The sequence below is a fragment of the Mesorhizobium sp. ISC25 genome (assembly GCF_042295465.1).
In the GTDB taxonomy this organism is placed as follows: Bacteria; Pseudomonadota; Alphaproteobacteria; order Rhizobiales; family Rhizobiaceae; genus Mesorhizobium.
Map to the genome: position 1 here is coordinate 1,185,832 of NZ_CP135441.1, position 889,033 is coordinate 2,074,864.

Below are 889,033 nucleotides of genomic sequence, written 5' to 3' on the forward strand. Positions count from 1 at the left end.
GGGAAAGGCCGCTGTCGATCCAGATCGAATACTGATCGTAGCCGAGCGCTTCGTAGGCCTTCAGCCTGGCGATCACCTCGTCGGCTTCGCCAATGACGAGGTTCTGCCTGATCTTGTCTGGCGCATACTGCGGCAACGCCACGATCTCGTCCTCGGTCAGCGCTTCCATTATGCCCTGACGCACCGGCTTCTTGTTCTGGAACCAGGCGCCGAACTGGCAGTAGAACTGCGACAGATCCTGCGCGAGCCGGTCAGCCTCCGCGGCGTCCTCGGCAACGAAAGTATGCATCAGCAGCATGATCTCCGGCCTTGATGCGTCGGGGTGGACATTGCACGCCGCGTTGAAACGCTCCATCAGGCTGGCCACTTCGCCATCGCCGGAGGCAAGCGGCGTCACCTGGACGTTGCATTTGCTGGAAACCGCAAAGTCGTGCGAGTTCGGATCGCGTGCGGCCACCCAGATCGGCGGATAAGGCTTTTGCAACGGTTTGGGCGACGAGGTGGTTGAAGGAAACGACCAGAACTCGCCGGCGAGTTCGAAATCGCCATCCCACAGGCCGCGAATCGCCGGCACCATCTCGCGCATACGCTGGCCGGCACCCCAGGCCTCGAGGCCTGGGAAAAGCCGCTGGTATTCGTAAGCGTAGGCGCCGCGCGCAATGCCGATGTCTAGACGGCCGCCGGTGATGACGTCGGCCATCGCCGCTTCGCCGGCAAGCTTGATCGGGTGCCAGAACGGCGCGACGATGGTTCCTGTTCCGAGCCGGATGCGCCTGGTTTTGGCGGCGAGCCAGGCGATGTTGATGAACGGGTTCGGCGAGATAGTGAATTCCATCCCGTGATGCTCGCCGATCCAGGCAGTCTCGAATCCTGCCTCTTCGGCCTGCAGAACCAGCTCCTCCAGCTCGCCGACAAGCTCGGAATGCGGCTTGGCCGGATCCGATCGCTCCATGTGCACGAAAAGCGAAAACTTCATCGGTTTCACCCGCGGCCGGAAAGAGGAATTTGAGAAGGCGAGGGCTTGGCCAGCGGCCGGACTTCGCCTTCGACCTCGTTGCCGACATAGACGCCGAATGCATCTTCCGTACGTTCGCGCGCATAGCGGGCAAGCATCGAACGCACTGCGGGATCGGCGATCTTCAGATCCGCGATCTTCTTGATGTCGACAAGCCGCATCTGGCGATCGTCGGAATAGGGGCCGTCGACCGTTCCGCGATAATAAACATGGGTGCGCGAGGGTTCGGCGGCATCGTCCCACACCGCGAACAGGAAGCCGAGCTGGGCGTCTATAGCTCTGGCGGCAAGGCGCCCCTTGAGACTGCGCGCATCGTTCGGCGTGCCCAATCCGCGCCCCGCAGGCAATTCATAAAAACCATCGGCCGTTGCGAAGAACAGCACACGGCCCTCATTCTCGAGAATGGCGCCGACCTCCGTATCGGGGGGCGCCGCCGCCAGCGCCTCCTGGCTGAGGCCAGGCGTGACGTAGGTGCCTCTGCAATAACCGAGGGGCTGGGCTCCGTTGTGACTGAAGTCACGGACGCGGCCGATGAGGATCGAGTGATCGCCAGCATCGACCAGCTGCTCCATGCCGCAATCGAACACCGCAACGCAGCCGTCGATCAGCGGATTGCCGGTGCGGCCCGGTTGCCAGGCCACGGCCGCGAACTTGTCCGCTGCTTTGGAAGCGAAGATGCCGGAATGGGCCTTCTGGCGCTCCGACAGGATGTTGATGGCGAAACCTCTCGACGTCGAAAAAGCACTGTGTCCCAGCGCCCTCTTGGCGACGCAGACAAGCACCAGCGGCGGCTCGAGCGAGACCGAGGTGAAGGAGTTGGCGGTGAAGCCGCGCGGTTCGCCTTCCGCGCTGATCGTGGTGACGATGGTAACACCGGTCAGGAAGGAGCCGAGCGCGCGCCGGAATTCGCCGCTGTCAAAGACGGTATCCGTCTCCGGCTTCACGCCAGCGTCTCCTGCCGTGTCGAGAAATTCCATGATGTGTTTGGTCACTTTTTCAGGAGAAGCCATTGCCATCATGTGCCTTTCTCCATTGAGCACGAGGCATTGGCCGTGCGGCGCCAGCCTCGCCATCGCCGCCGACATGGCCGGGGTCGAATTGCTGTCTTGCGACCCGGTTAAGAACAGGGCCGGCGCGGCAAGACCGGGGAGAGCATCGGCGTGCTCGGCATCGGCATGGGCAAAGAGGCGATAGGTGCGCGCGTAGCCTTCGGGGTCGACTCTTTCAAGGGCGGCGCGCGCGGTGGTGGCCGCCCCGATAAGGTTCGCCGGCAGCGGGTCGCCGAACCAGCGGGCAAGCGTAGCCGCAATGGCGGAAGGGTTGCCATGGGGGCCGAGCGCGGCCGCACGCTCGCGTACGGCCTGCGCCAAGGCCGTGGGGCGGCGGAATACCGCATTGAGACAGACGATGGAGCGAACGCGCGAAGGGGTGCGAAGGGCGATCTCCAGAGCGACCAGCGCGCCCATCGAATGGCCGACGATCGACACCGACGCCAGGCCAAGATGGTCGAGAAGGCGAACCGCCTGATCGGCGAAATTCGACAGGCTGGCTTCTTCCGGCGGCAGCGGTGAAACGCCGTGGCCGAGCATGTCGATGGCGATCAGGTCATGATGGTCTTTCATCGCCGCGATCTGATCGTGCCAGATCGCGGCGTTCATGCCGACACCGTGAATGAGCAGAACCGGCGCGCCGGAGCCGGCGCGGATGAAGCCGGTGCCGTCCGGAGCCGTGTCCCGGACCCATGCGGTGGCAGCGACGTCAGCCATGCAGGTCTCCGACCTCCTTGAGGTCCTGATAGCGGTCGCCGATACGATGGTGCGGGCGGCCGCCAATCGAAGCGCCAAGCGCCACCACCAGCTCGTCGGGCGCGGGCGCGTCGCCGATTTGGAAATGTACGGTCAGATAGTGGGAGCGGCGGCCTTCGTCGTTCTTGTCCATCAGCGGGATCATGATCGGGGTGTTCGGCCCTCCGCGCAGATTGGTGAAGGCGAGATAGGTCTTGGCGCCAACGGCGCGACGGTAATGGTTGCCGAAATGCAGCGTATGGATCAGCGCCGATGCATGCTCGATCTCGCCCGCCGTGCCGCAGACCGCGGCCTTGCCATAACCTTCTATTGCCTCGCCGGAACCGGCAACGGCGATAATCTCGCTGGTCAGCAGTTCGCCGAGGACGGGAGCAATGACGCGGATCTCCGGCGACAGGTCGTCGGTGAAACCGCGGCCCGCCCAAGGGTTTGTCAGCACGGCGGCGACGCCGATCAGGCGCAACGGTTTTGGGGCTTCCTTGCCGCCCTCGATTAACGTGTTCTCGATGTAGGTGACGATCTTTCGAATGGCTGGTTTCATGAAAGTCCTCGGTCGCCACGGCGCTGTGCAGCGCCGAAATCTTTACATCATCTTATGGTATACCATACTATGGAGCACCAGAAGCCTTGTCAATCGGCTATGGAATCTGTTTTGTGGCCGGATCGAATAGGGAGAGAAAATGTCAGGCGATACGCTGCGGATCGACCGCTCTGCCAAGACGCTGAGGACGCTGGCGCTGGAGCGCATGCGTGAAGCGATCATGGGCTTCCATTTCCAGCCTGGTGAAAGGCTGGTCGAGCGGCCGCTATGCGATCAGCTCGGGGTGAGCCGTTCCGTCGTGCGCGAGGTGCTGCGGCAGCTCGAGGCGGAAGGCCTGGTGCAGATGGTCCCCGGCCATGGGCCCGCCGTGGCCAAGCCGGACCTCGGCCGCACCGACGAAATCTATGAATTGCGGGCGCTGCTCGAGGGCATCGCGGCGCGGGCTTGCGCCCTAACGGCCACGGACGCGCAGATCGCTTTGCTCGATGCCGCCTTGACGAACCTGCTTGAGGCGTGGGCGTCCGGTGCGCCTGTCGAGGTGATGCGGGCAACGACCAAGTTCTATGAAACGCTGTTCGAGGCGGCCGACAAGCGCATTGCCTGGGAAATCGTGACGGGGCTGAATGTCCGCATCAACCAGCTCCGCTCAATGACGATCGCGTCGGAGAACCGCCGCGAGCCGGCGATCGCCGAAATGACCGAAATCATGGATGCAATCCGGTCGCGCAAACCGGACGAGGCGGAGGCGGCGGCGCGGCGGCACGTCGAATCCGCGTGGCAGATCGCCCGCAACACGCTTCGCCTTGGCTGACTGGTATGCCGCCAACGCGGTTCATCGTTCCATGGCAGGCGTCTAATTGGTGCGTGCAGCGAGGTGTGTGACGTGACCAAATTGCTTTCAGTTGCGGCGGCAAAATCGTATATCGGGTCAGTTAGGTGTGCATCTCTTGCCAAATTGCTCTGTCATTCGAAACGGAGTATCGGACGGACTGAGACAGAGAAAATAGTAAAATGAATATGCTACGCCACAGACTTGCGGTGGCGCCGATGATGGATTGGACGGACCGGCACTGCCGGTTCTTCCATCGCCAGCTGACGCGCGAGGCGCTGCTCTACACCGAGATGGTGGTGGCCGATGCGGTCATCCACGGCGCACGCGAGCGGCTGCTCGGCTTCGACGACAACGAACATCCGGTGGCTCTGCAGCTCGGCGGCGCCGATCCTGGAAAGCTGGCCGAGGCGGCGCCCATCGGCGAAGCCTTCGGCTATGATGAAATCAACCTCAATGTCGGCTGCCCGTCCGACCGCGTCCAGTCGGGCACCTTCGGCGCCTGCCTGATGAAGGCGCCCGTGCTCGTCGCGGATTGCGTCGCGGCGATGAAGGCGGCGGTGAAAATACCGGTTACCGTCAAATGCCGCATCGGCGTCGATGAGCAGGATCCGGAACCGGCACTCGATTCGTTGGCCGACGGTGTTTTCGCGGCCGGCGCAGACGCGCTGTGGGTGCACGCCCGCAAGGCCTGGCTGGAAGGACTGAGCCCAAAGGAAAATCGCGACATCCCACCGCTCGACTATGGCCGCGTCTATCGGCTGAAAGCCAGAAAGAAAAACAAATTCATCGGCATCAACGGCGGCATTCAATCTCTCGCAGAGGCGCTGACGCATCTCGACCATGTCGATGGCGCCATGCTCGGCCGCGCCGCCTATCACACGCCAGGGATACTGACCGGCATCGATGCCGCGTTTTACGGCGGCACAGCTGAGCCGTTCGATTTTGCCGCACTGATCGATGCGATGGCGGATTACGCCGCACGTCATATCAAAAAGGGTGGACGGCTGGGGCATGTCACCCGGCACATGGTCGGGCTGTTTCACGGCCTGCCCGGTGCGCGCCGCTACCGGCAGATCCTCTCCACCGAGGCGACAAAGCCGGGTGCGGGACCGGAGGTGCTCAAGACGGCTTTCGCAGAGGTCGATTTCGGCAGGACCGCAGAGGCGGCCTGAGGAAAACTTAATCCCGCAAAATCATGCGGTCACCCCGTACGTCGAAACCCGATAGCGAGCCGATGAAATTCATGCCGAGCAGGCTCTGGCCGAGCGTGCCGGGTGCGGCGATCATGATGGGCATGTCCTTGCGCACGATGCCGCCGATCGACAGTTCATCGGTTCTTACGGCGGCGGCGCGTGTCATGCCGTTGGCGGTAGAGATCGGTATGGTGAAGCGGAGAGCCGCCGAATTGAACCCGACCGCCAGCGCGTCCTCGGCGGTCAGCACGGTGCTGGTCGCGCCGGTATCGACAACCGTCAGGATCGGCGTGCCGTTGATTGTGACGCGCGCTTCGAAATGGCCGTTGCCGGCCTTGTCCAGGGTGACGGTGGCATGGCCTTCGTCCACGCCCAGCGCCAGCGGACTGCCGGGAACAAGGCCAGCGGTGATGCGGCTGGCGAAATCCTGCAACTCATAGCGGTACTGATAGCCGGCGATCAGCGCCAGCACGATGGCACCCCAGGCGCCGAGGCTGCGGGCCATGGTGCCCAACGGCCTGCCCGATCTGACCAGGCCGGCGCCGACGAGCGCCGCTAAAGTGCCAAGCCAGATCAGCTGGCTGAAATCGTAATTCTCAACGCCGAATGTGCTGCCGGCGGAATCGTTGAGCATGAGCAGGAGTACACCCGCCCCGATCGCGACGATCAGAATCCACAACAGTCGGTTCATCTCTGCGGCCGGTTCACGAGAGGGCGTCGCGTTCGCGTGCCATGCGGCTGCGACGGGTTTCCCGGCGGGGGCGTCGCTCGACCGTTTCCAGCCTTGCCGGCAGCTCGGCCATGACGCTGCGGCGCGTTTGTGGGGTCATGTCGATCCAGGCGGCGATTTCCTCGCGCGTGCGCCCGCAACCGAAACAGAAGCCGGTTTTCATGTCGATCGAGCAGACCAGGATACACGGAGATTCAATGGCCGTCATAAGGATTTCCTTGGCTAGCCTCCACATGGTGCAACGACAAAGTCAATGCAAGCCCTCCGGGATGCGCCGCCAACGGGTGCTTTCGCGTCAATACCGCCAAGTTGTACCAGGCCTGGAGGTTGTGCCGGCTTGAGGTTGTGCCGGCTGGCCAAGGCGGCTATGCCGCTCACCAATTCACACGGACGATCGCCATCGACATGACCAGCGCGCTGCCTTTCGACGATTTTCGCGACCTCCTGGTGAGCCTGCCGCCGGCAGATATGGCGGCCAACGCCCGCGTGCGCCAGCTGTTTGCCAGGGCAGACAAGCCCAAAGGCTCGCTCGGCCGCATCGAGGACATCGCCGCATGGCTCGCCGGCTGGAGCGGTCGCGCGCCGCCGGCGGTGACGCGACCATTGGTGGCAATCTTTGCCGGCAATCATGGCGTCACCCGCCACGGCATTTCGCCGCGCCCCGCCGCCGCCACGGCAAATGCAGTCGAGCTCTGCGCCGCCGGCGGTGCAGCGATCAACCAGATCTGCATCGCTCACGATCTCGGCTTGAAGGTGTTCGATCTGGCTCTGCACATCCCGACAGCCGACATCACCGAGGATGCGGCACTGGACGAGCGCGGTTGCGCCGCCACCATGGCCTTCGGCATGGAAGCGATTGCCGGCGGCACCGACCTGCTTTGCCTTGGCGACCTCGGCGTCGGCAATTCGACTGTCGCCGCGGCTCTTTGCACGGCACTGTTCGGCGGCACCGGCGCCGACTGGGTTGGCCCTGGATCAGGGGCGGACGCGGCGATGCAGAGGCGCAAGGCGGAGGTGGTCGATGCCGCGGTCGCGTTTCACGGCCCGAGCCTCAAGGACCCGCTGGAAGCGCTGCGCCGGGTCGGCGGGCGGGAATTCGCCGCGATCTGCGGCGCCATTCTGGCGGCGCGGATGCAGAAGATCCCGGTGCTGCTCGATGGGTTTGCGGTGACTGCGGCCGCTGGTGTTCTACATACCGCCAACCCCGCCGCGCTCGATCATTGTCTCCTCGCAAGCCTGTCGCCGGAGCCTGGCCATGCCAAGGCCGCCGAGCGCCTCGGCCTTCGCCCGTTGCTCGCACTGGACATTGGTCAAGGCGAGGGGGTAGGGGCGGCTCTTGCCGCCGGCCTGGTCAAGGCGGCCGCGCTGACCAGCTCCGGCATGGCAGCCGCGGTCCGCGGTTAAGCATTCAGCGCCGGCGCGAAGCAACCGCCTTGGTCGGCAGCGCCGGCAGTTCCTCCATCACCCGGCTCAGCGGGAAGATGGCGATCGCCTCGGTGCCTTCGCGCAGCCTGGAATGGAGCTGGAATTCGCCGCCATGCATGGCCAGCAGGCCTTGCACGATCGGCAGGCCAAGCCCGGTGCCCTGTTCGGCGCTCTTGATGGCGATCGAGCCCTGGCCGAAGGCCGAGAGCACGATCGGAATCTCGTCTTCCGGTATGCCCGGCCCATTGTCCTTGACGGAGAGATATTGCCCGCCGCCCGCCGTCCAGCCGACGCGCACGCGGATTTCGCCGCCGGTGGCAGTGAACTTGATGGCATTGGACAAGAGGTTGAGCGCAATCTGCCGCACCGCGCGTTCGTCGGCGAACAAACGCGGCAACGCGTTTTCGAAATCCTGGACGATGCGGATGTCCTTGTTGCGCGCCTTCAGCTCCATCATGTGGCAGCAATCCTCGACGACCGAGAGCAGCATCATCGGCTCCTCGTTGAGCTGGTAGCGGCCCGCTTCGATGCGCGACAAATCGAGAATTTCGTTGATCAGGTCGAGCAGATGCTGTCCGGAGTCATGCACGTCACGGGCATAGTCGCGATAGGTCGGGTTGCTCATCGGGCCGAGCACCTCGTTAGCCATCACTTCGGAAAAGCCGAGAATGGCGTTGAGCGGCGTGCGCAGTTCGTGGCTCATCGAGGCCAGGAAACGCGATTTCGCCAGATTGGCGTCTTCCGCCCGCCGCCGTGCCTCGTCCGACATCGATTTCGCCGTCTCCAGTTCGGCGATCAGCGCATCCTTTTCGGAGCGGAACGAAAGCAGCATCAGCGAGGAACGGTTGAGCTGGCGCGCCACATAGGCGAAGAAAGGCAGCGACACGATCAGCAAACCGGCCATGATCACTTCGATCGGCATCCATAATTTCGCACTGGCATAGGCATAGATGGCGACCGGGAGGGCGAAGGTCGCCAACAGCGCACCGCGCAGGGACGATGCCAGGATCGCGGTTGCCGACATGGCGAGCAGCAGCACCACCGCCTTGGCGACCTGGAACTGATCGATTTGGCAAGTTTCGCAGCCGAGCCATGCGAACCAGGCCCAGCCAAGCCCGCAAAGAAAATGGCCGATCAGGAAATCCCTATGCGTCTCCAGCGGGTTGAGCTCGGACGCTTGAGTGACGCGTCTCGCCATGAATGCAACGATGGTATAGCAGATGAATGTGAACAGCGCCCAGACGCCGATCTCCTTGCCGACGCCCGCGAGCAAGCCTGCCGCGGCCGTTGCCAGAACGAGCAGCGGGATGACGATCACGCCGCCGGTCATCGAAAGCGCGTGGAGCTTCAACAGCTCGCGGTCGAAGTCGGGATTTCCGGCTTGCTGCGAAAGACGGTCGCGCGTCTTGCGGACCGCGCGCGCGACATCGCTGTTGCGATGGCGTTTCCTGCGGTCCACAATAAACTTGTCCGCCGTGGTCGAGCGTTGCAGGGGCATGAAGTCTTCAATTTACGCGGGCAGCAATTTCAAATCGTTAAGCTACGTTCGAATGATTAACCAACGGTTTGCCATATGAGCCGTTCGTGGTCGCGATGGCCGCGCCAGCGATACTATGCGCCGCGTCCGCGAAGCCTGTGGCGCAGGCTGATGGACTATGGGCTGACACTCATCGTGCTCGGCCTGCTGATCCTCCTGGCGGCGCGCCTCGACCGGGTGGAGACGCGCAAGACGGAGGGCGCGGCTATTGTCAACGACGGCGATAGCATCACCCTCGGCAGCGAGCGCATCCGCATGCGTGGCATCGACGCGCCGGAATATTCGCAGATCTGCCGCAAGGACGGTGCCGATTATCCCTGCGGCAAGCTGGCGCGGCAGTCCCTGGTGCGGTTGATAGCCGGCAAAGCCGTCTCCTGCAGCGGCTGGCAGCGCGACCGCTACGGCAGGCTGCTCGGCGACTGCAAGGTCGGCGGCAAGGATCTCAACCGCGCGCAGGTCGAGGCCGGCTGGGCGGTCGCCTTTGGCGATTTCGAGACCGAGGAAGCTGCTGCGCGCGCGGGCAAAGCCGGCATCTGGGCCGGAACTTTCGACGAGCCGAAGAACTGGCGCGAGAGCCACGGCCACGAGCTGGTCGAAAGAAAGCACGGCACCTTGGCGTCGATCGGCGATGCCTTGCGCGAAATTTTTCGCTTCTGGTGAGTTGTGCCTATAGTTCGTCGGGACGGACGAGGAGGATGGAGATGAAGCTGTTCGACGGCGGGCGCGCGCCCAATCCACGTCGGGTTCGGATTTTTCTGGCCGAAAAGGGACTTCAGGTTCCGCTGGTGCCCGTCGACATGGGCGCGCTGGAGCACAAAGAGCAGCCGGTCAGCTCGCGCAATCCGCTGAAGCGTCTGCCGGTGCTCGAGCTCGATGATGGCATCATCATCACCGAATCCGTCGCAATCTGTCGTTACTTCGAGGAACTGCACCCCGAGCCGGCTTTGTTCGGGCGTGGCGCGCTCGGCAAGGCGATCGTCGAGATGTGGCAAAGGCGTGTGGAGTTCAATCTGTTCGGCTGCGTCGCCGCGGCGTTCCGGCATATCCACCCCGCAATGAGGGAATGGGAGATCCCGCAAATCCCCGAATGGGGCGAGGCCAATAAGCCGAAGGCGATCGAATTCCTGAGATTTCTGGACGCTGAGCTCGCCGGCAGGGAATTCGTCGCCGGCGATGCCTATTCGATCGCCGACATCACCGGGTTGGTCGCCATCGACTTCATGAAGCCGGCTCGCATCAAGGTACCCGAAGAGTGCACCAACGTGCTGCGCTGGTATCGAGAAATCTCCAGCCGGCCGAGTGCCGCCGCCTGACAATGAGTTCCGAATGAGCGAAGAGCTGGAAGCCCTGGCGGCGAGGGTACGCGCCTGCCGCATCTGCGTCGATAACCCGGCCGGCAGGCCGTTGCCGCACCAGCCGCGTCCGGTGCTCAGGCCATCCTCGAGCGCGCGCATCCTGATCGCCAGCCAGGCGCCGGGCACCAAGGTCCACGTGTCAGGTATGCCATTCACCGACGCCTCCGGCGACCGGCTGCGAAGCTGGCTGGGCGTCGGCAGCGAGGAATTCTATGACACGGACAAGTTTGCCATCGTGCCGATGGGCTTTTGCTTTCCCGGTCAGGACGCCAAGGGCGCCGACCTGCCGCCGCGCCGCGAATGTGCGCCGGCATGGCGCGCATCGCTGATGGCGCTGATGCCGCAAGTCGATCTGGTGCTGACGATCGGCATCTACGCGCAAAGCTGGCATATGGGCGCGGCGCGCCGTCCCTCGCTGACGGAAACGGTCATGGACTGGCGCGCCATCTGGGCAACGCCGACCGACCCGAAAGTCCTGCCGCTGCCGCACCCGTCCTGGCGCAACACTGGTTGGCTGAAGCGCAATCCATGGTTTGAAATGGATTTGCTGCCCTTTCTGAGATCGGAAATCCGCTATCGCCTCGGCTAGGCATTCAGCAAGAAATCACTCGCTTTTGCGCTATTCAACAGAATTTCTTTCTTGTAATAGGCTTGAGCAAGAGGGAATATGGTAATCCATTCCTCGAAGCGCGCCGCGCATGAGGGGACGCGCGTTAAATTCTTGTTTTTATGCATGTCGTTGTGCCAAGGCCGCTGCGCACTTTGGACGACTTGCATCAGGGGAGCACCCAATGGACCGCCTCGATAGAAAAATCCTCCGCCTCCTGCAGGAGGATGCGACGCTTGCAGTCGCCGACGTCGCCAAGAAGGTCGGCCTGTCGACGACGCCGTGCTGGCGGCGCATCCAGAAGCTCGAGGAAGAGGGCGTCATCAAGCGCCGCGTCGCCATCCTCGATCATGAAAAGGTCAATGTGCGGGTCACGGTGTTCGTCTCGATCCGCACCAATTCGCACAGCCATGAATGGCTGCGGCGCTTTTCGGAGGTTATCCAGGAATTTCCCGAAGTGGTCGAATTCTACCGCATGAGTGGCGACGTCGACTATCTCTTGCGCGTCGTGGTGCCTGACATCGCCGCCTACGACGCCTTCTACAAGCGCCTGATCGCCAAGATCGAGATCCGCGACGTGTCGTCTTCCTTCGCCATGGAGCAGATCAAATACACGACCGAGATGCCGCTGGATTACATGATGCTCGACAAGGAGTCCGGCGCCAACGCCGCCTGAGATTCTTCTGTTTAGTTTTTCTTTTTGTTCAGGAAAGTCCAGGGCGAGTTGACCGGCAGCGTGATCGTGTCCGGCACCGTGACGACGTTGACCACCTCGGCCTTGCGCACAGTGTAACCCGACTGGATGACGCTGACGCCGTCAAGAATGAAAAGCTGGCTCTTCTCCATACCCGGTTTCAAGGCGCCGGTCACCGAAACCGGCTGGTAGGCCTCGGACATCCTGTAAGGGTGGGCCGGCGTGACGAGGACGATCTGGTTGGGCGGCGGCGTCGGCATGTGGCTGCAGGCTCCCGTCCACGGCACCAGCAGGAATTGGTAGACGAGGTCGCCGTCGCGGTCGACTGGCAGCGCATAGCCCACGAGCTGCACGGTCTTGTCCTGCAGGTTGAGTGAGAGCGTCTCGCCATGATCCGGCATTTTGGCCGCGATCATCGGCAGCCCGACGCTCTCGGCAGCCGCCTGGCTCGCCGGGCGCAGATCCTTCCAGAAAATATACATCGCCCCGGCGCAAGCGTTGCCTGCGACAACAGACGCGAACACCGCGACTGCCAGCGTCGCGCCTGATTTGAGACGATTTTTCATCGCTGCTCCACCGCTGAGCCTTGATCTGCGGCCTATGCCAGCAAGTAAAGCTGCCGCTGTCGCCAAGGTCAACGTTCAAGCCGCATGACATGCCGGCGTGAGCCGGTCATGCCGATCTCGCGAAAGCCGCGGGCGACGAACATGTCGCGAAAACCCATGAAGCTGTAGCTCGGTGACGCCTTGTCGACGGGATAAGCTTCGATCGTCTTGGCGCTTTCGGCAAAGGCGTGATCGATGGCCGCGTCGAGCAATGCGCTTGCCAGCCCGCCGCCGCGCAACGCTCTCGGCACATAGAAGCAGACGATCGACCAGATGCCCATCTCGCTATCGTCCTGCTGCCGTGACAGCTTGCGGTAGGTCTCGCGCGGCGCGACCGAGCACCAGCCGACGATCCGGCCATCGATCTGCGCGACAATGCCCACCGGCGTGCCGGTATCGATCAGCGCCATCATCGCGCGTTTCCTCTCGTCGTTTCCGACATGCTCGCGGCGGTCGAGATTGCGCCAGGCCATACACCAGCAGTATTTCGGCCCGCCGGGTTGCTCGAACAGGTTTTCGAAATCGGCGCGCGTCGATTGCGTCACCTCAGTGAAGCGCACTTCGCTCAGGTCAAGCTTTTCTGGCGGCGAGCCGCTCGAGCGTCTTGGCATCGGAAAGTTCCCTCACGGCGTCCTTGCCGATCCAGCGCGCAGTCCTGTCTGTCGAGGTCGCCAGTTTTTGCGCCACGGCAAGGGCAGGGCCGTGCAAATTCATCGATCGCTTGCCGATCGAACGAAGCGCCCAGTTCACGGCCTTCTTCACGAAATTGCGGCCGTCGGTCGCATGCGCTTCGATGATCGGCAGGAATTCGAGGAAGGTCGTCTCGGGTTCCTTCTTCCGGTGAACCACCGACCAAGCCATCATCGCAAAAGCCGTGCGTCGAACGAATTCCCGTTCGTCGACCGCGAATTCGGCGATCAATTCCTTCCAGCAATCCGTATCGACAAAGAGATCGGAGACCCCATCGACGATATCCCAGGAATCGAAAGTCGCCGCCCATCGTCTTGCATCCGCGGCGGAGAACCGCTCCGGATCGGCGGTGACGGAGGCAATGAACTGCGCCTCCATGATGCCTGTCTGCCAAAGCTCGAAGGCACGCTCATGGTTGCGCTTGATTTTCCTGGCAATCTGCCGCTGCACGCCATGCGAGATACCGAGCGCACGTTCGATCTTGATGCCGTAGCGCAGCATGCCAAGTCGATTTTCCTCCGAGGCGATCGAGCGCAGATGAGCGACGATTTCATCGACCCTGGATTGAGGCGAAAGCTCGTCCACGGCGAACCTACTTCTCCAGCCTTGCCAGCAGCGAGGAGGTGTCCCAGCGCTTGCCGCCCATCGCCTGCACGTCCTTGTAGAACTGGTCGACAAGTGCCGTCACCGGCAGTTTGGCGCCGTTGCGGTCGGCCTCGGCGAGGCAGATGCCAAGATCCTTGCGCATCCAGTCGACGGCGAAGCCGAAATCGTATTTGCCGGCATTCATCGTCTTGTGGCGGTTCTCCATCTGCCAGGATCCGGCCGCGCCCTTGGAAATCACGTCTATGACCTTTTCGATGTCGAGCCCAGCCTGCTTGCCGAAATGGATGCCCTCGGCCAGGCCCTGAACGAGGCCGGCGATGCAGATCTGGTTGATCATCTTGGTTAGCTGGCCAGCCCCGGCCGGTCCCATCAATCCGACCATGCGGGCATAAGCATCTATGACTGGCTTGGCCCTGTCGAAGGCGTCGGGCTCGCCGCCGACCATCACGGTCAGCATGCCGTTCTCGGCGCCTGCCTGACCGCCGGAGACCGGGGCGTCGAGGAACGAAAACCCGATCGCTTGCGCCTGCTGCGCCAGTTCGCGCGCGACCTCCGCCGATGCCGTGGTGTTGTCGACGAAGATGGCGCCCGTCTTCATGGAATTGAAGGCACCTCCGGCGCCGGTCGTCACCGAGCGCAGATCGTCGTCATTGCCGACGCAGGAAAAGACGAAGTCCTTGCCCTCGGCCGCCTCCGCTGGCGTCGCGGCGAAGCTGCCGCCGTGCTGGGCAGTCCACTGCTCGGCCTTGGCCCTGGTGCGGTTGTAGACGGTGACGTCGTGACCACCTTTGTTCTTGAGATGCCCGGCCATCGGATAGCCCATGACGCCAAGACCAAGAAATGCCACCGAAGCCATGTTTTCGAATCCCTTGGAAACCTGCTTTGCGGTTTTCTTACCGGATCAGGCAAGGCGATGGGAGTCAGCGGTGCAGATGGATGGTGATGCGCCGTTCGATCCACTCGACGCCGTGGCGCAACATCTCGACAATGATCAGGTAGACGATCGCCGCCCAGATAAAGGACTGGAAGTCGAAAGTGCGCGCATAGGTTAGCTTTGTAATACCCATCAAATCGTAGACCGTGATGATGGCGACGATTGCCGAGCCCTTGATCATCAGGATGATTTCGTTGCCATAGGGGCGCAGGGCCACAATCAGCGCCTGCGGCAGGATGATTTTCCACATCGTCTGCAGTTTGTGCAGGCCGAGCGAGGCAGCACCTTCCCATTGTCCCCTCGGCACGCTCTCGATCGCGCCACGCAAGATCTCGGCCTGGTAGGCGGCCGTATTCAGCGAAAAGGCGAAGATCGCGCAGTTGAACGCTTCGCGGAAGAAGCCCCATAGGCCGACCATCTCGAGCTCCTGCCGGAAGGAGCCCAACCCGTAGTAGATCAGGAATGTCTGCGCCAACAACGGCGTGCCGCGAAAGAAATAGACATAGGCATAGGCGAGCCCCGAAAGGATCGGGTTCTTCGACATGCGTGCATAGGCGATCGGCACCGACAGGATCGCACCAAGCACAATCGAGATGGCAACCAGCAACAGGGTGATGCCAAGGCCGGATATGTAACCCGGCGCATATTTCTGGAAGAACTCCGGGTTCCACGCAGCGATGAGGTAGACGACCATGCCAATGCCGAGAGCGATCCACAGGCCGACCAGGACATGGCCGAGGATGCGTTGGCGCGACCAACCGCGTGCGGGCGGCGGCGGCCGGTCGACCTTCAGCGTGTCGGTGGCCAGGCTCATCTCTTGACCTCCCGGCCGCCGACCGCTCGTTCGATCGCGTTGATGCCGAAGGAGGAGACGATCGCCAGCAGGAGATAAATCAGGCTGGCAAAACCATAAAACAGGAAGGCATGCTTGGTGACGCGCGCGGCAACCCCGCTCTGCCGGAGGATTTCGTTGAGTCCGACCGCCGAGACGAGCGCGGTGTCCTTGAGCAGGATCAGCCAGAGATTGGCAAGTCCGGGCAACGCGATGCGGATCAACTGCGGCAGCACGATCAGCCGCATCGTCTGGCCGCTGGACAGGCCAACCGAATAGCCCCCCTCATATTGCCCTCTCGGAATGGCGCGAAAGGCGGATAAGAACACCTCGCTGGAGTAAGAGGAGAAAATAAAGCACAGCGCTATCATGCCGGCGACGAAGCTGTTGACGTCGGCGGACGTTCCGGGGCTCACCAGCCGGACAATGTACTGTAGGATCAATGGGATGCCGAAGAAGATCAGAAACAGGGTGAGCAGTTCGGGAATTCCGCGAAAAATCGTGGTGTAGATGTTCCCGGCCAGTCTCAGCGACGGCTCTTCCGACTGTTTGGCCAGCGCCACGAAAAAGCCGAGCGTCAGCCCGAAAGGCAAAGTGGCCAGCGCAAGACATACCGTGATAAACACACCCGCGGCGATGTTGTCGAGCCAGCCTTCGGGTCCCCAACTGAGAAGCGTCAGTGCGCTCTGCATCCGCCTGCCTGTTCTCCTAAGGCTCTTTGAGACCCGTACCGCATCACCCCTCGTGCGCGGCATCCTTATAAGAACGGCGGGAATCTCCCGCCGTTCACGTCCTCCTATGTCGGTCGATCAGGACTCGCCGCCATAGACGTCGAATTTGAAGTACTTGTCGTTGATTTCCTTGTACTTTCCGTTCGCGCGGATGGCGTCGATCGCCGCATTGAACTGGTTGACCAGATCGGTCTCGCCCTTGCGCACGGCAATGCCGGCGCCCGGACCGTGGATTTCGATAACCGGCTGGATTGTGCCGACCAGCTTGCAGCAGGCGCCGTCCGGCGAATCCAGCCATTGCTGCAGCACGACGACGTCGTCATTGGCGGCATCGAGCCGGCCATTGGCCAGATCGAGCTGGTATTCCTGCGCGGTCGGATACGGCTTGACGGTGCTGTCGGTATAAGTCTTGGTCGAATAGTTGAAATGCGTGGTGGACGCCTGCACGCCGATCGTCTTGCCGGCCAAATCTTCCTTGGTTACACCCTTGATGTCAGTGTCCTTGGGGGCGGCGATCGCCGGTGGCGTATTGTAATATTTGTGGGTGAAGTCGACCTTCTCGGCGCGTTCCGGCGTGATCGACATAGACGCGACGATGGCGTCGAACTTGCCTGCCTGAAGGGCTGGAATGATGCCGTCCCAGTCCTGCGCGACGAAGGTGCACTTCACCTTCATCTCGTCGCAGAGCGCCTTGGCAATGTCGATATCGAAGCCTACGAGCTGGCCGTCGGCTGTCAGATTGTTGAATGGGGGATAGGCTCCCTCGGTGCCGATCCGCAAGGTTTTTTCCTGGGCCTGGGCAACGCCAAGCGTCAGCAGCGCAGCCGATGCGGCAAGCGCGATACGCAGTGCAATACGCATAATGGTCCTCTCTGTTGGTCCCGGCCGTCGTTCCCGAACGGCTCTGTGGGCGGTGCTTTTGACCGCCCGCTGATGCGATACTCCCATTCTTTCCCAAGAAAAAGCAACTGCAAAACCGTCGCTTGAGGGAAGGTCATGTTCAGAAAGCGATGACGCTGGGTCAGACGCCTAAATTGGAAAGCAGGTGGGCGGAGACTGTCTTCTGCCGCATTCTCAGCGCGACAGGCTGGTGGCGCGCTCGATGAAGTCAGCTATCGAATTCGTGTCGTCGAGATCGAAGGCCGGCAGGTCTTCGCCGACAATGGGGAAGTCGGAGGCGATGGCGACAATGTGTGGATCGCCTGCCGAGAGCGGTGTCCGGTCCTTGGCCTCGAGCCGTCGCGTCTCGATTTTCTTGTGCGCTTCGCGCTTGTAACCCTCGACCAACACGATGTCGCACGGTGCCAGCCGTGACAGGATCGCGTCTAGCGTCGGCTCGTCCTCGCCGCGCAATTCGTGCATCAGCGCCCAGCGCCTGCCCGACACGACCGCGACCTCCATCGCTCCCGCCTGCCGGTGGCGAAAGCTGTCCGCTCCGGGTTTGTCGATGTCGAAATCATGATGGGCGTGTTTTACCGTCGACACTTTCCAGCCGCGCCGGACGAGTTCGGCTACCAGCTTTTCGGTCAATGTCGTCTTGCCGGAGTTCTTCCAGCCGGTGATGCCGAAAATACGTCTTTTCATGGCTCGATGCTCTGCAACAGATGCGCGGCCTGGGCAAGGTCGTCGGGAGTGTTGATGTTGAAGAACGGATCGATCTCGGACCCGCCGGATTTCAGGATGGGAAATTCCACCTCGACAAAACCGTTCCGGTCGATGAACGCCGCAACGCGGCGGTTGTCTTCCTCGACGAGAAATTGTCGCAAGGCCTGATCTAACCCTAGCGGCCAGAGTGCAAAGGTCGGATGCCGTTTGCCGCCGGAACAGGCGACCGCGATAGAGCCCGGGCGTGCATAGGCTGCTGCGAGCAGCCGCTCGACCATGTCCTTGGGCAGGAAAGGCGTATCGCCGGCAGCCGTGACCAGCGCCTGGCAAGTCGTGTCGGAAGCCCATTCGAGACCGGTCAGGATCCCGGCAAGCGGCCCGGCATAACCTTTGACGGTATCGGCAAGCACCGGAAGCCCCATCGCGGCAAACCGTGCTGGATCGCCATTGGCGCTAAGTGCAAGCGGTCCGACCTGCGGGCCAAGGCGCGAAACGACACGGTCGAGCAGGGTACCGTCGCCAAGCGCAAGCAGGGTCTTGTCGCCGCCGCCCATCCGGCTCGACCGGCCGCCGGCCAGAATGATCCCTGCGATATGTCGGCCCATCGTTTGCTGCCTAGACCCAATGACCAAAATCCAGTTTTCAAATCAGACGGTCGTCGACGGTCACGCCTATATGCCGTCGGGCGCCATGTCCGGTCCAGCGCTTTCGGCAGCTGTCTTTTGCCGGCCGACGATCCGTTCGCGGTAGAGTGCATAGAGGCCTGACGCGATGATGATCGAGGCACCGAGGATCATCGGCAGATCGGGGACATCGCCGAAGACTGTGAAGCCAAGCAGGATCGACCAGAGCAGGGCGGTGTAGCGGAACGGCGCGATGAAGGAGATATCGCCGACCCGCATGGCCGTGATGATGAACTGGTAGCCGATGAGCACAAGCACCGCCGCCAGCGCCAGGAACGCCGTGCTTTTTCCTGTCATCGGCGTCCAGCCGCCCATCGGCGAAAGCAGTGCCGCGCCCAGAACTGTCATGGCAAGTGCGGTGGCGGTCGACACCAGCAATGTCGGAATTGCCTGCGGTATCCGCTTGGTGGCGAGATCGCGCACCGCACAGCATGCGACGCTGGCCAGCGCCAGCAGAGAAAAGACGCTGAACCCTTCGTAGCCCGGCCGCACGATGATCAGCACGCCGGCAAAACCGACGGCAATAGCCAGCCAGCGCCGCCAGCCGACGCCCTCGTTGAACACAAGCGCGGCGCCCATCGTCACCGCCAGCGGCAGCGCCTGCAGCACGGCGGAGACATTGGCGATCGGAAGATGTGCCAGAGCAACCAGGAACGACACGGTGGCTCCGGCCTCGCTGGCGACGCGCAGCGCAACTGTCGGCTGCAGCATCGAACCTGGCCGGGCAAGCGCGCCGCGTTGCCACGCAAGCAGGCCAACGAAAAGCGAAGCGAAGGCGCCGCGGATCAGCATGACCTGCGCCATGTTCATCGATTCCGACGAGAATTTGGTGATAGCGTCGTTGAGGGTGAAACCAGCCATGGCCACCATCATGAACAACGCGCCGCGCAGATTTGGCGAAAGAGGCAAGGCGATTACCGGGTGAGTCCTGCAGCAAGCGTCTAGCAGGCACCCGCAAAACAGCAACGTCAAAGGGCTGGGCCACAGCCTTTCTGTGGCCCGTGACATCTGCCGCGCAAGAGCGGCAGGACTCATTTGGGCGTCAGTACCTCGGTGCCGTTGCCTTCCTTGCCGGCAATCGTCCACAGGCCATGCAGCGAGCCGTCTTCCTGCACTTTGTAGACGACAAGGCCAACCGCCTTGCCCATGACATAGCCGGCGGAGAAGGCATCGTCGTTGCGCATGCAGATACCGTCCGAGGACGAGCCACCTGTCTCCCAATGGATCGTGCAGGTCGTCTCGCTGGTCAGCGTGATCGTCGCGTCGCCACCATAGGACGACCCATCGAAGTTGGTGCCGGCCACGGCATAGGTGCCGCCGATCGACTGGGCCGCCGCGGGCAGGGCCGCGAGGTTGAGCAATGCAAGAGAAAGAATGAGTTTGCGCATATCGTATTCCCCCACTGGGCGAAGAACCGCTCCAGAGCAGAGGCTAGGCCCGAATGGGCTTGCGGTAAATCCGGTGACCGTTTGCGGACAAGACCTTTTCTGGGTGTGATCCCGAAAGGTGCCGTTCTAAAGGATGGGTTCGCAGGGCAAATCGATCACACAGCGGCTCGAGGAAAAACCTTTCGACGAGATCAAATTTGCTCGGCAAGATTCACCAAATTGGTCATTGTAGGCTTCTGATCTTGTCTGGGGAGGTGGTCCATGATGAATGCACGAGGCAATGCGGACAGGCTTGGCACAGGCAGCAGGCGGCACGTTTCGTCGGCTTTCCGGTTCTCTTCTGCACTGGCGGTTATCCTCATGGCGATAGCGCCTGCGCTCGCCGAGAACGACGCTTCGGCGTCGGCAGTCGAACGGATGTCCACGCCGGGTCACGAAGCGGATGAGCTCGCTCGCCGCGTCGGGAAATGGACCGTCGTCAACACGATCTGGCCAACGCCCGGCGCCCAGCCGATCGTGATGACCGGGCTGGTGGCCGAGCGCACGATGATCGGCCCCTTCATGCAGGAGGTGATGCGCCCGGCGCCCGGGTCGAAAATCCCAGACTTCCAGCGGATAGCCTATTTGAGCTATGACCGGGTGGAGGGCCGGTGGAAGTATGTTTCCATGGGCACCCGTTTCCCGGCAGGGATCATGCCCGCCTGGAGTTTTGGTGGCGGAGAGGACGGCAAGATTTCGCTGCTGTTCGAGCCGCTTGGTTTCGTCGGGTTCGGCCCCGAGGTCGAAGGGCGGTTCACGGCCTCCGATTTCGTCATTTCCAAGGACGGCGACAATCACGAAGTGGCCGAGCAGCATTTCCTCCAGGCCAATGGCAGCGGCAAGAAATGGCTTGCCGTACGATACGACTACACGCGTCAACAACCGTGACTCGCTAGCAAAACAATAGGCTGCGAATAAGTTCTGACGTCGCCTGATGCTCACGGTCCCCTGAGGCTGCCGGCGATGGCTCCGACGAGCGGATCGTATTTCGATTTCAGGGCTGGCGGGTAGTCGATCCAGACCGTGCGGATGACACCGTCTTTTCCGAACAGGCGGCGTTCGTAGAAGATGTTTCCGCCTTTGATGCCCGACAGCACCGCCCAGTCCTTGCCGGTCTTGCTGTAGGTGATCTTGTAGCCAGGTTCCTTGCTGGCCCTCTCGGCGGAGACGAAGGCTTTCGGGCTGTCATCATCGATATTGAGGATACCTGAACAGATCAGGCTGGCGCCATCGGCAGTGAGCCACTGCTGTCCATCGCCGTTATCCGGCTCAGGCTGGCGAAGAGTGAAGATTTCATCGGGAAAGGTGCAGACGGTGCCGAAGCGCTCGTTCGTATAGGTAAATGGCGCGGCAACTGCCGTGGTCCCCGCCATCACTCCGAAAAACGTCAGGACTGCAAGAAACCGCTGCACGCCTTGCCTCGCGCTGATACCAAGGCGATTGTTCTTGCACGAAATCGGCGAAAAATCAGCCGCCGGTGACGCTCATATGCCGCGACACCGACGGACGGTTGGTGCGGCGATCGATGATGAAGTCATGGCCTTTGGGCTTTCGGCCGATTGCTTCGTCGATGGCATCGGCGACCAGCTCATTGCCTTCCGACGCACGCAGCGGCGCGCGCAGGTCTGCGGCATCTTCCTGGCCGAGGCACATGTAAAGAGTGCCGGTGCAGGTCAGCCGGACCCGGTTGCAGCTTTCGCAGAAATTATGCGTCATCGGCGTGATGAAGCCCAGCCGCCCGCCGGTCTCGGCGACATGGACATAGCGGGCCGGGCCGCCGGTCTTGTAAGGGATGTCGCTTAGGGTGAACTGGCGCTCGAGTGACGCGCGCAGCAGCGACAGCGGCAAATACTGGTCGGTGCGGTCGGCATCGATCTCGCCCATCGGCATGGTTTCGATGACCGTCAGATCCATGCCGCGGCCATGCGCCCAGCGCAGCATTTCCGGCAATTCGGCGTCATTGAAGTCCTTCAAGGCCACCGCATTGAGCTTTACCTTCAGCCCCGCCGCCTGCGCGGCGTCGATGCCGTCCATGACCTTGTCCAGATTGCCCCAGCGGGTGATCTGGCGGAATTTGTCGGCATCCAGCGTATCCAGCGAGACGTTAATGCGCTTGACGCCGCAGTCGGCGAGCTCGGCGGCAAAGCGGGAAAGCTGCGATCCGTTGGTGGTCAGCGTCAGCTCTTCCAGCGCACCGCTCTCGAGATGCCGCGAAAGCTGGCGTACCAGGTGCATGATGTTCTTGCGCACCAGCGGTTCTCCGCCGGTGAGGCGGAGCTTGCGTACACCCTTTTCGATGAAGACCGTGCAGAGCCGGTCGAGCTCTTCCAGCGACAGCAGGTCCTTCTTGGGCAGGAACGTCATGTCCTCGGCCATGCAATAGGTGCAGCGAAAATCGCAACGGTCGGTGACCGACACGCGCAGGTAGGTGATCGTGCGACCGAAAGGATCGATCATATCCATGCTTATGCGCTTCCCGTGGCCGTGAACGGCTTCGTTATATATGGCTATGTGATACGAGCCAACTTGCCATTCAAGATAGAAGCTCGCGATCTTCGGTAACATTCCGGCGCCGACAGATCATGTCGGAAGTTTCGATGCGGCCTTTTCCCTCGACAGGAAGCGGCGTAGGGAAGGGTGGTTCTCCGCAGGATCCACCACATGACAGCGCCGAAGGAACTCAGGGTCTCGAAGGATCGCAAGCTGCTTTCCGTGACCTTTCCGGGCCATCAGCCGTTCGAATTGCCGGCCGAGTTGCTGCGCGTCGCCTCGCCGTCGGCCGAGGTGCAGGGCCATTCGCCCGAACAGCGCGTCACCGTTCCCGGCAAGCGCAATGTAGCGATCCTTAAGATCGAGCCGGTCGGCAACTATGCCGTGCGCATCACCTTCGACGATTTCCACGACACCGGCATCTTCACCTGGAATTACCTGCATACGCTGGGTCATGAGAAGGATGCGCGCTGGGCCGCCTATCTCGCCGAGCTGGAAGAGAAGGGGCTAAGCCGCGATCGTTGAATGATTCCCGCGGGACGCTCCGGTCAACGCAGGATCGCCAGTATCTCGCTGGTGTCGTGATAAAACGGCGTGCCTTCGATCAGCCGATCATCCTTGAAGCGCAACACTTCGGCAAACGGCTGTTTGATGGTTGCACCATTGGACCGCGATGTCAGTGAAAGCGTGCAGCTCATGAACACCATGTAATCGTTTTGGGCGACCTGAAGGTCCTCCACCGCCACGTCGCTCCAGATTTCCCGCATCTTGCGGAAAAGGGCGCCAACGCCGTCGAGGCCGTTCCAGTCACCGGCATAGGGCAGGGACTGGGGCTCATGCACGACAATCTCGGCATGAAATGCGCTGGCAAGCACATCGAGGCTCTCCGACCCTGATTGCAGGAAACGCATTTCAACGTTGAACATGTTTTCAATAAGTTCCATGGCGGTGCATCGCCGGCCGAGCGGTTTATCCATTTTTGACCTCCGTATCTGTCAGCACGAAAGCGATTTGCGCTTGTTCGCGGTCCCTCGACACCCGTTTCCTGATGAACGACAAACGGCATCGTGTCGTGAAAACGTCATGCGTCTAGAGTAGCGCCGGCAAAGGTTTGGAGACGAAAACATGTCCATGATCACCAGCGTCGAACAGCTCGAAGCTCTCTATGGCCTGCCCGGCGAGGCGTCGGTGGTCAAGGAACTCGACCAGCTGATTCCCGAATACGCAGCCTTCATCGAAGCTTCGCCGTTTGCTGCGCTCGCAACCTGCGGGCCTGAAGGGCTGGACTGCTCGCCGCGCGGCGATCTCGCCGGCTTCGTCCGCATCCACGATCCGAAAACGCTGATGATACCGGACCGGCGCGGCAACAACCGTGCCGATTCGCTGAGGAACATCCTTCGCGATCCGCGCGTCGCGCTTCTGTTTCTGGTGCCGGGCTCCGGCACGACGCTGCGCGTCAATGGCCGCGCCCGCATCACCACCGATCCTGGGCTCTGCGTCTCGTTCGCAGTCGAGGGCAAGCCGGCGCGCTCGGTGACGATCGTCGAGGTCGATGCGGTCTATTTCCAGTGCGCCCGCGCCATCCACCGGTCGGAACTGTGGAATCCGGCAAGGCATGTCGACCCGAGATCGCTGCCGACCCCCGGACAGATCCTGGAGATCACTAGCCGCAAGAACATCGACGGCGAGGTCTACGACAGGGAATGGCCGGAGCGCGCGAAAAAATCGATGTGGTGAAGAAATTTGGTGGTGAGGGAATTTGGTGGTGAAGCCGTCAGGCGGTCTTCAACACCTCGGCAACCCTGCGCATCTGTTCGCCGATCATGTCGCATTGTTCCGGCGTCGACTGGCTCATCGCCTTTTCGATCAGTGTCATGTGGACCTTCAGCGCCTGCATCAGCAGTGCCTCGCCGGCCTCGGTCAACGTCAGCCGCAGCACGCGCTTGTCCTTCTCGTCGCCCTCGCGGCGCAGCAGGCCGCGGGTCTCCAACTGCGGCAAAAGCATGGTGATGTTGGAGCGGCCGACCAGCAGGCGGCGAGCGAGGTCGTGCTGCGACATGCCGGGATGGCGGTAGAGGTTCATCAGCACGTCGAGCTGCGCCGGCTTCAGGTCGAGTGGCGCCAGCTTCACCGCCAGGGTGCGTTCCACCACGTGGCAGGCACGCGCCACCGCGACCCAGTTGCGAAAACGCGGGTTGTCCCAGGGCAGGTCTTGCTTAATGTTCATGTTTGAACTATTATGTTCATGCTTGAACCAATGGATGGATCGCCACTATGGCATCATTTGGACTGAAGGTCATCCGCGGCACGTTCGGCGTGGCCGAGCATGTGGCGCCGCGACTCACCGGGCGCGCCGCATTCGAGCTGTTCTGCCGCACACCGCACGAAAAGAGCTTGAGCCAAGGTGAGCGCCGCGCAATCGATCGCGCCGCCGATTTCATGACCGAAGCGCGCCATCACCGGCTAAAGACCAGAACCGGCTGCGTCATGGTGCATGAATTCCGGCCCGAGCCGGGCAGGGCGTCTGCCGGCACTGTGCTCGTCATCCATGGCTGGCGTTCGCGCACCGAATACATGCGCACGCTGATCAAAGCCTATCGCCATGAAGGCTACAAGGTGGTCTCGCTCGACCTGCCGGGCCACGGCCAGTCGCAGGGCCGCCGGCTTACCTTGGTCAGTGCAGTCGATGCGGCACGGGTTGCCGGCGAATGGTTCGGCCCGTTTGCCGCTATTATCGGCCATTCCTTTGGTGGTGCCGTCGCCGCCAATGCCGTCGCCGGTTCAATCAGAAATATCCCGCCGTTGGCGGCCGGGCGGCTGGTGCTTATCGCTGCGCCGAGCTCCCTGCCTGCGATCTTTGCCGATTTCAGCCGCATGCTGAATGTCGGCTCGCGCTCGCAGGTCGCCATGGCCGACCGGGTCGAGCGCATCGCCGGCCGGCCGTTGCACGAGTTCACCGGCGACCGCCAACTGGCAAGCACGCCGCTGCCGACGCTGGTGATCCACGCGCCGGACGACCGCGAAGTGTCCGCCGATCATGCAAGGCTCTATGCGCGCGCCGGAAACCATGTGCGGCTGTACTGGGCCGACGGGCTCGGCCACCGCCGCATTCTTGCCGACAAGGGTGTGGTGGAGCGTGCCGTTGGCTTCGTTGCGGGCAGGCTGGAGCCGTCTCTGCAGTGATCTGAATGTCTGTTCTTGTCTGCCGGGTTCGATCGTCACGCCGCCCCGGTGCCGGCCATCGCAATCCAAGCCGCCATTGCCCCGGCCACCGTCTCCAGAAGAGCCGAGCGCGACGCGCCGTCGCGCGCCTGGATCGACATGCCGTGCTGCACGGTCGCATAGAAGGTCGCGGCCGTGCCGCAGTCGAAATCGGCCGGCAACTCCCCCTCGGCCACGCCACGCTCGAGCCGTCTCAGCAAGGCTTCGCGGTTTTCGGCGCGGCGACGGCGCAGATCATCGCAGATGGCGCCGCGGCTTGAGTCCTGGTGCAATGCGCCGAGCGCGATCAGGCAGCCTTGCGGGCGACCGGTCTGCGAATACGCCTTGGCTGTCTGCCGCAGGAACCGCTCGACGGCCTGGCGCGCGGTCGGCGCCTTTTCCAGCGCGGACCAGATCTCGGTTCCCTCGACCCGCGTGTAAAGCTCGGTTGCCTCGAGAAACAGCGCTTCCTTGCTGCCGAAGGCGGCATAGAGGCTGGGTGAGTTGATGCCCATTGCAGCGGTCAGGTCGCTTATCGACGCGCCCTCATAACCCTTGGCCCAAAACACTTCCATTGCGCGCCGCAACGCGGCGGCTCGATCGAAGGTGCGGGGGCGGCCTCGTTCCGGCATGGCATCCTTCTGTATTGGTCGATACATAATTCAGTTGACGTGGTTCAGCAAGGCTGGCAAATATTTATGTATCAATCACTACAAAATGGAGAAGCAGATGTCATACAGAAGCTTGAACGGCAAGGCCGCCCTGGTCACCGGCGGCAGCCGCGGCATTGGTGCGGCGATCGCAAGAAGGCTCGCGGCCGACGGCGCAGGCGTGGCGATCACCTATGTGAATGGCGAGGAAGGGGCGCGTGCGGTGGTCAGGGAAATCGAGGCGGCCGGCGGCCGGGGCTTTGCCATCAAGGCCGACAATCGCGATGCTGCGGCGATCGAGGCGGCAGTCGATGAGGCAGCAAAAGCCTTCGGGCGGCTCGACATCCTCGTCAACAGCGCCGGCATCTGGCGCGCTGCGCCGATCGATGCCCTGTCGCTTGCCGACTTCGACGAGACAATGGAGGTAAACCTCAGAGCCCCGTTCGTCGCCGCCAAGGCGGCAGCAGCGCATATGGGCGAGGGTGGCCGGATCATCTCGATCGGCAGCAATCTGGCCGAGCGTGCCACCGACGCCGGCCTGAGCGCCTATTCGGCCAGCAAGGCTGCCTTGGTTGGCCTGACCAAGGCCTTTGCACGCGATCTCGGTCCGCGCGGCATCACCGCCAATGTCGTCCATCCGGGGTCGACCGATACCGACATGAATCCGGCAGCCGGCCCGCACGCCGAGCATCAGCGCCAGAAGATGGCGATGCCTCGCTTCGGCACGGCCGACGAGATCGCCGGCATGGTCGCCTGGCTTGCCGGTCCCGAAGGGCGCTTCGTGACAGGCGCGGCATTGACCATCGACGGCGGCGCCAACGCTTGAGGCTTGGCTCACGGGCACTACCATTGATCGGGGGCGATGGCGGAACCGCTTGACCCGTCACGATGTTGTGAAACCGTTCTGCAACAGACGTTCCGAAATTTATGGAAGCTTAACGAAATCAGTATGAATCAGTGTAGTCACGCCTTACATCCGCCATGCGGTGGGCGAGACCGTGAAAGCGGTGCGGAACGGGATCCGGTTCAACCGGAGCGGGTGATCCATGAAACTCCTTGGAAACAAAGCAACCGTGCTGCCGTTTGCGGTGGCCGCGGCAATGCTGGCCTTCGGGGCGCCGAAGGCTGAAGCGCAAGGGTTCTTCGACATGCTTTTCGGCGGCGGCGTCAAACACGCACCGCCGAAAGGTAACTTTCCGCCGCCGCCGTCAAAATACAAGCCCAAGGCGCCGGCCGCTTCCGGTGGTGGGGGCGGTGGTGGTGCGCAAATCAGCAGCCCATCCTATTATACCTACAAGAGCGATCCGCTGGTGCGCGTCGATTTTTCGGCACTGTCGGCAGCGCCTGAACCGGCAACGCCTCAGGATGCTGCGTTCGAGCCGGCGGCCACCGGGGCTGCATTCCGCGAAGCCATTGCCGGCCTCGACGGCTATGACCTCTACGCCGAGAAGGACATCGCCAAGGCGCTGATCGCCTATTACTCGGCCAATCCAGATTTCATCTGGGTGACGGGAACCAGTCCCAGCAGCCGCGCCCAGGATGCCGTGCGGGTGCTGGGCGAGGCCGCGAGCTACGGCCTGACGCCCGCCGACTACACCGTCGAAGTTCCGGCAGCAGGCGAATCGGCGGGCAATGCCGATGAACGCCTGAAAGAGCTGGTCCGCTTCGAGATGGCGCTGTCGGCGCGTGTCCTGCGCTACGCCCGTGACGCACAAAGCGGCCGCGTCGATCCCAACCGCATGACCGGTTACTACGATTTTCCGCCGAAGCCGCTCGACATGGAAGGCGTGCTGAAGACGCTGGCCCATACCCAGCAAGTGCGCACTTATCTCGAATCGCGGCATCCACAGAATTCCGAGTATCAGGCGCTGCGCGTCGAACTGGAAGCGCTCCAGGCCAGCGCCGAAGACGAAATCACCATCGATCCCAATCTGCTGTTGAAGCCGGGGCAGACCAGCCCCGAGCTGCCGAAGCTGTTGACAAAGATCGCGCGCAATCTCGATGACGAGATGGGCGGCGCCTATGGCGAGGTCCTGGCGAGGCTCGCCACCAGCCAGGTCTACGATCCGGAGCTGGTGCCGGTGATCAAGGCGGTGCAGAAACGGGCCGGCATGAAAGGCGACGGCGTCATCGGCCCGCGTACCGTCGCATCGTTGACCGGAACGTCCAAGGCCGACAAAATTCAGAAGGTTCGGGTTGCGCTCGAAGAGTTGCGCTGGCTGCCTTCCGACCTCGGTAGCCCGCGCGTCTTCATCAACCAGCCGGCTTTCACCGCGAGCTATATCGACGACGGCGAGGAGAAGCTGAAGACCCGCGCCGTCGTTGGCAGGCCCACCAACCAGACTGCTTTCTTCTATGACCAGATCGAGCAGGTCGACTTCCATCCCTATTGGGGCGTGCCGCAGTCGATCCTGGTCAACGAGATGTTGCCGCGGCTGCGCCGGGATCCTGGCTATCTCGACCGCGCCGGCTATGAGGTGGTCAATGCCCGCGGCAAGCGCATTCCCTCCTCCTCGGTCAATTGGGGCGCCTACGGCGCAAAGATACCCTACGGCGTGCGCCAGCTGCCGAGCGAGGCCAATGCGCTGGGCGAGCTGAAGATATTGTTTCCCAACAAGCACGCCATCTACATGCACGATACGCCGCAGAAGTCGTTTTTCCAGCGCGACATGCGCGCGCTCAGCCATGGCTGCGTGCGCTTGCAGGATCCGCGCGGCATGGCGGCTGCCGTGCTCGGCACCTCGGTCGACTATATCGAGGACAGACTGAAACACGGACATTCGACCGAAGATGTGACACGCAAGATCCCGGTCTACGTCGCCTATTTCACCGCATGGCCGGACCTGTCCGGCACCGTCGAATATTTCAACGATGTCTACGGCCGTGACATACGCCTGCAGCAGGCGCTCGACAGCACCGAAGCGGTGCGTTCGCCGGCTAGCTGAGATACGGTTCTAGCGCTGAAACAGCGGACGCCGGAAGCCGGCGTCGCGCCCGGCGATCAGCCAATAGACCAGGCCGGCAACAATGCCTGCCGCGGCAATGATACCGATATCGGCCCAACGCTCCGGGTTCGTGTCGTCTGGTACACTGGGCCAGATCAAGGCGAAGCCGCCAACCGCGGCCGCGGCGCCGAAGATCATATGCAGCCAAAAACTGCGCAGCGAGAAAAACTCGGCAATCAGTGCGAAGATCAGTGTCTGCAGGGCGGTCAGCACGATCGTCAGAAAATAGATGAACATACCAAGCGGCGGCACCAGAAGCACCGCGACGGGTGTGACACCCATGACGTCGAAATAGTTCGATGCATTTGGCAGCGAGCTCAGCCCGCCATAGATCGCCGCCACCGCGATCAAGCCCACCAATACCGCAACGAAATAACCGGCGAGCATCATCAGAACGCGTTTCAATACGTGCTTCGCCGTCGCCATGCCCACCCCCGCGCGCAATGATAGCACCCAGTCAGCCATCAAAGTCATATCTACGCAAGGGTGTGCCGAAGGCCAGGGGCCTTCGAGGCGCGCCACTTTTTAGAATCTGGACCGTTGGCGGACAGCTTCATTTCGGCGCGGTTGTCACCGGATCATAGGTGATTTCGACTTTGGCCTTGTCGTTCGTGTAATAAATGACGGTGTAGGCGCCGCTGTCCCAATCGATTTCCTTGATGTAGCGGAAGTCGTCGCGCTGCTCGACTTTAGCAATGATTTCCGACAGCTTCTTGGCATTCTGCGGCGGCACCGGATTTTCGTCCGCGGCAAAGGCCGATCCGCCGACAAGCAGCACGGCGGCCGCCAAAACAAGTCTGGACATGGCTTTCCCTCACATCTCGATCAGTAGAAACTCGTTTCCATGCAGGTTTGTTCCGGGATCGCGGAGCGTTGCGCTACAGGGAGACGTCGTCCGTACCTGATTTATGGCCGCCGAAAGAACACGGCGACTGCTTAAAATCATGATGCGTCGTCTCAACATCGCGGCCATAATAGTGCCGGTGGTCATTCGGGGGTCTACATGCAAACGCGTCATGCCATCATATTTGTACTTTTCACACTTTCCATCCTGGCCATTTCGATGCCTGTGCAGAAAGCCGCAGCGCTGGAACCTGAGCGCTATACAGTCTATTGCGCCGACGACCGTATCGAGGTTTCGTTCTGGGATATCGAGCAGATGAAGGTGCGGGCCGGCTCCAACGTTTGCCAGTTCCAGAGCTATACGAGCTACAGCAGCGCTTTGAATTTTGCCCAAAAGAATTTTGGCGGCGAGGGGGCTACCTGCAGCTGCTAGCCGCTCTGGCTTGGCTTGAATTTGATTCAGGAAAGCAGATGGTGGGCGATGCAGGGATTGAACCTGCGACCCCACCCGTGTGAAGGGTGTGCTCTCCCGCTGAGCTAATCGCCCGCTCGTTGCCCGAAGGCCAAGCGCGCCGCGATATAAGGGAGGGCGGCCTGCGAAGTCAACCACTTGTCGGTCGGCATCTGGCGGTCCGCCCGATGGGCAGCTTTCAGCCTTCTGCCGCGGCCATCAGCCCTTGGACAAGATCAAGCGTCAGCGAATCGAAATGCGAGATCACCGCCGACGGTTCGAACTCTCGCACATGACGGTCGGTGTAGCCGAAATCGACTGCCACCACCGGAATCCCGGCGGCCTTTGCCGTGTCGATGTCGGTCTGCGAATCACCGACCATCAGTGCACGGTGCGGGTCGCCGCCGGCGCGCGCGATGGTTTGCGTGAGATGGCGCGGGTCGGGCTTGCGGAACGGGAAACTATCCTGACCGCAGATCGCCGCGAAATGCCTGGTCATACCGAGCGCCTCGATCAATGCCACCGAATTGGCCTCGTATTTGTTGGTGCAGATGGCCAGCAGGTAACCGGCTGCCTCGAACCGTGCGACCGCCTCGGGGACGCCGGGGTAGGGGCGCGATTTGCCGGGGATGTTAACGGTGTAATGGTCCAGAAACAGCTTGAGCAGGCGGTCGTGCTCCTCCACTGCCAGCGACCTATGCTGCGCTGCGTGAGCGCGCTCGATCATCACCCGGCCGCCATGGCCGACGAAGCGCTTGAAGCCGGCTTCGTCGACGGCCGCGAGCTGGCTGGCGGCAAGGCTGTGGTTGAGACTGTCGAGCAGGTCCGGCGCCGTGTCGATCAGCGTCCCGTCGAGGTCGAACACGATGATCGGTCGGGTCATGGCCTGTCCTGTGACGATTTGATTGCCGGCAGGCGATAACCGCTGCGGCCCGTTCAGGCAAGCCGGCTTATCCACCGCGGGCAAGGTCCTTTGACCAGCCCGGCAAAAATGCTACGAGCGCCGAAACAAATCTCGGGACCCGGCATGGATGCGAGGCAATTGAAGGTTGAGGCCGCGCGGGCAGCGCTTGCCCATGTCACGGATGGCATGCGGCTCGGCATCGGCACCGGCACGACGGCGGATGAGTTCGTGCGGCTGCTCGCCGACAAGGTCGCCACCGGCCTGACTGTCATCGGCGTGCCGACCTCGGAGCGCACCGCCGTCCTTTGCACCGAGCTTGGTGTGCCGCTGTCCAGCCTCGAGGAAACCCCCGAGCTCGATCTCACCATCGACGGCGCCGACGAGATCGATCCGGCGCTGACGTTGGTCAAGGGCGGCGGCGGCGCGCTGCTGCGCGAAAAGATCGTCGCGGCGGCCTCCGCCCGCATGATCGTCATCGCCGACAGCTCCAAGATGGTCGAAATGATCGGCCGGTTTCCGCTGCCCATCGAAGTCAACCGGTTTGGCCTGCGCGCCACCGAAATTGCGGTCGGCGCGGCGGCTGCAAACCTTGGCCTTTCCGGCCCTGTTACATTGAGGATGACGGGGAGCCAGCCATTTGTTACAGACGGCGGCCATTTTATCCTCGATGCATCTTTTGGCCGCATTCCGGATACAAGAGCGCTTTCGAATGCTCTCCACGCCATTCCGGGCGTGGTCGAGCATGGTCTTTTCATCGGGCTGGCATCAACGGCCATCATAGCCGGCGGCGACGGCATCCAAACCCTCCATGCCGCCCGAAAATCAGGGAGTTTTACCGATCATGATGTTGCATAACCGGGTTGGCCGCTTTTTTGCCATTCTGGCGGCCTCGGCCGTTTTCGCGTTTTCGTCGCCTGCGTTTTCGCAGGACGTCACCGATGCGCATTTGAAGGCGGCGCGCGCCGCCGTCGCGGCGATCCATGCGACGGATACGTTCGACAGCATCCTGCCGCAAGCGGCCGCGGCACTGGAGCAGCAGCTGATCCAGAAGAACCCGGACATGCAGGAACTGATCGCCAAGACGATCAACGAGAAGGCGATGGCCCTGGCTTCGCGCCGCGCCGACCTGGAAAAGGAAGCGGCGCTCGCCTATGCAAAGGTGTTCTCGGAAAAGGAACTCAATGAAATTGCCGCCTTCTACAATTCCGATTCCGGCAAGAAGCTGCTCGACAACGGCCCGATCGTGACGCGCGAACTGGTGAAGGCTGCCGAGATCTGGCAGAACGGCCTGGCTCGCGATCTCGCCCAGCAGGTCGGCGAGACCCTGGGTGCAGCGGCGAATGCAAAGGCGCCGGCTGCACCTGCCGACGGTACCGCTCCGGCCGATGGCGCAGCTCCCGCGGACGCCACACCGAATTGATTGCCGACTTCCGAGGGGCCTGACCGCCACTGGACCAGAAAGCCCGGCAAGTCCGGGCTTTTCTTTTGATAGTCGGCAGCCTACCTGTCTCGGTGTTTGAGGGGCAAGGAGTTCAGCCATGGCCGGTTACGACTACGATCTTTTCGTCATCGGCGGCGGCTCCGGCGGGGTGAGGGCGGCGCGCGTCGCGGCCGCACTCGGCAAGCGTGTCGGCATTGCCGAGGAATACCGCTATGGCGGCACCTGCGTGATCCGCGGATGCGTGCCGAAGAAGCTATATGTCTACGCCTCGCAATTCCCCGAGCATTTCGCCGACGCCGCCGGCTATGGCTGGACGGTGCCTGAGGCGCGTTTCGACTGGCAAAAGCTGGTCGCCAACAAGGATCGGGAAATCAGCCGGCTGGAGGCCATCTACAAGAAGAACGTGCAGGGCGCCGGCGGCCAGGTCTTTCATTCGCGCGCCACCCTGGTCGATCGGCATGTGGTGCATCTTCTCGGTGAGGATCGCAGCGTTAGCGCCGACCAGATCCTGATCGCTACCGGCGGGCGCCCGGCGCCGCATCCGGCATTGCCCGGCCATGAGCACTGCATCTTTTCCAACGAGGCCTTCGATCTAAAGGAGTTGCCGAAGGCAATCATGATCGAGGGCGGCGGCTATATCGCCGTCGAATTCGCCAACATCTTTCATGGACTTGGCGTCGACACGACGCTGGTCTACCGCGGCAAGGAGATCCTCAGCCGTTTCGACATGGACCTCAGACGCATGCTGCACGACACGATGGAAAAGAAAGGGATAAGAATCCTCTGCCACGCCGTGTCCGAGTGGGTCAGGAAGCGGCCTGACGGCCGACTCGACGCGCTTGTCACCGGCGGCACGGTGCTGACGGTCGACCAGGTTATGCTCGCCATCGGCCGCATTCCCAATACCGAGAACATGGGCCTGGAGGGCATCGGCATCGAAATGACCAAGACCGGGGCAATCCAAGTCGACGAATACTCCCGCACCAATATCGACAATATCTGGGCAATCGGTGACGTCACCCACCGCGTGCAATTGACGCCGGTGGCAATCCACGAAGCGATGTGCTTCGTCGAGACCGCCTTCAAGGACAATCCGACGGCGCCCGACCACGACACGATCGCTACCGCAGTCTTTTCGCAGCCCGAGATCGGCACTGTCGGCCTGTCGGAGGATGAGGCGGCAAAGCGCTTTTCGGACCTTGAAATCTACCGCGCCACCTTCCGGCCGATGCGGCACACACTTTCCGGCCGCGACGAAAAGATGCTGATGAAGCTGGTCGTCGACGGCGCCTCGAAAAAGGTCCTCGGCGCCCACATCCTCGGGCCGGATGCCGGCGAAATGGCGCAGCTTCTCGGCATACCGCTGAAGGCCGGCCTGACCAAGGATGATTTCGATCGCACCATGGCGGTGCATCCGACCGCGGCGGAAGAACTCGTCACCATGTACAAGCCGACTTACCGGGTGAGAGATGGTGAGCGCGTCTGACGCGACAATAAACCCATCGCGGCAACGAAATTGCCGCGATGGAAGTGCGTGAGTTTTTTTACAGCAGCGTTCCGCGCAGGATCACCAGCGCCACAGAAAAATAGATCACCAGCCCGGTGACATCGACCAGCGTGGCGACGAACGGGGCCGATGCGCTGGCCGGGTCGAAGCCGATGCGCTTCAGGGCGAACGGCAGCATCGATCCAGACAGCGAGCCGAAGGTGACGATGCCAACCAGCGTGGCGCCGATCGTCATTGCGATCAGAGGCCAGTGTGGGCCATAGTCGTAGAAGCCGAGATACTGCCAGAGCGCGATGCGGCAGACGCCGACCACGCCAAGAATCGAGCCAAGCACCAGGCCGGTGGGCAGCTCGCGCAATGCCACCCGCCACCAGTCGCCAAGGCTGATTTCGCGCAGCGCCAGCGCCCGGATGACGAGCGAGGTCGCCTGCGAGCCGGAATTACCGCCGGAGCTCATGATCAATGGAATGAACAGGGTCAGCACGATCGCCTTTTCCAGCTCGCCTTCGTAGCTCTGCATCGCGTTTGCGGTCAGCATCTCGCTAATAAACAGCGCGCACAGCCATCCGGCGCGTTTCTGGATCATCGCCAGAAAGCCCATCTTCATATAGGGCTCGTCCAGAGCCTCCATGCCGCCGAAACGATGCACGTCCTCGGTCGTTTCCTCGATCATCGTGTCGATAATATCGTCGATGGTAACGATGCCGAGGAGCTTGGCGTTATCCACGACCGGGACGGCGAGCAGATCGTATTTCGAGATCAGCTGAGCAACCTTTTCACTATCGGTCAGCGGTGAAACGGTGATAGGCGCACGATCCGGCGCTATTGCCATGATCAGCTCGTCGGGCTCGCCAGCGATCAGTCGACGCAGGCTGGTCGAGCGCAACAGGACATGCGTTTGCGGATCGACGATGTAGATCGCGTAGACGGTTTCGCGAGTCCGCTCCACCTTGCGGATATAATCCAGCGTGCGGGCCACGCTCCAGTCCGGCGGCACGCTGACATATTCGGTCGTCATGAGCGAGGCGGCGCTGCCCTCGGGGTAGCCGAGAATGGCAAGCAGCGTCGCGCGCAGCGGTGGCGCCAGGCCACCAAGCAGCTCGGAACGAGCCGGTTCATTCAGATCGCGCAGTATGTCGGCGGCGCGGTCGACCGACATGGCCGCAAGCAGTCTGCCTGCCTTGACGCGGGGCAGCGCCTCGACGAGCTCGGATGCGCCGTCGAGTTCAGGCTGGTCAAAGATTTCGACCAGCCGCTCGAACGGCACCTCGCAGAGCAGCTCCGATGCCGTCTCGCGGGGCTCCTGGTTCAAGGCCTCGACGATGTCGGCGATGTGTTCGTTTGCAAGCACGCGCGCGATGGCGATGGCATCGCCGCCCGCTAGGGGGGAAAACTCGTTCATGGCTCACTCCTTGCCGTCCGGCAGGACGTGAGCCTGTCAGGTCACATCAAGCGGACGGCGGTTGCGTTCGACTGTGACTGTCGCCAGGCATGGCGCGGTGACCTTTCTGCTCGCGGGTTCGAGTTGAGATTCTGCAAGCCGGCGCAACATAGGAGAGCGCCTTGCCGAGTCAATCGCGAGAGCGGGTTAAAGCGGCGGCAAACCGACTGGATCGCGAGACTGTGATCGGGCGACGTGGCAGGCTGGCTGGATGCCGGCAGTGGTGCCGCGGCTATCTCTGCTTCAGCCGGCGGGGAAAGCGTAGCCACTTGTCCTCGGCCGGCCGCGTCGGCTGCGTGAGGATGGTGGTGAGCTCGACCGGCAAGCTCGGAACCAGCGGCTTCTTGGTGGCGACGCCGTCGGCGATCGCAACCACGCTGTGGTAGAATTCGGTGCCCGCGAGCGATCTCGGCGGCGTCGCCTCATGCATGATCGAGATCACAGTTGCATCAGGGCAATTGTCCTTGATCGCCTGGTGGAAGGCGATCCGTCCATCGGGGTCGAGCGCGCCAGTGGCTTCATCGAGGAACAGCAATCCCGGCTGCTGCAGCACGATGCGGGCGACAACCAGCTTCTGTTTCTGCCCACCCGAGAGAACCTGATCCCAGATCTTTCCTTCACGGCTCTCATCGGCCAAATGCTCGATGAAATCGCCGAGGCCGGCCTTGTGCAGGGCGGATGCGACCTGCGCGTCGGCATAATCGTGCTCGGAACCGGGCAGGCAGACCAGTTGCTTCAGTGAAACCTGCTGCAGCTTCACCTCCTGGGCGGCGTAGAAACTCCTGACCCCCTCAGGGAAGACGATGGTGCCGCGGCCGTAAGGCCACAGGCCGTTGATCGCCTTGATCAGCGAGGTCTTGCCGCAACCGGATTCGCCCTTGAGAAACGTCCATTCGCCACGCCGGAAGCGCAAATTCGCGGCACTCAGGAAGGGCGTTGCGTCCTCGCCCTGATGCGCCAGTTCGAGCTTCTGGATGGTCAGGCCGAAAACCGGGTTTTGGCGGTCGTAGCGAAAATCGGAGCGGCCGGTCTGCTGATAAAATTCCTGCGGGTGCTGGACGTTTTCGATCGCGTTTGCGAGTTCGGTGACGCGCTGGCTGTTGGCCCGCAGCGCGGCGATGGCAGGCATGACGTGGATGAACCACGAGCATTGACTGATCAGCGAGTTGACCATCTCGGAGCCGGTTATGTAGCCCTTGAGATCGAAGCCGTTATGGATAAAGGGAACCAAGCCTGGCCCGTAGGCGACAATGCGGGCACCGATGAAATTGTAGATCAGCTCGAACGAATTGTAGCCTGTGTTGACGATGTTCAGCCGCGCCCAGGTGCGGTCGATGTCGACATAGCGCTGGGTGTGCACTGCCTTCTGCACGTTCTCGCCTTGCGATGCGGCGACATGAAAACTGCGGCGCAGGAACGTGATCAGCTCGCCGCGATAGCTGCCTTCGGCTTGCTGCATCCTGACATTGAGCCGTTCCAGCAGCCTGCCCAGCTTGACAGCGATCCAGGTGTTCAACGGCACGTAGGTGGCGACCGCCAGAAAGGCGAGGACGGCGCTGCCATAGCTGCCGAGGAACTCCAGCCCTTTGACCTCCGCCGAGTGTGCAAGCAGTTGCTGGCCAACGAAATACAATGAAGTAGCAACGGCAAGAACCCCCATCGCGAGGCCGATGGCGCCGCCCGTCATGTCCTTGATCGATTCCTGGATGCGCTGATCGATATTGTCGGGAGCGGCGGCACCTGACGAGCCATGCTGAGCGTGGAAATGCGTGTGATTGGCGTCAAGCAGGGCTTCGTTGAACTGGCTGTCCAGCCAGCCGCGCCACTTGCGATGCAATGTTGCGGATACCAGGCTGCGGATACCGGTAAAACCCGCATCCTTGAGCAAGACCAGGAGGACAAGTATCCCGGCATTGGTCAGCAGTGTCTGAAGCGGGGTGGTGTTGGCGGCATCGTGGAAAAAGGCGATCGAGTTGACCAGCTCTCCGGATGCTACGGCAAACCAGACGCCTGACTTGCTGGAGAGCGCGGTGAGCAGGGCGATCACCAGTGTCAGCGTCCAGGCTTCCATCCAGCGGTCTGAGAACCAGTAGGCCCGCATCAGTCCCCAGAAGCTGCGCATCGACGATACGGGCGTCAGGGGCGACTGCCTTGCGGCACCGCGGAGCCATTTTTCCGATATTGAATGTCGCGTTGGTCTATCGACCCGAATCACTATCCCGCCCAAACGATTTTTCTTTTGTTACGGACAGTAACACCAATTGATCATTTTCCATTAGCTTTTCTCCGGCCGCCGACGGCTTAGCTCGCCGGCCGTTGCAGTGGAGCAACAGAATGAATGATCTCGGCGCTAGGCCGTCACGTTTCGAGGGGCGGAATACCAAGGCAATTTCAGATAGTTACGTGCCTGCGCCGGAGCAGGTAGAGACCTTCCCCAAGGGAAGGTCTTCACACAGCTTTGTGAACATAGAAGCGCCGTCCAGCGGTCGATCTTCACAGCCTGAACCCGCCTTCGAGGCCAGTCCGGCCTCATCGGCGGCCAGAACGTGACCGTATGATTCGTGGTTGAAGCCGCCTTGTCAGGAGCCCGTAGTCGGCCAAGCAATGACTTTGCCGACACAGTCCAGGATGCGGATCAATATCAATTGGCCCGTGCCTTTTTAAGAGCGCTCACAAACCGCGTTTGACAAACACGCGCTTCGGATCGAACCTGCCGGACGCATCCAGGTTTGAACCGGGGGGAAGTTCTTCATGCTTGCACGGACATTGTTTGTGGCGATGCTCGCAACGTTCGCCTGGCTGCCGCAAACATATGCCGGCAGCCAGACCGTTCCCGCAAACGCCGAGGGACAGATCGAGTTCAACACGCCGTCCGGCAATATTGGCTGCATCTACACGCCGAAGGGCGGCACCAGCACCTACGAGCCGCAGGATGGCGGACCGGAACTGCGCTGTTCGCGCGTCGAGCCCAGCTACGTCACCATCATCCTCGGCCCGAAAGGCCCGGCGACGCTGATCAAGAATCCGGGCGAGCAAGGCTGCTGCGGCGACGTCACCAAGCTGGCGTACGGCAATAGCTGGAGCAAGGGGCCGTTTTTCTGCCAGTCATCCACCAAGGCATTGACCTGCACCGGCAGGCATGGCCATGGCTTTTTCGTCAGCAAGGCCAAGGTGACGGTGAAATAGTCCGGCTCAGTTGGCCGTTTCCAGTTCGCCGCGTGCCTTGGCCGCGGCGACCTGGCGGAGTGCATCGGCAAGCGTATCGGCGTCCTGGGCGCCCATCACCGCATATTTGCCTTCAAGCAGAAAGCACGGCACGCCCGATATGCCCATGCGCGAAGCGGTGGCGATTTCGGTGCGCACCGCCTCGACATCCGCGTCGGTCGGCAGAAGCGTTTCGACCACGGAGGCATCCATGCCGGCCTCGCGGGCCGCTTCGATCAGCACGGCATGATCGCCGAGATTGGCGCCTTCCTCGAAATTCAGCTGGAACAGCCGGCGCACCAGCCGGTTCTGAACCGCCTCGCCGGCCGTCCCGGCCCAGCGAATGAGCCGGTGCGCATCCAGCGTATTGGGCGCGACCTTGATGGCGTCGAAGGCGAAGGAAATCCCTTCAGCCTCGCCCAACGGCTCGATCCGGGCATGGATTTCGCGGATGCGTTGCTCGCTGCCGAATTTCGCCACCATGTAGTCGCGGCGGTTCTTGCCTTCGGGCGGGATCGTCGGGTCGAGCTGGAAGGGCCGCCAGCGTATGTGAACGTCGATGTCGACGGCGGCAATCGCCTTGTCGAGCCGTTTCTGGCCGATAAAGCACCAGGGGCACACCACGTCGGAGACCACATCGACGGTAATCGAGTTCTCGTCGTTCATCTTGATCTCCTGTTCTGAAGAGGTCACTTCGGTTTGCGCCACCAGGTTGGCAACTGATAGCCGTATATGGGCGTCTTTTGCGGATGTTCCAGATAGTTCCAATAAGCGAGCCATTGCTGGTTGTTGTGCTGCGTCGGCACCATGTAGTTACCGGAGATCAACAGCCGGTCGAGAACGCGGACGGCGGCGACATAGTCCTCCTTCGAACGGGCTCTCAGCATCGCCTCGATCGCCGCATCCACCGCCGGATCGGCGACGCCGGCGAGGTTGAACGATCCTTCGGCCTTGGCGGCAGCGGATCCCCAGCGCCCGGTTTGCTCGATACCGGGCGACAGTGAGTTGTTGAAACCGGTCGAGCCGACCAGCACCTCGAAATCGAAACGCTGCTTGCGCGACTGGATCTGATCACCGTCGAGGCTGCGGATGCCGACATCGATGCCGAGCTTCTCAAGCGTGCGCTGATAGATAGCGGCAAGTCGCTCTTCGTCCTGCGAGGCGGTCAGGATCTCGAAACGGAACGGCTTTCGCTCGGGATCGAGCATCGCCCCGTCCTGCACCGTATAGCCTGCGCTCTTCAGCAGCTCGAATGCGGTCTTCAGCACCTTGCGGTCCTGGCCAGAGCCGTCGGTGACGGACGGCCTGTAGGTGCCGTCCATGACATCTGCAGGCACGCGGCCGGGGTAGGGGGCCAGCAGGGCCTTTTCCTTTTCGCCGGCCGGGTGGCCGAGCGCGGACAGCTCGGAATTCTGCCAAAAGCTCATCGTGCGCATGTATTTGCCGCCGAACAGATTCTTGTTGGCCCATTCGAAATCGTAGAGCATGCCGAGCGCGCGCCGCACGACCGGATTAGAAAATTTCGGCAGCCGCGTGTTGAACAGGAAACCGTTGACCACCGGCGGAATGCCGGTATCGAAAGTTTCGGCGATGACCTCGCCCCTATGGAAGGCCGGAAAGTCGAGATCGCGCTCGCGTTTGACTGGGTCGCTGTCGTCGTCGATGGCGCAGATGCCTTTCTTGAACGCTTCCTGCTTGGCGTTGGCGTTGAGGAAATATTCGATGGTGATCTGGTCGTAATTGTCGAAGCCGCGCTTGGACGGCACGTCCTTGCCCCAATAGTCCGGATTGCGCTTGAACACGATGCGCCGACCGGGCACGACTTGCGCCACCGTGTAAGGCCCGCTGCCGATCACCGGCTTTAGCGTCGTCCTGTCGAAGGTGTCCTTGTTGAAGGCGTGTTTCGGGATGATCGGCGTCAGCGCAATGATCAAAGGAAATTCGCGGTCGGCCTTGTCGTTGAAGGTGAAGCGCACACTGCGTTCGCCGGTCTTTTCGAGCTTGGCGATCGCTTTCATCCGCAGGCTGTAAGGTGGCCGGCCCTTCTCGGTGAAGACGTCATAGGTGAACAACACGTCTTCCGGCGTCACCGGCTCGCCGTCCGACCATTTGGCCCTGGGATCGAGGTGGAATTCGATGCTCTTGCGCTCGGGATCCATGTCGGCGGTATCGGCGAGCAGGCCGTAGAGACTGAAGGCCTCGTCGTAGTTGCGCTGCATCAACGGCTCGAAGACAAGATTGCCAAAGGCTTGATCCATCATGCCGCGCGCGGTGGTGCGCAGGCTTCTCAGGATGAACGGATTGAGATTGTCGAAGCTGCCGACGACGCAATAGGTAATGCTGCCGCCTTTCGGCGCGTCGGGATTGACGTAGTTGAAATGATCATAGTCGGCCGGCAGCGCCGGCTCGCCCTGCATGGCAAGCGCGTGCACCGGTTCCGACAGGGCTGGCTGCAGGGAAAGGCCAACACACAAGATTGCGGCGATCAGCCAAACGACAACGCGGCCCATGACCGTCTCCTTCCCGATTCGATGCGCAGCATACATGAGCCGGTCGTGCACCGGCCAACCCCTTGACCCAATCCCTCGGCCAAGATTCGCGAGGCCCGGGCTGGATTCGGCATCGCTTGCAGTGTAACACGCCGTCCGAAGTCATTCTGTTGCCTCATTTCGGCAACAGGTAGCTGGACCACACGGCGCGAAAAAGCCGGTTCCGGGATCATTTGAGAGGAATGCACGACATGACGAGCCTGAACAGCAACGCGTACCGCCTGTCGGTCATGGCCGCTGGCGTGGTCGGCATTCTCGGCGCCGGGATTCCCTCTGCTTCCGCGCAGCAGCAACAGCAGATTCCGCAAGGCTGGTTCAAGGCCTGCACCAAGCAGGAAGACGTCGACATCTGCAATGTCCAGAACATCACCACGGCCGGCAACGGCCAGCTCATCACCGGCGTCAGCCTGATCGAATTGAAGGGCAAGGTGAACCGCAAGGTCTTCCAGGTGACGGTTCCGACCGGCCGTCTGGTTCCTCCCGGCATCGGCCTCCAGATCGACGGCGGCAAGGCGCAGAAGCTCGACTATGTGATCTGTTTCCCGGATCGCTGCGTGGCGGAAGTGCCGCTGACCGATCAGCTCGTCGCATCCTTCAAGAAGGGATCGGCGCTGACGCTCACCTCAGTCAATTTCCAAAACCAGCCGAACCCGATCAAGATTGCGCTCACCGGCTTCAGCGGCGCCTTCGACGGCCCGCCGCTGCAGCAGTCGGACATCGAGGACCGGCAGAAAAAGCTCCAGGAGTTCGTCGCCAAGAACAATCAGGATTTTGCCAAGAAGCTCAAGGAAGAGCAGGAGAAGGCGAAGGCCGCTAACTGATCGACGGGTTTTCGAACCAACAAGAAGCGGGGTTCATGCCCCGCTTTTTTCGTTTGGACCGGCCGTTTGTCGGGTCCAGCCATGTCTCAAGCCTGTCCCAGCCCAGCCAGATCCCGGCTAAGTCAATGTCTCAATTGGTGCTTCGGCTCGTAGCGCCCGTCTGGCTTCTTGTCGAACATCTCACCTATCTGCGGATGCCGGACCGGTTCGCCCGACCGGTCCTCGAGTAAATTCTGCTCGGACACATAGGCGATGTATTCCGTCTCCGAATTCTCGGCGAGCAGATGATAGAAAGGCTGGTCCTTGCGCGGCCGCACGTCAGCGGGGATCGCCTCGTACCATTCGTCGGTATTGGCGAATTGCGGATCGACGTCGAAAATGACGCCGCGGAACGGAAACAGCCGGTGGCGAACTACCTGTCCGATCGAGAATTTGGCTGTCTTCATCGCACTCACCACTTGAACTTCTTGAACGCCACCCATCCCGAAACACGCAAGAAAACGCTCCAGGACTTTAGACTCCTACGCACCAATCCGGCAAAGATTGGCGCAGAACTTACGGTCGACATCGTCATTATTTGGCGCAGACGCCGCGTCAATTCAATCCCGATCCCCTTGATGCCGGGTTGAGCATCGCAAGATGCGGATCAAGGGCGGTGCCCAAGATCGCTATCGCGCAGCCGCTTTTCGCAATCCGCCAAAAAACGCCGCAAAACCGCTGCCGGGTCGAAGACCCTCGCGCATGAAAAACGCCCGCAGCGGCGCAAACCCCTCAAGCGCGCCCAGGCCAGCGCTGCGCACCAACTGAGCCGGCAGCATGTCGGAAAGCAACGACATGTTCAGCAGGTTGACCGCGCTGCTGCGCGCCAGAATGTCCGGCCGCCGCTTGAAATCATAGGCTGCAAGCGCCTGGGCGGCGCCCGGGTCCGAGCGGTTTCTGCTTGCGGTAGCAATCAGGTCGTCGATGTCCCGGATGCCGAGATTAAGGCCTTGCGCGCCGATTGGGGGAAACACATGGGCGGCTTCACCGACAAGGGCTACGCGGCGCTGCGCAAACCGCCACGGGCTCACCGCTGAAAGGGGGTAGACCTGCCGGCCGGGCTCAACCGACACGCGGCCCAGCATCGATTGCATCCGCTGTTCGACCCGCGTCGAAAGCTCGGCGTCGTCGAGTGCTGCAAGGTCCCTGGCGATATCGGGCTCGAGCACCCAGACAAGGCTGGACCGGTTGCCGGGCAGAGGAACCTGTGTGAACGGACCGGTCTCGGTGTGGAATTCGGTCGAGGTGAAGGCGTGGTCGCTGCGGTGACCGAAATTGAGCACCAGCGCCGCCTGCGGATAGGATCGGACCGAGGTCCGGATGCCGGCTGCCTCGCGGGCCGGCGAGTGACGGCCATCGGCGGCAACCGCCAGCGACGCCTCAACCTCGCTGCCGTCGGCGAGAACGGCATGGGCATGGTCGGCATCGAGGCGCCATGCCTCCACCATCGACTTTCGCCATTCGATGCCCGAATGCGCGACAGCCTCGGCTAGCGTGCGGTTGAGAACGCTGTTGGGCAAGTTCAGCCCGAATTGCTCTTCGTTGATCTCGCTGGCGCGAAAGGTCACTGTCGGGCTGCGGATCAGCCGGTTGGTTGCGTCAACGATGCGCATCACCTTGAGCGGCGCTGCGTGCTGCCTGATTCCGTCAAAGATCCCGAGCCGTTCGAACATCTTCAGGGCAGGGTTCATCAAGGCTGTCGTCCGGCCGTCGGGGCCGGCTGCCTCGGGTCCGACGAGCGTCACGGGAAAGCCCGCCTCGGCAAAGCCAAGCGCCGCGATCAGCCCCGCAGGGCCGCTGCCGGCGACCAGTATCCGTGCTGTTTCCCGATGGTCCAAATTCGGCTTCCGGATTGCGAGGTGAGGCCTGTCCGACCTGCTGGTCCATATAGGTCAGGTGATGCGGCTTGATCAACGCGGCGATTCGGCCCATTCGGTTGCCATGACCGGCCAACAAGACGATTTCAACCACCTCGACGGTACCGGCCGCGCGATGGCGAGCGTTGCGCGCAGCCCTCGACTGGCCGTGAGCGTTGTTGCCGGCATGGGCATCGCCCTTGCCTGGCTCCTTCTCAGCGCAATGGCAGTTCGTGGTGCCGTAAGCCGGCTCCCGGGCACCGATGCACCCGGCGACACGATGCTGAGGTACCTGCCGCAACTGCCGCTGCCGGATTTCTTTGCGCGTTTCTTCGCCCTCTGCCTTGCGCCGGCGCCGCTTCGCGCAAGTGTAGGCGCGCAAGGCGGGGCACTCACCGCGATGTGGCTGTTGATGGCCATCGCGACCATGCTGCCCTCCGCGGCGCCGATGATCCGCACCTATTGCGAGATCGCAGATACCGCCCGGATCAAGAGGGAGCCGGTCGTCCATCCGCTGATCCTGGTCGCTGGATATTTGAGCGTCTGGCTTGCCGCCTCGGGAATGTTGGCGGCCCTGACGCTCGCAGTCGATGCATTCGCGTCATCCGGGCAGATGCTCGATCCGCTGGTTGGAATTGCCGGAGCAGCCGCGCTGTCGATCGCTGGTCTCTATCAGTTCAGCTGGTTGAAGGAAGCCTGTCTGGAGAAGTGCCGAAATCCGTTCTCGGTCCTGTTCGCCAACTGGAGCGCCAGGTCCATTCGCATTTTCCGGCTCGGCATGGAGCAGGGCCTGTGGTGCCTTGGATGCTGCTGGGCGCTGATGCTGGTAATGTTTGCCGTCGGTGTGATGAACGTGTTCTGGATGGCGCTGATCGGCTTGTTCAGCCTGGTCGAAAAACAGACGGCAGGCAATCTGCCGACGCGGTTGGCCGGTGCGATACTGCTTGTCTGGGCAGCCGCGCTACTAGTAGTCTCGGCATGAGGGGGAGAATTCGATGACAGATCAAAACTGGGCAATGAAGGGAGAGCTCGTACTCTCCTGCAATTGCACGGTTTTTTGCCCTTGCGTGCTGTCGCTCGGCAGTCATCCGCCGACCGAGGGCTATTGCCAGACCTGGGCGGGGTTCCGCATCGATGCCGGCCATTTCGGCGAGGTCGACCTGTCCGGTCTCAATCTTGGGCTGATCATGGAAATCCCCGGTTATATGAGCCGTGGCAACTGGACGGCCGGCCTGTTCATCGACAGGCGCGCCTCGGTTTACGCTGTGAAGGGACTGACCAAGATATTCACCGGCAAGGCTGGCGGAACCACATCGCTGCTCTCCATCCTGGTCGGACAGTTCCTCGGCGCCGAGCAGGTGCCGATCACCTACGAGACGCGTGAGAAAACGCGCATCTTCCAGATACCGAAGATCATCGATGGCGCGGTGACGCCAATCACCGGCAAGGATCGCGACAAGGATACGGTCATCAGCAATTCGGAATACTGGATTGCGCCGGAAATCATCGTCGCCAAATCCGACAAGAGCAAAATGCGGGCCTTTGGCCGCAACTGGAACTTTGCCGGCCGTTCGGCCGAAATCTGCAAGCTGGACTGGCGGGGCCCGTGAGCAAGAAGACGACGGCCAGGAAAATCGCCGACCGGATTCCGCGGCCGAAGAAGAAAGTCACATGGCCGCAGGCGCGGGCGTTCTCGGTCCATCTCTTGACCGCGTCGGGCTCATTCCTGGCGTTTCTGTCGCTAGTGGCAGCAAGCGAGCAGCGCTGGACGGCGATGTTCTGGTGGCTGGGGCTGGCGCTTTTCGTCGACGGCATCGACGGGCCGATCGCCAGGAAGCTCGACGTCAAGGAAATCCTGCCGACATGGTCGGGCGAACTGCTCGACAACATCATCGACTACGTGACCTACGTGCTGATTCCGGCCTTCGCGCTCTATCAGCGCGGCTTCATGGGCGAGCGCCTGTCGTTCCTGTCGGCGGCAATAATCGTGGTGTCGAGCGCAATCTACTATGCCGATACCGGCATGAAGACGAAGGAGAATTTCTTCAAAGGCTTTCCGGTCGTCTGGAACATGGTGGTGTTCACGCTGTTCGTCATCGAACCAGGACAATGGGTTTCCTTCGCCGTGGTCGTGGTGGCCGGCATTCTCACCTTCGTGCCGATCAATTTCGTCCATCCGGTGCGGGTGAAGCGGCTGCGGCCAATCAATCTCGGCATGACGCTGCTTTGGTGCGCTTTCGGCGCGCTGGCGCTGGCGCAGGCCGCACTTGCCTCCTTCTACGACCAGATCGGCGTGCTGGGCGAGCAGGTCAGCGATTTCATCAAGATCGGGATTACGGTCACCGGGCTTTACCTCGCTTGCATCGGCGCTATCATGCAGTTCTTTCCAAATCTCGGCGCCAAGCCGGACAAGAAAGCCTGATCCCAAGAGAGCCTGAAAATGTCCAAAGCGATCCGCATCCATGCCCACGGCGGCCCGGAGGTCCTGACCTACGAGGATGCCGATCCCGGGCAGCCGGGCTCGGGACAGATCCTGGTCAAGCACACCGCGATCGGTCTCAATTTCATCGACGTCTATTATCGCTCGGGCCTTTATCCGCCGCAGGGCGGATTTCCGCTGATCCCCGGCGGCGAGGCGGCCGGCGTGGTTTTGGAGGTCGGCACAGATGTCGACTGGCTGAAGCCCGGGGATCGCGTCGCCTATGCGGTGACCACCGGTGCCTATGCCGGGCAGCGCGTGATCGCCGCCGACCGCGTGGTGAAGGTGCCCGACGGCATCAGCGACGAACAGGCCGCGGCGATGATGCTGAAGGGCATGACCGCCGAGTATCTGTTGCGCCGTACCTTCAAAGTGAAGGCTGGCGATACGATCCTGTTCCACGCGGCGGCAGGCGGTGTTGGCCTGATCCTCGGCCAATGGGCCAAGCATCTCGGCGCGACGGTGATCGGCACCGCGAGTTCAACCGACAAGATCGAGCTCGCCAAGGCGCATGGCTTCGATCACGTGATCAACTATCGCGAACAGGATTTCGTCGCCGGCGTTGCCGCTATCACCGGTGGCAAGAAATGCGACGTTGTCTACGATTCGGTCGGCAACGACACATTTCCAGCCTCGCTCGATTGCCTGCGGCCGCTCGGCACGTTCGTCAGCTTCGGTCAATCGTCTGGGCCGATCCCGCCCTTCAGCATTTCGTTGCTGGCGCAGAAGGGCTCGCTATTCGCAACGCGGCCGACGCTGTTCGTCTACAATGCCAAGCGCGACGACCTCGAGGCTTCCGCCGCCGCATTGTTCGATGTGGTGCTCAGCGGCGCCGTCAAGATCAAGATCAACCAGCGTTACGCGCTCAGCGATGCGGGCAAGGCGCATTCCGATCTTGAAGGGCGCAGGACCACCGGGACGACGATACTTATCCCTTGAGCGCCCGCAGTTTCGGCCCGCCGACGCCGCCGTTCTTGCGAACTGCTCTTTACCGCTTGAGTTTCCGCTGAAATTCTTGAAGCTCTTTCAAGTCGTGAGGCGCTTACCGTAGAGAGCAGGCCGCGCATACGATGTTTGCGGGAACACAGAACATGTCTGGCAAACCAGATGGAGGCACCGTGAGTGCAGATCAGGACGGCGCAAACCTGCTGGAGGTTCGCGGCCTCACAAAGATATTCGGCACATTGACGGCGTGCGACCATGTCGATCTCAACATCGCCAAGGGCGAGATCCATGCATTGCTTGGCGAGAACGGCGCCGGCAAGTCGACCCTGGTGAAAATGCTGTTTGGATCGCTGGAACCGAATTCCGGCGAGATTTTCTGGAATGGCCAGGCGGTCAGGATCACCAGCCCCGGTACCGCAAAAAAGCTCGGCATCGGCATGGTTTTCCAGCATTTTTCTCTTTTCGAAGCGCTGACGGCGGCGGAGAATATCGCGCTGTCGCTGGATGACGGCTCGCCGATCAGCACGATCGCGGCCAAGGCGAGGGCGCTCTCCTACAGTTACGGCCTGCCTCTCGATCCGCTATCGCTGGTCGGTGATCTGTCGGTCGGCGAGCGCCAGCGTATCGAAATTATCCGCTGCCTGCTGCAGACGCCGCAACTCATCATCCTCGACGAGCCGACTTCGGTGCTGACGCCGCAGGAGGCCGATAAGCTGTTCGAGACGCTCGAACGGCTGCGTTCGGAAGGAAAGTCTATCCTCTACATTTCGCATCGGCTGGAAGAGGTCAAACGCATCTGCGACCGCGCCACCGTGCTGCGTCACGGCAAGGTGGTCGGCCATTGCAATCCGCGCCAGGAAACCGCGTCTTCGTTGGCGCGGATGATGGTCGGCAACGAGGTGCAGGCCGTGGTGCGGGCGCCGGCCGAGGGTATCGAGACCGCGCCGGCGCTGCTTCAAATCCGCGAACTCACCCGCAAGCCGGCGACCCCGTTCTCGATCCCGCTCAGGAACATCAATCTCGAGGTCCGCGCCGGCGAGGTGATCGGCATTGCCGGTGTCGCCGGCAACGGCCAGGGCGAATTCTTCGAGTCCGTTTCCGGCGAGGTGCTGCAGCAGGATGCCGGCTCGGTCCGCATCCGTGGTAAGGATGCCGGCGGCCTCACCATCACCGGCAGGCGCCTGATGGGCGCTGCCTTCGTCCCGGAAGAGCGGCTCGGCCATGGCGCAGCACCGCGCATGAAGCTTTCGGAGAACCTGCTTCTGTCGCGCCACGCCACCGATGGCAAGATGTTTGTCGGCGCCGGTGGAATGGTCAAAGGCGATGCGATCTATACCGCTGCCCAGCGCATCATAAAGGCGATGGACGTGCGCAAGAGCGCGCCGGATCCGGAAGCTGCGGCTCTTTCGGGCGGCAATCTGCAGAAATTCATCGTCGGCCGCGAACTCGACCGCCGGCCAAGCGTCATGGTGGTCAATCAGCCGACCTGGGGCGTCGACGCAGGTGCGGCGGCCCACATCCGCCAGGCGCTGATCGAACTGGCGCGCAGCGGCTCGGCGGTGCTGGTGATCAGCCAGGACCTCGACGAACTGTTCGAGATTTCCGATGCGATCACGGTCATGCACAATGGCGAATTGTCCAAGCCGCTGCCGATAGCCGAAGCGACATTCGAGAAGATCGGGCTGCTGATGGGCGGCGCCGAACCCGGGCATGCCGAACATACGCTGGAGACGGCTTGATGCGCCTCGAACTTGTAAAACGCCCGCAGCGCTCGATGCTGTTTTCGGCACTCTCGCCTTTCATCGCTTTCGTTTTGACGATCATTGCCGGTGCCATCATGTTCGCGCTGCTCGGCGTCAATCCGTTGACCGCGTTCCGTATCTACTTCATCGAACCGATCAGCCAGGTCTGGCAAATGCATGAGCTGGCGATCAAGGCCGCCCCTCTGATCCTGATCGCGGTCGGACTGTCGGTCTGCTACAAGGCCAACATCTGGAACATCGGCGCCGAAGGCCAGTTCATCCTGGGCGGCATTGTCGGTTCGATCTTCCCCGTGCTGTTTCCGCAGTTCGAAGGCCCATTGGTGCTGCCGCTGATGCTTCTTTTCGGCATGGTCGGTGGGGCCGCCTATGCTGCAATCCCGGCACTGCTGAAGACGCGCTTCAACACCAACGAGATCCTGACCAGCCTGATGCTGGTCTATGTCGCCCAGCTCTTCCTCGATTGGCTGGTACGCGGGCCGTGGCGCGATCCGCAGGGTCATGGTTTCCCGCAAACCATCCAGTTCAACGACTCGGCGATACTGCCGGAACTCCTCCCGGAATCCGGTCGGGCGAACTGGGGGTTTGTCTTCGCGCTGGTCGCGGCGATACTGATCTGGATCCTGATGAGCCGCATGCTGAAAGGCTTCGAGGTCCGCGTTCTCGGCTCAAGCCCGAGGGCAGGGCGCTTCGCCGGGTTTGGCCTTAACCGCATGGTCTTCTTTGCCTTCCTGCTGTCGGGCGCACTGGCCGGACTTGCCGGGATTTCGGAGGTCTCGGGCGCCATCGGGCAGTTGCAGCCGGCGATCTCGCCCGGCTACGGATTTACCGCCATCATCGTCGCATTCCTCGGCCGGCTCAATCCGCTCGGCATCGTTGCCGCCGGCCTTGTGCTGGCGCTGACCTATCTCGGCGGCGAGGCGGTGCAGAGCGCGCTCGGCATCTCCGACAAGGTGGCGCGCGTGTTCCAGGGCATGCTGTTGTTCTTCGTGCTCGGCTGCGACACGCTCATTCACTATCGCATCCGCCTGATCGGATTTGCCGCGCCGAAACTCGAGACAGTCCCGAAGCTGGAGGAAGCTCGCTGATGGACATCACCGTCAACATCCTTTTGACCATCGCGACGGCGGCGACGCCGCTGCTGATCGCGGCGATCGGCGAACTGGTGGTCGAACGTTCCGGTGTGCTCAATCTCGGCGTCGAAGGAATGATGATCATGGGTGCGGTCGGCGGCTTCGGCGCCGGCTATCTCACCGGCTCGCCGTGGATAGGGCTGTTGGCGGCAATTGCCGTGGGGGCAGTGTTCTCGCTGCTGTTCGCCGTCATGACGCTGTCGCTGGCCACCAACCAGGTGGCAACCGGCCTGTCGCTGACACTGCTCGGCCTCGGTCTTTCCGGCATGATGGGGACGAATTTTGTCGGCCAGCCCGGCGAAAGGCTGCCAAACCTCGATATTCCCGGCCTGACCGCAATCCCGGTCATTGGCAGGCTGCTGTTCGGCCAGGATCCAATCTTCTACATCTCGATCGCGCTGACCGCCGCCGTGATGTGGTTCCTGTTCAAGACCCGCACCGGGCTCACGCTGCGCTCGATCGGCGACAGCCATGCATCCGCCCATGCGCTTGGCATCCACGTCATCCGTTACCGCTATCTCTCAGTGATCTTCGGCGGCGCCTGTGCCGGCCTAGCCGGCGGCCATCTGTCGCTGGTCTATACGCCACAATGGGTAGAGAACATGACCGCCGGCCGCGGCTGGATCGCGCTGGCTCTGGTCGTCTTCGCCTCCTGGCGACCGTGGCGGGTGTTGGCAGGCGCCTATATTTTCGGCGCGGTCTGGATCGGCCAGCTTCATGCACAGGCATTCGGCATTCCGGTCCCCTCGCAACTGCTTTCTTCGCTGCCCTATCTGGCAACCATCGTGGTTCTCGTTCTAATCTCGCGCAACAAGCGTTTGACGATGATGAACACGCCGGCCTCCTTGGGGCAGCCCTTCGTTCCGGATCGTTGACAACAAAAAGACGGAAGCTCCAAGGCTTAACTCAGAGAGGTAACACAATGAAAAAACTGCTTATTGCCCTGATGGCGACAACGGCCGCTTTGTCGCTGGCGGCCTCAGCCGAGGCGGCGGACAAGCTGAAGGCCTGCTGGGTCTACACCGGCCCGATCGGCGATTTCGGCTACTCCTACCAGCACGACCAAGGCCGCCTCGAGGTGGAAAAGGCACTCGGCGACAAGGTCGAGACCGCCTATCTCGAAAACGTCTCCGAAGGCCCCGATGCCGATCGCGCCTTCGAGCGCCTAGCACGCGAGGGATGCAAGATCATATTCGGCACGTCCTTCGGCTTCATGGACCCGGAAGTGAAGATCGCCAAGAAATTCCCCAAGGTGATGTTCGAGCACGCCACCGGTTACAAGACGGCCGAAAATCTCGGCATCTACAATGCGCGTTTCTATGAAGGCCGCTACGTGCTCGGCCAGATTGCCGCCAAGCAATCGAAGTCGGGCGTCGCCGGCTACATCGTTTCCTTCCCGATCCCGGAAGTGGTGATGGGCATAAATTCCTTTATGCTCGGCGCACAGTCGATCAACCCGAACTTCAAGGCGAAGATCGTGTGGGTGAACTCCTGGTTCGATCCGGGCAAGGAGGCCGACGCTGCCAAGGCATTGTTCGACCAGGGCGCCGATATCATTGTCCAGCATACCGACTCGACCGCTGCCTTGCAGGTGGCGGAGGAGCGCAAGCTGCACGGCTTCGGCCAGTCTTCCGATATGATCAAGTTCGCGCCGCACGCGCAGCTGACCGCGCTGACCGACGAGTGGGGTCCATACTACATCAGCCGCGTCCAGGCGGCGCTCGACGGCACCTGGAAGCCCGACAATGTCTGGCTCGGCATTAAAGACGGCGCCGTCAAGCTGGCGCCGTTCACCAACATGCCCGACGACGTCAAGGCGATGGCCGAAGCCACTACCAAGAAGATCGCCGACGGCTGGAATCCCTTCACCGGGCCGATCGCCAAGCAGGACGGCACACCTTGGCTGAAGGAGGGCGAGGTCGCCGACGACGCCACGTTGCTCGGCATGAATTTCTACGTGAAGGGCGTCGACGACAAGCTGCCGCAGTAGGCAGTCGGAAACATATCGAACGAAAGGGCGCCACGCGGCGCCCTTTTATTTTGGACGGAATATCAGACTGCTGAGCCGTAAAGGTCGTAAGCGTCGGCGCGCTCGATCTTGACCGTGACGATGTCGCCCGCGCGCAGTGGCCGCCGCGACTGGATATGGACCGAACCGTCGATTTCGGGCGCGTCGTATTTGGTCCGGCCCTTGGCCGAATTGCCATGCGCCTCGTCGATCAGGACAGGCAGGCGCTTACCGATTTTCTTGGTGAGCTGTGTTGCCGAAATCTTCTGCTGGCGCTGCATGAAGCGATGCCAGCGGGCTTCCTTGATCTCCTGCGGCACTTGCTCGAGGCCGAGCTCGTTGGAGCGGGCGCCTCTGACCGGCTCGTATTTGAAACAGCCGGCGCGGTCGATCTTGGCTTCGTCCAGCCAGTCGAGCAGCATCTCGAAATCGTCATCCGTCTCGCCGGGGAAGCCAACGATGAAGGTGGAGCGGATGGCAAGGTCCGAGCAGACGTCGCGCCAGCCGCGAATGCGCTCGAGCGTCTTTTCGCCATGAGCTGGCCGACGCATATTCTTCAGCACCTGCGGCGAGGCGTGCTGGAACGGAATGTCGAGATAGGGAAGAATCTTGCCTTCGGCCATCAGTGGGATGACGTCTGCGACATGCGGGTAGGGATAGACATAGTGCATGCGCACCCAGACACCGAGCTTGCCCAGTTCTTCCGACAAATCCAAGAATTTCGCCCGCACTTCGCGGTCGCCGAACTGGCTTGCCTGATACTTGATGTCGATGCCGTAGGCGCTTGTGTCCTGCGAAATGACGAGGATCTCCTTGACGCCGGCCTTGGCCAGCTTCTCGGCTTCGCGCAACACGTCGGCGGCGGGCCGCGATACGAGGTCGCCACGCAGCGCCGGTATGATGCAGAAGGTGCAGCGGTTGTTGCAGCCTTCCGAAATCTTGAGATATGCATAGTGGCGCGGCGTGAGCTTGACGCCCTGCGGCGGCAAAAGGTCGATGTAGGGATCGTGGCTCGGGGGGGCAGCCTCATGCACTGCCGCCATCACGCTTTCATAAGCTTGTGGTCCGGTGATGGCGAGGACGTTCGGATGTCTTTCACGGATGACGTCTGGCTCGGCGCCGAGGCAGCCGGTGACGATGACTTTGCCATTCTCTGAAAGTGCTGAGCCGATAGCGTTGAGCGATTCGTCGCGGGCCGAATCGAGGAAGCCACAAGTGTTGACGACGACCAGGTCGGCACCGTCGTGCTTGCGGGCGATCTCGTAACCCTCGGCGCGCAGGCGCGTGATGATGCGCTCCGAATCCACAAGGGCTTTCGGGCATCCAAGGCTGACGAAACTGACGCGAGGGGCGGACATCAAAGCTTTCCGGATTGTCAGGATTGGCGGCGCAGTACCACACTTGTTGCCGCATTGGTATGGGCAGCGGCTGCGGCGAAACGCAACCGCCAGCTTCGACGAAGGCTCGCCGAAGCTGAAAGGCCGGCCGATGCGAATTCGAGTCGATGCGTCAGCTCATCGCACTGCTGACATGCGGCAAGACTTCCGCAGCGCCTCGATAGATCATATCGAGCGCGACATAGAAGATGATCAAAAGGCCGATATAGGCGATCCAGCGATGGCGGTGCAGCAGCTTGGCGATGAAGCTCGCGGCAAGGCCCATCAACGCGATCGACAGGACGAGGCCGATCACCAGCACCTGGAAGTGATCGCGCGCTGCGCCGGCGACCGCCAGAACGTTATCGAGCGACATCGACACGTCGGCGATGACGATCTGCAATGCCGCCTGACCCAAGGTCTTCTTGCGCGCCTTGCCGGCCACCATATCATCGCTGTTGATATCGGAATTGGACAGCGCTTCGGTCGCCTCCACCTCGTCGGCATGGGACGTGCGCAGCTCGCGATACATCTTCCAGCACACCCACAGCAGCAAGATGCCGCCGGCCAGCAGCAGGCCGACAATCTGCAGCAGAGTGACGGTGATCGCGGCAAAACCGATACGCAGCACCGTCGCCGCCACCACGCCGATGAGAATCGCTCTCTTGCGCTGCTCGACCGGCAAGCCCGCCGCGGCCAGGCCGATGACGATGGCGTTATCGCCTGCAAGCACGAGGTCGATGGCGATGACCTGGAGCAGGGCAGAGAAGCCCGCGGCAGTGAAAATTTCCATCGACTGGAAGTCCCTTGCTGGTTGGCCGACCGTTCGCGTCGAATGCCTGGAGGGCCTAACGTGTATGGTTCCCGCGCGTCAAGGGACTGGTTGGAACAAGGTCAGCTATATACAGAGTTTGCGACAATCGGCCCGAAACACCGGCAAAATGCGGCCACGGGTCGCGAATGCCTAATTATAGAGATTGTATTTGGGCCAGTCGCTTTCCGGAATTTCATCACCGATCTGGTAGCGGAGCTGCAGGACTTCCATATGGTCCGGCGCTGTCTCGCATTTGAATTTCAGCCGGTACCATTGTCCCTTGCTGCGAAACGCAGCACCCGGGCTCTTGATCGCGTCGGCCCCCATTTCGGGCGTCGCAAAAGCGTAGGCGACAACACGATCGGCTTTGTATTTGTGGCCGTCGCGGGTAATCCGGTCGAGAATTTCGGCGTCGCATCGCTGCTCCAGCCGGGTTTGCGGATCGAGTTTCAGCAGGCCGGCGCGCAATGCGCTGTCCATCGCGCCGGCCGGCCAAGCCACTATCGTCCATGCGAGAGCCGCAGAGAATAGTTTATTCATGGGCGGGAGAAGCATCATATTCGGGCGGAGAAATCAACCCGACGAAGCGCGGCTACGCGGCGGGTGACAGTCTTCGCTTGTGGCAGGTTGTTGATACCGTGGAAGAAGTGTTCGGTCATTGAGGACGCCACTCCAGATGATGGGGGGCACCGCTCGCCATCATCCATGCACTCGATAGTATTCATTCCCGATTGGGAATCAGGAGCGGCTACTTCATTCCGGCCAGTGCGTTCACGTCGGCGCAGAACTCGGCGTAAGGCTTGCTCTGGGCCGCATCTTGGCATTCTCTCATCATCATGTTGCGCTGGGCTTTCGGCATGGCCATGAAGACAACCTTGAATTCCGGCATCGACTTCAGCGTTTTCATGCTGCTGCCGGTGTAGAATGGCCGGATGTTGTCGACCACATCGAGTGCGCCGGCGAATGCGGTGGCGCCCATGGCGGGCGGTGGTCCGCCTTGCGCCTGGAAACTCGACGTCGTGCGCGCAGGAACGAAGAAATTGGCTTCAAATGGCGGAGGGAGTGGGATTCGAACCCACGGTGGGCTTGCACCCACGCCGGTTTTCAAGACCGGTGCCTTAAACCGCTCGGCCATCCCTCCAAGTAGTTGGTTTCATTGCGCTATCTCAAACAAGCAACGGGTCTGAAAATGCCCTTTGCTACGCGCTTTGCAACTATTTAGCTTTTCGCTGGCTGCTTATAGCGGCTTGGAGCGCAGCGTCAACTTGCTCGGCAGCGTCGGCCTGCATGCCGGGCATAACATGCGAATAAAGGTCAAGCGTGATTCCGATAGTAGAGTGACCAAGGCGTTCGCTGGCGACCTTTGGATGAACGCCGGCCGATAGCATCTGCGTGGCGTGGGTGTGCCGAAGGTCATGAAAGCGGATGCGGGGCAGGGCGGTCTTTCCCAAGACGCGCACCCACTCATGCGTAAGCGACCTTGGCTGCAATGGGGAGCCGTCGACTTGGGCAACGACGAAGCTGTCACCGTCCGGCCGCAGTCCAAGCCGTAGCTGTTCCTCGGCTTGTCGGGCTCGATGCGCTTTCAGCGCCGCAACGGTGCTGGCTGAAAGTGCCACTGTTCGCGCTCTGCCTGACTTCGGTTCTTTGTATCGCACCCCGTTATTCGTCTGCTCGGCGCTTTCTTCAATAGACATCTGCCGGAGATTGTCCCCGAGTTCCAGGTGGCGCCAGCGCAACGCCAGGATCTCCCCACGTCGCAATCCGCACGTCACAGCGAGCAGAACGGGGATGAACATGCGCGTCGGTAGTAGCGTTTCAAGCAATGTGGCCGTCTGGCCGACATTGTATGCCAACATCTTCTGCCGCTCCACCTTTGGCGGCGTTGTCGCAAGTGCGGGGTTGCGCGACAGCCTTTCCCATGTCACCGCCTGGCCCAACGCCTTGATAAGCACGCGGCGGTAGTGGTGGACGGTACGGGGCGACAGCGGCGGGAGGGGCGCGGGCGGTTTCCCATCCTTCTTCTTGCGATGGTCAACTCGGGGCGTTGTCAGCGTCGTGGTGAAGGCCGCGTCTATCCGGTCAGTCTTCAGCTTGGATAGGATCAAGTTGCCGATGAGCGGCGCCAGGCCCTTCCGACAAATCTCGGCGTACCGCTCGTGCGTTTTCGGGGCTACGGACGGCTTGATGAAACCAAGCCATTCGTCAAGAAACTCGGCGACCGTCTGTTTGGTGGGTTCGACATAGAGCCCTTGGTCGAGAACGGTGATGAGCCGGGAGCATTCCTTCTGCGCCTCACGCTTGGTGCCTTGGAAGCTGTGCCATTTTCGTTTCTTCTTGCCGGTCGTCGGGTCTCGCTCGCCTACGTCGAGGACGATTGCCCATTTGCCTGGGCTGCGCTCGCGAATGTGCCCTTTCATTTCGCTTCATCCCCCTGATGATAAAGAAGCGGCGTTCCGCCCTGTTGGCGCAACCGTGTTACCCAGCCAGACTTCTCCCAAAACCACTTGGGTATGTACCGCTCTTGAAAGGCGTCTGGGTCGGCTTCTTCCTCTGTTTTCAGGCGATCAATCTTTTCTACCCAGGAGGCATCCTGCTCTTCGTCTGACATTTCTAAGTACTTGTCATGCTCGTCGAGCGACATCGGCGAGGTCAACATAGCGATGTTGAGATAACGGTTTTCGTCCCGTTCAGCCTTTTTTGCATTAGCCCGCTCGGCCGCCGCGTTGGCTTCGGCGATTCGCTTTTCAGACTCTTTTATGCCGCTTCGGATTGAACGCGCATCGGCAATCGCAGCAATGACGTTGTAGAGTGTCACTATCATTGAGTGCAGACCTGTCATGCCGCTTTCGGCCTCACCTGCCTGCCCACTTGCGAAGCTAAGTATCTCGGAAACCTCGTATGAGCCGTATTTCAGATCAGCGTTCTCGGGGCTGACCAATCTTCGATAAAGGGCGTTCATCTCGGTCGCATGATCCGACAGGATCTCGACACCAGCGCTAGCCGAGTCGACGATCTGCTCAAGCTCATTCTCGGCGAATATGCCTATCTTGCACAGACGCCGAACGGCATCGGCGCGGGTTGCGATACGATTCGCGAACCGCCATTCGTCGATGTCGTTCAACTCCTCTTCCGAGAACATGATCGGTATTCGTTTTTCGCGCGGCTCGACCACGAACGATTCTCCCTTTTCCACAACTTCCATACAAAATCGGCACAAGCAGCACAAGATGGGCTTGTGCAGAACACACAAGGAACGTAAACTACAAATCGGCACAAGTAGCGCCGGTTTGCTGACAGAAGGTTTCCTTGTGATGACACTCGCAGAAGCACTCGACAGGGCGACGGTGTCTGTCCCTGATGCGGGCAGGCTGTTCTTCAACCTTGCTCGCAATGCCTCGTATGACGCCGCCAAACGCGGCGAGATTCCGACGGTCAAGATTGGTGGCAAGATCTTGGTGCCGGTGGCGCCGGTCGCCCAGCAACTCGGCCTTCGCTCGACTGCGGGGAGGGAGGCTGCTTGAGCGCTGTCCAGAAAGACCGAACGTGTAAGGGTAAGACATACAACCTTGTGAGAAAGCACACCAAGCCATCGGCCGAAGAGAACGGTTGGCAGTGGTTGACGCGCGACTTCATGGAATCCGATGCATTTCGGACGCTTAGCGGCAACGCCCACAGAGTGCTCTTTCGGATCCTTATAGAACATGTCTCCCATGCGGCGCTGTGCAACGGGCGGCTGATCGTGACCCACACGCAGTTCATCGAATACGGCGTAACCGGCGAATACGTCGCCGACGCGACCGGCGAGTTGGAGTTCAAGGGCATCATCCGGGTTCAGCGCGGCAAAGCTGGCGACGGGACATCGCACCCGAACACATACCGCCTGACCTTCACCGGCGATTATGAGGGCGCGCCAGCGACCAACGAATGGCGGCGCTGCACAATGGTGATGGCAAAGGCGTGGTCAACGACCGTCAGGAAACAACGGGCCGAACAGCGCGGCAAGCTCGGCCGCAAGAAAAAAACCCCGCTTCGGACTTCCGAAATGTCCCCGCTTCGGAGTTCCGAAATGCGCAAGGTGTCGCAATGATTTTCATACCGAAAAGGTCAAAGATTTCAATATCGGGCACATTTCGGAGTTCCGCAGTCCTATACATATCTTGGAGGGGATCCCGATGCGCGAGCTGATCCCTCATGCTATCGACGATGCGGTGTGCACCGTACTGCCGTTTCCGACCGTTCGACGCGTCGGCAAGATCCGTCGGACCGTCGAAGTGCTGTCTGATCGAACCGGAAAGGGCGGAAACCACTATTGGAAACAAGTCATCGCGGGCATGCGGACGCAAATGGTATCCGCTGGCCTGGCCGACGAGGTCATTGACCAGGAACTTCGGGCGTTTACCGAAGAGGTTTTCGGCCGAATCCGGAATTACCGTCAACCCGAAACCAATGGTGCAGCATGAAATACGATTGGCCTTCCGGTAACGCTGCATGACCGGGCGGTGGCAAGAGTTCCTGTCCTGCAAGGGCAAGTTGCCGCGAATTGCATTCGTGAAATATTGGCGGCCTAATCCATGACGGCAAAAACAAAAGTCCTCCCCACGCCCGATAACGCGCACCAATCGAAGCCGTCGCGCCTCTTAAAGATCGAGGGCAGCAGCCTCACGATCGATCATATGGCAGCCCGGAAAGCCTTCGGGTCATCAGACGAAGACTTCATCAATGGCTTCCTGCACCAGCTGGTTAATGTCGGCAGCCACGGTAAAACGCCAGACGATAAGGGCACGGCCTTTGTTGCGTCGATTGTGAAAGGCATTGAACCGCAGGATCAGATCGAAGCTATGCTGGCATCGCAGATGGCCGCGGTGCACATGGCAACGATGACGTTCGCCCGCCGCCTTGCTCATTGCGAAACTATCCCGCAGCAAGACAGCGCCGAACGTGCTTTCAACAAGCTCACTAGGACATTCGCGGCCCAGGTGGAAGCCCTAAAGAAATACCGCACGGGCGGCCAGCAGCACGTCACGGTCAAGCACGTAACGGTAAACGAAGGCGGCCAAGCTATTGTCGGCAACGTCTCGCATGGGGGGCAGGGTGACGAAAAAAAATAACGTCAACCTCATGAACCTAGCGCCTCGGTGTCATGCTCGGTCGAAGCGGACGGGTTGCCAGTGTCGATCGCCAGCGGTGAGGGGCTACGCAGTCTGTCGCATGCACGGGGCCGGCGGTGGCGCACCTGAAGGCAAGCGGAACGGCAACTATCGCAACGGAGGCAGGACCAAACGCACAATGGCAGCCTTGGCGGTTGTCCAGGCAATGGCGCGGATATGTCGGCAGACGATCGAGGATCTACCGGATTAACTTGGAACCAATTGCCATGCTCTCGCCGCTGCCTTCTGGTGCTGTCCCTCTCGGGAGCTTTTTCAGAACGTTCTCAATCGCTGAGAGAAAACATATGGTGGCGCGCTCACCTTCAGTGTGCCGGCGGCCCTCGGCGCCTGCAATCGCGATCCACGCACTTCGTTCGCGACCAAGGGCCGCCATAAGATCATCGACACTGATATCTGAAAGCCTCATTGAAACCGCCTTCCTACTGTGGACAGTCAATCGTTGGGAAGTGTCGACTGTTTCCGCCAGCTGTGCCGCTGGGGCTTCGTCTCGTTGAACCGTTCAAAGGTTGCGCTGCAAGGGTTAGCAGGCAGTAAAGGGCAAAAAGGTCTATTGTAAGTTTTCTAAACAGACGTATAGTGTCCTTACATACCAGAAAGGAATACAGGGCAATGAAACGAGCGGTCGCTTACATCCGCGTTTCGACAGCACAGCAGGGCAAGTCGGGTCTTGGCCTCGAAGCGCAGCGGGTGGCGATTGCGAAATTTGGTGAAGCCGAAGGCTTAGAGCTGATCGCCGAATTTCAGGAAGTCGAGACAGGCAAAGGCGCGGATGCTTTGAATAAGCGCCCCCAACTCGCAGCTGCCTTGTCTGAAGCCAAGCGCAACGATTGCGCGGTCGTCGTCGCCAAGCTCGATCGGCTGTCCCGTGATGTGGCCTTTATCTCGGCTCTTATGGCGAAGCGGACACCGTTCGTTGTCGCAGAGCTGGGCGCTGACGTATTGCCTTTCATGCTGCACATCTATGCAGCCGTTGCGGAACAGGAACGCGCAATGATTTCACAGCGCACGAAAGACGCGCTCGCAGCCGTCAAGGCTCGTGGCGTAAAGCTCGGCAATCCGCAGATCCGCAAGGCTCAGGAAGCCGCTGCAGAGCGCCGTACGGCCATTGCCGACGGCTTCGCAGCCAACGTCCTGCCCATCATCAGAGAAATTCAGGCAACGGGCGCGTCCATGGTACCCATCCGGTGAAGACCGCAGACGTCCGTATCTGGTGGCCATGAGGACCTGAGCACCGGAGTGCTGGGTCAAGCTTTCGATGGGGAGACGCGATGATATTCTTCGAGGAGGAGTTTGACCTCCTCGAAGCCTTCATCGGTGAAGGCCAAGATCTCGTCGTCATCGTTGGCGCCGTACACCCAGATGACGCCGTCCTCGGGCTCGAGACCGAGGGTCAGTTCCTGGATGAGCGCTTCGCTGACGCCGAGGTCCCTGGCGACACGTTCGACGGTGTAGACGTGATGCACCTTATTGCGCTGCATGATCAGGCCGCCGCTGGTTGGGTCCGCAATTTTGCGGATCTCCAATTCCACGGCAGCAAATCATCGATCCGATGGGCCGGATAGGCGGGCAGTCGGGCGAGGACGTCGGCGAGCCAGGCCTGCGGGTCGATATCGTTCATCTTGGCGCTGACGATCAGGCTGTAGAGAACGGCCGCGCGCTGTCCGCCGCGATCGGAACCGCAGAACAGCCAGGACTTTCTGCCGAGAGCGATGCCGCGCAGGGCTCGCTCGGCAGCATTGTTGGATAGGCAGATCCGCCCATCCTCGAGGAACCGGGTGAAGGATGACCAGCGGCGCAGCATGTAGTTGAACGCCTTGGTCAGGTCGTGCCCGCGCGAGAGCTTGTCGCGCGTCTCGATCATCCAGCGCTCGAGCTCGGTGACCAGCGGCGCGCTCCGCTCTTGGCGCCCGGCGTGGCGTTGGGCCGGCGACAGGCCGTTGATCGCGCGCTCGATATCGAACAGGGCATCCATGCGCTTCACGGCTTCAACCGCTAGCGGATAGACCAGGTTGGGCTTCTCGCCGTGCGCCTTCTTGCGCGCCGCCGCTTCGACATCGGCCAGCTCAAACACTTTGCGCCGGCTGTGGGCCCAGCAGCTGGCTTCCAGAACAGGCGCCGGCTGACGACCCGTCGCATAGAGATCGCCATAACCGCCAAAGGCATCGGCCTGCAGAATGCCGCTCCAGCCGGCGAGATGCGCCGCGGGATGTTCGCCTCGACGATCGCGGGAATAGTAGAACACTGCCGCCGGCGGATCGGCGCCGCCGAACGGTCGGTCATCGCGCACATAGGTCCATAATCGGCCGGTATCGGTCTTGCCCTTGGCCAGGACCGGCACCGTCGTGTCGTCGCCGTGCAGACGTGAAGCGGCCAGCACATGGGCTTCGAGCCGCTTGAACAGCGGCATCAGCGCCGCGGCGCCGGCGCCGACCTGATCGGCGAGCGTCGACAGGCTGAGCGGCACACCTTCGCGGGCATAGCGTTCGGCCTGGCGGTTGAGCGGCTGATGCTGGCCGAACTTCTCGAACAGGATCATCGCCAGCAGGCCGGGACCGGCCCAGCCGCGCGGGGTGGCGTGGAACGGCGCCGGAGCCTGGCTGATCGTCTCGCAGTCGCGGCAGGTGAACTTCTCCCGCACGTGCTGGATCACCTTCCATTGCCGCGGCACCACCTCCAGCGTCTCGGTGATATCCTCACCCAGCTTGCGCAGCCGATGACCGCCGCAGCAATGGCAAGCGGTCGGCGCCGGCTCGACCACGCGTTCGCGCGGCAGATGCTCGGGAAATGGCTGGCGCGCCGGTCGTTTGCGCACATAAGGCGCCACCTCGGTGGTCCGGGCCGCGGCCTGTTCGGCGGCGATCTCGTCTTGCGTCGCGGTGCTCTCGAGTTCCTCGAAGGTGAGCTCCATCTGATCGTGCAGGCGGGCTGAGCGTTCAGAACTCTGACCATGCAGCGCCCGCTGCAGCTTGCGGATCGTCAGATGCTGATGCGCGATCAGCGCCGCATCATCCGATGCCTTGGCCCTGGCGACCGCCAGTTCGGCCTCGACCAGCGCAGCGCGCGCAGCCTCGTCTTCGGCTCTGGCCAGCGCCGCGGTCAGCGCTGCTCTCAGCGCGCCGATATCGTCCGGAACAGCATCCTGGGCGGTGGCAACCATGCCCTGGAGTGAATCATAAAACGCGTCCGCTGACTCGCGGAAAATGGCGCAAACTCAAAGAAAAACTCAGCCCGCGCGCTGCGGGCGGAAGGTGTGAACCGGGTTGCGCCAATCGATCCCGTCGAGCATGTAGGCGAGCTGCGCCGGCGATATGGAAACCATGCCGTCCGCCGGCGACGGCCATAGAAACCGGCCCTTCTCGAGCCGTTTTGCATACAGCGACATGCCGAGCCCATCATGCCAGATAATCTTGATCAGATTGCCGCTGCGGCCGCGGAAGACATAAATATCGCCGGCATGCGGATCCCGGCCCAACGTCTCCTGAACCTGCAGAGCGAGGCCTTGCATCCCACGACGCATATCGGTCCGGCCGACCGCCAACCAGATCCGCACCTGGCTCGGGACCGGGATCATGAAACGCCCAGCGCCTTCACCATCGCCGCCGCCAGTGTCGGCGGCGTGGTCAGCGGAATCCGCAGCCGCACCTTGCCGGCGACCTCCAGCTCGATCACCGCTGGGGATGCCGCCGGCCGCGAAACGGCGACAGGCTCGTCGGGAGCCACGACAACTTCGGCAAAGCCCGTCTCGCGGGCTCTCATCGTGCGGCGCCACTTGTAGATCAGGCTGGTCGCGACATCGTACTGACGCGCCACCGCCGCCACCGTGGCCCCGGGCGCGAATGCCGCGGCCAGTATCCGGCACTGATCCGCTTCACTCCAACGGCGCCGCCGCTCCGGCCCGGTCAATAACGTCACATGGCTCATGCTGTGCTGCTAACTACGCTCGTAAGGACGACCTTAAGAGCGCAGCCTCGCTACCGTGCCATCCTCCCGCAAGGCGGCCTTCGCCGGAGGCGTACCGTCCATGCGGAAAACGGCCGCCGCTCTCAATGCGCGTGGGATCCCTACGGCTCGCGGTGGCACATGGGCGGCAACGCAGATCAGTGATATTTTAAAGCGCGACGGGGTCTAAGGGCGCAAGCGAGATTGGTGCGTAGGGCATGTCATGTCTAACATCACGGCGTCTCCGATCCGCCGCGAAACGCCCCGGTGCCATATTCAACTGCGGGTGGCCTTAACGCTCGACGTCACCCCCTTGAAAGGAGACGATGATGTCACGCTGTCGAGCATGGCGCACATCTTGTTCGGACCGTCAAAATTGAAGCCTAGACATCTCTGATCAGCGGCGCAGGCCACTACGCAGTCGGCATAGCTGCTCCGCACATTCGCGTAAGCGCCCCCAATGACTACTGTGTCCTTGGCGAAGACGAGGCTAGAGTACTGGAGATTCGCCTTGATGGCTCCCTTCGCCGCCATCACTGCGTCAGGATTCCTAACCAGAATCGACCCATTACCTTTCATGAAACAAGCGGCGTGCTTCTTGTCGTAGGTGAGTGCTAAGCAGCTGCGATCTGCTTCGCATTGGGCCTGACACTGTTCAAGCGAGACATTCCAAGCGGGCATACCCGGCAGATCGTTTCCGATCGCGTCCCATCCGTCCTGCACAAACAGTTCTTCGGCCGCGGTCGCTGCGTCCTTCCGCTCCTGGTCCATGTTGAAATCGCTTGTCGCGAAACTGGCCTCGTCGAGCCAAAGGCAATGGCTGGCGAGTTCTCGCGCCGAATTGTCGTCAAGGCCCACCGACGCAAGTGTCTCGATTGATGACACCGGTGCCTGCGGCTTCGATGTAGGTGAGGCTCTATTAACAAGACTTACCTGAACCTCGACTCCGGTGTTTGCCAGCCTCCGCGTGTAGCACCAAGCGCTGTCCCAAGTTGGAGCTTTCTCACTGTCAAAATGATGACCGGACTCCAGTTGCCAAGTGCTGCCAGCGTAGGTCACTTGGCGATTGGCGAACTTTACGAAATCGAACGTATCTGGATTGGCTGGGTCTGCGGGCGGCAGCGTCGGCTGCTCGATTGGTGGCGACTTGTCTGTTTTTCCCTCCTCGGCGATTGCCCCGTCGCGCAGAATTCTGTCTTCTGGTTTCTTCGTCTCTTTTGGCTGGTTCTCGTTCGGGTTTGACAGTTCTTTTTGAGCGATCGGCGGCTCCGGTTGGTTCACCGAACGGTCGCGATCAAAGACCAGCCATACACCTACACCGATCCCAACAGCGGCCACGGCGATGGCAGCGCCGGTAGCCATTCGCCGAAATGCATTGGCGCGGGCGATCATATCGTGCGCAGCTGCTTCTGCCTGCAGAGTTGGAATGGCCGACCGTTTGACCTGCAGATCGATCGCTTGTTCGAGAAGCTTGGTGTTATGTCGTACGAGCACGTCTAATACCCCGTTTCGCCCCTTTTGTCGGCTCGTCAAAGTCTAATTGCAGTTCGCCTTCTAGAGCCCTCTCTAGGCTGTAGTTTTGCCTCTTGCAGAAACCTTTACCAGATCGACTACTTCCGGGGGGAGTTCCCGATCCAACGCCCGGCGTAGCGCTTCCGGGTCGTCAGTAAGGACGGGAACGTAGAGAATCTCTTTGACGACCTTCTCGACTTCGACAGGAACCTCGATGCGCCTTTCGACCTCTCTGTCGACCGGCACCTGCACGGTTACTTTCCGGACACGGCGCCACCGCCACCGTAGCAGCATTCGGCGTAGCAAACGCGAGAGTTTGCTTTCGCGCTGAACGTCGGGCTGTGCGCCGATGCGTTGTAAGGCCAGCGCGACCATCGCTGTGATCGGCCCCGCTAGTGCAGCGATGAATGCAAGCGAGGCGAACCAGATCGTCGACACCGTCCCGGCCTGAGCGTCTGTAACGTCCTCTGGCTTCATCCCATACCAGCGGGCTGCCAGCCTACGGATCTGATCGTTGCGAGCGAGCGGGATCCGCTCTGTTTCCAGACGGCTCAGTTCCGCCGCGATGGCGTTTTGCCGCTGCTGGTTGTTCGCGAGCGTTTCTGACTTGCGAGTTGCGGCTTCCTGAGCGGCCGCTAATGCAGTACGTGCTTCGTCAAGCTTGCGGTCCCAATCGGCAGCGGTGCCGTCGTAGAGTTTCTCCAGATCATTGCGCCTAGCCTCAAGGCGCTGTTTGTCTTGGGGGGTCATCGCAGGACTATCTTTTCGCAGCCTCTCATATTCAGCGCGGGCCGCGGCGACTGTCCGCTCCACTTCGGCCAACTTCGGCGCGAATTCGGCCTCTTTTTTGGGCCGCGGGTTAGTTAGCTTGTTCAGCCCTTCTTCGTTGCGCTGCACCGATGCAAGGTCGCCTGTTTCGCGTGCGCTCTTTATGCGATCAACGTAGCTATCCCGCTGTCGCTCGAACTGCTCCACGGCGTCCTTGATCTCTCGATCGCGCCGTTCCACCAGCGCGGTCAGCGCTGCTTGCTTCTCCTCAAGATACTCCTTAGCTCGTGCCGCCGCTGGTGAAAGGGTGGTTGCGTCCTGCAGCTCTTCGTCAACCTCCGTTATCCGGGCACGCAATTTGTCCCGCGCGGTGTCAGCCAATCCACTGAGCTGCTCCAGATCGCTTCGGGCCTTTGCCTCGTCGTCAGTGTTTCGCAAGCTTTCGGCTGCCGCCTTGAGATTTCCAAGCTCTTGCTGGAATCCTTTGGTTTGATTGGCGAAGTTGGCATACTGCACCTCGCGCATTGTGCTGGCACGCTCCAATCCCAGAAGGACTGTCTCAAAAGTGATGCCGGCCAATACGAGTAGAAACGCCAGGATAACAGGTTTCCAAAACCACGAGGCGCCGAACAGAAGCGTGGCGATTGGGATTTTCGTCAGCTCAGCGATGGAGATCATAAAGAACGGCGCACTTGCGAGGACAAGGTCCATCGAGTCCGCCGCCTCATTGGCAACAAAGCCGCGGTAACTCAGGGCGACGCCGGTTGCTAGACCCATGATCGCCGCGACGATTTCAAGTGCCCACGCACCGCGATACGTCCACTGGCCATAGCTCGCCAGTTTCTGGCTCATTGCCGTGTTCATATTGAAGTCCCCACCCTCAACAACCATCTTGACATGCGACGCTGGCGTTTGCAGCAAAATTTAGCGCTAGATACGGGGCAACTTGGAACAGGGTGAATAACCGGCCAGCGCCCCTGCGTCATGGGTGGCCAGCGCAAGGCCGGCGACAAGGACGCTGATGGGGTCTGCCAGACTGATTTGCTTCGGATGCGCCGTTGTCACGGCAAGTCGTTTTGGATCGTCTCTGGCGCTTCCACTGCATCCTTCTGAGATGTCGGCCCAGCAGTCAGTTGGGGACGTCGCATTCTGCTAGACGCCGCGTTGAAACGTTAGGTGCCGCGCAATTCAGCAAAGGGTTTCACAGGCTATGCCGTCTCTGTCGCGGTCTAGCTTCCCACCCCACGAGCAGTTGACCAAATACCAGTTCGCTTCATCACATGAGCTGATTTGGGAGCAAGTTCGCCGGGGTTGGCATGCATAACCCTGCGCGAGCTGCCGGTCGCTGATGATGCCGAGAGGCTGGCTGGTTGCTGGTCGCGGATTTTCCGAATGCTCGGTGCGCCATTCCCAAGGCGCCTGAAACGTGCCGCCCCATAGACCCAAGTTTGCCGCCTGGGCCTTCGCCTGCTGACCCGCGTAGGCCCCACGGCTGTAACGGGGCCAGTCTAACGCCTGACCGTGCTCGACCATCCACGAGGCAACGCCTGCACCGTCGGCCCTGGTGCAGTCGCCGACATAGCGTCGATATTGATCCCACGTCACGAAGGTGCACCGCACCGGCTTGGACATCGCGAGGAAGGCGTTTAGCGTTTCCGCCGCACGACGCCCGCAGGGATACTCAAAGCCCTTTGCGTCGCTGCAATACTGCCGGCTCTCGGGAGCGTCGATTCCGTTGAAACGAATGCGCTGCCCGTGAATTTCTATCGTGTCGCCATCGATTACGGAAGCAACACCCGCGATTGGGGCAGGCGTTGGCCCGATCCAACTCGATAGGTTTGTCTCGGGGAGGCGTTCGCTGTGCTGCACAATGAACTGCGTCACCAAAGCAGCAGCCCCGGCTACGGTCATGAAGACCAGCCGCTTCGGAACGCCAGCCAGTCGCCGTGCACGCCGCAGCTTTGCTCCAGTGCGCTTTCGCCACTGGTTAGAGCGATTTTCGTAGCGGGATTTGTCCAAGCCCCTTCCCCCCGTTCGAAGAATGCGACTCCTGCGCCTCAGAGTCCAGATGGAGCGGCAAAAGAGGCGCGTCGCGTAAATCGAGGGTTCGCGCCGTTGCTGAAGCGGCTAGCCTATGAGGGGGCTAATGGGAGAATAACGGTGCTACGCTAATCACTCAGCACATCGGGTTAGCCGTTCGACCATCTCGATGATCGCCTTGGCAAGCGCCTCGCCCTCGTGGACGAGTTCGGCGCCGTAAAGCAAAAGAACGGCTTGCTGGGCAGCACGCCGGCGGGGCAGCTTCAATAGCCAAACGAACCAGTTTGAGTGCCGCCCAGCAGTTCCGAATGTTCTCTTGACCTTCCATGCTACGGAACGCGAGCACGATGCTTTCGCTGCCGCAGCTGAGGAATCATGTTCTGTTCACTCTGGCTAATGTAAGCCGGCCACCTAGAATCGAGTAGGTGCGTAAAATTGTAAGTACCGGCGTCGCCCGGCTTGAGTTCATTCCCCCGATGATGCCTACCTTGGTCGCAAAACAACTCCGGCTGAAGCCGCCCGACAGCTTGGGCTTGGGCGCTCCACCGTCTATCGGGAAATGCGCCGGCTGGGCATCAGCCGGCCAACTTGAGCGTCTTTCAAATCCAGCAAGACGTCTTTGGCAACTCAGTACAGATTGAAACAGGTAAGACGCGGTTTTCGGAGGAATTGATGCATTACACACTTCATGCTGCGCCAGGCTCGTGTTCTTTTGCGCCCCACATCGTCATGGAGGAGATTGGAAGGCCCTATTCGCTGGCGTTGATGTCGCCAGGCCATCCCGAAGCCAAGACTAACGAATTTCACCGCTTAAACCCGAAAGGGCGAATCCCTGTTCTCATTGCCGAGAATTTCACTCTCACTGAAGCGCCGGCAATCTTATTTCACCTGGGCCTGACGAATCCGGGCGCGCGGCTCCTGGGAGCGGATGCCGAAAACATCGTCCGTTCCATCGAATGGTTTAACTGGCTATCGAGTGCGGTTCACGCCGTCGCCGTCCGAATGATCTGGCGCGCCGACTTTTTCTTACCGGATCAATCGATGTACGCGCCCTTGGTTCATAAAGGAAAAGAGCACTTGGCTTCCGCGTTTGCGCTTATAGAATCCAAGTTGACGGACCGAGATTGGGCCATAGGAGAGGCCTATTCAATCGTTGATCCGTATTTGCTCGTATTCTACAGGTGGGGAAATCGTATGGCCGTTGACATGCGAAATACCTACCCCGCTTGGACCTCTCATGCACGTCGGTTGGAGGAGCGGGCGGCTGTGCAACGAGCCTTAACGCAGGAGGGAATATCCCTCTGGGAGTAGCTGTCGTGTTGCCGAATCCAAAAATTCGCAAGACCATCGATCCTACGCGGTCGTGTTTAAATGTCTGGTAGCGTTGTTTAGCGGGAAACCAACGCTACGGCCCCGACAAGGGCCTGTCCGACTTCGCCGAGTTGCGCAAAGCGATCAGCCGAAGGGCAGGGCATCGCCGATCTGGTCGACGATCTGCACGTCACCATCATCTATTCGCGCACGCCGATGGACTGGATCAGGGCCGGCAATGCCTCAAAATGGGGCAGCGAGAATGGCGGCAAGATCACCATCGCACCCGGCGGCCCGCGTGTCGTCGAGCCGCTCGGCAACATGGCCGCCGTGCTGATGTTCGCTTCGTCGCAGCTCTGCTGGCGTCATGAGGAGATCGTCAGGGCCGGCGCCAGCCACGATTTCGAGGACTTCCAGCCGCATTTCAGCCTGACGAAGGCCGATGTCGATCTGACCAAGATCGAACCCTATCGCGGCAAGATCGTGCTCGGACCGGAAGTGTTCGAGGAAGTGAAGGCGGATTAACGGGGAACACCCTCGTGTTCAGCATATCGCCATGCAGGGACAGAAAGTCAGGTTTGATCAGCCCTTCGTCGCACCGGACGGCACGCTGATCGCGTATCCGCATGCTCCGGGTGTGCCGGCGAGGCATACGCTCGGTTGCAAGTGCTTTTGCGAATACAAGATCGACTTTGCTGCCCGCCTGGTGCCGTGATGGTGCAGTCGTTTGCCGCGACAGTCGGCCGGTGGGCTCTGAAGGTCGACAGCGCGTTGCAGGTGATCTTTCAGGAGAGCGCGCAGGAACTGGTCAGCCAACTCGATCAGCTCTTGGTGGGCATGGTGTACGATCAGCCGCAACCGGCCGGCTATGTCAGGACTGGAGTTTCTCCGTGCATCGCTGATGCGTCTGCAATCTCTGGCACAAGCTGACGAAGCCGATCGTCGTTTCTGCCCCGTCCGCATCATTCACCATCACGCCAGTACCGGCGCAGCTCGATCCGTTGACGTCGGAAGCGCCTTAGATCCCTACTCCCAAGCCTAAGGCGTCGACCTAGTTTGAAAGCATGATCAGGCAAAGAGCCATTGCGTCACGCACCGACAAACTGGCCGAAGCACATGGGGTCGTAAGTGTACTGGCCACACATTGTTGAATGTCGGCTGACCGTGAGCGATAGTTTGTTCCTGTTGAGATACTCGTCCCATCTATCAGATCGGCCACCAACGTTGCGCGATCCGTGATGTAAGCTGCGTTATAGTCGATGCATGTTGAATCAGCTGTTAGGCGGATGCTGGTCGAGGCATCGCTAGGGATTTTGAATTTAGCTGACGTGCGATTATCATTCGGAGTGCTCGCTGAGGAGCTTTGAGCCGGGACTGAACCACTGCTTGTCCGGAAGTAAGCCGCGTCTGACACCCATATCGAGCCTATCTGAAAGGACATGTATAATATTAGTGAAATAGCGACAGCAATGTAGATCGAAACGAGCAATTTTGTTCGATTGAAAGCTTTTTTACCGACTATCGATTTCTCGACCATGTGAGCCCCCGCTAGGTCGTGGAGTAAGAAAATGTCCTTGATGCACCTGTAGCATACAACCTCTTTGGAACACCACGCTGCGCCTGCTCGACTATCATCCCGAGCAATCAGTGATGATGGCGTCGCCGCGGCGCTGAAGGGTTTCACACCCGGCAAGCCGCCCCGCGCCGAACTAGCTTCTATCCAACCGTCGTTTGGTGGACGCATTGCAGCTGATGCGCCTAACTTCTGCCCACGATCTGGCGCCAGGCAAGCCCAACCCCCGAAGTCCCTAAGCTTGGTGTCAGCGCTTGATTGCCCGCCGTGCCCAAACAGCGCGGCGGGTTTTTTTGCACTTGGGCCGGGATTGGGACACAGCTTGCTGATCATGAACGGAATGAGAACATTCATCGGGGTTCTCATGCATCTCGCCATCGACATTTCCGGCATGCCGGCCGGCGATGAGGTCGACAGCTTCGTCGTGCTGGCGCCCTCCAACGCCCGCTCTGATGCTTCTTTGCGCGAGGTCGAGGCTTTCTTGAAGCGATGCTTCCCGGAATATGATTTCCTCGCCAATGGGCAGGCCATGCCGTTCGACGGTGATTACCAGGTGCTGCCGATCTGCGGTGTTGTCGGCGACGAGCCTGACGCGCTGCGCGACTATCCCGAGCAATCGGTGATGATGGGCATCGCCGCGGCGCTGAAGGGTTTCAGGCCCGGCCGGGCGCCGGCCCTGAACTAAAACCGTCGGTTGGTGGACGCGTTACAGCTCATGCGCCTAAAGTCGACCTGATCGCGCGCACCAGCCCAACCCCCGAAGTCCTTAGCTTGGTGCAAGTCGCTTGATCGGGTCCCGCCGTCCTGGCAGTGCGGCGGGACTTTTTACTGCTTAACACCCACGGCGCGGCGGTTCATCTACGCAGCAAGTCTCTCCACCGAGGGTCGGGCTCGCATAGCGGCTCGGCAAGTCAATGGGCGTCGATGACCGGCACCCTACGGGTGGGTAGCGCCTAGCGCCCGATCCTGAGTGGTGCGATAATTCATGAATGGGGACAGATCTCACCGAACACGAATTGCGAGCGCGGCTAAGCCAATTGGGCGCGCGCGTTGCAGAGCTTAAAGCTGCGAGGCAGCCTCCCCCTGAGGGGGCGCATATTGAGGGCGGCCCGCTTGGTCCAACAGACCCGCTGGAGGCGGAATTCTTGGCAACAACTGGTGTGCGGTTGTTGCCCCAGGGCGGGTTTGCTTTTGGCGCCTTTATAGTCTTTATCCGCTCGCTGCGTCGAACCACCAAATAGCTTGCCGTGAATGCCTCCGACAGACAAGGTCTCCTAGATTCCAGGACGTCACGGTGACAGACAAAAACACGAAAAAGCTGGGTCTGTTCGCAAGGATCAGCCATGCTCATCTCGAAGCTAGAGCCTTTGATTTCCGCCCTTTGAATTGGCGGAAAAATCGCGAGTTTTACCGCCAGCTATATGAAAAACATGAGTTGGTGAGGCCGCTCAACATTTGCGTCTGGGTGGGGATGGCTGTCTGGGTGGCGTTCGTCATCTGGACCGTTGTCCATGGCGGAATGTGACGCTGGTCGCCGGGGCTCGCCTGGCGCCCGCTTAGTCCACCATGTCCCGCAGGGGCTTCTTGCGTTTCGGCGCCCTGTACTGCTCCACTAGCCTGACCGCGCCGAAGGGCCGGAACTCGCAGCGGTCGATCCGTCTCGTTGGTGTGGTCGAAGGTCAGATGTCTTGGCATTGCTAGGATAGACGCGACAGGCGATAATGTGGCTTGATCACCGGCACTCAGCTCCGGGTGGAAACATGGCCGACAATGAACCTGGGAAGATACGAGAATTGATATCTTCGATTTGCCCGGCACAACGGAGCGACACGCCAGATACTATGAAAGGCTGGGGCTGGCTGGGCGGCTGAAGGTGACTTCTGGGGTGGTGTTCTGTGCGATCGGCGTCTTCGCCCTCTGGCTCATCACGAGCCACTAGCATCGGCCTTCCCTGGTTCAGAATGATAGGTCGTCATCGCTCCCGTTGGAGAAGTCATGGTCATTGGCGTCCCTTGAAGAAGTCATCGTCGCGGACGAAGGGCGTCGGTCTCCGATTGGAACCCGAGGTTGATGGTCTTGCCGGTCGCGTTGCTGGTGAGGATGCGGAAGATCGTGGTCGCGGCGATCACAGGGTCGGGTAGACCTGCGGAATCACTTTCCGTTCACTCTGGCTAATATAAGCTTTGTACCTAGTATTCACTGGGTGCGTAAAATTGTAAGTACCGGCGCCGGCCGCCTCGAGTTCATTCCGCCGATGATGCCTACCCTGGTCGCCAAACCGCCCCAGGATGGCCTGTTGCTGCTTGCGCAAAGCAAGATCGAGGCAGAGCGCGAGAAGCACGATGCGAGAAGAGGGCAGCGGGAGCGGCGGGGGCTTTGCCATACCCCGTATAACATATGTTAAGCGGGAATGTTCCTCGTCCAAGCCCGCTGCCTCTGGTGGCGGGCCTTCTTTATCTTGTGGCAGAAAAGTCACGCAGCTTGAATATGCAGAGCTTCAACCGGCGCGAGCTTATTATCCAGCTAAGCGAGGCGTACCGTTGTTCACACGGGCGCAAAGGGGACGCCCGAATCCTCCCGAACTAGCGCCCGCTGCCTCACGGCGGCGGGCTTTTTTATGTGAGCGCTGGTTCGATTAGTGGCAGTGGTAACCGCCATGAACGTTGTCATGGTGGCATCCATTTTTATCGGTGCCGCCACTATGACTAAAGGCGGGCATTGTGCCAAATAACGCAATTATGAGAGCAAATACCGAAACGCAAATTTTCATAGTCCCCTCCCGTTAAACCTTCTACATTGCGATCATCGAGCAAAGCAAAAGTCAAGGATCATTTCGGGGGGGCTCGGTGGCAAGCTTTTGTTCTACTGGCGGCTGGCGAACGCGATCCTTGCCTTTTCATGGCCCACAAGGAACGTCCACTTGTGATTGGGAACGCCATGCGACTGTTCCCAATCCGCATGAATGAGTCCGTACAGTTCCGATGCGGTCGGGGTCAAAAGATACACGACCGACTTGCGGTCTTCGGTAGTGCGGCAAAATAGTGCCATCTCTTCGGGAGCGCCATGCAGCGATAAACAGGCGCTCGAATTGGCCCTGGATGTCATCCTTCCCAGCGAACGGGACACTGCATTCCATGAAGTCCATACATAATTCCCCCTCACCCTGTCGCGTCCATGTCGCGTGGACCTGCCGAGTGTGACAGGGAACCCTTGGAAATCAACGGTAGCAGTTTGCAACATGACGCGACACGGAAAGGCTAGAGGCGCAAAGCTTGCGACACCACAAATATCTGATTTCATTGAAGAAAGTGATGGTGCCCAGAGGCGGATTCGAACCACCGACACGCGGATTTTCAATGGGTCAAGCCGGGGCTGATCGGCCGTGTCAAGCACCTACGCGGCGAGGACGACTTGCGGCACGCGTCTTGCAGGATTTCAGAGACGAAGGAACTTCGGAATGAGCACCCGCGGTACGAACTTCTTGCACAAATGGCTGAGCAACGGCCTGCCTGAGAGCCATCTGCCTGAACAAAAGGTAGCATCTGTGACCCGTCTGCGGACAGTGTGATCGCCACCACATCACCAATCCCGATCCCCCGCGCCATTATGAGCCTGGAGCGGCCAGCGCCTCAGTCAAGTGGTAGCTAATATAGGTGACCGCTTCATCCAATCGATGGACGAAGCCCATCAAGGGCCGGTGCTAATTTGATGCATGTCGCGACCTTACTTACCCCCGAGCCACCTTGCTATCGCTATCCTCGCGATCAGCGTCGGCTATGCCGAAGCCGCGGACCGCAAGGTCGAAACCGCGACGCTCGGGACGTACGCCAATTCGAAGAGCCTGCCGGTTTGCACTGCGTCAAGCTCGCTCTCCGAAGTCCTTGGTGACAAGTGTTTTCTCGTCAAAGGTTCGATGCTCTATGGCGACATCGCCGAGCTATCCCAGATAATTACTTTGAGCTGGTAGCCGGAGCAACAACGGCGCTAGACGCTAATCTTCCGCAGCCTTACCCCGGCGCCGCCATTCTCCAGGCCGGCGAGGGTGATGACGCGCCAACATTTGCGGTCGAGCGCTCGCAGTGAGAGCGGCGGGCGCTCATTCCGCCTTCGGTGCCAACTCAAAACGTCGTGCAGTTCACGCTGTTGCCGAAGCGGTTGCAAGTCGTTGTTTTTGGCTGACTGTTTTGCATATTGGTAAAGGCCGAATTTGACAGCGCCGAACGTGCTTTCAACAAGCTCACCAGGACATTCGCGGCCCAGGTGGAAGCCCTAAAGAAATACCGCACGGGCGGCCAGCAGCACGTCACGGTCAAGCACGTAACGGTAAACGAAGGCGGCCAAGCTATTGTCGGCAACGTCTCGCATGGGGGGCAGGGTGACGAAAAAAAATAACGTCAACCTCATGAACCTAGCGCCTCGGTGTCATGCTCGGTCGAAGCGGACGGGTTGCCAGTGTCGATCGCCAGCGGTGAGGGGCTACGCAGTCTGTCGCATGCACGGGGCCGGCGGTGGCGCACCTGAAGGCAAGCGGAACGGCAACTATCGCAACGGAGGCAGGACCAAACGCACAATGGCAGCCTTGGCGGTTGTCCAGGCAATGGCGCGGATATGTCGGCAGACGATCGATGATCTACCGGATTAACTGGGGACTAGTCGCCATGCTACTCGCCGCGCGGTGGGCAAAGCGCGCTACAATGCCCGCTTTTCTTATGTGTGCAATCTCTGGCACAAGTTGAGGAAACCGATCGTCGTTTCCGCGCCGTCGGCAGTTTTTACCATCACTCCGGCCCCGGCGCCGCTCGATCCATTGAAGTCTGAACAGCCGTAGCCATCACGCCTTCCCACATGATCGCCCGCCGTGCCGAAAGGTGCGGCGGGCTTTTTTGCTGCTTTGATGGAATACTCGCCTGCGACCATGGTTCGATCAAGCAGCACCGTGCCGCCAGGTCGGCGGCATGCACTTTAGGGAGCGACGCTTGGCTACTTGGACGCAAAGAGATGAGAGAGAGCAGCGCACGACAGATGCTGCACGGTCATTAATCGATATTGAGCGCGCGGCCCCAGACGCAAAGACGGCTCGGCTACGGGAGCAGCGGCGGAAGGCTGAAAACACACCCTCCTTGGAAACACGCGATGGAAGAGCTTCGCAGTGAAATGGCGATGTTGGCGGACCCCGGCTTTTGGGTAGCGCTGGCGGTCGTTCTGGTTCCCTACGGGATCGGCGTTGCACTGCTTCTGTGGGTAGCCAGTCCCCCGGCTCTGCAATAGCCTTCCTGACGCCGCGCAACGGTTCGTTAGGCATGTTTGAGGCCGTGATGGGACTGTCTCCAAACGTTCATCGACCGTCTTCGAAGCGCTCGGTAGGCGGGCAGGCATGCATCATCTCCCAATGGGTGTCGCCCTCGCCATTTCGCTTGCATTCGGTTTAGTCGTGACGGCGATTGCCGCGAAGGATCAGTCGGAAGGCTGCGGCACGCGATGCTCATCCGTCCTGGGCGATGTTCCCATGAGGGGCACGCGACACGATGTGGAGGCGGGACCGAACATCGGGCGCACCGAGCCCTAAACAGAGGGCCGTAGCATCCCTCCTCCTTAGCAGCCTCGAAGGGCCATACGTGCCTCTTCTGGTGACGCTCGGCCCGCCAATGCCTCTGTGCAGAGCTGCACAGCCTTCTTCCACTTGGGTCCCTTTTTGGTCAGATGGATTTCTGAGCCGTCGGGAATGCCAGTAGATACTACGTGTCATTGTCCGCTACTGGCAGCCGAAGGGCATCGGCAACTTCGACTATGGCGTCCCTTATTTCTTGGTCTGTCGCGACCAAATGAGGTGCCGCCTCCCGAACCCGGCGTAGTGCGCCAGATATCGATATGGTGTCCTCTCGGTCAGCCCTGGTGAGGACCGCATTAATTGCCTCCTCCAACACTGGATCGATCCTTGCAACGCCCATCCAACCCCCCGGTTGTAAGGGTTCGATGATACTACCGTAGTATTAAGGATCAATTCGATCTTCGCGCCGAAGCGCGTCGACCCCGGCTCGAACTAACGGTTTGCATAACACCTGCTATCCATGCAGCCGATGTCCTGCGCCGCTACTGACCAATGTGCGACGCTGCCGACATTAGCTCCTGCATATTCGGAGCGCCGAACAGGCCGCCATCGAGAACCTCTGTGGAGGTCCAGCGAACGACACCGTCGCGGTCGAGCAGGAACTGGCCGACGAGCTGCCCCATGCCGGTGGCCATCATCTGTTGATCCGCTTCCGTGATATCGTAGCTGTCCTTCTTGTTCAGATATTCGAGCGCCGCAAACGGGTCCATTGGCTCCGGCATCTCGCCCGGCAAGTCGACCCGCATCGACTTCGCATCGCTCATCGAAACCTTTTGCGGCCATGCGCTCTCGTCTTCGGTGATCTGCATATTCGGCAATCCAAAGGCGCGGTGTGAAGTCCGCTCCGGATCGGATGCCGCGAGCAGGCCGAGCATCGGATGGTACCGCAGATAGAGGCGCGCCCGCTCGATGGGCGTGTTGACCACTGTCAGGCTTTCGATGCCCTTCTCGTTGAGGGCTGAGGTGAGCTGCGAAATCGTCGCGATATGACGCCTGCAAAAAGGACAATGGAGACCTCGATACAGCCCAACCAACACTGGTTTCTCGCCACGGAAATCGTCGATAGCGATTGTGCCCTCGCGGGTAATCGCGTCGAGCACGAAATTGGGCGCCGTTTCGCCCAGTTGCAGAGGGCCTACGTCGGTGCGGTCAGACATGCTTGATCCTCCTCGCGGGTCAATTCAGTAACGGAAGCGCGGCGGTACTTCCGGGTCCAGCCCGTGTTCGGCACATACTTCCTGTGCGTGTTGAAATTGCACTGTAACACAGAGATGGCGGACGATGGGGCGCCATCTTAGTGTCGGCACTTTCCGAGCTTGATTTCCGGCCATTTTCGCGCCAATATTTGTCAAATGCTGAAGCAAACGATATCGCGTATGGGCGGCAAGCTATGAATAGTAAGGCTTTGACGCAGGCTGTGGCTTATCTTCGTACCTCGTCCGCAGCCAACGTTGGCGCCGACAAAGACAGCGAGCGGCGCCAGGGCGAGGCCATTGAGGCATTTGCCCGTTCAACTGGCTATGAAATCATCGAGAGCTATTACGATGCAGCGGTGAGCGGTGCCGATGCGGTCACAGCGCGCCCCGGTTTTTCCGCAATGCTCGAGCGGCTCCTGTCAAATGGAGTGCGCACCATCCTGGTCGAGACCGCCTCCCGCTTCGCCCGCGATCTGATCGTTCAGGAGACCGGCTACGAGATGCTGAAATCACGTGGGATCGAGCTGATAGCTGTCGACAGTCCCGACAGTTTTGTCGGCAACACCCCGACGGCGAACCTGATCCGCCAAGTGCTTGGCGCGGTCTCGGAGTTTGAGAAGGCGATGCTGGTCGAAAAGCTTCGCGGAGCCCGTGAGCGCAAGCGCCGGGAGACCGGCAAGAAAGTGGGCGGGCGCCGGAATTATGCCGAGATCGATGGCGGACCCAAACTGATTGAGCTGGCAAAGAAGCTTCACCGCTATCCGGTCAATGGCCGGCGGCGTACGCTCGCTGAGGTCGCGAAGGCACTGGCGCAGGCGGGGTATCTGTCGAGTGCTGGAACGCAGTACACACCGACTGCAGTCTCGAGAATGCTGGCATCCACAAGTAGTATGCGTGCCAAGCCACTCAGGGGCCAGGCAAGATCATTGTCTTCGCCTCTTGACCCAGTGGCTGCCGAGTTCACGGGCGGGCTCTGCAGCTTTGGATAAACATTGCGGTCACTATTTCGTCGACACCAAGCTTGGCGGCATCCAGGTTGGCCAAACTTGGTGCACGCCCTATGGCGACTGGGCGGTTGAGGTTAACGATGAGGAGCATTCCGCGCCCGACCTCGAGGCAGCAAAGCGGCTGTTTGTCGACCTCTATGATCAATCCAAGGTAATGGTGAGCCCATTCGCTATCTCGGCCGAAGGGGACGGCTTGGAAGCGGATTTCAAAGTTATCGACCTGCGTCGATCATAACGCACTCGCAATCTACCATCGTGCTTCCGGTACCTACCCTGCCGGAGTTTGTCGGTAGCGGGGGCGGGGGCGGCTTGTGGGCCCCTTGACGGCGCGCCCGATCGACATCCTCGTCAGGACTACCAAAGGCGACTTTTGTCCACGGACTGGCAATTGAATGTCGCGCGCGAAAAGCTGCCATTTGGCCATTTGGCGAGTCTTCACTGGATGATCCGCAAACCGCGTTTTGCATTGTAGTGAGAACAACACTCGGCACTAAGAGCCTGTGGACCAGATCGATAACGACCGCGTGGAGGAGGCGTAAACCCACTGAATTAGTCCTCAGCCCATCTGGCGCACGTCAGATGATCGCCACCGCGGGAGTAATAATGGCACTTGCTATGGTTCCGGCAGCCGTTATCCGGTTCCTGCAGGAATCTAGGGTTGGCAATAAGGTCTCGGCAAACGCCGGGATGCATATTTGACGGAATCCCGGCCCAGTCGTGATTAAAGGCGCGTCCAGAAAGAATGAAAGAACGCCTTGGGTACCGCAATCCGACGGCGACACTTTCTTGGAGCCGCGCGGCGACGATCTCAGGCCGCGCCGGGTAGATAAGTCGTTTGTCGATATTGTAGAAGCCGGAGGAGAGATCGACGAAGTCAAATGGAAGCTGGGCGATGGTATCCTGGAAGTCGGCTGCACCAGCGCTGTCGAAATCCGGATCGCCGGTTTTCAGCGAAATGCGGATCGAGGTTTGGACACCGTTATGCCTCAATCGCTCAGAGAGTAGTGCCAGCCTGTCAAGTACGCTGGTCGCGCCGCGATTGATGCGATAGTCGACTAGCAGATTGAGCAGATAGCCGTGGGCAGCGTGAATTTGGATATGGCCGAACCCATGCTGCGTGGCGACGTTTGCTGCCAGATCAAAAGAGTTGAGGACCGCAGCGACGTCCTCTGATCCCATATGTTCGACCAGATGACGCGCCCGAGGAATGAACTCGCGTGGCTCAGCTGCTACAAATTTCCGAGAGCCGGTATAGCCGTCCCATGCGGTCGCGAGCTGAATGCCCGGCAGCGACCCGCCTGCCCGGATTGCGGTGACGAGATCGGCCCAAACCGGTTCGGTCGTAAGGGTTGGCGTGACGGCATTGCTACCAAAACCGCCTGGTGTGACGACATTGCCGACAATCGCGCAGTGCAGTTTCGGCGAGCTCCGGCTTCTGTAAAAATCTAGGAAGCGACTGTCCGGCGCGCCTTCCGTGACAAAGCCGGTATTCACACCGAGAAGGAAGACGAGCCTATTGCTCAAGGTAACGATATCGCTCGTCATTGATTTTCATCTTCTGAAGGAGATCTTGCTCAAGATCACCTCCAAGGATTGTAGATAGTCGAAATAGGTAAATCGCAACGTCGGCTAGCTCGGAGCGAAGGCGCGGCGCGGCCTCGGCGAGACTAGGTCCGACATAGCCTGGGGTTGAGAACGCTAGACCAACCTTTTTCAAAAGATCGGCGAACTCGCCCACCTCACCGACGAGGCCGACTAAGTCCCGCATGAGCTGATCGTGCCTTTCAGCGTCGGTTCCGAAGATCACCGGGAAACCTCGATGCTCGTCAGCATCAATTTGTTTTTTTATGAGAACAGAGAGCTCCATTATGCACTCCTTCGGGATAGGTTGGCGAATACTGTAGCGAGGCCAATGATAGCGCTTGCTACCAGGTTCCCGACGACCCCGTAGAAGTTATCCATCAGCTTGCTGCCGACCAAGAATAGCGATGCCGAGTTAATGACGATTGCCAGAGCGAGCCCGAAATTCGTCCAAAACTGAGTCTGTTCAATGCGGCGGATCACTGTTCGCGTTGCCACAGGCAGAAGCGCAAATGCTTCCTCTTTTTCGGAGCGCACCCGAGGGTCATTCGCCACGTCGTCATGTTCTTTTTGCAGGTGCGTTTTGATGGGCCAGATCCCGGCCTGGAACCCGTGCTGCCCCTGGTAGAGACGTGCGGCAGGGCTCGTAAGTCGAGTAAAGTCTGCCTTTGCAATCGGTTCGCCCTGCGGCAGTTCAACATATTTGTCGCTGATATTTTGGGTCACGATTCCCAAATTTCCGCCGAAGCCAGGATCGGCGTAGGTGGCAACCGGACTTAACCCGACGCTAAACAACGAGCCCTTGCTTACGACGCGCACCAGAATATCGGAGGGCACATCGAGCTCTTCGGCGGTAATGAGCACAACGCGGTGTCCCGGCTTGATCAGAACCATCTGACCCGGCATGAGAGCGAACCGTTTTCCGCCCTCGGTTAGGTCATAATATGCGTTGCCCATCCGCAGTTCGTAGCAAGCTCCTGCGAGGCGACTGGGATCGGCATTCTGAATTAGCCGCCGCGCCTGGATTTCCGTAGCAATGTCCACGTCGCTGAGTGTCGTCATCTCTCCCCCTTTAAGTAGCCCAGAGTTCTCGCCCTGATCTTAACGAGTTTCCTCACATCCCCCTTCGCCTCCTAGCCTGTCGGGTGGGGTAAATAAAGCGAAATCCGTGTTCGGAATGCAGCAGTGTGTTAACGTTGGCCAAATGTTTCGATAATCAATTTAATCAGTACAGAACGAGTGTCTGCCCCTCGCTTCGCAAGCAACACCAGATCATCCTATTTTCTCGCCAAATCGGGTCATCCAGATCGCGTGTTCGAATAGCCGGATTTCGCGCAGTGTTTTGCTGTGCGCCGGACTTTTTCAACACTATCCACCAATCTCGACCATTGGCCACGGCCAGCTGATGAGTTTGACCAGAGCGCCAGCGTGTGACATGGCCGCCGCCGGGCGACCGGTCGACCCCCCCGGGTGGTTTGCCCGAAGGCGGGGGGCAGGGTGGCTTGTGGGCCCCCACCACGCTGCGTGTTTTCGGTTTTCAAGGCCACCGGCCAGCCGTAGGTGAGAGAGAAACTGCGGAGGGGATGCATTTTGTCAGCAGACAACGGGTTCGCGTTCCAGAGCACCTCTCCGAACCGTTGCGCCGATGCTATGGTGTGCTGGCATGATCGGACAGCAAGGATATGAGGCATGCCCGAAATCACCCGCCGTACCCTTCTTGCGTTCACCGCAGTAGCGTCGGTGGCTGAGCTTCAATTGCCCGACGATAGCCTTGGCCTGCGAGCGCTGCGAGGCCGAGCAGGGATTTCACCCGCGCGCTCATCAGTAGTAACTTTCCGGCTGGCATGTCACCGAGCCGCCGAGGCCAGTCACGATCTCGTTGACGGCCACATAATCGCTTTTGCGATTCCGGCAGTCGTTCAAACTCATGCCTTTGCCGATAACATACTCGTCGTTGCCAATAGCACGGACCAGCCGAAAGGCCTCTGTCGTAGCGTTGATCTGTGTCGCGGCGCTCTCATGACCTGGTTGCGGATTCTTGCTGATCGCCCAAATAATGGCGACGCCACCAAGGATTGCGAGTTTCGTTATGGTTCTCAATTCGTGTGGCCTTTGTTTCGCGGTGAGGCTGTAATGTGAGTCGATTTCGGTATCTGTCTCGGCCTTCCTCGTCCTCGGAGATGAAGGGTTCCCGTTCGCATCCCACCAGCCGTCGCGGACACCTTGGCATGGATGGCTGGTATGGAGATCGCCGGTCAAAATGAGAGCTGCGGCATCCCTGCACGCCGTGAAGGTGGTTAACGCGCGTCCGGTTCGTCGCCTTATGCAGCCCGTAATTTTCGCGCCAGCATCTTGACTGTAACTATCTCCCCGGCTGCAGTGCGAACTGGTTTCTCTCTCAGATCCAACACCTCAAATCCAGAAGCTCGTTTTGCAGTTTGCCCCGCAATCGGAAGATTTTCCCAATTTAGACCGTGTGCTCCGAACGTCTCGTATATGAGAAAACCACCTGTGCGAATTAGAGGGCAGACCCCCTCAATGATCTTGTCGGAAACGTAATGGACAACCAGCACGAGATCGAACGCCTCCCGGGAGAATGGCAAAGACTGTTCGGCGTCGACCAAGACTGACTGCAAGTTCCCTTGGCGTGGCATCAGGGTCCGCCAGCTTGCCATCGACTGGTCGAGTCTATGTTGATCTATATCAGCCGCCACGACCCGATTCCCCTGGGCGGCTAAGAACAATGAATGCCTACCAAATCCGGATGGGACATCTAGCACATCGAGCCCGCACGCCTTTGGCAAGCATCTGAGGCAGCTTCGGACGTATGGCGACAGATCTAGCTCGGTGGGGAATCGGGCGCGGCGATCAAGTTGTTCTGGCACCAGGTGGCTCTACGGGAACGCCGCAATGTGGGCACTATGCGCGAGCTTGCTTGAGGAGAAGAAGCCTCCACATTCGCCGCGGCGGCTGCAGTTGGAGCATTCGTCGAGGTACTCGTTTTTCCAGTCGCTAATAGATTGCCTAGCATACCGATGAATCGACGGATCAATCACGCACAGCTGATGATTGTACACTGAGACATTCATCTTGGCCGCCGCCAGAAACTGAACTGCGGACCGAAGCTCCTCCCGGTACTCGAAAGGGTCGATCCAGAGCTTGTCCATGTTTGCGCGGGTGAATCCGGTAATCTCCAATCCCATGAACGTGACGTGGTCAACGAACGTCAAGTTTCTGAAGATAAACTCCGAGAGCTCCAGCAGCCCTTGGCATGTCTGTTTATGCACGACAACACGTATTTCGACCTTCTGTCCAAGAGCTCCCAGGTTCAAAACGCCCTTAACGGTCTCGTCAAAAGCGCCCCTGGATTGAACGACATAGTCGTGGACCTCAGGATCGATGGAATAAAGAGGAATGCCCAGCGACAGCTGTCTGTGATCTAGCCTTGCATAGCGCGACGCAAACTCGAAATCTTGGAAGGCCCGACCGTTAGACAGAATGTGGACCGCCGTATCCGGGAGCAGCGTTTTGACTGCGGACAAGAGATCAAAAAAATCTTCCCCAAGCAGAGTTGGTTCGCCCCCGGTCAGGCCCAGAAATGGCGTGCTGGCCGGCAGAAGCGGCAGCAGTTGCTGCATCTCTACAGCGAGCCAGCTATCATCTATGTCTTTTGGGGGCTGCGAGCACATAAGGCAGTAGTGATTGCAGCGCTCCGTTAACAAGAAATAGTTCGCGCTAGCCGTCACCCGGAAGAGCACCCGGATCGCGTTCCGGCCGGGAACGAACCTTATTACGTCTCCATCGCCAAGATAGCCAAAATGGTCCGGCAGAACGATAAGGTGTTTGTCGCCAGCAATGTGCGCAGCTTCCGCCTTGTGAGCTTCGAAGGTGACAACCCATTCGAAACCTTCTATTGGGCTGCCGCCTCTGAAGAGGCAAGCGTCGTGCTCAGAGGCGATATGCCGCCCCGCCTTATCTGCGCCGATCAGCCGGAGTATAACGGGCCTAAGGCTCGCCGTTAGGTTGTCTGTCTTGGCGAAGCCGCTGAGCTGGAGCATCTTAGTTCGCCCACTGTAAGAACAACTCGCGGACCATTGGGCTGTCTTCCATCAGGCTGATGAGCCTCTTGAAAATCGTCATATTCCGATGACAGAAGGCGGACCTTGTCTTCAGCCCTACGAAGTCACGCTGTGTGGCCATGTGAAAGACGGGATCGGACCCGCAATAGGGCTCAAAGGCGCACTCCGAGCACATCGGGGCAGAGCCAGCAAAAGATTGCTCTATCGGGTCAAGTAGTGCGTCTGACGCGAAGATCTCATGGTAGCTGTTGTCATGGACGTTGCCGATACGGAACGTCTTGTCGCCCATCTCGGCTAGCATTCGAGCCTCGTCGGAGGCGTACACATCGCCATCGTAATTGTACACGACCGCCGAAATCCCGATTCCGGCTGGGCTCATCAAATCCACATACCCTGGCTCAAATGGGGTGAGCATTTTTGTCAGAATGGTTGACGCGTATAGCTCCTTGAAAGGCAAACCTCTCCGGTTCAGATCGATAATGTATTCCAGGCCATCGAAGTAGAAATCCAACCATCGGTCGACATCATAAGCCGCATACGATTTGGTTTTGACAGCGAAGCCGTATGGCGACAGGGGTCGAAGAAATATGCCCGGAAATTGCAGCCGTACGTATTCATCGATAATCTGACGGCCCATAGAGAGGCTCGTTTTGGTCGTCGTCATGAGGGCGCTAACCCGTTCGTGCCCGAGTACCTTCCTCGCCTTCTCGATTCCGGCAACGGCTAATTCGTAGCTGTTCCTGCCAGGGCGTGGGCGGTTTGAGTTGTGAAGGTCAGCAGGTCCGTCCAATGACGTTGAAATGAGAATGTCGTGTAAGCTGCAGAACTCGAGAATCGCGTCATCGACGACGGCGAGGTTTGTCGTGATTACGAACTGCAGGTCCCTTTGCTCCGATAAGTTGATCTGTTCCGCCCGTCCTACGACGTAACGGATCAACTCAAAGTTCAGTAATGGCTCGCCCCCTTGAAACTCGATCTTAATGGAAGGGCTCGGCGAGCGAAAAACCAACGCCACGGCCTTTGCAGCGGTGTCCTCGGTCATGTCGAACGCGGAGCGGTCCTCGCTCTGCCTCGAAACTTGACAGTATGGACAGGAATGCTCGCAGCGAAGAGAGACCACCATGATATGAAGAGAGGTGAAGTTCTCTAACCGCTTTGCTTTGGTTCGAACCTTGTTGGCCAGCAGAGCCTTGCCGAGGTTCGATGAGGCGTCGAAGAGAAAGTGTCGGTGCCGAAGGCGCGAGTAGTAGGGGTCGGCGCTCGACAGCTTGTGTCGAATGAACGACGACAATATCGATCGTGGCAGAACCAGATATTCTCCCGCCTGATTGCTGAGCACGTAACGGTCGCCATCCAGCGGTGAAAAGCGAAAGAAGGCCAGTTGATACGTGGCTTCGACAGGTTTTCGAAACGCGGCAGGTGGAGCGAACTTAGTCAACGGATTGAAGGCCGGATTTAGAAAATGCCAAGGCAAGCACTGCGTTTCTGACGGAGGCTGTTTCGTCGGCCACCACCCCGCGCAGGTCCTGGTCTAGGACTTCAAGTCGAAGCGCTTCAATCGCGCGATCAGCCTGCTCACCCGAGACGGGCTTGCTGAAGTGAAGCACGCACTTGGCGAAGCCGTCCTCGATAGCAATATCCACTGACGAACCGCCGGTTACTCTATAGGCGGCACGCTTCACGCAATCCAACGTGAAGACCTTCAGATCGAATCGGAGTTCTGCGGAGTTGGCCGTCGCCACGGCTTCGGCGAGCATTTGCACTTAGCAATAGCTGTAGCCGGAACAGTGGGAAGCGTGGCTGGCGTGCGACGAATGGCTGGAATGGCTAGAATGATATGCCATCCTGACTTCGCTGCCGCTCGAACGGTCAAGGACCACTCCGAACCCGTCATTGCGAGGCGACGCGCCGGTTTCCGTGGCATTCGTAAGTGATGCAGGGGAATCTATTGAAACCGCCGCCTGTACCTGTGGCGTGCCCAAGATTATTGAAGCCGACAGAGCAACCGGCGACAGAAAACTGCGCTTTGACATTTAAGCCTCCCACCCATCCCAAGGTATCTGGACTTAAAGCACCCTCGCGCGGATCGCAAGTGATTCTGAGCGGCTTCAACTAAAAAGGGTTAGCATTCTCTTGACTATAACCGCGGCGGCCATTCACGACAGCGGTTTCCGATAGCAAAGTCAGTTGTTTAGCCTAGGACCAACAGTTTTTTATTTCTTGCGGAGTGTACTTTTTCGCTCGATGGTAGCGAGCATTCCTTTGCCGATTTCGGGCTTGGGATGCGCGCTGCGAATTTGTTGGCGCGCCTATGTCATTAGCATTCTGGGATAGCGCGGAGATACCAAACCCCTCGCGAACTGCCTTGCAGCGGTCTCAAAGGAACTGTCCAAATGCACCGTACTTTCCGGGGAATCTTGGCGACTATGTTGATTGCCTGTGGTGTCGCAGACGCTGGCGGCTATGCGCAGGCGCAAAATCCACTCACCATCACCGCACCAGTCTCCGGTCATACTGTTGATGGGGCGCTCTTTTTTTCCGGGACGGCTTTCGTCAACAGTATTACACGGCGCGGAACTATCCGCGGACAGACCAATACCGGGGTCGAATGCCGAGGGACGACTACTGTCAGCCTTACCTTTTCGCACGGAGAAGGAAGGATGGTTTGCGGACAATTCTCAACCCGATTCGTGTTCTCGCTGACCAGCAGACAACCCCCAACTGGCACAGGAACGGGAACCCTTTCCGATGGGCGCAAAGTGGTGTTGAGAATAGGACAATGACCACAAACGGCACGACTTGTCTCGCTTCCGAAATGCAGCACGAGACAGGCGTGTTGATCCGCACGTGGAGCGACAAGCTGCCCGAAAACCTTTGATCCGGTAGCCGAGATGCCGTGTCTAATCGATGCTCAGCGCGCAGATCCTTCGGTCGCGGGGTTCGCGCAACTGACGAGTGTCACACTGGGGGGCATTTCGACCCGGATCGTGCGCGACTATCATTGTGGCTAATGACGAAAGCGAGCTTGACCGAATTGGCGACCTTCATCGGAAGGATGACAACGGGCTCTGCGGCAAGACTCAATCGATTGACTCCACTTACGATCGGATCAACTCTTTGCAATCGCGCGAAATTAGAGCTCAAGGGGCGGGGAGGGCTGTACGGATGCGAGTTTGGGGGTTTGCGTCATTTGTATTTGCCTTCGCTGCGGCAACTTTCACTTGCGCCTATGCCGGCAGCCCGAGCTTCGATTGTCGAAAGGCGTTGCACGATGATGAGCGCACCATTTGCTCGGATCCCTCGTTAGCCAGCACAGATTTGGAGACCACCCAAGCATTCGACACGCTGCGGAAAACCAATCGGCAACAGGCGTTGGCTATTGCTAGAAAATTCTTGGCTAGGCGCCGTGCGTGCGGTTCCGACACAGATTGCATTGCTCTAAGTCAGCAGTGGGCTCTAGGCCAGTTCGGATCGAAGTATGCCGCCCAAGGGACGCGTCCAAACAGGTCTACGTCACGGCAGGAGCCTTCTCGATTGGCATTGGCATTTCAACCGAACGAACGAGTGGTTTCCGGTTCTGATGACGGCATCCTTAAGATAGGCCCCCATCGTGAGGGCCTAACTCCCGACGGTTTTTTCTATTCATTTTACACTGACGGAAGTGGTCACGTAGGAGAACAGTCCGATCCACTCATGTCTGGCTGGAGCATCTCGTGCAATGTCGACCCTATGGACGACGTGAGACGTTGCAATGTGACATCCTTCGAAGCCAAGCTGTTTATTTTTTTTGGATCATCGGACAAACCACGAATTTGCCTTCTGGGCCATGATTTCCCAGGCCGAACTGGAGCAATTCGGGTCGACAAGCAATCGCCTGTAGAAACGGACACCAGCGGATGTGTAGGCGGCGATTTTGTCACTGCACTTGCAAGCGGTCAAAACGTCACCACGCGGTTCGTGAAATGGCCATATGACTACCCAGTCGACCATACAGATAGTCTGACCGGCCTTCGCTCGGCTCTCGACCTAACCGTGTTCATTCGCAAGAACATTGACCGAATTACGTTCTGAGCCCAAGTGAGAGAGCCTAGGAACGCCGCTTTAAGGGGGGACCCGCTCCAATTGCGGTTCTTGGCGAGCCGCGCCCAAGGTCGTCACGGCCTTTATGGGGAGAAGACTTCCCGCATCTACGACTTAGCGATTACACCCCAATGTCGACTCCCAACGCCTTCAGCTTTGCCGCAAGAATCACCTTCCTGTTGCAAGCGTCTTTGTCGCCGGCCAGGCACTTATTGTTGGCCGACGACCAAGCCATCATGTTCGGCGAGATTTCAGGATTTGGTCTGAAACCAGGTGCGGCAAGGGCTTTTGCAACCGCTGGCTTAGCGTTCGGAACCTGCTTCCATCCCTGCATGACCATGCAGTTCTTCATGAACTCGGCCTGTCGGATCGCATTACCCAAGGCATTGCCGAGTTGGGCGCCTGCCACGTAGCTGGGCGTTCCCCAAGCAACTATACCTTGCTGGGTTGATGACGACATGATCGAGCATTGTGCATTCGCATACTCATAGGTCGGACCGTAGCCGATCTGTTCCCAATGCGAGTTTGCCGATGTCTGACAGCCGGCCATCGCCAGCGCTGCGGCCAAAGCCGCGACTATTCTTCCCCTGCCCATTTCAAGCCCCTCCCGAAGGCGATTGAATACAAGCACAGGTAGTGATCGGAGTCGATAGAAGGGCACTCCCGTGCCGGCGTCGGCCAGGGTGGATGCGAAGTTCGCCACTGTGGCAGGAGAAGCGGGCAGGGAGGTGCGGCCTCGAGCGGCAATCCTGAAAGGCCGCCCAATCGCTCTTATAGGCTCGCATGGTGTTCCGTGACAGCGCAGCGCGGCCATAGTCGATTGCCTCGTCTGTGAGGTTGGACAGGGCCGGCAGCGCGTTCGATGCCGGGGCGATGCTCAAAGCGGACATGGAAACCCCTCCCTATTGCCTAGTGATAATTGGTGTTCCTGATAGTCAGCCTGTCGGCCGATCTCTCAGCCGAACGCCCGGGCCATTGCCGTTCGAGGCAATGAACATCACCCCTGCGGCCTCAAGCGCGGCCTGTACTGCCTGCATTATCCTGCCGCATATGAAGCTTGGGAGCGGGCCAAAGAGGAAGAGATTGCCAGGCGACAGGCCGCCTACGACGAATATGTCGCGGATAAAGAGGAACCAAGCCGAAAATTCAAGATAGATGCCCTCGAGGAGGCCTTCAGTGCGCGCGTCGACGAAATCTGGAGGGTCGGGGATCGGATTTTCGCGCTGCCGGTAAACACCGTAGCGATCGCCGCGGATATCAGCCGCCTCGCAGCGGCTGGCGGGCAGGAGGCGACGTGATGGGCAAGAACTCCAAGCGTCACCTGGACGGAAAGCTGCTGCGGCTCGAGGCCGAGTTCAACCTGGCCGACGATCGGCGGCGCGCGGCGACCGCCAAGACAGCGGAGATCGAAGAGGAGCTAGACCGGCTCATGTCCCGCATCCGCAGGGCCGAAAAGAAGGAGGCCATAAAGGCCGCGGCGACGGCCCGTGCCTTCAGCCGTGTCATGAGGATCCGTGCAAAGAGCATGGAGGGCCTGCTCGTCAAGGTTCGGGTGCGGCGTCGCTGGAACACGGACGACGAGGCCAGTGAGATCACGTCCTCAAAAGTTGTCGCCGACATAAATGCACTTCTCGACGCTTGATCGACTGGGAGATCTCATGGAGAGGGAGATGGCCGGCACCCATCGGGGCGTTGGGAGGGCTTGGAATAGGTGCCGGCCAAGCGGAATCAGGTCCGCCACCGCGTCAGCATAGCTGACCTTTTCCCTGGTGTCATTGCTTCCCGATGACCCTCATTTATGGTCGACCACGTATTTCTCGGCGGTGTCGATCAGTGCCTGAGCCGAGGCGCAGAATTTCTTCTCATCCTCGAGACTGGGAAACTTCATTGTAGCTACGACACCAGCTACCGCAAACACTCGCTTACCGGCTTCCGTATAGAAAGCTGGTGTACCGCCGGCTGCCGCCTCCAAACCAGGCGAGGGGTCTGGCGTCTCGCATCGATTTTTCGTGAACAGCGCTAGCGCATAAGACGTCAGCAACGGACTGGTGGTGGCGATGGATTGGAACTCTTCCTGAGCCTTTCCTGGCACGGTAAAAAGCGACGCGAGATATGCTTGAAAGACCGGATCATCGGCACCGGTAGCCACAGCCGGGATAGCAAAGAGAAAAACCCCCAAGGCGAGCATCTTCATCTAAACCCACTCCCAAGGAACAAATGGACGGTCGCCGCCCCCATGTCGCGTTCCCATGTCGCATGGACTCGCCGATACTCGCAGGAATTCCCAGAAACCGCGAGCGGGAACAGCCTGAGAACAGACTGCTACGCTTTTTGCAACTCAACGCTACGGTATCGGGCGGGACGACGTGTCACAAACGGCGCTTCCGAGCGTTCGAACCGTTGACGGAGAAGGCTTTGCAGGGATGCTGCGGGACGGCTCGGGATCAATGCAAGCGAATTTCAAGACCGGTGCCTTAAACCGCTCGGCCATCCCTCCAAGGTGATTTTTCAATCACTTAGGATATCGCGAGAGGAGCGGGTTCGAGCAATCGGTACCGGATTGGCACCAGGACGTTCCCCGACCGGTTCGCGCTTCATTCCTCTAAAGCCGCATTCAACGCCAAGTCAACCGTGGCGGCCGCACCTTTCGGCGCGATCCAGGGCGGTGAGCAGCGTCATGGCTGTGTTTGTGCTGAGTGTGGAAAATCGTTTTTAAAACCCGCACGGACTATTAATCGTTGAGCGCTGATATGTTGAGCGCATTAGGCACATCTAAGTAAATCGTATTCTGGAGTTGATTTTGGCCGTACTTGGCGCTCTCCCGCCCGGTCTCCGCTGTAGACCAATCCGCGAAACCGACTGGGAGGGAGTGGTCGATTGCCTGTGCAGAGGCTTTCCGGCGCGTAACCGGAGTTACTGGATCCACGCTTTGACCCGTTTGTCGCAGCGGCCTGCGATTGCCGAGTTCCCACAATATGGCTTTGCTTTGGAGCATGCCGGTCGGATCGTCGGCGTTGTGCTCACCCTTTATGCTCGCTACCAGGGGTCGGAGAGCGAGGAAATCCGCTGCAATCTTTCAAGCTGGTCAGTCGATGCCGAATTCCGTCCCTATGGTGCCATGTTGGTTGCGGCGGTTCTCAAGCGGAAGGACGTGACCTACACGAACATTTCGCCGGCACAAGCGACATTGAAAGCCAACCGGGCGCTCGGCTTTCGGCTCTTCTCCAGTGGACAATTTACCTTCTTGCCGGCTTTAAGTTCGGCGCAGCGGTCATGTCGCGTGCTCGAAATGCGTCCCGATCTTCCGGAATTGGCGATGCTGCCCGAGAGTGAGAGATACATACTCTCGGAACACGCCGCGCTGGGCTGCCTGTCGTTGATCTGCATTTGCGACGGAGCAGCGTTCCCCCTGGTGTTGATGCCGCGCCGAATGTTGCACGGTCTTGTCCGATGCCATCAGATCATCTATTGCCGCTCGCTCGCGGATTTGAGCCGCTGCGCCGGTGCGATGGGGCGCTTTCTCTTGCGAAGCGGAATCCTGGCTTGCTTTGTCGACGCCAAGGAGCCGATTCCAGGTTTGTTGGGGTGGTACCGCCCCAATAAGGGGCTGAAATATTTCAAGGGTCCCAGACCACCCGCACCTGGAGATCTGACGTTCACCGAGCTTGTGATCTTCGGTCCCTGAATCTGCGCTCGCAGCCAGGCCACGCCAGGGGCAAAGCGCGCCACGAACGGCGTTGCTGATCGATCAGCAATGATTTTCATGCCGATCGGCGAGACGGTCCGCGCCACAATCTCGCCCGGTTCCGACCACAATCGGTTAATACGGTGATAAACAATTCCTGCGCACAAAAGGATTGGGGTAGGGCGTCGCCGGCGTTTCTGGAGTGGGTGCTTTGGCACCGCTGACGTTTATGCTGCGGTGCCTTCGTCGATGCTATAGGGGACAATCAAAATATGCAGACCACGGCGCGCCCGCGTCTTCGTCGCGCTTCCGCTTTCGCGCTGTTTGCCTTGTCGGCAGCCTTTCTTGCGGCATGTGCCGGGCCGCAGCAAAAGGCGATGGTCAACAAGAAACCTCGCTCCAAGGAATATTTTTCCGAAGCCGAATATGGCGTGAAAGCCAGCCCTCGCGTCATGTTCAAGACGTCTCGCGGACGCGACCAGCTCGGCAAGCCCTATCAGGTGCGCGGCAAGTGGTATTATCCGAAGGAAGACAAGCGCTACGCCAAGGTTGGTCTCGCGTCCTGGTACGGTGAGGCGTTCCACGGCCGGTTGACTGCCAACGGCGAAGTCTACGACATGGCAGATCTGACGGCGGCGCATCCGACCATGCCGCTGCCGAGTTATGCGCGTGTCACCAACGTGAAGACCGGCAGCTCGGTGATCGTGCGCGTCAACGATCGCGGACCCTACCATGATGGACGCATCATCGATGTGTCGAAGCGCGCTGCTGAAATGCTCGATTATGCCAATATCGGTACGGCCGAGGTGAAGGTCGAATATGTCGGCCGTGCGCCGCTCGAAGGCAATGACGGGCAGTATCTTATGGCTTCGTATCGTCCAGGCAACAGGGCGCCGGATCCGTCGGACGGCCTGCCCAGCGGTGTCATGGTCGCGATGAATGGGCCGTCGCCAAGCCTGCCGGTGAGCGCTGCTGCCGTGCCGTTCCCCGGTCAGCTGACGAATTCCGGGCAGGGATCCGATGCAGGGCCTGTCATGGCGGTGCAAGCATCTGTTTCGGGAGACATTGTACTGCCCGATTTCGGCCCGATCGTGCCGGAGCGTCCGGAGATCAACTTGCCGGCGCAATCGCCATTCACCATGGCGTCGCTGTCTTACGCCGACGAGCGCGTGCAGCGCGCCTCCAACGCGTTTGCCGGGCTGGATGGCGCCGGCATGTCGCCCGCCGAGCTTCTTCAATCGTGGAAGCGGCAAGCTCCTCCAGCCGGGTCGCCTACAGCCTATGTCGCGGCGGGTTCGTTCGAGAATGCCGCCGAAGCGGAGCGTGTGGCTGCCCAGCTTTCCAGCTTCGGCAAGACCGAGATCCAGCGCTCGGAACTTGACGGCAAGGACTGGTACTCGGTCAACCTCTATGCCGACGGCCGCGGCAGCCTGGACGAGATGCTGCAGGCCGCGTGGTCGCATGGTGCGCCGGATGCGCTTGCTGTACGCAACTGACCTCGGGCTGCCTGGGTTTTTTCGTGCGCAATTGATCCGCCAGGCAAAAGCCTGATAGCTTCTGCCAACTTGCAAAAGCGCCGGCTGACTGGTCGAACCTGATGAAATTTTTTCACCCTTTCACCGGGCTTATGGCGCTCGGCCTGCTGCTGCTCTCGCTTGCGCCGGCCTCAGCACAGCTTTTCGAGACCAAGGCCGCGCAGGCCTTCATGATCGATGCCGAAACCGGAACCGTGCTGTTTTCGAAGGACGCCGACAGGTTGATCCCGCCGGCCTCGCTGGCCAAGCTGATGACGATGGAAGTGGTCTTCGACGCCATCAAATCACGGCGCATGACGCTCGACGACACCTTCGTGGTCAGCGAGAACGCCTGGCGCAAAGGCGGCGCTCCTTCGGGGACATCGACCATGTTCGCCAAGCTCAAGTCGACGATCCGGCTGGAAGACCTGATCCAGGGCGTGACCGTGCAGGCGGCCAATGACGGCTGTATCGTCATCGCTGAAGGGATGGCCGGGTCCGAGGCGAACTTCGCGGCGCAGATGACCGAGCGTGCCCGCCAGATCGGCTTGCAGAAATCGACCTTCGTCAATGCCACCGGTCTGCCGGCTGATGGGCAGCAAACGAACGTTCGCGAACTCGCGCTTCTGGCCCTGCATATCTGGCGCAACTACCCGGATCTCTACCGCTATTACCGCCAGAAGGATTTTACCTGGAACAAGATTTCCCAGAGGAACCGCAATCCGCTGCTGGCCATGGATATAGGCGCCGACGGGCTCGCGGTCGGCGCCAGCGAGCAATCCGGCTTCGGCATCGTCGGCTCGGTCAGCCATAATGGCACAAGGGTGATCGCGGCGATGAGCGGCCTGGCAAACGACCGAGAGCGTGCTGAGGAAGCGCGAAAACTGCTCGACTGGGGCGTTCGCTCCTTCGAGAAGACTGAAATATTCGCCAACGACGAAGTGGTTGGCGAAGCCCAGGTCTTTGGCGGCGCCAAGTCCGGTGTCGCGTTAAAGGCAAAAGGACCGGTGCAGATCTTCCTGCCGATCACCAACCGCGACAAGCTCACCGCCAGAATCGTCTATGACGGACCGGTTGCAGCGCCGGTGGAGGAGGGGCAGCCGGTGGGTGCGCTGCGCGTCTGGATCGGCGATACGCTGAGCCAGGAGACGCCGCTGTTTGCCGCCGAGTCGATCGGTGTCGGTTCGCTGCCGCAGCGCGCGCTCGATGCCGCCAAGGAACTGGCCGTCGGCTGGCTGCGTTAGCACCGTCGCGGTGGACCTTTTTTCCCGCGGGGACTATACGGTCCCCGAAGTATGGACAAAGGCTTTGGCGCGCGGATTTTTCATCACTTTTGAAGGCGGCGAAGGAGCAGGCAAGTCGACGCAGATCGAGCGGCTGGCAAGGAAGATGCGCGCCAAGAAATACGATGTGTTGGTGACGCGTGAGCCGGGTGGCTCGCCGGGCGCGGAGGCGGTCAGGCATGTCCTGCTTTCAGGCGCAGCCGAGCCGTTCGGCCCCAAGATGGAAGCGCTGCTTTTCGCCGCCGCGCGTTCCGACCATGTCGAACAGGTCATCCGGCCGGCAGTCGAGCGCGGCTCAGTCGTGCTTTGCGACCGCTTCATGGACTCCTCGCGCGTCTACCAGGGCGTCACTGGCGGCCTCGACCCAGCATTCATGGACGCGTTGGAGCAGGTCGCCATCAACGGCATGGTGCCGGACATGACGCTGATCTTCGACATCGACCCCGCCGAAGGCCTGAGGCGCGCTACCGCCCGACGGGGCAGCAGTGACGGCCCGGACCGCTTCGAGAAGGAAACATTGGCCATCCACCAACGCCGCCGCGAGGCGTTTCTGACGATCGCCGCGGCTGAACCCGAACGCTGCGTCGTCGTGGATGCATCAGCCGACCCGGACACGGTGGAGGATGTCGTTATCGCCACCGTCTTCGCGGCTCTCGAGAGGATGATGCCGGCGCAAAGCAGGCAGGCGGCACCGGCGTGATTTTCGAACGCATCGCGCCCGAACAGCACGATACGCTGGACGGGGTGCCCGAGCCATCCGAGACGCCGCGTCTTGTCGGTCACCTGCAGGTGGCCAACATGCTCGCCACCGCTTACCGCTCGGGAAAGCTGCCGCACGCACTGATCTTTGCCGGACCGGTTGGCATCGGCAAGGCGACGCTGGCCTTTCACCTGGCGCATCATCTGTTGAAGCACCCGGCCTTCGAGCAGGCGCCGGAAAGCCTCGCCGTTCCAGATCCGGCTTCGTCGCTGTTTCGCCAGATCGCCACCGGGGCACATCCTTCGGTGCTGCATCTTACACGCCCCGCGAACGACAAGACCAAGAGTTTCAAGACAGTGGTCACCGTCGACGAAATCCGCAAGGTCAGCCGTTTTCTGTCGCTGACCTCGCACGACGGCAGCTACCGGGTGGTTATCGTCGATCCCGCCGACGACATGAACACCAATGCTGCCAATGCCTTGCTGAAGAATCTTGAAGAGCCACCGGCGCGCACCTTGTTCATCCTCATCGTCCATGCGCCGGGCAGTCTGCTGCCGACGATCCGGTCGCGCTGCCAGATGGTGCGGTTGGCGCCGCTCGATGCCGAGAGCTTGATGACAGTTCTGGAGGGCATCGAGCCGCCGCCACCCGAGGATCCTGCGGCGCGCGCGGCGCTGGCGGAGCGGGCAGGGGGCAGCGCGCGCAATGCGATCCTGTTGACGCAGTATGGCGGGCTTGAAATCGCCGCCACCCTCGACGCCCTGGTGATGGCCAAAAAGGTAGATGTCGCCGGCGCCTACCGTCTTGCGGAGGCGGTCGCCGGGCGCGACCAGGCAATCCAGTTCGAGATCTTCAATCGCCGCGCGCTTGATCTGCTGTCGGCCGGCGCCAGCCAGGCCGCGCTGGCCGGCGATCTCGCGCGGGCCAAAACGCTGTCGGATACTTGGCACGAGGCTTTGAACGCTATATCTGAAACCGAGACCTACAATCTCGACAAAAAGCAGCACGCCCTGACCATGATAGACCGCCTGAATTCTGCAATGCGAATGTGACGGCCGCTGGCGTGGCTTTTGAAGCCCCTGAGTATTGATCCCAATCAATCGCAGGAACTTCGAAGCCACCACATTGGCGTCGGATGGCAATTGCCGTTTCGATGCGATATCTCACCGCGACATCTTTCATTCAGACATTCATGACGGCTCATCCATGGCACGCGAAAAATACTACGTCACGACGCCGATTTTCTATCCGAACGGCAAGCCGCATATCGGCCATGCCTACAATGTCATCGCCAGCGACACGCTGGCCCGCTTCCAGCGGCTCGACGGCAAGGACGTCTTCTTCGTCTCGGGAACCGACGAGCACGGTTTGAAGATGCAGCAGACGGCGGACGCCGAAGGCCTGACGCCGAAAGCGCTTGCCGATCGCAACTCGGCGATCTTCCGTTCGATGCTCGAAGCGACCGGTTGCTCGAACGACGTTTTCATCCGCACCACCGAAGAGCGTCATTACAAGGCCTGCCAGGCGATCTGGACGCGCATGGCTGAGAATGGCGACATCTACCTCGACCGCTACAGCGGCTGGTATTCGGTGCGGCAGGAAGCCTATTTCGACGAGGCCGAAACCAAGGTCGGTGACGACGGCGTGCGCCGCGAACCGCTCGGCTCGCCTGTCGAATGGACCGAGGAAGAGAGCTATTTCTTCCGCCTTTCCGCCTATCAGGACAGACTGTTCGCGCTCTATGAGAACAGCCCCGAATTCGTCGGACCGGCGGAGCGGCGCAATGAGATCATCAGCTTTGTCAAATCCGGCCTGAAGGATCTGTCGATCTCGCGCACCACATTCAAATGGGGCGTGCCGGTGCCCGGCGATGAGAAGCATGTGATGTATGTCTGGGTCGATGCCCTAACCAACTACATCACCGCCGCCGGTTATCCGGATCCGGCCAATGAGAGATGGTCTTTCTGGCCGGCGAACGTCCACGTCATCGGCAAGGACATCATCCGCTTCCACGCGGTCTACTGGCCGGCTTTCCTCATGTCGGCTGGCATCGAATTGCCGAAGCGCGTGTTCGCGCATGGTTTTTTGTTTAACCGCGGCGAGAAAATGTCGAAATCGGTCGGCAACGTCATCGACCCGTTCGCCATGATCGAGCACTACGGCCTCGACCAGGTGCGCTATTTCTTCCTACGCGAAGTGCCGTTCGGCCAGGACGGCAGCTACAGCCATGATGCCATCGTCAACCGCACCAATGCCGACCTCGCCAACGATCTCGGCAATCTGGCGCAGCGCTCGCTGTCGATGATTGCCAAAAACTGCGGCGGCGTGGTGCCGAAACGTGGCGAATTGAGCGACTCCGACAAGGCGATCCTCGATCAGGCCGATGCCGCCCTTGTCACGGCGCGCAGGACGATGGCCGACCAGGGCATCCACCTTGCTCTGGCGGCGATCTTTGGCGTGGTGGCCGAAGCCAACCGCTATTTCGCCGGGCAGGAGCCATGGGCGCTGAAGAAGACCGATCCGGCGCGCATGGAAACGGTGCTGTGGACGACCGCTGAGGTGATCCGGCGTGTCGGGTTGCTGTGCCAGCCCTTCATTCCGCAGTCGGCGGCAAAGCTGCTCGACCTTTTGGCGGTGCCGGCCGGCAGCCGTAATTTCGAGCATGTCGCGGAAGGTCATGCGCTGGTATCCGGCACGGCGCTGCCGGCGCCGGAACCGGTATTTCCACGCTATGTCGAGCAAACGGATACAAGCGCCTGATGCTGGTCGACAGTCACTGCCATCTCGACTTTCCGGATTTCGCCGAAGAGCGCGCGGCCATCGTCGCCCGCGCCCTTACGGCCGGCATCGGCCGAATGGTGACGATCTCGACGAGGGTGAAGCGATTTAGCCAAGTGCTTGAGATTGCCGAGACTTTCGATGAGGTCTATTGCTCGGTCGGCACCCATCCGCACAATGCGGCCGAAGAGCTTGATGTGACTGTCGATGACCTGGTGCGGCTGTCCGCTCATCGAAAAGTGGTGGCGATCGGCGAGGCCGGGCTCGATTATTTCTACGATCATGCGCCGCGCGATGCACAGGCACAGGGATTTCGCACACACATCGCCGCGGCGCGCGTGACCGGTTTGCCGCTGGTCATCCATTCGCGCGACGCCGACGACGACATGGCTGATATCCTCGAAGAAGAAACAGGGAAGGGCGCCTTCCCTTTCATCCTGCACTGTTTTTCGTCCGGACGCAGGCTGGCCGAGATCGGTGTGGCGCTCGGCGGCTACGTTTCGTTTTCCGGTATCCTGACCTTCAAGAACTCCGCCGAGCTGCGCGCCGTCGCCGCCGATGTGCCGCGCGACCGTCTGCTGGTCGAAACCGATGCGCCATATCTGGCGCCGATACCGTTCCGCGGCAAACGCAACGAGCCTGCCTATGTTGCGCATACAGCAAAGATACTGGCCGAGACGGTCGGCGTCCGCGAGGCCGAGATCGCTGATATCACCACGGATAATTTTTTCCGGCTGTTCAGGAAAATGCCGCGCCCGAGCGCGCCGGGCCTCTGACGCATGAGCGCCCGGCTGCGTCTTACCGTCCTCGGCTGCGGCTCATCGCCGGGCACGCCACGCATCACCGGCGACTGGGGCAATTGCGATCCCGCGAATCCCCGGAACCGGCGCACGCGCACCGCAGCGCTTGTCGAGCGGATCGCGGCGAATGGCGCCCGGACCACGGTCGTCATCGACACCGGCCCGGATTTCCGCGAGCAGATGCTGTTGGCATCGGTCAAGCGCATCGATGCGGTGGTCTATACACATCCGCATGCCGACCATATCCACGGCATCGACGATTTGCGCGGCTTCGTGCTCGAGCAGCGCCACCGGATCGATATCCATGCCGATCGAGCCACCATGCTGCGCTTACGCGAGGCGTTCCGCTACTGTTTCGAAACACCGAAAGGCAGTTCGTATCCGCCGATCGTCAACGCCCATATCATCGACCACGACAGGCCGGTGGTGATCGAAGGCGAGGGCGGCGCCCTCACCCTCGAACCGCTGCTGCAGCTCCATGGCGACATCACCTCGCTGGGTTTCCGCATCGGCGGGCTGGCTTATTGCCCTGACATCAGCGACTTTCCGGAGGCGACCGCCAAGCGTTTGCGCGGGCTGGACATGCTCGTCATCGACGCGCTGCAATACACCGTCCACCCGAGCCATCTGTCGCTTGGCCAGGCGCTTGGCTGGATCGAAAGACTGGCGCCGAAGAACGCGGTGCTGACGCATATGCATGTGCCGCTCGACTACGCCACGGTAATGGCCGAGACGCCGGCCAACGTCGAGCCCGCCTATGACGGCATGACGATCGAAATCCCTTACGAATCAGCGTGAAGGACCAAGTTTTTACGGCCTGGGTTCCCGAGTTGGATCTCGCGAGGTGCTATCTTCACGCCACATCCAATCGGCCATGCCAGTTCCATAATCTATCTTATGCGACTGAAGCCTATAGCATTCGTTGGCGGCGAGATCAGACCGGTCACTCTTAGACATTCGCAACAGCGCTGTGGGGGCAACGGGCATGCTAGGGTTGCGAATCATGAAGACACTCCCGCTGCTTGCAAGTCTTGCCCTCACCCTCGCCTGCGCGCTCCCTGACGCGCGAGCGCAGGACTTTGATCGTGCTCCAGGCGAGGCCGACCTGGCTTTCGCGAAACGTGTTGTTGGGTTCGCCGACAATGCTGATCCGCACACCACAGCCGTGAGCTGGAACGGCCTCCAGACACTCTTCGTCGATTACCAGACCGCTGAGGACTATCCGGAACGCCCCCTTGTTGCGCTGCAACGGCTAGCTGACAACAGATATCGCGCAATCCAGGTCACGATCGGTGAACAAGAAGGCGATACACCGGACATAGCGCTCGGCCTCGCCAATGCCGACCACGACCCGGCAAAGGAACTGATCGTGATACTTTCCTGGGCTCAGATGCACTACGATGTCGAAGGGACGCTCTACGAAGTTCGCATCTTCGATGGCCCCAAGCCAGACCAGAAGGCGCTGATTCAATTGAAAGCAAGCCGGAAGTTCGACGCCACATGCGACTGCCATTGGCGCGACGGCACAACGAAGCACTTCCGCTTCAAGACGATCGCGGCGGTCAAGGCTGAACTGAAGCGCCTGGGCTATTAGCCGCCGGCTTCGATCACCGGCGATCATCACGCGGTCTGAAGGCAGCCCGTATTGTCACAATTCCCCGTGTCATTGTCACAATTCAAAGTCGCCGAAGTCTCCGCTGCTGTCGCCAGGCTCGTTGGAACCCGCTGAGTCTGGCTGTGGTGCCGGGGTCTCGGCTGCCTTCGCTTCGCTGCCGCCAAACATGCCGGCGATCGCGTTGCCGAGCAGCACGCCGCCCGCAACGCCCATCGCGGTCTGCGCGGCGCCGGCAATCGTTTCTGTCCATGATGTCCAACTCCGGTCTTGGTCCAACGCCGGCTATTCGCGCTCGCCGGTGAAATTCAACAGCAGTTGGAAGATGTTGATGAAGTTCAGATAGAGCGAGAATGCACCGAAGACAGCGAGTTTCTGCTGTGATTCCGCACCGAAGTTTTCCGCATACTGCTCCTTGATAGTCTGGGTATCCCAGGCGGTGAGGCCGATGAAGACGGCGATGCCGATCACAGAGATCGCGAATTGGAGCGCGGTCGAGCCCAGGAAGATATTGACGATGCTGGCGATCACCACGCCGATCAGGCCCATGATCAGGAACGACGAAAACTGCGTCAGGTCGCGTTTGGTCGTGTAGCCGTAAAGGCTGGTCGCGCCGAACATGGTGGCGGCGATGAAGAAGGTGCGTGCGACGCTGGTGCCGGTAAAGACCAGAAACACGGAAGCCAGCGACAGCCCCATAACCGCGCAGAATGCCCAGAACATCGCCTGGGCGCCGGCTGCCGACACCGTCTGCATCCGAAACGAGAACAAGAGCACAAAGGCCAGCGGGGCCAGCATCACCACCCATTTCAGCGGGGTGGAGAAGATCGGCACGTAAAGGGCGGGCGTGGAGGCCACCACGAACGCGATCACGCCCGTAACGACGAGGCCAAGGCCCATATAGTTATAGACGCGCAGCATGTGCCGGCGCAGGCCTTCGTCGTAGACGGCTCCGGCTCGGGCTCCGGCCCCGATATATCCGAGATTGTTCATGTGGTTCTCCTTCTTGAAGGTCGATCAGTAAAGCGTTTTGGCGAGCGCTTCGGCCGTGCGATCGAGACCGCCGACATCGCTGCGTCCGACGACCGCGTAGGCGACCTCGCCGATCTGGAAATAGGCCGAGGAAACTTCGCCCGAGGGAACGACAGTCGGTCTGACGACGTCGAATGTTCCGGGCCGGATGGCGAACAGCGAGACCAGCCCCATCTCTTTTGTCTCGACGGCCATCTCGACGCTCGGGCCGAATTGCGATGGATAGATCTGCACGTCACGGACCGTCCAGTCCGCTGGCAGGGATGGCATCACGATCGCAGTCGCGGCGCGGATTTCGTCGGCGTTGTAGCCGGGTGCTTCGGGTTGCGACGACATCGCCTCGCGCAAGAGCGTCGTGCGGTGCGCCCGGACCGCGTCCTCCACATAGGCGGGCGGATGGGTCGAAGCGACGACTTCCGTCACCGATATCGGTCCGATGAGCCCGTTCGCAAGCCAGCCGGCAGCGACGAAGACGGCGACCGCCGCCGCTCTTTGCAAAGCACCAAGGACGCGGCCGCGCGCCAATCCCCGTTCCAGCCGCCGTGCGGCATCAGCCGTCGCGGGCCGCGCCATGCCTTTCGATCCGGCAAGCGCCACGCGCAATTCGTCACGCGTCCGCAGGTCGGACATCACCCGCGCGGCCGCTTCCGGGCGGGCCGAAAGGAACGCCTCGACCTCGATGCGACGAGCCGCGTCCAGCTGATCGTCGACATAGGCGTCGAGATCGGTTTCGGTCACGGGATCTCGCAGTGGGTTCATCACCGATCTCCCACGATCTTCAGATGGCCTTTCGCGCGTGCCGGTGCCACGTCCTCCATCTCGCGCAGGGCCGCGCGCGCCCTGCCGATGCGCGACATCAGCGTGCCCAGCGGCACGCCGCTGACCTCGGCCGCCTCGCTATAGCTAAGTCCCTCGATGGCGACGAGATGCAGCGCGCAACGTTGCTCTTCCGGCAATCTGAAAAAAGCGTCGCGCACCTGCGCCAGACGGACCGAATGTTCCTGCGGAGCCCGGACATTCGCCTCGGCGAGATAGCCGGCCTGTTCGATGCGCATTGCTTCCGATTTGCGGTATCGCAATCCGTCGATGAACGCGTTGTGGACGATCGACAGCAGCCATACGCGAAGGTTTCCGCCGGAGCGGAAGCTGCCGCGTCGCTCATAGGCACGCACCAGCGCATCATGCACCAGATCCTCTGCATCGGCGCTGTCGCGTGTCAGCGAGCGTGCATAGCGGCGCAGCGAACCGAGCTGTCCCAGAATATCGAAGCGTGGCATCGGCCGTTTCATGTCCTGTTTACGGAGCAGGTCATGATTTTAATCCCGCTTTCCCCGAATTTTTCTTGGGCGGCTCGCCGCGCTCTCTCCTGGGAGATATCGCGCCTGCCCTCGCGCGGCAGATAGTATTGGCCGCCCTCGAGGCAAACCCGACGCCGAGTTGGCGCATATGAAACTGCTGGCAAAGCACGGCCGGTTTGCGTATCACTCCGCCGCCAACGGAACCTTATCGATGTTCGAAAATCTCCAGCCCGCGCCTGCCGACAAGATCCTTGCCTTGATCGGCCTCTATCGCGCTGATCCGCGTCCCGACAAGGTCGATCTTGGGGTGGGCGTCTACAAGGATCGCGAGGGCAAGACGCCGGTGATGCGCGCGGTGCGCGAAGCCGAAAAGCGGCTGCTGCAAGGCCAGGATACCAAGACCTATCTCGGCCTTGCCGGCGATACCGCCTTCAACGCGGCGATGGCCAGGTTGGTGTTCGGCCCAACCGCCGACATGACGCGCATACGTGCGGCGCAAGCCCCCGGCGGCTCCGGCGCGCTGCGGCTGGTGGCAGAGCTGCTGAAAAGGACCCGCCCCGACGCGACGGTCTGGCTGTCGGATCCGACCTGGCCGAACCACATGCCGGTGTTGCGCGCCGCTGTCTCTGCAGATACGCGAATATCTCTATTTCGACGCTGCTTCTGGTGCGGTTCGCTTCGACGACATGCTGAATGCATTGAGAGCCGCGAATCCTGGCGACGTCGTATTGTTGCATGGCTGTTGCCATAACCCGACAGGCGCCAATCTAGACATCTCGCAATGGGCTGCCGTTGCCGATCTTGTCGTTGAGCGCGGCCTGCTGCCCTTTGTCGACATCGCCTATCAGGGCTTTGGCGAGGGGCTTGATGCGGATGCCGCCGGCTTGCGCATGCTAGCGGCAAAAGTTCCGGAAATGGTGGTTGCCTCGAGCTGCTCGAAGAACTTTGCCGTCTATCGCGACCGCGTCGGTGCAGCGCTGATCATGGCGAAAGACGGCGCGCAGGCGGATTTGGCGATGGGCCAGATGCTGTCGGCGGCGCGCGCCATGTATTCGATGCCGCCGGACCACGGCGCGGCGGCGGTGCGCATCGTGCTTGAAGACCCCGCATTGCGTTCCGACTGGGAGGCAGAGCTTGAAGAGATGCGGCTGCGCATGCTGCGGCTGCGCGTCCAGTTCGCCGAGGCGCTGCGGCGGCAGTCCAACTCCGACCGTTTCGATTTCGTCGCCAGCCATCGCGGCATGTTTTCCCGGCTTGGCCTGTCGGAAGCGCAAGTCGAGCGGCTGCGCGCCGAGCATGGCATCTACATGGTCGGCGACAGCCGCATCAACGTCGCCGGCCTGCCCGAGGACGGCATGGATGCGCTCGCCAAGGCGATCGTCTCCGTGCTCGACTGATACTTTTTGCTAGTTAGGAACTTTTCCGGAAACCGGCTTCCACTTTCGGATCATGGTCTGACCGCCCATCTGTGGACAAGACGCCCTCGCCGGCTGAAGCCGTTGGCCGCGCGGCCGGGTACAGGATAGCGTTCGCCTGATGAAACCCTCGAAAGACATTTCCCGGCTGATCGAGATCATGGCAGCGCTGCGGGCGCCGGAAACCGGCTGTCCGTGGGACATCGAGCAGGACTTTTCGACAATCGCGCCATACACGATCGAGGAAGCCTACGAAGTGGCGGACGCCATCGCGCGCGGCGACCTGGACGATCTGCGCGATGAACTCGGCGATCTCCTGCTGCAAGTGGTCTACCACGCGCAAATGGCCGAGGAGGCCGGCGAATTTTCATTCGGTGACGTGGTCAAGGCCATCACCACAAAAATGATCCGCCGCCACCCGCATGTTTTCGGCGACGAAAAGGCGCGCAGCGCCGGCATGGCCAAGGGCATGTGGGAAAAGATCAAGGCAGAGGAAAAGGCGGAGAAGCGCAGTGCGCGCCTCGCCCGTGGGCTCGACCCGGAAGACCATGGCAAGGGCTTTCTCGACAGCGTGCCGGTCGCCCTACCCGCGCTGACCCGGGCGCTCAAACTGCAGGAAAAGGCCGCCCGCGTCGGCTTCGACTGGAGCGAGGCGGGACCGATCCTGGAAAAGATCGAGGAGGAGATCGGCGAGTTGCGCGAAGCGCTGGCCAACGGCGACAGCGCGCCGATCAAGGACGAGTTCGGCGACATGCTGTTTGCGGTCGTCAATCTCGGCCGGCACCTCAAAATTGATTCCGAAGCGGCACTCAGCGGCACCAACGAAAAATTCCGGTCGCGCTTCCACTATGTCGAGCAGGCGCTGCAAGCGTCGGGAAACAGCCTCGAAGAGGCGACGCTGGACGAGATGGAAGCGCTCTGGCAGCAGGCAAAAAGCGCGAAGTAAACGCCCCTACCCGTTGTTTTGACGACGCAATCGGCTTTCAATCTCTTGCCGAGCGCTGTGCGTGGCCTTGAGTGCGATGGTCACGCTGCCATCCTCATTGTCATCACGCGAGACGATGTCGCCGTTGCGGTAAAGCCAGTCGACGACGGCGAGTTGGTCGGGCTTGAGCGTGACGGTGAACGTCTCCAGTTCGCCCGACATCATCGTCTCGATGATCGCCTTCAGCGCATCGATGCCCTCGCCGGTTACCGCCGATATGGCGATCGGCGGTGCCTTCTTTCCGTCAGCACCATCGGCAAGCAGCCGCGCCCGGTTGCCCTCGTCGAGCCGGTCGATCTTGTTCCATACTTCGATGACGCGCTTGCTGTCGCGGGCATCGACGCCGAGATCGGCAAGGATGCGCTCGACATCTTCGGCCTGCGCGACCGTATCGGGATCGGAGATGTCGCGCAGATGAATGACGAGGTCTGCCTCGACCACTTCCTCCAGCGTCGCCCTGAAGGCCGCGACCAGATGCGTTGGCAGGTCGGAAATGAAGCCGACCGTATCGGAAAGGATGATCGGCGTTCCGTGCAGCAGGCGCACGCGGCGCAGCGTCGGGTCGAGCGTGGCAAACAGCATGTCTTCCGCCAGCACCCCTGCTCCGGTCAGCCGGTTGAACAGCGTCGACTTGCCGGCGTTGGTGTAGCCGACGATCGCCACCACCGGAAACGGCACCTTCTTGCGCTTGGCGCGGTGCAGTTCGCGGGTGCGGCGCACGGTTTCGAGCTCGTGCTTCAGCTTGGTGATCTTATCCTGCAGCACACGCCGATCCGACTCGATCTGGGTCTCGCCAGGGCCGCCGAGAAAGCCGGCGCCGCCGCGCTGGCGCTCGAGGTGGGTCCAGCTCCGCACAAGGCGGCCCTTCTGGTAGTTGAGATGGGCAAGGTCCACCTGCAGCGTGCCTTCCTTGGTGCGGGCGCGCTCGCCGAAAATCTCCAGGATCAGCCCGGTGCGGTCGAGCACCTTGGCGTTCAACTCTTTTTCGAGGTTGCGCTGCTGTACCGGGGTCAGCGGATGATCGACAATGACCACTTCCGCGTGGCCCTCTTTGACGATCTCGGCGAACTCCGCGACCTTGCCGCTGCCGAGCAAGGTCGCCGGACGTGGATCGTTGACGGTCACCACCGCCGTGTGGACCAGGTCAAGGTCGATGGCGCTGGCGAGGCCGACCGCCTCGTCGCGACGGGCCTCGGCAGAACGGGTCAGGCGCGGGCGATTGGTATCGTCGTCGCCACGCGGCTGCCGGGTAAGCACCGGCACGATGACCACCGCCCGGGTCGGACCGTTGGCCTCTGTCCCGGTCTGATGTGCTGGTTTTCCGCGAACGCTGCGGTCCGCGTCTTTCTCACGTGCCAATCAGGCGCCCTGGCTTTCCTCACCATCGAACATCTGAACCGGCTGGCTCGGCATGATCGTGGAAATAGCGTGCTTGTAGACAAGCTGGGAATGGCCGTCGCGACGCAGCAGAACGCAGAAATTATCGAACGAAGTGACCACGCCGGTCAGCTTCACGCCGTTGATGAGAAAGATGGTGAGTGGGTTTTTGCTCTTGCGAACTGAATTCAGGAACAGGTCCTGAAGATTTTGCGATCGTTCCGCCATTGTTCTTGTCTTTCGCCGATCCCCTTCGGTTTGCAGGCCAATGCGCCAAATTAGCCGGCACATGTCAAGCACGCAAACACCATCTTGCCGTCAGTAACGACAAGCAGAACGAGATATATTGATGTTCATTCCATCTGTGCGGTTATCAGGCTGGACTTTTTTCCGCAACGTCAAAAAAGGCCTGCCGTAATGAAACTGTTATCGAGCCCGGGTGGCCATTGGCGACGGGAGCGCCATCGATCGCCACCACCGGCATAGCGATCGTGGTGGCGGAGCTGATGAAAACCTCGCGCGCGGCCTTGGCTTCGGCAACCGAAAAGCCGCGCTCTTCGATCTTCAGGCCGAGCTTGGCGGCGACATCGAACAGCGTCGTGCGGGTGATGCCGCGCAGGATGCCGTGCTCGGCGGGGCGCGTCACCAGCACGCCGTCCCTGGTGATGATCCAGGCGTTCGACGATCCACCTTCCTTGACGGTGCCGTCGACATCGACGAACCAGGCCTCCTGAGCGCCGGCTTCCTTGGCTTTCTGCTTGGCCAGCACGTTCGGCAACAGGCCGACCGACTTGATATCGACCCTATCCCAGCGGTTCTCCGGCACCGTGATAACCCGGATCCCGCTCTCGGCCCGCTTCACGGCAGCTGCAGGATCGGCTTTTTTGGCGGTCACCACCAGCGACGGCTTCGTGCCCGCCGGCGGGAAGAAAAACTCGCGGCTGGCGACACCGCGTGTCACCTGGACATAGACCAGGCCGTCGACGACATGGTTGTGGCGCACCACCTCGCGCATGACGAGCGGCAGCACGCCGCGCGTGATCGGCCAATCGATCGAGAGTTCGGTAAGTGAGCGGTTCAATCGGGCGAGATGGCGCGGCATGTCGACGATGAAGCCTCGTGCCACCTCGCAGACCTCGTAGACGCCGTCGGCGAATTGATAGCCACGGTCCTCGATGTGCACGGAAGCTTCGGCGTGAGCGACGTAGCGCCCGTTCACATAGGCAATGCGCGGCATGGCTAATCCCTGGAAGAAGTCCCAGCTTTCTTATGCGATTCCAAGATGGCCGTAACGGATAATTGCGTGGGCCACGACTGGTGTGGCTATCAGACGCCCAGCGACTTCAGCTTGCGGTGCAATGCAGAGCGTTCCATGCCGATAAACTCTGCTGTCTTCGAGATGTTGCCGCCAAAACGGTTGATCTGGGCGATCAGATAGTCCTTCTCGAATTGTTCGCGCGCTTCCCGCAGCGGCAGCGCCATTATGTGCTGATCGGATTTGTTTGGAGTGCGCGGCATGACGTCGCCGATCTCGGCAGGCAGGAGATCGGCGGTGATCGGCGCATCGACATCGTCGCCGCGCGCCAGGATCATCAGCCGCTCGACATTGTTTCGCAACTGCCGAACGTTGCCCGGCCAGTTGTGCGCCTGCAGTACCGCCAGCGCGTCGTCGCCGATGCGGCGCGGCTTGATGCCGGCCTGGCGAGCGATCTGCTTCATGAAATTGTCGACCAGATAAGGAATGTCCTCGCGACGCTCGGCCAGTCCCGGCACCATGACCGGAACCACGGCCAGGCGATGATAAAGGTCCTCGCGGAAACGGCCGTCGGCGATCATGGCTTCCAGGTTCTGCGAGGTCGACGAGATGATGCGCACGTCGACCTTGACCCGCTTGGTGCCCCCTACCCGCTCGAACTGCTGTTCGACCAGAACGCGCAGGATCTTGTTTTGCGTCTCGCGCGGCATGTCGGCCACTTCATCGATGTAGAGAATGCCGCGATGGGCCTCCTCCAGCGCACCGACCTTGCGTTCGACGCCATTCGATTCGGTGCCGAACAGCTCGATCTCCATACGCTCCGGGGTGATGTTGGCGGCGCTCAGCGTCACAAACGGTGCACTCTTGCGCGCTGAGAGCGCGTGGATGGCGCGCGCGGCCAGTTCCTTGCCCGAGCCGGAGGGGCCAATGATCATGACGCGGCTGTTGGTCGGCGCGACGCGCTCGATGGTCTGGCGCAATTGGCTCATTGCCGACGACATGCCGATGAGGTCGAAAGTCTCGCCGCTGCGCAGCTTGAGATCCGAAACCTCGCGTCTCAATTTGGAGGTTTCGAGCGCCCGTTCGGCAATGAGGATCAGCCTGTCGGCCTTGAATGGCTTTTCGATGAAATCATAGGCGCCGCGGCGGATGGCCGAGACTGCCGTTTCGATATTGCCGTGGCCCGAGATCATCACCACCGGCAGGTTCGGGTGCATCGTCTTGATCTCGTCCAGCAAGACCAGGCCATCGAGCCGCGAGCCCTGCAGCCAGATGTCGAGGAAGATCAGCCTGGGTGCCCGGTCGGCGACCGCCGCCAGCGCGCTGTCGGCATCAAACGCCGTGCGTGTTTCGTGACCTTCGTCGCTCAGGATACCGGCGACGAGTTCGCGGATGTCTTCCTCGTCATCGACGATGAGAATATCAGACGCCATTACCGACCTTTTCAGTTTCTTTTTCGTGTTCCGTCTTGCCCTCGCCACGTATCGGAACGGTGGCGGCAACCGGCAGGATGATGCTGATCATTGCGCCCCGCCCATCGTGGAAATCCGCTGGTGCATCGTGCAATTCGAGTCGCCCGCCATGGTCCTCCACGATCTTCTTGACGATAGCGAGGCCAAGCCCGGTGCCTTTCTCGCGTGTCGTCATGTAGGGCTCGAGCAAGCGCTGCCGGTTTTCGCGCGGCAAGCCCCTGCCGTTGTCGATGACGTCGATTCGAATCGCGCCATTCTGACGCCCGGCTTGAATCCGGATTATGCCGTGCGGACGATCCTCTGCATCAAGACCGTCGATGGCTTCGGCAGCATTCTTGATGACGTTGCCGAAAGCCTGCGCCATCAGGCGGCTGTCGAATGTGCCTTTGAGCGGCTCATTGCCGAAGACGCGCTCGAAGGTGATGTCGGCGCGGCTCACTTCGACCAGGAACGAGGCCTCGCGCAACGAATCGCGCAGATCGATGGCCTTCATTTCCGGTTTCGGCATGCGGGCGAACGCCGAGAACTCGTCGACCATGCGGCCGATGTCCTCCACTTGCCGGATGATGGTGTCGGTGCATTGATCGAAAACCTCACGGTCCTCGGTGATGACCTTGCCGTAACGGCGCTTGATGCGCTCGGCCGAAAGCTGGATCGGCGTCAGCGGGTTCTTGATCTCGTGGGCAATGCGCCGCGCCACGTCGGCCCATGCGGAGGAACGCTGTGCCTGGACCAGATCGGTAATGTCATCGACTGTCACGACGTAGGATTTATCCTCCGAACCGTCGTCGCCGGCTTCGATCGTGATTTGCACGTTGAAGGTTCGTTCAGTGCCGGCACGATAGAAGGTGACCTGTTCGCGATAGACCGGCCTGCCCGACTTGCGGCCGATCTCGAAGACGCGGCCGACGTGCGGCAGCACGGCGGAAAGGTTCTGCCCAAGCGCTGCCGTGGCGGATATGGCCAGCATCGTTTCGGCCGAACGGTTGACGATGGTGACGATGCCATATGGATCGACGCCGATGACCCCGGCGGTGACGCCGGCAAGCACCGCCTCCGAAAAGCGCCGCCGTTCATCGATCAGATCCTTGGCCGACAGGATCTCGTTGCGCTGCGATTTCAATTCCATCAGCATCTTGTTGAATGTGTCGCCGAGCGAGGCGACATCGCCATCGGAGGGGCGGACAGGCACGGCTACGTCGAGATTGCCGGTGGCGACCTCATCGGCCGCGCCGATGAGCTGACGAATCGGCCGCACCAGGCGGTCGGCCACCGCAATGCCAGTCCAGATGGCGGACAGGATGATGATCAGCGTCAGCGACAGATAGGGAAGCGCGAAAGCCACTTGCGAGGTGCGGCGATTGTCTTCGAGACCGCGATATTCGGCGGTGTTGGATTTGACGATCTGCCGTGCCTTGATCACCTCGGGATCGACGAGGCGGATGGTGTAGAGATAGAGCCCGTCGATCTCGCGCAGCTTGACGATCGCACCCATGATGTTGCGGGTGCGCGGCTCTATCAGCACTGGCTTGCCATCGGCAGCGCTTGCCACGGCGCCCTCAGGCGGCTCCGGCATGGCAAAGTCTGCGTCGGTCTTGGCACTCATAACGAAGGAACCATCGGGCTTGATGAGTGCTGCGTGTGCCAGCGAACGTCCCACCGCCTCCTTGTTCATGAGATCGAGGAACCCGGTGCGATCGAGGCCGTAGAGCGTGCGCGAAGCGTCGAGGTCGTAAGCCATCGACAACGTCGTGCCCTGAAGATTTCGTGCGTTTTCCTGCACATAGGCGTCGGCGATCGACAACGACGAATTGACGATCGTCTTGGTGCGGATCTCGAACCAGCGGTCGAGGCCGATGTCGAGCGTGATCGACGCGATGATCGCCACCATGATCGCGGGAATTGCGGCGACCAGCGCAAACATCGCAACGATGCGCACGTGCAGGCGCGACGCAGCCTTGCCGTGCCGGCGCGCCATCAGGATGCGATGCACTTCGCGGCCGACCAGCAAGATCAGAAACAGCACGAACGCCGCATTAAGCGCAATCAGCGCCAGCGTCGTCCTCGCGTCGGGCGTGATCGGCGTGGCGCCAACGAGAATGGCGAAGGAGATCGCCGCCGTCACCAGCGCACCGGCAACGGCGATCACGCCTGGCAGCGCAAGCAGCCGGCGACCGTCTCGTGCGCCGGTATTGCTGAAAAGCGGTTTGCTCAGTGTCGGTGCGTGCAGAGCCATGTCGCCGTCTAGAGCCAGTGATTGCGTCGGATGTATGCAACGCATTGTGGCGATTATGCAACAAGTGTGGCCGAGACGGAAATCTTTCGGCGATCGATCCCCTGGAAAGCGCTCGTAAGGGGTTCGTTTAGATCTGCCTGGAGGACTTGTAGACGTTGACGCCGAGTTCGCGAATCTTCTTGCGCAGCGTGTTGCGGTTGAGCCCCAGCAGTTCGGCAGCCTTGATCTGGTTACCGCGCGTTGCGGTCATCGAGGCGAGGACCAGCGGATATTCGACCTCGGAGAGGATTCGCTGATAGAGCCCGGCCGGCGGCAAGTCGCCGGCAAACGAGGCAAAATAGCGTTGAAGGAAATGCTCCACCGCCTGGCCGATGGAAAGGTCATCGGGAATGAGGTTGCCGCCACCTGGAACGACAGGTCTTTCGCCTGTCTTCAACTCCGCCTCGATGATCTCGGCGGAAATCTCGTCCTGCGAATACAGCGCAGCCAGCCTGCGGATGAGGTTTTCGAGTTCGCGCACGTTACCCGGCCATGGATAGCGCTTCATCAGCTCGATGCCGCCGGTGGAAATGCGCTTGGTCTGCAGACCTTCACTGGCGCCGAGCTTGAAGAAGTGCCGGACGAGGTCCGGAATGTCCTCCGATCGCTCGCGCAGCGCCGGCAGCCTGAGCGGCACAACGTTCAAGCGGTAGAACAGATCCTCGCGGAAAAGCCCCTGATTGATCAGCGTGCGCAGGTCCTTGTTGGTGGCAGCGACGATGCGCACGTCGGTCTTGATCGGTGTGCGGCCGCCGACCGTGGTGTATTCGCCCTGCTGCAACACACGCAGCAGCCGCGTCTGCGCTTCCATCGGCATGTCGCCGATCTCGTCGAGGAAGAGCGTGCCGCCTTCGGCCTGCTCGAAACGGCCGGTGGAGCGGTTCTGCGCGCCGGTAAAGGCGCCCTTCTCGTGCCCGAACAACTCCGATTCGATCAAGTCGCGCGGGATTGCTGCCATGTTGATGGCGACGAAGGGACCGCCTCGGCGGCGGCCGTATTCATGCAGCGCGCGCGCCACCAGTTCCTTACCGGTACCCGACTCTCCGCTGATCATGACCGTCAGGTCGGTCTGCATCATGCGCGCCAGCATGCGGTAGATGTCCTGCATGGCCGCCGAGCGGCCGACCAGCGGCATCGTTTCCGGCGGCTCGTCGGCCCGCGTATCGATCTTCGGCCGCCGCGGCTCGGAAAGTGCGCGGTTGACGATGTTGAGCAGCTCGGTCAGGTCGAACGGTTTCGGCAGATATTCATAGGCCCCGGTTTCGGAGGCACGAATTGCTGTCATGAACGTGTTCTGGGCGCTCATGACGATGACCGGCAGTTCCGGTCGCGCCTTCTTGATGCGCGGCAGCATGTCGAAGGCGTTCTCGTCAGGCATGACAACGTCGGTGATAACCAGATCGCCCTCGCCCGCCGCAACCCAGCGCCACAGCGTCGAAGCGTTGGAGGTGACACGCACGTCGTGGCCGACGCGCGAAAGCGCTTGGTTGAGGACAGTGCGGATGGCCGCATCGTCGTCGGCGACGAGAATATTGCCGCGAACGGTCATTTGCGGTCTCCTTCACCGTCGTCGTCGGTGCCAAACTGGGTTTCTTTCCACGCCGGCATCAGGATGCGGAAGGTGGTCCCGCGCGGCGTCGATTCGCATTCAATGATGCCGCCATGCTCGCCGACGATCTTTGCGACCAGCGCCAGACCGAGACCGGAGCCGTTCGGCTTGGTGGTGATGAAGGGATCGAACAGGATCGGCAGGATATCCTCGGAGACACCCGAACCGTTGTCGCGTACGCAGAATTCCAATGGCAGCGACACGCGATCCTGAGTCCCGGGTACAGAAACGCGAATGCCCGGGCGGAAGGCGGTCGATAGCATGATTTCGCCCTGGGGATCGCTGCCGATCGCCTCGGCGGCATTTTTTACCAGATTGAGGAACACCTGGATGAGCTGGTCGCGATTGGCAAAAACCGGAGGCAATGATGGATCATAATCCTCCAATATCTTGATCCGCTTGGCAAAACCGTTCTTGGCGATTGCTTTGACATGGTCGAGCACGACATGGATGTTGACAGGGTAGCGGTCGATCGGCCGCTCGTCCGAAAACACCTCCATGCGGTCGACCAGCGAGACAATGCGGTCGGTCTCGTCGGTGATCAGCCTGGTCAGTGCGCGATCCTCGTCGGACGCCGACAGCTCAAGCAGCTGCGCGGCACCACGAATGCCGGACAGCGGGTTCTTGATCTCATGGGCAAGCATCGCGGCGAGGCCGGTGACCGAGCGCGCCGCGCCGCGATGCGTCATCTGCCGATCGATCTTGTCGGCCATTGAGCGTTCCTGGAACATCACCACGACTGAGCCTGGAAATTCCGTCACCGGCGCGACGTAGAGGTCGACCACCTTCTCGATGCCGAGACGTGGCGACGACACGTCCACCCGGTATTCGTTGACCGGCGCCCGGCGCTCGCGCACCTGGTCGACAAGCGTCAGCAGCGGGCTGCCGAAAGGAATGAGCTTGTGCAGCGTGTTGCGGGCGAGCATCGTGGCACTCGAACGGAAAAAATCCTCGGCATCCGCATTGGCGAAGGTGATGAAGCCTTGCGGATCGACCATGATCACCGGCCGACGAATGGTGTTGAGCACAATATGCGCGGCGTCCGACATATCCGTGCTCTGTGTGACGGTGGCGTTCATGCCGCACTCCGCAGGTTTGCCGCCTCGGGAGCGCTTGAGAACATGTCGCGCAGCAAGGCAACGACACGCCCAGGCTCGAAAGACGTGAGTACGGCCTTGCGCCGGTCGTCGCTTGTCGCGGCGTGGCGGTCGAGATACCAGCCGAGATGCTTGCGCGCCTGGCGCAATCCGCTTTCCATGCCATAGAGCGTCAGCACGTCTTCGTAATGGGCAATGACGTAGTCGCTCAGCGCTTGCGGGCTGTCCGGCATGCCGGATACCGGCTCTGCCCGCGCGGCCGCTACAATGCTGCCGGCAGTCCACGGCGCGCCATAGTGCGCACGGCCGATCATCACCGCGTCGGCGCCGGACTGGTCGAGGATCGACGCAGCCTCTGCCGGCGAGCCGACATCGCCATTGGCAACGACCGGGATCGAGACGGCCTGCTTGACGCGTGCGATGGCACGCCAGTCGGCTTTGCCCTGATAGAACTGGCACCGTGTGCGACCGTGTACCGTCACCATCTTCACCCCGGCCTGCTCGGCGCGTCGCGCCAGCATCGGCGCGTTGAGCGCACCTTCGTCCCAGCCGAGCCGCATTTTGACCGTGACCGGCACATCGACCGCGGCGACCACCGCTTCGATCAGCGACAGCGCGTGGTCGAGGTCTCGCATCAGTGCCGAACCGGCATAGCCGCCCGTCACCTTTTTGGCCGGACAGCCCATGTTGATGTCGATGATGTCGGCGCCCTCGCCGGCCGCGATTCGCGCGCCCTCGGCCATGTGCACCGCCTCGCGGCCGGCAAGCTGGACCATGTGGACAGGCAGCCCGGAATGACGGATCCGCAGGCCCGAGCCAGCCCTGCCCTTTGCAAGCTCACCGCTCGCCACCATTTCCGATACAACCAGCCCGGCGCCATGGGCATGGGCGCGGTGCCGGAACGGCTCGTCGGTGATGCCCGACATCGGCGCGAGAAACACGCGATTGCGGATTCTCACGCCACCCACATCCAGCGGCGAAGCCAATTTGGTCACATCAGGCATGCACAAAAACCAAGCACCTTCGATTGCTGCACATTCTCTAGCCAGAACGACGGCAATGTGCAACGCGCAATGTCGTGACATTAAGGCGCATTTGGGAAAAAAGGATCGCCGGACCGCATCAATCCTGGGTCTTCTGAAAGCGATATCACTTTTCTGGATCATGCGCTAAGCGTCTCGCCATGAGAGATGTGAGCGAAAAGCATGCTGCCGACGACAAAGTCGCCGTGGTCATCGTTGCTGCCGGCCGCGGCGCGCGCGCCGGACAGGCCAATGGGCCGAAGCAATATCAGCAGATTGGCGGCGGCGCCGTTATTGCACGCACACTCGACGCCTTTCTGACGCATCCGAAGATTGGACCTGTCGTGGTTGTTATCCATGCCGATGACGGCGCGCTTTTCCGTCGCGCCGCCGGCGCAAATGCCGACCGTGTCGTCGCTGTGACCGGTGGTACGTCACGGCAGGAGTCCGTTCGCCTTGGACTGCTGGCGTTGAGAAGCCATGCGCCGGGCCGGGTCCTGATCCATGATGCGGCTCGGCCGTTTGTCGACGCGGAACTGATAGACCGCACGATCGCCGCCATTGGCGAGCGCCAGGGAGCACTGCCTGCCTTGCCCGTTGCCGATACGCTCAAGCGCGAAACGGCCGAAGGCATGATCGGCGAAACCGTGTCCAGGGCCGGGCTTCATGCCGCACAGACACCGCAGGGCTTTCCGTTCTGGCCGATCCTGGCTGCGCACGAAAAGGCTCATCATCTGGGCAAGGCGGATTTCACCGACGATGCGGCAATCGCCGAATGGGCACATATTCCGGTGAAGATCGTTCCCGGCTCGCCGGACAATGTCAAACTGACCTGGGCACGGGATATTGCAATGGCGGATCAGCGGCTTTCCAGCGCCCCACGTTTTCCGGACATCCGAACCGGCAATGGCTATGACGTCCATGCCTTCGAGCCCGGCGACCATGTCACCCTGTGCGGCGTCGCTATCCCGCACCGCAAGAAATTGTCCGGCCATTCGGATGCCGATGTCGGTCTCCACGCCTTGACCGACGCGCTGCTCGCCACCTGCGGCGTCGGTGACATCGGCACGCATTTCCCGCCATCCGACCCGCAATGGAAAGGGGCCGCTTCACGCATCTTTGTCGAACACGCGGCCAAGCTGGTGCGCGAGCGCGGCGGCCGCATTGCCAACGCCGATATCACGCTGATCTGCGAGGCGCCGCGCGTCGGCCCTCATCGAGAGGCCATGACCGAAGCGCTTTCCGCAATGCTGCGAATTTCGCGCGACCGCATCTCTATCAAGGCGACAACCAATGAGAAGCTCGGCTTCGTCGGCCGTGAGGAAGGCATAGCGGCCATCGCGACCGCCAGCGTTGTATTTCCGGGGGATGTCCCTGAATGAGCAATAGCGATCTCGCAGATGCCCTGCTTCAAGCCTGCCAGCAGCGCGGCATCATGCTGGTGACGGCCGAGAGCTGCACCGGCGGCATGATCATCGCCGCGCTGACCGACATTGCCGGCTCTTCCGCGGTGGTCGATCGCGGCTTTATCACCTATTCTAACAAGGCCAAGACCGAGATGCTCGGCGTCTCGGCCGCTACGCTCGAGGTGCACGGCGCGGTCTCGCGCGAGATTGCGGTGGAGATGGCGGCCGGGGCCTTGGCCCATTCGCCGGCCGGGCTCGCCCTGGCGGTGACCGGCATCGCCGGACCGGGCGGCGGCTCGGCGGAAAAACCTGTCGGCCTGGTCTGGTTCGGCGTTGCCGTGGCTGGCCGGCCGGTAGTCAGCGAATGCCAGCTGTTCGCCGACAAGGGCCGGGATTTCATCCGCAGGGAGACGGTCCGGCATGCGCTTGAGCTGGGTCTGCGCGCGCTCGCTGCGGATCAGGCTGCCGATGGCGCGCCGTAGATGATTTCGGCCCGTTTCTCGAACGCCTCGGAGAACATGCGGAAGGCGCGGTCGAACATGGTTCCCATGACCGCACCCAAAATGCGGCTCTTGAACTCATAGTCGATAAAGAAGCAGACGTTGCAACCGCGGCCGTCCCCCGGGTCGAAACGCCAGACATTGCTCAGATATTTGAACGGGCCGTCGATGTAATTGACGTCGATGGCGTTCTCGTCAGGCTTCAGCAGCACCTGCGTGGTGAAAGTCTCGCGGATCGCCTTGTAGCCAATGCTCATGTCGGCGATGAGCAGCGTGCGTCCGTTGCGTTCCTTGCGCGAGCGAACCGTCAGTGCCTCGCAAAGCGGCAGGAATTGCGGATAGGATTCGACATCGGCGACCAGAGCGAACATCTGTTCAGGCGTATGCGCGACGCGGCGATGGGCTTCGAATTGTGGCATGAAACCAGTTTGTTAGGCGGACTTCCTGAGAAACGCTTCGCGCGCCGCGCGTAGTCTGGCGAAATCGTCGCCGGCATGGTGCGACGAGCGCGTCAGCGGGCTCGACGCCACCAGCAGGAAGCCCTTGGTCCTGCCGATCGTCTCGAAGGACTTGAACTCCTCAGGCGTGACGAAGCGGATCACCGGATGGTGTTTCTTCGACGGCTGCAGATATTGGCCGATGGTCATGAAGTCGACATTGGCCGAACGCAGATCGTCCATCAGTTGCAGGATTTCGTTCCGCTCCTCGCCGAGGCCAACCATGATGCCGGATTTGGTGAAGATCGACGGATCGAGCTCTTTGACCCGCTGCAACAGCCTGATCGAATGGAAATAGCGGGCGCCCGGCCGGACCGTCAGATAGTTCGACGGCACGGTCTCCAGATTGTGGTTGAAAACGTCGGGCTTGGCCGCCACCACAATCTCCAGCGCGCCTTCCTTGCGCAGGAAGTCGGGCGTCAGGATTTCGATCGTCGTCAGAGGCGTTGCTGCCCTGATCGCACGGATGACATCGGCAAAATGCTGGGCCCCGCCATCGGCGAGATCGTCGCGATCGACGGAGGTGATGACGACATGGCTCAAGCCCATCTGCTTGACCGCATGTGCGACGCGCGCCGGCTCATCGGGATCGAGTGCGGTCGGGATGCCGGTGGCGACGTTGCAAAAGGCGCAGGCCCGCGTGCAGATCTCGCCCATGATCATGAAGGTGGCGTGCTTCTTTTCCCAACACTCGCCGATATTGGGGCAGCCCGCCTCTTCGCAAACCGTTACCAGTTTGTGAGACTTAACGATTTCGCGCGTCTCGGCATAGCCTTTCGACATCGGCGCCTTGACGCGGATCCAGTCGGGCTTGCGCAGCACATCCTGGTCGGGCTTGTGCGCCTTTTCAGGATGCCGCAGGCGCGGCGCATTGGCGATCGTGTCGAGGACGGTGACCATATGAAATCCGGTTCATTCGCGATCGCCTGTCCGACGTTCGCTTTCCCAAGTCATCTAGGACTTTTCGCTGCAAAGAAAAAGGCCGCGGCGGCGCATGCCGCCACAGCCGTTTTCGCATGGCAAGAGTTCAGCAACTAACGGCGCACCATGCGTCCTACCCAGATCAGCAGGCAGGCGCCAATGAAACCGGTGATCAGATAGGCGATCCAGCCGGCTCCGAAGGCGCCGATGTTGAGCGCCTGCAGGATGGCATTCAGCACGATCGCGCCGACGATGCCAAGAACGATGTTCATCAAGATGCCGGTGTTGCTCTTCATGAACATCTCGGCAAACCAGCCCGCCAAACCGCCGATGATGATGGCTGCTACCCAGCCCACGCCGTTCACGTCCATATGCCCTCTCCTGTGGTGATGAATGCATCCGGAAACGAATTACCTTGCCGTCGAGTTCCTTGGCTCTCACCTGTTGAGTCTCACGCGGCCAATTTATCATGCGTTGAGCGCACGGCCATAGGCGTCGAGGACGCTTTCCTTCATCATCTCCGACAGCGTCGGGTGCGGGAAGATCGTGTGCATCAGCTCTTCCTCGGTGGTCTCCAGGTTCATCGCCACGACGAAACCCTGGATCAGTTCGGTTACTTCTGCGCCGACCATGTGGGCACCCAGCAACTGGCCGGTCTTCTTGTCGAAAATGGTCTTGACGAAGCCTTGGTCCTCGCCGAGCGCAATCGCCTTGCCGTTTGCCGCGAACTGGAAGCGGCCGACGCGGATGTCCTTGCCGTCGGCTTTCGCTTTGGCTTCCGTCAGTCCGACCGAGGCGACTTGCGGATTGCAATAGGTGCAGCCCGGAATCTTCAGCTTGTCGGTGGCATGCACGCCGGGGAAATTGGCGATCTTTTCCACGCACACCACGCCCTCGTGCTCGGCCTTGTGGGCGAGCATCGGCGGTCCGGCGACGTCACCGATGGCATAGATGCCGGGCACGTTGGTCTTGCCGTAGCCGTCGACGACGACGCAACCGCGTTCCGTCTTCACGCCGAGCGTCTCGAGGCCGAGATTCTCGATATTGCCCTGTACGCCGACGGCCGAGATCATACGATCGGCGGTGATCTTCTCGACCTTGCCGTCCTTCATCTCGACATGCGCAGTGACCGAGTTAGTGCCCTTCTCGACCTTGGTCACCTTGGCTTCGAGCATGATTTTCATGCCTTGCTTTTCGAACTGCTTTTGCGCGAATTTCGAGACTTCGGCGTCCTCGACCGGCATCACTGCCGGCAGCAGTTCGACCACCGTCACCTCCGCGCCCATGGTGCGGTAGAACGACGCGAACTCGATGCCGATGGCGCCCGAGCCCATCACCAGCAGCGATTTCGGCATCTCTTTCGGCACCATCGCCTCGAAATAGGTCCAGATCAGCTTGCCGTCCGGCTCGATGCCGGGCAGCGCCCGCGGCCTGGCGCCGGTCGCCAGGATGATGTGCTTCGCGGTGTAGGTGCCCTCGCCCCTGACGCCCTTGGGCGCCGGCGGCTGCGGCTCCATCGGCTTCTTCGACGATTTCGACACGACGATTTCGCCGGGTTTGGTCAGTTTGGCTTCGCCCCAGATGACGTCGACCTTGTTCTTCTTCATCAGGAAGCCGACGCCGCCGTTGAGCCGCAGCGAGACCTTTCGCGAGCGATCGACGACGGCGGCTGTGTCGACGCTGACCTTGCCGTCGATCTTCAGGCCGTAGTCCTTCAGATGATCCGAATAGTGCATGATCTCGGCCGAGCGCAGCAGCGCCTTGGTCGGAATGCAGCCCCAGTTGAGGCAGATGCCGCCAAGGTGCTCGCGCTCGACGATCGCCGTCTTGAAGCCGAGCTGAGCGGAGCGCACGGCCGTGACATAGCCGCCGGGGCCGGAGCCGATGATGATGACGTCGTAGTTCTCAGCCACGGCTTTCTCCTTCACAATTCCAGCATGAGGCGCACGAGCGGCGCCAGCGCATGCCCGATGTTCCGCGTATTTTCCGCGTCGAGGTGGACGCCGTCGAGCGGCGTCGTTTTGGCCACCGAGCCGGCATCGAAGAAGCCGCAGCCGGCTTCGTCGGCAAGGGCGGAATACTGCGCCGCCAATCGCAACGAGGCCTCATCGCCGCCGGCGAACATTTCCTTGAATTCGGCATTCTCCGTGCGGCTGACTACGGGCGGTGCGACGATCAGTATCTGCGGCGCCAGCCAATCGAACGGGTAATCGTGGCCGAGCACGATATCGATCAGGCGTTGCACGCCTTGCTTGGCCGCGACCGGATTGCCGTGAATCCACGGCTTCATATCGTTGGCGCCGAGCATGATGATGATCAAATCAATCGGCGCATGCGTCGTCAGGATTGTTGGCAACAGCCTTGCGCCATTGCGGTCCGCCCCGGCCAAGTGATCGTCGAAGGCGGTGGTTCGGCCATTCAGGCCTTCGGCAATGATCTCGACGCCGCTGCCCAATGCCGCCTGCAGCACGCTCGGCCAGCGATCTTCCAGCGGATGCCGGCCGAGGTTTGCCGCGTCATAGCCCCAGGTCAGCGAATCGCCATAGCAGAGGACCGTCTTCATGTGCCTGCCCCGCCGAAACCTGGTTGCGTGCGCCCCAAACGCCAGCGCACGAAAAGCCACTGAACCAGCACCGTAGCGATGCCTGGCAGGACGAGACCGGCGACGATAGGAAGATCGCTTGACCACTGGCGCTTGCCCGGCGGCTGGGAGAAAGTCCAGCCGATCAGGGCAACTCCAATGAGCACAAAAAATGCCACCCCTATGATCGCCGTCAGTTTTGTTGCCCGTTGTGGGTCCGACATGAATTGTGCGATTAAGAATGCGAGCGTCGCGAAGATGGTGACGAGAGCCGAGATCATGAATACAAGGATGTACTCCACGTCGGCATTGGTGGCGACGGCGAGCCACTGCACCACCAATCCGCCGGCCAAACCGGAAAGAAAGAAGGCAAAAAGGCTGGTGAAGAATTTCCGCACCGCCCTGTTCCCCTCTCTTAGACCAGCATGCCCATCGGATTTTCGATCATACGCTTGAAGGCGACGAGCAGCTCGGCGCCGAGCGCACCGTCGACTGCGCGGTGATCGGTCGACAGCGTCACCGACATGATTGTTGCGATCTTGATCTCGCCGTTCTTGACCACTGCGCGCTGTTCGCCGGCGCCGACCGCCAGGATCGTCGCATGTGGCGGGTTGATGACGGCAGAAAAATCCTTGACGCCGAACATGCCGAGATTGGACACCGCCGTGGTGCCGCCCTGATATTCTTCCGGCTTCAGCTTGCGGCTGCGGGCGCGGCCGGCAAGATCCTTCATCTCGTTGGAGATGACGGACATCGTCTTTTCGTCAGCACGCCGGATGATAGGGGTGATCAGGCCGCCGGGGATCGATACGGCAACGCCGACATCGGCGTGCTTGTGCTTGATCATGGCGTTTTCTGTCCACGACGCATTGGCATCCGGCACCGCCATCATCGCCATGGCCAGAGCCTTGATGACCATGTCGTTGACGGAAAGCTTGTAGGCCGGCGTTTCGCCCTTCTCGGTCTTCTTCACCGGGGCGGCCGCATTGATCTGCGTGCGCAGCGCCAGAAGTGCGTCGAGCTCGCAGTCGAGCGTCAGATAGAAATGCGGAATGGTGGTCTTGGCCTCGACCAGCCGGCGCGCGATGGTCTTGCGCATATTGTCGTGCGGGACAAGCTCGTAGGAGCCTTCGGCAAACAGTTTGAGCACCTGCTCGTCCGACATCGCCTTGGGTGCTGCGGCCGCAGGTGCCGGAGCGCCGGCGGGCGCCGCTTTTGCTGCTGGTGCCGCCTTGGCGCCGCCACTGGAAATCGCGGCATCGACATCGGCCTTGACTACGCGACCATGCGGGCCGGAGCCCGTCACCGCCGACACATCGACACCGGCCTCCTTGGCGATGCGGCGGGCCAATGGCGAGGCGAAGATGCGCTCACCGTTTGCATGGCCGTTGGCGACCGGCGCCGCTTCCGCCTTAGGTACAGCAGGCTCCTGCTTCGGCGCTTCGGGCTTTGGTGTTTCAGCTTTGGAGGCGTCCGCTTTCGGAGCCTCAGCCTTTGCCGGCGCAGCGCCGTCACCGCTTTTCGCGGCGGCCGCCGCATCCTCCCCCTCGGCCGCCAGCACCGCGATCAGCGCATTGACCTTGACGCCTTCAGTGCCGGCCGGAACCACCAGCTTGGCAACCGTACCTTCGTCGACGGCTTCGACTTCCATCGTTGCCTTGTCGGTCTCGATCTCGGCAATCACGTCGCCCGGCGAAACCTTGTCGCCTTCCTTGACGAGCCACTTGGAAAGGTTGCCTTCTTCCATCGTGGGCGAAAGCGCCGGCATGGTGATGTTGATTGGCATTTTGTCCTCCCACCCTGCTCAGCGATACGTGACGGCTTTGACCGCCTCGACGACCTCGCCGACATTGGGCAGCGCCAGCTTTTCGAGGTTCGCCGCATAGGGCATCGGCACGTCCTTGCCGGCAATGGTGATGACCGGTGCGTCGAGGAAATCGAAGGCGCGCTGCGAGACCTGATTGGCGATATGGTCGCCGACCGAGTTCTGCGGAAAGCCTTCCTCGACCACCACCAGGCGATTGGTCTTTTTGACCGAGGCGATGATCGTGTCGAAGTCGAGCGGGCGAATGGTGCGCAAGTCGATGATCTCGGCATCGATGCCCATGCCGCGCAACTCCGCCTCCGCCTTGATCGCATAGGTCATGCCGATGCCGAACGAGACGATGGTCACGTCCTTGCCGGATTTGTGAATGCGCGCCTTGCCGATCGGCAACACGAAATCGTCCATCTTCGGCACGTCGAAGGAGTGGCCGTAAAGGATTTCGTTTTCGAGGAAGATGACCGGGTTCGGGTCGCGGATCGCCGCCTTAAGCAGACCCTTGGCGTCAGCGGCGGTATAAGGCATCACCACCTTCAGGCCGGGAATATGGCTGTACCAGGCGGCATAGCATTGCGAATGCTGCGCGGCGACGCGGGCAGCCGCGCCGTTCGGGCCGCGAAAGACGATCGGGGCGCCCATCTGGCCGCCGGACATATAGAGCGTCTTGGCGGCCGAATTGATGATCTGGTCGATCGCCTGCATGGCGAAGTTGAAGGTCATGAATTCGACGATCGGCTTCAAGCCGGCCATCGCCGCGCCAACACCAACGCCGGCAAAGCCGTGCTCGGTGATCGGCGTGTCGACCACGCGCCGCGGACCGAATTCCTGCAACAGGCCTTGCGTGATCTTGTAGGCACCCTGGTACTCGGCAACCTCCTCGCCCATGACAAAGACGTCGCCATCGCGGCGCATTTCCTCCGCCATTGCATCGCGCAAGGCTTCACGCACTGTGGTCGAGACCATTTCGGTGCCGGCCGGGATGTCCGGATCGGCGGCAATTTCCAGCCTGGGCGCGGCGGCAACAGGTGCTGCCGCTTCGTTCTTGGCCGGAGCAGCCGCGGGGGCCGGAGCAGCCGCGGGGGCCGGAGCAGCCGCGGACGCTTCCGCTTGCGACTCGATAGCCTCCTCGCCGATGCCTTCGCCTGCCTCGTCGATGTCTTCGCCATCGACGGCCAGCACAGCGATCAGTGTGTTGACCTTGACACCCTCAGTGCCGGCAGGAACCACGATCTTGGCAAGCGTGCCATCGTCCACGGCTTCGACTTCCATCGTTGCCTTGTCGGTCTCGATCTCGGCAATGGCGTCACCGGCTACGACCTTATCGCCCTCTTTCTTCAACCACTTGGAAACATTACCCTCTTCCATGGTCGGCGAGAGGGCGGGCATGAGAATTTCGATCGGCATGTCCTTGCCCTCTCGTTAGAGTACGATATCGGTCCAGAGCTCCGACGGATCCGGCTCCGCGTCGTTCTGGGCGAATTCTGCGGCGTCGGCGACGACGTCGCGGACTTCCTTGTCGATGGCCTTGAGCTCGTCCTCGCTTGCCCATTTTTTGTCGAGCAGCCGCGCCTTGACCTGCTCGATCGGGTCACGTTCTGAGCGCATTTTCTGCACTTCTTCCTTGGAGCGGTATTTTGCCGGATCCGACATCGAATGGCCGCGGTAACGATAGGTCTGCATTTCGAGAATGAGCGGCCCATTGCCGGCGCGGCACCATTCGGCGGCGAGGTCGCCGGCGGCCTTCACGGCGCGCACATCCATGCCGTCGACCTGGATGCCTGGAATCTTGAAGGAGGCGCCGCGGTGCGAGAAATCCGTCTCGGCCGACGAGCGCGAGACCGAGGTGCCCATGGCGTAGCGGTTGTTCTCGATGATGTAGATCACCGGAAGCTTCCACAGCGAGGCCATGTTGAAGCTTTCGTAGACCTGGCCCTGGTTCGCGGCGCCATCGCCGAAATAGGTCAGCGTCACATTGTTGTTGCCGCGATAACGGTTGGCGAAGGCAATGCCGGTGCCGAGCGACACTTGCGCGCCGACGATGCCGTGGCCGCCGTAAAAATGCTTCTCCTTGGAGAACATGTGCATGGAGCCGCCCTTGCCTCTGGACAGGCCGCTACGGCGCCCGGTCAGTTCGGCCATGACGCCGCGCGGCGACAACTCCATGGCCAGCATATGACCATGGTCGCGATAGGCGGTGATCATCTGGTCGCCATCGATCAGCGCCATCTTCATGCCGGTAACGACCGCTTCCTGGCCGATGTAGAGGTGGCAGAAACCGCCGATGAAGCCCATGCCGTAAAGCTGGCCGGCCTTTTCCTCGAAGCGGCGGATGAGCAGCATGTGCCGGTAGCCGGCAAGCTCCTGGTCCTTGGTGAATTCAACAGGCTTTGGGGTGGAAAGGCCCGGCGTTTTGCCGTCTGATTTGGATTTGGCAGGCGCTTTTCTGGTGGCGGTGGCCATGCATCACTCCCTGTTGGCGTCTCTTGGCGGACAGCGAGGGAGATCAGTTCTCCCACCGATTTGAGGCAGGCTAACATGCAGGGAAGGCTTTCGCCATGCCGAAAACGCATGGCTGTCATGCATCTAAGCAATTAAAATCATTGCAAATATCGCTGATTAACTGAAATCAGGTTATCTTGCGACCGGCAGCATGATGGTGATCTCGTCGGCGTGGGACAGATTAAGCGCCTTGCGCGCCTGCTCGTCCAGCATGTCCTTCTCCAGCGTGCCCTCATGCATCAGCTGAACGCGGCGCTCGAGATCGATCCGGCGCGCCTTGACGGCATCGAGCCTGCCCTGCAATTCGGCAGTCTCAGCTTCGAGCTGATACTTGGAATAGATGCCGAACTCGCCATGATAGGCATGGAAGCCGAAATAAGTCAGGAACACCACGCAGAGCGAGGGGATGATCAGCCGGCCGGTGTTTCTTTGCTTGTGCTGGCGTGTCCACATGATCCGAATCCTCTACGCCGCCTTTGTCGCCCGATTGTGCTTAATGGACGGTTACGGATTGCTGGATTCGGAGCCCTGAAAGCAAAAGGGCGGGAATGTCCCCGCCCTCGCCCACCCGGATTTTCTGTCGAAAAATCAGCTTTTAACGATCGACTTGCCGGCATATCGCGCCTGCTTGCCGAGCTCCTCTTCGATGCGGATGAGCTGGTTGTACTTGGCCATGCGGTCCGAGCGTGACAGCGAGCCAGTCTTGATCTGCCCGCAATTGGTGGCAACGGCGAGGTCGGCGATGGTCGAATCCTCGGTCTCGCCCGAGCGGTGCGACATCACCGCGGTATAGCCGGCCTTGTGCGCGGTCTCGACGGCGTCGAGCGTTTCGGTAAGCGAGCCGATCTGGTTGACCTTGACCAGGATCGAATTGGCGACACCCATGCGGATGCCGTCGCGCAACCGCGCCGTGTTGGTGACGAACAGATCGTCGCCAACCAACTGCGTTTGCTTGCCGATGAGATCGGTCAACATTTTCCAACCGTCCCAGTCATCCTCGGCCAGGCCGTCCTCAATGGTGATGATCGGGTAGTCGGCAGCGAGTTTGGCCAGATATCTGGCCTGCGCCTTCGGGTCGCGGGTCTTCTTCTCGCCTTCATAGACGTAGTTGCCATCCTTGAAGAATTCGGTCGCCGCGCAGTCGAGGCCTAGCGCAACCTCCTCGCCGGGCTTGAAGCCAGCCTGCTCGATCGATTCCATGATGAAGTCGAGCGCGGCCGGCGCGCTCTTCAGGTTGGGAGCAAAGCCGCCCTCATCCCCGACATTGGTGTTGTGGCCGGCGTCCTTCAGCTTCTTTCGCAGCGTATGAAAGATCTCCGAGCCCCAGCGCACGCCGTCGCGCAGTGTCGGCGCGCCGATCGGCAGGATCATGAATTCCTGGAAATCGATCGGGTTGTCGGCATGCGCGCCGCCATTGATGATGTTCATCATAGGCACCGGCAGCACATGGGCCTTGGTGCCGCCGACATAACGGTAGAGCGGTAGGTCGGCCGCTTCGGCCGCGGCCTTGGCCACCGCCAACGACACGCCGAGGATGGCATTGGCGCCGAGCCGGCTCTTGTTGGCCGTACCATCGAGCTCGATCATGGTCTGGTCGATATGGATCTGATTCTCTGCCTCCATGCCGCCGATCGCCTCGAACAGCTCGCCGTTCACCGCCTCGACCGCCGTGAGCACGCCTTTGCCGAGATAGCGGGGGCCGCCATCGCGCAGTTCGACCGCCTCATGCGCGCCGGTCGAGGCGCCGGACGGCACCGCGGCGCGACCCATCGAGCCGTCTTCGAGCACGACGTCGACCTCGACGGTCGGATTTCCGCGGCTGTCCAGGATTTCACGCCCGACAATGTCGATGATGGCCGTCATTGCGATGTCCCCGATTGATCTATTGAAGCGTCGCGCACCTCTTAGCCAAAGCGCCGCAAAACGCAATCGGGGCACTTGCAAATATTGCCGTGCGCTACGGGATTCACGAAGCACGAAGCGCTGTCATCATTTGTCATACGCGGCATGCCGGTTTCTGGTTTATGGCTGTTGTCGCGCGGGGCGAAACAGGAGGAGTTTCGCCATGTCCCAGTTGAGCGGTATTGTGAGTTTGTTCCTGATCGCGGCTGCGTTCCTGACGTCGTGCGACAATCAGCAACCCCCGCAGGGATCGTCGCCTTTGCCGGCCCTGCAGATTGCGCAGTAGCATCCCGCCACATCGAAAGGCCCCCGATTTCCCGGGGGCCTTTTTTTGATTCCAGGAGACTTAGTCAGTGCCAGTAAGGCTCGACCTTGTAGTAATTGTATGAGGCATCACGCGCGGCCTCGCCGTCGGCGCCGGTCAGCTCGTTGATCGAATAGGAAGGAGCGGCCATCAACTGGTCTTTGGTGAACGGCACGACATAGCCGCCCCTGTTCTCATCATAGTCAAGGCTCGCCCACGGAATGGCGTGGTATTTCTCGCCGATGCCGAGAAATCCGCCAAAACCGATCACGGCAAACATGATTCCGTTCGACAATTTGTCGAGCATGACGTCCTCGATGTCGCCGATATGAGTGCCTTCCGTATTGTAGACCGATGTGCCGATAACCCGCGAAGCGGCGATGGCTTCGGTGTGTCCCGTCTGGGTCGTCATGGTGTGCTCCTCGTCGTCGTTGACATTAGATTTTGACAATGAGGGCCGCGGGCTAAGGTTCCAGGCGGGTTCGAAATTCTTCAAAGTTTTCTTGGCCGCGCTGCTGTGGCGCAACTGCTGGTTCAACCCACGCTTTTGGCAATGCGATCGAACGCCATCAGCCGTTCAAGCAATGCGGGAAGATCCTTTAGCGGCACCATGTTGGGACCGTCGGAAGGCGCGTTGTCGGGGTCCTGGTGCGTCTCGATGAAGACGCCGGCGACGCCAACCGCGACGGCCGCGCGCGCCAGCGTCTCGACAAAGCGCCGGTCGCCTCCAGACGAACCGCCCTGCCCACCCGGCTGCTGCACGGAATGTGTGGCATCGAAAATCACCGGCGCGCCGATCTCGGCCATGATCGGCAGCGCCCGCATGTCGGACACCAGGGTGTTGTAGCCAAAGGATGCGCCGCGCTCGGTGACCAAGACATTGGCGTTGCCGGAGCCGATGATCTTGGCGACGACGTTCTTCATGTCCCACGGCGCGAGGAATTGGCCCTTCTTCACATTGACCACCTTGCCGGTTCTTGCAGCAGCAATCAGCAAATCGGTCTGCCGGCTAAGGAAGGCAGGAATCTGCAGGATATCGGCATGCGGAGCGACGATCGCGCATTGTTCCTCAGTGTGGACGTCGGTCAGGATCGGCAGCGAAAAATTCTTGCGCAAGTCGTCGAAGATCGGCATTGCCGCTTCAAGTCCTGCACCGCGCGTGCCGCCAAGAGACGTGCGATTGGCCTTGTCGTAGCTGGTCTTGTAGACGAGCCCAATGCCGAGCCTTTCGGTCAATTCCTTTAGCGCACCGGCCATGTCGAAAGCGTGCTGCCGCGATTCCAGCTGGCATGGACCGGCGATCAGCGACAGGGGCGCACCGTTGCCGAAAATGACCTTGCCGATCGCAACGGAGGAATTTGGCATCAGTGGATTGAGCTTGTTCATGCGATCTCCCGGAATATGAAGGCTGAGCCCTGGCCTGGCGCCGGCGGCACGATGATATCACCGCCGCGCATGTGGTGTTCGACGGAATTGGCTGCAAGCAGCTTGGCGACGGCATCGCCGTGCCAAATCGAAAAGACGATCCCAGCAAAGCGGAGTTCAGATGGCGCGCCGGCAGGAATGCCGAAGCGTGCCGAATAGGCTGCAGGATCCAGAACGGTCACGACGGCATTCGGCAGCTCGTAGGCAGTGCCGCCCTGCGCCTTGATCCCGGCTGCGATCGAAATCACATTGCGTTGTTCGAAGGGTTCGCCACTGACTGCCACGATTTCGACAATGCCGGTTGCGCCATTGGCGTGAGCCTGCAACGCAGTGCGGTCGACGTTCGGCGCATTGATCCGCTCGCAGGCGAAGAGAAAAGCGTCCGTTGCCTTGCCTGTAGCCGCGAAGGCCAGTTTGAACGATGCGGTGTCGCTCTTTCCCGCCGCATCGGTGAAGGCGCGCGAAAAGCTGAGCATGTCTCCCGCCGACAATCCGGCTTCCATGTAGCGTGCGTGGTCCGCGGCGGCGCTTTCGGTGCCCAGCGCCACGGCAGAAAATCCTTCATCGCCGTTTTCTTCGCGATAAGTGCGATCACGCGCGACAAAGACATTACGGTTCGCGATCGCCGTTGCCACGGCCTGTCTGTCGGCGACCGCGAGCGGCTCGAGATAGGTGCCGTCGGTGAGGAAGACACAGCAGTTTTCCGTTCCGAAAGGGTGGATACCTGTCGGCGCAACGGTAAAGCCGAGCAAGGTCAAGCGCGCCCGCGAAACATCGAGGCTCGCGGTCGGCAGCACCAGGTGATCGAGCGGACGAGGGCTTGCGGGGGTGTTCTCGGTCATGTCCCGCGCGATGTGCCTCATTCCTGAAAATGGTTCAAGGGCTTAGCCGGCGCGTCAGCGGCAAGACCACATCAGGGCGTAGGGGACAGCAGCTCGTCAACTTGCAACGATGTCGGCCGAATAACGCAATTCGCGCAGCGGTTTGACCCGGCTGGTCGTCTCTGCATAGAGCGGATGCGCCTTGTAGGCGGCGAGCGCCGCTTCGTCCTCGAACTCGGCGTAGACGACCACATCGATCTCATCCGAGAGCGGGTCGACCTTGGTGTTGAGCGTTACCTCGAAATGACGCGAATGAGGTATCTTGCCAAGCGCCAGGAGACCCGTGCGCACTGCCTCGACATCCGCTTTATGCCGTGCGCTGAAGAAAACGATATGCCGGATCAACCCAGCCTCCTCGACCGTTGGACCAGCGTTCTTTTGTGTCAGCGGGAGCGTGCCGTCAATCGGCAGGTTTGTCGCGTCGGACGAACCGTGGCAACGAAGATAAACTACACCATGCTAGTTACATAGTGCACGATGCGGGTCACCTCCCTCACCGTCCTGTCGAGGTAGCGGCCTTGGTTGTAAATGCCGTCCCAGATCAGGAAAAAGGTGACGGTCGTGATGACGATGACATAACGCATGACTAAAACTAGCGCATATGGACGGTTGCAACCATAGCAATTCCCGGCCCTACTGGGACCCTCCCCCGAATTTTAGCGGCCTTTGGTCTGTATGCTGCGATGCTTGCTGGCCAGAATGGCGCTACCGCTGCAGGGGCGCCTTGAAAAGATAATCCCGCTCGGCTTCGACGACCGCTTCAGGAATCATATCATGCGCAAACGGACGATCTCCCTCGTTGCAATTCTTGTCGCTGCAGGCGCCGTCTGGCTCAACAACACCTCGCTGCTGTCGAGCCGGCCGGCCGGCACCCCTTCCGTGCTTGCCCATCGCGGCCTGGCTCAGGATTTCGACCGTACGAACCTCGGATCGGAAACATGCACGGCTGCTCGCATGCTGACGCCGCGCCATTGCTTCCTCGAAAACACGATATCCTCGATGGAAGCCGCCTTCGCGCTCGATGCGGACGCGCTCGAACTCGATGTCCATCCCACTACGGACGGCAAGTTCGCCGTCTTCCACGACTGGACGCTGGATTGTCGCACCGACGGCAAGGGTGAAACGCGCAGCCATGCAATGTCCGAATTGAAGACGCTCGATATCGGTTATGGCTACACTGCCGATGGCGGCAAGACCTTTCCGTTTCGCGGCAAGAGTGTCGGCATGATGCCGTCGCTGGATGAAGTCTTACAGCGCTTCCCGAACCGGCGCTTCAATATCAACATCAAAAGCAACGATCCCAAGGAAGGCGAGATGCTGGCCGCGTGGCTCGCCACATTGACGCCGGCCGAGCGCGCCAATCTGACGGTCTATGGCGGTGACAGGCCTATAGAAGCAGTGAAGGCAGCGTTGCCGGATATGCACACGCTGAGCCGCGCATCCCTGACGCGCTGCATTCTTCGCTATGCTGCGCTCGGCTGGAGCGGCTACGTTCCGGATGCCTGCCGCCAGGGCACTTTGCTCATTCCCTTCAACGTCGCGAAGTGGATGTGTGGCTGGCCCGATCGTTTTCTCGACCGTATGGACAGCGTCGGCAGCCGCGTCGACCTGCTCGGTCCCTATTCCGGTGGGATTTCGACGGACGCGCTGGATCTGGTCATGCCTGCCGTCAAGCGGCGTTTCGGACCACCTGCTTGAAGAGGCACCCGTCTCAAACGGATTGGCCGTATCGGGACAGGATCTTAGCGCTGAGACAGTTTCGAGCCGACGCTCAAATCCTCGCCTCAAAGAGTGATGCGGTATTTTGCAAAGCCTGCTTCGCCCTCGCCTGCCGGCTCGATCTTCAGCGACTTCACCTGCGCAATAAACTCCTTCGCCCTGGCGCCGGTCTCGAACATGACGCTGGTTCCCGGTAGTGGCGCAAACGACCAGTTGGCGTCCGCCGACGGGTTGATGGTGCCTTTGCTGATAATGTAGCGCACGATCACGTCGCGGTTGGTGTCGGGCGCTTCGTAGATGATCTTCGACGCATTGATCTCCGGGAAATTGCCCCCGCCGCCGGCCCGGTAGTTGTTGGTGGCGACGACGAATTTCCGCTCGGGATCAATTGGTTTGCCGTCGAACATCAAGTCAATGATGCGGTTAGAGCCGGCATTCACCCGCCCACCCTTCGAATCATATTTCGGTGGCTGCGACAGATCGATCTTGTAGGTGACGCCGTCGATCACGTCGAAATTATAGGATGGGAAGTCGGAGTCGATGAGCGCCTGGTCGGCTAAGCCCGGTTCGATCCGGTTGAAGATGCCGGCCGACATTTCCAGCCATTCCTTCACCTCTGCTCCGGTGATTTCGACGGCTCGCACCGTGTTTGGATAGAGGTAGAGATCGGCGACGTTCTTGATGGCGATATCACCCACCGGCACATCGGTGTAGTAGTCGGCGCCGTTGCGCCCGCCGGCCTTGAACGGTGCCGCCGCCGACAGCAGCGGCATATCCTTCCATTCGGTGTTTTTCAGGATGTCCTTCAAGTACCAGGTCTGCGCCTGGCTGACGATCTGCACCGACGGATCGTCGGCGACCAGCGCAAAATAGGAATAGAGCGGCGCCGAGGTTTTGCCGACGGGCCGGCGCACATAGGCAAGCGTCGCCTCGTGGTCCTGTTTGAGCGCGTCGATGATGCGCTGGTCGTCCGCGACGGTCGGCTTGTTCGTTTTGTCGACCCGCTCAAAGATCGGCCTGGCCTCAGAGGTCGTCGAAACGATTTTCCACGTCGATCCGTCGCGCTCCAGCAACAGGTCGATCAGCCCCATATGCGAGCCCCAGAAGCCGGCCATGACGGCGGGCTTGCCTTGCAACGTGCCTTTCGCCGTATCGACGGCTTCCAGCGACTGAAAGTCCTTCTTGCCGGGGAAGACCAGATGCTGGTGGCCGGTGAACACCGCATCGATACCTTCGACACCGGCAACGAAGAAGGAGGCGTTCTCCATCATGTCGCTTTGCTTCACGTCGATGCCGGAATGGGAGAGCGCAATGACGATGTCGGCGCCTTCTTCCTTCATTTGCGGCACCCACGCCTTGGCCGCCTCGACGATGTCGCGCGTCTTGACGCTGCCTTCGAGATTTTTCAGGTCCCAGACCATGATCTGCGGCGGCACGAAGCCGATGATGCCGATCCTGATCGACTGCTCGGCGCCCGATCCGTCCTTGATCTTCCTGTCGAGGACGACGTAAGGATTGAGATAAAGCTTGTCGTCGCGCGGGTTCGCGGCGAGCTCCGTGCCGCGGATCAAATTCGCGCAGACAAACGGGAAATTGGCACCGGCCAGCACCTTGTCCATGAACGACAGGCCATAGTTGAATTCGTGGTTGCCGAGCGTCGAGCATTCGTAGCCGCAGGTTCATACCCTTCATGACCGGATGCACCATCCTTCATCCCCCTCTCGTAGGCGATGTAGTCGCCCATCGGGTTGCCTTGCAGAAGGTCGCCATTATCGATCAGCATCGCGTTGGTTGCTTCCTTGCGCACGGCTTCAATCAATGATGCCGTTCGCGACAGCCCCATCGCGTCGTTAGCTTTGTCGGCGTAGTAATCGTAAGGCAGCACGTTCACGTGGATGTCGGTCGTCTCCATAATCCTCAGATGCGCCTGATTGGCTTGAGCCCGGGCGGAGAACGGGTGCAGCATGATCAGCGCTCCGCTGGCGGCGACGCCGGCGAGGAAATCGCGGCGTGAGACGAGGTGGCGCAACTGAGACATTCGTTTTCTCTTTCTTCCACGACGTGACAAGTCCTGCCCGAAGCAAAGCTTCGCGCCGAAATCCAGCCGAGTCCAGAAGCCGATTCCATCAAGAGGAGGTGACGCGCCGATGAGTGTCCGGCAGCGAACAATCAGCCCTTATCGTCGTCGCCCTGGGTGATCAGCCGAGCGCTGCGCTGACCGGTGAAGTAGATCCATAGCCAGCTCAGGGAAACCGCAAGCCGGTTACGAAAGCCGATCAGGAAGTAAATATGCGCCAAGCCCCACAGCCACCAGGCAAGCCGGCCGGTGAACTTGATCCAGCCGAAATCAATGACCGCGGCGCGCTTGCCGATCGTCGCCAGATCGCCGTCATGCCTGTAGCTGAAAGGGCGCGGTGTCGCGTCACCGGCAAGCCTTGCCTTGATCGTCGCGGCGACGTGCCGTCCCTGCTGCTTGGCGGCGGGCGCGACGCCCGGCACCAGCCGGCCATCCGGCCGCAGGACGTGCGCTGCGTCACCGATGACGAAAATCTCCGGGTTTCCCGGCACACTCAGGTCGGGCTCGACAAGCACTCTGCCCGCGCGGTCCGCTGCCACGCCGAGCCATTCGGCGGCCGGCGAAGCGGCGACGCCCGCCGCCCACAGGATTGTCCTGGCCGGCAAATGTGTGTCGCCGAAGACGACACCCTCGGCATCGCAGCGCGTAACCGCCCGGCCGAGTTCGACGATTACGCCGAGCCGCTCGAGCGCCTTCGTTGCATAATCGGAGAGTTCGGGAGCGAAATTGGAGAGGATGCGGTCGCCGGCCTCAATCAGCACCACACGCGTCTGCCGCGTGTCGATGTTACGGAACTCGCCGCGCAGCGTGTCGTGCGCCAGTTCGGCAATGGTGCCGGCCAGTTCCACGCCGGTCGGCCCGCCGCCGACGATCGCCAGCGTCAGCAATGCCTGGCGCTTAGCGGGATCGGTTTCCCGCTCGGCCTGCTCGAAAGCCAAAAGAATACGCCGTCGAATGGTGGTGGCGTCCTCCAGCGTCTTCAGGCCCGGGGCGAACGGCTCCCATTCGTCATGGCCGAAATAGGCGTGCCGCGCGCCGGTGGCCAGCACCAGCGTGTCGTAAGCGACCGTGCCGCCGTCCTGCAGCAGCACGCGCTTGCCGTCGCGGTCGATTCCGGTCACGGTGGCGAGCAGCGTCGTCACGTCATTGCGCTTGCGGAGAAGATGGCGGATCGGCCAGGCCACTTCGGAGGTGGCCAGCGCCGTCGTCGCCACCTGGTAGAGCAGCGGCTGAAACAGATGGTGGTTGCGCCTGTCGATCATGGTGATGCGCACCGGCGCGCGGGCAAGTGCGCGGGTGAACTCGAGGCCACCGAAACCGGCGCCTACGACGACGACGTGATGGTTCGCTGTGTTCATCTCACTCATCCCTCTCGCCAAGGCTGATGTAAGTATCGTTGTGCAGTGCAGCAATGGCTGCACTGCAACTGCCTGGGACTCGTCTCTTGATGTCGTGAATACGCATGCTGCAGGCTCATTCCCGGATATAGCTTACGTCCCGGATACGACTTGGTTGGAACAGTATATTGCAGGTGAAGCATGGCTAGGAATGAAGACGAAAGCTCAGCGCAATACGCCTCGCCGCCTTGTTTTATGCACGAGCTCGATCCGGAGTTCCAAGCGCCGCTATCCGACTGGACCGATGTAAGGCGCTGGCGCAAGGCCGAGCGCGAGCGGTTGATCGTATCCCGCCTTGCCGTTTCAGCCGACAGGCGCGCAGCTATGTCGCAGCGCATTGCCGAAGGGCTCGACGCGGTGATCGGCGACATCGCCGGCCGCATGGTCAGCCTCTACTGGCCGTTTCGCGGCGAGCCGGACCTGCGCCCGTGGATGGAGACCGTTAACGCGCGGGGGGGCCGCACGGCGTTGCCCGTCGTCGTCGAGAAAGACCGGCCGCTTGTCTTTCGCGCCTATACCCACGGAGACCGGCTGGAGAAGGGCGTCTGGAATATCCCGATACCGGCCGAGGGCGATCCGGTGCTGCCCGACATCGTCATTTCGCCGATCGTCGGCATCGATCCCGGGCAGTTTCGCCTGGGTTATGGCGGCGGCTTCTTCGATCGCACGCTTGCCGCGATGCCCTTCAAACCGCTGGTCATCGGCGTCGGCTACGAACTGCAGCGCATCGTCACCATCTACCCGCAGCCGCACGACATTCCGATGGACCGCGTGGTGACCGAGGCATTCAACACCTAGGCGAGTTCGGGGCCTAAGCGAGCTCAGGCTTCATTCCCACGGCCGTGCGATCGACGATTTCGCGCAAGGCAAAGGACGAATTGATCTTCGTCACATGCGGCATTGCCGACAGCCACTCCTTGTGGATGCGTTCGTAGTCGACGAGATCCTTAGCCGCTATGCGCAGGATGTAATCATATTCACCCGACATCAGATGGCAGGACAGGACGTTCGGGCAGCGCTTTATCGCCGCCTCGAAATCCGACAACGTCTTCTCGAACTGCCCGGACAGCGATATATGCACGATCGCCGTCATCTGGTGCCCAAGTGCAGCGTTGGACAGCCGGGCGTGATAGCCGCGGATGGTTCCGGATTTCTCCAGATTGTCCAGCCGCCGCGAACAGGCCGACTGCGACAGGCCAACCTTCTCGGCGAGCGCTGCGTTGGGTATCCGCCCGTCCTTCTGCAACGTCTCGAGAATGGCGATATCAATCCTGTCGAGCGGCATTTTTGCGGGTTCCTGCGACAATTCCAATGTTTTGCGCAACGATTATCGAAGAGTGACCTCTCAGGCAAGCGCATTCGCAAACACTTACCGAACGATTCGTGGTTCACTATCTCTAGACAGGGAACAGCCCTAAAAGGGCCGGATCAGGAGAAAAAAGATGCGCGTCGGTTGCCCCCGGGAAATCAAGAACCATGAATACCGCGTCGGCCTGACACCCGGCTCGGTCCGCGAATATGTCGCGCATGGCCATGAAGTGCTTATCGAGACGGGCGCCGGCGCCGGCATCGGCGCCGATGACAACGCGTATCGCGCCGCCGGCGCCACGATCGCCAAAACGGCCGCCGACGTTTTTGGCAAGTCTGACATGATCGTGAAGGTCAAGGAGCCGCAGCCAAACGAATGGGTTCAGCTCCGCGACGGCCAGATCCTCTATACCTATCTGCATCTTGCTCCGGATCCGGAGCAGACCAAGGGCCTGCTGGCCTCTGGCGTGACCGCAATAGCATACGAGACCGTCACCGACGAGCGCGGCGGCCTGCCGCTCTTGGCGCCGATGTCGGAAGTTGCCGGCCGCCTGTCGATCCAGGCGGGCGCCACGGCGCTGCAAAAGGCCAATGGCGGCCGCGGCGTGCTGCTTGGCGGCGTGCCCGGCGTGCTGCCCGGCAAGGTGACCGTGCTCGGCGGCGGCGTCGTCGGCCTGCATGCCGCACGGATGGCTGCCGGCCTTGGCGCCGACGTCACCATCATTGACCGCTCGATCCCGCGCCTGCGTCAGCTCGATGATATCTTTGGCGGCCGCGTCCACACCCGCTACTCGACCGTCGAGGCGCTGGAGGAAGAGTGTTTTTCGGCTGACATCGTCGTCGGCGCCGTGCTGATCCCGGGGGCAGCAGCGCCCAAGCTGGTGACGCGCGAAATGCTGTCGGGCATGAAGAAAGGCGCCGTGCTGGTCGACGTCGCCATCGACCAGGGCGGCTGCTTCGAGACCTCGCACGCCACCACCCATGCCGAGCCAACCTATGAAGTTGACGGCGTCATCCACTATTGCGTCGCCAACATGCCGGGTGCGGTGCCGGTCACCTCGGCCCACGCGCTCAACAATGCGACGCTGCACTATGGCCTGCAGCTCGCCGACAAGGGCCTCAAGGCGCTGGTAGACGACCACCATCTGCGCAACGGGCTGAACGTCCACAAGGGCAAGATCACGAATCGCGCGGTGGCCGAAGCGCTCGGTTACGAACTGGTCGAGCCGAAGGCCGTTCTCGCGGCCTGAGCTGTTCGAATCTGCTTCTCCAGTGCCCGTCGGTTTCGTCCGACGGGTTTTTTCTTATGTGAAAAACTGAAAAGTGTCGGGCGCACGAAATAACCGGACAACAAAAAAGCGGAGCCAAAGCCCCGCTTCCTCGGTTGTCGAAAATTCCCGCCGGTTCATCCGCGGTCGGTAAATCGATCGACTGTCGCTTTCTACCGCCGGTATGCGACGGGAGTACGACAGCCCCAAGCCGGTGCGACCTGTCCGGTTACGCGCGGTCGATCCGGCACTGATAGCAATTGTTGCGCGCCGAGCGGATGTGGACGTAAGCAATGTCGTCGCGTTGGAACAACGTCTCTGCCCGTGCGGCAATGGCGTCGGTCGGAATGACGCCGCCGCTGCCGTAAACGATGCGGTCGTCCTTGCCATAACCGCGCACGATGTAATCGCTGCTTTCGAGCATTTCGGGAAGCAACTTAACCTCGGCAGCGCGTTCGCATTCTTCAGCATGAAGGAAGATCGGCCCGGTTTCGGCATAAGGCTGCAGCTCCGGAAAAGGCCGATAGGCCAGAACAAGATAGGCTTCTCCCGCAGCAACATTCTTCAAGCAATGACGGCAAGGCACGCCGTCGCCATCCGAAATCTTCCGCTCTGGCTTCAGGCCATAAGCATCCGGCCCGCCGCGCTGAACTGCGCGGACCGCATCGGTTGGCAAGGCTTTGAATTTTAGCGTCATGGCAAAATCTCCGGTGTCGTCGACCGGAAATTATGCTCGCAAGACAGAGCTTCCCACCCGATTCCTGCCGAAATGGATCAATCCATCAGCGCGTCGAGACCACGAACCAGACCTTTGATCTGCTGTACCCGCCTGATGGCAAGCAGCGTGCCCGCCACGTAAGGCGCCGCGGACGGGCCGGCGTCGTGGCGGATGGTCAGCCGCTCGTCTGGCAGGCCGAACAGCGCCTCGCAGGACAGGATGTAGGACGGCAGCCGAAGCGCGTGCACTTGCACCCCCTCGCCTGCGCCGACCGCACCCCCGCGTGTAGCCGGCACGCCAGAGACCTCCGAGACCGGCTTTGCCGTTGAGGCCTTGCGGATGTCGGCCAGCGCCTCAGCAAGCTCCCGTGCGGTACCGGAGGGCGCGTCGGGCTTCTTTGCACTGGCATAATCGATGACCTCGACATCCGGCACGTATTTTGCCGCCATAAGTGCAAACCGCTTCATCAGCGTGGCGGTGATGGAAAAGTTGCCAGCGGCAACGACGCCGACGCCATTGGCGCGCGCCGCGGCGTCGATGTCGGCATAGTCGGCAGCACCCAGTCCCGACGTGCCGATCACCGTGTGCCGTCCCTTGTCGATGGCGAGCAGCACATGGTCTTTCACGACATGCGGCTTGGTGAAGTCGACCAGCACGTCCGACGGCGCCTCCAGCGCCTCGGCCAGCGAGGCCGAAACGGTGATACCATTGGCCGGCATGCCAACGAGCAGGCCGGAATCCTGCCCCGCGCCGCTGCGTGACACAGCCCCGGCCAGCGCCATGTCGCCTTGCGCTCCGATCGCCGGAACCAGCGCCTTGCCGACCCAGCCGGTCGCGCCGGCCATTACCACGCGTATTGCCATCGTGCGATCCTCCATCACCATCGGTTTTTAGACGACAGCGATATGGAAAGAGCCAAGCTCATTCAAGTCGGGTCCGCCTTTGAGTGTTGATCCAGACCCTGGGGCGTTGCAAAGACAAGCTGAGGCTCGGATGAACGGGCCTGAAAATCAGGGCCGCATGACGCTGGCCGCGCGCTCGGCAAAAGGCATCGGATGTACGACCTCTTTTTTTTGCGCCACCGGCGCAAAACCGAGCTTTTGATAGAGCGGCAATGCCGCTGGATGATCGAGGGTGCAGGTCTGCACGGTCACCCGCTTTGGCCCGTGCGACCAGGCTGCGGCGATTGCCGCGCCGAGGAACCAGCGGCCGATGCCTTGCCCGGTCGCGTGCTCCATCATGCCGAAATAGGCGAGTTCCACTTCTTCCGGAAGATGCGGCTTGAGGTCGAAGAAGCCGGCCGGCGCACCGTCCAGATAAAGCACCCTGATGTCGCGGTCTTCACGGTGGATGCCCGCCGCAAGCTCCTCGTCGCTCAGCCTCAGCACATTGACCCAGTGCCATTTGCGGCCGACCCGATCCATCAAATAGCGGTAGAAATGCAGCGGAATGTCTTTGGTCTTGAGCAGCGCGATCTGGCGGTTGTACGGAAGCGGCGGCGAATAGGCAGGCGGCACGTGCATTTCGAGAAACGTCACGGTGACGTCGATGTCTTCCAGCGCTCCGTTTTCCATCACCGTCTGTCCTTGCCCGTCACGACGGGCGTGTCGGAAAGGCCGCCCCATTCGGTCCATGAACCGTCATAAAGCCTGTTGTCGGCATGGCCAAGCGTCTCCAAAGCTAGCGTGACGGCTGCCGCGGTGACGCCCGACCCGCAGGAGGTGACGACCGGCTTCGACAGGTCGATGCCGGCTCCTTCGATCACTTTGCGTAGCCTGTCCTTCGGCAACAATTCGCCGTTTTCCGAAAGCGCCGAAAACGGCACGTTGTGCGCGCCCGGCATATGGCCGGAGCGGATGCCGGGGCGCGGCTCCGGCTCGGTGCCGGCAAAACGGCCAGGCGAGCGCGCGTCGGCGATCTGGCTCTCCCCCGTCTCGACGATCCGGCGCATGTCGGCAAGGCTGGCGACGCGGGCGGCATCGAAGTTGGCATAAAACACGCAAGGCGCGATCTTCGTCGGCTCCGCCGTCACCGGCCGTCCGGCGGCGTTCCAATGATCGAAGCCGCCGTCGAGTATATAGACCTGGAACACGCCCATGACGCGAAACAACCACCAGGCGCGCGGTGCAGAAAAGAACCCTGGCCCGTCGTAGACAACAATCGTGTCATCGGCCGAAATACCCATCGCGCCGACATATTGCGCGAAATGCTGCGGCGACGGCAGCGTGTGCGGCAGAGCCGCGTCGGGGTCCGAAACCGCATCCTGGTCGAGGAAGCGGGCGCCTGGAATATGCGCTGCGTCATACTCGGCTCGCGCGTCACGCTTTTGCGCCGGCAGATACCAGGACGCGTCGACGATCGTCAGGCCAGGCTCGCCGAGCCGCTTCTGCAACCAATCGGCATCGATGGTGAAAGGACTGTCGTCGGCCATCTTTTCTCTCCTGTCCCGCCTGTCGCAGTCCTATATCAGGCTGGCGGCATGGGACCAAAGCGAATGCGGAAGCGCCGGTTCTCGCGGCCCTTCTTCTCGATCTTGCCGATATGGATCTCGCCGATTTCGCTGGTGCTCTTTACATGAGTGCCGCCGCAAGGCTGGCTGTCGATCGAAGCGTTCTCGCCGATGCAGACCAATCGGATCTTTCCCGTGCCAGCCGGGGGCCGCACATTCTTGGATTTCACCAAGCCCGGATTGGATGCCAGTTCCTCGTCGGAAATGAGCCGGGTGAAGATCGGGTGGTCGGCTCGCACAAGCTCCATCAGTCTGGCCGTCACGTCTTCCTTGGTAAAGCCGGCGTCCGGGATGTCGAAATCGATACGGCTGTCGTCCTCGGAAACCGCGGCGCCGGTGATCGGGAACGGACAGACGACGGTAAGCAGGTGGCAGGCAGAATGCATGCGCGTCAGCAACTGCCGCCGCGGCCAGTCGATGGCGAGCCTCATGCGCTCGCCCACCTTTGGAACTGTCTGCTCCGGCGCCGGCACATGGATGATCTCGTCCTTGGTTTCGCCGGTGATCGTAGCGGCAATCGCTATGCCGGTGCCGTCGGCGCGTTCGAGGCTGCCGGTGTCGCCAGGCTGCCCGCCCGATGTGGCGTAAAACACCGTCCGGTCCAGAATGATGCCGCCGCGATCGTTGACTGCGACGACGGTGGCGTCGGCCGTCCCCAGATAGGCGTCGTCACGAAACAGCGCTTCGGTCTTGTGCGCCATCATGCAACCCTTTCGAACGGTACCGAAATCGTGGTCCGTTGCTCCATCCAGCCCGGCACCGGCAGCTTCTTTTCGCGCAGGAATTCAGGATTGAACAGCTTCGACTGGTAGCGCGTGCCGTAGTCGCAAAGCATGGTCACGATGGTGTGGCCGGGGCCTAGCTCGCGCGCCAGGCGAATGGCGCCGGCAATGTTGATGCCCGTCGAACCGCCAACGCAAAGCCCCTCCTCCTGGATCAGGTCGAATACGATCGGCAGTGCGTCCTCGTCGGGGATCTGGAAGGCAAAATCGGGTGTAAAGCCTTGGAGGTTGGCGGTGATCCGCCCCTGCCCGATGCCTTCGGTGATCGAACTGCCCTCGGATTTCAGCTCGCCGCTGGTGTAGAAGGAATAGAGCGCTGCCCCCAGCGGATCGGCCAGCGCGATCTTGACCTGGTTGTTTTTGGCCTTCAGCCCGAAACCGACGCCTGCCAGAGTGCCGCCGGAACCGACCGCCGACACGAAACCATCCACCTTGCCGGCAGTCTGGTTCCAGATTTCTTCGGCCGTGGTGCGGATATGGCCGTCACGGTTGGCGACATTGTCGAACTGGTTGGCCCAGATCGCGCCGTTCGGCTCGGTCTTCGCCATCTGCTCGGCCAGCCGGCCCGACAGCTTCACGTAGTTGTTCGGGTTCTTGTAAGGCACGGCGGGCACTTCGATCAGCTCGGCGCCGAGCAGTTTGATCGTATCCTTCTTCTCCTGGCTCTGGGTGTCGGGAATGACGATCACCGTGCGATAGCCGAGCGCCTTGGCAACCAGTGTCAATCCGATGCCGGTATTTCCGGCCGTCCCCTCGACGATGACGCCGCCGGGCCGCAGCAACCCGCGCTGCTCCGCATCGCGGATGATAAACAGGCCGGCGCGGTCCTTAACCGACTGCCCGGGATTCATGAATTCGGCCTTGCCCAGGATCTCGCAGCCGGTTGCTTCCGAGGCCTTGTTGAGGCGGATCAGGGGCGTGTTGCCGATCACGTCGATCACAGAACGGGGCATGGAGATTCCTTTGTGGGTGCGGCGAAACCCTAGAAACCCGAAGCTTCGGTTTCAAGGCAAGAATTTGCCTGGTCCAGTCGCATTTCGCACACTGCAATTCCTGCAGCCAGGAGCGCCCGGCCGGTATTCATTTCAACCATGTACCGAAAAGCACTCTTTTCATTCGATTTCTTCACCGGTAGAGCACAGGCTAAGAAGAGCCGGCGGGGCGCAACATGACACTCTATCGGGCCAATCCGAAGCATGGCGTCGCCTGGATTACGGGCGGCAGCAGCGGTATCGGCCGTTCGCTGGCCAAGGATCTTGCCGCTCAGGGCTATGTCGTCGCGGTGACTGCGCCCGATGACCATCCGATCGATACGCTCATCGTCGAAACGGCGCAGATGGCGGGCCGTGTTGCAGCCTATCCTTGCGACGTGACCGACGAAAAACGCATGGCGAAGACGGTTGCAGCGATCGAGAAAGATCTCGGTCCGATCGTGTTGGCAGTGTTCAACGCTGGAAGCTATATCGCAACGCCGGGCGAGGATCTTGTGGCGCGCAATTTCCGTCGGTCTTTCGAAGTCAATTATTTCGGCATCATCAATGGCCTGCTGCCGGTCATCGAACGCATGCGCGTGCGCTCGCGCGGCCATGTCGTGCTGATCGGTTCGGTTACCGCCTATTTCGGCTGGCCCACCACCGCCGCCTATGGCGGCACCAAGGCGGCAGTCAATATCCTGGCCGAGTCGCTGAAATACGATTTCGACAAGATGAACGTCCGCATCCAGGTGATTAATCCGGGCTTTGTCGACACGCGGCTGACCGAAAAGAACTTCCTGCCGATGCCGGGCTTGATGCCGGTCAATCTGGCCTCGCGCCGCATCGCGCAAGGCATCGAATACGGCGGCTTCGAAGTCACTTTCCCACGCCGCCTGAGTTGGACGCTGAAGCTGCTCAGGATGCTGCCGAGGCCGTTCTGCCGATGGGTGATCAGCACGGTCACCCGCTGGAATGCGCGGCCGCTGAATTTCGACCGCAAGCCACCGGTCGAATAGGATCGGTGACGGGGCGACGGATCGTGTTTGCAGGTCGCTGGGGCGCCACGTCATTGCCGGCGACGCGCTGTCGCCATCGACCACGGCTTTCCTCGCGCAGCGGATCGTCGTGTGGGTCGAGGCGGTGGTGAAGTGAACCAAAGGCCTCAAGCAAGAGGGCGACCGGAGCATCGCTCCGGTCGCCCTTTTCAATCGTGAATGACCAAGCCATGCTTGGCCGACCGCAACACGGTCAGATTATGCGGCCCGCGCTGCTGGCCGCTTGCCGCCGAAGCGGCGCTTGTTGTTGCCCTTGAAGGGCTTGGCGCCTTCCGGCTTGCGCTCGCCCGCAAAGGCCGGCTTGTCGCCGAACCGCTTCTTGCCGAAGCCGTTGTTTGCGCCGCCGGGCCGCCTGCCGTCGCGGCGGCCATTGTGGTCGTTGCGATCATTGGCCGGTTCGAAGCTGCGCTCGTTCTTCTCGGCAGGATTGCGCTGCGGATCGGGGCTGCCGAGATGGTCGGCAACGATCGGCAGCTTGGTGCGGATGATGCGCTCGACCTGGCGCAGCTTGCTGTTTTCGGATGGGTCGCAGAGCGTGATGGCGATGCCGTCCATGCCGTTGCGGCCAGTGCGGCCGATGCGGTGGACATAGCTCTCTGCCTCGTCCGGCAGGTCGAAATTCACCACATGGCTGATGCCGGGCACGTCGATGCCGCGTGCCGCAATGTCGGTCGCCACGAGAATGCGCACCGAACCCTCACGGAAATCGTTGAGCGCCTTCTGACGGGCATTCTGCGACTTGTTGCCGTGGATGACGGCGGCCTTGAAGCCGTCGCGCTCGAGATCCTTGGTCACCCTGTCGGCGCCATGCTTGGTGCGCGAGAAGATGATGACCGACTTCATCGCCTCATCGGCAAGCATGTTGGCCAGCACCTGGCGCTTCTGCTTGGTGCGGGCAAAGACGACACCCTGTACGATCTCGGCGGCCGCGGTGCTGTGAGGAGCGACTTCGACGCGAATTGGGTTCTTCAGCAGGCCTTTCGCCAGTTCGGCGATTTCGGCCGGCATGGTTGCCGAGAACAGCACCGTCTGACGGTCCGGCGCCGTCGCCCTGGCGATGCGCTTGACGTCGTTGATGAAGCCCATGTCGAGCATGCGGTCGCCTTCGTCGAGCACCAGCCATTTGGTGTCGGCAAGCACGAGATCGCCTTCACGCACCAGGTCTGTCAACCGGCCGGGGGTTGCGATCAGGATGTCGACGCCAGGGGCAACCTTCTTCACCTGGCTGAAGCGCGAGACGCCGCCAAGCACCAGCGCGGTCGAGACATGCGCGCCCTTGGCGAGCAGTTTGATCATCTCCTCGATCTGCACCGCGAGTTCGCGCGTCGGCGCGAGGATCAGTGCGCGGGCCGTCTTCGGCCGGCGCTTGGTGCCAAGTGCGATGATCTTCGACAGGATCGGCAGCGCGAAAGCCGCGGTCTTGCCTGAGCCGGTCTGGGCGATGCCGAAAATGTCGCGGCCTTCGAGCTGCGGCGGGATCGCCTGGGCCTGGATCGGCTTCGGATCGGTAAAGCCGGCGGCATTGGTGGCCTTGAGCAGTGCGCCGGTAATTCCAAGTGCGGCGAAACCGTTCAGTTCCCCAGTGTCCTTACCGGTCAAAGTGTTTTCATTGGTCAAAATATTCTTCTTTCATGCGGCTCCTGGCCGCAAACATCAATGGCGGCAGGGCGCAACCTGCCGTCGAAAATTGTCATGAAACGACAAGGCGGGCGGACGCTGTCGTCCGCACGGCTGCGCTGTCGTGCCCGCAGGCATCATGCCACGGGGCTTTTTCGCCACCTTGCCGATATGCCGGGAAGAGGGAAAACAGACGCAACCAGTCTCATTCGTCGAGAAGGCCGGATTATCCCGGCCCAAGCGCCTATGCCGCCGCATATGGCCCAGTTCGCATCGAAATGCAAGGGGCCTGATGCTGCAGCGCAGCAAAGCCATGAGGAAGCGGCGCTTGCGCTCTCTCGCGGGCATGATTACCACAATCCAGCTTTCCGTTTCGGAGACCGGTCATGAAGGACGTGCTGAAGGAACTCGAGCGCCGCCGCGAGATCGCCCGCATGGGCGGCGGCCAGGCCCGCATCGACGCTCAGCACAAGAAGGGCAAGCTCACCGCGCGCGAACGCATCGACGTCTTTCTCGACGAGGGCTCGTTCGAGGAGTTCGACATGTATGTCGAGCATCGCTCGACCGATTTCGGCATGGAGAAGACCAAGATCGCCGGCGACGGCGTCGTCACCGGCTGGGGCACCGTCAACGGCCGCCCGGTCTATGTCTTCGCCAAAGATTTTACCGTGTTCGGCGGCTCGCTGTCCGAGGCCCACGCCGAAAAGGTGGTCAAGGTGCAGGAGATGGCGCTGCGCAACCGCGCGCCGATCATCGGCCTCTACGACGCCGGCGGCGCCCGCATCCAGGAAGGCGTGGCAGCCCTCGGCGGCTATGCCGAGATCTTCCAGCGCAATGTGCTGGCGTCCGGCGTCATCCCGCAGATTTCACTGATCATGGGCCCTTGCGCCGGCGGCGACGTCTATTCGCCGGCGATGACCGACTTCATCTTCATGGTCCGCGATACCTCCTACATGTTCGTCACCGGGCCGGATGTGGTGAAGACCGTCACCAACGAGACGGTGACCGCCGAAAGCCTCGGCGGCGCCTCCGTCCACACGACGAAGTCCTCTATCGCCGACGGAGCCTACGACAATGACGTCGAGGCGCTGCTGCAGATGCGCCGGCTGGTCGATCTTTTGCCCGCCTCCAACACGGCGGAAATTCCCGAGATCGAATGCTACCAGTCGGTCACCGATCACGATCTGTCGCTCGACCGGCTGATCCCCGACAATGCCAACAAACCCTACGACATCAAAGAGTTGATCCTTAAAGTTGCCGACGAGGGTGACTTCTTCGAAATCCAGCAGAATTTTGCGAAAAACATCGTCACCGGCTTCGGCCGTATCGAGGGCCGCACCGTCGGCTTCGTCGCTAACCAGCCGATGGTGCTGGCCGGCGTGCTCGATTCGGATGCCAGCCGCAAGGCGGCGCGTTTCGTGCGCTTCTGCGACTGCTTCTCGATCCCGATCGTCACCTTCGTCGACGTGCCGGGCTTCCTGCCAGGCACCGCGCAGGAATATGGCGGGTTGATCAAGCACGGCGCCAAGCTTCTGTTCGCCTATGCCGAAGCGACCGTGCCGAAAATAACCGTCATCACCAGAAAGGCCTATGGCGGCGCCTATGACGTTATGGCGTCAAAGCATTTGCGCGGCGACATGAACTATGCCTGGCCAACGGCGCAGATTGCGGTGATGGGCGCCAGGGGCGCAGTCGAGATCATCTATCGCAAGGATATCGGCGACGCGAAGAAAATTGCAGCGCACACAAAAGCTTACGAGGATCGCTTCTTGTCACCCTTCGTTGCCGCCGAGCGTGGCTATGTCGACGAGGTGATCATGCCGCATTCGACCCGCCGCCGCATCGCCCGCGCGCTCAGGATGCTGCGCAACAAGGATATGCAAAACCCGTGGAAGAAACACGACAACATTCCGCTGTGAGGGCTAATGTCGGGCCTGGTCCTCTCCATGGGAGCGCGTTTCGGCAGGTTTGCCATCCTGCTCTTCGCTCTGCCGCTGTTTTGCCCAATACTCCTGTGGTTCTGGTTCGTCGATTCCTATCCGCTCGCTGTCATCGCGACTGGCGTTGTTGCAATCCCGGCCGCGATGCTGGCCATCGTTCTGTTGATTGGGACATTGTTCGCCGGTTTTCGACCCAGCAAGGTGGACGGGATTACTTGGGAATCAGCCCCGAAATTGTGGGCTGTCTGGGAGAGTATTGCCGGCAAACACCGCGCCAGCCGGACGACGATCGTGCTGAGCGACGATCTCAACGCTAGCATCGGTGAAGAGCGGCCGTTTCTGGGCCTGCTTGGTCGCAGGGCAATTCTCACCGTGGGCCTGCCGCTGCTCGCAGCGACCGACCAAAAGGGGTTTGCGGCGATCTTGGCCCATGAGGACGCCCATCTGAAAAACAAAGATACAAATGGCGGGCTCAATCTGGCCGAACTCGAAAAGAGCTTCGATCTAATCTTCGACTTCGCCCCACCGGGGAAAACCGTTTCGGGCAGCCTGTTCTACTGGATGCTTGGCCCGCTGTCGCGCACGCTGGAGCGCGAAGAAATACGGTTGTCGCGGCGGGCGGAAATTGACGCAGATCGTCATGCAGCGATGTCCGGCGATACATATGAAACGGCGCGCGCCTTGCTACTGATCGGTGCTGCCAGTGCGTTCTTCGATGACCAAGTGTATATTCCGCTTAAACGTGAACTGCTTGGCACCATGGTACCGCCTCGTCCACCACTTGAAAGAGTTCTGGCGGCCGCCAGTCACCTGTCGAGGCTTCCCATCCTGCAAGAATATGCGCAAAAGGCCTGGGACGCGCCAGATAACGAAAGCGCGGATCATCCGCCCTGGTCCGAACGTTTGACTGCTCTTGGATTTAGCTCGGCTCCAGAGATAGAACCAGTTCTGGTTTCCGCCTTGTCGAGCCTGCTGAGCGATGAGGTCGTCGCCGAACATGTCCGACATTTCGACGGCGAATGGACATCGAAGGTCGCCGACTATCTCGATCGATAGCTGCCCACCTGGAGCTACTGCGGCCAATGCCAGAGTCGGCGGCCTATTCCGCTTCCGCCGCTCCGAACCCGGCCCCCCTCGTCGCGCGGACAGCGCCCGACCATGGCGTGGCGTGATTGTCGATGCGCATCTGGAAGATAAAATAGGTCGGCGAGCAGAAGCCGATGCCCTTCATCTTGCCGATACCGGGTGTATCGGGCGGCAGCGACTGGCACATGTAATCCTCGCGGCAGAAATGGTCGGCCGAGCAGGCGGGACGATTGCCGCGATTGACGGCGCCGCCGAGGCACTGGTCGAAATTATTGGTCGCTACGCAGGTGTCGAATTTTTTGCCGCCGACCAGTCCGCAAATCTCGTTCGGCATCGGCTTGCCCGTTTTGAAAGCGGCAAAGCTGCGATCCTTGTCGTTGCAGCCGCGATAGGCGATGCCGGCTGGCACGCCGATCTTCGGCGGCCGGCAGGTGTAGCCGGTACGCGAAATGCCCGGCGCAAACGCCGCGAACTGGCCGGTGATGGTATAGCGGTCATTGAAAGGTTGCGCCGGGTTGCTGGCGATCGAGCCGGTCAGGCACGGATGGCCGGAGAATATGTTTTCGCTGTCCTTGGGCAACAGGCATTGCGCCAGCTTGGTGCGCACGCCTGACACGGTCGCCAGCTGCGTGCAGACCGTGCCGCCGCCGCATTGCCAGGTCGCGCCGAAGCGGGCAGCATCTTCCGGCATGAAGCACGGCATCGCCATTTCGGCCGGCGAATAGGCAATTTCGTCGGCATCGCTCCATGTCGCCGGCGGCGCGAAGGACAGCGGGCGGAAGCGGTTCGGTTCCTTGCCGTCGGCAGTCGCGTGCAGCCAGGCGACGCGGCGCGGGATGTCGGCGTGGAGATGCGGCGAGATGCCGACCTCGATGCGGTTGAGCGGCGAGGTCGTCTTGTCGTCAAGTCCAATAAAATGGAAGCCGGCGGTCGAGCCCGCCTGATGACAACCCTGGCAGGCGCCGTTTTCCAGTCGCTCGACCAGCGCCTCCGGCGTGCGCACCAACTTCAGCGCAGCGAAATCGACACTAGCGAAATCCGCGGGCTGGAACAGCGGCGTGAACGGGTGGTTGGCCTGCCTCGCACTGCCGAAGGTCGACCAAGAGATGACCTTCCTTGCCAGGAATTCGTCGGGGACCTGGTAGATGCCGAGATCGACCGCCGCGACATTGGTGCGGACATAGTCGGCAAGTCTCGCTTTCAGCGCAGCGTCTTCGGCGAGACGTGCCGTGTCGGGCGTGTTTTCCAGCGACTTTTCGCTGACAGCCGCTCCGTCGATGCCGAAAATTCGCATGAGATAGGCAGCCTGCCCGCCGAATTCGGTCTCCTGGCCGGACGGGAAGCGGACCACTTGCGCATTGAGCTCGAGCTGCTTGAAGGTGAGCGCCGTCCTTTCCAGCGGCCCGCCGATCAGCCAGCCGGCATCGACGCTCTCGTCGAGTTGTGGTGCCCAGCGTCCGGCGACGCCGACACAACCGCCATCGGCATCAGGCGCGACGTTGTAGACGGCACTGAAATTGGACGGCAGGCGCGAGGCCAAAACCTTGCCGTTCTTCTTGAAGCTGTAGGCGAGGCGATAGATGAAGCGCACTTCGCCGCAACTCCCGTCGCCTTGCAACGCGGCGAAGTCGCGCCGGTCGAGCCGGTTGACCACGCCGACGAGGCGGAAGCGTGCGGCCTCGGTCCTCAGCCAGCGCATGTCCATGACGCGGCCGACATTGCCGTCGGTCACCTCGTAAAGCGGCCGCCCGCCGGCCTTCATCTCGGCCCGCAATGCCGCGACGTCGCTTGCAACCGTTTCGACAATCGCGTGGTAGGCCGGAGACTTCTCATAAAGCGTCTTCAAATCGCCCTTGCCAGCGACGCCGAAAATGCCGGCGAAGCCAAAGCCTTTGCCGTCCAGGGCGGTGAGAACGGCCGGGTCGTCGATGATGGTCAGCGGAGCTTCGGCGCGCGCGGGCTGCGCCACGACTACGGCACTAACGACCGTAACGAGCAGCGCGAACAGGGGGTTCATTCGGCAGCCATCTCGCGACTTTCGATAAGCTCGCGCAGGACCGGCACCAGCGCCAGCGGCAGGTCCTCGGCAATCAGCCCCGGTCCGAAACGGCTGCCGGCCTCGGCATGGATCCAGACTGCCGCACAGGCCGCTTCGAAAGCCGGCATCCCTTGTGCCAGCAACGCGGCAATGATGCCCGACAGCACGTCGCCCGAACCGGCGGTGGCCAGCCAAGGCGCGCCATTGCCGTTGATCGCTGCACGGCTATTTGGTGCTGCGATCACCGTGTCGGCGCCTTTGTAGACAATGATGGCGTTGGCCCGTTCGGCTGCGGCGCGTGCCTTGGCGAGTTTGGACAGGTTCTTGTCCCCGGCGATGTCGGGAAAGAGCCTGGCAAACTCGCCGTCGTGCGGCGTCATCACCAGAGCCGGCGTATTCGGTCGACGGGCAGCTTCGAACAAGGCATCCGGTGCATCACGAAACGATGTCACGCCGTCGGCGTCGAGCACCAGCCCGTCGATCCCGCTGCCCTGCCCATTGGCGCTGCCGAGCACGGCCAGGACAAAGTCGCGCGTCTTTTCACCAATGCCAAATCCGGGGCCGAGCACGAAGGCGGATGGGCGGCGGCTATCGACGAATTCGCCCACATCCGCGACGGTGTCTAGCCTGCGCAGCATGATCGAGGTCAGATGCGCCGCGTTCACATGCATGGCGTTCGCCGGTGACAACAAGGTGACGGCCCCTGCCCCGCTCCTGGCCGCGGCAAGCGCCGACAGCCGCGCAGCACCCGTCGCCGACGGACCGCCGGAAAAGACGCCGACATGGCCGCGTTCATACTTATGGGCGTCGATGGCCGGAACCGGAAAGCGGCCAAGCCAGAGCGCCGGAATGTTCTCGAATGTTCGTGGTTCAAGCTGCGCAACAACACTGTCGCTTATGCCGATATCAGCGAGCACGATTTCGCCGCACAGCTCGCGCCCAGGTAAAAGAAGATGGCCTGGCTTTCTTCGCGCAAAGGTCACCGTGGTTCGGGCGCGGAAGGCCTGGCCGAGTACATTGCCGCTCTCACCGGAGACGCCCGACGGCAGATCGACCGCGACAACCGGCAAGTTCAGTTCCGCCGCAATCTCGATCGCCTTGGCGGCGTGGCCGGACAGCGGCTTGGACAGCCCCGCCCCGTAAAGGGCATCGACCACGATCGAGCCCGTCTCGGCAACGAAATCCGACAGCGGCCGAGTCTCGGCCGGACACTCCGAGGCAGCGACTGCCGCATCGCTGCCGGCCTGGGGCAAGCCGAACGCCCATATCGAGACAGCAGAGCCGCTGTCCTGAAGGATGCGGGCCACGACATAGCCGTCGCCGCCATTGTTGCCAGGGCCGCAAAGCACGTGGACGCGCGTTGCGTTCGGATAGCGCTTGAGCACCACGGCAGCAACCGCAGCGCCGGCATTGCGCATCAGGCCCATGCCGTCGAATGGACCGGCGGCAATCGCCAGCCGGTCGGCCTCGGCCATTTCGGACGGAGAAAGAAGTTCGTTGCTCATGCGGGCGACATGCACATCATCTGCCGAAGCATTGTCCAGTTTTTGATCCGACGCAAACTACGAAGGTTGTGAAGCACTCCGGCAATACCCGGAGCGACGAGTCGCAGGTCCGCATCTGCTCATGAAATGTCCGATATGCCCAATTTTTGTGCGGACTGCAGGACCAGCCTTGTATAGGCTCGCGGCGTTCATGGCGCATCCGACGCAGTGAATGACGCGAATGTACATTCCCGCGTAGCATGGTATCCAAATCATGTGGGCCCACTCGGCACCCCATCAATTGGCACAGTTCGTGCTTGATTGAGGCGCAAGCGGGGCTCACAACCCGTCTTTTTTGGCAGTGGAGGCCACTTTTTACATGAAAAAGATCGAAGCGATCATCAAGCCATTCAAGCTAGACGAAGTGAAGGAAGCGCTTCAGGAGGCCGGCCTGCAAGGCATCACCGTTACCGAGGCCAAAGGGTTTGGCCGCCAGAAGGGCCATACCGAGCTTTATCGCGGCGCCGAATATGTCGTCGACTTCCTGCCGAAGGTGAAAATCGAAGTCGTGCTCGGCGACGATGCGGTCGAAGCCGCGATCGAAGCCATCCGCAAGGCGGCCCAGACCGGCCGTATCGGCGACGGCAAGATCTTCGTCTCGAACATCGAGGAAGTGGTGCGCATCCGCACCGGCGAAACCGGCATGGACGCCGTCTGAGTTTTCCCGTTAAAAGGCCACGTTCAAAACGTCATCACATAGGGAAGCAGGGACATGACGACAGCCAAAGACATCATGAAGCAGATCAAGGACAACGACGTGAAGTTCGTTGATCTGCGCTTCACCGATCCGAAGGGCAAACTGCAGCACGTAACGATGGATGTCATCGAGGTCGAGGAAGACATGTTTGCCGATGGCGTCATGTTCGATGGTTCCTCGATCGCCGGCTGGAAGGCGATCAACGAGTCCGACATGGTGCTGATGCCCGATGCGGATACGGTGCATATGGACCCGTTCTTCGCCCAGTCGACCATGGTCATCCTGTGCGACATTCTCGATCCGATCTCGGGAGAATCCTACAACCGCGACCCGCGCGGCACCGCTAAAAAAGCCGAGGCCTACATGAAGGCCGAAGGCATCGGCGACCAGATCTTCGTCGGTCCTGAGGCTGAGTTCTTCGTGTTCGACGACGTCAAGTACAAGGCCGACCCCTACAACACCGGCTTCAGGCTGGATTCCACCGAATTGCCGTCCAATGACGACACCGACTACGAGACCGGCAATCTCGGTCACCGGCCGCGCATCAAGGGCGGCTATTTCCCGGTGCCGCCGATCGATTCGGCGCAGGACATGCGCTCGGAAATGCTCACCGTGCTCGCCGAAATGGGCGTGCGCGTCGAAAAGCACCACCACGAAGTGGCCGCCGCCCAGCACGAGCTCGGCATCAAGTTCGACACGCTGGTCCGGAACGCCGACAAGATGCTGATCTACAAATATGTCGTGCACCAGGTCGCCAACGCCTATGGCAAGACGGCCACTTTCATGCCGAAGCCGGTGTTCGGCGACAACGGCTCGGGCATGCATGTCCACCAGTCGATCTGGAAGGAAGGCAAGCCGACCTTCGCCGGCAACGAATATGCCGGCCTGTCGGAGAGCTGCCTGTTCTACATCGGTGGCATCATCAAGCATGCCAAGGCGATCAACGCCTTCACCAACCCGCTGACCAATTCCTACAAGCGCCTGGTGCCGGGCTATGAAGCGCCGGTGCTGCTCGCCTATTCGGCACGCAACCGCTCGGCCTCGTGCCGCATTCCGTTCGGCTCGTCGCCGAAATCCAAGCGCGTCGAGGTCCGCTTCCCCGATCCGGGCGCCAACCCCTATCTCGCCTTTGCCGCCATGCTGATGGCCGGCCTCGACGGCATCAAAAACAAGATCCACCCCGGCCAGCCGATGGACAAGGATCTCTACGACCTGCCGCCGAAGGAATTGAAGAAGATCCCGACCGTCTGCGGCTCGCTGCGCGAGGCACTGCAGAGCCTCGACAAGGACCGCGGCTTCCTGAAGGCCGGCGGCGTCTTCGACGACGACCAGATCGACAGCTACATCGAGCTCAAGATGGCCGAGGTGATGCGCTTCGAAATGACCCCGCATCCGGTCGAATACGACATGTATTATTCGGTCTGATTCAGATCGTTGCAGCCAACAGAAAAAACCCCGGCGAAGACGCCGGGATTTTTTATTGTGATGCGATTGGACAGAAAGTCACGGCGCAGACCTGAGGTCTGCGCCGCGACAAGTGCTCAAGCCGCGGCCGAAACCTCGGCGCTCGTCGGGACGGAGGCGATCGTCTTCAATATCTGCGAGGCGATCTGGTAGGGGTCGCCCTGAGAGTTCGGACGGCGATCCTCGAGATAGCCCTTGTAGCCGTTGTTGATAAAGGAATGCGGCACGCGGATCGAAGCGCCGCGGTCGGCGATGCCGTAGCTGAACCTGTTCCAGGGTGCGGTCTCGTGCTTGCCGGTCAAACGCTTGTCGTTGTCCGGCCCGTAGACGGCGATGTGATCCATCAGGTTTTTGTCGAAGGCTGCCATCAGCGCCTCGAAATAGCCCTTGCCGCCGACTTCGCGCATATAGGCGGTCGAGAAGTTGGCATGCATGCCGGAGCCGTTCCAATCGGTGTCGCCGAGCGGCTTGCAGTGGTATTCGATGTCGATGCCGTACTTCTCGGTCAGGCGCTGCAACAAATAGCGCGCCATCCACATCTGGTCGGCGGCCTTCTTGGAGCCCTTGCCAAAGATCTGGAATTCCCACTGGCCTTTGGCCACCTCAGCATTGATGCCTTCATGATTGATGCCGGCGGCAAGGCAAAGGTCGAGATGCTCCTCGACGATCTGCCTGGCGACGGAGCCGACATTGCTGTAGCCGACGCCGGTGTAGTACGGGCCTTGCGGCGCCGGATAGCCACTCTCGGGGAAGCCGAGCGGACGGCCGTCCTTGTAGAAGAAATATTCCTGCTCGAAGCCGAACCAGGCGCCCTCGTCGTCGAGAATGGTGGCGCGCTTGTTGGACGCATGCGGCGTCACGCCGTCCGGCATCATGACCTCGCACATGACGAGCGCGCCATTGGTGCGGGCGGGATCCGGATAAACGGCGACCGGCTTCAAAACGCAGTCGGAGCTGTGGCCCTCGGCCTGCATGGTCGAAGAACCGTCGAAGCCCCACAGCGGAAGCTGGTCGAGCGTCGGAAACTCGGCGTAGTCCTTGACCTGCGTCTTTCCGCGGAGGTTGGGAACCGGGGTGTATCCATCGAGCCAAATGTACTCGAGCTTGTATTTCGTCATTCTAGCCTCTCGTTGCTTGATCACGGAACCCTGGATGGCGCCGGGGCGAGCCGGCCTATCCAGTAGCCGACCTGCCGGACTGCTAAAATGCAATTCGTGTGCCATTCTCGCCGGCGACGGATGCGGCAAAAGTGAGGTTGTATCCGCCCAAAATCGCTGGTCCGCCGTCATGCTGCGTTCGGATCATCCACAAGCACATGTTGCACAAATAATGTGCAAGTACTGATCTTTTCGTAATCATGTTGCCTAATTCGGTTGCTGAACCTATGTTGGGGAAAGGTTGAATCGGCAAGGTTCTGTCGAAGAAAGGAAACCGACAATGGAAATCACTTCCACTCGTCAGTCGGCCAAAATCCTGATGTTCCCGGTGGCAGCGCGCGCTTCTGCCTCAAATTTAAGCGGAAAGGCTAAGTTCGCGGCAGAACTTGCTTCTTTACGCAACCGAACGGATTTCGGAAGTGCCTGGTATCATGAAGCAGCGATCGAGGAAGCGAACCAGGATCGGAAGAGCTAGGGTCCTCCCATCTCTCGTCGCCTCCGATGAATTGCAAAGCCCGGCGCGATCGCTCGCGCCGGGCTTTGCTTTGAACCGGCCGGACGTTCGGCTATTGCTTAGTATGCAGGTCCGTTCCGAGCGTATCCCTTACGAAGATCATGCCTATGATCAGCGACATCGCCGCGATCACCACTGGGTACCAGAGACCGTAGTAGATATCGCCCTTGTAGGCGCTGAGCGCGAACACCGTCGCCGGCAGCAGCCCGCCGAACCAGCCATTGCCGATATGGTAGGGCAGCGACATGCCGGTGTAGCGGATGCGGGTCGGGAACATCTCGACCAGGATCGCAGCGATCGGCCCGTAGACCATCGTGACGAAGATCACGAGGATGAGCAGAATACCAATTGTCATCGGCCAGTTGACCGCCGCCGGGTCGGCGAACATGGCGAAGGGACCGCCGCCCGGTACGGTGTAGACGGTGACCTCGGGAGCTCCCGCAGCCTCATCGGCAGTCAGCAGCTTGTCCTTGATCGCCTGGTCGGTCGGCACCATGGCCTTCTCGCCGGCGCGGATCGCGGCCGCATCGAGCTTCAGTTCGGGATTGGCCCCGATGAAGGCTTCGAGCTTCTGATCCGGGACCTTCGCCGCTGCCCGTTTCAGCGGATAGCCGCCGTCCTGAAGCGCCGTGTTTACCGCTTTGGCGAAAACAGCGTCCTTGGCTTTGGCTTGATCGCCGGCTGCGGTCGCGTCATACGACTCAACCGTCTCGTTGCCGATTTTCACCGACGCAGCAGTGCCGGGCGCTGCCGTGGCCACTACATCATAAGGCACCGAGTTCTTGGTCAGAAACGAGGTGGCGATATCGCAGGACGTGGTGAACTTCGCCGTGCCCACCGGGTTGAACTGGAACTTGCAGTCTCCCGGTGCCGCGGTCACCGTCGCACGGGTGTTCTGCTGCGCGGTGGCGAGCGCCGGATTGGCTGCCCAGGTCAGCGCCTTGAACAACGGGAAGGTGCAGACGATCGCCAGCGCAAGGCCGGCCATGATGATCGGCTTGCGACCGATCTTGTCGGAGAGCCAGCCGAACACGACGAAGAAGATCGAGCCAACAGCCAGAGCAATCGCGATCATGATGTTGACCGATTGCGGATCGACCTTGAGCACGTTCTGCAAGAAGAACAGCGCGTAGAACTGGCCATTGTACCAAACTACGGCCTGACCGGCTGTGAGGCCGAGCAGCGCCAGCAGCGCGATCTTGGCGTTCTTCCACTGACCGAAGGCTTCTGACAGCGGCGCCTTGGAGCCTTTGCCTTCGTCCTTCATGCGCTGGAAGGTCGGCGATTCAGAAAGCGACAGCCGGATCCAGATCGAAATGCCAAGGAGGAGGAAGGAAACGATGAACGGAATGCGCCAGCCCCAGGCGGCGTAGGTTTCCTTGGTCATCGACCCCTGGACGATCAGGATGACGATCAGCGACAGGAACAGGCCGAGCGTTGCCGTCGTCTGTATCCACGACGTGTAGTAGCCGCGGCGATCGTCGGGTGCATGCTCGGCGACATAGGTGGCGGCACCGCCATACTCGCCACCGAGCGCTAGGCCTTGCAACATGCGCAAGATGATCAGGATCACGGGAGCGGCGATGCCCAAAGTCGCATAGCCAGGCAGCAAGCCGACCAGGAAGGTCGACAGGCCCATGATCGTCATGGTGACAAGGAAAGTGTATTTACGGCCGACAAGGTCGCCGATGCGGCCGAACAGCAATGCGCCGAACGGGCGCACGAGGAAGCCAGCGGCAAACGCCAGCAGCGCGAAAATATTGCGCGTCGCTTCCGGAATGGTTGGACTGAAAAAAGTCGAACCAATGAATACTGCCAGCGAGCCGTAGAGATAAAAATCGTACCATTCAAAAACGGTGCCGAGCGAGGAAGCGAAGATGACCTTCTTCTCCTCCCGCGTCATGCCGCGGCTTGTTTTGCCGGCGGTCGATGCCATTGCCATGAGTGTATCCTCCCGTGTGATTCGTGATTCCGTCAGTCCTCGATGCTGCGCGTCATCGTCCGCGTTTCCTCGCAACGCAGACTCAGTACAGCCATCGGTGCAAAAAATGACAGAAAGCAATGCCCAGAGGCAGACCGCCTTTGGGATTATGACTTTGGTCTAATGTGCAGCGCGAAATAGAAACGACGGTGCAGTCAGCTTTTGAGAGCTTCGAGCAGCTTGACCGCCGCCATCATGTCGCGCTTGCGGGCCGCGCGGCGCGCGACGGCCTCGGCATCATGGCCCCATTGCTCGGCCTGCCAGTCCTCGTCGACGTGACCGGCAGCCCAGGCCGCCTCGCCATCGAGCTCGCCGAAATCGACGGCCAGCGCCAGCAGCGCCGATCCGGTCAGCGACGTCATGACGTGGATGGCGGCAAGGCGCAGCGGATCGGCACGTTGGGCAAGATGCTGGCCAAGCAGCGCGATACTCTCGCACGGCTGTTCGACATGGATCACGCCTTCGGCAAGATGGAACCGGGCGCCGAGCGCGCTGCGCACCCAGTCGATGACCGGATCCCAATGCTCGTTCTGCCGGTCGACCAGCCCTTGGGGCGCATCGGCGCGGTAGCAGAGCAGATCGGATGAGGCGAAGCGCAGGATGTCCTCCAGCACCGCCTGGGGATCACTGGCGACGCCATCGATTGCCGTATTGACAAGACGCATCACCGGCATCGTCACCGGGTCGATGGTCTCCTCCTGTGCGGCGAATTCCTCGGCGACGAGAGCAGCCGCTTTTTCGGTCGGCAGCGCCAGCAGCGCCTTGGCCGGCGTGCGGACGGGCTTGCCATCGAGATGGACGGCAAAACCGTCTTCGACCGGTGCTACCCTGACGGTCTTATAGAAGCGCTTCGGCAGCGGCGTCTTCATCTGGATCTGGGCGCGACGCACCGGGTCCGGATCAGAGAGCTGTTTTCCAGCTTCGAGGTCGTTCAATATATCGCGCATGCTCATCCGGGACTTTGTTTTCGGGCCGGCCGGTTGACGACGATGAGTCCGGCGGCGATCAGGGCGAGTGCCAGGAAGATACGAACGGTCAGCGGCTCGTTCAAGAACACGGCGCCGCACAGCACACCAAACACCGGCGAAAGGAAGGTGAAGCTCGACAGTCCGGATGCAGGGTAGCGCCGCAGCAGCCAGAACCACAGCACATAGGTGAACGCGACGACGTAGATGGCCTGGAACAGCAGAGCCAAGGTCGGCAGAACGGCAAAGCTGCGGACCGGCGGCCCGGCAAAAGGCATCACCAAAATCCCGACGACGGCGGCCCCGGCCAGCTGATAGAGCAGCAGCTTTTCGGCGCTGGCCTCCACCAGTTTCGACCGCTTGATGACAATGTTGGTCACGGCCCACAGAATGCCGGCGCCGAGACTGAGCAGGTCGCCGCTCAACGTCGCGCCACCATTAGCGCTCAGTTTGTCGGAAAACACCGCGACCAGCCCGGCGAAAGCGAGCAGAAGCCCAACGAGCTTGCGCGCCGTGATGCTTTCGCCCAGCAGGAAATGGCCGCCGACCAGCATCCAGAACGGCATGGTGTTGACCAGCAAGGTGTTGCGCACAACCGTCGTATGCTCGAGACCGACGTAGAGGAACAGGAACTCGAGACCGAAAAGCGCGCCTGCCAGAATGCCGGCGACGAGGGTCTTGTCGGACGTGAGCAGCGCAATGCCGCGCCAGCGGCACCAGCCAAACACACACAGGCCGCCGATCACCGAGCGGGCGATGGACAGGAAAACAGGGTCGTAGCCGGCATACGAGATCTTGGCAGCGACGTAGTTGAGGCCCCAGGAAAAGGTCAGCCCGACCATGATGGCGGCTGCCACCAGATCGACCGCGTCACGGCGGTCGAGGGTTTCTGTGGCGACGCCCACGAGCGCTAGTCCTCGGCACTCTGCTCGTCAAAGCCGAGCAGGTTCCAGCTCTGGCGCATATGCGGCGGCATCGGTGCGGTGACGTCGACAAAACCCTTGTCGGGATGCGGGATGACGATGCGGCGCGCGTGCAGATGCAGGCGGTTCTGCATGCCGCCTGGAAAATCCCAATTGGTGTCGGCTTCGAAATATTTGGGGTCGCCGATGATCGGGCAACCGATATGGGCGGCATGGACGCGAAGCTGGTGGGTGCGCCCGGTATAGGGTTCCATCTCCAGCCAGGACAGGGTCTGCGCCGCCTGCTCGACGATGCGGTAATAGGACACGGCGTGATCGGCGCCCTTTTCGCCATGCTTGGCGATGCGCACACGATCGCCGTCGGGCGTCGGTTCCTTGATCAGCCAGGTCGAGATCTTGTCCTCGCGCTTCGGCGGCACACCCTTGACCAGCGCCCAGTAGGTTTTCTTCGTCTCACGCGCCCGGAACGCTTCGGCGAGCTTCATGGCGGCGAGCCTTGTACGAGCGACAACCAGCACACCCGATGTGTCGCGGTCGAGCCGGTGCACCAGACGCGGCTTCTCGCCCTTCTGGTTGCGCCAGGCTTCGAGCATGTCGTCGACGTTGCGGGTGACCCCAGAGCCGCCCTGGACCGCCAGGCCGGCCGGCTTGTTGAAGACGAAGACCTTCGGGTCCTCATGGATCAGCATCTTGGCCAAAACGTCGGCGTCGCCCTGGTTGCGGATCGAATGACCGGTGAGCGGGCTTTCGCCTTTCTTGTCGACTTCGAGCGGCGGCACTCGGACGGTCTGGCCGGCTTCGACGCGGGTATCGGCCTTCACCCTGCCGCCGTCGACGCGGATCTGGCCGGAACGCAGCAGCTTCTGCAGATGACCGAAACCGAGACCGGGGAAATGGCTCTTGAACCAGCGGTCGAGCCGCATGCCCGCCTCGCCGGCGTCCACTGTGATCTGTTCAACGCCTGCCATGATTCCAATCGCCGTTTTGCGAACATGCAACGGCATTCGCCGGCACCCGCAATCTCACTCGGTTATTCGTTGTCGGTTCCATATTGCAGAACCTGAACTTTCTCCAGCGTAATCAAACCACTTGTCATGAGTGTTTCAAGCACGGGCAGGAAAGCGGCCAATTTTTCCTCGTCATCGACGATCTCGATGACGAGGGGCAGATCCTCCGACAGCCTGAGGATCTTCGTGGTGTGAAGCCGGCTGGAATGGCCGAACCCCATCGCGCCGCGCAGGACGGTCGCGCCGGCGATCTGCATTTCGCGAGCCCTCAGCACGATGACCTCATACAGCGGACGGCCATCTGCCTTGTCGTTTTCGCCGATAAATATGCGCAGCAATTGCGCCTGTGTTGGTATCTTCATTGCCTGGACCCTTTCAGCCGGTTGAGGCGCACTGCAAAGATGTGGCCAAGCCAGACGGCGACGAGCCACGCCACCACGGAGATCGCGATATTGAGTCCCGCCGCCACAAGCTTCCCGCCTTGCGCGAGGGTGAGTGTTTCAAGGCTGAAAGCGGAGAAGGTCGTCAGGCCGCCGCAGAAACCGGCCATGAAGAATTGACGCTGCAGCGGACCGGCGAAGACGCGACCATCCGGTCCCGTCAATGTCGCGTAGAAGCCGATGAGGAATGAGCCGACGATGTTCACGAGGAGCGTGCCGAAGGGAAATCCAGTGCCCCACGAGGCGGTGCTCGCCAATGAGGCAAGCGCCCGCAGCACGCCGCCGATCATGCTGCCTGCGGCCACGATCGCATAGAGCCGAACCGTCTGGCTCCTTCTGCGCCAGCCAATGAGGTGCGCCGCACGCCTCGCCATCCCGTCGTAGCGAAGCTTCTGCGGGCCGCTCACGGCGCCCCGCTGCCAATCAGAAGACTTCCCGCGGCAAAGCCCAGCGTCACCCCGCCGAGGCTCAGGAAAACCGAAAGCAGCACATTTCCGCCGGCGCGCAACCATTCGCCCTCGCGCGCCAGCGCCAACGTCTGCAGACTGAAGGAAGAAACCGTGGTGTAGCAGCCGAGGCCGCCGGTAACGGTAAAAGCCCAGATGGCGGGCATGCCGTCGCGCGCCACCGCATGCGCAACGACACCGATTGCAAGCGCTCCCGAGACGTTGACCACCATCGTGCCCCAGGGAAAGGTCTCGCCGACCCGGCGGGCGACAAAGCCAGATAGGAAGAAGCGGGCCATTGCACCGATCGCGCCACCAAGGCAGACAAGCAACAGATGATACATCGCGCTTCCTCGCGCCGGTCACACCATGGTGTCAGGCGGCTCCGGCTTTCTTCGGCTTGCTGGAGGCGATCATCTTCCAGTTTTTGTAGAACATGGCATTGATGCGCTCGACGCTGACCGAAACGATGGCGAGAAGAGCGGCGATCAGGCCAGGGAATGGCGATGGCCGGATGATGTCCATGAACACGCAGTAGCGGCGCCCATCATATTCGTTGACCGAGCGGTGCAGCAGCGTGTCGTCGAAAATATAGAGCGGATTGTCGTGCCAGTAGTTCCTGGCGTTGTTGCACTCGACGAAAACCTCGGCCTTCACCGGGAGAAGATTGTAGAGAATGCGCAGGCTGAGCCGCAGCGGTCCGAAATGCCAGGAGGTCGATTCCTTGCCCCTGAACACCGACACGGCGATGGTCTTGATGTATTTGAAATCCTTGTTGAAGTCGGCAACGTTGTCTATTTTGTGCTTGCCATACCACTGATAGACATACATGCCGCGCCGGCCGCTGCCGAAATTGGCGTCGATGTCGGCGATGATCTCGTCCTTGCGTGCCTTGAAGACATCCAGGACCTCGTTGACCTCGCGCTGGTAGTCCGGAGGAAACTGGTCCAATTTCCAGACACCGCGGTTTCTATAGCACAGCAGATCCACCAGCAGATTGAAGGGCGAAAGCAGCCAGGTGAAGATGCCGTTGCCCAGGAAATAACCACTGAACAGCGCCCAATTCTTGTTGTCGTTGCGCAACACGTCGATCAGGCCGAGGACGATGAAAATCGTCGTCAGAATGGGAATGAAATAGAAGCCGAGCGCCAGCAGCGGGATGGCTATGGCGAACTTCCGAAGGGTTTTGCGAGATTTTTTTGTCATTTTTCCACGCGCCAGGCGCGATTCCGTTCTGAATATCGTCGGTACGTTCTGGCCTGTCCGCCGGCCGAAGGCGCATCTTGATAGGGTTTTTTATCCCGCCAGACAACGGCGATCACACCAGTGTGCGATCGGCGACTATTTTTCCCGCTCGCTGCGCAGCTTCGCCCAATAGTCCAGCCGCTTCCTGATATCGCGCTCGAAGCCGCGCTCGGGCGGGTCGTAGAATGTCTGCCTTCCCATCTTCTCCGGAAAATAATCCTGGCCGGAAAAAGCGTCGGGCTCGTCGTGATCGTAGCGATAGCCGGCGCCGTAATCTTCCTGTTTCATCAGCTTGGTCGGCGCATTGAGAATGTGCTTGGGCGGCAGCAGCGAACCGAATTCCTTGGCCGCCTGTGTGGCGGCCTTGAATGCGGTATAGACTGCATTGGATTTCGGCGCGGTGGCGAGATAGACGGTAGCCTCGGCGAAGGCCAGTTCGCCCTCGGGCGAGCCCAGATAGTCGTACGCGTCCTTGGCGGCGTTGGCGACGACGAGCGCCTGCGGGTCGGCCAGCCCGATATCCTCCATCGCCATGCGCACCAACCGGCGCCCGAGATAAAGCGGATCCTCGCCGGCGTCGAACATGCGGGCGAGATAGTAGAGTGCCGCGTCGGGGTCGGAGCCGCGCACCGATTTGTGCAAGGCGGAGATCAAATTGTAGTGGCCGTCCTGTCCCTTGTCGTAGATCGGCGCGCGGCGCTGGACGATGCGCTGGAGGGCTTCGGCGCCGAACACCTCCTTTGATTTCGCTGCGCGCCAGACCTCTTCGGCGAGCGTCAGCGCCGCGCGGCCGTCGCCGTCGCTCATGCGGATGAGCATCGCCCGCGCGTCTTCATCGAGCGGCAGCGCCCTGCCCTCTGCCTCCTCGGCCCGCGCCAGCAGCCTGGCGATGCTGTCCTCGCCGAGCGAGTGAAAGACCAGCACACGCGCGCGCGACAACAGCGCGGCGTTAAGTTCGAAGGACGGGTTCTCGGTGGTGGCGCCGACCAGCACCACGGTGCCGTCTTCCATCACGGGCAGAAAACTGTCCTGCTGGGCACGGTTGAAACGATGGATCTCGTCAACGAACAGCAGCGTCTGGCGGCCGTTGGAGCGGCGCAGCTTCGCTGCCTCGAACACTTTCTTCAGGTCGGCAACGCCGGAAAACACGGCCGATATCTGTTCGAAGGCGAGGCTTGTCTCGCCGGCAAGCAGCCGTGCGACCGTGGTCTTGCCGGTGCCGGGCGGGCCCCAGAAGATCATCGAGCCGAGCGAGCCGGAGCCGATCAGCCGCGTCAGCGCGCCGTCGGGTCCGGTCAGATGCTCCTGGCCGACGACCTCGCCGAGATTCTTCGGGCGCAGACGGTCCGCCAGCGGCCTGCCGGGCGGCGTCTTTTCCGGCTCATCGACACTGAACAGATCGGCCATGCAACTTCTTCTGCCTGGAGCCCGATCATGCTGACAGTCGGGCTCAGTAACGCAACACCTGGCGCAGTATCTGCCCGCCGCGCTCGACGGTAAAGCGCCACCAGCGCGTATCCTGCTGGGCTACCTGTTCCAGGGTCGCCGTCTTGTCGATCGTCAGGCCATTGACCTCACGCACGATGTCCCCTGGCTGGAAGCCAAAATCGGCAGCGGGCGAATCGCGGTTGATGTCGACCACGGTGACGCCTTTGACATCGGTGCGCAGACCGAGCCGTTGGGCAAGCCTTGGCGACAGTTCAGCGACTTTGGCACCCGAAAACGGGCTACGGCCGCGCAATGTGAGTTCAGCAGCCTTGGCGCCTTCGGGCGGCCGTTCCAGTGCGATGTCCATCGTCGCCTGCTGACCCTTGCTCAGAACGCCGAAGCTGGCATTCGTACCAATCGACAGCGTCGCCATCCGGTAGTCCAGCGCCCCGACGCTCTCGACCGGCTTGCCGTTGAGCGACAGCACCACGTCGCCAGGCTTGAGCCCTGCCTTGGCCGCGGGTCCCGCCTCTTCGACCGAAGAAACCAGCGCACCGGTCGGTTTGTCAATGCCGAGCGATTCGGCAATCTGCGGCGTCACCGCCTCGAACTCGGCGCCGGCATACGGCCGCTCGAAGAAGTCGAGCCCGGCCTTAGCCGCATCGGCGAAGGCGCGAACCATGTTCGAAGGGATGGCAAAGCCGATGCCGATCGAGCCGCCGCTACGGCTATAGATCGCCGTGTTGATGCCGATCAGCTGCCCTCCCATGTTGACCAGCGCGCCCCCGGAATTGCCGGGGTTGATGGCGGCGTCGGTCTGGATGAAGAAGCTGGAATCGGAGACGCCGATATGGCTGCGCGCCACCGCCGAAATGATGCCGCTGGTGGTGGTCTGGCCGACCCCGAACGGATTGCCGATCGCCAGCACCAGGTCGCCGACCTCGAGCGCGTCGGAATCGCCGATGGCGATCACCGGGAACGGCTTGTCAGAAGAAATCTTGAGCACGGCGAGGTCGAGCGTCTCGTCCTTGAGCAGCACCTTGCTGTCGAATTCGCGCCCGTCGGCGGTCGCGACCTTGACCTGGTCGGCGTCCTTGACGACATGGAAATTGGTGACCACGACGCCGGTCGGATCGACCAGCACTCCCGAACCGAGCGAAGACTGCGCGCGCGGCTGTGAGCGGCCGAAGAACTCCTCGAAGAACGGATCGCCGTCGAAGGGCGACGTCACCTTGGCGGTCTGCGAGGCGTAGACATTGACCACGGCCGGGGCCGTCTGCTTGACCAGCGGCGCGAAGGACAGCTGTACCTCCTCGCGGCCGAACGGCACGCGCTTGTCGGGGCCGGAGGTGGCGTTTTCGCCTTCGACGCCATGCAGCAGATCGGTCAGTACGTCGGACAGACCAGGATCTGGCTTGGTCTCCTCCGCCAGCGCGTGCCTGGCCGCCGGGACGATGGCCAACGCCATCAAGGCGCAGATCAGAACAAGGGACAGCCGTTTAACGCACATTCCGAATCCTCCAAGTCGGGCGCCATTGTCCTGACGATTGTGCAAAATGAAAGGCTAAGCCGCTGAAATCCGATTATTTTGGGTAGTCGCCGCAAAAACCGGTGACAAAACCCCTACCAGCCCTCCCCGGCGCCTTCGGAAACAGAAAAAGGGGCCCGCAGGCCCCTTTGAACTTCTCAGAACAACCGAAGCTTATGCAGCTGCGGCTTCCTCTTCGGTGCCTTCGGCCTCGATGCGGGCGCGGTCGCCGGCGCCCTTGGCCGAGGTGTCGCGGTCGACGAATTCGATGACCGCCATTGCGGCATTGTCACCGTGGCGGAAGCCCGCCTTCATGATGCGCAGATAGCCGCCGTTGCGGGTGGCATAACGTGGCGCGATGGTATCGAACAGGCGCTTGACGACGCCTTCATTGCCGATCTGGGCAATCACCTGCCGGCGGGCATGCAGGTCGCCGCGCTTGCCGAGCGTCACCAGCTTCTCGACGATCGGACGCAGATCCTTCGCCTTCGGCAGCGTGGTGAGGATCTGCTCGTGCTCGATTAGCGACACGGCAAGGTTGGCAAACATCGACTTGCGATGGCTTATGCTGCGGGCGAACCGGCGGCCTTTAAATCCGTGGCGCATGGCTCTTCTCCTTCATTGCGGGTTCAAGAGGCCTGAGCCTCAGTATTGATCTTCGTAACGCTTGGCGAGGTCTTCGATGTTTTCCGGCGGCCAGTCCGGCACTTCCATGCCGAGATGCAGGCCCATCGCCGCCAAAACTTCCTTGATCTCGTTCAGCGACTTGCGGCCGAAGTTCGGGGTGCGCAGCATCTCGGCTTCGGTCTTCTGGATCAGGTCGCCGATATAGACGATGTTATCGTTCTTCAGGCAGTTGGCCGAACGCACCGAGAGCTCGAGCTCGTCGACCTTCTTGAGCAGCGCCGGGTTGAAGGCAAGCTCGGTAACCTGTTCGGCCGCGACTTCCTTCTGCGGCTCGTCGAAATTGACGAACAGGCCGAGCTGGTCCTGCAGGATGCGAGCGGCGAACGCCACCGCGTCCTCGCCCGAGATCGAACCGTCGGTCTCGATGGTCATGGTCAGCTTGTCATAGTCGAGAACCTGGCCCTCGCGGGTGTTCTCGACCTTGTAGGAGACCTTCTTGACCGGCGAATACAGGCTGTCGACCGGGATCAGCCCGATCGGCGCGTCTTCGGCGCGGTTGCGGTCGGCCGGCACGTAACCCTTGCCGGTGTCGACGGTGAATTCCATGCGGATTTCAGCGCCTTCGTCCAGCGTGCAGATGACGTGGTCGGGATTGAGGATCTCGACGTCGCCGACCGTCTGGATGTCGCCGGCGAGAACCGCGCCCGGTCCCTGCTTGCGTACGACCATGCGCTTGGGGCCGTCGCCTTCCATGCGGATGGCGATTTCCTTGATGTTCAAGACGATGTCGGTCACGTCCTCGCGCACGCCGGCGATGGACGAGAATTCATGCAGAACGCCGTCGATCTGCACGGCGGTCACAGCCGCCCCACGCAGCGAAGACAGAAGCACGCGGCGCAGCGCGTTGCCGAGGGTGAGGCCGAAGCCGCGCTCGAGCGGCTCGGCGACCAGCGTGGTCAGCGTCTTCTTCTTCGACGAGAACTCGATCTTGTTCGGCTTGATCAGTTCTTGCCAATTTTTCTGGATCATAGTGCTTTCCTTCCGTTGTCCCGCCACCATCCAATCGTGGCGGGCGACCTGGAATGCCGTGGAGGAGCGCCCTTGAGGCGCTCGCGCGGCGTTCGGTAAATTCTTTAGACGCGGCGCTTCTTGCGCGGGCGGCAGCCATTGTGCGGGATCGGCGTCACATCACGGATCGAGGTGATGGTGAAGCCGGCTGCCTGCAGCGCGCGAAGCGCCGATTCACGACCGGAGCCGGGTCCACAGACCTCGACCTCGAGCATGCGCATGCCGTGTTCCTGTGCCTTCTTGGCAACATCCTCGGCGGCCATCTGGGCTGCGAAAGGGGTCGACTTGCGCGATCCCTTGAAGCCCTGGGCTCCGGCCGACGACCAGGCAATGGAATTGCCCTGCGCGTCGGTGATGGTGATCATCGTGTTGTTGAAGGTCGAATTGACGTGGGCAACGCCCGACGAGATGTTCTTGCGTTCGCGACGGCGAACACGAGCGGCTTCCTTGGCCATGACAGTCCTTTCAGTTGATCTCTACACCGCCGTAATGCCAGCGGCTCCACCAGGGAGAAGGCAGTAGGGGGAATATGGCAGTAGGGCAGTATGTCTGCCGTTCCTATTGCCTTACTGCCCTACTCCCTTACTGCCCTAAATTACTTCTTCTTTCCGGCAATCGACTTGGCTGGGCCCTTGCGGGTGCGCGCATTGGTGTGCGTGCGCTGACCACGAACCGGCAGCGAGCGGCGGTGACGCAGGCCGCGGTAGCAGCCGAGGTCCATGAGCCGCTTGATGTTCATCGACACTTCGCGGCGCAGATCGCCCTCGACCTGGTAGTCGCGGTCGATGGTCTCGCGAATCTGCAGCACTTCCGCGTCGGTCAGCTGGTTGACGCGGCGCTCGGCCGGGATGCCGACCTTGTCGACGATCTCCTGGGCGAACTTCTTGCCAATGCCGTGAATGTATTGAAGCGCAATGACGACGCGCTTGTTGGTCGGAATGTTGACGCCGGCTATACGAGCCATCTTCTTCTCTTCTCCATATAGGCCGGACGAGCCGGCGCTTCAAGTTGCCCCGCGTCCGGTGGAGGCCGGCCCTTGCGGGAGTTTCCAGTTCAAAGCGGCCTGCCTTGCCCTTGCGGACAAGCAAGCCTCATGCCTGATAGGAAGACGGGCCGCCATACCCCAGCGGACCGCTCCAGTCAAGCGCAATCGTTCGATTCGCTAGCCGGCCGCCTGGCCAACTTTCCGGGTCGTCGCCCTGAGCACCGCCTCGATCTGCTGCGTCACCGCATCAATGTCGGCCATGCCATCGACGCCCCTGAGTTTGCCCTTGGCGTAGTAGTAGCCGATCAGCGGCGAGGTTTTCTTGTAATATTCCCTCAAGCGTTCTTCGAACACCGCTGGACTGTCGTCCTTGCGCACCGGCAGGCCTGCGGCCTTGGCTTCTTCGGCGCGCTTGACGATTCGGCCAACCAGCGCCTTGTCGTCGACGACAAATTCGATGACTGCGTCGAGCTCCAGTCCGCGATCCGACAGCATTTCCTCAACGGCGTCCGCTTGCACCAGGGTTCGCGGGTATCCGTCAAGGATGAAGCCGTTTGCGCAATCAGCTTGATCGATGCGCTCAGCCACGATGGCGTTGACGATAGCATCGGACACCAGTTCGCCAGCGTCCATCACCGCCTTGGCGCGCTTGCCGACTTCGGTGCCGGCCTGAACAGCAGCGCGCAGCATGTCCCCCGTGGAAAGCTGTGGGATGCCGTGTCGTTCTACCAATCTTAGTGCTTGTGTCCCCTTGCCCGCCCCCGGCGGTCCAAGCAATATCAACCTCATCTGGCCTTTTTCCCCCCGCGCAGCTTCGACTTCTTGATCAGGCCCTCATACTGGTGCGCGATCAGGTGACCCTGAATCTGCGCCACCGTATCGAGCGTTACACTGACCACGATCAGGAGCGAAGTGCCACCAAGGTAGAACGGTACGCCAGTCGCTGAAATCAGGAACTCAGGCAGCAGACACACCAGCACCAGATAGATGGCGCCGACGACGGTGATGCGGGTGAGCACATAGTCGATATAATCCGCAGTGCGCTCGCCCGGACGATAGCCCGGGATGAAGCCCGAATGCTTCTTGAGCTGGTCGGCGGTGTCCTTCGGATTGAAGACGATCGCCGTGTAGAAGAAGGCGAAGAACACGATCATCGCCGCGTAGAAGGCCATATAGAGAGGCTGGCCGTGGCCGAGCGCCGCCAGGATGGTGCTGGCCCAGGCAGGCATATTGGTGGTCTGCGAGAAGCCGGCAACAGTCGCAGGCAGCAGCAGCAGCGACGAGGCGAAGATCGGCGGAATGACGCCGGAGGTGTTGAGCTTAAGCGGCAGATGCGAGGTATCGCCCTGGAACATGCGATTGCCGACCTGGCGCTTGGGATACTGGATCAGCAGGCGGCGCTGCGCGCGCTCGAAGAAGACGATCAGCGCGATGACGATGATGGCCAGCACGATGATTGCCAGGATCAGGCCGGTCGACAGGGCGCCGGTGCGGCCAAGCTCCAGCGTGCCGGAGATGGCGCGCGGCAAGCCGGCGACAATGCCGGAGAAGATGATCAGCGAAATGCCGTTGCCGATGCCGCGAGCGGTGATCTGCTCGCCAAGCCACATCAGGAACATGGTGCCGCCAACCAGCGTGACGACGGTAGAGATGCGGAAGAACATGCCGGGATCGTTGACGATGCCGTTGCCGCCCTCAAGCCCGACCGAAATGCCGTAGGCCTGAACCAGCGCCAGAAGCACGGTGCCGTAGCGCGTGTACTGGTTGATGATCTTGCGGCCCTGCTCGCCTTCCTTCTTCAGCGCTTCCAGCGATGGAATGACCGAGGTCATCAGCTGCATGATGATTGAAGCGGAGATATAGGGCATGATGCCAAGGGCAAAGATCGCCATGCGCTGCACGGCGCCGCCGGCGAACATGTTGAACATGCCGAGCACGCCCTTGCTCTGCGACGAGAAGGCCTGGGCGAAAGCGTCGGGATTGATGCCGGGCAGCGGGATATAGGTGCCAAGACGGTAGACGAGCAGCGCGCCGATCGTGAACCAGATGCGCTTCTTCAGATCCTCGGCTTTGGCGAAGGCCGAAAAATTCAGATTCGAGGCTAGTTGTTCAGCAGCCGAAGCCATGCCTGATTCTCCGCTTGGTCACGCTCGATGCCCGCAGCTCAGGCGGCGCGTGTCACCGAAGCTCACGAGATAAGCTCCGGACTGCAAACATGCAAGCGGCCGCGTTGATGCGGCCGCCACATCTGTCGGATCAAAGCACGACCAAAGGCAAAACCGAATTCCACCTTTGCCGACCGTGCTTCAAATTGCCGTTACTCGGCGGCTGCTTTCTCAGGCAGCTTCACCGAACCGCCGGCCTTTTCGATCTTCTCGATCGCGGCCTTGGAGGCTCCGGCCACGTCGAAGGCAAGCTTGGCCTTGATGTCGCCGTCCGAAAGGATGCGCACGCCGTCCTTGACCCGGCGGATGACGCCGGCCGCAACCAGCGCCTCGGCTGTCACAACTGTCTTAGCGTCGAGCTTCTTGGCATCGAGCGCCGCCTGGATGCGGGCCAGCGACACGACGGTGAAGCTCTTGGCGAAGATATTGTTGAAGCCACGCTTCGGCAGACGGCGGTAGAGCGGCATCTGGCCACCCTCGAAGCCGTTGACGGCGACGCCGGAGCGCGCCTTCTGGCCCTTGACGCCGCGACCGGCGGTCTTGCCCGAACCGGAACCGATGCCACGGCCAAGACGCTTCTTGGAATGCGTCGCGCCGTCCTTGTCACGCAGATCGTTGAGTTTCATCTGGATTCTCCTGCGCTTTGGCTCAGCCCTCGTCCACGACGCGGACGAGATGCTGGACGGCAGCGATCATGCCGCGCACCGAGGGCGTATCCTCCAGCGTGCGCTGCTTGTGCATCTTGTTGAGGCCGAGGCCGACCAGCGTTGCGCGCTGCTCCTTCGGCCGGCGGATCGGCGAACCGATCTGCTCGACGGTGATGGTCTTGGTTGCTTTCTTGGCCATGGTCAGATCCCTGGTCAGCGTCGACTATTCTTCAGCCGCAACGGCGGTGCCGCGGCGGGCCTGAAGGGTCGAATACTTGATGCCGCGCGCGGCAGCCACATCCTTCGGATGCATCTGGCTCTTCAGCGCGTCGAAAGTGGCGCGAACCATGTTGTAGGGGTTCGAAGAACCCATCGACTTGGCGACCACGTCATGCATGCCGAGCGTCTCGAAAACGGCGCGCATCGGGCCGCCGGCGATGATGCCGGTACCTTGCTTGGCGGCGCGCAGCAGAACACGTCCCGCGCCCCAGCGTCCCTCGACGTCATGGTGCAGCGTGCGGCCCGAGCGCAGCGGCACGAAGATCATGTCGCGCTTGGCCGATTCGGTCGCCTTGCGGATCGCCTCCGGCACTTCGCGCGCCTTGCCGTGGCCGAAGCCGACGCGGCCCTTCTGGTCGCCGACGACGACGAGTGCCGCAAAGCCGAAGCGCCGGCCGCCCTTGACGACCTTGGCGACACGGTTGATGTGGACGAGCTTGTCGACCATGCCGTCGTCGCGCTCTTCGCGATCACGGCCGCGGCCGCCATCCCTACGTTCCTGTGCCATATCCTGTTCCTTGTTTTTTTCCGGAAGCACGGTTGATGATGATATCCGGCACCTCTGTGGGTCGCCGGGGGCGAATTTCGTTTTTAGAAGCTCAGACCACCTTCACGGGCAGCCTCGGCCAGCGCCTTGACGCGGCCGTGGTAGATGTAGGCGCCGCGGTCGAAGACGACTTCCTTGACGCCGGCCTTCGAGGCACGCTCGGCGATCAGCTTGCCGATGGCAGCTGCAGCCGCAGTGTCGGCGCCGGTCTTGAGCGAGCCCTTGAGCTCCTTCTCAAGCGTCGAAGCAGCCGCGATGGTGTGGCCCTTGGCGTCGTCGATCACCTGGACATAGATGTTCTTCGACGTGCGATGGACCGACAAGCGCGGGCGATCGCCGGCAACCTTCTTGATCTGGCGGCGGACGCGCTGAGCGCGGCGTTGGGTGGATTCTTTCGAGCCCATGATATCAGTTCCTTGCCTTCAAAAAACGGGGGCAACCATATGCGGTAGGACGAGCCTCCCGCGACCGCTCCCCGCGGCGTTAAAATTACTTCTTCTTGCCTTCCTTGCGGACGATCTTCTCGCCAGCATAGCGAACGCCCTTGCCCTTGTAGGGCTCGGGGCTGCGATACTCGCGGATCTCGGCGGCAACCTGGCCGACCTGCTGCTTGTCGATGCCGGTCACGGTGATTTCCGTCGGCTTCGGCACCGAAATCGTCACGCCCTGCGGCGTCTCGTAGACGACGTCATGGCTGAAGCCGAGCGCCAGCTGCAGGTTCTTGCCTTGCATGGCGGCACGATAGCCGACGCCGGTGATCTCGAGCTTCTTTTCGAAGCCGTCCTTGACGCCCTGCAGGATGTTGACGATCTGCGTGCGCGACATGCCCCATTTGGAGCGGGCGGTCTTGGTCTGGTCGCGCGGCTGGACAGCGATCTCGCTGCCTTCCATCTTGACCAGCACTTCGTCGTTCACCACGAACTTCAGCTCGCCCTTCGGACCCTTCGCCGTCACGGTCTGGCCGTTGACGGTCGCGGTCACGCCCTGCGGCAGCGAAACGGGTTTCTTTCCAATACGAGACATTTTGTTGTCCTCGTCACTTCTCTTGTTTCAGGTCTCGGCTTTCGGGACTTGATCCCGAAAACCTGTTTCCAACCGGGTCACATACCAGATCAGAATATCTGGCAGAGGATTTCCCCGCCGACATTCTGTTCGCGCGCTTCGTGGTCGGCCATCACGCCCTTCGGCGTCGAAAGGATGGCGATGCCGAGGCCGTTGGCGACGTGCGGTATCGACTTGGCCGAAACGTAGACGCGGCGGCCGGGCTTCGAGACCCGGGCGATTTCGCGCACCACCGGCGCACCGTCGAAATACTTCAGCTCGATCTCGATTTCGGACTTGCCGTTGTCGAAGTCGGTCTGGCTGTAGTCGCGGATATAGCCTTCGGCCTTCAGCACGTCGAGGACGCGGGTGCGCAGCCGCGAGGCCGGCGTCGAAACGCTCGACTTCTTACGGCCATACGCGTTGCGGATGCGGGTCAGCATATCGCCGAGAGGATCGCTCAATGACATGTTATGTCCTCCTTACCAGCTCGACTTGACCAGGCCCGGGATCTGGCCGTTATTGCCGAGATCACGAAGCGCGATACGCGATACTTTGAGCTTGCGATAATAGGCACGCGGGCGTCCGGTGACTTCGCAGCGGTTGCGGATGCGGGTCTTGGCCGAGTTGCGCGGCAGCGCCGAAAGCTTCAGCTGGGCGCGGAAGCGCTCTTCCATCGGCTTGGACTGATCCATGATGATCGCCTTGAGCACCTTGCGCTTGGCAGCGAACTGGTCCGCAAGCTTGCGGCGCCTGTTATTCTTCTCGACTGAGCTGGTCTTTGCCATTTCAGATTTTTCCTTTTCTCGCTGCCGTTACTGGCGGAAGGGGAAGTTGAAGGCCTTGAGCAATGCCCTGGCTTCGTCGTCCGTCTTCGCAGTCGTACAAACGATGACGTCCATGCCCCAGATCTGATCAACCTTGTCGTAGTTGATCTCCGGAAACACGATGTGTTCCTTGATGCCCATGGCATAGTTGCCACGGCCATCGAAGCTCTTCGGATTAAGTCCGCGGAAGTCGCGGACGCGCGGCAGTGCGATGTTCACGAGGCGGTCGAGGAACTCGTACATGCGTTCCTTGCGCAGCGTGACCTTGGCGCCGATCGGCATCTTCTCGCGAACCTTGAAGCCGGCGATCGAGTTGCGGGCCCGGGTGACAACGGCCTTCTGGCCGGCGATCATTGCAAGGTCTTCCGCCGCGATCGAAGGCTTCTTCGAATCGCCGGTCGCCTCGCCGACGCCCATGTTCAGCACGATCTTGTCGATGCGCGGAACCTGCATCTCGTTCTCGTAGCCGAACTGCTCCTGCAGCGCCTTGCGAATGGTCTCGTTGTAGACCTGCTTGAGGCGCGGCGTGTTCTGGGCAGTTGCCTGCTTGGTTTGAGCCTTAGCCATTGATGACTTCTCCCGAGCGCTTGGCGACGCGCACCTTCTTGCCGTCCTTCTGGAAGATGAAGCCGACGCGGGTCGGCTTGCCATCCTTGGGGTCGGCCAGCGCGATGTTCGACAGCTGGATCGGCGCTTCCTTGGTGATGATCCCGCCCTCTTGGGACTGGGACTGCTTCTGGTGACGACGGATCAGGTTGACGCCGCGCACCAGCGCGGTGTCGTCCTTCGGCTGCACCGAAAGGACTTCGCCCGAACGGCCCTTGTCCTTGCCGGCCAGCACGACGACCTTGTCGCCTTTTCTAATCTTTTGCATTGGTCCGGCTCCTTACAGCACTTCAGGCGCGAGCGAGATGATCTTCATGTGGTTCTTGGCGCGGAGTTCGCGCGGAACCGGTCCGAAGATACGCGTGCCGATCGGCTCTTTCTTGTTGTCGACGAGAACGGCTGCGTTCTTGTCGAAACGGATCACGCTGCCGTCCGGGCGGCGGATGTCCTTGGCCGTGCGAACCACGACCGCCTTCATCACATCGCCCTTCTTGACGCGGCCGCGCGGGATGGCTTCCTTGATCGACACCACGATGATGTCGCCCACGGAAGCGTATTTCCGCTTCGAGCCGCCCAGCACCTTGATGCACATGACACGACGGGCGCCGGAATTATCCGCGACGTCGAGGTTTGTTTGCATCTGAATCATGACTGGCCGCCTTCTTCTTTTCTAACGGGACGGGTTTCTCACCCCTCCCCGGTCTGTCCAAAATTCGTTTCGTTAGCCCTGATCAGGCCTGGTCCGAAGACACCACGACCCAGCGCTTGTCCTTGGAAATCGGCTTCGATTCCTGGATGAACACCTGATCGCCGACCTTGTGGGCGTTGTTCTCGTCGTGCGCCTTGTACTTCTTGGTCATGCGCACGGTCTTCTTCATCACGGGATGCGTGAAGCGCCGTTCGACCTTGACGACAACCGTCTTCTCGTTCTTGTCGCTGACGACGGTGCCCTGCAGAATGCGCTTTGGCATGGTTTTCGTCCTTAAGCCTTCTTGGCCGCGGACTTTTCCGCAGCGATGGTCTTGATACGCGCAATGTCCTTGCGGACCTGCCTCACGCGCGCGGTCTTCTCAAGCTGGCCGGTGGCCTTCTGGAAGCGCAGGTTGAACTGCTCCTTCTTCAGGCTGGCCAGGTCGTCGGTCAGCTGGTCCTGGGTCTTGGTCCGGATGTCTTCGGCTTTCATGATCAGCCCGTCCTTATTCTGCGATGCGCTGTACGAAGCGCGTCCTGACCGAGAGCTTGGCCGCGCCGAGACGCAGCGCCTCACGGGCGGTTTCCTCGTTGACGCCGTCGATCTCGAACATGATGCGGCCTGGCTTGACGCGGGCCGCCCAGTAGTCGACCGCGCCCTTGCCCTTGCCCATGCGGACTTCGGTCGGCTTCGACGTCACCGGCACGTCCGGGAAGATACGGATCCACACTCGGCCGGCACGCTTCATCTCGCGGGTGATCGCGCGGCGGGCCGCCTCGATCTCACGCGCGGTGACGCGGTTCGGCTCAAGCGCCTTCAGCCCGAAACCACCGAAATCCAGGTTGGTGCCGCCCTTGGCGGTACCGTGGATGCGGCCCTTGAACTGCTTGCGGAACTTTGTGCGCTTTGGCTGCAGCATCGTTCTAACTCCAAATTCCTAACTGTCTTACGCGTTTTCGCGACGGCGACCGCGTTCGCGCTCACCACCACCGCCATGCGCATGATCGCCCTCGGTGGCGCGGCGCTCCGATGCCATCGGGTCGTGCTCGAGGATTTCGCCCTTGAACACCCAGACCTTGACGCCACAGATGCCGTAGGCCGTATTCGCCTCCGCCGTGCCGTAGTCGACGTCGGCGCGCAACGTATGCAGCGGCACGCGGCCCTCGCGGTACCATTCCATGCGCGCAATCTCGGCGCCGCCGAGACGGCCGGCGCAGTTGATGCGGATGCCTTCGGCACCGAGGCGCATCGCCGACTGCACGGCGCGCTTCATGGCGCGGCGGAACGCGATGCGGCGTTCAAGCTGCTGGGCGATCGACTGGGCGACCAGGGTCGCGTCGATCTCCGGCTTGCGCACTTCGACGATGTTCAGATGCGTCTCGGACTTGGTCATCTCCATCAGCTTCTTGCGAAGCTTCTCGATGTCGGCGCCCTTCTTGCCGATGATCAGGCCCGGACGCGCCGCATGGATGGTGACGCGGCACTTCTTGTGCGGACGCTCGATCACGACCTTCGAGATCGCAGCCTGCTTGAGTTCCTTCTCAAGATATTTGCGGATCTTGATGTCCTCGTGCAGCAGCTTGCCGTACTCGCCGGTGTTCGCGAACCAGCGCGAATCCCAGGTGCGGTTGATGCCGAGACGCAGACCGATCGGATTGACTTTCTGGCCCATTATGCGGCCTCCCCTTTTTCTTCGACTTCACGAACGACGATCGTGAGGTGCGAGAACGGCTTCTCGATACGGCTGGCGCGACCACGGCCACGGGCATGGAACCGCTTCATGACGATCGACTTGCCGACGTAGGCTTCCGCCACAATCAGCGCATCGACGTCGAGGTCGTGGTTGTTTTCCGCGTTGGCGATCGCCGATTCCAGCGTCTTCTTGACCGTGCCGGAAATCCGCTTGGCCGAGAATTCGAGGTCGGAAAGCGCTGTCGCGACCTTCTTGCCGCGGATCAGCGCGGCAACCAGGTTCAGCTTCTGCGGGCTGATACGGATCGTGCGCAACACGGCGCGCGCTTCGTTGTCAGCAAGCCTGCGCGGAGCTTTGGCCTTGCCCATGATTATTTCCTCTTCGCCTTCTTATCCGCGCCGTGACCGTAATAGGTCCGGGTCGGAGCGAATTCACCGAACTTGTGACCGACCATGTCCTCGTTCACCGAGACGGGAACGTGCTTTTGGCCGTTGTAGACACCGAAGGTGAAGCCGACGAACTGCGGCAGGATGGTGGAGCGGCGGCTCCACATCTTGATCACCTCATTGCGACCACCTTCACGAACCTTGTCCACCTTCTTCAGAAGGTAGCCGTCGATGAAGGGGCCTTTCCAAATCGAACGAGTCACTTGGCGTTACCTCTTCTTAGCTCTTGCGCTGATGGCGCGAGCGCAGGATGAACTTGTCGGTCGCCTTGTTGGACCGCGTCTTCTTGCCCTTGGTCGGCTTGCCCCAGGGCGAAACCGGATGGCGGCCACCCGAGGTGCGGCCTTCGCCGCCGCCATGTGGATGGTCGACCGGGTTCATGGTCACGCCGCGATTGTGCGGACGTTTGCCGCGCCACACGGTGCGGCCTGCCTTGCCGTCATTGATGTTGCCGTGGTCCGGGTTGGACACGGCACCGACGGTGGCCATGCAGGAGCCGTGGACGACACGCTGCTCGCCCGAGTTGAGGCGCAGGATCGCCATGCCCTGGTCGCGACCGACGAGCTGGCCATAACCACCGGCCGAACGGGCGACCTGAGCGCCCTTGCCGGGCTTCAGCTCGATATTGTGGACGATCGTGCCAACCGGCATCGAGGCCAGCGGCATCGCGTTGCCCGGCTTTACGTCGACCGATTCACCGGCCACGATCTTGTCGCCGGGAGCCAGACGCTGCGGGGCGATGATGTAGGACAGCTCGCCATCGTCATACTTGATCAGCGCGATGAAGGCGGTGCGGTTCGGATCGTACTCGATACGCTCGACCGTGCCGACGACGTCGAACTTGCGGCGCTTGAAGTCGATGATACGGTAGGTGCGCTTGTGACCGCCGCCGATGAAGCGGGCCGTGATGCGGCCGTAATTGTTGCGGCCGCCCGACTTGGTCAAGCCTTCAGTCAGGCCCTTGACGGGCTTGCCCTTGTAGAGGCCCGAGCGGTCGACGATGACCAGCTGACGGGTGCTCGGCGTTACCGGGTTGAATTTTTTCAGTGCCATTGTTCTGTCCTCGCGACCTTGCTCAGAGACCCGTCGCGACGTCGATCGACTGGCCGTCGGCCAGCGTCACAACCGCCTTCTTGACGTCGCTCTGGCGGCCGATCGTGCCGCGGAAGCGCTTGATCTTGCCCTTGCGGACAAGCGTGTTCACGGCCATCACCTTGACGCCGAACAGCGCTTCGACGGCGGCCTTGATTTCCGGCTTCGACGCCTTCTTGGCGACATTGAAGACGACCTGGTTCTGCTCGGAAGCCATGGTCGACTTTTCGGTGATCGCCGGCGAGACGATCACGTCGTAATGACGAAGGTCGGTCATTTGAAGCGCTCCTCGAGAGCCTCGACGGCGGCCTTCGAAAGGACCAGCGTGCCGCGGCGCAGAATGTCGTAGACGTTGATGCCCTGGATGGGCAGCACGTCGATGTTCGGGATATTGGTCGCCGCCAGCTTGAAATTCTTGTCAAGCTCGGCGCCGCCGATCACCAGGGCGTTGCTCAGGCCCAGCGTCGCGAAATTCGCGATCAGTGCCTTGGTCTTGGCCTCGGTCAGCTTCAGCTCGTCGATGATGATGATCGACGCGCTCTTAGCCTTGGCCGAAAGCGCATGCTTGAGACCGAGCGCTCGAACCTTCTTCGGCAGATCGTGCTCGTGGCTGCGCACGACCGGGCCGTGGGCCTTGCCGCCGCCGCGGAACTGCGGAGCGCGAGCCGAATGGTGACGGGCGCGGCCGGTACCCTTCTGCTTGTACATCTTGGCGCCGGTGCGCGCGATTTCCGCGCGGCCCTTGGCCTTGTGCGTGCCCTGCTGCTTCTTGGCAAGCTGCCAGCGCACGACGCGCTGCAGGATGTCCTCGCGCGGATCAAGGCCGAAAATCTCTTCGGAGAGCTTCAGCTTGCCGGCGTCCTTGCCGCCAAGCGTTGTAATCTTGAGGTCCATTATTCCGCTCCCTCTGTGGCCGGGGCCTCGTTCTTGGCGGCACCATCGGTTGCAACGGCGCGGATCGCGGCGGGCTTCGGCGCATTGGCCGGAAGCGCTACCTTGGCCGCGTCGCGGACCAGGATCCATGCACCCTTCGAACCCGGGACCGCACCGCGGATCAGGATCAGGCCGCGATCGGCGTCGGTCGAAACGACCTCGACATTCTGCGTGGTGACGCGGGTATCGCCCATGTGGCCGGCCATATGCTTGCCCTTGAACACCTTGCCCGGATCCTGGCGCTGGCCGGTCGAGCCGTGTGTACGGTGCGACACCGAGTTGCCGTGCGTCGCGCGGCCGCCACCCATGTGATGCCGCTTGATGACGCCCTGGAAACCCTTGCCGATCGTGGTTCCCGTCACATCGACCTTCTGGCCGACGACGAAATGCTCGACGGTGATCTCGGCGCCAACATCGATCATGTTGTCGGCGGAGACGCGGAACTCGGCAACCTTGGCCTTGGGCTCGACGGAAGCGGTCGCGAAATGGCCGCGCATCGCCTTCGACGTGTTCTTCACCTTGGCAAGGCCAACGCCGAGCTGGACGGCGGTATAGCCGTTCTTCTCCTGCGTGCGCTGCGCCACGACCTGGCAGTTCTCCATCTGGAGAACAGTGACGGGAACATGTTCCCCGGCATCGTTGTAGATGCGGGTCATTCCCACCTTCTTTGCAATCACACCTGAACGCATCGGTTCAATTCCTTTAGAGTTCCCTGTCGGGGCTGTCGCCCCTCCACGCCTCTTGTTCCTTCAGAGTTCCGGGTCGCCCCGCTGACCTCTGGTTCCTTAGAGCTTGATCTCGACGTCGACACCGGCGGCGAGGTCGAGCTTCATCAAAGCATCGACCGTCTGCGGGGTCGGGTCGACGATGTCGAGCAGACGCTTGTGCGTGCGCATCTCGAACTGCTCGCGGCTCTTCTTGTCGACGTGAGGCGACCGGTTGACCGTGAACTTTTCGATCCGCGTCGGCAGCGGAATGGGGCCGCGGACGTTGGCGCCGGTGCGCTTGGCGGTCGACACGATTTCCCGTGTCGAGGCGTCGAGCACCCGGTGATCAAACGCCTTCAGGCGGATGCGGATATTCTGTCCGTTCATGCGTCACTTCCTTGTTCTGGCGCGGCGCGGGCAGCGCCCGCGACAGATCGGTTTAAGTCCAAATTACTCTTTGATGGTGACGACGATGCCGGCACCGACGGTGCGGCCGCCTTCACGGATGGCGAAGCGCAGCTTCTCTTCCATGGCGATCGGCACGATCAGCTCGACATCGACGGTGATGTTGTCGCCCGGCATCACCATCTCGGTGCCTTCCGGCAGCGACACGATGCCGGTCACGTCCGTCGTGCGGAAATAGAACTGCGGACGGTAGTTGGTGAAGAACGGCGTGTGGCGGCCGCCCTCGTCCTTGGTCAGGATGTAGGCTTCGGCAACGAACTTCTTGTGCGGCTTGACGGTGCCGGGCTTGGCCAGGACCTGGCCGCGCTCGACGCCTTCACGGTCGACACCGCGCAACAGCGCGCCGATGTTGTCGCCGGCCTGGCCCTGGTCGAGCAGCTTGCGGAACATCTCGACGCCCGTGCAGGTCGTCTTGGTGGTCGGGCGGATGCCGACGATCTCCAGCTCCTCGCCGACCTTGACCACGCCGCGCTCGACGCGGCCGGTCACCACCGTGCCGCGGCCCGAGATCGAGAACACGTCCTCGATCGGCATCAGGAACGGCTTGTCGAGCGGACGAACCGGCGTCGGAATGTAGGCATCGACCGCAGCCATCAGTTCGCGAATGGCGTCCTCGCCGATCTTCTTGTCGGAATCTTCAAGTGCGGCAAGCGCCGAACCCTTGACGATCGGAATGTCGTCGCCGGGGAACTCGTTCTTGGTCAAAAGCTCACGCACCTCGAGCTCGACCAGCTCGAGCAGCTCGGCGTCGTCGACCTGGTCGACCTTGTTCAAAAACACCACGATCGAGGGCACGCCGACCTGGCGGGCCAAAAGGATGTGCTCGCGGGTCTGCGGCATCGGGCCGTCGGCGGCCGACACCACCAGGATCGCGCCGTCCATCTGCGCAGCACCGGTGATCATGTTCTTCACATAGTCGGCGTGGCCGGGGCAGTCGACATGGGCATAGTGGCGGTTGGCGGTCTCGTATTCGACATGCGCCGTCGAAATGGTGATGCCGCGCGCCTTCTCTTCGGGCGCCGCATCGATCTGGTCGTAGCGCTTGTATTCGCCAAAATACTTGGTGATCGCCGCCGTCAGCGACGTCTTGCCATGGTCGACGTGACCAATCGTGCCAATGTTCACATGAGGCTTAGTGCGCTCGAATTTACCTTTTGCCATGTGATCTCTCCATTCCTGCCAGCCCGTGCGGGCCTTGAATTAAGTTACTGGTGCAACTCGTTTCGAGTTACGCGTATTTCTTCTGGACTTCCTGGGCGACCGCGGTCGGGACCGGTTCGTAATGGTCGAACTGCATCGTATAGGCCGCGCGGCCCTGGCTCATCGAGCGAAGGTTGTCCACGTATTTGAACATGTTGGCGAGCGGCACCATCGCGTTGATCACCACCGCGACGCCACGGGCTTCCTGGCCCTGGATCTGGCCGCGACGGCCGTTCAGGTCGCCGATAACGCTGCCGACGTAATCTTCCGGCGTCACCACTTCGACTTTCATGATCGGCTCGAGCAACTGCACGCCAAGCTTGGGCGCTGCTTCACGGAAGCAGGCGCGGCCGGCGATTTCGAAGGCCAGAACCGACGAGTCCACGTCGTGGTAGGCGCCATCGATCAGCGTCGCCTTGACGCCGATCATCGGGAAGCCGGCGAACGGGCCCGAAGTCATGACGCTGTTGATGCCCTTTTCGACGCCGGGGATGTATTCCTTCGGCACAGCGCCGCCGACAATCTTGGTTTCGAACTCGAATTCGCTGCTTTCCGGATTCGGCTCGAACAGGATCTTGACGCGGGCGAACTGGCCGGTACCGCCGGTCTGCTTCTTGTGCGTGTAGTCCTGCTCGTGCTTGCGGGTGATCGTCTCGCGATAGGCCACCTGCGGCGCGCCGACATTGGCCTCGACCTTGAACTCGCGGCGCATGCGGTCGACGATGATGTCGAGGTGAAGCTCGCCCATGCCGGAAATGATCGTCTGACCGCTTTCCTCGTCGGTCTTGACGCGGAAGGACGGATCCTCGGCGGCCAGACGGTGAAGGGCGAGGCCCATCTTTTCCTGGTCGTTCTTGGTCTTCGGCTCGATGGCGATCTGGATGACCGGATCGGGGAATTCCATGCGCTCGAGGATGACCGGATGCAGCGGATCACTGAGCGTGTCGCCGGTGGTGGTGTCCTTGAGACCAGCGAGGGCGACGATGTCGCCTGCAAACGCCTCTTCGACGTCGGCGCGCGAATTCGCATGCATCTGCAACATGCGGCCGATGCGCTCTTTCTTGCCCTTCACGGTGTTATCGACCGAGATGCCCTTGGTGAGCTTGCCCGAATAGATGCGGGCAAAGGTGAGCGAACCGACGAACGGGTCGTTCATGATCTTGAAGGCAAGCATCGACAGCGGCTCGTTGTCGTCGGCATGACGCTCGATCTCGGCGTCGGTCTTGGCGTCGACGCCCTTGATGGCCGGGACATCGGCCGGCGACGGCAGATATTCGACGACGGCGTCGAGCAGCGGCTGCACGCCCTTGTTCTTGAAGGCCGAACCGCAGAACATCGGATAGAACTTCACCGCGATCGTGCCCTTGCGGATGAGCGCACGGATCTCGTCATTGCTCGGCATCTTGCCTTCGAGGTAATTCTCGAGCGCCGTTTCGTCCATTTCGACGGCGGCCTCGATCATCTTCTCGCGGTACTCTTCGGCACGTGCCTTGAGGTCGGCAGGGATCTCGACGATGTCCCAGGCAGCGCCCAGCGTCTCGTCGCGCCAGACCAGCGCGTTCATCTCGACGAGGTCGACGACACCCTTGAACTCGGTCTCGGCGCCGATCGGCAGCTGCATGACGACGGCATGCGCACCGAGGCGCGAACCGATCATCTCGACCGAGCGGTAGAAGTCGGCGCCGATCTTGTCCATCTTGTTGCAGAAGATCATGCGCGGGACGCGATACTTGTCAGCCTGGCGCCAGACGGTCTCGGTCTGCGGCTCGACACCGGCATTGGCATCGAGCAGCGCGATGGCGCCGTCGAGCACGCGCAGCGAACGCTCGACCTCGATGGTGAAGTCGACGTGGCCGGGGGTGTCGATGATGTTGAAGCGATGCATCTTGCCGTCGCGACCCTTCCAGAAGGTCGTGGTGGCGGCCGACGTGATGGTGATGCCGCGCTCCTGCTCCTGCTCCATCCAGTCCATGGTCGCAGCACCGTCGTGGACTTCGCCGATCTTGTGCGACTTGCCCGTGTAATAGAGGACGCGCTCGGTGGTCGTCGTCTTGCCGGCGTCGATGTGCGCCATGATACCGAAATTGCGGTAGTCTTCGATTTTATATTCGCGGGCCATGGGAGGTGCCTCTTCAGTCTCGTTCGCGCTTTACCAGCGGTAGTGCGCGAAAGCGCGGTTGGCTTCTGCCATCTTGTGGGTGTCTTCACGCTTCTTGACAGCAGTGCCGCGGTTGTTGGCCGCGTCCATCAGCTCGCCGGAGAGGCGGTCGACCATGGTGGTCTCGTTGCGGTTGCGCGCGGCGGCTATCAGCCAGCGGATGGCCAATGCCTGACGGCGCTCGGGGCGCACGTCGACCGGAACCTGGTAGGTGGCGCCGCCGACGCGGCGCGAACGCACTTCCACATGCGGCGCTACATTGTCGAGCGCCTGATGGAAGACGGTGACCGGCTCCTGCTTGGTCTTGGACTGGACCTGATCGAGCGCGCCGTAGACAATGGTCTCGGCAACCGACTTCTTGCCGTCATACATGACGGCGTTCATGAACTTGGTGACGATCAGATCGCCGAACTTCGGGTCCGGATTGATCTCACGCTTTTCTGCACTGTGACGACGGGACATTTTTTCTCTGCCTCAATTCTACGCGGTGGCCTGGATCCCGGATCGTCGCTTGACGCCGCCCGGAACGACCTTGGCTACGCTTCGGTCACTTCGGACGCTTGGCGCCGTATTTCGAACGGCGCTGCTTGCGGTTCTTCACGCCTTGCGTGTCGAGCACGCCGCGGATGATGTGGTAACGGACGCCCGGAAGATCCTTGACGCGGCCGCCGCGGATCATCACCACCGAGTGCTCCTGAAGGTTATGGCCTTCGCCGGGGATGTAACCGATCACTTCAAAACCATTGGTCAGGCGGATCTTGGCCACCTTGCGCAGCGCCGAGTTCGGCTTCTTCGGCGTCGTGGTATAGACGCGCGTGCAGACGCCCCGCTTCTGCGGGTTCTGCTGCATGGCCGGGACCTTGTTGCGCTTCACCGGCGCAATGCGCGGCTTGCGGATCAGCTGGTTGACGGTAGGCATTAAACCCTCTTGTCTCTCAATTCCGTGTCTTGCCCGGTCAGGGCCGCTCAAAGCGTCATTTCCATACGCAAATTCGGGCCACAAACCGCGCCTCGCGGTCTTGCCCGAACAAATGGCAGAGGAAGCGGAATCCGCTTCATGCACGCCGGAAATGTCTTTTCGCTCGTAAAACGAACCCTGTTTGAGGCAAACTCCAAAGCGTGTCGCTTCGGAAGCGAGAGCCTCACATCGGTTCTGACTGGGCGGCTTCTACTCGTATGGCCACTGTCCGTCAACCCCGGAGCGGCAAATATTGCGCTGAACCCGAGGCGTGGCAGCCATGCGAAAAGCGCATGTAATTTTCTTGCGTCGTTTTTCAAGAGGAAGGCAGAAAGTGACCGGCTTGCGGCTGTTTCCACGCGGTGCTTCGTGCGAAAAGGCGGCATGAACAGCCCAAAACCCCTCGCCCGGAGGTACGAACCCGTGAATGACAATGAGGAGCGCCCGGTCACCATTATTACCGGCCGGGTGTGGAAGCGCAAAGGCGGCAAGCCGGAAGGCGTGCATGTGATGCTGGTCGCGCCGGACGACGATTCGGCGGTGCGCCGCGCTCTCGAATCACTCGCCGCGGAAGGTTACGCCGAGGCCGAGCTCGATCAGATCGGCGACCTGGACGGCGTGCCCGACGAGGAGCCGCATCTGTCCGCCTATCAGGGCGCGCTCGAAGGCGAAGTGTCGATCGTGACATTCGATGTGCCGATCTGAAGAGATCTGAATCGCGGTCGATCTCACGGGCCGGCGACACAAGCCCGGCGACTTGCCCGGCACAAGTTCTCTGCTAAGAAGCGACCTCTGGCAAAACCAAGCACACTCAACCTGCGGAGCTCCCATGTCCTCTAATCCCATCAAGCTCGGCATCGTCGGCGTGGGAAAGATCGTCCGCGACCAGCACCTGCCGGCGCTGGCGAAGGACCAGGATTATCGCCTGGTCGCCGCAGCGAGCCGCCACGGCAAAGTCGAAGATATCCCGAATTTCCCGACGATCGAGGCGATGCTCGACGCGGTGCCGGAGCTCGAGGCGGTGTCGCTGTGCATGCCGCCGCAGTTTCGATATGACGCCGCGCGCACGGCGCTGGTGGCGAAAAAGCATGTCTTCCTGGAAAAGCCGCCCGGCGCCACGGTCAGCGAGGTCGAAGACCTGAAGGCGCTGGCGGCAGCGAACGGCGTCTGCCTGTTCGCCAGTTGGCATTCACGCTATGCGCCGGCTGTCGAAGCAGCGCGTACATTCCTCAGAGCGACCACGATCAGGTCGGCCGCCATCAACTGGAAGGAAGACGTGCGCCGCTGGCATCCGAACCAGGAGTGGATCTGGGCTCCCGGCGGCTTTGGCGTCTTCGATCCCGGCATCAATGCGCTGTCGATCGCTACCCACATCCTGCCGCCGATGTTCATCAGCTCGGCGGAGCTCGATTTCCCCGAAAACCGCGCGGCCCCAATCGCCGCCCATATCGTCTTCCGCACTTCGAACGGTCTGCCGGTGACGATGGAACTCGACTGGCGCCAGACCGGCCCGCAAAGCTGGGACATTCTGGCCGATACGGAGGCCGGATCGATGGTACTTTCTGGCGGCGGCTCAAAGCTCGCTGTCGATGGCCGCGTCGTTCACGAGGAGCCGGAAGCGGAGTACCCGATGCTCTACAAGCGCTTTGCCGAGATCGTGCGCGCCGGCACCTCCGACGTCGATCTCGCCCCCCTCCAGCACGTCGCCGACGCTTTCATGCTGGGCAAGCGCAATGTGGTCAAGGCGTTTTTTGACTGAGCCGCGGGCGCCGGCCGGATCGGCGGTCCGGCCGCTCGCCGCGCAAATTCAATTAACGATCGCTATGGCAAAGCCGTCATAGCCTTTGGCGCCAACAGTCTGGATCGCGGTGCCTTCCAGACGCTTGTCGCTGCCGATGAACGAGAACGCCGCGCGTGCCCCTTCGACATTGGCGTCGTGACCATCTTCATTCACCACCGCGCCGTCACGGATGACATTGTCGCAGACGATGACGGTCCCCGGCCTCGAAAGACGCATGGCCCACGACAGATAGTGCGGGTTGTTCGGCTTGTCGGCGTCGATGAAGATGAAGTCGAACGGCCCGGCATTCTCGGCGCCTAACGCCGCAAGCGATTGGAGCGCCGGTCCGACCCGCAGTTCCACCCGGTCAGACATCCCTGCCCGTTCAAAGTTCGACCGCGCGACACTGGCGTGGTGCGGATCAAGCTCGAGCGTCACGACTTTGCCGTCCACGGGCAACGCTCGCGCCATCCAGATTGTCGAATAACCGCCCAACGTGCCGATTTCGAGAACCGTCTTCGCTCCCTGCATTCGCGCAAGAAGTGACAGCAGCTTGCCTTGTGCCGGCGAAACGTCGATCGGCGGCAGGCCCTGATCATGGTTGGCAGCCAGTACGGCATCGAGGGCGGCATCCGCCTCGAAAAGAGCCTCGACAATGTAGTGGTCGACAGAAGCCCAGGTCTTGATGCTCATCGTTTCTTCTCCGATCCGATTGGGAGAGCCACAATGCGAAAAGGGGCCACTTGGGCCCCTTTTCTATCTTCATCTTTCTTGCGCGCTTACTGCGCGGCGGAAGCCATGTCGGTCAGCATCGGCTCGGCGACCTCGACGCCGGACGCCTTGCGGCGCTCGTCGATGATCAGCTCGTCGCGCGAGGTGGCGATGCGCCGGATCTGGCTCATCGTACCGCCGGTACCGGCCGGGATCAGCCGGCCGACGATGACGTTTTCCTTCAGCCCCTGCAGCATGTCGGTCTTGCCGGCAACCGCAGCTTCGGTCAGCACTCTCGTCGTCTCCTGGAAGGAGGCGGCGGAGATGAAGGACGGCGTCTGCAGCGAGGCCTTGGTGATGCCGAGCAGCACCGGCTGGCCTTCGGCCGGCTTCTTGCCTTCCTCGACCAGGCGCTCGTTGACCTCTTCCAGTTCGATCACGTCGACGTGGTCGCCCGGAATATAGGTCGAATCGCCCTGCGTGGTGATCTCGACCTTCTGCAGCATCTGGCGAACAATCACCTCGATGTGCTTGTCGTTGATCGACACGCCCTGCAGTCGGTAGACCTCCTGGATCTCATTGACGAGGTAGGAGGCAAGCGCCTCCACGCCCTTGATCGCCAGGATGTCGTGCGGCGCCGGATTGCCGTCGAGGATGTAGTCGCCTTTCTCGATGACGTCGCCGTCCTGGAGATGGAACGGCTTGCCCTTCGGGATCAGGTATTCGACCGGCTCAAGCGTCGAGTCATGCGGCTCGATGATGATGCGGCGCTTGTTCTTGTAGTCGCGGCCGAAGCGGATCGTGCCATCGATCTCGGCGATGATGGCGTGATCCTTCGGACGGCGTGCCTCGAACAGTTCGGCCACACGCGGCAGACCACCGGTGATGTCCTTGGTCTTGGCGCTTTCCATCGGAATACGCGCCAGCACGTCGCCGGGGCGAACCTGTGCGCCCGGCTCGACCGAAAGAATGGCCTCGACCGAGAGCAGGAAGCGGGCGTCGCCGCCCTTGGACAGCTTGCCGACCTTGCCCTTGGCGTCCTGGATGGCAATCGCCGGCTTGAGGTCGTTGCCGCGTGGCGTCGAGCGCCAGTCGATGACCTCACGCTTGGTGATGCCGGTCGATTCGTCGGCCGTTTCCTGAACGGAAATGCCGTCGACCAGATCCTCGTACGACACCCTGCCCTCGATTTCGGTGAGGACCGGGCGGGTATAGGGATCCCACTCGGCGATACGCTGGCCGCGCTTAACCTTGTCGCCATCGTCCACGAAGATGCGCGAACCATAGGTGACACGGTGCGTGGCGCGCTCCTTGCCGGCTTCGTCGAGGATCAGCACCGCCATGTTGCGGCCCATGACCATCTGCTGGCCGTCGGAGTTGCGCACCACGTTGCGGTTGCGGATCTCGACCTTGCCCTCATACGAGGCTTCAAGGAACGACGAGTCCACCACCTGCGCCGTACCGCCCATGTGGAAGGTACGCATGGTGAGCTGGGTGCCCGGCTCGCCGATCGACTGCGCCGCGATGACGCCGACAGCCTCGCCCTGGTTGACCGGGGTGCCGCGGGCCAGATCGCGTCCGTAGCAGACCGCGCAGACGCCAACCCTGACTTCGCAGGTCAGCGCCGAGCGGATGCGGACCGACTGGACGCCAGCCTTTTCGATCTGTTCCACGTCGCGCTCGTCCATCAGCGTTCCAGCCTTGACCAGAACCTCGCCCGACACCGGATGGGTGATGTCGTCGAGCGACGTACGGCCGAGCACGCGCTGGCCGACGGAAGCGACGACCTGGCCGGCATCGACGATCGGCTGCATGGTGAGGCCCTTGTCGGTGCCGCAGTCGACGGAGTTGACGATGCAGTCCTGCGCCACATCGACCAGACGACGGGTGAGGTAGCCCGAGTTCGCCGTCTTCAAGGCGGTGTCGGCCAGACCCTTGCGGGCGCCGTGGGTCGAGTTGAAGTACTCGAGCACGGTCAGGCCTTCCTTGAAGTTCGAGATGATCGGCGTCTCGATGATTTCACCCGACGGCTTGGCCATCAGGCCGCGCATGCCGGCGAGCTGGCGCATCTGGGTGGGCGAGCCACGCGCACCGGAGTGCGACATCATGTAGATCGAGTTCATCGGCTTTTGACGGCCATTGTCCTCGAACTCGACCGCCTTGATGCGGGCCATCATTTCGTCGGCGACCTTTTCCGAGCACTTGGCCCAGGCGTCGACGACCTTGTTGTACTTCTCGCCCTGCGTGATCAGACCGTCATTGTACTGCTGCTCGTACTCCTTGGCCAAAGCCTCGGTGTCGGACACCAGCTTGATCTTGGCGTCCGGGATCAGCATGTCGTCCTTGCCGAACGAAATGCCGGCACGGCAGGCGTGGCTGAAGCCGAGAGCCATGATGCGATCGCAGAAAATGACCGTCTCCTTCTGACCGCAATGGCGGTAGACGGTGTCGATCATCTTGGAGATGTTCTTCTTGGTCATCTCCTGGTTGGCGGTCTCGTAGGGCACGTTGTGGTTCTTCGGCAGAAGCTCGCCGATGATCATGCGGCCAGGCGTGGTGTCGTAGATCTTCGACACGACCTTGCCGTCGGCGTCGACCGTGCGGAAGCGCCCCTTGATCTTGGCATGCAGCGTCACCGCTTTGGTCTCGAGCGCGTGCTGGAGCTCGCCCATGTCGGCAAACACCATGCCCTCGCCCGGCTCGTTCTGGTTGACGATCGAGAGATAGTAGAGACCGAGAACCATGTCCTGCGACGGCACGATGATCGGCGCACCGGAAGCCGGGTGCAGGATGTTGTTGGTCGACATCATCAGCACGCGGGCCTCGAGCTGCGCTTCCAGCGACAGCGGCACGTGGACCGCCATCTGGTCGCCGTCGAAGTCGGCGTTGAAGGCCGTGCAGACCAGCGGGTGAAGCTGGATCGCCTTGCCTTCGATCAGGATCGGCTCGAACGCCTGGATGCCGAGGCGGTGCAGCGTCGGCGCGCGGTTCAGCAGCACCGGATGCTCGCGGATGACCTCGTCGAGGATATCCCAGACCTCCGGACGCTCCTTTTCGACCAGCTTCTTCGCCTGCTTGACGGTCGAGGAGTAACCCTTGGCGTCGAGACGGGCGTAGATGAAGGGCTTGAACAGTTCGAGCGCCATCTTCTTCGGCAGACCGCACTGGTGCAGCTTGAGCTCCGGACCGGTGACGATGACCGAGCGGCCGGAATAGTCGACGCGCTTGCCGAGCAGGTTCTGGCGGAACCGGCCCTGCTTGCCCTTCAACATGTCGGACAGCGACTTCAGCGGACGCTTGTTGGCGCCGGTGATGACGCGGCCGCGACGGCCGTTGTCGAACAGCGCATCGACGGCTTCCTGCAGCATGCGCTTTTCATTGCGCACGATGATGCCGGGCGCGCGCAGCTCGATCAGCCGCTTCAAGCGGTTATTGCGGTTGATGACGCGGCGATAAAGGTCGTTCAGGTCCGACGTGGCGAAACGTCCACCATCAAGAGGAACCAGCGGACGCAGGTCCGGCGGGATCACCGGCACCACCTTCATGATCATCCATTCCGGACGGTTGCCGGATTCCATGAAGTTCTCGACGACCTTGAGCCGCTTCAGGTACTTCTTCTGCTTGAGCTCGGAGGTGGTCGAAGCCAGCTCCGAACGCAGATCGCCGGCGATCTTCTCGAGGTCCATGCCGGCCAGAAGGTCGTGGATTGCCTCGGCGCCGATCATGGCGGTGAACGAATCCTCGCCATACTCGTCGACGGCCATCATGTACTCTTCCTCGCTAAGCAGCTGGTGCTCCTTCAGCGCGGTGAGGCCGGGTTCGGTGACGATGTAGTTCTCGAAGTAGAGGACCCGCTCGATGTCCTTCAGCGTCATGTCGAGCAGCGTGCCGATGCGCGACGGCAGCGACTTCAGGAACCAGATGTGGGCGACCGGTGCCGCCAGCTCGATATGGCCCATGCGCTCGCGGCGGACGCGCGACAGCGTGACTTCGACGCCGCACTTCTCGCAGATGACGCCCTTGTACTTCATGCGCTTGTACTTGCCGCACAGGCACTCATAGTCCTTGATCGGACCAAAAATGCGCGCGCAGAACAGGCCGTCACGCTCCGGCTTGAAGGTGCGGTAGTTGATGGTCTCCGGCTTCTTGATCTCGCCGAACGACCAGGACAGAATCTTCTCAGGGCTGGCAAGCGAGATCCGGATCGAATCGAACACCTGCGCAGGCGCCTGGGGATTGAAGAGATTCATGACCTCTTGGTTCATGCCGTTCTCCTTTTCGGGGTCCTCGAAAACCCCTTGCATCTAGCGCGGGCCAAACGCCCGCCGACTTGATCGGCCATCGGCCGAGAATTTGGTGCGTCCGGTCGCGGGAAGGCCGCGACCGGACGTCTTGCTTATTCGGCCGCGTCGGGCAGCCGGATCGGGTTGTCGTCGAGCTTGGTGTTCTCCAATTCGACATTGAGGCCGAGAGACCGCATTTCCTTGACGAGAACGTTGAAGCTCTCCGGGATGCCGGCCTCGAATGTGTCGTCGCCTCTGACGATCGCCTCGTAGACCTTGGTGCGGCCGGCGACGTCGTCCGACTTCACCGTCAGCATCTCCTGCAGCGTGTAGGCGGCGCCGTACGCTTCGAGCGCCCAGACCTCCATCTCGCCGAAGCGCTGGCCACCGAACTGCGCCTTGCCGCCCAGCGGCTGCTGGGTAACGAGCGAGTACGGTCCGATCGAACGCGCGTGGATCTTGTCATCCACAAGGTGGTGAAGCTTGAGCATATATATGTAGCCCATCGTCACTTTGCGATCGAACGGTTCGCCGGTGCGTCCGTCATAGAGCTGCGACTGACCGCTGGTGTGCAGGCCCGCCTGCTCCAGCATGATGTTGATGTCGGCCTCGTGCGCGCCGTCGAACACCGGTGTGGCGATTGAGACGCCGCGGCGCATCTGCTCGCTGAGGCGAACGATGCTCTCGTCGTCATATTCGCGGACCGGCTCGTTGCGGTCGTTGGCCGGCATGAAGCTCTCGAGCGTCTTGCGCAGCGGCTTGATGTCGCCCGCCGTCTTGTACGCGTCGATCAGATCGCCGATCTTCCTGCCCATTCCGGCGCAAGCCCAGCCCAGATGCGTTTCCAGGATCTGGCCGACATTCATGCGCGACGGCACACCCAGCGGGTTGAGCACGATATCGGCATGCGTGCCGTCCTCGAGGAAAGGCATGTCCTCGACCGGAACGATCCGCGACACGACACCCTTGTTGCCGTGCCGGCCGGCCATCTTGTCGCCGGGCTGCATCTTGCGCTTCACGGCCACGAAGACCTTGACCATCTTCATGACGCCCGGAGGCATTTCGTCGCCGCGCTGCACCTTCTCGACCTTGTCCATGAAGCGCTGCTCGAGCGCCTTCTTGGAGTCGTCGTACTGGCCACGCAGGGCTTCCAGTTCGCTCTGGAGCTTTTCGTTCTCCACGGCAAACTGCCACCACTGCGAACGCGGATACTCGTCGAGCGTGTCCTTCGACAGCTTCGAGCCCTTCTTGAAGCCCTTCGGCCCGGCAATCGCCTCCTTGCCGACGAGAACGTCGGAAAGGCGCGAATAGACGTTACGGTCGAGGATCGCCTGCTCGTCGTCGCGGTCCTTGGCGAGGCGTTCGATCTCCTCGCGCTCGATCGCCATGGCGCGCTCGTCCTTCTCGACGCCGTGGCGGTTGAAGACGCGCACTTCGACGACGGTGCCGAAGGTTCCCGGAGGCATGCGCATGGAGGTGTCGCGCACGTCCGAGGCCTTTTCACCGAAGATGGCGCGCAGCAGCTTTTCTTCCGGCGTCATCGGGCTTTCGCCCTTTGGCGTGATCTTGCCGACCAGGATGTCGCCCGGCTGCACTTCCGCACCGATGTAGACGATGCCGGCCTCATCGAGGTTCTTCAGCGCTTCTTCCGAGACGTTCGGGATGTCGCGCGTGATCTCCTCCGGCCCGAGCTTGGTGTCGCGGGCCATGACTTCGAACTCCTCGATGTGGATCGAGGTGAAGACGTCGTCGGCGACGATGCGCTCGGACAAGAGGATGGAATCCTCGTAGTTGTAGCCGTTCCACGGCATGAACGCGACCAGCACGTTGCGGCCGAGGGCCAGATCGCCGAGCTCGGTCGACGGGCCGTCGGCAATGATGTCGCCCTTGTTGACCCGGTCGCCCATGCGCACCAGCGGACGCTGATTGATGCAGGTGTTCTGGTTCGAACGCTGGAACTTCATCAGCCGGTAGATATCGACGCCGGACTTGCCGGGATCGAGATCTTCCGTGGCGCGGATGACGATACGCGTCGCGTCCACCTGGTCGACGATGCCGCCGCGGCGGGCGCCGATGGCGGCGCCTGAGTCACGGGCGACGATCGGCTCCATGCCGGTGCCGACGAACGGCGCTTCGGCGCGTACCAGCGGCACGGCCTGACGCTGCATGTTCGAGCCCATCAGCGCGCGGTTGGCGTCGTCGTTCTCGAGGAACGGGATCAGGGCCGCGGCCACCGACACCATCTGCTTCGGCGACACGTCCATCAGGTCGACGTTTTCGCGCGGCGCCATCATCACTTCGCCGGCGTTACGGCAAATGACGAATTCGTCGACGAAATGACCATTCTTGTCGAGCTCGGCATTGGCCTGCGCGACGTGGTGCTTGGCCTCTTCCATTGCCGAAAGGTAGACGACCTCATTGGTCAGCTTGCCGTTGACGATCTTGCGGTACGGGCTCTCGATGAAGCCGTATTTGTTGACACGCGCGAAGGTCGCAAGCGAGTTGATCAGGCCGATATTCGGGCCTTCCGGCGTCTCGATCGGGCAGATGCGGCCGTAATGCGTCGGGTGCACGTCGCGCACTTCGAAACCGGCACGCTCGCGGGTCAGACCGCCCGGTCCAAGCGCCGAAAGACGACGCTTGTGGGTGATCTCCGACAGCGGGTTGGTCTGATCCATGAACTGCGACAGCTGCGAGGAACCGAAGAACTCGCGCACGGCGGCAGCCGCCGGCTTGGCGTTGATCAGGTCCTGCGGCATCACCGTGTCGATCTCGATCGAGGACATGCGTTCCTTGATCGCGCGCTCCATACGCAGCAGGCCGACGCGGTATTGGTTCTCCATCAGCTCGCCGACCGAGCGCACGCGGCGATTGCCGAGATTGTCGATATCGTCGATCTCGCCCTTGCCGTCGCGCAGTTCGACCAGCGTCTTGACCACGGCCAGGATATCGTCCTTGCGCAGCACGCGCACGGTATCCTCGGCCTTGAGCTCGAGGCGCATGTTCATCTTGACGCGGCCGACGGCCGAAAGATCATAGCGCTCGCTGTCGAAGAACAGCGAGTTGAACATGGCTTCGGCGGTCTCGAGCGTCGGCGGCTCGCCGGGGCGCATGACGCGGTAGATATCGAACAGCGCGTCCTGGCGGCTCTCGTTCTTGTCGACGTTGAGCGTGTTGCGGATATAGGCGCCGACGTTGACGTGGTCGATGTCGAGGACCTTGATCTCGTCCTCACCGGTGCCGAGCAGCACTTTCAGCGTCTTTTCGTCGATCTCGTCGCCGGCTTCGAGGAAGATCTCGCCGGTCGCGTAGTTGACGATATCTTCGGCAAGGTAATTGCCGAGCAGATCCTCGTCGGTAGCCTTGATTGCCTTGAGACCCTTTTCGCCAAGCGCCCTGGCCTGGCGGGCGGTGATCTTCTTGCCGGCCTCGACGACGACTTCGCCGGTGTCGGCGTCGACCAGGTCACCAACGGCCTTGAGGCCGCGGAAACGCTCGACGTTGAACGGGATGCGCCAATGGTCGCCGGCACGCTTGTAGATGATCTTGTTGTAGAAGGTCGACAGGATCTCTTCGCCGTCCATGCCGAGCGCCATCAGCAGCGACGTCACCGGAATCTTGCGGCGGCGATCGATACGGGCATGCACGACGTCCTTGCTATCGAACTCGATGTCGAGCCACGAACCGCGATAAGGAATGACGCGCGCGGCAAACAGAAGCTTGCCGGACGAGTGCGACTTGCCCTTGTCATGGTCGAAGAAGACGCCTGGCGAACGGTGCATCTGCGAGACGATGACGCGCTCGGTGCCGTTGACGATGAAGGTGCCGTTCAAGGTCATGAGCGGCATGTCGCCCATGTAGACGTCCTGCTCCTTGATGTCCTTGATCGACTTCGCGCCGGTATCCTCGTCGATATCGAACACGATGAGGCGCAGCGTCACCTTGAGCGGCGCCGCATAGGTCAGGTCGCGCTGACGGCATTCGTCAACGTCGAATTTGGGTCCCTCGAATTCGTACTTCACGAATTCCAGCATCGAGGAGCCGGAAAAATCGGAAATCGGGAAGACCGACTTGAAAACTGCCTGCAGTCCCTCGTCAGGACGCCCGCCCTTGGGCTCCTCCACCATCAGGAACTGGTCATAGGATGCCTTCTGAACCTCGATCAGGTTCGGCATCTCCGCAACTTCCGGGATCTTTCCGAAAAACTTGCGTACGCGTCTGCGGCCATTGAAAGTCTGGGTCTGGGCCATCGTCGCTCCTTAGCTCAATTCTCGGGACGAGCCTCGCCGCGGCTCGCCTTGCATCTCGGGCCACCTTGGCGGCCCTGTCTTGTTGCCCGCCGCCTGTCGGCGGCTTCTTGTCTTTTCACCCGCCGCCAATTGGCGGTGGGCCAGAAACGGGAGAAAACCCGTTTCCTGAAGGCCGGTTTGCGGCCCTCAGGAAAGAGGTTTTCGCACTCTTCGCGTTACGCAGCCTCCCTCCTTGCGAAGGGAGTGGCGGACGGCGCGACGCCGTCCGCCGGTACTCAACGCTTACTTCAGTTCAACCTTGGCGCCGGCTGCTTCCAGCTGGGCCTTGAACTTGTCCGCGTCGGCCTTGGAAACGGCTTCCTTGACCGGCTTCGGAGCCGCCTCGACCAGGTCCTTGGCTTCCTTGAGGCCAAGACCGGTGATGGCGCGAACTTCCTTGATGACGTTGATCTTCTGAGCGCCTGCCTCGGTGAGGACGACGTCGAATTCCGTCTTTTCCTCGACCGGAGCAGCAGCGGCCGCAGCGCCGCCGGCAGCGGCAACCGCCACCGGAGCAGCGGCGGAAACGCCCCACTTTTCTTCAAGAAGCTTCGACAGCTCGGCCGCCTCGAGGACGGTCAGCTTCGAAAGGTCGTCTACGATCTTTGCCAGATCAGCCATTGCAATGTTCCTTCATAAGGTTCGAACGTGTGTTTGTGATAGCGAGGAACGGCCTCATGCCGCCTCGTCCTTCCGGGCGTAAGCGCCGATGACGCGCGCGACCGAAGCCGCAGGCGCATTGACGATCTGGGCGATCCGGGTTGCCGGAGTGGCGATCATGCCAACCAGCCTGGCGCGCAGCTCATCGAGCGACGGAAGTGTGGCGAGTGCCTTCACACCGTCGGCGTTGAGCGAGGTGGTGCCCATTGCGCCGCCGAGAATGACGAGCTTGTCATTTCCCTTGGCGAAATCGGACGCGACCTTCGGCGCCGCAATCGGATCCTCCGAATAGGCGATCAGCGTCTGTCCCTTGAACAGCTCGATGATCGATGCGGAGTCCGTGCCCTGAAGAGCGATTTTGGCGAGACGGTTCTTCGCGACTTTGACGGTGCCACCGGCGGCGCGCATTTTCGACCGAAGGTCGTTCATTTGCGCGACGGTGATACCGGCGTAGTGGGCCACGACGACTGAACCCGCGCTTGAAAACGCATCATTCAGGCCCGTGACGAGTTCGCGTTTTTCCGCTCTGTCCACTGCCTATCTCCAGTTGACCCCTGCCCTCTACGAAGGACAGGCATCGGGTTGCCTTTTGCCGGCCGGGCCATCCAGTAACGGATCTCCCGAACGACGCTCGAGGATCCTGCCCCCTTTCGCCACACCTGCCGGCAAGCCGGACGGTGCGCAGACAAAAGGCAAACACGGTTCGAACCTTTCATTGGAGCTTGTGGCTCCTTTGTCCGGTCTTCACCCGTCTCATGCAGGCCCACATGAATTAAGGCCCACATCACCTAAGGCTTGGGGGCCGCCTGCAATCTCGGACAGGATGTCCGGAAGCCTTTCGACTTCCGGTACCGAGCCGCCGACAGGTCGGAGGCCCGGAATTCTTTCATGGATCAGCGTTTTAGCGGCCGATCCAATTGTTCGTATCAGGACGCAGCGAGCGTCGAGACGTCTAGCTTGAGGCCCGGGCCCATCGTCGAGGTGACCGACACCTTCTTGACGTAGTTGCCCTTGGCACCAGCCGGCTTTGCCCTGGTCACCGCATCAGCGAAGGCGCGGACGTTTTCTTCCAGCGCCTTGACGTCGAACGAGACCTTGCCGACGCCGGCGTGAACGATGCCGGCCTTCTCGACGCGGAACTCGACGGCGCCGCCCTTCGATGCCTTGACGGCGGCGGTAACGTCGGTGGTGACGGTGCCGACCTTCGGGTTCGGCATCATGCCGCGCGGACCGAGCACCTTGCCGAGACGTCCGACCAGCGGCATCATGTCCGGCGTGGCGATGCAGCGGTCGAAGTCGATCGTGCCCTTCTGGACGATGTCGACCAGATCCTCGGCTCCGACGATGTCGGCGCCGGCGGCCTTGGCCTCCTCGGCCTTGTCGCCACGCGCGAAGACGGCGACGCGAACGCTGCGGCCGGTGCCGTTCGGCAGGTTGACCACGCCGCGGACCATCTGGTCGGCATGGCGGGGGTCGACGCCGAGGTTCATCGCGACTTCGATCGTCTCGTCGAACTTCACCGAGGAGCGATCCTTGAGCAGCTTCAGCGCCTCACCCAAAGCGTAAGCCTTGTTGGGATCGATGCCTTCGCGGGTCTTCGATACACGCTTTGCAATCTTTGCCATGATCTCAGCCCACCACTTCCAGACCCATCGAGCGGGCGGAGCCCTCGACCATGCGCATGGCCGCCTCGACGTCGTTTGCGTTCAGATCCTTCATCTTCTGCTCGGCGATGGCGCGCACCTTGTCGCGGCCGATCGTGCCGGCCTTGACCTTGCCCGGCTCCTTCGAGCCCGACTTCAGGTTGGCAGCCTTCTTCAGGAAGTAGCTCACCGGCGGCGTCTTCATGACGAAGGTGAACGACTTGTCCTGGTAGTAGGTGATCACGACCGGAACCGGCGAACCCTTTTCCATTTCCTGGGTCTGCGCGTTGAACGCCTTGCAGAACTCCATGATGTTGATGCCACGCTGACCAAGCGCCGGGCCGATCGGGGGCGACGGCGTGGCCGATCCCGCGGAAACCTGGAGCTTGAGCTGGCCTGCAATTTTCTTAGCCATCTCTCTTCCTGCCTTTTCTCATGCCGGTCTTGCCGGCGGTTGCAGTCTGGTGGTGCGGTCCGCGCGGCCGGCTAAAGCCGCATTCGCCTCCCACCCGTTTTGGCCGCGCGATATCCGCGCCGCCTTCCCTGCCGCCGAAACCGGTGCAGGGATTTCGGATCAGCCCTTCTCGACCTGTCCGAATTCCAGATCGACCGGCACAGCGCGCCCGAAGATCGAAACTTCCACCTTGAGCCGCGCCCGCTCCTCGTCCACTTCCTGGACGAAACCGTTGAAGGACGCGAATGGTCCATCCGAAACGCGGATCGCTTCGCCGATCTCGAACGTCACCGACGGCTTCGGCCGCTCGACGCCCTCCTGAACCTGGTTCAGGATACGCTGGGCCTCGGCTTCGGTGATCGGCACCGGCTTGGAGTCGCCCAGGAAACCGGTGACCTTCGGCGTGTTCTTGACGAGCGAGAACACGGCGTCGGTCAGATTGGCCTTCAGCAGCACATAGCCCGGAAAGAACTTGCGCTCGGCATCGACCTTGCGGCCGCGGCGGATCTCGACGACCTTCTCGGTCGGCACCACGATCTGCTCGATATCGGCGGACAGGCCCTTCTGCTTGGCCTTGTTCTCGATGTCCTCGGCGACCTTCTTTTCAAAGTTCGAGTAGGCGTGGACGATGTACCACCGCGCGGTCATTTCAAGACTTCTCCGTAATCGCCGGACTTACTGTCCGAGGCCGAGGATTTTTTCGACCGCAAAGCCCATGGCCACGTCTGCGGTAAAGAAAAAGATCATCGCAATGACCGCGAACACAAGAACCATCACCGTCGAGATCATCGTTTCGCGCCGCGACGGCCAAGTGACCTTGGCGGTCTCCGCGCGAACCTGCTGGAGAAAGGTGAAGGGATTTGTGGTTTTCGAAGCCATATGCCGCTCTGTCTGCAAGACCCGTTGGCCGGGTCTCCTGGATGATCCCGCTGGCCGGGACGTGCCGCTTGAGCGTGCGTTCGCGCCGAATCAGCGCAATCATTTCGCCCATGCAAATCAGACGCGTAAAGCCGGCTTCCCAGCTCCACGCGTCGCGTGTCTGTCTCGTCTACATAAAACCGATTCTTGATCCACGCAAGTGGCAAGTGTCCGCTTTATGGCCAAACGCCGCCTCGGAACCATCCAGTCGTCCCGTCCCGGCTATGCGGCCCTTATGCCGCAGTTCGACCTATATGGCAAGTCACAAGCCGATTTTCAAAGGCCGCACTGCAAAAGAATCGTTTTAGGCATCCATTCAAAGAATGGCACGGGCAGCAGGGCTCGAACCTACGACCTGCGGTTTTGGAGACCGCCGCTCTACCAACTGAGCTATGCCCGTATGCGCATGTCGGCGCAGCAGGCGCTTCCTAAAAGCTTCCGCGCGCTCTGTAAAGAGCGACGTGCGCTGCCCGGCCTTCATCTTCGAAAGTCCAGGCGTCCTCCCGGCCATTTCCCGTCGATCCGTCGATTGCTGACGATCAAGCCGACCCAGGGACGCAGGATTCGTGGGTCGGTCAGATTGATATATTTTCCCACCAGCCCTTTAGCACCCTCGCGCCGCGCATCGATGAGCCCCTTGCGCACGCCATCATGCCAATCGAACAGCAGGTAAACTCTCTCTCCCGCCGTCTTCACCTCGCCCCGGCCAGACTTCCATCTATCCTTGCTGTCGCCCGGAATTGTGGGGTCGGCACCGCCGTTCCATCGGCTGGACCAGCTGCCTTCGATGGTGTCGTTGCGGTCGCGGTCGCTTTCGGTGCCCCAGGCCTCGGCGTTTTCATCGCTTGCAGTTCCCTCCAGTTTCACGCCGGCGGCGAACGCCGACACCTCCTCGTCGTCGGGAGTGGGGACGTCCATGACGCCAAACGGATTTCGGGATCCGCGGTCGCTGTCAAAGACGCTGTCTGAATTTTTCTTGCCTTCCGATCTCATCGCAAAGCCTCCGGTTTTCAATGTGGCCCCGCCATTCGACGGCGACTTTAAACCGTTAGCGGGGAGGACCGAGACCTCCTTAGCCACCCGTTTTCCTGGCGGCAGGGTTTTCGACCGATTCGCGCCCGGTCAGTCTCCCGAAGGCGGCTTGTAAGGGCCGCCCGGCACCCCCCAACCCCAGGCCGGCATCGGTTCCGTCTCGGGATCGCAGGTCGGGCCCTTGTTGGAGTTCATCTTGGCCAGCCGCGATCCCCATTCGACATAGGCCATGAAAGCAGAGCGGAATTCGGGATCGTCAGGCAACCCGACCTCGTCGGCGGCGTCGGCGAGAAGATTGATCCAGCGCCGGCGCTGCTCCTCGGTCAGATGCTTGCCGAGATGATGCATCACCATCTCGCGATGGCCGCCATGCTTTTGGCTGTAGGTTTTCGGTCCGCCAAAGACTTCGCCGATGAAGGCTGCGACGTGGGTGGGATGGTCCGGCGACATATGCTTGAACACCGGCCCGACGATGGAGTCCCGAGAGACGCTGTCGTAGAAGGTCTGCGTCAGGCGGTTCAGCGCTTCGGTGCCGCCGGCCCATTCGAACAATGTCGAGACATCCTGGCTCATCGCCGATCCTCGATTGTGATGTGCAGGGACGATAGCGGAAGGATCGTGCGTGGCTCAACCTGCCTCGATGGCCAGTTCGGCCGGCTGCGGCACCTGTAGCTCTGACTGGGCGGCCGCGGCCACCCCCCAGCTGATCATGGCTTCACATCCGATGATATGTACGGGCTGCTCGGCACGCCCCAAGCCGGCCAGGGTCCCATTCCGCTAGGACCACCACAGGCTTGACCGAGGTTTGGATTGGTCACGATTATCCGCGTTACGCCATCTATGTCTGTACAAGCGACCAAGTGGGAACCAGCACCACTGGACAGCCCTTCGTCGCCAACCTTGGCCGCTGGCTTGGCAGGCTGAGAAAGTGGGACTTGAGCCGGTTGAGAAGGTCCGGCCTTCGTCTTGATCGCTGCGACCTCGGCCGGCTTGGCATTCGCAGGGATCTCCCGGCAGTTCGCCGGCGCAGGACTCCGCCGGCATATGCCCGCCAGGGTAAATATGTCGACAGAGCCGCTGCTGGTGACCAGCTTCATCGTCAGCATGTCGGCGAGGGAAATCTGCCGGATGTCGCTAGCGGGCGTGGCTTTCATTCTGTCCAGCACGCCTTGTCCGACACCCATCTCCCTGAGATAGGCCGAGATCTTTCTCGAAAACGCCTTGCTCATTTTATAGGTCTTGTAGCTCTCGCCTTGAGTGACGGTCTCCGTGGTGACCTGATATCTTTTGCCACGGATAGTTTGATAGGTGGTTCGAACACGCCGTGTCGAGGGGAAATAGGTGGTGGTGATCTGATGAACACCCAGATAGGCCCAGCTGCCCACCACGCGGTGGACGCCTCCGGCAAACATCAGCGGACAGGCGGAATTGCACATGGCGCCACCATCGGACGCGACGCCGAAATAGGCTACGCCTTTGCCGTAGCTGGCCTCGCAACCCTCCGTCCCCGGCCAACAATCGGTAAACTCGGTCTTACCGATGGCGATATCGAGCCTGTTCTTGCGTATTATGCGACCAAGCTGGAGCGCAGCGTCGACATCGCCGCCAGGGGAATTGACAATAATCGGCAGTTTGCGAGTACCGAGCTTTTTCAGTACCCGCTTTAGTAGAGCCGGCGAGCCGGCTGCAATGGCGCCTTCCGCTGAAATCCATTCCGGACAGTTGGGCTCACAACCGACTGCACTGCTGCGGGCAATGATGAACCGCATCTCCGAAAAACCATCGGACGAACTGCCCGGAAGGTACCATGACTTCGGATCCCATGTCCTAGGATCGGACGCATCCTCGGCCTTTGCGGCGAATGTAGCCATCGCAACCGCGACCACTAGCGCTAGGCCGGCCAGCCCGCGCCACCACCTTGCCACAGTGTCTGAATGGCGTCCCGAAACCACGCTTGGCAAAAGCCCCCTCTACGCAACCTATAATAGTTGCGGCAATGGCACTTGCAATAGCTTCAAAACACCGGCCGATACTTGTGCCGCAGAGCGTCGGAAACGAAAAAGGGCGGCCCGAAGACCGCCCTTTCTCTTTTGGATTCCGGCGAATGCCGGTCCCGATTATTCTTTGATGGTGACGACGATGCCGGCACCGACGGTGCGGCCGCCTTCACGGATGGCGAAGCGCAGCTTCTCTTCCATGGCGATCGGCACGATCGATCAGCTCGCAGCGATCAAGCCCGCCTTACGATTTGACCGGCGTGCTGGCCTGAGCCTTGGCGCCCGAAGCTTCGCGGCAGTTCTCCGGCCGTGGCTCCGATCTGCAGATGCCGGGGCCTGTCAATTCGTCTGCCGATTGATGTCCGGTCGTCAGCTGGTATTTCAGCATCCTGTCGAGTTCGAGCTGCCGTTCGACTGAATACAGCTGAATTGCGGTAAACAGACCGGGGCCGATGGCCATCTCATCGAGATAGGCCTTGACCTTTTGCTCCTGCCCTACCGAATGCACTCTCAACTGTGCACGCGGGCCGACCAGGCGTTTGACACCGCCGGCGAGCATGATCGGACAGGCCGAGCCGCACTCGCCGCCGACATCGACCGTGAGCCCGTTGTAGACGCCGTCTTCGGCCGTGCAGTCGGCGTGCCGCGGCTCGCAGCCAATGAAATCCGTCCGCGCCACGGCGACGTCGAGTTTACGTTCGCGGATCAGCCTTCCGGCCGCCAAAGCACCGAGCACGTCGCCACCCGGCGAACTGACGACGATGGGCAGGCGCCGGTCGCCGACGCTGTCAAGCAGTTGGCGCAGTTTTTCGGCCGTGTCAGCGGTAATCATGCCTTCCGCCGAGATCCATTCCGGGCAATTGGGATTGCAGAGCGGATTGCTGCCGCGGACCAGGACGAAACGCATGTCAGCGACCTCCGTCGCCGGCGGGGTTTCGAGCCCCAGAGGTGCAGGCTCGGCGTTCGCCACCACTTGCCCGGCCGGCTTCGCGATATTCGCCGGCGCCGGCAGTTCCCTGCAACTCGCCGGTAACGGATCGGATTTGCATAGGGTTGGCGCGGTCAGCAAGTCGACGGCATCCAGGCTGGTGACGAGATTCATTTGCAGCATCTCGTAGGGAACCAGTTGCTGGATGCTGCTGGCCGGCGTGCTTTTCATGGTCTCGAGCACGCCCAGGCCGACGCCCATCTCCTTCAGATAGGCCGCCAGCTTCCGCTCCAGCGGCTTGTTCATCTCGTAGGTCTTGTAGCTGCCGGCGTTCTTCCGGCTGACGACCCTGGTGCTGAGTATCTTCTTCTTGCCTTTCACCATGCGGTAGGTGGTGCGGTACAGCAGTTTCGTCCGGATATAGGTCGTGGTGATCTGATGGACGCCGAGAAAGGCCCACTCCCCGACCACGCGCCGGATGCCACCGGAAAACATCAACGGACAGGCGGAATTGCAGATGGCGCCGTTGGCATAGGCATCGCCGAAATAACGGGCGCCCTTGCCGTCGTTTTCCTTGCAGTTCTTCATATCAGGCAGGCAGCCGACGAAGCGGGTTTTGCCGACGGCGATATCGAGCTTGTTCTTGCGGATCAGGCGACCAAGTGTCAGCGCCGCTTCGACATTGCCGCCGGGGGAATCGACGACGATCGGCAGCTTTCGGGCGCCAAGCGCCTTAAGCGTGCGCTTGAAAAGGGCCGGCGTGCCGGCTTCAATCGAGCCTTCGGCCGATATCCATTCCGGACAGGTCGGCTCGCAGCCCGGCGCGCTGCTGCGGACGACGACGAACCGCATCGTCGGGCCGAAATCCGGCGTGGATTTTTCCGGCGTGGATTTCTTTGCATCCGCTGCGAAAGCAGCGTGGCCCATGACAAGCAACGACGCCAGGCAGATCAGCCCTAGCGACCACCATGCCTGACTATGCAAACGGCGCCATGGAACCATTCGGGCAGCCCCCTCGATGCAACCTATACTAGTTATGGCAGAGGCGCTTGCAACAGGATTTGAAGCAATGCGCTTAATCCATTGCCAGAATATCAGAATCAAAAGGGCGGCCCGAAGACCGCCCTTTTGCATCCGATCTCAACCGGCAGCGCCGGCGATTACTCTTTGATGGTGACGACGATGCCGGCACCGACGGTGCGGCCGCCTTCACGGATGGCGAAGCGCAGCTTCTCTTCCATGGCGATCGGCACGATCAGCTCGACATCGACGGTGATGTTGTCGCCCGGCATCACCATCTCGGTGCCTTCCGGCAGCGACACGATGCCGGTCACGTCCGTCGTGCGGAAATAGAACTGCGGACGGTAGTTGGTGAAGAACGGCGTGTGGCGGCCGCCCTCGTCCTTGGTCAGGATGTAGGCTTCGGCAACGAACTTCTTGTGCGGCTTGACGGTGCCGGGCTTGGCCAGGACCTGGCCGCGCTCGACGCCTTCACGGTCGACACCGCGCAGCAGCGCGCCGATGTTGTCGCCGGCCTGGCCCTGGTCGAGCAGCTTGCGGAACATCTCGACGCCCGTGCAGGTCGTCTTGGTGGTCGGACGGATGCCGACGATCTCCAGCTCCTCGCCGACCTTGACCACGCCACGCTCGACGCGGCCGGTCACCACCGTGCCACGGCCCGAGATCGAGAACACGTCCTCGATCGGCATCAGGAACGGCTTGTCGAGCGGACGAACCGGCGTCGGGATGTAGGCATCGACCGCAGCCATCAATTCGCGGATGGCGTCCTCGCCGATCTTCTTGTCAGAATCTTCAAGTGCGGCAAGCGCCGAACCCTTGACGATCGGAATGTCGTCGCCGGGGAATTCGTTCTTGGTCAAAAGCTCACGCACCTCGAGCTCGACCAGCTCGAGCAGCTCGGCGTCGTCGACCTGGTCGACCTTGTTCAAAAACACCACGATCGAGGGCACGCCGACCTGGCGGGCCAAAAGGATGTGCTCGCGGGTCTGCGGCATCGGGCCGTCGGCGGCCGACACCACCAGGATCGCGCCGTCCATCTGCGCCGCACCGGTGATCATGTTCTTCACATAGTCGGCGTGGCCGGGGCAGTCGACATGGGCATAGTGGCGGTTGGCGGTCTCGTATTCGACATGCGCCGTCGAAATGGTGATGCCGCGCGCCTTCTCTTCGGGCGCCGCATCGATCTGGTCGTAGCGCTTGTATTCGCCAAAATACTTGGTGATCGCCGCAGTCAGCGACGTCTTGCCATGGTCAACGTGACCAATCGTGCCAATGTTCACATGAGGCTTAGTGCGCTCGAATTTACCTTTTGCCATAGTCTCTTTCCTTGGACGGCCTGGGGACGGCCTGGACCTTCAGTTCAGTCGAATGCGGGGCGATTAGCGACTAAGGCTGAAAAACACAAGTGCCTTGTCGCCGAGCGCGCTCGCCCGGCCCGAACGCGTGATCCGGTTTCGGAGAATGTGGCGCGGATATAGGAACGAACAAGGGCAAATGGAATGGTTACGGCGGCGGCTGACGGCTTTGACGGATTTACAGCCGGATCTGGCCCATTGCCGCTCTGGCGCCGGTCTGATTTCGTGGGCCGATGCATTTCATCCCGACTGCCATACGAGGCCCGCTGTTCATGGTCGTTTCGACCGGGTCCTACATCGTCAACGACACGATGATGAAGCTCGCAACCGCGGGACTGCCGCCCTATGAGGTGCTGTTCCTGCGCGGCGCTGCGGCAACATTGTGGGGCATTCCGCTGCTGTTCATGCTGGGCTATGGCAAGCAGATCCCGCTGATCCTCGACGCCAAGGTTTTGCGCAGGAACATGCTCGAACTGGGTGCTATCCTTTGCTACGTGGTGGCGCTCGCCAACATGCAGATCGCCGATTCGACCGCGCTCGGGCAGATCACCCCCTTGCTGATGCTGGTCGGCTCCTCGATGCTGTTTGGCGAACGGATCGGCGGGGTACGCCTGGCGCTGATCGGGCTCGGCTTTGTCGGCGCGGTGATGGTGGCACAACCGACAATGCAGGGGATTTCGGTCTACGCCCTGCTGGCGCTAGGCAATGCAGCCCTGTCTGCGGCGCGCGATCTGGCCGGACGCAAGGTCGCCGCCGACGTGCCGGGGATGGTCGTCGCTATTTCCGCGGTGATTGTGGTACTCGCCGGCGCCGGCGTTGCGCATCTGGTTTCCGAGCAGTGGGTGGTGCCTGGGACCCGTCACCTGCTGCTGATGGGCGGCGCCGGACTGTTCCTGATCTTCGGCCACTTCTTCATCTTCATGGCCTATCGCGTCGGGCCGACCAGCGTGGTGGCGCCGTTCTACTATTGCTTTACCGTCTGGGCGGTGATTTCAGGCCTGGTGGTATTCCGGCAGCTCCCGAATGCGCTGGCCATCTGCGGCATCGTGCTGGTGGTGGCCAGCGGGTTGACCATCGTCTCGCTCGACGAGCGCAAGCGCCGGTTGACCGTCGTCGCTTGAAACTGAAATCGGCCTGCACAATGGGAGGACCGCGTGGCAAGCCCGGATGACCACCAGAATTCACGCAACCGCAGGCTTATCGGAAAGTGCCTGTGCGGTGCGGTTCAGTACGCGGTGGCGGACGCGTTCATCTATGCCGCGAACTGCCACTGCTCGAACTGCCGGCGCACCACTGGTTCGGCCTTCAAGCCATTCGCCGGCATCGAGCGCGACAGGCTGAGCCTGGCGAGCGGCGAGGACAATCTCATGATCTTCGGCGACGAAACCGGCCATAACGCGCACTGCAAGACCTGCGGCTCGTTGCTCTATTCGGTGGTCCGCGACGGTGCCTTCGTGCATGTCGCCATGGGAACCCTCGTCGACGAGCCGACCATCCGCCCGACGCAGCACATCTTCGTTGGCTCCAAGGCGAAGTGGTTCACGATCACCGACGATCTGCCGCAATATGAAGAACACGCGGCCGCCGCAGATGCCGGCGAATAGCTGACCGTTAGAAACGCTCAACCAAATTATCGTTTCGTTTTTCGCGTCCGCCGCCAATGAAACTATACTGTGCTCCGTCACTGAACTTATGTCGCGGAGATTTCTGTGGCATTGCCGCCCGACTGGTTGCCCAATGTTGCGATGAGGCGCGTCATTTGCCACTGGACGGCCGGCTCGCATTCGGCCGGCGATACCGACAAGGATGCGTATCACATACTGGTCGAGGGGAATGGCCGCCTGGTCAGGGGCCGGCCTTCGATCGCGCTCAATTCGGGCCGGGTAAAACCCGGATATGCCGCGCACACGCTCAACTGCAACGGCGGCTCGATCGGGATTTCGCTCTGCTGCATGGCCGGGGCGGAGGAAAGGCCGTTCGATGCCGGCCGCTATCCGATGACCAGGGCGCAATGGGACGCGATGACCGCAGTTGTCGCGGAACTGTGCAAATACTACCGCATCAAGGTCACGTCCAAAACGGTGCTCTCGCATGCCGAGGTCGAGAGCAATCTCGGCATAGAACAACGCGGAAAATGGGATTTCACCCGGCTGCCCTTCGATCCGACGATCAGCGGCGCAAGCGCCTGTGGCGAGCGGCTGCGCCGGGACGTGACGGCGGCAATGGGCGAGATGCCAAATCTGCCGGTGAGGATTGGGCGCGATGCCGCATGGCAGCGATTGCTCGAGGAATTATGGCCGATCATGGTGAGAGGGCTGGAAGCCGGCCTCAACACGCTGATCCGCGAAATCCTCAAAAGGATCAGATAGGCGGTCGGCATTCGGGTGAATGCCGACGCAACTGCCGAACGGCTTCTAGAGTGCCCTCTTGCCGCTGAACTGGTGATAGGCCCACAGGACAACCACGGCACCGACCACGGCTACGATCAGGCTATAGATGTTGAGCCCGGTAACGCCCGACGCGCCAAAGGCGCTGAAGATGAGCCCGCCGACGATAGCCCCGACAATCCCGAGCACGATGTCGAGCACAAGGCCTTGCCCGCTTTTATTGACGATCTTGCTGCCTATGAAGCCGGCGATGACGCCAAGAATAATCCAGCTTAATATTGACATTTTTCCTCTCCGTTCCCCGCGCTCGATTACTTCCACATTATTAAGCAAAGCTCAAGCCAACTTGAAAATCATGATTACGGAAAGCTCAAACCGGCTTGAAATTCGCCATGAATGCGTCATTGTCGGAGACGGACGGGCAATTTGACATGGAGATCCACAATGGGACTGTTTGACAATGCCGTTCCCGGCGGCAACGTCGCCAAGCCGCTGATGATCGCGCTCGGCGCACTTTTGGTGGGAAAAATGCTGAGTGGTGGAAGTTCCGCCCAGCCGGAGGCAGCGCAGAGCCCTGCCGCCGTCCCGCCTGATACAACCGCATCCGCCGACGGCGGACTGCTCGGTGGTCTGGGCGGCCTGCTCGACAAACTGAAGGACGCCGGCCACGGCAACGTCGCCAATTCGTGGGTCGGCACCGGTCAGAACCAGCCGATCAACCCCAGCGATCTGGGCAGTGCCCTCGGCCCGCAGATCATCCAGGAGATCGCGCAAAGGACGGGCCTGAACCAGCAGGAATTGCTCCAGCAATTGTCCGCGGCCTTGCCCGGGCTTGTCGACCATCTGACGCCGAACGGGCAAGTGCCGCAGCAGAACCAGCTCGCGTCGATATTCAGCAAATTCGCGAGCTGACGCCTGTCGCCCAACGCCGCCTGCGGGTTGCGACAACGATATGCGTAAAACACAGATTAGAGTTCGTCGCGCGCCCGTTTGGACGCGCAACGAATACTTTGAACTATCGGCAAAGAGCTTTGCTTGGCGCTGCCTGCTTCGACATCGTGCGCGAGGTGCGCCGCGGCTTGGGGGAAATCTGGAGCGGGTAGCGGGAATCGAACCCGCATATTCAGCTTGGAAGGCTGCTGCTCTACCACTGAGCTATACCCGCGCCTTTCAGTCAAGCATCGGATCCGCTCCGACGCTCGCTCTGCGTTTCAGGGCTTCCGGGCCGGCAGTGGTGGAGAGGGTTGGATTTGAACCAACGTAGGCATAGCCAACGGATTTACAGTCCGTCCCCTTTAACCACTCGGGCACCTCTCCAGTCTGCCGCCGGAGCCATGCAACGAGGCATCGACGCGTCGCGGCTGCCAAAGCAGCCCTTCCGCGAAGCGCCTTATGGCGGCAGCGCCCAAAACTGTCAACCGCAACAGCCCGGCAAAAAGCGCTGAATCTCACGCCTCGCCCGACAAGCAGCTTCTGCGGCTGTATCCATGGCCGGACGACACGGCTATAGAAGCCGGCCATGAGCAACGATAACAGGTCCAAGACCCCGAAAGACACCCACTACGCCAAGCTGCGCCGCGCGCATCGCGACGAGAAGAGCGGCGGCGCGCCGGCGTTCAGGCCACGCCAGCCGGTGCCGGCCAGCGAGAACCCGGCGGATGGGCTGGTGCGGCTCTACGGGCTGCACACGGTGCGAGCGGCACTCGACAATCCGCGCCGCAAAATCAAGAAGATGCTGGTGACGCGCAACGCTGCCGAGCGACTGGCAATCGCCGATCTCGGCGCTTTGCCCTTCAAGGCGGAACTGGTCGAACCCAGGGACATCGACAAGGTCACCGGCTCCGATGCCGTGCATCAGGGTGTGCTGATCGAGGCCGAGCCGCTGAAACCGAAGCGGCTCGATGCGCTTGGCGACGCCAGGCTGGTGCTGGTGCTCGACCAGATCACCGATCCGCACAATGTCGGCGCGATCCTGCGCTCGGCGGTAGCCTTCGGCGCCGGTGCACTGATCACCACGGCGCGCCATAGCCCGCAGGAATCCGGCGTGCTGGCGAAATCGGCATCCGGCGCGCTGGAGCACATCGACCAGATCGAGGTGAAGAACCTCGCCGACGCGCTCGGCCAACTGCACGAGGCAGGCTTCCAGACGATCGGCCTGGATTCGGACGGGCCGGCGGAGCTCGAAACGAGCTTTGCCGGAGAAAAGATCGCGTTGGTGCTTGGCGCCGAGGGCAAAGGCCTGCGCCAGAAAACGCGCGAAACGGTGACGACGCTCGCCCGGCTAGACATGCCCGGCGCCATCCGTTCGCTCAACGTATCGAATGCGGCGGCGGTGGCGCTTTATGCGGCGGGGAAATTTCTTTCGGCGGATTGATCGAGCGATCGGTATGTTCAAGGCGTTCTCAAACCAGGGAGAATGGCTCGCGCTTTTCGCGAGTACGATCGGCACATTAAGAACACTCACTCCGTCGGAGTTTTACGACGAGGCGAACGACCGATACCACGTCGTGAGAGATGACATATTACAGCTTGTCTACGGCCTTGAGAATCCAGCCGATTTTGGAAAATTTCTCGACGTCAACGCCGGCCGGGAGAGTTGGTTGCCGGAGAACGCCGAAGCCCTGGCCTCCATGGACGTCACAGAGATCCATTATCGGGTCGCCAGCAACTTGGCCGATGAAAGGTGGGTTGACGGAGCTCTTAACGAAGCGTTCGAGAACGGCACGCTTGTCCCAGCCCTTGAGCGGATAGCCGCCAATATCGGTAAGTTCAAATTAACTGGCAGCAGCCAGCAAGCTCTCTAACCAATCTGGAAGTTCGCCATTCTTTCCAAAGCCCTGACCAGCGCCGAATGATCTTCCTTGGCCCCGCCATTCGCCGCGCAAGAATTGAACAATTGCTGCGTGGTCGAGGTGTTGGGCAGCGCCACGCCAAGCGCCCTGGCGCCTTCCAGCGCCAGATTAAGGTCCTTCTGGTGGAGTTCGATGCGGAAGCCCGGCGCGAAGCTGCGCTTGATCATGCGCTCGCCGTGCACTTCGAGAATGCGCGAGGCGGCCAGCCCGCCCATCAGCGCCTGCCTGACCTTGGCCGGATCGGCGCCGGCTTTTGAAGCAAAGACAAGCGCTTCGGCGACGGCCTCGATGGTCAGCGCGACCACGATCTGATTGGCGACCTTGGTTGTCTGGCCGACGCCGTTCGATCCGACCAGCGTGATGTTCTTGCCCAACTTCTCGAAGATGGGCCTGACGCGTTCGAAGGCTTTTTCCTCGCCGCCGACCATGATGGTCAGCGACGCCGCCTTGGCGCCGACCTCGCCGCCCGACACCGGCGCATCGAGATAGTCGCAGCCGAGATCGTTGATCTTTTTTGCGAATTCCTTGGTCTCGATCGGCGAGATCGAGCTCATGTCGATGACCAGCTTGCCTCTTGTCAGCCCGGACGCGACGCCGTTCTCGCCGAACAGCACATCGGCCACCTGCGGCGTATCCGGAACCATGGTGATGACAATGTCGGCCGTTTTCGCGACGGCGCTGTGGCCAGAGACGATCTTCAGACCCTTGGCGACGAGATCGGCCGGCGGCTTCGAGCGATGGTCGCTGGCCACGACGTTGTAGCCGGCATCAAGCAGATGCCCCGCCATTGGCGCCCCCATGATGCCGAGGCCGATGAAGCCGATGATTTCCATTTTGGTTCTCCGTTTTGTTGAGGCCGCGTTCCTTCGCGCCCCCCTCTGGCCTGCCGGCCATCTCCCCCACGAGGGGGGAGATTATTCGCTCAGCCGCTTTCGCCAATGGCAAACGCCGGAAGGCTGGCGAGGCAGCTGAAACTGCCAATCTCCCCCCTCGTGGGGGAGATGGCCGGCAGGCCAGAGGGGGGCGCGAAGGAACTCGACGTCATTTGTGGCGCCCCGGCAGCTACGCCGCCGCACTCCCCTGCCCGGCCGCGTCCCGAAACCACCCGAGCCCGGCTTCCGTTCCGCCCTTAGGCTTGTACTCCGCACCGACCCAGCCGGAATAGCCGATGCGGTCGATGTGGTTGTACAGGAAGGGAAAATTGATCTCGCCCGTCCCCGGCTCATGACGGCCGGGATTGTCCGCAAGCTGGATATGCGCGATGCGGTTGAGGTTTGCCTCAATGGTACGGGCGAGATCCCCCTCCATGATCTGCATGTGATAGATGTCGTATTGCAGGAACAGGTTCTTCGAGCCGACGCGGTCGATCAGCGCCAGCGCCTGATCCGAGTAATTCAGGAAGAAGCCCGGGATGTCGCGGGTGTTGATCGGTTCGATCAGCAGCCTGATGCCGGCCTGCTCCAGCTTTTCCGCCGCGAAAGCCAGATTTTCGGCGAAGACGTCTTCCAACACGGAGCGATCGACGCCTTGCGGCGCGATGCCGGCGAGGCAGTTGACCTGCTCGCAGCCCAGCGCGTGCGCATAGGTGACGACCTTGGCAATGCCTTGCCGGAACTCCGGGACGCGGTCCGGCAGGATCGCAATGCCACGCTCGCCCTTGGCCCAGTCGCCGGCAGGCAGGTTGAACAGGACCTGCGTCAGCCCGTTCTTCTTCAACCTGGCCGCGACGACATCCGGCGCATGGTCATAGGGGCCGATATACTCGACGCCCTTGAAGCCGGCGCGGGCGGCGGCATCGAAGCGGTCGAGGAAGTCATGCTCGCCAAAGAGCATCGAAAGATTGGCTGAAAACCGTGGCATGGCAGTAATTCCTCATAAAACAGCTTAGTCGAGCATGACGATCGCCGTGGGGGCATCTTCGTGATGTTCGGCAAGCTCCTCGAATTCGGTGATCTTGTCGATTTCCGTGCCCATCGAAACGTTGGTGACGCGCTCGAGGATGAATTCGAGCACCACCGGAACCTGGTGCTCGTTCATCAGCCGCTGCGCCTCTTCGAAGGCACCGGCGAATTCCTCCGGCCGGCGCACCCGGACCGCCTTGCAGCCCATCGCCTCGGCAACGGCGACGTGGTCGACACCGTAGCCCGCCTCAGGCTCGTCTTTCCGGTTGACGTTCTCGAAGGCCAGGCTGACTTCGAAATCCATCGAAAAGCCGCGCTGCGCCTGGCGGATCAGCCCGAGATAGGCGTTGTTCACGACGACATGGATGTAGGGCAGTTTGTGCTGTGCGCCGGCCGCCAGTTCCTCGATCATGAACTGGAAATCATAGTCGCCGGACAGCGCGACAATTGTACGGTCCGGATCGGCGGCGCGAACGCCGAGGGCCGCCGGCAATGTCCAGCCGAGCGGCCCGGCCTGGCCGCAGTTGATCCAGTTGCGTGGCTTGTAGACGTGCAGGAATTGCGCCCCGGCGATCTGCGACAGGCCGATCGTGGTGACATAGGTGGTGTCGCGGCCGAACGCCCTGTTCATCTCCTCGTAGACGCGCTGCGGCTTCAGCGGCACCTGGTCGAAATGGGTCTTGCGCTTCATCGTCTTCTTGCGCTGCCGGCATTCGCCGGCCCAGCCCGACCAGTCGCGCAATTTCCCGGCCGTCCTCCATTCGGTGGCGACGTCGAGCAGCATTTTAAGCGCCGCACCGGCATCCGAGACGACGCCAAGATCCGGTGCGAAGACCCGGCCGATCTGCGTCGGCTCGATATCGACGTGGATGAACTTCTTGCCCTTGGTGTAGACGTCGACCGAACCGGTGTGGCGGTTGGCCCAGCGGTTGCCGATGCCGAAAACGAAATCGGCTTCGAGCATCGTCGCATTGCCGTAGCGATGCGAGGTCTGCAGTCCGCACATACCGGCCATCAGCCGGTGGTCGTCGGGGATCGCGCCCCAGCCCATCAGCGTCGGAATGACAGGCACGCCGGTGACCTCGGCGAACTCGATCAGCAGATCGGACGCGTCGGCATTGATGATGCCGCCGCCGGCGACGATGACAGGCTTGTCGGCTGCATTGAGCAATTTCAGCGCCTTCTCCGCCTGGGCGCGCGACATTGCCGGCTTGAACGGCACCAGCGGCTCATAGGCATCGATGTCGAAGTCGATCTCCGCCAGTTGCACGTCGACCGGCAGGTCGACCAGCACCGGCCCCGGCCGCGACGAGCGCATCAGATGGAACGCCTTCTGCAGCGCCATCGGCACCAGATAGGGTTCCATGACGGTGACCGCCCATTTGGCGACGGGTGCGGCGATAGCGGCAATGTCGACGGCCTGAAAATCCTCCTTGTTGAGACGCGCGCGCGGCGCCTGCCCGGTGATGCAGAGGATGGGAATAGAATCGGCAGCGGCCGAATAGAGGCCGGTGATCATGTCGGTGCCGGCTGGACCCGAAGTGCCGATGCACAGACCGATATTGCCCGATCTGGCGCGGGTAAACCCTTCGGCCATATGCGAGGCCGCCTCGACGTGACGCGCAAGGATGTGGCGGATACTGCCCCTCGCCTTCAGCGCCGAATAAAGCGGGTTGATCGCCGCACCCGGCACGCCGAAGGCACAGGAGATGCCTTCCTTTTCAAGAACGAGAACCGCTGCGTCGACTGCGCGCATCCTGGCCATGCCAGCCTCCACGGAATTGTTGATAGCCGATAATGCCAGCGCACCAATGATTTTTCAATTTTTTCAGAATATTTTTTCATTGCGAGAAAACAGCTCTTATAGGTTGAATTGATTGGCCTTTTTGTTTTCCACGAATTCGCTTCCCAAATCGATGAAAAACTTTTTTATTGCTCGTTTGGGCGAACAGAGCGAAGAATGGCCCGATGGAAACCACCGAAAAACGTCAGCGCGGCCGGCCGCGCTCTTTCAACGGCCCGGCCGAGGCCGCTTCGGTGCAGTCGCTGGACCGGGCGCTGCGCATCCTGGCAATCGTCGCCGATGGCAGCGGCCTGTCGCTGAGCGAGATCGCCGCCAGTTCCGGTCTGCCGGCATCCACCGCCTACCGCATGCTAACGACGCTGGAGAACCACGGCATGGTCGAGTTCGACGGCACCGACCAGCTGTGGTCGATCGGCGTCGAGACCTATCGCATGGGCGCGGCGTTCCTGCGCCGCCGCAAGCTGGTCGACCGCGCCCGTATCGTCATGCAGGAATTAATGGAGAAGACCGGCGAGACCGCCAATCTCGGCGTCGCCGAGGACGATTGCGTCGTCTTCGTCAGCCAGGTCGAGACGCACCAGGCGATCCGCGCCTTCTTCCGGCCGGGCACGCGCAGCTCCTTCCATGCCTCGGGCATCGGCAAGGCGGTGCTGGCGCATCTCGAGCCGGAGCGCGTCGCCACCATCCTGCGCCGGGCCGGGTTGGAGCGCTTCACCGAAAACACGCTGTCCGACATCTCGGCGCTCGCCCGCGACCTGGTGACGATCAAATTGCGCGGCTGGTCGGTCGACGACGAGGAGCGGCATCCCGGCATGCGCTGCGTCGCCGCCGCCATCTTCAACGAATTCGGCGAGCCGATCGGCGGCGTTTCGGTCTCCGGGCCGACGGTGCGGGTCACGCCGGAACGGCTGGCCGAGATCGGCCCGCTGGTGCGCGATGCGGCAGCGGAGGTGACGAGGATGATCGGCGGCCTGCCGACCCCTGCCGGCCTTGGCAGCGAACCGAGCGCATGGCCGCGCTGACCAGCGCCGAATGGTGCGACATCTGCCAGGATGGCCAGGGCTAGCCCCCGGGCACCGCGCTCTTTGTCGATAGATCGTAGAAATCAAGCAGCATCGCCAGCCCAACTCCGCAGGCGGTGAAGATGAGACCGGCAATGAAGATACGGTTGGCGCGTTCATAAACGCGCCGTTGTAGAGACGTTGTGTCGAGCAGCAACCGCAGCGCTCGTATCTGCAGGGCAATGCCGATCAAAGTCGGCGCGACGGCGGCCAGGTGATAGATTTCCCATTGTATCGGGTTGGCGGCCCAATGCGTGATGAAGCCCAGCGAGAACGCCAGCAGGATGCCGACTGTGGTGATTGTGCCGTTGCGGAAATCCGTCTCGATCGGCTCTTCGTTCGGATCGTGCTCGCCCAAGCGCCCTCTCCCTGTTTCGGCTCGGCAGTAGATTGCCCTTCGGCCTGTAGATTAGGCTGCTGGGAAACCCCTGTACATCGGCAAGAGTGTTGGCGAATGCTGAAGCGGCATCCGATCTCGTTTAAGTGGGCGATGTTCGACAGGACAGAGACTGACGGAGCGCGGCCCTCATTCCAGCTTGGGTTCCTCGCCCCACGAAAGTGGGGAGAGGTGGCGCGGCGAAGCCGCGACGGAGAGGGGAACCGCGCTCTACGAAGCCCCCTCTCCGGCCGCTTCGCGGCCACCTCTCCCCCGCTTCGCGGCGGGCGAGGAACCCAGGTCCTAGGAGGTCGGAGGAACAGCCCCTCTGCCCTGCACTCAGACACACAGAAAAGGGGCAGTGGGGTGCCCCTTCTTCCGGTTGCCTGAAACGGTCACCTCCTCTCAAGCTTGGCTCTCAAAGCCGGCAGCGATGGCGATAACCGTCGTAGCCGACATAGGTGTCCGAGTACGGGTCGTAGCTCTGGTAGCGATTGAGGCAGCGCCGGACGTGCCAGGAGCCGCCGTCTTCCTCGATATAGACGGTGCGCGGCTGGGCCAGCGCGCTGCCGAGCAGGAAGCCGCCGACACCGGCGGCAATGCCGATGCCGAGGTGCTTGTTGTAGTGCTTGTGATGGGCGGCCGACGGCTCGACCGTGCCGACCAGCATGGCGGCGGCGACAGTGGTGGCGACGAGGCCGGAAACGATGGTGCGATTGAACATGACGATCTCCTTGTTGTGGGAGGCGATCCAACCGCCTCTTGACCATCAGTCGTCGCAACAAGGAAAAAGGTTCGAAGATCTTTTTGGATTTTTTCTCGACGGGGAAAATCGCGCGCCATGATCCTATCAGCCGCGCGTACGAACGGTCGCGCCGTCGACAGTTCACCGGAACAATCGGCAGGCCTCAGCCCATGCCGGTGATATGGCGAAGCCAGAAGGCGAGCGCGATGAAGCCGATGATGGTGGTAACGCCGGTCCAGTCGATATTGGCGCGCTTCAGATCCTTGACGAGCTTCACCAGGAGAACCCAGGCCACAACGACGAGCGGGAGAATGATGACAAACCTGATCATGCGACAGCCTCGCTGATGCGATTGCACCTTCGATCAATATAGGAAGCGAATTGGCCGTTTTCAGGACGCCCTGGCGGCAGAACCGGCGCGTTCGCCGGGAACCGAAAAACGGAGTTTTGTCTTTACTGGCGCATCAAATATGCTAACCGGAGCGCCGTGCCCTTGTAGCTCAGCTGGTAGAGCAGCGGTTTTGTAAACCGAAGGTCGGCGGTTCGATCCCGTCCGGGGGCACCAGTACGGGCTTCTTGAGACCTGCGGGGCGCTTGATATCTGCTCATCCCCGATATCCACAGGCCGGGGCCGTCAGGATCGGTAGCACATCAGCTTCAACGCATATATTCCCTAGCGGAAACCATAGTTCCCTAGCGGAAAACTTAGGAGTCTTCGTTGGAGCAGAGACGCACGACCACCCCCTTCATCAGCGGCATGTTTGGTGGCGTTGTCGTCTTCGCCTTCGCCTTCGGCTTCCGTTTCCTGATAAGTCCTGACCCTGATCCTGCATCAAGAGCAACGACAAGTCTTTCAGTACTGGCCTTCGCCATTTGTTTCGGCGCGGCATTCCTTCGCGAGCATCGACGCCAGATTGCCGCCGCCCGAGAATTTCTAAGCCGCCCAAGAACGTACTAGGCCCCACGCGTTCCCGACCGTCCCCCCTCGGCGAACCACAAATTTTGCGTGAGTTACCGGGTTAATCTGACATCAGATTGCGCTTTGGCGTCTCATACCAGGAGATGCCTAGCCTATTTGTGGCTTGCGCTTACAGGGCCGTCATTTCGGCCTCTCTCCGGGCTCCGGGCCATTTAACAGCATTCGATTCAATTGCTCCAGTGTATATTAGCACTCGCTCAATTGAGCGCGCCGACAATGTCGGTGCGGCGGGCCAAAAACCAAAGGGTGTTGTCATGCGAAGTGATTTCGCCGCGGCGCGCGAGCTTTTGGAGTGCGCACAAAACCGCCTCTGCGGCGCGGATGAAACGAGCCGATGCGTCAACGAGGCCCTCGACGCGCTGATTGAAGAAATAGCCATCGCGGAATTCCGCAAGGCGCCACTGACGGTCGTGCCGTTTCCACGAGCACGGCCGCCTAAGCATGTTCGGTAGAGCGCTGATCGCCCGCGTTGACGAAGAGTCGGCAACTGGTGTTTCCGCAATCGCCCGTTCGAGCGTCGTTGAACGACCAAGCCTTTGACGATAGAGTTGCCCGACACTGGTGCTCAGAAACCCGCGATCTGATCCTATGTCACGCTGTGGAGATGTCTACGAGAACAAGGTGACCGGCGAATATGCCGTCATCCTGCGTGGCACCGAAGACCGCGGCCAGGGACCTGGCATCGCTCATCTGACCGCCCGGCCGGGAGCCGCAGTGGTGGGCGAGCACTTCCACCCGAACCTGACGGAACGGTTTACCGTCCTCCGCGGCTGGCTCGACGCTTGCATCGCCGGGAAGACTTTATCCCTGGGGCTTGGCCAATCCGCCACGGTCGAAGCAGGCGTCGCACATGATTGGTGGAACAGCAGCAAAACCGAAGAAGCGCATGTGCTGGTCGAAGTCGACCGGGCGCCAGGTGCGGACAATGTCGACCCGAACCGTTTCGAGCTGTTGATCGGCATGCTCTTCGGCCTGGCCAATGCCGGCAAGGTGGACAGAAAAGGCAGACCTTCGCCGCTTCAGGCGGCAGTCATCGCCAGGGAATTTGCCGACGTGATCGTCTTCACGCACCCGCCACCTTCGATTCAGCGAGTGGCGCTGGGGATCCTGGCGCCACTCGGCCATCTGCTCGGCTATCGCGCGATCGACCCCGACTACTGCAAGCCGCACGGGCATGTCACGCCGGCTCCTGAAATCCTCGCTCGAGCAGGCCTAACGGCTGGGTGATCCGGGTCGATACTGGGCGCCCGGCATTTTTGTCGGCAGCCATACACAGCACTCGCGGCAAGCTCTATGAAGCACTCGCGACCTGACCGGATATCGCGGCCCTGTCGAACGTGTTTCTCACCCTGACCGACTTGTAGACATAGGCGACCCAGATCCCGGTCAGTACAAAAGAAACTGCGGGCATGACCGGCGCACCCCCTGCAAGCACCAGGCTCACAGGAGCGCTCATAACCGCTGAGATCCACACCGTGTCCAGAATAAACACGATTGGTATTGCAAACCACTGATACAGGAACAGCTGCTTGAAGCGGGAACTCCGCCGCAGCATTGCAACGAACACGATCACCTGAAGCACCAGAAACACCAGCAACAGGGCAATCTCGCCGTAGGCCGCCAAGGCGCCATTTGGCAACGTCATGAGGTGCCGGTAGCCGTCACTCGAAGAGAACAGCTCAGCCAGCGTGCGGAAAGGTGCCAAGCATTGTCCAATCGCCAGCAGCATAAGCCAGCCTCCGAAACCTACGAGAGCCGAAGTATCCTGTAATGGCCTTGCGGCTGACCGAACGGCAAAGAAAACAGGCACGCCGATCAGCAGCAGCAGTATGGCCCAATGCCAGATGGAAATCTGCATCCAATCCCTCCCTTGATGCCCTTTTAGGTTGTAACAGATTGCAAGCTCAACTCAAGAGGCAACATCGAGAGGAAGCGCTGCCTGCAGACCCGTCAGCGCTATATTTCTGGGACGATGCTATTTCCGGCAGGATGCTGCCATGTCGCGAACTCTGATCGTCGTTGGTCTCAGCATAGTCGCCGTAGGCCTGCTGTGGCCTTGGTTGGCCCGGACCGGCCTTGGCAGGCTGCCCGGCGATATCGTGATCGAGCGTGAGAACTTCAGGCTTTATGTCCCCATCACCACGGGGATACTGGTCAGCATCGTACTCTCGGCCATTCTATGGCTGATCAACCGTTAGGCGATGCTCCGGCTGCGGCGATTTGTGTTGCAGGCCCTACTCGCCCTTGATCTTCTTACACTCCTATCGCCGCCACCAATATCCTGTTCTGCCTCCGTATCGCCGTGCGCAGCTCAGCAAGCCTCGCCTCCTCGCGCTTCACGAATTCGATGAACATCATGTTCATGTTGTTGAAGATGAGTTCGCCGAGCGCCGGCCCGTCGATGTCGCGGCGCACCAGGCCGAGCGCCTGCAGGCGGGCGATCAGCGCGCGGATCTGCTCGGTCAGGGCGCGGTCTAGCGCGGTATAGGCCTGGCCGAACGGGCTGTCCGGCAGTTGCGTCGAGATCGCCATCGCCTGTCGCCACATCTCCTTGCTGAGATAATGCAGCGAATGCTCGATATAGATGCCGAGCAGCGTGTCCAGCGCGTCGCCGACATTTGCCGGCGGGTTGGCCACCACACCGCGCCCGGCATTGAGCACCTCGTTGACCTCCATCGAAACGATCGCGCCGAGGATGTCGCCTTTGTTCTGGTAGTAGTTGTAGATCGTGCCGACCGAGACTTCGGCCTGCGCGGCGATGGTTTCGATCTTGGCGCCTTCATAACCGGCATCGCGGAAAAGCGCCGCCGCCGCCTCGATTATGCGGCGGTGCCGATCCGCCTTCTGCCTTGCCCGCAATCCGCTCATAGCGGCTGTTTGCCACAAAAACAGAATTGACTCAATTTTAGAATTGGTTCAATTTTTTGCTACAAGCCAAAAAGGCAAGGGAGAACACTCGATGTCCGTCAATCCAAAGACCCCCAATCCAACCGTCAGGAATCCGCTTTCCGTTCTGAAGAGCCGTCTCCAAGGCGCGTGTGCCGCGGCTGCACTGCTGCTGGCGGCTGGCAGCCTCGCTCAGGCGCAGGACCTCAACGCGCTGATCTGGTGCGATCACGCCGATCCGGCGCTGCTGCAGCCGTTCGAGGAGGCGAACGGTGTCAAGGTCAATGTCAAGGAGTTCGAAGGCACCGGCGCCGGCCTGGCCATCGTCGAACAGTCGCAGCCCGGCGACTGGGACGTGATGGTGATCGACAGCATCGACATACCGCGCGGCGTCGAAAAGGACCTGTTCGAACCGCTACCGGAAGACAAGCTGCCGCTGGCCGACCTGTTTCCGCAGGTGAAGATGGATGGCTCCACCGTCGTCGACGGCAAGCGTTACGGCATCACCGAAAAGTTCGGCTACAACACGATCGGCTACAACAAGACCAAGGTCGACCCGGCCGACATGCAGTCGCTTGCCGCGCTGACCGGCGACAAATACAAGGGCAAGATCGCAATCTACGACTATTACCTGCCGGTCATCGGCATGGCCGCACTGGCGATCGGCAAGAAGACGGCGGAACTGACCGAAGCCGACCTTCCCGCAATCAAGGAAGAGCTGCTCAAAATGAAGGCCAATGCCAAGCTGGTCGGCGAAGTGACCGCCAGCCAGACGGCGCTGGCGACCGGCGAGGTCGACATTCTGGTCGGCGGTGGCGAATGGGTGACAGCGGGGCTGGCCAAGGAAAACCCTGCGCTGGACTTCTCGATCCCGAAAGAAGGCGCCGTGCTGTGGTCGCAGTCGCTGGCAATGTTCAAGGATTCCAAGAACAAGGAGCTGGCGCTTAAATTCATCCAGTACATTATGAGCCCCGAAGGCCAGGCGCGGCTCGCCACCTCGTCCTGCTACTGGGGCATGCCGGCCAACAGCAAGGCGGCGTTGAGCGACGAGCAGAAGAAGATCCTGCGCTTCGACGAGCAGCCGGAATTCCTCGCCCGCGCGCAGTCCTATCCGGCGCCGAACGCCGATCTCGACAAGAAGATGCAAGACGTCTGGACCGAAATGCTGCAGGCGCAATGACCGGCTACCGGTCGTGAGCGCTGCCACAAAGAGTGAGCGTGCCCTGCCCTGGGCGCTGGTCACGCCGGCGCTCGGCTGGACGTTGCTGTTCTTCGTGCTGCCCTTCGTCGCCATGGCGGTATCCAGCCTGACGGCGCATGAAGCCGGCGGCTTCACGCTGTCCAACTACAGCCAGTTCTTTGCCAATCCATCTTACTGGCAGGCGATGGTGAACTCGCTGCAGGTCACCGCCATCGTTACTGTGATCTCGGTGCTGCTTGCCTATCCCTTTGCCTGGATCCTGGCCGAGCAGGTGCCGGAGCGCTGGCAGCGGCTGGCGCTGATGCTGGCGGTGCTGCCGTTCTGGACCTCCTATGTCGTGCGCTCCTATTCGTGGCTGCTGGTGCTGGCGCAGAACGGCGTCGTCAACCGGGCGCTGACCGGCTCCGGCCTGCTCGGCGAACCGCTGCAGCTCGCCAATACGCGGCTAGCGACCGTCACCGGCTTCGTGCATTTCTTCGTCATGCTGCTGACGCTGACGATCTTCGCCAATCTGAAGCAGCTCAGCCCCAGCTACCGCAAGGCCGCCGCCGACCTCGGCGCCGGGCCGGTTCGGACATTCCTGCATGTCGTTCTTCCGCTGACCTTGCCCGGCATCATGGTCGGCGCCTTCCTCACCTTCGTGCTGTGCATCGGCGATTACATCACGCCGCAGATCCTCGGCGGCAACAACGAGCTGTTGATGCCGCAGCTCGTCATGATGCAGATCGGCCGGCGCGGCGACTTTCCGCTCGCCTCGGCGCTGTCGATCATCCTGATGGCGGTCGTCACCATCGCCTATCTCGCCTGCGCCCGCTGGCTGAAGATCGAACGGGCCTGACCATGCGTGCTCTCATCCGCCTCGTCTCCGGCCTTTACGCCATCGCCATCTACGGCTTCATCTTCTTGCCCGTGGTCGTTCTGGTGCTGTTTTCGCTGCAGGCGACGTCGTTTCCGATCCCGCCCTTCACCGGGCCGTCGCTGCGCTGGTACGAGGCCGTGCTCGCCGACACGCGGCTCACCTCGGCGCTGGTCAATTCGCTGCTGGTGGCGGTCGTCTCCTCGGCTGTCGCCGTCACGCTCGGCTTCCTCTCCGCCTGGGGTTTTGCGCGCTTCGCATTGCCGGCCTCGGGCCTGATGCGCGGGCTGATCACGCTGCCCTTGACCGTCAGCTATCTCATCATCGGCATGGGGCTGCTGGTGCTGTTCAATTGGGCCGGCGTGCCGAAGTCGCTCACTGCCGCCGGCATCGGTCATGTCGTGATAAACCTGCCGCTCTGCTTTGCCATCGTCTATAGCCAGATGGGCGACCACCAGATCAATATCGAGCGCGCGGCGCGCGACCTCGGCGCGCCCGAATGGAAGGTGCTGCTCTTGATCACGGTGCCTGTCATGGCGCCGGCCATCTTCGCCGGCTTCTTCCTGTCGATGACCTTCTCCTGGGACGAATTCGTCATCTCGTTCCTGTTGACGCGCTTCGACACGACGCTGCCGGTCGAGATCTGGAACCTGCTGCGCTCCGGCCTCAATCCCAAGACCAACGCCGTCGGCTCGCTGGTCTTCGCCGTCTCCATCGTACTGGTGGTATTGTTCGAGCTGATGCTGTTGCGGAGGAAGCCGGCATGAGTGCGCCACTGGTCGATATAAGCTCTGTCTCGCATCGCTTCGGCCAGCACACGGTGCTGAAGAACGTCTCGCTGACGATCGAGCCGGGCAGCTACACGATCCTGCTCGGGCCGTCCGGCTCCGGCAAGACGACGCTTCTGTCCATCCTCGGCGGCTTCGTCACGCCGAGCGAAGGCAAGGTGCTGATCCGCGGCGAGGACTGCACCGCCGTGCCACCGGCGAAGCGGCCGACGACGACCGTGTTTCAGGATTATGCGCTGTTCCCGCATATGAGCGTCGGCAGCAATGTCGGCTTCGGTCTGCGCATGCAGGGCGTCGATGGCGAAACCCGGGCAGCAAGGGCGCGCGAGGCGCTGGCGCTAGTTGGGCTGGCCACCGCCTTCGACAAGAAGCCGCACCAGCTTTCCGGCGGCCAGCGGCAGCGCGTGGCGCTGGCGCGCGCCCTGGTGGTCGAGCCGGCGGTGCTCCTGCTCGACGAGCCGCTCGGCGCGCTCGACCTGAAATTGCGCCGGCAGATGCAGGACGAACTGAAGGCGATCCAGAAACGCGTCGGCACCGCCTTCATCCACGTCACCCACGACCAGGAAGAGGCGATGGCGCTGGCCGACCATTGCGTGGTGATGAATGACGGGCGCATCGAGGACGAAGGACCGCCCGAGCGTGTCTATGCACGGCCGGCGACGCGCTTTTCCGCGACCTTCATGGGCGAAAGCACGCTGATATCGGGAACGGTGACCGAGGCGAAGAGCGGCGAGATCACCGTCACCACGAAGCTTGGGTCGCTCTCCGTGCCCGGCACATTGCCGGCCGGCTCGACCGTTGCGCTGGCCATCCGGCCTGAGCATCTTGTCCTCGGCGCAACCAGTGGCGCCGTGGCGCTCGGCATGGTCAAGGTCAGCGACGTCGTCTTCCAGGGCAGCTTCAAGCGCGTGCTGGGGGCCTCCACGACCGACCCGGCGCTGCACTTCATCGCCAAGGTCCCGGCCGCATCGGCCGTCAAGCCGGGCGACGTGGTCGCGGTATCGTGCGATGCTGGCGACATCATCCTGCTTGCGGACTGAACATGAGCACGCTTCCAACCATCGACGCCGGCCACTGGTACGAAACCATCCGCATGGGCGATGGCGTGACGCTGATCCACGAGCCGTGGATCAAGCCGTTCTTCCGCTGCAACATCTGGCATGTGCGCGGCCGCGACCGCGATCTTCTGTTCGACACCGGCCTCGGCCATTTCAGCCTGCGCCGCCACGTGCCGCTGCTGACGGAGCGCAAGCTCACCTGCGTGGCCAGCCACACGCATTTCGACCATATCGGCTGCCATCACGAATTTCCCGACCGCTGCGTGCACCCGGCCGAGGCCGAGATCCTCGCCGACCCGCGCAATGAATGGACGGTTGCCGACCGCTATGCCACCGACGACATGTTCGACGGCATGCCGCAAGGCTGGGACACGAAGCGCTACCAGATCCTGCCCGCACCAGCCGGCCGGTTGCTCGAGCAAGGCGATATCCTCGATCTCGGCGACCGTGCCTTCGAGGTCATCCACACGCCCGGCCATTCACCCGGCGGCATTGCGCTCTACGAAAACAGGACGGGCATCCTGTTTTCCGGCGACATCGTCTATGACGGCCCGCTGATCGACGATGTCTATCACTCCGATATCGACGACTATGTCGAAACGCTGCTGCGCATGCGCGATCTCGATGTCTCGGTCGTGCATGGCGGCCATTTCCCGAGCTTCGGCAAAGTCCGCTATCGCCAGCTTGTCGACGAGTATCTCGCGCAAAAGCGCCAGGCCGGCTGCCATCTGTTGCAGGCCCGATAAGGACTAGCACTGTAGCGTCAAAGTGCCCTTTGCGGACAGGGTGTCCCCGCCGCGTCGCCGCAGCGTGACGCCGTAGGCTGGGGTCTAAAACTCTTTTCCTCCGACTGGCGCACCAGTTCCGCGAAAGCCAGGGCAAAACTTGCCAGCATCAGGAATACGATAATCAAGCGTGCCAGCGGCAATAGATCGGCCTCGACTGGTTAGCCCCCACGCCGCCCGTCCGCTGCCGGCTAACATGATCGATATGGCTTTACGAGAGTTTAAGGCGAGTCTTAACCATCACATCATTTTGTCCTCCGACATGATGCGCGAGTGCGGCTTGTTTGGCCGCCAACTCAAGGCACCTCCCCTCCCTTTGCAGAAATGCCCACCCATGCTAACCCGGCGCTGGCGCGGCCCAGCAACCGGTCGCCGCCCATCGGTCGCCAGACGGTCGTCGCCAATCGGTTGTCGTTGAGAGCCATGAGCAAAACCGCCAGCCGTTTCGCCTTCGTCTCATCCGGTACAGCCGACGCCAATGCGGCGCTGGAAAGCCTTTCTGCACGTTACGGCCAGGCATCCGTCGAGGAGGCCGGGATCGTCGTGGCGCTCGGCGGCGACGGCTTTCTGCTGCAGACCCTGCGCGAGACGATGAGCACTGGAAAGAAGGTCTACGGCATGAACCGTGGCACCATCGGTTTTCTGATGAACGAATACCGCGCCAGCGGCTTGACCGGGCGCATCGCGGCGGCCGTTGCCGAAACGATCCGTCCGCTGGAGATGCAGGCGGTGACGGCGGAGGGCGAGACGATTTCGGCGCTGGCGATCAACGAGGTCGCGCTTTGGCGCCAGTCCTACCAGACCGCCAAGATCCGCATCACCGTGGACGGGCAAGAGCGGCTGGAGGAATTGCACTGCGACGGCGTGATGATTGCGACGCCGGCCGGCTCGACCGCGTATAATCTGTCGGCGCACGGGCCGATCCTGCCGCTCGACGCTCCGCTGCTGGCGCTGACCCCGGTCAGCCCGTTTCGTCCGCGCCGCTGGCGCGGCGCGCTGCTCTCCAACAAGGCGATCGTGCGTTTCGACATTCTGGAGCCTGAAAAGCGGCCGGTTAATGCCGCCGCCGATCACACCGAGGTCAAGGCGGTGACGACGGTCACGGTGAGGGAATCGCCGACGGCAACGGCGACGCTGCTGTTCGATCCCAACCATTCGTGGAACGAGCGCATTCTCGCCGAACAGTTCAGGTATTGAGCCTGCGCGACAGCCACTGCGCAAATTAAGCATCGCGATTAAGGTTACGACTTCACAATCGCGCCAATGCCGCCCGTTTGTGTTGACAAATCGTGGGCTTGCGCCTACCTGCAATACCAATCTTGCAGGCGCGCGGCGCTTGCCGCGACTGCTTATGTTGCGCCCCCGAACCAGCCAAAGACAGCCAAACTTGTCCTCAGACGCCCAGATCGCTCAAGAAGCGTTGACCTTCGCAGACCTCGGCCTGTCGCCGAAGGTCCTTTCCGCAGTTACCGATGCCGGCTACACCGAGCCGACGCCGATCCAGGCTGGCGCCATCCCTCACGCCTTGCTCGGCAAGGACGTGCTGGGCATAGCCCAGACCGGCACCGGCAAGACGGCGTCCTTCGTCCTGCCGATGCTCACTCGCCTGGAGAAAGGCCGTGCCCGCGCCCGCATGCCGCGCACGCTGATCCTAGAGCCGACGCGCGAGCTTGCCGCGCAGGTCGAGGAAAACTTCGTCAAATACGGCAAGAACCACAAGCTCAACATCGCGCTGCTGATCGGCGGCGTGTCCTTCGACGAGCAGGACAAGAAGCTCGAGCGCGGCGCCGACGTGCTGATCGCGACCCCCGGCCGCCTGCTCGACCATCGCGAGCGCGGCAAGCTCCTGCTCAACGGCGTCGAGATCCTCGTCATCGACGAGGCCGACCGCATGCTCGACATGGGCTTCATTCCCGACATCGAGCGTATCTGCGAGATGATCCCGTTCACCAGGCAGACGCTGTTCTTCTCGGCGACGATGCCGCCGGAAATCACCAAGCTCACCGAGAAATTCCTGCACGCGCCAGTGCGCGTCGAAGTGTCGAAGGCTGCGTCGGCCGCCACCAACATCATCCAGCGGCTGGTGAAATCCGGGCCAAAGCCCTGGGACAAACGCGAGACGCTGCGCAATCTGATGAAGGCCGAGGATGCCGAGCTGAAGAACGCCATCATCTTCTGTAACCGCAAGGTCGAGGTGTCGGAGCTGTTCCGCTCGCTGCTGAAATATGATTTCGACGCCGGCGCCCTGCATGGCGACATGGACCAGCGCGCGCGCATGCAGATGCTGGCCAATTTCCGGGACGGCAAGCTGCGCTACCTCGTCGCTTCGGACGTCGCGGCGCGCGGCCTCGACATTCCCGACGTCAGCCATGTCTTCAATTACGACGTGCCGATCCACGCCGAGGATTATGTCCACCGCATCGGCCGCACCGGCCGCGCCGGACGCTCCGGCAAATCCTTCACCATCGCGACCAAGTCGGATACCAAATACATCGACGCGATCGAGCGGCTGATCGGCACCAAGATTGAGTGGCATGACGGCGATTTGTCGACGGTCGTCGCCAGCGAAGGCGGCGAGGATGAGGCGCCGCGCCGTGGCCGCGGTGCGCCACGCCGCGCCGGCCGCAAGGACGACGCCAAGGACAGGGGCGAGCGCAAACCGCGTGAACGCCACGCCAAGCGCAGCGAAGATGCGGCGCCGGAAGCGGTTAGCGAGGAACAGCCGGTCGTGGCCGAAGCCACCGTCGCCGACATAGGCGAGCGGCGTACCCGCAAAGACGCGATCCGCTCGGAAAACAGCGAGCGCCAGGCTTCACCTGAACGGAAGGCTTCGCCCGATCGCAACGAACGGCGCGCGCCCGAACGCGGCGACACCAGGCCGCAACGCGAGCGCCCTGCCCGCCAGCGCCAAGAAGACAACGACGCGACCGTCGGCTTCGGCGACGACATGCCGGCCTTCATGCGCATCGTCGCCAAGGTCTGATACTGCGCTCGCGCGTACACCGACGCGCGAAGCACGTAAGCCGACATAACACGGCCTCGCTTCACGCTGAGATGGGGTTAGTCCGGCAGGCCGGCCTTGCGAAGGCCTTCGATGTATCGGCTGCGATCATCCGGTCGATAAAGCGGCGGCAGCACCTCGGCGAGATTCGAAAGCCGCAGCGAGGGATCGACCTCGCAGACCCGGGCCATCATCTGCTGCGCTTCCGACAGGCGCCCCGCAAGGGCATGACTCGCCGCCACTACACGCATCGCGCTCACGTAATTCGGTTGGTACCGCAGCGACTTTCCCGCCCAAGCGGCGGCGTCATCGTAGTGGCCGGCACAAAAATGAGCGAGCCCGGTGTTGAATTGCCAAGCGAACAGGCGTGGATCCAATGGGCTTAGGCGCATGGCAAGCGCGGCGTGCTCGACGGCCTTGCCTGGCTCGCCAAAGCAAGCCCTGACCCAGCTGCTTAGGCCCCACGCGGCCGCTAGATTCGGGTTGAGAACGAGCGCGCGATCGATGCAAGCCGCACTGTCGTCAAGGTCGCCACCTACGTAGCCGAGCACGTATCCACCGAAGGAAAGCGCAATCGCATCGTCCCTTCCGAGTTCGACCGCTCTCCTGGCCAGTCGAGTAGCCTCGGCATTCTCTTTCGCGCGGTCGACCATCCAGCCGTTGCTTTTTCGGGTAGCGTAGCACCGCGCCGCCCGCGCATAGGCTGCGGCAAACTCCGGGTCACGGTCGATCGCCTTCATGAAGAGGCGCAAGGCATCGTCAATGGCCGATCTACTAGTGATCGTCCGGTCAAAGGCCGCCAGCCCGCGGAGATAGTAGTCATAGGCGTCGAGGCTTTCAGTCGGTTTGCGTTTGGCACGCTCGATCTCAGCCTCCTCCATTTTCGGTGTGATTGCGCCGACAATGCTCGAGGCGACCTGGTCCTGCAGATCGAAGACCTCGGCGAGCGCTCCGTCAAAACGGTCGGCCCAGAGATAGGCGCCTGTCGAGGTGTCGATGAGCTGCCCGGCGATGCGCAGGCGGTCGCCCGCCCTGCGAACACTTCCCTCGACCACATAGCGCACGCCCAGCTCACGCCCGACCTGCTTTATGTCTATGGATCGTCCCCTGTAGGTGAAGCTCGAATTCCGTGCGACCACGAACAGCTGACGAAAGTGAGCCAAGGCGGTGACGATGTCTTCCACCATGCCGTCGGCAAAATATTCCTGCTCGACATCACCGCTTAGATTCTGAAACGGCAGCACCGCAATCGATGGCTGGTCGTCGCGCCTCGTCGGGACCGCCAGAACCGGCGCCAGGGATGCGGCGCCAGAGCTTGGCTCCGGCCGCTGATGTTCGCGGGACTGCAGAGAAGCCGCCAGTGAGCTTGTCTGCTCTTCAGGCTCGGCGTTCAGATGTTTTTTCAAAGCTGCCCGGCACAGCTCGAACTGGCGCAAGGCCGCGTTTTCGTGGCCTCGATGAGCGTGGATGCGGATCAGCGCCCGATGTGCTGCCTCCGCCGTCGGATCCGAGGCGAGCAATCTCTCCGCGAGCCCTTCGCAGGCCGTCTCTTCCGCTGAGCCGGGTGCGGGCAGCGCCAGGCTCAGCCGATCAACCAATTGCAGCGCCTTGCGCTGATACTTGCTCAGATACGGTCCAAACCACTCGTCCAGTTCATCAGGGATGGCTTGCCCGGCAAGCAGTTCACCGCGGTAGAGATCGGCGGCGAAGGCGAGATCGGTGGTTCGGCCCTGCTCCAATTTCCGATCGAAGATCGAGACGTCCGCTTCATCTGGACCGGCAATAAGCGCGACGGTTTCCTGATCCCCATCGATGTAGACGGTGGCATCCGGGCTGGCCGGGAACGTGCGCCTGATGTCGACCAGCGCCTGACGCAAACTATTGCGGGCCTGCACGTTGCCTCGCCCCGGCCAAAAGGCTTCGGAAAGCTGCTCGCGACCATGGCCGCGGCGGCCTGCGAGAACCAGAGCAGCAAAAAGGAGCGAAGTCTTGCGTGTGGCGAACCGGACAGGCCGGTGCTCCGGGGAAGTAACCTCCAGGCCACCAAGCAACCGGATGCGCACAGATCGTCTCCAGGCTTCTACCGCAGCGACAGAATAGCATCTCGGTGGATCGATTTAACACCGATTTAACGGCGGATCGCCGGACTTCTCCCAGTTGTTCACGCAAAGCCGAACAGCCCGAAAACGCCTGCGTGGCACGCTCCCATCTGCAAACTCGAAATGGGAGACCAAAACAATGGCTCACACGGAAACTCGCGCCGCCCGCAGCATGTCCAAACGCTTGCTGGGGTCTAGCCTGAAAGGCGCAGCAATGATGATCGCTGCCTTCACGGGATGGCGGCGGACCATCGCGAGACGCAGGGCACTGGCAGATTTGACTACCGATCAGCTGAACGACATCGGCCATTCGGAGTCCCATCAACCCGCACTCGACGCCGCCACGGCTGTTCTGATCACGAACTTGATGTCGATGAGGTAAGATCGGGCGTTCAGTTTGGTCCAGGCCCTAAAGGTTCTTGAGCTCCAGGCGGGATGCCAGCAGGTCCAGAAAAGCGCGAACTTTGGCCGAGGACGATCTGCCTTCCGGCCACACGGCGTGTATTGGCACCGGCACTGGCTCGAATTCGGTCAGAACCAGTTCCAGGCGGCCATCGTCCACCAGGTGTTTTACCTGCCAAAGCGGCGAGTAGCCCAAACCCAATCCGTGAACCGCGGCCGCATAGATCGATATCATCAAATTCGACCGGAAGGTGCCCGCGACCTTCACCGGCCGGGGCTTGCCTTCAATCTGAAACATCCATTCGCCTGGGCGGCCGTCGACGGTTCGTACGATGCATTCATGCGCACGCAATTCGAGCGGATGGGCCGGTCGGCCGTGTTGCTGGAAGTAGGCAGGTGCGCCGAACACCACGCGCCGCAGCGCCCCCAGGCGCTTCGCACGTAAATTGGAATCCGGCAAATTGCCGATCCTTACCGCCAGATCGAGACCCTCGGCATCAAGATCGACAAATTCGTCGGAAAGCTGGAGGTCAACCTCGACCCGGGGATATGTCCGCATATAGTCGGCGATAACCGACACGAGGAAGTCCGGGCCGAACAGAACCGGGGCACTCACACGCAGGATGCCGGATGGCTCCGACCGTCGATTGGCTGCTTGAAGCCTGGCTTCGTTAATTTCCTCGACGGCGGGTTTGATGCGCTGGAAAAAGACCGCTCCGGCTTCGCTCGGCATCGAGCGGCGTGTCGTCCTGTGCAGAAGCTCGACCCCGATTGATTCCTCCAATGTCGCCAGGGACCGACTGACCGACTGCAGCGAGCGGTTCAGCCGGCGTGCGGCAGCCGTCAGGCTGCCATGCTCGACAATGGCAATGAAGGCTTCGAAATCATCTATCCGGCTCATCGCCTATTTCTCCCGAAAATCGGGAGAAACTATCGCAAAATCGATGAATTGTAACGCAGTTCGCCAGATTTTATCTTCCCTGCACAGGCCAAAAGGCAGACTCGAGGGAAGGAGATCGTCATGCGAACACCCAGTCCAACTGTCCTGGTCGTAGGCGCCGCAGGCCGCGTTGCCGGTTTGGTTGTGCCTGAACTCGTCCGCCGCACTGCCAGGGTTCGAGCGCTTGTTCGTGACGCGGCGGCTGCCGAAAAAGCCCGGAAAGCCGGTGCATCCGAGATCGCGATCGGAGATCTGCGCAACCATCAGAGCCTTGAGCAGGCCGTGAAAGGTGTCGACGGTGTCTTCCACATCGGACCGGCCTTTGCTCCCGACGAAGCCGCCATGGGGGTCGCCATGGTTGAGGCGGCGGCGCGAGCAGACGTTCGAAAGTTCGTCTTCTCATCGGTGATCCAGCCCACCAATACGAGACTGGAAAACCATGCAAGCAAGGTACCCGTCGAAGCTGCCCTCTATTCGACGAACATGGAATACACCATTCTGCACCCGGCCAATTTCATGCAGAATATCGCGGCGGCCTGGCCGTCCGTCCTCGAGCATGGCGTTTTCGCCGAGCCGTTTCCAAAGACGGCGAAACTTGCCCGCGTCGACTACCGCGATGTGGCTGAAGTGGCGGCGATCGCACTGACCGAAGCGCGTTTGTCCTATGCGACCCTCGAACTGTGCGCCGACGGTATGCACAGCCGCGAAGAGGTCGTTGCCATGATGAGCCAAGCGCTTGGCCGGCCGGTTTCGACGGGCGAGCCGACATTTCAGGACTGGGCGGCGAAAGCCCGCCTTCCCTATACCGACCGCCAGTTGCAGATGCTGGCCAAAGTACACAGCCACTACGCCAAATACGGCCTCGGCGGGAACAGCCTGGCGTTGCGCGCCGCGCTTGGCCGCGAGCCGCGTTCGCTGCGAAGCTTCATTCGGGAATTGGCGCTCCAGACGGCATATGCCGCCTGATCGTCCTCACAACAACGCTTACGCACATTTCTGATTGGGAGATTTCGATGCAAGCATCACCGGACCGAGCCTTCAAATTGAGAAAGCTGCCGCCCTCCCACGGCGCGGTGGTGATGCCGTTGATTCTTTCGATTCTGATGTCCTCGATTGTCTCGGCGGTTTCGACGGCAATCGGCGCAGGCTGGACGAACGGGTTTATAGCGGCCTGGAGCTATGCATGGGGCGCTTCATGGCTTGTCGCGTTTCCAAGTCTGCTGATTGTGCTTCCAATCGTGCGCCGGATCGTTGCCGCGATTGTCGATCAGCCGGCCCGGTCCTGATATCACGAACGAAGGGCGCCAGCGGCCGGCGGGCCGGTATGGCCATTAGAGCGGCCCCTTGCGGGGCCGCTGCCGGTTCGTGCGCTTGCCTCAGGTGAGTGGCGACAGCTGGATCTCGACGCGGCGGTTCTGAGCCCGGCCGGCAGCGGTCGCGTTGGAGGCGATCGGACGCGTCTTGCCGAAGCCGGTGACGGCGAAGCGGCGGGAATCGACGCCCTGTCCGGAGAGATAGTTGGCGACCGCCAAAGCGCGGCGCTGCGACAGGTCGAAATTGTGCTCGTCGCCGCCGGTCGAGTCGGTGTGGCCGAACACGTCGACCGTGGTCTGGCGGAATTTTTGCAGCACAAGGGCCACCGAATTCAACACCGGATAGAAACCGGCCTTCACCGCATCCTGGTCGACATTGAAAGTGATGTCGGACGGCATATTGAGGATGATCTGGTCGCCGGTGCGGGTGACGCTGACGCCGGTGCCCTGAAGCTGCCGGCGCAGTTCGGCCTCGTTCTGGTCCATGGTGGCACCGATGGCACCGCCGGCAAGCGCACCGATGCCCGCGCCGATCAGCGCATTGCGGCGGTCGTTGCCGCCGGCAAGCATGCCGAGCCCGGCACCTGCCAAAGCACCGAGACCGGCGCCGGCAGCGGTGTTGGAAACCTTCTGTTCCCCGGTGTAGGGATCAGTGGTGCATGCGCTCACGAGCACAGCCGTCGCCACGACGGCGAGCACAATCTTTTTCATATGGTGGTCCCTCTCCATTCCACGGCCGCGCAACGGCGCACCGCATCAGCCCTTCCAGCGACTTGTAACATGAAATGCGGCGAAAAGCGGACCAGCAAAAGCCGCTGCCGCGGCTTTCCCCGGCTCAATTCCACACGCCTGCAGCGGCTCGCGCGACCACCGCAATTCTACCCCCTACCAGAGATTCTTGCCGTCGATGACGACCACTTCGACCTTGTCGAGATCGAAATCGTCGAACAGCCGCGAGTTCACGCTGATCTTCGGATTGTCGAAATTCGGCTCGCCTGTCGACCAGTCCGGCGTCTCGGTGAAGGTGCCGCAGCCGCAGGTGGCGCAAAAACCGTGTTTTATGGTTTTCGATCCCCACTGGTAGAACGAAACATTCTCCGGCGGGCTGGTAAGCCTGAATTGCGATGGGGTGTAATAGGCCCACAACGAACCGCGTTTCGAACAGAAGGAACAGGTGCATCGCGTCACTGTCTGCGGCGCTTGCGAAACCTCGAACGTCGTCGCCTTGCAGTGGCAGCTTGCCTTGATGGTCATGAACCAGTCCCTCACAATGCCCGCCGCCCCTACGGCAAGGCACCATAAAGAAACGCTCCTGACAACTCCCCGTCAGCAGACCTGTCGGCCTGCGATGCGCAGGTTAATAGTGCTGGAGCGCGTCAATCCAATACCGCTGCACTCCCTCGGGTCAAGCCGTGGGCAAAACGTTGGGTGACATGCACTAATAGGACGACGGGGGCACGAACAGGCAGATGGTCTTTCCGTCATTGGCGCCGGCGACGGAGCACCAATGATATTCGCCGTCGGGCGAATTCTTGATCCGCTTGTCGCTATAGGCCACGACTTCCCCGGTTCCTTTGATGACATAGCCCTCGGGACGTTCGCTGATCGATGTCTGAGAGACCTCGCGGCAATCATAGCCCGAGCAGCAGGAGAAGGGATAGCTCCAGCCTTGCGGCATGGCCGCGGTCGGCGTGGCATCATGCGCCAGAGCAGGCGCCGCGAATGGAATGGCGGCAGCTATCAAAACCACTGCCGCGACAAGTGAATTCAGGAGTCGGCGCGCCGTGCGGGCGATTGGGGCCGGTCTGGGTGCGAGAGCAGGCATGAGCGCAGTTCCTATCAACGGTTGTCAAGCATTTCGCTTGCCCGTTCCCGGAACGTGTCTTCCCAGTGGCCGGATCGTCAGGTCGCAGATACGCCGCGTCCGGCCATAAATGCTTTTTCCTCCCCAGCGAATGAATGCTGGGCTGATTCGTTGGTTGGCGCAAGGAATTGCTGTTGCAACCGAACGCCGACCTCTGCAGTCGGAACCAACCTGCCGCCCTGATTGACGAAATTTGGTCAACCCCGGCAGCGGGATCGCCAATAACGGGATTTGGCTCGCGCTGGTTCCAGGCTTGGCACCGGCAGGCCCGAGGCATCCGCGTCAAAAGCGGAATTCGATTTTGAAAAACTCTACGAAAAACAAAGTTGTAGAACGACAGGTAAGTGCAAATTGAGAGCTCGTCACTCTCGCGCGATGGCCGTAACTCTCGCGTGATGAAACCAGGTACTGCCGGACTGGTGCCGTCAGCCTCAGTCGATATCGGCCACCGTTTGACCGGCGCCACCCTCGATCCGCTGCGAGAGCGAGGCTTCCATGAAATCGTCGAGGTCGCCGTCGAGCACGCTCGACGGGCTGGTGCTCTCGACACCGGTGCGCAGATCTTTCACCAGCTGATAGGGCTGCAGCACGTAGGACCGTATCTGGTGGCCCCAGCCGATATCGCTCTTCGACGCTTCGGTGGCGTTCGCCACCGCTTCGCGTTTCTTCAGCTCTTCCTCGTAAAGCCGCGAACGCAGCATTTCCCAAGCCTTGGCCTTGTTCTTGTGCTGGGAGCGCTCCGCCTGGCAGGCGACCGCGATGCCGGTGGCGAGATGGGTTATGCGCACCGCCGAATCGGTGGTGTTGACGTGCTGGCCGCCCGATCCCGAAGAACGGTAAGTGTCGATACGGACGTCGGATTCGGAAACGTCGATGTCGATCGTATCGTCGATGACGGGATAGACCCAGACGCTGGCGAAGGAGGTGTGGCGGCGCGCATTGCTGTCATAGGGCGAAATCCGCACGAGACGATGCACGCCGGATTCCGTCTTCAGCCAGCCATAGGCGTTGTGGCCCTTGATCAGCAGCGTGGCGGACTTGATGCCGGCTTCTTCGCCGTCATGCACTTCCAGCACCTCGACCTTGAAGCGGCGGCGCTCGGCCCAGCGCGTATACATGCGCAGAAGCATCGAGGCCCAGTCCTGGCTTTCGGTGCCGCCGGCGCCGGCATGGACTTCCAGATAGCTATCGTTGGCATCAGCCTCGCCCGACAGCAGCGTTTCGATCTGGCGCGCCTTGGCCTCGCCGCGCATCGAGCGGATCGCCGCTTCGGCCTCCGCGATGACGCCCTCGTCGCCCTCTTCCTCGCCAAGCTCAATCAGGCCGATATTGTCTTCCAGGGCCTGGGTGAGGCCTTTGACCGCGGCAATGCCTTCCTCGAGGCCCTGACGCTCGCGCATCAGCTTTTGCGCTTCCAACGGCTCGTTCCAGAGGCTTGAATCCTCGGCACGCACATTCAGGTACTCAAGCCGCTTTATGGCTTGGTCCCAGTCAAAGATGCCTCCTCAGCAGGGTGATCGCCTGCCTGATCTCGTCGACAATATTTTGCGTTTCCGCGCGCATGGCTGGCTGTTCTGTCCTGTAGCTGGATGGCGGTTTGGTGGCGCGATACATAGGGACGGCACGGTCTCCTGTAAAGCGCCGGCCCCTGTAAAGCACCGGCCCCTGTAAAGCGGAATGGACCGGCTCGACCATGATCGTCAAGCCGGCCCGACCCGATGTAGCGATTGTCAGTAGAGCCCGCCGCCGCCCGACTGGATGGCTTGGTTGGCCTGCGGCGATAGCGCCCCGCCGGTGGCGTTGGAGCCGTCCGCACCCATGCCGATCACCCAATAGCTGTCGGCGGGACCGGTACCCGGCTTGAAGGCTTCGATGAAGGCTCCGGCGTCACCCGCATTAGCCCGCATGCCGGTCTTGCGATTGATCGCAATCAGCTTCATGCCTTCCGGAACCTTGAAGTCGACATTGGGCGTGCCGTCCAGCGCCACGCGCATGAAGTCCTTGAAGATCGGCGCGGCAAGGCCGCCGCCGGTCGCGCCCTTGCCAAGACCTTTCGGCTGATCGTAGCCCATATAGAGGCCGACAACGAGGTTCGGCGTAAAGCCGATGAACCAGGCATCCTTTTCGTCGTTGGTCGTTCCGGTCTTGCCGGCGATGTGACGGCCGAGTTCGTTGATGGTGGCGCCGGTACCGCGTTGCACGACGCCCTCCATCATCGATGTGATCTGGTAGGCGGTCATCGGATCGAGCACCTGCTCGGAATTGTCGACCAGCTCCGGCTCTGGCTGGTTCTGCCACTCTGCGGCATTGCAGTTCGAGCAGCCGCGTTCGTCCTGTCTAAAGACGGTCTTGCCGTAGCGGTCCTGGATGCGGTCGATCAGCGACGGCTTGATCGACTTGCCGCCATTGGCCATGATCGAATAGGCCGACACCATACGCATCACCGTCGTCTCGCCGGATCCCAGGGCCATCGGCAGATACGGCGCCAGATGGTCGTAGACGCCGAAACGCTCGGCATATTCCACGACCAGTTTCATGCCCATGTCGTTGGCAAGCCGCACCGTCATCAGGTTGCGCGATTTCTCGATACCGGAGCGCAAGGTCGCCGGGCCGGCAACCGTTCCGTCGTAATTCTTGGGCGTCCAGGTCGTGTTGCCGCTCTGGATGGTGATCGGCCCGTCCATGATCACGGAGGCGGGCGTATAGCCATTGTCGAGGGCTGCCGAATAGACGATCGGCTTGAACGACGATCCGGGCTGGCGCATGGCCTGCGTCGCCCGGTTGAACTCCGACTGCGCGTAGGAGAAACCGCCGACCATGGCCAGGACGCGTCCGGTATGCGGGTCCATGGCGATCAGCCCGCCCTCCACTTCGGGAACCTGGCGCAAGCTGTAGCTGTTGTCCGAGCCGTCGTTCTTCTGCACGAAAATCACGTCGCCCGGCTTCAGCACGTCGGCCGGCGACTTCGCCTTGACGGTCCTGCCGTCGACCACGTGGCGCATGGCGAAGCTCATGTCTTCCTTGCTGACAGTGCCTTCGACGCGGTCCTTGACGATTTCGCCGGAGATCTGGCGCGTCGGCTGCAGGCCGATGGACAGGCCTGTGGCCGAGCTGTCGAGCACGACGGCGAGCGACCATTCCGGCACGTCTTCCAATCGCTTGACGTTGCCCAGCGGCACGCCCCAGTCGCCGGAAATGTCGATGCTCGTGACCGGCCCGCGGTAGCCGCGCAGTGTGTCGAACTTCATGAGACCGTTCTGCATGGCCTTACGGGCAATCAGCTGCATCTTCGGATCGAGCGTCGTGCGGACGGAAAGGCCGCCCTCGTAGAGCGCATTCTCACCATAGCGCGCGATGATCTGGCGACGCACTTCCTCGGTGAAATACTCCCCGGCGAAGAGATAGTTGCCAGTGCGGCGCGGCGAGACGCCGAGCGGCTCGGCCTTGGCCTTCTCGCCTTCTTCATGCGTGACGTAACCGTTCTCGACCATCTGGTCGATGACCCAGTTGCGGCGCTCCAAGGCGCGATCGGCATGCTTGAAGGGATGATAGTTGTTCGGCCCCTTCGGCAGTGAGGCAAGATAGGCAGCCTCGGCCACGGTGAGCTCGTTCACCGATTTGTCGAAATAGGTGAGCGCAGCACCGGCGACGCCATAGGCACCGAAACCGAAGAAAATCTCGTTGAGATAGAGCTCGAGAATGCGATCCTTCGAATAGGCCTGCTCGATGCGGAAGGCGAGGATCATCTCCTTGATCTTGCGCTCGTAGGTCTGGTCTGAAGACAACAGGAAGTTCTTCGCCACCTGCTGGGTAATCGTCGAGGCGCCGACCTGGCGCTTTCCCGAGCCAACATTCTGCAGGTTGACGACAATGGCGCGGCCAAGGCCGGTCACGTCGATGCCGGGGTGGTTGTAAAAATTCTTGTCCTCGGCCGACAGGAAGGCCGCCTTGACACGATCCGGGATCGCCTGAATCGGCAGATAAAGCCGCCGCTCACGCGCATATTCGGCCATCAGCGCGCCATCCGACGCGTGGATGCGGGTCGTCACCGGCGGCTCGTATTTGGCCAGCACCTCGTAATCGGGCAGGTCCTTCGACAAATGGCCGATATAGATCGCCACGCCCGCCGCGACCAAAAGGGCCAGCGTCGTGCCGATGCCGAAGAAATAGCCAATGAGACGAATCATACCCGCTCCAGTCCTTGGTTCGGGAATTTCCTAAACGAAGCCGCCCTTCACGCAAGCTTTCGGGACGATCCCAAACCGTAATCGCAAAACCCATGTCGCGACCATGTGGGCAAAATACGGCAGCGTGGAATTTCGGTTTCGAATGCCGGAAATAAAAGCACAGGGTGTTGTCGCCGTGCAACGCTGCTTCAGGTTGTGGGCGCCGGCGGGCATTTCAGCCTCCGGCCCCCGTTCCGCTCTTGGCCGAAGCAAACAGTGCAACGGCGTTGGTTATGCTCTGGGTCGCCTTGTTGCGCCAATCGGCGCTGAGCAACTGCGCTTCGTCCTTGGCGTTCGACAGATAGCCGAGTTCGACCAGCACGGATGGAACGTCCGGCGCCTTCAGCACCTTGAAGCCGGCAGAGCGCTGCGGGTTGTTGATCAGGCCGACGCTGGTGGAAAGCTGGCCGACGAGAGTATGGGCAAAGCTCATCGAAAAATTATGGGTCTCGCGGCGGATCAGGTCGATCAGGATATCGGTCACTTCCTTGCTGTCGTCCTTGATCTCCATGCCGGCGAACTGGTCGGAAAGATTTTCACGGTCGGCAAGCGCCTGCGCCTCGGGATCGGAAGCCTTGTCGGACACGGTGTAGACGGTTGCGCCGCGGATGCCCTTGAGGCTGATCGTGTCGGCATGGATTGAGATGAGCAGGTCGGCCTCACGCTGGCGGGCAATGCGCACGCGATCGTCGAGCCGCAGGAACACGTCGGTCTCACGCGTCAGGAACACGTCGTATTTGCCGCTGGCGGCGAGCTTGTCGCGCAGTTCCATGGCGAAGGCGAGCGTCACGCTCTTTTCGACCGTACCGTTCAGGCCTTCGGCGCCGCCGTCGATGCCGCCATGGCCGGGATCGATGACGACGGTGAATCGATGGCCCGGATTGGAGACCGGCCCGGTACCGACCCTGCCGGCCTTGCCGGCGGAGACCGTCGAACCGGTGGTCAGCGCCTGATTGGCGAGCGCTGCATCGAATTCCCGCTGCGACGCCGCCGACATGTCGATGGCGATGCGGTAGCCGTTGCCGTCATCGTTCTTGAGCACGTCGAGATTGTCGACGGCGAACGGTCCCTTGCCGGTGAGAATCAGCCGCGATTTCCCCTCGCCGAGTTCGCCGTAACGCACGGCGCGGACAAGCCCGCGCGGCTTCACATCCTTGGCATTGAGGGCGAATCTCGTGGCCGGCAGATCGACGACCAGACGATTTGGGCCGCGCAGCAGAAACCATTTGATGTCCGGCTCGCGGTCGAAATTGATGACGATACGCATCTTGGTGGCATCGCCGGCCATCTTGTAGCTTATGGCACCGAGCGGTGCGTCGGCAGCACGCGAAAGCGGCGAAAGGAGCAGGCAAGCCAGGATCAGCGGCAGCAGGCAGGCGGTGCGGAAGAACCGGCCTCCATGATGACGGCCCTTGTCTGCGAAGCCTGCCAGTCCCATCTTTCTACCAGTCGCTCCCGTTTGGCGTCATGCCCGATTGCTTGTCGAAGTGCCTTATTGCTTGTCAAAGTGCTGGCAGGCCGCGAACTCGATTAACGATTGGTATCCAGAGAAGGTTAACCAAGCCTTTTCATGGAAGGCTTGGGACCTGTGCTTCCGCTGCGGAACGGCTTTTTGCCGGCATCGGGAATCGGGGTTGCCTTCCAACCCGCCAAATCATAAAAGCGATGGTGGATCACTGCAATCCTGGAACCGTCCTCCTCCGCAGCTTACTGCTACAGGTCAGACGCAAGACGGCTCCTTTCGCTTCAGGCGAAGAAGGCATCGGTGATCGCGACGATTTTCGCAGGCGTGCTCCCGTGGCGGGGGAATCGCCTGCGTGAGCAAAACGGCCGGGATTGTCCCGTGCCGGCTCTGTATGAGCAAACAAGCTGGTCCGGTTTTTCCCGGGCTTTGGTTCAAAAGGTTCTGCTGGTGACGATGGCTTCAAGCGCAATCATGGAAAGGTCCGCAACAAACCGCGCCACTACGGCTGCGGGCGGCACCGCCATGGCGCTCAGGCAGCGGCCGGCGGACGTTCAATTATCCGGCACCCACGTTCCGGGTCCACGGCAGCGGGCATTGTCCTGCAAGCTGCGGCCGACGGCTGCCGGGAGGAAACGAAATAATGCCCAACAAAATGCTGATAGACGCCTCCCACCCGGAGGAAACACGCGTTGTCGTCGTTCGCGGTAACCGTATTGAAGAATTCGACTTTGAATCCCAGGACAAGAAGCAGCTCAAAGGAAATATCTATCTCGCCCGCGTAACGCGCGTCGAACCTTCCCTTCAGGCAGCCTTCGTCGAATATGGCGGCAACCGTCACGGTTTCCTCGCCTTCAGTGAAATACACCCCGACTACTACCAGATTCCGGTCGCCGACCGTCAGGCGCTGCTGCGTGCAGAAGCACAGGAGGCCCAGGACGAAGAGGACGAGGAAGCCGCCGAAGGCGAGGACCGCCAGAGCCGCGACCGTGGCAAGCGCGGACGCCGGCGTGGCGGCAAGAGCCGCGACCGCGGCGAGCACAGGCGCGAGGCAGGCGCATCCGACGGTGAGAATGGCGAGAACGGCGAAGATGCCATCGCAGAAAACCTGGATGCCGCTGCCGACGACACCATGTCCGACATTGCCGGACAGAGCGAGGGTGCCGCCGGGCAGAGCGATGAAGTCGCCGATCGCGGCGAGACCGAGCCGTCCGAAGGCGGATCCAGTACCATCGCTGCCAGCGTCGATGCCGACGTAATCTCGGAAGCTGTCCCGCAAGTCGAGCTAAGCGGGGTCGAGACAAGCGGGACCGAGACAAGCGGCGAAGCAACCTCCGAAGACAATGATCGCGGCATGCTGGAAGAGGTGCAATCCTCGCATCCGGACGATCACGAGGTCGAATCGGTCGGCGCCGAAGACGCGCTGGAAGAAGTGCGCAACCGGCGCAAGCCGGTGCGCCGCCAGTACAAGATCCAGGAAGTGATCAAGCGCCGGCAGATCCTGCTGGTGCAGGTCGTCAAGGAAGAGCGCGGCAACAAGGGTGCAGCGCTGACCACTTATCTGTCGCTGGCCGGCCGCTATTCGGTGCTGATGCCGAACACGGCACGCGGAGGCGGTATTTCGCGCAAGATCACCAACGCGCAGGACCGCAAGCGGCTGAAGGAAGTGGTAGCCGATCTCGAAGTGCCGCAAGGCATGGGTGTTATCCTGCGTACGGCCGGCGAAAGCCGCACCAAGGCAGAGATCAAGCGCGACTACGAATATTTGATGCGGCTTTGGGAAAACGTCCGCAATCTGACGCTTCAATCCACGGCCCCTGCCCTGGTTTACGAGGAAGGCAGCCTGATCAAGCGCTCGGTCCGCGACCTTTACAACAAGGATATCGACGAGATCCTGGTTTCCGGCGAAGAAGGCTACCGCGAGGCCAAGGACTTCATGCGCATGCTGATGCCGAGCCACGCCAAGGTGGTTCAGCCGTTCCGCGACACGACGCCGATCTTTGTGCGCAGCGGCATCGAAGCGCAGCTCGACCGCATGCTGCAGCCGCAGGTGACGCTGAAGAGCGGCGGCTACATCATCATCAACCAGACGGAAGCGCTGGTCGCCATCGACGTCAATTCGGGCCGTTCCACCAAGGAGCACTCGATCGAGGACACCGCACTCCACACCAATCTGGAAGCCGCCGAGGAAGTCGCCCGGCAATTGAGGCTGCGCGATCTCGCCGGCCTCATCGTCATCGACTTCATCGACATGGAGGAGAACCGCAACAACCGCTCCGTCGAGAAGCGGCTGAAGGATCACCTCAAGAACGACCGCGCCCGCATCCAGGTCGGCCGCATCTCGCATTTCGGCCTGATGGAGATGTCGCGCCAGCGCATCCGCGCCAGCGTGCTGGAATCGACCATGAAGCCGTGCCCGCATTGCGGCGGCACCGGCCATGTGCGCTCCGATTCGTCGGTCGCGCTGATGGTGGTGCGGGCAATCGAGGAATTCCTGCTCAAGGATTCGCGCAGCCACATCACGGTCCGGACGCCGGCAGCGACCGCGCTCTATGTGCTCAATCACAAGCGCGGCACACTGGTGGAATTCGAGCACCGCTTCGGCGTGACCATCACCATCGAAGCCGATGACACGGTCGGTGCACAACACTATGCCATCTTCCGCGGCGCGCTGGCCGAAAAGCCTGAAGGCTTCGTCGAGGCGCGCACGTTCCCGGCCTATGTCGAGCCGGAAGAACCCGAGGACGAGATCGTCATCGAGGAGGAAGACGAGGCACCGGTGCAGGCCGAGCAGCCACGCCCTGTCCAGCAGCCGCAGCAGCCAAGGTCCGGCGAGGAAGGCGAAGGCCGCGATCGCAAGCGCCGCAAGCGCCGCAGACGGCGCGGGGGCAAGGATCGTGAACACGGGGAACGCGAGCACGGGGACCGCGAACATGGGGACCGCGAGCATGGCGTTGCTGTGGAAGGTGCTTCCGTTTCGGCGCCGACAGACGACACCTTCGTAGCCGCGGGCGACCAAGCCGCCGAAGCGGAACGTGAAGCGCCGGCCGGTGTTACCGAAACGGCGGAAGCGGCGGACGACGGTCACGGCAAGAAGCGCCGGCGCGGCAAGCGCGGCGGCAAACGCAATCGCCGTGAGGACGGCGAGGACGGCTTGGAAGCCGGCGCCGGCGAGCCAGCCGCCATGACAGAAGGTGCCGTGTCGGAAGCAGAGCCAGTGACCGGCGAGCCGGAAGGTGCGCCGCCGGCCGAAGAGCTTGCGGTGCGTGCTCCGGCGAACGACGACATGCCGAGCGCCGAAAAGCCGAAGAAGCCGCGCCGTGCGGCCAAGCCGAAGAAGGTTGCGGCGGAAGCAGTTGCCGAGATTGCGGGCGCCGAGACATCGGCTGCCGAGGCGGCATCGGTGGCTTCCGGCGAGACCGCTGCGCCGGTTTCGCAGGAGACCGAAGTGGTGGCTGCCGAGGAAACGCCGAAGGTCCGGCCGTCGCGGCGCAAGCCCGCACCGGTGGATGCTCCGGTCGTGCCGGTCGTCTCCTCGATCGTCCCCGACGAGGCAAAGACCGAGGAAGCAAAGGCCGAGGACAAGCCAAAGCGTGCCGGCTGGTGGCAGCGGAAGGGTTTTTTCTAAGCTTTTCCGTGGATTAGCCAGACTTTCTGATTAAAAGAATCCCGCGTTGCCGATCGGCTGCGCGGGATTCTTTTGTCCCAATTCCAGGCGACAGGGCACTATGGCGCGAAGATCGACCAGTTCATCGTCTTCGCCAGTTTTTCCAGCGCGATCGAGCCCAGCCTGGAATTGCCGTTGGCATTGAGGCCAGGCGACCAGACGGCAAGCGAGGCGACGCCCGGCACGATCCCCAATATGCCACCGCCGACGCCGCTCTTGCCGGGAATGCCGACGCGGAAAGCGAAGTCGCCGGAGCCGTCATAATGGCCGCAGGTCAGCATCATCGCACCGATGCGGCGGGCGCGCTCGGCCGACACGACGGAATGCCCGGTCGCCGGGTTCTTGCCGCCATTGGCGAGGAAGCGCCCGGCCAGGGCCAGTTGCCGGCAGCTCATGGCGATCGCGCAATGGTGGAAGTAAACGCCCAGCGCCAGTTCCGGCTCGTGATTGAGATTGCCGAATGCTTTCATGTAATTGGCAAGCGCGAAATTGCGAAAGCCGGTGGCGCGTTCGGACGCCGCCACCTCGCGGTCGATGATGATCGTGTCGTCATCGGCCAGGAACTGGATGAAGCGCAGGATCTCGCCGATCGCCTCGCGCGGCTGATGGCCGGCGAGCAGGATGTCTGAGACGACGATGGCGCCGGCATTGATAAACGGATTGCGCGGAATGCCGTTCTCGTGCTCGAGCTGGACGATCGAGTTGAACGGGTTGCCCGAAGGTTCGCGCCCGACCCGCTGCCACAGCGCGTCGCCGACATTGCCGAGCGCCAGCGTCAGCGTGAACACCTTTGAGATGCTCTGGATCGAAAACGCCTCGTCCGCGTCGCCCGCGGTCAGCACGCGGCCGTCATTGGTCACCGCGGCAATGCCGAATTTTTTCGGATCGATCTTGCCGAGCTGGGGAATATAGCTGGCGACGTCGCCGCGATCGGTACGCTCCGCCATTTCGGCGGCGACCTCGCGCAACGCCTGTTCGAGTTGGGGCGCCTGTTCAAGCTCCGGCATCGTCGCCCCCGCTACTTCAGCCAGCGTTCGATACGCGCCATCGCCTCGACCATGTCGTCGTGGCTGCCGGCGTAGGAAAAGCGCATCGTGCGATGGCCTTGCAGCGGATTGAAATCGCGGCCGGGCGTCGCCGCCACATGTGCCTCGGCAAGCATCCGGCGCGCAAACGCCATGCTGTCATTGGTGTGCCTGGTGACGTCGCAGAAGGCGTAGAACGCGCCGTCCATGGGCGCGGCCAAAGCAAAGCCGAGCTCCGGCAGGCGTTGCATCAGGAGCTCGCGGTTCCAGGCATAGCGCGCCTTCACCGCTTCCAGTTCTGGCGTCGCCTTGAACGCCTCGATCGCGGCAATCTGGGACAGCTCGGGCGGCGAGATGTAGAGGCTCTGGGCGATGCGCTCGACCGGCCGCACCAGTTCCTGCGGCAGCACCATCCAGCCGATGCGCCAGCCGGTCATGCAATAATATTTCGAGAAGGAATTGATCACCGTCACATCCGCGCCGAAAGAAAGCGCGGTCGTGTCGGGCGCCGCATAGGCCAGCCGATGATAGATTTCGTCCGAGATGACGGCGATGCCAAGCTCTTGCGCCGTCTTGACCAGCGCCTCGAGATCGCCGGCGGGAATGACCGCGCCGGTCGGGTTGGCCGGGCTGGCGAACAGCACGCCCTTCAGCGGTTTTTCGCGATGCGCGGCTTGCAGATGCTCGGCATGCAGATAGGCGGCGCCGTCCAACTCGATCTCGGCGATGTCGATACCGAGCGCGGCCATGATGTTGCGATAGGCAGGATAGCCGGGCGCAGCGATGGCGACGCGGTCGCCTGGATCGAACATTGCCAGGAAGGCGAGATTGAAGGCAGCCGACGATCCGGTGGTGACGGCTATCCGCTCGGGCGAAACGTCAAGCCCGTAATGCTCGCCATAATGCGCCGCGATCGCCTTGCGCAGGCCGGCGAGGCCCAGCGCGTCGGTATAGCCGATGCGGCCTGCTTTCAGGGCATTGGCCGCCGCTTCGCGAACCCCGGCCGGCGCCGGATCGGAAGGCTGGCCGACGGCCATGGAAACGACCGGCAGGCCCTTGGCTTTCAGCCGATTCGCCTCGGCCAGGATGTCCATGGCGTGGAACGGTTCGACCGCGCCGCGGCGCGAAAGCGAAACAACCATTTTTCAATCCACCACACTTGTCCGCACGTGCCGGCCATGCTGGCCGCGCCGCACAAATGCCCGATTGGTGTGGGGATCACAAGTTCGGTAAGTTTAGGCTGCCGACTTTTCATCCTTCGCCCACTCGTCTACCAGTGGACCTGCCATGTTGAGCCGACCCAAATCGACGATCGCCAGGATAGCGCGCGCCTTCGCGACGCTTTCGCTTGCCGCGGTGGTCGCCATCACCGGCTCGGTCAATGCCTTTGCGCAGAATGTGCCGGTGGTGCGCGATGCCGAGATCGAGGCGCTGGTACGCGATTACGCGCGGCCGATCTTCAAGGCGGCGGGCTTGTCGGGCGACGCCATCAACATCGTGCTGGTCAACGACCAGAGCTTCAACGCCTTTGTTGCCGGCCGCCGCCTGTTCATCAACACCGGCGCGCTGATGACGGCCGAAACGCCCAACGAGATCATCGGCGTCATCGCCCACGAGGCCGGCCATATCGCCGGCGGGCACCAGCAAAAATTGCGCGAACAGCTCGAGCGCGCCAAGACGATGGCGATCCTGGCGACGTTGTTGGGCGCCGGCGCCATGGTGGCCGGCGCCACCAGCAACAGCCGCGGTCTCGCCGGCGCCGGCATGGGCGTGGTGGCCGGCGGCGGCGAGATGGCGCAACGCAGCATCCTCGCCTATCAACGCACCGAGGAGATGACCGCCGACCGCTCCGCGATCACCTATCTCAATGCTACCGGCCAGTCCGGCATGGGCATGCTGAAGACGTTTGGCCGCTTCCAGAACGCATTGTCGCTCTCGGGCGCGCAAGTCGATCCCTACAGGATCAGCCATCCGATGCCGCAGGAGCGTATCGCCAATCTCGAAGTGCTGGTGAAGCAGAGCCCTTACGTCGACAAGGTCGACCCGCCGGCACTGCAGCAGCGCCATGATATGATGCGCATCAAGATCGCCGCCTATATGCAAGGCCAGGCCGCGGCGTCGCGATTGATGCGCAAGAATCCCGGCAGCCTCGCCTCGCGCTATGGCGACGCGCAGATGACCTATCTTTTCGGCAATCTGGCCTCGGCGCTCACCAAAACCAACGCGTTGATCAAGGAACAGCCGAAAAATCCCTATTTCCAGGAATTGCGCGGCGACATCCTGATGAAGGCGAACCGACCGAAGGATGCGGCGGACGCCTATGCCAAGTCGGTCAGCCTCGATCCGGCGCGATCCGGGCTGCTGCCGGTCTCTTACGGCCAGGCGCTAATGGCCATCGGCACGCAGGATTCGCTGAAGAAGGCGGTGGCGCAGATCAACACTGGCCTGGGACGGGATCGCGAAAACGCCGCCGGATACCGCTATCTGGCACAGGCCTATGGGGAACTCGGCAACATCCCGGCCGCCGAGCTTGCGACGGCCGAAGGGCATTTCTATTCCGGCGACTACAAGAATGCGAAGATCTTCGCCATGCGGGCGCAGCAGAGCATGAAGCGGGGCGAGCCGGGCTGGCTTCGCGCGCAGGACATAATAAACTACGCACCATCAGGTAAGAAGAAGTGAACCTTTCGGACGCACGCTGCGACACAGCCAAACCGAGCGGACCCGAACACAGGCAAGAGGATCGAGGATCATGACCAAGGCAATTCTGCTGGGCACTACCGGAGTGGCAGCGGCCCTCGCCATGCTGGCGGTCGGCTTCGTCGCCGGCAATCCGCAGACGGCGACGGCCGGCACGGCGCAGCTTGTCCAGATGGCATCCTCGGAAAGCAAGCTCGACCGCACCGAAGTCGAAGGCATCGTCCGCGACTATCTGCTGAAGAACCCGGAAGTGCTTCTGGAAGCCCAGCAGGCACTCGAGGCCAAGCAGAAGGAGGAACAGCGCGTCGCCAGTCTCGGCGTGATCAAAGACGCCAAGGACCAGATCTTCAATTCCTCATTCGACGGTGTTGTCGGCAATCCGAACGGCAAGGTCACCATCGTCGAATTCTACGATTATAATTGCGGCTACTGCAAACGCGCCATCGACGACATGCGCGCGCTGACCAAGGCCGATCCGGACCTGCGCTTCGTACTCAAGGAGTTCCCGATCCTCGGCCCGGATTCGCAGAAGGCGAGCGTCGTCTCGATGGCCTTCCATTTGATGAAGCCGGAGAAATACGGCGAATTCCACAACGCGCTGCTTGGCGGCCAGGGGCGCGCCACCGAGGCGGCGGCAATCAAGGTGGCGCTGTCGCTCGGCGCCGACGAGGCGACGCTGCGCGAAAAGATGAAGGATCCGAGCATCACCGAGGCCTTCTCCAAGACCTATGATCTCGCCACCAAGCTCGCCATCACCGGAACCCCGTCCTATGTCGTCGGCAACGAGGTGGTGTTCGGCGCGCTTGGCCAGGAAGTGCTGGCCGAAAAGATCGAGGCGGCGAAGGCCGCGCTCTGATTAGCGTTCGGGTTTCGATTACGCTGCGGGTTTCCGCCACGGGCCGTTTTCCGGCTGTTGTGGACGGCGAAAGAACGCACTTGCGCTCTTTTCGCCAGCGTCTATGCCCATTATAGAGGGTCCGGCGCGCCGGCTTAGCCGCGCCGGGAAAGGTCGGCATTTTTTGAAAACGGTTTTCGTCCTGAACGGCCCCAATCTCAACGCGCTCGGCAAGCGCGAGCCGGGCATCTATGGCGGCAAGACGCTTGCCGCGATCGCCGACGACTGCAAGCAGGCGGGTGCCGCACTTGGGCTGGAGATCGATTTCCGCCAGTCGAACCATGAGGGCGACCTCGTCGACTGGATCCAGGAGGCCGCCGACAAGGCCGCCGCAATCGTCATCAATCCGGGCGCCTACGGCCATACCTCGATCGCCATTCACGATGCCATCCGCGCTGTCGCGCCGCTGCCGGTCGCTGAGGTGCATCTCTCCAACATCCACGCGCGGGAACCATTCCGCCACGTTTCCATGGTCGCGCCGGTCGCCGTCGGCATGATCTGCGGGTTCGGGCCGCTCGGCTACACGCTGGCGCTGCAGGCGCTGGCTGCACGCCTATGACCGGCCAACAAACAGAAGGCTCGAAAATGTCGATAAAGAAGAACGGTGTTGACCAGCAGCTGATCCGCGATCTGGCGGGCATACTGAACGACACCAACCTGACCGAGATCGAGGTCGAGCTGGGCGATCTGAAGGTGCGCGTCTCGCGGCAGGCGCCGGCCGTCCATGCGGTCGCCGCAGCCCAGCCGGCCTATGCGCCGGCAGCCGCGCAGCCCGCGGCAGCGGTCGCCCCGGCGACGCCCGATGTGTCGAAGAACGCCGTCGCCTCGCCAATGGTCGGCACCGCCTATCTGGCAGCGTCGCCCGACGCCAGGCCGTTCATCGAAATCGGCCAGAAGGTCAAGGAAGGCCAGACGCTGCTGATCATCGAAGCAATGAAGACGATGAACCAGATCCCCTCGCCGCGCGCCGGCACGGTGACGGCGATCCTTTTTGAAGATGCGCAGCCGGTCGAATATGGCATGCCGCTCGTCGTGATCGAGTAGAGCCGGGAACAGGCGAAAGATGTTCCAGAAAATTCTCATCGCCAATCGCGGCGAAATTGCCCTCAGGGTGCTGCGCGCCTGCAAGGAGCTCGGCATCCAGACGGTGGTGGTGCATTCGACCGCCGACGCCGACGCCATGCATGTGCGTCTCGCCGACGAGAGCGTCTGCATCGGCCCGCCGCCGTCGCGCGACAGCTATCTCAATATCCACCAGATCGTCGCCGCCTGCGAGATCACCGGCGCCGACGCGGTGCATCCCGGCTACGGTTTTCTGTCGGAGAACGCCAAGTTCGCCGACATCCTCGCCGCGCACAACATCACCTTCATCGGCCCGACGGGCGACCATATCCGCATCATGGGTGACAAGATCGAGGCCAAGCGCACCGCAAAACGCCTCGGCATTCCCGTGGTGCCCGGCTCCGACGGCGCGGTCACCGAGGACAAGGAAGCCAAGCGCATTGCCGCCGCGATCGGCTACCCCGTGATCATCAAGGCGTCGGCCGGCGGCGGCGGGCGCGGCATGAAAGTGGCGCGTAGCGAGGCCGACCTCGAGGTGGCGCTGCAGACGGCACGCTCGGAGGCGGGTGCGGCCTTCGGCGACGACGCCGTCTATATCGAGAAATATCTGCAGAAGCCGCGCCATATCGAAGTGCAGGTGTTCGGCGACGGCGCCGGGCGCGGCGTGCATTTCGGCGAGCGCGACTGCTCGCTGCAGCGCCGTCACCAGAAGGTCTGGGAAGAAGCGCCCTCGCCGGCGCTCAATGCGGAGGAGCGCGCGCATATTGGCGGCGTCTGCGCCAGGGCGATCGCCGATCTCGGCTATTCCGGCGCCGGCACCATCGAATTCCTCTATGAGGACGGCGAGTTCTATTTCATCGAAATGAACACGCGCCTGCAGGTCGAACATCCGGTGACCGAGGCGATTACCGGCATCGACCTCGTGCACGAGCAGATCCGCGTCGCCTCGGGCGGCGGGCTTTCGGTGCGCCAGGAAGATATCCGCTTCCACGGCCATGCCATCGAATGCCGCATCAACGCCGAAGATCCGCGCACCTTCACCCCCTCGCCGGGCACCATCACCCACTTCCACACGCCGGGCGGCCTCGGCATCCGCGTCGATTCCGGCGTCTATTCCGGCTACAAGATCCCGCCCTACTACGACAGTTTGATCGGCAAGCTGATCGTGCACGGCCGCAACCGCGTCGAGTGCATGATGCGGCTGCGGCGTGCGCTGGACGAGTTCGTCGTCGACGGCATCAAGACGACGCTGCCGCTGTTTCGCGACCTCGTCGGCAACGCCGACATCGCCAATGGCGACTACGACATCCACTGGCTGGAAAAATACCTGGCCGAAGGCGAGTGATACAGGGGCGAAGCGATGACCCGTCCCTACGCACCCGGTTATCGCATCCCGACCGACCTTTTGCTCAAAGCCTATGCCTCCGGCGTCTTCCCGATGGCCGAAAGCGCCAATGACCCCGAAGTGTTCTGGGTGCGGCCGGAGACGCGCGGCATCATTCCGCTCGACGGGTTCCACATACCGAAAAGCCTGAGAAAGACGATCCGCAAGAACCTGTTCGAGTTCCGCATCGATTTCGACTTCGAGGCTACGATCGAGGCCTGCGCCGAAAGGCGCGAGGAACGGCGGTCGACCTGGATCAACGCACCGATCCGCGAAGCCTATATCGAGCTGCATCGGATGGGCCATTGCCATTCGGTCGAGGCCTGGCACGACGACCGGATGGTCGGCGGCCTCTACGGCGTATCGCTCGGCCGCGTGTTCTTCGGCGAGAGCATGTTCGCCAGGGAGACCGACGCGTCGAAGGCCTGCCTGGTTCACCTCGTCGAACGTTTGAAGGCGCGCGGCTTTGCACTGCTCGATACGCAGTTCACCACCGAGCATCTCAAACGCTTCGGCGCGATCGACGTGCCGCGCGGCAAATACGAGAAGATGCTGGCCGAGGCGCTGAAGGGCGAGGCCGTTTTTTTTCCATAACTTAGATGGTTCATCGTTTCACAGAAACGCAATTCCGGACGAAAAACCGTTCACACTTTCCTGGAATTGCTCTAGCGGCCGGTCAGCCTTTTGATGCCGTCACCAGCGGCGTCTGTGCGTGGAACATCATTTTCCAGCCATTGACGCGGTGGACATAGCCGGTGCTGACCAGCGCCGCATAGGCTTCGCCATCTTGCCGCGTCGCACGCGCCTCGTAGGTCAGCATGACGATGTCGCTGCCAGGCTCGATGATGCCTTTGAGGTCGATGTCGAGATCGCGCCAGCGGTTCGGGTCCGTCGCAGTTGCGGCCAGATCGGTATTGCTCATCACCCGCGCCATCTGCGGGAAGGCCACCAGGCATTCGGTATCGGCGTTGGCCTTGAAATAGTCGGCACCGCCGCTCCAGAATCCCCTTTCGATATCGAGAAGTTCGTTCTTGTTGGCCATCATCATGGCAACCTCCACCGTAGAGAGGCACCAACGCTCGGGCAATACGGCGGTTCCGCAAGGCGCGGTATCCGCCGCCGCGCTGACAGATTCTAGTTGGTTTTGGGGGCAGCCGGTGCCGGCACGTCGGACTTCTGCTTGCAGCCCTTCAGCCAGATGTCATAGACGGCATGCTCGACGGCGTTGATCCCGGGGCTTTCGGCAAACATCCAGCCGGTGAAGATACGGCGTATTTTCCGGTCGAGCGTGATCTCGTCGACCTCGACGAACGAATCCGTCTTCGGCTCTTCGTTCTCCGGCCGCGAATAGCAGATGCGCGGCGTCACCTGCAAAGCGCCGAACTGCACCGTCTCGTCGATATAGACATCGAAGGTGATGATACGGCCGGTGATCTTGTCGATGCCGGCGAATTCAGCAACGGGATTGGTGATGCGCTCGGATACTGCGGGTGCTGCAGGCGCCACCGATGCGTCCGGCGCAGGCGGCGCCAATTCCTGCGCAGCAGCAAGCGCCACCATAGAAGCGAGAACGACCGCGGTTAATCCGCCCGTCAAAATTCGGCTGAACATGCTCATGCAAGGTCCGGTGGTTTGCGCCCGGGTGATTCGCTTAACGCCAAGGCTAGTTGCTGCTGTCGGATCAGCAAACAGCTAAACAGCAATTGTGGCGACAAAGGACCGCCCCCGTGGGACCGCGCCCGTGAGGACCGCGCGCGTGTCGCGCCGATCGATCACGAACCAGGCGTCCAGGCGTCGTAGTCGCCCGTCACCTGCGGACGATGCTGGTTGGTCAGCACCGAGCCTTTCGGCCGATAGGCTGCGGGGCTGCCGGTGAGGTTCGGCACATGCGGCTTTTGCCAGTCGCGTGGCTTGTAGTCTTCGCTTGGCGGCGCAACGTCAACACGGTGATGGATCCAGCCATGCCAGCCGGGCGGAATCGCCGAGGCTTCCGAATAGTCGCGGTAGATGACCCAGCGGCGGGTGCGGCCTTCCGAATCGACGCCGCCCTCATAGTAGACGTTGCCGACCTCGTCCTGCCCGACCTTCTTGCCATGCCGCCAGGTGTGGAAGCGCGTTCCCAATGTCTGGCTATTCCACCAGGTGAAAAACTGCAGAAGGAAAGTTTTCATCCAAATCCTCGTGGCAAGTCCTTGTAGCAAGTCCTCGCGGCGGCTGCGGCGGCGCCTGTTCCTGCTTATGGCGTCACGGCATTGCGAAGGCAAGGGTCTTGCCGCAACCGGCGAGCAAATGGCTGGCGGGAAAGCGAAACGTTCATGCGATTTTCGCGTCCGCCCGAAGCAGATGAAATGGGTTGTTGGCGACCTTACGCAGCGTTATTCTAGGAGTTGATGCTTCGTTGCCTCAAGGACGGCAAATGAGAGGGGCTCATGTCATCGCTGGCGGGCACGGCCGGTCGCGCATTGCCGCAGGTCGTTGAGGCGATCTACGATTCGATTGCCGACGTCGACCGCTGGCAGGCGACACTCGAGGCCATCTGCAGCCTGGCTGAAGGCCAGCTTGCCATGCTCGCCGTCATCGACACGATCAGCAGTTCCGCGCGGTTTTCGGTGTCCTGCGGCGATCCCGCAGTTCTTGAGCCGTTGAAGCATGACTACGGCTCGCAAGTGCCGTTCTATGCGGCGGTTCCCAAGATGGAGATCGACGTGCCGTTCACCGTCGATTCGATCTACGCCCTGCAAGGCCCGGATACGCGACAGAGATGGCTCGAAAGCCGCATCGTGCGCGAATGGGTGCAACCCAACCGCCTGGACGATTTCTTCTGGGTGGCGTTGATGAAGCGGCCGACCCGGATCGGCACGCTAATGGTGGTGACCGACAAGGACAGGCGCCAGATTTCCCGCGAGGATCTCGAGCTTGTCTGCCTGCTGGCGCCGCATGTGCGGCGCGCGGTGACGATCGGCGACCTGTTCGAAGCCGAGCGGCGCAAGGCCGAAATCTTCCGCTCCATCATCGAAAGCCTCGACCATCCGGTGCTGATCGTCGCCGAAGACATGACCATCATCTTCGCCAACCCGTCAGCCGAAGCGCTGCTCGCCGAAAACATTTCGGTTGCTTGCGTGCGCGGCCAGCTTTCATTCACCTATGCCAACGCCAACGCCGCAATCGGCCGTGCCGTCCAGCTCGGCACGCGCGACGAATTCGCACTCGGACCTTGCGGCATCAACATTCCTCTGGCCAAGACGGCCGTTCCGGCGGTGGCCCATGTAATGCCGCTGGCGCGGCGTGAAATCTCGGCGCGCATCTCGCAGCGCGCCGCCGCAGCAATCTTCATCGCTGCGGCCGGTTCGGCACCGATCCCGGCGCTGGACGCCATTGCGGCGCTGTTCGGACTGACCGCGGCAGAAAGGCGCGTCGCCGGTCACGTTGCCGCCGGCCTGACGCGAAAGGAAATCGCCGCGGCCGGCGGCGTCTCGGACGGCACCGTCAAGTCGCAGCTGGCGACGATCTTCGACAAGACCGGTACCGGCGATCAACGCGAGCTCGAACTCTTGATGCGCGAATTGTCGCCGCCGTTGCGCTCCAGTTGATTTGCACTGGGTTTCCTTGACCGGCAGCGGCCCAAAAGGCTCGGTCGGTAAGTTTTCCAAGCTCTTGAGACCATCGTCCGCAAAATCTGCGAAACGAAACCGGCATCGTTGCAATTCGGCCAAAATCATGGTGCGGTCGTTCGCGGTCCAGAAACGCGGCACTATGCTCGGCTGGAATGAAAATGGTTTCTGGCGCGGATCTCGATCTTTGACACCGACATCTACCGAGCGGCTGCTCCCCTACTTCTTTTTGCTTGGGTTGATCGTAATCGCGGTCGCTTTCCGGCCACTGCTGCCCGTCGACGAAACGCGATATCTCAGCGTCACCTGGGAAATGTATCTGAGCGGACAGATCTTCGTCCCGACGATGAATTTCGCGCCCTATCTGCAGAAGCCGCCGCTGCTGTTTTGGCTTATCGACCTTGTCTGGACCGTTTTCGGCGCCAGCCGGCCGGCGGCGATGTTGGTCATCTTCGCCGCCTCCTCGCTCGTCATCTGGCTGACGACGGCTTTGGCAAAGACCCTGTTTCCGGGCCGCGACGACATCGCGCGGCGCATCCCCTGGCTGGTCGCCGGAAGCAGCGTGTTCGTCATCTATTCGACGCTGATCCTGTTCGACCTGTTGCTGACGGTCTTTGTGCTCGCCGCGCTGTTGTCGCTGATTGCCTTTGCCCGGAGCGGCAACCGCTGGCAGGCCGTTCTGGCCGGGCTGTTCATCGGCATGGGCGTGCTGACGAAAGGCCCGGTGGTGCTGATCCATATCGGCGCGCCCATCCTGTTCTACCCGTTCTGGCGCGACCGGCGGGCGGGACTGGCGACACCGAACTTCCTCGCTGGAGTGGGCCTGGCATTGCTCGCCGCGCTGATTCCGGTGGCGATCTGGCTGGTGCCGGCGACGATCCTGACAAAAGGCAATTTCGTCTATGATCTCGTCTGGAACCAGTCGGCGGGGCGCGTCACCGGCAATTTGCGCAATTCGCACGGCCGGCCGTTCTATTTCTATCTGCTGCTGCTGCCGGTCATGTTCATACCGTGGATCTTCATACCCGAGGTCTGGCGGTTGAAGCTGCGCACGCGGATACGCAGCCTGATCGACGCGAAGTCGCCGGATCTGCGCGCCTTGCGCCTGCTGTCGTTCTCGTTCGTTGCGGTGTTCTTGGTGTTCAGCGCGATATCCGGCAAGCAGCCCCACTATGTCGTGCCGATGTTGCCGTTCGTGGTCATCCTGTTCGGCTATTTCATGGCGGAGATCCCGCTCGCCAGACTGAAGAGCTCGGCCGTCGTCATGCTTGTCATTTTCGGCATCGGCCACGCGGTGGCATCGGCAACCGCGTTCAAACGCTATGACCTGACGCCGCTCGCCAACTTCATCGACGAGCGAAAGGATGCGGACTGGGCCGTGGCTTTCGACTATCAAGGCGAAGTCGGCTTCCTGGCCCGGTTGCAAAGGCCGTTCGAAAGCACCGACAAACCGGAAGAATGGCTTGGTTCGCATCCCAGCGGCTATGTCATCGACAAAGTTTCCAAGGATCCCGGCACTGCAGGGCAAATCGCGTTCCGGCTTCGCGTCGAACGCGGTTATCTCGTCGTGCTGAAGGGACAGCATTGACGATCGTCACCGGTATGCGAGTTCGTCCCCCACGCGGGAGATGAAGGCGTTGCTGCTTCGTGGTTCCATCGCTCGATAGAACCGGGAGGTATTCATGTGCAAGCTTATCTCGACGATGCTTTTTGTCCTATCGCTCGCCGTGGCCGGCCTTGCCGCCGATCCGGCATGGAGCTTCAAATGTCAGTCCGGAACGATTGGGCAAGGCAGTTGCTCCTGCTCCGGGACCGCCGACTGCACCGACATGCGGCATTCCAAAATGTGCAAGGGCGACCTGAACTGCGGTTCGGGCAAATGCTCCTGCACGGCCGCACTGGTAGTCGACCCAGGCCCGAAAACCCCCAAGCCGAAGGTCGTCGCGCCGAAGGCGACAACCGAAGGCGCCGTGAAGCAGTAGCCATCCGATCCGAAAGGACGGCGGCGGCTCAACGTCGCTGGGCCCGCCCGACGTTTCGCGGTTCATCCCCCGTGCGGGCGATGAACCGCCATCGAAGAAATGCTGCTGTCTAGCCGGAGGGTGGTTTCCAACGACAGAGCGAGGATACCATGTTGAAAACCTGCACGATGCTGTTCTTCTGCCTGATGGCGGCCACCGCGGCCGCCCAGCCGCCGCCTTCGGGGCCGCCGGTTCCCAGTGCGGCACTTGCCCCATGCAACCCCACACAATCGAACAGGCCCTGCAAAGCTGAACTCGGCGTGTTCCTGATCACCAACACCGTCCGCAACCTGGCGCAGGCCAAGGTCGACGCCACCAACGCACAGCTGGCCGCCCAGGGACGATCATCGCGCGCATCGATCGAATCGCTGAAGCAATGGCGGCCGTCGCGCTTTGCGACGCAGATGCTGAACCAGCCGAACAGCTGGTTTGTCAAAGTTCCTTACATCCTGACCATCAAAGTCTCGATCCCGGTGACCTCCGACCGCCACATCGGCATTCCCATAGACGTCAACGTCTTCTGCAGCGGCTGGCAGACCGATTCCAGCCAGGTCATCATCCGCTCGCAACCCGGCCCGGCGAGCTTCGAGGGCGGCAACATCCTCGAAGACGTTTTCAACGTCGGCAATTACATCGACGCCCAGGTACGCAGCTCGTTTTCGGCACCGCTGCCGGTGACGACGCCGGTTCCGAATTCGAAATGCTCGGCCATAGACGGTTCCGATGCCGGCACGCAGGCCACCGACGATGATTTCATCTTCTGGACGGTGCCACGGCGCAACCTGGTGGTGACGGACGCCATCGCCAAGCCGACGGTTGAAGTGACCTTCGACAGCCTCACGCGCCTGTCAGCCCGCGACTTCCACAACAATGTCGTCTATGCGGAATCCGAGGCCATAAACCTCAACGTCTACGCCAATGAGGACGGCCTTCAGAAGGCGCTGACGATGCGCGAAGGCGACGTGGCTGCGCTGAACCTTCCCGCAGTACGGCTCGACGCGCGAAAATACGATTCGCTGGTCGTCATCGGCAATGTCGATCAGCCGCCGAACGACCCCAGAGACAGCGCCTTCGCAGTAGCGGCCAAGAATGCGGGATTCGGTGCCGGTTCCAAGATCATGCAGATCCCGAAGTGGTATTCGAGGCCTCCGGACCAGTTCAATCACAAGCCTACATGGATCAGAGTTCCGGGCTACGAGCTGCACTATACGGTGCGCTATCTCAACAGCGGCGGGCTGGCCGTCGACGGTGGGGCCAGTACGGTCCGGCCACCAAAAGTCGCCGTTCCGATAAAGACGCTCATCAAGCCGAAAACGCCCTGACGCGGCCGCTCGCGGATGACGGCGGCGGTTCAGACCGCTGCCGCCGTCCCCCGCGCGGCAGATGCGGAAGCGCCGGCATCATGGCCTGATCTTGCGGGAACAAACGCGCCGCTGCGCCACGAGCGAGCGGCGCCATCGATGGAGACAAGCGATGCTGCACCTTACCCACACCATGCCCGCCGCCCGGATCATTGCGGCGATCTCGCTGCTTGCCTTCCCGAACTTCCTGCCGCCGGTCACGAGCCCGGCGAACGCGCTGCCGGTAAGCCAATCCTGCAGGATCACCACGTATTACAAGACTGCGGCAAAGGCGACGGAGGTTGGCGTGCGCTCGACGTGCCAGGGCGTCAAAAAATGGGGCGTCACCTCGAAATATTACGAGGTGGAAAAAATCGAAGCCGCCACGCCCCCGCACACGTCGGGTGGCGGCGGCAGCCTGCCGTGCGAGTTTCTCGCTGCCGGCTGCTCCAACCTGCCCGTGAAACGCAACTGAGCGTCAGGCGAACGAGCTAGCCGATCGCCTTCTCCAAAACCAGCGCCGGGAGGCCTGAGGCGCCGCCGCAATCGGCCGTGTTGCCGGCGGGCAAGAACCCTCTCGCGCGGTAAAAGGCGATGGCCGGAGCATTTGCTTCCTCGACCTCGACGCGCAGCGTCCGGGCCTCCGGAAAGCTGGCCTCGATCTCGTCCAGCAGCGCCTGGCCGATGCCTTGCCTCTGCCAGGCCGGATGCACGTAAAGCTGGTTCAGCATGACGATCCCGGGATCCGTGGTGGCGGCGGCGAAGGCCATGCCGCCGATACTCTTGCCGTCGTCGGCGAGCAGGAACTCCGAGTTCGGCCGCGTCAGCCGTGCTTTGAGTGCGGCAATCGAATGCCATTCATCGGTGATTTCGGTGACCCGCGCCGCGCCGTAGATGGCGTCATAGGTGGCATGCCAGGTCTCGATCAGCAATGCGCGCACCGCCGCAAGATCGCGCTCGCTGGCGGTACGGACGAACATCCTACTCGATCCCGAGCCTGGCCTTGACCAGCTCGTTGACCGCCTGCGGATTGGCCTTGCCGCCGGTCGCCTTCATCACCTGGCCGACGAACCAGCCGGCCATGGTCGGCTTGGCGCGCGCCTGCTCGACCTTGTCCGGGTTGGCTGCGATCACCTCGTCGACCGCCTTTTCGATGGCGCCGGTATCGGTGACCTGCTTCATGCCGCGGCTTTCGACCAGCTGGCGCGGATCGCCGCCCTCGTTCCAGACGATCTCGAACAGATCCTTGGCGATCTTGCCAGAGATGGTGCCTTCCTTGATCAGGTCGATGACCGCGCCAAGCTGGTCTGGCGAAACAGGAGCGTTTTCAATATCTTTGCCGGCCTTGTTCAAGGCCCCCAGGAGGTCGTTGATGACCCAGTTGGCGGCGAGCTTGCCGTCGCGCCCGGCCGCCACCTTCTCGAAATAATCGGCAATCGCCTTTTCCGAAACCAGGATCGAGGCATCGTAGGTCGACAGGCCGAGCGAGGTGATCAGCCGCGCCTTCTTGGCGTCCGGAAGTTCCGGCAGGTCCTTTGCCAGCGCCTCGACATAGGCCTGGTCGAATTCAAGCGGCAGAAGATCGGGATCGGGGAAATAGCGATAGTCGTGCGCTTCTTCCTTGGAGCGCATCGAGCGCGTCTCGCCCTTGTTGGGGTCGAACAGCCGCGTTTCCTGTTCGATCCTGCCGCCGTCCTCGAGGATGGCAATCTGGCGGCGCGCCTCATAGTCGATGGCCTGGCCGATGAAACGGATCGAGTTGACGTTCTTGATCTCGCAGCGCGTGCCGAATTCACCGCCGGGCCGGCGTACCGAGACGTTGACGTCGGCGCGCAACGAGCCTTCGTCCATATTGCCGTCGCACGTGCCGAGATAGCGCACGATCGTGCGCAGCTTGGTGACATAGGCCTTGGCTTCATCGGCGGAGCGCATATCCGGCTTGGAGACGATCTCCATCAGCGCCACGCCGGAGCGGTTGAGATCGACATAGGACATCGTCGCATGCTGGTCGTGCATCGACTTGCCGGCATCCTGCTCAAGGTGCAGGCGCTCGATGCCGACCTCGATGTCCTCGAACTCGCCCTGCCGGTCCGGGCCGACCGAGACGATCACCTTGCCCTCGCCGACGATCGGCTGCTTGAACTGCGAGATCTGGTAGCCCTGCGGCAGATCAGGATAGAAATAGTTTTTCCTGTCGAAGACCGATTTGAAATTGATCTCAGCCTTCAGGCCCAGCCCGGTACGGATCGCCTGCTTGACGCATTCTTCGTTGATGACCGGCAGCATGCCGGGCATCGCCGCGTCGACCAGGCTGACATTGGCATTGGGCGCGGCGCCGAAAATGGTCGAGGCGCCGGAAAACAGCTTTGCCTGTGAGGTCACCTGCGCATGGACCTCGAGGCCGATGATGATCTCCCAGTCGCCGGTGGCGCCGGGAACCAGGCGCTTGGCGTCGGGCGTGCGGGTATCGATGATGCTCATAAGGGCCTGCATATTGAAATTGCGGATATGCGAGAACGCATATTTCGATGTGCAACTTCGCTAGTGCAAACCGCCAAAAGAGACAAGCGCAAAGCCGCAGGCGCCGACGCGGCACAGGCCCGCACCTGCCGGGATGGACTGCTATAGCGGCTTGAAAAGATTCAATGGCCGGCAACCCGGCCGCCGTCGCCTCACGCCGTGGCGATATAGGCCCTGATCTCCTCGGCCTCGCGCTCGACATCCTCGATGCGCCGCTTGACCACGTCGCCGATCGACACGATGCCGTCGAGCAGCCCGTTCTTTTCCACCGGCAGATGGCGAAAGCGCCCCTTGGTCATGATCTCCATGACCTCGTTGACGGTGTGGTTCTCATTGCAGATCTTCACCTTGGGCGTCATCGCCGAGCGGATGGCAAGGTCGAGCGCCGCCGCCCCCTCTTTGGCGAGAACCCGCACCACATCGCGCTCGGAAAGAATGCCGACGATCTTGTGGTCGCCGTTGGTGATGACCAGCGCGCCGATCCTGTGTTCGGAAAGCATGCGGATGGCTTCGCTGAGCTTTTCGTTCGGCCCGAGCGTCACCACGTCGTGGCCTTTTGCCTCGAGAATTGCCTTAACAGTCATGGCGTCCTCCTCTGCATTTCCTTGCCGGCTCCTGCCCTGGCCGGCTTTCCCTGGGATGAACATGGTGCGCCGCGATCGGTTGCTTTTCAAGTGCGGAGGTCTCAGGTCTCCGGCTCGTCCGCCTTCCGGGGCACCTGCCCTTGCCGATCAAAAAACCGCAGGCCGAAGAAGCCGGCAAGAAAGCCGCCAATATGGGCTTCCCAGGCGATCTGGCCGTCAATGCCGGGCGCCAGGCCGAAGAGGCCGGTCGCGAGGTTGATCACCATCCACATGGCGAGAAAGGTGACGACGCCGCGCGAGCGCAGCACTGCCGCCATCGGCAAAGGCTGGCCGGCGAAGGCGGCCTTGCCCGACGAGCGGTCGATCCGGAAGCCGTAGCGTGCCGCCGCGCCCATCATGCCGGAAATTGCGCCGGAGGCGCCGACCAGCGGCGCCTCGCCAAGCGGATGCATGGCCCAGAACAATGCCACCGCCGCCAATCCGGTCGCGGCGAAGAACAGGCCGAAGCGCAGCGCGCCGAAGCGGTTGGCCAGCGGTGAGCCGAACGCCGCGAGCCACACCATGTTGATGGCAAGATGGGCAAAGCCGCCATGCAGGAAGGCATACGTAAAGGGCCGAGAAAACAGGAACCAGTCGAAGCCGTATTGGCCAGTATAGAGAACAGGAATGAAGGCCCCGTCGTACAATAGTGTCAGCTGCTGGTCTTGGCTAAGCACATACTGCTGCATCAGAAAGACGACGACGCAGATGCCGATCACCGCCAGCACGACGGGCGGCAGGTTGAACACCGGTTCGCGGCGCTCCGGTTCGCGGGCGACAGGCCCACCCTGGCCCCGCTCGATCTCCGACGGGCTTTCTGGATCGCTCATATGGCTTGCACTCAGTCGCTGGATTGGACTTCGCGAGCATGTAGATCACGGCCAACCGAATCACAAACGACGAATCAGCAGCCCCGAATCAAAAAAGAAGCCGTCCAAGGTTTCCCTTGAACGGCTGGTCGAGCCCCCTTGCTCCCCCGAACTCTTGACTGAAGTGCTGCCGATCGTCGCAAAACGACCGCTTCTGGAGTGGTTTTGGTGTGCCACAGGCCTGGCAGGCACGCAACGTAAACCAGTTGTTAACCTTAACCGCCCCGACCCGTGAACAAGTATTAACGATGCTGGCACGCATCCTGCTCCGCAACGCATGTAGGTCTTCGGAGGGCGCCCTTCTGTTCACCGATGGGACATCAGAAGACAGAATGCGCGGAGCAGCATTAGCATGAACCAGACCGGATCGATCACGCTGTTCCATTATTGGAACCGGTTGCGTGACGGACGCCCTGCCCCGAAGCGCTCGGAAGTCGAACCGGCCGACATCAAGTCGCTGCTGGCCGACACGTTCATCCTGGAAAAGGACACGCGCGGCGAAGCGGTGTTCCGGCTCGCCGGCACCAGGCTCTGCGCGGTCTATGGCCGCGAACTCAAGGGGTTTTCATTCCCTTCGCTGTGGCGCGAGAAGGACCAGCGACTGATTTCGAAGCTGACCGATGGCGTCTTCGACCTGAAATCTGTGGCCCTCATTACCTATGAGGGTTTCAGCCGCAATGGTCGCTCCAACAGGTTCGAGCTGCTCGCGCTGCCGCTCGACGGCGGGGTCGAGAGCCCGCGCTGCCTCGGCGTGATAAGCGCCGTCGAAAAGCCCTTCTGGCTGGGCGCCGACCCGGTCCTCGACGCGTTGATCGATTCGATCCGTGTCGTCGATCCCGACAAGGAGCCGATGTTCCTGAAGAACCGGCCGGCGATAGAGGTTCCCTCGCTCGCCCCGTCGGAATTCGACCCGCCCGAGACGATTTCGGCGCTCGGCCAGGCCCGCCGCATCCGTCACCTGGTCGTCTTCGACGGCGGACGCGAGGAATGATGCCCAAAGCTTAAAGCAACAGCGCCGGGCTTTCCCCTTTGTTAACCTGCTTTGTTGTAGTTTTCCGCTGAAATTCCCCGCATCCATGCGCGGAATGCCGAACGGGGTATGGCAGTGATGAGGTCAGCGGCGGTCGACCATGCGCCGTCCCAAGCTGAAAGGCGTAACTTTCAGCGTGTCCGCGTGAAGATTTACGGACGCTTCATGCTGGAGGACCGCACCGAACATCCCTGCCAGGTGGTCGACATGTCGCCCGGCAACGTTGCGCTGCGCACCGAGCGCGCCGGCCTGGCTGGCGAAAAGGTCATTGCCTATATCGATCACATCGGCCGCATCGAAGGCGTCATCACCCGCACCCTGCAGGATGGCTTTGCGATGACCGTCATCGCGTCGGACCGCAAGAGGGACAAGCTGGCCGCGCAACTGACCTGGCTTGCCAACAAGCACGAGCTCGACCTGCCGGAAGACCGCCGCCATGAGCGCGTCGCGCCACGCAACCCGACGAGCGTGCTGCAGCTTGCCGACGGACGGCAGTACCAGTGCCGCATCATCGACCTGTCGCTGTCTGGCGCGGCGATCGAGATCGACGTCAAGCCGGCCATCGGCGTCCAGGTGACGCTGGGCACCATGCGCGGCCAGGTGGTGCGCCATTTCGAAGATGGCGTCGCCATCGAGTTCGCCGTCATCCAGCGGCCGGAAACGCTCGATACCGAACTCAGCTCGTCCTGACAGCCAAAAACGAAACGGTCCGTTTTTTGAAGGCAAATCGCGTCAAGCAATGATGGGGTGATACTGCAGCAGGCGCCGTCGGCGAAACTGTCGATCTCCCCCCTTGCGGGGGAGATGCCCGGCAGGGCAGAGGGGGTGCTGTCCCTCCGACCTGTCAACCAATTTTTAGCCGCGTCCTCAAGCTGCTTCCGGTTGGGATGGATACAGTCGATAGTTGGCGATCCTTCCCACCCCCCTCTGTCCTGCCGGACATCTCCCCCGCAAGGGGGGAGATTGGATGCCGCTTCGACTTTCGCCAACCACCAGCGAACCGCGGGGCGCAAGAGGAGCACAAGCCTGAAGCGATTGCCGCGCCGTTGCAGTCGGTCACTTGTCGATCCGCGCGGAGGTCGCACCCAATTAACAATTCTATACTCAATTGCATCAAATTTTATGTTTATTCTATTGGGGTTTTACTTAATGTCTACTTCGCGCTTTTGCGTCAAATAAATCCAGCCCTGTCATTGTCTCCTCAAAAGGGGAGACTGAATAATGAACAGGATGAGGGGCAAGCTGTTGCTGGCGGCAATAGCGATGCAGCTTTTCGGCTGGGGGATTGCAAGCGCGGCGGAGCCGGCCTTCATGCATACCGGCGGCCGCACCACGCAGCCAGTCGGTCACTACGAATTGTGCCAGCAGCTTCCGCAGGAATGCAATCAGAGGACGCCTGGCCGGGCACCGGTCGAACTCACCCGCAAGCTGTGGGCAACGATCGTCAAGATCAACAATTCGGTCAACAGCAAGGTCGCGCCGCGCACCGACATGGAAATGTGGGGCAAGGAGGAAGTCTGGTCCTTCCCCAATAGCGGCTTCGGCGACTGCGAGGACTATGCGCTGGAAAAGCGCCGCGAGCTGATGAGCATCGGCGTGCCGGCCGGCGATCTGCTGATGACGGTGGTGCGCCAGCGCAATGGCGACGGCCATGCGGTGCTGACCGTGCGCACCAGCCTCGGCGAGTTCATCCTCGACAATCTCCAGCCCAAGGTGCTGTCCTGGACCAATACCAGTTACACCTACCTGAAGCGCCAGTCCGACCGCAATTCCGGCGCCTGGGTTACGATCAACGACGGCCGCTCCGACGCGGTCGCCAGCGTCCGCTGAGGACGCGACGCAAAACCCGGTCGAGTCCCCACCCTCCCCGTCCCCAACGACCGGGTTTAAGGAGCCGGCCCCGTCCCCGGGCCGGCTCCACCATTTCCGGCGGAACACATCTCGATACAGTTATCTCGGCTTTGCCTCCAACTGCGCTTCGTCATCCAAGCTGTCGCACGACCGTTTGTGCGATACCTAGCTGTCGTTCGCCGTCGAAACGCTGTTACTTGCCCCTGATACGGAACGCGTCGACAAAGGCGGAAAACGCCGGAGAGGGATGGCGTCGGCTTGGATAGTACAGGTGGTAACCCTGGAACGTCGGGCACCATTTGGTCAGGACTTCCTGGAGAAGGCCACTCTCAATGTGTGGAAGGACGAGTTCGCGCGGTAGATAGGCCAAGCCCACACCGTCAAGCGCGGCCTGGATCGCCGGCCCCATGTTGTTAAGCGTCAGTTGTCCCTCGACCCGAGCGCTGAACTCGCGCGCGCCTTCCCGCAATTCCCACGCATAGACCGATCCTGACGTCGGCAGCCTGTAATTGATGCAGTTATGGTCGGTCAGCTCCTGCGGTGTCTCCGGCGGTGACCGGTGGGCGAAGTAGTGGGGTGAGCCGACGACAGTGTAGGTCACGTCGGCTCCGATGCGCACGGCTACCATATCTCGGGCAATGGACTCGCCCAGCCGCACACCGGCATCGAACTGGCGCTCGACGATGTTGGTGAAGGCATTATCGACCACCAGCTCGACCTTGATATCAGGGAAGTCGCTCAGGAACTTTGGCAGCCGGGCGCGGAAGACAATGTCGATCGAATCGTCGGTGCACACCAGGCGAATGTTGCCGGACGGCCTGTCGCGCAGGACGCCGAGAGCGCTGACCTCAGCCGCGATCCCTTCGAAATGCGGTTCGATGCCTTCCTTGAGGCGTTGACCGGCCGCCGTCGGGGCCACGTCACGCGTGGTGCGAGACAAAAGACGGACGCCAAGCCGCGACTCCAGCGACTTGATGGTGTGGCTAAGAGCCGAAGGAGTGACCCCGAGCTTGGCGGCTGCTCGGGTGAAGCTCCGCGTCCGGGTGATCTCCAGGAACGCGCGCATTTCGGCGAACTCGTCGCGTGGCATTGATGAGCCTCATTCACAACCACATCAAAATTATACCCGCTAGTCGCATTTGGCCAGCCCGACTACTTAGTTCGGGAACGGACAGGAGACTGCCTTATGACCATCGATTTCGCACTGGACGAGGCCGCCGCAGCTGACAGCACGACGACCCCATGGCCTGCGGTGGTCTGCCTGTCGCTGCTGACCTTCCTTCTGGTTGGACTGGAGTTCCTGCCGGTGAGCCTGCTCACCCCGATCGCTCAGGATCTGGCCGTCTCCGAGGGTCGGGCCGGCCAGGCAATCGCGGTATCCGGATTCTTCGCCGTGGTTACCAGCCTCTTCGGCAACTCGCTCTTGCGAAACGTCGATCGACGGACGGTGGTTCTGCTCTATACGGCAGTGCTGGCGGTATCGAGCCTGGCGGTGGCGCTTGCTCCCAACTTCCTGGTCTTCCTGGCCGGGCGGGCGCTGGTCGGCATCGCGATCGGCGGTTTCTGGTCACTGTCGACGGCCATTCTGGCCCGCCTGGCCGCGGGACCCGACCTGCCTAAGGCCATTGCCTTGCTCCAGGGTGGCACTGCCTTCGCATTGGTGATCGCCGCGCCCGTCGGCAGCTTCCTCGGATCGCTGATCGGATGGCGGGGAACCTTTTTCGTCACTGTCCCCATCGGCCTTGCGGCGCTCGTGTGGCAGTTGGCCGTTCTCCCGAAGATGCCACCGATGGAGGCCGCCTCGGTGTCGAGCATGTTCGGCCTGCTGCGGAATCGCAGATTCGCCATCGGCATGGGCGCGACCGGGCTCGCTTTCATCGGGCAGAACGCGCTCTCGATCTACCTGCGGCCGTTTCTGGAAAACGTGACGGGCCTCGAGGTGAACACCCTCTCAATGGCTCTGTTAGGCGTCGGCCTCGGTGGCGTGGCGGGACTGTCGATCATCGGCTTCATACTCCGGCGGCACCTCACAGCCGTGCTGATCGGGCTGCCGAGTGCACTCGCGGTCTTCGCTCTACTGCTGATTGCCTTTGGACCGTTTGCACGCGCGACGGCCGCCCTGCTGGTTCTTTGGGGACTGTTCGCGACCCCGATCCCGGTGGCGTGGAACACCTGGATGACCACCCTCATCCCTGAAGACCTGGAGGCCGGGGGCGGACTCCAGGTCGCCCTGATCCAGTTCGCGATCGCGGGCGGCGCTATCGCGGGAGGCCTGCTGTTCGATGTGGCCGGCTGGTGGAGCGCCTTCCTTCTCGCCGCCGTCCTGCTCACGGGCTCGGCCTTGCTCGCCGCCTCGGCCGGCCCCCGCACCTGAACTCTTTCAATTCTTGTCTAGGAGAATCTCATGTCTGAAGGAATCGAGAACAAGGTCGTCGTCATCACCGGTGCCAGCAGCGGCCTCGGTGAAGCGACGGCGCGCCATCTTGCCGCGCGAGGCGCTTCCGTAGTCCTGGGTGCACGGCGGTCACACCGCATCGACGCCCTTGTCCAGGAACTGACCGCCGCTGGGCACAATGCCAAGGCCGTCACCACGGACGTCACCGACAGCGACCAGGTCCAGCATCTGGTGAACACGGCGGTCCGGGAATTCGGCCGTATCGACGTGATGCTGAACAATGCGGGCCTCATGCCGTTGGCCCCGCTCGAACGGCTCAAGGTCGACGAATGGGACCGCATGATTGACGTCAACATCAAGGGCGTCCTTTACGGCATCGCGGCCGCACTTCCGTACATGAAGGAACAGCGATCGGGGCACATTATAAATGTCTCGTCCGTCTACGGCCATGTGGTCGACCCGGGTGCGGCAGTCTATTGCGCCACCAAGTTCGCCGTGCGTGCGCTGTCCGAGGGTCTGCGGAAAGAGGTGAAACCCTACAATATCCGCACCACGATGATCTCGCCGGGCGCTGTCAGCACAGAATTGCTCGAGCATATCAGCGAGAAGGATATCCAGCAGGGCACCAGGGACTTCGTGAGCAAGATCGCCGTGGGGCCAGATACGTTTGCCCGCACGGTCGCCTTCGCGATCAACGAGCCCGAGGACGTCGATATCAACGAGATCTTGTTCCGGCCGACCGCCCAGCCGGTTTGACTTGGAAGGAGCTATGCTTTCGGCATCCCAAGGCCGGCTCCGTTATTTCATGAGCATCGCCGATTGTTCTTCCTTCAGTCCCGCCCTGAACCGCCTGCCGTTGGCCACATAATGCGCGGCCGAGGCGCGCAGCCTGGCGATTGCGGCCTCGTCGAGCATCCTGACGACGCGCGCGGGCGAGCCGACGATCAGCGAATTGTCGGGAAATTTCTTGCCTTCGGTGACCAGCGCACCGGCGCCGACCATCGAGTTGTTGCCGATCTTCGCGCCGTTCAGCACGATGGCGCCCATGCCGATCAGGCTGTTGTCGCCGATCGTGCAGCCATGCAGCAGGGCACGGTGGCCGATCGTGCAGCCTTGGCCGACGGTCAGCGGAAAGCCGGCGTCGGTGTGCATGATTGTGTGCTCCTGCACGTTTGTGTCGGCGCCGATGACGATCGGCTCGTCGTCGCCGCGGACGATGACGCCGAACCAGAAGCCGGCATTGCGGCCGATTCTGATATTGCCGATCAGAGTGGCGTCGGGCGCGATCCAGTTGCTGTCGGCGTCCTCGAAGGCGGGCGCTTTTCCGTCAATCGCGTAGATCGGCATCGCTGTCTCCAGATCGTCTCACACCGACAAGCCGCCAGACCCTAGAAGCGAAGCCGCCCACGACGCAATGGCGATCACCACCATGCCCAGCGCCAGCGCCCAGATGGTCGCCGTACAGCCGCAGGAGATCAGCCCCAGCACCGAGATGCGACGCTCGCGCCAGGCGTCCAGCGCCTCGTTGGCGAACATCAGCGGCCCGGCGCAAGCCGTCGCGGCGAGCGAGCGCAACATGTGCTTCGACGATACATAGGGCTGGACGAAGGCAAGCTTGCGGCCGGCGATCAGCTCCATAGCCGATCCGGCCAGGCCGCAAGCCGTCAGCCCAGCCATAAAACTGAATATGATTTGTTCGACCGGACCCATCTTTACCCTCCGTTTACCATGAAATCGCACAGTCGCCTGCAAAAGCTGCGAAGCAAGAGCCGTGCCGCGCCGAGATGTGCCGCTCAGGTACACCCGACGGGACGGTAAACGAGGGTCGCGATGAAGCAGGCAGCCGCCACAGAGGGCCCGCAACTCAGCGTCGTCGATTCGACGCTGATGAAGCGGGTGTTTTATGCATTCGCGACGCTGGCGCTGCTTTCGGTGGCGATCAGCCTTGGCGCCAAATGGTTCGGCCGCTCGATCGCCATGGCCGGGTACACCGACGACACCACGATCCACAAGGTCGTCATCGGCAACAACATCATCGCCGTGCCGGCCAATGTCATCCGCTTTGCGCAGGCCCGGCGCGACGGCATCGCCTCGCGGCTCGACCTCTATCTGCGCTATCCCGAGATGGATGGCTACAGCGAGGCTGCCCGCAACGACTTCAACCACACCGGACCCAGCAAGGACATCGTCTTCCTGTCGTTCGAGCCGCAGATGATGTCGCGCGACATGAGCGGCCGCTTCGCGCCGATCTACAGCGCGCTGATCGCCAAGCCGGGCACGCCCGGCCCTGGCGGCACCACGCTTTACGCCTTCAGCGAAAAATCAGGCTATCTCAACGAAGTGCTGGCGGTCGCAAACCGCCCCGGCAAGGATCCGTTCGTCGCGCGCTGCCTGAGCGGCCCGAGCGCGGACGAATCGCTGGCGCCCTGCGAACGCGACATCCTGGTCGGCGACAATCTCAGCTTTACCTACCGCTTCCCCCGGGAATTCCTCGGCGACTGGCAGGCGCTCGACGCGACGATTTCTGGCGAGGCAGCACGTATGCTGAAGACTGGGCGTTAGCAACGAAACGAGCCGTTCCGTAGCGATCCTTCGCGCCCCTCTCTGTCCTGCCGGACATCTCCCCCACGAGGGGGGAGATCGGCCGTCATCTTGGCTTTCGCCAATCTCCAATGTTGCAGGAGGAGTGCAGCGCCGAAGCTGCCAATCTCCCTCCAAGTGGGGGAGATGGCCGGCAGGCCAGAGGGGGGCGCTGTCCCGCTGGCGTCTTGCAAGGTTCCGTACCGCCGCTGCGCTTGAGGCGTCGTGGCCAGCTAAATTCCCTGCTCAGGCCAGATCGATGTCGAGGATCGCCATCGAGAAATTATAATCGCCGTCGTCCTCGTCCTTGAAGACGATGCCGAGGAACTCGTCGCCGACATAGACCTCGGCCGAATCTTCCTTGCGCGGCCGCGCCTTCACTTCGAGTTTAGGGTTCTGGAAGGTGCGCTTGAAATAGGCGTCCAGCTTTCTGATTTCATCCGGCTTCAACAGTCTTCTCCGATCGTCGCTTGCTAAAGCGCGTCGCGTCTGAAGAGACGATGCGACGCGCTTTAAATCTTGCTTCATGCATGTCGCTATCCCAAAACCGCTGGGCACTTTGGGCGACATGCATTGGTGAGCGCGCTTCTGGCACGTCGACAATGGCCATGTAAAGGCAAGCCGGCATAGGGGGCAGGAATTCAGCCCCTGCCCGAGCGCTCAGATGTCGAAGCTGACGACGTGGTCCATCGTCTGCGATGGCAACAGCTGGTCCATCTGGCGCGAAGGCTGATCGCAGCCTGTCTCGCCGACGACGCGGGCCGGCACGCCGGCAACCGTCTTGTTGTGCGGTACCGGCGACAGCACCACCGAGCCGGCCGCGATCTTCGAGCAATGGCCGATCTCGATGTTGCCGAGGATCTTGGCACCGGCGCCGATCAGCACGCCGTAGCGAATCTTGGGATGACGGTCGCCGCCGGCCTTGCCGGTGCCGCCCAGCGTCACGCCGTGCAGGATCGACACGTCGTCCTCGATCACCGCCGTCTGGCCGACAACGAGGCCGGTGGCGTGGTCGAGGAAGATGCCCTTGCCGATGCGGGCGGCCGGGTTGATATCGGTCTGGAACACCGAGGACGACCGGCTCTGCAAATACAGCGCGAAATCCTGGCGGCCCTGGTTCCACAGCCAATGCGCCAGCCGGTGCGTCTGGATGGCATGAAAACCCTTGAAGTAGAGCACCGGCATGATGAAGCGGTCGCAGGCCGGATCGCGGTCGTAATAAGCCTGGATGTCGACGCGCACCGTCGTCGACCAGTCCTTGTCGTCGGCCGCCATCGCCTTGAATGTCTGGCGAATGAGGTCGGAGCCGATGTCCTGGTGGGCGAGGCGTTCGGCCAGCCGGTGAATGACCGCTTCTTCCAGGTTTTCCTGATTGAGGATGGTCGAATAGAGGAACGCCGCCAGCAGCGGATCGCGGTTGACCGCTTCCATCGCTTCGTCGCGGATCGAACGCCAGATCGGATCTACCGGCTGCACCCTGGTGGGACGGGAAATCGTAACGCTGTTCATCTGATGTCTCCGGCCATCCAATGTCTCGGCCATCCAATGTCTCGGTTGGCGGCTTGCCTATTCTCCGGCCGCACCTATAAGCCAGATCATAGCACGGGTGAACTCAATTTTCCTTAGTGCTTCGTCAAATGGATTTGGTTGGCGGAATTTCAAGCAGCCATGGAAAACGCAACCTTGATGGACGACACCCTGAAGCGCGAGCTTTCCGCGCTCTATGAGGCCGAAGATCGCCACTACCACGATCTTGGCCACATAGAGGCGATGCTGGCGCTAGCCAATGATTACAAGGCGTTGCTGCATGATCCTGAAGCAGTCGAAGCGGCGATCTGGTTCCACGACGCGATCTACGACAGCCGCGCCAAGGACAATGAGGCGAGGAGTTCCGCACTTGCCGAGGAGAAGCTCGCCGGCCGCGCCGACGCACAACGCCTCGATCGCATCGCGGCGATGATCACTGCCACCGCCGGCCACGAATTGCCGGCTCTTGGCGACCAGCATTCGGTTCGCGACGCGGCGCTGTTCCTCGACATGGACCTGGCGATCCTGGGTGCCGCGCCTGACGTGTTCGACGCTTATGAACAGGCGGTCCGCCGCGAATATCAGTGGGTCGATGAGCAAATGTGGCGGGCCGGCCGTGCCGCGGTCCTGAAGGGCTTCCTCGCCCGTCCGCATATCTTCCATAGCGAGGAATTCCGCCGGCGCTTCGAAACCCAGGCCCGGCATAACATGGCGCGGTCGCTCAAGGCGCTGGGGCACAGCCCGGGCGGATCGTAGTTCGCGTCGCTCGCTTGCGTCCGGGATATTTGCCCGAAATCAGCTGAATGCGCCAAAAGTCGATGCCATTGCCCACAACATGAACACCCCGGCCGCCAGCGACGCGCCGTTGACCACGATGCCAGCCAGGCCGAGCACACGATTGTCGTTTTGGCGCCCAAGCGCCATCAGCCCGAAGACCGCGCCGGTAAGATGTGCCAAAGGCCCGGCCAGAAAAAATACCGCAGCGAAGAAGCCCGTCGCACTGTTCTGGAGCAGTGGGGAGGCGTCGCTCGGCATTGCTATCAACGCGGTGATCGCAATCGCCCCTGTCGCCAATGCGGCCAGCGCTAGAACAACGGACCATTCGCCGAACGTGCTTTTCGTACCGACGCCCGGCAAAGCGGCGTCGCTTCTTCCCCATTGTGCCATCGTACCCCTGCCCTAGTTTAGCGCGTGGCGGGGTTGAACCGATCCACGCGTCACGCATAGTTACTCCTGTATCGTTGCAAAACCGCTAAGAACCCCAGCTTCAGGCCCAATGGCCGCTTTTGGGGAGCCATCCATCAAAGCGGATGCTCGGCATAAAACTCCAGCACGCGCTGCTTGAAGGTCTTGTCGCCGACCGCCAGCATGTGGTCGCGGCCTTCGATATGAAAAGCCCTGGCGTTGGGCATCAAGGCGGCGAGCTCATCCGGCGAGCCGCCGATGTCGTCCTTGGTGCCGACGGCGATCAGCGTCGGCTGGGCAATGCGGGCAAGGTCGGCCTCGCTCAGCAATTCGCGCGAGGTGGCGATGCAGGCGGCGAGCGCCCGGCGATCGCTGCGGGTCTGGTCGGCGAAGGCGCGGAACGAGCGGCCGCGCGGGTCGCTGGTGCCTGCCGGATCCTCGGCCAGAAGTGCGTCGGCTATCGGATCCCAGTCGCCGACGCCGTCGACCATGCCGATGCCGAGACCGCCGAAGACCAGCGTCGCCACCTTCTCCGGGTCGGAGAGCGCCAGGAAGGCCGATATGCGCGCGCCCATCGAGTAACCCATGACATGGGCGCGTTCGATGCCGAGATGGTTCAAAAGCGCTGCCGCGTCGGACGCCATTTTTGCCGGCGTGTAGTCTGCTTCGTCATAGCTCTTCGACGACGAGCCATGGCCGCGATTGTCGAAGGCGATCGCGCGGTAGCTGGCGTCGTTCAGCGTCTTGAACCAGCCGGGCGACACCCAGTTGACGTAATGGCTCGAGGCAAAGCCGTGGATCAGCAGCACCGGATCGCCCTGCCCCGATGCCGGCTGGCGGTCAAGGAAAGCAAGGTCGAAACCGTCGTGGGAGAAGAACTGCATCGGCCGAAGATCCTGCCCGTTCAGTCGGAATCGACATTCGGCGCATCGCCCTTGTCGGGCGGCGGCATGGCCGGCCCCGGCGCCGTACCGATGGCCGGATGGCGTAGCAGGTCGCCGTCGTTTATGCCCTTTTTAGCGGCGGTGCCTGCCTTGAGCTCGAGTACGAAGCGCACCGGCTCATCCGGCGAGATGATCGCCTCGGAGTGCGGCTCGCCTTGCTTGATCGCCCGGATCCGGCCGTCCTGGCCGACGAAGATCAGGTCGAGCGGCATCGGCGTGTTCTTCATCCAGAAACTCACATCCTGCGGCGCACCGAACACGAACAGCATTCCGTGATTGTCGGCCATGTGCCGGCGGAACATCAGGCCGGCCTCGCGCTCGGCGGGCGTGTCGGCGATTTCGACCGAAAAAGAACGCTCGCCGGCCTTCGTCACCGCGACCAGCGGCGCCGGGTCGACGGGAAGGATCATCGCCTTGCCGTCGGCCGAACTCGGTTGCTGAAAATAGAAGAAGGCGCTTGTGGCGACGATGAGGAAAATACCGGCGCAGAGCGCGCCTGCCGTCAGCCGGTTCCTGTGAGCCATATGAAATCCTCGACCGGAACTAATGCGAGACCGGCAAGGTACCCATATCGGGATGAATTTCGGCAGCCATAAGGCCTTTGTCGCCGCGCCCGAAGCGGACCAGCACCACCTGGCCCGGTCGGAGTTCGGTGATGCCGTAGCGGCGCAGCGTCTCCATGTGGACGAAAATGTCCTCGGTGCCCTCGCCCCGGGTCAGAAAGCCGAACCCCTTGGTGCGGTTGAACCATTTCACCAGCGCCCGTTCGAGGCCGCTTTCCGGCGTCACCGCGACATGGGTGCGCTGCTCCTGCATCTCCGCCGGATGCACCGCCGTGGAGACATCCATCGAGAGCACGCGGAAGGCCTGCAGCCCGCGCTCGCCCTGCTTGACCAGGCAGACGACGCGGGCGCCTTCCAGGGCGGTTTGAAAACCGTCCTTTCGAAGGCACGTCACATGGAGGAGGATATCGCCCGAAGCACCATCATCGGGAAGGATGAAACCGTAGCCCTTGGCCACGTCGAACCATTTGATGGCGCCGGCGATTTCGACGAGATCGGCCGTATCGGCGCTCTCATCCCGCTTCAACGCATCGTTACCGGCCCCGTCCCGCCCCATGAAAGAGGCCTTTTCCCCCATAAGAACGCCCCCTTTTTTCAAGAAACACTGCAACTGATTCTTGGTATCAGATTAACACCGCGGCTTCCGGTGTGTGCAAGACCTGACGTGCCTTTTTTCACGGTTCCGTACAGGAATAGCGGATTTGTCATTTGCCGGCGCCGGCGAGCGTGGCCAATTGCCCTTTGGCCGGGCCGCCCCTATGTTGCGCCGCAACGCAACATAAGGAGGAAATCATGCGCTATCTGCACACCATGGTCCGCATCGCCGACATCGATGCTTCGCTCGATTTCTACTGCAACAAGCTTGGCCTCAAGGAAGTGCGCCGCCATGAAAACGAGCAAGGCCGCTACACGCTGATCTTCCTCGCCGCGCCCGAAGACGAGCAAAGCGGCATCTCCGAGAAGGCGCCGCTGGTCGAGCTGACCTACAATTGGGATCCGGAAGACTACAAGGGCGGCCGCAATTTCGGCCATCTCGCCTATGAGGTCGACGACATTTACGCCACCTGCCAGCGGCTGATGGACAATGGCGTCACCATCAACCGGCCGCCGCGCGACGGCAACATGGCGTTCGTCAAATCGCCGGACGGCATCTCGATCGAGCTGTTGCAGAAAGGTCCGGCAAAGCCGAAGGCCGAGCCCTGGGCGTCGATGCCGAACACCGGCAGCTGGTAGCCGATCACGCCATCTTGAACGGACGCAGGCGGGCCCTGGTTCGGTTTTCGCGTCCGCATTGCCAGGGAGAATTCATTCATGCCGAGCAGCCATGTCGACGTCGCCACCGAACATGCCAGCCGCTATCTGCAGCAGCTGTGCAAACATTGGGCGCACAAGTTTCCGGTCGAATTCGACCCGAACCACGGCACCATCGATCTGACGCTCGGCCGCACGGTTCTCGATGCCGACCCGGCTGCGCTGCACATTGCGGTGACGACCGATGAAGCCGGCTCGCTCGAGCGCCTGGAAACGGTCGTCGCCGAGCACATCAAGCGCTTCGCCTTCCGTGAGGAGCTGGCATTCGACTGGAAACGCGCTCCGGCCGCGTAGACGACCTGTTAACCGCCGGCCTTGGCCATCTCGAGCAGCGTCAGCACGGTGCGCCAATTGCGCGCCGTGCCGGGCACCTTCAGAACGCGCGGGATGAGATTGGCAAAGACCGATTTGCCGAGCCCGTCGGGCGCATGCAGGTAGAGCACGTCGCCCTTGATCTCGAAGCGTTCGGGCCCGGTGCATTTTTCCGCCAGCCGAGCGATCTCCTCGGCGGTCGGCCGGCGCTCCAGCGCATAGGCGTGCAGCTTGGTCGGCTCGCCGGCCACTTCCGGATAGGGATTGTCCGCCGCCAGCCGCTCGAGCCAGCCGAGATCGCGCACCATGATGCGCGAATGGAACCCCCATTTCTTCTCGAATTCCGCTTCCAACCGCCTGGTCAGCGTCGCCGCATCGCCATCTGGCGACCGGAAGACGGCGTTGCCGCTCTGCACATAGGTGGCAACATCGGAGAAGCCGAGCTGCTCGAAGAATGACCTGAGTTCCGCCATCCTGACGATGCGGTTGCCGCCGACATTGATGCCGGAAAACAGAGCGATAAAAACCTTCGCCTGAGCGTTCGGAAGATCGTTGCTGCTCATATGATGAACCCGGCGAGCGTCTCGTTGTCGGTGATGTCCTGATAGTGGACACTCTCGGCGTCGAAATTTGCCTTGAGCAGGTCGAAATTGCGGCGGTCCTTGGTTTCGATGCCGATCAGCACCGAACCGAAATTGCGCGCCGATTTCTTCAGATATTCGAAGCGGGCGATGTCGTCATCGGGGCCAAGCAATTCGAGGAAATCGCGCAACGCGCCGGGCCGCTGCGGAAAGCGGATGATGAAGTATTTCTTCAAGCCCTCGAAGCGCAGCGCCCGTTCCTTCACATCCGGCAGCCGCTCGAAATCGAAATTGCCGCCGGACACCACGGCGACGATGGTCTTGCCCCTGATTTCCTTCCTGGAAAAATCCTTGAGCGCATCGATCGCCAGCGCGCCGGCCGGCTCGAGCACGACGCCTTCGACATTGAGCATTTCGATCATGGTGGCGCAGAGCCGGTTTTCCGGGATCAGCCGCACGGTGTCGGCGGCAAACTCCCTGAGGTGGCGCAGCGGCTCGCGGCCGATCTCGGCCACCGCCGCGCCGTCGACGAAATTGTCGACCTTGGCGAGCTTGACCCGCTTTCCGGCGGCAAGGCTCTCGCTCAGGCTCGGGGCGCCGGCCGGCTCGCAAAAGACGAAGCGCGTTTCGCGGTGCTGGTCGGCGAAATAATGGGTGACACCGGCGGCCAGGCCGCCGCCACCGACCGGCAGCATGACGATATCAGCCATGCGCGCGCCGGGCATCTGGCCTGATATCTCGTAGGCGACGGTCGCCTGCCCTTCGATGATGTCCTTGTGGTCGAAAGGCGGCACCATGTGTGCGCCGGCAGTTTCGGTGAATTCGAGTGCCGCGCGGTAGCAGTCGTCGAAGAAATCGCCGACCAACCTGATCTCGACGAATTCGCCGCCGAACAGCCGCGTCTTGTCGATCTTCTGCTGCGGCGTCGTCACCGGCATGAAGACGACGCCCTTTTTGCCGAAATGGCGACAGACGAAGGCAAAGCCCTGCGCGTGATTGCCGGCCGAAGCGCAGACGAACAGCTCGGCAGCGTTGCCGGCGGCGAGCGTCTTGCGGAAGAAGTTGAAGGCGCCGCGGATCTTGTAGGAGCGCACCGGTGTCAGGTCCTCGCGCTTCAGCAGCACCCGCGCGCCGGTCTTCTTCGACAGATAGTCGTTTTCCTGCAGCGGTGTTTCCGGAAAGATCTCGCGGATCGCGGCAGCGGCGGCAGCGACGCGAGAGGAGAAACTGGTCATGGCAAGAGCACCCACAGGCTAGGCGAATTCGGTCCCGCTATTGCATATCCGGCCTCGCGAAGCCATTGTCCGGCCACCCCGAAAGGGTGTTCCCAAAACCTCGTTGGCCGTTAGGAGCGTCTATTCATGCCTGTCGCATCGGTGGCCCAGAAAACGGTGTCGCTGCCGGAGTTCGGCGAGCCGACGGTGATGCCGCTGGTTATGCGCGCCACCTTTGAGGCCCGCATAGCGGCGCTGGTCGCGGGCGGCGGGTTCGATGCCTTCGTCGTCTATGGCGACCGCGAACATGCGGCCAATGTCGCCTATCTCTGCGGGTACGACCCGCGCTTCGAGGAGACGCTGCTGGTCATCGTTCCCGGCAAGTCGCCGAAACTGCTGGTCGGCAACGAGGGCTGGGGCTATGCCGAGATCTGCGACGGACCGTATGAGCGCGTGCTCTACCAGACGTTTTCGCTGCCGGCGCAGCCGCGCGACCGCTCGCAAGCGCTGGCCGACATCCTCGTCGATTGCGGCCTGAAAACCGGCCAGCGCATCGGCGCCATCGGCTGGAAGCCGTTCGGCCCCGGCGATGCCGGTTTTGGCGAAACGACGCTCGACCTGCCGTCTTTCATCGCCGACACGTTGCGCAGCCTTGCCGGCGATAGGGGCGTGATCGTCAACGCGGCGAACCTTTTGATGAACCCTGCCGACGGCCTGCGCGCCATCAACGAGGCCGACCAGCTGGCCGCGTTCGAATTCGCCGCGACCTATTCCTCTCAGGGGCTGCGCAATGTGCTGCAAGGCATCGAACCCGGCATGACCGAATTGCAGGCGGCGCGGCTGATGGGCATCAACGGCCTGCCGCAATGCTGCCACCCGATGCTGTCGGCTGGCAAGCGGGCGCCCTATGGCCTACCAAGCCCGCGTCTTGACGTCATCAAGCGCGGCGACCCGATCACCATGGCCTACGGCATCCAGGGCTCGCTCAACGCCCGCGCCGGGTTTCTGGTCGAATATGCGGCCGAGCTTCCGAGGGGCATCCAGGACTATGTCGAGAAGCTGGTCGCGCCCTATTTCTGCGCCGTCGTCGACTGGTACGAGACGGTCGGCATCGGCGTCCCCGGCGGCGCGCTGTGGCAAGCGGTGCACGACCGCATCGGCGATCCGTTCTTTGGCGTGTCGCTCAATCCCGGCCATCTCGTCCATATCGACGAATGGATGCATTCGCCGGTATTTACCGGCTCCGACATCAGGTTGAAGTCGGGCATGGCCTTGCAGGCCGACATCATCCCGGCGACCGGCACCGATTATTTCACCACCAACATCGAGGACGGCATCGCGCTGGCCGACGAGGCGCTGCGCGAAGAGATCGCAGCGCGCCATCCTGAAGCCTGGCGCCGCATCGAGGCGCGCCGCGCCTTCATGACCGACGTGCTCGGCATTCGTCTCAAGCCGGAAGTGCTGCCCTTTTCCAACATTCCGGCTTTCCTGCCGCCGTTCTGGCTTTCGCGCAACAGTGCGATGGCCGTCGCGAGGCGCTGAGCGCATTTCAGCGCCTGCGACTTACTTCTGCCGCACTTCGCCTGTCCGGGAGGTGCGGCGGAGGTGGATGGGCCTTTGGTTAGGCCGGAGTGGAATTGCTTAAGTGCCCTTGAAGACGATTTGCATCATTGTCCTTGCCGCGCTGCTCGCCGGCTGCGGCGGCCGCCAAACCGAGGAGCTGCTCGGCAGCGCCATGATGGCGGTGCCGGTGACGGAAATCGCCGGCAACCACTCGATCTTCATCGCCACCACGCGCAAGCGCTCCGACGATCCCAACAAGGTCTTCGACGGCGAGCGCTCGGCGACGCTGAACTATGCCCGCGTCAACGTCACCGTCCCAGGCATCCACAAGACAGGCCAGATCGAGCGGCGCTCGCGCGGCAAGTCGGACGATCCGGCCAAATACTTCATGGCTTCCGAGGTCGTCGGATACGACACCCAGCCGAAATTCTCCAGCGCGCTCAGTGCCGACATCGCGGCGCGCGGCGGCCGCGTCATGGTCTTCGTCCACGGCTACAACACCGGCTTCGACGACGCCGTCTACCGCGTCACCCAGATCACCCATGATTCCGGCTATCCGGGCACGCCGGTGCTGTTTTCCTGGGCGTCGGGCGCCAAGACCACCGACTATGTCTACGACAAGGAAAGCGCCAGCGTTGCCCGCGACCAGCTCGAAGTGACGCTGAGAATGCTGGCGCAGACCGGTGCGCGGCGCATCGACATCGTCGCCCATTCGCTGGGGACCTGGGTCACCATGGAGGCGCTGCGCCAGCTCGCCATCACCGGTGACCGCGATCTCGGCGGCAAGCTCGGCGACGTCGTGCTGGCCTCGCCCGACATCGACGTCGACGTGTTCAAGAGCCAGATGCGCCGCTACGGCAAGCCGGACAAGCCGTTCATCCTGCTGCTCTCCGACGACGACCGGGCGCTCAGGTTATCGGGCCTGATCGCCGGTGCGCGGCCGCGGGTCGGCGACTACAAGGACGCCGCGGACCTCGCCAGCTATGGCGTGTCGGTCGTCGATCTCTCCAGCGTCAAGGGCGCCGACCGCTTCAACCACACCAAATTCGCCGACAATCCGGAATTGGTGCAGTTGATCGGCCAGAAGCTGCGCGAGGATGACGGGTTTGCCAGCGACCGCGAGGTGACCGACCGCATCGCCTCGGTCGGACAATAGCTGCATTGCGCGGCAGTCGTTGTTGACCATTGCCGCACCATCGAAACAGTTTGAACTGGACCGTGCCGGGCTCTGCCTCTATCGAATAGGCCAAGACGTCTCCGGCTCGACGTCGCCTTTGCGGGAGCCCGCGTGATCGTGCCTTCGAAGATCTTTCTCGTCGTTGCGTTCGCGCTCGCAGTTACCGGCTGCGCCGGCCAGAACACGCACGATCTGCTCAACAAGACGACGATCACCGTGCCTGCTTCCGATATCGCGGCGACGCATAAGATCTTCGTCGCCACGACCCGGCAAAAGGCAACGAAGGAGCCCCGGCAGGTGTTCGACGGCGACCGTTCGCCGACCACCAGCTTTGCCAGCGTCGAGGTGACGGTGCCCAAAATCCACCAGCTCGGCGCCATCGAGCGGGTCAAGGGCTCGGCCAACAGCAATCCGGCGAAGGATTTCACGGCGACCGGCGTCACCTTTTACGAAGGCGCGCCGCAATTCGCCAAGGCGGTCGGCGCCGATATCGCCATGCGCGGCGACCGCGCGCTGGTTTTCGTGCACGGCTTCAACAACGGCTTCGACGACGGTATCTACCGGCTGACGCAGATCGCGCACGACACGAAATACCCCGGCACACCAGTGCTGTTTTCGTGGGCGTCGAGCGGCAAGACGACCGGCTATATCTACGACAAGGAAAGCGCCAATGCGGCGCGCGACGATCTCGAAGCGACGCTGCGCATGCTCGCCAAGAGCCGCGCCAAGAGCATCGACATCATTGCCCATTCGATGGGGACCTGGGTGACGATGGAAGCGTTGCGCCAGCTTGCCATCACCGGCGAGCGCGACCTCGGCGGCAAGCTCGGCTATGTCATCCTAGCTTCCCCCGACATCGACGTCGACGTGTTCAAGAAGCAGATGATCCGCTATGGCAAGCCCGACAAGCCGTTCGCCGTGCTGCTTTCGGGCGACGACCGGGCGCTCAGGCTGTCGACCCTGATCTCCGGCGACAAGCCGCGCGTCGGCGACTATGGCGACGCGGCCGACCTCGCCAGCTATGGCGTCTCGGTGGTCGACCTGACCAAGACCAAGGGCGGCGACCGGCTGAACCACGCCAAATTCGCCGACAACCCGTTCCTGGTGCAGCTGCTCGGCGACCGACTGCGCGCGCCGGCGGGCCTAGCCTCCGAAGAGACCGCGCCGGCCCAGCTCGACAATCTCGGCCAGGGCCTCGGCAAGGCCGTCGGCTCGGTCGCCGAAATCGTCATCACCACGCCGTTCAAGGTGCTGACCATCGCCACCGGCGGGTGAGACGGTTGATGACCTCTTCTGCCAATCGCCAATAATTGTGATTGGTCGCGAGTCAACAAAAACGCCCCGTAGCGATCCTTCGCGCCCCCCTCTGTCCTGCCGGACATCTCCCCCACTTGGGGGGAGATCGGACGTCATCTCGGCTTTCGCCAATCGCCAACCGTGCTGAACGAGCGCCGGCGGCGAAGCTGCCGATCTCCCCCCTCGTGGGGGAGATGTCCGGCAGGACAGAGGGGGGCTGTCCCGCCAGCGTTCAAACGAACAGATCGACCTTCTGGAAGGTCGTCACGTCGATCAGGCCGACGTCGGAAATCCTGAGCTCCGGGATGACGACCAGCGCCAGCAGCGAGTGCTGCATGTAGGCGTTGTTGAGCGAGCAGCCCATCTGGCGCATGGCGTCGCTGAGTTGGTCCGCCTTGGCGGCGACGATTTCGGCGCGCTCGTCCGACATCAGCCCGGCGATCGGCATCTCGACCAGCGCCAGCTCCTTGCCCTTGGAGAACAGCACGACGCCGCCGCCGACCTCGCCCAGCCGGTTCACGGCCAGAGCCATGTCCTGCTTGTTGGTGCCGACGACGATGATGTGGTGGGCATCGTGCGCCACGCTCGAGGCCATGGCGCAGTCGCCGATATAGCCGAAGCCGGAGACGAAGGCGTTGGTGACGCCGCCGGTGCCCTTGTGGCGCTCGACCAGCGCGATCTGGCAGACATCGTTGCGGCGGTCCATGGCGACCAGCCCCTCTTCGACCGGCAGATCGGCCTCGAGCGCCCGCGTCGGCGCCTGGTTCTCGATGACGCCGATGACGCGCACCCGCACCTCGTTGGCGCCCATGGGTGCCGCGATGTCGAAATCGCCGGGTTTGAGCTTTTTGCCGAGCTTGACCGTGTTCTTCGCTGTCCTCGGATAGTCGTAGGCCGGAATGTCGATTTCGAGCTTGCCGCCCTTGGCCAGCCTGACGCCGCGGCCATAGACCTCGTCGATGGTCATTTCGGCCAGGTCGGAGACGATCAGCAGATCGGCAAGCCGCCCTGGCGCGATCGAGCCGATCTCGCGCTCCAGCCGGAAATGCTGGGCGGTGTTGAGCGTCGCCATCTGGATCGCCGTCACCGGCTTCAAGCCTTGGCTGATGGCGTGGCGCACGACCCGGTCCATATGGCCTTCATGCACAAGCGTACCGGAATGGCTGTCATCGGTGCACAGGATGAAATTACGCGGGTCGAGGCCGCTCTCCGTCACCGCCTTGATCTGCGAGGCCACGTCGTACCAGGCCGAGCCCAGCCGCAGCATCACCTTCATGCCCTGGCGGACGCGGGCGATGGCGTCCTCGGCGCGCGTGCCTTCGTGGTCGTCCTCGGGGCCGCCGGCGACATAGCCGTGGAACGGCAGGCCGAGATCGCGCGAGGCATAGTGCCCGCCGACGGTCTTGCCGGCCCTCACCGTCGCGGCGATCTCGCCCGACATCACCGGATCATTGGCGGCGACGCCCGGAAAATTCATCACCTCGCCGAGCCCGACGATGTTCTCCCAGGTCATCGCCTCGGCAACATCGGCGACGGTCAGCTCGGCGCCGGCATGCTCGAGCCCCGGAGCGGAGGGCACGCAGGACGGCATCTGCACGAGCACGTTGACCGGCATGGCGACCGCCTCGTCATGCATCAGCCGGACACCCGGCAGGCCGAGCACGTTGGCGATCTCATGCGGATCGATGAACATCGATGTGGTGCCGTGCGGGATCACCGCGCGGCAGAATTCCGTCACCGTCACCATGCCGCTCTCGACATGCATATGCGCGTCGCAAAGCCCCGGCACCAGATAGCGCCCGCCGGCATCGACCACCTTGGTGCCCTGGCCGATGGCATGGCTGGCATTCGGCCCGCAATAGGCAAAGCGGCCGCCGGCGATGGCGATGTCGGTGCCGGCGATGATCTCGCCGGAATGAACGTTGACCCAGCGCCCGTTGCGGATGACGAGATCGGCGGGTTTGCGGCCCATGGCGACATCGACCAGATGCGTCGCCATCTCGGCCCAGGGTTTTGGTTTCGTCGCATTCTTCGGCATCAACAGGCTCCTCTTTGCCCGACTGTGCCAAGCCGCGAGGATTTTGACCAGCGAGGAAGTAAGCGCCGACGGCGAAACCGCCGATCTCCCCCCTCGAGGGGGAGATGTCGCCGAAGGCGACAGAAGGGGTCGGGACGTCCTGACGCGAACCGTTACCGCGAACAAAACAGGCTGGCGCTCGACGCGCGACGACCCCCTCTGGCCTGCCGGCCATCTCCCCCTCAAGGAGGGAGATTGATGCCACCACCGCTTTCGCCAATCGACAACGCCGGGAAGGCAGGACAAAGGCTTTATGCTTTTGCGCCAGCCGCAGCAACTTTGTTCTTGCTTTGTGCCGGCAGCTATGCTACTAATTTAGGTATGGTGCCAATTGGCTCCAACGACCCGCCTCCCGAGGCGGGTTTTTGTTTCGGCGCGATTCACGGCAAAATGGCCCAAGCGGAATACGATTCCGTTGCGGCCAATCAGCTTTCGTCTCGTTAGAGGATCCTTCTGAATCGACGGTCGCGGAGTTTGACGCACTCCATCGTTCGAGCCTTCAGCCGGTTCAATCAATTCGATCCCGAACTGTCACTTCTTGCTCGGATCGTCTGCCGGGTTGACGTAGGTGATCTTGAATGGCCCCTCGCCATGAACCTGGATGATCGTATCGCTTGTCGTCCAGGCGAAGTGATTCATTCCGGCCGGTGCGACGCCGAAGCCGCCAGCAGTCAGTTCGACACCTTTCGTCTCGTCGAGCTTATCGCCCATTCCAATATGGAAGTTGCCGGAAAGCACCGTTACGTATTCCGTGGTGGGATGATTGTGTGCGGCAATTTTGTAGCCGGCGGGTGTCTTCAACCGCAGCACATAGGCGCCGTCCTTTGAGGGATCTCCGGAGATAACAGCCATTTCCGCGCCAGCGGGAATGACAGCAGGAGCGGGACCCCATTTGATGTCTTTGGCGTTCATCGGCATCTCATCGGCAAACAGAGGCGCCGTCCCAACAAGCAGCAGTGCCAGAGCTGAGGCAAGCTTGAGCATGACAATCTCTCCAGTGGTTCGTAGAGGACGGCGTCGAGTATCGGCGCGCTGATCCACTTGCCAATTGGAGTCTATCAGAGCAGAGCGCCCGAACGCATCCTGCAAACGGCGGACGCGCATTCGCGATACTCTCGGAAGCTGCCGCTAAAAATATTTCCAGGTGAAACGATTTTGTTTGTATCACTGTAGGCGATCGGCCCTCGCTAGCTTCCAGTGCCGGATTTGTCGACGGCAGAAGACGGCTTGACGGCCTTTGGCTGCCGGCTGAAAAGGGCTGGCCTGCGGACGTGGCGGAATTGGTAGACGCAAGGGACTTAAAATCCCTCGATCTCTGATCGTACGGGTTCGATTCCCGTCGTCCGCACCAGATTGGTCTTCGTTTGATACCCTTCGTAACTGGAGACCAGGCCGCTCGACCCGGTTCTGGCCGCCTCACCTCCCGATCGGGTTCAGCTTCAAATGCTGGATCAGGATGATCGTCTTGGCGTCGATAATCCGACCGTCGTGGATGCCGGCCAGCGCCTCGTCGAGCGGCATTTCCAAAACCTCGATGTCCTCGCCTTCGTCATGGGCGCCGCCACCGTCGGAAATGCGATCGGCGGGCGAATAGCGGGCGACGAAGAACCAGAGCCGCTCGGTTACGCTGCCGGGGCTCATATAGGGCGAAAACAGCCGCTGCACGTCCTTCAGGCGGTAGCCGAGTTCCTCCTCGGCCTCCTTGCGGATACAGGTTTCGGGATCGTCTTCGTCGAGCAGACCGGCGCAGGCCTCGATCAGCGGCTCCTTGTGGCCGGTGACGTAGGCAGGGTAGCGGAACTGCCGCACCAGAAGCACCGTCGAGCGGTCGGGATCGAAAGGCAGGATCACCGCGCCGTCACCGCGATCGTAGGTCTGACGGGTGTGCGTTTCCCATTTGCCGTCGCGCCGGCGATAGTCGAAGACGGTTTTTTTCAAAACCGCCCATTCGTCGGAAAGGACTTCCTCAGAGCGGATGCGAATGCGATCTTCCATGGTGGACTCCCTGCTGCCGCGGCAAGGCGTAGCCGCGAACGGCGGTTCGTGCAATCGGGTCACCAATTGGTCCAGTGCGCCGGTTCACCCTCTCGTGTCTGGCGCATCTGCAATCGGCTGCATAAATAGCGGCAACCCTTCCCGGAGTTTTTTATGACCTCACCGCTTTTCCAGCCGATCACCCTCGACGGCCTCACCTTCCCCAACCGCATCGCGGTCGCGCCGATGTGCCAGTATTCGGCCGAGGACGGCTCAGCCAGCGATTGGCACCTCTATCACTGGATGAACCTGGCAATGTCGGGCGCCGGCATGGTCACCGTGGAGATGACCGATGTCGAACGGCGCGGCCGCATCTCGCATGGCTGTCTCGGCCTCTATTCCGAAGACAATGAGGCGGCGGCGCGACGCACCCTGGATGCAGCCAAGCGGGTCGCCGCACCGGGCACGAAATTCGGCACGCAGCTTGCCCATGCCGGCCGCAAGGCGTCGAACCGCAAACCCTGGGAAGGCGGCGGACCGCTGACCGCCGATCAGGACCCGTGGCCGATCGTGTCGGCGTCGGCGATCGCCTACGACACCGGCTGGCAGGTGCCGCGGGCGCTGGAGGATGACGAGATCCTGCAAATCATCGAACGCTTCGCCGAAGCGGCAAAGCGGGCCGAGCGCGCCGGCTTCGACTTCATCGAGCTGCATGCCGCGCATGGCTATCTGATCTTCCAGTTCCTGTCGCCGCTCCCCAACCGGCGCACCGACCGCTGGGGCGGCTCGCTGGAAAACCGCATGCGTTTCGCCGTCGAGATCGCCAAGGCGGTGAAGAAGGCGGTGCCCAGGCTGATGCTGGGCGCGCGTCTGTCGATCAAGGAATGGGTCGATGGCGGCTTCGACGTCGAGGATGCGATCGAAGTGGCAAAAGCGCTGAAGGAAGCCGGCGTCGCCTATCTCTGCTGCTCGAGCGGCGGCAATTCGCCGTTGCAGAAGCTGCCGTCCGGGCCCGGCTACCAGGTGCATCTGGCGGAAGCGGTGCGTAAAGCCGTCGGCATCCCGACGCGGGCCGTCGGTCTAATCGACGATCCGAAACAGGCCGAGGCGATCGTTGCCGACGGCCGCGCCGACATGGTGGCGCTGGCGCGCGCCTTTCTTGCCGATCCGCGCTGGGGCTGGCGCGCCGCGGCCACCTTCGGCGAAAAAATCCACCCGGCGCCGCAGCTTGCCCGCTCGGTGACAACGATGCAGCATTGGATGAAGGCAGCGAACTGACGGCGGGTTCGTCTCGCTGGACAGGGCACCATAGCTTCGCTTTGATCCTCTGCCGGTGTAGAGTGGCCGGGGCCGCGGCTGGGCGCGGCGGGTTGGGGGAGCAGGGACATGTCGTTCAGGGGGATTTCCATTGCGGCTGCCGCCGCGGTGTTGGCTGGGCTGTCGTTCGCCGCATCGACGCCGGCCGGGGCGCAATATTGCGAAGGTACGGTGCACGGTCTTTCCAGGCACTACAACCTAGCAACGGGAAGCGGCTTTCTAGCCGTTCGGGCCCGGCCGACCTCGTCGTCGCGCATGATCGGGCAATTGTTCAACGGCGACCAAACCGAAATCTTCGACCGCCGCGGAAACTGGTACAAGGTCGATTTCGGCGGCGGCACCGGCTGGGCGAATGCGCGCTGGCTGCGCAACGACTGCGGCTATTGAGCTATTTTAGCCTGAGCTAAAATAGCAGTTGCAACCAAATCGGCCGCTCCGCGTTGGCGGCGATGATGGACAGCAAGCCATTTGAAAAGCCGGTCGTGGTCGAACTCGGCCATGTCGGCAAGTATCGCCATATCCGCAGCGCCCAGGAGGCGGCGGAGTGCCTGATGACGGTCTGGCCACTCAATCGCGGGCCGCGTCATCGTGATGCCCTCGACACTTGCCTAAAAGTGCTGGAAGGTTATCGTTCGACGGCGGATGCGCGCCGGGCACTGATCGAAGCCGCCAGGGAATCGGACGTGCTGGTCGCAGACGACAGGCTGCCAGACGACAGACTGGCCGACGACAAGCTGCATTGAGGCAACGGGCTTTCAACCGGAGGGTTTCATGGCGAAACTGACCTACAAGATCGTCGAGCATGACGGAGGCTGGGCCTACAAGGTCGGCTCGACATTCTCCGAAACGTTCCCCACCCATCAGGACGCGTTGCGTGCCGCCGAGATCGCTTCGGCCGAACAGCAGGTCGCCGGCAACACCGACGGCATCCAGTACGAGGACGCCGACGGCAAATGGCACGACGAGCTCGCAGACGGCCGCGACCGGCCGCAGACCGAGGTTTCGGATTAGAGTGTGTCGATATCCAGGTGATGCTGGCGTGCTTTACAGGTCGGTTTGGTAGCGCTACCGTCTCACATCGCGCGTGACCGGGAGGAGCCTGGGCGCTGTCGCGGGCCAGGCAAGAAAGCGGTTTCCTTCGAAGTCGTTGCAGGAATTAGTCGGGAGGAGATCGATGGCGTCTGTCGCAATCGGCGATGTCTACAAATCATTTGGGACCGTCGAGGTCCTGCACGGGGTCAGCGTCGATATAAACGACGGCGAGTTCGTCACGCTGGTCGGTCCTTCGGGTTGCGGAAAGTCGACGCTGCTCAGAATGATCGCCGGCCTGGAAAAGATCTCGCGCGGCCAAATCGCGATCGGCAAACGTATCGTCAACAACGTTGCGCCAAAGGAGCGCGACGTCGCCATGGTCTTCCAGAACTATGCTCTCTACCCGCATATGACGGTCGCCGAGAACATGGCGTTCTCGCTGATGCTCAAGGGCGTTCCCAAGACGGAGAGCGATGCCGGCGTGCGGCGCGCTGCCGAAATCCTGGGACTGGTGCCGCTGCTCGATCGTTATCCGCGCCAGCTTTCCGGCGGCCAGCGCCAGCGCGTCGCCATGGGCCGGGCGATCGTGCGTGACCCGCAGGTTTTCCTGTTCGACGAGCCGCTGTCCAATCTCGATGCCAAGCTCCGGGTGCAGATGCGCGCCGAGATCAAGGAACTGCACCAGCGCCTGAAGACGACGACGGTCTACGTCACCCACGACCAGATCGAGGCGATGACCATGGCCGACAAGATCGTCGTCATGCATGACGGCATCGTTGAGCAGATCGGGCCGCCGCTCGAACTCTACGACCGACCGAACAATCTCTTTGTCGCCAGCTTCATCGGCTCGCCCGCCATGAACATGCTCAGGGGCGAGATCGTAAGCGACGGCTCGCCGTCGTTTCGCGGCGCCGGAGGGATTTCGGTCCCGTTGGCGTCGGCGCTTTCCATCGGCAATGGTGAGCCGGTCGTGCTGGGAATACGGCCCGAGCATTTACGGCTGTCCGACCACGACGGTATTCCGGTCACCGTCGTGGTGGTCGAGCCGACAGGGTCCGAAGTGCAGCTCATCGGCCGCACCGCCGGCGGCGAGGAGATCGTCGCCAATTTCCGGGAACGCCATTCCTTCACGCCGGGCGAAACCATCCGGCTTACGGCCGAGCCTGGCCTCATCCATCTCTTTCACGGCAAAACCGGACAGCGGTTCGAAACACCCATCGAGCAGTAGGACGGCAAGGACAATAAGCAGGAGGAAGCGAGCATGAAATTCACCAGACGCGACGTGATCCGCACCACCGCCGGCGTGGCGGCGGGAGCCTTGGGAAGCCGGCTCATCGGCTCTCCCGCCTTTGCCCAGGAGGGATTGAAATACAAGCCCGAGGACGGCGCCAAGCTCAGGCTGTTGCGCTGGTCGCCTTTCGTGCAGGGCGACGAGGATCAATGGCTGGCCAACACCAAGCGCTTCACCGAAGCGACTGGCGTCGAGGTCCGCGTCGACAAGGAAAGCTGGGAGGACATCCGCCCCAAGGCGGCGGTCGCCGCCAATGTCGGCTCCGGCCCGGACCTGATGTTCGTCTGGTTCGACGACCCGCACCAATATCCCGACAAGCTGCACGACGTGACGGAACTGGGCGAATATCTCGGCTCGAAATATGGCGGCTGGTACGACGGACCGCACCAATATGCGACGCGGCAAGGCAAATTCCTCGGCCTGCCGCTGGCGACCATCGGCAATGCCATCGTCTATCGCGAAAGCTGGGTGAAGGAGGCCGGCTTCTCCGAATTTCCGAAGGACACGGCAGGCTTGCTCGAACTTTGCAAGGCGTTGCAGGCGAAGGGGCACCCGGCCGGCTTCACGCATGGCCATGGCGTCGGCGACGGCAATAACTACGCCCACTGGCTGTTGTGGAGCCACGGCGGCAAAATGGTCGACGAGAGCGGCAAGGTGACGATCAACAGCCCCGAGACCCTCAAGGCGATCGAATACGCGCAGGAACTCTACAAAACCTTCATTCCCGGCACCGAGAGCTGGCTCGACGTCAACAACAACCGCGCCTACCTGGCCGGCGAACTTAGCGTGATCGCCAATGGCATTTCCGCCTACAACACCGCCAAGATCAACAAGGACAAGGATCCGAAACTGACCGAAATCGCCAAGGACACGCGCACGACCAACCTGCCGATCGGTCCTGTCGGGAAATCCGTCGAGCTGTTCCAGGTGACCACGGCCGTGATCTTCGACTACACGCCCTACCCCAACGCCGCCAAGGCCTACCTGCAGTTCATGTTCGAGGAACCGCAAATGTCCAAGTGGATCACGTCCTCGGCGGGCTATTGCTGCCAGACGCTCAAAGCCTTCGATAACAACCCGGTGTGGACGGCCGATCCGAACAATGCCGCTTACGCCAAGGCCTCGGCGACGCTGCGGCCCAACGGCTATGCCGGCCCGCTCGGCTATGCCTCGGCAGCGACCATGGCCGACTATGTGCTGGTCGACATGTTCGCCAAGGCGGTGACCGGCCAGGCGACGCCGCAAGAAGCGATGGAAGAAGCCGAGAAGCGCGCAAACCGCTACTATCGCGTTTGAGCCGGATTCGAAGCCGGGCAGCCATGCTGCCCGGCTTCGAATCGCGCATGGCCTCCCGGCCGTTCAATGAGACCTTAGAGGAGCCGACCCATGGCCGTGACCTCCGCTGCCGCTCAGCCACGCCGGTCGACGCTGTCGCGCATTTTGACGTTCGTGTCTGAAAGTCATAACGCACTTGGCTTCGGCTTCATGCTGCCGGCGGCGGCACTGCTGCTGGTCTTCCTGACCTATCCGCTCGGGCTCGGCGTCTGGCTCGGCTTCACCGATGCCCGCATCGGCCGCCCCGGCATCTTCATCGGCATCGAGAACTACGAATATCTGTGGGACGACGCCGTCTTCTGGCTCTCCGTCTTCAACACCTTGCTCTACACGATCAGCGCCTCGATCCTGAAGTTTGCGCTCGGCCTCTGGCTGGCGCTTATCCTCAACCAGAACCTGCCGTTCAAATCGTTCTTCCGCGCGATCGTCCTGCTGCCCTGGGTGGTGCCGACGGTGCTGTCGGCGATCGCCTTCTGGTGGATCTACGATTCGCAGTTCTCGATCCTGTCCTGGGCGCTCATGGAAATGGGCCTGATCGACCACCGCATCAATTTCCTCGGCGATCCCGAGAATGCGCGCGCCTCGGTCATCGCCGCCAATGTCTGGCGCGGCATTCCTTTCGTGGCGATCACGCTGCTTGCCGGCCTGCAGACGATTCCGCAGTCGCTCTACGAGGCCGCCACGCTCGACGGCGCCAGCCGCTGGCAATTGTTCCGCTATGTGACGCTGCCGCTGCTGACGCCGATCATCGCCATAACCATGACGTTTTCGGTGCTGTTCACCTTCACCGATTTCCAGCTGATCTATGTGCTGACCCGCGGCGGGCCGGTGAACGCCACGCACCTGATGGCGACGCTGTCCTTCCAGCGCGGCATTTCCGGAGGCCAGCTTGGCGAAGGCGCCGCGATCGCGGTCGCCATGATCCCGTTCCTGCTGGCAGCGATCCTGTTCAGCTACTTTGGCCTGCAACGCCGCAAATGGCAGCAGGGCGGCGGAGATTGACATGACCGCGATCGAAACGAGCAAACGCCCTGAACTCGACGAAGGCGGCATGGGCTACCTGCAGAGTGTGCCGCGCCGCGTGGTGACGGTCTACCTGCCGCTGCTGATATTCGTCATCGTGCTGTTGTTTCCGTTCTACTGGATGACGATCACGGCGGTTAAGCCCAACCTCGAGATGACCGACTACGCCAATTTCAATCCGTTCTGGGTGGTGCATCCGACGCTCGAGCATATTCGCTACCTGCTCTTCGAGACATCCTATCCGGGCTGGCTGCTCAACACCATCATCATCTCGACCGCCGCCACGTTCCTGTCGCTGCTGGCTGCGGTGTTCGCTGCCTATGCGATCGAACGCTTGCGGTTCTCCGGGGCGCGGCAGGTCGGCCTCGCGGTGTTCCTCGCCTATCTCGTACCGCCCTCGATCCTGTTCATTCCGCTCTCGGTGATGGTGTTCAACCTTGGGCTTTACGACACGCCCTTCGCGCTCATCCTCACCTATCCGACCTTCCTGATCCCGTTCTGCACATGGCTGCTGATGGGTTACTTCCGCTCGATCCCGTTCGAGCTGGAAGAATGCGCGCTGATCGACGGGGCAAGCCGCTGGCAGATCCTCACCAAGATCGTGCTGCCGCTGTCGGTGCCGGGCCTGATTTCCGCCGGCATCTTCGCATTCACGCTGTCATGGAACGAGTTCATCTACGCCCTGACCTTCATCCAGTCGTCCGAAAACAAGACTGTGCCTGTCGGCGTGCTCACCGAGCTGGTGCGCTCGGACGTCTATGAATGGGGCGCGCTGATGGCCGGAGCGCTGATCGGCTCGCTGCCGGTGGTGGTGCTCTATTCGTTCTTTGTCGAGCACTATGTTTCCTCAATGACCGGAGCCGTGAAGGAATAGCCGACATCGTGATTGGGTTCGGAGTATTCCCGACGGCCGGGTTGCCCCGGCGCGGGCCCCCTGCCGGCCGAGGCTGCGGCGGGCTACTTGCCGCAGTATTGATCGTTGACGTTGGTGATGGCGTTGGCGTCGGGGCAGGCCTGCACAGCTTTGCGTGAGGAATGCGCGAGGTCCCGGGAGGGTGTCAGCTGCCGGTGTCGGACTTCGGCGCAAATGCGCGGTCGGCAATGCGTTCGATGAAAGCGACGACCCGTTCCGGCTCGACGAATTGCGGCATGTGGCCAAGACCCTCGACCGGCTCGAAATCGAGCCCGCTGATCTTTTCCATCACCGGCCAGCCATGGATATCGATGCCCAGCACGATGTCGGAAGCACCAAACAGAATGCCGGCCGGCATGGTGATCTCGCGATAGCGTTGCTCGATGCGGCCAAGATCCTGCTCGATGGCCACGACATCGGTCGACGTTGCGTAGAAATGGCTTGGCCGCAGCCCGCACCAGCCGCCGCCCTCGACCATATAGTCGGCCGGCGTCGCCTGCGGCGCGAAGATGAAGGCCAGCGTGCGCTCTGCGTATTTGAAAGCCGCCGGGATCGCCACCGTGTGAGCCATGATCCGGCGCCGCAGCGGCGACTTGACGTATAGCGGGCCGAACTTCTCGCGCGCGTCCAGCTCCAGATGGGTCAGCGGTGCCAGCAAGGCGATGCCGGAAATCGCCTCTGGATGCTCGACTGCCAGAGTCAGCGCGATGGCGCCACCCAGCGAATGGCCGACGACCAGAGGCTTTTCCAGCCCAAGCGCCTCAATAAAGCGCCGCACGATCTCGGCCTGCTCGGGCAGCCGTCCGCTGGCGCCCCCGGCCCGCACCGAATAGCCGGAACCCGGACGATCGAGCGCGATCAGCCGATAGTTCGGGCCGAAGCGTCCGAACAGCCTGTGGCGGAAATGATGAAGCTGCGCGCCAAGGCCGTGCAGGAAGACGATCGGCCGCCCCTCGCCCGTCTCGACATAATGAATGCGGTTGCCGTCGATCTCGATGAATTTACCGCTGGCCGGCACCAGCTTTTCGGCCTTCGCCGCAATCCGCCGCGTCGCCAGCAACGGATAGGCTGCCATGGCCAGCAAAAACAGCACGCCAAGCAGCCATAGAAGAATCGATAACGGCATGTTCTTGCTCAAGGCCCCAAACCGGCACGCAGCATCACCCGCCGAAGGGTCCACTGCAAGGGCGGTGGTACAGGTGGATCCGCCGTTTGGCGGCATTGCCGCCGGCCGTTCGCCGCGCTATCTCAGGCGACCCGTTGCCGGAGCCTGCCATGACCGAAATCGTCACCGCCGCCATGCTCGTCATCGGCGACGAGATTCTGTCCGGCCGCACCAAGGACAAGAACATCGGCCACCTCGCCGACATCATGACGGCGATCGGCATCGACCTGAAGGAAGTGCGCATCGTTGCGGACGAGGAAGACGAGATCGTCGCTGCGGTGAATGCGCTGCGCGCCCGCTACACCTATGTCTTCACCACCGGCGGCATCGGCCCAACGCATGACGACATCACCGCCGATTCTGTTGCCAAGGCCTTTGGCGTGCCATGCGAATACGACGCCAAGGCCTACGCCCTGCTGGAAGCAAGCTATGCTGCCCGCGGCATCGAATACACCGAAGCGCGCAAGCGCATGGCGCGGATGCCGCGTGGCGCGGACCACATCGACAATCCGGTGTCGGTTGCGCCGGGCTTTCGCATCGGCAACGTCCATGTCATGGCCGGCGTGCCGGCGATTTTCCAGGCGATGCTCGACAACGTCGTGCCGACATTGCGGGCCGGCACCAAAATGCTGTCGGCCACCGTGGAATGTCCGTTCGGCGAAGGCCTGATCGGCGGCCCGCTGGGCGACATCCAGAAGGCGCATCCGGACACGATCATCGGCTCCTACCCGAAATATGGCGACGGCAAGTTCTGGACGGAACTGGTGGTGCGGGCCCGCAGCCAGCAGACGCTGGACTCGGCACGCGCCGATGTAGAGGCTATGGTGGCGAGCTTGACCAGGGCAAGCAGGGTGGGCTGATCGGCGGAGTGACGGAACCAAGCATCGCGCAGTGACGTTTGTCACGAGTGGGATCGCCGTAAGAAGTGAGGGATTGCCATGCGCTTCAAGACCATCGTCGCCATATTGCAGAACGAACAGGACGCCGAGCGCGTGCTCGACTGCGCGATCCCGCTGGCCAGCCGGTTCCAGAGCCATCTGATCGGCATCCATGCCGAGGCGCTGCCCGTGCCCTACACCTCGGCCACCGGCTTTCCGGACACCGAGTTCCTGCAGGTTTCGGCCGACATGAACCGGGAGCGGGCCGAGAAGTTGCAGGTCGCCTTTCACAAGCGCGTCGAGAATTCCGGCCTGTCGTTCGAATGGCGCAGCCTCGAGAGTTTTTCCGGCGACAGTGCGCTGACCGGCATCTCGACCGTTCGCACCGCGGACCTGATCATCGCCGCCCAGCGCGAATCGGGCAGCGATCCGAGCGCCGACGTCGACACGCTGGTCTACGACGCCGGCCGGCCGGTGCTGGTGGTGCCGCATTTGGGCCCCCTCGTCACCAGCTTCAAGCATGTGCTGCTCGCCTGGAACGGCAGCAAGGAGGCCGCGCGCGCGGCCTTCGATGCCCTGCCCTTCATCATCGAGGCCGAGAAGACGGACATCATCGTCATCGACCCGCCGGACACGCTCGACGAGGCGCCGGAAACGGCCGGCGCCGAGATCGCCGCCTCGCTGTCCAGGCACGGCGCGACGGTCAGCGTCTCGGTGCTGAGGTCCGGCGGCGCCTCGGTCGACGACATCATCCAGACCAGGGTCGCCGAATCGGGTGCGGACCTGCTCGTGCTCGGCGCCTACAGCCATTCCTGGCTGCGCCAGCTGCTGTTCGGCGGAGTGACGCGGACGGTGCTGCGCACCGCGCCGGTGGCGGCTTTCCTGTCGCGGTAAGTTCGTAGGGACCGCTGGCAGGACAATCGCTTTGCCACTCCCCTTGCCAAGGCCAAGCCTTTCCAGTTAATTCCGCGCGCATTCCTTAGTGTCTGCGCGCGATGCGCGCTTGCGGAGTGCGCGAAAGATGTCCCTGCCCGAAAAAGCCTTCCCGGTCTCCTGGGACCAGTTCCACCGCGATGCGCGCGCGCTCGCCTGGCGGCTTGCCGGCGCCAACAAGGGGCAATGGAAGGCGATCGTCTGCATCACGCGCGGCGGCCTGGTTCCGGCCGCCATCATTTCACGTGAGCTTGGCATCCGCATCATCGAGACGGTCTGCGTTGCCTCTTACCACGACTATACCAGCCAGGGGCAGTTGCAGGTGCTGAAGGAGGTCACGCCGGCACTGCTCGCCGATGACGGGGCCGGCGTGCTGATCATCGACGACCTCACCGACACCGGCAAGACGGCAGGCATTGTGCGCGCGATGATGCCCAAGGCGCATTTCGCCACCGTCTATGCCAAGCCGAAAGGCAGGCCGATGGTCGACACCTTCGTCACCGAGGTCAGCCAGGACACCTGGATCTACTTTCCCTGGGACATGGGCTTCACCTACCAAAAGCCGATCGCCGACGACCACGCCGGCTGATTCGCGCAACGTGTTCCCTTCGGAACGCGCTGGCGCACACTCCTTGAAAAAGTGCCGGGGCGCACGATATTTCCTGAATCTACGCCTGTTGGCGTAGTTAACAAGTCGATATGAAGTTTTTTACTTTCATTGCTTATGATTAGCCGTAAGATTCACGAGACGGCAAATGATTCTGGGAGCTGGGGCAAGCTTCTCCGATGTTGACGAGGCCAACGACGCATAACCATCTGGCCGAAAGGGTCCGGCGACTCTTCGGTACGGCGGCGTGTCGCCTGCAGGTTGCGGCCTTGCCTTGGCGCGATAGCGGGCACGGCGTCGAGATCATGCTGATCACCAGCCGCGACACCGGCCGCTGGGTGCTTCCCAAGGGCTGGCCGGAAGCAAAGGAGCCGCTTTGCGAAGCGGCGGCGCGCGAGGCCGGGGAAGAGGCCGGGCTGCGCGGCACGATCTCGCATCACGAGGCCGGCCGCTATTTCTATGCCAAGGTGCTGGCGTCCGGCGAGGAAGTGCCGTGCGAGGTGCTGGTATTCCCGCTGCACGTCGACAAGGTCGCCGACCGGTGGAAGGAAAAGCGGGCCCGCATCCGCAAATGGGTCAGCGCCGCAGAGGCAGTACGCATGGTCAACGAGCCCGACCTTTGTCAGATCATCGCTCATTTCGGTGCTGATCCGCATCGATTCAACTGAGTCGGCACATGGCTTCCGAGTCGGCATGGCTCTTCGCTGCGGCGAAGGGCTTTCGAGCGTCGCCGGCACCAGGCTTGTCTCTGCAAAAACGGAAATCAGCGCGCTTCTGTCCCCGTTATCCACATATGTGACACACAAGATGTTGGGGTCATAAAAGCTACGCAAACGAATCCTTGACGCCGCAAAACGAGTCGCCTTTTATAGGCCATGCGCTCCTGTTGAGAGCGCGACCGGAAAAGTTTCGAGGCCGGTCTTTTTCCCGGAATATGTGCGTTTTGATCCGCATTCCCGCCTGTTTACGAGGCTGGCGGAGGCGTGGGATTTTCAAGCCTTGGGTGGCGAAAGGGGAGGATTGTCGGACTTGAATAAATTGTCTGTTAACACTATATTTAGTGTTTGCAGGTAGGTTCGACGCTAGATAGAGTGAATTTCCCTCGACCGAGGGCGTTACAAAAAGTTTTCAGTTTTGAGGGACCCACAGGGTCCGTGAGCGCGTTGGACAGCGGCCTCGCAAGAGGTTCGACCGGCAGGGCGGCGGAGACTGTGAGGATGGGAGCCGGCGGTTTTCGAACGCCGGCAGATGGCGGCCATGCGCGTTTCGTCAAGAGGGCAGAAATCCTCTGGGAAAAGCGCTATATGTAGACAAAAGGGACCGGACCAATGCGCATCGAGCGTCGTTTCACCAAGCCAGGGCAATCAGCTTATGCGGAGATCGAATTCCGCAAGGCGCTTTCGGAGATCAAGAATCCGGATGGCTCGGTGGTGTTCCGCTTGGACAACATCGACGTGCCGGCGCAGTTCTCCCAGGTTGCCGCCGATATCCTGGCGCAGAAATATTTCCGCAAGGCGGGCGTCCCGGCACGGCTGAAGAAGGTCGAAGAGACGCAAGTCCCCTCATTCCTGTGGCGCTCCGTCGCCGACGAAGCTGAACTGGCAAAGCTGCCGGAAGCCGAGCGCTACGGTTCCGAGACCGACGCCCGCCAGGTCTTCGACCGGCTTGCCGGTACCTGGACCTATTGGGGCTGGAAGGGCGGCTACTTCAAGTCGGAGGAAGACGCGCGCGCCTTCCGCGACGAGCTCGCCTATATGCTAGCCACCCAGCGCGTCGCGCCGAATTCGCCGCAATGGTTCAACACCGGCCTGCATTGGGCCTATGGCATCGACGGTCCCAGCCAGGGCCATTTCTATGTCGACCCGTTCACCGGCAAGCTGACCAAGTCGAAGTCTTCCTACGAGCACCCGCAGCCGCATGCCTGCTTCATCCAGGGCGTGCAGGACGACCTCGTCAACGAAGGCGGCATCATGGACCTGTGGGTGCGTGAAGCGCGCCTGTTCAAATACGGCTCTGGCACCGGCTCCAATTTCTCATTCCTGCGCGGCGAAGGCGAAAAGCTGTCGGGCGGCGGCCGCTCGTCGGGGCTGATGAGCTTCCTCAAGATCGGCGACCGTGCTGCGGGCGCCATCAAGTCGGGCGGCACGACGCGTCGCGCCGCAAAAATGGTCATCGTCGACGCCGACCATCCCGATATCGAGGAATTCATCGACTGGAAGGTCAACGAGGAGCAGAAGGTCGCCTCGCTGGTCACCGGCTCGAAGATCGTCAAGAAGCATCTCGAAGCGATCATGAAGGCCTGTATCAACTGCGAAGGCAATGGCGACGATTGCTTCGATCCGGCGGTCAACACCGCGCTGAAGCGCGAGATCAAGGCGGCCAAGAAGGACGCGGTGCCGGAGAACTACATCTACCGCGTCATCCAGTTCGCCAAGCAGGGCTATACCTCGATGTCGTTCAAGACCTACGACACCGATTGGGATTCCGACGCCTATCTCACCGTCTCCGGCCAGAACTCCAACAATTCGGTCTCGCTGAAGGACGATTTCCTGCGCGCCGTCGAACAGGACGGCGACTGGCATCTCACCGCCCGCAAGGACGGCAAGGTGCTGAAGACGCTGAAGGCGCGCGATCTCTGGGAAAAGATCGGCTATGCCGCCTGGGCGTCGGCCGATCCGGGACTGCATTTCAACACGACGATGAACGACTGGCACACCTGCGCCTCGGCCGGTGCGATCCGGGCGTCCAACCCGTGCTCGGAATACATGTTCCTCGACGACACCGCCTGCAACCTGGCCTCGATCAATCTTTTGCCCTACCGCAATGCCGACGGCACCATCGACATATCAGCCTACGAGCACACGGTGCGGTTGTGGACCATGGTGCTGGAAATCTCCGTCATGATGGCGCAGTTCCCGTCGAAGGAGATCGCCAAGCTTTCCTACGAGTACCGCACGCTCGGCCTCGGCTACGCCAATATTGGCGGCCTGCTGATGACCTCGGGTATTCCCTATGATTCCGACGAGGGCCGCGCCATCTGCGCCGCCCTCACCGCGATCATGACCGGCACCGCCTATGCCACTTCGGCCGAAATGGCCGCCGAGCTCGGCGCCTTCCCCGACTACGACCGCAATGCGCAGAACATGCTGCGCGTCATGCGCAACCATCGCCGCGCTGCCTATGGCGAAAGGGACGGCTACGAGAAGCTCGCCGTCAACCCGGTGCCGCTGGTCGCCTCGGATCTCAAGCAGCAGGATCTTGCCGAGCATGCCAAGGCCGCCTGGGACCGTGCCATCGAGCTCGGCGAGGAGCATGGCTACCGCAATGCGCAGGCAACGGTGATCGCGCCGACCGGCACGATCGGCCTGGTGATGGATTGCGACACCACCGGCATTGAGCCCGACTTCGCGCTGGTAAAATTCAAGAAGCTCGCCGGCGGCGGCTATTTCAAGATCATCAACCGCGCGGTGCCCGAAGCGCTGCGCACGCTCGGCTATTCCGAGAGCCAGATCGCCGAGATCGAGGCCTATGCCGTCGGCCACGGCAATCTCAACCAGGCGCCGGGCATCAATCCCGGCTCGCTCAAGACAAAAGGCTTTACCGACGACAAGATCGCCGCGCTCAATGCGGCGCTGAAGTCGGCCTTCGACATCAAGTTCGTCTTCAACCAGTGGACGCTGGGCGCCGACTGGGTGAAGGAGAATTTTGGCTTCACCGATGAGCAGCTCAACGATTTCTCGTTCGAGATGCTGCCGGCGCTGGGCTTTTCCAAGAAAGACATCGAGGCCGCCAACATCCATGTCTGCGGTGCGATGACGCTGGAAGGCGCCCCGTTCCTGAAGACCGAACACCTGCCGGTGTTCGACTGCGCCAGCCCGTGCGGCAAGATCGGCAAGCGTTCGCTGTCGATCAACAGCCACATCATGATGATGGCGGCGGCGCAGCCCTTCATCTCCGGTGCCATTTCCAAGACCATCAACATGCCGAACGACGCGACGGTGGAAGACGCCAAGGGCGCCTACATGCTGTCGTGGAAGCTGGCGCTGAAGGCCAACGCGCTCTATCGCGACGGCTCGAAACTCTCGCAGCCGCTCAACGCCTCGCTGCTCGCCGACGGCGAAGAGGACGAGGACGAAGCCGTCGAGCAGCTGATCGCGGCACCGGCCGCGCAGCGCGCCGTTCAGGTGACCGAGAAGATCGTCGAGCGCGTCGTCGAGCGTCTCTACCGCGACCGCGAGAAACTGCCGAACCGCCGCAAGGGCTATACCCAGAAGGCGGTCGTCGGCGGCCACAAGGTCTATCTCAGGACCGGCGAGTTCGATGACGGCCGCCTTGGCGAGATCTTCATCGACATGCACAAGGAAGGTGCCGCCTTCCGGGCGATGATGAACAACTTCGCCATCGCCATCTCGCTCGGCCTGCAATATGGCGTGCCGCTTGAGGAATTCGTCGAGGCCTTCACCTTCACCAAGTTCGAGCCGGCTGGCATGGTGCAAGGCAATGACGCCATCAAGAACGCCACGTCGATCCTCGACTATGTCTTCCGCGAACTTGCCGTCTCCTATCTCGGCCGCCACGACCTCGCCCATGTCGACCAGTCGGACTTCGACAAGACCGCGCTCGGGCGCGGCATCAACGAAGGCAAGGCAACGCCCTTCTCCAAGGGCCTGACCCGCGGCGCCTCGCCGGTCAAGCTGGTGTCGGGCATGGGTGCCGAGCCCAAGGGTTTTGCCGGTTCGGGCTCCGGAATTCCGGCCCGTACTGCACCGACCGCCTTCTCCGGCTCCAACGTGCTGACGCTGAAGCCGGCAAGCGACGAAGCCATCGCCTACAAGCGCGACTACGAAGAGCGCGCCAGGGAACTGGTCGAGGACATCGTCTACGCGGAAGCCTCCGACCCGACGGAGCTGTTCAGCGACGAGGCGGCGAAAGAAGCAGCCGAAGCCAAAGCGCTCGCCGCCAACCGGCGCCAGCAATCGCTGATGCAGGGCTACACCGGCAACGAATGCTCGGAGTGCCACAATTTCACGATGGTGCGGAACGGGACTTGCGAGAAGTGCGATACGTGTGGGGCGACGAGCGGGTGTAGCTGAAATCCCTTGCCGTTGGGCAGGCGACTTTCAGTAGCCTGCCCAATTTGGGAGGAAATGTATGATTGGCAGGGGAACCATCCGGCTGTCGTCGACAGTAGACAAGCGCCGCAGTTTAAAGAGGTTTCAGAAGTACCTATCCTCTGCGCCAAAATTAGACTTCCTGCTGGCGATATATTCGATTCAAAAAATACAAAGTTCTAAAGACGGCGCTCTGCCGTTCTTTGCAGACTTGCCCGACGAGGCCCGGACGACCGATCGTCACTCTAAGTTTTATTTCCATCCATGGTTCTTAGAGACACTGGCTAACGAATTGCTTGCGGCCCCCTGGGAGCCAAAGAAACGCGACGGATTCACAAGAACTTTAGATGCGCGCAGTTTCAGTGCATTCTCTACAAAGCCGAAAATGCTTCTGACGGGCCCGTTCTACGTCGTGTTAGCGTTCTTACACAGATTAACAGGTTGGCAAAATGCCAATTTGAGTGGCAACGGCGATTTTCGACTGTATCACGAATGGCACGTTATCACTAAATTTACAGAACCGATACCTCACGACTTTACTTTAAGGAGAAATACGATATTGAATTTGACACGTTTACGAAGGCTGCATTTGCTATATACGCAATGTTAAGTCAATCGGCAATTCGGACGGATATCGATGCGCAGAGCATTGGCGTCGACAAATCGAATTTTTTGAAGACCATTGAAGTCTTATCTACCTCCATAGAAGAAGCCCATTTTTCAGTCCGAAGACTTCGACAGGGCTACGATCACATCGCTTACGCGCCAAGCATCTTCCGCATTTCGCCACTTATAACGTTTCAGCAAAAAGGAGTCAGGTTCGTAATGACTCCTTTTACAGATCTTCTATTCTATCGAATAACCGAAGGATTATTCTACGATTTTGTCGACAATCCAAGTCTGCGTAATGATTTCTCCGCAAATCTTGAATCGTATATAAGCGGAATAATTGAAAAAAGAGCCGAACAATACGAAGTGGGCGGCGATGTAACTTATGGCCGCACATCCGAGAGAACACCAGACATTCTTTTGCGCTCGAAGAAAAGGGTCGTTGCTGCTGTTGAAATCAAAGGGCGCCGGCAAAGCGCGAACATCCGTTTTGGCGAAAATCCAACAAAAGATTCTGCAGGCGCCTATGAGGATTTGTCCAAAGGTGTTTTCCAACTTTGGAAATATCTTGCCGACAGCTCAAAAGGTTTGATCCCGAGTGAGTTCGCTGCATCAACGGACACGATACTTGGCCTGTGTACTTTGGACAATTGGGTTGAGTCGGCTTACGGCACCGAAGCTGATGTTTATGCGATGGCACACAGGAAAGCTGACGCACACCCGCGAGGAATTCCGCCGGAGCATCGCAAGCGTGTTCCTATATTTAGTTTGAGCGATATGGAGTTCGTACTGTCGCGAAGTGACGTCGAGACTCTCATCGGGATCATCCGTGCCTCCGCAACTGATGAATATAGCGGCTGGTTGCTGGCATCGATATTTTCGTCAAAGTTTCCGTCACGTAGCGCGGTCGAAGATGCCCTTCCATTTGGAGACATTAGCAAACATGTTCCATGGTGGAATAGCCTCGACCCTGACGCTCTTTGACGCTCCTCAACAATGATGCTTAGCGTCACGTTCGCAGCTATCGGCCGGATGTGCTCAAGGAATATGTAGAGGCATAACCCGAGCGCCTTCCTTCTTCCTCAGGGGGGCGCTACTCCGCCTCGGCCACCATCTGCCGTCCGCCAGTCCAGTCGCGCCAGGCCTTCTCGTCGCCACGGAACACGTTGAGGTCGATGCGGCCTCTCACCCCGTGCGACAGGCCGGAGCCGGAATATTGCCAGAACAGCCATTTGCGGCCGGGATAGACCTTTGACGGGTGCGCGGCCACGGCGCGCAGCCAGAATGGATACTCGGGGAATGCGCCGCGCAGGTTGTCGCGGTAGAAGTCGGGCGCGGTGTAGATGATCGGGCGCTGGCCGTAGTGGCGCTCGAGCTTGTCCATGAACACCTGCATCTTCTCCACCACCTTTTGCCGCGACGGGCGGCGCTTGCAGCTGGACTCGCCGTTCCACTCGACATCGATCACCGGCGGCAGCGCGCCCTCGACCCTCGGCACGTTGCGGATGAACCAGTCGGCCTGCTCGCCGGCGGTGCGGCACCAGTAGAAGAAGTGATAGGCGCCGCGCTTCAGGCCGGCGGCATCGGCATTGCGCCAGTTCCTGGTAAACATCGGGTCGAGATGATCGCCGCCGTCGGTCGCCTTGATGTAGGCGAAATTGGCGCCCTGGGCGCGCAGCTTTTGCCAGTTCACATTGCCCTGCCAGCGCGAAACGTCGACGCCGTGGACGGCGAGGCGTCTGGGCGAGGAGGACTTGCCGAAATTGATCGGCTTGGCGTCGCGAAAACCATAGCGTGTGACCGGCTCCGCAAGCATCGCCGGTGCTGCGCGTGTCAGCCGCTTCGGCGGCGACATCAGCGCGATCACCTCGGCCGGCGGTTCGACGTCCTGATCGGGTACGTCCATCGCGACCGGCTGTTCGTCCTGCTCCTGTTCGGCAAAAGCGGGCGCGGCATCAGTTTTCGCCACGGATGCCACCGGCGCGGGTGGCCGCACGACCGAGCTGGTCGTCTCGCTGGACGGCACTTGCAGCGCATCGACACCGGAGGTCGACGTGCAGCCGGCAAGGCACAGCGCTGCGATCGAAAAGATGACGACGCCTGATATCCGCATCTGGACCTGTACGCAAAACACAACAGACCGAAGGCAGGACAACGCCGCCGGACAAACCAAGCTGGATTCCTAACAAGAAACTACCAACAAAGTTTGAATCGAATTGTTAGGGCTTTGCATCCGGACGTTGGCCGGACAGAGGTGCGCTATCTCCCCAACGTTCGGCCACATCGCTGGCTCCGCTTGACAACTCACTAGATGAGATTAGTCTCTACTAATCTTACGGTGTAAGGCTATACTTGGGAGGAAGTCATGCAGCCAGCTGCCCTGTCAGAATTGCAGCCCGTAGTCCCGCCGGAGCCGCACTCGCCCGCCATCGGGATCGACAAGATATCTGGCGATCTCAGCCGCGTTATCGAACGCGCCGAGGTCGATGCCTGGCTCGATCTCTATCGCGCCGCCCCGGCAGACTTTGCCGCAAGGCAAGGCTTGGCCATCGCCGAAGATGGCGATCTCGTCTGGACCACCTGCACGACGATCCCGTTCATCCATTTCAACTGCGTCAAGAATTTCGGTGTCGATAGCGCTGCCACCGAGAGCCGGCTCGATGCGCTTCTGACGCATTATCGCGAGGCCGGTATTCTGCGGCCCTGGTTCTACACCAATCCACATACCGAGCCGGCGACACTCAGCTGCTGGCTCGAGGCGCGCGGCCTGCAGCGTCAGGGCGGCTGGGAACGCATCTTTCGCGACGCCACGCCATTGGCAGCGGAGCCGCTGTTCCCGACGGAGGATGTCTCGGTCGAGCGGGTGACGCCGGCAACGGCAAGGGAATGGGCTGGGTTCATCGACAGCCAATATCGGCTGCCGACCTCACCGTGGCTGCTGGCGCTGGCCGGCCGGCACGGCTGGCATCATTACATGCTGCGGCGGGACGGCGCGGTTGCGGCGGTGCGCTCGATGTTCATCGGTGCCGACGGCATGGCCTGGAGCGGCATCGACGCGCCGGTTCCCGGCATCATGGCGCCGAGCTTCGACCTCGATGCAGTGCTCGGCGAAGCGATGGTGCGCGACGGACTTGCGGCCGGTGCAAAACTGTTCGTGGCCGACATCGAGGCGCCGCAAACTGAACGCGATGGACCGGCCTATCGCAACTATGCGCGCCTCGGCTTCAAGCTCGCTTATTTCCGCAGCCATTACAGCTATTTGCCGGCAAATTCCGGCTGACCGCTTCAAGATCCTAGCCGCACAGCCACAGCTTATGGCAGGTCGTGGCCATCAAGTGGGCCGGCGGTACAAAACGATCGTTGACCGCCACATCATCGTCCGCCCGGCGGACCTTTTCCTCGAGCAGCGTGCGAAGTTCTGCCGGTTGCACGCGGTCGCGCTCCATCACCAGCTTGATCATCGGATCACTCAAGAGTTCGTCCAGGGTGTTGATGCTGTCGTTCATCCGTCGCCTCCTCGACTGCCTGCCCGCACGCAATAGATAGGCAGCAATGATGGCCCACCAATGACGCTTTGCCGGCTATCTCGTGTCGCTTCGGATTAAATTTTGTCCATATTTCACCTCAAGCCGGAGGTGGCGCGCCTTCATATTGCGGCAGGCCGTCGTCGATCTGCACCCAGGGCTGCTTCGAGGCGGTCCAGATGTGCATCTCAGGCCTGAACACCGAGGGATCATCGAGGGAGCCGGTGGTGACACCGATGATGCCGGCGGAATCGCGCCGGGAAAACATCGTCGTGCCGCAACGCGGGCAAAAGCCACGCTTGAGATCGGGCGAGGAATTCACCGTCGCCAACGGCCCGTCGACCGTCACATCGTCAATGCGGAACAGCACGCGCGCGTTGAAGGCGGCACCCAGCGCCTTCTGGCAGAGCCGGCAATGGCAGACGCGCTCATTGATCGGTGCCGCCTCGGCACGGTAGCGCACCGCACCGCACAAACACCCGCCCTGATATCTTGCCATTGCTCCGATCCGTCATTTGGAGAAGATCGGCGAACCGTAGCGACGGGCATGGCAGCGTCAATTGAAAAGCTTTGATAGGGCGCCATCGGTTCCTGTGATCCGGCCGATACACCATGCCCGACGCGCCGGGCCCAAGGCCTCATGGGCGAAAACCGGCCATCTCGCGGGAGATGGCCGGGAGACAGTTGTCCGAGCGTCAGTTCGTTTCGTTGACGACCTCATCCCAAGTCTTGACCTTGGTCTCGGCATTGAGGAACGGCAGCGCGGCAGCTGTCAGTTCCGGCGCGAAGAACACGTCGTAATGGGTGCGGTTCGGCACGATCGCCAGACGGTTCTGCGACAGGTTCTCGCGCATCCAGCCGGCGTCCTTCAATCCGCCGCCAAGCATCTGATAGAATTTGATCTCGTGCTCGGGCCGGTACATGTCGCTGTCGCCGAACACCAGCATCACCGGCATTTTCAGCTTCGGCACGTCGGCCGAATAGTCGTAGTCCTTGCGCATGTAGGCGCCGAGCTGGTCAAGGAGTTTCGGAAAATCCTCCGGATGCGGCGCGACCGCGACGTAGGATTTGTACATCGGCGTGTCCTTCATCATGTCGGCCATCGCCGCGCCGACTTGTGCCTGCTGGCCACGCATCTCGGCATAGAAGCCGTCCGCGGCGTAGCCGGTCGAGACCAGCACCAGGCGGCGCACCGTTTCGGGATGCTGGACGGCCATGCGGAAGGCGACGCCGCCACCCAGCGAATAACCCATGACATCGACCTTGTCGTAGTCGAGCGCCTTGACGATCGCCGCCATGTCGTCGCCCATCGCCTCCAGGCTGAGCGGCCGATCGCCGAGCGCGGTGCGGCCATGGCCCTGCAGGTCGACGCCGATGACGGTGCGGTTTTCGGCAAGTTTTGGCAGGATCGGCGCGAACATGTCGGTCGTGCCAAGGCCGCCATGCAGCAGAAGCAGCGGCTCGCCCTTGCCATAGACGGCATAATAATAGTTCAGGCCGTTGATCGGCAGCAGGCCGGATTTTTCCGGCGTCGGCAGTGTTGCGGTTGCGGTCGTCATGGCGGGCTTGGCCTCCTCTGCGTTGATGGTGCCCGGCGCCGCAAAGAGCGCGGCGGCCGAGGCGAAAATGGCAAAAAATATCGATCTGGACATATCAGTCTCCCTCTCCCGTTTGCATCAAAGTCGCTTTGCGACCTCCTCGAGCTGTTCGGCGCACTGGCCCCAGCCCTCGTGAAAACCCATTTTCTCGTGCTGTTCGCGGTCGGCGACCGACCAATGCGCAACCCGGGCGATGTAGCGGGTCTTGCCCGTGCCCTCGTCCTCGAGTGTCACAATCCCGGTCATGAACGGTTTGGCGGAAGGCTCCCACGCCTTGGTATAGGCATCGGTGAAGACGAGCTTCCTGCCCGGCACGACTTCGAGGAAGACGCCGGGGTTCGCAAACTCGTTGCCGTCCGGACCGGCCATGACGACCAAGCTGGTGCCGCCGGCGCGAACGTCCATCTCCGCGCGCGGCGTCGTCCACGGCTTCGGCGCGAACCATTGCGTCAACAGCTTCGGCTCGGTCCAGCAGCGATAGACGTTCTCGCGCGGCGCATCGATGATGCGGGCGAGAACCAGCTCGCGGTCGGAGTTGGGGGCGATGTCGAGCTTGGTGGTCATGGTGTTTCCTCACATGTCGGTTTTGGCTTTCGTGTCTAGGACGAACCAACAAGACGCAAGCCGACACGGTCCGCGAGAAAAAATCCGCGGGACCGGAGATGCGAACGAGGGAACTGAGTGGCTTCAATGGCGCTTGGCTTGCACCAGATAGGCGTCGATCTCGGTCTCGCCGAGCCACTTGGCCGCTTCCAGCCGATGCAACCCTTCGACCAGGATGTGGCGCTTGCCGTCATGGCGCACCTGGATCGGCATCTTCATGCCGTTTTCCAGAATGTCCTCGGCTAGATGGCGGACGGTTTCGGGATGCAGCGTCTTCTTGCGCGCGGTCGGCACGTAGATGTCGTCGACCTTGACCTTTTGCACTCTCAGCATATCGGCTCCCGTGGCGGACAGGCCGCCCTTTGTGAGATAGTCTGTTTGGCCGGCAAGGCCAAGGGAACAGCCCGGCAATGGCTGGCCCGATCGTTTCCAATTGACGTTTGGCCGGCCGATGGCCGAAATGGCGGCCTTCGACCTTAGCGGTGTCCATGAACCATCTGCCGACCGAGTTTCCCGATTTCGGACTGACGCCGGAGCAGCGACGCCAGGCGGTGCGCAGCCATTACTGGGAATGGCCCGGGATGGATGGCGGGCGTGGCGAAATCTGGTGCTACAGCGACCGTTTTTCCTACCGTCGTGGCGACATGGTGGCGCTGCATGTCAGTTCGACAGCCGCCAGTTTCGGCATCGCGATCATCCGCGACGGCGGCGCGGAAGCGACAATGTTCGAGGAGGCCGGTATCGTGGCGCGCTGGCAGGATACGCCGGATCAATGTTCGGTCGAAGGCTGCGGCTGGCAAGCGTCGTTCGAGTTTCGCATCGGCAACGACTGGCCGTCCGGCGCCTATCGCGTCACGCTTGAAGCAGATGGCCGGGACGGCAAGCCGATCCGCTGCCACCATCTTTTTATCGTCGCGCCGCAGCCCGGCAAGAAGCCTGGCCGTGTGCTGCAGGTGGCGGCCACCGGCACCTGGCTCGCCTACAATACATGGGGCGGTTCCAACCACTACGAGGGCATCACCGGGCCAGGCCGCGACCAGTATGCACGAATGGTGTCGACGCAGCGGCCGTGGTGCCGCGGCTTCGTCGTGCTGCCCAGGGACGCGCCGCGCGTGCCGCTCGAAGTCGCCGTGCAGCCGAAAACCGTGCCGCGCTATCCGCACATGGAATGGGCCTTTGCCACCGGCCATTCGAAGAAATACGCCTCGTCCGGCTGGGCAAGCTACGACAGCCACTTCTTCCGCTTCGCCGAGCGTGCCGGCTACGCCGTCGATCTCGCCAGCCAGCACGATCTGCATTTTTCGCCCGACATCCTCGACGGCTATGACTGCGTCGTCTTCGTGGGCCACGACGAATACTGGACCTGGGAGATGCGCGATGCGGTCGATGCTTATGTCGAGCGCGGCGGCCATGCGGCGCGCTTTGCCGGCAATTTCATGTGGCAGACCAGGCTGGAGGACGAAGGCCGCCGGCAGGTCTGCTACAAATACCGCGCTCGCGCCGAGGACCCGGCCTATCGCGGCGGCGATATAAGGCGCGCCACCAATTCCTGGGAAGCGCCGGAAATCGGCCGGCCGGGTGCGGCGACCTTCGGCCTCAACGCGACAAGAGGCGTCTATGCCGGCTGGGGCGGCTGCGCACCGCGCGGCGTGCGCGGCTTTCCGGTCTACCGGCCGGAGCATTGGGCCTTTGCCGGTACCGGCATCTACTATGGCGACCTGCTCGGCGCCGACAGCCATGTCTATGGCTACGAGGTCGACGGGCTCGACTTCGAGATCCGCGGCGGCCTGCCCTACCCCACGTCCGACAGCGGCGCACCGGACGGCCTGCAGGTGCTCGCGGTCGGCATGGCTGCCCAGGTCGAGGAAAGCGCCGACATTGCGTTCGAGGACCAGTTTCTCGGCGACGAGGACGGGCGCTTCACCGCCGAAACGCTGTTCGGCGAGGCAAGCGACGCCAATCTCGACAAGGTCAAACGCGGCAACGGCATGATCGTCAATTTCCCGCGCGGCAAGGGCGAGGTGTTTCACGCTGGAAGCTGCGAATGGGTTGCCGGCCTGCTAAGGCAGGATGCGATGGTCGAGCGTGTTACCAGAAATGTCCTCGACCGCTATCTCGGAAAGTCATGACATGCTGAAGTCCCCTGCCCCGGAAGCCCGCGAAGCCTCGCATCTGTTTTATCTGTCCAGCCTGCGCCGGCCGCTGATCGACCGCGCCGAAGGCATCTACATGTGGACGCAGGACGGCCGCCGCTTCATCGACGGATCGAGCGGGCCGATGGTCGCCAATATCGGCCATTCCAACCGCAACGTGCTCGACGCGATGAAACGGCAGATGGACCGCGCCACCTTCGCCTACCGCCTGCATTTCGAGAACGAACCGGCCGAGGAGCTCGCGCGGCAACTGGCGGCCAAACTCCCCGAGAGCCTGGACCGCATCTTCTTTGTCTCCGGCGGCTCGGAAGCTACGGAATCCTGTATCAAGCTGGCGCGGCAATGGGCGGTCGCCACCGGCCAGCCCAGCCGCTGGAAGGTGATCACGCGCTTTCCCTCCTATCACGGCGGCACACTGGGTGCGCTTGCCGTCACCGGCGACGATGCGCTGGCCGAAAATTTTACGCCGATGATGCAGGTCATGCCGACCGTGCCGGCGCCCATCGCCTGGCGCGACCGCGACAATCTATCGATGGAACAGCGCGGCATCCGCTACGCCGATATGCTGGAAGAAAAGATCCTCGCCGAGGGGCCGGAAAGCGTGCTCGCCTTCATCATGGAGCCGGTCGGCGGCGCTGCCACGGCAGCACTTGTGGCGCCGGACAGCTATTATCCGCGCATCCGCGAGATCTGCGATCGCTACGGCATCCTGCTCATCCATGACGAAGTGATGAGCGGTGCGGGTCGCACCGGAAAATTCCTCGGCGGCGACCACTGGAACTGCAAGCCCGACATCGTTGCGCTATCGAAGGGGCTGGGCTCGGGCTACGCGCCGCTCGGCGCACTTGCTGCACCGATGCGGCTGGTGCAGCCGTTGCTCGCTTCCGGCGGCTTCCAGCATGGCCATACCTATGCCGGCAACCCGCTCGCCTGCGCCGCCGGGCTCGCCGTGCTCGGCGAAATGGACCACCTCGGCCTGATCGCCAACGCGGCTGTCATGGGCGAGCTTTTGATGGACGAGCTGAAGGGATTGGCGAAGCGGTTTCCGTTCATAGCCGACATCCGCGGCAAGGGCCTGCTCACCGGTGCCGAAATGGTCGCCGACCCGGACACGCTGAGGCCGATCGAGCCGGCAAAGAAGGCCACCCAGCGTCTGCTCGACCTCGCCTATGAGCGCGGCCTGATCATCTACGGACGCAAGGTCAAGGGCGGTGTCGACGGCGACAATTTCATGGTCGCGCCGCCGATGATCGTCACCGCCGCGCAGATCGGCGAGATCGTATCCATCATCGGCGACTCGCTCGAAGTGCTGGCCGGTGAACTCGACCTGCCGGTCGAAGGCTGAGGGGCGAACCATGGCGCCGCGAAAAGTCATTATCACCTGCGCCGTCACCGGGTCGGTGCACACACCATCGATGTCACCGCATCTGCCGGTGACGCCGGACCAGATCGCCGCAGACGCGATCGCTGCCGCCGAGGCCGGCGCTTCGATCCTGCATCTTCATGCCCGCGACCCCAAGGATGGGCGGCCTACCGCCGACCCCGAGGTGTTCATGCAGTTCCTGCCGCGCATCAAGCAGGCGACCGACGCGGTGATCAACATCACCACCGGCGGCTCCTCGCTGATGACGCTCGACCAGCGGCTGGCCGCGCCCCTCAGGGCCGAGCCGGAAATGTGCTCGCTCAATATGGGTTCGATGAATTTTGCGCTGTTCCCGATGCTCGACCGGCCGCGAGAATGGCGGCACGAATGGGAGCCGAAACTGCTCGAGGCCACGCGCGACACGATCTTCAAGAACACCTTTGCCGACATGGAGACGGTGCTGGAGAAGCTTGGGCGTGGTTGCGGCACCCGCTTTGAATTTGAGTGCTACGATGTCGGCCACCTCTACTCGCTTGCGCATTTTCGCGACCGCGGGCTGGTGTCGGGACCATTGTTCATCCAATTCGTGCTCGGCATATTGGGTGGTATCGGCGCCGACCCCGAAAACCTGGTCCACATGAAGCGCATCGCCGACAAACTGTTCGGCGACAGCTACCAATTTTCGGTGCTGGCCGCCGGACGCCACCAGATGCCGATGATCTCGATTGCGGCGGCGATGGGCGGCAACGTCCGCGTCGGGCTGGAGGACAGCCTCTACGACGGCCGCCAGCTCGCCAAGTCCAATGCCGACCAAGTGCGCCGCATCCGCAGCGTGCTCGACGGGCTGTCGCTGGACGTCGCAACGCCGGCCGAGGCACGGCAGATGCTGGCGCTCAAGGGCGGCGACCGCGTGGCGTTCTGATGGTTGTATCCTGAGATGACTGTGATCCGTCACACCCCCCTCTGGCCTGCCGGCCATCTCCCCCTCAAGGGGGGAGATTGGCAGCTTCGATCTCGTCGCCCATCCTGCAATGTCGGCAATTGGCGAAAGCCGCAATGGAGTCCAATCTCCCCCCTTGAGGGGGAGATGGCCGGCAGGCCAGAGGGGGGTGCCTGGGCGCCCTGCCTGCCGTGAGTACGTCATCAACAAATGTACTTATCCGCCCCGGCCGGGTGGAAGACGTCGAAACCATCCACGCCGCACTCCTACGGCTCGGCGCGCATGTCGGCGCACATCAGGAGATCACCTCGACAGCTCAGGATCTCCGCACCTATGGCTTTGGCGAAAAGCCTGCCTTTTCGACCTTGATCGCCGAAGTCGGTGGCGAAATTGCCGGGCTGTGCCTCTATTTTCCGATCTTCTCGAGCTGGATGGGACGGCCCGGCGTCTATGTGCAGGACCTCTATGTCGAGGACCGGTTTCGCGGCCGCAGGATCGGCGAGCGCCTGCTACGCCGGGTCGCGGCGCAGTGCCGGAAGGCAGGCGGCGTCTATCTCAGGCTGTCCGTCGACACCGACAACGAGACCGCCAAGGCTTTTTACGAACGGTTGGGCATTGCCTGGTCGAGCTACGAGCAGGTGCAAAAGATCGTTGGCGAGGCTTTTTTCGCCTTTGCCGATGCACCGGAGGAGCCAACATGAAAGTCTTCTATGCCGAAGAACAGAAGCGCCACGACCCGAAGGCGTTTCTCTCCAGCGGCGCGCCGCAGCCCAATCCGGAAAAGCCGGAACGGGTCGAGCGATTGTTAGCCGGCGCAAAGGCTGCCGGCTGCACGATCGAACGGCCGCGGGATCACGGGCTCGGCGCGATTGCCGCGGTGCATACGCCGGAATATCTCGATTTCCTTCACCATATCTTCGCGCGCTGGCAGCGCATCGAGGGCGCCTCGGCCGAGGTCATCCCCAACATCCACCCGATCGCGCGGAACGGCTCCTATCCGGCCTCGGCGGTCGGCCAAGCCGGCTACCACATGGCCGACACCGCCTGCCCGATCTCCGGGGAGACGTGGCAGAGCGCGCTTTGGAGCGCCTGGAGCGCGGTTGAAACCGCCGAGGCGGTGATGTCGGGAGCGCCGGCCGCCTATGCGCTGTGCCGGCCGCCCGGCCATCACGCCTTTGCCGATGTCGCCGGCGGCTTCTGCTTCATCAACAATTCGGGGGTCGCCGCACAGGTTCTGCGCAAGCAGGCGGCGCGGGTGGCGATCCTCGATGTCGACCTGCACCACGGCAACGGCACGCAAGGCATCTTCTATGCCCGGCCGGACGTGCTCACCGTGTCGCTGCATGCCGACCCGGTGCGGTTCTATCCGTTTTTCTGGGGCTATGCCGACGAGCGCGGCGAAGGCGCCGGCCTCGGCTACAATCTCAACCTGCCGCTACCGCGCAAATCCGGCGATGCGGCTTTCCTCGAAGCGCTGACGGCAGCGTTCCAGCGCATCAACGCCTTCTCGCCCGATGCGCTTGTGGTGGCGCTGGGGCTAGACGCCTTCGAAGGCGATCCGTTCGGCGGGCTGTCGGTGAGCACGCCTGGTTTTTCGCGCATTGGCGAGGCGATCGCCGGGCTCGGCCTGCCGACGGTCATCGTCCAGGAAGGCGGCTATCTCTGCGACGAGCTCGGCGACAATCTCACCGCTTTCCTCACCGGTTTTGGCGGCGCCCACAAGCGATGATCCGCCCGCGAGGCCCGCTCAGGATCGTTCCTGCCTCAGCATGGCGACAACGCGGTGCACGCTCTCCAGCGTCTCGTCGATCTCGGCTGAAGTGTTGTAATGAGCGATGCCGATGCGCACCACGCCCTGCTCGGCCGGAATGCCGAGCTGGTGCACGATCTCCCAGGCGTAGTTGTGGCCGGACCACAGGAAGATGTTTTCCGCATTCATCTGCCGCACGATCGTCTCCGGCACGATGCCTTCGACAGTGAACGACACCGTCGGCACACGCTCATTGATCCGCTTCGGATCAGTGATGCCGTGGATGGTCAGGCCGGCAATATCCGACAGACCGTCGATCAGCTGTTGCGCCAGCGGGTTCTCGTAAGCGATTGAAACTTCGAAGGCTTTGGCGATTTTCCGTCGGCGCGACGCTTGCTCGCCGGCTGCTGCGCCCAACTCGGCAAAATAATCGACAGCCGCCGACAGGCCGGCCATCAATTCAATTTGCGGCGTGCCGAGCTCGAAGCGCTCCGGCAAGGCATTGGACGAGCAGCGGCATTTATACGGCTGCAGCACATCGACGACGTCCAGCCTGCCCCACAAAATTCCCATATGCGGGCCGAAGAACTTGTAGGCCGAGCAGATCAGAAAATCGCAGCCAAGGTTTTGGACGTCGATCAGGCCATGCGGCGCGAACTGGACGGCATCGACGTAGACCAGCGCACCAGCCTGCCTCGCGATACGGGTCAACGCCTTCACCCGGTTGATCGACCCGGTGAGATTGCTGGCATAGTTGAGCGCGACGAGCCGCGTCCTCTCGGAAAGTAGCGCGGCGAGTGCTGCCTCCTCGACCTGCCAGCTCTGCTGGTCGAAAGGCAGCCAGCGCACGACCAGGCCAAGGTCTTCAGCCAGTTGCAGCCAGGGCGAGATGTTGCCCTCATGGTCCATGCGGGTGAGGATGATCTCGTCGCCGGGTTTCATCGTACGGCCAAGCGTTCGCGACATGTGGTAGGTCAACGTCGTCATGTTGGCGCCGATAATGATTTCCCGCGGACTTGCCGCGCCAAGAAAATCCGCCATCGCCAGATGGGCCTCGTCGACAATGTCCTGTGCCGCAATGGTGGTCTCGAAGAAGCCGCCGAGATTGGCATTGGTGGTCAGCAGGCAGCGTGACACCGCGTCCGCCACCGCCTGCGCCACCTGCGTGCCGGCAGGATTGTCGAGATAAATGCGCCTGCGGCCCTTGTCGGTCAACGACAAGGCCGGAAATTTCGCGCGCACCGCGTCGATCCGGAAATCCATGGCTGTTCCCCTCTCCTTATGACGATCGGACAACCACGTCCCGACGCATCAAGGGCACGGATTGCCGACGCGCTGGTGGATCGCGTCGACGGCTTTCTGCATCTCGTCGGTCCAGACCACGTCGGCGGAAGAGAGCGCCATTTCGAGTTGCGAAATGGTGGTGGCGCCGATGATGTTCGAGGTGACTAGGGGCCGGTTCGAGACATAGGCATTGGCAAACAGCGCCGGCTCCATGCCGAAGGTGCGCGCCAACCGGTTGTATTCGAGCTGCACCTCGGCAGCATTCGGCGTCTCGTAGCGCTGGCCGCGGTTGAACAATTGCGAGCGCGAGCCCTGCGGCCGCGCGCCATGATCGTATTTGCCGGTCAAATAGCCTTGCGCCAGCGGCGAATAGGCAAGCAGCGACACCTGCTCGCGCTCGCAGACTTCGGCAAGGTTCACCTCGAAGGTGCGATTGACGAAATTATAGGCGTTCTGCAGCGAGGCGACGCGCGGGCCGAGGCCCTTGTCGGCTTCGGCAATAAAACGCATGACGCCCCAGGAATTCTCGTTCGACAGGCCGAAATGGCGGATCTTGCCGGCCTTCACCAGTTCATCGAATACGGCAAGCGTCTCAGCGATCGGCGTCTCGCCCTCCGGCACGCCGGCGGCATCGGACCGTCGCGGTACGGCGCCGATGCGGTTCGGATTGGCGCCCCACGGCACGTCGCGTTCCGGCCAATGGATCTGATAGAGGTCGATGTAATCGGTGTTGAGCCTGGCAAGTGACTTATCAATAGCGTCGAAGATGTCGGCGCGAACCAGTTTCGACGGGCGGTCGCCGCGAAACCAGGTGTTGGCGGTGCGGCCGACCACTTTGGAAGCGAGGATCACCTGGCTGCGGTTGCGCTTCGCCTTCATCCAGTTGCCGATGATTGTCTCGGTGCGGCCCTGCGTCTCCGCCTTGGGCGGGATCGGATAGAGTTCGGCGGTGTCGATGAAATTGACGCCGCGAGCAACCGCCAGATCCATCTGGGCGTGACCGTCCGCCTCGGTGTTCTGCTGGCCCCAGGTCATCGATCCGAGGCAGATCTTCGACACGAAAAGATCGGTCTGGCCGAGACGGCGTTTGTGCATGGAGTTTCTCCGGCGGGAATTTTGCGCGGCTGCGCGAGGAGGAAGCAATAGCATACAGGAAAGCGCCGCCCGCTTCCAAGCCCACCGACGGTGGGTCAGGCGACTTTCCCAGGACGCCGGCGGACGGGGTTCATCCCTGCGGCCAATAAAAAGCCGGACTGCATGTGAAATGCAGTCCGGAAGTTCGCCAGGAAAGGCGAGGAAAAACCGGCCAAGTGCCGGCACTGAGGCCTACGGTTGAAGCACCGCAGAAGTTCGCCGGAACAGCCGAATTATGTCAAAAAAGATCAGGGCAGCATGGCTGCCATGCGAATGCTGCACTGCACAATTGTCATGATCTGCCTATATTGACGGCCGTGGAGGTTCAATAAGGGGCTTGAATCATGGGATTCTTCACTGAAATGTTCGCCCGTCCGCGTCCGCGGGAACAGCTGCGCTATCGTGCGGCACTGGCGCTGCTCCATTCGATGAGCAATGCCGATCGCGCCGATATCGGCGTCAAGCCGGCCGATTTCCCGCGCATCGCCCGGGAAATGTCCCTGCGCTAAACAGCGCACCGTGAGATATCCGCCGCAGCGGGATATCTCACGAGCGGATCTCAACGCAATCCGAGGAAGGTCGACTTGCCCAATGGCACGCCGTTGTGGCGCAGGATGTCGTAGGCGGTGGTCAGGTGGAAATAGAAATTGGGCATGGCAGCGTGCAGCAGATACTGCATTCCCGGCATCGAAACCTCGCGTCCCGCAAGCCGCAGTTCGACCATCCTGTCATCTGAACCATCGAATTCGGCCGCCGAAAATGTCGCGAGATGAGCCAATGTCTTGGCAAGGCGCGCCTGCAGATCAGCGAAGCTCGCCTCATTGTCCTCGTATTTTGGCACCTCACGCCCGGCAAGCCGCGACGGCGCGCCCTTGGCGTGATCGGTCGCAATCTGTACTTGCCTGGTCAGCGCAAACATGTCCGGCGCCAGCCTCGCCGTCAGATACACCTGCGGATCGATCTTGCGATCAGCCGCATTTTGCTCGGCAATGTCCAGCACATTGGCTAGTGCCTTCAGCCTCGCCGAAAATACCGGCACGGATGCTTCATACATTGATATGGTCACAAGAAATCTCCACGCGGCCCGACTGCCGACGGCGAGAGGTAGCGCTTTCGCAGGCGATTGTTCAAGCGTCACCACGCCGCCGCAATCGATATGATAGGATTTTTCATCGAGTGGAGGTTTCCGATGAGACGCGCCCTTTTCGCAACGGCCGCTTTTATCTCTCTTGCCGTTGCCGGCCAATCGGCGCTCGCCGCAGACGCGCCTTATATCGACGACAGGTCGAATGCCGAAGCGGTCATCCGGTCGCTTTATAGTGCCATCAGCCGGCACGAATTCGCGCGCGCCTGGGACTATTTCGGAGACACCAAGCCGGCCAAGGATTTCAATTCCTTCGTCAAAGGCTATGACGGCACGGACACGGTCGAAGTCAAAACCGGTGGCGTATCCGAAGACGGGGCTGCCGGCAGCATCTACTACAGCGTTCCGGTCGCCATCCGGGCGACGGCCAAGGACGGCAGCGAGAATGTCTTTGCCGGCTGCTATACGCTGCGCCAGATCAACGCCTCGATCCAGGAACCGCCATTTCGCGCGATCTTCATCGACAAGGGTGCGCTGAAACCGTCAAAAGCCGATTTCGAGGATGCCGTGCCGGCAAGCTGCGGCGAAGGACCGCCGCCGCCTAAGAAGGACGCAGCGCTTGAGCAGGCCAACAAGGCGTTTGCCGCGACTTATGGCGACCAGTGCGACAAGGATCTTTCGGCGCAGGAGCCGGACATTTTCTCGATCCACTATAAGGACAAGGATGCGGCTGCCAGTGATCCCGAAAGCGAAACCCGGCTTTTCCATTTCGCCTGCTCGGCCGCGGCCTACAACGAAAACTCGATCTATTACATGAGCGACGACGTGCTTGGCGTGAGACAATTGCAGTTCGCCGAACCTGAAATGGACATTCGCTACGAGAACAATGACAGCGACGGCAAATTGCTGGGCATGACCATAGTTGGCTTCCAGACCTCCGGCTGGGCAACCAATTCCGATTACGACGAAGAGACCAAGACGATCACCACCTTTAACAAGTGGCGTGGCATCGGCGATGCCTCTTCATCGGGGACCTATCTGTTTCGCAACGGCGATTTTTCCCTGGTCCAGTACGACGTCGACGCGTCTTATGACGGCGAGGAAAATCCGCAGACGGTCGTCGACTACAACACCGCGCCTTAAGGGGCCTTCGACAACATCCAGTTGAGCGTGCTGCGCCAGTCGGTCATGCGGATCGGCGTGCCGTGCGTGCCAGTCTCGAAGCGGACGAAGCGGGTCGGATAGGTTTTCGACTTGGCCAGAATCGATCGGAAGAAGGCTTCCTGTTTCTCGATTGGAAACACCGGGTCCTTGCTGCCTTGGCCGAAGAAGACCGGCACACGACGCTTGAATGCGGGGCTCGAGAAGAAACTCTCGTCCCATAGCGAGCCGAGCAGCAGCAGCCCGTCGATGCGCCCGCCGGTGTCCTTGCGGGCGGCCAGCTTCCAGCACAATGAGCCGCCCATCGAGCCGCAGGCGACGAAGATTTTTGCGCTCGGCGATAGGTCGGCATAGTGGTTGATCAGCGCGGCGATCTGGGTGGCACCGGTGTCACCGAAATCGGAAAAATCCGGCGACAGATAGAGGCCGCCATTGCCGGCCATCAGGTTCTTGATGCGGTTGAAATTGCCGCCGAAGGTGAAGTCGTCGGTGCCCTGCTTACGGCTGCCGCCCTGCCCGTGCAGATAAAGCACGATGATGCTGGCGCCCCCGACCTTGCCGACGGCGATGTGGCGGACATCGCCTGCATCGGTCGGCAGCAACAAATCCTGCTGCACCTTACGCACGCCGGTTTCGGTGTATTGCGCGTGCACACGACGCTCAGGCACTTCGTCACGAGCGTTGATGTCGCGCATCTCACGATAATCGATAACCGAATACGCGCCGTTGTTTTCGGATGAGAGCGTCGCCGGATAGGCGAAGAGATCATCCTTGAAGGGTTTGAGTTCGAGAGCGTTGGCGTAGGCGGCGCAAGAGAGCGGCAAAAGAATCGCCATCAGCAGGGCCGGGAGGCCAGAGGGAGGCAAGCGGAACCGGAAGCAGGAACGAAAGGCCATCCCGCAGCCATGCGTTTTTCGGCTTCGGTTTGTCAATCCTGCAGCACGCCGCCGGCGCTTTCCAGCGCCTCGCGCGTGTCGACATCGACGGCTGCCCCTTCGCCGATCTCGACATCGATGACGTCGAGCCCTTCGGCCTCGACCAGATGGCGGGCACCGGTATCGCCTTCGAGGTGAGCGATCGCGGCAAACAGCGAGCGCGGCAGCACCACCGGGTTGCCGCGCCGGCCATCGTGCGAGGCGCGCACCACCGATCGCCATTCGGACTTGCGGAACGCCTCGATCAGCCTGTCGAGGTCGGCCGAGGCGACGCCGGGCATATCGCCGAGGACGATCATGGCGCCGGTGGCGTCGCCGGAAATCTTGGCGATGCCTGCCTTCAGCGACGAAGACAGGCCCTCGGCGAAATCCGGATTGTCCGCGAAGATCACATCCATGCCCGACAGTGCATCGCGCACGCGCTCGCGCTGGTGGCCGGTGACGACGATGGTGGCCGCGGCTTTCGAACCGATCGCGCGCTCGGCAGTGCGACGGACCAGCGGCTTGCCATCGAACAGCGCCAAGAGCTTGTTCGGTCCGCCCATGCGGCTGGAGCGGCCGGCGGCCAGAAGCACGATCTCGACCTTTGGTTCGGCTTTGGCCGGCAACGGCTCGCGCGGTTGCGGCCGCGTCGGAATTTCCATCAACAGCCCGCCGACGCCCATGCCGGCAATATCCCTGGCGGTCACATCGAGGCCGGCGATCAGCCGGTCGAGCACCCAATCGAAGCCGTTCTCCTTGGGGCTGCGGGCGCAGCCCGGCGCACCGATGATGCGCTTGCCGCCTAGTGTGCCGAGCACCAGCAGATTGCCGGGATCGACCGGCATACCGGCGCGGATGACAGTGCCGCCCGCCCTTTCGATCGCAGCGGGAACGACGTCGCCAAAATCGGCCATCGCCGAAGCGCCGAAGATCACCACCATATCGTTGTCGCGGATCAGCGAGGCCGCAGCCTCGGCGACGGGGATAATTTCATGCGGCGTTCGACGCTCCGCCGTCAGCCTGCCGCCCGAACGCGCCAGGCGTGCTTCGGTGACGCGCAGCGTCTTGTCGAGCACGCTGGGTTTGATGCCGGGCAGCACCGTCTGGATGACGCCGACGCGCACCGGCTGATAGGCGTTGACCGCAAAGATCTCGCCGCCGGCGCAGATCCTTGCCACCGCATCCACCAAAGCGGAGGCGACCGCAAACGGAATGATCTTCACCGTTGCTATCATCTGACCTTTTTCGACCGGCGCATGCTGCGCGAGCGTGGCGATGGTGATCGTCGGATCGACAGCGTTGATAGCGTCGATCATCGCCGCATCGACGGTGAACATGCCGGCAGCCTGCGCGTGGAGGTTGACCCTGCCGGTCGCGGCGGGCTTCGCCTCGATGTTGCGGTGGATCATACATGCGGCGATCTTTTCGGCGGCCGCATCCTCGCCGAGATCATCGGGCGCCAACACCGCCGCGACGACCTCGGAAATGCCAGCGGCCTTCAACAGGGACACATCCCCGGCGCTTAGCCTGTGCGCTTTGCGAAAGCGGCGCTCTCCGGCTGTGGTGGCGTGCGCCAGCACTGCCCCTTCGGCCGCATCGATCGCAACGGGACCAAATTTCACGCGACCGCGCCTTTGGATTCGAGACCGCGGGAGCGAAAGGCGTGGATTGCTTGCGCCAGCACCGCGACGGCGATCTCGGCCGGGCTGGCGGCGCCGATGTCGAGGCCGATCGGGGCATGAATGCGAGCGATCTGGTCGGCGGTCGCCCCTGAAGCCAGCAGGCGTTCCACACGTTTGGCGTGGGTCTTGCGGCTGCCGAGCGCCCCGACATAGAAGCAACCGGCGTCGAGTGCCGCCTTCAGCGCGAAATCGTCGATCTTCGGATCGTGGGTGAGAGCAGCCAGCGCCGTATAGCTATCGAGCGGCTGGCGCTTCAGCGCATCCTCCGGCCATTCGGCATGTAGCGCGATGTCGGGAAAGCGGTCGGACGTGGCAAAGGCCGTGCGCGGATCGATGATCTCGACAGGATAGCCGGCGATCCTGGCCATCGGTGCCAGCGCCTGGCTGATGTGGACGGCGCCGATCACCACCAGGCGCGGCTGCGGCAGATGTGCGTTGAGGAAGAACGTCCGCCCCTCAGCTTCGACCGAACCGGAATTGCCCGTGCGAAATGCCTTGGCGATGGCCGCCCCGAGTTCGCCGGCTACCTGGTCGCCCTCGCGCACGACACGGTCGCGGCCGTCGCCGAGGTCGGTGACCAGGATCGCCGCGCGGCGGGCGCGGCGTTCGGCGTTGAGTGTCTTCAGCGCGTAGGGATCCATCCGAAATCAACCCAATCTTTCGACATAGACCTTGATGCGGCCGCCGCAAGACAGGCCGACCTGCCAGGCGGTTTCATCGGCGACGCCGAATTCCAGCATCTTCGCCTTGCCGCTATCGATAACATCGACCGCCTCGGTGACCACGGCGCCTTCGACGCAGCCGCCCGAGACGGAGCCGTGGAAATTGCCTTCGGCGTCGATGACCAGGTGGCTGCCGACGGGACGCGGTGCCGAACCCCAGGTTTCGACCACGGTGGCGATGGCGACGTCCTTGCCGTCCTTCATCCAGCCCTCCGCGATGACCAGCGGGTCGCGGGCTTCATCGAGATAGATACTGTGTTCCATGATTTTCTCCCTAGGAGACATGTGGTTATGCGACGCGCCTCGCGCCAGCCTCGATCCACCTGCGCGGGTCAACCGAACGTACCGAATTTTTATCCAGCGACGCACAGAGATCGGCGAGCGCATCGAGATTGTGCACCGAACGGAATTCGTCGACACGCGGCAGCATCGCCTTGATGCCGCGGGCACGCGCCTCGAAGCCGTCGAAGCGCAGCAGCGGGTTCAGCCAGATCAGCCGCCGGCAGGATTTATGCAGCCGTTCCATTTCCTCCGACAGGCGTCTCGTCGATCGTCCGCGGCGCCGGACGCTGTTTCAACTCGGTCATTCTGTCTCCGTGGGCGCGGCCATCTGAAAGCCTCTACAGAGCGTGGTAGCCGCGGTTGTGATAGATCAGCGGCCGCAAATTATCGCCGATGCGCAAACCTGTCACATTGCCAAAAAGCACACGGTGCGTGGCCAGATCCTTGGTGTCGACCAACTCGCAGTCGAAGACGGCGAGCGCGCCCTTCAACGTCGGTGAACCGGTCGAGATCACATCCCATTCGGCCAACGCGAAACGCTCCTCGACCGGCAGGCCGGTAATGCCGGAAAAGCCGATCGACAGCGGCTCCTGATCCGAAGCCAGCGTGTTCAGGGCAAATTTGCCGTTTTCCACGAACGGCTCGTTCTTGGAATTTTCACGATTGAGGCAGACCAGGATGGTCGGCGGCGTGTCCGACACCGAGCAGGCCGCGATCACCGTCGCGCCGCGCCTGCCGGCGGGGCCATCGGTGGTGACTACATGTACATGGCCGGCAAAATGGGCCATCGCGTCGCGGTAGGCCTGCGGCCCGATGTCATTCTTCTTCAGCACCGATGATTTTCCACTGGTCAGAGCCAACCGTTATATACGGGGGATATTGCATGCCACAAGCGAAGTGCTTGAGCTATATCCCGAATTCGCGTGTTGCGCCAAAGCTGGCCAGCCTTTAGGTCTTGACGGCATTGGCGCCGGCAAAACACGCGATCGGCGCGGAGGAATTCTTCGCTCGCATGCGACCCTGGACAACCACAATAGCGGTGCTGGCCTGGCTCTCGGTCGCCGGTAATGCGAGTGCGGAGACGCTCCTGATCGGCGTCGCGGCACCTTTGTCGGGCCCGTCGGCGATCCTCGGCAAACAGATCGAGGCAGGCGCGAAAATGGCGGCTGAAGCTGACGGTACCGAGATCAGGACGATCGATGACGCCTGCACGGCCGATGGTGGCGCCGCCGCAGCGAGGGAATTCGCCGCGGCGAAAGTCAATGTCGCCGTCGGTTTTCTCTGCACCGACGCAATCGAGGCGGCGCTGCCGATCCTGAAGGACGCTGGCATCCCGGTGATCACCGTCGGCGTCCGCACGGAAAGCCTGACCGACCGGCGCGCCAAGACGGGATGGCCGATCTATCGTCTCGGGCCGCGCGGCGACGACGAGCGCAATGCCGTCGCAGCCATCCTCACCCGCCTATGGCAGAACGAGCTGTTCGCCGTCGTCGACGATGGCACCATCTACGGCCGCGAAATGGCCGAGACGTTTCGGGCAGCCGCCGAGCAGGCGGCTCTGAAGCCGGTGTTCGTCGACACGTTCCGGCCGCAGCTCGACAACCAGATCGGCCTGATCGGCCGGCTGAAGAAAGCCGGCGCAACGCATGTCTTTGCCGGCGGCGACGGCGATGATGTCGCCATTATGGGCCGCGATGCCGGCCAGCTCGACACCGGCATGGTGTTTGCCGGCGGCGAAGCGTTGCGGGCGCCGCTCGGCGACGCGCCTTATGCCGCCGGCACGCTGATGATCGCGCCGCCCGAATGGGCCGATGTCGCCGACCCCAAGGTGCTGCAAAGCTTTGCCGGACAAAACATCGTGCCGGAAGGTTACACGCTGCCCGCCTATGCCGCGGTCGAGATCGCCAAGGCGGCCTCAGCATTGACGCAAAGCTCCGGCGAGAGGCTGGCCAACGTGTTGACCGCGCGCGACTTCACCACGGCGATCGGACCGATCCGCTTTGACGAAAAAGGTGACCTGACGCAAAATCCTTATCGCGCCTACCGTTTCGACGGCGGCCGTTTCGTGCCGGTGGAGAGCCAATGATGTCCAGCACAGGGATGTTCCATACGGGTCCGCGCAATCTCATCACCGACGTCGCCGGCCTGCGTGTCGGCAATGCGGCTAATGCCAAGCTGAAATCCGGTGTGACCACCGTTGTCTGCGACGAACCGGCCGTCGCCGGCGTGCAAATCCTGGGCGGTGCGCCGGGCACCCGCGAAACCGACCTGCTCGAGCCGCACAATTCGATCCACGCCATCCATGCCGTGGTGCTTTCGGGCGGCTCGGCCTTTGGCCTCGACGCCGCGTCGGGGGTGCAGGCGGCATTGCGCGAAAGAGGCATCGGCGTCGAGGTCGGTGGCTTTCGCGTGCCGATCGTGCCGGCGGCGATCCTGTTCGACCTGCGCAATGGCGGCGACAAGGATTGGGGCCGGTATCCGCCTTACCGCGATCTTGGCTACGAAGCCGCGCAAGCCGCCGCGATCGACTTTGCGCTCGGCACTGCCGGCGCAGGTAGCGGGGCTTTGAGCTCCGGCCTGAAGGGCGGGCTCGGCTCGGCCTCGACAGCGCTGGACAGCGGCGTCACCATCGGCGCGCTCGCCGCCGTCAACCCGACCGGCTCGGTGACGGTCGCCGGGACCCGCCATTTCTGGGCGGCACCGTTCGAGATCGGCGACGAGTTCGGCGGCTTAGGCTATCCCCACCCGATGCCTGACGATGCCAAAAAGATCCTGCTGAAGTTTCGTGACAAGCATGCCGCAGAGCAGGCGGAAACCGGCGCCAACACGACCATCGCCGTGATCGCCACCGATGCGATACTCACCAAGGCCGCCGCCAAACGCCTGGCGATATCAGCGCATGACGGCTTTGTCCGTGCCATTTGGCCGACGCACACGCCCGCAGACGGCGATCTGGTCTTCGCGCTGGCAACGGGCAAGAGCGGCATCGAGCTCGCACCCAACGATGCCATCGATCTCTACGCCGCGGCCGGCGCCACGATGGCGCGCGCCATCAGCCGCGGCGTCTTTGCCGCGACGCCGGCCGAGGGCGATCTGTTCCCGGTCTGGTCGTCGCGCTGACCGCGCCACGCTCATTCGGGTGAGCCGTAATCAGACTGGACTTAAGATCAGGTGGGTTCGGATTTTTCTTCTTCGAACGTGACCGCAACATCCGAGTTTGCTGAGAGCCGCACCTTCTGGCCCTCGACCTCGGCGACAAGGCTGAGAGGAATGAAGTGGTGATGGCCCCGGTGAGCGCCCTCGCCGCTGTCGCGCTTGGTCAGCTTGATACGATCCCCGTCAACCTTGTCGACGGTACCGACATGGACGCCGTCGGCGCCGATCACTTCCATACGTTCACGAATCTTGGCTGCATTTGTCATGAGGGTCTCCCTTAGAGCGCCGCTCGTCCTTTTGAACGCGCAAAGGACGCTCTAAACATTTTGAATCAATGCACCGTGCCTTCCGAAAATCGATCCTGATTTTCGGAAGGCACGATGCGGTGAAGCTGCCGACAATAACAAACGACGGCCGGATTGGATGCACTGACTTTGTGTTTCAGTCAGCACGATCTTTTGACGGCATCGTGATAGGAATTTAACGGCGTCGACCGCCTGAATGGAAAGCCCCATGCGAAATCTTGCCCTGTTTGCCGTCTGCCTGCTTGCCCCGCTTGCAACCTTGGCCGCCGCCCGCGCAGGCGATGTCGCCGAGCTTGAGATCCTCGGCTTCAGCCGTGATGGCGGGGTCTTTGCCTTCGAGGAATACGGCGTCCAGGACGGATCGGGATTTCCCTATGCGAACCGCTATTATATCGACACGGCCGACGACAGTTTCCTGAAGGGTTCGCCGATCCGTGTCCGGCTCGACGACGAGAATGCTGCGGTGGACGCAGCGCGGCTGCAGGCCCGGCAAAAGGGCGAAGCGATCGTCAGTCAGGCGGAACTGACGGCAAATCGCGGCATCACCGCCGGCCTCAACCCGGTGACCGAGCTTTCTGCCGATCCCTTCCGGATGGTGGTCAATCCGCGCCCGATCTTTTCGCCGGTCGACGATCCGCTTGAGTTCCGGCTCGACCAGATCGGCATGAATGACACCGAACGCTGCCAGAGCCAGGGCGAGATCAATGGCTTTCGCCTGCTGCGCATCGAGGCGAAGGACGGCGGCCAGACGAGGATTATCCACGAGGACAAATCGATCCCGCAAAGCAGAGGCTGTCCGAATGGCTACCAGATCGGCGCGGTTCAGACATTTTCGCTGGATAGCCTCGGCGCCTATGCCGTGCTGATCGCGGTGCGCCAATACGGCTTCGAAGGGCCGGACTATCGCTGGATCGCGGTAACCGGTCGCCTGTGACGGTCCCCGCCATGCGCTATAGCGCTCTGCGCCGTCTCCGCCGCGCTCTGCCGTCGCTGCGCACCGCATTTGCCGGTGCCTTGCTGTGGGCCACAGCGATGGGCGCCAGCGCGCTGCTCAATCTGCTGCAGTACGATTGGGAGACCCCGGCAAAGATCCGCTTCGTCTCGCTGCTTTATGCTGCCGGCGGTGCGCTCGCTTTCCCGATTGGGCTGTTCCTGGCGCGGCTCGTCTCGCTCGGGCGCCACTGGGAGATCGCCCTCGCCGCCGCCTTCGTCTGCTTTCTCGCAGCGACGATCGCCTTCACCGGCGGCCTCTTTGGGCTGCAATACCGCTCCTACTATGTCCAATGGCATGCGCCCGCGCTCACCATCACCTGGGTTTTCCAGTTCGTGTTCACGATGTTGACGGCACTCTATCAGTTCGTCGTCCTCGGCATCCGGCTGTATTTTCCGCTCGGTTTCATTGCGCTCGCTGTCGCCAGTGTCTGGTTGGCACGCCAGCAACGTTGAGCATTTTGCCTGCCTCTGTTAGGACGCGGGCAAATGCTCTTGCAAGTCAGGACCGACTGATGATCCCTCGCTACTCCCGGCCGGAAATGGTGGCCATCTGGTCGCCCGAAACCCGGTTCCGCATCTGGTTCGAGATCGAGGCCTACGCGTGCGACGCATTGGCGGAGCTCGGCGTCATCCCGAAGGAGGCCGCCAAGACCATCTGGCAGAAAGGTGGGGCGGCGAAGTTCGATGTCGAGGCGATCGACGAGATCGAGCGCGTCACCAAGCACGATGTCATCGCCTTTCTCACCCATCTTGCCGAATTCGTCGGGCCGGATGCCCGCTTCATCCACCAGGGCATGACATCCTCCGACGTTCTCGACACCTGTTTTGCCGTGCAGCTCACCCGTGCCAGCGACATTCTCCTGGCCGACATTGACGGGCTGCTTGCGGCGCTCAAGCGCCGCGCCTTCGAGCACAAGGACACGATCACAATCGGCCGCAGCCATGGCATCCATGCCGAGCCGACCACCTTCGGCGTCAAGCTGGCGCAGGCCTATGCCGAATTCTCGCGTTGCCGCGAGAGGCTGGTGCACGCACGCGAGGACATCGCCACCTGTGCCATCTCCGGTGCGGTCGGCACCTTCGCCAATATCGACCCCTATGTCGAAGAATATGTGGCCAAGAAACTCGGACTGAAACCGGAGCCGGTGTCGACGCAGGTGATCCCGCGCGACCGCCATGCGATGTTCTTCGCCACTCTCGGCGTCATCGCCTCGTCGATCGAGCGGCTGGCGATCGAGGTGCGTCATCTGCAGCGCACCGAGGTGCTCGAGGCAGAAGAGTACTTTTCACCCGGACAGAAGGGTTCGTCGGCGATGCCGCACAAGCGCAACCCGGTGCTGACCGAGAACCTCACCGGCCTTGCCCGCATGGTGCGCTCCTTCGCATTGCCGGCAATGGAGAATGTGGCGCTCTGGCACGAGCGCGACATCTCGCATTCCTCGGTCGAGCGCATGATCGGGCCCGACGCGACGGTGACGCTCGATTTCGCGCTGTCACGGCTGACCAGCGTCGTCGACAAACTGCTTGTCTACCCAGATAACATGCTGAAGAACATGAACAAATTCCGCGGCCTTGTGCATTCGCAGCGCGTGCTGCTGGCGCTGACGCAAGCCGGCGTTTCGCGCGAGGACGCCTACGGGCTGGTGCAGCGCAACGCCATGAAGGTATGGGAGCAAGGCGCTGATTTTCTTGAGGAACTTCTGGCTGACAAGGACGTTGTCGCAGCCTTGCCCGAGGCCGAGATCCGCGAGAAATTCGACTTGGGCTATCATACCAAGCACGTCGATACGATCTTCAGCCGAGTGTTTGGAGAAGCCTGATGATTTCGGCGGCCGGAGATTTCGATTTCCTTGCCTTGCCCGGGCGCGGCAATTCCGGGCCGGATCATTGGATGTCGCATTGGTGCCGGGTGTTCCCCAATTCGAGCCGCGTGCTGCAGGCCGAGTGGGACCGGCCGAAGCCTGAAGACTGGATCGGCCAGGTAGATGCCGCGGTGGCCGCCGCACCGCGCCGCATCGTGCTGCTTGCGCATTCGCTGGCGGTGGCGACGGCGGTGAAGTGGGCTGCTAGCGCCAGTCAAAGCCAACTCGACAAGGTCGCGGCGGCATTCCTGGTTGCCGCGACCAATGTCGAGGATGCCGATCCCTCATTCGACGCGGTGCGCCCGTTCGCGCCGATGCCGCTGAGGCGCCTGCCCTTCCCGACATTGGTGGTGGCGAGCCGCACCGACCCACGCGTCACCTTCGACAAGGCGACCGCTTTTGCCGCCGCCTGGGGCGCGGATATCGCCGATGCCGGCGATCTTGGCCATATGGGGAACGAGGCCGGCCTGGGCGTATGGCCAGCGGGCCTGCTCATGCTTGGACGCCTGATTGAGAAGGCGAACCTCTAGCCTACGCCTTACCGGGAATCGTCCTTATCACCGTGCCCCACGGATCCTCGCGGGTGGTCTCGCTTGCGGCATTGTCCGAACGCATCTCGACCCAGGCCAGGCCGGAGCGGGCGGGATCGCGGCGACCGGCGCCCGGGCTCTGCCACGCATTTGCGCCGATGTGGTGATGATAGCCGCCGGACGACAGGAATACCGCCGCGCCACCGTACTTTGCCACCGTGTCGAAACCGAACTCCTGATGCCACCATGCTTCGGCTTCTTCTGGCCTGCCGACCCGCAAATGAACGTGGCCGATAATGCTGTTTTCCGGCGCGCCCTGCCAGCCGGTGTCGCCTGCCGGCACCTCGGCAACGACCGACGGAATGTTCAGCCGCTCCGTCGCCATCGCAATCTTGTCGCCGTTCCATTTCCAGTCCTGCGGACGGCGGTCGGCATAGATCTCGATGCCGTTGCCTTCCGGATCGGTTAGATAAAGCGCCTCGCTGACCAGATGATCGGATGCACCCTCGATGCCGATCTTGCCGGCGATGGCGTGGTTGATCCAGCGGCCGAGATCGGCACGGCTGGGCAGCAGGAAGGCGGTGTGGAAAAGACCGGCGCTGCGCGGGTCATCGGGTTTCGCAGCCGGATCCGCTTCGATGTCGAGTAAAGGGCGATTGACTGCGCCGAGCGTAATCGTGCCGCCGGCGCGGCTCAGTTCCTGCAAACCGACGACTTTGCGATAGTAGGCAGCGAGATTCTCTGCATCCCGCGCCCGCAAGCCGACGCGGGCAACGCTGACCGGGGTCGTCGCGGCAAAAGGCAGTTCGCTCATCAAAGTGCTCCGTTCAGGCGGCGCTCGACAAGCTTCCAATGGAGGAACCCGGCGCCATCAATCATTCTACGCCGTGTCCGTGCCAAAATCTCGGAACAGCCATTCTTTTCTAGCGACAGATCGTCGATCGCGATCGTTCACACAAGAGCGCAAGAAGCGAACATGGTGTTCACAATAGCGAGCAGAACCGGACTCGTGAGAGGCCGTTTGCGTGTCGCTGTCGAGTTCATACACGGTTGCACCCGACTGCGCCTCTCGCTACATGCGCGCCATGAAAGTCAGGGAAGCAGATATTCTCATCGTGCCGGGCTACACCAATTCCGGCCCTGATCATTGGCAGAGCCGCTGGCAGTCGAAACTGTCGACAGCGCGCCGCGTCGAGCAGGCGGAATGGTCGAAGCCGGTGCGCGAGGATTGGACGGCCGGTGTCGCCAAGGCGGTTAACGAGGCCGAGCGGCCGGTCGTCATCGTCGCCCATTCGCTTGGCGTCGCCGCGGTCATCCAGGCATTGCCTCGGTTCGAGAGGCCAGTCGCCGGCGCTTTCTTCGTGGCGCCGCCCGATGTCGCCAATCCAGAGATAAAGCCGAGGCACCTGATGACCTTCGGCCCCTATCCGCGCGACCCGCTGCCGTTTCCGTCGGTGGTGATCGCCAGCCGCAACGACCCGTTCTGCGCCTTCGGCGTCGCCGAGGACATTGCCGCGGCGTGGGGCTCGCTGTTCATCGACGCCGGCGATGCCGGCCATCTCAACGCGGATTCCGGCTTTGGCCCCTGGCCCGAAGGATCGATGACGTTCGCGAAATTCCTGACGGATCTCTAGGAAGCGATTGAGCCTCTGACGCTGCTCAGCAGGGTCTTTGCCCCAAGCGAAATCAGCGAATGCTCGGAACCCATCGCCAGCAGCCGGTAACCCATCGACACCACGCGACCGGCGATGGCCGGTTCCATCACATAGATCGCCGCATGCTTGCCGGCTTTGCGGGTGCGCTCGGCGATCGAGGCGACGGTCTCCATCATGCTCTCCAGCGTCGAACTGACGGTGGTGCCCTTCGACCAGGCGATCGAGAAATCCGAAGGGCCTAGGAAGATACCGTCGATGCCCGGCGTGTCGAGGATGCCATCGAGTGCATCAAGCGCGGCGCGCGTTTCGACCATGGCGAACGCCATGGTGCGCTGGTTGCTGTCGCGCAGCCAGTCGGCATAATCGCCCTTGCCATGGCGCGGAAAGGCATAGGTGGGGCCCCAGGAGCGCTCGCCGAGCGGCGGGTATTTCATGGCGGCGGCAAACAGCTTTGCGTCCGCCACTGAATTCACCATCGGCGCAATCACAGCCTCGGCGCCGAAGTCGAGCGCGCGGCTGGCCATGTCGAAGCGGCCGACCGGAATGCGCACCAAAGCCGGCTTGTTGGCGGCCAGCACCGGCACAAGCCCGCGCAGCACGCTGTCCTCGTGATGGCCACCATGCTGCATGTCGAGCGTAACCGCGTCGAACCCTTGTCTGGCCAGTATCTCGACCGTCAAGGCATCCGGCACGCCGGACCACGCAGTGAACAGCGTCTCGTCGGCCGCAAGGCGTGACTTCAGGGACATTGGCGATTTCCTCTTTGGTTGCAGCAATTCAGCCGGAAATGACCGCAAAGGCAAAGAAAAACCGCCCGGCTAGGCCGGGCGGTCGATTGGTCTAGAATGCGATCGGAACGAGCGGAAGGATCAGGTGTTCTTGATCTGCTCGATCGCCTGCGCCATCAATTCATCCATGGTGCGGCGGATCTGATGGTCCGACTGGTCGATGCCGGCTGCATCGAAATCCTTGCGTATCTTGCGGAAAACGTCGTGATCGCCTGCTTCCTCGATGTCGCTGACGACCACTTCCCTGGCATAGGCGTCGGCATCGGAGCCTGACTTGCCGAGCTTTTCGGCAGCCCACAGGCCGAGCGCTCTGTTGCGGCGTGCCGCAGCCTTGAACCGAAGTTCCTCGTCGAATGCGAATTTGCGCTCAAAGCCCTCTTCGCGGTCTTTCATGCTGCTCATGGCATCCCTCCGTGAAATCCGATTCGTTGTGCCAATATGTGTTGCCGGAGCACAAACCAAAAGGGCGCCGGCCGGTCAATATGCTACATTGCTTGCTGCGCTGCGGCATTTCGGTCCCCGAAAGCGGTTGATTGAAAGGATTTGCCGATTGAGCAAACAGTGCGATTGGGATAGACACCGGCATTGAACCCCACCGTCGCCATCTTATTTTAGGCAGACGGACAGGAACTGGTCGCTTGCCGCCTGCCCGCAAATCCAGAGAAAAATCAGATGAAAAATCGCCGCCGCATTTATGAAGGCAAGGCCAAGATCCTCTATGAGGGACCGGAGCCTGGCACGCTGATCCAGTTCTTCAAGGACGACGCCACCGCTTTCAACAAGAAGAAGCATGAAATCGTTGATGGTAAAGGCGTGCTCAACAACCGCATTTCCGAGCACATTTTCAACCACCTCAACCGGATGGGCATTCCGACCCACTTCATCCGCCGGCTCAACATGCGCGAGCAGCTGATCAAGGAAGTCGAGATCATCCCACTCGAAGTGGTGGTGCGCAACGTCGCCGCCGGCTCGCTGGCCAAACGCCTCGGCATCGAGGAAGGCACCGTGCTGCCGCGCTCGATCATCGAATTCTATTACAAGGCCGATGCGCTCGACGATCCGATGGTCTCGGAAGAGCACATCACCGCCTTCGGCTGGGCGAGCCCGCAGGAGATCGACGACGTCATGGCGCTGGCCATCCGCGTCAACGACTTCCTTTCCGGTCTGTTCATGGGTGTCGGCATCCAGCTCGTCGACTTCAAGATCGAATGCGGCCGCCTGTTCGAAGGCGACATGATGCGCATCGTCGTCGCCGACGAGATCTCGCCGGATTCCTGCCGGCTGTGGGACGTGGCGACCCAGGACAAGCTCGACAAGGACCGCTTCCGCCGCGACATGGGCGGGCTCGTTGAAGCCTATCAGGAAGTTGCCCGCCGCCTCGGCATCATGAACGAGAACGAGCCGCCGCGCCCTGCCGGACCGGTGCTCGTCGCTTCGACCGACGGTGTCAAAGGCAAGCCGCACTGACGGCTTGCCCGCTCAACAGGTGAACAGGAGCATGTCCAGCGTGATCAAGGCCCGCATTACCGTAACCCTCAAGAACGGCGTGCTCGACCCACAAGGCAAGGCAATCGAGCATGCGCTTTCCGGAATGGGTTTCGGCGGCGTCGGCCAGGTGCGGCAAGGCAAGGTTTTCGATATCGAGCTTGCCGAGGGCGACAGGGCCAAGGCCGAGGCGGATCTGAAAGCCATGTGCGACAAGCTTCTGGCGAATACGGTGATTGAGAATTATAGTGTGGCCATTACCTGAGGTTGTGCCGGAGGGTAGATGACCGAGATCAATGGAAGCCTGATTTTTGAAGTCCTCAAATCCATTCAGTTGCGGCTGGACACGATGGATTTGACACTTGGCGAGGTAAAGTCCGAGTTGGGTTCGATCCGTGGTCATCTCGTCGCCACCGAGGGCGATGTGAAGAACATTTACGGCGTGCTGGCGCGGCAGGACGATCGCCTCGAACATATCGAACGCCGCCTAGAATTGCGCGAACTCGCCGAAGCCCAGAGGCCCTACGAACCAAAATGAAATCAGCCGTCGTCCTGCTCCCCGGCCTTAATCGCGACCGTGACATGATCGCGGCGCTGACCAAGATTTCCGGCACGCCGCCGGTCACCGTCTGGCAGACCGACACCGAAATTCCCGATGTCGACCTGATCGCCATTCCCGGCGGCTTTTCCTTTGGCGATTATCTCCGCTGCGGTGCCATTGCCGCGCGCATGCCGGTGATGCGGGCTGTCGCCGAAAAGGCGGCCAAGGGCGTCACGGTCATCGGCGTCTGCAACGGTTTCCAGATCCTGGTCGAGGCAGGCCTGCTGCCGGGCGCCTTGATGCGCAACACTTCGCTGAAATTCGTCTGCCGCGAGGTGAAGCTGCAGATCGCCAACGCCAACACGATGTTCACCCGCCGCTACCAGCCGGGCCAGGTCATCCGCGCGCCGGTGGCGCACCATGACGGCAATTATTTTGCCGATGCCGAAACGCTGGCCCGCCTCGAAGGCGAAGGCCAGGTGGTGTTCCGCTATGCCGAAGGCACCAATCCCAACGGCTCGATCAACGACATTGCCGGCATCGTCAACGGCCGCAGCAATGTGCTCGGCCTGATGCCGCATCCGGAAAACCTGATCGAAGCGGCGCACGGCGGCAGCGACGGCCGGGCGCTGTTCGAAAGCGCGCTGGGCATCGCCGCTTGATGCCTTCAATTTTCCTCCTGGAGCGACGGTCATGAAACTCTATTCGCGGCCGTTGTCGCCCTATTCGTCGATCGTGCGGGCGCTGGCCTATATCAAGAACGTGCCGCTCAAGGTCATTGCACCGCCGCCGGGATTTCCCATCCCTGAGGCATTTCGTGCCATCTCCCCGCTCAACCGGATTCCAGTGCTGATCACCGGCTCGGGCGAAACGATCGTCGAATCCGTGGTCATTGCCGAATATCTGGAGGAGCGCTTCCCCGAGCCAGCGCTGCTGCCCAAGGATTCGAAAGACCGGGCGCTGGTGCGCATGTTCGCCCGCATCACCGACCTCGACGTGCTCGCGCCGATGATGAAGCTGTTCGAGCTCTATTTCGTGCCGCAGAGCAACGAGGCGGAGATCAAGGCACAGTTCGCCCGGCTGCATCACGGGCTTGCGGCAATCGAGGCTCGCATGGCTCACGGCCCGTTCGCGCTCGGCGACGACATCTCCTTCGCCGATGCCTGGCTGACGCCGACCCGCTTCATCTTCAACAATTTCAGGACAACGATCGGCCGCCCCGACCTGCTTGACGCCTATCCGAAATTCGATGCCTACGAGCAAATCGCCTTGCAGCATCCGGCGCTGTCGCGCGTCTGGGGTGAGATGACAGACGGTCTGAAGATCTTTCTGTCCGAACTCGAGATGGGCGCCGCTTGAACATGAGACTGACGACCACGCGCCTCGCCGTCGCTACTGTCGCCGGGCTTGTACTCGCCTCATGCCAGTCAGGCCCGAAGAGCACGCCGGCGCCGGCGGGCAAGAGCGCGTCACTGCTTGCCATGGAACAGGTGGCAATCGCTGCCCACAAATGCTGGATCGCCAGCAAGGACCCTGCCTTCAAATCTTACCAGATGGCCAACGAACTGAATTCGTTTAGCGGCACGCCCCGCTTCCTGCTGGTGCCGGCCAAGCATTATGGCGGAAAGCCGCTGCTGGTCGTGCAGGCGCAAGGCAATTCGAGTCGCGTCGACGTGTTCGGTCCATTGATGGCGGAACCGCTCGGCGCGCGCATTGGCTCGGACATTGCCCGCTGGCAGGCGGGCAATCCTGCCTGCGGCGCTGCTGCCTAGCCCAATGGGTCGGTTGCTGCAGATCACTGGTCTGGTCGTCGGCCTGGCCGGGCTCGTCCTGCAGCTCTGCATCACCGTCCCGGCGTCAATGGAAGCCGGCCGTGGCTTTGTCGGCTCGCTGGTCTTCTATTTCAGCTTCTTCACCATCCTGACCAACATCGGCGCGGTGCTTGTCCATGCCTCGTTGCTGTCATCGACGGGTTACGCCTGGTTTCCGGCCTTTGCAGGGCCACGGATGCGAGCGGGCGTAGCCGTCGCCATAACGCTGGTTCTCATCGTTTATGCAACAGTCCTGGCGCAGCTTTGGCAGCCGCAAGGATTGTTCCTGCTCTGCGACGTTCTCCTGCACTATGTGACGCCGGTGCTGTTCGTGCTGTGGTGGCTTGTGGCGGGCGCCGACGGCTCGACGCGGTGGCGTGACATCTCCTGGTGGATGATCTATCCGATCGCCTATCTGGCCTACGCGCTGCTGCGGGCGCCGATCGCCGGCGAAGTGCCCTACCCGTTCCTCGACGTCTCCAAACACGGTGCTACCAGCGTCGCCGTCTCAGCTCTGGCGATCACCGGGCTTTTTCTGATGCTGTGCATTGTGGCGGTGCTTGTGGACCACGGTGTCACGCGGATCAGGGCGGAACGCGTCCGTCCGCGATGACGCTCTCCCGCCCTGGCCGCCTTTAGCGTCTTGGCACGGTTCGCGCGGCGCCTGCACGGATCGCCGCAGCAGCTTCACCGGCGATCCGTGACATGAACTTGCGCGTGAATTGGCCAAGCGGCTTGGCATCCTCGAGCGCCCAGCTCGTCGCGAGATCATCGGTGTTGAATTCATCGACGATTACCCAGGCTGGCGTATAGAGAGTGGCGCGACGGGCCTCCGTCTCAGGAATCTCGACATAGTATGCGTCAGGGCGTGGCGGCTGACTCGTGATCGGAAAGAGCAGGGTCTGCTTGCGGCCATTCTTACCGGCAACGATCAACATAACGCAAGTCGGCCGCGCCTTGCGTCCGCTCTCCTCGCCCCGGTCATATTCCCTTGCCCACAGATAGGAGTAGAGAATGATCTGTCCGTGGCCAAGCTCAGTCATCCCGGACATCATCTCGAGCGATTGCGTCGAGGCCGACTAGAAGCTGGTCGCGTTCCTCGGTCGACAGATCCTCAACGCGGTGTGCCCGCTGAGCGCTGCGGCCGGTAATGCGGTCGAACTGCTCCGCGGTCAGGAGCACGAACTTTCGCTTGCCGTGCTTGGTGATGTCGACGGGACCACGGAACGCAGCCTCGACGACCTCGCCGGATTTGTTGCCGAGATCTGTGAGCGTGAAACTCGCCATGGCAATCTCCTTCACGCCCGAAAATAGGTAAAATAGCTGTTTTCAGCAATACCCCTATTCATCGGAGGCGTCGCAGGTGGGAATCCTGTGAAGGCAAGAAGGAGGTCGCATCTCCGCGATGACCAGCGTGGCGGCTCAGTCCCAGAACGGCCTCAGACCCTCACGATGGGCATCGCCGCGCGAAATGCCGATATCCTTGAGCTGGGCGTCGGTCATCTCGAGCAGGACTAGCCGACTGCGCCGGCGATCCAGCAGGCTGTCGATCCATCGGACGAATGACGTGACCACTTGCACGAGCCGGCGAACATAGGATCTCCGGCCCGACGAGCGGCTTCCGGTCAATTCAACTGCCGCGTAGCGGATTGTCTCTATTGTACCCATTTTCTTTCTGCCAAGATTGCAATTGTGCCGTTTTGTACGGCCCGCTTCATATGTATTGACTCCCAACTCGGTGCAATGTACAAAATTGTCACCATGACAACTTGGCTTCCAGATCTTACCGCCGGTACCGGCCCGCTCTATCAGCGGCTTGCCGATTCCATCGAGACGGACATCGACCGCGGCCTGATCGGTGCAGGGGCAAAGCTGCCGCCGCAGCGCGATCTGGCATACGACATCGGCACGACCGTCGGCACCGTCGGCAGGGCCTATCAATTGCTGCGTGAGCGGGGATTGGTCAGCGGCGAGGTCGGCCGCGGAACCTATGTTCTCGCTCAACAGTCGGAGAGCGCAAAGCCGGAGTTCCTGGGGCCGGTCGAACAAGGCACGCGCTATATGGATGCGCCCGGCGACAAGCTGCGCTTCGATAGCACCGCCGCACCGGATGTCGGCCAGGGTGCCATCGTCGCCGACGTGTTGACACGCACGGCGCAGGACCATCCGCATGAGATTTCAAGCTACACGCGTGATTTCCCGGACCGCTGGTTCGAAGCCGGCAGGCGCTGGCTGTCGCGCAATTCCTTTCGCCCGGCGGCGGATGCCATTGTCCCCACGCTCGGCACCCACTCCGCAGTGATGGCAACAATTGCGGGGCTCACCGCCCCCGGCGACTATGTCGTCTTCGAGCACCTCACCTATTCGCAGATTTCCCGCAGCGCCGGCCTGATCGGTCGCCGGACCGCACTGGTGGCGGCTGACGACGAGGGCATCGATCCCCAGGATTTCGAGCGCGTCTGTGCGCAAAAGCACCCGAAGATGATGTTTTTGATGCCGACGGCCAAGAACCCGACGCTGACGACGCTGTCGGCATCGCGCCGCGAGGCAATCGCGCGTGTCGCCCGCCAATATAACGTCGTCCTGGTCGAGGACGATCTCTATGGCGGCCTGACCGACGACCCGACGCCTTTATTGGCCGAATATGCTCCCGAACGGACTATCGTTGCCGGCGGCCTGTCGAAATCGGTCGCGGCGGGTGTTCGCGGCGGTTGGCTCGCTTGCCCGCCGGCCTATCGTCACCGCATCCGGGTCGCCCATAAGATGATGACGGGCGGCCTGCCCTTTCTGCTGGCGGAGGTGGGCAGCCGGCTGGTGCTGTCCGGTCAGGCCGCCGAGATGCGCAAGCGCAGCATTGCCGAGATCGGCGCGCGCATCGCGATCGTGCGCGAGACACTCGACGGCTTCGATTTCAAGGCGCTGGATAATGTGCCCTTCGTCTGGCTCACTTTGCCCGACCCATGGCTTTCCGGCACTTTCAAACAGGCCTGCCTCGAGCATGGCGTGCTCATCGACGACGAGGACGAGTTCAAGGCGGGGCGTTCCGAACAGGCCTTTCACGGCGTGCGGTTTGGCATCTCGCAGCCGCGACAGCGGGATGATATCGCGCACGGCGTGGCGGTGATCCGGCGGCTCCTGGACGAAGGCCGCGCCGGCTACGACAGCTTTTCCTGAACCGGCTTGAAACCGGCGGGTCGAGTGGCGATCTTTCGCTACTTGCGGTCAGCTGTTGCTTTCCGTCGTTTTTAGTCATCCGATGGGGTGTATCGGCTGCAACGCTTGCGATAAGACGGGACTCGATCCCAAGGACACAATTTGCCGATCATGACCATTTCCAATTCCGTGCCGATCACTCCGGAACTCATTGCCGCACACGGGCTGAAGCCCGACGAGTACCAGCGCATCCTCGACCTGGTCGGGCGCGAACCGAGCTTTACCGAACTCGGTATTTTTTCGGCGATGTGGAACGAGCATTGTTCCTACAAATCCTCGAAGAAGTGGCTGCGCACGCTGCCGACCACCGGGCCGCAGGTGATCCAGGGCCCGGGCGAGAATGCCGGCGTGGTCGACATCGGCGATGGCGACTGCGTCGTCTTCAAGATGGAGAGCCATAACCATCCCTCCTACATCGAGCCTTATCAGGGAGCGGCGACCGGCGTCGGCGGCATCCTGCGCGATGTCTTCACCATGGGCGCGCGGCCGATCGCGGCGATGAACGCGCTGCGCTTCGGTGCGCCGGACCATCCCAAAACCAGGCACCTCGTTGCCGGCGTCGTTTCCGGCGTCGGTGGCTATGGCAATTCCTTCGGCGTGCCGACGGTCGGCGGCGAGGTCAATTTCGACTCTCGCTACAACGGCAATATCCTGGTCAATGCGTTTGCCGCAGGCCTCGCGAAGACGGACGCAATCTTTCTGTCCGAGGCCAAGGGCGTCGGCCTGCCGGTCGTCTATCTCGGCGCCAAGACCGGGCGCGACGGCGTCGGCGGCGCCACCATGGCCTCGGCCGAGTTCGACGACAAGATCGACGAGAAGCGGCCCACCGTGCAGGTTGGCGACCCGTTCACCGAAAAATGCCTGCTCGAAGCCTGCCTCGAACTGATGGCGTCCGGCGCCGTTATCGCCATCCAGGACATGGGTGCCGCCGGCCTCACCTGCTCGGCAGTCGAAATGGGCGCCAAGGGCGACCTCGGCATAGAGCTCGACCTCGACAAGGTGCCGGTGCGTGAAGAGCGCATGAGCGCCTATGAGATGATGCTTTCGGAGAGCCAGGAGCGCATGCTGATGGTGCTGCGCCCCGAAAAGGAAAAACAGGCCGAGGCGATCTTCCACAAATGGGGCCTCGACTTTGCCATCGTCGGCAAGACCACCGACGATCTGCGCTTCCGCGTGCTGCACCAGGGCGACGAGGTCGCCAACCTGCCGATCAAGGATCTCGGCGACCAGGCGCCGGAATATGACCGTCCCTGGGTCGAGCCGAAGAAGCCGGCGCCATTGGCTGGCGATGCACCGCAAGCCGATGTGGCCGACGCACTGCTCAAGCTGCTGGGCGGACCGGACCTTTCCTCGCGCCGCTGGGTGTGGGAGCAGTACGACACGCTGATCCAGGGTAATTCCCTGCAGCTTCCCGGCGGCGATGCCGGCGTGGTGCGCGTCGACGGTCATCCGACCAAGGCGCTCGCCTTCTCCTCCGACGTGACACCGCGCTATTGCGAGGTCGACCCTTACGAGGGCGGCAAGCAGGCGGTGGCCGAATGCTGGCGCAATCTGACAGCCACTGGCGCTCTGCCGCTCGCTGCCACCGACAACCTCAATTTCGGCAATCCGGAGCGGCCGGAGATCATGGGCCAACTGGTTGGTGCCGTGAAAGGCATCGGCGATGCTTGCAGGGCGCTCGGCTTCCCGATCGTCTCCGGCAACGTCTCCCTCTACAATGAGACCAACGGACAGGGCATCCTGCCGACACCAACCATCGGCGGCGTCGGGCTGATTGCCGACTGGTCGAAAATGGTGCGCATCGGCTTTGCCGCCGAAGGCCAGATGATCGTGCTGGTCGGCGCGCCGACGATGTGGGGCACGCATCTCGGCCAGTCCGCCTATATGCGCGACATCCATGGCCGCGCCGACGGCCCGCCGCCGCCGGTCGATCTCGACCACGAGAAGCGGGTCGGTGACCATGTGCGGGCGCTGATCGGCTCCGGTGTCGTTACCGCGGCGCATGACGTTTCCGATGGCGGCATCGCGGTGGCGCTGGCCGAGATGGCGATGGCCTCAGGCATCGGTGCGACCATCCCCGGCCTGATCGGTACAGATCCGATCTCGGTCTGGTTCGGCGAGGATCAGGGCCGCTATCTGCTGACGCTGTCGATCGATCCGCAGAGCGAGGAATGGGGCGCCATTCGCGAACAGCAAAGCAAGCTCGGCATCTTCGCACCATGGATCGGCTCGACCGGCGGCAGCGAATTGAAGCTGGGCGAGGCACGTGCGATAGCGGTCAGCGAATTGACCGCCGCCCACGAATCCTGGTTCCCTCGCTTCATGGCAAATGAGGTCGTGGATCCGTGATGTGATCGAGTGGCGCCCTTTCGCTGTGGTTCATACGCCATTTCGACCATATCTATGAGATCACGACCTGAACAAGGAATCCTCGAATGGCAATGGACGCCCACGACATCGAACGGCTGATCAAGGAAGGCATTCCGGACGCCAAGGTGACGATTCGCGACCTGGCCGGCGACGGCGACCACTATGCGGCCGAGGTTGTGGCCGAGAGCTTTCGCGGCAAAAGCCGCGTCCAGCAGCACCAGATGGTCTATGACGCGCTGAAGGGCAACATGGGCGGCGTGCTGCACGCGCTTGCCCTACAGACCAGCGTGCCGGACTAATTCTACGCAAGCGGGAAGTCATGGCCAAAGGCGACAGCGATCCGGTTGCAGTCAGTGCCTATGCTTCCTTTGCCGAGCGCTATGATGCGCTGGCGCCGATCAAGCCGCACAACGCCCTCTATGAACGGCCGGCCTCGCTGGAGTTGCTGGGCGACGTGAAGGGTCTGACCATACTGGACGCCGGTTGCGGCTCCGGTATCTGCTCGGAAAAGCTGGCTCGCTCAGGTGCGCGGGTAAGTGCCTTCGACATTACGCCGGAAATGCTGGCTTTGGCACGTCAGCGCTGCGCTGGGCTCAATGTCGATATGCGGCTTGGCAATCTCGAAAGGGCTCTCGACTGGCTCGCGGATGGCAGTTTCGATCGCATACTTTGCTCGCTGGCGCTCGATTATGTCGAAAAACTGGGGCCGGTATTCGCTGAGTTTCATCGCGTCTCCTGCCCGGGCGGCTGGCTGGTGTTCTCTATGGGCCATCCAATGCGCGACTGGCAGGACACGCGCACGCGCGGGACGAAAACCTATTTTGAAACGAATCGCTGGGTATGCATTGGGGAGGTTTTGGCGAACCCAATCCCTATGTTGAATCCTATCGCAGACCGCTCGGCGATATCCTCAATGGACTTGCCGATACGGGCTGGACGCTCGACCGCTTCGTCGAGCCACTTCCCGCGCCTGAGATGGAAATGGTCGACCCCAGGCATTTTGCCGAACTGAGTTTGGCGCCTGTATTCATATGCGTGCGTGCGCACAAATAACCCTCTCTCACCTTTTCGCCGAAACGGCAATGATCGGCCCGGCCGGATAGTTTCCACCAACAATCATCCGCTCGCCGTTCGACAGCGCCGAAACGACGCCGTCGAAGAAAAGCGCGTTGGCGCAGTCGAGCCATCGCGAAGCTGCCGAGGCTGACTTCAGAGCGCGAGATCGCCAGCACGACGGTGTTTTCGTCACGCACGCCGACGCCGTTGCGGATATAGCGCGATGTGCCGTTCTGCTCGAAGCGGGGATGAAGCCGGCCATCGATCACCAGCATCGGGCCGGATTGCGTGGCGAACATCACGTCCGGCCTGGCGGCGGCATAGGCGCTTGTCTCCATGACCGCCGCCTTGCCGTCCTTGCGGACCAGGAACACGCCGTTCGATTTCAGGAAGAAATTGCCTTCGCTGTCGGCGACGTTGATCGGCGCCTTCTCCTGGCCGTCTTCGACGAGAAGGCCGACTGGGGTCAGGTCTTGGTGATACATGCCGCCGTTCATGGCGAGCAGCACCGTCCGGCCCTGATCCGCCATCGCCTTGTCGAATTTGTCCAGTGAACCGAAAGCCTTGCCGTCGAGGCCTGTGTGGAACACACCGACGTCATAGCGGCGCAGATCGATTTCGCAGACCACATAGGCAACCGCCTCGAAGCTTGCATCGCGGCACGGCGCCGGCAATTCACCGCTAACGGCGAGCGGTGGGCGTCTCGGCGACCTGGCCCACCAAATCAAGGCCAGTGCGGCGAGCAGAACGGCGAGGAGGAACCCGGCGAGATATCGTCTTTTCATCACGCCTCGGGAAAGATGGTGGCCAACGGCTTGGCCCAAGATCAGACGTTCCTTTGCGCCATTTGCATGGCAAGGCGGCAAACATCTTGTTTCGCGCAACCCATGGGTTTATTTGAAGGGTAATGTTCGAGCCTGACTCCCACAGGCATGAAAGGGTATTCCATGAGCGGCATCAACGACTACATTGACAATGAAGTGAAGGGCAACGACGTCGTTCTCTTCATGAAGGGCACGCCCGGCTTCCCGCAATGCGGATTTTCCGGTCAGGTCGTGCAGATCCTCGACTACATCGGCGCCGATTATAAGGGTGTCGACGTGCTAACGTCGGCCGAGCTACGGCAAGGCATCAAGGACTATTCCAACTGGCCGACCATCCCGCAGCTCTACGTCAAGGGCGAATTCGTCGGCGGCTGCGACATCATCCGCGAGATGTTCCAGGCGGGCGAATTGCAGACCTTCCTCGTCGAAAAGGGTGCCAGCGTCAAAGGCGCCGCCTGACTTCTGTTTTGCGTATGGCCCTCCGAAGATCGACTGCGATTTTCGGGGTCGTACCCTAAGCGCCGGGGCACCTTGGCAAAAAGTTCTGCCCGCTATCGGGGCAATGAACGAATGGATGCGTCGGCCAGCCGGCGCATTTTCGTTTGAGGATCGGACTGGCCGTGGATCAGCAAGCACAAGCGCAGCAAAAGGCAAGCACTTTGCCTATTCCGCGCTGGGAATTCATTGCGCTGTGCGCGGCGCTGATGGCGCTCAATTCGCTGGCCATCGATATCATGCTGCCGGCGCTGCAGCAGATCGGCGCCTCGCTCGGCGTCGAAAATGAAAACCACCGGCAATATGTGATCACCGCCTATATCCTTGGCTTTGGCGGCGGACAGCTGTTCTTCGGGCCGATCTCGGACCGCTTCGGGCGCCGCGCGCCTCTTGTCGCAGGGCTGGTGATCTACGTCGTGGCGGCCGGCGCTGCGGCAATCGCCCCGTCATTCGCCACGCTTCTGCTATGCCGGGCCGTGCAAGGCATCGGCGCGGCGGCGACGCGCGTCATTGCCGTCTCGATCGTGCGCGATACGTTCGACGGAAGGCGCATGGCCGAAGTCATGTCCCTGATCTTCATGGTGTTCATGGCAATTCCGGTGGTGGCGCCCGGTATCGGCCAGTTCATCATGCTGTTTGCGACCTGGCACGTGATCTTCGTCACCATGGCTGCCGGCGCGCTGATCGTGTCCGCCTGGTCGCTGTTGCGCCTGCCCGAGACGCTACACCCCGAATATCGCCGGCCGCTGACGCTGTCCTCCATCATCGGCGGCTTCCGCATCGTTCTCACCAACCGCATCGCGCTCTGCTACGCCTTCGCCAGCACCTTCATCTTCGGCGCCATGTTCGGCTTCATCGCCTCGGCCCAGCAGATCTATGTCAGCGTGTTCGATGTCGGCGAGATGTTCCCGGTCATCTTCGCGGGGGTTGCCGGCGTGCTTGCTTTTTCGAACTACCTCAACGCGCGCCTCGTCGGCCGCATCGGCATGCGCCGTCTGTCGCAAAGCGCGCTGCTGCTGTTTCTGGCCATCAGCCTTGCCTGGCTGGTCGTTTCCATCGAAATGAAGATGCCGCTCTGGCTCTTCATTGCCTTCTTTGCCTGCGCCATGGTCCCGTTCGGCGCGCTCGGCGCGAACTTCAACGCGCTCGCCATGGAGCCGCTCGGTCACCTGGCCGGCACTGCCTCGTCGATCCTCGGGTTCATGCAGACATTTCTTGGCGGCATCCTCGGCACGCTGATCGGCCAAGCCTTCAACGGCACGGTGACGCCGCTGGCCGCCGGGTTCTGCAGCGTGTCGGTGGCGGCGCTGCTGATGATCCTCCTGGCCGAGCGCGGCAGACTGTTCCAGCCGCACAACCCGCCGGTTTAATGCACATTGCCGGGCGCGCCTAGGATGCACCCTCACTGACCGCGGTGAAGCGAGGGAACAGCGTACGTCCTGCGATTGCTCCACCCATGCTGTCCGAAACGGGCAATGGAAGAGCCTTGTCGAGCGCCTCGAGGACGGAAGCCACGAAGGCCCGGTTGAGCGAGCCATCGTCCCCTAGATGGGAGTAAGTGGCGCGCGGCTTGCCAATAAGCGTGCCGTTTCGGCGAATTGAGAACTGCAGCGTCAGGGTCATGCCCGCGGTTCCGGGCGGCGGCTTCCAACAGGCGACGATCGCGGAGAACATCTCGTCTATGGTGTCGACGGGGTCGGGACTGCGACATGCGCGTTCCCCAGATCTTGCTTCATTGACACCGGCAACCAAGGCAAGGGCAAAGGCCGTTGCAACAATTGCGGACCGAGGTTTCATTCGAGGTCTCCGGTTTCGCACAAGATTGAACAACTTTGGCAGCGAAGAGTTATTCCGCCCAGAGCTCGCGGCGCAGCTCTCGCCAGCTTTCCCGGTCCGGCGCGACCAGCAGGCCACCTCCGACATGCGATGGCAAATAGGCGCTGCCGTCGAAGCGCGCGGCATGGCCGCCGGCCTCCGCATGGATCAGCACGCCGGCCAGGTGGTCCCAGGGCATCAGCTTGTTGTAGACGACGAAATGGCCGTGGCCGCTGGCCAGCAGGCGGTATTCGTGGGCGGCGCAGCGATAGTTGAACTGCGATAGCGACTTGGTCTGGTTGCGCGCCAAACGTGAGCGGTCCGGCTCGGGCACATAGTGCCATGAGACCGCACCGGTCATTTCCGACATCGGCGCCGGTTTGGCGACATGGACCTTTTCCAGATTGCCATGGGCATGGCGGATATGGCTGCCGGCGCCACTAACGCCGATCAGCCAATCCTTGCCGACGGGATCGTGAATGATGCCGGCGACCGTCTCGCCCTTGACCACGACACCAAGCATGACGCCGAACAGCGGCACGCCGGAGGCGAAGTTGAAGGTGCCGTCGACCGGGTCGACGACGAAGGCGAGTTCGGCATCGCCAAGACCGTCGAGCAGCGTCGGGTCGTCGGAGCAGGCCTCCTCACCGACGATCATTGCGTGGGGATAACGCTGGCGCAGCCTGGCGGTGATGAGCCGTTCGGCATTCACGTCGGCCTCGGTCACAAGATCGGCGGCCGAGGTCTTGCGGCGGACGTCGCCCTCGCTCAACCGGCGAAAGCGCGGCATGATCTCGGCGACGGCGGCGTCCGACAGAAGGTCGGCAAGCCAGTCGATCGCGCTGTCGTCAAATGTCATGGGGACCGTCTTGCTTTGCGTTAAGAGCATCGTTGAGGGCGGCGAAATCGAACAGCGTCCTGTCGAGCAGATGCGAGCGCCGCACATTGCTCATGGCTCGGATCATCGTATCCTTGCGGCCGGGCATGCGTTTCTCGATGTCGTCGAGCATCGCCTTCATGACGTTGCGCTGCAGGCCTTCCTGGCTACCGCACAGATCGCACGGAATGATCGGGAATTTCATGGCGCCGGCGAATTTCTCGAGATCGGCTTCCGCGCAATAGGCGAGCGGCCGCAGCACCATGACATCGCCCTCGTCGTTGAGCAGTTTCGGCGGCATGGCGGCGAGGCGCCCGCCATGGAACAGGTTCATGAAGAAGGTTTCCAGTATGTCCTCGCGGTGGTGGCCGAGCACCAGCGCCGAGCAGCCCTCCTCGCGGGCAATCCGATAGAGATGGCCGCGCCGCAGCCGCGAGCACAGCGAGCAATAGGTGCTGCCTTCGGGCAGCTTGTCGGTGACCACCGAATAGGTGTCCTGATATTCGATGCGATGCGGAATGGCATGGCTGTCGAGATAGTCGGGCAATATGTGCTTGGGAAAGTTCGGCTGGCCCTGGTCGAGATTGCAGGCCAACAGCTCGACCGGCAGCAGCCCGCGCCATTTGAGATCAAGCAGCACGGCAAGCAAGCCGTAGGAATCCTTGCCGCCCGACAGAGCGACCAGCCAACGGTCGCCGGGCCTCACCATGGAGAAATCGTCGATCGCCTGGCGGGCAAGCCGCAACAGCCGTTTGCGCAGCTTGTTGAACTCGACGGAGGACGGCACATCGGCAAACAGAGGATGAAAGCCGCCTTCGGCGTCGGCGACCGGTTCGAGCGTTTCGGCGTCTGGCTGCATGTTCACGGCGCGTCGGCCCTAAAGTCCTGTTGCCGCCCGCAGTAGCGCATCGGACCGAAAATCGAAATCGATTTCCGAATCACGTCCCGGAAAAGGACCAAAAAAGAAAAGGCCGCCTGGACGGGCGGCCTTCGGTTGTATCGCGACGAACGCGCCGATCAGCGCGAATAGAATTCGACGACCAGGTTCGGTTCCATCTGCACGGCAAACGGAACGTCCGCCAGGCCGGGGATGCGCGTGAAGGCCGCGGTCATCTTGTTGTGATCGGCCTCGATGTAATCGGGCACATCGCGCTCGGCCAGGCCCACCGATTCCAGCACGATGACCAGCTGCTTCGACTTCTCGCGCACTTCAATGACGTCGCCCGGCTTGCAGCGGTACGAGCCGATGTTGACGCGCTTGCCGTTGACGTTGACGTGGCCGTGATTGACGAACTGGCGCGCCGCAAAGATGGTCGGCACGAACTTGGCGCGATAGACGACCGCGTCGAGGCGCGATTCGAGTAGGCCGATCAGGTTCTCCGAGGTATCGCCCTTGCGGCGGTCCGCCTCTTCATAGACCTTGCGGAACTGCTTTTCCGAAACGTCGCCATAGTGGCCCTTCAGCTTCTGCTTGGCGCGCAGCTGCAGGCCGAAATCGGAAAGCTTGCCCTTGCGGCGCTGGCCATGCTGGCCGGGGCCGTATTCACGCTTGTTGACCGGGGACTTCGGGCGGCCCCAGATGTTTTCGCCGAGACGGCGGTCGATCTTGTACTTCGCGGATTCGCGCTTGCTCATCGCATTCCCTTTCAAAACAACACACCCGGAACCTCATGGTCCGGGTGAAGGAAACGCGCCCTCCTCTGGCCTCCGTTTTCGAGACCTGACAGGGTTTTCCACGCAACGCGACGGAAAACCCACGGGACACGTCATTTCAAACAAGACACAAGGAAAGTAAAACCGGCTTCCCAAACGTCTTGCACATATAAAGAAAACCACCGGGCATTGCGGCCCGGTGTTGGTGGGCTGGTTAAACGGAGATTTAACCGCTGTCAAGCTTCCGGCTGGCGCGAATCGCCGAACCGGATAGTGTTACGGTTGTAGAACGTGCCGGATGTGGCGGGAGGTTGCGCCAGCGGCATCAGGAAGGGACTGAAGTCAGAGGAGCTGGAATTCGCATGAAGAAGTTCTTCCTTACGTTGGTAGGCGCCGCGGTGATGGCCGGCACGATGGCGGTCGCGCCCGAGCCGGCGCAGGCCCGGCATTGGCATGGGCACAGGCATCACCAGGTCTGCCGCATCGTGGTCAAGAAGAAGGTGGTATGGCGCCACGGTCATCGCAAGGTCATCCGCTACAAAGTGCGGCGCTGCGGTTGGGGCTGGAACTGGTAACTTTCGCCCTCGCCCGTTGAGACTTCAGGGCCCGCGGCTCAGCCGCGGGCTTTTTGTTGACCGGCATCCGCCGCCAGAATGGTCAGTCGATCAGTGTTTCGACTTCTTTTCCGGCAGGCCCTTGCGCTTGGTCTCGGCGAATTCCTCGAGCTGTTTTTCGCTCATGGATTTATACATTCCCTTCGACGCGCCTTTGAGCGCGCCCTTCTTGGTCTCGCCGCGCTTGGCTGACAATGCCGCGCCGGCCGCTTTCTGCTGGGCTTTTGAGGTGGCTGGCATGATGGTTTCTCCCGTTTCCGATGAGAGGAAAACGCATTGTCTGGTGCGATGTTCCCAAAGCGACAATTGCCTGCGGTCAGGATATCGCCAGGCCAAATCCCTGCATCAGCCGGCGCGTGGGAAAATTGGCGCTGTTCGAGGTGAAGACGGCAAGATCGGCGCCTTCCGGCAGGGCTTCGCCGCGGTCGGTCTCGGTGTCCGCCAGCAGCGAAAGCGCCCGGCGCGCGATCGCCTCGGCCGGGTCCAACCAGTCGACCGGCCAAGGTGCTGTCTTGCGCATGCGGTTGGCCAAAAAAGGATAATGAGTGCAGGCAAGCACGACGATGTCGGTGCGTAGCCCGTCATGCTCGACGAAGCACGGCGCGATCTCGGCGCGCACGGCCTCCTCGTCGACAAAACCATCGCGCATATAGGCTTCGGCCAATCCAGCCAGCCTGTCGCTGCCGACCAGGCGGACATGGCATTTCTGCGCCCATTTACTGATCAGATCGCGCGTGTACTGGCGCTTGACGGTGCCGGGCGTCGCCAGCACCGAAACCAGGCCTGAGCGCGTGCGTTCCGCCGCCGGCTTGATGGCCGGCACGGTGCCGACGAAAGGGTGGCCGGGAAACCTCTCGCGCAACGCGTCGATGACCAGCGTCGAGGCGGTGTTGCAGGCGATGACCGAAATGGCCGGCGAAAACCGGTCGAGCAGCCTGGCGAACAACTCCAGGATATGTGTTCTCAGCGCTGGCTCCTCCCAGCCGCCGAAGGGGAACGCCGCGTCGTCGGCGACATAGATGAAGCGGCGGTCAGGCATCAGCACGCGCGCCTCACGCAGCACGGTGAGGCCGCCAATGCCGGAATCGAACATCAGGATCGGACGGGCGCTCGATGGATTGGTCATTGTCATTGAGTCACTAGGGGCTGGGAATCACCAAGGGCTGGGAATCACAAACGAGATCACGAGGAAAGGCCCGGCCCATGCTTTCTGCTTCGGCCAATGATGCTTTATCCCGGCCGCTTCTATGTGGAACCATCATGGCCTTGATGCGGCGCGCCGGTCACACAAGGCCGCGCTTGCCGAAGCCGCCGGGCCGCGGCCGGCCGGTTGCCAGAGATGCAGGTTGAGATGCAGGGTAGTTCGACGGCACCGGCCCGGCCCGCATGGCGTAGGCTGGAGCCAGGGCCGTCGCGCCGGCGGCTGACGCTGAATGGAGCGCCGCGGCGCCGCGCAGCGGCCCGGGCGGGTCGAAATCGTCGAAACTCAGGGATGACGCCATATCCGAAGAGCTACCGCCCGCCGGCTTGGCCGCCAAGATGACGGCCCACAGCCCGACAAGAGCTAATCCCAGCAGGTTAAGGCCGGAATGCGAATCTTCGCCGTCGAATTTTACGACAAGAACAGTGCCGGCCTGCAGAATCGCAAACAGGATCGAGAACACGATATACGACCAAAGGATCCAACCCGACCCTTGCGCGTCGCGGCTTCGACGCCAGGCGAAATTCGCGCGGAACAGAACGATCACCAGCGAGGCGACGAGAACGGCCGCGGCCAGTCCTTCCCTGGAAGGACCAGGTTGCGAATTGGCCAAGCCCTCGATGCCGATGGTCCACAAGACGCACAGCACAAAGGTCACGATTTCCGTAACCAGCAGAGCCACGGAATAGAAGAAAAAGCGAAGACGACCGATATCCGAGCTAAACATCCGAGAATCCATCGTTTTGAAAACCATGGATCAAACCAAATAAAATTCGGTTACTGGTAAGACAACTGCATTCGCAAGCCTAGTCTTTGTCTTTCGCCTTGCCGGCGCGTGCCGCCGCTGCCGGAAGCCGCCTTGGATCGTCGCCGGGCGATCCGTCGCCGCGCGGCATGGCCGGCGAGAACCTGTCCAGCGATGATATTATACCGCGCAGCACCTTGAGCTCCGGCTCGGCAAAGCCGGGGCGGGTCAGCACTGCGCGCAAATTGTCGACCATCTTCGGCTTCTTCGCTGCCGGGCGGAAATAGCCGCGCGCCTCCAGTGCGCCTTCCAGATACGCAAACAGGCCGTGCAATTCTTCCTTGGCAGCCGGCGGCATTTCGGGGCCGGAGAAGTTGGTCCTGGTCTCGTCCTCCAGGCCGGACTTCATCCATTCATAGGACATTAGCAGGGCCGCCTGGGCGATGTTGAGCGAGGAGAAGGCTGGATCGACGGGGAAGGTGACGATCTCGTCGGCGAGGCCGACCTCGTCATTATAGAGGCCGAAGCGCTCGCGGCCGAACAGGATGCCGGTGCGCTGGCCGGCCCGCTGCCGCGCCCGCAGCGCCCTGCCCGCCTCGACCGGACCGCGCACCGGCTTGAAATTATCGCGCGCGCGCGCCGTGGTGGCGAAGACGAAGTTCAAATCGCCGACTGCCGAGGCCAGGTCATCGAACACCGTGACGGCATCGATGACGTGGTCGGCGCGGCTTGCGGCGGCACGCGCCTTCTCGCTCGGCCAGCCGTCGCGCGGATTGACGAGCCGCAGCTCGGCAAGGCCGAAATTGGCCATGGCGCGCGCGACCATTCCGATATTCTCGCCGAGCTGCGGCTCGACCAGGATGATCGCCGGTCCGGACGCTGGAGTTCCGGAGGCAAGAGGGGTGTCGGGATCCTGGGTAGCGGCCATGGTTGTCAGTGAACTGCTGTTTGCGGCATTTCGCAGTCCCCTGCCACATTTGGCGGCGAAAATGAAGCTTTGGCAAGGAATGCCGTCACTGCGGAGCGGTTCGCCGTTTGCGCGGCCAAAAAGCCTTTGATATACGGGCCGCATCCCAGGGTCGGCAGCCGTGCGGGCAAGGCCGTTCCGTTCCCAAAAAGCGAGGCATTCTTTCCATGGCGAAGATCAAGGTGGCGAACCCGGTCGTCGAACTCGACGGCGACGAGATGACCCGCATCATCTGGCAGTTCATCAAGGACAAGCTGATCCACCCTTATCTCGACCTCAAGCTCGAATATTACGACCTCGGCATCGAGCACCGCGACGCCACCAACGACCAGGTGACCATCGATTCGGCCAACGCCATCAAGAAATACGGCGTCGGCGTGAAATGCGCGACGATCACGCCCGACGAGCAGCGCGTCGAGGAATTCAAGCTGAAGAAGATGTGGAAGTCGCCGAACGGCACCATCCGCAACATCCTCGGCGGCACCATCTTCCGCGAGCCGATCATCATGAAGAACGTGCCGCGGCTGGTGCCCGGCTGGACCAAGCCGATCATCGTCGGCCGCCACGCCTTCGGGGACCAGTACCGCGCCACCGACTTCCGCTTTCCCGGCAAGGGCAAGCTGACGATCAAATTCGTCGGCGAGGACGGCCAGGTGATCGAGCATGATGTGTTCGACGCACCCGGCGCCGGCGTCGCCATGGCCATGTACAATCTCGACGATTCGATCCGCGAATTCGCCCGCGCCTCGCTGAATTACGGCCTGCTGCGCAATTACCCGGTCTACCTCTCGACCAAGAACACCATCCTCAAGGCCTATGACGGCCGCTTCAAGGACATCTTCCAGGAGGTCTACGAGGCGGAGTTCGAAGCCGAATTCAAGGCGAAGAAGCTCTGGTACGAGCACCGGCTGATCGACGACATGGTGGCCTCCAGCCTGAAATGGTCGGGTGGCTATGTCTGGGCCTGCAAGAATTATGACGGCGACGTGCAGTCCGACACCGTGGCGCAAGGCTTCGGCTCGCTCGGCCTGATGACCTCGGTGCTGATGACGCCGGACGGCAAGACCGTCGAGGCGGAAGCCGCGCATGGCACCGTCACCCGCCACTATCGCCAGCACCAGAAGGGCGAGGAGACCTCGACCAATTCGATCGCCTCGATCTTCGCCTGGACGCGCGGCCTCGCGCATCGCGCCAAGCTTGACGACAATGCCGAACTGAAGCGCTTTGCCGAGACCCTGGAAAAGGTCTGCATCCAGACGGTCGAGTCCGGCTTCATGACCAAGGACCTGTCGCTGCTGATCGGCCCCGACCAGCCATGGCTTTCGACAACCGGCTTCCTCGACAAGATCGACGAGAATTTGCAGAAAGCGATGGCCTGAGCCCAACCGACATGGGCAAGCCCGTCGTCTATGGCGCGGACTACAGCGTCTATGTGCGCATCGTCCGGCTGGTGTTGGAGGAAAAGGGCGTCGGCTACGAGCTCGTTCCCGTCGACATTTTTGCGGCGGACGGCATTCCCGGCTGGTACTTCGAGCACCAGCCGTTCGGCCGCATCCCGGCCTTCGAGCATGACGGCTTTCGCCTCTACGACACCGGCGCGATTGCCCGTTATGTCGACGAAGCCTTTGACGGCCCGGCGCTGCAACCGGTCGAAGCCCGGCCTCGAGCACGCATGAACCAGATCACCGGCCTGCTCGATGCCTACGCCTACAGGGCCATGGTCTGGGATGTGGCGGTCGAGCGGCTGGAGAAAACGCCGCCCGACGAAGCCGTGATCGCCAACGGGTTGAGGCAGGCAAGAACGGCATTGCAGGCGCTCTCTTCGCTGAAAGCCGAAGGGCCTTGCCTGTTGGGGACGGACCTGACGCTGGCCGACCTGCACGCCGCGCCGATCATCGGCTATTTCGTCAAGGTCGCCGAGGGGCGAAAACTGCTGGCCGAGTTTGCCGATGTTCGGGATTGGTATGCGCGCATCGCCGGACGCGATAGTTTTGCGAAGACCGAAAAGGCGAGGTGACAAACATACGAGAGGCCGAGGGAACAGCACCCCCCTCTGTCCTGCCGGACAGAGGGGGGTGCTGTCCTGCCGAGGCTGGCGACAAATTCTCCCAGATCCTTGCCTTCTCTGCCTCGCAAGCCGCTCAATCGGGAAGGTAGATCTCCGCCTTCATGAAGGTCTTCGCACGGCCTGTGATCAGCACACGATCTCCGGCCAGCTCGCATAGCAAATGACCGCCGCGCTGCGAGCATTGGAATGCCGACAGATGCGTCTTGACGAGTTTTTCAGCCCAGTAGGGCACCAGCGTCGCATGAATGGAGCCGGTTACCGGATCCTCGGGAATGCCCGCCCCGGGCACGAAATAACGAGAGACGAAATCGTGGGCTCGCCCAGCCGCGGTAATGACCAGGCCGAGAGGATGAAAGGTTCCGATCCTGAGCAGATCGGGAACGAAAGATCGCACGGTTGTCTCGTCGGCAAGCTCGACAAACAGGTTCTCGAAATTGCGGAAGCTCGCAACCGGCCGCTGAGGCAATATCGCTTGCAACGCCGAGTTCAGCTCTTCTTCAATGGGCTGCGGCGGAAAACACGGCAGATCGAGCTGATAGGTCTCTTCCCGCCGGGAAACCCGCAGTTCGCCCACCCGGGTGGCGAAGGCCATTTCGCCCTGACCATTGTATTCCGTAGTCAGCACATGGGCGGCCGCAAGAGTGGCATGGCCGCAAAAGTCGACTTCATGGACCGGCGTGAACCAGCGCAAATCCCAACCTTTGCCATTCGGCCGCACAAACGCGGTTTCAGCAAGATTGTTTTCGTTGGCAATGGCCTGCATTACCTGCTCCGACAGCCACTCCTCCAGAAGGAGAACGGCGGCAGGGTTGCCCTGGAAGGCCCGTTCGGCAAAGGCATCGACCTGATACATCGTCAGCGTCGGCATATTGGCCCTCAAAGATATCCGCTGGGCGGCGCGCCATTTAGGCCGTGCCGCCCCCGGTGCAGGTTCACGCCGCTTCGAGAGCCGCTTTCACCGCAGCGATCGCGTCTTCGGCCTTCGAGGCATCCGGGCCGCCGGCCTGAGCCATATCGGGTCGGCCGCCGCCGCCCTGCCCGCCCAATGCCGCGGACGCGACGCGCACCAGATCGATGGCGCTGAAGCGGCCGGTCAGATCATCGGTGACGGCGACGACGACGCTCGCCTTGTTGTCCTCGCCGGCGCCGACAAAGACGACGATGCCGGAGCCGAGGGACTTCTTGCCGGCATCGGCCAGCGGCTTAAGATCCTTTGGCGAGACGCCCGATACCGCCTTGCCGAGAAAACCGACACCGGCAATGGTTTCGTTTTCCGCAGGCACACCGGCTGGCGAGCGATCGCCCAGCGCCAGCTTCTTGCGCGCCTCTGTCAGCTCCTTTTCGAGCTTCTTGCGCTCGTCGAGCAGCGCCTCGACGCGGGCCGGCACATCGGCCGGCGAAATCTTCAGCGCGGCGGCGGCGGCCTTCAGCCGCTTGTCCTGTTCGTCGAGATGCTTTCTGGCCGCCTCGCCGGTCAACGCCTCGATGCGGCGCACGCCGGCAGCGACCGCACTGTCGGACACGACGCGCACCAGACCGATATCGCCGGTCGCCCTGACATGGGTGCCGCCGCATAGCTCGACCGAATAAGGCCGGTTGGCCTTGGCGCCATGCAAGCCCGTGCCCATCGAAACGACGCGCACTTCGTCGCCATATTTCTCGCCAAACAGCGCCATGGCGCCTTCGGCAATGGCGTCGTCGACCGACATCAGGCGCGTGGTCACAGAGCTATTCTGAACGACGATCTCGTTTGCCATGCGCTCGACCTCTTCGAGCTCGTGCGGCGAGATCGGCTTGTTGTGGGAGATGTCGAAGCGGAGACGCTCGGGCGCGACCAGCGAGCCCTTCTGCGCCACATGGGTACCCAGCACCTCGCGCAGCGCCTCATGGATCAGATGCGTGGCGGAATGGTTCGCGCGCAGCCTGGAGCGGCGTGCGTGGTCCACCTTCAGCTCGACGGTCGCGCCGGTCTTGACCGTGCCGTTGGCCACCTTGCCGAGATGGACGAAAAGCCCATCGGCCTTCTTCTGGGTATCGGATATCTCGATCGAGAACACGTCGCCCGAAATGACGCCGGTATCCCCCATCTGGCCACCGGACTCGGCATAGAACGGCGTCTGGTTGACAACCACGGCAACGGCGTCGCCCTTGCCGGCACTATCGACGGTCTTGCCGTCCCTGACCAGCGCCTGGATGAGGCCTTCCGTCTGCTCGGTCTCATAGCCCAGGAATTCGGTGGCGCCGGTCTTGTCGCGCACCCCGAACCACACCGTCTCGGTTGCGGCTTCACCGGAACCAGCCCAGCTTTTGCGCGCCTCCGCCTTCTGCCGCTCCATTGCCTCGGTGAAGCCGGCAAGGTTGACCGAGATGTTGCGCTGGCGCAGCGCGTCCTGCGTCAGATCGAGCGGAAAGCCATAGGTGTCGTAGAGCTTGAACGCTGTCTCGCCATCCAGCATGTCGCCGGAGGCCAGCTTTTCCGTCGCCTCCGAAAGCAAGCCCAAGCCGCGCACCAGCGTCTTGCGGAAACGAGTTTCCTCAAGCTTCAGCGTCTCGGTGATCATCTGTTCGCCGCGCACCAGTTCCGGGTAGGCTTGGCCCATCTCGCGCACCAGCGCCGGCACCAGGCGCCACATCAGCGGATCGCGGGCGCCGAGCAACTGCGCGTGGCGCATGGCGCGGCGCATGATGCGACGAAGCACGTAGCCGCGGCCTTCGTTGGATGGCAGCACGCCGTCGGCCACCAGGAAGCAGGACGAACGCAAATGGTCGGCGATGACGCGGAACGATGCGACGGTGTCCGCATCCGGACCTTTGCCAAGCGCCGACGACGCAGCGTCGATCAGGTGGCGGAACAGGTCGGTTTCGAAGACGCTTTCAACCCCTTGCAGGATGGAGGCCATGCGCTCGAGGCCCATGCCTGTGTCGATCGACGGACGCGGCAGGTCGACGCGCTCGTCCTTCGTCACCTGTTCATACTGCATGAACACCAGGTTCCAGAATTCGAGGAAACGGTCGCCATCCTCCTCGGGGCTGCCGGGAGGGCCGCCCCAGATATGCTCGCCACGATCGATGAAGATCTCCGAACACGGCCCGCAAGGCCCGGTGTCGCCCATTGCCCAGAAATTGTCCGAGGTCGCGATGCGGATGATGCGATCGTCGGAAAGACCGGCGATCTTCCTCCAGAAGCCGGCCGCCTCGTCGTCGGTGTGATAGACGGTGACCAGCAGCTTGTCCTTGTTCAGCCCGAACTCCTTTGTGATCAGGTTCCAGGCAAGCTCAATGGCGCGCTCCTTGAAATAGTCGCCGAACGAGAAGTTGCCGAGCATCTCGAAGAAGGTCAGGTGGCGCGCAGTGTAGCCGACATTGTCGAGGTCGTTGTGCTTGCCGCCGGCGCGAACACTCTTCTGGGCAGTCGTGGCGCGCGAATAAGGCCGCTTCTCCAGACCGGTGAAAACGTTCTTGAACTGCACCATGCCGGCATTGGTGAACATCAGCGTCGGGTCATTGCGCGGCACCAGCGGGCTCGACGCGACGACCTCGTGACCTTCCTTGCGAAAATAGTCGAGAAATGCCGACCGGATCTCGTTGACGCCACTCATGAAATACTGCCTTTTCGAGAGAACCGCCGGCTGCCGGCGGAAAATAGACATGGCCTTTTAGCGGTCGCACCGCAGCCTGTCCAGAAACACCAAATGGGCTCAAATCCCGGCTTTCACCAGCGCTTTGAAATGCGTTTGCCCCGCCGTCAAACGCGAACCGCCGGCACGGGGCCGGCGGTTCGAAACGCATCGATTACGCAAACTCAAAATCAAAACATCAAATCGAAACCTGGCTGAGGCTCCGCGAGGCGTCGCTTGCCCTACATCACCCCAGCATCGTCCTCGAAGCCGTCGTCGCTGCTTTCGGAGCCGCCGTTCTCAAGGAATTTCTCAGCGATCAGCCCGGCATTCTGCCGCAGCGCCAGCTCGATCTCGCGCGCCGTGTCGGGATTGTCGCGCAGGAACAGTTTTGCGTTTTCGCGGCCCTGGCCAAGACGCTGCGAATTGTAGGAGAACCAGGCGCCCGACTTTTCGACCACGCCCGCCTTGACGCCGAGATCGACCAGCTCGCCGGTCTTGGAGACGCCCTCGCCATACATGATGTCGAACTCGACCACCTTGAAGGGCGGCGCCAGCTTGTTCTTGACGACCTTGACGCGGGTCTGGTTGCCGACGACCTCGTCGCGATCCTTGACCGAGCCGATGCGGCGGATGTCGAGGCGGACCGAGGCATAGAATTTCAACGCATTGCCGCCGGTCGTCGTCTCGGGCGAACCGAACATGACGCCGATCTTCATGCGGATCTGGTTGATGAAGATGACCATGGTGTTGGAGCGCGAGATCGAGGCGGTGAGCTTGCGCAGCGCCTGGCTCATCAGGCGGGCCTGCAGGCCGGGCAGCGAATCTCCCATCTCGCCTTCGATTTCGGCGCGCGGCGTCAAGGCCGCCACCGAATCGACCACCAGCACGTCGATGGCGCCGGAGCGCACCAGCGTGTCGCAGATCTCCAGCGCCTGTTCGCCGGTATCGGGCTGCGAGATCAGCAGGTTTTCGAGATCGACGCCGAGCTTGCGGGCATAGACCGGGTCGAGCGCGTGCTCGGCATCGACGAAGGCGCAGATGCCGCCCTTCTTCTGGGCTTCGGCCACCGTGTGCAGCGCCAGCGTCGTCTTGCCCGAGCTTTCCGGCCCGTAGATCTCGACGATGCGGCCGCGCGGCAGGCCGCCGACGCCAAGCGCGATGTCCAGCCCAAGCGAGCCGGTCGGCACCGTTTCGATCTCGACGACCTGCTCGTTCGCGCCGAGCCGCATGATCGAGCCCTTGCCGAAGGCACGCTCGATTTGCGACAGCGCCGCATCCAGAGCCTTTGATTTATCCACCGCTTTGTCCTCTACAAGCCGCAAAGAATTCTGAGCCATGATACATCACCCCGTGGTCGTCAATGGAGGCCGGACAATCCCGCAATCCTTAAAAGAATGTACCTCATTTGTTCTCATTTGTCAATGAGCGCCAAGGGTTTGAAAAATAACGCACATCCATATTTGTTCTATTTTTGTTTCGCAATTTTTGCTTCTGGATGTTATCTCCGTCAGAAAAGGTACACTTCCGACTCTCCGCCAATTTCAAGGGCGATTCGCTAGCGAACACGCCTGCCTCGAACACCTAATGATAACCCCAGTGCGGTGATCGTCACGAATGCGCCAAGTGCCATCGCGTGAGGCTCGCCGCTCTATGAGTGCGGCTTCTGCAGTGCGCAGGTCTACCCGACCGCAGGCACTCCATTCCGAAGCCAGGCGCACGTCACTGCGCGACTGATGTCACGCTCATGTCCCGCTTTCCGCGAAGGAAGTCCAGCGCACCATCGGCGTGACCGGTAGGGACGAGCTTGGTTGCGATCGCCTTTAGAGGGCGGTCGAAGGGGCGTTAGGTGTATCGGTCATTGTTGCTCCTGTCCGCATCCTAGGGGATAATCGCCGCAGTGAATTTTGGCGGCGATTCTGTCATGTCTGGCGGCGACGATCGATATGACTTCATAACGTTCGGCTGGATTGCGACCATAATTGGATTGCTCTTATTTGGGTCGCTACTCGACTCTCAAAAGTCCATTGAAAATCAAAGCTCCTACTACGCCAGAAAATGTGCCGCACGATATAGCGATAGCCCCTTTTCGACCACCTATGTCCATCCCAAATCCAGCAATCAAAAAACTGAAAAAGCAAACGACTCCAGCGAAACCAACACGGATTGGTGTGATCTCGCAGCCCAACAGAGCGTTGCTGAAGACACCACAAGTATGTACCGGATTAACCTGTTTGGGTTGATCGCGAGCGGCGTCGGCATTTTCTTCATTTGGCGTACTCTCAAAGCTAATCAGTTTGCTACCAAAGCCGCTATTCAAGCTGCCAACACGGCCACCGCTGCTGCCAATGCTGCCATTGCCGCTGAGCGACCCTATGTATTCCTTTGGATGACTAAGCGAGACCCTTTCGATGGCAAAAAACTTCTCGGGATCAACTTCAAGAATTTCGGCAGGACGCCAGGCTTTGTGACGCGCATTCAGTATGATGTGGGACTTTTCGCCGTGCCGCCCGACCCCGAGACCGCCGGAAAACAGGGGACCGACAGGACTCTGCACAAAGGAGCGATTGCGGCCTATGATGTCGATTTCCCAAACAACTGGCACGTCCCGCTGACAGTCACCACCGACATGATGGAGGGGGAACGACGGAAAGAAGGTGAGATATATCTTTATGGGATCATCTATTATGAGGACCCGTTCGGAACTCCCCACAAGAGTTGGTTTTGCCGGGTTTACAGGAGCTACGAGTTCGTTCCCGCTCACCTGAAAGACGAACATTTGAACGGCTTCGATTAGAACCACCGCCACCGCCAACAGGATCGGTTTCATGATGCCATCATATGGACCGGGCAAGATACTATTGGGCGATTCTGGTATTCTTCGCGTTCGTGGTGCTAGCCACCTACATAATTGCGCAGGAAGCCCATTGAGTAGCCGCTGAAGCACAATACGGCCGCGCTGCTTGTTACCATCTGGCTGAGCATTCGAGTTACCAGTGCTGCCGTTGCTGCGGCTGAAGCAGCCCGCGATGCCATTGGTGTAGAACGCGTGGCTCACGCAACAGCGCCCGGCGACCTAGTCGCCTCCCGGGCAACAGCAAAGGGCATTTTGCCGGCATGATCAAATCCCCGACGATCCTGGCCGTGGGCGGCGCCTATATCGAGCGGCGCGGCCGGGTTGCCGGCGCCTTCGTGCCGGCCGCCTTGAACCCCGGCACGATGCGCGAGCATGTCGGCGGCGCCGTCTTCAACGCCTTGCGCTGGGCGGTGCGGCGCGGCGTCTCGGCCTCGCTGCTTTCGGTGCGCGGCGGCGATGCCCTTGGCGACACGGTTCTACGCGCCGTCACCGAGGCCGGCATTGCCGACCTGTCGGCGGTGTTCCTCGACCGCGCGACGCCAAGCCATACGATGCTGATCGATAGCGACGGCGGGCTGATCGCCGGCCTTGCCGACATGGTGCTCTACGAACTGGCGCTTCCCAAGCAGATCCGCCGCGCCAAGGTGCGGGAAGCGATCGGTTCGGCCGACGCGGTGCTGTGTGACGCCAACCTGCCGTCTTCCGCGCTGGAGCGGCTGGCGGCACTCGCCGCCGGCAAGCCGGTGTTTGCGCTTGCCGTCTCGCCCAGCAAAGCGGCGCGGCTGACGCCGGTGCTCGACCGTCTGGCCGTGGCGTTCATGAACCGGCACGAGGCCGGCGTGCTTGCCGGCACCGATGTCGATGCTGGCGATCAAGGCCTCGTCGACGGCCTGAGACGCGCCGGCCTGAAAAGCGGCGTGATCACTGCCGGCGACGAACCAGTGCTCGGTTTCGACGAATTGAGCGCGTTCTCGATCTCGCCACCGCCGCTACAAAAGCGGACCGATGCTGCCGGCGCCGGCGACGCATTGGCCGGCGCGACGATCGCCGCGCTGCTGCGCGGCCTGACGCTGCGCGAAGCGTTGCGTGAAGGCGTTGCCGCCGCGATGCTCGTCGTCGAGCGCGCCGCCTTCACCAGCGCCAGCTTTGCCGAGGCGCTGGCGCTCGTGCCCGAGGCGCGGGACCTGGCGTGAAATGCGGCCCGGAATTGCCGAAGCATAGCGCAGCCTATTTGCCGGCGCGCCGTCCTGCCTCGTAGGCACGCCGCGCCCAGATCGCCATCTCGTCGGGATCGTCGAACGCGCTGTCGGGAACGCTCCAATAGGGCATCGACACGAGCTTGCCGTGGCGCGAGCCGGTATAGGTCCATTGCCGGCAGCCGGCCGCTTCGAAATCCGGGGCGCTTTCCGCGTCGGCCTTCAGCATCAATTCGCCGCGGATGACGATGGCGACGATGACGCCGTCGAAATAGATGCCCTTGCCGCCGAACATCTTGCGGATGCTGACCGGGCCGAGGCCTTCGAAAAGCTCTTCTATGCGCTCGTTGTCCATGCGGCGATCATGTCACCCGGATTTCCCCTTGTCATCGACGCAACCGGCACCATCCTGACAAGTTCAGAATCAATTTCGTCGGAGTTTTTCATGCCGCTTCTGCTCAAGGGGTCCTGCCGGTGTAATGCCGTGCGTTTCGAGGTGGAAAGCCACACGCCGGTGCCGTTCATGCTGTGCTACTGCTCGATCTGCCGCAAGCAGCAGGGCGGCGGCGGTTTTGCCATCAATCTCGGCGCTGACTACGAGACGCTGAAAATCGAGGGCAAGCGCCATCTCGGTGTCTACCGCGCCGAGATCGAGGACGACGAGCACCCGCAACGCGAAACCTCGACGGGCGAGCGGAATTTCTGCACGAAATGCGGGACGGCACTCTGGCTCTACGACCCGACTTGGCCGGAGCTGGTGCATCCGTTTGCCTCGGCGATCGACACCGACCTGCCAAAGCCGCCGGAGAAGGTGCATCTGATGCTGAAATACAAGGCGAACTGGGTCGAGCCCGACATCGGCAAGCGCGACAAGGTCTTCGACGTCTACCCGGAGGAGTCGATCGCAGACTGGCACAAGCGAACGGGGATGTGGGTGGATTAGCTATTTGCGTGGCGCTGAAGTTTTGACGAATCGGATGGTGCGGGCGCTGGCGAATAGTGTGCCCAGGGGATGGGCCGAAACCCTGTTCCGTCGTCATCCTGGGGCGGAGCAAGGAGCGAAGCGATGCGCGCAGACCCCAGGATCCATGCCGCGACTTCGGGGCGCTGCTGAGGTGCAGAATTCTGCTCCGCTGCACCCTTCGGCTAAGGTTACGGCATGGATCCCAGGGTCTCCGCGACGGAGCTTCGCTCCTGCTTCGCCCAGGGATGACGAAGTTGCGAGGCCTCGGCCAATCTCAACGTGTCGAGAGCTAGCGGTTTCCAATCAGGCCGAAGCGCGTGCTTCGGCCAGTGCCTTCAGATCAGCCGGCTTCAGCTCGACCGATTCGCCGCAGCCGCAGGCCGAGCTCTGGTTCGGGTTCTTGAAGGTGAAGCCGGTGCGCAGCGTCGTCTGCTCGAAATCCATCTCGGTGCCGAACAGGAAAAGCGCTGCCTCGGGCGCGACATAGACGTGGGCGCCATCGCGCTCGATATGGTCGTCCTTGGTGTTGGGTTCAGTCACCAGGTCGACCGTATATTCCATGCCGGCGCAGCCGCCCTTCTTGATGCCAAGGCGAATGCCATGCGCATTCTCACGGGTCGCGACGATCTCGCGCACCCGGTCGGCGGCCTTTTCGGTCATCGTGATGACGGCGAAGCGTCCCATGTTTTCCTTCTCCATTGCGCGCAGGTTCAAGGCCCGCCGAATGATTCCTCACCTAAAATGGTGAAGTTTTGTACCCGGCGCAAGTGCGCCAGCCCTCTGGCTGGTCGATGCTAGTACCAACCCACCGCCACCTGCGCCTCTTCCGACATGCGGTCGGGCGACCAGGGCGGGTCGAAGGTCATGTTGACCTCGACGCCGGAGACGCCCTCGACGGCGCCGACGGCGTTTTCGACCCAGCCCGGCATTTCGCCGGCCACCGGGCAGCCCGGCGCGGTCAGCGTCATGTCGATCTTGACCGAGCGGTCGTCCTCGATGTCGATCTTGTAGACGAGGCCGAGTTCGTAGATGTCGGCCGGGATTTCGGGGTCGTAGACCGTCTTCAGCGCCGAGACGATGTCGTCGGTCAGCCGGGCCAGTTCGTCGGCGGGAATCGTCGATCCGGAAACCGCCGCATTGGTCGTCGTTTCCGAAGCGGTCTCGGCGGTGTGGCTGGCATCATCCATGATCGTCACCCGAAGAACTTTCGTGCCTTTTCCAGCGCATCGGCCAAAGCATCGACTTCGGCCCTGGTATTGTACATGCCGAACGATGCCCTGCATGTGGAGGTTACGCCGAAGCGTTTCAACAGCGGCTGGGCGCAATGCGTGCCGGCGCGGACCGCCACGCCCTGCCTGTCGATGACCATCGACACGTCATGGGCGTGGATGCCCTGCAGCTCGAACGAGATGATGGCACCCTTGCCGGGCGCATCGCCGAAGATGCGCAGCGAATTGATGGCGCGCAGTTTTTGATGCGCATAATCCTTCAGATCGGCCTCATGCGCGGCGATGCGCTCGCGGCCGATCTTTTCCATGTATTCCAGCGCAGCACCAAGCCCGATCGCCTGCACGATCGGCGGCGTGCCGGCCTCGAAACGGTGCGGCGGATCGTTGTAGGTGACGATGTCTTGCGTCACCTCCTCGATCATCTCGCCGCCGCCCATGAACGGGCGCATGCGCTCCAGAACGTCCTTCTTGCCGTAGAGCACGCCGATGCCCGACGGGCCATAAACCTTGTGGCCGGTGAAGACGAAGAAATCGCAGTCGAGATCCTGCACGTCGATCGGCATATGCACGGCGCTCTGGCTGCCGTCGACCAGCACCGGAATGCCGCGGGCATGCGCGATGCGCACGATCTCCTTGATCGGCGTCACCGTGCCCAGCGCATTCGACATATGGGTGATGGCGACCAGCTTTGTCCGGTCTGTCAGGCGCTTTTCGAATTCCTCGATGTGGAAAACGCCGAGATCATCGACCGGCACCCAGACCAGCTTGGCGCCCTGCCGCTCGCGGATGAAATGCCACGGCACGATGTTGGAATGATGCTCCATGATCGAGAGCACGATCTCGTCGCCTTCGCCGATATTGGGCATGCCGAAGCCGTAGGCGACCGTGTTGATCGCCGCCGTGGTGTTCGAGGTGAAGACGATGTTGTCGGTGCTTGGCGCGTTGAGGAAACGGCGCACCGTCTCGCGAGCCTTCTCATAAGCGTCGGTCGCGGCATTCGACAGGAAATGCAGGCCGCGATGGACGTTGGCATATTCCTGGGAATAGGCGTGCTGGATAGCGTCGAGCACGGCCTGCGGCTTCTGCGCCGAGGCGCCATTGTCGAGATAGACCAGCGGTTTGCCGTAGACTTGCCGCGACAGAATCGGGAAGTCGTGGCGGATCGCCTCGACGTCATAGGGGATGTTTTCGACTTTCTGGTCCATCACAAGCTCTCTCGAGGCACCGCCTCATTCCGTCCAGCACCCCTCAGCCACCTCTACCCGTGCGCCACGAACCAGTTGTCGAGCCGTGCTTCCAGCGCCTCGACGATGGCCTCGTCGTCCAGTTCCTCGATCACTTCGGCGACGAAGGCCTTGACCAGCAAGCCGCGCGCGGTCTTCTCGTCGATGCCGCGCGCCATCAGGTAGAACAGATGGCTGTGGTCGATCTCGGTGACGGTCGCGCCATGGCCGCAGACGACGTCGTCGGCGAAGATTTCAAGCTCCGGCTTGGTCGAGAACTCGCCGTCATCCGACAGAAGCAGCGTGTTGCAGGCCATCTTGGCGTTGGTCTTCTGCGCATATTGGTGGACGTTGATGCGGCCCTGGAAGACGCCGCGCGCTCTGCCGGTCACCACGTTGCGGATGACTTCGGTCGAGGCGGTATGCGGCACGGCGTGGTCGAGCACCATGGTGACGTCGGTATGGGTGTCGCCGGCGAGCAGATTGATGCCGCGCAGCGTGAATTCGGCGCCCTCGCCGGTCGTCTTCACGACGACTTCCTGGCGGACAAGCTTGCCGCCGGCATTCATGACGAACAGCGTCAGTTTCGAATTCTTGCCGAGATGCGCCTTGAACTGGGCGAGGTGCGTCGCCGTATCCGGCTGCTCCTGCACGACCAGCCATGTCACTTCGGCGCCTTCGCCAAGCAGCAGCTGGCTGACCGAGCTGACCAGCGCCGCCCCCTCGCCCGCCTGGCGTTCGACGACGACAGCGTTGGCGCCGGCACCGACACGGATGGCCAGCCGTACATGCGTCTGTCCCCCGGCCTGCAAATTCTGCAGTTCGAGCGGCTTTTCCAGTTGGGCACCGTCGGCGATGTCGACGAAATAGCCGTCAGCGACAAAGGCGGTGTTCAGCGCGCCGATGGCATCGTCGCTGCCATAGGAATCCAACCCGGGGGCGATGCTGCCGTCGGTCAGCTTCTCCGACAGGCGCTGCACGGCAACGCCTTCGATATCGGGCAGTTTCGTACTCGAAACGCCGTTCAGTACCGGCAAAACACTGGAGCCTTCGACGATCGGCGCAATGGCTTTCGCGACCGCTGCCGGATCGAAGTCCGGCACTGAGGTCAGCAGCCGGCGCAGGTCCGTATAATGCCAGGATTCGATGCGCCGCGTCGGCAGGCCACTCTTGATCGCCTCGATGGCGTCGTCGCGCTTCAGCATCACCGCGCCGTCGCCGGGCAGCAGCGACAGCCGCTCGCCGAAGGCGTCGATCAGCGCCGTTTCGGCCAATGTTCGCTGGGGTGTCGTGTGCATATTCATCAGTATCGCCTTGTTTGGCTTGCCTTCCGGGCCTGCTGGCATCTCACGCGGCTTGCCCGATCACACCGGCATAGCCATTGGCCTCGAGATCGAGCGCCAGCGACTTGTCGCCCGACTTGATCACCTGACCCCTGTAGAGCACGTGCACCGTATCAGGCACGATGTATTGGAGCAGGCGCTGGTAGTGGGTGATGACGACGATGGCCCGGTCCGGCGAGCGCAGCGTGTTGACGCCGTCCGCGACGATCTTCAGCGCGTCGATGTCGAGGCCGGAATCGGTCTCGTCGAGCACGCACAGTTTCGGCTCGAGCAGCTTCATCTGCAGGATCTCGGCGCGCTTCTTCTCGCCGCCGGAAAAGCCGACATTGAGCGGCCGTTTCAGCATCGTCATGTCCATGTTGAGCGAGGCCGCCGCTTCCTTCACGCGCTTCAGGAATTCCGGGATTTTTAGCGGTTCCTGGCCGCGCGCCTTGCGCTGCTCGTTCATCGCCACTTTCAGGAATTCCATCGTCGCCACGCCCGGTATCTCCATCGGATACTGGAACGCGAGGAAAATGCCGGCGGTTGCGCGCTCGGCCGGATCCATTTCGAGGATCGACTGGCCGTTGTAGAGGATGTCGCCCTCAGTGACCTCATAGTCCTCGCGGCCGGCGAGGATATAGGACAGCGTCGATTTTCCCGAGCCGTTCGGACCCATGATGGCGGCGACCTCACCGGCCCTGACCGTCAGGTTCAGGCCGCGAATGATCTCGGTGCCGTCATCGACTATACGGGCATGGAGGTTCTTGATCTCAAGCATTTTTACAGTCTTTCAGTCGTAATTGGGATCGTGGCGTTGGCCGTTGAATGAATATGTTACGTCAATCTCGCCTTCATGGGGTCTTGTCCTCCTCTGACCAGAGGCCAGACCCGTCAATATAGCCGAGCGCTTCCTTCCCGCCGCAGCCGAACCGGCGCTTTACCGAACGCCGCGCGTCCAAACGCGAAACCCCCGATGCCCGCTCACTGCGAAGGAATTTTTCGACTTCGTCAGATGTCACGACTAAGGCACGAGCCGGCTCGGGTTCGAGCCCATACCGCCCGCGAATCTCCTTGATCGTCTTAATTGGGTCTTCGCCACGCCCATTCTGTTCTCGCGCAAACTCCTGCGCGTCGGCATGTGGGGATACGTCTCTGTCAACAAGGTTCATGGCGACGTTATTACCCTACGCTCCCCTCGAGGCTAATCCCGATCAGCTTCTGCGCTTCGACCGCGAATTCCATCGGCAGTTGCTGGATGACATCCTTGACGAAGCCGTTGACGATCAGCGCGATCGCCTCTTCTTCCGGAATGCCGCGCTGCATGACGTAGAATTTCTGGTCCTCGGAAATCTTCGAGGTGGTGGCTTCGTGCTCGAACTGCGCCGTCGAATTCTTGGCTTCCATGTAGGGCACGGTGTGTGCGCCGCATTGGTCGCCGATCAGCAGGGAGTCGCAGTTGGTGAAGTTGCGGGCGTTGGTCGCCTTGCGGTGTGCCGAGACCTGGCCGCGATAGGTGTTCTGCGAGAAGCCGGCGGCAATGCCCTTGGAGATGATGCGGCTCGACGTGTTCTTGCCGAGATGGATCATCTTGGTGCCGCTATCGACCTGCTGGTAGCCGTTCGAGACGGCGATCGAATAGAACTCGCCGCTGGAATCGTCGCCGCGCAGGATGCAGCTCGGATATTTCCAGGTGATAGCCGAGCCGGTCTCGACCTGCGTCCACGAAATCTTCGAACGATGGCCGCGGCAGTCGCCGCGCTTGGTGACGAAATTATAGATGCCGCCCTTGCCTTCGGCGTCGCCGGGATACCAGTTCTGCACCGTCGAATATTTGATCTCGGCATCGTCGAGCGCGACCAGTTCGACCACCGCGGCATGAAGCTGGTTCTCGTCGCGCTGCGGCGCTGTGCAGCCTTCGAGATAGGAGACGTAAGCCCCCTCCTCGGCGATGATCAGCGTGCGCTCGAACTGGCCGGTGTTCTTCTCGTTCATGCGGAAATAGGTCGACAATTCCATCGGGCAGCGCACGCCCTTGGGCACGAAGACGAAGGAACCGTCGGTGAAGACGGCCGAATTCAGCGTCGCGTAGAAATTGTCGGAGATCGGCACGACCGAGCCGAGATATTTCTTCACCAGCTCCGGATGCTCGCGGATAGCTTCCGAGATCGAGCAGAAGATGACGCCGGCCTGCGCCAGCTCCTTCTTGAAGGTGGTGACGACGGAGACGGAATCGAACACCGCATCGACGGCGACGCGGCCCGACTTGTAAACGTTGTCGCTGGCTTCCTCGAGCTCCGAGGCATCGGTCTTCTGCACGCCGGCGAGGATTTCCTGTTCCCTGAGCGGAATGCCGAGCTTCTCATAGACCTTCAGCAGTTCGGGATCGACCTCGCTGAGCGAAGTCGGCCCGGGCGTGCTCTTGGGTGCCGCGTAATAGTAGAGGTCCTGGAAATCGATTTTCGGATAGTGGACGCGCGCCCATTTCGGCTCGTCCAGCGTCAGCCAGCGGCGATAGGCTTCCAGGCGCCATTCCAGCATCCAGGACGGCTCGTCCTTCTTCGCCGAAATGAAGCGGATAATGTCTTCACTCAGGCCCTTGGGGGCCTTGTCCATCGCGATTTCGGTCTGGAATCCGTATTTATACTGGTCGACATCGATCTTTCGAACTCGATCGATCGTCTCCTGCACAGCAGGCATCAGCGTTCTCCATCCACGCCGGGGTCAAGGCCCGGCAGTTTTCAAACTATGGCACCGCAAGCGAGCACCCTTGGGCATCCGAGGCGGCGTAAGTTTCATATAGTGCGTTCATGCCGGAAATTCACCCGGCCAAATTCGAACGCACGGCTCTACCAGGCCGCAAGGCCCAAATGTTCCGTTGCCGCGCTCAGGCGGCCTTTTCCCTGTTTGCCCGCCGCGCGACGATCGTCGCCAGCGCCGAACGAAACAGCTCGATATCTTCAGCGCTGGTCGCGTGACCGATGGACACGCGCAACGCGCCAAGACGGTCACCGTAACCCATGGCTTTCAGCACGTGACTCGGCCCGACTTTGCCCGACGAACAGGCCGATCCGGCCGACAGCGCCACACCGGCCAGGTCGAAAGCGATCTGCGCCGTCTCGGCCTTGATGCCGGGAATAGCGAAGAACGTGGTGTTGGCAAGCCTCGGAGCGCCGGTCCCGAAGATTTCGGCGTCTGGCACCTGCGTTTTCACGATCGCCTCGACTTCGTCGCGGCGCTGCCGCACCGCATCGATCGTTTGCAACCCGGCAAGCGCCTCGCGCGCCGCCGCGCCAAACCCGGCAATCGCCGCCAGGTTTTCGGTGCCGCCGCGATGGCCTTTCTCCTGGCCGCCGCCGCTGACCAGCGGTTTCGGCATCATCAAGTCCGACGCTGCGACAATGGCGCCGACGCCCTTGGGGCCGCCGATCTTGTGCGAGGAGAGAATCAAATAGTCTGCGTAACCCGCTGACATATCGAGCGGAATGCGGCCGGCCGCCTGCACCGCATCGACAACCAGGATGCCACCCGCCGCCTTGACGATTTCGGCAATGCGGCCAATCGGCTGGATCACGCCGGTCTCGTTGTTGGCGGCGTGGATCGCCACCAGCGGCAAGCCTTCGGCCTTGTCATGCGCACTAAGTGCTGCCGTCAGGGCATTGAGCTTGACGATGCCGTCGGCGTCGACGCCGATCCGCGTTACCTGCGCCGCCGGGAAGCGCCCGCCATTGAGCAGGCAGGGATGATCGGCCTCGGACACGTAGAGCCGGCTCATGCGGACGGCGCCGCGCCCCATCTGCCAGTCCGGCGTCAGCAGCGTCGAGGCCGCTTCCGTCGCGCCGGAGGTGAATACGACATGCTCGGCTTTGGCGCTGACCAGTCGCGCCACGTCGCGCCTGGCGTCTTCGATCAGCCGCCGCGCCGCGCGGCCCTCGGCATGGACCGAGGACGGGTTGGCGGCGATGTCGAGCGCAGCGACCACCGCCGCGCGCGCCGAGGCAAGCAGCGGCACGCTGGCGTTGTAGTCGAGATAGGCGCGTGCTCCGGCCATTTCCGTCCAACTGGTCCCTTCAAAAGCCGTTCCGCGAAGATAGCGCGTTATTTCCTTGAAATTGCAAGGCAAGACGTCCTATTTACGCGGCTTGCGGCGTGGGTGGCCGAGCCACAGCTTTTGGCCGCCCAGTTTTGAACAATTCTAAACTAGCTTCTAGAAAGACGCTCGCCCTGCGTCAAGGCCTAGGGAAAGTTGTTCCGGGCGCCGCGCAATTTATGCCAAGTGGAGTATTTCATGCCTGAGGTCATTTTCACCGGTCCGGCCGGCCGCCTGGAGGGTCGCTATCAGCCCTCGAAGGAAAAGAGCGCGCCGATTGCCATCGTCCTGCACCCGCACCCCCAGTTCGGCGGGACGATGAACAACAAGATCGTCTACGACCTCTTCTACATGTTCCAGAAGCGCAATTTCACCACGCTGCGCTTCAATTTCCGCGGCATCGGCCGCAGCCAGGGCGAGTTCGACCACGGCACCGGCGAGTTGTCCGACGCCGCCGCGGCGCTCGACTGGGTGCAGTCGCTGCATCCAGATTCCAAGAGTTGCTGGGTTGCCGGCTATTCGTTCGGCTCGTGGATCGGCATGCAGCTTCTCATGCGCCGGCCCGAGATCGAGGGCTTTATCTCGGTCGCGCCCCAGCCCAATACCTATGATTTCTCGTTCCTGGCGCCATGCCCGTCGTCCGGCCTGATCATCCATGGCGATGCCGACAAGGTCGCGCCGCCTAAGGACGTGCAGGGCCTGGTCGACAAGCTGCACACGCAAAAGGGCATTACCATCACCCAGAAGACCTTGCCCGGCGCCAACCATTTCTTTGCCAACCATGCCGAGCTTCTGATCGAGGAATGCGCGGACTATCTCGATCGCCGGCTGGCCGGGGAACTGTCCGACCCACGGCCGAAGCGGCTGAGATAATCGGCGATGTACCAACCACCTCACTTTCAGGAAACACGGCCGGACGTCCTGCACGGGCTGATCCGGGCGCATCCGCTTGGCCTGCTGGTGTCGAACGGCGCCGAGGGGCCGGTCGCCAACGCGATTCCCTTTCTGCTAGACGCGGATGTGCCACCGAACGGCAGGCTGCGCGCCCATTTGGCCAAGGCCAATCCGCAATGGCGGCTTTTGGCCGACAATCCCCTGGCGCCGGTGCTGGTCGTCTTCCAGGGCGCCGATGCCTATGTGACGCCGTCGTGGTATGAGACCAAGCGTGAAACCGGCAAGGTGGTACCGACCTGGAACTACGCCATCGTCCAGGTGCGCGGCATCGTCACGGTGATCGAAGACCAGGATTGGCTGGCCGAGCAGATTTCCGATCTGACGATGTCGCAGGAGGACAGCCGCTCGGCGCCATGGGCGGTGACCGACGCGCCGGCGCCCTTCATTCAGTCGCAGATCAAGGGCATTGTCGGCCTGGAGATCGCCATCACCGAAATCAGCGGCAAATGGAAAGTCAGCCAGAACCGGCCGACTGCCGACCGCGTCGGTGTCGCCGAGGGGCTCGAGAGCGAGACTGCCAACTCGGCCGACATGGTCCAGCTGGTAAGGTCCTACGGCGGGCTGGACGGCAAGTAATCTGGATTGCTTGCTCGACCGGTTCCAGGGCGGTCGCGGGCTCAATCGACCTTGGTCATCGCCGCCTTGCGCTCGTTGGCGATCAGCCAGAGATTGCGGATATAGATCAACAGGCCCATGGCCTGACCGGCGATGAACACCGGATCCTGACGCTGGATGGCGTAGACCAGCAGCAGGCCGCCGCCGAACAGCGAAAAGAACCAGAACGCGATCGGCACGACGCTGCGCTTGGCCTTTTCCGACGCCACCCACTGCACCAGAAAACGCATGGTGAAGAAGAACTGGGCGACGAAGCCGAGCAGAACCCAGGCATCGAATTGCTTGACGAAAACATCGTGAAGCCAGGTCGCCAATTCCTGAAGCACGTTACCCATGCCTGATTTCCTCTACTTTGGGCATTCTGCGGCGCCTGCGGCGCAGCCACCAGACGCCGGCAAGATCGAGCACGCCCTGAAGGCCGCGATCGAAGATGCCGTAATTCGATTTGCCGTAACGGCGGGAACGGTCGACGACGTCGCAATGGATGACGCGGTAGCCCTCCTGGATGACCAGCGCCGGAACAAAGCGGTGGGTGCCGTCGAAGAACGGCAATTTCCGCAAAATGTCGGTGTGGATCGCCTTGAGGCCGCAGCCGGTATCTCGCGTCTCGTCGTGCAGGATGGCTTTTCTCAGCCCGTTGGCGAAACGCGACGCCAGCTGCTTGATCTTGCTGTCGCGGCGCTTCAGACGCTGTCCCTGCGCGGCCCCGACGTCGGGACCAGCCTGCCGCAACGCGTCGATCAACACTGGGATGTAGCCGGGGTCGTTCTGGCCGTCGCCATCGATGGTGGCGACGATATCGCCGCGCGCCGCCCAGGCGCCCGAGCGCACCGAGAGCGACTGGCCGGCGGATTTTTCATGCCTGAGATGGCGCAGCGGAAACCGGCGAAGCGCTGCTTCTGCGGCAAGCACCGAAGGCGTATCGTCTGTCGAGCCGTCGTCGACGACAATGACCTCGAAGTCCCGCCCGGCCATGGCAGTGCCGATCTCGTCGAGCAGAAGCGGCAGGTTCGCCGCCTCGTTCCGGCAAGGAATGACGATGGATATCTCCGGCATCTCGACTCTGTCACAGGATATGGCATTCGATCGATGCCGCGCGGTCCAGAGGAAGAGTCCCGCTGGCGCGGCGCCTCATTACGCCAGCCGAAACAATGACGCAAGCAGGCCCCACGCTATCCGCGCGGACGCAAAAACCGGATTCCACTTTGCTGATCGCGCAAACCCATCCGAAGCGCGATCGGACGTAAAACCGGATTCCACTTTTGCTGATCGCGCTTGAGTGCTAAACGCCCGCCTTCATGCATAGCCGGGCCGCGTTCGGCCGAAAGCCTTCCAGGAAAGAAAAATGTCCGCCTTCAAATCCGATTTCCTGCGCACGATGAACGAGCGCGGCTTCATCCACCAGACCTCGGACGATGCCGGCCTCGACCAGCTTTTCGCCACGGAAACGGTGAGCGCCTATATCGGCTTCGACGCTACCGCGAGGAGCCTGCATGCCGGGTCGCTGATCCAGATCATGATGCTTTACTGGCTGCAGCAGACCGGCCACCGGCCAATCGCGCTGATGGGCGGCGGCACCTCGATGATCGGCGATCCGTCGTTCAAGGACGAGGCGCGCAAGCTTTTGACGCCGCAGGACATTGAGGACAATCTCGCCGGCATCCGCCGCAACTTCACGCCTTACCTCAAATTTGGCAGCGGCCCCAACGACGCCGTCATGATCAACAATGCCGACTGGCTGATGGACATCAACTACGTCAATTTCCTGCGCGATGTCGGCCGGCATTTTTCGGTCAACCGCATGCTGGCCTTCGATTCGGTGAAGCTCCGGCTGGATCGCGAGCAGTCGTTGTCGTTCCTCGAATTCAACTACATGATCCTGCAGGCCTACGACTTCGTCGAGCTCTACAAGCGCCTCGGCTGCCGGCTGCAGATGGGTGGCTCCGACCAGTGGGGCAACATCGTCAACGGCATCGATCTCGGCCATCGCATGGAAGGCGCGCAGCTCTATGCGCTAACGACGCCGCTGCTCACCACCTCCTCCGGCGCCAAGATGGGCAAGTCGGCCTCGGGCGCGGTCTGGCTCGATGCGGAGATGTTGAGCCCCTACGAGTTCTGGCAATATTGGCGCAACACCGAAGATGCCGATGTCGGCCGCTTCCTGAAGCTCTACACGACCCTGCCGCTCGCCGAGGTCGCGCGCCTCGAACGGCTCGGCGGCTCGGAGATCAACGAAGCCAAGAAGATTCTCGCCACCGAAATCACCGCCATGCTGCATGGCCGCGAGGCGGCGGAGGAGGCCAGCGAAACGGCGCGTAAGACGTTCGAAGAAGGGGCGCTCGCCGAAACACTGCCAACCGTCGAGGTGGGCAGGGCCGATCTTGAAGCCGGCGTCGGCATATTGTCGCTGTTCGTCACCGCCGGGCTGGCTGGGTCCAACGGCGAGGCACGGCGGCATATCCAGGGCGGCGCCGTGCGCCTCAACGACCAGCCGGTGTCAGACGACCGACGGATGGTGACGCTGCAGGATCTTGGCCCGGAAAACGTCGCAAAACTGTCGCTCGGCAAGAAGAAGCACGTTCTGGTGCGGCCGGTTTGAGCGTCTGAGGTTTAGAGCCCCTCGATGCCGGTAGGACGGAGGGGGGCGCAGAGGAACACTGCGGAGCGGCTCTATGCCAAGCCCCCGCCCGCCTCAGCGATACTCGAAGATCGACCGGAATATCCCGGGCGCGATTACCGATAGCGGATTGACGTCGAGGATTGGCTTGTTGGCGTTGCCCCTGAGCCTGTAGGTGACGCCGATCAGGCCGCGGTCGCGGCCGTTGCCGAGCAGCGCGCCGATCAGCGGCAGTTCGCCGAAAATGCGGTTTACGCCGTAGGCCGGCATGAACGTGCCGGTCATATCCATGTTGTTGTTCTGGTCGTAGAGCGTGCCCTGGAAGGTGGTGCCGATGCGCGAGCCGCGCAGCACGCCGTTGCGCAGCTTGAGATAGCCGCTGCCCTTGTCGATTTCGCTGAAACCGCGCTCGAACTTCACCCTCGACGTGTCGAGATTGCCTTTGACCGCCTCGTTGAGGCTGCGGCTGTCGCCGGCCGGCGTCGTCGATACGATCGAGGCGAGCTTCGGCTCGTTGACGATAAAGAAGTCCTTGGCGTCGACCTGGCCTTTCATCGGACCGTCGCCGGCCCCACTGAGCGCCAGCGTGATCGAGCCGCCTTCCATATGCTCGTAGATGTTGAGGAAGCGCAGTATGGCGCCGGCGTCGGCCGACTTCATGTTGAGCGTGCGCAGGCCGCCGCCGGTCGTGTTGCTGACGGTGATCGCGGCTCCCGAACTTGCCGTGGCGCTCACCTTGAGCCCGTTCACCCGGGAGCCGGCGGCGCTATAGTCGAGCTTCAGATTGGACAGCACCTCGTCGTGGAAGCCGGTCAAGGAGCTGACGTCGGCGCTGACCGAGATCGCATCGACGCCGGTGGTCTTGGTGGCGGTATCGACATCGGACGTGAATTGCTTGATCAGCGAGCGTGCGTCCAGCGCGCTGCCGCTAACCTCGACCGCATAGGCCTTGCCTGACCGCTTCACCGAGACGGCGACGTCGTCGCCCCTGTTCAACGTGACCTTGCTGAACCGGGCCGAGGACAAGGCGCCGTTGACCAGCACCGCGCTGCCGTCGATGGAGAAGGTCTTGCCGTCGAGTTCGAAATTGGAGAGCGTCGTGGTGTCGCCGGTCTTCGCCATGGCGAAGACGACCTTGGCGGGAATGCCGGGACCCTTGCTCCAGCCGGCCCACGGAATGTCCAGCCTGGCATTGGTCAGGTCGGCCGACACGTTCTGGTTGCCGGTGCCGCTCTTGTCGATCGCCACCTTGATGGTTCCGGAAAGCAGCGTCGACAGGCCAGGCATGGCGGTGGCGCGCGTCTTGTCGTCGAGCACCAGCGCTACTTTGCGACTGCGCGGCGGGCCGCCATCCCTGAGCGGCTCAATCAGGTCGAGCTCGGCCGGAATGCCGTTGAGCAGTGCCCTGGCCGAGATCACCGCCCGGTCGGGCGCGACGGTGATCGAGCCGTCGGCATGGCTGACCGTCTGGCCCTCGAAAGGCTTGCCCAGCGACAGATCCTTGTAGTCGAGCGCCACCAGCCAATCGAGTTTGGAGGAGTCGACGCCGGACTGCAGCGGAATATCGGCCTTGACGTGGCCGGTCACCGTGCCGGACAGGTCGTCCGGCAGCAGGCCGACATGGCGCATGGCGTTGATCGGGTCAAAGGATGCCAGCTCGGCGATTGCCGGCGCCTCGCCGGCGACATCGATATCGAGCGCGCCGATCACCGGCGGATGGTTCGCCGCCTTGACGGTGAGCGTGCCGTTGCTTGCCGCCACCGTGCGGCCGCTCGGCATATAGACGCTGCCCGACGACAGCGCGACGTCGACGTCATTGCCGTGGAAACCGACGACACCGACGGCATCGCGGATCGGCGGAATGCGGCCGGCCGTGTCGAAACGCGATCCTTCGACCTGGAATCGGCCGAACACTTCATCGGCGGAAAGCGGCACGCCGTTGCCGAGCCGTCCGGGTACGACCTGGAATTGCAGGCTGCCATCGACGACGCGGCCGCCGAACAGGTTCTTAAGCACCCACAGCCTGGCATTGCGCGCCGAAAACCATGGCCATAATTGCTTGACGTGCGAGACCGGCATGTCGTGGACATTGAGCGCCACCGATATGCCCGGCGCCTGGTTGGCCACGAATGCAACCGAAGCCGTGCCCAGCACTTCGCTGCCGGGTCCGGACCGGACGCCGATCTGCTCGGCGACCAGCTTTTGGCTCGTCGGCTGGTAGACGCCGGCGATACGGGCAATGAAGCTGAGTGCCGGCTCCGGCGAATCCGAAGGCGCCAGGGTCGAACCGTCGCTGGTCAGGTCGTAACGATAGGATGGCTCCTCGCCCGCTGTGCCTGTAACCGGCTTCGGCCCGATCGAACCGGCGAAATCGAAGGTCGAGCGGCCGGTTTTCACCAGCAAACTGTCGACCTGGATCTTGTTCGATCCGGCGACGAGCGTTGCATCGAGATCGATGTCGGCCGGAAGCAGGCCGCGCGAACCGAGATCGAGCACCGATCCGGTCAGCGACAGGCCAGCGATTAGCCGCGAGCCGTTGTCGCCGGTCCCTTCCGACCCCGCCAGCTTCAAGGCGATCGCGCCCAATTTGCCACCTGCTGCCGCAGCGTCGGCATCCGCCGCCTGGATACTGGCGTCCAGCGTGGTGATGCGTCGCGTCGCCGGATCGCGGGTGGCGGAAGCGGCGATGGTAAGCGCCCTGCCGTCGACATCCGCGTCGGATGAAAACTCCATGCTTCCCGGTCCCGACTGCGAGACGGAGGCGTCGGCGATGGTGACCGACTTGACCGATCCGGTCTCGGGCAGTGCCAGCTCGACATTGCGCAGATCGATCTGGCGCATCGAATCCTCGCGCACCGCATCGAGCGCGCGGTTGAGATTGGCGAAGACGGCGGCGGAAAGTTTTTCCGGATCGATGAGGCCGTCCTGGTTGCGCAGCCCGGCCGTCCAGTCGCCGCCGGACGGCATCGCCGCCATGACGATGTGCGCGTCGGAAATCCGGGCACTGGTCAGCCGCACCTCGCCCGAAAGCAGCGGGATCAGCCGGATGCCGAAGCGGACCCGGCCGGCATCGGCCATCGGTTTTCCGTCGGCGGTCTTGAGGCTGACGTCGCTGACCTGCAGCGCAATGAAGCTCGACCCGTCAAGCGTCAGCCGTGCCGGCCCGACGGCAACGTCGACATCGAAGCCGGCCAATTTCTCGATTGCCGTTTCGGCTTCCACGCGAAGCCGCTCCGAGCCGAAGCCGGATACGCCGATCGCATAGACGCCGGCAGCAGCCAGCAGCACAAGGGCGACAAGGCCGGCAAACAGCCGCGCCATCAAACGGACGCCGCGACCGATCGAAGCCTGGCCGAGCGGCGGGACGCGGCATGCGGACGGAAAGGTTCCCAGGTCGGTGATCTCGTCACGCCTGAACCTGATCTTCTCGTGCTGCGGCAGCTCCTGATCCACGCAATCTTCCGTTGAAACGAATTCGATCGTGGACGAATCCCCGCTCGACATTATATCGATGCAGCCTGGCGCGTAACCTCAAACAAGGGCATCGGTATGGCTGACCTCGACGTGGGCGATGTTGCGCCGCAATTCGATCTTCCGCGCGACGGCGGCGGTTCACTCAATCTCGCCGCACTGCTGGGAAAGCCCATCGTACTCTATTTCTACCCACAGGACGACACCACAAGCTGCACCAATGAGGCGATCGGCTTTTCGCAGTTGAAGCGGGAGTTCGAAAAGGCCGGCGCTGTCGTCATCGGGCTCTCGCCGGACAGCGTCAAGAAACACGACAAATTCAAGGCGAAATACGATCTGAGCATCGACCTGGTCGCCGACGAAGAGCGCAAGGTGATCGAGGCCTACCATTTGTGGGTGGAAAAGAAGCTCTACGGCCGCACCTATATGGGCGTCGAGCGGGCGACGTTCCTGATCGGCCGCGACGGACGCATCGCCAGGATCTGGCGCAACGTTCGGGTCAAAAGCCACGCCGAAGCGGTGCTGGAAGCGGTTCGCGCAATTTGAGCGCTGCGGCAGGCCGCTGCAATTCGATACCCGTTTTGCGCGAAGACAAAACTTTGTTAACCCTAATAATGTGTAATCAGGCTCGTCGTTGGTGTCGTAACGAAAGCTTGGTCCCGTGAACGTAGCCAGTCAGTCAGCGGTCTTCGGCAGACGCAAAGAGCCCCACACGGTCATCATCGCCCGGGGCGACCAGATAAGGCATTTCACCATACGCCCGTGGCTGGCTGCATTTTGCGGCTCGGCGCTGGCGGCGATCGTCATTGGCTACCTGCTGGCGACCTCCTATCTGGTGCTGCGCGACGATCTGATCGGCGCCACGACGGCGCGGCAGGCGCGCATGCAACAGGCCTACGAAGACCGCATCTCGGCACTGCGCAGCCAGGTCGACCGCATCACCAGCCGCCAGCTACTCGATCAGCAGCTGATGGAAACCAAGGTCAGCGAGCTGCTGGAACGGCAGAGCCAGCTCAGCCTGCGTCACGGCCGCCTCGGCCCGATCCTCGAACGAGCCGAAAATGAGGTCGCAACGCCGCCCGTGCCGACGGCAAAGCCGGACGAACATGCCGACGCGACCGGCAGCATCCAGCCGACGGCCTATTCAGTCGCCAGCCTTGCCGCCCCCCTTGCCAGCAACGACACGAGGCCGTTCTCGCTGTGGTCGACCCGCGCCAATCCGCTGCCGAGCGAAAGCGCGGCCGACCGGGCAGACAAGCTCTTCGTTTCGATCAACAACTCGCTCAAAACCATCGAGAGCCAGCAGCTCACCCGCATCGCCACGCTGGCCGACAATGCCTACAGGAATGCCGACGCGATTTCACAGGCACTCGCGGCAGCCGGCCTGAAGGTCGACAGCGATTTCGGCAAAAGCGATGTCGGCGGCCCGCTGATACCACTCGACAGCTCGTTGGTCTTCGACAGCAAGGTCAAGGAGTTGGACGAAGCGCTTGACGCGCTGGATCATCTTAAAAAGGAAGCGCGCCGGCTGCCGCTCGCCAACCCCGCGCCCGGCCATAGCGTCACCAGCCCGTTCGGCGTGCGCACCGACCCTCTCCTCGGCACCGCCGCCCTGCATTCGGGGATGGATTTCAGGGCGCCGGTCGGCATGCCCGCCAAGGTCACGGCAGCCGGCGTGGTCGTCAAGGCCGGATGGAACGGCGGCTACGGCCGCATGATCGAGGTCGACCACGGCAATGGTTTTGTGACGCGTTACGGGCATCTCAGCGAAATCGAGGTCGCCGTCGGCCAGAAGCTCGATGCCGGAGACGTCATCGGCAAGACCGGCAACAGCGGCCGCTCGACCGGCCCGCACCTGCACTATGAGGTTCGCCACAATGGCGAAGCAATCGACCCGCTACGGTTTCTGACCGTCGGCAAGAAGGTCGCGCAGTATCTGTAGGAACCGGGCCGCTTCTCAGACGAACCGGCATTTGAGCGGCATCGGGCCGGCGCAGCTAGGCCAAGGCGGCCTCACCTAAGTACCCTCAGGCGTTCTCCCCAGCAAACATTCGGCTCCAGCCCTTGAGGGCTTGTGCCCACAGCGTTGACTCCGGCGCGGTTGTAGGATGATATGTATAAGCCTATGCCTTAATCCAGAAGGCTTGTAATGACCGTTCATGGTATCCCGCCTGAAATTCTGAATGCCCTGGAGGGCACCGTCGGAAAAAGCGGCGTGGCTGCCGACGCTGCCGGCATGGCGAAATACCTTTTGGACTGGTCCGGGGATCATCGCGGCGGAGCCCTTGCGGTGCTGAAGCCTGCTTCCGTCAGCGAAGTCCAGGCTGTGGTGCGGCTCTGCGGCACGCTCGGGCTCGGAATCATACCGCTGGGCGGGAACACAGGGCTGGTGGCGGGTGCAATCGACATCGATTCCCGTAGTGGGGTGGTCGTCAGCCTGGAGCGGTTGAACCGCATCCGTCTCGTCGACGCCGACAATTTCATCCTGCAGGCCGACGCCGGCTGCATCCTGCAGCACATCAAGGATGCGGCGGAGGCACAGGATTGCCTGTTTCCGCTGGCGCTCGGCGCGCAGGGAAGCTGCCAGATCGGCGGCAATGCGGCCAGCAATGCCGGCGGCACCAACGTGCTGCGCTATGGCATGGCGCGCGATCTCATCCTCGGCCTCGAAGTCGTCCTGCCCGATGGCGAGTTGTGGAGCGGCTTTTCCGGCCTGCGCAAGGACAATCGCGGCTACGACCTGAAGCAGCTCTTTATCGGCAGCGAAGGAACGCTCGGCATCATCACCGGCGTCGAGCTCAAGCTGTTTCCGAAACCGGCCCGGGTCGAGACCGCTTATCTCGGTCTCGCCTCGTTCGAAGCGGCCATCACCCTGTTCCGGCAGGCTCGCCGGGCCTCGTCCGATCTGATTTCTGCCTTCGAGCTCATTGGTTCGGAGTGCATCGACCTCGCGCGCTTGATCGACGCAGACGTCCTTTCGCCGGTCGAAGCTCCCGTCCACGTGCTGATCGAACTCTCCGCAAGTGCTGCGGTCGATCTGCGCTCCATGCTGGTCGATTTCCTGGCCGGAGCCATGGAGAGCGGCCTGGTTGCCGATGCCGTCCTTGCTGAAAGCGTTGCGCAGGCCAGGGCGTTCTGGGCCATTCGCGAGGGCTTGGTCGAGGGCCAGGCAAGACGCGGCTTCCATGTGCGCACCGACCTTGCGGTCAGGATATCGGACATCCCTGCCCTCATCGATCAGGCCCGCCAATTCGTGGCGCTGGAACATCCCGGTTGGCTGCCGCAGGCCTATGGCCATGCCGGCGACGGCAATATCCATTTCAATGTCCTGCCACCGCCTGGGATCGCCGAGGGTGAAGCTCGTGCCCAGGGCGCGGAGATCACCGCCGGGCTCTACCAGATCGTCGGCGCGCTTGGCGGCTCGATCAGCGCCGAGCACGGTATCGGCCGCACCCGTCATCGCACTTTCTGGGCCGGCCTGGCGCCTGCCCATCGCCGGCTCATCACGGCCCTCAAAACGACGATGGACCCTCAGGGATCAATGAATCCCGGCTGCCTGCTGCCACCGACGGAGACCTTTCCATGAAGCAAAGACTGGCCGCTATCGGCACGGTGGAGGCGCTGCCGCATCGCGTCGCCGCATTCCTCAGCCGCGAGATCGAATCCGGCGAGCTCAATCCGGGCACGCGGCTGCCGACCGAGCAGCAGCTCTCGGAAAAATTCGGCGTCAGCCGCAATGTGGTGCGCGAGGCAATCGCTCAACTCAGGGCCGATGGCATGATCGAAGCCCGGCAAGGCGTCGGCGTTTTCGTGCTGGCGCCGGAACAGCGCGCGTCGATCCGCATCGATGGCGAGGCGCTGAAAGCGACCGGGAACATGGAGCGGCTGTTCGAGCTGCGTTGCATACTGGAAGCCGAGTCAGCCGCGCTCGCCGCCGAACGGCGCGGGCAGGAGCACCTCGACGCAATCAAGGCGGCGCTAGACCGGATGAGCGGCGAGGAGCGCTGGGAAGAAGGCAGTATCGACGCCGACCTTTTGTTCCATCGCGAGATCGCGCGGGCGACGGGCAACAACTACATCCACACTTTTATCTCCTTCGTTTGCGAGCAGATCCGCCGCTCGATCCACTACGCCCGCCTCACCAATCCGCTGCACGACCTGGTCGAAGTCAATGTCGGGGAGCATGTGCGCATCTACGAGGCGCTGGTCGCCGGCGATCCCACGGCCGCCGAGGCGGCGATGCGCGCCCATATCGTCGGCGCCGCCGACCGCGTCGGCGTCAAGCTGCCGGCATCGCGCGCCGCGCACAGCACAGGGAGATAGCCATGCCGCTCGGAGGCGAATATGCGATTTCGGACGTCTGCCTGCTCGTCGAAAACATCGGGCGGACAGTTGAATTCTATGTCGAAAAACTCGGCTTCCGCCTGCGGCGTCGCGCCGAGGGCTTTGCCGACTTCCATGGCGAAGGCGTCACGCTGGCGGCATGGGAGATCGATCACATCAACCGGCACACCGGCGTCTCGAAGTTGAGGTCGCCGCGCCAGGCGCACAAGGTCTGCGTGGCGGTCAGGCTAGACGCGCCCGGCGAGATCGACCGGCTCCATGGCGAATTGGCGGCCAAGGGCGTGCCCTTCTACGGCCCGCCGGCGGATTATGTCTGGAACGCGCGCTGCGCCTATTTCACCGATCCCGACGACACGCTTTGGGAACTATACGCCTGGCTCGACGGCGGCCCCGGCGACTATCACGACGAACAGCCGTAGACGACGCCGCGCCACGGGAACGGCGCGCAATGAAGAGACGAGAACGTCTTGCAACAGGAGCGAAAAATGAGTGGGAACAGAGACTACGACATGAACCGCCGCAGCTTCGTGAAAGCCGGCTTCGCCGCCGTCGCGGCAGCTTCGGCCGGAATGCAGCTCGTGCTGACGCCCGGCGCCAGGGCTGCCGGAAAGATCGTCATCCAGTATGATTGGTTGATGTCCAACGGACAGATCGGCGACATCGCCGCCGTCGCCAACGGCTATTTCAAGGACGTGGGTCTCGAGGTGGAATTCAGCCCGGGCGGTCCCAATGCGGCGACGGTGCCGCCGGTGATTTCGGGGGCCGCGCAACTCGGCCAGTTTTCCGAAACACCGCAGCTCTACGCGGCGCGTGCCAGCGGCGTGCCGGTGAAGATCATCGCCTGCGGCTTCCGCACCGGTCCCTATGCCTTCACTTCGAAGCCTGCCAAGCCGATCCGCGGCGTGGCCGATCTCAAGGGAAAGAAGATCGGCATCCAGCCGACGGCGCGCTTCGTCATCGATGAGATCCTGGCCAAGAACGGCATTGATCCCTCCGAGGTCACCGTCGTCAATGTCGGCTTCGACAAGGCGCCGCTGGTGCGCGGCGACGTCGACGCGATTGGCGGATGGATCACCAACACCCAGGCGCTGAGCGTCGTCGGCGACGACAGGATCGACCTTCTGGTGCGCGACCTCGGGCTGAACTCCTATGCGGACGTCTATTTCGCTACCGACACGGCGATCGAACAGGATGCGGAAACGCTGGCGAAATTCATCGGCGCCGTCGCCAAGGGCTGGGGCTGGGTGCACGCCAATCCGCAGGAAGCCGTCAAGAAGATGGTCGCGGCCTATCCGGAAATGGACCTCGGTTGGGAGCAGAAGACGATCAATCTGGTGCTGAAACTTTCCTTCGACGGTGCAACCGCCAAGGACGGATGGGGAACCTTTGATCCCGCCTCGATCGAGGAGCAGCTGGCACTGCTGGACAAGGTCGGCCAATACCCGAACGGCCGGCCCGCGGCAGCCGATGTCTACACCACCAAGATACTCGAATTGTCGGCCGCCGACCGACCCAAGCTCGACGCGCCCGCCGCTTGATGGCGAACGCGATCGAGGCCCGCAGGCTGGATGTCGGCTATGGCGGCCGGCAGCCGGCGGTGAAAGTGCTCACCGGTCTCGACCTGTCGGTCGCGGCCGGCTCCTTCCTGTCGATCCTTGGACCTTCGGGATGCGGCAAGTCGACCCTGCTCCGCGTTGTCGCGGACCTGCTCGATCCGCTTGGCGGCTCGATCAGCGTGCTTGGCGACACACCGCATGCGGTCCGCTCGCGGCGCGATGTCGGTTTCGTCTTCCAGGACTCGACCCTGCTACCCTGGCGCAGCGTGCGCGACAACGTACGCCTGCCGCTCGATGTCGGACAAGGCCGGCTTACCCGGACAATAGACGACCGAACCGACGAGCTGCTTGATCTGATGGGGCTTGCCGGGTTCGGTGAGCGTCTGCCGCACCAATTGTCCGGCGGCCAGCGCCAGCGCGTTGCGATCGCCCGGGCGCTGCTCGGGCAACCCAGGCTGCTTTTGATGGACGAGCCTTTCGGCGCGCTGGACGAGATCACCCGCGACCGCCTCAACGACGAGCTTTTGTCGTTGTGGCGGCGCACCGGCGCGACCATCCTTTTCGTTACTCATTCGATCGCCGAAGCCGCCTATCTCGGAGAACGGGTCATCGTTCTCGCCGCCAATCCGGGCCGCCTGGCCAGGGACCTCGACATGCGGCCGTTCAAGCAGGCAGGCAACCGCTGTTCGCGCGAGGATCCGGCGATCGTTGCCGCGATGGCCGAACTGCGCGGCGCGCTGGAACAGGCCTCATGAGGAAGGCGCCCTTGCCATCGGCGCTGGTCGTCGCCCTGCCCGTTTTTGGCGCGGCCTCGATCCTGCTCGCCTGGCAGTTCGTGCTGCCATGGCTTGGCGTGCCGGCCTATATCGTGCCGACGCCGACGGCCATATCAGGCGTGTTCCGGAAGAGTCTCGCTTTACTGCTCAGCAATCTCTGGCCGACGCTGATCGAGGCACTGGCGGGATTTGTCATCGGCAATCTCGCCGGTGTGCTGCTGGCGGTGGTTTTCGTGCACAGCCGCATCCTGCAGGCCGCCTATTTTCCGGTCGTGCTGTTCTTCAACACCATTCCCATCCTGGCGCTGTCCCCGATCATCATTCTGATCTTCGGGCTCGGCATGACGCCGAAGATCGTGATCGCGGCGGTGATCTGCTTCTTCCCGACGCTGGTCAACATGATCCGCGGACTGGACTCGGCCAGCGACAACGAGCACGAACTGTTCCGGGTGCTATCGGCCACGCGCTGGGAGATCTTCTGGAGCCTGCGCCTGCCAAGAGCATTGCCGATGCTGTTCTCCTCGTTGAGAATCGCTTCGGCCACGGCCGTGATCGGCGCCATTGTCGGCGAGTGGATCGGGTCGGACAAGGGCCTCGGCGCGCTCATCATCCAGGCGACCTTCAACTATCAGTCGGACCGGCTCTATGCGGCGATCGTGCTGTCGTCGTCCTTGTCGATCGCGATGTTCGCAATCGTGGTTCTGCTGGAGCGACGTGCCATCCGCTATTGACCGTGCCGTTGCGCGGCCATCCGCCGGGTTCGCTCAGCAAGGCAGTCAATTTATTTTTGAATTCCATTTGACTGAATAAATCTTCGGTGCCAGTCTGGCCTCTCTCGAGGGCGCAAGGCATGGCACTGCGGGGAACCAATCAGGAGTTCGGGCGGCCGTATAACCGGCGCATAGTGCTCGAATCGATCCGCCTTCATGGCCCGATCGCCCGTGGCGACATTGCCAGGCGGGTCGGGCTCACCGTGCAGACGGTGTCGACCATCGTTCGCGAGCTGGAAGAGCATGGTTACGTGCTGTCGCTGCGCGAAGAGCCCAAGGGGCGCGGACTGCCGCCGGCAACGCTGCGCATCAATCCGGAAGGCGGCTATGCGGTCGGCATCCACGTCACCCCGCTCGGCATCAATGCCGCCCTGATCAACCTCAGCGGCGACGTCATCGAGAGCACCTACCGCGAAGCCCCAAATGCTACGCCTGACCACGCTTTCGAGCTGATCGGCGCCATGGTGCTCGAATTGACGGCATTGCGGCCCGGTGGCCGCGTTCTCGGCATCGGCATGGCGCTGCCCGGACCGTTCGGCGTGGAGTCCATGAGCTTTGTCGGGCCGACCACCATGACCGGCTGGAAGGATGTGGCGCTGCGCGAGCGACTGGCCGCCTCGACCGGGCTGCCGGCCTTTTTCGAAACGGACATGGCGGCGGCTGCTATCGGCGAGCGCCTCTACGGCCTCGGGACGGCATATTCCGAATATTACTACCTCTATTTCGGCGTCGGGCTCGGCGGCGTCATGGTGCATGACGGAGCCGCATTGCGCGGCGCCTGGGGAAATGCCGGCGAGATCGGCCACATTCCCGCGGTGCCGGGCGGCGAGCCCTGTCCGTGCGGCAATCGCGGCTGCCTCGAACGGTATCTCTCGCTCGAGGCGCTGCGGCGCCGCAACATCGCCGACGCCGACTGGGTGAGTGAGATCGCGCCGATCTTCCGCAACGCCGTCACCATCATCGAAAATCTGTTCGATCCCGAAACCATCATCCTCGGCGGGCTTGCCTCCACCGATCTGCTCGAAAGACTGGCCGGCGCAGCCGCGCACCTGCCCAATTCGGTCTCGGCGCGAAGCGACCGCACGACGCCTCGCGTCAGCGTCGCGCGCGGCGGCCAGCATGCGGTGTTGCGCGGCGCCGCCGCACTTGCCGTTTCGGGGGTGCTTTCGCCACGCTTCGGCCAGATCTTCACCGCCGAACGCGAACGCAGGCGAGATCTCTTGCATAACAAGGGGATCGCGGCATGAGCGAACCGCTGCTGGTGCTCGATAACGTTGCCAAGAATTACGGCGCCATCGAAGCGCTGAAAGGCATCAGCTTTTCGATCGGCAAGGGCGAAGTGGTGGCTCTTTTGGGGGACAACGGCGCCGGCAAATCGACGCTGGTCAAGATCATTGCCGGCGGTCTGGAGCCGACCTCCGGCCGCATGCTGTTCGAAGGCAAGGAATTCCTCGCCAAATCCCCCGCCGAGGCCAAGGCTGCGGGGATCGAGACGGTCTACCAGGACCTGTCGCTCTGCACCAATGTCGACGTCGTCGCCAATTTCTTCATGGGCCGCGAGATCACCAGGAAGGTTCTCGGCATTCCGGTACTCGACGAGCGCGCCATGGAGCAGGTGGTGCAAAAGGCGCTGGCCAGCGCCGGCACCCGCATTCCCTCGCTTCGCACCAATGTCGAGCACCTCTCCGGCGGTCAGCGGCAGGCCATCGAGCTTAACCGTTTCGTGCATTTTGGCGGCAAGCTGGTGCTTCTCGACGAGCCGTTCGCAGCGCTCGGCGTCGAGCAGACGCGGCGCGGCCTCGACATGATCCGTCAGGTGGCGAGCCAGGGCATCGGTGTCGTCATCATCACCCATATCATGCAACAGGCCTTCCAGGTCGCCGACCGGATCGTGGTGATCCGGCAAGGCGTCGTGGCTGGCGATGTCGCACGCAACAAAACAAGTCCCGACGCGGTGATCAACATGATCACCGGAGAGACGCTCGCCGGTGCCGGACCGGCGAGCTGAGGGACAAATGAGGGGTCCGGCGCAAGAGGAGCGAACGACATGAAGAAAATACTTCTTTCCGTCTTCGGTATCCTGGCACTGGCCTTTGCCACGCTCACGCCGGCATTCGCCCAGTCCAAGGGCACCGTCTACTACATGGTGCCGACATTGCTCGATGAGTTCCAGACCGGCTCGGTGAGCGCGCTGGAACTGTTCCTGAAGCAGGTCGGCTACGAGATGAAGACGCTGAACGCCGACAACAAGACAGACGCTCAGCAATCGCAGATGAACGACGTCATCGCGCTGAAGCCGGCGGCGATCATCCTTGCCGCCGTCGATTTCAATGCGCTGAAACCGTCTATCGAGGCCGCCCGTGCCGCCGGCATCCCGGTCGTCGAGTTCGACCGCCAGATCACCTCGACCCCGTCCGACTTCACCTCGGTGGCCGGAACTGTCGAGATCGGCTACGTCGCCGCCGATCAGGCGCAAAAACTCCTGACCGCGAAGAACGGCTCGGTGAAGGGCAAGATCCTGCAGGTGCTCGGCGATCCGGGCGATCCCTACACGCTCGATATCCAGAAGGGTTTCGAGGAGAAGATGAAGGCGTTCCCGGACGTCAAGATCATCTCGCTGCCCGCCATGCAATGGGCAGCGGATGCAGCCGGGACCATCGTGAACGACCAGCTGCTCGCTAACCCCGACATCGACCTGATCTTCAGCCATGCCGCGCATCTTTCGGTCGCTGCCGTCGCCTCGCTCGAGGCCGCCGGCAAGAAACCGGGCGACGTTATGCTGATGAGCTCGAACGGCGCTCCGGTCGGCCTCGACCTGATCCGCAAGGGCTGGCTCAATGTCGAAGTCGAGCAGCCGCTCTACGCCCAGGCCGCGGCGGTCGCCATGTTCATGGACAAAGTGGTCAACAAGCAGGAGATCAAGCCAGGCGAATATGATGTGCTTGGCCTGAAATCGACCCTGACCAAGGAAGCGTGGGGGCCGAACATCAAGATCCCCGGCGCTGCGATCACCAAGGAAAATGTCGATAACCCGGCCTTCTGGGGCAACATGAAGCCGCCGACCGAAACCATAAAGCCGGTCGAATAGCAAACTCGCCAGAAGCTCCGGGCCATGCCGGCCCGGAGCCCAGCCCTGCAGCCCCGGTGCGTTCAAACGGACGCGCACGGGAATGCTGCAGCAATTTTCAACCACGCTGATCTTTCCGAAAACCGAGTGGTCTTTCGGGGTCGGCGCCAACCGGATCCGCAGATGAACCCCCGCACGCGCCAAACCCTCGAGTTCATCCTCGACAATCTCGTCTGGTTCATGCTGGTCTTCGTGCTGGTGGTCTTTTCCATCCTTATCCCGAACTATTTTCAGCTCGGCATCTTCGCCAACATCATCGAGGCGTCGAGCGTGCTCGGCGTGATGTCGATCGGCTTGGCGCTGGTCATCATCGCCGGCCATATGGACCTGTCGGTCGAATCGGTGGCGGCGCTCAGCGCCATGGCGGTCGGGATCTTGTTCTGCTCGTCGGGCATCGGCCTTGGCATCCAGTTGCAGCCGCAATGGCTGATGGTTCCGGTTTCGCTGCTCATCGCACTTGCCGTCGGCGGCCTCATCGGCGCCTTCAACGGCTATCTGGTGGTCAGGGTGAAGATGAGCGCCTTCATAATCACGCTGGCTTCTTACATCTGGGTGCGCGGCCTGGTGCTGGTCATCTCCGGCGGCCGCTCGGCGCAGGACCTTGCGCCGGCGATCCGCTGGTTCGGCATCCAGCGCCTGGGCGGCCTGCCGCTGACTGCCTGGATCGCCATTGCGTGTTTCGTGGTGTTCTCGCTGATCATGGCCAAGACGCCCTTCGGCAGGCATCTGGTCATGATCGGCGGCAACGAGACGGCGACCTTCCGCGCCGGCATCCGCGTCAACCGCAACCTGGTCATAGCCTTCGTTCTCGCCGGCGCCATCGCCGGCCTTGCCGGTTGGCTGCTGGCAATCCGCACCTCCGGCGCAACCGCCAATCTCGGCGTCGGCCTGTTGTTCAATGCCTTCGCCGCGGTCGTCATCGGCGGCGTCAGCCTGAAAGGCGGCGTCGGCACCTTGCCCGGCGTCTATGCCGGCGTGCTGCTGCTCTCGGCCATCAACACGGCGATCAACTTGATGGGCCTGCCGGCCAACTTCACCCAGGTGATCCACGGCCTGCTGGTGCTCGCCGCCGTGCTGCTCGACGCATTCAAGCAGACCATTCGCCAGAGGCTCGCATGAGCAGCCGACCGCAAGCCGGGCGACTTTTTGGCAAGGTGGCGCTGGTCATCGGCGCTGCGCGCGGCATCGGCAAGGCGATCGCACAGCGCTTTGCCGAGGAAGGCGCAAAGCTGGTGCTGGCCGATACCGAGACCGAAGCCGGACAAGCAACGGCAGATGAGGTCGGCGCCCACTTCATTCGCACCGACATTTCGCAGATGGCCGATGCGGAAGCCGCCGTGGCGCTGGCCCTCGACCGTCACGGCCGGCTCGACATCATGGTGCAGAATGCCGGCATTTATCCCTGGCAATTGCTGGAAAACACCAGTCCCGACGACTGGGACCGGGTCATGGCAGTGAACTTGCGTGGCAGCTTCATCGCCGCGCGCGCCGCACTGGTGCCGATGAAGGCGCAGCACTTTGGCCGCATGCTGTTCACCTCCTCGATCACCGGCCCGCATGTCACCAGCCCCGGCCACGGCCATTATTCTGCGACCAAGGCCGGCATCAATGGGCTGATCCGTTCGGCTGCGCTCGAATTTTCGGGCTACGGCATTACAGTCAACGGCGTCGAGCCCGGCAACATCCTCACCGAAGGCATAGAGCAGCATCGCGGTGCGGCCTTCATCAAGAACATGGAAGACGCCATCCCGCTCGGCCGCCTCGGCAGCCCGCGCGATGTGGCCAATGCCTTCCTGTTCCTGGCCTCTGACGATGCCAGTTACATCACCGGCACGACCATCATCGTCGATGGCGGGCAGCTTTTGCCCGAGGGCAAGGATTTCCGGCTGCTGCCGCCATGATCCTCGATTTCGGCGGCGGTTTCTTCCTGCGCCGGGCGACCGCCGCCGATCACCAGGGGCTTGCGATGATCTGTCTCAAGACCGGCGATGCCGGCAAGGACGCCAGCGGCCGCGAGGACGACCCGGAACTGCTCGGCCTGCTCTACACTATTCCCTACCAGGTGCTCGAACCCGAGCTGGCCTTCATTATCGATAGTCCCGCAGGTGCGGCCGGCTACCTGCTTGGCGCGGCCGATACGGCCGCTTTCAATGCCAGCCTGGCGTCAGACTGGTATCCCGACCTGCAGCGACGTGTCGCCGACCCGGGATCCGACAGCTCACACTGGCGCGGCAGCGATTGGGCGCGGCATCGGATCCACCACCCCGATTTCGCTGTCCCGCCTGCACTGGCGGCCTATCCGTCGCACGGCCACATCGACCTGTTGCCGCAAGCGCGCGGGAAAGGCATCGGCAGGCGCGCGATGGCCTTCCTCGAGCAGCGCCTTGCCGCGAGAGGCTCGACCGGCATCCACCTCGAAGTCATGGCGGAGAACGATGATGCGCTAAGGTTCTACAAGGCGATCGGATTGGAGGTGGTGCAGGTGCCGAAGCGTTGTGTTTATGTGGCGAAACGGCTTGCTCATGCTCCGGCGATTGCAGGCTGAGCTGCGGCAAGCAATCGCTCAGGTTACCGGGAGGCTTATAGAACTACGATGCTGCCGTTCTGCAGCAGCCAGCTGCCCCGCGTGAACACCTTTGCCGCGGGAACGAAACCTTCGTCGGGACCACGTGTTCCACCACAAAAAAAGTCCGCAGCATCAACACGGTGCGGGCTAATTCGAGTGTTAGCGGAGCGTCTACTAGTCCAGCGGAAGCGGAAGGGGAGCATCCGTAACCGTTCCCCCGGCCACAATCGAGAGCACATAAAGCAGATAAATGGCTAACACCAACAGCGCAAGGAATGAACCGCTGGCAAAGACTCCTGCAACCGTGGCGTCGGGATAAGGTTCAACTTTTTCTTTCTTGAAGATATCTTCTTCGTTACGGGTTGTCACAACCCGTTCGCCTGGAAGCCGGTTTTTTTCAGCCTCCTTCGATATCTTATCCGCGAGATCTCCTGCGATCACAGGATCATTCGGAAGATGACTCGTAAGCCACCCAGGAATATTTTCGCTTCCGCCCATGCCCATATGCAAGTAAGATTCAGTTTTCTTTTGTGCTCCTTTAAATTACTGTAAGTTTTAACTTTCGGCAATCGTTTGCCGCATAGCGAGGCATGAGACCAGACTTAAGTCCCAACAGAAAGACGGTTTGAATCAGACTAAAGTCCTAGTAGACCCATCCGCGTCACCCGAACCGTGAAGCATTTGCGAGCGGAGATACGGTAACGACAACGAAACCATTGGTTGTATTGAGGCTGGTGCTTGCCTGCGGACAACTCAGTATCGAGGGTCCATGTGCATTACGGGGCACCTTAGCGTCGACAAACCACGTGCGTGTTAGCCAATCTCGATACCATCGCCCTCGACACGCCTGCCTTTGCTCTGCGACCTCTTCAGCAGTGAATGTGACGCCTCGATCAGCCGGCGCGATAAGGGCGATCGTGTAGCGAAGTTCCTCAATTAGCGCGGTTCCGTGTTCAGTGGTCTGACGAGCACGTGCTACTGGGATGTTATCGGGTTCGCGAGGGAATTCTTTCACGTTCCGACCTCCAAGCCGTGCCGACATTATCGCGAAGGGTCAACGCCCAGCATTGACTCTTATCCGGGCAACGAAAGAACCCTGCCGCCGTCTTTTCGATGTGGCCGGGCGATCAGAGATTGCGCCGGGCGGGTCAGCTTTGGGCCGATGGAGTGTAGCCCGGTGCACGCAGATTGACGAAATGATAAAGGATACCAGATGGTTGCGTCTACCAATCGCCAGTTGGACGAGTCGCCTGCCGTGCAGGCGTATGAGCCTGATGTGGCACGAACATGCCTGGTTGAAACACGTGGCGGAAAATGGTGGGCGATGACGGGCTCGAACCGCCGACATCTTCGGTGTAAACGAGCGTTCAAACCGCAGGAATGGCGCATTTCCGGGCTTTTTCGTGCCGTTTGTGCCCAGCTATTCCCCCTGAAACTGAGCGCTTCCGGCCCGTATCTGAGCGCTTTCTGGGCGCAGTCATCGCGCTTCCTTGGCCCTCTGATACCCGTCAATCTCCTTGGCGCGGCCATGCCGACACTGGATCTCTCAGGACATGCTGCGTCAAACCGATGCGCTTGTCGGGCCGGCCAGCTGCGCGACACTCCGGGCAGTAGAAGTAGCGCCCGATGTCTGCAGCCTGTGTTCAGGCAGTGAAGGGATGCCTCATGTCCCATCGCCAGCATCTTGCCGATGGTGTCGATCGACAGCGGATAGGTGATTTCGGGCAGTTTGAACATGGATCGGATATAGCGTCGGCCCTTGACGATCGCCAGATCAGCGCCAGAATGTGGCCGCCTGGTTAATCGAGAGGGACAGAGCTCTACATGCTACCTGGAATCTTTGAAGAAGTCCCATGGTCGGACTCGATCACGGATTACGACAGACAGAATTTCAGGGTCTATTGCCAGATCCTCGACGCCTGCGGCGACGATGCCAGCATAGAGGAGATGGCAGATCTCATCCTCGGCATCGACCCGGCTCTTGAACCGGTGCGCGCCCGCAAGGCTGTCCGCAGCCATATCGACCGGGCGAACTGGATGGTGACGACCGGCTACAAGGAACTGTTCGCCGGCTGAGTGCTATTCCTCGTCGCCAAAGCCCTGCAGCGAGGCGTGGCGAATGTACTTGTGCTCGCCTCGGAGGTGCCTGACGCGCAACTTCACCTCCCCTGGCTGGACCCACTGGGTTGCCGGTCGTCTCCTGACGCCCTCCGGAGGCGGGCCGGCGTGTTCCTGGACGCGCTTCCACAGCCGTTCCTTCATGTCGCGTCCCAGGGTGATGAAGGCCGAGCCGACATATTTTCCGGTGCCGGGCTGCGCCAGCAAGGCGAATGCGGCCTTGCCCGGCTCACGCTCGACGCCCATCAGCTCATATTCCTGGACCGTAAAGCTCTTTGTCTTCACCCAGTTCGATGTCGGGCCGCTGCGATATCGGCTGTCGGCGAGCTTGGAAACGATCCCCTCGAGCCCCGCCTGGTCGGCGAGATAGAAGATCGCCTTCGGATCGCCAGGTAGTGCCTCGCTGAACTGGATGCGGCTGTTCGGCTTGATGATGCCGAACAGGATCTCGCGGCGCGCCTTGCAACCGATGTCGCGCAAATCGTGGCCGTCGAGGTGCATGATGTCGAAGGCGCCGAGGATCATGGCGTAGGGATCGCCGTGCACGGCCTTCTGCAGCGCGTCGAAGTCAGGCAGGCCGGCTGCGTTGGTGACCACCGCCTCGCCCTCGAAGATCGCGTTCTTGACGTCGAGCTCGCGCGCCGCTTCGACAAGGCCGGTGTATTTGCTCGTCCAGTCCGCGCCGCTTTTGGTGAAGACGCGAATATCGTCGGGGCTGTTGATGACGATCTGCGTGCGGTAGCCGTCGAGCTTGATCTCGTGAATCCAGTGTTCGCCCTCGGGTGGCTTTGAAACCAGCTTGGGCTCCATCGGCGGAATGAACTCGAGACGGCCGCCGCCGGTACTTACAATTTTACGCACCCAGTGAATACTAGGTACAAAGCTTATATTAGCCAGAGTGAACGGAACGTGATTCTAGTTCAGCGCCGGCGGCCGACCCGGCCTGAAACCCTTCAGCGCCGCGGCGATGCCCATCATCACTGACTGCTCTGGATAGTCGAGCATGCGCAGCGCGTCCAGCTCGTCGCCAACCACGCCGCAGACCGGCAGCACCTGGTAGTCGCCATCGAACGGCATCGCCTCGCCATTGGCGAGAAAATCATATTCCGGGAAGCATCGCTTCAGGTAGGCCTCGACCTCGCGCAGAGCGGCGTCGGAGCGAGCATTGGACGGGGCGAGGACGACGAAGCTGTCGACCTGATCGCCAGCCGGCATGTCCGAAATATCGATGGCGAGATGCATGAGAACTCCCTTAGAAGTTCTCATTCCGTTCATGGTCCGGCGGCATTGTCAATCCAAACGCAAAAAGCCCGGCGCCCCCTGGCTCGGCTAGGCCTGTTTGATCACCAGCGCCTGCCCTGTTGGCAGCTCGATGATGCCCTCGCGATGTGGAGCGAAGAAGTCGTCAAAGGCCTTTCGGGCGCCGGGACACATACTTGAGCCGTAGTCATCACACACGATCATACCGTTTGGCTGAACGCGGTCATAGAAGAAGGCCAGTGCGTCCCTCGTCGGCTCGTAAAGATCGACATCGATGTGGACCAGGGCGAAGCGTCGATCGATGACTTCTGGGAAAGCGTTCGGAATCCAGCCGACGTGAAATCGTGGATCGCCATAGGGGCGGATATTGTTCTTGGCTACCTGTTCATTGGCGTCGAAATCGCCGGGCTCCCACGGCATCCGGCCATTAGCCTTGCGGTCTTCCGCAACGGGTTCGGAAAGACCCGCAAAGGAATCGAACAGATGATACTCTCGCGGCCGAAGATCGGCCGTCAGCATGAACACCGTTGATCTGCCATATCGGACGCCGCATTCGGCGACATCGCCATCGACGGCCTCTAGCGAGCGAAGGCAGCTTTGCAGCACGAAGGCGCGCGGGTCCGGGATGCCGGTGATCGTTTTAGTGCGTTCCAGAGCTTTCAGGAAAAACGGCTGGTCTTTCCATACCATGTGGCGAGAATAAACATAAAAACCGTGTTGGTCGGCTTTCTTCTGGGCCCTCTTATACCAAGCCGCGCCCCGATGCTTCTTCGAAACAACTGCGAGCGCCAAATCCTTGAGTTTCATCACAGGGCTCCTCCGTTGAGGTCATATGCCCAAAAACATGCCGCCCTACAAACGAAAAAAATCCGCCGCACCTTTCGGCGCGGCGGACCCTTCCGCTGCAGTGTTAATCAGGTGACCGGCGTAAAGTCGACGTAGTAGCTCTTGCCGATGACGAGCTGCTCAGCCGCTTTCGGGTTGTCGATCTGGAACTCCGCGTGACCGGATGGCGTCGCCTTCTGGAAGGAAACATCCTCGGCTACCTTCTGATCATATTCGCAGCGGAAGATCGCCTTCGCTCCGCCCCATGCCTGCGCGAACACATTCTCAAGTTTCATTTTTGCACGAATGCCCATCTCTTCATCTCCATGAGTTGGGATTTGCCCGGAACCGCCGGGCGCGGATCACTTTGATCGCGCGATTTCCTTGCCGAGATCGCCGACCTCGCGGCGCATGTCGCCGAGCTCGTCGACAATGCGGTTGCCGACCTCGATCATGCGGTACATGGCCTGCCGGGCCTTCTCGGCGTCGAGCCGGCAGGCGACGGTCTCCAGGGTGTGCGCCTCGATCGCCGAGGCGAGCTGCTTGACGGCCGCCGAATCAACCAGCGCGCCGGCGATCTCGAGCTGCCGTTCGCCAGGCGTGGCATTGCTGCGGCCAAAGCGCAGGCCGAAGGCGGCAAGAATGCCCAATAGTCCGAGCCCGACGAAGTTGGCGAACGGAATGATCTGTTCGACCGACATGCCGAAAATCATCAATGCCTCCGATGTGTGGCACCGACATCTGCCCATGCGCGAAAAAGATTCCACATTTCGATCGCCATGAAGGTGGCGTAGGCGATGACGCCGGTGCCGCCGCCGCCTATGGTGACCCAAGCAACCATCACGCCGAGCGTGATCTGGCCCCAGAAGATGCAGGCGGCCAGCGAGGCCCCTCCCCGCAGATGCGGCGAATAGCGGAACTGGCGAAACGTGCCGTTGACGATCAGCGCGCATAGGCGCAGCATCGCCGCAAACAGGCAGACATTGGCCCACAGAGTTTCGTCGCCATAGCGGGCGATGACCGAAAAGGACGGTGACCCCTCGAAGGTCCGGCCATTCGATGCAAGCATGGCCGACCAGCCGAACAGCGAGGCGGTCATGATCCATTCCGTCACCCGCATGCCGAAATGCTGGCGGATGCCATCCGCGACGCGCAGGATGATCATGGAAGCTCCGCCCGGCGCGCGGCACTGGCCTTGCTGTGCCTGTCGCATTCGCCGGGCTTGTAGAGGCCGATCGCGCAGCCAGGCGCCATCGTGCGGTCAATCCGGTTCTGATCCTCAACCGTCTTGCCCTGTGCGCCCGCCAGGCTGTTACCGATGGCCGAGCGCAGCGCGGGAACACCGTTGACGCTTGAAGTCGTACACCCCGCCGGCAGCAAGGCAGTCGTCAAAAGACATGCGAGCATCCTGGCCCTTGTCGATCGCATCACGGTTTTCCCTTTCGATCCTTTGGCGGACTTCCTCCGCGCCCTTGTGCTTGATGAATACGTAGACGCCAAAGACCGCGCCCGAGGCGACGACGACCGCGGCGCCGATGGCTATGATGTTCGCCAGCGCCTGGCTGACGCCGAGCCGGCTGGCGACGAAGGCGAGGAGCCAGGCCATCACGCAAGCACCGGATCTTGCACCGGATCGGGCGCCTCGGCCGCTTTTGGCGGGTGAATGTCGCCTTCATCAGTCCGCCGGCTCCTGAACCAGCCCCACACCGCGTAGGCGGCAAGGCCGAGGCCGATCGCGCTGGAGCCGGCGAGCAGAAGGTTTGCGACCGTTTGCGCCGTGTCGGCCTCGATGCCGGTGAGATAGCTCGCGGTCTCGGCGATCTGGTCGCGCGCCGCTACGATGAAGACCAGCACGCCGCCGCCCTTGGTGGCGTTCTGGACTTCCGGCACTTCGGCCACCAGCTGCGCGCCCGGCTGCTCGGCCGCGCCCTGCTTCCACGCCTCGAGGCGGCGGAAGGTCTCCGGGCCGGCGACGCCGTCGGCGGCGACCTTCTGCGCCTTCTGGAACTCGCGCACGGCATCGCGGGTCGACGGGCCATAGTCACCGTCGAGCTCGACCGCATAGCCGGCGCGCACCAGCAGCGCCTGAAGGTCGCGCACCCTGGCGCCGTTCGATCCCATGCGCAGCATGCCGGTCGAGGCAGACACCGGCTGCACGCCGCTGAGGCGCCTGTAAGCCGCCGCCATCTTCAAATGGTAGCCCTGTTTCTTGAAGGCCGGCCCGTTGTAGCCGCGGGCGAAGGCGGTGAAGTCCAGCCGGCGCAGCTCGTCGGCAAGGCCGAACTTGTCGACGAAGCGGGCCATGATGTCGATCTGGCCGGCCGCACCGCTGCGGGCAAGCTTGATCATGTCGTCGACGCTGGTGAAGCCAAGCTTCTGCCAGTGCGCCGTCATCACCTGGCCAAGGCCGATCGAGATCGATTCGAGTGCGGCCTGCCGGTCGATTTTCGCCGCGCGCGCCAGCAGAGCCCAGCGGGCTGCCTGAGAGGCCGGGTTTTTCACCCCGCCGGCCTTGGGGCTGGACAGGCCTTGCGCTCGGGCGACGGCCCGGTCGGTCGCTTTAAGCCGTGCATCGAAGTAATGGCCCTCGAAACGGATCAGCGGCTCCTGCTTGCCCTTGACCAGGGCGAAGACCTGGCCGTTGCTTTCGACCTCGGCGACGGCCTGCAGAGCGGCAGGCGCGCATTTCAGGCGAACGGCAAGGCCCTCGATCGCATGCAGCGTCGAAGCATCGAACATGGCTGTTCCTTTCCGCCCTCGCGGGCAGGTTGAAATTCTCGGATCTTTGATGTCGGTTCTGGCTAAAACAGATCAGGATGAAGGTCTGCGCCGGCATAGATCGCTGGTATGTCGCGCGCGCCGCGCGAAACCCGGCCGGACTTGTAGACGCGGACATAGCCCCACGGATCGCTGTCGCCGATGTAGTCTATGCGCGTCGGGTCATCATTACCGTCGCAATTGCCGCCAGCGGTCGGAAAGAAGAAGGCGTCCAATTGAGCGTCGGCCGTGATGATGTCGTTGGCGCCCTTGACGAAATTGCCGTTCACCGTCGGATCGATGACGTTGAAGTCGGTCGTAAGATGCGCCATCGAAGCCGCGGAGCAGGAAAGACCGGTTCCCCAACCCTTCGTTGCATTTCCCTTGATCTCCATCAGCATATTCAAATCATCGGCGCCTATGGCAATGCCACCGGTTCCAGGACGAATGAGCGTGTTGTTGAAAGATTTCGACGTACCGCCCGCACCTGATGAGTTGTTCCAACGAACACCCTCGTTGAAATTAACCATGATGTTGCAAGCAACCCCGGTGTTTATGCCGGTGTTGTTGCTGTCAAAAAAGGCACGGCCAGTCCCAGATGCAGAAACAAGATAATTGTGCTCTATGGTGCCAGTGCAATTCCGGAGAATGGTGGCGGTGGAGGCCAACCCGGTCGGCAGCATGTAATTGAAGAAGGCATTACCAACCGAAGAATAGTTGTTGCTATCGTCCCATGTGCAGCCAAACGCGTGGCAGATCATGCCAGCGGCGCGAGTTCTCTTCTCGCCGGTAACAAAGAATGCATAGATCGGAGAAATCGACAAATCATCGGGAGCAATCGCATTCAAATTAGCATCCGAATAGACGCCTCCATAGGCTTCAACGGCAAGGGCGCCGTGCGTGGTCAAGCATTGATCCTGGAATACAGCTCCTGGGATAGTTGCGTTCATCCCTACGAAGATGACGCGCGATGAAAGATAATTGGTGCCGCCACCTAGATCGCCATTGCCATTGAGGACGTCACCGCCAGCGCTCTGTGCCGATCCCCAGAAATCATAGAGCTCAAGCGCCCATCCGCTACAGTCGAACGCAAACAGGTCTTTTGTCGTCTCACTCAGGTTGCCAATCCTCGGGACGTTCTCGAGTGCCCATTTGCCACTGCGAAGCAGCATTTGAATGCCGGTCACGCCGGCGACGCTATAGGTCAGATCCTTCATGCAGCTGTAGAGACCAGTGCCGCCGTGGACCTCCCAATTGCCATTGGTGCCGATACCGTTGCCTGTGATGGTGACATCCGCCGCGACGCCAGTAGCACCTCGGATAAGAATGCCCTCCATTCCAACGCGCGCTGTTGCATCGTTCGCGGCAAAGGTCGAGTCGATGACGGGGATGTCGAGCGCATAGGTGCCCGCCGCCAAAACGATCTCGTCGCCAGCAACCGCCGCCGCCATTGCGGCTTTAAAGGTTGCCACGTCTGTCACGTTGCGCGTCGTTCCCGTCGCGGTGAGCATGAAGGGGTTGTGCATGACGGTCTTTGTGCCGCCGATCATTGCGACTTTCGGCCCGTCAGCAGCAGCGATCGAGAGCGTCGACCCCGTGTAGGTCGCCAGAGCGATCTCACGATATGTGCAGCGGACTGCGGTATCGCGCCCGGCCTGGGTGCGCACAAAGCGCGTCGGCGACCATTGCCCGCTCGCCGGATCTCTTTCCTTGATGAAGACGATCTTCGACGTGCCGTCGTCGACCAGCTTGAAGGCGCTGTCGGGACTAGCCAGAATGACGTGCGCAGCCGGTGGAGACCAGAAAGGCGGCCCGGCCTGATCGGCATTCGCAGTGCCAGTGACTGGGAAAGAAGTTTCCAAGGTAGTCGGCGGGTTCATGACGGACATAATCAGCGTCCGTCCATCGGCAGTCCCGAAAGCGAACTCGTCGCCAGGCGCTCCAGTCAGTATCCGGCCAGACCAGCGATAGAGCTTCAGCTTCTTTGGCGCGCCGCCATTGCGACTCACATAGACAAAGAAATGAGTTTCGGAGACAGCCTGCTCACCCGCCCAGATGCGAATGCCTGTCCTTTGTCGGCCGAGCCGAATCCTCGCGGTCGTGGGCGTGGTCGATGTCTCAGTAACGACCGACAGCAGCGGATTGAATTCAGCCGGCGGCGGGTTTCTCAGGACGCGGCGCGTCCCGACGAAAGCCGGCATGGACTTAGGCGCGAACCTGCGCGGAAGGGCGAGTGTCATTTATGTGATCAATCCTGCAGGAAGCCGAAGCGCAGCGTCACACCGGTCGCGGTATAGGTCGGCGTGCCGGTTCCGTTGACGACGGCGACATAGAGGTTCCGCGTGCCGGCGGCAGGCTTAACCACTTTACCGATGGCATCCTTGCCGGCCACCGAAGCGCCGCCGAGATCGAAATAATCGGCCGTTCCAATGGAAATCGGCGCGCCGAGTATTTGAAGCGCGTTTACGTCCGATATCGATGGCGGCAGGTTCTCCGTGCCCATCGGCACGTTGGCGCTCAACAGGAAGATGTTGATAGCCGCTTTCTGATCATCTTGATCAATCACAGCGATGCTCTGCAGGACGCCTAGTCCATCGGCCACTCGCATGGCATTAGTTATGACTTGGGTGTCGGCTAAAACGTCGCCGGAAGCATAGATGGCAGTGTCGAGCGTCAGGGCCACGTCGATATAGACTGTGTTGCCCCCGACGGAACCAAGATGATTCTCGCCGGCCGGAGTTGCGGCAGCGAGCAAAGTGTTGGCGGCGTCCTGTTTCGCCTCAGTGGCGGGGGCGGCAATGACCTTCGCCAGCAGCGCGGCCAGCGTCGTCTGCGTGGCCGGATCGGCGGAGAGTTTCGCCAGAATGGAAGCGTTGCCGGCGTTGGTGGTGCCGATCAGCGCCTCGAGGCCGTCGAGAAAGCCGGCCAGTGTCGTCGCTAGGTCGGTATGCAAAAGCGCCAACGCGGCAGCGTCCTCAGTCGATAGTGCTACCGGATGGGACGCAGCAGCTAGCGCCCGACCGGGTGCAATCGGCTTCTCGATCGGCACTGTGTTGTTGCTCGCGTCTTTGACGTCAATCGTTGCCATTGGTCAGTGTTCCTCTTTCAGGGCCAGGAGATCAGAGCCAGCAATCCGCTGTTTTGGGGTTGAGAAAAGTCGAGTGTCCCAACCGGCGGCGCCGGTGGTTCCGCGTCGGCGCCCTTCGCAACGTAACGCCAGACATCGAGCCAGCTGGCGCCGACACCGGGCTCAGTGTCCGCGCTCGCCGTATGGTCGGCGATGGCCCGGAAGGATGACGGGTCGTGAAAGACGCCGTCATGGACAAGATAGTCCGTGCCAGCCAGCCATTCCCCGCCGTTGACGTCGTCGCGCCAGAGCACGCCGGGCGCGCCACGAACAACGACGACATTTGGGATTTCGAGGATGGCGTCATACGACATCGCGGGTCACCGTTTTCAGGACTGGCCAGATCACTTTGTCGAGCACCACGCGGCTGTCGGTGCCGTCGATTCGGGCGATGTCGAAAGCGACGATGGTCGAGGCATCCATCGGACGCGTCGCCGCTTCCGACAGGAAGAAGGCCAGCGTGCGCGGTGCCTCGCGCTGGATCGTCAGATCAAGCGTGTCGGCCTCGAATAGCACCGGGCCGGGTACGGCCGAGCGGAACTGCGCCACCAGCCGGCCGCTGCCGATCTGTTCGGCATCCCACAGGTCCTGCGGGAATTGGAGGCGAAACTCGATGTCGTAGCCGGGCCGGATCGGCTCGACATCGGGAAAGACATACTTGGCCATTTTCAGAGATCCGATGCGGCGGAAAAGAAGATGTCGATCTGGGCGCCGGTGAAACCCAGAGCGGCAAAGCCGGCCTGCATCATCGGATCGGCGCGCACGAAGCTGCCGCTGTTGTCATAGGCGATCTGGACGGCAGGGCCTTGCGCCGCGATCCAGTTCTCGACTTCTGCCAGCAAGCCGGCATTGAGCAGCTGCAGTTTGAACTGTCGTGCCGAAACCCGATCGGGAATGACCGGCTCGATTGGCGGCGGGGTGAAGATCCCGTCCGCGAACAGGAAGCCAGAGCAGACCGCGTCGTCAGCTTCGACAAAACCTTCCGGCTCGGCTCCCGTGCGGTCCGACTGCACGACGATGCCATTCTCGACCAGAACAAAATTACTCATCTAATCTCCCCAATATTTCAGGCGGGCATAGACCTCGGTCGAGCCAAAGCCGAAGGCTTGGCCGAGGCCGTTGGCGTGCGTGTGGGTAGTGCGGTATTCGAGCCGGTAGCCATGGCCGGCGACGACCGGACCGCCGCCGACGGCAATGCTGCCGCTATCGGGCGCGGTGCTGCCGACGATACCGATGCCGGGCGCCACTTCGGCGCCGGCGGTCACGTCCCAAAGGCGCACCTGGAGGTCGATGCCGTAGGAGCCGACCTGCCATTCGACCCAGCCATCGGTCGCCGGCGTGAAGACATTGCTGGCCAGCGACACCAGATTGTAGGGATCGCGAACCTTGGTGTTGAGGATATGCGTCACCCAGGCGCCATTGCCAGGCGCCGAGGAGCCGCCGCTAACGCCCGAGGCCTTCTGGTCCTCGAGCACAGCATCAGGCAATCCGTTGCCGCCGCCATATTCCGGCGCGGTCGCCGCGGCATTCATGCGCAGGGCACGCCGCGCCGCGCCTTTCGGCAGGCGGGCCAGAACCTTGGGTGCGGTTGCGTAAAGAACGTCGCCGGCCACCAGGCCGGCCGGTGCCGAAAGGAACAGTTTTTGCCCGGCGCCATCGCCGGCGACGAGGATGTTGTCGTCGGTATCCCAGCGGAGATCGCCTTCAATGGTTGGCAGCGGGTTTGAGCCCTGCCGCAGGATGCTGCTCAACGCGGCGCCGCTCGCCCTGAAAAAGCCGAGCATGCGCCAGTTGCCGGCGCCGAGCGACTGCATCCACGCGGTATCGCCGGCCTCGGTGACAAGATCGGCGCCTCCGAGCAGGATCAGGCTGGCCGGGTCGTGCGTCAGCGTCAGCGCCGCGGCAAAGGTCAGCCGTCGGATGGCGCCTGCCGGTGCCGAGCCGAAGGAAGAGATCGCGTCGGTGCCGGTGATGCGGACATTGATGCCGGTGGCATCGCCGAGATCGGTTGTGGCGGCGCTGGCGATGTCGCTCGACATGGCCGACAGATTGTCGGCGGCATCGATCAGGCTGGAGGCGCCGGTACCGCCATGGTCGATATCGATCAGCCCGTCATTGTTGGCGTCATAGATCGCCTTGGCCATCATACCATAGCCGCCGACATCGACGCCCGACAGGATGTCGGTGACGGCGGCGCCGAGATAAAGCTCCAGCACCGTCTTCAACAGCGCCGGATCGGCCGGGTCAAGGCTCGCCAGGTCGGCGCCGGAGGCGATCAGCACGACGCGCAGATTGGCAATGATGCGGTTCCAGTCGTCGGCGGTGAGCTTGGTCGAATCGCCATAGGACAGGCCATTTCGCGCCCAGGAGAAGCCGTCGACATGGGCGGTGCCCATGCCGGCCGGCGGCGTCAGTTTCTTGACGACATCGAGAATGCCGAACAGGTCGGGTGCGGCCATGATTTACAGTCCGTTGAAGGAGAAGAATTCGGGCGGAGCCCCCAAGCCCGACCGGGCGTCGCGCTTCATGGCGCGCCCCGCCGGAGGGCCAGCCGCCGCAGGCGGGGATGCGGCCCGTGAGGCCTAAGTTTTAATTATGTACAGAACCGCCCGGTTGCGCGGCCGGGTCTCGGCATCGCCGGTCACGACGTTGACGATATCAACGTACGGGTTGCTGCCGCCGCCCGGATCGAAATCGCCGGTAACGATCCGCTCGCCGAGCTTCGAGGCGCGGACAAAGCCGACCTGCGATGGATTGGTCGCCGGCGACGGATTGCCGGCCTGCTGAAGCGTGACAGGCAGGCCGGTCGCCGGATCGACGCGCTGGACGGTGTCGTTCTTCGGGCGCGCAGTGGCATAGTCCTGAAAGCTGCCGAAGACACGTCCGGTGTCGATGCCGCGGCCATCGTCGAAGCCGCGCAGGAATTCGCCGCGGAAGTCGGGCACGTTGAAGGTGGTGACCGCATCGCCGGCGCCCCAGCTGGTGCCGATCGCTGCGAACAGATCGGCGTAGGTGACGCGGCTGACGGCCTGGCCGTTGCATTTCAGCCAGCCGGTCGGCGCCCCTGCAGCCGCGAACATCGAAACCGATCCGGGTGGCACCTCGATCGACGGCGCACCGCCCGAAACAATGTCGGCGATCAGCGCCTGCAGCGCCTGCCAGAGCTGCGTCTTGTCGGCGGGATCGGGTGTGAGGCCGGCTTCGACGATCACCTTCAGGATCTCGTCCTGCGGATCGTTGAAGACATCGGCCGGCGGGATCGCGCCGATCAGGCCAGCCGGGCGGTTCTCGTTCCAGTATGGGACGCGCTCGCTCGATACGGGCGCATTGCGCGGATTGACGAACTTCATGGCGGCCTCTTTTCAGACGGAAAAAACGATGGTGGTCCAGGCTGGCTTCAGCGCGTTGAACAGGCAGATCAGATCGTCAGGCAGGCCGAGGCGGCCGAGCGGCGTCTCGCCGGCACGGCCGTCGCCTGCGCGAAAGAATTCGACCGAAACGCCTGGCACGCTGACGATCCAGACGTATTCGACCACCTCGCCACCGGCGATTGCCTCAGGGCCGCCGCAAGTCGACGCACCGGCCCGGAACGGCGTCGGCTCCTCGATCGAGATCGCATAGCCGGCATCGGCGGCGAGCTTGATGAAATCGGCCGGCGTGATGGTGCCGCCGGAGCGGATCTTTAGCAGCAGCGAGCGCATGCGCGCATCGATCGTCTGGTCGGGACCGAGGCAGGGATCGGGCAGGCCGTATTCGATTTCCCAGTCGTCGAGCGAATTGACCAGCGTGATCGCCGTCGATTCGAGCGCCACTCCGAACAGCGCCCGATAGGCATCGGCCAGGGCCGAACCGATCGCGCGCCAGAAGCGCGACAGCACCGACAGCGGGTCGAGCGCCTGGTTGTCAGGCGTGCCCCATGCCGGGCCTCGCGGCAGCAGCGCCGTCAAAAAGCCTTCGGCCGCCTCGTCGGAAGGATCGGACAGGACATCGCCCTGCGGCGGCGCGCCGATGAACGGGTCGTCGGGGGCGAAGTGAAAGAAGGCAAGTTCGTCCTCGCCGGGATAACGCGGCCAGCGCTCAGACATAGCTGACCGTGCCCAGCACCGGAATTTCGCCGCCGACATAGATGATGTCGCCGGACGGATCGACCAGGAAATGGCGGTCCTCGCCGACGGCCAGGCTGATCGCCTCGGAGATCCATGAGCGCGACAGGGTGAACGGTGCTGAGGCGACGCCCGGCCTGGCGCGCCTCACCAGCATGGCGGCGATCGAGGCGGCAATCGCAGCGCGCGTCTGCACCGTGTCGACGGCCAGGTTGGCGATGGTGATGCCGAGCGGAGCAGGAATTGGCGCCGAGACCGACAGACCGGCGCGGATCAGGCGGCGTTGCTCCAGCGCGTCCTGCACCAGGGCGATGTCGCCGGCCTCCGGAATGCCGTTCACGCGGCCTTCGAACAGGAACCAGACGCCGACCGTGCCGGGTGCGTCGGCGAACGGAAAGGCCCAGGCCTGGGTGACGCCGGGCACGGCACGGGCGAACTGCTCGTAGTCCGAATAAGCCCCGCCTTGCGGAGGACGCCGCTTGCGGTCGAGGATGCGCGCGCGCAGGCTGGCATCGGTCTCGGTATCGGCGCCGCCGCCGATGCCGCCGCTCGCCACCGTCGCTTCCAGCTCGAGATTTGGAAACTGCGTCGGGTCGGCGCGCTGCAAAGTCTCGCCGGCGGCGATGTTGGTGGCCACGCCGTAATCGTCCGACAGGATGGTCAGCGTCAGCAGCCCCGCCAAGTCGGAGCGCGCATCGGAGACCGAGCGATAGAGCCGGTTGCCGGCAATGAAGGCGACGCCGGCCGGATAGATGGTGTCGGCATAGCCATTGAGCGTCACCACACCCTCCGCGCGCGCCATCGGCCGGCGATAGATGCCGAGTTCGGCGCCGTGGCGCTCCAGGTGCTGGACGCTGGCCGTGGTGGCGAATATCTGCTCGTAAAGCCAGGCGGCGCGCAGATGCGTGTCGTGCAGGCCGGCAGCGACCGTCTTGACGATCGCGGTCAGATTGTTGGGCCAGACCAGCGCATCGGTGCCCGGCAGGTAGCGCCGCAAGGTGCCACGCAGCCGGGTCGAAATCTCAGTTGGCGAGAGGACGGTCCAGGCCACGCAATTGCTCCCACAGGACGCCGAAGCGGCGATCGAAGACGACCGCGCCATCGCGGTCCTTCAAAGTGATTTTCAGGTCGATGCGGCGCTGCGCCGGATCGGCAGTGCCGGTCACCTCGGCCGAGGACACCGCGCCCTGGTCGATCAGCGTCTGCAGGGCGGCACGCGCATAGTCTTCGGCACGCAGCGCCGTCGCATCGTTCGCCGTCGAGCGGCGCAGCAGCCAGAGTTTCGAGCCGATCGCGGTTTCGCCGAGATCGGTGCGCAGGTCAAAACTGTCGCCCGGCCAGCCGCGGTTCTGCTCTTCGGGCGGCAGCTCGTCGGGCTCGACGCGCGCGTCGGTCATCAGGCAGAGCAACACGGCGGTGGCAAGTTCCGCCCTGGCGCGCAGGCCGCCGGCATTGGTCTTGTCATCGCCGGCCAAAGCCCAGTCGCCTGAGGTGCCGTCCCAAAGTGTGTCGGGCGACAGCAGCGGTTCGCCGTCGCCGGTGAGCGGTACGATCCTGATCATCAGTGCGAATGGTGAGGCGTGTTGCCGCCGGCGTCGATAATCGAGCCGGTCGCATTGATGTTACCGTCGACGTTGAGATCGCCCTTCAAATTCCAGGTGCCGCCGGTCAGTGTGATGGTGCGAGAGCCAAAATCCATGGTCACGCCTCCACCGAACAGTTTGATGATGTTTCCAGACGCATCGTAAAGTGCCGCCGCTCCATCCGGCAGGTCCGGCCGGTGCTGCGCATGCTCGATGCCCATCAGCATCGCCTGGGTGCGACGGCCGGGCATCACCATGGCGACACCGATCGCGCCCTTGGGCGGGCGGCTGGCAGCGCCATGCGGCTGGACGTAAAGCAGATCCTTGAACGTCTCGCCGGCAAGGCCGCGACCGGAGATCAGCAGCTGGCCATTGTCGAAGCGCGAACTGTCGATCTCGAAGCGCGTGAGATGAGGTGAAGACTTCATTGCGCCGAATACTCCGCCTTCGGTTCCGGCGCCGACCAGCCCCTGCCCGATTTCGAGCCGGAGGAAGAGCTGCCGAGGGCACGCGGATCGGTCAAGGTCAAGGTCGCCCGCGTGCCGTCACTGTCGGCCTGCGTGTCCTGCGTCAGTTCCACCGATTTGATGACCATCATCTGGTCGAGGAAGACGCGCGGGTGCCTGACATAGACCAGGAAGTTCGGCGTCCAGATTTTGCCTGCGGCATCGCGCCAGCCCGACACTGTGATGGTCGCGTTGACGGCAAGCCCCGCCGCCGCGCGCGCCTCCCATTCGACCGCGTTCTTCATGTGCTTGGTCGTCGCCTCGCTATCGAGAACGACGATCTTTGGCCGGCTGCGGCCGACCGATGGATCGGACGCCTTGGCTTCAGGCCGCAGCGCCTGCGGTGTCGTGCCGCGCGATTGCTGGCCGCGCACGATCACCGGGTCGAACCTGCCCTGCCCCGAAAATTCCGCGGCTGCGGAAATGATGTTGACGCCGGCCGCCAGTCCGCCGCTATGCGACCCCTCCGGCTTTTGCACGATGCGCAATTTGCCTTCGGGCGTGTCATGGATGATCGCCGCCTCGGCGCGTGCCAGCGGCTCCAGCGTCGAATAGAGCGATTCGCCAGGCTCGATCTGATGCTTGGCGATTGTTTCGAACGACCCTTTCGCCTCAATACCGACGCCGCAATTGTCGAAGGCCTCGCCGATCCCCTTGATATCCTTGTTCTCGACCAGGCCGGTCTTGTGCAGGATCGAGGTCTCGACAGCGTCGACCGTGCGCGAGACCAGCGAAATCGTCGCCTTCCAGTCATCCGATCCCTGGTCAGGCCGTAGGTCGCGGACATAGCCGGTCAAGATCAGTGTGCCATTCGCCGTCAAACTGGCCTTGTCGTCCGGCCAGGGCGGCTCGACACCGGGCGGGATGTGCCCGGTGACCACAGCGCTGCGCACGGCCTCCTCGGCCGAGATCGAGATCGAGACGTCTTGCCAGGACAGGAACATCCCGCCCGCCTGGACAGTAATTACTTCAAGGGGCAAGCGAATTCCCCTTTACGGCGCTATGGCTTCGAAGCTGATCGGCATGGCCGCCGGCGTGGCGACGCTGTTACGCCGCACAAGCTCGCCGGCACGACCGGCATCGCCATAGAGTGCGTAGGCCAGCGCCGTAGCCGGCAACGATATTTCGGTCTGCACGCTGACCAGCGGCGCCCGATTGGCGGCGACCGCGCTAAGATCGGATGCTGCGGTGGCCGCGATTTCGCCAAGCCACTCGCTAACGGCAACGTCGATGCCAGCAGCCAAGGCTTCAAGCACCGGATCGACGACCGGCGAAATCCGGTCACGGGCGCGGCGCGCATCCTGGCGCGAAAGGTAATCGCCGGCAGCGAGCGTCTGACAAAACCCGGTGGCGAAGGCAGCGGCCGCCACCAGGCCGAAGACATCGTTGCCGGCCGGCACAGCTGCTACGGCGAAGGCCTCGACGGCTTCGGCCGGGCTCGCCACATCGGCGATGGCGCCGACCGTCGAGACGATCGCGGCGGCGATCGGCCCGGCCTGCGCAACAGGTTCCGCCGACAGGCGGGTGATCGTCGCAATCTGGTCGGCGATGGCGGGCCGCTTCTCGGCCGGTAGTTCCGCTGCATCCGCGACCGTGGCCATCAACGCCGCCGCGCTGGCTGCCGCGATGGCAGACGGCGCCGCCTGGCCGGGCGCGACATCTCGCATGCGGAAGGCTGCGGCCGAGGCGAGGATGTCGATACCGGCGGCGATCTTGGCGGCAATGGCAAATGCGCCGGGCACCGCGGCGAAAGGCAGCGAAGCCAGGCCGGCCGAAACGAAATCGATTTCAAAGCCGACATAGCCGGCGCGTCCAAGTTCCCGCGACAGCCGCCAATGCGGAACGCGGACCAGCACCGGCCCGAGCATCGGCAACACGAGCGTCGCCGGCCCTGGCGCGTTGAGTGCGGCGATGAACGAGCGCGTCGAGGCATCGGCGATGTCACCGACAATATAGGCCGACAGGACGAACGGCCTGACCTGGCCGCCCATGTCTTCGGTGACATGAAGGTCGGAATAGGCGATCGGCGACACGGCAACGCGGCGGCCGCCTTCGGCTTCCTCGACTTCGACGAAGAACGGCACGCCGCGGAACGAAGCGGGCCGAAAAGCTTTCAGCCAGTCACGCATCAGCGCGGCCCCATCAAGTGCCCGGCATTGGACTTGCCGGTGTCGGCGCGAACCGTCTTCAGAGAGCCGATCGGCCGCGACAGGTCGGCGGCCGCACTGCGAGCGGCGGCGGCAAGACTGTTGGCGCCCGAGACGATCGCCGCCTCCAGCTTGCCCGCGACCGACGCCAGAGTGTCGGCTCCCGACTTGATGCTGTCGCCGGCCTGCTTGCCGCCGTCGACCACGGATGATGCCGTCTCGACGCCGGCTCCCTTCAGGTCGGAGGCTGCGGCTGCCGTGGCCCGCTCCATCGCGCTGAAATCGATCTCGTTGCCGAAATAGCCGGCCGGCTTCTGCTTCTTCGGCTCGAAGGCGCCGTTGCGCACAGCTGCCGCCTGGCCGCGACCGTAGAGCCGATATTGCTCAGCCACGGTTGGCGCCACCGGACGCGGTGTCGGGATCGGCGTGCGGCCCGGCTGATCCTGGCGGCGCGACGGCAGTTCCGGGCTGGCGTTCATCGGACCCTTGGCGGCGATCAGCCCCTCCGGCGAGCGCCATCCGCCCTTGAATGCGGTCAACCCCTGATCCTGATTGTCGAAGCCGTTGCGCAGCCACCACATGCGCTTGTCCCAGAAGCCCATGCCCTGCCTGTCGAGCTCGGCGTTGATGAACTGAGCCTTGTCCATGTTGGAACTGACGAAGTCCATGGCGCCCGTCGCGGCAGGGGCAATACCGGACCCTATCGCCCGCACCATGCGTTCCCAGGACGCGCCCATGCGGTCGATTTTCGACTGGTTGTCGTCGAGGACTCGGCCGAGATCCCGCATCGTCGCGCCGTCGACATTCTCAAGCGCCTTCTGAAAGCCCTCCATGGCGTCGCGGCCCTGCAAGAGCGCGCGCATGCCTTGCTGGAACTGGGCATCGGTGAAGAGCTGCGGGATCTTCGACATGTCGCCCTTGAGGGCGCGCTTGGTCAACTCGATGAACACGTCGATCAGGTCGCGGCCTTCCTTGCGCGCCTTGGCCATTTCCTTGCGCAGATTGACGCCGAACTTCGAAAAACTCTTCGCCGTCTCGTTCGACTCCATCTTCTGCAGGACGTTCTGCAAATTCGTCGCCGCCGAACTCGCGTCACCGGTTTGCAGACGCACCGTCTGCAGCATCGATGCGAGCTTGCCCAAGCCCTTCTCGCCCTCGTAGCCGAGCGAAGCCATGGCCGGGGCCAAGGACGGCAGGTATTGGGCCATGTCCTTCAGCTCGAACTTGCCTTGCTTGCCCGACGTCACAAGGATGTCGAAGGCGCGCTGCATGTTGTTGCCGGCGAAATGGAACGAAGCGCCGATGGCGTCCGCCGTGGTGGCGATATCAGAAATCTCGGCGCCCGCGGCTTGCGCCGTGGCGGCGACAGACGGCAGGAAGGACAGCGCGTCGTCCAGGCTGCGACCGGAGGCGACAAGCGATTCTAGGCCATCGGTGATGCTGTCCTGCGTCATCGAATAGTCGAGCGCCGCGCGGTCGACGGTGCGAAACATGTCGGCCAGCTTGTCCTTGCTCGCATCGGCATTGATGGCAATGCGGTTCAGCCGGCGCTCGGCTCCGGCGAAATTCGTCACCATTTGGCCGGCGCCGCGCACCAGGCCATAGGCGACGAGGCCGCGAACGGCGTTTGCCGCAAGCATGCTGTTGCGCGCCATAAGGCCTTGCGTCCGATTGAACGCCACCGCCTTCTGGTTGACCTGGTTTAGCTTGCTCGACAATTGGCTGAACGCGCCCATTGGGCCGAGCTTCGCCGACAGGCGCAATATGGCCTCGATCGTGCGGTTGCTCATTTTTTCGGCCTGCGCTTCAGGAATTCAATGCCACGCCGGTGCAGCATGGCGATGTCGGAGAACGGCATCGGCAGTACGGTGCCGGGTTGCCAATTGAAGAAGAACATCAGGTCATCAGCCTGAAGGCCGACGACGTCTCCTACTCGGTGCCCGCCGACGCGGTACGCATAAAAAAACCGATCACCGCGTCGCGGACCAGCCTGGCATCGGCCAGCTCGAGCACTCCCAGCTTCTCGATCCCCGGCGTCACGACGCAGCGGCGGACATAGGCCGCGACGGTGTCGACGTTCTCGATGACGACATTGTTGCCTGCGGCGCGCTGTATCTCGTAGGGCTCGCCAAGCGCCAGCAGGTCCTCGAAGCGTGGCTCGCGCAGGGTGACGCTTTGGAAGGCTTCGCCATGCGCCTCATAGCGCTTCGAAAGCGGAACAACCGTCTCCGTCATCGTCAGATCTTCCGGTAGACGCGGGCGAGCAGCGCCACGCCGGTGACTTCGCCGGTCGCCCGGTTAATGGTCGGCGCGCCGGTGAAGCCGGCCTCGGTCCACAAGTGCTGGACACCGGTGAAGCTTTCGTTGAGCGTCACGTTGAAGCCGGAGGCGCGCATCAGCCGGTTCCAGTCGTCGGTCGGCAAATCCTCGAAGGTGAGGTTTGCCTTGAAGCCGGTCGGCTCGACCGTGCGATAGGGCGAGCCGTCCTGGTTGGCGGCGCCTGTGATCTCCACATTGGACGGCATGATCTCGGCCGCGCCGCGCACCACGATCCGCTCGCCGGTCGAAAGACCGAACGTCATTTCTCCGCCGAAATTCTGCATCGGTTTTTCCTCTCACTTGGATGGATGGCTGCGGCGATCAGGCGGCGCGATACTGGCTGTACAGCATCGCGTTGGCGGCGATCACGTCGAGCGGGTTTACGCGGTCGATCGGCGCCATGATGTCGACGCGGTTGGCGCTCTGGCTGTTGCGCTGCACGATCAGCCGGTCGGCAAAGCCGCGCGCGTTTTCCAGCACGCCGCGGTTTTCCAGCGTGTCGGCGGCATGCACCAGCGTCGCCTTGATCGACTTCGGCGTCGAGATCGCGCCGAGCCCGCCGGGGTTTTCATCGGCAAGCGCCTTCTGCCCGTGCTCGTAGGAAAGCTGCGCGCGGAAATAACGCAGGATGGCGACCAGCTGGCCGATGGCCTGGATATCGCGAAAAGTCTCGTCAGGCTGCGCGTTGGCATCCTTCTGATAGGTCGTGATGATCTTGTCGATCGCCACGCCGCCATCGGTGTTGACGATGACGCTCGAAATGCCTGAGCGCAGCATGGTGTTGCGGCCGGCATAGGTCGGCACCAGCGATCGATCGCGCGGCGACCGTTCACCTTGCACAACTAGGCCCTTCTGGTTGCGCGAGACATTGCCCGTAGCGTCGTCGGACAGCCACGGCACGATGCGCGCCGTGCGGGCGGCTGCGGCGAGCCAGGCCGGCGTCGGATTGCCGGCTGCGACAGGCAGGCGCGGATGGATGGTCAGATGACGGTCGTTGAGCGCCAGGCCGATCGTGGTCAGCGCCGACAGCGTGCCGGCCGCAGTGGTGAAGACATGGCCATAGACCTGGCGATTGTAGGCCCAGCGGCCGGACACATCGTTCATCGCCGCCGTGTAGCGGGCGATATTGGTGGCGTCCGAAAAGGGCGAGACGATCCAGTCGAAAGGATCGTCGCCGAGCGCAGCCAGGGCCGCTGACAGATCCGGGCTGCCGGTCGGCACGACCGTGTTGGTGATGGTGACGGCGGCACCGGCAAACGCGTTGCCGGCGACGACGGTCGGCACATAGAAATCGTAGTCGACATAGACCAGGCCGAGATGCCGGGCTGTCACCGTCACCGTGTCGGTCGCGACAGTGGCGGTGACCGACAGCGAGGCGCCAGTCAGCGCGTTGAAATAGGCGTTGATCGCGGCGGCAAGGGCCGCGGCGACGGTATTGACGCTGTCGCCGGCGGCGATCTGCACCTGCACCGGCTCGCCGCCGATCTCGATCGTGGCGACGCCGCCGCCGGCCGGAACCGTATTGACCTTGATTGTGTCGACGCGCGCCGTGCCGGTCGCGGGCGCCGCCAGGATCCAGGTCTCCTGCGTCGGAGCGTTCAGGAAGGCGACGCGGGCCATTTCGGCCAGCATCGAGCCAGCGCCGGCAAGCGCGACGGCCTCCTGCGCCGATCCGACCGGCGTCGGAACATTGTCGGCAATCGCCGCGCCGGTGTTCTTGTGGCCGATCAGGAGCAGGCGCGAGGCCGACTGATAGGAGCCTCCCGAGGTGACTTCGAAGGCAAACAGCGGCGCGACCAGGCCGGCGCCGGGAATATTGTTGAACAGGATGCCCATGGCTCTATTTCTCCTTGCGCTTGCCTGCCGCGGCAGGCGCTTTGATTTCTTCGGCGACCAGCGAGCCGTCGTTGATGAGCTGCATCCAGGCCGGATCCTCGCGGTCGACGGTCAGCCCTTCGGCCGGGAAGTCGACGGTCGGGTTGAACGGGTGCGGCATGCGGTGCTCGGCATCGGCGAGTTTGACGTGAACGAGGCTGGTCATGTCGGTTCCTCGATTTCCGGAAAGGGCTGCGCTATGGTCGAGGCCAGCCCGGCTTCACCGGAGAGGCCGGCCTGCTTCACCTCGAAGGCGAAAGTGTCGATGATCGGCAATGGCGCCGCGGCCGCGAACTGCGCGGCCATGTTGTCAAGCGTCGCCTTGGCGTAGGAGTTCGCCGGCAGAAGTGCCGCGATGCGCGCGGCCGGCTGCGGCAGCCCTGCCCCGCCTGAAAAGTCGTCGTCGGGTATCTGGCAGTCGAACAGCATTGTGGTGCGCTGCCAGCGCAGGCCGAGTTCGGGGACGGCGAAGCCTTCCTCGTCGATGCTTTGCACGGCCATGACGACCTGGCGAAAGAGCGTCCCGGTCGGCCCCTGGATCAGCACGAAGCGCACTTGGGCGCAGAGTGCCGACAGCACGATGCGCGCCTTCGGATCGGAGCCGATCATGGCGTCGGTAAAGGGCGAGCCGTCCTCGTCCCTGGCGGACACGGCAAGTTCCGCGACCACCTCGAGGATGGTGCGGCCGTTCGTCGCCACACTGCCTTGACCTTGGCCGCGGCGGGGCGATTCCGACTTGCGGGTGAACAGCGACAGCACCGGCGTGTATTCCTCGCCGGCGTCGAGTTCGTCGACCGACGGCCGGCGGCTGTCGAAGACACGGTGGCGGGCCAGGGTCGGCAGCGCCGTGCCGGCCAGCATCGCTCCCGTGGGGCAAAGGCTCTCGACGGCCGCCAGCCGGGTGATTTCGGCTGCAATGGTCATGGCCGGCCCTTGGTGCGGTTGACGAAGAGCGCCAGGCGCTTGCCGCCATCGGCCGGCATGGCGGCGATGACGAAGCGGCCCTTCTCAAAGCCGGCATCATCGACCCAGACGATCTGGTCATCGACCTTGACCGGTTCGGGCCAGTCGGTCGATAGCGCGGTGACGACAGCCTCATGGGCCGGCATTTCGCGCGCCCGGCCGACGTCCGAAGACATAGTGGACGGATGCGCGAAGCCAGGCGCAAGCGCCGCCGGGCCGAAATCGATCGAGCCGAGGAAGGCAAAGCCGGTCCGGTCGGGGTCGGCCATGCGGGTATCATTGACGCCGACGCGCCGCGCCGTCGGCACAACGCGGAAGCTTTCGCGGTCGAAGACTTCGGCGACGGTCGTATCTGTCGCCGCCAAAGCCTCGTTCCAGTCGATCATGTCAGGCCCTGCTTAGGTGTTGCGGCCGCCCATCAGGCTGCCGGGACGCGTGCAGAGCTGCAGCGCATTCATCTGCAATTCGCCGTTGATGCCCTTGTCGTTGGGCATCTGCCACTGCTTGGCGTAGAGACGCTCGCCCAGCGTGTTGACGGTCTCGATGTAATCGGCCGGCGATTGGTAGGTCTTGAACAGGTTCGGCACGCCGACCGGGAAGAAACGCGCCTTGAGTGTGTCGATGCCGACGCCCTCGCCGTCGATCTCGCCATAGTTTTCCCAAACGATGCCGCCGAATTCGAACATCGGGTTTTCCGAGCGGTTCTTGCCGACATACGATTCGCGCAGGATCTGCGCTTCCGACCAGCCCTTGTAGGTGTCGCGCACTTCCTTGTGCATGAGCATCTGGTCGAAAAAGGTGTCGCCGACGAAGGAATGGACTTCGGTGAACGGCACCTTTCCCAGTCTTTTCCTCATAGCCCGAATGACCTTGGTCGCTTTCTGGCGGAGAACGCCGTCGACGGGATTGGCATTGTCGAGATCGAAATCGACCTCGGTCTCCTGCGTCACGCCGAATTCGGTGAACAGGTTGAGCGTCGACCCATCGGCATAGGTGATGATGCCGGTGACAGCACCCAGGCGCGCCTGCTCCTCGGTCAGATCCATGTCCGAGGTGTTGGCGGCGATCACCTCGCCGACGATCTGCTGAACCGTGGCGAGCTGGTCGGCGCTGCCACGGGCACGGACATTCTGCACCTGGTCGGCGTAAACCGCCCAGTCGCGCTGGAAGTGAGGCACCTTGAAATCGGTCATCTTGCGCTTGGGCATATCGCGCGTCTCGCCGGGACCGCCGCGCGGCGATGGCTTGACGAGCTGCAGGATATCGCCGACGCGTTCAATGGCAATCGACGTCGTGGTGACAGGGTGCGTGGAGAACAGACCCATCTGGCCAATGCGGCCGGGCCGGTATCTCAGGTCATTGACGAAATCGGTCAGCGACGTGCAGCTGAACGCGTCATTCTTGAAGATGTCGAGAATGTTGTCCATTTTGGTTTCCCTTGGAAATCCTGACTGGCAGGAGATGATCGGCGCGGCGGGCCGCGGGCTCAATTCGAAGGCCGGCGGTCACCCGCCGCGCCGTCAGTTGCGGATGATGATGCCGCGCGCCTCGAGTGCCTGGATGGCGTCGGCCTTGGCGGCAGCAGTGATGCCGACCGGCCATTCGATCTGATGGCCGTTGACTTCCGCATCGCGGGCGATGATCGCGATCGCCGCCGTTGCGTCGGCGGGCGTGACGACGCCGTAGATCGCAAGGGCGACAGCCACTTCGGAGCCGTCCGCGCCTGCCGGATTGTAAGCGACGTACTGGAAATCCTCGGCGTCGGCCTCGACCGTGACGGTGAAACGGTCGCCGGCCACGAAGTCGGTCGCGTCGGCGATGGTGAACTTGATTTCCTTGTTGAAGGCGACACCGACCGTCGCCTTGCCGATCGACTTGCCTGTCGGGTCGGTCACCTCGAACGTGCCGCCATTGGTCGCCGGCTCGGTGCAGACGATGTTGTAGACGCCGTCCTTGACCTTGGACGAGACGGCGGGATTGGCGAGCGTCAGCGCGCCGGCGCCAGCCGTGTTGCCAGGATCGGCGGCAGCGGTGGCGACGACGCCGGCCACAACCGCGATGCGGCCGAGCACGGTGCCGGCAAGAAGCGTCTGCGAAAAGGCGATGGTGGCGTTCTCGCGCGAACGGTGGAAATTCGCCTCGCTGAGCAGGAATTCGCCGGCATGCCGGCCTTCGGTAACAGTCGTCATGGCTTCAGCCTTTCACGAGTGGGAGGGATGCGCGAAAGGCCGGTCAGCCGTTGCGCTTGTTGATGCGTTCGGCCGCCTTGGCCCAGCCCGCAGAGACACCGGCGGGTTTGCCGGCATTGCCGGGCTGCGCCAGACCGGACGCGGCAAGGCGCTGCTGCTCATAGGCGGCCGCATCGGCACCGCCGGCAGGCTTGCTCGCCGCGACATTGGCAACGACGAAGGCGGCAACGTCCTCGCCGGACATGGCCGGCGATTTGGTTGCGAGGTCGAGTGCCGCGGCCATGCGGCCGCCATCGCCCTTCACACCCTCGGCACCCAGAGCGCTAGTAAGGCGCTTGTTCTCGGCAGTCACACCGGCAGCATGGCCCTTGGTTTCAGCCGAAGCGACGGCTGCATCGTGATCGGCCTGCGAAATGCCCGCTGCGGCGGGCGCCTGATTTCCGGACATTCCGGTCTCCTTTGCCCGCGGGGGGCGGTTGGTTGCACTTGATGCCTCGGCATCGCCTTCTTCCCCGTCATCCGGGGAAAGCTCATCCGCTGCCGCGAGCGTTGCTGCGCGGACCGCGGCCAACATGCTGGTCATGATCAGGCCTTTCCGTTGATGTCCTTGATGAAGGCGGCGAACGCCTCCTGGCCGTCGCCGACGGCATCGGCCAGGCCGAGTTCGACGGCATCAGTTGCCGAATAGGCTTCGGCCTCGGTCTTCAGCGCCGCCGCCTTCGACATGCGCTTGCCGCGGCCTTGCGCGACGACGCCGGCGAAGCGGTCGCGCATCTGCTCGACCTCGGCCTGCCATTTCTCCTGGATGCCGGCCGCCAGCGGCTCGTAAGGGTTGCCGTCGACCTTGTGCTTGCCGGCATGGATGAAGGTGACCTTGATGCCTTCCTGCTCGAGATTGCCGGAAAAGTCGGCATGCATCATGACGACGCCGATGGAGCCGGCGCCGCCGAACTCCGGCATGATGATCTGCCGCGCCTGGCTGGCCAGCAGATAGCCGGCCGAGTAGGCGAAGTCGGTCAGGATGGCGATGGTCGGCTTGGCCTTTGACAGCGAACGCAGGGCAGCCGCCGCCTCGAAGGCGCCGTTGACCTGACCGCCAAACGAATCGACCTCGACGACGACGCCCTTGACCGCCGTGCTGCGCTCGGCCCGCGCAAATTGCGTGATCAGCCCCTGGTAGGAGGTTTCGCCCGAGGACGATCCGATCCAGGCGCCTTTCTGCACCAGTGTGCCTTCGACCGGAATGACGGCGACATTCTCGATCATCTCGAACGGGGCGATGCCGCGCTGGTCGAGGCGGCGTCCCATGCCGTCGCCGAGCACGCCGGCGGATGGCCTGCCATTGGCGAAGGCTACGTGGTCGACGGCGCCCGGCGCGTTGACGATGGTGATCGGGTGTCCCGTGAGGCGCGGCCCAAGCATCTGCAGCAAGACCTCGGCCTTGCCGGGATGGTAGAGGTGCGGCCGGTCGAAGAGGACGCCGCAGACGCGCTCGAAGGCTAACGACATGGACCGCCTCCGACGAAGCGGATCGACTTGGCATAGCGCGAACGCTTGCCCTGCTTTGCCGAGCAGGCGGCGGCGAGCCGCATCAGCTCGGCATCGAGCGCGGCAATGCTGCCGACCGAGACGCGGACGCGCCGATGCGTGACCGGCGATCGGATCTCTGTCTCTTCGACCCGTTCGCCGGCGATCAGCTTCAGCTTGGCCGCATAGAGCGCCTGATAGAGCGCGCACGGGTCTTCGGCGTCGACCGAGACGCCGGCAATCTTGACGAGAGTGGCCATGTCAGGGTGCCGCTTTCTGGACCGGCTCGGCCGCGCCGGGCTTGCCGGTGTTGCGCGGCACGAAGGGCGAAGGCATTTCGGCGGCAACATATTTCTGATGCTCGCGCACGCGCTGCTCGAACACTTCGTCGGGATCGTAGCCGAGTTCGGCGCATTCGCTGGCCAGCGTCGAAGTGCCGTTGATCAGCCGCTCCGTCGCTGCATTGGCGCTCTTGCCGTCATCGGCGGAGGGTTTCGCCGGCCCCTGCCACAACGCCCAGCTGACGCGGTCGCGGTTGGCGGCAAAGGCCTCGTAGCCGCCCTTGAACGGAATGCGACCTTCGCCGATCTCCTCGTCCAGCCAGGGCTCGTAAATAGCCTGGCACACTGGTGCTGCAATCCGCTCGCGGCGGCGGGTGACGACTGGCCAGATCGACGAATTCTCCATCCGCACGCTCGAATAGGTCGCGGCCGTATGGTCCATCGTCAGGCCGCCGAAGGTGATGCCGATGGCGCGGGCCATGTCGCGCGAAAGCTCGGCCGAGACCGGCAGGAATTCCGGGCCGGGCGTGCCGGTGGTCAGCAGCTTCAGCTCCTCGCCCGGCGCCAGATGCGAAACCTGCGGATCGCCACTGATCGAAATCTTGCCTTCCGCCGCGCGGCTCAAGGCAGCGGCGAAGTAGTCATGGAAATCGCCCTGCAGATCGCTGTCGTCGGGCAAAGCCTCGATTGCCTCGAAAGCTTCCTTCGACGGATTGGGGCTGGTCAGCGCGGCGGCGAAGACGGTTTGCAGGATACCGGTCTGGATCTTGGCGTCGACCAGGATCTCATGCTGGATGTGCTTTCGGAACGCCGGGGCGATGCGCGAGATGCCGCGCACGTCGGTCGCATCCCAGGGGTCGAAGACATGCATCACCTGCAGCCGGCCGGCCGCATCATAGGCGCGATAGTCGCGCCGGGTGACGATGCCGTTTTCCTTTTCCTCGAAGCGGTAGGCGATCGGTCGCCCGTTCGCCTCGTGGATGACGCCCTGGTATAGGCCTTCATACTCGCTCGTATCTTGAACGAGCGAGGTCGGCGGCACCATGCAGACCTTGGTCCCAGTCGTGATGCCGTAGCCGCGACGCTGCGCGATTGGCATGTAGGAGATCAGGCCGGTGGCCTCGCCATAAGCCATGTCCCAACGCAGCGCGATGTCGACCATCTGGGGCACGGTGAACTTGCCGCGCATGTCGCATTCGCGCGGGTTCCAGGCGTAGCGCTTCCAGCGGCGCTTGATGATCCTGATCAGTTCCGCGGCTTCGGCGTCGTTGTAACCGAGACCGGTCAGGTCCGGCTGCGGGTTTAGCACCAACTCGACGCCGACTGTATCGGCAAGAACCTGGTCGGCGGCGCCCTTCAGCCGTCCCGAATTCTGGATCAGGTCGATGGCGAGGCCGGCGGCGCGGCGCCAGGCAAGGCGAATGTCATCGCGGCTGTCGCGCAGGATGGCCGGACGCGTGTTGATGATGGCCGATCGAGAATCGCGCAGGAACGCAGCACCAGGGAGCGGACGCGCGGAAACATCCGTGCCCGCCTTTCGTCCCAAGAGCCGGTCGATCAGTTTCACGTGCGCTTCGCCCATTTTTCGCGGTTGGCCTTGCGGCGCGCGTCGCGCTCCGGATCGGCTTTTCTGGTCTTGCCCTTGAACGGCCCGTCCTCGGCCGCCTCGAACAGATCGGGCTCGGCCGGCTTGCCGTGCACTTCGGTCAACAGGTCGGCCCAGCGCTCGGTGTTGAGCCGCCGCTTGTGCTTCAGGTGCCAGGCCAGCGCGAAGGCATAGACCGTCGTGTCGAACCAGTCGTTGGCGCGGCCTAAAATCTTCTTCCACTCGCGCGGCGCCTTCGGGCTGATCAGGTTGCGAGCCCGCCGCGATACCGTGGCGCGCGCCTCCTCGTCCGGATCGACCAGCCGCTCGGCCGTCATCTCCTTGGCGAACTCCTCGTCACAGAGTTCGCCGGAAAGGTGGATGGTGTTGCGCGGCCAGCTGCCTCGCTCGTCCGGCCCGAGCACGAAATTGGCCAGTGCTGCCATCACCGAGGTCTTGATGTCGTAAAGCCCGACCGGATAGAGCATCACCTTGGCGACGATGCGCTTGCGCTGGTCGCGAATATCCTTCTTCACCGGCGTGCCGAGCCACGGCAGGCCGATCAGATGGCGCCCGTCGAGCGCGTAGACATTCGGCCGCGAGGCGCAGAAGCGATAGACGCGGTCGGTGGCGAAGCCCGAATCCACGCCCGACAGGTCGATGCCTTTCTCGCCGCCGCCGGCCGTGCGGTATGTCTTGCCGAGTGCGTCGGCGAGTTCGATCCAGGCGTCGTCGACCTGGTCGGGCGCACCCATGAACACCTGGCGGTCAATCAGCCAGGCCCGGTCGCGCGGCCCGATCGCCCAGACCGACCACTTGATGCCGTAGCCCTGGACGTCGGCGGCCGAGACGATCAGGCCGGCTTCCGGCGGGATGACGCCGCGTGGGAACGGCGATTTGCGCGCCGCCTCGACGATCTTTTCCCATTCGACCGCGACGCCGCCCGGATCGTAGGGCAGCGCCAGGTCCTGCTGGTAGAAGGTGCGCAGCTTCGTGGTGTCGCCTTCGGCGTCCTTGAAGCGGTTCCAGATGTCGGCGAAGCGCTCGCGCGGGGCGTAGGCGGCCCACAGATGGTAGCTCGGCTGCCAGTCGCGGCAGCGGCCCTCGCACGGGTCGCAGTGCCAGCGGGCGATGTCTTCGGGCGCGATCGCGTCCGGTACCTTCTCCTCGCCGTCATGGACGCGGCGCGCGATCCAGTGGCCGCGCTCGTTCATTTCGGCCTTGTGGCCGTCGAGAATGGCGCCGTTGCAGGCGACGCAGGCCATGTGGACCGGCAGGCCGTGCGCCGCATCGGCCTCGCGCATCTGGTCGAATTCCAGCACCTGGTAAATGCCGCAATGCGGACAGGGCACGTAGCGATAACGCTGGTCGCCGGCCTCGAAGTCGCCGGTGATGGCGCATTCGCCGGAGATGCCTGGCGTCGAGCCCTCCCATTCCTTGGCGAGGTCGCCATACATTTTCTGGCGCGCGCGGGCCTGGTCGCGCGGGCTGCCACGGCCGTCGACATCGCGCGGATAGCCGGTGACCTCGTCCATGGCGAGATATTTGATCGACACCATCTGCAGGCCCTTGGAAGAGCCCGCATTGACGATCTGGCAGAAGCCGCCGGCGTAACGCTTGAACGAGGTGGTCGAGCCCTGCTCGTCGCGGCTGTTGACCGGCATCACCTTGTGGGCGATGCGCGGGCTGGCCTCGATGGTCGGCTGCAGCTTGACCCGGTTGAACTTGGTCGCTTCCTCGAGCGTCGGCAGCACGATCATCATCGAGCCAGGCGCCTGGTCGACTATGAAGCCGAACCAGTTCTCGATCGCCGTCGACTTGCCGAGCTGCGCCGCCCAGCGGCAGGTCACCCGCCGTGCCGGATGGTCGGGATGCAGGCAATCCTGCGGCTCGCGCAGGTAGGGCACGCGATCGGTCTTGAACGGCCCCGGCCAGGGCGATCCCGATTCCGGCGAGACGACGCGGTAGCGGTCTGCCCATTCCGAGATGGTCAGGTCGGCGACGGGACGGCTGGCGGCCTCGAGCCCAGCGAACAGCACCTGGGCGCCATCCGGCAGATCCGGAAAGGACAGCCGCGCGTCGTGATAGCTCATTGCAGCGAGGCCTGGTCGAACGGACCGGTGTCGCCGGCGGCGCGTTCGCGCTCGCGCTGGTCGAGGCGCTCGCGGATCTCGCGGTTGAAGTCGTCGAGACCGGCGCGGACGAAGCTCTTCAGGGCGATGCGCGCGACACGCTCGTCCCAGCCATATTTGACCGACAGGCTCGCCGCCTCGCTCTCGATCGCCCGGTCGAAGGCGCTTTGCATCAGCGCGATGGCGTCGCGGCCGGCCTTGTCGACCTCGGCCGTCGGCGTCAGTTCGCCGCGCCGCTGGGCAAGGTCCATCTCGCGCATCTCGGCGTCGGCCTGCGCCTTGCGGGCTTGCCCGTCCGACTGGCTGCCAGCGAAGCGCGAGACCGGCCTGCCCTTCGGACTGCCGAAACCGGGAGCCAGGCCGCCGGCAACCGGCGGGATGTTGCGCAGGCGGATATTCTCGCCGCGGTGCGCGACCAGCGCGCCGTACTCGACCAGGTGCGACTTGCCTTCCTCGCGCGTCGGCAGCGCTTCCGAGTGCTGCTTCAGGTAGCGCGACAAGGTCGAGCGGTCGATCCGGTCACCGGCCGCGCTCAAACGCGCCGCGGCATCCGTGATCGAAATCCACTCGCCGGCGTCGGCGTCGGTTTCGATGACCATGTCGTGCAGTGTCCCGTGCAGCACGCGTGCATCACACGTTCTTGCGTGTACCGCTTTCCGACGCGCCTACTAGAAAAATCCCGGGCTCCCCCGGGCCCGTATGGGGTGGAAACGCTGGTACGGTCCCTACACCGGGGGTGGGGTCAGCGGGGCAGGAGGCGATCGACCTCATGCAGGTACCGAGGCATCAGGTTCTGCTCGATGACCTCGGTCAGCACCTGGAGGTAGACCTCCGGGTTGTTGGTGATGTCATGCGCGGGGTTCGGCCCGAACAGTTCGCGAATGGGCAGCCTTGCCTTGCCCTGTCGCCTGAACACGCCAGCATGGCCGCTCTTCATCTCGGCGATGAAGGCAGAGCGATATGATCCTCTCAAACGGACGCGCACACCCTTGGCCGTCTGGGTCGCGCCGAGCTTGTAGAGCGGTATCCAGCCCGACCTGACCACCACGTCCGACGTGTTGCCGCCCGCATTGAACTGAGCCGTGGTCACCGCCCTCACCCGCGATGGCGGGATATCGATGCGCTCGGCATCGCGCTTGACGATGCGGCTGCGCGCCATCTCGGTGACGCGGCGCATGGCGCGGGCAGCGGCCTTGGCCTTGATCTCTTCCGGCAGACGGGCAATCGCCCGGCCGAGGTGCTCAAAGTCCGACGCATCGACATGAAGTTCGACGGTCACGGCCTTTTCCCAATGAAAAACCCCGGTCGCTTGGGGGCGCCGGGGTGATTTCTTTTTTACCGTGTTCAGATGTATGTCAAGTTTCTGCTGCACGTCAACAGACGGACGCAGTTTTTTTGCCAGGCCGATCAGCCGCCCTTTCGACAATGCCGACGCCGGGCCGATCGGCCTCCAGCCATGGCGTCATCGAGCGGTCCGAGAACACCAGCCTGTGCCCGACCAGTTGCGTGGCGATCTCAGCCTCGAGCCGGCGCAGCGCCGCGACCCAGATCTGGTAATCGAGCCGGCCGAGGATGTCGCCGGTCGGATCGATCGAAAACTCATATTTCCGGTAAGCGCCCTTCACCGGGCGCTGGGTACGGCCGTTGTAGCCGTCGACCTCCAGATCGTAGGTCTGGCCATCCTCGTGCTTCATCCGCCGTATGACGAACCAAGCCGGCCTGCCGCCGCGCTCGACCAGCCTGGTCTTTGACGGCTCGGCGCCGAAGTCCGGCTCGCGGCCGAGGATTGCCGTGCCGACGACGAGGCTGACGATGCCGGCGGCGCGCCGTTGTGGCGTCCGCACCATGTAGCGCTCAACCGCCTTGCGCACCGCTGCCTCAGCCATGCCTTCGCTATCCGGCCAGTCGGCCAGCGCATTCCAGCCCGCCGGTACCGCCACGTCGCAGCGCGACAGCCCGGCCACCGCCCGCCCGACCGCAACCGCGTCGTCATGCGGCTCTCCCTGCTCGATCCAGTAATTCTCGGTATCGCCCCTGCCCTGGTCGACGATCGCGCCAAGCTCGGCAAAGCTGGTGATCTTGCCCCATGACGATGCCTCCAGCATCCGCCAGGCCGAGTTGGCATTGTCCAGCCCGTCAACCCCGCCGCCTTTCGGCAATTCATGGACAAAGGCCCATGTCAGCAATTCCTCAATGGTCACGGTCTTCATTGTCTTATCCTTGCGACAGTTTTCGAGAGTTTTGCGATAGTTTAGCGATAGTTGTAGGCGGTAGTTTATTGAGGGATTTCAATCCGTTGTGTGGATGATGCGGGAGTTGCGATAGTTTTGGTTGCTCATAGACGTGAAGATATCAATTCCCCGCTCCCCTTCCCCACCTCTATAGGCGGCGGAAAACTGGTGCAAACTATCGCAAACCGTCGATTTCATTGTGTTATTCTCGCTGAATGAACTATCGCGGAGTGTCGCGAACTATCGCAACTATCGCGGCGAAAAGCTGAATGATTTCAATGCGCGCATCAGTTTGCGCGCGGTCACGACACGGCTGGAGGGGGTTGCGGGGATCATCGCAAATGGCCCTCGAAATCGCTGGAACCTGAGCCGAGATTGCCCTGTTTGGAGGCCGGCACGTCGACCAGCCTGACGCCGCGATAGACGACGATGCGACCGTCGATCTTGTCGTATTTCTTCTTCATGATCAGGCCGAAGGCGGTCAGCGAGATCGGCTTGCCGCCCTCGTCGACGGTGAAGTCGACATAGGCCTGATAGAACTCCTTGGCAGTCAGCTCGGCCGAGGCGTCCGGCACGACGCAGCGGGCACAGAAGGCCGAGGTGCGGTCCATCTCGTCGCGGTACTCCTGCGTCTTCAGCCGCACCGCGTCGGGGATCACCAGGCCTTCGCGCAGGAAGATCATCACGCCCTCGATCAGCCAGTTGAGAATGCCCGGATATTCCGGCACGAACTCGGCCACCACTTCCTCGAACTCGCGCTGGTCGGCCTCGGCAATGATCTTGGACCAGTGGATGACGGCCATGCGCCGCCAGATGCCGTTGTCGGTGCCGGTGATCTTGGGATAGCCGTTGCCCGACATGTGGCCGGTGAACACCGGCTTGAAGTCGAAATAGCCCTCGAACAGGTCGCGCACGGTAAAATGTTCGCCACCGGTCAAATCCTTGACCAGGTTCTCCCTGAGATCCTCGCCCTCGGGCAGTTCCTTGACGCGCAGGAAGCGCCGTCCATAGAGCCGCGCCATGTCGGGATTGGCCGCACCGCCCGCCTTGCCTTCGCCGATGAACGATTCGGACGGCAACGTGACCGCCACCTCGCCGAGCAGCCGGCAGAGCGTTTCCATGTAGACCGACTTGCCGTTGGCGCCCTTGCCATAGTGGAAGAACAGCTTTTGCACGGTGACACCGACCAGGCCGAGGCCGGAGGCGACCTGGACCATGCGGCGCACCTCGTCGAGCGGCAGCTTGTCTTTCAGGAACTCGTCCCATTTCGGGCATTTGGCTTTCGGGTCGTAGGGCACCGGCACGCGCTGCGTGATCATGTCCTGCCGCCGGTGGCCTTCGACCACCTTGAGCTCGGCATCTGCGACATGGATGAACTCCGGCAGGTCCTCGCGGCTGTCCTGTTCTTCGAAGTCCGGGGGATCGTCCAAGGCAGGGTTGCGAACGCGCTTCAGGGTGCGCCGGAAGCACAGCGTATGGCCGGCCAGCGCCACCTTCAGCGGGTCGGCGTTGAATTCGTCAGGCCCGCGCTGGATGTGCGGCGCGGCGCAGGCGAGCATCGCCTCCAGCCGGCCCTTGTTCTTCGAGGACACGGCATGGTTCATGCGTCGGCTGATGCGCTTGACAAGGTTGGCCTCGGCAGCCTTGGCCATCTTGGCCAGGCGTTCCTGACCCTTGGTTCGCTCCTCTTCCGGGATCTTCAGCGCCTCTGTCCCACGCTCGATCGCCTGCTTCTCGGCCGGCGTGTGGTCGATATATTCGATCTCCAGCGCGATGCGGCCGCCGACATTCTGCGCCACCGCCAGGGCGCGCGGCTCGCCGGTGTCGATATCCCAGTGCGTGCCGGTCCACACGGCATAGGCGGCCTTGCGAGCCTTCGACTGGGCACGGACCAAGAGATCCTCGCCGAAGTGGGCAAGCAGCCGTTCGGCATTGTCGGTGTCGGAATGATCGAGGCCGGCACAGGCCTTGACCACTTCAAGGTCGACCTTGCTGCCGCGGCGGGGCCCGGTGCCGGGCTCGCCATCATCCAGTTCATCGACAGTCACATCGGCATCGAGCGGGGTGCGGGGCAACCCAGCCGCTTGGGCCTGGCGCGTCGCTTCCTCGAGCAGTGCGGCAACCTCTTGCGGCATGCCAGTCTTTTTCTTGGCCACTATTCCCCCGTCTCGACCGCCATGCGTGAAAAATCATATCCGGCGCGCGGCCAGACGATCGGAATGAGCCGGCCAGGCCGCGCATGGCGGGCACGGGCCCGGGCCATGGCGGCAGCCGTCATCACCCGCTCGGAATCTCCGTCCGCCAACAGCACCAGCTCGCCGACCTGGTCGCCAATCCACATGGCGTCGTCGGCGTCCTGGTCGGCCTTGGGAACCGGCCCGGCGACCATCACCGGCCGCGCCACGCCCTTGGCGTCGAGCTTCTTCAGCGTCGGATGGGCAAAGCGCGAAGAGGCCTCGGCCGGGCCCGACAGATTGCCGAGATCGCCGGCGGCGAAGTAGAAGGTGTCTTCGCGAAACCCTTCCCAGACACCGAAGGCGACGCCGTTCTCGATGCCCTCGCCGCCGACCCAGCGATTGGCCTCTGGATGACCGGCAATCGGGATCAGGCCGCCCTTCTTCGAGCCGCGCATCTTCTTGGAAGGCAGCAATTCGCCGGTCGAGGGGTCGACCAGCTCTGGCCGGAACTTCGGCGGCCGATCAAGATCGATCCAGGTGATGTGGCAGCCGATCGCCGCCAGGTCTGGCCCGATGAAAGGCGCCACCATGGCCGGACCCGAAAAGAGCGCAAGCGGGCTGCCGCGCTCGTCCTGGCCGAGCCAGTAGGTGACATCGGCGCCGAGGCGCAGCCAGGTCGCGTCAGGATAGCCGCCGCAGCGGCACTGAAGATAGAACCGGCCATGCATCTGCGCGGCCGTGCGCAGGGCTGTCAGCGATTGATAGATGCCGCGCGCCTTGTTTCGCTCGCGTTCGCGAAACTCGTCCTGACTGGCCGCGCGCTCGGCGAAGGCGGCCTCGTTCTGCACGCGCCGCTCTTCCAGCCGCTGCTTGCGCGCCCGGCGATCCTCGTCGCTCTCGCGCTCGCCCTCGTCGGGAATGTCGCGGCCGAGGACGATTGAGCAGGCCTCGAGCAAGCCATCGCGGCGCCTGACGTCCAGCCCTTCGCAATGGGCCGCCATGCCGATAGAATCGTTGCCGCCGATGCCGCCAGCGCGGCAGTTCCATTTTTCCTTGGTAGTGTTGAACGCAAATGTATCGGTTCCGCCGCAATGAGGGCAGGGCTGCGGATGCTCAAAGCCAGTCCGCTTGAACTTGAGGCCCATGATTTTCGCCGCGGCCTCGATCGACACCGCACGCGCGTCTTCGACGAAGAGTTTTATGGCTTCGCTCATAGCACCTCCGGAGAGGCATTATGCGGCAGGCTCGCCGGTGTAGACTTATCGAGCCATTCCGGCCGGTATTCGAGGACGTGCAGTCTCTTCTTCGTGATGCCGGCGAAGCGCCATCCGGCCTGATAAAAGCAATGCCCCCAGGTCGGGCGCGATGCCCGCATGGTCGGCACGACCTCTCGCGGATCGACGAAAGAGAAGAACCGCTCGCCGGGCCAGCGCGCCCATGCGATCAACATTGCAGCCGCAAGCAAATCGCTCGCAAGGTCCTCACCGTCCTCACGGCGGAAGATCGCACATTCCACACCGACCTGACCGTCCGCACGGTGCTGCTCTTTGCGCCAGGCACAGAGCGCACCGGCATCTGCGGTGACCAGCAACAGCTTGAAACCCGGCCCCATGATGAGTTCGGCGCGACGACGCTGCTGGCGCGGCCGATAGCTGTAGTGGCGCTTGAAAATATCGCGCGCCGTGTCGTTGCCGTCGAGCACTTCGACCCAGCCCTCGCCGATCAGGAACGGCTGCAGGTTCATGCTGCCTCCCCGCAATGAAGGCCGCACTCGACGTCGTGCTCCATGCCGTCATCGAACGTATCTACGAAGGTTTCCCAAAGCATCGGAGCAGACCTGACCTGCTCCACGAGACCAGAAACACTGTCGCGTTGGTCAAATTGTCCTCCCACGCTCGCCTCTTCGCGGGCCCACCATTCGGAGGAATTGGGATGATCTCGGATGATCCGCTTACGGATGCCCTTCCCTTTTTGGAAGCAAAGGTCGCAGTTGCCCTCCCATGGTTCCAGATCGAGGTAGAAGGGCTGCACTGCCCAAAAGTCCGAGACGGTAGACTTTACAACCTTAGCCTTCGAGAGCGGATACGAGACGCTGCGGCCGTCTTTCGCGGCGCGGTCCATACCCCTGAATATGCGCATGCCCTCGTCATAGCGAAGACCGAGGATTTCCTCATAACTGCCGGGGTCGAGGCCAAGCTGATGCCGCATCAAAGCGAAAATCGGCTTCACTTTCAGATATTCGGTACACCAGCGCTCATGACCATTGGGGAGGCGGGATTTCTTTGCGATCAGTGCTGAGAACGGCTCGCCGTTGCGGCTGGCGCTATTGAAGCCAACCTGTTCAAAACCGGATATCCTGAGCGCCATTCGACCCAATGAATGTGAACGCCCCAATTCAACCCGCAGTCATGTACGAAGCGAAGCGTCTCTTCGCGTTCCTTGCCTGTGTTGGCGAAGGCGACAATCACGTCATCCGGCAGCGCGCCGCCATGCGCCTGGACGATCTGGTGCAGCATGTAGCCGCTTGTCCGCCCGCCAGAGAACGAGATCAGCGCGGGGCCCGTGATCAGATATGGGTTCGTCACTCCGCCGCCTCCAGCACCCGAAAAGCATTGTCGGTTCCCCACTGCAGCGTCAGCGTGAAGGGCTTGTCGCGCGGGAAGGTGATCGACCGAGCGAGCCGCAATGTACGCGCGCTCGCCGTCCGCGAAGCAAGCGGCCGGCGGAAGTAGAGCGCGTTGACGCCGCCATTCTGACGCAGCCAGGCCTCGAGGTCCTCGCTGTCGATGCCGAGCTTCACCGCCTCGCGCAGGCATTGCGAATAGCGGATGGCGTTCGATCGATTCGTGCCGGAAAAGACGAAGCGGCAGACCAGCACGAAGATGTGGCTACCAGCCTCGACATAGCGGCGGTTGCCGTCATGCGGCTGCTGGCGAAACAGCGCTTCGATCTCGGCGAGATCGGCCGGGTTGCGCGTGCAGCGCTCGCAGATTTCAAGGCAAGGCGCCAGCACGGCATAAAGCCGGAACGATGCCTGCTTCTTGTGCCGCGCGACGACATCGGCGGCACTCTGCCGCGCATCCATGGCAAGCGTGGTGACCGAAGGCCTCACTTGGCAACACTCCGCACCCGATGCTCCAGCTTGGCGACAGCCATGATGGTCGGCTTCAGTTCGGCCGGGGCCTTGTCGTAGCGGCGGCCGGATTTTCCGTTGAGCCGGGGCAACAGGCCGATCGGCACCAACTCCCAATTCGACGGGTCGGTGTTCTTCTTGTCGCCAAGACATTTGAGAACATGGCCTTCCGGCACAGGCCCGTTTGCCCTCTCCCATAGCCAGCGATGCTTGTGAACGCGCCACGTCGCGGCGCCTGTCCACGGATTGGTCTGATCGGTGACGATCCAGACGTAGCCATCGTCATCGATCGATTCGTGCCCGGGCCCACGATAGTTGAGCGGCAGCTGCCCCTTCTTGAATTGCGTCTCGGCCGAGTTCGCGTTGAAGGGCATCTTTTTGCCCTTGTTGTGCGAAACGTGCCCTTTGTCGAAATGCCCGGTACGGCCGGTTTTCCAGCCCATGCGCTTGCGCAAGCTGTGCAACCTGGCGGGCGTGGCATCATCCCGGCCGAACGCCTCGCGGAATGCGGCGCACCAAGAGTTGACCTCCATCGTGCAATTATCGCGCAGCCAGGCGATCTCAGCAGCGGAGTAGCGAAGGTGTCGGCCCGAAAACCGGCCAGGCGCACGCCCCACCTTCCATCCCTTGCGCTTGCGCAGGCCGTGAAGGTTTGCAGCGGTCACATCCTGACGGTCGAACGCGGCGCAGAACGCCCGGTGATAGTCGCTGATGACCATCGTGCGATTGGCCGCCAGCCACTCCATTTCGGCGGCGGAATAGCTGATGCGGCCTCCCCTCACGAGGTTTTTCCCTCGATTTGGGGAAGATAGGGCTCCGGGTCTGAGCCATACTCGGCGACAAGCTCGGCGGCTCTGATCTGCAGGGCGGCATTGCGAATAATCTGATCGGCGACCGCGACGATCGCTTCGCCGCGCGTCGCTTCCTGCTCGATCTGCTCCTTGGTCAGGTCTTCGTCAGACAGGCGCTCCAGCTGCGCGAACAGGTGATTGTTGAGGTCGGACAGTCGGTTTTTCATCGTGCAGCCCTCGCATCGGCACGCGCGCCGTCACGCGCCATTGCCAGGGTGCGGCAAACGGCATCCTCGCGAACGGTCAGGACTGCGGCGATTGCGTTCGTGTCGAATTGGCCGCTGGACCAAAGCACGATCGCCGCCAGGGCAGCGTCGCCGGTCAGCCAGCCCCCGCCCAGCCGCATCAGCGCCTGCCGGAGCTCGACCTCGGAAAAGTCGGGTGTGGACACCGAGCGGCGCAGCATCACATGCCCTCCGCAACGGTGTTGATGTCGCCGCCGCGGGTGAACGGCTTGGCCTTCTGCAGGATCAGGTCGATTGTGCCGGCCGACAGGCCGACGCATTTCTTCACCTGGCTCATGCTCAAGCCCATTTCGAACAGCAGCCGGATGCCTTCCGCCTGCATGGGCAGCGGCAGTTTCATCAGCCGCTTCGGATCGATGCTGCCGGGCTTGCCGAAGCCGGGTTCGGGTCTCTTCATAGCGGCCATGCGTCGGGCTCCCAGCAGGGTTTGTGGTAGGATTGGATCGAGACCAGGCCGGCGACGCCGAACATGAAATCGGAGCGGTTGCGGATCAGCCGTCCGCCCTTGCCGTCGTCGACCGTATCGAGCCGCGAGCCATTGACGACGCCGTGCTGGCGCAGCTCACGGTCGAGATCGGCAGTGGTCGCAAATGGGCACTCGAAGATGACGACGAACGCCCTGGACTTCGGCCCGAAGCCGTTGACCAGCTGGACCCAGTAGACGTAGCGGGGTTTTTCTTCCTCTGGCTCTGCGGTGAAGCGCGCCAACTGGCGCTCCGCCATGTCCAGCTCGTGGATCAGATCGTCAGTCTCAGCCATCGTGACGCCCCTCTGTTTCAGTGCTCTTCCCGTGAAACATTTTTGGTGTTTCACGCTCTGGCTCGGCTGCTTGCGGCGGGTCGTAGAAGGCGCGGAACGACAGTTTCAGCCAGTCGCAGACGGCGATGACCTTGGGCGCCGAGACGCTCTGGCCGTTGCAGATGCGCGAAAGGTCGGAGGCACAGACGCCGATCTCGGCCGCGCAGACGCGCCAGCCGCGCCCGTCATCCTCCAGCCGGGCGCGCAGCAGCCGGCCCAGCGAGCGATAGTCATACGTGGCGAGCCTAGCCATGCCGGAACTCCCTTTTCAGGAAGAGCGTCGGCTCCTCGCCGATCCAGTCGCACAGCGCGAAGAACTCATAGCTGCCGGGGTTGCGGCCACGCGCCGCGCGCAGCACCGCGTCAAGCTCGATCTCGGCTTCCTTGGCGACCTGGCGCGGCTTCTTGCGGCGATGCACGCGGCGCGCCTCGAGGAACATGGCGAACACGTCGAAATCGACATGGCTGGGATCAAAGGCGTCGGCGACGATTGGCGCGTGGTTCATTCCGCCGCCTCGTCAACGTCATCCGCCGATTGCTCGGCCGCGATCAGGTCGAACAGGCCTGGCCCCTGCCCGCCGCCGGCGGCGATTTCGGCATAGGTGCAGCCGTCTGCGAAATAGTCCGGGTTGAGCTCCACCGCGATGGCCTTGCGGCCCATGCGCAGCGCGCAATAGGGCACGGTCATGATGCCGCCGAACGGGTCGAACACCGTCTCGCCAGGCATCGAATGCTGCTCGATCGCCCGCTCGACGATGTCGAACTGCAGCGGGCAGAGATGCATCTCGCGGCCCTTGCGCTGCTGCAGCATGTTCAGCGTGCGCATGCGCGCCACGTCGGTCCAGATCTCGGGATGATCGCTGTGCGGCGGCGCGATCATGAAGGTCGGCGGCAGCCTGCCTTCGGCGTCGAGCACTTCGGCGAATTCGACATGCAGGGCGTGATCGTAGACGTTCTCTTCCGCCCATTTCTTCCAGCCGCGATAGATCAGCTTGGCATCGAGCTTGACCAGGCGGCGCAGCTCGTCCGGCAGCAGCGGCCGGTCGCCGCTCGACCGGCGCACGCCATGCGCATCGATCTGCCAGCGGCCGCGCGAATAGCCGGTGCCGGGCGCGCTGCGCAGCGAACGCTCAAACGTCTGGGTGCGCACGCCCTCGCCCAGCGGCAGCGACTTGTCCGGCTGCTCGGTATGGTCGGTGAAGGACAGCGGCTTCTGCTTGACGACGGGCTGGTCGGCATAGCCGTTCGAACGGTCGGTCGGCGGCTTGCGGAAGGTCAGCGTGTATTCCGGCATGCCATTGCCCTGCCGGGTCCCGTCCTTGCATTGCTCGCTCCAGCCGAGCCGATAGGTGCCATTGTTCTCGCGCACGACATCGGTGCCGATGGTGACGCGCGACATGAAGGCGAAGCCGTGCCGGCGGAAATGCGAACAGCAGTCGTCGGAGAACGGGTTGACCGTCTGGAAGCCGAAGCCGTTGACACCGCCCGGCACGATCCGGTCCTTGACATGGATGACGGCGAGCCGCCCGGGCTTGAGCACGCGCAGCAGCTGCGGCGTCAGAAAGTCCATCTGCGCCCAGAAATGCGCATCGCTGTCGGTGTGGCCGAAATCGTTGAAGGACGGCGTGTATTCGTACTGCGTCGAGAACGGGATCGAGGTGACGATCAGGTCGACGCTGTCGTCGGCCATCGAGCGCGTCTCCTCGACGGTGTCGTTGTGCACGACCAGGTAATTCTCGCCGCGCACCTCCTGCCTGGTGACGCCCATCGAGCGCTTCAGCGCGCCGTCCATCGCCTGTTCGGCAAGCCCGTACTGGCGGATGATGGCCGACATCTTCTCGGCCTGCGCCTCGAACTCGCGCCATTTGCGTTCGAGCTCGCGCCGCGTGCCGCGCTCGGCCTCGGTGTAGATCAGGTCGGCGCGGACGCGGCGCGTCTGGCCAAATCGCTGGGTGCGAAACAGCGACTGGAAGAAGTCGTGGAACTTGAAGCCGATGCCGAGATAGATGTTCCACCAGCAATACTTCTGGAAATTGCAGCCGGAACCGCTGATCACCGGCTTGGTGGCGAGCTCGGCGAATTCGCCCCTGGAAAAGCCGACGACGCGCTTTTCCTTCAAATCGTCGTCGAGCGTGCCCCATACGGCCTTGACGGTCGGGATAGCCTTCTCGATCGCCACCCGCTCGGCCTCGAGGTCGTGCCAAATGATGCGGTGCGCCGCGGGATCTTCGGCGCGGATCTCCAGCATCTTTTCGACGCGCGCATCGAGCGAGCGCTTCTTCTCGCGGCTCGCGTCGACGACACCGTGGGCGCTATCGGCGAACATGCGCGCCTGGCCATTCCTGTCCTGCCCGGCCGCGCTGTGGTCGGACGGGATTTCGTGCCAGCGCACGTCGATCTCGGGCAGATCGTAGCCGTTGTCGGAATAGCCGAGATCGGAGGGCTTCTGCACGAACAGCGCCCAGCTCGCCACCCACAGCCAGAACTCATCCTCCTTGTGCGGATGCAGGGTCAGCCGGTCGGCTTTGGTGCTGTCGCGCTTGAAGAACCTGGTCTTGGCTTCACCGACATCCATGACGCCCAAAAAGGCGGCGTAGGCCAGAAGCTCGATATACTCGTTCGGGTCAGGGATGGCGGTGGCGACGAAGCGATAGCGCACGCCGGCATGTTTTACGCCGGTCTTGCGATCGTCGCCGGCGAAAGTCGCCATGAACTCTCTGAAAGTCTTGGTGCCGCCGAACCCGCGCAGCACGGCCGCCTCGTCGAGCGATGCGGCGGTGAACAGGCAGGGTTCCAGCTTGCCATCGCGGATCGGCTCGTAATTGGTCAGGTGGATCAGCTTCCTGCCCGGGCCCGGCCTGTTGGCCTCTTCCATCTGGTTTGGGCGGTTGACGAACTTCAGCTCGATGTCCGGATGCCGCTCCGCCTGCTCCAGGAAGAACTCATGCCTGACGCCAAGCGGCACGACCTGTAGCGCGTGGCCGCCGGCATGCATCATCGACTGGCGCAGGATCTCGAGCTGCGTCGACGTCTTGTGCAGGCCAAAGCGCAGGAACAGCGCGCGCCGGCCGCCGCGGCAGGCCCATGGCACGATCGCCTGCGTCATCGGCTTCAGCAGTGGATTGATCGTCGCCGGGTCGATATCGAAGCCGAGCGACGGCGCCAGGCGCACCTTGGCCTTGAGGAACTCGGCATAGTCGGGATGCGCCGTCATGGCCGGAACCTCGCCGGCTGCGCGTCTCTCGGCAGGTAAAGCGGATGCTTCGGGTGCCCGTCCTTGGTAAAGCCCAGCGAATAGCGAGCGCGGCTACCCATCCAGCCCAAGGCCGTCTCGTCCTGGCCGAGGAACGCACCGTGTTGGCCCCACGCGCATATGATCGTGCCGACTGGATAGTTGCTGACCAGGACATGGTCGAACGCGGCGCGGTTGCCTTCGCCGACGGCGTCATCGTCATGATTGAGTGCCAGCAGCGCGCGAGGCTCGGTGGCCCGATAGGCAAAGAGATTGAGAACCTCGAGCCGATCGTAACCCCAGGCCTGGGCAAATCCGACGCACCGCCTGATTGTCGGGTCATCCTCGTTGCCGTCGGCAGTCGACGGGTTGAGCATGACGAAGACGCAGGTCTTCGGCTCGCCAAGCTGCGCACCGGCACCATCGACGATCGGCTTGCCGCGCTCGTCTGTCCACATGTCCCACTGGGCCGGCGCAGGGTGCAGCCGCCATTCTCGCCACAGCCGATAGCGATAGGTGCCACAGGCGGAGAGTTGAGCGCCCTTGTCGATGTAGGTCGGACGATCGGCCATCACTCGCCACCCTCCGGTTCGCAGGGCGCGTGCTTGCCGCCGCCGAAGACGTATTCACGCCAGGGCGTCCAGCACCACTTGCCATTGCGGTTGCGCAGGAATCCCCATTTGCGGTTCGACTTGCCTTGCCAGACAATGGTGATGATCTTGCCCGGCCGGGTCTGCGGCGGCACACGGGCGGCGCCGACGATGAAAGCACCCATCGCCGCTTCCAAGGTCGCCATCCTGTCGTACAGGCCAAGCACCCGATGCGCGTGTTCGGCCGGACGGTATGACCAGCGCCAGGCCGGCACGATCTGCCTGCGCGTCATAAGATGGTTTCCGGCAATCTTTCTGGGAAACTCGCGCACCTTCTCCGCAAGCGCGAAATCAACCACCTCTTCGACATAGGCCGTCAGCGGGAACGTCCAGAAATCCCAGGGGTGATCGTGCGGATCGGGATCAGCATCGCCGCGGTGAAAGATGTGGATGCGCAGCCGGCCGATCCTCGCGCGGGTCAGGAACGGCGTCGCGTGCTCGCGGTGGACCCCATAGATAGTTTCAAGGCCGAAGAAGGTCATACCGGATACCCCTTCAGGGGCAGGACCAGCCATTCGACCCAGAACTGGCCAACGTCGGTCGGGCCGACGATGCCGCTGTCGTCGAGCGAGGGATCGTGGATAATGCGATCGTCACGGGCGATAACGACGTGGTTGGTGCCGTTGCGGCTTTGGCCGGAGAAGAGGTAAGGCAGCCCGTCGCTCAGCGTCGCGGCGACGGCAAGCGCGCCGTCGACATCGCCGCCGTTCAGCGCAATGCGGATCGTGTGGACGCCTCTATCCCGCAGGAAGGCGTCCATCGCGCCGCACTGCTCCTCATTGCTCAGCACCTCGTGCCTATGCGGCACATGGTCATGATCGAGGTCGAGCAGGCAGGCGACGACGGTGCGGTAGCAGTCGCCATAGACGCCATTGGCCGGATCGTGCCGGAACAGCTGCTTGACGAACCTCATGCCGCACCGCTGACTATGCTGAGGCCACCGGCGCCGCGGGCAGCCGCAGCCGCCTTGCGCAGTTCGGCAAGTGCGCTTTCCAGTTTCGCCGCGCCCCGATCGATACCGGCGAGCTCGGCCGGCGTCAGCCTGCCATCGGCGAAGGCCATGGCGGCGGACGCGATCAGCTCGCCGAACTGCACGACGACATCGGCATGCGCGGCCATCATCGTCGCATTGGCGGCACCCGGCGCATCGGCATCGGCCAGGCGCCGGCCGTTGAGTTCGGCCATGACGCTGGTGACCAGCGGCGTGCCGCATTCGGCCTCGAGCAGAAGCACCGCCGAGAGCGGCATCAGCTCGGGATCGCCGGCATTGTTGAAGCGGCCCATCTGGCTTTTCGACAGCGAGGCGATGGCAGCGGCGCGCTCGATCGTGCCGCAGCGTTCGATCAAATCGCGCTGCGCGGCTTTGAGGCGGTAAAACCACTGACTGGAAATTTCGGCCATGTCTGGCTCCGGGCACAGTTTTCCCGGCGTGGGAAATGCGGGCTGCATTTCCCATGGCGGGACGAAGGGGAAAGGGTTCAACTCGCGGGCATGAAAACCCGCGTCTACGTCACATCATCAAGGCGGCCCCCTGGAGAGCAGCCAAAGGCCTGCCCTCCAGGGTCCTTCGTCATCGTGGGCGGCGAGCTTTGCTCCTCCGCACGGCTTTCGCCGGGCGTGCCTCAACAGGTGCAGGGGGCCTCGCGAGCCGTACCTGACCGCCCTTCGCTCTGGGTTATGGGTGAGCACTGCCGCCTCCTCTCGGACCCCAGCGCAACACCCGCTTTGCCTCGTCGCGCAGAAGGCGCGCCAGCAGATCGGCGGGATATTCGCGGGAAAAGGCGGACAGCAGTTTTAAAAGCCGCAGCGTTTTTGGCGGCAGCCGGCGCACCGGCTCAGCCGGCGGCGGCAGCAAGGTCAGCGAAGGCGAGCAGCGGAGCGCGGTCATTCGGCCGCCTCGCGAGAACGAGGGTGGCCGGTCCCGGCTTGGGAGATTTCAGGACCGGCCGCGACGCCATCGACCACCGAATTGTGGCGAGCAGCATCGGAAAGCGATGCCTGGAGTTGGCGGAGCAGAATCAAAGCCGGCCCTTTGGTCGGCGGCCTCGTCTCCCAGGTGGAGACGGTCGAGCGGTCGACACCGCAATGGTCGGCGAGTTGCTGCTGCGTCCAGCCCAGTTCGCCCCGCAGGGCGACCACGTCGACAGCCGTGTCTAGTTCGAACGAATGATCCATCATGACCGATAGTGTGAGAAAGTCACATCAATCTGTCAAGTAGAAACTCACTGCAGAAATGTGAAAAAGTCACGCTATGACGGATGTAACCCGAATAGACGAGCAGGCTGCGCGCCTGCGCCAGGCCCGCGAGATGCGCGGCTTCGACAATGCGAAGGCCGCCGCCAAGCGTTTCGGCTTTAACTACAACACCTACATTCAGCACGAGAGCGGCAGGACAGGAATCACCCGCGCGGCCAAGGACTATGCCCGCGCCTTCCGGGTGAGAGAAGCTTGGCTCATTACTGGAGAAGGCTTGCCGCAGGACATCGATGGCAGCGACGAGCTGCGCGAAGTTTTCACCCGCCTAGCGGCGGCTCCACGGGAGATCCAGGCCGCCGTACTGACCTATGCCAGATTCGCGCTGGGCGAGCCGAGCGGCTCCGAAAAATCCCGCGAGACTGCAACCACACCGACGTCGTGATCGATAAGTACACGCCAGTGCCCGCCATGGATTTGCCTCATCGCCTCTGCGATCGATCGCGTCTCCCTGGCAATGCGCTCGGAGATTATCGCTGCCTTTGATTGAGGCGATGTCGCAATCGCCCGCAATTTGGCCATCGCCTGCTCGCCCGCAGCTTCCCGCGATTCGTACTGGATCACTTGTCTCTTCTCCCAAACCGAACGGCAGTGAAGTTAGGAACAATTTCCTGTAGGCTGTCAAATCAGTTTTCACGCCGTCCAGTGTGCCATTTCGGTACGCATACAACCGTTGCTGAATGATCACCAGATTATTTCAACCTGTAACGATGGCCTGTGAATAGCGGGGAAAATAGTACCAAATTTCCGTCAAATATGGAACCATTTCGAAGGCTTGACCTTTCGGCGATAAGTCGAGGCATGCCTCGACCGCCACGCCCCAGTTTTCATGTCCGCCTGCCGCCCGAACTCAAAGCCCGGCTCGAGGCGGTTCGAGGCGCGAAGAGCCTCAACCGGGAGGTGGTCGACAGGCTGGAGCGGTCGTTTGGAGAAGACCTGGCCCTCCAGTTCGGAGAGGTTATAGCCACCTACCTTGCGCCGCTGGACGATGAGGACCGGGCCAAGGTCGTCGATCTGGCGAGCGAACTGGCGGCGATGTTGGTCGCCAAGCCGCGCAAGCGGGCCCCATAAGCCTGCATGATTCTCACTCCCGCATTCTGAAAGTGTGAGTTTATCACATTTCCGCTTGACACTCTGATGTGAGTAATTCACACTTTGCGCCGTCGTCTCAACCGATGGAGCGTTTCAGGTGTCACCGCAATCCAAGGTCCTCGTCGGTCACAAAGCCGCGGCAGCCCTTCTGGGCGCCGTCGATAACAAGGATGGTTTTCGACGCAAGGCCAGAGCTTCCGATAATAACCGCGCGGTCACCATTGCTGGCGATACAAGCCATCAGGCGAAGGACCATCTGCGGATCGGTCTTGTGCACGCCGGCCCGAACGAGCGCCAACCCCTCGCTCCACGCGTCGTGATCCCGCCACACGTAAACCTGCTCCATGCCGGCGCGGCCAAGAACGGCAGGATCGTCTGCCAGTCCCTGCCCGGTCCAAGCCGCGCAGAGCGTCGCCGCCAGCATCAATCGTCGCATTCAATCCCCCCGCGCAATCTCGGCGTCATCGAAGGTGAGCGCCTGCAGCGAGCGCGAGGCTACCACGAGGACTATTCGCTGGCCAAGAACCTCGCCTCGCTCATCGCGGTCGCGGCGATCCTGTTCTGCGCCGCTGTCATTTTGGGAGCTCTCTGATGCTGCACCATCGTTCATCGCCTCAAACGCGCCCGATACTGCCCGACGACGGCGGCGATATGCATCCGCGCTGCCGCGAAATGGCAGATACGATGCGCGAGCTGTTTTCGGTCGGCGGCGGCGTGCGCTTCAACGATCTGATCCGAGCCGGCTTCACTAACGCCGAGATCGTCGAGTTCAAGGAACAGGCGACCAGGCTCGCCACCGAAGCGAGCACGCGGCAGATTTGGTCCCGGCCCGATCTGTTGGCCGACATCATCGAGAAGGCGCGCGCGCCGCTGCCGAACCGGCCGCCGCTGCCACGGGACACTAAAGAGACGCAGGCGCTGCTTGTCGCCTGGGGCACATACTGCGCCGCGCGGGCATCACTGGTGCTCGACCCATGGCCGGGCCAGCGCGAGCGCTGCCTCGCGCTGCTGGCGCTTTACCTCAATCGCCTGCCGATCTTTCCGGCCAACCGCATGACCGTCATGCGCGCCGTCGAACAGATGCTGCCGCAGGTGGCGCAATGAACCAGGAGGTGCGGCACATCTCGAAAGCAACGCGACGGGCCGAGCAGCAATCGGCCCGTCGCGTCAGCAAGATGGTTCCGATCGTCATGCTGGACGGCCAGATCGCAGACCTCGCCGATATGAAGGTCGATCAGATCGATTTTGCCCACATAGCGGCAACCCTGTCGAAGACGTCGCGGTGGACCGGCCGGCATCGCGGCGCCGCACTGTCGGTGGCACAGCATTGCGTGATGGGCGCCGACGCGCTGTTTCGCGAAAGCGGCGACGGCGTGCTGGCAGGTTATTTCCTCTTGCATGACGCCCATGAATATCTACTCGGCGATATCGGGCGGCCGGCGGTTCTGGATATCGATCTCAAGACGGCGGAATACCTGATCGAGAAGGGCGTGTCCGCCGAGATCGCGCATGGCGCAGTGGCGGAAGGGACCAATCGCTCGAAGCGCGCGCTCGACATCCCGATCACCGAAGCAGCGCAGCTTCCGCCGATTTCGCGCATGCCGCTTTACGCCCGCCAGGTCGCGGAGATGGACGAACGCATGTGCATGGCCGAGGCGCGCGCACTCTATGGCGCCAAGGGCGACTTCCCGCTCGTCCGCTGCGACCTGCCAATGCCGAAGCTGAAGAGCCCGATCGAACCATGGGGCGCGATGAAGGCCGAGATTGCCTTCCTCGACCGGCTGGAGCGTTATCTCGGCCTGATCGTGAGGGCGGCATGAGCGAGGCCGCGATCCGCCATTGGCACGAGACGGTCGAGCGCCTGCGCGGCGGCGAACCGCTGCGCCTGCTGATCGGCGAGCGGCTCTACAATTCCAGCGAGATCATGCTCGCCGCGCCGTTCGCAGCCAGCCTGCGCAACGACCTGATCGCCGACATCGAGGCGCAGATCGCCGGCCTGACGCCGAACGACCCCAACGCTCCTGCCGGCCATGCGCTGGTCACTCTCCCCGAAGAAAGGACAGCCTGACATGGCCCCAATGGCGCTCTCACTTGGCAGGTCGACAATGTTTGCGGCGGCGATGTTCGCCTCCGCGGAGGCACTTCAACCCTCGAGCCGATCGCGGTTTCGCCTGGCCAGCGATCATGCCGCAATTCCCGGCGCCGGTCCGCCAGCCCGTCATCCGGAAGAAGCGCAAGTCCGCGAAGAGAACGCCGGTCGTCTGGAAAGGCTGGAGCTCGAAGCAATACATGTCGCGCCGCAGCCGGCCGGCCGGCTGCACGTCAACGCTGAAGAAGACGGCGAAGATGCTGCGTCTCCAGGCGGGAGGCCGCTAATGGCCGGCAGCGTCAACAAGGTCATCCTGATCGGCAACCTCGGCGCGGACCCGGAAATCCGCCGCCTGAACAGCGGCGACAGCGTGGTCAATTTCCGCATCGCCACATCGGAAAGCTGGCGCGACAAGACGACGGGTGAGCGCAAGGAAAAGACCGAGTGGCACACGGTCGTCTGCTTCAACGAGAACATCTGCAAGGTCGCCGAGCAGTATCTGAAGAAGGGCATGAAGGTCTATGTCGAGGGCCAGCTCTCGACCCGCAAATGGGAAGACCAGTCAGGCGCCGCACGCTACTCGACGGAAGTCGTGCTGCAGAAATTCCGCGGCGAACTGCAGATGCTCGACAAGCTGGGCCAAAACGGGGCCGACCATCCGGCGCGCAGCCCTGACGATTACGGCACCCAGCGGAGCGGATCGACCCGCCAGGAGCGCGGCCCTGACCAGCAGTCGCCAGGCCTGCGCGAAACCCTCGACGACGAAATCCCCTTCTAGCCCGCGACTGCGGGCCGGGCATCGTTGCCCGCCCCGTCCGGAGGCCAGCGCCCGGGCGCTTCCGGATCGGACAAGCTCAAGACGGGCGCGGAACGGCCGCGAGGACAAACGAAGTGAAAAAAATCCGCGATGCACAGACCATCATCGGCATGCTGGAAGGCGGCGAAGTCGCCGCCGCCATGTCCACCGAGATCACCGAGACGCTGGCCAAGCTGAAGGAGCTTTCCGGCGACCGGCCTAAGACCAAGATCAAGGGCCACGTCTCGCTCAAGATCAACGTGGAGGTCGAGGCCGGCACGGCGACGATCACCTGCGAGATCGATTCGAAGCGGCCGAAGCCGGCACGCGGCTCGTCCTTTTACTGGGTGCTGGATGACGGCTCGCTGTCGACCGAGCATCCGCAACAGACCGACATGTTCGGCGGCCCGCGCGCGGCCGCCGATCGCCAGTAGTCCTGATTTTTTTCACCTCCAACTCTGAAGGATCCTTTTCGATGAACGCCAAAACCACGCCTGCCGCCCAGATGGCGGAACTCATTGCACCAGCCGCCGGCCTCGACATCAAGGCCCTTGCCCAGCTTGGCGCCGACGCCAGCGCCATCACTCTGTCGATGCTGGCCGCACCGGAAGGCATGGTCGGCGTGCCCGCTTCGATCCCCGTGGCCTTGGTCAACGGCCGCTCGCCCGAAGCGCGCGGCATCGCCAGCCTGTTCGAACCGTTCCGCCAGCACCCTGCCCGCAAGGCCGGCCAGGCAACCGCGCAGACGTTCGAGGCCTTCTGCGAATTGACCAATCGCCACAAGACCGGCGACAGCGTCATCTTCGCCGATGCCGACTGGCGCAATCCGTCCTTCACGGCCGTCATCGACTATCACCAGAACGCCCCGGCCGGGCTCGCTGCCTTCGGCAAGCATCGCGTCCACTACGCCTTCCCACTGTCGGAGGAATGGAAGAAGTGGATCGAGATGAACGGCGAGCCGATGAAGCAGGCCGAGTTCGCCTATTTCCTCGAGGATCGCGTCGCAGAGCTCGCCTCGCCGACCGAGCATGAGCGGGCCACTTTCGAACAGCAGTTCCAGACCAAGATCGCGACGCCGGCGCAAGTGGTCGAGCTGTCGCGCGGCCTCAAGGTCAACATCGACACCAAGGTCAAGACGGCAACGACGCTTCAGAGCGGCGAAGGCCAGATCGCCTGGGAAGAGGCGCATAACGACGCCGACGGCAAGCCGCTGAAGGTGCCCGGCCTGTTCATGCTCAATCTGGCGCCGTTCTTCATGGGCGAGAAGGTGCGCATTCCTGTGCGGCTGCGCTACCGCCCGTCGGGCGCGATGATCTTGTGGTCGTATCAGATCTATCGGCCCGACCAGGCGATCAACGAACATGTCCGCTCGACGCTTGCCGAGGTGCGCAGCAAGACCGACCTGCCGACCTATGAAGGCACGCCGGAGATGACGGCGTAAGCAAAGACCAAGAGAACCATGTCTTGGTACAGCAAAGGGAGTTAGAAACGATGTTCGATTTTATCAGTCCACATGATGGACCAGTTGTGGTCGGCCTCGAGGAGTTTGAGACGACTTACGCCAAAAATCAGCCGCAGTACCGTCCACTTCGAACCTTGCCGGGCAGAAATGGAGATAGTGCTATCAGCCGTTTCCATCTCACTGATGCACAGAGAAAGGCTATCGCCGAGGGCGCGGACATTTATCTGGAATTGCTGCACTTTCGTGGGCCTCTTGCGCCTAGCCTCATGATGGTCATGAGCGAACCCGCCGACACGGACAGTTTCCGCGCATGGTGGCGGGCACAGACCAGCGGGCCGTACCCCGTAAAAACGATTGCCAAATCGGAGAACACTACGGGTAGCCACGATGGCCGCTAACCGTACAGGCATGGCCAGCACCATCATGCTTTCGCGGGAGGCTTTGCTTCCCGCGCTCGCCCTGGTCAGCAAGGCTGTCGAGCGCCGCAGCACCATTCCGGTGCTGCAGAACGTGCTGCTCGCCGTCGACGCCAAGGCGGGCACGCTTACCATCACCGGCACCGATCTCGACCGCGAGCTGCGCACCACGGTGGCCTGCCAGGCCGGCAAGGATGAACGTTTTACGCTGCCGTCGACCCTGCTCCACGACGCCGTGCGCAAGATGCCGGAAGGCGCCGAGATCGCGCTCGCGGCCGAAAGCGACTTCGCCACGCTGTCGTCCGGCCGCACGCGCTTCCGCATCCAGGTGCTGCCGGCAATCGATTTCCCGACCATGGACGGCGGCACTGCCAGCCACAATTTCGAAATGGATGTCGCGGCGATCTCCCGCATGTTCGACACCGTGTCCTTCGCCATCTCCAGCGAGGAGACGCGCTATTATCTCAATGGCGTCTACTGGCACGCCGGCGAACACTTCCACGCCGTCGCCACCGATGGCCACCGGCTGGCCAAATTCAGCACCGCTCTACCCGAAGGTGCGGCCGGCATGCCCGGCATCATCGTGCCGCGCCAGACGGTCGACCTGATCGGCAAGATCCTCGGCGACAAGGGACAGGCGACGATCGGCCTGTCCGACACGAAGCTGCGCGTCGAATGCGATGGCGCTGTGCTGGTCTCAAAGCTAATCGACGGCAGCTTCCCGGACTATCAGCGTGTCATTCCCGCCGGCAACGCCAACCACTTCACGGTCGAGAAGGAAGCGCTCGCCAAGTCCGTCGACCGCGTGACCACGGTGTCCAGCGGGCGCGGCAGCGCGGTGAAGTTTTCCTTCGAAGCCGGCGGCAATCTTACGTTGACCACCAATAATCCAGACGCCGGCAGCGCCAATGACGAAGTGACGATCGAGCACGGCGAGGGCGACAGCGTCGAGATCGGCTTCAACGGCCGCTACTGCCTAGACCTGCTCAACGCCGCCGAAGGCAAGCGCCTGGTGTTCAGCCTCGGCGATCCAGGCTCGCCGACGCTGATCCAGCCGGAAACCGACGACGAGCTGAAGCCGCTCTTCGTCCTGATGCCAATGAGGGTTTGACCATGTCCTGCAAATGCATTGAAACTCTCGACGCTCAATTGGCCGAGCGCAACAGCCGGCTTGCGGTAGGCTTCACGTTCGGTACGGCGGAGCGCCCCGGATACGTCTTCCCTGCTATCTCCACCGAAAAGATCGACAGGCGCAACCGAGACAAGGTCGGGGCCATCCCGACGTTCTGTCCGTTCTGCGGTGTCAAATACCGGGAAGAAGCTACCGCCGCCCCAGAGGCAGTTCCTGCTGTGGCGGTGAAGGGGCTGGAGTGGAAGGAAAGTCCTTACAGAAATACATCATTCGTCGCGCCGACCGGGTTTGGCGAGAACTATGTAGCCTATCAGACAGATGAAGTCTGGCGATGCGTTGGAAGTGATCACGCCACCCTACAGGCCGCCCAAGCAGCCGCTCAAGCTGATTACGAAGCTCGCATCCGAAGCGCCCTCGCCCCTGCCACCCGGGCAGTGCCGGATACGCTGGAGGCGCTGCGTAATCTCGAAACGAAGGCCATAGCGCAAAAATCCTACTTCAACGATAAGCAACACAAATTCCCAAGCTTGGAGGATTTTACCGACACGGACGGCAATCTTTCGCTGCCTCATGACATTTCACCACTTTTGCGACAAGCGGAAGCAAACGGTCGATATAGCGAGGCAGACTGGTGGCTTTCTACCATCCGCTCCGCACTCGACGCCGCCCTCTCAGGAGGTGTGCCGTGAAACTCTCCGGTCTCAGCACGGACGCCAAGTTCTTCGGATCATCAATGTTCTCGTTGATGCCGTCCGGCGAAGGCAAGCTCACCTTCAGAATGGTCGAGAGCAAGCCTTCGCCCCGCTCGCAAGCGGCGCTTGACGAGCTGGTCGCAGCCGGCCTCGTCAGAGCCGAGCCATTCAACAGCCGAGGCGGCATATCCTACACACCGCTAGTCGAGTTTCCACGCCGCGCGAAGGCGCCGGCTGGTGCTTGGCCTATCACAGTCCCATTGGGAGATGACGCAGATGGCTGATCATTCCTCGATCGAATGGACCGACGCGACCTGGAACCCGATCACCGGTTGCGCTGTGAAGTCGCCTGGCTGCAAGCGCTGTTACGCGATGAAGCTGGCCGGAACGCGGCTGCGGAACCACCCGAGCCGAGCCGGGCTGACGGTGGAAACGAAGAACGGGCCGGTCTGGACTGGAGAGGTCCGCTTCAACGAGGAGTGGCTCTTCCAGCCGCTGCAGTGGAAAACGCCGCGCAAGATCTTCGTCTGCGCCCACGGAGACCTTTTCTACGAGAAAGTCCCATTCGGCTGGACGATGCGCGTCTTCGACGTCATGGCGCAGGCGTGGCGTCATACACACCAGGTGCTGACGAAGCGGCCCGACATCATGCTGGATTTCTTCCAGCGGTGGGCGGACGTGAATTTTTTCGAGGAAGACCTCGACTTCAAGGGCGCACGCGGACCTGCCGAAGTTCGAGCGGCGCACTCGAGCGGACGCGGCAAGCTCTTTGCAGACATGCTGGAAGCGATGGGAACCCCGCCACCAGGATGCGCATATCCGCTGTTCGATTGGGCAGGCGGCATGTCGCACTGGCCCGACGTCTTCCCGCACATCTGGCTCGGCTGCTCCGTCGAAGATCAGAAGCACGCGGATGAACGACGCGAGCCGATGCGCAAGCTCGCCGAGATGGGCTGGCTGACGTGGGTTTCCTACGAGCCCGCGCTCGGCCCGATCGACTGGACGGGCTGGGAATTCCTTCGCTGGATCGTCTCAGGCGGTGAGAGCGGCGCGGGTGCGCGGCCGAACCATCCGGCATGGCACTACAGCACACGCGATTTCGCGGCATCGAACGGCATTCCCTATCTGTTCAAGCAATGGGGTGCTTGGGCTCCATCATCAGATGTGACTGATCCATGGCGCTTCGAGCAGGCGACCCTGTTGCCAGACGGTCGTGTCAGGGAATGGCAGGCCGACTTTCCAAAAGCGCGGCTTATTGATCCGGAGATGCGGACCATGAGCCTCGTCGGCAAGAAAGCCGCCGGGCGGTTGCTCGACGGCCGTGAACACTCAGAATTTCCAAAGGCGGCAGCATGACCCCGGTACAGAAGGAACTCGCGCGGCATGCGCTCGGACTACCGAACAGGCAACGGCGCTCATACCGAAACCACTTCGTCACGGGTGAAGGCAGCTACGATCATCCCGAATGGATGGCGCTGGTTGAGGCCGGCCACGCCTGGCGGCGCGCCGGCTCACAACTGACTGGGGGTGACGACCTGTTTGGCCTCACCCGCGCCGGCGCCGAGCTCGCTCTGGAAAAGAGGGAACGCCTCGATGCCGAGAACTTCCCAAAGGTGAAGGCATGACGACGATCGACACTGTTGTGGCGGCAGTTCGCGAAGACCTGGCAGAAACTGGCGCGGACCATCGCGCCGGTGTGCATTTCGGCTTGGGAAGTCGCCCGATGAAAGCCCTGACCATATGGCAGCCTTGGGCGACGCTGATCATGGCTGGCGTCAAGCCCTACGAGTTTCGCGGCTGGCCCGCGCCTGTGGCGATTCGCGGCCAGCGGATCGCCATTCATGCCGGCGCCCGGCCGGTTAAGAAGGCGGAGATTGCCGACCTGATCATCCGGCTCCGCTCGGCCGAGGCCTGGTCGACGGCGCTGAAGCCGGAGGCGCTCGCCATGCTCGAGCGCTGGCATTCCAACCCGCTCGCGCTGCCCCTCGCTTCGATTCTCGGCACGGCCGTGCTCGGCCAGCCGCGGCGCGCCTTTGAGATCGTGTCGGAATTCGGCGCCAGGCCGAACGACAGCGATCGCGACGAGCATAGCAACTGGGCGTGGCCGCTGACCGCGATCGAGCCGCTGGAGCCGATCCAGCCGGCTAAGGGCGCCCAAGGCTTCTGGGACTGGAGGCCGTAGTGACGCAGGAACGCATCGTAGCCGTCGCCATCCGCCACAGAGGCCTAGTCGTGACGCTGCCCGCGCCGGCGCGCCACTGCGATGTGCTTCGGCCGCTCTACGACCTGACGAAAGAGCTTGTCGCCCTGCGGAACCAGGGCTTCCTGACAAGCAATGGCAGATTCGTCGGGCGACATGAGGCGGCCGTCGTTGCCGTAAAGGCCGAACAGATCCGCGATCCGCAATGGCCGCCGGAGCTCTATTCGGAGGATCTCTGGTGACCGCCCTGCCCTACATCTATCGATGGGACCGCCACGGCCGCAAGGGCCAGCCCTGCGCCGTGACGGCACGCAGCAAGCCCGGCGCCGCCTCGTTCGCGCTGCCGGGCTTCGGCCGGGCAACGCCGGCGCGCTTCAACTCGGTCCGTGTCGAATTCGCCGACGGTACGGCGATGCTCACCAGCGGCAACGCCATCCGGAAGGCCAAGCCGTGACCGACGACGACAGGCCGATTCGGCTACAGGAAGCCTGCGACCGGTTCTTCGCCGGGAGGCTGACGCCAAAGGCGCTGCGCGCCGAGGCGCGCAAGGGGAATTTGACAATCGAGCGGATTGCCAACAAGGATTTCGTCACCCCGTCCGCAATCATGGAAATGCGCCTCAAATGCCGCGTCGGAAAAGCCCTCCCCGCATCGTCCCCCGGCTCGACCGGGACGGCGTCAAGCGGCTCGTCATCCGCGACGGGTCCGTTTACAAGCGAACGGGATGCCTTGTTGGCGAAACTGAGAGCGCGGCGGAAAAGCTCGCGGAATACATCGGCCAAAAAAAGCAAAAGCCCGTCGCCGTCGAACGTGGTCCCGATCACATCGCGTGCGCGGCAGCTCTAGATTACTATCTCGCCGCCAAGCAATCCCGTGACGAAGATACCAGCCCGCTTGAGGGCCGAATCGCCTTCCTGACGCTCTTCTGGGGCGACAAGCCGCTGTCAGCGATCGACGGCGAGACCTGCCGCGAATACGCCGAAAGCCGCATCCACCAGGCGGCCGCGCGCCGCGAGCTCGAGGATCTTCGTGCCGCCGTCTACATGTTCTGCAAGGAGAAGCGGCTGAACTTCCGGCCGTATTTCGACCTGCCTGACAAGCCCGTCGCCCGCGAGCGCTGGCTGACACGCCGGGAGGCGGCCGAGCTGCTGCGCGCAGCACTTCGCCTGCGCCGCTCCAGGCCGAAGACCTATGAGTGCCTGCCGCGCTTCATCCTGATCGGCCTCTATACCGGCACACGGCACGCGGCAATCCTCGATCTCAACTGGAACCGCGGCCCGGCCGGCGGCTGGCCGGACCTGGACGCCGGCGTGCTGTATCGGCGTGGTGAGCGCGTGCGCGAGACGACGAAGCGCCGGCCGCCGATGCGGCTGCCGCGGCGGCTGATCGCTCATCTGAAACGGTGGCGCGGGATCGACGGCGGCAAGGGGCCGGTGATCCATGCCAAGGGCGGCGAGCCGATCGGCCTTATGCGCAAGTCGTTTGACGCTGCGCGCGTCGAGGCCAAGCTCGGCGAGGAAGTAACCCCGCACATCATGCGCCACACGCGCGCGACCTGGTTGATGCAGCGCCGCGTTCCGATCTGGGATGCAGCCGGCTCGCTCGGCATGACCGTCAAGCAGATGGAAACGACCTACGGCCACCATCATCCGGACTTCCAGCAGGCCGCCGCCGATGCCTATTAAAGCGCCCAAAATCATCGTTTCTGGGCGCATAGCTGGGCGCACCAGCCGAAGTCCGCCTCCGAGTGATGGCGCACCGCTTTGATTTTATTGAGAAAAAATGGTGGGCGATGACGGGCTCGAACCGCCGACATCTTCGGTGTAAACGAACGATAATCTCTCGGACAGGCGCCGGGTCTAACCCATTCGCTGCCGCTTACAGTCTCATCCCGCAGCGACGGCTTCACTCCCTGGCCAGCAGTGCCTCGACTTCCGGCAGCGTCGGCATGGACGGGGCGGTGCCTGGACGCGTCACCGAGATGCCGGCGACGGCGCAGGCGAAGCGCACCGCCTGCAGGGGTTCCATCCCCCTCGACAGCGCCGCCGCCAGGCCGCCATTGAAGGCGTCGCCCGCGCCGGTGGTCTCGATGACCGGGCCGGCGGCGACCGCCGCGACATGCTCGGAACGATCGGCCGCATGCAGCAGCGCACCCTTTTCGCCGAGCGTCACGATGACCGTGCCAACGCCTTTCTCCAGCAGACTGTCGGCGGCACGGCGGGCATCGTCGATGGAGGACACCTTGATGCCGGTCAGTTCCTCGGCCTCAGTCTCGTTCGGCGTGACATAGTCGCAAAGCGTATAGATGCGGTCCGGAAGCTTTGCCGCCGGCGCCGGGTTGAGGATGGTGGTCACCCCTGCCCCGCGCGCGATCTCCAGCGCCCGCAGCGCCGCCTCGATCGGCTGTTCGAGCTGGGTGACGAAGACGCCGGCCGCGCGGATCAGCCCGGCATTTGCCTCGATGTCGGCGGGCGAGATCAGCATCGCCGCGCCGGGGCTGACGATGATGGCGTTGTTGCCGCTCGTCTCCTCAATGAAGATATAGGCGGCACCGGTGTAGCTTTCCGGCGTGTCGATGACGGCGCTCTTCACGCCGGCCTGCAACCAGGTCTGTCTCGCCATATCGGCAAAGGGGTCGACCCCGAGGCGGGTCAGGAAGGTGACGTCGGCGCCGAGCCGGCCGGCCGCCACCGCCTGGTTCGAACCCTTGCCGCCGGGGCCGAGCGTAAAGGACGTGCCCAGGATCGTCTCGCCCATGCGCGGCTGGCGGGCGGCGCGGTAGGCGGTGTCGGCGACGAAGACGCCCAATATGACAACAGGCTTCATGACGATCGGTCTCGCCGGCATGCCGCTACTCCGCATCTGGTGGCACGACGCCCTTGCGGAAGGCAAAACAGCCATAGAAGCGGCGCTCGCCGGTCTGGATGACACAATAGGCCTTCTTGGCGCGTTCGTAGAAGGCGTAGCGCTCGACCGAGATCATCGGCCAGGCCTTGCCCTCGGCGGCATCGATCTCTTTTTGCACTTCCTGCTGCACGGCGGGGATGTCGTCCGGCCTGCCGACGATCTCCATGCGCGCGGCGGCATCGTCGACGAAGGTGTCCAGCGGATAGAGCGAAAGCACCGCTTTGGCCACGTCGGCCGCCGACGCATCGATGCGCAGCAGCCGGCCAAGCACAGTCTGGCGCGCCACCGAATCGGACGGGAAATTAGTGTCGGCGATAATCAGATCGTCGCCGTGTCCCATCGCCCGCAGCGCCTGCAGCACATCGGCATTGAGCAGCGGATTGATTCCTTTGAGCATGGTATTCCTCGCGAAGTTTGCTGGGCGAAATCAGAGACGCTTGCCGGTCTCTGCGTCGAAGAGATGCACCTGGTCGAGCCGCGGTTTCAGGTGCAGTGTGTCGCCCGGCTTGAAGTCGTGGCGTTCACGGAACAGCGCCACCATCTCGCCCTCGCCGAAGCGCAGGAACACCAAAGTCTCGGAACCGGTCGGCTCGACCACCGAAATCTTCGCCGGAACACCATCGGGATGGATTTCGAGATGCTCGGGCCGCACGCCGTAGACGACATTGCGGCCATCTTCCACGGCACTGGTCGCCGCAATCGGGAACGGCGTCCCATTGATCTCGACAAACGGGATCTCGACGACGGGCTTATCGCCCTTGCGCACGACGCCCTTGAGCAGGTTCATCGAGGGCGAGCCGATGAAGCCGGCGACAAACAGGTTGGCCGGCCGGTCGAACAATTCCAGCGGCGCGCCGACCTGTTCGATGCGACCGTCGCGCATCACCACGATCTTGTCGGCCATGGTCATGGCCTCGATCTGGTCGTGGGTGACGTAGATGGTGGTGGTCTTCAGCCGCTGGTGCAGTTCCTTGATCTCGGTGCGCATCTGGACACGCAGCTTGGCATCGAGATTGGAGAGCGGCTCGTCGAAGAGGAACACCTGCGGGTTGCGCACGATGGCGCGGCCCATGGCGACGCGCTGGCGCTGGCCGCCGGAGAGCTGGCGCGGATAGCGCTTGAGGTAGGGGTTGAGGTCGAGGATGTCGGCGGCGCGCTTGACCCGGTCAGTGACCACCGCCGGGTCGGTTTTGCGCAGCTTGAGAGCAAAGGCCATGTTCTGCTCGACCGTCTTGTGCGGATAGAGCGCGTAGTTCTGGAACACCATGGCGATGTCGCGCTTGGCCGGCGGCAGATGGTTGACGACGCGCTCGCCGATGGCAATGGTGCCGCCGGAGACCGTTTCCAGCCCGGCCACCATCCTCAGCAGCGTGGACTTGCCGCAGCCGGAAGGCCCGACCAGCACCACGAACTGCCCGTCGGCGATGTCGACGCTGACATCGTGCAGAACCTTGACGGTTCCGAACGCCTTGGCCACATTGCGGATCGCGACTTGAGCCATCATTCCCCCTTCATTTGCCGTGAAGCTAAACAACGCAAACGGCGAGGGCAAGTCGGTCTCTTATAGATAAAAAACCCATTCACGTTGACACCGCACTTCGTTGTGCGAATAGTGACAACTGCCCGGCTTATGACCCTGTTCCGGGCGCACCGGTACGCTTGTCCGGCACTGAATGCCAAGCGTCGCGGGAGGGAGAATTCGGGCCGCTATTTACGGGAGTCGCTGTCGTTGGGAACATAATCGGCGCTCCACCATCTGAACCAATTCACAATTGACCTTCTGGGAGGAACGAGATGAAAGTCAGCCTTTATAACCAACTTGTCCGCGCCGGGGCCACCCGCCGCGACGTGCTGAAGGGAGCGGCCAGCATGGCCGCCCTCGCCGCGGCCTCAAGCGCCGGACTTGGTGCCCTGACGCGCACGGCTGCGGCCGCCGACGATCTGCGCGCGCAGATCCTGCAGATCCCGGGCGTCGGCAAGGGTCAGCCGACCGATGCCGACTTCCAGCAGGTCGGCGAGCTTTGCCTGGGAGCCACCAAGGCCAATGTCAAGGAAGGCGAATTCGCCGGTGTCGAACTCACCTTCATGGGCCTCAACAATCAGAACCTGCACAATGTGCTGTTTCGCGGTTTCCTGAAGCCGTGGGAGACCTATACCGGCGCCAAGATCAACTGGATCGACCTGGCGCAGGCTGACTACAACGCCCGCCTGCAGCAGTCGATCGCGACAGGCACCGTCGATTTCGACATCATCGAAATGGGGGCACCGTTCGAAGGCGACGTCTGCGGCAAGGGTCTCACCTCCGAAATGCCGGACTGGGTCAAGGACCAGATCGACATGAAGGATGTCGTGGCCTATCTGCAGCCGCCGGTCGGCACATGGGACGGCAAGCAATATCGCGTGACCGTTGACGGCGACGCACATAATTTCAACTACCGCACCGACGTGTTCGCCGATGCCGACCTCGCCAAGGCCTGGAAGGACGGCGGCGGAGAAGGCGAATGGGGCGTGCCGAAGACCTGGCAGCAGGTGCAGGCGGTGACGAAATTCCTCAAGGGCAAGCAGGTGAAGGGCCAGGATGTCTTTGGCTATCTCGATGCGCCCAAGCCCTGGGGCGGTTTCGGCTTTTATTTCCTCGGCAGCCGCGCCAGCGCCTACGCCAAGCATCCCGATGACAAGGCATGGCTGTTCGATGCCGACACGATGAAGCCGCGCGTCAACAATCCGGCATGGGTGCGGGCGATCCAGGACGTCATCGATGCCCTGCCCTCCGAGCCTGCCGACCAGATCAACGCCGACCCGAACACCACCGCCTTCCAGCAATTCCTGGCAGGCACCGGTTCGATGGTTACCTGGTGGGGCGACGTCGGTTCGAACGTCAAGACCAACGATTCCTCGGTCGTCGGCGACATCACCGGCTTCTCGATCCTGCCGGGCTCGGACGATGTCTACAACTCCAAGACCGGCCAGTGGGACAAGCTCGCCAGCGGCCCGAACCATGCGCCGAACTGCGCCTATCTCGGCTGGGGCGTCTATGTCATGGCCCGTGTCGACAGCGACGAAAAGAAGAAGAAGGCGGCATGGTCTGCCGCTGCCCATCTCGGCGGCAAGGACCTGTCGCTCTGGTGCGCGGCCTATCCGTCGGGTTTCCAGCCCTATCGCAACTCGCATTTCAACATTCCGGAATGGGTGGCGGCGGGCTACGACGAGGCGTTCATCACCTCGTATCTGAAGTCGGAAGCCGACAGCTACAACCATCCCAACGCGGCGATCGAGCCGCGCATCCCCGGCATCTTCCAATACTACAGCGCCGCCGAGGACATTTTGGCCAACACCTTTGCCGGCAAGATGAAGGCGCAGGAAGGCGCCGACGCCATCGCAGCCGCCTGGGAGAAGCTGACCGACCAGATCGGCCGCGACAACCAGGTCAAGCTCTACAAGGCCTCGCTCGGCATGTAGGCTGAGATCGTGAAACTTGGTCCGGCAGCGCACAGCCGCCGGACCTCCCCTTGACCGACTTGGCCTCGACCGGCTCGGCCGGTCATCGAGCCTCCTGTGAACGGGCAAGACGCGTGGCTGACCGGACCCTGGCTGACCAGACTTTGTCGACAAGTGAATGGCCGGCAGGCGCCGTGCCATCCGACCTGATACCGCGGAGCCGCAAACGGCTTGGCTGGGCGCTGATGGCTGCTGCAACGCTCGGCCTTCTGGCGGTGATTGCGCTGCAGATCCTTTACAAGAGCGATGTCGACGCTATCGGCTTCGAGACTTGGCGGCCGGTTGTCTACGCCTATGTGCTGTGGGGTGTCGCGCTTGGCATCGGCCAGGTGCTGACGCGCGGCGAGGACGGCCAGCGCGCGCTGTTCCTGCTGCCGGCGCTGCTGTTCACCATTGCGATGGTGATCTTCCCGACGCTGTTCGGCTTCTACATCGCGCTGACCGACTGGAACCTCAGTTCCTTCAGCGGCCGGCAGTTCAACGGGCTCGACAATTTCTGGCAGATGCTGAACGACGCCTATTATCGCAACGCGCTGTTCAATATGGTGCTCTACGTGCTGGCGGTGTTCGTCGAATATGTCATCGCCTTCGGCCTGGCGCTGCTGCTCAACGCGCAGATTAGGGCACGAAAATTCTTCCGCGTCGTGTTTCTCATGCCCCTGATGCTGTCACCGGTGGCCGTGTCGTGGATGATCGGCAAGTCGCTGATGGAATACCGCTTCGGGCCCGCCGCGACGCTGGCGCGCCATCTCGGCTGGGAAAACCCGGCCTTCTTCTCCAACCCGATCACCGCCCGCATCTCGATCATGGTGCTCGACGCGTGGACCTTCATCCCGTTCATGATGATCATGCTGCTTGCCGGCCTGCAGGCAATGTCACGCGAGGTGCTCGAGGCGGCGCGTGTCGATGGCGCCACCGCCTGGCAGACTTTCTGGCAAGTCACCTTCCCGCTGATGCTGCCGGTGTCGGTGACGGCGGTCATCCTGCGCATCATCTTCAAGCTGAAGCTTGCCGACATCATCATCACCGTCACCTCCGGCGGCCCGGGCGGCGCGACCGATTCGGTGTCCAGTTTCATCTACCGCGAATATCGCGACCGCTCGAACGTCGGCTACGGCACGATGCTGGCGATGGCCTATTTGATCATCATCATCGTGTTCGTGACCTGGCTGCTGAAATTCGCCAGCCGCTTCGTGCGCAACGTCAACTGATCGGGCCGGCAAGATGAGCGTTCAAACCACCGACTTTGCCGCCTCCGAAATCCGCTCGCCGGCGGGCTTCGTCGCCAACCGCGTCTTCATCTACGGCGCCCTCATCTTCTGGGCTTTCATCTGCCTGTTCCCGATTTATTGGACGATAACCACCTCGTTCAAGACCGCGGTCGACGTCACCCAGGGCCATCTGATCCCGTTCGTCGATTTCAACCCCGACTGGAAGGGCTGGCGTTCGCTCGGCCTGTCGCCGGACTCGATCTTTCGGACGTCGACGGTTCGCGACGAATTCATCAAGCGCTTCATGAATTCGGTCATCACCTCGGTCGGCGCGTCGTCCCTCGCCATCGTCATCGGCAGCCTCGCCGCCTACGGACTGACCCGCTACCGCTACAAGTTCGCCTGGTTCAGGAACGAGGATATTTCCTTCTTCTTCCTGTCACAGCTGATCCTGCCGCCGGTGGTGCTGGCCCTGCCCTTCCTCGTGCTTTACCGGGAGGTCGGCCTGCTCGACACACGCATCGGGCTGATCCTGCTCTACACGCTGATGGTGTTGCCGATCGTCATCTGGATCATGCGCGACCAGTTCAACTCCATCCCGGTGGAGCTGGAGGAGGCAGCACTCGTCGACGGCCTGTCGATCTGGGGCGCTTTCTTGCGCATCGTCATGCCGATCGCGCTGCCGGGCATGGTCGCCGCCTTCATCCTGGCGATGGTGCTGTGCTGGAACGAGTATTTCTTCGCCGCGCTTCTGACCTCGACCGACGCCAAGACCATTCCCGTCATGGTGGCGAGCCAGACCGGCTCGCAAGGCATCAACTGGTGGTCGATGGCGGCGCTCGCCACCGCCGCCATCACACCGCTCGCCGTCATCGGCATCGCGCTCGAGCGTTACCTGATCATGGGCATGACCGCGGGCGCGGTGAAGTAATTGCGCCGGCTCTCCCTTCTCCCACAACAAGGGGAGAAGGGAAAACCTGGCTACGAAAGTGTTGCCCGCAAATAATCGAGAATCATGGCAACCCCTTTTTGCCCCAATTCCGCCGAGGCTTCGGAGGCGCTTGCCGTATACCAGCCGGTGTTGTCGGCGAAACGGCCGGCGTCCACCGCTTCCGGACACAGCGCCAGCATCAGTGACGTCTCGCCGATGCCGGCATGGTCGAACGGATACTGGCTGTGCATTGAGGCCGGCATCAGCGGATGCACCTGCACCCAGTTGAAGAAATTGATGCCCTCGGCGTGCTCGGCATAATAGTCGGCCATCGCCGCAGAGCCCCACCAGCCTTCGCCGCGTTCTTTCTCCAGGAAGCGGAAGATCGCCTGCCGGCCGGCGGCCTTGAAGGCGAGATCGGTTGGCATGCCGGCGGCAAAATTCTCGGTCTGGTGGTGAATGATGGCATGGATGTTGCGGAAGCCAATGCGCAGCAAGCTGTAGAACAGTTCTTCCGCAAATGGCGCCAGCACATTGCCGCCGACCTGCACCGAACCACTGCCTTCCGGTGCTGCAACCGCATAGCTCGCCGCGCCGTAATAGAAGGGCGGCAGAATGACGATCTCGGCTTCTTTTTCGAACAGTTCCAGGCTCTTGACCACCGCCAGCGTGTCCACGCCGACGGCCATGTGCTCGCCATGATATTCAAGCACACCGAGCGGCAACACGACCGGCCGGTTCTCGGCGATAGCCTTGCGGATCTGGTGCGGCAGCATCAATTCGTAGCGCATGACACCTACTCCATATTGGTGTGGCGGGCGCGCATCGCTTCCGGCGAGACGCCGGTCAGATCCCTGAGCTTCAGCACCATCACTTCGAAGAGGACGAACAGCGCGCCTTCGAAAACCGAGCCCATCGGCAGCACGGATGTCTTTTCCGGGCCCTGGTCGTCGGCCATGGTCTGAGCGGGGATAAGCAGTGTGAAGTCGGCCAGCTTCGCGGCATTGCTGTCGGCGTGCGCGGTGAGCAGCAGGACGGCGGCACCGGCCTCACGTGCGACCCGCATCAAGGTCAGCACCGTCGATGTCTCCCCCGGGCCGGAACTTGCGAAGAAGACATCGCCCGCGCCCAGCGGCGGCGTGGTCATGTCGCCGACAACCGACACCGGCAGGCCGAGATGGTAGAGCCGCATGGCAAAACCCTTGACCTGCAGCGCCTCGCGGCCGCAGCCATAGGTGACGATCTTTCTAGCTCCGGCCAAGATGGCGCAAGCGGCGTCGATGCGGCTTTCGTCGATACGCTCCAGCACGGTGCCAAGCTCGCTCAGCGCAATCCCAAACAGGTTTTCGCCGGCGTCCGTCATGACATTTGCACCAGCTTGCAGGTGCCGGAGAACCACTTGAATATCTCAGTCACATCTGCCCCGAACAGCTTGTTTTCACTCATGCTATCACCGCGAAAATCGGTGTCCAACGACACGCAGTGCTTTTGATGCGCTGCAGCCGTGATAGTGTCATGGCAAATCGCAAAAACGAGGAAACGGCAGCATATGAAGACACGGCATTTCGACCGCATCGGCAATGGCGGCATCAACTTCACCGAGCTCGGCTTCGGCACCGCGCCGCTCGGCAATCTCTACCGCGCCGTCTCCGACGAGGATGCCAGTGCCACTCTGGAGACGGCATGGCGGGTCGGCTGCCGCTACTTCGACACCGCGCCGCTTTATGGGCTGGGCCTTGCCGAAACGCGGCTCAATCCGTTCCTGCGTTCGAAGAAGCGCGACCTCTACGTGCTGTCCACCAAAGTCGGGCGCATCATGCGCGCCTGCCCGCCGGATCAGCGCACCGGCATCGGCAAATTCTTCGACACCCCATCGCGCCGCGAGGTCTACGACTACAGTTATGACGGCGTCATGCGCTCCTTCGAAGCCTCGCTGGAACGGCTCGGCGTCGACCGCATCGACATCCTCTTCGTGCACGATGTCGACATCTTCACCCATGGCAGCAAGGAAGCCTCGGACCAGCGCATCCAGGAATTCATGAGCTCCGGCTACTACGGATTGCTGGCATTGCGCGACCAGGGCGTGATCAAGGCGTTCGGCGGCGGCATCAACGAGTGGCAGGTTGCCCAGACGTTGGCCGAGCGCGGCGATTTCGATCTGTTCCTGCTTGCCGGGCGTTACACGCTGCTGGAGCAGGAAGCGCTGCAGTCTTTCCTGCCGCTATGCCAGCAACGCGGCATCGGCATCGTTCTCGGCGGGCCGTACAATTCCGGCATCCTCGCAACCGGGCCGAAGCCCGGCGCCTACTACAATTATTCGGAGGCGCCGCAGGACATCATCGACCGCGTTACCCGCATCGAGGCCGTCTGCAAGCGCCACGGCGTGCGCCTGATCGAGGCGGCGCTGCAGTTCCCGCTGTTGCATCCCTCGGTCGTCTCGGTAATCCCCGGCGGCCAGCGGCCGGGCGAAGTCGAAAGCAATCGCTCGCTGCTCGACGCGAAGCTGCCATCGGCGCTGTGGGCCGATCTCAAGAAAGAAGGCTTGATGCGCACGGACGCGCCGACGGCATAGCGCCGCCTTTTCCAACAGAAAAGAAAAACCGGATATGCCGGCTTTTCTTTTCTCTGAAAGACTTAAGGAGGCGCTTAGTTGACAGCGTCCTTGAGGCCCTTGCCGGCCGAGAACTTCGGCACGGTGCGCGCCGGGATCTTCACTTCCGCACCGGTCTGCGGATTGCGGCCGGTCGACGCGGCGCGTTTTGACACGGTGAAATTTCCGAAGCCGACAAGCCGGACATCGCCGCCCTTTTTCAGTTCGCCGGTGATGACGGAAAACACCGCATCAACCGCCGACTGCGCGTCACCCTTCGAAATACTCGCGGCATCGGCGACAGCGGATACCAGTTCGTTCTTGTTCATAAAAATTCCCTTCCATGAGAAAACCGGAACACTCGACTCGATCCGGCAGGAAACGGACTTTAGAAAGAAGCGCTCCGGCAACCAAGTCGAAAAGCGCCAAGAATGTCGAAAAAAGCCCGGAAATCCGGGGTTCTTCACATGAAAAAGCCGGGCTCAAGGCCCGGCTCTCTCTTTGTGCATTGCAACTTTAGCAAGAACTAATGCGCCAGCGATTTACCAGCCTCGTCTCCGACATCGACCACGGCCGGTGCACTAACGGGTTCGACCCACTGGATCGGTTCCGGCATGCGCACCAGCGCATGGCGCAACACTTCGCCAACGCGTGAGACCGGGATGATTTCCATGCCGCTCTTCACGTTTTCCGGAATCTCCGCCAGATCCTTGGCGTTCTCTTCCGGGATCAGCACCTTCTTGATGCCGCCGCGCAGTGCGGCAAGCAGCTTTTCCTTAAGGCCGCCGATCGGCAGCACCCTGCCACGCAACGTGATCTCGCCGGTCATCGCCACATCGGCCCTGACCGGGATACCGGTCAGCACCGAGACGATCGCCGTCGCCATCGCCACGCCAGCCGACGGTCCGTCCTTCGGGGTTGCACCCTCTGGCACGTGGACGTGGATATCGCGCTTGTCGAACAGCGGCGGCTCGACGCCGAAATCGATGGCCCGCGAGCGGACGTAAGAGGCCGCCGCAGAGATCGATTCCTTCATCACGTCGCGCAGATTGCCGGTCACGGTCATGCGGCCCTTGCCGGGCATCATGACGCCTTCCACCGTCAACAGCTCGCCGCCGACTTCCGTCCAGGCGAGCCCGGTGACCACGCCGACCTGATCGTCGCTCTCGACCTGGCCGAAGCGGAAGCGCGGAACACCAAGGTAATCGGCAAGATTGTCCGCCGTGATGTTGATCGTCTTCTTCTTCGTCTTCAGGATCTCGGTCACCGCCTTGCGGCCGAGCTTCATCAGCTCGCGTTCCAGGCTCCTGACGCCCGCTTCACGGGTATAGGTCTGGATGATGCCGCGGATCGCGTCCTCGCCGACGGAGAACTCCTTCGGCTGCAACGCGTGGTCGCGGATCACCTTGGGCATCAGGTGACGCTTGGCGATCTCGATCTTCTCGTCCTCGGTGTAGCCGGCGATACGGATGATCTCCATGCGGTCCATCAAGGGCGCAGGGATGTTCAGCGTGTTCGCCGTCGTCACGAACATCACGCTCGACAGGTCGTATTCGACCTCGAGGTAATGGTCCATGAACGTCGAGTTCTGCTCGGGATCGAGCACCTCGAGCAAAGCCGATGACGGATCGCCGCGGAAATCCTGGCCCATCTTGTCGATCTCGTCGAGCAGGAAGAGCGGGTTGGATTTCTTCGCCTTCTTCATCGACTGGATGACCTTGCCGGGCATCGAGCCGATATAGGTGCGGCGGTGACCACGGATCTCGGCCTCGTCGCGCACGCCGCCCAGCGCCATGCGGATGAACTCGCGGCCGGTCGCCTTGGCGATCGACTTGCCGAGCGAGGTCTTGCCGACGCCGGGAGGTCCGACGAGGCACAGGATCGGCCCCTTCAGCTTCTTCTGGCGGCTCTGCACAGCGAGGTATTCGACGATGCGGTCCTTGACCTTGTCGAGGCCGAAATGATCCGTATCGAGCACGTTCTGGGCAAAGGCCAGATCCTGCTTGACCTTGGAGTTCCTGCCCCACGGGATCGACAGCAGCCAGTCGAGATAGTTGCGCACGACGGTCGATTCAGCCGACATCGGCGACATCGTCCGCAGCTTCTTCAGTTCGGCTTCCGCCTTTTCGCGGGCCTCCTTGGAGAGCTTGGTCTTCTTGATGCGCGCCTCGATCTCGGCGGCCTCGTCGCGGCCGTCCTCGCCCTCGCCGAGCTCCTTCTGGATCGCCTTCATCTGCTCGTTGAGGTAGTATTCGCGCTGCGTCTTCTCCATCTGGCGCTTGACGCGCGAGCGGATGCGCTTCTCGACCTGGAGCACCGAGATTTCGGCTTCCATGAAGCCCATCGCCTTCTCCAGCCGTTCCTTGACGGACAGCGTGGCGAGCATCTCCTGCTTCTCGGGGATCTTGATGGCAAGATGCGAAGCGACCGTGTCGGCGAGCTTGGAATAGTCGTCGATCTGGCTGGCGGCACCTACCACTTCGGGCGAGATCTTCTTGTTCAGCTTGACGTAGTTCTCGAAGTCGGTGACCACGGAACGTGCCAGCGCCTCGACCTCGACCTCTTCCTCATCCGGTTCGACCAGCGCAGCGGCACGGGCTTCATGGAAGTCGGGACGGTCGGTGAACGCGACGATTTTCGCGCGCGAGGCACCTTCGACCAGCACCTTGACGGTGCCGTCCGGCAGTTTCAGCAATTGCAACACATTGGCGAGCGTGCCGATGTCAAAGATGGCATCGGCCTCCGGATCGTCGTCGGCGGCATTCATCTGGGTCGCAAGCAGGATCTGCTTTTCCTGACCCATCACTTCTTCCAGCGCCTTGATCGACTTTTCACGCCCGACAAAGAGCGGAACGATCATGTGCGGGAACACCACGATGTCGCGCAGTGGGAGGACTGCAAAGACGCCGTCGCTGGGAGCCTTGGATAATTTGGCCATTGTCCAACCTTTCATGTCGCGGCCGCCAATCGGCCAACCGCGAATCTCATATTAACGACCGGGGATCGTTCCGCCTACCACCGTTTGTGACGGGAGTTTTACAGCACAGAATTCGGCACCACGGCCTTCTGGCATTAGTTGGAGGCACAGTGGGTAAAGATCAAGGGTCAACACGGTCCGTCCCTCCAATACGCGGCCATTTCGCGGCGCCGTACGCGGTGTGCGACAGCAAAACGGCGCCCTGCGGCGCCGTTTCAGAAAAATCCGTTGCCGGCTCACGTCAGGCGCTGACGTTGCCCTTCTTTTCCTTCTGCTCGGAATAGATGTAGAGCGGCCTGGCGTTGCCTGACACCACCTCTTCCGAAATAACCACTTCGCGCACGCCTTCCAGTGCCGGCAGCTCGAACATGGTGTCGAGCAGAATCGCTTCCATGATCGAACGCAGGCCGCGTGCGCCGGTCTTGCGCTCGATGGCGCGCTTGGCGATTGCCGACAGCGCGTTCTCGTGGAAGGTCAGGTCGACATTCTCCATCTCGAACAGCCGCTGATACTGCTTGACCAGCGCGTTCTTCGGCTCGGTCAGGATCTGGATCAGTGCCGGCTCGTCGAGATCCTCGAGCGTGGCCAAGACAGGCAGACGGCCGACGAACTCGGGAATGAGGCCGAACTTCAAGAGATCTTCAGGCTCGACCAGGCGGAAAACATCGCCGGTGCGACGATCCTCGGGCGAAGCGACGATGGCGCCGAAACCGATCGAGGTCTTCCTGCCGCGATCCGAGATGATCTTGTCCAGGCCGGCGAAAGCGCCGCCGCAGATGAACAGGATGTTGGCGGTGTCGACCTGCAGAAATTCCTGCTGCGGATGCTTCCTGCCGCCCTGCGGCGGCACGGAGGCAACGGTGCCTTCCATGATCTTCAAAAGTGCCTGCTGCACGCCCTCGCCCGATACGTCGCGGGTGATCGAGGGATTGTCCGACTTGCGCGATATCTTGTCGATCTCGTCGATATAGACGATGCCGCGCTGGGCGCGCTCGACATTGTAGTCGGCCGATTGCAACAGCTTCAGGATGATGTTCTCGACATCCTCGCCGACATAGCCGGCCTCGGTCAGCGTCGTCGCGTCGGCCATGGTGAAGGGGACGTCGATGATACGGGCCAGCGTCTGCGCCAGCAGCGTCTTGCCGCAACCGGTCGGGCCGATGAGCAGGATGTTCGACTTCGCCAGCTCGACGTCGTTGTTCTTGCCGGCATGGGCGAGGCGCTTGTAGTGGTTGTGGACGGCCACCGACAGTACGCGCTTGGCGTAGGGCTGGCCGATGACGTAGTCGTCGAGAACTTTTAGGATTTCCTGCGGGGTCGGCACGCCCTCGCGCGACTTCACCATCGAGGTCTTGTTCTCCTCGCGGATGATGTCCATGCACAGTTCGACGCATTCGTCGCAGATGAACACCGTCGGCCCGGCGATCAGCTTGCGCACTTCGTGCTGGCTTTTGCCGCAAAACGAGCAATAAAGCGTGTTCTTGGAATCACCGCTGTTGTTGCCGACCTTGCTCATTTTCCTGTCCTTTCATGGCCGCCCGCCGATGGTCTGGTTGAAAGGGCGTATATTCAATCTATCGCGGGAATCCGCTGCCGCCAGTGCCCCGGCTCCCGCAACGCATTCCGTACGAAACACAAATCGGAAAACGGGGCAATGATTCGAACAACCCCACGCGCAAAGCTAAGCCGTCGAAAATCAACATAGCCTTAACGTAGGCAATTGCACCCGTCGAGGGAACAGCCAATTGTGGCCGAAATGCCGCAAGCTGCGCCAAAAGCGCGTGATCCCGCCACTCATTGCCACCGCGGGGCCACCGCGGACCTATAAGGCAATACCTTCGACCGGCTCACGTGACGAAATGACCTTGTCGATGAGGCCGAAATCCCTGGCCTCGTCGGCAGTCATGAAATGGTCACGGTCGAGCGTTTTTTCAATCTCATCGTAGCTCTTGCCGGTGTGCTTGACGTAAACCTCATTGAGGCGGCGCTTCAGCTTGATGATGTCCTGCGCATGACGCTCGATGTCGGAGGCCTGGCCCTGGAAGCCGCCGGAAGGCTGGTGGACCATGATGCGGGCGTTCGGCGTGGCAAAGCGCATGCCCTTCTCGCCTGCGGTGAGAAGCAGCGAGCCCATCGATGCGGCCTGGCCGATGCACAGCGTCGACACAGCGGGCTTGATGAACTGCATTGTGTCGTAGATCGCCATGCCGGAGGTGACGACGCCGCCGGGCGAGTTGATATAGAGGTTGATTTCCTTCTTCGGATTCTCCGCCTCGAGGAACAGCAGCTGCGCGCAGACCAGCGTCGCCATGCCGTCCTCGACCGGGCCGGTGATGAAAATGATGCGCTCCTTGAGGAGCCGCGAGAAAATGTCGTAGGCCCGCTCGCCGCGATTGGTCTGTTCGACCACCATCGGAACGAGGTTCATGTAGGTTTCGACGGGGTTCTTCATGGACTATCCCTTTTTGAGGATGGGATTCCGGCGCCGGAGATTTGCAATCGGGCAGAATCGGTTCTGGATCGTTATTGTGTAAATAGGATGCCGGCTCACCCTAGCGCAAGGCCGCCTCTCCTAGCCATCCGGTTAAGTCGAATCAAGGTTTCCAAACCAGTTTCGCCTGTCGCCGTGCCGGCAGCCCCTCTCCTGCGGTGGGAAGGGGCGCTCATGCCTGGCCGTTGTTTAGCAGTTTCTTAACCGCATCGCTTAACGAAAAGTGGTGAAACCGCTTTTTCCGGCCGCGGCTTGCCCTACAATCCAACGTTGAACCCGCTTCACGCAGTTCAAATAAGGGGGAGTGCGATGATCAGGAAAACTGCTTCCTTGGCCCTTACCGGCATCACCGTTCTCGGCATGGCGTCCGAGCCGGCTGCCGGCGGACGCGCGGTCGAATGCTACGAGCAGGTCAACCGGCCGGCCGTCTACGACACGGTCTATGAGGACGTGCTCGTCAGCCCAGCCGGCCAGCAGGTGGAATACGAGGCGCCAATCTACGGGACGCGCGAGCGCGTGGTGCAGATCGCGTCGGCGCGCGTCAGCTATGAGATCGTGCCCGCCATTACCCGCACCATCTACCGCTCCGTGAGGGTCGATGACGGCGGCTATTCCTGGGAATGGCGCATCATCAATGGCCGCAAGGTGCTGTGCAAGGTCAGGCACAAGGCGCGCTATGAACGCGTGGCCGAAATCGTCGTGGTTGAGCCGGAACGCCGTCGGCGCGTTGTCCTCCCCGCCGAATATGAGAGCGTCGCCGAAGAGGTGCTGGTGCGGCCGGAGCAGCGGCGCATCATCGACATTCCGGCGTCCTATCAGACAGTGGCTCGCCGCGTGGTTGTTAGGGAGGGCTCATCGAGCTGGCGGCGCGTGCATATTCCGAGGCATTGCCGATACTAGGCGCTCAGGCCGCCTCGGCCCTGAGCCATTTCTTCAGGCCGTCGACATCGCCATTGCTGACGCAGGCCGCAACCCTTCTGCCAACTGCCGCGCCGAACTTGTAGCCGTGGCCGGAGCAGGCCGAGACGACCAGGCATTTGCCTTTGCGGTGGGCCAGGAACTTCTCGTCGGCGGTGAAGGTGTAGGCGCAGGTGACCACTTTGGTGACCTTGTATTCCTCGATGCGGGCAATCGGCGGCGAAAACAGGTTGCGGATCGCCTCACCCTCGCCCGGCACCGGCTGGCGGTTCCAGTCGGCATCGCTGGTCGGCACCCTGTGCAGGCCCGAGCCGAATTTCATGCCGGCGCCACCTGTCGGCGGGATTGCATAGCCGTCGACGCTGCCGCCGATGTCGAGGACAACGGGTGCAGCCTGCCAAGCTGCTTTCAGATCCGCCGGCGGTTCGACATAGGCGAGCGCGGTGCGCCAGGTTTTCAGTTGGCCATCCAGCTCCGGGGACAGCTTTAGCACCCAGGCACCGGCAGCGACGATGATCCGGTCGGCCTGCATCGTTTCGCCGCTCGCAAGCACGACATGTCCGACGTCGGCGTCGATCTCGACCACCTTACTGTTTTCGTAGACATTGGCGCCGTTCTCGCGCAGCCATCGGGCGAGGCCCCAGGCGATCTTGCGGCAGTGCAACGCGCCACCGTCCGGCGAAAAATACGCATAGCGGAACGAACCGGGCTGCAGGAACGGCCAGCGTTCAACCGCGGCGTCCGGTTCGAACAAATCGAAAGGATAGCTCCCCGCTTCCATGCCCTCGCGGTATTCCTCCGCCTCATCTCCGGCTCCCGCGAAATACAGATGAAGCCGCGCGGATCGAGATGGCTTTCGCCGAGATCGGCCCACATCTCGCCCCAGGCCTCATAAGCTTCGGTGATCAGCCGGCCGTAGCCCGTGCCAGCCCGGTAGGCGCGGCGGATAATGCGATGATGGTCGCCCGACGCTGCAAGCGGATTGGGGATCGGTCCCTGCTCGACGATCGAGACGAGGTGCCCGGCCTTGACCAGCGACCACGCTGTGGAAAGCCCGGCAATGCCTGCACCGACCACGATCACATTCATGACAACCGTCCTTCCGCAACCGCTCCGCGGCTCACCTCACGGGAGGGCCAACATACGGTCTGGCACCAGACTGGCAAGCCGCGCTAATGATCTGGCATGACCGAATTGAAGCCGCCCTACCTTGCCTTTGATCCAGCCACACGTCGCCTGCGGCTCGATCCGCACGAGCCGGCCTTTTTCCAGAATCCATACGAGGCCTATGCCTTCCTGCACGGCGCATCGAACGCCTTCCTCTGGGAAGAATTTGGTTTCTGGTGCTTTGGCGGCTTCGACGACGTCAACCGTCTGTTGCGCGATCGCCGCTTCGGCCGCCAGAACCCGGCCGGCATTCCGGACAGCCGGGGCATCGGCCAGGACCGCACGCATCTCAGCGCCTTCGACGGCGTCGAGGCCAATTCGATGCTGGAGCTGGAGCCGCCCGTCCACACACGGCTCAGAACGCTGGTCAACCGCGCCTTCGTCTCGCGCCAGGTCGAGCGGCTCAGGCCGCGCGTCGAGGCGCTGGCCGATGGATTGATCGACCGTTTCGAACCAGGAGGAGTCGACCTGCTGCCGGCGTTCGCCGCTCCCTTGCCGATCACCATCATTGCGGAAATGCTCGGCGTGCCGGTCGACATGGGGCCGCAGCTGCTCGACTGGTCGCATCGGATGGTCGCCATGTACATGCATGGCCGCACCCGCGAGACGGAGGAGACAGCCAATCGCGCCGCGCGCGACTTTTCCGATTTTCTGCGCGGCTACGTCGCCGAGCGGCGAAAGAGGCCGGGCGAGGATCTTCTGTCGCTGCTGATTGCGGCACAGGAGGACGGCCAGAAACTGTCGGTGGGCGAGCTGGTATCCTCGGCCATCCTTTTGCTCAATGCCGGCCATGAAGCAACTGTCCACCAGACCGGCAATGCGGTGCGCTCGATCCTTGCGCAAGGCGGCGACCCGCGCCGCTTCTTCGCCTCGCCGGAAGCAACAGCCGCGACGGTCGAAGAGTGCCTGCGCTTCGACGCGCCGCTGCACATGTTCACGCGCTACGCCTATCAGGAGGTCGAGGCCGGGCCGGGGATCATCGTCCGGTCGGGCGAGACGATCGGGCTGTTGCTCGGCATGGCCAATCGCGACCCTACTGCGTTTGCCGAGCCCCTCGCCTTCAGGCCGGACCGTGCCGACCAGAAGAACGTATCGTTCGGCGCCGGCATCCATTTCTGCATCGGCGCGCCGCTCGCCCGGCTCGAATTGCAGGTGTCGCTGAAAACCCTGTTCGACCGGCTACCGCAGTTGCATCTTGCCGAACAGCCGCGCTTCCGCGACAGCTATCATTTCCACGGGCTGGAAACGGTCGCCGTGCGCTTTTGAGCATTCGGTCCGGCAGGCTCAGCCGCAGGGTGATCAAAGCTTGATCACATACTCCTTGCGAGTCGTTTCAAGCACTTCCCAGCTGCCCTTGAAGCCAGGCCTCAGCACGAAACTGTCGCCGGCCCCGACAGTGCGCGCGTCGCCGCCGTCTTCGGCGATCACCGAAACCCCTGACAGGATGTGGCAGAACTCCCACTCATCATATTCGATGCGCCATTTGCCTGGCGTTGCTTCCCATATGCCGGCATAGAGGCCGCCGTCCTGCTCCTCAACATTCCAGGTGCGGAATTTCGGATCGCCCGAAATCAGGCGATCCGGCGCCGGTGCGCCAAGCTCCGGTTCGACGGTGTCGACGCCGACGGAAAGAAATTTCGGCTGGTCATGGCGATCAAACCTTGGCGAGAGCCTGTTCCAGATCAGCGACGATGTCGTCGACATCCTCGATGCCGACCGAGAGCCTGACCGTGTCCGGCCCTGCCCCGGCGTTGATCTTCTGCTCGTCGGAAAGCTGGCGATGCGTGGTCGATGCCGGGTGGATGACCAGCGACTTGGTGTCGCCGACATTAGCCAGGTGCGAGAACAGTTCGAGCGCCTCGACGAATTTGATGCCCGCCGCGTAGCCGCCCTTCAACCCGAAGGTGAACACCGCGCCGGCGCCAAGCGGCGAGTACTTCTTCTGCAACGCGTTGTTCTTGTCGCTGGGCAGGCCGGGATAGGACACCCAGGCGACCTTGGGGTGGTTGGACAGCCATCCGGCGACCGCCGCCGCGTTGTCGCAATGGCGCTGCATCCTGAGCGGCAAGGTTTCCAGGCCGGTCAGGATCAGGAACGCGTTGAACGGCGAAATCGCCGCGCCGATATCGCGCAGGCCGAGCACGCGGGCGGCAATGGCGAAAGCGAAATTGCCGAAGGTTTCGTGCAGGACGAGGCCGCCATATTCGGGGCGCGGCTCCGAAAGCATCGGATATTTGCCCGACTTCGACCAGTCGAAGGTGCCGCCGTCGACGATGGCGCCGCCGATCGAATTGCCGTGGCCGCCGATGAACTTGGTCAGCGAATGCACGACGATGTCGGCGCCATGTTCGATCGGCCGCAGCAGATAGGGCGAGGCCAGTGTGTTGTCGACGATCAACGGCAGGCCGTGCTTACGGGCAATGTCGCCGATCTTCTCGATGTCGACGAAGACGCCGCCCGGATTGGCCAGGCTTTCGATGAAGATCGCCTTGGTCTTGTCGTCGATCTGGCTCTCGAAGGTCGAGATGTCGTTGGTGTCGGCCCAGCGCACCTGCCAACCGAAATTCTTGAAGGCGTGGCCGAACTGGTTGATCGAGCCGCCGTAAAGCTTTGTCGCTGAAACGAAATTGTCGCCGGGCTGCATCAGATTGTGGAAGACCAGCACCTGCGCGGCATGGCCGGAGGCGACGGCAAGGCCTGCCGTGCCGCCTTCGAGTGCCGCGATGCGCTCTTCCAGCACCGCCTGGGTCGGGTTCATGATGCGGGTGTAGATGTTGCCGAACGCCTTCAGCCCGAACAGCGAGGCGGCATGGTCGGCATCGTCGAAGACGAAGGAGGTCGTCTGGTAGATCGGCGTCGCTCGCGCCCCTGTCGCCGGATCCGGCTTGGCGCCGGCATGGACGGCGAGCGTATTGAAACCGGGCGTGCGGGCCATCGAAAACCTCCCTCAATGGTGAATGGTGAATGGTGAATGGTGAATGGTGAATGGTGAATGGCAAAGTCGGCCAGCCCCACCCTGATTGCAAGCGGCTCATATGCCGCCTTGCCCGCCTTCCAGAAAAATCCTTCTATTCACCATTCACCATTCACCATTCACTACCTACTTCTGGCGAACGCCGAAACTCTGGAACCCCGGGCGCATCAGCGGCTTCTTGGAGGACAGCACGCCTGAATTGACGCCGGTCCAGCCGATCTCGCCGGACAGCTTGCCATATTCGATCTTGGGGCAACGGTTCATCACCACCTTGATGCCGGCAGCTTCGGCGCGTGCGGCTGCCTCGTCATGGCGTATGCCAAGCTGCATCCAGATGACCTTCGGCAGCGGATCGAGCCGCAATACCTCGTCGACAATGCCCGGCACGGCAGAGGAAGCGCGAAACACGTCGATCATGTCGACAGGTCCCGGAACGTCGGCGAGCCTGGCGTAGGTCATCTGGCCGAGGATCTCCTTGCCGGCCTGGCCGGGATTGATCGGGAACACCGAAAACCCCTTGCCGAGCAGATATTTCAGCACGAAATAGCTCGGCCGCACGTCATTGGCCGACGCGCCGACCATGGCGATGGTCTTCACCGAATTGAGGATGCCGGCGATATAGGCGTTGTCGTAGGCGTCGTGGTTCATGCCTCGTCCTCATACAGCGCTTCGGCGAGAAAACCATCTGGATCATTGCAAAAATTGCGCATCATGCGGAAATGGTCGGTATCGCTAAGATCGGTGGGATCGAGCCCGGACCGGCTGATGCGGAACAGCCGCGCGCCGGGACAGGCCATCAGCAGCGGCGAATGCGTCGCCATGATCACTTGCGCCGTGCCGGACTGGTCCATCCGCCGCAGCATCTTGAGAAGTTCGATCTGCCGCGTCGGCGACAAGGCGCTTTCGGGCTCGTCCAGGATGTAAATGCCCTGCCGGCGGCAGCGCTCCTCGAAGAATCTGATGAAGCCCTCGCCATGCGACCAGGACAGGAAGTCGGGCGGCGCCTCATGTACGTCGATAGCAGCCTGATCTAGATAGCGAGCGACCGAATAGAAGGATTCGGCGCGAAAGAACCAGCCAGCGGTGACCTTCGGCAACCAGTGGCCGCGCAACGTTGCCGCCAGCGCGGCGCCGCTCTTATCGATGGCGCGGGAATGGTCGACCGGCATGTAGCCCTTGCCGCCGCCAGCTTCATCGTAGCCGGCCAGCGCGCCGATCGCTTCGAGCAATGTCGATTTGCCGGTGCCGTTCTCGCCGACGATGATGGTGATCGGCGTGGTGAATTCGAGCTCGAATTCGTGGCCGTGAAAGATCGGCAGGTTCCAGGGATATTTTTCCCAATCGACGACCCGGCCGGGCTCGATCAGAATACGCTTGAGATAGGGCGCCTTCAGCCGCGTCAGTTGCTTGCGATGAGCCAGAGGGGACCTCGTCAGGCCGGCAGCGAAATCGATCCGTCTTCCGCGATCGGAAAAGCCGGATTGTGCGCCACCTCCCAGACATGCCCGTCCGCATCGGCGAAATAGCCGTACCAGCCGCCCCAGAAGGCGCGTTGCGCCGGCTTGACGATACGGCCGCCAGCCTTCTCGGCCATCGCCAGCACTTCATCGACTTCGGCGTCGGAGCGGGTGTTGTAGGCAAGGTAGACCGCCGACGGTGCCTTGGAGAAGGTAACGCCCGAATCCTCCTCGGCGCTTGGGCGCGGAAACAAGCCAAGAATGGCGCCGCCCATCTGGAAGAAGGCAACGCCGTCGGTGATCCCGGCATGGCGGGTCAGGCCCATCGCCTCATAAAAGCGCGTGGCGCGGTCGAGATCGTCTGTGGCGATGGTGATGATGGAGATGCGCGGTTCCATATCCGCCTCCTATTCCTCCGGCCATTCCGGCTTGCGCTTGCCGATGAAGGCGCCAATGCCCTCTTCCGCATCGCGCGCCAGCATGTTCTCGACCATGACGCGCCCGGTGTAATCATAGGCCTCGGCCAGCCCCATTTCCGCCTGCTCATAGAAGGCTTCCTTGCCGATCTTGACGACCAAGGAGGATTTGGACGCAATGGTTTGCGCGTATTTGGTGACAATCTGATTCAGATATTCGCGCGGCACGACGCGGTTGACCAAGCCGAATTCCTTAGCGGTTGCCGCATCGATCGTCTCGCCGGTCAAAAGCATCTCCATGGCGTGCTTGCGCGAGACGTTGCGCGACAGCGCCACCATCGGCGTCGAGCAGAACAGTCCGATATTGACGCCAGGCGTGCAGAAGGTCGCCTCGTGCGAGGCGATGGCGAGGTCGCAGCTGGCGACCAGCTGCAATCCGGCCGCCGTCGCCAGGCCGTCGACTTCGGCGATCACCGGCTTGGGATGGCGAACGATCGCCTGCACCAGTGAAGCGCAGGCGGAAAACGTCTTTTCGAAGAAGGCCCTGCCGCGATCGGCATCGGCGCGATGCGTGCTCAACTCCTTGAGGTCGTGCCCGGCGCAGAACACTTTGCCGGCCGCCCCAAGGACGATGACGCGGACGGACTTGTCGGCCTTGGCGCGGTCGAATTCCGTCGTCAGCGCCGCCATCACTGAAAGCGATAGAGCATTGGCCGGCGGATTGGCGAGCGTCAGGCGCAGCACGCCCTTGTCCAGCCGGGCGGCGACCGGCCCTTCGGCAACGGCAGGCTTGATGGCGACGATTTCGGCCATGGGTCATTCCTCCGCGATTCCGGATCGGTGATCGACTAATCTAGTGTGCGGGTCTCGCTTCGTCCAACACTCCGCTTCTGCCATAATGAATGGCTGTTGCCAGAAACCGCACGCTGCGCTCAAACAGGCAGGCGCAAACGAGAGACCGCCATGCCTGCCCAAAGCAATCTCAAGCCGGTGCTGACGGCTGCTGATGTCAACGCGCTTGTGGCGACCGTTTTCCCGCAGCTCAACGACCAGTTCACCTTCTACGAGGCGTTGGAGGTGTTCCCAGGCGGCTGTATCGTGCGGCTGAATGCCGACGAGCGCCATTTGCGTCCCGGCGGCACCGTCTCGGGTTCGGCGCTGTTCACGCTGGCCGACATAGGCGGCTATGTCTGCGTGCTCTCGCATGCCGGGCCGGATGCGCTTTCGGTCACCACCAGTCTCAACATCAATTTTGTCCGCAAGGCCGAGGCCGGGCCGATCGACGGCCATTGCCGCATCCTCAAGCTCGGCAAGAGCCTGATGGTGTTCGATATCGACATCGTCGCCGGCCCGGAGGGACACACGGTAGCGCACGCCACGGGCACCTATTCGATCCCGCCAAGGCCGGAACCGGCCTGATGCTTTCTATTGAGTTTTTCGTTGATGTGTATATATGTGCGCATAGGTGACGTTTGCTTGAGCATGACAGCCGCAAAATCGTGAAGCGTCTCAAGGATGATGGTTTCGAGCTGGTTTCCATACGCGGCTCACATCACAAGTTCCGAAAGGGCGAGATCGTGTTGATCGTTCCGCATCCTGAGAAGGATCTACCAACCGGTACAGCTCGCGCCATCGCCAAGCAAGCGGGCTGGACATAGGCGACCTGAAGCGTCTTGGAGGCTGAGATGAAGAACTATTTCGCGTTGGTCGACAAAGATCCAGACAGTGCGTTCGGTATTCGCTTTCCCGACATTCCCGGCTGCTTTTCAGCCGCGGACGAGGCGGAAGACATCGTACCGAATGCAGTCGAAGCGTTGCAACTGTGGGCGGAGGACATGCCTGTTCCCGAGCCGTCCAGCCACGAGGCGATCGTCGCGCTTGCGGATATACGCAAAGCACTTGCTGAAGGAGGCTATCTGGTCTCGGTACCACTCATCGACAATGACAGCGCCGTTGTGAGGGCGAATGTAACTTTCGAGCGCGGCGTCTTGCGGGCGATCGACGCGGCAGCGCGCGACCGAGGCATAACGCGATCGGCATTCCTCTCCAGCGCAGCTCGCAAGGAAATCGAGGCAAAGCACTGAACTTACCTACACAGGGCCAAAAATCGCGATGTGGTAAAATCATACCTTCAACTCAAACCCTTGTTTTCATTTAAGTTTATCTTCAGGCAATCATTTCATGCGCCTTGACGCGATAACCACCCTCCCCTATAAGCCGTGACGAAGCAGCGGCCCGCAAAGGCCGCCGTTTTGTTATTGGCGACGGCAAGTGCCTTTCGCCAATCCAAGCAACAAGAAACGCCTTCTTTTGAAGGTCCGAACCGAAAGCAACAATCCATGGCAACCTTTTCGCAGAAACCTGCGGATGTGGTGAAGAAGTGGGTGCTGATCGACGCCGAGGGTCTCGTCGTCGGCCGTCTCGCCACTGTCATCGCCAATCATCTTCGCGGCAAGCACAAGCCCACCTTCACCCCGCATGTCGACGACGGCGACAACGTCATCGTCATCAATGCCGACAAGGTGGTGTTCACCGGCAAGAAGTTCACCGACAAGGTCTATTACTGGCACACCGGCCACCCCGGCGGCGTCAAGGAGCGCACCGCGCGCCAGCTGCTCGAGGGTCGTTTCCCCGAGCGTGTCGTCGAGAAGGCCGTCGAACGCATGATCCCGCGTGGCCCACTCGGCCGTCGCCAGATGAAGAATCTCCGCGTCTATGCAGGCACGGAACATCCGCATGTCGCCCAGCAGCCCGTCGTCCTCGACGTGGCCAAGCTGAACGCCAAGAACAAGAAGGTTTCGTAAGATGGCTGAGCTTTCCTCGCTCGCAGAACTCGGAACTGCAACCGGCAACACCAACGCCCAGCCGGCAGCACCCGTCCATGTCCAGAAGCTCGACAAATCGGGCCGCGCCTATGCCACCGGCAAGCGCAAGAACGCCATCGCCCGTGTCTGGGTGAAGCCCGGCTCCGGCAAGATCGTCGTCAACGACAAGGTGTTCGCCGAATATTTCGCGCGCCCGGTCCTGCAGATGATCCTCAACCAGCCGATCATCGCTGCCAACCGCGCCGGCCAGTACGACATCGTTGCCACCGTCATCGGCGGCGGCCTTTCCGGCCAGGCCGGTGCCGTGCGCCACGGCATCTCTAAGGCGCTGACCTATTACGAGCCGGCGCTGCGCGCCGTGCTCAAGAAGGGCGGCTTCCTGACCCGCGACAGCCGCGTCGTCGAGCGCAAGAAATACGGCAAGGCGAAGGCCCGCCGGAGCTTCCAGTTCTCCAAGCGCTAAGCGCTGCGCAATTACACGCTATCGAAAGGCCGCCTCCGGGCGGCCTTTTCTTTTCATACAGGGGCATCACCCCACCCGCGCCTGCGGCGCGGTTCATGCCTGGCGCAGAGCTCAGGTCCGGCTGTCCTTGATGAAGTCGATGAACGCCCGCAGCGGCGCCGGCACGAGGCGCCGGCCGGGATAGTAAAGGAACGGCCCGGAGAAGCTCTGCCACCACGGTTCAAGCACCGGTTCGAGCGCCCCGCTCTCGAAGTGAGGGCGTAGCCAATCCTCGAAGATGCTGACGATGCCTGTGCCGGCGATGGCTGCATCGACCTTGAGGTCGGTCGCCCCGCCCAGTGTCACGAGAAGCGGCCCACTTGGGTCGACCCGCACCACCTCGCCGTCGCGCTCGAATTCCCACGGCGGCATCGCACGGCTGGCAAAGCGGCCGCGCAGGCAGGCGTGGCCGAGCAGGTCGCGCGGGTGCTGCGGGCGGCCGTGACGATCCAGGTAGGCAGGGCTGGCGGCGGTGGCGAAGCGCTGCACGCGCGGCCCGATCGGCACGGCGATCATGTCCTGCTCCAGCCGCTCCTCATAGCGAATGCCGGCGTCGCAGCCAGCCGCCAGCACATCGACGAAACTCTCCTCTGAGATCACCTCCAGCCGGATACCGGGATAGGCGGCGAGAAAAGGCGGAACGATACTGGGCAGGACCAGTCGCGCGGCGCTGACCGGCACGTTGAGGCGCAGCGTACCCGCCGGCCTGTCGCGAAAGCCGTTCACCACGTCCAGGGCCGACTCCACCTCGCTCAAGGCAGGACCGAGCCGCGCCAGCAGGCCTTCCCCGGCTTCCGTCAGGACAACGCTACGGGTCGTCCGGTTGAGCAGCCTGACACCGAGCTGCGTCTCCAGGCGCCGCACCGCCTCGCTCAAGCCGGACGCACTGCCGCCGCTGGCGCGTGCCGCATCCCGAAAACCTTTGGCGCGCGCTACGGCCACGAAGGCGTTCAGATCCCCGAGATCAATCTGCATTGTTCGTCATTCCGCACAGCCCGTGCGAATTGTACCCAATTATCATGAGATCGGACAACGTCTATCTGTGCACCGTTCCTGAAGGAGAAAGACCATGTCCAGCGTCGACCAGTCCGGCATATTCATCCTCGGCGACCGCAAAGTGAGACGGCTCGGCTACGGCGCCATGCAGCTCGCAGGGCCAGGCGTCTTCGGCCCACCAAAAGACCACGACACGGCATTGGCCGTGCTGCGCGAGGCCGTCGCGCAAGGCGTCAATCACATCGCACCAGCGACTTCTATGGCCCGCACGTGACCAACCTGTTGATCCGCGAAGCGCTCGCACCCTATCCCGACGACCTCGTTATCGTCACCAAGATCGGCGCCCGACGCGGCCAGGGCGGATCGTGGTTGCCGGCCTTCTCGGCCCAAGAACTCACCCAGGCGGTGCACGACAATCTGCACAATCTCGGGCTCGACGTGCTGGAGGTGGTCAACCTTCGGATCATGTTCGACGCGCATGGCCCCGCCGAAGGGTCGATCGAGGCGCCGCTTGCGACGCTCGCCGGGCTTCAGCGACAGGGCCTCGTGCATCATATCGGGCTCAGCAACGTCACCGCTGCGCAGATCGCCGAAGGCCGCAGGATTTGCAAGATCGTCTGCGTGCAGAACCAGTACAATCTGGCGCGTCGGGGCGACGATGCCTTGATCGACGATCTGGCCCGCGACGGCATCGCCTATGTGCCGTTCTTCCCGCTTGGCGGCTTCAACCCGTTGCAGTCGTCGACCTTGTCCAAGGTCGCGGCACGCCTCGGCGCCACGCCCATGCAGGTCGCGCTCGCCTGGCTGCTTCGCCGCGCGCCCAACATTCTTCTGATCCCCGGCACGTCTTCCGTCGCGCATCTCAGGGAGAACCTCGCCGCGGGCGATCTCGCGTTGCCCGAAGATGCGCTCGAGGAATTGGACAGTATTGCCGGCAATGTCCCCGCTCACGCGTAGCGCGGCAGTCGCTCTGGTTCGTGCCTGGAGTTAGTTGATGCTGGCCGTATTGGCCGGCTCGGCAGGTCGCTTCTCACCGGCATAGGGCACGCGAAAACCGTTCGCCGCCAGCCAACCGATCGCGGCCTTCGGTTCGTCGGTCTGGATGATGGTCGCGCCGCGCTCGACCCAGAAGCCGTAGGTCTCGCGCGGCAGGCTGGCCGCGACCGCCAGCTCGTCGCCGCGGCCGCCGGCGAGGAAGCCACCCGGCTTGTTGACGATGGCGTAGGTGTCGGCCCAGATGTGCCAGTCGCCCCTCACCGCCAGCGCGCGCATGTGCGGGCTGAACAGCGGACCGCCGGTCTCGGTCAGCGTCTCTGATCCTGCGCGCCAGTTGATCATCTCGACCGCGCGCACCGGGAAGGCCCGGCTGATTTTTTCAGCAAACATGGCGTCGCGAACCGCATCATCGGCGATGATCGGCATGAACTGGAAGCCGCTGCCGATCGCGTCCATGGCAGCCTTGACCGTGGCGATCCGCTCCGCATTCCATAGGTTCTCCTTGACGATCACCTGTTCGGCCATGCCGAGGTCGCGCGCCACCGCGACCATGCCGAGGAGGCTTTCGGTATCGAGCTTGTTGTCGAGATTGATGAGGATCCTGTCCCTGGTCGTCATCAACATCTCGCGCAACGTCGAGACCGTCTCGCCCGTAACGGCGCCGGTGCCTTCGATCACCAACCGGCACGTCTTGAGTTCGGCCAGCGTGCGGTTGACCACCTCACCCTTGCAATTCGTCGTGCGGTCGAGCCAGCTGTCATGCATGACGACGAACTGTCCGTCCTTCGAGCGTCTGATATCGACCTCGACAATTTCGGCGCCCATTGCGATCGACGCCTCGACGGCGGCGATCGAGTTTTCGGGATAGAGCGTCTTGCCGGATTGCATGCCACCAGCACGGTGCGCAGCCACCATCACATGATCGCGCCATTGGTTGGCGTGCTCGAAGCGGTTAAGAATCTGCCTGGCGCGCGTTTCGCCTGCCGATGCATGGCCAAGGGAGACCGCCAGCGCCGCGGAAAGCAGAAGGCTCAGCCAAATCGTTCGCATGAGACAAGTCGTTCGCACGAGAATCGCTCCGTACCGGGATCGCACCCCGGTTAAGCGATGCCCGTGACAGGCAGGTGAACGAAGCCGGCTTGCAAAACGCCGGAAAATCAGCTCAGCGCCGGCCGAAGCAGTCGTCGTCGGCTACTTTCGGTTGCTTGCCAGGCAATCTCCTGGCCAGCCATGCGGATCTCGCCTGGCAAGCAAGAATTTGTGACCGGGCTCGAATGGCCGTGGTTCTCCGAAGGAGTCGCAATTCTGAGAATTATGTCCAATAAGGTTGCGCGTCGACGCACAGGAGATCGCTTTATGCCGCCAAGGACCATAGATCACGCCTTCACTACCCGCTCCAGGACGGGCGCGTCGTTTGAGCCGACCTATGCCGGCGCGCTGTCGTTCATGCGGCGCAAATATTCGAAGGACGTGAAGGGCGCCGATGCAGTGGTGTGGGGCATTCCCTTCGATGCGGCGGTCACCAATCGGCCGGGCGCGCGTTTCGGACCGCAGGCGATTCGCCGCGCCTCGGCCATCCTCGACAACGATCCGCAATATCCGTTTTCGCGCGACCTGTTCGAACAGCTTGCTGTGATCGACTTTGGCGATTGCCTGCTCGACAGCGGCAATCACCAGAAGACGCCTGCTACAATCGAGCGCGAAGCGGCGAAGATCCTGAAATCCGGCGCCTTCCTGCTATCGCTCGGCGGCGACCATTTCGTCACCTGGCCGCTGCTCAAGGCGCATGCCGCCATCCACGGCCCGCTGGCCCTGGTACAGTTCGACGCACATCAGGACACCTGGCCCGACGACGGCAAGCGCATCGATCACGGCTCCTTCGTCGGCCGTGCGGTCAAGGAGGGCATCATCGACCCCGACCGGTCGATCCAGATCGGCATCCGCACTCATGCGCCTGACACGTTCGGCATCAAGATCCTGTATGGCCATGAAGTGGAGGAAATGCGGGCGTCCGACATCGCCTATGCCATCGTCGACCGTACCGGCGGCAAGAAGACCTATGTCACTTTCGACATCGATTGCCTGGACCCGGCCTTTGCGCCCGGCACCGGAACGCCGGTCGCGGGAGGCCCGTCTTCGGCAAAGATCCTGTCGGTGCTGCGCCAGATCAACCAGGTCGATATCGTCGGCGCCGACGTCGTCGAGGTTGCGCCAGCCTATGATCACGCCGATATAACGGCAATTGCCGGCTCGATGGTGGCCATGCACTATCTCGGGCTGCTGGCGGAACGAAAGGCCCGGCTCGAGGAAATGAACCAGGGCAATCACAGCGTTGCCGGATTGAATCAGGCAAGCGGCATATAGCTTTGAGACAACAGGAATTCAGGCAGGCAATGAAACCGAAAATCTTCATCGACGGCGAGCACGGCACCACCGGCCTGCAGATCAGGGCGCTGCTTGCCGAGCGCGGCGACCTGGAAATCATCTCCATCCCGACCGAGCGCCGCAAGGAAACGGCAGCGCGCGCCGAGTTCCTCAATGCCGCCGATGTCGCGATCCTCTGCCTACCGGACGCGGCCGCCAAGGAAAGCGTTTCGCTGATCGCCAATGACATCACCAAGGTGATCGACGCCTCGACGGCGCATCGCGTTGCCGAAGGCTGGGAATATGGTTTCGCCGAAATGGACAAGGACCAGGCGAGGAAGATCGCTTCGGCGAAGCGCGTCGCCAATCCGGGCTGCTGGCCGCAAGGACCAATCGCGACGCTGCGGCCGCTGGTTGCGGCGGGGCTGTTGCCGGCCGATTTTCCGGTCACCGTCAACGGCATTTCCGGCTATTCCGGCGGCGGCCGGCCGATGATCGAGGATTATGTCGCCAAGGGCGAGGATGCGCCGGAATTCCTGCCCTACGGGCTGACGCTCCAGCACAAGCACGTGCCTGAGCTCAGGACCTATGCCAGGCTTTCGCACGATCCGATCATGCAGCCGGCGGTCGGCAATTTCGCGCAAGGCATGATCACGGTGGTGCCGCTGCAACTCGGCGGCCTCGGCCATGTGCCGACCGGCGCCGAGCTTCACGCGGCGATCGCCGATCATTTCGCTTCCATCGATGGCGGCGTGGTCGAGGTGGCGCCGTATCTGCATCAGGAACGCATGCCTGACATCGATCCGGAGATCTACAACGGCACCAACAGGATGAAGCTCTACGTCTTCGCCAATGACGATCGAGCGCAGGCGCTGCTGCTTGCCGTCTACGACAATCTCGGCAAAGGCGCCTCGGGTGCCGCCGTGCAGAACATGGATCTGATGCTCGGCCTCTGAATGGACGTGCCGGCATTTCCGAAGCGCTGGAAGGTCGGCGCGCCCGAACCCGTCGCCGAAACGTTCAGTAGCCGCATCTGGAAGGTTGCTCGCGAGGACGGCTCACCGGCAATCGTCAAGGACCTAAAGCCTTTCGACGATGTCGAGGACGAGTTGCGTGGCGAGCATTTCCTCGCCTGGCGACGCGGCGAAGGCGCGGTGCGGCTGCTCGGCAGCGACGGCCACCGCATGCTGCTCGAATACGCTGGCGAAACCTCGCTGTCACAGATCATTGCGGATCAGGACGACAATGGCGCCACCGCAATCGCGGCGGAGGTGATGGCTAAGCTGCACTCGCCTTCGACGCACCCTGCCCCGCCGGACCTTCAGCCGCTGCGGACACGGTTTTCCAGCCTGTTCAAAAAGACGAAGGCCGATCGCGCCGCCGGCGAAAGGAGCCTGTATGTCGAAGCTGCCGAAATCGCGGAACAGCTGTTGTCCAATCCGCATGACGCCCGGCCGCTGCATGGCGACCTGCATCACGACAACATCATGCACGGTCCACGTGGCTGGCTGGCGATCGATCCGAAGGGCGTTTTCGGCGACCCGGGCTTCGATGCCGCCAACATGTTCTACAACCCACTCGACCGAGACGATCTTTGCCTCGATCCGCGGCGGATCGCCCATATGGCACAAGTCTTTGCCGCAACGCTCGGCCAGACGGCGCCCGCCATACTGGACCACGCCATTGCCTATGGCTGCCTGTCGGCTGCATGGCACCAAGAAGATCGAAATGCGGTCGAGGAAAACCGCGAGCTGGCGATTGCCGCGGCAATCCAGCGAGTGCGGCTCAGCCTCTGAGAGCAATCTCGTGGGGCAGCGGGTAAGCGCCCTTGGTACCGCGCCAATGCGCGGCGGCGAAGCCCAGCAGAACCAGCGCGAATGCCTGATGCGTCAAGGCCATGTGCAGCGGCACCTGCATCAATAGGGTGCCGATGCCGATCGACGCCTGCACCACGACAATCAGGAACAGCAGCGTCGCGCGTCGGGCATGCGTCGTGCCCGGCAGACGCCGGCGTGTCGCGATCATGTGCCAAAGCGCGACCGCGAAGATCGTGTAGGCGCCGACCCGGTGGACGAACTGCACCGTCTTCGGGTTTTCGAAGAAATTGCGCCATGCCGGCTCGAGCAGCAGCAGGTCGCCGGGGAGCAGCTTGCCGTCCATCAGCGGCCAGGTGTTGTAGCTCAAGCCGGCGTCTAGCCCTGCGACCAGCCCGCCGAGATAGATCTGGACCAGCGCCAGCAGCACCAGGAAGCCGGCCAGCCGTTGCGTCGAGCGGTCGGCGGCAGGTTCCGAGTGCGGCGCCAGCCCACGCGCGACCACCATGGTCGCCGTGAAGATTAGCGCCGCCAGCGTCAGATGCGTCGCCAGCCGATATTGGCTGACCGAAACCCGGTCAACCAACCCGGACGCCACCATCCACCAGCCTATCGCGCCCTGCAGCCCGCCGAGCAGGAGAATGCCCGACAATTTCGTGCCGAGGCCGCGCTCGATGCGGCGCGTCGCCCAGAAGAACAGCAACGGCAGGGCGAAGACCACGCCGACACTACGCGCCAGGATGCGGTGCACCCATTCCCACCAGAAGATCGATTTGAACGCCTCGATGCTCATGCCCTTGTTGAGTTCGGCATATTGCGGGATCTGTTGGTAACGCAGGAATTCCTCCTGCCACTCGGCATCATTGAGCGGCGGGATGACGCCGTGTATCGGCTGCCATTCGGTGATCGACAGGCCGGAATTGGTGAGCCTTGTAGCGCCGCCGACCAGTACCAGCGCAAACAGCACCAGGAGCACGACATAGAGCCAACCGCGTACCAGCGCGCGGTTGCGAAGGTCGCGATCGCGGGCGGCGAAAGGCGCGGCATCGGATATGGCAGCAGCCATGGCTTTGTCCCGGCAGTTGAAGTCGCGGATTGGTGAACCATCGCAACCCGGCTTGCAAGACCGGACAGCGCGGCACGCCGTCGCGCCGTTTCTGGCGGCTTGCGCGCATCGATTGTTCGGCCTAAGCGATAGCGATCAACGAGATCGCGCCATGCCCATTCGCCTGAAAAAGCTGATCGGAAGCTTCCTGCTGGTAGTGCTGGTCGTCGTCTATGCGCTGGTCGCTTCGATCGTGGCGGTCGCCCAATTGTCGCAGTCAGGGCCGCTGACGCACTTCATCTTCTTCCTGCTCAGCGGGCTTTTGTGGGTGCTGCCGGCAATGGGCATCATCAAATGGCTGATTCTGGAGCCGCGGCCGAAGAGCCGAGGCAACAGTTAGATCGTCACCACCGTCTTGCCGGCATTGGCCAGGGGCGTCGTCACGCCCGACAGCATGGTTCGGATGTGGGCGACGCTCTGATAGCGGCCGTTGACCGAAATGCGCGGCAGGGCATGCAGGAACCCGGCATGCTCGGCGCGGAGTATGCCGTGGCGGGTCGTCACCGCCGAGGCATAGCCGGCATCGCGGACTAGGCCCACTTCGCGGCGGCCGACGGCGCTGGCATAGCCGTAGGGATAGGCGAAATGGCGCGGCTCCTCGCCGAGTTTGGCCCGCAATATGCGCTTGACGTCGCCGATCTCATGCCGCGCGTCGCTCTCGGAAAGCCGCTTCAGATTGCAATGATTGACGCTATGCGCGCCGATCGTCACCAGCGGGTGCGCGGACATGGTGCGGATCTCGTCCCAGTTCATCAGCGTGCTCGGGCGCGGACCGCCCAACTCAATGCCGTTCGAGCGCGCCAGATCGCGCAACACCGCACGCTGGTCCTGCTCGCGCACCTTCAGCGTCAGATGAGCTTGCAGGCGCGCATTGGCCTGGACCTTTTTTCCCGGACTCGAGCAGTCGATCGTCACCGGGCCATCCGGCGTCGTCAGCGTCAGGCGATCGCGCGCATTAACGATGTCCTCGACCACGTCCCACCACAAATCGGCAGCGCCGTCGATCAGTCCCGGCGCGACGTAGATGGTGATCGGCGCGCCGTGCTTCTCCAGCACCGGCAGCGCCTCGGTCATGTTGTCTCGATAGGCGTCGTCGGCGGTGATCGTCGCAAACTGGCCGTCCTTGTCGCCAGCCTCGATGCGCTCGATCGCTTCGTCCAGCGTGACGAAACTGTAGCCGTTCGCCTTCATGTCGGCGATCACGGTGTCGAGAAACCCAGGCGCGATGTTCAAGTGGCGATTGACGCCGTTCGGCTTTTCCGGTGTCGCGGTGACCCGATGCAGCATCAGGATGGCGCCGAGGCCGCCGATAAACGGCTTGGCCAGCGGCGCGAGACCGGAATAGCGGGCGAGATTGAGCGCCAGTTTGCGGATTGCCTCGCCCCCGTCGATCATTCATTCACCTTTTGCGCCTAAGCTCATCAAGCTTGGAATGCGCCTGCGCGAACCCCCAATCGCGACGAATACGCCCTAAGGATTGAGGTATGGTTGACGCCACCGCGTCATTTGACGGCAATCGGCTGGCAAGCAGCGAGGCATCGCCGTGTGCCTTGCCGGCCGGCAAAGCCGGCCTGTCAACCTCGGTCACCGACAGTGCGGCGCTGGCGGCGTACGCCGAATTCTGCCGTTCAGCGCTTTTTGCCCCGGCGCAGAGCGCAGGCTGGATCCTGAACTGGGCCGCACATACCGGCGCCGACGTTGTCGTTGCGACGCTGCGCGCCGATGACAGGCCGGTTTTATCACTGGCGCTGGAGGTCACTCGCAGTGGAGCGTTCCGCGTCGCCCGCTTCATGGGCGGCCGCCATGCCAACGGCAATTTTGCCGCCACCGACCCGCAATGGCTGGCGAATGCCGATAGCGCGGCGATCCGTTCGATGCTGGCCGCGATCGCCAAGTCGCGGCGCGACATCGATCTTGTCGCGCTGGAGCGGCTGCTGCCCGATCTCGACGGCGTTGCCAACCCGCTCTTCGCCTTGCCGCATTTTTCGAGCCCCAATCTGTCGCTGGCCGCCAGTCTTGCAGGAGGGTTTGATGCACTGCTCACCCGCGTGAGCGGCAAGCGCAGGCGCAAGAAGCATCGCTCGCAGGCGCGCAAGTTCGAGGCCGTCGGCAGCTGTCGTCGCATCGAGGCGAAGACTGCGGACGAGGTGAACAGGCTGCTCGACGCCTTTTTCGAGATGAAGGAATTCCGCTTCCGCAAGATGGGCATCGGCAATGTTTTCGGTGAGGCGGAGGTGCGCGCTTTTTTCCGCTCGCTGTTTACCGACGCGCGTCAAGAGGAAGATCCGTCCTTTGTCCTGCATGGGCTGGAAGTCGCCGGCAAGCTTCGTGCTGTCACCGGATCGAGCCGCTCGGGCAAGCGGCTGATCTGCGAATTCGGGGCCATCGCCGAGGACGACCTCGCACACACCAGCCCGGGCGACTTCCTGTTCTTCGAGAACATCCAGGAAGCCTGCGAGGCGGGTTTCGAAATCTATGATTTCTCGGTCGGTGACGAACCCTACAAGCGATTGTGGTGCGATGTCGAAACGCAGCATTTCGAGGTGCTGGTTCCGCTGACGCCGAAGGGTCGGGGGCTGGCGCTTGTGCTCAGGCATGGCGCGCGCGCGAAGGCCTTCATCAAGCACAGGCCGACAGTCTGGAAGCTGACCAAGCTGCTGCGCCGCAAGGCCGCGGGGCAGACAGTGCCGGTCGCGGGCGAAGACGACAGCTGATTTCGATTTGAGAAAACTGCCTCAAGCGGCCGAGCGCCGCCCCGGCATTGGCCCCGGCGCGACATGGCCGATCGGCGTGACCAGCGTCAGGTCGGGATAGCCGCTCTCGATGAGCGCGACCGCGGCCTGCGTCACCTCGTCGTCCGGCTCCAGCATGGAGAGCAAGACCTCGGTGCCCTCGCCCACCAGGCGGCTGATGCCTTGCGCGTCGGCCGGTCCGCATTCGACCACGACCAGATCATAGGCGGTGGTCAGCGACTGCATGATGATCGGCAGCCGGTCGGCGGCGCGCATGGCGCGGACCGGATCGGCTGTGCCGACGGGAATAACGTGGCAGTCCGAATAGAGGTCGGGGTGGATCACATCGCTGAACTGCGCTTGCGAGGCGAGCAGATCGGTGATGCCCGGAAACAGCCCGCTGTCCAGCATCGGCCGCGAGGCGGCACCCGAAGCGGTGAGATCAAGCAGCAGCACGCGTAGCCCGGCGTCGGAAACTGCGCGCGCCACCAGCACCGCCGAGGCGGCCGCCTCGTCGCCTTCTGGCGACACGAATATGGCGCGGGCGGCACCGGTGGCGATCAGTTTTTCCGCGGCCTTGTCGATATCGACCTCGCCGAGGATAGAACGTGCCGGTTCAATGTTTCCTGCAGCCATTTCAGAGTACTCCGGTTCGATTTTCTCGGCAGCCGCTTCCGCCACCGCAGAGGGTTCCGGCTCCACTTTGGTTTCGATAATCTTGTCGTCGTCGGTCTCATCAATTTCGACGACTGCCGGTTCGGGCCGGGCAACCGGCGGGTCGGGCTCGGCCATTACGCGTTCGGCCTGGACAGCCGGCATCGCAACCTGCTCGATGCGCTCGAAATGGGCACCGGCGGCCGGACGCATGGCGCGGCCGGAAAACAGTTCCCGCAGCAGCGTGACGATCGCCATGATGAGCAACGAGCCGACAAAGGCCGCACTGACAATCGGACCAATCTTGGGGAAATAGGGTTCGGTCGGCACCTGGGCCTCCGAAAATACGCGAGCGTCGACGGGCAGGTAGTTGCGATCCTTGCGTGCGGCCGCCTGGAGATAGCTGGACGAATAGAGATCGAGTTGCTGGCGCTTGGTCGCGGCATCACGCTGCAGCGCATCGAGTTCCACCTGCTCTTCGCCGGCGCGGGCGGACGCCGCCTTCAGCGTGTTGACGTCGGCCATGAGTTGAGCCTCTCGCGCCTTCGCCGTCTCGGCCTGCGCCATCAGACCCCTCATGATCTTTTCCGCTTCGTTGCGGATCTGGCGGTCGAGATCAGCGAGCTGCGACTTCAGCGCGCGGATGCGCGGATGATTGTCTAGCAATGTAGTGGAAAGGTCGGCGATGTTGTTCTTGAGTTCGACTTGCCGCTCGCGCAGGCGCTGGATCAGGTCGGAAGACAACACCTCCGGAACGGCATCCAGCGAGCCGCCATTGCGCAACGCCCTGCGCACACTGTCGGCGGTCGCTTCCGCTGAAGCGCGGTTGGCGCGGACCCGCGACAGTTCGCTCGACAATTCGGACAGCTGCTGGGTGGCAAGCACCGAATTGTTGCCGCCCATCAAAAGATCGGACTGGGCACGGAATGCGGCAACCTTGGCTTCCGCCTCCTTCACCCGGTTCTGCAGATCCGCGATTTCCGGCGCCAGAAAGTCGGTGGCGGCGGAATTCGATTCGAGCTTGGCATTGCCCTTGGAGGCGATATAGGCGTTTGCAATGGCGTTCGGAATCGCGGCGGCAAGCTTTGGATCCTCTGACGAGAACTCGATTGCGATCGCGCGGGTTTTTTCAACGCCATAGACGTTGAGCTTCTCATGCATTGCGTCCAGCACGCGCTCTTCCAGCGGAATCTCGAACGGATCGCTTTTCAAGCCAACGAGGACAAGGGTGCGGCTCAGCGCCGACATCTTCAGCGCCTCGTCGAATTCGGGCAATTTCGCCAGGTTGAGCTTCGCCGCCACCTGTTTGAGGATGTCAGGGGACGAAATTATCTGAACCTCGGTGGCCACAGCCTCTTCGTCGGGAATCGACCGCTCGTTGCCGTTGGTACCGGCTGGCCGCGTGAACTCCGATTCTCGAGGCCCGATTTCCAGCTTGGCTGCCGCCTTGTATTCGGGCGTTGCAAGCCAGGCGAACGCAAAGGCCAGGCCGGTTACCACCAGCGCGACGACAACGATGCGCAGCCAGTTTCGCGCCAGGCTGGCGAAAAGCTGCCTGAGATCGACGTCGACATCTGCGGCCGCGGATTGAACGGACATGCATCCCTGCTCCGGTACTGAGTCAGCATGCACCGTAAACAACTATGGTAACTCAGCCGTTAATATCGCGATAAGAACCTGTTAGGCTCTACTAACAAGCCGCAAACAAGAGGCTGAAAACCATCTGCATTTGCCAATCCGGCCCGCATCGGCCGCGCGCCTTTACCGGCCATTAACCCTAACAGGATGATAACCGAGCTCGATCGTTAAGGTTTGCCGCAGAGTCGCCGGCTATTCAAAGGTACGTGTCCGCTCATGAAAAGCACTGCTCCCCTTTTCCGCGCGCTGCTTGCCGTATCTATGCTTTCGGGCTGCTCCAGCTACCGGCCGACGCCGGCCGCATTCCATGAAGTGCTCGACCAGCCCTATCGCCTCGGTGCCGGCGACCGCGTCCGCGTCACCGTGTTCGAGCAGGAAGGATTGACGAACACCTACAGCGTCGACCAGTCCGGCTATCTCTCGCTGCCGCTCGTCGGCAACGTGCCGGCGCGCGGCCATACCGCCCAGCAGCTTGAGGGCGAGATCGCCGAGAAACTCCGCCAGGGCTATTTGCGGGATCCCGACGTTTCAGTCGAAATCGATCGCTACCGACCGATCTTCGTCATGGGTGAAGTGGGCGCGGCGGGCCAGTATTCCTACGTTCCGGGCCTGACCGTGCAGAAAGCCGTCGCAATCGCCGGCGGGTTCACGCCGCGCGCCAACCAGGAAAGCGTCGACATTACCCGCGACATCAACGGCAAAGTGATAACCGGACGCGTGGTGACCTCCGACCCGCTGTTGCCCGGGGATACAGTCTACGTTCGCGAACGCCTGTTTTGACGTGCTGACCAAGTGGCGGACACACTCAGGATCGTCCACTGCTTTCGCTCACCGGTCGGAGGCATCTTTCGGCATGTGCGCGACCTGACCGAGGCTCAGGTTGCCGCCGGCCATGCCGTCGGCATCGTCTGCGATTCGACGACTGGGGGCGATTTCGAGGAACGGCTGTTCGAACAGATGAAAGACAGCCTGGCGCTCGGCATTCACCGAACGCCGATGCAGCGGCATGTCGGGCCAGGCGATCTCGCCTCGGCCCGGCGCACCTACAGGATCATAAAAGAATTGCGGCCGGACGTGCTGCACGGGCATGGCGCCAAAGGTGGCGCCTATGCCCGTCTGTTCGGCTCATTGTTGCGGGTATCCAGGTCTCGCGTAGCCCGCCTTTATTCGCCGCATGGCGGCTCGCTCCACTATGACGAGACCACCGCCATGGGGAAGCTGTTCTTCGCGCTCGAGCGCTTCATGGCTCGCTTCACCGATTGCCTGTTGTTTGTTTCCGATTATGAGCGGCGGACTTATCGCAGGAAGGTCGGCGAGCCGCCCATTCCGAACGCTCTCGTCCACAACGGCCTGCGCGCCGCCGAGTTCGAGCCGGTGCGGACCGAGCACAATGCGGTTGACCTCCTCTATATCGGCATGATGCGAGACCTCAAAGGCCCGGACATCTTCATCGATGCGCTGGGGATAGCCGCAACGGGGCTCGGCCGCCCATTGAAGGCGCTGATGGTCGGCGATGGCGACGACCTGCCGCGCTATCGCGCCCAGGTGAATCAGCGCGGCCTGGACGTCGGCTTCCTGCCGCCGATGCCAGCCCGGCTCGCCTTCGCGCTGGCCAAGCTGGTCGTCGTTCCCTCGCGTGCGGAAGCCATGCCCTACATCGTTCTGGAAGCACTCGCCGCCGGCAAGCCGATCATCGCGACGTCGGTCGGGGGCATACCGGAAATCTTCGACACCGGCTCGCCTTCCCTGATCCAGCCCGACCCACGCGAACTTGGCGACAAGATAAGCACTGCACTGGCCGATCTCGACGCCTACAAGGGCCTGATGCCCGGCGCCGCCAACCTCAAGGCACGCTTCGGCGCCGATGTAATGGCCGCTGAAATCGAAAAAGCTTATTTCGCCGCGCTCAAACAATAGAGCAACTGGTTCCACTCGGCTGCAAAACGCCCTCGGTGAAAGCGTCTCCAAAGCCATCTGTTGTTTCAAGGGTTTCTTAGCTCTCTTTTGCTATTCACGTGAGGGAAACCTACGGACGCCCCATGAACGAAATCGACCCCGCGCGCCGTTTTTCGCTAGACGCGGTGCGCAAATTCGACGCCCCTGCCGAGAACAACACGGCCGGCGGCATGAACGACGTCGCCCGCCAGGTCGCCTCGCAATACCGGCGCGATACGATGTCGCCGATCATGGTGAGCGGCGTCCTGCGCATGGTGGAATTCGCGCTGCTGTTGGTGTCAGGTCTTGCCGTCTATTTCTATTACGTCGGCTTTTTTAACTATCTTGCCTGGCAATACTCACTGACGATCGCCGCCACCTCGTTCCTCGCGGTCGTTCTGCTCGACGTCACCGACTGCTACCAGATCGTCGCGCTGATGCGGCCGATCGCCAATTTCGGCCGGCTCCTGCTCGTCTGGGCCGGAACCTTCGCCTTGATGGCGCTCACCGCCTTCACCATGAAAATGTCGGAAGACTATTCGCGCCTGCTCTTCGGCACGTGGTTCATCGTCGGTTTCGTGCTGATACTGGGTCTCCGCCTGGTGATGTCGAAGCTGATTCGGCGATGGGCGCGCGACGGGCGGATGGAGCGCCGCGCCGTCATCGTCGGCGGCGGCAAGGCGGCGGAGGTGCTGATCCGCTCGGTCGAAAGGCAGCCCTACAACGACATTCGCATCTGCGGCATCTTCGACGACCGCGGCGACAAGCGGTCGCCGCCGGTTGTCGCCGGTTATCCCAAGCTCGGCACAATTTCCGAACTCATCGAATTTGCCCGCATCGCGCGCATCGACATGCTGATCGTATCGCTGCCGCTGACCGCCGAATCGCGCGTGCTGCAGTTATTGAAGAAGCTGTGGGTGCTGCCGGTCGACATCCGGCTATCGGCGCATTCAAACGCGCTGCAGTTCAGGCCGCGCGCCTATTCCTACATCGGCTCGGTGCCGATGCTCGATATCTTCGACAAGCCGATCAACGACTGGGATTCGGTCGCCAAGCGCGCCTTCGACATTGTCTTTTCGATCATCGGCATCATCGTGTTCTCGCCGGTGATGCTGGCGACCGCAATCGCGGTCAAACTCGACAGCAAGGGGCCGGTGCTGTTCCACCAGAAACGACACGGCTTCAACAACGAGATCATCGAGGTCTACAAGTTCCGGTCGATGTACACCGACAAGGCGGACCCGACGGCGAAGCAGACCGTGACCAAGAACGATCCACGCGTCACCCGCGTCGGCCGCTTCATCCGCAAGACCTCGATCGACGAATTGCCGCAGTTCTTCAATTCGCTGTTCGGTTCGCTGTCGCTGGTCGGGCCGCGCCCGCACGCCATTGCCGCGCAGTCGCACAACCTCCTCTACAATGAAGTGGTCGACGGCTATTTCGCCCGCCACAAAGTCAAGCCCGGTGTGACCGGCTGGGCGCAGATCAATGGCTGGCGCGGCGAGATGGACACCAACGAGAAGATTCGCATGCGGACGGAATACGACCTCTATTACATCGAGAACTGGTCGCTCCTGTTCGACCTCAGAATCCTGTTCCTGACGCCGATCCGTCTGCTCAATACGGAAAACGCGTATTGAGCGCGACGGCCTACGAATTGCCGGCGGCGGCGGTCAACGCCAAGCTGATTGCACTGATTGCGTCGGGGGCGGTTTTCCTCGGCGTCTTCCTGTCCGGCTTCGTCATTGCCGAGCCCGCGCCGTACGACCTCTATATGATCGGGCTGATCGTGGTGTGGCCCTTGTTCGGCATGCGCATACAGCGCGCGGCGGTGCCGCTGCTGGTGCTGCTGGTTATCATGAACATCGGCGGTATGATCTCGATGACGCAGATGTCGGACCTCGCCGGCACGCCGCTCTATCTCGCCGTCTCGCTGTTCCTGGCTCTGACCGCGGTTTTCTTCGCTTCGGTAACGGCCGTCCAGCCCAGTCTCTATCGGGTGATCTTCGTCGCCTACGTGGTGTCGGCAGTGCTGACCTCGCTGGTCGGCATAGCCGGCTATTTCCATGCCTTTCCAGGAGCGGAGATCTTCACCAAATACGACCGCGCCGCCGGCGCCTTCCAGGACCCGAACGTGTTCGGGCCTTTCCTGGTGCTGCCGGGCATCTACCTGCTCTATCTGCTGCTTACCGGCTCGGTCGCGCGCATGCCGCTATTGGCGGTGCCGCTGCTGATCATCACCGCCGGCATCTTCTTTTCCTTTTCGCGTGGCGCCTGGGGCATGTTCGCCGTTTCGGCGATCCTGCTGACCGGTGCCTTGTTCCTGCAGAGCGCCAGCGGCAAGTTTAGGCTGCGCGTCGTCGTCATGACCATCGCCGCCGTCGGACTGCTGGTCATCGCAACGATCGTCATCCTGCAACTGCCGGGCGTCGCGGAGATGTTCTCGAACCGCGCACAGCTCGAACAAAGCTACGACACCGCCCGCCTCGGCCGCTTCGCCCGCTACACGATCGGCTTTCAGATGGCGCTGGAGCATCCGTTCGGCATCGGCCCGCTCGTCTTCGGCAAGATGTTCGGCGAGGACACGCACGACATCTGGCTGAAGATGCTGATGGATTACGGCTGGCTCGGCTTCGTGTCGTTCCTGACGCTGACGTGCTGGACGATCGCCGCCGGCTTCCGCATTCTGCTGCGCGACCGGCCCTGGCAGCCTTATCTGCTATGCGCCTATGTCGCGTTCATCGGCAACATCGGGCTCGGCACCTTCATCGACATCGACCACTGGCGCCATGTCTACCTGCTGCTCGGCCTGATCTGGGGTGCCATCGCGCTCGAATACCGCCACCAGTGGCAGTTGCGGGCGGCGCAGCGACCGGCAATCCCCGTTGCTGTTGCTTCAGGCAGGACAGCAACCGAATTCGGTTGACCGGAGCCGGTCTATCACGATACATCGCGACCGGTCCGGAGTGTAGCGCAGCCCGGTAGCGCACTTGACTGGGGGTCAAGGGGTCGTCGGTTCGAATCCGGCCACTCCGACCATTAAAATCCAAGGCTTAGTTTCCCCCCAAACTGGCTATGCAGTCAGTAGCCGCATGGCACCGCCCAGCCGATGGGCCGCGGACGCGGTTTCGGCGGCCTTGATGTTGCGCTGACTGGGCCAGGAGGCGATGGCGCCCGGCTTTCAGACGATCACCGATTGCATGACCGAGGCCGGCTCGACGTGGGGAGATCATGCTGTCCCTCAGTCGGCTGATCGCGGCCGACAAGAGGCGGCCGGCGCCGGCACTTACAATTTTACGCACATGGGAGAGCCCCTAGGCACAAAGACTATATTAGCCAGAGCGAACACAACCATTTCCGCGTTGATGCCGCAACGAAAGCTGCTTGCCTACGTTGCCATTGATCCGAAGCTCCACCAGGAGGACCACATGGCCGACGACAAGAGCACGCGCGACCGAGACCGCCTGGGGTCCAGCCAGGACTACGACGTGGAGCATTTCGCGCGGCAGAATGGCATCGCCGTGGACCAGGTCCCCGAACTGATCCGGGCCAATGACAACGACCGCGCGGGCGTTGCGGAAGCCACCAAGGCGCTCCGGCGGGCGGCCGGCCGGAGCGATCGGACGGCAAGGGAGATCCGCCAGGAAAGAGCACGAATGCACCTCGGCGAAGCGAAAGCTGATTGCCAAAAAAGGTGATTGTCACCATGGGCGAGGATGAGACCGACCGCGAGCGTATCAAGTATCTTCATGCGCGGCTGCTCGCCGATGAGACCGGCATAACGGAAGCGCAGGCGCGCGATCTCATCGAAATGATTGGAATTGATCATGCATCACTCGTGCGCGAGGCACGGAGGCTGAAGTCTAGCCAAAAGCCCGCCGAGAAACCGCGCGGTAGTGCTAGGTAAGGTTTGCCAACCTTCACCGTGAGCCCGTGTTCCACCTTCAATAAAAAGGTCCCGCCGCACATGCCAGAACGGCGGGACTCGATCAGGCGCCTTGCATCAGGCAGGGGTGACTCGGGGGTTGGGCATGCCCGGTGCGCGCGGATCGTAGTGAACACTAGGCGCATCAGCTGCAATGCGTCCACCAACCGTCGGTTGGAAAGGGCTAGTTCAACGCCGGCGGCTGGCCTGGCCTGAACAAGCGCACGCTCAAGGCTTAGTTTCTTCCCGGGGAGGAGCTTTTGGGTCAGGACAATCAGGATAGGGCAATTCTTCACACGGAGAGGGCCTGTCGCCAACGCTGCCATAACGTTCCACGAGTTTTGCGAAACCGTAGGCGAAGGCGAAAAGAAGCGCGAGGACAACCGCTATTCGGACGGCCATCCCGTATTGTAGCAGGATCCTCCCATTGGAGCGCGGGCGGCGTTTTTAATACGTTCGAATGTTGAGTTCGAAAAAGGTTGGCTCTAGTTGAATTGCCGTCGTCCGCAGTTGTAAGGGCGAGCGGACGCTTCGAAGATGACACGCCCTTTCGCCCTTTTCGGGAGAGATGCAATGTCGCTTCAAGGAGCTACCTGTCCTGCCGAGCTGACCATGTTGACCAAAGCACTTGATGCCCGATGCCGTGAACTAGGCCTCGCTGATGGCGATCCAGGCAGAGAAGTGCTCGGCCGCAGGGTGATGGATTTGTTCGAAAGTGGTCAGCTCAGCGCCGAAGATTTGAGACTGGCTCTGAGCGGCGAGATTTTTAACGCCAAAAATCCTTCGGCCGGAGCCGGTGGGCTTTGATACGGCAAGCGGCTATCCGCGCAACCATTTGAATTATTGGTCCAGCGTAGGCTTCCGTACACGCAAGGGCGCGCGTGAACAAATGTGATTTTGCGGTCGGTGCCAGACGGGCTAACTTTACCCATCGAACGAAAGAGGAGAATGATCATGAAGACATTCCTCGCAACAGCCGCGGCACTGACCATGTCCATATCAGCTGCCTCTGCGGATTGCCCCGCGCATTCCAAGGTCCAGGCATCGGTCGACACGCAGACGAGGACAGCGAGCGTCGAGAAGGCCGATATGTCGACTGCCACGGACGCTCAGACGATCAAGAAAGAAGAAGCACAGAAGACCGAATAGCGGTAACGCTCAGCGGTCCCACGCCCCGGATAAGGGGCTACTGGCACACATCCACCCATTCGGCGCCAACGAGTTCCGCCATGCGTTGCGGGCTGAGCCGTACGGCGGCGTTGGTTGCGCCTGCGGCGGGGACGACTTCGTCAAAGGCGCGCAGCGAGACGTCGCAATAGACCGGCAGCGGTGATGGCAGGCCGAACGGACATACGCCGCCGACGGGATGACCGGTCGCGGCGAACACCTGCTCGGCATCCAGCATTCGCGCCTTGCCGCCGAACCGGTCCTTGAACTTGCGGTTGTCCAGCCTGGAGACCCCGCCGGCCACGATCAGCATCGTCTGGTCGCCGGCGCGCAAGCAGATCGTCTTGGCAATCTGCGCCGGCGCTACGCCATGCGCTTCGGCGGCCAGAGGCACCGTCGCCGAGCTTGCCTCCGTGACAATGACGTCAATGTCGGGCGCGTGGGCGGCGAAGAAGGCGCGAACGGATTCGAGGCTCATCTCCAGCAATTTCCGTCTGGCGTCGCCGTGGCGGCCGGCAAGTCCACTACGTGGCCGAAAAAACGAAGCCCGCCAGGGCGACCCATGGCGAGCTCGTGGAATAAAAGCATGGTACGCCGCTACGACACGGATCGCCTTTTGGCAGGCAACACGGCTTCGTCAAACAGAGCGCTTTCCGGAAGTTGAAGCGCGGAGGCAATACGCCGACGTTTCGAAGGATCGGCATCCTTGCCGCTTTCAATGTCGGCGATCTCATAGGCTGCCAGCCCGCACGCCAGGGACAGCTCTTCGATGCTGTATCCACGGGCTTCCCGGGCGGTTCGGACGGCACTGCGTTCAGGCGTAACCGCGCTCGCCGCCAGTTCGGAGTAAGGTTCGCGTTTTGCTATTTGGGGCATTGGCAACTCCGTGGGATGAAAGAGTTAGATCAAATCATGTTGTTGCCTGAGACGATCGGGAGAATGCCCGCTCGCCGGTGATTTGCCAAGCATCAAAGATAGCGTCACGGCATCGTGAACCGACGCCGGAATGAATGGCGGATGCCGGCGAGCTGACATCTGGCCGGATCGTCAGCAAACACAGTTCGGAAACAAAATTCTACAGGCCGGAAAAACTGCCGAAAAACTCCAAGGCGATAGTCCCAACCGCAGCGCTCGAGTCACCGACCTGAATCAGTGACGCTCAAATTCCGCCTGCGCAAAAAGGAAACGAACAAGCCTCTTCTCTCCGCCCTTGGACTTGCAATCGCACTTGCCCTCTCAATGCCGATCATCGGCGCAAGCAGCGCGAATGCAACGACGATGCACACCACCGTCAAGAAGCATCACCGCCATCACTACCATCACCGCGTCCACCACCACTACCGCCACCATCACAAGAAGGTTATGGCGAAGAAGTACTGAAAACATCCTCGGGCGAACAACCGGCAATCAGGCGTTCTGGTCCTTGATCAAACGGCGGCGCGCTTGCCGAGCTTTCCGTGTCGGCGAAAAATGGCGGCGGTCCGCTGACCACCGCCATTTGCTTGTCTCAACGTGCCGATCTTGAACGCCCTCGCGGTGCTTGTTGCTGCCGGCCGCCGAGGAACAGACTGGCGACCAGCCCGACCAGAACCAGCCCGACAGCGGCCGCCGTCGCCGGGTGATCTCGGGCGGTCTTCTCGATCGCCCGGCCTTGCCTTCTGATTGTCGGCAAGGCGTCGCCGAGGCGCTCAGTGATATCCGAATAATAATCCGACGCGGTATCGCGCCCGTCTTCGTAAAGGGCGCCGCCCTGCTTCAACACGGCTTTCTTCAAGGTGGCCAGTTCCCTGGTCAAGGCCGCGACCTGCTTGTTCAGATCGGTGTCGGAGATGCTCGAAAGCGATGCCATGACGTGCTTCCTTCATCTGTAGAAGGAAGCCTAACGCATGACCCTGAAGACCGTTCCGGTCAGCCCGGCGGGCTCTAGCGAACCTGATCGAGCAGGCGCTTGCATTCAAGGAGATCGAACAGCGCCTCCTGCAGCAATGCGCGATTGTCACGGGAAAGTTTTGACGTGTCCGGCGGAACCGGACCTTCCTCGTCGGTCTTGCCGATGCCGAAAAAACGACGGCTGGGTTTCACCCTCGGCTGGCCGACCAGCATTTCGTCGTCCGGGCCGCGCGGCTGCGCCGCTTGCGTCAGCAGTACCGTGTCAGCCTGTCGGCGCTGCGAGATCGCCTCGACCGCCGCCATGTCGCCACTGCCGAGGGCGATCAGAAACTGGTTGCCGTTCTCGCGCAACAGCTTCTGCACGCCCTTGATCGTATAGCCCTGATCGTAGAGCATATGGCGAATACCCTTGATCAGTTCGACGTCCTGCGGACGGTAGTAGCGGCGGCCGCCGCCGCGCTTCATCGGCTTGATCTGGTTGAAACGCGTCTCCCAGAAGCGCAGCACGTGCTGCGGCAAATCCAGATCCTCCGCGACCTCGCTGATGGTGCGGAAAGCATCAGGGCTCTTGTCCATGGGCGAATCCTCACGCTAGAGCATGATCGCGAAAGGCGGGAACCGGGTTCGGGCGACATCACGCTTAACAAAGAGAGCAGCTTTCCGTCCCGCCGGAGCGGATCACACCCAAATACCGATCCGGCCTACCGAATCGCATCTTATTTCAGCGGTTTATGAAACAATATTCAAGCCCAGCGCAAAAGCAGGGTTCGTTTTTCAACCGAAGTCTGGAGCATGATTCTCGGCAAAGTGGATCGGGCGTCTACTTGCTGCCCTTGGCTTTGCTGTTTTGATGGGAGCGCAGGATACGGTTCTTCAGCACGTTCGACGACTTAAAGGTCATCACCCGGCGCGGCAGGATCGGCACTTCCTCACCGGTCTTGGGATTGCGCCCGATGCGCTCGTTTTTGGAGCGGACGTGGAAGGTCGCGAAGGACGACAGCTTCACCGTCTCGCCGCGAACGATCGCCTCGCAGATCTCATTCAGCACCGCCTCGACAAGCTCGGCCGATTCAGTACGCGACAGCCCAACCTTGCGGTAAACGGCTTCGGCGAGGTCGGCGCGCGTAAGTGTCTTTCCCCCCATACGAACCGTCCCATCAGCTCAAAAACATAAATCGATACAAGCAACGGCAGAACCTAAGTAATTGATCCGTCAAGGTCAAGGACCCGAACCCGATAGTTCGGCACTTACCAGCGGAGCAGGACGGCGCCCCAGGTGAAGCCGCCGCCCATCGCCTCAAGCAGTACTAGGTCACCCTTTTTGATGCGACCGTCGGCGACGGCCGCGGACAGTGCCAGCGGCACGGAAGCAGCCGAGGTATTACCGTGCAAATCGACGGTCACCACCACCTTCCGCTCCTCAATCCCGAGCTTTTTGGCCGAAGCGTCAATAATTCGTTTATTGGCTTGATGCGGCACGAACCAGTCGAGATCGGCGGCGCTGATGCCGGCCTGTGCGAACGTCGCTTCGATGACGTCGGTGATCATGCCGACCGCATGCTTGAACACTTCGCGGCCTTCCATCCTGAGGTGCCCGACCGTTCCCGTGGTCGACGGCCCACCGTCGACGAAAAGCTTGTCCTTGTGGATGCCGTCGGAGCGCAGGCTGGCCGCCAGAACGCCTCGGTCGGCGATGCCGCCTGCCCCCGTGCCTGCTTCCAGCACCATCGCGCCGGCGCCGTCGCCGAACAAAACGCAGGTCGAGCGGTCGTTCCAGTCGAGAATGCGCGAAAACGTTTCCGAGCCGATCACCAGCACGCGTCTGGCCAAGCCGCCGCGGATATAGAGGTCGGCGGTCGTCACTGCATAGACGAAGCCCGAGCAGACCGCCTGCAGGTCGAAGGCAAAACCGTGGTGCATGCCGAGCCGGTTCTGGATCTCGACCGCGGTCGCGGGAAAGGTGTTGTTGGGCGTCGAGGTCGCCAGCACGATCAGGTCGATGTCGTCAGCCGTCAGGCCGGCGTTGTCGAGGGCTGCGCGCGCTGCCGCCTCGCCCAGCGAGGCCGTCGTCTCGTCGTCGGCCGCGATGTGGCGCTGGCGAATACCGGTGCGCTGGACGATCCACTCGTCCGACGTCTCGACCATGCCTTCGAAATCGGCATTCTTCATAATGCGGCGGGGCAGCGCGGCGCCCGTGCCGCGCACGACTGATCTGATCAATGCTCTTTCCTATTCCTTTGCGTCGATGACGACGTCGGATTTCCGGATTGTCTGGGCATTCGGATTGCGGGCATGGAACAGGTCGAGATCGGCTTCGATGCGGTCAAGTAGATTGTTGCGCACCATGTCGTAGCCAAGCTCGATCGCCGCCGCGAAGCCATCCGAATCAGCCCCGCCATGGCTTTTCACCACGATGCCGTTCAATCCGAGGAAGACGCCGCCATTGGAACGGCCGACATCCATCTTCTCGCGCAGGCGATCGAAGGCGGACTTGGCGAAGATATAGCCGATCCTGGCCATCAGCGTCCGGTTCATCGCCGCGCGCAGATAGCCGGCGATCTGCCTGACCGTGCCTTCCGCCGTCTTGAGCGCGATATTGCCGGCAAATCCTTCGGTAACGACGACGTCGACACTGCCCTTGCCGATGTCGTCACCCTCGACAAAGCCATGGTAGTTCATCGAGGCCATGTTGGCCTCGCGCAGCATACGGCCCGCCTCCTTGACCTCCTCCTGGCCCTTGATCTCCTCGACGCCGACATTCAGCAGCCCGACACTCGGCCGTTCGATGCCGAAAACCGAGCGCGCCATGCCGGTGCCAAGAATGGCAAAATCAACCAGTTGATGCGCATCCGCGCCGATGGTAGCGCCGACGTCCAGTACCACGCTTTCGCCGCGCAAGGTCGGCCAGAGCGCCGCGATTGCCGGGCGGTCGATGGTCGCCATGGTGCGAAGGCAGAATCTGGACATCGCCATCAGCGCGCCGGTATTGCCGGCCGAGATGCAGGCATCGGCAGTGCCTGCCTTGACCGCCTCGACGGCCTTCCACATCGATGATTTCCAGCGACCATGGCGCAGCGCCTGGCTCGGCTTGTCGTCCATCCGGACTGCGATCTCGCAGTGGATGAACTCGCTCACTTCCGCCAGCTTGGGGAATTTGGCGAGTTCGGGCCGTACCACTTCTTCACGCCCATAAATGACGAAGCGTATATCCGGACGGCGGGTGGCGACAGTCATGAGCGCCGGGATGACCACGCTTGGCCCGTGATCGCCGCCCATGGCATCAATGGAAATCCTGATCACGCGGTGTTCATCTCACGGTTGCTTGGCCAGCGGGCTTGCCAAGGTACGGGGCTCGCGAAGGTTCGGCGAAAATAACGGTTTTGGGCTGCCGCACAACCAACTTTTCTCAAATTGGGTCAGCTATCAGGATTTTCCCAGCAGTGATCTGAGCTTCTGCTGGAATTCATTCTCCACAGGCTCGGCATCGCCGGCTACCTCCAGCGACACACCCGGCTTGCGCGGATAGGGATCGATCGCCAAGCCAAAGAACTGCTCGGCAAGCGCCCCGACGTCGATCGCGTCGCCGGAAAAGGTTTCCGGGCTGTCCGGCCCTTCGGCGTCGAGCAGGATCTCACCGCCGCCGTCGAAACCTTGCCGTCCGAGCTTGGATTGCTCCGGCAGGAACAGCGCCTCGACCGGCTCGTCGATATGCGCCTCGACCGGGTCGAGGGTGACGATGCAGGCCTGCGTTATATCGGCCTCGACATGGCCGCTGACTTTCACCCCGTTGCGCTTCCAGGGCTCGACCAGGAGTTCGGCGCGATAGTTCTCGACCGAAAGCAGCTCGTGCTCGACGGCCAGCAGGGCGCGCTGCCCGGCGTCGGCATCGATCACCACCGGCAGCCCCTTTTGCGGCAGCCGGGCGACATTTGCCAGGAATGACACTGGGCTGTGGGAATCAGGATGTTTCATCTTCGCCTCCACTTCGCCGCCTTCACTCGGCCCGCCATCGCTCAGAGTTGGCCACGGGAAATGCCACCGTGCCGGAAACGATCGATTCGGTCGGCTGTTCCGTGAGTTGCCTTGATGCATCGGCGGCATAGAGTGCCAGTTGCGACGCTTGCGGCCAGGCGCCGGCGTCGGGCCTGACATTGCGGGCAAGGGCGGCGGCAAGTGCATCATGGTCATTTCGTTGCAGCGCATCGTCATAGGCGGCGGTGCGGCCATAGAACATCTTCGCCAGTTTCCGCATGCGCTTCGGCACGCCGACGTCGCCAATGCCCAATTCCCGCAGCGAATGTTCGACATCCATGAAGAACTCGTCGATCAGCACCTGCGCAACCTCTGCCGCAGCACCACCCTCGCCGCGCAACCGGTGCTGGAACAGGAACATGTGCAACGACAGCATCTCGAAGCGGCCGAGCGGTGTGTCCGGCACGTTCCAGGCGGAATAAAACACCGTTTGCCGCGCCGCCGCCACGATTTGTGCGTAAAGCGCCTCGGTGATGGCGCGGTTGGCATGTCGTTCGCGGCCAAAGAGGCGCTGGAACATTTGAGGGTGGTCTCCCGGGACCGTTTGTTGAAGTGGCCTTGTTGCATCGGCAAGCAAGCTGGTTTACCGGTTTTGCGGCCCAGCGCAAGTTGCGGCCAGCTTATGGAGTTGTAGTTGCGCGCGCTGAAATTCAAGTCGACTTTCCTGCCCAGGCCCGCCGGTGCGGTTTCGCTGCTGGTGATCGCCGCGGCGCTTTCCGCCTGCAATTCGTCCAAGATGATCGGCGATCTCAATCCGAGCGAGACGCTGACGCAGGGCTACGTCATCGACCAGCAGGCGATCGACCTGGTGCCGGTCGGCTCAAGTCGCGAACAGGTGCTGCTGGCGCTCGGCACTCCCTCGACGAAGGCGACCTTCGACAACGAGGCCTTTTATTACATTTCGCAGACGCGCAAGCGCTATGTCGCCTTCGACAAGCCGCGGCTGGTCGACCAGCATGTGCTGGCGGTCTATTTTGGCGATGACGGGCGCGTCACCCAGATAGCCAATTACGGCCTGAAGGACGGCAAGGTGTTCGACTTCATCTCGCGCACCACGCCGACCGGCGGCAAGGACCAGAACTTCCTCAGCCAGATCATCAGTGGCGCCAGCAAGCTGGCGCCTGGTATTCCGGGCGCCAGCGGCGGCAGCACGCTCGGCGGCAGCTGATCCACCCCGGCGATATCGGCTTTCGTTCCTTTCGCTTCCCTGTAAGCGGCACATCTCAGGCAACGAAAAACCCGCGGGAGCGATCCCGCGGGTTTTGTCTTGAGGCGTAGCGGCTGAGCTTAGCCGTGCGCGAGAACGGCCAGCAACAGCAGCGCGACGATGTTGGTGATCTTGATCGCCGGGTTGACCGCCGGGCCGGCAGTATCCTTGTAGGGATCGCCGACCGTGTCGCCGGTCACCGAGGCCTTGTGCGCTTCGGAGCCCTTGAGGTGCTTGAGGCCGTCCTTGTCGACGAAACCATCTTCGAACGACTTCTTGGCGTTGTCCCAGGCACCGCCGCCGGAGGTCATCGAGATGGCGACGAAAAGGCCGTTGACGATGACGCCGAGCAGCGAGGCGCCGAGCGCGGCAAAGGCGGATGCCTTCGAACCGGAGATCAGGAGGACGCCGAAATAGACCACCAGCGGCGCCAGCACCGGCAGCAATGACGGAACGATCATCTCCCGGATCGCTGCCTTGGTCAGAAGGTCGACGGCGCGCGCATAGTTCGGCTTCGAGGTGCCGGCCATGATGCCCGGATCCTCGCGGAACTGCTTGCGCACCTCCTGGACGATAGCACCCGCGGCGCGGCCGACGGCGGTCATGGCGATGCCGCCGAACAGATACGGGATCAGGCCACCGAAGATCAGGCCGGCGACGACGTAAGGATTGGAGAGGTCGAAGGAGACGTCGCCCATGCCCTGGAAGTAGGGGTATTTGTCGCCATTGGCGGCAAAGAACTTCAGGTCGTTAGAGTAGGCCGCGAACAGCACCAGCGCGCCGAGGCCGGCCGAACCGATAGCGTAGCCCTTGGTTACCGCCTTGGTGGTGTTGCCGACAGCGTCGAGCGCGTCGGTGGACTGGCGCACTTCCTTGGGCAGGCCGGCCATTTCGGCAATGCCGCCGGCATTGTCGGTGACCGGGCCGAAGGCGTCGAGCGCGACGATCATGCCGGCGAGGCCAAGCATCGTTGTCACCGCGATCGCCGTGCCGTAGAGGCCGGCAAGCTGGTATGTCGAGATGATGCCGCCGACGATGACGATCGCCGGCAACGCCGTCGATTCCAGAGAGACCGCTAGGCCCTGGATGACGTTGGTGCCGTGACCGGTGACCGAGGCCTGGGCGATCGAGTTCACCGGGCGCTTGTCGGTGCCGGTATAATATTCGGTGATCACCACGATCAGGCCGGTTACCAAAAGGCCGACCAGGCCGCAGATGAACAGGTTCGTGCCGGTGATGGCCATGCCGGCGACGGTGCCGATCTCGCCCCAGCCGATACATGCCGAAGTGGCGACGGCAAGGCCGACGATCGACAGCAGGCCGGTGACGATCAGGCCCTTGTAGAGCGCGCCCATGATCGAGCCACTGGAACCGAGCTTGACGAAGAAGGTGCCGACGATCGAGGTCAGGATGCAGGCGCCGCAGATGGCCAGCGGATAGAGCATAGCCGAGCTGAGAACGGCGGTGCCGCGAAGAAGATGGCGGCGAGCACCATGGTGGCGACGACGGTTACCGCATAGGTCTCGAACAGGTCGGCGGCCATGCCGGCGCAATCGCCGACATTGTCGCCGACATTGTCGGCAATGGTCGCCGGATTGCGTGGATCGTCTTCGGGAATGCCGGCTTCAACCTTGCCGACGAGATCCCCGCCGACGTCGGCGCCTTTTGTGAAGATGCCGCCGCCAAGACGGGCGAAGATCGAGATCAGCGAGGCGCCGAAGCCGAGCGAAACAAGCGAGTCGATGACGACGCGATCGTTGGGCTGCAGACCCATGAACTGGGTCAGGATCAGGTAGTAGATCGAGACGCCGAGCAGGGCCAGGCCAGCAACCAGCATGCCAGTGATAGCGCCCGACTTGAAGGCGATCTCGAGGCCGGCAGCGAGGCTGTTGGAAGCTGCCTGCGCGGTGCGCACATTGGCGCGCACCGAGACGTGCATGCCGATGAAGCCGGCGGCACCCGATAGAACGGCGCCGATCAGGAAGCCGATGGCGGCGGTGATCGAAAGCAGCCACCAGGCGAGCAGCAGGACCACGACGCCGACGATGGCGATGGTGGTGTACTGGCGCGCCAGATAAGCCTGAGCGCCTTCGCGGATGGCCGCGGAAATTTCCTGCATGCGTGCATTGCCCTGATCGGCCGCGAGAACCGAACGTGTCGCCCAGATGGCGTAAAGGACTGAAAGCAGACCGCAGGCGATGACAGCTGAAATTATGGTCATTGCCGAATTTTCCTCGATTGGTGGCCCAAAAGAACCCCTCCCCGGGCCGTTGAGACAGGGACGAATTTCCGCAACCGGAATCCGTCCCCTCGCAGCGGCTTATGCGAAACAGGGCTCGGAACGTCAAGATATTGTTCGGTTCCTGTCCGGCTTTCGCCCAAAAGATCCCGGGTTTCGTCCAAAACGCTGGACGGCAGTGCGCCTATCGACACTGCCGTCCGGTTAGTTCGATCGAAATCGGCGAACGGCCGTCAGGCTTTGCGCGGGTCGCCGTCCGGCTGGATGACGAAGACCAGCACCACCAGCATGGTCATGTAGAATTTGAACGCCGCCTCCTGACCATTCCATGTCGAAGACTGCCACATGGCGAACCACTCGCCGCCAACGACCATGAAGCCGAAATACCAAACGAGGAAGCCCATGGTGGCGGCAATGATGGCGAACTTCTTGGCGTCGTTGAAAGCTTCTCCGCTGGCGTTGCGCGCCTGCCAGAGTTGCCAGGCGGCGATCAGGTAGAGCAGACAGGTCAGCGCCTCGCCAATAATGATCAGCCAGTAGCCCGCCGTCCACAAGGCCGGGGTGGTGATCGAGCGGTACATCAGCGCATTGCCGGGAAAGGTCGTGTCCATGCTCAGCACATGCTGGACAAAGGCGAAGTTTGAGCCGTAATCGGTGATGTTGCCGAAGGCGACGAGGAAGGCGAAAGCCGCCAGACACAAACACATGACGATCTTGGAGAAGCGCGCGGTCATGGCAAGAACTCCTGCTGAAAGATCGGGGCAGCGCACTCATCAATCGCCGAGTCCCGAAGATCGCGCAACGGGTGGGCCAGTGACCATCGTGCTCACAGCCATTGCGAGACATTATGCCGGCAAGCAAGACATTGCCGAGACTGTCGAAGTCCTCGATCTCGACAGTGATTGCGCGGTGGGCGACTTGGTCTCTGTGGTTAGAGCCGGCACACAGCACGATTTCGCCATCATCCGCCGCCGCTGGATCGCCAGCGAGACGGGCACCACGCTCGAACTGACGCTCGATCATCCAGCGCGTTCAACCGGCCGCTGAAAGAAACGAACTTCGCCCCGAGAGGTTACTCGGCCTCGCGTCCCATGCGCCGGCCCGTGTAGCGCTCGATCGCCGACAGCCCGTCATAGATCAGCACGGCAAGGGCGGCGACGATCAGGCCGCCCTGCAGGATGAAGGCGAGGTTGTTCGACAGCAGGCCGGCGATGATCACCTCGCCCAGTGTCCTCGCTGCCACCGTCGAGCCGATGGTCGCGGTGGCGAGGCTGATCACCACCGAAAGCCGGATGCCGCCGAGAATGATCGGCGCGCTGAGCGGCAGCTCGATCTTGACCAGCCTTTGCCAGCCGGACATCCCGGCGCCATGCGCCGCCTCGACGACGTTGGCCGGCAGCGTCGTCAGGCCGGTCAGCGCATTCTCGAAGATCGGCAGCAGGCCATAGAGAAACAGCGCAATCAGCGTCGGCTTTTCGCCGAAGCCGACCGCCGGCACGGCAAGCGCCAGTACCGCCACCGGCGGAAAGGTCTGGCCTATATTGACCAGGCTGCGCGACAGCGGCAGGAATTCGGCGCCGGCTGGCCTGGTGACCAGAATGGCGAGCGCGACCGCAACGATTGTCGCGGCAACCGTCGCGATCAGCACGGTCCGCAGATGCAGCAGCGTCAGCGTCAACAGGCTGCCCTGATTGTAGATTACCGGCGCGTTGTTCTCTGTCAGCGGCTTCAGCAGCGGTTCGAACCAGCCGGGATTGGTGACGAAGGCAATAAGCACCACCACCAGGGCAAGCCTGAGCAGCGAGGGAAGCCAAGCCTTCATGCCGGCCTCGCCGCTCGCTTAACCAGCCCGTCCACCGTGACGCGGCCAAGCGGCTTGCCGTCGGTATCTTTCACCGGCAGCGCCGGGCGGCCCGACCACAGGAGTTCGGCGAGCGCGTCGCGCTGGCTGGCATCACCGGGGATCGCCTCGCCTTCGGCGGTGCCTTTTTCCACCGCGTCGCGGACCCGGCCAAGCGACAACAGCCGGAACGGTTTTTCGCTCGCACCTACCAGGGTTTCGACAAACGCACTGGCCGGTTTTGCCAGTATCTCGGCCGGCCCGGCATATTGCACCACTTTGCCGCCATCCATCACTGCGATCTTGTCGCCCATGTGAACAGCCTCTTCCATGTCATGGGTGACAAGGATGATGGTGGTGCCGAAGCGCTTCTGGATCGCCAGCAGATCCTCCTGCGCCTTGTTGCGGATGATCGGATCGAGCGCGCCGAACGGCTCATCCATCAACAGCACGTTGGGTTCCGCGGCAAGCGCGCGGGCGACGCCGACGCGCTGCTGCTGGCCGCCGGAAAGCTCATGCGGATAGCGTGGCCCGTAGGCTTCGGGGTCGAGTTGGTAGAGCGTCATCAGCTCGTCGACGCGGGCCTTGATGCGGTTGGCATCTCAGCCAAGCAATACCGGCACAGTGGCGATGTTCTGCGCCACCGTGCGATGCGGAAACAGGCCGTGGCCCTGGATGGCATAGCCGATGCTGCGACGCAGCTCGTAATCCGGCACCGAGCGGTTGTCTACGCCGTCGAGCTTGATCACGCCCGATGTCGGCTCGACCAGCCGGTTGATCATGCGAAGCAGCGTCGTCTTGCCGGAGCCGGAGGTGCCGACGATGACGGCGATGCTGCGCGGCTCGATTACTATCGACACGTCGTCGACGACTGTCGTCTCGCCGTAGCGTTTGGTAATGCCTTCGATCTCGATCATGCCGTTTCAACCCTGCGCTTGCCGGCGGTCATTTCGATCACTGCATCGAGGATGATAGCGGCGGCGAAGGCCAGCGCCACCGTGGGCACGGCACCGAGCAGCACCAGGTCCATCGCCGTCTGGCCGACGCCCTGGAACACGAACACGCCAAAGCCGCCGCCGCCGATCAGCGCCGCAATCGTAGCGAGACCGATATTCTGCACCAGCACGATGCGGATGCCGGTGAGGATCACCGGGAAGGCCAGCGGAAACTCGACGCCGAACAGCCGCTGGCGGTCGGTCATGCCCATGCCGCGCGCTGCGTCGTTGGCGGCACGCGGCACACCGGCAAGACCGACCACGGTGTTGGCCACCACCGGCAGCAGCGAATAAAGGAACAGGGCGACGAAAGCCGGCGCTGTGCCGATGCCGCGAATGCCGAGCGCGGCAGCTCCCGGCACATGCGAAGCAACCCAGCCGAGCGGTGCGATCAAGAGGCCGAACAGCGCGATCGAAGGAATAGTCTGGATGATGTTCAGTACGTTGAGCACACCGGCCCGCAATTTCTCGACGCGGTGGCAAAGGATGCCTAGCGGCAAGCCGATAATTACTGCTGCCGCCAGTGAACCCAGCGCCAACGTCGCGTGCTTGGAGCCTTCCGCCCAAAAACTATCTGCGCGATTGAAATATTCCTTGAGGATCGACAGGCTGTTCCAGCTCCCCGAGACCAGCAGCAGGCCGATCGCCGCTGCGGCGACAACAAGCACGCCGACCCGTGCCTGCGGCGACAGGTTCAGCCTTGTAAGCACGTCGGCGAGCAGAAGCGTGAAGGCGAAGATAAGCAGCCAGAAGCCCGAAGCCGGCGAGATACGGGCGAAGGTGTTGCCGGCGGGCGTCAGGAAGCTGCCGGCAACGCCGATCAGCAGCGCCAGCGCCCCAAGTGCAACCACACTGGCGGCGAGGCGTAGAGCAAGCGGCGTTTTCAGCAGCGCAATGAGCGCCGCTGCGACAACAATCGCCATCAATAGCGGACCGACCGTCGCAGGCAAAGATTCGAGGATCGAGCGCGCCTCGCCGGGTACGATGCGATTGGCGCGGAACGTGGCAAATGGTGCCGCAAAAGCCGCATAGGCTGATATCGCCGCGATGACCACGCCGAGCTTGTCGAACCGGATGCGCACGCCCTCCCCCATCGGCCGATCCGGCGCACCTCGAAAGCGGCGCGCCGGAATCGCCTTACTTCAGGAAGCCGTTCTTTTTCAAAAAGTCCTCAGCGACGCCCTTGACCGGCTCGCCGCCAACCTGCACGCGGCCATTCAACTCCTGCAGCGTGACGAGATCGAGCTTGGCGAAGACCGGCTTCAGCAGCGTCTCGATTTCGGGATGCTCCTTCAGCACCGCCTCGCGGATGATCGGCGCCGGCTGATAGACCGGCTGCACACCCTTGTCGTCTTCAAGCACGACGAGGCCGGAAGGCGCGATGCCGCCGTCGGTGCCATAGACCATGGCGGCGTTGGCGCCGTTAGTCTGGTTGGCCGCAGCGGCAATGGTCGCCGCCGTGTCGCCGCCCGAGAGCGTGATCAACTGGTCCGGCTTCAGTGTGAAGCCATAGGTCGTCTGGAAAGCGGGCAGCGCGGCCGCCGAATTGACGAACTCGGCGGAGGCCGCCAGCACCACCTTGCCGCTGCCCGAAACGTATTTGCCGAAGTCGGACAGCGTCACAAGCTTGTTGGTCTCGGCGACCTCCTTGCGCAGGGCGATCGCCCAGGTGTTGTTGGCCGGTGACGGGGACAGCCAGACGATCTTGTTGGCGTCGTAGTCGAGCTTCTTGGCAGTCTCGTACGCCTTGGCGGCATCTTTCCAGACCGGATCGTCGGCCTTCTCGAAGAAGAAGGCGGCGTTGCCGGTGTATTCCGGATAGATGTCGATCTCGCCGGCTGTAATCGCCTTGCGTACCACGGGCGTGCCGCCGAGCTGGATGCGGTCGGTGGTCTGGATATTGTTGGCGTTCAGCACCAGCTGGATGATGTTGCCGAGCACACCGCCCTCGGTGTCGATCTTCGACGACACCACCACCTGGGCGCTTGCCGAGGCTGCCGTGATGCCGAGCGCCAGTACAGCACCGGCCAGAACCTTGATTGAAAACATCTCACAAATCCCTTGCTGTGAACCGGAATACGGCTGCCGCATATGAGCATGGCTTCGATGCCCCGTCGGGGTACACGGTTTCATAAGAAGAGGGATGGGCGCAATAATTTTGTTCGAATGCGAGTGACTCCGCTGCCGCGCCGTCCCGACAGCGTGACGTCAGTTGGCCGCGCGCAAGCCCGTCATCTTCAACACGCCCAGTGCCACGAAGCACAGCACGACGACCGGGAAAATCATCCAGTTCAGCATCTCCCAGCCCCAGGCATTGTAGACCGCCCCCGACATCAGTGAGGCGAAGGCGACGGAGCCGAACAGGACGAAATCGTGGAACCCCTGGACCTTGCCTTTTTCGGACGGCTGGTAGCTGTCGGCCACCATGGCGGTGGCGCCGATGAAGCTGAAGTTCCAGCCGAGGCCGAGCAGGATCAGCGTCGTCCAGAACTGCCACAGTGCCAACCCCGACAGCGCGACTATACCGCAGCCAATGAGCAGCACCAGGCCGATGGCCACGATCCGCTCCGCGCCAAAACGATGGATCAGCGACCCCGTAAAGAAGCTCGGCGCGAACATCGCCATGACGTGCCAGGAAATGCCGAGCGTGGCGTCGTCGGTCGACAGGCCGCAGCCGACCATGGCCAGCGGCGCTCCGGTCATGACGAAGCTCATCAGCGCGTAGCTGCCGACGGCGCAAAACAGCGCCGCGACGAAGCGCGGCCTGGTGACGATTTCTGAGAGCGGCCGGGCGTCGCTGTCGGCGATTTCCACCTTGTCGGTTGCCTTGGCCGGGATGCGCAACAAAGAGAGAATGGCGGCGCCGACCGCCGCCAGCACCAGGATGGACGCAAACGAGCCGGCAAACTTCACCGGCGAGAACAGATCGCCGGTGAAGATGACGATCTGCGGCCCAAGGATGGCCGTGACGATGCCGCCGGCCAGCACGAAGGAGATGGCGCGCGCCTTGAATTCAGGCGGCGCATTGTCGGCGGCCGCAAAGCGGAACTGCTGGACGAAGGCGCCGCCGATCCCGATCACGGCCAAGCCGAAAGCGAACAGCCAGAAGCTGGCATGAAACAGCGCCAGCGTGGCGACCAGGCCGCCAAGTGCTGTCACCGCCGTGCCGGTCATGAAACCGTCGCGCTGGCCGAGCCGGCGGATGATCGCCGCGGCCGGCAGGGAACCGAGCGCCACGCCGACATTGAAACCGGTGATCGGCGCGGTTGCCAGCGACTTGTCGGCGTCGAGCAGGTACTGCCCGGCCAATCCGCCCATCGAAATGGCGATGGGTGCGGCCGAGCCGATGATCGCCTGCGAGGCTGCGAGGATGAAGGCGGTACGACGCGCTTCCTTGCCCGCCTCAACGGCGACGACAGCAGTCATGAGGCGTCCTTGCCGCGGCCCTCGCCACGCACCCGGCGCGACACGCGATCAAGCACCGCATTGACCAGTTTCGGCTCGTCTTCTTCGTAAAATGCCTTGGCGATGTCGACATATTCGGAGACGATGACCGCCACCGGCACGTCCTCGCGTTGCATCAGCTCGTAGACGCCGGCGCGCAATATGGCGCGCAATGTCGAATCGAGCCTCGACAGCGGCCAGTCCTCGGTCAGCGCCTGTCGGATGACTGGATCGATCGTCTTCTGGTGCTCGACAACGCCGGCAAGAATGGCGCGGAACCATTGCGCATCGGCTTCGCGATAGAGCGCGCCGTCGACTTCCTTGCCGAGCCTGAACGCCTCGTATTCGGCGGTGATCTCAAACACACCGCTGCCGGCGACGTCCATCTGGTAGAGCGCCTGCACAGCGGCCAGACGGGCGGCACCGCGCTTGTTGGCATGGCGAACCGCAGGCTGGCCGGGCAAAGCGGGTTCGCTCACGTTCGCTCTCCCAGCTGTTCCTTTAGAGCGATCATGGTCAGCGCCGCACGCGCCGCAAAGCCGCCCTTGTCGCCTTCCGAACGCCTGGCCCGTGTCCAGGCCTGTTCGTCGTTTTCGGTGGTCAGGATGCCGTTGCCGATGCAGACCGCATCCTGCACGGACAGGTCCATCAGGGCACGGCTGGATTCATTGGCGACGATATCGAAATGATAAGTGTCGCCGCGGATCACCGTGCCGAGGGCGACGAAACCGTCATAGTTCGTCCCGCCTTCGGAGGCACCGTCGAGTGCGAAGGAAATCACCGCCGGGATTTCGAGCGAGCCAGGAACGGTGACGACATCGTATGTCGCGCCCGCTTCATCGAGCACGCTGGTCGCGCCTTCGAGCAACGCGTCGGCAAGATCGTCGTGAAAGCGCGCCTCGATGACAAGAAGGTGGGCCTTCTTCTTCGGACGGATGAACGCTTTGCCGTGTTGGGATGTGCCTGCCATAGATGTCTCCGGGGATCGCCGGTGACTTAGGCCGAAGCCGGTTTGATCGCAAGCGGAAGATTGCCGAAGGAACGTTCAAGGCCAACCCGGTGGCGGTCGCATTAGGGAATGGGCTTTATGGACGACCGCCTCAAAGTCCCTCCTTCGCCGCCTCCACCAATCGCGCCGCATAGCGGGCCATGGTGTCGATCTCGAGATTGACCCAGTCGCCGACCTGGCGTTCGCCCCAGGTGGTAACGGTCAGCGAATGGTGGATCAACAGCACGTCGAAGCGGGTGCCTTCGACCTTGTTGACGGTTAGCGAAGTGCCGTCGAGTGCGACGGAACCCTTGGGGGCGATGAATTTGGCAAGCTCGCGCGGTGCATCCAGGGTAAAGCGCACGGCGTCACCCTCTTCCTTGCGGGCCACGATCTCGGCCATGCCGTCGACATGGCCTGACACGATATGGCCGCCAAGCTCGTCGCCGATCTTCAGCGCCCGCTCCAGGTTGATACGCGTGCCGGATTTCCAGCCCATCGCGGTCGTCAGCCTGAGCGCCTCTTCCCAGGCCTCGACCTCGAACCAACGTGCGTTGGCGCCATCTTCCGGCAATCCCGTCACCGTCAGGCAGACGCCGCCGCAGGAAATCGAGGCGCCGATGGCAATGGTCTGCGGATCGTAGGCGGTGTCGATACGCAAACCTACGCCTTCCCTGAGCGGCTTCACGGCAGCGACGGTGCCGACATCGGTGATGATTCCAGTGAACATTAGTTTGGCCCCGTGAACATCAGTTCGGTCCTAGATGTCTCTTATCCATTCCGCATATGCGTCTTCGCCGAAACGCATGTTGCGCAATTTGCGAAATCCCGGTGGGATATTGTTGGCATCGATTGGCGATACTATGCCGCCCTCGCCGATCGCGTCCGGCCCCCGAAACAGCACGATGCGATCAACCAGTTGTTCATCGAGGAACGCCTTGGCCACCCTGGCGCCGCCCTCGACCAGGAGGCTGGCCATGCCGAGCGCCGCCAGATCCTCGAGCAGTTCTGGCAACGCAATATCGCCTTCATACGTCTCAGTGCCGATGAAGCGAACGCCGGCGCGTTCGAGCGCGGCGCGCCGGTGCGGATCGGCCTCGGCGCAGGCAGCGATATAGAGCGGCACACGGTCGACGCCGGCGACCAGTTTCGAAGTCTCGGGTAGCCTGATCTGACGGTCGAGCACGATGCGCGCCGGCGAACGGCTCTCCAGTCCCGGAAGCCTAACCGTCAGCGCCGGATCGTCCTCCAGTGCCGTGCCGATGCCGATCAATATGCCATCGGCTTCGGCGCGCATCAGATAGACTTCGCGCCGGGCGATGTCGCCGGTGATGGAGACCTGCCCCTCGCCTTTCACGCCGATCTTGTTGTCGCTCGAAAGCGCAAGCTTCAGGATCACTTCCGGACGTTTTTTCAGAGATCGAATCAAATAGCCGGCCATCTGCTCCGCGGCCTCGGCCGCCAGCACTTTTTCCACCACCTCGACGCCAGCGGCGTGCAAGATTGCATAGCCCTTGCCGGAAACACGCGGGTCCGGATCGCTGGCAGCGCCAACCACACGAGTCACGCCGGCACTGACCAGCGCATTGGCGCAAGGCGGCGTGCGGCCGTGATGGGCGCAGGGCTCCAGCGTTACATAGGCGGTGGCGCCGCGCGCCAGTTCGCCGGCCTCCGCCAAAGCCTCGGTCTCGGCATGCGGCCGGCCGCCGACGGCCGTGACGCCGCTGCCGACGATCATCGGCCCGGCGCCGTCGTCGCGTACGATCAGCGTGCCGACGGAAGGATTGGTCGAGGTCCGGCCGGCATTTTTGCGCGACAGCCTGAGGGCTGCCGCCATATAGCGGCGATCGAGGACCTCTTGCTCCGCCGTGCTGCGCTCGGACCTTGCCATGCTCAGCCGGCGTCCTCTTCGCTCTTCAGCTCTTCGCCCCTAGGCTCGTCAGTTTTGAGCTCGTCGCCCTTGAGCTCACCCAACACATCGTGGAAATCCTTGGCCTCGCGGAAATTACGGTAGACGGAGGCAAAGCGCACATAGGCGACATCATCGAGTGACTTCAGTGCCTCCATGACCAGCCGGCCCACTTCGCCGGATGCGACTTCGGTCTCGCCCGAGCTCTCGAGCTGGCGCACGATGCCGGTCACCGCGCGGTCGATGCGCTCGGGATCGACATTGCGCTTGCGTACCGCGATTTCGACCGAGCGCAGCAGCTTGTCGCGGTCGAACGGCACCTTGCGTCCAGACTTCTTCACCACGACGAGGTCGCGCAGCTGTACCCGCTCGAAAGTGGTGAAGCGGCCGCCGCAATCCGGGCAGACGCGCCGCCTGCGGATCGCCGCGCCGTCTTCGGCGGGCCGCGAATCCTTCACCTGCGTATCTTCGGACTGGCAGTAGGGACAGCGCATGGAGAGCCTTCGGTTCGCGATTCTCGTGGAGCGACAGGCTTAGAGGTTTTTGCCAGGATGGCAAAGTATGGCCGATGACCGATCGCGCCTCAGAGATAGCGAGGCACGAGGAGAATTGCGAGAGCGGCAATCAGTTGGACGGCAATACGCCAATCAGGGAGCGACGTCGCCGGTCGGGAAGCCGCAGGACGTGCCGAGATAGCGATAGGCCTTGGTGAAGCCGTCCATCGATATGGTCGCGACCGGCTTGTCGGCGAAGCTAACATCGAGGGCGCTGGTACGACGCATGGCACGCAGTATGGCAAGCGTGGTCTCGGGCTTGTTGTTCATTATCCACTGTCCGTCGGCGATAAGATGAAAACCAGCCTTGATCTTGTCGTTGACGTCGCGGAACACGGCCGGGATGTTGTCACCCTTGGGCAAGTCACTGTTTTTCACGGCGATGATGAGGCTCGGATAGCCCTCTGGTGGCAGTACGTCGCCATTCGAGATGGCCAGCGTGAGGGTGCCACTGGTCCCGTTAGCGTCGAAAAAGACCGTCGAGGCGGCGCAGGTCTTGCGCACATCCTCGCCGGTGTTGACCTCGTCCACCGTGGTGGACCACCTGCCGAAGGTCTCTGTCTTGGGTGCTGCTGGCGTCGGCTCGGTCTGCGCCAAGGCGGCGTCGGACTGCTGCGAGATGGCTAAGGTGAGCAAGGCGCCAACGCTGGCGAAACGGAAAATTCGCATCATCATCAAGCCTCTCCGAGATGCCGCCGTGCCCAGTTGATCGGCGCCGTCACAGTTGGGGAACGACGCCCTGCGTCAACCAAGATACGGGTAAAGCGGAAAACGATCCGTCAATGCCGCCACCTTGGTCTTCACGGCTGCCTCGACGGCCGCATTGCCCTCGTCGGAATTGGCGACTTTCAGTCCATCCAGCACTTCGGCGATCAGCTTGCCGATCTCGCGGAACTCGGCCTGGCCGAAGCCGCGCGTGGTGCCGGCCGGCGTGCCGAGCCGAACGCCGGAGGTGACGAAAGGCTTTTCCGGGTCGAAGGGGATGCCGTTCTTGTTGCAGGTGATGTTGGCGCGGCCAAGGGCAGCCTCGGCGCGCTTGCCGGTGGCGTTCTTGGGGCGCAGGTCGACCAGCATCAGATGGTTGTCGGTGCCGCCGGAGACGATGTCGAGACCGGTTTCCTGCAGACTGGAGGCCAGCGCCTTGGCGTTGGCGACGACGCTCTCGGCATAGATCTTGAAGCTCGGCTTCAGCGCTTCGCCCAGAGCCACCGCCTTGGCGGCGATGACATGCATCAGCGGTCCACCCTGCAGGCCGGGGAAGACGGCCGAATTCATCTTTTTGGCAATATCCTCGTCGTTGCAAAGGATCATGCCGCCGCGCGGGCCGCGCAGCGATTTGTGCGTCGTGGTGGTAACCACGTGGGCATGCGGCAGCGGCGAAGGATGCATGCCGCCGGCGACCAGGCCGGCGATGTGGGCCATGTCGACCATCAGATAGGCACCGATCGAATCGGCGATCTCGCGAAAACGCTTCCAGTCCCAGACGCGTGAATAGGCGGTGCCGCCAGCCAGGATCAGCTTCGGCCTGGTCTCATGGGCGGTCTTCTCGATCGCGTCCATGTCGAGCAGATGATCTTCCCTGCGCACGCCATAGGAGACAACCTTGAACCATTTGCCGCTCATATTGACCGGCGAGCCATGCGTCAGGTGCCCGCCGGAATTGAGGTCGAGGCCCATGAAGGTGTCGCCGGGCTGCAGCAGCGCCAGGAACACCGCCTGGTTCATCTGGCTGCCGGAATTCGGCTGGACGTTGGCGAAGTTGCAGCCGAACAGCTTTTTCGCGCGTTCGATGGCCAGTTCCTCGGCGACATCGACGAATTGGCAGCCGCCATAGTAGCGCTTGCCCGGATAGCCCTCGGCATATTTGTTGGTCATGATCGACCCTTGCGCCTCGAGCACGGCGCGCGAGACAATGTTTTCCGAGGCAATCAACTCGATCTCGTGGCGCTGGCGGCCGAGTTCGTTGCGGATGGCGCCGAAAATCTCGGGGTCGGCATCGGCAAGCGTGGTTTCGAAGAAGGATTCGAATTTGTTCGACACTGCCGCTGCTGTTGCCATGGGCTGAAATCCTCAAGGTTCGGGGTCTGTCGCGCCATTAACACAGTTGCTTTCGGCCCGCCACGTTTGCAGCGCGAAATTTGCTGGCCGGATTGCGGCAGCCCCCCTGAAAGCACGTTAATTTCCTCGCCTGCCGGCCGGCAGCAGCGCTTCGCGTGATCTCCTGAACAGCGCCGCATGATTTGCATATGATCCGTAGCGAACCGATTTTCGGAATCATGCGCAAAGCTCAGAGCACGACGGCGACAATAAAAAAGGCCGCCCTTCCGGCGGCCTTTTGCAAATGAACTCAGCTGCTTAGAGCGCGGATGTGATCTGCAGCTCGTTGGCTCCGTCGAGGCCGTAAATGTCGTCGCGGAACTGCACCACGCCCGGCCCCGTCGACCAGGCCGAGATGTAGAGGAAATAGACCGGCACCGGATTGGTGACCTGCACCGGGACGTTCTCGCCGCTCTTGATCGCCGCCTCGAAGTGCTGGCGATTCCAGTCCGGCGTGTCGCGCAAAATCCAGGTGACGAGATCGCGCACATTCTGGACGCGTACGCAGCCCGAGGAATCGAAGCGCATCATCTTGCCAAACAGGCTCTGCTGCGGCGTGTCGTGCATGTAGACGCCGTCCGGGCTGGGGAAATTGATCTTGACCGAGGCCATCGCGTTGCCAGCACCCGGATCCTGGCGGAAGCGGTACTTCTCGGCGTCGTCGGTCGACCAGTCGACTGTCAGCGGATCAACCTCGCTGCCATCCGGCGCGAACAGACGGATGTGGCTGTCCTTGAGATAGTTGGGGTCCTTCCGCATCAGCGGAATGATGTCCTTGCGTACGATCGAGACCGGCGCGTTCCAGTAGGGATTGACGATGATCTCGTTGATCTTGGAATTGACGATCGGCGTCTGGCGGTCGATCTTGCCGACGATTGCGGTATGGCGCAGCACGACGCGATCGTTCTCGACGGCTTCGATCTGGGCGCCTGGAATGTCGACCAGCACGTAACGGTTGCCCAGCGTGCCGGCGCGCTCGCGCAGCCGCTGCAGATTGGTCTGCAACTGGCCGAGACGAATTGGCGCCGAAACATTCATCGCCGCATAAGAATATTGGCCCAGCGTCCCGTCGGCAGGTAGGCCGTGACGCGCCTGGAAGCGCTTGACCGCCGAGTCGACATAGGAATCGAAGGCTGTCGAAATGCCGGCGCTCTGCGCCAGATCGCCCGCAATCATCAGGCGCTTGCGCAGCGGGACCACGTCGGGATCATCGACGCCGAGCTGCAATTTCTTGGTGTCGGGAACCGGCTCCCAGCCGCCCTGGGCAACGATGTTCTGGTATTGCGCGACCGCCTGTTCGGTAAACGAAACGGTCTGCAGGCTGAAGATCGGCAGCGTCGAGGCAACCTTGCCGCCCTGGCTGGGGCGCGCGTCGAACTGGTCGTCCCAATTGCCGCGGGCCGAGGATTTCAGGATATCCCCGATCACATCCTGCGCACTGGCTCGGCCGGCGACCATAGCGGCTGCGAGCGCGGAGGCCCCTGAAAGGAAGAAACGGCGGCTGGTTCTCATGGACGGTCCAGACATTCTTGCTACAATTCCACTCACCGGGCGGTCTCGCCCGCACTCTAGAGTTGGCTTCTTAACAATTAGCCAACCATGGCCCGCATCACTTCGGTGTAAAAACACATGGGAAGTGATTTGAGCACAGGACAAATGCACGGGTTTGGCCCCAGCATCACCCGCATCTTCGGTTCCACTGGAATATGGCGGCAACGTGGCTGTTGCTCGAATTTGGATCGGCCGGCCTGACGAAACGGAAAGACCGGTGCTTTTCGGCACCGGCCTTTGGTCTGCTCCGCGGCAGCGCTTCCGTGGTCCAGCTTCAGATCTTGCTGCGGCGGATGCGACTACATCCGATAGGCGATCGTATCGTTCCAGAACCGATCCAACCGCTGCAGGGCGCGGTTCATCTGCTTGAACTCTTCGGTGTTGATGCCGCCGACCTGCTCGATCGAGCCGACATGGCGCTCGTAAAGGCCGGCGACGACTTCTGCCACCTCATTGCCCTTCGGAGTCAGCGAAACCCGCACCGAACGGCGGTCGATGCGCGAGCGCTGGTGGTTGATGAAGCCGAGATCGACCAGCTTCTTCAGATTGTAGGAGACATTCGAGCCGAGATAATAGCCGCGCGAGCGCAGTTCGCCGGCGGTCAGCTCCGAATTGCCGATGTTGAACAGGAGCAGCGCCTGGATGGCGTTGATGTCGGAGCGGCCGTTGCGGTCGAATTCGTCCTTGATCACATCAAGCAGACGGCGATGCAGCCGCTCGACCAGCTGCAGCGATTCCATATACAGCGAACGGATCGCCTCGCGGCGGTCATCGGATACGTTGGCGGTCTTCGCCGCCGGACGCGAATTGATCATTGTCTTTGCCTCTCGTTTGTCGCCCGGTGATTTTTTGTTCTTCACCTTGATCGCGACACTATCGAATACTCATAAAATTCGACTTAAACGCCAAGGCTAACAAGAGCTTACCGGTAAAGGGTTTCGAAAGAGGCTTAACGGACGGTCACCCGAGCAAGGATAATTAACCTAAAGATTTAGCCAACGATCCTGGCCGGAATTGCTATCGCCGGGCTTGCCGTTTCTGGATCCAGATCACCACGCGGAACACGATGTAGAGCAGCGCCACCGCAACGTGCGAGGCGACGATCAGCGGCCGGTGGCCGAACAGCTCGGGGAAGCCGGCATACATGACGCTCTCGGTCACCGCGCAGATGAACCAGATCACCGGCCCCCAGGACGCCAGCATCCAGAGGCCGGCGGCAGCGAATGGAAAAAACACCGCCAGCACCACCGCCGCTACCTGCCAGTGCACCGGCATCAGGTCGAAGCGCCACAACGGGCCGGGGTAAAAGCCGATCAGCCGGATCCAGTACAAGATGCCGAACAGCAGGCAGTAGCCGGCGATGACGCGCTGAAACCAGGCGAAGATGACCTCGACCGTCGAGGGCTGCAGCACCACGCGTCTCGAGGCGACCTCGCTCACAGCTTCAGTTCCCGTTCGCCGAGCGGTGCGAAATAGGCGTCGACGTCGGCGGCGCTGACGTCATCGATGCCTGCCGGCCGCCATTGCGGCGTCGAGCCCTTATCGATGATGGCGGCGCGGATGCCTTCATAGAAGTCGTGCCCGGCGAGCATGCGGTTGAGGATACGAAACTCCATTTTCATGCACTCGTCCATCGACAGCGTCTGCCCGGCGCTGATCTGGCGCCATGCAACATGCAGGCTGGTCGGTGAACGGGTGCGGATGGTGGCCAGCGTCTTTGCCGCGAACTCGTCGGCAGTGGCTGCCCGCTCCAGACTGGCGACGATATCGGCCAGCGACGGCTGCGCGAAATGCCGGGCGATGGCCTCCAGTGTCGGCCTGTCGGTCTCGCGCCTGGCCGGGATGAAGCAACCGCGCAGCACTGATTCCGGGTCGCCGCTTTCCGCCAGACGGTCGAGAAAGCCGGCCTGGTCCTCCGCCTTGATCGTATGGGTGGCGAGGCCCGACCACAAAGCGTCGCCATAGCGGATGCGGTTGCCGGTCAGCGCCAGATACATGCCGAAGCTGCCGCCGAGATCCGGCAACAGATGGCTCGCGCCAACATCCGGGAAAAAGCCAATGCCGACCTCGGGCATGGCAAACTGGGCGTTCTCGGTCAGCACCCGCTGCGAGCCATGGAAGGAGATACCGACGCCGCCGCCCATGACGATGCCGTCGATCAGCGCGACATAGGGTTTCTTGATGCGGGCGATGCGGGCGTTCAGCCGGTATTCATCGACGAAGAAATCGACCGGAGGCTTTCCTGCGCGGCCGGCTTCGTAGATGTGGAGGATGTCGCCGCCTGCGGAAAACGCCCTGCCCTCGGCCTTGACGACGACAACGTCGACGCCGTCGTCGCGCTCCCAACTGCGCAGCGCCTTGTCCAGCGCCTTGACCATGCGGTGGGTCACGGCATTGAGCGCCTGCGGCCGCGTCAGCGTGACGACGCCGGCCCTGCCCAATCTTTCGAAGCGAATCTCGTCGCCTCCGCCAAAATCCATCGCCAGAGAATCCCTCCCCGCGCCCGCCGGGAGTGAAGTGCTAAAGCGTGGCGCATGGCCGCGTCAATGGCGGCGCCCAATCCGCTGCTTGGTCGTCGGCGTCACCCAGTGCTAATGCTGGCGCTTTGAACCGGAAGGTTGAACCATGCCTTGGTTGCCGCGCCTTGCTGTTGTGGTGGTCGGCCTGATCGCTGCGAACACTCCTCCCGTATCGGCCGAAACCGTCGACCAGCTCTATCAATCGCAGACCATCGTCACCGGCCAGGGCGAGGTCAACAGGCATATCGGTTTCAAGACCTGCCTCGATGCGGTGCTGGTTCGTGTGTCCGGCGATCAGCGGCTGCCGAAGAGAGCTGAGATGGCGGCGCTGCGCGACAAGGCCGGCAGCTTCGTTGCCGAATTCCGCTATCATGATCGTCTCGAAGGCATTCCGGTCCATGACGAACAGGGCACCCACGACCGACCGCACGATCTCACCTGCCTTTATAAGCCCGAAGTGATAGATCCCGTGCTTGCCGGGCTTGGCAGCAAGCCATGGCTTGCCGAGCGGCCACGCTTGGCGATTTTCCTCACCGCGGAGCAAGGCGCGAGACATTTCGCGCTGACCGCGGACGATCAGCGCGGAGCGGCGATGCGCGAATCCTTTGCCAATGCCACCGGTCCACTGGTCATGCGGATTGTGTTTCCCGCAGCGTCGCAGCTCTCCGCCTCAAAGCTGGACGACCGAAGCCTCAGCCATGCCGACATGGCGACATTGGACCAGCTTGCGAGGAAAGCCGGCGCCGACCAGGCGCTCGCCGGCAGCATCATCTGGCGCGATAAGGAACTTGGCTGGGTCGCCGATTGGCGGCTTGTCATGAAGGGCAAGAGCTACAAATGGCAAGTGCACGGCGTCAGCTTCGACGAGGCATTCCGCGTCGCCATGCGGGGCGCGGCGCAGGTGTTGTCCGGCAACGGCGCGCCAGAGTAAGGTTTTGAACCAGCACTGGCACAATCGTGTCGCATTGGTCAGCGGGGAAGGCTCGTGGTAAAAGCCGCCGATCCGGAGTTTTTGCGATGAACAAATTCACCCCTGCAAAGCCTGCCGGCGCGCGCAGCGTCGACGAGATCACCGGCAGCCGGCGGCTGCGGCGCATGCGCAAGGCCGATTGGTCGCGCCGCCTTGTCCAGGAGAACCGGCTCTCGGTCGACGATCTGATCTGGCCGATCTTCGTCGTCGACGGCAGACAAGTGCGCGAACCGATCGCCGCCATGCCCGGCGTCTTCCGCCTGTCGCTCGACCTCGCCGTCAAGGAGGCTGAGCGCGCGGCTAAGCTTGGCATTCCGGCGATCGCCACTTTCCCCAATGTCGAGCTCGGCCTGCGCGATCAGACCGGTTCGCACATCCTCGATCCGGAAAACATCATCAACCGCGCCACCCGCGCCATCAAGCACGCGGTACCGGAGATCGGCATCATCACCGACGCGGCGCTCGATCCGTTCACCTCGCACGGCCATGACGGCATCTTGCGCGACGGCATCATCGTCAATGACGAGACGGTGGAACAGGTGACGGCAGCAGCCGTCATCCAGGCGGCCGCGGGTGCCGACATCATCGCGCCCTCGGACATGATGGATGGCCGTATCGGCGCCATCCGCGATGCGCTCGACGCCAATGGGTTTCAGGATGTAGCGATCATGTCCTATGCGACCAAGTTCGCGTCCGCCTTTTACGGTCCCTATCGTGAGGCGGTCGGCACCGCCGGCCTGCTCAAGGGCGACAAGAAGACCTACTACATCGACCACGCCAATTCCGACGAAGCGGTGCGCGAGGCCGAGCAGGATCTCGCCGAGGGCGCCGACATGCTGATGGTCAAGCCCGGCCTGCCCTATCTCGACATCATCCGGCGGCTGAAGGACGAGTTGCAGATGCCGACCTTCGCCTATCAGGTCTCGGGCGAATATTCGATGATCAAGGCCGCCGCCGCCAATGGCTGGATCGATGGCGAAAAGGCGATGCTGGAATCGCTGCTCGCCTTCAAGCGCGCCGGCTGCGACGGCATCCTGACCTATTTCGCGCCTGAAGTGGCGGCGATGCTGAGGGGGTGATGCGCCTTTGTAGCGTCTACATCGAGTAGCGCTCCTTCGTCCAAAACGCGACATGGCCGCCGCAGGACAATCGCTTCAGGCTTACGCTGCCCCTCATTGCCCTGCCGGGCATTTCTCCCCGTAAAGTGACCGGGAGAAAGACGCGTTCGCAAAAGATTTCGCCAATCTCCAGCGTTGCAAAACATCGCCGACGTTGCGGCCAGCCCCTTCGCCCCGTCACTATGCGGGGAGAAGCTGCCGGCAGGCGGATGAGGGGCGGCGCCGACATTGAGATTGGTTATTCCAACATGATTTGGAAGTGATCGCCCCACCGGCGATTCAAAATACCGCTTGCAAAATGCAATCAGTTAAGCTACCCCGATGACTGCTTGCATCTCACAATTGGTTATCGAGGAGGCTCTCATGTCCAAACTTCGCGTCAGCGCTTTCACCCTGTCGATCGACGGCTTCGGCGCCGGTCCCGACCAAGACCTGAAGAACCCGCTGGGTGTTGGCGGGGAAGCCCTGCACGAATGGATGTTCGGCACCCGCACCTTCCGCAAGATGGTCCTCGGCAAGGATGGCGGGACCACGGACACTGATGAGGCGTTCGCGGCACGCAGCTTCGAAAATGTCGGCGCATGGATCCTCGGCCGCAACATGTTTGGGCCGATCCGCGGCGAATGGCCGGATGACAGCTGGAAAGGCTGGTGGGGTGACAACCCGCCCTACCATGTGCCGGTCTTCGTGCTCACGCACCATCCACGTGATCCCATTGTCATGGAGGGCGGCACGACCTTCTATTTCGTGACCGACGGCATCCACTCAGCGCTGCAAAAGGCGAAAGCAGCGGCTGACGGCAAGGACGTACGGCTCGGCGGCGGCGTCGCCACGATCCGGCAATATCTCCAGGAAAAGCTCATCGACGAAATGCATCTGGCGATCTCACCGGTCCTGCTAGGCGCCGGCGAGAGCCTTTTTGCCGGCATCGATACGCCCAAGCTCGGCTATCGCTGCAGCGAGCAGGTCGCGACGCCGAAGGCCACGCACGTCATCATCGAGCGCACCTAGCTTGTTGCAGGGCGCCGCCACGGAGGCAGCGCCCTCCTCGCCGCTTTAGTCAGTACTTCTCCGGCACATACAGTTCGCGCGGCAGTACCTGGCGCTCGTATTCGGGATTGAAGACGCGCTCCGGCAGCGTGATCTCCTCGTGCGGCACCTCCTCATAGGGCATTTGCTTGAGGAGATGGTCAATGCAGTTCAGCCGTGCCCGCTTCTTGTCGTTGCCCTCGACGATGAACCACGGGGCTTCCGGGATATTGGTGCGGGCGAAGGTCTCTTCCTTGGCCTTGGTGTACTGCTCCCAGCGCACGCGCGACTGGAGGTCCATCGGTGATAGTTTCCATTGCTTCATCGGGTCGTGGATGCGCATCAAAAAGCGCATCTGCTGCTCCTCGTCGGTGATCGAAAACCAGTATTTGACGAGCGTAATGCCTGAGCGGACCAGCATGCGTTCGAAATCCGGAACGTCGCGGAAGAACTCCTCGACCTGATCCGGCTGGGCAAAGCCCATTACCCGCTCGACGCCCGAGCGGTTGTACCAAGAGCGGTCGAACAGCACGATCTCGCCGCCGGCCGGCAGATGCGGAACGTAGCGCTGGAAATACCATTGCGACTTCTCGCGCTCGGTCGGCGCCGGAAGTGCTGCGACGCGGCAGATGCGCGGATTAAGCCTCTGGGTGATGCGCTTGATAACGCCACCCTTGCCCGCCGAGTCGCGGCCCTCGAAGACCACGACGAGCTTCTTCTTGTGATAGGCGACCCAGGATTGCAGCTTGATCAATTCGGATTGCAGCGTGATGAGATCGCGAAAATACTGCAGGCGGTCGATCGATGGCGGATGCGCATTCTTGTAGATCTTGGCGATCTCCATCGACAGCGCCGGCTCCGAGATTTCCAGCTCATAGTCTTCATCGAGCGTGTCGGCGAGTTCCGCTTCCAGCCAGTCCCTGGCCGGGGAATTCTGTTTTATCTCGGTCATTTGCGCTGCTCCGCTTACAGGCCTTGCCGGCCGCTGTCAGGCGCTCTGCCGCCCGGCCCGGCGGCCGGAAATCGAAGCGCTGGACCGATGTTAGTATAGGCCGGCAATGACGGTTTTATTGCAGCCACTACTGCGCTGGCTGTGCGTTCAATCCGGAAGATGTGATCGATGTTGCCCCTGTAACACGGGGCGACAAGCGGAACGAATTATCCTACAAATGCCCGGTTCATTCAGGGCTGTCGTTTGCAACGCCCTTTCCCGATAAATCGTGAGGATACGACATGGAATACCGCACTCTCGGCCGTTCCGGGCTGAAGGTTTCGACGCTGACAATGGGCACCATGACGTTCGGCGGCGGCGGCGCGTTTTCGGCGGTCGGCAAGACCGATCTCGACGAGGCGCGCCGGATGATCGACCTTTGCATCGATGCCGGCGTCAATGTCATCGACACCGCCAACGTCTATTCGAACGGGGTGTCGGAAGAGATCATCGGCGAGGCGCTCGGCGGCAAGCGCAAGGGCGACGTGTTGATCGCCTCCAAGGCGCGCATGCGGATCGGCAAAGGCCCCAATGATGAAGGCCTGTCGCGCTACCATTTGGTCCGCGAATGCGAAAGGAGCCTTAAGCGGCTCAGGACGGATGTCATCGACATCTATTTCCTCCACGAGTGGGATGGCCTGACACCGCTTGAGGAAACCATCGCCGCGCTCGACACGCTGGTCGCGCAGGGCAAGGTCCGTTATGTCGGCTGCTCCAATTATTCCGGCTGGCAAGTTATGAAGGGGCTGGGGATCAGCGACCGTCATCACCAGCCGCGCTTCGTCACACAGCAGATCCATTACACGCTGGAAGCGCGCGAGGCCGAATATGAATTGTTGCCGATCTCGGTCGACCAGGGGCTCGGCGTGCTGGTCTGGAGCCCGCTTGCCGGCGGGTTGCTGTCCGGCAAATACCACCGTGACCAGCCGACTGCCCGCCAGCTCAGCGGCTGGTCGGAACCGCCGATCCGCGACGAGGACCGGCTGTGGCGGATCGTCGACGTGCTGATCGATATCGGCAAGAACCACGGCGTGTCGGCGGCGCAGGTGGCGCTTGCCTGGCTGCTTGGCCGGCCCGCCGTCAGTTCGCTGGTGATCGGCGGACGAACCGAAGCGCATTTCAAGGACAATATCGCCGCTGCAAGCCTGGTGCTCGGCGACGAGGAGCGCACACGCCTCGACGTGGTCAGCAGGCCGCCCGTGCTCTATCCCTACTGGCACCAGCAATTCACGGCAAAGGACCGGTTCGGGCCCGCCGATCTCGTCCTCGACCGGGACGGCGCCTGAAAAAACGCCCTGAAGCGGGGCTCGCCGGACTGCGCCGAGATATGGAGCCTATCGTGCCTTGCGGTGTTGTGTTTGCGGCCCAATGCTCCTAGGCAAAGGCCAAGCACAATGAAAGGAAACGATATGGCACGAGCACCGAACTACGGTCAGGAACGCAAGGAACGCGACCGGCAGAAGGCTGCCAAGAAGGCGGAAAAGCAGGCTGCCAAGGTCGCGGCCAAGGAGCGCTCGAAGCCCGAGGGCGAAAGCGAGCCCCAGACCAACACCGAAACGGCCGAGTGATGATATCAGGCCTGTCAGGCGGTCCGGGCCTCGGTCAAATCCCGCTATGCCTCAGGCGGGCGCCTTGTCGCTGACGAAGACGTTCACTTCACGAGCGGCGGCAATGAAGGCCCGTCTTGCGTTCATGGCCGGCTTGTCGCCGGCCAGCGCATCATGACAGGCTTGCAACGCTTCGCGGTGCTTGGGGCTGCGCTTGCCGGGCCAATTGTTGAGGAGGTAGTCGGAAGCCTCGCGGGCCGTACGCAAGAGCTGATTGCTTCCCGCCGCGCCCTTGACGGTCACGGGTGTGTCAAATCGGTTGTTTTCCATCGCCGCTCTTACGCCATCGGCATTTGCGAAGCGAGGCCGAAAGTAGCTTTCTTCGCTCATCTGCCCTTTTTCGTCATCAATGGCCGTGGATCCGAACTCAAGCGACGACGGCAAATCCCCTGGCGCGGAGGCCGCGCCGGTCGTTGCGCAGCGAGGTCACCAGCCGGTCGCGGCTGCCGATGATATGGCCTGAAAGCAGGCGGGCGGCGCTATCGGCATCGCCGGCCCGCACCGCCGACAGAATGGCATGGTGTTCGGCCCAGGCACGGCCGAGCGCTGCCTCGTCGCGAACCTCGAGCCAGCGGGCGCGCGACAGGCGGGTCATCGCGTCGCGAACCGCTCTGAACAGGAACTCGTTGCCGGATAGACGCGCCAACTCGATATGAAAATCCATGCCGACGCGATGCCATTCCTCGCGCGGCGTCTTGTCGTCGCAAGAATCGAGCATCGCCTCGATGATTTCGACGGCACTTCTGTCCTGCAAGGTGCAAGTTAGTCTGAGTGCCGCGACCTCGACCGCCTCGCGATAGACGGCGATCTGCTCGAGTTCAGCAAGATTGATGGGCGAGACCGTCCAGCCGCGGCCGTCGCGGCAGATCAGGCCTTCGGTCTCGAGCCGCAGCAATGCCGCCCTGACCGGCGTGCGCGAGGCGCCGAAGCGGCTTTCGACCCAGCGCTCCGTCAGCCGCTCGCCGGGACCGATCTCGAGCCCGAGGATCATCTCGCGAAGCTGCTTTTCGACGTTCTGCATCTGCGACATTGGCGTTCCGTTCAGGTCATTTGTTCCGGCAATCGGGTCACTGGCCAGCGTCGGCCGATTACGCCCTTTGTCGATCATGTTTGAGAGGCCCGCATTGACAGCGACCCGCCTTGCGTGCATGACGGATACCAGTTTGGTATCCCAAAATGGTATCCGCAGCAAGTTTTCATACGAGCTGGCTGGACAGGACAGGACATGCCGCAAGACGCCACCGTGGCCGTGCAAGGCACGCACAACGTCCACTGGCGTCGCAATCTCGCCGTGTGTTTTGCCGGCTCGTTCAGCACGCTTGTAGCGATGACGCTGCTGTTGCCCTTCCTGCCGCTTTACATCGAGCAGTTGGGCGCAGAGGGCCACGCGGCGATCGTCCAGTGGTCGGGCATTGCCTACGGCGCCACCTTCCTTGCTGCCGCGCTGGTCGCACCCCTGTGGGGGCGGTTAGGCGACCGCTACGGCCGCAAACTGATGCTGGTGCGCGCCAGTTTCGGCATGGCGCTGTGCATGTCGCTGACCGGCATGGTGCAGACCGTCTGGCAATTGGTGCTCTTGCGCCTGCTGATCGGCTTTGCCGGCGGCTATTCTTCGGGCTCGACCATCCTGGTTGCCATGCAGACGCCGAAGGATCGCTCCGGCTGGGCATTGGGCGTGCTGTCGGCCGGTATCACCGCCGGCGCCCTGGTCGGTCCGCTGCTCGGCGGCGCACTGCCGCCGCTGATTGGCATCCGCGCCACATTCCTGCTCGCCGGCGGCGTCATTTTCCTGGCGTTTCTGGCAACCACCTTGCTGATCAAGGAGGCCCCTCGCCCGGTTACCGCCAAGGCCTCGTCACAAGGAAAAGTGAAAGACGGGTGGTCGCAGATTCCCGACAAGCGCCCCGTCGTCGCCATGCTGGCGACCGGCATGCTGTTGAGTTTCGCCACCATGTCGATCGAGCCGATCATCACCGTCTATGTCCAGCAGCTCATCGAAGATCAGAGCCAGGTCACGCTGGTCTCCGGCATCGTCATGTCCGCGGCAGCGCTCGGCGCCATCCTGTCGGCGTCGCGGCTCGGCAGGCTCGCCGACCGTATCGGCCACTGGAACGTCATCGTTGCCGCACTGGCCGTCTCGGCGCTGCTGCTGATCCCGCAGGCCTTCGTAACGCAGGGCTGGCAGCTCGTCGGCCTGCGTTTCCTGATGGGCCTGGCGCTTGGCGGTCTTTTGCCCTGCATCACCAGCGTCATCCGCCACAATGTGCCCGACGGCGTCGGCGGCAATGTGCTGGGCTTGTCGATCTCGGCGCAATATGTCGGGCAGGTCGCCGGACCGTTGCTCGGCGGCTTTGTCGGCGGCCATTTCGGTATGCGCTCGGTGTTTCTCGGCACATCCGTTCTGATGGCGGGCGGAGCGGCTTATAACTGGCTGGTCCAGTCGCGCCGCGAACGCGACATGCTGGCGGAAGCCGGCAAATCCTGACACGGTTCGCGGCACTATCTCAGGCGGTCGCCAGGAATCACGGAGGCTTGTAAATGAGCATGGCTGAACAGACGGCGGGCAGTCGCATTCTGATTTTTGCCGGCGGCCTGTGCGGCGCAACCGGCGTGGCGCTTTCGGCGGCGGCGGCGCATCTCGGCGGCGCTTTCGTCGGTACGGCCGCATCCTTCCTGCTCATGCATGCGCCGGTCTTCCTTACCGTCGGGCTGCTCGGTGGCAATAGCATCCTGCGAACCGGAAGCCTCATCCTTCTCGTCGGGCTTCTGCTGTTCTCGGGAGATCTTTTGGCCCGCGACTTCCTTGGCTCGCGGCTGTTCCCGATGTCGGCGCCGATCGGCGGCAGCCTGCTCATCGGCGGCTGGCTGGTGATGGCCGCTTCGGCGCTGGTGCGCCCGCGCCCTTGACGCGGCAGTCAGGTTCGCCGGTTCTGTCAGTCTCGCGGGCGCTCGGGCCGGACTTGGCCATCGCGGTTGGTCGTCTTGACTACACGCCGTCGCTCCGGCCGTTCCATGGCCGGCGAGATGCCCCAATAATTGCGATAGATGTCTTCGAACAGATGCTTGATCGGGTGCATGGCTTAATCTCCTCTAGCTTTTTGAATCGATCCAATCAGCGGGCACAAAAAATAGGCCGCCGATCAGCTCCACTTGCGTTGTACGAGGAAACGCAGGTCGCGAATCCACGGGCCGATCCTGTCGCGCCCCTTACGGGCCTCCGCACTGGAGCGGATGCTCCAATCGTTCCGGTAAATGTCCTCGAACAGATAATTGACGGGGTGCATGGCACTCTCCTCTTGTATCGATCCAATCTGCGGATAAAAACGCTCTTGGATCGATTCAAAGAATACGCATCGCACCATAAATGTCAAGCAAAAATTTGAATCGATCCAAGGAAGGTGTTAGTTAATTGGCGATACTGTTGGACCGGAGTCCTGGAGACAAACAAATGGCATCACTCACCGAAGGCGGCAGGAGGCCCATCCGGCTTGCGGACATCGCCAAAGCCGCGGGCGTATCGCACGGCACTGCCTCCAATGTCTTCAGCCGTCCCGAAATCGTGCGCGAGGAAGTCCGCGAGCGGGTCAAGGCGGCGGCCGATGCGCTCGGCTACGCCGGTCCGGATCCCAAGGGCCGCCTGCTGCGCGCCGGCAAGGTCAATGCAATCGGCGTCGCCACAACCGAGCCGCTGTCCTATTTCTTCGACGACCCGTTTGCCCGCGTGATGATGGCCGGCATCTCGGAAGCCTGCGACGCCACCGGCGCGGGAATAGCCCTCGTGTCGGCTGGCAACGAGGAAAAACTTGCCTGGAATATCCAGAGCGCCCTCGTGGACGGCTTCATCCTTTTCTGCATCGAGGGCGGTCCGCGCCTCGTCGAGCTGACGCGCGAACGAAAGCTCCCCTTCGTCGCGCTTGAGCTCGGCGCGCAGGACGACACGGTCTCCGCGATCAGTATCGACAATGTTGCCGGCGGCCGGCTCGCGGCGCGCCATCTGGCGGAACTTGGACATCGCCGCTTCGCCGTGCTGTCGCTGGCCTTCGCTGACGACAGCACCGGTCTTGTCTCGCCCGAGCAGGTCCGGACGGCGTCCTATACCGGAACCCGTGACCGCCTCCTCGGCTATTTCGAAGAGCTTTCCCGGTTTGGTGTCGACACCGCCAAGGTACCGGTCTACGAGACCGAAAACGACAAGGCGAGCACAAGGGTTGGTCTCGAAACCATCTTCGCCTCGGCGGAGCCGCCGACCGCCATCCTGGCGATGTCGGACCGGATCGCGATGGTGGCATTGGAATGGCTGAACGCACGGGGCATCGCGGTTCCCCGCGATGTTTCCGTCGTCGGCTTCGACGGCGTGCCTGAAGCCGCAATTTGCGAGCCTCCGCTCACCACCGTCGCCCAGCCGATCGCCGAGATCGGCCGCCGGGCAGCGCGAAGAATCCTCGACTTCGACGGCACGGTGCGGCGAGAAACGCTCGATGTCGAACTTGTCGTCAGGGCATCGTCCGGACCCTCGCCGAGCATAGCTTGAGGCCGGCAGATCGACCGTCCAGGTCTATCGGTTCGCTTGTGCGGCCATCGGCCCGATTTCAAAAGACGAGCGGGCCGCCTCGTTGCGGACCGGCTTGCCCTTGCCGGACCAGCCGATGGCGGACAGCCACTCCAGATAGAAGGCGAGCGCGAACTGCATGGCGATGCCGGCAGCGAGCAGCAGACTGTCATAGGCAATGCCGCCCGGGTTGATCAGCTTCATCACCTGCGCCGCCATGGCAATCACCGTGCCGGCGATGAAAACCGGCAGCGAGCGTTTGCCCAATATGGCGAGCGGATTGTCGCGGCCGGTGCGGAACAGGTTCGAGACGAAAGGCAAGGCGACGACCAGATAGCTCATCGCCAGGATGTGCAGCAGCCGCGGCAACGACAGGAACGTCTTGTCGAAACCGGTCAGCACCACCGGCAGGTCGAGCCACGACACATGCCCCCACAGCGGGCTGTGCACCCAGACGAGCGCCGTCAGCACATAGGCGGCCGCCGCGCCGACCAGCCAGCGATTGACCGGGATGGTGCCGCCGCGCCGCACATGCAACACGCTGGCCATGCCGATATTGAACAGCAATTGCCATGACAGCGGATTGAGGAACCAGAACCCGGGTTCCGGGTAGTTCGGCGGCGCGATCTGGTAGATTCCGGCGATCAGCCAAAGGGCTGCGGATACGGCAAGCGCCGCCAGTGGCCGATAGCTGATGAACAGCAGGAAGGCCGGCGCCATCAACAGCAGCGCCGCATAGACCGGCAGTATGTTGTTGTAACCGAGCTGATGGCCGAGCGTGACGATACCGACCAGGACTTGTGGTGGGTTCCTGACGAGCGGCTCGATGTTGATCAGGGTCAGAAGGTCCGGCCGTCTCGCAAACACCGCCGCTGCGCAGAAGATAGCCATGACCACCATCGTCGTGACGATGTGGGTGACATAAAGCACGCCGGCGCGGCGCCACATCTTCAGCGTTGCAACCAGCCGGTTTCCCGGTTGGAATTTGGCGCCGTAGGCGAGAGCGACGGACATGCCGGAGATCAGCACGAAGGCCTCGGCCGCATCCGAAAACCCGAAATTCTTGTAGGTCAGGGTTTCGAAAACAGTGCCCGGCACGTGGTCGACGAATATAGTCAGGAGAGCGAGTGCCCGGAACACATCAATACGCGTATCGCGTTCCGGCGAAACTGGCATGGTCATCGATAAAAGGCCTTAAAGCTGGTTGTTCATGCGCGGCAATGCGACCACCCGGCGCACACTGCTTCGATCCCTCCCGCGGGGATTATATCGGCGAAGAAACGGACTGAAATGCGCCCGGTTCAATCAACTTTCGCGGAGCTTGAAAATATTTCGTTTTGAAGCCGGCAAATCAACGAAAGTAACGCGAAATCAAAAGGATGCGACTATGGCCGAGGAGAGCCTCGAAGACGGTATTTTGCAGGAAAATTCAGGCTTTTTCTACCGGCTCCTTCGACCCGCCATTTCACCCGGTGACTGGCTGTTCCTGTTGCATGGATCGGGTGTAGACGAGACGACCTTGCTGCCGCTTGGTCGGCAAATCGCGCCGCACGCGGCGCTGGTTGCGGTCCGTGGCCGCATTCCTCAGGAGCACGGGTTCCGTTGGTTCACGCGAATCACCCCGACGCGTTTCGAACAGGCCAGCATCCGTGCAGAGGCGGACGCATTCGCGGGCTTCGTCGACGGCATCGCGAAGCGCCGCCGCTTCGATCTCAGCCGGGCGACCTTTGTGGGTTATTCGAACGGCGCCAACGTGATCTCAAGCGTCATGCTGCTGCATCCGGGCCTAATCGAGCGCGCCGCATTGCTGCGTCCGATGCCGGTGCTCGACGAGGTGCCGCCGGCAGACCTGTCGAAGGCGCGAGTGTTGATCATCGCCGGCGCCGCCGACCTGACCTACGCGCCTTTTGCGCCGGTGTTGGCTGATCTACTGAGCTCGCATGGCGCCGAGGTCGAGCCCCACACCATTGCCTCTGGCCATGAAATCGGCGATCCGGACGCCGAGATCGTCAGGCAATGGCTGGCGGATCCTGCAGTCGCCGTTGCAGCGTCAGATCGATGAGCCTCGAGGCTACCCTCGCCCCATGCGGTTCCAGGCGTCCAGCCCGGCGATCTTGTAGGCTTCGGCCAGCGTCGGATAGTTGAAGGTGTTGTTGACGAAGAAGTCGACAGTGCCGCCGAGATTGATCACCGCCTGGCCGATGTGGATGAGCTCGGTCGCGCCCTCGCCGACAATATGGGCGCCGAGCAGACGGCGTGTTTCGATCGAGAACAGAAGCTTCAAGAAGCCGGTGTTGACGCCCATTATGTGGCCGCGCGATGTCTCGCGAAACCGCGCCACGCCGACTTCGTAGGCAGCACCACTCTCGCGCACCTGCTCCTCCGATTGTCCGACGGTGGAGATTTCCGGCACGGCGTAGATGCCGTAGGGAAAGGTTTCGGGCGGCGGCGGCAACGGCACGCCGAACGCATGGCAGGCGGCCACCCTGCCCTGCTCCATCGAGGTCGAGGCCAGGCTCGGAAAGCCGATGACGTCGCCGGCGGCATAGATGTTGGGCGCGCTGGTCTGGAAGGTGTTCGGATCGACCTTGATACGGCCCCTGGGATCGGCCTCGATGCCGACCGCTTCCAACCCAAGGCTACCGACATTGCCGGTACGCCCTGCCGCGTAAAGCACGATCTCGGACCGTATGGTGCGGCCGTCGGCCAGCGTCACCTCGGCGTAATCCGGTTTCGAGGCGATCTCCTTGACGGCGCTGCCCAATCTGATCGTCATGCCGCGGTCGCGCATCTGATGGATGAAGTCGTCGACGATCTCGCGGTCGACGAAATCCAAGATGGTATTGCGCGGCTCGACCAGCGTCACGGGCACGTCGAGTGCCGAAAAGATCGTCGCATATTCGACGCCGATGACGCCGGCGCCGATCACCGTCAGCGTGCGCGGCAGGCGGTCGAGTTCCAGCATCTCGTCGCTGTCGAAGATCCGTGTCTTGTCGAACGGCACGTCGCGCGGCCGGTGCGGCCGGGTGCCGACCGCGATCAGCGCATGGGCGAAGCCAACCTCGCTGTAGTCGCCGGTGTCGGTGGTCAGGCTGACCTTGTTGGGACCGAGGAATTTTACCGCGGCGCGCGCGCTCTTGACCGTGTTGCGCATGAACTGGTGCTGCAGCACCTCGACCTCATGGTCGAGCGTCTTGTGCAGGCGCTCGACCAGATCGCCGACCGAAATGTCCTGCTTGACCCGGTAGCCGCGTCCATAAAAGCCGCGCTCACGCCAGCCTGAGAGGTTGAGCACCGTCTCGCGCAACGTCTTCGACGGTATGGTGCCAGTGTGCACCGACACGCCGCCGAGACGCCGGCCTCTGTCGACCACCAGCACCGACTTGCCGAGCTTGGCCGACTGCACCGCGGCGCGGCGCCCGGATGGGCCGCTGCCGATGACCAGCATGTCGTAGTCCATGTCGCCCCGTCCCCTCGGCTCGGCGCCTTTTGTTGCGCCGCAGCAAGCTAACGCTATCCGCGCCATGAATTCAACAAGTCAGACGGCACCAAACACTCCGTCGCCGTCTACACGGCGGCGAAAGGCTCGATCTTGATTCCGCCGCTAACCTTCACCATTTCACCAAGAAGCGGCCCCGTGCATTAACCCGGGTTCGATTACGAGGAAATGACATGAACGCTCGCGTTCTCGACGGCGAAATCATCACCAGCAGGCTCGAAGATGTCCGCGCCTATGAGGGCGTGCGCACGCGGCGCATTCTCGCCTTCGTCATCGACTATTTCATCGTCGCGCTGCTCACCATTCCATTCGCGATCCTGGTGTTCTTGTTCGGGCTGTTGACGCTCGGCCTCGGCTGGATGCTGTTTTCCATTCTCGTGCCGGCCGTCGCCATCCTCTACATCTGGAACACGCTCGGTAGTAAAGACCAGGCCACCACCGGCATGAAGCTGATGGGCATCCGGCTCGACCGGCTCGACGGCAGCCCCATCGACGGGCTGACCGCCGTCGTGCATTCGGTGCTGTTTTGGGCCGGCAATGTCATCCTCTCGCCGCTGGTCCTGCTGGTGAGCCTGTTTTCCGACCGCAAGCGCACGCTGCACGACCTGCTGCTCGGCACCGTCGTCAGCCGCAGCGGCCGCTGAGCAGACTTTTGAAGCGCGGCCGCAGCCTTTGCGCACAAATGTGAAGACATCCTATTACCCAGGCTTTCACAATCCTGTTGAATTTTTCGGCGTCCGCGCCAAAGGTAGAACGATTCGCAGGAGTGTTTCCAAGGCTCGATGACGCAGCACCCGACCCAGTCGCCGCAGTTCTTTCTGACCGCGCCCTCGCCGTGTCCCTATCTCGAGGGCCAGTTCGAGCGAAAGGTGTTCACACACTTGGTCGGCGACAAGGCCCCGGAGATGAACGATCTGTTGACGCAGGGCGGGTTCAGGCGGTCGCAGAACATCGCCTACAGGCCGGCTTGCGAGACCTGCCGCGCCTGTGTGTCGGTGCGTATCCTGGCGCAGGAGTTCACCGCCAGCCGCAACATGAAACGGGTCATACAGCATAATTCGGATCTGGTCGGCGCCATGCACGACGCCGAACCCTCCACCGAACAGTATTCGCTGTTCCGCAGCTATCTCGACGCCCGCCATCGCCGTGGCGGCATGTCCGATATGACCGTGCTCGACTACGCCATGATGATCGAGGATACCCATGTCGACACCAAGGTCATCGAATACCGTCGCCGCGGACCCGACAGCTTCATCACCGGCAAGGGCCAGGGCGAACTGATCGCCGTGGCCCTCACCGACAAGATGGCCGATGGCCTGTCGATGGTCTATTCCTACTTCAACCCGGATTTCGAGGACCGCTCGCTCGGCACCTTCATGATCCTCGACCACATCGCCCGCGCCAGGGCGATGGGCCTGCCCCATGTCTACCTGGGTTACTGGGTCAACGGCTCGCGCAAGATGAATTATAAGATGCGCTTCCAGCCGCAGGAGCATCTCGGCCCGAAAGGCTGGGAACGCTACAATCACGAAGCGGTTTCGCGCTGATCTCCGCTTTCGGTATTCACTCTTAAATCGTTTGGAGGAGGATGCCGCTGGGCTTCCGGCCGATCGGCTGGAAGACCGGGCGAGTCAATTTTGCGCCTCCAGGCTTATCGCGAGAATTGCCGCATGCCTTCCCACAACGACCACCAGAGAGGCCTTCTGATCACCGCCATCGGTGGGCTGACGCTGACCGTCGACATTCCGCTGATCCGGCTCGCCGACGGCGAGGCATGGACGATCCTGCTGTTGCGCACCGGCACGACCTTCGTCGCCACGCTGATCATCTGGGCCGTCTGGCGTTCGCTGAGCGCAAAGGCACCGCAGCTTGTGCCGGGCTGGTCAGGGCTCATCGTTGCCGGCCTCTACGGGCTCGGCTCGATCGCCTTCATCACCGGCGTCTACAACACCTCGACCGCCAACCTCGTTTTCATCCTGGCCTTCACAACCATGTTCGCGGCCCTTTTGTCATGGCTGTTCCTGAAGGAGAGGCCACGGCCGCTGACGCTTGCCGCGCTGGCATTGATGATCGTCGGCGTCACGATCATTGTCGGCGATTCCGTTGGAACCGGACATCTCTTCGGCGACTTGATGGCGCTATGCTCGGCTTTCATGATCGCCGCGGCCATCACCATCTCGCGCGCCAGCGGCAAGGATATGGGTTTCACGGCGCTGATCGGAGTGGTCCTGCCGCTGGCCGTCGCCGCCCTGATGGTTTCCAAGGTGGGTTTTCACGTCAACGCACCCTGGTGGATCATCTTCAACGGTGCCGTCATCATGCCGATCTCGTTCTTTTGCCTCGCCAACGGCCCGAAATACATCTCCGGGCCGGAAGTGGCGATGTTCTACCTGCTCGAAACCGTGCTGGCGCCGGTCTGGGTGTGGATGATCTTCGCCGAAACACCGTCGCGCAATAGCCTGATCGGGGGCGCGATCCTCATCGTCACCTTGATCGGCCATTCGCTCTGGCAGTTGCACGAGGGGCGCAAGCGCCGCGCCATGTTCGCCGTCAGTCACCCGGCCTGATTCTTTTTCGCGGCGGCGCGTTCGGCGACAATTTCGATCTGCGGCGGTGCGTCATCCTGCTCCGCCGGTTCGGCGGCAGCGAGTTCATCGGTCAGTTCCACCTCGCGCAGCCACTCGCGCCAGATTGCGACCAGCAGCGCCATCAGCACCGGGCCGATGAACAGGCCGAGAAAGCCCATCGTCTTGACTCCGCCGATCAGGCCGAAAAAGGTTGGCAGGAAGGGCAGCTTTATCGGCCCGCCGACCAGCTTCGGGCGCAATGTCTTGTCGACGATGAAGAGTTCGACCGCGCCCCAGATGAACAGTGCCAGCCCGGCCATCGGCGAGCCGCTGGCCGCGAGATAGATCGAGACAAGCGTGAAGGACAGCGGCGCGCCGCCGGGGATCAGCGCCATGATGCCGGTCAGCGCGCCGAGCGTCACCGGCGACGGCACCCCGGCCAACCAGTAAGCGATGCCCAGCACCAGCCCTTCGCCGATGGCGATAACGGTCATGCCGGTCACCGTCGAGGAAATAGTCGCCGGCACCACGCGTGAGATCCGTTCCCATCTGGCCGGCAGGATGCGTTCGCCGAGGCGATCGATCTGTCCGGCGAAATGCTCGCCGTCGCGATAGGCGAAGAACAGCGCGATCATCATGAACAGCAGCGTCAGCAAAAGGCCGAAGGCGCTGCCGCCGGCGGCAAGCACGCCGCGATAGATGCTGCCGATATTAGCGCCGCTGATCAGCTGGATCAGTTCGCCGATGCCGCCAGGGTGGCCAACGTTGACCGTCCATTGTTCATTGAGCCATTCGCCCACCACGGGCATGGTGGCGAGCCAGTGCGGCGTCGGCGCACCGTAGCGGTTGGTCTCGATGGCCCAGTTGACCCATTCGCGCACTTCATTGATGGCGTAGGTGCCGGCAAGCGCGATCGGCACCACCAGGAAGGTCAGGATGAACAGAATCGCAAGCGTCGCGGCAATCGTGCGGTTGCCGCCGACGCCAGCGAGCAACCGCCAATAGAGCGGCCAACTGGCGAAAGCGATCACCAGGGCGGCAAGGACCGGGAACAGGAAGCCGTGGAAGAAATAAACGCCAGCGGCGACGATCAGCACCAGGAGCCAGCGCGCCGCCGACAGCGGCGGAATGACAGCGGCCCTGAGCGGCGTCGACAGGCCAAACAGGCGCTGCTGCCGCTCCGGCTTCTGTATCCCGACTTCCTTCAAGCGCCCAACTCTCCCTGGCCCATCGCATCGCTTATGCACTGATATAGTGCAGCAATCGTGACGACATTCCAAATGTTTGGGTGGAGCTGCTAATCTCCCCCCTTGAGGAGAGATGTCGCCGAAGGCGACAGAGGCGGTCGGGTCGTCCTGACGCGACCCTTACCACGAACAAAGGAGGCTGGCGCTTCATGCGCGGGGACCCCCTCTGGCCTGCCGGCCATCTCCCCCTCAAGGGGGGAGATTACCGCTTCACCCGAACTTGCCAGTTCTCGGGAAACCCTTCGGCACCATGCGACCGGCCGAGGCGCGGGCACCGATCCATTCGGCAAGCTCGTCACGCGATTTGGTGAAGGTGCGGTCTGCCGAATCCTGCCAGGACAGGCCACTTGCGAGCGTGAAGGTCTTGAGGTCGAGGACACCGCCATCCTTGTACTTCTGCAGGCGCACGCCCTTGCCGCGCCCCATCTCCGGGATCTCGGCCAGCGGGAACACCAGCATCTTGCGGTTCTCGCCGACAATGGCGAGATGGTCGCCGGCGACGCTCACGCAGCGCTGGGCCTCGTCGGGCGCCTTGACGTTCATCACCTGCTTGCCCTTGCGGGTGTTGGCGACGACTTCTTCTTCCGGCACGATGAAACCGTTGCCGTCATGCGACACCAGCAGCAGCTTGCGCTTTGGATCATGGACGAAGGCGGTGACGATATCCTGGTCGTTGTCCATGTCGACGATGATGCGGATCGGCTCGCCATGGCCACGCCCACCCGGAAGCCGGTCGGCGCCGATCGTGTAGAACTTGCCGCCGGTGGTGAACACCAACACCTTGTCGGTCGTCTGGGCGTGGAAGGCGAGCTTGAGGCTGTCGCCTTCCTTGAAGGTCAGGGCCGAGTGGTCGGTCAGATGACCTTTCATGGCCCTCAGCCAGCCCTTTTCCGAAACGACCACGGTGACCGGCTCGCGCTCGATCATGGCGTGGGCGATATCGGTCAGGTCATGCTCGGGCGCGTCGGCGAACTCGGTGCGGCGCTTGCCGATCTCGGTGTCGGGCCCGTATTTCTGGCGAACATTGGCGACTTCCCACTTGATCGTCGCCCACTGCTTGGCGTCGGACGCAAGCAGTGCCTCGATCTGCTTCTTCTCGCCGGTCAGGCTGTTGAATTCCTCGCGGATTTCGAATTCCTCGAGCTTGCGCAGCGCCCTCAGCCGCATGTTGAGGATGGCTTCAGCCTGGGTGTCGGTGAGTGACCAGCGGGCCATCATCACCTGCTTGGGCTCGTCCTCCTCGCGGATGATCCTGATCAACTCGTCGATGTTGAGATAGGCGATCAGATAGCCGGCGAGGATCTCCAGCCGCCTCTCGATCTCGCCGAGGCGGTGCTTGGAGCGGCGGATCAAGACGTCGCGGCGGTGCTCCAGCCATTCCTTGAGCACACCTTTCAGCGACAGCACGTTCGGCACCTTGCCGCGCGACAACACGTTCATGTTGAGCGGAAAGCGGCTTTCGAGCTCGGTCAGCTTGAACAGCGATTCCATCATGATGCCGGGATCGACCGAGCGGCTCTTCGGCACCAGCACGACGCGGATGTCCTCGGCGCTCTCGTCGCGGATATCCTCGAGCAGCGGCAGCTTGCGCGCCATCAAAAGCTCGGCGATCTTTTCGATCAGCCTGGCCTTCTGGACGCCGTAGGGGATTTCGGTGACGACAATGTTCCAGGTGCCCCTGCCCTGGTCCTCCTGGTTCCATTTCGCCCTGACGCGAAAGCCGCCGCGACCCGTTTCATAGGCTTCGAGGATCGAGGCACGGCTGTCGACGATGATGCCGCCGGTCGGGAAATCCGGGCCTTGGACGAAATCCATCAGCTTGGTGACGGGCGCATCCGGGTGATCGATCAGGTGAAGCGCGGCGTCGCAGAGCTCGGCCGCATTGTGCGGCGGGATCGAGGTCGCCATGCCGACGGCGATGCCGGACGAGCCGTTGGCGAGCAGGTTCGGGAAGGCGCCGGGCAGTACCGCCGGCTCCTCGTCTTCCTCATTGTAGGTCGGGCGGAAATCGACCGCGTCCTCGGTGATGCCTTCCAAAAGCAGCGTCGACACTTCGGTCATGCGCGCTTCGGTGTAGCGCATGGCAGCGGCGTTATCGCCGTCGATATTGCCGAAATTGCCCTGCCCGTCGACCAGCGGGTAGCGCATCGAAAAATCCTGCGCCAACCGCACCAATGCGTCGTAGATCGACTGGTCGCCATGTGGATGGAACTTGCCCATCACCTCGCCGACGATGCGGGCGCATTTGGCAAAGCCCTGGTCGGGGTTAAGCCGCAGCAGGCGCATGGCATGCATGATGCGACGATGCACCGGCTTCAGCCCGTCGCGCACGTCCGGCAGTGCCCGGTGCATGATGGTCGACAGCGCGTAAGCGAGATAGCGCTCTTCCAGCGCCTTCTTCAGATCGACCGGCTCGATATTGTCGCCGCCGCCACTCTCGGGCGGCAAAAGCCTTTTTCCCATGGGCTGGCACTAGCCGAGCGGGTGATTCGCGGCAAGAGGCACACCGGTATGCGTCCTCCTGAAGCGCCTCGCGCTCGACCGGCCTCATGCGACGCTTTGGGTCCTTGTTTTGATGCATGTCGTTCTCGCAAAACCGCCGCACCCTTTTGCGCGACATCCATTATGCAACAGGAATTGGAAGCGTCACAGCGCCGGCCAACATCAATCCGTTACATCCGGCTTCTATCGCAAGCCTGATGGATCGGGTTTGCCTTTGGCCGCGATTTTCGACCATTGTGCCGAGGCCCGCCTTTTTCCGGTCCAGTTCGTCGCTGAATGGTGACGGCGCGACGATTTGAAAAGAATTTCAGGACACTCTCAGGGGAGCTCTCGATGACGATCCGACACTCGACACTTATCAAAAGACTGGCTTTTTCGACCTTTTTGCTGACGCTGCCGCTGAATGCGGCATTCGCGCAGGACACCGCGGTCGCCGACCGGCTGAAGGCTGCCCTCGCCGCCCAAGGCGTCGACCTCTCCTGGACCGGAGTAACCGGCGACACCTCCAGCATGGTTCTGCAAGGCGTAGCCGTCAAGCCGGCGGCCGAAAAGGAGGCGCTCAAGATCGGCGACGTCAAGCTCGAAGGCGTGACCGAAGCCAATGGCGGCTATCAAATCGCGACCGTATCGACGTCGCCGTTCGAACACAGCGAAGACGGCGTCACGCTCAATCTCAGCCCCTTCGTCATCCACGACATGACGGTTCCGGCCGAAGGCGCAACCGGTCCGCTGGGCTCGCTGATGATGTACAAATCGGCCGAGCTCGACAACATGACAGTCAAAGTGGCTGACAAGACCGCTTTCTCGATGGACGGGCTTGCCATCGCAATCACGCCGCCGGCCGACGGCAAGGCCTTGGCGTTTTCCGGCACCACGGAAAAATTCACTGCCGACCTGACGCTGGTCGAAGATCCGAAGTCCAAGGAAGTCATCAACGCGCTCGGCTACCAGAACATATCGGGCAATCTTGAGATGGAAGGCACCTGGCAACCTACCGACGGCAGGATGGACTTGTCGAAATACGAAATATCGGTCGACAATGCCGGCACGCTCGGCATGACCTTCGATCTCGGCGGCTACACGCTCGACGTCATCAAATCACTGCAGGAGATGCAGAAGAAGATGGCAGCGCAGCCCGAAGGCGCCGACAATTCCGCGCAAGGCATGGCCATGCTCGGGCTGCTGCAGCAGCTTTCGTTCAACAGCGCCTCGATCCGCTTCGACGACGATTCGCTGACCAAGAAGGTGCTCGATTATGCCGGCAAGCAGCAAGGCATGTCCGGCAAGGACATCGCCAACCAGGCCAAGGCGATCGTGCCCTTCGGCATGGCGCAGCTCAACAATCCGGAACTGACGGCGCAGGTTTCGGCCGCGGTCAACAAGTTCCTAGACGATCCGCAAAGCATCGAGGTCTCGGCCGAGCCGCCGGCAGCGGTGCCGTTCGCGCTGATCATGGCGGGCGCCATGTCCAACCCGCTCGACCTGCCGAAAACGCTTGGCGTGACGGTTACCGCGAACGAAGACTGATCGAGGTCCCAAAGCAAAAGCCCGGCAGCGATGCCGGGCCTTTTTATGAATCCACAGAACCGGTTCGGAGCGTTTCCTAAAGCTCTTTCTTCGTCGCCACCACGCGCAGCGACAATTCGCGAAGCTGCTGCGGGCTGGCTTCCGACGGCGCGTTCATCAACAGGTCGTAGGCCTGCTGGTTCATCGGGAACATAGTCACTTCGCGTAGGTTCCTGGCGCCGACCAGAAGCATGACGACGCGGTCGATACCGGCTGCCATGCCGCCATGCGGCGGCGCGCCATACTGGAACGCGCGGTAAAGGCCGCCGAAGCGTTCCTCGACCGTTGCGCGGTCCAGCCCGACCGTTTCGAACGCCTTGACCATGGTTTCCGGCAGATGGTTGCGGATGCCGCCTGAGGCGATCTCGAAACCATTGCAGACCATGTCGTACTGGAACGCCTTGATGCCGAGCAGATCCTCGCCGTTCAGCGCATCGATGCCGCCTTGCGGCATCGAGAACGGGTTGTGCGCGAAATCGATCTTCTTCTCCTCCTCGTTCCATTCGAAGAACGGGAAGTCGACGATCCAGCACAACTCGAAACGATCGCGGTCGATAAGGTTCAGTTCCTCGCCAGCGCGGGTGCGTGCCGCGCCCGCGAACGAGACGAACTTTTTCGGGTCGCCGGCGACGAAGAAAGCGGCATCGCCATCGGCAAGGCCGAGTTGTTGGCGGATCGCCTCGGTACGCTCCTCGCCGATGTTCTTGGCCAGCGGACCCGCGCCTTCGATACCTCCGGCATTTTCATATGCTACTGCTGAGATGATCTCGTCAATTTTGTCCGGATCTGAGTCAGGTAGATCCAAAGCAGCGGATGACGACATGGTCGGCTCAAGACCCCGCCAGAAGATGTAGCCCAGCCCCGGCTGGCCCTCGCCTTGCGCCCAGGAGTTCATGCGGTCGCAGAAAGCGCGGCTGCCGCCGGTCTTGGCGGGAATGGCCCAGACCTCGGCCTTGGGGTCGCTGGCGAGGATGTTGGCAAACACCTTGAAACCCGAATCGCGGAAGTGTTCCGAGACATTCTGCATTTCGATCGGGTTGCGCAGGTCCGGCTTGTCGGTGCCGTATTTGCGCATGGCAACGTCGTAGGCGATGCGCGGAAACTTCTGCGTCACGGGCTTGCCGGCGGCAAAGGTCTCGAAAACGCCGCGCATCACCGGCTCCATGGTGCTAAACACGTCCTCCTGCTCGACGAAGCTCATCTCAACGTCGAGCTGGTAGAATTCGCCCGGCAGACGGTCGGCGCGCGGGTCCTCGTCGCGGAAGCACGGCGCGATCTGGAAGTAGCGGTCGAAGCCGGACACCATGATCAGCTGCTTGTATTGCTGCGGGGCCTGCGGCAGCGCGTAGAACGTGCCGGGGTGGATGCGCGACGGCACCAGGAAGTCGCGCGCCCCTTCCGGCGACGAGGCGGTGAGGATCGGCGTCGAGAATTCGGTGAAGCCCACCTCGCCCATCAGCTTGCGCATCTCGGCGATGATTTTCGTGCGCGCGACGATATTCTTGTGCAGCGTGTCGCGGCGCAGGTCGAGGAAGCGGTATTTGAGGCGGATGTCCTCCGGATAGTCCGGCTCGCCGAAGACCGGCAACGGCAATTCCCTGGCCGCCGACAACACCTCGATCTCGCGCGCGAAAATCTCGATCTCGCCGGTCGGCAAATTGGGGTTCACGGTCTCGGCGAGGCGCGCCTTGACCTCGCCGTCGACGCGGACGACCCATTCGCCGCGCAAGGTCTCGGCAATCCTGAAGGCCGGCGAATCCGGATCGGCGACGATTTGCGTCAGGCCGTAATGGTCGCGCAAATCGATGAACAGCAAGCCGCCATGGTCGCGCACGCGATGCACCCAGCCCGACAGGCGAACCGAGGAACCGACGTCGCTCTTCCTCAATTGGGCACAGGTATGGCTGCGGTAACGATGCATTGTCATTGCTAGGTCCGGATGTTGGTTGCGGCCAAGGCATGATGGCCCAGCCTGAAAATTTGCGCGAAAAGCACATGAGAGGGTGCATTTGTCAAGGCAGGCATCGCTTGGGTAACATCTCCGCTCTGACTTCGCCTTGCGATCCTACCCGGATGTCGCCATTAAGCTGACCGGCGCAACGCGCGGCAGTGGTAATGTCTTGAGGAATGGATAGGGGGAGATTGGATGAGCTTCGAACTGGCGATGCTTGTTGCAAGCTGCGTGCTCTGTCTGATCCAGGTCATTATCGCCTCGCACGCAGCCAGCCTGCAGCGGGGTTATCGCTGGACGGCAAGTTCTCGCGACGCTGAAGTCTCCCCGCTTACAGGGATCGCCGGGCGTTTGGATAGGGCACTTCGAAACTTCCTCGAGACCTTTCCGGTGTTTGTAACCGCGGTCTTCCTTGTCCATGTGCTCGGGCGTGAGAGTGCCCTCAGCGAGTGGGGAGCCGGTCTCTATTTCTCCGCCAGGCTGGTTTACCTGCCACTCTACGCAACAGGCGTTTTCTTGCTCCGTTCGCTCATCTGGAACGTCGCATTCGCTGGTATTGCGCTTCTGTTACTTGCGTCTGTATGGCCCGAGCTATAACGCCCGACCGCCATCACGGCGACGTCGCGAGTTGCCTTTGAGGTCATGCCAGATTGCTCAAGCCAGTAGCCGTGCGCCGCCAGAAATTATCGCTGAAACGAAGTTTTCGGCGGATGCTCGTCACCACCTCATCCCTTGACCCCGCCGGCGGTGAGGCCGGTGATGATCTTGCGCTGGAAGATGAGGACGAGGATGACGAGCGGCACGGTGACGATCACCGATGCGGCCATGATGTTGCCCCACGGGATCTCGAACTGCGAGTTACCGGAGAGCAGCGCGATCGCCACCGGCACGGTTCGCTGCTCGTTGCTGGAGGTAAACGTCAGGGCGAACAGGAACTCGTTCCACGCACCGATGAAGGCGAGAAGCCCGGTGGTCGCCAGCGCCGGCCACATCAGCGGCAGGAAGACGCGGCTGATGATGATCCAGGGCGTGGCGCCATCAAGGATCGCCGCTTCCTCCAGCTCGATCGGCAGGTCGCGAACGAAGGCGGTGAGCACCCAGACGGTGAATGGCAAGGTGAAGATCATGTAGGACAAGATCAGCGCAAACGGCGAATTGTAGAGGCCGAAGGTGCGGATCAGCTCGAAAAGACCGGCAAGCACTGCCAATTGCGGGAACATCGATACGGACAGGATGATGAGGAGCAGAGCCGAACGGCCTCTGAAGCGGATGCGCGCCAGCGCATAGGCGGCGGTGACGCCCAGGAACAGCGAAATGACGACGACGGCGCTCGAGATGAACAGCGAGTTCACGAGGTTGCGCAGGAAGGTCCCCTCGGTGAACACCGTCCTGTAATTGCTGAAGGTAATCGTCTTCGGCCAATAGTCGATCTGGAAGAGCGCCGTCCCCGATTTCAGGCTGGTGATGATGGCGTAGTAAAACGGGAACACCGCGACGACGACGATGACGGCAACGAGGAGGTAGAAAGCCGTGCGCTTGACGATCCACATGGTCAGTAATCCCACATGATCAATAGTCCTTGTCCAGCCTTATCCGGCCGAGCCAAAGAACAAGCATGGTCAGCAGGGCGAGGATAAGGAAGAGCAGCGTCGAGGCGGCGGAACCGTAAGCGAACTTATCGAACTCAAACAGGCTCTCGCGGGCAAACACCGACATCGACTTGGTGTGTATGTTGTTTGGCGTGAGAACATAGATCAGATCGAAGATGCGCAAGGCATCGAGGCCGCGAAAGATGATGGCCACCATCAACGCCGGCCGGATGAGCGGCAAGGTGATCTTCCAGAAAACTCTCCACGCGCCGACGCCGTCGAGCTTGGCGACCTCGTAGATTTCTTGTGGAAGCATCTGGAGGCCGGCGAGAATGAGAAGCGCCATGAACGGGGTCGCTTTCCAGATGTCGACAACGAGGACGGCGACCATCGCCGTGTCGGCGCTGGCCGTCCAGGCGATTTTTGTGCTGACCAGGCCGAGCTTGAGCAGGACGTCGTTGATGATGCCGAACTGGTCGTTGAGCATCCACTGCCACATTTTCGCCGAGACGATCGTCGGGATCGCCCAAGGGATGAGGATGGCGGCGCGCACGATGCCGCGGCCGCGAAACTTGGTGTTGAGCACCAACGCGACGATCATGCCGAGCACCGTCTCACAGGTCACCGAAATCACTGCGAAGCGCACCGTGTTCCAGACAGCGCGCCACCAGACCGGGTCGGCGAGCAGCCCGTCATAGATGACGCGGCCGCTCGGCATTTGCAGGACGGAGAAATAGTTGGCGAAGCCAACCCAGCGGCGGGCCTCCAGATCGGCGAGCGAGGCATCGGTGAAGCCGAAATAGATCGTGCGCGTCAACGGCCAGCCGGCAACGCCGGCGAGTACGATGAGCATCGGGGCAAGCAGCAGCCATGCCGAGCGCGCACGCTGACGCGCCAGCAGCGAGCCTGAGCGCGGCGAGGTCACCAGGCGGTGCCTTTGAGTCTGGTCAAAGAGAATTCCAGATCGGCAAGGTTGTCGGCGGCCGTGCCTTCGCCGGAAATGGTGTTGTGGACGGCGGTCCAGAACTCGCTCGATGCCTCATTGTACCTGCTCTTGGCTTGAGCCGAGGGACGCGGCACCGCGTTGAGGACGACTTCCTTCCAGCGCGGAATCACCGGCTGGGCGCTGGCGATGTCGGCATCGTCATAGAGTGCCTCGATGGTCGGCAGATATGCCCCCTTCAAGGCGCGGTACTTCTGCATCTGAGGCGAGGCGATCCATCTGACCAGCTCGATCGCTGCATCCGGGTTCTTCGAATATTTGGAAACCGCGAGATTCCAGCCGCCAAGCGTTGCTGCCGGGTGCGCACCCTCACCCGACCCCGGCGGCAGCGTGGTCACTTCGAACTTGCCTTTGATGGGGGAGCTTTCGCTGTTGCCAAGTGCGTAGGCGTAGGGCCAGTTGCGCATGAAGACGGCGTTGCCGGTCTGCCAGACTCCGCGCGACTCCTCTTCCTGGTAGGCTAGAACGCCGGGCGGCGAGATGGTTCCCACCCAGCTCCTCGCCATTTCCAGCGCTGCAGCTGCTTGCGGATTGTTGATGGAGATCGTGCCGTCCGGCTCGATAATCTGGCCGCCGCCGTTCGACTTCACCCATTCGAGTGCATCGCAGGTCAGCCCCTCATAGGCGTTGCCCTGGAAAACGAAGCCCCACATGTCCTTGTTGCCGGCGTCGTGCTCCTTGTCCATGACGAGCTTGGCGGTGTCGGCAAGCTCGGCCCAACTGGCCGGGACCCTGGCGCCGTATTTGTCGAGGAGGTCCTTGCGGTAGTAGAGCGCCGGAGCGTCGGTGAAGATCGGCAAGGCGACCAGCTTGCCGTCCACGGTCTGCGATTTGATGATCGATGGAAAATGGGCGCCAACGACATCCTTGGTCGCTTCGGTCAGGTCGATAAACTGCCTTGCAAGCTGGGGAGCCCAGATGATGTCCGTTTGATAGACGTCGACGTCGCTGCTTCCAGCGGCGAGCCAAAGCCGGTATTGGCCAAACTGGTCCGTCGCCGAGGGAGGCAGCGGAACGACGCTAACCCTGTTGCCGGTCTTCTTCTCGTATCGATCGAGGATCTCGCGAAGGATTCTCTGGCCGTTGCCGGTATCGCCGGACACCATGGCGAGGTCGACAGCCCGCGCCGGCCCGGCCGCCAGAACTGCGGCCACGGCAAATGCCGCAAATGCGGGATGAAATTTCATGATGGCGGACCTCCCTTTGGAGCTTCAGGCCGGGTAGCAGAAACAACGTCGACGCCTGACACCGTCTCCGCACACCGGCAGCTCACAAGACGCGTATTCGCCCACCAGCACTGAACTACAAAGATACGCCTTGGTTCCCAACACGAGGGTCCGGCGCCACGCGGTGGCCCCCGGCTGACCCCAACGCCACAGGGAATTGCCGCTGGCATTGGCGAAGGCGATGGTTCAAGAAGGGATCAACGACAGGCTTTCCTTCATGTCCTCCATCCGCCCGCTGATCCCGCTCCTGATCGCCGCCGGCATCCTGCTCGGCGGCAACGGCCTGCAGAGCACCTTGATTGCGCTGCGTGGTGCGCAGGAGGGTTTTCCCGCTTCCTCGATCGGCCTGATGGGCACGTTCTATTTCGCCGGCTTCCTGCTCGGCTGCCTTGCCGTTACCCGCATCATGAAGTCCGTTGGCCATGTGCGCGCCTTTTCGGCACTCGCGGCGATCGCCTCGGCGGGAACGCTGCTTCTGGTGCTGGTCATCGATCCGGTGATGTGGTGCGCCGTGCGCTTTGCCGGCGGGTTCTGCTTTGCCGGCCTGTTCACCATCATGGAAGCCTGGCTGAATTCCGGCGTCACCAACACCGACCGGGCGCGGGTGCTTGCCATCTACCGCATGGTCGATATCGGCTCGGTGACGGGCGCCCAGTTCCTGATCCCGATCTTCGGCGCCGGCGGCTTTGCCATCTTCGCCATCATGTCGATGATGATCACCGTTTCGCTGGTGCCGGTTTCGCTCGGCGACCGCTCCAATCCGACGCCGCCGGAAGACGTCAAGCTCGATTTGGCGCGCGTCTGGCGGATTTCACCGCTCGGCTGCTTCGGCTGCATCGCCGTCGGCGTCACAAACAGCGCCTTCCGCACCCTATCGCCGGTCTATGCCGAGCAGATCGGCATGTCGGTCGCCGACGTCGTCACCTTCGTCAGCGTCGGCATTTTCGGCGGCGCCATCATCCAATACCCGCTCGGCTATCTCTCCGACCGCTGGGACCGGCGCTCGGTCCTGCTGATGACGACGTGCTGTGCGATGGTGGCGGCACTGGCGCTGGCCTTCGTGGCAGGCGGCAGTCCGTTCCTCAACTTCCTGCTCGTCTTCATCTTCGGCTGCTTCGCCATGCCGCTCTATTCGCTGTCGGCGGCGCATTCCAACGACCGCGCCGACAAGGGCGAGTTCGTGCTGATCAATGCAGCCTTGATGCTGTTTTATTCCTTCGGCGCCATCGGGGGGCCGTTCGCCGCCTCGACGGTGATGCAATTTTTCGGGCCGAGCGCGCTGTTCGTGTTCAGCGCCACCGTCTATGCGATCTTCGTGGCCGTCATCCTTTACCGGATGCAGGCGCGCTCCGCCGTGCCGGCAAGCCATCGCAGCCGTTTTACGGCGCTGTTGCGCACGTCTACAGTTTTTGCCCGGTTGGCGAAGCGGAATGCTGATCCCGATGAACCCGCAAAGCCCCGATAGAGGTGCTTACGCTTGACGAAAGCGCGCGCGGCTGAAATTGAAAGAGACCCTATCCCTTGCCAAAAGCGATTTGATGCACGTCATCACCACCCAGAAAGAACTCGAGACCGCTATTACCGCTTTCGAAAAGGCGGAGTTCGTCACCGTCGATACCGAATTCATTCGCGAAACGACCTTCTGGCCGATCCTGTGCCTGATCCAGATGGCAGCGCCCGGGGTAACGGCACTGATTGATCCGCTGTCGCCCGACATCGACCTGAAACCGTTCTTCAGGCTGATGGCCAACGAGGCGATCGTCAAAGTCTTCCATGCGGCGCGGCAGGACATCGAAATCATTGTTCATCTCGGCGATCTGGTGCCGCATCCGGTGTTCGACACCCAGGTCGCGGCGATGGTCTGCGGCTTCGGCGACAGCGTCTCCTACGACCAGCTGGTGCAGCGCATCACCGGCGCGAGGCTCGACAAGTCCTCGCGCTTCACCGACTGGCGCCACCGTCCGCTGTCCGAAAAGCAGCTCGACTACGCGCTCGCCGACGTCACCCACCTGATCGAGGTCTACAAGCATCTCAGCGCCGAGCTGGTGCGGGAAAACCGCGCCCACTGGCTGAACGAGGAGATGGACGTGCTGACCTCGCGCGAGACCTACGATCCACATCCCGAGGATGCCTGGAAGCGGCTCAAGATGCGGCTGCGCAAGCCGCAGGAACTGGCGATCGTTCAGGCGGTGGCCGCCTGGCGCGAACGCGAAGCGCGCGAGCGCGACGTGCCGCGCGGCCGTGTGCTCAAGGACGATGCGATCTACGAAGTGGCGCAGCAGGCGCCGCGCGACTCGGCGGCGCTGAGCAAGCTGCGCACCACGCCGAAGGGCTGGGAACGCTCTTCGACGGCGACGGCATTGCTTGGCGCAGTCAACGCTGCCCTTGCCCTGCCCAGGGAAGAGATGCCGAAGCTGCCGAAGAGCTTCCAGCCGCCGGAGGGGTCGAGCGCCGCTGCGGAGTTGCTGAAGGTGCTGCTGCGGATCGTTGCCGAAAAAGAGGGCGTCGCATCCAAGGTACTCGCCTCCAGTGACGACATCGACCGCATCGCTGCCGAGGGCGAGGAAGCCGACGTGCCTGCATTGCAAGGTTGGCGGCGTGCCGTTTTCGGCGAGGCCGCGCTCAAGCTGGTGCGCGGTGAACTCGCCATCAGGTTCGACAAACGCAAGATCGCTGTGTTCGACGTGCAGCCTTGATCTGCTCAGACCAGGCCGAGCAGATGCAGCGCCAGCCATATCCAGCCAAGTGCGAGAACTACCGCGCCCAGGTAGAATGCCCTGCTGCGCAGAATTAGCCGATTGCTGGTCAAGTGGACCGATGCGTGAAGAAAGCGGGAGACGACAAAGATCCACATCAGGGCCAAGGTCAGATAATTGACGCCATTGGTCACGTGCAGCGTCAAGCATAAGACGTAGAAAAGCACTGGCAGTTCGAACTGGTTGCTCAGATTGTTGGCGACGCTGATGCTGGAACCAGGCTCCGTCGAGCGCGTCTTGAACTGGCCGGTCTTGGCTTCGCCCGATCTGACCGCATCATAGCGGCGCCGGCCCATTACTACATAGACGATATAGACCAGCAGCACCTGCGCCAGCATCGGCCAGAAGATCGCGGTCTGGTTCAAGACGCCCCCTGTCGTTGTCACCCAGCCTTCAAGGCCGTTTCTGAGCCATCAGAGTGAAAGCCGCAATGACGGTCACCGGCACCGCCAGAAGCGCGAATTTGGTGACGATCAGCGCCGAGGCGAAGGATAGCGAATCCGGATTGGCCGACAGGAAATCGGACAAAAGACGAGCCACGGCGATGTTCTGGGCATAGTCGGCAAGCGTGTAGGGCAGCACCAACACGGCTGCGAATATCGGCTGGGTTTGCGCAGGCAGTGCACGGAAGTTTTTCAGCCGCCGGCCCGTGGCCAGGATCAGGCTGACCATCGTCAGCGACAGCAGCGCCGGAAACAGCAGGTCGAAGGTCAGGTAATGCCAGACGAGAATAATCTCGCTGCCGCGCCGGCCGAGGGCCGTTAGCCAGGCCATGCCCTCATCCGGAGTGAAACCGGCATAGCGGATGTCGAGCGACGGCAGACCGCCGCTCAATTGACGAAAATAGAGGAACTCCATCGCCGTCATCATGATGAAAACCGCCACGGTGGCGACACAGAGTGCGGCCGCGTGGCGCGACAGCCGCAGGATCATTGCCGCCAGATTGCGCCAAGACGCATGACGGTCAGGCTCCGCCAGGATAATTCGGGCTTTCGCGGGTAATCGTGACGTCATGGGCGTGGCTTTCACGAAGTCCGGCATTGGATATCCGCACAAAAGTGGCGCGCTCGCGGAAATCGGCAAGGTCGCGGCCACCGACATAACCCATAGCGGCTTTCAGGCCGCCTGCAAGCTGGTGCAGCACGCCAGACACAGGTCCTTTGTACGGCACCTGCCCTTCGATGCCTTCCGGGACCAGTTTCAACGTGTCGCGCACCTCGGCCTGGAAGTAACGATCGGCGGAGCCGCGCGCCATCGCGCCGACCGAGCCCATGCCGCGATAGGCTTTGAAGGAGCGGCCCTGATGCAGATAGACCTCGCCCGGGCTCTCGTCGGTTCCGGCCAGCAGCGAACCGATCATCGCTGCGCTGGCCCCGGCGGCCAGCGCCTTGGCGAGATCGCCCGAATATTTGATGCCGCCATCGGCAATGACCGAGACGCCCGATTTCTGCGCCGTCTCGACCGCCGACATGATTGCCGAGAGCTGCGGCACGCCGACGCCGGCGACGATACGGGTGGTGCAGATGGAGCCTGGTCCGATGCCGACCTTGACCGCGTCGGCGCCGGCATCGATCAGCGCCAGCGTGCCTTCCGATGTGGCGACGTTGCCGGCCAGGATGCGAACCGAGTTGGAAAGCTTCTTGGCCCGCGTCACCGCATCCAGGACGCGCTGCGAATGACCGTGCGCCGTGTCGATCACCAGAAGGTCGACGCCGGCGTCGATGAGGCGCTCGGCCCGCTCGAAACCGTCATCGCCGACGCTGGTGGCGGCGGCGGCGCGCAAGCGTCCCTGCGCATCCTTGGTGGCGTGCGGGTTGAGCTGCGACTTCTCGATGTCCTTGACCGTGATCAGCCCAACGCAATTGCCGTCCCGATCGACCACAACCAGCTTCTCGATGCGGTGCTGGTGCAGCAGCCGCTTGGCTTCGTCCTGATCGACGTTCTCCTTGACGGTGATCAGGTTCTCGCGGGTCATCAGCTCATAGACCTTCTGCGCCGGGTCGGAGGCGAAGCGGACGTCGCGGTTGGTCAGGATGCCGACCAGCCGGCCGACCGTGTGGCCGCCGCTGCCGCCGTTCTCGACCACCGGAATGCCCGAAATGCTGTAGGTGCGCATCAGGCCCAGCGCATCGGCGAGCGTCGCCTCGGGACCGATGGTGACGGGGTTGACCACCATGCCGGATTCGAATTTCTTCACCTGCCGCACCTGCTCGGCCTGTTCGGCCGGCGAGAAATTGCGGTGGATGACGCCTATGCCGCCGGCCTGGGCCATGGCGATGGCGAGCCGCGCCTCGGTGACCGTGTCCATGGCGGCCGACAGGATCGGCACGTTGAGGTCGATGTCGCCGGCGATGCGGGTGCGGATGTCGGTCTCGCCGGGCATGACCTCGGAATGACCGGGCTGCAACAGCACGTCGTCAAAGGTCAGCGCCAATGCGCCGGTGGACGTCTCGATGATTTTTGCCATGGCCAGCCCTCGGAATGCAGGAAAGGCGCTCGCCCTGATGGACAGCGCCGACTCGTCTTCTTCCCTTTCAGGATTGGCGCTGGCTCGTAACACGTCCCGTCGCCGTTGAAAAGCCGATGGTTGTGTAGTGGCAAAGCTGCATTTGCCGCAGGTGCTGCAAGACTTGCGGTTCGCAAAAACGTGACAGCAAATTAATGCGACATCCGGGCCAAGCCATGATAACCGCCCTATGTTCCGGTTTGGCCCCAAGGCCGGCAAGCAATCGCGACGCACATTTTCAAGGCCGGATCCATCGTGAACCGCACCATTCCGCTTATCCTGGCGGTCGCTCTATTCATGGAAAACATGGATTCGACCGTCATTGCGACATCGTTGCCGGCGATCGCCATCGACATCCACACCAGCCCGATCGCGCTCAAGCTGGCGCTGACCGCCTATCTGGTATCGCTGGCGATCTTCATTCCGATCAGCGGCTGGATGGCCGACCGCTTCGGCGCCAAGAATGTCTTCCGCGCCGCGATCGCCGTGTTCATCGTCGGTTCGGTCGCTTGCGCCATTTCCAATTCGCTGCCGGCTTTCGTGGTCTCACGCTTTCTGCAAGGCATTGGCGGCGCCATGATGACGCCGGTCGGGCGCCTGGTGCTGGTACGCGCGACGCCGAAAAGCGAACTCGTCGCCGCCATGTCGTGGCTGACCGTTCCGGCTCTGGTCGGACCCCTGGTCGGTCCGCCGGTCGGCGGCTTCATCACTACCTATTTTTCCTGGCACTGGATTTTTCTGATCAATGTGCCGATCGGCCTGATCGGCATCTGGCTGGCCACGCGTTTCCTGCCGAAAACCGATCCTGCCGAGACGCCGCCGCTTGATTTCACCGGTTTCGTGCTGAGCGGGTTGGCGGCATCGGGCATTGTGTTCGGGCTGTCGGTGGTCAGCCTGCCGGCTCTGCCGCCCGCTGCCGGCTTTATCACCGTTGCCGTCGGACTGGCGTCGGCGGTGCTTTACCTGCTGCACGCGCGCCACGCCAAGAATCCGCTGCTGGCGCTCGAGCTGTTTCGCAATCGGGTGTTCCGCTCGTCGGTGCTCGGCGGCGGACTGTTCCGTATCGGCATTGGTGCCGTACCTTTTCTTTTGCCGCTGATGTTCCAGATCGGTTTCGGGTTGACGCCGTTCCAGTCCGGCATGATCACTTTCGTCTCGGCAATCGGCGCCATAGGCATGAAATTCGTCACTGCCCTGATCTTCAGGGTCGCGGGCTTCCGCCGTGTGCTGATTTCAGGCTCGCTCATCGCTGCCGCGTCGATTGCCATCAACGGCCTGTTCACACCCGATACGCCCTATGGGCTGATCCTCGCCATGCTGCTCGCCGGGGGCTTCATCCGCTCGATGTTCTTCACCGGCATCAATGCGCTTGCCTACGCCGAGATTTCGGCCGCCGACACGAGCAAGGCGACGCCGATCACGGCGGTGTTCCAGCAGTTGGCGATCGCGCTCGGTGTGGCGCTGGCCGGCGGCATCCTGGAAGTGTCGACCAAGATCCATGGTGGCCCACTGACGCTGAGCGACTTCCACACCGCCTTCTTCATCGTAGCGGCGGTGTCGGCGGCAGCCTCGCTGTCGTTCATGCGGCTGGCGCCGGACGCCGGCAATGCCGTATCGGGACATGGCCGACTGACGCCGCCGAAGACGCTGGAGCCGGTGAGCCCGCCGGGGAGTTGACCTTTGCTCGTGCTTACGGACGCCGGAGGGACAGCGCCCCCCTCTGTCCTGCCGGACATCTCCCCCACTTGGGGGGAGATCGGACGTGACATCGGCTTTCGCCAATGTTCAACGTTGCAGGATTAGACGGCGCGCCGAAGCTGCCAATCTCCCCCCTCGTGGGGGAGATGTCCGGCAGGACAGAGGGGGGCGCGAAGGATCACCACAGAGCGATTTTCACGCCGCGCCGTTTCCGCCTTTAAAATCCTTCGCCAACAAATAGAGCTCCACCGACTCATCGCGCGAGGCCGGCGGCTTGACGTGATGGACGGAGCGGAAATTCCGCTTCAGCCTGGCCAGCAATTCGTTCTCGGCGCCGCCCTGAAACGTCTTAGCGAGGAAATGTCCCCCCGGCTTCAGTACCGACAGCGCGAAATCGGCCGCCACCTCGCACAAATGCATGGTGCGGATGTGGTCGGTCCGCTTGTGGCCGGTGGTGGGTGCGGCCATGTCGGAGAGCACGATGTCCGGCGGCCCGCCCAGCGTCTCGGCCAGCTTCTCGGGTGCCTGGGGATCGAGGAAATCCATCAGCAGCACCGGCGCGCCCGGCACCGCGTCCATCTCCAGATAGTCGATGCCGACGACGTTCGGGTGTTCCGCGGTAGATTTCGTACGTGCGGCGGCGACCTGGCACCAGCCGCCGGGTGCCGCACCAAGGTCAATCACCTTCATGCCGGGCTTGAGCAAATGGTGCTTGTCGTCGATCTCGATCAACTTGTACGCCGCGCGCGAGCGATAGCCATCGGCCTTCGAGCGCTGGACATAGGGATCGTTGATGTGGCGCTGCAGCCAGCGGCGCGACGATTCCTTCAGGCCGCTTTTCTTCTTGATCTTCGTCTTCAGCACGCGAATGCCGGCCGAACTCGGCTTTTCAGGTTTCTTGGTCATTGCCGGCCTCGCCGCCAGACGCCGTCATCGGCCATCAATTCGCTCAATATGCCCTCGCGCAGGCCACGGTCGGCGACACGCAGCCGCTCCGACGGCCAGACGGCACGGATCGCCTCCAATATGGCGCAGCCGGCCAGAACCAGGTCGGCGCGGTCGGCGCCGATGCAAGGGTTGGCGACGCGCTGCTGGAAATCCCAGCCGACCAGTCTTTCGACCATGCGGTCGACGCTGTCGCGATCCATCCACAGCCCGTCGACACGGCGGCGGTCGTAGCGATCGAGATCGAGATGGACGCCGGCCAGCGTCGTCACCGTGCCCGACGTGCCGAGCAGATGGAATTTCGGGCTGGACAGGAGGTGGCTCAGCCGGTCGCGCCCATCGAAGGCGCGCAGCCGCATTGCGACGTCCTCGACCATGGCGCCAAAGATCTCGCGGGTCACCGTGCGGCCGCCAAAACGCTCGGCCAGCGAGACGACGCCGACCGGCAGCGAGGTCCACGAGACGATATGGTTGGCAAGCCTTGGCGAGCGCTGACCGGTGAGGTCGATCAGCGCGATTTCGGACGAGCCGCCGCCGATGTCGAACAGCACGACGCCTTGCGTGTCGCGCTCGACCAGCGAGCCGCAGCCCGACACTGCCAGCCGCGCCTCGGTCTGGCGGTCGATGATCTCGAGCTTCAGGCCGGCCTCGCGCTCGACGCGCTCGAGGAACTCGACGCCGTTGGCGGCGGTGCGGCAGGCCTCGGTGGCGATCAGCCTGGCCTTCCTGACCTTGCGGTTGCGCAATTTGTCACCGCAGATCTTCAGCGCCTCGACCGCGCGGTCCATTGCGGCCTCGCCGAGCCGGCCATTGGCGGTAAGCCCCTCGCCCAGCCTGACAATACGCGAGAAGGCATCGATGACGCGGAACTGGCCATGACACGTCGGCACCGCGACCAGCAGGCGGCAATTGTTAGTGCCGAGATCTAGCGCGGCAAATACCGGCAATTCCTGCAGCGGTGGCGGCGTGCGGGCACCTTGCCCCGGCCTTGGCGAGGCTGGAGGCAATTGCGCGATCGAAGCCGATTGCGCGATCGAAGATGGGGGCGCGATCGAAGCCGCTGGCTGGGGCTGGCGAGCGGCCGGCGCCTCGTTGGCGGCAGGCACCGACGCGCCGGCCGCCAGCGGACGAGCCTCGTCGCGTGCGAAAACCTTGCGCCCGCGCCGGCGCTTGCGCCGCTTCTTGGGTTTGCCGTTCTGATGCGGGCCGTTCTGACCCTTGTGATCGTGGGACGTGTCGCCAGCCTGTCCATTGCCGGACCGGGGCTGCACCTGACGGCCGTAGCGTCCGGTGGATGGGCTTGCCTGGCCGGACGGCGTCGGCGAACCCCTGGACACGCCCACTTCCGGCGCGCCAGCGCCGGCGTCGTGGTCTTCCACTGTCGTTCCTTCCGGCGCCGCGCGAACCGAGACCGGACGCAGCAGGCGCTTTTACATGTTCAAGTTGCGGCCAGACTATCAGCGCCGGGCCGGATCACCAAGAGTGCTCGCGGCGAATTTTGCCGGCGGCGTTGTCTCGCCCGTGCCCTCGGCGGAGGATGGCGCGCCTTCCCGGTTGAATAGCCGGCTTCAATGAGGCATTTCTGAAATGAACCATTCGGGACCGCGGGCGGTTTTCCTGCTGCGAACCGAAAAACGGGTACGGGCTGCAAACGCATGATCCTCACGCCATGAACTGGAGGCGCTATTTCTGGCCCGTGATCGGCATCGCCGCGGTGGTGTTCTCGCTGTGGCTGTTGCTGCACGAATTGCGCGGCATCTCGCTCGACGACGTCTGGGACGGCATAGTCGCCATCCCGGCGCGCGGCTGGGTGCTGGCGGCACTGAGCTCGGTCGTCGCCTATGCCTCGCTCGCCGGCTACGACCACATCGCACTGCTGCACATCGGCAAAAAAGTCTCGTGGCTGTTCGTCACCTTCTGCTCGTTCACCACCTACGCGCTGTCGCACAATATCGGCGGCTCGGTATTTTCCGGTGCGGTGATCCGCTACCGCGCCTACGGCACCAAGGGCCTGACCGGGCAGGACGTCGGCATTCTGGTGGCGATCTGCTGGATCACCTTCGTGCTGTCGACGCTGTTCGTCTCCGGCATCGTCCTGCTGCTCGAGCCTGAGGTGATCGACCGGTTTTCCGGCACGCCGCACCACAAGCTGTCGCAAGCAGCAGGGCTTGCCATGCTGCTCGTGGTGGCGGCCTATGTCTTCGGCAGCTGGCTGCATCTGAGGCCGCTGAGGATCGGCAGCTTTCAGCTGCACTACCCGGCGCTGCCGATCGTGGCGCGGCAATTGCTGGTCGGCCCGATCGAGCTGCTGGCGGCGGCAGCGATCATCTTCTTCGCCCTGCCCGCCACCGGCAATCCCGGCTATTTCGTCGTGCTCGGCGTGTTCCTGGTGTCGTTCTCGATCGCGCAGATCTCGCATGCGCCGGGCGGGCTCGGCGTCTTCGAGGTGGTGTTCCTCGCCGGCTTGTCGCATATGGACCAGGTCGGCGTGCTGGCGGCGCTGCTGGTGTTCCGGCTGTTCTACCTGATCATTCCGCTGCTGATCGCGCTCGGCGTAGTGCTCTATTTCGAGCGCTCGCAATTCAGCCGCAGCGAGAGTTGAAGGCGCCGGAAGCCGACGATTGAGCCCAGACACAGGGTTGACTATTTTCCGGCGGCGGCTACAAGGCACGCGCGGCGACATCGTCGCCCTGCCCGCGTGGTTTTCAACAGCCGCGCCTGCTGGGGAATAGGTTAACGGTAGACCCACGGACTCTGACTCCGTTAGTCCTGGTTCGAATCCAGGTTCCCCAGCCAAATTTGTTTGCGTTAATTTGTAGGTTTGCCACACACCTCAGTCGACCGGATGCGCTTGTCTTGATATGGCGGTAGCGCAATCTCTGTAAAGCCGACCCGTCAATCAGTGGCCGAAAGGGCTCGTGTTAAAAGGGGAACCCGGATGCGTGCCCGTTCAGCTTTCTTCCTCGCACCCATCGCTCCGGCCATACTGCCTGGCTACAATTTGCACTTACATCGCCCTGAGACGGTCGCAATATCAGGTTTCATTGTCGTCTGCCTTGTATTCTACGTCCTGGAAATAGCGGTCGGGATACCCACTTTCTATTTCCTTGCGCGGCAGCGGTGACAGTATTTTTGGGCTTACACGGTGGTTGGATTTCTTGGAGTTTTTATTTCGATATTTGTTCTTTGCCTCATCCGATGGAACGAAACATACGCCATTGGCCCAGTTCTCTATGCCTGCGCCTACGTGGGAATATTCGGTGGCTGTACAGGCTTGATTTTCTGGCTTCTGGCACGACCAGACAAGGCACTCCGGAAGCACGAGCCATTAGTGGCATAACGGGAATTGTCTGCCGCGTCGCCGATGTCGCGGTTTTCGATGCGCCCGTGGGGCCGAGAGCATCGCCGGGCAAATCGGCAAAGCCGTGAAACCGGAAAACGAGGCAGGCGGCGAAAAGAAAATAGCACTGTCACGGTAATCCGCACGGCGGTGATGATCAGGCGGGCGTCGGAGCGGATTTGCAGCGCCAAACTCCTTCTGTGCCCTAACCTATCCGGTGCAACTGGCCACCCATATTCATCAGGTAGCCGACACGAACTTTCGGCATAGCCCTTTGCTCTTCGGGAACGTAACCAACCCCCATGGGGAAGTTTCCGAAAGGGGCGTGATTCTTGCCCGCGAGATAGAGGAGCAGCGTTTCCGTAGCCGCCGTTAGGCCCTCAATCCACGCCGACATGAATGCTGCAAGATCCGTTTCCTCTAGGGGGGTCTTGGGATGAACAACTGCGATTGAAGGCGGATAAACTTTTCCGTCTGGTCTGAGCTGAAAATCCCTCGCCACGATCCGTTGATTTTCTTTACGGTGTTCGACGCAATGTCGAGCGTTGCGAACCTGATGCCCAAAGAGTGCCACAGCCTTTGCGTATGCCGTTGATGGGTCGGTCTCTCCAAAGGCTTTTGTAAAGGTTACAGCGAGATTGTCAGGAAATTTTCCTTCGGCTTTCATTTGCGGACCGTAAAAAATTTCAGCCAGGCGATATATTGCCTGAAGCGTGTGTTCCGCCTTCTGGATGAACGTATTCGCTCGAGTCTCGACCTCCGTGACGGCCGGCAATCTCGTCGGATCTTTCGACGCCTCTATATCGGCAATTCGCTTTTCTTGGTCTGCCTCAAGATGATCCAGAACCTTCTGCGCCGCCAAAAGCTGAGTCATGATTTCGGCCGACATCAACACCACTCGGTCTCTTAACTTCGCATCCGGGAAATGAGTTTTGGTAAAAAGTGCGTCCGCCGACAGCAACGTTCGGGCAACGATGTCGGATTCAGAACCGGCCTCGGCGAATAATTGCTGAGTGTTGGGAAGATTAATATTCGTGCGATCAGGATCAATTTGATCCGCAAGCCTTATTTCATGAACTGAGCTCTGCTTTATTATAAAGAGCGAATCCGTGGTCGCGACCATATTCAGGACCGCTGATCCGTCCCCCTTGCCGCCGATTGTCATTGAGAACGCGGCTTCTCGTTGTGCATCGATTGGACGCTTGGGTGGCTTACTCATTGTCACACATAGCTTACGATATCGCCGTCAGGATCAGCCCGGCGATAACCTTCACCGACAACAGCATCACAACCAAAGCCAGCAGGATCGTGCCCAGAGACATGGCGACGTTGTAGACCCATTCGCGCCTCGGATTCGACGGGTGCAAAATCGTCTGGGGAAGGAAAGTCTGAAGATAAGCCAAGATCGCCAGGCCGATGACTAGCGAACAAATCGATAGTATGTTGCTGCCGGTTTTCAGATAGCCAGCCCAAAATGCGGATAGCAGAATCAGGTATTCGAAGAACTCCAGGATGTGTTGAGCCACATCTCTCACCATCGCGGTCTTAATCGAAAACGGTGTGAAGAATTGTTGCGCTTTCATCGTCGTTCCTCAGACAAATCAGGTCGGCAAATGGGATGTCATCTGAGGTGGCGTTTTCGGTCCCACTCCAATTGCTCAATGTGCTGAGGTTCAAGCCTGACAACCCATGTGTTTCCATCACGGCGGTCGAGGGCGAAGTTCCAGGATCCCTTATCCGGGCTCGGACCGCTCACAGCGACATTATCACCCTGATTATCAATCACATGAAGCGTGATCTTTTTTTCGGCAATTGCCACCACGAGCATATCAGTTTCGCGCACCGACCCAATGGACTGGTCGAATACGATGACCATCTCATCGCGGAGAGAATTGGCGTCGGCGATACCATGAATAATTCGGCCTAAGCGTAGGTCTTCCGGCATCGTCATACCTCCAGATTTCTTTCTGCTCAGCCATATCACGCATGTGGAGCTTATGACACGGGATGCCGCCAGTGCGATGCGGCCCGACTTGGGCGCCGATTCAAATCGGCACTTTATGCCGATCTTATCCTTGAATTACGGTGACAGTGCACTTTTTACCATGTCGCCCCCGCCGCATGGTGCACCTTGCCCGCGTTCCCGGTCTGCCGCACCCCCAGCACCGCACGGGCGAGCCAAAGTGTTTTCACCTCCGAAGAGTTCCACAATAACTGCTCATCGAGTATTGCCGCGTCGCCGATGTCGCGGTTTTCGATGCACCATATGGCCGAGAGCATCGCCGGCCAAATCGGCGAAGCCGTGAAACCCGGAAACAAGGCAGGCGGCGAAAGAAAATTGTGCATTGTCACCGTAATCGCTCGTGGACCGACGCGACCTGCGGCAGGTGATCCTGGCACGAAGAGCCGGGGCATGATCGGCTGGAGATGGACGCATGACAACCACCGCAAAATGCGGGTCTGGATGATGACCTCTGGCAGCCAAACCCCGTCTGCGTTAGAATGGGACAGGGGGACATCCACCAACCCAGCAAGGGAGGTCCGCCATGAAAGTCAAAGACGCAATGCATAAGGGTGTCGACTGGGTCAGCCCCGAAACCGCTGTCACCGAACTGGCGAAAATGATGCGAGCCCAGGATATCGGGTCGATTCCCATTGGAGAGAACGACCGACTGATCGGAATGGTGACCGACCGCGATATTGTCTGCAAAGGACTGGCGGAGGATGGTTTCGACGGCCGCACCGCAACGGCGCGCGATGTCATGACGGCCGGCATTCACTGCTGCCGCGAAGACGACGACCTGGCCAAGGCCATACGGCACATGGAGGAACTGAAAATCCGCAGGTTGCCCGTGATCAACAAGAATATGCGGATGGTCGGCATCCTTAGCGTCGGCGACGTCAGTCAGTCGGCACCGAAGGAAATGGTGTCCGAATATGTCAAGAGCGTTTCCGCCCACCACCACTGAAGGGCGGCTCGCCCGTGCGCTAAGGCCTCAGTCTGCCGCCGCGCTGGCCACAGCGCGCCGGCAGAAATGTCCGGTCATCGCAGCCGTGGCGCACCGGAAAAGTCCGCCGGAATATTTTCCAATTAATGTTCCATGCACGTCACGAGATACCATGTGTAACCACAGCTGCCACCTCCATGACTACCCTGACGATCAGCGTGGCCATCCAATACCTTTTCCTGACCGTTGCTGATGATCGTGCATGCGGCCCTTACGGCATCCGCCGGCGATGGATTACATCCCACCATTATGTCAGTAGATACAGGGCAACCATTCGCTTGATCCTCGCCCCCACAAACCCGTTTGGTATAATCCGCAGCGGCAGGATCGGCGAGAGCAAGCGTAGCAAATACTAGCGGCAAAGCAAAAAGGCTGTTTCTTGTCATAACAACTCTCCTTGTGCAGTATGGGTTCAAGCGGAGCGCAACGTCAGTTGTTGCGGCATTCGCAGGTGGCCATTGAGCAGCAGTCAGCCTGGCCGCCGATTAACAGGAAAGTGAGCGGTCTGCGCGGGGATCGAATGGACACTAAGCAAAGCAATACAAGAACTCGAGGCTATCACTGCGAATCGCACGGTCTTCCTCCTTCGTCGTTGCTGTATACCTCGCCGCCTGGAGCATCTTGCCCGCGTTCCCGTCTGCCGCATCCCCCAGCATCGTACGGACGAGCCAAAGTATTTTCACGTCCGATGACCATGTGTTATACAAGAACTGCTCATCGCGTATTGCCGAGTCGCTGATGTCGCGGCTATCGATGCACCCGTGGGCCAAGAACATCGCCGGGCAAATCGGCAAAGCCGTGAAACCCGGAAACGAGGTAGGCGGCGTGCAACGCTTATACGTAGTTAGCTGTATAGTCAGCATCAAATCCCGTCATGCAATAGCCCTGTATCGCCTTTAGAGCGAAATCTGAATTAGCATATGCTATGCCAATTCCTACCCCGCCGACGTGATGCTCAATCTTAACTTGTTTGCTTCCACTATTGTGAAAAACCATGCAGCCGTCGGCGCGCTTTTGAAGCTGGATATCCGCGCATGCATTCCCGGAGCACGACCCAGCAAGCGCCGAGCCAAGACTTGCTCCCAAGCAAACGGTTGCAGCCAGGGAGTAAATCAGGATCTTGATTTTTTTATTCTTCCATTCAGCGCTCATAGTAACCACCTCCTATAGCAAGAAGATTTTGCGAATCTCTGCATCTCGTGTCTTGACGATGCTCGTCCTATGCTAATCTAGAGTACCGGCAATCTCGCGCCCTCCCAAGGACGTGTAAATGGGTAGCAACACCCTCGTCCCACACCCGCGCGATAGGGGCAAAATCGTCCCCGCTAAGCTATTGCGGTGCGCAACTCCCACTTGCTTGTATTTCCTCAGATCGTCTGTTCCAAAACCAGTCCTTATCGAATGCCCTGCACACATCCCCTCCAGACCGCGCTACGGTTTCTGCGATCGCCTGGCGCGAAGCTTCGCATGACGGCCCATCAGCAGAAATCGTCTGATCGCCAGCGTCAAGTTTCTCGGCCGAGCTGCAATAATACCGCTGTGAGACGAAGTGCTGCCCGTTGTCGGCGTAAGCCACTTCTGATGAGACAAAAGAGATGATCCCAGCAAGGGGCGCAAAAAACTTTAAAGGAGCCACAGTTTCCTCCTTGCACAGTTGGCGACGGTCGTCTTCAGCGGCTAGCTTCAAAGGGGCACGTCATCAAGACGGCGCTACGAACGACGCAATGCAGCCCCTAATATTTAAACCATGGATCGCCAAGCGAAGCGTAACGTCAGTTGTTGCGGCATTCGCAGGTGGCGTTTCCGTTAGAGTCGCAGTTACCATAGAAGGTTTCGCCTGTGTTGCATGTTTTATCACAGGTGCTGGTTGTTCCGTCAGGCTTAGTGCAAGTTTTGGACCCAACGAGAATCAAAGAGTTTCTGCCTGGAACGCCCTTTAGATCAGGCATATTGAACGCCATCTCGCTAGGGGTCGACATCTTCAGCTCCGCAGCGCGGCTTGGGGTCGAAAAGATACTAAGCAAAGCAATACAAGAACTTGCGACTATCAGTGCCGGTTGCATGGTCTTCCTCCTTCGTCGTTGCTGCATGCCTCGTTGATAAAAATAGTTCTACGCGATCGCCTTCTAAGAATGGTCCGCTTGAGCATCAGGCGACCTCCAACCGCTTCTCCGGCCAACGGCGAAATGGTGGCTGCGCCCCCCGCCGAACCAACAGCGAATGCTCAATCCCAAGTATCTTCCGCACGCTCGCCAATGCCGCCTCGTTCACCTCGATATACGCGACGATGTACCATTCGCCGTTTTCTTCCCTGGCCATGCCCATTGGCTCGGCGCGCCATTTCAGCGCCCCGTGGTGCGGCATGAAGTAGGTTTCCTGGACGCCGCCGACGGCACTGAGGCCTTCGTCAAGCGCGTATTCCATTACCGCGCAGCACAGCTGCGTCAGCGTGCCCCTCAGTCCGGCAGTTCGCTTGTCGGGAACGACGAATGTGCGGGTCCATTCGGCCCAATCGGGACGTCTTGGGACGCCCGATTTTTCGCACATGTGAGAAAAAACCTCCGAGACCATGTGCGGCTCGCTCGTTGGGATCAATCGAGCCGAAGTCACTACGCGATCGTCTTCAATGCCCAGCAGGTATGTTGCCGCGTCTGTATCGAATTGATCCAGTTCGCGACCATCCGGGCTCGGAGGGCGCCAGCGTTTTTGATGCACGAAGAAATCATGCCGGCGGCGCAGAAATTCGTCGAATTCGTTTTCGTAGAGATGCTTGTTATGCGCGTTGACTACGTGGGCCTTTATCATGGCGCGATCCCCCGATCGTTCTCGCAGGGATATTTGCAGCCTCGCTAATGTACGTCACCTGTCCGATAGGACAGTTGACGCGCTAGAGCAGGACGGTCGTCCTGCTCTAGCTCTTTGTTCTTCGCATGATCTTATCCGAAAAGTCTGCAACTTTTCGGGATCATGCTCTAGGGATGGATCAGGCGCCGGCGCACTGCCTCGACGACCGCCTGCGTGGTCGTTGCGACGCCAAAAGCCTCGCGGGCCCGCGTCGAGTGCCATTTGACGGTGCGCTCGGTCAGACCAAGGATCTGGGATGTTTCCGACGAGGTCTTGCCGGCCGCGGCCCACAACAGCACCTCTTTTTCGCGGTCGGTCAGCACGCCTTCATCGTCATCATTATCATCCGCCAAGGCCTGGATCGACATGCCGGCATAGACCGCCATGGTCACCAGTTGCACTTGATGGCGTGGCGAGAGATTGCAGGACTTCGCGGAGGAGGCAAACGACAGCACGGATTGCCAATGGTGAATGCTGAGCATCGGTACAGCGAAGCCGCTCCAGATGCCGAACTCCGTCGCCTCGCCGGCGACACGTCGTGAACCTTCCGTATCCGACCACTTTGCCGGAACTTCGGACCAAAGGAACGGCTTCAGGGTTTTTGCCGAGTAGATGCAAACACCATCAACCGCGGCATGCTCGGCCTCGACATAGCGTTCGAACCAGCCGGCCGGCCAGCCATTCAGTTCAACCATCGGTGCAAGTTTCTGGCCACTGAGCGGAACCCCGCTCAGGATAAGGTGCTCGAAGCCGAGATTCCTCACGGTATCAAGAAGGTCGCTCAGCAGCGGCCCGGTAGCTGTGTGTTTCCTGCAGCGTTCGACAAAGTCGAACACGTCTGAATCGATCATCACAGAGACCCCCGTCTCCACGCCCGAAAACAAAGTTTAACTCAAATTAGCGATTTCGAATACTCCCAATAAGTGTGTCCGCCACGCAGGACGCGTGGACCAAAATCAGCTAAATCAGCCGGATTGTGACCAGCAACACAGGACCAGAAAGCATGACGCCAGCATTGCCGAAACGAAACGAGCCGTTCCGGGCCGGCGAAACCGCGCTGCTGCTGGTCGACATGCAACGCGTCTGGCTGGAGCCCGGCGCCGATCCGGCGCATCCGGAGCGCGGCCCGGACCACTATTTCTACCGGCAGACGGCGTCGCAAACGATCCCCAATCAAGAGCGCCTGCTGGCGGCGGCGCGGGCCAACGGCGTCGAGGTGATCCACACAATCATCCAGAGCCTGACCGAAGACGGCCGCGACCGTTCGCTCGACCACAAGCTGACGCCGATCCACATCGCGCCGAGCCGGCCGGAGGGCCTGCCGGTGCCGTCGCTGGCGCCGGTTGGCGACGAGATCATGCTGCCGAAGACATCGTCCGGCGTCTTCAACTCGACCAACATCGATTATGTCCTGAAAAACCTCGGCGTGCGTTACCTGGTCGTCGCCGGGATCATGACCGACCAGTGCGTCGACATGGCGGTGCGCGATGCCGCCGATCGCGGCTACCTCGTCACCTGCGTATCGGATGCATGCGCCGCCGCCTCGCAGGAGCGCCATGATGGCGCGCTCAAGGCGTTCGGCGGCTATTGCTGGATCGCCGACACCGCCATCGTTACTGCCCGTTTCGAAGCCTTGGGAAAAACTGCATGACATCGACCGTCGAACCGCTCGTTGCCGTCGTAACCACCGATCTTTCGGCGATCACGCGCGGCCGCTCCGTCGTCGAAAGCAGGCTGCAGAAGATCGCTGCGACCGGTGTCGGCTGGCTGCAGGCCAACCTGTCGCTGACGCCGTTCAACTCGATCGTCGACCCCAATCCCTGGGGCTCGTCCGGCGATGTGCGGCTCATTCCCGATCTCAACGCGCGGTTTCGCACCGCGCTGACCGGATCGGCGACGCCTTTCGACATGGTCGCCGGCAACATCGTCGAACTCGACGGCAGCCCGTGGGTCGGCTGCACGCGGACCATGCTCAGGGATGCGCTGACCGAGTTGAAGGCGGCGACCGGGCTTTCCGTCATCGCCGCGTTCGAGCATGAATTCCATATCGAGGGCGACTTTGGGCCGGCTCATTCGATGTCGCTGGCAGCACTGCGCCGCACCGATCCGTTCGCCGCCAATCTTATGGCGGCGCTGGACGAAGCCGGCGTCGCGCCCGAAGTGGTGATTGCCGAATTCGGAACCGACCAATTCGAGGTGACATGCGAGCCGGCCGATGCGCTTGCCGCGGCCGATAGGGCGGTCGCCATCCGCGAGATCACGCGCGAAGTCGCGCGATGTGCCGGCTGGCGGGCGAGCTTTGCGCCCAAGATCGCGCCCGATGCCGTCGGCAACGGCGTCCACATCCATTTCAGTTTCGTCGACGAGGCGGGCAAACCGGCGACCTACGACCCGGCCCAGCCGGGCGGCCTTTCCAGCGCGGCCGCTTCGTTCTGCGCAGGCGTGCTGCGCCACCTGCCCGCGATCACCGCCATGACGGCGGCGAGTGTGTCGTCCTACTACCGGCTGAAGCCGCATAGCTGGAGCTCGTCCTACACCTGGCTTGCCGATCGCGACCGCGAGGCTAGCCTGCGCATCTGCCCGACGGCGACGATCGGCGGGCGCGATCCGGCGCGGCAGTACAACATCGAATACCGGGCAGCCGACGCCACCGGCAATCCTTATCTGTCGCTGGCGGCGATCGTGCGCGCCGGGCTTGAGGGGCTAGAGGCCAAGCTGCCGGCGCCACCGCTGGTCACTGGCGACCCGACGCAGATGAGCGTTGCCGATCGCAAGAAGCTTGGCCTCGTACGGCTGCCGGAAACGTTGCCGGCGGCACTCGACGCGCTCGTCGCCGACAAGACCGTGACAGGATGGTTCGTGCCGGTGTTCGTCGAGACCTTTGTCGGCCTCAAGCGGCATGAGACCGAGCGCCTCGCCGGTCTCGACCCAGTGGCGGACTGCGACCTCTACCGGACGCTGTATTGATGGCTGAGCCGCTTGCCAACGCCATCCTGCCGGAAGGTTGGCCACCCGCGGTCGAAGCGATCAACGAAACGGCGCGTTCCGATATCGTTCTGATATGCGAGCACGCGTCCAATCACATCCCGGCCGAGTATGCGCGGCTCGGTCTCGACAGCAGCCATTTGCAGCGCCATATCGCCTGGGACATCGGCGCCGCCGAAGTGACCCGCGCTCTGTCGAAGCTGCTCGACGCTCCGGCCTTCCTCGGCTCCTATTCGCGGCTTTTGATCGATCTAAACCGGCCGCTGGGTTCCAGCGGCAGTATTCCGGTGCTCTCGGAGGATACTGACATCCCCGGCAATGTCGGCCTCGATCCGGAGGTGCGAAGCCGGCGTGCCGAAATCATGTTCGCGCCGTTTCATGACCGTGTGGCCGCCCATCTCGACGACCGGGCGAACCAGGGCAGACCGACGCGGATCGCGACGATCCACTCCTTCACGCCGGTCTTCCTCGGCATTGCGCGGCCCTGGCATGCCGGCGTGCTTTACGATCGGGCAGTCGATTTCGGCCAGGCAGTGCTTGCCGGCCTGCGTGCCGACAGTGCGGTCAACGCCGCGGCAAACGAGCCGTACGTGATCAGCCGTGACGGCGACTATGCCATACCCGTCCATGGCGACGATCGCGGCATTGCCGCGGTCCTCATCGAAATCCGGCAGGACCTGCTGGCGAGCCGCTCCGGCATCGAGGAATGGGCGCACCGCCTGGCAGCAGCGTTGCCGGCGCGGCGGACGAAAGCTTCGTGAACAGGCTCAGCTGGGTAAGCGCAACGCGAGCCCAGACGCTGGCGAAAAGCCTGGCGAAGTGTCCTTTAAGAAAAGATCTCCGACAGCTCTTCCACGCTGGTGCCTTCCTTGACCTGACGCAGCTCGACATAGCTGACCGCCGCGGCAACGGAAAACACGACTTGCTCTACCGCGCGCCCCAGAGCATCCAGGAAGAACCCGAGCGGAATGCCTAGGTGGGATAGGATGCGGCCCAACGCGAAATTTATTGCGACCAAAGCTGCGAACAGGGGGAACCAGAGACCGAGCAGAGACCAACGGCTGCCCTTGGAAAGGTCGCGGCTGCGGCCCAAACTCGCGAATACCCCCAATTTTTCCTGAACCAGAACCGGTGTCGCGACAACCCAGAGAACCAACAATAAAAACCCCGGAACGACGAGCAGCACGAGGCCGGCTGTGAAGCCAATGTTGACAATCAGCGAAATGCCGATTGCCGGCAGCAGGAGCGCCAAGGCCGTCCCGATGCAATCACGCATCGACGGCCGCTTGCCGCTCAAATCCTCGATGGCAGCGCGCGTCAAAGCCACCTCCAGCAAGGATATGAGGACAATATAGCCGATCGCGCCAACCACCGTGAGCGCGACCCGTTGAACCGAGAATTCCGGGCCGCCATGCTCGACATTCGTAACGCTGTTCCTGAACCAGAGCGCAAATACGAATCTCGGCAGGGCGGAGAAAATCAAGGCAAGCCCGAGGCAAAGCACGGGATTGCGGCCGATGACGGCAAAGCTGTCGTTGAAAACCCTGCCGATACGAAATTTGTTGGGCTGGTCCAGCGTTATTGAGGCCACGATATACCTCTACTTGTTTTGACCGGTCCGTCTTTGCCGACCCGGTCATGGCCGACATTGACCCGCCGGCAACTGGCGAACGGCTATCGCGGCTCGCCGGGCCCCGCCTGATGTTCAGGCCGGTCCCGACGTGGTGCAGCCGCGCGACTTTGCTACGAGAAGATTTGCGACAGTTCTTCGACGCTGGTGCCTTCCTTGACCTGACGCAGCTCGACATAGCTGACCGCCGTGGCCACCGACAGCACCATCGACAGTACGGTCGACACCAAGGCTGCCGCCACATCGGCAATGATCCCACCCAACATGACGATGATTGCCAGCATCACCCACTGGATGACCATCGCGATGATCATCAGGATCAAGAAGAGGCCAAATAGCGGCCAGCGGTTGCCCTTGGTCAGGACACGGCTGCGCGACATGGAGCCAAACACGCCAAGCCGCTCTTGGATTAGAACCGGCACCGCCACGCACCATCCGAGCCATAAGATGATGCCTGGAACCAGCAAGGCTATCGACGCCAGGCCCGCACCCAGGCCGACGAGCAGCCCAATACCAAGGGTCGGCAGTAGATTGCGGATGGCTATCTGGATACAGTCGCCAAAGGTCGGCCGCTTGCCGTTCAAGTCCTCGATCGTCGCCCGGACCAACGCCGACTGGAGCAGCAGCGCGAAAACGAAGGATAGCAATCCCGCAATAGCCGTAATCCATGAATTCTGAAACATCATGGAGGGATCGGCCGCGGCGCCGGGGTCGCCCTGCAGAACCGCATCTATTTGCGGTTGGCTCCACAGCCGAAGAATAATCGCCGGTAAGCCTGAAAACAGCAGCGCGAGCCCAAGGCACAAGCCGATGTTGCGGCCGATCACGGCGAAGCTGTTGTTGAACACTCTGCCGATCTCGAATTTCTCAGGCCGTTCCAGTGTCGTTGAAGCCATGATTTCCCCCCGTGTTTCGCCGTAACAGTATCACGGCGCCCTAGTAGTAATTCTGCCAAGATTAACGGTGGGCGTCCAGCCCACTTGCAATTCTTGTGCTGCATTGTCAGTGTCGGCTGGGAACCACAGGTTGCAGGGGAGCGGGTGGCGGTGGCACAGCCAGGCACAGCGGAAGCCGAATGGCTGACCAATCTGCACAAGCAGCTGATCGCCGATGAGTCGATCCAGTTCGACCTGCCGGCCTATGTGCCGCCAAAGCCGCCCGAGTGGCTGAAACCGCTGCAGGATTTTTTGTCGTGGCTCGGTCCATACATGATCTATCTGTTCTGGGGGGCGGTGATATCGGGCGTCGCAATCATCCTGCTTTTGGTCTTCCTCGAGGTGAAAGGCATCGCCTGGCGGCTGCCGTGGCAGCGCGCTCGGCCCGAAGTCGAAGACGAAGAAACCTGGCGCCCAGACGCCGGCGCCGCGCAGATCCTGCTGTCGCAAGCGGATGCGCTGGCTGCATGCGGCGACTATGACGAGGCGGTTCACCTTTTGCTTCGGCGCAGCGTCGCCGATATCGCCGGCCGACTGCCGGACTTCCTGCGCCCGTCGCTCACCGCGCGCGACATCGCCAATGCCCCTTCCCTGCCGGGAAGGGCACGCCATGCGTTTACCGAGATCGCCCGCATTGTCGAGGCGGCGCTGTTCGCGCGCCGGCCGGTCGGCGCGGAAGGCTGGCGGCAAGCACGCGGCGCCTATGAACGGTTCGCCTTCCGGGATGCCTGGACGTGAGCGCACCGGCGGTCGAGGCACAGGAGCCGTTCAATCGAAAGACACTGTTTTGGGGGATTTTCGCCAGCCTGCTTGCGGCGGCCGGTTTCTTCCTGCTGTCCACCTATGCCCCCGATTTCCGGCAACCCGGCAATGGCGGCGCCACGCCGCTGTCGAAAAGCGGCGTCGGCTACGCCGGCCTGGCGGAATGGCTGAAGCTGACCGGCGAACCGCCCTTCATGGCGCGGACAGAGGACGATCTCGCCACCGACATGCTGCTGATCGTCACCATTTCGCCCGATAGCGATCCGGGAGCGCTCGACCACATCCTCAACCTTCGCCGGGACCAGAACACGCTCTTCGTGCTGCCCAAATGGCAAATCCTGCCGCTGCAGGAGCATGAAGGCTGGAACATGAAATTCGGGCGATTGCCCGGTTCGGTGGTGAACGAATGGCTTGGCCGGATCGCCGATGCAAAGATCGGTGCCGGCCAGGGCACGGCAAAGCAACTCGACATCGAAGGCAACATGGTTGCCGCACCCGAAGAATTGCAGTGGGTGGCCGACAAGTACCCTCTCATCGCAGCCGGCAATGACAAGGCTGTGCTTACCGAACTAGACGACAAGCCGTTCTATATCCTGACCGACCCCGACCTGATCAACAACGCCGCTCTCAAGGATCCCGAAAAGGCAGCAGCCGCGCTCGCGCTGATCGCCTTGCTCCAGCCGGACGACGGGCCGGTGATGTTCGATCTGACGCTGCACGGCGCGGGGCGAAAGTATGATCTGGCCAAGCTTCTGGTCGAGCCGCCGTTTCTGGCGCTGACATTGACGATCCTGGTCGCCGCCGTGCTGGCTTTCCTGCATGGCCTTGGCCGGTTCGGCCCGCCGCGCGCCGACCAGCGCGCGATTGCCTTCGGCAAGCGTGCGCTGGTCGATACGACGGCGATGCTCATGCGGCGGGCCGGCCGGCTGGACGAGCTGGGAGGCCGCTATGCGGCCTTGATGCGGGTGCGCGCCGGCGCGCTGCTCGGGGCACCGCAAGGGTTGCAAGGCAAAGCGCTCGACCACTGGCTCGACTCTCGCGATAAGGAGCAAGCCGGCGGATTCACGATGCGCTCGCAAGCCGCCGGCGAGGCCAAGAACCTGGCGCAGATGCAACAGGCAGCAGAACGGCTGCACGACTGGACGGCAAGGAGGCTCGGTGAACGTCGATGATGTGAAGGCCCTGGCGACACGGATCAGGGAAGAAGTGGCCAAGGCGATTACCGGGCAGCACGATACGGTCGACCTGATGCTGACCGCCTTGTTCGCGGGCGGGCATATCCTGCTCGAAGGTCCTCCCGGTACGGCCAAGACAATGACCGCACGCTGCTTCGCCCAGGCGCTTGGGATCGCCTACGGGCGCATCCAGTTCACGCCGGACCTGATGCCCGGCGATATCGTCGGGTCGAACATCTACAACTTCCAGACCGGGCAGTTCACGCTGACGCGCGGTCCGATCTTCTGCGATCTTCTGCTTGCCGACGAAATCAACCGCACGCCGCCCAAGACGCAAGCCGCGTTGCTCGAGGCGATGCAGGAACATGCGGTCACCTTCGACGGCACCACGCATTCGCTCGGCCGCAATTTCATGGTCGTCGCGACCCAGAATCCGATCGAGCACCAAGGTGTCTATCCGCTGCCGGAGGCGCAGCTCGACCGCTTCCTGTTCAAGCACCGCGTCAGCTATCCCGGCCCCGAGGAAGAACGAGCCATCATCGTCCATCACGGCGGCGGCTCCGCCTCGCACGACATCGCGCAATATGGCATCGAGGCGCAGACGGACCGCGAGACGCTGCAGGAGGCACTCGCAACCGTCGGCTCCGTCACCCTCGTCGACGATGTCGTCGGCTACATAGCGGCGCTGGTCCGGGCTACGCGTGAAAATGCCGATCTGGAAGTCGGAGCCAGCCCGCGCGCGGGCGCCATGCTGGCGCGGGCGGCGCGTGCCCGGGCGGCGCTGGACGGACGCGCCTATGTGATCCCCGACGACGTCAAGGCGCTGGCAGTGCCGGCGCTGCGCCATCGCGTCATCCTTTCGCCTGCCGCCCAGATCGATGGCCGCCTGGTCGAGCAGATCGTCTCCGACTTGGTCGACCAGACGGAAGCACCACGTTGATCTATCCCAGCGGCCGAGCGGTATGGGCAGCAGCGGCCGGCGCGGTGCCGGCCTTCCTGGTCGCTCTGGCACTGCCGTCGTTCTGGTATCTGGGATTGCTGTGGAGTTGCCTGCTGCTTGCCTTCCTGTCGGTGGATGCCGCGGCCGGACGCGGGCGGGCATCGCTGAATGCCAGCATCGATGCGCCGCAGCAGGTCGGTGTCGGCGGCGAGTTCGGCGTGCAAATCACCACCCGTCACTCGGGGCCGCGCGCCGCGGAGGCTCGCGTCGGCCACGATGCGCGTCTGGCGCCGGTGAGCGGCAGCGGCGGAGCCTTGCAGCCGACCGTCGGAGGTGGGTCGCTCGACCTCCGCTTCCAGGCGCTGCGGCGCGGCGTCGCCAGCTTCGACCGTCTCTGGGTGCGCTGGCGCGGGCCATTCGGGCTGGTCTGGAACCAGCTCGTGCTGCCGGTGGAAAGCAAGGTTGCGGTGCTGCCCGACGTCAGCAGCGCCCGCGGCGAGGCGATCACCCTGCTGCAACATGCGGCGCTTGCCGAAGGCCATGCGCAGCGCCGCGCCGGTCAAGGCCGCGAGTTCGACGCGCTCAAGGATTACCAGCCGGGCATGGGCCGGCGGATGATCGACTGGAAGCGCAGCGCCCGCCACGGCAAGCTTTTGGCGCGCGAGTTCCGCATCGAGGAGAACAACAATGTCGTGCTGGCCATCGATAGCGGACGCCTGATGTGCGAGCCGGTCGACGGTGTGCCGAAGGTGGACCGGGCTGTGACGGCCGCCTTGCTGTCGGCATTCATCGCGCTGAAGGGCGGCGACATGGTCAGCCTGTTCGGCTTCGATGCAAGGCCGCGCGTTTCGAGCGGCGCGGTACGCGGCCCCGCCAGCTTTGCGATGATCCAGAAACGGGCCGCCGAGATCGACTACTCCAGCGAGGAGACCAATTTCACCCTGGCGTTGACGACACTCGCGGCGCGGCTCGACCGCCGCTCGCTGGTCATCATCTTCACCGATTTCGTCGATCCGATCAGCGCGGAATTGATGCTGCGCACCGTGGGCCGGCTCACCGAACGGCATCTCGTGCTGTTCATGATGATGAAGGACACCGAACTGGAGGGCCTGGCCGACATGCCGCCACGCTCCGGCGAGGACGTTGCCCGCGCGGTCGTCGCCGGAGGGCTCTTGCGCGAAAGGCAGGTCGTCATCGGCCGGCTGCGCCTGCTCGGGGCGCATGTCATCGAAGCCGACCACAACCGGCTTGGTCCTGCGCTGGTCGAGCGTTATCTGCAGTTCAAGCAGGAGGATTTGCTGTGACGGCGCCGGTAGTGGGCAATGCGGTGCGTGGCGATGCGGTACGCCAGTCGCTGGCCAGCTTCCGCCGCGAGCGCGAGGCCGACTGGAAGGCATTCGAGGCACTGCTGGCGCGTGTCGAGAAGCGTGCGCCGCGGACGCTTTCCGAAGAAGAGCTGCTGTCGCTGCCGCTGCTCTATCGATCGGCGCTGTCTTCCCTTTCGGTGGCGCGCGCGACATCGCTCGACAACGCGCTGGTCGCCTATCTCGAAGCGCTGTCGCTGCGCGGTTATTTCTATCTCTATGGCGCGCGGCGCGGGCTGCGGCAGCGCCTCGCCGATTTCTTCCTGCACGACTGGCCCGGGGCCATTCGCGACCTGTGGCGCGAGACATTGGCATCGGTCGCGTTGATGGTGATCGGCATTGGTGCAGGCGCCTGGCTGGTGGCATCCGACAAGAGCTGGTTCGACGCGATCATCCCGCCCGGCCTGGCAGGAGGCCGCGGCCCCGATACCTCGGCCGAACTGCTGCGCGGCATGCTTTATGATGGCGACAACGGCTTTCTCTCAGGCTTTGCCGCCTATCTGTTCACGCACAACGTCCAGGTCGCAATCCTGGCCTTCGCCCTTGGCTTCGCCTTCGCGGTGCCGACGGTGCTGCTGATGCTGTTCAACGGCTGCATGATCGGGGCGTTGTTCCAAGTCTATTGGTCCAAAGGGCTTGGCATGGAGCTCGGCGGATGGCTGGCCATCCACGGCACCACGGAATTGTTCGCAATCTCTTTGGCCGGCGCGGCCGGTATGCGCATCGGCACCAGCATCGCCTTTCCCGGCGAATTGACACGAATGGCGGCAGCGGCTCGCGCCGGACGCATCGCCGCGAACGCCATGGTCGGGGTCTCGGTCATGCTGCTGTTTGCCGGGCTGCTCGAGGGTATTGGCAGGCAGACCATCACCAGCGACGTCACGCGCTACGCCATTGGCGGTGGCATGCTGGCGCTGTGGATCGGTTATTTCTATCTGTTCCGGGCGGTGCGGCATGGCGATCGTTAAACGCGCCGCCTTCGCGGCTATACGGCCGCTGATCACGCCCGAAGGCGTCGATCTCCGGATAAAGTTGGCCGACGCCGGCACGCGGGCCTCCGCCTTCCTCCTCGACATCGTGTTCATCGCCGTGGCTGCAATCGTGATCACGATCGTCGCGCTGTTCGGGGTGGGAGGCCTTGGCAGCGAGGGATTTCAGCCGCTCTTCGTCGTCTGGATCATCCTGATCTTCTTTCTGCGCAACGCCTACTTCATCGTTTTCGAAGCGGGCCGGCGCGCGGCTACGCCCGGCAAGCGGATCGTCGGCATCCGGGTAGCGTCGCGCAGCGGCGACGGCCTGTCGATCGACCAGGTCATTGCTCGCAACCTGATGCGCGAGATCGAGGTGTTCCTGCCGCTCTCGATCATCGTTGGACGCAGCGGGACCGACCTTGCCGACACGCTGACGACGGTGTTCGGACTGGTGTGGACGCTGCTGTTTGCCTTGTTCCCGCTGTTCAATCGAGACCGCATGCGGATCGGCGACCTGTTGGCGGGGACCTGGGTGGTCGAGGCGCCGAAGCGCGCCTTGCTTGAAGACCTGTCAGCACGGCAGGATCCGGCGGCCGGCGCCTTCCGGTTCAGCCACGCCCAGCTCGATGCCTACGGGATTGCCGAACTCCACAAGCTGGAGGAGGTGCTGCGCCGCGACGACTATTTCGCCCTGCGGACGGTTGCCGAAACGATCGGACGCAAGATCGGCGCGGCACCACAAGCCCATGACGCTCGCGCGTTCCTGACGGCGTATTACGGGGAGTTGCGGGCGCATCTCGAACGCAAGCTGCTGCTGGGCAACCGCAGGGCCGACAAGCACGCGCGTTAGCAGTTGCCGACCAGGCGCACCTAGCGACAAGCGTCGGTGCTGCCCCTCATCCGCCTGCCGGCACCTTCTCCCCGTATAGTGACGGGGAGAAGGGGAGATGCCGCGGCGCGGGCGGCTATTCCGCAACGCTGCCAATTAGCGAAACCGTTTGCGATGGCGCCTTTCTCCCCGTCACTATACGGGGAGAAATGCCCGGCAGGGCAATGAGGGGCGACGCCGACGAACCTGATGAGCCCCTCTCATGAGGCCGGTTCAAATGCCCCGTGCCCTACCCCACCCACTTCTCATAATCGGATACCAGCAGGTGCAGCGGCGCTGTGTCCTCGTCGATGTCTGCGAAGCGGCCGATTGGTTCGCGGAAGACGTTGTCGGTGAGATCGTCGTTGACGGTCGAAACCTCGCCGATCAGCACGTCCTTGCCTTCCGCCCAGAAGGCGTGCCAGACGCCGGGCAGCAGGGTGACGCTCTGGCCCGGGTCGAGCTTCAGCAGTCCACCCGCAGGCAGCCTGTGGATGGTTCCGTCGACAGGCACCGATACTTCGGCCTTCGGATCGATGCCGCCATCGCGATCATGCATGAACAGCTCCAGCACCAGTTTGCCGCCACCACGGTTGATGATGTCCTCGGCCTTGATGTTGTGGCGGTGCATCGGCGACAGCTGATCCTTGCGCGAGATCATGATCTTCTCGGCATAGAGCATGCCCATGCCCTTCTTCATGTCCTCGTAGCGGCCGTTGCGAACGGTGAACAGGAACAGGCCGAGCTCGTCGAATTTCTCCTGGCCGTAGTCGGTGATGTCCCAGCCAAGGCGCGACGAGAAGATGGCGGCCGAATCCTGCCGGTGCGCCTTCATCTCTTCCGGGGACCAGTAAGCGAAGGGCGGCATGATGTAGCCGAACGAACGGATGAAGGCGTCGGCGTCGCGGATGATGTCGTTGATGGAGGAGCGTTTCATGATCGTGGTTCCTTCCCGTCGCTTTTCAGGCGCTAACCGCAATAGCCGAACGCCAATCCGGTGTCGATGCAAACTGCTGTCGCTGGCCCATGACATTCGGGTCGATCAGGACCATAAGGTCAACCAATTTTCCGATGGTGAGACCATGCGCAGCATAGACGACCTCGATACGCCGGCGATCCTGATCGACGCCGGCCGCGCCGAAGCCAACATCGCGTGGGCGCAGGCCCATGCCGACAGCCACGGGCTGAAGCTCCGGCCGCACATCAAGACCCACAAGCTGCCCTATTGGGCGAAGAAGCAGGTCGCGGCCGGCGCCATCGGCATCACCTGCCAGAAGATCGGCGAGGCCGAGGTCATGGCCGATGCCGGACTGACCGACATCTTTCTGCCCTACAATATCCTCGGGCGGGCCAAGCTGGAGCGCCTCAAGGCGCTGCATGACCGCGTAACCCTGTCGGTGACAACGGACAGCATGGACACGCTGATGGGACTTGCCGCCACCTTTACCGATCCCGGCCACCGCCTGCCGGTGCTGGTCGAATGCGACACCGGCATGGGCCGCTGCGGTGTGCAGTCGGCCGGCGAGGCTGTCGCGCTGGCCAAAGAGATCGACAAGGTCGGGGGGCTCGTCTTCGGCGGCTTTATGACCTACCCGGGGGCGGGCCGCGCCGTCGAGACCGAGGCGTGGCTCGCCGATGCGCAGCAAGCGCTTGCCGCAGCCGGCCTTGCCTGCGAGCGTATCTCCAGCGGCGGCACGCCCGACATGTGGCGTTCCGGCGAGCATTCCGTCGTCACCGAATACCGCCCCGGCACATACATTTATCTCGACCGCTACCAGGTCGCCAAAGGCGTCGGCAGCCTCGACGATTGCGCGCTGACGGTGCTGTCAACGGTGGTCAGCCGTCCAACGCCGACGCGCGCCATCCTCGACGCCGGCAGCAAGGCGCTGTCCAGCGACACGCTGGGGCTCGCCGATTTCGGCGAGCTGCTGGGCATTTCAGGCGCAAAGGTTACCAGCCTCAGCGAAGAGCACGGCAACGTCACGCTGTCAGGCGACGCGGAGCTTCGCATCGGCGAGCGCGTGCGCATCGTACCCGACCATTGCTGCGTCGTCACCAATCTGTTCGACGAGGTGCATCTGATCGAAGGCGACAAGGTGATCGAGACGCTGCCGGTCAAGGCACGAGGACGGATGGGATGAATCAAACCGGAGCGCGTGTGGAGGCTTCAGGCAACAGTCTTTGAACGCTGGAGGGACAGCACCCCCCTCTGTCCTGCCGGACATCTCCCCGCAAGGGGGGAGATTGGCAGCTCCGCCGCCCGCACCCACTTTGATACGTTGGTAATTGGCGAAAGCAGAAGCAACATCCGATCTCCCCCCTTGCGGGGGAGATGTCCGGCAGGACAGAGGGGGGTGGGAAGAAACTCGACGGATAAGATCAGCCGGGTTACCGCTCAGCCTGCCTCGCCGCGACGCGGCGCATCGAAATGACGCGGCGGCGCCGTATCTCGGTGCGCATTGCCATCAGATGCAGCGCGAAGAACAGCACTGTGAAGCCGAGTGCCATCACCAGCAAGGGCCACAACAGGCTTGGATCGATGGTCGGCCCGCCGAGCCGGAACACCGACGCCGGCTGGTGCAGGGTGTTCCACCAGTCGACCGAAAACTTGATGATCGGGATGTTGATGAAGCCGACCAGGGTGATGATTGCGGCGGCCCAGGCGGCGCGCGCGGCATCGTCGAGCGCACGGGTCAGGGCAATGATGCCGAGATACATCAGGAACAGGATGAAGACCGAGGTCAGCCGGGCGTCCCAAACCCACCAGGTGCCCCACATCGGCTTGCCCCAGATCGAACCGGTGATCAGTGCAAGGGCGGTGAAGACGGCGCCGATGGGTGCCGCCGATTTCAGCGCCACGTCGGCCAGCGGATGGCGCCAGACCAGCGTGCCAAGCGCCGAGACCGCCATCAGCGTGTAGCACATCATGGCAAGCCAGGCGAAAGGCACGTGGATATACATGATGCGCACGGTGATGCCCTGCTGGAAATCCTCAGGCGCCGTGAAGCTCATATAGAGACCGACAGCGAGAACGATGGCAGCGACGCTCGCCAGCCACGGCACGACCTTGTCGGCCAGCCCGACGAACCGCGTCGGGTTGGCAAGGTCCATCCAGCCGGAGAGGCGTGAAGTCGTGTCGCTCATGCGGCTTTACATAGACCCCCGGCGGAGTTGCGGCAACCACAGCGGCGGTGCGCCTTCCCTTCTCCCCTTGTGGGAGAAGGTGGATCGGCGCGTAACGCCGAGCCGGATGAGGGGTGCTGGACGGAGTGAGGCGCCAATGATCCTATCTGCCGTGCGCCGAAGTCTGGATTTTCGATGAAGATTTGCGCCAAGCTGGAGCACCCCTCATCCGACCTCGCTTCGCGAGGCCACCTTCTCCCACAGGGGGAGAAGGCAAGGCGCGCTGCTCAGGCGGCTTCGTTCACCGGACGGCTAAGGCGGCGGACCTCCTCGTCGTTGAGCAGGCCGCCGGCGCGCAGCAGGCTGGCGAAGCGGCCGTTGCGCAGCGACAGTTCGGTGAACCCACCCATCTCGACCACCCGGCCCTTGTCCATGAACACGACCAGATCGGCATCGCGAACGGTGGTCAGGCGGTGGGCGATGATGAAGGTGGTGCGGCCGCGCCGCAACTCGTCGATGGCGTCCTTGACGCGGTCTTCCGTCTCGACGTCGAGCGCGCTGGTCGCCTCGTCGAGAACCAGGATGGGCGCGTCCTTCAGCACGGCGCGGGCGATCGCGATGCGCTGGCGCTCGCCACCGGACAGCTGTCCGCCGCGTTCGCCGACGACCGTGTCATAGCCCTCGCATTTCGACAGGATGAAATCCTGGGCGGCGGCGGCATTGGCCGCAGCATGGACCTCGTCATAGGTCGCCTCCGCACGGCCGACGCGGATGTTGTCCTCGATCGAGCGGTTGAGCAGGCCGGCATCCTGGAACACGGTGGCGATCGAATGGCGCAGCGACTTGCGGGTCACCGTGCGGGTGTCGATGCCGTCGATCAGGATACGGCCGCTGGACGGGGTAAAGACGCGCTGCAAAAGGTTGATGAGCGTGGTCTTGCCGGCGCCCGTCGGGCCGACGATGGCGACGGTCTGGCCGGCCTGGACCTCGAACGACGCGTCGTCGACGCCCTGCCCGGAATTGCCGAACTCGAAGCAGACATTCTCGAAACGCACATGACCGGTGACGTTGACGAGGTCGCGCAGCCCGTCGGGCTCGGCGGCATCGGAAGCAGAGTCCTCGAGATAGTAGAATTCCTCGAGCTTGGCGCGTGCCTCGGAAATCTGGTTGGCGAAAGCCGACATCTGATCGAGCCGGGCAATCAGCAGCGTGGCAAAGCCGGTAAAGGCGATGACGTCGCCGATGCGCAACTGGCCGTGCGTCACCAGATAGGCGCCAATCAACAGCACCACCATCATCGAAATCGTCGACGACAGGCGGTGCAGCGCGTTGGCCATCGCCCACCAGTCGAGTACGGGATTCTGTGCGTCGAGCAGGTTCTTGACGTAGCGCTTCAGCGCCTCGGTCTCATGGCCGATGCGGTTGTAGCTCTGGAGGACGGCGACGTTGCTGACCGAGTCGGTCACATGCGCAAATACCTTGTGGTAGTGCCGCTCTACGGCCGCCTGGCCTTCCTTGGTGCGCCGCATCACCAGCCGTCCGATGCCGACATAGAGCGCGCCAAGCGCCAGCAGCACCATCGACATGCGGATATCCATGCTGAGCGCTGTGGGCACCAGCAGAACCAGCGCGACCGCGGTCGACAGATGCTGCCGCATGAATTCCAACCACAGGCTGAACAAGGTCTCGACGGCGCGCAGGAGCGTGTGCAGGGAATTGGAGGTGCCGCGCTGATGATGCCAGGCAAGCGGCATGGTGATCACGCGCTCGAACGACTGGCAAAGAACCTCGCTGCGCCGCTGGTGGGCAAAGCGATCGGCGCCGCGCGCTACCAGAACGAAGGCGATGATGTTGAAGGCGCCGAGGCCGGCCCACATTGCGAGCGTCGCGAATACCGAGCCGCGGTCCGAAATGGCATCGATCACCCGGCCGAACATGATCGGCTCGAGGATGGCGATAATGGCAAGCGCGACATTCGCCCCGCAGATAAACGCAACGCGTTTCCTGTCGGCAGCGAGATAACCGAGGGCTCGCCAGTAGATTTGCAGAAGTGACACTTCAGCTACTCCGCCAATTATTTATGGTGCAGTGCGTCATTTTTTGACTCGTATCGGTTGACGCGTCGCAAAACAATGCTCGTCTACCTCTTCCGTTCCCATTCCGCGAACAAAAGATGACGACGCTTCGAAATTTGCCGTGATCGTCTAACAGTTTGAGATAAAAGGTGAAATGTCAGCGCTGCGGCAAAATCATGGCAGCACGAAAGCACTGCCACAATTTTAATCAGCAAGACCCCGGGCACGATGTCTAAAGTCGTGTGCAGGCATTCAGCAAGGTCAAACGCAAATATAACCGGTAGAGGCACTTGGAGCGCCAGCGCGTGCCCTGGGGAACCCTGAGCGACGCTCCAAGTCCTTGAATCTAGGTCGGTATTCTAACGACCACCTCGGCATTGTCTCCGGCTTTTGGCTCGAAGGACGAAGATTTGGTCTTCGTGCCATTCACTTCAAGTGAGATGGCCCGGGCCTTTTTGTCGCGGACGACGCGTACCTTGACCTCGGCGCCCAGCATCTTCAGGGTTGCCGAATAGCCGTCCCAATGGCTGGGAAGTCGCGGCGTGAATTGGATGCGCTGTCCGCGGCGCTCTATGCCGAGAATGCTCTCGACCGCAGCGCGATAAAGCCAGCCCGCCGACCCGGTATACCAGGTCCAGCCGCCTCGGCCGCCCTTGTCTTGCCCGGAATAAACATCGGCCGCGACGACGTAAGGTTCCACGCGGTAGCGCTCTGCCGCGGCTTCATCGAGCGCATGGTTGACCGGATTTAGCATCGAAAGGCAACGGTAGGCATCGTCGGTGCGACCCATCTCGGCGAGCGCAATGACGAACCATGTCGCCGCATGCGTGTACTGGCCGCCGTTTTCACGGACGCCCGGCGGATAGCTCTTGATGTAACCCGGATCCTTTTCCGTCTTCGAGAAGGGCGGCGTGAACAGTTTGACGATGTTGAGCTCGTCGTCGACGAGCGCTTTCATCGCCTGCCCCATTGCCGTGGTCGACCGCGCCGGGTCGCCCTCGCCCGAAAGCACGCTCCAGGACTGGGCGATCGAGTCGATCTTGCACTCGTCCGACTTGCGCGAGCCGAGCGGCGTGCCGTCGTCGAAGCTGCCGCGCCTATACCACTCGCCATCCCAGGCAGTGCTTTCCAGCGCCCGCTTCAGCACCTCGGCGTGCTTTGTCCAGGCTTGCACGCGCTTGGCATCGCGCTCCGCCTTGGCGACAGCGGCAAAGTCGCCCAGCGTCTTCAGCAGGAACCAGCCCAGCCATACGCTCTCGCCCTTGCCGTGCTCGCCGACGCGGTTCATGCCGTCGTTCCAGTCGCCGCCGAGGATCAGCGGCAGCCCGGCCGGGCTGCTGCGCTTGACGGCAAGATCGAGCGCCCGCGCGCAATGGTCATAGAGCGAGGCTGTCTTCTTCGAGATTTCCGGGATGAAGAAAGCATCGTGCTCGCCTTCGCCCAACGGCTGCCCTTCGATGAAGGGCAGTTGCTCCTTCAGGATCGCGGTGTCGCCGGTCACCAGCAGGTAGCGGGCCGTGGCGTGGGCCAGCCAGACCACGTCGTCCGAGATCATGGTGCGGACGCCGGCCTCGGTGCGCGGCAGCCACCAATGCTGCACGTCGCCTTCGGGAAATTGCCGCCGCGCCGCGTTGAGGATCTGATCGCGCGCCAGCTTGGGGTCATGCGCCAGCAAGGCCAAGGTGTCCTGCAACTGATCGCGGAAGCCGAAGGCACCGCTCGCCTGATAGAACGCAGAGCGGGCACGGATGCGGCAGGCCAGGCTCTGATAGGGCAGCCAGTGATTGACCATGGCGTCGAGGGCCTTGTCCGGCGTCTCGACCTGGATGGTGTCGAGAAAGCCGCGCCATGTGCGCTGGTTGTCGGCCAGCCGCTGATCGAAATCCCTGGAGCGATGGGTCTGCACCAGCGCGCTGGCCTCCTCGGGCGAGGCCGCGTCGCCGAGCAGCCAGAGCAGCGTGACGTCGCCACCGGCAGCGATGTCGATGTCGCGTGCGATGGCCGCGCAGGGATCGTCGCCGGCCTCGACACGGCCGGACAGGCCGGCGCCGCTCAGCACGGTATGCGGAAACTCGCTCGTGCCTTGCCTGCCGATGAACTCGCCGCGGTCGGCGGTGACCGAATGCACCGCACCGTCGGCGGCCAGAAAGGCGATCCGCTCGCCGAAATCGAGCCCATAGGGATTTTGCGCCAGCAAAGCGCCGGTCGCGGCATCCCTCGACGGAACGATGCTTGCAGCGGTGCGCGAGCGATGGCCGCCAAGAACCCATTCCGCATAGGCATAGACGCGTAGCCGCATCGGCACCGAACCCGAATTCTGGATGCGCAGCCGCGATATCTTCACCGGATCGACGGGATCGACGACATGGGTCAGGTCCATCGACAGCGACCCGCGCTTTGAGCGGAACGTCGAAAAACCCTGCCCGTGCCAGGTTTCGTAGGTCATTGTCGGGTCACGCACCACGGCAGCCATTGGCGAGAACGCCCTGCCACTGGCCTGATCGTAGATATAGATGCCCTCGCCCGGGCGGTTGGTGACCGGATCGTTCGACCATGGCGTCAATTGATAGTCGCGGCTGTTGCGGCTCCAGGTGAAGGCAGCGCCTTCAGCCGATATGTGGAACCCGAACGATGGGTTGGAAATCACGTTGATCCACGGCTGCGGCGTCGTGCGCCGGCCGGCAAGACGCACGACGTAGTGGCGTCCGTCGCTGTCGAAGCCGCCGAAACCGTTCCATTGGTCGAGCCCGCTGCCGTCGACGCGGCCCTCGATCAGTGCCTGGGCGGCAGATGCGTGCGACGTCGGCACCGGCAAGGACGGCTCGCGAAGGGCTGCAAGGTCTGCCGGCTGGAGGGCGGCGTCTCGCGCCTGCAGTGCCGCGGCCTCGGCACGCTCGATCTGGTCGAAGATGGTGCCGTTGCGCGTATGCAGCACCACCCGAGCGACGGCGAGCAAGGTCCTGTAGGTCGTTTCCTCCATCAGGTCACGGCGCACCGCGAAGATGTGCTGGCGGGGTCCGAGCTCCTTGCCGCGCAACCGGCTGTTTTCGCACAGCGTCTCCACCGCGCGCTGCAGGTCCTGCACGTAGGATGACGCCTGCTCGTTGACGACGACAAAATCGATCATCATGCCGCGGGCGCGCATGTATTCCTGGAAGCGAAGCGCCTGGGCGACGATCTCCAGATCGGCGACATCGGCGATCCTGACCAGGAAAATCGGAAAATCGCCGGATATGCTGGTCGGCCACAGGCTCGACTGCCTGCCGAGCCCGGAGACGATGGATTCGCCCGGAAGGCGCAGGAACGGATCGGGATAGATCAGATAGCGCGCCAGCTTCTGCACATTAGCGGCGTCGGACAGGCTGAGGCCAAGGTGTCGGGTCTGCACCTGCGAGCGCGTCCAGGCGAGCATCGCCTGGCGGGCGAAGCTTTCGGGATGGTCGAGCCGTGCGATGGCGGCATCCAATTCGGCGCGATGGGTACCGACTACGGTCCAGAAGGTCAGCGAAATCTTCTTGTTGGCCGGCACGCGCACCTGCCGGCGAAGCGATGCGATCGGATCCAGGGTGAAGCCGGAATGGCCGCCAAGCTTGGCGCCAGGATCAAAGGCAGCCGCCTCCGTGATGGTGCGGCCGCGGCCGATGAAGGCGCGCCTGTCGGTTTCCGCCTCGGCGTCTCGCGCCGATCCAGACGGGTCGGTGACGAAATGCACCATGGTGACGTCGGGTTCGTCCTTTTCGCGCTTGCGCCTGGTGGCGAAGATCGCGCCGTTGTTCGGCGCGATCTCGGTTTCCACGAACATCTTCGAAAAAGCCGGATGGGCATTATCCGAGGGCTCGGAGCCAAGCACCAGTTCGGCAAACGAGGTTACTTCGATATGCCGGTCGGCGGGGCCATCATTGTGGAGCGTCACCCGTCGGCCCTCACCATTGCCTTCCGAGATGACGATACACTCGACTTCCGAACGCAGCGATCCGATCGATTTGACGAAGCTCGCCTTGTCGTCGGAAAACAGCGTCTGCGCACGCTCGCCGGCGGCGCGCTTCGGCTCGGCGGTGGCCGACCACCAATCGCCGTTGCTGGCGTCGCGCAGGAAAATATAGGAACCAAGGCGGTCCTCGGTCGGATCCGGCTGCCAGCGCGTGACGGCAAGTTCGCCCAAGCGGCTGTAGCCGGACCCGGTGGCGGTGACCATGACCGAGTAGCGGCCATTGGACATGACACTGGTCGAGCGCAGCGCCCTGAGCGGATCGAGCACGATGCGCGTATCCGGGCTTTCCAGCTCGGTCTCGTCCTTCGAGCGCTCGTCGGCCTCGGTCCTGACGGTCGCGGTCGGGATGTCGCGCGGCGCCCTTTCCTGCAGCAGCAATTCAGCCGACTCGATCACCGGATCGCTGTGGAAGCGGTCGCGCAGGCGCCCTTCGAAGATCGCATCGGCAACTGCGGCAATCGACATGCCGGAGTGGTGGGCCATGTAGTTGAGCACGACGGCGTGGTCGGTGCCCTCGGGGACGCGTTGCGGCGTGAAATCCACCGCGTCGTAAAAACCGTGCCGGCCCAGTGCGCCCAGCCGCCTCAGCCTGGCCAGGTTCTGGACGGATTCATGCGGCGTGAACTGCGCTGCCAGGACGGTCGCGTAAGGCGCGATCACCGTGTTTTGGCCAAGGCCGCGCTTCAGGCCGAGCCCGGGCACGCCGAAATTGGTGTACTGATAGGTCAGCTCGCGGTCGCGGGCGTTGTAGGCCGCTTCCGAAATCCCCCAGGGAACGTTCTTCGAACGGCCATACTGGATCTGGCGCTTGATGATGAGCTTGCTGGTCTGGTTGAGAATGCTGCCTTGCGGCTCCTTCATCACCAGCGGCGGCATCAGATATTCGAACATCGAGCCGGACCAGGACATCAGTGCGCCCTGGAAGCCGATCTCGACGATCGGCCGGCCGAGCCGGAACCAGTGCTCGGTCGGCAAATCGCCCTTGGCGATGGCGAACAGGCTGGTCAGCCGCGCCTCGGAGGCCAAAAGGTCGTAGCAGCTTTCGTCGAGCTGATGCTCCTCGACCCGGTAACCGATCGACAGGAGCTTGCGTTCGGGCCGCATCAGGAACGAGAAATCCATCTCGAAGGCGAAACGGCGCGTGCGCTCGCGCAAGGTCAGAAGCTTGGCCCGCAATGCCGCGACGGCGTTTTCGTCGCTGTGCGCGTCGTGCACATGCGCCTCGCAGGTTGCTTCGAGCCTGGCCGCCCAATCGGCGATGGTGTCGCTCTGGGTCGACGCGGCCTCGGTGTGGATGGCTGTCGCGAGCTTGCGTATCTCGCCGGCCAGGACGGCCAGGTTGATGGTGCGGATCGACGCCATCTCCGGCTGCGCCTTGATCAATTCGACCGCCCGCCGCATGCCGTCGAGACGGTCGGCGAGCCGCTGGCGCAAGGGCCGCAATTGACGCCGGTCGTCGGGCAGTTCCTCAAGGCTCTCGTCGAGGATGGTGACGGTGTCGAGGATGCCTTCGAAGTCGCCCTGCACATGCACCGACGGCGCTTCGGCCCATTCGGCGCAGGCAGCGGCCACGGCCACCAAATGGCCGGCGAGATTGCCGCTGTCGACGGCCGAAATGTAAAGCGGGTAGAGCGGCTTCAGGGTCGTCGTGTCATACCAGTTGAAGAGATGGCCGCGGTCGCGCGGCATGCTCTCGATGGTCGACATGGTCGCGTCGATGCGGTTGACGGCGTCGGAGAGGCTGATCCAGCCGAAATCGCGCGCCGAAATCACCGACAGCAGGTAGACGCCGACATTGGTCGGCGAGGTGCGGGGCGCCACCACGGGGGCCGGGCTTTCCTGGAAATTGTCGGGCGGCAGATGGTGATGCTCGGCCGTCACGAAGGTCTCGAAATAGTGCCATGTACGCCGCGCCACGGTACGCAGCGCGTGGATGTCGGCGGCCGATATGCGCAGGCGGTCCTCGGTTTCGGCCGAACGGCTGATCCAGCAGGCGATGGCGGGCGAGCCGATCCAGAACAAGGCAAAGAAGAAGGCGACGAAGGCGCCGGTGGAATCGGCCAGCACCGGCACCGCGAGCCCGACGACGCCGATGATCACCGCGCCGTACATGATGCTGTAGTAGGAGCCGAGATCGTTGTCGCCGCCCTTGTGTGCCTGCGAGGCGGTGCGCCATTCGAGCAGGTTCTGGCGGCTGACGAACAGGCGGTAGAGCGTGCGGATGATCGCGTCGCCCATCATCCAGGCAAGGTGCGCCATCAGCACGATCTTCAGCGCCACCAGGGCGGTACCGAAGGCAACGTCGCGTGCCAGTGCCGAGAAATGGCCGCGCGGCGTCTGGTCGCCGCTCTTCGGCAGGATGGCGTTGACGATGTCGAAAGTGGGCGCCATGAACAGCGTGAGGATCAGCAGCGCCTGCCATTGCGCGGCCTGCGTGAAGGGCAGCAGCGTCCAGCCGGCGATCGCGGCCATCACCCAGAAGATCGGCGTCACCGAGCGGCGCAGATTGTCCACCATCTTCCAGCGCGACAGCGCCGGCACGTTTGAGCGCGGGCCGAGGATGAAGCCCAGAAGCTGCCAGTCGCCGCGTGCCCAGCGATGGTGGCGCGACGCATCGACCGAATAGCGGGTCGGATAGTCCTCGACCAGTTCGACGTCGGTGACCAAGGCCGAGCGCGCCAGCGCGCCTTCGAGCAGATCATGGCTGAGGATGGTGTTTTCCTCGATGCGGCCCTTCAGTGCCGCCTCGAAGGCGTCGACATGGTAGAGACCCTTGCCGGTGAAGGAACCGTCGCCGAAGATGTCCTGGTAGAGGTCCGACACGGCAAAGACGTAAGGATCGAGCCCGCGATTGGCGGAAAAGACACGCTGAAAGAACGACGCCTCGTCGCCACTGGTCAGCGACGCGGTGATGCGCGGCTGCAGGATGGAATAGCCTGCGATGACCTCGCGCCGGGCCACGTCGAAATGCGGACGGTTGAGGGGGTGGCAAAGCTTGCCGGCCAGCGCAGCGACGGCGTCGCGGGTGGTGCGGGTGTCGGCGTCCAGCGTCATGACGTGGACGACGCTCTCCGGCAATGGCACTTCCAGCGGGAGGAAGGTGGTGTCGCTGTCGCCGCGGAGCAGGAGGTTCAATTCGTGCAGCTTGCCGCGCTTGCGCTCCCAGCCCATCCAGACGCCTTGCGACGCGTTGTAGAGCCGGCGCCGATGCAGCAGATAAAAGCGCGGCGCGCCTTCCGAGGGATAGCGGGCGTTCAGCCTGGCGATCTCGGCACGGGCGAATTCGAGGATTTCGACATCCGCCGTATCGATCTCGGTCTTCGAGTCAGGCCAGTCGGAAAGCAGCGCGAAATAGACCTCACCCGCCGTGTTGGCGAGGTGATGCACCTCGATGTTGCGGATGTTCTCCTCGACATCGTCGCGCGAGCCGATCAGCGACGGCACCACCACCAGCGTGCGCGCCTCGGCCGGCACACCGTGCCTGAAATCATAGCCGATGAGACGCGTCGGCTTCAAAAACAGCGAGACGACGGTGTTGAAGAATGCGAGCGCGCCTTCGCTGGCCGGCACTGCGAACAGGGCCAGCATCAACACGATCGACGGCACCGAAAGGCCGAGATTGACAAGCGCATTGCCGGAAACGACCAGAAGCAGGACCGTCAGCGCAAACACCGGCACGACGATGCCCAGCCATCCGGTCTTGCGGAATGTCCGGCTGATCGTCTTGCCGATGGTCGGCCGATAGCCGATCGACCGCTCGAGCTCCATCCGGCGCGGGCCGACGAGAAAGAAGCCGACGTCGGTGTGAGCGATCGGACCGGTTTCGGAGCCCGGTGCATCGGCAGCATGGCCGGCGAGTTCGATCGCCCTTTCGGCAACACGAAATTCGGAAAGGTCAGAACGGCGTGCCAGCTCCTCGATCGCAGTCCGGTATTGGTCGCGCGAAAAGAAATCGAGCGCGGCGAAATCGGTGCGTTCGCGCAGCAAGGTGTCGATGCGGCTGACGCCCTCGAACCACACCGTCCAGTCGATGTCGTTGATGAGGCGCAGGCCGCGGATGATGTTGCCGGTGGTCACATTGCCGCTGGACAGCGTGTGGTGCTCGCTGAGGATGATCTCCTCGGCGTCGGAGCCGGTCCTTTCCAGCTCGCCCTCCAGCCATTCCAGCGCCCTGCCGGCATTTTGCGAGCCGTCGCGCAGCCGGTAGAGCAACTGGGTGGCGAAGGTGGTGTCCTGCGCATGGGCGCTGTAATGGGAAAGTATCGCCTGCCGGTCGGCGCTGTCGTCCGTCGCCAGCACACGGTCGGCGACCTCGTTGGCGATCTGGCGCAGTTCCCGCGTGCGATTGACGCGGACCGCGATGCGGCGAAGGTTCTCGATCAGGACGAAGCGCAGCAGCGACGGCAGCGCCCATAATTCGCCGATCTTCAGCGGCTCGACGGACTGGAAGCCTTCGACGATCGCCTTGAACATGGCCGACGAGACGGAACTGTCGGAATGCGCGACATAGGTCCACGCGACCGCCAGTGCGCGCGGCACGCTGGATCCGTCGGACAGTTTCAGCGTCGGCAACTGGCGATAGAAGCGGCGCGGCAGGTCGCGCTTGACCTGGAAAATGGTCTCCTCGACCAGGTAATTGTTGTCGAGCAGCCACTGCGCCGCGGGCGTGATCGTTTCGCCCCTCGCCTGGGCAGCGTTGGTGGAACGGTAGACATCGAGAATCTTCCTGGCGCTGTCGCGGATGCGCGCCTGAAAATCGAAAGGCGTCAGACCGAACAAATCCTTGGCATCGCCATTGGCAAGGGCTGCGCCCAACGCTCGCAGCCGATCTTCCGGCAGGAAATGGGAGCGTATCGGCTCGTCGGTGACAGCCGGGAAGCTGGCGCTCGTCTTTTCGATCTGTGCGAGATTGGTCTGGATATTCATCTAAGGTTCCGTGTTGGGGACGCAGTGCGGCGTCACCGCCACGGCAATGTCCCTAAAACCGGTCCAAATGCAATTGGTTGCATCGCAACACTTGGCCGAATGTTTGTTTCCGCACCACGACAAGGTGTCGTCTTTCGACAACGTCCAGGCGAGCGCTCCGAGCATCGTTTCGGCCTCTGATCGGCGGAAGATTCAGGCTTTTTCGTGATGCAGCGACCAGCTTACGCGATATTTGGCCGGCATCGCGATCATGTTTGGAAACAGGCGTTAATCGTTGCCGGCAATGAGGTCGATGCGGATCACGAACAGCATCGCCGGCCGGACGGGATCCAGGTGCAGTTCAGGTGCTTGCGGCCCGAGCAACAGCGCATCGAGCGGCCTAAGTTGCATGGGCGCTGCGCCGGCCACCCCGAGCTCGCCGTAGACGCACAGGATGAGCGTTGCGTCGGCTTTGGCCCGGATTTCCGTCGGAGCCGAAATCAGCAGGCGCTCGACCGCGTGGGCCGCCCGGGCGCGGCGGGTCATGACGTTGAGGTCGGTGATGGGACCGGCGATCAGCGTGGCTTGCGTCGGCACGTCGGCTGGAAAGGCAAGCGGTGCGGAAGCGTTGGTGATTTCGACCGGCAGCCGGCCGGCGATGTCGAGGACCATGCCCGCGCCTTCCAGCAAGGCCAAAGTCCGGTCGACGCCGGGAAACCCGGAAAACGGGCCGCCGCCCTCGACCAGCGCCATCGAGACGCGCCAGTCGAAATCGTCGAGCCCAGCGCCTGGCGGCGAGACGGCGATCTCCGTCGTCACCCCGCCGCCATTCTTCCATGGCATCGACCGGTATTCCAAGGCCCGAAGAATGCGCAAGGTACGGCTCAGCCCAAAATGCCGGGCAGGTTGAGCTGGTTCTCCCTGGCGCACTCGATCGCGATGTCGTAGCCGGCATCGGCGTGGCGCATGACGCCGGTCGCCGGATCGTTCCACAATACCCGCTCCAGGCGCTTCGCCGCCTCGGGCGTACCGTCGGCGACGATGACCATGCCGGCATGCTGGGAAAAGCCCATGCCGACGCCGCCGCCATGGTGCAGCGACACCCAGGTGGCGCCGGACGCGGTGTTGAGCAGCGCATTGAGCAGCGGCCAGTCGGATACCGCATCCGAGCCGTCCTTCATCGCTTCCGTCTCGCGGTTCGGCGAGGCGACCGAGCCGGAGTCGAGATGGTCGCGGCCGATGACGACCGGTGCCTTCAGTTCGCCCCTGGCGACCATCTCGTTGAAGGCGAGGCCGAGCCGGTGGCGGTCGCCTAGCCCAACCCAGCAGATGCGCGCCGGCAGGCCCTGGAAGGCAATGCGCTCGCGCGCCATGTCGAGCCAATTGTGCAGATGGGTGTTACCGGGCGTGAGTTCGCGCACCTTGGCGTCGGTCCTGTAGATGTCCTCGGGATCGCCGGAAAGTGCCGCCCAGCGGAACGGCCCGATGCCGCGGCAAAACAGCGGACGGATATAGGCCGGCACGAAACCCGGGAAGGCAAAGGCATTCTCGAAGCCCTCCTCCTTTGCCACCTGGCGGATGTTGTTGCCGTAATCGAGCGTCGGCACGCCGGCGTTCCAGAACGCCACCATCGCCTCGACATGCTCGCGCATTGACGCGCGGGCAGCCTTTTCCACCGCCTTCGGGTCGCTGGTGCGCTTCTCGCGCCACTCGGCCAGCGACCAGCCCTTGGGCAGATAGCCGTTGAGCGGGTCATGCGCCGAGGTCTGGTCGGTGACGATGTCGGGGCGCACGCCGCGCCGCACCAGTTCCGGCACGATGTCGGCAGTGTTGCCGACCAGGCCGACCGATTTCGCCTCACCGGCTTTGGTCCAGCGCTCGATCTTCTCCAGAGCCTCGTCGAGCGTGTCGGCGCGCTCGTCGACATAGCGGGTGCGCAGCCGGAAATCGATGCGGTCAGGATCGCATTCGACGGCCAGGCAGCAGGCGCCGGCCATGACCGCGGCCAGCGGCTGGGCACCGCCCATGCCGCCGAGGCCGCCGGTCAGGATCCATTTGCCCCTGAGATTGCCGCCATAGTGCTGGCGGCCGGCCTCGACGAACGTCTCGTAGGTGCCCTGCACGATGCCTTGCGTGCCGATGTAGATCCATGAGCCGGCCGTCATCTGGCCGTACATCATCAGGCCCTTTCTATCGAGCTCGTTGAACTTCTCCCATGTCGCCCAGTGCGGCACGAGGTTCGAATTGGCGATCAGCACACGCGGCGCATCGGCATGGGTGCGGAACACGCCGACCGGCTTGCCGGATTGCACCAGCAGCGTCTCGTCGTCGCCGAGTGTCTTCAGCGAGGCAACGATGCGATCGAAATCGTTCCAGGTGCGCGCCGCCCGGCCGATACCGCCATAGACAACCAGTTCGTTGGGATTTTCGGCAACGTCCGGGTCGAGATTGTTCATCAGCATGCGCAACGGCGCTTCCGTCAGCCAGGTGCGGGCGTTGAGCTCGCTGCCGCGCGGGCTGCGCACTTCACGGATGTTATGGCGAGGATCGGTCATGATTGTCCCTTTCGAATGAGGTGCGCCGCGCGTCAGCGTTCGGCCCAGACGATCGCGGTTTCCAGGATCTTCTTCAGCGTGACGCGGATCGGCGCCGCGAATTCGGCATCGTAAGGCACCGGCCAATTGCCGGGCATGCCCTTGCCTTCGGGCTCGCGCAGATAGCCGCGGTTGGAGAGTTCCATCTGCAGCGCGTGGACGCCGGCTTGCGGCTGGCCGAAATGGCGCGTGATCCAGCCGCCCTTGAAGCGGCCGTTGAGGACGAAGCTCTCGCCGGTTTCGGCGAGGATCTGGCCAACCGTCGCTTGCAGCGCCGGATCGGCGCTCTTGCCGTCATTGGTGCCGAGATTGAAGACCGGCAATTTGCCTTCGAACAGGCGCGGCAGCACCGAGCGGATCGAATGGCAGTCATAGAGGACGATCTTCCCATGCAAAGCGCGCAGCCTGTCGATCTCGGCCTGCAGAGCGGCATGATAGGGTACGAAGAATTTTTCGCGGCGTTCGTCGATCTCCGACGGTCCCGGCTCTTCGCCCGCACGGTAGAGCGGATCGCCGTCAAAGGTCTCGGTCGGGCAGAGCCCAGTCGTCGTCTGGCCGGGATAGAGCGAAACGCCGGACGGATCGCGGTTGACGTCGATGACGGTGCGCGAAATCGCCGTATGCACGACCGTCGCGCCGAGGTCTTCTGCGAAGTCATAAAGCTTGTCGATCCACCAGTCGGCGTCACAGCGGCCGAGCCAGGTCGAGATTAGCCGGCTGTCGAGGCCGGCGAGGTCGATGCCGGTGTGCGGGATCGAGACCAGCAGCGGTGCTGTGCCTTGGGTGACGGTGAGCCAGGTCATGAGAGGTCTCCGCGCGTTGGAGCTCTACGGCGCCCCCCTCTGCCCTGCCGGGCATCTCCCCCACGAGGGGGGAGATTGGCTGTCACACCGGTCTTCGCCAGTCTCCAACGTTGGAGGACTGAGCGAGGCGCCAAAGCTGCCAATCTCCCCCCTCGTGGGGGAGATGTCCGGCAGGACAGAGGGGGGCGCGAAGGATCGCGACTTTGCGATCGTCCCGGAGCACAGGCGTTGGGAATACCGACGAGGCCAAGCGGTGAACGGAATTCGCTTCTTTTTGCCGGCCATGTCGCATTTTGTTCTTGCTTTGTGCCAGCAGCTATGCTATTAATTTGGGCATGGTGCTGATTCGGCCCGACGACCCGCCCTCGAGGCGGGTTTTTTGTTTCTGACTTTGAAAGTTTCGGTGTTGCCGGGCTGAGGTTGGCGGGACAGCGCCCCCCTCTGTCCCGCCGGACATCTCCCCCTCTAGTGGGGAGATTGGCGGTCACGACTGCTTTCGCCAATCTCCAACGTTGCAGAAATGAACGCAGGGCCGAAGCTGCCAATCTCCGCCCTGGAGGGGGAGATGTCCGGCAGGACAGAGGGGGGCGCGACGGAACACGACCCATGCCGGCGTAATGCAGCGACGACGGCCTCACGACGTCACCCTCGGCAGCTTTACCGCGCTTGCCGCTTCCACCGCGGCGCCGCTGCGTACCATGGCGATGGCCTTCTCCATGTCGGGGTGGAAGTGCCGGTCATTGTCGAGATGCGGCACCTCTGTCCTGACCAGCCGGCGCACCGCCTCCAGTGCCGCACTCGAGGCCAGTGGCGCATGGAAATCGCAGCCTTGCGCGGCGGCCAGCAATTCGATGCCGATGACGGCCGTCGCATTCTCGACCATGCCGATCAGCCGGCGCGCGCCATGCGCCGCCATCGAGACGTGGTCTTCCTGGTTGGCCGAGGTCGGGATCGAATCGACGCTGGCCGGATAGGCTTTTTGCTTGTTTTCAGAAACCAGTGCTGCCGCCGTGACCTGAGGGATCATGAAACCGGAATTCAAACCCGGCTTGGGCGTGAGAAAGGCCGGCATGCCCGACAGCGCCGGATCGACCAGCATGGCGATGCGCCGTTCCGACAGCGAGCCGATCTCGCAGACGGCGAGCGCGATCATGTCGGCGGCGAACGCCACCGGCTCGGCGTGGAAATTGCCGCCCGAAAGTGCGGAGTCGTCCTCGGCAAAGATCAGCGGATTGTCGGTGACGCCGTTGGCCTCGGTGCCGAGCGTGTCGGCGGCCTTGCGGAGCACATCGAGTGCTGCGCCCATCACCTGCGGCTGGCAGCGCAGGCAATACGGATCCTGCACGCGCTCGTCGCCGACGCGGTGCGATTCACGGATGGCACTGCCGGCCATCAAATTGCGCAACGCCTCGGCCGTCTCGATCTGGCCGCGATGTTTCCTGAGCAAATGGATGCGTGGATCGAAGGGCGCGTCGGAGCCCTTGGCGGCATCGGTCGACAGCGCGCCGGCGACCAGTGCCGACTGGTAGAGCACTTCCGCCTCGAACAAAGCGGCAAGCGCATAGGCGGTCGAAAACTGCGTGCCGTTGAGCAGCGCCAGGCCTTCCTTGGCGCCCAATGTCACCGGCTCCAGGCCGTGCGAAACAAAGGCGACCTTGGCGGGAAAGCGACCATGCGGGGTAAAACATTCGCCGACGCCGATCATCACCGCGGTCATGTGCGACAGCGGCGCGAGGTCGCCGGAAGCTCCAACCGAGCCCTGCGCCGGCACCACGGGAATGACGTCGTTAGCCAGCATCGCTTCCAATAGTTCGATCGTCCGCGGCCGCACGCCGGAGGCGCCCTGGGCCAGGCTGGCCAGCTTCAGCGCCATCATCAGCCGGCAAATTGCCAGCGGCATCGGCTCGCCGACGCCGGCGGCATGGGACAGCACGATGTTTCGCTGCAGCGTCTCGAGGTCGGCGGCGGGGATGCGAACACTGGCCAGCTTGCCGAAGCCGGTGTTGATGCCATAGACCGGCTCGCCCTTGGCAACGATCCTGGCGACAGCCTCGGCGCTGGCCTTGATCTTCGGGCGGCATGCATCGTCGAGCCTCAGTGCGGCGCCGCGATAGATGGCGCGCCAATCGGCCAGCGCCGCATTGCCTGGCCTTAGCTTGAGTTCAGTCATTGTCCCCTCCAGATGCGGGCATGCAGCGGGTTGAAGCCCATGCGGTAGACGAGTTCGGCCGGGCGCTCGACGTTCCAGATCGCCAGATCGGCGGATTTTCCGGCCTCCAGCGTGCCGGTCTGTCCAAGCAGGCCGAGCGCGCGGGCGGCTTCGCGGGTAACGCCGGCAAGGCATTCATCGACGGTCAGGCCAAACAATGTCGCCGCCATGTTCATGGTCAGAAGCAGCGAGGTCAGCGGCGACGTGCCCGGATTATTGTCGGTAGCAACGGCCATCCTGACGCCATGCTGGCGAAACAGGGCGATCGGCGGCTTCTTGGTCTCGCGGATGAAGTAGTAGGCGCCGGGCAAGATGGTCGCCACGGTTCCGGCCTTCGCCATCGCCGCCGCACCCGCCTCGTCGGTATATTCGAGGTGGTCGGCCGATAACGCATCATAGCGCGCCGCAAGTTCGGCGCCATGCAGATTGGACAGCTGGTCCGCATGGAGCTTGACCGGCAGGCCCGCCGCCTTCGCCGCATCGAACACGCGTGCGATCTGCTCGGGCCAAAAGGCAATGCCTTCGCAAAAGCCGTCGACGGCATCGGCCAGGCCCTCGGCAGCGACGGCCGGCAAGATCCGCTTTGCAACAAGATCGATAAAGGCGTCCTTGTCACCTTTTGCTTCGGGCGGCAGCGCATGAGCGCCGAGGAAAGTGGTCCTGACCGTCACCGGCCGCTCACCGCCCAGCCGTCGCGCGGCGCGCAGCGACTTCTTCTCGTTTTCGAGGTCGAGACCGTAGCCGGATTTGATCTCGACGGTGGTGACGCCTTCGGCGATCAGCGCGTCGAGGCGCGGCAGCGACTGGGCGACCAGTTCGTCCTCGCTCGCGGCGCGCAATGCCGTGACCGAGGAAACGATGCCGCCGCCGGCCTTGGCAACCTCCTCATAGGTGGCGCCGGCCAGCCGCATCTCGAATTCATTGGCACGGTTGCCGGCATGGACCAGATGGGTGTGGCAGTCGATCAGGCCAGGCGTGATCCAGCGGCCTTCGCAGTCGGTCGCCTCCGCGCCCTCGCGGAGTGCTGCCGGCATGTCGGCTTCCGGCCCGGCATAGACGATCCGGCCGTTGCGCACGGCGACCGCACCGTGCTCGACGATGCCTAACCCGGGGCTGCTTTCGGCCATGGTCGCGAGGCGCGCATTGCGCCAGAGGCGAACCTCCCCTGCCCGGCTTTTGCTCTGTGCAGTCATCATCTTTTCCGTTTCAATCGGTGGCGATTATGTATATACATATCAAAAGGCACTGCAAGCGCTATCATCGCATGGCAGGCCCGGATTTGGAGAAAAACGTGACGGCAATCTTTGCGGAACAGGCGCTTCTGCCCGACGGCTGGCACAGCAATGTGCGGATCGTCATCTCCGACGGCAGGATCGCCACGGTCGAGGCGAATACCTCGCTCCTGCCTGGCGACGAGCGCCATGCCATCCTCTTGCCCGCCATGCCGAACCTGCACAGCCACGCCTTCCAGCGAGGCATGGCCGGCCTTGCCGAATTGCGCGGGCCTTCCGCCGACAGTTTCTGGAGCTGGCGCGAGGTGATGTACCGCTTCGCGCTGGCGATGACGCCGGACCAGGTCGAAGTGGTCGCGGCCCAGCTCTATGTCGAGATGCTGGAGGCCGGGTTCTCGCGCGTCGGCGAGTTTCACTATCTCCACCACGACCGTGACGGCCGGCCCTATGCCAACATCGCCGAGATGGCGGAGCGTATCATTGCTGCAGCCGCCGAAACAGGCATCGGGCTGACTTTGCTGCCCGTCTTCTACGCGCACTCCTCTTTCGGCGGCGCTGCGCCAAATGAAGGCCAGCGGCGGTTCATCAACGATGTGAACCAGTTCTCGCGGCTTGTTGAGAAATGCCGCGAATCCCTTCGCACGCTGAATCAAGGCGTCGTCGGCATCGCCCCGCACAGCCTGCGCGCCGTAACGCAGGAGGAACTGGAAAACATCACGGTGATGGCGCCGGAGGGGCCGATCCACATCCACATCGCCGAGCAGATGAAGGAGGTTGAGGACTGCCTTGCCTGGTTCGGGGCGCGGCCGGTCGAATGGCTGCTTGCCAATGCCAAGGTCGACCAGCGCTGGTGCCTGATCCACGCCACCCACATGACCGACACCGAGACGGTGCAAATGGCGAAAAGCGGCGCCGTTGCCGGCCTCTGCCCGATCACTGAGGCCAATCTCGGCGACGGCACCTTTGCCGCGCCCCTGTTCATGCAGCATGGCGGCCGCTTCGGCATCGGCTCGGATTCAAACGTACTGATCGGCCTGCCGGACGAGTTGCGGCAACTCGAATATTCACAGCGCCTCGCTCACCGCGCCCGCAACGTGTTGGCGGTGGCCGGCGGCTCGACCGGCCGTGCTTTGTTCGATGCAGCGCTCGATGGTGGCAGTGCCGCGCTGGGCGCCGGCCCCTCGCGGATCGCCGCGGGTGCCTCGGCCGATTTCGTCTCGCTCGACGGCAGGCATCCATCGCTGGCCGGCAAGACGGGCGATGCAATCCTTGACGCCTGGATTTTTGCCAACGGCACCAAGGTCGATTGCGTCTGGGTGCATGGCAAGAAACTGGTCAGCGACGGCCAGCATGCCAGGCGCGATGCTATTGCCGAGCGGTTCCGCAAGGTGATGACGGTGCTTTCGGCATGAGCATGATCGAGGCAATAAGCGCGGATCCTGGAAGCGCGGACGGCGGCGAGGCGCTTTCGCTGCACCAGCGCATCCTGTCGGACATCAGCGAACGGATCCTGTCCGGCGCCTGGGCGCCCGGCCACCGCATTCCGTTCGAGCATGAACTGACGGCCGAATACAGATGTTCGCGCATGACGGTGAACAAGGCGCTGTCGCAGCTAGCCAAGGCCGGGCTGATCGAGCGCCGGCGTCGTTCGGGCAGTTTTGTCCGCCGGCCGCAATCGCAGGCGGCCGTTCTCGAAATCCACGACATCCGGATCGAGGTCGAGGCGCTTGGCCTGCCTTACCGCTATGAGCGCGTGGCGCGAAACAGAAGACGCAGCAGCGCCGACGACCGCACCCTGCTGGAACTCGACGTCGCCGGGCCGGTGCTGGTGCTGGAATGCCGGCATTTCGCCGGCAAGCGGCCATTCGCCCACGAGCAGCGGCTGATCAACCTGGCTGCCGTGCCGGAGGCCGCCGAAGAGGCGTTTTTCGACACGGCGCCCGGTCCGTGGCTGATCGGCCGTGTGCCATGGAGTGCGGCGGAGCATCGCATCCGCGCGGTTGCAGCCGAAAGGCATATCGCGGCGGCGCTCGACATCGAGACGGGCGCGCCGTGCCTGGTGATCGAGCGGCGGACATGGAGCGCGGAGCACCCCGTCACCCATGTCCGGTTCACCTATGCGGCAGAGAACCACACGCTGGTGGCGCGGTTCACGCCGTCGCAGGGGTAAGCTCCTAACCCTCCCCTTGAGGGGAGGGTCGCGGAGCAAATTGCCGCATGGCGGCATTTTGTGAAGCGGGGTGGGGTCGGAGCTACCTCGCCGACCCCACCCCGTCTCGCAGTCTACGCTTCGCTTCGACTACTCGCCGACCCTCCCCTCGAGGGGGAGGGTTAGAGCCGCATTCTCAAATCGCCGCAGTAATAATAATTTCGACCAGATATTCCGGTCCGGCAAGTTTCGCTTCGCCGGTGGCGCGGGCCGGCGTGTGGCCTTGCGGTATCCACTTGTCCCACTCCGCGTTCATCTCGGCGAAGGTGCTCATGTCGGCCAGCCAGATGATCGCCTGCAGGATCTTGCTCTTGTCGGTGCCGGCCTTGGCCAGTAATTCGTCGATCGCCGCCAGAATGTCCCTTGTCTGGGCGCCGACGTTTCCGCCCGGCTTGCCGACCTGACCGGCCAGATAGACGGTGTTGCCGTGGATGACGATCTGGCTCATGCGCGGGCCCACATCGATGCGACGAATGCTCATTGGATATTCCTTCTCCTCTTGTCAGCTGCGCCTGTTTAGGGGCCGGGTTCGCCGGGAGCAAGGTCGCTCGAGCGGAACTTCTTGAGCCAAGCCAAAGCACACAACATGACGGCCCGGCCGCAATTCCGCCCGATTGGCTTGTTGACTAATGTAATAACATCACATATCGAATCCGCCCCTGTAGCACCGATCGTCGCCCCATGGATCGTCACATGAGCCAAACCTGCCTGACCTTCCGCGACCTGACGCTGGGCTACAACAGCCACCCGGCGATCCACCACCTCGATGGTACGATCCGCAAGGGATCGTTGACGGCGGTCGTCGGCGCCAACGGCTCCGGCAAGTCGACGCTGATGAAGGGCATCGTTGGCGTCCTGAAGCCGATGGCCGGCGCGGTGATCCGGGCGCCGGGCGTGCGTGCCGCCTATCTGCCGCAGCAATCGGAACTGGACCGCTCCTTTCCGGCCCGGGTCGTCGACCTGGTTTCGCTTGGCTTATGGCCGCGGCGCGGCATGCTCGGCCGCTATACAAGGGAAGATCGCGACTCGGTCAGCAAGGCGCTGATGGCCGTCGGCCTCGGCGGTTTCGAGAAGCGGCCGATCGACACGTTGTCGGGCGGCCAGCTGCAGCGCACGCTGTTTGCCCGCGTGCTGTTGCAGGATGCCGAGCTCATCCTGCTCGACGAGCCGTTCAACGCGGTCGACACGAAGACCGTCGGCGACCTGATCGCGCTGATCAAACGCTGGCATGGCGAGGAGCGCACCATCATGGTGGTCGTCCATGATCTCGATCTGGTGCGGCAGAATTTCCCCGAAACACTGCTGCTGGCGCGCCAGCCGGTCGCCTGGGGCGAGACCAGGGAGACGCTGCGGCCGGAGAATCTGTTGCGTGCGCGCCGCTTCCACGAAGCCTGGGAAGACAACGCGCCATGGTGTGAGCCCGGCGAGCATGATCACAGTGTGCACGAGCACGGCAGCCACGACCATCACCACGGCTCCGGGCCGAGGGCGGCATGATGGACGTGCTTTATGGTCTTTTCGTCGCTCCTTTCGCCGACTACGCCTTCATGCAGCGTGCGCTTGCCGGTTCGATGATGCTGTCGCTCGGCGCCTGCCCGGTCGGCGTGTTCCTGATGCTGCGGCGCATGAGCCTGTCCGGCGACGCCATGGCGCATGCCATCCTGCCCGGTGCTGCCGCCGGCTTCCTGTTTTATGGCCTGGAGATCCTGCCGATGACGATCGGCGGACTGATCGCCGGCATCATCGTGGCGCTCGGTGCCGGCGCCGTCTCGCGCTTCACCATCCAGCGCGAGGACGCCTCGATGGCGGCCTTCTATCTGATTTCGCTGGCCATTGGCGTGCTTATGGTGTCGATCCGCGGCTCCAGCGTCGATCTCATGCATGTGCTGTTCGGCACCGTGCTGGCGCTCAACAACGAGGCGCTGACGCTGATCGGCGGCATCGTCGTGGTGACGCTGGCCAGCCTCGCCATCTTCTGGCGGGCGCTGGTCGCCGAATGCCTCGACCCTTTGTTCCTGCGCTCGGTCAGCCGGATGGGCAGCCCGGTGCATTTCATCTTCCTCGGCCTCGTCGTGCTCAACCTCGTCGGCGGCTTCCAGGCGCTCGGCACCTTGCTGTCGGTCGGGCTGATGATGCTGCCGGCGGCGGCGGCGCGTTTCTGGACCTCGCGCGTCGAGCCGATGTGCGTGCTGGCGACAGTGATCGGCTTTGCCTCCTGCATAGCCGGGCTGCTGTTGTCCTACCATGCGTCGCTGCCCTCCGGCCCGGCCATCATCCTGTCCGCCGGTGTCGTCTATTTCGCCTCGATCCTGTTCGGCACGCGCGGCATCCTGCGCGCCCGCATCGTTCATCACCGCCATAGAACCGCCTGATCCCAACAAAGGAGACCCGTCAATGCTGAAATCGATCCGCGCCGCTTTGGCCGTGAGCGTTATAACATTAATGGCCCTTGGCGCGTCGTCGGCTTTTGCTGAGCCGTTGAAAGTGGTCGCCAGCTTCACCATCATCGGCGATTTCGCCAAAAATGTCGGCGGCGACCGCATCGATCTGACCACCATCGTCGGGCCGGACGGCGACGCCCACGTCTACGAGCCGAGCCCCGCCGATGCGGTGGCGATGGCCAAGGCCGACATCGTGCTGGTCAACGGCCTGCATTTCGAAGGTTTTCTGCAGCGCCTGGTCGACGCCAGCGCCACCAAGGCTTCGATTGCCGTGCTGACCAAGGGGGTCACGCCGATCAATTTCAAACCCGAATTCGCCGAGGCCGATGCCGCCGAAGGCGCGGAAACCGATGGCGGCAAGACGGTCACCGATCCGCATGCCTTCCAGTCGATCGCCAATGCCAAGATCTATGTGAAGAACATCGCCGACGCGTTCTGCACGGCCGACGCTGCGGGTTGCGACAGCTACAAGGCCAATGCAGCCGCCTATACGCAAAAGCTCGATGCGCTCGAGGGCGAAGTGCAGGCGGCGATCCAGTCGATCCCGCAAGAGAAGCGCGTCGTCATTACCTCGCACGACGCCTTCGGCTATTTCGAGAAGGCCTACGGCTTGACGTTCCTGGCCCCGGAAGGCGTGTCGACCGAGTCGGAGCCCTCCGCTGCCGATGTGGCCAAGCTGGTCAGCCAGGTGAAGCAGGACAAGGCGGCGGCGATCTTCGTCGAGAACATCACCAACCCGCGGCTGATCGAGCAGATCGCCAGCGAGACCGGCATCAAGGTGGGCGGCACACTCTATTCCGATGCGCTGTCGCAGCCCGACGGCCCGGCCGCGACCTATATCGACCTGATGCACAACAACATCGCCCAGATCAAAGGCGCGATCCTCGGCAGCTGAGCCGACCGATCCGGTTCATCCAGCCGGGCTTGCGCATGATGCGTCCTGGCGACAGACGGCGTTAGCCCGGCTGGATTTCTGGCATCGAAATCTCTATCTGCGTGGATGGATTTCTTTTCCGCGCGGATTGCCGACCGGGTCAGGGAGTGGCAAGACTGCCGCTAACCAGATTGCGAGGACCCCAGCCATGGAATACCGTCAGATCAGCGAGGACTATTCGGTCTCGGGCCAGATCCAGCCCGAGGATGTCGCGACCATCAAGGCCGCCGGCTTCAAGAGCGTGATCTGCAACCGGCCGGACGACGAGCAGCCCGGCCAGCCATCAGCCGACACCGTCAAGGCGGCGGTCGAGGGCGCCGGGCTCGCCTTCCGCTACATCCCGGTCATCAGCGGCCAGATCACGGCCGAGAATGTCGATGACCAGGCCGAGGCGCTCGACGAACTCGAAGGCCCGGTCTTCGCCTATTGCCGTTCCGGTGCCCGCTGCACCAATCTGTATGGGCTGATCCAGCAGCAGAAGGGGTGACTGGCTAGCCGCCGCGATCCTTCGCACCCCCCTCTGTCCTGCCGGACATCTCCCCCGCAAGTGGGGAGATTGGATGCCGCGTTGGCTTTCGCCAATTTTCAATGTTGCGGAGTGGGGCACGAGGTCAGAGCTGCCGATCTCCCCCCTTGCGGGGGAGATGGCCGGCAGGCCAGAGGGGGGTGCTGTCCCTCCGACATATCGCGCTCAATTCACCCAGCCTAAATCGGCAGCGCGCCGGTTTCCTTTAGCGTCTCCAGCACGATCGCCGTCTTCACATGCTGTACGGATTCGTGCGGCAGCAGCACGCCGTTGACGAACTCCGACAATGATTTGAGATCGGGCGTCACCACCTTCAATATGTAGTCCATCTCGCCGGTCAGCGCGTGCGCTTCCTGCACTTGCGGCAGCCGCGCCACTAACTCGCCGAAACGCCGCGCATTGTCGCGGTTGTGGGTGGCGAGCGTCACCGAAATGACGTTGACCAGGGAAAAGCCGAGCTTGTCGCGGTCGAGCACCGCCCGGTAGCCCTTGATATAACCGTCCTCCTCGAGCCGCTGGCGACGGCGCGAGCATTGCGACGCTGACAGGTTCACCCGTTCCGACAAATCGTTGTTGGTCAGCCGTGCATCGCCCTGCAGCAGAGCCATTATCTTGCGGTCAAACTGGTCGATGCGCGCCTCATCCATGAATTTCGGCTCCGCAATGCACAACTCGCGCATGACCAGACCATTTCAAGCGTTCGAATGCAAGCAATTTGCACTCGCTCCGCGCTATAATTGCGCTCAGATATGGCCGACGCGGCCAATGCCAGATTTCGGGCCAGATTTCGGAGCAATGCCATGGGTCCCTTCCCGCACGACGCACCGCCCGCCAAGATCAGCAAAACCAATCCCGCCGGTACCGACGGCTTCGAATTCGTCGAATTCGCGCATGCCGAGCCGGAAAAGCTCGCCGAGCTGTTCACCCGCATGGGTTATGTGCCGGTGGCCAAGCACCGCAGCAAGGACATCACCGTCTGGCGGCAGGGCGACATCAATTATGTCGTCAATGCCGAGCCCGGCTCGCATGCCATGAAATTCGTCGACAAGCACGGTCCTTGCGCCGCCTCTATGGCGTGGCGGGTGGTCGATGCAAGGCATGCCTTCGATCACGCCGTGGCCAAGGGCGCGACGCCCTATGAAGGCAACGACAAGACGCTCGACGTGCCGGCGATCGTCGGTATCGGCGGATCGCTGCTCTATTTCATCGAAACTTACGGCGAGAAGGGGTCGGCTTATGACGCCGAGTTCGACTGGCTGGGCGAGCGCGATCCCAAGCCTGAAGGCGTCGGCTTTTATTATCTCGACCACCTGACCCACAATGTCTATCGCGGCCAGATGGACAAATGGTGGGATTTTTACCGCGACCTGTTCGGCTTCAAGCAGATCCATTTCTTCGACATCGACGGCAAGATCACCGGCCTGGTCAGCCGCGCCATCACCTCGCCCTGCGGCAAGATCCGCATCCCGCTGAACGAGTCCAAGGACGAGACCAGCCAGATCGCCGAATATCTGAAAAAGTATAATGGCGAGGGCATCCAGCACATCGCGGTCGGCACCGACGACATCTACGGCGCCACCGACAGGCTGGCCGCCAACGGCCTGAAGTTCATGCCGGGACCGCCCGAGACCTATTACGACATGTCCTTTGCCCGCGTGAACGGCCATGAAGAGCCGATCGAGCGCATGAAAAAGCACGGCATCCTGATCGACGGCGAAGGTGTGGTCGACGGCGGCACGACCAAGATCCTGCTGCAGATTTTTTCAAAGACCGTGATCGGGCCGATCTTCTTCGAGTTCATCCAGAGGAAGGGCGACGAGGGCTTTGGCGAGGGCAATTTCCGCGCCTTGTTCGAGTCGATTGAGCAGGACCAGATCAAGCGCGGCGTGCTGAAGGTGGACGGCAAGGCAGCGTAGCCAGTTCGGCCGAGGTGGCTTGTGGTTTGATCAGTTATGACCTAAATTCTGGTCATAAAGGATCCAGTCATGAATGTTTCCATTGCCGAAGCCAAGGCCAAATTGTCGGAACTCGTCAGCCGCGCGGAAGCCGGCGAGGAGATCGTGCTCACACGCCACGGCAAGGTGGCGGCGCGTATCGTACCTCCGGCAGTGGCCGAACCCCTGCCGCGTATCGGCGCATTGAAGGGCAAGATCTGGATTGCGGACGATTTTGATGAACTCGGTCCCGAGTGGGATGAGTACGTGAAATGACTGTCGGTCCGTTTCTCGCCGACACACACATCATCCTCTGGTCGATTTCGGACGATCGACGTCTCACCGAGCACCACCGCGCTATTCTGGCGTCGGAAGCGGTGGTGTTCGCGAGCGCGGCAAGCGTCTGGGAAATTGCCATCAAACGTTCGATCAGAAAACTCGATGCGCCGGACGACCTGCCGACGCTGCTTCCAAGGATGCAATTTCAGCCGCTCGCCGTAACCTTCCAGCACGCAAACGCCGTCGGCAGCCTACCCCGCCACCATGGTGATCCGTTCGACAGACTTCTGATTGCGCAGGCGCAAATGGAGAATCTCACCATCCTTACATCCGACCCGCATTTCGCCAGTTACGATGTGGCTTTGGCATGATTAGTCAAGCAGTTGATCTCGCAGTCCCAGCCGCTCGACTTCGGCTTTCCTCAACTTCACATCGTAATCGAGGAAGAACTCGTCGAGTTGCGGCGGTTTCACCGAGGTGCCGGACAGCATCGCGTGCACCTGGCCGCGATGATGGATGTCGTGGATGAAGAGATGGGCGAGCAGGTCGCCGATCCGTTCCGGTATCATGCCGTCCTCGCGCCGGTCGGTGACGACGCGGCGCTCGAGATCCTCCTCCGACAGGCAATCACAAAAGGCAATCAGCCGCCGGTCGGCCTCCGTCCGCTTGCCAAAGAGCGCGTCCGCTTCGTCGAAGAGCAAGAACTCATCATAGGCCGCGGCGCCGACGCCGCCCTCTTCGAGAAAATCGAGATAGAGATAATCGACCGCCAGGATGTGATTGAGCGTTCCCTTGATCGAGGGAAAGAAGCTGGTTCGCTCGGCTTCGAATTCACCAGGCTGAAGCTGCAGCACGGCACGATAGAGCCGGTCGTTGGACCACAGATTGTTAGCTGCCATGCGGCGGAAATGGTTCAGCAGGTCCATGACTTCACGGCGCGACTCGGAACAGCGACACACCCGCCGATAGAAGCGCAAACCCAGCCAAAACAATCAGCAGCAGCCCGATCATGCGCCGCCGCATGGCTTGCGTTTCCTGGTCTCCAGCGACGTTCGTGTTGGTGACGGTGTGAAACATCATCGCCTTGCGCGGAAAGCCGCTGCGGTTGGTCAGGCCGGGCGAGCGCGCCTCGATGCGATAGCTCAGGCGGATCGCCAGGATGAAGATCGCCAGCATGGCAAGTGCCCAGACACCGCACAGCAGATAGAATGTCTCGCCCGTCATTCTCTTGCCCCCTCGTATTTCTCGACCTTCTGCTCGATGGCGCCGAAGATCGAATGCCCGCCCCTGTCCTTCATCTCGATGCGCACGGTATCGCCAAAACGCAGGAACGGCGTCTCCGGTTCGCCAGCCTCGATAGTCTCGATCATACGCAACTCGGCGATGCAGGAATAGCCGGCGCCGCCCGCCGAAACGGGCTTGCCCGGCCCGCCATCGAGCTTGTTGGAGACGGTACCCGAACCGACAATGGTGCCGGCAGCCAGCGGCCGCGTTTTTGCGGCATGAACAATCAGCGCCGGAAAGTCGAAGGTCATGTCGATGCCGGCGTTCGCTCGGCCGAACGGCTTGCCGTTGAGATCGACCAGCAGCGGCAGGCTGACCTTGCCGCCGTCCCAGGCATCGCCCAGTTCGTCCGGCGTCACTGCAACCGGCGAAAAGGCCGATGATGGTTTCGACTGGTAGAAGCCGAACCCCTTGGCGAGCTCAGGCCCGGTCAGGCCACGCAGCGTCACGTCGTTGACCAGCATGACCAGCCGGATCGCTGCCCGCGCCTCATCGAGGCCAGCACCCATCGGCACGTCGTCGACAACAACGGCAACCTCGCCTTCCATGTCGATGCCAAGGGTCTCGTCGATCGTGCGGATTGGGTCGCGCGGTGCGAGGAAAGCGTCCGAGCCGCCCTGGTAGATCAGCGGATCGGTCCAGAAGCTTGCCGGCATCTCGGCGCCGCGCGCTTTCCGCACCAGCTCGACATGGTTCACATAGGCCGAGCCGTCGGCCCATTGGTAGGCGCGGGGCAGCGGCGAAAGAGCGTCATGCTCGTGAAAGCGGGCCGACGGCACTGCATTATTCTCTAGAGATTCGGCCATCGCAGCGAGATGGGGCGTGATCCGATGCCAGTCGTCGAGCGCGGCCTGCAGCGTCCGCACCAGGAACGAAGCATCGGTAAATCGCGTCAGGTCACGCGAGACGACGACGAGCTTTCCATCGCGCGTCCCGTCCTTCAAGGTGGCAAGCTTCATGCGGTTTCCTCTCCTGGCGCAGCTTTGGTGCTGCTTTGATTTTTTGTTCTACGCCTGACCTCAACCGAAAACCGGTTTCCACTTTTCGGCGTCATGCTCCAGCCCCACAACAAGGCCGTCGCGGGCGATCGTCAAGTCGCCGGCCCATGTTTTCCTGACGGCGGCAATCCAGTCGGCCTCGCCGATCTCGGGATCGTCGGCCGGGATGAGGTGGTTGAGGAGCAGTCTTTTGACGCCTGCACCGCTGGCGATGCGGCCCGCCTCTTCGGCAAAGCTGTGGCTGGCAAGCAGGTGTTCCCTCAGCCTTGCCCCGTTGCCGGTCTTCGCGACCAGCCGCTCTATACCCTCTGCCAGCATGGCCTCGTGGACCAGTATGTCGGCGCCTTGGGCGAAATCCGCCAATGGCGGAAAGAACGCCGTATCCGACGAAAAGACGACGCCTTGCCCCGCATGATCGAAGCGCAGCGCAAAGCAGTCCGTCACCGGCGGGTGGTCGACGCGCAAGGCCGATATTTTGAGACCGCGCTCTTCCGCCACCTGGCCTTCACCAAATTCGACGATCGAAACCAAGTCGCGGAGATCCGGCCGGCCTTCATCGGCGATGCGGATCTCGATGTCGAACTCGATCGCCTGGCAGAAGTGCTGCCAATAGTAGCCGATGCCAGGCGGGCCGAACACGCTGACCTTTGTTCCCAGGCCGGCCGTCCACGCGGTGTGGATGAGAGGTCCGAGTTCCAGGACATGGTCGGAGTGCAAATGCGTGATGAAGATCAGGTCGATCGCCTTCAGACTGACGCCGGCATCGGTCAGCCCGCGCGTTACGCCGAGCCCGCAATCGACGACGATGGTGCGGCCGCCAATCTCCAGCAGCGACGAACTCGGCCACGGCCCGCCCGGCCTGAGCGCCGGACCACCCTTCGAGCCAAGAAGCACCAGACGATCCGTCATGCGACGGCGCTCAAGACCAGTCGCCCTCGGGCGTGCCGTTGAAGCGTTTCTTCAGATCGGCCCAGCAGTCGATATAATTGTCCTGCCGGGTTTCGAGTTCGGCGCCATAGCGGGTCACCATCTGCGGAAAGCGTGTCTCGAACATGAAGGCCATGGTGTTGTCGAGCTTGACCGGTTTCAGCTCCGCGCGCGAGGCTTTTTCGAAGCCAGACGCATCGGGTCCGTGAGCCAGCATCATGTTGTGCAGGCTGATGCCGCCGGGCACGAAGCCCTCTTCCTTGGCATCGTACTGGCCGTGGATCAGGCCCATGAACTCGCTCATGATGTTGCGATGATACCAGGGCGGGCGGAACGTATCTTCGGCAACCAGCCAGCGCGGCGGGAAGATGACGAAATCGATATTGGCGGTGCCTTCCTCGCCGCTCGGCGCGGTCAGCACGGTGAAGATCGACGGATCGGGGTGGTCGAACAGGATCGCACCGACCGGCGAAAAGGTCGCAAGATCATATTTGTAGGGCGAATAATTGCCGTGCCACGCCACCACATCCAGCGGCGAATGGTCGATCTCGGTGACATGGAACTGACCACACCATTTCGCGATCAGCCGGCACGGTGTCTCCTTGTCCTCGAACCAGGCACAGGGCGTCTTGAAGTCGCGCGGATTGGCCAGGCAATTGGCGCCGATCGGGCCACGATCCGGCAGCGTCAGCTTGGCGCCGTAATTCTCACAGACATAGCCTCGCACTTCGGCATCCACCAGTTCGACCTTGAACACCAGACCACGCGGCAGCACGGCGATCTCGCCCGGCCTGAGTTCGATGACGCCCATCTCGGTGACGAAGCGCAAGGCTCCAACCTGGGGCACGACCAGCAACTCGCCGTCGGCGTTGAAGAAATGATCGTCGACCATCGAGCGATTGGCAACATAGACATGTGCTGCCATGCCGCTCTGGCCGAGCACGTCGCCCGCGGTGGTGATCGAGCGCATGCCGGCAATGAAATCGGTCGGCTCCTTCGGCATCGGCACTGGGCTCCAGCGATACTGGCCGAGAGCGAGCTGGTGGTCGCCGACGTTCGGCGCGCTCTTCCATAGCGGATAATTCGCCGGTTTGAAGCGCCCGGTATGCCTGACGCTCGGCCTTATCCGATAAAGCCAGGAGCGCTCATTGGTGCCGCGCGGCGCGGTGAAAGGGGAGCCGGAAAGCTGCTCGGCATAGAGGCCATAGGCCGGCCGTTGCGGCGAGTTTCGGCCTTGCGGCAGCGAGCCAGGCAGAGTTTCGGTCTCGAAGTCGTTGCCGAAACCCGGCATGTAGGAATAGGCCATGGTATCCTCCCGAATTCATAGTCCCGGAGCATCGTCTACGCATTCCGAAAAGATGCTCCGAGTTGACCAAACTGGTTTCATTTGTAACCATTGAAAATGTAACCATCAATAGTGATTTCGGCATGGGGCGTTAGCCTGCTCAGTCAAGGCCAAAATGGAACCGGAAATCCTCGAACTCGAATCCTTCCTGCCTTACCGGCTCTATCGGCTTGCCGATGCAGTCAGCCGCGAATTCGCAAGGGTCTACAAGGACCGCCACGGCCTGACCCGGCCCGAGTGGCGCACGCTTGCGGGACTTGGACAGCACGGCACGATGACGGCGACGGCGCTCGGCGACCAATCGGCCATGCACAAGACCAAGGTTTCGCGAGCAGTGGCGGAGTTGGAAAGGCGGCGCTGGCTGACGCGCACACCCGATGAAAACGACCGCCGCGTCGAGCATCTGACACTCACCAAAGCCGGCCTTGCCGCCTATCGCGAGATGGTGCCGCTGGCAAAGGCTTTTGAGCGGGAGCTTCTGGCCAAGTTCAGCGATGGCGAACGTGCCGCGATAGCGGAAGGGCTGGCGGCGCTAGAGAGGTCGACAAAAGAGCTAAAAGCTGTTCCGTAGCGATCCTTCCCACCCCCCTCTGTCCTGCCGGACATCTCCCCCGCAAGGGGGGAGATCAGACATGGTGTCGACTTTCGCTAATTGCCAGCGTTGCAGACTGGGTGGTGCGGCCAGAACTGCCAATCTCCCTCCTTGCGGGGGAGATGGCCGGCAGGCCAGAGGGGGGTGCTGTCCTGTCGGCGTTTCTAATCGCCTACCAATCCATCACCACCTTGCCGGAGTTACCGCTCTTCATCGCCTCGAACCCCGAAATATAGTCATCGATACCGATGCGGTGGGTAATCAGGCCGCTGACATCGAGCGGACCCTGGACCAGCGCGATCATCTTGTACCAGGTCTCGAACATCTCGCGGCCGTAGATGCCCTTCAGATGCAGCATCTTGAAGATGACCTTGTTCCAGTCGATCTCGAAGCCGGTCGGCGCGATGCCCAGAATGGCGATCTTGCCGCCATTGTTCATCGTGTCGATCATATCGCGGAAGGCAGGTGCGGCGCCCGACATTTCAAGTCCGACGTCGAAACCCTCGGTCATGCCGAGCGCCGGCATCACGTCGCGCAGCTTTTCCTTCGAGGCATCGACGACATGCTGGACGCCGAGCTTTTTCGCCAGTGCCAGGCGCACCGGGTTGATATCGGTGATGACCACTTTTCGCGCCCCGACGCACTGCGCGACAAGCGCGCCCATGATGCCGATCGGCCCGGCGCCGGTGACCAGCACGTCCTCGCCGACGAGATCAAAGGACAATGCGGTGTGAACCGCATTGCCCAAGGGATCGAATATCGCGGCGATCTCGTCGGGCACGTCGTCGGGGATCGGCACCACATTGTGCTGCGGGATCGCCAGGTATTCGCCAAAGGCGCCCGGCCGGTTGACGCCGACGCCGAGCGTGTTGCGGCACAGATGCCCCCTGCCCGCCCGGCAGTTGCGGCAATGGCCGCAGACGATATGGCCTTCACCGGAAACACGCTGGCCGAGTTTGTACTCGGTCACCGCCGTGCCGAAATCGGCGACGGTTCCGACAAATTCGTGGCCGGTCACCATCGGAACCGGCACGGTCTTTTGTGCCCACTGGTCCCAATTGTAGATGTGGACGTCGGTGCCGCAAATCGCGGTCTTGCTGATCTTGATCAGCACGTCGTTCGGACCGATTTCCGGCACCGGCACTTGTTCCATCCAGATGCCCGGCTCGGCCTTGGCCTTGACCAGCGCCTTCATCATATTCGACATTCTTTTGTCCCCAGAACCTTAGTCGCTTGAAATCTCTTGATCCGGAATCGCTTTTCGGTTCCGGCCGTTCAGGAAATCACGCCGAGTTCGCGACCGACTGCGGCGAACGCCTCAACCGCACGATCGATATCTGCGCTGGAATGGGCGGCCGACATCTGCGTGCGGATGCGCGCCTGGCCCTTCGGCACCACCGGGAAAGAGAAGCCGATGACATAGATACCGCGCTTCAGCATCCGCGCCGCCATTTCCTGCGCCAGCGTCGCGTCGCCCAGCATCACCGGGATGATCGGATGGTCGGCGCCGGCCAGCGTAAAGCCGAGCCTGCCCATCTCGGAGCGAAACCGCGCTGCGTTGGCATATAGGCGCTGACGCAACGCGTCGCCATTGCGGATCAGTTCGAACACCCGGATCGAGGCGCCGGCGATCGCCGGCATCAGCGTGTTGGAAAAAAGATAGGGCCGCGAGCGCTGGCGCAGCCAGTCGACCACCTGCTTCCTGCCCGACGTGTAGCCGCCGGAGGCGCCACCCAATGCCTTGCCGAGCGTGCCGGTGATGATGTCCACCCTGCCCTCGACGCCACAATGTTCGGCCGAGCCACGGCCATTCCTGCCGACGAAACCAACTGCATGGCTGTCGTCCACCATGACCATCGCATCGTATTTGTCGGCGAGGTCGCAGACGCCTTTCAGATTGGCGATGATGCCATCCATCGAGAACACGCCGTCGGTGGCGATCAGCCGGAACCGGCAGTCGCGCGCCTCTTTCAACCGCGCTTCGAGATCGGCCATGTCGTTGTTGGCGTAGCGGAAGCGCTTTGCCTTCGACAGCCGTACCCCGTCGATGATCGAGGCGTGGTTCAGCGCATCGGAGATGACCGCATCCTCTTCGCCGAGCAGCGTCTCGAACAGGCCGCCATTGGCGTCGAAGCAGGAGCCGTAGAGGATGGTGTCCTCCATGCCGAGGAAATCAGAAATGGTCGCCTCGAGCTGCTTGTGTTCCTCCTGCGTGCCGCAGATGAAGCGCACCGACGCCATGCCGTAGCCGTAGCGGTCGAGCGCCTGCCTGGCCGCTTCCCGCAGTTCGGCGCTGTCGGCGAGGCCGAGATAATTATTGGCGCAGAAATTCAGCACCTTTTCACCGCCGACCTCGATCTCGGCCGATTGGGTCGAGGTTATCACCCGCTCGGATTTATAGAGGCCTGCCGATTTCAGTCCTTCAAGCTCGCTGTCGATGTGGGAAAGGAATGCTTCGGTCATGATCAGGCCCTGTTGAGATCGATGAGGACTGTCGCGCCGCGCGGACGAAAAATCCATCGCAAAAGCGACCGCTTCGGTGGCGGCAATGGCACGGCAGAGGCCACGATGTTCAAATGCGGAGGCACCGCGAAAGATTGCAATAACCACTTTGCGGGTTTCCCGCCACGGTCGCCGCCGCCGGCCTGCTGCCGTCCCAAACCTGTTAACACTTTGAAGCCAAAGGTTGTCGCACAAGAATTCGTTGGCGAGAGGCCGCCTCAGAAAATGTCGCAGCAGCCGGTGCACGCCCTTTCGGGCAGGCTCATACTCCTGATCAAATCCGGCTACTGGCTGGCTCTGCTGATCATAGCCGCCATGGTCATGGCCTCTTTCATCCTGCTGCAACAGGTGATGGCGACCCAACGGCACAATCAGGCGCTGCTCGATATCGTCAGCACACAAAGAGCCCTGTCGCAGCGCATCGTCTTCCTTGCCGGCGCGACAGGCAGCGCCCAGCGCGATCAACAGCGCACCCTGGTTACCGCGCTCAAGCAAGCGACGGTGGAGTTCGAGAAGAATTACGATCTGCTGCTCGAGCGGACCGCCGCCGATCCGGTGTCGCCGGCAAGGTTCGACCCGAAATCGATCGAGAGCGTGCTTTTCGCCAAGCCGTACCATCTCGACTATTTCTCGGTCGGGCTCATCGCCAACGGCGAGCGCCTGATATCTTCATTCGAATCGCGGCTCAACACGACCGGCAGCGGCGGCTACAAGGGCGGAGAGGAGCGCGTCAACCTTGACGCTTCCGTTGCCAACGCAACATTGTCGGGCTACGCAGCACTCGGCCAGCGCATCAGCGCCTACGCGGACCAGCGCTCCGAAAGGCTCCTCGATCTTCATCGCACATTGTTCTATTCGACCATCGGCGTCATCCTGCTGGTGGCACTTTTCATTTTCCGGCCGATGTCGAATGCCATCTTGCGCCGGACGCGCGAGCTGGTCGACGCACGCAATTCCATGGCCTTTATTGCGGTGCATGACGGGCTGACCGGCCTGCACAACCGCACCTTCCTGACCGACCATTTCGACACGTTCATCAGCGGTGCGCAGCGAAGGCGTGAGCGGGTCGCCGTGGTGCAGTTCGACCTCGACCGGTTCAAGCAGATCAACGACGCGCTCGGCCATGCCGCCGGCGATTATGTGCTGGTGGTGGCCGCGCAGCGTATGCGCGATTCCTGCCGAACGTCGGATCTCAACGTGCGTCTCGGAGGCGATGAATTCGTTGTGATCCTCAACGACGCCGGCAGCATCGATGACATCGATATCGTCGCCAGGCGCATGCTGGCCAAACTCAATGCGCCGGTCATTTTCCGGGGAACGACGATCCATCCGGGCGTAAGTGCCGGGATTGCGGTCTATCCGATCGATGCCGACAATGCGCAGGACCTGCTCGTCCATGCCGATCTGGCGCTGTATTCAGCCAAGAGGCAGGGCGGCGGCAGTTTATCGTTCTTCTCCGATGAGCTGAGGCGCGAACTCGACAGTCGAAAGCAGCTCGAGCTCGACATCAGGGTCGCCATCTCTGAGAAGGCGTTCGAAGTCTATTTCCAGCCGCAGGTGTCCCTGTCGGACGGTGCCATCAGTGGTATCGAGGCTTTGGTTCGCTGGAGGCATGCCGAACGCGGCATGATCGCGCCGGGCGAGTTCATTCCGATCGCGGAAAAATGCGGCTTGATGCCCGAGATCGGCCGGATCGTCATTGCCAAAGCGATCGACGAAGCAGCCGAATGGAACCGCGCAGGCATCGCCTTCGGACGGATCGCCGTCAACGTATCCGGTTCGGAGCTGCGCGAGACAGATTTTGAAGTCTTCCTGTTCGATACGGTGGAAAGGGCTGGCCTGCCAGCGCACAAACTATCGCTGGAGATCGTCGAATCCGTCATTCTCGACGACGAGAAGACCGGTATCGCGGCAAAGCTGCGGCACATCCGCGCCGCCGGCATCCATCTTGAGCTCGATGATTTCGGCACCGGCTACGCATCGCTCAGCCATGTCAATCCAAACGAGATCGACCGGCTGAAGATCGATCGCCGCTTCGTCCAGAACATCAACGAGAACAGCGGCAACACCAAGATCGTGCGTGCCCTCACCGAGCTCGCCCGCGGTCTCGGCATCTCGATCGTTGCCGAGGGCGCCGAAACCGAAGCCGAGCTCGACTCGCTGATGGCGATCGGCTGCGACCAGGTGCAAGGCTATTCCATCGCTTTCCCGATGCCGCCGGACAGGGTGCGCGAATGGCTGGTGGCGCGGACACCGAAAAAGGCCAGGCTGACAGTGCTGCAGGGCAGCCGGGCGTAGATCCGTCATGGTTCGGCCTTGCGAACCGACCTGAGACGAGGCGGAAAGTCACCCTCATCGCCGGGAAATGCTGCCAGAAATTGTCCAAAGCTGGGCACACGCGGAGTCTTTCGTAGTCCTGAAACGACAAAATGACCGCCTGCTTGCGGCCGTGCCGGGTGATGATGGCCGGTTCTCCCGCGACGACCTCATCAAGCACCGCCGAGAGTGTAGCCCTGGCATCCTTCAGCGAAATTTCGCGCAGGCCTTTGCTAGCCTTAATTTCTAACCCTCGACATTGGCCCGCAGCGCCGCCAGCACCTGTGCAAACTCCGCCAGCCTGTCGTCGGACAGTCCTTTCCGCAGCCGTTTGTCGAAGGCTAACGCGGCGGTGCGCAATTTCAGGAACAACGCTTCTCCGGCTTGGGTCAGCTCCACCTGGTGAACCCGGCGATTCTCGGGATCGCGGCGCCGCATCAACAGGCCTTGCGTCTCCATGGCGTTGAGATGGTGGGTCAGCGTTGCGCCCCGAATACCGATCATGCCGGCGAGCTCGCGCTGGTTGGCCAGCTCCCGCGATTTGACCGACAGCAAAGTGACCCAGACCGGCAGCGTGCCGCCGGCCTCGACCAAGGCAGCGTCGAAAGCCTGCGCGACCAGCTTGGCGGTGCGGGCGAGATTCATCCCGATCGGCGGGCGGTCAAAGGGCGTCATGATCCGACACTAGAACAAGGGCAAAGCCTATGGAACCGGCTCGAGCTTATGCGTTGACATCTAATCATTTGATATCTATCAATACGGTTAGCGGTGGGCAAGAGAGGAAATGCGGTCATGCAATATGTCTACATCATCGTCCTCGGCCTTCACGTCATGGCGGGTGTGTTCTGGGCCGGCACCACCATCGCGGTTGCCCGCGAACCGGAGATCAGGGCGGAACGTTTCTTCCGGCCGCAAATGGGCGCGGCCGGCGTGGTTTTCCTCACTGGTTTGCTGCTTTGGTATTTCTTCCACAACGGCTCTTTCGGCTCGATGGAGAAGGTCCTGGCGCTGGGCATTTTGACGGCGTTGATCGCCGCCGGGGTTCAGGGCGCGCTGGTGGGTTCCGCCAGCAGGCAGCTGGCCGGCGCTGATGCGGCGAAGCAAACCCAGTTGCGCGCGAAGATGACAAAAGGCGAGCGCATCGCCGGCGGGCTGCTGGTCATCACGGTGTTCTGCATGGCCACCGCCAGGATGTTTTGAACGTCCTGCCGCAATCGCAAGATCGTACGGTGCCCGGCGATGGCCGGCGGCGTGCGCGGCGCGCAGACCGGACCGAAGTACCGTGGTGGCTCTCCGTACGGAGGTTCGGCTGCGCGCCACCAATCAATCCAAAATATTCCTCAGATCCGCAAGCCGAACCTGATGCCATCGTAGATGGCGGCATGGATGTTGCGTGAGGCGACTGCGTCGCCGATGCGGAAGAGCACGAAGCCACTCCGCGGATTGCGCACCGGAAAGATGTCGCCGCCATTGATCAGTTTTTCGTAATCGATCGCGCCGGCGTTCTTCGACAGCGGCTTCAGCGCCAGATAGAGATCGTCGAGCGGCAGCGTGCCATGCTCGACCACCACCTGGTCGACCCGCCGCTCGCCGCGCCAGCCATCGGCAAAGTCGGAGGCGAGCTCGGCGATCAGCTGGTTGCCCTCGCGCCGCACCGAACGCAGCCGTGTGTTGATGGTCACCGTGACACCCTTTTCCTGAAAAGCGCGCATGTAGGGCACATGGTTCATGCCGCCCATTTCCGGGGCGAAGAAGCGCTCTGGTGAAACCAGCTCCAGCCTGGCGCCGCTATTGGCGATCAGTTCGGCAGCACCCATGCCTTGATGGCCGCCATTGTCGTCATAGAGCAGTACATTCTCGGCCGGCTTGACGCTGCCGGCCATGATGTCCCAGCTCGAAGTGACGAGATCGTCGCCCGCCGTCAGAGGCGGGTTCTGCGGCAGGCCGCCGGTGGCGATCACCACCACGTCGGGCGACAGCGCCAGCACGTCGTCCTTCTCCGCCCAGGTATCGTAGCGGATCTCGACAGCGAGCCGGTCGAGTTCGGCCAGACGCCAGTCGATGATGCCGATCAATTCCTTGCGGCGCGGGTTCTGCGCTGCCAGCCGCACCTGGCCGCCGGCCTGGCTCGATGCTTCCAGCACCGTCACCTGGTGCCCGCGTTCGGCAGCGACGCGCGCTGCCTCCAGCCCGCCGACGCCGGCGCCGACGACGACCACCTTCCGCTTCGGTCCCTCGGTTTTCGGGATGATATGCGGGATATCAGCCTCGCGGCCTGTCGCCGCATTGTGGATGCACAGCGCCTCGCCGCCCTCATAGATGCGGTCGAGGCAGTAGGTTGCGCCGACGCAAGGACGGATCTCGTGCTCGCGGCCCTCCATCACTTTTTTGACGATGTGCGGGTCGGCGATATGGGCGCGGGTCATGCCGACCATGTCGAGCTTGCCGGTGGCGATGGCGTGACGCGCGGTGGCGACGTCGGAAATCCGCGCCGCATGGAAGGTCGGGAATTTGGTCGCCGCCCTGATCTCGCCGGCGAAGTCGAGATGCGGCGACGACCGCATGCCGGTCACCGGAATGACTTTTGTCAGCGCGGCATCGGTCTCGATCGAGCCACGGATGATGTTGAGGAAATCGACCTTGCCGGAGCCGGCCAGCCGCCTGGCGATTTCGACGCCTTCCTGTTTCGACAGGCCTTTCTCGAAATCCTCGTCGGCGACCATGCGGATGCCGACGACGAACTTTTCGCCGACCGCGGCACGCACCGCATCGAGCACCATGCCGGTGAAGCGCAGCCGGTTGTCGAGCGAGCCGCCGAAATCGTCGTCGCGCTGGTTGGTGGCCGGCGACCAGAAGCCGTCCATCAGGTGGCCATAGGCCTCGAATTCGATGCCATCGAGACCGGCTGCCTGGCAGCGCTGGGCGGCCGCCGCATAGTCGGCGACGATGCGCTCGATATCCCAGTCCTCGATAATCTTGGGAAAGGCGCGATGCGCCGGTTCGCGCACCGGCGAGGCGGACAGGACCGGCAGCCAGTCGGCCTTGTTCCAACCGGTGCGGCGGCCGAGATGGGTGATCTGTATCATCACCTTGCAATCGTGCTCGTGGCAGGCATCGGTAAGCTCGGCGAGCCATGGCACGATGCGGTCCTCATAGACATGCAGATTGCCAAAAGCGGCCGGGCTGTCGCGCGAGACGATCGCCGAACCGGCGGTCATGGTCAGCGCCATGCCGCCCTTGGCCTTTTCGGCATGGTAGAGCCGGTACCGCTCCTTTGGCATGCCGTCCTCGGAATAAGCCGGCTCATGGCTGGTCGACATCACCCGGTTCTTCAGCGTCAGATGCTTGAGCTGATAGGGCTGGAGGAGCGGGTCGTTGCTAGTCATCGTCTTCCTGCTGCTTCAAATTGTGCTAATGAGCGGCAAATTTTTGTTTTTACGCATGTCGCTGTCTCAAATCCGCTGCACAGTTTTGGGCGACATGCAGCAAGGAACCTGCTCATGACCGATACGAAAAACCTCACCCAGCTCGGCACCAACGTCGAGGCTCCACAGAGTCCCGAAGCGGCAGTCCTGGAAACCGTGCCGTTTTCGCGCGGCGACGGCCCGCCGGCCATCGTTCGCTTCACCTGCCCGGAATTCACTTCGCTCTGCCCGGTCACCGGCCAGCCGGACTTCGCCCATATCGTCATCGACTACGCACCCGATGCGCTGCTGGTGGAATCGAAGTCGCTCAAGCTGTTTATGACCTCGTTTCGCAACCATGGCGCCTTCCACGAAGAATGCACCGTCATGATCGGCCGCCGCATCATCGCCGCGACCAAGCCATTGTGGTTGCGCATCGGCGGCTACTGGTATCCGCGCGGCGGCATTCCGATCGACGTGTTCTGGCAAACCGGCGCGCCGCCGGAAGGTGTGTGGCTGCCCGACACCGGCGTCGCCCCCTATCGCGGGCGCGGGTGAGCCTGAGTTTCTGAGGAAAATACGTTGCATCAGTTGAGCGGGAGCCGCCGGTAGCGGCCGGGATTGTTCGGGTCGCTGAAATGGCCCATCGGCCCGTGTTCGGCGAAGTGGCCCGCCCAGCGCTTCATCGCAGCCGGATCGAGTTCGACGCCCAGCCCGTCACCCTCCGGCACGCGCACCGTATTGCCCGTCTGGCGGAAAGGACCGTCCTTGATGACATCGCCGATCTGCCAGCGAAACAGCGACTGCGATGCTTCGGTGATCCACGGTGTCGCCGCCACGACGTGCAGATAAGCCGATGTCATGATGCCGAGATCGTTCGAATAGCACCAGAACCCCTTGCCCATCGCCTCACAGGCGGCGATGAATTTCAGAGTTTTCGACAATCCGCCGAGTGCTGCGAAATTGCAGACGAAGTAATCCGGCGCACCGAGCGCGACTGCCCGTCTGAGATCCGGGATGTGCGTGGAGAACGGAATGCGCGAATGCTGGCGCAGCGCTGCCATCTCCTCGAAGGTCGCGACCGGATCCTCGTAATTGCGGATGTTGAACGGCTCGATCTCGCGCAGTACCCAGCGCGCTGTGGTCAGCGACCACTGCATGTTGGAATCGAGTCTGATCTGCGCCTTATCGCCAAGCGCCTCGCGCAGCATGCGCACTGTCCTGATCTCGAGCTCGGGATCGCCCATGATCAGCTTGCCCTCGAAGATCGTCGAGCCGTGCTGTTCTCGCATGCCGAGACAGTAGTCGACGATCGCTTCGGCGGTCATCTCGCCGCCGGCTCCGCCTTGAGCGGGGCGAAAGGCGAAATATTCCGAAAACGGAATGTCCTTGCGCACCGCGCCGCCGAGCAGCTTATAGAGCGGCATGCCGAAGACCTTGCCTCTTATATCCCACAGCGCCAGTTCGACGGCGCCGAACGCCACCGTGGCTGCGTTCTCGCCGGTGTTGGCGGTGATCTGCCAGGGCGGCACACAGCGCGCCTCGCAGTCGGCGATGTCGAGTGGATCGGCGCCAATCAGCGCCGGCGCGATCTCGGCCTTGATCACCTCGCCGAAATGCCACCATGGCGCCTCGCCCAGTCCGACCACGCCTTCGTCCGTCTCGACCTCGACGATCGATTTCGAGGCGCCGCTGTAGAGACCAGCCGTCCACCAGAACGGAGCATCGAGCGGGACGTTGACGTGGGTGACGCGGATGTTGCTGATCTTCATCGGTTCCGTTCTCACTCACACTGGTATTGGCTTAGCGCCCATTCGCCGGTCACCGAGAGCAGGTCCGATATTTTCCAGTCGCCGTCGATCTTTTTGAACTTCCATTCCAGCCGGTGCGGACCGCCGGAGACGACGAAGGCGACGACGACCTTGGCCTCGTCGCCGTTGACCGCTTCGATGGTCTTCAGGCTCTTGTCGATCTCCGCCTTGTCGTATTCGGCATTGTCGAGCGCCATGTTGGGATCGAGGCACTCGCCCTGCCCCGACTTCCGCAGCGCGTCGCTCTTGTCGAGCACTGACTTTGCCGGGTCGGTGAAATGGCCCCGCTGAGCCGGATCGACCTCGAGCCCGGCATGCTCGTAGAACGGCTTCACCACCGCCGTCGGCGAGCCCGGCTGCACGGGTGCGGCCGGCGCGTTTTCTGCCGGCGGCAAAACTGCCGGCGGAGGTGCCGCACTGTCGGCTGGAGCGCCCAACAAGCCCTGAGCGGCGACGCTGCTCAATCCAGCCAGCAGCCACGCAGTCGCCAGAACCCAGGGACGGCAGCGGAGCACGGCATCACTCCGGGGGCTGCCCGGCCAGGCATTCGAGCGCACTCAGCGTCCAGCCGCTGGTCTTCGAGGTGATGTCGGCGATCTTCCACTGGCCGTCGACCTTTTTCAACGACCAGACCATTTCGCGTTTGGAATCATCGCCTTCCGGGAAAAGGTTGAACGTCGCCGTCACCTCGGCGCTGTCGCCATTGAGCGTTTCAGCCAGGGTCAGCGTCTTGGCCACGGTCTTCTCGTCATAGTCCTGCGCATCGAGACCAGGGGCGAAGTCGATGCAGGGAACTTCATCCGGATGGTTCTTTGCCGCATTGTCGTTCAGTTCGAACAGTTTCGTGACTGGCGCGGTGAAGCGGTCGCGATATTGCGCATCGGCCTCGAATTTGACCGACGGGACATAGAAGAACTTCACGGCGTTGGCAGCAGGGCCGGCAAACGCGGCCGCCGGCAAGGCCATCGAAAGCGCGGCAACAAAAAGTGGCAGTTTCATGCGTGTCCCCGATTGTTCACTGACGGAAGCCATCAGTACCACGCATCTTGCCCGTCGGCTTTCTTGCGGTCCATGAAATCCTGCAACGCGTCCTCTGCCGGCACCTCAGGCGTTCAGCCAGACGTTCTGGAGATCCATCTCGAAGGTTTGGTGGACACCGTAGTTCTTCACCTTCTCGTTCATGTGGCTGAACAGCTTCTGCCAAAACGGCTGAATGATGACGCCCGAATCCTGCAGGATCTGCTCGATGTCCTTCATGACCTCGCGGCGCTTCTCGACGTCGATCAGCGAGAGAGCCTGCTTGAGCTTGGCATCGAAATCAGGGTTCGAGTAGCCGGTTTCGTTCCAGGCCTCGCCGGTGCGATAGCCGAGCGCCAGCACCTGGACGCCAAGCGGGCGCATGTACCAGATGGTCATCGAATAGGGGTATTTCGTCCAGTCGTTCCAGAAGGTCGAACCCGGCAGCACGGTGCGCTTCACCTTGATCCCGGCATCGCGCAACTGGCCGGCAATAGCGTCGCCGGTGTTCTTTTGCCAATCGTCCTCGACGGTGATCAGTTCATGCTCGAAGTCGGCCTGCCCGGCATCCGCCATCAGCTTCCTGGCCCCCGCGGCGTCGCGTGTCTTCTTGGGCAGCGCATAGTATTCCGGATGAATCGGGCTGACGTGGTGGTTTTCACCAACAGTGCCTCGCGCGGCATAGCCAAGTTCGAGCACCGCTTGGTTGTCGACGGCCATCTGGAGGGCGTTGCGAACCCGCTTGTCGTCATAGGGCTTGTTCGTGATGTTGGTCCGGGCGACGAGCGTGGTCGCTGTCGCGACCTCCGATTTGACCAGCCCCATCTTGTCGAGAATGTCTATGAAGTCGGCCGGCGTCTCGAAGTTGAGATCGATTTCGCCGGAGTCGAATGCATTTATCGAGGCGTTGAAATCGGTTCCGTAGTCGATGAATTCGACGCCGTCGAGAAGCGCTTCACCGCCCCACCACTTGCCAGTCTCACGGCGCTTGACGACCGCTTTCTGGCCGACCGCATAGGACACCAGTTCGAACGGCCCGGTGCCAATCGGCTTCTCGATCGGATTGGCGCCATCGGCGTCGAAGTTGCGATGGACCACGAGCGCCGGATAGTCGGTGAAGTTCGGGATCAGCGAGATGTCCGGTTCGTTCAGCTTCAGCTTCACCGTGTTGTCGTCGACCTTGGTGATCGCCCCTTCCCTGGCCTTGCCGGTCTTTGCATCGATCAGCGCACCAACGCGCGCGGCCATGGAGTTGCCGGCGGCAGCCTTTTCGCACCAGCGCGTCAGATTATAGGCCACATCATCGGCGCTGAAAGCATCGCCGTTGTTCCAGGTTATGCCCTTGCGCACATGCAGCACGTATTCGGTGGCATCGTCATTGACGTCCCAGCTTTCGAGCAGAACCGGCTCGAATGTGAACTGACGCGTGTAGCGAACAAGCGGTTCGAGCCAGCTGCGGGTGATGTTTGCCATCTCTACCCAGTCGTAAGTGCGCGGATCCTTTTGTGCCTTCACCGACATCGAAACGTGCAGCGTGCCGCCTTTCTTCGGCTCTTCAGCCAAAGCCCGCTGCGGCACGGCAAGGCCGATCATGCCGTAGGCAAAGGCCGTCGATGCGCCGAAGGCGCTTGCCAGAGCCAGAAACTCGCGCCGATCCACACGACCTGCACGAGCCTCGCTGGCCATCGCTTCGATGGCGCTCGGTACGCGATCACCGTTGCTTCTGAAGAGTGTCATTTTTTCCTCCGTTATGGTTCCCATCGGGTCTTCGCCCGTTATCAACTAACGCTGTCCGGCAGTTTCTCCTCGCGCCGCGCAATCAAATCTTTGAGACCATCGGCGATGCCCTCATCGAGCTTCGGCTCCTCGTAATCGGCGAGCATGTTGCGTGCTTTCTCGCGGCCGCGGGTGTCGTGGTCCTTTGCTCCTTCCGCCTTCCACTGTTCGAACGAATTGAAGTCCATGATGCTCGGTATGAAGAAGGCAGACTCGAAATGTTCGAGCGTGTGCTGGGTGCCAAGGAAATGGCCCTGCGGTCCGACCTCGCGGATAGCCGCCATAGCCTCCTTGAAATCGTCGAATGGCAGCCCGCCAGCATATTTGTACCAGCCGACAAGCTGCTCGCAGTCTGTCGCAAATTTCGAATAGCCGCAGGTCAGGCCGGCCTCGAGCCAACCGGCGGAGTGCCAGATGTAGTTGGCGCCGGCAAGGATGGCGGCATGCATCAGCATGTTCGCCTCGTAGCCCGCCTGGGCGTCGTTCAGCTTCGAGCCGACATGGAAACCGGACGTGCGCCACGGCAGCCGATACTTCCGCGCCAGCGCGCCCATGAGATACATCATCTGGGCCGCCTCCGGCGTGCCGCCCATGGGAGCGCCGGTCTTCATGTCGACCGTCACCATGAACTGTCCGTAGATCTGCGGCGAACCCGGACGCAATAGCTGTGTGAACGCGACGCCCGCCAGCGCTTCGGCATTGACCTGCGCGACCGCACCCACGGCAGAGGCCGAAGTCGAGGCGCCGCAAAGGGCGAAGGGCGCGAGGATCAGCGGCTGGTTGTGGCGCGCATAGACTTTCATCGCGTCCAGCATGGTGGCATCCCAGACCAGCGGCGAATTGCAGTTGGTGATCGCCACCAGGACCGGGTTGTCGCGGACATAGTCCTCGCCGAACACGATACCTGCCATCGCCATCGTGTCTTCGGCTCGATCCTTGGAGGTCACGATGCCCATGAACGGCTTGTCGGAGTGCTTCAGCGCCGAATGAATGATGTGGAGGTGACGCTTCGGCACCGCGATTTCCATCGGCTCGCAAATGATCGAGCTCGACGAATGCAGCGCCGGCGCCATGTAGGCGAGCTTGTGGAAATTGTTGAGGTCGGCGAGTGTGCCGTAGCGCCTGTTGTTGTCGAGGTCGCGCACGTAAGGTGCCCCGTACATCGGCACGAAGATGGAGTTGTTGCCACCCACACGTACGGAACGCTGGGGATTCCTCGCATTGAGCGTGAACTCCGACGGGACCTTCGATACGAGGTCCATCAGCAGGGCGCGGTCTATGCGGACCCTTGTCTCCGAGACATCGGCGCCCGCCGCCTTCCACATTGCGATAGCCTCGTCGTCGCGGAACTCGCATCCCACCTCTTCGAGGATGGAGAGCGACTCCTGGTGGATGAGCTCCACCGCCTCGTCCGGGACCATCTGATACACCGGAATCTTGCGAACCAGGGTCGGAAATGACGCCACGGGAGCTCCCCGCAGCGCCTTGCGCCCCAGGCGGCCACCCGCGCGACGATTGGTGTGTTCGCTCACTTCAACGGCCGGTGCGTTCATGGAGGCTCCATATTCCTGTTGGCAACCAATCTAGCCAGACAAAATGCAGCTGTGACGCTGGAAAATCCTGATCTCTTGTATAAGCTCAGCTTATGCGAAACTTACGCCACCTGCTGCCGTCGGCCGGCAGCCTGATCGTCTTCGAGGCCGCCGGGCGGCTGTCGAGCTTTACCGCCGCCGGGCGCGAGCTCGGCATGACGCAGGCTGCCGTCTCCTATGCGATCCGTGGGCTCGAAGAGCAGCTCGGCGCGAAACTCTTCCAGCGCCGCCACCGGCAAGTCATCCTGACCGAAGCCGGCGACCGCTTCCATGCCGATGTCTCGCTCGGCCTGTCGCACATCCGCAAGTCGGCGGAGGACCTGCGCCAGGTCGCCGTCGGCGCGCATGTGACGCTCGCCGCCTCGACCGCCTTCGCCTCGTTCTGGATGATGTCGCGCCTGCAGCAGTTTCGCGACGAACTGCCGGGCATCGACCTGCGCATCCAGACCGCCGACCGCGATCTCGACATCATCGCCGAGGATATCCCGCTCGGTGTCCGCGGCGGCGAGCCAAAAGAATGGCCGGACTATCATTCGCTGCCGCTGGCCGATGAAGTGATATTCCCCGTTGCCGGTGTTAGTTATGTGGCCCGGTTCGGGCTGCCGGAGCGTGTCGCGGACCTTCAATCGCACCGCCTCATCCATCTCGAAGAGCCGTTTCGCGAGGCCGCGAGCTGGGACGAGTGGTTCGCCTCGGCCGGTGTAGACATCGTCGATGCCGGACGTGGCTTGCGTATCAACGACTATGCGCTGGTGATCCAGGCAGTGATGGAAGGGCAAGGCATCGCGCTCGGCTGGGGTCACCTCGCCGAGCGGCTGCTGGCATCAGGGCTGCTGGTGCGCGTCACCGGCCACACGATGACGACCGGCAAGGGCTTTCATGTCATCTGGTCGAGGAACCGCGAGCTCAGCGACAATGCCGGCAAGGTACGGGACTGGCTGGCGGCGCAGGCGTGAGGCCGATAAATGCCCGGTCAAACCGTCACGACGATCTTGCCGAATTGTTCGTTCGATTCGAGATAACGGTGCGCCTCGACGATCTGGTCGAAGGGAAAGGTTCTGGCGATTGCCGGCTTCAGCGAACCCGAGCTCAGTCCGTCAAGGATGAACGCCTTGGCGGCCTGCAGCCGGACCGGATCGCGCACGATCTCATGGACGAGATAACCGCGCAGCGTCAGTGTCTTGGCCAGCACTGCGGACAGCGGAAAGGGTGTCGGGTCGAGGCTCAAGCCGCCATATTCGATGAGAATGCCACCCGGAGCCATCGCTGCCGTCAGAGGCTCGAAGATCGGGCCGCCGACGGCGTCGAACACCACGCGCACGCCGTCCGGGCCGGCGATTTGCTTCAACCTGGATTCCAGATCCTCCTCTGCCGAGGCGATGGCATGGGCCGCGCCGAACTCAAGCAAAGCCCGCTTCTTGGCAGACGTCCGTGTGACCGCGATCGGGGTCGCGCCAATCATGTTGGCGATCTGGATCGCCGCAAGTCCGACGCTGCTCGAGGCCGCGGTAATGACAACAAAGTCCTCGCTTTGGAGGTTGGCAATGTCGATCAGCGCACCGCAGGCTGTGAGATATTGCATCCACGCTGCGGCGGCTTCTTCCCAACTCAGCGATGGTGGATGCTTGACGACGAGCTCGGCGGGATATGTGGCAATCTCACCATAGGCAGGCCAGCGGGCCATCGACAATGGCGGCACGACGCTGACGGCATCCCCCGGCGCAAGGCCGTCCACGCCTTCGCCGACCATCTCGACGATACCCGCCGCCTCGAGCCCAAGACCGGAAGGCAACGGCGCGGTCTGGATGTAGGTCCCCGAACGCAGTAGCGCCTCGGCCCGGTTTATACCCAACGCCTTGACGCGGATCTGGACCTCGCCCCGCGCGGGCGCAGGAATATCGACATTCTCGATGCGCAGAACCTCGGGACCACCCAGCTCATAAAAACGAACGACACGTGCCATCGGTCACGACTCCAAAATATTTGAACTGAATGTGCTATGCCAGCGGCGATCAGGCGGATAAATAGCCATTTGAGTAGATCAGCAGAAACTGTGGGTTTTGAATATGGATCGCCTTACTAGCATGGCCGTGTTCGTCAAAGCCGTCGACCTGGGCTCGTTCGCAGCCGCGGCGGCCGCTCTCGATCTGTCCGGGCCGATGGTCGGCAAGCATGTCCGGTTTCTCGAGGAGCGCCTAGGCGTGCGCCTCATCAACCGGACCACGCGCCGCCAAAGCCTGACGGATTTCGGGCGCGCCTATTATGAACGCTGCCGGCTGGTGCTTGCTGAAGCGGAGGCCGCGGATGCGCTTGCCGCTGACCAGCTTGCCGAGCCGCGCGGAAAGCTGCGCGTGCTCATGCCGATGCATTTCGGCCGGCGCTGCGTTGCCCCGATCCTGTTCGGGCTTGCGCAGCAATATCCGGCGCTGGAACTGGACCTGTCGTTCAGCGACGCCCTCGCCGACCTCGCCGAGGATGGCTGCGACCTTGCCATCCGAACGGGTGATCTGGAGGACCAGACCGGGGTGATAGCGCGTCGCATCGCGCGCCAGCAGATGGTCGTCTGCGCGTCGCCGTCCTATCTCGACCGGCACGGCGAGCCGCAGGAGATAGATGACCTCGGCAGCCATCGTGCGATCATCTACCGCCGTTCGGGTCGTGCCGTTCAGCCGTGGTTGTTTCCGCGCAGCGGCCAGCCCGCAATGGAGATCCGGCCCGTCAGCAGATTGCGGCTCGACGACCTCGATGCCATCGCCGATGCCGCGGCGGCCGGCATGGGGCTCGCCTGGCTGCCATACTGGCTGGTTCGCCAGCGCATTCAGGCGGGTGTACTTGTCCCGCTGTTGCCGGAACAGCCGAAGTTTCTCTATGATGTCCATGCGCTGTGGTTGCAGACGCCACATCTGCCGATGAAAGTCCGCCTTGCCGTCGACGCACTCGCGGCAGCGCTGCCCAAGCTCATGAGTTGAAAGCACGGTCGCGGTCAGCTCCGCGGATTTCCTCAATTCCGCCCTCCCGCATCGACCACGAATCCGCCTATAGTGCTGCCATGCCCATCCGCCAGCTTTCCGAAACGATGATCAACCAGATCGCCGCCGGCGAAGTCATCGAGCGTCCGGCAAGCGTGGTCAAGGAACTGGTCGAGAATGCGCTCGACGCCGGCGCGACGCGCATCGAGATCGTCACCGCCGGTGGCGGGCTGAACCTGATCCGCGTCAGCGACGACGGCTTGGGCATTCCGGAAAAGGAACTGGCGCTGGCGATTGCGCGCCATTGCACCTCCAAGCTCGCCGACAACATTCACGACATCCGCTCGCTTGGCTTCCGCGGCGAGGCTTTGCCGTCGATTGGCTCGGTGGCGCGGCTGTCGATCCGCTCGCGCACCGCGTCCAGTGAAAACGCCGCCGAGATCGGCATCGACGGCGGCCGCGTCTCCGCCGTCAGACCGGCGGCGGCCAATCGCGGCACCACGGTCGAGGTGCGCGACCTGTTCTTCGCCACGCCGGCTCGGCTCAAATTCATGAAGGGCGAGCGCGCCGAAAGCTCGGCCATTGGCGACGTGATCAAGCGCATCGCCATCGCCTTCCCCGCCGTGCGCTTCACGCTGGCCGGCCCGGACCGCTCGACGCTGGAACTGCCGGCGACCGACGACAGCCCGGAAGGCCGGCTGCGCCGGGTGGCGCAGGTGATGGGCGCCGACTTTCCCGACAATGCGATCGCCATCGACGCGACGCGCGACGGCGTGCATCTCGCCGGCCATGTCTCGGTCCCCTCCTTCACCCGCGCCAACGCGCTGCAGCAATATGCCTATGTCAACGGCCGGCCGGTGCGTGACAAACTGATCGCCGGCGCCATCCGCGGCGCCTTCGCCGACGTGCTGCCGCGCGACCGCCATGCCGTCACCGTGCTGTTCCTGACGCTCGATCCGGCGATCGTCGACGTCAATGTCCATCCGGCCAAGGCAGACGTGCGCTTCCGCGATCCGGGGCTGGTGCGCGGGCTGATCGTCGGCGCCATCCGCGAAGCGCTGGCCAACGCCGGCATCCGCGCCGCCACCACCGGGGCCGCCGGCATGATGGCGGCGTTCCGGCCCGGCGCGGCATCCTATGCGCATGGCGGCCCGGCCAACGGTCACCGCAGCTACGAGGCCGCCTACCGGGCCTCCGGCTTTGCCGGGTTCGATCCTGCCCGCTCGCCACAGCGGCCGCTCGATATGGGCGGCGGCTTCGGCGAGGACGAGCAGGCGGCCTTCGACGCCGGGCCGCTGCACAGTGCCGACGCGCGCGCCGGCCAAAACGAAGCGGCGGAGACGTTGCTCGGCACGGCACTGGGCGCCGCGCGCGCGCAAGTGCATGAGAACTATATCGTCGCCCAGACCAGGGATTCGCTTGTCATCGTCGACCAGCACGCGGCGCACGAGCGGCTGGTCTACGAGGCCTTGAAGAACGCGCTGCATGCGCGCGCCGTGCCGTCGCAGATGCTGTTGTTGCCGGAGATCGTCGACCTGCCGGAAGAGGATGCCGAGCGGCTCGCCATGCACTCCGAGACGCTCGCCCGCTTCGGCCTCGGCATCGAGCGCTTCGGCCCCGGTGCCGTCGCGGTGCGCGAGACGCCGTCGATGCTCGGCGAGACCAACGTCCAGCAGCTGGTGCGCGACCTCGCCGACGAGATCGCCGACAACGACACGGTCGACACGCTGAAGGAGCGGCTGGACAGGATAGCCGCGACCATGGCCTGCCACGGCTCGGTGCGTTCCGGCCGGCTGCTCAAGCCCGAAGAGATGAATGCGCTGCTGCGGCAGATGGAGGCGACGCCCGGCTCCGGCACCTGCAATCATGGCCGTCCGACCTACATCGAGCTCAAGCTTGCTGATATCGAGCGGTTGTTCGGGCGGCGGTAGGGCCTGCGGCTTACAACGTCCGCTGGCGCAGCCCCCTCTCCGGCCGCTCCGCGGCCACCTCTCCCCCACTTTGGTGGGGCGAGGAAACGCTAATCGCCAAAGGCGCAATCTTGAAAACCTTGGGTTCCTCGCCCCACAAGGTGGGGAGAGGTGGTTTGCGAAGCAAACCGGAGAGGGGAAATCAAAAAGAGCCGTTCGATACGGCTCTTTTTGATTCAAGCAAGCCTCCGAACCCTCTAATTCACCTCTTCAAATTCACCACGATGACGCCGCCCAGCGCCAGAGCACCGCCGATGATGCCGAGCAGGGTCGGTACTTCGCCCAGCCAGAAGAAACCGATCAGGGTCGCCACCGGCGACACCAGATAGAGGAAGTTCGAGGCGCGCGCGGCGGGCAGCCGGGAAAGCGCTGTTGCCCAGGCGGCATAGGCAATCAGGCTGGGTACGATGCCGAGAAAGATGACGGCACCGAGCCCGGCGGTATCGGCGACCGCCGCCTGCGCCAGACCGTTCGGCAGGAACGGCGACAGGCAGAGCGCGCCAAGCACCATGTTCGAGGCCGAGATGGTCAGTGGGTGGTGGCGACCAAACAGCGGCTTCTGGACGATGGTGTTGACGGCCGAGCACAGCGCCGAGCCGAGGACAAGCAGCGCACCATTGTTGAAATGCAGCCCTTGCCCCTCGCCCATGGCGATGATGCCGATTCCGGCGAAGGACAGGAATGTGCCGGCCCAGGCGAGGCCTGAGAAGCGTTCGCCAAGCAGCGCCATGGCCATGATGGCGGTGAAGATCGGGCTGACATTGATGATGAAGCCGGCCGCACCGGCCGAAACGGTCAGCTCGCCGAAATTGAGCATCACCGTGTAGAGCGCGACGAAGACGGCACCACCGAAGGCAAAGCGCCAGAGTTCATCGAGCCTGGGCAGTGCCGGCCGCTTGACCGCGAGAAAGATCGCCGCCGGAACCGCGGCGATGGCAAAGCGCAGCGCGCCAAGTTCCAGCGGCCCGAAGGCGGCAAGGCCGGCGCGGATCGCCGGAAAGGCCGAGGCCCAGCCGACCACCGTCAGCGCCACCGCGACGGCCGCCGTGGCATCCATGCGCTGTGTCGTATTCAACGTGCCGGTGTAAGCGCTCATCTGGGTGTCCTCGCGATCCAATGCCATGAAATAGAGAAACGTTATCGCGGGCCGATTGACAAACGAACAAATCGAGGATCACCTGTGACTATGGATCACAGCTTAGACCCGATGCTGCCGCTTGAAACGCTGCGCGCCTTCGACGCCGCGGCTCGGACCGGCAGCTTTTCGGCGGCGGCCGAGAAGCTCAACATCACCCATGGCGCCGTCAGCCGGCAGATCGCCAAGCTCGAGAACTGGCTCGGGCTGAAAGTCTTCGATCGCGGCGCGCGCGGCGTCTCGCTAACCGTCGAAGGCAATCGCCTGCATCTGCGCACCACCGAAGCCTTCGCCCTGATCGCCAGCAATTCGGACCGTTGGGTCGAGCCGCGCGGCACGGCGGTGGTGCGGCTGACCTCGATCCCCTCGGTCAGCGGGCTGTGGTTGATGCCGCGCATGGCGGCGCTGGAGAACCACCCGTCCAAGCTGCGTGTCGTGCTCGATGTCGACATCCGCCAGGGCGATCTTGCTGACGAGGGCATCGACCTGTCGATCCGCTGCGGGCGCGGTCGCATTCCGGGCCGGATCTCGGTGCAGCTTTTCGAAGAATATGTGTTCCCGGTCGCCTCGCCGGAATTGGCCAGGGAGATCGGCCGCGGCGATCCTGCCCGGCTGCTCAACTATCCGGTGATCAATGATTCCGACGCTTCGGCCTGGCGCGCCTGGTTTGCGGCGCAGGAGATGGACTATCGGCCGCGGCCGCACGACCGCCGTTTCGAGGACTACAACCTCGTGCTCGACGCCGCCGCGCACGGGCTCGGCATAGCGCTGGCACGTCCGCCGTTGACAGTGGACCAATTGAAGTCGGGCCGCATCGTCGCCGTAGACGAGCGCCGTGCGCTCAGCCCGATATCTTACTGGCTCGACCGGCCGCTGGGGCGCCCGCGCGCCGCCGCCGCCGAACTCGCCCGGCGCATCGCCGTCCAGGCCGGACTGGCAGCGGAGAAGATCGAGCAGTTTATCATCGCCGAAGAATGAGATGCCTGAAGCGCGTCGCGTTCGACCGGCCTCATGGGACGTGCTTCAGATTCTTGTGTTTATGCACGTCGTTATCGCAAAACCGCTGCACACTTTTGCGCGACATGCATTGGCATCCGCTTTGCCGGCTTGTTCGAGCAAGTGTCACCAGAAACAGAACCAGGCAAGGCCAACCACGCTTGACCTCGCCGCAATTTGTGGCGATGACATCGTCATGACTTTCGGCACCACCCCATGATGAACCGCTTCGAAGGCCCCGGCGGCAAGGAAGCCCGCATCCGCTATCTCGATGGCGACTTCCAGGTGACCAGCCCCGGCGCGTTCGTTCGCTGCGCGGTGACCGGCGAGAGCATCCCGCTCGACGAGCTTAAATACTGGAGTGTCGCCAGGCAGGAACCCTATGTGAATGCCGCCGCCTCGCTGCGTCGCGAGATCGAAGCGCATCCGGAACTGCGCCGCCGACGCTAGTCCAGCGCAAATGGGAAGCCGCCCGGTTGCGATCCTGCGCCCCCTCTGCGCTGCGTCAAGCCGGCAACACCGAAACCTTAGAGGTTATCTTGAAATAAAAAACCCGCCTCGGGGCTCGAGGGCGGGTCGTCGGCGAATCATCACCATAGCCAAATTATTAGCATAGCTGCCGGCACAAAGCAAGAACAAAATACGCGCGACCGGCGGAAAGATGCACATTCCAGTCCCCGCATCGCCTCGGTGTTCAGCTGCTGATCAGCCCCTCAGCCTGCGCTGCCGCCAGGCATCCAGCGTCTCGTCGATGATGCGTTGCGGCACATGGTCGAGCTCGAAGACGGTGTCGATCTCCAGCACGTCAAGCCGGTCGAGGAATTCCGGCGGTGCTGCGCCGTGACGCAGGCGGGCAGCGTCCTTGGCGGTGGTAATGAGGCCAAGCCCGGCTTTACGTGCCGTCGCCGCCAATTCGGCCAGCTCGTCCGCACTGTAGAAATGATGGTCAGGAAATGGTCGGGTCAGCGCAAGCTCGCCGCCGGCCTCGCTTACGGTGTCGAAAAACCTGTCGGGATGGCCAATGCCGGCGAACGCCAGGAACCGCCTGCCGGCCAGCGTCACCTTGCTGCTCGGCGCAGTATGCGCCTCGAAGATCGGCCTGCCGGCGCGCGCTGCCTGGCGCACGACCGTGTCGGCCGCGATGCCCTCGCCCATCTTCAGCAAGGCGCTGGTGAAGACCAGTTGGTCGACGATGTTTGCCCGCAGCGGCCCGCCGGGGATGACGCGGCCATTGCCGATGCCATGGCGCGCGTCGACGACGACGAGCGCATAGTCGATGTGGATGCGCGCGCTCTGAAAACCGTCATCCATGATCAGGAAATCACAGCCGAGCTTCTCCAGCAGAAGCCTGGCGCCGACGGCCCGGTTCGGCGTCACCGCGACCGGCGCGTGTTCGGCCAGAAGCAGCGGCTCGTCGCCGACATGCTTGGCGGCGTCGTGGTGCGGGTCGACGATATGCGGCTGCGCGAAGGAGCCGCCATGGCCGCGCGACAGGAAACCCGGATTGAGCTGCATACGCCGGGCCTGCTCGGCCAATGCGATCGCCACCGGCGTCTTTCCGGTGCCGCCGACGGTGAAGTTGCCGACGCAGAGCACCGGCGCCTCGACCTTTTCGCGCGGCGCGTGCCGCATGCGGCGGCCGGCGACAAGCGCATAGATGGCGGAGAGCGGCGACAGCGCCGTGACCCGCCAGTCCGGCTCTTCCCACCAGAAGGGTGGCGCTTCCGAGGTCACGTCAGCGCCCGTTCGCGCCCTTCAGGCGCGACTTGACGACCAGCGGCTGGATATAGGGCTCGAGCGACCTGAGCGTATGTGCCAGCGCACCGCGCATCTCGTCGACGGTCGCCGCACCCGCCGCCATCATCTCATGGCGGGCCGCCTCGTTGGTCAAAAGGAAATTGACGGCGCCGGCCAGCATATCGCGGTCGCGCACCAGCTTGGCGCCGCCACTGTCGAGCAGGCGCTGATAGGCCTCGCGAAAATTCTGAACGTTGCGACCGGCAAGCACCGCTGTCTCCAGCATCGCCGGTTCCAGCGGGTTCTGGCCGCCCTCGGAAGTCAGCGAACGGCCGACAAAGGCGATTTCCGTCAGCCTCAGATAAAGCCCCATCTCGCCGATCGTGTCGCCGAGCAGAATATCGGTGTCGGCGGTGATCCTGTCGCCCTTGCTGCGCTGCGCCAGCTTCAGGCCCATGCCGGAAATCTGCGCGGCCAGCTGCCCGGCGCGATCGGGATGGCGCGGCACGATGATCGTCAAAAGCCCGTGGTGGCGCTTGTGCAGCATGGCGTGAACTTCGGCGGCGACCGCCTCTTCGCCGTCATGGGTCGATATCGCCGCCCAGGTCGGGCGGCCGCCGATCTGGCGCTTCAGCGCCGCCAGTGCCCGTTCGTCGGCCGGCGGCGGCGCGGTGTCGACCTTGAGATTGCCGGACACGGTGACCGGCCTGGCGCCGAGCGAAAGGAAGCGCTCGCCATCGATATCCGACTGGGCGACGACATGGGCGAGATTTTCGAACAAGGCTTCCGCGATGTTAGCGCGCTTCTTCCAGGATTTGAAGGAGCGGTCGGACAGCCTGCCGTTGACCAGGACCTGCGGCACGCGGCGGGCGCCGAGTTCCAGGATGGTCATCGGCCAGATCTCCGATTCGGCGATGATCGCCAGGTCCGGCCGCCAATGGTCGAGGAAGCGGCTGACCGCCGGCTTGAGGTCGAGCGGCACATATTGGTGGATGATGCGGTCGCCCAGCCGTTCTTCGGCGACCTGCGCCGAGGTGACGGTGCCCGTCGTCAGCACGACGTTGACGCCGTAATCGAGAATGCTCTCGACCAGCGGCACGACGGCGATGGTCTCGCCGACGCTGGCTGCATGGATCCAGATCACCGGGCCTTCGGGGCGCTCGCGTCCGGCGACGCCGTAGCGTTCACGCCGGCGAATGCGGTCCTCCTTGCCTCTGGATGTGCGCCAGGCGACATAAGGTCCGACCAGCGGGTAAGCGGCGGCCCCGGCGAAACGGTATGCCGTCAGGAAGGCGCGCGCCCAGCGCATACTCATTTCGAACCGTCCACAAGGCGATAGGCCTCGGCGGTCGCGGCATTGAGCGAGGCCGTGACCTCCTGACGCTTGCGTTCCATTTCTGCGGCGTCGGCGTTGGCCGGCACGAAGACGGGCGTGCCGACGACGATCGAGGAGCGGCCGAAGGGCAGGTTGATCGTCGTCTTGTCCCAGCTGCCCTCGATCACCTTGCGGCGGCTGGTGGCTATCGCGGCAGGCAGGATCGGCCGGCCGGACAGCCGCGCCAGAAGAACGACGCCGAGCCCCGCATCGCGCGGCGTGCCGTGGGGAATATCAGCAATCATGGCGACATTCTTGCCGGTGGCGAGCGACTTTTTGAGGGCGATGAGCGCCTTGGCGCCGCCCTTGTCGAGATGCTTTGCGCTTTCGCGCCCGCCAGAGCCACGCACCGCCTCGATGCCGAATTTCTCGACCATCAGCGCGTTGAGCTCGGCATCGGCGCTGCGCGACACCATGGCAACCAGCGGCCGTCCCTTGGGATAATAGGCCGGGGTCAGCAGATGCTGGCCGTGCCAGAGCGCGATAATTCCGGGCTCGAGCTGCGCATAGGCGCCGCCGGAAAACTTGGCCGATCCGTCGACCAGGCGGTTGGTCAGGCGGACAAGGCGGACGAAATACGCAAACAGGGTGGCAAGCGCATTCTTGACGAATCGCGACTGCGCCAGCGGTTCGCGGATCTTGCGCCAGAACGTCTTCGGCTTGCGACGTCTGACCGCCGACCGCGGGGCTGATCGCTTGACCGCTTCATGGTTCATCGATGTCAACCGGCAGCCTTGTTTTCGGGGTCGAGCAGGCGGTGCAGGTGAACGACGAAATAGCGCATATGGGCATTGTCGACGCTGGCTTGCGCCTTGGCCTTCCAGACGGCGTGCGCCGATTGGTAGTCCGGATAGATGCCGACGACATCGAGCGCGTCGAGGTCGCGGAATTCGGTGCCGCCCAGCTTCTTGAGTTCGCCGCCGAACACCAGGTGCAAAAGCTGTTTCTTTCCGTCTTCAGCGGCCATGTCGATCCTTCACATATCGTGAGTTTGGGACAGGTCTAGACCAAAGCCGCCGACTTTGGAACTATTGATAGTGGTCAATTGTCCAGCCCGGCGATGACGCCGGCGAGCAGAGTGAGGAGTTCGCCGCTGCCGGCGGCGAGCGGTCCGTGACGGATCACTTCGCCGGCATAGAGCGCGGCGCGCGGCCATGCCGATCGAGCAAGGCGCCGCCTGCCTCGCGCAGGATGAGATCGGCCGCGGCGATGTCCCAGTCATGCGCGTTGGCCTTGACGAAGGTGGCATCGAGCTGGCCGCCGGCGATCATCGCAAGCCGGTAGGCGAGCGAAGGAATATAGGGCACCCGCTTCAGCCGTTTGTGCCATTTCGCCGGCATCAGGTCGATCATCGGCTTCGGTCCGGCGATTTCGGCCGTTTCCGACGGCGGACGCACGCTGATGCGCTTGCCATTCAGGAATGCGCCCTCGCCCGGCAGCGCCCAATAGATTTCGCCCTTCGCCGGGCAGTCGAGCACGCCGGCGAGCGTGCGGCCGTTCTCGACCACAGCGACGCTGACGCACCATGTCGGCAGGCCCTCAAGGAAGCCGCGCGTGCCGTCGATCGGATCGACGACGAAGGTGCGGCGCGCGACGAGCCTTACCGGGTCGTCGACGGTTTCCTCCGACAGCCAGCCATAGTCCGGCCGGGCCGCCAGCAAGGTCTCGCGCAGATATTTGTCGGCGGCGTGATCGGCTTCGCTGACCGGCGAGGTGCCGCCCTTCATCCACACCTGCGGATTGTTGTTGAAGTACTGCATGGCGATGAGCCCCGCCTCGCGGGCAGCGTCGCGCAGCAGCTGCAGGTCTTCAGTAGCGCCGGCCGAGACGGCCGGGTCAAGCTCCGGCAAGGGTCATTCCTTCGATCAAAAGCGTGGGTGCGGCAGTGCCGAAATTGCGGTCGAGATCGCTCGCCGGAACCATGTTGAGGAACATCGTCTTCAGATTGGAGGCAATGGTCACCTCGGCGACGGGATAGGCCAGCTCGCCGTTTTCGATCCAGAAGCCGGACGCGCCGCGGCTATATTCGCCCGTCACCATGTCGACGCCTTGGCCGAACACTTCGGTGACGTAGAAGCCGGTCTTGAGCGACTTGATCAGCTCTTCCGGCGTATTTTCCCCGGGCTCGATCGCGAGATTTGTCGACGATGGCGAGACCGACGAGCCGCTGCGGGAGCCGCGCCCATTGGTGACGAGTCCGAGTTCCCGAGCCGCCGAAGTCGACAGGAACCAGTGGTTGAGCACGCCCTTATCGACCATGAACAATTTCTCGCCCTCGACGCCTTCGCCGTCGAACGGGCGCGAGGCCTGTCCGCGGCGCCGGAGCGGCTCGTCGGTGACGGTGATTGCGGCCGAAGCCACCTTCTTGCCCATCATGTCGCGCAGAAAGCTGGTCTTGCGCGCCACCGCGGCGCCATTGATGGCACCGGCGAGATGGCCGGCAATGCCGCGCGCGACGCGCGGATCGAACACCACGTCGACCGGCCCGGTCGCAGCCTTGCGCGCGCCAATGCGGCGCACGGCGCGCTCCCCAGCCTTGCGGCCGATGTCTTCCGGCGCGTCGAGATCGGAAAAATGCTGGCGCGAGGAGAATTCGTAATCGCGCTCCATGCCAGTGCCCTCGCCGGCGATCACGCTGGTCGAGCGCGAAAAACGCGAGGCGACATAATGGCCGACAAAGCCGTGCGAAGTGGCGAGCACCAGGCCGCCGAGCCCGGCACTGGCACCGCTGCCGGCCGAATTGGTGACGCCATTGACCGCAAGCGCCGCCGCTTCGGCGGCAAGGGCTGCTTCCTTCAACTGGTCCGCCGACACCTCGGTGGCGTCGAACAGATCAAGATCGCGCGGCTTCTTGACCAGCAGGACCGGATCGGCGAGGCCCTGATAGGGATCCTCGGGCGACACCTTGGCCATGGCGACGGCGCGCTCGGCCAGCATATTGGGATCGGATGCCGCCGTTGCCGAAACACTCGCCACCCGTTTGCCGACAAAGACGCGCAGCGAGACGTCCTCGCTCTCGGACGCTTCGGTGCCTTCGACCTTGCCGAGCCGCACCGACACGCCGGTCGAACGGCCGCGCACCGCAACCGCATCGGCGGCATCGGCGCCGGCCCGTTTGGCAGCCTCGACCAGGGCCGCGACGCGGTCGGTCAGTTTCGCTGCGTCAAGCGTATCGGTCATGCGCATAATCCTGTTGCTTGCGGCCGGCTATAGGGCAGCCGCTGCTGCACCATCTATTGTCCCGGTGCCGCTTCTGCAATGGGAGAAGCGGGCAATCAGGAGGCATCTAGCCCCAGGTCGGCGCGACCGATTTAGAGCTGGTGCGTCCTTCTAGACGTACAAACGACGGCCTAGATCTTTGATTTTGCACCTACGCTGGCCTGATCGGAAACAGACTCCTGATCTCAACCCGAAGGCGAAATGTTCGATCGATCAGGCGCGGAAGCGATCAGCCGAAAACGCCGCGACACGCGCTGGATCGCCGCGACCAATGATCAGCTCGGCAACCAGGCGTGCAGTGATCGGAGCGAGCGTCAGGCCGAGGTGGCCGTGACCGAAAGCATGGATCACCCTGGAGCTGCCGCGCGACGGGCCGATGACCGGGCGGGAATCGGGCAGCGATGGCCGAAACCCGAGCCATTCGGATGAAGGCTGGCCGAGTTGTGGAAAGAACTGCCTGACACCGCGATCGAGCAGCGCCAGCGGGCGTGGATTTGCCGGCGCTGCAAGCCCGCCGAGCTCGACAGTTCCGGCGACACGCAGCCGGCCGTTCATCGGCGTCATGTAGAAGCCGAGATCGACAGGGCAGACCGGACGATGGAGCAGAGGCGCTTCGGTCGGGAATTCGAGATGATAACCGCGTTCGGTCTCGAGCGGGATCCTGTCACCGAACTGCATGGCCAACGCCCGCGATTGCGCGCCCGCGGCGATCACCACCGTGTTCGCCTTGACGCGAAAACCGGAACCGCTGAGCCTGACACCGTCCGCCTCGACCCGCAGTCCGGTTATCTCAGCCTGCGCTACCGACACACCGCGGGCGGTCGCGGCATTGAGCAGCCGCCGCATGAGCGTCTTGGGATCGGTGACATTCATCGAGTCCGGGAAATACAGACCGCTGGCCCCGGTCGCGGGCAAGCCAGGCTCCAGCGCGGCGATCTTTTCAGGCGTCAGAACCTCTTGATGGACGCCAAACCCGGCGCGCAGCGCCCTGCCCCCGGCGGCCTTGGCGAAATCGCTCTCGCGACGATACAGGTAGAGACAGCCGTTGCGGCGCAGCAGGTCTGCCATGTCAGCCTCCTTCGCCATCTCCTCCCAAGCCGGCAGGGCCTCAGCCAGAAGCCCGGCGAGCGCCAGCGCATTGGCTCGGGTGGCCGCCGGAAGCGACTGCCGCACGAATTGAACCAGCCATGGCGCAAGCTGCAACAGCGCCGGCCAGCGCAAGGAAAAAGGGCTGTCGGGATCGAGAAGCAGCTTTGGCAGCGCGCGCAGCAGAGCCGGATTGCCCACCGGCATGCAGGCATACTCGGCGAGCGTTCCAGCATTGCCGAACGAGGCACCGGAGCCCGGCTCATTGGGGTCGATGAGCAGGACTTCGCGACCCTCAGCAGCGAGCCGGAGTGCCGTTGCCAGTCCGACAACGCCGGCACCGACAATGGCGATTTCGACCGTTTCCGACGCTGCCATCATTAGATCCTAGACGAAGCCAGGCAATTGCAGATGGCCGGCCGATAGCAATTCGGCCATGGTGTTCAGGGCCGTGCGCAGATCGTCGAGCGAGCGCGCGGCGCCGACATTGATGCGCACGCCGTGCTGTACCGGCTCGCGCCCAACCGCGAAGGCATCACCCGGGAGCACGGCAACGCCACGTTCCAGGCAGGTGCGAGCGAAACCCGCGCCCCGCCACGGCTCCGGAAGGCGCAGCCAGGCGTGGGTCGAGGTTGGGTGGTTCTGGACATCGTAGCGGCCGAGGATTTCGGTAAGGATGGCCTGGCGCTGGCGAAGCTCCTGCTTCTGCGTTTCAATGATGCGCGCCGCCAGGCCCTCTTCTATCAGCCGCGCGCCGATCAGCGCCGTCAAGGGACTGATGCTCCAGCAGTTGATGCGCAAAGCCGCTGCGACCTGGCCGGCTATGGCGCGTGGCGCGATCACAAAACCGAGGCGCAGCCCTGGGGCAAGACATTTCGACATGGCGCCGATATGGATCGTCAGTTCGGGCTCGAGGCTGGCAAGCGATGGCGGCGGATCGTCTGCCAGGGGGCGGTAGACGTCATCCTCGATGATGAGGACGTTGTGGCGGCGGGCGACAGCTACCAGCTCGAGCCGGCGCTCCTCGGATAGCGTGATGGTCGTCGGGTTGTGCAGGGTCGGCACCAGGAAGACCGCGCGTGGGCGGAGCTGCGCGCAGGCCGCGTCGAACGCGTCGGCCCGCATGCCGCCACGGTCCATCGCGACGCCTCTGAGGTCGAGCCCATGCACGCGGCACAGTGCATTGATGCCTTGATAGGTCACTTCGTCGGCGAGCACGACCTCGCCCTGCCTGGTCACCGCGCCAAGCACGCAATCCAGCCCATGCTGGGCGCCCGCCGCCAGCACCACGCGGCCGGGATCGCCCTCCCCCGCCACCGGTCGCATCCACTCGGCGATTGCCGTCCTCGCCCAAAGCGGCCCCTCCGGCGGATGATAGTCCTGAAGCGTGGCATAGTGCCGGTCCTTCGACAGGCGCGGCAGCAGCAGCCCGAGCGCGTCGAGATAGGCCGAGGTCGCAGGTCTGTTGACGGAAAGATCGATCACGCCGGTGTCGTCGCTCGGCGCCGACACGAAACCTGGCCTTTCGCCGCCATTGCGGGCCGCGACCGTTGTGCCGCGTCCGGGCCGCGCTTCGAGCAGGCCGCGCTGCTGCAGCGTCGACAGCGCGCGCGTCACCGTGGTGACATTGATGCCCAGTGCGCGGGCGATCTCGCGCTGCGGCGGCAGCCGGTCTCCAACCGCAAGTGTGCCGGCCGTGATCCGTTCGGCAATAGCGTCGGCAAGGCGCCGGTAGACCGGGCCTTCATCCGAGGCGAGTTGCAGGTCCTGAAGCATGCGGATTGACGGATTCGGTGTGTTGACGCTCTGGCTACCGGCGCATCTAGCATAAGACAATGCTCCGGACAATAGTACTTGTCCGGTACATATTTCCAAAATCCGGCTGAAAAATCTCACACAATCCCGACGAAAGCCGCTTGACGGCCAAACTTGTCTGCATCTATGGTCCTGTAGAGATCGATTGTGTGAGCATACAAGTTTGGTTTGCCGCCTTGTGCGGCAGCATCACGCGAGGCCGACACATGCACGGCAAGCACCACCTCGTTTCGACAAGCAGCTTCTGCCGCAGCTCGACGGACTTGCGTCCGTGACCGCCGAAGCGACAGCCTTGTCACGCGACAGTGCCGCGCCTGCACGGGCAGCCGATGCCGGCAGCCATGGATTTGTCGAATTCATCGATGTCGAGAAATCCTATGACGGCCGCACCTTCGCGGTAACGCGGCTGAACCTCGGCGTTGCGCGCGGCGAGTTCCTTACCCTTCTCGGACCCTCCGGTTCGGGCAAGACGACGACGCTCAACATGCTTGCAGGGTTCGAACGGCCGACCAGCGGCGTCATTGCGCTTGAAGGCCGGTCGGTCGACAGGCTGCCGCCCTACCAACGCAACATCGGCATGGTGTTCCAGAACTACGCGCTGTTTCCGCATATGAGCGTCGAGGAGAACGTCGCCTTCCCGCTCTCCGTCCGCAAGATTACCAAGACGGAAGTCGCAGCCCGCGTCGGCCGCGCGCTCGACATGGTGCGGCTGCGGCAGTTCGGCGACCGGCGGCCGGCACAGCTTTCCGGCGGCCAGCAGCAGCGCGTCGCGCTTGCCCGCGCGCTGGTGTTCGAGCCGAGCCTGGTGCTGATGGACGAGCCTCTCGGTGCGCTCGACAAGAAGCTGCGCGAGCATATGCAGATCGAGATCAAGCAACTGCACACGATGCTCGGTGTCACCATCGTCTATGTGACACACGACCAGAGCGAGGCGCTGACCATGTCGGACCGCGTCGCCGTTTTCAACAATGGCGGGATTGCCCAGCTCGGTTCGCCTGATGATCTCTACAACGCGCCGCAAACTTCGTTTGTCGCAAGCTTCATCGGCGAGAACAATACGCTGCTCGGCAAGGTCGACCGTGTCTCTGGCAAGGAGTGCCACGTTGTGCTGGACGGCGGCGGTTCGGTAACCGCGCTGGCCATCGGTGTTGCGGAGGGCGCGGCCTGCCATGTTGCCATCCGCCCGGAGCGGCTGAAGCTTGCGCCCGCTTCGAACGGAGCAAATGCGCTAACCGCCACGGTCGATGGCCGCATCTATCTCGGCGACCACCAGCGTCTTCTGGCTAGGCTGGAAAACGGACAGGTGCTGACCGTCAAGGTCGGCCCCGAAGCGATCATGGGCAACGGGGAACCGATCACGGTTTCCTGCGCGCCCAACGACTGCCGCGCCTTTCCGGCAGATGCCGGAACGGGCGGTTCCATCTCGAAAACAGGGGAATAACAACAATGAAAATCACCAAAGCACGGCTGTTCGCCTTTGCGGCAGCCACAGCATTCATCACTTCAGGACATGTCGCCTTCGCCGACGAGCTTTCGATCATGGCCAGCGGCGGCGCCTGGCAGGACGCCCAGCGCAAGGCATGGTTCGAGCCGTTCAGCAAGGAGACCGGTGCCAAGATCGTCGAGCAGGAATATCTTGGCGATCTCGGCAAGGTCAAAGCCATGGTCGACACCGGCAACGTGCCGATCGACCTGGTGACGGTCGAGACCGCGACCGTGCTGCAAGGTTGCGACGCCGGGATTCTCGAGCGCCTCGACTATTCCAAGATCGCGCCGCGCGAAAAGTTTCTCGAAGGCTCCGCGCTCGACTGCGGTGTCGGCCTCGACGCCTATGGCGACGTGCTCGCCTACGACCCCAACGTGCTGAAGGAGGCGCCGACTTCGGTGCTCGACATCTTCGACACGACCAAGTTTCCGGGCAAGCGCGCGATGCGCAAGTTCCCGGCGCAGAATCTGGAATGGGCGCTGATGGCCGATGGCGTCGCGCCGGCCGATGTCTACAAGGTGCTGGCAACGCCGGAAGGCGTCGACCGCGCCTTCAAGAAGCTCGACACCATCAAGAAAGACATCGTCTGGTGGGATGCCGGCGCACAGCCGCCGCAGCTCCTGGCATCCAAGGAAGTGGTGATGACCACCGCCTGGAACGGCCGTATCCAGAATGCGATCGACAAGGACGGGGCGCCATTCAAGATCGTCTGGAACAACCAGATCCTCGAATACGACATGATCGCCATTCCGAAGGGCGCCAAGAACCCAGAGCTGGCTTACAAATATCTTGCTTATATCAGCCAGCCGGAAAACAACGCCAAGCTCGCCAGCTACATCACTTACGGGCCGGTGCGGACCGATGCAGCTTCCTTTGTCGCGCCGGACGCGCTGCCCAAATTGCCGAACGCGCCCGACCATATGAGCGCTTATCTGGTCGCCGACACCGAATTCTGGGGCGACTACGGCGAGGATCTGGTCAAGCGCTTCAACGCCTGGCTCGCGCAGTAGGAAAAATGACGGCGCTTGAGCCCACGGAACTGGACCGGCCGCGCATCGCGCGCGACCGGTCGGCCGCCGATGCCAAGGCGGCGAAATCCGTCACGGCAAAACTTCGGCGCGCCGAGTTTGGCGACCGCCTGCGGTCGCTGGCGCTGGCGGCGCCTTTGCTTGTGCTCCTGGCGCTGAGCTTCGGCATCCCGATCGTCCTGCTGCTGTCGCGCGCCGTCTATGATCCGACGATTGCCGACGCCTTGCCGCAGACCAGCCAGGCGCTGCGCGGCTGGAACGGCGCGGAACTGCCAGGCGATGCCGCCTTCCTGGCCCTTGCCGCCGACCTCAGGGACAATCAGGCCAGGGGCACGGCATATGAACTTGCCAAGAGCCTCAACGCCCGCCTGCCCGGTGCGCGCAGCCAGGTGCTCAAGACGGTACGCCAACTGGAGGCTGCCGACAGGCCGCCGCTGGAAGTGATGAAAGCCGTGCCGTTCTGGTCGGCGCCCGGCACATGGCCGGTCATCGAGAGCGGCACCCACAGCGTGACGTCGTTCTACCTGCTGAGCGCGCTTGATCTGCGCTGGAACGCCGACGGCGGCATTGAAAGAGTTCCGCCGCAACAGGCGATATTCCTGCAGGTGTTCATGCGCACATTCTTTGTCGCCGCGGCGGTGACGCTGGCCACGCTGATACTGGGCTTCCCCCTCGCCTACCTCATCGCCGCCGTGCCCAAGGGCCTCGCCGCCATCCTCATCGTCGCGGTGCTGCTGCCATTCTGGACGTCGATCCTGGTGCGAACGGCGGCGTGGACAGTGCTCCTGCAGAAATTCGGACTAGTCAACGATTTGCTGTTGTGGCTCGGCATTGCCGACGACCGGCTCGACCTGATGTACAGCCGCATAGGCCTGATCATCGCCATGACCCACATCCAGCTGCCGTTCACGTTGCTGCCGATCTATAGCGTCATGCGCACGATCCCGGCCTCGCAGATGAAGGCCGCCTATTCACTCGGTGCAAAACCCTTCACCGCGTTCCGCCGCGTCTATCTTCCACAGGTTTTTCCGGGCGTCGTGGCCGGTTGCCTGCTCACCTTCATTCTCTGCCTCGGCTACTACATCACGCCGGCGCTCATCGGCGGGGCAAGCGACCAGCTGATCAGCAATTTCATCGCCAACTACGTCAATGTCGAGCTGAACTGGGAGATGGCGGCAGCGCTGAGCTTCATCCTGCTCGTCTTCACCCTGGCGCTGTTTGGCATCTTCGCCCGCATCCTCGGCCTCGACCGTCTCAAGCTGGTGTAGCCATGCTGCTGTCTCCCTATCCGACGACAAGCGAAAGAATCCGGATCACCCTGCTCTGGCTGTGGTGCGGCATGGTGATCTTGTTCCTCCTCGTGCCGATCCTCGTTCCCGTCCCCTTGTCGTTCAACAGCGGCGCCTTCTTCATCTTTCCGCTGGAGGGGATTTCGACGCGCTGGTACGCGGTCGTGCTCGGCACCCAACGCTGGCAATCGGCGATCGGCAACAGCCTGATCGTTGCGTTCGGGACGACGCTGATCGCGACGATACTCGGCACGTTGACAGCGATTGCGCTTTCCGACGAAAAGTTTCCCGGCCGCCGCATCGTCATGCCGCTGCTGTTGTCGCCGCTGATCGTGCCGGTGGTGATCACCGCTGTCGGCTCGTATTTGTTCTATGCCCGCGTCGGCCTTGCCAGCACCTATGCCGGCATCATCCTGGCGCACACCGCGCTCGCCAGCCCGTTCGTCGTTGTCACGGTGGGAGCGAGCCTCACCGGCTTCGATCGCAATCTGATGCGCGCTGCCGCCATCTCCGGTGCAAAGCCCGTCACATCATTCTTCAGGGTGATGCTGCCGCTGATCCTGCCCGGGGTGCTGTCAGGGGCCGCCTTCGCCTTTGTCACCTCGTTCGACGAGGTCGTCGTGGTGCAGTTCCTGGCCAGTGCCAATCAACGCACCATGCCGCTCGAAATGTTCATCGGCTTGCGCGAAAAGCTCTCCCCGGCAATCACCGCCGCCGCCACGCTGATGATGGGGCTGTCAATCATCCTGCTCGTCGTCGCTAATCTTCTGGCCCGCCGTGGCAAGCAGCGACCGCGCATCGACTAGGAATGTCCTTGCGGCGGTCGGGTGAAGGCATACGAGCCCTGTCAGGCGTCGGCGCTACTCGAAGATGCGGCGTATGCGGCAGTCAACCTGTAGAGTTGGGATCGGCTGGATCCACCCACGGGCGACCCAATCGTGTCACCATCGCCGCGTACCCAACGGCACCTGCCGCCCAAAGGAAGATGCCAAGCTCTTTGACGGCGTCTTCGGCGATGTCGACCGCCGAACCCGGGGTAGGAAACAGCTCTCCCAGCTGGTCGATCGCTGCTGACATCGCGAGTAGGGAGCCCGCGGCCACAAACACGATCGTGCCGTCGAATGTCTTCCGTCGCAGCCGGAAGAACCAGAACAACCCTGCGACGGCGTAGGCAATCATCGTAACAATCTCTGGTATCGCAAAAACGGGCAGCACGTCCTCATGGATCAACAACAGGTCATCGAGGCCCATGACCAGGGTAAGGCCGCCGAGAAACGTGCAATCCCATCGGCGCGTGAGCAGACCAGCAAACAGGGTCGCAGCACCGGTCCCGATCCATAGCGAAGCACCTAGGGACGAAATCCACCCCGTATAGAAGCCGACATCGGCGGCTGCAGATGGATCTCGATAGAAGATCGTAGCGTCCAGACTAAGACTTTGCGCTGCGAACAGCGCGGCCAAGAGCATCACAACGTTAATCGCTGCGGCCGCAAGCATGACCAAGCGCCAGGACATCCTCCATTCGCCGCCATGCTTTGTGTCCAGCGCATTCTTGTCTGGCATTGTGCCGAAGCCCATTCTGAGTACGACGGCCGGTAGCTCCGCTGCGCCGAGCACTCCGCCAGCACTATGCCGGCCCGCCATGATGGCGGCAACACACGGAACGGTTGCAGCGCTCCGCCCATGAGGTCGTCGTGATGGAGTTCCTGGCCAATGCAACGGCCCGCGCGAAAAGCTCTCCCAGCAATCACCGCCGCCGGCACGCTGATGATGGATCTCTCGATCATCCTGCTCGTCGTCGCTAGTCTTCTGGCCGACGCAGCCAGCGGCGGCCTGGCCTGACCATGTAATTGGTTCCAAATCTGACGCGTCGGTCAGCAAAACCTATCGTCAGGAACCGACCACCGGTGTCCAGATCACCTCGTCGATCCGGAGCGCGCCGGTGGCGAGCATCACCAGCCGGTCGAAGCCGAGTGCCGCGCCGCTCGCTTGCGGCATGATGGCGAGCGTGGCGAGGAAATCCTCGTCGATCGGGTAGCGTTCGCCATAGACACGCTGCTTTTCGTCCATTTCGGCGGCAAAGCGCCGGCGCTGCTCGGCCGGGTCGGTCAACTCGCCAAAGGCGTTGGCCAGCTCGACGCCGCAGCAATAAAGCTCGAAGCGCTCGGCAGTGCGCGGATCGTCGGCGCTCGGCCGGGCCAATGCCGCCTCCGAGATCGGATATCCGAAAAGAATGGTGGCGCGCCCCTGCCCCAGCGCCGGTTCGATTTTTTCGACCATCACCCGGCTGAACAGGTCGGCCCAATTGTCGTCGGGCGCGGTCCGCAATCTGGCCTGGACCAGGGCGGCATGCAAGCCCGCGCGGTCGGTGCTGCCGTCGGCTGCAACCGTCGCCAGCAGATCGATGCCGGCATGGCGCATGAAGGCTTCGGCGACGCTCAACCGTTCCGGCTCGGCAAACGGGTCGGCCTCGCGGCCGCGGAAGCTAAAACGCTTCGCTCCGGCCCGTTCGGCCGCCAGCGCGACGAGCTCGGCGCAATCGCGCATCAGGCTCTCATAGGTCTCGCCGACGCGGTACCATTCGAGCATGGTGAACTCCGGATGGTGCAAGGGGCCGCGCTCGCGGTTGCGCCAGACAGCCCCGAGGCTGAAGATGCGCTCCTCGCCGGCGGCAAGCAGCTTCTTGCAGGCGAATTCCGGTGACGTGTGGAGGTAGAGCGGCTGGCGGGCGCCGTCGGGCCCGATCGCCTCGGTGGCAAAGGCCGACAGGTGCGCTTCATTGCCGGGCGAGACCTGCAGGGCCGATGTCTCCACCTCGACGAAGTCGCGGCGGGCGAACCAATCGCGCATGCCGGCGGCAATGGCATTGCGCAGGATCAGCCGCGGCCGGCGGTCGGCATGGACATGCGGCGTCCACCAGGGCGAGGCGGCGGTCATCGGCTTCAGGCGAATTGCACAGAGGGCTGGCGATTGCGGCCAAGATGCGCTAGGCCGCACGCAACGGCCTCTCCAGCCGATTTGCGCCAACAAATTTTATCAGGATGGAAACCCGTGAAGGTCATCGCCAGCTCCTTACGCAAAGGCAACGTCGTCGAAAAGGACGGCAAGCTTTATGTGATCCTCTTTGCCGAAAACATTCATCCTGGCAAGGGTACGCCGGTCACCCAGCTCGACATGCGGCGTATCTCCGACGGGGTAAAGGTTTCCGAGCGTTACCGCACCACCGAGCAGGTCGAGCGCGCCTATGTCGAGGAGCGCGAGCACACGTTCCTCTACCGCGACGGCGAAGGCTTTCACTTCATGAACCCTGAGACCTACGACCAGGTCGCGGTGCCGGAAAGCGTGGTCGGCGAGATGGCGCCTTATCTGGTGGAAGGCATGCCGGTACAGATCTCGCAATACAACAACATCGCCATCTCGCTGGTACTGCCGCAACGCGCCACGTTCGAGGTGGTCGAGACCGAGCCGGTGACCAAGGGCCAGACGGCGTCGTCGTCCTACAAGCCCGCAACGCTGTCCAACGGCGTGCGTACTTTGGTGCCACCACACATCAGCGCCGGCACCCGCGTGGTGGTGATGACGGCCGATGCCGCCTATGTCGAGCGCGCGAAGGATTAGAGTGCGGCGGCGGTTGGAAACGCCTCGCCGAACGCCTCGACGCGACCGGTAGCCACGGCTTGCGCCAGCGGGTTTCGAACTCTGGAACGATGTCGACGCGGCACGCAAACTGAAGCGTCAACGCCCTGCCAATTCTTTCCTATTGGACGATGCCAGCGGCCAATCTTTGAGCCTCGAGCAACGTCGACCGTCCCTTTCGCCAAGTGCCAGGTGGAATGCCGACGAACTTTTTGAAGGCGCGATTGAAGGCGGCTTCCGACTCGTAGCCGACCTCGGCACCCGCTTGCGCGATGCTCATTTCGGGCCGTTCGAGCAAACGTCCTGCCAGTTGCAGACGCCAGCGAGCAAGATAGTGCATGGGCGAGACCTCGACATAGTGGGTAAAGCGGCTCGCAAACGCCGTGCGCGAGAGCCCTACTTCGTGGGCGAGCCGGTCCAACGTCCATTCCTCCCTGGGGCGAGCGTGGATGAGCCGGAGCGCCTCGCCGACGTGTTGATCCCGTAGGCCTGACAGCCAGCCGCGCGAATCATCGGGGAGGGTCTCGAGATGGCGGCGGATGATCTCGACAAACATCAGCTCGCTCAGCTTGGCGAGGATCGTTTCACAGCCCGCCCGCCCACTGCCACCTTCTGCCAGCGCCAGCCGAAAAAGGTCGATAACCCAGCTGCTTCCATCGGCGGGCTTGCGGGCACACAGGATGGCCGGCAACGCGGCGAGGAGAGGATTGAAGGGACGCGCATCGCAGCCAAGATACCCGCGAATGAACCGGGTCCGCTCGTCTCCGCCGCCACCATGGATCACCGCGAACGGCAGGCTCTCGTCTATCGGCCGATAATACATCGCCATATTGGGTTCGCCCCGCGCCCCGGGCGAGGAGCTCAACACATTCGGAACACCACCGGGGAAGACAACGACATCACCGGCGTTCACGAGCACCGGGGGCACCGAATCGTCTCCCAGCGCGGCCCAGCACGAGCCCGACATCACGGCATGAAAAGAAATGATGTGCTCTGCCTCCGGCATGATGGCGGCGGCAATGTCGGCCGTGCCCGGCGACTCGCCGACCCAGGGAGAGCTAGCGTCGACGTCGAAATAGATCGCACCGGTGAGGCGAACGGCTCGGAGCACATCGGAAAGGACATCCATGCACTACACCTCCGGAAACGATCGGCTACTCCCTTTGACAACGATTTTTCGGCCAGGCATCTCGAACTATCCGGCAATACAGCCGCCCGAGCAACTGCCCATCCGGTCTAATCCTACTCTGAACGATCGGGCAACAGAAATGGACGATGTGACATTTGCGGGAGCAGCGGACGGGACTAGCGTTTCGTCGGCCGGCCGACAGGTCCAATAACAGGGAGGAATGTCATGAACGATGAAGACATCACCAAATTCGCAGCAAGCCTGCGGGGCGAAGTCATCCGCGCCGGCGACGCCAGCTATGACGAGGCCCGCAAGCTCTACAACGGCATGATCGACAAGCGGCCGCTGATCATCGCCCGCTGTGTCGACGTCGCCGACGTGATCACAGCGGTGAATTTCGGCCGCGACAACAATTTGCTGGTTGCGGTACGTGGCGGCGGCCATAACGGGCCAGGATTGGGGAGCTGCGACGACGGTCTGGTGATCGACCTGTCGGCGATGAACGGCGTGCGCATCGACCCGGATGCCCGTACTGCGCGGGTAGGCCCGGGCTGCACTCAGGGCGACCTCGACCACGCCACGCATGCTTTTGGCCTGGCCGTACCGGCGGGCATCATCTCGACCACCGGGGTCGCCGGACTGACGCTGAGCGGCGGTCACGGCTATCTGACGCGCAAATATGGCCTGACCATCGACAATCTCGTCGAGGCCGATGTCGTGCTTGCCGACGGAAGCTTCGTCACCGCCAGCAAGGAGCGGAACCCCAACCTGTTCTGGGCGCTTCGCGGCGGCGGCGGCAATTTCGGCATCGTCACCAGCTTTGTGTTCAAGCTCCACCAGGTCAGCATGGTCTTTGCGGGGCCGATCGCATGGGATCAGCGCCACGCCCGTACCATCATGCAGCATTATCGCGAGTTCCTGCCGAACGCGCCCGAAGAACTCGGGATCTTTCTCGGGCTCAAGACCATCCTGTCGAGCGCACCGTTCCCCGAAGAGTTTTGGGGAAAGCGGATGTGTCTGCTGATGTGTTGCTATAATGGCCCGGAGGAAAAGGGCAGAGAGGCGCTGGCCCCGCTGCTCGATGCGCTGCCCGCGCCTTGGTTCAACTGGATGGGAACGATGCCCTATCCCGCGGTGCAGAGCATGTTCGATGGGCTCTACCCGAAGGGGATGCAGTGGTATTGGAGGGGCGATTTTGTCAAGACGCTGTCCGACGAGGCGATCGACGCTCATCTCAAGCAGGCGGCGAAAACACCGAGCGAGCTATCGCTCATGCACCTCTATCCGATCGATGGTGCCGTCCATCGCGTCGGCAGAGACGAGACACCCTGGAATTACCGTGATGCGACCTGGTCGATGGTCATCGCCGGGATCGATCCGGACCCACAGAAAGCGGGGCCGGTGACACGCTGGACCAAGGCCTACTGGGAGGCCGTGCATCCGTTCGATCTGGGTGGCGCCTACCTGAACTTCATGATGGATGACGAGGGCGATGCAAGAATCAAGGCGGCTTATGGCGACAACTACGAGCGCCTGGCTACGCTGAAGAGAAAATACGACCCGAACAACCTCTTCCGGGTGAACCAAAACATCCGGCCGGCTGCTTGACGGCGGTCTTCGTCAGGCCGGCAAAGCGTTGTGTCGTACCGGCTGCGGCCAGCTTAGGCCCAGCCCGGTACGATAGGTTGCCGGTCAGGACGCTCGCCGGCCTTGCAAGCGCGATACTCGGCCGGGCTCGGCGACCATGTTCCATGAGCCATGTCTGACATGCAGCAAAAGCGGTCGGCCCGCACGCTCAGGTCACCCGTAGCGCTGCTTCAACCGGCAAGTCCGGGAGCAGGCAATGCGGTCAAAGGGTTATGCCTCAGCGGCTGCTTCCCTTCAGGCCGATCGCGCCGGCAGCCTACCGATAATTCCACGCTTCGATGCGGACGTCCGACGTCACCACGACACCCTTCAGTCCTCCTCGAGGACCGGTATCGCCTTCAGAATTAGCTAAATTAGCAGTTTCTTAAGTGCCCTTGGAACTTTGTAGCTTGCGTTCCATTTTCAACCGCATGCGAGAGTCTTTGGTCCAAGGGGCTGGAATGACGGTGAACAGCTCACCGCCGCGCTATTCGCTGGTCTTGCCCATATACAATGAAGAACAGGTGCTGCCTCGGCTTATCGAGCGCATCAGTTCGCTTATCGGCAGGCTGGACGGCGAAACGGAGGCCATCTTCGTCGATGACGGAAGCGTCGATGGAAGCGTCGAATACCTTCAACAAGTGGTCGCCGCCGAGCCGCGCTTTCGGCTGATCGAATTTTCCCGCAACTTCGGCCACCAGGTGGCGATTACCGCCGGTATGGACGCCGCTGCGGGCGATGCCGTCATCGTCATGGATGCCGACCTGCAAGACCCGCCGGAAGTCGTTCTCGATCTGGTGGCTAAGTGGAAGGAAGGCTTTGAGATCGTCTATGCTCGCCGAGTCAAGCGCGAGGGCGAATCCTGGTTCAAGGTCTTTACGGCAAGTCTATTCTATCGACTGCTGGAGCAAATGACCTCGGTCGATATTCCGCGCGACGTCGGTGACTTCCGCTTGGTCGGCCGCAAGGCGCTGGAAACCTTCAAGCGTATGCCTGAACATGACCGCTTCGTCAGGGGCATGTTCGGCTGGATGGGCTTCAAGCAGACGGCTGTGCCATTTGAGCGCCACGCGCGAACCCTGGGCCAGACCAAATACCCATTCTGGAAAATGATGCACCTCGCAGTTCACGGCATCGTCAGCTTCTCCGAGAAGCCGTTGCGCCTGGCGCTCTGGGGCGGATTGGCCATTTCCGCGCTTGCGGGGGCCTTTGGCGCTTACGCCATTTTTGCCTGGTTTTTTGAAACCGGTATCATTGCTGGGTGGACATCCACGGTGGTGATCGTGTCGCTCCTGTGCGGGATCAATCTTTTCATGACCGGCGTGGTCGGACTCTACGTCGGCAGCATCCACGCCGAGGTGAAACGCCGCCCGCTTTATGTGATCGATCGGCTCACCGGCTTCGACGAGGCGATGCGTGCCGCCTCCGGTGAGCGCCGGCGGTCGTTTCACAAGCCCAGGAGTGGAGTCCCCGCCAATGGCCGAACTCTTCGACAGCTATAAATCCCACTATGGCGAGGCGGTCGAAGGGTCCATCCGGTTTTCCGGACTCAGCCACGACTTCTTCCTTGTCGCCAAGGCGGATCTGCTGCGGCGTCTGGTGGTCGAGCGAAAGCTTCGGCAGGGTGGGTCGGCTGTAAGAGCGCTGGATGTCGGCTGCGGCGTCGGTTCGCTTCACCCCCACCTCGACGGCGCTTTCGACAGCCTCGATGGTTGCGACGTGTCGGAGCAATCAATTTTGCGCGCCGGCAAGGACAATCCAGGTGTGACCTACAGGGCCTGTACCACGCCGAGCCTGCCCTACGAGGACGGCACGTTCGATCTGGCTTTCGCCAGTTGCGTCGTCCATCACGTTCCGCCCTCCTCCTGGCTCGATTTCTTCCTGGAAATGCGGCGCGTCGTACGGCCGGGCGGCGTCGCCTGCATCATTGAGCACAATCCCTACAATCCACTGACGCGCCTTGCTGTGTTCCGGTGTCCGTTCGACCACGACGCGGTCCTGCTCAACTCCGCCAACGCAGCGTCCCTGTTTCAGCAGGCCGGCTTCACGGACATCCGATCCGAGCATTTCCTGCTGCTGCCGTCGGCAACGACTTTCGCCAGAAGAGTCGAGCGGGTATTCGCGCCTTTGCCGCTTGGAGCGCAGTATGCGTGCAGTGCGCATGTCTGAGCGCCGTTCGACCAGCGACGCCGGGCTGAGGCTGCTGGCGCGTTTCGGGTCCGTCGGCATCGCCGCAACGATCCTTTATGCAGTGATGGCCACCGCTTTGGTAAAATGGCAACGGTTCGGCCTCTCGCCGGTCGGTGCCTCGCTCGCGGCTTACACCGCAGCCGCCCTGTTTTCTTATCTCGCGCATAAGTTCGTGACCTTCGCGTCGAGCGGATCGCATCGATCGGAAGCTCCGCGTTTTTTCTTGCTGACGGCGACAGGCTTCGCCGTCGCCTACGCGGCGCCGGCGCTTTTGACGGCCAAACTCGGCCTGCCGCCGATCATTGCCATTCTGGTTACATGCTTGCTTGTTCCGGCGGTCAATTTTCTCGTGCTCGATCGCTGGGTTTTTGCGCAGCGAAGACCGGGTCAGCAACGCGATCGCCTGCCCTAACCCGGCTCAATAGGATCGAGCCGGAACGACAACAATTTGATGGCGCGCTTGTAGATGTTGCTGGCGGCCGGACTTGGCGGAATGCCGTCGAGGTAGTCGAAGGCGACATCGAGTATCCTAACCTCGGCGAGGGCCGCCGTTGGAACGACGAACGAGACCGTTCGCGGCTCTTTGCCGGACAGCGTCACCGCATGCACCCGAACGCCATTCACCGAAATCATAACCCGCTGCGTGACCTGCGGCGGGCGAATGACGGCGGCCATTTGCAGCGTGGCCGTCACGCTGTCGCGGAGCGGCGGTATCTTCAGGCGAAGCCGCGAGGTCTCGCCCAGGGAATGGGTGCCGTCGGCAACGGGTCCCGACCAGCCGCAGACCCTCATTCCGGCTGTCTTTTTGGCTCCGTCGGACCGGAACGATACGGTCTCGCCTAGGGTATAGCTGCCGACCGCATCGCGATTGAGGCAGGTCGTCGTCCGATCAATGTAATAGGCGCGATAATCGGCGTTGACATTCGGATTAAGAGCAAGCGCAAGAATGACGATTTCTGTTCCCGCCAGAACCGCCGCCAGCGCGTAGCCGCCAAGCCTGGCCCCGCGCTGATACCGGCCCGAAATGTCAGACCAGGGCAAGATAGCCTCCGATCCATGCCACGGTCATGAAATAACAGGCGCTTAGGAAGAGGCCCAGAGCCGCGAGATAAGTCAGCTTCGACACGGACAGCAGCATGGCTAGCAACATTGTCAGAGGCGCAAGCCCGACGACGTATCTGACCATCGACGCCAGGTTCGTGATCAGCGGCAGGATGATGCAGCAGGCGCAGAACAACGCGGCGCCATACTGCCTGCGAACCGCCAGAACCGCCGATAGCGCCAGTCCTATGAGTGCGGCGAGCGCGCTCCATTGCGGCGCCGTAGGCAGCCATCCAGTTGTCGGAACGGCCGAAAGCCCGTCCCAAATAAAGGCGAGCGGATTGCCCGGCACCCGTCCAAACGCGCGCTGCACGTGCAGGAAGGCAAAGCCGTCGCCGACGGTCAGATAGAGGAACAGGATGTAGGCGAATAGACCGGCCGGCGAAATGAGAATTGCGACGAGCAGGTCCGGTCGGCCAAGCAGCCAACGCGGGAACGACAGCGTCGGCCCGCCCTTGGCGCGGTAGTCCCTGAACATCTGAATGACGGTCGCGAATACGACAAGCACTCCGACGAGCCTGGTTGCCGACAGGAGAGCCGATGACAGTCCCGCAGCCAGGTAGCTGGAGCGTTTGAGCGCCAGAAAAACGCACGACGTCAGCAGCACGAAAAGAGGTTCGGTCAGGAAAGTCGTGAAGTGATAGGAGAACGGGCCGCTGAGCAGAAAGGCGCAATACAGCACATAGGCGCGCATGTTCTTCTCGAGCAGCGGCCACGCCACCAGGCAGGCGGCATAGCTGCACGCAATCGATGTGATCGATGCGACCAGGATGGTCGGGAAAGGGAAAATAAACCGGATGGCCGCCACCAGCATCGGATAGAGCGGGAAGAAGCCCCAGCGTCCGACATTGCTCTGGCCTGGAATGGGAAAGCGCTCATAGCCGTGTTCGGAAATGCCGACATACCACGCGCAATCCCACCGGCAGAGCGCCTGGGCGTAGGCCGCGAAGCCGGCCTCCGACGAGACCGAAGCGAATGCGGCATAGCGGATGGCCAGTCCACTGACGACGAACGCCAACGGCACCGCGACGACGGCTACCGCAATAAAGCGGCGACCGGCGTTCGGACGCGCGACAGCTTCGAGCGCCAAAATCTGCCTCCACCCGTTCAAATGGCTGGCGCCACTCAAAGCTAGATGACGCGCGCCCCGGCGAATTCAAGGCATGCAGCGCTCCTCAGTCGGCGATACCCATCCGGCGTCCTGAGCCAGACCAGCATCTCGCCGGGTCGCGGTTGCCCCAGGCGAAATACGGCACGGCGGTGACCTCCGCTTCTTCCACCGCCGGCCGGTTCGGTACCGCGCCGGTGTACTCGGCCCTTGAGAATCCTCCAGCCTTCGGCAACATGGCGGCAAAGCTGAGAGCATGAGGATGAGCAAGGTTATTTCCGCCGGATCGAGGCGTCGGTCGGCGCCGCGCAAGTCACCGATGGCGCTGACCGAGGCGCTGGTCGCCCGCACTTTGCGGGCGGTCGAGGACGCCGGGCCGACACCGGGCATGGTCTACATGACCGATGCCGATTACGCGCGCATTCGCGACGAGGTGCTGGCCGGCGCGCCGGCCGGGCCGGTGAAGCTGTTCGCCTATGGTTCGCTGCTGTGGAAGCCGGCCGGCGAGGTCAGGGGTGGCGAACGGGCCGTGGCGACGGGCTGGCACCGTTCGTTCTGTTTTACGGTGCAACGCTTCAGGGGCACCGTCGAGCAGCCCGGCCTGATGATGGCGCTCGACCGCGGCGGCCGATGCCAGGGCATGGTGTTCGAGATCGCCGAGCCCGTGGCGGCCAATCTCGAGGCGCTGCTGCGCCGTGAGATGACCATCCTGCCGGCCGTCAACGTGCCGCGCTGGCTGCAGGTCAGGACGGGCGACGGCATGGGCCAAGCGCTTGGTTTCGTTGTCGACCCCGCCAATCCGCGCTATGCCGGCAAGCTCGAAAAGCGAGCGATAGCGGCGACCCTGGCCACGGCCGTCGGCCATTGGGGTTCGGGCGCCGAATATCTGTTCGAGACCATTCGCCATCTCGACGCGTGCGGCATCCGCGACCGCAATCTCTGGCAGCTGCAGGAGCTTGTGGCCGAGGAGATCGGTCGGGCGCCGCCGTCGGGCTTTATTCGTCCCTGAGCCAGACCAGCATCTCGCCGGGGTCGCGGTTGTCCCAGGCGAAATACGGCACGGCGGTGATTTTTGCTTCCTCGATCGCCGGCGGCTCGGTGCGGTAGAGCCCCTCTTCCCAGTTTTCGAAAGCCTCCTTTTTGGCAACCGCCGAAAGTGTCACGACGCCGCCCAGAAGGTTCGGCTGCTGATGCGTCTCGATGTCGGCCGTCCGCGGCAGAGCGATGCGGTGCAGCTGGCTGGAATTGTCGGTCTCCTCGACGCAATAGATCAGCGGGCCGCGCGCCAGTGCGACGCGGCCGATATCCTGCCGCACCTGCGGGTTGGCGTAGAGGCGGTCGACGGCCATTTCGAGGTCGAGCTCGACGCGGTCGCCCTTGCGCCATTCGCGGCGGATCGCGGCGTAGCCGTCGCTGGTGACAGCAGCCAGATCGACATCGGCGCCGTTGACCTTGAGCGTGGCCTTGCGGCACCAGCCCGGCAGCCGCAGGTGCAAGGTGAACGCGGTCGGAGCTTCCGGTTCGACGGAGAACGAGACCGCGCCGTCCCAGGGATAATTGCTGGTCTGGGTGAGCTCTATTTGCTTGCCCGCGATATTGAAACGAGCCGTGCCGTTTCCATAGAGATGGACGGCCAACGCGTCGTCGGATAGGCCGTAGAAATAGCTGCCGATCGAGGCGACCATGCGACCGACATTGGGCGGGCAGCACGGGCAGCGATGCCATTTCCAGCGGTGGTGGGCGCCGCGGCTTTCGAGCGGATTTTCGTAGAAGAACAACGAGCCGTCGAGCGACAGGCCAGAGATCGAGCCGTTGTAAAGCGCCCGCTCCATGATGTCGGCGTAGCGCGTGTTGGGACCCATGCCGAGCATGCGGCTTGCCCAGAACACCAGGCCGACCGAAGCACAGGTTTCGGCATAGGCGGTGTCGTTGGGCAAGTCGTAATCGGCGGTGAAACCCTCATTGTGCGCCGACGGCCCGAGGCCGCCGGTGACGTAGAGGTTCTTGGTCATGAGATCGTCCCACAGCCGGTCGAGCGCCACCCGCAGCGTGTCGTCGCCATATTCGGTGGCGATATCGGCCATGCCCGAATAGAGGTACATCGCCCGCACCGCATGGCCGACGACCTTGTCCTGCTCGCGCACGGGCTTGTGCGACTGGTTGTATTCGTAGGTCTTGAAATGATAGGCCTTGGGGTCGGCGCCGCGGGCGCGCGCCTCCTCGTCGAAATAATGCGGCTGCTGGCCCCGCTGATCGATGAAATATCTGGCAAGCTCCATGTATTTGCGCTCGCCGGTCACCCGCGCCAGCTTGACCAGCGCCAGCTCGATCTCCTCGTGGCCGCAATAGCCCTTCTTCTTGCCGGGCTCGGGACCGAATTTCTCGGCGATATGGTCGACATAACGGCACATGATGTCGAGCAGCTTGCGCTTGCCCGTGGCCTGGTAATAGGCGACGGCGCCTTCGATCAGATGGCCGGCGCAATAGAGCTCGTGGCAATCGCGCAGATTGGTCCAGCGCAGGCCCGGCTGGATGCGCTGGTACCAGCTCGACAGATAGCCGTCGGGCTGCTGCAGCTTGCCGTACATGTCGATGACGGCGTCGATCTTCTTTTCGAGCTCGTCGTTGCGGCGGCGGTAGAGCGAATAGGCAGCGGTCTCGATGGTCTTGCCCCAATCCGAGTCCCAGAACATCTGCGTCGTCACCGTCGAGCCGGTGAACTCGTTGCCGGCGGTGGCCGCCTCGTCGGGCGAGGGTGAGTGGAACGGAATGACGACGCCGGGCGACGGCCGGTCCGGGTCGATCTGCTCGAGCATGCGCGCCTCGACGCAGCGATCGTAGAGGATGCCGGCGGTTTTGCTGGCGACGGCATCGACGCGGTCGCCCCAGAAGCCGCGCACGTCGACCTGCGGCACCGGGAGCGGGCGGAAGGCGAGTTTCGGCTTGGCGCCCTGACTGGCGGATTGCGATGCGGTCATCAATTTACTCCGGTTCGGTTCGATTGGTCACTTCACGGCCCCTGCCATCAGGCCGCGGATGTAGAAGCGCTGCAGCAGCAGGAAGAGCACCAGGCACGGCACCATCATCACGGTGACGCCCGCCTGCACGGCGCCCCAGTCGATGGCGCCGAAGCGGCCGGACTGCAGCGCGGTCATCATGATCGGCAGCGTGAATTTGGACTGGTCGGTCATCAGCACGAGCGCTGCCAAAAACTCGTTCCAGGCGCCGAGGAAGGCAAACAGCGCGATGGTTACGATGCCCGGCCAGACCAGCGGCAGCATCACCCTCAGCAGCATGGTGACATTGTTGGCGCCGTCCATGCGCGCGGCCTCCTCGATCTCGCGCGGCACCGCGTCGAAGGCGTTGCGCATCATGAAGATCGAGAACGGCAGCTGCAGCGTGACGTAGACGCAGACCAGCCCGGTCAGTGTGTTGTGCAGGCCGATTTTGGTCAGCACCAGGAAGATCGGCGTCAGGATCGACTGGAACGGGATCATGATCGTCGACAGGATGACGACGAACAGCAGGTTCTTCAGCGGAAAGCGGAAGCGCGAGAAACCGTAGCCGGCGAGCACGCTGACGATCACCGACAGCACCACCGTCATGACCGAGACATAGATGCTGTTTTGCGCCGGCAGCCAGAGGCCATCGCCGAAGGTGTTGAGCGTGGCGTAGTTCTCGAGCGAGATGCCGCTGGTCGGCCAGGGCGGCAGCGGCGGCTGGCGCGCCTCCTGCGCCGGCTTGAAGGCCGAAAGCACCGTCCAGGCGATCGGTGCCAGGAACAGAATGGATGCGGTGATGCCGGTCGCATGCTCGGCGATCTGCATGCCTATCCGGCGTTTGCGGCTGCGGGCCTGCGCCATCAGTCGACCCCCTCGTGCTGGCGCAGCAGCCGCAGCTGGATCAGGCTGAGCGCCACCAGGATGACCAGCAGGACCATCGAAAGGGCCGCGCCATAGCCGAGCTTGAACGACACGAAGGACTGGTTGAAGATCCAGTAGACGGCGGTCAGCGTCTGGTTGCGCGGGCCGCCGCGCAGGATGATGTAGAACTGGTCGAAGGCGAGGATCGAGCCGGCCACAGACAGGATCAGCGCCAGCGCCAGCGTGCGGCGCATCAAGGGCAAGGTAATCGCCCGGAACCGCGCGAATGGCCCTGCCCCGTCGATCATCGCCGCCTCCTGCAGGTCCGGCGGGATCGATTGCAGGCCGGTCATCAGGATGATCATGGTGAAGCCCGCCACCTTCCACACGACCATGGCGATGATCGACCAGAAGGCCGGCTGGAAGGTCGCCAGCAGGTTGAATTTCTTCTCGGTCAAGCCGAGCTCGAAAGCGGCCGGGCTGAACAGGCCGGAATCGACGTTGAGCAGCCACGACCACAAAAGGCTCGCCGAGGCGAAACCGATGACCGCCGGCATGAAGAAGGACGTCCGGTAGAAACCGGTCAGCTGCCGCGGCCTTTCGATGAACAGCGCCAGCGGAAAGGCGACGGCGAAGATCGCGATCGTCACCACCACCGTGTAGTAGCCGGTGAACTTCAGCGCGTTCCAGAAGCGGGTATCGCGCAGGATCGCCCAGTAATTGTCGAGGCCGATGAAACTGTGGGTCCCCATCAGCGGCCAGTTGTGCAGCGACATCCAGGCGGTCATGCAAAGCGGCACGATGAAGAAGACGACGACAAGGGCGACGGCCGGCGCGACATAGAGCAGGCCGATCCACTGCCGGCGCCCGGCGCCGACGAGTTTGCGGGGACGCGCCGGGGTGGAGATTGCTGTGATGGTGGTCATGCCGGTCTTCCATTAGTGGGACGTCCCCCTCCCCCTTGAGGGGAGGGTCCGGCCGAAGGCCGGGGGTGGGGTCGCCTGCGAAGTGCGCCAACAGAAAAGAACGTCGAGCACTGCCGCAACGACCCCACCCGGACCTTCGGTCCGACCTCCCCTCGAGGGGGAGGTGGGCGCTTTACTTCTGCGGCGCCGAATCGATGATCGACTGCATGGTCTCCTGCGCATTGGCGATGGCGCCGTCGACGTCTTCGCCGAAGAAGACCTCGTTCATCATCTGGTTCCACGGACCGTTGGCCGAGTTGATCAGGTCGTTGAACACCACCGAATAGGGCGTGCGGCCCTTGGACATTGCCTCCGCGGCGACCTTGTAGCGCGGGTCGAGATCCTTCAGCGCCTCGTTGGCGATGTCGCCGCGCACCGGCAGGCTGCCGTATTTCGCCAGGATGGTCTGGCCCTCGAGCGAATAGGCGAAATCGAGGAACTCCTTCACCACCGCGACCTTGGTGGTGCCCTTGGTGACGACGAAATTATCGCCGCCGGCAAACGACGACCAGCTGCCATCCTTGCCGGGCAGGAAGGTGATGCCGTAGTCGATATCGGGATATTGCGTGTTGAGCGCGCCGATGGCGAAGGCACCGGACGGCGAGATGCCGATATTGCCGGTGGCGAAGGCGGCAAAGAAGTTGGAGCCGGTGTCGGTCTGCGCGCCTGATGGCACCAGGTCCTTCTTGACCATCGAACGGTAGAGGTCGATGGCGCCGCGCATCTGCGGCGTGTCCAGCGTCGCCTTGGAGCCGTCCTCGGTGAGGATGTCGCCGCCCGAGGCCCAGATCAGCGGCGTGAAGGTGAAGATGTTGCAGCCGCCGCAATTGCCGGAGAAATAGAAGCCCTTGATGTCGCCGCCGAGCGCGTTGACCTTTTCGGCGTCGGCTTCGATCTCGGCCCAGTTGGTCGGGCCTTTTTCCGGGTCGAGGCCGGCCTGCTTGAACAGCTTCTTGTTCCAGATCAGCACCGAGGAATCGGCCGAGAACGGCAGCCCGTAGATGCGGCCCTTATAGGTGCCGGTTTTGACATGCGCCGGCGACAGGCTGGCGAAATAAGGCAGCGATTTCGCCCAGTCGGTGATGTCCTCCAGCTGGCCGGCGGCGGCGAAGGACGGCGTGTAGATCAGGTCGAGCGACAGCGCATCGGGCGCCGTGCCCCCGGCGGCGGCAGCACCGTATTTCGGGATGATCTCGGCATTGGGGATGATGTCGAGCTTGATCTGGTTCTGATGCCCCTTGTTGAAGGCATCGACGATGCGCGGCATGAAGTTCGAGCCGTCGGCGCGAACCCAGATGTTGGCGGTGTCGGCGGCGGCCGAGCCGGCCGTTGCCAGTGTGCCCAAAATGCTCGCGGCGATCGCGAGCCCGGTAATGGTGGTTCTCATGCTTCTCCTCCACATGGTTTTAACTCGGCCGCGCTCCCAAACGGGTACTGTCGATACGGCCCGTTTCGTTTCAGCCGTCCGGCGGACGGCCGCATGACTGACGCACCACCAGCCGGCACGGCAGTTTTCTGATGCCCGGCAGAGCGGGTTCGCCGCCGACGAGCGAAAGCAGGGCAAGGCCGGCCTCGCGGCCAAGTGCTGCGAGATTCATGTCGACCGAGGTCAGCGGCGGCCGCGTCGCCTCGGCGACGATCTGCCAATTGTCGAAACCGATGACGCCGACCTCGGCCGGCACGCCGATACCGCGTTCGCGCAAGGCATCGATGACGCCGCGCGCGATCTGGTCGTTGCCGCAAAATACCGCATCGGGTTTTTCGCGCGCGCCGTCGCCGCCGTCGAACAACTTCTTGACGGCCTCGTGGCCCCAAGCCTCCGACCACGGGCCGAGCAAAGGCTCCATGACCGGCAGGCCGTTCTCGGCCAGCACCTCGCGATAGGCCTCGGCGCGGGCATGCACCACGGCAAAGCTCGCGGGACCGCTGACATGGGCGATGCGCCGCCGCCCGAGCCGGCAAAAATGCTCGACCGCCAGCCGCGCCCCGCCGGCATCGTCGGACACAAAAGCGATGGCGCCGGGATCGGGCTCGGTGAAGGCGTAGATCGCCGGAATGCCGAGATTGGCAAGATTGACCGGCAGATGGCGGTCGATACGCTTGCCGGTGGCGATGATGCCGTCGACGCGCTTGTCGAGCATGGCATCGACATGCAGCTGGGCAAGGCGCGGGTCGTCCTCGACATTGCACAGGAACACCGAGACGCCGGCATCGACCAGCGCATCGGAAACGCCGGCCATCAGCGGCAGCGAAAAGCGGCCATAGGTGTCGTTGGTCAACAGTCCGACGGTAAAGGAGCGCCGCCTGAGCAGGCTCTGCGCCAGGCTGTTCGGGCGAAAACCAAGCCGCTGCGCCGTCTCGCGAATCCGGGTCCGCGTCTCGGCCGTCATGCGCCCCTGCCCGTTCAGCGCCTTTGAGGCCGTGGCAACGCTGACGCCGGCAATGGCCGCCACTTCACGGAGCGTGACCGGCTGCTTGGCGGGCGTTGGCTGGACGTCGGACGCCATGATTTAGATATCGATCCTCCCCATTGAGAAAAGCTTTTCTCTTATGGTCCTGCGCGGTGCTGAATGGTGAGGTCAGCGGCTGCGGGGCGAGTTGGGAAAAGGTTTTCTCAAGGGGGAGATTAGGGGAAGGGTTTGGGGATGGCAAGAGGGAATGGCCTGGTTAAAGGCATGTTCGGGCAGGCAACGGCGAATGTATGCCCTGGGTCCACGACGGGCACCGCGATCGAATAATCGCGGTGCCGCAGTCTACCCGTACGGCTAGCAGCTCTCAGTCTGCGGATCGCACGCCTTGTTTTTCTTCTTCTGTGGCTTGGGCTCGACCGCCTGCTCGGGCTCGGCCTGCTGCTGTTCCGCGGCGGGCTGCTTCCTGGCTTTCGGCTTCTCAGGCTTGGCCGCCTGCTCGGGCTCGGCCTGCTGCTGCTCGGCGGCGGGCTGCTTCCTGGCCTTCCGCTTCTCGGGCTTGGCCGCCTGCTCGGGCTCGGCCTGCTGCTGCTCGGCGGCGGGCTGCTTCCTGGCCTTCCGCTTCTCAGGCTTGGCCGCCTGTTCCGGCTCGGCCTGCTGCTGCTCGGCGGCGGGCTGCTTCCTGGTCTTCGGCTTCCCAGGCTTGGCCGCCTGTTCCGGCTCGGCTTGCTGCTGCTCGGCGGCGGGCAGCTTCTTGGTCTTCGGCTTCCCAGGCTTGGCCGTCTGTTCGGGCTCGGCCTGCTGCTGCTCGGCGGCGGGCAGCTTCTTGGTCTTCGGCTTCTCAGGCTTGGCCGTCTGTTCGGGCTCGGCCTGCTGCTGCTCGGCGGCGGGCAGCTTCTTGGTCTTCGGCTTCTCAGGCTTGGCCGCCTGCCCGGGCTCGGTCTGCTGCTGCTCCGCGGCGGGCTGCTCCTTGGTCGTCGGCTTCTCAGGCTTGGCGGTCTTTTCCGGCTTGGCCTGTTCGGTCGTTGCTGCGCCTTCGGTCGGCTTCGATTTGCGGCCAGCCTGAACCTGCTTCACCTCCTCGATGTCTTTGAGCTTAGCTGGTTTGGCATCGGGATCGGCTTTCACCTTACCTTGAAAGACCTTGACCGTATCCTTCTCCAATTTGCCGGACTGCTCGGGTACGTCGGTCTTGCTGACCTTGACGGCAGTCACCTGCTGGTTCGTCTCCTTCTCGATCACATCAACGTCAATGACTTTGTTGATCACCACGTTGTTCTGGATCGTCACGTCGCCGACCGGCTCGGCCGCCTCCACGATGCGGACAAATTCCGGCTCATCACGGATAACGACGGTAGAAATGTCGACAACAAGGAATTCGCGGGTGGGGACCACAACCCAGTAGTAATCCGGCGTCGTGTCGAACGTCACCTCGATTGAAATCAGATCCGGATCGCGGCGCGGCGGCAGCGGAGCCCAAATCACGTGCTCCCGGTCACGACGCCAACTCACCCATGCTGGCGCCCAACGAGTGCCCGGAACCCAGTACCAGCCGATATCGTCGGCATAGCCCCACCGGCCGTAATGGTACGTCGCCCAGCCGAATGGCTCGTCGGATACCCACAGCCAGCCATACTGCTCGGTATAGGCCCAGTGTCCAACGGTATACGGACGCCAATCGTCAGGTACATCAGCCGGCACGAAAACGGACGCTCCGTGATACGAGACCCAATCACCATAGGAAGACAGGTCTTCGTAGAACGTGCTGATCGAAACCTCGGTGGCAGCCCTTGCCTCGGACACAAGCGACAACGGCATGATCGGGTTGGGAATCTCGACGACCGTGAGCAGGCAGCCGGCTACGCCGCCGAGCATGAGTCGTACCGCATGGTGGGTAAGGACGCGTTTCATCCTAATCTTCCTCCGAAACAAATCGCCCTTCATCCTACAAACCCGCCGGCTGCCGGATTGTTCCGCTTTGGTGGCGTTAGCCGGATCCGCTCGCGCGACGGCTGGCATCGCACGATGATGTCAGAGATCAGCGTTGCTTCATGAGGGCGGTGCCCGTCACAAAGGCGCGGCGACAGGTCGTTGGTCAGCGGGCCGACGCGCCAGGTTGTTCGGACGGAAGCCAAGCCGCTGCGGCGTCTCGCGAATTCGGGTCCGCGTCTCGGCCGCCCCCTGCCCGTTCAGGGCTTTCGAGGCCGTGGCGACGCTGACGCAGGCGGCGGCCACCTCGCGGAGGGTGACCGGCTGCTTGGCGGGCGTTGGCTGGACATCGGGCGCCATGATTTGGATTTCGATCCGCTAAATCCACTCTGTGGCTTGCGTCTCGAACAGATCAAGAACAGAATGGGTTGTGACGGATGAAAACGAATCGCGGATCGCTCCTCCCGCCGCCAGCGCCAATGCTGGCGGGCAGTTTGAGGTGCGGGTAGGGGCATTTTTTACCCTCTGCATGCTGGCGGGCGGTGAGCCGCGCGGCCTTGTTGGCGCAACGATACAGTCAGTCGGCCTGCAGCAAAGGATTGCCGGACATCCGCTTGACGACATCGTGATACATGCGACGAATGCGGATGGCTCGAAGGCGACGCTTGAAATCCAGGCGAAGCGAACGCTGACGTTCACTGCAAGCGATGGCGAATTTGGGGACGTTGTCGGACAGGTGTGGAAAGCGGCGCAGAAGCCGGAGTTCGAGACCCAACGATATCTGACGGCCGTGGCCATCGCGCGCACGACGACGCTGATTGAGCAAGCAGTACAGGAGGTGCTGCACTGGGCACGGCAGCGGCCGGACGCAGCCTCCTTTATGGCCAATATCAGACGGAAAGGCTTCGCTTCCGACCCGATGCGAGGCTTCGTCAAAGTCTTCACCGACAATCTTCAACGGCATGGGGCGCCAACTGACGATGAAACGGTGTGGCGTTTGCTGCGCCGGTTTCAGGTACTCGTTTTCGACTTTGAATCCGCGGGATCAGACTATGAGCACAGGGCTCGGGAACGGTGTCGGTTTGTGCTGGCATCTGACCAGGCCAGCCGAGCGGGCGATCTTTGGTCCCAGCTGATCGTTGACGCAGAAGCCTCAGCCAGGGGAAGCGGCTCGCGCACGCGAGCCGACGTAATCAGCAAACTGTCAGCCGAAGAGGGGTTCCGGTTTGGCGATGCCGCCGATCTAAAAGGGACGATGGCCCTCCTGGCCGATAGCGCCCAGTTGGCGCTCGGCGAGATCGGCAACGAGGTGGGCGGTGTGCGGCTCGCCCGGACATCGCTGATTGAAGAAGCCTGTGAGGCGCTGGGACGGACGCGCGTTCTTAACATTGTGGGTGCTCCCGGCGCCGGTAAGTCGTCCGTTTTGAAGCACCTGGCCGAGCTTCTGCGACCAGAGGGACGCATCATCGTCCTGCGGAACGGGCGCATCGTGCCGGGTGGTTGGCCGCGGATGGCCCATGAAATCGGCTGCACCGTTCCTTCGGACCAATTCTTCAATGAACTTGGAGCGGGTGGTGGTACCACGCTGTTCATCGACAATATCGACCAGGTCGACGATGGGAAGGAGCGGGCGACCGTCACCGACCTATTGGCCGCCGCCGCGAAATACCCAGGCTGGCACGCGATCGTAACGAGCAATGAAGCAAGTTCGGATTGGAAGACGGTGCTTCCGCCGGCACTGTTGCCGGATATGGCGGTGCTTAAAGTCCCGGACATCTCAGACGACGAGGCCGAGCAACTGTCGGAGCAGAACGCGGCATTCGCCGTTCTCTTGGAGAAAGACCATCCGGCCAAGAGCATTGCCAGAAACCTGTTCTTCCTCTCGCGTATGGTTGTGTTGAGCGCCGGACAGCAGGCCGAGATTTCGTCTGAAATTGACCTGGCCCGTCTCTGGTGGAATTACGGCGGCGGTCGCGGTGAAGATTCCGGCCGGTGGGGGCGCTTGAGAGCGCTGCGCGCGATGGGAGCCGATCTTCTGGCGCAGCCGACGCTTGTCGCCTCGAAGGCCGACAGCCTCGATTCCGCCGTGGTGGCGGAACTGCTGCGCCTTGATGCCATCCGCGAAGAAATCCGCGGCGCAGAAGTCGCATTCCGGCACGATGTCCTACGGGATTGGACCCTCGGCTTCATGCTGGACGAGGATTCAAAACGGATTGAGGCGTTGGCGAAGGATGCCCCTTTGCCAGCGGCCTTGTCCCGTGGCCTGGAAATGGCTGCCCGCGTTGCTCTGGAGGGCGACGAGATCGGGGCTCGATGGCAGAACCTTCTCCAATTGGTGTCGGGGGACACAGTGCACGGTAGTTGGCGGCGACCAATCCTGCTCGCCCTACCGCGCTCAGAGCGTTTTGCGCAGTACTTGCAGTCAATGAATAAGGTACTGCTTGCGGACGATGGCCGCGTGTTGCGTGATGTAGTCCGGCTGATCATCATTGCCGAGACAGAGACTTACGCCGAAGTGTTTGCAAAGGCGCAGCCAAGTCAGCCAGTTCCGCCCGGAGCCAGAGAATTCGTATATCCGACGGGGCGTGGATGGGTAGCCCTGATTGCGTGGCTTGCACTCAATGCCCGATCGCTTCCGCAGCCGACGATCCCGGAAGTCGCCACCGCCTTCCGAGCCTGGCTGATGGCGACCCATATGCTCCAGCTTCCCATAAATGCCGAGGTTGTTGCCATCCTGTTCGAGTGGCTCGCCCTGATCGACGAGGCCGTGCGACCGCGCATGTTTCGGGAGGGAGAGGAGATCCCGCCACTCGTGACAATCCCGCACATCACCGATGCGCATGCGCTCGTCCGAATGACGGCTTGTGCCTTTGCACTGGTCAATCCGGCGGCCGCAAGAAAATACCTTGCGACCCTGAATGCCGGCGAGACGATTCACCGAGAGTTCGAGGCTCTGCTGAAGGGCCGTGGCGCCCTTGCCAAGGCTGCGCCGGCCGAATTCGTGGATTTCTTCCTTGGCGGCGTGATTGAGAAGCCAAAACGGCGGGACTTTTACAGCAGTTCTCGGGATTTGAGGCCATTCGGCATTCATGAGCACCTGTTTATGCCAGCGTCGCCAAGCCAAGGTCCGTTCCTCGAAATCCTCGAACAGGCGCCCGATGAAGGCTTGCGGCTGGTGCGCCGCATCGTTGAACATGCGACAGACTGGCTTCGCAAACAATACGCCAAGGAACGCGTGCCGTTCCCCCGGATCATGATCGCGTTTCCAGACGGCTCAAAATCATTCGAGGGCGATGCCAGCGTTTATGGCTGGCCACGGGTCCCTGTTCCGAGCAGCATGACCACGTCGGCTTTGATGGCATTGGAGGCGTGGGGCCATAGCAGGATCGAGGCGGGAGTGGCTCCAGGGCAAGTCCTCGACGATATTTTGATGGTTCAAGCTTTGCCTTCCTGGCGGTGGCCGTCGACGTCGTTTTGTCACACTGGCCGATTTTCCGCGACGTGGCGTGGCCACTGGCGGCAGCCCCCGAACTTCTTAAGCTCGATGAGCATCGCCACGTTCGGGATATCACTGGCGTCGACCGCTTTCTCGCGTCTGAACGAGAGCCGACGACAGCGAAAGTGAAACGTGCCGATCTTGAGGCACGCGGCTCCCGCAAGAGCAGATTGTTGAACGGTTTCCCATACTACGTCTTCCATGCCGAACCGGAGCTGGCCGACGCGCTTCGGAGATCGCTTGAACAAGCCAGGAGTGAAATCTCGCAGCGACCGTCAGGTGACGAGGATCCGCTTCACGGCCTGCGTGCGCTGGCAAACCGTGCCGCGCGCATGATGGATCGGATCAACTGGCAGTCTGGAAGCCATGTGAACGCAGATGGTTCAACGGTGCAGTTTGTCGAGTATGTACCAGACCCGGACGAACAGCGGTTGATCGCTGAAAAGAACGCAGAGGTGGCGGCAAGCACTCGGCATTTCAACATCCGTGCCAGTATTGAGCTCGCCTTGACCGATCCGGGACGCTCCACGCCGGAGATTGTCGCGGATGGCATTACGTGGGCGAAGCAACAGCCCGACGACCTCGCCCCGGTTTCCGAAGATACCGACCGCGATGAGTTTGACGCCGAGTGGGACCGCCGCGCAATTGTCATGGCCGCAGCGCTCGCCGCGCGCGATTACCGAGGAGATGACCGCGCTGAAATCCTTCATTGGGCGGAGGAGGTTCTCGATCGAGCTGCTGCGGGACCCGCTCGGGAGAGCTACGGCAATAACCAGATCGTCTACGACAAGGTCGCAATCTCAGCACTCGGATTGATCGCCATTTATCGCGAGAATCCGACCGTCACTGTGCGGGACAAACTGTTGGCTTTGGCCGCTAATCCCGGCCTCCCGGTTACGAATGCGCTCGGCGGTGCATTCGTTAATTGGAAGACGGACAGGATCCTACCTGCAATCATCCGCATCATGCTGGCGAGTTCAAGCTATCCGCGTCGCCGCGATACGGAACCGGACAAACGGGCAGTTGAGCAGGCGCATGCCCAAAGGGTCGGAAACGCTGTTGCCGCCGAGCTCGCTTGGCTTTCCGGCCAAGGCGAGGAACCGGGCTGGCCTACGCTGCCAGCGTGGCTCACTCGGCCCAAACGTTATCTCCAATTGCCTGGGTTTACGGTGGAGAAGCCCCGAAAGCGGCATGCAGAACCGCCTGACGCCTACGCCAGCGAGCAGCGATTGGGCGAAATCGTAGCCCACTTGGTTCCATTGACCGTTGGCACGTTGCCGGACTGGCTCGTGCCGCTCACGGAGCATCTGATGGCATGGACCCTCGCGGCCAACGCGTCGGAAGATGGTGAGCGAGAATCTGAAGGCCGGCCATTTACGTGGAACGCGCAGTTCTATGACTATCTTGGGATCCTGTGTGCGGCTCTGCCGCAAGAAGAGGTCGTCAAGAGCTTCGTCCAGCCCATCACCGAACTCGGCGATGAGGCGTTCCATGACGGCATGGCCGGCCTGCTCAGAGGCTTCGATCGGGCCGTGCTGTCTTCCAATGCGACAAAGCCCGCCTATCCGGCGGCTATGCGGACCGCATTGGCCGAGCGGTTGAAGAGCACGCGGAATTATCGGCAACTAAACTGGAGGAAGGAATTTACCACCGAGGTACACGCCGCCGACGCGCTGACGGCCATGTTCTTCCAGCGGTCAGGCATCCTGCAAACACGTCGTCCGAGCGTTCCTGACAATTGGGATGGTCTCGAAGCGGTCATGCCGACGCTTACCGGCCTGGCCACAGGCGCTGCCAGTTCAGGCTATCTGGCTGCTTTGTTTCTCGACCTCATCGAGACCTCACGCCGTCCCGCACTATTGCCGTATTTGCTTGAGGCTTTGGGAGCGTGGTGCTCGGCGTATGGGCCTGACACGAGCTTCTGGGTCAGCCACGACATTGGCGGGAGGGTATGCCGCTGGTTGAAGGATGTTCTCTCGGATGACGCAACGGAAGTGCTGGATTCCAGCCAGGTAAAGGCCTTGGTTGATCCTCTCGACATACTGGTTCAGGCGGGGGTGACTTCCGCGCGCGAGATCGAAGAGCTGTTGGTGGTCGGCACGCGCCATAGCTAATCCATCAGCGCGACTGCCCTCTAAAGGCCAAAACAGATGCTGGAGGCTTGGCCGGGATTAACCCTGCCGCTGGAGCTTCGCACACACTCACGCGGTGTCGGCGGAAGGCGCCCTTTCTTGCTGCTGCGGACTTCTTGATTCAGCCACAAGCCCAAATTGCTGGATTTGGCGGCCCAGGAAGCGTAGACTTGCTCCTTGGTTCAGCGATGGAACAGAGACTAGCCGCAATTCTGGCTGCCGATATGGCGGGCTACAGTCGGCTAATGGAGGCCGACGAATCCGGCACGCTCGCTCGCCTTCGGACCCATCGCATAGAACTGGTCGATCCCGCCATCGCGAAGAACAAGGGCCGGATCATCAAGACCACTGGAGACGGCATGCTCGTCGAGTTCCAGAGCGTGACCGATGCCGTTAAATGCGCCGTGGAAATCCAACAGCGCATGAAACGGCGCAATTCGGATGTGCCGCAAGAACGGCGTATCGAATTCAGGATCGGCATAAATCTCGGCGACATCATTTTCGACGACGAGGATATTTTCGGCGACGGCGTCAATATTGCCTCGCGCATCGAGCAACTCGCCGATGTCGGCGGTATCTGCGTGACCGCGGCGGTGGCGACCCAAATTGCCGACCGTCTCGAAATCGCCATGGAGGATTTGGGCGAGAAGACGCTGAAGAACATCAGCCGCCCGGTTCGCCTCTATCGCGTCGGGTTTGACGGCCCTGTCCTGCCGCAAGTCGAGGCAAAGCGATCCATCTCGAAGCCTTCGATTGTGGTGCTGCCGTTCAGCAATATGAGCGGCGACCCCGAGCAGGAATTTTTCGCGGACGGACTGACCGAGGACATCATCACCGAACTGTCCCGCCACCATGAGCTGTTCGTCATCTCGCGCAATTCCGCCTTCGTCTACAAGAACCGCGCCGTGAATGTGCGCGAGGTGGCCGAAAAACTCGACGTCCAATATTTGGTGGAGGGAAGCGTCCGCAAGATCGGCGACCGGGTGCGCGTGACGGTTCAGCTCATCGACACGGCGAATGACGCCCATATCTGGGCGGACAAATATGACCGGAAGCTGGACGACATATTCGCTATACAGGATGAGGTGACCGCGGCGATCGCAGCCACGCTGCCCGGCCGTGTCGAGGCGGCTCAGCGGGACCAGCTCGCGCGGGCGAAACCTGCAAACATGGCCGCGTATGAATGTGTGCTTGCTGCCAAGGTGCTGCATCACCGAAGCACGATTGCGGATAATGAACGCGCGCAAACCTTGATAGAAAGGGCCGTCACGCTCGACCCCGATTATGCCCATGCCCATGCCTGGCGGGCCTGCATTCTTGGCCAGGCCTGGGTCCATAACTGGTGCAAAGACAGGGATGCCGTCTGGAACAACATTTCGGCAGCGCTGGACAGGGCGCTGGCGCTGGACAACAACGATGCCGATGTCCACCGCATCCTCGCGGCAGTCAACGTGAACAACAACGAGCTGACCACAGCGCGCTACCATCAAGAGCGGGCGCTGGCCCTCAATCCCAATTACGACCTCGTGGTGGTGCAGCAAGGCGAGCTATTGACATGGCTGGGGAGGCCGGAAGAGGGAATCGAATGGATCCGCAAGGCAATGCAGTTGAACCCGCACCACCCGGAGAGGTTCTGGAGCCATCTGGGGAAGGCGCACTTCGCCGCGCGCCAGTATGGCGAGGCGATCGAAGCTTTCATGCATCTGTCGACCATGGACTCGGCTCAGCACGCTTTCGCGGCTGCCTGCTACGGCTGGCTCGGCGACGAAATCGCGGCCGCGGCGCATCTGGGCAAGATCAGAACGCTCGATCCCCAATTCGACCTCGATTCATTTATCGCCACCCTGCACTATGCCCAGGAGTCCGATGTGCAGCACGTCCGCGAAGGACTGCTGAAAGCCGGTATTGCCCACCTCTAGCCAGCCCGTAACTACAAACCAGATCCAATCGGCGACAGGCAAAAAAGACCGCCCCCGACCCGATGCGGACCTTGTGGCATGACCGAAGGGCGGCGGCTTAGTGTCAGAGGCGGCCATCGCTCTTTGGAAGCGAATAGGGAAAAAGCCCTCCCCCTGAAAAAGCGCCGCGCTAGTTGACGGCGCATGTCGCATAAGGCCCGCGCCATTCGGCCCTGCCAGAAAGGAACCCGCCATGAGAAAACTCATCGTCACCGAATTCATCAGCGTCGACGGCATCGCCGAGGTCGAGAAGCTGCCGAGCGTCGCCTGGAACGATGAGATGCAAAAGTTCAAGGACGACGAGCTTGCCGACAGCGGCGCCATGCTTTTGGGGCGCACGACCTATGAGATTTTTGCCGGCTCGTGGCCCAAGGAGACCGGAGATTTCGCCGACCGGTTCAACGCGCTGCCGAAATATGTCGCTTCGACGAGCTTGACGGCGCTCGACTGGCAGCCGGCCGAGCTGCTGCAGGGCGCCTTGCCGGACGCGGTCAGAGGGCTGAAGCAAGGCAGCGGCGGCAACATCTATGTGCATGGCAGTCTCAGCGTCGCGCAGGAATTGCTGCGCCATGGCCTTGTCGACCGCATCAGGCTGCTCAGCTACCCCGGTGCCGTCGGCCAGGGCAAGCTGCTGTTCCCGCCCGGCGCGCAATTGCCACTCGAGCTGATTTCCGCCAGGCAATTCAGCAACGGCGTGGTGGCGCTGGAATATGCGGCCGGGATGGCGTGATGAAGGCTAATCTCCCCCCTTGAGGGGGAGATGCCCGGCAGGGCAGAGGGGGGCGCGGAAGAACGCCGGCCTTCGTTTCAATCTGTGATGAACTGGAAACTTGCGCGCGTACGCTATGCAACCGACTGATAGGTCGGCGGGACAGCGCCCCCCTCTGGCCTGCCGGCCATCTCCCCCACTTGGGGGGAGATCGCAGCTTCCGCCTCGGCGCTCATCCTGCAACGCTGGTGATTGGCGAAAGCGCCGATGACAGCCAATCTCCCCCCTCGTGGGGGAGATGCCCGGCAGGGCAGAGGGGGGCGCGAAGGATCGCCGGCCTTCGTTTCAACTGTGATGAGCTGGAACTTGCACGGGTACGCTAATGCCATCGACTGATAGGTCGGCGGGACAGCGCCGCGCTCTGGCCTGCCGGCCATCTCCCCCACTTGGGGGGAGATCGCAGCTTCGCCCATCAGCGCCCCCGCCCGCCTGCCTCCACCTTCTGCTCGGTCGCAATCAGCATCTCGACAAAGCTGGTCACCTTGGGCGGGCGGAAGCGGGCGGCGGGGTAGACTGTGTAGATCCCGCCCGCGGGCAGCCGCCACTCGGGCAGGATCTGCACCAGCCGTCCGGCGGCGAGCTCGTCCCGCACCAAAAAGTCCGGCAGCACCGACAGGCCGGCGCCGGCGCGGACGGCCGCCAGCACTGCCGGCGTCGCGTCGATCGAAATCGTTGCCTGCATGCGCACGGACTGCTCGTCATCGCCGCGCGAAAATTGCCATAGCAGCGGTTCACGCAGCGCCATGTTGGCGACGAAGGGCAGACCGGCAAGGTCTTGCGGTTCGCCGGCGGTGAACCGGTTTTCAAAGCCGGCGCCGCATACCATGAATTGTTGGAAGGTGCCGATGCGCCGCGCCTGCAAGCTGGAATCGGCGAGCCAGCCGACGCGGATCGCCACGTCGATGTGGCCGGAAACCAGGTCGATCGTCTCGTCGCCCAGTGTCAGCTCCACCCGGCAGCCGGGATAGCGCGTGCTGAAGGCGGCGACCACCGGCACCACCGCCGACGTGCCGTAGTCGTTGGACGCGGCAATGCGCAGCGTGCCGGTCGGCTCGGCGGCCGCCTGCGCGAGCTCGTCGAAGGCATCCTCGGCCTGCTGCAGGACTTGCAGGCAGCGGGCATGGAATGTCCGGCCGGCTTCGGTCGGATGGACGCGCCGCGTTGTGCGGATCAGCAGCGTCGTTCCGACATCGCGCTCCAGCCGCGCCACCTGCTGGCTGACCACCGCCTTGGTGATGCCCAGCCGCTCGGCGGCCCGCGTGAACGACCCGGCATCGACCACCGCCGCGAAATAGGCCAGCCGGTTCAGGTTCATGCTTCGCTCATGGCAGATGCAGTCTCATTGTCAGGCAACAGCATACATTACGTCTATTTTGTCGGCCTTCAATACGCATTCCGCTTCTGCCATCTTGCGGGCATCGAGGCTGCGCGCCGCCGAGTTCCGCATTCCCAGGAGACATCCATGTTCACACGGAGAGCCATCATGAAAACCACCCTCGCCGCCGGCGCTGCCGCGGTCTTTGCTCCCGCCGGGCTTGGCCATGCGGCCGGCGGGCTTTCCTGGAAGCATTTTCCAGCCGGACAAAACGGCTTCTTCCGCGCCCCCGTGCTGGTCTCCGGGGCGACTGAAGCCGTGCTGGTCGATGGCGGTTTCACCTACCCCGACGGTCGGGCCGTGGCCGAGGCAATCAAGGCGAGCGGCAAGACGCTCACCACCATCTATGTCAGCCAGTCCGACCCGGACTATTATTTCGGCCTCAAGCCGATCAGGCAGGCGTTCCCGCAGGCACGGGTGATCGCCGCCGCCGAGACGGTGGCCGCCATCAACGGCAATGTCGAAAAGAAGCTCGCCGTCTGGGGGGCGCAGCTGAAGGAGAATGGCCCGCAGGCGCTCGCCGATGTCGTCATCCCCGAAGCGTTCGACGGCAAGACGCTCAGCGTCGATGGCGAGAGCATCGAGATCGTCGCCGCGGAAGGCCTCGCCAACCGGCGCTATCTCTTCGTGCCATCGCTGAACGCGGTGTTCGGCGGGGTGATGATCTTTGCCGGCGTGCATGTCTGGACCGCCGACACGCCGACCAGGGAACTGCGCGCCGCCTGGATCGCCAATCTCGACAAGATCGCGGCGCGCAAGCCGGCGATCGTCGTGCCCGGGCACATGACGCCTGAGGCCGCTACGGACCTTTCAGGCGTCGAGCACACCAAGACCTATCTCATCGCCTTCGAGGAAGAACTGGCCAAGGCCAAGGACGCCGCCGCGCTGAAGGGCGCCATGGAAGCCCGCTTCCCCGGCCTCGGCATGGGCGTTGCGCTCGACATCGGCTCCAAGGTTGCCACCGGCGAGATGAAGTGGGGCTGAGAAGGGCGCCAATCGCGAGCTGATCCGCGCCACTTACGAAGGATACGCTCATGGTCCAGCGGGCGCTGACCCCGGACGCCTGACGCCTATCATCCGCCGAGACGGTTGGTGCGCTTGCTGGCTTCGGCTTTGGCGCGCGCGTCGACCGCCTTTTCGATCTCGCGCTTCAGCTCGTCCTTGATCGCCACCGTCTCGGCCATCAGCGCCTCGACCTTCATGAAATCGAGCACCCGGTATTTCGACACCGCCGGCCGGATCAGAATATCGGGCCGGCTCTGGTTCAGCTTGCTGGCGATGATCGACTGCATCATCAGCTGCGTGGCGCCGAACATCAGGTCGACAGAGGTCGGGAATTTGCGACCCGCCTCGGCCGGCGCGCCGACCACGTCGACGGCGATGATGATGTCGGCGTCGAGCTCGATCAGGTCGAACGGCACCGGATTGTAGATGCCGCCGTCGATCAGCAGTCTGCCGTCGCGCATCACCGGGCGGAACACCGCCGGGATCGCCGCCGAGGCGGCCAGCGCCGAATGCAGCTCGCCTTCGTCGAGCACCGCGAGCTTGTGGCCATAAAAGTCCGTTGCCGTCACCTTCAGCGGTATTTTGAGTTCGGCGAAGGTCTCGGGTATGGCGTCGGGCAGGAATGCCTTGAGGATGCGCTCGACATTGAACTGGCTGACCCGCAAGCCGCCCTGCACCGCCTCGGCAAAAGTGCCGGGCCGCGCCCGCCACATGCGCGTCGCCACTTCGGCGCGGCGGCCGAGGATCGAGCGCGTATAGTCGTGGATGTCCTTGCCGGTCATGCCCGAGGCCATGCCGGCGCCCATGATGGCGCCGATCGACGAGCCGGCGATTGCCGCCGGCCTTATGCCCAGCTCGTCCAGCACCTCGATGACATGGATATGCGCCAGCCCACGCGCGCCGCCGCCGCCAAAGGCGATGCCGAAGCTAGGGCTCATCCCTTGTTGGCCGCGCCGAGCTTCGGCCCTACCACCATGACGGCCGGCTCGGCGGAGAGCAGCTTTTTCGCCGCTGCCTTGACCTGGTCCAGCGTCACCGCGTTTATCAGGGCGGCGCGGCGCTGCATGTAGTCGATGCCGAGCTTGCCAAGCTGGATCTCGACCAGCGTTGAGGCGATCGCGCCGGAGGAATTCAGATTGTTGATGGCATAGGCACCGATCATGTATTTCTTGGTCGCCGCCAGCTCGGCTTCGGTCGGCCCCTCCTCGGCCATGCGCTTGACCACGTCGCGCACCACGGCCAGCGTCTCGGCCGCCCTGTCGGCGCGGGTCGAGGTGGTGATGGACAGCGCCTCGGAGTGCTCGTGGTCGACGAGGTCGGAGCTGACGCTGTAGGCCAGGCCGCGCTTTTCGCGCACCTCGTCGAACAGCCGCGAGGTGAAAGTGCCGCCGCCGAGGATCTCGTTCATCAGCACCGCGGCAAAAAAGTCCGGCGCATTCCGCTTCACGCCGGGATAGGCGAGTTGCAGCGAGGCCTGCGGCTGGTCGTAGACGACCTCGAGCTGCTGGCCGAGCTTCAGGTCGATGTCGGGAACGGGCGTGAGCGCCTGCTTTTCCGGCAGGCTGCCGAACACCAGGTCGAGCTTCTGCTTCAGCGTCTCGGCGTCGATGGCCCCGACCACCGCGACATGCAGGCCGTCGCGGGCGAAATTCGCCTTGTGGAAGGCGCTGAGATCGGCCGGCGTGATCGTCGCGATGCTTTGCCTGGTGCCCTGGTCGGGCCGCGCATAGGGATGCCTGCCGTAGATCGCGTCCAGCCATTTGCGCTGGGCGAGCGTATCGGGATCGCGCTCGTTGGCGATGATGCCGGACAGGATTTGCGAGCGGATGCGGTCGATCGGCACCTGGTCGAAGCGCGGCTGGTTGACCGCCACCCGCAACAAGTCGAAGGCGCCGTCGCGCTGCTCGGCCAGCATGCGCATTGAGCCGTAGATGCCGTCGCGCTGCGCGTCGAAGCTCATCTCTGCACCGACATCGTCGAGCTTGATCTGGAAGGCCTCGCTGTCGAGGTTGCCGGCGCCTTCGTCGAACAGGCCGCTCATCAGATTGGCAAGCCCTTCCTTGCCGGGCGGATCCTGCGTCGCGCCGCCATCGAAAACGAAACGAATGGCGACGATCGGCACCGAATAATCCTCCACCAGCCAGGCGGTGATGCCCTTCGACGAGGTCACCTCCTGGATGTTCATGGCCGCACGAGCGGAAAGCGCCGGCAGGACGAGGAAGACGAGGGAGAGGATGAGGGTTGCTAGAAGAGGGCCGGAGCGCGCGCGCTTCCCTTCTCCCCTTGTGGGAGAAGGGGAGGAGCCCAGGGGAGAAGGCAGAGCGGGACCGTGCTGGTTCATCATCAAAATCAATTCCCAGCCTGGGTTTGCGGCAGAAGATAGCCGGTCGTTGCGTGGTCGAGATTGAGATAGCGGGCAGCGACCGCCTTGACCTGGTCGGCGGTGACCTTGCGGATGCGGTCCGGCCATTGCTGAACGTCCTGGACGTTGCCGCCGGTGGCGAGCGTCGAGCCGTAGATGTTGGCCATGTCCTCCTGCTTGTCGCGGGCAAAGATCATCGAGCGGACGAAACGGTCCTTGGACTTTTCCAGCTCGTCGCTGGTGACGCCGTCTTTCGCAATGCGGGCGATCTCGGCGTCGACCGCGGCTTCGATGTCGGCAAGCTTGGCATCGCCGCGCGGCGCGCCATAGACGGTGAGATTGGTGTCGTCGAGCATGGTGCCCTGGAAGAAGGCGCCAGCCTCGGCGGCGATGCCTTGCCTGACGACAAGCTCCTGGTAGAGCCGGCTGCGGTTGCCGCCGCCGAGGATTTCGGACAGCACGTCGAGCGCTTCGGCTTCGCCCGGTTTTGCCGTGTGATAGGACGGAACCACCCATTGCGTGGTGAAGCTCGGCACGCTGACGCGCCCGTCGGTCAGCGTCACCGTGCGCCTGGTGTTCTGCTCGGGCTCGACGGGGCGGATGCGCGGTGGCAGATCCGGGCCGCGCGCGATCTTGCCATAGGTCTTTTCGGCCAGCGCCTTGACCGTTTCCGGTTCGACATCGCCGGCCACCACCAGCACGGCGTTATTGGGTGTATAATATTTGTTGTAGAAAGCCATCGCGTCGGTGCGGTTCAGCTTCTCCATCTCCTGCATCCAGCCGATGACCGGAATGCGGTAGGGCTGGTTCTGCCACAGCGTCGCGTCGATCTCCTCGTCGAGCACCGCCTGCGGATTTGAGTCGATGCGCGAGCGGCGCTCCTCGAGGATGACGTCGCGCTCGGTCTTGATGACATCGTCGTTGAGGATGAGATTGCGCATGCGGTCGGCCTCGAAGCCCATCATCTCAGCGAGCGCCTGCGGCACCACCGTCTCGTGAAAGGCGGTGTAGTCGTAGGAGGTGAAGGCGTTGTCCGAGCCGCCGATGGAAGCGACGGCGCGGTCGAGCTCGCCGGCCGCATGGTCGCTGGTCGCCTTGAACATCAGATGCTCGAAGAAATGGGCAATGCCGGACTTGCCCGGCGGCTCGTCGGCGCTGCCGATCTTGTACCAGACCATATGGGTGACGATCGGGGCGCGGTGATCGGGGATGACGACGACCTCCATGCCGTTGTCGAGCAGGAAATCGGTCACGACGCCATCGTCAGGATTGTTATCCGCCAGAGCCGGCGCGGCCATCACCAGAGCCAGTCCCAAGAGCGTTCCGCGCAGCCATTCAGCCTGAAATGTCATAGATGGCTCCGGTTTGTGATGGGACGATAGGCGGGGTTGCTGGTCGAGGCAAAGCGAATTGTTCGTCATTTTGAAGGCGCCATCGTGGAACCCGAACTCAGGCGGCCTCGATGAACCGGATGACCGTCTCGCCATAGTTGCGCTCGTCGACCAGCGAAAAGCCCGGCCCTGCCTCGAACGGCGCCGCCGCCGCTTCCTCGATGACGCAGAGCGCGCCGGGGGCGAGCCAGCCGCCGGCCTTGGCCGAGCGCAAAGCGCGTTCGCCAAGGCCCTTGCCATAGGGCGGATCGGCGAAGACCAGGCCGAATACGGCGATGGTGCCTGCCTCGCCCAAGGCCGTCGCGTCGCGGCGGAATATCTTGGTGCGGCCGGTGAGGCCGAAGGCCTCGACATTGGTGCGGATCAGGCCGCGCCCTTCGGCGGATTCTTCGATGAAGACAGCGTAGGAGGCGCCGCGCGACAGCGCTTCGAGGCCGAGCGCGCCGGTGCCGGCGAACAGGTCGAGCACACGCGCGCCGTCCAGTTTTTCGGAAAAGCGATGCGCCAGCACGTTGAAGACCGCCTCACGCGTGCGGTCGGTGGTCGGGCGGATGGCAAACGTACGGGGCGTCGCCAGCGGACGCCCGCGAAACTCACCGCCGACGATCCGCATTGCTTCCTTTCGGGCCGCCGCGCGGCCGGTCGCCACCGCCATCCGGGCGCTCGCCACGCGGTTTGCCGAACGGCTTTGCACCGCCGCCTTGCGGCTTGCCGCCGGGCTTGCCGTAAGACGGCTTGAACGAGGCCTTGCGCGCCTTGTTTTCTGCCGCCTTGGCGGCGTCTGCCTCCGCCCTGCCCTTGCCGATCGGCCGTGCGCCCGGCGCCATCCAGACATTGGCCTTGCGCTGGCCCGGCGGCTCGATCGGCCGCTGCTCGCGTTCGGATTTCTTCCCACCGAAGCCGCCACGAGGCTTGTCGCCACGGGGTTTGTCCCCGAAGTCGCCGCGTTCAGGTCTGGGGCCACGCTCGCCAAAGCTCTTTTTCGGCCCAAAGCTCCTGTCGGGGCTTGTCGACAGCTTGCCGAGCGCTTCGTCGCGGCTGCCTTCGCGGCGCTTGCGGTTCTTGATCAGGCCGCCCTCGCCGATCGGCCGGCGTTCGCCGTCGCGGGTGAATTTCGGCCGCTCGGGCTCCTCCTCCCGCTCACGCCTGACCGGTTTGTTGGAAAACGGCTTGGCGATATCGGCGTCGAAATTGGCGCCTGATTCCTCGACCAGGCGCTCACCGAGCTGGTCGCGCAGCACGCGGCCCTTGATCTCCAGCACATGGCCTTCCGGCAAATCGTCGAGCTGGAACGGCCCGTAGGAAATACGGATCAGCCGCGTCACGTCGAGACCGAGCGAGCCCAGGATGTTCCTGACCTCGCGGTTCTTGCCTTCGCGCAGGCCGAGTGTCAGCCAGGCGTTCGAGCCCTGCTCGCGGTCGAGCGTCGCTTCGATGGCGCCATAAAAGACGCCGTCGACGGCAAGGCCTTCGCGCAGGCCGGCAAGGGCGCTTTCTTCGACCTTGCCGTGGACGCGCACGCGGTAGCGCCTGAGCCAGCCGGTGGCCGGCAGTTCGAGCACGCGCGACAGGCCGCCATCGTTGGTGAGCAGCAGCAGGCCTTCGGTGTTGATGTCGAGCCGGCCGATGGTCATCAGCCGCGGCAGCCCAGGCGGCAGCACGTCGAAGACGGTTTTGCGGCCTTCGGGATCGCGGTTTGTCGTGACCACGCCGGCCGGCTTGTGGAACAGGAACAGCCTGGTGCGCTCGATCGGCGGGATCTCCATGCCGTCGAGATGGATGATGTCGCCGGGCATCACGTTGAAGGCCGGCGAGGACAACACCTTGCCATTGACCTTGACGCGGCCGGCCGCAATCAGTTCCTCGGCGTCGCGGCGCGAGGCCAGGCCGGCACGCGCCAGCCGCTTGGCAATGCGTTCGCCGGCTTCTTCCGTTGCCTCGACGCGACGCGGGCGCGGCTTGAAGCCGCCCTCCGATGCGGCCGGGGCCCTTTGTGCCCCATGGGGCCGATCGCCGCCAAAATCACGTTTGGGACGATCGCCGAAGTCACGCTTGGGACGATCACCGAAGTCACGCTTGGGACGGTCGAAGCGCCTCTCGCCGCCCTCGACTTCGGCAGCTGCCGGCCGGTCGCCGCGCGGTGCGTAAGGCTTGCGCGGACCTTCGCGCTTTTCATAAGGCTTGCCCTCCGGACGCGGCCCTTTGCTGAACGGCCTGTCGCCGCCTTTGAAGTCGCGCTTCGGCCGCTCGCCTTCGGCAGCTTCTGGCCGGTCGCCGCGCGGCGCATAAGGCTTGCGTGGACCCTCGCGCTTTTCATAAGGCTTGCCTTCCGGACGCGGCACTTTGCTGAACGGCCTGTCGCCGCCTTTGAAGTCGCGCTTCGGCCGTTCGCCTTCGGCCGCCGCCGGCCGGTCGCCGCGCGGAGCGTAAGGTTTTTTGGCGCCGAAGGACGGCTTGCCGCCCTTGCCGTAAGCGCTATCGCGACCGCGCGGCCCCGCCGGTTTCGGGCCGGCCTTGCGCGGGAATTTCTTGTTTTTGTCGTCCATGTGGCCTTTGCTCGTTTGCGCGGGTAGTAACAGGATCGCGCTCTAGTGGCGAGGAGATAATCGGAATGGAAACCGCGTGAAGCGGCAGGATTTCATGGCGCTGGCGCTGAAAGAAGCCGAAGACGCCGCCCTGCGTGGCGAAGTGCCGGTTGGCGCGGTCGTCGTCGGCGGCGATACGGTCGTTGCGAGTGCCGGCAACCGCACCCGCGAGTTCGCCGATCCCACCGCCCATGCCGAGATGCTGGCGATCCGCGAGGCCTGCCGCAAGCTTTCCAGCGAGCGGCTCAGCGGCCACGATCTCTATGTGACGCTGGAGCCGTGCGCCATGTGCGCCGGCGCCATCTCCTTCGCCAGGCTGCGCCGGCTCTATTTCGGCGCTGCCGACGAGAAGGGCGGCGCAGTGGTCAACGGCGTTCGCTTCTTCACGTCACCGACCTGCCACCATGTGCCCGACATCTATCCGGGCATGGCCGAGAACGCTGCAGCAGCGCTGCTGAAAGACTTTTTTCGCGAGCGACGCGGACCCTGATTTTCTGGTCCGGCCGACGATCCAAATCCAAGTCAGCCAATTCAGGCCAGAAAGTCTCTGGCGCCGTCAGGCTACCAAGGCAGCCAGTCGAACATGCCGCCACTCTTGCTCTTGGCGGCCGCCTCCTTCTTGAGGCGTCGTTCCTTCTTGTACTCGTCCTCGCCGAGGTCGCCCTGCGGCGCGGTGGCGGCGGCAGCGCGGTATTGCACCGGCGGCTCGCTCAGATATCTGCGGGTGGTCGGGTCGCCCTGTTTGCCTTCAGCCCGGCGGCGCATGATTTCCGCGGCGCGGCCCTTGTCCGAATCGGCCGGGGTCCAGGCTGGCGGATGGCTCGAGCCCGACTGCTTCAGCGCGGCCTTGACCGACGCCGGATCCGTCTGCACGTCATCGATGACCTGCGCCTGGTAGGCCGGGTCGTCCTGATGCAGGGTGGCATCGGCGCGCAGGCGGGCACGGCGCTGCTCCGGCGATTCGGGCCATTCGGCGCTTGCCGTCTCGATGCTTTCCTGCGGCGGCGGCAAGACTTCCTTCTGCCCCGGCCCTGGCTTCACCAGCGTGGGGCGCGGCTTGTAGTCGATACTATCCTTGCGCTTGGGTGCGAAGGAAAAAGCCCCGGTGAGGTCGCCAGCAAGCTGCGCGCCCGCGGTCTTGTCGGTCCCGTAAGTGGGCGAGCCCATGCAGCCGGACAAGGCGAGGCCCGATACGACAAGCGGCGCCAGCAGCGCAACGCGCGCGTAAGTTCTCTCGGTCATGCCAAAAAGTCCCACTGTAGACAGCCTCTCGATTGCCGCCGGCCAAAGAAAGGTCCGGTCCCCATCGCCTATGCTCTTCCGACGGAATTCCGGCGACAATTTGTCGTCCGGAGTTTCGCGTGTTTACCTCAACCACTCGTTAAGGGCAACGCGCGGGGGCCGATCGGCCGCCCGCCGTGGCATTTGTGCACCGCCTTAACGGCGGCTCAAAGCCTTCAGCTCATGCAGGACAGCTGCGTCACGGGCCGAAACATCCGGGAATTCCGGATCTGAGCCGACATCGGCGGTGTAGCGCCAGGAGCGCGCGCATTTCACCAGGCCGCGGTCCTCCGCCTTCTCGACGACCACGGCGACGCCCTTGACGTCGTCGAGGGTAAAGCTGCCCGCCGGCGCCTTGCCGTGCACGATAACCAGATCGCTGGTGATCGCCATCTCGGCCATGTCGACATCGGCGATCGCCGCTTCGAGTACGGCATCGTCGAGGGTGACGACCGGCACCGCTTCCAGCGAAGAGCCGATGACCTTCTGCGCACGGGCGATTTCCAACGCGCCGGTGACGACACGGCGGACCTGCCGAACCTTGCGCCACTTCTCCGCCAGCGCCTCGTTCTTCCAGTCCGCCGGGATCTCCGGGAACTGGTCGAGATGCACCGAGACGGCATCCGGATGACGGTCGAGCCAAGCCTCCTCCATGGTGAATGGCAGCATCGGCGCCAGCCATTTCACCAGGCAGTCGAAGAGATGACGTACCACCTGCACGGAAGCCTTGCGCTTCACGCTGGAAGGCGCTTCGCAGTAGAGCGCATCCTTGCGGATGTCGAAATAGAAGGCCGACAGCTCGACCACCATGAAGTCGAGCAGCGCGCGGGTGATGCGCTTGAACTCGAAGGCGTCGTATCCCGAGCGTACGACTTCATCGAGCTCGGCGAGCCGGTGCAGCATCAGCCGCTCCAGTTCAGGCATCTTGTCCAGTGGCACCTCCTCGCCGTCGTCATGGGCGAGTGTGCCCAGCATCCAGCGGATGGTGTTGCGCAGCTTGCGGTAGGCGTCGATGTTGGTCTGCAGCACGTTCTTGCCGAGCCGCTGGTCTTCCCAATAGTCGGTCGTCACCACCCAGAGCCGCAAGATGTCGGCGCCGGACTGCTTGATGACGTCCTGCGGCACGACGGTGTTGCCGAGCGACTTCGACATTTTCCGCCCCTCCTCATCCATGGTGAAGCCATGGGTGACGACGGTGTCGTAGGGCGCCCTGCCCCTGGTGCCGCAGCTTTCGAGCAGCGAGGAGTGGAACCAGCCGCGATGCTGATCGGAGCCTTCGAGATAGACGTCGGCCGGCCATTTCAGGTCGGGCCGGTCCTCAAGCGTGAAGGCATGCGTCGAGCCTGAATCGAACCAGACGTCGAGGATGTCCATGACCTGCTGCCATTTCGAGGCATCGTGATTGCCGAGGAAACGCTCCTTGGCGCCGGCGGCGAACCAGGCGTCGGCGCCTTCCTTCTCAAAGGCGTCCATGATGCGCTGGTTGACCGCCTCGTCGCGCAGCACATTGCCGTCGGCATCGGCAAAGACGGCGATCGGCACGCCCCAGGCGCGCTGGCGCGACAGCACCCAGTCGGGGCGCTCCTCGATCATGGCGCGGATGCGGTTCTGGCCGGCGGCGGGCACGAAGCGGGTATCGTCGATGGCTTTCAGCGCGCGGCCGCGCAGCGTCGTGCCGTCGCCAAGCTCCTTGTCCATATAGACGAACCATTGCGGCGTGTTGCGGAAGATGATCGGCTTCTTCGAGCGCCAGGAATGCGGATAGGAGTGCTTCAGGCGGCCGCGCGCGAACAGCGCGTTGCGCTTGATCAGCTCGTCGATGACAGCCTGATTGGCGTTGCCCTTCTTGCCATTGTCGTCGATGACGCGCGCCGCTCCACCCTCGCGGTCCGGGCCGAAGCCCGGCGCGTCCTTGGTGAAGAAGCCGGCATCGTCGACCGTGAAGGGGATCGCAGTGTCGATACCGCGCTGGCGAAGATCAGAGGCTGCATCCATCCAGGCGTCAAAGTCTTCGCGGCCGTGTCCCGGCGCGGTGTGGACGAAACCGGTTCCGGCATCGTCGGTGACATGATCGCCGGCGAGCATCGGCACGGGAAAGTCGTAGCCGCCGCCCAGACCTTTGAGAGGATGCGAAAGCGTAAGATTTTCAAGCTCTTCGGCGCCAACGTTGCGAAGCCGATTCAGAGTGACCTTGGCCTTCGCGGCAGCGTCGTCCGCAAGCTTCTCGGCAAAGATCAGCTTTTCGCCGGGCTGAGGACCAAAGGCGTTCTCGGCCGCCGTTACCTCGTAGAGACCATAGTTGATGCGCGGCGAGTAATTGACGGCGCGGTTGCCGGGGATTGTCCACGGCGTCGTCGTCCAGATGACGACGTTGGTATCAAGCAGATCGAGCGACGTCTGCGTCAGCTTGGGATCCAAGGCTGGCTGCCCATCCTCGATGTTGATGACCTGGCGAGCGAGGCTGACGACCGGAAACTTCGCCCAGATCGTGTCCGACTCATAGTCCTGGTATTCGACCTCCGCCTCGGCCAGCGCGGTACGCTCGACGACGCTCCACATCACCGGTTTGGAGCCGCGATAGAGCTGGCCGGACATGGCGAATTTCAGCAGCTCGCCGGCGATGCGCGCCTCGGCATGGAAAGCCATCGTCGTATAGGGATTGTCGAAGTCGCCGACGACGCCGAGCCGCTGGAATTCGGAACCCTGCACCTTGATCCAATGCGCCGCAAACTCACGGCATTCCTGCCGGAACTCGTTGACCGGCACCTCGTCCTTGTTCTTGCCCTTGGCGCGGTACTGCTCCTCGATCTTCCATTCGATCGGCAGGCCGTGGCAATCCCAACCCGGCACATAGTTCGAGTCATAGCCGCGCATCTGGAACGAGCGGGTGATGACGTCCTTGAGGATCTTGTTCAGCGCATGGCCGATATGGATGTTGCCATTGGCATAGGGCGGGCCGTCGTGCAGCACGTATTTTTCGCGGCCGGCTGCGTCCTTGCGCAACTTGCGGTAAAGGTCCATGTCCTGCCAGCGCTTGACCAGCAGCGGTTCCTTTTCCGGCAAACCGGCGCGCATCGGGAAATCCGTCTGCGGCAGGTAGAGCGTTTTGGAATAGTCGATCGTCTCGGCGGTCTCGGTATCAGTCATTCGTCTGCCATATGCGTTGCCCGGCGGCAAAAGAGCCCGGGCGTTGAACTATCATGATCTGGAAAAAGCGCGAGAGGCCGCGCGCAAGATTCCCGGCGGCTCCGGCGGCGGTCAGGCCGCCCGGAACACCGGGCCTGTAATTCGTATCGCAGTCGCGAGAAGGCGCGCAAAGCTCGTCATGGCTGGGCTTTTAACCGAGACAGGCGATGTTGAAAAGCCCGAACTCTGATGCTTCCTTGCGTTAGGTGCCAATTGCGCATACATTTGTAGGCAAATGGCAAGCAGAATGGCCTGCAGTGCCAAGGAAACATTCATGTCGGTCGCAGCAAGGGCAATTCGCGCAACACACGACTTTTCCGTCCCTACGGAAAAGATCGATCATCTGCGCAGTCTGGGTTTCAGTAGCGAAGAACTCTATCGTATCGTTGCCCCCCGCCGCACGCTGGCGCGTCGCAAGGAACATGCCGAGCCGCTTTCGCCAGCTGAATCCGACCGCGCCCTGCGCCTTGAACGCATCGCCGAGCAGGCGGATCGGGTATTCGGTAGCCATGAGAAAGCCCAGCGTTGGCTGAGAAGCGAGATCATAGCATTGGATGGTGCAAGGCCGATCGATCTCCTTGAGACAGAGACCGGCGCCCACGTCGTTTCCGAAGAGCTTATCCGTATCGACTTTGGCATGCTTGCCTGACGATGCGCATCTGGCGCATCTCCAATTTCGCGGATCTCTCGGGTCGTGGCGGAACGCTCGTTGATGGAAGATGGAACAGGCGCGGGATGCCCATCGTCTATTGCACCGACCACCCTTCGACGGCACTGCTGGAGATACTGGTGCATGCGACGCGCGAAACCGTTCCGGAAACCTACCAGCTCATCGAAATCGACGTTCCGGACGGAATAGAAATGACCGAACCGGTTATCCATGACGGCTGGGACAACGACATGGAATCGACACGGCGACAGGGCACGGACTTTCTCTCGGCCAATCATTACGCGCTCATGAAAATTCCTTCGATCATAATGCGCAAAGCAAACAACTATCTGCTCAACCCGACCCATGACGATGCGTCACGCATTACGATTGCGGGCCTATACCGTTATCCGTTCGACAGCCGTTTGATCAAATGAGCCGACGCCCACCCGCTCACATCGAGAAATCGAAGCGATAGGTCGTCGACACGCCGATCATGAACTGATCCCTGGAGCCCCGCTCCTTGACCAGGCTGGAATCGGCGGCCGGGCCCATCAGGCGGGAATATTCGCCGAAGAGGCTGGCCGTCATCGGCTCGGTCACCTTCCAGGTCACTGCGCCGCCCAGGCCCGCCGACTTCACCCCGCCGCCGGGATGATATTCGCTGAGCCCCGAGGCCAGGGACTCCTTGGCATCAACACCGTAATAGGCGTCGAAATAGTCCGATGAGGTGAACGAAACGCGCGGCCCGCCGGAAATCCTGACGTCGGGCGTCACATCGTAAAAGGCGTCGGCGGCGATGTCGGCGACAAAGCCGTTATGGGCGCGAATGCCGTGCCGCAATTCGGCGCGGGCACGCAGCCAATCCAAAGGATAGAATTCGAAGAAGCCGCCGGCCTCCCCGCCCCAGCGCACCGGGTCGAGACCCTTCAATTCGTCGGCATCACCACCGTCGCGGGAAAACAGGAACTTGCCTGTCAGGCCGGCGCGGACGGCGCCATCGTCGATCAATGCCAATGAGATATTGTCGTTGCGCGAGGTGAAGCGCGTCGCGGGACCAGCCTTGCCGAGCGAGATGATCGGCGAGGCGCTGAGCAGGTACTTCTTGCCGCCCTCGAAATTCGGGGCAACCATGCCGGTGGCGCCGACCGTCAGGTACCAGTCTCCGGACAGCCAGCCGAAGGTGCCTTCGCCGGCCTTGGCAACGCCGCAGGTGCCGAGCATGAATGCGGCCAAGACCGTCGGGATCGTCGGGACTGACCGCATCGTTACTCCATACGTCGAACGCATTGGCCGATACAACCAGCCTTGACTGAAGCCATGGCGCCAGTTCGGTAAAATTTGACTTAATATCCGTAACATTGGCGGCGTTGGCCGGCCTGTTCCGCATTGCAGCCGATTGTTTGGCGCACCAAGATACCAGGGGTCTTGAATGCGCCAGCAACTGTCATCTTCCAGCTTGGAATGTCTCGGCTGCTGTTGGAATTTTGCGACAGCCGTATGAACCCTAGCTGCTCACCCAAGGGTTACAAACATTAGCGGACAAACATGCCGGCGCTGTGAAGAGCGCGCCGACCGGCACTCAACCCCGCGTTCCAAACCGGCCAAGCGTGAATCATATGCGGCCAAATTTCGAGACGTACTTTGATGTCGGCCGCGCCGGCGGCTTCGGCGAGCCGAGTTGCGTCCGACAACAGCGTCTCGGCCGAACCGACTTGTATAAGCATTGGGGGAAATCCGCTCAGATCGGCGAACAAAGGCGAGATCAGCGGATCGCGCCGACCAACGCCATTGGGAACATAGGCGGTTGCCAGTTCCTCCAAATACGCCCGGTGGATGATAGGGTCGATCGCGTCCTTCGTTGATAGTGTCGCGCCGGACATCGAAAGGTCCGTCCAGGGCGAAACCAACCAAAGACATCGCGGCAACGGCTCGCCTGCCGCGCGCAATATACTGACCAGACACTGGGTGAGGTTGCCGCCCGCACTGTCTCCGCCAACCACGATGCGATCCGGCGCGATCCCTTGCCGCCTCAGAAAGCGCCACGCCGTGAGTGCGTCTTCATGTTGTGCGGGGAAAGGATGTTCCGGTGCGCGTCGATAGTCGATCGCGAGGGTGCGCATTCCCATTGCCCGACCTGCCTCGGTAACCATTCGACGATGACTTTTAAGAGAGCCGGAGCAGTAGCCACCACCGTGGAAAAAGAGCAAAACCCTATCCCTGTCACTCCCAGGCGCCAGGGACCACTCTCCCTCGAGGCCATCGAAAACCACATGCTCGCATCGGATGTCGTCCGCAATCGGCCACACCGAACCGACTTCGTCGAGCCGTGCGCGGCGTTCGTCCCAGCGGACCGTTCGTGGTTTAGACGTCAACAGCCTGCGGACGGCGTTAATCTCCATCAGATCGAGGTGTTCGTCCACATCGCTCATTTTGCTTCCCTAGCCTCATCAAGCGTAGAAAACGGCATACAGCAGCAGCCACACGTCATCGATAAAGGGCCAATGCCAGCGCTGGGAATTTTTCGTTACACTTGCGCCATGGCGAATACACGGGACGACGGGTCGCCCGTAAACCCGCTTGTCATCTTTTAGCACTGGCCCACCCCCCGCACATGATCGAATATTCTATCTGGTATTTGGCCGCTTCGGGTCAAAAGCGGAGGTCTGGCAAGCGGATCGCTCGGGAGTGTGGCGCTCACAGCCTGCTCGCTGGACGGGCAAGGCGATCGGCGCTACTTTCCGGAACAAAGAAGCTGGGCAACCTTTAGGGAGAGGGCGATGACACTGCATGGCGATGCCTTGAAAGATGCGATCAGCCAGACGCGGGCGAAATGGGGATGGTTCGTCGCGCTCGGGGTGCTGCTGCTTGTCTTCGGCGGCATTGCCTTCGGCAATCTGTTCATCGCAACCGTCGCCTCGGTCTTTGTCGTGGGCTGGCTGATGCTGATGGCCGGCGTTGTCGAAATCATCCATGCCTTCGGCGTGAAGACATGGGGCCGCTTCTTCTATTGGCTGCTCAGCGGCCTCCTCTACGCCGTCGCCGGCTTCTTCGCCTTCGACAACCCGGTCCTCGCCTCGACGGTGCTGACCTTCCTCCTGGCGGTCGCGCTGCTTGCCTCAGGCGTGCTCAGGGCCTGGGTCGGCTACAGCCACCGGCCGCAGCCGGGCTGGGGCTGGGTGGTCGCGGCCGGCGTCATCAGCGCGCTGGCTGGACTGGTCATCGCCATGGGCTGGCCGGTCAACAGCGTGTGGGTGCTGGGCCTGTTCCTGGCCGTTGACCTGATCTTCCAGGGCTGGACCTTCATCGCCCTTGGCCTGGCGCTGAAGAGATAAATTCTGGTTTGAGCACGATTTATCGGAAATCCGGTTCCCACTTTTTGCTTCGCTGACCTTCGGTTCGGGACCATGCTCTAAAAAGCTATGGCCGCGTCGAGCTCGGAAAGCGGCCTGACGCCGGCGAGCAGTGCCTTCGCCTCGGCCTCGTCACGCTTCATCTGGGCGACCAGCGCGTCAAGGCGGTCGAACTTCACCTCCGAACGCAGGTAGCCGAAAAAGGACACGGCACAAATCTCGCCGTAGAGCTCGCCGGAAAAGTCGAAGACAAAGGTCTCCAGCAATGGCGCGCCATTGTCGTCGACGGTCGGCCGGCGGCCGAAGCTGGCGACGCCATCATGAAGCGAACCGTCGGCGCGTCGGAAGCGGACGGCATAAATCCCTTCCTTAAGGGTGGCTTCCGGCGAAAGCCTCATGTTTGCGGTCGGAAAGCCGAGCGTCCGGCCGAGCTGCTGGCCGCCGATCACCTCCGCCTCGACGGTGAAACGGTAGCCGAGCAGGCCGGCGGCCTCGGCCACATTGCCCTCGCACAGCAGCGTGCGTATGCGGCTCGACGACACCACCTCGGCGCTTTCGTCGCGAAACGCATCGACCAGCGTGACGCCGAAGCCGTGGCGCTCGCCGGCCGCCATCAGATAGGCCGGGCCCCCCTGGCGGTCCTTGCCGAAGTGGAAATCGAAGCCGGTGACGGCGTGGCTTATGCCGAGGTTGCGCTCGAGCACGCCGGTGACGAAAGTCTCCGCCGACAAGGAGGCGAACTCGCGTGTGAACGGCTGCTCGACCAGCGCCGCAAAGCCCAGATGCGACAACAGCCGCGCCTTCATCGGCGGCGGCGTCAGCACGAACAGCGGCATGTCCGGCCTGAAAACTTTTCGGGGATGCGGCACGAAGGTCAGCACCAGGGCAGGTACGCCGCGACGCTCCGCTTCGGCGCGCGCACGTTCGAGCACCGCCTGGTGGCCGCGGTGGACGCCGTCGAAATTGCCGATCGCCACCACGCCGCCGCGCAGATGGGCCGGCAGCGGTGCGGTTGCGGAAATGCGTTCGAACATGGCCGTCATGGCTTGAACCTATTGCAGCCTGGGAATCACTGCGACCGGCCTGTAGCCGTATTTTTCCAGGAAGGCGGCGAGCCTGGCCGGATCCGGCTGCAGCGTCTCACCGTAATCGCGGGCGTGGATGCCGCCCGATACGTAGAGCACGTCGAAGCCATTGTCGGCCGCACCCTTGATGTCGGTCATCATGCCGTCACCGATGGCCAGAACTTGCGAACGCTCGACCGGGCGACCGAGAGTGAGGGCGACCTCCTTCATGGCGACGTCATAGACCGGCGCATAAGGTTTGCCGGCAATCAGCGTGCGTCCGCCAAGCTGTGCGTATTCGCGGGCCAAAGCGCCTGCGCACCAGATCATGCGTTCGCCGCGCTCGACGACGATGTCGGGATTGGCGCAGATGAAGGGCAAGTTCCTGGCACGCAGCCGCCGCAGAAGATCGGCATAATCTTCCGGCTTCTCCACCTCGTCATCGAACAGGCCGGTGCAGACCACGCCGGATGCTTCGAACTCCTCGACGAGTTCGACGTCGAGGCCCTCATAGAGCGTGAAATCCCGATCGGCGCCTATATGGAAGATCTTTCGCGGCCCTTCGGCGATCAGGTCGCGGGTAACGTCGCCGGACGTCACGACACGGTCGTAGGCGGCGGGAGGAACGCCGATGGCGTTCATCTGCGCCACCACATCGGCGCTGCGACGCGGCGAATTGGTGATCAGCACGACAGGTATTTTCGCTGCGCGAGCAGCGATCAGCGCGGCAGCCGCCGCGGGGAAATGCCATTCGCCATTGTGCACCACGCCCCAGACGTCGCACAGGATGGCTGCATAGGCTCCCGACAGGTCTGCGAGCGAACCGATGATGTCGGGCGAATCCGCCATGCCGTTGTCCCTGTATCATGATGGTTGCAAGGGCCGCGACCGACGGTCCGCCGCGACCGGTTGGGATTAACCGAAGCGCTTCACCCTGTCACCAGCTTTCGTTGTGTCCGCAAGATTGTCGCACGGGACACATCATCGGCTGAAGGCGATGGGATTGGCGACTAAGGCAGGGGACCCAGCGCGCTGGCTCAAAGGCTCCTGCCCTCATGCCCTTGCGGGTGATGGAAGCGTGTGGTGAGTGTCCTCATCTGGAGATGCGCTCTTGCCTGAACCCGCCAACCACCTTGCCTTCGCGCTGGTCTGCCTCGGCATGGTGCTGACGCCCGGCCCGAACATGATCTATCTGATCTCGCGCTCGCTGTCGCAAGGGCCGAAGGCCGGGCTGATCTCGCTTGGCGGCGTGGCGCTCGGTTTTTTGTTCTACGTGCTGTCGGCGGCGTTCGGCATCACCGCGCTGCTGCTCGCCGTGCCCTTTGCCTATGACGTGCTGCGCCTTGCCGGCGCGCTCTATTTGCTGTGGCTCGCCTGGCAAGCGGTGAAGCCCGGCGGGCGCTCGCCCTTCCAGATCCGCGAACTGCCGAAAGACAGACCGCGCAAGCTGTTCGCCATGGGACTGATGACCAACCTGCTCAACCCGAAGGTGGCAGTGCTCTATCTGTCACTGCTGCCGCAATTCATCAGCCCCGGCAAGGGCCACGTGCTGTCGCAGCTTCTGGTGCTCGGTGCCACGCAGGTCGCGATCAGCCTGACCGTCAACGCCATCATCGCTGTGACGGCCGGCTCGATCGCCGTGTTCCTCGCCGGGCGGCCGCTATGGATGGTGATCCAGCGCTGGATGATGGGCACGGTGCTGACCGCGCTGGCCGTCAAGATGGCAACCGACGCGCAACGCTGATCGGTCCTACATCGGCCGCCTGACCTGCTGTGCCCGCTCCGGTTCGACCACCCTGCGGTAAAGATGCCAGGTCGCGTGGCCAAGGATGGGCATGACGACGGCAAGCCCGGCAAATAGCGGGATCGAGCCGATGACCAGGAGCACGGCGACCATCAGGCCCCACAACGCCATCTGCAGCGGGTTTGTCATAACTGCGCGCGCCGACGTCTCGACTGCCGAGACCGCGCCGACGTCACGATCGAGCAACAGCGGAAAGGCGACGACAGTCGTCGCCAGCACGATTGCGGCGAAGGCGAACCCAGCCGCGTTGCCGAGCAGGATCAGCGTCCAGCCCTTGCTGGTCGTCAGCACCTCGCGAATAAAGCCGACGATAGAGGCCGGAGGCTGATTGCCGTACAGACTGGTGTAGATCGATTGCGCGGTGAACAGCCAGAGCAGGAACAGTACCACCAGCATGATACCGATGACCGCAATCGCGGGCAGCGCCGGGGAGTGGCGCACGTCGAGCGCATGCCACCAGGATGTATCCATGCCGAACTCGCGCCGGCGGCTGATTTCGTAAAGGCCGATAGCGGCGAACGGACCGACCAAAGCGAAGCCGGACATCAGCGGATAGATGAGCTGGATGGCGTTCGAGCCCGACGTCCACTGCGTCAGGATCAGGCCGACCACCGGATAGATCAGGCACAGGAACACGTAATGCGACGGCTTGGCCCAGAAATCCTCTACGCCGAGACGGAGCGCATCGAGCAGGTCCTCGGTGCTGATGCGGCGCACCGTGGGCTGTACATGCATTCCACCTGCGTCCGCCATGACATGAAAGCCGGCCATAACCTTTCTCCCGTGTGTCAGGGCGGTCACCGCCAGGATGGCCGCCCGCAGCTGCCACTTCAAGAACGGCGATATGATAGCCGATCTCGGCACGCTTGTCGCCACCGCCCGGCGCCGGGGCGCCGAGCGGCTGAACGAACAGATTAGGCCGCGAAGCGATCGATCACCTCGGCCAGCGGCACGTGACCGAGGCTAGCGCCGGACCCGGCGGGCTTTTCGCCAGCCTCGACAGCGAGCGCGTATCGCACGGCCGGATTGGCTTCGATGCGGCGGCGTAGCGCCGCCAGCTTAGGATAAGCGGCGCCGTCGACCGCCTGGTGGAACTCCGCCCAGCGCGCCACGCCAATCAGCGTGGTATCCGCAAGCGTCAGCCGGTCGCCGATCAGGAATTCCGTGTCGAGGATCATCGCCTCGAGCTGGTCATGGCGGTTGGTAACGACCTTGCGGCCAAAGTCACGCAAGGTTGCCAGCAGCACCGGTTCGGCCGACCCCATTTCATAAGCAGCCCAGAGCGGGGTGAAGGCGGCGGTGAAACCGGTGTTCACGAAAGCCATCAGCTGATGCATCCGATCGGCTTCCGGCGAGCGGGGCTCGAAGCTGATACGGCGTTGCGTGTCGCGGGCTTCGAGCCAAGCGGCAATCGCCATGGTCTCGGTGAGCACCCTGCCCTCGTCCGTGATCAGCACCGGCGTTTCCTGACGGCCGTTGATGCTGGCATAGGCGTCGTTCTTCATCTCAGTGAGCATGTCGACGCGACACAGGCGGTAGGGCTGTCCGACGCGTTCAAAAGCAGCGACAAGCCCCATCGAACTTCCCAGCGGGAAGCCGTAAAGGAGAATAGGTTCCATTTCTTTGTCTCTTCCATGATTTAGGGATTACGCTGCGCAGCGAAACTTGACCCTAAACGCTGGTCGCCCCATGTAAATTACGCACTATTCTGTAACCAGGTCCCCGCCATGAAAGACGTCGTCTCACGCTGCCCGATCGAAGAGACCATGCGTGTGCTCAGCGGCCGCTGGCCCACCTTGCTGCTCTACTATCTCAAGGACGGGACCAAGCGCTTCAGCGACCTGAGGCGTGACAACCCGACCGTGTCGCACCGCATCCTGGCGCTCGAACTGCGCAAGCTGGAGGAAGCCGGCATCGTTCGGCGAACGGCGCATGCCGGCTATCCGCTACGCGTGGATTACGACCTTACGGCGCCAGGTCTCAAGCTTGTGCCGCTCATCAACGCCCTTGGCGACTGGTGGGAACATACCGAGGACGAACGGGCCTGCCGGGTCTCATCGACGCCGGAAACTAAGCTCGTGAAGGCGGCCTAGTGGTGAAAATCTGACGCTTGCTACCCGAGGCTGGGTACCGCTTTGGGTGGGATTTGCCGTCCCGGCCGACCATCGGAATGCGCGGGTAGCGCCAGAAGCTGTCATTGCCGAGCAGATACTCCAACGTCGCATTGGGGCCGACAGCGGACTGGCCGCTTTTAGGGTCCTTGGACCATCGATCCGGCCTCAGTTCGGATCTGCCGACGTTGCTTTCGACCGGTCCTGTCACCACCGCCGCTTCTGCCGGATCGCCAGGGAAGCGAGGGAAGGCAGCGTCAAGTTCGAGCAGAGATTAAGAAGAACGGAGCCATCGCCGCATAGGCGTCTGCCTCCGTGGGTATGGACGGATTCACTCATGCGCAATATGAATGACGATGAGGCTGCCGTGGCGCTCACATTTTCGCTGCGTCGCTATGGCAGGTGACGCTCGTTCAATGCCGCTGCGCAGGGCGGGTTGGCCTTCTGGTCTAACGCCGCCCGCAGAAGTGTCGATATTAGGGGATCTGGTCAATGACCGACAACAAGCCAGACGTTACCAAGGATTGGCAAGCGACGCAGGGCCAGAAGTCCTCCGCCACGCGTCTTCGCCTTTTCGCCGCACTCTCGTGGATCGTCGCCATTGGCGGCGAGATCTACGGGATTATGCTGCTTCGCCAGAACAAGTTCGACCAGGGACACCTGCCGCTGATCATCGGCCTTCTGGTCGGCATCGCGATTTTCGCAATCGCCGGCAACTTGCTGTGGAAGGCGGCCAACAGGCACGATCCGGCCCGTGCATCCGACGCGGCCAGGTTCTTCTTCCAAAACCAGCTCGGCGCAATCATCACGCTGATTGCCTTCCTCCCGCTGGTTTTCCTGATCCTCACCGACAAAAACATGGATCCGCGGACCAAGAAGATTGCCGGCGGTGTCGGCGCTGCGCTGGCCGTGCTCGCGACGGTCACGGGGATCAGTTTCAAACCCCCGTCGGTCGAACAGTACACCCAGGATATGAACGCATGCGCAGCCCAGATCAAGTCGGGGCAGCCCACCACCGCCTGTTCGCCCGATGTCGCCGCTCAGGCGCAGGCGATCGCGACGGACACCGGCGCGGTGGCGGCGGCGACGAAGAACGCGAGCCACCCCGCCGGTCAGGATGTCGTCTACTGGATCGCGCCCGAAAACGGAGCCGCGAAGTCCGCCGAGCCGCATGTTTTCCACCTCTGCGCAGGCGTGAGTCCGCTGAAGGACAAGACCGTGAATAGTGGCTCCGTGACGGAGGCCTATGCACAGAACGCCATTCGCATCACGAAGCAGATCGATATGGAACAGAAGCAGTGCGGGTTCACCGCCACAACCAGCACCAACTGAACCCGCCTGCGCTCGCCCCCGCACGAGCGCCTTGGATCAGTGGGGCGTCGTCAGCGGAGCTCGGTCCTTTTGTTGCGCTGCGGGTCGGCTTGCGCGAGATTCTAGTCCCCTGCCCGGCAAAAGCCATGATCACCGCTATGTCAGGCGGGCATGACCGTTGCGAGAATCGAAAATGATGAAGGCAAACCTGGCCTAAACAGGCGCATGCTGCTCAGAGCTGCCGGCCTTGGCGCCCTTGCCGGGCTCACCGCCTGCGCAACGGCTGTGCTGCCCACCGGCGAAGGCGCCGGTGTCTCTGCCTCCGCCGCCGGCACGCTGGCCGGCATCCGCGCCTCGGCCGGCCTCGCGCCGCTTCTCCCAGATCCTCAGCTCGAACGGGCAGCCCTGCAGCAGGCCGGCTATATGGCGCGCGGCGGCCGGATGAACCACACCACCGGCTGGGGCAAGGACTTTGCCTCGCGCGTCAAAGACAACGGCATTGCCGGCGCTGCCGCCGAAAACATCGCCGAAGGCCGCTTCGACCAGCAGAAGCTGTTCGATGTCTGGGTGCATTCGCCAGGCCACCGCCGCAACATGCTCGACCCGCGCTTCACCCGCTTCGGCCTCGCCTATGTACGCGACGGCCGCGACAGCACGCTTCGCTATTGGTGCCTTGTGCTCGGCAGATAATTTCCGCCATTTGGTCGGCGGAAGCCTGCCGGGCGACCGACCCGTCAGTCTTTGCGGCCGCCGCCGAGCAATTCCTCGATGTCCTGCGCACAAACCGGTCTGCTGAAATGATAGCCCTGCATTTCGTCGCAATTGTTCCTGCGCAGGAAGGCCACCTGATCATCTGTCTCAACGCCCTCGGCGATGACCCTCAGGTTGAGATTTTGCCCCAATGAAATCACCGCGCTGGCCACAGCCTGGTCGTTCTCGTCGGCGGCGAGGTCCTTGATGAAGGACTTGTCGATCTTCAGCCGCGCCACGGGAAAGGTCTTGAGTGCGCTGAGGCTGGAATAGCCTGTGCCGAAATCATCGATCGAGATCTGGACACCCAGGCTTTGCAGAGCGTTCATGGTGGCGACGGCGAGCTCGATATCCTGCATGATAAGGCTCTCGGTCACCTCCAGCTCGAGATACCTGGCCTCCAGGCCGCTGTCCTTCAGCGCGCTGACGATGCGATCGATCAGGTTGCGTTCCCTGAATTGCCGCGGCGACACGTTCACGCAAACGGTCAAGGGCGGCAGCCCGGCGTCTTGCCAGGCTTTGTTCTGCCGGCACGCCTCATGCAGAACCCAGTCGCCGATCGGTACGATCAGACCTGTCTCCTCGGCGGTCGGGATGAACGTCGTCGGCATTACCGTGCCAAGCGTTGGATGGTTCCAGCGTATCAGCGCCTCGACCGCAAAAACCCGACCTGACCGAAGGTCCACCTGCGGCTGGTAGAGCAGCGTGAATTGCGAACGCGCCAAGGCGTTTCGCAACTCTTCCTGAAGCACGAATTTTTCATGCGCCCTGGTCTTGAACTCGGGAGCGTAAAACTGGAAATTGTCGCGACCGAACTCCTTGGCGCGATACATGGCCGCGTCGGCATTTGCCAGCAGCGTATCGGGATCCGTCCCATCCTTGGGATAGTTGGCAATGCCGATGCTGGCCGTCGCCCGCACAAGATGCGCTCCGAGCTGAACCGGCTCGGCGAGTGCCACCCGGAGCTTTTGCAAGGTCTCCGAGACGAGATCGACGTTCGCCGGCTGATCGAAAAGCACGACGACGAATTCGTCGCCGCCGAGCCGCACGAGGGTATCGGTCGCCCTGACGCAGTCGACCATGCGACTTGCGACGATCTTCAGAAGCTCGTCTCCGGCATTGTGGCCGAGCGTGTCGTTGACGAATTTGAAATTGTCCAGATCGATGAACACCACCGTCACCCAGCGATCGTATCGCTGGGCGTATAGGACCGCCTGCGAAAGCCGGTCCTCGAGCAAGGCGCGATTGGGAAGCCCGGTCAGCACGTCATGGTTGGCCATGAAGTGGATCCGGTCTTCGGCCTGTTTGCGTTCGATGGCGATCCCGGCGATGCGCGTCGTGAAATCGATCAAGCGGGTCTCGGCCTCGGTCGGTTCGCGCACTGTCATCGAATACATCGCAAAGACGCCGAGCACGGCGCCCTGATGCGACAAGATCGGGGTCGACCAGCATGAACGCAAACCATGGGGCCGCGCGAGTTCGCGATAATCCTGCCAAAGCGGATCCTGCATGATGTCAGCGACGATCACCGGTTCGCGCCGATAGACTGCCGTTCCGCAAGACCCTGCCCGAGGGCCGACCGCGGCGCCGTCGACGGCGTCGGTGTAGTCTCTCGCCAGGCTCGGCGCGGCGGCGTGGCGCAAGTGGCTGCCATCCTTGTCGAGCAGCAAGACCGAACCGAATATCCCCGCCAGCTGGGACTCAACCAGACGCATGAGCCGCTCGAGCACGTCTTCGAGGGGAGCGCTCTTTGCGATCATCTCGAGGATATGCGCCTGCCCGTCGCGAAGGATTTCGGCCTGCTTGCGCGCAGTGATGTCCCGGGCAATGCCGACGAGGCCGAAAGTGTTGTTTTGAACGTTGCGCAACGGCAGTTTCGTAGACAGGAACCATTTGCCGGTGCCTGACGCATCGACGACGAACTCCTCCTCGTCGATCATCGGTTGTCCGTCGCGCATCAGTTGCTGCTCGATGAAGCGAAATTTCTGCGCAAGATCCGGCGCGTGAAGGTCGAAGTCGCTCAGACCGATCATGTCGCTCGTGCTGTCCCGACCGCTGTCGGACGCAATGGCTCGGTTGGCGACGACGAAGCGGCTTTCCGTGTCCTTCACCCACATGTAGTCAGGCACCAGGTCGATCAGCGTCTGTAACGAGATACGCTCGTCGACGACCAGGCGGTTGGCGCTGAGCTCGCTGATGTCCTCGTGCGTGGCCACCCAGCCGCCGTCAGGCATCGGTTGATGGCAGACCTGAATTGTCCGGCCGTCGGCGAGCTCGGCTGTCCAGTTCCCCGAAGCAGTGCCCGAATTGACTGCCCGGGCCAACGCCAGGTAGGCGTCCGCATTCATTGCCGAGGTGCCGACAGCGACGCGCCGCTCGACGATTTCGCGGAGCGCCGCACCCGGCTGCAATTGCTCGGGCGCAAGGCGATAGATTTCCGCATAGCGGCGGTTGCACAGGATCAGCCGTTCATCGGCGTCAAAGAAACAGATGCCTTGCGAGATGTTCTCTATCGCGGTCTGGAACCGCAGTGCCTGGTCCTGAAGTGCCGCAATCGTGGCGCGAAGCTCGCGCTCGAGGGCCTCATATGAGGCAGTCGCCAGTTGTGCCAGAGTCGTCAAATTGGCGGATTCGGGCGCTTCGGCGGTTTGCCTGGATGATTTCGTGGCCAAACACAATTCCTCCCGCTGATGCTTGAGGCAAGCAAAACGAGGCTCGCCTTCAACCTAAAAGCGAGTGCATATTGGTCGGGATATACTAATGGCAGGTGAACCGGCTCAACGCCGGCGCGACCGGCCCAAGCAACGAAGCCTCGAGCCGGTCGCGGTTGCGGTAAGCCCTGAGGCTTAGTCCATATGCGCGGCAGGCGCCCCACCGGTGGGCGGCGCAGCCTTTGGCTTGCGCAGCAGGAAAACAAACGGAACGGCAAGCAGTGTCATCATCATCAGCAGCTTGAAGTCATTGACGTAGGAGATCATCATCGCCTGGATATTGACCATGCGATCCATCAGAGACAGCGCCGTCGGATCGCCGCCCGCTGCTGCCGGCAACGCCGCCCAGAGGTTGGGATTGAACGGGTTGACATAGGCCGAGAGCTCGGCGTGGTTGATCTGCGTGTTGCGTACCAGCAGAACCGTCACCACCGATACGCCGATCGACGAGCCAAGATTGCGCACAAGGCTGAACAACGCCGTGGCATCGGTGCGGAAGCGTGCGTCGAGCGTGGCGAAGGCCACGGTGGACAGCGGCACGAACACCATTCCCATTCCAAGGCCCTGGATGACGCCGGAGCTGAGGATAAGCCAGTTGTCCATCTGCGGCGAGAAGCTGGACATCGTGTAGAGCGACTGCGCGGTCAGCAGAAAGCCGATGACGACGAGGATCCTGGCATCGATCCTGTGCATGATCCGCCCGACGAACAGCATCGCAATCATCGTGCCGACACCGCGCGGCCCCAGGACGATGCCGATGGTGAGGGTCGGATAGCCGAAGATGGTCGACAGCATTGGCGGCAGCAGCGACATGCTCGCCAAGATGAGCACGCCCATGACAAAGATGAACGCCAACCCGGTGACGAAATTGCGATCGAGGAAGATCTTCGGGTCGATAAAGGGGTGCTCCGCCGTCAACGTATGTATGGTGAATACCCAGAAGCCGGTGATGGAAAGACCAAGCTCGATCCATATCTCGATCGAGGAAAACCAGTCGACCTCGCCGCCGCGATCGAGCATCAGCTGCAGCGCGCCGACACCGAGCGAGAGCATGGTGAAGCCGAAGAAATCGAAGCTGCGCACCCGCCGGGCGACGCTGGGAAGATATGCGGCCATGCCGAGGAAGGCGATGATGCCGACCGGCAGGTTGATGAAGAACACCCAGCGCCAGTTGAAATTCTCGGTCAGCCAGCCACCCAGCGTCGGGCCAAGGATCGGTCCCAGCATGATGCCGGCGCCCCAGATGGCCATTGCCTGGCCGTGACGTTCCCTAGGGTTGATGTCGAGCAGGAAGGTCTGCGACAGAGGCACGATGGCCGCGCCGAACACGCCTTGCATCAGCCGGAAGAGAACGATGGTCTCCAGGCTCCAGGCGATGCCGCACAGCATGGAGAAGACGGTGAAGCCGACCACGGCCGTCAGGAACAGCTCCTTGCGGCCGAAGCGATCGGCCAGCCAGCCGGTCACCGGCGTCATGATCGCCGCGGCAACGATGTAGGAGGTCAGCACCCAGTTGATGTTGTCGGGGGAGGCGCCGAGATCGCCGGTCATGGTCGGCAGCGCAACGTTGGCGATCGTCGTGTCGAGCGCCTGCATGATCGTCGCCAGCATGAGCGCAACTGTGATCAGGCCGCGGTGCGGTACTTCGCGAAAGGGTTCTGGGCTGCTCATGACGTAAAACTTCCAGCAGGTAACAAAAACGTGTACATTAGGTTTCCGGACGGCGAGGCCCTCGCTGTAGAGAGACCCTCATCGCGGTGGGACGCGAGCATCGATGTGGGGGTTACATCGACTGAGCGTCTCGACAAAGCGTGCGCCTGCCGCCCGGAAACCTGAGGACCGAAGATCCTGCGCGGCGTTGTCTGCTCAGGCAGGCTACAGCGCAGCCCGACCACGCATTCAACTTTTCCTGCGTTTTCCTCGGACCAATCCTGTCACCTGCATCCATCTCGCTGTTTGCTATGCGGCCGCTGTTAAGCCTCCTTACTTGGCCTCGCCTGCCGTGGCGCGGCGGAAAATGCTCGGCAGCCCGCGGGAAACGCCGGTGTCCACCGTGACGGTCGCGCTCATGCCGGTGCGCAGCGCCATCTTGGCGTCGGCACCGGCCAATTCCAGGCGGACCGGAATGCGCTGCGTGACCTTGACCCAGTTGCCGGTGGCGTTCTGCGCGGGCAGCAGGGAGAACTCGGCCCCGGTGCCGGCGCCGATCGCCTTGACGGTGGCTTCGAACGTCTTGCCCGGATAGGCGTCGACCACGATTTCGGCCTTCTGGCCCGGCTTCATGTTTGTGAGCTGGGTTTCCTTGAAATTGGCGTCGACCCAGGTGTCGCCGGTCTCGACCAGCGAAAACAGCGGCGTGCCCGAACCGACATACTGGCCGACCTTGAACGAAGCGGCCTGGCTGATGATGCCGTCGGCAGGCGCCTTGACCGTGGTCTGGACCAGATCGTAGGCCGCCTTGTCGCGTGCGGCGAGCGCCGCCATTACCGTTGGATGCTTGTCGGTCTCGATGTCGGGATTGCCGCCAAGTGCCGCCTTGGCGCTGACGATCCCTTGCTGGGCCACGGCCAGTTGCTGCTTGGCCTTGTCGAGGTCGTTCTTGGCCTCGTCCAGCGACGACTTGGCGTTGATGCCCTTGTGGGCAAGGTCGGCGGCGCGGTCATATTGCGACTGCGCGTACTGGACCTGGCTTTCGTCGGACTTCTCCTGCGCCAGCGCCTGGCTATAGGCCGCACGCAGCTGCTCGACATTGAGCCGCGCGCCCGCCACCGCCGCGTCGGCTTGGGCCAACGCGATCCGGTAGGGCTCGGGATCGATGGCGAACAACACGTCGCCCTGCTTGACAGACTGGTTGTCGAAAATGTCGACCTGAACGATGCGGCCCGCCGCATCGGCGGCTATCGACACCTTGGCCTGCTGCAGATTGGCGTTTTCGGTCTCCTGATAGCGGCCGCCGGTCACCCAGACATAGCTGCCGCCGGCGATCAACGCAGCGGGCAGCACAAACATCAAAAGGAAGCGGCCGGCACGACGCTTCTTCTTCGGCGCCACCGACGCCGGAGCTACCTGCGCAGCGACCGTTACCGGAGTTGCCGCCGGCTTCGCGGGAGCTTCCATCTCCAGCTTGGCCGCATTCTCATCTACTTTGGCTACCGCGTTCATGCTGCTGCGCCTTCCGTATTCTTCACTTTTTCCGAGGGCGGCGTGTCACCATCTGCAAGATTCTGCACCATTGTCTCCAGCGCCTTGACCAGGACGCGGCGATCTTCCGGCGAAACGCCAACGAGCGATTCCTCATAAACCTCGCCGGCTAGGCTCTTGACGTGGGCGTAGGCCGCGTTCGCCTTGGCGGTCGGGAAAATCATGCGCACCCGCCTGTCGGTTGCGTCCGGACGGCGCTCGATCCAGCCGCCCTCCTCCATGCGATCGACAAGACGCGAGACGCTGATCGGCTCGATTTCGAGAAGCTCGGCAAGCCGCGCCTGCGCGACACCCGCCTCCTTGGCGACGCGGACCAGAAGCCGCCATTGCGCCGAAGAAAGGCCAAAACCGCTGGCGCGCGCCTCGAAGCGCTTGCGCATCAGGCGCTGCACGTCGTGGATCAAAAAGCCCAATCTGTCGATGCCATCGGAAACCATGAGCGACATATATAATAAGCGTGCTCATAATTCAAGGAGCCGGATTATGCCAGAAGCCGGTAAGTGTGCATGGCAGTCAGTGCAGGGCGATCGTGGTTAGCAATTTATCACCCCGGACGCTTGTGACGAGTATGCAGAAGATCGGCGTTCAGATGCTCAGACTATCGATCTCATCCAGGCGGAAAAGGCTTCGATATGCGCTTGTCGGGGGTGATTGGCTACGCTGGCAAGGTAAAAGCCATAGCCTGGCAGAGAGAGATCATGCGCCTTGACCAGCCTGCCAGCTTCGAGTTCGCCACTGACGACCACATCGCTGCAGACAGCGATACCTTGGCCTGCCGCGACCGCGTCGATCGCGTGCAGCTCTTCGCGGAAACTTAAGTCCCATGCCTGGTTGGCATTGGGGATGCTGGGATCGATCGAGCGTGCGATCGCCAGCCATCGCTGCCAAGTCGGCGCTTCCGGGTCGCGGTTCGTCCAATTGAAATGGATGAGCGGGTATTGCAGCAGATCGGCGGCGCGCTCGATCTGTCGGTCGCCTCCTGCGAACAGCTCCGGGCTGCATACCGGAAAGAATGCGTCCCGAAAAATTTCCTGCGCGGGAACATCCCGCGGCATCCTGCGCGCATAGCGGATCGCGACGTCGGCGTCACCGGCTCGCAGGTCCAGAACGGCGTCTGTCCCGATGATCTCCAGTGGAATGTTCGGATGCAGTTCGCGCCACTTCGACAGGCGCGGAACCAGCCATCGGCTGGCAAATGCATTTGGGCTCGTCACGCATAACGGGCGTTGGCCAACACCGGCCGAGGCTGATGCTATAGCCGCAGCGAAAGCGTCGAAGCCGCTGCAAATTACCGGGAATAGCCGTTCGCCCACGCCTGTGAGCACGAGCGGTCGTGGGCGCCGCCGGAACAGCAGTTGCCCACAGACCTCCTCCAGCAATCGAATCTGGTGGCTGATGGCCGTTGGCGTCACTCCGAGTTCCGTCGCGGCCTTCCTGAAGCTCATCAGCCTGGCAGCGGCTTCGAAGGCGCGAAGCGACCCGAGCGGCGGAAGTTTTCTCATCCAGGCAGTTTAGATGAATTTAGCTCATCCAGCGACTGAGATATTCGATTTTGCAGCGAATGGCGCCGCATGAGATCATTATGATCCGACACATGTCGGTGAACGAAAGCGGCCTGTCCAACCGTGCCAGATCACGAAGGGTATCCCTCGATGAGCATGTTCAAGCTTATAGACGGTTCCGAGCCGACGTTGCAGGCGCCAGATATCGCCCGGCTCAGGCAGGCGATTCGCGGCGATCTGATCCTTCCGGACGACCCTGGCTATGACCAGGCGCGCAGAGTTTGGAATGGCATGGTCGATAAGAGGCCGGCGGCTGTCTTCTATTGCGCCGAATCCAGCGATGTCGTCACGGCCGTCAACTTCGCCCGATCGCAAGGCTTCCTCGTCGCCGTCCGCGGCGGTGGTCATAACGTCGCCGGCAGTTCGGTATGCGACGGTGGCGTGGTGATCGATGTGTCACGCATGAAGCGGATCGAAGTCGACCCGAACCGCCGCGTTGCGCGCGCAGAAGCCGGCTTGAACCTGGGCGAGTTCGACGCAGCCACACAGGTCCATGGTCTTGCGACGACCATGGGTGTCAACGCGGATACCGGCATAGCCGGACTGACACTCGGCGGCGGGTTCGGCAAGCTTGGCCGCAAACATGGACTGAGCTGCGACAACCTTGTCGCTGTCGAAATCGTGACGGCCGACGGCCGGTTGCTCACGGCAAACGCGGCCGAAAATGCAGATTTGTTCTGGGGCATTCGGGGCGGCGGCGGCAATTTCGGAATAGTCACGACCTTCGAATACAAGCTCCATCCCGTGGGTCCGCTCCTCATCGCGGGATCGATGCTATACCGCTACGAAGAGGCACGCGAAGCGATGCGGTTCTACCATGCGTTCTCGAGCGGCGCCCCGGATGAGCTGAGCCTGGATGCAGCACTTGTGATGGCGCCCTCGGGCGAGCGCTTCTTCAGCATATCGGCGTGCTACATCGGCCCACTCGATGAAGGCCAGCAAATCATTCAACCTTTGAGAGAGTATGGCACGCCGGTTGAGCGCCGGATTGCTCCTGTCCCCTATCTTCAAATCCAATCGGCCGGGGACAGCCTCTTTCCGCGTGGGCGGCGCTACTACTGGAAGGCGCAGTTCATGCGCGAAATCACAGATCAGGCGATCGATACCATGCTTGCGGCTTACATGACTGCACCCAGCGAATCGCTTCTGGTCCTGCAGCAGGTTGGCGGCGCCATCTCGCGAGTACCGATGGACGGAACGCCCTACGCCAACCGGGATGCACTTTACGATTGCTTCCCGATATCGATCTGGGACAATCCGTCTGACGACGAAACGCACATCCGATGGGCGCGTGACCTGTGGGATGCAATGAGACCGTTCTCGACCGGCGGCGTCTATGCCAACAATCTCGGCGAAGAGGGCACTGATCGGGTGCTGGCAGCTTATGGCGAGAATTATCCGAGGTTGGCCGCACTAAAAAACAAGTATGATCCCACCAATTTCTTTCACTTGAACCAAAACATTAAGCCTATGACCTGAGCGACCGCCGCAGGCTGATGCTCGAAATTCTGCGGCGCTGCTACAACTCCAAATTCCAGTTCTGGCCGACCAAATCCTTGCCGAAGGAATGGTGGCGCTCCTCGTTGGTCAATTTAAAGCCCGCAGCCTCATAGATGTGGCGGGCGGCGGCGAGCACGTCATTGGTCCACAGCGTCAGTGTCCTGTAGCCCGTGGCGCGGCAGAAGCCGACACATTCCTCGACCAGCTGCTTGCCGATGCCGAGGCCGCGCGCCGACGGCTCGACATAGAGCAGGCGCAACTTCGCCACCGCGTCCGACTGGCGCACGACGAAGACCGAGCCGACGACCTCTCCTTGCCGCTCGGCGATCCAGCTGCGTTCCCATTTCGGATCGAAGGATTTGACGAAGGCACCGAGGATTTCGGCGACCAGCGCTTCATAGGTTTCGTCCCAGCCATATTCCTGCGCGTAGAGCAGGCCCTGGCGATGGATGATCCAGCCGATGTCGCCGACTTGCAGAGGCCGCAGCATATAGGGAATTTTGGGCTCGGCGCTTCCGCCCAGCAGACGCTGCACAGTCTGCATGGCCTTGACCAGCCTGTCCTGTTCGGCAACCGAAAGCCGATCGAGCAAGGCCGCGACCTGTTCGTGCGAGCCCTGGTTCAGCGGCGCGAAGGCCTGCCGCCCGGCCTTGGTCAGCGCGATCGACGAGCGCCGCGCATCCGCCTCGATCGTGGCGCGCTCGACCAGATCACGCTCCTCGAACTTCTTCAGCAGCCGGCTGAGATAACCGGCATCGAGGCCGAGATCGCGCGCAAGGTCGGTGGCGGTCAGGCCATCGCGATGCGCCAGCTCATAGAGCACCCGCGCCTCGGTCAGCGAGAAGGTGCTTTTCAGCAGCCCTTCGTCGAGCAGCCCGATCTGGCGGGTGTAGAAGCGGTTGAAGGCTCGCACGGCGTCGATCCGCTCCTTGCCTGGGTGATGATGAATGGTCATGGCATCCTCATGTCGGCAAGATCAGCCATTTAGTTGACTTAGTCAAGTATCCGTTTGAAGCAATTGTCCTGATGATGCTCACCGGGCGCCTTGACTCGCGCGAGTTGCCAGCCTATTTCAGCGCCACGTTAGCACTCCCCCAAGATGAGTGCTAACCACATGTCCGGCGCCGCCGGACGGAGGAACTGTTCTCACCATTCTCATCGAGGAATAAAAAATGGCAAAGTCGAAGTTCCGCCCGCTTCATGACCGCGTGGTCGTTCGTCGGGTCGAATCCGAATCCAAGACCGCGGGCGGGATCATCATCCCCGATACGGCTAAGGAAAAGCCGCAGGAAGGCGAGATCATCGCCGTCGGTTCCGGCGCCCGCGACGAAGCCGGCAAGCTCGTCCCGCTGGACGTCAAGGCCGGCGACCGCATCCTGTTCGGCAAGTGGTCGGGCACCGAAGTCAAGCTCAATGGCGAAGACCTTCTGATCATGAAGGAATCCGACATTATGGGCATCATCGGCTGAATATCGGCCTCACCCTCACTTAAATCTTCGGGCTCAATTCAAGCCCCTGCCAGGAGCTAAAAATGGCTGCCAAAGACGTAAAATTCTCCCGCGACGCTCGTGAGCGCATGCTGCGCGGCGTCAACATCCTCGCCGACGCGGTGAAGGTCACGCTCGGCCCCAAGGGCCGCAACGTCGTCATCGACAAGTCGTTCGGCGCACCGCGCATCACCAAGGACGGCGTCACCGTCGCCAAGGAAATCGAGCTTGAGGACAAGTTCGAGAACATGGGCGCACAGATGGTCCGCGAAGTTGCTTCAAAGACCAACGACATCGCCGGCGATGGCACCACGACCGCGACCGTTCTGGCACAGTCGATCGTCCAGGAAGGCCACAAGGCGGTTGCCGCCGGCATGAACCCGATGGACCTCAAGCGCGGCATCGACCTCGCCGTCGCCGACGTCGTCGCGACGCTGATCAAGAACGCCAAGAAGATAAAGACCTCGGAAGAGGTTGCCCAAGTCGGCACCATCGCCGGCAATGGCGATGTTTCGGTCGGCTCGATGATCGCGGAAGCGATGCAGAAGGTCGGCAATGAAGGCGTCATCACCGTCGAGGAAGCCAAGACCGCCGAGACCGAGCTCGAAGTCGTCGAAGGCATGCAGTTCGACCGCGGCTATCTCTCGCCCTACTTCGTCACCAACGCCGAGAAGATGGTTGCGGATCTGGAAGACGCCTACATTCTTCTCCACGAGAAGAAGCTCTCCAACCTGCAGGCCATGCTGCCGATCCTCGAGGCTGTCGTGCAGACCTCGAAGCCGCTGGTCATCATTTCGGAAGACGTCGAAGGCGAGGCCCTGGCCACGCTGGTCGTCAACAAGCTGCGTGGCGGCCTGAAGATCGCTGCCGTCAAGGCGCCGGGCTTCGGCGATCGCCGCAAGGCCATGCTGGAAGACATCGCCATTCTCACCGGTGGCCAGGTCATCTCCGAAGACCTCGGCATCAAGCTCGAGAATGTCGGCCTGAACATGCTCGGCCGCGCCAAGAAGGTGTCGATCTCCAAGGAGAACACCACCATCGTCGACGGCGCCGGCAAGAAGGCGGAGATCCAGGGCCGCGTCGCCCAGATCAAGCAGCAGATCGAGGAGACCACCTCGGACTACGACAAGGAGAAGCTGCAGGAACGTCTCGCCAAGCTGGCGGGCGGCGTTGCCGTCATCCGCGTCGGCGGTGCGACCGAAGTGGAAGTCAAGGAAAAGAAGGACCGCGTCGATGACGCCCTCAACGCGACCCGCGCGGCCGTCGAAGAAGGCATCGTTCCCGGCGGCGGCGTCGCACTCCTGCGCGCTTCGCTGAGCATCAAGGCAACCGGCGCCAACTCCGACCAGACCGCCGGCATCAGCATCGTGCGTCGCGCGCTGCAGGCTCCGGCCCGCCAGATCGCGGCCAACGCCGGTGCGGAAGCATCGATCGTTGCCGGCAAGATCCTTGAGAACAAGGGCGCGACCTTCGGCTACAACGCCCAGACCGGCGAATATGGCGACATGATCGCCATGGGTATCGTCGATCCGGTCAAGGTTGTGCGCACGGCTCTGCAGGACGCGGCCTCGGTCGCCGGCCTGCTGGTCACCACTGAAGCCATGATCGCCGAGGCTCCGAAGAAGGAGTCGGCTGGCGGCGGCATGCCTGGCGGCATGGGCGGCGGCGGCATGGGCGGCATGGGCGGCATGGACTTCTAAGAAGTCCATAAAGCACGCCCATGAATCCAACTTGCTCAAGCCCGCAAGCGGGCTTGAGTGGCGGCATGGACTTCTAAGAAGTCCATAAAGCACGCCCATGAACTCAAGTTGCTCAAGCCCGCAAGCGGGCTTGAGTGGCGGTATGGATTTCTAAGAAGTCCATAAAGCACGCCCATGAACTCAAGTTGCTCAAGCCCGCAAGCGGGCTTGAGTGGCGGTATGGATTTCTAATCCAATCCATCAGTCTTCAGATACGGAAAGGGCGACCGAGAGGTCGCCCTCTCTGCTTTGAGAGCAAGCCGCAAAGCTCAAACAGCGGCGTCAATGCACCGCGGCAGCGGCGCCCTTAGCCAGCAATGCCCCCTCAATCAGCGCGGCGACTTCGTCGGCTACCGCCAGCACCGGGGCGCGGTCGCGGGTGGCGCGTGCGATCACCATCAGCCCTTCCAGCGATGATTCGACCAGCAGCGCCAGCGCATGCGCGCGGCGCTCGGGCACCCCTGCCCTGACGAAGGCCGCCCTGAGCAGGCCTATCCACTGCTCGAAGGCCGACCGGCACAACTCGGCCAACTCCGGCATGTCGGTCGGCGAATCCAACACCACGGGCGCGATCGGGCAACCGAGCGTGAACTGGTTGTCTTCCAGCATGCGCGCGACCGACTGGTAGATGTGGTGGACAGCCACCGCCGGGTCCTTTTCGGCAGCGAGCGCGGCGTCCAGCCTCTGCGTCACATCGGCGACGCTATCGCGCGTCACCTCGATGACCAGCTGATCCTTGCCGCCCGGAAAGTGGAAGTAGAGCGAGCCTCTCGGTGCGCCTGAGGCGCTCAATATGTCGTTGAGCGAGGTGCCGTGGTAGCCGCGCTGCCTTAGCAGCAGCGCCGTCGTGTCGAGTATGCGGGTGCGGGTGTCGTTCGCCATGTCAACCTCTGTCAGGAGCGAGCACTATAGGCCTTGCCTCGAATATAACAACCGGTCTATATAATATGTAGATCAGTCTACATATCAGCGAGAGGCTAATGCGCAGTTATCGTCTTGAAGGAACGAGCGGGACCAAGTGCCTGGTGATGCGTGACGAGGCGCAGCCGACGCCGAAGCCGCACGAGATCGTCGTGCGTGTCCGCGCCACCTCGCTCAACCGCCGCGATACGATGATCCTCAACGGCACCTACCCGCTGGCGCCGCGCCAAGGCGTTATCCCGCTGAGCGACGGCGCCGGCGAAGTCGTTGCCCTCGGCGAGGCCGTCACCCGCTTTGCCGTCGGCGACCGCGTCACCGGCAGTTATTTTGCGCGCTGGATCGACGGCCGCATCAATGCCGGTCTGATCGACCAGCTTGGCTGCACGCTGGACGGGATGCTGGCCGAAAACACCGTGCTCGACGAGCAATGGGCTGTACGGCTTCCCGATCATCTCGACTGGCATCAAGCGGCGACACTGACCTGCGCCGGCCTGACCGCCTGGAATGCCGTGACGGCGGCCGAGATGCCGAAGCCCGGCCAATGGGTTCTTGTCGTCGGTTCAGGTGGCGTCGCGCTGTTTGCACTGCAATTCGCCAAGCTGCTCGGCTGCCGTGTCGCGGCAGTCACCTCGCGCAGGGAGAAGCTGGACCGGCTGCGGGCGCTGGGCGCCGACCTCGTCGTCTCGACCGCCGACATGCCGGAATGGGGTGCTGCGGTGCGCGAGCAGACCGGTGGCATCGACCTCGTCGTCGAAACCGGCGGACCGCCGACCTTCGCGCAATCGATGATCGCCTGCGCGCTTTACGGGCGCATCGTGCTTCTCACCATACAGGATGCGAAAGGCGGGACGGTGCAGATCCCCGGCCCGATCTACCAGCGCAGCCTCGCCACCATCAGCCGCCTGTTCGTCGGCAATCGCACCAACCTCGAAGCCATGCTGCGCGCCATCTCGGTGCATCGGCTTAAGCCCGTCATCGACAAGGTGTTCGCCTTCGACGAGGCCAACGACGCCTACCGCTATTTCCAGCAAGGCGACGTCTTCGGAAAAGTGGTCGTCAACGGCGCCTGACTGGTTCGCCCCCAAAATCTCATCGACCCCCTCAAATCAAAGGAGAGACACAATGACCATTCGTGAAGCAGAGGCTCAATGGCAGGGATCGTTGAAAGAAGGCTCGGGCCGGCTGAGGGTAGGCAGCGGCGTGTTCGAAGGCGCCTACTCCTTCCCGTCGCGTTTCGAGAACGGTCCCGGCACCAACCCCGAGGAATTGATTGCAGCGGCGCATGCCGGCTGCTTCTCGATGGCGCTGAGCGCCATCCTGGGCCGCGAAGGTTACACTCCCGCGCGCATTCACACGATCGCGAAAGCGCATCTCGGCGCCACCGCGGCCGGACCGACGATCACCCGTATCGAGCTGGAGACGGAGGCAAGCGTCGCCGGGCTGGCGGCGGGGGATTTCGAGCGGCTGGCGCAGACGGCCAAGGAGAGCTGCCTCGTGTCGCGGGCGCTGGCCGGCGTCGCCGTGATCACGCTCAAGGCCCGCCTCGTCGAAACCGCTACCGATCACTGAAGGGAAGGAATATCCAATGACACAGGAACTTGTCATCGACATCGCCGCGGCCAAACGCTCCGCCGAGACGGCCGAGATCATGCGGCGCTACAACGACGTCTTCCAGCGCCACGACCCGTCAGCGCTCGACGATCTGGTGGCGGAAGATTGCGTGATCGAGAACACCACGCCGGCCCCGGACGGCGCCCGCCGCATCGGCAAGGGCGCCTGCGTCGAACTGTGGTCGGCGATCGCGACCGGACCCGGCACGCGCTTCGACATCGAAGAAACCTTCGTCGCCGGCGACCGGGCGACGATCCGCTGGCGCTACTGGATGGCCGACGGCAATTCGCTGCGCGGCGTCAACCTGATGCGCGTTGCGGACGGGCAGATCGTCGAGGCCATGGGCTACGTGAAGGGATAGCGCTTGGCGCGACAAGCTGCATTCAGCCAAGCTGCATTCAGTGAGGCCGCGCTCAGGCCCAGCCCGGAATCCCAAAGTTTAGGATTCCGGGCAGGTCGTGGTTACCGCACGATTTTGTGAAGCTTCACGAAGGTCTTGGGACTGCGCTGGATCGTCTGGAAGATCACGCAGTAGCGATCGGTGAGCTCGAGCAGGTCAGTCAGCCGGTCTTGCGCAACGTCGGTCTCGATGTCGAACCGCAGGCGGATCTCCTTGAAGCCGACCGGCACACCTTCGGTGACGCCGAGCGTGCCGCGAAGATCGACGTCGCCCTCGGCGGAGATTTCGGCCGACTTGATCGGAATTTCGAGGACGGCGGCAGCCGCCCTCATCGAGACGCCGGCGCATGCGATAAGGGCTTCCAGCAGCATATCGCCGGAACAAAGCTCCTGTCCGCTGCCCCCGGCCTTCGGATGGATGCCCGCTAGCGCGAGCCCACGTCCTGTCTCGACCTTGCAGGTGACCTTGGAGTCGTCGGCACTGCCCTTGGCCTTTAGCGTAAGAAGTGCCGCGCAAGCATCCTTGCGATATAGATCCTTGATCGGCTCCTGCGTGGCGCGAAATGTCGTGATGTCCATGCATATTCTCCAGTCGTGAGATGTGGCCGTTCGAAATCGTGTGTCATTGCCGGGTTACTCCGGCACGCTCACACCCGAGCCCCCGAGTTCGGCGGGGAAGTCTTTCAGCTTCGGCAATCCGTCCTTCATCGGCAGGACCGTCTCGGCGTAGTTGACATGAACCCCCGGCGTGAACTTCACCGTCGGTATCGTGGCCGCATAGACGTCGACCAGTTCGAGCGGCGGATGATCGGTCATCACATGGCCGCCGCACTTCGTGCAGAACTGACGGTCGCTCATGTCTGACTTCTCGAAGCCGGACAGGAACTCCTCGCCCTTGGTGACCTTGACGTTTTCCGGCTTCCACAGCGTGAAGGCGTTCACGGGAGACGCCGACCACGAACGACAGGAACTGCAATGGCAGTAGCCCATCGCCTCGGCCGCTCCGTGCACTTCGATTTCCACGGCGCCGCAAAAACACCCGCCCTTATGTACCGTCATGACTTAGATCCTCATTTTTCTTGAGTTCGACTGTGCTCAGCAGCTGATTTGAGACAGAGCTCAGCGCCGACGGGGTTTAAAGCTTCCGGCGATGAACGGAATGACGCCGCGTCCGCCTCACTTGACAGCGCGTCCGGAACTCGAAAGGGATGTCGCGCCGGGTTGCCGCGCAACTTACGGGACATGGATGGAATGGCCGGGGACGCTCTGTCTGACCTTTTGAAAAAGGTGCGTCTCACCGGCGCGACGTTTTTCGACATCAAGGCCCAGGATCCATGGGCCGTCTGCTCGCCTGCCCCGTCATCGATACTGCCGAAGATCCTTCCCGGCGCGGACCACCTGATTTCCTATCACGTGGTGACGGCCGGCCGTTGCTTTGCCCGCATCGTGGGCAAGGAGGCGATCACGGTGGAGGCCGGCGAAGTCGTGGTCTTCACCCACAGCGACCCGCACATCATGTCGAGCAATCCCGAGCTCGCGGCCGATCCTCCGACCGCCGATGTCCTGGAGATCGCGTCCGCCAGCCAAATGCCGTTCCACATCAACTATGTCAGCGACGGGTCGATCTCGGCCAGGCTCGTTTGCGGCTATCTTGCCTGCGACGCACAGCCGTTCAATCCGCTGCTCGATGCATTGCCCCCGGTGATCAAGGCCGGGGACGTGAAAGGTGATGCCGGCTGGCTTGGCCAGTTCATCAGTTTGGCAGTCTCGGAAGTGGCGGAAAAGCGGGCTGGCAGCGAGACCGTGCTCACCAAGCTCAGCGAGCTCATGTTCGTCGACGTCCTGCGCCGCTATGTGGAGGCGCTTCCACCGCAACACACCGGCTGGCTGGCTGGCCTGCGCGACCCGCACCTGTGCAAGGCGCTGGCGCTGATCCACGATCGGCCAGAGCACAATTGGACCGTGGAGGCGCTGGCGAAGGAGGCCGCGCTGTCGCGCACCGTGCTCGCCGAGCGTTTCACCAGGCTCGTCGGGATGCCGCCGGTGCATTATCTCGCCAAATGGCGGATGCAGATTGCCTCGGAACTGCTCAGCACCGGCAACAGCAACGTCGCAAACATAGCGGCGGAAATCGGCTACGAGTCCGAGGCGGCGTTCAGCCGTGCCTTCAAGAAGATGATCGGCGTCCCCCCGTCGGCCTGGCGGCTGGGTGTTCGCGCTGCGCCCAGTTTCGGAGGCGGCGAGGCTTCCGAAACCGAAGGCGGGCCGGCCGATCCGCAGCGGTAAGCAATTCCAGGAAAGGTGTGAAACGGTTTTCCGTCCGGAATTTGCGTCAAAACAGAGAGAGCTACCGGTCCGCTAGCGCCAGTTTGGCGCCGAGCATGACAAAGGCTCCGGCGAAGGTGCGGCGCATCCAGGTCAGCACCTTTGGCCGCGACACGACATGGCTGCGGATCGACGCCGCGAAAACGCCGTAGCCGACAAAGACGACGAAGGTGAGCAGCATGAAGATGCTGCTGAGCTCCAGCATCTTCGACAGCGCGTGCGGTTCGGTGGTGCTGACGAATTGCGGCAGGAACGCAAAGAAGAAGATCGACAGCTTCGGATTGAGGATGTTGATGAGTATGCCCGAAGTGATCACTTTGCCGGCGGAGCGCGGCGCGACATCTTCGTCGACGCTCAGGCCGCCCTTCTCCTTCAGCGTGTTCCAGGCCATGTAGAGGAGGTAGGCGACGCCAAGATATTTCAGCGTTTCGAAGGCGACGGCGCTGGTGTGCAGCAGTGCCGCGAGGCCGGTGATGGCGGCCGCCATGTGCGGAATAATGCCGAGCGTGCAGCCGAAAGCGGCAATGATGCTGGCGCGGGCACCACGCGAAAGCCCGGCGCTCAGCGTATAGAGAACGCCAGTGCCGGGCGAAGCCACGACAATCAGCGACGTCAACAGGAATTCGATGCTCACGGATGGTCTCCCGGTGCTGGCCTAGCCGCCGGCAGCGTAATCAGCGGAACGTGCGGGCACAAGCCAGCCTGAGAGCCTATGCGCATTCAGATCATGCTGTTGGCGTGCAGCTTGCTATCGGCAATAGGCTGCCGAACTTCCCAGTGTTCGACGAGCTTGCTTTCGTTCAGCCTGAAAATGTCGACGATGGCCAAGCCCTCCTCTTCCGGTTCACGTTTTGCGTGCATGTGCACGATGACGAAATCCCCTTCGGCAAAAATCCGCTTCACCTCTCCCTTCACGAGGGGAAATGACTGTTTGAGCTGCTGCAGATAGGCTTTGAAGCCGTCCGCACCATCCGCAATGTTCGGATTGTGCTGGATGTAGCGTTCGCCAAAATGCATCGAAGCAGCTTCGATGTTACCTTGGTTTACTGCTTTGTCGATGAAGTCCAGGACGATCATCTTGTTGGTCTCGAGCGAACTATGAGCCTTGGCTGAAAGTGGATTTGATGGTTCGTCACGCATGTTTTGCTCCTTCTGGTGCCTGGCCTCTGCCTGTTGTGGACGGGAGCGTCCGCACGCCGACATTGCCAACATGATCTGTCGCGCTTGTGAGATGGTCGATACGCTATTCCGCTAGATTCTTATCCAATCGTCTAATATCGTCGCCCGGGTCATCATCGGAGGATGGTTCTCATGGACGCCTTGTCCGAAGTTCTTGCTTCGCTGAGATTTGGCAGCGCCATGATCGGCAGCGCGACCCTGCATCGGCCATGGGGTATTTCAGTCGATCCGACAAGGAATGCCGCCATCCACGTAATACAGAACGGCGAATGCTGGTTGCGGCTAGCCGGTGAAAAGGAGCCGATCAGCTTAGGCGAGGGAGACGTCATCCTTGTCGCGGGCGGAGTGGGACATGCCCTGTGCAATCCGGCGGATGCACCGACGGCATCTATATCCGCCGTCCTTTCCGCGAATCGGAGCGGAGCGGAACCGAAAAGCGAAAGCGGCGCGACAACTCTCCTTTGTGCGAGATATTCACTCGACGGCGTCGGGCCATACCCGATGGTTTCGCTGCTTCCTCCGCTGATCCATTTGACCCGAAATCAGATAGGCACCAGCGAGCCGCTACGGCTTGCCCTGGATCTTCTGCAGGTCGAAGCGAAAGGCGATCTCGGCGGCCACGACATTGTCGCCCCACGCCTTCTCGACAGCACGTTGATCTTCTTGTTGCGTGCCTGGATCGAACATCAGCCACTCGGAACAGGGGGATGGTTTGGCGCCTTGCGCGACAAGGGCATTGCGCAGGCTTTGCGCCTGATCCACGAGCGGCCGGGCAATCCCTGGACTATCGCTTCCCTTGCCAGCGGCGCAGCACAGTCCCGAGCCACCTTCGCGCGTCGCTTCGCTCAACTGGTAGGACAGCCGCCGCTGTCCTATGTGACTCGGTGGCGGATGAATCTTGCCGCCAAGGCTCTGCGGGAAACGAACCAGAACATTGGCGAGATCGGGCGCGCCGTCGGATATGAATCGGTGCCGTCGTTCTCGCAGGCATTCAAACGGTTGACCGGACGATCGCCCGGCCTCTACCGCAGCGACTTTCGATCATCTGACTGACGAAATTCAACTGGGACGCCAGCCCGAGTGCCGCCATTACGGCGTCGGCAGTCCGTGAGCCCGGCGCGCCATCAGGCAGTCGTCATCGCCCGGCATGCAGGCGCGGCAGACGTCGGGGCGGATCTCGTAGATGCCGCAGGCGGTCGACTTGCCGACCTCGCCGCACAGTGCCGAACAGCGCGCGCCGTCGCAGCGCATGCCGGCTTCGTCGGCCGCCACATACTTTTGCGGGATAAGATCGAGCTGCGCGTCATCCTCGGTGGAGAAGCGTGGCCATCTGGATGAGTAGGCGCAGCAGGCGCCACAGGTCTGGCAATCGAAGGCGACCGGATCGGCGCCCTCTTGTGGCGACGAAAAATCCTCTGCGACCGCCAGGGCAAGCAGCCTTGGCGCAGATTTCCGGCCGGCATTTTGCTGCAAGGCGCGCTATTTCTTCTTCGGCTTGCGCGGCGGTGCTTCGGCCGGCGACCTGAACAGATCGGTGCCCGCTTCGGCGGCTTCACCGGTTTTTGGCGCGGCGGCCGGCTTGGCCGGCTTCACGGCGGCAGCAGGTGCTGCCGGCTGGCCCTTGGCGGAAAACTTGATTGCCATATCAATCCTCGTCAGAGAAACGCGATGATGGCGCATTCGGATTGCGGAGGCGGCCGATGAGCGCCGAAACGGCCGTGATGTTCATTTCTTCGGGCGACCAGTTCCTGGCTTCCTCGATGTGCCGGGGCGCCAGCTCGCGATGCGTGCTGCCGCTGTAGGCGGCATCCTGAAAGGTCACGCGCTCGTGGGTCTTGGCGTTTTCCCGGACGTATTCGATCAGATAATTGGGGCATTCGGCGCGGCCGCGCACGCCGAGCCGCACCTGGGCATCGCCGTGGACACGCCGGCAGCGCTCGAGCTTTTCAAGCACGCGCCGGACATATTCGACCGGCTTGTCTAGTTCACCCACGACATCGGCAATGGTCGAATCGGCGGCGATCGCCTTTTGAGGCACACGTTTGGTGGCCATCAGCGCTTGCCTGCGCGTTTTGGCGAGGCCGCGAGCGCAACCGCCGCCGCCATGTCGTCGGCTTCCTTTTCCAGGCGCAGTTCGCGCAGCCGCGCGGTCTTGGCTTCGCGGGCCTGGCTGACGGCATCCCGTTCGGAATTGATGCGGTCGAGCGACATCGACTGGGTCCGCGTCTTGCTGAAAATGGATTCGGCCTGGTCGCGGGGTTTTTTTGAAGGTTCGGTCAAGGTCTTTCTCCTGGTTCGGAGCGCGCCGCCGAAAAAGTGACGAGACTGGTCTTTCGGCCAGGATCCCGCAGAAAGCAATACGGCAGCCGGTTTCAAATTGCTGAAACGTCCTTAGCACGTCCGGGCCGTCGAGCAGCGCTCTTTCGCCGGTCGAAGCGCAAAAATGAAAAAGGCCAGGCACCGCCTGACCTTCCATGAGAGCGCCTGCACATCCCGAGAGACGCGCAATGAAACGTTCTTCTCATGCGCATGAGCGGGGACTTAACCTCCCCGCGACCATGCGCTGGAATTTGCCATTCACCGGTGCCAGTACATCCGTGGTCACCGGTGAGGCTGAATTCCGTTTTAGGCCGCCTTCAACTGGTCGGCGGACATCTTGCCCGACTTGTTGTCGCGGACCATCTCGTAGCCAAGCTTCTGGCCCTCGACGATGTCGCGCATTCCGGCGCGCTCGACGGCTGAGATGTGGACAAAAACGTCGGCAGAACCGTCGTCAGGCTGAATAAAACCAAAACCCTTGGTGGCGTTGAACCATTTAACTGTGCCTGTGCTCATAACGAACCCTTTCCATGGCAAATATTCGTTCGCTGTCATGCGGATGCATAACAACGTTTGTCTCGATTTTGATGGGGAAGTTCGTCAAAGGCGCGCCTCGGCGCGCGGATAACAAAAGTCGGTCAAACAAACATCGACAAAATTCTTGTAGACTTCTTTGCGCGTTGAGTCAAATTTTTTTGATTTGCCACACTCGCTGAGACGCGCGGCGGCGGCCGCGCGCCAGCACATCGGACAGCAAAAGCCGGGCTACTGCCCGCCGAAAAAACCACTTAGCCGGGAACCATTTCGGCGCCGGGGCATTTTTTCGGTGTCGAAAGCCGTTCTCGAAAGAGCGATCTTGAGAAAGGCGGACGACAACCAGGACGCCCCCCGCGCAGATAAAAGGCACGAGGGGCGTTCCTGTGTGATGCGACCATTCGCGCGGGGCCGGTGGTCTGGTTCCAAGGCCTATGCGTACCGCCTGTCTACTTGGTTGCGCATCGTGCCCCAACATCTCGGCAAATGAGGTCACCGTTCCTGGTCGGTCGGGCGGATGACGATCTCGTTGACGTTGACGTGTGCCGGCTGGCTCACGGCGTAGAGGATGGCGGCGGCGATGTCCTCGGCGGTCAGCGCCTCCATGGCGGCGAGCCGCTTGTCCAGATCAGCCTTGAACGCCGGATTGGTGATGTGGTCGCCGAGCTCGGTGCGTACCAGGCCGGGCTCGATAACGGTAACGCGAACCTTGTCGGCGTAGACTTCGCGGCGCAGCGATTCGGAAAAGCCGACGACGCCGAACTTGGTTGCTGCATAGCCGCTGGCGCCCGGATTGGCGACACGGCCGGCGACAGACGAGACATTGACGATGTGACCCTTGGCGGCCCTCAGATGCGGCAGCGCCGCTTTGGTGACGCCCATCAGCGCCAGCAGGTTGAGCTCGATCATGCGGCGCCAGTCGTCGAGCACCGCCTCGGCGGCGGGCGACAGAAGCATCACTCCGGCATTGTTGACGAGGATGTCGAGACGGCTCCATTCGGCGACAACCTTGTCGACCATGGCGGTGACATCGTCGTTGCTGGTGACGTCGGCCTCGATACGGAGCGCCGTGCCGCCGGCCTTTTCGATACGCGCGGCCAGCGCTTCGAGCCGATCGGCGCGGCGTGCGGCAATCGCCACCTTGGCCCCGGCGGCGGCCAGCGCCACAGCCGTTGCCTCGCCGATGCCCGATGACGCGCCGGTGACAAGCGCGACCTTGCCGGCCAGTGCGGAAGAAACAGCTATCATGGTGAAGTCTCCGAAGCCCCTGCCCGATCTTCAGATAGGCCGCGGGGCGCGAAGTGAAAGACCGGCTTTGCTTGGTTACTCGTCTGGGCCGGGCTCCGGCCATGGCTCCTTCGCCGCCTCGGCATACCAGTGGCGCATCGCCGGCATCGAAAGCACGGCGTCGACATAGGCGCGGGTGTCGGGCGCCAGCGTGCCACCGTAGGTGTCGAAGCGGGTGACGACCGGCGCGTACATGGCGTCGGCCGCGGTGAAATGGCCAAACAGAAACGGCCCGCCTTTGCCATGCTTTTCGCGGCATTGCCGCCACAGATCCTCGATGCGCGCCCGTTGCGCCTCACCTTCGGCGTCGAGCGGCTTGTGGCCTTTTGGCCGGCGCAAATTCATCGGCCAGCCATAGCGGACCTCGCGAAAGCCGGAATGCATCTCTGTTGCCGCCGAGCGGGCCAGCGCGCGGGCGCCGATATCGGCCGGCCAGAGCTTTTTCTCGGGAAACAGCTCGGCGAGATATTCAAGGATGGCAAGGGTTTCCCAGACGATCCGGACCTCGCCATTCGGCAGCCGATGATCCAGCACCGGCACCTGGCCGGTCGGCGATATCCTGGCCAGATTGGCCGCGGTCTCGGGCGTGCGCAGGCGCACAAAACCTTCCTCGAACGGGATCTCCAGATGCTTCATCGCCAGCCATGGCCTCAACGACCAGGACGAGAAGCATTTGTTGCCGATGAAGAGCGTGAATTCAGCCATTGTCCCTCCGGCCCTGTCTGCCCGGGCTTCTCGCGCACCCTATCCTGTCGGCTTCGCGGCCGGAAGCCGGCACAACTCGACCGGCCGAACCCGGAACCTAAGCGATCCGCGACCGTTTCTCCAGGCGAACGGTTCAGGAGATGCGAGATGGTGAACAAGGATCAAGTAGCCGGCGTTGCTAAACAAGCCAAGGGCGCAGTCAAGCAGACCGCCGGCAAGGCCACCGGCAACAGGCGCACCGAGGCCGAAGGCGACGTCGACAAGGCGACCGGCAAGATGCAGAAGGCTTACGGCGACGTAAAGGACAGGGTGAAGAAGGCGCTTTGACGCCGGCCCTTCGCAACCAGGAAAAGGCGGCTCGGCCGCCTTTTTTTTGCGTCCGCCCCTGCCCGTCAGAAAGTCAGGCTTTTGCTGTATGCATTGGTGAAGGTGACCTCGCCATGATCTCCGGCGGCTTCGCCCAGCACCACATCCATGCTGTTTTCGCTCACCCGCGCCAACGCAAAGCCGCCCATGAAGGCAGCCTTCGGCTTGAACAAATCGAGCCCGTCACGGTGGTAGATCATTGGCGTCGCGTGCTGGTGGCCATGGAAGATGCCGACGACGTTGTAACCCTTCAGCACAGCCAGCAGCGCCCGCCTGTCGGCTTCGCTCCACCAATGCGGCGGACCCGTGCCGCTGTCGTCGAAGGTTCTCTCGGCGGCGTCCCATCTTTCGATCGAAAAAGTATCCCAGCCATAATGCTGGAACAGGATGACCGGGCGGCCGTCGCCGGCATAGGTCGCCAGGTCCTGCTTCAGCCATGGCAGGCTGCTGGCCGCGCCATGGCCGGTATCGCCGGCAAAGCGGTGCGTCTGGACAAGATGCAGACCGCCCCAATCCCATGAATAACAATCGGTCTCGACATCGTAGTCGGTCGCCGGCGCGGGCGGCTTGAAGAACACGCCGGGGCGGTGGTTGACCTCGACGTAGTCGCGCATTTCGCGGCGGTACCAGTCGACATGCGAGCGCGGGCCGTTCTGGTCGAGGTCATGGTTGCCGAGGCCGACATAGACCGGCATGTGCACGCGGTCGGGGCCGACGCCTTGCTGGTAGCGCTGGCTGAACTGAAGCAGCTGCGTGCCCTCGCTGGGCTGGGTGATCTGGCCACCGCCGTCGTCGGTGATATCGCCGCCAACGACGAGGCCGAGCGGCGTGCCGATTTTGCCCGTCGAGCGCAGGCCGGTGGCAACGCCATCGATTTCAGCCGGCCATTGCCTTTCACCGACGCCGTTGAGTGCGGCGACATTGCGCAGCAAGGCAGCGTCGGTCTTGCCCTCCTGCTCGCAATGCGGGCTCAATCCGTCCGCCATTCGGCAGGCATGGATATCAGCGATAAACAGGAAGGTGGCGTCGATCGGCGGAACGCGCTGCCCGGTCTGGCAGAAGGCCGGGTGCGAAACAGTGCCGGCCGCGGCAACGGCCGCTGCCTTCATCAGGAAGCTGCGCCGTGAAGCCGGTCGGGCGGAAATGCGATACATCATGCGCTAAAATTCAGCACGACGCGGACCGGCAGTCCAGTTGCTCGCAAAGTATGTCGACACGTTCTCCCAGGTCTGGCATTGCTTTCGGCATTCAACTTGCGCGGGCAGAGGAGGACGCCATGAACACTGCATCCATCGGCATGACAATGGCCATGCTGGCGATGACGAGCGCAGCGCATGCCTCCGAGTGCATCGACGCCAAATCGGCCAAGGCCGGCTTCATTCTCGAAAGGCCCGGCATCCACAGCGAATTTCGTGCGGCGGCGGGCGGAATGGTTGCCGTGGCCAACAAATACCAGTCGCAATCGCCGCAGTCGCAATACCTGTTCGGCGGGCTGATCGAGGTGTTTCGCGACAGCAGCACAGGCCAGCTGGCGATGATCCCCTTTTCCGATCTAAGGAAGGTGTTCCCGCTGAAGGCGGGGGCTAAGAGCAAGATCGTATTTGCCCGTCTCGCACCGAACAAGCCGCCGAAGGGCACCGAGACGCTGGAGATCAACGTCAAGGGAAAGGAGACGTTCAGCCTGGGTGATTGCAAATACCCCGTGCTCGCCGTCAAGCAGACGATCAGCAGCGAGGCCGGCGAGACGCGGGACGAGTTTACCGCGCTTTACGCACCCGATCTGCAGGCAGTTGTGGCCAGGCGCTATGACGAGGGCACCAGTGCCGAAAGCGTGGTCGGCTACGAGCTGATCAAGCCGCTGCCGAATTAGGAGCCTTGGTCGTGAAATCAGCGACAGCGGCACCTCTGTCCTGCCGGCGTCAGAGGGCTCTGTGCAGTATCCTGCTACGTCGCCTCGTTCCTGTTTTGGACGACATAATTCCCTGCTCCAACGCCATCAGGCAGTCGCGCAGCACGCTTGCGTCCTGTGCGGTCTTGGCCATCGACATGGCGCCGGAATAGCTGGCGACGGCTAACGCTGCAAAGCGCTGCGGATCGGTGCCCAGCTCCCGGCCCGCCTGCTGGTCGGCGCTGATCTTGTCGGCGATCGCCTGACGCCAGGTCGAAAAAATGCCGGCAAGGGCAATGCGGAAATCCGGATCGGCAAGCGACAGTTCATGTGCCAGATTGTTGAGCGGGCAGCCGCGTACGAACCCCTGCTGCTCCAGCTCCGCCGCGACGGCCGCGAACACGGAGCGCACGCCCTCGCGCGCTGAGGGAGCCGTCCGCACCGGCTCGATCCATGTCTCTTCTACGGCGGCGGCGACCCGCTCCTCGATCACTGCAAGCGCCAGCGCCTTCTTGGTTGGGAAATGGTGGTGCAGCGCGCCGCCGGTAACGCCCGCCGTCGCCATCAGGTCGCCCATGCTGGAGGCGTGATAGCCGCGTGCCTGAAACGCCTCTTCGGCGACATCGAGCAACTTTTTGCGCATGCCTTCGGGGTCGTTGGTGCGTTTTTGAGCCCGCGACTTTGGGCGAGCGGTTATCTCTGCTGACATCTTCAGACGATAGCAGATTGACAAAACAGGACAACCGGTCTGTTTAATAAACAGGATGACTGTCCTGTTTTGGAGATCGAGCGATGAACCTGCCTTTGAACGCCGAATCTAAATCCGATCTGCTCGCCTCGCCCGTCGTCGAACTCCGGCAATACACGCTGAAACCCGGCCGGCGCGAGACGCTGATCGGCGTCTTCGACAATCAGCTGATCGAGGGCCAGGAAACGGCGGGGATGACCATCATCGGCCAGTTCCGCGATCTCGACCGGCCGGACATGTTCGTCTGGCTGCGCGGCTTCGACGGTATGGAAGCGCGGAAAAACGCTCTGACCGCCTTCTATGACGGGCCGGTCTGGGCTGCCTGGCGCGACGCCGCCAACGCCACGATGATCTCATCCGACAACGTGCTGCTGCTGAAGCCGGCCTGGCCGAGCGCCGGCCTAGACCTCTCGGGATCGCAGCGGGCAGTTACACCGGATTTCGAAAAACCAACCGTAAGCAATGATTTGCAGGCAATTGTTGTCGTCAGGATTCATCATTTGCGACCGGGCCTGGAAGCCGGCTTCGCCAGGGATTTCCAGACCGGGGCTCTTCCGGTGCTTGCCGCACTTGGCGCACGGCCGCTGGCCGCCTTCATCACCGAACATGCCGAAAACAGCTTTCCGCGGTTGCCGGTGCGGGCCGGCGAAAACGTCTTCATCAGCATCGCGGGTTTCGACAGCACCGAAGCCCATGCCCGCCATGAGGCAGCCTTGGCTGCCTCCCCGAGATGGCAGGCATTCGAGCAGACCGCGCAGTGGGAATTTGCCAGGCCCATGGAGGTTCTGCGCCTGGCGCCGACGGCGCGATCGCTGCTCGGGCAGCCAACGCCGGCGTGACCAACGCCGTTGAAACCACCTACGCCCGGAGCCTCCTGGTTCACGCCTGAAAATGTCTGGCATGGATGGCTTGGTAACGCGCCCTCCATGCGGTTGCCTGCTCCAGGTCAAGGGAAACGCGCAGCAGCCGGTGATCCTCGTTCTTGCGGCCAATGAGCTGGATGCCAATCGGCAGGCCGCCTTTCGACTGGAACAGCGGCAGGCTGGCGGCCGGTTGGCCGGTGACGTTGAAGATTTCCGTGAAAGGCGCAAAGCCGTAGGCCCGGCTCGCCCAAGCGTCGTAGTCGAAGAGAGCACCATCGCCATGGATGGCGCCAAGCCGAGGCGGCAGGTCGGCCGTCGTCGGCGTCATGATCAGGTCGAACGCATCGAACGCCATCGCCATCGCCAGCGAAGCGCTGTGCACGTGGTCCTGCGCCCTGAGATAGTCGGCGGCCGAAGACCGCCGAAAACAGTCGAGCGCGTGACGAGTCAGGCTTTCGATTTCGCCAGCCGCCGGCATCCGCCCGATCTCATCGGCGCGCTCGTAAACCAGCCGCGCAACCTCCGACATCCAGAAGATGCTCCAGTCCGCTCCGGCGCTGGCTTCCCGCGGGAAACGCGCCTCTGTGACCTGGTGCCCCATATCCTCGAGGAGGATTATGGCTTCCTGGAATTTTTCTCCAATCTCGGACGCGACCGGCGTGCCATCCGGCCGGTGCGCCAGACACGCAACGCGCAGACGCTCGCCGGGGGAAGACAGCCAGTCCAGGTAGGACGGCACCGATTTCGACACGGAGTAAGGCGCTCCTTGTTCTGGACCGGCAGTCATGTCCAGCATGGCGGCGCTGTCCCGAACGGTGCGGGACAGGACGTTTTCGGCGTAGAGCCCGGCGCCGACCTGACCTCGACCAGGCCCGACAGGCGTGAGCCCGCGCGACGGCTTCATGCCGAACACGCCGCAACAGGCAGCCGGCACCCGGATCGAGCCGCCGATATCGGAACCGTGGGCGACCGGCACCATACCGCTTGCCACCGCCGCAGCAGCTCCGCCGCTTGAGCCGCCCGCCGTCAGCGAAGGATCCCAGGGGTTCAAGGTGGGGCCGCGAAAGCTGGGTTCGGTCACGAAGTCGTTGGCGAATTCAGGCGTGTTTGTCTTGCCCAGCAAGATCAGACCGGCGGCCCGCCAGCGCCGGACGATCTCGCTGTCGGGCTTCGGCGCGGCATCCTTGAAGTAGAGCGACGAGTGCGTCGTCGGCCACTCCCGCACATTGACGCCGGTGTCCTTGACCAGGAAAGGAATGCCGGCGAGTGCGGCCTGCCGGTTGCAGCTTGCCGCGCCGGAAAGCGCCCGGTCCGCATCGATCAGTGTCACAGCGTTGATGGCGGGATTGATGCTTTCGATCGCTTCGATAGCCGCTTCGACGACCTCGACGGCCGATAATTCGCCCGAGCGAATATGCCCGGCCAGGGCGACGGCATCCAGCGCCACGTATTCGGAAAGGTTCATGACCGGTCTCAGCCCGCACTACCGGTCGCTTCGGCTGTCGGCTGGGGTCCAGCTTTGGTCCGGACCTTGAAATAGCGGGCGATGGCTGCCGCGACCAATGCCGGGTCCTCCCAATGCGGATTGTGGCCACAGCGCACCGCGCTCACGAACGCGGCGCTAGGGATTTCTTCGAGCAGCCGCCGTTGGAGCGTTTCGTCGAAGAGCAGGTCGCGCCCGCCAGCAATGACAAGCGCCGGCAGGCGCAGCGTGCGCGCCTTGTCGGTCAAATCGACGCGCCGAACCTGCTCCAGGATTGCGCGCCAAAGTGCCGCCGGCATGGCTGACGCCTCCTTTGCAGCCATGGTCAGGAAGTCCGCTGGAACCTCGGCCTCGCAGGCATGCCAATAGTCATAGAACGGATCGGCCGGCGATATCGGATCTCGAAGCGCCCGCACACCAATGGTCATCGGGTGGTCCTCACCGATCTGCGGCCGTAGCGTTCCGGCCATCAGCACCAGGCCGCCGATCATCTCGGGGTAGCGCGCGGCTGCCTCGATCGCCACCATACTGCCCAGCGAATGCCCGACCAGAACCGGCCGCTCGAGCCGCAATCGCTCGATCAAACTCGCCACATCTTCCGCGAAATCCGCCGGGGCGAAGCCGCGTGTCCCGGCCGGCGAGGCGCCATGCCCGCGCAGGTCCGGAATGACAAGCCGGCGCCCGGCGAGATGCGGCGCCAGCAAGGAGAAGCTGCGGCTCGTGTCGGAGAACCCGTGCACCAGCACCAGCGCGGGCTCCTGCCCGGCGATTTCGACGCAGGCCGTTTCAGTGCAGCCGGCACCGACCCTGCGCTTGCGGCCGTTCCAGCCCGCCTGATCGGCCGATATCACAGGCCGAGCTGCTGCTTGACTGCGTCGAGCGCGGGCTTGCCATCGAATGTGGTGACACCGGCAAGCCAAGCGCCGAGCCTATCCGGATTCCCTTTGATGGCCTTCAGGCCGGCTTCCCCCGGCTTCATACCGTCATTGATGAGATAGCCCATGCCGAGATTTTCGAAATCGATGTCGAAGGCGAGGTTCTTCAGCAACTGCCCGACATTCGGGCATTGCTGCAGATAGCCCTTGCGCACCTGCGTCGTCACCGTCGCGGCGCCGAAGTTCTGGCCGTAGAACTTGTCGCCGCCGCTCAGATATTTGAAGTCGTACATCGTGTTCATCGGATGCGGCGCCCAGCCCTGGAAGACGATGAAGCGCTTTTCCTTGATCTCGTAGCCGACCTCGGAAAGCATGCCGGCTTCACTCGACTCGACGACCTGCCAGCCATCGAGGCCCAACGACTTATCGGCGATGGCGTCCATCATCAGCTGGTTGGAGCCCGGCTCGATGCCGTACATCTTCCTGCCGAACTTGTCGGCGAACTTTTGCAGGTCGGCAAAATCCTTGACGCCGGCCTCCCAGACGTAAGTCGGCACGGCGAAGGTGTATTTGGCACCAACGAGATTGACGCGCACATCGTCTACCGAGCCATCCTTCTTATAGGGCTCGTAGTAGGTGATCATCGCCGGATCCCAATAGCCAAGGAATACGTCCAAATCATTGTTCTTCAAGGATTCATAGATGACGTTGATGCCCAGAAGCGAGCTTGCCGGCTTGTAGCCGAGCGCATCGAGCAAGACGCTGGTGACGCCGGTGGTGAAGGCAAGGTCGTTCCATCCAGGCTCGGCCATGCGCACGACCTTGCATTGCTCGGGTTCAGCCGCAAAGGCCGGCTGGCTAACCAGCAGGACGCAGAGCGAGGCGCCTATTCCAAGGCTACGAAGCATTTCGGTTCTCCTCATTTCACCAACGGGCGTTGACCATTCGGTTTTTATATTGTCCCAACGGTCAATTCTTGATCTCGATGGACGAAAATGTCAACGTCGGTTTTCGATGCATGGATCCGGCCCCGTGAAACTCAAGCGTCTCAGCGACATACGCCGCAAAGAGCTGCGGCAGGCCGCCTTTGCCGTGCTTCAGCGCGAAGGCATAGCTGGCGCCACCATAGAAAAAGTGGCGGCGCAGGCCGGCGCGTCGAAGGGCATCGTGCTGCATTATTTCAACAGCAAGCAGGAACTGTTCGAACACGCCATGCGGGAATCGAACCTGGTGCTGCGTCATGCGGTGGTCGAGCGGCTGAGACAGGCGCGCACGCCAATGCAACGGATAGATGCCATCATCGAAGGCAATTTCGAGCCGCATCTTTTCCAGCCGTCCCTCTGCCACGCCTGGCTTTCGCTTTGCGCGGAGGTGCCGCGCGACGAAAAGCTTGCCCGCATCCAGAATGTGATCCATGCGCGCATGCGCTCCAACCTGCTGTCCGGCCTGCGCGGTCTGGCGCCGGCACGCGATGCTGACGAGATCGCTTTCGGCGTCACCGCCCTGATCGACGGGCTGTGGTTGCGGCTTGGCCTGCAACCCGGCAGCGTCACGCGTGACCAGGCCATTCATCAGGTCAAGGATTTCGTCGCTACCCGCCTAGCTGTTCGGCGCGGTGCAGCCGCTGCCGAATAGACAGGCGCATCAGCCGAAAGTTCATATTGTAGGATAGGCCGGCGGCTTGACCACAATTGGCAACGGCGCTGTTCTCCTTATCAGACAAGACGGCAATGCGCGGGAGTGTTGGATGAGACTAGGCGGCAAACGGGCACTGGTCACCGGCGGCTCGGACGGGATCGGGCTGGCAATCGCCGAGGCTTTCTTGCGCGAAGGCGCGGATGTGCTGATCGTCGGCCGCGACGGCAAAAAGCTCGACGCCGCCCGCAAGCAGCTCGGGGATAATGTCGAAACGCTGTCGGCCGATTTGTCGGCCAGCGCCGGCATCGACGCCGTGGTCGAGCATGCCAGGCGCGGCCCACCTGTCGATATCCTCGTCAACAATGCCGGCGTGGCGTTCCTGGTGCCGTTCGAAACCGTCAGCGAGGATCAGTTCCAGCAGTCGTTCGCGCTCAACGTCACGGCCGTATTCTTCCTCACCCAACGGCTGTTGCCGCATCTCGCGCCGGGCGGGGCTTCCGTGATCAACATCTCGTCCTATTTCGCACACAAGATGATCCCGAAGCGGCCGTCCAGCCTCTATTCGCTGTCGAAGGGCGCGCTCAATTCGCTGACCAAGTCGCTCGCCTTCGAGCTCGGGCCGCGCGGCATAAGGGTCAACGCCATCGCGCCCGGCACGGTCGACACAGCGATGCGGCGCAGGTCGATCGAAAACCTGCCTGAGGCCGCGCAAGCCGAGCTCAAGGCCTATGTCGAGCGCAGCTACCCGCTCGGCCGCATCGGCCGAACCGACGATCTTGCCGGCATCGCGGTCTATCTTGCCAGCGACGAAGCGGCATGGACCAGCGGCGGTGTATTTGCTGTCGACGGCGGCTATACGGCGGGGTGAGGAGCGCGCTCTTCCTTCTCCCCTTGCGGGAGAAGGAAAAGGCGCTGCTTCAACCGATTTGCATCCCCATCGTCCGCAATCTCCGCTTGAAGGCGTTTGTGCAACGCGATACGCCGTTTGCAAATTGCAAACCGGAGAGACTTCGTGAGCGCGCCAGAGACCAGAACCGAAACCGACACGTTCGGTCCCATCGAGGTCGCCGCCGACCGCTATTGGGGCGCGCAGGCGCAGCGTTCGCTGGCCAATTTCAAGATCGGCTGGGAGAAACAGCCGGCGTCGATCGTGCGGGCGCTAGGCATCGTCAAACGGGCGGCCGCCGAAGCCAATATGGAGCTGAAGCGGCTCGATCCGGCGATCGGCAAGGCCATCGTCGAGGCCTCCCAGGAGGTCATCGACGGCAAGCTGAACGAACATTTCCCGCTGGTCGTCTGGCAGACCGGCTCGGGCACGCAGTCCAACATGAACGCCAATGAGGTGATTTCCAACCGGGCGATCGAGCTTCTGGGCGGCGTCATGGGGTCGAAGAAGCCGGTGCATCCCAATGACCACGTCAACATGAGCCAGTCGTCGAACGACACCTATCCGACGGCCATGCACATCGCCTGCGCCGAGCGCATCATTCACGACCTGCTGCCGGCGCTGAGACATTTGCATGCGGCACTCGACGCCAAGACCAGGGCTTTCGCCCACATCGTCAAGATCGGCCGCACCCACACGCAGGACGCCACGCCGCTGACGCTCGGCCAGGAATTCTCGGGCTACGCGGCGCAGGTCGCCTCGTCGATCAAGCGCATTGAGATGACCCTGCCCGGTCTGCAGGAATTGGCACAGGGCGGCACCGCGGTCGGCACCGGCCTCAACGCGCCGGTCGGTTTTGCCGAAAAAGTGGCGTCGCGCATCGCCGCAATCACCGGGATCGATTTCGTCACCGCGCCGAACAAGTTCGAGGCGCTGGCCGCGCATGATTCCATGGTCTTCTCGCACGGCGCCATCAATGCCTGCGCGGCGGCGCTGTTCAAGATCGCCAACGACATCCGCCTGCTCGGCTCGGGCCCGCGTTCGGGCCTCGGCGAATTGTCGCTGCCGGAAAACGAACCGGGCTCCTCGATCATGCCGGGCAAGGTCAATCCGACACAATGCGAGGCCATGACGCAGGTTTGTGTGCAGGTGTTCGGCAACAATGCGGCGATCAGCTTCGCCGGCAGCCAGGGCCATTTCGAGCTCAACGTCTACAATCCGCTGATGGCCTATTGTTTCCTGCAGTCGGTGCAGTTGCTGGCCGACGCTTCCCTGTCGTTCACTGACAATTGCGTCGTCGGCATCGAGGCCCGCGAAGACAACATCAAGGCAGCGCTCGACCGTTCGCTGATGCTGGTGACGGCGCTGGCGCCGACGATCGGCTATGACAACGCCGCCAAGATCGCCAAGGCGGCGCACAAGAACGGCACAACGCTGCGCGAGGAAGCGCTGGTCACCGGGCTGGTCAGCGAAGCCGACTATGAGCGGCTGGTGCGGCCGGAGGACATGACGCACCCAGGGTAAGTTGATCGCGAAAACGTTACCTCGGTGAACAATCCGTAACCAATCTGACGTCTTTGGTGAACAGTCGGCATGCGCTAACTGGACGGCTATCCCAAGTCGTTTGGCCAAACCCTTCTGGAGAGTTACGCATGTCCACCAACACGTCCACCAACACTTCGTTTGCCGGTTCCGGCACCGCCTCCGGCGCCTCGGGCACGATCCTGCTCGGCCGCATCCTGCTTTCGGTCATCTTCCTGCTTTCCGGCTTCGGTAAGTTAACGGCCATTGCCGGCACCGCCGGCTATTTCGGCAGCCTCGGCCTGCCGCTGCCGATGGTGACCGCCATCGTCGTCGGCCTGATCGAACTGCTTGGCGGGCTCGCCATCCTCGTCGGCTTCCAGACCCGGATCGTCGGCTGGGTGATGGCGATCTTCACAGTCGCCACCGCACTGGTCGCCCACACCGGCTGGGCCGATCAGATGCAGATGATCAATTTCATGAAAAACCTCGGCATTGCCGGCGGCTTCCTCGTGCTCGCCTCGTCGGGTGCCGGCGCCTATTCGATCGACGCCAAGCGCGGCTGAAGCGGCCCAGCATTTCCTGAACAAAGGGGCGCGGAATTTTCCGCGCCCCTTTTTCGTTGTCGGTTTATATCTGCTGGCTGGAACTCTGCTAGCATCGGCCGCCGATATCGGAGGAGACCATGCCTCGCAATGCGCTGCTCTTGCTGTCCCGGCTGCTGCTCGCCGCGCTGTTCGTGCCGTCCGGCTTCCATGCGCTTGCCGACATCGCCGGCACATCGGGCTATTTCGCCGGCCTCGGCCTGCCGCTGCCGACGCTCGCTGCCTGGGGCACCGGGCTGTTCGAGCTGATCGCCGGGCTGCTCATCCTCGTCGGCTTCAAGACGCCGATCGTGGCACTGCTACTCGCTGCGTTCTGCATCGCGGCGGGCTTCATCGGCCACTATGGCCAAGGCGGCGACGATCCGACGCTGACCTTCATGCATTCACAGATGCTGATGAAAGACATCGCCATATCAGGCGGTTTCCTGGCGCTGGCAATGGCTGGCGCAGGTGCATGGTCAGCCGACGGGCGGGTGGTTGGAGCAATTGCTTCACGCAAAAGCTAGCGCTCGACTCGTCCACCTGCGGAAGTCGGCGCCGGCCCTCATCTGCCTGCCGGCACCTTCTCCCCGTATAGTGACGGGGAGAAGGAGGCTAGCCGCGACCTCGGCACCCTTTCTGCAACGCTAGGAGTAAGCGAAATCCGTTGCGAAGGGATCTTTCTCCCCGTCGCTATACGGGGAGAAATGCCCGGCAGGGCAATGAGGGGCGGCGCAAACCTGAAGCGATTGCCTTGAGGCGGACCTAAGATTACTTGGCTGAGACAGCCTACTTCACCGACATGCTAGGCCCGCCCTCGACCGCCAGCACCAGCCGGCGGTTGGTGACCCTTGCCAGTTGCGCCAGCCTGCCGGCCGGCCGCTCGCCGTAGAGATCGGCCAGCGCTGCCGGTAGCACCAGCGCCAGCACGCCATTGCCGCGGTTTTCCCATTTCAGCCGCGGCATGACGCCCGGCATTGCCGCGGTCAGCAAATAGACGACGCGCAGCAGCGCCGCCAGCACACGCGCCCTCTCGAGGTAGCGCGGTGTCGCCAGTCCGCGGATTTCCGGAGCGGCTTCATTGAACACGCCCTCGTGGCGAAACAGGCTGACAAGCGCCAGGAAGGCGCGGCCGGGATGATCGACGCCGATGAAGGAGGCGTGGGCGATGATGTTGAGCGATTGCTTGCCGCGATATTCGGGATGGGCACGCCAGCCGATATCGGCGAGCAGGCAGGCGGCGTGGCGGTAGCGCGCCTCATCCCCGGTTTCGTCGATGCCGAAGGCGGCGAACGCCTTGCCGGTCCACTCGACAAGCTCATGCGCGTGGTCGGCCGAGCGCGAGCGCAGGCGGGCAAGCTCTTCCGCCGCCGAGATCAGCGGATCGGCTTTCTGCTCGGCCTTGTCGAGCAGCGAATAGAGAAAGCCCTCGCGCACGCCCAGCGCCGACACGATGATCTTCGACGGCTGCATCGCCGCCATGATCTCCTGCAGCACGATGGCGCCATAGGGCAGCAGCGAGCGGCGGTTCTTGGAGACGCCCTCGATGCCTTTGATCTTATCGATCTCGGCCTTGGCGACCTGCCGGAGGAAATTCGCGGCGCTTTCGATGCCGATCTCGTAATGATGCATGACGCCGAGCGGGTAGTTGGTCATTTCCATGTGCAGCCGGGCGAGGTTTCGCCAGGTGCCGCCGACCGTGTAGAAGGCCCTGCCCTGCCCGCCCTTCAGCAATTTTGCCCGCGCCAGTTGCTCGCGCGCGATCCTTGCCGCCTGGACCAGCGAGTTCTTCGCCATGTCCTGCAGGCGCAAGCCGCCCAACGGCAGCGTGATGCCGTCACCGATCGTCTCACCATCGATATCGATCAGTTCGAGGCTGCCGCCGCCAAGATCGCCGGCGATGCCGTTGGCCGGGTGGAAACCGGAGATCACGCCGAGCGCCGAATAATGGGCTTCCTCGCGGCCGCTCAGCACCTGGATCTCGGTCTTGAGCACGTCCTCGGCGCGGTGGATGAAGTCGGGGCCGTTGACGGCCTCGCGAGCGGCGGCGGTCGCCAGCACATACATGCGCTCGGCGCCCGCCTGGTCGGAGAGCGCGCGGAAGCGGCGGAACTCTTCCATCGAGCGCGTCACCGCCTCGGGATCGAGCTTTCCGGTCGAAACGATGCCCCGGCCGAGGCCGGCCAGCATCTTTTCGTTGAACAGCAAGGTCGGCGAGCGCGCCAGCCCCTCATAGATGACAAGACGGATCGAGTTCGACCCGATATCGATGATGGACAGCGGTCGGCGGTCCTGAAGCCGGCCCTGGGATGCTGAAATCATCAGCCCGTCGCTGCGTTCTGTTTCTTGCGGCGCTTGAACTGCGCGATGCGCTTGGGCGCATGCGACTTCAACGCATCGCCCCGTCCGGACAGGCTCGGATTGGTCATGAAATATTCCTGCGCGTTGAACGGTTCCTCGCCCTCCTCCAGCACAACGCGCCGGGAGGTTCCGTCAGCCAATACGTCGAAACTTTGCTGGTTGTCCATGATGTTGCCGAGCATGATCTGGCCGAGCACCTGCTCATGCACAGTTGGATTGGTGATCGGCACCATGGTCTCGACGCGGCGGTCGAGATTGCGCGGCATCAAATCGGCCGAGGAGATGTAGACGATCGCCCCGTCCGATGGCAGGCCGTGGCCGTTGCCGAAGCAGTAGATGCGGCTGTGCTCGAGGAAGCGGCCGACGATCGACTTCACCCTAATGTTCTCCGACAGGCCGGGCACCTGCGGCCTCAGGCAGCAGATGCCGCGCACGACGAGATCGATCTCGACGCCGGCACGGCTGGCGTCATAAAGCGCATCGATGATGATCGGATCGACCAGCGCATTCATCTTCATCCAGATGCGAGCCGGCCTGCCATCCAGCGCGTGGCCGATCTCGTCCGAAATGTGCTTGAGAATGCGGTTGCGCAGCGTGAACGGCGATATGGCCAGCCGCATCTGCTCGGCCGGCTCGGCATAGCCGGTGATGAAGTTGAACAATTGCGCGACATCGCGCGCGATCGTCGGGTCGGTGGTGAAGAAGGACAGGTCGGTGTAGATGCGTGCGGTGACCGGGTGGTAGTTGCCGGTGCCGAGATGCACGTAATTGCGTAGCCTACCGTCCTCGCGCCGCACCACCAGCGACATTTTCGCGTGGGTCTTGAGCTCGAGGAAACCGAAGACAACCTGGACGCCGGCGCGCTCGAGGTCGCGGGCCCAGCGGATGTTGGCCTCCTCGTCGAAACGCGCCTTGAGCTCGACCAGCGCCGTCACCGACTTGCCGGCCTCGGCGGCGTCGACCAGAGCGCGTACGATCGGGCTATCGTTGGAGGTGCGGTAGAGCGTCTGCTTGATCGCCACCACTTCCGGATCGGCCATCGCCTGGCGCAGGAACTGCACCACCACGTCGAAGGATTCGTAAGGGTGGTGGACGATGATGTCCTTCTCGCGGATGGCGGCAAAGCAATCGCCGCCGTGCTCGCGGATGCGCTCGGGGAAGCGCGGATTGTAGGGCGTGAACTTCAGATCGTCGCGGGCGACGGCGACGATCTCCGAGATCTGGCTAAGCGCCAGCGGGCCGGTAAGCACGCTGATGCGGCTGGCCGAGACGCCGAGCTCGCCGGCGACGAAATCGCGCAATTCGGCCGGCATCAGCCTGTCGAACTCGATGCGGATGACCGAGCCGCGGCGTCGCCGCTTCAGCGCCGTCTCGAACAGACGCACCAGATCCTCGGATTCTTCCTCGACCTCGATATCGCTGTCGCGGATGATGCGGAACGTGCCGGAGCCCTTGACCTCATAACCGGGGAACAGCTTGCCGATGTAGAGACTGACCGCCTCTTCGAGCGGAATGAAGCGGACGTGATGCTTGCGATCCGGCAAGCGGATGAAGCGCCTCAGCGCCACCGGCAGGCGCAAAAGCGCGCTCATTTCCTCGCCGTTCTTGCGGTGGCGCAATTGCAGCGCCATCGAGAAACCGAGATTGGGAATGAACGGAAACGGATGCGCCGGGTCGATCGACAGCGGCGTCAGGACCGGAAACACCTGCTCCTGGAAATGGTCCTCGAGCCAGGTCTTCTCGTCCTTAGTCAGCGCATCGCGGGTGATGCTTTCGATGCCTTCCTTGTTGAGCAACAGCATCAGCGCCGAAAGGCTGTTCTGCTGGTCCTCCTGCAGGCGCTCGACCTCGCGCAGCAACTGTTCGAGCTGCTGCTCGGGTGTGCGGCCGTCCGGGCTCTTCAGCACGATGCCTTCGCGCACCTGGCCGGCAAGACCGGCGACGCGGACCATGAAGAACTCGTCGAGATTGGCTGCCGATATCGACAGGAAGCGAACGCGCTCGAGCAGCGGATGATTGGCGTTCAGCGATTCCTCGAGCACGCGGCGGTTGAATTGCAGCCAGGAAAACTCGCGGTTGACGAAGCGGTCAGGATTGCCGCCTTCGCGGCTCGCAGCCTCTATGGTGATGAATTCGTTCTGCACCGGCTTCAGTTCGTTCATAGTTCCTGCTCTTCTCACACCCGTCCGCGGATTACGGTGTTAACCGGCTTAACTTATCCTCTGACAGGCTTTTGCGACAGTTTCATTTCATCGATCTTGCAAAGAGACGGGTTATGATCCAGATGCAATCGACAAGATCAGGAGGCGACGATGGCAGGCGGTTCCATTCCCCATTTCCAGAACGATGCGGGCTATCCGGCAATCGACATCGGCGTCAAGGAATTCATGTGCACCGGCGCCAATCCGCCTTTCGACCACCCGCATGTATTTCTCGATATGGGCGACGACAATGAAAAGGTCTGCCCCTATTGCTCGACGCTCTATCGCTATTCGCCAAAACTGAAGGCATTGGAAACGCAGCCGCCGGGCTGCCTCTATATCGACCAGGCCGCCTGATTCTTCCGCGACAAGCCTGATGCGAGAAACGCAGTCCCGGCAGGTCGTCATCGCCGGGGCGGGCGTCGCCGGGCTGACCGCGGCACTGGCCTTCGCCGAGCGCGGCTATCGGATAAAACTGTTTGAACAGGCGCAGCATCTCGAGGCTGCCGGCGCCGGTATCCAGCTTTCACCCAACGCGACGCGCATCCTACGGCAGCTCGGCGTACTCGATCGGCTGCTGGCGACGGCGGTGCGGCCGGAGGCGGTCGTGCTCAAGGATGCCGCCACGCTGCGCAAGCTGGCGCGCGTACCGCTTGGCCAGGCGGCCGAAACGCGCTGGGGAGCGCCCTATCTCGTTGCCCACCGCGCCGATCTGCAGTCAGCGCTGATGGAGCGAGTTTCGGAGCAGCCCGGTATCGATCTGATCGCTGGCTCGCGGGTGACCGACATCACAGCCGGACCGAAAGGTGTTGCCGTCACTGCATCGGTTGATGGCGAAACGGTCGAGGCTGGCTGTCTGCTGATCGGCGCCGATGGCGTCTGGTCGTCAGTGCGAGAAACGCTTGCCCGCAAGGCGGCCGAATTCGGTAGGAGCCGGTTTTCGGGCGAGCTTGCCTGGCGCGCCACGGTGGTCGCCGACAGCCCCGCCGGACAAACCTTTGCAGCGATCGGTGCGGCCGATTGCGTTACCGCCTTCCTCTATCCCGGCTTCCATATGGTCGCCTATCCGGTCAGCCGTGGCACTGCCTTCAATCTCGCTGCCTTCACCAAGGGCGAGCGCATCGCCGAAGACTGGTCGGGGAATGCCAACCACGCCAGCCTCGCCAGCGCCATGCGCGGTACCGCGCCGGCGCTGGCCCGTCTGGCGAGCGAGGCGGCGCCGTGGACGGCATGGCCGATCCACACCGTCGAGCAGCGGCGGTGGACGACGCCGGAAGGCATCGCGCTGATCGGCGATGCGGCGCATGCGATGACGCCGTTTGCCGCACAGGGCGCGGCGATGGCGATCGAGGACGCGGCGACGCTTGCCGGCTTCGTTGCCGCTTCGCCTGCCGATCTTGAGGGGGCGCTTGCCGCCTGGGAACAGGCGCGGCGGCCGCGCGTCGCCCAGGTCGCCCGCCGCGGCGCCGTCAACCGCCTCGCCTGGCACGCGGCCGGGCCGGTGGCGATGGCCCGCAACCTGTTCCTGGCAATGCGCTCACCCGAAAAGCTCGCCGCCGATCTCGATTGGCTCTATGGCTGGCGGGCGTTGGACGATGGCGCGCGATGATACGCACGACAGGCTGGCGGGACAGCGCCCCTCTCTATCCTGCCGGACATCTCCCCCACTTGGGGGGAGATTGGCCATCACATTGGCTTTCGCCAATCTTCAAGGTTGCACGACCTAGCAAGGCGCCGAAGCCGCTAATCTCCCCCCTCGTGGGAGAGATGTCCGGCAGGACAGAGGGGGCGCGAAGGATCGCGGCGTTGATCAGCCGGAACCCTCTTCAATTGTAAAGCCGCATCGACATGCCGAGCGAGGCCGGCAGCGGATTCCACCAGCCGGTGCGCAGGCCGGCCGTGCGCAGTGCCGCCGCCGTCCAGGTGTTGCAGCCGACCAGCGCGTTGAAATGACCGTTGGCCTCGAAAAACCGATCGAAACGCGAATAGGCCGCATTCTCGATCGGAATGGCACCGTTCGGCCCCAGCTGGAAGCTTGCCGCAATGTAATCGAGCAGCGCCGTAAACCGCTCCTCGCCAATGTCGAAACCCGCGACTTCGGGATGCGGTTCGGCGATTTCGCCGGAAATGTCGACATGCATCACCGAGGCATCGACGGTCAGCGCCTTCATCACCGGCATCGGCTTCAGCTCCGACCAGGTCGGCGTCTCCAGATAAAAGGCGCGGCCGCCCCAGCCGAAGACGATGTAGCGGACCTCCGCCATGTCGGCTGGAATGCCGGCATCGACCAGGAAATGGAAGCGCCGGCGCACATCATCGTCGACCGGGATCGCGATGTCGGTGTGGATTGGATTTTGCAGCACCAAGATGCGGTGGCTTGCGCCGATCGGATCGGCAACGGCCGCCGGCCAGAGCGGGCGCGGCAGCAGCGTGCCCAGCGCTACCGCTAGCGCTATTGCAACGGCCAGCAGGCCAAGAAAACGGGCAAGCTTCTTCATGCGGAAGGCATAGAACAAGCAATGCTCAAAATGAAGCCTTTCCGGAAGTTGCACAGCTGACTTAGAGCTTGACGCGTATCCTCCCCGGGAGGATATGCTGGGGCATGTCAGATCATCTCCACGCCTCGCATCCTTCGATCATAAAGCGCCTGAAGCGCGCGCAAGGCCACCTCACGGCGGTGCTGGCCATGATCGAGGCGCATCGCCCTTGCGTTGATCTGGCGCAGCAGCTTCACGCCGTCGAACGGGCCATCAGCAGCGCCAAGCGCGAGCTGATCAACGATCACATCGAGCATTGCCTGACGGACAGCGTGGAAACCGGCGGCAACTCGCTGGCGGAACTCAAGCAGCTGGCGAAATATCTATGAATGCCATCGTGGCCCGCATTCTGGACAGGCTCGGGTTCGGCTCGCACGCCGCACATCATCACGGCGGTCACGGTCCGCACGGTCACACCCATGGCGTCATCGATGCGACAATTGCCACCACCGACCGGGGCATCTGGGCAATCAAATGGTCGTTCGTGATCCTGGCCATCACCGCGGCATTGCAGACGGTCGTGGTTGCGTTGTCGGGAAGTGTGGCGCTGCTGGCCGACACGATCCACAACATCGGCGACGCGACCACGGCGATCCCGCTATGGATTGCGTTCGTGCTGGCGCGGCGCAAGCCGTCGCGAACCTTCACCTATGGCTTGGGTCGGGTCGAGGATCTGGCCGGCATCATCATCGTGCTCATCATCCTGTTCAGCGCTGTAGTCGCCGCCTACCAAGCCATCGACAGGCTGATCAATCCACAAGTGGTGACACACCTCGGCTGGCTGACTGCGGCGGGCATTGTCGGCTTCCTCGGCAATGAGGCGGTTGCCGTGTTCCGTATCCGTGTCGGCCGCGAAATCAACAGCGCGGCACTGATTGCCGACGGCTACCACGCCCGCACCGACGGACTTACCAGCCTTGCCGTGGTCATCGGAGCCATCGGCGTCTGGCTCGGCTTTTCCTTGGCCGACCCGATTGTCGGCCTGCTGATCACGATTGCGATCTTCGGTATCGTCTGGCAATCGGCCCGCTCGGTGCTGACCCGCATGCTGGATGGAATCGAACCCGGTGTGATGGATGAAATCCGACATGCCGCCGAGCATGTTGCGGGCGCACGCATTGTCGATGCCAAGGCGCGCTGGATCGGTCATAGATTGCACGCCGACATCGCAATTGCCGCAGACGAAACCCTGCCGCTGTCGGAAGCGAACAAGATCGCGGCAGCGCTGAAGGACGAACTGTCCCAGCATATGCCGGCCCTGGCTGAGGCGAATGTGCGGTTTTCAACCGTATATGGAGAGCACGACCGTCCTCACGAGCACACGCACGACCATGGCCACATGCACTGACGCTCGCCGATTTTCTGCTAGTCTCGTCCGATGTTCCAGACGCTCGTAGAATTTCAGCGCACGATCTATATGACTCTCGGCGAACAGATCAAGCTGCTTGCGGCCGGAGGCAATTGGCTGGCGTTCATGGCCTTCCTGCCGATGGGCGTCGTGTTCGGGGCTGCCCATGCGCTGACGCCGGGTCATAGCAAGGCGGTCCTGGCGACCTATCTTGCCGGTTCGGATGCGAAGGTCTCGCGCGGCCTGCTCGTATCTATGACGCTATCGTTCACGCATGTGACGATTGCCGTTCTGATTGCGGCTCTCTCGCTGCCACTGGTCTCCATAGCATTGGGCAGCGTTGGCCGCGCTCCGCTTCTGGAGCATATCAGTCGTGGGCTGCTCGGCCTCATTGGCGTCTGGATGCTCTGGCGCGCTTTGAGCCATAGCCATCACCACAGGCACGAAGGCGAGGCTGTCGGCGTGATGGCAGGCCTGATCCCCTGCCCGCTGACGCTTTTCGCGATGACTTTCGCGATCTCCAGGGGTGTTCCGGCAGCGGGCGTCCTGTTTGCCATCACCATGATGGTCGGCGTGGCGCTGACGCTGTCCTGCGTCGCCGTGTTGTCGATCGTGTTTCGGGAACGGCTTGTACAGTTTTTCGCGCGCCAGCCACGGCTGTTCGAAACCATCTCCCGGGCCATCGAGGCCGCTGCCGGTCTCGCCCTTGCCGGCGTCGCTGTCTGGCAGATCACATCAGCTTAAGAGAAAATATGGTTTCAGCCACTGCATGGGAACAAGCCTAGGCGACGCCGGTCATGTCACATCGATGACGACCATCAGCCCGCCTCCGCCCTTCTCCTCGACATTGTTGTTCGTGGTGTGATGCGGGATGTGGCAATGGATCAGCCATTTGCCCGGACGCTGCGCCTTCCAGATCACGTCGTAGCGCTGACCCGGCCCCACGTTGACCGTATCGGCAAGGAAACGACCCGAGGCAGGGATCGTCTCGCCGTCGCGGGCAACGACCTCGAACGGTCCGCCATGGATATGCATCGGATGGATGAAGCCGTTGTTGGTGCCGATGAACCGCACCTTGAGCGTCTCGCCGACCTTCATCGGGATCGTCTCGGTCGAGGGATAGGCCTTGCCGTTGATGGTGAAGAAATTCGGCATGCCGCCGTCCATCGGCATCGACGGGTAGGTCAGCCCTTCCCGCACCAGCCATTCCTGAAGCTCGATGACGTAATCATGGTCGGCCGCGACCTCATCGGCGGGATTGGCGGGATCGATGATCAGCGCACCGTAGAGGCCGAGCGCCTGGGTCCGGTCCGGCTTGGCATGGGGATGATAGAAATAGGTTCCGTGCTGGGTTGCGGTGAATTCGTATGAATAGGATTGCCCGGGCTCGATCGGCGACTGCGTGATCTCGGCCGGCCCATCCATCTGGTTCGGCAGGATCAAGCCATGCCAATGCACCGTCGTTTCCTCAGGCAGGCCGTTGGTGACGTTGATCCTGACCCGGTCGCCCTGGCGAATGTGAATTCGCGGGCCGGGAATCTGGCCATTATAGGCATAGGCGTCGACCGCGACGTCCGGCAGGATCTGCCAGCGGACCACCGAAGGCCTGAGCTCGAACACCTTGATGCCGTTCTCCATCCGAAACGGCAGGTCCTGGTCACCCTTTGCCGTCAGACCATAAGAGGCGGCCACGAGGCGCGGATCAGTGGCAGCCATATCGCGCATCGTATCGGCCGGCGTGTCGCGATCCATGATCATGCCTTGCGGCATGATCACCCCGCCGACGTCGCGTGCCGACAGCGTCAGGTTCAGCCAGTTCGCCGGCGCGATCATGCCGATGGCGAGCGCCAGCAGGGAGACGGCACCTAGGGCAGTGACCTGCGGCGTCGTGGCATCTGTCTCCATGTGATGGCCGCCGCCTTTGCCTTTGTGGGAAGCCATATCGTGGCGCTGCCCGCGATGTGCACTGGCGTCGGCCTGCTGCATTTGCATTTGCGCATGTTGCCTCGTGGCAGGCTGCTCTCGACCATCGATGCCGGCTGCCTGCGCGCGCTGCGTCATAAGCCCATGCTTCAGCCCCCGGGCGACCAGCCAGACATTGGCCGGGTAGGCAACCGCAAAGCCGGCGATGACACCGATCGACATTACACCCCAGAACAAAAGCTCCGTCGGTTCCATCGCACGCATGTCGCGGCCCATCATCAGAAAACTCATGACCGGCGCCATGCCGGCCATCATGAAGTTCATCGAGATGAATTCGGGCAGGAAGCTCTTGCGCACGTTCTCCCAATAGGTGCCGCCCATCATCGATTTCATGAATAGCGACTGGAAGATGAACAGGCCGAAGGCAAAGCCGGCGAGATATTCGACGATCAGGTCGATCCACATCGGCAGGCCGAGCGCCGCCGTGACGGCGGCGGCAAGAATGATGCCGGTGGCATCTCCGGCGACGCAGTGGATGGTGGAGCCGACGCCCTGTTTCCAGAGCGGCTGGGTGAAGAGTTCATGCTCGCCCGGCCGGGGCTCCTTGTCGGCGAGCACGTAGAGCAGCAAGCCGAGCGGACCCATATAGAGGGTAACCAGGATGAAGCCCCATTTCATCACCATCGGCTCGGGATTGTTGCGATATTGGTCGATGCCGACATAAAGCGTCGAAGCCAGCGCCAGCGCGAACCAGACGACGAGGAAATAATCGATCGGTTGGATGAGCATCAGGATGGACCCTTGACCTGTCGCCGCACGCGCCCACGCGGCTTGTTATACAACTCCTAATGGCAACAAACGCGGCTGGCGCGCTTATGATCCGCGTCGGCCGTGCGCTGTTCAGGCAGGCCAATTTTTCGTTGTAACCGACTGATCTGATGACGCCTGCCCGCAGCTCATTTCCGGAACTTTCAGTCTTATCATTGCGGCTCTCCTCTAGTGGGGTCGTTATGAGGAGTGGGGTCGTTATGAGGCTTCCCATCACAGGAAGGTCAAGGGCTTTTGAGCCAGCTCAAATCATCGCCGCCGTGCCGAGGCAGCACATCGCAAATTTGCCTCTTGACCTTCCCGTGATGGGAACCTTTATGTCGTGTGGCAACTGCCCGGTTGGAGTTGCAAGCCCATGACTGCCGTCACTCCTCGAATCCCAGACGAGCCTGTTTCCGCTCCCGCGATTCAGATTGGCACCGAGGGCATGACCTGCGCCCCCTATGTCGCCGGCTGGCATGACGTGACCGAGGCTAATGTGAATCTGGCTACGGAGCGTGCCACCTGAGTTATACCGCGTGCCGACGCGCGTGACCTTAATCTCGGAGACAACACATGGATCGACGCAGTTTTCTGGCGGCAGGCGTTGCCACGGTTCTCGCCAGCCCGCGCGCCATCGCCCAGATGAAGATGGACGAGATGCCCGGCATGGATATGGGCGGTCACACGGGCCACGACATGGACGGGGCACCAAAAAGCGCGGCCATGCTGCCTGAGGGCCAGGCGTTGCGCGAGTTGCCGCTGCTAGCCAATGAAGCCAATTCGCCCCGCCTGTTCAGAGCAAACCTCACGGCTGAACCCGCCATGGTTAGCTTTGCAGAAGGGCTCGACACGCCAATCCTTGGGTACAATGGCATGAGCCCGGGGCCATTGATCGAGGTGACTGAAGGCGACCGTGTCGAGATTGTATTCACGAACCAAATTCCTGAAGAGACGAGCACCATCCATTGGCATGGCATGCCGGTTCCGGCTGACCAGGATGGCAATCCGATGGACCCCGTTGCGACGGGCACGGAGCGCACCTACAGCTTCGAACTGCCCGAAGGAAGCGCGGGGTCGTACTGGTATCATCCGCATCCGCACGGCAAGACGGCCGAGCAGGTCTATCGCGGACTTGCCGGCGCGTTCGTGGTCAAGCCGAAGGCGGACCCGATCCCGGCCGAGTATGGCGACACTGTGCTGGTGTTCACAGACCTTCGCCTTGCCGCCGACGGCACCATGCCGGACAACACCATGGTCGATTTGATGAACGGGCGCGTCGGCGATCACGTGCTGGTCAACGGACAGAAAAATCCCGCGCTATCGGTCCCGTTTGGAACAAAGCGGCGATTTCGGTTCTACAACGCGACCAACGCGCGCTTTTTGCGGCTCTCCTTCGACGGCGCACCCATGACGATCATCGGCACCGAGGGCGGTCTGCTGGACGCGCCGGTGGCAGCCAACGATGTCCTGCTCAGCCCGGCGGAACGCCTTGAACTGATCGTCTCGTTTGAGAAGCGCGGAACCGTCACCCTGAACACGCTCGACTACGATCGCGGCTGGATGGGCGCAGGCCGCCCCGCCGATGCAGGCCTGGCATTGCTTACGGTCAATGTTTCGGACACGCCTGCAGAGGCGTTTCCTCCGCTGCCGGAAAAGCTTCGACCAATTGCGCAACTTGGCACCCCTGCCGTCAGCCGGCGTTTCGTGTTCACCGAAACGATGACGATGAGCGCGACGGATATGCAGATGGGCTTCCTGATCAACGGCGCGGCGTTCGACATGGGCCGCATCGACGTGGTGTCGAAAACAGGACAGGTCGAGCTCTGGGAAATCGTCAACAAGGCCGACATGGACCATCCGTTCCATGTTCACGGGACGCAGTTCCAGGTGGTCGAGCACGAACGTGGTGGGCAGGTCTCGAAACCGGCCTATCTCGGCTGGAAGGACACGGTCAACGTGGCGCGCGGCGAAACGGTGCGGCTTTTGCTGCGCCAGGATCGCCCCGGGCGGAGGATGTATCATTGCCACATCCTGGAGCACGAGCAGCTTGGCATGATGGGCGTCATCGACGTGCAGGCATAGCCGGTCGCTCGACGTGGCTGCACTGGCAATCTATGGCGCCCTGTTCACCAGCGCATTCCTCGCCGCAACCATCTTGCCGGTCTCGTCGGAAGTTGTGCTCGCCGGCTTGATCGCCGGCGGCCGTGGCGATCCGGTGCTACTGCTTGCGGTCGCCACAATCGGCAACACGCTCGGCTCGGTGGTGAACTGGATGCTGGGGCGTGGCATCGATACGCTGCAATCTAGGCGATGGTTTCCCATTACCCGTGAACGATACCAGCGGGCGAGCCGGAGCTTTCGCCGCTTTGGCGCGTGGCTGCTCCTATTCGCCTGGCTGCCGGTCGTCGGGGACGCCTTCACTGTCGCGGCAGGCGCGGCCCGCATGCATCTCGGCGTATTCGTGATGCTTGTCGCATTGGGCAAGGCTGCACGATATGCGGTGATCGTCGCAGGAGGATTGTGGGTGCTAAGATAGTTCCCGATGCTCGCCATCGACCAAAGGGCAGATCCTCCCGAGCACCACCGCTCGTCGAATACGCGCAAGGCCCGAGCAAGACAGAGAGCCTGGTCCGCCGGTCTTGTCCCGACCGGCGTACAGGATCAGTGCAAGATCTGCGACAGGAACAGTTTCGTGCGTTCGTGGCGCGGGTGGTCGAAGAACTCGGCCGGCGTGTTCTGCTCGACGATCTGGCCTTGGTCCATGAAGATCACCCGGTTGGCGACTTTGCGCGCAAAGCCCATCTCGTGGGTGACGCAGAGCATGGTCATGCCCTCCTCGGCCAGCCCGACCATCGTCTCCAGCACTTCCTTGATCATTTCCGGGTCGAGCGCCGAGGTCGGCTCGTCGAACAGCATGATGCGCGGGTTCATGCACAGCGAGCGGGCGATCGCCACGCGCTGTTGCTGGCCGCCGGAAAGCTGACCGGGATATTTGTTGGCCTGTTCCGGGATCTTGACGCGCGTGAGGAAATGCATGGCGATTTCCTCGGCCTGCTTCCGCGGCATCTTACGCACCCAGATCGGCGCCAGTGTGCAATTTTCCAGAATGGTCAGATGCGGGAACAGGTTGAAGTGCTGGAACACCATGCCGACCTCGCGGCGCACCTCGTCGATCTTCTTCAGATCGTTGGTCAGTTCCTTGCCGTCGACTATGATCTTGCCCTTCTGGTGTTCCTCCAGCCGGTTGATGCAGCGGATCATCGTCGATTTGCCGGAGCCAGACGGGCCGCAGATGACGATGCGCTCGCCGCGCATCACCTTTAGATTGATGTCCTTCAGCACATGGAATTCGCCGTACCATTTGTGCATGGCAATGATGTCGATGGCGACATCGGTGGTGGAAATGTGCATCTTGGCGGCATTGACCTTGATCTCTTCCGCGCTGACGGCGTTTTCTATGACCATGACAAGGTCCCCTTTTTAGCGTTTGTGGCCGGTGTCGAGACGGCGTTCCGTGTACATTGAATAGCGCGACATGCCGAAGCAGAACAGCCAGAAGATGAAGGCGGCGAAGACGAGGCCGGATCTGGCCGTCTGCGGCGTCGCCCAATTGGCGTCGGAGAAGTTCTGCTTGACGATGCCGAGCAGGTCGAACATCGAGATGACGATGACCAGGCTGGTGTCCTTGAACATGCCGATGAAGGTGTTGACGATGCCGGGAATGACCAGCTTCAGCGCCTGCGGCATGACGACCAGACCCATCTTCTGCCAGTAGCTGAGGCCGAGCGAATCGGCGCCCTCATACTGGCCTTTGGGGATCGCCTGCAGGCCGCCGCGCACCACTTCGGCCATGTAGGCGGCGGCAAACAGCGACACGCCGATCAGCGCGCGCAGGAACTTGTCGAAGCTGACGCCGGCCGGCAGGAACAGCGGCAGCATCACGCTGGCAAAGAACAGCACCGTAATCAGCGGGATGCCGCGTACCGTCTCGATGAAGATCACGCACAGCAGCTTGACGATCGGCATGTTCGAGCGCCGGCCGAGCGCCAGCACGATACCGATCGGCAGCGACACGGCAATGCCGACGAAGGACAGGCTGAGCGTCACCAGCAGCCCACCCCAACGCGACGTCTCGACATGCGGCAGGCCGAACATGCCGCCGACCAGCAGAACGAAGGCGACGACCGGCAGCGCCAGGAAGAGAAGAATGGCGTTCAGTCCTTTGCGCGGTACGCGCGGGATGAGCAGAGGCACCAGCAGTGCCACGAACAGGATGGCCACCAGGATCGGCCGCCAACGCTCCTCGATAGGATAGGTGCCGAACATGAACTGGCCGAACTTGGCGTTGACGAATGCCCAGCAAGCACCGGCCCAGCCATCCGGCTGGATGCCGCCTTGCGCCACGGTGGCGCAGACCGAGCGATCCGGTCCGGTCCACTGGGCGTTGATGAAGGCCCAATTGATGATTTGCGGCAGGATCATAGCGACCAGCGCGATGCCGACGATGGTCAAGATGGTGTCGCCCGTGGTGGCAATCAGGTTCTTGCGGATCCAGGCGGTGAGGCCACGCTCGCTCGACGGCGCCGGCTGCGCCAGCGTCATCTCCGTCCGCACCCAGGACATGTCGTGTTCCTGCATGGCCCTACCTCTCCACCAGCGCCATCCTGGCATTGACGACGTTCATGATCGCCGACGTGATCAGGCTGAGCGCGAGATAGACAGCCATCATGATCACCACGCCTTCGACCGCCTGCCCGGTCTGGTTCAAGACAGTGCCGGCAGTCGCCGTCAGGTCGGGGTAGCCGATGGCGATGGCGAGCGAAGAGTTCTTGGTCAGGTTCAGATACTGGCTGGTCAGCGGCGGAATAACGATGCGCATCGCCTGCGGCACGACGACAAGCCTGAGGATCGATCCCGAGCGCAGCCCGAGTGCCGCGGCCGCCTCGGTCTGGCCCGTGCTGACGCCCCTGATGCCGGCGCGCACGATCTCGGCGATGAAGGCGGCCGTATAGCAGGACAACGCCAGATAGAGCGACAGGAACTCCGGCCTGACCTGAAAGCCACCGACCAGGTTGAAGGTCGATTGTTTCGGGAATTCGAAGCTCAGCGGAAAGCCGCTCAGCGCGTAGGCCAGCAGCGGCAGGCCGACCATTAACGCTATGGATGTCCAGAGCACCGGGAACGGCTGACCCGTCGCCATCTGCCGCTGCCGCGCCTTGCGGGCAACGAACCAGGCCATGGCAATGCCGAGGAGCAGGGCGACCAGGATCAGCCAGGAGCCTTCGCCCCAGACAGCGCGCGGAAAATAGAAGCCGCGCTGGTTGAGAAAGGAGCCGAACGGCAAATTGATGCTCTCGCGCGGCGGCGGCAGCACAGCAAGCACGCCGGAATACCAGAAGAAGATGACCAGCAGCGGCGGGATGTTGCGGAAGACCTCGACGTAGACAGTGCAGATCTTCCTGATCAGCCAGTTGCGCGACAGTCGGCCGATGCCGACGATGAAACCGATAATGGTGGCGGTGATGATGCCGACGACGGCAACGATCACGGTGTTGATAAAGCCAACCAGGATGGCTCGGAAATAAGTCGAATCCGACGAATAAGCGATGGCGCTTTCGCTGATGTCGAAACCGGCGCGGCCCTTGAGAAAGCCGAAGCCGGAGGCGATGTGCAAGCGCGCCAAATTGACGATGACGTTGTGGGTAACCCACCAGACTCCCGCCACCAGCAGGACGAGGACCACTGCCTGAAAGAATATACCGCGGACGCGAGGATCATTGATGAAGGAACCGCGGCTTGGCTCCTCGCGAAGAACTTCCTGCGATGCCATTCGACAGTCCCCTGGAAAGAGAGACCGGAAGGCAGACGATCTGCCTTCCGGATCCATTTTCGATCAGCGGATCGGCGGAGCGTATTGCAGACCACCCTTGGTCCACAGCGCGTTGATGCCGCGCGCGATCTTCAGCGGACTGCCCGAGCCGACATTGCGCTCGAACATCTCGCCGTAATTGCCTACAGCCTTGACGATGTTGACGACCCAGTCGTTGGAGACGCCGAGATCGGTGCCGATCTTGGTGTCGGCTTCTTGGCCGAGCACGCGCTTGATCTCGGGACTATCCGAGTTCTTCATCTCGTCGACATTGGCCTTGGTGATGCCGAGCTCCTCGGCGTCCAGCAGCGCGAAATAGGTCCACTTGACGATGTGGTACCATTGGTCGTCGCCCTGACGCACGGCCGGCCCAAGCGGCTCCTTGGAGATGATCTCGGGCAACACGACATGGTCGGCCGGCGCACCGAGCGTCAGGCGGATGCCATAGAGGCCCGACTGGTCGGTGGTGTAGACGTCGCAGCGGCCGGCGTCATAGGCGGCGTTGACCTCTTCCAGCTTTTCGAAGACGACCGGGTTGTACTCCATCTTGTTCGACTTGAAATAGTCGGCAAGGTTGAGCTCGGTCGTGGTGCCGCTCTGCACGCAGACCGCCGCGCCCGAAAGCTGCAGCGCCGAGTTCACGCCCGGAAGCTTCTTCGCGTTGATCATGAAGCCCTGGCCGTCATAATAAGTCGTGCCGACGAAGTTCAGGCCGAGTGCGGTGTCGCGATTGATGGTCCAGGTGGTGTTGCGCGACAGGATGTCGATCTCACCCGACTGCAGAGCGGTAAACCGCTCCTTGGCGCTGAGCGGCGTAAACTTCACCTTGGTGCCATCGCCGAACACGGCGGCTGCCACAGCGCGGCAGAAATCCGCGTCGATGCCTTGCCACTCACCCTTGTCGTCCGGCGCCGAGAAGCCGGCCAGACCGGTCGAGACGCCGCATTGGATGAAGCCCTTCGCCTTGACATCGTCGAGCGTGGCTGCCGAAGCCGCCGAAGCCGCGAATCCAAACGCGGCGGCGCCCAAAATGCCGATTGCAATGTGTTTCATGACCCACAGACCCTTTTCTGTTTTTTCCAGGCGAACCTGACTTTTTCCCGTGTGAACGCAGCTATGTATTCCGGCCCGTTACCGGAATCCCGCATCGTAACCGACGCGCTGCCTCCCATTCACGAACAACATCGAAGGCGATTATTCCTGTGAGGTCAAGGGAAATGACCGAATCCGAAAGACTTTGAAAACCCATCGCCTGAAATGCCTGAAATTGCAGACAAACGCGCTCGCAAATTGGTCAGCGCGCCAATAAAGCCGGCAAAGTCCGACCGTGACTTGCCAAGCACACCTGGCAACCGTCCAGAGGATCTACGGCGCACTGCTGAATTGGCATATTCAAGACCTTGGCCTGGCGAGTGCGGTGCGGTTGCGCGGCCAATGCCGCCGCACTATGGCTAACGACCTACCCATGGGACGAAAAGCAATGGCAAAAGACGGCAGCGAGATGGGCATCAACACGCGGCTCGCCCATTCCGGCAACAACCCGCATGACTATTTCGGCTTCGTCAATCCGCCGGTGGTGCATGCCTCGACCGTGCTTTATCCCAATGCGGCGGCGATGGCTTCACGCAGCCAGAGATACACCTACGGAACGCGCGGCACACCGACCACCGATGCGCTGAACAGCGCGATCGATGCGCTGGAAGGTTCGGCAGGCACGGTCGCGGTACCGTCCGGCCTGGCGGCGGTGATGCTGCCGCTGCTCGCCTTCCTGTCGGCCGGCGATCATCTGCTGATCGTCGATTCCGTTTATCATCCGACCCGCAACTTCGCCGACACGATGCTGAAGCGGCTGGGCATCGAGGTCGAGTATTACGAACCGCGCATCGGCGCCGGCATTGCGGCGCTGATCAAGCCCAACACCAGGGTGGTGTTCACCGAATCGCCGGCCTCCAACACTTTCGAGGTGCAGGACATACCGGCCATCGCCACGGCAGCACATGCCGCCGGCGCCATCGTCATGATGGACAACACCTGGGCGACGCCGCTCTACTTCCGCCCGCTCGATCATGGCGTCGACATCTCGATCCATGCGGCGACGAAATACCCGGCCGGCCATTCCGACGTGCTGCTCGGCACGGTCTCGGCCAACGCAGCCTGCTGGAAGCAGCTTTGCGAGACGTTCAACACGATGGGCTGCTGCGCCGGGCCGGATGACGTCTACCAGGTGCTGCGCGGCCTGCGCACAATGGGCGTGCGGCTGGAGCGCCATCAAAAGAGCGCGCTTGCTCTCGCCGGCTGGCTGGAGGGTCAGCCGGGCGTAGCGCAGGTGCTGCATCCGGGGCTGCCCAGCCATCCCGACCACGCTTTGTGGAAGCGCGATTTTTGCGGATCGAGCGGCATCTTCTCCATCGTTCTTGCAGGCGGCGGACAGAAGCAGCAGCACGCCTTCCTCGACGCGTTGAAGTTTTTCGGCCTCGGCTATTCGTGGGGCGGCTATGAGAGCCTTGCCGTGCCGGTATTCCTGGGCGACCGTACCGTCGCCAAGGGCCCGTATGACGGGCCGCTGGTGCGCCTGCAGATCGGGCTCGAGGATGTCGAGGATTTGAAGGCCGACTTGGCGCGCGGGCTGGCGGCTGCCGCAGAGGCCTGAGCCAGCACCTTTCCAGGCTGAGCCAGGAAATCGGCGTAACAGCCTGGAAAAATTGCGATCCTGAGCGATGTCATGGCGACCGACCAGCCGATGAACCGGGCGTCTACAAAATAGAGACGCCGCTGTGGTGGAAGCAGTAGAATAGCCTCTGCCGGCGCTTGATACGGATCGAGGCTGGCCGGCGGATTCGTCGGGAACCTTTTGCCGGGCGATGCATCCAATGTCGCGATGAGAAGCCTATCAGGAGATCGGCCATGCCTGCTGCGTTGACGGCAACGCCCGCCGCTTCCGGCGACATGCAGCTTGTCGGCCGCGCACTGGCACGCGATGGCGATGCATTCCGCACCATCATCAAGACGCACAACCAAAGGCTCTACCGCATCGCCCGCGGCGTGGTGCGTAACGACAGCGAGGCCGAAGACATCGTCCAGGAGGCCTATGTCAGCGCCTTTGCCCATCTCGAGGCCTTTCGCGGCGATGCCTCGCTCGCCACGTGGCTGTCGCGTATCGTCATCAACGAAGCGCTCGGCCGCTTGCGCAAAAAGCGGCGAATGGTAGCGATGCCTGAAAACCCGCAAGCCGAAATCATCCGGTTTCCCCTCAACCCGAGCGACGATCCGGAGCGGACGATGGCGCAACGGCAGATCCTTGAGCTTGTCGAACGGGCAACCGACAGTCTTCCCGATATCTACCGGATGGTGTTCGTGGCGCGAGTCATCGAGGGACTGAGCATAGAGGAGACCGCCGAACTGCTTGGCGTGCGACCAGAAACCATCAAGACCCGGCTCCACCGCGCCCGTGCGCTGGTTCGCAAGGCGCTGGACGACCAGATCGGCCCGGTGCTGCTCGACGCCTTTCCGTTCGCGGGCCGGCGCTGCGAACGGCTGACCAATGCCGTGATGCAGCGGCTTCGTCTTTCCGGATAGGTCGCGCCGATTTTCGCGGGAACGTTTGCCGGCGACCTGCATCCAATGAGCGTCACTGAAAACGAAGCCCGATGCAGTTCCGCGTCGGGGCGAAGGAGAGCATCATGTTTATTCGATCGACCACGGCACTGGCCGCAGTTTTCCTGCTTGGCGCAGCGCCCTTGTCGCAAGCTGCCGACAAACCGACCGATCCGCAGATCGCGCATATCGCCTACACAGCGGGCGTGCTTGACGTCGAGGCGGCCAAGCAGGCGCTGAAGAAATCGAAGAACAAAGAGGTCGTGGATTTCGCCAAGGACATGGTGCGAGATCACGAGGCGGTCAACAAACAGGCTCTCGACCTGGTCAAGAAGCTCAAGGTCACGCCTGAGGACAATCCGACCAGCAAGGCGCTGACCAAGGCGGCGGCTGAGGAACGTGCCAAGCTTGCCAAGCTCAAGGGCGCCGCGTTCGACAAGGCCTATGTCGCCAGCGAAGTGGCCTACCACAAGCAGGTCAATGGCGCGCTCGAAACACTGCTGATTCCGTCGGCCAGCAATGCCGAGCTGAAAAGCCTGCTGGAAACCGGCCTGAAAATATTCCAGGGCCACGAACAGCACGCCGAACACGTCGCCGGCATGCTGAAGTGAGGATTGGGCCAATGGTGTCGAGGCGGCATCTGTGGGTTGCGCTGGCGCTGACCATGGGCGCCGCACCGGCCAAGGCCGAAACCATCGAGGTGACGATCGACAAGCTTGTGTTTTCGCCGGCAAAGATCGAGGCGAAGGTCGGCGACACGATCAGGTGGGTGAACAAAGACGTGTTCGCCCACACGGCAACCGTCAACGGCGGCTGGGAAGTGATGATCCCGCCGAAGAAGGCGGCGAGCCTGACGGTGAAGAACGAGGAATCGGTCGATTATTTCTGCCGCTTCCATCCGAACATGAGAGGCCATCTCACGGTGACATCACCATGACTGGCTAATGCATGTCGCGCAAAAGTGTGCAGCGTTTTGCGATAACGACATGCATACAACAATAGCCTGCAGCGTGTCGCATGCGGCCGGTCGAATGCGACGCGCTTTTAGGCCGCCAGCCATGCCGTCCCTACAAGAAGCGTGACCAGCGTCAGCGGCAGGCCGACCTTGAAGAAGGCGATGAAGCCCAGCGGTTTGCCGGAGACCCGCGCGTGCTCGGCAACGATCAGATTGGCGACCGAGCCGAGCAGCGTGAAATTGCCGGCCAGCGTCGAGCTCATGGCGACGACCAGCCAGGCCCGCTCGGGATCTTCCAGTCCGGGCACGAATGGCTTCAGCGCCAGCACGGCCGGGACATTGCTCATGATGTTGGACAGCACTGCGGTGAAGCCGGACAGCCGCCAGACATCATTCAGCCCAAGGTCTTTTGCCGAAGCGACGATGTCGGGCGTAAGCAGCGTCTTCTCCGCCCCGGCGACGACGATGAAAAGCCCGGCGAACATGAACAGCAGCGGCCCATCGATCTCGCGATAGATGCGCTCAGGCTTGATGGCGCGGGTCAGCAACAGAATGGCGCCGCCGATCAGCGCCGCCTTGGCTACGGGAACGCCGGCAAAGAAGGCGATCGCCAAACCGATACAGACGACCACCGCCTTGAGCACCTGTCCCGGCAGCATGCGGCCGCGATAGACTTCGGGGCTGAGCTCGGCCTTGCGCGAAAATTCGGCGCGGTAGACGATGCGGATGATGACGACGACGGCAACGAGGCCGAATGCCGCGACCGGCGCCAGCGCCGCCGAGAAGGCCGGATAGGAAATCCCCGACAGGGCGCCGATGACCATATTCTGCGGATTGCCGGTGATGGTGGCGACACTGCCGCAATTGGATGCGGTCGCCGTGGCGATCAGGTAGGGAACCGGGTTGCGGTTGATAACGCGGGTGACGTGGACGACGATCGGCGCCATGACCAGGCAGATGGCGTCGTTGACGAGGAATGCCGACAGGACGCCGGTCAACAGCGTCACCATCACCAGCAGCATGAACGGCGCATGCGCATGCTCGATGGCGAACCCGCCGAGCGCGCGAAAGGCGCCCGACACTTTCAGATGCGCCACGACGATCATCATGCCGAGCAGAAGCGTGATGGTGTCGAAGCTGATGGCGCGGTAGGCGTCTTCCATGTCGAGCGCGCCGATGGCGATCATCGCCGCACCGCCGAGCAGCGCGATGCCTGCCCGGTCGAGGCGCAGCCCGGGTACCCTGCCGACGGCAACGCCGGCATAGGTCAGGACAAGGATCAGCAGTGCCGCCGCGCCCATCGCTGTCATGCTTCGGAAATCCTGTTCGCGACTGGCGAGTGAACCTGTCCGGAATGGACCTAAAAATATTGGCGATCCCGACAGGATTCGAACCTGTGACCATCGGCTTAGAAGGCCGGTGCTCTATCCAGCTGAGCTACGGGACCGCTGGCCGGCCGCATGACCGGCGGATTGTGCCGGCGGGGCCGGTATGGGATCAATGCGTCCAGGGCGTCCTGCGGTCATAGCGGAAATTCTCCGCATAGGAAATCTGGCGGCGCTTGATTTCCTTCGGCTCCTCGACGCGGAAAGCCAGCCCTTCCTTCTCGGCATAGGCGACCGCCTCTTCTCTTGTGTCGAAGGTCAGCCTGATCTGGCTTCGCATGTCGCCGGACGTGGTGTAGCCCATCAGCGGATCGATCTTCTTGCGCTGCTCAGGATCGAATTCCAGCACCCAATAGCCGGTCTTGGCCTTGCCGGACTGCATCGCGGTTTTGGCTGGGCTGAAAATGCGGGCTGACATGACCACCTCATTGCTTGTTGCAAGCACACGACCCCGAGACCAGATTACTGTTCTCTGGCATGCACTAGCCCGTCATTACTGCGCAATGCCGCCGGCAGCAAGGCCGATGGCTTTTTACGCTTGCTTTGGCGGGCCGAAATCAATAGGCAACAGACCGTTCGGAGTGTAGCGCAGCCTGGTAGCGCATCTGGTTTGGGACCAGAGGGTCGGGAGTTCGAATCTCTCCACTCCGACCATTCATCAGGCGAATCTCGTCGGCTGCGCAAGCGGATCGCGCTCGAGTGTGTCTCCGTCGCCGGTCATGCTTAAGTGACGGACGGACAGCACGAGCCCGCGCTGCCCGTCCGACATGTAAGCCGTCAGCCCTGGATGAAGGCCAGCAGATCCGGATTGATGATCTCCGGGTGGGTGGTGCACATGCCGTGCGGAAGGCCCTTGTAGACCTTGAGCGTGCCGTGCTTCACCAGCTTGGCCGCAAGCAGCGCGGAATCGGCGATCGGCACGATCTGGTCGTCGTCGCCGTGCATGATCAGGACGGGCACGTCGATCTTCTTGAGGTCATCGGTGAAGTCGGTCTCGGAAAAAGCCTTGATGCAGTCATAGTGGGCCTTGGCCCCACCCATCATGCCCTGGCGCCACCAATTGTCGACGGCGCCTTGCGAGATCTTGGCGCCGTCGCGGTTGAAGCCATAGAACGGGCCGGCCGGCACATCCCTGTAGAACTGGGCGCGGTTAGCGGCCAGAGCCGCGCGAAAGCCGTCGAAGACTTCGATCGGCAAGCCGCCGGGGTTGCTGTCGGTCTTGACCATGATCGGCGGCACGGCGCCGATCAGCACCGCCTTGGCAACACGGCCTCCGCCACCATAAAGCGCGACGTAACGCGCCACCTCGCCGCCACCGGTCGAATGGCCGATGTGGATCGCATCCCTGAGATCGAGATGCGCGGCCAGCCCCGCGACGTCGGCGGCGTAGGTGTCCATCTCGTTGCCGGTCGCGGTCTGCGACGAGCGGCCGTGGCCGCGGCGGTCGTGTGCGATGACGCGATACCCCTTTTCGAGGAAGAACAGCATCTGGTTGTCCCAGTCGTCTGAGCTCAGCGGCCAGCCGTGATGGAACACGATCGGCTGGCCCTTACCCCAATCCTTATAGAAAATCTCGGTGCCGTCATGGGTGGTGAATGTGCTCATCGTCCTACTCCTTGATGGAAAAGTTGGGGGTAACAGGGAAGCTTTTAGCCCCCTTCAGCTGGACAAATTATAACAGTGCGGTCAGGGTGAGCATTGGCAAAACGGACATTCAACGTGGCAAAACTGACAAATGACGGCTGCGCGTGATCTGATCGAAATCGGCCTTGTCTTGTATCCCGGCGTGCAGGAAGCAGCCGTGCTCGGCCTGACCGATCTTTTCATGCTGGCAAACCGGCTGGCTGTAGAGCGGTCGCCAGAGGCGGCGAGGCTTCGGGTCAGCCATTGGCGGCTGCAGGAGAGCGCCGTCATCCGCGTTTTCGACAGCGAGCCCGGGGACAGCGGTCCAACTCGGGGCAATGGACCGGCCATGGTCATCCTGCCGCCGACCCTGCTGCAGCCGATCCCTCGCGAGGCGGCCGCGCCCTATGCCGGCTGGCTCAGGGACCGCCACACGGCAGGCGCGACGCTCGGTTCGGTCTGTGCCGGCGCCTTCGTGCTTGCCGAGACCGGCCTGTTGTCCGGTCGCGCGGCGACAACGCACTGGGCCTATCGCGACGCGCTGGCGCTACGCTTTCCAGACATCCTGCTCGACGCCGACAGGCTGGTCATCGACGATGGCGACATCATCACAGCGGGCGGCTACATGGCCTGGACCGACCTCGGCCTGAAGCTGGTGGACAGGGTGCTCGGGTCGGCCGTCATGATGGACACGGCGCGTTTCATGCTGGTCGACCCGCCGGGCCGCGAGCAACGTTTTTACAGCCCGTTTGCGCCGCGGCTGACCCATGACGACGAAGCGATCCTCAAGGTGCAGCATTGGCTTCAGGCGAACGGCGCCCGCGATGTGACGCTCGGCGCCATGGCCGAGCATGCCGGGCTGGAGGAGCGGACTTTCCTGCGGCGCTTCCGCAAGGCTACTGGCCTCAGGCCGACCGAATATTGTCAACACCTGCGCGTCGGCAAGGCGCGCGAGATGCTGGAAACCACGATACTGTCGATCGACCAAATCGCCTGGGAGGTCGGCTATGACGATCCCGGCTCCTTCCGTAAAGTATTCGCCAGGATAACCGGGCTGGTGCCCGGCGATTATCGCCGGCGCTTCGGCGCGGAACGAGCGGCGCTTGCGAGAGACGAAAGCTGAGGCCCAGCCGCCGCGCAATGGCGCTATCGATTCGATGCTGCCAAAGGCAAGCTCGCCGGGAAGAGAACCCCAACCACCCATCTCCCGGCGAGCCTACTTACCTGATTGATACGCAATCAGGACCGGGATTAGCCGGCAAGCTCCTTGCTGCAAGACCGATGCCAGCCTTTTTTCTCGAAATGGGACAGTGGCGGAACTGGAATCGTCAAATCTCGAACTCGCCCTGCCCTTCGTCCATGGCGCTGACCGTCTCGGCTGCCAGGGCGCGGGTGATCGGCGTCTTGCGCTCGAGCGCGGTGCGGTCGAGCCGTTCGACCACGCGCATGGCAGTGGCCAGCGAGCGCTCGATGCGGCGTACCAGATATTGCACGACATGCGGCTCGACCTCGACCTGGCGATCGGCGAACAGCTTTGTGATGACGCCGGCCAGCAGAAGATCGTCGGGCTCGTGGATCTCCACGGTCGCCGCGGCCTTGAGCCGCGACGCCAGGTCGGGCAGCCTGACGCCCCAGGCGGACGGGAAGCGCCGCGCCGTCAACAGCAAGCTCGAGCCGGCGCCGCGCACCGCGTTGATCAGGTGGAACAGGCCGTGCTCGTCGACCGGGCCGGCATCGACGTCGTCGATCAGGGCCGGGCGCGGGCCGAGGGTTTCGATGCAGTCGCCGATGCGGCCGGCCTCCACTTTCACGGCGCCGGCACGGGTCCGCCAAATCGAGGCCAGATGGGTTTTCCCCGAGCCGGCCGGCCCGGCCAGCACGACGACCGGCGAGGGCCAGTCCGGCCAGCGGTCGACAAGCGCCGCGGCCTGGCTGTTGGTGCTGGAGACTACGAGCTCGTCGCGCGAATAGCCGGTGCCGTGGCCTAGATCGAGCGGCAATTGACGCGGCGGATCGATCTTGTGCGGCATCTGGCTCAACCGCGCGCGCCCCCGCGGCGGCGCACCTGCAACGGCGGCACCGGCTCGTCGGCATGGCCCTTGTAAAGCGGCGATTCGAGATAGCGCGCGATGGCGAAACGCACCAGAACGGCAACGGCGGCGGAAGCCGGCACGGCAATCAGCAGGCCGACGAAGCCGAACAGCGCGCCGAAGGCAAACAGCGCAAACATCAGCCATACCGGATGCAGGCCAACGCTTTTGCCGACCAGCCTGGGCTGCAGGATGTTGCCCTCGATGAACTGGCCGACGAAGAACACGCCGGCCACCGCCGCGACCATGGTCCAGTCTGGCCAGAACTGGACGAAGGCGACGCCGACGGCCAGCACCAGGCCGGTCAGCGAGCCGACATAGGGGATGAACGAGATTAGACCGGCGAACAGGCCGATGAGAATGCCAAAATTCAGTCCGGTCAGCGTCAGGCCGGTGGCATACATGGCGCCGAGCACCAGGCACAGCGTGCCCTGGCCGCGAACGAAGCCGGCGGTCGCCGTGTTGATGTCCCTGGCGATCGTCCTGACGGTCTTGACGTAATCGCGCGGCACCCAGCTATCGACGATTGCCACCATGCGGTCCCAGTCGAGCAGCATGTAGAAGGCGACGACCGGCGTCACCACGAACAGGCTGACCACCGAGACCAGCGCCACGCCGGAGCTCCAGATCGAGGTGAAGACCGTGGTCAGGAGGCCGAAGCCGGAGGTCAGCAGCGAGTTCAAGCCTTCGCGCAGGCCGTTGGCGTCGACGCCGAATTTTTCTTCCAGCCATTTCGGGTCGAAGCTGGTGATCAGGCCCTGCAGCCGGGTCAGATAGTCCGGCAGCTTGCTGGCGAAATCAGCCATCTGCGAGGCGAGTATCGGAACCAGGATGACGACGGCCAGCACCAGGACGACGATGAAGGCGATGAGGATGACCACCGTTGCCATAAGCCTGGACAGGCCGAGCCGCTCCAGCCGGTCGGCGACAGGGTCGAGGAAATAGGCGAGCACCATGCCGGCAACGAAGGGCAGAAGTATGCCGCTGAAGACATAGAGGAAGACGGCGAGGATGATGGCGCTGACCAGCCAGAAGCGGATCTGCCGGCGAAACGACGCCGATGCCGCAGCCTCCGCTGCCGCGGCTTCGGCCTCGGCGTCGATGGACCGTTCGTCAGGTGCCCGGTGTTCAGGTGCCCCGTGTTCAGGTGCCCCGCGTTCAGGTGCCGGGTGTGGAGCCTTCGCCATAGCCGCTCATATGCCTCAGCCAAGCCACGAGATAGGCCGCGGCCGAAGCCACGGTCAAGACCCCGGACAGCAATATGAGGGCCGGCCTCAGCGGATCGAGACGGATGTCGAAGGCGAGTTCGCCAAGCACCACTGCCGCCAGCACGATCTGGATCGCGGTGTTGGCCTTCGACACCAGGAGCGGCTTCATCTCGACGGGATGCGCCATGACGGTGGATAAAAGCACGGCGCAGACGATCAGTGCGTCGCGCGACACCATGGTAACGACCAGCCACAGCGGCAGTTCGCCGCTAAAGCCCAGGACCACGAAAACCGAGACCAGCAGCAGCTTGTCGGCCATCGGATCGAGATAGGCGCCGAGCCTGGAAAACTGATTGAAATGGCGGGCGATGAAGCCGTCGACCCCGTCGGAAATGCCGGCAATGAGGAAGCCGGCAAACGCCCAGTCCCAGCGATCCTGCAGCATGGCCAGCACCACGGCCGGCACAAGCACGAAGCGCATGATCGTGATCATGTTGGGGATGGTCAAACGCATTATCCCGTCGCTCTTGTTTGTCGATACATGATGGAGATGGAGGGTCACGGCAAGTGAGAAGCGACAAAAGTTGGGCCGTGCACGGGTTTGTCGAGAGCGCACTGGCAGCGAAGCTGTTTTGGAACAAGCGGCGCAGTGGCTGGACTCTTCGGCAACCATCAAGGCACCATGGCGCAACAAAGAGGGAGTGGAACCTTGTCTTTGGCCGTTGGCGAAGCGCGTAAGTATCTCGATACGTTCATGACGGGACATGGCTTTCGCCGCATCCGGAAAGGCGTCTTCGAAGTCGACCGGAGCGACGATATCAGCCTGATTCTCGAAGAGGCCTTTACTGCGAGCTATGGCGATGTTCATGTGAACATGCTCGTTTACCTGGATTTTCTTACCGTCAGGCCGTTGCTTGAAAGGCTGTACGGCAAAAAATGGATCTGGCCCGGACTGTCGCAGTTTCATCCTGAAACGATATTTAACAATGAGCTGAAAGCTTATGCTCGTTACTTCGAGCACCTTGACCAGACGAGCATAGATAGGTTGCTGGGGAAATATGTCGAGCTGGCGCGACGGATCAGGGCTCAGAACCCGGACCTCGCCAGTTACGTCGCCGGACATAGCGAGTTGCTCGACAAACCTTACGAATTCACACAGCCCTTCGCAGTTCGGATCCTCGCGCTGATTGCCTGCGAAATCGAACTTGGGCACTACGAGCGGGTGAAGCAGGCTGTGCACTGGATTCGAACGAACAATAGCGGAATAGCGCTGAGCGGCTACGCCAAGGCACAACTCGACCGCGTCGACATGGTTCTGGCGGAACGAGAGGGGCGTCCGTAAGGGCGGCAACTTGGGCGACTGTCCACTCTTTTGTCGAGCCAAGACCGTCTGATCCCGCCGTCATCCTTGCGAGGTGCGGCCGTTCATGCGAAGAGCCCGGGAAAGCAATAGCTTATTTTCCCAACTGCCGAACGACGATGGCGCAGAGAATCACAATCGCTTGGCGAGTCACGCTTTGCTATCTGGCCGGACTGACAGAAAGTCTCCTGGCTTTCGCATCCTTCGGAACCCCGCACCGCTACATAGCGACGCAAGATCTTCTGTGGGCCTTCGCTCTTGAGCTGGCCGTGGGCGTGGTCGTCTCTTGGCCCCTTTGGCTGACGGCTGCGGTCATGGCATTCCTGTTCGCGAGGTCGGTCGTTGCAAATCCAGGTCTGTGGGCTGCCGCGGCGGCTTTGGTCGCCGCCGGCTTCTCGTATGGAATCCTGCCCTTCGACGGCGAAATCAGGTCTCTTGCCACCGTCGGTGGCCTCGCCGCAATTCTGGCGGGGATTTCTTTTTACTGTTGGAGTATATCGCGCCCGGTTCCGCCGGTATCCAACTGAAAACACCATCATCGCGCGCTTGCCTTGCGGGGCAAAACCGTTCATGCGAAGAGCCCGCAAGCGAATGAAACCAGCGACAGGCAAGCGCAACAGATGAGCAGGCGCCGGAAATGAGCAAGCGCAAGAACGGGCTCACCTATGCCGAAGCGGGCGTCGACATCGATGCCGGCAACCTCATGGTCGAGAAGATCAAGCCGCTGGTGCGCGCAACCCGCCGGCCGGGCGCCGATGGCGAAATCGGCGGCTTCGGCGGCGTGTTCGATCTCAAGGCAGCCGGCTTTACCGATCCCGTGCTTGTGGCCGCCAATGACGGCGTCGGCACCAAGCTGAAGATCGCCATCGATGCCGGCAAGCACGATACGATCGGCATCGACCTCGTCGCCATGTGCGTCAACGACATCGTCGTGCAAGGTGCCGAGCCGCTGTTCTTCCTCGACTATTTCGCCACCGGCAAGCTCGATCCCGACCAGGGTGCTTCGATCGTCAGTGGCATCGCCGCCGGCTGCCGGCAGGCCGGCTGCGCGCTGATCGGCGGCGAGACGGCGGAAATGCCCGGCATGTATCACGACAAGGATTACGACCTTGCCGGCTTTGCCGTCGGTGCCGCCGAACGCGGCCAGCTGCTGCCGACCGACGACATCGTCGAAGGCGATGTGCTGCTCGGCCTTGCCTCGTCGGGCTTGCATTCGAACGGCTTTTCGCTGGTCCGCCGCATCGTTGCCGTAAGCGGCCTTGGCTGGGACGATCCGGCGCCGTTCAATGACGAGGCGACACTGGCCGAGGCGCTGCTCGAGCCGACGCGCATCTACGTCAAGTCGGTCCTCAAGGCGATCCGCAACACGCATGGCATCAAGGCGCTGGCCCATATCACCGGCGGCGGCTTTCCCGAAAACATCCCGCGCGTTCTGCCCAAGGATTTTTCGGCCGAGCTCGATCTCGGGGCCATCGAGGTGCCACCGGTGTTTTCGTGGCTGGCCAAGACCGGCGGCGTCGCGCCGGAAGAGATGATGCGGACCTTCAATTGCGGTATCGGCATGGTCCTGGTCGTCGCCTCCGGCCAGGCGGCGCAGGTCGCTGCCGTTCTGCAGGAGGCCGGCGAGACGGTGACGCCGATCGGCCAGATCGTGCCGCGCCGCGATGCCGGCGTCATCTATCGGGGCTCGATCGGGCTATGACCAGAAAACGCACCGTAGTGCTTATTTCGGGGCGCGGCTCCAATATGACGGCGCTGATCGCGGCGGCGGGCAACCCGGCCTATCCGGCCGAGATCGTCGGCGTCATCTCCGATCGCGCCAATGCCGCCGGTCTCGGCATCGCCGCGGCTCGCGGCATCGCCACCAGGGTGATTTCGCGCTCGGACCATGCCAGCAAGGAAGCGCATGACGGGGCGATCGACGCGGCCCTGGTCTCTTTCGGCGCCGAGATCGTCGCGCTGGCCGGCTATATGCGCATCCTCGGCGCGCGTTTCGTCGAGAAGTGGCAGGGCCGCATGGTCAATATCCACCCTGCCCTGCTGCCTGCCTTCAAGGGGCTGGATACGCACGCTCGAGCCATCCGCGCAGGCATGCGCATCCATGGCTGCACAGTGCATTTCGTCACGCTCGACATGGATGATGGGCCGATCATCGCCCAGGCCGCCGTGCCGGTGATGGTCGGCGACAATGAGGATACGCTGGCCGCGCGCGTGCTCAAGGCCGAGCACCAACTCTATCCGCTGGCGCTGGGGCTGGTCGCCGAAGGCAAGGCGCGAATGGAGGGCGGCCGCACGGTGTTTTCGCGCTTCGCCGACGATGCCGACAACGCCACGTCGGTGGTGATCGCGCCCGACCCGCTGCGCGAAGAGACCGATCTCGAGCACCTGGCGCGGATAACGCCGTAAGAGTCAGTTCTTGAATTTGGTAGCAAATTTTGCTACCGTCTTCGCGAGGAGACGGCTTGATGGCGACAGTCGAAAAAGTCAGCGTAGCGCTTTCCCCGGAACTGCTGGACATGGTCAAAGGCGCGGTGGCCAGCGGGCAGTACGGTTCGGCAAGTGAGGTGATCCGCGAGGCACTGCGCGAATGGCGGCTTCGCCAGCCCTTGCGCGAGGCCGAAGCGGAGCGGTTGCGAAAAGCCTGGTCGGAAGGGCTGGAGAGCGGTCCGTTTGCGCCGTTCGACATCGAGGACATAAAACAGAAAGCCCGCAGCCGGTTGGGCAACACCGGCAAAAACCGGCGGAATGGCTGACATCCGCATTGTCCGCAGTCCGGCGGCAGAAGACGACCTGATCGATATTTGGTTTGGCATTGCAAGGGATAACCCGCTTGCCGTGGACCGCTTTTTGGATGCTATTGCCGAGCGCATCGTGCAATTGGGCACATTCCCGGAATCCGGTCCCAAGAGGCCCGACATCGCTGCCGATGTGCGTGCGTTGACGATCGGCAATTATCTCGTGCTTTATCGGCTGGCCGAACAGCGGGTCGAGATCGTCCGCGCCGTGCATGGCGCACGCGACGTTTCGGCCTTATTTTGAATCCATGAAGCAACTGCTGCTCCTGCGTCACGCCAAGTCGAGTTGGGATGATCCCGACCTCATCGACTTCGACCGGCCGCTGTCCGGGCGCGGGCGAAAGGCAGCGCCGCTGGTCGGACGCGAACTGGCCCGGCGCGGCTGGCTGCCGGAGCTGGCGCTGGTATCGCCGGCACTGCGCACCCGCGACACGTGGCGGCTGGTCTCGGCGGAATTGCCGGCGAAGGTGCAGGCCAAATTTGCCCAGGCGCTCTACGAGGCAGCGGCGGCGGACATCCTCGCCAAGGTTCGGCAAGTAAAGGCGGGGACCGGAACGCTGCTGGTGCTTGGCCACAATCCCGGGTTGGAGGAGTTCGCGCGCGGTCTTGCCGGGGCTGGATCGGATGAAGCGGCGCTGAAGAAGCTGGCGGAAAAATTCCCCACCGCGGCCCTGGCTCGGTTCGATGTCGATGGCGATTGGGCCGGTCTCAGCTTCGGCAGCGCCCGGCTGACGCACTGCATTTGGCCGAAGGATCTGCGTTAGGGATTACCAACAGGCCGGGGGAAGGATCGCCGATCCTTTCGACCGACCGAGCTTCGCACAAACAAGAGCGGCGGGCCAAGCCCGCCGCTCTTTGTGCTCCGGGGTTTGAGGACCTATCGGCCCCAGTTGCCCCGGCCAGATTGGGGCACTACGGGCTGATCCGTGCCGAAGCGGGTGGTCGCCTCGGTGTCGACCGCGTTGTGCTCAGCCGTCAGCGGCTTGCGGATGGAACCGGTAAACCCGCTGTCGATAGTGCCGACAGGCGCGTTGCCAACAGCCGCGGCCGGCTGGTTGACGCCGTCCGAACCATAGTGATCGCTGCCGGCAAAGGCGCTGCCCGTGGCGATGAGGACGATGGTGGCGACGGCAAGAGCAATCTTGGTCATTTCAGGTACTCCAGTGTACTGGTCATTCGTGAGTTGTCGTTGCTTTCGACGCATTCGAGATGAGAGCGCTGCCCGCGCCGACGAATACGCATCGGCTTTTTCCGACGTGCATGTTGCTGGACGATTTCAGTAACCGAGATCATGGCTACAGATGAAACCTGCAAATTAAAGTATTCGATCGGCGCAGGATGCTATCCGGCGCTCATCCCGGCTGATACGCGAAAGCAAGAGTAGCGGGCCAAGCCCGCCGCTCTTGTATTCCGGGGCCGTGATAATCAGCGGCCCCAGATGCCTTGGCCGGATTCAGGCGCCACCGACTCGGAGGTTGCCTTGGCACCGGTATGCTCGGGAGTAACCGGCTTGCGGATCGAGCCGGTGAACGTGTTGTCGACGTTGGCTGAAGGAGCGGCCGGCTGTTTGACGTTGTCCGAGCCATAGTGGTCGCTGCCGGCAAAAGCAGTGCCGGTGGCAACAAAGATGGCGGCGGCGGTAAGAGCGATCTTGGTCATTTCAGGTACTCCGGTAGTTCTTTGGTCTGTCCGTCAAGTGGCGTGCCTTGGGAGGAATTCGCGTCGCTCGGACCACCCCGAGATGGGTCGGCAAGCCTGTCGTTTCCAATCACGAAAATTTTGTACGGGTGCGCCAAATTGGCCGCTTGAAATTCGACATGCGGCTCCTCCCGCCACAATGTTCTTCTTTCTTTTCAGTTAGTTATGCAGACAGGTGTGATTTGCGGCGCTAACATTCTGTGAGCCGGCGTTCACCGCTCCCCGTACGCTCCGTCAACAGAACCGAACCGTTCGGTTCGAGTTCTTTTACGTTTGGCTGATCAGCGCTTTCAGAGCCTCGATCGACATGCCTGCCGACGGATCAATAGGCAATGAAAATCACGCTGCCAGTTCAGCGCCAGCGGTTTCATGCTTGGGCCGCGCGCTGGCCAGAAGCACGACGGGGCAGTTGCAGGCGGCTAAAACAGCGCCGGCGGTTTCGCCGAAGAACAGGTCCTCACCCGGACGTTGGGTAACGCCCATCACGACGATCGCCGCGCCTTTGGCCGCCTCCCGGGCGATCGCCTTGTCGGGTGTGACGCGGGTATGGAACGCTGTGTCGACATGCAGGCCGTACCGGCCCGCCAGATCGGCGATGTCTTTCAGCACGGCCTCTTCGCGGCTATGCGACACGGATGTCGACCTGCGGCCCTTGGCTGCCCTTTGCGAGACGTAGAGAACCTTGATCCGCGCCCGGTTTGGACGGGCCAGCGCCAGTGCCAAGTCGGCGGCGCGACGCGCCACCTGGGTACCGTTGACGGGGACGAGAATGCTGGTGCCGGCCTTCAGCGTCGGCATCTTTTCGGCAGCATTGCCGCCGTTCAGGACCAGGCAAAGCGGGCCATCAAATCCTGCGGCAATGTCGTTGAGGGCCGGTGCAAAGGCGCCATCGGCGGTCAGCACATCGTCAAGGCCGACCAGCAACAGGCCGTATCCCTTGCGGGCCTCTTCGGCGATCGTCTTACCCGTGGCTTCCAATTCGGTGCGGGCCGTCAGGTGGACTTTATCGACAAGCGTATCTTCGATCCGTTTCACCGCCTGGGCGCTTTTTCTTGCACCCTTCTTGATTTCCTGCAGGGCGCGCTCCTGTCCCTTGCTGTCGGTTGGCCTGTCAATTCGGCCGTCTTTCGGCTGAAGCAAGGTGGTGGGCAGGCGAAGCAAGGTGGTGGGCATGCCGCTGCCTCCGCCGACCAGTCCGGCGAGATAGGCAGTGAACTTGCCGATCCTGCTGTCGTCGACCAGCACCAGCAGCCGCTCCAGCCTGGAAATGAAGCCGTATTCGTCCAACGCCTCGCGCTCGACACGCTGCTGCTCGTCGTGCCCAACCGGCAGCCGGCCGAGCGCCCAGCGCAGCATCGGAGGCATGGCCAAGGTGGTGATCACGGCCATGGTGACGATCATGGTGAAGAGATTGTGCGACAGGATGTTCATCGACAGGCCGATGCTGGCGACGATCACCTCGGTCGAGCCGCGCGCGTTCATGGCACTGCCGACGGCGATTGCTTCCTTGAACGACATGGCGGCGAGCTTGGCGCCGATGAACGCGCCGCCAAACTTGCCGATGCTGGCGATGACCACGAGTGCGCCCGTCAGCATGGCAAGCGTCGGATCGGCGAGCACGGTGAGATCGGCGGAAAGCCCCGCCATGCCGAAGAAGATCGGCATGAACAGCGCGGTGATGACGCCGCGAAGCTGGCCTTCGATATGGCTGGAGAGGATAGGCGATTCCCCGACAAGGATGCCGGCGACGAACGCCCCCAGCACGGTATGGACGCCTATCAGATTGGTGATCAGCGCCATCGCTCCCATGATGATGAGGATCATGGTGATCACCGCAAACTCGCTGCGGAATTGATCGTTGGTCCAGCGGATCAGGGTGAAGACAAGACGGCGGCCAATGGTGAAGGAGAACACCATGAACAGTGCCACCGCGGCGATGGTGGTCACCAGCGGCACGAGCTGCAGCCTGCCATTGGTGGCGATACCGAAGGTTACGGCGATGACCAGCCAGCCGATCGTGTCCTCGATGATCGCCGAGGAAATAATCACCTGTCCGAGGTTGCGGCGCATGAAGTTCATCTCACGCACCACCATGGCGACGACCTTGACCGACGAGATCGACAGCGCGGTGCCCAGGAACAGCCCGGCGACGGTGCGTTGCGTGGGGTCAGCCAGCAATGCGTCCGGCAGGAACTGCGCCAGCGCGAAACCGAAGATGAAGGGCACCACGACGCCGGTAGCCGAAATGGAAAAACAGGCCGCGCCAACCCGGCGCACCAGCCGCAGGTCCGTCTCCATGCCGGTCAGCAAAAGCAACATCAGGATGCCGAGCTGCGAGACCGCGTCGATCATGCCCTTTTGCGCGGGATCGCTGGGAAAGACCAGGTGCTGGGCCGACGGCGACAGCCAGCCGAACAGCGAAGGACCGAGCAGGATGCCGCCGATCAGTTGGCCCATGATTGCCGGCTGGCCATAGCGCTGCAGCACTTCGCCCAGGCCGCGCCCGACAAGCAGCAGAAGCACGATCTCGGCGACGAAAGCGCCTTCGCCCGAACCGCCCATTCCCGAGGCCCGGGTACCGGCAACGAGCGTCTCCGCTGCCCAGGCCCCGCCTGCGGGGACGAACGCGCAAACCAGCAGCGCAAGGCTGGAACGTATCGGAGCCTGCCAAGCCATGAAACCCCCACCGCCCAATGCAACTGCCCCACAACGCGCGACAGCGCGTTGCGTTGCCAGACAGGGCGTTGCTAGACGTGGACGTCACCGAAGGAGAGTTCGCCGTCGTCGCTCTCCGTCAGAAAGGCTGCCACCAATAGACCTGCATAGAGGACGGCGACCAGCACGACGATGACCGCGCCCGGAACTGGGCCTAAGGCAGCACTGGTGACGGCCTCACGCATCGACCCAACGAAACCGATGCGGACGCCTTCGTTTAAGAGGCTGGGGGTCGACAGTTTGAGGATCCAGGCCAGCAGCAGGATCAGCAGCATGTAGATGTAATTGCGACGCAGACGGCGCGCCAAAGCCACTCGTTGCGAAATCAGGAATTTTGGCGCGCGCAGGCTCTCGCCGACGATCAACAGCCAATCGGACGCGAAATCCGGCTGCGGCGAGAATACCTGCGCGAAATAGTGCCGTTCGAACTGGCGCACGCGAGCCCGATAGAAGTCGAAGAAGCGGTATCGCCGCGCCTCTATCCACAGCAGCAGCAGAACAAGCAGCATGGCAAACAGCAGCACGCCATGGTGAGCGCTGGCTGTCGAAAGCGAGACGGACAGCATCGCCGCGACAACCGTTATCGCCCAGTTGCTCGTCCGGTCCAGGCGGTCGCGCCACCCAGCCATGCGCGCAATCTCGGCGCGATGAAAGTGGGACATAGTGGTTACCAATTCGCCCGACGACAGTGTCCTTCCGATGGGATCCGGCGCCGGCAACACTTCTGCCATGACAATGCCTCCACCCGCCACGCGAAAACGGCCGGATGGAGATATCGTTCCGACGCTCAATCCGCCGGGCGCAGCCAGACCTTGTTGTCGTGGAAGGCGGCGCCGCCATAGGGCGCCGGCGCATCGGCGCCGGTCAGCACGTTGATGCCCTCGCCGCGCTCATGGGCGCTGTTCGGCCAGATGCCTTCGGCGACCACGACGCCGCGCTTGATGCCGTCGAACAGCTTTGCGTGCAGCACCACTTCGCCACGCTGGTTGCCGACTTCGACGCGGCCGCCGTCGGCGACGCCGAGTGCCGCCGCATCATCGGGATGCACGAGCAGCTCCGGCCGGCGCTCTTTTGCCTGCGACACCGGCGTTTCGGTGAAGGTCGAATTGAGGAAATTGCGCGCCGGCGAGGTGGTCAGCCGGAACGGGTGCGCCTCGTCCGCCACCTCGATCAGGTCGACATGATCGGGGAATTCCGGCAGGCGCGCCACCGGCCCGAACAGGCCCATGGTTTTCGGTGGCCGATTGGGCGACGCCTGGCCCGTCCAGTCGGCGCGAAAATGGAATTTCTTGTCGGCATGGCCGAAGCCGTCCAGGAAGTGCGCGGCCGCGAAATCCGGCTGCAAATCGACCCATTTCTGCTCTTTCAGGCTCGAAAAGCTGCCCAGCCCGCGCTTGCCGAGAATGACATCGATATGCTGCTGCTCGGTCATGCCGAAGCCCGGGCGATCGGCGACACCGAGCCTTTTGCCGAGCTCCTCGATGACGAAATGATTCGTGCGCGGTCCTTCCGGCGGGTCGATCAGCTTCGGCCCGAGCGTGATGTGCTGGTTGCCGCCGCCCTTGTAGACGTCGTCATGCTCGAGAAACATCGTCGCCGGCAGCACCACATCGGCGAGTTTGGCGGTGTCGGTCATGAACTGCTCATGCACGCAGGAAAATAGATCGTCGCGCAGAAAACCCTGCTTCACCAGCCGCTGCTCCGGCGCGACATTGACCGGATTGGTGTTCTGGATCAGCAGCGCCGTCACCGGCGGGCCGCCATAGAGCGCATCTTCAGCCCCGGTCAGCACCGGACCGATGCGCGAATGATCGAGATGACGGATCGCGGGGTCGCGCATCCGCGTGCCTTCGAGCAGTTCCTGGTTGAGCTTGAAGATGCCCGAATTGGTATGAAAGGCGCCGCCGCCCTCATACTGCCAGCAGCCGGTGACCGCCGCGATCGAGGCCGCGGCATGCATGTTGACCGAACCGTTGCGCTGTCGCGAAAAACCGTAGCCGAGGCGGAAATAAGTCTTCTTCGTCGTGCCGACGATACGGGCGAAGGCCTCGATTTCGTCGACAGAAAGCCCGGTGATATCAGCGGCCCATTGCGGCGTCCTCGTCTGAAGATGCGCTTCCAGACCGTGCGGATCGTCGGTGCATTTTTCCAGATAGGCGCGGTCCGCCATGCCGTCACGAAACAGCACATGCATCACCGCGCACGCCAGTGCGCCGTCGGTGCCGGGCCTCAGCACCAGGCCCAGATCGGCCTGCTTCATCGTCGCATTCTCGTAAACGTCGATGACGACGATCTTGGCGCCGCGTTCCTTGCGCGCCTTGATTGCGTGGGTCATGACGTTGACCTGCGTGACCACGGCATTGGTGCCCCAGATCACCACGCAGTCGGACTTTGCCATTTCGCGCGGATCGGGGCCGCGCAATGCGCCGGCGCCCATCATCCAGCCGGTCCAGGCCAGATTGGTACAGATCGAACCGAAGAAGCCGGAGTATTTTTTGGCGTGCCTGAGCCGCTCGATGCCGTCGCGCTGCACCAGACCCATCGTGCCGGCATAGTAATAGGGCCAGACCGTCTCCGAGCCGAATTTTGCCTCTGCCGCGATGAATTTTTCGGCGACAAGGTCGAGTGCGGCCTCCCAGCTCGCTTCCTTCCATACGCCCTCGCCCTTGGCGCCGGCACGGACCAGCGGCTTCAGCAGGCGGTCGGGATGATGGACGCGATCGGCGTAACGGGCGACCTTGGCGCAGATGACGCCGGCCGTATAGCTGTTGGCCTTGGCGCCATGGACGCGGCCGATACGCCTGGCGTCGAGCACCTCGATCTCGAGCGCGCAGGTCGAAGGGCAATCATGCGGACAGGCCGAATGGCCGATTTTAAGCTTGGCGTGCTGATTCATGGGAGCAAACTAACTGCTTTGGACAACCAGGTGTAGGGCCAGATGGCGAGCCAATCTCCCCCCAAGTGGGGGAGATGTCCGGCAGGACAGAGGGGGGCGTGAAGGATCGCTAACGTCGTCGGTGTGACTCGCTCTTGATCAAACTCCCACCACCGGCGGCTCCAAATGGCTGTCAGGCTGGCGGGACAGCGCCCCCCTCTGCCCTGCCGGGCATCTCCCCCACGAGGGGGGAGATTACGCTCACCTACTCCGCCGTGCCTTCCTCGTACTCCGCCGACATCGACAGCCATTTTTCCTCGTGGCCGGCCAGCTGTTGCGCAAGTTGTGAGCGCTCCTTGGCCAGCCTTGTCGCGGTCGAGGGGTCCTTTTCGTAGACAGCCGGGTTGGCGAGTTCGTCCTCGATCAGGTCGATGCGCTTGCGGAGGCGGTCCATCAGCGCTTCGGTGGCGCGGATTTCCTTGGCCAGCGGCTCGAAGGCGGCGCGGCGCGCGGCTGCATCGCGGCGGCGGTCGGCTTTCGAGGCTTTGTCCGCCTCGCGCTTGCCGCGGCGGTCGCCGGAGACGCCGGTGACCAGCGTCTTGTAATCTTCGAGGTCGCCGTCATACGGATTGACCGCGCCGTCCTTGACCAGCCACAGCCGGTCGGCGGTCGCTTCGAGCAGATGGCGGTCGTGCGAGATCAGCATGACGGCACCAGGAAAATCGTTCAGCGCATGGATCAGCGATTCACGGCTGTCGATGTCGAGATGGTTGGTCGGCTCGTCGAGGATGAACAGGTTCGGCCCCTCGAAGGCCGACAGGCCCATCAGCAGCCGCGCCTTCTCGCCGCCGGACAGATCCTTGGCGGCGGTGTTCATCTTTTCGGTGGTCAGGCCGAACTGGGCGACGCGGCCGCGCACCTTGGATTCCGGCGCGTCCGGCATCAGCCGGCGGACATGCTCATAAGCGTTTTCGTCGGGCCTCAGGTCGTCGAGCTGGTGCTGGGCGAAGATTGCCGCCTTCAGCCCGGGCGCCACGGTCATGCTGCCGGTCTCCGGTTTCAGCCGGCCGGCCAAAAGCTTGGCGAAGGTCGACTTGCCGTTGCCGTTGACGCCGAGCAGCGCGATGCGATCGTCGGCATCGATGCGCAGCGTCATCTTTTTCAGGATCGGCGCACCCTCGATATAGCCGACATTGACGTTGTTCAGCGCAATGATCGGCGAGGCCACCGTCTTCACCGGCTCCGGAAAGGAGAACGGCCGCACCGTGTCGTTCACGATCGCGGCGATCGGCTTCATCTTCTCCAGCGCCTTGATGCGCGACTGCGCCTGCCTCGCCTTCGACGCCTTGGCGCGGAAGCGCTCGACGAACGATTCCATATGCTTGCGCGCGGCTTCCTGCTTGACGCGGCCCTTCTCCTGCAATTCGCGCTGCTCGGTATATTGGCGCTCGAACTGATCGTAGCCGCCGCGCCAGAAGGTCAGCTTCTTCTGGTCGAGATGGACGATCGAGTTGACGGCGCGGTTGAGCAGGTCGCGATCATGCGAAATCAAGAGCACGGTGTGCGGGTATTTCGATACGTAGTTTTCCAGCCACAGCGTGCCTTCGAGGTCGAGATAATTGGTCGGCTCGTCGAGCAGCAGCAGATCGGGCTCGGCAAACAACACGGCGGCCAGCGCGACTCGCATGCGCCAGCCGCCGGAGAAGGACGAGGCCGGGCGCCGCTGCGCCGCGTCGTCGAAGCCGAGGCCGGCGAGAATGGTGGCTGCGCGTGACTCGGCCGAGTGCGCATCGATATCGGCCAGCCGCATGTGGATGTCGGCGATGCGGTGCGGATCGGTCGCCGTCTTTTCCTCTTCGAGCAGTGCACTCCGCTCAAGATCGGCCTTGAGCACGATCTCGATCAGCGGCTCCTCGGTGCCCGGCGCTTCCTGCGCGACCTGGCCGATGCGCGTGTTCTTGGGCAGGCTGATAGAGCCGGTCTCGGAGGCGAGATCGCCGGTGATCGCCTTGAACATGGTCGTCTTGCCGGTGCCGTTGCGGCCGACAAGGCCAGCCTTGCTGCCGGCCGGCAAGGTCAGCGAGGCATGGTCGAGAAGCAGGCGTCCGGCCATGCGGAGCGAAAGGTCGTTGATGATCAGCATGGCCGCGCTTTTGCACGGGACAACCATGCTTCGCAAGGGCTGGAGCCCCGGTTCGCCGCATAAGGCGCGAAAACCGGCAAGCTGGTAAGTCAACCCGCCTGGCGGCGACTCCCGCAAGACGCAAAAAGAACCCGCTATCCTGAGGGGGGACAAGGAGAGCGGGTTCTTTCGTGAACGGCGGCCTTGGGAGCGTCCGATCGACACCCAAACACGCAGCAGGCGGGTTTGTTCCATGTGTTGATGAACAAACGCTGGCGTGGCCGGCAGGTTTGTCCACAGGGGCGTGCCGTCTGTACGCTATCGACCATGACGCTGCGGAAAGACTCGGCTATCCTTGGATGTGCGGCGGGCCTGATCTCCGCCTGGCCGGCGCCATCAGCTTCCTCCCAAGCGGCGCCGGCCACCTCTTTGACCGGTGCCGATGCTATTTCAGGTGGTCATTGTTTCGGCGGCGTGCCGGGCTGATCGCCGCCGGTCGTCGACTTCGGCACCGGATTCTTGTCGACCTGCGGGTTCTGCTCGACCGTGTCGCCAGGGGCCTTGGTCGGCTGGATGTTGTTGTCGCAACCCGCAACAGTCAGAGCTGCCACAAGTAGCAGGATTGAGCGCTTTTTCATCGCAGTCTCCTCTCGCCCGACAACGAGGCGTCGGCGATTTGGTTGCGCGGCCGGTGTCGTTCCCGCATTCGCCAAGGAGCCGGGGAACAAAATGCCGCGTCTCCGGTTGCTCCACAATCAATGGAGGAAGGCATGATCCGTCTGCTCATTGCTGGGGCAATCGTCTATGTCGCCTATCGCGTCGCCAAGAAAGTGATCGACGAGGTGCCCGACGATTTTGATCCGCTGCTGCTGCCGCCGCCACAGGACGATCGCGAGGCGCTGCGGCGGCAATCGGCAAGGATGGGCGTCGAGCCCGAGCGCTAGTCGACGGGCCTGCCCGCAAGGCTTCTTCGCTCACGAGCCCTATTCCGGCTCCGCAAACCGTTGCGAACAAAGCAGAAACGATGCTTGATGGGCGATGAACCTCGCCGCCCGTGATTCGTCCTTCCAGCCGGCCTATCTGGCAAAGCTCAACGCCGAGCAGAGGCTTGCCGTCGAACATGGCGACGGCAAGATCGCCGGACCGTTGCTGGTCATTGCCGGCGCCGGCTCCGGCAAGACCAACACACTTGCGCACCGGGTCGCGCATCTGATCGTCAGGGGTGCCGACCCCCGCCGCATCCTTTTGATGACATTTTCGCGCCGTGCCGCAGCGGAAATGGCCAAGCGGGTCGAGCGCATCGCTGGCGAGGTGCTGGGCCGCGATGCTTCTGTCATCACCGATGCGCTGAGCTGGGCCGGCACGTTCCACGGCATCGGCGCCAGGCTGCTGCGCGATTATGCGCTGGAGATCGGTCTCGATCCGGCCTTCACCATCCACGACCGCGAGGATTCTGCCGACCTGATGAATCTCGCCCGCCACGAGCTTGGGTTTTCGAAGACCGAAGCCCGCTTCCCGACCAAGGGCACCTGCCTTGCGATCTATTCGCGCGCCGTCAACGCACAGGCGCCGCTCGGCGAGGTGCTGGGTTCGGTGTTCCCGTGGTGCGCCGGCTGGGCCGAACAGCTGAAGCAATTATTCGCCAGATATGTCGAGACCAAGCAGGCGCAGAACGTGCTCGATTACGACGACCTGCTGCTCTACTGGGCGCAGATGGCCGGCGAGCCGGAAATCGCCGCGCATCTGGGTGCACGTTTCGACCATGTGTTGGTCGATGAATACCAGGACACCAACCGGCTGCAGGCATCGATCCTGACGGCGCTCAAGCCCGACGGATCGGGGCTGACGGTGGTCGGCGACGACGCGCAGTCGATCTATTCGTTCCGCGCCGCGGAAGTGCGCAATATCCTGGATTTTCCCAAGCAGTTCGCGCAGCCGGCCGAGGTCGTCATGCTGGAGCGCAACTACCGCTCGACCGAGACGATCCTGGCGGCGGCCAATGCGGTGATCGGCGAAGCGTCGGAACGTTTCACCAAAAATCTCTGGTCCGAGCGCAAATCGGCAGAAAAGCCGAAGCTGGTGAGCGTGCGCGACGAGATCGAGCAGGCGAGCTATGTCTGCCAGGCGATACTCACCGAACGCGAGGCCGGCACCGTTCTCAAAGCGCAGGCGGTGCTGTTTCGCGCCTCGCACCATAGCGGCCCGTTGGAGATCGAGCTGACGCGCCGCAACATCCCCTTCGTCAAATTCGGCGGGCTGAAATTTCTCGATGCCGCTCACGTCAAGGACGTGCTGGCCGTGCTGCGCTTTGCCGAGAACCCGCGCGACCGCGTCGCCGGCTTTCGCGTGCTGCAACTTCTGCCCGGCATCGGCCCTTCGGCCGCGAATGCGATTGTCGAGACCATGGCAAATTCGCTCGACGAGACGATGGGGCTTGCCCGCTATCGGCCGCCGCAGCGTGCCGCCGACGACTGGCCGGGCTTTGTCGCGCTCTATTGCGGCCTGCGCGGCGGCGCAAAGAAATGGCCGGCCGACATCGAGCAGGTCAGGCTCTGGTACGAGCCGCATCTGGAACGCATCCACGAGGATGCAACGACGCGCCGGGCCGATCTCCTGCAGCTCGAGCAGATCGCTTCCGGCTATGCCTCGCGCGAGCGCTTCCTCACCGAGCTGACGCTCGATCCGCCGGACGCGACCAGCGACGAGGCCGGCCCGCCGCACCGCGACGAGGATTATCTGATCCTGTCGACCATCCATTCGGCCAAGGGCCAGGAGTGGAAGAACGTCTTTGTGCTCAACACCGTCGACGGCTGCATCCCGATCGATCTCGGCGTCGGCAGCAAGGAGGACGTCGATGAGGAGCGGCGGCTGCTCTACGTGGCGATGACGCGGGCCAAGGATAGCTTGCACCTGGTCATGCCGCATCGCTTTTTCGTCCACGGCCAGGCGGCGCGCGGCGACCGCCATGTCTATGCCTCGCGCACGCGCTTCATCCCGCGCTCGATCCTCGGCGCCTTCGAGCAGGTGGCTTGGGCCAGCGTCCAGGCCAGAGACGATCCGCGCCACCAGCCGCAGGTGCGTGTCGACCTCGGCGCCCGCATGCGCGGCATGTGGAAATAGGCACCCGCCTCGCCGCTGGCGCTGCTCGCCCGGCGACCGCTCCCAGAGCCGGCGAAAAAACAATCCCGGCAACATGGAACCTCGCGCCGTGATCCGCGTTTCTGCCCGACCCCCAGACCGGAGAACGGCGTCCGCCGTGACCTCCGCCCATTCGAGAGGCCAGAATGCACGACAGGACGTTTTCCACCCCGGTCGCCCTAACCGTTGGCGCAGGCTACAAGCGTACGATCGCTTCGTTCTCCGAGATGCACGAATTCCTGACTGAATTCCCGCCTTCGCGCCGGCGGCTGAGCTATGGCGCCGCGGTAAAGGCCTGCGAGGCGGCACGTGCCGGCGAGATCTCGGCCGAAGCGGCACGCGACGCCCTGATCACCTTTGCCGTGACGGCAGGCGTTCTCTGGCCGGCCGCTCAGCCGGCGGTGTCTGTCAAACCCGTTGCCCGGGGCCATGGCGGGTACGCCGCCTGACAGAAACGACCGTCAATGGACCGTCATTAGGCGACCGCCCGGCGGGTTGCCCGGTAGCGCGGCTTCGAAGCTGACTTGATCGCGGCCGTTCGATTTGGCCCTGTAAAGGTGCTTGTCCGCAACCACGAATATTTCGGCGTAGGTGGTCGGCCCGCTGAAGGCGACGCCGCCGATGCTGACCGAGAGAGGACACGGTCGGCCGCCAGGCGAGAACTCCGCCTCGCGAATGTGGCGGCGGATTGCCTCGGCCACCGACCAGGACTGCGACCGATCGGCTCCGGGAAGGAAAACAGCGAATTCCTCACCGCCGATCCGGCCGACTATGTCGGCACCGTGCAGCTGATCCTGGATCGTCCTGGCGATCAGCTTGAGCGCCTGGTCTCCGCAGTCGTGGCCAAGGTGGTCGTTGACGGACTTGAAATGATCGGCATCGACAATCAGCAAGGCGCCGGCGTTGACGACGGAATGGCCGCGGGCCTGTTCGAGATAGGCTTCGACAAGCATGGAAAACGCACCGCGATTGAATACCGCCGTCAGGCTGTCGGTCGCTGCCACGATGGCCAGTGCCTTTTGCGCGATGGCCAGCTGGCGCATTTTCCACATCAGGAAAAAGAAGAACGAGCTGGCCAGGACAAGCGGCAGCAGCAGGTCGGTGAGCTGCGCCCGCCACAGCGCTTCCGGCGACAAATACGGGAAATTGAAGGAATCGACGAAGAACGCGGCTGCAATGCAGACCACGGTGCCAGCGACGGTAACCGCCACGACCCTGCCCCAGCTCGTCGGGGACAAATCGATCTGCATGCTTTTTGCTCCTGCTTCAGCCGGTTACCTTGAAGCAACAGCGCAAACGAAGTCCTAAGACTTTGCTTTCAATTCGATCGCAGTCGAAGCGAACCAGCCGTCGAGATGGCGGCCAGATAAGAAGATCGGTCCTAGATCAGCTGCCTTCTGATGCTCATCCGGGTGACCGCGGTCACAAGAATGGCGCCGATCATGAAATAGATGGTCGCGACAATGTCGCCCTGGTGGAAATAATAACCGGAGTTGAGAAGCGCCAGGACCACGGCGAAGAACGCCACGAGGCGCAAGGGTTCATTGGGCATGCGTGCCAATTCTCGCTGTTGCTGCTGAATGCTGCTGAAGCGGCCGCCCTCACGACCGTGCGCTCCATAAAATGTTTTGGCGCGTTTTGCAATCTCGGCAGATCGTCCACTATCCACCGTCCGCTTCACCAACCGCCCCAGGGTTAATGCATGTCGCGCAAAAGTGTGCAGCGGTTTTGCTATTACGACATGCATCAAACAAGAACCTAAAGTATCCGTTTTGATCAAGGGGTTTTAGGGGCCCATTTTCGCTGCGCCTTGAGGAGAGCGTTTGCGAGGATGATGAGCTTTCGCATCAATGCGGTGATGGCGACCTTTGCGGGTTTTCCTGCCGCCTTTAGCGCCTGGTATTTTGCCTTGAGGTCCGGGTTGAAGCGCATGGCGACGAGGGCCGGCATGTAGAGAGCCTGGCGAACATTGGCCCGGCCGCCGCGAATGAAGGCGCGGCCGGTCCATGTGCCCGATTGACGGGCGACCGGAGCGAGGCCGGCGAGGCTTGCGGCCTGTGGCGGCTCGAGGTTCCGAGTTCCGGCATGTCGATGATGAGTGCGCATGCGGTGGCATCCGAGACGCCGGGTATGCTGGTCAGGATGTCGCGGCGCTGGGCAAGGTCGGGATCGGCTTTGAGGAGCGTAAGGATCGTCTGATCGATATCGCCGAGCTGACGTTGGATCTGCTTCAGGCGCTCGTTGTTGTGGCGCCTGAGCAAGGCAAGGGTCAGGGTTTTGGCTCTGTTGCTGGCTGCGGTGCGATCCTTGATCAGAGCCGCACGGGCCAGGTGCAGGTCCTTGAGTTCATTGAGTAGTGCGCTGCCAAGCGGCCGCGCCGTCAAAGCCAGCACTGCCCCCATGCGCGCCAGCATGGCGGCGTCGCATCGGTCGGTCTTGGCCAGCTTGCCGGTCGCCTCCGCGAAGCGGCGCGCCTGGCGCGGATTGACCTTGACCAGTGGCAGTCCGGCCTTGGCGAGGCGGCGCTCAAACCCGCGATGGTAAGCTCCGGTCGGCTCGTAGACGATCCGGGTGACCCCGGAGCCGATCCAGCGCATCAGCGCCTTGTGGCCCTTGGCCGTGTTGTCGAAGCGGCAGCTCTCGCCGCTTGGGAAGCGATAGGCGTCCAGCGCCTCTTTCGAGATGTCGACGCCAATGGTAATGTCTGTCATCTTTTGCCGTGCCTCTGCTTGTCATGCGCAGCTCAAACTGCGCGTATCCGTTCAGGCCTTCGGGAAAAGACGAGGGTGATCAAACTTTAGCTCGGCCCTCAAATGGCCAGCGCGTCGACGATCCATCCCTCGCCGCTGACGAGAGAGCTGCTACTCTCTCCCAGCGGTTCATTCTCGCCTCTTCGCAATGAATGTCATAAGACAAGCGCGTCGCATGGAGGCCGGTCGAACGCGACGCGCTTTAGGCGAATGCCCTGCCCTCCTCGCTACGCTGGAACATCGTCAGGTCCAGTCCGAGGCTTGGCTTACCCAGAATGGTCAGGATCGCGTGCGCCTGGCCGCGGTGGTGGGTCTGGTGGTTGAAGAAGTGGTCGAGCGCCGGCGCCAGCCGCTGCGAGACGGTGCGCATATCCGAGACGGTCATGTAGGAGAAGCGGCCCGACAGCGCCTTGTCGCTCAGGCCGTCGACCCAGTCGATGATCCGTTTGTCCTCGGCCTCGCGCGCCAGCCGCAAGCCGGGCAAAGCGCGGTGCAGGATCGTGTCGAGCCTTGCCGGCGCGTCGCCCTCGCCGGTGAAGCGTTTCATCCAGATACGGTCGGCCGCCAGGAGGTGATTGAGCGTTCCCATCATCGATGCGAAGAAGACGCCGATATTGCGGTCGAACTCTTCCTCGTCGAGATCGGCGGCGGCATCGTAGATGCGGCCGTTGGCCCATTGATTGTAGGCCGCAAACATCCTGAAATGCTGTTTCATTCTTCTCTCGACCTGCGAGACCCTGTTTCGCGCGGGTCTGTTTCGGGCATAGTTAGACTGCAAGGACGCTGCCGCCAATGACCATTCTGCTCTATGACCTTGTCGGACGCGACGCCGCCCGCCCGTTTAGCCCACATTGCTGGAAGGCGGCGATGGCGCTGGCCCACAAAGGGCTCGACATCACCAGCGTGCCGACCCGTTTCCTCGAAGTGCCGAAGGTGAAAGGCGGCGTCTCGAAGCTCGTTCCGGTGATCCGCGACGGCGAGACGGTGGTCACCGATTCCTTCGCCATCGCGCTCTATCTCGAAGAGACCTATCCCGAGCGGCCGACATTCCGGCGACGGCGGCAAGGCGATGGCGCGCCTCATCGAACGCTGGTCGCAGCTGACCATCCATCCCTACGTCACCACCGCTGCGATACTGGACCTGCACGCCATGCAGGACGAGGCGAATGCCGCCTATTTCCGGCAGAACCGCGAGCAGCGCTTCGGCAAGCGCCTGGAGGCGGTATATGCCACACGCGACGCTGGGCTCGCCGGCTTCCGCGCCTCGCTGGAGCCGCTCCGCTCGATGCTTGGCTATCAGCCCTTCATCGGCGGCCCGTCGCCGCTATTTGCCGACTACATCGTTTTCGGCGCGCTGCAATGGGCGCGCATCGCCACGCCCTACCGGCTGCTCGACGACAGCGACGTCGTGGCGCAATGGTTCGAACAATGCCTCGATCTGCATGGCGGCCTCGGCCGAACGGTCGCGCCGGCAGCGATCGCCCCGCTTGAGGGGTGAAATCGGCAGTTTCATCGGCAACGCCACATTTTGTTCTTGCTTTGTGCCGGCAGCTATGCTACTAATTTGGGTATGGTGCTGATTCGTACCGACGACCCGCCCGGCTTGCCGAGGCGGGTTTTGTTTGCCGATCGAGGTCCAACGGCGTAGATCGCGGCGGCGTCGCCCGGCCTCAGCTGGAATAGCCGCCCGGCGAAATGCGACAATGCGGATAGACGAAGTGTCGCTTGAGGCGCCTCATCACTGCCCGGATCGAAGCAAACAAGACGAAAGTCCGGCGAACCGGGCAACCACAACAAAGGCAGCGCGCCATGACCGCAAACCCAGAGTTCCCGGCCGACTTTCGCGCCGGGCTCGCCAATCTTTTCCTGTGGCGGCGCGACGTCAGGCGGTTCAAGCCGACGCCGCTCCCCGAAGGGGCGCTGGAGCGGCTGCTCGAGCTTGCCAGCGCCGCGCCGTCCGTCGGGCTGAGCCAGCCCTGGCGCTTCGTCGTCGTCGAGAGCGAAGTATGCCGCGCCGCCGTCAGGGCTTGCTTCGAGCGCTGCAACACGGAGGCACTCGCAAATTTTTGCGGTGAACGCGCCGCGCTCTATGGGCGCCTGAAGCTTGCGGGCCTGAATGAGGCACCCTGCCAGCTTGCGGTTTTCGCCGACCGTACAACCTCGCAAGGGCATGGGCTCGGCCGCCTGACCATGCCAGCCACCATAGACTATTCGGCTGTCATGGCGGTCCACACGATGTGGCTGGCGGCGCGCGCCGAAGGAATAGGCATGGGCTGGGTCTCGATCCTCGATCCGGCCGAGATGGCGACGATCCTGGACGTGCCGCCGGAGTGGACATTGATCGGTTACTTCTGCATCGGCTACCCGAGCGAGAACCACAGCGTGCCGGAACTGGAACGGGAAGGCTGGGAGATCCGGCGGCCGTCTATCGTGACAAGGCGGTAGTGGAATGGCGGCGCTGCCATCCTCTTTGCGGGGAAGAATGACTCCTCCCCTGCAGGGCAGTGGATATCATGGATGGTTTCGCCGATCGTCAGCATTGCCAAGAAGGCAGCAGCGCAAAGCCAGTCGTGACGGCCTTGACCTGAGGAAGGGCATAGAATGTTTCGCTACGACATGCAGGCCGAGATCTGGGTCTATCCGGGCAAGGGCGGCTGGCATTTCGTGACGCTGCCGCCGGAGCTTGGTGCCCGGATCAAGACAGCGATGGTGGGGATGGCAAGGCCCTGGGCTCGCTTGACGTGGAAGCCGTCATCGGCCAGACCAGATGGCGGACATCGCTGTTTCCCGACAAGAAATCCGGCAGCCTGCTCTTGCCGATCAAGACCGCGGTGCGGGTTCGCGAAGGCCTCGGGGCTGGCGACACGGCCAACCTGACGATCGAGATAGAGCTATGACACATTGGGTCTGGCCGACGGCGACGCGCTATGCGGCCGCCTCCCCTTGGCAAGCCGGCGGGCGGCTTGTATAGAGCCCGCCACCTTCAATTCCATTCTCATCACAAGGACGACCCATGGCGCTCGAACGCACCTTTTCCATGATCAAGCCGGACGCGACCCGTCGCAATCTCACCGGCGCCATCACCAAGATGCTGGAAGATGCCGGTCTGCGCGTCGTCGCTTCGCGCCGGGTGTGGATGAGCCGCCGTGAGGCGGAAGGTTTCTATGCCGTCCACAAGGAGCGTCCGTTCTTCGGCGAGCTGGTCGAGTCCATGTCGTCGGGCCCGACCATCGTGCAGGTACTGGAAGGCGAGAACGCCATTGCCAAGAACCGCGAAGTGATGGGCGCCACCAATCCGGCAAGCGCCGCCGAAGGCACCATCCGCAAGCTGCACGCGCTGTCGATCGGCGAGAATTCCGTGCACGGTTCTGATGCGCCGGAAACCGCCGCGCAGGAGATCAAATACTGGTTCTCGGACACCGAGATCGTCGGCTAAGCCGGCATCCCGAACCCCATCAAAGAGGCCGGCGCAACGCCGGCCTTTTTTGTTAGCGGACATTTTCAGCTTCAGGCTCCTCGACGGATCATGGGTGCGTTAAGCTCGAGGGCACCGATCAAACGCGGTCCCGACAATGGAGCCGACCAGGCCATGACCAGCACCATTCCCGGCTTCTTCCAGGGCACCGAAATGCCGACCAGCGGCTGGTGGGAAGCGCTGTGGCCCGAGCCTGCCAGCGTCCTGGCGGCAGTAGGCATGAAGCCCGGCACGGACGTGGTCGATCTCTGCTGCGGCGACGGCTGGTTCACGCTGCCAATCGCCAGGGTCGCCCGTCATGTAATCGCCATCGACATCGATGCAGATATGCTCGAAGTCGCCAGGCGGCGGTTGGCCGAAGGCGGCGCGAGCAATTGCGAGTTTGTGGCGGGCGATGCCTATGAGCTTGCCGGGCTGGTGCCTCAAACCGTCGATTTCGTTTTCATGGCCAACGCTTTCCATGGCGTTCCGGACCGGCCGCGCCTTGCCCGCGCCGTGCGGACGACGCTTGGCCCTGCCGGTCGTTTTGCCATCGTCAACTGGCACCAGCAGCCGCGCGAGCAAACCACGGTCCTGGGCGAGCCGCGCGGGCCAAAGACCGAGCTGAGGCTATCACCCGAACAGACCACCGCGGCGGTGGAAGCAAGCGGGTTCAAGCTCGCCGAGCTGGTCGACATACCGCCCTACCACTACGGCGCGGTATTCAAACTCGCGACAAATTGAGAATGCTTGGTGTATGCGGTCGTCGCCCGATAGATCTTGCCCGCCGCCCCCTAGCGGCGGGTTCTGCCAGTCTATTTCGCCTGGCGTTCCTTCACGTTCGCATGTTCATTCGCCGCGTCCGTGTCGGTGGCCGGGGTCTTGGTCTCCTCACCTGTGAACGGGCTGCCCTGCCCGGGCGCGAGATCGCCGCTATGACCAGCCTTGTTGGTCTGGAAAGGCTGGCTGTCAGGACTGAGACCATGCTGAAGGGCATCGAACAGATGGTCGTCCGCCTTGGCAAGGCCGGTGAAGGCAAGGAGCGATGCACCGGTGGCGGCAAGGATAAGCGCGTGCGTTTTCATGTCTGGACTCCTTTGAGTTAAGGCCAGGACGAGCCGCAGCCATTCTGGCGGCTTCAACGAAGGGACAAATATCCCTTTTGCCTTACCCGCCATCGTATGAGGATGTAACGCGCGCGCTGCCCGGTTTATTCCGGCTGAAACACAACGTGATCGACATGCGGCCGATCAGGCGACCGAATAGCCGCTGGTGCCGGGCGACCTGCGGGAGTGTGCGGTGATCGACATGCTCAAAGCTGGAAGCTAAAGCGCGTGTCGTTGTCGCAAAACCGCTGCACACTTTTGCGCGACTTGCATTAGCTCGCGGCGTTGAAGCGCAGGATGTCGCGGCCGTCTCTATCGGCGATGACAAGCTTGCCGGCGTCGACGTGGTAGGATGCCGCCTTGGCCAGCGCCTCGAACAGCGCCTTTTCCTCGGCCATTACCTGAGGCGCGCAGGCCTTGAAGGTCGAGCCGATGTCGGTGACGGCGATCGTCGAGCCGTCTACCCTGGCGGTGGCGAAATAGACGTTGCAAGGGCCGCTGCCGCCAGCCTTGCCGGCTTCGCTGATGCGAAAAGTCGCCCGCGGCTCGGCAATCACGCCGATGCCGTCGATATATTCGACCAGCCAGCTTTGGCCGAACACGGAGGCTGCCGCCGGCTCGTCGCCCGGCGCCGCCATTTTCAGCATGATGGTCTGTGGTGCGTCGCTGAGCGGGTCGACCCGATGGCGCGTGTCGGTGACGAACAGCAGCCGGTCGTCGACAGTGATGCGCGCCTGCAGCGCGTAGGTCATATCAGGCCGGATCACCCGCGGATCGAAGCTGATCTCGGACTTGATCGGCACCTGGCCGGCCGGCACGACCTTGCGCTCGCCGATGATCGCGGCCGGCGCGTCGGCCAACGACACGTCGGCAAGCTGCACGGAAACCACGGCATTGGGCGGCAGCGCGATGCGCTCGCGATACATCACCTCGCCCTTGAGGGTCCTTTCGGCAGCCACGGAACGATCCGGAACGGCAAGTGTGCCGACGGCCAGCGGCACCAGTCCGAAGATGAAGAACTCGGCGATCCTGTCCAGCATGATCCTGCTCCCCTTCCGGCCAAAGGTCTCGCAGGAATGCGGTCAATGAATGGCTGGCGGGGTATGGGCATGGCTGTCCCAGGGATTTATTTGGACGGCGGGCGCTTCCAGCGGCCCGCCGCCATGTCGTCGGCCTTCTTTGCCGCTCGGCAAACTCTGTTCAGGCCACCCTCGGCCAAGCCTCAGGCGATCACGAATTCGTGTTCCAAACAGACGTAACACGGCGGGCGTCCGGACCGAACTGACAATGCGCGCTGAGGAGAGTGCGCTTGAAACCCAACCGGAGGTGAAATCATGTCAACGAGATCAACCGTGAGCGCGGCCTTGCTGGCCAGCGCCGTTGCCACGGCTCTTGCTTCTTTTGCGACGGCCGCCCCGCTGACCGAGGCACAGGTCAAGGCAGCGATGGACGCCGGCAAGGAGAAGTGCTTTGGCGTCGCCTTGAAGGGACAGAACGACTGCAAGGCAGGCCCGGGAACCACCTGCCAAGGTACCTCGACCGTCGACTACCAAGGCAACGCCTGGAAGTTCGTCGACGGCGGCACCTGCACGACGATGGACCTACCCGGCGGCCGCAAGGGCTCACCCACCGAGCTGACCCGCGACGTCCCATCGTAAGCGATGCACCCTGCCCGGAAAGTGGCGATGACAATGAACGGACCGACCCGTCCAGCATCCCGCATGTCGAAGACCTCACGCTTTCCGGCGCACCTGGTCGCCGGCCTTGCCGGCACCAGTTTCAAGCATGAGCATCTATCCGCAATCCTCGGCGACGGTCCCCAAAGCGGCTTCTTCGAGGTTCATGCGGAAAACTACATGGGCGCCGGCGGCCCGCCGCACGACGCGCTCGCCCGCATCCGCCGCAATTATCCCGTCTCGCTGCATGGCGTCTGCATGTCGATCGGCGGCCCGCAGCCGCTCGACAAGGCGCATCTCGGTCGTTTCAAGGCGCTGGTCGATCGCTACGAGCCGGCGCTCGTTTCAGAGCATCTCGCCTGGTCGACCCACGACACCACCTATTACAACGACCTGCTTCCCCTGCCCTACACGCCGGCAACGGTTTCGCGCGTGGCTGATCACATCGACGAGGTGCAGGGCACGATCGGCCGCCCGATCCTGGTCGAGAATCCTTCGACCTATGTGCTTTTTCCGGAATCGACGATGAGCGAGACGGATTTCATCCGCGAGCTGGTTCGGCGTAGCGGCTGCGGCCTGCTGCTTGACGTCAACAACGTCTTCGTCTCGGCCACCAATCACGGCGATTCGGCACGTTCTTATCTCGCGGATTTCCCGCTCGAACATGTCGGCGAAGTCCATCTGGCCGGGCACGCCAAGCAGGAGGACGACGAGGGCGACCTGCTGCTCATCGACAGCCATGACGGCCCGGTTGCCGACGCGGTCTGGAAGCTCTTCGATACCGTCATCGGCCGATGCGGGCCACTGCCGACGCTGATCGAATGGGACAGCGACATTCCCGAGTGGCCGGTGCTAAAGGCGGAGGCCGCCGCCGCCCAAGCCATCCTCGACCGTCATGCCGATTTCGGAAAAGCCCATGCCGCAGGATGAGCTTCAGTCGGGCGATCTCGGCCGCCGGTTTGACTATGCCACGGCATTCATCGCCGGTTTGCTCGATCCTGGCCGTGCCCCGCCTGACTCTGTCTCGGGGCCGAACGGGAAGGCTGCGGTCAAGCGATATGCCGTCTACCGCAACAACGTCACGGTCAGCATGATCGATGCGCTGGCCGCCAGCTTTCCAGCGACGCTGCGCATCACCGGCCCGGATTTCTTTCGCGCGATGGCGCGCTTTCACATCCGCGAAACGCCACCCACCTCGCCGCTTCTATTCGAATATGGCCGCGACTTTCCCGATTTCATCGAGCGCTACGAATACGCGCAGTCGATGCCGTGGCTGGCCGACGTGGCGCGCATCGAGCGGGCCTGGCTCGACGCCTATCATGCCGCCGACGCGGAGGCGCTGTCGGCTGAGGCACTGGCGTCGATCCCTTCCGAGAGGCTTGCCGATACCGTGCTGCGGCCGCATCCGGCGACGCGGGTTGCGCGCTCCCGGTTCCCGGCAGTCACGGTCTTCGCGGCAAACCGGAACGACGCTCCTGTTGGGCCGATCCGGGCAACGGGCGCTGAAGATGCGCTGGTCACGCGGCCCGGCCTCGAGGTCTTCGTTCGCCACCTGCCGCCCGGCGGCGCAGTGTTTATCTCGCATCTGATCGCGGGCGAGGCGCTCGGCGCGGCGGCAGCGGCAGCATTTGCGGAGAGTGCCGAATTCGAGCTTTCCGCGAACATTGCCGGCGTGCTGCAAGCGGGAGCCTTCACGACGGCACATCAGGAAAGGTGAGCACGATGAGCGATGGGCAGAACGCGAGCACCGAACCGCGAGGGGTCGCCGCTCTCGTCGAAAGGCTGAATGCCGCCCTGCGCACGATCGCGACGCCATCGCTGACGCAGCTTGTTCTGCGCTGCGCCCTCGCCGTCCCGTTCTGGCGGTCCGGCGTCAACAAATGGGACGGTTTTCTACAGTTGAACGATGTCGCCGTGCTGCTTTTCAGCTCGGAACTCAAATTGCATCTGCCGGGCGGCCCTTACGATTTTCCGGCACCTGGGCTGGTGGCGTTCGCCTCAGGGTCAGCGGAGATCGTGTTGCCAGTTCTCCTTGTTTTCGGCCTGGCGACGCGACTGGCGGCATTCGGGTTGCTGGTGATGACGCTGGTCATCGAGCTCACCGTGCCGGACGGCTGGCCGCTGCACATTACCTGGGCGGCGATGGCGCTGGGCATCATGGCCTGGGGACCCGGCCGGATTTCGCTCGATCATCTGATCGGCACTGATAGAGGCTGAGGGCTCGCGGAAAGCCTGGTCAGTCTCGTTTCCAGCGGCTCGCCGCCTTGTCGTCGGCCCCCTTGGCGTCGACCCAGCCGCCCTCGGAACCGTCGCTATGGTGTTCCTTTTTCCAGAACGGCGCCCGTGATTTCAAATAGTCCATCAGGAAATTCGCGGCCTCGAACGCCGCCTGCCGGTGGGCGGAAGCGGCCACCACCAGGACGATGTTTTCGCCCGGCGCGATCTTGCCGTGGCGATGGATCGCGGTGAGCCCCTGCAGCGGCCAGCGCTCGATTGCCTCGCCGGCGATGCGGGATATCTCGGCTTCGGCCATGCCGGGATAATGTTCCAGCTCGAGCGCGGATAGCCTGCCTTGCTCGTCGCGGCAAAGGCCGGAGAAGGTCACCACAGCGCCGATGTCGTTGCGACCCCTGGTCAGCCTGGCGATCTCGGCGGCGACGTCGAAATCCTCCGCCTGGATGCGCACGACAGGCACCACCACGGACATGGTTCAGCCACCGGTCATCGGCGGGAACAGCGCGATCTCGCGCGCGCCGGCGATCTTCTCGAGGTGCTCGACATGTTCCTGGTTGATGGCGACGCGGATCACGTCAGGATATTGCAGCGCGTTCTCGTATTCCTCGCCGCGCGACTTCAGCCAGCGCAACAGGTCGGCGACCGTTTCGATGTCGGCCGGCAGTTCGACCTCTTCCTCCGGTCTGCCGATCCGCTCGCGCACCCAGGCGAAATAGATGAGCTTCGTCGACATTTTATTCATCCATGATGTGCTTGAGGCCGGCGCGGAAATAGTCGTAACCGGTGTAGAGCGTCACCAGGGCTGCGATCCACAGCAGCACCAGCCCGGTCTGGGTGGTCAGCGGGAAGATCTTGTCGCCGGCAGGGCCTGCCAGCAGGAAGGCGATGGCGATCATCTGGATGGTGGTCTTCCATTTGGCGAGCTGCGTCACCGGCACCGAGACCTTCAGGGCCGCCAGATATTCGCGCAGGCCCGAGACCAGGATCTCGCGGCACAGGATGATGATCGCCGCCCACAGCGACCAGCCGGCGATGCCGGCATGGCGATCGGTGTCGGCGGCAAGCAGCAGCAGGCAAGTGGCGACCAGCAGCTTGTCGGCGATCGGGTCGAGCATCTTGCCGATATTGGAGGTCTGCTGCCAGGCGCGCGCCAGATAGCCGTCGAAGTAATCGGTGATCGAGGCGAGCAGGAAAATGATGAGCGCCGACCAGCGGGCGAAGTCGCTCGATTTCAGATGCCCTTCCAGGAAGAAGCACAGCACCACCAGCGGCACCGCCAGGATGCGGGCGTAAGTGAGCATGTTGGGCAGGTTGAACGCGCGCTGGGACATGTTTTGGGAACTCTTTCTGCCTGCTTAGTCAAATCAGAAGCGAATGTGGGGGGTCAACAGGCCAGAATCGATTAGCCGGCCGAAATATCGGCAATAGGGGCTTAGCTCTCGTGAAAATGATTGTAGACCAATTTCGCCACCTGCTCGGAGATGCCGCCGACCTTGACCAGGTCCTCGACGGCGGCGCGGCTGACCGCCTTGGCCGTACCGAAATGCATCAGCAGCGCGCGCTTGCGGCCGGGGCCGATGCCGCTGATCTCGTCGAGCGGGCTCTTGACCATCTCCTTCTTGCGGCGGGCGCGGTGCGAACCGATGGCGAAGCGATGGACCTCGTCGCGCAGCCGCTGGACGAAATAGAGCACCGGATCGCGTACGGGCAGCGAGAATGAGTCCCTACCCTTGACGAAGAAGCGTTCGCGGCCGGCGTCACGGTCCTGACCCTTGGCGATGCCGATGGCCACGACGCGGTCCTCGATGCCGAGATCGGCGAGGATCTTGCGCACCGCCGTCATCTGCCCTTGGCCGCCGTCGATGAGGATGACGTCGGGCCAGGCCGGGAAGCCGCCGGCGTCCTCGATATCGTCGCCCGGTCCGGTAGGGCTCGCCTCGTCCGCGTCCTCGGTTTGCGGGGCGTCACCATGTTCCTTCAACAGCCGCGAAAAGCGCCTCTGCATCACCTCGCGCATCATGCCGAAATCGTCGCCCGGCGTGATCTCGGTCGAGCGGATGTTGAACTTTCGATACTGGTTCTTCACAAAACCTTCCGGCCCGGCGACGACCATGGCGCCTACGGCGTTGGTGCCCATGATGTGCGAGTTGTCATAGACCTCGATGCGCACCGGGGGCTTTTCCAGGCCGAAGGTCTCGGCAAAGCCATTGAGCAGCCGCGCCTGGGTCGAGGTCTCGGCGAGCCGCCGGCCGAGCGCTTCGCGCGCGTTCTGCAGCGCGTTGTCGGTCAGGTCCTTCTTCTCGCCGCGCTGCGGCACGGAGATCGACACCTTGCGGCCGGCGCGGGTGGAGAGGGCCTCCGCCAGCAATTCCTGGTCCTCGACGCCATACGACAACAGGATGGTGCGTGGCGTCGGCTTGTCGTCGTAGAACTGCGCCAGGAACGAACCCAGCACCTCGCCAGCTTCGAGCGCCGGATCGGCCTTGGGAAAATAGGCGCGGTTGCCCCAGTTCTGGCCGGTGCGGAAGAAGAACACCTGGATGCAGACCTGGCCGCCCTCCTGATGGATGGCGAAGACATCGGCCTCGTCGACGGTCTGCGGATTGATGCCTTGATGGCTCTGCACATGCGACAGCGCCGCCAGCCGGTCGCGATAGATGGCGGCGCGTTCGAAATCGAGGTTCTCCGAAGCCTGCTGCATGGCGGCGGAGATCTCCGTCTTCACCTTCTGGCTGCGGCCGGAGAGAAAATCCTTCGCCTCGGCGACGAGCCTGGCATAGTCGACATGCGAGATTTCGCCGGTGCACGGGCCGGCACAGCGCTTAATCTGGAACAAAAGGCAAGGCCGGGTGCGGTTCTCGTAGAAGGAGTTGGTGCAGCTCCTGAGCAGGAAGGCGCGCTGCAGCGAGTTGATGGTGCGGCCGACGGCGCCGGCTGAGGCGAAGGGGCCGAAATAGTCGCCCTTGCGCGAGCGCGCGCCGCGATGCTTGTAGATGCCGGGCGAGACATGGTCGCCGGTCAACAGGATATAGGGGAACGACTTGTCGTCGCGCATCAGCACGTTGAAGCGTGGCCGCAAGCGCTTGATGAGGTTGGCTTCAAGCAGCAGCGCCTCGATCTCGGTGCGGGTGACGACGAACTCCATCGTCGACGTCTCGCGCACCATGCGGCCGATGCGGCTGGTGTGGAACCGGCCTTGCGCGTAGTTGGTGACCCGCTTCTTCAGGCTGCGTGCCTTGCCGACATAGAGCACGTCGCCGGCGGCATTCATCATGCGGTAGACGCCGGGCGCATTGGGCAGCCGTTTGACCAGGGTCTGGATTACCTCGGCGCCGACCATGCCGTCGGCGTCGCCGGCATGCGGGGTCCAGTCGATGGTGGTGAAGGTGACGTCCGGACCGCTGGCTGCAGGCTCGACGACCTCTTCGGCCGCCTCGTCCTCGAGGTCGATTTCGGGCGGCAGGTCGTCGGCGCCGCCGCGCGTTTTTTGTTTCTGGTCCATGGGGCTCATTCCGCCATGCCTGTCACATCGGGCGTCTGCCATGCAAGATGCTGGCCGCCGTCAAGCGCGATCATCTGGCCGGTGACCGAGCGTGCCGCCCAGAGATAACGGATAGTGGCACCGAATTCCGGCAATTCCGGGCCGCGTTTCAGGATCAGGCCGGCAATCTGGGCATCGAAATCGCTGTCGTGCTGGCGCGTGTTCTTCAAGGTCGGGCCAGGACCAATGGCGTTGACGCGGATGCGGGGACCCAGCGCCTGCGCCATCATCTCGGTCGCTGCCCACAAGGTCGACTTCGACAGCGCATAGGAAAAATAACGCGGCGTCGGCCGCCAGACGCGTTGATCGATCATGTTGACGATCAGCCCCTCACTGTTCTGCGGCAAGGCCCGGGCGAAAGTCTGCGCCAACAGCGCCGGCGCCTTGACATGAACGGCGAAATGGCGATCCCAGGCCGGCCAGTCGAAATCCTCAACGCTGTCGTGCTCGAACAGCGAGGCGTTGTTGACCAGCAGCGAGACCGGCCCGAGCGCCGCCGCCGCGCGGCCGACAAGGTTGCCGACGGCGTCCATGTCGGTCAGGTCGGCAGCAATCACAGCGGCCCGGCCATGTCGACCAAAATGACCACTGTTGATTTCGGCCGCCAGTGCCTCCGCCTCGGCCAGCGAGCGATTGCAGTGAATGGCGACGGCAAAACCATGCCCGGCAAGATCTTCGACGATCGCCCTGCCGATCCGCTTCGCCCCGCCCGTCACTAGTGCCGTCGCGGCGACCTTGCTCATCTGTCAATCCTTAATCCGATGCCGATTCCGACCTGCCGGGATAGCGCCGGCAAATTATGGCCCGCCAAGCGTTAAATCCCATTTCCACCTGGGGCAAGATTATGGCAAAGTGGCCGGTGGGCGTTCTGGCTCGACCGGAATTCGGGCCAGTCCGTCCGCAATATAGGGCGCTGGAGCCCTTATACCAAGCCGTGTGCAGTGCAGCACGGCGAACCTGCTGACATTCGCTGTTGCGAAGATGCAACGTCAAGGTTCTGCCTCATTCGTGCCAGGGAATGACCCAAGTTCAGGTTCGCTTCAGCCGCATTTCGACACGACATTTGCAACCGTTGAACGCCGGATCCGTTTCATCCCCCGGACGGGTTGAGGGCGCTCATGAAAAACAAGCCTGTGTCCTGTGGCTTAAGGAGTAAAGAACAATGCAAGCCAATCTTAAATTTGCGCGACCGCTCGCGGTGGCGTTTGGGCTGTTCGCCCTCGGCGGAACTGCCTATGCCGCGGACGTGGTTCAGGAAGAGCCGCCGGCACCTGCCCCGATTGCAGAACTTCCGGTCGCATCCTGGGCCGGTCCCTATGCCGGTGTGAGCGTCGGCTACGGCTTCGCCGGCCATGCCAAAGCCAAAGACATTGGCGTCGACGTCGACACCAAAGGTTTTGTCGGCGGCGTCTTCGGCGGCTATAACTGGCAGCAGGAGAACTTCGTCTACGGTGCCGAAGCCGATATCGGCTACAACGGCGTCAAGGGCGACGATGCCGGCATCGAGGCCAAGGGTGGCTTCGAGGGCTCGCTGCGTGCCCGCCTCGGCTATGCCGTCACCCCGGACATCCTGCTCTACGGCACCGCCGGTGGCGCGCTGAAGAACCAGAAGATTGAAGCGGCCGGCGTCAGCGACACCAACACGCAGTTTGGCTGGACAGCCGGCGTGGGTACCGACATCAAGATCACCGACAATGTGTTCGGCCGTGTCGAGTATCGTTACACGGACTTCGGCAGGAAGGACTTCGACGGTATCGGCAAGGTCAAGTCGACCGACAATCGCGTCACTTTCGGCGTCGGTATGAAGTTCTAAGTCGTCCAAGCCACGACACGAAAAAGCCGGGCCTCGCGCCCGGCTTTTTTTGTGGCACCGGTTGAGGCCGCCCGCCCTCAAGCCGGGATGCCGGGCTTCAGCTCCGGGAATTTCTCGTCGAAGCGTGCCGCCCAGCGCGTCAGCCGGCCGCGGCCCTTTTCCCATTTTCCGGCGAAGCGCAGCGAGAGATAACCGAGGCAGGCGCGCAGCGCGATCTGGCCGACGGTGATTTTCTTCGGCAGCTTCGGCGGGTTGGCGTTGAGCAGATCGAGCGCGGCCGAAATCTTCGTCCACTGGCGCTCAAGCCAAGGCTGGTAGACCATCTCTTCCGGCCGCGTGCGCCGCTCATAGACCATCGACAGCGCGCAGTCGCAGATACCGTCGGCCAATGCCTCCAGCACCTCCGCCTCAAGGCGCTTGTCGGGATTGCGCGGAAACAATGCGTTCTTCGACATCCGGTTGAGATGCTGGGTGATGGCGCGGCTGTCGTGGACCGAGCGTCCGTCATCGAGCACCAGCACCGGGATCTTGCCGAGCGGATTGGCGCCGATCAGTTCGGCCGGCCTTTCCTCGGTCTTTATCGGCACGAGATCGACCGCAATGCCGGCATGAAGTGCTGCCATGCGCACCTTGGAACTGTAGGGAGAAGTAGACGCGTAGAGCAGTCTGGGCATTGTCGATTCCTGTTTGCCGGCTACAGCTCCATACGCCCTGTTGGACGCGCAAAGGACGCGGTAGCATTGTGACTTCGCGCATGACCCGCACCGAAAATCGATTCCGACAGGGGCTCGTGCGTGGGCACTGTTGACCGATCATGCAGGATTCATCAACGGCCAGAGGCGGAAAACCGCGCCGCCAGCGTGCAACCATAGTCTCGACTTCGGATGTGATGAGCCGGAGCTGTGGCGGCAGACGCGAGCAGGTCGGACGATCCAAATCCGATCAGCTACCAACTCGGCCATTGCACCGAAGGTTGATCTTTGGCAGCCACGAAAATCCCACCGGACTTCGCCGCATGGCGAAGTCCTGGGAGCTGCGAAAAGACGTCTTCCTCCCGCCTCTTTCTCGTCCTGCCCGATCGTCAATCAGCAAGCGAGGCGCCTGTTCGGCATCCCGCCCTGGCCGTCTTGAGTACTGTCCCCGGCGGTAGCAGGGCGGCGACTACTTCTTGGCCTTCGCCTTTGCGGGCGCTGCCTTTGGCTTGGCCGCGGGCGCTGCCTTCTTCACTGCTGCAGAAGATTTCGCAGCGGCGGCCTTTGCCGGTGCTGCCTTCTTCGCAGCGGGCTTCGCCGCGGCCTTTGCAGCCGGCTTCTTGGCCGGTGCCGCCTTCTTAGCCGGTGCAGCCTTGGCCGGTGCTGCTTTTGCCTTGGCAGGTGCTGCTTTCTTCACGGCCGGTTTTGCCGCGGCCTTGGCGGCCGGCTTTTTGGCTGGCGCTGCTTTTGCCTTAGGCGCAGCGGCCTTCGCTTTGGCAGCGGGTGCTGCTTTCTTCACAGCAGTTGCGGTCTTTGCCGCGGCTGCTTTTGCTGGTGCTTTCTTTGCCGGTGACTTTGCCGGTGCCTTGGATGCCGGCGCTTTGGATGACTGCTTAGCCATATCATGCCCCTTCCGTTGTGCCGACGGCCGTTATTGACCCGGCGCGCATTGCATATCTGACTCGCGGCTTGCTAGCCAGCGAAGCATTAGAATGATTTTTGCAGCTTAAGTTTCCGTTACGGCGAGCGCGCGACCATTTTACCGGCGCAAAAATCGGCTGCGAATCTTTGTGTCCCGCAGCGAAGTTCTGCGACAGAAATTCTGGTCGCTCTATCTCGACCGGTCTTCTCGTCAAGCTCAGGACCTTTTCGACCAGCTTAGCGCTTCAACGTCCGACGCTCAGCGCGAACATTGTCAAGAGCGAAGGCGGTCGCCCGCCTCGTCTTGTCCGAAACGATAAACTACAGGTAAGTAGGAAGCAACGCGACGAGCACGCCGCTGCGCTATCTTGCATGACGCGATGAAAGTAAGCAGATAGCTCGCATTTCTGAAAGACAGGATATCGCTCGATAGATCCGGTCGAGCCGACCTCGTGATCGAATGCGCTCGGCCGTTCAGGCGCCGAGCGGCCCGCGCTGCATCTGCAGCCGGCGCGAAGGCTCGGCCCTGTGGAGATGGACGGCGAAGGTATCCCATGGCGGCATGACGGAAATCTGCGCCAGGATGCGCCCCGCTTCACCGCGATGATAGCCGCCGTGCAGTACGACGTGGGTCAGCATTTCCTGTCGCGACATCAATGCCTTATCCCTGTCGGTGAACACGAATGCGACGGGCTCGGACAGCTGCCAAGACGAAACGGTTTCGAGATAATCGAGATACCAGCGATCGGTCGCCGCGACCGCGGCGCGAAGTTCGTCGAACGCCGGCGGGTCCTCAGTGGTATCGGCGGAGTAGCCATGGCTTGCACCAACCAAGTGCGCCGAGAATATCCGCGACACCACATGGCTGTGATCGACGAGCCGTATCACGGCCTGCCGTTCCTTGCCGTGAACATGCCGGTCGACACTCGCCAGCTTTTCCAGCAGTTCGTCATTGGCCCAGGCCTGATAGGCAAACAGGCTGCGAAGCAGGGCGAGCGCACTCATGGTCGGTGTCCTTTTCCGGAAATGCGAGTATGTTGTTTATATTTTCAGGAGAATGAGCGGGCGTGTCTACTCGCATTGCAAAACCGCATCCGCGCATGCGCAAGCAGCCGCGCCAGGCGCGTTCCAGGGCAACCGTCGAGGCGATCATCGAGGCGGCGGCTCATGTTCTGAGCGGGCTGGGCTGGGCCGGCTTCACCACCAACAAGGTGGCCGAGACGGCAGGTGTGAGCATCGGCACGCTCTACCAGTATTTTCCCGACAAGCTTTCCCTGCTCGCAGCCGTCCGGCGCCGTCACTTCGATCATGTGCTGTCGGTCATTCGCGATTCGGCGGAAGACCAAAAGCCGCTCAGGAAATTCGCGCAGGAGCTGGTGCGCGGCATGATCGCGGCGCACAGCATTCACCCGACACTACATCAGGTGCTGCTCGACGAGGCGCCGGGCGATCGCGGCTCCAGGGCCGCCCATGCTTCGTTCCAGGCACAATACCTCAATCACTATGCGACTGCTGTCGCCACTTATCGCAAGCCAAGGAAAGGCGCCGACACGGAGACCGTGGCGCGCGTGCTGTCGTCAGCGATCGAAGGTGTGATCCATAACGCGGCACGCCGGAACATGCTCGCCGCGCCGGAGCTGCAAAAGCAACTCGTCGAACTGATCTGCGCCTACCTATCGGGCGCCGGCCGCATCGGTCGATAGCGCCCTGCAGGCGCCGGCTATAGACGACACCAAGCGGACGGCGCGACTTTCCGTCGAAGTCGGAGATTTCTGTATGTCGGATTCAAGACCGGCTTGTGAGGTGCGGCAAGGACGATGCCAACAATGCTGCACCTGATGCGGCCAAGAGTGTGAGGACGATCTTTCGAAAAGTTGCCTCGCTGATGCCGATGTAGAATCTCGCGCCAAGGAGTGTCGGTATCAACATCGCCGGCGCGACGACGGCAAACATCGGCAGCATTTCGAGCTTGATCTTTCCGGCCGCAAGATAGGCGGCCATCGTCATGGAGAGGGTCACAAGGTTGAAATTCTGGATGACAATGCGCTGCCTGTCCTTTTCCCATTGGCGCAGCACGCACCACAACGTTGGAACCGGGCCGGTGAAGCCGCCAAGCCCGCCCATGATGCCGCCAACCAGACCTATTGCACCGTCTGCAACAGGACCCCCGAGCGTGATGGGAGGGAGGCGACGGGCAAAAAGCATCAAGGGACACCAAACGACCAGCAGCGCGCCGAAGACCAGCTTGAACAACTGCACATCCAGCAAGGGCAGGATGGCGACACCGACCGGAATCCCTATGGTCCCGCCGATCAGGAATGGCAGCAGAAGCTTGAGGTCGAAACCCCGGCGGACGGTGACGGCGGCGATGATCTGGCCGGTGAGCGCCCCAAAGACCGCCATGGCGGCAGCAAGCTGGGGCTCCACGGTCCAAACCCAAAACGACATGGCAACCAGGCTGAAAGCGAACCCGGACAGCCCCTGGACGAAGCCAGCAACGACCGCCCCGAGAGCAACAACGTAGACAAGCGAATCCATGTAGTGCTGCTTCCTGCAAACTCGTGACAGCAGATCGCGCTTCCCGCGAATGCTGCGCCGCGTGGAAGCGGTGACGGTCGATCAGGTGACCGGTGCTAAAAAGTCGGAATCAGCGAGTGCGCGATCAGCGCAGGACGCGGCAGCGGCCGTTATAGACCATCCAGCGGTCGAAGCCCGAGACGCAGAATTCGACATTGTCGCCGATCGAGGCAAAGCCCTGGCCTTCTTCGATCAGGTACCAGATGGTGCGGGCGCCGCCGTCGGAGAGGCTGACGGTGGCACCGCAATAACGGCGGCCGATCGGCCAGGTGTCGTCGGCCGGCAGATAGCGATGCTGGTGGATACGCTGGAAGTCGACGATCTGCACGTCGGGCAGATGCGGCACGTGATGCACCTGATAGGAGAAGCGGTCGGTGATCTTGTTCAGGACCCAGGCCTCGCCGCAGACACCGCTATCCTCGTCGGTATAGATTGCAAGGTCGGCCGCCTGGACTGCCTGGGTGACGCCAAGAGGTGCGGCCAGCGGCGTGCAAAAGGCGAGCAGTGCGGCAAGGGCGGATTGGGCGAAGCGAGTCATGGCAGCCTCTCAAGGTCGACTGCGCGCACTGTGCGGATTCGCTGACGCGCGGTCAAGCGGTTGTAGCGACGATGGTTGTGGTGACGATGGTTGCGCTGACGGAACGGCAGGGCCGCGCCTCAAACTACTCTCCCGCCAGCCAATCCAGCGTCCAATGCGACGGCTGCTCGAGTGCAAGCAGCCGGTGCAGCGCCGGCAGCAGTGTCCGTAACTCGCCTTCCAGCGTGAAGGACGGATTGACCACCACCATGCCGCAGCCGTCGAGGCTCGGCTCGACGGAGGCCGGCCTGATCTCAAAACCAATATCGAGCAGCTTCGGAATGCCTATCTGCTTCAGCGCTTTGCGGAAGGCGGCGACCGCCTTGCGGTCCTTGAGTGGATACCACAATGCGTAAATCCCTCCTGGCCAGCGCCGATGGGCTCTTTGCAGCCCGTCGACCAAGCGACCGAACTCGCCCTCTTCCTCGAAAGGCGGATCGATCAGCACGAGGCCGCGCTTTTCCTTTGGCGGCAGATGCGCGCCGAGAGCCAGCCAGCCGTCGAGCTCGATCACCCGGGTCTGGAAGTCACCGTCGAACAGCGCCTTCAGCCTGGCAGCATCCTTAGGGTGCAGTTCGACCGCCGACAGCCGGTCCTGCTTGCGCATCAGGTGCCGGGCGATCAGCGGCGAACCCGGGTATTTTTTCACGCCGCCGTCCGGATTGAGCGAACGCACGGCTTCAAGATACGGCGCCAGCAGTGCTGCCGCCGGGGCGTCGAGGGCCGCATCGACCAGCCGGCCGATACCGCCTTGCCATTCGCCGGTCTTTTGCGCTTCGGTCGAGGACAGATCGTAACGGCCGATCCCGGCATGGGTGTCGATGACCCGAAACGCCTTGTCCTTCTGTTTCAGATATTCGATCAGCCGGCTGAGCACGACATGCTTGACGACGTCGGCGAAGTTTCCGGCATGGTAGGCGTGGCGATAGTTCAATTGGAGCCCCTGCCCCAGCGCGGCGGTGGCGGCTGTGAGTTTGGATTTTCCGGCCGGCGGCCGCCGAAACGGAATGCCAGCACCAGCCCGACCAGGCCGGCCGCCATCAGGGAAAAACCGACCGGGCGCGCCCGGCGGTCGACCTCGCCGGCAGCCGAGCGCAGCACGATGTCGACGGCCCGCATCGGAATGCCCTCGGCGTCGCCCGGACCGACGGTGAAGATGTAGGGGCCGGCGGCAACGCTCGGGATCAGGCCGGCGTCGTCGCGAAAGATCCTGTCCGGCAGCTGTGGACTGACCTGGCGCGGATTGTCGGAATGGTTGAACTGCAGCGTCGAGGCGAGCACCGTCCTGCCGCCGGTGGCGGCAGTCAGGGTCAACACGGTGCGCTGCTGCGACGCGATGCGCTCGGCTCTTGCCGTAAGGTCGACCAGCACGCGTAGCGGCCCGTCGCGTGCGCTCAGGGCAACCGTCACCGGCTTGAACCGGCCCTGGTCGTAAACCCGCCAGGTGCCGATCTCACGGCCGGAGAAATTGGTCATCGCCCAGGGATAGACGACGCCGATGCCAGTACCGATGAGCAGGATCAGGGCGAACAGAGAGCGCATGAGGTCAAGACCCGGTGTTCGGCGCGCTGGTGCCGTCGCGGGCGCGCTCCATTTCGTCCAGGAGCATGTCAAGGCCGAGATCAAACGTCCGGTCGAATTCGGCGGTGCCGAAATAACGCCCGGCCGCAGCTACTTTTGGAAAATCCTGCGCCAGTTGCTCATCGCTGACGGTGGTCACGGCCGAAGGCCCCTTCGCATAGCCGGCAGTCTCGTCGAGGATGGCACCCATCAGATAATAGCCGGTGGTGCGGAACAGCCGCGCACCAAGTTCCGGTCCGAAGCCGCCGGCCTCGAACAGGCCGAGGATGCCGTTCAGCCACGCAAGGCAGGTCGGCGAGTTCATCCGGTAGGTGACGAAGAAGCTGGCGAAAGCCGGGTGCTCACGCGCGACGCGGCGGAAATCCAGCATGGCGCTGCGCAATCTTTGCCGCCAGGGCAAATCCGCGTCGGGCATTTCGATGGAGCCGATCAGCCGGTCCACCAAGGCTTCGAAGAGATGCGCCGCCGAAGGAAAGTGGTGATAGATGCTCATGGCTTCACAGCCGAGTGCAGTCGCCAGCTTGCGCATCGAAAAACCGGCGAGGCCCTCGCTCTCGATCACCTTCAAAGCGGCATCCTCGATCATCTCGCGAGACAGCCGGCCGCGGGGTCGCTTCTTTTTGATCGATGTGTCCATGGCGCCGCTTAACAACTTACGCTGTAAGGTTCACTTTCAACATTACCTTACATCGTAAGGCTAACAAAAACCAGAGGAGAACATCATGTCTGTCTGTCGTACTCGTTCATCAAAGCATTCTTCCGTCGGGCGTGCCTGCCTGCTCGCCGCCGCCTACGGGCCGACCCTGGCTGCAGCCCCTTCTTATGCCGATGAGTATGACGCAACCGTCAAGGACATCCAGTCGACCATGGGTGGGGTGCCCGGTTTCGTAAAGCAGTTCCCGAAAGCCGGTCTGCCCGGTGCATGGGCCGAGGTCAAGGCCATCCAGCTCAGCGACAAGACGGCGCTGCCGCCGAAGGTCAAGTCGCTGATCTCGCTGGCGGTGGCGGCGCAAATCCCGTGCAACTACTGTATCTGGTCGGACACGCAGGACGCCAAGCGCGCCGGCGCCACCGACGAGGAGATCCAGGAGGCGGTCGCCGTTTCAGCGCTGACCCGCCATTGAAGCACCATCTTCAACGGCATGCAGGTCGATTTCGATACGTTCAGGAGGGAGATGGGCGGGCAGTAATGCTTTCGTTATTAGAGCGGGATGCGTTCAAACTGAATTAGCCATCCCGCTCTGACCGTTTGTGTGATCCGCCAGCACCTCATTGATAACCCGCCACGATTTTTCCGCCTCGCGCTGGTTGCCGTCATGTCCCGAAGCGACGATCAGCGCCTTCCACAACGCCCAGCCCCGTGCGCGCGCCCAGCTGTGCTCGTCAAGGGCAACGGCGTCGCGGAACGCCTGACGGCTCTCGCCGTAAAATTCCGTCCACGCGATCACCAGGTCACAGGCAGGATCGCCGATAGCCGAACTGCCGAAATCGACGACCGCACAGAGCTTGCCATCTTCGACGAGCAGATTGCCCGAGGCGACGTCGCCATGGACCCAGACCGGCGGCCCTTGCCATCGCGAGGCAAGGGCCGTCGCCCACACGGCCTCGGCTGCAGCCTTGTCGATGCGGCCGCCGAGCGCCGAGAGCGCGGCTCGGGTCTCGGCGTCGTAGACCGAAAGCCGGCCACCGCGGTGGAAATTATGCTGCCCTGCCGGTGGCCCACCGACGGCGTCGATCCGGTAGAGCGCGACCAGAAAGCCGGCCAGCGAACGGGCGAACTCAGTGAGATCGGCAATCAGTTCACCAGCCGCCGGTCTGCCGCCAAGCCAGCGATAGACGGACCAAGGCCATGGATAGCCTTCCCCGGGCGCGCCTTTGGCCAGCGGCACGGGTATCGGCAGAGGCAGGTGAGGCGCCAGGCGGGGCAGCCAGCGATGCTCCTTCTCGACCTGGCCGACATAGGCGGCAGCGCTCGGCAGCCGCACCGACATGCGATCACCCAGCCGGAACGTGCGGTTGTCCCAGCCGCCAGGCTCGACCGGCTCTACCGGCAGGTCCGCCCATTCGGGGAACTGCGCGGCAATCAGCCGGCGAACAAGTGCGGCATCTATCGGCATGCCTGTTGTTCGTTCATTGGGCGGCATCGGGCTTGCTTCGGTCTTCTGGATAGCCGGCGGTCCATATTTTTGTTTTTCGCATTCTTGCGGCGCCAGTGATTTCACTTGGCTGCAAATGCTCTAAGCTTTGCGTTCCCAGCGCCGGTCGGGCGTTTGCTGCCAGTAGGTCACGGTGTGGCCGGCCTCCTTCATTGTCTTCCAGTGCGTGCGTGCCGCCTCGACCTGAGCCGCATCGTGGCCGTCGAACAGGAACACGGCGCGCTGGTAGCCGCCAAGCTCCGGCGGCACCGCCCCATCGACCAGGAAGCGTATCTGCGCCTGGTTCGGATTGTCGGGGCCGATGGTGAGAAGCACCGGCTGCTCGGCGGGATGGGCTTCGCGGTCCGTTGCGTGGGCCAAGAACGAATCGTCCCGGAAAGTCCACAGATGCTGGTCCAGCGCGTCGCGCCGTTCCTCGGTGCCGGTCTGCACCACGGCGCGCCAGCCACGATCGATACTGCGCTCCAGGAGGCCGGGCAGCGCATCCTCCAGCGTCGATTCGGTCAGGTGATAAAACAGAATCTCGGCCATGCGTTCAGTCTACATTGTCGGAGTCCGCCCCAGCCGCTCATTGCTCGTAATGATCGCGCACCAGCCGGTCGAGCAGCCTGACGCCGAAGCCGGAAGCCCATGACTGGTTGATCTCGTTGGAGGGCGCGCCCATCGCGGTGCCGGCAATGTCGAGATGCGCCCAGGGCGTGTCCTTGACGAAGCGCTGCAGGAACTGCGCGGCGATGATGGCGCCGCCATGGCGGCCGCCGATGTTCTTCATGTCAGCATTTTTGGAATCGATCAGCTTGTCGTATTCGGCGCCGAGCGGCATGCGCCACACCCGCTCCTGCGTCGCCTGTCCGGCCGCCGTCAGCCGGTCCGCCAACTCGTCATTGTTGGAGAACAGGCCGGCATAATGCTGGCCGAGCGCGACCATGATGGCGCCGGTCAGCGTCGCCAGATTGATCATGAATTTCGGCTGGAAGCGGTCGTTGCAGTACCACAGCGCATCGGCCAGCACCAGGCGGCCCTCGGCGTCGGTATTGAGCACTTCGATGGTCTGGCCCGACATCGAGGTGACGATGTCGCCCGGTCGCTGAGCGTGGCCGTCGACGGCGTTTTCGACCAGCCCGACAATGCCGACGACACTGACCTTCGCCTTGCGCGCGGCCAGCGCGTGCATCAGCCCGGTGACGGCAGCAGCGCCGCCCATGTCGCCCTTCATGTCCTCCATGCCCGAGGCCGGCTTGATCGAATTGCCGCCGGTGTCGAAGGTGACGCCCTTGCCGACGAAGGCGACCGGGCTTTCCTTGGCCTTGCCGCCGTCCCACCGCATGACCGCGATGCGGGCGCCACGCGGCGAACCCTGCGCTACGCCCAGCAGCGAACCCATGCCGAGCTTCTTCATCTCCTTCTCGGCCAGGATCTCGACCGTGACGCCGAGCGCCTCCAGTTCGGCGATCCGGGCGGCGAATTCCACCGGTCCCAAAACATTGGCCGGTTCATTGACCAAATCGCGCGCCAGCAAGACGCCGTCGATCACCGCCGCTTCATCGGCGAAGGCCTTCTTTGCAGCTGCCGGATCGGCGGTGTGAATAGTCACCTTGACCGGCTTTTTTGGCTCGCGCTTGTCGTCACCATTGTTCTTTTTGGTCTTGTACTTGTCGAAGGAATAGCTGCGCAGCAGGATGCCCGCTGCAAGCTGAACGGCTTGCCTGCCGCTGACGGCCGCACCGGGAAGATCGAGCACGACGGCCACTTCGTTTGCCTTGCGAAAAGACGCGGCAATCGTGCCGCCGAGCTTCAGCCAACCGTAATCATCGAGATTGGAGCCCTTGCCGGCACCGACCGCCACCAGCCGCTCCAGCGATGTCCCTTCCGGTGCCAGCACTTCGACCAGGCTAGCGAATTTGCCGGTGAAGTCGGCGACCGGAAAAGCCCGATCGAGGGTCTTTGCCGGATCGCAAGCCCTGGCGGCATCGCTGAGGCCGCCCTCGTCGGCCACCAGAACGAAAACGCTGCCCTTTTTGGGCGCGGCGAATTTGGCGAAGGCGATCGAGGGTCTCGAATTCATGATGTCCTGCTTTCGGGAAGTGCGTTGGATTATCGCGGGAGGCGTTCGATTGGGGCAGTTCGGACCGAAGGTGCCGTATTGTTGCGTCAGTGAGCGGCGGGTTGAAACAGCTCGATGACATTGCCTGATGGGTCTTCGAGCAGGGTCTGGGAACCGCCGACGCCCGTTATGATATCGTTGCGAAAGACAAGTCCAGCACTCTTGAGGCGCGCAACCTCTTCTTTCAGGTCCGGAACCACCAACAGGATGCGGTTCCAGCCTCCCGGAACCGGCTGCCGGCCATCCGGCATCGCCCGTGCACCCGAACTGCCGGGTCCGCTTAGAAGGAGCCGTAAAGCGCCGCGTGTGACGGAAGCAAAAGCCGGTCGCGCGTCCTGTTCGACGGCGAAGCCAAGATATCCACAGTAGAAGTCGATCGAGGCGGCGACATCATCGACCATGTAGCGAATGCTGACTGGCGTCATGATCATTGACCTTTCGGTTCGAGCACGTTTCAACAGGCGTGTCTGTTGCGGGCGGAACAGTCGGCACAGTCCTGCTCATCATCGCTGCTTGACAATCCGCGCCGCTAGCGCCCTGGCCTGAATGCGGGCATTGGCGAAACAACCGCGAATGCTCGGCCGCATGCCGGTAAACCACAGGCCGGGCAATTTCGGATCGGCATCGCCGCCGTTGAAAAGCGGAACGCCCTTGCCGTCGAGAACGCCGAGCTTGCCGACCATCTGCTCCAGACCGGTGCGATAGCCGGTCGCTGCAATGACGATGTCGGGCGTGATCAACCTGCCGTCATTCAGTATGATGCCGTCTTGGGTAAATTCCCGCAATGGTGGCACCACCACGATCGTGCCTGCCTTGATGGCGCGAACCGCGCCGTCATCGGCTGCAATCGCGGTGTAGTCGGCGCTCAGACGGCTCGCACCGCCTATGGGAGCCGGCGGAAGCCCAAATTTCGTCAGGTCGCCGAAAACCAGGCGCTGGGTTGTCGCCATCACCGCATCGGCAATCCGCATCGGCAAACGCGCCATGACAGGCGAAAGCCTGTGGACGGCGATCTTGCCGATGCGTTTCGGCAGCAGCGACGGGCCGTTGCGGGCCGACAGCCAGATGCTTTGGGCGTCTGCATTCGCAAGATGATTGAGTGCGTCGAACCCCGAATTGCCGGCACCGACCACCAGCACCTTTTTGCCGGCATAGTCCTTCGCCTTGCCAAAATCGGCCGAATGGATAATTCGGCCGGCAAAATCGTTCATGCCTTTCCACGCGGGAATAAACGGCTGCCGGTCGCGCCCGGTGGCGACGACGACATGGCGCGCCAGACGACGTCCGGCGTTCGTCCGCACGGTCCAGTGATCGCCATCGAACGTGATCTCTTCAACGGCAACGCCGAATGCGACTGGCAGACCATGCGCCTGGCTGAAATCGTTCAGATGGCGAATGACGGCCGATTTATGCGGAAAAGCCGGGGTGCCTGCGGGATAGCCGACGCCGGGCAGCGTCGAGAGATCGCGATGTGTATTGAGGTGCAGCCGCTGGTGCCGCCGATGCCAGGGTTCGGCAAGCCGGCTCTCCTTTTCCAGGACGAGCGTCGGTACGCCGGCCTTCATCAAGGCGTGGGCGGCGGCAAGGCCGGCCGCGCCGGCGCCGACCACGATTGCGCCGTCAAAGACCGCTTCCCGACCGGTTTGACCGCGCAATTTTTCCGCTTCCATGCTGGGGCTCAACAGATCCTGACCCGTCTTATCACGTCGCCGCGGTCGCGACCGGCGCGACATTTGGTCGTTTTGCCGCATTTGACAAGACTTTGGCCGAAATCGCTCCCATATGCGATATCGAACCATCTACGATTCGTCGCGGCACGGCCCCGCTTCCCGCCGCAACCTGTTGTTAACCAACAATGTTCGCCCTTTCTTATCCATTGCCGCCGACACTCCGGCCCAGCGGAATTTGCGATACGGGACGGAACCCAGATCGAACCGCCAAACTGAGCCAGTTGTGCAGCCGGCGCCGGACGACTACCTTGTTCCAAGGCATGATGCCGTTCGAAATCGCCGAGAAAAGCCTTCATGAAGGTCGTTGAACGTTACATCATGCGCCGTGCTTTCGCGGTATTCGCGCTGGCGCTCGTCTGGACGCTGGCGATCGTATGGACGACTCAGGTGCTCGCCCGCATCGACCTCGTCACCGATAGCGGTCAGTCGGCCCTCACCTTCTTCGAAGTCGCAGCGCTGATCATCCCGACGATTGTTCCGATCGTCGTGCCGTTCGCCCTGGTGGTCGCGGTCGCTCAGATACTCAGTGTAATGAATTCGGATTCGGAGCTGGCCGTCATCAATGCCGCCGGCGCTTCACGCTGGACCATCGTCAGGCCGATTATGCTTCTGGCGCTCGCAGCCAGCGTTTTTTCGTTCGCCGTCGACAATGGCGTCGACCCTTACGCACGCCAGAAGAACCGCGAATTGATTGCGTCGTCGCGTGCCGATCTGTTGTCGTTGATCATCCAGGAAGGCACCTTCCGCAAGATCGATGACGGCCTCTTCCTGCAGGTTGGCGAACGGCTTCCCGACAATCGCCTCGGCGGCATCTTCGTCGCCGATTCGCGCGAAGAAGGCGTCAATCTCGTCTATTATGCCAAGACCGGTAGCATCATCGAACGCGGCGACGAGAAGGTGCTGATGATGAATGACGGCGTCATCCATCGCAAAACCATGACCGGCGACCTCTCGGTGATCCGGTTCACCTCCTATGCCTTCGACCTGTCCGCTTTCATGTCGGCCTCATCTGACATCCTGCTTTTGCCGAAGGACCGGACGACCCAGTATCTGCTCAATCCCAGTCCGAACGACAAGCTGTACCAGCAAAAGCCGAACAGGTACCTGGCCGAGCTCAACCAGCGTTTTTCCGAGTGGTCCTATTCGCTCGTCTTCGCGCTGATCGCGCTTGCGGTCGCCGGAGATGCGCGCTCGCATCGCGAGGCGCGTGTGCACCCGCTGATCACGGCAATCGCGATTGCGCTGTTCGTGCGCTGGCTCGGGTTCTTTGCCGCCGGCAAGGCCGACAAGGTGCCGCAATATGCCTATATGGTCTACGGCGTCCCGATCGTGGCATCGGCGATCGCCATCTGGTTCATTGTTTCCAACCGGACCATGGAACTGCCGGTTGCCTGGGCCGATTGGATAACCAATCTTGCCGGCCGCTTCAGTGACGGCTGGAGCGCCATCAAGCTCCGTTTTGCCAGGCGTGGCGCATCCGGACAGGGGGCCGGCTGATGGGCTGGACTCTGGGTCGGTACTTCTTCTTTCGCTATGTGACGATCACCATCTGGTTCTTCATCGGCCTCTTGGCGCTGGTGTTCCTGATCGATTTCACCGAGCTTTCCGGCCGCACGACCGGCGTGCCGGGCTTCACCTACGCAACTGCGTTCGCCATTTCGGGGCTCAGGATGCCGATGATCATGCTGCAGACGGTGCCGTTCGTCGGCCTGTTCTCGGCGATGGCGACGTTGGTGTCGCTCAACCGCAAATATGAATTGGTCATCGCCCGTTCCGCCGGCGTCTCTGCATGGCAATTCCTGCTGCCATGCTGCATCGGGGCGCTGCTGTTTGGAGCCTTGTCGGTCGGCGTCATCAATCCGGTAGCCGCGCACGCCTATTCCTGGTCCGAGGAGATCGAGACCCAGCTCCGTTCGGGCAAGTCGAACAGCGTCTCGGCCGATGCCGCGCCCTGGATCAGGCAGAAAACCAACGCCGGCGACACCATCATCGGCGCGCGCGCCATTCTCAACCAAGGCCTGGAGATGGCCGACGCCGTCTTCTTCAGCTTCAGCCCGCAAGGCGACATTATCGAGCGCAAGGATGCGGCGCGCGCCTTTTTGCGGGACGGCTACTGGGAATTGCAGGACGTGAAGGTGTTCCGGGACGGCACCATCCAGTCGTTACCCAGCGATCGGCTGCCGACCAATCTCAAGCCGGAATTCGTGCAAGAGCGGTTGGCGCGCCCTGAGACCATTCCCTTCTACGATCTGCCCAGCAAGATCGAGGTGGCCCGCTCCTTCGGCCTCAAGGCAAATGCCTTCGCCATGCAATTCAATTCCCTGATTGCGCTGCCTTTCCTGCTTGTCGCGATGACGCTGATTGCGGCAACGGTATCAATGCGATTTGCGAGGATGGGGCAGTCGGCAACGATGATTCTGGGTGGCATCGCGGCCGGCTTTCTGCTTTATGTCGTTTCGGTGCTGGTCAAGGCATTCGGCGTAGCGGGATTCGTACCCACTGCCGTAGCGGCTTGGGTCCCGGTTGTCGTGGCTATGTTCTTCGGGGTGACATTCCTGCTATACAAGGAAGACGGCTAGTGAGGGAGGCGGTTTTGCGCAGCCATAGGCACGCCGGTTTGGCACGCCTCTCTGCGGCGAGCGCCTTGGCATGCCTGCTTGCCAGCGTCGCCCCGGTTGCTCCGGCTTTTGCCCAGGACGTCAGTGACCTGGCAACGAAGGTTCCGAGCGGCACGCAGATGCTGCTGGCAGCCGATACGCTGGTCTACGACAACGATAAGCAGACCGTGACGGCCGTCGGCGGCGTTCAGATCGACTATGGCGGCAACCGTCTCGTCGCCCAGCGGGTCGAATACAACCGCAATACCAAACGCCTCGTCGCCAGCGGCAATGTCGAGCTCGTCAATAGCGACGGCACCAAGATCTATTCGCAGCATGCTGACATCACCGACGATTTCGCGGACGGCTTCGTCAACGCGTTGCGTGTCGAGACCATAGACAAGGCGTATTTCGCCGCCGAAAGCGCGGAGCGCATGGGCGGCGTGCTGACGACGTTCCACAATGGCGTCTACACCGCCTGCGAGCCGTGCGAGGACAAGCCCGACAAAGCGCCGACCTGGCGTATCAAGGCCAGGAAGATCATCTGGAACGGCGAGAAGAAGACGGTTCGCTTCGAGAACTCGAATTTCGAGTTCTTCGGCTTTCCGCTGGCCTATCTGCCGGCTTTCGAGATCGCCGACCCAACGGTCAAGCGCAAGAGCGGCTTCCTGATCCCCGGCGTCGCCTACAAGAGCGATCTCGGCGTGGGTGTTAAAGTCCCCTATTATTTCGCGCTCTCGCCTACCTACGATCTCACTGTCACCGGCAGCGGCTATACCAAGCAAGGTTTCCTCGGTGAGGCCGAGTGGAGGCAGCGCTTCAACAACGGTCAGTACAGCCTGAAGATTGCGGGTATCCGGCAGGAGAATCCCGACGCCTTCATCGACGACAATGGCCACAACGTGAATTCGGGTACCGAAGGCGACCCGAACAGGTTCCGCGGCATGATGGGCACCCAGGGCCAGTTCGCCATCAACCCGCGCTGGGACTTCGGCTGGGACATCCTGCTGCAGAGCGACAAGAATTTCGCGCGCACCTACGACATCGATGGCTTCAACGATAGCGTGCACCGCTCCGAGGTGTACCTGACCGGGCTCAACGATCGCAATTATTTCGATGTGCGCGCCATGCACTTCGACGTTCAGGAAGACACGCTCGCCAGCGATCCGACCGCACGCGCCGCCAAGCAGCCCTGGGTGCTGCCCTCGCTCGACTACGCCTATATCCCCGACATGCCGGTGGCCGGCGGGCAGCTGTCGTTCGACGTCAACGCGCGGGTCATTGACCGCGACAGGCTCGATACGGCTCTTGCAAACTCAGGCATCCCTTCGTCTGTCAACAACCTCCGCGGCATCGACGGTCAATCCGGCCGCCTTACCGCGGAAGCCGAATGGAAGCGCACCTTCACCACCGATGGCGGGCTGCTGCTGACACCGCTCCTGGCGCTGCGCGGCGACGCCGGCTACGTCAACGCCTCCTCGGCCTCGCTCGACGCCATCAACCAGATGGCGACCAATCTCGGCGTCGAGGACGATATGCGTTCATCGCTTGCCCGCTACATGGCGACCGCCGGCCTTGAGATGCGCTGGCCGGTGCTGTTTTCGATGACCAGTTCCAGCCATGTCTTCGAACCGATGGCGCAAGTATTCATGCGTCCGAACGAGCAATATGTCGGCGGGCTGGCGGTTCCCAACGAGGACGCCCAGAGCTTCGTCTTCGACGCCACGACGCTGTTCGAGCGCGACAAATTCTCGGGCTATGACCGCATGGAAGGCGGCACACGGGCCAATGTCGGGCTGCGCTATTCCGGCGCATACGACAATGGCTGGGGCACCAATGCGGTGTTCGGCCAATCCTACCAGCTCGGCGGCCAGAACTCGTTCGGCACGCCGGACCTGGTCAATGTCGGCGCCTATTCAGGTCTTGAAACTGCAACCTCCGACTATGTCGGCCTTGTCGGCTTCAACAGTCCCAGCGGGTTTTCCGGCTCGGTCAGTGGCCGTTTCGACGAGCAAAGCTTCGAGATCCGCCGCGCTGAGGTAAAGGCCGCCTTTTCAGGCCTGCCGATATCGCTGAGCGCCAAATACGCTTTCATCCAGGCGCAGCCGCTTTATGGGTTCTCGACCGATCGCCATGAAGTTACGCTCGGCGCCTCGACACATCTTGCCGAGAATTGGCGCGTCTTTGGCACCGGCACGTATGATCTGGAGCAGAGCGTTCTGGTCAAGGACGGGGTCGGCTTTGCCTATAGTGATTCGTGCTTTACCTATTTGATGACGTTTTCGGAAAGACGTGACCTGAACACCAAGGAAGTATCGCAGAACGTCGGCTTCAACCTGTCGTTCCGCACGCTCGGCGATTTCGGCTCGTCGCAACGCTCCATCGACACCATTCAATAACGGGCAGCGGTCGGCAACGGGGCGGCTGGCGGACGACATTGTTTCGCCGCATAGAGCAGGCACGAATTTCGGCGGCCTGAACTGGGATAGGTTGGGCCGAATCGGGATGGAATTGGGATGCTTTCGATGAGGAAATACCTCTTTTCGGCAGGGTTCGCCCTGCTGGTGGCGTTCTCGATCACCGCAGTGACGCGGCCAGTTTTCGCCACCGAGATCAAATACGTCGTCAACAATATACCGATCACCACCGGCGACATCCAGCATCGGGCCGCTTTCCTGCGCCTGCAGCACAGAAAGGGCGATGCCGGCCAGGAAATGATCGACCAGACGCTGCGTCTGGCCGAAGCCCGGCGGCTCGGCATCCGCATCAGCGACGCGCAGGTCGATGCCGCTTATCAGCGTTTCGCCACCAGCAACAAGATGCCGCTCAAGCAGCTTGACGGCGCTATGGCGCAATCCGGCGTCACCAAGGAGCATTTCAAGGACTTTATCCGGGCGCAGATGGCCTGGAACCAGGCGCTGACCGCGCGTCACCGTTCTAGCGACGGCGGCGGCGCAATGGGCGAGCAGGACCTCGTCAAGCGCATGCTCGAAAAAGGCGGTAGCAAACCGAGCGCCACAGAGTACATGTTGCAGCAGGTCATCTTCGTGGTGCCGGCCGCCGAGCGAAGCGCGACGCTGGCCAAGCGCAAACGCGAAGCCGACGCCATGCGCGCCCGCTTCAACGGCTGCAACACCACGCGCGAATTCGCCAAGGGCCTGATCGATGTCACCGTTCGCGATCTCGGCCGGGTGCTGGCGCCGCAATTGCCGGCGGACTGGGCCGAGCAGATAAAGGCTACAAAGGTCGGCGGCGCCACCACGACGCGCGAAACCGACCGCGGTGTCGAATTCATCGGCATCTGCTCGTCGCGCGAAGTGTCAGACGACAAAGCCGCGCAGATGGTGTTCCAGAGTGAAGGTTCGAGCGACAAGAACGCCGACGAACTCTCGAAGAAATATGTCGAGGAGTTGCGGAAGAAAGCCCGCATCATCGAGCGCTGAAGTCGCGATCGCCGTGCCTGACGCAGAGCTTCCGCTGGCGTTGAGCGTCGGCGATCCGTCCGGCGTGGGGCCGGACATCGCCATCGCCGCTTGGCGGGCCCGCGATAGCGCTGGCGTTCCGTCTTTTTATCTCCTTGCCGATCCGGCACTGATTGCCGGGCGGGCGCACAGGCTCGGCACCGATATCGCGATCGCCGAGACGACGCCGGCGCTAGCGCCGGGGGTGTTTTCGCGCGCGCTGCCGGTGGTGGCGCTTGCTGCCCGTTTCGTCGACAGTCCCGGCCGCCCGGATCCAGCCAACGCCGCCGGCATCATCGAGGCGATCGACCGCGCCGTTGCCGACTGCCTGGCTGGCCGCGCTGCCGCGGTCGTCACCTGCCCCATTGCCAAGAAGCCGCTCTACGATGCCGGCTTTCGCTTTCCCGGCCACACCGAATATCTGGCGCATCTGGCATCGCTTCACACCGGCACCGAAGTGACACCGGTAATGCTGCTTGCCGGCCCGGACCTGCGCACCGTGCCGGTCACCATCCACATCGCACTGGCCGAGGTGCCGAAGGCGCTGACGACCGACCTGATCATCGCCACCGGCCGCATCACCGCCGCCGACCTTGCAAACCGCTTCGGAATTGCCAAGCCGCGGCTCGCCATCGCCGGCCTCAACCCCCATGCCGGCGAAGGCGGCGCGATGGGCACCGAAGACGAGCGCATCGTGCGCCCGGCGATCGACAGGCTGAGGCAGGAAGGGATTGACGCCTTTGGGCCATTGCCGGCCGACACGCTGTTTCATGCTCGCGCCCGCGCCGGCTACGACGTGGCGCTCTGCATGTATCACGACCAGGCGCTGATCCCGGCCAAGGCGCTGGCGTTTGACGAGGCGGTCAACGTCACGCTCGGCCTGCCCTTCGTCCGCACCTCGCCCGACCACGGCACCGCCTTCGACATCGCCGGCAAGGGCATCGCCCGTGCCGACAGCCTGATTGCGGCGCTGAAACTCGCTCGCCTGCTTGCCGATACCGGGAAAAGGCCGTAGGCCACTGAGCCCAATGAGCCCAATTCGATGGGCTTAACCAGATGAGCCCAGCCCGATGAGCCCAGCCCGATGAGCATAGACGGCCTGCCGCCACTGCGCGAGGTGATCGAGCGCCATGGGCTGCAGGCGAAAAAGGCGCTCGGCCAGAATTTTCTGCTCGACCTTAACCTGACAAGCAAGATTGCGCGAACCGCCGGCGACCTGAGCGACGTTACGGTTATCGAGGTCGGTCCCGGCCCGGGCGGGCTGACCCGGGCCCTGCTCCTCAACGGCGCCCGGCGGGTCGTCGCGATCGAGCGCGACGAGCGCTGCCTGGCGGCCTTGGCCGAGATCGCGAACCACTATCCGGGTCGGCTCGAGATCGTAGCCGGCGATGCGCTGAAAACTGATTTTGCGGCGCTTGCCAAAGGAGTGCCGGGAAGCGGCGGGTCGGCGAAAATCGTCGCCAACCTGCCTTACAATATCGGCACCGAATTGCTGATCCGCTGGCTGACCGTCACCGAGTGGCCGCCTTTCTACACATCGATGACACTGATGTTCCAGCGCGAGGTCGCCGAACGCATTGCAGCCTGCCCCGGCAGCGAGGCCTATGGCCGGCTCGGCGTGCTGGCAGGCTGGCGGACGGAGGCGAGGATTGCCTTCGACGTGCCGCCGCAGGCGTTCACGCCGCCACCCAAGGTGACGTCCTCGGTGGTGCATCTGGTGCCACGCGCCAGCCCCTTGCCGGCAGAGGTGAAACGGCTCAGCCGTGTCACCGAAGCGGCGTTCGGCCAGCGCCGGAAAATGCTGCGGCAGAGCGTGAAAAGCCTCGGCGGCGAGGCGCTGCTCACCCGCGCCGGCATCGATCCGACCAGGCGTGCGGAGACGCTCAGCGTCGAGGAATTCGTTCGCCTGACCAACGCGGTGTGATGCCGGGAAGCGTCCGCGTGGAATTTCCGCTTTCATGGCATAGATTGCCGGACAAACCCTGCCCGGAGACAAACAGTGGCCGCCTATGTCATTTCCGACGTCACGATCCGTGACGCAGAGGCTATCGAAGCCTATCGCGCCCGCGCGGCTGCCTCCATCGCCCAGCATGGCGGGCGCTATCTGGTACGCGGCGGCGAGGTGGAAATGTTGGAAGGCGACTGGTCTCCCCGGCCGCTGATCATCGTGGAATTCCCCGACATGGAGACGGCGCGGCGTTGGTACCGCTCCCCAGAATATGCCGCGGCACTGGAACTGCGCGATGCGGCGCTCAGCCGCAATTTGATCTTGGTCGAGGGGACAGCGCCTTGATCAATCCGTCTTCTCATCGAGCAGCCCCGAGACGAAATCGAACAGGCCCGGCCGGCGATCGCGTCTGAGCCGTTCGGCCGTGACGATGCCGCGCACCTCGGCGAAAGCGCGGTCGAGATCGTCGTTGACGATGACGAAATCATATTCCTTCCAGTGCTCGATCTCGTTGCGGGCATTCTTGAGCCGCGTCTCGATGACCGCTTCCTGGTCCTCGGCGCGACGCTTCAGCCGCGCCTTCAATTCCTTCATCGATGGCGGCAGGATGAATATCGAGACGATATCGGCGCGCATCTTCTCCTTGAGCTGCTGAGCGCCTTGCCAGTCGATGTCGAACAGCATGTCGCGGCCTTCGGCCAGCGCCTGTTCAGCCGGCTCGCGCGGCGTCGCGTAGCAATTGCCGTGCACCTCCGCCCATTCGAGCAGCGCATCGGAATCGCGCAGCCGCTCGAACTCGCGCATGGTGCGGAAGTGGTAATGGACGCCCTCGATCTCGCTCCCGCGGCGTGGCCGCGTGGTGACCGAGACCGACAATTCCAGGCTGGAATCGCTCTCCAGCAGATTGCGCGCAATCGTCGACTTGCCGGCGCCTGACGGCGACGACAAGACCAGCATCAGCCCGCGGCGCCGAATGCGGGAACCCACATCCCTAGCGGTCATGGGGCTTGGCAGTCATGTGGCTTGGCATCGGGATCATTCCAGATTCTGGACCTGTTCGCGAAACTGGTCGACGACCGCCTTCAGCTCCAGCCCGATGGCGGTGACCGCGGCGGCATTCGACTTGGAACACAGCGTATTCGATTCGCGGTTGAATTCCTGTGCCAAGAAATCGAGCTTGCGGCCGATGGCGCCACCGCCGTCGAGCAGCGCCCGGCCCGACGCCACGTGCGTCTTCAGCCGGTCGATCTCCTCGCGTATGTCGGCCTTGGTGGCCAGGAACGCAGCTTCCATATGCAGCCGGCTGGCGTCCAGGTTGGCGGACGCGTCCATCAACAGGCGGATCTGCTCGGCGAGCCTTTCGCGGATCGTGGCCGGCTCGCGTGATGGATCGGCCTCGGCCCGCAGCGTCAGCGCCTCGATGGCATCGATATGGCCGGACAGCAGGGAACGAAGGGCGGCACCTTCGCCCTGGCGCGCCTGCTGCAGCCCGTTCAGTGCTGCTTCCAGCGCCGACAGTATTGCGGTATCGAGCGCACTGCGCGCCTCTTCGGTTTCGATGGTTTCGGGAATGTCGAGGACGCCGCGCAGCGCAAGCAGCCCGTCGGCCGCCGCAGGGGCTACTCCGAACTGCTCCTGCAGTCGCTTGGCCAAGCCCGCCAGATCCTTCAGGAAAGCCTCGTTGACCACGGGTTGCGCTTGAGCGCCGGCGGCGCGGCCAATGGTCAGCGTCATCTGGAAATTGCCGCGCGCAAAACGCTTTTGCACCGTCTGCCGGGCGGCCGGCTCCAGCCGGTCGAAACCTTGCGGCAGCCGCAGCCTGACCTCGACGCTCTTGCCGTTGACGGACTTGGCTTCCCAGGCAATCGAAGTGCCGTCGTGTTCGGCGACACTGCGCGCAAAACCGGTCATGCTCTGCAAGTTCATGTTGCCGTGCGTCCCCTTGCCGAATGTCCCTCAAGCCGGAACGATTTCTCCGGACAGGATCATCTGAATTTCAATGCCATAGCAGCCCTTGCACATCCACCCGGACATGCACAGGGCCAACCTGATGGCGTCCGGCCCTACTGGGCGGCGGTGGCGCCCGCATCGTCAACGATGGCTCCCGCCGGCGTGTCGGCTCCGGTATTGGTTGCCCCGGCCTTGGCGGCGTCCTGCGCCTGCTTTTTCAGCAGTGCCCGGTAGCGAGCGACATTCTCGTTATGCTCATCGAGCGTCGCGGCAAAGACGTGGCCGCCGCTGCCGTCGGCAACGAAGTAAAGATCGCTGGTCTTCGACGGATTGGCGACTGCCTCCAGAGCCGCACGGCCGGGATTGGCGATCGGCGTCGGCGGCAAGCCGTTGATCAGATAGGTGTTGTAGGGCGTCGGCTTCTGGATGTCCGACTGATAAATCGGGCGGTCGATGGGTTTGCCCTTGCCGCCGAACAGGCCGTAGATGATGGTCGGGTCCGACTGCAGCCGCATACCTTTGGCCAGCCGGTTGAGGAAGACGGCGGCTACCCGCGAGCGTTCATCGCCCTTGCCGGTCTCCTTCTCGACGATCGAGGCCAGGGTGACAAAATCCTCAACGTTGGCGATCGGCAGATCCGGCGCTCGGCGCTGCCAGACTTCGTCGACCAGCTTCTTCTGGTCGGCCAGAAGCTTGTCGACCATCTGCTGGCGTGTTGCGCCGCGGGTGAAGCGCAGCGTGTCGGTGGCCAGGCTGCCCTCAGGTGGAGTGGTCGACGGCATATCGCCGGTCAGCGCGTCCTGCTCGGCGATCCGTTGCAGCGCCTGCTCGACCGTCAGCCCCTCGGGGATAGTCAGCGAATACATCACCGACTTGCCGCTCTTCAGCAGTTCCATGATATCGTGCATCGAGGCCTGCGGCTTGATCTCGTATTCGCCGGCCTTCAGGGCGGAATCATTGCCGAAGGCGCGCACGCCAAGCCGGAAAATGCGAGCGTCGCTGATCAGCCCTCGCCGCTCAAGCTGGTCGGCGATCTCCTGGACGCCGCTATTCGGCTTGACCAGGAAAGTGTCGCCATTGGCCGACGGGCCGGGCTCGTTGAACTCCTGCTTGCCGAAATACAGCGCAACGCCTGCCGCCAGAACCATCAGCATCACCGAAGAGATGACGAAGTTCATGAACACGACGAACTGGCTGCGCGAGGCACGCGAGCGCTTCGGCGGCGGCGTGCCGGCCTCGGGCCGCAACGCCTCGCTGGCCGTCTTCGGCACGATCGGGCCGGGCGTTGCTGCCCGTTGCCCGAATTCCCCGTTATCGGCCGGATTTGTGTTCATAGCGCCCTACCATTTGATCTTGCGACGAATCCCCTCGGGCAGAGTAGGGGCGAATATGGCAAAATTGACGGCAGACGGAAACCGGCGGAGCGGTCAGCCATTGTAGCGCTGGAAGACGAGCGAGGCGTTGGTGCCACCGAAGCCGAAGGAGTTGGATAGGGCCACGTCGATCTGCCGGGCTCGCGGCTTGTGCGGCACCAGGTCGATCGCCGTTTCGCGCTCCGGATTGTCGAGATTGATGGTCGGCGGCGCGATGTTGTCGCGAATGGCGAGGATCGAAAAGATCGCCTCGGCAGCACCAGCCGCGCCCAGCAGGTGGCCGATCGACGATTTGGTCGACGACATCGATATCTTCGAGGCGGCGTTGCCGACCAGCCGCTCGACGGCGCCGAGTTCGATCGTATCGGCCATGGTCGAGGTGCCGTGCGCGTTGATGTAGTCGACATCGGCCGGCGTCAGCTTCGCCCGGTTCAGCGCCGCGGTCATGCAACGGAAAGCGCCGTCGCCGTCTTCGGCAGGCGCGGTGATGTGATAGGCGTCACCGGTCAGACCGTAGCCGGTGACCTCGGCATAGATCTTGGCGCCGCGGGCCTTGGCGTGTTCGAGCTCCTCGAGCACGACAACACCGGCGCCCTCGCCCATGACGAAGCCGTCGCGATCGCGATCGTAGGGGCGTGAGGCCGTTTGTGGCGCGTCGTTGCGCTCGGTGGAGAGCGCGCGGCAAGCGGCAAATCCGGCGATCGAAAGCCTCGTCACCGGCGCTTCGGCGCCGCCGGCGACCATAACGTCGGCATCGCCCCAGATGATCAGCCGGGCGGCATCGCCGATGGCGTGCGCACCGGTCGAGCAGGCGGTGACGACGGCATGGTTGGGCCCCTTCAGCCCATGCCGGATCGAGACCTGACCGGAGACGAGGTTGATGATCTGGCCGGGGATGAAGAACGGGCTGATGCGGCGCGGACCGCGCTCCTTGAGGATCATCGCATTCTCGGCGATGCCTTCGATGCCGCCGATGCCCGAACCGATCAGCACGCCGGTGGCGCACTGTTCCTCATGCGTCTTCGGCTGCCAGCCGGAATCCTTGAGTGCCTCGTCGGCGGCCGCGATCCCGTACAGGATGAAGTCGCCGATCTTGCGCAGTTCCTTCGGCTCGAGAACGGCTTCAGGATTGAAAGTGGCATTGGAGCCGTCACCGCGCGGAATGACGTGGGCGACCTTGCAGGCAAGGTCTTCCACCTCGAATTCGGTGATGCGCTTGGCTGCGCTGCGGCCGGTCAGAAGCTCCTTCCAGCTGTGCTCGAAGCCCATGCCGAACGGCGAAAGCAGCCCAAGGCCCGTGACGACGACACGCCTCATCGCAGGTCCTCCCCGGTGATGACTGCAAATAGCGTCAGGCGGAGGCCTTGTCGATGTATTTCACCGCATCGCCAACAGTCAGGATGGTCTCGGCCGCATCGTCCGGGATCTCGACACCGAACTCTTCTTCGAACGCCATGACAAGTTCGACCGTGTCGAGGCTGTCCGCGCCCAGATCATCGATGAAGCTCGCCTGCTCCGTCACCTTGTCGGCATCGACGCCAAGGTGCTCGATGACGATCTTCTTGACGCGCTCTGCGGTGTCACTCATTTGGGCATCCTCGTCTTTTGGTTGTCTGTCTTCGTTAGCGGGCAGAATGCCGCTAATCAAGCTGAAAGATGGTCCTGCCGGAAACGCAACGGAACAGGACCGGTTTTTGCCCGAACCGCCGGGTTGCGGGCGGCATTACACGAAAAATCCCGTGCATCCAAGACGGAATGAAGCGTTTTCCCAAGTGTTAGATCATTGCCATGCCGCCATTGACATGAATGGTCTGGCCGGTGACGTAGGCTGCCTCGTTGGAAGCCAGGTAGGCGACGGCAGAGGCGACTTCGGCGCCCGTGCCCATGCGCCGGGTCGGGATCGCCGCCATGATCGCCTCTTTCTGCTTGTCGTTGAGCTTGGCGGTCATCGCCGATTCGATGAAGCCCGGTGCGACGCAGTTGACGGTGATGTTGCGGGTGGCGATCTCCTGCGCCAGCGATTTGGAAAAGCCGATCATACCGGCTTTGGAGGCGCAGTAATTGGTCTGGCCGGGATTGCCGGTGACGCCGACCACTGAAGTGATGTTGATGATGCGGCCATGCCGGCGCCGCATCATCGGATGGGTAAGCTCGCGGGTCAGCCGGAACACGGCGGTCAAGTTGACCTCGAGCACGCTATCCCAGTCGGCATCAGCCATGCGTACGAACAATCCGTCCTTAGTGATGCCGGCATTGTTGACGAGGATGTCGACGCCTTCGAGATCGGCCTCCGCCTTCTGGCCGAGCGCCTTGACGTCGTCGCGGTTGGAAAGATTGGCCGGGAAAAGCTTGACCCGGTCGCCCAGTTCGGCGGCCAGCGCCTCCAGTTTCTCGATACGTGTGCCGTGCAGGCCGACGATGGCGCCCTGGGCATGCAGCACGCGGGCGATCGCCTCGCCGATGCCCCCCGATGCGCCGGTGACGAGCGCCTTGCGGCCGGTCAATTCGAACATTCTTGCCTCCTGACTCTGAGCGAACACCCTTCGCATGGAGCGGGGTCAAATCGCCAGTTGATTATGCAAGCGCCGCCAACGCCGCCTCGACATCCGCCGCGGATCCGATGGCAGTGGTGGCAATATCGCGGTTGATGCGGCGGGCCAGCCCCGACAGCACCTTGCCGGCGCCCACTTCGTAGAGCGTCGCAACGCCATTCGCGCCGAACCACTCCACCGTTTCGCGCCAGCGCACGCGCCCGATCACCTGTTCGACGAGGCGGCGGGCGATCTCGTCGGGATCGCTCGTCGGGGTCACCGTAACATTGGAGACCAGCGGCACGACCGGCGCACTCTTCGTGACGGCGGCCAGCGCCTCCCGCATGATCTCGGCCGCCGGCTTCATCAGCGCCGAATGGAAGGGCGCCGAGACCTGCAGCATCAGCGCCCGCTTGGCGCCCTTCTCCGTGCATAGCTTCGCCGCCAGTTCGACCGCCGGCCGGGCGCCGGAGATCACCAGCTGGCCGCCGCCATTGTCATTGGCGATCTGGCAAACCAAGGCTTGTGCGGGATCTTTAGCCGCGCCTTGGGCGGCCTCTGCGCAAGCGGCCTCGACGTCGGCTTGTTCCAGCCCGATGATCGCCGCCATGGCGCCCTCGCCGGCCGGTACCGCCGCCTGCATGGCGTTGCCGCGGATGCGCAACAGCCGGGCGGCGTCGGCGACTGAAACGAAACCGGCGGCCGCAAGTGCCGAATATTCGCCGAGCGAGTGGCCGGCCACATAGGTGACCTTGCCTTTCAGGGAGAGGCCGCGCGCCTCCAGCGCCCGGATTGCGGCAAGCGACACCGCCATCAGTGCCGGCTGGGCATTGGCGGTCAGCGTCAGCATCTCTTCCGGGCCTTCCCAGATCAGCTTCGATAGATTTTCGCCGAGCGCGTTGTCGACTTCCTCGAAGATCCGCCGCGATTCCACAAAGGTTTCGGCGAGATCCTTGCCCATGCCGACAGCCTGGCTGCCCTGCCCCGGAAAGGTGAATGCGATGGCCATCGGCGGCTCCCAGCTGCTGGTTCACGTTGCCTGTGACGCAAGGCGTGCGGCCAAGTCAAGTCCAACCTTGACCTCGTAATGTCGGCCGAGTGCCTGTTTCGGCAGGCTTTTTGGCGATCACTCATGATGAAAACCGCTCACGATTTGTTTGCTGGCTCTTCTTATTTCCGCCGCAGGCGCTAGGCTTTGCGTGACAGTTCGATGACAATCGAGTGACGCTTTTGTTGCGGGCCGGGGAACTATTGAAGTGGCAAAGACCAAGCAGAGCGCAGCCGAGGCGGCGCCACAGTTTCTTGAAGGCGATCCGTCGACCGGCTATCTGCCGGCGCGCAAATGGCCTGTCATCCGCTATGGCCTTATCAGCTTGCTGGCCGCGGCCATCCTGGTGTTTGCCATCGAACTGATCGTGCGCGGCAACTTTGCCGGCACCATCGATTTCTTTCTGCAGCCTTTCAAACCAGGCTGGACCACGATCATCATTTTTGCGCTGATCCTCATCGGCCTTGACGCCGTGCTCGGCCGCAGCCATCAGAGCCTGATGATCGTCGCGCCGCTGACGTTGTCGCTGGCGTTCGTCGGTCACCAGAAGTCGCTCTATCTCGGCGATCCGCTCTATCCGACCGATTTCCTCTATTCCCGGCAGATCGTGGCACTGATGCCGCTTCTGGTACGCGATCGCCCGGGAACCGCCATTGCCCTGGCGATCGGCATCGTCGGCGGGCTGTCGCTGCTCGTCTATGGCTGGCGGCTATGGCGCCGCCGCGTTCCGGCACTCAGCCACAAGGGTCGCCTTGCCCGGCTGACACTGACGGTGCCGCTGATCGCCTTCTTCGTCTCCATCATGGACTATGCCACTTTCTCGTGGACGCGCGACCGGCTGCAGATCATCCCGATCATGTGGGACCAGAAGGAAAACTATGCCTCAAACGGTTTTGCGCTCGCCTTCGCGCTGAACGTCCCGATGGCCCACGTCTCGGCGCCGCCCGGCTATTCCGACAAGGCAATCGAAGCGATCGGCAAACCGCAGGTGACGGCCTCGGTACCCGCCGAGAAGCCCGACATCATCGTCGTCATGAGCGAATCCTTCTGGGATCCGACCAAGCTGCCCGGCGTCACCATCACACCCGACCCTATCCCCAATGTGCGGGCACTGCGCACGGGCTACATGTTCTCCCCCGAATTCGGCGGCATGACGGCCAACATCGAGTTCGAGGCCCTGACCGGCTTTTCCAACGCCTTCCTGCCGGCGGGCAGCATTCCCTACCAGCAATATGTGCGGACACCGACCCCTTCGCTGGCGACCTTCCTGAAAAGTCAGGGCTACCGGGCGCGTGCCATCCATCCCGGCACCAACTGGTTCTGGAACCGGGGGGCGGTCTATGCCGATTTCGGCTTCAACGACTTCAAGTCCGAGGAGACGTTGCCCCCCATGCAAAAACGCGGACCGCTCGCGTCGGACGCAGCTATGACGGACGAGATCATCCACGAGGCCGATACCAGCGCCGAGCCGGTCTTCTTTTTCGCCGTCAGCCTGCAGAACCACGGACCATATGAGCCGTATCGCTATAGCAATCCGACCCATAAGGTGCAGGCGCCGATCAGCCAATGGGCGCGTGAATCGCTGTTGAGCTATGCCGAAGGCTCTTCCGACGCGGACCGCGGCCTCGAGCGGCTGATCGAATGGGCGAAGAAACGCGAGCGGCCGACGGTCATCGCTTTCTTCGGCGACCATCTGCCGCCGCTTGGGCCGGTCTACGTCGAGACCGGTTTCCTGAAGGACAATGTGGCGCCGCGCAAGGAGGCGGCCGACCAGATGCTGCTGCATCACCAGACGCCGCTGATCGTCTGGTCGAACCGCAGTGGCCCGGCCGAGGATCTGGGTGCCGTCAGCCCGGCCTTCCTGCCCTACCATATCCTGAAGACAGCCGGCATCACCCATCCCTATTACACCGGCTTCCTCGGCCAGTTGCGGGACCGTTATCGCGTCATCGACCGCAATTTGCTGTTGGCACCGGGGGGCGGCGCCACCCCCGATTGGTCGCGTCGGAAAGAGATCGACCCGGCAATCCGCGACTTCCGTCTGCTGCAATACGACATGATGTTCGGCAAGCGCCATGCGGCGCCCGATTTCTTCCCCGAAACCACAGGCAAAGTGGCTGCGCATACGAGTTGAGCAGCGGCGGCGGGAGAGCGGCCTGTGGCCGGCGACATTGGTCTGGAAATAACGGTCGAAGACGTCCTTGCGCGTAGCGTCGATGTCGCCGAGATGCGAAGATGCAAGCCACGCCCGCCGGTGCTGGAACTTTGCATGGTGGTTAAGGTCCGGTTTCAGGAAATTCGTAAAACCTTGCCGTCGAGGCCCGTGGCGCCCTAGGACGGTGGGCGCTAATCGAGCCGTTTGCCCTGTCGTTTGGCCTTGCTTTGCGGTCAAATTCCTGTATAGACGTCCGCAATCTGCCGGTCCTTGCTGGGGGCTGAACGGAGGGCCGGAGGTCTTTCGAAACCTTCGCGTGAAGCCAGAAGCGCTTCCGCCTCCCGTGTCTCCGCTCTCGACCGTCTCGTCATGCTCCTTTCTTCCCCGCCTTCGCAAGGATTGCGGGTCAGAGAAGTTGCAGAGGCTTTTGCCGCCGGGAACCGGGAGAGAAACGAAGAAAGGCACGAACACTATGGCTCTATACGAACATGTGTTTCTTGCCCGGCAGGACCTCTCGCAGCAGCAGGTCGATGCGCTTGTCGAACAGTACAAGGGCGTCATCACAGCGAATGGCGGGTCCGTCGGCCGGGTCGAGAACTGGGGACTGAAGTCCCTCACCTACCGGGTCAACAAGAACCGGAAGGCATATTATACACTCATGGACATCACCTGCCCGCCGGCCGCGCTCAATGAAATGGAGCGCCAGATGGGCCTGTCCGAGGACGTACTGCGTTTCCTGACCATCAAGGTCGATGCGCATGAGGAAGGTCCGTCGGCAATGATGCAGAAGCGCGAAGAGCGCTCGGAACGCGGCGGCTTCGGCGATCGCGACCGTGGCGATCGTGGCCCGCGCTCATTCGGCGACCGCGATCGCGGTGACCGTGGTGATCGTCCGCCGCGCAGCTTCGGGGATGGCGGTGCCGATCGTGGCCCGCGCCGTCCGCGCGAAGGCTTTGAAGGAGCCGCAGAATAATGGTCGACATCAATCAGATCCCAACCCGGCGCCCCTTCCACCGTCGCCGCAAGACCTGCCCGTTCTCCGGCGCCAACGCGCCGAAGATCGATTACAAGGACGTGCGGCTTCTGCAGCGCTACATTTCCGAGCGCGGCAAGATCGTTCCATCGCGCATCACCGCCGTCAGCCAGAAGAAGCAGCGCGAACTCGCCAAGGCGATCAAGCGCGCCCGCTTCCTCGGCCTGCTGCCCTACGTGGTTCGCTAAAATCTACGCGGGCGGTTCGCCGCCCGCTTTTTTCACCGGCCACGACGGGCGTAGCCGGATCGAACACCAAATCCCGGGTTGGATTTCGACAAGAGATCCTAACTGCCGCGACAGGCAGGACAGCGACACAGGCGGCGACGCCCGAGCTTCCTGACCTGTTCCAGACAATTCGGCGCCGATCCTGAGGATAGCGCCCAAGCGAAGGAACAAAACCATGGAAGTCATTCTTCTCGAACGCGTTTCCCGCCTCGGCCAGATGGGCGATACCGTCAAGGTCAAGGACGGGTTCGCCCGCAATTTCCTGCTGCCGCAGGGCAAGGCGCTGCGCGCCAACGAAGCTAACAAGAAGAAGTTCGAGGGACAGCGGGCCCAGCTCGAAGCCCGCAACCTGGAGCGCAAGTCCGAAGCCGCGCAGATTGCCGAAAAGCTCGACGGCAAGAGCTTCATCGCCGTGCGCTCGGCCGGCGAAACTGGTCAGCTTTATGGTTCGGTCTCGACGCGCGACATCGCCGAGCTGGTGACGGCGGAAGGTTTTTCGGTCAACCGCAACCAGATCCTGCTCAACCAGCCGATCAAGACCATCGGCGTCACCAATGTGGCGATCGCGCTGCACCCGGAAGTCGAGGTTACCATCACGCTCAACATTGCCCGCACGGCCGACGAAGCCGAGCGCCAGGCCAAGGGCGAAACGCTGACCACCGCCGAAGCCATCTACGGCGAGGACATCAACGATAATGCGCGGCCGGAAAACTTCTTCGATCCGAATGCGGAGTTCGAAGGCGGCGAAGACAACGGCTGATCGTCATTCGTCGGCATTCGCCGGCTAATCGCTATTCTGGACCAATGCCCGGGCCTCGTACCCGGGCATTTTTATGCCAAATGGAACTTTTCGAACCCCTATATCTTGATGCAGAATAGGACAGCATGTCTGGCCGAGAGGGGACAATTGGTCATGAATATTCTGCTTAAGCGCGTTCTCGACCGCCTAGTCCGCACGGGCAATCTCAAGGTGACAGGGCCGCAAGGCTCGATGGTGACTTTCGGTGACGGCAGCGGCGAGCCGGTGCACATGCAGATCAAGACAAGGCATGCCGAGCGCGCAATAACCTTCGATCCGATGCTGGCGGTGCCCGAAGCCTACATGGACGGTGAACTCGACATTCTCGAGGGTGGCGTGTTGGGGGTGATGCGCATTGCCTTCCAGAACATGGGCAGCGGCGGTATCGATGCCACCTGGTCGAAGGCGATCGAGGGTCTGCGCCACGCCTTCCGGCGCCTGCAGCAGATCAACACGGCGTCGCGGGCGCGCCGCAACGTGCAGCGCCATTACGATCTGTCGGGCGACCTGTACCGCCTCTTCCTCGATGAGGACATGCAGTATTCCTGCGCCTATTTCGAGCAGCCGGACATGACGCTCGACGAGGCACAGGCAGCCAAGAAGCGCCACATCGCCGCCAAGCTCAGGCTGAAGGCCGGCCAGACGGTGCTTGATATCGGCTCCGGCTGGGGTGGGCTTGGCCTCTATCTCGCCAAGGCGTTCGACGTCGACGTACAGGGCGTGACGCTGTCGACCGAGCAGCACGGCGTCGCCACCGACCGCGCCCATGCGCAAGGCCTGCAAAACCGGGTTCATTTCGACATCAAGGACTATCGCGAACTCAATGAACGTTTCGACCGCATCGTCTCGGTCGGCATGTTCGAGCATGTCGGCGTCAATCATTTCCGCACCTTCTTCGACAAGTCGGCGACGCTGCTGAAGCCGGACGGCGTCATGCTGCTGCATACGATTGGCCGCTCCGGCGTGCCGTGGGCGACCAGCGCCTTCATCCGCAAATACATCTTCCCGGGCGGTTACATCCCGTCGCTCTCCGAAGTGATGCCGGCCATCGAAAAATCGGGGCTCGTCGTCACCGACATCGAGGTTCTGCGGCTGCATTATGCCGAGACACTGAAGCATTGGGGTGAGCGCTTCGCCGCCAATCGCGACAAGGCCAAAGCGATTTATGACGAGCGCTTCTGCCGTATGTGGGAGTTCTATCTTGCCGCCTCGGAAGCTGCCTTCCGCTGGCAGGATCTGGTGATCTTCCAGATCCAGATTGCCAAGAAGAACGACACGCTGCCGATGACGCGCGACTACATGGCCAGTTGCGATAAGGCGCTGGAGATGCGCGATCTTGGACGTCGTGAAAAGGCTCCGGCGGCCAAGCCGGCTCGCCGCCGCAAGGTCGCGGATCCGGAGTAGACTGCCGGCATCACGCCATTGCCGCTTGCCATTGCCGGCTGGTGCGCTGAAAAGGTCCCGTCAACGCGGGACCTTTTCATGACCTACCTCCTCTACGTCGCCGCCGCACTTGCCGAGATCGCCGGCTGCTTTTCGTTCTGGGCGTGGTGGCGGCTGGAAAAATCGCCGCTGTGGTTGGCGCCCGGTCTCGTCTCGTTGGTGCTATTCGCGTGGCTGCTGGCTCTGGTCGACACCAGCGCGGCGGGCCGAGCCTACGCAGCCTATGGCGGCATCTACATTGCCGCCTCGCTGGCCTGGTTGTGGCTGGCGGAAGGCGTGCACCCCGACCGTTGGGATCTTGCCGGTGCCGCGATCTGCATCATTGGCGCCTCGGTCATTCTGCTCGCACCTCGGACCGCGTGAGCGATGGAACTGCCCGTCCTACTCAGACAAGGCGTGGACCGCCTTCTCGAACAGGTGCCGCTGCCGATGCTTAAGCAAGCGGCAAAGACGCTGTCGGACCGCTACCGCGCCGAGTTGCGCGACGGCCGCCTGCACATGGCCGAAGACATGGCGGTGAAGGCCTATCTGGCAACGCGGCTGCCGGCGACCTATGCTGCCGTTCGCGCCAGCCTCGATGCTGTAAGCGAGGCGCGGCCCGATTATGCTCCGAGAACCCTGCTCGATGTCGGCGCCGGGCCTGGCACGGTGCTTTGGGCCACAATCAACCTCTGGCCGGATCTCGAACAGGCGGTGCTGCTCGAGGCCGGCGCCGCGGTGCGACGGGTCGGCGAGGCGCTTGCCGCCGAGGCAATCCATGCCAAGACCGCCTGGCTGACCGGCGACGTCACCATCGACCTGGTCGATCTGGAGCCGGCCGAGCTGGTGACTTCAGCCTATGTGCTGGATGAGATCGCGCCGGCATCGCTGGCAAAACTCGTCGACCGGCTCTGGCAGCTGACCGCCGACACGCTGCTGGTCGTCGAGCCAGGCACGCCGGCCGGCTGGCAGCGCATCCTTGCCGTGCGGCGGCAGCTGATCGAGGCGGGGGCGCACGTGCTCGCGCCCTGCCCGCATGAGGCGCCCTGCCCACTTGTCGCTCCCGACTGGTGCCATTTCGCCCGCCGCGTCGCCCGCTCGCGCCTGCACCGGCTGGCCAAGGATGCCGAGGTGCCGTGGGAGGACGAAAAATTCATCTTTGTCGCCGCTTCCCGTCATCCGGCCGCTCCGCCTCGAGCGCGAGTGATCGCACCGCCGAAGTCGGGCTCTGGCAAGGTCTTGCTGAAGCTTTGCCAACAGGATGGGAGTGCTGCCGAGCGACTGTTCACCAAGCGCGACGGCGAGACGTTCAAGGCCGCGCGGCGACTGGACTGGGGTGATGCCTTGCCGGAATGACCGGCAGCTATTTTCCTGTTTTGTTCTCGCCTGAGAACGGCTAGGCTCGCCATCTTGATTCGAGTCAATCGAGATTCTTTCCACCGAAAGATCCTGGCTGTGAATCGCGGGCATCAAAGTTGGTTGGTTGGGGACTGATGCAGATAAGTCATCACCGACTTGTCTCGTTCTGATATCGAGAGACGGGGATCAGACCGGGGACATCATGGCAGAGGCAGCACGAAAATTCGGCGTGGCGGAAACACCGCTCTATCGCGAGGCGCCGAACAATATCGAGGCCGAGCAGGCGCTGCTCGGCGCCATACTGGTCAACAACGATGCCTTCTACCGCGTCTCTGACTTCCTGAAGCCCGGCCATTTCTACGAGCCACTGCATAGAAAGATCTTCGAGGTCGCGGCCGAGCTCATCCGCATGGGCAAGATCGCGACGCCGATCACGCTGAAGACCTTCCTGCCGGCCGACGAGAAGGTCGGCGATATGACGGTGGCGCAATATGTCGTGCGGTTGGCGGTCGAGGCCGTCACCGTAGTCAACGCCACCGACTATGGCCGCGCCATCTACGATCTGGCGACGCGGCGCGCGCTGATCACTGTCGGCGAGGACATGGTCAACATCGCCTATGACGCGCCGGTCGACATGTCGCCCTCCGACCAGATCGAGGATGCCGAGCGGCGCCTGTTCGAATTGGCCGAAACGGGCCGCTATGATGGCGGCTTCGAAAGCTTTACCGATGCCGTCAAGACCGCCGTCGACATGGCCAATGCCGCCTATATGCGCGACGGGCATTTGTCGGGCGTTGCCACCGGCTTGCGCGACCTCGACCGCCGCATGGGCGGCCTGCAGTCGTCCGACCTGATCATCATTGCCGGCCGCCCCGGAATGGGCAAAACCTCGCTCGCCACTAACATCGCCTTCAATATCGCCGAGGCCTATGTCCCGGCGCAGCAGGCGGACGGCTCGTTCAAGGCGGCCAATGGCGGCGTCGTCGGCTTCTTTTCGCTCGAAATGTCATCCGAACAGCTGGCCACCCGCATTATTTCCGAACAGACGGAAATCCCGTCGTCGAAAATCCGGCGCGGCGAGATCAGCGAGATGGATTTCGAAAAGCTGGTCGCCTGCTCGCAGACAATGCAGAAAATCCCGCTGTTCATCGACCAGACCGGCGGCATTTCCATCGCTCAGCTGTCGGCCCGCGCGCGTCGCCTGAAGCGCCAGCGCGGCCTCGACGTCATCGTTATCGACTATATCCAGCTGATGCAGGGATCGAGCGCGAAATCCTCGCAAAACCGCGTCCAGGAAATCACCGAGATCACCACCGGCCTCAAGGCACTAGCCAAGGAGCTGGCGGTGCCGATCATCGCCCTGTCGCAGCTGTCGCGCCAGGTGGAGAGCCGCGACGACAAGCGCCCGCAGCTTTCGGATCTGCGCGAATCGGGCTCCATCGAGCAGGACGCCGACGTGGTGCTGTTCGTCTACCGCGAGGAATATTATCTGAAGAACCGCGAGCCGAAGCCGGGCACCGACGAATACATCAAATGGGAACACGAGATGAACGAGATGCGCGGTAAGGCCGAAGTCATCGTCGCCAAACAGCGCCACGGCCCAACGGGATCGGTCAGCCTCGCCTTCCAGGGCGAGTTCACCCGTTTCTCGGACCTCGCCGAGGAGCATCATTTGCCGGATCGGTTCGAGTAGCTTTTTGACCAACCGTCGCGCTCCGTCACACCCCCCTCTGGCCTGCCGGCCATCTCCCCCGCAAGGGGGGAGATCGGCAGTTTTGCCGCCGGTTCTCTTGCGGCATCGGCGATTGGCGAAAGCATCAATGACAGCCAATCTCCCCCCTTGCGGGGGAGATGTCCGGCAGGACAGAGGGGGGTGGGCAGGATCGCCAGCCTCCGGCTATTTGCGAGCGACGCGACGCTGATGGCCAAATCCCGTATCCAGTTCATCTGCCAGAATTGCGGTTCGGTGCATCAGCGTTGGGCCGGCAAATGTGATGCCTGCGGCGAGTGGAACACGCTGGTCGAAGAAGGCACATCAGGCGGCATCGGCTCCGGCCCGGCCAACACGCGCAACGCCCGCAAGGGCCGCGCGGTGGTGCTGACCAGCCTCTCCGGCGACATCGAGGACGCGCCGCGCATCGTCTCCGGCATCGGCGAGCTCGACCGCGCCACCGGTGGCGGCTTCGTGCGCGGCTCGGCGCTGCTGGTCGGCGGCGATCCCGGCATCGGCAAGTCGACGCTGCTCACCCAGGCCGCCGCCGCACTGGCAGCAAAGGGCCACCGCATCGTCTATGTCTCGGGCGAAGAGGCGGTCGCCCAGATCAGGCTGCGCGCCCAGCGGCTCGGCGTCGCCGGCACCCCGGTCGAACTCGCCGCCGAGACCAATGTCGAGGACATCCTCGCCACCATCGCCGACGGCAAGCGGCCGGACCTGGTCATTCTCGATTCGATCCAGACGCTATGGACCGACATGGCCGATTCGGCGCCCGGCACGGTGACCCAGGTGCGCGCCGCCGCACAAGCGATGATCCGCTACGCAAAATCCACAGGGGCGGCGATCGTTCTGGTCGGCCACGTCACCAAGGAGGGCCAGATCGCCGGACCACGGGTGGTCGAGCACATGGTCGACGCGGTGCTCTATTTCGAGGGTGAAGGCGGCCACCACTACCGCATCCTGCGCACGGTCAAGAATCGCTTCGGGCCAACCGATGAGATCGGCGTCTTCGAAATGTCGGACAAGGGCTTGCGGGAAGTCGCCAACCCGTCCGAGCTTTTCCTCGGTGAACGCCATGCGAAGTCGCCGGGTGCCGCGGTTTTCGCCGGCATGGAAGGCACACGGCCGGTGCTGGTCGAGATCCAGGCGCTTGTGGCGCCGTCGACGCTGGGCACACCGCGCCGCGCCGTCGTCGGCTGGGACGGTGCCCGGCTGTCGATGATCCTGGCGGTTCTGGAAGCACATTGCGGCGTCCGCTTCGGCACGCACGACGTCTATCTCAACGTTGCCGGCGGCTACCGAATTTCGGAGCCGGCAGCCGACCTGGCGGTGGCCGCGGCACTGGTTTCCTCGCTCACCGGTCTTGCCCTTCCCGCCGATTGCGTCTATTTCGGCGAAATCAGCCTTTCGGGTGCAGTGAGGCCGGTTGCGCATGCGCAGCAGCGCCTCAAGGAAGCTGAAAAGCTGGGTTTCGGACGCGCGGTTCTGCCCTTGGGCAGCGAGGAACTTGTTGGTGGTAATGGGGTCGGGGGGATCGGAGCCGGCGCTTTCCAGCCCACCGAGCTTGCCGATCTCGTGGCGCGCATAGCCGGCTCTCGGCGCAGCCGCGCCGACGAGCAAGAGTGATGCGGCTCGTCGAGTCGTGAAAAAGAGATCGGAGTGGGGCGAAAAACATGCCGATTACGCTGCTTGACGGAATTCTCGTCGGCTTCACCCTGGTCTCGGCGATGCTCGCTATGGTTCGCGGCTTTTCGCGCGAGATCCTGTCGATCATCTCCTGGGCAGCTGCCGCGGCGGCGGCCTTCTTCTTCTACAAGCCGGTGCTGCCTTATATTCAGCCCTATGTCGACAACGAAAAGGCCGCCATGGCGGCGGCCGCCGGTATCGTCTTCATTGTCGCGCTGATCGTCGTTTCGGTCATCACCATGAAGCTCGCCGACTGGATCATCGATTCCAGGATCGGCGCGCTCGATCGCACACTTGGCTTCCTCTATGGCGCGGCGCGCGGCATCCTGGTCGTCGCTGTCGCGCTGCTGTTCTTCAATTGGTTGGCCGGCGCCAAAGCTCCAGGCTGGATTGCCAATGCCAAGTCAAAGCCGCTGCTCGAATCGATCGGCGCAAAGCTGGAAAGCCTGCTGCCCGAGGACCCGGAAAACGCCATCCTCAACAAGCTCAATCCGAATCAGCCGGCCACCGAGACGCCGCTGGCCCCCGATGCGCCTGCAGCGGAAGCCCCTGCCGCCGGCGACGACGCCACCGCTCCGGCACCCGACGACAGCGACACGCCGCCAGCCGACAATGCGCCCGCGACGCCGGCACCTGCAAACCCGGCGCCGGCAAACTGATTTCGGCAGACTTGCGAGGCTCAAAACTGTCGATTATGTGAACGCCGCACGACGTGCGTTGCTTTCGATGCGCTATGACCTTATATGGCGACTTTAGCGGAGCTTGAGCCCCAATGGCAGACGCAGACGACGTGCTTTCCGCCGAGGCCGACGACCATTTCCATGACGAATGCGGCGTGTTCGGCATTTTCGGCCGGCAGGACGCCGCAGCCATCGTCACGCTCGGCCTGCATGCGTTGCAGCATCGCGGCCAAGAAGCGGCCGGCATCGTTTCCTACGACGGCACCCAGTTCCATGTCGAACGCCATGTCGGCCTGATCGGCGACACCTTCACCAAGCAGCGCGTCATCGACAGCCTGCAAGGCAACCGTGCCATCGGCCACACACGCTATGCCACCACCGGTGGCTCCGGCCTGCGCAACATCCAGCCTTTCTTCGCCGAACTTGCCGATGGCGGCTTCGCCGTCGCCCATAACGGCAATCTCACCAACGCCATGACCGTTCAGCGCGCCCTGCAGAAGCAAGGCGCCATCTTCTCTTCCACCTCCGACACCGAGACGCTCCTGCACCTGGTCGCCACCAGCAAGGAGCGCGACCTGAATTCGCGCTTCATCGATGCGGTGCGCCAGGTCGAAGGCGCCTTCTCGCTGGTGGCGATGACGTCCAAGAAGATGATCGGCTGCCGCGACCCGCTCGGTATCCGCCCGCTGGTGCTCGGCGATCTCGACGGCGCCTGGATTCTCGCCTCCGAGACCTGCGCGCTCGATATTATCGGTGCGCGTTTCGTGCGCGACCTGAAGCCCGGCGAAATGGTCGTCGTCACCAGCAAGGGCATCGAAAGCTTGTTCCCGTTCGAGCCGCAGAAGACCCGCTTCTGCATCTTCGAATATGTCTATTTCGCGCGGCCGGATTCGTCGGTCGAAGGCCGCAACGTCTATGAAGTGCGCAAGCGCATCGGCGCCGAGCTGGCGCAGGAAAGTCCGGTCGAGGCCGACATCGTCGTGCCGGTACCGGATTCGGGCACGCCGGCGGCGATCGGCTTTTCGCAGGCCGCGGGCATTCCGTTCGAGCTCGGCATCATCCGCAATCACTATGTTGGCCGCACCTTCATCCAGCCCGGCGATTCGATCCGCCACATGGGTGTCAAGCTCAAGCACAACGCCAACCGCCGCATGATCGAAGGCAAGCGCGTGGTGCTGGTGGACGATTCGATCGTGCGCGGCACCACCAGCCAGAAGATCGTGCAGATGGTGCGCGATGCCGGCGCCAAGGAAGTGCATATGCGCATCGCATCGCCGCCGACGCGCGCCTCCTGCTTTTACGGCGTCGACACGCCGGAAAAGTCGAAGCTGCTGGCGTCGCGCATGTCGGTGGAGGAGATGGCCGAGTTCATCCGCGTCGATTCGCTCGGCTTCCTCTCGATCGACGGGCTCTACCGCGCCGTCGGCGAAACCGGCCGCGATAACGAGCAGCCGCAATTCTGCGACGCCTGCTTCACCGGGCAATATCCGACCCGGCTCGCCGATTTCGAAGGCTCCGACAATGTGCGCACGCTGTCGCTCTTGGCGGCGGGCGGGTCGTAAGGTTGCCGGATCGCCATTTGTCTTCGCCAGGTTACCCCCCTCTGCCCTGCCGGGCATCTCCCCCTCAAGGGGGGAGATCGGCTGAATTGTCGACTTTCGCCAATCGCGACGGTCGCAGAACAGGCGCTGAGCCTGATGAGGGCCAATCTCCCCCCTTGAGGGGGAGATGCCCGGCAGGGCAGAGGGGGGTGCCTCACGCCGACCTCATGGAAGTTCAAGCATGACCCTCGATCTCTCCGGCCGCGTAGCGGTCGTCACCGGCGCCTCGCGCGGTATCGGCTATTTCATCGCCAGGGAGCTTGCCGCGGCCGGTGCGCATGTGATTGCGGTTGCCCGCACCGTCGGCGGGTTGGAAGAACTCGACGACCAGATCAAAGCAGGTGGCGGACAGGCGACGCTGGTACCGCTCGATCTTGCCGACATGGCGGGGATCGACCGGCTGGGCGGCGCCATCCACGAGCGCTGGGGCAAGCTCGACATACTGGTCGCCAACGCAGCTGTGCTCGGCGTCATCGCCCCGATCGGCCATGTCGAGGCCAAGACCTTCGAGAAGGTGATGACCATCAACGTCACCGCAACATGGCGGCTAATCCGCTCGGTCGACCCGCTGCTCCGGCTTTCCGATGCCGGCCGCGCCATCGTGCTGTCCTCCAGCGCCGCCCATACGGCACGCGCCTTCTGGGCGCCTTATGCGGCGTCGAAGGCGGCGGTCGAGGCCATGACGCGTTCCTGGGCGCATGAAACCGAAAACCTGCCGCTCAGGGTAAATGCCGCCGATCCCGGGGCAACGCGCACCGCTATGCGGGCGCAGGCCGTACCCGGCGAGGATCCTGAAACCCTGCCGCACCCTTCGGAGATCGCAAAGCGTATCGTGCCGCTGGCCAGCCCTACGCTCAAGGAGACCGGGCTGATCTTCCAGGCCAAGCACAACCGCTTTGTCGCTTACCGGCAGCCGGAGTAAGCGGCCTAACATCACGCGGCTGTGATGCCGTGGCTTAACGCCGCGCTTTGGCCCAGCTTTCGCCGCTGGGCCGGAGTTGCTAGGATCGTGCGACTCCCAAAACAAGCAGAGCGAGGAAATACCTATGGCGGCACCGAGCGTAGCGTTAGTCTGGTATCTGGTGATCGCCGGCCCGCAAGGCGGCATGGTCGTGTTGCCCAGCACATTCGACACCCGCGAACAGTGCACCTTCGCCATAACCGAATACCAGAAGCAACCGACGCCGGCCGGCTGGTCGGTGCAGTGCGTGCCGAGCGCCTCGCCCTTCGCCGACGAGGGCGACGCCGAGGAGCCGTCGGCGCAGTAGGACAGCGTGATCTCCCCCCTTGAGGGGGAGATGCAAAGTTTTGGCAAAGAGGGCAGGCCAGAGGGGTCGCCGCGCATGAAGCGCCGGCCTCCATCTGCTGCAGCGGGCCGAGCCCGGTCGGACCAACCCCCTCTGCCCTGCCGGGCATCTCCCCCTCAAGGGGGGAGATCAGCAGCCTCAGCGTCTCGCGCTCACCGTCAATTCAGGCTTCTGGCTGATGGTCTGGAACACCACGCAGTAGCGCTCGGTCAGCTTGAGCAGCGCATCGATGCGCTCCTGCGGCTCGTCGGTGTCGAGGCCAAATGTCAGCCGGATGGTACGGAAGCCAACCGGCGCATCCTTTGCCACACCAAGCGTGCCGCGAAAGTCGAGATCGCCTTCGGCTTCCACCGTGGCGGCCCTAAGCTTGAATTCCAGCGCCGTCGCTACCGCCTTCAGCGTGACGCCGGCGCAAGCCACCAGCGCCTCCAGCAGCATGTCGCCGGAGCAGAGTTCGAGCCCGGTGCCGCCGGTCGCCGGATGCAGTCCGGCAATGGCGATCGCCCTGCCTGTCTCGACCTTGCAGGCGATCGATTGGTCGTCGATCGAGCCTTTGGCGCGGAGAGTAATCAGCGCGCGCGAGGCGTCGTCGCGATAGGCCTCCTTCAGCGGCGCCTGCATGGCCTTCAATGCGATCGCATCCATTTCGTCGTCTCCCAAATTGCCTGGCTTCGCTACTTTATGCCGCCTGCCCCAAACGCAAGTCCGCGCTGGCGTAGCGCTTAGCAGGGTTTCGCCCGTATAGCCTGACGATACGGGAGCATCCAACGCCTTCCCACCGTCTCTCGCAACACATTCGTAAGGCCGCCGGACATATGGCCGATATCGCCATCGTGGAAACCCGCGAAAGGGTTCTTGCCGGAATCCTGTTCACCGGGGCTGCCTACCTGCTGTTTTCGATGCAGCACGCCTCAAGCTGACACTATGGTGTCAGAAGGGGCAGCGTAGGCTGATGAGATGACGGAATTGCTGGACGTGCCAGGTACAGTGGAAAGCGCCCGCGAACGTACCCTCGGCATCATCCTGGTCTCGGCATCGGCGGCCGTCTTCGGCCTCACCGGCGTGCTGACCAAATCGATCCATGCCGACCCGCTGACCATTACCTGCTGGCGCGGATTCGTCGGCTCGATCCTGATCAGCCTCTATGTGCTATGGCGCCGCCAGCGCTCCGGCGGTCGCGACAGCCTGCGGCTCGGCTGGCGCGGCTGGCTGCTGGCGATCGAGGGCGCGCTCGCCAGCATCGCCTTCATCTCGGCGTTCAAGTTCACCTTTGTCGCCAATGTCGCGATCATCTATGCCACCGCCCCGTTCGTCACCGCGCTGCTGGCCCTCCTGTTGGTCCGCGAGCCGTTCCGGCTGCAGACGCTTGCCGCCGCCGCCGTGTCACTATGCGGTGTGGCGATCATGGTCTGGTCCGGCTTCGGCACCGGCCATTTGTTCGGCGACGGGCTGGCGCTGCTGATGACGGTCGGCAGCGCCCTCTACATGATTATGGTGCGGGCCTTCCGCGATACGCCGGTGGTGTGGGCGGGTGCCGTGTCGGCGTTCCTTCTGTTCGTGCTCGGCTGGTTCATCACCGATCCGCTGGCTGTCTCGGCCAGGGACGCTGTGCTTCTAGCCACCTTCGGCTCCTCGTTCGCGCTGGCTTCGATCCTGTGGACGGAGGGCACCCGGCTTATTCCGGCGGCCGAGTCCGGATTGCTGGGTTCAGCTGAAGTGCCATTCGCGATCCTGTTTGCCTTCCTGTTCCTGGCGGAGATCCCGCCGGCAGCCAGCATGGTCGGTGGCGCCATCGTGCTTTGCGCGGTGTTCGCTCACGCCGGCCGCGACTGGCTGATGGCCAGGCAGCGCGCAGCGGATGCATGACCAATCCCTCGCCGCGTTCGAGCGCGAGTTGGTGGTCCGATCACGAGAAATCCGGTCCTGAAAATTAATTTGAAAAGTCATGGAACCATCATAGGGCTCAGGCATTATGGCTGCGACGGGCCACCCCAAGTCCCCCCAAACCCCTCGGCCCGTCTTACTCAGAAGCCGACCGCAAGGTCGGCTTTTTCTTTGCTGGCTCAATTGGCCAAGGCCAGGTTGCCGCTGAACAACGCGGCCAGATCCTGCGCCGGCCGGTCGGCATCCTCACGCAAGCGGACGGCGAATTCGGCGACCGGCACCGGCGGCAGATCAAGATCGCGCGGCGCCTCGACGATGCCGGAATGAGCGAAGCGCGCCGTCCTCAACGTCAAGGCGATGCCGGCGTGCACCGCCGTGCGCAGGCCGGCAAGGCTGGCACTGCCGGCAGCAATGCGGTAGCGACGGCCGGCAGCATCGAGTGCACTGGTCGCCGCTTCGCGAAACCCGCAATGGGGATCGAGCAGCGCCAAGGGCAGCTCGTCGTGGCGGGTGGCCAGCCCGTTCTGTGAGCAAAGCCAGATCATTGGTTCCTTGAGCACACCGACTTCGTCGCGTGTCGGCACCTGCCGCATGGCAATGGCCAGATCAAGGGTGCCGGCCTGCAAAGCCTGCGCCAGTTCGGCGGAACGGCCGACGCGCAATTCGATCCTGACGCGCGGATGGCTGACAGCGAAAGCCCTGAGCAGCTGCGGCAAGCCGCTATCGGCGAAATCCTGCGTGGTGCCGATGGCGACGCGCCCGTCGGCGTGCGCCCCTTTGAGGGCCAGCCACGCCTCGCGGTGCGCGGCAAGGATGCGACGCGCGTGAGCGATCAGATCCTCGCCTGCCGGCGTCAGGCCGCGCCCTCGCCCCTGCGGCACCAGCAGCGGTTCGCCGACAACATCCTCCAGCCGCTGCATCTGCGCGGTCACTGCGGACGGCGAGCGACCGACGATCGACGCGGCCCGCGCCAGGGAACCGCCATCGACGAAAGCGAGGAAAGTCTTGAGGAGGTCAGGATCGAACATCTGCATAATTTGATATTATCAAAGTGTTTATCAAAAACAATTCGATTTTTTTGATCAAAGGACGATGGCATGATTTTCTCGACGGCGAAGAGGCGCCGCTTGAAACCGAGGAGAAGAAATATGCCGATCATCAATGTCAGCGTTACCGGCAAGCCCGATGCCGCTTTGTCCGCCGCCATTGCCAAGGAAGTGACCGAACTGACGGCCACGCATCTGCGCAAGGACGCGACGATTACAGCTGTTGCCATTTCCTATCACGACCCCGAGCACTGGTTCGCCGGCGGCAAGTCGCTGGCCGAGCATGGCGCCAACACGGCTTGGCTCGACATCAAGGTTGTCGACGGCACCAACACCAAGCTCGAACTGGAGGCGTATCTGCAGGCAATTTTCGCCGCATTCGGCCGGCTGCTGGGCAAGGTGCATGAGGAAAGCTACGCCCTCGTGCATGAAGTGCCTGCGGCCGCCTATGGCTTTGGCGGCAAGACGCAGGAATTCCGCTTCATCAGCGGAAGGATGAAAGCGGCGTAGCTGCGATAGGCAGCCGAGCCCAATTAAAGATAGGAGAGAAGGAAAAATGGAGCCGCATTGACGTTGATCCAACTTCGGCTAGGTTCTCACCCGAAGCGGCCACTGAAGAGCCGTGACGTGAGATCGTTGGGAGATGCGGCGATGATCCTGACACTGGCGCTGCTTGCGGGTCTTGTCGCGGCCTGTCTGCTGATCGGCGTGGTGGAGAAGTTCCGCCTCGGCCTGCGCTTGAGCCAGGCGCTGCTCTACGTGCCGTTCAAGCTCGCCTACCGGATCAGCGACGAGCGCATCAAGATTGCCCGCAAGTCGGCGGCCCCCGTCATCTACGTCATTTGGCATCAGTCACGCATCGAGCCGGCGCTGATGCTGTCGCTGCTGCCGGAGGACACGCTGCACATCCTCGATCAGGCTTCGGCCGGATCGCCGTGGCTGGAGCCGTGGCGCGAGCTCGGCCGCACCATCGCCTTCAACGCCGAGCATGTCTTCGTCAGCCGCAGATTGGTGCGGGTGCTGAAGGGCAAGGGCCGGCTCGCCGTTTACCTGCCGGATGCAGTCGAGCCCGACGTCAAGTCGTTTCGGTTGTTTCGCGCCATCACCCGTATCGCCATGCAGGCCGACGCCCGCATCGTGCCGGTCTTTGTTGCCGGCGCACGCAGCCTGCCGGCTTCGCTGACGCCGGCGGACAAGGCGCCGCGCCATTGGTTTCCGCAGCTGTCGATCAGCGCGCTGGAGCCGATGACCATCGCCGAGCTGGTGGCGCGGAACCCAGATCAGGCCTCCAACACCAATGCGCTGTTTGACCGCTTCGCCGAGGCCAGGCTTTTCGGCAGCGATCTCGATCGCGGCCTGTTTCTCGCCATGCGCGATGCCGCCGACCGTGTTGGCGCTTCGCACCCAATTATCGAGGACGTCATTGGCGGTGCGCTGAGCTACCGGAAAATGTTCATCGGCGCCAGGGTTTTGGGCCGCCGCTTCGAGGCAATAACAGCGCCGGGCGAAGCGGTTGGGCTGCTCCTGCCCAACGCCAATGGCGTCGTGCTGTCGTTCGTCGGACTTTTGTCGGCTGCGCGGGTGGCAGCGATGATCAACTATACCGCCGGCCCGGCGAGCGTCACCGCCGCCATCCGCACGGCGGTGATCCGGACCGTGGTCTCCTCACGCGCCTTTGTCGAAAAGGCCAACCTCGCCGACATAGTCGAGGCGGTGGAAAAGGGCGGGGCGAAACTGCTATGGCTAGAGGATGTTCGCGCAAGCGTGACCGTGCTGGACAAGGCCGCAGCCGCCTTGGTGTGGCGCTGGCCGTTGCAGCGCCAGGATGCGGCCAAGCCGGCGGTGATCCTGTTCACCTCCGGCTCGGAAGGCACGCCCAAGGCCGTGGTGCTGTCGCACCGGAACCTCCTTGCCAATGCGATGCAGGCGGAAGCCCGCATCACTATCTCGCCGGCCGACATCCTGCTCAACGTGCTGCCGGTGTTCCACTCGTTCGGGTTGACCGGCGGCACTATCCTGCCGCTGGTCACCGGAGTAAAGCTGTTCCTCTACCCGTCACCGCTCCACTACAAACTTATTCCGGAGGTGGCGCGCAAGGTCCGGCCGACGGTGATGTTCGGCACCGACACGTTCCTCGCCAACTATGCCCGCACCGCCAAGGACGGCGATTTTTCCAGCCTGCGCTTCGTCGTGGCCGGTGCCGAAGCGGTAAAGCCGGAGACGCGCCGGGTTTATCGCGAACGCTTCCAGGCCGAGATCATCGAAGGTTTTGGCTTGACCGAGGCCGCACCGGTGGTTGCCGTCAACACCGCCATCCACGGCCGCGACGGCACGGTCGGGCGGCTGCTGCCGGCCATGCGCATGAAACTCGAACCGGTCGAAGGCATCAGCGACGCCGGCCGGCTGTGGCTCGACGGGCCGAACCTGATGATGGGCTACATGACTGGCGACCGGCCTGGCGAGCTGCAGCCGCTCGAACGCTGGCACGACACCGGCGATATCGTTTCGGTCGATCGCGAAGGCTTCATCACCATTCGCGGCCGCGCCAAGCGCTTCGCCAAGATAGCCGGCGAGATGGTATCGCTTGGTGCGGTCGAGATGCTGGTGCAGTCGCTGTGGCCGGAAGGGCATCACGCCGTGGTTGCGGTGCCAGACAAGCGGCGCGGCGAGCGCCTCGTTCTCGTCACCACCGCCGACAATGCCGATCCCGACGAATTGCGCGAATTCGGCAAAAAGGCCGGCGCGGCCGAACTGATGGTGCCGAACGACATCGTCAAGGTCGAGGAGATCCCTGTACTGGGCTCCGGCAAGACCGACTATGTCTCGACTAGAAAGCTGGCACTCGAGAGGCTGGGACTGAGCGCAGCCGCCTGAGGTTTGCTGTCGAGAACTCTAGAGGACCACCACCGACAACAGCAGAATGGCGCCGACGGCCATCATCAGCAGGCCCGGCCAGTTCTGCGACAGGCCGAGAAAACGGAGCCCGCGCCGCCGCGGCTCCAAGGTTGGACCTGGTGTTGCGAGATTAGGCGTCGCGCTATCCGGCGCGGTGGAGACAGCGGTCGGCTCACTGAGCCGCCCGCGCATGATGGCTGCTACCGCCATATAGACAAGGCCGGCGACAGTCAGTAACACGCCAATGAGGATGACAGCCATTTCTCCTCGTTTTCCGATGGTTCTGCCGCCCGATGCGGCAGCTTGCGCGACGCTGACCCGTATCACGAGCAGCCGCTCAAACGGATCTACCGACACAAACGGTCAGGCGCCCAGCAAGTTCCGAAAACGCGGTGATGCCCTCCACAGCGCCGCGTCCCCTGCGAGCCGCTCCCTGATCTAAACTGGTGACCCTTTTCGTGCACTGCCAGGCGCAGGAGGAATTGGCACCAAATCTGTCAGCCAATGTCCGAGGACGGCACCTTCTCGCCTTCGCGCTTGGCGCGTCTCGAATAGGCGCGCACGCTGAACGGCAAGAAGAGCAGATAGCCGGCAACCGAGGCCGTCAGCGTGTACCAGGGATAGGTCATCAAAAGCAGGACGTAGAGGACGACTGCGAGGATGATCGGCAGCACCCTGTCGCCTGGTATCCTGACGCTCTTGCCGGAATAGACGGGCAGTCTGCTGACCAGCAGGAACGCCACCAATATTGTAAAGCCGGTGGCAATGAAGGCTGCCAGGCGGCTGGGTTCAAGGCCAAGCCTGAGGAAGAACAGATAGAGCGGCAGCATCACCAGCACCGCACCCGCCGGCGCCGGCACGCCAACGAAATATTCGGTCTGCCACTGCGGACGGTCGAGCTCTTCGTCGAGCACGTTGAAGCGGGCAAGCCTCATCCCACAGGCGATGGTGAACAGCAGCGCCGCGATCCAGCCCGGCGAACCTGCCCTGTCGAGCAGAAAGGCATAGAGCACCAGCGCCGGTGCCACGCCGAAATTGACGATATCGGCCAGCGAATCCATCTGGGCGCCGAATTTGGAAGTCGCCTTCAGCATTCGCGCCAGACGGCCGTCGATACCATCGAGGAAGGCGGCGAGCAGCACCATCACCACCGCCGGCTCGAACCGGCCCTCGAAGCCGAAGCGGATGCCGGACAGGCCGGCGCAGATGGCGAGCACCGTGACCAAATTGGGCAGCACCATGCGCATCGGGATTTCGCGAATGCGAGGGCCACCGCCGCCATGCGCCTCGAATTTCTTGAACGGCGGCGCCACCGGTCAGGAGACCCGCACGAGCGGCGTTGCGGCAACGCCGCCGAATTCCGCCAGCACCGTCTCACCGCCAACCGCGGTCTGGCCGACGGCGACACGCGGCGTCGCGGTCGAGGGCAGGAATACATCGACGCGCGAGCCAAAGCGGATCAGCCCGAAGCGCTCGCCGGTCCCGATGGCGCCGCCGGGCTCGGCCCAGCAGACGATGCGCCGCGCCACGAGGCCGGCAATCTGCACCGCGGCGACCGTTCCATTGGGGCTTTCGATGACCAGCCCGTTGCGCTCGTTCTCGGTGCTTGCCTTGTCGAGTTCGGCGTTGAGGAATTTTCCTGGCCGATGCTCGATCCTGGAAATGCGGCCACGCACCGGGGAGCGGTTAACGTGGCAGGAAAAGACGTTCATGAACACCGAGATGCGGGTCATTTCACCGCCGCCGAGGCCAAGCTCGCGCGGCGGCACGGCCGGGCCGACCGCCGAGACGATGCCGTCGGCAGGGCTGACAACCAGCCGGTCGTCGATCGGCGTGACACGCTCGGGATCGCGGAAGAAATAGGCGCACCAGGCGGTCAGGATGAGACCGATCCAGAACAGGGTCGAGGAGAAATAGCCCAGAAAGAGCGTCGCCGCGCCGAACGCAGCGATAAAGGGATAACCCTCGCGATGGATCGGAACGAACGCATTCTTGATCGTGTCGACGAGGCTCATGGGATGAGGACAACCTTGGTTCCAAGTCCGGCCTCAATAGCGGAAACACCCCGCGGTCGCAACGCGACAATGGGAGCGCTTGGAGGTGGCGGTCGTCGCCGTCTCAGAACGGCCAAGCGAAATCCACTCAGGCACCCGCTGCCGCCGCTTGGTCGAAATACTCCTCGAGCTCGCGCCGATCGGCCTCCGCCAAGCTCTCTTCGTGGGTGCCGCGTAGCACGCCGCCTTTCGGGGTCGACTGGAGGAGGAATACATGCTCGTCGGCCATAACCACCCAGTTCACAACCGCGCCGCCTTCCCTAGGCACGACCGAGTTCGCAGAGACGACAGCATCGGTCGGATCGAACCCGGCCCTGCGCAGCAAGAGGTCGACAGCGACCGGCGCATGATAGGCTGCGGCCAATTCGAGCACCGTTTCTATTGCCTGCGCTTCAACACGGCCAAGTCTCTTGCCGACGCGCGGGGCGCCGGCAGCGAATGGATTCTCGCCCGGACGCGCGACGGACGGATCCTCCGGGGCGATATATTCATAGACGGCCGCATGCGCGGGCGTGGCGACGGCTAGACGCGGCTCCTTGGCATTGGTGCGCAGCTGAAAAGCCAACAGTTTTTCGCCCTCGACGTCCAGCACCCTTGCCATGCCGAGCGCCAGCTTGACCTCGGGCCTAGGCGCCTCGGCGCATGCAAGGCCGACGCCGACGTCACGCCAGCCCGTCATTTGGTTGACCAGCTTGCCAACAGAACGATGGAGTAGCCTCGGCTCGCGCCGGGGATTGGTCACGGCCAGCTGATGGATGGCTTCTCCGTAGTCGGCATCCTCAACGATTGCGAGTTCAGGCCATGAGTTTATCCAGCGAGCCGATAAAGCGAGCATCGATGCGGCCTGATCGGCTTGGTAGAATAGACGGTCGAGCGTACTGAGCTTATCGTCAGTACTTCCTTCGAAGCCTGTCTGTTCCTCAGTCTCCTCGGGGTGCTCCGCGACCCAGGCAGCCATTTGGTCCAAAGTCGCCAGTTGTCCGTACGCACCCATCTCAGCGAGGGCGGTGCGTGCGTCGGCAATGACGGTGTCGAGTTCTTCGCCAGAATTATAGATGAACTGGCTATGGCCGCCATTGTTGACCTCAGCCAAATAGTCATCGGCATGACAGGCCTGCATTGCCTTGGGGCTGATTTCGGTGGAACGGTAAAGGCCTTGCGAGACCATGGCTTCGACGAATTCTCTGATGGCTACAATGAGACCGAAAGGATTGTCGGCCGCGTCTTCCACGACTGAGCGCGGCACGATCACCGAAGATGATGGCTTGCCTGGGAATGACTGCTTGGACCGAGCCGGTGAAATGGTCGCTGATCGCTGAAATTTCTTCTTGGCCCAGCGGGAAAATCTTTCGAACACGCCAAACGCCCTTCATGCTTGCCACAACAGGATTTCTGCGGGCCAACGTGATTCTTGCATTTGACTTTCCCGTCCGCAAGCACCGACCGGTTATACTTCATTGAAGAAGGATGAGTGGAGGCGCACGGCGCATCGCGCGGTTCCGTGCGGCTACTCAGGTCAAATATAAACGACGCCGTCGCCATCCTCATTGTCGGAACGCAGCACTCTCGCCCGTCCTTGGCAAGACAGCGCCTCTCATCGGCCTTTCAGCCATGACGATTTGCGCAAACCCGGAGGTTCTCGGCCCATGCAGAAATCAGCAGCTAGGCAAGTGCAAGTGGTGATGAACGGCTTGGCCTTCGGCGAGTCGCCGCGCTGGCACGATGGCCGGCTGTGGTTCTGCAACTGGGGCACAGGCCAGATCATCGCCGTTGACGCCCTGGGCAACAGCGAGATCGTGCTCACCGTGCCGGCGACCCTGCCCTATTCCATTGACTGGCTTCCGGACGGGCGCCTGCTTGTCGTCTCCGGCCGCGAAGGGCTGATCCTCAGGCAGGAGGCAGACGGGACATTGGTCACCCATGCCGATCTGAGACAACTATCAAAGAGCCCGTGGAACGAGATCGTCGTCGATGGACGCGGCAACATCTATGTCAATGGTGGTGGGCCTGCTCCGGGTCCCGGCCAGCATTTCGGCCCCGGCACCATCGTGCTGGTCGCGCCTGACGGCTCGGTTCTGCAGGTGGCTGAGAACCTCGCCTTCGCCAATGGCATGGCGGTGACGCCTGACAACAAGACGCTTATCGTTGCCGAGTCCCACGCCAGCCGGCTGACCGCCTTCGACATCGCTGCCGACGGCCACCTTTCCAACCGCAGGATCTGGGCCAATGTCGGCAACGGTTTTCCCGACGGCATCTGCCTCGATGCCGAAGGTACGGCCTGGTACGCCGACGTTCCGAACCGGCATTGCGTGCGGGTGCGCGAGGGCGGCGCGATGCTCGAAAGCGTCGATGTCGACCGCGGCTGCTTTGCCTGCATGCTCGGCGGCAGCGAGGGAAAAACGCTGTTCATCGTCGCCGCCGAATGGCGCGGCTTCGAACATATGATCAGCGATGCCCGTACCGGCCAGGTGCTCAGCATCGAGGCTACCGCGCCGGGCGCGGGCTGGCCGTAGAAGAGCTTACACCCCGGGAATCCGCTGATAGTTGGCGATATCGGCCTTGACGCCAAGTCGCGCAATGGTCTCCTGAGGATTGAAGCCGATGCGCTCATGCGCAGCCTTGATGATCGGCACGACCTTGTCGACAGCGGCCTGCCTTTCCCATTCGACAATGGTCACGAGGTTGAACTCGCCCGGCCCCGAGAATTGCTCAAGCAGGAAATCCTGGACGAACCCTTGCTGCTGGCGCAGCAATTCATGCGTCATCCGGACCTTGGCAAGAATCTCCTCGCGGGCGTTGGCCGGAACGACAAACTTGTCCACCCGGAATACGCTGCCGCCACTAAGTGCCTGATTTATCTCACTCATATCGATTGTCTCCGTTTTGAACGACGCATCTTGCTGCGATCCAAAACGGTTTACGATCTCAACTTAAGTTGAGGTCAAGCACGAATTTTCAGCTCACCTCCGAGGTGCGGCGGCGGACGACGACGCCGAACTCGTCGCTTTCGCGGGCAATGCGCAGCCGCTCCTCGGCCTCGCTTGCCTCGCGCTGGCGGTCCCACATGGATGCATAAAGGCCGCGCTTGGCCATCAAGGCGGCATGGGTGCCGCGCTCGGCGATCTGGCCGTCCTGCAGGACGATGATCTCGTCGGCCGAAATCACTGTAGACAGCCGATGGGCGATGACGAGGGTGGTGCGGCCCTGGCTGACCAGCTCGAGTGCCGCCTGGATCTCCTGCTCGGTGTGGCTGTCCAGCGCCGAGGTCGCCTCGTCGAGCATCAGGATCGGCGGTGCCTTCAAGATGGTGCGGGCAATCGCCACCCGCTGCTTCTCGCCGCCGGACAGTTTCAACCCGCGCTCGCCGACCATTGAGCGATAGCCGTCGGGCAGCCGCTCGATGAACGGTCCGATCTGGGCCAGTTCTGCCGCCTTGCGCACATCCTCCTCGCTGGCGCCGATGCGGCCGTACCGGATGTTGTAGGCGATGGTGTCGTTAAACAGCACCGTGTCCTGCGGCACCATGCCGATGGCGGCGCGCAAGCTCTCCTGCTTGACGTCGCGAATGTCCTGGCCGTCGATCAGAATCTTGCCGCGCTGAATGTCGTAGAAACGAAACAAAAGCCGCGAAATGGTCGACTTTCCGGCTCCGGAGGGGCCGACGATGGCCACCGTCTTGCCGGCCGGCACCTCGAAGCTGATGCCTTTCAGGATCTTGCGGTTGGGGTCGTAGGAAAAATGCACGTCGCGGAACTCGACCTTGCCGGCTTCGACGACCAGTGGCTTGGCGCCCGGCCGATCGACGATCTCGCGCTTGACGTCGAGCAGATCGAACATGTTTTCGATGTCGGTCAGGCCCTGGCGAATTTCGCGATAGATCATGCCGATGAAATTCAGCGGCACCGAAAGCTGCATGAGCATGGCGTTGACGAAGACGAAATCGCCGACGCTCTGTGTGCCTGCCTTTACCTCGAGCGCCGACATCACCATGACGACGGTCATGCCGATGCCGAAGATCACACCTTGGCCGAAGTTCAGCCAGCCAAGCGAGGTCCAAGTCCTGGTCGCCGCCACCTCATAGCGCGCCGTGGACCGGTCGAAGCGCTCGGCCTCCATGGCTTCGTTGTTGAAATATTTGACTGTTTCGTAGTTGAGCAGCGAATCGATCGCCTTCGTGCTGGCTTCATTGTCGCTGTCGTTCATCTCGCGGCGGATCGAAATGCGCCAATCGCTCGCCCTGACGGTGAACCAGACATAGAGCCATACCGTGACCGCGATCACCAAGACGTATTGCCAGCCATAGGTGACGGCGAAGATGCCGGCGGTGAGCGCGAATTCGACGATTGTCGGTGCCGTGGCCAGCATGGTGAAGCGGACGATCGTCTCGATGCCCTTGGTGCCGCGCTCGATGACGCGCGACAGTCCGCCGGTGCGCCGTTCGAGGTGGAAGCGCAGCGACAGTTCGTGCATGTGGACGAAGGTGCGGAAGGCGAGCCGGCGCACCGCATGCTGGCCGACCCGAGCAAACAGGGCGTCGCGCAACTGGTTGAAGCCGAGCTGCACCAGCCGCACGGCATTGTAGGCGACAACCAGCATGACCGGCGCCAGCAGGAAGGCCGGCAGCGGCGGCGGCGATTTGGCATCGCCGGCCAGTGCGTCGGTCGCCCATTTGAAGAAATAGGGTCCGGCCACCAGGGTCAGCTTGGCAACGACCAGCAGTACGGTTGCCCACACCACCCGAGCCCTTAGGTCGGCGCGGTCGGCCGGCCACATATACGGCCAGAGATTGCGCAACGTTCTGAAGGTCGAGCCGGAATCGGCGGAAACGGTTTTCTCGGCCATTCTTGTTTACCTTTTATATCTTAGCGGCCGGAGCAGCAGGAATCGACCAGCGCGGCTAACGATGCGGAAACATCGGCGAGCGCGGCACGGTCGAGTTCATAGCGCGAGCGCTGGCGGTCAGGCTCGAAGCGGATCAGCCCGGCCTCGACCAGTATCTTCAAATGCTGGGAAACGGTGGACTGCGCCAGGTCGAGATGCTCGACGACCTCGCGGCAGCAGCAGGAACGGCTGGCGGAAAGGAGTTTGAGAATGTCGATCCGCGCTGGATGCGAAAGGGCCGCGAGCCGGACAGCGACGGCGCGGCTATCCGGCGTGCAGTTGGCCGGCGCGTGTTCATCTGCCGCGCGGCGTCGGTCCGTTACGAGGGGGGATTCGGTCATCGTCCATCGGCGATAAACGATGACTGGCCCTGCCGCAAGCTATCCTGATGGGCAGAACGCTACTCGGCCTTGGCTGGCGCCGTCGTCATCTGGTCACCCATTGCCTTGAGATCGGCGGGCTCGCCTTCCTTCGATTTCTCCGGCACCTTGAACACCTGCCCCGGCCAGATGCGGTTCGGATTGCTGATCTGGTCCTGGTTGGCGAGATAGATGGTCGAGTAGCGCATGCCCTGGCCATAGACCCGCTGCGAAATCCGCCACAGCGTGTCATGGCGGCGGATAATGACTGCGCCATCGGCATGTTCGAGCTTTGGAGCCACGGTCTCGGGAGTTTCGCCCGAAGGCGTTGTGGCCATTTCGGCCGGAGCCTCGGTGGCAGGAGTGGGCGCAGTTGCGGGCGTTTCGGCGACTGTTGCCGGTGTAGCCGGCGCGGCTTTGGTCGCCGGAGCATTCGGCTCGGCTGGTTTTATCTCGGCAGGCTTTGGCTCGGCGGGCGCGACGGCGGCAACCGCCTCGCCCGGCTCGCGTTCGAACGGCACGGCGGCACGAGCCACCACCGTCACCCCGTCGGCGTCGAGCGCGTCGACATGAATGGTGTAGGTGCCGACCGGAATGTCGCGTGTCGCTTCGACCAGGAAGTGGCGGTCCGGCGAGGTCTTCGCGTCGCCGAGCAGGATATCGTTGGCATAGGCGCGCACCTTGCGGCCGGGATCAGCGACGCCGGCAACGAAAATCTTGTCGCCGTCGATTTCGACGGCTTCGACGACGATCTTGGGCTCCGCCGCGGGAGCGGCAGGCGCTGCCGGTGTGGCGGGCGCTGCCGGAGCCGGTGCGGCTTCAATGACGGCCGGGGCGGCTGGCGCCGGCGCGGCGGCGGCCGGCAGTTCGGTGCCGGTGGCAGGCGGCGAGGCATCAGATTTTGCCTCAGGAGCCGGAACAGTGAGCAGTTCGGACGGCTTGCCCGGCTCCTCGACCATTGCCAGGACTTGGCCGGCGGAATTCTGGGGGATCGAAACAACGGCCGTCTGCGCCGAGGCGATCACGACATTGCCAGCCGTAGAGCGCAGTGTGATCGTGTAGTCGCCGGGCTTCAGCGGATCGTCGAGAATAATGGCAAAGGCGCCGTCGGGACCGGCGACCGTCGAGCCGAGCACAGTCGAACCGTTGAGAATCTCGACCTTGGCGTTGGGCGGCGCATAGCCAGCGACGACGATCGAGCCGTTACTTTCGACGCGCACGATGTCGAAGGTCGGCACGATTGCACCTGCTGCGGCCGGCGCGGCGGGCGCTGCCGCATCGGTGGACGCGGCGGGCGCAGGCGGCAGCCGGCCCTCGGTCGCCGGAGCGGCCGGTTTCGAAGCCGGCGGCGTCAGCGCAGCAACCTCCGCAGGCGGTGTGGAATTGAGATACGGGTCGAGTGCGCCCGATACATAGGCGGTTCCGGCCGCGGCGACAGAGCCGCCAGCCGCGAACAAAAACGCCTTCAATGGATTAATAGCCATGTTTCCCTGCCCCTTAGCCACCTAATTTCGGTCTAGCCTGTTTTGCCAAAGCCGACAAGAAAAAGCCCGCCCCGGGGCTTGACCATGCCAATAGTCCCTATCACCAATCATAACATGAACACGATTCGATCTGTCTGCGTCTATTGCGGCTCGTCCCCGGGCCGAGATGAAACCTATATCAAGGCCGGACACCTGCTTGGCCGCTCGATCGCCAAGTCCGGCCTGCGTCTGATTTATGGCGGCGGCACTAAAGGTATCATGGGTGCCGTCGCTGAAGGGGCATTAAAGGCTGGCGGCAAGGTAACGGGCATCATTCCACGTTTTCTGATCAACCGGGAGGCGACCGAAACCGCGCTTAACCGGCTTGACGAGCTCGTCATCACCGACAACATGCACGAGCGCAAACACAGGATGTTCGAGAAATCCGACGCCTTTGTGGCGTTGCCCGGCGGCATCGGCACGGTCGAGGAGATCGTCGAGATCATGACTTGGGCGCAGCTCGGCCATCATCGCAAGCCGATCGTCTTCGGCAACATTGGAGGGTTCTGGGATCCGATGCTGGCGTTGCTCGACCACATGGCAACGGAGGGCTTCATCCACACGGCGCAACGGGTCAAGCCGCTGGTGGTCGAGGACCCGGAAGCAATCGTCGCCGCTATCATGGTGGCGGGCTCCTCCGTAGATGCACCGACGGAGGGCGTGCAGTCGGTGATTGATAAGATGTAGAGTGAATGGTGAATGGTGAATGGTGAATGGTGAATGGTGAAGTACAAGACCTTCCGAACCGGCGCCTGTCTATCCCCTACTGACTATTCACCATTCACTATTCACTATTCACCCCTGCCCTACCGCCCTCCTTAAGTCCGCAATGACCGCACGCTTGTCCTGACTTCTTCGTTAGGCGGCTCGAGCGGATGCGGCAACGGTCTTGCGCGCCGAAGAAAACATCGACCAGGAGTACATCGCCAGCGCCGCCCAGATCAGCCCGAAGGCTATGGCCTGAACGGTGCCGAAAGGTTCGCCGAAAATCAGCACCGCGATCAAAAAGACGATCGTCGGCGCGATATATTGCATGATGCCGATGGTGGAGAGGCGCAGCAGCCGGGCGCCGAACGCAAACAACAGCAGCGGCACGGCGGTGACCGGACCGCAGCCAATCAGCAAGGCGGTGTCGTTCAGCGAGCTGGAGACGAAATGATCCTGTCCTGTGGCGATCAGGAAGACGATGTAGCCGAACGCCGGCACCGACAGCAGCAGCACTTCAAGCAGGAAGCCCTGGCTCGGGCCGATTGGCAGCGTCTTGCGGAAGAAGCCATAGGCGGCAAAGGAAAAGGCCAGCACCAGCGACACCCAAGGCAGCTTGCCCGCGTTGATGGTCAGCACCGCGACCGCGATTGCTGCCAGCACCACCGCCGCGATCTGCAGGCGGTCGAGCCGCTCGCCGAGCAGCAGCGCGCCGACAACGACGCTGACCAGCGGGTTGATGTAATAGCCGAGCGCCGTCTCGATGGTGCGGTCGACCGCGATCGCCCAGACATAGATGCCCCAGTTGACCGAGATCAGCGCCGCCGTCAGCACCGCCATCGAAATGATGCGCGGCGAACGAACTGCCGCTTTGAAATCGGCGGTGCGACCGGCCCAGACCAGGACAGCGGCCGCGATTGGCACCGACCAGACGATGCGGTGGGCGATGACTTCGGCCAGCGGCAGATGTGCGACAGCCTTCATGTAGAAGGGCAGCAGCCCCCAAAGCAGGTAGGCGCCGAGGGCCAGCAGGAAGCCGCGACGAGCTTTGGTGTCGGTCTCGATTTGAAGTGCTTGGGTAGTCATGGCCCAAGGCTATGCGCCAGCAGCTTGCCCAAAACCATCGCAAATTGCTGATGGATCAATGGAGTCTCGCTGATGGTTCAACGCTACTCCGCCGCCGCCAATCCCGCCATGTCGCGGTTCTTCATCAGCTTGTAGACGATCGAATCCATCAGCGCCTGGAACGAAGCATCGATGATGTTTTCGGAGACGCCGACCGTCCACCAGCGCGCGCCGGTGCCATCATGCGATTCGATCAGCACGCGGGTGATCGCCTCGGTGCCGCCATTGAGGATACGCACCTTGAAGTCGGCCAGTTCGAGATCGGCGATCTCGCTCTGGAATTTGCCGAGATCCTTGCGCAGCGCAATGTCGAGCGCGTTGACCGGGCCATGGCCTTCGGCGACCGACATCTTCTCCTCGCCCTCGACCAGCACCTTCACGATCGCCTCCGAGACCGTCTTCAGCTGGCCGTTGGCGTCGAAGCGGCGCTCGACCATGCAGCGGAAGGAGGTGACGCGGAAGAATTCCGGCAGGCCGTGCAGCATCTTGCGCGCCAGAAGCTCGAAGCTGGCGTCGGCTCCCTCGTAGGCGTAGCCCTCGGCCTCGCGCTCCTTGACCACGGCGATCAGCGCATCGAGGCGATGGTCGTCCCGGGGCATGTCGATGCCGCGCCGTTTCAGCTCGGCCAAGAAATTGGCCTTGCCTCCTTGGTCCGAAACCATGACGCGGCGGCGGTTGCCGACCGTTTCTGGCGGCACATGCTCATAGGTCGCCGGCTCCTTGGCCAGTGCCGAGGCATGGATGCCGGCCTTGGTGGCGAAAGCGGAGGCACCGACATAGGGCGCCTGCGCTTCCGGCGCGCGGTTCAGCAACTCGTCGAAGGCGCGGGACAGGCGCGATACACCGGTCAACGCCTCTGCCGAAATCCCTGTGGCAAAGCGGCGGGAAAACGCTGGCTTCAACGCCAATGTCGGCACGATCGAGATCAGGTTGGCGTTGCCGCAGCGCTCGCCGATACCGTTCAGCGTGCCCTGGATCTGGCGCACGCCGGCCTCCACGGCAGCAAGCGAATTTGCCACCGCCTGGCCTGTGTCGTCATGGGCGTGGATGCCGAGATGGTCGCCCGGTATGCCAGCGGCGATCACCTTTTCGACGATGGCGCGCACCTCGGAGGGCTGCGTGCCGCCATTGGTGTCGCACAGCACCACCCAGCGCGCGCCGGCTTTATAAGCCGTCCTGGCGCAGGCCAGCGCATAATCGGGGTTGGCCTTGAAGCCGTCGAAGAAATGCTCGCAGTCGACCATCGCCTCCTTGCCGGCAGTGAGCGCCGCCTCGACCGAGGCCTTGATCGCCTCGAGGTTCTCCTCATTGGTGCAGCCGAGCGCGACGCGGACATGGTAGTCCCAACTCTTGGCGACGAAGCAGATGGCGTCCGACTTCGACTGGACCAGCGCGGCAAGGCCGGGATCGTTCGAGATCGACACTCCTGCCCGTTTGGTCATGCCAAAGGCAACGAACTTGGCATCGGCCGTGCGACGCTCGGCAAAGAAGGCGGTGTCGGTTGGATTAGCGCCGGGGTAGCCGCCCTCGACGTAGTCGACGCCGAACTCGTCGAGCAGCTTGGCGATGGCGATCTTGTCCTCGACGGAAAAGTCGATACCCGGCGTCTGCTGACCATCGCGCAGCGTGGTGTCGAACAGATATAGGCGCTCGCGAGCCATGGTCATTTCCCGGCAAACATGTCCGTTGCGCGGATCAGCCTGTCGAGGATGCCCGGCTCCGAATAGGCGTGGCCGGCGCCTTCGATCAGATGGAAGTCCGCTTTCGGCCACGCCTTGTGCAGCGCCCAGGCATAGCGCGCCGAGCAAGGCATGTCGTAGCGGCCGTGAACGATGGTACCCGGGATATCCTTAAGCTTCCATGCATCGCGCAGCAGCTGTCCCTCTTCAAGCCAGCCGGCATGGACGAAGTAGTGGTTCTCGATGCGGGCGAAAGCCAGGGCATAATCATCCTGGCCGAAGGGACCACTGGTTTCCGGTTCCGGCAGCAGCGTGATCGTCTCGCCCTCCCACAGGCTCCAGGCGCGAGCGGCCTCGACCCGCGCCACAGGATCGCTGCCGACCAGCCGTTTGCGATAGGCGGCCATCATGTCGCCACGCTCAGCCTCCGGGATCGGCGCCAGAAACCGCTCCCACTTGTCGGGGAACATCTCTGACACGCCGAACTGGTAATACCATTCGAGTTCGGCGCGAGTCAGCGTGTAGATGCCGCGCACGACCAGTTCGCTGACCCGCTCGGGGTGTTTCTCGGCATAGGCCAGTGCCAGCGTCGAACCCCACGAGCCGCCGAACACCAGCCATTTGTCGAAGCCGCACATTTTTCGCAGGCGCTCGATGTCGGCGACCAGGTGCCAGGTGGTGTTGGCTTCGAGAGAGGCATTGGGCGTCGATTTTCCGCAGCCGCGCTGGTCGAACAGGACGACGTCGTACAGTTTCGGATCGAACAGCCGCCGGTGCTTTGGCGAGATGGTGCCGCCCGGCCCGCCATGCAGGAACACAGCCGGCTTGGCACCGCGGGTGCCGGAGCGCTCCCAATAAACCTGATGGCCATCGCCAACGTCGAGCATGCCGGACTCGAAAGCCTCGATCTCGGGATAGAGGGTACGGAATTCGCTGCTCATAATTTCAAGCCCTGCTGCGGCCAGTTGGCCGTCTCGTGATCGGGATGCTGGAAGGAGATGATGGATTCCTGTCGCGCGTAGAAATCCGGGTCGTCATGGATCGGCGCGTCGAAGATCGTCTCGACCCAGGGCAGCCTGGCGGCGTAGTTGACCTGGATCTGCGGCGCCAGATCGGAACGGTCGTCGAAGGCGCCGATGGCGATCTCCAGCGCACCGGGCTGGCGGTAGGTCAGCGGTGTGCCGCAGCGGGCGCAGAAGCCGCGATCGATGTTGACCGACGACTGAAAGTAACTCGGCTCCTCGCGCACCCATTCGACGCCGTCGCTCGGCACTGTCACCAGCGCGCCGAAAAACGACCCGAACTGTTTCTGGCACATGCGGCAATGACAAATGGACGGGCGGCCGAGCGCCCCGTGGATGCGGAAGCGCACGGCGCCGCACTGGCAGCCGCCGGTACGAACGGTTTCGGTCATGATTTTTCCTCCGTCGGCCATTGTTCGGTGTCGTGGTCGGGATGTTGGTAGGAGACGAGATCGGCGAGATAGGAGGCAGACGAAACGTCGGCCATTGTCTCCTCACCGGGCAATTCGTGGACGTGATCTACGTAGGGGAGCTTGGCTTCGACACCCCATTGGATGGTCGGCGCGATCTCCTCGGGGTGGTCGAATGCAGCGATGGCGAGCGCCACGCCGTCGGGCGCTTCGAAGGTCAGCGGCGTACCGCATTCGGCGCAGAAACCGCGCAAAGCCGCATTGGACGAGCGGAAGCGTTTGGGCTCACCGCGCGTCCAGTCCAGCCTTGCGCCGCGCACCGAGACCAGCGGCAGGTAGAAATTGCCGCTCGCCTTCTGGCACATGCGGCAATGGCAGACGGAAGCATCGCCGAGCGCGCCTTCGACGCGGAAGCGCACCGCGCCGCACTGGCAGCCGCCTGAATACACCGGTTTGTTGTCGAGGCTCATCGCGCATTACTCCGGAGCATGGCAGACCGCCTCGATATTGTTGCCGTCCGGATCGAAGACGAAGGCAGCGTAATAGTTGGGGTGGTAGTGCGGTCGCAGGCCCGGCCCGCCATTGTCCTTGCCGCCGGCGGCGATCGCAGCGGCGTGAAAGGCTTCGACCTCGGCGCGGCCGCGCGCGGTGAAAGCGACATGCTGATGATCCTTCGGCTTGTCCTTGCCGGCATGCAGCCAAAACACCGGCCGGTCGCGGCCGTAACCGCCGACCTTGGCGCCACCGGTGTATTCCTGCGGCACCATATAAAGCAGCGAGGCGCCGAGCGGCGCCATCGCCCTGTCGTAAAAAGCCTTCGACGCGTCGAAATCCGAAACGGTGATGCCGAGATGATCGATCATCTTTTTACCTCCCAGGTGGTGATGCGTTCGCCGGTGACGGGGTCCTTGCCGTCCTTCAACTGGATGCCTTGCGCCAGCAACTCGTCGCGGATGCGGTCGGCGTCGGCCCAGTTCTTGGCGGCGATCAGCGCGAGCCGTTTGGCGATTCTGTTGTTGATTGTCTCCCTAAGCTGCTCGATATCCACACCTGCGCTAGCAGCTCTCTTACTAGTCCAGGACTGGATTGATTGATGTTCGAAGCCGAGTACATCGAGGCAGAACCGTAGCCTTGATCCAAAGGCGCCTTCAACGTCGTGGACAATTTTGTTCCGTAACGTTTGGACATATTTGATTGCCTCGGTCGTATTTAAGTCGTCGCCCAAAACCCGTAAAAACTCTGTATCTCGAACGCCGTTAGGATATTGGGAACCGAGCGTTATGAGATCGTTTGCGATCTTCAGAGCCTCTTCCAGCTTGCGCACGGAAAAGTCGATCGGCTCGCGATAGTGCGTCATCAGCATCGCCAGCCTGAGCACCTCGCCCGGCCATTTGCGGCCGCCAAAGGTCTCCGTCTCCAGCAATTCGGTGATCGAATAGAAATTGCCCAGGCTCTTGGACATCTTCTGCCCTTCGACCTGCAGGAACCCATTGTGCATCCACACCTTGGCCATCGTTTCGGTGCCGTGGGCGCAACGCGACTGCGCGATCTCGTTCTCGTGGTGCGGAAAGATCAGGTCGAGACCACCGCCATGGATGTCGAACACCTCGCCGAGATAGGCGGCCGACATCGCCGAGCACTCGATGTGCCAGCCCGGCCGACCCCTGCCCCACGGGCTGTCCCAGCCCGGTTCCTCGGGCGAAGACAATTTCCACAGCACGAAATCCTGCGGGTTCTTCTTGTGCGCGTCGACGGCGACGCGGGCGCCGGCCTGCTGCTCGTCGAGATTGCGCTTCGACAACTGCCCATAATCCGGCATGGAAGCGGTGTCGAACAGGACTTCTCCAGCCGCGACATAGGCATGGCCGCGTTCGATCAAGCGTTGAATCAAGAAGATCATGTCGACCTTGCCGTCGGGCCTGGGCTCGACGAACTCGGTGGCGCGCGGCTCGACCGTCGGCTCCAGGCAACCGAGCGCCGCCACGTCCTTGTGGAACTGACCGGCGGTCTTTTCGGTGACCCGCCTGATCGCTTCGTTCAGCGACAGCTTGCCCGATGCAATCTCGTCGCCGAAATCACGCAGTGCGCGGGCGTTGATCTTGTCGTCGACGTCCGTGATGTTGCGGACGTAAGTGACTTGCGCTTGCCCGTAGAGATGGCGCAGCAAACGGAACAGCACGTCGAAGACGATCACCGGCCGCGCATTGCCGATATGGGCGAAGTCGTAGACCGTCGGGCCGCAGACGTACATGCGCACGTTGCGCGGATCGATCGGGAAGAAATCTTCCTTGCTCCGCGTTAGCGTGTTGTAGAGGCGCAGGCTCTTCGATGCGTCAGACATACGTGCGTTTCCGGTGCGTTACTTTGTTTGAGCATGATCTTTTGGGATCCTGCTCTGGATGGAGTCGGTTACGCCGAGGCGCAAATCGGGCTCCAGCCTGCTGGCCGGGGCGTTTGTCCAATCTGGGAGGAGATGAGGCGAAAACGTCCAGGACCAGCGCGAGGCTAGCCGATAATGCAAATGCCACAAATGGCGAAAGACGTTCTCATGGCCGGCTTTATCGCCTTGCCCGGTGTTGCCGTCAAGTCGCTACCTTCGCCAAAAATATCGTTGGCTCACAGGAATTGAGCCATTGAAACATTTTATTAAACAGGTCGGCACTGTCATGAAACATTCGCCGGCTAGATCAGCAAGCGTCACGATTTGGTCGGATTCGGCCAGCAAACGCAGACACGAAGACGTTACCAGGGAAGAGAACAATGCCTAAGCAAGAATCCAACCGCGCCAAGCAACCGGCGCTTGCCAGCCACTACCGGGCGATCGGCCCGGCAGCAATCGTCGCAGCTCTTCTGCACACCGCGAAGAAGAAGAAGCCGGCGCAGAAGATCGTTTCGCCGCGCGCTGCCTGAGAATGCCGTCGGGAAAGACTGAGGCGCTCACGGCGAACCAGTAATAGTAGCTTTTGCTAAAATAAACTCATCTGACTGTCGTTCGCGCCGGACTTCTGGCGCTTGACCTTCTCGGGCTCAGGCTCGACGACGCCCTTCTCCTGAATCTCCGGCCCGGTATTGGCGACCTTGTTGACGAGGTCGGAAACCGGGATCGCTTCGAAGAAATCGGGCTGGGCGGGTCTCAGCAGATCGGCCACGTCGCGCGGCTCGAGCGTGCGGCAATCCAGCCAGCGCGCGAAATCCTCGGGATGGATCACTACCGGCATGCGGTCGTGGATATGGGCAGTATCGGCATTGGCGTGGGCGGTCAGAATGGCGCCGGTATCCATTTCCGAGCCGCCCGGCTCGGCATAGGTCTCAATCAGCCCGGCGAAGGCGACAAGCCCGCCACGCCTTGGCCGCACCCAATAGGGCTGCCCTCTTCTGCCACCGGTTTGGTGCCATTCGTAGAATCCCGAAGCCGGCACCAGGGCGCGGCGATGGCGCATGGCAGCGCGAAACGACGCCTTTTCCGAAGCCCCCTCGGAACGCGCGTTGAACAGCAGCGGGAAGTTGCGCGTATCCTTGACCCAGGCCGGGATCAGGCCCCAGCGCACCAGAATCGAGCGGCGGTCGGGCAGGTTCGAGCCCGGCGCCTGCGTCAATCCGGCGAGCGCCATCAGCACCGGCTGCGTCGGCGCGATGTTGTAGCGGGCCGGAAACTCCTCAACTTCCGCCAGGCCGAGAAAGGCGGCGGTCTGGTCCGCAGTAGCTGTCAAAGCAAAGCGTCCGCACATGAATTCAGCTTTCGAATTGGTGGCATATGAAAGTGGCCATGGAACCCGCCTTTCGCAACCGCTAAAGCTGTTTGCCGACGGCCGGTCCACAACGGGCTGTGCCAATCGAGCGATCCGGAGCCCATGGAAGCACGCAAGATCATTCCGGCAGTCTCGGTCTGCGTCGTGCGCGAGAACACGGTGCTGCTGGTCAAGCGGGCGGCCAGGCCGCCCTCGCAAGGCCTCTATGCCTTTCCCGGCGGCAAGGTCGAAGCCGGCGAGACGCTGGCACAGGCAGCACGGCGCGAATTGCTGGAAGAGACCGGATTGCAGGCGCGCAGCTACCGGCCGCTGCGGGAAATCCACATCGACGGCAGCGGCGACGGGCATCCGGTCGACTACTGGCTGACGGTGTTTGGGGCCAATTATGCCGGCGGCGAGGCGGTTGCCAGCGACGACGCCGAAACCGCGGCTTTCTATACGCTGGCCGAAATGACGGCGATGCCGCTCGCCGATGCAGTGTTTGAAATTGCCGACGATCTACTCGGCCCCAACAAGGACGGCGAGACCTGAGCCAGAGAATCGCCTTGCAGGCGACAAATTGTTTCAGCACAAAGCCTCATGAGCCGCACGTCCTCGTTTCTCGCCGCCTGCCTCGCCGTCAGTGTGAGTTTCGGCGTGCGTCCGGCAATCGCCGCCGAAGCGCCATTCGAGCCTGGGCTGATGCGGCTGGCGGAAGTGCTCGGTTCTCTGCATTTCCTGCGTAATCTGTGTGGCGAGAAAGGCGACCGGTGGCGAGCCGAGATGGAAAAACTGATCGCATCGGAAAATCCGAACCCGGAGCGGCGCGCCCGCTTCATCGCCAGCTTCAACCGCGGCTACCGGTCCTTCGGCGGCACTTATACCCAATGCACCGCCTCGGCGACGGAAGCCATCAGCCGCTACATGAAGGAAGGCGAGACACTGTCTCGCGACATAGCCTCTCGCTACGGAAACTGACGGCGGCTGCTGCCGTTCCGGCAAACCGGCATCAAGCGCCGGCGCTGTGGGCGGCGGACGCGTTCGACACTTCTCCGCTTGCCTCGAGTGAGGCCTTGGTGCAAACCTGATGTTGCACTTTTGCAACTATGTTAACGAAACGTTAGCGCGCGAATGTGAAATTAACTCAAACTGAAGGTTTCCGTCCCCTTGGCCGGCCTAATCGGCTAAGTTTGAAATGGATCGGACGCAGGTTTGCTGGACGCGACGGAATTTGTAGAAAACGACCAAAAAAATGTCGCATTTACAAATACTTACTGCGCCTGCGTGTAAAAGGGACAACTCAAGCTTGATCCCTATCCAACGGATCACCGCTTGAAAGGGTGGACATCGCAATGGAACATGGCGTCAACGACATCGACGCGCTGGTCAGGGAAGAAAAGCGCCTGACCGCCGTGGAAAGCCACAGCGAAGCCTGGGCAGAGGGATTGTCGGCCGGGATCGAGCCGGAAATCATCGCCGAGGCAGCCCTCGAAACGGCATTCGGCGAAATGCTGCGCACCAATGGCGAGACCTCGGCGCTTGCCCTGCTCGATCGCATGCGTGAAAAGGTGATTGCCGGGGCCTTCGAGCCCGAAAGGCTGCGGCACTGACCCCGGTTCTTTGACGACGGCGCGCCGCCGGACATCATGTCCGGGCACATGGATGGGCTGGAACCAGGGAGTAGCAGGCGGTGAATTTTTCGATATCAGGCAAGCCGCGCGGCCTGGTCCTCAGCATTTGGCTTACTGCTTCCTGCGCCACGATTCCCCTTGCACTGTTTCTTGCGAGTAGTCCCGCTCACGCCCTCAGCGAGATCAAGCGCGAAGACCTGCCTTCGCCGGTCACACCGCCGCCCGACGGCGACATGTCGCCGCCTGGAAGTACCGTGCCGATGCCCGGCCCGCTCGGCACGACACCACCTGCAGCCAGCCAGCCGACTCCGTCCGACGAGCCAGAGCAAACCGAACCGAAAGAGCCAGCGGACGATGGCGGGATGGCCAATCCGCATGTCGATCCGGACGCGCCTGTGCCCGAAGTCGTCTACGACCTTGCCAAGTTGCCGGAACCGGTCAGGCGCATGCACGATCTGATCGTCGAGGCCTGCAAGAGCGGCGACATCGAAAGACTGCGGCCGCTGATCGGCACGGGCGACATGATGACCCAATTGTCGCTGGGCGACATGGAGGGCGACCCGATCGCCTTCCTGAAAGGCCTTTCGGGCGACACGGAAGGCCAGGAAATCCTCGCCATTCTGGAAGAGGTGCTCAATGCCGGCTATGTCCACGTCGATGCAGGCACTCCGCAGGATCTCTACGTCTGGCCGTATTTTTTCGCCCTGCCGCTGGACAAGCTCGATGCCAGGCAGCGGGTCGAGTTGTTTAAGATCGTCACCGCCAGCGACTATGACAACATGAAGCAGTTCGGTGCCTACATCTTCTACCGAGTCGGCATCACGCCGACCGGGCAATGGACGTTCTTCGTCGCTGGGGACTGAGTGGTCTAGCCTGGCCCTTATCGAGGCAGGGAGCTTAGCGCGCGAGCGCCTCGGAAAACTCCACCGCCTTGCCTTGGCCCGGCGTGGCAATCTCGCCTTCCCACATCACGCGCCGGCCACGAACGATGGTGCCGACCGGCCAGCCGGTCACCTGCCTGCCGTCATAAGGGGTCCAGCCGGCCTTGGAGCCTTGCTGGGCGTTGGCGATGGTCTCGCGGCGCTTCAGATCGACGATGGTCAGATCGGCGTCGTAGCCGGCGGCAATACGGCCTTTCCTGGCGATGCCGAAAATACGCTGCGGGCCGTGGCTGGTCAGGTCGACAAAGCGCTGCAACGTCAGCCGGCCGGCGTTGACATGGTCCAGCATGATCGGCACCAAAGTCTGCACCCCGGTCATGCCGGACGGCGACGCCGGATAAGGCTTTGCCTTCTCGGCCAGCGTGTGCGGCGCATGGTCGGAGCCGAGCACGTCGACAACGCCCTGCGCAATGCCCTGCCAGACCCCGTCGCGATGGCGCGTGGCGCGCACCGGCGGGTTCATCTGGATCAGGGTGCCCAACTGCGCATAATCATCGGCGCTCAGCGTCAGATGATGCGGCGTCGCCTCGCAGGTCGCGACATCCTTGTGCTGTTCGAGGAAGCCTATCTCCTCGGCGGTCGAGATGTGCAGCACATGGATCCGGGCGCGGACCTGGCGCGCGATGCGCACAAGGCGCTCTGTGCAGCGCAATGCTGCGATCTCGTCGCGCCACACCGGATGTGAGGACGGATCGCCCGCGATGCGCTCGCCAAGCCGCTCTCGCAGCCGGAACTCGTCCTCAGAGTGAAAGGCGGCGCGGCGGCGTGTGTTCCTCAGGATCGAGGCAACGCCTTCGTCGTCCTCGACCAGCAGGTCGCCGGTGGACGAGCCCATGAACACTTTTATGCCGGCCGCACCCGGCAGGCGCTCGAGATCGCCAGCGTCTTTCGCATTGTCGCGGGTGCCGCCGACCCAGAAGGCAAAGTCGCAATGCATGCGGCCGGTGGCATGCCGCACCTTGTCGGCAAGGGTTGCCTCGCTGGTGGTCAGCGGATTGGTGTTCGGCATCTCGAAGACGGCGGTGACGCCGCCAAGCACCGCTGCCCGCGAGCCCGTCTCCAGATCTTCCTTGTGCTCCAGTCCCGGCTCGCGGAAATGCACCTGGCTGTCGACGACGCCCGGCAGGATGTGCAGCCCGTGGCAGTCGATCGTCTCGCCAGCCGATGCCTGGCGGAGGTCGCCGATGGCAGCGATGCGCCCACCATTGATACCGACGTCGCGAAAACCCTCGCCGTCGTGATTGACCACGGTGCCGCCTGTCAGGATGAGATCGTAGATGGAGGCCATACGGATCCGGTCTCTTGCGGGGGAAGTGCCAGCGGCTTACGTAATGGCCGATAGTTTTGCAAGCTCAGGCTCGTTTTCCCACCATGCCCTTTGCCTCGCTCAGAGATCGCGCACTCGTTTCCGTGTCCGGGCCGGATGCCGAGCACTTTTTGCAGAACATCCTGACCACCGACCTCGACGCGCTCGGCAGCGCCGAAGCAAAGCCCGGCGCGCTGCTGACGCCGCAAGGTAAGATCCTTTTCGACTTCCTGATCTCGCGCGCTGGCGAAAATGCTTTCCGGCTCGAATGCCGTGCTGAGACCGCCGATGACTTCATGCGCCGGCTGACGCTCTACAAGTTGCGCGCCAAAGTCCAAATTGCCAAGCTGGATCAGCCGGTTGTGACCGTCCTGTGGGAAAGCGATTCAACTGCCTCGCAATTTGAATCAGCGCCGTTTGCCGATGCGCGGTTCGTCGATACTATAGTCAAGCGCTTCTATGATGGCACCTCCGAAGGAGGCGACCTTGTCGCATGGCAAGCCTTTCGCATCGCCCATGGCATTGCCGAAAGCGGCGCGGACTACCAGCTCGGCGATGCGTTTCCGCATGATGTGCTTCTCGACGAGATCGGCGGCGTCGGCTTCAAGAAGGGCTGCTATGTCGGCCAGGAGGTCGTCTCGCGTATGCAGCATCGCGGCACTGCCAGGCGCCGGGTGTTGATCGTCTCGGCTGAACGCTCCCTGCCCGCCTCGGGCGCAGAGTTGACAGTGGAGGGGCGACCGGTCGGCACGCTTGGCTCGACCGCCGGCACGACAGGCCTTGCCATTACCCGCATCGACCGGGTCAAGGCAGCGCTCGACGCCGGCCTGCCGATCCTGGCTGACGATGTCGCCGTGTCGCTCGCCATCCCATCCTGGGCGAAATTCAGCTTTCCGCAGGAAGCCGTCGGCGCGGAGGACGCCTGATGGCGGCCGATCGCGCCGGGGCGCCGCCGCGCGCCTGGCAGCGCATGCTGTCCGGGCGACGGCTCGATCTTCTCGACCCCTCGCCGCTCGACATCGAGATCTCAGATATCGCGCACGGCCTTGCCCGCGTCGCGCGGTGGAACGGCCAGACCAGAGGCGAGCACGCCTTTTCGGTCGCCCAGCATTCGCTGCTGGTCGAAACGCTTGTCGGCGAGCTGATGCCGGATGCCGACGCCGATGCGCGGTTGGCGGCACTGCTGCACGACGCGCCGGAATATGTCATCGGCGACATGATCTCGCCGTTCAAATCCGTTATGGGCGGCAGCTACAGGGATTGCGAGATCAGGCTGCAGCGCGCCATCCATCTGCGCTTTTCACTGCCGGCCGAACTCGACGCGGGACTGCGCAAGGAGATCAAGCGAGCGGATCAGATCGCCGCTTATTTCGAAGCAACGCTGCTTGCGGGTTTTTCGACGGCAGAGGCGACGGAGTTCTTCGGCAGGCCGCGCGGCTTCAACGCCGAGCGTTTCGACGTCACGCCGCGCTCGGTGACTTGGGCGCAGAATGCCTTTCTCAAACGCTTTGCGGCGATCGAAAAGTCGCGACGCCAGACTGCCGTTCCAGCCGACTGAAAACGGTAAATTAACCGGCAGGGACAACAGTGCCGTGGTAAACCATGGTCCATAGGCTTGCCTCATGCCCGTTGCCGGTATCAAGGCTGGTTCGTCCGTCCGCCGACGGAGGGCCAAAGGCGTTGGTCAGCCGCAACCTATTGAAGACGAGCTGCGCGAACAGAACGAGCGTTTTTCGGCAGCGGTCGAGAACATGTCGCATGGCCTGTGCATGTTCGATGCCGATGAACGGATGATCATCTGCAACAGGAACTACATCAGCATCTTTCGCCTCGACGCCGAAGTGGTGCGGCCCGGCATCCGGTTTTTCGACATCCTCCAGCACAGCGTGGATATCGGCATCGCCTCGCAAAGCGCTGAGCAACTCTATGTCATCCGCAAGCCCTATATCGACCAGGCAAAACCTTCCACCTATGAGGAAACGCTTGCAGACGAACGTATCGTCAACATTTCGCACCGGCCGCTGGCGTCGGGCGGTTGGGTATCGATCTACGAGGACATCACCGAGCAACGGCGCGCCGAGCAGGAGTTGAAGGAGCAGCACCGCCGTTTCGACGCCGCACTTGCCAACATGTCGCAAGGCCTTTTGATGTACGATGCGGACGGCAAGTTGATCGTGCGCAACGAACGTTTCCTGGAACTTTATCATGTCAGGCCGGCCGACTTCCCGCTTGGCATGAGCCACCGTGATGCCTTTAAGCGGCTGCTGGAACTGGGCATTTACACAAAGCTCGATCCCGACAGCGAAATTTCGCAAATCGAAGCCTGCCTGCGGGCGGGCAAAACACACGTAACGCATCGCCATCTTGCCGATGGCAGAACGCTGCTGGTTGCACGCCGGCCGATGAGCGGCGGCGGCTGGGTCGCGACATTCGACGACGTGACCGAGCGCAGGCGCGTGGAAGAGCGCATGACCCACCTTGCGCATCACGACACACTGACCAACCTGCCCAATCGCTCGATGCTTCGCGAACGGCTCGACCAAGCCCTGAGCGAGACGAGAGAAGGATCGCTGGCGATATTCTCGCTCGACCTCGATCACTTCAAGGCAGTCAATGATAGCTGGGGTCACCCCGCCGGCGACTGGCTGCTGAAATGCGTGGCCGAACGGCTGCAACGGTGCCTGCGCAACGAAACGGACGTTGTCTCCCGCTTCGGCGGCGACGAATTCGTCATCATCCAGTTCAATCTCAAAAGCCCGGGCGACGCGGAAAAGCTGGCCAAACGCATCGTCGAGATCATTGGAAAGCCGTTTCGCGACAAAAGACACGACATGCGCGTCGGCATCAGTCTCGGCATCGCGCTGTTTCCGAATGACGGCAAGGACGCCGACACGTTGCTGAAAAACGCCGATATGGCGCTCTATCGGGCAAAGAGCGAAGGGCGCAACCTCTACCGCTTCTTCGAACCAGCCATGGACGCGATGGTGCGGGCACGCCGGGCGCTCGAAATCGATCTCAGGGCAGCGCTGTCGCGCCGCGAATTCGAGCTGGATTTTCAGCCGATCATGAACATCGCCTCCGGCGAAATCGTCGGTGCCGAAGCCTTGATGCGCTGGCGTTCGCCGGTGCGCGGCCTGGTGCGGCCGGACGACTTCATTCCGGCCGCCGAGGAGACTGGGCTGATCGTGCCGCTTGGAGAATGGGCGCTGCGAAAAGCCTGCACGGCCGCGGCAGGCTGGGCGCTTTGGCGCATCGCAGTCAATGTCTCCGCCGTGCAGATCAAAAGCGGTACCTTTGCCCGCAGCGTCATTTCGGCACTGGCGTTCTCGGGCGTGCCGGCCAACCGGCTTGAACTGGAAATCACCGAAACGGTGCTGATGGACGAGAGCGATCTGGTGCTCAAGACACTCAGGCAGCTACGCGATCTGGGCGTCCGCATCGCGCTGGACGATTTCGGCACCGGCTATTCCTCGCTGGGCTACCTCAGGCGCTTTCCCGTCGACAAGATCAAGATCGATCGTTCCTTCATCAGCGATATCGACAGCCGCGATACCGCGGCGATCGTGCGCACCATCATCGGGCTTGGCGCACAGCTGGGCATCACCGTCACCGCCGAGGGTGTCGAGACCGAAGCGCAGCTTGAATTCCTGCAAAAAGAGGGTTGCGTCGAGGCCCAGGGCTATTTGATCGGGGTGCCGTCAAAAGCGTCGGACATCAATCGGCTGCTGAAGTCGAGCGCGACGATCAGGCAGTCTGGCTAAGTGCGACAGCCGGGCGAGCCGGCGGCTCAGCCTGGACATCTGCCATCAATACAATTTCTGGATATTGCTCGTCGAAGCGCGCGGGTCAGAGGTGTCCGCTCAATGCCTCCACCATATCTTTGTTCGTCGCCACGGGAACGATCTCGAATTCGACCAGATCCGCCCATTCGATGACCCACCGCTGCAGGAGCGTGACGTCATCGGCCTCCACCAGCAGGAAACAGCGGCTCATATCCGCTGCGATCCAGCTGTGGTGCACGAGAAGCGCGTCCGGCTTCAGGCGGCCCTGGTCGCGGAAACGGCGGTAGATCTCCTTACGGTCGCAGCCGCGAAAATCCTCGGTTACGAAGAACAGCATCTTTCCCCTCAATTCGGATGTCATCGGCCCGGCCGGTCCAACCGCTCCAGGAACCACTGCGTCAGCCGCACCCAGACCTCGTCTTTTTCGCCAGAGTCTTCCCAGCCGTGGTCGAGGTTGGGGTTATCATTGACCTCGATGACGAAGACGCCGTCCCTGGTTTCTTTGAGGTCGACGCCGTAGAGGCCGTCGCCAATGCAGCGCGCCGCACTGACCGCCGTCTCGACGACGTGGGCCGGCGCTTCCTTCAGGGTGAAGGTCTTGATGCCGCCCTGGTCGGGCTTGCCGTTGGCCTTATGATTGACGATCTGCCAATGTTTCTTGGCCATCAGATAATGGACGGCAAACAAAGGTTGGCCGCCGAGGACACCGACGCGCCAATCATATTCCGTCGGAATGAATTTTTGCGCGATCAGGAGGTCGGAATCCTCCAGCCATTCGGTTGCGAGCGTCTTCAACTCGTCGAAGGTGCCGCATTTCTTGACGCCGCGCGAAAACGAGGAGTCCGGGATCTTCAGCACCAGGGGGAAGCCCAGCGTCTGTGCCGCAACTTCCAGGTCCGAGGTGCCGGCAATCATCACCGTCGGCGGCACCGGTACCTTGTTGTAGGTCATCAGCTCGTTGAGATAGACCTTGTTGGTGCAGCGGATCATCGACAGCGGATCGTCGATGACCGGCATACCTTCCTGCTGGGCGCGGCGGGCAAAGCGGTAGGTGTGGCTGGAGATCGAAGTGGTCTCGCGGATGAACAGCGCGTCGTAATTGGCGAGCTTGGCCAGATCCCGCTTGGTGATCGGCTCGATTTCGACGCCCATCTTTTCAGCGATCTTGGCCCAGTGGCGCAGCGACGAAATCTCCGACGGTGGCAGTTCCTCGTGCGGATCGACCAGCGTGGCGAAAGTGTAGCGCGCCGGCGTGCGGCCCTTGGTGTCGCGCCACTCGCGGTTGGTGTAGGTCTCCAGGCACTGGAGAAAGTGCGTTTCCTCGTCCTCGGTCATCCTGGCCAGGGGATGGAAGCCGATCTTGCGGATCGAGGCCCATTCGGCGCTGTCCCTGATGTGGACCTCCAGCGCCGGGGCACGAAACCAGTCGAACAGCAGCTTGGCGAAGCGGTCCCAGATCCTGGACGGTCCGATGCCGAAGAAGATGCAGACCTTCTGCGGGAAAGCGCCGCTCAGGTCCTTGCGGCACTTGTTGAGTGCGAGTTCGAGTTCCGGCAACGCGTGCTCATAGAGTTTGCGCTCCGACAGGTCGATCATCGTTTCGACAGTCGGGATGACCTTGTGGCCACGCGAACCTGCGAGCAGCGAGGCGTAATAGCCGCGGCTCTGGTAACCGTAATTGTTCGACAGGTTGATGACCTTCGGCCGCTGACCGCGAAAGAGTGCCGGATGGGCAAGGTAGTCGCGATTGGTGATGATCTTGTGCGGCGTCGCCACCTGGTCGAGATCGTTCTGCCGGCCGGTAAGGATGACCCAGGTCATTGGCTGTCGCGCTTTCCGAGAGTGATGGCGGCGCGCAATCCGTCGCGGCCGAATTGCGCCATGTTCATGAAGATGCCGTAAGGCACGGGAATGTTGGCAGCATCGAGGATCGTCTCCTGCCGCTCGTCCTCGACCCAGGGGTCGTGGATCAGGATATGATCGCCATCGTCACCGATGGCCAATACCCAGTGCGGAACCTTCTTGCCGAACATCAGGAAGCCGCTGATCAGGACCAGTACCAGTTTTCCCTCTGCGATCGCGGTGCGAATGTCGTCAAGCCCGAATGAACGGTAATTCACCGGGATGCCGTAAAGTTCCGCGCGGCGTCGAAAGTCGACCTGCGCCAGTTCCATCACCCGGCGCTTGTCCTCGCTTCGCACCGACTGCAGAAACAGCGCGCCGTAGAAAGAGACATAGATCTCAGCAGCAAGCCCGCTCTCATGGCCGGCGACGGCAAGCCCGAACGGTTCGCAGCCGCCCGGCCCCGACATCATGAAAACGGTCGTCGCCTCACGCCACAGCCGGATTTCCATCACCGGGTCCGGCACGAAGCCGGGGCCGAAGTAAGCCATCGCCATCATCAGGCAGCATGGTCCGCAGGTGAATTCGCAAGTCTGCTGATAAAACGGCACTTCGGTGGCGACCGGAATGTCGCCGCGCAAGGTCTTTTCATAGCGCAGCGCCGTGGCGCCATCCTCGTAATAGTCCAGCTCGCGGCCGATCTTGCGGTAGCCGCTCTGCTCGTAGATCTGGATCGCGCGGGGGTTGTCCTCGCGGACTTCCAAACGAAGCATCATGCGGCCGTGCTCGAAAGCGGCGGCTTCGGCCTCTTCCAGCAGCAGCCGGCCAACGCCACGGCCGCCGAAAAATGGACCGACGGCAATCGAATAAAGCCGCGCGACGCCGCTGCCCTTGCGAAACAGCACGACTGCATAGCCGGCGACGCGGCCATCGCTTTCGCCAACCAGCAGTTCGGCGGTGTCGCGTTCGATCAGTTGGCGAAAGGAGCGGCGAGAAATGCGATCGCTCGAGAAAACGGCTTTTTCGATGGCGGCGAGGTCATCGACGTCGGACGCGCGGGCCTTGCGAATCTCGGCAGGCATGCGGGCTCAGAAAACCTCGATTGGGTTGTGGAAACGGCCCTAGTCTAAACATCGGTCACACCAGCCGAAGTGCCAGCATTCAGCAAGCGCTATCGCACCTCGATTAGGGCCGAATTGTGACAGTTTTGACGGCAGGCAGGTCGCGGAAAGGCTTTGAACGACCTTCGTGTTTTGGCATCGGCGCGGCTCCGGAAAAACAAGCGCCTGCTCAGCTTTGCAAGCCCGCCAGAAGCTGGCCATAGGCGCTCTTGGCCACCGCGGCCAATCGCTCGCGCGGCAGCGAGCCGACGACGGCGCAGCCATAACCCTTGTCCAGCCAGTAGACGGCCTCAGGACCATCTTCCTCAGACCCATAGGTGCCCTTGGCCTTGGCCGCTGATTCGGCGGTGACGAAGAGCGATATGCGCTCGCCCTTGTCATCCTCATAAAGCAGCATCGCGGCCTTGCCCTGGCCGGCAGGCAGCAGCCGGCCACCGACCAGTTGGAATCCTTGCGCCGCCAGATCCGGTGCAACGAGCTTCAAACCCACCTGGTTCGACAACCAGCTCTGCAAATGATCCTTGTCGCTTGCCGGCACTTCCACCGCATGCCGCTTTTCGGCGGCATAGATGACGTGGGCGGCGATCGCCTCTTCGGCAAGCTGGTCCTCGGCCGTATTTTCCAGGCCAAGGCGGCCGATGCCGGCAAGGTAGCCGCCAGCGCCACCAATCGCCAGGATGGCGGCAGCGGCGGCCGCAAGCCACCAACGCGAGCGCGACGGCGCCGCTCTGACCACCGGCGCCTCGCCAAGCACCACCTTGCTCAGTCGCACCGGGACGGGTTCGTCCAGCACGCCATTAAAGGCTGCGCGCAATGCTGCCCGGTCGGCGGCGTAGCGTGCGCTCTTGGCCTTCATCTCGGCATTGGCCTCGAGCCATGCCTCATAGGCAGTCCGCTCGTCGCCCGGCAGTTCGCCATCGAGAGCCATGTGGATGTCGCGTTCGGAGAAATAGCGCCGGCTCATTTCTAGACGATCCTTATCGAGCGGCGGCGCGCGGTATCATCCAGCAGCGCGCGCAGTTCCTCACGCCCGCGCGCGATGCGCGACATTAAGGTGCCGGCGGGAACTCCAAGGATGTTGGCGGCTTCGGCATAGGAAAACCCTTCGATGGCGACCATCACAAGCGCCGCGCGCCGGTCCGGGCTGATCGCCTGCAGCGCGTCGACGATCTCGCGCGAAGCGATGCTCTCGACCTGCTCGGCGGGTGCTGCCTGCGCCTCGCTTGCCTCGAGCGGCAGCATCGCCGCCTCGCCGCGCCGGTTCACCTTGCGCATCTGGTCGATGAACAAATGGTGCATGATCGTAAACAGCCACCTCCTGGGGCTTTCTCCTGTCTGCCAATTGTCGAGCCGCACAAGTGCCCGCTCGAGACAATCCTGGACGAGATCGTCGGCGGAATCGCGGTCGCGCAACAGCGAGCGTGCATAGCGGCGCAGACGCGGTATTTCTCCAAGGATTGCTGCCTTCTTTTCGTCCATGACCGCTGGTTCTGGGGCCCCTGTCCGTGGTGATTGAACGCGCCTTTGCAGCGCGGCGCAAGCGGCCAGCGCGAAGCGGTCCGCCGCCCCGGTCACCCAAGCAACTGAATAACGCTGCCAGTGGCAGGTTTATTCCCGGCTTGCATCCGATTGTCAAAACGCCGGTTACGCCAGATCCGTCTGAAGAAAATCGTCGCCCTTGTAGAGCAACGGAAGATCTAGGGCCTTTGCGCAGGCATAGGCGAAGCAATCGCCGAAATTGAGATCGGCCGGATGACCGACCGCCTTGCCGTAGCGGATACTCGCGTCGATGGCGCGCGCGCCGATGTCCTCGTCGATAGGCATATTGCGGGCGCTGATTTCGACAATGAACGAATCGACCAGATCGCGCGCCGCGGCGAGCAATTCGGGCGTCGGCTTTTTGGAAACGGCGTTTATGCGTCCAAGGGCAAGTGTCGCCTCGAGCCGAACAAGCGCGGAAATATGCAGCTGACTGACGGCACCAGAGATTCGCTTGAGCAATTCCGCCCAACCCGGTTCCTTGGCGAGAATGGCGACGATGACCGACGCATCGACGAACATCAGTCTTCCCACATCTCGTCGGTGAACGCCTTCATGTCGAAGTTGGGATCGGACGGCCCCAACGCAGCATACCTGGCCTGTAGCGCCGCAATTCTGTCGCGCAGGGGCTTGCGGGCGCGGTTGCGCTCGAGCTCGTGCAAAAGCGCGGTCCGCACTGCTTCCGTCTTGCTCGGGGCGTTGGTCTCACGCTGCAGTTTTGCGGCCAGCGCATCCACCTCGTCGTCGCGAATATAGAGAGGCAACTGAATATCTCCTTTGGAATATTCATATATTCCATCTTGAATATTCATGCAACTTGACCCTTACGTCCCTTTCGCCGCCCTTGTCAGCAGCCGCTGATAGAACAAGCCGATGCCGATGAGCACCGCGCCGAGGCCGATGAAGGACAGCGCCCGCAACACGCCTTCCAGCTCCGACATGTCGAAGATGAAGACTTTGAGCACGGCGATCGAGATCAGCGCCGCCGACGCTATGCGCAGCACCTGCGACTTCAGCCAGACACCAGCGGTGAGCAGCACCACGCCGATGACCAGCCATAGTGCCGAATAAGTATAGGTCTCGAGCTGGCCGAGACCGCTCCACAGCCCGATGAACTCGCCCTTGAATAGGCGCCTGACCGACAGCGTGGCATAGGCAAAAGCGAGCACCGCCGCCACCACCGCCAGCATCGCCGCATACCATTGCGGCCGCTTGTCACGGGCATAGAGTGCCAATGCGCCTGCCGCAACCGCCGGCAAGAGGTAGGCGAGGAACAGAAGGTTGAACATCGGAATGCTGCCGGTCGATTCATCCGTCAGCAACGGGTTCAGCGCCAGAAAATGCTGGAGGACGATGAAGGCGACCGAGACCACGCCCGCTGCAATCGAGCCGTAGCGTAGCACCGAACTTGGCGATCGCATGTCTATGGCGACCAGGATGGCACCGGCACCGATGGCGATCAGCGTGTAGATCGCCTGTTCGGCAAGCGTCGCAGCAGCCGTATCGATGACGCCGCCATGCATGACATGGCGCACCAGCATGGCGACGGTGAGCAGGCAAAACAGCGCGGCGCCGGCCTCCATGGCGAGGCGCGGCCGGCCATTGGTGGTGCGGGCGAGTTGCCAGGCGGCAAAGCCGAAGGCGAGCGCCGGCACGCCATATCCAAGCAGCAGCCAGTTGAACACCGGCGTCTTCGACAGGAACTCGGCACCGACGATGGTCGGGTCGAAGGCAACGCGGCCGAGCACTGCAATCACCGCACCAACCGAAATCCAGCCAAGCACCGGATAGCTACGCCAGCGCGTTGCCAGCGCCGGCACGACGGCGGCTGCTCCGAGCAGGATGGTTGTCCAGCCCGAACCAAAGGCCATGTGCAGCATCAGCAGACCGGCAATCGCCGCCCCGCCGAGCGCGAGGGAGACAGCAGCGCCGCCGGTTAGCGGCGGCGCTTCGCCGCGCGCTATCCACTCGCCGCCGGCGACGAAGACTCCGACCAAAACGGCTGCGACCGCCGCATAAGCAAGGTCACGGTCGAGATTGCCGAAGGTAGACCAGAGCGCCAGCAGGATGACCAGTGGCGCGACAGCGCTCCAGGCCGCCCATGCGGCGGCGCGCAGCCAGCCAGGGGCCGCAAAACGGCGCGCCGCCCAAAAGCCGGCGCCGATGAAGACCAAGCCCAGCGCGATGCCGATCCTGAGCATCAAGGCATCGGACGCCACAACCGGCACGCCATCGACACCGAGAGCGCCGCCCGAAAAATCGACGGCGACCGTGGTCGGCGGAATGATGCCGAGATAGACCAGCACCGTCGCCAGCCCGGCGGCGTGCAGCAGTGCCAGCGCCCGCGGCCGATAGAGCGCCACCGCCACCAGGGCTGCGACAAGGGCTGCGCCCTGCAAGGCATCGCCGGCGGCGGCAAAGACCGGATCGACGAACAGGGCCAGCGCTGAAAGAGCGACGAAGAAGCCCGGCGCGATCGACGGCCAATCGAAGCCGCTGCCGGCGACCGCTTCGCCGCGACGGCCGAGCCAGACGAAGGCGAGCACGGCCAGTGTCACCACGTCGATAAAGAGGATGACGGAAAGCTTCGCCCCCGGCGCGTCGGTCATGTAGAAGATGGTCCAGATGCCCGTGGCGACGAAAGCCGCCGCCATCAAAAGCCTCCAGTCGCGGATGCGGGCGATGACGCCAGTGGCGGCGAGCACGATCGCCAGATAGCCGAACAGCGCCCACGGATTGGGCGCCTGCGAGGCGACCAGCAGCGGCGTCACCATGGCGCCGAGCAGGCCGACGCCGGCCAGCGCCTGACCGTGGACCAGGCTTGCCGCGATCGTCGCCACCCCGATGGCGCCGAGTAGCGTGAAAGCGAGCGTCGGGCCGATGAAGCCGTAAATGCTGTACGCGGCGTAGACGATACCGAACAGGATGAAGGCGCCGGCCGCCGTCAGGATCGCCGGGATATAGGCACCGGCGGCACCTTGCACCGGCACCCTGAAGCCGGTGCGCCGGATGAACTCGCCGCCGGCGACCAGCACCAGCCCGAGTGCCGCCGCCATGACAAGCCGCACGCGTGGCCCGAATATGCCGGCCTCGATGGTGTAGCGGATGAGGAACAGGCCGCCCAGCGCCAGCGCGATGCCGCCGACCCAGACTGCCCAGCGAGTACCGAGCGCCGTTTCGACGTCGGACTGGCGGGCGGCCTTCGCCGCTGCCGCCGGTTGCGCCCGCCCCGGTGCGGACGGCGCCGTTGTATCGGCATCGGCCTCTGTGGCTGATGCTACCGCTGCGGTCCCTGGCGATGCGGCCATATCGGCTGCGGCCGCCGGCGGGATTGCGGCATCCGTCGGTTTGCTGTCGTTTGCAGCCGGTTCCTTGGCTTGCGACGGCAGCACAGGCGCGCCTGAAAGCACAAGGCTGCGCAAGGCGCCAAGCTCGCGCTCGATCAGGCCGATGCGGCTCTGCTGGCGTGAAATGATGACGAACAGCGCGATGATGGCGACGAGGCCAATCAGGCTTTCAAACATGGCGGTTCCCCCAAACCAAGCCAGTTGTCACTGACATTCAATCTTCAGTGACATTCAAATGCGGCGGCCAAACGGCCGGTCCATTCAACGTGCCGCCAGATTGGCAGCCGGAAAGATCGAGCATGTTTCGGTGCCGAAAGCCAGCAGCTTGCCATTGGCGTCCTTCAGCGCCGCTTCCGAAACCGCCAGCGTGCGGCCCTTGTGCACCACTTTGCCCTCGCACACCACCTCGCCGGTCCCTGGTGTGATCGGCCGCGTCAAATTTTCACTTTGAACTCGGCCGTCGCATAGGCCTCGCCCACCCGGAATGGTGCCAAGGTCGAGCGGCGAAACGTTGCTCATCTGGTGGTTTCCCCGGCGCTTGCCTTGCCGGATTCATGGCCGGGCGAATGATGCCTGCGCAAGGCGGCGAGAAACCCCGCACGGGCGCCGGGAGGCTCGATGCCGCGCGGCTCGTAGACATGGCGGGTCAAAAAGAAGCCGGTCAGCCGGAAGGCGTCCTCGATCGCCGCCGGATCGGCGCGCAGCCCGGAGCCGCGCTGTAGGAAGGCAGGCAGCGCCAGCATCTTGTCGCGCCACGGCGCGCCCGCCGCCCGCGACACGGCGCGGCCGGATTTCGGCGAGACATAGGCAAGGTCCTGCCTGGTGCCGGTCGCCGCACACCGGCTGAGATCGAGGCCGAAACCGAGTTCGTCGAGAACCAGCAGCTCGAAGCGGGCCACCAGCTCGCCGGCGGCATCGGCATCGTCGAGATGAGCGATCATCACCGCAAGCGTCTCATAGAGACCGCGATGGGCGTCGCGCTCAGGCAGAAGACGCAAATGCGCGGCCATCGTCTGCAGGCCGTAGACGGCAACGGCGCTGTCCATCAGCCGGGCGGCGTTCATCTCGATGGCCTCGACCTGGAAGGTGCCGAGATGCTCGTCGAGCCGCGCCCGCCACAACAGGTCGACGCGATTGCCGGGCTGCAAGACAGGCTGCTGTTTGCGCGAACGGCCGCCGCGCACGAGACCGAGATGGCGGCCATGCGCACGTGTCATCACCTCGAGAATGGCGCTGGTTTCGCCATGCTTGCGGGTGCCGAGAATGATTCCCTCGTCGCGCCATTCCATGACGAGAGCTTGTCACCGGTTGGATGGCGAAATCAAGATGAGCGACTTATCCGCCGCCAAACCAAAACGGCCCGTAGCGTATCGCCACGGGCCGTTTTTGCGAGATCGTCGTTTGATCAGAACGAGCGCTGGAAGCGGAAGATGCCGCCGATTGCGTCGGCATCGTCGGCATCGAAATTGTCGTAATAATCGACTTCGGCGGTGATCGTGTAACCAGGAACGATGGTGTAGGCGACGTTGGCCGCAACGGCGAAGTCTTTGTCGTCGGTATAGGAGACCTGGGCGTTCAAAGAGGTCTTCTTGTTGACGGCATAGCTGCCGCCGCCCCAGACGGCAAAGTTGCCAGTCCACGGTTTGTAAAAGTTCTTTGCGACGTTGTCGTCGCTACCGTAGCCCGCCATCACGAACAGGGTCAGGTCAGTAATCGGCTTGACGTCGAGGCGAGCTTTGCCGGCCCATTCTTCCGACGTGCTGTTATAGGCGCCGACCGCGGTGATCGCACCCCAGTCACCCTTGTATTTCACGCCGCCGACGACAAACGGAACGTAGCTGTCGATCGACTGGTCAGCGCCGGAGCCCGTTTCGACCGAGGCGACTGCCGTAAAGCCATTACCGCCGTCGAAATAGTAACTGATCAGGTTGGTGTCCTTGGTACCGTAAGGAATGATAGTGTCCTGGACGACGCTGCCGGCGTAGCCGATGAACGAATCATAGACAGTTTCATCCTTACCGACGCGGAAACCTCCAAGCTGGATCCAGGCGAAGTTCAGGGTAACCGCCTTGTTGTCCTGCACGCTGAAAGCAACACCGCTCACGGTGCGTTTGGTATTGCCGAAGTTGAAACGGGTCTCGGTGTACGTCTTCAACGTGCCGAGTTCGGTTTCCTGGCCGGTCCACGTCTTCAGATTGAAGCGGGCATTCTTGTTCCAGGTCTGCTGCTCGTCACCGTCCATAAGGTCGTGTGTCGTCGCGCCGTCGAAAACGCGGCCACCGTCGCCGAAGCTGGCGTCATAGCGGACATAGCCGCCGATGCGCAGGCAGGTCTCGGTGCCGGGGATGTAGAAGTAGCCGGCACCGTAGACGTCGCAAATTTTGACGTATTCAGCGGGTTCCGGCTCGGCGACGACGACGGCGTCGGCGGCGCGCGCACCGGAGACCGCGACGAATGCCGCGGCTGAGCCGAGAAGAAGGCTCTTGATATTCATTTTCTGACCTCTCCAGTCAAAGTTAAAAATGGCTTTGGATTCATGGGTTGAACGGCTGAACGCCTCACCCACGTGGAAAAAGGCGCGCACCGCACCCCCTCTTCAGGCGGCGAACATACTCATCCGCATTCCAGTCTCCATGACGATTCCAAAAATAATCAATGTCTGAACAACAGAAGAAATCCATGTTGCACAAATATCACTTCATATTTTCTTCACATTTCTCCTGGCACAAGCGAGACATTGTCACAATTGTACGAAAATATACTCATGCCATTAGCCGACAAATTGGTCAGAATCCGAACGCATTCCTTTTACGTGTTCTTTTTTGGAATATACTTCTAACGTTGGCAGCGAGATCAAGCCAACTTCGCCATCGCTGCGTTCTGTGCGGCAAGAACGACTTCCGCCACCAGATCCTGTTTGAGCATTTCAATGGGAATACGTCCGGCAAGGCCGGGCGCGGGGCCGATCAGCCACGACCAGGCACGCCGCGGATCGGGCATCGCGGACGACACCTCCTTGATACCCGGCGCCGGCCTGCCGTCGATGAACTGGGCCAGGGGAAATACATGCTTGCGGCCACCGGTGCGCAACGCAACGACCGTACCGCTCCGCTGCCAGCGATGCAGGGTCGAGCGCGATATGCCGAGATTTTCCTGCAGGAATGTCGACCCGGCGACCCGACCGGCCCAGTCCTCGACCCGCATCGCGTCGAGGTCGCCGCTTCCAGCCGGTTGGACGTCCGTCTCTTGGCCTCCGTGCGCGCCAGACAGACGCGTCCGGGCACTGCGTTCCGCAGCTTCGGCCGCCAATATCCGCACGAACCGCGACGCCATGCCGGGCAATCTTTCCTGCATGGTGTCGATCGCCCTGATGTCGGTCGGCGCAAGCAGGGCGACGGCGGCGGCAACGGCCCCGGCGACCCTGCCCGCTGCGACGACCGCATCGCTGTTCGTCACCTTGCCTTGCCGCGCCAGCACGCGCTCGATCTCAACAGCGACGGCGTTTGCAAACTCGGTCTGACGGATGGGGTCGATGCGATTCCAAGTCCCGGTCATGTCCTAATCTGGCTGCTTGCCCGCCTGTTCCGGTTTGCTCGGAAGCGGGTCTTTCGCACAGCCTATAGGCAGGGTGTGTGACGGAGAGACGACGAACGGGAACCATGCACGATCGCAGTGTCGGCAGGTGCTCCAGCCGGTCTAACTGGCCGGTTCTGCATGAAATATCGGAAATTTCTCAGAACCCGCTCAGGATTTCGGGTCGCGCCGGTGCCAATAAGAAACGGGTCGACCGACGTGGTCGGCGCATGGCCTCCCGGAACGATTCGGCCGGCTGTTCAAGATGCAAGTCGACCGATCGGGCAGCCCGGCGACCTCTCATTGTCATCTGCCCGTGAGAGGCCCGACATGACTTCTTTCCTGCTCCTGGTTCGGCAGCATCAGTTGGCTGCCTTCTTTTCGTTGGCGCTTGCCCTGACCTGGTTTGCCTTCATCCCGTTCTACCTGTCGAATGGCGATAGCATTCCCTGGTTTACCTTCGGCCCGATGCTGTCCGGATTCGGTGTCGCAGCCCTTTCTGGAGGCTGGACTTCGGTCAAGGCCATTCTCGCTTCAATGGTGAAGTGGCGAGTATCTCCGTTGTGGTATCTGATGGCATTCGGCCTGCCATTCGGCACACAGCTTGCCTCGATCCTGGTCAATCCGCTGTTCGCCTCGGCGACGCCGGCCTGGAGCAATATTCCTGCTGTCACTGAGATACTGCCGATCATCGCTCTATATGCGGTCTTCAGCGGCCCGCTTGGCGAAGAGCCGGGATGGCGCGGCTTTGCGACACCGCGTCTGCTGGCCAAGCATTCGGCGCTGGCCGGAAGCCTGATCCTCGGCACGATCTGGGCGATCTGGCATCTTCCGCTCGGTCTGGTCGGCGATCTCAGCGTCTACGGCACAGTCAACGTCCTGCTGGCGGCAGTGGTATTTACCTGGCTCTATCAGAACACCGGCAGTGTGCTTCTCGCCATTCTGATGCATGTCACCCATCAGAACAGCGTACGCTTCCTCGGCAAGGTGTTCATCGACGCCGACCATGTGCAGCAGCAATGGATCGGTGTTGCGATCTGGGCGGTGGCTGCGGTCGCCATCGTTGCCGTCTACGGCACCGAGAGCTTCGTACGCAGGTCGGCAACGCAGCCCGCCCTCGCTGGTGTCGTCTAATATGCGGCGCCCAAATCCAAAGCGCCGCTTTTCGGCGGCGGTAGACCTTGACCCAGCCCTCCAGCCGTAGGCCAATACAGGCACGGCTTCAGGGAGCGGGCCGTTTCGATGGCGGTTTCGGCCACTGATCAGGTTTTTCAGTTCGGCGGTTTCACGCTCGATCTGGGCAAAGGCACGCTCGGCCGGGTCGAACAGCCGGCCTTCCTGCGGCCGAAAGCCTACGCATTGCTGACGCATCTCGCCCGCCACATCGGCCGTGTGGTGCCGAAGTCGGAATTGATGGATGCGGTCTGGCCGGGTGTTTTCGTCACCGAGGATTCGCTGACGCAGTCGATTCGCGAGATCCGCAAGGTGCTCGGCGAGGAAACGATACGGACCGTATCGAAGCGCGGCTACATGCTGATCCCTGAAATCGAGCCGGTGCCCGACCCCGGCGCGCAGCCGATCGTGGCGGTGCTCAGGTTTCGCAATGACGGCGCCGATTCGGCCGACGAAGCAATCGTCGACGGTATTGCCGAAGACATTATCAACGGCCTCGCCCGCTTCGGCACGCTGACAGTTCTGGCGCGCAATTCGAGCTTCTCGTTTGCCTCATATTCGCCCAGTGAATGGCCTGTCGTACGCTCGCGCATCGGCGCCGACTATCTCGTCGAGGGCTCGGTGCGGCGGCAGGCAGACAGCATCGTCTGTGCGGTCAATCTCGTTGACGCAGCCAGCGCTTCCCAGCTCTGGGGGGATCGCTACCAGGCCGACTACGCCGGCCTGTCCGCCATCCAGCAGGAGATCGTCGAAAAGATCGTCGGCCGGCTGGTGGTTCGGTTGAACAATGCCGGCCTGCAACGTGCCTCGCGGCAGCCGGTAGCCAGCCTCGCCGCCCACGAACTGGTGCTGCGCGGCGTCGCCTTGCTGCGCGATCCAGCGCAAAGCGAACTGAAAGAAGCGGCAGCGTTTTTCGAGGCGGCGATCGTCAGGGACCCGGCCTATGGCCTTGCTTACACCTATCTGGCGTTGTCACATGTGCTTAACAGCGAATTCGGACCCATCAGCGACGCCGTTCTGACGAAGGCCCGCGACCTGGCCGACCGGGGCATCGCATTGTCGCCGGACCAGGCAACGGCACACCGCATCCAGTCGCTGGTGCGGCTCAATATGCGCGACCACGAGGCGGCCGAGCATCATTTACGCATCGCGCTCGAGCTCAATCCGGGCGACGCAGACTGTATCGAGCAAATGGGGCATCTGTTGACGATGCGCGGCCGGCCGCTCGACGCGCTCGCCTGGCTGGCGCGCGCCATCCGCATCAACCCGCTGCATCCTCACTGGTATCAGTACGATCGCGCGCTTGCGCTATACATGCTGGGCGAATACCGCACTGCCGCCGAGGCGCTGGAGCTGGCGACGCGACCGACGCCGTGGATCCGCACCCGGCTTGCCGCCTGTTACGCTCAGTTCGGCGACATGCAGGCGGCAAGGCGCCAGGCTGCGCTGATCAACGCCGACGGCTCCGATTTCTCGCCGCTCGACTATGCAAGAACGGGCATCCCGTTCGAAAACGCCTCTGACGCAGAACATCTTGCCGACGGCGTGTCGCTGGCACTTGGGTAATCCTGAGGCGGCCAACAGGCCGCTCGGCGGATCGCCCAAACAGGCTCTCAATGCGGAAATTCGAGCCCCATTTCACGGTAGCGCTCGGGATCGTCGCCCCAGTTCTCGCGCACCTTGACGAACAGGAAGAGGTGCACCTTCTGCTCGAGTATGCCTGCGATTTCCATGCGCGCGGCCTGGCCGATGGCGCGGATCGTCTCGCCCTTATGGCCGAGCACGATCTTCTTCTGGCTGTCGCGCTCGACATAGATGGTCTGGTCGATGCGCACCGAGCCGTCCTTCTTCTCTTCCCATTTCTCGGTCTCGATGTGGGAGGAATAGGGCAGTTCCTGATGCAGCCTGAGATAGAGCTTTTCGCGGGTGATCTCGGCCGCGAGTTGGCGCATCGGCAGGTCGGAGATCTGGTCTTCCGGATAGTACCAGGGGCCGGCCGGCAAGGTCTCGGCGAGATAGTCGAGCAGGTCCTTGCAGCCGGACCCGGTCAGCGCCGAAACCATGAAGGTGCGCTTGAACGGCACCCTTTCGTTGGCTGCCGCCGACAATGCGAGCAGCGTCTCGTGCTTGACCCGATCGACCTTGTTGAGGATCAACACCATCGGCTGCCGGACATCCTTCAGCCGCTCGAGGATGGTGTCGGCATCGCCCCGGATGCCGCGCTCGGCATCGATCAACAGCAGCACGATATCGGCGTCCTTGGCACCGCCCCAGGCTGTGGTCACCATGGCGGTGTCCAGCCGGCGCTTCGGCTTGAATATGCCCGGCGTGTCGACGAAGACGATCTGCGCGTTGTTGTGGGTGGCAATGCCGCGCACGATAGCGCGCGTGGTCTGCACCTTGTGCGTCACGATCGACACCTTGGCGCCGACCAATTGGTTGACCAGCGTCGATTTCCCCGCATTGGGCGCGCCGATCAGCGCGACGAAGCCGGAGCGGGTAGCGGGAGCTTCTGTTGCCGGAGCTTCGGTGGCGTTCATGCGGCACTCCCTTGATTGAGCCAGACGCCTTCCCGCTGCAGAAGTGCCGCGGCTGCAGCCTGCTCCGCCTCGCGCTTGGAGCGCCCGCGGCCGGTCGCCGGCGGATAGGCGCCGACCTTGACGCTGACGGTGAACAGCGGATCGTGGTCCGGTCCCTCGCGGCTGTCGATTATGTAAACCGGCACTGCGCCTGCCGCCTGATGCGCCCATTCCTGAAGTTCGGTTTTCGCATCGCGACGGGCGGCGTCAATGGCTTGCGAGCGCGGCTGCCAGTATCTGTGGATGAACGCACGGGCCGCTTCCAACCCGCCGTCGAGATAGAGCACGGCGATCAGCGATTCCAATGCATCGGCGCGCAGATTGACGCGCTTGCGCCCATCGAGGCCGCGTACGTCCGAACCGGCGCGAACGAGTTCCGGCAGGCCGATCTCCTCGGCGATCTCCGCCAGGGCCTCGGCGTTGACCAGCGCGTTCAATCTCAGCGATAGCTCACCCTCGGCGGCGTCGGGAAATGCTGCCAGTAGCATATCGGCAACGACAAGGCCGAGAACGCGGTCGCCCAGGAATTCGAAACGTTCGTAGTCGATGCCGGCATGACTGCCGCGAGCGCTGGCATGGGTCAGCGCCCGCTGCAGGCGCTGGTGGTCGCCAAAACTGTGGCCGGTGCGCTCCTTGAGCGCATCGGCGAGCGCATCGGCGGTCAGCCGTTTCGTCGCCGCCATGGCCCTAATTGACGAAATGGAACAGGCGCGAGGCGCGCATCTGCGACGGCCATTTCCAGATTTCGAGCGGGCTGGCGCTGCCGCCGATCGAGAAGAAGATGAGATTGGCGCGGCCGACCAAGTTCTCCTCCGGCACGAAGCCGACCGTGAAGCGGCTGTCCGACGAGTTGTCGCGATTGTCGCCCATCATGAAATAGTGACCGGGCGGCACCTTGAACTCTTTGGTATTGTCGCCGATCGAGGCCTGCGTCAGGTCGAGCGTGTCGTAGGTGACGCCGTTCGGCAGCGTCTCGCGATAGACATCGACCGGCCCGTTCTCCTCGGTGATGTCGCGGTTGTCGATCTGCCCGACCTTGACGCGCGGCACGCTCACGTCGTTGATGAAGAGCTGGCCATCCTTGACCTGGATCTTGTCGCCCGGCAGGCCGACGACGCGCTTGATATAATCGACGGAAGGATCCGGCGGAAACTTGAACACCACCACGTCGCCGCGCTTCGGCTCTGAGCCCCAGATGCGGCCCGAAAAGATGTTCGGCCCGAACGGCAGTGAATAGCGGGAGAAGCCGTAGGACCACTTGGTGACGAAGAGATAGTCGCCTTCGAGCAAAGTCGGCCGCATCGACCCGGACGGGATCGAGAACGGCTGGAACAGGAGCGTGCGGATCACCAGCGCAAGCAGCAGGGCCTGGACGATGACGCTGACGGTTTCGCCAAGTCCGCCGGATTTCTTCTGGGTTTTTTCAGCCACGCTCATGTCGTCCTCGATTGTGCGTTGGATGGTATAGAGTCTCGGCGCGCGCTGGGCAACGTCATGCCGGTGGTCAGATGCAATCAATGTGGCGCTTCTTCGACCGGCAACGCTTCAATGATCACAAAGGCTTGAGCGAGCGGAAAATCATCGGTGATGGTGAGATGGATCACGGCGCGGTGCCCTTCAGGCAGGATTTCGTCCAGCCGCGCTGCCGCCCCGTTTGTCAGCGCCATGGTCGGCTTGCCGCTGGCCAGGTTGACGACCCCCATGTCACGCCAGAACACACCCTGCGCCATACCGGTGCCCAATGCCTTGGCGCAGGCTTCCTTGGCAGCGAAACGCTTGGCGTAGGAGGCCGCACGCGCCGCACGGTTTTCGGAGCGCGCCTGTTCGATCTCGGTGTAGATGCGTTGGATGAAGCGCTGGCCATGACGTTCCAGCGACTTCTCGATGCGTCTGATGTCGATGAGGTCGCTGCCGATACCGATAATCATTCGGCGGGAACTTCCGGCCCGGTTTTTCCAGCCTTTGCGGCTCTTTCGGCCAGACGCTTGCGGCGCTGCTCGTGGAAAGTGACCATGCCCCAGCGGGTGATGCCGTAAAACAGCAGGCCGAAAACCAGGCCGAGCGGTATCGCGCCGATTGTCATCGGCTTCAGCACCGGTCCCCACAACTGCGCAAAGGAAAGATTATGCAGCATGTCGCCAAGATGGGCGGGCGGGCCATGCGCCGGCAGGTGTTCATGCAGGATCAGCTTGCCGACCTCCCAGGAGGCGGCCCATAGCAGCGGAAAGGTCAGGGGGTTGCCGAACACCGTGCCAAGTGCTGCCGCGACCAGATTGCCGGCGATCAGCCAGCACAGGATGGCGGCAATGATGAAGTGGAAGCCAAGCGGGAAAAACGACGCGAATACGCCCGCCGCAACACCGGCGGCCACGGCGTGCGGCGTGGCCCTAAGCCGCAGGATGCGCTTGGAGAAATACCGCAGCGAGCGCGAGAACGAGCGGCGCGGCCACAAATAAGTACGCACCCGCTCGAAAAAACCATCAGGCTTGCGCCGTCGAAAAAGCACTCTGTTCCTGTTCCTAGTTCCATTAATGGCTTCGCGCCGGCTTTTCCCAGCCGGGGCGCGACAGCCCTATGCTGCGCTCTGCGGTCGCCGAAAAGCAACTACGACTTTGATATAGCGATGCGCTGGCCGAAGAACAACGAGGCCGAGGGCATCCGCTCGGTGGCCGGTCGCGCCAGCCCTGGGTGTCGCCGTTCTGAACAGGGTATGATCGCGGCGAATTTAAGGAGCGCCGCTTAGGGTCGATATTCGCTGACCTCGACGAGGTTGCCATCCGGGTCACGGAAATAGACCGACATCATCGCGCCACGAGCGCCGACACGCTCGACCGGGCCGACCTCTATCACCACGCCATTGACGGCGAGGCTGGCACATATCTCGGCGAGCGGACGGGCGGCAATCAAGCAGAAATCTCCGGAGCCCGGCGTCGGCGCCTTGGCCTTCGGCTCGAAGGTACGCCCGACCTGATGCACATTGATCTTTTGCGTTCCAAACAGCAGCGCCGTTGGTCGGTCCGGCTCGTCGAGGCGCTCGAAGCCAAGCACGCGCTGATAGAAGGCGCAGGTATCGTCCACCGAACGAACTGTCAGCACGAAATGATCGATGCCGGCAATCACGGCAGCGCCTCTTGACTTGTTTTTATGCATGTCGTTGTCCCAAAACCGCCGCACACTTTTGGGCGACATGCATTAGATGTTGCGGCTGCCGGGCTTGATCGCCGGTATGGCGGCGAGCTCGGGCGGCAGCCTGTCGGCCGGATAGGCCGGAACTTCATATTCCGCAAGCGCGATCAGCGGCACGCCGACATCGGTCTTGCCGGCCGAGCGGTCGATGATGCACGCGGCGGCTGCGACTTCGGCGCCAAGGCCGCGCAGGCAGTCGATGGTCTCGCGGATCGACAGACCAGTGGTGACGATGTCCTCGACAATGACAACGCGCGATCCCTTGGCGATCTCGAAACGACGCAGCCTGAATTCGCCCCCTTCCCGCTCGACCCAGATCGCCGGCACACCAAGATGCCGCGAGGTCTCATAGGCCGGGATCAGCCCGCCGATCGCGGGGCCGACGACGTAGTCGATCCTGCCGGGCACGCCAGCGCGGATCTTTTCGGCCAGCGCCTTGCACAAGCGCTCGGTCTTGTCGGCATGCATGAAAACGCGCGCCTTCTGCAGGAAGACCGGGCTGCGCAGGCCCGACGTCAGGATGAAATGCCCTTCGAGAACGGCGCCGGCCTCGCGGAAAATGCCCAGCACTTCATCGGTGTTCATTGTTCGCTCCATGCCCATGATGAATGGTGAATGGTGAATGGTGAATGGTAGTGAGAGCACCCTCTTTCACTATTCACTATTCACTATTCACTATTCACTATTCACCCATTCACGCGTCGCGCATCGCTGACGCTCGAATTGTCCTTTAGCTGCGACAGCAGCCGGTTCAAGTGCTTGAGGTCCCACACTTCGAGATCGATCAGCATTTCGGTGAAATCGGGCGCGGTGCGCACCATCGACAGAGTGTGGATGTTGGCATCGTTGGATGCGACGACCTGCGCAATGTCGGCCAACGAACCCGGTGCGTTGATGGCGGTGACCGAGACGCGCGCCGGGAACCGCTCCTTGGTGCGCTCGTCAATATCCCAGCGCACATCGATCCAGCGCTCTGGCTGGTCGTCGAAGGCCTGCAGCGCCGGCGACTGGATCGGATAGATGGTGATACCGGTTCCCGGCTGCACGATGCCGACGATGCGGTCGCCAGGCACCGCCCCCTCCGGTGCGAAGCGCACCGGCAGATCGCCGCGCACGCCGCGGATCGGCACCGCATCGTCACGCTGCTGATTCTTGTCCTTGCGTGCGGCGCGGCCCGGAATCTGGAACAGCATGCCGGCGGCGTTGCGGATCTTCGACCAGCCCTCCTCGCGCTGCTTGGGCGCGACCAGCGTGACGCGCTCGTCCTTGTAGTCAGGAAATACCGCCTTCATGACATCGGTGGAGGCAAGTTCGCCACGGCCGACCGAGGCCAGCACATCCTCGATATCCTTGCGCGCCAGCCGGTGCAGCACCGGCTTCAGATTTTCCTTGGTAAAGATCTTGCCGGACCGTTCGAAGGCGCGCTCCAGAATTCGGATACCGAGACCCGAATATTGCTTGCGGATAGCGTTCTTGGTGGCGCGACGGATGGCCGAGCGCGCCTTGCCGGTAACGACCACCGATTCCCACGCCGCCGGCGGCACCTGCGCCTTCGAGCGGATGATCTCGACCTCGTCACCGTTCTTCAGCTCCGTCATCAGCGGCATGATGCGGCCATTGACCTTGGCGCCGACGCAAGTGTCGCCGACATCGGTGTGGACGGCATAGGCAAAGTCGATCGGCGTGGCGCCGCGCGGCAGCGCTATCAGCATGCCCTTCGGCGTGAAGCAGAATACCTGGTCCTGGAACAGTTCCAGCTTGGTGTTTTCGAGGAAGTCCTCGGGATTGTCGCCTTCGGCAAGCTGCTCGATGGTCCGCCGCAGCCACGCATAGGCATTGGTTTCCTTCGAGATCGCATGGGCGGCACCATTCATCTTGCCGCCGGTATCCTTATAGATCGAATGAGCGGCGACGCCGTATTCGGCGATCTTGTTCATCTGGTAGGTGCGGATCTGCAATTCGACGCGCTGGCGCGATGGGCCGACGATGGTGGTGTGGATCGAGCGGTAGTCGTTCTGCTTCGGCGTCGAGATGTAATCCTTGAAGCGGCCGGGCACCATCGACCAGGTGGTGTGGATGGCGCCGAGCGCGCGGTAACAGTCCTCGACCGTCTCGACAACGACGCGGAAGCCGAAAATGTCGGACAGCTGCTCGAACGACAGCGCCTTGGCTTCCATCTTGCGGAATACCGACCACGGCTTCTTCTGCCGGCTTTTGACCTCGGCCTTGATCGAATATTTGTCGAACAGCGTGGACAGCGCCTTCTCGATCTCGGACAGCACGCCCTTGTTGCGCTCGAAGATTTCGGCGAGCCGTGCGGTGACGGCGCGATAGGCTTCGGGATTGATGAAGCGGAAGGCGATCTCCTCCAGCTCCTCGCGCATGCCTTGCATGCCCATGCGGCCGGCCAGCGGCGCGTAGATGTCCATCGTCTCTTCGGCAATGCGCAGGCGCTTGGCTTCCGGCACATGGTCGAGGGTGCGCATATTGTGCAGGCGGTCGGCGAGCTTGACCAGAAGCACGCGCACGTCTTCCGAGATCGCCAGCAACAGCTTGCGCAGGTTCTCCGCCTGCTCGGCCTTCTTGGAGACGAGATCGAGCTTCTTCAGCTTGGTCAGGCCTTCGACCAGCTTGCCCATTTCGGGGCCGAACAATTCGTCGATCTCGGCTCTGGTCGCCGTGGTGTCCTCGATCGTGTCGTGCAGCAGTGCAACGGCGATCGTCGCCTCGTCCATGTGCATTTCGGTGAGGATGGCGGCGACTTCGAGCGGATGCGAAAAATAGGGGTCGCCGGAGGCGCGTTTCTGGTGGCCATGCTTCTGCATGGCGTAGACATAGGCCTTGTTGAGCAGCGCCTCGTTGACGTCAGGCTTGTAGCGCTGGACGCGCTCGACAAGCTCATACTGACGCATCATGGGCGGGATCTCGCAATGCTGAAATGAATCATGCGCCGCACTGGCGTACGGCGCATGTCATAGATAGCCACGAAACTGCCGACGCGAAAGTGTCGGCAGTTATTGCTAAGATCAATAATCGTCGCTTTTTTCCGGCGGTACCAGGCCTTCGATGCCGGCCAACAGGTCTTCTTCGGTCATGCGATCGAAGGTGACGTTGTCCTCGACGTCGTCGGCATCGGTGGCCGCAACGGCACTGCCGGTCTGGTCGGCAATCGCCTCGCCGTCGGCTTCCGGCTCGTCGACCTCGACATGCTTCTGCAGCGAATGGATGAGATCTTCCTTGAGGTCGTCCGGCGACAGCGTCTCGTCGGCGATTTCGCGGAGCGCAACGACCGGATTCTTGTCGTTGTCGCGCGGTACGGTGATCTGCGCGCCTTGGCTGATTTGACGGGCGCGGTGGCCGGCCAGGAGCACCAGCTCGAAGCGGTTGTCGACCTTGTCGATGCAATCTTCAACGGTTACGCGGGCCATGAGTTGCCCCTTTCATGCCTGGATTTGATGGAAAACAGGCGCGGTCCATAACCCGAACGCCGCCAAAATACAAGCTTTTATGGCGGCGCGCAGCTCTGACGCGGGCCGCCTGCGACGACGCAGCGCCGATCACAATTGCTTGCGGTGCCGCATGGTGGCTTGGATTGCCGTAAAACTGGCGTTATCTCGAACGATGAAGGCCAACAGGTCTATTATCAGACCGGCCGATAGTCGCCACGCATTTAGACGACCGCTTATTTCGAAAAAGGACATTTTTCCATGTTCGATCCTCGTGAAAAAATCGCTCTCTTTATCGACGGTGCCAATCTCTACGCCACCTCGCGCGCGCTGGGCTTTGACATCGACTACCGCAAACTTCTGTCGAGCTTCCAGAAACGCGGCTATCTGCTGCGCGCCTATTACTACACCGCGCTGGTCGAGGATCAGGAATACTCCTCGATACGGCCGCTGATCGACTGGCTCGACTATAACGGCTTCAAGGTGGTAACCAAACCGGCCAAGGAATTCACCGACTCGACCGGCCGGCGCAAGATCAAGGGCAACATGGATATCGAGCTGACCGTCGATGCGCTGGAGCTTGCCGATGTCGTCGACCATTATGTCATCTTTTCGGGCGACGGCGATTTCCGTACGCTGGTCGAGGCGCTGCAGCGGCGCGGGCGCAAGGTGTCGATCGTCTCGACCATGGCTTCGCAGCCGCCGATGATCTCCGACGATCTGCGCCGCCAGGCCGACCATTTCATCGACTTGATGACGCTCAAGAATGAAGTCGGCCGCGATCCGTCGGAGCGGCCGATGCGCAGGCCCGAGCCAGCCGAAGTCGACGAGGAAGACTATTGACGGTCGTTGCCTTGACCGCGCCCCTGGTCGTCTCGCCCGAACCCGATCGCGATTGCCCGCTCTGCCCGCGGCTGCACGACTTCATCGCCGAGTGGCGGCGGCGCGAGCCGTCCTGGTTCAACGCGCCGGTGCCGACCTTTTTGCCGCCGGAAGGCGAGGATGCGGTGCGTCTGCTGATCGTCGGGCTGGCGCCTGGCCTGCGCGGGGCAAACCGGACCGGGCGCCCCTTCACCGGAGATTTTGCCGGTGACCTGCTCTACAACACGCTGATCGCGCACGGCTTTGCGCGCGGCGAATTCAAAGCGCGACCAGATGACGGGCTGGAGCTTGTCGGAACGGCGATTACCAATGCGGTGCGCTGCGTGCCGCCGGATAACAAGCCGGTTGGCGCCGAGATAGCGACCTGCCGGACGTTCCTGGTACCGACGATTGCGCGGTTTCCAAATCTGCGCGCTGTGCTGGCGCTGGGCTCGATCGCGCACCAGTCGACCGTGCGGGCGCTCGGCCAGCGCGTCGCCGCCTTTCCGTTCCGGCATGGTGGGCAGCAGCAGGCCAATGGCATCACGCTGTTTTCCAGCTATCATTGCTCGCGCTACAACACCAATACCGGCGTGTTGACGGAAGCGATGTTCGTCAACGTCTTCAGTCAGATAGAAGCTTTTCTGAAGACATAGAGTCGGACGAGGCCCGCCGGCAGGCCCTAGATTCGGGCAATCGCGAACAACCAGGCCAGGAGATCCAGCAACCACAGAAACAGTGCAAGCTGCAGCGCAACGCGCAGGCGTTGGATGATCTGCCAATTGCTGGCCATGTCGGATTTGATGCGCAGCGCAAGCGCTCGGTGCATCCCGTCCATGGTTGCGGGAGGATGCTGATCGACGAAGTCCTGGAGCAGCTTCTCTGGATCGAAACGGAACGTATAGTCATAATATGGCCACACCATAATCGCGACCAGCAGTCCGATAAGAAAGAGCAATGTCAGCGCCAGCCAGTCCCAGGGCCCTACGCCATCCAGGAGCGCCCTGCCTCCAAGGAGAGAACTCGCGAACGCGGTTGCGAAGATCAGATTGCCGGCGCGCGTATTGAGACTTTCAACCACGCCCTGCTGGTGCTGGAGGCCACGCATCGCCTCCGCATAGACAAATGCCAGGCGGGGGTCGCCGCCGTCCGTCGCAGCAGGCGGGGCGTTGCTGTCATTGGTTGATGAAGGGCGCTCCGGCATCAAGTGTACTTAGCACGGCGCCGCC

The 889,033-nt window shown here is 62.4% G+C and carries 927 protein-coding genes, 11 tRNA genes and 16 pseudogenes (1 of these 954 cut by a window edge); 395 read left to right on the plus strand and 559 right to left on the minus strand.

Translation table 11 applies throughout. The annotated features are described in order from the left end of the window. The 3 genes in view from RQ479_RS05800 to RQ479_RS05810 are tightly spaced (at most 5 nt apart) and all read right to left on the minus strand, a layout consistent with a single transcriptional unit that may run on beyond the window. On the minus strand, positions 1-976 hold the 5' portion of the coding sequence (locus RQ479_RS05800) for an LLM class flavin-dependent oxidoreductase (protein ID WP_376704407.1). The gene continues 95 nt to the left of window position 1, outside the view; only the first 976 of its 1,071 coding nucleotides appear in the window; the start codon lies at positions 974-976; the stop codon falls past the left edge of the window. Positions 977-981: 5 nt separating this feature from the next. Then, entirely contained in the window at positions 982-2,781 is a 1,800-nt protein-coding gene (locus RQ479_RS05805) for an alpha/beta fold hydrolase (RefSeq protein ID WP_376704408.1), read from the minus strand. Further along, on the minus strand, positions 2,774-3,361 hold the full coding sequence (locus tag RQ479_RS05810; protein ID WP_352466232.1) for an amino acid synthesis family protein: 588 nt from the start codon (positions 3,359-3,361) through the stop codon (positions 2,774-2,776). The genes RQ479_RS05805 and RQ479_RS05810 overlap by 8 nt, the downstream gene beginning before the upstream one ends. 139 nt (positions 3,362-3,500) lie before the next feature. Here RQ479_RS05810 and RQ479_RS05815 point away from each other — a divergent pair, with 139 nt between their 5' ends. Continuing rightward, on the plus strand, positions 3,501-4,172 hold the full coding sequence (locus RQ479_RS05815; RefSeq protein ID WP_352466231.1) for a GntR family transcriptional regulator: 672 nt from the start codon (positions 3,501-3,503) through the stop codon (positions 4,170-4,172). Positions 4,173-4,378: 206 nt separating this feature from the next. Next, positions 4,379-5,365, plus strand: coding sequence for a tRNA dihydrouridine(20/20a) synthase DusA (gene dusA, locus RQ479_RS05820; protein WP_376705874.1), 987 nt, complete (start codon positions 4,379-4,381; stop codon positions 5,363-5,365). Positions 5,366-5,372: 7 nt separating this feature from the next. Here the strand turns inward: dusA and RQ479_RS05825 are convergent, their stop codons facing one another. Together RQ479_RS05825 and RQ479_RS05830 are read right to left on the minus strand one after the other, a co-directional pair. Then, positions 5,373-6,077, minus strand: a complete 705-nt coding sequence (locus RQ479_RS05825; RefSeq protein ID WP_376704409.1) for a TIGR02281 family clan AA aspartic protease — start codon at positions 6,075-6,077, stop codon at positions 5,373-5,375. 13 nt (positions 6,078-6,090) lie between these two features. Next, a complete protein-coding gene (locus tag RQ479_RS05830) occupies positions 6,091-6,324 on the minus strand; it encodes a DUF1289 domain-containing protein (protein ID WP_031193575.1) in 234 nt (77 codons plus the stop codon). 197 nt (positions 6,325-6,521) lie between these two features. On the opposite strand from RQ479_RS05830, the gene RQ479_RS05835 reads away from it, so the two are divergent. After that, a complete protein-coding gene (locus RQ479_RS05835; protein ID WP_376705875.1) occupies positions 6,522-7,520 on the plus strand; it encodes a nicotinate-nucleotide--dimethylbenzimidazole phosphoribosyltransferase in 999 nt (332 codons plus the stop codon). A 4-nt stretch (positions 7,521-7,524) separates the two neighbouring features. Here the strand turns inward: RQ479_RS05835 and RQ479_RS05840 are convergent, their stop codons facing one another. After that, positions 7,525-9,039: a HAMP domain-containing sensor histidine kinase gene (locus RQ479_RS05840; RefSeq protein WP_352466228.1), complete on the minus strand. Its 1,515-nt coding sequence runs from the start codon at positions 9,037-9,039 to the stop codon at positions 7,525-7,527. 75 nt (positions 9,040-9,114) lie between these two features. Between RQ479_RS05840 and RQ479_RS05845 the strand changes: the two genes are divergently transcribed. From RQ479_RS05845 to RQ479_RS05860, 4 genes and pseudogenes are all read left to right on the plus strand, one after another. Further along, positions 9,115-9,738, plus strand: a complete 624-nt coding sequence (locus RQ479_RS05845; RefSeq protein ID WP_352466227.1) for a thermonuclease family protein — start codon at positions 9,115-9,117, stop codon at positions 9,736-9,738. Between the two features lie 41 nt (positions 9,739-9,779). Beyond that, entirely contained in the window at positions 9,780-10,391 is a 612-nt protein-coding gene (locus tag RQ479_RS05850; RefSeq protein ID WP_376704410.1) for a glutathione S-transferase, read from the plus strand. Beyond that, positions 10,331-11,022: pseudogene (locus tag RQ479_RS05855) on the plus strand (uracil-DNA glycosylase family protein). The gene RQ479_RS05850 and the pseudogene RQ479_RS05855 overlap by 61 nt, the downstream one beginning before the upstream one ends. A 202-nt stretch (positions 11,023-11,224) precedes the next feature. Next, positions 11,225-11,716 carry an Lrp/AsnC family transcriptional regulator gene (locus tag RQ479_RS05860; protein ID WP_023675006.1) on the plus strand — a complete coding sequence of 164 codons (492 nt, stop codon included), beginning with the start codon at positions 11,225-11,227 and terminating at the stop codon, positions 11,714-11,716. A gap of 11 nt (positions 11,717-11,727) precedes the next feature. Here the strand turns inward: RQ479_RS05860 and RQ479_RS05865 are convergent, their stop codons facing one another. The 11 genes from RQ479_RS05865 to RQ479_RS05915 form a co-directional block, all read right to left on the minus strand. Continuing rightward, complete coding sequence (locus RQ479_RS05865) at positions 11,728-12,300, minus strand: DUF3299 domain-containing protein (protein WP_376704411.1); 573 nt, start codon at positions 12,298-12,300, stop codon at positions 11,728-11,730. Between the two features lie 68 nt (positions 12,301-12,368). After that, complete coding sequence (locus tag RQ479_RS05870; protein WP_376704412.1) at positions 12,369-12,950, minus strand: GNAT family N-acetyltransferase; 582 nt, start codon at positions 12,948-12,950, stop codon at positions 12,369-12,371. Next, complete coding sequence (locus RQ479_RS05875; protein WP_376704413.1) at positions 12,910-13,614, minus strand: DNA alkylation repair protein; 705 nt, start codon at positions 13,612-13,614, stop codon at positions 12,910-12,912. Before RQ479_RS05875 ends, RQ479_RS05870 begins: the two co-directional genes overlap by 41 nt. A 7-nt stretch (positions 13,615-13,621) precedes the next feature. Then, a complete protein-coding gene (locus tag RQ479_RS05880) occupies positions 13,622-14,491 on the minus strand; it encodes an NAD(P)-dependent oxidoreductase (protein WP_376704414.1) in 870 nt (289 codons plus the stop codon). A 64-nt stretch (positions 14,492-14,555) separates the two neighbouring features. Next, the gene (locus RQ479_RS05885) at positions 14,556-15,383 is read right to left on the minus strand and encodes an ABC transporter permease (RefSeq protein WP_376704415.1); all 828 of its coding nucleotides are present in this window, start codon (positions 15,381-15,383) and stop codon (positions 14,556-14,558) included. Next, positions 15,380-16,093, minus strand: coding sequence for an ABC transporter permease (locus RQ479_RS05890; protein ID WP_376704416.1), 714 nt, complete (start codon positions 16,091-16,093; stop codon positions 15,380-15,382). Before RQ479_RS05890 ends, RQ479_RS05885 begins: the two co-directional genes overlap by 4 nt. A gap of 117 nt (positions 16,094-16,210) precedes the next feature. Then, positions 16,211-16,993: an ABC transporter substrate-binding protein gene (locus tag RQ479_RS05895; RefSeq protein ID WP_292653573.1), complete on the minus strand. Its 783-nt coding sequence runs from the start codon at positions 16,991-16,993 to the stop codon at positions 16,211-16,213. Positions 16,994-17,206: 213 nt separating this feature from the next. Beyond that, a complete protein-coding gene (gene mobB, locus RQ479_RS05900) occupies positions 17,207-17,716 on the minus strand; it encodes a molybdopterin-guanine dinucleotide biosynthesis protein B (RefSeq protein ID WP_023675015.1) in 510 nt (169 codons plus the stop codon). Continuing rightward, positions 17,713-18,342 (minus strand): molybdenum cofactor guanylyltransferase MobA, encoded by a 630-nt coding sequence (gene mobA, locus RQ479_RS05905; RefSeq protein ID WP_376704417.1) that lies wholly within the window; start codon positions 18,340-18,342, stop codon positions 17,713-17,715. Before mobA ends, mobB begins: the two co-directional genes overlap by 4 nt. Before the next feature lie 66 nt (positions 18,343-18,408). Continuing rightward, positions 18,409-19,329 carry a DMT family transporter gene (locus RQ479_RS05910; RefSeq protein WP_376704418.1) on the minus strand — a complete coding sequence of 307 codons (921 nt, stop codon included), beginning with the start codon at positions 19,327-19,329 and terminating at the stop codon, positions 18,409-18,411. A gap of 122 nt (positions 19,330-19,451) precedes the next feature. Next, positions 19,452-19,808 (minus strand): hypothetical protein, encoded by a 357-nt coding sequence (locus tag RQ479_RS05915; protein ID WP_292653577.1) that lies wholly within the window; start codon positions 19,806-19,808, stop codon positions 19,452-19,454. Positions 19,809-20,069: 261 nt separating this feature from the next. On the opposite strand from RQ479_RS05915, the gene RQ479_RS05920 reads away from it, so the two are divergent. After that, positions 20,070-20,735 carry a DUF1579 family protein gene (locus tag RQ479_RS05920; RefSeq protein ID WP_376704419.1) on the plus strand — a complete coding sequence of 222 codons (666 nt, stop codon included), beginning with the start codon at positions 20,070-20,072 and terminating at the stop codon, positions 20,733-20,735. A 50-nt stretch (positions 20,736-20,785) separates the two neighbouring features. Here RQ479_RS05920 and RQ479_RS05925 read toward each other — a convergent pair whose 3' ends face one another. Together RQ479_RS05925 and moaA are read right to left on the minus strand one after the other, a co-directional pair. Continuing rightward, positions 20,786-21,259 (minus strand): hypothetical protein, encoded by a 474-nt coding sequence (locus tag RQ479_RS05925; RefSeq protein WP_352466216.1) that lies wholly within the window; start codon positions 21,257-21,259, stop codon positions 20,786-20,788. Positions 21,260-21,314: 55 nt separating this feature from the next. Further along, positions 21,315-22,310 carry a GTP 3',8-cyclase MoaA gene (gene moaA, locus RQ479_RS05930; RefSeq protein ID WP_376704420.1) on the minus strand — a complete coding sequence of 332 codons (996 nt, stop codon included), beginning with the start codon at positions 22,308-22,310 and terminating at the stop codon, positions 21,315-21,317. Between the two features lie 198 nt (positions 22,311-22,508). Between moaA and RQ479_RS05935 the strand changes: the two genes are divergently transcribed. Further along, positions 22,509-22,862 carry a gamma-butyrobetaine hydroxylase-like domain-containing protein gene (locus RQ479_RS05935; RefSeq protein ID WP_023717628.1) on the plus strand — a complete coding sequence of 118 codons (354 nt, stop codon included), beginning with the start codon at positions 22,509-22,511 and terminating at the stop codon, positions 22,860-22,862. A gap of 23 nt (positions 22,863-22,885) precedes the next feature. Here the strand turns inward: RQ479_RS05935 and RQ479_RS05940 are convergent, their stop codons facing one another. Then, entirely contained in the window at positions 22,886-23,314 is a 429-nt protein-coding gene (locus RQ479_RS05940) for a nuclear transport factor 2 family protein (protein ID WP_376704421.1), read from the minus strand. Between the two features lie 148 nt (positions 23,315-23,462). Here RQ479_RS05940 and RQ479_RS05945 point away from each other — a divergent pair, with 148 nt between their 5' ends. Then, complete coding sequence (locus RQ479_RS05945; RefSeq protein ID WP_376704422.1) at positions 23,463-24,074, plus strand: pyridoxamine 5'-phosphate oxidase family protein; 612 nt, start codon at positions 23,463-23,465, stop codon at positions 24,072-24,074. Positions 24,075-24,111: 37 nt separating this feature from the next. Here RQ479_RS05945 and RQ479_RS05950 read toward each other — a convergent pair whose 3' ends face one another. Next, a complete protein-coding gene (locus tag RQ479_RS05950; RefSeq protein WP_352666701.1) occupies positions 24,112-24,564 on the minus strand; it encodes a MarR family transcriptional regulator in 453 nt (150 codons plus the stop codon). A 47-nt stretch (positions 24,565-24,611) separates the two neighbouring features. Between RQ479_RS05950 and RQ479_RS05955 the strand changes: the two genes are divergently transcribed. Next, the gene (locus tag RQ479_RS05955; protein ID WP_376704423.1) at positions 24,612-25,520 is read left to right on the plus strand and encodes an alpha/beta hydrolase; all 909 of its coding nucleotides are present in this window, start codon (positions 24,612-24,614) and stop codon (positions 25,518-25,520) included. A 35-nt stretch (positions 25,521-25,555) separates the two neighbouring features. Here the strand turns inward: RQ479_RS05955 and RQ479_RS05960 are convergent, their stop codons facing one another. Then, positions 25,556-26,170: a TetR/AcrR family transcriptional regulator gene (locus tag RQ479_RS05960; RefSeq protein ID WP_352719459.1), complete on the minus strand. Its 615-nt coding sequence runs from the start codon at positions 26,168-26,170 to the stop codon at positions 25,556-25,558. Positions 26,171-26,267: 97 nt separating this feature from the next. On the opposite strand from RQ479_RS05960, the gene RQ479_RS05965 reads away from it, so the two are divergent. Both RQ479_RS05965 and RQ479_RS05970 read left to right on the plus strand, forming a co-directional pair. Further along, entirely contained in the window at positions 26,268-27,014 is a 747-nt protein-coding gene (locus tag RQ479_RS05965) for a 3-oxoacyl-ACP reductase family protein (RefSeq protein WP_376704424.1), read from the plus strand. Between the two features lie 220 nt (positions 27,015-27,234). Further along, a complete protein-coding gene (locus RQ479_RS05970) occupies positions 27,235-29,133 on the plus strand; it encodes a murein L,D-transpeptidase (RefSeq protein WP_376704425.1) in 1,899 nt (632 codons plus the stop codon). A 9-nt stretch (positions 29,134-29,142) separates the two neighbouring features. Here RQ479_RS05970 and RQ479_RS05975 read toward each other — a convergent pair whose 3' ends face one another. Both RQ479_RS05975 and RQ479_RS05980 read right to left on the minus strand, forming a co-directional pair. After that, positions 29,143-29,619, minus strand: a complete 477-nt coding sequence (locus tag RQ479_RS05975) for a hypothetical protein (protein WP_376705876.1) — start codon at positions 29,617-29,619, stop codon at positions 29,143-29,145. A gap of 127 nt (positions 29,620-29,746) precedes the next feature. Then, positions 29,747-29,998 carry a PepSY domain-containing protein gene (locus RQ479_RS05980; protein WP_292653589.1) on the minus strand — a complete coding sequence of 84 codons (252 nt, stop codon included), beginning with the start codon at positions 29,996-29,998 and terminating at the stop codon, positions 29,747-29,749. Positions 29,999-30,196: 198 nt separating this feature from the next. Here RQ479_RS05980 and RQ479_RS05985 point away from each other — a divergent pair, with 198 nt between their 5' ends. Next, positions 30,197-30,469, plus strand: coding sequence for a hypothetical protein (locus tag RQ479_RS05985; protein ID WP_352914720.1), 273 nt, complete (start codon positions 30,197-30,199; stop codon positions 30,467-30,469). 39 nt (positions 30,470-30,508) lie between these two features. Here the strand turns inward: RQ479_RS05985 and RQ479_RS05990 are convergent. After that, positions 30,509-30,583: transfer RNA gene (locus RQ479_RS05990), tRNA-Val, on the minus strand. Positions 30,584-30,686: 103 nt separating this feature from the next. Further along, on the minus strand, positions 30,687-31,370 hold the full coding sequence (locus tag RQ479_RS05995; protein WP_376704426.1) for a phosphoglycolate phosphatase: 684 nt from the start codon (positions 31,368-31,370) through the stop codon (positions 30,687-30,689). A 144-nt stretch (positions 31,371-31,514) separates the two neighbouring features. Here RQ479_RS05995 and rpiA point away from each other — a divergent pair, with 144 nt between their 5' ends. The 3 genes from rpiA to gor all read left to right on the plus strand — a co-directional run bounded on the left by rpiA (position 31,515) and on the right by gor (position 34,318). Continuing rightward, entirely contained in the window at positions 31,515-32,246 is a 732-nt protein-coding gene (rpiA, locus tag RQ479_RS06000) for a ribose-5-phosphate isomerase RpiA (protein ID WP_376704427.1), read from the plus strand. Beyond that, complete coding sequence (locus tag RQ479_RS06005) at positions 32,233-32,811, plus strand: DUF2059 domain-containing protein (RefSeq protein WP_352448901.1); 579 nt, start codon at positions 32,233-32,235, stop codon at positions 32,809-32,811. Before rpiA ends, RQ479_RS06005 begins: the two co-directional genes overlap by 14 nt. Positions 32,812-32,929: 118 nt before the next feature. After that, complete coding sequence (gor, locus tag RQ479_RS06010) at positions 32,930-34,318, plus strand: glutathione-disulfide reductase (RefSeq protein WP_376704428.1); 1,389 nt, start codon at positions 32,930-32,932, stop codon at positions 34,316-34,318. Between the two features lie 58 nt (positions 34,319-34,376). Here gor and mgtE read toward each other — a convergent pair whose 3' ends face one another. Together mgtE and RQ479_RS06020 are read right to left on the minus strand one after the other, a co-directional pair. Beyond that, a complete protein-coding gene (gene mgtE / locus RQ479_RS06015) occupies positions 34,377-35,741 on the minus strand; it encodes a magnesium transporter (RefSeq protein ID WP_376704429.1) in 1,365 nt (454 codons plus the stop codon). A gap of 271 nt (positions 35,742-36,012) precedes the next feature. After that, positions 36,013-37,902: an ABC transporter ATP-binding protein/permease gene (locus RQ479_RS06020; RefSeq protein ID WP_376704430.1), complete on the minus strand. Its 1,890-nt coding sequence runs from the start codon at positions 37,900-37,902 to the stop codon at positions 36,013-36,015. 629 nt (positions 37,903-38,531) lie between these two features. On the opposite strand from RQ479_RS06020, the gene RQ479_RS06025 reads away from it, so the two are divergent. Then, on the plus strand, positions 38,532-38,966 hold the full coding sequence (locus tag RQ479_RS06025; RefSeq protein ID WP_376704431.1) for a hypothetical protein: 435 nt from the start codon (positions 38,532-38,534) through the stop codon (positions 38,964-38,966). A gap of 6 nt (positions 38,967-38,972) precedes the next feature. Here the strand turns inward: RQ479_RS06025 and RQ479_RS06030 are convergent, their stop codons facing one another. Both RQ479_RS06030 and RQ479_RS06035 read right to left on the minus strand, forming a co-directional pair. Then, a complete protein-coding gene (locus RQ479_RS06030; protein ID WP_292653598.1) occupies positions 38,973-39,650 on the minus strand; it encodes a DsbA family oxidoreductase in 678 nt (225 codons plus the stop codon). A gap of 23 nt (positions 39,651-39,673) precedes the next feature. After that, positions 39,674-41,494: an extracellular solute-binding protein gene (locus tag RQ479_RS06035; protein WP_376704432.1), complete on the minus strand. Its 1,821-nt coding sequence runs from the start codon at positions 41,492-41,494 to the stop codon at positions 39,674-39,676. Between the two features lie 230 nt (positions 41,495-41,724). On the opposite strand from RQ479_RS06035, the gene RQ479_RS06040 reads away from it, so the two are divergent. Then, positions 41,725-42,354 carry an invasion associated locus B family protein gene (locus RQ479_RS06040; protein WP_352977221.1) on the plus strand — a complete coding sequence of 210 codons (630 nt, stop codon included), beginning with the start codon at positions 41,725-41,727 and terminating at the stop codon, positions 42,352-42,354. A 122-nt stretch (positions 42,355-42,476) separates the two neighbouring features. On the opposite strand, the gene hspQ is transcribed toward RQ479_RS06040, so the two are convergent. Both hspQ and RQ479_RS06050 read right to left on the minus strand, forming a co-directional pair. Further along, complete coding sequence (hspQ, locus tag RQ479_RS06045; protein WP_023675043.1) at positions 42,477-42,800, minus strand: heat shock protein HspQ; 324 nt, start codon at positions 42,798-42,800, stop codon at positions 42,477-42,479. Between the two features lie 222 nt (positions 42,801-43,022). Further along, positions 43,023-44,231, minus strand: a complete 1,209-nt coding sequence (locus tag RQ479_RS06050; protein WP_376704433.1) for a UbiH/UbiF family hydroxylase — start codon at positions 44,229-44,231, stop codon at positions 43,023-43,025. Between the two features lie 103 nt (positions 44,232-44,334). Between RQ479_RS06050 and RQ479_RS06055 the strand changes: the two genes are divergently transcribed. From RQ479_RS06055 to RQ479_RS06090, 8 genes are all read left to right on the plus strand, one after another. After that, positions 44,335-45,231: a DUF2182 domain-containing protein gene (locus RQ479_RS06055; protein ID WP_376704434.1), complete on the plus strand. Its 897-nt coding sequence runs from the start codon at positions 44,335-44,337 to the stop codon at positions 45,229-45,231. A gap of 13 nt (positions 45,232-45,244) precedes the next feature. Next, entirely contained in the window at positions 45,245-45,859 is a 615-nt protein-coding gene (locus tag RQ479_RS06060) for a DUF1326 domain-containing protein (RefSeq protein ID WP_376704435.1), read from the plus strand. Positions 45,860-45,894: 35 nt separating this feature from the next. Further along, complete coding sequence (pcsA, locus tag RQ479_RS06065; protein WP_376705877.1) at positions 45,895-46,671, plus strand: phosphatidylcholine synthase; 777 nt, start codon at positions 45,895-45,897, stop codon at positions 46,669-46,671. 18 nt (positions 46,672-46,689) lie between these two features. Continuing rightward, positions 46,690-47,667, plus strand: a complete 978-nt coding sequence (locus tag RQ479_RS06070; RefSeq protein WP_376704436.1) for a quinone oxidoreductase — start codon at positions 46,690-46,692, stop codon at positions 47,665-47,667. Between the two features lie 152 nt (positions 47,668-47,819). Next, on the plus strand, positions 47,820-49,412 hold the full coding sequence (locus RQ479_RS06075; RefSeq protein WP_376704437.1) for an ABC transporter ATP-binding protein: 1,593 nt from the start codon (positions 47,820-47,822) through the stop codon (positions 49,410-49,412). Continuing rightward, positions 49,409-50,521 carry an ABC transporter permease gene (locus RQ479_RS06080; protein ID WP_376704438.1) on the plus strand — a complete coding sequence of 371 codons (1,113 nt, stop codon included), beginning with the start codon at positions 49,409-49,411 and terminating at the stop codon, positions 50,519-50,521. Before RQ479_RS06075 ends, RQ479_RS06080 begins: the two co-directional genes overlap by 4 nt. Next, a complete protein-coding gene (locus RQ479_RS06085) occupies positions 50,521-51,441 on the plus strand; it encodes an ABC transporter permease (protein ID WP_376704439.1) in 921 nt (306 codons plus the stop codon). The genes RQ479_RS06080 and RQ479_RS06085 overlap by 1 nt, the downstream gene beginning before the upstream one ends. A 47-nt stretch (positions 51,442-51,488) precedes the next feature. Beyond that, positions 51,489-52,556 (plus strand): BMP family ABC transporter substrate-binding protein, encoded by a 1,068-nt coding sequence (locus RQ479_RS06090; protein WP_352621764.1) that lies wholly within the window; start codon positions 51,489-51,491, stop codon positions 52,554-52,556. A gap of 62 nt (positions 52,557-52,618) precedes the next feature. Here RQ479_RS06090 and rimO read toward each other — a convergent pair whose 3' ends face one another. The 7 genes from rimO to RQ479_RS06125 all read right to left on the minus strand — a co-directional run bounded on the left by rimO (position 52,619) and on the right by RQ479_RS06125 (position 57,888). Next, a complete protein-coding gene (gene rimO / locus RQ479_RS06095; protein ID WP_376704440.1) occupies positions 52,619-53,932 on the minus strand; it encodes a 30S ribosomal protein S12 methylthiotransferase RimO in 1,314 nt (437 codons plus the stop codon). 151 nt (positions 53,933-54,083) lie between these two features. Next, the gene (locus RQ479_RS06100; RefSeq protein ID WP_352466187.1) at positions 54,084-54,743 is read right to left on the minus strand and encodes a TerC family protein; all 660 of its coding nucleotides are present in this window, start codon (positions 54,741-54,743) and stop codon (positions 54,084-54,086) included. Between the two features lie 171 nt (positions 54,744-54,914). Then, positions 54,915-55,322, minus strand: a complete 408-nt coding sequence (locus tag RQ479_RS06105; RefSeq protein WP_376704441.1) for a DUF930 domain-containing protein — start codon at positions 55,320-55,322, stop codon at positions 54,915-54,917. A 190-nt stretch (positions 55,323-55,512) separates the two neighbouring features. Next, a complete protein-coding gene (locus tag RQ479_RS06110; protein WP_376704442.1) occupies positions 55,513-55,743 on the minus strand; it encodes a hypothetical protein in 231 nt (76 codons plus the stop codon). A gap of 72 nt (positions 55,744-55,815) precedes the next feature. After that, positions 55,816-55,905 (minus strand) — tRNA-Ser (locus RQ479_RS06115). Positions 55,906-55,978: 73 nt separating this feature from the next. Next, a complete protein-coding gene (locus RQ479_RS06120; protein WP_376704443.1) occupies positions 55,979-57,184 on the minus strand; it encodes a tyrosine-type recombinase/integrase in 1,206 nt (401 codons plus the stop codon). Then, complete coding sequence (locus RQ479_RS06125; protein ID WP_376704444.1) at positions 57,181-57,888, minus strand: hypothetical protein; 708 nt, start codon at positions 57,886-57,888, stop codon at positions 57,181-57,183. The genes RQ479_RS06120 and RQ479_RS06125 overlap by 4 nt, the downstream gene beginning before the upstream one ends. On the opposite strand from RQ479_RS06125, the gene RQ479_RS06130 reads away from it, so the two are divergent. From RQ479_RS06130 to RQ479_RS06150, 5 genes are all read left to right on the plus strand, one after another. Beyond that, entirely contained in the window at positions 57,878-58,288 is a 411-nt protein-coding gene (locus RQ479_RS06130) for a hypothetical protein (RefSeq protein WP_376704445.1), read from the plus strand. The genes RQ479_RS06125 and RQ479_RS06130 overlap by 11 nt on opposite strands. Then, a complete protein-coding gene (locus RQ479_RS06135) occupies positions 58,285-58,854 on the plus strand; it encodes a hypothetical protein (RefSeq protein WP_376704446.1) in 570 nt (189 codons plus the stop codon). The genes RQ479_RS06130 and RQ479_RS06135 overlap by 4 nt, the downstream gene beginning before the upstream one ends. An 85-nt stretch (positions 58,855-58,939) precedes the next feature. Further along, entirely contained in the window at positions 58,940-59,227 is a 288-nt protein-coding gene (locus tag RQ479_RS06140; RefSeq protein WP_376704447.1) for a DUF6074 family protein, read from the plus strand. A gap of 111 nt (positions 59,228-59,338) precedes the next feature. After that, positions 59,339-59,875, plus strand: a complete 537-nt coding sequence (locus RQ479_RS06145) for a hypothetical protein (RefSeq protein ID WP_376704448.1) — start codon at positions 59,339-59,341, stop codon at positions 59,873-59,875. Positions 59,876-60,544: 669 nt separating this feature from the next. Next, positions 60,545-61,123: a recombinase family protein gene (locus RQ479_RS06150; protein ID WP_376704449.1), complete on the plus strand. Its 579-nt coding sequence runs from the start codon at positions 60,545-60,547 to the stop codon at positions 61,121-61,123. A gap of 56 nt (positions 61,124-61,179) precedes the next feature. Here RQ479_RS06150 and RQ479_RS06155 read toward each other — a convergent pair whose 3' ends face one another. The 4 genes from RQ479_RS06155 to RQ479_RS06170 form a co-directional block, all read right to left on the minus strand. Beyond that, positions 61,180-61,413 carry a hypothetical protein gene (locus tag RQ479_RS06155; RefSeq protein ID WP_376702196.1) on the minus strand — a complete coding sequence of 78 codons (234 nt, stop codon included), beginning with the start codon at positions 61,411-61,413 and terminating at the stop codon, positions 61,180-61,182. A gap of 2 nt (positions 61,414-61,415) precedes the next feature. Then, positions 61,416-63,092: an IS66 family transposase gene (locus RQ479_RS06160; protein ID WP_376702195.1), complete on the minus strand. Its 1,677-nt coding sequence runs from the start codon at positions 63,090-63,092 to the stop codon at positions 61,416-61,418. A gap of 66 nt (positions 63,093-63,158) precedes the next feature. Beyond that, positions 63,159-63,506: an IS66 family insertion sequence element accessory protein TnpB gene (gene tnpB, locus RQ479_RS06165; RefSeq protein WP_376702194.1), complete on the minus strand. Its 348-nt coding sequence runs from the start codon at positions 63,504-63,506 to the stop codon at positions 63,159-63,161. Then, complete coding sequence (locus tag RQ479_RS06170) at positions 63,503-63,856, minus strand: transposase (protein ID WP_376702193.1); 354 nt, start codon at positions 63,854-63,856, stop codon at positions 63,503-63,505. Before RQ479_RS06170 ends, tnpB begins: the two co-directional genes overlap by 4 nt. Before the next feature lie 100 nt (positions 63,857-63,956). Between RQ479_RS06170 and RQ479_RS06175 the strand changes: the two genes are divergently transcribed. Beyond that, complete coding sequence (locus RQ479_RS06175) at positions 63,957-64,064, plus strand: recombinase family protein (protein ID WP_376704450.1); 108 nt, start codon at positions 63,957-63,959, stop codon at positions 64,062-64,064. Positions 64,065-64,150: 86 nt separating this feature from the next. On the opposite strand, the gene RQ479_RS06180 is transcribed toward RQ479_RS06175, so the two are convergent. The 4 genes from RQ479_RS06180 to RQ479_RS06195 all read right to left on the minus strand — a co-directional run bounded on the left by RQ479_RS06180 (position 64,151) and on the right by RQ479_RS06195 (position 68,461). Further along, a complete protein-coding gene (locus RQ479_RS06180; protein WP_376704451.1) occupies positions 64,151-65,368 on the minus strand; it encodes a PAN domain-containing protein in 1,218 nt (405 codons plus the stop codon). A gap of 72 nt (positions 65,369-65,440) precedes the next feature. Then, on the minus strand, positions 65,441-67,006 hold the full coding sequence (locus RQ479_RS06185) for a hypothetical protein (RefSeq protein ID WP_376704452.1): 1,566 nt from the start codon (positions 67,004-67,006) through the stop codon (positions 65,441-65,443). 336 nt (positions 67,007-67,342) lie between these two features. Then, positions 67,343-68,173, minus strand: coding sequence for a thermonuclease family protein (locus RQ479_RS06190; protein ID WP_376704453.1), 831 nt, complete (start codon positions 68,171-68,173; stop codon positions 67,343-67,345). 153 nt (positions 68,174-68,326) lie between these two features. Further along, complete coding sequence (locus tag RQ479_RS06195) at positions 68,327-68,461, minus strand: hypothetical protein (protein WP_376704454.1); 135 nt, start codon at positions 68,459-68,461, stop codon at positions 68,327-68,329. A gap of 229 nt (positions 68,462-68,690) precedes the next feature. Here RQ479_RS06195 and RQ479_RS06200 point away from each other — a divergent pair. From RQ479_RS06200 to RQ479_RS06230, 7 genes and pseudogenes are all read left to right on the plus strand, one after another. Next, positions 68,691-68,786, plus strand: a pseudogene (locus RQ479_RS06200) (helix-turn-helix domain-containing protein); the annotation flags it as partial. An 80-nt stretch (positions 68,787-68,866) separates the two neighbouring features. Beyond that, complete coding sequence (locus tag RQ479_RS06205; RefSeq protein ID WP_376704455.1) at positions 68,867-69,505, plus strand: glutathione S-transferase family protein; 639 nt, start codon at positions 68,867-68,869, stop codon at positions 69,503-69,505. A gap of 216 nt (positions 69,506-69,721) precedes the next feature. Then, positions 69,722-70,030, plus strand: a complete 309-nt coding sequence (locus tag RQ479_RS06210) for a hypothetical protein (protein WP_376704456.1) — start codon at positions 69,722-69,724, stop codon at positions 70,028-70,030. A 31-nt stretch (positions 70,031-70,061) separates the two neighbouring features. After that, positions 70,062-70,220, plus strand: coding sequence for a hypothetical protein (locus RQ479_RS06215; protein ID WP_376704457.1), 159 nt, complete (start codon positions 70,062-70,064; stop codon positions 70,218-70,220). Next, positions 70,220-70,435, plus strand: a complete 216-nt coding sequence (locus RQ479_RS06220) for a hypothetical protein (RefSeq protein WP_376704458.1) — start codon at positions 70,220-70,222, stop codon at positions 70,433-70,435. The genes RQ479_RS06215 and RQ479_RS06220 overlap by 1 nt, the downstream gene beginning before the upstream one ends. 983 nt (positions 70,436-71,418) lie before the next feature. Beyond that, positions 71,419-71,763, plus strand: coding sequence for a hypothetical protein (locus RQ479_RS06225; protein WP_376704459.1), 345 nt, complete (start codon positions 71,419-71,421; stop codon positions 71,761-71,763). Between the two features lie 609 nt (positions 71,764-72,372). Continuing rightward, positions 72,373-72,603, plus strand: coding sequence for a hypothetical protein (locus RQ479_RS06230; RefSeq protein WP_376704460.1), 231 nt, complete (start codon positions 72,373-72,375; stop codon positions 72,601-72,603). Between the two features lie 1,110 nt (positions 72,604-73,713). Here RQ479_RS06230 and RQ479_RS06235 read toward each other — a convergent pair. Further along, positions 73,714-73,848, minus strand: coding sequence for a YHYH domain-containing protein (locus RQ479_RS06235; RefSeq protein WP_376704461.1), 135 nt, complete (start codon positions 73,846-73,848; stop codon positions 73,714-73,716). Positions 73,849-74,790: 942 nt separating this feature from the next. Between RQ479_RS06235 and RQ479_RS06240 the strand changes: the two genes are divergently transcribed. Both RQ479_RS06240 and RQ479_RS06245 read left to right on the plus strand, forming a co-directional pair. Then, positions 74,791-75,045 (plus strand): hypothetical protein, encoded by a 255-nt coding sequence (locus RQ479_RS06240; RefSeq protein WP_376704462.1) that lies wholly within the window; start codon positions 74,791-74,793, stop codon positions 75,043-75,045. Positions 75,046-75,269: 224 nt separating this feature from the next. Continuing rightward, positions 75,270-75,470 carry a hypothetical protein gene (locus RQ479_RS06245; RefSeq protein WP_376704463.1) on the plus strand — a complete coding sequence of 67 codons (201 nt, stop codon included), beginning with the start codon at positions 75,270-75,272 and terminating at the stop codon, positions 75,468-75,470. Positions 75,471-75,785: 315 nt separating this feature from the next. On the opposite strand, the gene RQ479_RS06250 is transcribed toward RQ479_RS06245, so the two are convergent. From RQ479_RS06250 to RQ479_RS06260, 3 genes are all read right to left on the minus strand, one after another. Beyond that, positions 75,786-75,995: a hypothetical protein gene (locus RQ479_RS06250; RefSeq protein WP_376704464.1), complete on the minus strand. Its 210-nt coding sequence runs from the start codon at positions 75,993-75,995 to the stop codon at positions 75,786-75,788. Positions 75,996-76,670: 675 nt separating this feature from the next. Continuing rightward, positions 76,671-76,745 (minus strand): hypothetical protein, encoded by a 75-nt coding sequence (locus tag RQ479_RS06255; protein ID WP_376705878.1) that lies wholly within the window; start codon positions 76,743-76,745, stop codon positions 76,671-76,673. 423 nt (positions 76,746-77,168) lie between these two features. Further along, positions 77,169-77,843 (minus strand): peroxiredoxin-like family protein, encoded by a 675-nt coding sequence (locus tag RQ479_RS06260; protein ID WP_376704465.1) that lies wholly within the window; start codon positions 77,841-77,843, stop codon positions 77,169-77,171. A 140-nt stretch (positions 77,844-77,983) separates the two neighbouring features. On the opposite strand from RQ479_RS06260, the gene RQ479_RS06265 reads away from it, so the two are divergent. Both RQ479_RS06265 and RQ479_RS06270 read left to right on the plus strand, forming a co-directional pair. Continuing rightward, a complete protein-coding gene (locus RQ479_RS06265) occupies positions 77,984-78,871 on the plus strand; it encodes a recombinase family protein (protein WP_376704466.1) in 888 nt (295 codons plus the stop codon). Next, the gene (locus tag RQ479_RS06270; RefSeq protein ID WP_376704467.1) at positions 78,864-79,124 is read left to right on the plus strand and encodes a hypothetical protein; all 261 of its coding nucleotides are present in this window, start codon (positions 78,864-78,866) and stop codon (positions 79,122-79,124) included. Before RQ479_RS06265 ends, RQ479_RS06270 begins: the two co-directional genes overlap by 8 nt. Before the next feature lie 314 nt (positions 79,125-79,438). On the opposite strand, the gene RQ479_RS06275 is transcribed toward RQ479_RS06270, so the two are convergent. The 8 genes from RQ479_RS06275 to RQ479_RS06310 form a co-directional block, all read right to left on the minus strand. Further along, on the minus strand, positions 79,439-80,434 hold the full coding sequence (locus tag RQ479_RS06275; RefSeq protein WP_376704468.1) for a hypothetical protein: 996 nt from the start codon (positions 80,432-80,434) through the stop codon (positions 79,439-79,441). After that, entirely contained in the window at positions 80,403-80,756 is a 354-nt protein-coding gene (locus RQ479_RS06280; RefSeq protein WP_376704469.1) for a hypothetical protein, read from the minus strand. The genes RQ479_RS06275 and RQ479_RS06280 overlap by 32 nt, the downstream gene beginning before the upstream one ends. Continuing rightward, entirely contained in the window at positions 80,756-81,532 is a 777-nt protein-coding gene (locus tag RQ479_RS06285; protein ID WP_376704470.1) for a hypothetical protein, read from the minus strand. Before RQ479_RS06285 ends, RQ479_RS06280 begins: the two co-directional genes overlap by 1 nt. A 759-nt stretch (positions 81,533-82,291) precedes the next feature. Next, complete coding sequence (locus RQ479_RS06290; RefSeq protein WP_376704471.1) at positions 82,292-82,729, minus strand: hypothetical protein; 438 nt, start codon at positions 82,727-82,729, stop codon at positions 82,292-82,294. 62 nt (positions 82,730-82,791) lie between these two features. After that, positions 82,792-83,355: a class I SAM-dependent methyltransferase gene (locus RQ479_RS06295; protein WP_376704472.1), complete on the minus strand. Its 564-nt coding sequence runs from the start codon at positions 83,353-83,355 to the stop codon at positions 82,792-82,794. 9 nt (positions 83,356-83,364) lie between these two features. After that, positions 83,365-84,528 carry a His-Xaa-Ser system radical SAM maturase HxsC gene (gene hxsC, locus RQ479_RS06300; protein WP_376704473.1) on the minus strand — a complete coding sequence of 388 codons (1,164 nt, stop codon included), beginning with the start codon at positions 84,526-84,528 and terminating at the stop codon, positions 83,365-83,367. A 1-nt stretch (position 84,529) separates the two neighbouring features. Then, positions 84,530-86,023, minus strand: a complete 1,494-nt coding sequence (gene hxsB, locus RQ479_RS06305; protein WP_376704474.1) for a His-Xaa-Ser system radical SAM maturase HxsB — start codon at positions 86,021-86,023, stop codon at positions 84,530-84,532. Continuing rightward, complete coding sequence (locus RQ479_RS06310) at positions 85,980-86,306, minus strand: hypothetical protein (RefSeq protein WP_376704475.1); 327 nt, start codon at positions 86,304-86,306, stop codon at positions 85,980-85,982. Before RQ479_RS06310 ends, hxsB begins: the two co-directional genes overlap by 44 nt. Positions 86,307-87,552: 1,246 nt before the next feature. Between RQ479_RS06310 and RQ479_RS06315 the strand changes: the two genes are divergently transcribed. Next, entirely contained in the window at positions 87,553-88,620 is a 1,068-nt protein-coding gene (locus RQ479_RS06315; protein ID WP_376704476.1) for a lysozyme inhibitor LprI family protein, read from the plus strand. 130 nt (positions 88,621-88,750) lie between these two features. On the opposite strand, the gene RQ479_RS06320 is transcribed toward RQ479_RS06315, so the two are convergent. Beyond that, positions 88,751-89,224, minus strand: coding sequence for a hypothetical protein (locus RQ479_RS06320; protein ID WP_376704477.1), 474 nt, complete (start codon positions 89,222-89,224; stop codon positions 88,751-88,753). Positions 89,225-89,926: 702 nt separating this feature from the next. Here RQ479_RS06320 and RQ479_RS06325 point away from each other — a divergent pair. Continuing rightward, positions 89,927-90,271, plus strand: a complete 345-nt coding sequence (locus RQ479_RS06325; protein ID WP_376704478.1) for a hypothetical protein — start codon at positions 89,927-89,929, stop codon at positions 90,269-90,271. Positions 90,272-90,421: 150 nt separating this feature from the next. Here the strand turns inward: RQ479_RS06325 and RQ479_RS06330 are convergent, their stop codons facing one another. Continuing rightward, complete coding sequence (locus tag RQ479_RS06330) at positions 90,422-90,823, minus strand: hypothetical protein (protein WP_376704479.1); 402 nt, start codon at positions 90,821-90,823, stop codon at positions 90,422-90,424. 735 nt (positions 90,824-91,558) lie between these two features. Here RQ479_RS06330 and RQ479_RS06335 point away from each other — a divergent pair. The 9 genes from RQ479_RS06335 (at position 91,559) to RQ479_RS06375 (ending at position 100,983) form a co-directional block, all read left to right on the plus strand. Next, on the plus strand, positions 91,559-92,314 hold the full coding sequence (locus tag RQ479_RS06335; protein WP_376704480.1) for a hypothetical protein: 756 nt from the start codon (positions 91,559-91,561) through the stop codon (positions 92,312-92,314). 272 nt (positions 92,315-92,586) lie between these two features. Beyond that, a complete protein-coding gene (locus RQ479_RS06340) occupies positions 92,587-93,810 on the plus strand; it encodes a septal ring lytic transglycosylase RlpA family protein (protein WP_376704481.1) in 1,224 nt (407 codons plus the stop codon). Between the two features lie 131 nt (positions 93,811-93,941). Next, on the plus strand, positions 93,942-95,072 hold the full coding sequence (locus RQ479_RS06345; RefSeq protein WP_376705879.1) for a D-alanyl-D-alanine carboxypeptidase family protein: 1,131 nt from the start codon (positions 93,942-93,944) through the stop codon (positions 95,070-95,072). 64 nt (positions 95,073-95,136) lie between these two features. Then, complete coding sequence (gene tmk, locus RQ479_RS06350) at positions 95,137-95,811, plus strand: dTMP kinase (RefSeq protein WP_376704482.1); 675 nt, start codon at positions 95,137-95,139, stop codon at positions 95,809-95,811. After that, positions 95,808-96,863, plus strand: coding sequence for a DNA polymerase III subunit delta' (locus tag RQ479_RS06355; RefSeq protein ID WP_376704483.1), 1,056 nt, complete (start codon positions 95,808-95,810; stop codon positions 96,861-96,863). The genes tmk and RQ479_RS06355 overlap by 4 nt, the downstream gene beginning before the upstream one ends. 154 nt (positions 96,864-97,017) lie before the next feature. Further along, positions 97,018-98,571, plus strand: coding sequence for a methionine--tRNA ligase (gene metG / locus RQ479_RS06360; protein WP_376704484.1), 1,554 nt, complete (start codon positions 97,018-97,020; stop codon positions 98,569-98,571). Beyond that, positions 98,571-99,365, plus strand: a complete 795-nt coding sequence (locus tag RQ479_RS06365) for a TatD family hydrolase (RefSeq protein ID WP_352466177.1) — start codon at positions 98,571-98,573, stop codon at positions 99,363-99,365. The genes metG and RQ479_RS06365 overlap by 1 nt, the downstream gene beginning before the upstream one ends. 3 nt (positions 99,366-99,368) lie before the next feature. After that, positions 99,369-100,187 carry an MBL fold metallo-hydrolase gene (locus RQ479_RS06370; RefSeq protein ID WP_352466176.1) on the plus strand — a complete coding sequence of 273 codons (819 nt, stop codon included), beginning with the start codon at positions 99,369-99,371 and terminating at the stop codon, positions 100,185-100,187. A 205-nt stretch (positions 100,188-100,392) separates the two neighbouring features. Beyond that, positions 100,393-100,983 (plus strand): hypothetical protein, encoded by a 591-nt coding sequence (locus RQ479_RS06375; protein WP_376704485.1) that lies wholly within the window; start codon positions 100,393-100,395, stop codon positions 100,981-100,983. 75 nt (positions 100,984-101,058) lie between these two features. Here the strand turns inward: RQ479_RS06375 and RQ479_RS06380 are convergent, their stop codons facing one another. The 4 genes from RQ479_RS06380 to RQ479_RS06395 all read right to left on the minus strand — a co-directional run bounded on the left by RQ479_RS06380 (position 101,059) and on the right by RQ479_RS06395 (position 103,322). Continuing rightward, positions 101,059-101,217 carry a hypothetical protein gene (locus tag RQ479_RS06380; protein ID WP_352466174.1) on the minus strand — a complete coding sequence of 53 codons (159 nt, stop codon included), beginning with the start codon at positions 101,215-101,217 and terminating at the stop codon, positions 101,059-101,061. A gap of 69 nt (positions 101,218-101,286) precedes the next feature. Then, on the minus strand, positions 101,287-101,994 hold the full coding sequence (locus RQ479_RS06385; RefSeq protein WP_376704486.1) for a Bax inhibitor-1/YccA family protein: 708 nt from the start codon (positions 101,992-101,994) through the stop codon (positions 101,287-101,289). 24 nt (positions 101,995-102,018) lie between these two features. Beyond that, positions 102,019-102,792, minus strand: coding sequence for an anti-sigma factor family protein (locus RQ479_RS06390; protein ID WP_376704487.1), 774 nt, complete (start codon positions 102,790-102,792; stop codon positions 102,019-102,021). Next, positions 102,792-103,322 carry a sigma-70 family RNA polymerase sigma factor gene (locus RQ479_RS06395; RefSeq protein WP_376704488.1) on the minus strand — a complete coding sequence of 177 codons (531 nt, stop codon included), beginning with the start codon at positions 103,320-103,322 and terminating at the stop codon, positions 102,792-102,794. Before RQ479_RS06395 ends, RQ479_RS06390 begins: the two co-directional genes overlap by 1 nt. A gap of 220 nt (positions 103,323-103,542) precedes the next feature. Between RQ479_RS06395 and RQ479_RS06400 the strand changes: the two are divergent. After that, positions 103,543-104,728, plus strand: a pseudogene (locus RQ479_RS06400) (aromatic amino acid transaminase). A 139-nt stretch (positions 104,729-104,867) separates the two neighbouring features. Further along, complete coding sequence (gene mazG / locus RQ479_RS06405) at positions 104,868-105,692, plus strand: nucleoside triphosphate pyrophosphohydrolase (RefSeq protein WP_376704489.1); 825 nt, start codon at positions 104,868-104,870, stop codon at positions 105,690-105,692. Positions 105,693-105,698: 6 nt separating this feature from the next. Here the strand turns inward: mazG and hflX are convergent, their stop codons facing one another. The 8 genes from hflX to dusB all read right to left on the minus strand — a co-directional run bounded on the left by hflX (position 105,699) and on the right by dusB (position 115,820). After that, positions 105,699-107,090, minus strand: a complete 1,392-nt coding sequence (gene hflX / locus RQ479_RS06410; RefSeq protein ID WP_376704490.1) for a GTPase HflX — start codon at positions 107,088-107,090, stop codon at positions 105,699-105,701. Next, positions 107,091-107,336 (minus strand): RNA chaperone Hfq, encoded by a 246-nt coding sequence (gene hfq, locus RQ479_RS06415; protein ID WP_006202172.1) that lies wholly within the window; start codon positions 107,334-107,336, stop codon positions 107,091-107,093. 145 nt (positions 107,337-107,481) lie between these two features. After that, positions 107,482-108,345: a D-amino-acid transaminase gene (locus tag RQ479_RS06420; protein ID WP_376704491.1), complete on the minus strand. Its 864-nt coding sequence runs from the start codon at positions 108,343-108,345 to the stop codon at positions 107,482-107,484. A gap of 89 nt (positions 108,346-108,434) precedes the next feature. Then, the gene (locus RQ479_RS06425) at positions 108,435-109,796 is read right to left on the minus strand and encodes a sigma-54 dependent transcriptional regulator (protein ID WP_352615761.1); all 1,362 of its coding nucleotides are present in this window, start codon (positions 109,794-109,796) and stop codon (positions 108,435-108,437) included. Beyond that, on the minus strand, positions 109,786-112,071 hold the full coding sequence (locus RQ479_RS06430; RefSeq protein ID WP_376704492.1) for an ATP-binding protein: 2,286 nt from the start codon (positions 112,069-112,071) through the stop codon (positions 109,786-109,788). The genes RQ479_RS06425 and RQ479_RS06430 overlap by 11 nt, the downstream gene beginning before the upstream one ends. A 127-nt stretch (positions 112,072-112,198) precedes the next feature. Continuing rightward, positions 112,199-113,659 carry a nitrogen regulation protein NR(I) gene (ntrC, locus tag RQ479_RS06435; protein WP_352466165.1) on the minus strand — a complete coding sequence of 487 codons (1,461 nt, stop codon included), beginning with the start codon at positions 113,657-113,659 and terminating at the stop codon, positions 112,199-112,201. Next, on the minus strand, positions 113,656-114,798 hold the full coding sequence (locus tag RQ479_RS06440; protein ID WP_376704493.1) for a nitrogen regulation protein NR(II): 1,143 nt from the start codon (positions 114,796-114,798) through the stop codon (positions 113,656-113,658). Before RQ479_RS06440 ends, ntrC begins: the two co-directional genes overlap by 4 nt. After that, on the minus strand, positions 114,795-115,820 hold the full coding sequence (dusB, locus tag RQ479_RS06445) for a tRNA dihydrouridine synthase DusB (protein WP_376704494.1): 1,026 nt from the start codon (positions 115,818-115,820) through the stop codon (positions 114,795-114,797). Before dusB ends, RQ479_RS06440 begins: the two co-directional genes overlap by 4 nt. A 179-nt stretch (positions 115,821-115,999) precedes the next feature. Here dusB and RQ479_RS06450 point away from each other — a divergent pair, with 179 nt between their 5' ends. Then, on the plus strand, positions 116,000-117,220 hold the full coding sequence (locus tag RQ479_RS06450; protein WP_376704495.1) for a bifunctional 2-C-methyl-D-erythritol 4-phosphate cytidylyltransferase/2-C-methyl-D-erythritol 2,4-cyclodiphosphate synthase: 1,221 nt from the start codon (positions 116,000-116,002) through the stop codon (positions 117,218-117,220). Further along, positions 117,217-117,726, plus strand: a complete 510-nt coding sequence (locus tag RQ479_RS06455) for a CinA family protein (protein WP_376704496.1) — start codon at positions 117,217-117,219, stop codon at positions 117,724-117,726. The genes RQ479_RS06450 and RQ479_RS06455 overlap by 4 nt, the downstream gene beginning before the upstream one ends. On the opposite strand, the gene RQ479_RS06460 is transcribed toward RQ479_RS06455, so the two are convergent. The 11 genes from RQ479_RS06460 to eno form a co-directional block, all read right to left on the minus strand. Further along, complete coding sequence (locus tag RQ479_RS06460) at positions 117,702-118,163, minus strand: type II toxin-antitoxin system RatA family toxin (RefSeq protein WP_376704497.1); 462 nt, start codon at positions 118,161-118,163, stop codon at positions 117,702-117,704. The genes RQ479_RS06455 and RQ479_RS06460 overlap by 25 nt on opposite strands. Positions 118,164-118,175: 12 nt before the next feature. Beyond that, on the minus strand, positions 118,176-119,141 hold the full coding sequence (gene lipA, locus RQ479_RS06465) for a lipoyl synthase (protein WP_376704498.1): 966 nt from the start codon (positions 119,139-119,141) through the stop codon (positions 118,176-118,178). 134 nt (positions 119,142-119,275) lie between these two features. After that, positions 119,276-119,533: a GlsB/YeaQ/YmgE family stress response membrane protein gene (locus tag RQ479_RS06470; protein ID WP_376704499.1), complete on the minus strand. Its 258-nt coding sequence runs from the start codon at positions 119,531-119,533 to the stop codon at positions 119,276-119,278. Between the two features lie 96 nt (positions 119,534-119,629). After that, on the minus strand, positions 119,630-121,075 hold the full coding sequence (lpdA, locus tag RQ479_RS06475; protein WP_376704500.1) for a dihydrolipoyl dehydrogenase: 1,446 nt from the start codon (positions 121,073-121,075) through the stop codon (positions 119,630-119,632). 11 nt (positions 121,076-121,086) lie between these two features. After that, a complete protein-coding gene (locus RQ479_RS06480; RefSeq protein ID WP_376704501.1) occupies positions 121,087-121,725 on the minus strand; it encodes an SGNH/GDSL hydrolase family protein in 639 nt (212 codons plus the stop codon). Then, positions 121,722-122,141 carry a hypothetical protein gene (locus RQ479_RS06485; RefSeq protein ID WP_376704502.1) on the minus strand — a complete coding sequence of 140 codons (420 nt, stop codon included), beginning with the start codon at positions 122,139-122,141 and terminating at the stop codon, positions 121,722-121,724. The genes RQ479_RS06480 and RQ479_RS06485 overlap by 4 nt, the downstream gene beginning before the upstream one ends. 17 nt (positions 122,142-122,158) lie before the next feature. Further along, a complete protein-coding gene (locus tag RQ479_RS06490) occupies positions 122,159-123,529 on the minus strand; it encodes a pyruvate dehydrogenase complex dihydrolipoamide acetyltransferase (RefSeq protein WP_376704503.1) in 1,371 nt (456 codons plus the stop codon). A gap of 18 nt (positions 123,530-123,547) precedes the next feature. Then, the gene (locus RQ479_RS06495) at positions 123,548-124,969 is read right to left on the minus strand and encodes a pyruvate dehydrogenase complex E1 component subunit beta (protein WP_376704504.1); all 1,422 of its coding nucleotides are present in this window, start codon (positions 124,967-124,969) and stop codon (positions 123,548-123,550) included. Positions 124,970-124,984: 15 nt separating this feature from the next. Next, entirely contained in the window at positions 124,985-125,905 is a 921-nt protein-coding gene (pdhA, locus tag RQ479_RS06500; RefSeq protein ID WP_376705880.1) for a pyruvate dehydrogenase (acetyl-transferring) E1 component subunit alpha, read from the minus strand. A 291-nt stretch (positions 125,906-126,196) separates the two neighbouring features. Beyond that, a complete protein-coding gene (locus RQ479_RS06505) occupies positions 126,197-126,517 on the minus strand; it encodes a septum formation initiator family protein (RefSeq protein WP_292655325.1) in 321 nt (106 codons plus the stop codon). 135 nt (positions 126,518-126,652) lie between these two features. After that, entirely contained in the window at positions 126,653-127,927 is a 1,275-nt protein-coding gene (eno, locus tag RQ479_RS06510; protein WP_352466153.1) for a phosphopyruvate hydratase, read from the minus strand. A 202-nt stretch (positions 127,928-128,129) separates the two neighbouring features. On the opposite strand from eno, the gene RQ479_RS06515 reads away from it, so the two are divergent. Further along, positions 128,130-128,252 carry a hypothetical protein gene (locus RQ479_RS06515; RefSeq protein ID WP_084642452.1) on the plus strand — a complete coding sequence of 41 codons (123 nt, stop codon included), beginning with the start codon at positions 128,130-128,132 and terminating at the stop codon, positions 128,250-128,252. A 64-nt stretch (positions 128,253-128,316) separates the two neighbouring features. Here RQ479_RS06515 and RQ479_RS06520 read toward each other — a convergent pair whose 3' ends face one another. From RQ479_RS06520 to RQ479_RS06540, 5 genes are all read right to left on the minus strand, one after another. Continuing rightward, the gene (locus RQ479_RS06520; protein WP_023717559.1) at positions 128,317-128,682 is read right to left on the minus strand and encodes a PRC-barrel domain-containing protein; all 366 of its coding nucleotides are present in this window, start codon (positions 128,680-128,682) and stop codon (positions 128,317-128,319) included. A 122-nt stretch (positions 128,683-128,804) separates the two neighbouring features. After that, a complete protein-coding gene (gene kdsA, locus RQ479_RS06525; protein ID WP_352719508.1) occupies positions 128,805-129,656 on the minus strand; it encodes a 3-deoxy-8-phosphooctulonate synthase in 852 nt (283 codons plus the stop codon). Then, the gene (locus RQ479_RS06530) at positions 129,653-130,537 is read right to left on the minus strand and encodes a VOC family protein (protein ID WP_376704505.1); all 885 of its coding nucleotides are present in this window, start codon (positions 130,535-130,537) and stop codon (positions 129,653-129,655) included. Before RQ479_RS06530 ends, kdsA begins: the two co-directional genes overlap by 4 nt. 96 nt (positions 130,538-130,633) lie before the next feature. Then, on the minus strand, positions 130,634-130,921 hold the full coding sequence (locus tag RQ479_RS06535; protein WP_254817185.1) for a Dabb family protein: 288 nt from the start codon (positions 130,919-130,921) through the stop codon (positions 130,634-130,636). Positions 130,922-131,025: 104 nt separating this feature from the next. After that, the gene (locus tag RQ479_RS06540; protein WP_292655342.1) at positions 131,026-131,160 is read right to left on the minus strand and encodes a hypothetical protein; all 135 of its coding nucleotides are present in this window, start codon (positions 131,158-131,160) and stop codon (positions 131,026-131,028) included. Positions 131,161-131,350: 190 nt separating this feature from the next. On the opposite strand from RQ479_RS06540, the gene RQ479_RS06545 reads away from it, so the two are divergent. Continuing rightward, entirely contained in the window at positions 131,351-132,274 is a 924-nt protein-coding gene (locus RQ479_RS06545; RefSeq protein ID WP_376704506.1) for a glycerophosphodiester phosphodiesterase family protein, read from the plus strand. A gap of 86 nt (positions 132,275-132,360) precedes the next feature. Here RQ479_RS06545 and RQ479_RS06550 read toward each other — a convergent pair. Further along, positions 132,361-134,333: pseudogene (locus tag RQ479_RS06550) on the minus strand (bifunctional 2',3'-cyclic-nucleotide 2'-phosphodiesterase/3'-nucleotidase). 131 nt (positions 134,334-134,464) lie between these two features. Further along, a complete protein-coding gene (locus RQ479_RS06555) occupies positions 134,465-135,730 on the minus strand; it encodes an NAD(P)/FAD-dependent oxidoreductase (RefSeq protein WP_376704507.1) in 1,266 nt (421 codons plus the stop codon). Between the two features lie 180 nt (positions 135,731-135,910). Between RQ479_RS06555 and RQ479_RS06560 the strand changes: the two genes are divergently transcribed. Further along, a complete protein-coding gene (locus RQ479_RS06560) occupies positions 135,911-136,567 on the plus strand; it encodes a 5-formyltetrahydrofolate cyclo-ligase (protein ID WP_376704508.1) in 657 nt (218 codons plus the stop codon). A 13-nt stretch (positions 136,568-136,580) separates the two neighbouring features. On the opposite strand, the gene RQ479_RS06565 is transcribed toward RQ479_RS06560, so the two are convergent. Further along, positions 136,581-137,054, minus strand: a complete 474-nt coding sequence (locus RQ479_RS06565) for an Lrp/AsnC family transcriptional regulator (protein WP_023675099.1) — start codon at positions 137,052-137,054, stop codon at positions 136,581-136,583. 157 nt (positions 137,055-137,211) lie between these two features. Between RQ479_RS06565 and ald the strand changes: the two genes are divergently transcribed. Then, positions 137,212-138,327, plus strand: coding sequence for an alanine dehydrogenase (gene ald, locus RQ479_RS06570; RefSeq protein ID WP_376704509.1), 1,116 nt, complete (start codon positions 137,212-137,214; stop codon positions 138,325-138,327). Positions 138,328-138,574: 247 nt separating this feature from the next. On the opposite strand, the gene RQ479_RS06575 is transcribed toward ald, so the two are convergent. From RQ479_RS06575 to RQ479_RS06600, 6 genes are all read right to left on the minus strand, one after another. Continuing rightward, positions 138,575-139,042 (minus strand): DUF1203 domain-containing protein, encoded by a 468-nt coding sequence (locus RQ479_RS06575; RefSeq protein ID WP_352517107.1) that lies wholly within the window; start codon positions 139,040-139,042, stop codon positions 138,575-138,577. Between the two features lie 77 nt (positions 139,043-139,119). Next, positions 139,120-139,926, minus strand: coding sequence for a 4-hydroxy-tetrahydrodipicolinate reductase (gene dapB / locus RQ479_RS06580; protein WP_376704510.1), 807 nt, complete (start codon positions 139,924-139,926; stop codon positions 139,120-139,122). Positions 139,927-140,073: 147 nt separating this feature from the next. After that, the gene (locus tag RQ479_RS06585) at positions 140,074-140,637 is read right to left on the minus strand and encodes a GNAT family N-acetyltransferase (RefSeq protein WP_376704511.1); all 564 of its coding nucleotides are present in this window, start codon (positions 140,635-140,637) and stop codon (positions 140,074-140,076) included. Further along, a complete protein-coding gene (gene sseA, locus RQ479_RS06590) occupies positions 140,637-141,494 on the minus strand; it encodes a 3-mercaptopyruvate sulfurtransferase (protein WP_376704512.1) in 858 nt (285 codons plus the stop codon). The genes RQ479_RS06585 and sseA overlap by 1 nt, the downstream gene beginning before the upstream one ends. Positions 141,495-141,529: 35 nt before the next feature. Beyond that, entirely contained in the window at positions 141,530-142,273 is a 744-nt protein-coding gene (locus RQ479_RS06595) for an alanyl-tRNA editing protein (RefSeq protein ID WP_376705881.1), read from the minus strand. Then, positions 142,273-143,307 carry a cysteine synthase A gene (locus tag RQ479_RS06600; RefSeq protein ID WP_376704513.1) on the minus strand — a complete coding sequence of 345 codons (1,035 nt, stop codon included), beginning with the start codon at positions 143,305-143,307 and terminating at the stop codon, positions 142,273-142,275. Before RQ479_RS06600 ends, RQ479_RS06595 begins: the two co-directional genes overlap by 1 nt. A gap of 215 nt (positions 143,308-143,522) precedes the next feature. On the opposite strand from RQ479_RS06600, the gene RQ479_RS06605 reads away from it, so the two are divergent. Further along, positions 143,523-144,344, plus strand: a complete 822-nt coding sequence (locus tag RQ479_RS06605) for an SDR family oxidoreductase (RefSeq protein WP_292655373.1) — start codon at positions 143,523-143,525, stop codon at positions 144,342-144,344. A gap of 237 nt (positions 144,345-144,581) precedes the next feature. Here RQ479_RS06605 and RQ479_RS06610 read toward each other — a convergent pair whose 3' ends face one another. After that, the gene (locus RQ479_RS06610) at positions 144,582-146,000 is read right to left on the minus strand and encodes a DEAD/DEAH box helicase (RefSeq protein ID WP_352721963.1); all 1,419 of its coding nucleotides are present in this window, start codon (positions 145,998-146,000) and stop codon (positions 144,582-144,584) included. A gap of 386 nt (positions 146,001-146,386) precedes the next feature. Here RQ479_RS06610 and RQ479_RS06615 point away from each other — a divergent pair, with 386 nt between their 5' ends. Both RQ479_RS06615 and RQ479_RS06620 read left to right on the plus strand, forming a co-directional pair. After that, on the plus strand, positions 146,387-147,919 hold the full coding sequence (locus tag RQ479_RS06615) for an acyl-CoA carboxylase subunit beta (RefSeq protein WP_376704514.1): 1,533 nt from the start codon (positions 146,387-146,389) through the stop codon (positions 147,917-147,919). Positions 147,920-147,925: 6 nt separating this feature from the next. After that, a complete protein-coding gene (locus tag RQ479_RS06620) occupies positions 147,926-148,996 on the plus strand; it encodes a M48 family metallopeptidase (protein WP_376704515.1) in 1,071 nt (356 codons plus the stop codon). Between the two features lie 43 nt (positions 148,997-149,039). On the opposite strand, the gene RQ479_RS06625 is transcribed toward RQ479_RS06620, so the two are convergent. Further along, entirely contained in the window at positions 149,040-151,043 is a 2,004-nt protein-coding gene (locus tag RQ479_RS06625; protein ID WP_376704516.1) for a hypothetical protein, read from the minus strand. Beyond that, positions 151,040-152,569, minus strand: coding sequence for an NAD(P)H-hydrate dehydratase (locus tag RQ479_RS06630; protein WP_376704517.1), 1,530 nt, complete (start codon positions 152,567-152,569; stop codon positions 151,040-151,042). The genes RQ479_RS06625 and RQ479_RS06630 overlap by 4 nt, the downstream gene beginning before the upstream one ends. 358 nt (positions 152,570-152,927) lie before the next feature. Between RQ479_RS06630 and RQ479_RS06635 the strand changes: the two genes are divergently transcribed. Continuing rightward, positions 152,928-153,266: a P-II family nitrogen regulator gene (locus RQ479_RS06635; protein WP_019857988.1), complete on the plus strand. Its 339-nt coding sequence runs from the start codon at positions 152,928-152,930 to the stop codon at positions 153,264-153,266. A gap of 54 nt (positions 153,267-153,320) precedes the next feature. Beyond that, positions 153,321-154,730 (plus strand): type I glutamate--ammonia ligase, encoded by a 1,410-nt coding sequence (gene glnA / locus RQ479_RS06640; protein ID WP_352689268.1) that lies wholly within the window; start codon positions 153,321-153,323, stop codon positions 154,728-154,730. Positions 154,731-154,846: 116 nt separating this feature from the next. Here the strand turns inward: glnA and RQ479_RS06645 are convergent, their stop codons facing one another. Further along, on the minus strand, positions 154,847-155,887 hold the full coding sequence (locus RQ479_RS06645) for a glutamine synthetase beta-grasp domain-containing protein (RefSeq protein WP_254817165.1): 1,041 nt from the start codon (positions 155,885-155,887) through the stop codon (positions 154,847-154,849). Positions 155,888-156,206: 319 nt separating this feature from the next. On the opposite strand from RQ479_RS06645, the gene RQ479_RS06650 reads away from it, so the two are divergent. Continuing rightward, the gene (locus RQ479_RS06650; protein ID WP_352451032.1) at positions 156,207-156,401 is read left to right on the plus strand and encodes a DUF2735 domain-containing protein; all 195 of its coding nucleotides are present in this window, start codon (positions 156,207-156,209) and stop codon (positions 156,399-156,401) included. A gap of 91 nt (positions 156,402-156,492) precedes the next feature. On the opposite strand, the gene RQ479_RS06655 is transcribed toward RQ479_RS06650, so the two are convergent. The 41 genes from RQ479_RS06655 to rpsL form a co-directional block, all read right to left on the minus strand. Then, positions 156,493-158,382: an MFS transporter gene (locus RQ479_RS06655; RefSeq protein ID WP_352469291.1), complete on the minus strand. Its 1,890-nt coding sequence runs from the start codon at positions 158,380-158,382 to the stop codon at positions 156,493-156,495. A gap of 194 nt (positions 158,383-158,576) precedes the next feature. Further along, entirely contained in the window at positions 158,577-159,368 is a 792-nt protein-coding gene (locus tag RQ479_RS06660; protein ID WP_376704518.1) for an ATP12 family chaperone protein, read from the minus strand. Between the two features lie 2 nt (positions 159,369-159,370). Further along, positions 159,371-160,228, minus strand: a complete 858-nt coding sequence (locus RQ479_RS06665) for a DMT family transporter (protein WP_376705882.1) — start codon at positions 160,226-160,228, stop codon at positions 159,371-159,373. A 68-nt stretch (positions 160,229-160,296) separates the two neighbouring features. Continuing rightward, on the minus strand, positions 160,297-161,277 hold the full coding sequence (locus tag RQ479_RS06670) for an RluA family pseudouridine synthase (protein ID WP_352451037.1): 981 nt from the start codon (positions 161,275-161,277) through the stop codon (positions 160,297-160,299). 62 nt (positions 161,278-161,339) lie between these two features. Further along, positions 161,340-161,678: a DUF190 domain-containing protein gene (locus RQ479_RS06675; protein ID WP_376704519.1), complete on the minus strand. Its 339-nt coding sequence runs from the start codon at positions 161,676-161,678 to the stop codon at positions 161,340-161,342. Then, positions 161,675-162,046 carry a fluoride efflux transporter CrcB gene (gene crcB, locus RQ479_RS06680; RefSeq protein ID WP_376704520.1) on the minus strand — a complete coding sequence of 124 codons (372 nt, stop codon included), beginning with the start codon at positions 162,044-162,046 and terminating at the stop codon, positions 161,675-161,677. The genes RQ479_RS06675 and crcB (RQ479_RS06680) overlap by 4 nt, the downstream gene beginning before the upstream one ends. Positions 162,047-162,159: 113 nt before the next feature. Further along, positions 162,160-162,546: a fluoride efflux transporter CrcB gene (gene crcB, locus RQ479_RS06685; protein ID WP_376704521.1), complete on the minus strand. Its 387-nt coding sequence runs from the start codon at positions 162,544-162,546 to the stop codon at positions 162,160-162,162. A 31-nt stretch (positions 162,547-162,577) separates the two neighbouring features. Next, positions 162,578-163,408: an aspartyl/asparaginyl beta-hydroxylase domain-containing protein gene (locus tag RQ479_RS06690; protein WP_376704522.1), complete on the minus strand. Its 831-nt coding sequence runs from the start codon at positions 163,406-163,408 to the stop codon at positions 162,578-162,580. A 135-nt stretch (positions 163,409-163,543) separates the two neighbouring features. Next, the gene (locus RQ479_RS06695; RefSeq protein ID WP_376704523.1) at positions 163,544-164,854 is read right to left on the minus strand and encodes a replication-associated recombination protein A; all 1,311 of its coding nucleotides are present in this window, start codon (positions 164,852-164,854) and stop codon (positions 163,544-163,546) included. A gap of 43 nt (positions 164,855-164,897) precedes the next feature. Further along, entirely contained in the window at positions 164,898-166,385 is a 1,488-nt protein-coding gene (locus tag RQ479_RS06700) for a DegQ family serine endoprotease (RefSeq protein ID WP_376704524.1), read from the minus strand. Positions 166,386-166,577: 192 nt separating this feature from the next. Then, complete coding sequence (gene rplQ, locus RQ479_RS06705) at positions 166,578-167,009, minus strand: 50S ribosomal protein L17 (RefSeq protein WP_023675127.1); 432 nt, start codon at positions 167,007-167,009, stop codon at positions 166,578-166,580. A gap of 39 nt (positions 167,010-167,048) precedes the next feature. Further along, a complete protein-coding gene (locus RQ479_RS06710) occupies positions 167,049-168,059 on the minus strand; it encodes a DNA-directed RNA polymerase subunit alpha (protein WP_023675128.1) in 1,011 nt (336 codons plus the stop codon). 104 nt (positions 168,060-168,163) lie between these two features. After that, positions 168,164-168,553, minus strand: a complete 390-nt coding sequence (gene rpsK / locus RQ479_RS06715) for a 30S ribosomal protein S11 (protein ID WP_006205444.1) — start codon at positions 168,551-168,553, stop codon at positions 168,164-168,166. A gap of 140 nt (positions 168,554-168,693) precedes the next feature. Then, positions 168,694-169,062: a 30S ribosomal protein S13 gene (rpsM, locus tag RQ479_RS06720; protein WP_006205445.1), complete on the minus strand. Its 369-nt coding sequence runs from the start codon at positions 169,060-169,062 to the stop codon at positions 168,694-168,696. A 198-nt stretch (positions 169,063-169,260) separates the two neighbouring features. Next, the gene (locus RQ479_RS06725; RefSeq protein WP_352684844.1) at positions 169,261-169,872 is read right to left on the minus strand and encodes an adenylate kinase; all 612 of its coding nucleotides are present in this window, start codon (positions 169,870-169,872) and stop codon (positions 169,261-169,263) included. Beyond that, the gene (secY, locus tag RQ479_RS06730) at positions 169,869-171,209 is read right to left on the minus strand and encodes a preprotein translocase subunit SecY (RefSeq protein WP_023675130.1); all 1,341 of its coding nucleotides are present in this window, start codon (positions 171,207-171,209) and stop codon (positions 169,869-169,871) included. The genes RQ479_RS06725 and secY overlap by 4 nt, the downstream gene beginning before the upstream one ends. Before the next feature lie 191 nt (positions 171,210-171,400). Then, positions 171,401-171,874 (minus strand): 50S ribosomal protein L15, encoded by a 474-nt coding sequence (rplO, locus tag RQ479_RS06735; RefSeq protein ID WP_292660428.1) that lies wholly within the window; start codon positions 171,872-171,874, stop codon positions 171,401-171,403. A gap of 22 nt (positions 171,875-171,896) precedes the next feature. Beyond that, positions 171,897-172,094, minus strand: coding sequence for a 50S ribosomal protein L30 (rpmD, locus tag RQ479_RS06740; RefSeq protein ID WP_006205449.1), 198 nt, complete (start codon positions 172,092-172,094; stop codon positions 171,897-171,899). 24 nt (positions 172,095-172,118) lie between these two features. Then, on the minus strand, positions 172,119-172,682 hold the full coding sequence (gene rpsE, locus RQ479_RS06745; protein ID WP_006333394.1) for a 30S ribosomal protein S5: 564 nt from the start codon (positions 172,680-172,682) through the stop codon (positions 172,119-172,121). Between the two features lie 83 nt (positions 172,683-172,765). Then, positions 172,766-173,125, minus strand: a complete 360-nt coding sequence (rplR, locus tag RQ479_RS06750; protein WP_023675132.1) for a 50S ribosomal protein L18 — start codon at positions 173,123-173,125, stop codon at positions 172,766-172,768. Between the two features lie 85 nt (positions 173,126-173,210). Next, positions 173,211-173,744 carry a 50S ribosomal protein L6 gene (gene rplF / locus RQ479_RS06755; RefSeq protein WP_023675133.1) on the minus strand — a complete coding sequence of 178 codons (534 nt, stop codon included), beginning with the start codon at positions 173,742-173,744 and terminating at the stop codon, positions 173,211-173,213. 89 nt (positions 173,745-173,833) lie between these two features. Continuing rightward, positions 173,834-174,232 carry a 30S ribosomal protein S8 gene (gene rpsH, locus RQ479_RS06760; RefSeq protein ID WP_006205453.1) on the minus strand — a complete coding sequence of 133 codons (399 nt, stop codon included), beginning with the start codon at positions 174,230-174,232 and terminating at the stop codon, positions 173,834-173,836. Positions 174,233-174,244: 12 nt separating this feature from the next. Continuing rightward, positions 174,245-174,550, minus strand: a complete 306-nt coding sequence (gene rpsN / locus RQ479_RS06765) for a 30S ribosomal protein S14 (RefSeq protein WP_023675134.1) — start codon at positions 174,548-174,550, stop codon at positions 174,245-174,247. Positions 174,551-174,577: 27 nt separating this feature from the next. Then, positions 174,578-175,156 carry a 50S ribosomal protein L5 gene (gene rplE / locus RQ479_RS06770; RefSeq protein WP_008875670.1) on the minus strand — a complete coding sequence of 193 codons (579 nt, stop codon included), beginning with the start codon at positions 175,154-175,156 and terminating at the stop codon, positions 174,578-174,580. Further along, positions 175,149-175,463, minus strand: coding sequence for a 50S ribosomal protein L24 (gene rplX / locus RQ479_RS06775; protein ID WP_254817150.1), 315 nt, complete (start codon positions 175,461-175,463; stop codon positions 175,149-175,151). Before rplX ends, rplE begins: the two co-directional genes overlap by 8 nt. A 12-nt stretch (positions 175,464-175,475) precedes the next feature. Continuing rightward, entirely contained in the window at positions 175,476-175,844 is a 369-nt protein-coding gene (gene rplN / locus RQ479_RS06780) for a 50S ribosomal protein L14 (protein WP_006205457.1), read from the minus strand. A gap of 82 nt (positions 175,845-175,926) precedes the next feature. Next, on the minus strand, positions 175,927-176,166 hold the full coding sequence (gene rpsQ, locus RQ479_RS06785) for a 30S ribosomal protein S17 (protein WP_023675136.1): 240 nt from the start codon (positions 176,164-176,166) through the stop codon (positions 175,927-175,929). 11 nt (positions 176,167-176,177) lie between these two features. Next, on the minus strand, positions 176,178-176,378 hold the full coding sequence (rpmC, locus tag RQ479_RS06790) for a 50S ribosomal protein L29 (protein ID WP_006205459.1): 201 nt from the start codon (positions 176,376-176,378) through the stop codon (positions 176,178-176,180). Positions 176,379-176,391: 13 nt separating this feature from the next. Next, positions 176,392-176,805 (minus strand): 50S ribosomal protein L16, encoded by a 414-nt coding sequence (gene rplP, locus RQ479_RS06795; protein ID WP_006205460.1) that lies wholly within the window; start codon positions 176,803-176,805, stop codon positions 176,392-176,394. A 27-nt stretch (positions 176,806-176,832) separates the two neighbouring features. Beyond that, positions 176,833-177,558 (minus strand): 30S ribosomal protein S3, encoded by a 726-nt coding sequence (gene rpsC / locus RQ479_RS06800; protein WP_023675137.1) that lies wholly within the window; start codon positions 177,556-177,558, stop codon positions 176,833-176,835. Continuing rightward, the gene (gene rplV / locus RQ479_RS06805; protein ID WP_006205462.1) at positions 177,558-177,947 is read right to left on the minus strand and encodes a 50S ribosomal protein L22; all 390 of its coding nucleotides are present in this window, start codon (positions 177,945-177,947) and stop codon (positions 177,558-177,560) included. The genes rpsC and rplV overlap by 1 nt, the downstream gene beginning before the upstream one ends. Before the next feature lie 2 nt (positions 177,948-177,949). Further along, a complete protein-coding gene (gene rpsS, locus RQ479_RS06810) occupies positions 177,950-178,228 on the minus strand; it encodes a 30S ribosomal protein S19 (RefSeq protein ID WP_006205463.1) in 279 nt (92 codons plus the stop codon). Positions 178,229-178,244: 16 nt separating this feature from the next. Further along, a complete protein-coding gene (rplB, locus tag RQ479_RS06815; RefSeq protein ID WP_023675138.1) occupies positions 178,245-179,078 on the minus strand; it encodes a 50S ribosomal protein L2 in 834 nt (277 codons plus the stop codon). A gap of 22 nt (positions 179,079-179,100) precedes the next feature. Further along, a complete protein-coding gene (locus RQ479_RS06820) occupies positions 179,101-179,394 on the minus strand; it encodes a 50S ribosomal protein L23 (RefSeq protein ID WP_006205465.1) in 294 nt (97 codons plus the stop codon). Further along, positions 179,391-180,011 (minus strand): 50S ribosomal protein L4, encoded by a 621-nt coding sequence (rplD, locus tag RQ479_RS06825; RefSeq protein WP_023675140.1) that lies wholly within the window; start codon positions 180,009-180,011, stop codon positions 179,391-179,393. The genes RQ479_RS06820 and rplD overlap by 4 nt, the downstream gene beginning before the upstream one ends. Then, positions 180,011-180,739, minus strand: coding sequence for a 50S ribosomal protein L3 (gene rplC, locus RQ479_RS06830; RefSeq protein ID WP_023717519.1), 729 nt, complete (start codon positions 180,737-180,739; stop codon positions 180,011-180,013). The genes rplD and rplC overlap by 1 nt, the downstream gene beginning before the upstream one ends. Positions 180,740-180,835: 96 nt before the next feature. After that, positions 180,836-181,144: a 30S ribosomal protein S10 gene (gene rpsJ, locus RQ479_RS06835; RefSeq protein WP_006205468.1), complete on the minus strand. Its 309-nt coding sequence runs from the start codon at positions 181,142-181,144 to the stop codon at positions 180,836-180,838. Between the two features lie 63 nt (positions 181,145-181,207). Continuing rightward, on the minus strand, positions 181,208-182,383 hold the full coding sequence (tuf, locus tag RQ479_RS06840; protein ID WP_254817137.1) for an elongation factor Tu: 1,176 nt from the start codon (positions 182,381-182,383) through the stop codon (positions 181,208-181,210). Between the two features lie 67 nt (positions 182,384-182,450). Beyond that, complete coding sequence (gene fusA, locus RQ479_RS06845; protein ID WP_023680448.1) at positions 182,451-184,541, minus strand: elongation factor G; 2,091 nt, start codon at positions 184,539-184,541, stop codon at positions 182,451-182,453. A 30-nt stretch (positions 184,542-184,571) separates the two neighbouring features. Beyond that, positions 184,572-185,042 (minus strand): 30S ribosomal protein S7, encoded by a 471-nt coding sequence (gene rpsG / locus RQ479_RS06850; protein WP_008875664.1) that lies wholly within the window; start codon positions 185,040-185,042, stop codon positions 184,572-184,574. Positions 185,043-185,127: 85 nt separating this feature from the next. Beyond that, the gene (gene rpsL, locus RQ479_RS06855; protein WP_006333356.1) at positions 185,128-185,499 is read right to left on the minus strand and encodes a 30S ribosomal protein S12; all 372 of its coding nucleotides are present in this window, start codon (positions 185,497-185,499) and stop codon (positions 185,128-185,130) included. 462 nt (positions 185,500-185,961) lie between these two features. On the opposite strand from rpsL, the gene RQ479_RS06860 reads away from it, so the two are divergent. Both RQ479_RS06860 and RQ479_RS06865 read left to right on the plus strand, forming a co-directional pair. Further along, positions 185,962-186,243, plus strand: a complete 282-nt coding sequence (locus tag RQ479_RS06860) for a transcriptional regulator (RefSeq protein WP_254817147.1) — start codon at positions 185,962-185,964, stop codon at positions 186,241-186,243. Positions 186,244-186,367: 124 nt separating this feature from the next. Continuing rightward, positions 186,368-187,297, plus strand: coding sequence for a Gfo/Idh/MocA family protein (locus RQ479_RS06865; RefSeq protein ID WP_376704525.1), 930 nt, complete (start codon positions 186,368-186,370; stop codon positions 187,295-187,297). A 48-nt stretch (positions 187,298-187,345) separates the two neighbouring features. Here RQ479_RS06865 and RQ479_RS06870 read toward each other — a convergent pair whose 3' ends face one another. The 16 genes and pseudogenes from RQ479_RS06870 to tuf (RQ479_RS06945) form a co-directional block, all read right to left on the minus strand. Then, a complete protein-coding gene (locus RQ479_RS06870; RefSeq protein WP_376704526.1) occupies positions 187,346-188,011 on the minus strand; it encodes an O-methyltransferase in 666 nt (221 codons plus the stop codon). 86 nt (positions 188,012-188,097) lie between these two features. Further along, positions 188,098-192,294: a DNA-directed RNA polymerase subunit beta' gene (gene rpoC / locus RQ479_RS06875; RefSeq protein WP_376704527.1), complete on the minus strand. Its 4,197-nt coding sequence runs from the start codon at positions 192,292-192,294 to the stop codon at positions 188,098-188,100. A 131-nt stretch (positions 192,295-192,425) separates the two neighbouring features. After that, positions 192,426-196,562 (minus strand): DNA-directed RNA polymerase subunit beta, encoded by a 4,137-nt coding sequence (rpoB, locus tag RQ479_RS06880; RefSeq protein ID WP_292662592.1) that lies wholly within the window; start codon positions 196,560-196,562, stop codon positions 192,426-192,428. Positions 196,563-196,844: 282 nt separating this feature from the next. After that, entirely contained in the window at positions 196,845-197,222 is a 378-nt protein-coding gene (rplL, locus tag RQ479_RS06885) for a 50S ribosomal protein L7/L12 (protein WP_023680442.1), read from the minus strand. A gap of 54 nt (positions 197,223-197,276) precedes the next feature. Continuing rightward, positions 197,277-197,795 carry a 50S ribosomal protein L10 gene (gene rplJ / locus RQ479_RS06890; RefSeq protein ID WP_008875657.1) on the minus strand — a complete coding sequence of 173 codons (519 nt, stop codon included), beginning with the start codon at positions 197,793-197,795 and terminating at the stop codon, positions 197,277-197,279. 392 nt (positions 197,796-198,187) lie between these two features. Further along, the gene (gene rplA, locus RQ479_RS06895; protein WP_023680441.1) at positions 198,188-198,886 is read right to left on the minus strand and encodes a 50S ribosomal protein L1; all 699 of its coding nucleotides are present in this window, start codon (positions 198,884-198,886) and stop codon (positions 198,188-198,190) included. Positions 198,887-198,890: 4 nt separating this feature from the next. Further along, positions 198,891-199,319 carry a 50S ribosomal protein L11 gene (gene rplK / locus RQ479_RS06900; RefSeq protein WP_023680440.1) on the minus strand — a complete coding sequence of 143 codons (429 nt, stop codon included), beginning with the start codon at positions 199,317-199,319 and terminating at the stop codon, positions 198,891-198,893. Positions 199,320-199,478: 159 nt separating this feature from the next. Then, positions 199,479-200,006, minus strand: coding sequence for a transcription termination/antitermination protein NusG (nusG, locus tag RQ479_RS06905; RefSeq protein ID WP_006333333.1), 528 nt, complete (start codon positions 200,004-200,006; stop codon positions 199,479-199,481). A gap of 27 nt (positions 200,007-200,033) precedes the next feature. After that, positions 200,034-200,237 (minus strand): preprotein translocase subunit SecE, encoded by a 204-nt coding sequence (gene secE / locus RQ479_RS06910; protein WP_023680439.1) that lies wholly within the window; start codon positions 200,235-200,237, stop codon positions 200,034-200,036. A 363-nt stretch (positions 200,238-200,600) separates the two neighbouring features. After that, a tRNA-Trp gene (locus tag RQ479_RS06915) sits at positions 200,601-200,676 on the minus strand. Between the two features lie 77 nt (positions 200,677-200,753). Then, on the minus strand, positions 200,754-201,269 hold the full coding sequence (locus RQ479_RS06920; RefSeq protein WP_376704528.1) for a hypothetical protein: 516 nt from the start codon (positions 201,267-201,269) through the stop codon (positions 200,754-200,756). 129 nt (positions 201,270-201,398) lie between these two features. Continuing rightward, a complete protein-coding gene (locus RQ479_RS06925; protein ID WP_376704529.1) occupies positions 201,399-201,881 on the minus strand; it encodes a group II truncated hemoglobin in 483 nt (160 codons plus the stop codon). Positions 201,882-202,015: 134 nt separating this feature from the next. Continuing rightward, positions 202,016-203,179, minus strand: a complete 1,164-nt coding sequence (locus RQ479_RS06930) for a hypothetical protein (protein ID WP_376704530.1) — start codon at positions 203,177-203,179, stop codon at positions 202,016-202,018. Between the two features lie 246 nt (positions 203,180-203,425). Further along, positions 203,426-203,521, minus strand: a pseudogene (locus RQ479_RS06935) (elongation factor Tu); the annotation flags it as partial. 28 nt (positions 203,522-203,549) lie between these two features. After that, the gene (locus RQ479_RS06940) at positions 203,550-205,235 is read right to left on the minus strand and encodes a hypothetical protein (RefSeq protein ID WP_376704531.1); all 1,686 of its coding nucleotides are present in this window, start codon (positions 205,233-205,235) and stop codon (positions 203,550-203,552) included. A 158-nt stretch (positions 205,236-205,393) separates the two neighbouring features. Further along, positions 205,394-206,569: an elongation factor Tu gene (gene tuf, locus RQ479_RS06945; protein WP_254817137.1), complete on the minus strand. Its 1,176-nt coding sequence runs from the start codon at positions 206,567-206,569 to the stop codon at positions 205,394-205,396. A gap of 272 nt (positions 206,570-206,841) precedes the next feature. On the opposite strand from tuf (RQ479_RS06945), the gene RQ479_RS06950 reads away from it, so the two are divergent. From RQ479_RS06950 to RQ479_RS06960, 3 genes are all read left to right on the plus strand, one after another. Beyond that, a complete protein-coding gene (locus RQ479_RS06950) occupies positions 206,842-207,729 on the plus strand; it encodes a DMT family transporter (RefSeq protein WP_376704532.1) in 888 nt (295 codons plus the stop codon). A 33-nt stretch (positions 207,730-207,762) separates the two neighbouring features. Further along, positions 207,763-208,212, plus strand: a complete 450-nt coding sequence (locus RQ479_RS06955) for a GFA family protein (protein ID WP_376704533.1) — start codon at positions 207,763-207,765, stop codon at positions 208,210-208,212. 105 nt (positions 208,213-208,317) lie between these two features. Continuing rightward, on the plus strand, positions 208,318-208,977 hold the full coding sequence (locus RQ479_RS06960; RefSeq protein WP_376704534.1) for an N-acetylmuramoyl-L-alanine amidase: 660 nt from the start codon (positions 208,318-208,320) through the stop codon (positions 208,975-208,977). Positions 208,978-209,022: 45 nt separating this feature from the next. On the opposite strand, the gene RQ479_RS06965 is transcribed toward RQ479_RS06960, so the two are convergent. After that, positions 209,023-209,280 (minus strand): GlsB/YeaQ/YmgE family stress response membrane protein, encoded by a 258-nt coding sequence (locus RQ479_RS06965; protein ID WP_023717513.1) that lies wholly within the window; start codon positions 209,278-209,280, stop codon positions 209,023-209,025. 159 nt (positions 209,281-209,439) lie between these two features. On the opposite strand from RQ479_RS06965, the gene RQ479_RS06970 reads away from it, so the two are divergent. Beyond that, positions 209,440-209,907 carry a YidB family protein gene (locus RQ479_RS06970; RefSeq protein WP_376704535.1) on the plus strand — a complete coding sequence of 156 codons (468 nt, stop codon included), beginning with the start codon at positions 209,440-209,442 and terminating at the stop codon, positions 209,905-209,907. A gap of 179 nt (positions 209,908-210,086) precedes the next feature. Here the strand turns inward: RQ479_RS06970 and RQ479_RS06975 are convergent. Beyond that, a tRNA-Gly gene (locus RQ479_RS06975) sits at positions 210,087-210,160 on the minus strand. 67 nt (positions 210,161-210,227) lie between these two features. Then, a tRNA-Tyr gene (locus tag RQ479_RS06980) sits at positions 210,228-210,312 on the minus strand. A 202-nt stretch (positions 210,313-210,514) separates the two neighbouring features. Here RQ479_RS06980 and RQ479_RS06985 point away from each other — a divergent pair. Together RQ479_RS06985 and RQ479_RS06990 are read left to right on the plus strand one after the other, a co-directional pair. After that, positions 210,515-211,369 carry a TrmH family RNA methyltransferase gene (locus tag RQ479_RS06985; protein WP_376704536.1) on the plus strand — a complete coding sequence of 285 codons (855 nt, stop codon included), beginning with the start codon at positions 210,515-210,517 and terminating at the stop codon, positions 211,367-211,369. Between the two features lie 13 nt (positions 211,370-211,382). Further along, positions 211,383-211,799, plus strand: coding sequence for a DUF6508 domain-containing protein (locus RQ479_RS06990; protein WP_376704537.1), 417 nt, complete (start codon positions 211,383-211,385; stop codon positions 211,797-211,799). Here RQ479_RS06990 and RQ479_RS06995 read toward each other — a convergent pair. From RQ479_RS06995 to gcl, 3 genes are all read right to left on the minus strand, one after another. Then, positions 211,796-212,680 carry a 2-hydroxy-3-oxopropionate reductase gene (locus RQ479_RS06995; protein ID WP_376704538.1) on the minus strand — a complete coding sequence of 295 codons (885 nt, stop codon included), beginning with the start codon at positions 212,678-212,680 and terminating at the stop codon, positions 211,796-211,798. The genes RQ479_RS06990 and RQ479_RS06995 overlap by 4 nt on opposite strands. Before the next feature lie 229 nt (positions 212,681-212,909). After that, entirely contained in the window at positions 212,910-213,707 is a 798-nt protein-coding gene (hyi, locus tag RQ479_RS07000; protein ID WP_376704539.1) for a hydroxypyruvate isomerase, read from the minus strand. 24 nt (positions 213,708-213,731) lie between these two features. Then, entirely contained in the window at positions 213,732-215,513 is a 1,782-nt protein-coding gene (gene gcl, locus RQ479_RS07005; RefSeq protein ID WP_376704540.1) for a glyoxylate carboligase, read from the minus strand. Between the two features lie 203 nt (positions 215,514-215,716). On the opposite strand from gcl, the gene bhcR reads away from it, so the two are divergent. Further along, positions 215,717-216,574 (plus strand): HTH-type transcriptional regulator BhcR, encoded by an 858-nt coding sequence (gene bhcR / locus RQ479_RS07010; protein WP_376704541.1) that lies wholly within the window; start codon positions 215,717-215,719, stop codon positions 216,572-216,574. A 40-nt stretch (positions 216,575-216,614) separates the two neighbouring features. On the opposite strand, the gene RQ479_RS07015 is transcribed toward bhcR, so the two are convergent. The 3 genes from RQ479_RS07015 to RQ479_RS07025 all read right to left on the minus strand — a co-directional run bounded on the left by RQ479_RS07015 (position 216,615) and on the right by RQ479_RS07025 (position 218,065). Next, positions 216,615-216,971 carry a hypothetical protein gene (locus tag RQ479_RS07015; protein ID WP_376704542.1) on the minus strand — a complete coding sequence of 119 codons (357 nt, stop codon included), beginning with the start codon at positions 216,969-216,971 and terminating at the stop codon, positions 216,615-216,617. Between the two features lie 436 nt (positions 216,972-217,407). After that, positions 217,408-217,713 carry a BA14K family protein gene (locus RQ479_RS07020; RefSeq protein ID WP_376704543.1) on the minus strand — a complete coding sequence of 102 codons (306 nt, stop codon included), beginning with the start codon at positions 217,711-217,713 and terminating at the stop codon, positions 217,408-217,410. A gap of 184 nt (positions 217,714-217,897) precedes the next feature. Further along, positions 217,898-218,065, minus strand: a complete 168-nt coding sequence (locus RQ479_RS07025) for a hypothetical protein (RefSeq protein WP_292661863.1) — start codon at positions 218,063-218,065, stop codon at positions 217,898-217,900. 158 nt (positions 218,066-218,223) lie between these two features. Between RQ479_RS07025 and RQ479_RS07030 the strand changes: the two genes are divergently transcribed. The 4 genes from RQ479_RS07030 to RQ479_RS07045 all read left to right on the plus strand — a co-directional run bounded on the left by RQ479_RS07030 (position 218,224) and on the right by RQ479_RS07045 (position 219,940). Next, positions 218,224-218,299: transfer RNA gene (locus RQ479_RS07030), tRNA-Thr, on the plus strand. Positions 218,300-218,452: 153 nt separating this feature from the next. Continuing rightward, positions 218,453-218,692, plus strand: a complete 240-nt coding sequence (locus RQ479_RS07035) for a hypothetical protein (protein ID WP_376704544.1) — start codon at positions 218,453-218,455, stop codon at positions 218,690-218,692. 275 nt (positions 218,693-218,967) lie between these two features. Beyond that, positions 218,968-219,165: a hypothetical protein gene (locus RQ479_RS07040; protein ID WP_376704545.1), complete on the plus strand. Its 198-nt coding sequence runs from the start codon at positions 218,968-218,970 to the stop codon at positions 219,163-219,165. A 136-nt stretch (positions 219,166-219,301) separates the two neighbouring features. Beyond that, entirely contained in the window at positions 219,302-219,940 is a 639-nt protein-coding gene (locus tag RQ479_RS07045; protein ID WP_376704546.1) for a cupin domain-containing protein, read from the plus strand. Between the two features lie 64 nt (positions 219,941-220,004). Here RQ479_RS07045 and RQ479_RS07050 read toward each other — a convergent pair whose 3' ends face one another. Continuing rightward, on the minus strand, positions 220,005-220,571 hold the full coding sequence (locus tag RQ479_RS07050; RefSeq protein ID WP_376704547.1) for a DUF2569 family protein: 567 nt from the start codon (positions 220,569-220,571) through the stop codon (positions 220,005-220,007). A 139-nt stretch (positions 220,572-220,710) separates the two neighbouring features. Between RQ479_RS07050 and RQ479_RS07055 the strand changes: the two genes are divergently transcribed. Further along, positions 220,711-220,911: a DUF2905 domain-containing protein gene (locus RQ479_RS07055; protein ID WP_376704548.1), complete on the plus strand. Its 201-nt coding sequence runs from the start codon at positions 220,711-220,713 to the stop codon at positions 220,909-220,911. Positions 220,912-220,966: 55 nt separating this feature from the next. Here the strand turns inward: RQ479_RS07055 and RQ479_RS07060 are convergent, their stop codons facing one another. Beyond that, a complete protein-coding gene (locus RQ479_RS07060) occupies positions 220,967-221,581 on the minus strand; it encodes a TetR/AcrR family transcriptional regulator (protein ID WP_376704549.1) in 615 nt (204 codons plus the stop codon). Between the two features lie 91 nt (positions 221,582-221,672). Here RQ479_RS07060 and RQ479_RS07065 point away from each other — a divergent pair, with 91 nt between their 5' ends. The 7 genes from RQ479_RS07065 to RQ479_RS07095 all read left to right on the plus strand — a co-directional run bounded on the left by RQ479_RS07065 (position 221,673) and on the right by RQ479_RS07095 (position 229,270). Beyond that, positions 221,673-222,779 carry a spermidine/putrescine ABC transporter substrate-binding protein gene (locus RQ479_RS07065; protein ID WP_376704550.1) on the plus strand — a complete coding sequence of 369 codons (1,107 nt, stop codon included), beginning with the start codon at positions 221,673-221,675 and terminating at the stop codon, positions 222,777-222,779. A 13-nt stretch (positions 222,780-222,792) separates the two neighbouring features. Then, positions 222,793-223,638 carry an ABC transporter permease gene (locus RQ479_RS07070; RefSeq protein WP_376704551.1) on the plus strand — a complete coding sequence of 282 codons (846 nt, stop codon included), beginning with the start codon at positions 222,793-222,795 and terminating at the stop codon, positions 223,636-223,638. A 2-nt stretch (positions 223,639-223,640) separates the two neighbouring features. Then, a complete protein-coding gene (locus RQ479_RS07075; protein WP_376704552.1) occupies positions 223,641-224,423 on the plus strand; it encodes an ABC transporter permease in 783 nt (260 codons plus the stop codon). Beyond that, entirely contained in the window at positions 224,420-225,484 is a 1,065-nt protein-coding gene (locus RQ479_RS07080) for an ABC transporter ATP-binding protein (RefSeq protein WP_376704553.1), read from the plus strand. The genes RQ479_RS07075 and RQ479_RS07080 overlap by 4 nt, the downstream gene beginning before the upstream one ends. 2 nt (positions 225,485-225,486) lie before the next feature. Beyond that, positions 225,487-226,248 (plus strand): MBL fold metallo-hydrolase, encoded by a 762-nt coding sequence (locus RQ479_RS07085; protein WP_376704554.1) that lies wholly within the window; start codon positions 225,487-225,489, stop codon positions 226,246-226,248. Positions 226,249-226,710: 462 nt separating this feature from the next. Then, the gene (locus RQ479_RS07090) at positions 226,711-227,484 is read left to right on the plus strand and encodes an NAD kinase (RefSeq protein ID WP_023679915.1); all 774 of its coding nucleotides are present in this window, start codon (positions 226,711-226,713) and stop codon (positions 227,482-227,484) included. Between the two features lie 190 nt (positions 227,485-227,674). Beyond that, on the plus strand, positions 227,675-229,270 hold the full coding sequence (locus RQ479_RS07095; RefSeq protein WP_376704555.1) for a DEAD/DEAH box helicase: 1,596 nt from the start codon (positions 227,675-227,677) through the stop codon (positions 229,268-229,270). 77 nt (positions 229,271-229,347) lie between these two features. Here the strand turns inward: RQ479_RS07095 and RQ479_RS07100 are convergent, their stop codons facing one another. Beyond that, a complete protein-coding gene (locus RQ479_RS07100; RefSeq protein ID WP_376704556.1) occupies positions 229,348-231,351 on the minus strand; it encodes a BTAD domain-containing putative transcriptional regulator in 2,004 nt (667 codons plus the stop codon). Between the two features lie 175 nt (positions 231,352-231,526). Here RQ479_RS07100 and RQ479_RS07105 point away from each other — a divergent pair, with 175 nt between their 5' ends. After that, positions 231,527-231,769, plus strand: a complete 243-nt coding sequence (locus RQ479_RS07105) for a DUF1127 domain-containing protein (RefSeq protein ID WP_376704557.1) — start codon at positions 231,527-231,529, stop codon at positions 231,767-231,769. 27 nt (positions 231,770-231,796) lie between these two features. On the opposite strand, the gene RQ479_RS07110 is transcribed toward RQ479_RS07105, so the two are convergent. Continuing rightward, a complete protein-coding gene (locus tag RQ479_RS07110) occupies positions 231,797-232,690 on the minus strand; it encodes a LysR family transcriptional regulator (protein WP_376704558.1) in 894 nt (297 codons plus the stop codon). 120 nt (positions 232,691-232,810) lie between these two features. Between RQ479_RS07110 and RQ479_RS07115 the strand changes: the two genes are divergently transcribed. Continuing rightward, complete coding sequence (locus RQ479_RS07115) at positions 232,811-233,695, plus strand: NmrA family NAD(P)-binding protein (protein WP_376704559.1); 885 nt, start codon at positions 232,811-232,813, stop codon at positions 233,693-233,695. A gap of 47 nt (positions 233,696-233,742) precedes the next feature. Next, positions 233,743-234,015 (plus strand): DUF2798 domain-containing protein, encoded by a 273-nt coding sequence (locus RQ479_RS07120; RefSeq protein WP_376704560.1) that lies wholly within the window; start codon positions 233,743-233,745, stop codon positions 234,013-234,015. A 90-nt stretch (positions 234,016-234,105) separates the two neighbouring features. Here RQ479_RS07120 and RQ479_RS07125 read toward each other — a convergent pair whose 3' ends face one another. From RQ479_RS07125 to RQ479_RS07150, 6 genes are all read right to left on the minus strand, one after another. Then, positions 234,106-234,753: an OmpA family protein gene (locus tag RQ479_RS07125; RefSeq protein WP_376704561.1), complete on the minus strand. Its 648-nt coding sequence runs from the start codon at positions 234,751-234,753 to the stop codon at positions 234,106-234,108. Between the two features lie 174 nt (positions 234,754-234,927). Further along, the gene (locus RQ479_RS07130) at positions 234,928-235,296 is read right to left on the minus strand and encodes a GFA family protein (RefSeq protein WP_023679923.1); all 369 of its coding nucleotides are present in this window, start codon (positions 235,294-235,296) and stop codon (positions 234,928-234,930) included. Between the two features lie 184 nt (positions 235,297-235,480). Further along, entirely contained in the window at positions 235,481-235,867 is a 387-nt protein-coding gene (locus RQ479_RS07135; RefSeq protein WP_352468780.1) for a hypothetical protein, read from the minus strand. A 470-nt stretch (positions 235,868-236,337) separates the two neighbouring features. Next, positions 236,338-237,469 (minus strand): peptide chain release factor 2 gene (gene prfB, locus RQ479_RS07140; protein ID WP_376704562.1). Its coding sequence is split into 2 segments (ribosomal slippage): positions 236,338-237,402 and positions 237,404-237,469, totalling 1,131 coding nucleotides; the frame shifts between segments, so codons are not numbered across the junction. 167 nt (positions 237,470-237,636) lie between these two features. Beyond that, positions 237,637-240,093 carry a penicillin-binding protein 1A gene (locus RQ479_RS07145; protein ID WP_376704563.1) on the minus strand — a complete coding sequence of 819 codons (2,457 nt, stop codon included), beginning with the start codon at positions 240,091-240,093 and terminating at the stop codon, positions 237,637-237,639. 214 nt (positions 240,094-240,307) lie between these two features. Then, the gene (locus tag RQ479_RS07150; protein ID WP_376704564.1) at positions 240,308-241,570 is read right to left on the minus strand and encodes an N-acetylmuramoyl-L-alanine amidase; all 1,263 of its coding nucleotides are present in this window, start codon (positions 241,568-241,570) and stop codon (positions 240,308-240,310) included. A 667-nt stretch (positions 241,571-242,237) separates the two neighbouring features. On the opposite strand from RQ479_RS07150, the gene RQ479_RS07155 reads away from it, so the two are divergent. Further along, a complete protein-coding gene (locus tag RQ479_RS07155; RefSeq protein ID WP_376704565.1) occupies positions 242,238-245,222 on the plus strand; it encodes a ribonuclease E/G in 2,985 nt (994 codons plus the stop codon). A 98-nt stretch (positions 245,223-245,320) separates the two neighbouring features. Here RQ479_RS07155 and RQ479_RS07160 read toward each other — a convergent pair whose 3' ends face one another. Beyond that, complete coding sequence (locus tag RQ479_RS07160; RefSeq protein WP_376704566.1) at positions 245,321-246,268, minus strand: glutaminase; 948 nt, start codon at positions 246,266-246,268, stop codon at positions 245,321-245,323. An 11-nt stretch (positions 246,269-246,279) separates the two neighbouring features. Continuing rightward, a complete protein-coding gene (locus tag RQ479_RS07165) occupies positions 246,280-247,428 on the minus strand; it encodes a pyridoxal phosphate-dependent aminotransferase (protein WP_376704567.1) in 1,149 nt (382 codons plus the stop codon). Positions 247,429-247,573: 145 nt separating this feature from the next. On the opposite strand from RQ479_RS07165, the gene RQ479_RS07170 reads away from it, so the two are divergent. The 6 genes from RQ479_RS07170 (at position 247,574) to aat (ending at position 252,921) form a co-directional block, all read left to right on the plus strand. Continuing rightward, entirely contained in the window at positions 247,574-248,968 is a 1,395-nt protein-coding gene (locus RQ479_RS07170) for a M48 family metalloprotease (RefSeq protein WP_376704568.1), read from the plus strand. 70 nt (positions 248,969-249,038) lie between these two features. After that, positions 249,039-249,842: a DsbA family protein gene (locus RQ479_RS07175; protein WP_376704569.1), complete on the plus strand. Its 804-nt coding sequence runs from the start codon at positions 249,039-249,041 to the stop codon at positions 249,840-249,842. Positions 249,843-250,005: 163 nt separating this feature from the next. Further along, a complete protein-coding gene (gene aroQ, locus RQ479_RS07180; protein ID WP_031211260.1) occupies positions 250,006-250,440 on the plus strand; it encodes a type II 3-dehydroquinate dehydratase in 435 nt (144 codons plus the stop codon). Between the two features lie 26 nt (positions 250,441-250,466). Continuing rightward, on the plus strand, positions 250,467-250,925 hold the full coding sequence (gene accB / locus RQ479_RS07185; RefSeq protein WP_376704570.1) for an acetyl-CoA carboxylase biotin carboxyl carrier protein: 459 nt from the start codon (positions 250,467-250,469) through the stop codon (positions 250,923-250,925). A gap of 19 nt (positions 250,926-250,944) precedes the next feature. Beyond that, positions 250,945-252,288, plus strand: coding sequence for an acetyl-CoA carboxylase biotin carboxylase subunit (accC, locus tag RQ479_RS07190; protein WP_023674822.1), 1,344 nt, complete (start codon positions 250,945-250,947; stop codon positions 252,286-252,288). A 15-nt stretch (positions 252,289-252,303) separates the two neighbouring features. Further along, positions 252,304-252,921, plus strand: coding sequence for a leucyl/phenylalanyl-tRNA--protein transferase (aat, locus tag RQ479_RS07195; protein ID WP_376704571.1), 618 nt, complete (start codon positions 252,304-252,306; stop codon positions 252,919-252,921). Positions 252,922-253,003: 82 nt separating this feature from the next. Here the strand turns inward: aat and RQ479_RS07200 are convergent, their stop codons facing one another. The 3 genes from RQ479_RS07200 to RQ479_RS07210 all read right to left on the minus strand — a co-directional run bounded on the left by RQ479_RS07200 (position 253,004) and on the right by RQ479_RS07210 (position 254,498). Continuing rightward, the gene (locus tag RQ479_RS07200; protein WP_352467351.1) at positions 253,004-253,372 is read right to left on the minus strand and encodes a hypothetical protein; all 369 of its coding nucleotides are present in this window, start codon (positions 253,370-253,372) and stop codon (positions 253,004-253,006) included. A gap of 89 nt (positions 253,373-253,461) precedes the next feature. Beyond that, entirely contained in the window at positions 253,462-253,944 is a 483-nt protein-coding gene (locus tag RQ479_RS07205; protein ID WP_352451095.1) for a DUF2155 domain-containing protein, read from the minus strand. A gap of 155 nt (positions 253,945-254,099) precedes the next feature. Next, positions 254,100-254,498, minus strand: a complete 399-nt coding sequence (locus RQ479_RS07210) for an NADH:ubiquinone oxidoreductase subunit NDUFA12 (RefSeq protein ID WP_023674818.1) — start codon at positions 254,496-254,498, stop codon at positions 254,100-254,102. Between the two features lie 258 nt (positions 254,499-254,756). Between RQ479_RS07210 and RQ479_RS07215 the strand changes: the two genes are divergently transcribed. The 5 genes from RQ479_RS07215 to RQ479_RS07235 all read left to right on the plus strand — a co-directional run bounded on the left by RQ479_RS07215 (position 254,757) and on the right by RQ479_RS07235 (position 259,774). Continuing rightward, positions 254,757-255,917 carry a LuxR C-terminal-related transcriptional regulator gene (locus RQ479_RS07215; RefSeq protein WP_352720759.1) on the plus strand — a complete coding sequence of 387 codons (1,161 nt, stop codon included), beginning with the start codon at positions 254,757-254,759 and terminating at the stop codon, positions 255,915-255,917. 208 nt (positions 255,918-256,125) lie between these two features. Next, complete coding sequence (locus RQ479_RS07220; protein WP_376704572.1) at positions 256,126-257,526, plus strand: ArnT family glycosyltransferase; 1,401 nt, start codon at positions 256,126-256,128, stop codon at positions 257,524-257,526. A gap of 94 nt (positions 257,527-257,620) precedes the next feature. Beyond that, complete coding sequence (locus RQ479_RS07225) at positions 257,621-257,920, plus strand: hypothetical protein (RefSeq protein ID WP_352720755.1); 300 nt, start codon at positions 257,621-257,623, stop codon at positions 257,918-257,920. Between the two features lie 149 nt (positions 257,921-258,069). Beyond that, a complete protein-coding gene (locus tag RQ479_RS07230) occupies positions 258,070-259,281 on the plus strand; it encodes a hypothetical protein (protein WP_376704573.1) in 1,212 nt (403 codons plus the stop codon). Positions 259,282-259,432: 151 nt separating this feature from the next. After that, entirely contained in the window at positions 259,433-259,774 is a 342-nt protein-coding gene (locus tag RQ479_RS07235; RefSeq protein ID WP_376704574.1) for a hypothetical protein, read from the plus strand. A 16-nt stretch (positions 259,775-259,790) separates the two neighbouring features. Here RQ479_RS07235 and RQ479_RS07240 read toward each other — a convergent pair whose 3' ends face one another. The 4 genes from RQ479_RS07240 to RQ479_RS07255 form a co-directional block, all read right to left on the minus strand. Continuing rightward, a complete protein-coding gene (locus RQ479_RS07240) occupies positions 259,791-260,279 on the minus strand; it encodes a GNAT family N-acetyltransferase (protein WP_376704575.1) in 489 nt (162 codons plus the stop codon). 1 nt (position 260,280) lies between these two features. Beyond that, positions 260,281-261,780, minus strand: coding sequence for an Asp-tRNA(Asn)/Glu-tRNA(Gln) amidotransferase subunit GatB (gatB, locus tag RQ479_RS07245; protein WP_376704576.1), 1,500 nt, complete (start codon positions 261,778-261,780; stop codon positions 260,281-260,283). Between the two features lie 191 nt (positions 261,781-261,971). Beyond that, positions 261,972-262,403, minus strand: coding sequence for a CBS domain-containing protein (locus RQ479_RS07250; RefSeq protein WP_023717464.1), 432 nt, complete (start codon positions 262,401-262,403; stop codon positions 261,972-261,974). Between the two features lie 101 nt (positions 262,404-262,504). Continuing rightward, entirely contained in the window at positions 262,505-263,272 is a 768-nt protein-coding gene (locus RQ479_RS07255; RefSeq protein ID WP_376704577.1) for a rhomboid family intramembrane serine protease, read from the minus strand. 391 nt (positions 263,273-263,663) lie between these two features. Here RQ479_RS07255 and RQ479_RS07260 point away from each other — a divergent pair, with 391 nt between their 5' ends. The 3 genes from RQ479_RS07260 to RQ479_RS07270 all read left to right on the plus strand — a co-directional run bounded on the left by RQ479_RS07260 (position 263,664) and on the right by RQ479_RS07270 (position 266,171). After that, positions 263,664-264,302, plus strand: a complete 639-nt coding sequence (locus RQ479_RS07260) for a PAS domain-containing protein (RefSeq protein WP_352467332.1) — start codon at positions 263,664-263,666, stop codon at positions 264,300-264,302. A gap of 117 nt (positions 264,303-264,419) precedes the next feature. After that, a complete protein-coding gene (locus tag RQ479_RS07265; protein WP_352467331.1) occupies positions 264,420-265,031 on the plus strand; it encodes a PilZ domain-containing protein in 612 nt (203 codons plus the stop codon). A 540-nt stretch (positions 265,032-265,571) separates the two neighbouring features. Continuing rightward, complete coding sequence (locus RQ479_RS07270) at positions 265,572-266,171, plus strand: transglutaminase-like cysteine peptidase (protein WP_376705883.1); 600 nt, start codon at positions 265,572-265,574, stop codon at positions 266,169-266,171. Positions 266,172-266,385: 214 nt separating this feature from the next. Here the strand turns inward: RQ479_RS07270 and RQ479_RS07275 are convergent, their stop codons facing one another. Next, the gene (locus tag RQ479_RS07275; protein WP_376704578.1) at positions 266,386-267,282 is read right to left on the minus strand and encodes a LysR family transcriptional regulator; all 897 of its coding nucleotides are present in this window, start codon (positions 267,280-267,282) and stop codon (positions 266,386-266,388) included. Positions 267,283-267,378: 96 nt separating this feature from the next. Here RQ479_RS07275 and RQ479_RS07280 point away from each other — a divergent pair, with 96 nt between their 5' ends. Both RQ479_RS07280 and RQ479_RS07285 read left to right on the plus strand, forming a co-directional pair. Further along, on the plus strand, positions 267,379-268,566 hold the full coding sequence (locus RQ479_RS07280; protein ID WP_376704579.1) for an MFS transporter: 1,188 nt from the start codon (positions 267,379-267,381) through the stop codon (positions 268,564-268,566). Positions 268,567-268,596: 30 nt separating this feature from the next. Next, positions 268,597-269,343, plus strand: a complete 747-nt coding sequence (locus RQ479_RS07285) for an SDR family oxidoreductase (RefSeq protein ID WP_376704580.1) — start codon at positions 268,597-268,599, stop codon at positions 269,341-269,343. A gap of 42 nt (positions 269,344-269,385) precedes the next feature. Here RQ479_RS07285 and RQ479_RS07290 read toward each other — a convergent pair whose 3' ends face one another. Beyond that, positions 269,386-269,934 (minus strand): gamma carbonic anhydrase family protein, encoded by a 549-nt coding sequence (locus RQ479_RS07290; protein ID WP_352467326.1) that lies wholly within the window; start codon positions 269,932-269,934, stop codon positions 269,386-269,388. Between the two features lie 18 nt (positions 269,935-269,952). Next, positions 269,953-270,297: a DUF6949 family protein gene (locus RQ479_RS07295; RefSeq protein WP_376704581.1), complete on the minus strand. Its 345-nt coding sequence runs from the start codon at positions 270,295-270,297 to the stop codon at positions 269,953-269,955. Between the two features lie 120 nt (positions 270,298-270,417). Here RQ479_RS07295 and RQ479_RS07300 point away from each other — a divergent pair, with 120 nt between their 5' ends. Then, the gene (locus RQ479_RS07300) at positions 270,418-271,149 is read left to right on the plus strand and encodes a hypothetical protein (RefSeq protein WP_376704582.1); all 732 of its coding nucleotides are present in this window, start codon (positions 270,418-270,420) and stop codon (positions 271,147-271,149) included. Positions 271,150-271,413: 264 nt separating this feature from the next. On the opposite strand, the gene RQ479_RS07305 is transcribed toward RQ479_RS07300, so the two are convergent. Together RQ479_RS07305 and cysE are read right to left on the minus strand one after the other, a co-directional pair. Beyond that, positions 271,414-271,617, minus strand: coding sequence for a DUF3126 family protein (locus RQ479_RS07305; protein ID WP_023674799.1), 204 nt, complete (start codon positions 271,615-271,617; stop codon positions 271,414-271,416). A gap of 210 nt (positions 271,618-271,827) precedes the next feature. After that, positions 271,828-272,676 carry a serine O-acetyltransferase gene (cysE, locus tag RQ479_RS07310; RefSeq protein WP_023717455.1) on the minus strand — a complete coding sequence of 283 codons (849 nt, stop codon included), beginning with the start codon at positions 272,674-272,676 and terminating at the stop codon, positions 271,828-271,830. A gap of 159 nt (positions 272,677-272,835) precedes the next feature. Here cysE and RQ479_RS07315 point away from each other — a divergent pair, with 159 nt between their 5' ends. Further along, a complete protein-coding gene (locus RQ479_RS07315; RefSeq protein ID WP_376704583.1) occupies positions 272,836-273,450 on the plus strand; it encodes a hypothetical protein in 615 nt (204 codons plus the stop codon). A 39-nt stretch (positions 273,451-273,489) separates the two neighbouring features. Here the strand turns inward: RQ479_RS07315 and RQ479_RS07320 are convergent, their stop codons facing one another. From RQ479_RS07320 to RQ479_RS07335, 4 genes are all read right to left on the minus strand, one after another. Further along, positions 273,490-273,831 (minus strand): hypothetical protein, encoded by a 342-nt coding sequence (locus RQ479_RS07320; RefSeq protein ID WP_376704584.1) that lies wholly within the window; start codon positions 273,829-273,831, stop codon positions 273,490-273,492. 164 nt (positions 273,832-273,995) lie between these two features. Next, on the minus strand, positions 273,996-274,763 hold the full coding sequence (locus RQ479_RS07325) for an alpha/beta fold hydrolase (RefSeq protein ID WP_376704585.1): 768 nt from the start codon (positions 274,761-274,763) through the stop codon (positions 273,996-273,998). A 20-nt stretch (positions 274,764-274,783) separates the two neighbouring features. After that, positions 274,784-275,347: a DUF192 domain-containing protein gene (locus tag RQ479_RS07330; protein ID WP_376704586.1), complete on the minus strand. Its 564-nt coding sequence runs from the start codon at positions 275,345-275,347 to the stop codon at positions 274,784-274,786. Positions 275,348-275,366: 19 nt separating this feature from the next. Further along, positions 275,367-275,963 (minus strand): cold-shock protein, encoded by a 597-nt coding sequence (locus RQ479_RS07335; protein ID WP_376704587.1) that lies wholly within the window; start codon positions 275,961-275,963, stop codon positions 275,367-275,369. Positions 275,964-276,178: 215 nt separating this feature from the next. Between RQ479_RS07335 and gloA the strand changes: the two genes are divergently transcribed. After that, entirely contained in the window at positions 276,179-276,619 is a 441-nt protein-coding gene (gene gloA / locus RQ479_RS07340) for a lactoylglutathione lyase (RefSeq protein WP_376704588.1), read from the plus strand. Between the two features lie 78 nt (positions 276,620-276,697). Beyond that, positions 276,698-276,991 (plus strand): DUF2218 domain-containing protein, encoded by a 294-nt coding sequence (locus RQ479_RS07345; protein ID WP_292664826.1) that lies wholly within the window; start codon positions 276,698-276,700, stop codon positions 276,989-276,991. 8 nt (positions 276,992-276,999) lie between these two features. On the opposite strand, the gene RQ479_RS07350 is transcribed toward RQ479_RS07345, so the two are convergent. Together RQ479_RS07350 and ilvA are read right to left on the minus strand one after the other, a co-directional pair. Then, entirely contained in the window at positions 277,000-277,572 is a 573-nt protein-coding gene (locus RQ479_RS07350) for a DUF1697 domain-containing protein (protein WP_376704589.1), read from the minus strand. After that, complete coding sequence (gene ilvA / locus RQ479_RS07355) at positions 277,569-278,825, minus strand: threonine ammonia-lyase IlvA (RefSeq protein ID WP_376704590.1); 1,257 nt, start codon at positions 278,823-278,825, stop codon at positions 277,569-277,571. Before ilvA ends, RQ479_RS07350 begins: the two co-directional genes overlap by 4 nt. A 126-nt stretch (positions 278,826-278,951) precedes the next feature. Between ilvA and RQ479_RS07360 the strand changes: the two genes are divergently transcribed. From RQ479_RS07360 to RQ479_RS07370, 3 genes are all read left to right on the plus strand, one after another. After that, positions 278,952-280,346 (plus strand): hypothetical protein, encoded by a 1,395-nt coding sequence (locus RQ479_RS07360; RefSeq protein WP_376704591.1) that lies wholly within the window; start codon positions 278,952-278,954, stop codon positions 280,344-280,346. 103 nt (positions 280,347-280,449) lie between these two features. After that, on the plus strand, positions 280,450-281,523 hold the full coding sequence (locus tag RQ479_RS07365; protein ID WP_254817699.1) for an alpha/beta hydrolase: 1,074 nt from the start codon (positions 280,450-280,452) through the stop codon (positions 281,521-281,523). 132 nt (positions 281,524-281,655) lie between these two features. Continuing rightward, complete coding sequence (locus RQ479_RS07370) at positions 281,656-282,819, plus strand: alpha/beta hydrolase (RefSeq protein ID WP_376704592.1); 1,164 nt, start codon at positions 281,656-281,658, stop codon at positions 282,817-282,819. A gap of 253 nt (positions 282,820-283,072) precedes the next feature. On the opposite strand, the gene ade is transcribed toward RQ479_RS07370, so the two are convergent. Continuing rightward, entirely contained in the window at positions 283,073-284,878 is a 1,806-nt protein-coding gene (gene ade, locus RQ479_RS07375) for an adenine deaminase (protein WP_376704593.1), read from the minus strand. Positions 284,879-285,115: 237 nt separating this feature from the next. On the opposite strand from ade, the gene RQ479_RS07380 reads away from it, so the two are divergent. After that, positions 285,116-285,361, plus strand: a complete 246-nt coding sequence (locus RQ479_RS07380) for a hypothetical protein (RefSeq protein WP_376704594.1) — start codon at positions 285,116-285,118, stop codon at positions 285,359-285,361. Positions 285,362-285,448: 87 nt separating this feature from the next. Here the strand turns inward: RQ479_RS07380 and RQ479_RS07385 are convergent, their stop codons facing one another. Next, the gene (locus RQ479_RS07385) at positions 285,449-285,901 is read right to left on the minus strand and encodes a cupin domain-containing protein (protein WP_376704595.1); all 453 of its coding nucleotides are present in this window, start codon (positions 285,899-285,901) and stop codon (positions 285,449-285,451) included. 281 nt (positions 285,902-286,182) lie between these two features. Between RQ479_RS07385 and RQ479_RS07390 the strand changes: the two genes are divergently transcribed. Beyond that, positions 286,183-286,268: transfer RNA gene (locus tag RQ479_RS07390), tRNA-Leu, on the plus strand. 65 nt (positions 286,269-286,333) lie between these two features. On the opposite strand, the gene RQ479_RS07395 is transcribed toward RQ479_RS07390, so the two are convergent. Then, entirely contained in the window at positions 286,334-286,912 is a 579-nt protein-coding gene (locus RQ479_RS07395) for an NUDIX domain-containing protein (RefSeq protein WP_023674774.1), read from the minus strand. A gap of 153 nt (positions 286,913-287,065) precedes the next feature. Here RQ479_RS07395 and RQ479_RS07400 point away from each other — a divergent pair, with 153 nt between their 5' ends. The 8 genes from RQ479_RS07400 to RQ479_RS07435 all read left to right on the plus strand — a co-directional run bounded on the left by RQ479_RS07400 (position 287,066) and on the right by RQ479_RS07435 (position 293,763). Beyond that, positions 287,066-288,169: an NADH:flavin oxidoreductase/NADH oxidase gene (locus RQ479_RS07400; protein ID WP_376704596.1), complete on the plus strand. Its 1,104-nt coding sequence runs from the start codon at positions 287,066-287,068 to the stop codon at positions 288,167-288,169. Between the two features lie 108 nt (positions 288,170-288,277). Next, positions 288,278-288,595 (plus strand): SH3 domain-containing protein, encoded by a 318-nt coding sequence (locus RQ479_RS07405; RefSeq protein ID WP_376704597.1) that lies wholly within the window; start codon positions 288,278-288,280, stop codon positions 288,593-288,595. A gap of 62 nt (positions 288,596-288,657) precedes the next feature. Continuing rightward, entirely contained in the window at positions 288,658-288,951 is a 294-nt protein-coding gene (locus tag RQ479_RS07410) for a DUF982 domain-containing protein (protein ID WP_366509690.1), read from the plus strand. 28 nt (positions 288,952-288,979) lie between these two features. Further along, positions 288,980-289,219 carry a DUF2188 domain-containing protein gene (locus RQ479_RS07415; protein WP_023674770.1) on the plus strand — a complete coding sequence of 80 codons (240 nt, stop codon included), beginning with the start codon at positions 288,980-288,982 and terminating at the stop codon, positions 289,217-289,219. 163 nt (positions 289,220-289,382) lie between these two features. Beyond that, the gene (locus RQ479_RS07420; protein ID WP_376704598.1) at positions 289,383-290,468 is read left to right on the plus strand and encodes an ABC transporter ATP-binding protein; all 1,086 of its coding nucleotides are present in this window, start codon (positions 289,383-289,385) and stop codon (positions 290,466-290,468) included. 33 nt (positions 290,469-290,501) lie between these two features. Further along, complete coding sequence (locus RQ479_RS07425) at positions 290,502-291,827, plus strand: ABC transporter substrate-binding protein (RefSeq protein WP_376704599.1); 1,326 nt, start codon at positions 290,502-290,504, stop codon at positions 291,825-291,827. Positions 291,828-292,016: 189 nt separating this feature from the next. Next, positions 292,017-292,868 carry a carbohydrate ABC transporter permease gene (locus RQ479_RS07430; RefSeq protein WP_376705884.1) on the plus strand — a complete coding sequence of 284 codons (852 nt, stop codon included), beginning with the start codon at positions 292,017-292,019 and terminating at the stop codon, positions 292,866-292,868. A gap of 1 nt (position 292,869) precedes the next feature. After that, positions 292,870-293,763, plus strand: a complete 894-nt coding sequence (locus tag RQ479_RS07435) for a carbohydrate ABC transporter permease (protein ID WP_023717433.1) — start codon at positions 292,870-292,872, stop codon at positions 293,761-293,763. 184 nt (positions 293,764-293,947) lie between these two features. Here the strand turns inward: RQ479_RS07435 and RQ479_RS07440 are convergent, their stop codons facing one another. After that, positions 293,948-294,928, minus strand: a complete 981-nt coding sequence (locus RQ479_RS07440) for an alpha/beta fold hydrolase (RefSeq protein WP_376704600.1) — start codon at positions 294,926-294,928, stop codon at positions 293,948-293,950. Positions 294,929-295,077: 149 nt separating this feature from the next. Between RQ479_RS07440 and RQ479_RS07445 the strand changes: the two genes are divergently transcribed. From RQ479_RS07445 to RQ479_RS07475, 7 genes are all read left to right on the plus strand, one after another. After that, positions 295,078-295,827 (plus strand): competence/damage-inducible protein A, encoded by a 750-nt coding sequence (locus RQ479_RS07445; protein WP_376704601.1) that lies wholly within the window; start codon positions 295,078-295,080, stop codon positions 295,825-295,827. Between the two features lie 78 nt (positions 295,828-295,905). Next, complete coding sequence (locus RQ479_RS07450; protein WP_292657733.1) at positions 295,906-296,739, plus strand: universal stress protein; 834 nt, start codon at positions 295,906-295,908, stop codon at positions 296,737-296,739. 127 nt (positions 296,740-296,866) lie between these two features. Further along, positions 296,867-297,367 (plus strand): xanthine phosphoribosyltransferase, encoded by a 501-nt coding sequence (gpt, locus tag RQ479_RS07455; protein WP_023674762.1) that lies wholly within the window; start codon positions 296,867-296,869, stop codon positions 297,365-297,367. A gap of 197 nt (positions 297,368-297,564) precedes the next feature. Then, the gene (locus RQ479_RS07460) at positions 297,565-298,053 is read left to right on the plus strand and encodes an NUDIX hydrolase (protein ID WP_376704602.1); all 489 of its coding nucleotides are present in this window, start codon (positions 297,565-297,567) and stop codon (positions 298,051-298,053) included. A 660-nt stretch (positions 298,054-298,713) separates the two neighbouring features. Next, positions 298,714-302,478 (plus strand): vitamin B12-dependent ribonucleotide reductase, encoded by a 3,765-nt coding sequence (locus RQ479_RS07465; RefSeq protein ID WP_376704603.1) that lies wholly within the window; start codon positions 298,714-298,716, stop codon positions 302,476-302,478. Positions 302,479-302,536: 58 nt separating this feature from the next. Then, entirely contained in the window at positions 302,537-303,106 is a 570-nt protein-coding gene (locus RQ479_RS07470; RefSeq protein ID WP_376704604.1) for a hypothetical protein, read from the plus strand. A 215-nt stretch (positions 303,107-303,321) separates the two neighbouring features. Then, positions 303,322-304,089, plus strand: coding sequence for a hypothetical protein (locus RQ479_RS07475; protein WP_376704605.1), 768 nt, complete (start codon positions 303,322-303,324; stop codon positions 304,087-304,089). Positions 304,090-304,198: 109 nt separating this feature from the next. Here the strand turns inward: RQ479_RS07475 and RQ479_RS07480 are convergent, their stop codons facing one another. Next, positions 304,199-305,218, minus strand: coding sequence for a GH25 family lysozyme (locus RQ479_RS07480; protein WP_376704606.1), 1,020 nt, complete (start codon positions 305,216-305,218; stop codon positions 304,199-304,201). A gap of 252 nt (positions 305,219-305,470) precedes the next feature. Between RQ479_RS07480 and RQ479_RS07485 the strand changes: the two genes are divergently transcribed. Further along, positions 305,471-306,385: a hypothetical protein gene (locus RQ479_RS07485; RefSeq protein WP_376704607.1), complete on the plus strand. Its 915-nt coding sequence runs from the start codon at positions 305,471-305,473 to the stop codon at positions 306,383-306,385. Between the two features lie 13 nt (positions 306,386-306,398). Here the strand turns inward: RQ479_RS07485 and RQ479_RS07490 are convergent, their stop codons facing one another. From RQ479_RS07490 to RQ479_RS07510, 5 genes are all read right to left on the minus strand, one after another. Next, positions 306,399-306,611 (minus strand): hypothetical protein, encoded by a 213-nt coding sequence (locus RQ479_RS07490; protein ID WP_023717422.1) that lies wholly within the window; start codon positions 306,609-306,611, stop codon positions 306,399-306,401. Between the two features lie 118 nt (positions 306,612-306,729). Continuing rightward, positions 306,730-307,128, minus strand: coding sequence for a GFA family protein (locus RQ479_RS07495; protein WP_376704608.1), 399 nt, complete (start codon positions 307,126-307,128; stop codon positions 306,730-306,732). Positions 307,129-307,324: 196 nt separating this feature from the next. Beyond that, entirely contained in the window at positions 307,325-308,281 is a 957-nt protein-coding gene (locus tag RQ479_RS07500; protein WP_376704609.1) for an alpha/beta fold hydrolase, read from the minus strand. Between the two features lie 24 nt (positions 308,282-308,305). Beyond that, positions 308,306-308,791 (minus strand): SRPBCC family protein, encoded by a 486-nt coding sequence (locus RQ479_RS07505; protein WP_376704610.1) that lies wholly within the window; start codon positions 308,789-308,791, stop codon positions 308,306-308,308. A 123-nt stretch (positions 308,792-308,914) separates the two neighbouring features. Next, positions 308,915-309,163: a ParB N-terminal domain-containing protein gene (locus tag RQ479_RS07510; RefSeq protein WP_006206067.1), complete on the minus strand. Its 249-nt coding sequence runs from the start codon at positions 309,161-309,163 to the stop codon at positions 308,915-308,917. A 155-nt stretch (positions 309,164-309,318) separates the two neighbouring features. Between RQ479_RS07510 and RQ479_RS07515 the strand changes: the two genes are divergently transcribed. The 5 genes from RQ479_RS07515 (at position 309,319) to RQ479_RS07535 (ending at position 315,015) form a co-directional block, all read left to right on the plus strand. Beyond that, on the plus strand, positions 309,319-310,959 hold the full coding sequence (locus tag RQ479_RS07515; RefSeq protein WP_376704611.1) for a N,N-dimethylformamidase beta subunit family domain-containing protein: 1,641 nt from the start codon (positions 309,319-309,321) through the stop codon (positions 310,957-310,959). Position 310,960: 1 nt separating this feature from the next. Then, positions 310,961-312,328 carry an aspartate aminotransferase family protein gene (locus RQ479_RS07520; protein WP_376704612.1) on the plus strand — a complete coding sequence of 456 codons (1,368 nt, stop codon included), beginning with the start codon at positions 310,961-310,963 and terminating at the stop codon, positions 312,326-312,328. Positions 312,329-312,338: 10 nt separating this feature from the next. Beyond that, positions 312,339-313,268, plus strand: a complete 930-nt coding sequence (locus RQ479_RS07525; RefSeq protein ID WP_376704613.1) for a 3-keto-5-aminohexanoate cleavage protein — start codon at positions 312,339-312,341, stop codon at positions 313,266-313,268. Between the two features lie 209 nt (positions 313,269-313,477). After that, positions 313,478-313,987: a GNAT family N-acetyltransferase gene (locus RQ479_RS07530; protein ID WP_376704614.1), complete on the plus strand. Its 510-nt coding sequence runs from the start codon at positions 313,478-313,480 to the stop codon at positions 313,985-313,987. After that, positions 313,984-315,015, plus strand: a complete 1,032-nt coding sequence (locus tag RQ479_RS07535; RefSeq protein WP_376704615.1) for a histone deacetylase family protein — start codon at positions 313,984-313,986, stop codon at positions 315,013-315,015. The genes RQ479_RS07530 and RQ479_RS07535 overlap by 4 nt, the downstream gene beginning before the upstream one ends. 18 nt (positions 315,016-315,033) lie before the next feature. Here the strand turns inward: RQ479_RS07535 and RQ479_RS07540 are convergent, their stop codons facing one another. Continuing rightward, positions 315,034-316,299, minus strand: a complete 1,266-nt coding sequence (locus RQ479_RS07540; RefSeq protein WP_352467282.1) for a cysteine desulfurase-like protein — start codon at positions 316,297-316,299, stop codon at positions 315,034-315,036. Between the two features lie 48 nt (positions 316,300-316,347). Then, entirely contained in the window at positions 316,348-317,415 is a 1,068-nt protein-coding gene (locus RQ479_RS07545; RefSeq protein ID WP_376704616.1) for an aldo/keto reductase, read from the minus strand. A gap of 383 nt (positions 317,416-317,798) precedes the next feature. On the opposite strand from RQ479_RS07545, the gene RQ479_RS07550 reads away from it, so the two are divergent. After that, positions 317,799-317,963, plus strand: a complete 165-nt coding sequence (locus RQ479_RS07550; RefSeq protein ID WP_023674744.1) for a hypothetical protein — start codon at positions 317,799-317,801, stop codon at positions 317,961-317,963. A gap of 50 nt (positions 317,964-318,013) precedes the next feature. On the opposite strand, the gene RQ479_RS07555 is transcribed toward RQ479_RS07550, so the two are convergent. After that, positions 318,014-318,520: a DUF1993 family protein gene (locus RQ479_RS07555; RefSeq protein ID WP_376704617.1), complete on the minus strand. Its 507-nt coding sequence runs from the start codon at positions 318,518-318,520 to the stop codon at positions 318,014-318,016. 123 nt (positions 318,521-318,643) lie between these two features. Between RQ479_RS07555 and RQ479_RS07560 the strand changes: the two genes are divergently transcribed. Further along, entirely contained in the window at positions 318,644-319,681 is a 1,038-nt protein-coding gene (locus RQ479_RS07560; RefSeq protein WP_376704618.1) for a DUF1176 domain-containing protein, read from the plus strand. Here the strand turns inward: RQ479_RS07560 and RQ479_RS07565 are convergent. From RQ479_RS07565 to RQ479_RS07590, 6 genes and pseudogenes are all read right to left on the minus strand, one after another. Continuing rightward, positions 319,678-320,535 (minus strand): alpha/beta hydrolase family protein, encoded by an 858-nt coding sequence (locus tag RQ479_RS07565; protein ID WP_376704619.1) that lies wholly within the window; start codon positions 320,533-320,535, stop codon positions 319,678-319,680. The two genes, RQ479_RS07560 and RQ479_RS07565, sit on opposite strands and share 4 nt — an antisense overlap. 92 nt (positions 320,536-320,627) lie before the next feature. Beyond that, positions 320,628-322,238 (minus strand): NTP transferase domain-containing protein, encoded by a 1,611-nt coding sequence (locus RQ479_RS07570; protein ID WP_376704620.1) that lies wholly within the window; start codon positions 322,236-322,238, stop codon positions 320,628-320,630. Then, positions 322,235-322,939 (minus strand): XdhC family protein, encoded by a 705-nt coding sequence (locus RQ479_RS07575; RefSeq protein WP_376704621.1) that lies wholly within the window; start codon positions 322,937-322,939, stop codon positions 322,235-322,237. The genes RQ479_RS07570 and RQ479_RS07575 overlap by 4 nt, the downstream gene beginning before the upstream one ends. A 6-nt stretch (positions 322,940-322,945) precedes the next feature. Further along, positions 322,946-323,284, minus strand: coding sequence for an XdhC family protein (locus RQ479_RS07580; RefSeq protein WP_352467275.1), 339 nt, complete (start codon positions 323,282-323,284; stop codon positions 322,946-322,948). Positions 323,285-323,309: 25 nt separating this feature from the next. Next, a pseudogene (locus RQ479_RS07585) lies at positions 323,310-323,558 on the minus strand (VWA domain-containing protein); the annotation flags it as partial. Positions 323,559-323,640: 82 nt separating this feature from the next. Beyond that, the gene (locus RQ479_RS07590; protein ID WP_352467274.1) at positions 323,641-324,135 is read right to left on the minus strand and encodes a flavin reductase; all 495 of its coding nucleotides are present in this window, start codon (positions 324,133-324,135) and stop codon (positions 323,641-323,643) included. 179 nt (positions 324,136-324,314) lie between these two features. Here RQ479_RS07590 and RQ479_RS07595 point away from each other — a divergent pair, with 179 nt between their 5' ends. Together RQ479_RS07595 and RQ479_RS07600 are read left to right on the plus strand one after the other, a co-directional pair. Beyond that, positions 324,315-325,388, plus strand: coding sequence for a branched-chain amino acid ABC transporter substrate-binding protein (locus RQ479_RS07595; RefSeq protein WP_376704622.1), 1,074 nt, complete (start codon positions 324,315-324,317; stop codon positions 325,386-325,388). Between the two features lie 14 nt (positions 325,389-325,402). After that, positions 325,403-326,422, plus strand: coding sequence for a P1 family peptidase (locus tag RQ479_RS07600; RefSeq protein ID WP_376705885.1), 1,020 nt, complete (start codon positions 325,403-325,405; stop codon positions 326,420-326,422). 47 nt (positions 326,423-326,469) lie between these two features. Here the strand turns inward: RQ479_RS07600 and RQ479_RS07605 are convergent, their stop codons facing one another. Further along, on the minus strand, positions 326,470-326,724 hold the full coding sequence (locus tag RQ479_RS07605; protein WP_292659801.1) for a DUF2171 domain-containing protein: 255 nt from the start codon (positions 326,722-326,724) through the stop codon (positions 326,470-326,472). Between the two features lie 247 nt (positions 326,725-326,971). Between RQ479_RS07605 and RQ479_RS07610 the strand changes: the two genes are divergently transcribed. From RQ479_RS07610 to RQ479_RS07625, 4 genes are read left to right on the plus strand one after another with little or no spacing between them, the layout of a single operon-like run. Then, positions 326,972-327,697: a DUF2259 domain-containing protein gene (locus RQ479_RS07610; RefSeq protein ID WP_376704623.1), complete on the plus strand. Its 726-nt coding sequence runs from the start codon at positions 326,972-326,974 to the stop codon at positions 327,695-327,697. Between the two features lie 11 nt (positions 327,698-327,708). Then, positions 327,709-328,209, plus strand: a complete 501-nt coding sequence (locus RQ479_RS07615) for a hypothetical protein (RefSeq protein WP_376704624.1) — start codon at positions 327,709-327,711, stop codon at positions 328,207-328,209. A gap of 59 nt (positions 328,210-328,268) precedes the next feature. Then, positions 328,269-329,576: an adenylosuccinate lyase gene (purB, locus tag RQ479_RS07620; RefSeq protein ID WP_376704625.1), complete on the plus strand. Its 1,308-nt coding sequence runs from the start codon at positions 328,269-328,271 to the stop codon at positions 329,574-329,576. Beyond that, a complete protein-coding gene (locus RQ479_RS07625) occupies positions 329,576-330,148 on the plus strand; it encodes an RBBP9/YdeN family alpha/beta hydrolase (RefSeq protein WP_376704626.1) in 573 nt (190 codons plus the stop codon). The genes purB and RQ479_RS07625 overlap by 1 nt, the downstream gene beginning before the upstream one ends. Before the next feature lies 1 nt (position 330,149). Here the strand turns inward: RQ479_RS07625 and RQ479_RS07630 are convergent, their stop codons facing one another. Beyond that, positions 330,150-330,962 carry a VOC family protein gene (locus RQ479_RS07630; protein ID WP_376704627.1) on the minus strand — a complete coding sequence of 271 codons (813 nt, stop codon included), beginning with the start codon at positions 330,960-330,962 and terminating at the stop codon, positions 330,150-330,152. A 271-nt stretch (positions 330,963-331,233) separates the two neighbouring features. On the opposite strand from RQ479_RS07630, the gene RQ479_RS07635 reads away from it, so the two are divergent. Then, positions 331,234-331,782, plus strand: coding sequence for an alpha/beta hydrolase (locus RQ479_RS07635; protein ID WP_352467348.1), 549 nt, complete (start codon positions 331,234-331,236; stop codon positions 331,780-331,782). Here RQ479_RS07635 and RQ479_RS07640 read toward each other — a convergent pair. Together RQ479_RS07640 and RQ479_RS07645 are read right to left on the minus strand one after the other, a co-directional pair. After that, entirely contained in the window at positions 331,779-332,552 is a 774-nt protein-coding gene (locus tag RQ479_RS07640; RefSeq protein ID WP_023717391.1) for an HpcH/HpaI aldolase/citrate lyase family protein, read from the minus strand. The genes RQ479_RS07635 and RQ479_RS07640 overlap by 4 nt on opposite strands. A 120-nt stretch (positions 332,553-332,672) precedes the next feature. After that, positions 332,673-332,993 (minus strand): DUF1476 domain-containing protein, encoded by a 321-nt coding sequence (locus tag RQ479_RS07645; protein WP_376704628.1) that lies wholly within the window; start codon positions 332,991-332,993, stop codon positions 332,673-332,675. A 270-nt stretch (positions 332,994-333,263) separates the two neighbouring features. Between RQ479_RS07645 and purC the strand changes: the two genes are divergently transcribed. From purC to RQ479_RS07680, 7 genes are read left to right on the plus strand one after another with little or no spacing between them, the layout of a single operon-like run. After that, entirely contained in the window at positions 333,264-334,058 is a 795-nt protein-coding gene (gene purC / locus RQ479_RS07650; protein ID WP_023674725.1) for a phosphoribosylaminoimidazolesuccinocarboxamide synthase, read from the plus strand. A gap of 40 nt (positions 334,059-334,098) precedes the next feature. After that, complete coding sequence (purS, locus tag RQ479_RS07655; protein ID WP_292659850.1) at positions 334,099-334,341, plus strand: phosphoribosylformylglycinamidine synthase subunit PurS; 243 nt, start codon at positions 334,099-334,101, stop codon at positions 334,339-334,341. Between the two features lie 18 nt (positions 334,342-334,359). After that, positions 334,360-334,614, plus strand: a complete 255-nt coding sequence (locus RQ479_RS07660; protein WP_352467267.1) for a hypothetical protein — start codon at positions 334,360-334,362, stop codon at positions 334,612-334,614. After that, positions 334,611-335,279, plus strand: coding sequence for a phosphoribosylformylglycinamidine synthase subunit PurQ (purQ, locus tag RQ479_RS07665; protein ID WP_352467266.1), 669 nt, complete (start codon positions 334,611-334,613; stop codon positions 335,277-335,279). Before RQ479_RS07660 ends, purQ begins: the two co-directional genes overlap by 4 nt. A gap of 31 nt (positions 335,280-335,310) precedes the next feature. Continuing rightward, the gene (locus RQ479_RS07670; protein WP_352467265.1) at positions 335,311-335,976 is read left to right on the plus strand and encodes a glutathione S-transferase family protein; all 666 of its coding nucleotides are present in this window, start codon (positions 335,311-335,313) and stop codon (positions 335,974-335,976) included. Between the two features lie 2 nt (positions 335,977-335,978). Further along, complete coding sequence (locus RQ479_RS07675) at positions 335,979-336,389, plus strand: hypothetical protein (protein WP_352662538.1); 411 nt, start codon at positions 335,979-335,981, stop codon at positions 336,387-336,389. A 4-nt stretch (positions 336,390-336,393) separates the two neighbouring features. After that, positions 336,394-337,041, plus strand: coding sequence for a Pr6Pr family membrane protein (locus RQ479_RS07680; protein WP_376704629.1), 648 nt, complete (start codon positions 336,394-336,396; stop codon positions 337,039-337,041). 22 nt (positions 337,042-337,063) lie between these two features. Here the strand turns inward: RQ479_RS07680 and RQ479_RS07685 are convergent, their stop codons facing one another. The 3 genes from RQ479_RS07685 to RQ479_RS07695 form a co-directional block, all read right to left on the minus strand. After that, positions 337,064-337,471 carry a hypothetical protein gene (locus RQ479_RS07685; RefSeq protein WP_376704630.1) on the minus strand — a complete coding sequence of 136 codons (408 nt, stop codon included), beginning with the start codon at positions 337,469-337,471 and terminating at the stop codon, positions 337,064-337,066. Then, the gene (locus RQ479_RS07690; RefSeq protein WP_376704631.1) at positions 337,464-337,715 is read right to left on the minus strand and encodes a type II toxin-antitoxin system prevent-host-death family antitoxin; all 252 of its coding nucleotides are present in this window, start codon (positions 337,713-337,715) and stop codon (positions 337,464-337,466) included. The genes RQ479_RS07685 and RQ479_RS07690 overlap by 8 nt, the downstream gene beginning before the upstream one ends. 135 nt (positions 337,716-337,850) lie before the next feature. Continuing rightward, the gene (locus tag RQ479_RS07695) at positions 337,851-338,096 is read right to left on the minus strand and encodes a DUF1127 domain-containing protein (protein WP_376704632.1); all 246 of its coding nucleotides are present in this window, start codon (positions 338,094-338,096) and stop codon (positions 337,851-337,853) included. Between the two features lie 93 nt (positions 338,097-338,189). On the opposite strand from RQ479_RS07695, the gene RQ479_RS07700 reads away from it, so the two are divergent. The 4 genes and pseudogenes from RQ479_RS07700 to RQ479_RS07715 form a co-directional block, all read left to right on the plus strand. Further along, a complete protein-coding gene (locus RQ479_RS07700) occupies positions 338,190-339,602 on the plus strand; it encodes a PLP-dependent aminotransferase family protein (RefSeq protein WP_376705886.1) in 1,413 nt (470 codons plus the stop codon). 150 nt (positions 339,603-339,752) lie between these two features. Next, a complete protein-coding gene (gene purL, locus RQ479_RS07705) occupies positions 339,753-341,990 on the plus strand; it encodes a phosphoribosylformylglycinamidine synthase subunit PurL (RefSeq protein WP_376704633.1) in 2,238 nt (745 codons plus the stop codon). 86 nt (positions 341,991-342,076) lie between these two features. After that, complete coding sequence (locus RQ479_RS07710) at positions 342,077-342,310, plus strand: BolA/IbaG family iron-sulfur metabolism protein (protein ID WP_023674714.1); 234 nt, start codon at positions 342,077-342,079, stop codon at positions 342,308-342,310. Positions 342,311-342,330: 20 nt separating this feature from the next. After that, positions 342,331-342,741: pseudogene (locus tag RQ479_RS07715) on the plus strand (class I SAM-dependent methyltransferase); the annotation flags it as partial. 154 nt (positions 342,742-342,895) lie between these two features. Here the strand turns inward: RQ479_RS07715 and RQ479_RS07720 are convergent. Continuing rightward, positions 342,896-343,852: a phosphodiester glycosidase family protein gene (locus RQ479_RS07720; RefSeq protein WP_376704634.1), complete on the minus strand. Its 957-nt coding sequence runs from the start codon at positions 343,850-343,852 to the stop codon at positions 342,896-342,898. Positions 343,853-344,014: 162 nt separating this feature from the next. Here RQ479_RS07720 and grxD point away from each other — a divergent pair, with 162 nt between their 5' ends. Both grxD and RQ479_RS07730 read left to right on the plus strand, forming a co-directional pair. Next, positions 344,015-344,350, plus strand: a complete 336-nt coding sequence (grxD, locus tag RQ479_RS07725) for a Grx4 family monothiol glutaredoxin (RefSeq protein WP_352467258.1) — start codon at positions 344,015-344,017, stop codon at positions 344,348-344,350. Positions 344,351-344,556: 206 nt separating this feature from the next. Then, positions 344,557-345,756 carry a multidrug effflux MFS transporter gene (locus RQ479_RS07730; protein ID WP_352467346.1) on the plus strand — a complete coding sequence of 400 codons (1,200 nt, stop codon included), beginning with the start codon at positions 344,557-344,559 and terminating at the stop codon, positions 345,754-345,756. A 19-nt stretch (positions 345,757-345,775) separates the two neighbouring features. On the opposite strand, the gene RQ479_RS07735 is transcribed toward RQ479_RS07730, so the two are convergent. The 4 genes from RQ479_RS07735 to rpsD all read right to left on the minus strand — a co-directional run bounded on the left by RQ479_RS07735 (position 345,776) and on the right by rpsD (position 348,713). After that, a complete protein-coding gene (locus tag RQ479_RS07735) occupies positions 345,776-346,183 on the minus strand; it encodes a hypothetical protein (RefSeq protein ID WP_352467257.1) in 408 nt (135 codons plus the stop codon). Between the two features lie 49 nt (positions 346,184-346,232). Continuing rightward, a complete protein-coding gene (locus RQ479_RS07740) occupies positions 346,233-347,060 on the minus strand; it encodes an inositol monophosphatase family protein (protein WP_292659834.1) in 828 nt (275 codons plus the stop codon). Next, entirely contained in the window at positions 347,050-347,937 is an 888-nt protein-coding gene (gene ttcA, locus RQ479_RS07745; protein ID WP_376705887.1) for a tRNA 2-thiocytidine(32) synthetase TtcA, read from the minus strand. The genes RQ479_RS07740 and ttcA overlap by 11 nt, the downstream gene beginning before the upstream one ends. Before the next feature lie 158 nt (positions 347,938-348,095). Next, positions 348,096-348,713, minus strand: coding sequence for a 30S ribosomal protein S4 (rpsD, locus tag RQ479_RS07750; protein WP_023717376.1), 618 nt, complete (start codon positions 348,711-348,713; stop codon positions 348,096-348,098). A gap of 380 nt (positions 348,714-349,093) precedes the next feature. On the opposite strand from rpsD, the gene RQ479_RS07755 reads away from it, so the two are divergent. Then, a complete protein-coding gene (locus tag RQ479_RS07755) occupies positions 349,094-349,306 on the plus strand; it encodes a hypothetical protein (protein WP_023674706.1) in 213 nt (70 codons plus the stop codon). A gap of 90 nt (positions 349,307-349,396) precedes the next feature. Here the strand turns inward: RQ479_RS07755 and RQ479_RS07760 are convergent, their stop codons facing one another. The 4 genes from RQ479_RS07760 to RQ479_RS07775 form a co-directional block, all read right to left on the minus strand. Continuing rightward, positions 349,397-349,585 carry a DUF3008 family protein gene (locus tag RQ479_RS07760; RefSeq protein ID WP_023674705.1) on the minus strand — a complete coding sequence of 63 codons (189 nt, stop codon included), beginning with the start codon at positions 349,583-349,585 and terminating at the stop codon, positions 349,397-349,399. A gap of 76 nt (positions 349,586-349,661) precedes the next feature. Then, positions 349,662-350,471, minus strand: a complete 810-nt coding sequence (gene murI, locus RQ479_RS07765; RefSeq protein WP_376704635.1) for a glutamate racemase — start codon at positions 350,469-350,471, stop codon at positions 349,662-349,664. 157 nt (positions 350,472-350,628) lie between these two features. Further along, entirely contained in the window at positions 350,629-351,273 is a 645-nt protein-coding gene (locus RQ479_RS07770; protein ID WP_376704636.1) for a hypothetical protein, read from the minus strand. 79 nt (positions 351,274-351,352) lie between these two features. After that, complete coding sequence (locus RQ479_RS07775; protein WP_352467251.1) at positions 351,353-352,219, minus strand: RNA methyltransferase; 867 nt, start codon at positions 352,217-352,219, stop codon at positions 351,353-351,355. A 206-nt stretch (positions 352,220-352,425) separates the two neighbouring features. Here RQ479_RS07775 and RQ479_RS07780 point away from each other — a divergent pair, with 206 nt between their 5' ends. Together RQ479_RS07780 and RQ479_RS07785 are read left to right on the plus strand one after the other, a co-directional pair. Beyond that, positions 352,426-353,637 (plus strand): NADP-dependent isocitrate dehydrogenase, encoded by a 1,212-nt coding sequence (locus RQ479_RS07780; protein ID WP_376704637.1) that lies wholly within the window; start codon positions 352,426-352,428, stop codon positions 353,635-353,637. Between the two features lie 11 nt (positions 353,638-353,648). Next, entirely contained in the window at positions 353,649-354,275 is a 627-nt protein-coding gene (locus RQ479_RS07785; RefSeq protein ID WP_376704638.1) for a glutathione S-transferase family protein, read from the plus strand. A gap of 124 nt (positions 354,276-354,399) precedes the next feature. Here RQ479_RS07785 and RQ479_RS07790 read toward each other — a convergent pair whose 3' ends face one another. The 3 genes from RQ479_RS07790 to recA all read right to left on the minus strand — a co-directional run bounded on the left by RQ479_RS07790 (position 354,400) and on the right by recA (position 359,283). Beyond that, positions 354,400-355,194, minus strand: coding sequence for a PhzF family phenazine biosynthesis protein (locus RQ479_RS07790; protein ID WP_376704639.1), 795 nt, complete (start codon positions 355,192-355,194; stop codon positions 354,400-354,402). 64 nt (positions 355,195-355,258) lie between these two features. Beyond that, positions 355,259-357,925: an alanine--tRNA ligase gene (gene alaS, locus RQ479_RS07795; protein ID WP_376704640.1), complete on the minus strand. Its 2,667-nt coding sequence runs from the start codon at positions 357,923-357,925 to the stop codon at positions 355,259-355,261. 260 nt (positions 357,926-358,185) lie between these two features. Continuing rightward, positions 358,186-359,283: a recombinase RecA gene (gene recA / locus RQ479_RS07800; protein ID WP_023674696.1), complete on the minus strand. Its 1,098-nt coding sequence runs from the start codon at positions 359,281-359,283 to the stop codon at positions 358,186-358,188. 584 nt (positions 359,284-359,867) lie between these two features. On the opposite strand from recA, the gene RQ479_RS07805 reads away from it, so the two are divergent. Together RQ479_RS07805 and RQ479_RS07810 are read left to right on the plus strand one after the other, a co-directional pair. Then, the gene (locus RQ479_RS07805) at positions 359,868-360,740 is read left to right on the plus strand and encodes a hypothetical protein (protein ID WP_376704641.1); all 873 of its coding nucleotides are present in this window, start codon (positions 359,868-359,870) and stop codon (positions 360,738-360,740) included. Between the two features lie 320 nt (positions 360,741-361,060). Further along, entirely contained in the window at positions 361,061-361,993 is a 933-nt protein-coding gene (locus tag RQ479_RS07810) for a PfkB family carbohydrate kinase (protein WP_376704642.1), read from the plus strand. A gap of 34 nt (positions 361,994-362,027) precedes the next feature. On the opposite strand, the gene RQ479_RS07815 is transcribed toward RQ479_RS07810, so the two are convergent. Then, entirely contained in the window at positions 362,028-362,351 is a 324-nt protein-coding gene (locus RQ479_RS07815; protein ID WP_352469213.1) for a TfoX/Sxy family protein, read from the minus strand. Between the two features lie 90 nt (positions 362,352-362,441). Between RQ479_RS07815 and RQ479_RS07820 the strand changes: the two genes are divergently transcribed. Continuing rightward, positions 362,442-362,939, plus strand: a complete 498-nt coding sequence (locus tag RQ479_RS07820; RefSeq protein WP_352469214.1) for a GFA family protein — start codon at positions 362,442-362,444, stop codon at positions 362,937-362,939. Positions 362,940-363,263: 324 nt separating this feature from the next. On the opposite strand, the gene sufA is transcribed toward RQ479_RS07820, so the two are convergent. The 7 genes from sufA to RQ479_RS07855 all read right to left on the minus strand — a co-directional run bounded on the left by sufA (position 363,264) and on the right by RQ479_RS07855 (position 370,785). After that, complete coding sequence (sufA, locus tag RQ479_RS07825; protein ID WP_352492473.1) at positions 363,264-363,644, minus strand: Fe-S cluster assembly scaffold SufA; 381 nt, start codon at positions 363,642-363,644, stop codon at positions 363,264-363,266. Positions 363,645-363,754: 110 nt separating this feature from the next. Further along, entirely contained in the window at positions 363,755-364,147 is a 393-nt protein-coding gene (locus RQ479_RS07830) for an SUF system Fe-S cluster assembly protein (protein ID WP_292663164.1), read from the minus strand. A 5-nt stretch (positions 364,148-364,152) separates the two neighbouring features. Beyond that, a complete protein-coding gene (locus RQ479_RS07835; protein ID WP_376704643.1) occupies positions 364,153-365,394 on the minus strand; it encodes a cysteine desulfurase in 1,242 nt (413 codons plus the stop codon). A 53-nt stretch (positions 365,395-365,447) separates the two neighbouring features. Further along, positions 365,448-366,716 (minus strand): Fe-S cluster assembly protein SufD, encoded by a 1,269-nt coding sequence (sufD, locus tag RQ479_RS07840; protein ID WP_376704644.1) that lies wholly within the window; start codon positions 366,714-366,716, stop codon positions 365,448-365,450. Between the two features lie 43 nt (positions 366,717-366,759). Beyond that, positions 366,760-367,515 carry a Fe-S cluster assembly ATPase SufC gene (gene sufC, locus RQ479_RS07845; RefSeq protein WP_292663170.1) on the minus strand — a complete coding sequence of 252 codons (756 nt, stop codon included), beginning with the start codon at positions 367,513-367,515 and terminating at the stop codon, positions 366,760-366,762. Positions 367,516-367,916: 401 nt separating this feature from the next. Beyond that, complete coding sequence (gene sufB / locus RQ479_RS07850; RefSeq protein WP_376704645.1) at positions 367,917-369,434, minus strand: Fe-S cluster assembly protein SufB; 1,518 nt, start codon at positions 369,432-369,434, stop codon at positions 367,917-367,919. A gap of 187 nt (positions 369,435-369,621) precedes the next feature. After that, the gene (locus tag RQ479_RS07855; RefSeq protein ID WP_376704646.1) at positions 369,622-370,785 is read right to left on the minus strand and encodes a cysteine desulfurase family protein; all 1,164 of its coding nucleotides are present in this window, start codon (positions 370,783-370,785) and stop codon (positions 369,622-369,624) included. Positions 370,786-371,022: 237 nt separating this feature from the next. Here RQ479_RS07855 and RQ479_RS07860 point away from each other — a divergent pair, with 237 nt between their 5' ends. Continuing rightward, positions 371,023-371,697, plus strand: coding sequence for an alpha/beta hydrolase (locus RQ479_RS07860; protein WP_023674683.1), 675 nt, complete (start codon positions 371,023-371,025; stop codon positions 371,695-371,697). A gap of 6 nt (positions 371,698-371,703) precedes the next feature. Beyond that, the gene (locus RQ479_RS07865) at positions 371,704-372,354 is read left to right on the plus strand and encodes an FMN-binding negative transcriptional regulator (protein WP_376704647.1); all 651 of its coding nucleotides are present in this window, start codon (positions 371,704-371,706) and stop codon (positions 372,352-372,354) included. Between the two features lie 41 nt (positions 372,355-372,395). Here RQ479_RS07865 and RQ479_RS07870 read toward each other — a convergent pair whose 3' ends face one another. Beyond that, complete coding sequence (locus RQ479_RS07870; RefSeq protein ID WP_023717355.1) at positions 372,396-372,728, minus strand: lipid-A-disaccharide synthase N-terminal domain-containing protein; 333 nt, start codon at positions 372,726-372,728, stop codon at positions 372,396-372,398. Then, positions 372,721-373,449 (minus strand): glycosyltransferase family 2 protein, encoded by a 729-nt coding sequence (locus RQ479_RS07875; protein WP_376704648.1) that lies wholly within the window; start codon positions 373,447-373,449, stop codon positions 372,721-372,723. Before RQ479_RS07875 ends, RQ479_RS07870 begins: the two co-directional genes overlap by 8 nt. Before the next feature lie 289 nt (positions 373,450-373,738). Between RQ479_RS07875 and tyrS the strand changes: the two genes are divergently transcribed. Further along, positions 373,739-374,992, plus strand: coding sequence for a tyrosine--tRNA ligase (gene tyrS, locus RQ479_RS07880; protein WP_376704649.1), 1,254 nt, complete (start codon positions 373,739-373,741; stop codon positions 374,990-374,992). 93 nt (positions 374,993-375,085) lie between these two features. Here the strand turns inward: tyrS and RQ479_RS07885 are convergent, their stop codons facing one another. Further along, a complete protein-coding gene (locus RQ479_RS07885) occupies positions 375,086-378,463 on the minus strand; it encodes a hypothetical protein (protein ID WP_376704650.1) in 3,378 nt (1,125 codons plus the stop codon). A 96-nt stretch (positions 378,464-378,559) separates the two neighbouring features. Here RQ479_RS07885 and RQ479_RS07890 point away from each other — a divergent pair, with 96 nt between their 5' ends. The 14 genes from RQ479_RS07890 to RQ479_RS07955 all read left to right on the plus strand — a co-directional run bounded on the left by RQ479_RS07890 (position 378,560) and on the right by RQ479_RS07955 (position 391,599). Next, entirely contained in the window at positions 378,560-379,027 is a 468-nt protein-coding gene (locus tag RQ479_RS07890) for a peroxiredoxin (RefSeq protein WP_376704651.1), read from the plus strand. A 115-nt stretch (positions 379,028-379,142) separates the two neighbouring features. Continuing rightward, positions 379,143-380,423: a M23 family metallopeptidase gene (locus tag RQ479_RS07895; RefSeq protein ID WP_376704652.1), complete on the plus strand. Its 1,281-nt coding sequence runs from the start codon at positions 379,143-379,145 to the stop codon at positions 380,421-380,423. 207 nt (positions 380,424-380,630) lie between these two features. Next, positions 380,631-382,067 (plus strand): FAD-binding oxidoreductase, encoded by a 1,437-nt coding sequence (locus RQ479_RS07900; protein ID WP_376704653.1) that lies wholly within the window; start codon positions 380,631-380,633, stop codon positions 382,065-382,067. Further along, positions 382,064-382,804, plus strand: coding sequence for a FadR/GntR family transcriptional regulator (locus tag RQ479_RS07905; RefSeq protein WP_376704654.1), 741 nt, complete (start codon positions 382,064-382,066; stop codon positions 382,802-382,804). Before RQ479_RS07900 ends, RQ479_RS07905 begins: the two co-directional genes overlap by 4 nt. 2 nt (positions 382,805-382,806) lie before the next feature. Beyond that, a complete protein-coding gene (locus RQ479_RS07910) occupies positions 382,807-383,244 on the plus strand; it encodes a VOC family protein (protein WP_376704655.1) in 438 nt (145 codons plus the stop codon). Between the two features lie 90 nt (positions 383,245-383,334). Then, a complete protein-coding gene (locus RQ479_RS07915; protein WP_376705888.1) occupies positions 383,335-384,363 on the plus strand; it encodes an ABC transporter substrate-binding protein in 1,029 nt (342 codons plus the stop codon). Then, entirely contained in the window at positions 384,363-385,136 is a 774-nt protein-coding gene (locus RQ479_RS07920; RefSeq protein ID WP_376704656.1) for an ABC transporter ATP-binding protein, read from the plus strand. The genes RQ479_RS07915 and RQ479_RS07920 overlap by 1 nt, the downstream gene beginning before the upstream one ends. Continuing rightward, positions 385,133-385,888, plus strand: coding sequence for an ABC transporter permease (locus tag RQ479_RS07925; protein WP_376704657.1), 756 nt, complete (start codon positions 385,133-385,135; stop codon positions 385,886-385,888). Before RQ479_RS07920 ends, RQ479_RS07925 begins: the two co-directional genes overlap by 4 nt. A gap of 119 nt (positions 385,889-386,007) precedes the next feature. Next, positions 386,008-387,174 carry an ROK family protein gene (locus RQ479_RS07930; protein WP_376704658.1) on the plus strand — a complete coding sequence of 389 codons (1,167 nt, stop codon included), beginning with the start codon at positions 386,008-386,010 and terminating at the stop codon, positions 387,172-387,174. After that, positions 387,171-387,935 carry an ATP-binding cassette domain-containing protein gene (locus RQ479_RS07935; protein ID WP_023717343.1) on the plus strand — a complete coding sequence of 255 codons (765 nt, stop codon included), beginning with the start codon at positions 387,171-387,173 and terminating at the stop codon, positions 387,933-387,935. The genes RQ479_RS07930 and RQ479_RS07935 overlap by 4 nt, the downstream gene beginning before the upstream one ends. Before the next feature lie 39 nt (positions 387,936-387,974). Then, positions 387,975-389,015: a sugar ABC transporter substrate-binding protein gene (locus RQ479_RS07940; protein ID WP_292663104.1), complete on the plus strand. Its 1,041-nt coding sequence runs from the start codon at positions 387,975-387,977 to the stop codon at positions 389,013-389,015. Positions 389,016-389,177: 162 nt separating this feature from the next. Then, a complete protein-coding gene (locus tag RQ479_RS07945; RefSeq protein ID WP_031193507.1) occupies positions 389,178-390,173 on the plus strand; it encodes an ABC transporter permease in 996 nt (331 codons plus the stop codon). Continuing rightward, positions 390,170-390,955, plus strand: coding sequence for an SDR family oxidoreductase (locus RQ479_RS07950; protein WP_352465580.1), 786 nt, complete (start codon positions 390,170-390,172; stop codon positions 390,953-390,955). The genes RQ479_RS07945 and RQ479_RS07950 overlap by 4 nt, the downstream gene beginning before the upstream one ends. Further along, the gene (locus RQ479_RS07955) at positions 390,952-391,599 is read left to right on the plus strand and encodes a GNAT family N-acetyltransferase (protein ID WP_376704659.1); all 648 of its coding nucleotides are present in this window, start codon (positions 390,952-390,954) and stop codon (positions 391,597-391,599) included. Before RQ479_RS07950 ends, RQ479_RS07955 begins: the two co-directional genes overlap by 4 nt. A gap of 195 nt (positions 391,600-391,794) precedes the next feature. Here the strand turns inward: RQ479_RS07955 and RQ479_RS07960 are convergent, their stop codons facing one another. Beyond that, positions 391,795-392,118, minus strand: a complete 324-nt coding sequence (locus RQ479_RS07960; protein WP_376704660.1) for a hypothetical protein — start codon at positions 392,116-392,118, stop codon at positions 391,795-391,797. 1,326 nt (positions 392,119-393,444) lie between these two features. Between RQ479_RS07960 and RQ479_RS07965 the strand changes: the two genes are divergently transcribed. Next, a complete protein-coding gene (locus tag RQ479_RS07965) occupies positions 393,445-393,696 on the plus strand; it encodes a hypothetical protein (protein WP_376704661.1) in 252 nt (83 codons plus the stop codon). Between the two features lie 3 nt (positions 393,697-393,699). Here the strand turns inward: RQ479_RS07965 and RQ479_RS07970 are convergent, their stop codons facing one another. The 57 genes from RQ479_RS07970 to RQ479_RS08250 all read right to left on the minus strand — a co-directional run bounded on the left by RQ479_RS07970 (position 393,700) and on the right by RQ479_RS08250 (position 438,412). Next, positions 393,700-394,599: an ATP-dependent DNA ligase gene (locus tag RQ479_RS07970; protein ID WP_376704662.1), complete on the minus strand. Its 900-nt coding sequence runs from the start codon at positions 394,597-394,599 to the stop codon at positions 393,700-393,702. Positions 394,600-394,653: 54 nt separating this feature from the next. After that, positions 394,654-394,980 carry a hypothetical protein gene (locus RQ479_RS07975; protein ID WP_376704663.1) on the minus strand — a complete coding sequence of 109 codons (327 nt, stop codon included), beginning with the start codon at positions 394,978-394,980 and terminating at the stop codon, positions 394,654-394,656. Between the two features lie 87 nt (positions 394,981-395,067). Continuing rightward, positions 395,068-395,805: a TylF/MycF/NovP-related O-methyltransferase gene (locus RQ479_RS07980; protein WP_376704664.1), complete on the minus strand. Its 738-nt coding sequence runs from the start codon at positions 395,803-395,805 to the stop codon at positions 395,068-395,070. Between the two features lie 107 nt (positions 395,806-395,912). Further along, positions 395,913-396,137: a hypothetical protein gene (locus RQ479_RS07985; protein ID WP_376704665.1), complete on the minus strand. Its 225-nt coding sequence runs from the start codon at positions 396,135-396,137 to the stop codon at positions 395,913-395,915. Between the two features lie 48 nt (positions 396,138-396,185). Next, complete coding sequence (locus RQ479_RS07990) at positions 396,186-396,536, minus strand: hypothetical protein (protein ID WP_376704666.1); 351 nt, start codon at positions 396,534-396,536, stop codon at positions 396,186-396,188. Beyond that, positions 396,536-396,988, minus strand: a complete 453-nt coding sequence (locus RQ479_RS07995) for a hypothetical protein (protein ID WP_376704667.1) — start codon at positions 396,986-396,988, stop codon at positions 396,536-396,538. The genes RQ479_RS07990 and RQ479_RS07995 overlap by 1 nt, the downstream gene beginning before the upstream one ends. Before the next feature lie 147 nt (positions 396,989-397,135). Beyond that, on the minus strand, positions 397,136-397,429 hold the full coding sequence (locus RQ479_RS08000; RefSeq protein ID WP_376704668.1) for a hypothetical protein: 294 nt from the start codon (positions 397,427-397,429) through the stop codon (positions 397,136-397,138). Then, complete coding sequence (locus RQ479_RS08005) at positions 397,429-398,562, minus strand: N-acetylmuramidase domain-containing protein (RefSeq protein ID WP_376704669.1); 1,134 nt, start codon at positions 398,560-398,562, stop codon at positions 397,429-397,431. Before RQ479_RS08005 ends, RQ479_RS08000 begins: the two co-directional genes overlap by 1 nt. A gap of 62 nt (positions 398,563-398,624) precedes the next feature. Beyond that, the gene (locus RQ479_RS08010) at positions 398,625-400,820 is read right to left on the minus strand and encodes a hypothetical protein (RefSeq protein WP_376704670.1); all 2,196 of its coding nucleotides are present in this window, start codon (positions 400,818-400,820) and stop codon (positions 398,625-398,627) included. Between the two features lie 8 nt (positions 400,821-400,828). Continuing rightward, the gene (locus RQ479_RS08015) at positions 400,829-401,668 is read right to left on the minus strand and encodes a hypothetical protein (RefSeq protein ID WP_376704671.1); all 840 of its coding nucleotides are present in this window, start codon (positions 401,666-401,668) and stop codon (positions 400,829-400,831) included. A 17-nt stretch (positions 401,669-401,685) separates the two neighbouring features. Next, positions 401,686-402,021 carry a hypothetical protein gene (locus tag RQ479_RS08020; protein ID WP_376704672.1) on the minus strand — a complete coding sequence of 112 codons (336 nt, stop codon included), beginning with the start codon at positions 402,019-402,021 and terminating at the stop codon, positions 401,686-401,688. Beyond that, the gene (locus RQ479_RS08025) at positions 402,011-402,373 is read right to left on the minus strand and encodes a hypothetical protein (protein WP_376704673.1); all 363 of its coding nucleotides are present in this window, start codon (positions 402,371-402,373) and stop codon (positions 402,011-402,013) included. Before RQ479_RS08025 ends, RQ479_RS08020 begins: the two co-directional genes overlap by 11 nt. 2 nt (positions 402,374-402,375) lie before the next feature. Next, entirely contained in the window at positions 402,376-402,756 is a 381-nt protein-coding gene (locus tag RQ479_RS08030; RefSeq protein WP_376704674.1) for a hypothetical protein, read from the minus strand. Continuing rightward, the gene (locus tag RQ479_RS08035; protein WP_376704675.1) at positions 402,757-404,166 is read right to left on the minus strand and encodes a hypothetical protein; all 1,410 of its coding nucleotides are present in this window, start codon (positions 404,164-404,166) and stop codon (positions 402,757-402,759) included. It lies immediately after the preceding gene. A gap of 123 nt (positions 404,167-404,289) precedes the next feature. Next, on the minus strand, positions 404,290-405,057 hold the full coding sequence (locus RQ479_RS08040; protein ID WP_376704676.1) for a phage tail protein: 768 nt from the start codon (positions 405,055-405,057) through the stop codon (positions 404,290-404,292). A 12-nt stretch (positions 405,058-405,069) separates the two neighbouring features. Continuing rightward, positions 405,070-405,792 (minus strand): putative phage tail protein, encoded by a 723-nt coding sequence (locus RQ479_RS08045; protein WP_376704677.1) that lies wholly within the window; start codon positions 405,790-405,792, stop codon positions 405,070-405,072. Next, positions 405,785-406,861: a baseplate J/gp47 family protein gene (locus RQ479_RS08050; RefSeq protein WP_376704678.1), complete on the minus strand. Its 1,077-nt coding sequence runs from the start codon at positions 406,859-406,861 to the stop codon at positions 405,785-405,787. Before RQ479_RS08050 ends, RQ479_RS08045 begins: the two co-directional genes overlap by 8 nt. Further along, positions 406,833-407,372, minus strand: a complete 540-nt coding sequence (locus tag RQ479_RS08055) for a phage GP46 family protein (RefSeq protein ID WP_376704679.1) — start codon at positions 407,370-407,372, stop codon at positions 406,833-406,835. The genes RQ479_RS08050 and RQ479_RS08055 overlap by 29 nt, the downstream gene beginning before the upstream one ends. Continuing rightward, positions 407,372-407,821, minus strand: coding sequence for a phage baseplate assembly protein (locus RQ479_RS08060; RefSeq protein ID WP_376704680.1), 450 nt, complete (start codon positions 407,819-407,821; stop codon positions 407,372-407,374). Before RQ479_RS08060 ends, RQ479_RS08055 begins: the two co-directional genes overlap by 1 nt. Then, complete coding sequence (locus RQ479_RS08065) at positions 407,818-408,879, minus strand: hypothetical protein (RefSeq protein ID WP_376704681.1); 1,062 nt, start codon at positions 408,877-408,879, stop codon at positions 407,818-407,820. Before RQ479_RS08065 ends, RQ479_RS08060 begins: the two co-directional genes overlap by 4 nt. A 12-nt stretch (positions 408,880-408,891) precedes the next feature. Then, positions 408,892-410,028, minus strand: a complete 1,137-nt coding sequence (locus RQ479_RS08070) for a DNA circularization N-terminal domain-containing protein (RefSeq protein ID WP_376704682.1) — start codon at positions 410,026-410,028, stop codon at positions 408,892-408,894. After that, positions 410,028-411,836 carry a phage tail tape measure protein gene (locus RQ479_RS08075; RefSeq protein ID WP_376704683.1) on the minus strand — a complete coding sequence of 603 codons (1,809 nt, stop codon included), beginning with the start codon at positions 411,834-411,836 and terminating at the stop codon, positions 410,028-410,030. The genes RQ479_RS08070 and RQ479_RS08075 overlap by 1 nt, the downstream gene beginning before the upstream one ends. 139 nt (positions 411,837-411,975) lie before the next feature. Then, positions 411,976-412,281, minus strand: a complete 306-nt coding sequence (locus RQ479_RS08080; RefSeq protein ID WP_376704684.1) for a hypothetical protein — start codon at positions 412,279-412,281, stop codon at positions 411,976-411,978. Between the two features lie 2 nt (positions 412,282-412,283). After that, a complete protein-coding gene (locus RQ479_RS08085; protein WP_376704685.1) occupies positions 412,284-412,649 on the minus strand; it encodes a phage tail tube protein in 366 nt (121 codons plus the stop codon). A gap of 37 nt (positions 412,650-412,686) precedes the next feature. After that, positions 412,687-414,201, minus strand: a complete 1,515-nt coding sequence (locus tag RQ479_RS08090) for a phage tail sheath subtilisin-like domain-containing protein (RefSeq protein ID WP_376704686.1) — start codon at positions 414,199-414,201, stop codon at positions 412,687-412,689. A gap of 4 nt (positions 414,202-414,205) precedes the next feature. Next, a complete protein-coding gene (locus RQ479_RS08095; protein ID WP_376704687.1) occupies positions 414,206-414,406 on the minus strand; it encodes a hypothetical protein in 201 nt (66 codons plus the stop codon). Beyond that, positions 414,403-415,164, minus strand: coding sequence for a hypothetical protein (locus tag RQ479_RS08100; RefSeq protein ID WP_376704688.1), 762 nt, complete (start codon positions 415,162-415,164; stop codon positions 414,403-414,405). Before RQ479_RS08100 ends, RQ479_RS08095 begins: the two co-directional genes overlap by 4 nt. Then, a complete protein-coding gene (locus RQ479_RS08105; protein WP_376704689.1) occupies positions 415,161-415,589 on the minus strand; it encodes a hypothetical protein in 429 nt (142 codons plus the stop codon). The genes RQ479_RS08100 and RQ479_RS08105 overlap by 4 nt, the downstream gene beginning before the upstream one ends. 12 nt (positions 415,590-415,601) lie before the next feature. Continuing rightward, positions 415,602-416,630 (minus strand): major capsid protein, encoded by a 1,029-nt coding sequence (locus RQ479_RS08110; protein WP_376704690.1) that lies wholly within the window; start codon positions 416,628-416,630, stop codon positions 415,602-415,604. 93 nt (positions 416,631-416,723) lie between these two features. Next, the gene (locus RQ479_RS08115) at positions 416,724-417,392 is read right to left on the minus strand and encodes a head decoration protein (protein ID WP_376704691.1); all 669 of its coding nucleotides are present in this window, start codon (positions 417,390-417,392) and stop codon (positions 416,724-416,726) included. Positions 417,393-417,435: 43 nt separating this feature from the next. Further along, a complete protein-coding gene (locus tag RQ479_RS08120) occupies positions 417,436-417,840 on the minus strand; it encodes a hypothetical protein (protein ID WP_376704692.1) in 405 nt (134 codons plus the stop codon). A gap of 137 nt (positions 417,841-417,977) precedes the next feature. Then, the gene (locus RQ479_RS08125) at positions 417,978-418,901 is read right to left on the minus strand and encodes a S49 family peptidase (RefSeq protein WP_376704693.1); all 924 of its coding nucleotides are present in this window, start codon (positions 418,899-418,901) and stop codon (positions 417,978-417,980) included. Next, entirely contained in the window at positions 418,892-419,179 is a 288-nt protein-coding gene (locus RQ479_RS08130) for a hypothetical protein (RefSeq protein ID WP_376704694.1), read from the minus strand. Before RQ479_RS08130 ends, RQ479_RS08125 begins: the two co-directional genes overlap by 10 nt. 1 nt (position 419,180) lies before the next feature. Continuing rightward, entirely contained in the window at positions 419,181-420,767 is a 1,587-nt protein-coding gene (locus RQ479_RS08135) for a phage portal protein (protein ID WP_376704695.1), read from the minus strand. Continuing rightward, entirely contained in the window at positions 420,764-422,878 is a 2,115-nt protein-coding gene (locus tag RQ479_RS08140) for a phage terminase large subunit family protein (RefSeq protein ID WP_376704696.1), read from the minus strand. The genes RQ479_RS08135 and RQ479_RS08140 overlap by 4 nt, the downstream gene beginning before the upstream one ends. Further along, the gene (locus RQ479_RS08145; protein ID WP_376704697.1) at positions 422,875-423,540 is read right to left on the minus strand and encodes a hypothetical protein; all 666 of its coding nucleotides are present in this window, start codon (positions 423,538-423,540) and stop codon (positions 422,875-422,877) included. The genes RQ479_RS08140 and RQ479_RS08145 overlap by 4 nt, the downstream gene beginning before the upstream one ends. Before the next feature lie 119 nt (positions 423,541-423,659). Next, the gene (locus RQ479_RS08150) at positions 423,660-424,196 is read right to left on the minus strand and encodes a phage tail protein (protein ID WP_376704698.1); all 537 of its coding nucleotides are present in this window, start codon (positions 424,194-424,196) and stop codon (positions 423,660-423,662) included. A 94-nt stretch (positions 424,197-424,290) separates the two neighbouring features. Next, positions 424,291-425,127, minus strand: a complete 837-nt coding sequence (locus RQ479_RS08155) for a hypothetical protein (protein ID WP_376704699.1) — start codon at positions 425,125-425,127, stop codon at positions 424,291-424,293. A 353-nt stretch (positions 425,128-425,480) separates the two neighbouring features. Continuing rightward, positions 425,481-427,304, minus strand: coding sequence for a phage/plasmid primase, P4 family (locus RQ479_RS08160; RefSeq protein ID WP_376704700.1), 1,824 nt, complete (start codon positions 427,302-427,304; stop codon positions 425,481-425,483). Further along, positions 427,304-428,539 (minus strand): P4 alpha zinc-binding domain-containing protein, encoded by a 1,236-nt coding sequence (locus tag RQ479_RS08165; protein WP_376704701.1) that lies wholly within the window; start codon positions 428,537-428,539, stop codon positions 427,304-427,306. Before RQ479_RS08165 ends, RQ479_RS08160 begins: the two co-directional genes overlap by 1 nt. After that, complete coding sequence (locus RQ479_RS08170; protein WP_376704702.1) at positions 428,536-429,069, minus strand: hypothetical protein; 534 nt, start codon at positions 429,067-429,069, stop codon at positions 428,536-428,538. Before RQ479_RS08170 ends, RQ479_RS08165 begins: the two co-directional genes overlap by 4 nt. Next, the gene (locus tag RQ479_RS08175; RefSeq protein ID WP_376704703.1) at positions 429,066-429,692 is read right to left on the minus strand and encodes a hypothetical protein; all 627 of its coding nucleotides are present in this window, start codon (positions 429,690-429,692) and stop codon (positions 429,066-429,068) included. Before RQ479_RS08175 ends, RQ479_RS08170 begins: the two co-directional genes overlap by 4 nt. 214 nt (positions 429,693-429,906) lie before the next feature. Then, positions 429,907-430,437 carry a hypothetical protein gene (locus tag RQ479_RS08180; RefSeq protein WP_376704704.1) on the minus strand — a complete coding sequence of 177 codons (531 nt, stop codon included), beginning with the start codon at positions 430,435-430,437 and terminating at the stop codon, positions 429,907-429,909. Continuing rightward, the gene (locus RQ479_RS08185; protein WP_376704705.1) at positions 430,434-431,240 is read right to left on the minus strand and encodes an HNH endonuclease; all 807 of its coding nucleotides are present in this window, start codon (positions 431,238-431,240) and stop codon (positions 430,434-430,436) included. Before RQ479_RS08185 ends, RQ479_RS08180 begins: the two co-directional genes overlap by 4 nt. Then, positions 431,237-431,476 (minus strand): hypothetical protein, encoded by a 240-nt coding sequence (locus tag RQ479_RS08190; protein ID WP_376704706.1) that lies wholly within the window; start codon positions 431,474-431,476, stop codon positions 431,237-431,239. The genes RQ479_RS08185 and RQ479_RS08190 overlap by 4 nt, the downstream gene beginning before the upstream one ends. Continuing rightward, on the minus strand, positions 431,473-431,715 hold the full coding sequence (locus tag RQ479_RS08195; RefSeq protein WP_376704707.1) for a hypothetical protein: 243 nt from the start codon (positions 431,713-431,715) through the stop codon (positions 431,473-431,475). Before RQ479_RS08195 ends, RQ479_RS08190 begins: the two co-directional genes overlap by 4 nt. Then, positions 431,715-431,960: a hypothetical protein gene (locus RQ479_RS08200; RefSeq protein ID WP_376704708.1), complete on the minus strand. Its 246-nt coding sequence runs from the start codon at positions 431,958-431,960 to the stop codon at positions 431,715-431,717. Before RQ479_RS08200 ends, RQ479_RS08195 begins: the two co-directional genes overlap by 1 nt. Further along, a complete protein-coding gene (locus RQ479_RS08205) occupies positions 431,948-432,313 on the minus strand; it encodes a hypothetical protein (protein WP_376704709.1) in 366 nt (121 codons plus the stop codon). The genes RQ479_RS08200 and RQ479_RS08205 overlap by 13 nt, the downstream gene beginning before the upstream one ends. Then, a complete protein-coding gene (locus RQ479_RS08210) occupies positions 432,306-432,605 on the minus strand; it encodes a hypothetical protein (protein WP_376704710.1) in 300 nt (99 codons plus the stop codon). Before RQ479_RS08210 ends, RQ479_RS08205 begins: the two co-directional genes overlap by 8 nt. Then, positions 432,598-432,858, minus strand: coding sequence for a hypothetical protein (locus RQ479_RS08215; RefSeq protein WP_376704711.1), 261 nt, complete (start codon positions 432,856-432,858; stop codon positions 432,598-432,600). The genes RQ479_RS08210 and RQ479_RS08215 overlap by 8 nt, the downstream gene beginning before the upstream one ends. Then, positions 432,855-435,566 (minus strand): DNA methyltransferase, encoded by a 2,712-nt coding sequence (locus tag RQ479_RS08220; protein WP_376704712.1) that lies wholly within the window; start codon positions 435,564-435,566, stop codon positions 432,855-432,857. The genes RQ479_RS08215 and RQ479_RS08220 overlap by 4 nt, the downstream gene beginning before the upstream one ends. Beyond that, positions 435,563-436,156 (minus strand): DUF1643 domain-containing protein, encoded by a 594-nt coding sequence (locus RQ479_RS08225; RefSeq protein ID WP_376704713.1) that lies wholly within the window; start codon positions 436,154-436,156, stop codon positions 435,563-435,565. Before RQ479_RS08225 ends, RQ479_RS08220 begins: the two co-directional genes overlap by 4 nt. After that, positions 436,156-436,716 carry a hypothetical protein gene (locus RQ479_RS08230; RefSeq protein WP_376704714.1) on the minus strand — a complete coding sequence of 187 codons (561 nt, stop codon included), beginning with the start codon at positions 436,714-436,716 and terminating at the stop codon, positions 436,156-436,158. The genes RQ479_RS08225 and RQ479_RS08230 overlap by 1 nt, the downstream gene beginning before the upstream one ends. Beyond that, a complete protein-coding gene (locus RQ479_RS08235; RefSeq protein ID WP_376704715.1) occupies positions 436,713-437,147 on the minus strand; it encodes a hypothetical protein in 435 nt (144 codons plus the stop codon). The genes RQ479_RS08230 and RQ479_RS08235 overlap by 4 nt, the downstream gene beginning before the upstream one ends. Next, a complete protein-coding gene (locus tag RQ479_RS08240) occupies positions 437,144-437,635 on the minus strand; it encodes a hypothetical protein (RefSeq protein ID WP_376704716.1) in 492 nt (163 codons plus the stop codon). The genes RQ479_RS08235 and RQ479_RS08240 overlap by 4 nt, the downstream gene beginning before the upstream one ends. 274 nt (positions 437,636-437,909) lie before the next feature. Continuing rightward, entirely contained in the window at positions 437,910-438,122 is a 213-nt protein-coding gene (locus RQ479_RS08245) for a hypothetical protein (RefSeq protein WP_376704717.1), read from the minus strand. Beyond that, a complete protein-coding gene (locus RQ479_RS08250) occupies positions 438,119-438,412 on the minus strand; it encodes a helix-turn-helix domain-containing protein (RefSeq protein ID WP_376704718.1) in 294 nt (97 codons plus the stop codon). The genes RQ479_RS08245 and RQ479_RS08250 overlap by 4 nt, the downstream gene beginning before the upstream one ends. A 73-nt stretch (positions 438,413-438,485) precedes the next feature. Between RQ479_RS08250 and RQ479_RS08255 the strand changes: the two genes are divergently transcribed. The 18 genes from RQ479_RS08255 to RQ479_RS08340 all read left to right on the plus strand — a co-directional run bounded on the left by RQ479_RS08255 (position 438,486) and on the right by RQ479_RS08340 (position 450,051). Continuing rightward, a complete protein-coding gene (locus RQ479_RS08255) occupies positions 438,486-438,872 on the plus strand; it encodes a helix-turn-helix transcriptional regulator (RefSeq protein ID WP_376704719.1) in 387 nt (128 codons plus the stop codon). A gap of 416 nt (positions 438,873-439,288) precedes the next feature. Then, positions 439,289-439,558, plus strand: coding sequence for a hypothetical protein (locus RQ479_RS08260; RefSeq protein ID WP_376704720.1), 270 nt, complete (start codon positions 439,289-439,291; stop codon positions 439,556-439,558). 118 nt (positions 439,559-439,676) lie between these two features. Further along, entirely contained in the window at positions 439,677-440,171 is a 495-nt protein-coding gene (locus RQ479_RS08265; RefSeq protein ID WP_376704721.1) for a hypothetical protein, read from the plus strand. Next, positions 440,171-440,683, plus strand: a complete 513-nt coding sequence (locus RQ479_RS08270) for a hypothetical protein (RefSeq protein WP_376704722.1) — start codon at positions 440,171-440,173, stop codon at positions 440,681-440,683. The genes RQ479_RS08265 and RQ479_RS08270 overlap by 1 nt, the downstream gene beginning before the upstream one ends. Next, positions 440,680-441,399: a hypothetical protein gene (locus RQ479_RS08275; protein ID WP_376704723.1), complete on the plus strand. Its 720-nt coding sequence runs from the start codon at positions 440,680-440,682 to the stop codon at positions 441,397-441,399. Before RQ479_RS08270 ends, RQ479_RS08275 begins: the two co-directional genes overlap by 4 nt. Further along, positions 441,396-441,647 carry a hypothetical protein gene (locus RQ479_RS08280; protein ID WP_376704724.1) on the plus strand — a complete coding sequence of 84 codons (252 nt, stop codon included), beginning with the start codon at positions 441,396-441,398 and terminating at the stop codon, positions 441,645-441,647. The genes RQ479_RS08275 and RQ479_RS08280 overlap by 4 nt, the downstream gene beginning before the upstream one ends. A 307-nt stretch (positions 441,648-441,954) precedes the next feature. After that, positions 441,955-442,446: a single-stranded DNA-binding protein gene (ssb, locus tag RQ479_RS08285; RefSeq protein WP_376705889.1), complete on the plus strand. Its 492-nt coding sequence runs from the start codon at positions 441,955-441,957 to the stop codon at positions 442,444-442,446. A 113-nt stretch (positions 442,447-442,559) separates the two neighbouring features. Beyond that, a complete protein-coding gene (locus RQ479_RS08290) occupies positions 442,560-442,898 on the plus strand; it encodes a hypothetical protein (protein WP_287149590.1) in 339 nt (112 codons plus the stop codon). A gap of 41 nt (positions 442,899-442,939) precedes the next feature. After that, entirely contained in the window at positions 442,940-443,905 is a 966-nt protein-coding gene (locus RQ479_RS08295) for a DUF2303 family protein (protein WP_376704725.1), read from the plus strand. Positions 443,906-443,955: 50 nt separating this feature from the next. Next, entirely contained in the window at positions 443,956-444,324 is a 369-nt protein-coding gene (locus RQ479_RS08300; RefSeq protein ID WP_376704726.1) for a hypothetical protein, read from the plus strand. Continuing rightward, positions 444,314-445,453: a DNA polymerase III subunit beta gene (dnaN, locus tag RQ479_RS08305; RefSeq protein WP_376704727.1), complete on the plus strand. Its 1,140-nt coding sequence runs from the start codon at positions 444,314-444,316 to the stop codon at positions 445,451-445,453. The genes RQ479_RS08300 and dnaN overlap by 11 nt, the downstream gene beginning before the upstream one ends. Positions 445,454-445,491: 38 nt before the next feature. Continuing rightward, on the plus strand, positions 445,492-446,163 hold the full coding sequence (locus RQ479_RS08310; protein WP_376704728.1) for a hypothetical protein: 672 nt from the start codon (positions 445,492-445,494) through the stop codon (positions 446,161-446,163). Between the two features lie 279 nt (positions 446,164-446,442). Further along, positions 446,443-447,522, plus strand: a complete 1,080-nt coding sequence (locus RQ479_RS08315; protein WP_376704729.1) for a DUF5131 family protein — start codon at positions 446,443-446,445, stop codon at positions 447,520-447,522. Further along, positions 447,519-447,791: a hypothetical protein gene (locus tag RQ479_RS08320; protein ID WP_376704730.1), complete on the plus strand. Its 273-nt coding sequence runs from the start codon at positions 447,519-447,521 to the stop codon at positions 447,789-447,791. The genes RQ479_RS08315 and RQ479_RS08320 overlap by 4 nt, the downstream gene beginning before the upstream one ends. Continuing rightward, positions 447,788-448,348, plus strand: a complete 561-nt coding sequence (locus tag RQ479_RS08325) for an ASCH domain-containing protein (protein WP_376704731.1) — start codon at positions 447,788-447,790, stop codon at positions 448,346-448,348. Before RQ479_RS08320 ends, RQ479_RS08325 begins: the two co-directional genes overlap by 4 nt. Continuing rightward, positions 448,348-448,608 carry a hypothetical protein gene (locus RQ479_RS08330; protein ID WP_376704732.1) on the plus strand — a complete coding sequence of 87 codons (261 nt, stop codon included), beginning with the start codon at positions 448,348-448,350 and terminating at the stop codon, positions 448,606-448,608. The genes RQ479_RS08325 and RQ479_RS08330 overlap by 1 nt, the downstream gene beginning before the upstream one ends. Continuing rightward, the gene (locus RQ479_RS08335; RefSeq protein WP_376704733.1) at positions 448,605-448,820 is read left to right on the plus strand and encodes a hypothetical protein; all 216 of its coding nucleotides are present in this window, start codon (positions 448,605-448,607) and stop codon (positions 448,818-448,820) included. The genes RQ479_RS08330 and RQ479_RS08335 overlap by 4 nt, the downstream gene beginning before the upstream one ends. A gap of 169 nt (positions 448,821-448,989) precedes the next feature. Next, positions 448,990-450,051: a site-specific integrase gene (locus RQ479_RS08340; protein WP_376704734.1), complete on the plus strand. Its 1,062-nt coding sequence runs from the start codon at positions 448,990-448,992 to the stop codon at positions 450,049-450,051. A 220-nt stretch (positions 450,052-450,271) separates the two neighbouring features. Here RQ479_RS08340 and rbsK read toward each other — a convergent pair whose 3' ends face one another. From rbsK to RQ479_RS08355, 3 genes are read right to left on the minus strand one after another with little or no spacing between them, the layout of a single operon-like run. Then, positions 450,272-451,213 carry a ribokinase gene (gene rbsK / locus RQ479_RS08345; RefSeq protein ID WP_352465577.1) on the minus strand — a complete coding sequence of 314 codons (942 nt, stop codon included), beginning with the start codon at positions 451,211-451,213 and terminating at the stop codon, positions 450,272-450,274. Positions 451,214-451,217: 4 nt separating this feature from the next. Beyond that, positions 451,218-451,670, minus strand: a complete 453-nt coding sequence (locus RQ479_RS08350) for an RbsD/FucU family protein (protein WP_352465576.1) — start codon at positions 451,668-451,670, stop codon at positions 451,218-451,220. Positions 451,671-451,700: 30 nt separating this feature from the next. Continuing rightward, on the minus strand, positions 451,701-452,774 hold the full coding sequence (locus RQ479_RS08355) for an ABC transporter ATP-binding protein (protein WP_376705890.1): 1,074 nt from the start codon (positions 452,772-452,774) through the stop codon (positions 451,701-451,703). A gap of 293 nt (positions 452,775-453,067) precedes the next feature. On the opposite strand from RQ479_RS08355, the gene RQ479_RS08360 reads away from it, so the two are divergent. The 3 genes from RQ479_RS08360 (at position 453,068) to RQ479_RS08370 (ending at position 456,913) form a co-directional block, all read left to right on the plus strand. After that, positions 453,068-454,732, plus strand: a complete 1,665-nt coding sequence (locus RQ479_RS08360; RefSeq protein WP_352575956.1) for a sugar ABC transporter substrate-binding protein — start codon at positions 453,068-453,070, stop codon at positions 454,730-454,732. 128 nt (positions 454,733-454,860) lie between these two features. Further along, a complete protein-coding gene (locus RQ479_RS08365; protein WP_292654234.1) occupies positions 454,861-455,982 on the plus strand; it encodes a carbohydrate ABC transporter permease in 1,122 nt (373 codons plus the stop codon). Between the two features lie 13 nt (positions 455,983-455,995). Continuing rightward, positions 455,996-456,913 (plus strand): carbohydrate ABC transporter permease, encoded by a 918-nt coding sequence (locus RQ479_RS08370; RefSeq protein ID WP_292654158.1) that lies wholly within the window; start codon positions 455,996-455,998, stop codon positions 456,911-456,913. Positions 456,914-456,963: 50 nt separating this feature from the next. Here the strand turns inward: RQ479_RS08370 and RQ479_RS08375 are convergent, their stop codons facing one another. Further along, the gene (locus RQ479_RS08375; protein ID WP_376704735.1) at positions 456,964-457,704 is read right to left on the minus strand and encodes a creatininase family protein; all 741 of its coding nucleotides are present in this window, start codon (positions 457,702-457,704) and stop codon (positions 456,964-456,966) included. Between the two features lie 5 nt (positions 457,705-457,709). Continuing rightward, a complete protein-coding gene (locus tag RQ479_RS08380) occupies positions 457,710-458,276 on the minus strand; it encodes an SIS domain-containing protein (protein WP_376704736.1) in 567 nt (188 codons plus the stop codon). A gap of 186 nt (positions 458,277-458,462) precedes the next feature. Between RQ479_RS08380 and RQ479_RS08385 the strand changes: the two genes are divergently transcribed. Continuing rightward, positions 458,463-459,485, plus strand: a complete 1,023-nt coding sequence (locus RQ479_RS08385; protein ID WP_376704737.1) for an aldo/keto reductase — start codon at positions 458,463-458,465, stop codon at positions 459,483-459,485. Positions 459,486-459,559: 74 nt separating this feature from the next. Here the strand turns inward: RQ479_RS08385 and RQ479_RS08390 are convergent, their stop codons facing one another. The 4 genes from RQ479_RS08390 to clpP all read right to left on the minus strand — a co-directional run bounded on the left by RQ479_RS08390 (position 459,560) and on the right by clpP (position 464,932). Further along, a complete protein-coding gene (locus tag RQ479_RS08390; protein WP_006201846.1) occupies positions 459,560-459,832 on the minus strand; it encodes an HU family DNA-binding protein in 273 nt (90 codons plus the stop codon). Between the two features lie 197 nt (positions 459,833-460,029). Further along, positions 460,030-462,441, minus strand: coding sequence for an endopeptidase La (gene lon, locus RQ479_RS08395; protein WP_376705891.1), 2,412 nt, complete (start codon positions 462,439-462,441; stop codon positions 460,030-460,032). A gap of 280 nt (positions 462,442-462,721) precedes the next feature. Beyond that, positions 462,722-463,996 (minus strand): ATP-dependent Clp protease ATP-binding subunit ClpX, encoded by a 1,275-nt coding sequence (gene clpX / locus RQ479_RS08400; RefSeq protein WP_006332719.1) that lies wholly within the window; start codon positions 463,994-463,996, stop codon positions 462,722-462,724. A gap of 306 nt (positions 463,997-464,302) precedes the next feature. Then, complete coding sequence (gene clpP / locus RQ479_RS08405; protein ID WP_352516802.1) at positions 464,303-464,932, minus strand: ATP-dependent Clp endopeptidase proteolytic subunit ClpP; 630 nt, start codon at positions 464,930-464,932, stop codon at positions 464,303-464,305. Positions 464,933-465,280: 348 nt separating this feature from the next. Here clpP and RQ479_RS08410 point away from each other — a divergent pair, with 348 nt between their 5' ends. Continuing rightward, complete coding sequence (locus tag RQ479_RS08410) at positions 465,281-465,871, plus strand: hypothetical protein (protein ID WP_376704738.1); 591 nt, start codon at positions 465,281-465,283, stop codon at positions 465,869-465,871. A 4-nt stretch (positions 465,872-465,875) separates the two neighbouring features. Here RQ479_RS08410 and RQ479_RS08415 read toward each other — a convergent pair. Continuing rightward, positions 465,876-466,978 (minus strand): annotated as a pseudogene (locus RQ479_RS08415) (NAD(P)/FAD-dependent oxidoreductase). A 96-nt stretch (positions 466,979-467,074) separates the two neighbouring features. Here RQ479_RS08415 and RQ479_RS08420 point away from each other — a divergent pair. Continuing rightward, positions 467,075-468,322 carry a cytochrome P450 gene (locus RQ479_RS08420; RefSeq protein WP_376704739.1) on the plus strand — a complete coding sequence of 416 codons (1,248 nt, stop codon included), beginning with the start codon at positions 467,075-467,077 and terminating at the stop codon, positions 468,320-468,322. Between the two features lie 33 nt (positions 468,323-468,355). On the opposite strand, the gene RQ479_RS08425 is transcribed toward RQ479_RS08420, so the two are convergent. From RQ479_RS08425 to RQ479_RS08450, 6 genes are all read right to left on the minus strand, one after another. Further along, positions 468,356-468,760: a cupin domain-containing protein gene (locus RQ479_RS08425; RefSeq protein ID WP_376704740.1), complete on the minus strand. Its 405-nt coding sequence runs from the start codon at positions 468,758-468,760 to the stop codon at positions 468,356-468,358. Beyond that, the gene (locus RQ479_RS08430; RefSeq protein WP_376704741.1) at positions 468,711-469,991 is read right to left on the minus strand and encodes an O-acetylhomoserine aminocarboxypropyltransferase; all 1,281 of its coding nucleotides are present in this window, start codon (positions 469,989-469,991) and stop codon (positions 468,711-468,713) included. The genes RQ479_RS08425 and RQ479_RS08430 overlap by 50 nt, the downstream gene beginning before the upstream one ends. A gap of 165 nt (positions 469,992-470,156) precedes the next feature. Then, a complete protein-coding gene (locus tag RQ479_RS08435) occupies positions 470,157-470,678 on the minus strand; it encodes a CoA-binding protein (RefSeq protein ID WP_292654186.1) in 522 nt (173 codons plus the stop codon). Then, entirely contained in the window at positions 470,675-471,451 is a 777-nt protein-coding gene (locus RQ479_RS08440) for an AAA family ATPase (protein ID WP_376705892.1), read from the minus strand. Before RQ479_RS08440 ends, RQ479_RS08435 begins: the two co-directional genes overlap by 4 nt. A gap of 11 nt (positions 471,452-471,462) precedes the next feature. Continuing rightward, positions 471,463-471,885, minus strand: a complete 423-nt coding sequence (locus tag RQ479_RS08445) for a VOC family protein (protein ID WP_376704742.1) — start codon at positions 471,883-471,885, stop codon at positions 471,463-471,465. A gap of 9 nt (positions 471,886-471,894) precedes the next feature. Further along, positions 471,895-472,716: an enoyl-CoA hydratase gene (locus RQ479_RS08450; protein WP_376704743.1), complete on the minus strand. Its 822-nt coding sequence runs from the start codon at positions 472,714-472,716 to the stop codon at positions 471,895-471,897. Positions 472,717-472,866: 150 nt separating this feature from the next. Here RQ479_RS08450 and RQ479_RS08455 point away from each other — a divergent pair, with 150 nt between their 5' ends. From RQ479_RS08455 to rpsI, 5 genes are all read left to right on the plus strand, one after another. Next, the gene (locus tag RQ479_RS08455; RefSeq protein ID WP_376704744.1) at positions 472,867-473,322 is read left to right on the plus strand and encodes a PaaI family thioesterase; all 456 of its coding nucleotides are present in this window, start codon (positions 472,867-472,869) and stop codon (positions 473,320-473,322) included. Between the two features lie 53 nt (positions 473,323-473,375). After that, positions 473,376-473,561, plus strand: coding sequence for a type II toxin-antitoxin system HicA family toxin (locus RQ479_RS08460; protein ID WP_376704745.1), 186 nt, complete (start codon positions 473,376-473,378; stop codon positions 473,559-473,561). 27 nt (positions 473,562-473,588) lie between these two features. Further along, positions 473,589-473,987 (plus strand): type II toxin-antitoxin system HicB family antitoxin, encoded by a 399-nt coding sequence (locus tag RQ479_RS08465; protein WP_292654201.1) that lies wholly within the window; start codon positions 473,589-473,591, stop codon positions 473,985-473,987. Between the two features lie 255 nt (positions 473,988-474,242). Continuing rightward, positions 474,243-474,707: a 50S ribosomal protein L13 gene (gene rplM / locus RQ479_RS08470; RefSeq protein ID WP_023674645.1), complete on the plus strand. Its 465-nt coding sequence runs from the start codon at positions 474,243-474,245 to the stop codon at positions 474,705-474,707. A 1-nt stretch (position 474,708) separates the two neighbouring features. Further along, the gene (gene rpsI, locus RQ479_RS08475; RefSeq protein ID WP_376704746.1) at positions 474,709-475,191 is read left to right on the plus strand and encodes a 30S ribosomal protein S9; all 483 of its coding nucleotides are present in this window, start codon (positions 474,709-474,711) and stop codon (positions 475,189-475,191) included. 111 nt (positions 475,192-475,302) lie between these two features. Here the strand turns inward: rpsI and RQ479_RS08480 are convergent, their stop codons facing one another. Beyond that, positions 475,303-476,205, minus strand: a complete 903-nt coding sequence (locus tag RQ479_RS08480) for a LysR family transcriptional regulator (RefSeq protein ID WP_376704747.1) — start codon at positions 476,203-476,205, stop codon at positions 475,303-475,305. Positions 476,206-476,299: 94 nt separating this feature from the next. On the opposite strand from RQ479_RS08480, the pseudogene RQ479_RS08485 reads away from it, so the two are divergent. Continuing rightward, positions 476,300-477,183: pseudogene (locus RQ479_RS08485) on the plus strand (aldo/keto reductase family oxidoreductase). 30 nt (positions 477,184-477,213) lie between these two features. Here the strand turns inward: RQ479_RS08485 and RQ479_RS08490 are convergent. Beyond that, a complete protein-coding gene (locus RQ479_RS08490) occupies positions 477,214-478,272 on the minus strand; it encodes a glycerophosphodiester phosphodiesterase family protein (RefSeq protein ID WP_376704748.1) in 1,059 nt (352 codons plus the stop codon). Between the two features lie 306 nt (positions 478,273-478,578). Here RQ479_RS08490 and speB point away from each other — a divergent pair, with 306 nt between their 5' ends. From speB to RQ479_RS08505, 3 genes are read left to right on the plus strand one after another with little or no spacing between them, the layout of a single operon-like run. Next, the gene (speB, locus tag RQ479_RS08495) at positions 478,579-479,586 is read left to right on the plus strand and encodes an agmatinase (RefSeq protein WP_376704749.1); all 1,008 of its coding nucleotides are present in this window, start codon (positions 478,579-478,581) and stop codon (positions 479,584-479,586) included. Positions 479,587-479,615: 29 nt separating this feature from the next. Then, on the plus strand, positions 479,616-480,542 hold the full coding sequence (argC, locus tag RQ479_RS08500; RefSeq protein WP_376704750.1) for an N-acetyl-gamma-glutamyl-phosphate reductase: 927 nt from the start codon (positions 479,616-479,618) through the stop codon (positions 480,540-480,542). Next, entirely contained in the window at positions 480,543-481,382 is an 840-nt protein-coding gene (locus tag RQ479_RS08505) for an aminoglycoside phosphotransferase family protein (protein WP_376704751.1), read from the plus strand. On the opposite strand, the gene RQ479_RS08510 is transcribed toward RQ479_RS08505, so the two are convergent. Further along, positions 481,372-482,466, minus strand: coding sequence for a COX15/CtaA family protein (locus tag RQ479_RS08510; protein ID WP_376704752.1), 1,095 nt, complete (start codon positions 482,464-482,466; stop codon positions 481,372-481,374). The two genes, RQ479_RS08505 and RQ479_RS08510, sit on opposite strands and share 11 nt — an antisense overlap. A 151-nt stretch (positions 482,467-482,617) precedes the next feature. On the opposite strand from RQ479_RS08510, the gene RQ479_RS08515 reads away from it, so the two are divergent. Then, positions 482,618-482,845 (plus strand): DUF2842 domain-containing protein, encoded by a 228-nt coding sequence (locus RQ479_RS08515; RefSeq protein WP_376704753.1) that lies wholly within the window; start codon positions 482,618-482,620, stop codon positions 482,843-482,845. Here RQ479_RS08515 and RQ479_RS08520 read toward each other — a convergent pair. After that, the gene (locus RQ479_RS08520; RefSeq protein ID WP_376704754.1) at positions 482,842-483,900 is read right to left on the minus strand and encodes a polysaccharide deacetylase family protein; all 1,059 of its coding nucleotides are present in this window, start codon (positions 483,898-483,900) and stop codon (positions 482,842-482,844) included. The two genes, RQ479_RS08515 and RQ479_RS08520, sit on opposite strands and share 4 nt — an antisense overlap. A gap of 89 nt (positions 483,901-483,989) precedes the next feature. Between RQ479_RS08520 and RQ479_RS08525 the strand changes: the two genes are divergently transcribed. Further along, entirely contained in the window at positions 483,990-485,219 is a 1,230-nt protein-coding gene (locus tag RQ479_RS08525; protein WP_376704755.1) for a GNAT family N-acetyltransferase, read from the plus strand. 21 nt (positions 485,220-485,240) lie between these two features. On the opposite strand, the gene RQ479_RS08530 is transcribed toward RQ479_RS08525, so the two are convergent. Continuing rightward, on the minus strand, positions 485,241-487,490 hold the full coding sequence (locus RQ479_RS08530; protein ID WP_376704756.1) for a GumC family protein: 2,250 nt from the start codon (positions 487,488-487,490) through the stop codon (positions 485,241-485,243). A gap of 255 nt (positions 487,491-487,745) precedes the next feature. Between RQ479_RS08530 and RQ479_RS08535 the strand changes: the two genes are divergently transcribed. The 9 genes from RQ479_RS08535 (at position 487,746) to RQ479_RS08575 (ending at position 494,538) form a co-directional block, all read left to right on the plus strand. Continuing rightward, complete coding sequence (locus tag RQ479_RS08535; protein WP_254817578.1) at positions 487,746-488,309, plus strand: polysaccharide biosynthesis/export family protein; 564 nt, start codon at positions 487,746-487,748, stop codon at positions 488,307-488,309. Between the two features lie 12 nt (positions 488,310-488,321). Next, complete coding sequence (locus RQ479_RS08540; protein ID WP_352465560.1) at positions 488,322-489,446, plus strand: glycosyltransferase; 1,125 nt, start codon at positions 488,322-488,324, stop codon at positions 489,444-489,446. Positions 489,447-489,568: 122 nt separating this feature from the next. Then, positions 489,569-491,104 carry an undecaprenyl-phosphate glucose phosphotransferase gene (locus RQ479_RS08545; RefSeq protein ID WP_352465559.1) on the plus strand — a complete coding sequence of 512 codons (1,536 nt, stop codon included), beginning with the start codon at positions 489,569-489,571 and terminating at the stop codon, positions 491,102-491,104. Beyond that, positions 491,101-492,390, plus strand: a complete 1,290-nt coding sequence (locus tag RQ479_RS08550) for an O-antigen ligase family protein (RefSeq protein ID WP_376704757.1) — start codon at positions 491,101-491,103, stop codon at positions 492,388-492,390. The genes RQ479_RS08545 and RQ479_RS08550 overlap by 4 nt, the downstream gene beginning before the upstream one ends. A 36-nt stretch (positions 492,391-492,426) precedes the next feature. Then, positions 492,427-492,503: transfer RNA gene (locus tag RQ479_RS08555), tRNA-Pro, on the plus strand. 389 nt (positions 492,504-492,892) lie between these two features. Then, complete coding sequence (locus tag RQ479_RS08560; protein WP_376704758.1) at positions 492,893-493,162, plus strand: hypothetical protein; 270 nt, start codon at positions 492,893-492,895, stop codon at positions 493,160-493,162. An 8-nt stretch (positions 493,163-493,170) separates the two neighbouring features. Next, complete coding sequence (locus RQ479_RS08565; protein ID WP_376704759.1) at positions 493,171-493,371, plus strand: hypothetical protein; 201 nt, start codon at positions 493,171-493,173, stop codon at positions 493,369-493,371. Between the two features lie 591 nt (positions 493,372-493,962). Next, the gene (locus tag RQ479_RS08570; protein ID WP_376704760.1) at positions 493,963-494,196 is read left to right on the plus strand and encodes a hypothetical protein; all 234 of its coding nucleotides are present in this window, start codon (positions 493,963-493,965) and stop codon (positions 494,194-494,196) included. A 147-nt stretch (positions 494,197-494,343) separates the two neighbouring features. Then, complete coding sequence (locus tag RQ479_RS08575; RefSeq protein WP_292658619.1) at positions 494,344-494,538, plus strand: hypothetical protein; 195 nt, start codon at positions 494,344-494,346, stop codon at positions 494,536-494,538. 37 nt (positions 494,539-494,575) lie between these two features. On the opposite strand, the gene RQ479_RS08580 is transcribed toward RQ479_RS08575, so the two are convergent. Continuing rightward, positions 494,576-495,034 (minus strand): YbaK/EbsC family protein, encoded by a 459-nt coding sequence (locus RQ479_RS08580; protein ID WP_292658621.1) that lies wholly within the window; start codon positions 495,032-495,034, stop codon positions 494,576-494,578. A gap of 119 nt (positions 495,035-495,153) precedes the next feature. Continuing rightward, positions 495,154-495,432 carry a helix-turn-helix domain-containing protein gene (locus tag RQ479_RS08585; RefSeq protein ID WP_023674515.1) on the minus strand — a complete coding sequence of 93 codons (279 nt, stop codon included), beginning with the start codon at positions 495,430-495,432 and terminating at the stop codon, positions 495,154-495,156. Between the two features lie 276 nt (positions 495,433-495,708). Between RQ479_RS08585 and RQ479_RS08590 the strand changes: the two genes are divergently transcribed. Continuing rightward, complete coding sequence (locus RQ479_RS08590; RefSeq protein WP_376704761.1) at positions 495,709-495,936, plus strand: hypothetical protein; 228 nt, start codon at positions 495,709-495,711, stop codon at positions 495,934-495,936. A 127-nt stretch (positions 495,937-496,063) separates the two neighbouring features. Here the strand turns inward: RQ479_RS08590 and RQ479_RS08595 are convergent, their stop codons facing one another. From RQ479_RS08595 to RQ479_RS08625, 7 genes are all read right to left on the minus strand, one after another. Then, complete coding sequence (locus RQ479_RS08595) at positions 496,064-496,405, minus strand: hypothetical protein (RefSeq protein ID WP_376704762.1); 342 nt, start codon at positions 496,403-496,405, stop codon at positions 496,064-496,066. Positions 496,406-496,479: 74 nt separating this feature from the next. Beyond that, a complete protein-coding gene (locus tag RQ479_RS08600; protein WP_376704763.1) occupies positions 496,480-497,022 on the minus strand; it encodes a MerR family transcriptional regulator in 543 nt (180 codons plus the stop codon). A 244-nt stretch (positions 497,023-497,266) separates the two neighbouring features. Continuing rightward, the gene (locus RQ479_RS08605; RefSeq protein ID WP_023717292.1) at positions 497,267-497,590 is read right to left on the minus strand and encodes an integration host factor subunit alpha; all 324 of its coding nucleotides are present in this window, start codon (positions 497,588-497,590) and stop codon (positions 497,267-497,269) included. 104 nt (positions 497,591-497,694) lie between these two features. After that, on the minus strand, positions 497,695-498,666 hold the full coding sequence (locus RQ479_RS08610; RefSeq protein WP_376704764.1) for a beta-ketoacyl-ACP synthase III: 972 nt from the start codon (positions 498,664-498,666) through the stop codon (positions 497,695-497,697). Positions 498,667-498,675: 9 nt separating this feature from the next. Further along, positions 498,676-499,746: a phosphate acyltransferase PlsX gene (gene plsX / locus RQ479_RS08615; RefSeq protein ID WP_352465550.1), complete on the minus strand. Its 1,071-nt coding sequence runs from the start codon at positions 499,744-499,746 to the stop codon at positions 498,676-498,678. A 123-nt stretch (positions 499,747-499,869) separates the two neighbouring features. Beyond that, a complete protein-coding gene (locus RQ479_RS08620) occupies positions 499,870-500,418 on the minus strand; it encodes a DUF177 domain-containing protein (RefSeq protein WP_352465549.1) in 549 nt (182 codons plus the stop codon). Between the two features lie 22 nt (positions 500,419-500,440). Beyond that, the gene (locus RQ479_RS08625) at positions 500,441-500,998 is read right to left on the minus strand and encodes a ubiquinol-cytochrome C chaperone family protein (protein WP_352465548.1); all 558 of its coding nucleotides are present in this window, start codon (positions 500,996-500,998) and stop codon (positions 500,441-500,443) included. 114 nt (positions 500,999-501,112) lie between these two features. Here RQ479_RS08625 and RQ479_RS08630 point away from each other — a divergent pair, with 114 nt between their 5' ends. After that, a complete protein-coding gene (locus RQ479_RS08630) occupies positions 501,113-501,646 on the plus strand; it encodes an outer membrane protein assembly factor BamE (RefSeq protein WP_376704765.1) in 534 nt (177 codons plus the stop codon). A 119-nt stretch (positions 501,647-501,765) separates the two neighbouring features. Here RQ479_RS08630 and RQ479_RS08635 read toward each other — a convergent pair. Then, positions 501,766-503,906 (minus strand): annotated as a pseudogene (locus RQ479_RS08635) (sodium-translocating pyrophosphatase). Between the two features lie 251 nt (positions 503,907-504,157). Next, the gene (locus RQ479_RS08640) at positions 504,158-504,658 is read right to left on the minus strand and encodes a DUF2165 family protein (RefSeq protein ID WP_376704766.1); all 501 of its coding nucleotides are present in this window, start codon (positions 504,656-504,658) and stop codon (positions 504,158-504,160) included. 79 nt (positions 504,659-504,737) lie between these two features. Here RQ479_RS08640 and RQ479_RS08645 point away from each other — a divergent pair, with 79 nt between their 5' ends. Beyond that, positions 504,738-504,971, plus strand: coding sequence for a hypothetical protein (locus RQ479_RS08645; protein WP_376704767.1), 234 nt, complete (start codon positions 504,738-504,740; stop codon positions 504,969-504,971). Positions 504,972-504,996: 25 nt separating this feature from the next. On the opposite strand, the gene RQ479_RS08650 is transcribed toward RQ479_RS08645, so the two are convergent. The 16 genes and pseudogenes from RQ479_RS08650 to RQ479_RS08725 all read right to left on the minus strand — a co-directional run bounded on the left by RQ479_RS08650 (position 504,997) and on the right by RQ479_RS08725 (position 519,782). Continuing rightward, complete coding sequence (locus RQ479_RS08650; protein WP_376704768.1) at positions 504,997-505,746, minus strand: ABC transporter permease; 750 nt, start codon at positions 505,744-505,746, stop codon at positions 504,997-504,999. After that, positions 505,743-506,681, minus strand: a pseudogene (locus RQ479_RS08655) (ABC transporter ATP-binding protein). The gene RQ479_RS08650 and the pseudogene RQ479_RS08655 overlap by 4 nt, the downstream one beginning before the upstream one ends. Further along, positions 506,678-507,853, minus strand: a complete 1,176-nt coding sequence (locus tag RQ479_RS08660; protein WP_376704769.1) for an ABC transporter permease — start codon at positions 507,851-507,853, stop codon at positions 506,678-506,680. The pseudogene RQ479_RS08655 and the gene RQ479_RS08660 overlap by 4 nt, the downstream one beginning before the upstream one ends. Before the next feature lie 43 nt (positions 507,854-507,896). Continuing rightward, positions 507,897-508,808, minus strand: coding sequence for an ABC transporter substrate-binding protein (locus RQ479_RS08665; RefSeq protein ID WP_352465540.1), 912 nt, complete (start codon positions 508,806-508,808; stop codon positions 507,897-507,899). A 159-nt stretch (positions 508,809-508,967) separates the two neighbouring features. Further along, positions 508,968-510,185 (minus strand): MFS transporter, encoded by a 1,218-nt coding sequence (locus RQ479_RS08670; RefSeq protein ID WP_376704770.1) that lies wholly within the window; start codon positions 510,183-510,185, stop codon positions 508,968-508,970. Further along, positions 510,182-510,682, minus strand: a complete 501-nt coding sequence (gene nusB / locus RQ479_RS08675) for a transcription antitermination factor NusB (protein WP_376704771.1) — start codon at positions 510,680-510,682, stop codon at positions 510,182-510,184. Before nusB ends, RQ479_RS08670 begins: the two co-directional genes overlap by 4 nt. Further along, positions 510,679-511,173 (minus strand): 6,7-dimethyl-8-ribityllumazine synthase, encoded by a 495-nt coding sequence (gene ribH / locus RQ479_RS08680; protein ID WP_376704772.1) that lies wholly within the window; start codon positions 511,171-511,173, stop codon positions 510,679-510,681. Before ribH ends, nusB begins: the two co-directional genes overlap by 4 nt. Before the next feature lie 130 nt (positions 511,174-511,303). Beyond that, positions 511,304-511,921 carry a riboflavin synthase gene (locus RQ479_RS08685; protein ID WP_376704773.1) on the minus strand — a complete coding sequence of 206 codons (618 nt, stop codon included), beginning with the start codon at positions 511,919-511,921 and terminating at the stop codon, positions 511,304-511,306. A 30-nt stretch (positions 511,922-511,951) separates the two neighbouring features. Continuing rightward, positions 511,952-513,082: a bifunctional diaminohydroxyphosphoribosylaminopyrimidine deaminase/5-amino-6-(5-phosphoribosylamino)uracil reductase RibD gene (ribD, locus tag RQ479_RS08690; protein WP_376704774.1), complete on the minus strand. Its 1,131-nt coding sequence runs from the start codon at positions 513,080-513,082 to the stop codon at positions 511,952-511,954. A 2-nt stretch (positions 513,083-513,084) separates the two neighbouring features. Then, positions 513,085-513,594, minus strand: coding sequence for a transcriptional regulator NrdR (gene nrdR / locus RQ479_RS08695; protein WP_292658679.1), 510 nt, complete (start codon positions 513,592-513,594; stop codon positions 513,085-513,087). A gap of 153 nt (positions 513,595-513,747) precedes the next feature. Next, complete coding sequence (locus RQ479_RS08700) at positions 513,748-514,329, minus strand: hypothetical protein (RefSeq protein WP_352465534.1); 582 nt, start codon at positions 514,327-514,329, stop codon at positions 513,748-513,750. Between the two features lie 69 nt (positions 514,330-514,398). After that, a complete protein-coding gene (gene glyA, locus RQ479_RS08705) occupies positions 514,399-515,712 on the minus strand; it encodes a serine hydroxymethyltransferase (RefSeq protein WP_292658681.1) in 1,314 nt (437 codons plus the stop codon). Positions 515,713-516,009: 297 nt separating this feature from the next. After that, complete coding sequence (locus RQ479_RS08710; protein WP_376704775.1) at positions 516,010-517,263, minus strand: murein L,D-transpeptidase; 1,254 nt, start codon at positions 517,261-517,263, stop codon at positions 516,010-516,012. A gap of 338 nt (positions 517,264-517,601) precedes the next feature. After that, positions 517,602-518,117 carry a transcriptional regulator LdtR gene (ldtR, locus tag RQ479_RS08715; protein WP_023674486.1) on the minus strand — a complete coding sequence of 172 codons (516 nt, stop codon included), beginning with the start codon at positions 518,115-518,117 and terminating at the stop codon, positions 517,602-517,604. Positions 518,118-518,319: 202 nt separating this feature from the next. Continuing rightward, positions 518,320-518,742: a DUF6163 family protein gene (locus RQ479_RS08720; protein WP_352465527.1), complete on the minus strand. Its 423-nt coding sequence runs from the start codon at positions 518,740-518,742 to the stop codon at positions 518,320-518,322. Next, positions 518,739-519,782, minus strand: coding sequence for an enoyl-CoA hydratase/isomerase family protein (locus RQ479_RS08725; protein WP_352465526.1), 1,044 nt, complete (start codon positions 519,780-519,782; stop codon positions 518,739-518,741). Before RQ479_RS08725 ends, RQ479_RS08720 begins: the two co-directional genes overlap by 4 nt. A gap of 145 nt (positions 519,783-519,927) precedes the next feature. On the opposite strand from RQ479_RS08725, the gene RQ479_RS08730 reads away from it, so the two are divergent. The 3 genes from RQ479_RS08730 (at position 519,928) to RQ479_RS08740 (ending at position 522,920) form a co-directional block, all read left to right on the plus strand. Further along, positions 519,928-520,752 carry a DUF2066 domain-containing protein gene (locus RQ479_RS08730; RefSeq protein ID WP_376704776.1) on the plus strand — a complete coding sequence of 275 codons (825 nt, stop codon included), beginning with the start codon at positions 519,928-519,930 and terminating at the stop codon, positions 520,750-520,752. An 86-nt stretch (positions 520,753-520,838) separates the two neighbouring features. Beyond that, positions 520,839-521,870, plus strand: coding sequence for a porphobilinogen synthase (gene hemB, locus RQ479_RS08735; protein WP_376704777.1), 1,032 nt, complete (start codon positions 520,839-520,841; stop codon positions 521,868-521,870). 402 nt (positions 521,871-522,272) lie between these two features. Beyond that, entirely contained in the window at positions 522,273-522,920 is a 648-nt protein-coding gene (locus RQ479_RS08740; RefSeq protein ID WP_376704778.1) for a dihydrofolate reductase family protein, read from the plus strand. A 49-nt stretch (positions 522,921-522,969) separates the two neighbouring features. Here RQ479_RS08740 and ppk2 read toward each other — a convergent pair whose 3' ends face one another. After that, positions 522,970-523,890, minus strand: a complete 921-nt coding sequence (gene ppk2, locus RQ479_RS08745) for a polyphosphate kinase 2 (RefSeq protein WP_352472021.1) — start codon at positions 523,888-523,890, stop codon at positions 522,970-522,972. A gap of 281 nt (positions 523,891-524,171) precedes the next feature. Between ppk2 and RQ479_RS08750 the strand changes: the two genes are divergently transcribed. Both RQ479_RS08750 and RQ479_RS08755 read left to right on the plus strand, forming a co-directional pair. After that, positions 524,172-525,215 carry an aldo/keto reductase gene (locus RQ479_RS08750; protein ID WP_352465521.1) on the plus strand — a complete coding sequence of 348 codons (1,044 nt, stop codon included), beginning with the start codon at positions 524,172-524,174 and terminating at the stop codon, positions 525,213-525,215. Positions 525,216-525,338: 123 nt separating this feature from the next. Beyond that, positions 525,339-525,497: a hypothetical protein gene (locus tag RQ479_RS08755; RefSeq protein ID WP_352714860.1), complete on the plus strand. Its 159-nt coding sequence runs from the start codon at positions 525,339-525,341 to the stop codon at positions 525,495-525,497. Positions 525,498-525,548: 51 nt separating this feature from the next. Here RQ479_RS08755 and RQ479_RS08760 read toward each other — a convergent pair whose 3' ends face one another. Further along, positions 525,549-525,806: a DUF982 domain-containing protein gene (locus RQ479_RS08760; RefSeq protein WP_023674477.1), complete on the minus strand. Its 258-nt coding sequence runs from the start codon at positions 525,804-525,806 to the stop codon at positions 525,549-525,551. Positions 525,807-525,903: 97 nt separating this feature from the next. After that, positions 525,904-526,566, minus strand: coding sequence for a GntR family transcriptional regulator (locus tag RQ479_RS08765; protein WP_376704779.1), 663 nt, complete (start codon positions 526,564-526,566; stop codon positions 525,904-525,906). Positions 526,567-526,761: 195 nt separating this feature from the next. Between RQ479_RS08765 and RQ479_RS08770 the strand changes: the two genes are divergently transcribed. Together RQ479_RS08770 and RQ479_RS08775 are read left to right on the plus strand one after the other, a co-directional pair. After that, positions 526,762-528,021 carry a multidrug efflux MFS transporter gene (locus RQ479_RS08770; protein WP_376704780.1) on the plus strand — a complete coding sequence of 420 codons (1,260 nt, stop codon included), beginning with the start codon at positions 526,762-526,764 and terminating at the stop codon, positions 528,019-528,021. Positions 528,022-528,074: 53 nt separating this feature from the next. Further along, positions 528,075-528,443, plus strand: coding sequence for a DUF423 domain-containing protein (locus RQ479_RS08775; protein WP_376704781.1), 369 nt, complete (start codon positions 528,075-528,077; stop codon positions 528,441-528,443). Between the two features lie 26 nt (positions 528,444-528,469). Here RQ479_RS08775 and RQ479_RS08780 read toward each other — a convergent pair whose 3' ends face one another. Both RQ479_RS08780 and RQ479_RS08785 read right to left on the minus strand, forming a co-directional pair. Then, positions 528,470-528,613: a hypothetical protein gene (locus RQ479_RS08780; protein ID WP_376704782.1), complete on the minus strand. Its 144-nt coding sequence runs from the start codon at positions 528,611-528,613 to the stop codon at positions 528,470-528,472. A 63-nt stretch (positions 528,614-528,676) separates the two neighbouring features. Beyond that, positions 528,677-528,820, minus strand: a complete 144-nt coding sequence (locus RQ479_RS08785) for a hypothetical protein (RefSeq protein WP_376704783.1) — start codon at positions 528,818-528,820, stop codon at positions 528,677-528,679. 164 nt (positions 528,821-528,984) lie between these two features. On the opposite strand from RQ479_RS08785, the gene RQ479_RS08790 reads away from it, so the two are divergent. After that, a complete protein-coding gene (locus RQ479_RS08790) occupies positions 528,985-530,067 on the plus strand; it encodes a LacI family DNA-binding transcriptional regulator (protein WP_376704784.1) in 1,083 nt (360 codons plus the stop codon). A 24-nt stretch (positions 530,068-530,091) separates the two neighbouring features. On the opposite strand, the gene RQ479_RS08795 is transcribed toward RQ479_RS08790, so the two are convergent. Then, positions 530,092-531,267 (minus strand): OpgC family protein, encoded by a 1,176-nt coding sequence (locus RQ479_RS08795; RefSeq protein WP_376704785.1) that lies wholly within the window; start codon positions 531,265-531,267, stop codon positions 530,092-530,094. 205 nt (positions 531,268-531,472) lie between these two features. Between RQ479_RS08795 and RQ479_RS08800 the strand changes: the two genes are divergently transcribed. Then, positions 531,473-532,147, plus strand: a complete 675-nt coding sequence (locus RQ479_RS08800; protein ID WP_376704786.1) for an alpha/beta hydrolase — start codon at positions 531,473-531,475, stop codon at positions 532,145-532,147. A gap of 9 nt (positions 532,148-532,156) precedes the next feature. Here RQ479_RS08800 and sthA read toward each other — a convergent pair whose 3' ends face one another. Continuing rightward, positions 532,157-533,545: a Si-specific NAD(P)(+) transhydrogenase gene (sthA, locus tag RQ479_RS08805; protein WP_376704787.1), complete on the minus strand. Its 1,389-nt coding sequence runs from the start codon at positions 533,543-533,545 to the stop codon at positions 532,157-532,159. A gap of 212 nt (positions 533,546-533,757) precedes the next feature. On the opposite strand from sthA, the gene RQ479_RS08810 reads away from it, so the two are divergent. From RQ479_RS08810 to RQ479_RS08820, 3 genes are all read left to right on the plus strand, one after another. After that, positions 533,758-534,228 carry an RDD family protein gene (locus RQ479_RS08810; protein WP_376704788.1) on the plus strand — a complete coding sequence of 157 codons (471 nt, stop codon included), beginning with the start codon at positions 533,758-533,760 and terminating at the stop codon, positions 534,226-534,228. Positions 534,229-534,366: 138 nt separating this feature from the next. Then, positions 534,367-535,131, plus strand: coding sequence for an arginyltransferase (locus tag RQ479_RS08815; protein ID WP_376704789.1), 765 nt, complete (start codon positions 534,367-534,369; stop codon positions 535,129-535,131). A gap of 123 nt (positions 535,132-535,254) precedes the next feature. Beyond that, positions 535,255-536,151, plus strand: a complete 897-nt coding sequence (locus RQ479_RS08820; RefSeq protein WP_376704790.1) for a DMT family transporter — start codon at positions 535,255-535,257, stop codon at positions 536,149-536,151. Here RQ479_RS08820 and RQ479_RS08825 read toward each other — a convergent pair. After that, the gene (locus tag RQ479_RS08825; RefSeq protein WP_376704791.1) at positions 536,139-537,359 is read right to left on the minus strand and encodes an AI-2E family transporter; all 1,221 of its coding nucleotides are present in this window, start codon (positions 537,357-537,359) and stop codon (positions 536,139-536,141) included. The two genes, RQ479_RS08820 and RQ479_RS08825, sit on opposite strands and share 13 nt — an antisense overlap. 249 nt (positions 537,360-537,608) lie before the next feature. Beyond that, the gene (parC, locus tag RQ479_RS08830) at positions 537,609-539,861 is read right to left on the minus strand and encodes a DNA topoisomerase IV subunit A (protein WP_376704792.1); all 2,253 of its coding nucleotides are present in this window, start codon (positions 539,859-539,861) and stop codon (positions 537,609-537,611) included. 372 nt (positions 539,862-540,233) lie between these two features. Here parC and RQ479_RS08835 point away from each other — a divergent pair, with 372 nt between their 5' ends. Continuing rightward, a complete protein-coding gene (locus tag RQ479_RS08835; RefSeq protein ID WP_376704793.1) occupies positions 540,234-541,427 on the plus strand; it encodes a hypothetical protein in 1,194 nt (397 codons plus the stop codon). Between the two features lie 76 nt (positions 541,428-541,503). Here the strand turns inward: RQ479_RS08835 and aspS are convergent, their stop codons facing one another. Further along, entirely contained in the window at positions 541,504-543,387 is a 1,884-nt protein-coding gene (aspS, locus tag RQ479_RS08840; protein WP_376705893.1) for an aspartate--tRNA ligase, read from the minus strand. Positions 543,388-543,612: 225 nt separating this feature from the next. On the opposite strand from aspS, the gene RQ479_RS08845 reads away from it, so the two are divergent. Next, positions 543,613-544,014, plus strand: coding sequence for an MAPEG family protein (locus RQ479_RS08845; RefSeq protein WP_376704794.1), 402 nt, complete (start codon positions 543,613-543,615; stop codon positions 544,012-544,014). A 128-nt stretch (positions 544,015-544,142) separates the two neighbouring features. Here the strand turns inward: RQ479_RS08845 and RQ479_RS08850 are convergent, their stop codons facing one another. From RQ479_RS08850 to RQ479_RS08860, 3 genes are all read right to left on the minus strand, one after another. Beyond that, positions 544,143-544,967 carry a carbohydrate ABC transporter permease gene (locus RQ479_RS08850; RefSeq protein WP_376704795.1) on the minus strand — a complete coding sequence of 275 codons (825 nt, stop codon included), beginning with the start codon at positions 544,965-544,967 and terminating at the stop codon, positions 544,143-544,145. Positions 544,968-544,986: 19 nt separating this feature from the next. Then, complete coding sequence (locus RQ479_RS08855) at positions 544,987-545,859, minus strand: carbohydrate ABC transporter permease (RefSeq protein WP_376705894.1); 873 nt, start codon at positions 545,857-545,859, stop codon at positions 544,987-544,989. A 68-nt stretch (positions 545,860-545,927) separates the two neighbouring features. After that, positions 545,928-547,196 carry an ABC transporter substrate-binding protein gene (locus tag RQ479_RS08860; RefSeq protein WP_376704796.1) on the minus strand — a complete coding sequence of 423 codons (1,269 nt, stop codon included), beginning with the start codon at positions 547,194-547,196 and terminating at the stop codon, positions 545,928-545,930. Between the two features lie 256 nt (positions 547,197-547,452). On the opposite strand from RQ479_RS08860, the gene RQ479_RS08865 reads away from it, so the two are divergent. Together RQ479_RS08865 and rnd are read left to right on the plus strand one after the other, a co-directional pair. Then, positions 547,453-548,700: an MFS transporter gene (locus RQ479_RS08865; RefSeq protein ID WP_292656229.1), complete on the plus strand. Its 1,248-nt coding sequence runs from the start codon at positions 547,453-547,455 to the stop codon at positions 548,698-548,700. 73 nt (positions 548,701-548,773) lie between these two features. Further along, the gene (gene rnd, locus RQ479_RS08870) at positions 548,774-549,931 is read left to right on the plus strand and encodes a ribonuclease D (protein ID WP_376704797.1); all 1,158 of its coding nucleotides are present in this window, start codon (positions 548,774-548,776) and stop codon (positions 549,929-549,931) included. Between the two features lie 5 nt (positions 549,932-549,936). Here rnd and RQ479_RS08875 read toward each other — a convergent pair whose 3' ends face one another. The 3 genes from RQ479_RS08875 to guaB are packed head-to-tail and all read right to left on the minus strand — an operon-like array spanning position 549,937 to position 552,458. Next, entirely contained in the window at positions 549,937-550,356 is a 420-nt protein-coding gene (locus RQ479_RS08875; protein ID WP_352465502.1) for an MAPEG family protein, read from the minus strand. A gap of 28 nt (positions 550,357-550,384) precedes the next feature. After that, positions 550,385-550,924: a hypothetical protein gene (locus RQ479_RS08880; RefSeq protein WP_376705895.1), complete on the minus strand. Its 540-nt coding sequence runs from the start codon at positions 550,922-550,924 to the stop codon at positions 550,385-550,387. Between the two features lie 31 nt (positions 550,925-550,955). Further along, positions 550,956-552,458 carry an IMP dehydrogenase gene (gene guaB / locus RQ479_RS08885; RefSeq protein ID WP_352714887.1) on the minus strand — a complete coding sequence of 501 codons (1,503 nt, stop codon included), beginning with the start codon at positions 552,456-552,458 and terminating at the stop codon, positions 550,956-550,958. Between the two features lie 294 nt (positions 552,459-552,752). Between guaB and RQ479_RS08890 the strand changes: the two genes are divergently transcribed. Next, positions 552,753-554,174, plus strand: a complete 1,422-nt coding sequence (locus RQ479_RS08890; RefSeq protein WP_376704798.1) for an MFS transporter — start codon at positions 552,753-552,755, stop codon at positions 554,172-554,174. A 216-nt stretch (positions 554,175-554,390) separates the two neighbouring features. Here the strand turns inward: RQ479_RS08890 and RQ479_RS08895 are convergent, their stop codons facing one another. Both RQ479_RS08895 and RQ479_RS08900 read right to left on the minus strand, forming a co-directional pair. Then, positions 554,391-555,101, minus strand: coding sequence for an RlmE family RNA methyltransferase (locus RQ479_RS08895; RefSeq protein WP_352465498.1), 711 nt, complete (start codon positions 555,099-555,101; stop codon positions 554,391-554,393). After that, positions 555,098-556,519, minus strand: coding sequence for a Ppx/GppA family phosphatase (locus tag RQ479_RS08900; protein ID WP_376704799.1), 1,422 nt, complete (start codon positions 556,517-556,519; stop codon positions 555,098-555,100). Before RQ479_RS08900 ends, RQ479_RS08895 begins: the two co-directional genes overlap by 4 nt. 290 nt (positions 556,520-556,809) lie before the next feature. On the opposite strand from RQ479_RS08900, the gene RQ479_RS08905 reads away from it, so the two are divergent. Both RQ479_RS08905 and RQ479_RS08910 read left to right on the plus strand, forming a co-directional pair. Beyond that, positions 556,810-557,742 carry a lysylphosphatidylglycerol synthase domain-containing protein gene (locus RQ479_RS08905; RefSeq protein ID WP_376704800.1) on the plus strand — a complete coding sequence of 311 codons (933 nt, stop codon included), beginning with the start codon at positions 556,810-556,812 and terminating at the stop codon, positions 557,740-557,742. A 120-nt stretch (positions 557,743-557,862) separates the two neighbouring features. Next, positions 557,863-557,936, plus strand: a tRNA-Gln gene (locus tag RQ479_RS08910). Between the two features lie 749 nt (positions 557,937-558,685). Here RQ479_RS08910 and RQ479_RS08915 read toward each other — a convergent pair. From RQ479_RS08915 to RQ479_RS08930, 4 genes are all read right to left on the minus strand, one after another. After that, positions 558,686-559,645, minus strand: a complete 960-nt coding sequence (locus RQ479_RS08915) for a hypothetical protein (protein WP_376704801.1) — start codon at positions 559,643-559,645, stop codon at positions 558,686-558,688. A gap of 67 nt (positions 559,646-559,712) precedes the next feature. Beyond that, entirely contained in the window at positions 559,713-560,063 is a 351-nt protein-coding gene (locus tag RQ479_RS08920; RefSeq protein ID WP_376704802.1) for a hypothetical protein, read from the minus strand. A 38-nt stretch (positions 560,064-560,101) separates the two neighbouring features. Further along, a complete protein-coding gene (locus tag RQ479_RS08925; protein WP_376704803.1) occupies positions 560,102-560,425 on the minus strand; it encodes a hypothetical protein in 324 nt (107 codons plus the stop codon). A gap of 155 nt (positions 560,426-560,580) precedes the next feature. Continuing rightward, positions 560,581-560,832: a hypothetical protein gene (locus RQ479_RS08930; RefSeq protein WP_376704804.1), complete on the minus strand. Its 252-nt coding sequence runs from the start codon at positions 560,830-560,832 to the stop codon at positions 560,581-560,583. Positions 560,833-561,026: 194 nt separating this feature from the next. Here RQ479_RS08930 and RQ479_RS08935 point away from each other — a divergent pair, with 194 nt between their 5' ends. After that, on the plus strand, positions 561,027-561,449 hold the full coding sequence (locus RQ479_RS08935; protein ID WP_376704805.1) for a CBS domain-containing protein: 423 nt from the start codon (positions 561,027-561,029) through the stop codon (positions 561,447-561,449). An 873-nt stretch (positions 561,450-562,322) separates the two neighbouring features. On the opposite strand, the gene RQ479_RS08940 is transcribed toward RQ479_RS08935, so the two are convergent. The 3 genes from RQ479_RS08940 to RQ479_RS08950 form a co-directional block, all read right to left on the minus strand. Continuing rightward, positions 562,323-562,640 (minus strand): hypothetical protein, encoded by a 318-nt coding sequence (locus RQ479_RS08940; protein ID WP_376704806.1) that lies wholly within the window; start codon positions 562,638-562,640, stop codon positions 562,323-562,325. A gap of 996 nt (positions 562,641-563,636) precedes the next feature. Beyond that, entirely contained in the window at positions 563,637-564,293 is a 657-nt protein-coding gene (locus RQ479_RS08945) for an acyl-homoserine-lactone synthase (RefSeq protein ID WP_376704807.1), read from the minus strand. A gap of 167 nt (positions 564,294-564,460) precedes the next feature. Then, positions 564,461-565,183, minus strand: a complete 723-nt coding sequence (locus tag RQ479_RS08950) for a LuxR family transcriptional regulator (protein WP_376704808.1) — start codon at positions 565,181-565,183, stop codon at positions 564,461-564,463. 152 nt (positions 565,184-565,335) lie between these two features. On the opposite strand from RQ479_RS08950, the gene RQ479_RS08955 reads away from it, so the two are divergent. The 3 genes from RQ479_RS08955 to RQ479_RS08965 are packed head-to-tail and all read left to right on the plus strand — an operon-like array spanning position 565,336 to position 568,078. After that, positions 565,336-565,983 carry a cysteine hydrolase family protein gene (locus RQ479_RS08955; protein WP_376704809.1) on the plus strand — a complete coding sequence of 216 codons (648 nt, stop codon included), beginning with the start codon at positions 565,336-565,338 and terminating at the stop codon, positions 565,981-565,983. Beyond that, entirely contained in the window at positions 565,980-567,299 is a 1,320-nt protein-coding gene (locus tag RQ479_RS08960; protein ID WP_376704810.1) for a glutamine synthetase, read from the plus strand. The genes RQ479_RS08955 and RQ479_RS08960 overlap by 4 nt, the downstream gene beginning before the upstream one ends. Beyond that, entirely contained in the window at positions 567,299-568,078 is a 780-nt protein-coding gene (locus tag RQ479_RS08965; RefSeq protein WP_376704811.1) for an N-formylglutamate amidohydrolase, read from the plus strand. Before RQ479_RS08960 ends, RQ479_RS08965 begins: the two co-directional genes overlap by 1 nt. A gap of 65 nt (positions 568,079-568,143) precedes the next feature. On the opposite strand, the gene RQ479_RS08970 is transcribed toward RQ479_RS08965, so the two are convergent. Together RQ479_RS08970 and RQ479_RS08975 are read right to left on the minus strand one after the other, a co-directional pair. Continuing rightward, the gene (locus tag RQ479_RS08970) at positions 568,144-568,908 is read right to left on the minus strand and encodes a hypothetical protein (RefSeq protein WP_376704812.1); all 765 of its coding nucleotides are present in this window, start codon (positions 568,906-568,908) and stop codon (positions 568,144-568,146) included. 152 nt (positions 568,909-569,060) lie between these two features. Next, a complete protein-coding gene (locus tag RQ479_RS08975) occupies positions 569,061-569,795 on the minus strand; it encodes a hypothetical protein (RefSeq protein ID WP_376704813.1) in 735 nt (244 codons plus the stop codon). A gap of 198 nt (positions 569,796-569,993) precedes the next feature. Between RQ479_RS08975 and RQ479_RS08980 the strand changes: the two genes are divergently transcribed. The 6 genes from RQ479_RS08980 to RQ479_RS09005 all read left to right on the plus strand — a co-directional run bounded on the left by RQ479_RS08980 (position 569,994) and on the right by RQ479_RS09005 (position 575,944). Further along, positions 569,994-570,620 carry a DUF4129 domain-containing protein gene (locus RQ479_RS08980; RefSeq protein WP_376704814.1) on the plus strand — a complete coding sequence of 209 codons (627 nt, stop codon included), beginning with the start codon at positions 569,994-569,996 and terminating at the stop codon, positions 570,618-570,620. Further along, complete coding sequence (locus tag RQ479_RS08985; RefSeq protein WP_376704815.1) at positions 570,617-571,816, plus strand: DUF4350 domain-containing protein; 1,200 nt, start codon at positions 570,617-570,619, stop codon at positions 571,814-571,816. The genes RQ479_RS08980 and RQ479_RS08985 overlap by 4 nt, the downstream gene beginning before the upstream one ends. Next, the gene (locus tag RQ479_RS08990; protein ID WP_292661489.1) at positions 571,803-572,759 is read left to right on the plus strand and encodes a MoxR family ATPase; all 957 of its coding nucleotides are present in this window, start codon (positions 571,803-571,805) and stop codon (positions 572,757-572,759) included. Before RQ479_RS08985 ends, RQ479_RS08990 begins: the two co-directional genes overlap by 14 nt. Next, the gene (locus RQ479_RS08995; RefSeq protein ID WP_376704816.1) at positions 572,756-574,063 is read left to right on the plus strand and encodes a DUF58 domain-containing protein; all 1,308 of its coding nucleotides are present in this window, start codon (positions 572,756-572,758) and stop codon (positions 574,061-574,063) included. The genes RQ479_RS08990 and RQ479_RS08995 overlap by 4 nt, the downstream gene beginning before the upstream one ends. Beyond that, complete coding sequence (locus RQ479_RS09000; protein ID WP_376704817.1) at positions 574,060-575,091, plus strand: stage II sporulation protein M; 1,032 nt, start codon at positions 574,060-574,062, stop codon at positions 575,089-575,091. Before RQ479_RS08995 ends, RQ479_RS09000 begins: the two co-directional genes overlap by 4 nt. 64 nt (positions 575,092-575,155) lie before the next feature. Continuing rightward, positions 575,156-575,944, plus strand: coding sequence for an RDD family protein (locus RQ479_RS09005; RefSeq protein WP_352457151.1), 789 nt, complete (start codon positions 575,156-575,158; stop codon positions 575,942-575,944). Positions 575,945-576,212: 268 nt separating this feature from the next. Here RQ479_RS09005 and RQ479_RS09010 read toward each other — a convergent pair whose 3' ends face one another. Then, positions 576,213-576,899 (minus strand): D-lyxose/D-mannose family sugar isomerase, encoded by a 687-nt coding sequence (locus tag RQ479_RS09010; protein ID WP_376704818.1) that lies wholly within the window; start codon positions 576,897-576,899, stop codon positions 576,213-576,215. 145 nt (positions 576,900-577,044) lie between these two features. Between RQ479_RS09010 and RQ479_RS09015 the strand changes: the two genes are divergently transcribed. Continuing rightward, complete coding sequence (locus RQ479_RS09015; protein ID WP_376704819.1) at positions 577,045-578,103, plus strand: D-TA family PLP-dependent enzyme; 1,059 nt, start codon at positions 577,045-577,047, stop codon at positions 578,101-578,103. 247 nt (positions 578,104-578,350) lie between these two features. Here RQ479_RS09015 and RQ479_RS09020 read toward each other — a convergent pair whose 3' ends face one another. The 8 genes from RQ479_RS09020 to hutI all read right to left on the minus strand — a co-directional run bounded on the left by RQ479_RS09020 (position 578,351) and on the right by hutI (position 596,855). Further along, positions 578,351-579,106, minus strand: coding sequence for a heme ABC transporter permease (locus RQ479_RS09020; RefSeq protein ID WP_376704820.1), 756 nt, complete (start codon positions 579,104-579,106; stop codon positions 578,351-578,353). 266 nt (positions 579,107-579,372) lie between these two features. Further along, complete coding sequence (locus RQ479_RS09025) at positions 579,373-581,142, minus strand: glucan ABC transporter ATP-binding protein/ permease (RefSeq protein WP_376704821.1); 1,770 nt, start codon at positions 581,140-581,142, stop codon at positions 579,373-579,375. A 364-nt stretch (positions 581,143-581,506) separates the two neighbouring features. Continuing rightward, positions 581,507-590,077, minus strand: coding sequence for a GH36-type glycosyl hydrolase domain-containing protein (locus RQ479_RS09030; RefSeq protein WP_376704822.1), 8,571 nt, complete (start codon positions 590,075-590,077; stop codon positions 581,507-581,509). A gap of 267 nt (positions 590,078-590,344) precedes the next feature. Beyond that, entirely contained in the window at positions 590,345-590,932 is a 588-nt protein-coding gene (locus RQ479_RS09035) for a HutD family protein (protein WP_352465473.1), read from the minus strand. 8 nt (positions 590,933-590,940) lie between these two features. Then, positions 590,941-592,611, minus strand: a complete 1,671-nt coding sequence (gene hutU / locus RQ479_RS09040; RefSeq protein WP_376704823.1) for a urocanate hydratase — start codon at positions 592,609-592,611, stop codon at positions 590,941-590,943. A 32-nt stretch (positions 592,612-592,643) separates the two neighbouring features. Next, positions 592,644-593,453 (minus strand): N-formylglutamate deformylase, encoded by an 810-nt coding sequence (gene hutG / locus RQ479_RS09045; protein ID WP_376704824.1) that lies wholly within the window; start codon positions 593,451-593,453, stop codon positions 592,644-592,646. A 634-nt stretch (positions 593,454-594,087) separates the two neighbouring features. Then, positions 594,088-595,623: a histidine ammonia-lyase gene (gene hutH / locus RQ479_RS09050; protein WP_376704825.1), complete on the minus strand. Its 1,536-nt coding sequence runs from the start codon at positions 595,621-595,623 to the stop codon at positions 594,088-594,090. Then, entirely contained in the window at positions 595,620-596,855 is a 1,236-nt protein-coding gene (hutI, locus tag RQ479_RS09055) for an imidazolonepropionase (protein ID WP_376704826.1), read from the minus strand. Before hutI ends, hutH begins: the two co-directional genes overlap by 4 nt. Positions 596,856-596,953: 98 nt before the next feature. On the opposite strand from hutI, the gene RQ479_RS09060 reads away from it, so the two are divergent. After that, complete coding sequence (locus tag RQ479_RS09060) at positions 596,954-598,306, plus strand: formimidoylglutamate deiminase (protein WP_376704827.1); 1,353 nt, start codon at positions 596,954-596,956, stop codon at positions 598,304-598,306. Next, complete coding sequence (gene hutC / locus RQ479_RS09065) at positions 598,303-599,064, plus strand: histidine utilization repressor (RefSeq protein ID WP_376704828.1); 762 nt, start codon at positions 598,303-598,305, stop codon at positions 599,062-599,064. The genes RQ479_RS09060 and hutC overlap by 4 nt, the downstream gene beginning before the upstream one ends. A 175-nt stretch (positions 599,065-599,239) precedes the next feature. On the opposite strand, the gene RQ479_RS09070 is transcribed toward hutC, so the two are convergent. Further along, positions 599,240-599,584, minus strand: coding sequence for a RidA family protein (locus RQ479_RS09070; protein WP_376704829.1), 345 nt, complete (start codon positions 599,582-599,584; stop codon positions 599,240-599,242). 212 nt (positions 599,585-599,796) lie between these two features. Between RQ479_RS09070 and aztA the strand changes: the two genes are divergently transcribed. The 4 genes from aztA (at position 599,797) to RQ479_RS09090 (ending at position 602,965) form a co-directional block, all read left to right on the plus strand. Beyond that, on the plus strand, positions 599,797-600,600 hold the full coding sequence (gene aztA, locus RQ479_RS09075; protein ID WP_376704830.1) for a zinc ABC transporter ATP-binding protein AztA: 804 nt from the start codon (positions 599,797-599,799) through the stop codon (positions 600,598-600,600). Continuing rightward, on the plus strand, positions 600,600-601,475 hold the full coding sequence (gene aztB, locus RQ479_RS09080; protein ID WP_254817491.1) for a zinc ABC transporter permease AztB: 876 nt from the start codon (positions 600,600-600,602) through the stop codon (positions 601,473-601,475). Before aztA ends, aztB begins: the two co-directional genes overlap by 1 nt. A 22-nt stretch (positions 601,476-601,497) precedes the next feature. Then, a complete protein-coding gene (gene aztC / locus RQ479_RS09085; protein ID WP_376704831.1) occupies positions 601,498-602,439 on the plus strand; it encodes a zinc ABC transporter substrate-binding protein AztC in 942 nt (313 codons plus the stop codon). A gap of 187 nt (positions 602,440-602,626) precedes the next feature. Continuing rightward, positions 602,627-602,965, plus strand: coding sequence for a TIGR01244 family sulfur transferase (locus RQ479_RS09090; protein ID WP_292656312.1), 339 nt, complete (start codon positions 602,627-602,629; stop codon positions 602,963-602,965). A 218-nt stretch (positions 602,966-603,183) separates the two neighbouring features. On the opposite strand, the gene RQ479_RS09095 is transcribed toward RQ479_RS09090, so the two are convergent. Beyond that, positions 603,184-603,651, minus strand: a complete 468-nt coding sequence (locus tag RQ479_RS09095) for an Lrp/AsnC family transcriptional regulator (RefSeq protein ID WP_023674409.1) — start codon at positions 603,649-603,651, stop codon at positions 603,184-603,186. A gap of 153 nt (positions 603,652-603,804) precedes the next feature. Here RQ479_RS09095 and hppD point away from each other — a divergent pair, with 153 nt between their 5' ends. From hppD to RQ479_RS09110, 3 genes are all read left to right on the plus strand, one after another. Then, positions 603,805-604,920, plus strand: coding sequence for a 4-hydroxyphenylpyruvate dioxygenase (gene hppD, locus RQ479_RS09100; RefSeq protein ID WP_376704832.1), 1,116 nt, complete (start codon positions 603,805-603,807; stop codon positions 604,918-604,920). A gap of 69 nt (positions 604,921-604,989) precedes the next feature. Further along, positions 604,990-605,214 (plus strand): type II toxin-antitoxin system Phd/YefM family antitoxin, encoded by a 225-nt coding sequence (locus RQ479_RS09105; protein WP_023780515.1) that lies wholly within the window; start codon positions 604,990-604,992, stop codon positions 605,212-605,214. Then, entirely contained in the window at positions 605,211-605,588 is a 378-nt protein-coding gene (locus RQ479_RS09110; RefSeq protein WP_376704833.1) for a type II toxin-antitoxin system VapC family toxin, read from the plus strand. The genes RQ479_RS09105 and RQ479_RS09110 overlap by 4 nt, the downstream gene beginning before the upstream one ends. Here the strand turns inward: RQ479_RS09110 and RQ479_RS09115 are convergent, their stop codons facing one another. The 5 genes from RQ479_RS09115 to hmgA are packed head-to-tail and all read right to left on the minus strand — an operon-like array spanning position 605,589 to position 609,732. Further along, a complete protein-coding gene (locus RQ479_RS09115; RefSeq protein ID WP_376704834.1) occupies positions 605,589-606,143 on the minus strand; it encodes a DinB family protein in 555 nt (184 codons plus the stop codon). A 4-nt stretch (positions 606,144-606,147) separates the two neighbouring features. Further along, a complete protein-coding gene (locus tag RQ479_RS09120) occupies positions 606,148-606,441 on the minus strand; it encodes a hypothetical protein (RefSeq protein ID WP_376704835.1) in 294 nt (97 codons plus the stop codon). After that, positions 606,438-607,460: a fumarylacetoacetate hydrolase family protein gene (locus RQ479_RS09125; protein ID WP_376704836.1), complete on the minus strand. Its 1,023-nt coding sequence runs from the start codon at positions 607,458-607,460 to the stop codon at positions 606,438-606,440. The genes RQ479_RS09120 and RQ479_RS09125 overlap by 4 nt, the downstream gene beginning before the upstream one ends. A 60-nt stretch (positions 607,461-607,520) precedes the next feature. Beyond that, positions 607,521-608,408: an MBL fold metallo-hydrolase gene (locus tag RQ479_RS09130; protein ID WP_376704837.1), complete on the minus strand. Its 888-nt coding sequence runs from the start codon at positions 608,406-608,408 to the stop codon at positions 607,521-607,523. 10 nt (positions 608,409-608,418) lie between these two features. Beyond that, positions 608,419-609,732, minus strand: coding sequence for a homogentisate 1,2-dioxygenase (hmgA, locus tag RQ479_RS09135; protein ID WP_376704838.1), 1,314 nt, complete (start codon positions 609,730-609,732; stop codon positions 608,419-608,421). 154 nt (positions 609,733-609,886) lie between these two features. On the opposite strand from hmgA, the gene RQ479_RS09140 reads away from it, so the two are divergent. After that, entirely contained in the window at positions 609,887-610,342 is a 456-nt protein-coding gene (locus RQ479_RS09140; protein WP_376704839.1) for a MarR family winged helix-turn-helix transcriptional regulator, read from the plus strand. Between the two features lie 193 nt (positions 610,343-610,535). Here the strand turns inward: RQ479_RS09140 and tdh are convergent, their stop codons facing one another. Both tdh and RQ479_RS09150 read right to left on the minus strand, forming a co-directional pair. After that, positions 610,536-611,570, minus strand: a complete 1,035-nt coding sequence (gene tdh / locus RQ479_RS09145) for an L-threonine 3-dehydrogenase (protein WP_376704840.1) — start codon at positions 611,568-611,570, stop codon at positions 610,536-610,538. A gap of 68 nt (positions 611,571-611,638) precedes the next feature. Next, positions 611,639-612,826 carry a glycine C-acetyltransferase gene (locus tag RQ479_RS09150; RefSeq protein WP_376704841.1) on the minus strand — a complete coding sequence of 396 codons (1,188 nt, stop codon included), beginning with the start codon at positions 612,824-612,826 and terminating at the stop codon, positions 611,639-611,641. Between the two features lie 264 nt (positions 612,827-613,090). Here RQ479_RS09150 and RQ479_RS09155 point away from each other — a divergent pair, with 264 nt between their 5' ends. Then, positions 613,091-615,163 carry a putative bifunctional diguanylate cyclase/phosphodiesterase gene (locus RQ479_RS09155; RefSeq protein WP_376704842.1) on the plus strand — a complete coding sequence of 691 codons (2,073 nt, stop codon included), beginning with the start codon at positions 613,091-613,093 and terminating at the stop codon, positions 615,161-615,163. A 5-nt stretch (positions 615,164-615,168) separates the two neighbouring features. Here the strand turns inward: RQ479_RS09155 and RQ479_RS09160 are convergent. Together RQ479_RS09160 and RQ479_RS09165 are read right to left on the minus strand one after the other, a co-directional pair. After that, a pseudogene (locus tag RQ479_RS09160) lies at positions 615,169-615,407 on the minus strand (type II toxin-antitoxin system Phd/YefM family antitoxin). A gap of 20 nt (positions 615,408-615,427) precedes the next feature. Continuing rightward, positions 615,428-615,856 carry a MarR family winged helix-turn-helix transcriptional regulator gene (locus RQ479_RS09165; protein ID WP_023674397.1) on the minus strand — a complete coding sequence of 143 codons (429 nt, stop codon included), beginning with the start codon at positions 615,854-615,856 and terminating at the stop codon, positions 615,428-615,430. Between the two features lie 156 nt (positions 615,857-616,012). Here RQ479_RS09165 and RQ479_RS09170 point away from each other — a divergent pair, with 156 nt between their 5' ends. Continuing rightward, the gene (locus RQ479_RS09170) at positions 616,013-616,381 is read left to right on the plus strand and encodes a hypothetical protein (RefSeq protein WP_245274614.1); all 369 of its coding nucleotides are present in this window, start codon (positions 616,013-616,015) and stop codon (positions 616,379-616,381) included. Between the two features lie 140 nt (positions 616,382-616,521). Here RQ479_RS09170 and RQ479_RS09175 read toward each other — a convergent pair whose 3' ends face one another. Next, positions 616,522-618,567 (minus strand): FAD-dependent oxidoreductase, encoded by a 2,046-nt coding sequence (locus RQ479_RS09175; protein WP_376704843.1) that lies wholly within the window; start codon positions 618,565-618,567, stop codon positions 616,522-616,524. Positions 618,568-618,681: 114 nt separating this feature from the next. On the opposite strand from RQ479_RS09175, the gene queF reads away from it, so the two are divergent. Continuing rightward, positions 618,682-619,143 (plus strand): preQ(1) synthase, encoded by a 462-nt coding sequence (gene queF, locus RQ479_RS09180; RefSeq protein WP_023674394.1) that lies wholly within the window; start codon positions 618,682-618,684, stop codon positions 619,141-619,143. Positions 619,144-619,172: 29 nt separating this feature from the next. Here queF and RQ479_RS09185 read toward each other — a convergent pair whose 3' ends face one another. The 5 genes from RQ479_RS09185 to RQ479_RS09205 form a co-directional block, all read right to left on the minus strand. Then, the gene (locus RQ479_RS09185) at positions 619,173-620,357 is read right to left on the minus strand and encodes a mandelate racemase/muconate lactonizing enzyme family protein (protein WP_376704844.1); all 1,185 of its coding nucleotides are present in this window, start codon (positions 620,355-620,357) and stop codon (positions 619,173-619,175) included. Between the two features lie 11 nt (positions 620,358-620,368). Beyond that, positions 620,369-620,911 (minus strand): hypothetical protein, encoded by a 543-nt coding sequence (locus tag RQ479_RS09190; RefSeq protein ID WP_376704845.1) that lies wholly within the window; start codon positions 620,909-620,911, stop codon positions 620,369-620,371. 4 nt (positions 620,912-620,915) lie between these two features. Further along, positions 620,916-621,395, minus strand: coding sequence for a DUF3828 domain-containing protein (locus tag RQ479_RS09195; RefSeq protein WP_292656262.1), 480 nt, complete (start codon positions 621,393-621,395; stop codon positions 620,916-620,918). Positions 621,396-621,500: 105 nt separating this feature from the next. After that, complete coding sequence (locus tag RQ479_RS09200) at positions 621,501-623,150, minus strand: ABC transporter substrate-binding protein (RefSeq protein WP_376704846.1); 1,650 nt, start codon at positions 623,148-623,150, stop codon at positions 621,501-621,503. Between the two features lie 41 nt (positions 623,151-623,191). Then, entirely contained in the window at positions 623,192-624,742 is a 1,551-nt protein-coding gene (locus tag RQ479_RS09205) for a trimethylamine methyltransferase family protein (RefSeq protein WP_352465444.1), read from the minus strand. 92 nt (positions 624,743-624,834) lie between these two features. Between RQ479_RS09205 and RQ479_RS09210 the strand changes: the two genes are divergently transcribed. Next, complete coding sequence (locus RQ479_RS09210; RefSeq protein WP_376704847.1) at positions 624,835-625,737, plus strand: LysR substrate-binding domain-containing protein; 903 nt, start codon at positions 624,835-624,837, stop codon at positions 625,735-625,737. A gap of 17 nt (positions 625,738-625,754) precedes the next feature. Here RQ479_RS09210 and RQ479_RS09215 read toward each other — a convergent pair whose 3' ends face one another. After that, the gene (locus RQ479_RS09215) at positions 625,755-626,744 is read right to left on the minus strand and encodes a zinc-dependent alcohol dehydrogenase family protein (RefSeq protein ID WP_376704848.1); all 990 of its coding nucleotides are present in this window, start codon (positions 626,742-626,744) and stop codon (positions 625,755-625,757) included. 103 nt (positions 626,745-626,847) lie between these two features. On the opposite strand from RQ479_RS09215, the gene RQ479_RS09220 reads away from it, so the two are divergent. Together RQ479_RS09220 and mutL are read left to right on the plus strand one after the other, a co-directional pair. Then, positions 626,848-627,750 carry a LysR family transcriptional regulator gene (locus RQ479_RS09220; protein WP_376704849.1) on the plus strand — a complete coding sequence of 301 codons (903 nt, stop codon included), beginning with the start codon at positions 626,848-626,850 and terminating at the stop codon, positions 627,748-627,750. An 80-nt stretch (positions 627,751-627,830) separates the two neighbouring features. Then, entirely contained in the window at positions 627,831-629,681 is a 1,851-nt protein-coding gene (gene mutL / locus RQ479_RS09225) for a DNA mismatch repair endonuclease MutL (RefSeq protein WP_376704850.1), read from the plus strand. 241 nt (positions 629,682-629,922) lie between these two features. Here the strand turns inward: mutL and RQ479_RS09230 are convergent, their stop codons facing one another. Then, on the minus strand, positions 629,923-630,816 hold the full coding sequence (locus RQ479_RS09230; protein ID WP_376704851.1) for a DMT family transporter: 894 nt from the start codon (positions 630,814-630,816) through the stop codon (positions 629,923-629,925). A 90-nt stretch (positions 630,817-630,906) separates the two neighbouring features. Between RQ479_RS09230 and RQ479_RS09235 the strand changes: the two genes are divergently transcribed. Together RQ479_RS09235 and RQ479_RS09240 are read left to right on the plus strand one after the other, a co-directional pair. Next, positions 630,907-631,833 (plus strand): LysR family transcriptional regulator, encoded by a 927-nt coding sequence (locus RQ479_RS09235; RefSeq protein WP_376704852.1) that lies wholly within the window; start codon positions 630,907-630,909, stop codon positions 631,831-631,833. Between the two features lie 234 nt (positions 631,834-632,067). Beyond that, positions 632,068-632,301 carry a DUF2093 domain-containing protein gene (locus RQ479_RS09240; RefSeq protein WP_031211156.1) on the plus strand — a complete coding sequence of 78 codons (234 nt, stop codon included), beginning with the start codon at positions 632,068-632,070 and terminating at the stop codon, positions 632,299-632,301. A 255-nt stretch (positions 632,302-632,556) separates the two neighbouring features. Here the strand turns inward: RQ479_RS09240 and lpxK are convergent, their stop codons facing one another. The 8 genes and pseudogenes from lpxK to RQ479_RS09280 form a co-directional block, all read right to left on the minus strand. Further along, positions 632,557-633,585 (minus strand): tetraacyldisaccharide 4'-kinase, encoded by a 1,029-nt coding sequence (gene lpxK / locus RQ479_RS09245; protein ID WP_376704853.1) that lies wholly within the window; start codon positions 633,583-633,585, stop codon positions 632,557-632,559. A 1-nt stretch (position 633,586) separates the two neighbouring features. Beyond that, complete coding sequence (gene waaA / locus RQ479_RS09250; protein ID WP_376704854.1) at positions 633,587-634,903, minus strand: lipid IV(A) 3-deoxy-D-manno-octulosonic acid transferase; 1,317 nt, start codon at positions 634,901-634,903, stop codon at positions 633,587-633,589. Beyond that, entirely contained in the window at positions 634,900-635,679 is a 780-nt protein-coding gene (locus RQ479_RS09255; protein ID WP_376704855.1) for a lysophospholipid acyltransferase family protein, read from the minus strand. Before RQ479_RS09255 ends, waaA begins: the two co-directional genes overlap by 4 nt. 5 nt (positions 635,680-635,684) lie before the next feature. Continuing rightward, on the minus strand, positions 635,685-635,930 hold the full coding sequence (locus RQ479_RS09260; RefSeq protein WP_023717165.1) for a DUF4170 domain-containing protein: 246 nt from the start codon (positions 635,928-635,930) through the stop codon (positions 635,685-635,687). Between the two features lie 74 nt (positions 635,931-636,004). Then, positions 636,005-636,813, minus strand: a pseudogene (locus RQ479_RS09265) (3'(2'),5'-bisphosphate nucleotidase CysQ). Continuing rightward, entirely contained in the window at positions 636,800-638,143 is a 1,344-nt protein-coding gene (locus tag RQ479_RS09270) for a TldD/PmbA family protein (protein WP_376704856.1), read from the minus strand. The pseudogene RQ479_RS09265 and the gene RQ479_RS09270 overlap by 14 nt, the downstream one beginning before the upstream one ends. Before the next feature lie 252 nt (positions 638,144-638,395). Then, positions 638,396-639,646: an NAD(P)/FAD-dependent oxidoreductase gene (locus RQ479_RS09275; protein WP_376704857.1), complete on the minus strand. Its 1,251-nt coding sequence runs from the start codon at positions 639,644-639,646 to the stop codon at positions 638,396-638,398. A 9-nt stretch (positions 639,647-639,655) separates the two neighbouring features. Continuing rightward, positions 639,656-641,044, minus strand: a complete 1,389-nt coding sequence (locus RQ479_RS09280; protein ID WP_376704858.1) for a PLP-dependent aminotransferase family protein — start codon at positions 641,042-641,044, stop codon at positions 639,656-639,658. Positions 641,045-641,354: 310 nt separating this feature from the next. Between RQ479_RS09280 and RQ479_RS09285 the strand changes: the two genes are divergently transcribed. Genes RQ479_RS09285 through RQ479_RS09300 form a run of 4 tightly spaced genes read left to right on the plus strand, consistent with a single transcriptional unit; the run spans position 641,355 to position 645,692 of the window. Continuing rightward, complete coding sequence (locus tag RQ479_RS09285) at positions 641,355-642,524, plus strand: ABC transporter ATP-binding protein (RefSeq protein WP_376704859.1); 1,170 nt, start codon at positions 641,355-641,357, stop codon at positions 642,522-642,524. Between the two features lie 5 nt (positions 642,525-642,529). Then, positions 642,530-643,579: an ABC transporter substrate-binding protein gene (locus RQ479_RS09290; protein WP_376704860.1), complete on the plus strand. Its 1,050-nt coding sequence runs from the start codon at positions 642,530-642,532 to the stop codon at positions 643,577-643,579. A 5-nt stretch (positions 643,580-643,584) separates the two neighbouring features. Further along, positions 643,585-644,865, plus strand: a complete 1,281-nt coding sequence (locus RQ479_RS09295) for an ABC transporter permease (protein WP_376704861.1) — start codon at positions 643,585-643,587, stop codon at positions 644,863-644,865. Between the two features lie 2 nt (positions 644,866-644,867). Further along, positions 644,868-645,692, plus strand: coding sequence for an ABC transporter permease (locus RQ479_RS09300; protein WP_376704862.1), 825 nt, complete (start codon positions 644,868-644,870; stop codon positions 645,690-645,692). 82 nt (positions 645,693-645,774) lie between these two features. Here the strand turns inward: RQ479_RS09300 and RQ479_RS09305 are convergent, their stop codons facing one another. Beyond that, a complete protein-coding gene (locus RQ479_RS09305; RefSeq protein ID WP_376704863.1) occupies positions 645,775-646,449 on the minus strand; it encodes a hypothetical protein in 675 nt (224 codons plus the stop codon). 150 nt (positions 646,450-646,599) lie between these two features. Between RQ479_RS09305 and RQ479_RS09310 the strand changes: the two genes are divergently transcribed. Further along, positions 646,600-646,728, plus strand: coding sequence for a hypothetical protein (locus RQ479_RS09310; protein ID WP_376704864.1), 129 nt, complete (start codon positions 646,600-646,602; stop codon positions 646,726-646,728). A gap of 48 nt (positions 646,729-646,776) precedes the next feature. Here RQ479_RS09310 and epmA read toward each other — a convergent pair whose 3' ends face one another. Continuing rightward, complete coding sequence (gene epmA / locus RQ479_RS09315; protein WP_376704865.1) at positions 646,777-647,823, minus strand: EF-P lysine aminoacylase EpmA; 1,047 nt, start codon at positions 647,821-647,823, stop codon at positions 646,777-646,779. 114 nt (positions 647,824-647,937) lie between these two features. Here epmA and efp point away from each other — a divergent pair, with 114 nt between their 5' ends. Beyond that, positions 647,938-648,504 (plus strand): elongation factor P, encoded by a 567-nt coding sequence (gene efp / locus RQ479_RS09320; RefSeq protein WP_376704866.1) that lies wholly within the window; start codon positions 647,938-647,940, stop codon positions 648,502-648,504. 139 nt (positions 648,505-648,643) lie between these two features. On the opposite strand, the gene RQ479_RS09325 is transcribed toward efp, so the two are convergent. Next, on the minus strand, positions 648,644-649,651 hold the full coding sequence (locus tag RQ479_RS09325; protein ID WP_376704867.1) for an AraC family transcriptional regulator: 1,008 nt from the start codon (positions 649,649-649,651) through the stop codon (positions 648,644-648,646). A 225-nt stretch (positions 649,652-649,876) separates the two neighbouring features. Between RQ479_RS09325 and RQ479_RS09330 the strand changes: the two genes are divergently transcribed. The 4 genes from RQ479_RS09330 (at position 649,877) to RQ479_RS09345 (ending at position 653,879) form a co-directional block, all read left to right on the plus strand. Next, positions 649,877-651,259, plus strand: a complete 1,383-nt coding sequence (locus RQ479_RS09330) for an FAD-binding oxidoreductase (protein ID WP_376704868.1) — start codon at positions 649,877-649,879, stop codon at positions 651,257-651,259. A 479-nt stretch (positions 651,260-651,738) separates the two neighbouring features. Beyond that, positions 651,739-652,779 (plus strand): glycosyltransferase family 2 protein, encoded by a 1,041-nt coding sequence (locus RQ479_RS09335; protein ID WP_376704869.1) that lies wholly within the window; start codon positions 651,739-651,741, stop codon positions 652,777-652,779. Beyond that, positions 652,754-653,446 carry a class I SAM-dependent methyltransferase gene (locus tag RQ479_RS09340; RefSeq protein ID WP_376704870.1) on the plus strand — a complete coding sequence of 231 codons (693 nt, stop codon included), beginning with the start codon at positions 652,754-652,756 and terminating at the stop codon, positions 653,444-653,446. The genes RQ479_RS09335 and RQ479_RS09340 overlap by 26 nt, the downstream gene beginning before the upstream one ends. 85 nt (positions 653,447-653,531) lie before the next feature. Continuing rightward, positions 653,532-653,879 carry a GtrA family protein gene (locus RQ479_RS09345; RefSeq protein WP_376704871.1) on the plus strand — a complete coding sequence of 116 codons (348 nt, stop codon included), beginning with the start codon at positions 653,532-653,534 and terminating at the stop codon, positions 653,877-653,879. On the opposite strand, the gene RQ479_RS09350 is transcribed toward RQ479_RS09345, so the two are convergent. Then, positions 653,876-654,508, minus strand: a complete 633-nt coding sequence (locus RQ479_RS09350; RefSeq protein ID WP_376704872.1) for a hypothetical protein — start codon at positions 654,506-654,508, stop codon at positions 653,876-653,878. The two genes, RQ479_RS09345 and RQ479_RS09350, sit on opposite strands and share 4 nt — an antisense overlap. After that, positions 654,495-655,658 (minus strand): hypothetical protein, encoded by a 1,164-nt coding sequence (locus RQ479_RS09355; RefSeq protein ID WP_376704873.1) that lies wholly within the window; start codon positions 655,656-655,658, stop codon positions 654,495-654,497. The genes RQ479_RS09350 and RQ479_RS09355 overlap by 14 nt, the downstream gene beginning before the upstream one ends. A gap of 280 nt (positions 655,659-655,938) precedes the next feature. On the opposite strand from RQ479_RS09355, the gene RQ479_RS09360 reads away from it, so the two are divergent. Continuing rightward, positions 655,939-656,685, plus strand: coding sequence for a gamma-glutamylcyclotransferase (locus RQ479_RS09360; protein WP_376704874.1), 747 nt, complete (start codon positions 655,939-655,941; stop codon positions 656,683-656,685). Here RQ479_RS09360 and RQ479_RS09365 read toward each other — a convergent pair. From RQ479_RS09365 to RQ479_RS09395, 7 genes and pseudogenes are all read right to left on the minus strand, one after another. Continuing rightward, positions 656,672-658,654, minus strand: coding sequence for a glycoside hydrolase family 127 protein (locus RQ479_RS09365; protein ID WP_376704875.1), 1,983 nt, complete (start codon positions 658,652-658,654; stop codon positions 656,672-656,674). The two genes, RQ479_RS09360 and RQ479_RS09365, sit on opposite strands and share 14 nt — an antisense overlap. A gap of 27 nt (positions 658,655-658,681) precedes the next feature. Then, a complete protein-coding gene (locus tag RQ479_RS09370; RefSeq protein ID WP_292661655.1) occupies positions 658,682-659,539 on the minus strand; it encodes a carbohydrate ABC transporter permease in 858 nt (285 codons plus the stop codon). Continuing rightward, a complete protein-coding gene (locus RQ479_RS09375) occupies positions 659,539-660,465 on the minus strand; it encodes a carbohydrate ABC transporter permease (RefSeq protein ID WP_376704876.1) in 927 nt (308 codons plus the stop codon). The genes RQ479_RS09370 and RQ479_RS09375 overlap by 1 nt, the downstream gene beginning before the upstream one ends. 172 nt (positions 660,466-660,637) lie before the next feature. After that, on the minus strand, positions 660,638-661,891 hold the full coding sequence (locus tag RQ479_RS09380) for an ABC transporter substrate-binding protein (RefSeq protein WP_376704877.1): 1,254 nt from the start codon (positions 661,889-661,891) through the stop codon (positions 660,638-660,640). A 70-nt stretch (positions 661,892-661,961) separates the two neighbouring features. Beyond that, positions 661,962-663,011 (minus strand): LacI family DNA-binding transcriptional regulator, encoded by a 1,050-nt coding sequence (locus RQ479_RS09385; RefSeq protein WP_376704878.1) that lies wholly within the window; start codon positions 663,009-663,011, stop codon positions 661,962-661,964. 258 nt (positions 663,012-663,269) lie between these two features. Beyond that, positions 663,270-664,931 (minus strand): DUF6600 domain-containing protein, encoded by a 1,662-nt coding sequence (locus tag RQ479_RS09390; protein WP_376704879.1) that lies wholly within the window; start codon positions 664,929-664,931, stop codon positions 663,270-663,272. 87 nt (positions 664,932-665,018) lie between these two features. Further along, positions 665,019-665,201, minus strand: a pseudogene (locus RQ479_RS09395) (LacI family DNA-binding transcriptional regulator); the annotation flags it as partial. Between the two features lie 70 nt (positions 665,202-665,271). Here RQ479_RS09395 and RQ479_RS09400 point away from each other — a divergent pair. From RQ479_RS09400 to RQ479_RS09415, 4 genes are all read left to right on the plus strand, one after another. Continuing rightward, on the plus strand, positions 665,272-668,466 hold the full coding sequence (locus RQ479_RS09400) for a hypothetical protein (protein WP_376704880.1): 3,195 nt from the start codon (positions 665,272-665,274) through the stop codon (positions 668,464-668,466). Then, a complete protein-coding gene (locus RQ479_RS09405) occupies positions 668,463-670,451 on the plus strand; it encodes a hypothetical protein (RefSeq protein WP_376704881.1) in 1,989 nt (662 codons plus the stop codon). Before RQ479_RS09400 ends, RQ479_RS09405 begins: the two co-directional genes overlap by 4 nt. 206 nt (positions 670,452-670,657) lie before the next feature. Beyond that, complete coding sequence (locus tag RQ479_RS09410; RefSeq protein WP_376705896.1) at positions 670,658-672,388, plus strand: adenylate/guanylate cyclase domain-containing protein; 1,731 nt, start codon at positions 670,658-670,660, stop codon at positions 672,386-672,388. 232 nt (positions 672,389-672,620) lie between these two features. Beyond that, positions 672,621-673,157, plus strand: coding sequence for a dihydrofolate reductase family protein (locus RQ479_RS09415; protein ID WP_376704882.1), 537 nt, complete (start codon positions 672,621-672,623; stop codon positions 673,155-673,157). Positions 673,158-673,608: 451 nt separating this feature from the next. On the opposite strand, the gene RQ479_RS09420 is transcribed toward RQ479_RS09415, so the two are convergent. Continuing rightward, positions 673,609-674,511 carry a LysR family transcriptional regulator gene (locus tag RQ479_RS09420; protein ID WP_376704883.1) on the minus strand — a complete coding sequence of 301 codons (903 nt, stop codon included), beginning with the start codon at positions 674,509-674,511 and terminating at the stop codon, positions 673,609-673,611. A 147-nt stretch (positions 674,512-674,658) separates the two neighbouring features. On the opposite strand from RQ479_RS09420, the gene RQ479_RS09425 reads away from it, so the two are divergent. Beyond that, positions 674,659-675,555 carry an MBL fold metallo-hydrolase gene (locus RQ479_RS09425; RefSeq protein ID WP_376704884.1) on the plus strand — a complete coding sequence of 299 codons (897 nt, stop codon included), beginning with the start codon at positions 674,659-674,661 and terminating at the stop codon, positions 675,553-675,555. An 89-nt stretch (positions 675,556-675,644) separates the two neighbouring features. Here RQ479_RS09425 and RQ479_RS09430 read toward each other — a convergent pair whose 3' ends face one another. The 5 genes from RQ479_RS09430 to RQ479_RS09450 all read right to left on the minus strand — a co-directional run bounded on the left by RQ479_RS09430 (position 675,645) and on the right by RQ479_RS09450 (position 681,875). Beyond that, positions 675,645-676,514 (minus strand): patatin-like phospholipase family protein, encoded by an 870-nt coding sequence (locus RQ479_RS09430; protein WP_376704885.1) that lies wholly within the window; start codon positions 676,512-676,514, stop codon positions 675,645-675,647. Then, the gene (locus RQ479_RS09435) at positions 676,511-677,920 is read right to left on the minus strand and encodes a M16 family metallopeptidase (protein WP_376704886.1); all 1,410 of its coding nucleotides are present in this window, start codon (positions 677,918-677,920) and stop codon (positions 676,511-676,513) included. Before RQ479_RS09435 ends, RQ479_RS09430 begins: the two co-directional genes overlap by 4 nt. Before the next feature lie 5 nt (positions 677,921-677,925). After that, positions 677,926-679,290 carry a M16 family metallopeptidase gene (locus tag RQ479_RS09440; RefSeq protein WP_376704887.1) on the minus strand — a complete coding sequence of 455 codons (1,365 nt, stop codon included), beginning with the start codon at positions 679,288-679,290 and terminating at the stop codon, positions 677,926-677,928. 97 nt (positions 679,291-679,387) lie between these two features. Continuing rightward, on the minus strand, positions 679,388-679,942 hold the full coding sequence (rsmD, locus tag RQ479_RS09445; RefSeq protein WP_376704888.1) for a 16S rRNA (guanine(966)-N(2))-methyltransferase RsmD: 555 nt from the start codon (positions 679,940-679,942) through the stop codon (positions 679,388-679,390). Continuing rightward, entirely contained in the window at positions 679,923-681,875 is a 1,953-nt protein-coding gene (locus RQ479_RS09450; RefSeq protein ID WP_352465397.1) for a pseudouridine synthase, read from the minus strand. The genes rsmD and RQ479_RS09450 overlap by 20 nt, the downstream gene beginning before the upstream one ends. A 76-nt stretch (positions 681,876-681,951) precedes the next feature. Between RQ479_RS09450 and RQ479_RS09455 the strand changes: the two genes are divergently transcribed. Continuing rightward, positions 681,952-682,404, plus strand: a complete 453-nt coding sequence (locus tag RQ479_RS09455; protein WP_352465396.1) for a nucleoside deaminase — start codon at positions 681,952-681,954, stop codon at positions 682,402-682,404. A 71-nt stretch (positions 682,405-682,475) separates the two neighbouring features. On the opposite strand, the gene RQ479_RS09460 is transcribed toward RQ479_RS09455, so the two are convergent. After that, positions 682,476-683,156, minus strand: coding sequence for a hypothetical protein (locus RQ479_RS09460; protein ID WP_352465395.1), 681 nt, complete (start codon positions 683,154-683,156; stop codon positions 682,476-682,478). A gap of 195 nt (positions 683,157-683,351) precedes the next feature. Then, positions 683,352-686,342 carry an isoleucine--tRNA ligase gene (ileS, locus tag RQ479_RS09465; RefSeq protein ID WP_376704889.1) on the minus strand — a complete coding sequence of 997 codons (2,991 nt, stop codon included), beginning with the start codon at positions 686,340-686,342 and terminating at the stop codon, positions 683,352-683,354. A gap of 43 nt (positions 686,343-686,385) precedes the next feature. On the opposite strand from ileS, the gene RQ479_RS09470 reads away from it, so the two are divergent. From RQ479_RS09470 to RQ479_RS09480, 3 genes are all read left to right on the plus strand, one after another. After that, entirely contained in the window at positions 686,386-686,571 is a 186-nt protein-coding gene (locus RQ479_RS09470; protein WP_376704890.1) for a hypothetical protein, read from the plus strand. Positions 686,572-686,655: 84 nt separating this feature from the next. Further along, positions 686,656-687,030 (plus strand): antitoxin Xre/MbcA/ParS toxin-binding domain-containing protein, encoded by a 375-nt coding sequence (locus tag RQ479_RS09475; RefSeq protein ID WP_376704891.1) that lies wholly within the window; start codon positions 686,656-686,658, stop codon positions 687,028-687,030. Positions 687,031-687,032: 2 nt separating this feature from the next. Beyond that, the gene (locus RQ479_RS09480) at positions 687,033-687,467 is read left to right on the plus strand and encodes an RES family NAD+ phosphorylase (RefSeq protein WP_376704892.1); all 435 of its coding nucleotides are present in this window, start codon (positions 687,033-687,035) and stop codon (positions 687,465-687,467) included. A 16-nt stretch (positions 687,468-687,483) separates the two neighbouring features. On the opposite strand, the gene RQ479_RS09485 is transcribed toward RQ479_RS09480, so the two are convergent. Then, positions 687,484-688,296, minus strand: a complete 813-nt coding sequence (locus RQ479_RS09485) for a MipA/OmpV family protein (protein WP_376704893.1) — start codon at positions 688,294-688,296, stop codon at positions 687,484-687,486. A gap of 269 nt (positions 688,297-688,565) precedes the next feature. Beyond that, on the minus strand, positions 688,566-689,462 hold the full coding sequence (locus RQ479_RS09490; RefSeq protein WP_376704894.1) for an alpha/beta hydrolase: 897 nt from the start codon (positions 689,460-689,462) through the stop codon (positions 688,566-688,568). 348 nt (positions 689,463-689,810) lie between these two features. Here RQ479_RS09490 and RQ479_RS09495 point away from each other — a divergent pair, with 348 nt between their 5' ends. Next, positions 689,811-690,365, plus strand: coding sequence for an HdeD family acid-resistance protein (locus RQ479_RS09495; protein ID WP_376704895.1), 555 nt, complete (start codon positions 689,811-689,813; stop codon positions 690,363-690,365). Between the two features lie 77 nt (positions 690,366-690,442). Here RQ479_RS09495 and RQ479_RS09500 read toward each other — a convergent pair whose 3' ends face one another. Together RQ479_RS09500 and RQ479_RS09505 are read right to left on the minus strand one after the other, a co-directional pair. Then, positions 690,443-691,426 (minus strand): bifunctional riboflavin kinase/FAD synthetase, encoded by a 984-nt coding sequence (locus RQ479_RS09500; RefSeq protein WP_376704896.1) that lies wholly within the window; start codon positions 691,424-691,426, stop codon positions 690,443-690,445. A 9-nt stretch (positions 691,427-691,435) separates the two neighbouring features. Then, positions 691,436-692,296: a TIGR01459 family HAD-type hydrolase gene (locus RQ479_RS09505; RefSeq protein ID WP_292653923.1), complete on the minus strand. Its 861-nt coding sequence runs from the start codon at positions 692,294-692,296 to the stop codon at positions 691,436-691,438. A 262-nt stretch (positions 692,297-692,558) separates the two neighbouring features. Between RQ479_RS09505 and RQ479_RS09510 the strand changes: the two genes are divergently transcribed. Continuing rightward, on the plus strand, positions 692,559-693,191 hold the full coding sequence (locus RQ479_RS09510; RefSeq protein WP_254817423.1) for a LysE family translocator: 633 nt from the start codon (positions 692,559-692,561) through the stop codon (positions 693,189-693,191). Positions 693,192-693,197: 6 nt separating this feature from the next. Here RQ479_RS09510 and RQ479_RS09515 read toward each other — a convergent pair whose 3' ends face one another. Both RQ479_RS09515 and RQ479_RS09520 read right to left on the minus strand, forming a co-directional pair. Beyond that, positions 693,198-694,022 carry a DUF2189 domain-containing protein gene (locus tag RQ479_RS09515; RefSeq protein WP_292653925.1) on the minus strand — a complete coding sequence of 275 codons (825 nt, stop codon included), beginning with the start codon at positions 694,020-694,022 and terminating at the stop codon, positions 693,198-693,200. A gap of 143 nt (positions 694,023-694,165) precedes the next feature. Further along, positions 694,166-694,870: a glutathione S-transferase family protein gene (locus tag RQ479_RS09520; RefSeq protein ID WP_376704897.1), complete on the minus strand. Its 705-nt coding sequence runs from the start codon at positions 694,868-694,870 to the stop codon at positions 694,166-694,168. A 108-nt stretch (positions 694,871-694,978) separates the two neighbouring features. Between RQ479_RS09520 and RQ479_RS09525 the strand changes: the two genes are divergently transcribed. The 3 genes from RQ479_RS09525 (at position 694,979) to RQ479_RS09535 (ending at position 697,363) form a co-directional block, all read left to right on the plus strand. Beyond that, entirely contained in the window at positions 694,979-695,344 is a 366-nt protein-coding gene (locus RQ479_RS09525) for a winged helix-turn-helix transcriptional regulator (protein ID WP_376704898.1), read from the plus strand. 510 nt (positions 695,345-695,854) lie between these two features. Then, positions 695,855-696,694, plus strand: coding sequence for a hypothetical protein (locus RQ479_RS09530; RefSeq protein WP_376704899.1), 840 nt, complete (start codon positions 695,855-695,857; stop codon positions 696,692-696,694). A 150-nt stretch (positions 696,695-696,844) separates the two neighbouring features. Then, positions 696,845-697,363, plus strand: a complete 519-nt coding sequence (locus RQ479_RS09535; RefSeq protein ID WP_376704900.1) for a CAP domain-containing protein — start codon at positions 696,845-696,847, stop codon at positions 697,361-697,363. Between the two features lie 44 nt (positions 697,364-697,407). Here RQ479_RS09535 and RQ479_RS09540 read toward each other — a convergent pair whose 3' ends face one another. The 5 genes from RQ479_RS09540 to RQ479_RS09560 form a co-directional block, all read right to left on the minus strand. Then, the gene (locus RQ479_RS09540) at positions 697,408-700,095 is read right to left on the minus strand and encodes an EAL domain-containing protein (RefSeq protein WP_376704901.1); all 2,688 of its coding nucleotides are present in this window, start codon (positions 700,093-700,095) and stop codon (positions 697,408-697,410) included. A 174-nt stretch (positions 700,096-700,269) separates the two neighbouring features. Next, a complete protein-coding gene (locus tag RQ479_RS09545) occupies positions 700,270-701,805 on the minus strand; it encodes a DHA2 family efflux MFS transporter permease subunit (RefSeq protein ID WP_376704902.1) in 1,536 nt (511 codons plus the stop codon). Positions 701,806-702,117: 312 nt separating this feature from the next. Beyond that, entirely contained in the window at positions 702,118-703,296 is a 1,179-nt protein-coding gene (locus RQ479_RS09550) for an HlyD family secretion protein (RefSeq protein WP_376704903.1), read from the minus strand. Further along, on the minus strand, positions 703,293-703,772 hold the full coding sequence (locus RQ479_RS09555; protein ID WP_352911623.1) for a MarR family winged helix-turn-helix transcriptional regulator: 480 nt from the start codon (positions 703,770-703,772) through the stop codon (positions 703,293-703,295). The genes RQ479_RS09550 and RQ479_RS09555 overlap by 4 nt, the downstream gene beginning before the upstream one ends. Before the next feature lie 156 nt (positions 703,773-703,928). Further along, complete coding sequence (locus tag RQ479_RS09560; RefSeq protein WP_376704904.1) at positions 703,929-704,780, minus strand: LysR substrate-binding domain-containing protein; 852 nt, start codon at positions 704,778-704,780, stop codon at positions 703,929-703,931. Between the two features lie 207 nt (positions 704,781-704,987). On the opposite strand from RQ479_RS09560, the gene RQ479_RS09565 reads away from it, so the two are divergent. Then, entirely contained in the window at positions 704,988-706,376 is a 1,389-nt protein-coding gene (locus RQ479_RS09565; protein ID WP_376704905.1) for an FAD-binding oxidoreductase, read from the plus strand. Positions 706,377-706,416: 40 nt separating this feature from the next. Here RQ479_RS09565 and RQ479_RS09570 read toward each other — a convergent pair whose 3' ends face one another. After that, the gene (locus tag RQ479_RS09570; protein ID WP_376704906.1) at positions 706,417-707,352 is read right to left on the minus strand and encodes a GNAT family N-acetyltransferase; all 936 of its coding nucleotides are present in this window, start codon (positions 707,350-707,352) and stop codon (positions 706,417-706,419) included. Between the two features lie 217 nt (positions 707,353-707,569). On the opposite strand from RQ479_RS09570, the gene groES reads away from it, so the two are divergent. After that, on the plus strand, positions 707,570-707,866 hold the full coding sequence (groES, locus tag RQ479_RS09575; protein ID WP_006203049.1) for a co-chaperone GroES: 297 nt from the start codon (positions 707,570-707,572) through the stop codon (positions 707,864-707,866). Between the two features lie 62 nt (positions 707,867-707,928). Beyond that, entirely contained in the window at positions 707,929-709,584 is a 1,656-nt protein-coding gene (groL, locus tag RQ479_RS09580; RefSeq protein ID WP_352481739.1) for a chaperonin GroEL, read from the plus strand. A 321-nt stretch (positions 709,585-709,905) separates the two neighbouring features. On the opposite strand, the gene RQ479_RS09585 is transcribed toward groL, so the two are convergent. Continuing rightward, positions 709,906-710,505 carry a TetR/AcrR family transcriptional regulator gene (locus tag RQ479_RS09585; RefSeq protein WP_376704907.1) on the minus strand — a complete coding sequence of 200 codons (600 nt, stop codon included), beginning with the start codon at positions 710,503-710,505 and terminating at the stop codon, positions 709,906-709,908. A 98-nt stretch (positions 710,506-710,603) separates the two neighbouring features. On the opposite strand from RQ479_RS09585, the gene RQ479_RS09590 reads away from it, so the two are divergent. From RQ479_RS09590 to RQ479_RS09600, 3 genes are read left to right on the plus strand one after another with little or no spacing between them, the layout of a single operon-like run. Then, positions 710,604-711,614: an NAD(P)-dependent alcohol dehydrogenase gene (locus RQ479_RS09590; protein ID WP_376704908.1), complete on the plus strand. Its 1,011-nt coding sequence runs from the start codon at positions 710,604-710,606 to the stop codon at positions 711,612-711,614. A gap of 52 nt (positions 711,615-711,666) precedes the next feature. Then, complete coding sequence (locus tag RQ479_RS09595) at positions 711,667-712,113, plus strand: OsmC family protein (RefSeq protein WP_376704909.1); 447 nt, start codon at positions 711,667-711,669, stop codon at positions 712,111-712,113. 16 nt (positions 712,114-712,129) lie between these two features. Further along, entirely contained in the window at positions 712,130-712,516 is a 387-nt protein-coding gene (locus RQ479_RS09600; protein WP_352569753.1) for a nuclear transport factor 2 family protein, read from the plus strand. Positions 712,517-712,617: 101 nt separating this feature from the next. On the opposite strand, the gene RQ479_RS09605 is transcribed toward RQ479_RS09600, so the two are convergent. Continuing rightward, a complete protein-coding gene (locus RQ479_RS09605) occupies positions 712,618-713,133 on the minus strand; it encodes an OsmC family protein (protein ID WP_376704910.1) in 516 nt (171 codons plus the stop codon). A 54-nt stretch (positions 713,134-713,187) separates the two neighbouring features. Then, on the minus strand, positions 713,188-713,613 hold the full coding sequence (locus RQ479_RS09610; RefSeq protein WP_376704911.1) for a GFA family protein: 426 nt from the start codon (positions 713,611-713,613) through the stop codon (positions 713,188-713,190). A 192-nt stretch (positions 713,614-713,805) separates the two neighbouring features. Between RQ479_RS09610 and RQ479_RS09615 the strand changes: the two genes are divergently transcribed. Then, positions 713,806-714,840, plus strand: a complete 1,035-nt coding sequence (locus RQ479_RS09615; protein ID WP_376704912.1) for an AraC family transcriptional regulator — start codon at positions 713,806-713,808, stop codon at positions 714,838-714,840. 61 nt (positions 714,841-714,901) lie between these two features. Here the strand turns inward: RQ479_RS09615 and RQ479_RS09620 are convergent, their stop codons facing one another. Further along, positions 714,902-715,513, minus strand: coding sequence for a LysE family translocator (locus RQ479_RS09620; RefSeq protein WP_376704913.1), 612 nt, complete (start codon positions 715,511-715,513; stop codon positions 714,902-714,904). A gap of 86 nt (positions 715,514-715,599) precedes the next feature. Further along, a complete protein-coding gene (locus tag RQ479_RS09625; RefSeq protein ID WP_376704914.1) occupies positions 715,600-716,019 on the minus strand; it encodes a nuclear transport factor 2 family protein in 420 nt (139 codons plus the stop codon). A 219-nt stretch (positions 716,020-716,238) separates the two neighbouring features. On the opposite strand from RQ479_RS09625, the gene RQ479_RS09630 reads away from it, so the two are divergent. Continuing rightward, positions 716,239-717,111, plus strand: coding sequence for an AraC family transcriptional regulator (locus tag RQ479_RS09630; protein ID WP_376704915.1), 873 nt, complete (start codon positions 716,239-716,241; stop codon positions 717,109-717,111). Positions 717,112-717,147: 36 nt separating this feature from the next. Here the strand turns inward: RQ479_RS09630 and RQ479_RS09635 are convergent, their stop codons facing one another. The 7 genes from RQ479_RS09635 to RQ479_RS09665 form a co-directional block, all read right to left on the minus strand. Further along, on the minus strand, positions 717,148-717,486 hold the full coding sequence (locus tag RQ479_RS09635; RefSeq protein ID WP_376705897.1) for a YkgJ family cysteine cluster protein: 339 nt from the start codon (positions 717,484-717,486) through the stop codon (positions 717,148-717,150). A 51-nt stretch (positions 717,487-717,537) separates the two neighbouring features. Beyond that, on the minus strand, positions 717,538-717,702 hold the full coding sequence (locus RQ479_RS09640; RefSeq protein ID WP_023722752.1) for a hypothetical protein: 165 nt from the start codon (positions 717,700-717,702) through the stop codon (positions 717,538-717,540). Position 717,703: 1 nt separating this feature from the next. Then, complete coding sequence (locus RQ479_RS09645; protein ID WP_254820653.1) at positions 717,704-718,111, minus strand: hypothetical protein; 408 nt, start codon at positions 718,109-718,111, stop codon at positions 717,704-717,706. Continuing rightward, positions 718,111-718,338 carry a hypothetical protein gene (locus RQ479_RS09650; RefSeq protein ID WP_352508855.1) on the minus strand — a complete coding sequence of 76 codons (228 nt, stop codon included), beginning with the start codon at positions 718,336-718,338 and terminating at the stop codon, positions 718,111-718,113. The genes RQ479_RS09645 and RQ479_RS09650 overlap by 1 nt, the downstream gene beginning before the upstream one ends. 345 nt (positions 718,339-718,683) lie before the next feature. After that, positions 718,684-718,893: a cold-shock protein gene (locus RQ479_RS09655; RefSeq protein ID WP_010915421.1), complete on the minus strand. Its 210-nt coding sequence runs from the start codon at positions 718,891-718,893 to the stop codon at positions 718,684-718,686. A gap of 510 nt (positions 718,894-719,403) precedes the next feature. Continuing rightward, positions 719,404-720,159: an SDR family NAD(P)-dependent oxidoreductase gene (locus tag RQ479_RS09660; RefSeq protein WP_376704916.1), complete on the minus strand. Its 756-nt coding sequence runs from the start codon at positions 720,157-720,159 to the stop codon at positions 719,404-719,406. A gap of 75 nt (positions 720,160-720,234) precedes the next feature. Then, positions 720,235-720,903, minus strand: a complete 669-nt coding sequence (locus RQ479_RS09665) for a glutathione S-transferase family protein (protein ID WP_376704917.1) — start codon at positions 720,901-720,903, stop codon at positions 720,235-720,237. 147 nt (positions 720,904-721,050) lie between these two features. Between RQ479_RS09665 and RQ479_RS09670 the strand changes: the two genes are divergently transcribed. Next, positions 721,051-721,230, plus strand: a complete 180-nt coding sequence (locus RQ479_RS09670; protein ID WP_376704918.1) for a CsbD family protein — start codon at positions 721,051-721,053, stop codon at positions 721,228-721,230. 65 nt (positions 721,231-721,295) lie between these two features. Here the strand turns inward: RQ479_RS09670 and RQ479_RS09675 are convergent, their stop codons facing one another. Further along, positions 721,296-722,426: a metallophosphoesterase gene (locus RQ479_RS09675; protein WP_376704919.1), complete on the minus strand. Its 1,131-nt coding sequence runs from the start codon at positions 722,424-722,426 to the stop codon at positions 721,296-721,298. Between the two features lie 119 nt (positions 722,427-722,545). Between RQ479_RS09675 and RQ479_RS09680 the strand changes: the two genes are divergently transcribed. Further along, positions 722,546-723,139: a hypothetical protein gene (locus RQ479_RS09680; protein ID WP_376704920.1), complete on the plus strand. Its 594-nt coding sequence runs from the start codon at positions 722,546-722,548 to the stop codon at positions 723,137-723,139. 49 nt (positions 723,140-723,188) lie between these two features. On the opposite strand, the gene RQ479_RS09685 is transcribed toward RQ479_RS09680, so the two are convergent. Next, positions 723,189-723,800 carry a TetR/AcrR family transcriptional regulator gene (locus RQ479_RS09685; RefSeq protein ID WP_376704921.1) on the minus strand — a complete coding sequence of 204 codons (612 nt, stop codon included), beginning with the start codon at positions 723,798-723,800 and terminating at the stop codon, positions 723,189-723,191. 149 nt (positions 723,801-723,949) lie between these two features. Between RQ479_RS09685 and RQ479_RS09690 the strand changes: the two genes are divergently transcribed. Continuing rightward, a complete protein-coding gene (locus tag RQ479_RS09690; RefSeq protein ID WP_376704922.1) occupies positions 723,950-724,744 on the plus strand; it encodes an NIPSNAP family protein in 795 nt (264 codons plus the stop codon). 40 nt (positions 724,745-724,784) lie between these two features. On the opposite strand, the gene RQ479_RS09695 is transcribed toward RQ479_RS09690, so the two are convergent. From RQ479_RS09695 to choX, 3 genes are read right to left on the minus strand one after another with little or no spacing between them, the layout of a single operon-like run. Further along, positions 724,785-726,233, minus strand: coding sequence for an amidase (locus tag RQ479_RS09695; protein ID WP_376704923.1), 1,449 nt, complete (start codon positions 726,231-726,233; stop codon positions 724,785-724,787). Positions 726,234-726,241: 8 nt separating this feature from the next. After that, complete coding sequence (locus tag RQ479_RS09700) at positions 726,242-727,102, minus strand: alpha/beta fold hydrolase (RefSeq protein ID WP_376704924.1); 861 nt, start codon at positions 727,100-727,102, stop codon at positions 726,242-726,244. After that, positions 727,099-728,034, minus strand: a complete 936-nt coding sequence (choX, locus tag RQ479_RS09705) for a choline ABC transporter substrate-binding protein (protein ID WP_376704925.1) — start codon at positions 728,032-728,034, stop codon at positions 727,099-727,101. Before choX ends, RQ479_RS09700 begins: the two co-directional genes overlap by 4 nt. Before the next feature lie 124 nt (positions 728,035-728,158). Between choX and betI the strand changes: the two genes are divergently transcribed. The 5 genes from betI (at position 728,159) to RQ479_RS09730 (ending at position 732,282) form a co-directional block, all read left to right on the plus strand. Next, a complete protein-coding gene (gene betI / locus RQ479_RS09710; RefSeq protein ID WP_376704926.1) occupies positions 728,159-728,761 on the plus strand; it encodes a choline-responsive transcriptional repressor BetI in 603 nt (200 codons plus the stop codon). Positions 728,762-728,873: 112 nt separating this feature from the next. Next, the gene (locus RQ479_RS09715) at positions 728,874-729,632 is read left to right on the plus strand and encodes an SDR family NAD(P)-dependent oxidoreductase (RefSeq protein ID WP_376704927.1); all 759 of its coding nucleotides are present in this window, start codon (positions 728,874-728,876) and stop codon (positions 729,630-729,632) included. Between the two features lie 144 nt (positions 729,633-729,776). Beyond that, positions 729,777-731,174 carry a class II fumarate hydratase gene (gene fumC, locus RQ479_RS09720; protein ID WP_376704928.1) on the plus strand — a complete coding sequence of 466 codons (1,398 nt, stop codon included), beginning with the start codon at positions 729,777-729,779 and terminating at the stop codon, positions 731,172-731,174. A 128-nt stretch (positions 731,175-731,302) separates the two neighbouring features. Then, a complete protein-coding gene (locus RQ479_RS09725; RefSeq protein WP_023722731.1) occupies positions 731,303-731,737 on the plus strand; it encodes a DoxX family protein in 435 nt (144 codons plus the stop codon). 119 nt (positions 731,738-731,856) lie between these two features. After that, entirely contained in the window at positions 731,857-732,282 is a 426-nt protein-coding gene (locus RQ479_RS09730; RefSeq protein WP_376704929.1) for a DoxX family protein, read from the plus strand. A 262-nt stretch (positions 732,283-732,544) separates the two neighbouring features. Here the strand turns inward: RQ479_RS09730 and ppx are convergent, their stop codons facing one another. Next, positions 732,545-734,077 carry an exopolyphosphatase gene (gene ppx / locus RQ479_RS09735; RefSeq protein WP_376704930.1) on the minus strand — a complete coding sequence of 511 codons (1,533 nt, stop codon included), beginning with the start codon at positions 734,075-734,077 and terminating at the stop codon, positions 732,545-732,547. Continuing rightward, positions 734,077-736,278 (minus strand): RNA degradosome polyphosphate kinase, encoded by a 2,202-nt coding sequence (locus RQ479_RS09740; protein WP_376704931.1) that lies wholly within the window; start codon positions 736,276-736,278, stop codon positions 734,077-734,079. Before RQ479_RS09740 ends, ppx begins: the two co-directional genes overlap by 1 nt. Positions 736,279-736,428: 150 nt before the next feature. On the opposite strand from RQ479_RS09740, the gene RQ479_RS09745 reads away from it, so the two are divergent. Further along, positions 736,429-736,674 carry a zinc-finger domain-containing protein gene (locus tag RQ479_RS09745; protein ID WP_254820632.1) on the plus strand — a complete coding sequence of 82 codons (246 nt, stop codon included), beginning with the start codon at positions 736,429-736,431 and terminating at the stop codon, positions 736,672-736,674. Positions 736,675-736,693: 19 nt separating this feature from the next. Next, positions 736,694-737,926, plus strand: a complete 1,233-nt coding sequence (locus tag RQ479_RS09750) for an FAD-dependent monooxygenase (RefSeq protein WP_376704932.1) — start codon at positions 736,694-736,696, stop codon at positions 737,924-737,926. A gap of 217 nt (positions 737,927-738,143) precedes the next feature. On the opposite strand, the gene RQ479_RS09755 is transcribed toward RQ479_RS09750, so the two are convergent. Continuing rightward, positions 738,144-738,815 (minus strand): TIGR02117 family protein, encoded by a 672-nt coding sequence (locus RQ479_RS09755; RefSeq protein WP_376705898.1) that lies wholly within the window; start codon positions 738,813-738,815, stop codon positions 738,144-738,146. 104 nt (positions 738,816-738,919) lie between these two features. Between RQ479_RS09755 and RQ479_RS09760 the strand changes: the two genes are divergently transcribed. The 3 genes from RQ479_RS09760 to RQ479_RS09770 are packed head-to-tail and all read left to right on the plus strand — an operon-like array spanning position 738,920 to position 740,946. Continuing rightward, positions 738,920-739,183, plus strand: a complete 264-nt coding sequence (locus RQ479_RS09760) for a metal-sensing transcriptional repressor (RefSeq protein ID WP_352468376.1) — start codon at positions 738,920-738,922, stop codon at positions 739,181-739,183. Then, entirely contained in the window at positions 739,180-740,202 is a 1,023-nt protein-coding gene (locus RQ479_RS09765; RefSeq protein ID WP_376704933.1) for a cation diffusion facilitator family transporter, read from the plus strand. The genes RQ479_RS09760 and RQ479_RS09765 overlap by 4 nt, the downstream gene beginning before the upstream one ends. 30 nt (positions 740,203-740,232) lie before the next feature. Further along, positions 740,233-740,946 carry a nickel/cobalt transporter gene (locus RQ479_RS09770; protein WP_376704934.1) on the plus strand — a complete coding sequence of 238 codons (714 nt, stop codon included), beginning with the start codon at positions 740,233-740,235 and terminating at the stop codon, positions 740,944-740,946. Between the two features lie 51 nt (positions 740,947-740,997). Here RQ479_RS09770 and RQ479_RS09775 read toward each other — a convergent pair whose 3' ends face one another. Beyond that, a complete protein-coding gene (locus RQ479_RS09775) occupies positions 740,998-742,914 on the minus strand; it encodes a DUF4396 domain-containing protein (protein ID WP_376704935.1) in 1,917 nt (638 codons plus the stop codon). Positions 742,915-743,508: 594 nt separating this feature from the next. Here RQ479_RS09775 and RQ479_RS09780 point away from each other — a divergent pair. Further along, positions 743,509-745,017: a multicopper oxidase family protein gene (locus tag RQ479_RS09780; protein WP_376704936.1), complete on the plus strand. Its 1,509-nt coding sequence runs from the start codon at positions 743,509-743,511 to the stop codon at positions 745,015-745,017. A gap of 13 nt (positions 745,018-745,030) precedes the next feature. Further along, on the plus strand, positions 745,031-745,471 hold the full coding sequence (locus tag RQ479_RS09785) for a YqaA family protein (RefSeq protein ID WP_352468380.1): 441 nt from the start codon (positions 745,031-745,033) through the stop codon (positions 745,469-745,471). A gap of 125 nt (positions 745,472-745,596) precedes the next feature. On the opposite strand, the gene RQ479_RS09790 is transcribed toward RQ479_RS09785, so the two are convergent. The 4 genes from RQ479_RS09790 to RQ479_RS09805 form a co-directional block, all read right to left on the minus strand. Next, positions 745,597-746,346, minus strand: coding sequence for an amino acid ABC transporter ATP-binding protein (locus RQ479_RS09790; protein WP_031194215.1), 750 nt, complete (start codon positions 746,344-746,346; stop codon positions 745,597-745,599). A 69-nt stretch (positions 746,347-746,415) separates the two neighbouring features. After that, complete coding sequence (locus RQ479_RS09795) at positions 746,416-747,573, minus strand: amino acid ABC transporter permease (RefSeq protein WP_352468381.1); 1,158 nt, start codon at positions 747,571-747,573, stop codon at positions 746,416-746,418. Between the two features lie 4 nt (positions 747,574-747,577). Further along, a complete protein-coding gene (locus RQ479_RS09800) occupies positions 747,578-748,765 on the minus strand; it encodes an amino acid ABC transporter permease (protein WP_376704937.1) in 1,188 nt (395 codons plus the stop codon). A 63-nt stretch (positions 748,766-748,828) separates the two neighbouring features. Then, entirely contained in the window at positions 748,829-749,857 is a 1,029-nt protein-coding gene (locus RQ479_RS09805) for an amino acid ABC transporter substrate-binding protein (protein WP_352468383.1), read from the minus strand. A gap of 427 nt (positions 749,858-750,284) precedes the next feature. Here RQ479_RS09805 and RQ479_RS09810 point away from each other — a divergent pair, with 427 nt between their 5' ends. From RQ479_RS09810 to RQ479_RS09825, 4 genes are all read left to right on the plus strand, one after another. Then, a complete protein-coding gene (locus tag RQ479_RS09810; protein ID WP_376704938.1) occupies positions 750,285-751,454 on the plus strand; it encodes a cystathionine beta-lyase in 1,170 nt (389 codons plus the stop codon). A 254-nt stretch (positions 751,455-751,708) separates the two neighbouring features. Then, positions 751,709-752,380, plus strand: coding sequence for an RNA polymerase sigma factor (locus RQ479_RS09815; RefSeq protein WP_376704939.1), 672 nt, complete (start codon positions 751,709-751,711; stop codon positions 752,378-752,380). Positions 752,381-752,484: 104 nt separating this feature from the next. Continuing rightward, entirely contained in the window at positions 752,485-753,009 is a 525-nt protein-coding gene (locus RQ479_RS09820) for a DUF4142 domain-containing protein (protein WP_376704940.1), read from the plus strand. An 11-nt stretch (positions 753,010-753,020) separates the two neighbouring features. Further along, complete coding sequence (locus RQ479_RS09825) at positions 753,021-753,335, plus strand: cupredoxin family copper-binding protein (RefSeq protein WP_376704941.1); 315 nt, start codon at positions 753,021-753,023, stop codon at positions 753,333-753,335. Positions 753,336-753,442: 107 nt separating this feature from the next. Here RQ479_RS09825 and RQ479_RS09830 read toward each other — a convergent pair whose 3' ends face one another. The 3 genes from RQ479_RS09830 to RQ479_RS09840 all read right to left on the minus strand — a co-directional run bounded on the left by RQ479_RS09830 (position 753,443) and on the right by RQ479_RS09840 (position 755,156). Then, complete coding sequence (locus RQ479_RS09830) at positions 753,443-754,663, minus strand: anion transporter (protein WP_376704942.1); 1,221 nt, start codon at positions 754,661-754,663, stop codon at positions 753,443-753,445. 60 nt (positions 754,664-754,723) lie between these two features. Further along, positions 754,724-754,800 (minus strand) — tRNA-Arg (locus RQ479_RS09835). A 50-nt stretch (positions 754,801-754,850) separates the two neighbouring features. Further along, a complete protein-coding gene (locus tag RQ479_RS09840) occupies positions 754,851-755,156 on the minus strand; it encodes an ETC complex I subunit (protein WP_023677641.1) in 306 nt (101 codons plus the stop codon). A gap of 159 nt (positions 755,157-755,315) precedes the next feature. Here RQ479_RS09840 and RQ479_RS09845 point away from each other — a divergent pair. Then, positions 755,316-755,392: transfer RNA gene (locus tag RQ479_RS09845), tRNA-Pro, on the plus strand. Between the two features lie 123 nt (positions 755,393-755,515). Here RQ479_RS09845 and RQ479_RS09850 read toward each other — a convergent pair. Then, entirely contained in the window at positions 755,516-756,343 is an 828-nt protein-coding gene (locus RQ479_RS09850; RefSeq protein ID WP_376704943.1) for an alpha/beta fold hydrolase, read from the minus strand. Between the two features lie 130 nt (positions 756,344-756,473). On the opposite strand from RQ479_RS09850, the gene RQ479_RS09855 reads away from it, so the two are divergent. Next, complete coding sequence (locus tag RQ479_RS09855) at positions 756,474-757,484, plus strand: GlxA family transcriptional regulator (protein WP_352469227.1); 1,011 nt, start codon at positions 756,474-756,476, stop codon at positions 757,482-757,484. 205 nt (positions 757,485-757,689) lie between these two features. On the opposite strand, the gene hdaA is transcribed toward RQ479_RS09855, so the two are convergent. From hdaA to RQ479_RS09870, 3 genes are read right to left on the minus strand one after another with little or no spacing between them, the layout of a single operon-like run. Further along, positions 757,690-758,391: a DnaA regulatory inactivator HdaA gene (gene hdaA / locus RQ479_RS09860; RefSeq protein WP_376704944.1), complete on the minus strand. Its 702-nt coding sequence runs from the start codon at positions 758,389-758,391 to the stop codon at positions 757,690-757,692. A gap of 5 nt (positions 758,392-758,396) precedes the next feature. Beyond that, entirely contained in the window at positions 758,397-759,638 is a 1,242-nt protein-coding gene (locus RQ479_RS09865; RefSeq protein WP_376704945.1) for an AI-2E family transporter, read from the minus strand. Continuing rightward, the gene (locus RQ479_RS09870) at positions 759,610-760,167 is read right to left on the minus strand and encodes a CDP-alcohol phosphatidyltransferase family protein (protein WP_352469229.1); all 558 of its coding nucleotides are present in this window, start codon (positions 760,165-760,167) and stop codon (positions 759,610-759,612) included. Before RQ479_RS09870 ends, RQ479_RS09865 begins: the two co-directional genes overlap by 29 nt. A gap of 141 nt (positions 760,168-760,308) precedes the next feature. Between RQ479_RS09870 and RQ479_RS09875 the strand changes: the two genes are divergently transcribed. After that, positions 760,309-761,001, plus strand: a complete 693-nt coding sequence (locus RQ479_RS09875) for a hypothetical protein (protein WP_352518052.1) — start codon at positions 760,309-760,311, stop codon at positions 760,999-761,001. Positions 761,002-761,084: 83 nt separating this feature from the next. On the opposite strand, the gene RQ479_RS09880 is transcribed toward RQ479_RS09875, so the two are convergent. Continuing rightward, positions 761,085-761,591, minus strand: coding sequence for a hypothetical protein (locus RQ479_RS09880; protein WP_376704946.1), 507 nt, complete (start codon positions 761,589-761,591; stop codon positions 761,085-761,087). Positions 761,592-761,656: 65 nt separating this feature from the next. Between RQ479_RS09880 and purM the strand changes: the two genes are divergently transcribed. From purM to RQ479_RS09905, 5 genes are read left to right on the plus strand one after another with little or no spacing between them, the layout of a single operon-like run. Beyond that, positions 761,657-762,721 (plus strand): phosphoribosylformylglycinamidine cyclo-ligase, encoded by a 1,065-nt coding sequence (gene purM / locus RQ479_RS09885; protein WP_376704947.1) that lies wholly within the window; start codon positions 761,657-761,659, stop codon positions 762,719-762,721. Then, a complete protein-coding gene (purN, locus tag RQ479_RS09890; protein ID WP_352518053.1) occupies positions 762,718-763,425 on the plus strand; it encodes a phosphoribosylglycinamide formyltransferase in 708 nt (235 codons plus the stop codon). The genes purM and purN overlap by 4 nt, the downstream gene beginning before the upstream one ends. 59 nt (positions 763,426-763,484) lie before the next feature. Then, positions 763,485-763,772 (plus strand): type II toxin-antitoxin system ParD family antitoxin, encoded by a 288-nt coding sequence (locus RQ479_RS09895; protein WP_352469234.1) that lies wholly within the window; start codon positions 763,485-763,487, stop codon positions 763,770-763,772. Continuing rightward, positions 763,765-764,058: a type II toxin-antitoxin system RelE/ParE family toxin gene (locus RQ479_RS09900; RefSeq protein ID WP_376704948.1), complete on the plus strand. Its 294-nt coding sequence runs from the start codon at positions 763,765-763,767 to the stop codon at positions 764,056-764,058. Before RQ479_RS09895 ends, RQ479_RS09900 begins: the two co-directional genes overlap by 8 nt. A gap of 4 nt (positions 764,059-764,062) precedes the next feature. After that, a complete protein-coding gene (locus RQ479_RS09905; protein WP_352469236.1) occupies positions 764,063-764,578 on the plus strand; it encodes a histidine phosphatase family protein in 516 nt (171 codons plus the stop codon). Positions 764,579-764,691: 113 nt separating this feature from the next. Here the strand turns inward: RQ479_RS09905 and RQ479_RS09910 are convergent, their stop codons facing one another. The 7 genes from RQ479_RS09910 to RQ479_RS09940 all read right to left on the minus strand — a co-directional run bounded on the left by RQ479_RS09910 (position 764,692) and on the right by RQ479_RS09940 (position 773,862). Continuing rightward, positions 764,692-764,964 (minus strand): DUF680 domain-containing protein, encoded by a 273-nt coding sequence (locus RQ479_RS09910; RefSeq protein WP_352469237.1) that lies wholly within the window; start codon positions 764,962-764,964, stop codon positions 764,692-764,694. A 275-nt stretch (positions 764,965-765,239) separates the two neighbouring features. Continuing rightward, a complete protein-coding gene (locus RQ479_RS09915; RefSeq protein ID WP_376704949.1) occupies positions 765,240-765,473 on the minus strand; it encodes a DUF680 domain-containing protein in 234 nt (77 codons plus the stop codon). 378 nt (positions 765,474-765,851) lie between these two features. Then, entirely contained in the window at positions 765,852-768,188 is a 2,337-nt protein-coding gene (locus RQ479_RS09920; protein WP_376704950.1) for a cation:proton antiporter, read from the minus strand. Positions 768,189-768,259: 71 nt separating this feature from the next. After that, a complete protein-coding gene (locus tag RQ479_RS09925; protein WP_292659350.1) occupies positions 768,260-768,958 on the minus strand; it encodes a DUF2270 domain-containing protein in 699 nt (232 codons plus the stop codon). Positions 768,959-769,014: 56 nt separating this feature from the next. Next, positions 769,015-771,123 (minus strand): molybdopterin-dependent oxidoreductase, encoded by a 2,109-nt coding sequence (locus tag RQ479_RS09930; RefSeq protein ID WP_376704951.1) that lies wholly within the window; start codon positions 771,121-771,123, stop codon positions 769,015-769,017. A 244-nt stretch (positions 771,124-771,367) separates the two neighbouring features. Then, positions 771,368-773,245 carry an ABC-F family ATP-binding cassette domain-containing protein gene (locus RQ479_RS09935; protein ID WP_376704952.1) on the minus strand — a complete coding sequence of 626 codons (1,878 nt, stop codon included), beginning with the start codon at positions 773,243-773,245 and terminating at the stop codon, positions 771,368-771,370. A gap of 437 nt (positions 773,246-773,682) precedes the next feature. Further along, entirely contained in the window at positions 773,683-773,862 is a 180-nt protein-coding gene (locus RQ479_RS09940) for a membrane lipoprotein lipid attachment site-containing protein (RefSeq protein WP_023719775.1), read from the minus strand. A 132-nt stretch (positions 773,863-773,994) separates the two neighbouring features. On the opposite strand from RQ479_RS09940, the gene RQ479_RS09945 reads away from it, so the two are divergent. From RQ479_RS09945 to RQ479_RS09955, 3 genes are all read left to right on the plus strand, one after another. After that, complete coding sequence (locus tag RQ479_RS09945; RefSeq protein WP_023677660.1) at positions 773,995-774,168, plus strand: hypothetical protein; 174 nt, start codon at positions 773,995-773,997, stop codon at positions 774,166-774,168. A 94-nt stretch (positions 774,169-774,262) separates the two neighbouring features. Beyond that, complete coding sequence (locus tag RQ479_RS09950; RefSeq protein ID WP_376704953.1) at positions 774,263-776,344, plus strand: ATP-dependent helicase; 2,082 nt, start codon at positions 774,263-774,265, stop codon at positions 776,342-776,344. Positions 776,345-776,508: 164 nt separating this feature from the next. Beyond that, positions 776,509-776,811, plus strand: coding sequence for a DUF982 domain-containing protein (locus tag RQ479_RS09955; RefSeq protein WP_352468988.1), 303 nt, complete (start codon positions 776,509-776,511; stop codon positions 776,809-776,811). A 12-nt stretch (positions 776,812-776,823) separates the two neighbouring features. Here the strand turns inward: RQ479_RS09955 and RQ479_RS09960 are convergent, their stop codons facing one another. The 4 genes and pseudogenes from RQ479_RS09960 to RQ479_RS09975 form a co-directional block, all read right to left on the minus strand. Next, a complete protein-coding gene (locus tag RQ479_RS09960; RefSeq protein ID WP_376704954.1) occupies positions 776,824-777,612 on the minus strand; it encodes a GGDEF domain-containing protein in 789 nt (262 codons plus the stop codon). Between the two features lie 131 nt (positions 777,613-777,743). After that, positions 777,744-778,109: a hypothetical protein gene (locus RQ479_RS09965; RefSeq protein WP_292665273.1), complete on the minus strand. Its 366-nt coding sequence runs from the start codon at positions 778,107-778,109 to the stop codon at positions 777,744-777,746. 29 nt (positions 778,110-778,138) lie between these two features. Beyond that, a pseudogene (locus RQ479_RS09970) lies at positions 778,139-779,073 on the minus strand (IS110 family transposase). 241 nt (positions 779,074-779,314) lie between these two features. Next, a complete protein-coding gene (locus RQ479_RS09975; protein ID WP_023719779.1) occupies positions 779,315-779,827 on the minus strand; it encodes a DinB family protein in 513 nt (170 codons plus the stop codon). A 77-nt stretch (positions 779,828-779,904) separates the two neighbouring features. Between RQ479_RS09975 and RQ479_RS09980 the strand changes: the two are divergent. The 5 genes and pseudogenes from RQ479_RS09980 to RQ479_RS10000 all read left to right on the plus strand — a co-directional run bounded on the left by RQ479_RS09980 (position 779,905) and on the right by RQ479_RS10000 (position 783,310). Further along, positions 779,905-780,610, plus strand: a pseudogene (locus RQ479_RS09980) (glutathione S-transferase family protein). Positions 780,611-780,921: 311 nt separating this feature from the next. Then, positions 780,922-781,557, plus strand: a complete 636-nt coding sequence (gene bluB, locus RQ479_RS09985; RefSeq protein WP_376704955.1) for a 5,6-dimethylbenzimidazole synthase — start codon at positions 780,922-780,924, stop codon at positions 781,555-781,557. A gap of 296 nt (positions 781,558-781,853) precedes the next feature. Beyond that, positions 781,854-782,009 carry a DUF1905 domain-containing protein gene (locus tag RQ479_RS09990; RefSeq protein ID WP_376704956.1) on the plus strand — a complete coding sequence of 52 codons (156 nt, stop codon included), beginning with the start codon at positions 781,854-781,856 and terminating at the stop codon, positions 782,007-782,009. A gap of 116 nt (positions 782,010-782,125) precedes the next feature. Continuing rightward, positions 782,126-782,548, plus strand: coding sequence for a nucleoside-diphosphate kinase (gene ndk, locus RQ479_RS09995; RefSeq protein ID WP_292662296.1), 423 nt, complete (start codon positions 782,126-782,128; stop codon positions 782,546-782,548). Between the two features lie 153 nt (positions 782,549-782,701). After that, entirely contained in the window at positions 782,702-783,310 is a 609-nt protein-coding gene (locus RQ479_RS10000; protein WP_376704957.1) for a class I SAM-dependent methyltransferase, read from the plus strand. 71 nt (positions 783,311-783,381) lie between these two features. Here RQ479_RS10000 and RQ479_RS10005 read toward each other — a convergent pair whose 3' ends face one another. Both RQ479_RS10005 and RQ479_RS10010 read right to left on the minus strand, forming a co-directional pair. Then, on the minus strand, positions 783,382-783,651 hold the full coding sequence (locus RQ479_RS10005; protein WP_352468982.1) for a hypothetical protein: 270 nt from the start codon (positions 783,649-783,651) through the stop codon (positions 783,382-783,384). Positions 783,652-783,944: 293 nt separating this feature from the next. Next, on the minus strand, positions 783,945-784,712 hold the full coding sequence (locus RQ479_RS10010; protein WP_376704958.1) for a YbaY family lipoprotein: 768 nt from the start codon (positions 784,710-784,712) through the stop codon (positions 783,945-783,947). Positions 784,713-785,006: 294 nt separating this feature from the next. On the opposite strand from RQ479_RS10010, the gene RQ479_RS10015 reads away from it, so the two are divergent. Genes RQ479_RS10015 through RQ479_RS10030 form a run of 4 tightly spaced genes read left to right on the plus strand, consistent with a single transcriptional unit; the run spans position 785,007 to position 787,565 of the window. Next, positions 785,007-785,330 carry a DUF2282 domain-containing protein gene (locus RQ479_RS10015; protein WP_352479258.1) on the plus strand — a complete coding sequence of 108 codons (324 nt, stop codon included), beginning with the start codon at positions 785,007-785,009 and terminating at the stop codon, positions 785,328-785,330. A gap of 33 nt (positions 785,331-785,363) precedes the next feature. Continuing rightward, entirely contained in the window at positions 785,364-786,278 is a 915-nt protein-coding gene (locus tag RQ479_RS10020) for a DUF692 domain-containing protein (RefSeq protein ID WP_376705899.1), read from the plus strand. Then, positions 786,265-787,065 carry a putative DNA-binding domain-containing protein gene (locus RQ479_RS10025; protein WP_376704959.1) on the plus strand — a complete coding sequence of 267 codons (801 nt, stop codon included), beginning with the start codon at positions 786,265-786,267 and terminating at the stop codon, positions 787,063-787,065. The genes RQ479_RS10020 and RQ479_RS10025 overlap by 14 nt, the downstream gene beginning before the upstream one ends. Before the next feature lie 5 nt (positions 787,066-787,070). Beyond that, the gene (locus RQ479_RS10030) at positions 787,071-787,565 is read left to right on the plus strand and encodes a DoxX family protein (RefSeq protein ID WP_376704960.1); all 495 of its coding nucleotides are present in this window, start codon (positions 787,071-787,073) and stop codon (positions 787,563-787,565) included. A 19-nt stretch (positions 787,566-787,584) separates the two neighbouring features. Here the strand turns inward: RQ479_RS10030 and RQ479_RS10035 are convergent, their stop codons facing one another. From RQ479_RS10035 to RQ479_RS10055, 5 genes are all read right to left on the minus strand, one after another. Further along, positions 787,585-788,055 (minus strand): molybdenum cofactor biosynthesis protein MoaE, encoded by a 471-nt coding sequence (locus tag RQ479_RS10035; RefSeq protein WP_376704961.1) that lies wholly within the window; start codon positions 788,053-788,055, stop codon positions 787,585-787,587. Positions 788,056-788,058: 3 nt separating this feature from the next. Beyond that, positions 788,059-788,316, minus strand: coding sequence for a molybdopterin converting factor subunit 1 (gene moaD, locus RQ479_RS10040; protein WP_376704962.1), 258 nt, complete (start codon positions 788,314-788,316; stop codon positions 788,059-788,061). Between the two features lies 1 nt (position 788,317). Further along, complete coding sequence (pgsA, locus tag RQ479_RS10045; RefSeq protein WP_023719790.1) at positions 788,318-788,914, minus strand: CDP-diacylglycerol--glycerol-3-phosphate 3-phosphatidyltransferase; 597 nt, start codon at positions 788,912-788,914, stop codon at positions 788,318-788,320. A gap of 101 nt (positions 788,915-789,015) precedes the next feature. Then, complete coding sequence (gene uvrC, locus RQ479_RS10050; RefSeq protein WP_376704963.1) at positions 789,016-791,094, minus strand: excinuclease ABC subunit UvrC; 2,079 nt, start codon at positions 791,092-791,094, stop codon at positions 789,016-789,018. Beyond that, the gene (locus tag RQ479_RS10055; protein ID WP_376704964.1) at positions 791,091-791,867 is read right to left on the minus strand and encodes an SDR family oxidoreductase; all 777 of its coding nucleotides are present in this window, start codon (positions 791,865-791,867) and stop codon (positions 791,091-791,093) included. The genes uvrC and RQ479_RS10055 overlap by 4 nt, the downstream gene beginning before the upstream one ends. 419 nt (positions 791,868-792,286) lie before the next feature. Between RQ479_RS10055 and RQ479_RS10060 the strand changes: the two genes are divergently transcribed. Beyond that, complete coding sequence (locus tag RQ479_RS10060; protein ID WP_292662341.1) at positions 792,287-792,937, plus strand: outer membrane protein; 651 nt, start codon at positions 792,287-792,289, stop codon at positions 792,935-792,937. A gap of 77 nt (positions 792,938-793,014) precedes the next feature. Here RQ479_RS10060 and RQ479_RS10065 read toward each other — a convergent pair whose 3' ends face one another. Next, the gene (locus RQ479_RS10065) at positions 793,015-793,611 is read right to left on the minus strand and encodes a glutathione S-transferase family protein (RefSeq protein ID WP_292662345.1); all 597 of its coding nucleotides are present in this window, start codon (positions 793,609-793,611) and stop codon (positions 793,015-793,017) included. 494 nt (positions 793,612-794,105) lie between these two features. Between RQ479_RS10065 and RQ479_RS10070 the strand changes: the two genes are divergently transcribed. Continuing rightward, a complete protein-coding gene (locus RQ479_RS10070; RefSeq protein ID WP_376704965.1) occupies positions 794,106-794,567 on the plus strand; it encodes a hypothetical protein in 462 nt (153 codons plus the stop codon). A gap of 457 nt (positions 794,568-795,024) precedes the next feature. Here the strand turns inward: RQ479_RS10070 and RQ479_RS10075 are convergent, their stop codons facing one another. Next, a complete protein-coding gene (locus tag RQ479_RS10075; RefSeq protein ID WP_376704966.1) occupies positions 795,025-795,555 on the minus strand; it encodes a DinB family protein in 531 nt (176 codons plus the stop codon). Between the two features lie 62 nt (positions 795,556-795,617). Between RQ479_RS10075 and RQ479_RS10080 the strand changes: the two genes are divergently transcribed. Further along, positions 795,618-796,253 carry a TetR/AcrR family transcriptional regulator gene (locus RQ479_RS10080; protein WP_376704967.1) on the plus strand — a complete coding sequence of 212 codons (636 nt, stop codon included), beginning with the start codon at positions 795,618-795,620 and terminating at the stop codon, positions 796,251-796,253. Between the two features lie 82 nt (positions 796,254-796,335). On the opposite strand, the gene RQ479_RS10085 is transcribed toward RQ479_RS10080, so the two are convergent. The 5 genes from RQ479_RS10085 to RQ479_RS10105 all read right to left on the minus strand — a co-directional run bounded on the left by RQ479_RS10085 (position 796,336) and on the right by RQ479_RS10105 (position 799,922). Beyond that, positions 796,336-797,088 carry a sulfite exporter TauE/SafE family protein gene (locus tag RQ479_RS10085; RefSeq protein ID WP_376704968.1) on the minus strand — a complete coding sequence of 251 codons (753 nt, stop codon included), beginning with the start codon at positions 797,086-797,088 and terminating at the stop codon, positions 796,336-796,338. A 124-nt stretch (positions 797,089-797,212) separates the two neighbouring features. Further along, positions 797,213-797,665: a hypothetical protein gene (locus tag RQ479_RS10090; RefSeq protein ID WP_023677684.1), complete on the minus strand. Its 453-nt coding sequence runs from the start codon at positions 797,663-797,665 to the stop codon at positions 797,213-797,215. 124 nt (positions 797,666-797,789) lie between these two features. Next, on the minus strand, positions 797,790-798,638 hold the full coding sequence (locus RQ479_RS10095; protein ID WP_352468966.1) for a 23S rRNA (adenine(2030)-N(6))-methyltransferase RlmJ: 849 nt from the start codon (positions 798,636-798,638) through the stop codon (positions 797,790-797,792). Further along, positions 798,635-799,246: a hypothetical protein gene (locus RQ479_RS10100; protein WP_376704969.1), complete on the minus strand. Its 612-nt coding sequence runs from the start codon at positions 799,244-799,246 to the stop codon at positions 798,635-798,637. Before RQ479_RS10100 ends, RQ479_RS10095 begins: the two co-directional genes overlap by 4 nt. A 4-nt stretch (positions 799,247-799,250) precedes the next feature. Further along, on the minus strand, positions 799,251-799,922 hold the full coding sequence (locus tag RQ479_RS10105; protein ID WP_376704970.1) for a TetR/AcrR family transcriptional regulator: 672 nt from the start codon (positions 799,920-799,922) through the stop codon (positions 799,251-799,253). Positions 799,923-800,007: 85 nt separating this feature from the next. Between RQ479_RS10105 and RQ479_RS10110 the strand changes: the two genes are divergently transcribed. After that, positions 800,008-800,409, plus strand: coding sequence for a carboxymuconolactone decarboxylase family protein (locus RQ479_RS10110; RefSeq protein WP_376704971.1), 402 nt, complete (start codon positions 800,008-800,010; stop codon positions 800,407-800,409). A 93-nt stretch (positions 800,410-800,502) separates the two neighbouring features. Here RQ479_RS10110 and RQ479_RS10115 read toward each other — a convergent pair whose 3' ends face one another. The 5 genes from RQ479_RS10115 to RQ479_RS10135 form a co-directional block, all read right to left on the minus strand. After that, positions 800,503-801,402, minus strand: a complete 900-nt coding sequence (locus tag RQ479_RS10115) for an aminoglycoside phosphotransferase family protein (RefSeq protein ID WP_376704972.1) — start codon at positions 801,400-801,402, stop codon at positions 800,503-800,505. A 120-nt stretch (positions 801,403-801,522) separates the two neighbouring features. Next, positions 801,523-801,972, minus strand: coding sequence for a DNA polymerase III subunit chi (locus tag RQ479_RS10120; RefSeq protein ID WP_376704973.1), 450 nt, complete (start codon positions 801,970-801,972; stop codon positions 801,523-801,525). Positions 801,973-802,009: 37 nt separating this feature from the next. Continuing rightward, a complete protein-coding gene (locus RQ479_RS10125; protein ID WP_376704974.1) occupies positions 802,010-803,506 on the minus strand; it encodes a leucyl aminopeptidase in 1,497 nt (498 codons plus the stop codon). Positions 803,507-803,592: 86 nt separating this feature from the next. Next, the gene (locus RQ479_RS10130; RefSeq protein ID WP_376704975.1) at positions 803,593-803,976 is read right to left on the minus strand and encodes a VOC family protein; all 384 of its coding nucleotides are present in this window, start codon (positions 803,974-803,976) and stop codon (positions 803,593-803,595) included. A gap of 72 nt (positions 803,977-804,048) precedes the next feature. Continuing rightward, positions 804,049-805,215, minus strand: a complete 1,167-nt coding sequence (locus RQ479_RS10135; RefSeq protein WP_376704976.1) for a flavin-containing monooxygenase — start codon at positions 805,213-805,215, stop codon at positions 804,049-804,051. A gap of 354 nt (positions 805,216-805,569) precedes the next feature. Between RQ479_RS10135 and lptF the strand changes: the two genes are divergently transcribed. The 7 genes from lptF to RQ479_RS10170 all read left to right on the plus strand — a co-directional run bounded on the left by lptF (position 805,570) and on the right by RQ479_RS10170 (position 813,626). Then, positions 805,570-806,772 carry an LPS export ABC transporter permease LptF gene (gene lptF / locus RQ479_RS10140; RefSeq protein ID WP_292664502.1) on the plus strand — a complete coding sequence of 401 codons (1,203 nt, stop codon included), beginning with the start codon at positions 805,570-805,572 and terminating at the stop codon, positions 806,770-806,772. Further along, positions 806,769-807,854 carry an LPS export ABC transporter permease LptG gene (lptG, locus tag RQ479_RS10145; protein WP_376705900.1) on the plus strand — a complete coding sequence of 362 codons (1,086 nt, stop codon included), beginning with the start codon at positions 806,769-806,771 and terminating at the stop codon, positions 807,852-807,854. The genes lptF and lptG overlap by 4 nt, the downstream gene beginning before the upstream one ends. Then, positions 807,854-810,271 carry an LPS-assembly protein LptD gene (locus tag RQ479_RS10150; RefSeq protein WP_376704977.1) on the plus strand — a complete coding sequence of 806 codons (2,418 nt, stop codon included), beginning with the start codon at positions 807,854-807,856 and terminating at the stop codon, positions 810,269-810,271. Before lptG ends, RQ479_RS10150 begins: the two co-directional genes overlap by 1 nt. Before the next feature lie 117 nt (positions 810,272-810,388). Continuing rightward, positions 810,389-811,315 (plus strand): peptidylprolyl isomerase, encoded by a 927-nt coding sequence (locus RQ479_RS10155; RefSeq protein ID WP_292664506.1) that lies wholly within the window; start codon positions 810,389-810,391, stop codon positions 811,313-811,315. A gap of 13 nt (positions 811,316-811,328) precedes the next feature. After that, positions 811,329-812,348, plus strand: coding sequence for a 4-hydroxythreonine-4-phosphate dehydrogenase PdxA (gene pdxA, locus RQ479_RS10160; RefSeq protein WP_376704978.1), 1,020 nt, complete (start codon positions 811,329-811,331; stop codon positions 812,346-812,348). A gap of 69 nt (positions 812,349-812,417) precedes the next feature. Then, a complete protein-coding gene (rsmA, locus tag RQ479_RS10165) occupies positions 812,418-813,257 on the plus strand; it encodes a 16S rRNA (adenine(1518)-N(6)/adenine(1519)-N(6))-dimethyltransferase RsmA (RefSeq protein ID WP_376704979.1) in 840 nt (279 codons plus the stop codon). Between the two features lie 75 nt (positions 813,258-813,332). Next, positions 813,333-813,626, plus strand: coding sequence for a DUF1330 domain-containing protein (locus RQ479_RS10170; protein ID WP_376704980.1), 294 nt, complete (start codon positions 813,333-813,335; stop codon positions 813,624-813,626). Here RQ479_RS10170 and gmk read toward each other — a convergent pair whose 3' ends face one another. From gmk to fabD, 7 genes are all read right to left on the minus strand, one after another. Continuing rightward, complete coding sequence (gmk, locus tag RQ479_RS10175) at positions 813,627-814,283, minus strand: guanylate kinase (RefSeq protein ID WP_023677701.1); 657 nt, start codon at positions 814,281-814,283, stop codon at positions 813,627-813,629. A 33-nt stretch (positions 814,284-814,316) separates the two neighbouring features. Continuing rightward, positions 814,317-815,207 (minus strand): YicC/YloC family endoribonuclease, encoded by an 891-nt coding sequence (locus RQ479_RS10180; RefSeq protein WP_376704981.1) that lies wholly within the window; start codon positions 815,205-815,207, stop codon positions 814,317-814,319. Positions 815,208-815,344: 137 nt separating this feature from the next. Further along, positions 815,345-816,565 (minus strand): endolytic transglycosylase MltG, encoded by a 1,221-nt coding sequence (mltG, locus tag RQ479_RS10185; protein WP_376704982.1) that lies wholly within the window; start codon positions 816,563-816,565, stop codon positions 815,345-815,347. 93 nt (positions 816,566-816,658) lie between these two features. Continuing rightward, positions 816,659-817,921 (minus strand): beta-ketoacyl-ACP synthase II, encoded by a 1,263-nt coding sequence (gene fabF / locus RQ479_RS10190; protein WP_352467164.1) that lies wholly within the window; start codon positions 817,919-817,921, stop codon positions 816,659-816,661. Positions 817,922-817,955: 34 nt separating this feature from the next. After that, positions 817,956-818,192: an acyl carrier protein gene (locus RQ479_RS10195; RefSeq protein WP_006203723.1), complete on the minus strand. Its 237-nt coding sequence runs from the start codon at positions 818,190-818,192 to the stop codon at positions 817,956-817,958. 187 nt (positions 818,193-818,379) lie between these two features. After that, positions 818,380-819,117, minus strand: a complete 738-nt coding sequence (fabG, locus tag RQ479_RS10200) for a 3-oxoacyl-[acyl-carrier-protein] reductase (RefSeq protein ID WP_292663869.1) — start codon at positions 819,115-819,117, stop codon at positions 818,380-818,382. A gap of 61 nt (positions 819,118-819,178) precedes the next feature. Next, the gene (gene fabD / locus RQ479_RS10205; RefSeq protein WP_376704983.1) at positions 819,179-820,144 is read right to left on the minus strand and encodes an ACP S-malonyltransferase; all 966 of its coding nucleotides are present in this window, start codon (positions 820,142-820,144) and stop codon (positions 819,179-819,181) included. A 247-nt stretch (positions 820,145-820,391) separates the two neighbouring features. On the opposite strand from fabD, the gene RQ479_RS10210 reads away from it, so the two are divergent. The 14 genes from RQ479_RS10210 to RQ479_RS10275 all read left to right on the plus strand — a co-directional run bounded on the left by RQ479_RS10210 (position 820,392) and on the right by RQ479_RS10275 (position 834,127). Further along, the gene (locus tag RQ479_RS10210) at positions 820,392-822,317 is read left to right on the plus strand and encodes an LTA synthase family protein (protein WP_376704984.1); all 1,926 of its coding nucleotides are present in this window, start codon (positions 820,392-820,394) and stop codon (positions 822,315-822,317) included. Positions 822,318-822,341: 24 nt separating this feature from the next. Further along, positions 822,342-822,518, plus strand: coding sequence for a hypothetical protein (locus RQ479_RS10215; protein WP_376704985.1), 177 nt, complete (start codon positions 822,342-822,344; stop codon positions 822,516-822,518). A 292-nt stretch (positions 822,519-822,810) separates the two neighbouring features. Beyond that, positions 822,811-823,311: a 30S ribosomal protein S6 gene (gene rpsF / locus RQ479_RS10220; protein WP_292663863.1), complete on the plus strand. Its 501-nt coding sequence runs from the start codon at positions 822,811-822,813 to the stop codon at positions 823,309-823,311. Beyond that, positions 823,311-823,559, plus strand: a complete 249-nt coding sequence (rpsR, locus tag RQ479_RS10225) for a 30S ribosomal protein S18 (protein WP_006203718.1) — start codon at positions 823,311-823,313, stop codon at positions 823,557-823,559. The genes rpsF and rpsR overlap by 1 nt, the downstream gene beginning before the upstream one ends. A gap of 214 nt (positions 823,560-823,773) precedes the next feature. Then, positions 823,774-824,358, plus strand: a complete 585-nt coding sequence (rplI, locus tag RQ479_RS10230) for a 50S ribosomal protein L9 (RefSeq protein WP_254820243.1) — start codon at positions 823,774-823,776, stop codon at positions 824,356-824,358. 153 nt (positions 824,359-824,511) lie between these two features. After that, a complete protein-coding gene (locus tag RQ479_RS10235; protein WP_376704986.1) occupies positions 824,512-825,801 on the plus strand; it encodes a class I SAM-dependent methyltransferase in 1,290 nt (429 codons plus the stop codon). 78 nt (positions 825,802-825,879) lie between these two features. After that, positions 825,880-826,203: a YnfA family protein gene (locus tag RQ479_RS10240; protein ID WP_352862631.1), complete on the plus strand. Its 324-nt coding sequence runs from the start codon at positions 825,880-825,882 to the stop codon at positions 826,201-826,203. A 3-nt stretch (positions 826,204-826,206) separates the two neighbouring features. Continuing rightward, positions 826,207-827,175, plus strand: coding sequence for a small ribosomal subunit Rsm22 family protein (locus RQ479_RS10245; RefSeq protein WP_376704987.1), 969 nt, complete (start codon positions 826,207-826,209; stop codon positions 827,173-827,175). 205 nt (positions 827,176-827,380) lie between these two features. After that, a complete protein-coding gene (locus RQ479_RS10250; RefSeq protein WP_023677714.1) occupies positions 827,381-828,871 on the plus strand; it encodes a replicative DNA helicase in 1,491 nt (496 codons plus the stop codon). 228 nt (positions 828,872-829,099) lie between these two features. Beyond that, on the plus strand, positions 829,100-830,518 hold the full coding sequence (radA, locus tag RQ479_RS10255; RefSeq protein ID WP_292662222.1) for a DNA repair protein RadA: 1,419 nt from the start codon (positions 829,100-829,102) through the stop codon (positions 830,516-830,518). A 47-nt stretch (positions 830,519-830,565) separates the two neighbouring features. Further along, positions 830,566-831,237: a CvpA family protein gene (locus tag RQ479_RS10260; RefSeq protein WP_376704988.1), complete on the plus strand. Its 672-nt coding sequence runs from the start codon at positions 830,566-830,568 to the stop codon at positions 831,235-831,237. Positions 831,238-831,350: 113 nt separating this feature from the next. Next, on the plus strand, positions 831,351-832,820 hold the full coding sequence (purF, locus tag RQ479_RS10265) for an amidophosphoribosyltransferase (protein WP_292662216.1): 1,470 nt from the start codon (positions 831,351-831,353) through the stop codon (positions 832,818-832,820). A 220-nt stretch (positions 832,821-833,040) separates the two neighbouring features. Continuing rightward, on the plus strand, positions 833,041-833,781 hold the full coding sequence (locus RQ479_RS10270; RefSeq protein ID WP_376704989.1) for an SDR family NAD(P)-dependent oxidoreductase: 741 nt from the start codon (positions 833,041-833,043) through the stop codon (positions 833,779-833,781). 124 nt (positions 833,782-833,905) lie between these two features. Further along, entirely contained in the window at positions 833,906-834,127 is a 222-nt protein-coding gene (locus RQ479_RS10275; protein WP_292662211.1) for a hypothetical protein, read from the plus strand. 177 nt (positions 834,128-834,304) lie between these two features. On the opposite strand, the gene RQ479_RS10280 is transcribed toward RQ479_RS10275, so the two are convergent. Then, entirely contained in the window at positions 834,305-834,811 is a 507-nt protein-coding gene (locus RQ479_RS10280; protein WP_376704990.1) for an OsmC family protein, read from the minus strand. 312 nt (positions 834,812-835,123) lie between these two features. On the opposite strand from RQ479_RS10280, the gene RQ479_RS10285 reads away from it, so the two are divergent. Further along, positions 835,124-836,032, plus strand: a complete 909-nt coding sequence (locus tag RQ479_RS10285; RefSeq protein WP_376704991.1) for a DMT family transporter — start codon at positions 835,124-835,126, stop codon at positions 836,030-836,032. A 197-nt stretch (positions 836,033-836,229) separates the two neighbouring features. Here RQ479_RS10285 and RQ479_RS10290 read toward each other — a convergent pair whose 3' ends face one another. Continuing rightward, positions 836,230-837,084: a LysR substrate-binding domain-containing protein gene (locus RQ479_RS10290; protein WP_352467175.1), complete on the minus strand. Its 855-nt coding sequence runs from the start codon at positions 837,082-837,084 to the stop codon at positions 836,230-836,232. A gap of 114 nt (positions 837,085-837,198) precedes the next feature. Between RQ479_RS10290 and RQ479_RS10295 the strand changes: the two genes are divergently transcribed. Both RQ479_RS10295 and RQ479_RS10300 read left to right on the plus strand, forming a co-directional pair. Then, the gene (locus RQ479_RS10295) at positions 837,199-837,606 is read left to right on the plus strand and encodes a 4-oxalocrotonate tautomerase family protein (RefSeq protein ID WP_352467176.1); all 408 of its coding nucleotides are present in this window, start codon (positions 837,199-837,201) and stop codon (positions 837,604-837,606) included. Between the two features lie 141 nt (positions 837,607-837,747). Further along, positions 837,748-839,970 carry an AMP-binding protein gene (locus RQ479_RS10300; RefSeq protein WP_376704992.1) on the plus strand — a complete coding sequence of 741 codons (2,223 nt, stop codon included), beginning with the start codon at positions 837,748-837,750 and terminating at the stop codon, positions 839,968-839,970. Positions 839,971-839,988: 18 nt separating this feature from the next. Here the strand turns inward: RQ479_RS10300 and RQ479_RS10305 are convergent, their stop codons facing one another. The 4 genes from RQ479_RS10305 to RQ479_RS10320 form a co-directional block, all read right to left on the minus strand. Further along, the gene (locus tag RQ479_RS10305; RefSeq protein WP_352467178.1) at positions 839,989-840,252 is read right to left on the minus strand and encodes a hypothetical protein; all 264 of its coding nucleotides are present in this window, start codon (positions 840,250-840,252) and stop codon (positions 839,989-839,991) included. Between the two features lie 236 nt (positions 840,253-840,488). Next, the gene (locus tag RQ479_RS10310; RefSeq protein WP_023719846.1) at positions 840,489-841,304 is read right to left on the minus strand and encodes a phosphatidylcholine/phosphatidylserine synthase; all 816 of its coding nucleotides are present in this window, start codon (positions 841,302-841,304) and stop codon (positions 840,489-840,491) included. A gap of 3 nt (positions 841,305-841,307) precedes the next feature. Then, entirely contained in the window at positions 841,308-842,006 is a 699-nt protein-coding gene (locus RQ479_RS10315) for a phosphatidylserine decarboxylase (RefSeq protein WP_352615861.1), read from the minus strand. 127 nt (positions 842,007-842,133) lie between these two features. Continuing rightward, on the minus strand, positions 842,134-843,276 hold the full coding sequence (locus RQ479_RS10320) for a DUF4375 domain-containing protein (RefSeq protein ID WP_376704993.1): 1,143 nt from the start codon (positions 843,274-843,276) through the stop codon (positions 842,134-842,136). A 415-nt stretch (positions 843,277-843,691) separates the two neighbouring features. Here RQ479_RS10320 and RQ479_RS10325 point away from each other — a divergent pair, with 415 nt between their 5' ends. Further along, positions 843,692-844,558, plus strand: coding sequence for an SMP-30/gluconolactonase/LRE family protein (locus tag RQ479_RS10325; protein WP_376704994.1), 867 nt, complete (start codon positions 843,692-843,694; stop codon positions 844,556-844,558). Positions 844,559-844,564: 6 nt separating this feature from the next. Here the strand turns inward: RQ479_RS10325 and RQ479_RS10330 are convergent, their stop codons facing one another. The 4 genes from RQ479_RS10330 to RQ479_RS10345 form a co-directional block, all read right to left on the minus strand. After that, entirely contained in the window at positions 844,565-844,912 is a 348-nt protein-coding gene (locus RQ479_RS10330) for an antibiotic biosynthesis monooxygenase (RefSeq protein WP_376704995.1), read from the minus strand. 88 nt (positions 844,913-845,000) lie between these two features. After that, positions 845,001-846,887 carry an ABCB family ABC transporter ATP-binding protein/permease gene (locus tag RQ479_RS10335; RefSeq protein ID WP_376704996.1) on the minus strand — a complete coding sequence of 629 codons (1,887 nt, stop codon included), beginning with the start codon at positions 846,885-846,887 and terminating at the stop codon, positions 845,001-845,003. A gap of 20 nt (positions 846,888-846,907) precedes the next feature. Further along, complete coding sequence (locus tag RQ479_RS10340) at positions 846,908-847,267, minus strand: ArsR/SmtB family transcription factor (protein ID WP_376704997.1); 360 nt, start codon at positions 847,265-847,267, stop codon at positions 846,908-846,910. A gap of 59 nt (positions 847,268-847,326) precedes the next feature. Continuing rightward, positions 847,327-848,769: a LysM peptidoglycan-binding domain-containing protein gene (locus RQ479_RS10345; RefSeq protein WP_376704998.1), complete on the minus strand. Its 1,443-nt coding sequence runs from the start codon at positions 848,767-848,769 to the stop codon at positions 847,327-847,329. 114 nt (positions 848,770-848,883) lie between these two features. Here RQ479_RS10345 and RQ479_RS10350 point away from each other — a divergent pair, with 114 nt between their 5' ends. Beyond that, entirely contained in the window at positions 848,884-849,495 is a 612-nt protein-coding gene (locus tag RQ479_RS10350; RefSeq protein WP_352911537.1) for a TIGR00730 family Rossman fold protein, read from the plus strand. Between the two features lie 171 nt (positions 849,496-849,666). On the opposite strand, the gene rarD is transcribed toward RQ479_RS10350, so the two are convergent. The 7 genes from rarD to cysS all read right to left on the minus strand — a co-directional run bounded on the left by rarD (position 849,667) and on the right by cysS (position 856,090). Next, entirely contained in the window at positions 849,667-850,599 is a 933-nt protein-coding gene (gene rarD / locus RQ479_RS10355) for an EamA family transporter RarD (RefSeq protein ID WP_376704999.1), read from the minus strand. 83 nt (positions 850,600-850,682) lie between these two features. Further along, positions 850,683-852,305, minus strand: a complete 1,623-nt coding sequence (gene cimA / locus RQ479_RS10360; RefSeq protein ID WP_376705000.1) for a citramalate synthase — start codon at positions 852,303-852,305, stop codon at positions 850,683-850,685. After that, positions 852,302-853,258 carry a prolyl aminopeptidase gene (gene pip, locus RQ479_RS10365; RefSeq protein ID WP_376705001.1) on the minus strand — a complete coding sequence of 319 codons (957 nt, stop codon included), beginning with the start codon at positions 853,256-853,258 and terminating at the stop codon, positions 852,302-852,304. Before pip ends, cimA begins: the two co-directional genes overlap by 4 nt. Beyond that, positions 853,255-853,731 carry a GFA family protein gene (locus RQ479_RS10370; RefSeq protein ID WP_352448982.1) on the minus strand — a complete coding sequence of 159 codons (477 nt, stop codon included), beginning with the start codon at positions 853,729-853,731 and terminating at the stop codon, positions 853,255-853,257. Before RQ479_RS10370 ends, pip begins: the two co-directional genes overlap by 4 nt. Beyond that, positions 853,728-854,219 carry a GFA family protein gene (locus RQ479_RS10375; protein ID WP_376705002.1) on the minus strand — a complete coding sequence of 164 codons (492 nt, stop codon included), beginning with the start codon at positions 854,217-854,219 and terminating at the stop codon, positions 853,728-853,730. The genes RQ479_RS10370 and RQ479_RS10375 overlap by 4 nt, the downstream gene beginning before the upstream one ends. A 6-nt stretch (positions 854,220-854,225) precedes the next feature. Further along, positions 854,226-854,612 (minus strand): VOC family protein, encoded by a 387-nt coding sequence (locus RQ479_RS10380; protein ID WP_376705003.1) that lies wholly within the window; start codon positions 854,610-854,612, stop codon positions 854,226-854,228. After that, positions 854,609-856,090, minus strand: coding sequence for a cysteine--tRNA ligase (gene cysS / locus RQ479_RS10385; protein WP_376705004.1), 1,482 nt, complete (start codon positions 856,088-856,090; stop codon positions 854,609-854,611). Before cysS ends, RQ479_RS10380 begins: the two co-directional genes overlap by 4 nt. Before the next feature lie 419 nt (positions 856,091-856,509). Between cysS and RQ479_RS10390 the strand changes: the two genes are divergently transcribed. Then, complete coding sequence (locus RQ479_RS10390) at positions 856,510-856,659, plus strand: hypothetical protein (RefSeq protein ID WP_023677745.1); 150 nt, start codon at positions 856,510-856,512, stop codon at positions 856,657-856,659. Positions 856,660-856,715: 56 nt separating this feature from the next. Here the strand turns inward: RQ479_RS10390 and RQ479_RS10395 are convergent, their stop codons facing one another. Continuing rightward, complete coding sequence (locus tag RQ479_RS10395; RefSeq protein ID WP_376705005.1) at positions 856,716-857,477, minus strand: SOS response-associated peptidase; 762 nt, start codon at positions 857,475-857,477, stop codon at positions 856,716-856,718. A 123-nt stretch (positions 857,478-857,600) separates the two neighbouring features. Here RQ479_RS10395 and RQ479_RS10400 point away from each other — a divergent pair, with 123 nt between their 5' ends. From RQ479_RS10400 to RQ479_RS10415, 4 genes are all read left to right on the plus strand, one after another. After that, positions 857,601-858,029 carry an NUDIX hydrolase gene (locus RQ479_RS10400; protein ID WP_352467196.1) on the plus strand — a complete coding sequence of 143 codons (429 nt, stop codon included), beginning with the start codon at positions 857,601-857,603 and terminating at the stop codon, positions 858,027-858,029. A 48-nt stretch (positions 858,030-858,077) separates the two neighbouring features. Continuing rightward, on the plus strand, positions 858,078-858,455 hold the full coding sequence (locus RQ479_RS10405; protein WP_352467197.1) for a TIGR02301 family protein: 378 nt from the start codon (positions 858,078-858,080) through the stop codon (positions 858,453-858,455). 374 nt (positions 858,456-858,829) lie between these two features. Further along, positions 858,830-859,087, plus strand: a complete 258-nt coding sequence (locus tag RQ479_RS10410; RefSeq protein WP_023677749.1) for a hypothetical protein — start codon at positions 858,830-858,832, stop codon at positions 859,085-859,087. An 80-nt stretch (positions 859,088-859,167) separates the two neighbouring features. Then, entirely contained in the window at positions 859,168-859,971 is an 804-nt protein-coding gene (locus RQ479_RS10415; protein WP_376705006.1) for a hypothetical protein, read from the plus strand. Positions 859,972-860,005: 34 nt separating this feature from the next. Here RQ479_RS10415 and RQ479_RS10420 read toward each other — a convergent pair whose 3' ends face one another. Next, on the minus strand, positions 860,006-861,337 hold the full coding sequence (locus RQ479_RS10420; RefSeq protein ID WP_376705007.1) for a dihydroorotase: 1,332 nt from the start codon (positions 861,335-861,337) through the stop codon (positions 860,006-860,008). An 83-nt stretch (positions 861,338-861,420) separates the two neighbouring features. Between RQ479_RS10420 and RQ479_RS10425 the strand changes: the two genes are divergently transcribed. The 3 genes from RQ479_RS10425 to RQ479_RS10435 all read left to right on the plus strand — a co-directional run bounded on the left by RQ479_RS10425 (position 861,421) and on the right by RQ479_RS10435 (position 865,116). Next, the gene (locus RQ479_RS10425) at positions 861,421-862,281 is read left to right on the plus strand and encodes a YgfZ/GcvT domain-containing protein (RefSeq protein WP_376705008.1); all 861 of its coding nucleotides are present in this window, start codon (positions 861,421-861,423) and stop codon (positions 862,279-862,281) included. Continuing rightward, complete coding sequence (locus RQ479_RS10430) at positions 862,281-862,913, plus strand: hydrolase (protein ID WP_376705009.1); 633 nt, start codon at positions 862,281-862,283, stop codon at positions 862,911-862,913. Before RQ479_RS10425 ends, RQ479_RS10430 begins: the two co-directional genes overlap by 1 nt. Before the next feature lie 64 nt (positions 862,914-862,977). Beyond that, the gene (locus RQ479_RS10435; protein WP_376705010.1) at positions 862,978-865,116 is read left to right on the plus strand and encodes a putative bifunctional diguanylate cyclase/phosphodiesterase; all 2,139 of its coding nucleotides are present in this window, start codon (positions 862,978-862,980) and stop codon (positions 865,114-865,116) included. 85 nt (positions 865,117-865,201) lie between these two features. Here RQ479_RS10435 and RQ479_RS10440 read toward each other — a convergent pair whose 3' ends face one another. The 12 genes from RQ479_RS10440 to RQ479_RS10495 form a co-directional block, all read right to left on the minus strand. After that, positions 865,202-865,498, minus strand: a complete 297-nt coding sequence (locus RQ479_RS10440; protein ID WP_376705011.1) for a DUF3303 domain-containing protein — start codon at positions 865,496-865,498, stop codon at positions 865,202-865,204. After that, positions 865,495-866,958, minus strand: a complete 1,464-nt coding sequence (locus RQ479_RS10445; RefSeq protein ID WP_376705012.1) for a RimK family protein — start codon at positions 866,956-866,958, stop codon at positions 865,495-865,497. The genes RQ479_RS10440 and RQ479_RS10445 overlap by 4 nt, the downstream gene beginning before the upstream one ends. Then, on the minus strand, positions 866,955-868,061 hold the full coding sequence (locus RQ479_RS10450) for a peptidase C39 family protein (protein ID WP_352977802.1): 1,107 nt from the start codon (positions 868,059-868,061) through the stop codon (positions 866,955-866,957). Before RQ479_RS10450 ends, RQ479_RS10445 begins: the two co-directional genes overlap by 4 nt. Positions 868,062-868,269: 208 nt before the next feature. After that, complete coding sequence (locus RQ479_RS10455; protein WP_376705013.1) at positions 868,270-869,064, minus strand: anti-sigma factor family protein; 795 nt, start codon at positions 869,062-869,064, stop codon at positions 868,270-868,272. Positions 869,065-869,066: 2 nt separating this feature from the next. Beyond that, complete coding sequence (locus RQ479_RS10460; RefSeq protein WP_292657948.1) at positions 869,067-869,579, minus strand: sigma-70 family RNA polymerase sigma factor; 513 nt, start codon at positions 869,577-869,579, stop codon at positions 869,067-869,069. Between the two features lie 165 nt (positions 869,580-869,744). After that, positions 869,745-870,164: a type II toxin-antitoxin system VapC family toxin gene (locus tag RQ479_RS10465; protein ID WP_376705901.1), complete on the minus strand. Its 420-nt coding sequence runs from the start codon at positions 870,162-870,164 to the stop codon at positions 869,745-869,747. Then, positions 870,161-870,403, minus strand: coding sequence for a type II toxin-antitoxin system VapB family antitoxin (locus RQ479_RS10470; RefSeq protein WP_352467245.1), 243 nt, complete (start codon positions 870,401-870,403; stop codon positions 870,161-870,163). Before RQ479_RS10470 ends, RQ479_RS10465 begins: the two co-directional genes overlap by 4 nt. A 60-nt stretch (positions 870,404-870,463) precedes the next feature. Further along, entirely contained in the window at positions 870,464-873,163 is a 2,700-nt protein-coding gene (locus RQ479_RS10475; RefSeq protein WP_376705014.1) for a DUF2339 domain-containing protein, read from the minus strand. An 84-nt stretch (positions 873,164-873,247) separates the two neighbouring features. Next, positions 873,248-873,505 carry a PaaI family thioesterase gene (locus RQ479_RS10480; RefSeq protein WP_376705015.1) on the minus strand — a complete coding sequence of 86 codons (258 nt, stop codon included), beginning with the start codon at positions 873,503-873,505 and terminating at the stop codon, positions 873,248-873,250. Further along, complete coding sequence (recO, locus tag RQ479_RS10485) at positions 873,502-874,275, minus strand: DNA repair protein RecO (protein ID WP_376705016.1); 774 nt, start codon at positions 874,273-874,275, stop codon at positions 873,502-873,504. The genes RQ479_RS10480 and recO overlap by 4 nt, the downstream gene beginning before the upstream one ends. Before the next feature lie 116 nt (positions 874,276-874,391). After that, positions 874,392-875,480, minus strand: coding sequence for a porin (locus tag RQ479_RS10490; RefSeq protein WP_376705902.1), 1,089 nt, complete (start codon positions 875,478-875,480; stop codon positions 874,392-874,394). Positions 875,481-875,839: 359 nt separating this feature from the next. Continuing rightward, entirely contained in the window at positions 875,840-876,541 is a 702-nt protein-coding gene (locus RQ479_RS10495; RefSeq protein ID WP_376705017.1) for a hypothetical protein, read from the minus strand. A gap of 348 nt (positions 876,542-876,889) precedes the next feature. Here RQ479_RS10495 and RQ479_RS10500 point away from each other — a divergent pair, with 348 nt between their 5' ends. Both RQ479_RS10500 and RQ479_RS10505 read left to right on the plus strand, forming a co-directional pair. Then, a complete protein-coding gene (locus RQ479_RS10500) occupies positions 876,890-877,693 on the plus strand; it encodes a CPBP family intramembrane glutamic endopeptidase (RefSeq protein ID WP_376705018.1) in 804 nt (267 codons plus the stop codon). Between the two features lie 108 nt (positions 877,694-877,801). Beyond that, entirely contained in the window at positions 877,802-879,298 is a 1,497-nt protein-coding gene (locus tag RQ479_RS10505) for a winged helix-turn-helix domain-containing protein (RefSeq protein ID WP_352467210.1), read from the plus strand. 47 nt (positions 879,299-879,345) lie between these two features. Here RQ479_RS10505 and era read toward each other — a convergent pair whose 3' ends face one another. The 9 genes from era to rpoZ form a co-directional block, all read right to left on the minus strand. After that, entirely contained in the window at positions 879,346-880,272 is a 927-nt protein-coding gene (gene era / locus RQ479_RS10510; RefSeq protein ID WP_376705019.1) for a GTPase Era, read from the minus strand. Next, a complete protein-coding gene (rnc, locus tag RQ479_RS10515) occupies positions 880,269-880,994 on the minus strand; it encodes a ribonuclease III (RefSeq protein WP_376705020.1) in 726 nt (241 codons plus the stop codon). The genes era and rnc overlap by 4 nt, the downstream gene beginning before the upstream one ends. Positions 880,995-880,998: 4 nt before the next feature. Further along, positions 880,999-881,748: a signal peptidase I gene (gene lepB / locus RQ479_RS10520; protein WP_352467213.1), complete on the minus strand. Its 750-nt coding sequence runs from the start codon at positions 881,746-881,748 to the stop codon at positions 880,999-881,001. Between the two features lie 77 nt (positions 881,749-881,825). Next, positions 881,826-882,239 carry a holo-ACP synthase gene (gene acpS, locus RQ479_RS10525; protein WP_352467214.1) on the minus strand — a complete coding sequence of 138 codons (414 nt, stop codon included), beginning with the start codon at positions 882,237-882,239 and terminating at the stop codon, positions 881,826-881,828. After that, positions 882,236-882,817 carry a DUF2062 domain-containing protein gene (locus RQ479_RS10530; protein WP_023677769.1) on the minus strand — a complete coding sequence of 194 codons (582 nt, stop codon included), beginning with the start codon at positions 882,815-882,817 and terminating at the stop codon, positions 882,236-882,238. Before RQ479_RS10530 ends, acpS begins: the two co-directional genes overlap by 4 nt. Positions 882,818-883,050: 233 nt before the next feature. Then, entirely contained in the window at positions 883,051-883,461 is a 411-nt protein-coding gene (locus RQ479_RS10535; RefSeq protein WP_376705021.1) for a VOC family protein, read from the minus strand. Positions 883,462-883,503: 42 nt separating this feature from the next. Continuing rightward, positions 883,504-884,082, minus strand: coding sequence for an orotate phosphoribosyltransferase (gene pyrE / locus RQ479_RS10540; protein WP_352717464.1), 579 nt, complete (start codon positions 884,080-884,082; stop codon positions 883,504-883,506). A gap of 101 nt (positions 884,083-884,183) precedes the next feature. Then, entirely contained in the window at positions 884,184-886,412 is a 2,229-nt protein-coding gene (locus tag RQ479_RS10545; protein WP_376705022.1) for a RelA/SpoT family protein, read from the minus strand. A 111-nt stretch (positions 886,413-886,523) separates the two neighbouring features. Further along, the gene (gene rpoZ, locus RQ479_RS10550; RefSeq protein ID WP_292657901.1) at positions 886,524-886,925 is read right to left on the minus strand and encodes a DNA-directed RNA polymerase subunit omega; all 402 of its coding nucleotides are present in this window, start codon (positions 886,923-886,925) and stop codon (positions 886,524-886,526) included. Positions 886,926-887,204: 279 nt separating this feature from the next. On the opposite strand from rpoZ, the gene RQ479_RS10555 reads away from it, so the two are divergent. Both RQ479_RS10555 and RQ479_RS10560 read left to right on the plus strand, forming a co-directional pair. Then, entirely contained in the window at positions 887,205-887,786 is a 582-nt protein-coding gene (locus tag RQ479_RS10555) for an NYN domain-containing protein (protein ID WP_376705023.1), read from the plus strand. Then, the gene (locus RQ479_RS10560) at positions 887,783-888,460 is read left to right on the plus strand and encodes a uracil-DNA glycosylase (protein WP_376705024.1); all 678 of its coding nucleotides are present in this window, start codon (positions 887,783-887,785) and stop codon (positions 888,458-888,460) included. The genes RQ479_RS10555 and RQ479_RS10560 overlap by 4 nt, the downstream gene beginning before the upstream one ends. Before the next feature lie 26 nt (positions 888,461-888,486). On the opposite strand, the gene RQ479_RS10565 is transcribed toward RQ479_RS10560, so the two are convergent. Continuing rightward, on the minus strand, positions 888,487-889,008 hold the full coding sequence (locus RQ479_RS10565) for a hypothetical protein (RefSeq protein ID WP_376705025.1): 522 nt from the start codon (positions 889,006-889,008) through the stop codon (positions 888,487-888,489). Positions 889,009-889,033 lie beyond the last annotated feature (25 nt).

Bases quoted from the DNA above. Each gene is read 5' to 3' on its own strand.
- RQ479_RS07600 (WP_376705885.1), top strand. From the start codon at position 325,403: ATGTTCCATACGGGTCCGCGCAATCTCATCACCGACGTCGCCGGCCTG.
- RQ479_RS10090 (WP_023677684.1), bottom strand. From the start codon at position 797,665: ATGACTCGCTTCGCCCAATCCGCCCTTGCCGCACTGCTCGCCTTTTGC.
- RQ479_RS05815 (WP_352466231.1), top strand. From the start codon at position 3,501: ATGTCAGGCGATACGCTGCGGATCGACCGCTCTGCCAAGACGCTGAGG.
- RQ479_RS08880 (WP_376705895.1), bottom strand. From the start codon at position 550,924: ATGATCCTGCGGCTGTCGCGCCACGCGGCCGCACTCTGTGTCGCCACC.
- RQ479_RS07400 (WP_376704596.1), top strand. From the start codon at position 287,066: ATGACCTCACCGCTTTTCCAGCCGATCACCCTCGACGGCCTCACCTTC.
- gpt (WP_023674762.1), top strand. From the start codon at position 296,867: ATGTCCCTGCCCGAAAAAGCCTTCCCGGTCTCCTGGGACCAGTTCCAC.
- RQ479_RS05935 (WP_023717628.1), top strand. From the start codon at position 22,509: ATGACAGCGCCGAAGGAACTCAGGGTCTCGAAGGATCGCAAGCTGCTT.
- RQ479_RS07280 (WP_376704579.1), top strand. From the start codon at position 267,379: ATGACCATCGATTTCGCACTGGACGAGGCCGCCGCAGCTGACAGCACG.
- rpsK (WP_006205444.1), bottom strand. From the start codon at position 168,553: ATGGCCAAGGAAGCCGCTCGTGTTCGCCGTCGCGAACGCAAGAACATC.
- fusA (WP_023680448.1), bottom strand. From the start codon at position 184,541: ATGGCCCGCGAATATAAAATCGAAGACTACCGCAATTTCGGTATCATG.
- RQ479_RS09105 (WP_023780515.1), top strand. From the start codon at position 604,990: ATGAATGTTTCCATTGCCGAAGCCAAGGCCAAATTGTCGGAACTCGTC.
- RQ479_RS09640 (WP_023722752.1), bottom strand. From the start codon at position 717,702: ATGGCAATCAAGTTTTCCGCCAAGGGCCAGCCGGCAGCACCTGCTGCC.
- rpoC (WP_376704527.1), bottom strand. From the start codon at position 192,294: ATGAACCAAGAGGTCATGAATCTCTTCAATCCCCAGGCGCCTGCGCAG.
- dusA (WP_376705874.1), top strand. From the start codon at position 4,379: ATGCTACGCCACAGACTTGCGGTGGCGCCGATGATGGATTGGACGGAC.
- rplB (WP_023675138.1), bottom strand. From the start codon at position 179,078: ATGGCACTGAAAAAATTCAACCCGGTAACGCCGAGCACCCGTCAGCTG.
- RQ479_RS09585 (WP_376704907.1), bottom strand. From the start codon at position 710,505: ATGGCGAACGACACCCGCACCCGCATACTCGACACGACGGCGCTGCTG.
- RQ479_RS07905 (WP_376704654.1), top strand. From the start codon at position 382,064: ATGAAGCAAAGACTGGCCGCTATCGGCACGGTGGAGGCGCTGCCGCAT.
- RQ479_RS08795 (WP_376704785.1), bottom strand. From the start codon at position 531,267: ATGACCATGCCAGTTTCGCCGGAACGCGATACGCGTATTGATGTGTTC.
- RQ479_RS09545 (WP_376704902.1), bottom strand. From the start codon at position 701,805: ATGAGCAGCCCAGAACCCTTTCGCGAAGTACCGCACCGCGGCCTGATC.
- RQ479_RS07615 (WP_376704624.1), top strand. From the start codon at position 327,709: ATGCGCTATAGCGCTCTGCGCCGTCTCCGCCGCGCTCTGCCGTCGCTG.
- RQ479_RS10395 (WP_376705005.1), bottom strand. From the start codon at position 857,477: ATGTGCGGACGCTTTGCTTTGACAGCTACTGCGGACCAGACCGCCGCC.
- RQ479_RS09515 (WP_292653925.1), bottom strand. From the start codon at position 694,022: ATGGCCGGCTTTCATGTCATGGCGGACGCAGGTGGAATGCATGTACAG.
- RQ479_RS09925 (WP_292659350.1), bottom strand. From the start codon at position 768,958: ATGGCAGAAGTGTTGCCGGCGCCGGATCCCATCGGAAGGACACTGTCG.
- RQ479_RS06210 (WP_376704456.1), top strand. From the start codon at position 69,722: ATGGACTGGATCAGGGCCGGCAATGCCTCAAAATGGGGCAGCGAGAAT.
- purQ (WP_352467266.1), top strand. From the start codon at position 334,611: ATGAAATCAGCCGTCGTCCTGCTCCCCGGCCTTAATCGCGACCGTGAC.
- RQ479_RS08380 (WP_376704736.1), bottom strand. From the start codon at position 458,276: ATGACGGACGCCGGCGAAAACCTGTTTGGGATTGCGCTGAGCGAGCTT.
- RQ479_RS10430 (WP_376705009.1), top strand. From the start codon at position 862,281: ATGGCGGCCGATCGCGCCGGGGCGCCGCCGCGCGCCTGGCAGCGCATG.
- RQ479_RS07345 (WP_292664826.1), top strand. From the start codon at position 276,698: ATGCCGAGCAGCCATGTCGACGTCGCCACCGAACATGCCAGCCGCTAT.
- RQ479_RS07065 (WP_376704550.1), top strand. From the start codon at position 221,673: ATGTCCGTCAATCCAAAGACCCCCAATCCAACCGTCAGGAATCCGCTT.
- RQ479_RS08015 (WP_376704671.1), bottom strand. From the start codon at position 401,668: ATGGCAACGATTGACGTCAAAGACGCGAGCAACAACACAGTGCCGATC.
- RQ479_RS08275 (WP_376704723.1), top strand. From the start codon at position 440,680: ATGAACCAGGAGGTGCGGCACATCTCGAAAGCAACGCGACGGGCCGAG.
- RQ479_RS09525 (WP_376704898.1), top strand. From the start codon at position 694,979: ATGAAAGACGTCGTCTCACGCTGCCCGATCGAAGAGACCATGCGTGTG.
- rimO (WP_376704440.1), bottom strand. From the start codon at position 53,932: ATGTCCGCCCCTCGCGTCAGTTTCGTCAGCCTTGGATGCCCGAAAGCC.
- RQ479_RS08660 (WP_376704769.1), bottom strand. From the start codon at position 507,853: ATGGGGGAGGGCGTGCGCATCCGGTTCGACAAGCTCGGCGTGGTCATC.
- RQ479_RS06110 (WP_376704442.1), bottom strand. From the start codon at position 55,743: ATGGGCGCCACCGCATTCGCCGGCGCACTCGATGTGGTCGACAACATC.
- accC (WP_023674822.1), top strand. From the start codon at position 250,945: ATGTTCCAGAAAATTCTCATCGCCAATCGCGGCGAAATTGCCCTCAGG.
- RQ479_RS06920 (WP_376704528.1), bottom strand. From the start codon at position 201,269: ATGAGATCGGAAGGCAAGAAAAATTCAGACAGCGTCTTTGACAGCGAC.
- RQ479_RS08850 (WP_376704795.1), bottom strand. From the start codon at position 544,967: ATGTGGATCGTCAAGCGCACGGCTTTCTACCTCCTCGTTGCCGTCATC.
- RQ479_RS06820 (WP_006205465.1), bottom strand. From the start codon at position 179,394: ATGACCGACCTTCGTCATTACGACGTGATCGTCTCGCCGGCGATCACC.
- RQ479_RS06725 (WP_352684844.1), bottom strand. From the start codon at position 169,872: ATGAGGTTGATATTGCTTGGACCGCCGGGGGCGGGCAAGGGGACACAA.
- RQ479_RS08370 (WP_292654158.1), top strand. From the start codon at position 455,996: ATGAGCGTTCAAACCACCGACTTTGCCGCCTCCGAAATCCGCTCGCCG.
- pyrE (WP_352717464.1), bottom strand. From the start codon at position 884,082: ATGAACACCGATGAAGTGCTGGGCATTTTCCGCGAGGCCGGCGCCGTT.
- RQ479_RS06985 (WP_376704536.1), top strand. From the start codon at position 210,515: ATGAGCAACGATAACAGGTCCAAGACCCCGAAAGACACCCACTACGCC.
- ntrC (WP_352466165.1), bottom strand. From the start codon at position 113,659: ATGACCGTTCGCGGCAATATTCTCGTCGCCGACGACGATGCGGCCATC.
- RQ479_RS06040 (WP_352977221.1), top strand. From the start codon at position 41,725: ATGACGAGCCTGAACAGCAACGCGTACCGCCTGTCGGTCATGGCCGCT.
- RQ479_RS07865 (WP_376704647.1), top strand. From the start codon at position 371,704: ATGTACCAACCACCTCACTTTCAGGAAACACGGCCGGACGTCCTGCAC.
- RQ479_RS09535 (WP_376704900.1), top strand. From the start codon at position 696,845: ATGACCGTTGCGAGAATCGAAAATGATGAAGGCAAACCTGGCCTAAAC.
- rplK (WP_023680440.1), bottom strand. From the start codon at position 199,319: ATGGCTAAGAAAATTGCAGGCCAGCTCAAGCTCCAGGTTTCCGCGGGA.
- dusB (WP_376704494.1), bottom strand. From the start codon at position 115,820: ATGCCTGATGTGACCAAATTGGCTTCGCCGCTGGATGTGGGTGGCGTG.
- RQ479_RS06220 (WP_376704458.1), top strand. From the start codon at position 70,220: ATGGTGCAGTCGTTTGCCGCGACAGTCGGCCGGTGGGCTCTGAAGGTC.
- RQ479_RS08670 (WP_376704770.1), bottom strand. From the start codon at position 510,185: ATGACTGCTGTCGTCGCCGTTGAGGCGGGCAAGGAAGCGCGTCGTACC.
- mobB (WP_023675015.1), bottom strand. From the start codon at position 17,716: ATGAAAAGACGTATTTTCGGCATCACCGGCTGGAAGAACTCCGGCAAG.
- RQ479_RS08960 (WP_376704810.1), top strand. From the start codon at position 565,980: ATGACATCGACCGTCGAACCGCTCGTTGCCGTCGTAACCACCGATCTT.
- RQ479_RS07255 (WP_376704577.1), bottom strand. From the start codon at position 263,272: ATGAGCGATCCAGAAAGCCCGTCGGAGATCGAGCGGGGCCAGGGTGGG.
- sseA (WP_376704512.1), bottom strand. From the start codon at position 141,494: ATGGCCGACGACAGTCCTTTCACCATCGATGCCGATTGGTTGCAGAAG.
- RQ479_RS09745 (WP_254820632.1), top strand. From the start codon at position 736,429: ATGGCAGGCGGTTCCATTCCCCATTTCCAGAACGATGCGGGCTATCCG.
- RQ479_RS08360 (WP_352575956.1), top strand. From the start codon at position 453,068: ATGAAAGTCAGCCTTTATAACCAACTTGTCCGCGCCGGGGCCACCCGC.
- rpsR (WP_006203718.1), top strand. From the start codon at position 823,311: ATGGTCGACATCAATCAGATCCCAACCCGGCGCCCCTTCCACCGTCGC.
- lptF (WP_292664502.1), top strand. From the start codon at position 805,570: ATGAAGGTCGTTGAACGTTACATCATGCGCCGTGCTTTCGCGGTATTC.
- RQ479_RS08280 (WP_376704724.1), top strand. From the start codon at position 441,396: ATGAGCGAGGCCGCGATCCGCCATTGGCACGAGACGGTCGAGCGCCTG.
- RQ479_RS07520 (WP_376704612.1), top strand. From the start codon at position 310,961: ATGCTGAAGTCCCCTGCCCCGGAAGCCCGCGAAGCCTCGCATCTGTTT.
- groES (WP_006203049.1), top strand. From the start codon at position 707,570: ATGGCAAAGTCGAAGTTCCGCCCGCTTCATGACCGCGTGGTCGTTCGT.
- RQ479_RS08270 (WP_376704722.1), top strand. From the start codon at position 440,171: ATGCTGCACCATCGTTCATCGCCTCAAACGCGCCCGATACTGCCCGAC.
- RQ479_RS09565 (WP_376704905.1), top strand. From the start codon at position 704,988: ATGAGCATGTTCAAGCTTATAGACGGTTCCGAGCCGACGTTGCAGGCG.
- rpiA (WP_376704427.1), top strand. From the start codon at position 31,515: ATGGATGCGAGGCAATTGAAGGTTGAGGCCGCGCGGGCAGCGCTTGCC.
- RQ479_RS08075 (WP_376704683.1), bottom strand. From the start codon at position 411,836: ATGAGCAACCGCACGATCGAGGCCATATTGCGCCTGTCGGCGAAGCTC.
- rpmC (WP_006205459.1), bottom strand. From the start codon at position 176,378: ATGAAAGCCGAAGACATCCGGACCAAGACCCAGGACCAGCTGACCGAC.
- crcB (WP_376704520.1), bottom strand. From the start codon at position 162,046: ATGATCGGCGGCGTGCTGCGGGCGCTTGCCTCATTGGCGAGCACCGCC.
- RQ479_RS07625 (WP_376704626.1), top strand. From the start codon at position 329,576: ATGATTTCGGCGGCCGGAGATTTCGATTTCCTTGCCTTGCCCGGGCGC.
- RQ479_RS07790 (WP_376704639.1), bottom strand. From the start codon at position 355,194: ATGCCGACGCTGACGATGTATCAGGTCGATGCCTTTGCCGAACGGGCC.
- purF (WP_292662216.1), top strand. From the start codon at position 831,351: ATGGCAGACGCAGACGACGTGCTTTCCGCCGAGGCCGACGACCATTTC.
- RQ479_RS07330 (WP_376704586.1), bottom strand. From the start codon at position 275,347: ATGGCTCACAGGAACCGGCTGACGGCAGGCGCGCTCTGCGCCGGTATT.
- RQ479_RS10105 (WP_376704970.1), bottom strand. From the start codon at position 799,922: ATGGACACATCGATCAAAAAGAAGCGACCCCGCGGCCGGCTGTCTCGC.
- RQ479_RS09185 (WP_376704844.1), bottom strand. From the start codon at position 620,357: ATGAAGATCAGCAACATCCGCGTCACCCACGTCAACGTCCCGCTCGAT.
- rplR (WP_023675132.1), bottom strand. From the start codon at position 173,125: ATGGGCTCGAAAGAATCCACCCAACGCCGCGCTCAGCGCGTCCGCCGC.
- RQ479_RS08010 (WP_376704670.1), bottom strand. From the start codon at position 400,820: ATGACACTCGCCCTTCCGCGCAGGTTCGCGCCTAAGTCCATGCCGGCT.
- RQ479_RS08340 (WP_376704734.1), top strand. From the start codon at position 448,990: ATGCCGCGTCGGAAAAGCCCTCCCCGCATCGTCCCCCGGCTCGACCGG.
- RQ479_RS07465 (WP_376704603.1), top strand. From the start codon at position 298,714: ATGCGCATCGAGCGTCGTTTCACCAAGCCAGGGCAATCAGCTTATGCG.
- RQ479_RS07125 (WP_376704561.1), bottom strand. From the start codon at position 234,753: ATGAAAAAGATTGTGCTCGCCGTCGTGGCGACGGCTGTGCTCGTGAGC.
- RQ479_RS09915 (WP_376704949.1), bottom strand. From the start codon at position 765,473: ATGACCAAGATCGCTCTTACCGCCGCCGCCATCTTTGTTGCCACCGGC.
- RQ479_RS06625 (WP_376704516.1), bottom strand. From the start codon at position 151,043: ATGAACCCCCTGTTCGCGCTGCTCGTTACGGTCGTTAGTGCCGTAGTC.
- hutC (WP_376704828.1), top strand. From the start codon at position 598,303: ATGAGCATGATCGAGGCAATAAGCGCGGATCCTGGAAGCGCGGACGGC.
- RQ479_RS09605 (WP_376704910.1), bottom strand. From the start codon at position 713,133: ATGGACATCACGACATTTCGCGCCACGCAGGAGCCGATCAAGGATCTA.
- RQ479_RS08425 (WP_376704740.1), bottom strand. From the start codon at position 468,760: ATGTCGACGACATCGTCGCTGATCTGGAACAGGCTCTCGCCAAGGTTT.
- rpoB (WP_292662592.1), bottom strand. From the start codon at position 196,562: ATGGCCCAGACCCAGACTTTCAATGGCCGCAGACGCGTACGCAAGTTT.
- RQ479_RS05840 (WP_352466228.1), bottom strand. From the start codon at position 9,039: ATGCCCCTGCAACGCTCGACCACGGCGGACAAGTTTATTGTGGACCGC.
- RQ479_RS05890 (WP_376704416.1), bottom strand. From the start codon at position 16,093: ATGCAGAGCGCACTGACGCTTCTCAGTTGGGGACCCGAAGGCTGGCTC.
- RQ479_RS08100 (WP_376704688.1), bottom strand. From the start codon at position 415,164: ATGACCATTGCAGCCGAAATCACCCGGCTGGCGGCCGTCGAGAGCCTT.
- fabD (WP_376704983.1), bottom strand. From the start codon at position 820,144: ATGGCCATCGCATTCACCTTTCCGGGGCAGGGCAGCCAGGCTGTCGGC.
- RQ479_RS10055 (WP_376704964.1), bottom strand. From the start codon at position 791,867: ATGAGCAAGGTCGCCGCGACGGCACTAGTGACGGGCGGGGCGAAGCGG.
- rpsC (WP_023675137.1), bottom strand. From the start codon at position 177,558: ATGGGCCAGAAAGTCAATCCGATCGGTCTGCGTCTCGGCATCAACCGC.
- RQ479_RS06385 (WP_376704486.1), bottom strand. From the start codon at position 101,994: ATGAACAATCTCGGATATATCGGGGCCGGAGCCCGAGCCGGAGCCGTC.
- RQ479_RS06150 (WP_376704449.1), top strand. From the start codon at position 60,545: ATGAAACGAGCGGTCGCTTACATCCGCGTTTCGACAGCACAGCAGGGC.
- tdh (WP_376704840.1), bottom strand. From the start codon at position 611,570: ATGTCGAATATGATGAAGGCGCTGGTCAAGGCCAAGGCCGAGCCGGGC.
- RQ479_RS10060 (WP_292662341.1), top strand. From the start codon at position 792,287: ATGCAAGCCAATCTTAAATTTGCGCGACCGCTCGCGGTGGCGTTTGGG.
- RQ479_RS05915 (WP_292653577.1), bottom strand. From the start codon at position 19,808: ATGCGCAAACTCATTCTTTCTCTTGCATTGCTCAACCTCGCGGCCCTG.
- RQ479_RS09690 (WP_376704922.1), top strand. From the start codon at position 723,950: ATGAACCTGCCTTTGAACGCCGAATCTAAATCCGATCTGCTCGCCTCG.
- RQ479_RS10380 (WP_376705003.1), bottom strand. From the start codon at position 854,612: ATGATCGATCATCTCGGCATCACCGTTTCGGATTTCGACGCGTCGAAG.
- RQ479_RS10290 (WP_352467175.1), bottom strand. From the start codon at position 837,084: ATGCAGATGTTCGATCCTGACCTCCTCAAGACTTTCCTCGCTTTCGTC.
- RQ479_RS06390 (WP_376704487.1), bottom strand. From the start codon at position 102,792: ATGAACCCACTGCGAGATCCCGTGACCGAAACCGATCTCGACGCCTAT.
- RQ479_RS05835 (WP_376705875.1), top strand. From the start codon at position 6,522: ATGACCAGCGCGCTGCCTTTCGACGATTTTCGCGACCTCCTGGTGAGC.
- RQ479_RS08045 (WP_376704677.1), bottom strand. From the start codon at position 405,792: ATGTCTGAGCGCTGGCCGCGTTATCCCGGCGAGGACGAACTTGCCTTC.
- hmgA (WP_376704838.1), bottom strand. From the start codon at position 609,732: ATGGCCTATTCCTACATGCCGGGTTTCGGCAACGACTTCGAGACCGAA.
- rpsJ (WP_006205468.1), bottom strand. From the start codon at position 181,144: ATGAACGGACAGAATATCCGCATCCGCCTGAAGGCGTTTGATCACCGG.
- RQ479_RS10275 (WP_292662211.1), top strand. From the start codon at position 833,906: ATGGCGGCACCGAGCGTAGCGTTAGTCTGGTATCTGGTGATCGCCGGC.
- RQ479_RS06450 (WP_376704495.1), top strand. From the start codon at position 116,000: ATGAGAGATGTGAGCGAAAAGCATGCTGCCGACGACAAAGTCGCCGTG.
- RQ479_RS09865 (WP_376704945.1), bottom strand. From the start codon at position 759,638: ATGGCGAAGGCTCCACACCCGGCACCTGAACGCGGGGCACCTGAACAC.
- RQ479_RS06565 (WP_023675099.1), bottom strand. From the start codon at position 137,054: ATGCCGCTCGACAGGATTGATATCGCCATTCTCGAGACGTTGCAGAAG.
- RQ479_RS08220 (WP_376704712.1), bottom strand. From the start codon at position 435,566: ATGACGGCGCATCCCGACTATGCCGAGTTCCTCAAGGCCAAGGTGCGC.
- RQ479_RS07550 (WP_023674744.1), top strand. From the start codon at position 317,799: ATGGGATTCTTCACTGAAATGTTCGCCCGTCCGCGTCCGCGGGAACAG.
- RQ479_RS09310 (WP_376704864.1), top strand. From the start codon at position 646,600: ATGCAACGGCCCGCGCGAAAAGCTCTCCCAGCAATCACCGCCGCCGGC.
- RQ479_RS10015 (WP_352479258.1), top strand. From the start codon at position 785,007: ATGTCAACGAGATCAACCGTGAGCGCGGCCTTGCTGGCCAGCGCCGTT.
- RQ479_RS09300 (WP_376704862.1), top strand. From the start codon at position 644,868: ATGCTGCTGTCTCCCTATCCGACGACAAGCGAAAGAATCCGGATCACC.
- RQ479_RS09475 (WP_376704891.1), top strand. From the start codon at position 686,656: ATGTCGGTCGCAGCAAGGGCAATTCGCGCAACACACGACTTTTCCGTC.
- lon (WP_376705891.1), bottom strand. From the start codon at position 462,441: ATGGCCAAATTATCCAAGGCTCCCAGCGACGGCGTCTTTGCAGTCCTC.
- RQ479_RS09375 (WP_376704876.1), bottom strand. From the start codon at position 660,465: ATGACCACCATCACAGCAATCTCCACCCCGGCGCGTCCCCGCAAACTC.
- RQ479_RS07525 (WP_376704613.1), top strand. From the start codon at position 312,339: ATGGCGCCGCGAAAAGTCATTATCACCTGCGCCGTCACCGGGTCGGTG.
- RQ479_RS07395 (WP_023674774.1), bottom strand. From the start codon at position 286,912: ATGGAAGATCGCATTCGCATCCGCTCTGAGGAAGTCCTTTCCGACGAA.
- RQ479_RS09165 (WP_023674397.1), bottom strand. From the start codon at position 615,856: ATGACGCCCTTTGACCGCCCGCCGATCGGGATGAATCTCGCCCGCACC.
- RQ479_RS10035 (WP_376704961.1), bottom strand. From the start codon at position 788,055: ATGTCCGTGGTGGTGCCTGTCGTGCGCATCCAGGCGGAGGATTTCGAC.
- RQ479_RS06020 (WP_376704430.1), bottom strand. From the start codon at position 37,902: ATGCGCAGCTTCTGGGGACTGATGCGGGCCTACTGGTTCTCAGACCGC.
- RQ479_RS10315 (WP_352615861.1), bottom strand. From the start codon at position 842,006: ATGAGCCTCGTCGACACGATCAAGAATGCGTTCGTTCCGATCCATCGC.
- RQ479_RS07490 (WP_023717422.1), bottom strand. From the start codon at position 306,611: ATGAACGACAGCATCAACACCCTGGACGAACTCTTGAGTGATCCGATG.
- sthA (WP_376704787.1), bottom strand. From the start codon at position 533,545: ATGGACTACGACATGCTGGTCATCGGCAGCGGCCCATCCGGGCGCCGC.
- RQ479_RS09685 (WP_376704921.1), bottom strand. From the start codon at position 723,800: ATGCGCAAAAAGTTGCTCGATGTCGCCGAAGAGGCGTTTCAGGCACGC.
- RQ479_RS07475 (WP_376704605.1), top strand. From the start codon at position 303,322: ATGACTCCTTTTACAGATCTTCTATTCTATCGAATAACCGAAGGATTA.
- RQ479_RS06545 (WP_376704506.1), top strand. From the start codon at position 131,351: ATGCGCAAACGGACGATCTCCCTCGTTGCAATTCTTGTCGCTGCAGGC.
- RQ479_RS08915 (WP_376704801.1), bottom strand. From the start codon at position 559,645: ATGACAATCGGCGGCAAGGGGGACGGATCAGCGGTCCTGAATATGGTC.
- RQ479_RS09810 (WP_376704938.1), top strand. From the start codon at position 750,285: ATGGCAAAAGACGGCAGCGAGATGGGCATCAACACGCGGCTCGCCCAT.
- RQ479_RS10500 (WP_376705018.1), top strand. From the start codon at position 876,890: ATGACTTCTTTCCTGCTCCTGGTTCGGCAGCATCAGTTGGCTGCCTTC.
- RQ479_RS08740 (WP_376704778.1), top strand. From the start codon at position 522,273: ATGTCCAAACTTCGCGTCAGCGCTTTCACCCTGTCGATCGACGGCTTC.
- RQ479_RS07835 (WP_376704643.1), bottom strand. From the start codon at position 365,394: ATGGACCAGAAAGTCGAAAACATCCCCTATGACGTCGAGGCGATCCGC.
- RQ479_RS08175 (WP_376704703.1), bottom strand. From the start codon at position 429,692: ATGGCGCTCAGGATATCCGGTTTTGAACAGGTTGGCTTCAATAGCGCC.
- RQ479_RS07780 (WP_376704637.1), top strand. From the start codon at position 352,426: ATGGCGAAGATCAAGGTGGCGAACCCGGTCGTCGAACTCGACGGCGAC.
- RQ479_RS08490 (WP_376704748.1), bottom strand. From the start codon at position 478,272: ATGCGAACGATTTGGCTGAGCCTTCTGCTTTCCGCGGCGCTGGCGGTC.
- RQ479_RS05880 (WP_376704414.1), bottom strand. From the start codon at position 14,491: ATGGCTTCGGTGGCATTTCTTGGTCTTGGCGTCATGGGCTATCCGATG.
- epmA (WP_376704865.1), bottom strand. From the start codon at position 647,823: ATGACCGCCGCCTCGCCCTGGTGGACGCCGCATGTCCATGCCGACCGC.
- RQ479_RS05980 (WP_292653589.1), bottom strand. From the start codon at position 29,998: ATGTCCAGACTTGTTTTGGCGGCCGCCGTGCTGCTTGTCGGCGGATCG.
- RQ479_RS07660 (WP_352467267.1), top strand. From the start codon at position 334,360: ATGACCGAGATCAATGGAAGCCTGATTTTTGAAGTCCTCAAATCCATT.
- RQ479_RS07740 (WP_292659834.1), bottom strand. From the start codon at position 347,060: ATGACATTTGACGACAGCGCGATCGACTGGCTTGCCGACCTTCTGTCG.
- purL (WP_376704633.1), top strand. From the start codon at position 339,753: ATGACCATTTCCAATTCCGTGCCGATCACTCCGGAACTCATTGCCGCA.
- RQ479_RS09610 (WP_376704911.1), bottom strand. From the start codon at position 713,613: ATGACGGTACATAAGGGCGGGTGTTTTTGCGGCGCCGTGGAAATCGAA.
- RQ479_RS06665 (WP_376705882.1), bottom strand. From the start codon at position 160,228: ATGGTCGGGCTGACCTTTTCCTGGGGCCTCAACTACGTCGCTGCCAAG.
- RQ479_RS08730 (WP_376704776.1), top strand. From the start codon at position 519,928: ATGCCTTGGTTGCCGCGCCTTGCTGTTGTGGTGGTCGGCCTGATCGCT.
- clpP (WP_352516802.1), bottom strand. From the start codon at position 464,932: ATGAAGAACCCCGTCGAAACCTACATGAACCTCGTTCCGATGGTGGTC.
- hxsC (WP_376704473.1), bottom strand. From the start codon at position 84,528: ATGCTCCAGCTCAGCGGCTTCGCCAAGACAGACAACCTAACGGCGAGC.
- RQ479_RS09270 (WP_376704856.1), bottom strand. From the start codon at position 638,143: ATGACCGATACGCTTGACGCAGCGAAACTGACCGACCGCGTCGCGGCC.
- tuf (WP_254817137.1), bottom strand. From the start codon at position 182,383: ATGGCAAAAGGTAAATTCGAGCGCACTAAGCCTCATGTGAACATTGGC.
- RQ479_RS05960 (WP_352719459.1), bottom strand. From the start codon at position 26,170: ATGCCGGAACGAGGCCGCCCCCGCACCTTCGATCGAGCCGCCGCGTTG.
- RQ479_RS07175 (WP_376704569.1), top strand. From the start codon at position 249,039: ATGACCAAGGCAATTCTGCTGGGCACTACCGGAGTGGCAGCGGCCCTC.
- RQ479_RS10345 (WP_376704998.1), bottom strand. From the start codon at position 848,769: ATGGCTATTAATCCATTGAAGGCGTTTTTGTTCGCGGCTGGCGGCTCT.
- RQ479_RS08295 (WP_376704725.1), top strand. From the start codon at position 442,940: ATGAACGCCAAAACCACGCCTGCCGCCCAGATGGCGGAACTCATTGCA.
- RQ479_RS09960 (WP_376704954.1), bottom strand. From the start codon at position 777,612: ATGCAGATCGATTTGTCCCCGACGAGCTGGGGCAGGGTCGTGGCGGTT.
- RQ479_RS09550 (WP_376704903.1), bottom strand. From the start codon at position 703,296: ATGAACGCGGTAGCCAAAGTAGATGAGAATGCGGCCAAGCTGGAGATG.
- RQ479_RS06420 (WP_376704491.1), bottom strand. From the start codon at position 108,345: ATGCCGCGCATTGCCTATGTGAACGGGCGCTACGTCGCTCACGCCGAA.
- RQ479_RS09805 (WP_352468383.1), bottom strand. From the start codon at position 749,857: ATGAAACACATTGCAATCGGCATTTTGGGCGCCGCCGCGTTTGGATTC.
- RQ479_RS06695 (WP_376704523.1), bottom strand. From the start codon at position 164,854: ATGGCCGATCTGTTCAGTGTCGATGAGCCGGAAAAGACGCCGCCCGGC.
- RQ479_RS07295 (WP_376704581.1), bottom strand. From the start codon at position 270,297: ATGGGTCCGGTCGAACAAATCATATTCAGTTTTATGGCTGGGCTGACG.
- RQ479_RS09910 (WP_352469237.1), bottom strand. From the start codon at position 764,964: ATGACCAAGATTGCTCTTGCCGTCGCCACCATCGTCCTCATCGCCACG.
- RQ479_RS10390 (WP_023677745.1), top strand. From the start codon at position 856,510: ATGCCTAAGCAAGAATCCAACCGCGCCAAGCAACCGGCGCTTGCCAGC.
- RQ479_RS09155 (WP_376704842.1), top strand. From the start codon at position 613,091: ATGTCGCAGCAGCCGGTGCACGCCCTTTCGGGCAGGCTCATACTCCTG.
- RQ479_RS09935 (WP_376704952.1), bottom strand. From the start codon at position 773,245: ATGCTGATCATCAACGACCTTTCGCTCCGCATGGCCGGACGCCTGCTT.
- aspS (WP_376705893.1), bottom strand. From the start codon at position 543,387: ATGCATCGTTACCGCAGCCATACCTGTGCCCAATTGAGGAAGAGCGAC.
- RQ479_RS07630 (WP_376704627.1), bottom strand. From the start codon at position 330,962: ATGAGCGAACTGCCTTTTGCCGCGACGACCCCGGTCAGCGTTGCCCGC.
- rplM (WP_023674645.1), top strand. From the start codon at position 474,243: ATGGCAACCTTTTCGCAGAAACCTGCGGATGTGGTGAAGAAGTGGGTG.
- RQ479_RS08245 (WP_376704717.1), bottom strand. From the start codon at position 438,122: ATGACCGCGCTCCGCTGCTCGCCTTCGCTGACCTTGCTGCCGCCGCCG.
- RQ479_RS08815 (WP_376704789.1), top strand. From the start codon at position 534,367: ATGACGCAGCACCCGACCCAGTCGCCGCAGTTCTTTCTGACCGCGCCC.
- RQ479_RS10110 (WP_376704971.1), top strand. From the start codon at position 800,008: ATGTCTGTCTGTCGTACTCGTTCATCAAAGCATTCTTCCGTCGGGCGT.
- RQ479_RS09505 (WP_292653923.1), bottom strand. From the start codon at position 692,296: ATGGCGGATTCGCCCGACATCATCGGTTCGCTCGCAGACCTGTCGGGA.
- rpsG (WP_008875664.1), bottom strand. From the start codon at position 185,042: ATGTCCCGTCGTCACAGTGCAGAAAAGCGTGAGATCAATCCGGACCCG.
- RQ479_RS10565 (WP_376705025.1), bottom strand. From the start codon at position 889,008: ATGCCGGAGCGCCCTTCATCAACCAATGACAGCAACGCCCCGCCTGCT.
- RQ479_RS08780 (WP_376704782.1), bottom strand. From the start codon at position 528,613: ATGCACCCGATCAAGCATCTGTTCGAAGACATCTATCGCAATTATTGG.
- RQ479_RS07575 (WP_376704621.1), bottom strand. From the start codon at position 322,939: ATGGATCCCTACGCGCTGAAGACACTCAACGCCGAACGCCGCGCCCGC.
- RQ479_RS08565 (WP_376704759.1), top strand. From the start codon at position 493,171: ATGGGCGAGGATGAGACCGACCGCGAGCGTATCAAGTATCTTCATGCG.
- RQ479_RS05945 (WP_376704422.1), top strand. From the start codon at position 23,463: ATGTCCATGATCACCAGCGTCGAACAGCTCGAAGCTCTCTATGGCCTG.
- RQ479_RS07060 (WP_376704549.1), bottom strand. From the start codon at position 221,581: ATGAGCGGATTGCGGGCAAGGCAGAAGGCGGATCGGCACCGCCGCATA.
- RQ479_RS08230 (WP_376704714.1), bottom strand. From the start codon at position 436,716: ATGACCTTCTTCGGCCTTGAAACTATCTATGGGGTCCACCGCGAGCAC.
- RQ479_RS07105 (WP_376704557.1), top strand. From the start codon at position 231,527: ATGGCTCACACGGAAACTCGCGCCGCCCGCAGCATGTCCAAACGCTTG.
- RQ479_RS10065 (WP_292662345.1), bottom strand. From the start codon at position 793,611: ATGCCCAGACTGCTCTACGCGTCTACTTCTCCCTACAGTTCCAAGGTG.
- RQ479_RS10425 (WP_376705008.1), top strand. From the start codon at position 861,421: ATGCCCTTTGCCTCGCTCAGAGATCGCGCACTCGTTTCCGTGTCCGGG.
- RQ479_RS08080 (WP_376704684.1), bottom strand. From the start codon at position 412,281: ATGACGGAGACGGTTGTTCCGCTTTCGAAGCGCTATGAGGCGCATGGC.
- RQ479_RS09170 (WP_245274614.1), top strand. From the start codon at position 616,013: ATGGCGGGTGTGTTCTGGGCCGGCACCACCATCGCGGTTGCCCGCGAA.
- RQ479_RS06395 (WP_376704488.1), bottom strand. From the start codon at position 103,322: ATGAAACGGCCGATGCCACGCTTCGATATTCTGGGACAGCTCGGTTCG.
- sufA (WP_352492473.1), bottom strand. From the start codon at position 363,644: ATGGGACGCTTCGCCGTCATCACGATGACCGAAAAGGCCGCCGACCGG.
- RQ479_RS07485 (WP_376704607.1), top strand. From the start codon at position 305,471: ATGCAGCCAGCTGCCCTGTCAGAATTGCAGCCCGTAGTCCCGCCGGAG.
- RQ479_RS06995 (WP_376704538.1), bottom strand. From the start codon at position 212,680: ATGGAAATCATCGGCTTCATCGGCCTCGGCATCATGGGGGCGCCAATG.
- RQ479_RS09615 (WP_376704912.1), top strand. From the start codon at position 713,806: ATGGCCGGGGACGCTCTGTCTGACCTTTTGAAAAAGGTGCGTCTCACC.
- RQ479_RS08605 (WP_023717292.1), bottom strand. From the start codon at position 497,590: ATGGGGGGAAAGACACTTACGCGCGCCGACCTCGCCGAAGCCGTTTAC.
- RQ479_RS10130 (WP_376704975.1), bottom strand. From the start codon at position 803,976: ATGATCATGACGCCAGTCAGCATTCGCTACATGGTCGATGATGTCGCC.
- RQ479_RS07120 (WP_376704560.1), top strand. From the start codon at position 233,743: ATGCAAGCATCACCGGACCGAGCCTTCAAATTGAGAAAGCTGCCGCCC.
- RQ479_RS07240 (WP_376704575.1), bottom strand. From the start codon at position 260,279: ATGTTCGTCCGTACCGCCAGCGAGCGCGATCTTGCGGCGGTGCGCGCA.
- RQ479_RS08235 (WP_376704715.1), bottom strand. From the start codon at position 437,147: ATGAGGTTCGTCAAGCAGCTGTTCCGGCACGATCCGGCCAATGGCGTC.
- RQ479_RS07640 (WP_023717391.1), bottom strand. From the start codon at position 332,552: ATGTCCCTGAAGTCACGCCTTGCGGCCGACGAGACGCTGTTCACTGCG.
- RQ479_RS08575 (WP_292658619.1), top strand. From the start codon at position 494,344: ATGAAGACATTCCTCGCAACAGCCGCGGCACTGACCATGTCCATATCA.
- RQ479_RS09730 (WP_376704929.1), top strand. From the start codon at position 731,857: ATGCCTCGCAATGCGCTGCTCTTGCTGTCCCGGCTGCTGCTCGCCGCG.
- RQ479_RS08755 (WP_352714860.1), top strand. From the start codon at position 525,339: ATGGCACGAGCACCGAACTACGGTCAGGAACGCAAGGAACGCGACCGG.
- rpsM (WP_006205445.1), bottom strand. From the start codon at position 169,062: ATGGCTCGTATAGCCGGCGTCAACATTCCGACCAACAAGCGCGTCGTC.
- ade (WP_376704593.1), bottom strand. From the start codon at position 284,878: ATGCCGAAGAATGCGACGAAACCAAAACCCTGGGCCGAGATGGCGACG.
- RQ479_RS08480 (WP_376704747.1), bottom strand. From the start codon at position 476,205: ATGCAGATTGATCTCGGGGATCTGAACGCCTTCGTGGCCGTAGCGCGC.
- RQ479_RS07770 (WP_376704636.1), bottom strand. From the start codon at position 351,273: ATGTTTAGCTCGGATATCGGTCGTCTTCGCTTTTTCTTCTATTCCGTG.
- RQ479_RS07950 (WP_352465580.1), top strand. From the start codon at position 390,170: ATGAGCAGCCGACCGCAAGCCGGGCGACTTTTTGGCAAGGTGGCGCTG.
- rpoZ (WP_292657901.1), bottom strand. From the start codon at position 886,925: ATGGCCCGCGTAACCGTTGAAGATTGCATCGACAAGGTCGACAACCGC.
- RQ479_RS08860 (WP_376704796.1), bottom strand. From the start codon at position 547,196: ATGAAATTTCATCCCGCATTTGCGGCATTTGCCGTGGCCGCAGTTCTG.
- RQ479_RS08410 (WP_376704738.1), top strand. From the start codon at position 465,281: ATGATCAGGAAAACTGCTTCCTTGGCCCTTACCGGCATCACCGTTCTC.
- RQ479_RS06250 (WP_376704464.1), bottom strand. From the start codon at position 75,995: ATGGTCGCAGGCGAGTATTCCATCAAAGCAGCAAAAAAGCCCGCCGCA.
- RQ479_RS07830 (WP_292663164.1), bottom strand. From the start codon at position 364,147: ATGGATGATGCCAGCCACACCGCCGAGACCGCTTCGGAAACGACGACC.
- RQ479_RS08355 (WP_376705890.1), bottom strand. From the start codon at position 452,774: ATGGCTCAAGTCGCGATCCGCAATGTGGCCAAGGCGTTCGGAACCGTC.
- RQ479_RS08505 (WP_376704751.1), top strand. From the start codon at position 480,543: ATGGACGTGCCGGCATTTCCGAAGCGCTGGAAGGTCGGCGCGCCCGAA.
- RQ479_RS08350 (WP_352465576.1), bottom strand. From the start codon at position 451,670: ATGCTCAAAGGAATCAATCCGCTGCTCAATGCCGATGTGCTGCAGGCG.
- RQ479_RS08905 (WP_376704800.1), top strand. From the start codon at position 556,810: ATGAACTGGAGGCGCTATTTCTGGCCCGTGATCGGCATCGCCGCGGTG.
- RQ479_RS09775 (WP_376704935.1), bottom strand. From the start codon at position 742,914: ATGCTCATCCAACCGATCGATTATTTCCTCGTCGTCTGGTTCGCGCTG.
- RQ479_RS05985 (WP_352914720.1), top strand. From the start codon at position 30,197: ATGCAAACGCGTCATGCCATCATATTTGTACTTTTCACACTTTCCATC.
- RQ479_RS06635 (WP_019857988.1), top strand. From the start codon at position 152,928: ATGAAAAAGATCGAAGCGATCATCAAGCCATTCAAGCTAGACGAAGTG.
- RQ479_RS07435 (WP_023717433.1), top strand. From the start codon at position 292,870: ATGACCGCGATCGAAACGAGCAAACGCCCTGAACTCGACGAAGGCGGC.
- radA (WP_292662222.1), top strand. From the start codon at position 829,100: ATGGCCAAATCCCGTATCCAGTTCATCTGCCAGAATTGCGGTTCGGTG.
- grxD (WP_352467258.1), top strand. From the start codon at position 344,015: ATGAGCGGCATCAACGACTACATTGACAATGAAGTGAAGGGCAACGAC.
- RQ479_RS10120 (WP_376704973.1), bottom strand. From the start codon at position 801,972: ATGGCCGAGATTCTGTTTTATCACCTGACCGAATCGACGCTGGAGGAT.
- glyA (WP_292658681.1), bottom strand. From the start codon at position 515,712: ATGGCAACAGCAGCGGCAGTGTCGAACAAATTCGAATCCTTCTTCGAA.
- RQ479_RS08920 (WP_376704802.1), bottom strand. From the start codon at position 560,063: ATGAAAGCGCAACAATTCTTCACACCGTTTTCGATTAAGACCGCGATG.
- RQ479_RS05860 (WP_023675006.1), top strand. From the start codon at position 11,225: ATGGACCGCCTCGATAGAAAAATCCTCCGCCTCCTGCAGGAGGATGCG.
- RQ479_RS08375 (WP_376704735.1), bottom strand. From the start codon at position 457,704: ATGCGCTACGAATTGATGCTGCCGCACCAGATCCGCAAGGCTATCGCC.
- RQ479_RS05885 (WP_376704415.1), bottom strand. From the start codon at position 15,383: ATGAGCCTGGCCACCGACACGCTGAAGGTCGACCGGCCGCCGCCGCCC.
- RQ479_RS07635 (WP_352467348.1), top strand. From the start codon at position 331,234: ATGAAAGTCAGGGAAGCAGATATTCTCATCGTGCCGGGCTACACCAAT.
- aztB (WP_254817491.1), top strand. From the start codon at position 600,600: ATGGACGTGCTTTATGGTCTTTTCGTCGCTCCTTTCGCCGACTACGCC.
- RQ479_RS06140 (WP_376704447.1), top strand. From the start codon at position 58,940: ATGCGCGAGCTGATCCCTCATGCTATCGACGATGCGGTGTGCACCGTA.
- rplN (WP_006205457.1), bottom strand. From the start codon at position 175,844: ATGATTCAGATGCAAACAAACCTCGACGTCGCGGATAATTCCGGCGCC.
- RQ479_RS06025 (WP_376704431.1), top strand. From the start codon at position 38,532: ATGCTTGCACGGACATTGTTTGTGGCGATGCTCGCAACGTTCGCCTGG.
- RQ479_RS10155 (WP_292664506.1), top strand. From the start codon at position 810,389: ATGCTTTCGATGAGGAAATACCTCTTTTCGGCAGGGTTCGCCCTGCTG.
- RQ479_RS09920 (WP_376704950.1), bottom strand. From the start codon at position 768,188: ATGGCTTGGCAGGCTCCGATACGTTCCAGCCTTGCGCTGCTGGTTTGC.
- rplL (WP_023680442.1), bottom strand. From the start codon at position 197,222: ATGGCTGATCTGGCAAAGATCGTAGACGACCTTTCGAAGCTGACCGTC.
- RQ479_RS07685 (WP_376704630.1), bottom strand. From the start codon at position 337,471: ATGACTGAGCTTGGCCACGGACAGATCATTCTCTACTCCTATCTGTGG.
- RQ479_RS07325 (WP_376704585.1), bottom strand. From the start codon at position 274,763: ATGCAGTTCTTCTCCCACGACGGTTTCGACCTTGCTTTCCTTGACCGC.
- RQ479_RS09410 (WP_376705896.1), top strand. From the start codon at position 670,658: ATGGAACAGAGACTAGCCGCAATTCTGGCTGCCGATATGGCGGGCTAC.
- RQ479_RS06460 (WP_376704497.1), bottom strand. From the start codon at position 118,163: ATGCCACAATTCGAAGCCCATCGCCGCGTCGCGCATACGCCTGAACAG.
- RQ479_RS07985 (WP_376704665.1), bottom strand. From the start codon at position 396,137: ATGGGCATTCGTGCAAAAATGAAACTTGAGAATGTGTTCGCGCAGGCA.
- RQ479_RS08835 (WP_376704793.1), top strand. From the start codon at position 540,234: ATGACGATCCGACACTCGACACTTATCAAAAGACTGGCTTTTTCGACC.
- RQ479_RS09335 (WP_376704869.1), top strand. From the start codon at position 651,739: ATGACGGTGAACAGCTCACCGCCGCGCTATTCGCTGGTCTTGCCCATA.
- RQ479_RS09630 (WP_376704915.1), top strand. From the start codon at position 716,239: ATGATCGGCAGCGCGACCCTGCATCGGCCATGGGGTATTTCAGTCGAT.
- RQ479_RS05845 (WP_352466227.1), top strand. From the start codon at position 9,115: ATGAGCCGTTCGTGGTCGCGATGGCCGCGCCAGCGATACTATGCGCCG.
- murI (WP_376704635.1), bottom strand. From the start codon at position 350,471: ATGACCAATCCATCGAGCGCCCGTCCGATCCTGATGTTCGATTCCGGC.
- RQ479_RS06620 (WP_376704515.1), top strand. From the start codon at position 147,926: ATGTCGGGCCTGGTCCTCTCCATGGGAGCGCGTTTCGGCAGGTTTGCC.
- RQ479_RS09595 (WP_376704909.1), top strand. From the start codon at position 711,667: ATGACCATTCGTGAAGCAGAGGCTCAATGGCAGGGATCGTTGAAAGAA.
- RQ479_RS07775 (WP_352467251.1), bottom strand. From the start codon at position 352,219: ATGGCCGCTACCCAGGATCCCGACACCCCTCTTGCCTCCGGAACTCCA.
- accB (WP_376704570.1), top strand. From the start codon at position 250,467: ATGTCGATAAAGAAGAACGGTGTTGACCAGCAGCTGATCCGCGATCTG.
- RQ479_RS09440 (WP_376704887.1), bottom strand. From the start codon at position 679,290: ATGACATTTCAGGCTGAATGGCTGCGCGGAACGCTCTTGGGACTGGCT.
- sufB (WP_376704645.1), bottom strand. From the start codon at position 369,434: ATGCCTGCTGTGCAGGAGACGATCGATCGAGTTCGAAAGATCGATGTC.
- RQ479_RS07165 (WP_376704567.1), bottom strand. From the start codon at position 247,428: ATGGTTGTTTCGCTTTCGCGCCGCGGCGCGGTCGAACCGTTCCACGCC.
- RQ479_RS06600 (WP_376704513.1), bottom strand. From the start codon at position 143,307: ATGCCCCGTTCTGTGATCGACGTGATCGGCAACACGCCCCTGATCCGC.
- RQ479_RS10260 (WP_376704988.1), top strand. From the start codon at position 830,566: ATGCCGATTACGCTGCTTGACGGAATTCTCGTCGGCTTCACCCTGGTC.
- RQ479_RS07945 (WP_031193507.1), top strand. From the start codon at position 389,178: ATGAACCCCCGCACGCGCCAAACCCTCGAGTTCATCCTCGACAATCTC.
- RQ479_RS08030 (WP_376704674.1), bottom strand. From the start codon at position 402,756: ATGAGTAATTTTGTTCTGGTCGAGAATGGCATCGTCGTGCAGTCGGAC.
- RQ479_RS09150 (WP_376704841.1), bottom strand. From the start codon at position 612,826: ATGACCGAAGCATTCCTTTCCCACATCGACAGCGAGCTTGAAGGACTG.
- RQ479_RS08545 (WP_352465559.1), top strand. From the start codon at position 489,569: ATGAACGAAATCGACCCCGCGCGCCGTTTTTCGCTAGACGCGGTGCGC.
- RQ479_RS07205 (WP_352451095.1), bottom strand. From the start codon at position 253,944: ATGAGCATGTTCAGCCGAATTTTGACGGGCGGATTAACCGCGGTCGTT.
- RQ479_RS06605 (WP_292655373.1), top strand. From the start codon at position 143,523: ATGACACTCTATCGGGCCAATCCGAAGCATGGCGTCGCCTGGATTACG.
- moaA (WP_376704420.1), bottom strand. From the start codon at position 22,310: ATGGATATGATCGATCCTTTCGGTCGCACGATCACCTACCTGCGCGTG.
- RQ479_RS10475 (WP_376705014.1), bottom strand. From the start codon at position 873,163: ATGTTTGAAAGCCTGATTGGCCTCGTCGCCATCATCGCGCTGTTCGTC.
- RQ479_RS05950 (WP_352666701.1), bottom strand. From the start codon at position 24,564: ATGAACATTAAGCAAGACCTGCCCTGGGACAACCCGCGTTTTCGCAAC.
- RQ479_RS10240 (WP_352862631.1), top strand. From the start codon at position 825,880: ATGACCTACCTCCTCTACGTCGCCGCCGCACTTGCCGAGATCGCCGGC.
- RQ479_RS09560 (WP_376704904.1), bottom strand. From the start codon at position 704,780: ATGAGCTTCAGGAAGGCCGCGACGGAACTCGGAGTGACGCCAACGGCC.
- RQ479_RS09555 (WP_352911623.1), bottom strand. From the start codon at position 703,772: ATGGTTTCCGATGGCATCGACAGATTGGGCTTTTTGATCCACGACGTG.
- RQ479_RS09010 (WP_376704818.1), bottom strand. From the start codon at position 576,899: ATGAAACGCTCCTCCATCAACGACATCATCCGCGACGCCGACGCCTTC.
- RQ479_RS09235 (WP_376704852.1), top strand. From the start codon at position 630,907: ATGGATCACAGCTTAGACCCGATGCTGCCGCTTGAAACGCTGCGCGCC.
- RQ479_RS09765 (WP_376704933.1), top strand. From the start codon at position 739,180: ATGAATGCCATCGTGGCCCGCATTCTGGACAGGCTCGGGTTCGGCTCG.
- RQ479_RS06490 (WP_376704503.1), bottom strand. From the start codon at position 123,529: ATGCCAATCAACATCACCATGCCGGCGCTTTCGCCCACGATGGAAGAA.
- aztA (WP_376704830.1), top strand. From the start codon at position 599,797: ATGAGCCAAACCTGCCTGACCTTCCGCGACCTGACGCTGGGCTACAAC.
- gcl (WP_376704540.1), bottom strand. From the start codon at position 215,513: ATGGCCAGGATGCGCGCAGTCGACGCAGCGGTTCTCGTTCTTGAAAAG.
- RQ479_RS06320 (WP_376704477.1), bottom strand. From the start codon at position 89,224: ATGGGCAGGGGAAGAATAGTCGCGGCTTTGGCCGCAGCGCTGGCGATG.
- RQ479_RS08510 (WP_376704752.1), bottom strand. From the start codon at position 482,466: ATGGCTGCTGCCATATCCGATGCCGCGCCTTTCGCCGCCCGCGATCGC.
- RQ479_RS10100 (WP_376704969.1), bottom strand. From the start codon at position 799,246: ATGCGCTCTCTGTTCGCCCTGATCCTGCTCATCGGTACTGGCATCGGC.
- RQ479_RS09930 (WP_376704951.1), bottom strand. From the start codon at position 771,123: ATGAATCAGCACGCCAAGCTTAAAATCGGCCATTCGGCCTGTCCGCAT.
- RQ479_RS06070 (WP_376704436.1), top strand. From the start codon at position 46,690: ATGTCCAAAGCGATCCGCATCCATGCCCACGGCGGCCCGGAGGTCCTG.
- RQ479_RS07230 (WP_376704573.1), top strand. From the start codon at position 258,070: ATGTTGAAAACCTGCACGATGCTGTTCTTCTGCCTGATGGCGGCCACC.
- ilvA (WP_376704590.1), bottom strand. From the start codon at position 278,825: ATGACCAGTTTCTCCTCTCGCGTCGCTGCCGCCGCTGCCGCGATCCGC.
- RQ479_RS07595 (WP_376704622.1), top strand. From the start codon at position 324,315: ATGCGACCCTGGACAACCACAATAGCGGTGCTGGCCTGGCTCTCGGTC.
- mgtE (WP_376704429.1), bottom strand. From the start codon at position 35,741: ATGAACGAGTTTTCCCCCCTAGCGGGCGGCGATGCCATCGCCATCGCG.
- tnpB (WP_376702194.1), bottom strand. From the start codon at position 63,506: ATGATCCCGGTCCCGAGCCAGGTGCGGATCTGGTTGGCGGTCGGCCGG.
- RQ479_RS07495 (WP_376704608.1), bottom strand. From the start codon at position 307,128: ATGGCAAGATATCAGGGCGGGTGTTTGTGCGGTGCGGTGCGCTACCGT.
- RQ479_RS08140 (WP_376704696.1), bottom strand. From the start codon at position 422,878: ATGAGCTATCACGACGCGCGGCTGTCCTTTCCGGATCTGCCGGATGGC.
- RQ479_RS08385 (WP_376704737.1), top strand. From the start codon at position 458,463: ATGAAGACACGGCATTTCGACCGCATCGGCAATGGCGGCATCAACTTC.
- RQ479_RS09855 (WP_352469227.1), top strand. From the start codon at position 756,474: ATGACGGCTGCGCGTGATCTGATCGAAATCGGCCTTGTCTTGTATCCC.
- RQ479_RS07930 (WP_376704658.1), top strand. From the start codon at position 386,008: ATGGCACTGCGGGGAACCAATCAGGAGTTCGGGCGGCCGTATAACCGG.
- rplO (WP_292660428.1), bottom strand. From the start codon at position 171,874: ATGAAACTCAACGATCTGCGTGACAAGGACGGCGCGACGCATTCCAAG.
- RQ479_RS08005 (WP_376704669.1), bottom strand. From the start codon at position 398,562: ATGTTCGATGCTTCGACGCTGCATGCGATCGAGGGCCTTGCCGTTCGC.
- RQ479_RS09800 (WP_376704937.1), bottom strand. From the start codon at position 748,765: ATGGCATCGCAGGAAGTTCTTCGCGAGGAGCCAAGCCGCGGTTCCTTC.
- RQ479_RS09655 (WP_010915421.1), bottom strand. From the start codon at position 718,893: ATGAGCACAGGCACAGTTAAATGGTTCAACGCCACCAAGGGTTTTGGT.
- RQ479_RS09660 (WP_376704916.1), bottom strand. From the start codon at position 720,159: ATGATAGCTGTTTCTTCCGCACTGGCCGGCAAGGTCGCGCTTGTCACC.
- RQ479_RS08600 (WP_376704763.1), bottom strand. From the start codon at position 497,022: ATGGACAAGAGCCCTGATGCTTTCCGCACCATCAGCGAGGTCGCGGAG.
- RQ479_RS09680 (WP_376704920.1), top strand. From the start codon at position 722,546: ATGAACACTGCATCCATCGGCATGACAATGGCCATGCTGGCGATGACG.
- RQ479_RS06090 (WP_352621764.1), top strand. From the start codon at position 51,489: ATGAAAAAACTGCTTATTGCCCTGATGGCGACAACGGCCGCTTTGTCG.
- RQ479_RS07940 (WP_292663104.1), top strand. From the start codon at position 387,975: ATGAAGAAAATACTTCTTTCCGTCTTCGGTATCCTGGCACTGGCCTTT.
- RQ479_RS08430 (WP_376704741.1), bottom strand. From the start codon at position 469,991: ATGGCCCGCACGCCCGGTTTCAATACGCTCGCCGTCCATGCCGGCGCC.
- RQ479_RS09125 (WP_376704836.1), bottom strand. From the start codon at position 607,460: ATGAAGCTTGCCACCTTGAAGGACGGGACGCGCGATGGAAAGCTCGTC.
- RQ479_RS08700 (WP_352465534.1), bottom strand. From the start codon at position 514,329: ATGATGATGCGAATTTTCCGTTTCGCCAGCGTTGGCGCCTTGCTCACC.
- RQ479_RS09365 (WP_376704875.1), bottom strand. From the start codon at position 658,654: ATGACCGCATCGCAATCCGCCAGTCAGGGCGCCAAGCCGAAACTCGCC.
- RQ479_RS08260 (WP_376704720.1), top strand. From the start codon at position 439,289: ATGCCTCGACCGCCACGCCCCAGTTTTCATGTCCGCCTGCCGCCCGAA.
- RQ479_RS10270 (WP_376704989.1), top strand. From the start codon at position 833,041: ATGACCCTCGATCTCTCCGGCCGCGTAGCGGTCGTCACCGGCGCCTCG.
- RQ479_RS07915 (WP_376705888.1), top strand. From the start codon at position 383,335: ATGAACCGCCGCAGCTTCGTGAAAGCCGGCTTCGCCGCCGTCGCGGCA.
- rpsE (WP_006333394.1), bottom strand. From the start codon at position 172,682: ATGGCACAGGAACGTAGGGATGGCGGCCGCGGCCGTGATCGCGAAGAG.
- RQ479_RS07920 (WP_376704656.1), top strand. From the start codon at position 384,363: ATGGCGAACGCGATCGAGGCCCGCAGGCTGGATGTCGGCTATGGCGGC.
- RQ479_RS08420 (WP_376704739.1), top strand. From the start codon at position 467,075: ATGACCGAATTGAAGCCGCCCTACCTTGCCTTTGATCCAGCCACACGT.
- RQ479_RS06120 (WP_376704443.1), bottom strand. From the start codon at position 57,184: ATGAAAGGGCACATTCGCGAGCGCAGCCCAGGCAAATGGGCAATCGTC.
- hutH (WP_376704825.1), bottom strand. From the start codon at position 595,623: ATGACTGAACTCAAGCTAAGGCCAGGCAATGCGGCGCTGGCCGATTGG.
- queF (WP_023674394.1), top strand. From the start codon at position 618,682: ATGACCGATACGAAAAACCTCACCCAGCTCGGCACCAACGTCGAGGCT.
- RQ479_RS07210 (WP_023674818.1), bottom strand. From the start codon at position 254,498: ATGAAAACTTTCCTTCTGCAGTTTTTCACCTGGTGGAATAGCCAGACA.
- RQ479_RS08560 (WP_376704758.1), top strand. From the start codon at position 492,893: ATGGCCGACGACAAGAGCACGCGCGACCGAGACCGCCTGGGGTCCAGC.
- RQ479_RS05940 (WP_376704421.1), bottom strand. From the start codon at position 23,314: ATGGATAAACCGCTCGGCCGGCGATGCACCGCCATGGAACTTATTGAA.
- RQ479_RS08125 (WP_376704693.1), bottom strand. From the start codon at position 418,901: ATGTCGTTAGCCTTCGAGCGCGTCTGCGGCGTCCTCTTCGACCGGCCG.
- RQ479_RS10250 (WP_023677714.1), top strand. From the start codon at position 827,381: ATGGCAGAGGCAGCACGAAAATTCGGCGTGGCGGAAACACCGCTCTAT.
- RQ479_RS08650 (WP_376704768.1), bottom strand. From the start codon at position 505,746: ATGAAGGCTTGGCTTCCCTCGCTGCTCAGGCTTGCCCTGGTGGTGGTG.
- RQ479_RS09590 (WP_376704908.1), top strand. From the start codon at position 710,604: ATGCGCAGTTATCGTCTTGAAGGAACGAGCGGGACCAAGTGCCTGGTG.
- alaS (WP_376704640.1), bottom strand. From the start codon at position 357,925: ATGAGTGGCGTCAACGAGATCCGGTCGGCATTTCTCGACTATTTTCGC.
- RQ479_RS08155 (WP_376704699.1), bottom strand. From the start codon at position 425,127: ATGAAGACCGTGACCATTGAGGAATTGCTGACATGGGCCTTTGTCCAT.
- RQ479_RS09950 (WP_376704953.1), top strand. From the start codon at position 774,263: ATGAACCTCGCCGCCCGTGATTCGTCCTTCCAGCCGGCCTATCTGGCA.
- lepB (WP_352467213.1), bottom strand. From the start codon at position 881,748: ATGAGCGTGGCTGAAAAAACCCAGAAGAAATCCGGCGGACTTGGCGAA.
- rpsI (WP_376704746.1), top strand. From the start codon at position 474,709: ATGGCTGAGCTTTCCTCGCTCGCAGAACTCGGAACTGCAACCGGCAAC.
- RQ479_RS06175 (WP_376704450.1), top strand. From the start codon at position 63,957: ATGCGGAAAACGGCCGCCGCTCTCAATGCGCGTGGGATCCCTACGGCT.
- RQ479_RS08120 (WP_376704692.1), bottom strand. From the start codon at position 417,840: ATGTCCGGAAATCAGGCGCCCGCCGCAGCGGGCATTTCGCAGGCCGAT.
- RQ479_RS07860 (WP_023674683.1), top strand. From the start codon at position 371,023: ATGCCTGAGGTCATTTTCACCGGTCCGGCCGGCCGCCTGGAGGGTCGC.
- RQ479_RS09755 (WP_376705898.1), bottom strand. From the start codon at position 738,815: ATGAAGAAGCTTGCCCGTTTTCTTGGCCTGCTGGCCGTTGCAATAGCG.
- RQ479_RS08940 (WP_376704806.1), bottom strand. From the start codon at position 562,640: ATGAGCGCTGAATGGAAGAATAAAAAAATCAAGATCCTGATTTACTCC.
- RQ479_RS06505 (WP_292655325.1), bottom strand. From the start codon at position 126,517: ATGTGGACACGCCAGCACAAGCAAAGAAACACCGGCCGGCTGATCATC.
- RQ479_RS07700 (WP_376705886.1), top strand. From the start codon at position 338,190: ATGACAACTTGGCTTCCAGATCTTACCGCCGGTACCGGCCCGCTCTAT.
- RQ479_RS05870 (WP_376704412.1), bottom strand. From the start codon at position 12,950: ATGCCAAGACGCTCGAGCGGCTCGCCGCCAGAAAAGCTTGACCTGAGC.
- RQ479_RS08105 (WP_376704689.1), bottom strand. From the start codon at position 415,589: ATGATCGACTGGAACGAGGCTTTGGCGGCGACAGATACGACCGTCGCC.
- RQ479_RS07995 (WP_376704667.1), bottom strand. From the start codon at position 396,988: ATGATCATCCTGCGCGTCGCGGATGGCATCCGCCAGCATTTCGGCATG.
- RQ479_RS08665 (WP_352465540.1), bottom strand. From the start codon at position 508,808: ATGTTTTCAATCAAGGTTCTGGCCGGTGCTGTACTGGCGCTCGGCATC.
- RQ479_RS06540 (WP_292655342.1), bottom strand. From the start codon at position 131,160: ATGCGTTATGTCATCGTCATCACGACCGTCACCTTTTTCCTGATCTGG.
- RQ479_RS07890 (WP_376704651.1), top strand. From the start codon at position 378,560: ATGGCTGACCTCGACGTGGGCGATGTTGCGCCGCAATTCGATCTTCCG.
- RQ479_RS08790 (WP_376704784.1), top strand. From the start codon at position 528,985: ATGGCATCACTCACCGAAGGCGGCAGGAGGCCCATCCGGCTTGCGGAC.
- RQ479_RS09255 (WP_376704855.1), bottom strand. From the start codon at position 635,679: ATGAACCATGAAGCGGTCAAGCGATCAGCCCCGCGGTCGGCGGTCAGA.
- RQ479_RS07955 (WP_376704659.1), top strand. From the start codon at position 390,952: ATGATCCTCGATTTCGGCGGCGGTTTCTTCCTGCGCCGGGCGACCGCC.
- RQ479_RS10505 (WP_352467210.1), top strand. From the start codon at position 877,802: ATGGCGGTTTCGGCCACTGATCAGGTTTTTCAGTTCGGCGGTTTCACG.
- RQ479_RS07045 (WP_376704546.1), top strand. From the start codon at position 219,302: ATGTCACGCTGTGGAGATGTCTACGAGAACAAGGTGACCGGCGAATAT.
- RQ479_RS07505 (WP_376704610.1), bottom strand. From the start codon at position 308,791: ATGACCACCAAGCTCGACATCGCCCCCAACTCCGACCGCGAGCTGGTT.
- RQ479_RS06260 (WP_376704465.1), bottom strand. From the start codon at position 77,843: ATGTCTGACCGCACCGACGTAGGCCCTCTGCAACTGGGCGAAACGGCG.
- argC (WP_376704750.1), top strand. From the start codon at position 479,616: ATGAAACCGAAAATCTTCATCGACGGCGAGCACGGCACCACCGGCCTG.
- RQ479_RS07360 (WP_376704591.1), top strand. From the start codon at position 278,952: ATGCCTGTCGCATCGGTGGCCCAGAAAACGGTGTCGCTGCCGGAGTTC.
- RQ479_RS06710 (WP_023675128.1), bottom strand. From the start codon at position 168,059: ATGATCCAGAAAAATTGGCAAGAACTGATCAAGCCGAACAAGATCGAG.
- RQ479_RS07445 (WP_376704601.1), top strand. From the start codon at position 295,078: ATGACCGAAATCGTCACCGCCGCCATGCTCGTCATCGGCGACGAGATT.
- RQ479_RS07380 (WP_376704594.1), top strand. From the start codon at position 285,116: ATGCCACCACCGCTTTCGCCAATCGACAACGCCGGGAAGGCAGGACAA.
- rplF (WP_023675133.1), bottom strand. From the start codon at position 173,744: ATGTCTCGTATTGGAAAGAAACCCGTTTCGCTGCCGCAGGGCGTGACC.
- RQ479_RS08390 (WP_006201846.1), bottom strand. From the start codon at position 459,832: ATGAACAAGAACGAACTGGTATCCGCTGTCGCCGATGCCGCGAGTATT.
- hfq (WP_006202172.1), bottom strand. From the start codon at position 107,336: ATGGCGGAACGATCGCAAAATCTTCAGGACCTGTTCCTGAATTCAGTT.
- RQ479_RS07235 (WP_376704574.1), top strand. From the start codon at position 259,433: ATGCTGCACCTTACCCACACCATGCCCGCCGCCCGGATCATTGCGGCG.
- rplE (WP_008875670.1), bottom strand. From the start codon at position 175,156: ATGGCTAAGGCTCAAACCAAGCAGGCAACTGCCCAGAACACGCCGCGC.
- RQ479_RS06215 (WP_376704457.1), top strand. From the start codon at position 70,062: ATGCAGGGACAGAAAGTCAGGTTTGATCAGCCCTTCGTCGCACCGGAC.
- RQ479_RS07425 (WP_376704599.1), top strand. From the start codon at position 290,502: ATGAAATTCACCAGACGCGACGTGATCCGCACCACCGCCGGCGTGGCG.
- RQ479_RS09305 (WP_376704863.1), bottom strand. From the start codon at position 646,449: ATGCCAGACAAGAATGCGCTGGACACAAAGCATGGCGGCGAATGGAGG.
- RQ479_RS08040 (WP_376704676.1), bottom strand. From the start codon at position 405,057: ATGAAGTTCGTCAATCCGCGCAATGCGCCCGTATCGAGCGAGCGCGTC.
- RQ479_RS09965 (WP_292665273.1), bottom strand. From the start codon at position 778,109: ATGCATGTCGTAATAGCAAAACCGCTGCACACTTTTGCGCGACATGCA.
- cysE (WP_023717455.1), bottom strand. From the start codon at position 272,676: ATGAACAGCGTTACGATTTCCCGTCCCACCAGGGTGCAGCCGGTAGAT.
- RQ479_RS06170 (WP_376702193.1), bottom strand. From the start codon at position 63,856: ATGAGCCATGTGACGTTATTGACCGGGCCGGAGCGGCGGCGCCGTTGG.
- RQ479_RS06455 (WP_376704496.1), top strand. From the start codon at position 117,217: ATGAGCAATAGCGATCTCGCAGATGCCCTGCTTCAAGCCTGCCAGCAG.
- RQ479_RS07805 (WP_376704641.1), top strand. From the start codon at position 359,868: ATGTCTGGCGGCGACGATCGATATGACTTCATAACGTTCGGCTGGATT.
- RQ479_RS06480 (WP_376704501.1), bottom strand. From the start codon at position 121,725: ATGAAGACGGTCCTCTGCTATGGCGATTCGCTGACCTGGGGCTATGAC.
- RQ479_RS08085 (WP_376704685.1), bottom strand. From the start codon at position 412,649: ATGCAGAATTTCGGCGGAGAAATGACGTTCGGTCTTTCGACCGGCGAG.
- RQ479_RS06965 (WP_023717513.1), bottom strand. From the start codon at position 209,280: ATGTCAATATTAAGCTGGATTATTCTTGGCGTCATCGCCGGCTTCATA.
- RQ479_RS10335 (WP_376704996.1), bottom strand. From the start codon at position 846,887: ATGGCCGAGAAAACCGTTTCCGCCGATTCCGGCTCGACCTTCAGAACG.
- mutL (WP_376704850.1), top strand. From the start codon at position 627,831: ATGCCCATCCGCCAGCTTTCCGAAACGATGATCAACCAGATCGCCGCC.
- RQ479_RS10545 (WP_376705022.1), bottom strand. From the start codon at position 886,412: ATGATGCGTCAGTATGAGCTTGTCGAGCGCGTCCAGCGCTACAAGCCT.
- RQ479_RS07670 (WP_352467265.1), top strand. From the start codon at position 335,311: ATGAAACTCTATTCGCGGCCGTTGTCGCCCTATTCGTCGATCGTGCGG.
- RQ479_RS10370 (WP_352448982.1), bottom strand. From the start codon at position 853,731: ATGACCGAAACCGTTCGTACCGGCGGCTGCCAGTGCGGCGCCGTGCGC.
- RQ479_RS08025 (WP_376704673.1), bottom strand. From the start codon at position 402,373: ATGGCCAAGTATGTCTTTCCCGATGTCGAGCCGATCCGGCCCGGCTAC.
- RQ479_RS09770 (WP_376704934.1), top strand. From the start codon at position 740,233: ATGTTCCAGACGCTCGTAGAATTTCAGCGCACGATCTATATGACTCTC.
- gmk (WP_023677701.1), bottom strand. From the start codon at position 814,283: ATGACCGCTAGGGATGTGGGTTCCCGCATTCGGCGCCGCGGGCTGATG.
- RQ479_RS06285 (WP_376704470.1), bottom strand. From the start codon at position 81,532: ATGACGACACTCAGCGACGTGGACATTGCTACGGAAATCCAGGCGCGG.
- RQ479_RS10245 (WP_376704987.1), top strand. From the start codon at position 826,207: ATGGAACTGCCCGTCCTACTCAGACAAGGCGTGGACCGCCTTCTCGAA.
- RQ479_RS07135 (WP_352468780.1), bottom strand. From the start codon at position 235,867: ATGCCTGCTCTCGCACCCAGACCGGCCCCAATCGCCCGCACGGCGCGC.
- RQ479_RS10020 (WP_376705899.1), top strand. From the start codon at position 785,364: ATGAACGGACCGACCCGTCCAGCATCCCGCATGTCGAAGACCTCACGC.
- RQ479_RS07785 (WP_376704638.1), top strand. From the start codon at position 353,649: ATGGGCAAGCCCGTCGTCTATGGCGCGGACTACAGCGTCTATGTGCGC.
- hyi (WP_376704539.1), bottom strand. From the start codon at position 213,707: ATGCCACGGTTTTCAGCCAATCTTTCGATGCTCTTTGGCGAGCATGAC.
- RQ479_RS09280 (WP_376704858.1), bottom strand. From the start codon at position 641,044: ATGCTTCAGGACCTGCAACTCGCCTCGGATGAAGGCCCGGTCTACCGG.
- RQ479_RS09290 (WP_376704860.1), top strand. From the start codon at position 642,530: ATGAAAATCACCAAAGCACGGCTGTTCGCCTTTGCGGCAGCCACAGCA.
- RQ479_RS06560 (WP_376704508.1), top strand. From the start codon at position 135,911: ATGGCTAGGAATGAAGACGAAAGCTCAGCGCAATACGCCTCGCCGCCT.
- RQ479_RS08035 (WP_376704675.1), bottom strand. From the start codon at position 404,166: ATGGCCGCACCCGACCTGTTCGGCATTCTCGATGTCGTCAAGAAACTG.
- rplA (WP_023680441.1), bottom strand. From the start codon at position 198,886: ATGGCAAAGATTGCAAAGCGTGTATCGAAGACCCGCGAAGGCATCGAT.
- RQ479_RS09330 (WP_376704868.1), top strand. From the start codon at position 649,877: ATGAACGATGAAGACATCACCAAATTCGCAGCAAGCCTGCGGGGCGAA.
- hutG (WP_376704824.1), bottom strand. From the start codon at position 593,453: ATGACCTGGCTCACCGTCACCCAAGGCACAGCACCGCTGCTGGTCTCG.
- RQ479_RS08090 (WP_376704686.1), bottom strand. From the start codon at position 414,201: ATGGGCATCCTGTTCAACAATATTCCCGGCGCCGGCCTGGTCGCGCCG.
- RQ479_RS07580 (WP_352467275.1), bottom strand. From the start codon at position 323,284: ATGGAACACAGTATCTATCTCGATGAAGCCCGCGACCCGCTGGTCATC.
- RQ479_RS08070 (WP_376704682.1), bottom strand. From the start codon at position 410,028: ATGCGTGACTGGCTGAAAGCTTTTCGGCCCGCTTCGTTCCGCGGCGTG.
- tyrS (WP_376704649.1), top strand. From the start codon at position 373,739: ATGTCCGCCTTCAAATCCGATTTCCTGCGCACGATGAACGAGCGCGGC.
- purN (WP_352518053.1), top strand. From the start codon at position 762,718: ATGACCAGAAAACGCACCGTAGTGCTTATTTCGGGGCGCGGCTCCAAT.
- rplI (WP_254820243.1), top strand. From the start codon at position 823,774: ATGGAAGTCATTCTTCTCGAACGCGTTTCCCGCCTCGGCCAGATGGGC.
- rplX (WP_254817150.1), bottom strand. From the start codon at position 175,463: ATGCAAAAGATTAGAAAAGGCGACAAGGTCGTCGTGCTGGCCGGCAAG.
- rplP (WP_006205460.1), bottom strand. From the start codon at position 176,805: ATGCTGCAGCCAAAGCGCACAAAGTTCCGCAAGCAGTTCAAGGGCCGC.
- RQ479_RS10330 (WP_376704995.1), bottom strand. From the start codon at position 844,912: ATGAGTGAGATAAATCAGGCACTTAGTGGCGGCAGCGTATTCCGGGTG.
- RQ479_RS06085 (WP_376704439.1), top strand. From the start codon at position 50,521: ATGGACATCACCGTCAACATCCTTTTGACCATCGCGACGGCGGCGACG.
- RQ479_RS07350 (WP_376704589.1), bottom strand. From the start codon at position 277,572: ATGAGCAGCAACGATCTTCCGAACGCTCAGGCGAAGGTTTTTATCGCT.
- hdaA (WP_376704944.1), bottom strand. From the start codon at position 758,391: ATGCCGCACAAGATCGATCCGCCGCGTCAATTGCCGCTCGATCTAGGC.
- RQ479_RS09795 (WP_352468381.1), bottom strand. From the start codon at position 747,573: ATGCAGGAACACGACATGTCCTGGGTGCGGACGGAGATGACGCTGGCG.
- RQ479_RS10280 (WP_376704990.1), bottom strand. From the start codon at position 834,811: ATGGATGCGATCGCATTGAAGGCCATGCAGGCGCCGCTGAAGGAGGCC.
- RQ479_RS06650 (WP_352451032.1), top strand. From the start codon at position 156,207: ATGGAAATCACTTCCACTCGTCAGTCGGCCAAAATCCTGATGTTCCCG.
- RQ479_RS08945 (WP_376704807.1), bottom strand. From the start codon at position 564,293: ATGATAAAGGCCCACGTAGTCAACGCGCATAACAAGCATCTCTACGAA.
- RQ479_RS09600 (WP_352569753.1), top strand. From the start codon at position 712,130: ATGACACAGGAACTTGTCATCGACATCGCCGCGGCCAAACGCTCCGCC.
- RQ479_RS09215 (WP_376704848.1), bottom strand. From the start codon at position 626,744: ATGGCACGTGTCGTTCGTTTTTATGAGCTGGGTGGTCCCGAGGTTCTG.
- rplC (WP_023717519.1), bottom strand. From the start codon at position 180,739: ATGCGTTCAGGTGTGATTGCAAAGAAGGTGGGAATGACCCGCATCTAC.
- RQ479_RS08455 (WP_376704744.1), top strand. From the start codon at position 472,867: ATGCCTGCCCAAAGCAATCTCAAGCCGGTGCTGACGGCTGCTGATGTC.
- purC (WP_023674725.1), top strand. From the start codon at position 333,264: ATGAAAAATCGCCGCCGCATTTATGAAGGCAAGGCCAAGATCCTCTAT.
- RQ479_RS06340 (WP_376704481.1), top strand. From the start codon at position 92,587: ATGCAGACCACGGCGCGCCCGCGTCTTCGTCGCGCTTCCGCTTTCGCG.
- RQ479_RS07215 (WP_352720759.1), top strand. From the start codon at position 254,757: ATGTCATCGCTGGCGGGCACGGCCGGTCGCGCATTGCCGCAGGTCGTT.
- RQ479_RS07755 (WP_023674706.1), top strand. From the start codon at position 349,094: ATGAAGAAGTTCTTCCTTACGTTGGTAGGCGCCGCGGTGATGGCCGGC.
- RQ479_RS09695 (WP_376704923.1), bottom strand. From the start codon at position 726,233: ATGAACCTTTCCGAATACGTGGCGCTGGATGCCGTCGCCCTGGCCGGG.
- RQ479_RS07420 (WP_376704598.1), top strand. From the start codon at position 289,383: ATGGCGTCTGTCGCAATCGGCGATGTCTACAAATCATTTGGGACCGTC.
- RQ479_RS05830 (WP_031193575.1), bottom strand. From the start codon at position 6,324: ATGACGGCCATTGAATCTCCGTGTATCCTGGTCTGCTCGATCGACATG.
- RQ479_RS10005 (WP_352468982.1), bottom strand. From the start codon at position 783,651: ATGAAAACGCACGCGCTTATCCTTGCCGCCACCGGTGCATCGCTCCTT.
- RQ479_RS07510 (WP_006206067.1), bottom strand. From the start codon at position 309,163: ATGCTGAGAGTGCAAAAGGTCAAGGTCGACGACATCTACGTGCCGACC.
- rpsN (WP_023675134.1), bottom strand. From the start codon at position 174,550: ATGGCAAAGACCAGCTCAGTCGAGAAGAATAACAGGCGCCGCAAGCTT.
- RQ479_RS07160 (WP_376704566.1), bottom strand. From the start codon at position 246,268: ATGCCGGAGCTTGAACAGGCGCCCCAACTCGAACAGGCGTTGCGCGAG.
- RQ479_RS09030 (WP_376704822.1), bottom strand. From the start codon at position 590,077: ATGAATATCCAGACCAATCTCGCACAGATCGAAAAGACGAGCGCCAGC.
- RQ479_RS10285 (WP_376704991.1), top strand. From the start codon at position 835,124: ATGACGGAATTGCTGGACGTGCCAGGTACAGTGGAAAGCGCCCGCGAA.
- RQ479_RS06655 (WP_352469291.1), bottom strand. From the start codon at position 158,382: ATGGCAATGGCATCGACCGCCGGCAAAACAAGCCGCGGCATGACGCGG.
- RQ479_RS09070 (WP_376704829.1), bottom strand. From the start codon at position 599,584: ATGAGCATTCGTCGCATCGATGTGGGCCCGCGCATGAGCCAGATCGTC.
- RQ479_RS09240 (WP_031211156.1), top strand. From the start codon at position 632,068: ATGATGAACCGCTTCGAAGGCCCCGGCGGCAAGGAAGCCCGCATCCGC.
- RQ479_RS07675 (WP_352662538.1), top strand. From the start codon at position 335,979: ATGAGACTGACGACCACGCGCCTCGCCGTCGCTACTGTCGCCGGGCTT.
- hemB (WP_376704777.1), top strand. From the start codon at position 520,839: ATGAACAAATTCACCCCTGCAAAGCCTGCCGGCGCGCGCAGCGTCGAC.
- RQ479_RS08765 (WP_376704779.1), bottom strand. From the start codon at position 526,566: ATGTCGCAGATGCAGAACGTCGAAAAGCAGCTTCGCGAGATGATCCTC.
- RQ479_RS07080 (WP_376704553.1), top strand. From the start codon at position 224,420: ATGAGTGCGCCACTGGTCGATATAAGCTCTGTCTCGCATCGCTTCGGC.
- RQ479_RS06240 (WP_376704462.1), top strand. From the start codon at position 74,791: ATGTCGCGACCTTACTTACCCCCGAGCCACCTTGCTATCGCTATCCTC.
- RQ479_RS10340 (WP_376704997.1), bottom strand. From the start codon at position 847,267: ATGACCGAATCCCCCCTCGTAACGGACCGACGCCGCGCGGCAGATGAA.
- RQ479_RS09850 (WP_376704943.1), bottom strand. From the start codon at position 756,343: ATGAGCACATTCACCACCCATGACGGCACCGAGATTTTCTATAAGGAT.
- RQ479_RS09760 (WP_352468376.1), top strand. From the start codon at position 738,920: ATGTCAGATCATCTCCACGCCTCGCATCCTTCGATCATAAAGCGCCTG.
- RQ479_RS09345 (WP_376704871.1), top strand. From the start codon at position 653,532: ATGGCCACCGCTTTGGTAAAATGGCAACGGTTCGGCCTCTCGCCGGTC.
- gloA (WP_376704588.1), top strand. From the start codon at position 276,179: ATGCGCTATCTGCACACCATGGTCCGCATCGCCGACATCGATGCTTCG.
- RQ479_RS07760 (WP_023674705.1), bottom strand. From the start codon at position 349,585: ATGCCAGCCACCTCAAAAGCCCAGCAGAAAGCGGCCGGCGCGGCATTG.
- RQ479_RS06035 (WP_376704432.1), bottom strand. From the start codon at position 41,494: ATGGGCCGCGTTGTCGTTTGGCTGATCGCCGCAATCTTGTGTGTTGGC.
- rplV (WP_006205462.1), bottom strand. From the start codon at position 177,947: ATGGGCAAGGCCAAAGCTCCGCGCAGGCTTGCTGACAACGAAGCGCGC.
- choX (WP_376704925.1), bottom strand. From the start codon at position 728,034: ATGCTTCGTAGCCTTGGAATAGGCGCCTCGCTCTGCGTCCTGCTGGTT.
- gatB (WP_376704576.1), bottom strand. From the start codon at position 261,780: ATGAGCATCATCGATACCCGCACGCCCGACGCCAAGCGCCTGGTTCCC.
- RQ479_RS09485 (WP_376704893.1), bottom strand. From the start codon at position 688,296: ATGCGGTCAGTCCCGACGATCCCGACGGTCTTGGCCGCATTCATGCTC.
- RQ479_RS09295 (WP_376704861.1), top strand. From the start codon at position 643,585: ATGACGGCGCTTGAGCCCACGGAACTGGACCGGCCGCGCATCGCGCGC.
- RQ479_RS07815 (WP_352469213.1), bottom strand. From the start codon at position 362,351: ATGGACAACGAGCGCATAGAAGAGCTTTTCGAAGGCCTCGGCCCGGTC.
- RQ479_RS10000 (WP_376704957.1), top strand. From the start codon at position 782,702: ATGACCAGCACCATTCCCGGCTTCTTCCAGGGCACCGAAATGCCGACC.
- rbsK (WP_352465577.1), bottom strand. From the start codon at position 451,213: ATGCCGGCGAGACCGATCGTCATGAAGCCTGTTGTCATATTGGGCGTC.
- hppD (WP_376704832.1), top strand. From the start codon at position 603,805: ATGGGTCCCTTCCCGCACGACGCACCGCCCGCCAAGATCAGCAAAACC.
- RQ479_RS10495 (WP_376705017.1), bottom strand. From the start codon at position 876,541: ATGACCGGGACTTGGAATCGCATCGACCCCATCCGTCAGACCGAGTTT.
- RQ479_RS08570 (WP_376704760.1), top strand. From the start codon at position 493,963: ATGTCGCTTCAAGGAGCTACCTGTCCTGCCGAGCTGACCATGTTGACC.
- RQ479_RS09905 (WP_352469236.1), top strand. From the start codon at position 764,063: ATGAAGCAACTGCTGCTCCTGCGTCACGCCAAGTCGAGTTGGGATGAT.
- hutI (WP_376704826.1), bottom strand. From the start codon at position 596,855: ATGACTGCACAGAGCAAAAGCCGGGCAGGGGAGGTTCGCCTCTGGCGC.
- RQ479_RS08820 (WP_376704790.1), top strand. From the start codon at position 535,255: ATGCCTTCCCACAACGACCACCAGAGAGGCCTTCTGATCACCGCCATC.
- RQ479_RS10440 (WP_376705011.1), bottom strand. From the start codon at position 865,498: ATGACATCCGAATTGAGGGGAAAGATGCTGTTCTTCGTAACCGAGGAT.
- RQ479_RS08225 (WP_376704713.1), bottom strand. From the start codon at position 436,156: ATGGCCGATCGTCCGACCTACATCGACAAGGGCGCTCAACTCTCCGCC.
- RQ479_RS06470 (WP_376704499.1), bottom strand. From the start codon at position 119,533: ATGGACGTGAACGGCGTGGGCTGGGTAGCAGCCATCATCATCGGCGGT.
- RQ479_RS07115 (WP_376704559.1), top strand. From the start codon at position 232,811: ATGCGAACACCCAGTCCAACTGTCCTGGTCGTAGGCGCCGCAGGCCGC.
- ssb (WP_376705889.1), top strand. From the start codon at position 441,955: ATGGCCGGCAGCGTCAACAAGGTCATCCTGATCGGCAACCTCGGCGCG.
- RQ479_RS09715 (WP_376704927.1), top strand. From the start codon at position 728,874: ATGAGACTAGGCGGCAAACGGGCACTGGTCACCGGCGGCTCGGACGGG.
- RQ479_RS06530 (WP_376704505.1), bottom strand. From the start codon at position 130,537: ATGACCGAGAACACCCCCGCAAGCCCTCGTCCGCTCGATCACCTGGTG.
- RQ479_RS09460 (WP_352465395.1), bottom strand. From the start codon at position 683,156: ATGACCGAGAGAACTTACGCGCGCGTTGCGCTGCTGGCGCCGCTTGTC.
- RQ479_RS08445 (WP_376704742.1), bottom strand. From the start codon at position 471,885: ATGGAACCGCGCATCTCCATCATCACCATCGCCACAGACGATCTCGAC.
- RQ479_RS08845 (WP_376704794.1), top strand. From the start codon at position 543,613: ATGAGCTTCGAACTGGCGATGCTTGTTGCAAGCTGCGTGCTCTGTCTG.
- RQ479_RS06130 (WP_376704445.1), top strand. From the start codon at position 57,878: ATGTCGTTCAACTCCTCTTCCGAGAACATGATCGGTATTCGTTTTTCG.
- RQ479_RS07735 (WP_352467257.1), bottom strand. From the start codon at position 346,183: ATGAAACCTCGGTCCGCAATTGTTGCAACGGCCTTTGCCCTTGCCTTG.
- RQ479_RS06950 (WP_376704532.1), top strand. From the start codon at position 206,842: ATGCATTTCATCCCGACTGCCATACGAGGCCCGCTGTTCATGGTCGTT.
- RQ479_RS07680 (WP_376704629.1), top strand. From the start codon at position 336,394: ATGGGTCGGTTGCTGCAGATCACTGGTCTGGTCGTCGGCCTGGCCGGG.
- RQ479_RS09230 (WP_376704851.1), bottom strand. From the start codon at position 630,816: ATGAGCGCTTACACCGGCACGTTGAATACGACACAGCGCATGGATGCC.
- ppx (WP_376704930.1), bottom strand. From the start codon at position 734,077: ATGATTTCAGCATCCCAGGGCCGGCTTCAGGACCGCCGACCGCTGTCC.
- RQ479_RS08110 (WP_376704690.1), bottom strand. From the start codon at position 416,630: ATGGACAACATTCTCGACATCTTCAAGAATGACGCGTTCAGCTGCACG.
- era (WP_376705019.1), bottom strand. From the start codon at position 880,272: ATGAACGCCACCGAAGCTCCGGCAACAGAAGCTCCCGCTACCCGCTCC.
- RQ479_RS07385 (WP_376704595.1), bottom strand. From the start codon at position 285,901: ATGCTCAAGCTTGCCTCAGCTCTGGCACTGCTGCTTGTTGGGACGGCG.
- RQ479_RS07260 (WP_352467332.1), top strand. From the start codon at position 263,664: ATGAACCAGACCGGATCGATCACGCTGTTCCATTATTGGAACCGGTTG.
- RQ479_RS07150 (WP_376704564.1), bottom strand. From the start codon at position 241,570: ATGGGACTGGCAGGCTTCGCAGACAAGGGCCGTCATCATGGAGGCCGG.
- RQ479_RS09015 (WP_376704819.1), top strand. From the start codon at position 577,045: ATGCGCAGCATAGACGACCTCGATACGCCGGCGATCCTGATCGACGCC.
- rpsH (WP_006205453.1), bottom strand. From the start codon at position 174,232: ATGTCATTGAGCGATCCTCTCGGCGATATGCTGACCCGCATCCGCAAC.
- gor (WP_376704428.1), top strand. From the start codon at position 32,930: ATGGCCGGTTACGACTACGATCTTTTCGTCATCGGCGGCGGCTCCGGC.
- RQ479_RS09325 (WP_376704867.1), bottom strand. From the start codon at position 649,651: ATGGATGTCCTTTCCGATGTGCTCCGAGCCGTTCGCCTCACCGGTGCG.
- RQ479_RS06595 (WP_376705881.1), bottom strand. From the start codon at position 142,273: ATGGCGCACAAGACCGAAGCGCTGTTTCGTGACGACGCCTATCTGGGG.
- crcB (WP_376704521.1), bottom strand. From the start codon at position 162,546: ATGTATCATCTGTTGCTTGTCTGCCTTGGTGGCGCGATCGGTGCAATG.
- glnA (WP_352689268.1), top strand. From the start codon at position 153,321: ATGACGACAGCCAAAGACATCATGAAGCAGATCAAGGACAACGACGTG.
- RQ479_RS09815 (WP_376704939.1), top strand. From the start codon at position 751,709: ATGCCTGCTGCGTTGACGGCAACGCCCGCCGCTTCCGGCGACATGCAG.
- RQ479_RS10325 (WP_376704994.1), top strand. From the start codon at position 843,692: ATGCAGAAATCAGCAGCTAGGCAAGTGCAAGTGGTGATGAACGGCTTG.
- RQ479_RS07430 (WP_376705884.1), top strand. From the start codon at position 292,017: ATGCTGCCGGCGGCGGCACTGCTGCTGGTCTTCCTGACCTATCCGCTC.
- RQ479_RS09220 (WP_376704849.1), top strand. From the start codon at position 626,848: ATGGATCGCCTTACTAGCATGGCCGTGTTCGTCAAAGCCGTCGACCTG.
- RQ479_RS07935 (WP_023717343.1), top strand. From the start codon at position 387,171: ATGAGCGAACCGCTGCTGGTGCTCGATAACGTTGCCAAGAATTACGGC.
- ndk (WP_292662296.1), top strand. From the start codon at position 782,126: ATGGCGCTCGAACGCACCTTTTCCATGATCAAGCCGGACGCGACCCGT.
- RQ479_RS08535 (WP_254817578.1), top strand. From the start codon at position 487,746: ATGAAAAGCACTGCTCCCCTTTTCCGCGCGCTGCTTGCCGTATCTATG.
- RQ479_RS08855 (WP_376705894.1), bottom strand. From the start codon at position 545,859: ATGCTCATCGTACTCGCCGGCGTTGCCGGCTGGCCGTTGACGCGCACG.
- RQ479_RS09435 (WP_376704886.1), bottom strand. From the start codon at position 677,920: ATGATGAACCAGCACGGTCCCGCTCTGCCTTCTCCCCTGGGCTCCTCC.
- RQ479_RS07645 (WP_376704628.1), bottom strand. From the start codon at position 332,993: ATGAGCAGCATGAAAGACCGCGAAGAGGGCTTTGAGCGCAAATTCGCA.
- RQ479_RS07275 (WP_376704578.1), bottom strand. From the start codon at position 267,282: ATGCCACGCGACGAGTTCGCCGAAATGCGCGCGTTCCTGGAGATCACC.
- RQ479_RS10125 (WP_376704974.1), bottom strand. From the start codon at position 803,506: ATGAATTCGAGACCCTCGATCGCCTTCGCCAAATTCGCCGCGCCCAAA.
- RQ479_RS05920 (WP_376704419.1), top strand. From the start codon at position 20,070: ATGATGAATGCACGAGGCAATGCGGACAGGCTTGGCACAGGCAGCAGG.
- RQ479_RS07605 (WP_292659801.1), bottom strand. From the start codon at position 326,724: ATGACAAATGCAGCCAAGATTCGTGAACGTATGGAAGTGATCGGCGCC.
- RQ479_RS05995 (WP_376704426.1), bottom strand. From the start codon at position 31,370: ATGACCCGACCGATCATCGTGTTCGACCTCGACGGGACGCTGATCGAC.
- RQ479_RS07560 (WP_376704618.1), top strand. From the start codon at position 318,644: ATGAGACGCGCCCTTTTCGCAACGGCCGCTTTTATCTCTCTTGCCGTT.
- RQ479_RS05965 (WP_376704424.1), top strand. From the start codon at position 26,268: ATGTCATACAGAAGCTTGAACGGCAAGGCCGCCCTGGTCACCGGCGGC.
- bhcR (WP_376704541.1), top strand. From the start codon at position 215,717: ATGGAAACCACCGAAAAACGTCAGCGCGGCCGGCCGCGCTCTTTCAAC.
- ileS (WP_376704889.1), bottom strand. From the start codon at position 686,342: ATGACTGATACCGAGACCGCCGAGACGATCGACTATTCCAAAACGCTC.
- RQ479_RS09430 (WP_376704885.1), bottom strand. From the start codon at position 676,514: ATGAGCCCTAGCTTCGGCATCGCCTTTGGCGGCGGCGGCGCGCGTGGG.
- RQ479_RS06690 (WP_376704522.1), bottom strand. From the start codon at position 163,408: ATGACAAAAAAATCTCGCAAAACCCTTCGGAAGTTCGCCATAGCCATC.
- RQ479_RS07085 (WP_376704554.1), top strand. From the start codon at position 225,487: ATGAGCACGCTTCCAACCATCGACGCCGGCCACTGGTACGAAACCATC.
- RQ479_RS10535 (WP_376705021.1), bottom strand. From the start codon at position 883,461: ATGCATAAAAACAAGTCAAGAGGCGCTGCCGTGATTGCCGGCATCGAT.
- rpmD (WP_006205449.1), bottom strand. From the start codon at position 172,094: ATGGCCAAGAAAGCAACCAAGACCATCACCGTCGAGCAGATCGGTTCG.
- RQ479_RS07145 (WP_376704563.1), bottom strand. From the start codon at position 240,093: ATGATTCGTCTCATTGGCTATTTCTTCGGCATCGGCACGACGCTGGCC.
- rarD (WP_376704999.1), bottom strand. From the start codon at position 850,599: ATGACTACCCAAGCACTTCAAATCGAGACCGACACCAAAGCTCGTCGC.
- recA (WP_023674696.1), bottom strand. From the start codon at position 359,283: ATGGCTCAGAATTCTTTGCGGCTTGTAGAGGACAAAGCGGTGGATAAA.
- RQ479_RS07335 (WP_376704587.1), bottom strand. From the start codon at position 275,963: ATGGGGGAAAAGGCCTCTTTCATGGGGCGGGACGGGGCCGGTAACGAT.
- RQ479_RS10400 (WP_352467196.1), top strand. From the start codon at position 857,601: ATGGAAGCACGCAAGATCATTCCGGCAGTCTCGGTCTGCGTCGTGCGC.
- RQ479_RS09740 (WP_376704931.1), bottom strand. From the start codon at position 736,278: ATGAACGAACTGAAGCCGGTGCAGAACGAATTCATCACCATAGAGGCT.
- RQ479_RS07695 (WP_376704632.1), bottom strand. From the start codon at position 338,096: ATGGGTACAATAGAGACAATCCGCTACGCGGCAGTTGAATTGACCGGA.
- dapB (WP_376704510.1), bottom strand. From the start codon at position 139,926: ATGGCAATACGCGTGGTAATGGCCGGCGCGACCGGCTGGGTCGGCAAG.
- RQ479_RS06105 (WP_376704441.1), bottom strand. From the start codon at position 55,322: ATGATGCTTCTCCCGCCCATGAATAAACTATTCTCTGCGGCTCTCGCA.
- RQ479_RS07075 (WP_376704552.1), top strand. From the start codon at position 223,641: ATGCGTGCTCTCATCCGCCTCGTCTCCGGCCTTTACGCCATCGCCATC.
- RQ479_RS09210 (WP_376704847.1), top strand. From the start codon at position 624,835: ATGCGAAACTTACGCCACCTGCTGCCGTCGGCCGGCAGCCTGATCGTC.
- RQ479_RS06555 (WP_376704507.1), bottom strand. From the start codon at position 135,730: ATGAACACAGCGAACCATCACGTCGTCGTCGTAGGCGCCGGTTTCGGT.
- secY (WP_023675130.1), bottom strand. From the start codon at position 171,209: ATGGCTTCGGCTGCTGAACAACTAGCCTCGAATCTGAATTTTTCGGCC.
- hutU (WP_376704823.1), bottom strand. From the start codon at position 592,611: ATGACCGATCCTCGCCATAACATCCGTGAAGTGCGCAGCCCGCGCGGC.
- RQ479_RS05810 (WP_352466232.1), bottom strand. From the start codon at position 3,361: ATGAAACCAGCCATTCGAAAGATCGTCACCTACATCGAGAACACGTTA.
- uvrC (WP_376704963.1), bottom strand. From the start codon at position 791,094: ATGAGCCCCATGGACCAGAAACAAAAAACGCGCGGCGGCGCCGACGAC.
- RQ479_RS09675 (WP_376704919.1), bottom strand. From the start codon at position 722,426: ATGATGTATCGCATTTCCGCCCGACCGGCTTCACGGCGCAGCTTCCTG.
- RQ479_RS10450 (WP_352977802.1), bottom strand. From the start codon at position 868,061: ATGCCTGCCGAGATTCGCAAGGCCCGCGCGTCCGACGTCGATGACCTC.
- RQ479_RS08935 (WP_376704805.1), top strand. From the start codon at position 561,027: ATGAAAGTCAAAGACGCAATGCATAAGGGTGTCGACTGGGTCAGCCCC.
- RQ479_RS08895 (WP_352465498.1), bottom strand. From the start codon at position 555,101: ATGACCAAGAAACCTGAAAAGCCGAGTTCGGCCGGCATTCGCGTGCTG.
- RQ479_RS09900 (WP_376704948.1), top strand. From the start codon at position 763,765: ATGGCTGACATCCGCATTGTCCGCAGTCCGGCGGCAGAAGACGACCTG.
- RQ479_RS06675 (WP_376704519.1), bottom strand. From the start codon at position 161,678: ATGAAGATACCAACACAGGCGCAATTGCTGCGCATATTTATCGGCGAA.
- RQ479_RS08530 (WP_376704756.1), bottom strand. From the start codon at position 487,490: ATGTCCGTTCAATCCGCGGCCGCAGATGTCGACGTCGATCTCAGGCAG.
- ldtR (WP_023674486.1), bottom strand. From the start codon at position 518,117: ATGATCAATTCGCGTCCGGCGGCGAAGACCGCCAACGTATCCGATGAC.
- RQ479_RS09665 (WP_376704917.1), bottom strand. From the start codon at position 720,903: ATGGCTGAATTCACGCTCTTCATCGGCAACAAATGCTTCTCGTCCTGG.
- RQ479_RS08200 (WP_376704708.1), bottom strand. From the start codon at position 431,960: ATGGCCGCTATGAAGAGACCCGAACCCGGCTTCGGCAAGCCCGGCAGC.
- RQ479_RS08770 (WP_376704780.1), top strand. From the start codon at position 526,762: ATGCCGCAAGACGCCACCGTGGCCGTGCAAGGCACGCACAACGTCCAC.
- RQ479_RS08165 (WP_376704701.1), bottom strand. From the start codon at position 428,539: ATGAGCGAAGCCATAAAACTCTTCGTCGAAGACGCGCGTGCGGTGTCG.
- RQ479_RS06100 (WP_352466187.1), bottom strand. From the start codon at position 54,743: ATGGAAATTTTCACTGCCGCGGGCTTCTCTGCCCTGCTCCAGGTCATC.
- RQ479_RS07450 (WP_292657733.1), top strand. From the start codon at position 295,906: ATGCGCTTCAAGACCATCGTCGCCATATTGCAGAACGAACAGGACGCC.
- RQ479_RS08020 (WP_376704672.1), bottom strand. From the start codon at position 402,021: ATGTCGTATGACGCCATCCTCGAAATCCCAAATGTCGTCGTTGTTCGT.
- RQ479_RS09420 (WP_376704883.1), bottom strand. From the start codon at position 674,511: ATGAACCTGAACCGGCTGGCCTATTTCGCGGCGGTGGTCGATGCCGGG.
- RQ479_RS08760 (WP_023674477.1), bottom strand. From the start codon at position 525,806: ATGGAAAACAACCGATTTGACACACCCGTGACCGTCAAGGGCGCGGCG.
- RQ479_RS07925 (WP_376704657.1), top strand. From the start codon at position 385,133: ATGAGGAAGGCGCCCTTGCCATCGGCGCTGGTCGTCGCCCTGCCCGTT.
- RQ479_RS07200 (WP_352467351.1), bottom strand. From the start codon at position 253,372: ATGATGGCCAACAAGAACGAACTTCTCGATATCGAAAGGGGATTCTGG.
- RQ479_RS07285 (WP_376704580.1), top strand. From the start codon at position 268,597: ATGTCTGAAGGAATCGAGAACAAGGTCGTCGTCATCACCGGTGCCAGC.
- RQ479_RS05970 (WP_376704425.1), top strand. From the start codon at position 27,235: ATGAAACTCCTTGGAAACAAAGCAACCGTGCTGCCGTTTGCGGTGGCC.
- RQ479_RS09200 (WP_376704846.1), bottom strand. From the start codon at position 623,150: ATGACACTCTTCAGAAGCAACGGTGATCGCGTACCGAGCGCCATCGAA.
- ald (WP_376704509.1), top strand. From the start codon at position 137,212: ATGCGCGTCGGTTGCCCCCGGGAAATCAAGAACCATGAATACCGCGTC.
- RQ479_RS10235 (WP_376704986.1), top strand. From the start codon at position 824,512: ATGAATATTCTGCTTAAGCGCGTTCTCGACCGCCTAGTCCGCACGGGC.
- RQ479_RS08725 (WP_352465526.1), bottom strand. From the start codon at position 519,782: ATGGATTTTGGCGGAGGCGACGAGATTCGCTTCGAAAGATTGGGCAGG.
- RQ479_RS08205 (WP_376704709.1), bottom strand. From the start codon at position 432,313: ATGGCTGAGACTGACGATCTGATCCACGAGCTGGACATGGCGGAGCGC.
- groL (WP_352481739.1), top strand. From the start codon at position 707,929: ATGGCTGCCAAAGACGTAAAATTCTCCCGCGACGCTCGTGAGCGCATG.
- RQ479_RS09175 (WP_376704843.1), bottom strand. From the start codon at position 618,567: ATGACTAGCAACGACCCGCTCCTCCAGCCCTATCAGCTCAAGCATCTG.
- purM (WP_376704947.1), top strand. From the start codon at position 761,657: ATGAGCAAGCGCAAGAACGGGCTCACCTATGCCGAAGCGGGCGTCGAC.
- RQ479_RS05895 (WP_292653573.1), bottom strand. From the start codon at position 16,993: ATGCGTATTGCACTGCGTATCGCGCTTGCCGCATCGGCTGCGCTGCTG.
- RQ479_RS09195 (WP_292656262.1), bottom strand. From the start codon at position 621,395: ATGAAACTGCCACTTTTTGTTGCCGCGCTTTCGATGGCCTTGCCGGCG.
- RQ479_RS07965 (WP_376704661.1), top strand. From the start codon at position 393,445: ATGCTACCTGGAATCTTTGAAGAAGTCCCATGGTCGGACTCGATCACG.
- RQ479_RS10435 (WP_376705010.1), top strand. From the start codon at position 862,978: ATGCCCGTTGCCGGTATCAAGGCTGGTTCGTCCGTCCGCCGACGGAGG.
- RQ479_RS06225 (WP_376704459.1), top strand. From the start codon at position 71,419: ATGAGAACATTCATCGGGGTTCTCATGCATCTCGCCATCGACATTTCC.
- RQ479_RS08625 (WP_352465548.1), bottom strand. From the start codon at position 500,998: ATGTTCCAGCGCCTCTTTGGCCGCGAACGACATGCCAACCGCGCCATC.
- RQ479_RS08525 (WP_376704755.1), top strand. From the start codon at position 483,990: ATGGTTGACGCCACCGCGTCATTTGACGGCAATCGGCTGGCAAGCAGC.
- RQ479_RS08785 (WP_376704783.1), bottom strand. From the start codon at position 528,820: ATGCACCCCGTCAATTATCTGTTCGAGGACATTTACCGGAACGATTGG.
- lipA (WP_376704498.1), bottom strand. From the start codon at position 119,141: ATGGTCACCGTCCTCGACACGATCGCCAATGCGCCGCGCCTGCGGCAT.
- RQ479_RS08800 (WP_376704786.1), top strand. From the start codon at position 531,473: ATGGCCGAGGAGAGCCTCGAAGACGGTATTTTGCAGGAAAATTCAGGC.
- rnc (WP_376705020.1), bottom strand. From the start codon at position 880,994: ATGGCGGCGACGAAACGGCTGACCGCCGATGCGCTCGCCGATGCGCTC.
- RQ479_RS10480 (WP_376705015.1), bottom strand. From the start codon at position 873,505: ATGAGCAACGTTTCGCCGCTCGACCTTGGCACCATTCCGGGTGGGCGA.
- acpS (WP_352467214.1), bottom strand. From the start codon at position 882,239: ATGATTATCGGTATCGGCAGCGACCTCATCGACATCAGACGCATCGAG.
- RQ479_RS06575 (WP_352517107.1), bottom strand. From the start codon at position 139,042: ATGACGCTAAAATTCAAAGCCTTGCCAACCGATGCGGTCCGCGCAGTT.
- RQ479_RS09790 (WP_031194215.1), bottom strand. From the start codon at position 746,346: ATGCACATTTCCACCACCGATGTCGCCATCGACATCATTGCCATGCAC.
- RQ479_RS09130 (WP_376704837.1), bottom strand. From the start codon at position 608,408: ATGACGGATCGTCTGGTGCTTCTTGGCTCGAAGGGTGGTCCGGCGCTC.
- RQ479_RS06365 (WP_352466177.1), top strand. From the start codon at position 98,571: ATGCTGGTCGACAGTCACTGCCATCTCGACTTTCCGGATTTCGCCGAA.
- rpsF (WP_292663863.1), top strand. From the start codon at position 822,811: ATGGCTCTATACGAACATGTGTTTCTTGCCCGGCAGGACCTCTCGCAG.
- recO (WP_376705016.1), bottom strand. From the start codon at position 874,275: ATGGAATGGCGCGACGAGGGAATCATTCTCGGCACCCGCAAGCATGGC.
- RQ479_RS10405 (WP_352467197.1), top strand. From the start codon at position 858,078: ATGAGCCGCACGTCCTCGTTTCTCGCCGCCTGCCTCGCCGTCAGTGTG.
- RQ479_RS07290 (WP_352467326.1), bottom strand. From the start codon at position 269,934: ATGCCGATCTACGCGATTGACGGAAAAGCGCCCGCCTTCGAGGACGCC.
- RQ479_RS08810 (WP_376704788.1), top strand. From the start codon at position 533,758: ATGAACGCTCGCGTTCTCGACGGCGAAATCATCACCAGCAGGCTCGAA.
- RQ479_RS09340 (WP_376704870.1), top strand. From the start codon at position 652,754: ATGGCCGAACTCTTCGACAGCTATAAATCCCACTATGGCGAGGCGGTC.
- RQ479_RS07025 (WP_292661863.1), bottom strand. From the start codon at position 218,065: ATGATCAGGTTTGTCATCATTCTCCCGCTCGTCGTTGTGGCCTGGGTT.
- cysS (WP_376705004.1), bottom strand. From the start codon at position 856,090: ATGTCTGACGCATCGAAGAGCCTGCGCCTCTACAACACGCTAACGCGG.
- RQ479_RS06990 (WP_376704537.1), top strand. From the start codon at position 211,383: ATGTTCAAGGCGTTCTCAAACCAGGGAGAATGGCTCGCGCTTTTCGCG.
- kdsA (WP_352719508.1), bottom strand. From the start codon at position 129,656: ATGAACAAGCTCAATCCACTGATGCCAAATTCCTCCGTTGCGATCGGC.
- RQ479_RS10135 (WP_376704976.1), bottom strand. From the start codon at position 805,215: ATGGAAGCGGAAAAATTGCGCGGTCAAACCGGTCGGGAAGCGGTCTTT.
- RQ479_RS10195 (WP_006203723.1), bottom strand. From the start codon at position 818,192: ATGAGTGACACCGCAGAGCGCGTCAAGAAGATCGTCATCGAGCACCTT.
- RQ479_RS08595 (WP_376704762.1), bottom strand. From the start codon at position 496,405: ATGGCATCGCTTTCGAGCATCTCCGACACCGATCTGAACAAGCAGGTC.
- RQ479_RS07040 (WP_376704545.1), top strand. From the start codon at position 218,968: ATGCGAAGTGATTTCGCCGCGGCGCGCGAGCTTTTGGAGTGCGCACAA.
- rsmA (WP_376704979.1), top strand. From the start codon at position 812,418: ATGAGCATAGACGGCCTGCCGCCACTGCGCGAGGTGATCGAGCGCCAT.
- cimA (WP_376705000.1), bottom strand. From the start codon at position 852,305: ATGACCATGGCTCGCGAGCGCCTATATCTGTTCGACACCACGCTGCGC.
- RQ479_RS07315 (WP_376704583.1), top strand. From the start codon at position 272,836: ATGGAAAACGCAACCTTGATGGACGACACCCTGAAGCGCGAGCTTTCC.
- RQ479_RS07535 (WP_376704615.1), top strand. From the start codon at position 313,984: ATGAAAGTCTTCTATGCCGAAGAACAGAAGCGCCACGACCCGAAGGCG.
- ttcA (WP_376705887.1), bottom strand. From the start codon at position 347,937: ATGCAGCCAGACGCCGAAACGCTCGAACCGGTCGCCGACGCCGAAGGC.
- mltG (WP_376704982.1), bottom strand. From the start codon at position 816,565: ATGAACACAAATCCGGCCGATAACGGGGAATTCGGGCAACGGGCAGCA.
- RQ479_RS06940 (WP_376704531.1), bottom strand. From the start codon at position 205,235: ATGGTTCCATGGCGCCGTTTGCATAGTCAGGCATGGTGGTCGCTAGGG.
- RQ479_RS08255 (WP_376704719.1), top strand. From the start codon at position 438,486: ATGACGGATGTAACCCGAATAGACGAGCAGGCTGCGCGCCTGCGCCAG.
- RQ479_RS09095 (WP_023674409.1), bottom strand. From the start codon at position 603,651: ATGGATGAGGCGCGCATCGACCAGTTTGACCGCAAGATAATGGCTCTG.
- RQ479_RS10410 (WP_023677749.1), top strand. From the start codon at position 858,830: ATGGAACATGGCGTCAACGACATCGACGCGCTGGTCAGGGAAGAAAAG.
- rpsD (WP_023717376.1), bottom strand. From the start codon at position 348,713: ATGAGCAAGCGCGAATCCGCGAAGTACAAGATCGACCGCCGTCTCGGC.
- RQ479_RS07910 (WP_376704655.1), top strand. From the start codon at position 382,807: ATGCCGCTCGGAGGCGAATATGCGATTTCGGACGTCTGCCTGCTCGTC.
- RQ479_RS08520 (WP_376704754.1), bottom strand. From the start codon at position 483,900: ATGATCGACGGGGGCGAGGCAATCCGCAAACTGGCGCTCAATCTCGCC.
- fabF (WP_352467164.1), bottom strand. From the start codon at position 817,921: ATGAGGCGTGTCGTCGTCACGGGCCTTGGGCTGCTTTCGCCGTTCGGC.
- RQ479_RS08640 (WP_376704766.1), bottom strand. From the start codon at position 504,658: ATGACCGCGCGCTTCTCCAAGATCGTCATGTGTTTGTGTCTGGCGGCT.
- RQ479_RS09115 (WP_376704834.1), bottom strand. From the start codon at position 606,143: ATGGACCTGCTGAACCATTTCCGCCGCATGGCAGCTAACAATCTGTGG.
- RQ479_RS06660 (WP_376704518.1), bottom strand. From the start codon at position 159,368: ATGCGCGATATATTGAACGACCTCGAAGCTGGAAAACAGCTCTCTGAT.
- RQ479_RS08580 (WP_292658621.1), bottom strand. From the start codon at position 495,034: ATGAGCCTCGAATCCGTTCGCGCCTTCTTCGCCGCCCACGCGCCCGAC.
- nrdR (WP_292658679.1), bottom strand. From the start codon at position 513,594: ATGCGCTGTCCCTACTGCCAGTCCGAAGATACGCAGGTGAAGGATTCG.
- sufC (WP_292663170.1), bottom strand. From the start codon at position 367,515: ATGCTTGAGATCAAGAACCTCCATGCCCGTATAGTCGATGACGGCACC.
- RQ479_RS08240 (WP_376704716.1), bottom strand. From the start codon at position 437,635: ATGGCCGAAATTTCCAGTCAGTGGTTTTACCGCCTCAAAGCCGCGCAG.
- mazG (WP_376704489.1), top strand. From the start codon at position 104,868: ATGAAACCCTCGAAAGACATTTCCCGGCTGATCGAGATCATGGCAGCG.
- RQ479_RS08450 (WP_376704743.1), bottom strand. From the start codon at position 472,716: ATGGCCGAAATCGTCGCCATCAAGCCTGCCGTTGCCGAAGGGCCGGTC.
- RQ479_RS06005 (WP_352448901.1), top strand. From the start codon at position 32,233: ATGATGTTGCATAACCGGGTTGGCCGCTTTTTTGCCATTCTGGCGGCC.
- RQ479_RS08435 (WP_292654186.1), bottom strand. From the start codon at position 470,678: ATGAACCACGACGCCTACGACAACGCCTATATCGCCGGCATCCTCAAT.
- RQ479_RS06330 (WP_376704479.1), bottom strand. From the start codon at position 90,823: ATGAAGATGCTCGCCTTGGGGGTTTTTCTCTTTGCTATCCCGGCTGTG.
- RQ479_RS10445 (WP_376705012.1), bottom strand. From the start codon at position 866,958: ATGACCTGGGTCATCCTTACCGGCCGGCAGAACGATCTCGACCAGGTG.
- RQ479_RS05825 (WP_376704409.1), bottom strand. From the start codon at position 6,077: ATGAACCGACTGTTGTGGATTCTGATCGTCGCGATCGGGGCGGGTGTA.
- RQ479_RS07900 (WP_376704653.1), top strand. From the start codon at position 380,631: ATGACCGTTCATGGTATCCCGCCTGAAATTCTGAATGCCCTGGAGGGC.
- RQ479_RS09360 (WP_376704874.1), top strand. From the start codon at position 655,939: ATGAGCAAGGTTATTTCCGCCGGATCGAGGCGTCGGTCGGCGCCGCGC.
- RQ479_RS09825 (WP_376704941.1), top strand. From the start codon at position 753,021: ATGGTGTCGAGGCGGCATCTGTGGGTTGCGCTGGCGCTGACCATGGGC.
- metG (WP_376704484.1), top strand. From the start codon at position 97,018: ATGGCACGCGAAAAATACTACGTCACGACGCCGATTTTCTATCCGAAC.
- bluB (WP_376704955.1), top strand. From the start codon at position 780,922: ATGACCGCAAACCCAGAGTTCCCGGCCGACTTTCGCGCCGGGCTCGCC.
- RQ479_RS07515 (WP_376704611.1), top strand. From the start codon at position 309,319: ATGAACCATCTGCCGACCGAGTTTCCCGATTTCGGACTGACGCCGGAG.
- guaB (WP_352714887.1), bottom strand. From the start codon at position 552,458: ATGGCAAAAATCATCGAGACGTCCACCGGCGCATTGGCGCTGACCTTT.
- RQ479_RS08620 (WP_352465549.1), bottom strand. From the start codon at position 500,418: ATGAAACATCCTGATTCCCACAGCCCAGTGTCATTCCTGGCAAATGTC.
- RQ479_RS05975 (WP_376705876.1), bottom strand. From the start codon at position 29,619: ATGGCGACGGCGAAGCACGTATTGAAACGCGTTCTGATGATGCTCGCC.
- RQ479_RS09495 (WP_376704895.1), top strand. From the start codon at position 689,811: ATGACACTGCATGGCGATGCCTTGAAAGATGCGATCAGCCAGACGCGG.
- RQ479_RS10420 (WP_376705007.1), bottom strand. From the start codon at position 861,337: ATGGCCTCCATCTACGATCTCATCCTGACAGGCGGCACCGTGGTCAAT.
- RQ479_RS07990 (WP_376704666.1), bottom strand. From the start codon at position 396,536: ATGATTTTCGGCATGTCGGTCGAACAGATCATTCCGTTCGCCAACTTC.
- RQ479_RS06280 (WP_376704469.1), bottom strand. From the start codon at position 80,756: ATGGAGCTCTCTGTTCTCATAAAAAAACAAATTGATGCTGACGAGCAT.
- RQ479_RS07265 (WP_352467331.1), top strand. From the start codon at position 264,420: ATGAGGTCAGCGGCGGTCGACCATGCGCCGTCCCAAGCTGAAAGGCGT.
- RQ479_RS09820 (WP_376704940.1), top strand. From the start codon at position 752,485: ATGTTTATTCGATCGACCACGGCACTGGCCGCAGTTTTCCTGCTTGGC.
- RQ479_RS08950 (WP_376704808.1), bottom strand. From the start codon at position 565,183: ATGATCGATTCAGACGTGTTCGACTTTGTCGAACGCTGCAGGAAACAC.
- hspQ (WP_023675043.1), bottom strand. From the start codon at position 42,800: ATGAAGACAGCCAAATTCTCGATCGGACAGGTAGTTCGCCACCGGCTG.
- RQ479_RS06345 (WP_376705879.1), top strand. From the start codon at position 93,942: ATGGCGCTCGGCCTGCTGCTGCTCTCGCTTGCGCCGGCCTCAGCACAG.
- mobA (WP_376704417.1), bottom strand. From the start codon at position 18,342: ATGGGCCGACATATCGCAGGGATCATTCTGGCCGGCGGCCGGTCGAGC.
- RQ479_RS09480 (WP_376704892.1), top strand. From the start codon at position 687,033: ATGCGCATCTGGCGCATCTCCAATTTCGCGGATCTCTCGGGTCGTGGC.
- RQ479_RS09830 (WP_376704942.1), bottom strand. From the start codon at position 754,663: ATGACAGCGATGGGCGCGGCGGCACTGCTGATCCTTGTCCTGACCTAT.
- RQ479_RS06235 (WP_376704461.1), bottom strand. From the start codon at position 73,848: ATGAAAATTTGCGTTTCGGTATTTGCTCTCATAATTGCGTTATTTGGC.
- RQ479_RS06425 (WP_352615761.1), bottom strand. From the start codon at position 109,796: ATGGCGTCTGATATTCTCATCGTCGATGACGAGGAAGACATCCGCGAA.
- rsmD (WP_376704888.1), bottom strand. From the start codon at position 679,942: ATGCGGATCGTCGGCGGTGAGTTTCGCGGGCGTCCGCTGGCGACGCCC.
- rpsL (WP_006333356.1), bottom strand. From the start codon at position 185,499: ATGCCTACCGTCAACCAGCTGATCCGCAAGCCGCGCATTGCGCCGGTG.
- RQ479_RS06310 (WP_376704475.1), bottom strand. From the start codon at position 86,306: ATGCTCGCCGAAGCCGTGGCGACGGCCAACTCCGCAGAACTCCGATTC.
- RQ479_RS05955 (WP_376704423.1), top strand. From the start codon at position 24,612: ATGGCATCATTTGGACTGAAGGTCATCCGCGGCACGTTCGGCGTGGCC.
- parC (WP_376704792.1), bottom strand. From the start codon at position 539,861: ATGGGAAAAAGGCTTTTGCCGCCCGAGAGTGGCGGCGGCGACAATATC.
- RQ479_RS07540 (WP_352467282.1), bottom strand. From the start codon at position 316,299: ATGGATTTCCGGATCGACGCGGTGCGCGCGAAATTTCCGGCCTTGTCG.
- RQ479_RS06585 (WP_376704511.1), bottom strand. From the start codon at position 140,637: ATGGAAAACGGAGCGCTGGAAGACATCGACGTCACCGTGACGTTTCTC.
- RQ479_RS09140 (WP_376704839.1), top strand. From the start codon at position 609,887: ATGGAACCGGAAATCCTCGAACTCGAATCCTTCCTGCCTTACCGGCTC.
- RQ479_RS06495 (WP_376704504.1), bottom strand. From the start codon at position 124,969: ATGCCGATCGAAATTCTCATGCCCGCCCTCTCGCCGACCATGGAAGAG.
- RQ479_RS07810 (WP_376704642.1), top strand. From the start codon at position 361,061: ATGATCAAATCCCCGACGATCCTGGCCGTGGGCGGCGCCTATATCGAG.
- RQ479_RS10180 (WP_376704981.1), bottom strand. From the start codon at position 815,207: ATGAACTTGCAGAGCATGACCGGTTTTGCGCGCAGTGTCGCCGAACAC.
- RQ479_RS06970 (WP_376704535.1), top strand. From the start codon at position 209,440: ATGGGACTGTTTGACAATGCCGTTCCCGGCGGCAACGTCGCCAAGCCG.
- RQ479_RS08325 (WP_376704731.1), top strand. From the start codon at position 447,788: ATGACGACGATCGACACTGTTGTGGCGGCAGTTCGCGAAGACCTGGCA.
- RQ479_RS08955 (WP_376704809.1), top strand. From the start codon at position 565,336: ATGACGCCAGCATTGCCGAAACGAAACGAGCCGTTCCGGGCCGGCGAA.
- RQ479_RS09385 (WP_376704878.1), bottom strand. From the start codon at position 663,011: ATGGCGTCCGACGTCCAGCCAACGCCCGCCAAGCAGCCGGTCACGCTC.
- RQ479_RS10295 (WP_352467176.1), top strand. From the start codon at position 837,199: ATGCCGATCATCAATGTCAGCGTTACCGGCAAGCCCGATGCCGCTTTG.
- RQ479_RS08215 (WP_376704711.1), bottom strand. From the start codon at position 432,858: ATGAACCACGCGCCAATCGTCGCCGACGCCTTTGATCCCAGCCATGTC.
- RQ479_RS09625 (WP_376704914.1), bottom strand. From the start codon at position 716,019: ATGCGTGACGAACCATCAAATCCACTTTCAGCCAAGGCTCATAGTTCG.
- RQ479_RS06060 (WP_376704435.1), top strand. From the start codon at position 45,245: ATGACAGATCAAAACTGGGCAATGAAGGGAGAGCTCGTACTCTCCTGC.
- RQ479_RS06205 (WP_376704455.1), top strand. From the start codon at position 68,867: ATGCATTACACACTTCATGCTGCGCCAGGCTCGTGTTCTTTTGCGCCC.
- RQ479_RS08515 (WP_376704753.1), top strand. From the start codon at position 482,618: ATGCCCATTCGCCTGAAAAAGCTGATCGGAAGCTTCCTGCTGGTAGTG.
- aat (WP_376704571.1), top strand. From the start codon at position 252,304: ATGACCCGTCCCTACGCACCCGGTTATCGCATCCCGACCGACCTTTTG.
- RQ479_RS10375 (WP_376705002.1), bottom strand. From the start codon at position 854,219: ATGAGCCTCGACAACAAACCGGTGTATTCAGGCGGCTGCCAGTGCGGC.
- RQ479_RS07960 (WP_376704660.1), bottom strand. From the start codon at position 392,118: ATGGGCGGAAGCGAAAATATTCCTGGGTGGCTTACGAGTCATCTTCCG.
- RQ479_RS09020 (WP_376704820.1), bottom strand. From the start codon at position 579,106: ATGAGCGACACGACTTCACGCCTCTCCGGCTGGATGGACCTTGCCAAC.
- rplQ (WP_023675127.1), bottom strand. From the start codon at position 167,009: ATGCGCCACGGATTTAAAGGCCGCCGGTTCGCCCGCAGCATAAGCCAT.
- RQ479_RS10350 (WP_352911537.1), top strand. From the start codon at position 848,884: ATGAACACGATTCGATCTGTCTGCGTCTATTGCGGCTCGTCCCCGGGC.
- RQ479_RS10030 (WP_376704960.1), top strand. From the start codon at position 787,071: ATGAGCGATGGGCAGAACGCGAGCACCGAACCGCGAGGGGTCGCCGCT.
- RQ479_RS09260 (WP_023717165.1), bottom strand. From the start codon at position 635,930: ATGGCCGCTGAAGACGGAAAGAAACAGCTTTTGCACCTGGTGTTCGGC.
- RQ479_RS07055 (WP_376704548.1), top strand. From the start codon at position 220,711: ATGTCGCGAACTCTGATCGTCGTTGGTCTCAGCATAGTCGCCGTAGGC.
- RQ479_RS06145 (WP_376704448.1), top strand. From the start codon at position 59,339: ATGACGGCAAAAACAAAAGTCCTCCCCACGCCCGATAACGCGCACCAA.
- RQ479_RS07440 (WP_376704600.1), bottom strand. From the start codon at position 294,928: ATGCCGTTATCGATTCTTCTATGGCTGCTTGGCGTGCTGTTTTTGCTG.
- RQ479_RS09275 (WP_376704857.1), bottom strand. From the start codon at position 639,646: ATGGCAGCGTCGGAAACGGTCGAAATCGCCATTGTCGGTGCCGGCGTT.
- RQ479_RS07855 (WP_376704646.1), bottom strand. From the start codon at position 370,785: ATGGCCGGAGCACGCGCCTATCTCGACTACAACGCCAGCGTGCCGCTG.
- tuf (WP_254817137.1), bottom strand. From the start codon at position 206,569: ATGGCAAAAGGTAAATTCGAGCGCACTAAGCCTCATGTGAACATTGGC.
- RQ479_RS09670 (WP_376704918.1), top strand. From the start codon at position 721,051: ATGGTGAACAAGGATCAAGTAGCCGGCGTTGCTAAACAAGCCAAGGGC.
- RQ479_RS06380 (WP_352466174.1), bottom strand. From the start codon at position 101,217: ATGGGCGTTGCGGGCGGCGTGCTGCTCGGCAACGCGATCGCCGGCATG.
- RQ479_RS08750 (WP_352465521.1), top strand. From the start codon at position 524,172: ATGGAATACCGCACTCTCGGCCGTTCCGGGCTGAAGGTTTCGACGCTG.
- RQ479_RS06370 (WP_352466176.1), top strand. From the start codon at position 99,369: ATGAGCGCCCGGCTGCGTCTTACCGTCCTCGGCTGCGGCTCATCGCCG.
- RQ479_RS06700 (WP_376704524.1), bottom strand. From the start codon at position 166,385: ATGTGCGTTAAACGGCTGTCCCTTGTTCTGATCTGCGCCTTGATGGCG.
- RQ479_RS08130 (WP_376704694.1), bottom strand. From the start codon at position 419,179: ATGGCCACTCTCGTCAAGATTGCCGGCGTCTCGGTCGACGCCGAAGAC.
- RQ479_RS07480 (WP_376704606.1), bottom strand. From the start codon at position 305,218: ATGCGGATATCAGGCGTCGTCATCTTTTCGATCGCAGCGCTGTGCCTT.
- RQ479_RS06055 (WP_376704434.1), top strand. From the start codon at position 44,335: ATGACCGGCCAACAAGACGATTTCAACCACCTCGACGGTACCGGCCGC.
- RQ479_RS08055 (WP_376704679.1), bottom strand. From the start codon at position 407,372: ATGATCAGGATCGTACCGCTCACCGGCGACGGCGAACCGCTGCTGTCG.
- nusG (WP_006333333.1), bottom strand. From the start codon at position 200,006: ATGACCGCGCGGTGGTACATCGTCCACGCCTACTCGAACTTTGAAAAG.
- RQ479_RS07870 (WP_023717355.1), bottom strand. From the start codon at position 372,728: ATGGGTAACGTGCTTCAGGAATTGGCGACCTGGCTTCACGATGTTTTC.
- RQ479_RS06430 (WP_376704492.1), bottom strand. From the start codon at position 112,071: ATGGCTCTGCACGCACCGACACTGAGCAAACCGCTTTTCAGCAATACC.
- clpX (WP_006332719.1), bottom strand. From the start codon at position 463,996: ATGAGCAAGGTCGGCAACAACAGCGGTGATTCCAAGAACACGCTTTAT.
- RQ479_RS05865 (WP_376704411.1), bottom strand. From the start codon at position 12,300: ATGAAAAATCGTCTCAAATCAGGCGCGACGCTGGCAGTCGCGGTGTTC.
- RQ479_RS08095 (WP_376704687.1), bottom strand. From the start codon at position 414,406: ATGACCAGCCTCGTTCACGTCAAACTCGCCGATGCCGAGCACCGCATG.
- RQ479_RS07270 (WP_376705883.1), top strand. From the start codon at position 265,572: ATGAGGGGCAAGCTGTTGCTGGCGGCAATAGCGATGCAGCTTTTCGGC.
- RQ479_RS06865 (WP_376704525.1), top strand. From the start codon at position 186,368: ATGTCCTCTAATCCCATCAAGCTCGGCATCGTCGGCGTGGGAAAGATC.
- RQ479_RS06520 (WP_023717559.1), bottom strand. From the start codon at position 128,682: ATGACGACCCAGACGGGACACACCGAAGCCATCGCCGCTTCGCGGGTT.
- RQ479_RS07545 (WP_376704616.1), bottom strand. From the start codon at position 317,415: ATGCACAAACGCCGTCTCGGCCAGACCGATCTTTTCGTGTCGAAGATC.
- RQ479_RS09940 (WP_023719775.1), bottom strand. From the start codon at position 773,862: ATGAAAAAGCGCTCAATCCTGCTACTTGTGGCAGCTCTGACTGTTGCG.
- ppk2 (WP_352472021.1), bottom strand. From the start codon at position 523,890: ATGACCGAGATAAAACAGAATTCCCCGGCCAGGGACTGGCTGGAAGCG.
- RQ479_RS10075 (WP_376704966.1), bottom strand. From the start codon at position 795,555: ATGAGTGCGCTCGCCCTGCTTCGCAGCCTGTTTGCCTATCAGGCCTGG.
- RQ479_RS06615 (WP_376704514.1), top strand. From the start codon at position 146,387: ATGAAGGACGTGCTGAAGGAACTCGAGCGCCGCCGCGAGATCGCCCGC.
- RQ479_RS06185 (WP_376704452.1), bottom strand. From the start codon at position 67,006: ATGAGCCAGAAACTGGCGAGCTATGGCCAGTGGACGTATCGCGGTGCG.
- RQ479_RS09570 (WP_376704906.1), bottom strand. From the start codon at position 707,352: ATGACCATTCATCATCACCCAGGCAAGGAGCGGATCGACGCCGTGCGA.
- waaA (WP_376704854.1), bottom strand. From the start codon at position 634,903: ATGAGTATGCGCTGGGCGCGCGCCTTCCTGACGGCATACCGTTTCGCC.
- RQ479_RS09090 (WP_292656312.1), top strand. From the start codon at position 602,627: ATGGAATACCGTCAGATCAGCGAGGACTATTCGGTCTCGGGCCAGATC.
- RQ479_RS06925 (WP_376704529.1), bottom strand. From the start codon at position 201,881: ATGAGCCAGGATGTCTCGACATTGTTCGAATGGGCCGGCGGCACCGAA.
- RQ479_RS08925 (WP_376704803.1), bottom strand. From the start codon at position 560,425: ATGCCGGAAGACCTACGCTTAGGCCGAATTATTCATGGTATCGCCGAC.
- RQ479_RS08775 (WP_376704781.1), top strand. From the start codon at position 528,075: ATGAGCATGGCTGAACAGACGGCGGGCAGTCGCATTCTGATTTTTGCC.
- RQ479_RS08865 (WP_292656229.1), top strand. From the start codon at position 547,453: ATGTCCTCCATCCGCCCGCTGATCCCGCTCCTGATCGCCGCCGGCATC.
- RQ479_RS08685 (WP_376704773.1), bottom strand. From the start codon at position 511,921: ATGTTCACTGGAATCATCACCGATGTCGGCACCGTCGCTGCCGTGAAG.
- moaD (WP_376704962.1), bottom strand. From the start codon at position 788,316: ATGTCGACGAAGCTCATCTATTTCGCCTGGGTGCGCGAGCGGATCGGC.
- RQ479_RS06030 (WP_292653598.1), bottom strand. From the start codon at position 39,650: ATGAACGACGAGAACTCGATTACCGTCGATGTGGTCTCCGACGTGGTG.
- RQ479_RS09880 (WP_376704946.1), bottom strand. From the start codon at position 761,591: ATGAACGGTTTTGCCCCGCAAGGCAAGCGCGCGATGATGGTGTTTTCA.
- RQ479_RS06870 (WP_376704526.1), bottom strand. From the start codon at position 188,011: ATGAGCATCAAGACCTGGGCTTCTGTCGACCACTACATTGTCGAGGCT.
- RQ479_RS06630 (WP_376704517.1), bottom strand. From the start codon at position 152,569: ATGAGCAACGAACTTCTTTCTCCGTCCGAAATGGCCGAGGCCGACCGG.
- pdhA (WP_376705880.1), bottom strand. From the start codon at position 125,905: ATGCTGCTCATCCGCCGCTTCGAGGAAAAGGCCGGCCAGCTTTACGGC.
- RQ479_RS09975 (WP_023719779.1), bottom strand. From the start codon at position 779,827: ATGAAACAGCATTTCAGGATGTTTGCGGCCTACAATCAATGGGCCAAC.
- RQ479_RS09725 (WP_023722731.1), top strand. From the start codon at position 731,303: ATGTCCACCAACACGTCCACCAACACTTCGTTTGCCGGTTCCGGCACC.
- RQ479_RS07050 (WP_376704547.1), bottom strand. From the start codon at position 220,571: ATGCAGATTTCCATCTGGCATTGGGCCATACTGCTGCTGCTGATCGGC.
- RQ479_RS07155 (WP_376704565.1), top strand. From the start codon at position 242,238: ATGCCCAACAAAATGCTGATAGACGCCTCCCACCCGGAGGAAACACGC.
- RQ479_RS07405 (WP_376704597.1), top strand. From the start codon at position 288,278: ATGTCGTTCAGGGGGATTTCCATTGCGGCTGCCGCCGCGGTGTTGGCT.
- RQ479_RS07875 (WP_376704648.1), bottom strand. From the start codon at position 373,449: ATGCCGGAGATATCCATCGTCATTCCTTGCCGGAACGAGGCGGCGAAC.
- RQ479_RS07415 (WP_023674770.1), top strand. From the start codon at position 288,980: ATGGCGAAACTGACCTACAAGATCGTCGAGCATGACGGAGGCTGGGCC.
- RQ479_RS07690 (WP_376704631.1), bottom strand. From the start codon at position 337,715: ATGGCGAGTTTCACGCTCACAGATCTCGGCAACAAATCCGGCGAGGTC.
- RQ479_RS09370 (WP_292661655.1), bottom strand. From the start codon at position 659,539: ATGGCGCAGGCCCGCAGCCGCAAACGCCGGATAGGCATGCAGATCGCC.
- RQ479_RS07250 (WP_023717464.1), bottom strand. From the start codon at position 262,403: ATGACTGTTAAGGCAATTCTCGAGGCAAAAGGCCACGACGTGGTGACG.
- RQ479_RS08195 (WP_376704707.1), bottom strand. From the start codon at position 431,715: ATGCTGCGCCGCTCGGTGTCCACACCCGACTTTTCCGAGGTCGAGCTC.
- RQ479_RS10305 (WP_352467178.1), bottom strand. From the start codon at position 840,252: ATGGCTGTCATCCTCATTGGCGTGTTACTGACTGTCGCCGGCCTTGTC.
- RQ479_RS08210 (WP_376704710.1), bottom strand. From the start codon at position 432,605: ATGGCTAGGCTCGCCACGTATGACTATCGCTCGCTGGGCCGGCTGCTG.
- RQ479_RS10555 (WP_376705023.1), top strand. From the start codon at position 887,205: ATGTTCGATCCTCGTGAAAAAATCGCTCTCTTTATCGACGGTGCCAAT.
- RQ479_RS08060 (WP_376704680.1), bottom strand. From the start codon at position 407,821: ATGAAGTCTTCACCTCATCTCACGCGCTTCGAGATCGACAGTTCGCGC.
- RQ479_RS09955 (WP_352468988.1), top strand. From the start codon at position 776,509: ATGCACGACAGGACGTTTTCCACCCCGGTCGCCCTAACCGTTGGCGCA.
- RQ479_RS07110 (WP_376704558.1), bottom strand. From the start codon at position 232,690: ATGAGCCGGATAGATGATTTCGAAGCCTTCATTGCCATTGTCGAGCAT.
- speB (WP_376704749.1), top strand. From the start codon at position 478,579: ATGCCGCCAAGGACCATAGATCACGCCTTCACTACCCGCTCCAGGACG.
- RQ479_RS10300 (WP_376704992.1), top strand. From the start codon at position 837,748: ATGATCCTGACACTGGCGCTGCTTGCGGGTCTTGTCGCGGCCTGTCTG.
- RQ479_RS09945 (WP_023677660.1), top strand. From the start codon at position 773,995: ATGATCCGTCTGCTCATTGCTGGGGCAATCGTCTATGTCGCCTATCGC.
- RQ479_RS05850 (WP_376704410.1), top strand. From the start codon at position 9,780: ATGAAGCTGTTCGACGGCGGGCGCGCGCCCAATCCACGTCGGGTTCGG.
- RQ479_RS07980 (WP_376704664.1), bottom strand. From the start codon at position 395,805: ATGAAACTCAAGGATTTGGCGCTCGCAGTTGTTTCGAAGAAGCATCGG.
- RQ479_RS08965 (WP_376704811.1), top strand. From the start codon at position 567,299: ATGGCTGAGCCGCTTGCCAACGCCATCCTGCCGGAAGGTTGGCCACCC.
- RQ479_RS07130 (WP_023679923.1), bottom strand. From the start codon at position 235,296: ATGACCATCAAGGCAAGCTGCCACTGCAAGGCGACGACGTTCGAGGTT.
- RQ479_RS10115 (WP_376704972.1), bottom strand. From the start codon at position 801,402: ATGCCGATAGATGCCGCACTTGTTCGCCGGCTGATTGCCGCGCAGTTC.
- RQ479_RS06160 (WP_376702195.1), bottom strand. From the start codon at position 63,092: ATGGTTGCCACCGCCCAGGATGCTGTTCCGGACGATATCGGCGCGCTG.
- RQ479_RS09895 (WP_352469234.1), top strand. From the start codon at position 763,485: ATGGCGACAGTCGAAAAAGTCAGCGTAGCGCTTTCCCCGGAACTGCTG.
- RQ479_RS07500 (WP_376704609.1), bottom strand. From the start codon at position 308,281: ATGTCCAGATCGATATTTTTTGCCATTTTCGCCTCGGCCGCCGCGCTC.
- RQ479_RS10490 (WP_376705902.1), bottom strand. From the start codon at position 875,480: ATGAATATCAAGAGCCTTCTTCTCGGCTCAGCCGCGGCATTCGTCGCG.
- RQ479_RS08000 (WP_376704668.1), bottom strand. From the start codon at position 397,429: ATGGCCTGGCTCCTCGCCTTCGTCGCCAGCCGGCTCGGCGTCAGCCAG.
- RQ479_RS09415 (WP_376704882.1), top strand. From the start codon at position 672,621: ATGAGAAAACTCATCGTCACCGAATTCATCAGCGTCGACGGCATCGCC.
- RQ479_RS06440 (WP_376704493.1), bottom strand. From the start codon at position 114,798: ATGAACGCCACCGTCACACAGAGCACGGATATGTCGGACGCCGCGCAT.
- eno (WP_352466153.1), bottom strand. From the start codon at position 127,927: ATGACGGCCATCATCGACATTGTCGGGCGTGAAATCCTGGACAGCCGC.
- RQ479_RS09780 (WP_376704936.1), top strand. From the start codon at position 743,509: ATGGATCGACGCAGTTTTCTGGCGGCAGGCGTTGCCACGGTTCTCGCC.
- RQ479_RS09205 (WP_352465444.1), bottom strand. From the start codon at position 624,742: ATGAACGCACCGGCCGTTGAAGTGAGCGAACACACCAATCGTCGCGCG.
- RQ479_RS07170 (WP_376704568.1), top strand. From the start codon at position 247,574: ATGTTGAGCCGACCCAAATCGACGATCGCCAGGATAGCGCGCGCCTTC.
- RQ479_RS07410 (WP_366509690.1), top strand. From the start codon at position 288,658: ATGATGGACAGCAAGCCATTTGAAAAGCCGGTCGTGGTCGAACTCGGC.
- RQ479_RS08170 (WP_376704702.1), bottom strand. From the start codon at position 429,069: ATGAACCTGCAGCCGTTCCTGATCGGCGAGGGCTGGGTCGAAGTGCTC.
- RQ479_RS07470 (WP_376704604.1), top strand. From the start codon at position 302,537: ATGATTGGCAGGGGAACCATCCGGCTGTCGTCGACAGTAGACAAGCGC.
- RQ479_RS09750 (WP_376704932.1), top strand. From the start codon at position 736,694: ATGCGAGAAACGCAGTCCCGGCAGGTCGTCATCGCCGGGGCGGGCGTC.
- RQ479_RS06515 (WP_084642452.1), top strand. From the start codon at position 128,130: ATGTCCCAGTTGAGCGGTATTGTGAGTTTGTTCCTGATCGCGGCTGCG.
- RQ479_RS10010 (WP_376704958.1), bottom strand. From the start codon at position 784,712: ATGCTGGACAGGATCGCCGAGTTCTTCATCTTCGGACTGGTGCCGCTG.
- RQ479_RS09520 (WP_376704897.1), bottom strand. From the start codon at position 694,870: ATGGAACCTATTCTCCTTTACGGCTTCCCGCTGGGAAGTTCGATGGGG.
- rplD (WP_023675140.1), bottom strand. From the start codon at position 180,011: ATGGACCTCAAGATTACAACGCTTGGCGGCAAGGACGCCGGCAAGCTG.
- pgsA (WP_023719790.1), bottom strand. From the start codon at position 788,914: ATGTCCCAGCGCGCGTTCAACCTGCCCAACATGCTCACTTACGCCCGC.
- dnaN (WP_376704727.1), top strand. From the start codon at position 444,314: ATGGCCGCTAACCGTACAGGCATGGCCAGCACCATCATGCTTTCGCGG.
- ribH (WP_376704772.1), bottom strand. From the start codon at position 511,173: ATGGCAGGCACATCCCAACACGGCAAAGCGTTCATCCGTCCGAAGAAG.
- RQ479_RS09390 (WP_376704879.1), bottom strand. From the start codon at position 664,931: ATGCCAGCCGTCGCGCGAGCGGATCCGGCTAACGCCACCAAAGCGGAA.
- RQ479_RS08465 (WP_292654201.1), top strand. From the start codon at position 473,589: ATGAAGAACTATTTCGCGTTGGTCGACAAAGATCCAGACAGTGCGTTC.
- RQ479_RS07300 (WP_376704582.1), top strand. From the start codon at position 270,418: ATGAAGCAGGCAGCCGCCACAGAGGGCCCGCAACTCAGCGTCGTCGAT.
- RQ479_RS10025 (WP_376704959.1), top strand. From the start codon at position 786,265: ATGCCGCAGGATGAGCTTCAGTCGGGCGATCTCGGCCGCCGGTTTGAC.
- RQ479_RS09530 (WP_376704899.1), top strand. From the start codon at position 695,855: ATGACCGACAACAAGCCAGACGTTACCAAGGATTGGCAAGCGACGCAG.
- RQ479_RS06930 (WP_376704530.1), bottom strand. From the start codon at position 203,179: ATGGCTACATTCGCCGCAAAGGCCGAGGATGCGTCCGATCCTAGGACA.
- RQ479_RS08315 (WP_376704729.1), top strand. From the start codon at position 446,443: ATGGCTGATCATTCCTCGATCGAATGGACCGACGCGACCTGGAACCCG.
- RQ479_RS09500 (WP_376704896.1), bottom strand. From the start codon at position 691,426: ATGACGGCCATGTTCGAACGCATTTCCGCAACCGCACCGCTGCCGGCC.
- secE (WP_023680439.1), bottom strand. From the start codon at position 200,237: ATGGCTTCGAAAACCACAAATCCCTTCACCTTTCTCCAGCAGGTTCGC.
- rnd (WP_376704797.1), top strand. From the start codon at position 548,774: ATGCACGTCATCACCACCCAGAAAGAACTCGAGACCGCTATTACCGCT.
- RQ479_RS09490 (WP_376704894.1), bottom strand. From the start codon at position 689,462: ATGAGCGATGTGGACGAACACCTCGATCTGATGGAGATTAACGCCGTC.
- RQ479_RS07090 (WP_023679915.1), top strand. From the start codon at position 226,711: ATGAGCAAAACCGCCAGCCGTTTCGCCTTCGTCTCATCCGGTACAGCC.
- RQ479_RS08710 (WP_376704775.1), bottom strand. From the start codon at position 517,263: ATGAGAACCAGCCGCCGTTTCTTCCTTTCAGGGGCCTCCGCGCTCGCA.
- RQ479_RS10455 (WP_376705013.1), bottom strand. From the start codon at position 869,064: ATGAGCCGGCGCTATTTCTCCGAACGCGACATCCACATGGCTCTCGAT.
- RQ479_RS07020 (WP_376704543.1), bottom strand. From the start codon at position 217,713: ATGTTCAATCGCACCATCGTTTCCGGCCTCGTCGCCACCACTGTCGCC.
- RQ479_RS06645 (WP_254817165.1), bottom strand. From the start codon at position 155,887: ATGACGAAATACAAGCTCGAGTACATTTGGCTCGATGGATACACCCCG.
- RQ479_RS09840 (WP_023677641.1), bottom strand. From the start codon at position 755,156: ATGTCAGCCCGCATTTTCAGCCCAGCCAAAACCGCGATGCAGTCCGGC.
- RQ479_RS07975 (WP_376704663.1), bottom strand. From the start codon at position 394,980: ATGCATCTCGCCATCGATATTTCGGACATGCCGGCTGGCGATCAGGTC.
- RQ479_RS07710 (WP_023674714.1), top strand. From the start codon at position 342,077: ATGGCAATGGACGCCCACGACATCGAACGGCTGATCAAGGAAGGCATT.
- RQ479_RS06670 (WP_352451037.1), bottom strand. From the start codon at position 161,277: ATGGCAGGCGTTGAACAGATCACAGTGGACGCCGGCGAGGCGGGCATG.
- RQ479_RS08190 (WP_376704706.1), bottom strand. From the start codon at position 431,476: ATGAAAAACCGACTGTCCGACCTCAACAATCACCTGTTCGCGCAGCTG.
- RQ479_RS10460 (WP_292657948.1), bottom strand. From the start codon at position 869,579: ATGGACGAAAAGAAGGCAGCAATCCTTGGAGAAATACCGCGTCTGCGC.
- RQ479_RS09120 (WP_376704835.1), bottom strand. From the start codon at position 606,441: ATGACGGGCGAGACATTCTATCTGCTGTGCGGTGTCTGGGCACTTGCC.
- RQ479_RS09110 (WP_376704833.1), top strand. From the start codon at position 605,211: ATGACTGTCGGTCCGTTTCTCGCCGACACACACATCATCCTCTGGTCG.
- RQ479_RS07565 (WP_376704619.1), bottom strand. From the start codon at position 320,535: ATGGCGATTCTTTTGCCGCTCTCTTGCGCCGCCTACGCCAACGCTCTC.
- RQ479_RS08300 (WP_376704726.1), top strand. From the start codon at position 443,956: ATGTTCGATTTTATCAGTCCACATGATGGACCAGTTGTGGTCGGCCTC.
- RQ479_RS07820 (WP_352469214.1), top strand. From the start codon at position 362,442: ATGCCGCTTCTGCTCAAGGGGTCCTGCCGGTGTAATGCCGTGCGTTTC.
- RQ479_RS06275 (WP_376704468.1), bottom strand. From the start codon at position 80,434: ATGACGAGCGATATCGTTACCTTGAGCAATAGGCTCGTCTTCCTTCTC.
- RQ479_RS05805 (WP_376704408.1), bottom strand. From the start codon at position 2,781: ATGGCTGACGTCGCTGCCACCGCATGGGTCCGGGACACGGCTCCGGAC.
- RQ479_RS07225 (WP_352720755.1), top strand. From the start codon at position 257,621: ATGTGCAAGCTTATCTCGACGATGCTTTTTGTCCTATCGCTCGCCGTG.
- rpsQ (WP_023675136.1), bottom strand. From the start codon at position 176,166: ATGCCAAAGCGCATTCTGCAGGGCACCGTCGTCAGCGACAAGAACGAG.
- RQ479_RS09380 (WP_376704877.1), bottom strand. From the start codon at position 661,891: ATGAGAACCACCATTACCGGGCTCGCGATCGCCGCGAGCATTTTGGGC.
- RQ479_RS09645 (WP_254820653.1), bottom strand. From the start codon at position 718,111: ATGGCCACCAAACGTGTGCCTCAAAAGGCGATCGCCGCCGATTCGACC.
- RQ479_RS06075 (WP_376704437.1), top strand. From the start codon at position 47,820: ATGTCTGGCAAACCAGATGGAGGCACCGTGAGTGCAGATCAGGACGGC.
- RQ479_RS10085 (WP_376704968.1), bottom strand. From the start codon at position 797,088: ATGGATTCGCTTGTCTACGTTGTTGCTCTCGGGGCGGTCGTTGCTGGC.
- purB (WP_376704625.1), top strand. From the start codon at position 328,269: ATGATCCCTCGCTACTCCCGGCCGGAAATGGTGGCCATCTGGTCGCCC.
- sufD (WP_376704644.1), bottom strand. From the start codon at position 366,716: ATGAATATGCACACGACACCCCAGCGAACATTGGCCGAAACGGCGCTG.
- fabG (WP_292663869.1), bottom strand. From the start codon at position 819,117: ATGTTCGAATTGACCGGCCGCAAGGCGCTCGTCACCGGCGCATCGGGG.
- pip (WP_376705001.1), bottom strand. From the start codon at position 853,258: ATGAGCAGCGAATTCCGTACCCTCTATCCCGAGATCGAGGCTTTCGAG.
- RQ479_RS08585 (WP_023674515.1), bottom strand. From the start codon at position 495,432: ATGCCCCAAATAGCAAAACGCGAACCTTACTCCGAACTGGCGGCGAGC.
- RQ479_RS08320 (WP_376704730.1), top strand. From the start codon at position 447,519: ATGACCCCGGTACAGAAGGAACTCGCGCGGCATGCGCTCGGACTACCG.
- RQ479_RS09450 (WP_352465397.1), bottom strand. From the start codon at position 681,875: ATGGACGACAAAAACAAGAAATTCCCGCGCAAGGCCGGCCCGAAACCG.
- RQ479_RS06375 (WP_376704485.1), top strand. From the start codon at position 100,393: ATGAAGACACTCCCGCTGCTTGCAAGTCTTGCCCTCACCCTCGCCTGC.
- RQ479_RS08115 (WP_376704691.1), bottom strand. From the start codon at position 417,392: ATGACGACTGTTACCGAAGGCCGGCATGCCGGCGAATTCCTGCTCAGC.
- RQ479_RS06155 (WP_376702196.1), bottom strand. From the start codon at position 61,413: ATGCAGCGCAATAAGGTGCATCACGTCTACACCGTCGAACGTGTCGCC.
- ribD (WP_376704774.1), bottom strand. From the start codon at position 513,082: ATGGCAAGGTCCGAGCGCAGCACGGCGGAGCAAGAGGTCCTCGATCGC.
- RQ479_RS08250 (WP_376704718.1), bottom strand. From the start codon at position 438,412: ATGATGGATCATTCGTTCGAACTAGACACGGCTGTCGACGTGGTCGCC.
- RQ479_RS06325 (WP_376704478.1), top strand. From the start codon at position 89,927: ATGGGCAAGAACTCCAAGCGTCACCTGGACGGAAAGCTGCTGCGGCTC.
- RQ479_RS09425 (WP_376704884.1), top strand. From the start codon at position 674,659: ATGTTCACACGGAGAGCCATCATGAAAACCACCCTCGCCGCCGGCGCT.
- RQ479_RS07460 (WP_376704602.1), top strand. From the start codon at position 297,565: ATGTTGACGAGGCCAACGACGCATAACCATCTGGCCGAAAGGGTCCGG.
- RQ479_RS07720 (WP_376704634.1), bottom strand. From the start codon at position 343,852: ATGAAAAGACGATATCTCGCCGGGTTCCTCCTCGCCGTTCTGCTCGCC.
- RQ479_RS07610 (WP_376704623.1), top strand. From the start codon at position 326,972: ATGCGAAATCTTGCCCTGTTTGCCGTCTGCCTGCTTGCCCCGCTTGCA.
- aztC (WP_376704831.1), top strand. From the start codon at position 601,498: ATGCTGAAATCGATCCGCGCCGCTTTGGCCGTGAGCGTTATAACATTA.